We start from the raw sequence: 922,746 nt of genomic DNA, 5'->3' as shown, positions 1-922,746 counted from the left end.
ACGCACCTTTTTATTTGCTAACGCGTTATTTTTTTCATTAAAACGAAGCATAGCAATTCCAGGATCACTCGACATATGTAATTCCTTATTCCCTTTATACTTGTCTACAACTTGCGAATTAATAGGTACTCGATCCAAATCTCCGGCTTCATATAAATTTACAGCTGTCATTGTATCCTTTAGGATATGAAAGTTTATTTCATCTAATTTCACTTTCTTTCGATCCCAATATGTAGTATTTTTCTTTAATTGAAACTCTTGTTCATGCTTCCATTTTTCTAATACAAATGGACCGTTATATATGAGATTACTAGGTTCCAATGCATAATTGTTTCCTTGTTCTTTCAAAAATGATTCATGCTGTGGTAAGTATATAGGTAGTGCTAACAACTGTAAAAAATACGGAACTGGCTGTTCGAGTTCAACTTCTAACGTATAATTATTTATCGCTTTAACCCCAAGTGCATCAAGAGGCATTGTTCCCTTATTGATCTCTTTCGCATTTTTTACATAAAAGAGCATGGACGCATATTGAGAGGCTGTTTCAGGGTTAATTGCACGTTTCCAAGCAAATATAAAATCATTTGCTGTTACATTATCCCCATTTGACCATTTTGCATCTTTACGCAAGTCAAATGTATATTTCTTACCATCTTCACTTCTTTTAAACGATTTTGCTATGGCTGGAGTAGGCTGATCTTGATCGTTTAATACATATAACCCTTCAAATATATTCTGCATAATGTGTGCTGATGTACCATCTGTTGTTTTCACAGTGTCCAGAGAAGGAATTTCTTCTGATACTGTTACATTTAACACTTGTTTTTTAACCTCTGTGTCACTTTTATCCGCTTTATTATTACAAGCTGTTAATAATAAAGATGTAACAAGTGCCATTACCATTAAATGACTCTTTTTTCGCTTCATGAGTTGTTCTCCTTAAATATAAAATATTATAAAGCGTAATATATTATAGCAGAAATACTAACAGAAAGACGCGACATTCTTTTGAATATTTATTCGTTCAAGAAAAAAACTATCCTTTTAAAAGGATATGGATTACCTTGGAATCTTTTCAATTTTTAACGAAAAAAACATATAAACTAATAGGAGCTCAACTTTTCATCAATAAAATCGAATTTAATTGTCGCTTCAATACATACTTTCTATTTTATAGCATCTAAATACCAAAATACCAAATTAACATTTACGGATATTTTACGAAACTTTCGGAAATTAAGACGAATATTCTGGACTTATCGTTCCGGAATATTTATACTAAGTTACATGAATGGAGGTGTTATAAATTGGGTAGAAGTATTAGTTTTAACAAAGAACACGCTTTAAATAAAGCTATGCATTTATTCTGGGAAAAAGGTTATGATGCTACATATATATCAGATCTTATTGAAACGATGGGTATAAGTCGATCTACTCTCTACGATAGCTTTGGAGATAAGGATGCACTATTTAAACTAGTTTTGGAACATTATAAAAATTATGGCTCTCAAAAGAGAAATTTACTTTTTAGTGGTATAAACACAAAAGCATCACTTAAATCCTTTTTTTATCAACATATTGAAAAATGTTATTCAGGTGAAATTCCAAAAGGTTGTATGATAACTAATTCTTCACTGCTTATTGGACAAATTGACCCTGCCATAGAAGAAATACTCATAAATGATTTTAATGAACTTGAAAAAGTATTTAAGCAAGTTATCGAAGAAGGAAAAAAGAAAGGAGAAATTTCACAAGAGGTTGATACTGAATTAGTTGCATATTCTTTATTAAGTTTAAATCATAGTTTGAATGTAATGTCTAAATATAAAAAAGAGAAAAATTCAGCCTATCATCTAGTAGATAAGACTATTGCAGACCTATAGTCTTTCTTTTTTAATGATTTCGGAATGAACGTTCCAAAAAGAAAGGAATGATAAAATTGACTAAAAAGACAAATTTTCTAATATTTATTTTAGCAATTAGTTGTGGTTCACTTGCTGCAAATATTTATTATGCACAACCAATTGTACAATTCATTGCAAAAGATCTGAACATTTCTTCTGATTTATCTGGATTGCTCACTACTTTGACACAAATTGGGTATGGATTGGGGTTATTTTTTATCGTACCGATGGCTGATTTATTGAAAAGTAAGAAAATAATAGGAATTCTTATCGGGTTAACTATTTTTTCATTAATTGGTACGCTAATTTCGACAAACGGAATTATTTTTTTACTATTAACAACTATAATTGGCATTGGGGCCTGTGCAGCTCAAATGTTAGTTCCACTAACAATGAGAATCGTGCCAATTGAAGAGGCAGGTAAATATGTGGGTAAAGTGATGAGTGGTTTATTGATTGGGATTATGATTGCTCGCCCATTATCTATCGGAATAACAGAGTGGTTTAGCTGGAGAATGGTATTTCTTTTTTCATTAATAACCCTAGTTACCGTATTACTGTTAATTCTAAAATTTTTACCCAACTATGAAGTTATCTCAACTAGTAACATGACATATCCAAATTTAATAACTTCTATGGTAAAGCTACTAATAAATACTTCTCCTTTACAACAAAGAGCTTTTTATCACTCATGTTTATTTGCTGCATTTAGCCTTTATTGGACAGCTATTCCAATTTTATTAAGATCAGAGCCATTACATTTTTCAAATAATGAAATTGCATTATTTGGCTTTGTTGCAATTGCTGGAGCTTTATTAACTCCTACTATTGGTAAAATAGCAGATAAAGGTTATATTTTTACAATGACTAATGTATCATTGGCACTCGTACTATTATCGATCGTACTATTATTCTTTGTTCAAGATCATTCACTATTTAGCATAATTTTAATTCTTATCTCAGGTATCTGCATTGATATTGGTGTAGCAGGAAATTTATTATTAGGTCAAAAAATTATCTTTGGTTTGAATCCCGAGATAAGAAACAGACTTAATGGATTATATATGACTATTTTCTTTTTGGGAGGAGCCTTTGGTTCATGGATTGGAAGTTATACTTACTATAAATTTAATAGTGAAGTAACTTTACTCATTGGAGCTGCTTTACCTTTAATCGCCTTAATAGTTCATTTAATACACAATAATACAATAAGTTTATTAAAAACCAAAAATAAATACATGTCCTAACTATCAATGTACTCTAAAACTAGCGTCAACATCTAATTTTTTGGGTAGTGTTAGCATTATCACTTCTGTTGCAAAGTTTTAAAAAATATAGTGAGGTTTACAAATTAGAAATAGGCTGTGGAGAAGATTCTCTCCACAGCCTAAAAAAGTTATCTTTGTAAACCTCGTTTATAACGACTTGCTTCAAATATAATACGCTCTTCATCTAACGTTTTACATTCACCATTCCAAACGACACGTTTTCCGTTAATAATTACATCGCTTATATCTTTACCACTCGCAGCATATACAAGGTGTGATAACACTTCATCCGCTGGTTGTAGATGCGGCTTATTAGACGGGTCAATCGTAATAAAATCAGCACACTTACCAGCTTCTAGTGACCCTGTTTGTTTCATCCCAATGACTTCCGCAGCTCCTTTTGTCGCAAGAGAAAGAGCTGTTTCAACTGGTAATGCTGTTGCATCTTGGTGTATACCTTTTTGCAATAAAGTTGCTATACGCAGTTCTTCAAACATGTCTAAATTATTGTTAGACGCAACACTATCTGTTGCAATTCCTACTTTTATTCCTGCTTCTAGCATCGCTTTTACATTCGCTATACCAGAACCTAGTTTTAAATTACTATTCGGATTATGAGCTACTCGAACATCATGTTCTGCTAAAAATGCACGCTCATCGTCATTTAATACTACACCGTGTGCAATAACTGTTGGGCGTTTAAACAATCCGCAGCTCGCTGCATATTCTACTGGACGTTTTCCATATTGTGCTTCAATATCACGTACTTCACGCTCTGTTTCAGAAAGATGGATATGAACCATCGTTTGATTCTCTACTGCAATCCGTGCGCACTCTTCTAACAATTCTGTACTACATGTATATGGACTATGTGGTGCAACCATCGTAGTTAACATGCCACTTTCTTTATAATAACGCTTCACATATTTCTCAGCTTCTTCAATTGCTTTCTTTTCATCGTCTTTCGTTCCGAAGCTAAATAAAGTCCTTGAAACAGCAGCTCGCATCCCGCTCCTTGATACCGTTTCCATAATTGCGTCTTGATCTACTCCAATTGGATTAAACATGTCAGAGAATGATGTTGTACCACTTTTCACCATCTCAAGTAATCCTAATTCCGTACTAGCGACCGCAAGCTCTGGAGTAAATTGACTTTCCAGTGGCCAAATTCTCGTCTCAAGCCATGGCTGTAATAACATATCATCTCCAATACCTCTTAGGAGACTCATTACAACGTGTGTATGTGTATTTACAAGCCCTGGTAAAACCCACTTTCCTTTCATGTCAATTACTTCATCTACTTCAAAATCATTTGCAAATTCTCCGCTCTTTACATCTATAATTTGATCATTTTCTACAATGATATATCCATTTTCTATCACTTCGTTTTGTTCATTCATCGTTACAATTGTAGCGTTTACATAAGTTGTTTTCAAAAGTATTTCCCCTTTCAACTCTATGAAGTTCCCTTTAATAAGTTACCACCATTATAGTAACTTATTAAAGATTAAGAGTCAAAAGATAATTTTAATTCTTTCGTTATTTTTCCCTTCAAAATGCTATATTGTTTTTCATTTGTATCTGCAAATGCTTCTTCCCGATTTGACTTTTCATCCATATAATTCAATTTCCCATTGAATTGAGTCTCTGTAAAATCAAATCTCTGCCCATCTATAAAGTTATAAAAGTGCCATACCTCTCTTACTTTTGTCTTTTTAATTTCTCCTCCGTATATGTCTTGAACGACAAGAGCTGTAACACCACATTGTCCCTTTGCTGGGTTTTCAATTGTCCACTTTGAACTCGTTTCAATCGACCACGATTTTATTAGTGCTTCATATATTCTTTTTTCCTTTACATCATCCATTCTAATCTTCCCCTACTATTAATAGTTTTACACATCATATTTCAAAAGAGGCAGTACACGCCCCTTAAAGACAGTTGATGGTGTCTCTCCTATTAACTGTGCTCCCATTTTCAAGTAATATCCTTTTGCATTCGGATCACTATCAATTGTAAAACTTTTTAATCCTAGTTCATTGGCTTTTTCTATTACATACTCCCAAAGTATTTTCCCGTAACCTTTTCCTTTGTAATGAGGATGAATGTACAAGAAATCGAGAGCTTTATCATTACGTAAAAATGAGAAAAAACCAATCTTCGCATTATCGTTTACTAAAACATATACAAAATTATTTTTTATGTACTCTTCCGTAATTGTTAAATCTTCCTTACAAGCAAGTATGAATTCTTCACTATAATTCCACGTTGCTTTTGAATGTAGTGCGAGTTCACTTAATTCATTTGCTTCACTTAATAATGCTTCTCTTATCTTCATGATTCTTTTTCCTCACTTTCAATATGTACACTACTAAATTGATTCGGAAAGCACTTCAAAAAAACCTTTAATTTCCATAAATTAGAAATTAATTTTATAAATCTTTATTATAATCAGTACGATTTTCAACAATTTTTTTAAAGAAAAAGAACGCCATCCCTAAAACTTGGCGTTCTCTTTTTCTAAAATTTAATCTTCAAGCTCACTCATTCGTTTTACTATTTCGTACGATACAAACCTATACAGTTTCTACTACCGCTTCAAGCATTGTTCCATTTTTAGCATAGTTCGTATGCCAAGAAAAAGCTTTTTCTAAAATATGAGGAGTTTGTCCACCTCTTATTTTTGCTTCTTCGTAATAAGCTCGTAGCTGTTCACGATACATTGGATGTGCGCAATTCTCAATAATAAGTTCCACTCTTTCTCTTGGCGCAAGTCCCCTTAAGTCGGCATACCCCTGTTCAGTGACGATAACATCTACATCATGTTCAGTATGGTCTACATGAGAAACGAAAGGAACGATACTTGAAATGTTACCACCTTTCGCAATCGATTTAGTAACAAAGATAGCTAGGCGGGCATTTCTTGCAAAATCGCCAGACCCACCAATACCATTCATCATTTTTGTACCTAAAACGTGAGTAGAGTTAACATTTCCGTATATATCTAATTCTAATGCAGTATTAATTGAGATTAATCCAAGGCGACGAATAATTTCAGGATGATTGGAAATCTCTTGTGGACGCATCATTAATTTGTCACGATATTTTTCAAAGTTAGAAAATACTTGTTGCATTTTCTCTTCAGAAAGCGTGATAGAACAACAAGAAGCAAAATTGACTTTTCCAGCATCCATAAGATCAAAAACTGCATCTTGTAAAACCTCGGAATATACTTCTAAATCTTCAAATTCTGAATCTAACATTCCATGCAATACGGCGTTAGCCACTGAACCAATTCCTGATTGTAACGGCGCTAAACGATTTGTTAATCGGCCTACTTTGACTTCTTCTCGAAGGAATTCTATTAAATGCTGTGCCATAATAACAGTTTCTTCATCCGGAGGAACAATTGTCGATGGCGAATCCAATTGATTCGTAAACACAATTCCCTTTACTTTTTCAGGATCAATTGGAATACCGATTGTTCCAATTCGGTCATCTGTTTTCACAAGCGGAATTGGAAGCCTCTCCCCTTGTTTACCTGGTTCATATAGATCATGTAGCCCCTCTAATTGCGCGGATTGAGCCATATTCATTTCAATAATAATAGACTTAGCATTTAAGGAAAACGCTAAGGAATTTCCAATTGAAGTGGTTGGAATAATCATTCCGTCCTCTGTAATCGCAACCGCTTCCAAAATGGCGAAATCTATATCCAGAACGTCAGCACGGAGTAACTCTGCTGTATGAGACAAGTGTTGATCCACAAATAAAAAGTCTCCGTTATTAATTCCTTTTCGCATAGTCGCGTCAGCTTGGAAAGGTAATCTTTTCCCTAAAATTCCTGCCTCAGCAAATAATTTGTCTACATCCGATCCTAAAGAAGCCCCAGTATAAACATTTACTTTAAAAGATTCATCATTCTTAACTCGGTTTACAAGCGCAAATGGGACTGCTTTTACATCACCTGCACGTGTAAACCCACTTAAGCCTAAAGTCATTCCACTTTGAATCCAGGAAGCTGCTTCTTCAGGTGTAACTACCCGATCTTTTAGACGTTGATCTCTGATTCTATCTAAATTGTTCTCCATATGTAACCCCTCTCTCATTGAATATTCATAATTATTTTACACATTAACACTATCAAAATAGGGATTTTAGTATACAATGCCGAAAATTCAGACAGAACAGCAAATCTAGGTTCTAAAGCAGAAAAATTTAGAATCCTAGAAGTTTACGGAAATAACTAGCGTATGATTGACTAACTGGTACTCTCTCACCATTATCCATTGAAAGTACAAAAGTAGAATGGGTATCAGGATAAATCGCTTTAATATGATTAACATTTACAATAAACGAACGGTGACATCTAATAAATGAATCTTTCGGAAGCAAGTATTCGAATTCTTGCAGAGAGTATTTATGTGTTCCTGATAACTCTTCTGAATTCACATACGTCTTTTTATCTTTAGCCTCTAAATACATAACCTTTGAAAAAGGAACCGGAATCCAGCCGTCTGTTGTTTTTAAAGTAACAACTGACTTTCCATCCGTTAAAGCTGGATAAATTGCCGTTACGCACCCTTCAAGCTTTCCATTGTTTGAAAATGGTACAGCCATTCCATGATAAGGAATACCAAAAACATCCCGATTAATAAACTCAGAGGTTTTTTGATTCATCACCATCGCTTTATGAGCAATCGTTCCTTCCTTTATAGGATCCCCGACACTAATCTTTAAATCAATTCGTTTACTTGGCCGATAGTAAATATATTCTTTCGTATTCGAAACAGCAATTGAAATTTCATCTGAAAATAATTCCCCAACAACATCTAGTAATAAACCTAACGTTCTATCTTCCATTCTATTAACACCTCATTCACTATTATACTACTATTATGAACAGGCATCTGTTGCTTTATAAAAAGTTTGATTTTAAGTTACTTTTAAAATTAGTTTTATTCACTATTACTTCGTTACTACAAAAAACCTCACTTCAGAAAAGTGAGGTTTCCTCTCATACAATATTTCTTTATTTTTTGAACGACTATAGAATAAAATTTATTTTTTATTAAGTAAAGTGAATTTAAGAATTTATTGCCCCTATTTCTGTATAATAAATAATCCCAAACTACAAACAGTTTGGGATTATCTTTCTCATTTATTATGCGCATCTAACCACGAAATTAAATCTTTAAATACTTCATCCTTATTTACTTCATGAAACATTTCATGTCTACCATTTTCATATAAACGTAGTGTCACGTCTTTCACACCACATTTTTTATAGTTTTCATATACTTCTTTTACACCTTTCCCCATATCGCCAACAGGATCACGATCACCAGAGAATATATGTATTGGAAGATTCTTTGGCGTCTTCTTGTATTCTTCTAGTTTATTTACTTCTAATACTCCAGAAAATAATTCTCGGTAAAAACTCGTCGTACAAATGAAACCACATAACGGATCCGCAATATATTTATCAACTTGATTATTATCTGAAGATAACCAATCAAATTTTGTACGATTTGGCTTAAAGTTCGAATTGAAGTTTCCAAAAGATAAAAAGTTTAACATTGGACTTTTCGTTTTTGCCCCGCGCAATTTCATTTCGATTGTTGCTACTTTATGACCAATAGCTCCTAAAAGCCCTGGATTTCCACCTGTTCCTGAAATTAGAAATCCATCATATAGTTCACCCCTAAGTTGTACAGCACGTCTTGATAAAAAAGAACCCATACTATGTCCAAGTAAAAACAAAGGACTTGACTGTTCTTCTTTTATCCTTTCTGAAACAAAGATAACATCCGATACAACTTGATTCCACCCTATATTTGGTTCAAAATGACCATAATCTTCTTCTTTTTTTACTGTTTTCCCATGTCCTTTATGATCATGCGCATAAACACCATAACCTGCTTCCAATAAAGCATCTACAAATTCTGTATACACCCCTGCATGCTCTGTCATGCCATGTGCAATCTGAATAATTCCTCTCGGATCTCCTTCTGGTAACCATTTACGCAAATAAATTTCCGATTCATCCAATGCCGTAACGAAACTTTCCTGTACATTCATTTCGTCAGCCCCCAAATTTATTATGTATACCTTTAAGAAAAATGAATATCCATTCACTTTTCTTATTTTATATTATATGTAATTGCTTTCATTATGACAAATGATGTATTTTTCAGACTTGCTTTCAAACTAATCTCTTGACGAACCAGAAATAAAATTATATAGTTACTTACATAAAGTAATTATATAATTTTTAGGAGGTTTCTACTATTATGATGCCATCACTATTTTTAGCACATGGTTCGCCTATGCTCGCTATTCAAGATACAGACTATACACGATTTTTAAAAACACTTGGAGAAACATATAAACCGAAAGCAATTGTTATTTTCACTGCTCATTGGGAAACTGAAGTATTAACGATTTCCTCATCAGATAACGAATATGAAACAATTTATGATTTTGGAGGTTTCCCCCCTGAGTTATACGAAATCAAATATCGTGCGAAAGGCTCTTCTAGCATTGCATCTATGTTAGAAACAAAATTTAGAAACAAAGGTATTCCAGTCCATCATAATATGACCAGAGGTTTAGATCATGGTTCATGGACACTCCTGCACCGCATGTATCCAGAAGCAAATATTCCTGTCGTGCAAATATCAGTAAATCCATTCCTTTCTGCAAAAGAACAATTTGAAATTGGAGAAGCACTTAAAGGACTCGGACAAGAAGATATTTTAGTAATCGGTAGTGGCGTTACCGTTCATAATTTACGAGCACTGAAATGGAATCAAACTACACCTGAAAAATGGGCAATTGAATTTGATGATTGGATTATTAAACATATGCAGAATAACGATAAAGATGCATTGTTTAATTGGGAGAATAATGCTCCTCATGCACAATTAGCCGTACCAAGAGCAGAGCATTTTGTTCCTTTGTTTATTGCAATGGGAAGTGGCGAGAATAGCGGTGAAGTCATTCACCGTAGTTATGAGCTTGGTACATTAAGTTATCTCTGTCTTCGATTTTAAAGAAAAAGGATGAAGCACATGTTGCTTCATCCTTTTTCTTTTTCATTCACTTAGTTAACTAACTTCCAAACGTTGTTTCTCTGATACTTCTTCGTTCTTATTATGAAAATAAACCCAAATACACGCAATAAATAATAGTGATGATGTAGAGAGGAAAACATATTGGAAGCCTGCATGCGCTGCAATTTGTCCCCCGAGCACTGGCCCAATCATATTTCCTAAAAACTGAAACGACTGATTATATCCAAATATTCGTCCCGTAACATGGGTTGGTGTATGTTGTTTTAGTAGAGTTTGTACGGAAGGCAATAATCCTGCTTGTGCGATACCTAATAAAAATCGAAGAATTAATAGTTGCCAAGCTGAGGTTACAAATGCTTGCGGGATAAAAATAATTCCTGCTGCAAATAACGCTACAACTAACGTTTTTTGAGGACCGATATGATCTGATAATCTTCCTAGTCTTGGTGCTGCCAAAATAACTGCTAATCCTGTCGCTGACATAACTGCACCCGCAATTGTTTCAATATGTGCAGTATGAGGACCTACTAAATTTTTCACGTACAATGTAACAATTGGTTGAACTGACATATTAGCAAGTTGAATAATAAATGTTGTTACAAATAAACTAATAATTAAATGCTTCGCTGGGACCATCGTCCATACTTTTTTCGGCTGTGTTTTTTTTGCTTGAGCAGAGTGATTTTCTTCATGCAGAAAGAAAAAAACGATGAGAAAGGAAAGGAATAAAAAAGCTCCTGTAACAAGAAAGACATGACGCATTCCAATTAACTCAGACAAATAACCTCCAAGTAACGGGCCAAGTAACGAACCGCTCACACCACCAGTTGAAATTGTGGAAATCGCCCAACCTGAATGTTCTTTCGGAGTTTCTGCTGCAATAAATGTCATCGCTGTTGAAAGGAAACCAGATACTGCTCCCATTAAAAATCTTAGTGCGACTAGTTGATACACATCCGTTACAAATCCCATAAGCGTCATAATAATCGCCATACCAAGGCTAGCACGAATAAGCATCAATTTCCGTCCATGTATATCACCAAGCTTCCCCCATATTGGTGATACGATCGCACCCATTAAAAATGTTACACCAAATGCAAGTCCCGACCACTGTGCAATGCTTGAAGTGCCAGTTACTCCTAATTCCTCAATATAAAAAGATAAGAAAGGAATTACTAAACTCATACCGGCTGCAGTGGTAAAACAACCTAGCCAACAAATCATTAAATTCCGTTTCCAGCTGGCCATTTTCACACCTTCTTTCTTTAGATACCCATTCTACACCCTTTCTTGTAAAAAGTTTAGTAATTTGCTTTATATGTAAGATTTACTACAAAACCCGCTATTTTCTAGTGAAAATCACTACAATCCCTCATTTTTTTCATAATAAAACCAACTCCCACTAAATGAAGTTGGTTAATAATCCATTAAACCGTAACCATAAATAATTGAAACAATTACACCCACTACCAATATACCTGGAAGTAAATTTGCCACCTTGATTTTAATAATACTAAGCAAGTTCAATCCAATAGCAGATATCATAATGCCGCCCGTAGCCGTCATCTCCACTATAAATTGGTTCATTAATTCTTTCGGGACAAAACTATTAATTTGTGTTGCAAAAACTGCAATACCACCTTCATATAAAACAACTGGAATCGCCGAAAATACTACGCCAATTCCTAGAGTTGTCGTTAATATAATAGAAATAAATCCATCGATAATCGCCTTTGTAAATAAAACATCATGATTTCCGCGAATCCCACTGTCAAGTGCACCAAGTATCCCCATCGCGCCAATTGCAAAAATTAAAGTAGCTGTTACAAAACCTTCTGATATGCTACCTTTCCCTTTCGATCCAACTTTATTTTCTAGCCAATCCCCTAAATGTTTTAACTTTTCTTCTAATTGTAACCATTCTCCAATTACCGTACCAATCACTAAACTCAGTATGACAACAAGAAAGTTTTCACTTTTTAATGCCATTTGAACCCCAAGCACAGTAACCGCTAAACCGATTGCGTGCATTATCGTCCCTTTCATACTTTCTGGAATCCTACTAAATAATTTACCAAGTAAAGTACCAAATATAATACAAATCCCATTTACAACTGCTCCTAATATAACCATTTCTCATTCTTCACCCTTCGAATTCTTTATTTCTATATTTTGGTTTATACATTGATTTACAGGTTATCTATATGTTAACTTAATATTGAGAATATTAACAAATGTTTTCCACTACATAACCCGCTATTTTTTGTAACTTTAATTACCTTTAATAGATTCAGTGTTAATTTAATTGCGGGATAATATTAAAAGGGAAGGTATATATGAAAACTTTACTAAAACGATTTTTGTTAATAGCCTTTTTCATTACACCGATTGTTTTATTAATCAATTACTCTTTTATTTCAAAAGCAAAAGACAAACCCGATTTGCAAAACAAATCTAGTAAAACCGCTTCAAAAAGCGAAAAGAAAATAGAAGACCAAGAAATCACACTCACCTTCTCTGGTGATACAATGTTCGATTGGCAATTACGTCCTATAATCGAAAAGAATGGGGCTGATTACCCATTCCAACATGTAAAAGAAGAAATAAAAAAAGCTGATATTTCTTTTGTAAATTTAGAGTCGGCATTTACAACGAAAGAAAAGAAAGCACCTGGGCAACTGTTTTGGATTAAAAGTGATCCATCTACACTACAAGCTATTAAAAACACTGGATATGACATCGTAAATATTGGGAATAACCACACACTTGATTATGGGCAAGATGGATTATTAGATACGATTTCTCACGTAGAAAAATTAAAGTTCCCTTACATTGGAGCCGGAAAAAATGCGAAAGATGCATATACAGCACGAGAAATGACCGTAAAAGGGAAAAAGTTTAAATTTCTTTCCTTCGTTCGATTTATGCCTGATTCTAATTGGGTAGCTGGTGAGAATAAACCTGGCGTTGCGAATGGCTATGATTTAAATCTTGTAACAAAAACAATTAAAGAACAAAAACAAGATGCAGACTATTTAATCGTCTATATGCATTGGGGCGTTGAAAAATCAAATCGTCCGGTAGAATACCAAAAGCAATATGTACCTAAAATGGTTGAAGCAGGAGCTAACGCAATTGTCGGAAGCCATCCACATTGGTTACAAGGGTTTGAGTATTATAATAAAGTTCCTATCGCTTACTCATTAGGTAACTTTTTATTCCCGAGTTATGTGAATGGGAAAAGCGCTGAAACTGGCGTATTAACTTTAACTTTTAAAGGAAAGGATGTCCAAATGTCATTCAATCCTTATATCATTCGCAACAACCAAGTTTCCCCTGTAAATGAGGGAGAAAAGAAAAAAGCTCTTCAATATTTACAAACAATTTCAACTGATGTAGAAATTGATGATACAGGGAAAATAAAAAACAAACGAAACTAGACAGCTCAAGATCTATTTCTCTGTAATATACTTTACAGAATAGGTGATAAACATGCTGAAAGACTTATTAGAAAATGTAAGTTTGTTAGAGAACGTTTATGAAATGTCTATAGCAGTTCTACTTTTATGTTCCTTTTATTCTGTGAGACTATTTAAAAAAATAAAGCGAGAGAGAAATCTTACTCCTTTTGAATTTACAATGTATGTAATCATTCGTATTGCGATACTCTTTTGGTTAGCTAGCTTTATTCTTCTTGAATTTAATGAGTACCTAGTTTAACTATAAAAAAGATAGAACAAGCACTATATTCCCTCGCTTGTATCTATCTTTTTTATTTACATTCTAACTCTTTCCTTCTATTAAATAAGCAAATCAAACAAAACAGGGTTTTTATTAAGTTCCATAAATTGAATATTATTTTCTTTAAAGCGAGTAATTAATTGCTCATAATCTTCTTTATGTTTTAATTCTACGCCGACTAATGCTGGACCATTTTCTTTATTATGTTTCTTAATATACTCAAAGCGCGTAATGTCATCTTCTGGTCCTAATCCTTTATCAAGAAATTCTCTTAGCGCACCTGAACGCTGCGGAAATTCAATGATAAAGTAATGTTTCAGTCCTTCATAAATGAGCGAACGCTCTTTCATTTCTTGCATTCTATCAATATCATTATTTCCACCACTTAGCGTACATACAACTGTTTTACCTTTTATTTCATCTCTATATAAATCAAGCGCTGCAATAGAGAGTGCACCAGCCGGTTCAGCTACAATCGCATTTTTCTTATACAGTTCTAAAATCGTCGTACAAACTTTCCCCTCTGGTACTAAAATAATATCGTCAATTACATCTTTACAAGTTTCAAATGTTAACTTTCCTACTTTTTTAACAGCTGCCCCATCAACAAAGCTATCTATTTTCTCCAATGCTACATTTTCATTTTGAAGAAAAGCCTCTTTCATAGATGCAGCTCCCATTGGCTCTACACCAATAACCTTTGTAGTAGGACTAACACCTTTTACATATGTACCAACTCCTGATGCTAATCCACCACCACCGATTGCTGTAAAGATATAATCAACCGGTTTCTCCATATCATGCATAATTTCAACTGCCACTGTCCCTTGACCAGCAACTACATACGGATCATCAAACGGATGAACAAATGTCATTCTATTTTCTTCACAATAACACTGTGCTTCTTGGAAAGAGCTATCGAATGTATCACCAACTAATACAATCTCTGCGAAATCACCACCGAAAAATTGTACTTGTGATACTTTTTGTTTCGGTGTTGTTGTGGGCATAAATATTTTTGACGGAATCTTCAATAAATTACACGTATAAGCAACTCCTTGCGCATGATTACCAGCACTTGCACAAACAACACCGTTTTGTAACTTTTCTTTCGGTAAACTTTGAATTAAATTGTACGCACCACGAATTTTGAAAGAGCGAATTAATTGTAAGTCTTCTCGTTTTACATAAACGTCACAATCATATTTCTCAGATAAAACTGTATCACGTTGTAACGGTGTTTTAATAACGATATCTTTCAGGCAATTATGCGCCATTAAGATATCTTCAATTTTCACTCTCTCCTTTACCTTTTGCACCATTATATATCATCCTTATCTCTTTTAAATTGGCTCAATCAAAATGTGGGATTTTCAGAACAGCCCCTGTATTCGCCGATGTTACCATTTGTGCATAACGTCCAAGCCAGCCAGTTTTTACTTTCGGTTCTGGTCGTTTCCATTCTTTTTTACGCTTTTCTAATTTTTCATCACTCACTCTTACTTCTAGTAAGCGTTCTTCAACATCAATACATACAATATCCCCTTGTTCAAGAAGTGCAATCGTTCCACCAGCTGCTGCTTCTGGTGAAATATGTCCTACTGAAATTCCACGTGAAGCTCCAGAGAAACGTCCATCCGTTAATAATGCAACCTCAGCACCTAATCCCATTCCAGCAATTGCTGATGTTGGGGCTAACATTTCTGGCATACCAGGGCCACCTCTTGGTCCTTCATAACGAATGACAACTACATCTCCTTTTTTCACTTTCCCAAGCATAATGCCAGCAAGTGCCTCATCTTGTGAATTAAAAATAACGCAAGGCCCTTCAAAACGCTTTACTTCTGTTGCACCGCTTTTAATAACCGCTCCATCTTTAGCAAGATTTCCTTTTAATATACGTAAGCCCCCCTCTTCACTATGAGGGTTTTCGAGAGAGTGAATAACCTCCTTATCTTTAATCTCTGCCTCAGCAATATTTTCTCTTAATGTTTGCCCAGTAGCAGTGATTCGATCAAGATGAAGTACTCCTTCTTTCCGGCTCATCTCTTTCAAAATTGCACTAATCCCGCCCGCACGATCAATATCTTCCATATGCCAATTTGAGGCTGGACTTACTTTACATAAATGAGGTACACGTCTTGAAACTGCATCAATACGGTTCATATCATAATCTAGTCCTGCCTCTTGTGCGAGTGCTAGCGTATGTAATACTGTATTCGTTGATCCACCCATCGCCATATCAAGTGCAAAAGCATCGTCAATTGCTTCTTCTGTTACAATATCACGCGGCTTAATATCTCTTTCAATTAAAATTTTCAATTTCTCTGCTGCTTGTTTAATTAACTCTTCACGTCTTGGATCAATTGCTAAAATACTCCCGTTACCAGGAAGAGCTAAACCTAACACTTCACATAAACAATTCATAGAGTTCGCGGTAAACATACCCGAACAAGAGCCACAAGATGGACAGCCATGATCTTCAATATCTTTTAATTCTTCTTCTGAAATTTTCCCAGATTGATAAGCTCCTACTCCTTCAAAAACGGAACTCAGATCAACAACTTCCCCTTTAGATGTTTTTCCTGCTGCCATCGGGCCGCCTGAAACAAACACAGTCGGAATATTAATACGTAGTGCAGCCATCATCATACCTGGTGTAATTTTGTCACAGTTTGGGATACAAATCATGCCGTCAAACCAGTGTGCATTTACAACCGTTTCTACTGAATCTGCAATAATTTCACGACTTGGAAGAGAATAACGCATACCGATATGTCCCATCGCAATACCATCGTCAACTCCAATTGTATTGAATTCGAATGGTACCATACCTGCCGCGCGAACTGCCTCTTTTACAAGTTTCCCAAACTCGTTCAAGTGTTTATGCCCTGGAATAATTTCAATAAAAGAATTACAAATCGCTATGAAAGGTTTATCAAAATCTTCATCTTTCAAACCAGTTGCTTTTAATAAACTACGGTGCGGTGCTTTATCAAAACCTTTTTTAATCATGTCACTTCTCATCTTGTCAAATCCCCTCTTACATATTTTTCATTTATACTCTCTTACTCTATTTCTTTACTAATTCTTTCGGTGCATGAATCCAGCTCATCATTTCACGAAGCTCTGCTCCCACTTTTTCTAATTGATGATTTTGTTCTGCTTTTTTCATTGCGTTATACGTCGGACGCCCTGCTTGATTTTCTAAAATCCATTTCTTCGCAAATTCACCTTGCTGAATTTCTGTCAGAACACGCTTCATTTCCTTCTTCGTTTCATCTGTAACAATTCTCGATCCTGTTACATAATCTCCAAACTCTGCCGTATCTGAAATAGAATGGCGCATAGTCGTTAATCCACCTTCGTACATTAAGTCAACAATTAGCTTTAATTCATGCAAACATTCAAAGTATGCAATTTCAGGACGATATCCACCTTCCGTTAACGTTTCGAACCCGGCCTTCACAAGTGCAGTTACCCCGCCGCAAAGTACAGCTTGCTCACCGAATAAATCCGTTTCGGTTTCTTCTTGGAATGTCGTTTCAATTACCCCCGCACGTGTACACCCTACACCTTTTGCATACGCCAGTGCTACATGTAGCGCTGTTCCCGTCGCATCTTGATGCACTGCGACTAATGCTGGAACACCATTTCCTTCTTGAAATACACGGCGAACGAGATGACCTGGACTTTTTGGCGCGACCATCGCTACATCTACGTAACTTGGCGGATTAATTTGTCCGAAGTGAATGTTAAATCCATGTGAGAAAAGTAACATTTGTCCTTCACGAAGATTCTCTTCTACCTCTGCTTTATACACATGAGCTTGCTGTTCATCTGGCAATAACATTTGTACAACTTGTGCGGTTCGAACCGCTTCTGAAACAGACATTACTTCAAATCCATCCGCTTTCGCTACTTCATACGACTTACCAGGACGAACACCAACTACAACCTCTACACCAGAATCACGTAAATTTTGTGCTTGCGCATGACCTTGTGATCCATAACCAACTACTGCAACAGTTTTTCCTTGTAATAACTCTACATTTGCATCTTTTTCATAATATGTTTTCATATTCCATACACTCCTTATAATTTATTTACTTGCAGAACATCAATTAATTTTTTCAACTGACTAACAAGTAATGTCGCTTCATTTTCAGTACAAACTGCTGTGAGTTTCATTTCAGAAACACCACTAGTATCTCTTTCTTTTAAATGTAAAGAAGAAATATAATAACCACGCCGAGCAAAAATCCCACTTATACGTAATAAGACGCTTGGCTCGTTATGAATAACGAGTGAAAAAGTATGACTCATTCTTCCCACCTCTTCATAATCATTTCGTTATTCCCTTTGTTTGGCGGAACCATCGGAAATACGTTTTCACCTTCTTCTACACAAAAATCAACTACGACAGGACCTTCGTGAGCAAATGCTTCTAACATCACTTGTTTTGCCTCGGTTGAATTTGTTGCTCTTAATCCCTTTACTCCATAAGCTTCTGCTACTTTCACAAAATCTGGTGATCCAATTTTTGATTCTGATAAACGATTTTCATAAAACATTTCTTGCCATTGCCTTACCATCCCTAAAAATTTGTTATTTATGATAAATACTTTTAAAGGGATGTTATTTTCAGCAATTGTTTGTAGTTCTTGAATGTTCATTTGAAAAGAAGCGTCACCTGCAATACAAATGACAAGTTCTTCTTTTTTAGCTAGCTGAGCACCAATTGCTGCTGGAAAACCAAACCCCATTGTTCCTAATCCTCCAGAGGTAAGGAACGTCCGAGGTTTTCTTGCTTTATAGAAGTGAGCAGCCCACATTTGATGCTGACCTACTTCTGTTGTGACAATCGCTTCACCATTCGTTAATTCACTTACTAAGTTGATCACATGCTGTGGTTTTAACTCAGATTCTTTTTGCTTATAAGAAAGTGGATATTCTTCTTTCCATGTCTTTACTTTCTGAAGCCATTCGTCTGTTTGTGTATAAATAGACATATGTAACAGCATGTGTAACGCTTTTTTTACATCACCAACAATCGGATGTTCTACAGTTACATTTTTATGAAACTCAGAAGAATCAATATCAATATGTACTTTTTTCGAGTTTGGAGAAAAAAGTTCTAATTTTCCTGTTACACGATCATCGAAGCGAACACCTAATGCAAGTAGTAAATCACATTCTGTTACCGCCATATTAGCAGCGTATGTCCCATGCATACCAAGCATCCCTAGAAACAATGGATCATCCGGTGGATATGCACCAAGTCCCATTAAAGTTGAAACGACTGGAATACGGTTCTCCCTTGCGAATTCGAAGAGTTCATCGGATCCACCTGAATGAATGACACCTCCTCCAATATAAAGAAGTGGACGCTTAGATTTTGAAATTGCTTTAGCCACCTCTCTAAGTTTCATGCTGTCTGGTACAAGTTCTGGTTTGTACCCCGGAATATCAACTTCTTCACTAAAGAAACTGGTGACTTTTGCATTTTGAACATCTTTTGGAATATCAATTAATACTGGTCCCGGGCGCCCGCTTTTGGCGATGTAAAAAGCTTCTTGCACAATTCGTGATACATGATTCACATCACGAACCTGGTAATTATGCTTCGTAACAGGTACTGTAATTCCGACAACATCCGCTTCTTGAAATCCATCTTTACCAATTAAAGGCGTTGCAACTTGCCCGGTAATGACAACTAAAGGAATCGAATCCATATAAGCGTCTGCTAAACCCGTAACTAAATTTGTCGCCCCTGGGCCAGAGGTAGCAAAGACTACCCCGACCTTTCCAGAAGCTCTCGCATATCCTTCAGCCGCATGAATGGCAGCTTGTTCATGACGAGTTAAAACATGTTTCAAACCACTTTCGTATAAAGCATCGTATATTGGCAAGATTGCTCCGCCCGGATAGCCGAAAATGGTCGTTACACCTAATCTCTTTAAACATTGAATCACATGTCCAGCGCCTGTCATTTCTTCATACTGTAATTTCTCATACGCTGTATACTGCTGCTTCATTTCCATTAACTCCTCTCCTTATTTACGCTAAGCTTTCCGTCAGCCCGGGAACACGTACTCCTCTTTCTCTCGTTAATTTTTTAAATTCTTCGGTCAATTGTTTCGTTACACTTCCTGGTTTCCCATCTCCAATTTCTCTGGAATCAACTTTTACAACTGGAATTAACTCCGCTGCTGTTCCTGTTAAAAATACTTCATCCGCTACATATACATCATGGCGAGTCAATGGTCTTTCCTCACACGGAATATTCAGTCGTTCACATAGCTCGATAACACTATTTCTCGTAATACCTTCTAATGCTCCTAAATAGGATGGCGGGGTTAGCACTTTTCCATCTTTCACAACGAAAACATTATCGCCAGAACCTTCACAAACATATCCTTGTTGATTTAACATAAGAGCCTCTAACACTCCTGCTTGTGCTGCTTCAATTTTTACAAGTACGTTATTTAAATAATTCATTGACTTAATACGTGGATCTAACGCATCTGGCGTATTACGTCTTGATGCAACAGATACAACGCTTAGCCCATTATCATAAAATTCTTGTGGGAATAACTTTAATTGTTCTGCAATGATAATTACGCTCGGCTTCACACAACTTCTCGGATCGAGCCCTAAGTCACCTTTTCCTCTTGAGACAATTAAGCGAATGTAAGCATCAGCGTATTCATTTTTTTGGAGTGTATGTAAAACTGCTTCTTCCATTTCTTCTACCGTCATTGGAATTGTTAGTAAAATAGATTTCGCTGATTCATATAATCGTTTCACATGTTCTTTTAAACAAAATACATTTCCTCCGTAACTACGAATCCCTTCAAATACACCGTCTCCGTATAAAAAACCATGATCATACACTGAAACAACTGCCTTTTCTTTTTCTACAAATTCCCCATTCATGTAAATATACTGGTTTCCCATCTCACATCGCTCCTCTTTTTTCTCTATTTTTTGCAATCTATTTCTACATCGATTGCTGAGATGAGTATTTTTAACAGAATATTCAGTATATAAACCTTAAAAATATACTCGTCTCAACAATCGATTACTTACATACTTGTAGCAATCCATTGCTGAGACGAGGGAATCGTGGTACCACTCAGCTTCCTTATACTTCTCACGAAATATAAGCTCTGCAAGTCCAATTAGACTTTTGTTTTTCTATCGGGAACAACCCCGCTACTTTTTACTAGTTTTCAAAAGTAGTGCTCCAAGGTGATTTTCAATGAGTGAATTGTTACCACCCTCACAGCCTCGGGGCAGCTCTCTGAAACAATCTTTATCATTTACTCTCCTCTTCTACGCATTATCTTCTTCTATTTTTAAAAATAAAAACTCTCGCCTCAGCAATCAACTACTACAATTTAGTAGCTTTGATTGCTGAGGCGAGAGTTTCGCGTTACCACTCAGCTTCCTTATACTTCTCACGAAATATAAGCTTTGTAGGTCCAATCAGACCTCCGTCCTTTTACCGGAGACGATGCCGCCGCCCTCTACTCAGTTTCCCTTTCGCAAGCGATGCTCCGAGGTGATCTTCAATGATTCGATTGTTACTACCCTCACAGCCTTGGAGTAGCTCTCTGAAACGATCATAATCATCTACTTTCCTCTTCTTTGCATATACAACATATAAAGTTAGAAAATTCTTAATTAACTTTTATTTGTTACACGTATTATAGGACGTTGTTCTTTTCCTTGTCAACATGTTTTTCAAAAAAATCAAAATTCATTCTATTTATTTTTTCTCAAATTAAAATTGGAATGAATTACTTACATACACTCATATATTGCTTAAGTATGTTTGCACTACTACATAAAGAAAAATTTATGAGGAGATGAGGAAACTATGTTAAAAGGGAAAGTAGCGTTAGTTACAGGAGCAAGCCGAGGAATTGGACGAGCGATCGCTAAACGTTTAGCAAATGACGGTGCATTGGTTGCTGTTCATTACGGTAATCGAAAAGATGACGCTGAAGAAACTGTTCATGAAATTCAATCAAATGGTGGCCAAGCTTTTTCTATCGGCGCAAATTTAGAATCCTTACACGGTGTAGAAAACCTTTATAAAGCTTTAGATACTGAATTACAAAAGCGCACTGGTGAAACACAATTTGATATTTTAATAAACAATGCTGGCATTGGTCCTGGTGCTTTTATTGAAGAAACGACTGAACAATTTTTTGATAGAATGTTTTCAGTAAATGCAAAAGCACCATTCTTTATCATTCAACAAGCACTGCCACGTTTACGTGACAATAGCCGAATTATTAATATTTCATCCGCTGCCACCCGCATTTCTTTACCTGATTTTGTTGCATATAGTATGACGAAAGGCGCTATTAATACAATGACTTTTACGCTAGCAAAACAGCTTGGAGCACGAGGAATAACGGTGAATGCAATACTTCCAGGATTTATTAAAACAGATATGAATGCAGAACTCTTGAGCGACCCGATGATGAAGCAGTACGCTACTACTATTTCCGCTTTCAATCGCTTAGGTGAAGTAGAAGACATTGCCGATACTGCTGCATTCCTCGCTTCTCCAGACAGCCGCTGGGTTACTGGACAATTAATTGATGTGAGCGGAGGATCTTGTTTATAAAAAACATATATTTTCAAATCTTTTTTATTGCGCAATAAAACAATTTATATAATACTATATAAAACATATACATTTAGGAGGATTACAGCAATGTCCGAAAAAACATACGAACTCGCAACCTTCGCAGGCGGTTGCTTTTGGTGCATGGTAAAACCATTTGATGAACTTCCTGGTATTCATAAAGTACTTTCTGGCTATGCAGGAGGTCATGTAGAAAACCCAACATATGAACAAGTAAAAGCTGGAACATCTGGACATTTAGAAGTTGTTCAAATTACATTCGATCCTTCTATTTTTCCTTATCAGAAATTACTAGACTTATATTGGCCACAAATCGATCCAACTGATGATGGCGGACAATTTTTTGACCGTGGTCCATCTTATCGTACCGCTATTTTTTATCATAACGAAACACAAAAAGGGCTTGCTGAAAAATCAAAACAAGCTCTTACAGAAAGCGGTATGTTTAAAGATCCAATCGTGACTGAAATTCGTCCTGCTGCACCTTTTTACGCAGCAGAGGAATACCACCAACATTTCTATAAAAAGAATCCAGAGAAATATGCTACTGAGCAAAAGGAATCTGGTCGTGAAGACTTTATTAAAGAAAATTGGCAAAAAAAATAATAAAAACGCATCGTGCTTTTTTAATACGATGCGTTTTTATTTTTGATAAAAGTACCATACAATGATGAGAACAACCGCTGTTAATGCCCAAAGCGCTACTTCATTTTTCACTCTACTCTTTTTCTTAGTCATTTCATCTCCTCCTAATAGCAATACAACGTATTCAAGATTTCCTCTGTTTCATTGTCCACCTTATATACATAAATACATCCTTACCAATCCTTATAACAAGACCACCAATAATTCCGATTGCAATTGAAATTACTAACATCTGTCCAAAGCTAAAAGAATTTGTGTACGTTATGTAGAGAACGATACATATAAGTAAAACATCCGGTAAAGAAAGCAAAAACTTTTTAAGCATTTCTTTATCTCCTCTATACTTTATTTATATCTTCTACTGTAATTTTGAAATATAGTTTGTTCAAAAATTCCATTTAGACCCTCATTTTATGAAAAATAATAAGAATCCCTTTTCAAAAGAGATTCTTATTCAGTAGATTTAAGTTTAATTATTTTCTACATATCCTATTCCATAATTACTCCTAAAATAGAATAATATTACTAATCATTTATTGTAAATTGACTATTTGCCAGGCAACCGAATGTCGCGCCAGCTACCTACATCGCATTGGCCAAATTCATTATTACCTACCGCGATCACCGTGCCGTCTGATTTTAGTCCGACTGTATGTGCACAACCAGCCGCTATCGCTACAATATCTCTCCAATCACTTACGTTACATTGACCATACTCATTCCAACCCACTGCCACCACGGTACCGTTTGATTTAAGTCCGATTGTATGATTCGTACCAGCCGCTATTGCTACAATATCTCGCCAGCCACTTACATCACACTGGTTATGTTTATCATTCCCCACTGCTGTTACCGTACCGTCTCGTTTAAGACCAACAGTATGAAGATACCCAGCCTTGACCGCTACAATACCTCGCCAGCTACTTACATTGCATTGACCATATCGATTATTCCCCACAGTCGTCAATGTGCCGTCCAATTTAAGACCGACTGTATGCCAGTCACCCGCTGTGACTGCCACAATACCTTGCCAACTGCTTACATTGCATTCTCCTTCTTTATTTCGGCCCACCGCTACTACCGTGCCATCCGATTTCAGGCCAATAGTACGACGCCACCCTGCCGCAACCGCTACAATATTATGCCAATCGTTTACATCACATTGTTCATGCTTATTCCAACCCACTGCTACCGCAGTACTGTCACATGTAAGACCGATTGTATGAGCATTACCCGTGTTCGTTGCCATATGAACATTGCCCACTGCGACTGCTTCAATATCTCGCCAGCCACTTACATTACATTCCCCTTCTTTATTCCGGCCCACCGCTACTACCGTGCCATCCGATTTCAGGCCAACTGTATGACAACGCCCCGCCGCTATCATATCTTTGGGCCATCGCTTCACTTTTTCTTTCGATAAAAGGTAATCCATGTTTTACCTCCTTGCATATAAGCAACTGTATCATAATAGATATTTTTATCAAATTTCATTATAAATCTACATTTATAAAGAAAGCTTATTTTACTTCTTCAAAAAATAAAAACCTCCAGTTTAAATACTAGAGGTTTTCTCGTTATTTCTTCAAGCGTTCAATAAAATCGTTCAATTTATCTAGCGATTTCATATTCTGATTGCAAGCTACACCATCTTTGCAAATGTAGTTTCCCTTTTTAACGAAAGTTCCTGGTACATCGCCTTTAATTTCAACTAAAAACATTCCTACTTCTTCATGTCCATGACATAACGAACAAATGCTTTTTTTATTTAAACTTTGGAACGTTCCTTGCAGACCAACAAATTTATTTTTATCATTTTTCGCTATAATAAATTTCCTGCTTGACCCCTTATCAATCCAGCTTAAATAAGATATTTCTTTCATATCCATTTCTTCCATATCAGGAAGTTTTAACTTTTTCGCTTTAGGAAATAATTTTTTTAATGTTTGTGCTGTAACTTCTTGAAACGGAATTACATACGGATTTATTTTCATTAAAAATGATTCTGCATCTTCTCTATTTTGAACTGTTAATACCGTATCAATTAACTCTTTCTGTTCATCCGTTAAATTCTCAAATACATGTATTATCTTTTCAATCGCAAGCGATTTTAACGCCTGAATTACACCTCTATCATTTGCCGTTGCATGCCCGTTTGCTAAAATATAAGCTTGTGATTTTATAAAATTATATTGATCACTTCTAATAAACGCTTCCATCTTTATCACTCCATACAAATTGTTGATCTAGTTTTATTGTATACAATGATTACGTTTTTTGATATGTAAAAGATAACTTAGAAACAAACATTACATATATCACTTATTCTCTACCGCTGCATTTCCTGACAAAAGAAGCCATCATCTGTTTTCCATTCCGCATATAATACGTCTTCAAATTTAGTAATTCCTTTTTGCTTTATTTGTTTATAAAGCCATCCTTCATCAAATCCCGCTTCCCTCAAATTATCCTTAACTATTTTTCCATCACTAATTAATGAAATTGGTAAGTATACAGGCTTATGTTTTAAACTTAAATCATTTATAGTAGGAGATTCGTATTTACTTTTTTTCAGAACGCTTATGTTTCCGTTCGGTTCCAATATCATATATTCAACTTCTCGGATTGAAAATATATCTTTTTGTTGCCTAAGCATTTGTTGTAATTGGTTTATATCCAAATGATTTACGCTTAATTGTTCACGATCAATCTTTCCGTTACGAATAATAATTGAAGGATACCCTTCAAAAAACCTTCTTGTTCCTCTTACTTTTTGTGTTATCACTTCTATAGTATAAATTAAAATTACCCAAACAAATACTGAATATAAAATAGACCATACTTTAATTTTAGGATCATATATTGAATTTCCAACGAGCTCACCTAGGACGATTGCAGAAATAAAATCAAATGGCGTTAGCTGAGATATTTGTGTTTTCCCTAATATTTTTGTAGCAATTAATAGAACAAAAAAACCAACTAAAAGCTCTATCGTTATTTGTCCAATATGATTCATATATGTTCACCTTTCTACTTTTCAAGTGCTCTGTATACCATTTAATAAAAAAACGGCACATTTTTTCTATTATCATGCCCGTTCACACCTCATATATCCAATACACATAAAACAAAAAGAGTCTGATTCAAAGTAATATATGAATCAGACTCTTTTCCTCTTATTTAGAATACACAATCTTTTTAATCGTTTCCCCAGAAAGAAAATATTCTTCTGCAAGTTGATGAATAGCAATCCCACTTTTAAACGCTTCTTTAATTGCTTTATTTCTTTCATCTAGTTGTTTTCTTCCGCCAGATCGTGTACCCCATTTATAATGTTTCGTTTCTTGTTTCGGAATGTAAATTGTTTCACCTTGTATATACTTTTGAATTTCAGTAATTAAACTCTCTGGTAAAACAGCATTAGCTTTTACGTATTTCATTTCTGCTCGCCCCTTATTTTTTATGCTTCATTTCAATAAGGTGCAAAGCCAAATATAAAAAATGATACGAGCTCATATAGGCGATTGTATATTACTTGTCTACCTCACGCAAAGTATCGCCATTTCCATACTTGGCTTTGCATGAGACGTTGCAGTGTCTGGCAATTGAATTATAATCGCCATATAAACACCTCCTAATATACCTTTTGCATTTTATTATATGATAAATTCCTTCTCCTTGCATCCACACCCTTCTTAAAGCACGAAATTACTTAGTTTGATATAATACTTTTTAACTGAATTAAAAATCATTGTGAGGTTACATTATGAAGAAAAAAATTATCATTACAATCGTTACACTATTCTTTATTATCACGGCATTATTCGGAACATACAAATTGATGAACGCAAGAAGCTTTCAATTATTTGGAGATTTAACACAACGCGTAGAAACAAATGAAAAAGTGATTGCTTTAACTTTTGATGATGGCCCTACTAACAATGTAAAACAAATATTACCGCTACTAGATAAATACAACGCTAAAGCTACTTTCTTTTTAATTGGAAATGAATTAGAGCAAAATTTATCGTTAGGAGAAGCTATCGCGCAATCTGGGCACCAACTTGGAAACCATACATATTCTCATAATAGAATGGTTTTCAAAACACCTTCTTTTATTAAAGATGAAATAGAAAAAACGAATTCATTAATCCGCCAAACAGGATTTACAGACGAAATTGATTTTAGGCCCCCTAACGGTAAGAAGTTAATAGGGCTGCCATATTATTTAAATAAAAACAATATCGAAACAATCACATGGGATCTTGAGCCCGATACTTTTTATAAATCTGCGGCTGATAAAATTAAATACGTTAATAAAAATGTAAAACCAGGTTCTATCATTTTACTGCACTCTATGTATGATGAGTCTAATGAAAATTTACAAACGATTGAAGGTATTTTAGATTCTTTATCTAAGAAGGGCTATCAGTTCGTAACAGTAAATGAATTGCAAAAAAGAGCAAAATAAAAAGGTAGCGTATCTTTGTATGATACGCTACCTTTCTTTTTATATAATGCCAAGTACATTTAAGAATACGATAATAATCGCAATTGGTGCGATATAACGAAGTAAGAATAACCATAATACGAATAGTTTATAACCTTTATTTTTACTTACACCTAGCTCTTTCATTAATACATCTTTCTTCATTTTTAAAGGAACAAAGATAGAAACTAATAATACACCAAGTGGCATTAATACGTTACTTACTGCATAGTCCGCTAAATCAAAGACTGTCTTCCCGAAAATCTTCAGATCACTTAATATACCGAATGATAATGCTGATGGTACCCCAACAACGAAGATTAATAACCCTACAATTAAGGCCATTTTTTCACGTTTCCCTTTACCTTTTGATGTTAACGATGCAACACTAATTTCTAACATCGAAATTGCTGATGTAATCGTAGCGAAGAAGAATAGTAATAAGAAAACAATGAAGAATAATTTTCCGAACGCCATTTTACTGAAAATAGCTGGCAACACGATAAATAATAGTCCCGGCCCTTGAGATGGTTCCATTCCAAATGCGAACACAACTGGGAAAATTGCAAGTCCTGCAAGTAATGTAATAACAAGAGTTAAGGCTACGATAGAAAATGCTGAACGTGGTAAGCTTTCTTCTTTCGGTAAGTACGAGCTATACGTTACCATAACGGCTACCCCGACAGATAATGAGAAGAACGATTGCCCCATTGCGTATAATATAACTTCTGATGTTACATGTGAGAAATCAGGTTGTAAGAAGAAACGAACGCCTTCTCCAGCACCATCTAATGTAAGTGCACGAACGATTAATACAAAGAATAAAACGAATAATGCTGGCATGAAATATTTATTTACTTTTTCAACACCATTTTGTACACCTTTACTTACGATGAAAATAGTAATAAGGATGAATAATAGCTGTGATCCAACTGCTAAATATGGATTGGAAATGATTTCACCAAACGTAGCTTCGTATGCTCCATTTCCTTCCCATAGTCTACCTGTAATTGCATTCCATAAATATAATAAAATCCAGCCTCCTACAACACTGTAGAAAGAAAGTAATATGAAACATGTTACAATTCCTAATTTACCTAACCAAGGCCATAACGTTTTAGGAGCAATCTCTCTATATGCATCGACAGCCTCTTTTTGTGTACTTCTTCCAATAACAAATTCAGCTAATAATAGCGGTAAACCAATTAATAATGTGAAACCGATGAAAATTAGGAAGAACGCTCCGCCTCCTCCAATGCCGGCCATATATGGGAATTTCCAAATCGCCCCAAGACCAATTGCCGAACCTGCTGCAGCTAATACGAAACCTAATTTCGATGTCCATTGCTGTGAATTCATTTGTTAATCTCCTCTCTATCTCTTTTTCTTTGTTACAATTCGGTATTTATATTGTTCTATCAATACTCTTTTCTAATACGTTCACTTCCTCCCTAATAAAAAAACGTCCCTACGTAAATACGTAGGGACGACAAAAATATCGCGGTACCACCCTAGTTGTGAAGAACACTAAGAAACCACCTAAATAAAAACGCCCCTACGCAAAAACGTAGGGACGATAAAATATCGCGGTACCACCCTAGTTATGAAGACACACCAAAGTTAGGACCTAAATAAAAAACGTCCCTACGTAAATACGTAGGGACGATAAATATCGCGGTACCACCCTAGTTGTGAAAAAATCTTCACCACTTTATTTGATAACGGTATAAACTACCGTCTTTCATTTCCTCATAATGCGAGATTTATGAAAGATGCTCCAGGACGAACTTCATGAATAATCTATATACTGATTCACACCAACCATCAGCTCTCTGAAATAGGGAGATATTCACTACTATACCCTTTCATTGCCCAAATATTATTTTCCGAATTGATTACTATCATTTTTATCACACATTAAAAATAGTGTCAACTTATATTTTGAATTTTTATGTATTACAATCTATTTCAAAATTCGAAATATAAGTTTTTAGTTTAGAAAACAAGTGGATTAGTACATAACGAATTCTAACAGGCAATAGAAAAAGAATTACGTATTATTGATACTTATTCAATAATACAAATCATCTAGAAACATAACCTGTCTCTCTGTATTAATTTTTTAAGAGTTTGATGGATACCAAGAAAATTTCGCATCACTATCCAGTGGTCTATTTTTCGTTTCTTCTTTAATTACACGAAACCATTCATTTAGAATTTGAGTTTTGGGCAATTGAGCAGCAAGGTTATCTTCCCAAATTATATGTGAAAACCAGGCTTTCGTTTCCCATTCAAACTGCAATTGCGCAAACGAAATTATAGGGTGATCAGCTTCATGAAATTGCTCATTTACTGCATTTGAAACTTCTGGAGCTTGCGGTAACAACTCGTTCTGAATTCTATTTCTTATCGTCTCATTTTCTAGCTGATCCCAGAAATACAATTGCCCATTTATTTGATAGAAAATATCAAATGAAGCCTCACCTTTCTTCAAATTCAATAATACGAAGGCACGTTCCACATCATTGTCAGCCGCCTTTACAGCATTAACAATTATATTTTGTGCCATTGATACCCAGTAACTAGTCGCTTCCTCTACCGGTGATTCAACATACAATTCTTCACTTAATTCATGAAGAGTGGCTTCTTGCTCATTTACTTTTTCAACTTTTTTAAAAAACCTATTAAAAAAACCCATAACTTCCCCTTTATTACTGTTTTCTATTTCACAAAATAAAAAATCGATTTTTCTTGCTCATCCACATTTACTCCTGGCGCGTATGTATGAACTTGTTGCAACACTTCTTCTATTAGCAACTCTAACTCCTGCACACTATTTTCTGGACTCCCTATTAATGTGTCCGCCATACGTTCATATAAATTTTCAGGTTTAATAGTCATTCGTTCCACATTATAAGGCATCCATTTAAACGCTGGATGATGTACATACATTTTATTCAAACCAAATAAAACACCGAATACGTTCCTTTGTACTTCGCAAATAACATCATAAAGCATAAGCCAATCTTTCCGTTTTAAAAGCGCCTTTCGATTGTGCCAACGATTACTTAACCATAGATTTTCTGAAATCATTCGTTTTACTAGTTCATCTGGATATACCACTACTCTATCTTTTAATTCATTCACTTTCTCTTCTCCATACAAACTAACACCATCATGAACGGATGATACAATACATTGTTTTTCATAACTTATATCATATTGATCCACCACATCCGAAATCACTTTCTCTACTGTCTCTGTTAAAAAGTTACTAATCTCTAATTTAATTCCCTCTTTCGTTAAATACGTTTCCGACCATTCTTCTTCCTCATACGGATAATACGATAATATTGTCCCATCAATATGATGAATAGGGGCCCTACGATCCTCATCTTCTGGCGGTGTTGACCATAAAATATGTAATTCTATATCTGAATGTTCATCTTCAAGCTTTCTAGCTACTGAACCCGCTAAAATAATGGCTTCTACTTTCGGATTTTGCCTATAGATCTCTGACATCTCTATTGCTTTCTCTTTTAATCCCATTTCATTTCCCCCTAAAATTGCAGTAATCCCCTATACTTCATTTATCTATTTCGATATTACAGCTTGCATTACCTTTTCAAATTCCTACTACATCATAGTTCTATCCAAAAGCGCTGAATAACTTCACCAGTACGAGAAGAAACTATTTCATTTTCTAACACACCGCCAACCTTTTGAATCGTTTTAGCAGAACCAATATTGGATTTATCACAAGTTATTAATACTTTCTGCAATCCTAATTTTTGCGCTTCAGCTAATGCAAGTTGTAGTTGTTTCGTAGCGTAACCGTGGCGACGTTTATTTGGATGGACACTATATCCAATATGACCGCTTTCCCGTAATAATTCTGGATTTAATCTATGTCTAATATTCACAAAACCTATAAGTTCCTCTTTTTCAAAACTTAAAAACTGACTAGATGGCACTCGATTAGCTAGTAAATTTTCTCCTAGTTCTTGTTTACTCACTTTTTCAAACCATTCATCAAGAGAATCAAAGTTTTGTAAAGAACTACTTCCATGTGGTTGTTCCCCTGAGTGTAAAAACGCGTGTCTATACGCTGTAATATGCTCACTATATTCATGGGTTGGTTTTAATAGTTTCATTGTTCTTCTCCCCCTCTTCATTCCATAAAACAAACACCTTAATAGCAGCTATTCACTATTAAGGTGTTTCTATCCTTTTTATTCAAATAACCCCATGCTCAAATAACGTTCACCTGTATCAGGCGCAATACATAAAACTTTTTTACCAGCGCCTAGACGTTTCGCTATCATGATTGCAGCATAAACAGATGCTCCAGAAGACGGCCCAACTAATAATCCCTCTTGTCTAGCTAAGTTTCTCATTGTCGTTAAAGCCTCTTCGTCTGCAATTTGAATAATTTCGTTATACACTTCTGTATTTAAGTTTTTCGGGATAAACCCTGGGCTTGTTCCTACTAGTTTATGAGGACCTGGCACACCACCTGATAAAACGGGTGATCCTTTCGGTTCCACTACTGCAATATATAAGTTTGGTAATTTCTCTTTTAACGTTTCACCAGTCCCTGTAATCGTTCCGCCTGTTCCTGCCGTTGCAACAAAAGCGTCCAGCTCTCCATCCATTTGTTCGTAAATTTCAAGCGCAGTCGTATAACGGTGAATATTCGGATTAGCTGGGTTTTCAAATTGTTGCGGAATAAAACTATTCGGTATTTGCTTTTGCAATTCTAACGCCTTCGCAATTGCTCCTGGCATTCTTTGTTCTGCTGGTGTTAAAACTACTTCTGCTCCGTATGCTTTCAATAAATTAATACGCTCTTTTGACATATTATCTGGCATAATTAAAATCGCTTTATACCCTTTAGCTGCTGCATTCATCGCTAAACCAATCCCTGTATTCCCGCTTGTCGGTTCAATAATTGTATCTCCTGGTTTGATGAGACCATTTTCTTCTGCAACGTGAAGTAAATTATAAGCAGCACGGTCTTTCACACTGCGCGATGGATTAAACATTTCTAGTTTCACATACACATCTGCTGCGTCTTCCGGAATAAATTTAGATAATCGGACGACAGGTGTATCTCCTATTAATTCCGTAACGTTTTCACACAATTTCATAGCGCATCCCCTATTCTATCGTTTTCTTATCACTTGGCAGTAACCATGAAGTGAGTCCAATTAATGGTAGACAACTACATAATAGCATAATAAATTGCAGGCTATATATATCTGCTAATTTCCCAAGAACTACAGCACCTAATGCTCCAAGTCCAAACGCAAGACCTACGATTAATCCTGACACCATTCCCACTTTTCCAGGTACAAGCTCTTGTGCATATACAACAATTACACTAAAACTACTTGAACTAATAAAACCGATACATAAAAATAACGGTACGACCCACACAAGTGAGACATGTGGTAATAACAGTGCAAGTGGCGCTGAACCTAACATTGAAAATACGATGATATTTTTCTTACCAAATCGATCTGCTAACGGTCCTCCGAAGAAAGTTCCTAACACACCAGCAATCATAAATGCGAATACGAAATACTGGGCATTTTTTATAGATAAACCGTAATGCTCTATTAAGTAAAATTGATAGAAATTCCCGATACCAGCACCGTACCAAGAGCGTACAAAAGTAAGAAAAACAAGAAGTATAATAACGAATTTAATGTGTGTACTTACAATTGCATTTTCCGCCTCAAGTGCAGCCCTCTTCTTCCTTCTTACAGCACCCGTTGCTAATTCATTTTTGTACCAATTCGATACGAAAATTAATAATACAATTCCTACTGCTGCAAATGCTGTAAAACCTAATGAACCAATTTGACCGAGTGGAACGAAAATTAGCGCTGTAAAAATAGGAGCTAGAGAATTCCCCGTGTTTCCCCCAACTTGATAAATTGCTTGCGCTAACCCTCGTTTTGCACCTGCCGCCATATACGCAACACGAGCGCCTTCTGGATGAAAGACCGCGGAACCTAAACCAATAAATAAAACAGAAATAATAACAATAATAAAGTTTGGTGCAAACGCGAGTCCAATCATTCCAAGCATACTTGAAAACATGCCGAGTGGTAATAAAAATGGTGACGGCTTCTTATCTGAATACATACCAAACACCGGTTGCATAATCGATGACGTCATATTTAATGCAAACGCAATCCACCCTACTTGCTAGGATAAATTCATCGTTTTTTCCAAAATAGGAAACAACGCCGGCACAACTGCTTGCATCGAATCATTTAAAAAATGCCCAAAGCTAATCGCAAATAAAATTCGATATATTGTCGGTGTTTCTACAGTTTTTTTGTGTGAAACTGCCTGCATATGTGAATCTCCCCTTTCTGTACAAAATATATATTTATTACAGTAGGTGTAATAAATTCTGACTTTTGAAACATTTCTATTCTATACTGCTTTCATTTCTTTTTCCAGAAATATAACTTAACTCCCGTCATTGGCTTGCATCCTTGTAACTTTCAGCGGTAAAACAGTACAAAAAAAAGACAACCCAATCACATACTGGGTTGCCTCTTACATTAAATTGCAAAATGCTTATACTTCTCATAATCACTCGTCTTACATTCTATTTGTAATTTGGTACCTTCGTTTTCGTAACTCGTAGATAAAACGTGTGCATGATTATTGAAATACGAAACTACCTGTCCTTGATCATATGGAATTAACATTTCACACTTCGTATATTCTTTATAGATGTGTGAGCCAATCATTTCTACAAGTTCTTCAATTCCAACATGTTTCTTCGCTGATAAATAAACGCGATCTTCTTGCACTTTCGGAATTTCAACATCTACCATATCTGATTTATTATAAGCATAGATCGTTGGAATATTTTCTACTCCAATTTTCTTTAACGTTTCATTTGTAATATCAATTAATTGTTCATAATTTGGATTTGCGTAATCTACAACGTGAATAAGTAGGTCTGCTTCCGCTACTTCTTCTAACGTTGAACGGAACGCCTTCACAAGATGATGTGGTAATTTACTTACAAATCCAACTGTATCTGTTAATAAAAATGATTTATTATCTGGCAAATCAATATTTCGTACAGATGTTTCTAACGTCGCAAATAACATATCTTTTTCAAATACTTGTTTTTCTTCTGTACCATTATAAATTTCAAGCATTGCATTCATCGTCGTTGACTTTCCTGCATTCGTATAACCTACTAATGCTACAACAGGTATTTCATTTTTCTTACGCTGCTTTCGCTGCGTTTGACGCTGGGCAACGAGCGCTTCTAAATCTTTATTCAAAACTGAAATTTGTTCTTCAATTTTACGACGGTCTAACTCTAACTTCTTTTCACCGACACCTTTATTTTTCGTACCAACGCCGCCGCTCTGTCTCCCTAACGATTCACGAAGACCGATTAAACGAGGCATCATATACTGAAGGTGTGCTACTTCTACTTGTAGCTGTGCTTCTTTCGTTTTCGCACGTTGCGCAAAAATATCTAAAATTAAAATGGTACGATCAATTACCTTACAATCTAAATCCTCTTCTAAATTTCGAATTTGTGAAGGAGATAATTCATCATTAAAGATAACCATATTCGCATCTATTTCTTGTACATACGCTGCAACTTCTTCAATCTTTCCTTTTCCGATATAATGCGATGGATTTACTCGTTGTAAATTTTGCATTACTTGCCCAATTACCTCTACATCACAAGCTTCCGCAAGATTTGTTAACTCTTCCATCGAATATGCAAAATCATCTTCATTACCTAAATTTACTCCAACTAAAACTGCTCTTTGTAATACTTCTTCCATATATTTATTCCTCCATTTCGATTACGTAAAATAAAAAACACAGGTCGCTGCCTGTGTTTTCGTAAACGGATAAGGGTTCACCAAAGAAATAGAAGAAAGCTATGCTTTCATCCTATTTTATAGTCAAAAAGTCCCAAGATTGTATACGTATCCACAGTAAGTGTTCACTTATACAATCCCATTCTATTTATAAAGGCAAAACAAAAAGAGGGCGTATTCGTCCCTCCCTCTTTTTCACATATAAGCTTAATAAAGGGTTCCTTTAAAATAGGCAGACCAATCCCGTTCACTCTGTACACAGACAGAGCCTTTGAGCGCTATTCAATTATTGGCACAAAGTATTGAGACGTAATCTGATTAAGATCAAAGGAAGCCCCTCCGTTCATTTTAAGTTACATAAAGTGTAGCATAAGTAATTCGCTTTCACAAGGTTTAACAACCTATATCACACTAAAGAAAATCTTTATATTTTTACTTTAATCGTCATTTTTTGCGAATTTTTCTCACAATAAAAATAACAAAAGCAATTATCAATTTTAGAAACTTCTCGTATATTATTTTTACAGCACTCGCCAAATTCCTTCATAGTAAGTTAAGTATTATCGTTTTAATACAACAAAAATCTTTATTGACATTTTTATAACCTAATATTAGTATCAGGTTATAAAGATAAAAGTTAGGAGATGTTCCTATGCATTCTAAATCTCGTATTACTGCAATTGGTACTTATGTTCCAGATCAAATATTGTCTAATAACGATTTAGAAAAGATGGTCCATACGAATGATGAATGGATTGTACAAAGAACAGGAATGAAGGAAAGAAGAATCGCTAGCGACGAAGAATACTCCTCAAACTTAGCCATTAAAGCAATTGAAAATTTATGTACAACATATAAGAAAAACTTAGAAGATGTCGACTGTATCATTGTCGCTACTACTACTGCTGATTACGTTTTCCCTAGTGTTGCTTGCCAAATACAACAATACTTCAACATACCTCATACACTAGCTTTTGATTTAAATGCAACTTGTGCTGGTTTTACATATGGACTACACATCGGTAATAGCTTAATCACTTCTGGATCACATGAAAAAGTACTTGTCGTAGCGACAGAGACATTATCTAAAGTTACTGATTATACCGATAGAACGACCTGTATTTTATTCGGTGATGGTGCTGGAGCTATTTTATTAGAAAGAGATGAAAACACCCAAAGCTTTATCGCTGCTCACATGGGAACAAACGGTGATGGCGGCATTCATCTATATAGAACAAACTTATCTACTACTATGAATGGCACACCACTGCAAACAAATGAAAAAATCGTTCAAAATGGAAGAGAAGTATATAAATGGGCAACACGCACAGTACCAAAAGGCATAAAAAATTTATTACATACCGTAAATATGCAAGTAGATGATATAGACTGGTTCATACCCCACAGCGCTAACTTACGAATGATCGAATCTATTTGCGAAAAATCTCAAATTCCAATACAAAAAACATTAACGAGCGTGGAATTTATGGGGAATACCTCTTCAGTCACCATTCCACTCGCTTTAAATTTAGCTATAAAAGAAGGGAAATTAAATAACGGAGACACACTTTTACTATACGGATTTGGTGGCGGACTTACGCATTTAGGGCTTATTGTAGAGTGGAATTTAATTTAAGTGTATAAAAAGAGGCTCTAGTCAGTAACTAGAACCTCTTTTTCATTTAATTTCTTGCCCCTTTTCGAGACCATATCACAACAGGAATAAGTAATAACGCTAACACCCCTCCAGCCAATGACAATGCCGCATAACTTGAATTCGCTACTACCATACCTGACATTGCTCCACCAGAAGCTCCAGCTAGCGCAATAAAAACATCTATTTTCCCTTGTGTTTTAGCACGTGTAGACGGTGTTGTGGAATCAACGATTTGTGCTGTACCACTTATCAATCCGAGGTTCCATCCTAGCCCAAGTAAAGACAGAGCAACGATTAATAATAATAAAGAATCACTTGGCGCTGTCGCAGCTATGACACCCGCTGCAAGTAAAATCACTCCACCAGCTATGCTCATTGTAGTTCGGCCAATTTTATCAATTAACATTCCTGTAACGAGAGATGGAAGATACATTGCACCTACATGAAAACCTATCACAAGTCCTACTGCACTTAAACCGTGACCGTGGTGTCCCATATGAACTGGCGTCATCGTCATAATCGCAACCATCACTATTTGCGTAAGTATCATTACGATTGCTCCAACTGTAGTACCTCGTTTATTTTCTTTCGCTTCTTCTGTTATTGGTTGTCCTTTATATGTATGTTCCTGTTTATATCTTTCTATTATGTTAGCAATAATCAAAGGATCTGGACGAAGCATAACAAAAAGAACTAGACCCGCCAGTATAAATGCTGCTGCCGATAGTATGAACGGACCTGCAAGTTTAGGAACTCCAATTGAATGAGCAAAACTTCCCATTACCCCTACTAAATTTGGTCCTGCAACTGCACCGAAAGTCGTCATTACCATCGTAATACTAACAGCCGTTGCTCTCTGCTTCTTATCTGCTAAATCTGTACCTGCATAACGAGCTTGTAGATTCGTGGCTGTACCGGCACCATATATAAGTAAAGAAATAAGTAAAAGAATAATACTATTTGTTAAAGCTGCCATTACAACACCAATTGCTCCAAATCCGCCTACTATAAACCCTGTTGCAAGACCTATCCGGCGTCCATATCGTTGCGAAAGCTTCCCTACTATGAAAGCTGCGAATGCCGATCCTAATGTAAACATAGCAGTTGGTAATCCTGCAAATGCATCTGTTCCAAGCATTTGCTGCGCAAGAAGTGCTCCCACTGTAATACCAGCAGCTAGTCCTGCACCGCCAAACATTTGTGAAATGCTGACGATTATTAACGTTCGTTTGTATAGTTTTTGTTGCTCTTCTTCTGTGTACACATGATTATCTATTAAAGCCCCTGCCTTATCTAGCAATTCCCCATCCTCCTTTTAAAATTAATCCCTCTTGTTAATGTACTATGTATAACGTTACATATTCAATGGCATTTTCCATTCCTTCCTTTCATTCTAAAAAACTTTCTAATCATACTCGACTTATCCCATGCTATATTAAAAATACTACTATTCACAATATGCAAGGAGAAAACAATGAAAAAAACAGGCTGCTATAGCCTGTTTTTCTTTACGCTTCTTCTACTAATCTTCCCCTTCTCTTTTTACTCAAAGCTTTCCCTTCCCAAAACAACAAACTTACGAAAGCACAAATTAAAATAATTGGCACACTTGCTTTATATAAATCTGTAAAACTCATAGCCATCTGATTCTTGGCATAATGATTCACATCATTTGAAAATGTGAGTACCTCTTTCTTTATACTTTCCTCTTGTTTTTCAACTTCTTTTGTCACTTGCCTCATAACTTCTTCTCTTTTTACATCTCTATATTCTACTGGAACTTTTCTTAATATTTCATCCGTCTTGTCGCGAATCAATTCTTCCTTTTTCTCTTTACTTAATCCCATTGTCATTGCATTTTGTTTCTTATTTATATTCGACTCTAAACTTTGATTCTCTATTTTCTCTTTAGTCATTTGTAAAATTTCAGTTTGCTCAGTACTATTCACATGAATAGTACGCACCTTTTCTTCTGCATAACGATATACTTTTTCTTTATTTACAGTTAAATTGTGAGTTAAGTTAGAGACAAATATTGCGACTGCCAATACAATTCCGACTTGTCGTAACATTGATACAACACTTTGAGAAGCAGTTAACAATTCTCCTTCAAACGAAGACGCACTTAAAACTGTAATTGGCCCCACTACTAAACCATATCCAACACCTAATATCATACATGGAATAATAATTTCTATATTTGTTGAATGCACATCAATCATTTGCAACCAATAGTAGGAAAGCCCCATAATAAGAAATCCTGACAAAATAATAGTTACTTTTCCGAGTTTTTTAATTAAAGTTGCTGCAACTGGTGAGACAAAAAATATCATTGCTGAAATAGGTGTCACTAAAAAAGCCGCTTCAATTTCCGTTCGACCTTGTAGTTTCGTCAAGAACGTTGGAAGCAATACAGTAACTCCAATTAAAAATAAATTACTTAATATAACAACGATAGACGCTCCGACAAACATTCGATCTTGAAATAACTTTAAATTCACCATTGGATTATGAATCTTTCGTTCTACTAAAACAAATAGAATAAGAGAAATAGTGCTAATTGCATAACAAGACAAAGCAATATTACTTTGCCATCCCCATGTATTACCTTTTACTAATATGAGAGTAAATGAAAAAATTGCTGTGCTACTTAATAGTAGTCCTATCCAATCTATTTTTGAGATAATACGTTCTTCATTTTTTATTTGTAGCATGATGCAACATAACACGATTCCTATTATACAAACCGGAACATTAACGAAGAACACCCATCTCCATCCTAAATTTTGCGTAATAATTCCACCTATTACTGGTCCCATAGCAGCTGACAATCCTTGTGTTACTCCTAAAATTGCAAGCGCAACATGCCTCTTAGCTAATGGCATAGCTGATACACCAATTACCATACTTGTTGGAAATAAAATCGCTGCCCCAATACTTTGTATAAAACGAGAAAAAATAAGAAAATCACCTGTATTAGCAAAAGCGCAAAGTACCGATCCACCACCAAAAATCACCAGACCAAGAATATACATCTTTGCTTTTCCAAAGATATCAGCTATCCGCCCTAACGGAATGGCAAGTACTGCAATCGTCATTGTATAAACATTTAATACCCAAGACATCTTTTCTAACGAAGTATTTACACTCGATTGTATTGCCGGTAAAGCTATATTCATAATTGTCGTATCAATCATACAAAGAAAGATACCTAGACACATTAAAAAGACAATCTTAATACCCTTTGATTGCTCCATCTTTATATACCCCTTTATTTATTGTGAACGCGTTTTTCATTCTTCTGTTTTATTGTTTTCTTTCGCCTCTAACTCTTCTAATTTTTTCTTCAAAGTCTCCACTTGTGCACTATACGATGCAATACCTACATCTAGTGAAATTTCTTCGACGAAAGTAATACCTACTCTCCACTTTTCATATTTCAATCGAAGATCTGCAATGTACGCTTCTTTTCTTTCAATTTCATCTTTAATCCATTTTTTTATTGTTACATCATCACTATAGTTACCAAAATACATTCTCATTAAAAAATCCGAACGTAAAACATCCTTCTCTACAGGTGTCTGCATGTATTGATAAAATTCTTCACGCCCCTCATCTGTAATAAAGTACATTTTCTTATTCGGTTTTCCCTCTTGCATGACAACCTCTTTTTTTATTTTCCCTTCATTCTCCAATTGTCGTAACGTTGGATAAATCATTCCAAAACTTCCATCAAAAAAATGAGTAAATACGTCTTCAAACACAATTTTAATATCGTAACCAGACAATTCCTTTTCCATTAATAAACCTAAAACAACATCTCTTCCCTTCAAAGTAAAACCCCCACATAGTATATAATCAATAATCATATTAACAATGTTAATATGATTATTGATTATATACCTTATTCTGTTAATTGTAAAATGTTTCTAAATAAAAAAGCCCCATAATTTGGTTTCACCAATTCACAGGACCATTTTCTTTTTTACTCTTTAACACCTACATCTTGCAAAACTTCAATATCCTCTTTCATTTCATAATAATAAGAAGGCAATTCTATACCATGTTCTAAGAAATAATCCTCAATGAATGAAATAATGATTTTTAACGTTTTCACACGGGCATACAATTTATCGTTACTTTCAATAATATGCCACTTCGCATTTGGCTTACTTGTTTTTTCAAACATGTCTTCCATTGCTTCAACATATTCATCCCATTTTTCACGATTACGCCAATCTTCGTCTGTAATTTTCCATCTTTTCAAAGGATTTTTCTCTCTATCTTTAAATCTCTTTAACTGTTCCTCTTTACTTATATGGTAGAAGAACTTCCCTATTATGTAATGGTCATCTGTTAGTAGTTTTTCAAAATCATTAATCTCATCATATGCTCTCATCCACTCTTCCTTTGTAGCAAATCCTTCAACACGCTCAACTAACACACGACCGTACCATGAGCGATCAAAAATGGTGATTTGCCCGTACTGTGGAATTTTGCGCCAGAAACGTTGCAAATAATGGTAACGTTTTTCATGAGGTGCAGGTGCTCCAATTGGATTTACTTGGAACCCACGTGGGTCAAGATGTTCCGTCACCCGCTTAATTGCCCCACCTTTACCAGCCGCATCCCATCCTTCCATAACAAGCATAACCGCGATTTTTTCTTCTTTCAAAATTTGTTGTAATGCTAATAAGCGCCTTTGATATTTTTCGAGTTTCTTGTTGTACTTAGATTTTGATTCAATTTTTTTCGTTAAGTCTACTTTAGCAAGATGTCCATTTTCCATAAAACAAATCCCCCTTGTTGTATGACAATGTTATTTTAACATATTTTTGGTAATTTTTTCATATCCTAAATAGCTGTGTAGAAACATCTCTACACAGCTTCCCTCTCTAATTTCACATATACAAGCACATTTAACTACATTAAAACAAATAATTTATACGGAATTCTTAGTATATTCTTTTTATTAAAACGTAAAAATAGCCCTTTTAAAAAGGGTAGTAATCTAAGTATAGAAAAAACAAATTTATTCTTTCTTACTTCATACGTAATTATGCTAGCTATAAGAGTAGTGAATAAGATATTGATTCACTACTCACAATAACCACTTTACATTATATGGTATATTAACTCGTAAAAAGAAGATAATAACAAGTAAATCCATTAAAGAATGGGAGCTCTAAAAAAAATGAAACGAAAAATATTAACTCTCTTTACGCTTATATGTTTAGCACTACCAATGCAAGCTAGTGCTTACACATTTCAGTCACTGCCGATTGCATCAAAGTCTAAACAATGGTATGTCGAAATTGATAAATCTCATAACTCAAACAAGCAAGCAATCCAGCCAAAGCAAGGTGTATTTGATACGTATAGTTTACTCGTAAAAAACATCGGTCATGATGTATCAAACGTATCCGTGGAAATACTTGATAACAATCCTACCTCTAAGGCTACCTTTAAACCTACTACACCTAATGAAAATATTTCTAAAAGTCATACAAGCTTTGACTACATGGTATTCCCATTAGACTTTAATAGTCATAATTTTAAAGTTGTGATCACTTGGGAAGAAAAGAATTTCTCTTATAACGGCCATCCGGTAAATGAAGGTAAAAAAATGAAACAAACATTTGTATTTGATGAAGAATAAGTCCTAATTTCTTTAGGGCTTATTCTTTCTTATGGATACCAATCGATACAGCACTAAAGCTACCTATGCAAACTTGGTTTAAAGAAAGATTCCCATTATTTTTTGAAACAGGCACTTTTGAAATTCAACGTGTTTGGGATAATGAGCTAAATAAACAAATTTCTATGACAATTACCCATACATAAAAAAGCTTGGAAACCCATCCAAGCCTTTCTTACTTCTGTGCAATTTTTTCAATCTTATAATGAATATGTAAAAATTCAAGTCCAAATAGCCACATGCTATGATGAGCTGTTAACATTTTATCCTTACCCTCTGTAATGATGAAAGTCTCTGCTAACGGTAAACGGATTGTTAAGAACCGAGTATGTAAATAAATCCCCTCATCTCCCTGGCCATTTTCTCTTAACTTACTAGTAATGATTAAATCATGATTATCATTACATAGCCTCAAAATACCAGTCATATTCGAATAAGGTAAAGGCAAGGCGATATTCATATATGTCTCATCCTTATCTGTATGCTTTGAATAAAGAGCTACAAAAATAGATTCACCTGCTTCATTTTTCCTTAGCCAAGCCCTTACATTCTCTCTTCCATCTTCCTCATCCATTACACCAATGATAGAGCCATGCATCGTTTCCCACTTGTCGCCCATTCCTAAATGTATTTGTCCTACATGCTTGCTCATTTTCTCATAACAAAATGCAAATAGGCGGAACCAATGAGCCCATTTAATATTTGATTGCAACTCATACTCTGTTGTATTTTCATAAAAACGAATAATACTTAAAGGTACCTTCGTCACGTCAAATGACTCACTATGAAAATCAGTTATTTGATCAACTAAACCGTTGTATTCCTTACTGCCCACTAAATTGCCGCTATATAAAAAAGCCTCACCAATTGCCACACTTCCTCTTAATTTACTCATTGGTTTCCCATAGTATTTATAATTCGGAACACTCTTTTCGATCATCCAGCCGACAAATGCCGGTAACGCTACTCCAATTCCGTTGACAACACCGTGAATCCAAACCATTTGAGCAATTGTAATCGTCATTACATGCTTCAAATTCCCGTATGAGTATATAAGTGAGAACATAATTGTAACCATGAGTGTACTAGACGAAACGATTAAAAGAATCTTTGCACTGATAGCATTAAATTTTGCTCTCCAAACGTAAAATCCATATCCATAAATCGCACATAAATATAGAAGCACTGCAAAAAATTCAAATATTCTCGAGTATGTAATTCCTATTGCAACTGTCATAGGTGAAATCATGATGATAAACATAATAGCATCATATACTTTACTTCTCTTTTCTCTTTTTCTCCCTATTAAACCAGCTGATAATGGCAATAGAAACGCCGAATAATGAAAATGTGCAGCTGTGAGTAAAACAATGTCAGAGCTAAAATGCATAATTGAAAGTTTTGCTACTGAAGCAAAAAACCAAAAACCACCTAAAAACAAATAAATATACGCACTATCTATGGCGTTCTCTTCTAGCGGCTTCCATCCTCTTTCTAGCAATCTACTTACACCAAATAACGCAACAATTCCTGTATATACAAACCAAACTAGCGCAAATACATAGTGATTTGTGACGAAAGCTAGCATTGCACAAATTGCTGCGATTGGATATAAAAACGATACGAATTTATAAAATAATAAATACGATCCATCTCTTTTTCTTTTATCAATAATACAAAGTGACATTGGTATAAATAATAAAACAGATAATAATATAATTGCTTCAACAGGATTTACATTCGACCACTCATATATTAGAAAAACAACATAACAAGCAAGCCCAAATATTATATTTTTCATATCGTTTATTTCCTTTCCACAAATGTTCCCTTATATGAAAAAAGCGAGCCAATTAACGGGTTTCGTACTTGTACGTGAATTCGAAAACACTGTAGTGTTGCATCATAACTTTCAACAATTTTTGCCTCACCATACAAAAATTTTGGTAACGGAATTTTTCTTCCAAACATATAAAACCATTGTTTCTTTGAAGAAATATGCATTGCACCTAACTCATCGATATGAAAATGCAGTGTAGAAACGAGTAAATGTGGTTCGCCAAAATAATCTACAATTTCATTTTCTTTTTCATCCAATTGCATAACTGCATTAAAATATCTTTTCTTATTTCACCTATTGATTCCCCTTCTCCAGCTATTTCAAACCCAAATCCAATCTTTGTTTTATACAAAAACTTCTGTGGTTCTCCTTCTTTTTTCTCTAAATACGAAATTTCAGTAAAGCGAGCATCCCACTCTGTATGTATATCTGGTTCTTGCGTATATTCCCATAATTTTCCCATCATCGTGTTCATTTTTGTCGCAACATAAATAGGCTGTTTCCTTTTCATTCTCCCACCTCCTATGCACTATAAGTTTAATGTACATGCAATGAATTTATTTTGCTACATTTTTCACAAACTTCCTCAGAAAAAAGAAAGAATTTTTAAAATATATATAAAACACTTGATTCCCCGAAAAATTTAAATTATTATAAAACAAATGTTACCAACAACTTCATAAATCAAACACTCTCGCCTAAAACGTGAGATAGAGGTTGCGATACTTATGAGTATTCTAATGGAGACACAGAGATGTCTATGAACTTAGATGAAAGGAAGTATTGCCGAAATTGATAAGTTTCTCTGCATTTATCAATTGGGGCTGTTTTCGAATAGAAACAGAACTGTCATATGTACAGACGTGTACGTATGAAGAGCTATCTACAAAAAAGAGATATCATTTTTTATGATATTCCTTTTTTGGCGGTTTTTTTATTAGCTCCGTTTTCTGTTTCCCTTTTCCTGTAACAGCACCATCCTCACTTATTTGAGATGGTGTTTTTTGTTTGTCTTTCTGGTAACTACAGGAGTATTGGGATTTATATATTTCCTAATCTATTCTTAAAAATAGACGAAAGAAGGAATTTGTAATGGAAACAATTGTTCAAAAATTTGGTGGCACTTCTGTCGGAAGCGTCGAGCGCATTCAACATGTAGCAAATTTAATTATTGAAGAATATGAACGAGGTCATAGCGTTGTCTCTGTCGTTTCAGCAATGGGAAAAAGCACGGATGAACTTGTCGCACTCGCTAACGTTATTACAGAAAATCCAAGTAAACGTGAAATGGATATGCTTCTATCTACAGGAGAGCAAGTAACTATTTCATTATTAACGATGGCACTACAAGCAAAAGGGTATAACGCGATTTCATTAACAGGATGGCAAGCTGGTATTACGACAGAATCTGTACATAGTAGTGCACGGATTACTGAAATTAATACAGATCGAATTCAGTCTTATCTTACTAAAGGCACGATTGTTATTGTAGCTGGTTTCCAAGGAGTCAGTGAAGATTTTGAAATTACAACGCTTGGACGAGGCGGTTCTGATACAACTGCTGTCGCATTAGCTGCTGCACTAAACGCAAAAAAATGTGATATTTACACAGATGTGACCGGCGTATATACGACGGATCCACGAGTTGTAAAAGATGCTTATAAATTAGATGAAATTTCTTATGACGAAATGTTAGAACTTGCAAACCTCGGTGCTGGTGTATTACACCCGCGTGCTGTTGAGTTTGCTAAAAATCATAATGTCATTTTAGAAGTTCGCTCAAGTATGGAACAAGAAAACGGAACAATTGTAAAAGGAGAATGTAACATGGAACAACAATCAATCGTTAAAGGTATTGCATTTGAAGATAATATTACACGCATCACAGTGAAAGGATTAGAACAAGGTTCACTTTCAACTGTTTTCTCTACATTAGCAGCGGCACATATTAATGTAGATATCATCATTCAAAGTATTACAAATGAAGGAACTGTTCATCTCTCCTTCTCCATCCATTCTAATGATTTAAGAGAAACATTAGAAGTATTGGAACAAAATCAAGAGGCACTTCACTATGAAGCAGTAGAATATGAAAATCATTTAGCAAAAGTATCAATCGTAGGATCTGGCATGGTATCTAACCCTGGTGTTGCTGCAAATATGTTTACTACTTTAAAAGAAGAAGATATTCATATTAAAATGGTAAGTACATCAGAAATTAAAGTGTCTGTCGTTATTGACCGCCTTCATTTAGTAACAGGTGTTGAGGCACTGCATCAATCATTTATGGCGAAAATTGAGCCTTTAGTACAAATGAGCTAATTTGATATGCTCAGTAACACTTATAAAAAAATCATATTAATCTACTTCCTTCCTATTAAATAAAAGCTGTTCGTTAACAAGATGCTATATGACATATAAAAAAACACCTTCTCACATTTTCCTATACTATGACAAGGTGTTTTTGACTGAAAGGAATTTGTAACTACTTAGTAGTATAATTATGAGGATGATTAAATAATAAATTTTTATACATAAGGAGATAAGACTATGGCAAAAAACAAATTACTACGAATGGACAATGTCAGCATCGTTGTAGAATCCCTTGATGACGCAATCTCTTTCTTTGGGGAGATTGGCTTGAATCTCGAAGGTCGAGCCAATGTCGAAGGTGAATGGGCTGGTCGCGTAACTGGACTCGGTTCTCAGTGCGTAGAGATTGCTATGATGGTCACTCCAGATGGCCACAGCCGAATTGAACTTTCGCGATTTCTCACCCCTCCTACTATAGCAGATCACCGAAAAGCTCCTGTAAACGCCCTCGGTTATCTACGCGTCATGTTCACCGTTCAAGATATTGACGAAATGGTATCCAGACTCACTAAGCATGGTGCAGAGCTCGTTGGCGAAGTAGTTCAGTACGAGAACTCGTATCGTCTCTGCTACATTCGTGGAGTCGAAGGAATTTTAATCGGTTTAGCGGAAGAACTCGGTAATAAATAAGCAAGTGACGTTTTATAAAAAGGCACTATCATTGAATAAAACGTAGACTCTTAAGCGATTTTATTATTATATTTTGAACCCCGTCCTAGCTTTAGAACGGGGTTATGCTTGTTTGAGCTTTTAAAATTAAATAACTTTATTATCATTTTACATATAGACTTCAAGGATCTACCCAAATAGCTTTCATATTACCAATATCCCAAAATCATTATAATACAATGAAAATATTCGTTATACCCTTTCCTAGGAAATATAACTAACTCTTCTCACTTTTTATCACATATATCTTTTCGCTCTTTCTCTTGAAAAAACGATCTATATTCATTCAAAATAACTTTCTTCACATTCGAATAAAAAACCATCATGAATAGTGCAACTCCTAATACAAATACTTGTATTCCTTCATAATCAATGAATGCACTCATAATTAGCAATCCAAACCCAATATAAAAACCAAAATCATTCTCTTTCTCAAAATCCTCATCTTCTTCATCAATATGTATTTTTTCTTTAATATTCTGTTTCCCTTTTATTAACTTATCAAGCGTAACATTGTACATTTCGCTTAGTAAAATTAGATTATCAATATCAGGATAACTTTTATCATTTTCCCATTTGTACACTGCTTGCCTCGTCACACCAATCTTTTTAGCAACATCCTCTTGCGAAAACCCCTTTGATTCTCGTAGTTTTTTTAGCTGCTCTCCTATGCTCATAACGTCCCCTCCTTTAACAAATTATTACATAAAAAGAGATATAAATGAAAGAAACCATTAGTTTACACAATTAAAAAAAGAGGGAATAGCTCTATATTTAAGCTATTCCCTCACTTCTATTAAAACAGATGAATGTTTTCTTTTTTACAAGCTGCACGTAAATCGTCAGGCCATACAGAAGATTGAACTTCACCGATATGTGCTTTACGTAAGAAGTACATGCACATTCTTGATTGTCCAATGCCACCGCCGATTGTTAATGGTAATACGTCTTCTAATATACCTTTATGGAAATCATACTCACGTTTGAAGTCTTCACCAGTTTTCGTTAACTGCTCATCAAGCGATTTACTATCAACACGAATTCCCATTGATGATAACTCAAATGAAGATTGTAGTACTGGGTGCCAGAATAAAATGTCACCGTTTAATTTCCAATCGTCATAATCAGCTGCGCGTCCGTCATGCTTTTCACCTGAACGAAGTGCATCACCAATTCCGATAATGAAGACTGCACCGTGTTCTTTTGCAATTGCATGTTCACGATCTTTCGGTGTTAATTCTGGATATTTATCTTCTAATTCTTGAGAAGTAACGAAAACAATTTCTTCCGGTAAATACTTTCCAAGGAACGGATATTTTTCAAATAAGTGATCTTCTAAATCTTTGAATATTCCATAAATTGTTTGTACTGTTTTTTGTAAGTATTCAACAGTACGCCATTCTTTTTGAACGATTTTTTCCCAATCCCATTGGTCAACATAAATGGAATGCGTTGCATCAAGTTCTTCATCACGACGAATCGCGTTCATGTTTGTATATAAACCTTCACCAGCTTCATATCCGTATTCATGTAATGCAAATCGTTTCCATTTCGCTAGTGAATGAACAATTTCTAATTCTTCTCCTGAATGTAACATATCAAATTCAATTGGACGTTCTACACCGTTTAGGTGATCGTTTAATCCTGATTTTTTCGTTACGAATAATGGTGCAGATACGCGGAATAGTTCAAGGCGTTTTGCTAATTGGTCCTCGAAAAATGTTTTAACTTCCTTAATTGCGATTTGAGTCTCTCTTACTGTCATTAATGATTGATACATGGTGGTTTCCTCCTAAAATGTTTGGATGTTGTGAAAAGAAGCCAACAAAAAAAGCCCTTCTTTCCCAAAAAACTGGGACGAAAGGCTTTGGTTCCGCGGTACCACCCAAATTAGCAACAGAGGTTGCTCACTTATACAATACGGAGATAAAATATCTCGATACTGTTCTTCTTGTAACGGCGAAGTTCCCGGCTAAGTCTACTTTCCTATAAAGGATTTCGGTTAGCAACTCCAGGAGGTTCTTCATAATAGGCTTCGTATCAGGCTCACACCACCCCTGACTCGCTTAAACTACGTCCTACTACTACTCGTCCTTTCATAGTCGTTTTGTTGTCACATCTCTGAAACATTTTATTAATGATTATTCTATACAAAAAATAAAGAAAGTCAACAAAAAGTTTTAAAATGTTTTTCAATTCTTTATTTTACGGCTTTATTGATTGTTGTTAATTTAACATCTTTACTTTTTCTGCCTCGTCAATCCAAAAAATGTTTCACTGACCGAAACTAACGTATACACAACAATTAATGTGATCGTTCGGAATATAGAATCCGCAGTATTTCTTATTATTTTCATTTTCTTTATAATTCCTTTCAGTTTACTTGCAAATTCATGTTATACTATAGCATTCAAGCAGTTTATTTTTACTTAAAGCAATCATAGTCATTTATAAAGAGTATTTTCTAAATCATTGACTATTATCAAATAAGATTTTTATATAACGGAGTGATCATATGAGTAAAACGAAAGCAAAACCGAAAAAAGGTGTAGGACAAGGTACAGGAAGTAAAGGATGGAACCGTTGGCAATCAAGTGCAAAGAAAAAGGCAGCTGCCAAACCATACAAAAGTAAAGGTACAAAGAAGTAATTTAAATAACATTTGATTTCTTTACTTTGTACAAAACAAAATATAATTATTACAATAAAAAAGCTATGCCCTCATAAATTCGAAGGCATAGCTTTTTTATATTAAATCATTAAAATATCTCGAATTTCTTCCTCTGTGATTGAGGACAATTTCTCTTCTCCCGGCTCAATCACTTCAGCGATTAAATTTTTCTTACTTTCTTGCAGTTCATGCATTTTCTCCTCAATTGTTCCCTGGGCTACTAGCTTTATAACTTGCACTGTATTTTTTTGTCCCATTCGATACGCTCTATCGGCCGCTTGTTGTTCAACAGCTGGATTCCACCATAAATCGTATAATATTACTGTATCTGCACCAGTTAAATTAAGTCCGGTACCACCAGCTTTTAAAGAAATGAGAAATAGATCTCCTTCTCCTTCGTTAAACCGATCGCACAGCTCTACACGTTCCTGCGCTGGTGTACTCCCGTCTAAATAAAAGTATGGAATTGCTTGTCGATTTAACTCACGACCAATAATGGAAAGCATCTTCGTAAATTGAGAAAAAATTAATATTCTCTTTCCTGTACTTCTACATTCCTCTAAAATCTCTAACAGTTGTTCAAATTTAGCTGAACTTCCTTTGTAATCATCAACAAATAAAGCGGGATGACAACAAATTTGTCGCAATCTCGTTAAACCAGCTAAAATTCTAATTTTATTTTTACGTAACGTGTCTTTGTCTAAATGCTTTAACGTTTCTTCCCTTAACTTCGCTAAATAAGCAGCATAGAGACTCTTTTGATCGGGGAATAACTCCGATGATTGTAAGTGCTCTATTTTCTCTGGCAACTCATTTAATACGTCCCCTTTTAATCGTCTTAATACGAATGGTTTCACTCGCTTCGCTATATCTTCACGCCTTAAATCACCGAACTCTTTTCTTCCTGGTAATAATTCCGGGAAGACGACATGGAAGATAGACCATAGCTCTTCTAATGAATTTTCTACAGGTGTACCAGTTAGTCCGAAACGGTATTCAGCTTGAATTGTTTTCACAGCTCTTGCCGTTTGCGTTGTAGGGTTTTTAAACGCCTGTGCTTCATCAAGAAATAGTGTATGAAATGGTCTTGCATATAATCTTATATCTCTTCTCAGTAATGGATATGACGTGATTACGACATCAAATTCCGTTATATCTTTCAAAATTTTCCGGCGCTCTGCTTGGTTTCCATCTGCAATAACTGCTCTAATATGCGGGGCGAATTTTTTCAATTCACTAAACCAATTATAAACAAGAGATGATGGTGAAACGACTAATATTGGCAGTTTCTTTTCTCGAATCTCAGTCAAAACAGAATCTATAAAAGCAATGCTTTGCAACGTTTTTCCAAGTCCCATATCATCTGCTAAAATACCGCCAAAACGGTAATGAGCAAGTGTTTTCATCCATTCGAACCCATATACTTGATACTTTCTCATTTCTGCATTTAAAGTATTTGGCACAGCAAACTTTAATTTTTTCGGGTTTTGAATGTTTTCTACTAACTCTTGAACTGAATCATCCAAACTTAAAACATTGCCTTCGTGAAGTCCGTTCATCCATTTTACACTCCGAATAAGCGGAACATTTACCTCTTCTCCATGTAAAAATTCTTTCCGAATACCTGATTCTTTTATAAACTGATTAATTTCATTAAACTCTTTACTCTCTAGCGACAAAAACGAACCGTTCGCCAATCGATAATATTTACGTTTCTCTTCAAGGGCCGCTAATACACCTTTAATTTCTGCTTCTGGTATTCCTTTTATATCAAAACGAAATGACAACCAATCAATTCTTTCTTTTCTTCTGACTCTAATAAGAGGAACTGCATCCCCTTTACTAATTCGCAATTTGATTGCTGTCGTCGCATAAATATCAACTAAACCTTTTAATGTTGGCACGACGTGATATAAAAAGTTATACTCAGCTTCTTCATTATGCATAAAGTAACCGCCTTCTGTTTTTGCAAAGGCACTTTCACTCATAATGTCTAAAATCTCTTTTTCTTTTTTCTCATCACGATTAAAAACAGACGGCTGTCCATCCTCTTCTAGCGGATTAATCATGACGTTCCCATAGTGAAATTCAAGACCTGCTAATAAGCGATTTTTCACGCGGTCTAAATACAATTTCGCTTTTAGCGAAGGTGTTTCAACACGATCCGATATTACTTCATCAATGTGTACCGTTCCGAGCTTCATTAAGCCTGGTACAACTTTCGCGACGAAATGTTCCATCTTACTTTCTGGAATATAAAACTGATTACTATTTGAGCGACTCATCATCTTTTGTAATTCAATAAGTCGCATACAATCTTCAATGTGTAAGTGATATAATTTCCCACCATAAAGTGCATTGTTATACATATCCATAACTTGTACACGATTTAGACCATCTATATGAAGTGTAAATCCGCCATTATTTCCCTTCGTAAATTCAAAGTGTAACGGCAACAAACCTTTTGAAACTTGTAATCCCTGAAACAGTTGTTTATTTTGTTTCAGCTGTACATATTCAACTTTAGAAAGTGAAGAGAGCATATCTTTCCATGAAGCTGGTGGTATAAATATCATACTTTCATCTTGTTTCGCATGTACTTCTAGCGCATCCTCATACATTTTTTCGTTATGATACATTTTAATGAGCTGCTGAATAATTGCATCCGTTTCTTGTTTAAAACTATGTACATCTGGTGTATATGTAAATTCATTTGAACAATGAAAAGACTCTCTTTTCTCCACCTTAGAAAGAAATTCTCTAATATGATTTATGAAATACAACTTGGCAAGTTTCAATTGAATTCCAAGAAGAGCACCACCACTTCTCGTAGCTACTGGTGTACATATAAACTCAACATCTAATATTTCACGTGTATCAAAACGGTGTTGTTTACTTTTTGGCCTCAGTGGTTTGTCTGCAAACAGCTGAAACATACCACTTGTCAATTGATCATTTCTGTTACTAGTGGAGCTCATTCCACCTGTTTGTTGATTATAGTTTATTTGTATCAATACTGCTGCAACATGTTGACAGTACGTTTGAAAAGACGCTAATGAAGGACAACTACATTTTGCAACAACATCACCCTTTTTGGCTTTTGCTACTGTAACATGGAAATCCTCGTTCCCTTTTACTGTCGCCTCACAAATTTCTTTATTTTCATCGTAATGATCTATTATCACTTTATTTGATTTATAATAGGCTTCACCTCTTTTATATGAGGTCTCTCCGCACACTTCTTTAATAATCGATTTATTCAATGTGAAACTCATCGCTTTGACACTTCCTTAATATAAAACCATTTTCTCTTACTTAACATTTTACATGCTCCACGAGAAAATATAAAATGTTGATTTAACAAAAGAAGATGCTTATTTATAAGCATCTTCTTCACTCTATCTCCATCAACCTCTTCGCCTCAAAATACAACACTTGAATAAACTTCTTCGTATTAATTCGCGTATGACCAGAAGATGCGAGTTCATCTTTCGTCATTTCTGTCATCCGTTTTCTAACTACGGTAAAATCGAAAAATTTTGGAGCATAGCTTTCAAATTTTGGATTTGAAAAGTCTGTTAATCCTAAAGAAGCCAAATGATTTAACGACTGATAAATAGCTCGACGTACTCTTTGTTCAGACGCTTTTTTCTCTTTATCAATATCCGCCTCTAAAGCTAGATCCCCTAATTTCCTTATCGTAATATGATGAAAAATTTCTTTTAACGCAGGAAAGCCAAACTCAAATGTCTGTGCCTTTTCTTGACCATATAAATATTCCAGCATACTAAGTAAATCTTTACTTCCATTCTCTCCCGCAATACCGAGTTCTGATAGTAAAAAGCGCCCTAAATCCCCTATCTTTTTTCCTTCTTGCACTGGTTCAGTACGCAATTGCGGCTTTTCCCACTGAAACACGTTATTCAATGATTTTTGAATATCGTGTATAGAACGCTCCAATCTAATACGCTCCATCACTTTGCGTACAACAGATACAACTTCGATTTTATTTAATGGTTTTGTAATATAATATTCTACACCAAGTGTATATGCCTCACCTATAAGCTGCTTCGATTCCACTTGAGAAATCATAATGATTTTCCCCGTGAAAGTTGACGCAATGTGACGAACTGTTTCAATTCCGTCCCTCATCGGCATCAACAAATCAATAAATAAAATATCTACTTTTTTAAAATTTAGTTGATCCGCCTCAATAAAAGCTCCGTCATCCGCCTCACCAATTACTTCTCCAAGATCTCCATCTTCAATAATTTGCGAAAGCATCGAACGGAAAACTTCATCATCGTCTACGATATAATAAAACAAATCTATTCCCCTTCCCGCTTTAAACTACCCTCTGGTAAACAAACGATAAACTTACATCCTCTTTTATTTTCTCGGCCTTCTAATCTCACTTCTCCGCCTAGCTCTGTTACCATTTCATTTATGTAAGAAAGCCCAATACCAGTTGACGGTGTTCCCGTTTGATCATACTTGGAAGTAAATCCTGGCTTAAATACTAATTTCTTATACTTTTGTGTAATACCAGGCCCATCGTCAATTACTTCAAAAAATATATGCTGATTTCTTTTATATAGCTTAATAATAACGAAACCTTTATCTTCAATTGCTTCAACTGCATTTGCAACTAAGTTATTAAAAATTGATAGCACTGTATACACGTGGTATGCAGCATGCTCACCTTCTATATGTTTAGAAAAACGTATATCCTTTTCTAGCATTTCAGCATACTTCTCGTTTATTCTAACAATCATCTCTGCTAACTCATGTCCTTCTACATATTCAGCCACATTTTTATCTAATAACAGTTTAGATAACCCTGCAAATATCCTTTGATTATCCTTTTTTATTTCATGCACTTCCCCCGCTATTTTCAATGCTGTTTTACTACTTGAATCAGCGCTTACTTGTAAATTTCGATATAGTTGATATGCTTCTTGTGTAATTAACTCCGCATTTTGTAACGTCTTTTTCAAATGAACAGATTCCACATATAAATTAGAAAGATGCATTAACATATTTTCATTTTCTTTTCGAACTTGCGATTCTTTTAATTTCGTTTCATATAAATTCATCATATTTAAAAAACCAAGTGCAAAGAAACTACGAAAAATAGCAATAATAATAAGTTTATTCACTTCAGAAATCGTTATTGTTGTACCTAGTACTAACATGTGATAAAATGCAAGTTCTGACATACTTGCAACAATTTCAATTGAAATTCCAAGGCATCCAATAATGATTGGTTTCTGATGGAACTTATTTACCCTAAAAAGCGAAAAAAAACTGCCATAAATAAAATAATAGAAGAACACAGGATAACGCAAATAAAATGATTCTGTCATATGAAATGAACCTTGCATGATCCAGTCAAGACATACTCGGAATAAGACTACAGATATACCAACAAGAATACCTGCAACTCCTGCTGGTGCTCTTCTTAAAAATAATAATAAAAAGAAGAATAGCGGTGTACCGAAGCTAACTCGAAATGTATCATTAAAGGGATGAAAGTTCAGCTCCCCAGCAATCGGAACAACGACCATTAATATAATTAAAAGGGACATATCTTTCTTCCATAATTGATTCCAATTCAAAGGTGACACTTCCTATACTTTTTTTCAGTAGTAAAAGTGAAAGCCCGCTTATTGTTATAAACGGGCTTTTTTTCTATATTCTAACCTTTTCTACCGCTTTTATTTGGCGATACTCTGGCTTCCACATTACTTCTTGCACTGCCATCTTGATATCGTTATCACTTAAGTTCACTCTTGCAACACCTTCTGCAACTGCAACTTTCGCTACTTCAATTGCAACCATTTCTGAGATATTACGTAATTCTTCGACCTCTGGTAAAATAGGTGCTCCTGGCTGACTTGTATCTACCATACTTGCAACTGCTTCAGCAGCCGCTGCGAACATTCCATCCGTCATGACGCTTGCTCGTACTACAATTGTTCCAAGACCAAGCCCTGGGAAAATAAGTGCATTATTTGATTGTCCAATCACATACGTTACACCGTTATATGTAACTGGTTCAAATGGACTTCCTGTTGCAACTAACGCTCTTCCTTCTGTCCACTCGATTAAATCTGCTGGTTTTGCTTCAGCAAGTGGCGTCGGATTCGACATTGGTAAAATGATTGGTCTTTCTACGTGAGAAGCCATTTCTTTAATAATCTCTTCTTTAAATGCACCTGCAACAGTAGATGTACCAATTAAAATTGTCGGTTTTACATGTTTCACAACTTCAGCAAGTCCGATCACATCATTTTCTTTCCACTCACTTACTTCTGCTTCTTTTCTTGCGTACGGAATTTGGAAATCAAGAAGATCTTCCATATTATCTGTAACTAACCCGTTACGATCAATACACCAGAAACGCTTATATGATTCTTCTTCAGATACACCTACGCGGACCATCGCATCTCTAACTTGATCTGCGATACCGATTCCAGCCGTACCAGCACCAAATACAACAACGCGGTGTTCACTTAGCGGTACACCAGAAGCTTTCACTGCCGATAATACTGCCGCAAGTGAAACTGCACCTGTACCTTGAATATCATCATTAAACGTACAAACGTCATGACGGTATTTATCTAAAATTTTTCGTGCGTTACGAGAGCTAAAGTCTTCCCAATGTAAAAGTGCTTTCGGGAATTGTTTATTTACCGCTTGTACAAACGTATCAATAAATTCATCGTAAGCTTCACCTGTTATACGAGGGTGACGATTTCCAATATAAAATGGATTGTTTAATAGTTCCTCACGGTTTGTACCTACATCTAAAATTACCGGTAATACGCGGCTAGGATCGATTCCAACTGCGGCCGTATAAACAGCTAGCTTTCCGATTGCAATGTTAATACCACCAACGCCCCAGTCACCAATTCCTAATATGCCTTCTCCATCTGTTACAACGACTAAATCAATGTTCTCAGCTGTTGCACCAATATTGGTGAATGCTTCTTCAATACCTGATGGATCGTTAATCGATAAATAAACACCACGTGGTTTACGATATTCATGACTATATCTTTGAATTGCTACACCGACAGTTGGTGTATATACAATCGGTAACATTTCACGTAAATGATCTGTTAATATACGATAAAATAATACTTCATTTCGATCATGTAACGCAGTTAAGTATACATTCTTTAATAAATCATCCGGCTGAGAACTAAATTGTTCGTATGCTCGGCGTGCCTGTTCTTCTAACGTTAAAACCGCTGGCGGTAATAACCCTTTTAAACCTAACTCTTCTCTTTCATTTTGTGTGAAAGCTACCCCTTTATTTAAAAGTGGTGTTGATAATACTTCTGCTCCTCTTAATGTTGTTTCTAATGCACCATTAGAAGCTACTGTAAACTTGCTCATAACATCCCTACCTCTATTCATATATAGCATTTCTATATTGTAAACAAAAAAGAGGGGCTTGTCCCCCCTCTTCTTTTAATTTTTCTTTAAAAGAGTTGCTCCTGCAATCCCTGGATGTGTCATTTCAAATGGATCTAGAATTAACTCTAAGTCTTCTTGTGACAGTACACCATTTTTCACACAAAGTTCTCGAACGGATTGCCCTGTCGCGATTGCTTCTTTCGCAACGCGAGCTGCAGCTTCATAACCGATATGAGGGTTCACGGCTGTAATAATTCCTACACTTTTCTCAACATACTCTTTTAAGCGATCTTCATTCGCTTCAATTCCTTTTAAGCAATTATCTGTAAAGGCACGGAAACCGTTATTCATAATGCTAATTGATTGCAGTAAGTTGAAAACAAGTACTGGTTCCATAACGTTTAATTCTAATTGTCCTGCTTCTGAAGCAAGGCAAATTGTATGGTCATTACCAATTACTTGGAACGCAATTTGGTTAATAACTTCTGGCATAACAGGGTTTACTTTCCCTGGCATAATAGATGAACCTGGCTGACGAGCTGGTAACATAATTTCTGCTAAACCAACACGTGGACCTGATGCCATTAAGCGAAGGTCATTCGCAATTTTAGACATATTCATCATACATACTTTAAGTGCTGCAGATACTTCAGTATAAGCATCCGTATTTTGTGTCGCATCCACTAAATCTTCTGCACCAACAAGCGGTAATTCACTGATTGCAGCTAAATGTTTTACAACTGCTTCAATATATTCTGGATCTGCATTTAAGCCTGTACCAACTGCAGTTGCTCCCATGTTCACTTCATATAAGTGTTGACGTGATTGCTGAATTCGTTTCATATCACGTTCAAGTACACGAGAGTATGCTTTAAACTCTTGTCCAAGACGAATTGGCACAGCATCTTGTAAATGTGTACGACCCATTTTAATCACATGATCGAACTGTTCTGCTTTTAATTCAAATACATCATGCATATAACCCATCGTTTGTAATAAGCCTTCTAATGCATTTAACGTTGCGATATGAATCGCCGTTGGGAATGCATCATTTGTTGATTGCGCCATGTTTACATGACTATTTGGACTAATATAGTGATAGTCTCCCTTTTCCATTCCTAATAATTCAAGAGCACGATTGGCAATGACTTCATTTGCATTCATGTTCATTGAAGTACCTGCTCCGCCTTGAATTGGATCTACGATGAAATGATCATGCCATTTTCCATCAAGAATTTCTTGAGCAGCTTCTGCGATCACGCCACCCTTGTTCAATTCCAATCTTCCTACATCTGTATTCGCAAGTGCTGCTGCTTTTTTTACAATTGCGAACGCTCTAATTAAACCTTCATGGATTTTGTATCCTGTAATTGGGAAATTTTCAACTGCACGCATTGTTTGTACGCCATAGTATGCATAGTTTGGTACTTCTTTTTCACCTAAAAAATCTTTTTCAATTCGAACACCATTTTTAACTTCAGTTAATGTTGCCATGATTATTCACTCCTTAACGATTTCTTATGCTGCTTTTGTTTCTTTGACTGTTTCTACATATTGTTTTGCTTTCTCATTATCGAATTCGCCTTCCCACTTCGACATAACAATGGCCGCTAATGCATTTCCTAATACATTGACAGATGAGCGAATCATATCTAAAATGCGGTCAATTCCCGCAATTAACGCGATACCTTCTAGTGGTAGCCCCATTGAACCTAACGTTGCTAATACAACAACGAACGATGCACCTGGAACTCCCGCCATACCTTTGGATGTTAACATGAGAACGAATAATAACGTTATTTGCTCTGTCAGTGACATGTGCACACCGTACATTTGTGCAACAAACAATGCCGCTAACGCTTGATAAATAGCCGATCCAGTCAAGTTAAATGTATAACCTGTCGGAATTACGAAAGAGGCAACTGCCTTTGGACAACCGAACTCTTCCATTTTTCTCATTATATTAGGTAAAACAGCTTCTGAACTTGCTGTCGTAAACGAAAGAATCAGTTCTTCTTTTAAAATTTTTATTAATGTAAAAATGTTTACGCCAACCATTCTTGCATTAATACCTAATACAATCACAACGAATAGTATAACAGTTACGTATACAGCTAGCACTAGTTTTCCTAGCGGAAGTAATGTTGCTACACCAAATTTTGCAACCGTAACGGCAATTAATGCGAATACACCAAATGGTGCAAATTTCATAACTTGATTTGTAACCCAAAACATTGCTTCGAGTACGCCTTCAAAGAAGTTAAAAACAGGCTTTCCTTTTTCCCCAATTGCCGCAACTCCTAAGCCGAATAATACTGAGAAAAATATAATCGGTAATAGGTCACCTTGTGCAATCGATTCAAATACGTTTTTTGGTACAATGTGAACAATTGTCTCAGCAAAACCTTTCTTCTCCGTTGCATCTGCTGTTTGTTTATAAGAAGAAATATCACTTTGCTGTAAATTACTCATATCAACACCAGTACCTGGTTGGAATATATTCGCTGCAAGTAATCCCATTAAAATAGCAATCGTCGTAATAATTTCGAAATAAAGAATTGTCTTACCGCCCAGTTTCCCAAGCTTTTTCATATCTCCTACACCAGCTACCGCAACAATTAATGCTGAAATAACAATTGGTACTACAATCATCTTAATTAAGTGAATAAATATATCCCCAATTGGTGTGATATAAGAAATCGCCGTTTTATTGCCATAAAAGACTGCCCCTACTACAATCCCTAAAACAAGCGCGACAAAAATTTGTGTTGCCAATCCGAATTTTTTCATTTATGTTCATCCCCTTCATGCGAACGCTTTCAATTTGGATTTATAAAAGCTACTCACACATCTTATAAGCGAACCTACAAAATCATACAAAAACCTACAAGTTCGTCACAAAAAATTCATATATTTTTCTTCTTTTTTTCATTGACACCATTTTGTTAAAAAACGATAAAATAAACTTGATAAGTAATCAGATTGTTTCGTATAATCAAAAAGATATATACTTAAAACAAATCAAAATGAAAAGGAGTGGATGTTATGAAAAACTATACAAAGCAATTCGTCCTATCTTCTTCTTTTCTTTTTCATTTTCTTAAAAAGGAACAAAGGCATTCGCCTTTGTTCCTTTTTTATTGCGATCTATATAGGGGGAATTGTTATGAGACCATATAAACGTGTCTTAATTAAATTAAGCGGCGGTGCACTTGCCGATCAAACTGGAAATAGCTTTAACTCCAAACGATTAGAACATATCGCAAACGAAATTTTATCCATTGTTGATTTAGGTATCGAAGTATCCATCGTCATCGGTGGCGGTAACATTTTTAGGGGACATCTAGCTGAAGAGTGGGGAATTGATCGCGTAGAAGCTGATAATATCGGTACGTTAGGTACAATCATTAACAGCTTAATGCTTCGCGGTGTTTTAACAAGTAAAACAAATAGAGAAGTACGCGTTATGACTTCCATTCCATTTAATGCAGTAGCTGAACCATACATTCGCTTGCGTGCAGTCCACCATTTAGATAACGGTTATATCGTTATCTTTGGAGGCGGTAACGGCCAACCGTTCGTGACGACAGATTATCCAAGTGTACAAAGAGCCATCGAGATGAATAGTGATGCCATATTAGTCGCAAAACAAGGGGTCGATGGCGTCTTTACAAGTGATCCAAAGCATAATAAATCAGCAAAAATGTACAGCAAACTAAACTATAATGATGTCGTTAGACAAAATATACAAGTCATGGATCAAGCGGCATTACTGCTTGCCCGGGACTACAATTTACCAGCACACGTCTTTAACTTTGATGAGCCTGGTGTCATGAAGAAAATATGTTTAGGCGAACATGTGGGGACGTTGATCAATGATGATGTTACGATGCTGGTGCATGAAAAATAATAATTCCCCACCAAAAAGGGTGCCTTTTGTAGGCACCCTTTCCTAATTCATCATCACAAATAGAAGTCAACCAATCCTGCCACTTTCTCCTTACAACGCTCCCAAAAAGATAACTTTTCAAAAAACTCTTTCGTCATTTCTTTCGAATCATGAAAATCCTCTGTTAACGCCTTATTAACTTGTCCTACAATAGGACCACCATAAATATAAAAATTCATTTCATCATTTATATTGAAGCTACGCGAAGTAAAGTTTGTTGTACCAATAACGGTTAATTCATTATCAATAAGCATTAATTTACCATGGAACATTCCTTTTTTATAACCATATACAGTAATCCCATTATTAACAGCTTGACGTATGTATGGATACGCCGCTTCTTTTATAAGAGGTAGATCCGGTTTATATGACCAAAGTATTTTTACTGTAACACCACGCTTTTGCGCCGCGATTAAAGCATTCATAGATTCTTTATTTTTCGCTATAAAATACGGTGTTGCAATTACAATGGAGTGCTGAGCTTGTTTTATGAGCTCTATATATTTTTCAGCAACGTAATGCCCATTGTAACTAGTCATAGTATGTAATGTATTCCCTTTACTAGCTTTATTCGTACTCCTCTTTATCTCTTCTTTCGTATCTCGTTTCCAATCTAAAGCGAATTGCTGTTCTAAATCTTTTGCTCCTTCTCCTTTAAGCCGCACATGATAATCACGCCAATATCCAAATCGCTTATCTTTCCCTAAGTACTCATCTCCTATATTAAATCCGCCTGTATAGCCAATTTCTCCATCAATCGTCGTAATACGGCGATGATTACGATGGTGAAGTGAATAAAATCCGAATGGTAATGTAGGTTTTCTACTATATGTAAAATGTACACCACTTTCCCGCAATTCATTTATCACCTTTCTTTCAAATGATAAATCATTAATGCGATCAACTGATAAATAGACGTTTAATCCTTCTTTTGCCTTCTCTTTTAATAAGTTTAAAAAAGTATGGCTACTTTTATCATCCGACAAAATGAAGAAATAAGTGTAGATGGAGCTTTTAGCTTCTCTTATATCAGTAAATAATTGTTTATAAAAAGGCTTCCCTTCTACATATAATTGAAAGTCACTATAATGAGGCGCATACTCTGTCGGCATGTTTTTCCCAGCTTCCATTTTCCTACCTAAGGTAACATCGATATGCATCCATATTAAAATAAAAACGAAAATAGCAATAGCAATAGAAGTAACTCGCAATATTTTTTTAATCATTTTGATTTCCTTCCGATCATTTTCTTTCCACCTTTCTATTTTGTCATTCAAGTTTAGATTTCATGCTTCATACAAAAAAGGATGTGACTTAACGTCACATCCTTTTCACATTAAACAAAATTCCTCGCATCATTATTTCTTCCAAACTTATAAATCGCAATTAAGAAGAATGCAATCGCGAAAGCGAATAAAATTAAAATGTTTAAATACAACTCAGAGAATGGAATTCCTTGCTGTAGTTTCGATACTGTGTCTAACAACCAGCGCTGTGGAAGAAAATTAGCTACTTTTTGTACTGCACTTGGCATAATATCATATGGGAAATAACATCCAGCAAGTAAGCATGTTGGTACAATGACCATGTTTTGCATCGCATTTGCCGATGCTGAGTTTTTCGAAAAAGCTACAAGAACTAATGATATTCCAATTGCGATTAATGCAAATAGCATTAGTACGCCCATCATCACTATAAAAGGCATATTGATATTCGTATGAAAAACATTCGTTAGGAATAGGATTGTAATCAAAATTTGTACTGTTAGTATTATCATATTTACCCCGACATTAGATAATATGAACTTCTTCCCATCTATCGGCGTTGATAATAGTCTAAAGTACGTTCTATTCTCTTTTTCTTTTAAAATATGACCTGATAAGTTCGCTGCTGAAAACAGCATAAACATAATAAGGTAACCCATCGTTTGATTTGTCATATCTTTATTTTTCGAAGTATCTTCTAGCGTCTCAGTTTTCATTTTAAATGAACTTTTTTGATACCCTGCGTACATATTGTCGAATGTACTTTGATCTGTTCCTGCTACTTTACTAATAGCTGCTATATTATCAATATAATTATATAAATATGATTTTATAAATCCTGTTACTTGATCACCTTTAATCGATGAAATTTCAATATGCTCTGGTTTCCCTTCTCGAACACTTTTTGAAAAACCAGAATCTAATGTAATAACTCCATCAAGTTTTTTGGAAGTGAGTTTATCTTCTACTTCAGACTCCTTAACCTTACTCACATTCACATGATTTAATCCTTCTAAAAACTTTATCGTATCATTTGCTATCGGCTCATTTTCTTTATTTACAATCCCGATATTTAACGTTCCTTGCCCTGCATTTCCGTATATCGAGAAGGAAATGAGCGTCCCTATTATCGGCAAGCTAATTATAATGAGTAAACTTTTTTTATTTTTCAAAAGCACAGATAACGTTTTTTGTATAAGCCATAAAATATCCTTCATACTATAGCCCCTCCCGTCTACGTAATGCAATAATTGCAATTAATAAAAAGAGTGCTGAAATTCCAATGTTTAAAGAAATGACTGGTAGTGCTGCCCCTACATCATTCGCATAAATAATTTTCATAACAGCTGTATTTGCCCAAGTTAATGGCGATAAGTTCGTAACGAAATTTTCTTCTACTACGAAATATGCACCTCCAAAAATAGAAGCTAATTGCACAACAACCATAATAATTGCCCTAGACGCTTCAGCTGTTTTCGTAATATATCCGATTCCTAAACCGAAGCTAATCGCTAGAAAGACTTGTGTTAATAAAATAAGAAATATGATTCCAAGATGGTCGCCCCAATTCGCTTGAAAAACAAATTTACTAAATAACATGACGAGTAATATGCACAGGGCATTTGCTACTAGGCTACCAAGTACTTTTCCAATGAATATTTCAGCTTTACTTATAGGTGCAGCAATGAGACGATCTCCTGTTTTACGTATTCGTTCTCCTCGAATTAAAGAACTCGCTCCCATCGCAGCATATAGTGCAATCATCGTTGTCATTACAACCGCATAGTAATCCATAGAACCTGGTTTTTTCGCAGCTTGTAAGGATGTTTCTTTTATATAATCATTATGATTTCCGTTTGAAATAACTGTGCTCACCTTAGTAGGATCTACTTTTGCAACTTCGACCGCTACATTGTACTTATCAACAAATGTTGTAAGCATTCCTTCCACAATACTCCCCTCAATACTACTTTTGTCACTTCCGTAAAATTTTGCACCATCTTTATTTAACTCTACATAAGCAGCATATTTATTTTTCTTCACTTCTTCTTTCCCATCTATACCTTCGGAAGCTTTTTTAAAATGAATACCTGATTTATCCACTTCTTTCGTAAATGCTTCAAATGATTGAGAAAACGTGCTACTCGCTTCATCTTTATATAGCACTTGTATATCTTTAATCGAATGACTATCACTATTAAATGCGTTGGTTAACGCTGTTCCTAACACAAGCATAAGCACAATCGGAAATGCTAACATAAAAACTAAAGTTCTTACGTCTCTGAAATCTCTTTTAATATGCATAATTGCAATATTGAAGATGTTCAATTGATGAACCTCCCTTTACCTTTTCTTCATTTACCTTTTATTTATCTCGTAAGTTTCTTCCGGTTAACGTAAGAAATACTGTTTCTAAGTTTGGAGCCTGCTCCTCTAACGAACGAATTTCAATGTCATGATTAATGAAATGCTGAATAATTTGATTTAAATTATTTAATCCTGCATCCGAGTTTACCTTGATTACGTTCTCTTCAATCTGAACAGCTTTCACACCGTTTATCTCTTTTAACTTTTCTACATCTAAATTTTCTACTGACTTCACTTCAATCCAAATATCTTTCGTATCTGTAATAATCGCTTTTAACTGTTCTTTCGTACCTTCTGCAATCACTTTACCGTGGTCGACAATTGCGATTTTCGTACAAATCTCTTCTACTTCTTCCATGTAGTGGCTCGTGTAAATAATAGTGCTTCCCATTTCATTTAACTTCCGGACAGACTGAAGAATATAGTTCCTTGACTGCGGATCAATTCCAACTGTCGGTTCATCCATAATAATTAACTTCGGTCTATGTGCAATTGCACAAGCAATATTTAATCTTCTTTTCATCCCACCAGAAAAGTTCTTCGGATAGCTTTTCTGTTTATCACTAAGTCCTACAAATTGAAGAGCTTCCTCTACCCTAGCTTTTAATTCAGCTCCTCGTAATCCGTACAATCCAGCAAAGAATTTCACATTTTCATAGGCAGTTAACTCTTCATAAATCGCAATATCTTGCGGAACAATACCGATATTCATTTTCGCAAATCGATTATGTTTCTTTATATTTTTTCCTAGTATGCTAATTTCACCTTCATTACTTCTTAACAAACCAGCAATCATATTTATCGTTGTACTCTTACCAGCACCATTTGATCCTAAAAAGCCAAATATTTCTCCTTCTTTAATAGATAAAGACATATTATCAACTGCGATGAAATCACCAAATTTTTTCGTTAAATTTTTAATTTCTAATGTATTCATCATTTTCACCCCTATTTTGGTTTCTCTGCTTTTAGTATAAACAAAAAGAATGAACCTGCTCAGTGCAGAAGTTCATTCTTTTCACATGAGAATATTCACTTTTTTCATATGAGATGGTTCATCCTCGTACCATTCTCTTTATATTGGCAACAACATCGTTACTGAAAAACCACTTTTCCCATCTACAATAATTTTTCCGTTTACAGACGCCGTTCGCTCCTCCATCCCCATAATACCGAGACCTTTTTTAATAAGAGCTACCCCTTTTCCGTTATCCTTCACTTGTACCTTTACCATCTTGTTAAGTACATGAATATCTATAGAAATGACTGTCGCATCAGCATATTTCATTGCATTTGTTAGTGCTTCTGTAACATTCTCACCGATAATTTTCCACTGAATGGGAGAAATCATATCTAAGTTCCCTTTGTATACAAAAGGAATATTCACATCATTCTTACCGGCAAATTCCTCTATGAATAATTTCATACGGTGAATGCCAATTTGCTCAGTTGGTGGCTTCATATTTTTTAATGTAATGCGAATACTTTCAATTCCATCTTTTGAAATGTGAATTGCATTTTGTAATAACTCCGCTGATTTTTCTTTATCTATCCCCATTAATCTCTTTGCTGCTTCCATTTGAATTAATGCACCCGTCATCGAGTGGCCAATTTTATCATGAATTTCTTGTGATAACCGATTTCTTTCTTCTAACTTAAACGTGTATTCTGATTGTCTTATGTACTCTTTATTTTCATGTAAGCTTTTCGTAAGTCGTTGCATATCTTTTCGCATCTTATCATTTTGCGATTCAAGCTTTACTACACGCGATATATATCGATCTGCAATAGTTAAAACGAGAAAAGAAAATGCGACAATTAATCCATAAGTCATTCGAATACTTTCATCTGCAATTGTAATTGGGAGCATCATAATGACAAAGCGTGGCCAATTCTTTTCTATGTAATAGAATGTAATTTCGTATAAATTCAAAGGTAAAAACAAAATAAAAAATGGATGAACCCTCCATGTAAATAACATAACTACGCCAATTGACATACAAATTAATATTTTTTTATACGTATCTTTTTTAAATATAGAAATCATTACGTTTACAGAGATGTAAATAAGTAAAGTAAATATAACCCACGGTAAATTTGCTACATTTGCGTAAATATAACTAAACACAATATATAAAAAAACAATTAATTTACTTACAGTTAACCAAAATTCCATATCATTAATCTACTTTCCCTGTTAAGTAATAAATCGCGATTTGTGTGCGATGTTCAAGTCCAGTTTTCCCTAAAACTGACGTAATATAATTTGCAATTGTTCCTTCAGATATAAAAAGCTGTTTCGAAATTTCTTTATTTGAGAAGCCTTTTGCAATTAATGCGATAATACTAAGCTCCCTTTCTGTGAAAAGACTCTTATCAATTTTACATTCTTCCTCTTTACTTTCCATTAAATTAGACTTAATTTTATCGAGGACAACATCTTGCATAACAGTTTGACCGTTATATACTCCTTTTATCGCATCACGAATCCGCTCCGGATCATTATTTTTTAATAAATAACCTTTAGCTCCGTTTTTTACTGCATCCAAAATATATTCATCATCATCAAACGTCGTTAAAATAAGCGGTTTTGTTTTCGTCTCTTCACAAATGAATTTCGTCGCCTCTACCCCGTTCATATTTGGCATGCGAACATCTAATAGAGCGATATCAACGTCGTTCTTTTTGCAATACTCCACTGCTTCCTTCCCATCATTTACTGTATCTACTACTTCAAACTCTTCGTATGTATTTAAAATAATTTTCATGCCCTCTCTAATAAAAGAGTTATCATCCGCTATTAATATTTTAATTTTCATGTTTGTTAGTATGGACCTTCCTCCTACTAACATTCACATCCTTTCTACGTGTAACATTTCCCACTTGCTCATTATATACTTCTCTTTACCATTTTTTCACACCTTTTTTCATCTAGCTCTCCTACAAAAAATATATTATTCTTTTTTTATAAAATGTGTAGGGTGACTTATCATTCTTTACGTCTATATAATAGAATGCGTCAAAAAGGAGGGAGAGACCCATTGAGGAAAAACAATTAATTGAAAAAGCACAACAAGGAAGCGAACATGCTTTTCGTATCCTTGTGCAAACATATCGTCATTATATTTTCCAAGTTATCTTTTCTATTTTAAGACATGAAGAAGATGCGAAAGATGTTACACAAGAAGTATTCGTAAAAATTCACGCCTCTCTCCCTAATTATCAATTTCGCGGATTAAAAACGTGGATGGCGCGTATTGCCACCAATCACGCTATTGATTATAAGAGGAAGAAAGCTAGAGAAAACGAAGAACTCTCCTTATGTAAAGAAACTGAGGGAAATATAAAATCCTCTCATAATATTGAGGATTTATTATTGACGAAAGAGCAAAAATTACTCATCGCTCAAAAACTGAGAGAACTTCCGGAAAATTACCGTGACGTCGTTCTCGCACATTATTTAGAAGAAAAAAGCTATCAAGAAATTGCTTTACAGGAAAACATCGAAGTGAAAACAGTTGAAATGAAACTGTATCGGGCACGAAAATGGATTAAAAAACATTGGAAGGAGGAAGAGTTTCTATGATGCATTATTCAAAAGAAGATTGGCGCAATTATACATTAGATTTTATAGAAAGCAATGAACGTGAATCTATGGAAGAACATCTTTACGAATGTGATCATTGTTTAACACTTTATATGGAAAGTATTGATGAACAACATGAAAACCTTCCAATGATAAATGATGATTCATTTACGAACGAAGTTATGACGCAAATTAATTTTGAAACACTACAGTCTAATGAAAATATAAAAACAACCTCACTAAAGCGCACGATTATTCATTACATAATTGCGACTGCGGCTACAATTATTTTTATGGTAAGTGGTTTATTTCAGTATATTTTTACAGCGACATCAAATTTAGAGAAATCTTCAAAACATAACGAGTCTTCTATTTCACAACAAATTGTAAACAAATCGGTAGACACATCGAAAAAGGACGGAGGTTCAAAGCATGAATAAAAATCCCTTTTTAGCACTTGTATTAGGGCTAATTCCTGGGCTTGGACATTTATACTTAAAAAAGCTAGGACGGTTTATTTTATATAGCGGGGGATCACTATTTCTATTCTCCTTTGCAGTATTTTGTACCATAGTAGTAAGAGAACGTGATATTGCTTTTCTTTCTCTATTTTTACTAGCTGTTCTATGGGTAATTAACTTACTAGATTTAGTTATCACCATTATAAACCAAACGAAAAAGCAAGAAGCTGGAGAAGTGATAAATTCCTCTAAAGAGAGCGAACGATTTTATATCATTCTCTTATCCATCATCCCTGGACTTGGCCATTTCCAATTAGGACTTATGCAACGCGGACTTACATTTTTAGTAGCTTGCACAGGAATCGGAAGTATGATCATTTTCGTTGCACTTTTAACATCGCAAGAAAGTTTTCTTATCTTCCTTATTACGTTACCTGTTTTATGGATTTATAATTTCTTTGACGTTGTTCAGCAACTACAGAAAAAAGAACGTGGCGAGCAATTAATTGACCGTACTATTTTCGAAGATTTTGAAGAGCACCGCGAGCAGGGAAAGAAAAGTAAAACATTTGCTTCTATTTTAGCGATGTTCCCTGGAGCAGGTCATATGTATTTAGGCTTACAACGCCGTGGTCTTCAGCTTATGGCGGCCTTCTTACTATCTATTTATTTACTCGACTTATTAAGACTTTCTGCGTTTTTATTTTTAGTACCAATCATTTGGTTCTATAGCTTTTTTGATGCGTTACAGCAAACAGCAAAATACGGAAAAGAACGAGTTCAAGACGAACCCATTATCGATTATTTTATAAATCATCAAAGATGGATCGGTATCGGATTAATTACACTCGGTGGTTATTATTTATTAAATCAAACAGTCCTTCCTATTTTGAATGATTATTTTGTAACTATATTTAATATTCATCTTAGTGAACTATATTATCGCTATTTCCAAACATCTATCGTTGCGCTCCTTTTAATTGGCGGCGGCTTTAAATTGTTACTTGGAAATAAAGAAAACAAAGGTGGGACAAGCGAATGAGGACTTGGCGTGTTGGAACATTCTCAATGGGGCTTTCTATTATATCGTTAGGATGCTTTTTACTATTTTCAGTCGTAAAAGGAATCCAAGTATTAGATACACTAACTGCATGGTGGCCAGTTTTACTCATCATACTTGGAGCCGAAGTTTTACTATACCTTCTATTTTCTAAGAAGGAACAATCATTTATTAAATATGATATTTTTAGTATTTTCTTTATCGGCGTTTTAGGAAGCGTCGGAATTGCTTTTTACTGTTTATTATCAACTGGATTACTAGAAGAAGTTCGTCACTCTATTAACACAACGAGGCAAACGAGTAATATTCCAGACGGACAATTTGATATACCTGAATCTATCAAAAAAATCGTAGTAGATGCAGGACATCAACCTCTAACGATAGAGGGAAATAATACAAATCAAATTCATCTTTTGGGAACTTATGAAATGACAACGAAAGCAAATGAAAAACTCAATTTAAAACGAGATGATTTCCTCTCAGTTCAAACGGCTGGAGAAACGATGTATATCACTTTAAAATCATTACCTGTTCAGCATACGTTATTTAATTCAGCACCACAGGTGAAACCAACGCTTGTTCTTCCGCAAAATAAAAATGTGGAAATCCGTGCTTCAAATAACGAACTATCTCTTTATCCAGGTCAATTACAAAATAATTGGTTTGTACAGGAAAGCTCAAGAGTGTCTGTCCATCTTGCAAAAGAAAGTGATGTATCTTTAACAGCAGTAACGAATCAAAAAGAAACACATGGAAGTACACCTTGGGAACAAGTAGAAGATTTAACGAAAAACGAAAATACTTCTTCAGAAGAACATCCAGAATTAAACAACCAAGAACATTGGTATAAAAATTCGATTAAAACTGGAAATGGGACGTACAAGTTAAATATTGAGAAAGCTTATAATTTGAATATGAGTGTTCTCGAAAAATAAAAAACCTTCCGCAATTGCGGAAGGTTTTTCTCATATAATCGCTTTAATTCCTTCTAACACTAATCCAATCATAAATCCGCAAACCGCCCCGTTCACTCGGATCCACTGCAAATCTTTACCGACATTATTTTCAATCATTTCGATTAACGTTTTATCATCTAACTTATCAAGATTTTCTTGTACAAGCTTACCGATTTTCGAATGGTTTTTTTCCACAAGTGTAACAACTTGCTTTTGTAACCACTCCTCTATTTTTTGAACAGTTTGTTCATCTTCTTTTATTTTGTTCATTTGTTTTTGTAAAAATGGAATAACATATTTATGAGCAAATTCTTCATTATTTACAAAAGCAACTGCTCTTTGTTGTACTTGCTCTAGCATCTCTTTTATTTTGTCAGTAGCATCCCAATTGGCAATCCATTTTTCTTTCCAATTTTCTAATTCTTGTAGTAACGCTTCATTTTCTTTTACATTGATAATTTCTTGACGAATTTTCGATAAAATAAGTTGTCTCGTACTATTATCTGCATCTTGTAAGCTGTTAATATTGCTAATAATAAATTTCTGCAAAATGCCGCCAATTTTATCTTCATCTACAATATTCATAAACGATTTCAATGTAAACTGTAAAAATCCATCTACTTTTATATTTTCCATCGCCTTCATACCTAAGCTTCCGAGCTGGTATCGAGCTTCATCTTGCGCTGTCCATTCTTTCACTTTTACTAATATGTAATCAAGTGTCTTTTCATCATATTCTTGCACTACTAATTGATCAACAAGCACTTGTAAAATGTTACTTGTATTAATTGTATGTAAATACGTCTTTAATTCTTTTTCAATAATAACCGCTAATTTTTCCGTATCGATTGAAACAATCGCTTTCTCAGCAATCGTTACAATGCCTTTTTTCACAGCATCAGACTGCATTTCTCTCTCAGCAATTTGCAGTACCATTTGTGCTAACTGCATCTCTTTTACTTTATTGGTAATACTTTCTTTCGTCAGCCATTCATTTTCTAACGTATTGATGAGCCCTTTCGTTACCCGTTTACGGTTTTTAGGTAACAAAGCTGTATGCGGAATTGGTATTCCCATCGGATGACGGAATAAAGCAGTAACCGCGAACCAATCTGCAAGCCCGCCAACCAATCCAGCTTCAAACCCCCCTTGTATAATCTCTCCTGCTACCGTTCCTTGAAAAGGGATAGAAGCCGCAAAGCCTACACCCATAACCCCAAGCGAAATACCCGCTATATATTTAGTCTGTAATGACATCGTATACACATCCTCTTATTATGTAAAATAAAGCTTTTTTGTTGTATTTATTCAATATTAGTTATCCTTTATATATACTATAAAGAACTATTGTGAAAATAACAAAGATTTTTATGTACATGAAAAAATGAGGCTACAATTAGCCTCATTTTTCTTATACCGTTAACTCCAAACCTTTCCTATAATATTCATTCATTACATCTTTTGGAACCATACTTCCACCCGTTCCCCACACAATATGAGTACCTTTTTTCACCTTCTCTGTTAACTGTTGCTTTTGTAAATACTCATCTTCTTTACATACTTTCACTGGCCCAATCATACCTGCTAGTGCAGAAGGCTCTAAATAAATATTCTCCGTGTCAGCTAGTTCTTTTAACAATCTATATAACTCTTTATCGCTTACTGTGTAATTCCCACTCAAAAATGGTTCCATCGTTTTACCGACAAATCCAGACGGTCTTCCTACCGCTAGTCCGTCCGCGTCTGTTACATTATCAATTCCGATATCTTGAACGGAAATTTTGTCATGAAGGCCGGTCATTAAGCCGAGTAACATACAAGGAGAATGTGTTGGCTCTGCAAAGAAACAATGAACATTGTCTTTATACAATAACTTTAAACCAAATGCGACGCCGCCAGGTCCGCCTCCTACTCCGCACGGAAGGTAAACGAATAAAGGATGCTCTTCATTTACTACAATCTCTAACTCTTCTAATTGCTTTTGTAATCGCGATGCTGCTACTGCGTATCCTAAAAATAAATCATGGGAATTTTCATCATCTACAAAATAACAGCTAGGATCGGCATCTGCTTGCTGACGCCCCTCTTCTACTGCTTTACTATAATCAGCTTCATACTCAATAACGTTTACACCTTTACTTCTTAATAAATCTTTTTTCCATTGTTTCGCATCTGCTGACATATGAACCGTTACGTTAAAACCTAGTTTCGCACTCATAATCCCAATGCTTAGCCCTAAATTTCCTGTTGAACCGACCGCAATTGAATATTTGGCAAAAAACTCTCTACATGTATCACTATCTAAAATGGAATAATCATCTTCTTCTGTTAACATACCGTGCTGCAAAGCTAGTTGTTCAGCATGTTTCAACACTTCATAAATGCCGCCCCTAGCTTTAATTGATCCTGATATCGGAAGATGACTATCACATTTTAATAATAATTCTCCTAAAATAGGTTGCTTGTAATTTGTCTCTAAAGCTTCTTTCATAGAAGATATTTTCACTAAAGGTGATTCGATTATGCCATTCGTCCCTTTCGTTTCAGGAAAAACTTTCGCAATATATGGTGCAAAACGCTTTAATCTCTCTTCCGCATCTTTTACATTCTCTTCATTAATTGGTGAATCTTTTATTGCTGTTTCATACTTTTCTATGTTTGGATTTATCCAAAATACTTCTTCTGTTGCAATAAGCTTATTCACTAATGGATATTCTGCTTGTAATGCCCCTATTTCTTTCATTTTGTTTCCTCCTTATATCCTTGTAGCTCACCATACAATAAATTATAATTAAATTAATTTTAATATAGTTTAACACAAATAATCCCATTAAGTTAATTTAAATTTAATTTATTTAAATATAATTTAATAATCATTAAGGAGATTTTCATTATGGAAAATATAGATATTGGTAAAAAAATTGAAAAACAAAGAAAAGAAAAAGGTTTAACTAGTAAAGAACTAGCAAAGATGGCCGATATTACACCATCAATGTTAAGTCAAATTGAGCGCGGGTCCGCTAACCCTTCTATCCAAACATTAAAAGTACTTGCTAAAGCTCTTGATGTGCCAACATTTAGCTTTTTACTTGAAGATACAAATACAGACGATTTAATTGTACGTTCCCATAAACGAAAGAAAATGATTATTGATAATTTATCATATGAAATGCTTTCACCTGATTTCACTGGAAATTTAGCAACAGCAATTATGACCGTCCCGCCTAATACAGCTTCATCAGAAAATGTGCTAGAACATAAAGGAGAAGAATTAGCATTTGTCTTAGATGGGAAAATCACACTATATTTAAATGCGGAAGAATACGTATTAGAAACTGGCGACAGTGTAAAAATACCTGCTTATTTAAAGCATAAATGGGTGAATCATTTTGAAAAAAACGCGATTGTCTTATTTTCTGTTACTCCGCCGATTTTTTAATATATCAATAAAAACAGGATGATTCTTATAAAATGAGGATTATCCTGTTTTTATTAAATAAGAAAGTGAAATTTTTGTTAAAAACTTAACAGTTGGACCCAATCCGAACAATCCTCCTAATAACATATTTACAAGTGAAACTATCCCTCCCATTGATGCTAACGTGTCATGAGTCAGATTCATCCCACCACTACCAGAGGCACTTGTAATATTCACATAAAAATAAGAAATACGAAAAAATTAATTAATTTTTCAGAATTTTGTTGAAAAATATGGTAAAATCACTCTTATACTTCTTCTATTTTGCTATTATAGAAATAATTAAATTAGGATACTTTTATCGAATGGGGGAATATATAATGAGTGTGTTATTAAAAGGGCATGAACAGATTGTCAACGAATTAAACATTTTATATCAAGTAATGGTAGCGGAGCAATTAATTGAAGCGAAACAATTAAAAGAAAAAATAGAGAAACAGATTAATAAAATTGAAGCTGATCAAAATCTATCGCTTTACTACTCCCTACTAAACTTTAAATATAAGGTCCTAACCGATTGGACAAACATTAAGTATGATACTTTTAGTCAAATTGTTCGTTTAGACAATCCAATAACTGAAGACTTTATTACTTATTATTATCACTTTTTTAAAGCTGAACATGCTACCATTATTGGAAATTATGATGAAGCAAAAAAAGAATACGAAAAAGCTGAATCCCTTTTAAAACATGTACCAGGCGAACTAGAAGAAGCTGAATATAAATATAAATTTGCTATATTTAATCACCATACAAACAAACCACTTACAGCAATCAATTATGCAAATCAAGCTAAAGAGATTTTCTCAAAATATCCACGTTATGAAATTAAAATAGCTCTATGCGAAAACATTTTAGGCTCATGTTCTGTTTATTTAAAACAATTCGAACAAGCCGAAGAGAACTATAATTCAGCAATCAATATTTTACAAAAGCTGAAAGACGATACACTAATCTTAAAAGTCCGAAATAACTTAGGTTGGCTCTACTCTTCTCAAAATCTATCAACCCTTGCTATTAGACATCTTACAATAGTTACAAACAAATTACCTAAACACCTAAAAGCCAATTTTCTACAAGCCAAAGAACATTTTAGTTTAAATGAAAAAGAAATTGCAAACGATTGGGTTCAAAAAGGCTTAGAAATTTGTAATGAATTAAATAATCAAGAATATAAACACCATTTCACTATCTTAAAAACACAACACACTGGTATTCTAGACGACTTAGAAAACGCAATCATTGCAGGCACTACATATTTTAACAGTAAAGAATTATACGATTATGTACAAGAATATTACGAATTATTAGCAGTAGAATTTCATAAAGTGAATAAAATAGAGAAATCTCAAAAATATTTTTTCAAAACTTACGAAGCAAAACAAAAATTATTAACTAAGGAGGCACTAAGATAATGAAAAAGATTAGTTTAGCTATTTTAACCTTTACATGCATACTTGCTTTTGGATTTAATAATTTTACTGAAAGTCAACAAGCAAAACAACTTCCAAAATGGGATACAGATAAACAAGAAACACATGCAGACCTATAGAAACCTAAAAACCCCTAATAATGGGGTTTTTAGATTTCTACAATATAATGATTTAGCATATGATGAAGAAATATGCTTATAAAAGATAGCCATACAGATACTCTCTGTACATGGCTATCTTTTATTTTTTCGGCACCAACAAAATCCCTAAACTAATAATACAAAAGCTCATTATTTGCTCTGCTGATAGACCAAACAGAACCGAATTTTGTTCACTAACAAGCGAAATAATAATATGAGCAAACCCCTCAATAATTAGAAAAACACTTATATTCTTTCCATTTCCGAGCCTTTCATTTTTCATCCATAACAAGCCCATTATACAATGAGCAAGGCTGATTTCATATACGAAAATAGGGTGATATAAAAGTTTAGATTCATATATTTTCATTCCCCATGGTAGTGTCGTTTGTGCACCTACTTCATGATGTAATAGAAAATAAAAGATAATACTCACACACAGACCAAAAGGCAATGCATCAAGTAAAATACGAAGCGAAAATTGCTCCTTTTTACTTTTCCAAACAATGTATACACTCGCAATCACGCATCCTACTACAATATGTTGCATACTTCCAACAGCTAATATTGCTTGCACTGGCGCCCCAAAGGCCCATACAGGATTTAAAATTGATGGTGCAAACTTCCATACAAATACGATGATAAGAAAAGCATTTGTTACGGCATCCATCATTTTTTCATATGATACATTTTGATGCCTCATCTTTCGTTTCATCAACACAAATCCAAATAGACTTCCAATTATAAGAGATATGGGTTGTAACCTCACGATCCACTCCATCGTCACGAAATCTCCTTTTAATTCTCAATCAATTTCTTAAATTTCTTTTCTAATTGATCTGGTGGTAATACACCTCGTACATGATCTACTATAATTCCATCTTTATTAACAAAAAATGTCGTCGGTAAAGAGAATACTTTATAATCTAGTCCAGCTACTCCGTCCATATCTAATAGAACAGGAAACTCAAACCCATAGCGATTAGCAAATGCGCTTGCTTCTTGTACTGGGTCACTAACAGTTGCATTCACCGCAAAAATTTCAACATCCTTTTTATATTTATCATACATATGAACTAAATCAGGTGCCTCCATTTCACACGGTCCACACCATGATGCCCAAAAATTAATAATATATGGTTTTCCCTTAGCATCATTTAACGACTGCAACTTTCCGTCTAATCCTTTTAATGTGATGCTAGGTGCTTTAAAACCGACTTGTGGTAATACTTCTTTCTCCTGTAACTCTGCTTGCTTTGCTTTTCTTTCCTTTTCTTCTTTCTTTGAATTATAAAAGTTAACCCCCGCCCAAACGAGAGCACCTACTAGTATAATAGCAATTAGTTTCTTCACTTTTCTTCCTCCTCATTTTTAAAAACCTGTAAATCCACCGAATAGACGAATAAAGAATGCTGTAATTTTCGTCATTTGATTTGTATACAATAAAATACCCGTTACAATCATCATTCCACCGCCAATTTTCATCATGACATTGGCATATGTAACAATCCATTTTACCTTCCCAATAAAGAATGCCATCACGAAAAATGGAACCGCAAACCCAAGAGTATACGCTGTAATATAAAGAAGTGCCCCTTCAGGATTCGTCGCGCCAAGCATGAGTACAGCTGAAAATATCGGTCCAACACATGGCGTCCAACCCGCTGCATATGTCATACCGACTAAAATCGAGCGAATAAATCCAGTCGATTTACTTCTATACTGCACCTTTTTCTCTGCCATAAGCCACTGAGTCTGAAACAAGCCCGTCATAAATAGCCCCATTAAAACAATAAAAATCCCACCAATTTGTTGAATCAATTTTTGGTTAGATGAAAATGTTACTCCAATCCAACTTACCGATAAACCTAACGCGTAAAATATAACCGAAAATCCAATCATAAAAAATACTGTATGTATAATCGCTGATTTTTGCATAATCCCACGATTTTCTTTTAAATCTTGAATAGACACACCTGTAATATAAGATAAATAAGATGGATATAGCGGTAAAGAGCACGGTGATATAAATGACAATACTCCCGCCCCAGCCACAAGCCAAATTGTTAAATCTGCTGCATTCATTTTATTCCCCCTGAAACACTACAACGAGTAGTGTTTATTCTAAAAAAAAGAGGCTATATGCACTCTCCGACAATAAGTACAACCGACATACAGAATAAACCTACTGTTACATATACCGAATTCGTATGTAACGGAATAGTAAGCTTAACAACCTTTTCATTTAACACTTGCTCGATTCGTAAATTTATTGCTGTTTTTGCAAATGAAGCTGTAACACATCGATTTTCCATTGTCTTTATTTTAATTAATTTTAATAACGCGCTACCTAACTCAAGTGAGGATTCCATTTTTTGCATCGCATATTTATCAGCAGCTAGTTCCTGATACGTATGATATCGCTGTAACAACCCTTTTAATATTGGTATGTACATCATTCCTTCTGCTAATAGCGTAAAACAAAATAATTTTAGCGGATCCCAATTCTTTTGATGATATTCTTCATGGAAAATAATTGCATCCATTTCTTCATCTGAAAATGTTTGAAGCATCCCTTCTGACATGACAACTTTCGGACGAAATAGCCCAATTGTAAATGCCGCAACTTCCGTAGTCGGCAATATATATATTTGTTTTCCTTTTCGGATGAAAGGGATAAGTACTTTTTGTAATTTTTTACTATAGAAAAATTGTCGCCAAATTCTTTTGCACACGATTAATACAGTAAGTAATAATAATCCAGCGATTATTATACGAATCAGCGATAATTCTTTCATATGTTTTTCTAACTGGAACAAGCAAAATTTTGAAAGAAGGAACATCTTATTTTGAAACAGAAATGGATATGTAACGTAATACAGTAACAAGCTGAAAAAGAGGGTACTAACAATTACTGCTAACAATACGATTTTACGCATTTGCCATTTCATTTCATTAATCCTCTTTTTTTAACTGACTCAATTTGTCTTCTAACTTTTTTATTAAAGTCGGATCAGCCTGCTCTAACTCATCTAACATATGATTTACAACTAAATCTCCAAATTCCCCCATCAATTCCTGTGTCATTTTCTTCGTTTGATTGGATAAGAATTCTTCTTTCGTTTGTACAGCACGATATATGCCACTTCTTTTCACAGTCTGTTTTTCTAAGTGTAATTTCTCTACTAACCTGTTCATAACTGTCATAACAGTGTTAAAATTCACAGGTGATTCTTCACTTAATTTCTGCTGCACTTCTTTAATCGTAATACCATCGCTAGACCAAACAATCTCCATAATTTTTGCTTCAAGCGGTCCAAAGAAATGATTTAACCCGTGCTCATTTAACTTATAGTTTTGAGTAAACATTGTACAACTCCTTTCACACTACGAATTGTAGTATAAATTAAATGAAAGGTCAAACGTAAATGATATATAAGAAAATTAACTACCTATAAATACATAGGCTATTCCATTCATTTTAAACCTAATTTTTCTCCAAATGTATCAAAAAGGTACTGCTCTAATATTTGTACACTAAACTTCTCATTACGCCCAAGGGCAAATAATTCCCGATCTTTCGCTACGATAGTATCTAACGGAATAACTACATTATCCACTATTTTTACAATTTCGATTATATTACTTTTCACATTCACTTCTGTTTTAAATTCAACGTTTTCTAACACTATATGTGAACGTCTTCCTGATGCAAAAAAAGTAAAATTAGGATTTTTAACAACGCCAATTTCAGTCTCTAACGCATATAAATAGTGAAAAATTACATCTCTATGTCCATCTTTTATTATTTTTTCATCCTTCTCATCGTCTAAGTATTCTTTCAGCTTCGTTGTAAATTCAAATCGAAAATCCACTTTTTTCACGCTCCTTCTTTGTATTTCATATTAAATAAATATATTGAAATAATTTTACCATATTGTAATACAACTTCCTATTAAAAGTAAAAACTGTTTTAGAAAATCGCTATTATTTCCGATACCCTTTTAAAATATAAGTATAAATTCAATATGAATGAATGCGTCATTATATCTATTTAAACATATTTTTTCCATATTTTGAAACATTAGTATGAAATATTATATATCAATGAATGGTTTCTAATGCATTGGTATATATAGTCAGTAGTTTCTTTACTATTCCGATATACTTAAGCTATATTTTCTAATTATTGATTACATTACGGAAGGAATGTAACTCTCTTCTATCGAATTTTTATATAACAAAAATGATTAGGTGGTGCTTTACTATGAAATTAGCTGTCATTGGTGGCGGTGATTTACAAGATTCAAATCACTTGCCTATTAATGAACGCCTTATAGAATTAACAAATAAACAGTACCCCAAAATATTGTTTATTCCAACGGCTAGTCATGATGATGAAAGCTATATAAAATTATTTTTAGACACGTTTGAAAAACAATTACATTGTGAAGTACAAATTTTACGTACTACAACAGATTCACCTTCTAAGTATGAAATAGACGAGATGATTCATTCAGCCGATTTAATTTATCTAGGTGGCGGGAACTATATTCACATGCTTACGCAATGGAAAGAACATAGACTCGATGAAAAATTATTATTGGCTCTGCAACAAGGAACACTTATTGCTGGTTATAGCGCTGGTGCTATGTGTTGGTTCACGTCTAGTATCCGATCAGATTATGAAGGTTCTGGTTATATAGAAAGTAACGGATGGGGGATTGTTAATAAAAGATTTTGTCCACATTATAATCAATTAAACAGAATGAACGCCTTCCATTCCTTTTTACAAAATCATCAAGGGAATATAGAAGGAATTGCACTCGAGGATAATTGCGCTTTATATATTACAGAAGAATCCTTTGAGATTATCGGTGAACCGGAAAAAGCGTGGGAGTTTTATATGAGTGATAAAACACTCATTAGACAACATTTTGATATCACTTTAAAAAGCTATTTGTAAACCTGCACTTACGAAAAAATGTCCCTAAGTCTAATAACTTAGGGACATTTTTTCTATTTAACTAACTAATCGTGTAATTCGTTTCTTTTGCCATGAAAGCTTATAATATGCATACTGTAATATTAAGCTGACAATAAATGCTGCTGGATACCCAATCCAGATGCCTTCTATTCCAAGACTTGTATGGTAAGAAAGATAATATGCTACGGGTACTTCTACAAGCCAAATTGAAACAACTCCAATAACAGTTGGCCAAAGTACTGTACCGCTCGCTCGCATTGTCGCACTAATAATTTGTGCATGACCGAAAATTAAATAACTCCATAACGTAATCATAACTAAGCTATGAGCAATTTCAATTGTAGTTTGACTCGTTAAAAATAGTGATAAGATGTCTCTTGAGAATAAGTAAATAAGAGATATTAACACACCACCGATGACGTAGTTCATAATAATTCCAGCCTTCACAACTTTCTGCAATCGATCAAATTGATTCGCACCAATCGATTGTGCCGCAAAAATGGAAACTGTAATACCAAGGCTAACTGCTGGCATTTGTACATAACTTGCAACTTGATTCACAACGCCGTAAGCAGCTGTTGCATCCGAACCGTAACGATTTACAAATGCGATTACGGCAATCTCAGATAATGATACTAATATCATATTTATACTTGCTGGTATACCGAGCCTTAGCAATAGCTTTAATAACTCCCCATCCATTCGAAGGTATTTTCTAACCGTGCCATCTAGTTGTAATGGGTGATTTTTCTTCTTTAAATACACAAGCATGACAATAAACGTAATAACTGTAGATATAACAGATGCATAGGCCGCTCCATACACATCTAATTTCGGAGCTCCTAACCATCCAAAAATAAGAACTGGTAATAAAATCATATTTAGCGCTGTACTTACAATTAAAAAGTAAAATGGCGTTTTAGAATCTCCTGTACCTCTCATAAATGTTGTATATGCGAAATATAAAAATAATACTGGCATCGATATAAATAAAATCCGTGCATAATGTACACTTATTTCAATAATATTTTCTGGCGTTCCCATTAGACGCATAATATCCATCGCAAAAATACTGCCTATTATCGCCAACACAACTCCAATAATAAAGGTAAACGTCAACGTCGTACCAACGATAGCTTTTAAACGATCTTCGTTTTTAGCACCAAACGCCTGACCAATTAAAATAGAGCTTCCTGAACCGATACCAATTACAAATGAAACGAGCAAGAAAAATAATGGGAAGAATGCTGATATAGCCGCTAAATCACTAACTCCAAGCCATCTTCCTACTACTACCATACCAAATAATTGTCCAACTGATTGTAGTACATTACTTAATAATAACGGTACTAAAAACATCGACATCGATTTCCAAATCGGTTTACTCTCACTTTCCAACTTATGTGACTCCGCACCTTCTTTATTGTTATCTGCAGGTGGTTTCAAATTTCATTTCTCCTTTTATTAAACATCTATTTTCAATCTCTATCTCTTTGTATAGTTGTTATAATACTGTGCTTCTATTCATTTTCTTTTCGTATGATTATAACTTCACCCAATATTGACTTCCATCGGCTGTTCGATCTAAAAATCCATATTCGATTAAATATCTTCTTAATGTTACAAAATCAGGGTATACATTTTCTATCACTGTATTTACTTCTTTTTCAGTATACTTTTTATTACTATCAAACTTCTTCACTAAATGGCGCAATATAATTAATTTACGCTTTTGTTTCTTCGGAAATTTAGAGAGAGGTCCATCTAATCCTTCTGTAAAATGAGCTTTTAATACTTCATCATTTTCTTCTTCCGTAATATTGTATCGATCATCCACCATCGTTGCTGTTCTATGAATTGGCACAAATTTCGTTTGTACTTTTGATTTTTCTTCTGATAATTCCATTAGCGCTAAAAATACTTTTGCTTGCTTCATTTTCTCTCGCAGTGTAAATCGATGATTACGAATTGTTGATGTACTTCCGCCATCCATTTCTTTTACAATTTCTTTATCATTCAGTCCCATATGGAAAAACTGAACCATTTTCTTTTGTAAATCCGTTAAACCAGTAAATTTCTTATCCATATTTAACAAATAATCAAACATAGACGTATGCTCATTTTGAATATGCAATTGGACGAACTTCTCTGCTTCATACAAAATTTGGTTATCTTGATAAATAACACCTTTAATAAATGTTTCACCACAAGCTAAGCAAATGTACTCCTCTTTTTCTTCATCAAACACATACCCTTTCTTTAATTCCTCTATTGACGCATCCCAAAACTTCTCTGAAATATCACTCATACTAAACACTCCTTTAAAATGTTTATTTAAAACCAAACAAATCAGCATAACGTTTATTACCACTTCACCATCTTATCACAACGCAAACAAACATTTCAATGTTTCGTTTACCCATTTTATAAACTTTTATAAAAACATCTAACAATAGGGTTTAATACAACGAAAAGCGAATATGTTTATACAAATTCATTTTATAGGATGTGAAATAGAACATAAATATTCTTCAAGACCCTTAGTTTACCGTTAAACAAATTGCACAGAATACATATGCGATTAGTGAATATGGAACTGGTATTCACTCATTCCAAAACTTCAGTATTCAATTTTAACTACAAAAAAGATGTTTTCGTATAAGAAAACATCCTTTACTTTTTATATATTCTATTTACAGTCTCTACTAAAACCTTACTTGCTTGTACAAATGTATGCTTTCGATTTCTATCTTCAACAAATTTATTAGCACAACTACTCATAATCATCATACAACTAATTATGACTAACGCTATCTTTCTATTCTTGTAAGTCACTTCATGCCACTCCACTATTACAAAACTTCTTTTGAATTTATCCCATCAAGAAATTTTACATGAATAATAAAACGTGTGAATATGCAATTCTGCATATTCACACGTTTTATCACAATGTTATGATTTAATTTAGTTAAAGAACAAGTATACCGAGGTGACTAACTTGAAGTTTAAAGCGAAAAAAAATCCATTCCACGTCATTTTCATTACATTATTTATAATTATTTTTTTCGTTTCGTTATTCTTCCAAAATGAAAATTCTATTTTTTTCACTCTCATGATGCTATTAAATATCGTGAACCTTTCTTCATTCTATTTCTCTCACTACAACGTAACGGAATCATCTCTTGTTGTAAAACACGGTTTCATACTTCGTACTGAAATCCCATTTAAAGACATTCGCCATATTAAGTACTCTGGCAAAAAACTTCGTTCAAAAAAATGGACTAGGCAACAATTAGAAATTAATTATAATTTATTTGACTCAGTGACCACTTTCGTACCACAAGAAGAAGAAAAATTCATTTCACTCTTAAAAGAGAACTGCCCACAGATGAAAGTAATGAATACGCCTGCTAACAAATAATATATTTTGAAGCTTGCATTATTGCAAGTAGATGAAACTTAAAAATGAACATCAAAAAAGCCAAGATTCTATACTAAGAATCTTGGCTTTTTCTATTACTCTTTTGGAGCAATCATTTTCTTTGGATCTACAATTTCATTAAATTGCTCTTCTGTTAGTAGTCCAGATTGCAACGCTGCTTCTTTTAAAGTTAATCCTTCTTTATGAGCATGCTTCGCAATTTTCGCTGCATTTTCATATCCGATATGTGGGTTTAGCGCTGTTACAAGCATTAGTGAACGATTCACATTTTCATTAATTACTTCTTCATCTGCTTCAATACCAACTGCACAATTGTCATTAAACGAAACAATTGCATCCGCTAATAAGTGAGCTGATTGTAAGAAGTTATAAGCAATAACAGGTTTAAATACATTTAACTCAAAGTTACCTTGGCTCGCAGCAAATCCGATTGTTGCATCATTCCCCATTACTTGCGCTACAACCATCGTTAACGCTTCACTTTGCGTTGGATTTACTTTACCTGGCATAATAGAGCTTCCCGGTTCATTTGCTGGAATAATAATTTCTCCAAGACCACTACGTGGACCACTTGCAAGCCAACGTACATCGTTAGCAATCTTCATTAGATCCGCAGCTAATGCTTTTAATGCACCGTGAGTATATACAACTTCATCATGGCTCGTTAATGCATGGAACTTATTTGGTGCAGAAACAAATTGTTTACCTGTAAATTGACTAATTTCCTCTGATACCATCTCACCAAATTTAGGATGAGCATTAATACCTGTTCCAACCGCAGTTCCACCAATTGCTAACTCTTTCATATATGTATTGCTCTCTGCAATCATACGCTCTGTTTTTTCAAGCATACGGTGCCATCCGCTAATTTCTTGCCCTAAAGTTAACGGCGTTGCATCTTGTAAATGTGTACGACCAATTTTTATAATATGTTCAAATGCAGTTACTTTTTCTGCTAAAGTTTCTTTTAATTTCGTAATTGCTGGTAATACGTGATTTTCTACTGCGATTACACAAGCTACATGAAGCGCCGTTGGAAATGTATCATTTGAACTTTGTGACATGTTCACATCATCATTCGGATGAATATGTACGTCAGATCCCTTCTCTTTCAAAATTTGATTCCCACGATTTGCAATTACTTCATTCACATTCATGTTTGACTGTGTACCACTACCTGTTTGCCATACGACAAGCGGAAAATGTTCATTCCATTTCCCTGCAATCACTTCATCCGCAGCTTCTACAATTGCTTCTGCTTTTTCTTCTGATAGCTTTCCTAATTTTTGATTGCTAAGCGCTGCACTCTTCTTTAAAATTGCAAATGCTTTTACAATTTCAAGCGGCATTTGCTCTGTTCCAATTGGAAAGTTTTCTTTACTACGTTGTGTTTGTGCTGCCCATAATTTATCAGCTGGAACTTTTATTTCTCCTAATGTATCTCTTTCAATTCTGTACTCCATGTTTTCATCCCCTTGAAAATATAATACCTACATCTCTTATAATAACAGACTTTCTCTTAAATGATAAGAATTCTCACTCTTATATATAGATATTCTATATTTATTTTAAAAAATTCCTCTTGACCTAAACTTAAGTTTAGGCTGTATCCTTTCCATTGTAACCTACTATAACACTACTGGAGGAATTCAATATGAAAAAATATGCTTTTATAACAGGTGCGAATAAAGGAATTGGATATGAACTTGTTCGTCAATTAGCAGAAAAAGATTACCACGTATTTTTAGGTGCTCGTAATGAACAACTTGGACAACAAGCCGTAGAATCTTTAAATGTTTCAAACGTTTCCTATATTCAAGTAGATATTTCAAATTCACAATCCATTCAAGAAGCAACAAAGAAAATTTACGAAACGACTGACCACTTACATTTATTAATTAATAACGCAGGCATAGCGCTAGACTTCAATACGCTACCTAGTGAATTAAATATTGAAACTTTACGCCAAGGATTTGAAGTTAACTTTTTTGGAACTTTCCAAATGATGCAAGCCTTTTTACCATTATTAAAGAAATCAAGCAACAGTAAAATCATAAATGTAACAACTGACATGGCCTCACTAACAATGTTTGCTAATGGTGAAACACATCCAATTAATACACTAGGATATAATTCTTCCAAAACAGCTATTAATGCTTTAACATTAGCTTTTAGTAAAGAATTTGCCACTAACGGTCCAGAAGTATTTGGAGTAACTCCTGGTTTTACAACTACGGATCTTAATGGAAATTCCCCCGGTGGCCATACAACCACTGAAAGTGCTAAAATTATTATTAAATATGCATTAAGTGAAACAAACTATAATGGTAAAATATTTAACAAAGATGGCATTATACCTTGGTAATAAAAGGATGAATGATATGTATTATACAATTGGGCAAGTCGCCAAAATGCAACACTTAACTATTTCTCAAATACGTTATTACGATAAACAAGGACTGTTTCCTTTTCTGCAAAGAAACGAAAAAGGAGATCGAGTTTTTGATGAAGAAGCACTGAAATATTTAGAGATGATTTTGTGTTTAAAAAACACTGGTATGCCAATTCAAAAAATAAAACAATTTATCGACTGGTCTATGGAAGGAGAATCTACCATCCTTCAAAGGTTAGAATTAATGAAACAACAGGAGACCAATGTCTTACAGCTCATTCAAGACACTGAAAACAACTTAAAAAAGATACAACAAAAAATTGCTAAATATGAGAATGAAATAACTTCAGAAAATGCTATTAAAAAATAAAAAAATCACCTTCTACATATTGTAGAAGGTGATTTTTATTTTATGATGCTTGCTTTCCTTTATCTGCATCATCTACATACCAGATGAATTTGCCTGTATATCCGTAAATAACTGCTAAAATTAACGATACGAAGCTTAACCACATAAACGGAACGTATGAGAACGTTGCTACACCTAAAATACCAGCCATAAAAATACCATTATCAGACCATGGAACCATACCTGAAGTTAACGTTCCACCTACTTCTGAGTTACGTGCTAATACACGACGGTCTATTTTTAATTTATCATAGCTATCTTCCATAATTTTTGGTGTTAAAATTAGTGATACATACATCGCACAACCAAATATATTAGCTAAGAATGCCACGATTAATGTAGACAATGTTACATTACCTGCAGAATTTAATTTCTTCTCAAATTTTGATACGATTACTTTTAAAACACCTAGTTTTTCAAGTAATCCACCAAATCCTAAACCGAAAATAATAACGGCTACTGAGCCAAGCATGCCGTTAATTCCACCACGGTTTAATAACTTGTCAACAAACTCAACACCAGATTGAATTGAGAATCCGTTATAAGCTGTTCCAATCGCCTCTCCAAAGTTCATCCCTTGGAAAAGAGTTGCCCAAATTGCACCAATTAAAGCTCCCATTGCAATTGTTGGCATAGACGGTTTCTTCATCGCTAATAGAACGATAACAATGACCGCTGGAATAAGCATCCATATTTTAATATCAAATTGCTTTAATAAAGCTTCTTTTAAAAATTCTACTCGATTCAAATCTACATTATCGCCGCCATACATCCAACCAGCTACAGTAAACATAATACTAGTAATAATATAAGCCGGAACATCTAATACGAGCATAGCTCGAACGTGAGCAATAACATCTACTTTCGCCATAGAAGCTGCAAGAACTGTGCTATCAGAAAGTGGTGATAATTTGTCGCCGAAATAAGCTCCTGAAAGAACTGCACCAGCAACAAGCGGAAGTGGTAAACCAAGTCCTTCACCAATCGCCATCATAGCAATACCTGCTGTTCCCACTGTTCCCCAAGATGTTCCTGTTGCGATAGAAGTTATAGAACAAATAATTAATGTTGCTAATAGGAATATGCTAGGGTGAATAAATTCTAATCCATAATAGATTAATGTTGGTACTACCCCACCAGCAATCCATGTTCCAATTAAAGCACCTACTGCAACTAAAATCAGTATTGCTTCTAATCCGTTAGAAATCCCTTTCGTAATTGCATCTTGCAATTCTTGATAACGAAATCCTAATCTTAATCCAAGCGCAATTACTAAAAACCATGAAATAAATAGCGCTAATTGAATTGGGAGATCAAAAATCGTTTGGAAGGAAAAGACAACAGCAAGAAATAGTAATAAAAGAACTATGATTTCTAGCATCGATGGTAATCTTACACTTTTCATTTTTTTCTCTCCTTACAAGTCGATAACATGACGTATGTCGTCTTACATGTATGTAATATACAATTAGCGAAGACAAAACAAAATTTTCATATTATTTCGATTTATTTTTCCAGTATAATATATTCACAACCCTTTCTATTGTAAAAGTAGATTACGTTTTTCGCAATGAAAAATATAAAAAATGTTGTATTTTTATTTATCCCGATATTTTCGGTCAATAAGACCCTTGTATCAAAATTTAGTAAGTGCAAAGTACCTAGTTAAGAAATTAACTACTGTAAAATCCCGGATTGATATGAACGTATTAAAGCTTTATTTTATTTACAAGGAACAATCCCATACTAACTTTTTTAATATTTGCTGCAACAAAACTTTTTACAACTATCTTAACTTTTTAATTCACACCATTATTTTCTACATAAAAAATAGGGCACACATCATAAAAATGATGCATGCCCTACCTTTATTTATACATATTTTGTATTTCTTCTTTATTTTTAAGTATTTCTTCAAACTTATCACTACAACCCTTCGGAAATAACACTCCCAGTCCATATGAATGCGCAAATTGAAAATGAGGATACTTCGCTTTTACCTCATCCCAAAACTTATATACGCCGAAATCACCACTTCTAACTTCAATATCATGAAATAATACAATACCGTTTTTCGCGACTTTCGGTAGCCATGTATTATAATCGTGAGAAACAGCTTCATACGTATGATAGCCATCAATATGCAAAAGATTTATCGTTTCATCTTGAAACCGCTCTACAGCATCATCAAAAGTAGATCGAATTAAATTTCCTATATTAAGGTAGTTATCGCTCACTACTTTTTCTACTATTTGAAAAACCCCTTCTCCATATGGACCTGTATGCCCATCTCCAGCCCAAGTATCTACTGCAAAGCATTTAGTCGATAACCCTCCATCTTTTACTCCTTGACAAAAACTGAAGAAAGAAGCACCTAGATGTGTACCTAACTCAACTAAAGTTTCTGGTTTTTCAAATCGTACTAAGTCATATGCAAAATCTAAATGTCCACTCCACGCAGATTGTGACCGAATAATAGGACTAAATGTTTCAAATTCAAATGATGGTTTATGAGTAACCCAGTTCATCGCATAACTCCTTCTGCACATATTTTTAACAAACCAAATTACTCTTATCTTTATTTTTTTATCGCCATGATTATGATTCTATTTCATGAAAATATGAAGAATTTATTCTTTTCTATTGAGGTAAAGCATCATATACATATGGGTCAGTTGGCTTATTAATTTTCTTGATTTTGTTTACTTTTACAAGTGGAAAGACTGTTCCTTTATATGTCGTTTCACCTAATAATCCTGTTATTTCCACCCATGTTTCTTCTGGAATTTTTTCAACATTTTGCCCGGTAACAATCATCCCCCAGACTGATGCATCCGCAATACAACAAGTTATGCCATATCGAGCCACTACTGTTTTATTACCCGTCACATCTTTATCCTTATATATAAACCCTAAGAATGTAATTTCTTTCCCTTTAAACCAATTAACATTTTGACCAATTACATTCATTGTTTGAACATAGTCCTTATCCTTTACTTGTAGTTTACGCTGTCCTAACATACTTTTTACTACTTGCTCTTCCGTTTTATAAGTCGTTGATAAATTTGATGTTTCTTCTGGATCAACGGATACTTCTCGCCCATCAAAATTAACCTGTTCCCCCTCTTTTTCATTCCTTTCCAGACTTCTCGACTGTACACTTTGATTCATACCCCTTTTTCCTGCTAAACTTCCATCAATTGTTACACTTCCAAAGAGAAAAGCACTAACTATCGGAACGACAAATAAAACATATACAAAGAAACTTTTTATCCCTGATTTTGATGTTGTATGATGTTTACAACAATTACAATCATGCTGTTTCTCTCTTCCATCTCCCCAAACTTGTACAGTACCAAAAATTAAAATTACTACAAAAGCTATATACGTAAATTTGATCATTTTTGGAGCGATAAAATTATAAATATTACCTGTTACAAGTAGTTTAAATAAGAGCATTGCTAAACCAATTAAAATAATGCCACGTATATAGCGATGATACGCCTTCTGCTCCTCTTTCTCCATTCTTTCTCACCTCCTATAACATTATGATTTGCAGGATGGTATACACAGATGCAATGACAATTCCTATCAAAAAGAATACAAATCTCTTTTGAAAATATGCAAATAGCATTAACGTATTTTTCATATCAAGCATAGGCCCAAATACAAGAAATGCGAGAAGTGCCTTTACCGAGAAAACATGTCCAAAAGATGCCGCTATAAAAGCATCGGCTGCAGAGCAAATTGATAAAACATAACCAAATCCCATCATAATAAAGGGGGCAATTACTTCGTTATGTGCTACTGCATCCAGTACATTCCGATCAAAAAACGTTTGAAATACACTTGCTAAAAAAGCACCAATCAATAAATACTTACCAGTATCAAAAAACTCATCTACAATATGATTCATAACATCTTTCCAACTCTTTTTATTGCTTGTTTGAACTGAAACCTCTACGTCTTTTAAAACATTTCTTTCGCGATAGCAATAATACACAATTAGACCTATGAATAGAGCAACTAAAATTGTTATCCCAAAGCGTGCATATACAACGTAATCATTTTTTTGAAACGCATATACAGTAGATAAAAGAACAACTGGATTCATAATGGGTGCACTCAGTAAAATAACAATGCCTACATGAAGTGGTAACCCCTTTTGAATGAGCCTTCTTACAATTGGTATAATGACACATTCACACATTGGAAAAAGAACTCCCACAAATACTGCCGGAATCATTGCAACAATCGGAGATTTCGGCATTACTTTTTGAATCATATCTTCCGTCACAAACACTTGAATACATGAAGAAACAATTACCCCTAATAAAATAAAGGGTATCGCTTCAAAAATGATACTTAAAAATACTGTATTTACATTCAACCATTCCTGTGGCATATTTTTGTGCAAATTTGCTAGACTTGTAAAATCTACAAAAAATAATAAAAAGAGAAACATAGCGATAAGAGCTATGCCTACTAATTCTTTTGAAACTCTATTAAAGACCAAGCTTCTCGCCTCCATTTTATTTATATGTAAACATGTGCTTGTCCAAATGCTCCATACTACAGCACAAATTTTATAGTCTATTTCTATTCTTAAATCGTAATCATTATGATTTATTCTTGCTTTTTCTTTTCCCATCGTTTAACATAAAACGTAATCATTACGATTTAAAGGAGAGATCATTTCATGAAAAAAGTACCTATCACTGTATTAAGTGGTTTTTTAGGATCTGGAAAAACTACCTTACTACATCACATTTTGACTAATAAGAATAACTTAAAAGTAGCTGTCATCGTTAATGACATGAGCGAAGTAAACATTGATGCATCTCTTATAAAAAAGGGTGGTTTTTCACGTACGGAGGAAAAACTAGTAGAAATTCAAAATGGCTGTATTTGTTGTACACTACGAGAAGATTTAATGATAGAAGTGAATCGTCTTGTTGAAAATGGTGATATTGACTATATTATTATTGAATCTTCTGGTATAAGTGAGCCTATTCCAGTTGCTCAAACATTTACTTATACAGACGAAGTTCTTAACATTGATTTAACGAAAAATTGTCGCCTCGATACGATGGTTACAGTTGTAGATGCAAATAGGTTTTGGGATGATTTTGCAGACGGAGAAAGTTTATTAGACCGAAAACAAGCAATCGATGAGAATGATACCCGGGAAGTTATTGATTTATTAATAGATCAAATTGAGTTTGCAAACGTAATTATTCTTAATAAAATAGATTTGCTAGAAAAAGAAGATGTGATAGAGCTTCATTATTTACTAAAAAAATTAAATCCTAATGCAAAAATTCTTGAAGCTTCGTTTAGCAAAGTACCATTACAAGAAATTTTAAACACAAATCTATTTAATTATGAAGAAGCTAGTCAATCGGCCGGCTGGATACAAGAATTAAATAGTGAACATCATACACCGGAAACGGAAGAATACAGTATCAATTCCTTTGTTTACCGTCGCAAATATCCTTTCCATCCCGAGCGCCTTATGAATTGGCTAGAAAAATGGCCTTTAGATGTTGTAAGAGCGAAAGGATTCTTCTGGCTCGCATCTCGTAATAATATGATAGGGCTTCTATCTCAAGCAGGTTCCTCTATTACAATTCAAGGAGCCGGTGAGTGGATAGCCGCATTACCTGAAACTGAAAGAAATCAAATGATTGCAGAAGAACCAGAAGTATTAAAAAACTGGGACGAGCGATATGGAGATCGAATAACTGAGCTCGTATTTATCGGTATTGATATGAATCGTTCTGTGATTGAACAATCATTAGATGATTGTCTATTAACAGAAAAGGAAATGGGACAAAAGTGGAATACATTTATTGATCCTATTCCGGCTTTTACTTATACTTCATAATAATTAATAAAAGGCTTCAGTAGAATGAAGCCTTTTTATTTTATAGCACTCTTATTTAATAGGTTTGCTTTAATTATAAATACAACTGTACCTAAAACAATTAATATAGCATATATGATACCAACTACATCACCTATTTTTTCTAAGCTAAGCGGTAATATTATAGTAGCAACTCCGACTATATAAGAAAATGCTCCTGAAAGCTTCGCTAATTTATTTTTATCTCCAACAAACGTTTCTTCTTGATATCCTGCCAACAAAAACAACCTCTTTTTCACATGTATTTGATACACTAAAAAAATGATAAGTAACCCAACAAATAAACAAACTAAAAATCCAGCTAACATATACTCCCCCTCCTCTACAATATTTTACTATACATAAAAAACAAATTAGAAATTTCAGTTTATTAACGAGTTATTCTGTGATATATTGCATATTGTATTCAATTTATATTTTTAGAAAGGAGAATTTTAGATCATATGGATTCAAATCGATTAAAAGGAATTATAATGGTCATAATCGGTGCTTGTTTATGGGGCTTGTCTGGTACAGCTGCACAACAACTTTTTCAATATGACAATGTTTCAACCGAATGGTTAGTTACGATCCGTTTACTTATATCTGGAATTATTTTGCTCATTATTTCCTCATTCGGAACGAGAAAAAAAGAGATATTTGGCATTTGGAAACAAAAATCTAATGCTATTAAAATGATTTTGTTTGGTCTATTCGGTATGCTTGCTGTACAGTATACGTATTTCTCTTCAATTAAAGAAGGAAATGCTGCCGTGGCAACATTATTACAATATTTAGCTCCTATATTCATCACTGTATACTTACTTTTCAAATGGAACGTTCGTCCATCAAAAATTGATTTCATTTCAATTACCCTTTCATTAGTAGGCACTTTTCTCTTACTAACAAACGGGTCTGTTCATAACTTGGCTGTTTCTACACCAGCTATTATTTGGGGTGTTTTATCTGGATTATCTCTCGCTTTTTATAGTTTATATTCAAAGGAATTGTTAGAAAAATGGTCTTCCTCCGTTATCGTTGGATGGGGCATGATTATTGGGGGTATTGGTGTAACGATTGTACACTTTATTTCTACAAACGAATTCATTTTATTATCAACTATGAAATATGTAAAACTAAGTACCCTACCGCTCATCACATTTGTCGTCATTTTCGGGACACTTATTGCCTTTTATTTATACTTAGACAGCATACGATACCTGACTCCGAAAGAAACAACATTATTTGGTTGCACAGAACCACTCGCAGCTATTATTTCTTCTGTACTTATATTGCACGTGCCATTTCAATCTTTTCAGTTATTAGGCGCTTTTTGTGTCATTGTAATGGTGCTCATCTTAAGCCAAAAGCCGGATGAAGGGAAACAAAAATTAAAGCTTGTTCATGCAAAAAAGGAAAATATACAATGAAAGGATTGAATTCACTATGCCTGTCCCTCAAAATTATAAAAAACCAGGAAGAATTTCAGCAAAATCACTCGTTTTAAATCAACTACAGAATTGGATTATTGAAGGTGTACTGAAGCCCAATGAAAAAATTAATGATGGGGAATTGGCTGAGGCACTAGGAGTAAGCAGAACACCTGTAAGGGAAGCACTTCAAATATTAGAGCTTTCTGGATTAGTGGAAATGGTACCAGGGCAAAAAACAAAAATTGCTCCTATTAAGTTAGACGACGTATCTATCATTTATGAAACGATGGCTGGTCTTCACTCTATTATAGGAAAGCAAGCTCTTCAAAACATTACAGACGCTGATATTCAACTACTTTCTGAAATAAATGATCATTTTCAGCACTCTATAGAGAAAAAAAACGCAAAACAAGCTTTAGAATTAGATATACAATTCCACAATACAATTTCTTCTATTGCTAAAAATCAATATATTGAACCCTTTCTAGAAAATATGCAACTTCACGTTTTACGTCTTGAATATTTGTTTTTCCAAAACTTTGTTCCAGCAAGTCAATCTATTGAAGAACATCACTCTATCATTCAAGCATTGCAGAAGCAGGACGAAAAACAAATGGAACAAATAATGACTCAAAACTGGCTCCGTCCCATGAAAGAAATACAAAAAATAATTTCTACGAAATAAAAAGAGAGCTGGTTACACAAAATCGTAACCAGCTCTCCTTTTACTAATCTATATAGCTACGCCTGAATATTTGCATAATCTTCCATATCTTCGTACTCTTTTTCCAATTCCTCTAAAGACAGCTCGTATAATTGTCGGTCGCGAATCTTAAACACACCTGCTCCAATTAACTCATCAATTAAATGCCTCTTACGATTTTCAACAGCAAAACGGAGTTGACTACTCATCTTTTAAAAAACTCCTTTCTACGATCATTGAAAATGATAATCTTTATCAATTACCACTTTTGATTATAAAAGATGACTCTTTATAAGTAAAGTAATTTCATGAAATATTTACCTTGCAAAGTATTTGTGGCCACATTATATATATGTATGCCGTGCGAAAAATGTTATGACACTTTTTCTTATCCTTTTTCTTTCATACTTTGCAAGTTGTCTCATCATGATTAAATTCACCATCTATTTCTACTTGAATGGTGACATGTTCTACATGAAATTTCTCCTTTAATACATACGTAGCCTCTTTTAATACACTTTGCGTTTCATTCCCTTTAATAATAAGATGACATGTTAATACTTGAAAATCTGATGTGACAGACCATATGTGCAAATCATGAACTTCTTTGACAATCGGAATATTTAATAACGTACTTTTTACCTCTTCAACATTTATGTGCTGTGGTGCACCTTCCATTAATATATGAACCGTATCACGTGTTACACGCCATCCACTAATAATGACTAAAATAGACACAAGAATACTAGCAATCGCATCTGCAGCAGTCCATCCGAAAAATTTAATAAGTAACGCAGCAATGATCGCTCCGACGGAACCCAATAGATCGCCTAGTACGTGCAGGAAAGCACTTCTTAAATTCAAATTACCTTTCACATCTCCGCCTCTCATTAATATCCAAGCTGATAAAATATTAATAAGCAGACCAAGGACTGCAATAATGAGCATCCCATTACTAGCAATCTCAACTGGTTCTTTAAAACGACGGATTGCTTCAATAAAAATGTATACCGAAATGACAATAAGAACGACACCGTTACATAATGCTGCTAACATTTCGACTCGCTTATATCCATATGTTTTCACAGTTGTTGCTGTTTTTTCTCCGAGCTTAAACGCAAGTAAACTTAAAGCTAAAGATACTGCATCACTTAGCATATGCCCCGCGTCAGATAGTAGTGCTAAGCTATTTGTTACAAATCCACCAATAACTTCTGCAATCATAAAACTTGTTGTTAGTAGGAAGGCAATTAGTAACGCCTTTTTATTTTTTGAATGACCATGATCATGCGAATGTCCCATACTTATACTCCTTTAAGTACAATATCTGTATGTTAGTATGAAACAAACTCCCCATCTTTATCCCGAATCGACTGATTGTAAACGCCCGCTTCCTCTGTATACACACTTCGCTATTTTTTAGACAATCCCTTTTTCTCAAATAAAACAAGACTACTTCTTTTTTATTTTCATATTGTTTACTAATGAAAGAATTTTAAGGAGGTTACTTAAATGAAACGTTTATTTCTCTGTATGGAACGTGAACTTGTTGTAGTGAAAGAACAATATGATAACTATGAAACGACTTACCACTTACAAAATATGCAACCTACCTGTATCGCTGTTGATCCGTTCCACCCAAACCGTGTATATTGTGGAACATTTGGACGAGGTCTATGGTTAAGTGACGATAGCGGGGATTCATGGAGACCAATTGGAGATTCTTATCGTTACTTTGATTTCCCTAAAGAAGATGGTATTTTACACTCCTCTATCACTTCCATAACAATAAGCTCAAATGAACAAGTGAACGGATATGGGGTCGTTTATGTCGGCACAGAACCGAGCGCTTTATTTCGCTCTGAAAATGGTGGTGAAACGTGGACTGAACTTAAAAATATGAAATCATTATTATCTTCTTATACGTGGGCTTTCCCGCCTAGACCTTTTACCCATCACGTACGCTGGATTACAGTTGATCCAAACAACCCTAATACAATACACGTTTCAATCGAAGCTGGTGCTGTTATTCAAAGTAATGATAAAGGGCATACATGGATTGATAAAAAATTCGGTGCTCCTATCGATGCTCATCAATTACTTATGCACCCTGAAGCACCAAATCGTCTTTATGCATCATGTGGTGACGGATTTATGGGCGGACCTGATCGTGCTTATCTTGAAAGTTATAACAATGGAAACAGCTGGATCTCATGTAGTGAAGGACTTGAACATCATTATTTATACAGCATGGCAATTGATCCAGCTGATTGCAATACGATTCTCGTTTCAGCTGCACCGAGTGCTGATCTGGCTCATCACCGTATCCCTTATGAATCTTATATTTATCAAAAAACGAAAGATACTCCGTTCCAGCAGGTACAACAAGGACTACCATCTGCAATCGGTACAGTCATTTCGATGTTTGCGACAAACAAGGCTGAACCACATACGTTTTACACGTTAAATAACAATGGCGTCTTTCAATCCAATGATAGCGGTGAATCGTGGGAACAACTAAATATTCCGTGGAAAGATGAATATAAAACGCAGCATCCGCATGCATTGCTCGTTACTAGTTCTTAACGAAAAAAAGACTGCCTAAATGGTTTTAGGCAGTCTCTCTTTTATTTCTTTAAATCAATGACAATATCATCTAACACAATATCTTTACTCTTCGCTTCTTTTTTCGGCACTTCTATTTTCTTCTCTTTCCCATTCACATACTCTACCCCACCATGATTTTCAGGTGTATGTACTCGCAAGTGCACGCGAGGTGTAACGATAAGCTTTGTTGCATTTTCGTTTAGTTTTTGGAAGGTGGCACTCCAATGGATATTGTAAGGATCGTTGCCACTTCCCCCATTTCCTTCACCCGAATAAATATTCCCTAAATCATCCTTAACCGTCAATTCAACATCTACACTATCCCATTCTTTCCTCGTGCCCTTAGAAACCTCTTGATTGTAATAAAGAATAAATGAAACTGGCGATATTGCGACCTTTTCCATATTTGCTTTTATACCTTCTTTTTCCGAACTCCCACCAATTGTTCTCTCTTTACTATCCACTGATTTTACAGTTAAGGCGAAATTCCAATTACCTTGTATTGATTTTTTCCTATCTGGCATCTCTATTCTCTCTATATTCCATCTAAAGTTTACTTTGTCCTTTTTATTGCTATCATGATGCGTCGTTGTTACCATACCTACATACTTTTTTTCAGTAACTTTAGTCATTTTACCACTGCCTGAACTACCATGAGCGTCCATTATATCCAATCCACCTAATATGATAGGATCCTCCCCTAAGTCCTGCTCACTTTCCAGTGAATACGTTATAGATAATGTTCTGCCATCAGAAATTACATCATTAATTGTAACCTTAACTCCATTACTCTCTCTCGTCATATTCAACTCAGTCGAAAATTCTTTATAATTTTCATATAACCCTGTTCTACCATTATCTAAAAATCGGAATATGTCACCTACAATTGGCAATCCCCCAGCATATGTAGGAAATCCGATACCGAGTGTTGCAACTGATAATCCTACTAAAATAGATGCAGCAGCGACACCTTTTTTCCAACTTTTCATCTTTTTCTTCGTACGTATCGATTGTTTTACATTTCGTTTTACTTTTTCTTTTTCAATTTCAGAAGCCTCAATTTCTTCTAGTTCTTTTTCGTCTATATCAATATCATTTAATAGTTCATAAATGTCTTTCATATTGCACTACCTCCAAAACTAATATTCGTAGCATTTTGTTGTAGTTTCTTTTTCCCCCGGTACACTCGATTATCAATTGCTGCCCGAGTTAATCCTAACTTGTCACCTATTTCCTCTGTCTTCATACCAAGTAAATATTTCATAATGAACACCTTTTGATCTAGCGGTTCTAATTGATTAATGAGCTTCAATAATTCTTCCCTATCTTCCATAACGATTAATTCGTCTTCTGCTGATTTTTCTGTACTGATATGAAACTCATCTGAAATGATTTCTACTGTTTTAGTCGATTTCCGGTAATAATCAATTGCTTTAAACTTCGCAATCGCTGCAATCCACTTTTTAAAATCGCTCGGCTCTCCATGAAATTTATTTGCGTTATTCCAAATGGAAAGAAATATATCGTTTATACATTCCTCTATGAGTCCATCATTTTGAATTGGAAGTAGAACTTTATGCGTGATTCCCTTTATGAGTGGTAAGTATGTATCGACAACAAATTCTAACGCGTCTTCTTTTTGCCGTTGTAATCTTTTTATAAAATTTTTCTCATTTGATTTCATGTAGCGATTCCCCTTATTGTTTTGTAAAAGCTTTTACACCCTATATAACGTCTGAGAAAATTTTTTCTCTCATCTTTTTTATTTTTTGTATGTAATGGAATACTTTTCCTTAGCCATTGTCTCACATAACTATGCGTTCAAAGAAAATTTTCTCAAGTCTACAATTTGGTTCATGTAGTACACTATTTATATAGTCATTTTTTAACTTGATGTACATTTTATTTCGTTAATCTACTATTTTAAATTAGGAGATGAGATATGTATGTGTGGAATTACAGGTTGGGTAGATTGGAAAGAAGACCTTTCAAATCAACATGTTATTTTAAAAAAGATGGCAAATAGTATTCAGCATCGTGGTCCGGATGCTGAAGGATTTTGGTTTTCACCTCGCGCAGCTTTTGCACACCGCCGATTAATCGTAATAGATCCTAAAGGAGGAACGCAGCCAAAAACATTTCGTGCTGGTGATTATACGTATGCTCTTACTTATAATGGAGAAATTTATAATTTCCGTGAACTTAGAGAGCAGCTTCAAAAATGTGGGCATGCATTTGAAACCCATTCAGATACAGAAGTATTACTACATGCTTATTTAGAATGGAAAGAAGACTGCGTACGACATTTAAACGGAATTTTCGCTTTTGCCTTATGGGATGATCAGAAGCAACAATTGTTTTTAGCACGAGATCATTTAGGTGTAAAACCACTCTTTTTTACAGAAAGAAATGGCAGTATTATTTTCGGCTCTGAAATTAAAGCATTATTAGCGCATCCATCTGTCCCTGCTGAAATTGATGCGGATGGAATAAATGAAATATTTGGATTAGGCTTATTTCGCACTCCAGGATGTGGCGTCTTTAAACATATTCAAGAAGTACGTGCTGGACATTCTATAACATTTACACGTCATAAAAAAGGAGTTACGAAGTATTGGAATTTAGAAAGTAAGTTCCATACAGACTCTATAGAAGATACATCTTCGCATATTTTATCTATTTTACAAGATACAGTAAAAAGACAATTAATTGCCGATGTTCCTCTCGTTTGTATGTTATCAGGCGGATTAGACTCTAGCGGTATTACTGCACTTGCGGGTAAAGAATTTGCTGCTGAAAATAAAACACTTCATACGTATTCTGTTGACTTTGTAAATAGCGCAAAAGATTTCGAACTGACATTTGCTCGCACTGGTTTAGACGCACCTTGGGTAAAACGCGTTTCTGAACATGTCGGGACAGCGCATCATGATATTATTGTGAATGCTGAAGAATTAGCAAATCAATTATTCGTTCCCCTTCATGCAAAAGATTTACCGAGTGCTGGTGAAATGGAAACTTCACTATATTTACTATTTTGCGAAATGAAAAAAGATGCGACCGTAGCTTTATCCGGCGAATCGGCTGATGAAGTATTCGGTGGATATCCTTGGTTTCATCAAGAAGAACTACTATATGTAGATAAGTTTCCTTGGCTAAAAAATTGGAAAAATACATCTCCTCTTCTACTAAATGAAGTAAGTAACCAATGTAATCTAGAAGACTATATTGATACACGATTCCAAGAGGCGATACTTGAAGTACCTACTCTTGAAGGCGAAAGTAAAAAATCCGTGAAACAACGTCAAATGTTTTATTTATTTTTAACACGATTCCTTCCTTTCTTACTTGACCGTAAAGATCGCATGAGTATGGCTGTTGGATTTGAAGTTCGTGTACCGTTTTGTGATTATAGATTAGTTGAATATTTATGGAATGTTCCTTTCAACATAAAAAGTATTGATAATATTGAAAAAGGCATTTTACGTAGAGCACTACAACCAGCTTTACCTGACGATGTACGCAATAGAAGAAAAAGCGCTTATCCAACTTCACAAGATCCACTCTACTTACAAACAATCCGTAATTTAACACTTGATATGTGTAACAATAAAAACAATCCTATTTTCTCACTTATTAACCATTCCATCTTACTTTCAATTGCTGATCAAAGTAATAAAGAGATTAACAATTTTGAGGCAAGAAGTGCCATGGAGTATATGCTACAAGTAAATGAATGGTTGAAAACATATCACATCCATATCGCTTAACAAAAAGGAGTTCAAGGATAAAAACCTTGAACTCCTTTTATATTAATTAGCACATTGTTTATTATCAGTATCAATAGACCATCCAATAATCGTGGCACAGTCTCTACCTTTCCACTGCAGTACATTTGTTAATACGGGCTCAATCTGCAAGCTATTTCCGTCGTGTAATATTTCTACTAAAGATTGATCATCATCAAACCTTCGTTTGTCACACTCTAAAATACCGTCCGTTGCCATTACAATGTGATTCATTCCTTTTTCTAATCCTCTTACACCTGACGTAAAGCAAGGTGTATTTGCTGCAAAAATATTTTTCCTGCCAATATATTCGTAATTCTTCCGTTTATTTAATCGTCCTTTTCCATTTTTCGTTTTCTCAGAATGGAATAAATACGCGAAACAATCACCAACTGATAACCAATATAAAAATTCGCCTTTTCGTAAACAAATTAAGCAAGCGAGTTCCTCATCATCTTGATCACACTTTTTAATAAATAACTCATCTGTAAATAACGCTAATAGGTACATATGTGTATGATGGAAAGCTAAATGTATTGGATATGAGAATAACTCTTTTAGTTTTTCTTTTCTTTCCGAAATCGCTTCTATTATATAATCTATATTTTTTGTTTTGTGATGTGTATCAAAAATCATAACAAATTCAAATTGTAATTCAGGATCCCACCAAGCCAGCACCGCATCTCCTCGTTCATATGCATCACTCTCTTGATTTCCCCCATATACGCCGACTGAAAGAGGACCACATTTTTCAACATGTATTTCATCTACATACATCTGTTCATGACTAATCCATTTGAATGTATTCACAGCTATCATCCTCTCTCTTGCTAAATGTATACCTTTACACATAGATTACCTTATATTTCAATAAAAATAAACTTTTTCAACATTTTTTATCCAAATAAAAGGATTTTATTTCTAAAACAACGAATATATCTTACTATACGATATAAAAAAGGGGATTTATTATTATGAACAACATTAATCAACATTGGGAGAGCATTTATTATCACTTACGATACGAATACGAGGACAACCTTTCCCACCAAGCAATTCGTATTTTACAAATCGTTTCTCGTGAGAAAGATATAACAATTGGAAAAGTCGCTACTGAGCTTAGTCTTTCTCATAACACAGCGTCTGAACATATAAAACGCCTTATTCAAAAGGGTTTCATCGTTAAAGAGAGAAATAAAAAAGATGAAAGAGTGGTAAACCTTACTTTAACAATTGAAGGAATTGAAGGATTAGAAAAACATACTTTACTAGATAAAGAAAAGATAAAAATATTAGAATCACAGTTATCAAAAGAAGAACAACAATTAATTGAAAAAGCATTTTCGTTATTAGCGAAGGAGGCAAAATATGCATTTCCTCGTTAAAGTAATCGTTTCGGCACTTATTATTGGCATTATCACTGAAGTCGCTAAACATTACAGTACGATAGGTGGCTTTATTGCTGCCCTTCCTCTCGTGAGTTTACTTAGTCTATTTTGGATTTCATTCGAAGGCGGAAATAAACAAGAATTGAGTCAATTTGCTTTAGGGGTATTATATGGATTCCCCGCATCAGCACTACTATTATTTATCGTCTATATTGGTTTAAAAAATTCATTTACACTTAGTACATCTGTCCTACTTGGTATAGGTGTTTGGTGTATCGTTTTTGCTTGTCAAAAATTATTTCAAGCTTAGGAGGAATTAACATTCATAAATTTGTAGAAATAATGGGGCAAAATATAGAAGTACATATAAAAGGAATTGGTAAACAAACTGTAGTCATTCAAACCGGAATGACTTGCTCATTTTATGATTGGTTTCCTATTATAGAAAAGCTTTCAGAGCACTTTACAGTCGTTTCATACCATCGCCCAGGTTACGGAAAAAGTGATTTAGGCAATCAGCCGCGTACAATAAGGCAAGTTACAAAAGAGCTACATATGTTACTAAACAAACTAGCTATTCAAGAGCCATTTATTCTAATCGGTCATTCCTATGGAGGATTATGTGCACAACATTTTGCGATGTTACATGAAGATAAGCTGCAAGCACTTATTTTAGTTGATTCTACTTCGATGAACTTACACCGTTTAGATGAACTTCATTTACCAATTTCTGATCAAACTGATTCTGATGATGTTTGGTTTCAAAAATATAATATATATTCCAAAATGGATGTAGACACACTTTATAATGAACTAAAACCTATGCTCACCGATCAATCAAAACAGCAAATTGAATTCTCTACCTCGCCTTCATTATATAAAGCGACAGCTTCTGAACTATCGGAGTGGAAAAACTGTGCTCTCTCACTAAAAGAGCTATGTAAAACATTAGAAATACCATTAATCGTTATCGGTAGAGATCCTCAATATTCTATTACTCAATTGACTAATGGCGGCATGCCTAAAGAGGAAGCAACACAACTTGAAGCAATGTGGCAAGAACTAATTCACGAACAATTACACCTCTCAACTAACAACCAATATATTCTTGCCGAACATGCGAGTCACGGTATAGAAAATGATCGACCAGATATTATTATTGAGGCGATTCATTTCTTACAAATAAAAAAAGGAAGCAACTAAAGCTGCTTCCTTACTTATCTATTCATAATCTTCTTCATCATCGATTTCTTCGTAATATGAACTTCCATTACTTACATATATAGGGCCATTCGCAACATCAATACGTAGTACCCACGCCCATGGCACAGCTAAACGTTTATGTATCGCTCGCCAAAAGCTCATTGATTTTCTTTCGTACTCCTGGAACTCCTGAAGTAACTCTTTGTAGGAGGAACCGTCTAACTGAATATTTGCTTCTAACAAACGAGAATGGGCATAGTACTGTAACTCTAGTTCAGCAGCAATTTCCATTTCTTCTTCCGTTGCCATACCAATAATTGTTCCATCTTCTGGTGCAATTTCATATACGTTTTGAACTTCAATAAGCCCTTCTTTCTCTTTCTCAAACATGTAAACAGCCTCCTTTAACATATATTTTTTATGTTACAAAGTCATACTTCTACAATAACTTCTCTCTTTCCTCTTTTTTTGATAAACTTTTACAAAATATTTAACCGATGACCTGTTTTCTCTATTCTTTCAGCAGAAATGAAACGATTTTTATCAAAATTTAATTTATACACATCAGGCATATGAAGTGTTTTCCAAAACTCTAAATCATATTTCGAATTAAAATAATTCATGAGTAATACCATAATATTTCCATGCGTACCTATTACAATATTCTTACCTTCATATTGTTTTAATATATTTTGCATACATATTACAGCGCGCCTTTGTGCGACATCATTCGATTCTCCGCCTTCGTATGCAAAACTCCAATCTTCCCACACATTCTGCATAGCATCATTAAAATTTGATACCGGCTCTGTGCTCAATAATCTTTCACGCAAATCTTCTTCTGTTTGTATTGATAATTTATATGTATTCGCAATTCCTTGTACAGTTTGGATTGCTCTTTTATACGGGCTAGAAATCACAACATCAATATGTTTATCTTTTAATAAGCGTGTTACATTCTCTGCATCTAAGTACCCTTTTTCAGATAAAGGTCGCTCCCGTTCTTCTTTTGTATAGGTAGAATGGGCATGGCGAACGAAATAGATTGTTGTCATTTATTCATCTCCTTTTTCCGTTTCTACCCAAATTCAATACATTACCATCAAATCCCTTTACCTTTATAATAAGTGCTTTCAAATTTAAATGTTGATTTTCATATTAATAAAAGGGAAACACCCCATATGGTGTTTCCCTCATTTAAAATAGACTACATTCAATTAAATACTTTATCAATTTTATTTCTATCGTATTCTAATATCCAATCATTATATGTATTATAAATATCCCTAATTGTATCAGGAGAGGTAGCTAATACATCACAACCTCTATCATCATAAACGTGAAATATAGTATTCTTGTTAACATTTATAAAATACACCCTATGAAAAATACTCGGTTTTATTCCCATATCTTGATTACAAATTGCTTTTAGCATAGGAATGTATGTAAAGTCAGAGATTTTACATTTCAAAGTATATCTATGTGTTTTATATGCTCCATCTTCATCTTCTTCTTCTGGAAAAACATAAGGGATTGTATTTTTCTGTAACTTAAACAAATCGGACTTCTCTTTGACATACTTAGAAAAGATATTCAATTTCTGTTTGAAAATTTCACCGTTTGCATAGTCATTTACATCCACTACAATATAAATATCATCTTTTGTTGAATGTAAAGACTGAAATAAAGTAATCGTCCTTTTATAAACGCCTTCTAAATATAGACAATTTTCATAAATGTTATTACAATCATAGTCCACACCTAATCTAAAACGAATACCAATATCCCAATTATAAAATAGAGGTGGTCTAAGTTCTAAATTCGGAAACGTTTCAAGCATATACTCATTCAACCTCATCTCAATACCTACCTTTAATAGCATGTTGTTTACATAATAAAATTATTTTATTATAATTTATTTCTAAACTCTTCATCTGTTATAGCATCTTGAATAAAATAATTTATATTATTTCTCAGCTTTTGATATACAACTTGATCTTCTATATCGTTAAACATAATTACAACTTCTACTTTATTCCCTTTCTTATCTGTAGTATACAAGCTTTTTGTCAATACGAATGCGGTAGAACCACCTTTTTGCCCCGCAAATTCTAACTTACTATTATTAACTGTTCCTTTGAAAATATTCTCGATTTCTTCTTGCATTAATTTAGGAAAATAATTTCTACTATTTATTTTTCCCATTATACTCATATAATCTTTAGCGTTTGCACTCACTAATCGATCTGACCAAATTCGCTGAAATTCCATATCTACCTTTAATGGAATTTCACGTTTTTTCCATTCTTCTTCACCTTTCATCCATTCATGAATTTGTAACACATGTTTATTATACTCATCCTTTGACATGTTACGTATCATTTCTAATGATTGATTTTCTGGCTTATGAAGCTCTTTTTCTACATACCCTCTCATATATAGTGAAGCTGTATACGAAGAGAACTTATCATGACTAGTAAGCTCTAACTCTTTTATACTTTCATTTACTCTTTCTATTCCAAGCTTATCTAACAAATATGTTGTATTTGCGTTAGAACTATAATGAATCATTCCTTTAGCGACTTCTTCTAAAGCGATTTGTCCATTTTTCACTAATTCTCTCGCTTTGGCATCTTCTAACCAGTTAGGATGTGCTCCACCATCAGTATCTTTAACGTAATATTTTTCTAGCTCGTGCAATGAAATTTGTTCATCACGACTTATTTTTCCTTCTGACACTTGCTTAGCAAATTCAACTGCTATTACGATTTTTGCCGTACTCGCTAATGGCAATTTTTTATTTTCATTTATAGATGTTAATATCTCACCATTTTTTCTAATCAGTAATGAACATGTCTCATCGTCTTTATGTTCTTTTATATAGGTTAATACGTAATCAGAATCTTTTTTTGACAAATAATACTTCATTATGACAAAGAAAGCTATAATTGCTACTATAATCACTCCTGCAACAATTCCTATAATCTTTAATATGTTCACAATATACCTCCTCTAACAAATTTCCTTCTATATCATAATTATACCGAACTAAATTACAAAATTATACAAAACAGAATAACTCTTCCTACACATAAAGAATTATTATTTTATTTCACACTGTATTGCACGAAAAAATCTCATGAATATGTCTAACATTCACATAACAAAAAAACATGCTTTCATGATGAGAGCATGTTTTGTGATATTCTTCACATTGTTTCGTTAAAAAATTATCTTTTTATTTACCATGATGTAACATTAAATCACTAAGTTCTTCTTCAATGTGATTTAATTTCGCAACGCCTTCTTTCCATTTATGAATATAACGTGAAACCCCAACGAAAAACAAAACAATAATTGTGGAAAGAATAATACCATATACGATTGCTACAGTACTCATAGTTACACTTCCTTATAATTAGTAATGTGGTTATTAGTTATATTTTTATTATAAACCTTTTTCTTTTAAAATACTTCGATTTCAACTTTTTGTAACAAAATTGATTTTTCTAACATTTCGTTCGTAAAAATGGCATATTTTTCACAAATTATACAAAACTTCACCATATGTACTATTACCATATGAGTTATATTATTAAATAGAATAAAGGGGATGATATACTATGACGACTTGGTTTATTGTGATGTTAGTTGTATTTGGAGCATTTAAAATTATCGTTTCTAGCCTTCCTAACACTGTTATTGAATCCATTATTAGCAAGTACGAAACACATCCACAACTTGACGAAGAGAATGTGACTATTACAATTCACGGAAATAACGTAGAAGGCGAAAAGAAATCAAAAATTATTCATGATTTTAACGCAGGTTTATTTTTAGATCGCTATTATGCACCACCCCATAATGAAGGCACTCCTTTAATTATCAATGCAAAACGTGGTAAAAAAGATTTCACATTTTATATTTACAGTCATGAAGAGCATGTTGATGTTGTAAAACAATATAAAAAGAAGGTAGTTGCTTATAGTTTACGCTCTAAAAATCTTCAAAACAGTGATATGTTCGTATCAGCTGATTTGTATAGTGATAATAAAGTTATTGAATTTTGACTAAAAAAGATAAGAGCCTTACTACATTCTATATGCAGCAAGGCTCTTTAAAGTTGTTTCAAATTATATCCATCTGCTTATGTAATGCTTAAAAAATGAATAATAAAGTTGTTTACTTCTTATTAAACTAACGCCCCCGTTAGTTTAAGTGTAACTCTTCACAATTATTTGATATTATATAGATAAACAGAAATATAAATCAGAATTTAGTTTATAGTTATAAAAATAAGTTATTTATACCCTTATAATTCTTCAGAAAGGAGAGTGTATGAAAAAGACTATTGTTTTTGTATTAACGATATTTATATTATTCTCAGGATTCGCAACACAAAGTTATGCGTTGTCAGATTCGAAATCTGTGGCAATACAAGCATTGCTAGATGATGCCTGTCGTACGTCAGGTGTGCCTGGAATGTCACTCTCAATACTTGCTGATGGTGAAGTGTTCTACTTTTCTTCTGGGTATGCAGATCTTGAAAAGGGACTGTCTGCAAGTGAAAATACACTCTATGAGTTGGCCTCGGTGAGTAAAGCTTTTACTGGTATGGGGATTTTGCTATTGGAAGAGCAAGGGCTGCTATCAATGACTGACCCTATCCAAAAATATTTACCTTGGTTTACGTTAAAGTATCAAGGTAAACCTGTTGATATGCAAAACCTTACACTAAATAACTTTCTTCACCATACCAGCGGCCTAACAAATATTAGACATCTTCAAAATATTCCACAAGGTAATACGCCTGATATGTTGCAAAAGACCGTGGAAACGCTGGTAGATGCAGAATTGGCGTTCTCTCCCGGTGAACAATATAACTATGGAACCGTTAATTATGACGTATTGGGTTTGGTTATTGAGATTGTATCACGACAAAGCTATGAAGACTTTATGAAGGAGCAGGTATTTATACCCTTAGGTCTTCACCAGACGTATGTTTATAAAGAAGATGCTCAAGCCACTGGACAGTTAGCACAGGGCTACCGTTCTTCCTTTTTTATAACAACTCCATTTAACGCTCCGGATTATGCTGGGAATAAACCTGCCGGCTATATCATTTCTAATACAAAAGATATGGCGCGTTGGATGGGCATACAGATGGGTATTGTGCAGGACATACCCGAAATATTTCACAGGGCTATCGAAAAATCACATAGGGGTGATATGTCTGTTTCGGCTGTCAATGATATGTATTATGCGGCAGGTTGGTCGGTAAACGCCGAACAAACGTTTATAGAACACACTGGGGGTAATCCAAATTTTAGTACCAAAGTAGCCATACTGCCAAATGAAAGAACAGCCATCTGCTTACTGAGCAACGGCGCAAATACCAATATAAACCTGGTACTAAAAGTTAAAAATATATTACACGGCAATCTAACTCAGTCATATGAGATAAGCGGCACACAGCTTTTGGACATCATTTTGTCGTCTACCACAATTATTCTTTGCCTATTAGCCGTTCTGTTATTTTTCTTAGGATTAAGAAAAAGGAAAACGAATGAGCAGCAGCCAATGACAAAAAAGAGAACAATCGTAACAATTATTTTCCTAATCGCTACGATTGCCCAGTGTATAATGTTTTTTGCCCTCGATTGGTCAACGATACTTATTTGGCAAACATATAGTGTTCTTACAGCTTTAATTTCGTCAACATTATTAACAGCAAGCATTACTTGGTTTGTATATACTCACCGATTAGATGCCTCGTTCCGAAAATAAGTATAATGTTAAGTAAATAAATCCTAATTTATCGATATTTTTAATTTAAAAAACAGAAGACACTTCTCCTAGTTAAACCCACTTGCTATTTCTTCCACTAACCTGCCTCGTTAGTAGAAGAAGGATTTTTAAACAACTATATTATTTTTTAAATGACTTTATTGTAAATTAAACAACTTTATTATCTCTGTACATGATTTAGCTTAATACTCATATATAAAAAGGAATCCACGAAATATGGATTCCTTTTTTCTCATTTACTGAAAAATAAGCTCTGTCTTTAAACTATCTTTCGGTAACAACCAGTCTTTTTTCTCTAAACTCCCCATTAATAATTCCCTTTGTTTTGTCGCAATACTTTCTTCATTTGTTTTAAATGACACTTCTATTACGAAGTCCTCTTCTAATTTCCCAGTATTACTTAATGGCCAAATTTCAATATTTGCTTTTATGTTTTCAAACTCTCCTGTATATCGCTTCATTAATACAGGACCGTAAATACGGGAATTCTTTAACATCTCTTCTCCCCAATTTGTATACAACCATTTGTTCATTTTCCCTGGTAATTTTTCTATTAACATGTTTTGAGCAGCTTGTTCATTTGGTAAATCAAGTATCCCATATCCTTTAGCACTGTAACTTTTCTTATTTGAAATGCTTAATGTTTTCTTCTCAAATCCCCAATCTATTTCCGCCTCATAACTATCCGTATTACTATCGAATCCTTCTTTTTTAGCTACTTCTAGTGCATCTTGAATTACACCATTTTGAATAGGATATCTTTTTTTATATGTTAGTTCAAAATCTTTACTAAATTCTTTCTTTCGAATTCTAGCAAACCAACCTTCATCACTTAAACTTTTATTTGCAGTATCTAAAAATTGCACTTGTATTCTTTCATATTTTGTACCAGCCTGGAAATGTTCTAGCACCTCTTGCTTCATCTCTTTGTTATAACCTAATACTTGTTCTGGCTTTAATAATAACTTCACTTCAAAACTAGGTTTCATTGGACTAGCAGTAAACCCTTCCTTAACGTTATAAAGGAAACAACAAAAGAAAATGCTTACGAATACAAATACTTTTTTCATATACCTATCCCCTTTGTATTTTAAATGACTTCTATACGTTCCATTGCAAGTGAATATACATTTTCATATCCTGCTGTACTTAGCTTTTGTTGTAATCGATCTGTATCCTCTTTCAAAGCGTGTACTAGCACCGTATGTTCTGGTAATAATGTATTTAACATCTCTTTAACATCTCTTATACTTTGGTGAACTTTATACGGAACTCGATTCACCCTACATGTACTCCTTACAGGTTCTTTCATAACTCTTTCTGCAAAACTCCCTTTCGCAATGTGCCCAGTAAAAATAACGGCATTCCGCTTTTCATTCCGAAGCTGTTCATAGCATAACTGTGCTCGTTTCGTTTGCATATTCGCATCACTCATTACAACTATTCCGTAACTATTTTGCATACTAATATCATTATCCATCACTATTATGTTTCTTTTTAAACTCTCCATAATCCATTTAAATTCTTCATTATTTTTTATCCAATCTTTATATACGAACATCTCTTCAAATCCAGCCAAGATTTCTTTATCTACTATAAGCGGAAATTCTTTATATCGTTCATATAAATACAATACTATATCTTGCGCCCTACCAAGTTGTGGCAGCGGTAATAATGCTATTCCTTTATTCTGCATAACTCGTTCAATTTCTGCACATAGATCGTCTAATCTTTCATTTTGCGAAACATCATCTGTGTGATAAGCGGCATCCACAATTGCGACTTTTATATTATGGCCCAATTTCTCAGGTAAATTAGCTCGTAGTATATTAGACTCTGCTGAATAATCGCCTGAATAAAATACGTATGTATTACACATATCAACTAAAAACCAAACAGCTCCCAATACATGCCCACTATATCCCCATTGAAACCGCAATGTAGGAGTAATTTGTACCCATTCATTTGGATTACTAATCTCATCAATACATACATAATTTAAATCTTTTATGTGTTGGTCGCTATAAGGTAAATCCCACCCTTGCATCACATTATAGTTTCTCCATTTTTCATAATATAACGGCAGTTGCTCCTTCGTATAACGAGTCGTCCAAATTTTTTTCTTATAGCCATACTTCGCTAATAAAGGTAAACCCATCGTATGATCTTCATGGATATGTGATAAAAATACCGCATCTAAAAATGGAACAGCTTCTCTCTCTATTTTTGGATAACTATCCTCATAAGATCGATTAATACCACAATCAAATACTATTTTCACCTCTGTATTTTTTACAAAATAGCAGGAGCGACCGTACTCTCCTGCTCCTCCCCACACTTCCACTCTCATCATGCTACCCCTTTTCGCTTTTGCTCCATATGTTGCAGCAGTAATAAGCACATTGTTGTAAGTCCAACAGAAACAACGGCCATCGCCATGCCTATAGATACTTCACCCTGTTCAAATTGAGCAAAAATAAACGTTGCTGACGTTTCTACTGATGGAGGTAATACGAGAAGCGATGCTACTAACTCTCTTATCGAAATTGTAAATGTCATCGCCCATCCAGCAAGAATGCCTGGGATAATAAGAGGCATTATTATTTTTCTAAAAATATAAATATAATTTCCAGAAAAAACACTTCCTGCCTGCATGAGAGAATCATCAATTTGTCCGAGTGATGATTTTACATATTGCACCGTGTAAGGTAAAAACAGAACAACATACGTTACGATAACCATGATTGGTGTATTGTAAATTGACATAGGCATATATGGTGAATTCCAAAATAGAATAAGACCTACAACCATAACGATTCCTGGTACCATATTCGGTAACATACCGCACATATCAAGCCATTTTTCAGAGGTTTTTTTCCCCTTTCGAATCATAAGTGCCAAAAAGACTCCAATCATTACCGCGATAATCGCTGTTACGAGTGAAAAAAGAAAACTATTCCATAAAGCCTCTAATCCCGGAGATCCTATTGTAAACAATGCCTCATAATGGCTTGTTGTAAAGTTATTTACATGTAAACCGCCGCCTCTTAATTTTGACAAAGAAGCAATAATTATAGAAAAGTATGGAATTCCAATTGATACTATTAATAAACCAATTACATACATCCATGCTACAACGCGCGTAAATATAGACAAAGTATATCTTTTAGATTTCACACCTTTTCCACTAACCATTGCATATGAATACTTTCGATTCAATACATTTTGCATATACCAAATAAGCATACAAGCACTAAGTAATAAAGAAGATAATGCTGTTGCACTACTAAAATCAATTGGCCAACTCGAAATAAATTTATGGATTTCTGATGTTAACACGTGGAATCCTATTCTACGTCCGAATGTAGCCGGTGTTCCAAATTCAGCAATCGTCTTTACGAAAATGAGTAAAGCACCCATTACATAACTTGATACTAATAACGGCAATATTATTTTTCTTAAACGATAGAAAAAACTTCCGCCATGAACTGCTGCAGCTTCTTCTTTACTACTCCCAATCTGAAGTAACGTGTTTTTCAGCATGAAATAAAGGAATGGGAATAAATGCAGACTCATAATTAAGACCATACCTCCTAAACTAAAAAACGATGATGAAACTGTCTTTAGCATCGGAAAAAATTGTTCAAAATAGCCGTTAGGTTGCATGAACAAAATCCAGCCCATTGATCCAATATACGGCGGTGTCATAAATGGAATCATAAAAACAATATCTAACTTACTATACTTTCCTACATCTGTTTTGCTCATAATAAACGCCAATGGAAATGCAAATATTGTAGCTCCTATTACAACGAGTACACCTAGAAGCAGCGAATTCAGAAAAATCCCAGCTAATCCACCACTCTGCATCACTTCAAAAGGCTTTAAAAAGTTCCAACTGCTATTTTCATATATACTAGAAAATAAAATAAGAAAAAGGGGAATGACGATTAACATCGCCACAAGCAATAACGCTACCGTCATTCCAACTTGTCTTACTGATACGAATCGATTTACCATGGAATCACCATCTTATTGAAATACTTTCTTAAATTGTTTTCCTATTTCATCTTGCTCTTTCTCAACTGTTTTCCAATCAATATTTAATACTGGAATCTCTTCTACATTTGGTCTATTTTCAGCTTTTATATCTGTTCTACCAGGCAATAAATACGCTTTAGAAACTTGTTTTTGTACATCATCGGATAATAAATAATCAATAAACTCTTTTGCGCCTTCTACATTTTTACTATCCTTCATAATCCCCGCTGCGCGTGGACTAATAACTGTTCCGCTTTTTGGATATACGATATCAACAGGTTCACCCTTTGCTTTTGCGCTGTACGTCATATAATCAACACCCGCAATTACCATATCTTTCGCACCTGTTACAACTGGGTCTAACGCTTCCTGATTTGCTCCTGCTACTGTAACTTCATTTTTCTTAAGTTGTTCAAATAAATTCCATCCATCTTTTCCATTCTTTTTCACATATCCAGTTACAAAGTCTAAAGCTGAACCTGAAAGTGCTGGATCTGGAAGATTCACTTTTCCTTTCCATTCCCCTTTCGTTATATCGCTCCAATCTTCAGGCGCTGTCTTCACATTTTTTGTATTGTACACAATCCCTAATGCTGAAGCACTATACCCGAAATAATGTCCTTTATCATCTGACCATTCAGAACGCAGCTTATCAGCTTGTTTCGCTTCTTTATAAGCTAACGTTTGACCCTCTTTCTTTAATCCTTCCATCGCTGGTAATGATGCAAGTACGACTACATCAACGACTGGATTTTGCTTTTCAGCTTCCATTCTGGCTAAAATTTTACCAGTTGTCCCTTGAAACATTTCCACCTTTATACCAGTTTTCTTTTCAAAGTCTTTTTGAATTTTTTCTGCTAACCCTTTTGGCCCTGCACTATATACAACAATTTTCTTTTCAGTCGTATTTTTACTTTTTGCATCTGCATTGCCTGTCTTTGAACTACACCCTGTTACTACAGCCGAAAATAATAAAGTACATACAAATAAAGACTTAAGCGAACTGAATTTCTTCATACGATTCTCCCCCTATATGATGAATACATTTTTTTGGCACATATAACGATACTGGTTTACCGATGCTTAATTTACTATTGTGATAAGCTGTCCATATTCCGAGTGCCCCCATGTTTACTTTTATTTCATACCGTTCTCCTACATATGTAACGTGCTGAATTTCACCTGTATACATTTCGCACACTTCATTTTTCGTCCAGCTCACATGCTCTGGACGAACCATTTTTTTACCCTCTACAAGCCAATTCGCCTTACCAACAAATTTGGCAACAAATTCATGAGACGGTTTCACATAAATATCTTCCGGTGTTCCTTTTTGTAATACTTCTCCTTGTTTCATGACAATAATTTGGTCTGACATTGACATTGCTTCTGTTTGGTCGTGAGTGACATACAGTGCAGTTAAACCAATGGAATGAACGATATCCATAAGCTCTATTCTCATTTCTTCTCGCAAAATTGCATCGAGTGCACTTAGCGGTTCATCAAACAAAATAAAATGAGGTTTTGTTACAATTGCTCTAGCGAATGCGACACGTTGTTGCTGTCCACCAGAAAGTTCGTGTGGATACCTTTTCTCCATACCTTGCAGGCGAACTCGCTTTATCGCATCTTCTACTTTTTCTCGCAATTGATTCGTTTGCTTTGTAGCTCTTAAACCAAATGCAACATTTTCAAAAACAGTCATGTGCGGCCATAAAGCAAAATCTTGAAATACCATACCGATATTCCGTTCATGAGGAGATGTCTTTATCTTTTTTGCAGCAGAATACATGCACTGGTTTCCAAAATATATTTCTCCCTTATCCGGTTCTTCAAGCCCTGCTATCATTCTAAGTAAAGTCGTTTTCCCACATCCCGAAGGTCCTAAAAGTGTAGTAAATTCCCCTTGTTTCATTACAATCTGCAACGGCTTTAACGCCTGTATTTTTCCAAATGTCTTTTCTAATCCACTAATTGTAATATCCATTGCTTCACCTCTCTCCCCTCATTCTTAACCTGCTTTCATTCTATATGGAAGATTTATACTGAATGTTAATGTACTGTAAAGATTAAATTAAAAAACTTCTAATAAACTATTTATTTCTATAGATTTTTTCTATAGTTAAAATAAAAAAGGCGGCAATTCATAATGAATCTCTTAAAATTAGAAATTGTAGTACTTATTAAGAAATACAAAAAGCTTACAATCGTTGCAGAAAAACTTGGCGTTAAACAACCAACTATTACATTTCATATAAAAAGCTTAGAAGAAGAACTCGGTGTATCTCTATTCGAATTACGTTCTGGAAGGTATTTCTTAACAGAGGCTGGTGAGGCTTTGCACCATTATGCTTGTAAAATAGATGCGCTTATGAAAGAAGCTAGACGTGTCACGCAAGAGTTTAAAGATTTTCATAAAGGTGCTATAACAATCGGCGCTAGTTATGTACCAGCGACTTATCTTTTGCCAGAAGTCGTTCATCAATTTCAATGTGAATTTCCCAATATAAAAATAACGCTACTAGTGAAAACAGCCCCTGAAATTCGAATGATGCTACAAAATCACGAAATCGATCTTGGGATAATTTCCGCTGCTCCATTTGATGAACCACTTTTAAAACAAACGAATATAATGCCCGATACACTTGTTCTTGCCTTTTCCAAAGAACATCATTTTTCAAAGAAAGACAATGTATCGTTACAAAATATCGAAAAGGAACGCATACTATTGCATCGTAATCCATCTACAACGAGAGATTTACTTACACAATGGACGTTAGCGCATAACATTACATTCCAATCAGAAATTGAATTAGACTCATTAGAAACGATGAAACAAATTTTAAAATATGGTAATGGAATTGCCTTGATTTCTAAACTTGCTATCGAGCAAGAAATACAACGAAATGAGCTATGCTATATACCAATCCCTGAATTTGAATTTCAGCGTAATATTTATACGATTCATCATGAGGACAGATGGAATTCTAAAATCATTTCTTTTTTACTACAGAGCATCACTTCATTTGCAACAAAAAATTAAAAGGCTGTCGTTATGCACGACAGCCTTTTAAACTATAAATCTATTTATTTTTCTTTGCCTCAATTTTTGCTTGCGCCTCTTCAGCCTTATCTAATGCTTCTGATACTTTCTTCTCTTTTTCTTTCACTTCATCTATACTATCGACAGCTTTAATAATTTTATCGATTCCTTCTTCTTCTACCTTTCTACGCTTTGCCACTCTTTCATTTACTTTCTCTTCCACATCTTTTGCTTTTTGAAGCATATTCTCTGCATTTGATGTTACAGCTTTTTCAAGTGCATCGTCTTTTTTCTTTTGTAACACTTCATTTGCAATGTCTTTCGCTTCTAAATACTTACCGTCTTTTAATGATGTTGCTCCGTGATCCATTTTCTCGGCCATTTCTTTATATGATTTCGCTTCATTCCCGGACTTCTCTTTTTCTGCTTTTTCAAACCACATTGCTGCATCACTATATTTTTCATCTTTCAATGATTGCATACCTGTTTCAATATATGTGTCATAATTGCTACATCCAGCCATTACGACTAATAGAAAAAGCATAACAAAACTTAATTTTTTCATGCTGTTGTCTCCTTTTCTTTGCAAGCTCACTTTACTTTAACATACATGAAAAAGAGTTTCAAAAACTAAAATACCAATTTAGTCATTTTTATAATAATAAGTCAAATTTTTATTATTTTCTTATTTTTAAGCGGACACATCTACTTGTTTTTTCGCCATATGTTGCTTTACTCCAACTAATACAACTAACAATAACCCTCCGCCTATTGTCATCATAACAATGCTAGTTGGCAACATATCTAATAGTAGTCCATATACAATCATACCAAGTGGTGCGATTGCAGTCGCAATTGTTTCAAGTAGGCCAAACACACGCCCTAGGTAGCTCGGATCTGTCGTTTTTTGCATATGTACTTGCATTGGAATGTTTACAATCATAATTGCTATACCAGTTAACATCATAAAAGCAATATAGTAAATAAAACTTGCTACTTTTGGAATGACAACTAACAACGGAAAGACTGTACATAAACTTAAACCTGCAAACAAAAACAGTCCAGTATAAATAGAACGAAATGGATTATTCACTTCTTTACGCACTGATAAAGCAATCGCTCCCATTAGCATCCCGACTGCTAACATTCCCTCTACAGTACCGAGTTGCCTTGAAGATAAATGCAATGTATGGACGATAATGTACGGAAGTGCAACTGTTAGACCACACGCAAAAAAGTTTACCCACAATGCTATTTTCATTAAACCATATATTTCACGTTGTCTTTTTACATATAAAAAACCTTCTTTTATACTCGTCAAGAAATGCTCTGTACTTTCAGCCACTTCTTTTTTATATAAATCAAATACGATAAATAATTGCAAAATAACCGCTAAAAAGAACGTAATGCTATTTAATAGGAAAACGATTTAATTGAAAAGAAACCATATACAACTCCGCCAATAATCGGTCCTAAAATATTTGATAAAGAAGCCGCCGTTTGATTTAAAGCACTCGCTTTTTGAATACGTCCTTCATCTACTAAACTCGGAATAGACGAAGTTAATGCAACAGAATAAAAACTTGCACAAATTGATAATAATGCTGCTGAAATATAAATAAAAAGAAGTGATGGCCCAAATATAGTAGCAAGAATAAACATACTAAGCATCGTTAAACTACTTAATAAATCAGTACCAATGACAAGCCATTTTCGATTCACACGGTCTGCTACAGCACCAGCAATTGGGCCACAGATCATCCTTGGAAGTGATCCGCAAACGAGCGTAATTGCAAACCCCATCCCTGAACCAGTAGTCTTTAATACATATAACCCCATTGCGAACGTATAAATACCTGCGCCTAATAAAGACGTCATTTTTCCAATCATCATTAAAATGATATTTCTAGTTGCAATCTTCATTCTTGAATCATGTTGTCCTATACTTATATCTCCCATTTTTGACTCTCTCCCCTTAAAAGTTAAATTGTGTTAAACTTATTATATAATCAACTTTCCAATTTCCACAACAAAAAGTTAAATACAATTAAACTTTTTAAATATAAAGGAGCAATAATATGGCAACTCTCGGTGAAAAAATTAAAGCATTACGAAAAGATAAAAAGCTTACGCAAACAGCACTGGCAGGTTCGGAACTGACAAAAAGTATGCTTAGTCAAATTGAAAATGGAAAAGCTACACCTTCTATGAAAACATTACAATATATTGCGGAAAAACTTGAATGTGAAACTAGCTTTTTATTAGAAGAAGATGAAGAAGAAATTGTGGAACTCATTCAAAAAATGGAGCCATTAATAAAATCAAATAAATGCGATGAAGTATACAAGACTTTACTACCTATCGTTCAAAAAGAACTATCCCTTACTTTAAACACAGCACGTTTATATAAACAATTCATAACTGGAGCGGCCATTATGAACGATTATAATATTGAATATTACGTTGAAACAGCTGTTTCTATATTTGAAAAATATACTTTGTATCGTGAAAGTACCGAAACGAAATTACTGTTTTACTATATGCTCTACAAACGGAAAAAATATAAAGAATGTTTACAGTTGATTACCAAAATTCGCGATGAATATAAAACGAAGAATTTAGAAATGGATCTTATTACACATATACAATTATATTTAAAAGAAGCAATTATTTTACTCGCATATGGTAATTATGAAAAATGTGAAAAAATCATTTTAGATGCACTTGCATTTTCAAAAAAACATCAAGTGTATTATAAAACAGATGAATTTTACCGTATTTTATCTTATCAAAAAATCATTACAACCGATAAAGAACGATATTTATATTACATAAAAAAATCGGAGCAATTTTCCATTTTTACAGAAGATACTTTATCCGCTGCAAATATAGATATATTAAAAGCTTATTACTACAATACCGTTACAAATGAATATACAATTGCATTAGAACATTTAGAACAATTCCGAGAAAAACTAAAAGATGTACCGATTTTTCAAGAAGATGGATTGTATTATCTTGAAAAAGGAAAATCTCTGTATGGTTTAAAACGGTACGAGGAAGCTTTGGAAACATTAAAACGTGCTAATATTCCAGATTATATGAGTCATCCACTTGATCAGTCATGGTTATTAACAGCTGGCTCATATCGTGCCCTGTGTCATATAGAACTTCAAGATAAACCAGCTGCTCTGAAAGAAGCAAAAGAAGCAGTTCAAACGATAGATGGTTATCCTGATTCCATCTTTTCTTCATTTATTAAAGAAACATTACAAATAATACAAAAACTTTAAGAATGTCTCTAAATGGTATATTATTCCTCTTTTTTAGCAAAGATAATAATGATGGGAGGAATATAAATGAATATACAACGTGCAATAGAGCTTTCTGTGTCAGCGGAACAAGCCAATGTCAGTTTTCAAGGCATGCCTGTTATGATTCAACACGTCGATGAAAGCAATGAAACCGCCCGCATATATGAAGTAAAAAACCCAGGACGCGAATTAACTGTTCCAGTTAATAGCTTAGAGGAAATATAAGAAATGCCACTTCTCTTTTGAAGTGGCATTTTTCTTATTTCAGATTACTTATTATAAATTTCTTCAATCTTTTATTTTACATGAGCTGAAAAAATAAGAATTTTCTACTTCTTTTCTTTTTATGACCTGCTAAAATACAAACTATGGATTAATTATTCGTACTATACATTAAGGAGGAAAAATAATGGCATCTAATTTAGAAAAAAACAAGCCTTATTATGCAGTTATATTCACTTCTAATTTATCAAATGATACAACAGACTATAATACCGTTGCCGGAAAAATGGAGGAACTTGCAAAGCAACAACCTGGATTTTTAAGTGTAGAAAGTGCACGAGGTAATTCTGGACTCGGAATAACAATTTCTTATTGGGAATCACTTGATGCAATTGAAAATTGGAAGAAGAACACCTTACATAAAGAAGCGAAAAAAAGAGGTCGTGAGCAATGGTATGAAAACTTCCACCTGCGTATCTGCCTTGTTGAGAAAGAATTTAAGTTTCATAGAGGTACTTTATAACTATGAACAAAAAAGTAGCTCTCATTGTTGTTCATGAAATATATGGTGTGAACGACCATATGCATAACGTTACCAACCACTTTACTTCATCTCATATAGACGTATTCTGTCCTAATCTTCTACAATCGCAACATGCATTTCATTATCGTGATGAAGAAAAAGCATATGAACATTTTATAAATCATATTGGATTTGATTATGGAAAAAAGCAAATTGAAGAATTCATTTCTCATCTTTCTAGTAGTTATACACATATTGGACTTATCGGCTTTAGTGTTGGAGCTACCATCTCATGGCTATGTAGTAACAATCCGAAAATAAATTTTATTATCGGATGTTACGGTTCTCGTATACGCGACTATGTTCACATAAAGCCTACATGCGCTACACTACTTATATTTCCTGAAAAAGAAGCTAGTTTTTCAGTATCCTCTTTAATTCAAACATTGCAGCAACAAAATAATCCTTTATTAGAAATAAAACAACTACACGGTGAACATGGATTTCTAAATCCGTACACTGAAAAATATAACAGGCACTCTACAAAACAAGCATACAATTTAATAGATTCATTTCTTGTAAAGTGAAACTTCAATCAGTGGGGGCATCCCCCACCTAATCTCTTTTCTTACGTTGAGTTTTAAGGTGTGGGTCTTACTGCCCATGCGTGATAAAAACAATCTTATAAAGGAGAATCAAATGACGCTGACATTACTCTTACTTGTTTTCATACTCATTGCCTTTATCTCAGCGCTAACTATCATTTTTAAAACCGTAAAAAAAGGATATTTTTCAACCGCCCCTACTTACAATCTATTATCATTTGCATTTTATTTTTTACAAATTGGATCTTATATGTAACAACTTTTTATTCGTTACTCCCCGAGAAAGTTAGCGAGTTCATATTCCTGCCCATTTGGTTTTTCCTTTGTATTTTAGGATTTATCGCTTTTTGGCACGAATGGAGAAATAATCGTGTGTTCTCGATATGTATTGGTTTTCTTTCCTTTATTAGTTTTCTATTTTGGTTATTGTTGTTAGTTCTTTCGGGGATGTAATAGAAGAAGGAAGAAAAGCCAACTTTCAACTTTTCTTCCTTCTATGTTTACCTTTAGCTTTCACTGTCACTGATTCACAAGGTGTATAATATATTTGAGGCGTCGCCTTATCAACAAACATCATAAATGTAATAAAACCGAGAATAAAGAAAATAAACAACGTTAACAAAATTGCTCCTATCGTTAAAAGTATCATAACACCACCCCTATATTTTTCATGTTATTACACTTTTCGCTATTATATGAGCGTAATCCTTTTTAGAAAAAGAAACGTAACAAAATAATCACAACCACTCCCGTTAATACTGTACCTAATAAACTACGAGTATATATCGCTACAAGAAATGTTGGAATTGCTGCAATAAGATAATCCCACTGCATCGTCTCATGCATAAATAAAACTTGTGCTAAAAGCGCTGCTAATATCGCAATTGGTATGTAATTTAACCATTTTAAACCCCAGTCAGGAATTTGTAGTTTGCTAAATACGAGTAGAGGTAAAATACGTGGCACGAGTGTAACAGCTCCTGCTGCTAGTAAAAGTAATAATACATCTAATCTCATTTCCATCTTTCAATCACCACTCCAATCGTCGCAGCTAGTAATGTTGCGATAATAACCGCTATACTATCTGGCATAAATAGGTGTGAAACGTATGCGATAATAATCGCTACAATTGCAACACTTAAATGAATTACTAGTGTTGGTTTACTACTTATAAGCTGAAGAACAAATAATCCGATAAACATCGCTGGTAATGCATAATCCATCCCGTATGTATGTGGATCTGGTATCCACTCACCAAACAGCCCACCAATAATAGTAGCAAGAATCCAATTTAAATACGCTGTTACGTTAAGCCCAATCATCCACCTTTCACCTAAATATCCTTTTTGCGCTGCATGCTGCACTGCAACGCCGAAAGTTTCATCTGTAATTTGAGAACCGATGATTAAGTTTTTAAATAGAGGAATTTTCGTAAAGTACGGTGCAAGCGCTGCGCTCATTAATAAATGGCGTAAATTAACAAAAAATACAGTGAAAATAATTGCGGAAGCAGGAGCACCGGCTGCATACATACCAGCTAATATAAATTGGGCAGAACCTGCATAAATTAAAGTGGACATAAATGCAATTTCAATGATAGAAAAACCTGCTGTTTTTGCAATTACACCAGCTGCTATACCGATGCTCAAATAACCAAATACAGTTGGTAAACAATCTTTTACTCCTTGCTGAAATGTATCATCGCTCTGCAAAGCTACATGTGCCTCAGCTTTACTCATCCTTATCATCCTCCATTCCTTCTAAAGTTCGTTTTCCTGTTACGACATGAACTAAATCTATATTTTCACGCCATAACGTATCTAACTTATCAGCTCCAAATTCCTTTGTGATTTCTTCAACCATAATATCGTGCCGCACATACTCTGTCGCAACGAGAACTAGCGCTGGGTCATACGTTGTAACGGCCCATGAAGTGCTATCATTTGAGAAGTTCGCAATTAATACTTCCTCTCCATCACGAGCAATAACAGTTAAATGACCACCCATTCTCTTTTCAACAACGTGGGGCGTCATATAATTATGGTGAAACGTCGCTCCTATTTTTGTTTCTGGAGCTCCAAATAAGATTGAAAATATATGTACGCCTTCCTCTTCCTTTTGATGAATGTATGGCTCAATTTCATGCACTTGTTCTTCCCATACAGAAATCCATAATTCTTCCTTTGCCCTATTAATTATATTGCATATTTCTTTTAAAACACGATCATTTGAGCGAATATGCGAAATTACATCTATTTGTCGCTCTTGTTCTAAACAATTTAATTTCTCATCTAAAAATTCAAAGGACTTTTCAAAGTCTTTTCGCATTCGATTCATTAATTCGGTAGCTGGTACTGGTACATATTTAACTGGTTCAGAAGGTACAATATGCACCGCTCCTTTATCCATTAACTTACCGAGTACCTCGTAAATCATAGAACGAGGTACTCCTGTTTGTTTACTCACTTCATAGCCTGTTACTGGGGAGTGTTTTAACAATCCAATATACGCTTTACATTCATACTGGGAAAATCCTAACTTTTGTAATTCCTTTATAATTTCATCCATCGGTAACCCCTCACAATCTAAATCGCCCTTACTTCAAAACGACGATTTTGCTTCCCTTTACTTTTTACTTTATCAATAACAAGTGTTCCTATTTCACTCGTATTTTTCACATGTGTGCCTCCACAAGCTTGTTCGTCTAAATTTTCAATTGTAACAATGCGGATTTCTTGGATAGTCGTTGGCAGGAGATTTATTGCTGTTTTAATCATTCCTACAGCATTTTCTGCTTCTTCGCGGCTCATATAGCGAGTGGAAATTTCTTTATTTTGCTCAATAAGTTTATTCACTTCCTCAACAATTTCTTCTACTTCCACGCTCGATAACTCTTGTAACTCATTAAAATCGATACGTGCTTTATCAGGATAAATTTGGTTTCCGGTGCATAGTGCTCCATACTTTTCATAAACAACAGCTCCGATAAGATGCAGTAAAGAGTGATGACGCATTAAATTATGACGTCTTTCCCAATTAATCTCTAATTTAACTGGACCTAATTTTACTTGAGCTTCATCTTTTATATAGTGAACTATTTCTCCCTGCTCGCTCTTTACTTTTTCAACTTCAAATACAGACCCATCTTGTACAATGACACCCGTATCACATTCCTGCCCTCCACCAGTTGGATAAAAAACTGTTTCTTTTAGAAATACTTTATTCCCTTCTACTTTTATCACTTCTGTTTCGCAACTCGTTTTGTATGCATCTTCTAAATATAATGCCGTTGTCATACTCTCACCTCTTTAGTAGTTATAGTTATACCTACTAATATAAAAAATAACATTCATACAGTCAACTTATATTTCAGAATTTTTAATTTTAAATAAAAAAAGCCTTTTATAATAAGGATTTTTTCTACATATTATTATTTATTTTAACTGTAAAGTATTTAATATGTTCCCCGCCAAATGCTCCCGTAAAGTACAACCTGTATACTCTTCCCTAAATACACCCGCCTTCACAAATAAAGGAATGACTTCACTAAAGAATAGATCTAGTGACTTTGGAGGTCCTCCTGGAATAGCAATAAATCCATCTAACGCTCCGGCTTCAAACCTATCCATAATTTGCTTCGCAACGTCTTGTGGTGTACCAACCGCAACCCAATGAGCCGATCCAACAACTTCTGGTCGTTCTAGTATTTGTTCAACTGTTGGTTCATTTTTAATAATGAAGTTCCGTAATAACTCGGCATGAGTTTTACTACGTACAGTTTGATCCCGACTTGGCAGCATCTCTTCTGTAATTTTACTTTCTAACGGAATCCCTCTCGCATCTAATCCGAGAACCATTTCAAGTAACGTATATCTCTTCTCTTTTGTGAGATGTTGATGAGCTTGTCTATGCATTTCTAACGCTTCTTCATATGTATCACCTATAAAGAAATATAATCCAGGTAATACACGTATAGCATCTTGCTTGCGGCCATGCTGTTCTGCTCTTCTTCTTAAATCTTGACGAAGTTCAATTCCTGACTCTACATCTGGCGTTGCGGCAAAAATTGCATCAGCAACAGAAGCAGCAAAATTCCGACCAGACTCTGAAGCACCGGCTTGAAATAATGGCATTTCTCCTGATATATGCTGCGGAATATTAAGTGGACCTTTTACCTTAAAGTACTCACCATTATGCTCAATAGGCTTTACCATCTCTCTAATAACATCAGGATTATCTACTTTCAATACTTCATTAGGGTGACTCCTCCAAAGTTTTCTTACTAACTCTGTACATTCTGCCGCTTTCGCGTATCGTTCCTCAGATGATGGCATCCCTTCCTCACCAAAGTTTTCAGCACCGTCAATGGATGTAACAATATTCCACCCTACTCGGCCGTTACTAATCCAGTGTAACGATTGTAATTGCCTTGCTAATATATATGGTGGATAAAACGAAGTTGAAGCAGTTGTAACGACTCCAATTTTTTCTGTCGCATAAGCAATAGCAGTAAACAGTAACGTCGGGTCTAAAATGACATTCCCTTTATTACGAGCAATTAAATCTGGGTGCGCCACTAAATAATCGGCTTTAAAAACAAAATCTAACTTAGCCTTTTCTGCCTGTAGTGCCAACTCTACTTGTTCATCAATTCCGGAATTAAACTCATTCTCTTGTTCTTTCTTTCTAGAAATTAAACATAATCCAATGCAAAGTTGATTCTTTGTAGACATATATACACCATCCCCTTGTTTTTAATTCACTTAGTTAAACAAATATTGCTGTCATTATGAAATTCTGTTCTTATGAAAATAGATAAAATGATATTGATAATCATTATCATTTTATGATGTAACTGTAATAAAAGCAATAACAAAAAAGACTCCCACTTTTGGAAGTCCTTTATCTCAATATTTCATTCGCTTCTTTTTCATAAATTTTATCAAATGACGTCATAACGCGCTGTGATGCTTGAATCATCTTTTGATCCGTCATAAGATCGGCCATCTCTTTCGTCATATCTACATTTGAATTTTCTAGCATATGATTTTTTACTATTCCTGTTCCGTTCGGTAAATTAGCAATGTTTCCTTCTGCTAGTGTAAAGCTTTTATTTTCACGTTGCACGAGACGAGCATTCGTTTCTGCATCTACTGTTTTTGTTTGCAAACGAGCAATATTATTTTGTGTTACTTCATCATATAATGTACCGTCTGCTTGTACAGCAACCTTTGCTCCTTCCGGAATACGAATACGCTCATTATTCTCTCCCATTACGAAAGCACCTGAAGATGTTTGTAAATAACGATCACTATTTAATGTAAAACTACCATCTCTCGTTAAAAACGTTTCATCATTTTTAGAAGTAATGAAAAATGATGTTGTGCCGGCTGCGCCGTCATCTAAAAAGAAATCTGTAGCGCTATTTGTCATTTGTATATTTCCTTGTACTAAATTCACATGTGTTGCAGCTGGTACTACAGCATAATCGACCGAACCGATATTTGTTACCGCCCCATCTCCGCGGCGATATGTGTCTTGTACATCAAATACTTTAGACGTCATATTTTCTGCTTTAAATCCTGTCGTTTGAGCATTTGCAACGTTATTCGAATGAACATTAATTCGCTGCATGTAGTTCATCATACCCATAGAACCTATATAAAGACCGTTCATATTCGTTTGAATAAGGCAAGCGCCTTATTCTTCACCTCTTTTCTACGATGTTTGTAACATTTGTTTCGCTAAATGTTCAGCTGTAGCGATATGTATATTTTTCCTTATGTCTTGGCCGTCTGTCATTAATACAATAGGAGCTGATGATACTGCTGGAATTTTCAACAATTCACCACTACTTGCTGTTTCATCAAATTTTGTAAACACAATACCATCTATATGAATATCTTTAAAGTTTGTAATGATTTCAATCATATCTTTACTTTTCATCGAAGCTGATAACGTTAAACAAATATAATCTGGCTCTACTTGTCCCATCGTTTCAATCATTTCTTCTACTGTTTCTGTCGTACGATAATTTTTTCCGGCTGTATCAATTAAAATATAATCGACGCGCGCTTCTTCTTTAAAATACGTAAGCGCTCTTGTCATTGCAGCTTCATCACGCACAGCAATTACTTCCGATCCAATTGTCTTTACGTTATCTTGCAATTGCTGCACTGTCCCTATGCGCGAATGATCTGTCGTTATAAAACCAACTGTTTTTTTCTTACCGTGAAATTGCCATGCCATTTTCGCAAGCGTCGTCGTTTTACCAACACCAGTTGGACCGATTAATGCAATTGTTTGTACTTCTTTTTCAAAGACGTTTTCCGTATTGAAATGAGATTTCATATCTTCCAATATGTACCTAATAACTTCTTCTTCCGTAATCATCGTTGCATTTTCAAACTTTATTTTTAACTTTTCAGCATATGCATAAATGAAATATTGTTCCACATCGTTTTGTTCTAGCATCCGAATTACCTTTTGAATAATAAACGGTACAGATTCTTGACTTTCTTTCTTTGGAACTACTTCTTCTTTCTTTACCGGAACGACTTGTTTCACAACTTTTTTCTTTTTCGGTACTTCCGTTTCTTTCGTCTGTTTCACCACGACAATTCCTTTTTCAAACAGCTTTAATAGTTTTTCTTTTTTTCTTGCCCATTCTTCACTATTTCCTGTTTGCATTGCCGCGTATGACATAGAAGTCGTTACGTTTTCTAAATTGTGCAGTACTGATTGAATTCCATTCGCCTTCACAATTTGTTCTGAAGGATCATTCACAACATCCATTAACTGTTCATGAAATTGAGCTGTACCTTCATTCACTTCTTCCTGTTTTTCTTCTGGAAAAGCAACTAACATTTCATAATCCTTTTTCCAGAAAAACGGTATATTTCGTTTTACACTTTCATCGACGACGTAATAATAATCTGTACCATATTGGTCAAATAACTTTCGATACAATTCATTTTTCGAAGCTGCTTTTATTCGCATTAACGCTTCTTTCTTTTCTGTACTTTCCATTACTTCACCCCCTACTATTCAATATAGGCAATTTGATCCACAACAATTTCTGGTGCTAATTCGCTAATACAAAGTACTTGTGCTTCTACTTGATAACGTTCTAGCAGTCTTACAATTGCAAATCTAAAATCTTTTCTACGTGTTAATAACACTGGTTCTCTTCCCATTAAACGTGCTTGCTTAAAGACGCGCTGCACTTGCTCAACGACACGTGTTTCTAAATCTAAATCCCAGTTTAATAAGTAACCTTGATATGAATTATTCACAACATCCGCATCTAACTCAATTGAATCAGAGAAGAGCGCTGCATATATTTTTCCGTCCGGATTTTTCGCATTTTCACAAATAACTTTTGAAATACATTCACGAACAAATGATGTCACACCGTCAACGTGGTTTTGATAAATTTCTTTGCCGTCAATAATACCTTCAATAATTGTTGGTAAATCACGAATAGAAATACCTTCTTTTAGAAGTTGTTTAATAACATTTTGAACGAGTGATAAATCAATTTCTTTCTTCTTAATCTCTTCTAATAGAACGCCATTATCATTTTCAAGCGAGTTAATTAAGTCTTTTACATGTTGACGCTGAATTAATTCATGAAGATTACGTCTAACGACAACATCTAAATGTGTAATTAATATGCTAAGTGGCTCTAACACTTGATAGCCTTTCATTTGTGCATCTTGCACCATATGCTCTAAAATCCAATATCCATCTTCGCCGAAAATTGGATCTTTCGCTGGTTCTGCATCTAAATCAGCCATTACGTTCGGTGTTTTTAGTGCTAATAAATAACCTGATTTTAAAACACCTTCAGCCGCCTTCGCACCTTTAATACGAATAATGTAACGACCACGTGGTCTAAAGCTCGTATTATCTTTAAAGTTAATTCCAGGAACGTTAATACCGAGGTCAGTAATAATCGACTTCCGCATAAGAACAACTTTATCACGAGCTGTTTCCCCGTTAATTTTCTGCTTTACAAGTGCTGCTAAATCTAAACCGAGTTCTACAATAATTGGATATTTATCCGTAAATACTCCGAATGAATCTTCCACTTGTTGCAGTTGCTCATCTTCACCTTGAATCATTTCTAATTCTTTTTGAAGCTCGTCTTCTTTTTCTTTCTTTATTCGATTTTTATTACGAATGCCTAAGAAGATAATCGTTCCACCAACGAGTGCGAATGGTAGAAACGGTAGCGGAGTAAAAATACCCATTGCGATAAATAAACCACCTAGTGCATATACAACGACTTCATGCGCTAATAACTCTTTAAAGATACCTTCTGTTACTGTATCCGGTGAGCCGTCAAATACACGCGTTACGATAATACCTGTTGAAATTGCAAGCATTAATGAACCGATTTGGTTTACGATTCCGTCACCGACAGTTAACTGTGTATAATGAAGAGCTGCATCTGCAAAGCTCATTCTTTGCTGCATCATGCCGACAATTAAACCGAAAATAATGTTTACGAATAAAATGACAATCCCGAAAATAACGTCCCCTTTAATGAACTTCCCGGCACCATCCATCGCTCCGTAAAACTCTGTTTCCATATTTAATTTTTTACGTTTTGCCTGTGCATCTTTTTCTGAAATAATACGCTGGTTTAAATCAGCATCGATAGACATTTGTTTCCCTGGTAAAGAATCAAGTGTAAAACGAGCTGCTACTTCAGCTGTACGAGATGCACCGTTTGCAACGATAAACTGGAATATGATTAAAACTATAAAAATAACGATACCAATTAATAAGTTCCCGCCAATTACGAACTGGCCAAACTCTTCAATAACATGACCCGCATTTCCGTCTGTTAAAATCGCTCGCGTCGTCGAAACGTTAATCGATACGCGGAAAATCCCGATTAATAACAACATCGTCGGAAATGACTTTAACTCATCCCACTCGTTAATACTTGTCGCTCGCATATAAATAAGCACTGACATACTTAGTAGAAAAACGATAACGATATCAAGTATAAATGGTGGAAGTGGAATTAAGAGCGCCACAACGAATGACGCTGCTAAAAAGATAGAAAAATAGGTTCTTGCAGAATCCATCTTAAACAAAGAGATCCCCTCCAAACGCGCTATTATACTTCAAGTTCATTCGTTTGAATTAAATAGCGCATAACTTCAATTACAGCTACGTATAAATCTTCAGGAATTGTCTCATCTTCCTCGACTTGATAATATAAAGAACGAGCAAGCGGACGGTTTTCCACCATTGGTATTTCATGTTCACGGGCAAGCGTTCGTATATATAATGCGAGCTCATCTTCCCCTTTTGCAACGACAATAGGCGCCGCATCAACTTGTTTATTGTACCGAAGCACCACTGAAATATGCGTCGGGTTGTTTACAATAAACGTTGCACCATCCATCTTCTTCGCGATTGTCCCTTGCAAGATCGCATGCATAAAGTTTTTTCGTTTCCCCTTTACTTGCGGGTCCCCTTCATTATCTTTATGCTCTTGTTTCACTTCTTCTTTTTTCATCTTAATATCTTGTTCATACTCCCATTTTTGATAAATGAAATCGATAATAGAAAGAACGATTAAAATAATTAAAATTGCTAAGAAGATAAATTTAATTTGCCTAATAATTTCAGTAAGTGACGCAGTCCAGTTAAAACCAATCATACTGACGATTTTCTCTAAATTCTTTTTAAAAAGAACGTACGAAACGTAACCGATTAATCCCATATAGAACAGTGATTTCAAAATATCTACTAAACTTTTACGACTAAACAATCTCGTAAAATAGTTTTTCGGATTAATACGTGACGCTTTCGGTTTAATGACTTTAGAAGAAAATAGGAAGCCGACTTGAATCATATAATTGAATAAATGAAAAGCATATACGAGTATTAATATCGGAGCCGATACTTTCAGTAATAAAATCCCCATTAAATAAAAATACTCGGTTGAATCTGTATTTTTTCCAATTTGATCAAACAGCACCGCTACGGAATTTGCAATCTCATAACCTAGCCAATCTCCGAAAAAGTAAACGACAACTGCTAATACGAGAATGGAAAATAAATTATTTAAATCTTTACTCCGGGCAATATTCCCTTCTTCACGCGATTTTTTACGCTTCTGCGGGGTGGCCTTTTCTGTTTTATTATCCTTTGCCATGCGCGTCCCCCTACTTCGTTAAGAAAAAGTTAAATAGTTTCGTATACTCTTCAAGTAATACATCCGTCATATTTTTAAACACATAACCGAGCATCGGTACACTCATCGCAATAAACAAAATACCGCACGTAATTTTAATTACGTATGCATTCATAAAAACGTTTAATTGCGGAGCATTTTTTGCAATTAAAATTAGAACAAAGTTAATGATGAATAAACTTCCCATAAGCGGCAGAGCAATTTCAACCGCTGATGTTATCGCAAATAATAACGTTGCGAGTAGACTATCTAAAAAACTAGTCGTCAACAATTTTGAAATCGCCTCTGTATATTGAAACGACTTTAAAATCGTGGCAACGAAATAGTTAATGCCGCCAAGTGAAATAAAAATAATGAGAAAAAATATATCAAAAATGGTTGATAGTAAAGTAGACTGTGAGCCCGCATTTACATCAAACAAACTTGCTTGTGATAAACCGATATCAAAGTCTAAAATATGCCCTGCCATTTTCGGAATGTTCCACAGCATCTCTACAATTTTTGAAAGTGATAAACCAATTACAATTTGCGTTGCTGCATAAGCTGCAACGTCCCAAACTGTCTTGATGTGAGAGACATCCACTTGATCGGCCACTGTAATTGAAAGAGCAAGTCCAAATGTAACCTTTGCCATCGCCGGAATGGATCGGCCTGAGAAAAACGGTAAAAAATATAAAAATGAAGTAATGCGACAAAACGCAAAAAACGTCGCCGCCCATAATTCCATATTCATTTCAGTTCACCTATCTTAGTACGAACGCAATAGCGATGGGATTTTATCAAATAAATCTAAAATAAGCATCGTTAACTCTTGGAACATCCACGGACCTAAAATGATAATAACGAGCACAATACTCGCCATTTTCGGTAAAAACGTCAGCGTTTGCTCTTGAATTTGCATCATTGCCATAATAACCGCGATAATAATAACGACAATCAGACTTACAACGGCAATCGGCATTAAAATCATTACCCCTTTATAAAAAAAGGTTTGGAAAATATCTATAATTGGTGACGTATTCATTTATATGACTCCTATCACATAGCATCAAACGCTTCAGGCGACCGTCTTAAACATAATATCGACAATTTTTGTATATCCACCTAAATATACGAAAACGAGTATTTTAAACGGTAAACTTAAAATCATCGGCGGTACCATCATCATCCCGAGGTACATTAAAAGTGTACTAATAATCAAATCTATAAATACAAACGCTAAATAAATGAACATTCCTGTTAGTAAACCTTTTTGAATTTGCGTTAACGTAAAGGATGGTACGAGTGTAAATAAGGAAAGATCTTTCAAATCTTTCGGCAACTCTTCTCCGCGTACTTTCAGCATCATTTTCAAATCATGCTTATACGTATGCTTTGACATATATTCTTTCATAATAGGAGCTGTCGTTTCCGCAGCTTGACTTACTGTTATTTTCTCTTTCGTCATCGGATCCCACACATCGCTCTTCAGTTGCCCGAGTACAGGCTGCATCGTAAAGAGTGATAAAAATAATGCAAGTCCAACAAGCACTTGGTTTGGTGGTAAATTCATTACCCCAAGTCCTTGACGTGTAATCCCAAGAACGATCATAAAATAAGTAAAATGTGTAAATAATAGAACGATAGAAGAAGATAATGATAAAAGGGTAACGAGCGCAAATAGTTGTACACTTGAATTACTCGTAAACTCTTTTCCATTTTCGAAATTAATAAAACCGTTCGGGGCCGCATACGCTGGATTTACAAAAATAATTGAAAAAACGATAGAAAATACGAAAATAACGGCTAATAATGATAACTGTTTCTTTATTCTCATGATGGATCCTCTACTTTTTTCGTTTCAGTCTTCACCGCGTCTTCTAGTGCTTGTTGAAACTGATTTCCTGTTCCGGTTAATTGCACAGACTGTACACCGTTATTACTAATAACAGTGAACACTTGCTTTCCGTCCACTTCAAATAAAAAGGCACTCGTTTGATGATTTAAATAAACGCCGTCTTTTACTTGAATATGGCCATTTTCACCCTGCTTAAAAAACTGCTGTTTGCGCGTCTTTTTCGTCATATAATATGCACCGTAACCGAGCGCACCAAACAGTAAAACGACTTGAAATAAGGTCGTCATATACGACATATGACTCCTCCTCTACTCTTTATCTTGCATTTGACTTTGCGCTTTCATAAGCGCCGCTTGTTTCTTATCAGCTTCAATTTCAGAAATGATAATACCGAATTTCTCGTCCATTACGATTGCTTCACCGATGCCGACTTTCATATTACTTAAATACACATCTACTTTATGTCCTAAGTTTTTCTCTACTTCAAGAACATCGCCAACCTTTAGCTGCTTCACATCACCAAGCGTAATAGATGACTTTCCAAGCTTTACACCAAGTTCAATCGAAATATCTGAAACAGTATCAATATGTGCTTTACCTGCTTCATTTCGCTTTCCTGCAAAATCTTCTAATCCCATTAATGACACGGGAGATACTTCATGCTTCATATGGATCCTCCTACTCTACAAAACTTTTAAATAGGAGCGCCTTACGCGTTCCATCTTTTCCAATAAAACAATTAAATTTATGCTTTCCATCTACATAACCAAGTAATTCATCCGAAACTTTCGTATGAAGCGGAATAATATCGCCTTCTTCAATTTGTTCAATCTCACTCATTGTCATTTTCTGCTCACCAATTGCAACGTGAACAGGTTTGTACACTTGATTTACTTTCACTTCCACTTCAGACGTATACTTCCTACGTTTATCCGAAGAATGTTCGACAATATTTTCAGACGTTAACTTATCCATAATTTCTTCAACAGATAAGAACGGAATCCCGATACGCACCGTCGTATTCCAAAAATCTGTTTTCATATTTACATTAAGTAATGAAATGATATCGCTCGCTGTCGTAATCTTTAATGCATTCGGATCTGTTTCCGTCGTTACAAATTTCGGTTCAATCGCAACAACACTTTCAAATGATTGCTCTAAATTTTTACAAAGAAGCAAGAATATATTATCAAGCGTTAAAAACTCAAACGCTGTTAACGGTCTGCGCATCGTAAAGTTACGCTTACTATCTCCGCCAAGCCAACATTCATGAATATAAATAACGAATGCTAAATCAATCTCAATAACAATTTCTCCAAGCTCTGGTAAACCGAGATCAATCACGCAATATAAATAATAATCTTTCGGCATTTTCTCCACATACTCACTCGTAAATGGAACTTGCTCAACTGTTGAAGGCTCTAGTTCAATTGGAATACGCATACGCGCTGATAACGTCTGTGACGTCTGTTTTCCAAACGTAGAAGCAATCGCTTGCAAACTACGTAAATGCTCAACACCGAACTTCTCTGGTCTATTAAAATCATACTCTTGAAATTTCTCTTGCTTTCCTGCTTCTTGTGCGAAAGCTGGCATTTCCTCGCCTTCATTTACCGCCTTCAGCAGGGCATCAATTTGCTCTTGGCTTAATTTTTCGCCACTCATGACAATCCCCTTCCCTACCTTTTCAATTCAACGATTTCAACGTACATCTTCCCATTCTTCGTCAAAATCTTTCCGGTTCCAATCTCTTCATTCTCAAGCATAAGACGCACCGTATTTTTCGTTGAATTTTCAAGACGATACAATGTACCTTTCGTAATATGAAGCAGATCTTCAATTTTCTTTTTCGTATTTCCGATTTCAAAATAAATTGTTAACGGAATATCATCTTGTAATTTCAAATCTAGCCAACTCCCATATCATGTTCACGTAAATTTCATGTTCTCCCTATATATGAAACTTCTTATTTTGAAACGTCGATATTTAATATTTTTTTAATATATCCTTGCGTTTCTTTAAATGGCGGTACGCCTCCGTACTTCCTCACATTCCCAGGACCAGCATTATAAGAAGCAAGCGCCAATACTAAGTCGCCGTTATTTTTCTTTAAATAACCGCTTAACTCTTTTACGCCACCTTCAATACTTTCAGCTGGTGAAAATGGATTCTTCACACCCATCTCCTTCACATTCGCTGGCATAAGCTGCATAAGACCCATCGCACCTGCATGTGACACCGTTTTCGGATTAAAATTAGACTCTACTTCAATCATTTTTTGAATTAACGTTTTCGGAATTCCGTATGTACGACTTACACGATCAATAATATCCTCATACTTCCCTTCATTGGAAGAACGTATTTTTTGAATATTATACTTCTTCGTTAATCCCCACGTATCAGCGGCCTCATTTTTCGTTTCTGGGAAACGTCGTTCAAACTCTTTTTGCGCAACTTGTACTTCATCTGCTTTCTTCGTTTCAGCCTTTTCTTCAGGCTTACTCGCTTCCTCTACTTTATTAATAGTTTCTACGGGTTTATTAACAACCGCTTCTATTTTCGTAGATTGTACCGGCTGACTCATATCTTCTATGTTTGCCGGCTGAGTAGTAGCCTTCGTCTCCTTCACAGGTTCACTCTGTAACTTCTCTTGAAAACGACTACTAACGAATGCTTGTGGACTACTTAGCTTTTGCTGAATTTGTCCTTTCTTATATGCAAGCACTTCTTTTACTATATTTCCAACTATCATAATATCACCTTTTCGGTAAACAAAGATAATCTAATATTAGAGTTTTTTTTTTAAGTTTGCAATAATCCTTTTAATAATTATGTAATAAAAAAATGAATATATTGTTAAACTGTTATTTTTTTATATTTATTAATTCGAATTTTTAGTTGACACCCGCTATGACAGGGATTACAATAAATCTCGAAATTGATTTTTTCGCATATTACCGTTTTTCAATTTGCAGAAAAGTCAATATAAAAAAATGGGGGTTTCTTAACATGAGAATTAATACAAACATTAACAGCATGCGTACTCAAGAGTACATGCGCCAAAACCAAGCTAAAATGAGCAACGCTATGGACCGTTTATCAAGCGGTAAACGTATCAACAACGCTTCTGACGATGCAGCAGGTCTTGCAATCGCAACTCGTATGAAAGCGCGTGAAGGCGGTTTAAACGTAGCTGGACGTAATACACAAGACGGTATCTCTTTAATTCGTACAGCTGACTCAGCTTTAAACTCAGTTTCTAATATCCTATTACGTATGCGTGACCTTGCAAACCAATCTGCAAACGGAACAAACACTGAAGGTAACCAGGCTTCTTTACAAAAAGAATTTGATCAACTAAAACAACAAATCGATTATATTGCAGATAATACACAATTCAATGATCAAAAATTATTAGATAGTGATGGTAAAGAGATTAAGATTCAAACACTTGACACTGGAAGCAAAAGTAATACTCAAATGACAATTACACTTAATAGCGTAAAAGTAGACGATTTAAAACTTTCTGACACAGTAAAAATTGGTGATGATACAAAAGCTGATAGTACAAAGGCTGCTAACCCAGCTGAGGCTTTAAAGGCAATTGATGCAATCGATGCTGCTATTACACAAATTGCTGGTCAACGTGCTACGCTTGGTGCAACATTAAACCGTTTTGAATTTAATTCAAATAACTTAAAGAGTCAAGAAACTAGCATGGCAGACGCTGCTTCTCAAATCGAAGATGCTGATATGGCAAAAGAAATGTCTGAAATGACTAAGTTCAAAATTTTAAACGAAGCTGGTATCAGCATGCTTTCTCAAGCAAACCAAACTCCACAAATGGTAAGTAAATTATTACAATAATCCATTTAGCAACTATGAAAACACACCTCTCTACAAATTGAGAGGCGTGTTTTCATATATCAATCCCCCCTAACAATTAAGAACCAAATATCCCTTCGCAGCTTGAATACTTACAAACTTGGCATAGCTATTTCAATGTGTCTAATGCCTCCCCAAAACTATACTTTTCTCTCTTTTAATCATTTCATCAGATAAATTAAATTTATTGGAGGACCTGTACAACTTTAATTATTATAATTTAAATCCATCCAACAATAGTAGAATTATAAAGGGACACAGGATCCTTGTGTATTTTACATTAAGAACTCGTTCATATCACTTACAATTAGCTAAATACCTTATCATTCAACTCTATAAAATCTATATCCTCTTCCATTCTTAATAGAGACACAACATCATTTACAAACCATAATAACTATTAGAAGTACAACTATTTATCACATCATAAAAAAGGAATAGCCTAACTAATCTGTATCCAGCCTTTTGTAAAGGGCATTTTTTAAAAAAACTAGATAACATCAAGCAGATAATTTCTGTATTCTGATCTTATCCCATGTCCATCAAATTAAGTTCATACAACATCAAATATAGTAAAGGGTGTTTCATTTTTTGAATTGGGCCACTTGATCATCAGACATGGTATAATTGCAAACGAAACCTAATATATCAATGACTGTTTTTTATCATACCGATGAGATTTTCGCTCGTTTTGCTGTAGGAGCTTGAATAGCTGAATAGTAATCTTTGATAGTTCTTAGATATCTTTCTGTATGGCTACATCCTCCCGCCCAGATAAATTGATGAAAATATATCCCGAAGCTGAAATGCAGTTGAATCTAAAATACGGATCTGCTTGGAAACAGGGGTGTATGGAGAAAAAATTCGTATAGATGAAGTTGATTTTTTATTTAGAAGTTTAGTCAATATATGTTGTAAAAACTAAACGGCTACTTTTTCAGCCCTTCTGTGGATGCTTTTAAGCACCGATTTAAAGAATTTGTAGCAACATTTTGACTCATCCATATACAACTTCTTCGGTAACTATAGTTACCATTTATCTCTGAACCTCGCTCGTATTCTACTATTTTAAAGATGATAAATTGGTCCTCCTTCATCTTTTCAGAGGGATCGTTGATTCTCTTTTCCCACTTAGAATATTTACTCCTTGAAACACCTGCAATTTCACAAAGTAATACGATTGAAAAGTTCTATTTTAAGGTATGAATGCGTTCGTATTCTACTGATTTAATTTTTTGATTTCATCCCCTTTTTCGTAGCTAATAGCTTTTTTAAGCATGCGTTTTCCACTTCTAATTGTTATATTCTAGCACCTTGATTTATTTCATGTGTTTGTCTAGTTCTTCCTCTTTTTTCTTGTAGGCCCAGAATCCTTTCATTTTTATATTTTTTAATTCACCTATCTATAACTGAATATATAACGCCTAATTCCTCTCCAAATAATTCAATTCCAATTCCTCTATGTGAGTACAATTCAATAGCTTTCATTTTAAAATCCATTGAGAAAGTTCTTTTATTTTCAAAAAAATCCCCTTCATAAATAAACAGTAAAGTACCTTTCTCTCACCCGTCTACTATCAGAGGATAATATCACTTTTAAAACGCTTTTATATAATTTAGAAATAAATATATTTTCTTCCTTTAACTTAAAAATATATTAACTTATTACTATCTATTAAATAGCTTTTACCAGAATATTCACATTCAACATTCTAAAAATCGTTATTAACAAAATATTTTTCTATTTAAAAATTATTTATTAAATAAAAAAAGTGCACTAGTAAATAGTTAGTCAACTATTTACTAGTGCACTTCCCTTTATTCCATCTAATTCATTAACTGCACAAATTATTCAGCAATATAATTTATTACAACACGTTTACTTTCATCTTTATTTAATTTTGTAACACTTACATAGATTTTTCCTGCTGCTTCCCCTAACTGAGGGATTACAACATTTACCGCCGTTTTATTTTCTGCTACCGTTGCTGTTCCAATTACTTCTTCGACTGTCTCTTCATTATATACACTTACCTTATCACCTGCTGTTAAACCAGTCACTCTAACAATATCAGCCGCTCCGTCATTATTTAAAACAACAATATTTCCAGTTACTGGCGCCGCCGTTACTTGTGATTCATATTTCACCGCTGTACGAGCACTTTCTAGCTCATTTTCACTCTGTACACTTACGTACACTGTTCCACCTGTTGTTTTTAATAGATCTGCTTTTTTGATTATCGCTTCTGTTTTTTCCTCCGCAAAAGTTTCTGCTTTCGCTGTTGCAATTGCTTCTCCGTCTCTCGTTTCTTCATATACGCGGACAATGTCACCTTTTTTCAGTTCTGACACTGTAATTGTATCTTCTGCTTCCACTTTATTATTTGACACTGTGATTTTTTCTACTGCTGGTGCCACCGTTGTTGGCTCTGCTTCGTACTTCACTGTGACTCTCTTACTCTCATCTTTATTCGATTTCGTTACTGTTACGTATACTGTGCCGCCTGTTGATACTAGTAAATCTTTTCCTGTGATTGTCGCTTCCTTCGCATCTTTCGCCACGTATGCTTTCTCTAACTCTTTCCCTTCTGTTGATGCATCATATACGCGAACAAGATCACCTTCGGCAATCCCACTTACTGTAATTGTATCCGCATCTCCAGCCTTATTGTTTGTTATTTTTACTGTATCCACCGCTGGTGCCACTGTTACTTGTGATTCATATTTCACCGCTGTACGAGCACTTTCTAGCTCATTTTCACTTTGTACACTTACATACACTGTGCCACCTGTTACTTTTAAAAGATCTTTCCCTAAAATTGTTGCTTCTGTTTTTCCTTCCGCCACCGCTTCTGATGTTACGATCGCTTCCCCACCTTTTGATGCTTCATATACGCGGACAATGTCACCTTTTTTCAGTTCTGACACTGTAATTGTATCTTCTGCTTCCACTTTATTATTTGACACTGTGATCTTTTCTACTGCTGGTGCCACTGTTGTTGGCTCCGCTTCGTACTTCACTGTGACTCTCTTACTCTCATCTTTATTCGGTTTCGTTACTGTTACGTATACTGTGCCGCCTGTTGATACTAGTAAATCTTTTCCTGTGATTGTCGCTTCCTTCGCATCTTTCGCTACTGTTGCGTTTCCTAACTCTTTTCCTTCTGTTGATGCATCATATACTTTTACAACATCACCTTCAGTTACTTCACTCACTGTAATTGTATCCGCATCTCCAGCTTTATTGTTCGCTATTTTTACTGTATCCACCGCTGGTGCCACTGTTACTTGCGATTCATATTTCACCGCTGTACGAACACTTTCTAGCTCATTTTCACTTTGTACACTTACATACACTGTGCCACCTGTTTCTTTCAGTAAATCTGCCTTTTTAATCGTTACTTCTTTTGCTTCGCCAGCTACCGCTTCTGATGTTACGATCGCTTCTCCACCTTTTGACGCTTCATATACACGGACGATGTCGCCTTTTTTCAGTTCTGACACCGTAATTGTATCTTCTGCTTCCACTTTATTATTTGACACTGTGATTTTTTCTACTGCTGGTGCCACTGTTGTTGGCTCCGCTTCGTACTTCACTGTGACTCTCTTACTCTCATCTTTATTCGGTTTCGTTACTGTTACGTATACTGTGCCGCCTGTTGATACTAGTAAATCTTTTCCTGTGATTGTCGCTTCCTTCGCATCTTTCGCTACTGTTGCGTTTCCTAACTCTTTTCCTTCTGTTGATGCATCATATACTTTTACAACATCACCTTCAGTTACTTCACTCACTGTAATTGTATCCACAGCTCCAGCTTTATTGTTCGCTACTTTTACTGTATCCACCGCTGGTGCCACTGTTACTTGTGATTCATATTTCACCGCTGTACGAACACTTTCTAGCTCATTCTCACTTTGTACACTTACGTACACTGTGCCACCTGTTTCTTTCAGTAAATCTGCCTTTTTAATCGTTACTTCTTTCGCTTCGCCAGCTACCGCTTCTGATGTTACGATCGCTTCTCCACCTTTTGACGCTTCATATACACGGACGATGTCGCCTTTTTTCAGTTCTGACACCGTAATTGTATCTTCTGCTTCCACTTTATTATTTGACACTGTGATTTTTTCTACTGCTGGTGCCACCGTTGTTGGCTCCGCTTCGTACTTCACTGCGACTCTCTTACTCTCATCTTTATTCGGTTTCGTTACTGTTACGTATACTGTACCGCCTGTTGATACTAGTAAATCTGCTTTTTCAATTTTCACTTCTGTCACTTCTTTTGCTACTGTTGCGTTTCCTAACTCTTTTCCTTCTGTTGATGCATCATATACTTTTACAACATCACCTTCAGTTACTTCACTCACTGTAATTGTATCCACAGCTCCAGCTTTATTGTTCGCTACTTTTACTGTATCCACCGCTGGTGCCACTGTTACTTGTGATTCATATTTCACCGCTGTACGAACACTTTCTAGCTCATTCTCACTTTGTACACTTACGTACACTGTGCCACCTGTTTCTTTCAGTAAATCTGCCTTTTTAATCGTTACTTCTTTCGCTTCGCCAGCTACCGCTTCTGATGTTACGATCGCTTCTCCACCTTTTGACGCTTCATATACACGGACGATGTCGCCTTTTTTCAGTTCTGACACCGTAATTGTATCTTCTGCTTCCACTTTATTATTTGACACTGTGATTTTTTCTACTGCTGGTGCCACTGTTGTTGGCTCCGCTTCGTACTTCACTGTGACTCTCTTACTCTCATCTTTATTCGGTTTCGTTACTGTTACGTATACTGTGCCGCCTGTTGATACTAGTAAATCTTTTCCTGTGATTGTCGCTTCCTTCGCATCTTTCGCTACTGTTGCGTTTCCTAACTCTTTTCCTTCTGTTGATGCATCATATACTTTTACAACATCACCTTCAGTTACTTCACTCACTGTAATTGTATCCACAGCTCCAGCTTTATTGTTCGCTACTTTTACTGTATCCACCGCTGGTGCCACTGTTACTTGTGATTCATATTTCACCGCTGTACGAACACTTTCTAGCTCATTCTCACTTTGTACACTTACGTACACTGTGCCACCTGTTTCTTTCAGTAAATCTGCCTTTTTAATCGTTACTTCTTTCGCTTCGCCAGCTACCGCTTCTGATGTTACGATCGCTTCTCCACCTTTTGACGCTTCATATACACGGACGATGTCGCCTTTTTTCAGTTCTGACACCGTAATTGTATCTTCTGCTTCCACTTTATTATTTGACACTGTGATTTTTTCTACTGCTGGTGCCACCGTTGTTGGCTCCGCTTCGTACTTCACTGCGACTCTCTTACTCTCATCTTTATTCGGTTTCGTTACTGTTACGTATACTGTACCGCCTGTTGATACTAGTAAATCTGCTTTTTCAATTTTCACTTCTGTCACTTCTTTTGCTACTGTTGCTTTTCCTAACTCTTTTCCTTCTGTTGATGCATCATATACGCGAACAAGATCACCTTCGGCAATCCCACTTACTGTAATTGTATCCGCATCTCCAGCCTTATTGTTTGTTACTTTTACTGTATCCACCGCTGGTGCCACTGTTACTTGCGATTCATATTTCACCGCTGTACGAACACTTTCTAGCTCATTCTCACTTTGTACACTTACATACACTGTGCCACCTGTTTCTTTCAGTAAATCTGCCTTTTTAATCGTTACTTCTTTTGCTTCGCCAGCTACCGCTTCTGATGTTACGATCGCTTCTCCACCTTTTGACGCTTCATATACACGGACGATGTCGCCTTTTTTCAGTTCTGACACCGTAATTGTATCTTCTGCTTCCACTTTATTATTTGACACTGTGATTTTTTCTACTGCTGGTGCCACTGTTGTTGGCTCCGCTTCATACTTCACTGTGACTCTCTTACTCTCATCTTTATTCGGTTTCGTTACTGTTACGTATACTGTTCCACCTGTTGATACTAGTAAATCTTTTCCTGTGATTGTTGCTTCCTTCGCATCTTTCGCTACTGTTGCTTTTCCTAACTCTTTTCCTTCTGTTGATGCATCATATACTTTTACAACATCACCTTCAGTTACTTCACTCACTGTAATTGTATCCACAGCTCCAGCTTTATTGTTCGCTACTTTTACTGTATCCACCGCTGGTGCCACTGTTACTTGTGATTCATATTTCACCGCTGTACGAACACTTTCTAGCTCATTCTCACTTTGTACACTTACGTACACTGTGCCACCTGTTTCTTTCAGTAAATCTGCCTTTTTAATCGTTACTTCTTTCGCTTCGCCAGCTACCGCTTCTGATGTTACGATCGCTTCTCCACCTTTTGACGCTTCATATACACGGACGATGTCGCCTTTTTTCAGTTCTGACACCGTAATTGTATCTTCTGCTTCCACTTTATTATTTGACACTGTGATTTTTTCTACTGCTGGTGCCACTGTTGTTGGCTCCGCTTCATACTTCACTGTGACTCTCTTACTCTCATCTTTATTCGGTTTCGTTACTGTTACGTATACTGTACCGCCTGTTGATACTAGTAAATCTTTTCCTGTGATTGTTGCTTCCTTCGCATCTTTCGCTACTGTTGCTTTTCCTAACTCTTTTCCTTCTGTTGATGCATCATATACTTTTACAACATCACCTTCAGTTACTTCACTCACTGTAATTGTATCCACAGCTCCAGCTTTATTGTTCGCTACTTTTACTGTATCCACCGCTGGTGCCACTGTTACTTGTGATTCATATTTCACCGCTGTACGAGCACTTTCTAGCTCATTCTCACTTTGTACACTTACATATACTGTTCCACCTGTTACTTTTAAAAGGTCTTTCCCTAAAATTGTTGCTTCTGTTTTTCCTTCCGCTACTGCTTCTGAGGCCGCGATGGGTGCTCCACCTTTTGACGCTTCATATACACGGACAATGTCACCTTTTTTCAATTTTGACACTGTAATTGCATCTGCATTTCCAACTTTATTATTTGACACTGTGATTTTTTCTACTGCCGGTGCCACTGTTGTTGGCTCCGCTTCGTACTTCACTGTGACTCTCTTACTCTCATCTTTATTCGGTTTCGTTACTGTTACGTATACTGTGCCGCCTGTTGATACTAGTAAATCTTTTCCTGTGATTGTTGCTTCTTTTTTGCCCTCGGCCACAGCAGCTGAAGTTGCTTTCAAGTTTCCTCCTGTTGATGCATCATATATTTTTACAATATCTCCTGGAGCCAACTCACTTACTGTAATTGCATCTTCATCCCCAGCTTTATTATTTAATACTTTTACTGTATCCACCGCTGGTGCCACTGTTACTTCCGATTCATATTTCATCGCTGTACGTGTACTTTCTAATTCATTTTCACTTTGTACACTTACGTACACTGTGCCACCTGTTGCTTTTAGTAAATCTTTTTTTGTAATTGTAACTTCTACTTTACCTTCTGCTACCGCCTCTGATGTCGCAATCGCTTCTCCACCTTTAGATGCTTCGTACACTCTCACAATGTCGCCTTTTTTCAATTCTGACACTGTGATTGTGTCAGTTTCACCTTTTTTATTATTTATAATATTCGCCTTTTCTACCGAAAGTGCTGCTGTTTTTGCTGATGTAACCTCAGCTGCAACAGCAGTAATTGATGGATATGTAGCAGAGACTAGTAATGCTGAACTTACACAAACGCTTGCTAAAAACTTCGAATTTTTACTTTTCATTCTCATAATCCTCCCAAAGATTATTTTTCTATTATTTTATTCCTTATAATTTAATATCCCTATTAAAGGATATTTTTATATTAACAGATTATATTATCGTACTTTTTTTAAAAATATGCTAGTGAATTTTTTTAAAACTTGTTATATCTCTTAATATTACGTAATACAGAATGAGTGAAGTGAAATATTTAATGAAAGTAACACAATCTACTAATAAATATTGAAAATTAAATATCATTTGAATAGCTTCGACAGCAGAAATTTAAATAACCACAATGTAGACTTTTCAAATGTGACTTTCCCAATAAAAATGCGAATATGGTGCAAGAGATGAGCGATTTTTAAAAGCTTAAACTTTCAACTAAATTTGCACTAAATTATAATCTTTAAAACTATTTAAATAGCCTCATAAAAAAGAAAAATCCGGATACACATAATCCTTCCTTTTCTTTAATCCTGTTAAACAGTTCCGATAATCGCTCTAGATTTGTGAACGTAGAAGAATCTTCATATGGATTGTTATCAATGATAACTTTAGGATACATGTTTTTTAGATTATGAAGAACATACTCTTTTCTTATTTCTTTATCGTTATTTAAAATTCAAATTATTAATTCGAGTTACACTAAGCATATTTTTATAAAACACCTTTTCCTTTTACGGAACGATTCCACACAAAACAAAAGGGAAATACATATAAACTATGTATCTCCCTTTTATTTTGTACCCAAATTTTTTTACTGTGTTACCGTCATAACTTGTCCGCTACGGTCAACCATTATTTTCATTTTTCCGTCTTGTGCATTATATAGCCCGAGTTTATGTAATTCCATTTTACAATCTTGTACGAAAGTTGGTAATTTACGAATTTGATCGATATCAGAACTTGTAATGAAATGAATTAAAAGCTGCGTCATGCCTTTAATATCTTGTACAAGCTCTTCTTTCTCTCGTTTTAGCCTTTCATTTTCTAGTTGTAACGACTGCAATTCACCTTCTAGACTACGTGTATTCTTCGCTTCCCTAGAACGCCCTGCTGCCATGCTAGAAAGCTTATAAATACCTTCCATAAACTGATGTAGTTCGTCTTCTTTCCTTTCACTACATTGATTAATCGTTTCAAAATTATCAACGATACCAGATATAACTGTTACAAGATTTTTTTCATCCTCTTTATGCTGGATTTCTTCTTTTAATTCGTACTCGTTTTCTTGTTTTCTTGCAACGATTGTCTCTTTTACTGGTATATATTTTCGCTTTCGTCCTGGTTTTTGTTTTTCAATATTTTCAAACGGTATTTCACGTTTTTTCAATTTATAATACGTATTTTGCAATTGACTTTCTGTTTTTGGAAAAAGATTTAGTTCATTTTTACTTACGTATTTTGAAATATTTAAAATGTTTAAACCGTGACGCTGACAAAATTGATACACTTCATACAGTAGCTCTAGTTCAGATTTTAGCCATGTAATTGCTGATTTTTCGTACGCTCGCATTCCGCCATTTTTTTCTATATCTATTTGAAATAATACCATTCTATTATGTAAATCAAGTAATTCTTCATACTTTACTTGGAATTCTTTTTCTATTTTTTTAAATTCCACCTCTAGTTGCATATCGTTCATTTTATTATTTGACATGTTTTGTAAAAGACCTAATACATTAATTGCTGTGTGGTGATACATAATCTGTGCCACTCCCCCTCATCCTTTCACAATTCTCATCTGACTCCCATGTCTTTTAAGAAAATAGCAATTTTTACATATCCATATTATAACAGTTCGAAATTATCTGTCAAATAATTAACATACAAAAATGTATAGAAAGTATAAAAATTTGGAAAATGTTTTTTATTAATATGTAAAATTGCATATTAATTACATTTAATTATATTATATGGTATTTTGAATATTTTTTCACCGAAAAAATTTGCGTTACCACGAAATATTACTAAAATAACCATCGAAAATACGTTTGCTTATATTTTTAAATCAAAAATCTCTAAATAAAGATTATTCATACATACAGCGACAAACACCCAAGAAACCTTTCATTTTTCTACCAGCTTAAAGTATAGAATACTAAAAAGGAATTAGCCATATGTAGCATTGGCTAATTCCTTCCCCTCTCTAACAGAATAGAGTTATAAATCCAGTCTTCAGATCCTCAATCAAAGTCTCACTTCTTCTTACCTAAAACTACTTCATACCTCTGAACTCACATTGCATGAGACTCTATTAATCATTGAAAACTTCCTTACATAAGTAGTTCCTCTATTCCTACTAAATAGAAAAATGTTATACACCAGCTCTTCTACTTACCTATAACCACTCTATATTTCTGGTCTCAACATCGCATAGGGCTCTATTAAGCACTGACCGCTCAACACTTAGCTAGAGCTTCTATTCCGGCTAAAAAGAAGCTTTTAAAGCACTAACTTATCAACTAAACCAATTAGCTCTTGAATATCTGGCTTACTTACTTGAGCATTTGCTCCTACAGCTTCACCTTTATGGAATAATTCATTTGTAATTAATGAAGAGAAAATAATGACTGGTAAACGATTCATTACTTCACTATCCTTAACTACTTTTGTTAAATGATGTCCATCCATTTTTGGCATTTCAATATCCGTAATTAGCAGGTGAATATGTTCAAACATTTTTTCGCCTTGCTCTTTCGCTAATTTTTCAATTTGCGCTAACGCTTCTGCACCATTGCTGAAGAAGTTCATTTTCGTATATCCAGCTGATGATAATGTTTCTTCTAATATTTGGCGAAGCATTGCTGAATCTTCTGCAATATAAATTACTTTTTCAGCTCGATCTGTTTTTTGTTCTAACCCTGCAATTGATTTATTGTCATAACCAGTGCCGCTAATTTCACATACAATTTTTTCATAATCTAATAGTAAGATGATTTTGCCATCTAGTTTTACAATACCAGATGTCGTTTCTTCTAGTCCCATAGATAATGAAGCTGGTTCATCAATTTGTTCCCACGAAATACGTTGAATACGATGCACTTCATCAACGCGGAAAATAACTTTCATTTGGTTTAATTCTGAGATGATAAATTTCGTTTGATCAAGTGGCTTTGTTGACTTTAAATTAAGAGCCATTGCTAAGTTAATAACAGGTAAAATTTCACCACGTACTTGAACAACACCTTCAACTGCATGATGAGATTCTGGCACAGTTGTAACAGGGAATGGATTAATGATTTCACGTACTTTCATTACATTAATACTAAATAGGTTTTCACCAACAGTGTACGTAACAATCTCTAATTCATTTGTTCCGCTTTCTAATAAAATACTTTGTGCTTGTGACATAAAGGTGTCGCTCCCCTTCCATTAATTCCGTATATCTAATTATTAAGCTTTATAAAAGAGAAAAAGTCAACTACCTATATAAAAAATATAGATAGTCGATCGATTCATTTTATTAAAAAACAATTAATCTTGTATAAACGAAGCAAGTGCCTCTAATAACACTTCTTGTGCTCCTACAACTTCCGTCGGCATTGCTTCCCATTTTTTCGAAAGCTCTGTCTCTACTCTTATTCTCAGCTCAGAATTCATTTCTGCTAGCACATATTCTTTCGTTGCTATATCAACATCAAGTAGCGCAAGTGCATATAATTCCGGGTCATTTATTTCTTCGAATAATCGTTTTAATACCACCGGTGCTATATGTTTTAATTTTTCAATATGAATTTCCTTATCCGAAAATAGTAACTCATATTGAATAAACGTAACATTTTCTTTAATCACTTTAAAATAGCAATTATTTTTTTTATCATTTACAAAATAACCGTTTGGATCTGCGATAATACTTTCTACTTTACGAATTAAATCTGGCAAACTATTCGCCGCCATTACAGTCCGCTGTTCAACCTCACTCGGCGAAATGAATGTAACGCGATACTTATTTTGCGCCATCCTCCTCACCTCTCCTTTTATAAAAATCTATCGTCACATACTATCCAGAAGGCACTAGCCTACTATGAAATGATTATCTCATCCCCAACCATCTCAGTACGCCTCCATAGCTCTATTCTTACTACTAGGAGCTCTTCTGGACCATAACTGTTTATCCACACTAAACTTTGCTTACCTCTTCTTATACTACCCTAGTAGCTCTCCATACCTCTGTCCTTACACACCAGTCGAGTCCCTATTAGGCACTAACCGCTCCAAAACAACGCTGGGCCCTCTCGTCAATCCTAAAAAGAGCTTTTTAGATCTTTTTAAGAACTTTTCAATAACTCTATGTTATTAAACCAAAACGCTATCTGCTGATCCGTAATATTTGGCAACATAACAAAAAACTCACGACACTTCATCTCATCCTTAAACAGTTGATACTTCCAAACGCTATCGCTACCAACACTTATGAAATAAAACTCATGGATGCGGCCAATGATTGCTTGTTTTTCGCCAAATGAATATGGAGGCACTTGCTTAATTTCAAATTGATCTGGTAAATATACATGCTCTTCTCGTTCTATTTTTAATACTTGCTCGGCAAGTTCACGTTTATTTTCGAAAAAAGGCAATTGTAAAATTCGCTCTTGTCTTGTCATACGAATAAAAAACCCTTTCTACTCCATTACATTTTTTCTTTACGATATATTATCGAATTAAGTTTACAACTTCATTTAATACTTCATCTGAAACTTTAATCACTTTCGCATTTCCTTGGAATCCGCGTTGGTATAACATTAAGTCAACGAATTCTACAGATAAATCTACATTGGCACCTTCTTGTGCACCACCGCGTACTTTACCCGCACCGTTTTGACCAGATGCACCAAGAGCTAAAATACCTGTTGTATTCGTCGCTGTATAGTTACCATTACCTGTTTTCATTAGTCCGCCTTCGTTCGGGAACATCGCAACAGCTAATTGACCAGCTGATTTCATACTTCCATCAGAATATTTTACCATCACATATCCACCGTCAGCAATGAAACAATCTTTAACCGTCGCTGCTGCTCTACCATCTACGTCTGTTACTGATAATGTTTTATCTGTTGGATGGTTTGTTAAATGACTTAAGTCTAATTTTATAGAGCCGCCATCAAATGGAATATTGGCCCCTTGCTCTTTCGGATTTGGATTTCCAACAGCATCAAATGTCATATTACCACCTGCACCTGGAACATCCTTAAACTCTGTTTCTTTTTTCGAGTCATTACGCATTTGTACTTTATATGTATAATTATGTTCGCTCGTTTGTTTAAACTCGACACGCATTGTCCATGTATTCCCCGCATTATCATATACAGGTAAATCTTGTGTAATTTGTTTTTCACCAGTTGGAATATTACCTTTAATTGTCCCTTTCGATGTTCGAATACCACCAATTGCTGTTCCCATTGGAATTTGCAACGGTCCTGGAATTCCAGATAAATCAACTTCACCAGTTGCCTCATTCGCAGGGTATGCAAATACATATTGACCTTCAGTATTCGTAATATAGTAATCTGAAGATATCCCAAACGTACCTTTACGAGTAAATTCCATATTTCCGCCTTTTGAATCACCTACAACGAAGAAACCATTACCTTCCATTGCGGCTTGTGTTTTGCCACCTGTTAACGTAATTGTACCATCACTATAATCGGTAACTGTACCACTCATTTTCACACCATTACCAATACTTTTCGGATTTGTTCCTGCGTATTTACCGTCACCTTTTGCACCAATCGAATTGTTATATAGTAAATCATCAAACATTGCTTTTTGTTTTTTATAACCTACTGTTTGTGCATTGGCAATATTATTTGAAGTTACACTTAATGCATTTTGTGTTGCATTCATCCCTGTAATACTTGTATATAACGCTTTAATCATAACGTATGGACACTCCTTATGAATTTGTAGTTTTTACTTCTTCAGTTACTTTTTGATCGTCTTTCTTTGCGTCTTCTGGGTTCGTTTCCCCAATCGGTTTATCAGACACTCTCTCAACGAAACGAAGAGATACAACCTTATTATTAATAACGAGCTGTACATCGTTATTTTCCGCAAGGCGAACCGTTTCTACTTGACCGGTTACTTTGTTTCCGTCACCGTCAACACCTCTTACATATTTACCTAAAAACTTCATTCCACCATCAAGTGCTGTTGAATACATCGTTGATTGCAGCTTATCTACTGCTTTCGTCATATTCTGTACTTGTTCCATAAGAGATAACTGTGCTGTCTGATTCATCATTTGATTCATATCCATCGCATTAAATGGATCTTGATGTTGAAAACTTGATAAAAACAATTTTAGGAAATCATCTTTCCCCATTACCCCAGGAGTCTTTTGCGCTCCTGCCGAAACTCCATTACTTTGTTGCACTGGCGATTGTACACCATTAACAGGTACATTACTTTTTTGCGCTCCTGCTTGTAACGGAATATGATTTGTACTCGTTGTATTTAATCCAACTGTTGGCACTCTTTATTCCTCCAATAATCCCGCAAATTCTGTTGATTGTTGTTTTTCATGATTTGTATTTGCTAATTTCTGTTTTTGCCTTTGCTCTTGTTCTCGCTGTTCTTTACGATTTTCATCTTTATCTGCATAACTAATTTGAATGTTTATTTCTTTTTCTTTTAACTTTAATTTCAATTCATCAAAAATGATTTCAACACGTTTTTTCGCATCGTGTTTTTCCATTTCTACGTGAACGTCAATTTGATCTCCGTGTTTTTTCATAAACACTGTTAATGTACCAAGTTTTTCTGGATTTAACTGGAATAAAACACGTTCTTGTTTCACTACAAATTTTTGGAGCGCTTCTACTTGCGCTTCCATTTTCTTTCCTAAGTCAGGTAATGAAACTTTCTCAGCACCACTATTTGATTTCCCTATTTGTTCGGTACTCGTCGTTTTATTTAATAACTCTGCACCTGCAGAGCTCGAATCATTTAATGCATCAACCTCTGGCAACTCTACCTTTGCATCATCGCTCTCAAGTTTCGGAAGATCTACGTCTTTAAACTCTTCTTGTTTCTTTGCAATATTACAAGTTTCTGTTTCTACAACTTTCAATGCTTGCATCGTTTGCTCTGGCATCTTCATTTTGTCTAATACCATTTGCATTGTATCTTCTAAACATATAGCATTTTTGATATTCATATTTGAAAGAAGTTCTTGTAATTGTTGTAATTCAGCTGCAGGTAATTCATTAAGTTTAATATTGCCATATTCTTTATATAGCTCTTGTATTTTTTGTATGTATTGATATAACAATTCCGGCTGCACATGTAATTGCTCAATTGCAACCATTTGCTCAGATACAGCTAATAACAACTGTTCTGTCTCTTTTTTTTCTTCTTTCTTTACAATAGGCTCTTCTTTCGTTACCGATTTTTTAGAAAGAATATAATCTTTTTTCTCTTCTGTTGGTGCTTCTTCTCGTTTCGTTTTCTCCGTTTGCGGCTGTTTTTTATTTTCCATTCTCATCGTACGATCGAATGAAGAATCTTCATTTTTTGATTGTACTTCTAGCCCTTTTTCTTTTTGCGGAGGTAAACTTTGTTGCACCGGTAATACAGACTGTATCACTACATTCACCTCATCCATTCATACACATTTTCAAATCCAGAAGCATTTTTTCTTCCAGCTTTTCTTGTGCTTTCGCAAGCTTTTTGCAATTTTCTTGATACATCTCATCAATGACACGTTCTTTTTCTTTTACTTGCTCTAAAAGGCTTTCATTTTTTTGAATAAAACCTTCCGTTTTTTTAATTTTTCGATTCCATTCTTCTATTCTTTCAGGTGAAAACGTATGTGAAGAAAGCATGCCAGCCATAATACGTTGCCCAGTTTGTACGACTTTACTACGCGATTTCACAACATATAAATCATATTCTTTTTTTTGTTCTATTTTTCTTTTTTCAGCTGTTAATTCATACACTTCTTTTAAAATATGTTCTTTTTCTTGATTTATTTGCAATTTTATTGTGTCGTACTGCTGTTTATCCACCTGTTTTCATAGCCCCTTCCTATTATAACGTTCTCTTTTTCTATTATATAGTTTTTTTCCAAAAAAATCTGTGAAATATTAAAAAACAAAAAAATAAGACCTCTTGGGCAGAGGCCTTATACTATATGGTGTATCGCTTCAACGATATCATCAAATTGGAAACTATCCGATCGACCTTGCTTTAAAAATGTATTTATACCTTCTACTTTATTTTTACATTCAAAAATATAAGCATTTTCTTCATTTTCTTGAATCGTTCCTAACTTAAAATACAATTCATTTTCTTTATAAATTGATAAAATTTTCCTCATTTCATTTGCAAGTTGCCAATGATGTGGCGACACGATTTCTTCCATAATCCTACTTACTGAATCTAATACTGAAATTGCAGGATAATGACTAAGCGTTGCAAGCTCACGCTTTAATACAATATGTCCATCTAAAATACCACGTGCTAAATCTGGTACAGGACCATTTAAATCATCCCCATCAACAAGCACCGTATAAATACCTGTTATAGATCCCTTTTGTGTTTTCCCAGACCGCTCTAACAACTTCTTCATATAACTTTCCATTAACAGTGTTTTACCACCAATCGGTAACTCTTTAACAGCAATATCAACACTTCTTCGTGCATCGGCAAAACGAGTAACAGAGTCCATCATAAGTAATACATTATTGCCTTGATCACGGAAGTATTCAGCAATAGACGTTGCGAGTTTCGCTGCACGAAGTTGCATAAGATGACTTTCATCTGACGTCGCTACAACAACGACGCTTTTTTGCATCCCTTCCTCGCCTAACTCTTTTCGAATAAAGTCTTTTACTTCCCGGCCACGTTCTCCTACTAAACTAATAACGTTTATATCAGCTTTTGCATTTTTTGCTATCATTCCAAGTAAAGTAGATTTACCAACACCTGACCCAGCAAAAATACCAATCTTTTGACCGATACCAATTGTTAGCATAGAATCAATTGATTTTATTCCTGTTTCAAATACATCGGTAATCTCTTCACGTTCAAATGCATGTATAGGCGGTGCATCTAGTTTTATTTTCTGTAATGGAATGTTTTCAACTTCCTCATTTAACACTTCACCATTTGCACTTAACACTTTTCCGAGTAAGTGATTACCACGTGGTACAACAACATCTTCTGAAATTAAAGTCACTGAATCTCCATAACATACTTTTTCTGTCTGTTCAAATGGAAGTAGCATATTATTTTCTTTTTCAATGGCAATCACTTCACATAAGACATTATGTTCTCCAACGAAACAAACATCTCCGATCTTCGCTTTCGGCCCTTTTGCTACGAAAAACTGTTCTTGTACACTATGAACTTTGCCTACTTTCGTATACAGTGGTGTTTCAATGAACTTATTCCATTTTTCGTTCTCATTCATTAACAGGCGGCTCATACATTTTGCTCCTCAAATAACTTCTCTTCTTCCCATTTCTGACGAAGTTTCGCAAATATAGGTGCAAATTTAAATTCAAAGAACTCTTTCTCTTCTTCCAGAACAAATTCACCAAACTGCAGGGAGAAATCATATTTCCATTCTACTAATTGTAGTAACCAATATTCTTTCGTATTCTCCTTCTCTTCTTGAATACGTTCAAACGTTTCTGGATGTACTGTAATGATTAATTTTTCAAACGAAGTTGGCAATGTTTGCACGATTCCAGTTAAAATAGGTAACACATCAAGCGATCGTGAATCTACCGCTTGATTCACGATTTTTTCTGCTAGATGAAAAGATTGATCCCATAATAACTCTGTCCATTCATATGCTGTTTCTTGTTGTTCTTTTTGAAACTGCACACGCGCTGCTTCCATCTGTTCCATTTGTTCATGAATATGCATTTGAAATTGTTCTTTATCTTGTAATAACTGCTGCTGCTCTCGTTCTAGCATTTGCTTCTCTTGCCTTAGCTGATTCATTTCCATATGTAATGATTCTTGCTGGGCGCGAAGTTCTGCATGATCAGCTTGTAATTCTTCCTCTTCTATTTGAACTGAAGCTGGTTTTGGAAATTGTAATTCATACGTTTCTTCAGAAAAAGAAACAGAATTCTTCGGAATTCTGTTTTTAAATAAGGACATCCTCTTCACCTCTTTGAACGATAATTCTTCCTTCTTTCTCTAGCTTTTTCACTGTACCAGTGATCGTTTGCTGTGCTTTTTCAGCATCCGTCATCTTAAGCGGTCCTAAGCCATCTAATTCTTCTAGAATCATCTCTTTACGGTTTGAAGACATACATGTAAATAGTTTCTCTTTAATTTCTTCTTTTGCAATTTTAAGTGCTTTCGCAAGAACACCGTTATCTGTAATTTCTTCTAATACACGGCGAAGCGCAAGATCTTCAAGACCAAGTAAGTCTTCAAAGACAAACATATTTTCTTTAATTTTCTCAGATAACTCATAATCGACTTCATCCAGCTTTTGAAAGACTGTTTTTTCAACACCACGTGAAACATTATTTAAAATGTTTACGATTGTTTTCAAGCCATCAGTTTTATTAATTGCACTGAATGCCATATTATTTAATTTCGATTTTAACAACTCACCAATTTGATTAATTAATTCGCCATCAACTTGTTCTAACTTCGCAATACCCATTACCGTCTCTACTCGTTTATGATCTGGCAATCTCTCAATTAATTGAGACGCAAGTTGCGGTTTAATATAAGAAGCGATAATTGCAATTGTTTGTGGTGACTCATCATTAAGCACTGTAAGAAGTGGTTCTAAATCTGTAAGTGAATTTAAGAATTCAAATGGATTATCTTTGTTATACCAAAGATCTTCCAATAATTTTTCCAGTTCGTCTTCTGGCATGTTTTTAAATATGCGACGAATGTATTCTTTATCTGGAGTGACTAAGTTCAATTCTTTTACATTTAGTTCATATAAGAACTCTCCTAGTACATTTTCTAACGTTTCTGGTTTGTATACACGAAACTTTGCGATTTCACGAAGTAATACTTCTTTTTCCTCAGCTGTCATATATTCAATGACTTTTGCTGCCACCCCTTCTTCTAATGTACGAATAAGGATGGCAGCTTTTTCTTTGGAGGAGATTTCATCTAACATCGTTGTTCCTCCCTTACTGTCCGTTTAACCATTTTTTAATTACTTTTGCAGTTCCTTCTACATGTTCTTTCGTAGCATCCTGCACTTGTTCATCTAACGTTGGTTCTTTCGGTTCTTCTGGTTCAGGTTTTGGCTCTGGCACTATTTTTTCTTCAGGAATTTCCAAGATACTTTCATTACTTGCAGCCACTTCCTCTTCTGCTAAGTATTCTTCATATTCCTCTTCTTCTTTCTTTCTCTTACGTCTTGCTAATAAGAACCATACTAGACCACCGATTGCTAATAAGCCAGCTGTAATTCCACCGAATAACCACCAGTTCATACCACTTTTTTCTGGCTCTTTCTCTTTTTCGGCTTTCGGCTGATCGAACTGAACAGTTACAACGTTAACTTGACCATTTATAAAGTTACCGTTCGGATCAGCTTGAAGTCCTGCCGCTGTTCCGATTGCTTCTTTAAAAGTTGTCATATCCATTCTACGTTTTACTAGCGTATCATTATCTACCCATACAACAACATTTGTTTTCGTTAATTCTGGGTGTTTCTTAATTGTTTCAACTGTTTTATCTATTTCATAGTTTTCGATTTTATTACCATTTTTATTATCATAGACAACTTTACCATTTTGATTATTGTTCGTACCGTAGTTTGGCACTTCACCGTTCGCTGTAATACCAGCACCTTGCTTCGTATCTGTCCCTTCTTGCGCAGTAGAACTTTCCTCTTGCTCTTGTTTACTACGAAGTACACCTTTATCACCATACTTTTCTGACTGACGTGTAACTTCATCGTAGTTTACAGATACTTTCGTATTCACTTTATATTCATTCGGTTTAAACATCGTCATTAACGTTGCATCAATATCTTGCTTTAATTTACCTTCAAGTTGATGCTGCATCTCTACTTCTTTCTCATAAGAAGAAGAACTACTAGAATGTGCTTCATCTGTCCCTTTTGAGATAACACCTTTTTTACTATCAATAACGCTTACTTCTTCTGCCTTTACACCAGGAACTGCTGCACTTATCATTTGCTGTATACCTGCAACTTGATCAGCTGTTAACAATTGGCCACGCTTCACTCCAACCGTAATCGCCGCTGTTCCTTTTGCTTTTTCTTCATCAAAAATTGTCTCTTTTTCAGGCAATGTAATTTGAACATTTGCCGTTTCAACTGTCGCAAAGTTCCTTACAATATCTTGCTCCAATTGCTTCTTCGTACCGACAATTTGCTTCATTTTTTTATCTTGCTCACTTGAACCGAGCGAGCTTTCTAATAAAATTTCCTCACCGCTTTTAGAATTAAACGGTAAGCCCATCCCATTCATTTCTTTTCGAACCCATGGAGCATCATTCTTTTGCACACGAATCGAACCATCGGCCGCTAATTGATAATCGACACCTAACTTCGATAATTCTGCTGTAATCTCTTGTTTATCTGTATCATTTAAATTTTGATATACAACAACATATTTATCTGGCAAGGTGAAGTATAAAAGTGCTCCTGTTACAATCGCTAAAAGCGCAGCACCAATTACTAACTTATGCCACGTTTTTAACGATTGGATAACATTTTTCATCTTTTCCATTTAAACACACCCGTCCACTTTCCTAAATTTGCATATTAATTAGTGACTTATAATTTTCAATAAGATTATCACGTACGAGAGCAGCCGTTTTCATTTGAGACTCAGCTTTCTTTTGCTGAATTAAAACGTCATGTGTTTCTCCTACCCCTTTAGTTAGTAAATCATATACTGCTGTTTGTGCATTGTTTTGCGTTTGATTCATATCTTCCAATAAATCAATAAACTTTTTCCCCGGAGCTACAGATGTTTCAGAAGTTTTCGGTGCACCAATTGACTGAATTGCTCCAAATGGTTGTGTATGTAACATTGGTTGGATTTTCATATTACCATCTTCCCCCTTATCCTCGGCCGATTTCTAACTCTTTATCAAGCATTTTTTTATTTGCATTTAATACACTCGTATTTGCTTCATACATTTTTTGAGCAACCATAACATTCGTCATTTCAGCAGTTACATCAATATTTGGATAACGTACATATCCTTCTTCATTTGCGTGCGGATGCGTCGGATCATACACTAAATTTTCCGTTTTGTCTGCTTCAATACTTTTTATCTTTACTCCGTTAGTAGGAGCCCCATCTAGCATACTTGCAAAACTATTGTTTGATTCTAGCACCACACTACGACGCTCATATAAATCTGCCCCCGGAGCCGCCGTCGTATTCGCATTTACAATATTGTTAGAAGTAACTTCCATCCACTTTCTCGCTGTCGTTAGCCCTGAGCCACTTGCATTAATTGCCTGAAACATCCGTTGTCTCTCCTTCTACTTAACGTCCGCGTGCCGCTTGGTTAATTGCATATTGTGTATTAATCGCGTTAATTGAAATACCGTATAACTGATTTGCTTTCATTAAATCTAGCATTTCTGTCGTTACATCCACACTATTTCCGTCTTTATTCGTTTGCATTGATTTTGTTTGAATCTTTGCATATGTATTTTTCATATTTACTGTCGGCAAGTGCATTTCATTCGTTTGATATAAATCTGGATTGCTCTTTAAATCAGCCGCATTGTTTTTATATAATGCACTACTTTTATTCGTCTGCTCAGCAAATGTTACATCTTGTGCTTTATAGCCAGGTGTATTCGCATTTGCAATATTACTAGAAACCGTATTTCGTTTCGTTACTAAATAATTCATATAATGGCTTACATCACTCACTAAATCTGGCATATTCCACACCCTTCCTTTTCTAACTTAATGATCCACTGATGGAAGTTTCACTTCATTATTTATTTTCTTATATGTATTTATTAAAATATTAACTATTATGTACCCTTACATATTTTATTCCATTTTTCCATTGTTGTCTTTAGAAAAATATAAAAAAGAATACGAAAAAACTGTATACACGCAGTAATTCATGAAACATTTCAACATATGAACTACAAACTAAGTTCATTTTTATATTATTTAGATTACTACTTTTTTATTACAGTCATAAAGTGAAACCTCAATCAGCGGAATTCTTTATTTAAACAAAGGAATGGATCCCCTTTTAAAAGGGGAATCCGTTTCCAAACTCTATCATTAATATTTACCGTAAAATGAATTAGCTTTCATCCGCCCATCATTTTCCATTATCATTTCTTCCAAAATCTTTTGCTTATCTCGAATATGCTGAGCTGCCTTAATAATGAATGGGCTTACTTCTGCTGCAACTTGTGCACGTGTTTCTTCATCCAATGTCATCATCCAGCGATTTAACATTTCACTCTTCTCAGCAAACTCTCCATCTGACACTTGCAATTCACCGATTTCATTAAAACAGCCGACAAACGTCCGATAAATATCATTGTTCATTTTCAAGTGCTCCGCGGTAACCATCTATTAAATCTTGTAATACTTTCACAATTGCATCCATGTCTTTTGCCTCACGAGTCACTTTCATCGTTTGAATTTGAATGCTAATCCAATCGTATAAGCCATATAAACTATCATATAAATCTTTTGTAATTTCAGGGTTTAATTGAAGTTTTAATTCTTCAAAAATACGTTCTAACTTTTCAAGAAGCGCATCTCCTTCTTGTAAGTTAAAAGTATGTAACAGCTCTTCTAAATTACGAAACTCTACAATACATCTTTCATAAATAAAAATTGTATTTTTAATCGGATTACTCGTCATAATATCATTTTGCATATAACGTTGCCATGCTTGCATACGATCACTTCCTTAGATTTCATTAATCATCACTTTTTTGTTTTGTCATTGCTTTAATTGTTTTTAGCTGACTATCAAGCGCCGCTAATGTACTTTCTAATTTTTGATATTTCTTTACAATATCATCTTGTTTTTGCTTATTTTGAATGTCAATATCATTGATTTTACGATCTAGTTTCCCCACACGGTCATCTATAATTTTTATTCTTTCTCCTATGATTCCCACGTCACCGAATATCTTATTAAATTGTGTATCTATTTGTTTTCCAAGACCATCTGCACTAAAAAAGAATTGTTTTGCCACATCCGGGTTTTCTTTCAAAGCGTTTGTTAATTTTGCTTCATCAACTTGTAATGTACCCTCTTTTGTCACCTGAATACCATACGAAAACAAATAATTTCCATCTTGTGAGTATGTTACAATATTATTCATAATCCTTCTAATATCACCCATAATATTTTGGCCTTGAAGCGCTCCATTTTTCCCACCAAATAATTCTACTGTAGATACCGCTTGATTATAATTGCTTACCATTTTTTTTATAAGTTCATTCGCTTCTTTTACATTTGAATCTTCTACTGTAAATTTAACGCTCTTTCCTACCTCAGATTTATCTAGTTGAATTTTAACACCTGGAAGAGTTTCTATTGTATTTGACTCTCCATGCTCTTCAACCCCATTAATTACATATGTTGAATTTTTAGCCTTTTCTATTTCATTAAGTGTACCATCTGTTTTTACAAATCCCATCTTTTCTAAAAATTGACCGCTATCTTCTAACTTAATAGCTCCCTTTTCGCCCATTTTTGAAGAAGAAAAGAATATCTTATTTCCAAGAGAATATGCCGAAACTCCATAATTTCCACTATTAATTTTATTTATTAATTGACGGTATGTAGTATCCTTTGTAATTACAATATCCTGATTGTTAATCTTTATTGTTTCTTCCATATCAATTTTAGCATCTAAATCCGCTATCTTTTCACTTGAAATTTGATGGCGTTGAGCCAATTCTTTGACTTCAATATTAAAGGTTCCTGCAATTGCTGAAGCATCTGCTGTCACACTAATATATCCTTCTTGAGAGAGTGTTACTTTTTTTTCATTCCCTTTAAAACTAGATAAATCTTTCATTGTTTGTGTTAGAGAACTAAATTCCTTTTTCAAACTTGCATATAATAATTTTTCTTGTGTAAGTTGTTCCTTTTCATTATTATAAGGAGTTTTCTTCATATCCAACGCTTGTAATTCTAATTCTACTAGCTTTGAAGTATCTATTATATTATTACCTAGATTCCAAATTTGTTGTCTATTACCAATACCTGTTGATGTAACTGCCATTAACTACCACTCCTTTTTTACATATAATCTAAAATACTCGTTTTACTCATCGTACTAACAGCTTTTAACGTTGCTTCATATGTTGCATTAATATATGCTAAGTCGGAAATTGCTACCGCTAAGTCGACATCTTCAATTTCTTTACGGTTTTCTTGAAGCGCTAAATTTTGTTCGCTTAAAATTGTTTTAAACGTCTCCATTGTGTTCATTGTTGAACCAACTTCAGTTGTACGGTTAATGATGCCATCTAAGTTTTTCTTGTTTTCTCCTAATAACGGTTGTAACGCTTTTTGATCACCTTTTTGCATCGCTTCACTCATCTGTTTTAACGTCTTTATAACCGGGGATAATAATGCCTCTCCGTTTCGAAATGCTTTTATTTCATAACCGTCATTTAGTTGCCAGTTCACATCATTTTGTCCACCTTGATACGTACCATTTTCTGTAAATGGCAGTTTTTCTGCACTATCACCACCGAAAATATAACGACCTTGCTCTTTCGTATTCGCTAAATATACAACTTGTTTTAAAATTTGATCAATCTCTGCACCAATGGCCTTCAATTCTTTTTCACCATTTTGCTCACTTAATGCCTGCACCATTAATTGATCTGTCCTCGTTAGAGATTTCAAAATACCTTGTAAAGTATTTTCAGTTTGTGTTAGTACATTTTTCGAATCCGCTATATCTTTTTGCATTTGCTCCATATTCGCCAATGAATGTTGAATCGCAAATGACTTACTTGCCGCAAGTGGGTCTTCACTCATAAGAAGGTTTTTCTTCCCTGAAGTTACTTGATTTCGATGATATTGCTGTTGCACGTTCAAATCCATTAACTGATTCTTTGCCCAGTTTGCATTTTGAAATGTAGATACTCTCATTTCTATCTCCTCCTTATATATTTTCAATCAATTACTATCACCTATCGAATAATCGAAAATAGACTATCAAACACTTCATTCATCGTAGTAATAGCTTTAGAGTTCGCCACGAAATATTTTTGGAAAGCCATTAAATTTACCATTTCCTCTTCCATATTTACCCCTTCAACGCTCATCTTTTCTTGCTGAATGCCTTCTAATAAGTCCCCATGAATTTTTTGATAAGCATTCACTGCACTTTTATCAGAAGCTACACGAACTATAAATTGGTCTAATGCTGCTTTATAAGAAAGACCTTCTTTATAGTCTCCATCTGTAATTGCTGCTAGTTTATTTGCTGTTTCAGCAGATATTTTCATTTTCGAAATATCTTTTTGAAATTCTGGATTTAACTTCATATCTTTCGCATGATCTCCAACGAAGAAATCTTTTCCCATCACTGTATTCACTTGATTTTTCACTGAACTCATTAAGTCTTCAAGATTTTTTTTATAATCAACAATCTTCGCTTTCGTGTCAATCGCTGATTTTATCGCTCCGCTAGTTACATTGATTTCTGAACCGTAAATCTCAACTGACATTGGGTCTTTTTCTTTATTTAATTGAAGTGGATATGTATCTTGTCCATTTACTGTTAAAATACCATTCATTCTAACACTCGCGATATTAGGATTCATAGATTCATAAGATACTTCGATGTTTGCATACTTAGACATCTCTGTAACGATGCGATCTCGTTCGTCTAAAAGTTGATTCGGCACTTGTGTACCTGCTTGTCCAATTTTATGATTCGCTTCTGCTAAACTAGCAGCAAGACGATTAAATTCATTAACATGCGCTTCAATATCTTCTGCCGTCTGTGCTTCCACTGTATCTAAGTTTTTCGCAAGACGATTCACTTGACTTGTGAACTTCCCAGTTTCAGAAATTAATGTATCGTAGTAGTTTGGTTGTTCTGGATTTTTTGCCACTTCACGAAAGGCATTAAAGAAACCGTCCATTAAACTAGATAATGAATTCTTTCCTGTCGTTCCAACCATAGACTCTACACGTGATAAAGTCGAATTCATGTAGTTATAGTAAGAGAGCTGAGATAATTGATCATTAAACTGCTTCGTCTTTACCTCATCAGTAATACGGTCAACACCTAGCGTTTGTACACCGTAACCAATTCTCTGTTCTGGCGTATGACCATTGCTTGCTCCAACAGATCCGTAATTCACCATTTGACGCACATAACCCGGTGTATGAATGTTAGACAAGTTTTGTTTCGTTGTTTGTAACCCCATTTGAGCCGCTAACATGCCTGATAGCGGTGTATTATAATCAGATAATCTCATAAAGCTTCACTTCTCCTTTACAATAGTTCGTTCATAAAGATTTGCGAATTATTGTTTCGCTCTAAGTTATATTCAGAAACAGAATCCACAATACTTTCTGTAGTTTTTAATAGTACGTTTAAGTAATATTGATTTTTCAAAAGAATCATTTTTACATTCTCTTCTAATTCAGTTACGTTTTTTTGTAATTCTTCCATTTTTTCAATTTCTTCTTGAGAAAAATACGAAAATAACGCACTTACACGAAACAATTCAACTCCTTGTTCTTTACAGAAATGAACAACCATTTCTTCAAATGAGCTTGATAACCCTTTTAAACCATCAATGTACTGCAATTGCTCTACTTGTAACTTTTGAACTGCATTTACATTTTTATTTTTTAAATTCTCATATATTTGCTCTCCAAGCGCTTGAATATTTTCATACGCTTTTTGAATAATAACGAGTTTTTCATATAATTGTATGTACATATAGCTTCCTTTCTTTTACAAGACTAAATTCACAATTAAACCATGGATTTCTCCAATTTGATTTAACATTTCTAAATGTCCTGTTTTCGTATTAATTAAATTCATAACATCTTCTAATTCATTCAATCCCATTTCTGCCTGTTTCACAATCGTCATTTTCTGTGAATATCCGTAACGTGGGTGACGAGACATGACATCTTTATACTGCAATACATTATCAACGTAAAAATTCAAAAATGATTTTACTGTATTTTTGTATTCCATTACATTATCAAGCGTTAATTCCATTTCAATTTTCTCTTTAATTTCTCCAATATTATCGACAAACGCTTCCATTTGTTCTAGTAATTTATCTTTTTTCGGATCTGCATGCAAATTATCCGAAAATGCAAGTCCTGTCCTGACATTTGCTTCTTTCGGCATTTGAGTAGCAGGCGGTATATGCGATAAAATTGGATTATGCGAGATAGAACGTAGCATATATATCACCTATTTATTTTTTTATTTCTTCCTAAACTTAATCGTAAAATCCAGTTATTTATAATTATACTCTGAACAGTAATATTTTGCAGTTATTTTTTATAAAAGATATGTTACAATTTAGCATGAGGTGGCACAATTCTATGAATATTTTCCTTTGTGGTTCAAATCAATTAACAGCATTAGATCAAGAAGAAATTAAAAAATTTTTAACTGACTATGCTCACAAACATAAAATTTACATATTATGTTATAAATCTATTGAAAATGAGGTTCTTCGTTTTTTCGTTGAGAATGAAAGACTCGCTCAAAATTTATGCCTTTACACGCTGCAACCATTGCAAGCAATAACAGATGAATTTCAAGAAGTCGTTGATTACTTAAAAAAACACGGAGCCGAATATGTTGCTTTCGATCATCCTTCTGACTCCATTTACCGATCAGATTATATGTTTTTTGTTAAACAAATTATTGAAGACACTGATTTAGTTCTCTGTTTTTATAATGGGGACAAACATACATCTGTCATCCCTGTCGATGTTGCAAAAGAAGCAGGTATTGATGCTGTCATTTATGATTTACCAGGATTACATGAAAAGCAAATGAAAAAAAGCTTTGAACAAAAAATTCGTATGATGTAAAGGGGGAGGCACAATATCATTATTGTGCCCATTGTAAATATGATAATTGAACAAGATTATGATCATTTTATCGCGAGTTTTAAACAACAATTCAATATGGATATCGCTTCTTATAAACAAGATAGAATGCGCCGTAGAATCGATGCTTTCATTTCGAGAAAAGGCTTCGAAAACTACACTAATTTTTTAAACAAATTACGCGCTGATCAAAATTTATTTTTAAATTTTATTGACTATATTACAATTAACGTTTCAGAGTTTTTTAGAAATAAAGAACGCTGGCAAACTTTAGAGTCGAAAGCACTACCAAAATTACTCGAACAAAATAGCGGAAAATTAAAGGTATGGAGTGCCGCTTGCGCTGCTGGTGAAGAACCCTATACACTCTCTTTAATTTTATCAAAGCATCTAGCTCCATTTCGTTTTGAAATTCAAGCAACAGATCTTGATTTTCATATTTTAGAAACCGCAAAACGCGGTCAATATACAGAACGTTCTCTGAAGGAATTACCTAATGATTTGAAAGAACGTCATTTCACAAAAGAGAATGATATATATTCATTGCATCAAAACATTAAACAAAACGTTACGTTCAAACAGCACGACCTTTTAATGCAGTCGTTCGATACAAATTATGATTTGATTATTTGTCGTAACGTAATGATTTATTTTACAGAAGAAGCAAGAGTAAAACTTTATGAAAAATTTAGTCGTTCTTTACGAAAAGGCGGTGTACTATTTGTTGGTAGTACGGAACAAATTTTAACACCCGAACGTTACAATCTTCAGCGATTTGATACATTCTTCTACGAAAAAATATAAAAAAGGTCGTCACAATGGAGTGACGACCTTTTTACATAACTCGAATTAAAATAATACCGACAATCCATATAAAGAGAAAAAGAAACGTCATAGACCATTTATGTTCTTGCACCGTATGTTTCAACGCCTGTGACAATTGTGTCATGTTCATTTCCGCAAGCGCTCTCCATACACTTACATCCCGATCTTTAGCAATGCGGTCTGTAACGCTAATTAAAATTGTTTCGTTAGACAATTTCGTTATATAAGCAGTAATAACCGTTACCATCAAATTTATATTTCCTTCTGAAGAATCACTTTCCACTCTAGAGATAAGTGCACTCACATCTAATAACGGAATATGTACTTTTCTACCAAATGATAGTTGTACTTCAGCGAAATCATATGTTCCATCTAACAAAGGAAGTTCTTTTATATGCGCCTGCTTAACAAGCCCTTGTAGGCTTCTAATTACTTGTTCAAATATTTTTTCTGTTTGCTTACCTTCTCCGGATAACGTATGTAACTTTTTAAAAAGTTGTAACACTGTATCCATCTCTTTAGAAAGCATTTCCTTCATAATCTTTCCATCACTTAAACTTGCAAGTAAAATACCTATTTCATTATTTTTCGAAATAATTTTAGACTGTCCAGTAAACACTAAATTGCTACGCTTTCGTTCTTTCTGGATTTCATGCTCCGAAATAGCTGCAGGCTGTTTTAATGGTTGTAACGCCTTATCTTCAATTGTCGTACGTTTAATCTCCATTTAAGCGCCTCCACTACTATGAAATAATTAGCCCCATTCTTTATTACTCTTTAAAACTAAAAACAGTACGAATAAACCTGACATGATAGTAAACACATCAGAAGCTTGCACTCCCTGTTCACCTTTTTCTTCTTTCTTGTCTTTCGGTTCTTCTTTTTGTTCTTTCTTTTTAGAGGCAACTTGTTTGTTATTTTTCTCTTTTTGGTCCTTCGCCTTATGTACTTCCTTGTTGTCTTCGAACGGCTCTTTTATAACGTAAGTAAATTCCTCTTTCTCTTTCAACGGTTCTTTTATAAACTTATTTACTATCTCATCTTGCTTCGGAATTTGAACGACTGGTAAATTTTCTTCTGGAAGCGGGTTTTTGACTTTCGAATCTTCTTGCTTCTCATTTTCTTTCTTATCTTCTAATTCATTTTCTAGTTTATTATCTAATTTTTCTTCTTTTTCTTTCTCTTTCTCTTCTATCTTTTTATCATCTTCGTTTTTTGGCGCCAAAACAGAAATGGTATATTCACTTTCCTCAACAAGTTTATTACCTGCTGCATCTATTATCTCTACAAGTAATTCATATGGCCCAGCCGGCAATGCTTCTGTTATTTCAAATACTTTTTGCCAATCCATATCATGCTTGTTGTAGTCTAATAAAAACGAAAGTTCTTTATTTTCTTTCCCTTTTAATGTAACGCGCACTTCTTTTACAACCGATTCTATATCTGACGCTTTTACTCGTATATGTATAGAATCTCCCTGTTTTCGTTCAACTAAGTTCTCTTTTACTTCATCAATAGTAACTTTCTGTAACTTTGGCAATTCTTTATCTATAGTTGGCGTTTCATTTTTAATACGAATGAGCGGGACTTTCACTTCATTTTTTATGAGCTCTTCTTTCTCATTCTCTTTGTAACTTTGAACGAGCTGAAGATTCCAATCACCTTGCAAATCAAAATCCCCTGCTTTATAGTTAGCAACCCAGCCCTTCGTTTCTTCATCATACTCAAAAGATAACATTCTTTCTTGCGCATATTGCTCGCCATTTTTTTGTAACTGCAATATACCTTTCATACTTTGAATGTTTTTCCGATTTGGTTCTACAGCAATTCGCACCTCTTCGCCAACTTTAAGCTCCAGCTTATTTACTGTAATAATTCCCTGTTCTGTTTCTATCTTTCTTTCACTCAATTGTTTATTTGCTACTTCTTGTTGTTCTGCTTCTTTTTGTTTCTCCTCTTTTTGTTTTTCTTCATCTTGTTTCGTTTCCACTTGCTCTGGCGGTTCTTGAGATTCCTTATTTTCTTCTTGTACATTCACTTCATTTATTTTTTGATCTGGCTCAATTTGTTCCTCAGCCTGACTTTGCAAGGGGAAGAACAAGCACACATGTATGCATAGCCAACTCATTAGAAAAAACTTTACGTTTTTCATCTACTAGTTCAAACTCCTATTTCAATGCCTTATAGTGATTTCGTCACTTTTACTCCGAAAAATCCATCTACATTTACAAGTTCACCATACGCCACTAATACATCATTTACATAAATACGAATTGGTTCATCAATATCCTCATCTAGTACAACTGCTTCATTTTCTTGTAAACTTAATATATCTTGAATCGTTTTCACTGTACTTCCAAATACAAATTTCACGTTCATTTCTACATTTTGTAGAATGGACGTGTCCATATATACTGGTTCCATTTGTTTTACTTCTTTAAATTCAATAGGTTGCACAACTGGTTCTACAATTTTTTCTTCTTCAATTTCTTCTGTGGCAATCTCTTCTTCTTCCACCATTGGATACAGAAGTCGCCTTACCATTTCTTTCGCTTCAGAAATTGGCAAAATTTGATACATTTTCGATTGAAGCAGATCACCAATTTCAAGATTGAACGTAATTTGAACGAGTTCGTCCACTTCCATTGATTCTCCCAAATACTCCATTTCTTCTTTTAACGTTACAAATTTAACATTTGGCGGCGTCATGTCCATTTTTTCTTGGAACATTTCTGACATCGCCGTAGCAGCGTGACCCATCATTTGGTTCATAATTTCTTTAATACCGCTCAGTTCTAATTCAGTAAGCTCTTTTTCCGGATCAACTTCCCCTGTTCCCATCATCATTAAATCTACCATTGTTAAGGCGACATCTTTCGTAAATACGAATACATTCTCATTCTTTAGCCCTTCAACAAAGTCAACATTTAAAATAACAAATGGCACTGGTACTCCATCATAATGACGAACATTGATTGCTTCCACATTTGGTGTACTAATTGTAACTGGCTGATTTAAAAGCGTTGACAATACTGTTGAAGCGGAACCAATTGAAATATTTGCAATTTCACCAAGCACATCTTTCTCTTCTTGTGTTAAATGCTCTTTTTCAACTTCTTCTACAATCTCAGTTTCCACTACTTCTGCTGGCTCGTCTTTTTCTTCTACTCCACCAGATAATTGCATTAATTTATTTACCATTTGTTTCGCATGCTCAACTGAAACAATTTGTACAAGTTTAGAGTTTACAAGATTATCTATCTTTAAATCAAACGACACTTTAACAATCGTATGATTCCCATCGATTTCAGAGATTTTCTCCATTTCTTCTGATAACTTTACAACATTAATCGTCGGCGGAGACATATCTACTGTATCTTGGAAGAATTCCGACATAGATGTAGCTGCGAATCCCATCATTTGATTCATCGCTTCTTGTACAGCACTTAGTTCTAATTCACCAAGTTCTTTTCCATCCTCCACTTCACCTGTTCCCATCATCATTAAATCAGCGATGGACAATGCAACATCTTGTTTAAGAACAAGAAGGTTTTCCATATCTAATCCTTTTGTAAAATGAATGTTTAATACAACATGTGGAACTTCGACATCTCTTGAATCATATAAATCTACCAACTCTATGCGAGGAGCAGTAATGCTTACTTGCCTATTTAAAATCGTTGATAATACAGTCGAAGCTGAACCAAATGATATATTTGCAATTTCGCCAAGAATATCGCATTCTTGAGGCGTTAAATGCTCATTTTCTTTTTCTAGCACAATCGTGCTCGTATCCCCTTTTGTGTGTTGCTCAGGCATTTTCCCTGCCTCCTCATTTCTGTTTTTCTATCAAATAATATAAACTCTCATTTGATTTTAGCAAACTTATTATATAAAACGTTAATATGTATGTATTCCCATTATTAGATTGGTAACGATTAGCCAAAAAGCTCCCCAATTGTATACAAGTGGGGAGCTTTCCTTCATTCCTATTATAAACCTTCTGGGTTTAAAATGAGGACCACTCGTCCATCACCGAGAATCGTCGCACCAGAGAAATAGTTAGAACTCTCTGCAAAGAAGTCACCTAATGACTTTAAGACTATTTCTCTTTGACCGATAATTGTGTTTACAATAAGTCCATAGCTGCGATGTGTATTACGAACAATTAACACAGGAACCATTTGACCATCATATGACGCAAACGCCTCATCTACTGTTTTTTCACCAAATACAGTACTTAAATGTTTCACTTCAATAATTTGATTACGATAATTTAACACATCTTTTCCTTGTAAGGATTGGATGTCTTCTCTCTTAATTCGAATTGCTTCAACGATATTTCCAAGAGGTAAAGCATAGCGCTTATCATTCGTTTGAACAAGCATAGATTGAATAATAGACAACGTTAACGGAAGTTCAATTCTAAATGTACTTCCCTTTCCTTCCTCAGAATCAATGATTAAATGTCCACCTAAACTATGAATCGTATGTTTTACAACATCTAATCCGACACCGCGTCCAGAAAGATCTGATACAACTTCAGCTGTACTAAATCCTGGTTGGAAAATAAGATCAAACACTTCACGATCTGTTAATCTATTTGCATCTGCTTCAGTTACAACGCCATTTTTAATCGCTTTTTCTAATACTTTCCCTTTATTAATACCGTTTCCATCATCCGCAATTTGAATAACGACATGATTTCCACTATGAAAGGCTTCTAATTTAATAGTACCTGTCTCATTTTTACCTGCATCACGTCGTTTTTCAACAGTTTCAACACCATGATCGATTGCATTTCGAATTAAATGAACGAGCGGATCACCGATTTCATCAATAACAATTTTATCTACTTCAGTATCTTCACCTGTAATTTGTAAATCGATTTTTTTCCCTAAATCTTTCGCTAACATACGTACCATACGTGGGAAACGATTGAACACAGTTTCAATCGGCACCATACGCATATTTAATAGTACGTTTTGAATATCTTTTGAAATATCGCCTAATCGATTTAAATGTTCAATTAACTCCTTGTTTTGAATCGTTTCAGCCAATTCATCAATGCGCCCACGTTCAATTACACTTTCTTCAAACATATTCATTAATCTTTCGATTTTCTCTAATTGAACACGAATTGAACGATTCTCCACTTTAGCATTTTTCGTTTTTGTAGTACTTTTAGCTGGCATAGCACTTGTAGGTTGATTCGTTGCCACTATCTGTGATTCTACCTGCGTAGCCACAGCTGGTTGTAGCGTTCCTTCTACTTGCACAACTTCTTGTGTAACGACTTTTTTAGAAGCTACTTCCCTCGATATAGGTTCTCCTTGCTTTACTTCCACTTTCTCAATTTCAGAAACATGAAGTACTACTTGTTTCAATTCTTCTATACTACAATCAGTATCCATAAATACTGTAAATTCAAATCCGAAAGCATCTGCTTCAATTTCTTCAATACTCGGAGCGGTTTTTTGTATATTCCCTACATTCTGCAATGCTTCAATACACATAATGGCACGTACTGCTTTTAAAATTGCTTGCTGTTCAACTGTTATATGCACTTCATGTGAAACTGCATCATCGTTGTCTATATGATTTTGCTCTATATGTTCCGTAGGAGTTTCTACATTGCCGTTCAATAATGCTTCTAATTTCTGTTTAGTTGAGACTACATCAATATTGCCCATTCCACCTTGTTGCACATCTGCAACCATCTTCTCCAAATTATCAATGCACTCAAAAATCACATCAATAATATCCGCATTTACAACTATATTTCCATGACGAATTTCATCTAACACATTTTCCATCTTATGCGTTAAATCAGCCATCTCTGTAAATTCCATACTCGCAGACATACCTTTGAATGTATGAGCGGAGCGGAATATTTCTCCTACAACATCCATATCAGCAGGATTTTGCTCTAACACTAGCACATTTTCATTTAGCGACTGTAAATGTTCTTCTGACTCTTCGAAAAATATATTTAATAGATCTGTTTGCATTTTTATCCCCTACCTGTCTAACAAACATTTCATTTATGTATAACAATTTAGTGTTTTATAATGAGAAAAAAGGGGGCCACACGTCGATCCGCTATCACTGTTTTGATTCCTTGTGGCACCCCTTCTATATTAACTATTTGCTACTTTTGTTAAAGCTTCAATTACACGATCCGCTTGGAATGGCTTTACAATAAAGTCTTTTGCCCCGCCCTTAATTGCATCTAATACCATACCTTGTTGTCCCATTGCAGAACAAATAACAACCTTTGCACTTGAATCAATTTTAATAATTTCTTTTAATGCTTCAAGCCCGTCCATTTCTGGCATAGTAATATCTAATGTTACAATATCAGGTTGAAGTTCTTTATACTTTTGAATTGCTTCTACCCCATTCTCTGCTTCGCCGATAACTTCAAATTCATCACTACTTTTTAATAAGTTTTTAATCATCGTTCGCATAAACATCGCATCGTCTACTACTAAAATTTTATGTGCCATTCTTTTTAATTCTCTCCTTCTATGTATAAATATATCTTAATATTTCACCTTATCATTCTCACTCATTATACAAAATAAAATGATAAAATTTAATATTTTTTTAAAAGAATTTTCGTATTTTTATTATTTTATTATTAAAATAATAATATACTACTCTTTTATATAAATAACAACGCGACGGTTTTTTTCCCAGTTTTGCGGTGAATCATTTGGTACAATTGGCTTTGTGTCTGCATATCCTACCGCAGCTAGCCTTTTATCATCCACATTATACACTTCAATTAAATGGTGAATCATATTTGCCGCTCGTGCTGAAGATAACTCCCAATTAGAAGGGAATTTCTCGTTATGAATAGGTCTACTATCTGTATGTCCCTCTACAACAATTGGGTTAGGTACGGATTGAAAAAATCCAACTAATTGACTTATTATCCCTTTCGCTTCGGGCTTAACGTTCGCATCGCCTGTATCAAATATTAAATTATCTACTATAACGACGCTTACCCCTGTATCCTCTCGATATACATTCACTTGACTAATACCGTTATTATCTACATACGCTTTCAACTTCTTATATAATTCATCCATTCTCTTTTTTGAGATCATTTTTTCATCATTTTTTTCATGTGAAATATCTGGTATTGTATTTTCCATTACTTTTGCATCTACTTGCCCCATATCACTAAAATTTTCAAGCATCTTTGACAATTTTACTGCATCTTGCTTTGATGTAGCAACTAGTAATACAAAGAAAGTTAATAATAACATCGTTAAATCTGTAAAAGTCGTCATCCAACGAGGCGATCCCTTTTGCGGTCCTTTACTCATCATACCACTCCTTGAAATATTAGGCTGCTCCTTTTACCTTCGTTTCGTATACGTATGTATCCAGTTTCAACTTTAATTTAGAAGGGATTTGTCCGCGATACAATTCTGAAATTGCTTCTATTACAAACTTCTTCTCTGTATATAAATCTTCAATACCACGGTATACTTTTTCCGACAGAGGGATTGCAATCATATTCGCAAGTACAGACCCATATAATGTCGTTAACATCGCAACTGCCATCCCTGTACCAATTTGCGATGTATCTTGTAAGTTTTGGAGCATAATGATAAGACCGATTAACGTACCAATCATTCCCCAAGCTGGAGCAAAATCACCAATTTTATCTAATAATGCCGCTCCTTTTCTTAACTCATACACTTCCGTTTCAATATCTTTCAATAACACTTCTTTTAATTCTTCTTCATCGTAACCGCTTAACATTAATCGAATTCCTTTTTGAATAAAAGGATTGTCTACTTGCTCTCCATCAACCTCTAAAGAAAGCAAGCCATTCTTTTTAGACTTTTTCGAAAAATCAACAAACAAATCCGTTAACTGTTCTAAATCTTCTTCTCTTCTATGTAAAACAGTGAAAATACTTTTCGTATATTTTTTTATTTCTCCAAATCGATATGCCACAACAATTGTCGCTGTTGTTCCCCCTATGACAATTAAAATAGATGAAATATCTAAAAAGTTTTTGAAAGCTTTTATTCCACCGCCGCCAAGCATAATTGCCGCTATCACTATGATGAAACCTACTATGATGCCCACTGGGCTAGAAATATCAAACTTCCTTTTTCTTCTTTGTGGTCTAACTAATACTTGATTTTTTTCTCCCATATTTCTGCCCTTTCCTTTCCATTTTCATATAACATTTTTTTATTTTAATAATACGTTTTCACATATAACATGTATTATACGCTTATCATCTGTTTATCGCAATATACTCATGAAATTGACACATTTCATTTCTATATTAGAATTATGGTATAAAAACATGAGGAGGCTCACGATGGAACACAACATTTTACAAGTCATTGCATTAGCAGAAAAATTAAAATATGAAATGCGACACAGCTGGCTTTCCAACGGACGTCAAGAAAGTGTTGCCGAGCATACATGGCGTATGTCTCTAATGGCCATTTTAGTTGAACCTTATTTGGATCAAAAAGTAAATATTGAGAAATTACTTAAGATGGTTATTATTCACGACCTAGTCGAAGCCGAAGCTGGTGATATCCCTGCATTCGATACGATGAATAGTCACGAATTACAGCTACAAAAACAAAAAAATGAACTAGAAGCTATTTTAAATATTAAACAAACGTTAACAGGTTCTCTCGGCGAAGAATTATATGACTTATGGATGGAGTTTGAAGCGAAAGAAACGTACGAAGCAAAAGTTGCTAATGCACTCGATAAACTTGAGGTAAAAATCCAGCATAACGAAGCTGATATTGATACGTGGCTACCAATTGAACATAAAATGACATTCCAAGTAGCAAAGCATACAAACTTTGATTCTTTCCTATCTAAATTACAAAAAATTATTGAACAAGATGGAGAAAAGAAGTTAATTGCTGCCGGCATTGATGTTGAGGCATGCAAGCAATAATGAAATAAGACACTCAACAAGAGTGTCTTATTTCATTATTGTTGATATAGCCTGCTTATAAATAAGCTGTTGTTTTCCATCCACTAAGATTAAAACTGTAAATTTATCCACTCCAACAACTTCTCCTACTATTCTAACGCCACTCTTTAAGAAAATTGTAACTGTACCTTTTTCTTCTTTTATTTGTTTATACAATTCTTCCTGTAAATGTTCCAATTACTGTCCTCTCCTTTCTGTGAAACATCTTAATATAAAAAACTATAAATTTTTTATTTATGCACTTTGTCTTTTATGTTCATAAACTTATTAATAAGTATATCTAAATCACGACTAAATAACAAAACTTTATCATGATCCAATCCGTGTCTCGCAACAAGTTGAATTAACTCTTTCTTTTTGTTTTCTATTTTATTTTTTAATTGTCCCATCTCCATCTCTATACTAAAACTCCCTTTTCCCATAATATTACTTGTAAAATTATAGTACATATTCTCTCATAAAAAAATAAGAAAATGGTTTTTTTTACAATTTTTTATTTTTTATGCCTAAATTATGAATTACGTAAAGGTTTATTTACAAATCACTAACATGCAATCCTAATGAATCTACAGGCATTTGTCTAATTATAAATGAGACTGGCTCGTTTTCTATACAAAAAACATACTGTATATAGTAGTCCATGAACCATATAGATTAACTTACTAAAAAGGAGGAAAACATATGAGTTATGGTGGAAGTTGCGCTGGTTTCGGCGGTGGATTTGCTTTGCTTATCGTACTATTCATCCTTCTAATCATCATCGGATGTAGCTGTTGGGGTGGTGGCGGATACGGATATTAATATATCCTATCCTTGAAAAATGAACTAAAAACTATAGAAAAACAGCTCAAATATGAGCTGTTTTTTTTCATACTTTCGTATGAATTTATATCCCTCTTATTTGCGATTTCAACTAGCAACATATTGTTTACTATGGAATAAGAAACATTTTTACTAAGGGGGATTACAATGATTAGAGGTCTTTACGAAGCACATTTACCTGTCCGCAACTTAAAAGTATCAATACCTTTTTATGAATCACTAGGGCTAAAATTATATAAAAGAGGAGATAATATTGCTTTCTTTTGGATTAAAGAAAATGAGAGTTGGCTCGGCCTTTGGGAAGGCACAGAATACAAAGTGAATTATCACCCCTCTTTACGACATATCGCCTTTCAAGTAAGTTTACATGATTTAGAAAATGCGATTCATTGGCTAAATCAAAAAGGAATTTCAGCACGAAAAGACTTTGGAATGGAACCAATTGAACCGATTGTTTTTCCGGAATTAGCACATGCAGCCGTATACTTTAACGACCCTGATGGAAATAGTTTAGAATTGATTGCACAATTACCTGTTGGACTTCCCACAGCGGAAAAAGTGTATTTAAGTGAGTGGAAAGAACAAATTCAAACATCGTCATTACATAAGGATTAATCTATTTATGTCAGTTTCTTATTCCACACTTCTTAAAACAAATAAAAACTTCAATAAACTATTTTATGGGCAAACATTCAGTGTACTTGGGGATTGGTTCCATACGGTAGCTTTATTAACATTTGTCTACAGCATAACGGAATCGCCGTTTATGATCGCACTTACTTTTATAAGTAAAAGTTTACCACAGCTTCTTCTTAGTCCATTCATAGGCGGAATTATAGATCGTTTCTCTAAAAAGAATATTATGATTTTTACCGATATTACACGGGGAATTCTAGTCCTTACATACTTACTCGCAGGCTATAAAATTGAGATTATTTTCATTGCTAATATATGTTTATCTGTACTTTCTTGTTTATTTGAACCGGTTAAACAAGCAACCTTAAAAAATATCGTACACCAAAATCATTTCGTAACTGCTAACTCTCTTTCTAGTACAATTAATGGTTTTATGTCTATTATGGGGGCTTCTTTGGGCGGAGTAATTGCACAATCTTTACATATTGAGTTCGCTTTTTTAGTAAATAGCCTATCATACTTTATTTCAGCCTATTTTATTTATAACATGAGTATTCCTGCTCATGATACTTGTAACAAGAACAAAGCATTTTTCACTGATATAAAAGGTGGTTATACATACATATTACAAACAAAAATCATTTTAACATTAATTCTTGTCGGCATTTCATGGGGGATTATTGGAGGTGCTTATCAACTACTTCTAACGATCTATGCCGAGAGAATTTTCCACACTAACATTGGAATTTTATATACAGTTCAAGGCACTGGGCTTATGATTGGCAGCCTCCTCGTTAATCTTTATATGTCTCATAATAAAGAAAAAATGAAAAAAGTATTCGGTTGGGCCTACTTATTACAAGGAATTTTCTTTCTCGGATTCATTCTATCCGATCAACTTATTATCGGTATCATTACTTTATTCTGTATGCGCATAGCAGGAGGAATCATCGTTCCACTTGATACGACATTACTTCAAACTTACACACACGAAAATATGATGGGTAAAGTTTTTTCATTCCATTACTCCATTTACGGATCTCTTATTCAGTTATCGATGTTTTTTACAGGAGGGCTGTTAGAAATTCTTTCTCCTCAAATGATTGGCAGTTTATTAGCTATATGTTGTATTTTTGTAAGTTTTATATGGCTGTTCTTGTTTTATCGTGGGGATCTCAGTGAATAATTTAATGATAATCAATAAATTTTGATCCCATTCATTATTTGTTTCCCCATAATAAAATTGTTTAAAAATGTAAATCGAATTTTTTAGTTAAAGAGCCTTATATGGCAACACTATTTGAGAAAAAACTAGATATTTATGTTAAAATATAAACAAGTTTGTGAAATATTGCACTTAAATAATAGACTTTAACTAGTTAAACTGAATTAAATAGGAGGGCTGTTTTGGGTATCACATTCATTTTCGTATGTATTATATTAGTGGCTTCTATTCTGCAAGCAAGTACAGGTTTTGGCTTTTCCATAATGGCAACCCCTTTCTTACTTATGTTATTTCTACCACAAGAAGCTATACAAATAAACATTATTTTATCTTTAATTATCTCCATTTCACTCATTTGGAAAATAAGAATGGACGTTGATTTTGTTCTACTGAAAAGGTTTATTCTTGGAAGTATAGTTGGTGTTCCTTTTGGCATTTTAATCTTCATTTCCGTTAACATAAACATTTTTAAATTAGCAGTTAGCATCCTACTCTTACTATTAACATTATTGCTAATATGCAACGTTAAGGTTAGATCAACACAATCTAGAGATTTCATAGTTGGCGGATTATCTGGTCTTTTAACGACCAGTATCGGTATGCCAGGTCCTCCACTGTTACTTTATTTTACAGGAACTGCTACTGAAAAAGAGAAGTTAAGAGCAACTACATTAGCTTTTTATCTGTTTATATATTTCATTAGTCTAGTAACTCAAATACTCTTTACTGGCACAAACAAAACCATTTGGGAATCAATTTTTTATGCCATTCCAATTGTCTTTTTAGGTTTGTTTATAGGACAAATTATTTTTAAATGGATTAATCAACGGATTTTCAAAATATTTACGTATATTCTTTTAAGTTGTACAGGAGGGTATCTTCTTATTGAAAGTTTGAACTTGTTATAGAAGGTGCTTTAAATCGTACAATAACAGATATGTTCAAACGAAATTATTGCTGTATTTTCCGGCGGGGTATTCCATATCAAAACTTATATGGCCTTATTGGCAGTTTACAATTAGCAATCATCGTTCTTTCATAAGACCAATTTTTCAAATCAAAATACTAAATAAAGTGGAACTTTAATCAGTGGGGGTTTTGTTCATCCCCACCTAACTTCTTTGCTTCCCCTGAATTTTGAGATGGGGTTCTTACTGCCCGGAAAATAGCGTGATAAAACGATAAAAAGCGGCTATTATGCCGCTTTTTACATTAAATATTTTATAAAACAAAGACCTGCACTTACTATCACAAATATATTAAAAAATAAGAAAAACCCTTTTTCAAAATCTGTATACTTTTCTACTTTTACTCCTCGCTTTTTTAACTCCATAACTATCATTGCAACTTCACGTGCATACTTAATACTTCCAAATTGTATATGAGTGTTATTATATTTAATCTCAAAGACATTTTTCATTTTTTTATGTTGCGAAATGGATTGTATATCCTCTATTGGCATGCTATGTTCATGTGTCTTTTTAAAATAACAATCTAATCCTTTCATAATCACTCTTTTATTTGTTAAAACGAGATAATAATAGAAAGTAGCTCCTACGTAATATATATTTGGTATGACTTTATTATTTGTCATATACCCTTCGTCTACTAACAGTTCCTTCTTAATTTCTTCATCAACTTGTAATTCACTTCGAATTGACTCTTCTAACATTTGTAAAGTTAATTTTTTTAGTAACTCTCCATTTCTTACATAATACTTATCTATATCGATAGACTCATTTGCTTCTTTCTCTAAACGTGTAATTTCTTCCTCTGAATATTGGAGCTCATTTAACATCGATAATAATCTTTTATCCATATTACACACTCCCTTTCCACAGTTTTTGAAGTTTTTTCTTCCCACGAGAAATTCGATTGTATATATAATCTGCCGTTACTTTTAATTCTTTTGCAATATCGTCAATGGAATACCCATCAATATACCTCTTTAAAAAGATATATCGATCTTTCTTATTTAAATCTTGAACAATTTCCATAATCTCTTCTTCTTGTTCTATTTCATACCTATCATGGACACTTGTATCTATTTCTACGTCCTTATCGATTTTATTCTCTTTATATACTTTCTTTTTATATTCCAATGCCTTCAATTTAGTAATACCAATCATCCAAGATTTTAAGTTTCCCTTTTCTGTATCAAATTGGTCGATATTAAACCAAATAACAGTAAATACATCGTTATAACAATCATCCACATATTGTTTTTCAGTAGGGGTACTTAATGATTTATGAATAATGTACAAAATTAATTTTCCATATTGATCAATCACTTCTTTCAAAGCATCTTGATCATGTTTTTTCATAGCTATAATTAAATCCTCTTCAGAATCGAAAATCATATGCATCTTCCTTCCTCAGTCCCCCTTTAGCAGCTGCCTTTACTTACTATTGGTATTTCATTCTCATTTTCTATCACTTTTGTAAAAATTTATTAATTTTTATTTCTATGTATATGATAACAAACAAAATACCTAAGTTCAGAAAGAAAAACAACTTTCTGGCCTTAGGTATTTCTCCTTTCAAAAAAGGCAAACCCACATCACAGGTTTGCCTCTTTACTCACTTCTTATTTAATCCTTTTTCACTTAAAAACTCTTTCATATGCATTCTTTTTTCTTTAGACATAAACGAACTCATTGATTCCGTCCATGTTACGCTTTTCTTGTTTGATGATCTTTCTTTGTAATACGAGTTCATCGTTTCATCATATTCATTTAATAATTCATCATATTTCTTTTCATCATATCCATTTTCATGAAGAACCGCTGCTACCGGTAAGCGTGGTTTAACTCCATGTTCTTCATCTGGTACACCGACTGTCATTCCGAATACAGGATATACTTTATCTGGTAAATGAAGCAATTCGCTCACTTCTCTCGGATTATTACGAATACCACCAATATAACAAATACCGTATCCTAATGACTCTGCTGCTAACGCTAAGTTTTGCGCAAAAAGTGAAGCATCTACCGTCGCAACAATAAAGTCTTCCACCCCTTCATGCTTTATCTCTGTACCATGTTTTTCACATGCAATTTCAAGTCGTTTTAAATCTGCACAACAAACAAAGAATGCTGCGCAGTCTTTCACATGGCGATTTCCGGATAGCTCTGCTAATTTAGCCTTTAATTCCTGATTTGTTACATATATGACAGAATACGCCTGTACAAAATGTGATGAAGCCGCATGCTGTGCAGCGTGCACCATTTTTTCTACTACATCTTTCGGAATTGATTCTTCTTTATATTTACGAACTGAAACGTGTTGCTCTATCTTATGTATTATCTCATTCATGAAAATCACTCCTTTTTCTCTTCATAATGAAAAATTAACACATCTTTTTCAATATTCACAACTTATAAGCACAAAAAGAGCAATTCTTTTTGAACTGCACCCCAATTGTTAGACACAGTCTAACAATTGGGGGTGCAGTTTTTCTATGGCTAAATTTACAGCTGATGAAAAAATACAAATCGTTCTACGTTATTTGAACGGAAATGAAAGTTATCGAGAAATAGGTAAATCGCTCGGTATAAGTGACACAATCATTTTGAATTGGGTAAACCAATATAAACAGAATGGTCTGGAAGCTTTTCTAAAACGATGTACAAATTACACACAACAATTTAAACTAGACGTACTAAACTTTATGATTGAAAACGGTATGTCCTTATTTGAGACGGCAGCTATCTTTAATATTCCTGCCCCTTCAACGATTTCTGTTTGGAAAAAACAGCTCGAAACACAAGGAATTGATGCCCTTCAATCTAAGAAAAAGGGGCGTCCATCCATGAAAAAAGATTCAAATAAACAATTAAAACAACCTTTAGCTGAAGGGTCAGTCGAAGCACTTGAAGCACGCATTAAACAGCTTGAGATGGAAAATGAGTACTTAAAAAAGTTAAATGCCTTAGTTCAAAACAAGGAAAAATCACAAAACAAGACAAAGCGCAAGTAGTCTACGAATTAAGGCATAAATATTCGGTCAAGGCACTCGTGGAGCTAGCTACTATTCCTCGAAGCACGTATTATGATTTAGTAAAGAAAATGAATCGTCCAGATCTAGATGCCGATTTGAAAGCTGAGATTAAAGCGATTTATGAGGAAAATGAAGGTCGTTATGGTTACCGTCGCATTCGTGATGAATTAACGAATCGTGGCCAGAAAGTGAACCACAAGAAGGTTCAGCGCATTATGAAAGAGCTTGGGTTAAAGTGTGTTGTGCGTATGAAGAAATATAAATCCTATAAAGGAAAAGTCGGTAGAATTGCACCTAATATTTTAGAGCGTAATTTTTATACAGATGCACCGAATCAAAAGTGGGTAACAGACATCACAGAGTTTAAATTGTTTGGAGAAAAACTGTATGTATCACCTGTATTAGATTTGTATAATGGTGAAATTATTACCTATACAATTGGTTCTAGACCGACGTATTCGCTTGTTTCAGACATGTTAGAGAAAGCATTGGAACGTTTACCTGAAACCCACCAGCTACTGATGCATTCGGATCAAGGATGGCATTATCAAATGAGACAGTACGTCCTTACACTTGAATCAAGAGCTATCGTTCAGAGTATGTCTCGAAAAGGCAACTGTTACGACAACGCAGTAATAGAAAATTTCTTTGGGATTATGAAGTCGGAGTTCCTCTACATAAAAGAATTTGAAAATGTAGAGCACTTTAAAATAGAATTAGAAAAATATATAGATTATTATAATACGAAACGGATTAAGGCAAAATTAAAAATGAGCCCAGTACAATACCGGACTCACTTTTATCAAGCTGCCTAATGAAATAACCGTGTCTAACTTTTAGGGGTCACTTCATTTTGAATTGCTCTTTTTTTAAAACGTCTATGAATACGGTAAATGAAATTACAATTGTCTTATTACGCCGTTTTCAAAACTTTAATACCTTTTACGATATTCCAAATGAAGTAGTAAATTCCTACAAGAATGAACACTGCATATGTGATAATCATTCCAATTCCAGCACCGTCAGATTGATTGAAACCTAAACCGTACATTCCTGATACTGCTAGTCCTCCAAATAAGATTACGTATGGGAAAACATGTGACCAAAATGCTTTTTTCGCGTGATATTTCACTTCATCTTCTGCAACAAAGTACACGATAATTGGTAGTAAAAATGGTGCAAAAAAGATACTAAAGTAACATAACGAAGATAAAATATTATTTCCTTTCATCCGATTCACCTCTAAATAGTTTTTGTTACTTTCATTATGTCAGGAAATCATTCTAGAAACTATCGCTTTACCTTTCACTAACGTGACATATTTGTAAGATTTTCCTCAAATTAAATCCCGTCTGAAGTTTCAGACGGGATCACTTTCACTATATTCGATTCATAAACCAATACTGTGTAATGGCTAAATATTCTCGTACATTCGATGGAATGATGATTGGTTTCGGTGTTTTTTCCGGAAGACCTTCTAATTGTAAACCTTGTTTGGCAGCTATTTTTTTCGCTCTAAACATATGAAAATCGTTTGTTACGATCATACCTTTTTTCATATCGGCTGGAATTAACGGTTTTGAGAATGTAATATTCTCATCTGTACTCGTAGATTTGTCCTCCATTATAATACGGTCTTCTGCGATGTTTTGTTTTATTAGTCCTTGTTTCATTGCTAATGCTTCTGAAATGTCTTCACCTTTTCCTTGTCCTCCAGATACGATAGCGATTGTTTTCTCATGTGATTTTAAATATTCAGCTGCTTTATCAATACGATATTGCAATGAATAAGATGGTTTCGTTCCATTTACTTTCGATCCTAGTACAATTATGTACTCAGCATCGTCACTTGCATTCATATGTCCATGCTTATAAATGTGATATTGTAAAAACCCCGCATATACGGCGCAAATCATTATAACAACTAAAATACACTTTATTATTTTCTTCTTTCTCATACTCATATACTCCTATTTTCTTTTACTTCCTTCATGATAATATCCATTTATTTGTTTGTATACAGACAAATTCCAATAAACCCTAAATTATCCTCTGAAAGGTAATATTTATATTACTTTCGGGAATAGTAAGTACAACTTTACACCAAGGAGTGTCTCTATTGCTTCTCTTTTTATGTAACGTGTCGTTCTTTTTCATCTTATTTTTACTATCGCTTAAGTTACTCGGTAAATCCGCGCTAGCACAACTAACTCCTCATGATTTTGGGGCTATAATCTTTTTATCTTATTTAGCTTTCCAGGCCATACCCGTCTCTGGTGCTTTACAAGCATTTCTCGGTATGGTTGTTATTACATGTTTACATTTACTCCTTACAAAATTAAGCCTATTCAACAAACTAAATCGTTTTATTCTCGGACACCCTATCATTTTAATTAAACATGGTGATATTATTTTTGAGAACTTACAAAAAAGTAGATATCCCATTGCCGAACTACTTTCTAATCTTCGCGTTGCAGGATATCCGAGTGTTCATGAAATTGAATACGCCATTTTAGAAGCGAACGGAGCTATTAGTATTTTACCAAAAAGAGAACTTGTACCATTAACTCCAAAAGATTTAAACATAGATGTTAAGTATGCTGGATTACCAATTGCACTTATCGTCGATTCACAAATTCAATACGATAACTTAAAGTTAATCCATAAAGATGAAAAATGGTTATATAAAGAATTAAAAGAAAAAGGAATTACAAATATTAAAAACGTTGCTTTCGCTTCTGTTCAAGAAACGGATGGATCTTTTGCGATTAGTTTAAAGGAATAAAAAAATCCCCTTAATTGCTTAAGGGGATTTTCTTCATCATATCGCTTCTTTCTCTCCTGCCATATTTAATGGAACAGGATGTTTCATACGATTCATCGTAAATACGATAATTGCTGTCATTACTTCAGCAACTGGCATAACGAGCCAAATTCCGTTTATCCCAAATAATTTCGGCATAATCCATAACAATGGAATGATAAATAGTAACCCTCGGCTCATTATAATCAGTACTGATTTCTTCGTTTGTCGCACTGATTGGAAGTACTCTCCATACACAATGTTATAGCCTAAAAATACGTATTGAATAAAGAATAAGCTAATACCCGTTAATGTTAACTCCAATAATTCTGGAGATTGGACATCAAATAGACCAATGATATATTTCCCGAAGAATAATCCGACAATTATCGCAATGCCCCCAAGTACAACAGCAATTTTCACAGCAAACTGCAATCCTTCACGCAATCTTTCTGATAAGTTTGCCCCGTAATGGAAACTAGCAATCGGTTGCAATGCAGCACCTACACCGAAGAATAGTAGTAATGCCATTGCATGAATACTATTCACCATCGCATAGGAAGCTACTCCTACTTCTCCTGCATATTGGACGAATGCGATATTAAAACCAATCGTTACGATTGCAACCGTACTTTCTGCTGTAAAACTTGGGAAACCAATCACCATAATTTGTTTGACAGTATCCCATTCAAAATGGAATTTCGTCCATTTTAAAATACTACTTTTTCTAAAGAAATGAGTTAATAATACAAGGAAACCAATCGCTGCCGAAAGAATAGTCGCTGAAGCAGCACCTGTTACCCCCCATCCAAAGATAAAAATAAAGATATAGTCAAATACTATATTTAATACAGCCGTTACAACAAGACCTGCCATTGCTAAATTAGGATTTCCATCATTTCGTATAAATGTACTTAAAATATTTTCTAAAACGTATATCATTCCAAATGTTAATAATACGTGTAAATAGTCTAACGCATATGGTAAAATCACTTCATTTGCACCAAATAAGTACGCTAAATCTTCTATTCTCCATAAACAAATAGCCGCTAAAACACCTACGATAACAACTGCTACCGTCATGGATTGAGTAAAAATAGACCTTGCTCTTTCTCGTTTATTTTCACCTAATGCAATGGAATATAACGTTGCCCCGCCCATTCCGATCCATAATGAAATAGAGAAAAAAATCGAAAACGCTGGAATAGCCACGTTTACTCCTGCTAAACCGTTCGCCCCAACTCCTCTACTAATCATGACCGCATCAATTACAATATTAACTGACATTAATACCATTCCTAGAACAGCTGGTATTAAATAAGAAATAAATAAACTTTTTATCGGTTTTTCTCTTAATTTTTCTGTTGCTTCCATACTCTAATATGCTCCTTTTTTCAACTCTCTTTCCTCAGTTTAAACCTTCAAGTAACTTGAAGGTCAATAGAGAATTAAAAAATAGGTAACTTAATTATCGCGTTTGATGCTCATTTGTAATTATACGAGTCCTATAACTTATTGCTTTGTTTTTTCATTATAGGAATTTGAATTTCTGTTACTTGCTCCTCTGGATTTTCTGTTACAGACCAATCAATTAATGCAATCTCAATCGAATCTCCGTCTATTTCATATCCTTCTTGATCAATATATTTTATTAATTTCTTATATGTTTCATCAGTTTCTTCATATGGCCCGTGGTGATATACACAGGCAAATATACCTGCTTTAATTTCATCTGAACTATTCACTTGAAAGGGCATGTAATCCAAAAGAATGAAAACACTACTATATGCTTGAAACTCATTTTGCATTAATCCTTTTTTCGCAACAGTTACACCAATATCTCCAGAAAATAAACTATCATCCATTTGCCTCATATTTTTTTGCAACGAATGGATGTAGTACTCAAACATATCATCCGTCGTATTTGGAGCAACCGCAATTGCTGTAATTTTCCGCTGCGGAATCTCTTTAATTACCATTTGTTCAGCTTTTGCTTTTGTTGCTGCCTTAATTAAATGAATTCTATGTTCCATTTTTGCTAAGGCATATTCAATTTCTCTTTGTTTCTTCAGCATCATTTCTTGTTGTTTTTCCAGTAAATTGAGTGCGTATGTTGGATTTCTTTCATCAATATATTTCTTAATTTCCTTTAACGGAATATTTAACTGGCGTAAAAATTTAATCGTATCTAACAGTGAAAATTGATCGATTGTATAATAACGATAATTCGTTTGAGGATCAACAATGGACGGATGAAAAATTCCTTTTTCATCATAATACCTCAATGTAGATTCTGCGATATTATGCATTTTTGCCATTTCTCCAATTGTAAAGCGTTTATTTAATAACATGTTTCCTTCTCCAATTCATTAAAAATATTGCCTTATTTCTTCTTATTATATAGCCATTCCCTTCATACCTAAATCAAATTCCATCATGAAAATCTGCTATTTTTTCATTGATTTTTAATAAATTTTATTATATATTAATTACAGGTTCAAATTACGAGTTCAAAAGAACTTGTAATCAGACCCTTTTGTTTAATGGGTTTTACATATTTTCATTAGGCAAATTCCGAGAAATCGTATGATAAAATTAAAAATGACGAGGAGAGGATCAGATGGAATTCGAATTTTTCTTTCAAATTGCACTTATTTTATTAAGTACAAAGCTTGCTGGTGATCTTAGTGTTAGATTAGGTCAACCTTCTGTACTAGGTAAATTAATTGTCGGTATCGTTATCGGTCCAGCTGTATTAGGTTGGATTGAAAATTCAGAGCTTCTAACTCAATTAAGTAATGTCGGAGTTATTCTTTTAATGTTTATGGCTGGACTTGAAACAGACTTAGAAGAATTAAACGCAAATCGTAATTCTTCTTTAGCAGTTGCACTCGGAGGTATCATTCTTCCATTCGTAGGTGGTTACGTTTCCGGTCTTGTGATGGGAATGGAACAAGGAAACGCTGTATTCTTAGGATTACTTCTATGTGCGACAAGTGTTAGTATTTCCGTACAAACACTTCGTGATTTAGGTAAAATGAAAACACGTGAAAGTACGACGATGCTTGGAGCCGCTGTATTTGATGACATTCTTGTTGTTATTTTATTAGCATTTGCAATGAGCTTCTTAGGTACTGATGATGTTAACTTAACAATGGTTATCTTGAAGAAAGTAGTATTCTTCGCTTCTATTATTTTAATCGGATGGAAAGGTGTTCCTGCGATTATGCGCTGGTTATCACCACTGCGCGTATCTGAGTCTATCGTGAGCGCGGCTCTTATCATCTGTTTCTCATTCGCATATTTCGGCGAATTATTAGGAATTGCTGGTATTATCGGTGCTTTCGCTGCTGGTATTGCAATTTCTCAAACAAACTACAAACATGAAGTAGAAAAGAAAGTAGAACCAATTGCTTACGCTATGTTCGTTCCCGTATTCTTCGTTAGTATCGGTATGAATATTACATTTGACGGTATCGGCAATCAAATTTGGTTCATCTTAGCATTAACTGTTATCGCTGTATTAACGAAATTAATCGGCTGTGGATTCGGTGCTCGAATGACTGGATTTGACGCTAAGTCTTCTGCAATTATCGGTGCTGGAATGGTTTCTCGTGGTGAAGTTGCACTTATCATCGCAGGAACAGGACTTTCTTCAGGTCTATTGGCACAAGATTACTTTACAGCAATCGTTATTGTCGTTATTTTAACTACAATGATTACACCACCAATGTTAAAATACACTTTTGGTGCAAAAGATAAAGCAATGAAAGCAAGTAAATAAATTTACTATAATAAAAGGAGATTGCTATTTTATAAGATAGCAATCTCCTTTTTGTTTTATCTTTAAACAATCCCGTTCTTTTTTAACCATTTTTCAAAAATAATTCGTGCTTCATCATCATCAATATCATTCCCAAATGAATACACCATAATGCCATAATCATCTATATATTTACCTAGCTTCATTCCCTCCACTTTCTTATAAAAATCGTCTGCCTCATAGTGCGGAATATAAGCATCCCAAACTGGTTCATTTATTCTTTTGTACGCCGTCACTTCTAAATCATATCCGTCTTCATAATATCCGATGTGATAATGTTTGTTAGGATCATATTTCTCCATTAAAAGTCCCCTCCTACTAAACAAGAGCGAGCCTTATATTACAGCTCGCTCCTCTCTCTATTTATTAAATACGCTCCATCGCTGTCTTCAACGTTCCAACAACGAAAGCAATCTCTTCACTTGAAATAACAAGAGGCGGCGCTAATGTTAAAACGTTATTATATCCTGCTGTTGTCATACCGTTTCGTCCTATAATTAAGCCCTTTTCTTTACAAGCATTTACAACACTTGCTATTTTATCATTATCAATTGGCTCTTTCGTCTCTTTATCATTTACTAATTCAATCCCAACTAATAGACCTTTTCCTCTAATATTCCCAACAAGTGGATGTTCCCCAATTTCATCTTTTAGTTGCTCTAATAAAAGGGAACCCATTTGTGCAGATCGCTCAATTAAATTTTCATTTTCCATAATCTCTAAATTTTTAAGTGCTAATGCACAAGCTGCTGGATTCCCACCAAATGTATTAATATGGCGGAAAAATTCATATTCTCCTTTACCTTTAAAAGCCTCATATATTTCTTTTTTCACAGCTGTTGCAGATAATGGTAAATATGCGCTCGTAATACCTTTTGCCATTGTAATAATATCTGGCTTCACATCATAATTCATAAATCCGAATGCTTTTCCTGTACGCCCAAAACCGCAAATCACTTCATCACTAATAAGCAAGGCACCGTGTTTTTGACACGTCTCATGAACAGCTTTCATATAGTCTTGTGGTGGCATTAATATGCCCCCGCCTGTAATAATAGGTTCCATAATAAACGCAGCAATTGTTTCACTTAATTCCCACGTCATAACACGATCGACTTCTTTCACACATTCTACATCATAAATATGCTGCCCTTCAATTTCAGGCATACGATAACAATCCGGTGGTGTTACATGTAAAAAACCTGAAGCAAACGGCTCATATTGATATCTACGCTGCGCTTGTCCCGTCGCTGCCATTGTCGCCATTGTATTCCCGTGATACCCACGATAACGTGACATAAATTTATAACGATGTGGTTCACCTTTTTGAGCATAGTATTGTCTTGCTATTTTAAAAGCTGTTTCGTTCGCTTCTGAACCACTATTTGAGAAGAAAATAACATACTCTCCCCCAAGCCACTCATTTAACTTTTCAGCAAGCTTTATAGCTGGCTCATGGGATTGTGACATTGGAAAGTATGATAATGTTTGTAATTGCTTATAAGCCGCTTCTGCGAGCTCTTTTCTTCCATATCCACTATTCACACACCAAAGGCCACTCATACCATCTAAATATCTTTTTCCTTGTATATCTTCAACCCAGCACCCTTCAGCTTTTGCCCCTACCATTGTACTATTTGGACTAAAGGGACGCATTCCATGCCAAACATATTGCTCATCTTTTGCTAATAATTCATCAGTTTGCTTCGTTTTCATCATTACTTCCACCTTCCATAACAACTTATTTTTCACAAAAGCTGCGCTGGTGCCATGATGACTTAAATTTCTCCCTGCTATTTTCATTCCACAAAATTAAGACAAATCCTACTTACAAATCAGTAATATTTACAAGAAAATGACAAAAGAAAAAAGAGCTTTTCTTATCTATCGATGAAGTGACCCCTAAAAGTTAGACACGGTTATTTCATTAGGCAGCTTGATAAAAGTGAGTCCGGTATTGTACTGGGCTCATTTTTAATTTTGCCTTAATCCGTTTCGTATTATAATAATCTATATATTTTTCTAATTCTATTTTAAAGTGCTCTACATTTTCAAATTCTTTTATGTAGAGGAACTCCGACTTCATAATCCCAAAGAAATTTTCTATTACTGCGTTGTCGTAACAGTTGCCTTTTCGAGACATACTCTGAACGATAGCTCTTGATTCAAGTGTAAGGACGTACTGTCTCATTTGATAATGCCATCCTTGATCCGAATGCATCAGTAGCTGGTGGGTTTCAGGTAAACGTTCCAATGCTTTCTCTAACATGTCTGAAACAAGCGAATACGTCGGTCTAGAACCAATTGTATAGGTAATAATTTCACCATTATACAAATCTAATACAGGTGATACATACAGTTTTTCTCCAAACAATTTAAACTCTGTGATGTCTGTTACCCACTTTTGATTCGGTGCATCTGTATAAAAATTACGCTCTAAAATATTAGGTGCAATTCTACCGACTTTTCCTTTATAGGATTTATATTTCTTCATACGCACAACACACTTTAACCCAAGCTCTTTCATAATGCGCTGAACCTTCTTGTGGTTCACTTTCTGGCCACGATTCGTTAATTCATCACGAATGCGACGGTAACCATAACGACCTTCATTTTCCTCATAAATCGCTTTAATCTCAGCTTTCAAATCGGCATCTAGATCTGGACGATTCATTTTCTTTACTAAATCATAATACGTGCTTCGAGGAATAGTAGCTAGCTCCACGAGTGCCTTGACCGAATATTTATGCCTTAATTCGTAGACTACTTGCGCTTTGTCTTGTTTTGTGATTTTTCCTTGTTTTGAACTAAGGCATTTAACTTTTTTAAGTACTCATTTTCCATCTCAAGCTGTTTAATGCGTGCTTCAAGTGCTTCGACTGACCCTTCAGCTAAAGGTTGTTTTAATTGTTTATTTGAATCTTTTTTCATGGATGGACGCCCCTTTTTCTTAGATTGAAGGGCATCAATATCAATTCCTTGTGTTTCGAGCTGTTTTTTCCAAACAGAAATCGTTGAAGGGGCAGGAATATTAAAGATAGCTGCCGTCTCAAATAAGGACATACCGTTTTCAATCATAAAGTTTAGTACGTCTAGTTTAAATTGTTGTGTGTAATTTGTACATCGTTTTAGAAAAGCTTCCAGACCATTCTGTTTATATTGGTTTACCCAATTCAAAATGATTGTGTCACTTATACCGAGCGATTTACCTATTTCTCGATAACTTTCATTTCCGTTCAAATAACGTAGAACGATTTGTATTTTTTCATCAGCTGTAAATTTAGCCATAGAAAAACTGCACCCCCAATTGTTAGACTGTGTCTAACAATTGGGGTGCAGTTCACGAAAAGCTCCTCTTTTATTTAATGTGAAGACGCATCGCTAATGCCATGACCAGTATTAGATTTCACTAGAATTTCATCAAATTTCGCTGCATCTTCTTTCTTACTAGATAAAACCGTTCCTAAATATGCTGCAAGAAATCCGAGTGGAATTGAAATAATTCCTGGTGTCGTATATGGGAATAACGCTTCCCCAACAAAAATAGCTTTTCCAGCTACAGGGTTCCAAACATTCGGACTCAACGCTACAAGAACAATTGCTGATACAAGACCTACAATCATACCCGAAATAGCACCCGTTGTATTAAAACGCTTCCAATATATTGTAAATAAAATTACTGGTAGATTTGCACTCGCTGCAACTGCAAATGCTAATGATACTAAAAATGCTACGTTTAATGTTTGGGCAAATAATGCAAGTATGATAGATAGTATCGCTACTCCAATAGATGCATAACGAGCCATGGATACTTGCTCTTTTTCCGTTGATTTTCCTTTACGAATGATTTCATTATAAAAATCATGAGCGAATGCTGATGCTGCTGTTAATACAAGACCTGCCACTACAGCCAAAATCGTTGCAAAAGCAATTGCTGATACGAAAGCAAATAAGAAGTCTCCACCTAACGCTTTGGCTAATAAAGGTGCCGCCATATTACCAGCTGGGTTCGCTTTAATAATCGCTTCATTTCCTACAAACGCTGCCGCACCAAATCCTAAGAAAATCGTCATAATATAAAATGCACCAATTAACCACGTCGCATATACGACAGATTGACGTGCAGTTTTTGCATCACGTACTGTAAAAAAGCGGACTAGTATATGTGGTAATCCAGCTGTACCAAGTACTAGTCCTAAATTTAAAGAAAGTGTATCAAGACCATCCTTATACTTTACACCTGGATTTAAAAATGAATCTTTTAAAGGTGTAGCTGTTTTCATTTGGGCGAACATTTCAGTCACGCTGAAGTTGAATTTTGCGAAAACGATAACAGAAATAATAAACGTACCAGCCATAAGTAATACAGCCTTTACAATTTGTACCCAGCTCGTTGCTGTCATACCTCCAAAAATAACATACACCGTCATAAGTGTTCCAACGATTAATACAGATGTCGTATATTCAATCCCTAATAATAATTTAATAAGTGCACCCGCGCCAACTAATTGTGCAATCATGTAAAAGATAGAAATCGTCATCGTATTAAGAGCTGCAACTCCGCGAACTTTTTTCGCATCAAAGCGTGCTGCAATCATATCCGCCAAAGTGTACTTCCCTAAATTTCTAAGCGGTTCTGCAACAAGATACAGTACAACTAAATAAGCAACTAAAAAACCGATACTATAAAAGAATCCATCAAACCCAGTTAATGCGATTGCTCCGGCTATACCAAGAAATGAAGCAGCAGACATGTAATCTCCAGCAATGGCTAGACCATTTTGCCAACCAGTTAATCCCCCTCCGGCCGTATAAAATTCACTCGCATTTTTCGTTTTTTTCGATGCAAAATAGGTTATGACTAGCGTACCAAGAACGATAATTAAAAATAGTGCAAACGCAGTAGTATTCAAGTTCAGCCCCTCCCTTTTTGCATGTTTTGCAGAATTTTTCGGGAGATTTCATCAAATGATTCTGCTTTTTTGCTATAAATCATACATAGTGCCCATGTCATGATAAATTGGGAAAAAGCAAATACCCACGCCCATGTAACGTCACCAAATGCAGGTGTATTAAGCACCTTTGAATACGACGTTAAAATAGGCAGTGCAATAAAAAAACTAAAAAAGAAAATACTCATTGGAACGATAAACTTCTTTTTCGTATTTAATAACAATTGAAATTCTTCCGACTGAACGACCTCTGTATAATTCACCTCATTTTGCAACTTACGTGCTGACGTATCATCTCGTTTCATTAACCGATCCCCTCTCTTACTTGAAATACACTTCCCCTTCGCATACCTAAAGACTAAATTTTATAAATATTCAGAAACTTATACTCATTTTAGACAATCCATACATTCATGCAAAGATTTTTCGATAGACATTTTTCGGCAAATTTCCCCAAATTTTTAATATACTTTTTCAAAATAAAGTGACACCTTACTTTTTTTCTTCATTAAGACAAAAGCAGTGCTTAACGCACTACTTTTGTCTTTTTTTCCTTTTCCAAATTACGAGCTGTTTCGCTTAACTCAACATCTTTTCCGTCTTTAAGTGTTCCAAATATAAAATCGAATACTGGATTTGAAACACCGAACCAAAACTTTTCGTTTTTATAATGGTGTAATATATGTTGTTTTTTTAGCCATCTTCCAAACTTAGTGACGGGACGAATCGGTCTATGGGCAATATAATGTTTCCATTCGTAAACGAGCAGCATGATAATCATTCCGATTCCAAATGAAAGTGTAATAGTAACACTTTTTGTAATACCATATGCTATAAGCAAATAAATAGTAAAACTAGGTATACTAAACCATACAGGTAAAAACAAAAGTTTTAAATCCTCTGGATATACGTGGTGATCATAATGTAATCTTCTTAACATTTTTAATAGAAATGTGTTTTTAGGTGGCTTTATATGGAATAAAAAACGATGTGTCATATATTCATTAAGTGTATAGAAAACAATCCCAAACATACATGCTAACATGCCAACCCAAGAGAAAAATTGCATTTTTAAAATAATAATGAAAATAAATAGAATGCTATACATAATAACGATATCATGTTGTAAAAAGAACTCTTTCCCCACTTTCTTCATCTTGTTTCCCCCTTTTCCCAAAAAACAGCCGCAACATATCGTTACGACTATTTCTTTTCTATTCTTATTCTATTCACTTTACAAATTTGCCTGCTGTTCTATTGTCGAGAAAAAATTATTTGGTCCAAATATATTTTGCTTCGGAATAATATGTTCCACTGCAAACACTGTTACTTCTCCTCTTTGCACTTCTCCAATAATGAGACCAAATATTTCATGATTTACTGCAAACGTCGGTTGCTTTGTTTGTAGCAATCTTGCAGCATTATGAAATACCGCTTCATATAGTGGATTTCTATCAGTAATTTCTTTTCGGATTTTTGGCGCTAACGTAATGATAATTTCTTTTCCGTCAATAGTGGTTCGATACATAAAAATCTCCCCTTCAATCTTATGTGAACAACTGTAAAGCTTTGTATGCAAAATGTATAGAGTAACCTACTAAAATAATACCTGCTCCGGCTGTTATGTAGCCCAGCGCTTTTGGTTTTAATAAAGTTCTTCCAAAATGTACAGAAAATGCAATATTTAAATTCCATAAAATAATACCAACAATAATGCAAAGACTGTACAAAAAAGCTTCTTGTTTCGTTACCTTCGTAAGTAATGAGCTAAGTGTACTTCCGTATATACCAAACCAAAAAACAAGATTTAATGGATTGGATATCGCAATTAAAAACCCTGCCATAAACGATTGCTTAAGGCCACCTACCTCTTCTTTTTTATATTCCATATTCGATTCGAAAATTCCTTGTTTTACACTTTGAAATCCTAAATAAAATAACAAGAAAAAACCCGTGCAATACATGAAGGCTTGTACATATGTATACATAAACACAGAAGATAAACCGAAATAAATGAGAAGCATAAATAAAACATCTGCAGTCATTCCACCAATTCCAACAACCCAAGCGTGCCAAAACCCACGTTCAATTCCTCGTTTTAACATTTCAATATTAATCGGCCCTACTGGCGCAGCTAATGATATACCTAATACAATTTGCTGTATAATTGCTCCAATCATCGCTCTATCCTTTCTACTCTCTTTACTACTAGTTAATGATGTAATTTGAAAAAATAGACTAGCTTTCGTAATAAAATACCCTTTTTTATCCAAAATATACAAAAGAGCCATCTAGGTGATGGCTCTTACTTTTTTATCTTATGAAGAAAAGGGCATTTCCCTTTTATTGGTTCTACATCGTCTCCTATGAAATATTGTTTCCATTCACGATGCTCTGGGTCACCATAATGACTAATGTTAGGATGTTTCGGCAATTGATCCCACTTTTCAACTCGCTCACGGACCATTTGTCTTGAATATGCTCCTTTAGGACGATCTCCCTCTAATCCATCAAAAATAGTGCGTGGCTGAAACCCAATAACGAGAGCATTCCCTAAATGTCTAGTTTTTCGTTGTTTATAAGCTGGCGCATTTCCAAATGCAAATATTGGTTCACCACCAAATGAAAATTCCCATAAATGATGGTCTGGATCTTCAGGAATCTGCTTTGGCCATGCTTGATCATCGTTTTCATGTAAATACTGTAACACTTTCCAAAAGGAATCACGGTAATATTCGAGTGATTGTTCTTCACATTCCGGTTCTATAAAAAGGAAAAAGCCCCTTCTTACAATCGGCCTCTCTTTCATTAACTCTAAAAAAGATAACATTGTATGCGGCAAATGACTCCAATCATTATGAGAAAGAAATGAATAACGAAGTTCATTCTTTTTCAAAGCTGTTAAACCGAAATAACATGGAAAAGTTGGTTCTAACACGACACTTGAAAAAATCTCAAATTCTTTTGCAACCCAATCAGGTATGTCGGTTCTCGTTCTTATTCCTTCATTATCTAATAAATAAGACTTATTCATTCTTTCACCTCATTATGTATAGCATTCAATTAAGAATATTACATACTCGGCCTGTCCTATACCTATTTAAAAATTCGACTGAAAAATTATTTAAAAATACAAAAAATAAAATCGCTTACTTGACTAAATTCTCCCAATTCGTGTATATTTAAATTAATCATTTAGCAGAATATTCAAGAATATAGCATTTTTAGTTTATATTATTTTTTAAATGAATTTCACTAAATGAAAATAGTAAACGCTTTTAGGAGGAATTATAACATGCAAGGAAAAGTAAAATGGTTTAACAACGAAAAAGGTTTTGGATTTATCGAAATGGAAGGCGCTGACGATGTATTCGTACATTTCTCTGCTATTCAAGGAGACGGCTATAAAGCTTTAGAAGAAGGTCAAGAAGTATCTTTCGACATTACTGAAGGTAACCGCGGACCTCAAGCTGCTAACGTAGTAAAACTTTAATCCAACATATAACAGGAGGTTACCTTACTTGGTAACCTCCTTTATTATTCCTTTGTATATTTCCGTTTTACAGAGCAAAAACTATGTGAAATGCGCAATATACAAAGGAGGCAGTAACAATGGGATCAGAAGTAAATGATTTTGAAGAAGTAAAATTCCGTGTAGAAACAGCACAAAAAATGGTAGGATCAGCAACAATTTCAATGGATCCAGATACATTAGAGCATGCTACTACTGCAGTAGAAGCAGCTCGCTCACAGCTTGAAATTATGAAATCTGTTGCAGTAGATTTAGATGAACCATTTTTAATGAACGAGGAAAAGAAACTAAGCAAATGCGAGCAGCAATTAAACGAAGCAAAGCACTAAAAAACATCCAGAGAATTTTCTCTGGATGTTTTTTTATGATAACTGTTCTCCATACTTTTTCAATGTTTCTCCAACTGTACATTGTCTTATACAAAATGAATGAGCATAATACTTACTATTTGTCTTTCGATTATGTTCTCGCAAAAAACATCCTTCACAATACGTTTCTAATAAGTCATTTACCTCTGTAATGAGTTGCTTTTTATCCACCTTTGCACCTCTCTATTCGGTTATTTCTTTATGACTATCAATAACTGTTCCTTCTAATGCTTGCGTTGCTAATTGATGTGCTTCTTTATTTTGTTTTCTAGATATCGGCTCACATAAAAGTTTTAATTTCATTTGCTTCGCCTTTTGTTCAATTTGATCTAAATAATGATTTAAATGTTCATCATAACAAGGCCATTCTCCGGCTAATTGCTGCAGTACCACTTGTGAGTCTCCGCGAAGTGTAACTGCTTCATACTTAATCCCTAGTTCCTCGAGTATATTCATACCGTATAATAATGATGCATATTCCGCTTCATTATTATCATATATACCTTCTATATATGCATTGCGGCGAATGCGGTAGTTTGTATTTCCTTTCTTATAATACACACATATACCAGCGCCAGCTTCTTTCGTTTGCACATCATACCCCCCATCAAAATAAACGAGTATTTCTTGGGGCTCTTCCTCTACTTGCTTACTTAACTTTTTCATCTCTTTTAATGACCATTCTGCGTCCATTTCATCGTAAAATAAAAGTTCCTTAGCTCTTCCTGTTTTCTCAAAATCCTCTGCAAATTGAAGTACTTCTTCTATGTTCATATACTCTGTTGTTAATTGCGTCTGCAATCCACGCTTCGTTTTATACAACCAATGAATTTTATATTTCATACTACATTCCCCTTATGTAAGACTTCTTATATATATCCGGCTAATTGAAGCCTCACTTTATTTTATTATATTTTATCTAGAGTCACAGCATTATATTCAATATGATTACATACAAAAAGAGCTATCCCTATAGGAATAGCTCTTTCATCTATTACATAAATCTTTCAAATTGTACTCGCTTATTAATCCAGTACATTACAGGCATACCGATCGCCATGACAACAAATTCACCAATTGCACAAGTTAACCAAGACAACATAAATGGTAAACCCAATGCAAGATGAAGTTCAATTGCAATCATAAACATTGTAATCGTAAAGATAACTGTATTAAAAATCATACGAGCCCAAACACCTTTAATAAATCGCATAGAAATAATCGTTGCAACTAACGCAAGAATAGATTGCCCTACTCCAAATACTAAATCGTAAGCGATCATAGGTGAGAAAAAGAGATTCGTTAAAAATACACCTAATACAATTCCGTAAATTGCTTTCTTGTTAAATACAACGAGATGATTAAACATCTCTGAAATACGAAATTGTACATTCGTAAAGCCAAATGGCTGAATAAGCATAGAAACAGCAATATATAATGCCGCTAAAATACCATTACCGACTAAAGTTCTAATATTCATGACAAAATCTCCTTAGTTTTTTTACGTGGGATGGTTTCGAACCACGTTATTCGTTTTTTAAGCAACAAGATTATATTTTACGTGGTAGCCCCTCTTTCGTCAATAGATTCCTATCATAAACTACCTTTTTCCTTTTAGACAACGTATAATGAAACATATGAAAGATTTAGGAGGTTTCACTTCATGACAGCAACAATTCAAAATGAAAAAGTGATCGTTTCCATTTCTGACAAAGGTGCAGAATTACAGAGCGTTCGCTTAAAAGAAGACAACACAGAATATTTATGGCAAGGTGATTCTACTTATTGGGGACGCCGTGCACCAATTTTGTTCCCAATTGTCGGCCGATTAGTAGATAATACATACTACGTAGACGGTAAATCATATTCATTAACACAACACGGTTTCGCTCGTGATCTTACTTTCTCTGTGAAAGAACAAAGCGAAACAAAAATCACTTATATCGTTACTAGTAATGAAGAAACATTAAAAAAATACCCATACGAATTCGAACTACTCGTTTCTTATGAGCTAGATGGACAAATCGTTCATGTAACATATGAAGTAAACAATCCTACTTCAAAAGAGATGTTCTTCTCAATCGGAGCATATCCTGGCTTCAACTTCCCTTTATTGGATGGTGAATCATTTACAGATTATCATTTATCGTTTAATGGTTCGGAACGCTTAGAAACAAGCGTATTAGAAGGACCTTATCTTTCAAACAAAAAGCAATTAATCGCTGAAAATACAACTGAATTGCCACTTACATATGATTTATTCAAAAATGATGCGCTTATTTTTGAAAATATGAATACGAATGAAATTTCGATTCGTTCTCATAAACATAATAAATTTGTAAAAGTAGAATTTGATGGCTTCCCATTTGTCGGCGTATGGACACCAGGGGATAACGCACCTTTCTTATGTATTGAACCTTGGTATGGAATCGCTGATGAAATAAATCCAGCAAAAGATTTCAAGGACAAAAAGGGAATTCAATCGTTACAAGCGAATGAAACATTTACATGTCGTTATAGCATCACAATCGGATAACTACTCTATCCCCTACTTCAAAAAGCATTTAAGTAGGGGATAATCTTATAATTTGGAGGTTTCTCATTTTGATTGAAGTATATATTGATGGTGCATCAAAAGGAAATCCTGGTCCTTCTGGTGCAGGAGTGTTTATTAAAGGCGTTCAGCCGCCTGTACAATTATCATTACCACTTGGAACAATGTCCAATCATGAAGCAGAATACCGCGCTTTACTTCTAGCATTAAAATATTGCATCGAGCATAATTATAGCACTGTCTCTTTTCGTACAGATTCCCAGCTTGTCGAACGGGCTGTTGAAAAGGAATACGCAAAAAATAAAATATTTACACCTCTTTTAGATGAAGCGCTGCAGTACATAAAAAACTTCGATCTCTTTTTTATTAAGTGGATTCCAAGTAGTCAAAATAAAGTAGCTGATGAATTAGCTAGAAAAGCTATCTTACAAAATTAACGGGGGTATGAGTGTGAAAAAAGAGTGGATTGCTCCTCTTGCTTTATTATTTGTCTCTTTTATTTGGGGAGCTACGTTTGTTGTCGTTCAAAACGCTATGTCTTTCGTTGGTCCATTTACGTTTAATGGTATTCGCTTTTTATTCGCTGGAATTATTTTATTATTCGTTCAAATTATTTTCTCACAAAAAACTTCAAAACAAGATATAAAACATAGTAGCACGGCAGGGATAATCGTTGGTTTTTTCTTATTTGTCGGTTATTTATTGCAAACATTTGGCTTACTCTATACAACATCTTCAAAAGCAGGTTTCTTAACTGGGCTAAGCATTGTTATGGTCCCAATCTTATCATTTATCTTTTTAAAACAAAAAGCTACCATTTTCATCGTACTTGGTATTGCTGTAGCTACAACAGGTTTGTACTTATTAACAGCTGCTGATTCTTTCCAATTAAATATAGGAGATATACTTGTTCTCGGTTGTGCAGTCGCTTTCGCTGCCCATATTCTTATTAACGGCTTCTTTTCTAAAAAAATATCACCTTTATTATTAAGCACATCTCAAGTATTAGCTGTTGGTATATTTTCTTCTATTTGCGCTTTCTTGTTTGAAGATTGGGAAAAGTTATTTTCAGTATCACTATGGACGAATCAATCCTTTTTATTCGCACTCTTTCTAACTGCCCTGTTTGCAACATCTATTGCTTTTTTCATTCAAACATCGGCACAAAAACACACTTCTCCAACGAGAGTAGCAATTATTTTCGCAATGGAGCCCGTTTTTGCTGCCTTAACAGGCGTTCTCGTTGCAAATGAACAACTTTCTATTTCTGCTATTATCGGATGTCTATGTATTTTTCTAGGCATGATTTTTGTTGAATTACCTTCCAAAACAAAAAAAGAAGCGCAGGCTGCGTGAAGTTACGCTTGTAACTTCCGCATAAAAGCCTTAGCGCTTTTTTTATCGGTAATTTCTTCTTCTTTCAATCGTTCTAATAACGCAACGAAATAACTACCATCAAACTGCAATTGATGTTTAATTGTCGCTTCTATTGCTGCGTTCACAATCCCATCAGACGCACCAGTATATCCTTGTCCAAACATAATAAACCCCTGTGCTTCCTCTGATAATTTAAATCCTTTCGTATGTAAGAATGAAAGATAATCTTCTACTGTTTGCATGTTATTCCCACCTACTCAAAAATTCTCCATCTCCTATGATACATGTTTTTACACGCTATGAGAATGAAATTTCTTTGAAAACTTTGTAAATCAATCTTCTACTTCGCTTACAATGGAGGATTTTCTAACAATCTGAAGGAATATGTAAAGTGGAACTTATTTCATATTAAAGGGGAGACACGATGAAACAAGCACTATTAATTATCGACGCTCAACAAGAATTAATTGATGGAAATGAGCAAGAAAATGAAGTTTTTCGTAAAACCGAGCTATTATCTACACTAAATATAGCACTGCAGAAAGCAATAGATTCAAATGCTCTTATTGTTTTCGTAAGAGATATCGATGTTGCTTCTGGTAGTGGCGAAGGATTTGAAGTACATAATCAAATTCAAGTACCCCAGTCTGCAATCCTTATTAATAAAGCAGCAACCAATTCATTCTACGGCACTTCTTTACTTGAACTTTTAAAAGAAGAAAACATTAATCATATTGTTATAGGCGGATGTAAAACAGAACATTGTATCGACACTGCCGTTAGAACAGCAACTGTACAAGGATTTGACGTTACATTAATTAAAAACGGGCATTCAACAACTGATTCTAACGTATTGTCTGCAGAACAAATTATTGGTCATCACAATAAAACTTTACACGGTCATTATAACGTTGATAATTTTTCTATGGTGAGAGATATCGAGGAAGACCTCTTTCAGCCAACTCATGACCAATATCGTGATTAAATTAGCTCAAAAAAGAATCCTTCATTTAAAAGGATTCTTTCTTTATCCAAAAATTTGCGCTGCAATACTATATAGTTCACCATTTCTTTTTAATAACCGATTACTATTTTTCATCATAATTGGTGGTGTATTCACCTTTTTAAAACCAGCAATCTCTAATTCTTTCATAAAATCGTTCTTTCCTTCTGGTACATCCATTCTTAATTTTCCATTATGCCCTCTTGCTAAATCATGTACTATTCTCATTGCCATCGCATTATTTTTAGCAACGACTGGTCCTATTATTTTATTTTCTGGCGTTTGTATACTCAAACCATATCCTAGTACATTTTGCTCCTTATCTTTCACAACATTGCATTGTTCACTTTGCATAATCCTTTTCTTTAAAAACACCTTTCGATTTGTTCCAAACGCATTTTCATCTATTTTTATTATTTTTTCTAAATCACACTCTTCATACTTCACCATATAATCTTCATTTCCTACACAATAATCATTCACATTGTACGAGTTACATATGTATTTAGAAACATAGCTTACTACTCTAAATCCTAATTTTTCATATAGAGGCTTTCCCTCATCCGTAGCAATAAGCATAATTGGAGTTTGAGCTGATACGCTACTCATGCATGAATTCGTTATCACCTTTCCAATTCCTCTTCCCTTATAATTTTGATGTACAATTACCATTCCGATAGATGCCAACGCCTCCCCGTATAATATTATTGCTGCGCTAGCAATAAGTTCCTTTCGCTCATTCCATACGCCGTATACAATACCTGAGTTAAAAACTGTATCAATTTCTTCTCTGTTATAATCCCAGCCAATATAAGAAGATAATGCTACAATATCGCCTATTTGTTCTTTCCTAAGACGCTCCACCCTAATTTCCAATTCAATCATACTCCATCCCCTTATCTAGACATTTAAATCATTATTACTAAATCAACTTGTACATGTTTCCATTCATTTGTCACATACATATGTTATTTTGACCAAGACTATATTGTAAATGAGGTGACAACATGCCCATTACGAATCGATTTTCTACCACCACTAACGGCGCACTCGCTATTACTGGAAATACTTTAGGCTTAAGCAAAATTAGTAATCAAAACCGTGCTGGTACAATCGGGGCAATTGGTGCATTCGCAACTACGAATACTGCTTTACAAGTACCTACTTTTCCTGCTGGTACAACGTTAAACTATACACAAAATAGTTCTACCGCTATTTTAAATATCCCTGCTGGTAGTACTATTCTTTACGCAGAACTCGTTTGGGGTGGAAACTATTTATCTCGTGATCAAAACATTACGAGTGTATTAGGAAACCCAGTTTCTTTTACAACACCTGTTTCAACATACTCGATTACTCCTTCAGCTGTTACGGCTTCAAACCAAACATTCGTTTCAAACTCTATTACATTTGGCTTTTACACTCGTTCAACAGACGTAACAACCCTTATTCAAGCGGGAGGTGCTGGTTCCTATACTACAGGCGCGGTTCCTGGACTTGTAGATCCTATAGATGCTTCTAATGGAACAATTAATTCGGCTGGATGGACGCTTATCGTCGCTTATCAAAACGGGACATTGCCAGCAAGAAACTTAACCATTTATGTAGCGGGTAACCGTGTTTCTGCTGATACCGGTAGTGCCGATGTAGCTGTTTCTGGATTTTTAACACCTTCAGGAGGACCTGTAAGCGGGAGATTATTTTTAAGTTCTATTGAAGGAGATGCAGATTTAATAGGGGATCAAGCATTATTTGGACCAAATTTCAGTTCATTAAATGCTTTATCTGGGCCAAATAATGCTGTAAATAATTTCTTCGGTTCTCAAGTTAATAATGCTGCAGGAAATTTAGATACAACTGGGACATTTGGAACGCGAAATCAAAGTGCTTCTACAGGTACAAACATCTCCGCTGGAAGACAGGGCTGGGATATTACTTCTATTGATATTTCTCCTTATTTAACAAACTCACAAGTATCCGCCGCAATCCGTTTAACTACTAACGGAGACGCATATATGTTGAATACAGTAGGCTTACAAATTAATATAAACTCACCAAATATACAAGCAACGAAAAGCGTAAATAAAAGTGTTGCTGCAATTGGAGATATTCTCACTTATACAGTTACTATCCCTAACACTGGACTTCTTCCTGCCAATAACGCTATTTTTATAGATAGTCTCCCTAACGGTACTTCTTTTATACCCGGCACTGTAACAGTAGATAACGTACCACAAACAAATGCAAATCCCGCGGCTGGTATATCACTTGGAACAATTAATAATGGTGCTTCTCGCACAGTAACTTTCCAAGCTACTGTCGTTTCTCTTCCAAGTCAAAATCCTATCTCTAACACTGCTAATATTACATTTCAATATACACCAATTGCCGGAGGAACAACTTTTAACGGTCTTGCAACAAGCAACTCTGCTGGAACACAAATTAACCTGGCAGATATTAATGGAACAAAATCAGTTAACAAACTTTTTACCGATATTGGTGAAACATTAACTTACAGTATTGCCTTAGCTAATATAGGAAATATCGCTGCAACAAATGTTATATATACGGACCCGATTCCTAGCGGGACTACTTTCATTCCAGGGAGTGTAACTGTGAACGGAGTTACTCAAGCTGGCGCAAATCCCGCTAATGGTATATCAATTGGATCAATTGCCGCAAATTCTACTACTACTATTTCATTTCAAGTATTCGTTCCTTCTATCCCCCAAACAAATCCAATATTAAATAGTGGTACAACAACATATCAATACATTCCTGTACCAAATCAACCTGCAGTAAGTGGGACTGATACGACCAATATCGTATCTACTCAAGTGAATAACGCCACTGTAACAATGGCAAAAGCAGTAGATAAAAATTTCGCAGATATTGGTGATACACTAACGTACACCGTTTCCTTTACAGGTACAGGTAATACAAATGCGAACAATGTTATTTTTACAGATATCATTCCTACTGGAACAACTTTTGTTCTAAACAGTTTAACAATAGATGGCACGACACAAGTGGGCGCAAATCCCGCTACCGGCGTGAACATTGGATCCATCCCAAGCGGCACAATAAAAAATGTTGTATTTCAAGTAGTAGTAAACACAATACCCGCGTCAAATGTCGTATCTAACGGATCAAGCGCTTCTTATCAATATACCGTCAACCCTAGCCAATCTCCCGTTACAAAAAACATTTCTTCTAATCTCGTTTCCACTCAAATTAACAATGCGAATTTAACATTAACAAAATCAACTAACAAACAATTTGCCACAATTGGCGAAACGATAAGTTATACAATCCTTATTACAAACAGTGGAAATGCAGCCGCTAATAACGTTCAACTAACAGATCCACTTCCAAACGGAACGATATTGACTCTTGGTACTGTAACACTAAACGGGGTTTTGCAGAATGTAGATTCTCTCGTTGCTTTACCTATCGGCACAATTCCTGGTGGAGCTACTTTTACCTTATCCTTTCAAGTAACAGTCATTAACATCACTGCCCAAAATCCTATCATTAATAACGCTTTCGCCTCTTATATTTACACTGTAAATCCAAGTTTGCCACCGACTTCAAAAACAGCAAATTCTAATTCTGTTACATCAACAATTAGACTAGCAAATCTCCACGTTAATAAATCTGTAGATAAAACGTTTGCGGAAGTTGGTGATGTATTAACTTACACCTTTGCCCTTACTAACGATGGAAATGTTGCAGCGAACAATATATTACTATCTGATTCAATTGCGAATGGAACCGCCTTTGTCCTAAACAGTGTTATAGTTAACAGTGTTACTCAGCCAGGCGTTACACCAGCTAGCATCAATATTGGTAGCATCAATGCTAATACTACAATTACAGCTTCATTCCAAGTAGTAATAACTAGCATTCCAAATCCAAACCCTATTTCAAATAGCGCTTCCATCTCCTATAACTTTATCGTTGATCCAAACACTTCACCTGTAAGTAAGAACACTACTTCAACCACTACATTTACTCAAGTAAACGATGCAAATGTCATTTCAGCCAAAACAGTGGATCGAGAGTTCGCTACCGTAGGGGATATATTAACTTATACTGTTACTTTGACGAATGCAGGAAGTGTTTCTGCTGATAGCCCTACTTTCGTAGATACGAATCCAGACGGTACTACCTTTATTCCAAACACTTTTCTTATTAATGGTGTACTTCAAAATAACGCAGATCCAAATATAGGTGTTCCGCTACCTTCCATTGCTGCTAACGGTTCACTTACCGTCTCTTATCAAGTAACCGTCACCTCTTTACCAACACAAAATCCAACATTAAATTCATCTAGTACACAGTATAGCTTTATTTTAAATCCGGGCGATCCACCAACTATAGAAACATCTGTAAGTAACACTGTAAGTACACAAATTAATTTAGCAAATGTCGTTATTGTCAAAGAAGTAGATTTAACTATCGCCGACGTCGGGCAACCAATCACATATACAATTTCTTTAGCTAATCTTGGCAATACTACAGCAAATAATGTTATTGTTACCGATATAATCCCTAATGGCACCACTATCGTTCCAAATAGTATTTTTATAGGTGGTGCTTTACAACTAGGTGCAGACCCTAGTGCCGGTCTTCAAGTGGGCTCCATTCCTTCGGGTGGTTTTACAACGATTGTGTTTCAAATAAGTGCAAATGGGCTACCTTCACCAAACCCAATTCAAAACAGCGCTGCACTTCAATATAGCTTTATCGCTGATCCAAACTTACCTGCTCTTGTTAGAAACACTGCTAGCAATATAGTAACTACACAAATTAATACTGCTAATATCGTTGCTACAAAACTAACGAGTACGAACTTCGCTGATGTCGGTGATGTCATACTATATGCGACTATTTTAACGAATAACGGGAATATCCCTGCTGCTAATGTAACATTTACAGATATCATTCCAGCGGGTACCCTCTTCATTCCTAATACTGTAACGATTAATAATGTCCCTATAGCTAATGCAAATCCTGCTAACGGCATTTCGATTGGTACGATAGGAGCGAATTCATCACGCACTGTTGCATTCCAAGTTTTTGTACCAACTATCCCTGCTGTAAACCCAATTACAAATCAATCAGGCACAACATTCCAATATACGTATGATCCATCCAAACCAGCTGTAATGCAGATGGTTGCTTCTAACACTGTACAGACAACTATTAATAACGCCTCAATTGCCGCTACTAAATCGGCAGATAAACAGTTTGCTAACGTAAATGATATTATTACGTACACAACTACTTTAACGAATAACGGGAACACACTTGCATCAAATGTAATATTTACAGATGTAATTCCAAACGGGACATCGTTCATTCCTAATAGTGTTACTGTAAACGGGAATACACTGCCTAATGTCAATCCAGCAAGCGGAATTGCAATCGACCCAATAAATTCGAATGCAAATACAATCATCTCATTCCAAGTACAAGTAAATTCTATCCCGAACCCAAATCCAATCCCGAACCAAAGCAATACAACGTACCAGTATGTCGTAGATCCTAACTTACCTCCAGCATCCGCCAATACGTTAAGTAACGTAATAACAACTCAAATTAATAACGCTACTATTGTCGCTACTAAGTCTGTGAATACACCGACAGCTGCAATTGGTGATATTGTTACCTATACGATTGCAGTAACAAATACAGGTAATATCCCTGCTAGTGCAACTGTTTTAACAGATGGGCTTGGCGCAGGAGCTTCATTTATCCAAAACTCCGTAACTATCAATAATGTTCCACAACCAGGATTAGATCCATCACTTGGTGTTCACTTGGCAGATATTTCGCCAGGAGATACTGTATTCATTACTTTTCAAGCACAAATTTTAGCGATACCACCTAGTGGCACATTAACAAATAATGCTCTTGTAAATTATGAATATACCGTGAACCCAAACCAATCTCCTGCTGTTGGTAGCACCGTAACAAATACAACAGTTACACCAATTATTGACGCTACTTTAGTAATAAATAAAAGCGCTAGTACAACTTTCGCTACAATTGGTGATACAATTACATTCAATTCATCTATTACAAACACCGGAAATACTATTGCGAACAACATTATTTTTACTGATACAATTCCAAACGGTACTACCTTTATCCCAAATAGCTTTAAGATAAATGGTGTAACCGTTCCGAATGCAAATCCACAAAACGGTATCAATATTGGTAACTTGAATTCAAATGCATCTGCTACACTCAGTTTTCAAGTAAACATTACAACACTTCCAAACCCGAATCCCATCCCGAACAAATCATCGCTTCAATATAGCTTTATTGTAGATATAAATGAACCGCCAGTTTCCCGAACAGTTCAATCTAATAAAACTTTTACACAAGTAAATACTGCTTCTGTTATCGCAACAAAAACTGCAAGCAGTGCTTTTGCTGCTGTTGGAGATACAATTACGTATACAACTACCCTCACCAATAGCGGAAATACTACCGCAAACACACCTGTTTTTATCGATATATTACCACCTGAACTTTCATTCGTTCCTGATAGCGTACAAATTAATACCATCCCACAACTTGGATTTAGACCAGATAGCGGGATCTCTTTAGACTCAATTCCAGTTGGAGGAACGACAACAATTAGCTTTCAAGCTATCGTTGGCTCAATACCAGCTACCAATCCAACTTTGAACCAATCTAGCACAACATACTTGATCATTGTTGATCCTACCCAGCCGCCTGTGACAGAAACAGCTACAAGTAATCCAACTTTAGTTCAAATTAACGAAGCAATTATTCAAGCAACGAAAAGTGTGGATCGACTATTTTCTGACGTAGCACCTGGAAATTCATTTTTAACGTATACTGTTTTATTGGAGAATATAGGAAACGCAACTGCTACGAATATCATTTTTACAGATCCAATTCCAAATAATACAGTGTTTATAGAGGATAGCGTTCGAGTAGGCGGGGTTTTATTACCTGGGGTAAATCCCGCGAATGGGATACCAATTGGGGATATTATTGCAGGAGATTTTACAAACGTTACCTTCCGTGTGCAAGTAGTTAGCATTCCAAATCCAATTTTCACAATTGGACCTGGGGGGCCAAACTCACCAGTTGTAAACGGAGCTTCCATTGATTATCAATTTATGACAGGACCTAATTTACCACTCGTTTCAAGAAATACGACATCTAATCCCGTTTCGACACAAATAAATTCTGGGGAAATTGTGGCAATCAAATCTGTAGATAAAACTTTCGCGACAATTGGCGATACAATTTCTTATACGATTACATTAAATAACCCTGGAAATGTCACTTCACAAAATATAATTTTCACAGATATTTTACCTGACGGAACAACATTCATATCTGGCACTCTTACAAACGATTCTGGTACACAGCAAATCGGAAATCCAGCTAACGGGATTCAGATTGGAAATATAAACCCAAATGGAACGGCCGTTATTACCCTCAACGTACTTGTTACAAACATTCCAAGTATAAATCCAATTTCTAATTTTAGTTCTGTACAATTTGCACATGTGGTCGACCCTAGCCAACCTGCCGTATCACAAACGAATGTATCTAATACGGTTTCGACAACTATTAATAGTGCAATTTTATCAACCAAAAAAACTGCTGATAAATCTATAGTTTCAGTTGGAGATACAATTACGTATACAACTACTATTACAAATACAGGAAATACAGCCGCAACGAATATTACTTTCACAAGCGCTATTCCAGCTAGCACTACTTTTATGCCAAATTCAGTCACAATAAATGGCGTTCAGCAGTCTGGTGCACAACCAGCACTTGGAGTCAATATACCAAATATCGCACCAGGTGAAACAGTAACTGTTACTTTCCAAGTAAATGTTATTTCTGTTCCCCCTTCAAATTCGATTATGGATAATGACACAATTTTATATTCTTATGCTGTTGATTCTAACAGCGCTCCTGCTACTACCTCTACTTCAACAAATATTGCTACAAATCCTGTATTAGATGCTATGATAACGATGGTAAAATCGGTCGATCAAACACTTGTAACACTAGGCGATACCATTACCTATACGACAATTTTAACGAATAACGGCAATACAAATGCAACGAATATTACTTTCACGGATCTTATACCAAATGGTACAACATTTATTACCGATAGCGTTACAATAAATGGACTCACACAAATTGGATTGAATCCTAATACAGGCATAACGATTGGATCAATTGCCCCTAACAGCTCAATATCTATAGCATTTCAAGTTAACGCTACTTCTACCCCTGTTCAAAATCCTATTGCCAATTCCGCTACTGCTTCTTACACATTTATCGCTGATCCAAATGCACCGATTGTTTCAAGAAATGTTACTTCAAACACAACGTTTACTACAATTAATACTGCTACCATTCTTTCATCGAAACAAGTTGATAAAGCTTTTAGCCACACCGGAGATACACTCACTTATACTGTCACTTTAACAAACAATGGAAATTCCTCCGCACAAAATGTTATTTTCACAGATGCTATGTCGAGCGGAACGACATTTATTACAAATTCATTTTCTATTAATGGAATTCCTCAAAGTGGTGCAGATCCAACAAACGGTGTAAATATTGGGCCGATAACAGCTGGGGCTACAGTAACTGTTTCATTCCAAGTAAATGTGACCTCATTACCAACCCAAAACCCAATTGTAAATTTCTCATCAACATCGTACCAATTAGTCTCACCACCTGATGCAGAAACTTCTATTAGTAATCCTGTTTCAACACAAATTAAAGAAGCAATATTATCTATGACGAAAAATGAAAGTGTATCCTTTGCAGATATCGGGCAAACTGCTTTTTATACTACTTCTATTACCAATGTAGGCAATTCCGATGCAACTAATATTGTATTCACAGATGCATTACCAAGTGGACTCACATTTGTTCCTAACACATTAACGGTCGATGGCGTTTTACAACCGAATGCGAATCCAAATACAGGCGTATTACTTGCAACACTTCCACCAAATGAAATATATAGTATCGTCTTTCAAGTTACGGTGAACAGCATCCCACCTATTAATCCTGCACCAAATACAGCAACAACGACGTATGAATTTACTGTTGATCCTGTTAATCCTCCCATTTCAAGTGCAGCTACTTCCAACACTACACTTCTTCAAATAAACAACGCAACTATTATTAGCACCAAAACAGCAAATCTTACTTTTGCAGATGTTGGTAATACAATAACATTTACACTTAACCTTCCTAATACCGGGAATGTGACCGCAACTGATGTAACTATTATCGATATTCTTGATAGCAATTTAAGTTTCGTTCCAAATAGTTTCACAGTTAATGGGCAAACCATTCCAAACGCCGATTTATCAACTGGTGTAAATATTGGTTCCATTAATGGTGGTAATACGGCAATCGTTACATTTCAAGCAACTGTTATTACACTTCCAACACTTAATCCCATTTCTAACTCTGCTTCTACCACATATCATTATGTCGTTGATCCTAGCCAACCACCTATTACAATTTCCAATCAATCTAATACAACGACAACACAAATTAATAGCGCTATCCTTACTGCACAAAAAAATTCAAATGTATCTACGGTAGATATCGGGCAGGATATTACCTACACCGTTACAATTACAAATAGCGGAAATGTGAGTGCAACGAATGTTATTTTTACCGACCTTATTCCAGACGGAACTTCCTTTGAACCGAATAGCTTTACACTGAACGGAACTAGCATCCCAAATGCAGATATCATTACAGGCGTTCCAATCGGTGATATCGCGCCAAACGAATCTGTCATCGTAGCATTTCACATTATCGCCAATGAAATTCCACCTATAAATCCAATTACTAATCAAGCTAGCGTTAGCTTTCAACATATCGTTAATCCAGCTAATCCTCCAGTTTCAAAAAATATTATTTCTAACAACGTTACAACAAAAATTGAAAGTGCTATTTTAAATACTATTAAAATAGGAGATAAAACTTTTGCAACGATTGGTGATACGATTACGTATACAACGACTATTACGAACACAGGCAATATTCCTGCTAACAACGCTATATTCTCAGACCCTTTACCATCGTGGACACAATTTGTTGCAGGATCAGTTATTGTTGATGGCACTCCATTACCATCCGCTTCGATTATTAACGGTGTTGGTATAAATACAATCAATCCAAATCAAACTGTTACAATCATATTCCAAGTACAAATCATAAGTAATCCAACAACGTTCACACCTGAACTCCAAAACTTAGGATTTGTTAACTTCCAATATAACGTAGGCAATGCATTACTGGCTCAGCCTGGCAATGTGGAAACGAATGTCTTCGTTACTTCTATTAATACAGCCATACTTTCAGCTGTAAAAACTGCTAATACAGCCTTTGCAAATATTGGAGATACGATCACTTATACAGTTTCGATTCAAAATAACGGCAATACAAACGCTACGAATGTAAATTTCTCAGACCCAGTTCCAACTGGAACGACCTTTGTTGAAAATAGTTTTGCTGTAAATGGAAATACCATTCCAGGCGCAAATCCAAATAACGGAGTTAATATCGGAACAGTTAGCGCAGGTAGTTCCTTAACCGTTACTTTCCAAGTCATAGTTACATCAACTCCACCTTCAAATCCGATTACAAACGTAGCATCTATTCAATACGCATTCATCGTTGATCCGACCTCTCCTCCTGTTACAGGCACAATAAATTCTAATAGCGCTTCAACACAAATTAATAACGCGACTGTTACAACTGTTTTACAAGCAAATCGTTCAATTGTATCTATCGGGGATATAATTACGTATACAGCAACATTAACGAATACTGGAAAATTCCCTGCAAACTCTGTATTACTCATTAACGGAGTTCCTGAAGGAGCATTATTTGTTCCAAATAGTGTTACGCTCAACGGGATTTCACTTCCAGATGCAAGTCCAACTCTCGGTATTCCAGTTGGTATTATCGCACCAGGTGATTCCGCTACTATTACGTTCCAATTTCTTGCAAGTTCTATTCCACCGCAAGGAGCGATTATAAATCAAGCACTTACAAGTTACACGTATATTGTCGATCCAAGTCAACCTCCTGTTACGGCAACATCCTCGTCTAATACGGTTAATACAGCTGTTGTTGATGCATCGTTATCCGTAATTAAAAGTACAGATTCTCTCGTACAATCTACTGACGGTACAATCACTTACACAGTAGTCGTTCAAAACAACGGAAATACTACTGCAAATACAGTTACTTTAACAGATTTGGTCCCAGAAGGAACTGCATTTATTCCGAATAGCGTAACTATTAATAGTATTTCCGTTCCAGGTGCCAATCCTAACGTAGGAATACCATTAAACTCCATCGCACCGTCAGAAAACGTCACTGTAACATTCCAAGTTATCGTTCAATCTATTCCAAGCGTGAACCCAATTTCTAATACAGCCCGTATTGACTATACTTTTATCGCCGATCCAACTGCCCCTATCATCTCTCGAACAATTACGTCTAATCCTGCTTTCACACAAATTTCGGATGCGACTATCCTTTCTTTAAAAGGAGTCAATTCACAACAAGCAACAACAGGTGATATTTTGACTTACACAATAACACTAGAAAATACCGGAAATATTCCAGCTACTAATCTCATATTTTCAGATACTATCTCCCAAAATACTACATTCGTAGAAAATAGTTTTACACTTAACGGAACAACTATACTTGGTGCTAATCCAAATGTAGGTGTTACTTTACCTACCCTAGCAGCAAACGCTACTCATCTTATTTCGTTCCAAATTCTTATTAACGATTCATTCTCGCAAGAATCGATTACAAATCAATCCAATACAACATATACAATCCAACCAGACCCAGGGCAACCGCCTATTACTGAAACATCTACTAGTAATATCGTCATTACAAATTTCGTGCAAGCACAATTGACAATTACTAAAACATCCAATCCAACAACTGTAGATATCGGTGGAACTATACTTTATATTTCTGAAGTGAAAAATATCGGTAATGTTGACGCAATAAATATTAATTTCACAGATTTTATTCCAGCTGGGACTACATTCGTTCCCGATAGTGTCACAATTAATGGTGTCCTTCAGCCAGGTGTAAATCCTGAAAACGGAATACCGATTGGAACAATTCCAGCAAACAGTTCCAAAACGATACTATTTCAAGTGCAAACAAATAATCCACCTACTGAAACCGAAATTGCAAATCAATCTTCAGCAACTTACCAATATGTAAGTATTCCTACAGCCCCACCAGTAAATCGCTCTGCAAATTCTAACATTGTTACAACATCACTTCAAAATGCAAATATTATTTCTGTTAAAAGCGCGGATGTAAATTTCATATCAATCGGGCAAATTATTACCTACACAAATACACTACAAAATATAGGAACCGTTCCGGCTAACAATACCGTGTTCATTGATAACATTCCAGAAGGTACTATATTCATTGAGGATAGCTTAGCAATAAATAATGTAACTCAGCCTGGCGCTAATCCTGAAAACGGAGTAACTCTCGGCACGATACAACCAAATGAAACAGTCACTATTTCATTCCAAGTACAACTTACAAATATACCAGAGGGCAATACAGTCATTAATATTTCAGACACTTCGTACGAATACCAAATTGACCCTAGTTCTCCAATTATTCAGCGTAGATCGTTATCAAATGCAGTAAATACTGAAGTGCGAACGGCAAATGTTAGTGCAATTAAATCCGCTAACAGATCCATTACACGTATCGGTCAAATCATCACATATACAGTCGCAGTTACAAACGCCGGTACAATACCTATTACAAATACTCTCCTACTTGACGCAATTGCTGCTGGCACCACATTCGTTCCAAATAGCATTCTTGTAGATGGCGTACCAAGACCTAACGAAAATCCAATTACCGGTATCAATCTTGATTTAATTCTTCCAAATAATACAATTATTGTTACGTTCCAAGTAAGTGTAGTCTCTATACCGCCACAAAATAACATTAATAATATCGCCGTCATTCACTATGAGTATCGACCAGACCCAAGCGGACCACCAATTTCAGAAACAACCTCTTCCAATAGTACAAATATACAATTTATTGATGCTATTCTTATTGCTACAAAATCTGCTAATACTGTATTAGCTAACATTGATGAAACCATTGAATATACAGTATTCATTCAAAATAATGGATCGACTACAACTAACTCCATCTTTTTTACAGATACTATAGCGGATGGAACAGTATTTATTCCAGGAAGTGTAATAGTTAACAATACTGTACTTCCTGCAGCAGATCCGAATATCGGCTTTTCCATTCCTAATGTCGCAGCAGGTCAAATGGCTACAATAACATTCCAAGTTTCCGTTACGAATTTACCTGCTGTAAATCCAACACCTAATACTGCAAACATCGTCTACGACTTTATTTTCAATCCTGACTTTGCACCAATTCAAAAATCTACTACTTCCAATACTACTTTCGTTCAAATTAATGATGCTGATATCGTTTCACTTAAAACTGTTGATTTGACCTCTGTAACAATTGGTGACATTTTAACTTATACAACAACTTTAACGAATACAGGGAATACGGATGCCACTGCTGTTGTATTTACAGACAATATACCCGATGGAACAACCTTTATTGACGGTAGCGTTTTAGTAAATAACATTCCTCAGCTTAACGCCAATCCAGGTGCAGGTATACTTGTAGGAACGATTGCTCCTAATATTTCTATCCCAGTCACATTTTCTGTTACTGTCGTAGCTCTTCCTGCTAGCGGCCATGTTCAAAATCAATCAACTTCTCGTTATACAATAAACGTGGAAAAACAAATATCGACTAGCAATATTACCTCCACTGAAGTTATTTCTGCTAATGTAATTGCGACAAAAACAACGCCTATCCAATATGCTGACCTACAAACTATTATCCCTTATACCATTTCCATTACAAACAATGGGAATATACAAGTAGAAAACATTATTGCTTCAGATGTCATCCCAGTAAATACGAGCTTTATAGAGAATAGTGTTATCGTGAACGGCAACGCTCGGCCAAATGACAACCCTCTTAACGGTATACAAATTGATACCATTCCACCTAATACGACAGCAACTATTCTATTCCAAGTACGGGTTACTTCGATTCCACAAACAAATCCAATCTCTAACACGAGTACAATTAAATATGAATACACGGTACCAGATCGACCACCTATTACCGAAACTATTATTTCATCAGCTGCCGCAACAGAAATTAATCACGCAAATTTGAATAGTAATAAAGCTGTTGACCTTGCATTTGCAACGGTTGGTGATACGTTAACATATACGATTACACTAAATCAAACCGGTAATGTTGCAACAAATGATGTGATCATTCAAGATATTATTCCTCAAGGTACTACGTTTATAGAAAATAGCGTCATTGTAAACGGAGAAACTCTTCCAGGAGCGAATCCAGTAAGCGGCATACCACTTGGTACTATAACTATTGATGGAAATGCTATCGTTTCATTCCAAGTAACTGTGACTTCTATTCCAACACCAAATGAACTAAACAACAACGCAATTACTACTTTTAACTATATAGTCAACCCAAATAACGTACCTGTTACAAATACGACTACAACAAATACCGTCACAACTACTGTCCAAAATGATAATGTCATTGCCATAAAATCTGTTGATGTAACGAATGCCTTACCTGCTCAAACTTTGACGTATACAATTACGATTACGAATAGCGGTAATGTAACGATTGAAAACCTTCTTGCCATAGACACCGTACCAATAGATACGACTTTTGTTGCTGGTAGTGTTACGATTAACGGAATCAATCAGCCTAATGAGAATCCTGAAAATGGTATTACGTTAGGAAATCTTGCTCCTAATGACTCTGTCTTTATTACGTTCCAAGTGACAATATCTTCTTCTACTCTTCAACCTACAATTAATAACGATGCTTCTGTTTCCTATACCGTTATCATTGATCCAACAAAACCACCTATTACAATTACAAAGCAAACAAATACCGTTACAACGGCAGTCATTGATCCGATGGTTCGTATTGAAAAAACAACTGACAAATCTATTGTCGTTATAGGAGATATCATTACATTCACATTAGCGGTATTTAATCACTCCCCAATTCCGACAATCAGCACTTCTGTTATAGACACAATTCCAGCTGGTACAACATTTATAGAAAACAGCGTAACAATTAACGGTACTCCCGTTCCAAATGTTCGTCCAGACACTGGTATTAATATCGGCTCTTTACCTGCAGATTCAGTAGCAACTATAACATTTCAAGTCCTCGTAACTTCTATTCCTTCAAACAGTACAATTATAAATTCTGCAACAGTTACCGCTGCCTTTCAATTGACACCACAGGATCCAATTATTACTTTCATTGTTAATTCAAATATCGTTCGTATACCAGTTCAATTTATAACTACAACAGTCACGAAAAATGCTTCCGTCAGCTCTGCTTATTTAAATCAATATTTTGATTACACGGTGCGCATTACAAATACTTCCAAAATTTCACTCTCAAATATTTCATTACAAGATACTATTCCAGCAGGTTTACAATTTATAAACGGCACTGTCTTTATTAACAGTGAACGCTCTCCACTAGCGAATCCGAATATCGGTTTCCTAGTCGCTACTAATTTGGAACCAAACGAAACAATTATCGTGTTATTCACAGTACAAGTAATAAGTCCACCTGTTAATAATGAATTTAAAAATACGGCCAATATTTCGTTACAACTTCAAGTCTCACCTACCGACCCACCAATTACAGTAACCGTTACAAGTAACGAAAACATCGTCACCTTTGTTCCAGAAAATCCAGATGAAACACTTCCAAATTTAAATTGCTTCTTTGACGGTGAGCGCTTCATTCGTATTACTCCTCGAAATGTACGAAATTACCTTTGGACTTGGATTTGGTGGAAGTAATTGAAACAAAAAAGAGATTGTAGTTTGGTTGAAACCAAATTACAATCTCTTTTTCATTACCTATATTCCACTACGTTGTAACTCGTCCAATGATATACGATTAAACACCATCTCAAGTTATTTTAGTCGTAATAAGTTGGCCAGCTTCATTAATAGTAACTTTCCATTTCACTCCACTAGCAGTCTTCATGATTATACCTTTACTTGCCTCTATTTCAATATCTCCAAACATTCTTCCACCAGTTGTCGCTAACCAAGCGTTCCCGTTTTCCATAGAAGACCTTGCAAAAATACGATTAATTCGAAAACGCTTATGATCTTGAGAATAACCACTTAATGTAATTCTAACTTTATATAACTGACTCGCCTTCATATTCGATATAATTGTATCGCCAACATTTAATGGAACATCCAACGCGATAACCCAGCTTCCAGTTGCGCTTAATGCATATTCAATTTTAATTTTCTTTGGGCTCTCTCCCCACCCAAAATACATTCCAAAACAATTTAACATTTGTATTGGTTTTTTCGTAAAATCCAGTTCAATTACAACTGGATTACTATCTGGAACGTCAATATAGTTTACACTTTGTTCATCTATTAAATTAAAGCAATTTGCGAGATTCCCCCCGTAAGGCACTTTCCCACTTACTTGCTTAATCGTATACTTCTGCTGAGCATTTACTAAAATATCATCTTGATTCCCTATTAAATGTGGTTTATTTAACGTAATCGGTAACTGAATTCGAAGAGATTCTTCATAGGTAGACTTACAAACATTGTATTGTCCTTTATCTACAATAGTTGTAGAAAGTAAATTTGAAAAAAGGTAGTTACGATGCGAATTAGAAGAAAATTCAATGACAATCTGTTCACTACTCATCCGGTACGTATCCCAAATCATACAATCAAATGTATTATACGCACCTGAGCAACGAATTGCTTTTTTCGTTTGTTGTCTACATTGCACTTGAATATCATGAAACGTATTTCCTGAACTTTCATTTGGCAAATCACTATTTCCATCTACTTCAATCCCATACACACATCCATCAATAAATATTGATTGAAATACATTGGCGTTAATCCAGCAAGGTGTATTGATATCATCTATATACTCTGTTTTCAAATATATTGCAGTTTGAAAGTTTTTAATTTGAATAAATTTAACTTGAAAGAAACTAATATAATCCCATGCCTTTTGACAATAAAAATGTATAGCTTTTCCTTTATACGATGGAGTTGTATTTATTATATTTATATTTGATATAACAGATTGATTAGGTACTTCGATTTGTTGTGAACCAGAAACATAAATAACAGCAGATTGAAACAATGGATTTATAACTTGAATAGTACCACCAACTATCGAAGCGTTACTTTGTAGCTCAAATGCATTAAAATCTCCATCAATTTGCAGCGTTACGGTAGGATCTAACTCTAATCTTACGTTTGATTTAATAACAATCGGCTTTACAATTTTGTACGTATTTACTCCTGTAATTTTTACTGTCGAAATTCGGTTAGCTACACAATAATCAATAGCTTGTTGAATTGCTAATGAGCTATCATTTACCGAGTTTGGAACTGCGCCAAAACAATCAATGTGAACGCTACTTTCTGGCGCACAATCTTCTTGGGAAGAAATATATTCTGACAAAATAAATTCACTCCTCATATTACCTTTTTTCATATAATATGTGAGTTCTCTCTTAAAAGTTTCTATAATAAAAAAAACAAACGACCTACCCGGTCATTTGTTTAACTCATATATATTTTTCGTTTCTTCTATCATTTTAGTTAACGAGAAATACCTCACTGCTTTCTCTCGTGCTTTCAATCTAATATCATTTACCCTTTCTTCATTCCCTTGTAGTTCTTCAAGTGCACTTGCGAATTCGGATTCGCAATATTCAGATATCAAAACACCTGATTCTCCATCTATTACCGCTTCATTTATTCCGCCAACATCTATTGAAACAATTGGTGTCCCTGTAGCCATCGCTTCAATTACTACCATTGGAAACACTTCACGAAAAGATAATAAAAGTAAGGCATCCATATTCCCTATAAACTCATGCGGCTCTGAAATATTCCCTAGCATCTTCACCCTTTGCCGCAATCCATATTTTTCTATTTCTTTCATAATCGATTCTTTCTCTGGTCCATCACCAGCAATATAAAACATAAAATCATTTCTCTTTTTCAACACATTTGCAATTTTGACAAATAGTTGATGGTTTTTCTCTTTGGATAATCTAGCTAATATCCCTATTTTATATGTAGATTCTTTCTTCTTCTGCTGGAATAAAAACTTTTCAATATCGACACCGTTATAAATTGTATTTATTTTTTCTTCTGCTACATGAATTGAAATTAAATTATTCTTTTCAAACTCACTTACTGTAATAATATTGTTTACATATTTATTCATGAAATAACGAAAAAGCGTTGGCATTTTCTTTTCTAATATCGTTACATTATGTTTCGTATAAACAATTTTCATCTTTTTTTTAATAAACTTTTGAATTAGAAAAGCATATAATACCATTCGCAAACTATTTGCATGAATAAGTTCTATCTTTCGTTTACAAATTTCGTTTCGTAAATAATAAATATTTCTCAAATGATTCCATCGACTAAGTAATATAAAATTTTCTTTTCTAGTAAGAGATTCATATAGTTCTCCATCACCTGCAGCTGTATAAATCTTAAAATCATCATAACGCAAATTACTTTCCAATTTACAGAAATAGCTCTCGGCTCCGCCAGTTATCAATTTATCTGTCATCAACAGTATATTCATAATTGCGTCTTCCCAACTACATTAATTTTATTTTTTTTATAAGCATGATAAGCATACTTACTAAAATAGTAAAAAATTTGCACCGAATTCAGTCGTTCTTGTTCCCTTAACAATTTCCAATACCGGAAAGCTGCTCTAATTTTATTTCTAGAAACAGAATTTGTAACAATTCTATATTTCGCTAACACTTGCTGTATCCCTTTTGCTTCATACCCTTCATGTAATAAGTTCAGCCATAACGCTGTATCTTCCGGCTGTATACTAGGCATTTCGACATATGGAATTTTTTCACGATCAATCATCACTGTTAAACAACCGATAATTGTATTTCCTACTAAATAATGATAGTCAACAGATTTTGGTGCACTCACTTCACGATTTAATTCATTACCATTTTCATCAATTAAACTATACGACGCATATGAAAAAGCAATATTCATTTCTTCCATAAATAACAATTGTGTCTTCAATTTATGCGGCAACCATATATCATCACTATCTAAAAAGGCAATGTACCTTCCTCTTGCCTCTTGGATCGCTAAATTCCGAGCTTTAGCAGCACCAACATTTTCTTTTAATGATAATAACCTAATTCGTGAGTCTCCTTCTATTATCTCTTTAATTTTTGCGGCAGATTGGTCGGTTGAACCGTCATCAACGATAATCATTTCCCAGTTTTCATACGATTGATTCTGTACAGATGAAATTGTCTCACCTATAAATCGTATACTATTATAAGAAGGTGTTATTACAGAAACATAAGGCGGCTCGTTATGTACTGATAGACATTTTACCATCTATCTTTCCCCTTCCTTCATATATTGAAATATACTTCACAACAACTGCTAAAAATAAAAAGAACGCTTCGTTAATAATGAGTGACAATGACATCATCTGAAATAAAAATGCAATCATAGTCAATAGAAGATATGGTTTTTCACGAAACAAAGTATGCTGCGCTAGCTTGAACATTAATATGAATAAAAACGCGCTATATAGAAGAAAACCAATTGTACCCGATTCAGACAAAATTTCTAAAAATGTATTGTGTACATATAATTTTTCATTAAATTGATACTCATAATAATTCGAAAAGTTAAAAGCGCCGATTCCAATATATGGATTAGATAAATAATATTTAAAAGCAGCTTCCCATAATGTAAATCTACCACTTCCATTATCATGGGAAAAATCAGAAATTCGTTTATTTAATATATCATCTAATTGGCCCCCCATTACACTATTCGATAAACTAAAAATAACTACACTAAACAATACTAAACTCATAATTATTTTTATTTTTTTGGCGAAACTAGACATACATATATATATAAAAACGACAAGTACAAGCGCTAATATACCGCCCCTTGAAAAGGTTAATAGACTTGTTGTAACACATAAAATCAATCCTAAGATGTTAGTAATATTTTGTAAATTCGTCATATAGTACATAAAAAATATTGTATTATAAAAAATAAAAATGTTAGGATCATCTAGCAATCCAATTAATCGTGGATATCCTCTATCCACTAATAACCCAGCAAAAATTTCTCTCTCTTCTCCACCGTATAAACTAAAGTATTGTAAACCAATTATATATAGTATTAGACTTACAACATTAAATACTACTCCTACATAAGCAATAGATGATTCAAGTACCACTATTTCAGTATTCCCCAATAAATTCCTCATTATAAAATAGCATCCTAAAACGAGTAGCACGCCAAAAATCATACGAATACTAGCATTTAAATACATAGAAAGAATTCCACTTAAACAATAAATGAAATAAAACAGTAAAAATACAACTTCATGAAAATATAACTTTTGAATATGAAAGTTTTTAATTGTTAAACAAAAATATATGACTAAAAAAATCATATATATCTTCAATGAAAATCCAATATATAAATTGTATTTACTTAACATAACAAATAATATTAGAAGAATAATCCATCCCATCGATACTTTCATATTATTTTCCATAGGCTATATCCCCTGTTTCGTAATATAATCCTTTTTGCGTATTTTTCTTATAAAAGAAAGAAGAAGTTTTTTCAGCTCATAATCATATAGGAATATGGCAGCTACTACGATTAATATATTAAGAACAAGCGCAATTAAATGATATGTATGCAATATATATTGCACTCCAATAAAGGTTACACCAAAATAAATTGTATACGGTATTACAATTTGGAATACAATTTTTTTCTTCACTACACTTACCGCTATGTATCCCACTAAAGCGACGATTTCAAATAAAACCATAGCATATGCCGCTCCTATCACTCCACCAATACTACTAAAGCTATAAAGCATAACCCCACCTATCACCAATGCTACACACTGCACAACAGTTCTCTTATTTTGACATCCACTCGTCGTTAAACCGTCAGCAATAGCAATATTTAAACTTTGTAGCACAATAAGAAATGATAATATTTGGAGTGGCTCTACTGCATTGCTCCATTCTTCATGAAAAAATATAGAAATAAAGTATGGTGCTAAATGATATAAACCGATCGTCATACATATCCCTACAATCGCCATTGATTTAATTTGAAGCAAATTTAATTTCGTATGCTCTTCTATATTATTCTGGTTATAATGCTTAAAGAGCACTGGAAAAAATGCACCTGCAATTACCCCTGGTACTTGATATAAAGCTGCCGGCATCCGGTACGCCACTGCAAAAACACCTACCATACTTAATGGCAATGTATAGTTAAGCAAGATAGGTGCTAATTGTGGCGTACTCATTATTAAAAAACCGCTAATAATAAAGGGAGTTAATTGCCAAAATAACGCTTTATGAATTACGACTTTCATATTCATTTTCGTCTTTCTTCTCATGATATATATACTGAATAAACCACCAATCATATACCCAAAAGCATATAAGCGAGCCGTTACATACACCGGTAACTCTCCGAAAATACAAAAACATGTAATTATAATGACAACCGATGCTGATACAACTTTAATGAGCGCTATATACTTCATACGTTCCGTCAGTTGAAAATAGGCAATTCCTATGTTTTGCCAAGTTAATCCTATTAACATGAAAAACATTACGTTTATCATCATATAAATTAAATTTTTATCCGCATACATATAATGAATAACAATATAACCGATTATAGAAATAAGAATAAGTAGAATCATCCTTATTTTTATATACGATGATAAAATCTTCTCTAAATCTGCTCCATCCTTTGCCCCTTCTCGAAGAAACGTATTACTAAGTCCTAAGTCTGTAAAAAATAACATAACAAACGTCACTGCTATGGCAACACTAAACATCCCATAATGTTGTGCGTTAAAAAAGTTTGCTAAAACAATTAAACTGACGGCCTGAAGAAGGTTAGCTAAAATCGTACTATAAAATAGATGGATAATATTGTTTAGAATAGATCTACCCATACAAGTTCTCCTTTGCAAGTAACCTACTTACATATGTTGTTTGTTTACATATATATTTATCTTGCACCATTACCGTTCAATACAATTAAAACGGTTTTACATAAAATACGGATGTCCATCCGAAATGTTTTCATTTCAATATACTCCATGTCCAGCCTCAACTTTTCCTTTGGATCAAGATTATATCCTCCATTTATTTGTGCCCATCCTGTTAATCCTGGTTTTACCATTAAACGATCCTTAAATTCTGGAATAAACGTATCAAACTCATTATAAAAAAACTCTCTCTCTGGTCTAGGGCCTACAAAAGACATATCTCCTCTTAAAATATTTAAAAGTTGTGGTAATTCATCAATTCTCGTTTTTCTTATAAACAATCCAACTTTTGTAATTCTTGAATCATGTTCTTTTGCCCATTGTGGGCCATTTATTTCAGCATCCTTTACCATTGATCTTAATTTAAATACATTAAACTTCTTCCCGTTTATACCTAAACGTTCTTGAAAGTAAATTGGAGCCCCTGATGTTTCTAAAGTAATCATAATACAAAAGAACAACATAATTGGTATCGTTAATAGTAACAATATGATTGAAAATATAATATCAAACAAGCGTTTTACACTTCGATTCAATATGCTAGGCTTTTCTTGAGCCGGAATCGTATACAACTTGGCTTGATTTGTTTCACGAATCATGGATCGTTACCCCCACATTCAAGAATATAAAATTATACCTATTAATTCACATTCTTTCCTATTTATATCCGCTATTACTTTTTGCACTGTACGTAGTGAATCTTTTCGCTTTTTAACTGCTAAGACCACTCCATCGCATTTCTCTGCAATAATGTGCGTAGCAGGAAGATCAAATACTTCAGAAGAATAAAAGAAAATGTAATCAAAATCTTCTTTCCACTTAGCAATCGCATTATCAAATTCATCCATAGCAACTAAGGGCGTCCCTGTGTGTACTGTTTTTTTTGCAGGAATACAATATAAGTATTTAGACAAATTACTAGAAAAAGATTCATAATTACAGGGGAAAGAGCTTATTATATCGTTTACTGTTATCATGTGATCACTTTGTAATAATACATGTAATTTAGGGTCAGAAAAATTCACATCAATAAGTAACACCTTTTTCTTCATTTCTGCAAACACTAGACCCATATTTACTATAAGTGAGGCAACAACACCTCTGTCCTTCGTTGAACTAACTGTGAACAGTTGTTTTCCAGATTTTTTTAACTCGTGATACACCGTATAAAACTGCTCTTTCATCAGATCATCATGCAGATCGAATGGCAGCTGTTTCTTTGTCCTAAACATCGACATGTTCACCTCGATATAAAGATGATTGTTTATCAACCTCTGTAGGTTTCTTTTTTCTATTCGGTTTCATATTTATGTAACCAATAACAGAAACTGTTGTTATTTTCTCTAAATCTTGTTCCGTGTATATACGTTCATCAAAATAATCTCGAAATACAGCTAAACCTATCCCAACAAAAAAACTAACAATTAAAGAAATAGGAATGATCAGTTGAAATTTCGGAAACAATTTTTCAGCCTGTTCCTGTAACTCAGGATCCGTCAACACTTTCACACCTTGTACATTTGTGTACTGTTGAAAACTTTTTTGTGATTGCTCTGCCAATGTCTTTACAATGTCTTTCACGACTTTCGGATTGGAATCTTTTACTGTAACAGTTACAATTTGTGAGTTGTCCGTATTCACTACCGAGATTTTTTGTGCTAATTCATAACTTGATTGCTCTAATTTCAAAGTTTTTTTAACTGTTGAAATAATTAATGGGCTTTTTAAAATATCGACATACGATGTTACTAGTTGCTTATTTTCTTGTGTTTTATTTGTTGAATTTTCCTTATTAAACTCATCTAAATTCCCAACAAGAATTTGCGTTGAATATTGATATGACGGCTTTAAAACATACATAGAGATAAGAACTAAAGAAGCGGTTAAACAACACATCGTTAAAATAATCGTTACGAATCTTCTTTTCAATAATTGTTGAAAATCTTTTATACTCATTTCTTGCTTCAATTATTTCACCGCCCTTTTCTGAATAACATCCTGCGAGTCACTCTTTACAGATACCCCTCTCTTCTTTCTATCCACTTGTTTTGTTACATACTTTCCGACTCTGAATGCAAATTTTTCTACATATATATACGAAAGTATTGCAAATATAAACGAAAATATAAGTGAAAAAATTAAAATAATAGGCAACGGTAATATTTCATGGAGCATGTATATAAGGGAAAACAACGATATAATATGGTATAAATAAAGACTGTAAGAAATCTTACCCAAATATAACAAGTATTTATTGCGTAGCAAGGATGACAAAGTTGATATTGACAAACTTAATATGACAAATAGACTTGCACTTATCGCCACTACGTAGTCTCGAAATATAAAATTATTGAGTACTTTCATTTCTCCAATAAGTCCTTCATACATAAAAAGTAAAATCGCAAATAAAAACCATGCAATTTTCGTATTTTTAGTACAATTACTATAAAAAACTATTAAATTATTTTTATACTTCGCAACTAGTGCCCCCAATAAAAACAGCACTGTATAATGCAACGTTAATGCATAGCTTGTTAATGTTAAGCCCGAGCGAAACAAAAATAATATTACGACAGAACATATACTAAAACTAAACAATAATAGTAATGAACACCTTAACGTTTTTCGTAAACAAATCATCAAAATTAACGGAAAAATTATTGATATTCGCATTTCATGGACAAGTGACCAAATCACACCGTTATATGCATCTGTATTATATTTCCCAACCAATAAAATATGTTGCGCTATTAAGCTTGGAGAACTTTCAATCGTCCATGAGCGATTAAACCATTCACTTAAATAAGAAATACCATATTCACTAATTGTAGCTTGGCATATAATAGCTATAATTATTGCCACAATATAGGGAATATATATTCTGCATATACGTTTTAAAAGATATGACCCATAGCTACTATAGGTTTTTTGAATAGATTCATACAAAACAAATCCGCTCAAAACAAAAAAGATAATAACAGATTCGTTACCACTACTAAAAATAAGACGAGCAGGCGTTTCTTTTAATAGATACACAGCAAATGGTTTATTATCTTCATAGCTGTAATTTTGAAATGCTGAAAAAATCATTAAATGATGACCGATCATTACTATTAATGAAGAAATCCCTCTTATAGAATCCAATTCTTCGTATCTCTTCATCTTTTTACATCAACTCCTAATGAAATGATAATAATCATTTCAAAGCGACATCTTTATTCATATTCCTCTCCTTTCTTTTCATTCCAATTTTTCATATTAAAATGAGTTTATAGTATAAATTTGAGTGTATTGTAACATTTTTTGTAATATTATGAATAGCGAATCTCAAAAATTGGTATATACCAATTTCAACCTCGAAAAATGAGTAATATTGATAGAAAAACACTATAAAAATATCTTGCATATTTACATAAATTAAAGAGATGAATAGCGTTTTTTCAAAATAAAATAAAAAAGATAGCCTATATAGGCTATCTTTTTTATTTTATTTAATTACTGGCATCACTATATGCTACATGTCGTTTCTCAATTCTCTCTTCAATTTCTTTCATATTTTCTTTATTATTTAATAGTGATTGTTTATTTTCAATTAATAATTGTTTAAAAGATTTTCTCACTTTTTTTCTCATTTTCATTGTCCTCCTTGGGGGATGGTTTATATAAAAGATAAAGAATTATCTGTGTGTCCTTATAATAATTGATTGTTGTGAATTCTATTTGAACTTCATATGAAAATTCCGTTTATTTTCTGACAACTTTGTGAACACGAAAAAAAGACTCTCTAAAACTATGTTAAAATTAATTCACTTCATTATAAAAATTACTATTTCCATCAACTTTTATCATTATATCTTGTCGAAACATTTATATATTTAAAATTGGGTTCGACATAATTTTATTTACTATAATACTGTTTACAAAAACAAAAAGAAGGTGTCACCAAGTCAAAGTTCGACTTATGCAACATCCCTCTTTCCAAACTATTTATAGCATATTTATTAATATTTCAGGTCTTCCCCAATTCATTTCTTCACAAACAAATCTAAGTTTTTCTTCATCCATTGTGTGTAATCCCTCTTCTAGTAAACATGAAATTGGAACTTCACAGTGAATTTGTGCTAATTGCAACGAAATATTTAAGTTCTCTAAATCACTTTCAATCTTCGTACGCTGCGCTTTTGTTAATGATTCTACATTTTCTAGTACAGCGGATACTGTTCCGTGCTCTTGAATAAGCTTATACGCTGTTTTTTCACCGATACCTTTTACACCTGGATAATTATCACTTGTATCTCCCATGAAAGCTTTTGCATGGACGATTTGCCACGGCTCTACACCTTTTTCTTCCATGATTTTCTCCGGTGTGTAATATTCGTAATTTCCAATTCCTTTACGCAGAAGCATAACTGTAACGTTCTTATCAACAAGTTGAAGTAAATCTGTATCACCAGTTAAAATATAAACTTCAGCTTCATTGCAGTATTGTTTTGCAAGCGTACCGATACAATCGTCCGCTTCGTAGCCTTTCATACCGATAACTGGAATGGATAATTTCGCAGTCATTTCTTGCACTAAATCAAATTGAGGAATTAATTCTTCTGGTGGCGCTGCACGATTTGCTTTATAATTCGAGAACGATTCTGTTCTAAATGTCGTACTTCCCATATCCCAGCATGTAACGATATGTGTTGGTTCAATCGCTTGCGTAGCTGTTAACAAGTGTTTCATATAACCATGAATCCCATTCGTAGGGGTTCCATCTTGTCGTTTCATAAATTGTCCGTAGACACTTGTTGCGTAAAAAGCACGAAATAATAGTGCCATACCATCAACTAATAATACTTTTTTCATAATTCCTCTCCTATTAAAAAAATAATAACCTCACGTTATCACGTAAGGTTATATAAATAGATTACCATTCTACGTTTTTGCTCAACTTTGTCTATTATACATTGTTTTTGTATATTTAGCACCATTAACACATTAAGACGTTCTACTACAACAAGTATGCAATATGCCTGAATACGTATTTTTTCCAGTAGAAACAACGACAGCCTTTGCACTTCCACTAACGATATGTGAACCTTTAAAACATACATTTTCAAGCTCAAGTGGATTATAATCTTTCATCCGTTTTAATGGAATAAATCGTTTACGTTCAAGGTGATAGCAGCTTTCAAACTTCTCTATACTCGCTTCGTTTCCCGTTAACACAGACTCATTCACTAATAAATCATCTGCATAAATAATACGTACATCAGCTGGCACAGCATCTCCAGCCGAAAGAAAAATCATATCTCCAGGTACAAGTTCTTGCACTGGTATCTCCATCATTTTCAGTTCACTATTTAGCCCTGTACTACTAGAACATTCTACTCTAGATACAGTAATCGTTTCACGTTGTAATTCATCACACACACGTTGTTTTGAAAAACCTGGAATCATGCCACCAAGCTTCATCATTACTTCTGCAAGAATTGCTCTTTTTGAAGTTAGTTCATTTCGGCCATATACTTGAATACGTTTTTGCGCCTCTTTCATTGATAGTCCGTCTCTTGTTGTTTTAAAATATGCAAATACAGATTTTACATCTCTTGTTGCAATTTCAATTAATAAATCTTTATTTTTTTGGAGCATTGTTTGTTCTTTTATTGATTTTTTATTTAGTTTATATGACGTGTTACCCACAGTTTTGTTTGCATATAACATATTATCATCTCCTCCTTTACAACATAGGAAGAAACGCTTTGTTTCTCAATTTATCCACTTTACTGTGAAAGTGTCTAGCGCTTTATAAACGCTACATTGTGATAAATATAGAGGGAGGAACAAATCGTTTCCTGCCTACATCATATATTTTTGATTTGAAGTATATGGGTAACGGAACCGAGTCAGAATTTGACATGCTCCTCACCTCCTCGTTTAATTTTATAGTTTATACTATGAAATTACTCATAGCTTGGTAACAAAAAAGACCCCTACCCTTAAGAGAGTAGTGGCCATTACATACACAAATAAACGATTTCTAATATAATTAGAAATCTACGGACCTCTCCCTCGCCGAGTTTTAGCACTGTATAGCATAGGTACATTACCAGCTACGTTAAGAAAAACCTTAATTCGATCATTCCTGTTGACCCATTGGCGTCTCTCGACATTTTTGGGCAGTAGCATTTCTCTATACAGGAGCCTCACCTAACAGAGACTTATTTTCATTACATTGAAAATGTTACTCTTATTTAAAATAGATGTCAACCGTAGCCTACAATTTTTTCAAAAGGTATGGCAAACTAACGTATATAAAGTGAAACTTTAATCAGTGGGGGTTTTGTTCATCCCCCACTGATTATTAGCCCTCACCAATCGGGCTGCCCGGCAAATAGCGGGATAAAATTAAAAACTTTACGTTTAAACGTAAAGTTTTTAATAAGTTATACAACCAGCGATTACAATCCCAATTGAAAGCGATAAAAACATAAGAAAAAGACCGACTGCTTGATTATCTTCTTCGAGACTTTTGTTTATATTAAAGCGTGGTGTAAGCCACTCAGCTAAATAAAAGACGATAATTTGAGCCAAAATCCCAACTGCTCCCCACGAAATCATATCAAGAAGTGAAATTGAATTAGCTGCTGTCGAATATAAAACAACAGCTAACCCAAGTAATCGTCCTCCAAGCACATAGCTTACCGCCTTATTTCCTTGAGCCATTAACTTAAATTCCTTTACTTTCGTTGTCACTTCCATCAAGAACAGACCTATACATAAAAGGCCGAGTGTTACTGCTAAATATAATAAAAAATTAATCATTTTTCCCCCTCCTTTTTATACCTACCGGTAAATAGTACGATTCATTTCCTGTAATCTTTTCTCCCGCACGAATACCGATACTACTCGCTTTTCCAGCAATTAAAAACGAACCAAACACATATGACAGTTTCTCGATCCCTTTTTCTGTTTCCAAGGATACGACTGGCAGTTCGGTATACTTTTGAAATATCGGCAGTGACGCTTTATACGTTTCATGTGCATTTTGAAGCATAATATTTTCATCTTTATCGCGAATCGTAATTGTATCTCCTTCTCTCCCAAATGAAGGTTTTTGAACGAAAGAACCTTTTCCTAAAAATAAATCTGGTTCTAAATATGTAGGTAACATATATTCTTTAATCCACTGTTGTTCCTCATTTGTATAAAAGACCTCTTCTTCTGCTAACCCCCAAATAAGACACTGAATTGATTTTGGCTGAAGTAAAAATGCTGACAAAGGATTTATTATAAAAAGCTTTCCGGCTTTTACAAGTTGTAACAGTTCCACACCTACCAAATCTCCTGTTTCAGGATCTTGATCCTCAATTAAATCTTCTATCGGATATGTTTGGCGATATAAAACATCAATCTTCGCCCCATCTTTATCGACTAGAGCATCCTTTGTAATTCTAAGTTCTGACATTGGCACTACTTTATTTTCAACATGGCATAGCTGACTTAAATACATAGTGGTATTCCAATCCTCGATATGTTCATGATGTGCTGTAAAAACAACATTTGGATTATCTAATCCCTTTGTCGCTTCCATTACTGCTTTCGTTACACCAGAAGATAGCAATCGTTCTTGATCCGAGTTTGGATTATCATAGCCTAGATTTTCACATACTTTCCCATTCATTCGAAAACATTCCACAATAAAAGTTGGTGTATCACTATTAAACTCAAGCATTTTGATTTTATTATCCTCTGTTACAGCAAAATCAAATCGCGAAATTACAGATTCAGGATAAAGCCCTTTCATTCTAATGAATGATAAACTCGCGGATGGAAAGCCAAGATCTAGAAGCTGTTCGTCACTTAAATTACGCAGCAGTCTAGCAGTCTTAAAAAATATTTTCCCCATTCGTTCAGTCGCTAAGTGTAATTGGTCCAAAGTCTGATTTGTTATAGAAAAAACATGAAACAAACTATACTCACATTCATATAAATCCGACCAAAAATTCGGATATTTTAAATAAAATTCTTTTCGATCCCTTATGTATTGCGACATATTTTAGCCCCCAAATCCTCCCTTTGAACCGCTTCCAATTCCACCTTTAAATTCAGCAGACGATTGATACGATTTAAACGCCGATGAATTTTTAAAAGTGGATTTATTTTGATAGTATCGCCCACCATAGAAATAATGCCCACGATAACCTGAACTACTATCATCACACTGCCATACCCCAAGTTCATCATCCCAATCCCAATCAGAACAACTATTATCATTCGGTTTTGGGGGAAGATCTTGTGCGCAGCCAAATAAAGTGCCAGTCATTAAAGACGTTACGACACCACCTACTAGCCATTTCGTTTTTGTCACCTTCGCACTCCCCTTTTTAAATTCTATTCCTATTATATAGGATGGCATGATAAAGTAGAAGAAAAAGGAAGAAGAGGGATTAAATGCGCTTAGAATATCGACTTAATGATGAAACGAAAGGGTATCCTGCTTTATGGAACTACGCCAATATTTCTAATTCTGAAATTATCGCACGCATGACTTGTGAATATTTTATTAAAGAGAAAAATACTTATGTTGTTACTGCAACTTCGGTTGATCCAGACGGAACAGCAGTTATTTATATTCAAAAAGAAGTTTTCGCCAATGACCCTTCAGACCCTACATACTCCCACATCGGTTTTGAAATTAGAGAACTAAGTGAAACGAGTTCAAGCTTAGTAGATAGTCAAGATGTATGGAACTACGAAGAAATTTTACCATCTCTTCATTCAGATATTATATATATTCAGCGAGACGGCATGTCTATGGAATTCTCCTTGGATTCAAGAGAGATTGATGAAGACAGAAAGTGCTACATTTATTACGGAAACTTCACAGGTGAATCAAGATAATATTGATATATCTATGCAACAAAAAAACCTTACGTATAAAACGTAAGGTTTTTATATAGCCCCACATATGCCGTTCTCTCTAGATGTCCATAAACCTGCTCTCACAGGTGGATGCTCTCACAAATGTTTGTAACTTCCTTCTTAAAAAGATGGCTTGTTAGCTACATTTAAATATTGAACTTCCATATTAAACTTATTGGTTTAAGACATGCATAAGCTACGTACACCGTAGGAATTTTATATAAGGTTAGTTGAAATAAGACCCCCGCACGTGCCGCTCCTCGTAAATGTCCAAAAACCCGCTACTCGCAGGTGGATGCCCTCACAGTTACCGTACATCTTCCTCCACAAGGAAGGCTTGATGATGGTCGCTAAATATTGAGCTTCCGTATAACTAACATCGGTTTTAGACATAAATAAGTTACGTACACCGCAGGATGTATTATTTACTTGTCGTTATATTATCACATTGTTTCCAATGTGTAAAATACAAAGTTTTTCGAGCAACCTCTTGCTTGTGACCTTATTTTAATACAAATTATTTTTGCATGCAAGTGATTAATCTTCTTCTTTTGCAATTTGATTTTCTGGATAAGAAATCCAATCACTCCAGCTACCTGCATACAATTTAACATTTTGGAATCCAGCCAATTTTAACGCAATGATATTTGGACATGCCGTAACACCAGAACCACAATATACAATGGTTTCCTTATCTTTCGACAGATTTTGGAATCGTTCTTGTTGCTCAGCTTCATTCTTAAATTGTCCTGATTGCAACATTCCATCCTTCCAAAAATAGTTTGTTGCTGTCGGAATATGTCCTGCTTTATGATCGACAAGTTCCTCTACACCAGCATAACGTTTTGGCTCTCTTGAATCAATTAACGTAACATCTGCACCTGCTTGGATATTCTCTCTTACTGTTTCCATCGATACAAGCATATGATCTTGTATGTTTGTTTTAAATGTTTTTCGTATAACAACAGGAATTTCCGTTGTTGTCGGTAGTCCATTCTCTTTCCAAACCGGGAAACCACCATCTAATATATATACTTTCTCATGTCCTACATAGTTACATAACCACCATAAACGAGCAGCATTTGCACCAGCTTGACTGTCATACGCAATTACTGTCGTATGTTCATCAATACCAACCTCCGAAAGCTTGTCCGCAAACTCTTCAATGCTTGGCAACGGATGGCGGCCACCATGTTCTGCTATAGGACTTGATAAATCTAAATTCAAATCAAAATATAACGCATGAGGAATATGTTCTTCTTCATACTTTTCTCTACCCCAATTAGGATTCGCTAAATCAAAACGACAATCGATTACACGGACGTTCTCATCTTCTATATGCTCACGTAACCATTCGACTGTAACTATCATCTTTAACGACCTTCTTTCTCTTGTAAACGACTTACATACTCCATAACCATTTCTTCTGTAACATATTTACGCTGCAAGGTAACACCATTTTTTGCAAGATCATTAATTTGCTTTGTTACAACATTAATGACATCAACCGAAAATTCTTTCCCATTTGACGCAAGAGATACGGCTGCTTCAATAGCTGCTTCACGCTGCGCATCTAATTGTAAACATGCTTTTACACTTTCATTTTGTTTACGAGAATGTGCTGTAATTGCTTTATGTACTTCCATCTTCTCTTCCCCCTAAATAAGTTATACGTTCTAATTCAATTCCATTGCAAGCCGAATCATATCACGGCATACAATGCCATTTTCAATAATCTCTTCTTCATAATGCTTCGAAAAGTAATCAAAATCAATAGAAAAAATACGAAATCCACATTTTTGATATAAAGCAAGTTGTGAAACACTAGAATTTCCTGTACCAATTTCAAGTTTTGACATACCATATCCTTTAGCAGTTTCTACGGCATGCCTTAATAGCTTCTTCCCAATCCCTTTTCCTTGCAAATGCTCTGCAACCGCAATATTCATGATTTCCATCGTCTTCGGCCTTGTTTCCAAAAGAACATACACACCGATGATGCTGCCCCCTTGCTTTGCTACGTATGTTAACCCTCTTTGTACATATATAGCTATTTGCCGTTCACTTGGATCAGCAAGTAGCAATAAAGACTTCGGTATAGCCTCTTTTAAAATACGTTCTATTACAAAAGACATAAAAAATCCCCCCATCTCTATTGTTCTAAACCCTCCTTGTCTACCATAAATAATAGAAAGGAGGGATTCACCATGGACAACAATGAGAAAAAATGCAACGTCATCTCTATTGATGGAAAGAAGAAGAAAAGCGACACGTATTCCTATCCAAAATTAGTAGTTGAAAATAAAACATACGAATTTTCTTCATTCGTCTTATGCGGTGAAACACCAGATGGCAGACGACTCGTTCTTACTCATATGATTTCTACCGATGAATTTGCTGGATTTGTCAAATCTTTAGATACTGTACTGCAAAAGAAAATTGAACGAATCTTTTTCTCATAACGACTATATAACATAAATTTCTTTTTCAATCTCTACTAACTGATTGTGCAATTGTTCTTTACTTTGTTCATATAGAGATACATCGATCGTTTCAGCCAATGCAAACAATATACTTTCATAATAGTTCATTACATCTTGTTGCATCACTTTTTGGAATAAATTCCACTTCATATCCCATTCTTGCTTATAATGATGGACAAATAAATCTTTTTCATCGGCTACATAGTTTGATACAAGCGGTTCTAATACAAATTTAGCGTCTTCTTGCATAAAAGCTTTGTCATTCTTTTCAAAAAAGCTTTTCTCATTTTTAAAATGTGCCAGTGCTTTTTTGAAATCTTTTATTTCAACTGAAGGGAACGGTTCTTTATGTGTAATATCTTTATATTCATACTCAACTGTTCCATTCATAGAAATTGATTGATTTTCTACTTTACAGTTCACTACAATTTCGTCCTTTGCACGCTTCATCACTTCGTCTATCCATTTTTCAAGACGTAATGATGTCGCACGCATTTCTTGTAATAAATCATGCTGAATAAATGCTACTAATTCCATAACACACTGTTGCAATTGTGTTTTCACATTTCCATCCGTTCGAAGTGACGCCGGATTAATAAATTCAGTAAACACATCGTTATAACGTAGGAATAGACGCTGTTGCACGTAATAAAGCAACTCTTTCACTTCATTTTGCATCGCCTGTTCTTCAGCAAGTACACTATATGATGAAATAATATGAAGTAGTTGATCACGCTCTGCTTCATATTTTTTCGTTTGCTTCTCTTTCTCTTCATTCCCCTGCTTTGCACCATTTATCATGTTTACTAAAAGCTGATTTGCCCCTTGCAACGCACCATATAGAGCATGCACAGAAACAAGCATTAAATCTCTCATCATAAAGGACGTAAATGATTCCTCAAACTTAGTAATTCCAGAGTTTTGTAAAATACCATACTTCTCTTTTTCAACATTCTTTCCTTGTTTCTCTTCAAGCGCACATAAACTTGAAATTGCAAATAAACGCGGATTTCTAATACCGTATTGCAGTAGCTGATCTGCGATATAACCTTTTACCATTTCAAGTTCTTCTTCAGACTCTGCTAAATCCGCCGCATTAATTAAGAAGAACATTTTATCAAGGGCAAAAGTATCCTTTACACGCCCAAGCTGAATTAAAAATTCACGATCAGCACGAGAGAATACATGGTTATAATATGTTACAAATAAAATAGCATCTGCATTTTTAATATACTGGAATGCAACATCCGTATGGCGAGCATTAATAGAATCCGCTCCAGGTGTGTCTACAAGCGCTACTCCCTGCCTTGTTAAAGCACAATCATAATAAAGCTCCATATACTCAACGAAGCATGATTTTTCTTCATTCGCTACATAATCAGAGAACTCTTCTAATGTGACTTGTACTTGTTCTCCTAAATAAGTAGAAACTGCATCATACCCTTTTTGTACCGCTCGTAAAAAGCTAAATGTTGTTTTTTGCTTCCCAGTCGGTGAAGGATATTTCATAACTTTATCAATTTGTGCTAACGCCTCATCTAACGTAGTAATCTCATAATGAAACAGCTTATAAACAGCTTTCATATCTTCTAATAGAGCTTGCTTTGATTTGAATTGAACCATTACTGTTCCGTGTGGTTTTTCCTCTGTAACCGGCAAAATTTGATTAATCGTTGCCGTCGTCGGATTTGGTGATACAGGAAGTACCTTCTCACCAAGTAAGGCATTGGCAAATGATGATTTCCCAGCACTAAAAGCTCCGAATAACGCTACTGTAAATTGTTTCGTTTCCACACGACGCCTTTTTTCTATCACCTCTTGCTGTACATGTTTCAGCGCTGGCAATGGCTCTAATATCATTTCAGCTTTCTTCACTTTCTCTAATATACGCTGAATATTTAAAGCTGCCGTTCCTTTTATCTCTTCTTCATGAGCCGCTACGTTATCATTTACCATTTCCTGCTCTTGTAGTGTGAATTTCTCACTAACAATTTGTTTTTCACGTTGCAATATCTCCTCTATTTGCAATCCTTCTGGTGTAGCAACACGCTCGTGCCAAACATTTTGTAAATAACTTTCATATGTCTCTAAATTGTTACTGTATTGTAATTCCGTCTCTTTTGCCGTTTGCAACATCGTATATTTTTCAATCTCTTCTTCCATACGAGCAACTGCTTCCTTCACTTTTTGCTTTAAAACAACTGCACTTTTATCAAAAATTTGCTGTGCTTTTGTAAAATAACGTTTCTTCAGTTCATTCGCTACATCCGCTGTATAAAGAAGTAAGTAATCACCTGTGAAACCTGCACCTTGTTTAATGACTTCAGCTAACATTTCTGGTCCAAAAGCGATTTCTAAAGCATATATGTCTTTCCCAATTTCCTCCGTGAACAATCCTTCTTCTTTTAAGAAGGCTACAATAAATTCTTTCACATGAAAATCAAGTTGCGTTTCAACAGTCTTTTGAAGGGCAGAATAAAACGCCTCTACACGTCTTTGTTTTTCTTGCTCCGTCTTTCCTTTCGCAAATAGCAAACCAACTTTAAACTTTGTTAATTTCGTTTCTAAATATGCATTTGCCAATTCTCTCATTTCAAATGGCATTAAATACGCGTTATCTAATATAGCTTGTAAACCTTTTATAAATTCGTTTCTCACATGAGATTCTTTACTAGCCTCGCGATGTTTAGTTTCCGTTAGCTCTTCTTTCTTTTCAACTATTTCTGAAATCAAAAGCGGTGATGCTAACTCTTCCTCATATGTCAAAAGAGCTTTTTCATTTTCAGAAACAATAAACGAGAAATGTTCTCCCATTAAATGTTCTGTTTCTCGCTCCATTCCCTCTCTTACATACTGCTCTTTTTCTTTCATAATAGAAGTAATTAATGTTTCTAAGCTTCCAATTTCATTATGTGGATGGTTCATCATTCGTAATGACGTATAATAAACTCCATCTACTTCAATATCCCAGTTAGAGAACGATTGTTTCACACTATCTTTATAATCCTCAAATGATAATTCATTTTCTTTATGTTTATCTATTTGATTTACAACGAGATAAACCGTTTTATTACGTTGTTTCAATTCTTTAACAAATTGCAAATTCACTTCCGATTGGACGTGATTATAATCCATCATATAAAAAATTACGTCTGCTAGATGTAGCGTTGATTCTGTTGCTAGTTGATGGGCATCATCTGTTGAGTCAATCCCTGGTGTATCAACTAACATAACACCCTCAGGAATTGGTGCATCATTCCGATAAATATGAACACCAATTACCTCATCGCCATCTTTACAAATTTGCTTTAATTCTTCTGCTGAATATGCACCGTCATATTCGTACTGTTCTCCAGATTTAATCGTTACAACAACACGATCAAATCCCTTTTCAATTTTAACGACGTTAGCGCTTGTCGGAATTGGACTTGTTGGTAACAACTGCGCTTTATATAGATGATTCATCATCGTTGATTTCCCTGCTGAGAAGTGACCGCAGAACGCTATCATAAGCTGCTCTCGTTTATATTTTTGAATTACTTCAAACAACTTTAAGCTATTCTCTGCATCGCCGTGTTTTTGCCACTCTTCATAAAAACAAACAAGTTTTTTCATACCGTTTGTCTGTACTATGTTTGTCATCCCCTTGTTCCCCTTTATCCAAGATGTATATACTTTTCCCCGCTAATTGCGAGCTCATAACCAGTGAGAGTTACACCTACCCATTGATTACAGTTTCACTTTACTATCATACTAAATTTTCAGCATATTCTCATTAAAAATAAAAAATCCCTTTCATTCTTTTTACAAATGAAAGGGATTTTATGTCATATCACTCATTTTGCTGTTCCTACTCCATTTAAAACATACTTTGCAATAACTGCATATACAGCAACTGTACCTGCTACTAATGCATATACCATACTCATGCACCAACCTTTTTTTGATAATGATTATCACTTTTGAATACATTTTATCATTAAAGAGAATCATTATCAACACTTTTCATAAAGAAAGCTCCTTATAAGAAGGAGCTTTACTGCCTGTTTTGAAAAAGGTTAAAACTTGTTGTGCACTCTTATTATATCTCATCCTACATAACTTAACAGTTTAAAAAAATGGAAATATCCCCTATCCCCTCCATCTTACATTTTGTATACTAAAAGGGAATTACTTAACAAGGAGGAAAAAAATGACACAAAATCTCACACAAGGCGAGAGGATACACTCCATTGATATTATTAGAGGAATAGCTGTATTAGGTATTTTTCTTGTTAACTGGCCAATTATTGCCGGGGTTGACTCACGTGATATTACAGGAATTTACGAAGGGATAGACAGCTATATTCGCCTATTTTACGATATGTTTATTCAAACGAAATTTTATACAATTTTTTCGTTTTTATTCGGATTAGGTTTTTATATTTTTATGAATCGTGCTGAGGCGAAGACCGATCGTCCAAAAACTTTGTTTGTTCGCCGCTTACTTATCTTATTATTATTCGGGTTCTTACATTACGTTCTTTTATGGGACGGTGACATTTTACATACTTATGCAATTACCGGGTTTTTCTTATTTTTATTTTACAAAAGAAAGACACGTACTATTTTAATATGGTCAATTGTACTATTAAGTTTCATGCAATTGTTCACATTATTAGGTTCTCTTGTCATGTTATTAGTGCCGGTAGATGAACTAGGCCTTTCCATAGCCATTATGCCGTTAGAAAACTGGGGCTTACAAATTACAGACAGATTCTATTCATTCTATTCTGAAGCAATAAGTAACAGTCTTATTATGCTTCCTGAAACACTAGGATTGTTTTTACTCGGATTATATGCCGGTAAAAAAGACATTTTCCGCCGTGCTAAGGAATTAGATCCAAAACTTAAAAAATGGCAAATCATTATGTTCATTTTAACATTACCGATGTGGTTTATTATGGTTTACTTCTTTATGAACAATCAACCATACACACCATTTTCACTTATGGGCATTACGATGATAAGCGGAAAGACATTGTTCATCTTCTACATTGTCACGTTAATGCGTTTATTACAAAAAGAAAAATGGCAAACGTTATTACGTCCATTCCAATACGTTGGACGAATGGCATTAACAAATTACATCTCGCATACAATTGTTACATTACTTGTATTCGGGCTATTGTTTAAAAATGATTATCTGGCTCCACTATGGGTTGGACCACTATTCTGCATTAGTTTCTACACGTTACAAATCTTTATTAGCCGCTGGTGGCTTTCACATTACCAATACGGACCACTTGAGTACATTTGGCGTCTTGGTACTTACGGGAAAATGATGCCACTTAAAAAGAAAAGCAAGGTCTCATAACGAGACCTTGCTTTTTTACGCTTCTCTTACTGCACTTTGCATAGACACCGGCTCTTCTTTTACTTTCACTTTACGCTGTGGCACCATATTAAATACGATATTTAAAAGTACTGCTGACGCACTTCCAAGTACAATTCCGTTATCTGTTAAAATACGAATGTTTTCAGGAAGTTGTGAGAATAATGTAGGAACAACTGTAACCCCAAGCCCAATTCCGACAGAACATGCAACAATTAATAAGTTTTCTTGTTTGCCAAAATCAACGCTACTTAACATTTTAATACCATATGCCATTACCATACCGAACATTGCGAGCATAGCACCGCCAAGTACTGATTTCGGAATGATTGTTGTAATAGCTGCGATTTTAGGAATGAATCCAAGAACGATTAACATACCACCGCAAGTATAAATAATAACGCGATTTCTTACTCCAGTTAATTGAACAAGTCCTACGTTTTGAGAGTAAGTTGTATATGGGAACGCGTTGAAAATGCCACCTAACACCATCGCTAATCCTTCTGCTCGATAGCCCTTTGTTAATTCTTTTTCACCGATTTTTTTATTGCAAATATCAGATAATGCAAAGTATACACCCGTTGCTTCCACAATCCCTACACAAGCAACGAGAATCATCGTAATAACTGGTGTTAATTCAAATGTTGGTGTACCAAAGTAAAATGGTTGAATACCATGGAACCAATCAGCCTCTCCAACCGCTTGCAAGCTTACTTTCCCCATAAACGCTGCAACGATTGTACCGAACAATAGACCTAGTAAAATAGAGATTGAACGAATAAATCCATCAAAGAAACGATACATAATGATGATAAATAGTAACACACCAAATGCTAATGCTAAATTTTCAAGACTACCGAAATCCTTACTTCCTACTCCGCCAGCCATATCATTAATTGCTGCTGGAACAAGTGTAACTCCAATTACAGTAACAACAGATCCTGTTACAACAGGTGGAAATAGTTTTACAAGCTTTCCAAATAATTTCGCAAAAATAACAACGAATAACCCAGCAGCAATAATTGCTCCATAAATAGAAGACACACCGTATTGTTTTCCAATCGCAATCATCGGTCCAACGGCTGTAAATGTACAACCGAGTACAACGGGAAGTCCAATACCGAAAAAGCGATTTGATAATGCTTGTAAAATTGTTGCAACGCCGCACATTAATAAATCAATTGAGACTAAATATGTTAATTCTTTTTGATTTAAACCAAGTCCACCGCCCACAATAAGCGGAACGATAATTGCTCCAGCATACATTGCAAGCATATGTTGCATACCAAGCGATGCAATTTTAAATGGATGCTGCTTCATCGTTTATTTCACCTCCGCAGTTTCTTGCTGTACAAATGTAACTGTGCCGTTATCAAGTGATGCAATTTCTGCTAGTGATTCAACACGAACGCCTTGTTCACGAAGCTTCTTTCCTCCATCTTGAAATGCTTTTTCAATAACAATTCCAATTCCTGCAATACTTGCTCCTGCTTGCTCTACCAAACTCATTAAACCTAAAGCAGCCTGACCGTTTGCTAAAAAGTCATCGATGATTAGCACGCGATCATTTTCATCAATATGATTTCGAGATAATGAAATTTCATTTGTTTCTTGTTTTGTAAATGAATATACGTTTGCAACGTACATATTATCTTGTAACGTTAACGATTTACGTTTTCTTGCAAAGATTACTTTTACACCAAGCTCTAATGCAGCCATAACAGATGGTGCAATGCCTGAAGATTCAATCGTCACGATTTTTGTAATGTTCTCTTCTTTAAAACGTTTAGCAAATTCTTTTCCGATTTCTTGCATAAGTACTGGATCAATTTGGTGATTTAAAAATGCATCCACCTTTAATACATCACCAGATAAAACCTTTCCTTCATTCAAAATCTTTTCTTGTAATACTTTCATGTTTGTTCCCCCTCTTATGCAATAAAAAAACTCCAAAAGCCGCCACCACTCGTTACAAGTGAGAGACGCGCTTTTGGAGTTTCGCAAAAAAGAATGCCAAACAAGCAATTATATTCGTCCTCACTCATAGTCAAAGTATTTACGGTACTTCGGTAGAAACTTGCAGGCCATATCCCCGCGATTATATGAGTGTAGCTAACTATTTATTTTATAGAAGGATTATAACGCACTTTTTATACTTTGAAAAGCATTTATCGAAAAAACACGTACGAATTTTTAAAAACTACTATTTTCGTTCGAGTTTTGTAAACTCTTTCATTTCCAATTACAACTTCGTTAAAATGATTGGCCCATCTTTTGTAATCGCAAGTGTATGCTCATATTGAGCTGATAATTTCCCATCCATCGTTCGTGCAGTCCACCCATTTAAATCTACTTTCGAATATCGCATACCTACATTGACAATCGGCTCAATCGTAATCACCATCCCTTCTTGTAACTGAGGCCCTTGTCCTTGTTTCCCAAAATGAAAAATTGCTGGTTCTTCATGAATCTCTTTACCGATTCCATGTCCCGTAAAGTCTCTTGCGACAGAAAAACCTTCATTTGTTACATAACTTTCAATTGCATAGCCAATGTCTCCTACATGATTACCGATTACCGCCTGATCAACCCCTTTATATAAAGCATTCTCAGCTACTAGCAACAACTTTTCTGCTTCATCAGAAACTTTTCCAACTCTATACGTCCAAGCAGAATCTGAAAGACCCCCATTTAAGTTTACTACCATGTCAATTGTTACAATATCACCCTCAGTTAAAGGAACATCGGCCGGAAACGCATGACACATTTCATCGTTTACAGATGCACATATCGCATATGGATAACCATTGTAATCTTTCTGTTCAGATGTGGCACCATGCTTTTTTAAATACATTTCAACAAACGTATTAATCTCTTGCGTCGTTATACCTGGCTTTATCATTTTCGCAATTTCTTTATGACATGAAGCAAGTAATTTTCCAGATTCATGCATCAAATCTATTTCATTTTTCGTTTTAATTGTAATCATACTACCTCTACCTTTCCTTGCTAAACCTACTATTCGCTACTAAACTTCTATCATACACATCCTTTACCAAAATTTCAAAACCCTCAATTACAACAAGTAAAAAAATATGTATCATATATTTCTAAATCAAAATAAAAAACAGAAGACCCCTCTGTTTTTTAATCACGTTTACATATGCAGTTCATTTTCAAAAACTCAAAACAACTACCATTTGTTTTCTGTATAAACGTTCCAACCACTTCAAATCCTGCTCTTTTATACACTTTGATTGCTCTCCTATTAAATGTCGCTACTGATAGTGTTATATAATTGCACCCGTATTTTTCTTTGCTAAAAGCTAGTCCAGCATTCACGAACTGTAAACCAAATCCATTTCCAGTTATATCAGGTCTCATTCCAAGTCCTATATCAACCGTTCCATCATTCATTTTACAAACAGTAAAAAAACCAATGAGAATGCCATTTTGCTTCACAGAAAATGTATGATCTCCTCTACTCTCACCCTGTAAAAATTCAGCTAAATCTTCTTCATCTGCCTCTATATCATAAAAAGAATATTTCCCTTCATAATGCCAGTTATACGCAATTTCCTCCGCTTCTTCTTGCTTCATTACTGTATATGTATACCCCATTCTCCCATCCCCTTTAATAAAAAGAGCTGCAATTAAGCAGCTCTTTTTTTACAACTCATAAATCGCTCTATATTTCGCTTCTAAATAATCGGCTAAGTAGTTTGCATTTAAGCCTTCACCTGTTACATCTTCTAAAATTTCAAGCGGCTTTTTCGTTTTACCATATTGGTGAATATGTTCTGTTAACCATTCACGAATCGGTGTTACGTTTCCTTCTTCTAATAATGCATCAAAGTTCGGAATGTCTTTTAACATTCTTTGCTTAAATTGCGCTGCATACATGTAACCAAGCGCATAAGATGGGAAGTATCCAAATGAGCCACCAGCCCAGTGAACATCTTGCAATACACCTTGCGCATCATTTTCCGGACGAATTCCTAAATATGCTTCCATCTTATCATTCCAAGCTGCTGGTAAGTCCTTCACTTGTAATGTACCATCAAATAATTCTTTCTCTAATTCATAACGCACCATAACATGAAGCGGGTATGTAAGCTCATCTGCTTCTATACGAATGAATGACGGCCTCGATTCGTTAATTGCATCATAAAACTCATCGACTGACATATCATCAAATTGACCATCGCTATACTCTTTTAATAAATCATAATTTTTCTTCCAGAATGATTTATTACGGCCGATAAAGTTCTCAAAGAATAATGATTGTGATTCGTGAATACCCATAGATGTACCACTGCAAAGTGGTGTACCTTCAAATTGTTCTGCAATGTTTTGTTCATATACTGCATGACCACATTCATGAATTGTTCCAAATACAGCCATACGGAAATCTTTTTCATCATAGCGTGTCGTAATACGAACATCCCCTCTATTTAATGTAATTTCGAAAGGATGTACTGTTTCATCAAGACGACCTGCTTCAAAGTCATAATTCAATTGCTTTAATAGTTCTAATGTAAAGTTCTTTTGTTTTTCTTTTGAAAACTGTTCCGATAAAGCACTTGTTTTTAATCCTTTTTTAGACTCAGAGATTTCTTTTACAAGCGGCACGATGCGCTCACGAAGTTGACCAAATACGTGATCTAAAACTTCTACTGTAATACCTGGCTCATACATGTCTAATAATGTATTGTATTTATATGTTTCATAACCCCAATATGTAATAAATTTCTTTTTAAATTCAACAATTTTTTCTAAGTACGGGCGGAACATTTCGAAATCAGATTTTTCGCGAGCTTCTTCCCACACACTCTCTGCTTTCGCTTCTAATTTCACATAAGCCTCATATTCAGCTTGTGGAATTTTTTTATTTCTATCATATTCTTTCCGACACTCTTCAACCATTTTCTTTGTCGTTTCAGAAAGTTTATCTTCACGTATTAAAGCTTCAAGTTCTGTTAAATAGTTTCCCATCTCATCTGAAGTCGACATAGCAAACACTTCTGACGAAAGCATACCAATTACTTCTGAACGCTGATCTACACCTTTTTTTGGTGCACCTGTTCTTAAATCCCAAAACATTAAACTTAATGCTTCTCCGTAATTCTGTATCTTCTTCACGTATGTTAAAAATTGTTTTTCTACCTCATATGTAGCAACTGTCATCGTATAAAAGCCTCCTTTTTCTACCTCAAACTTAATTCGACACGGAAACATAAATTCCTTTTATAATAGAAAAAAAGCTTGGCAAGCGCCAAGCTTTCTCCTTATAATTCTTTACCTTCTACTGGCAGTACATTTTTCACAGCTGCAACTACTTTCTCATCTTCTGAATCAGATAAGAAGATTGATATAGCACCTTTATCTTCACTTGTACGAATTAAACGCCCAATTCCTTGACGAAGTCGTAAAATCATATATGGTACATCTACATCCCAGAATGGATCATTTACGTGCTTACGTTTCGCTTCAAACACAGGATCGTTTGGAGGGAATGGTAATGACCAAATAATAACGTGTGATAATGATGAACCAGGAATATCTAAACCTTCCCATAAATGAACCGCACAAAGTACAGTCTCTTCTTCATTTTGGAAACGAGAAACGAGCTGGCTAATTTCCTGATCTCCTTCATATAAGAACGGAACCGACATTTGCTCCTTACTTACATACTCTTTGAACGCTGCAAGCTCTTGCGTTGTACGGAATAATACAAGCGTACGTCCATTTGTTTTTTGTATATTTTCAAGTGTATATTGACACTTTCTTTCCCATTCATTTTCTTTCGTATGCGATAGTAAGTTTACTGCCATTTGCTCTTCGTAATCAAACGGTGAAGCAACTGAGAATGATAAGTAATCTTTTACCCCTAGGCTATTAGCTGTAAACGCGAATGAATCATTGTTCGATAATGTCGCAGAAGAGAAAATATACGGTATTTTCTTCGAGAACACTTTCTCTTGTAATACTTCTTCAACTGCACGCGGCATAATCACTAACGTGAAGGCACCATCACCTTCTTCACCCCAAGTAATTACATTTTTCTCGTGCATGAACAGACGAAGTGAATGTTCTAATACATCTAAATGCTCATCAACAATATTTAAATCATACGTGTTTACTGTATGCATTTCACTTTCGAATACTAATGCATCTCCAACTTCACCGATTTTTGCATAAAGTCGTTTCGCTTCAGCTGTTACTTTTTCTGTCACAGTAATTTCTAAACGATCAGAACCAGCAATTTCTTTTTTGTTTTCTTGTAACACATCAAAGAATCGCTCTGTTTGCCAAATTGTTTCTTCTACTAAATGTGCAAACTCCTCACGAATATCGTTTTGTAGCAATCTCGTTAAAAGTTGCTCCATCATCGTTTGCTTTAAACGGTATGTTAAAGCTTTTTGAGCTGCATATTCTACTAGATGTCCTTCATCGAATACAACGCAGCTACTTTCTGGTAATAACGGAATTTGCCCTTCACGCTTACGAGCATCGTACGTCCAAATATGATCCATATAGAAATCTTGAGAACAAATAATTAAATCTGCTGCTTTACGATAATGTTCACGAGAAAGAGTTTGTCCACAACGATGACGAGAATCACAAGTAAAGCAATCTTGGAAGTAATCCCAATTTACTTTTGACCATTCTTCGTCATTTAAAAGTGGAAATTCTTTTCTGTCACCATAGTGAGTAAAGTTTTGCATCGTACCATGATCGAATACAAACTGTGGTAACTCGTAATATACGTCTTCAATTACTTCTGGAGCTCGTCCACTCATAACATCTTCAAGTTTACGTAAGCATAAATAATTATCCATTGATTTTGCAAGCCTCACATCAACAGATAGTCCTAATGCTTCAGATAACTTAGCGATGTCCCCTTCTTCTTTTACAAGCTGCTCAATTAACGTTTCATCTGCACAAGCAATAATAGCTGGTTTCCCAGTATAACGCGCGTAACAAATTGCATATAGAAGATATACAATTGTTTTCCCTGTTCCTACACCAGCTTCTGCGAACATAACTTTCTTTTCTTGAAAAGCGCGTTCTAACTGAAACGCCATAAAAATTTGTTCATCACGCTCTTCAAAGCCTTTTTCCGGAAGGATGTCGTAAAACACATCTCCAATCCACTCATTCAACTTATCATAAAAATTATCTTGTTTTCCTACTTCAAATGGTAATCTCTTCTCAGTAAACATCCTTAGCCTCCAACCAAAAAGTTTTTCTATAAAAAGATAATAGCAACTGCTACGCATATGTATGCATTTGCTTTCCCCTGTTGCAATACATAGAAATTCACGAAAAAAAATTTTCCTTTCGAAAAAGGAAAATTTTCTTCTATATTAATGACTTTAAATACCGTTTATCAATCGCTGTTTCATGTGAAAGAGCTGACAAATATTCTTCTTGTGCTTTTTGTATTTCATCTACAATCGCACCTTGACTATCCACTTCTTTTCCGAGCTCATCATACGTACGGTGAATAGCTTTTTGAATCATTGATAATTGGAAATTATCCATATCACTTCCTCCTTTACGCATTACATAATAGCCAGTATATGCGCGCTGGAGGAGTTTTATACTATGAATTACGCGGTGGACGTTTTCCGAAGTATTGGTAGTAATCTGTACGGATAAATCCGTTAAACAGTTTACGCTTCTTCGACGCATCTTTTCCGTAACACTTCTCAAATGCTTCGTAGCTTGTTAATACATACGCTGACCATGTATCTAACGGGCGGAATACTTGTCCCATTTCTTTATACAGTTGTTCAACGAGTGCTTTTTCACTTAAACGTTCTCCGTATGGAGGATTCGTTACAACGTAGCCATAATCCTCTTTTGTTGTGAAATCTTTTACTTGCATTTGTTTAAATGTAATTAAATCGCCTAAGCCCACTTCTTCTGCGTTATCTTGAGCAACTCGAATCATACGATGATCAATATCTGATCCAATGATTTGTAATCGTTGATCATAGTTCGCTAAATCTTCAGCTTCTTGACGAGCTTCACGCCAGTTTTGTTTACCTACCCAGCCCCACTCGTCAGATGCGAAACCACGGTTAAATCCTGGTGCAATGTTTTGTCCAATTAATGCTGCTTCAATTGGAATTGTACCTGATCCACAGAATGGATCAACAAATGGACGATCTGGCTTCCAGTTTGTTAATTTAATTAAAGACGCAGCTAATGTTTCTTTTAACGGAGCTTCCCCTTGATCCATACGGTATCCACGTTTATGAAGTCCAACACCACTCGCATCAATTGTTAATGTTGCAATATCCTTGAGCATTGCAATCTCGATACGGAATAACGGACCGTCTTCTTCAAACCAAGTTGTACGTTTATATGTTGTTTTTAATTTTTCAACGACAGCTTTTTTAACGATACGTTGGCAATCCGAAACACTGAATAATTCAGATTTTAAAGATTTACCGATAACAGGGAACTCGCCATTCTCTGGAATATAATCTCCCCAGTTTAATGCTTTCGTTTTTTCAAATAGCTCATCAAATGTTGTTGCTTTAAATTCGCCAACTTTAATTTTTACACGGTCCGCAGTGCGTAACCATAAATTCGTGCGACAAATCGCCTTTTCATCTGCTTCAAATGTTACTTTGCTGTTTTCTACTTGACATTCATAACCAAGATCGCGAACTTCTCGGGCAACTAACGCTTCAATACCCATTGCCGCTGTTGCAATTAAAGTAACTTTTCCCATTTGCATTCACCTCTTATGTATATTCAAACAATAATTAATAGCAATTGGTCCTATTAATCATTACATTTTACGAAAAATTTTCTCATTAACCATTTTAACTCATACTTTATAACTTCATACAAATAAAAAGCCCTCCTCTAACAAAGGAGAGCTGAGTTATTTCATAGTTGGTTCATAACGTTCTGTAAGCCATGTTCTGTTCCTTTGTACTACAAACGGCCCACGCCTCGTACTCCGGTGGCAATCATCTATCTACAGGTTATAAAACCTGTCCTTTCCCGTCGTTCATTTCCTTGGAAAAGATTCCCCTACCATTATTTGGGTTTCTCGCTCGTGGGGTTTACCTCGTTCCACTCCTATCATTTCTTCAAGGACTTCGTCACTGTGGCACTTTAAAGGTAGTCAAACCGTATCCGAAAGGACTTAGGTTTTTTCCCTGCCGTTAAACCAGCCTTACAGCCAGAATACCCTAGCTTATGAATTGGCTAGGCACGAACACTACAGCCATCTCAGGCCGTGCGAGCATGGACTTTCCTCTACAACGTTGGCGTTGCAGCGATTACCCAAACGTTATGACATCCATTAGTATAGTGGAAACAAAAAGATTTTGCAACGTTTTTTTCTATGTAAAACGCTTAAACCTTTTCCCACCTTACATCATTCGTATAACTTACTTCCAAATACAGCTTTTTCTAAGTTAGATAAGCGTTTTAAAATATCCGTATTCGTGTTGTTATAAACCGGTTGTGCAACTGGTGTTTGTACAGGTTGTTGTGGAACTTGCGTTACTGCTAGTTTTTGTTCCTCTAATTCACGCTTTAAACGAGCATTTTGTTGCTTTAATTGCTCAAACTCTTTGTGGAAAGCTTCATAGTCTTTAATGATCATATCAAGAAACTTGTCTACTTCTTCTTGCTGATAACCTCTCATACCTGTTTTAAATTCTTTTTCTAAAATATCTTTCGCTGTTAATTTAATTTTATCCGAAATCATTTTCTTCACCTCAAATTTTTACCAAAACTTTCATTAACTAAATTTTTTCAGAAACAATGCTTTTTGTCAATCATATATACGAGTACTATATTACATATTACTCTGCATTATTCCACTGTTCCTCTTCTATTATATCTTGTAAATCAGAAAAAAGAATGAAATAACTGTGATAATTTTCTATTTCCCCTTTTTTCTTTGCTGCTTCTACAATATATTTGGGACTTCCTGGTTTTTCTTCATCATATACCGCTAAAAGCGCATCACTTTTTTCAATAAAAAATTGATTTTTTAATTTAAATTGTTCTGGGCTTTCATACTTCCGTTTCGTGATACTATCAACATGGTCTGCTTGAGAAAGAATAAATTCATAATATTCACGATTATCTTCTTTCCAATTTTCTTCTTGTTCTAAAAACGGAGTAAATACCGCTAATTTTAAGTCTGGATATTCTACTTGAATTTCAAAAACAACTTCAGCAGCCCATAATTCTACACCTAACTGGCCGCTTATTATAACCCACTCTAAACCATCTTCTACAAAAGTGGTTAATTTGCGGTGTAATGCCTTTTTTATACACTCCACCCCTGGATGATCATTTTTAAATATTCCAAGTTCAAATGGCTTATATCCTGTTACTGCAATAACTTTCATATCAACACTCCAATTACAAAAAAAGAACTAGCATTTCGCTAGTTCTAACATATCATTTACTTTTTAAATATTCCACCAACGTTTGGTCCGATATTTGGACCTACTGGTGATACATTGTTTGGTAAAAACGGTGATACATTTGGTCCTGGTCCAAACGGTGATACATTCGGTCCTGGCCCAAATGGAGATATTTGATGCCCGTGGTGATGATGACCATGGCCACATGGTCCACATCCACCGCCGAATCCTGGGTCGATTGGGTCCACAACATTTACATTTGAATTTGTTTGTGGGAAGAAGTTTTGGTTTTTAATTTGTTGATGATGTACATGTGTTGTATGTGTTGGGAAAATGTGTGGCACCACCGTTGTTGAAAAAGAGTGTGTTACGCATTGTTTCGTCGGATGAACGACAGGAGCAGTTGTACAAATAGGTCCTACAGGCTTATGCCCTCCAAAACAAGGATGACAATGATGCATAGTTTTTTCTCTCCTCTCTCGTTAAAAAAATCTGATTACACTTTACAGTATGAGAAAAGAGAGAAAGCCGTTTGTTATATATACCCATTTATTACAAGGAAATTTGTCTAGTCCTTTATTTCATATACAATACTTTCATAGACAACCCTTCAACATTACTTACCAAAGAAGCCTCCAACTTGTTTTACAATACCTGTCACCTGATTCATCGCATTCATCATCTGGCCAGCTGTGTTCATCATTTTATTTACATCATAGTTACCATCTGATGTTTTAAATTGAGAAACAAAACTAGAAAACTGACTTGGCTGTTGTTGCTTTTGTTTACTCTGTGTCGGATACGGTTGTTTTGGTGGATAAAACATCCCTTGTTGATTAGCATAGGGCGCTTGTGGTGGCATATAATATTGTGAATTCATATAAGGCTGCTGCTGTTGTTGATTCATGTATGGTTGCTGAGCTTGTGATTGTTGAGCTTGATTCACATAAGGTTGCTGCTGTTGTGGTTGTTGAGCCTGATTTACATAAGGTTGCTGCTGTTGTTGAGCTTGATTCATAAATGACACTTCAAACGGTTGATAATAATTTTGATTTCCATAATAAGGCTCGAAAGGATACATATTATACCGTAAATATGTATCCGTATTATATTGGTACATATTTTGCTGTGCATATGGATACGTTTGCTGATATACGTTAGATTGTTGAAACATGCATTCTCTCCTCCTTTACATAAGTTTCTACATATATAATATGTACCTATAAAATAATATGTGTGATGGAGTATCTGTCTATTTTTGTCGGAAGTTTAAATTTTTAAAAAATTAAAAAAGAAAACCCTTCCATGCTATGATAATTAAGAAGAAGATTCTCATGGGGGAGGAATCAACATGGTATTAGGGGATTTAAAACAAGCGTTTTCTCAAAAAAAGGGGTATTGCACAGAGAATGCAAATGAATTATTAGACTTTGCGAGACATTGGTATCTCGAAGGAAAAATATGCATATCAGATTATCGAACATTAATAAAAGAATTAGAAATAAACGGCGCAACAAAACCTACAACAATGACAGAAGCATAAAAATAACAAGAGGGTTCTCCCTCTTGTTATTTACATTGCTCAACTATATTTTGCAAAGTATACGAAACGGCTTGGTGTGTTTCAAAGAATCGTTTACCTTTACCTTTATTTACAAAGCATTGTAACACATTCGTTTGTAAATTATCGTATACTTGATCAATTTGCTGTACATGTATATACTTTGGCTTTTCTTCTTTAATCCACGTATAAGCTAATTCTTTCCACTTCTCTAATTCCTCATCTACCATATCTACAAACGGTTTCATATCCTTATAAAAATCGTATTCAATCAGTTCTCTTTTTTTTACATTCGCTTCATTATTATACTGCATGAGTTTTTCTGAAGACTGTATTAATGCTTCATTCTTCATTTCTTTCCCACCTTATTATGCACTCACTACGACGTTTTGAAATGTCTTTACCCAATTCCCTTTTTCTTCGTGATGCACTAATTTATTTTCCATATGTTCAATATGCATTTCTGTTATTTCTATCTTATTGCATATTTTTTCACTCGCATCCTTTAATGCATGATTCATTCTAATCCCTATATTCATTTCCAGCAAATCGAGAGAACTTAACATTTGATCCATTTTTTTCATTACATCTTCCTTCTGAACCATCGCCATATACAAAACGCCTCCTTCTTTGCTTTTCCTTTGTCATGTAATTTCGCCGAATGATTCACCACTCCTGCCCACATGACAAAACTAGTTGTTATTCGTCAAAGAAATCATTTCGTATGTCATTTATAGAAATGGTAACAATACAAAAAGGAGGTGTATTACAATGGCAAAGAACAAAAATGAAAAAAAGAAAAACCAAAACAAACAACAAAATAAACCTGAGACTGGCAATCCAAAGCTAGATGGTCCAAACTTCCCTGCTACATAAAGCGAGACTTTATTACGAACAGGTAGATTTCAAATCATCCTTAATCTCCTACTAGCATTACGTTTTGAAATTAAAGTTGTAGCACGCATAGCAGGATTGTTTCAAATTAAGAAGTCCCGTCTTCAAAATGGAAGACGGGACTTCTTTTTTATTATATCATGAACTCATCCATCCTTTTAGCAAAACGATTTACGATAGATAGCCTATAGATTTGTTCTCTCTTTCTTCTATACCATTCTGTTATATTAACTTCCTCTTTAGGTTCTTCAAGTACAAATAGCACATTCATTTTCATATTTGCACAAAACCAATCTCTCATTTTTATTTCTTCATGTAAAATAACAGGATAAATATCTCTAAGTGTTGGCGTATAAGACTTTCGAGTTTCCTGTGCGTAAACTTCATAATCTTCTCTAGACCCAGTATGTGTAGTTTGCAATGCAAACTTATAAAACGAACCATTATAAATTGGATGAAACAATAACCATGCTAATCTTTTTCCTAGTTCTATACGCTGTTGTAACGTTTCAAATTGATAAACCGAAAATCCATACATCCTCCCTTCAATTGTTGGGAAGATAACTGCACTAATATGAAATCTTTCTTGTACTTTAAAAAGTGCAGTATGGAATACATGTTTTTTAAAATATGTGTTCTCAATGACTGGTTTTTGAATTTTATTTTGTTCATTTATAATAAGCGCCGTCATAAGCCTATTCATATCTCTTCTTTCCCAGAAAAGTAACCATTCTTTTTCCATAAAAATTGATACGCTGAAATATTGCAACAAATGAAAGAGAGGTGCCCGTCTCTTCTTACTTTCCTCATACAATAATAGCTGAGGAAATGCATCTAAGAAAATAATCCAATTAGCTTGTTCGTACAGAAGAAATAAATGTTTTTTTACCGTTTCAGGTAATACAGTGGCATAATATCTCCCTTCTAAATCAGTCATATTCCATCCCGCATTTCTCGAAACCATACTCGCTAAAAAGGCCCACCTGATTTCACTATTTCTTAAATAATATTCTTGATAAGATTGTGTCCGAGAAATATTGTCCACATTAGCTATTTCTGTTTTCTTTTTAATATTGCGAATGATCGCTTTTTCTTTCTCTGTACAAAAATTTTTTTCTCGATTTTGTTTAATTTTCATATAATCATTCCATGTAAACATAAATAAGTCATCATACCTTTCATCAAAAAGGTCACATCTTTTTTCATTTTTTGATATAATCACCTTTGTAAGTAATTCTTAGCAAGTTGGGAGTGGACACACTATGACCATTCGTTACCCAAATGGAAAAAGGTATAATCAAGCTTCACAACCTCAAAAAACACCTATAAAAACACATACTTATAGTAATAGAGGTATGTCCCTTGAAGAGGAATTGAATGAAACAAATCAATATTACTTAACCCATAATATTGCATGTGTACATAAAAAGCCTACACCTCTTCAAATTGTAAAAGTAGATTACCCCGCTCGAAGTGCTGCAGTGGTAAAAGAAGCGTATTTTAAACAACCTTCTACGACAGATTACAACGGTGTATACAAAGGGAAATACATCGATTTTGAAGCAAAGGAAACAAAAAATAAAACTAGTTTCCCACTTCAAAACTTCCACCTTCATCAAATAGAACATATGAAGCAAGTGGTTGCTCATAATGGAATTGCATTTGTCATTATTAAATTTACACTTTTTGATGAATTTTATTTATTAGATGCAAAACATATTATTGCATTTTGGAATCGTCAAAATACAGGTGGACGCAAGTCGATTACGAAAGAAGAAATAGAAGAGCATGGATCCTTATTATCATGCGGTTATCACCCTCGGATTGACTATATCCGTGTACTAGACACGGTTTATTTTTCGTGATAGAGTCATCACTAAGGCTCTTTTTTCGACTTTTGGGGGAGAGAATGAAAGGTAGGAGAAAGTATAATGTCAGATAATTATCGTTCTCGTACAGAACGAAATCATGTAAAAAATCAAGAGAAAAAAACAAATAAAGAAGAAAAACCAAAGAAAAAAGGCTCCTTTTTCAAGAAATTCCTTATAGGTTGTCTACTTCTTGGTATCGTTGGTCTTGTAGCCGGCGTTTCCGCTTTCTTTGTTATGGTAAAGGACGCTCCAAAATTAGATAAATCCAAACTTGTTAATCCTTTATCAACAAAGTTTCTTGATAAAAACGGAAATTTCTTCTATGAATACGGTGCTGAAAAACGAACGCATGTTACTTATGATCAAATTCCAAAAGTAGTTGAAAATGCATTCCTTGCAACTGAGGATTCGCGTTTCTATGATCATAATGGAATTGACTTTAAACGAACTACAAAAGCAGTTATGGAAAATGTCACTGGTGGTTTCGGTTCCCAAGGTGGTAGTACGATTACACAGCAAGTCGTTAAGAACTATTTTCTAACGATGGATAAAACCGCTAAGAGAAAAGTACAAGAATGGTACTTATCTTATAAATTAGAGCAACAATACTCTAAACATGAGATTTTAGAAATGTACTTAAATAAGATTAATTTAGGTAACCGTTCATATGGTATTGCGACAGCAGCGCAAAAATATTATGGTAAAGATTTAAAAGACTTGCAATTACATGAAGCTGCTATGCTCGCTGGTTTACCCCAAGGTCCAAACATTTATGATCCAACAAAAAAGGAAAATGTTGAACGAGCAACAAATCGTCGTAATGTCGTATTGTCATTAATGAATCGACATGGTTATATAACAAAAGAAGAAATGAATAACGCCGTTAAGATCCCAGTAACAGAGGGCCTTCAACCGTCTTCAGAAGTAACTGAGATGAAGTATCAAGCATTTTTAGATGCGGTTGTAACAGAAGTTGAAAAAGAATATCCTGATGTAAATATCGGTTCAGATGGTTTAACGATTCATACAACACTTGATCAAGATGCTCAAGATTACGCTGAAAAAATTATGGATGGAAATCTTATTAAGTATCCAAACGATCAATTCCAAGGATCATTCGTATTTATGGATACACAATCTGGAGAAGTTCGAGCAATTGGTGCTGGACGTAAAGAAAATAAGTCCACTTTCAAAGGTCATAATATGGCAACTAATTTAAAACGCCAAGTTGGTTCAACAATGAAACCTATTTTCGACTACGGTCCAGCGATTGAGAATCTTCAGTGGTCTACTTATCATCAATTAAATGACTCTGAATATACTTATTCTGATGGCACAAAGATTAAAAATGCTACAGGAAGTTTTAAAGGTGACGTTTCACTTCGTGAAGCATTGAAGAAGTCATTAAACATTCCGGCTTTAAAAACAGCTCAAACAGTTGGGCTTAATAAATCAAAAGAGTTTGCTGAAGGTTTAGGCATGACATTTGAAGATGGAGTACATGAATCTACTGCAATTGGTAGTAACGATAGTTCTCCATTAGCAGTAGCAGGTGCATATGCAACGTTTGGTAATAACGGCGTGTATAATAAACCTCATTTCGTAAAAGAAGTAATCTTCCCGGACGGGAAAAAGAAAAGCTTTAAACCGAAGGAACAACGTGCTATGCAAGACTACACAGCTTACATGGTAACTGACGTTCTTCGTGACGTAGTAAAACCTGGTTCTGGTGGTACAGGACCAACAGCATATGTTTCAGGTGTTGACGTAGCAGGTAAAACTGGAACGCAAAACTTTGATGCAAAAGATTTAAAGAAATACGGCATTCCAGCTGATGCAAACAGGGATAGCTGGTTCGCTGGCTATACACCACAATATACGATGGCTGTATGGACGGGTTACGTAAAGAACGGTCCAGAAAACTACATTAGTGATCGTTATACTAAAATTGCACAGCAAATGTTCCAAGTAATGATGAGCAAATTCGCTACAGATAAATCACGCTTTGAACGTCCTTCTTCTGTTCAAGAAATAAACGGAGAACTATACGTAAAAGGTGCGAAAAAAGATGCAATTAAAGAAATTAAAGTAGATGCCCCTAGTGGTCTGAATGTCACTTTCGATGGCGCTAGCACAGTTACACTAAACTGGTCTGGACCAGCAGAAGTTGATGCATATGCAGCCAGCTATAAAGCAACTGACGGTTCAAGTGGTAGCCTATCAATAAGTGGTACGACAGCTACTCTTGGTGGTATTAAACCAGGTGTTACTTACAGCTTCTCTGTAGTAGCGAAAAAAGGCACTGGCACAAGCCCAGCAGTTGGTGCATCCTTCACTGCGCCTGGCGGAACTCCAGATGCGAAAAAAGCTGAAGAAGAGGCTAAGAAAAAGGCCGATGAAGAAGCTAAGAAAAAAGCTGATGAGGAAGCCCAGAAAAAGGCTAATGAAGATAAAGTAAAACAAGACGAAGCTAAGAAAAAAGCTGAAGAAGAGGCTAAGAAACAACAAGAACAGCAACAAGAACAACAACGTAAACAGCAAGAAGAAGCTCAAAAGAAAGCTGATGAGGAAGCTAGAAGAAAAGCTGAAGAAGAAGCTAAGAAAAAAGCTGAAGAAGAAGCTAAGAAGAAAGCTGAAGAAGAGGCCAAGAAAAAAGCTGAAGAAGAAGCTAAGAAACAACAAGAACAGCAACAGCAAAATACCGGAGGAGATACACCTCACGCAGACGGTACTGTTATTACAACAGAGTCCTAATAAACAAAAAAGAAGTCCGTTTCTCTTAACGAGAAGCGGACTTCTTTTTTGTTATCATTTTCTTTACATATAGCTTTTCTATTTCGATATACAACTGCGCTAATTGAATATAAGAATGATAATTACTCGGTTTCTTTATTATGAATGAATATCTTTCCATAAAATTAACAGGTTGCACTTTTAATTTATTCGTATTTATTTGCATTTCATTCAAACTATGAACAGGTTGCTCATTTAGCCAATAGACAACCGATAACAAGTGAGCTGCAAAAAGAATCATTGGCCCCTCAGCCTCTTGCTTATTTCTATTTCGAAACCGTATAGCAATGTCTTCATGCTTATTTTTCCATACATTCAACATCGCTGGAATACTGTTTTCAATTTCCTTCCATGGCTCATACTGTCTTTCAATATCAAATATAAAGTAAGTATTTTGTATTATTTCTTCAAAAGACTCGTCTGTATGATACTCAATTGAATTTACGCTTTCTTTAAAAAATGGTAAGCAGTGAAATTCTTTCGGTATTTCTATAACTCGCTCCATCCCTTATTTCACCTTCATTCGCTTCTTTCCTTCACGACATACTTCTAACAGTCTGCACTCCTCACATTGCGGTCGTTGTGCTTTACAATGATAACGTCCAAAGAAAATCATACGATGATGCGTAACCCCCCACTCATCCATCGGTACTTTCTTCATTAACGTTTTTTCTACTTCTAACACAGAATCTTTCCATCTACAAATCGCTAATCGTTTACTCACTCGCTCCACATGTGTATCAACAGCAATTGCAGGAATCCCAAACGCTACGGAAACTACAACATTCGCTGTTTTCCTTCCTACACCGGGTAATTTCGTAAGTTCATCTCGATCGCTCGGTACCTCCCCATTATAGTCATCTAATAACATTCGGCATAATTTTTGAATGTTTTTTGCTTTATTTCTATACAATCCGATAGAGCGTATATCTTGTTGTAATTCTTCTAGAGAAACACTTAAATAATCTTCTGGTGTTTTATATTTTTGAAATAAATTTCTTGTCACTTTATTTACAAGTACATCTGTACATTGTGCAGATAACGCCACCGCGATTACAAGTTCAAATGGATTATCATGAACCAATTCACAATGCGCTTCTGGATACATATCCGCCATTGTGTCTAAACAATAACGGATTTGCGTTTTGTTAAGCATATTTCTCCTCCTATATTACTGCTCCAACCAATTATAAAAAGGCACTTTTCCAGTAAATTTCGTCTCTTGTTTTGTCATTTGTTGTGCTCTTTGTTGATTCGCTCTAAATTTTTGACCTTGATTTTGAGCCTGATCTACCGTTTTAATTCCATTCTTTTTCCACTCAAATAAAATACGATCAATATATCGGAAATTTAGTTTCCCACTCATTACAGCTTCTCTAAGAGCTGCTTGAATTAAATTTGGATGATGTTGATCTTGGTCCTCCCACATTCCTAACGTTTCACATTCGAACGGCGAAAGTGGTCTTCCAAATTCTTTTTCAAATACTGTATATAAATTTACTTGCAGCTGTTTTTTTTCTTTTTGCTCTTCCTCTATTGATTCATCCATTAAGAAATGTAATATTTTTTCCCATAACGGTTGTAAAGAATAACTTTCGCACATCATCGCTTCTGATCTTTGTCCACCTTCTAGTGATAAAAAACCTTTTTGAATCAACGCTTGAATTACTTCCATACATTTCATTTCCGTTATCGTCATCCGTTCAGAAATCTCTGAAGGAGTCGGAAACGAATTACCTGATTCTAAAAATGTGTGTACATGAAGTACAACCATAAATTCCGTCTCATTTAAACCTAATTTTTTATAATGCATCATAAGCAATTTTGGAATTGCAATGCTTCCCTGCTCAAACCACTGTAGCATCATTTTCTTTTTCATCACCAAACACCTCGCTCTCTAGTATAACACACCTTTAGCTATTTCTTTTTGCCACAATTCGTCAAAAAAACCTCCCCATCAATAGGGAGGTTTTTTATATTACATGAATGAAATATAAAATTAAGCTTGCACTTTACTTTTCATAAATGTATGGATACGTTCTAATGCTTTCTCTACTTGTTCAAGAGATGTCGCATATGATAAACGAACATTATTTGGAGCACCAAATCCTGTACCTGGTACAAGAGCCACTTTTTCCTCTTCTAATAGAGCCTTTGCCCAATCATCAACTGTTGCATATCCTGATAAAGCTACAGCTTCTTTTACGTTAGGGAATAAGTAAAATGCACCTTGCGGTTTAATACAAGTAAAGCCAGGGATTTGAATTAATTTATCATAAATGATGTTTAATCTCTCTTCAAAGGCTTGACGCATTGTTTCCACAGGTTCTTGTGAGCCTGCATATGCCGCAATTGCGCCGTATTGAGCGATTGAAGTAGGGTTTGACGTACTATGACTCGCTAAGTTCGTCATCGCTTTAATAAGCTGCTTATTTCCTGCTGCATATCCAATACGCCATCCTGTCATAGAATGAGATTTAGATACACCATTAATAATAAGTGTTTGTTCTTTTAATGCATTAGAAAGCTGGGCAATTGAAGTATATTCTACGCCACCATAAATTAATTTTTCATAAATTTCATCAGAAACGATTAAAATATCATGTTCTAAACATACTTCTCCAAGCTGTTGTAATTCTTCTTTGCTATAAATCATTCCTGTTGGATTGCTCGGTGAATTAATAATAACTGCTTTCGTTTTCTCTGTAATTGCCTCACGCAGCTGCTTTGCTGTAATTTTGTACTCATTGTCTTCTAAACCTTCTACATAAACCGGCTTACCGCCAGCAAGCTTTACTTGCTCTGGATAGCTTACCCAGTAAGGAGTTGGAATGATAACTTCATCTCCCTCATCAAGTAATACTTGGAATAATGTATATAATGCATGCTTTGCGCCATTACATACAATAATTTCAGATGGATCATACGCAATACCTTGATCGCGAGTAAATTTCTTCACAATTTCTTGTTTTAACGATTGTAATCCACCTGTTGGTGTATACTTCGTATGCCCTTCTAACATCGCTTTATGTGCAGCATCCATAATATGCTCTGGTGTATTAAAGTCAGGTTCCCCTGCCCCTAATCCAATTACATCATGACCCTCTGCTTTTAATGCTTGTGCCTTTGCTGTAATTTCTAAAGTTGAAGACGGTGTTAAAGCAGCTACTCGCTTTGCTAATTTCATTTGTAGTTCCCCCTACATCTATTTTTCAATGCTATATCGTCTTAAAAATTTTCCATCTTTAAATTCAAGATAGTAATAACTATAACGATTGTCATCATCAATATATGTAACTTCCCATAGTGGTACATCATTTTCAAAGCCTAATTTCACTTTCATAATCTCTTTCGGCTTACTTTTTGATTCCTTACTTTCATTGCCGACTTGTTCTAATGTTCTTTGTATAGCCTCTTTTTCAGAAATACCTTCGCTCTTTTTCCTGACTACAGTATCCCCTTTTTTCTCCGGCACCCAAACGATAAGTTGTTCTCCCTTTTCATCTGTACCTTGCACGACTATATATGCAGATTTTCCGTTGTAATAATCAACAGATTTCACCTTTGTAAGCTTTGCTTTTTCTTTAGCAATTTCTACAAATTTCGACTCTTTTGGAATTTTCTTCCCCATTGCTTTATTATAAACATACGCCCCATATATTCCGCTAGCAACGATAACAATAATGATTGCAAAGATCCACTTTTTCATTGTATCACTACGTTCTGTAAATCGTAAATACAGCTGTTTCTTTATCTTTTTCGTCTAATGCTAGTCCGAACATGAGGTCCTGCTCTTTTAACGTACGATTCAAACTATCAACAATTTTATACAAATCAGACGAATATTTAATACGCGTCGTTGATAGTACTTCGATTTTCTTCTCCATGAAAAAACTCCTCCGTTACACAAAAATTTCTAATTATAGAAGAACGCAATGCGGTTACAATAAGAGTACATTCTTTACACCCCCTGCTTCATCACCCATCTATTATAGCAGGACATGTACAGCAAAAAAAGGTTTCAAGTCGAAAACCAACACATTTTGTATACAAGAAGTAAGAAAAATAAAATTCCTCCTACCCACATTTTTTACGCCTGAAGTTTATAAGTACTTCAGGCGTATTTTTCTTCCATTTTTATTCATTTGATGGTTCTTCTAATTGTACTAATAATTCTTCTAATGGTCCTTCATAAAGAGGTACGTTAGGGATCGATTGTAGAAATCGTTTTCCATAGGAAGAACTCGTCAAACGACGATCTAACACTACTACCGTTCCTGTATCTGTATTCGTTCGAATTAAGCGGCCGAATCCTTGTTTGAAACGTAATATTGCTTGTGGCAGCGCTAATTTAGCGAATACATCCTCACCTTGATTTTTTAGCCACTCACCTTTCGCTTCCATCATCGGCTGATGAGGCGGCGTAAATGGTAGACGGACAATAACAAGACAACTTAAGGCATCTCCTGGAATATCTATCCCTTCCCAGAAACTGCTCGTCCCTAATAAAATTGATTTGTCGAACTCTTGAAACTTTCGAATTAAACGGCTTCGACTTCTATTATTCACACTTTGTGTGAGTAATAAATAACCCTCTAATTCATCATTATTTTTTAAATTCGCATACACTTCTTTTAACATTTCATACGAAGTGAATAAAACAAGCATTCTGCCCTTTGTGGCTTTCGCTATCTTTGCAATATGTTCCGATACAGATTCAATATATCGCTCATTACTTACTTGCTTAATAAAAGGTACATCCGTTGAAACCATTAATTTCATTTGTTCATCATAACGAAATGGCGATGGAACCTTTAAAGTATTTGGAGCGAAATCATGTAAACCAAGTTCCTCTTTTATATAATCAAACGTATCGTTAACTGTTAGTGTTGCGGATGTAAAAATAACACTCTTTTTTTCTGTTAAAAATTCATCAGCAAATCTTTCACCAATATGAACAGGCTGTGCATATAGAACTGTTGAATGAATCGTCCCTTTCGTTTCAGTCTCCATCCAAGTTACATACGAATTCTTTTCTAATACGAGTAACTGTAATGATTCTGCCATCTTTCTCAGCAACTCAATTAAATGCATAAATTCACCTGTTACAACATGCATCTCCCATTCTAACTTACTTTGCAATATATCCACTTGCTTCTCAAGAGCAGTTACTACCCTTCTTAATTCATATATAAAACGATTTGTTAATTCAACGATACTATCCCACAACTTACCTTTTTCTAGTTCTGCGTTATACCTATAGATGAGCGGCATATTATTCGTTCCTTGTTCTTGCTTTGTTTGTTTAAATATAAAAGTACGTAACATTTGGAAGAGTTCATCCGCATCAAACTTAAGTTCCTTCAAACTATAACTTATCATACGGAAAGTTGAACGAGATGCTTGCTCTGATTTTTTCATCATTTTATATACTTTGGAGAGTACATCTTCTGTTTCTAGCGTCCCAAGACGAGATATAACCAATTGAAAATACATACAAGAGAACTGTTCACCCAATGTTCTACTCGCAGCTTCTTCAATATGGTGAGCTTCATCAAAAATAATATGTTCGCATGAAGCAAACAGCGGTTCTTCACTTGAAAAATCTTGAAATAATAACGCATGATTTGTGATAACGATATCTGCAAATAAAGCTTTATTCTTCGCTCGCTGGTAAAAACAACGACTAAACCAATTACTTTGCATACCGCCTGGACTATACGCATCACTACAAATACGATTCCAAAGTAACTTTCCGCCCTCAGGAATATTTAATTCGTCTTGATCACCCGTTTCAGTTTGCAATAGCCAAACTAAAATCTTCGCCTTCGTAAGTGCCATATCATAATTTTTTTCTTCCTCTTGTAAAGCATACTCAAATTTGTGTAAGCAAAGATAATGCTTTCTTCCTTTAAGAAGAGCTACCTCAAATGAAAATGGCATTATTTTTTGTAATAACGGTATTTCTTTTTCTAATATTTGTTGTTGGAGTTGTACCGTTTGTGTACTTATAATGACAGGTTCTTCTTTTCTCTTTGCAAAATAAAGACTAGGAAGCAAATATGCAAGAGTCTTTCCTGTTCCTGTACCGGCTTCAATTAGTGAAAAACGAGAATCTCTTAACGCCGTATATATCTCTTTCATCATCAGTTGTTGACTTTCTCTTCTTTCAAACTTTGGCATATGTGATTCCAATTTATCCATCGTTTTATTCAAGAAAGCATCAAACTTTGATGAACACGTTTCTCCAAGGTTTAAGGAATAGTTCCGCTTTTTCAGCGCAATATTTCGATGTATTTCATACTCCGCTATATCTTCTTTACCATTCATTACTTTCTTTAAAATATTTTCAGAAAGCACATCAGCTATATCACTTTGGAACACATCGCTTAATTCATAAAGCGATTGCAACGTGACAAGTGGTAACTTTTCAATTTCATTTAAAAATTGTAAAAATAATTCCGCTGTTGCAAGAGCATCACTATCCGCACGATGTGGTTGATCATGTTCTAGTTCATGCTTCTTAGCTAAATCACGTAATTTATAACTATCAGCTGTCGGCAAAAGAATTTGAGCCAATTCAACCGTGTCGATTTTAGGACAATGTATTTCTGTATATCCAGCCTGTCTTAATTCTTCATTTAAAAAATTCCAATCAAAGTGAACATTATGCGCAACGAAAGCCGCACCTTGTAATAGCTCAACAATCATCGGGGCTACATCTTGAAATAACGGGGCTTGTTTTACAAGACTTTCATCAATCCCTGTTAATTCTGTAATAAATGGTGGGATCTCTCTCTTTGGGTTAACAAAAGACGAAAAAATCTCCAATATCTCTCCATCTTCTACTACAACAGCTGCAATTTGGGTAATTTTATCCTTCCCATCTTTCCAGGAGTTCCCTGTCGTCTCTAAATCAACAACGACATAACGCTTACTCATATATGTAACACCTCAATTTCTTACCTTTCAAACAACAATAATTTATATAATGTTACTATACCACGTTTTATCTCATCTTAATGAAAAGATGCACAAAAAAGCTATCTCCGCAATGGAGATAGCCTTTCTACTTATAATATCGTACCCGCTTTTTCAGCACCTAACATTTCAATAATTTGATTATTATCGTCTAGTACTGCAATTTTGGGTTCTTGTTTATGAACCTCTTCTTCCGTAACTAGCCCATAACAAATAATAATTACTTTGTCCCCTGGTTGTACAAGCCTTGCCGCAGCACCGTTTAAACAAACAACACCACTACCGCGTTCCCCTTTAATAACGTATGTCTCTAAACGAGCACCATTATTATTATTTACAATTTGGACTTTTTCGTTTTCTACAATATTTACTGCATCCATTAAATCTTCATCAATTGTAATACTACCTACATAATTTAAATTTGCCTCCGTTACAGTTGCACGATGTAACTTTGCTCTCATCATTGTGCGAAACATAGGTGCTCCCCCTTATTTAACCGTTAATGTTATATTGTCAATTAATCTTACATTTTCAAACTTAACTGCAATAGCTAAAATGATTCGTCCTTCGACTTTCTCTACCATTGTTAATGACGGATATGCATATAAATCCGCATAATCTACAGTGCCTTTCGTATGCGTCTCAATATACTCTTTCACAAGATTTGTAATGATTTCCGGATTACGTTCACCTACCTCAATTCTTTCTTTCGCTATACATAGGCTGCGGTATAAATGAAGAGCCTCTTCACGTTCATCTTGTGATAGGTACACGTTACGAGAACTTTTCGCTAATCCATCTTCTTCCCTTACAATATCAACTGGTACGATTGTAACCGGAATATTGAAATCAGTTACAAATCCTTCAATTACTGCAACTTGTTGAGCATCTTTCATACCGAAATAAGCACGCGTTGGCAGCGTAATATTAAATAGTTTCATTAGTACAGTTGCAACACCAGCAAAATGACCAGGTCTTTGTTGACCGCATAATACGTTCGTGCGCTTCACAACTTCTACTGTTGTTGTTTGTTCTGCTGGATACATTTCTTCTACACTCGGATAAAATAAATAATCTACACCGTTTTCTTTTGCTACATTTTCATCTCTATTAATATCACGAGGATATCGATCTAAATCTTCATTTGGGCCAAATTGCAGCGGGTTTACAAATACACTTAAAACTACAATTTCATTTTCTTCTCTTGCCTTACGTAATAAGGTAGCATGCCCTTCATGTAAATAACCCATCGTTGGAACAAAACCAATACTCTTTCCACTTGCACGAAGTTCGTTTGTAATTTGCTGCATCTCTTGCACTGTAGTTACGATTTTCATTATTGTTTTCCTCCGTATAACGCTAAGCATTCTTCCTCTTTCATTGTGAACGAATGTTTTTCTTCAGGAAATTGCCTTGTCTTTACTTCAGTAACATATTGTGAAATCCCACGCACAATCTCCTCTTGAACAGATGTATATTGCTTTACAAATTTCGGCACACGATTCACGCCGTATGAGATAAGATCATGATAAACAAGCACTTGCCCATCTACTTTTTGTCCTGCACCAATCCCAATTGTCGGTATTGTTAGTTGCTCTGAAATAAGTTCTGCTAACTGCATTGGTACACATTCTAACACAAGCGCTATTGCACCAGCTTCTTCACATTTCTTTGCATCTTCTATTAATTTCTTTGCACTCTCCGCATCTTTTCCTTGCACTTTATATCCACCCAACACTCCTACAGATTGAGGGGTTAAACCTAAATGCGCTACAACAGGAATTCCTGCGTTCGTCAAATATTGAATCGTTGATATAACTTCTCCAGCACCTTCTACCTTCAGTGCATGCGCCCCGCTCTCTTGAACGATGCGGCGTGCATTCACCATCGTTTCTTGTAATGATACGTGATACGACATAAATGGCATATCAGTTACAATAAACGTCTCTTTCGCTCCGCGGCGTACAGCTTTCGTATGATGAATCATATCCTCTACTGTTACAGGTACTGTTGAATCGTATCCGAGTACAACCATTCCAAGAGAATCTCCAACTAAAATCATATCAACTTCAGCTTCTTCTGCTAATTTAGCAGATGGATAATCATACGCCGTTAGCATTGTAATCGGCTCACCTTGCTCTTTCATCTTCAAAAAATCTGTTTTTGTTTTCAAAAACTACTCCTCCTTTATGCAGGAGAGAGGAGATGGCCGCAATCATATAAAAAACCCCTCTGGCCATAAAAGGGCAGAAGGGTTGTGTGTTAGTCGGCATTATTCATCCCTCTGTCCCAGTCCGTTATTGGATCAAGGCAGAATCCAAGTTATTATTTTTCGTATTACTTCGAATCATGGTGCAGTTCGCTCTGATACTGCCCACATTCGAACTAATTATAGCAAACTACAAAAGGGAATTACTACATTTTTTTGAAAAAATAATTTTTTATTCTTATTACGGTATATGAAATTTAATAAGAGAGTATATATGCTAGAAAGTGAAACTTTAATCAGCCCGATCCCCACCTAACTTCTTTGCTTCCGCTGAATTTTGAGGTGGAGGTCTTATTGCCCAGTAAATAGCGGGATAAAGTTTTTATAGATAATTCAATCCTGAAAAGATACATGTTTTTTCAACGCATGTTAAAAAATTCCAAGTTAATTTCTTCTGTAATCAATTTAACTGTATAGTATAACTCTTAAACTAATGATGCAGGTTAATTGAGGAAAAGTACTTAACAAAGGAGAATTGCAGATGTCTATGAACAGGTGGTTATTTCGATTCAGCAGTTTGCTTGTAATGATTGTATGGTGGATGTCTTTAGGATCCTTTCATGTATTTGCCTCAGTTAATGTCGTAACACAACCCACCGATGTAATGAACGTGATTGAGGTTGAACTAAATGATGATTACTTTAATCCAAATGTCATCACGATTCCGCTTGAAGGATCAACAACATTACTATTGAAAAATAAAGGTAAAAACGAGCACACCTTTACAGTGAAAAAACTCGGCATTGACGTCGTAGTTGAGTCAGGAAAAGAAAAGAATATTACCGTGAAACCTAAAAATACTGGTACATATGAATTAATTTGTCGATACCATCTCCTTAAAGGAATGGAAGGCAAAGTAATCGTCAAATAACACGCCAGGCCAACTAGACGGAAGATATCTTGAAATGAACTTTAAATATGAAAAGGATTTATTATCATGTTACAAATTTAACTCAAAAATATTGAAATAAAAAGAAGTTCCAAAAGAGGAACTTCTTTTACTTAATTTCGATATCTGCAGAATGAATATGATGTACTTTCCCCTCATGATCCTCCAGAAGTAATACACCATCCTCTGTGATTCCTTTTGCTAACCCCGTAATCGTCTCTCTCATCGTTCGAGCGGTAATTTCTTTCCCGATGCTCACAGCGTAACTTTCCCAAAGAATTTTAATGACAGAGAAACCATTTTGTAAATACTCTTCATATAATTTTTCTAGTTGTAAATAGATTTGTTGCATAAGTTCTGCACGAACAATCGGCTTACCTGATTCAATCGCTAATGAAGTAGCAATGTGCTGAATTTCTTCATCAAAATGTTCTTGCTTTTGATTCGCATTAATACCGATGCCCATAATGACAGCATTAATTTTATCAGGATCCGCTTGCATTTCTGTTAATATACCTACAGCCTTTTTACCTTGAATTAAAATGTCATTTGGCCATTTTATTCCCACGTCTACACCTGTACATTTTTCAATTGCCTGTGCAACACTAACAGCCGCTAACAAAGTAAGTTGCGGTGCATGATGAACTGGAATCGATGGGCGTAAAATAATACTCATCCAAATTCCTGTTCCTTTTGGTGAATGCCATTTTCTGCTTAAACGACCTCTTCCCGCTGTTTGTTCTTCTGCTACAACGATAGTTCCTTCTTCTGCACCTTCATAAGCAAGTTTTGCTGCAATGTGCTGCGTTGATTCAACAGTTTCTTCAAAATACACTGTTCTACCAATTCGCTTCGTTTGTAGCCCTAACTGAATTTCATTAGCAGTCACTTTGTCTGGCTTACTTGCAATTCGGTAACCTAATCGGCGCACAGCTTCAAGTTCATATCCCTCACTCCGGAGATCTTCCATATGTTTCCACACAGCAGTTCTTGAACAACCAAGTTTATCACTAATCGTTTGGCCGGATACAAACTCGCCATCCGCTTCAGAAAAAACTTGTAATAACTGCTTTCTTATAGTAGATTGCATCCTTGCAGCCACTCCCTTATACGCTCTTTCTCATTAACTACGTTTCCTTTTACAATTGCTTCCTCGATTTTCTGAAGCATGTCAGCAACCCACGGACCAGGCTTTTTGTTTGCCCAGTTTAATAAATCATTACCAGTCACATTCATTTCTTGACGACCCTGGATTGGCAATGCATGAAACATTGATTGTACTCGTTTAACAGATGTAGGATCATAGCTTTCAATCATCGCTTCATATACTCTCTCTGCCATTTCAGCGATATAAATTCCCGTTTTATAAAGAAGGACTGTATCCCAATCCTTCTCCTTTCTAGTACGGATTGCCAATAAAACTGCAACAATATCTTTTATTTTTTTATTCGAAAACTTCCATTGACGTAGAAAGACAGATGGATGTTCTTCTCCGATACAATATAAGAAAAATGCCCACGCCTCAATATCCGTTTCGAAAGAATCCCATTTATACTGCGTAGCTTTTAACAGTCTCTCTTCTGACATTTGTAAATATGGCAAATGAGAAAATAGCTTCGTCTCTACTAATTCTTTGAGACCTTTCACACAATATGTACCAGTTAACAATTTCTCAAACTCTACTGTAATGCGCTCAATTGCTATATGTTCTAGCAAATGTCCATACGTTTCAATCGCTTGCTTCGTTTTCGTTTCTAATGAAAAACCTAACGCGCTTACAAACCGTATACCACGCATCATTCGCAGGGCATCTTCTTGAAAACGATCCGCAGCATTTCCAACTGTCACAATTTCTCTCTGTTGAATGGCTTCCTGTCCAGCAAATAAATCAACCATTTCGCCTTCTTCTGTCATAGCAATTGCATTCATCGTGAAATCACGACGTTTTAAATCCTCTTCTAATGAACGAACAAATTGAACACTACTAGGTCTTCGAAAATCTTCATATTCGCTTTCTGTTCGAAAAGTAGTTACCTCATAAGGCTCACCATTTTCTAAAACAATTACAGTTCCATGCTCAAGACCAACAGGAACATTTCTTGGGAATATAGCCATCACTTCTTCTGGTAAAGCAGATGTCGCAATATCAATATCTCCAATCGGCCTATCGATAATAAGATCTCGTACGCTCCCACCAACAAAGTAAGCCTCATGTCCTTGTTGTTTTAATGTCTCAATAATAGAACTAGCTTTTTTAAATCTTTCCATTTTTGTCATCCCTTAGTACGTCATAGTAAATCGTTTCATATTGTGAAACAATTTTTTCTGAGCGAAATTGCTCATAAACACTTTCTCTTGCTCGTTCTCCCATATTACGGTGAAGTTCCTCGTCCTTTAATAGCTGAGTAGCTTGATTTGCCACTCCTGTTGTATCGCCAACTTCACATAAATATCCTGTTTCCCCGTGTTGAATAACCTCTGGAATACCTCCAACCCGTGTTCCGATACAAGGTACACCACACGCCATTGCTTCTAATAAAACAAGACCAAAACTTTCCTTCTCTGATAGAAGCAACATTAAATCACTCATCGCAAGTAGTTCTGCAACATTATCTTGCTTCCCTAGGAATAAAACACGATCTTCAATATGTAAATTCTTCACTATCTGTAAAATCGTACAGAATTCTGGTCCGTCTCCAACAAGAAGCAACTTCGCATCTACTTCTTTAACAATTTTAGCAAATGCCTCAACAACATCCTGCACACGTTTCACTTTACGGAAATTCGAAATATGAATAAGTACTTTTTCACTCTCACTTATACCGTATTCTTTCTTTAATTGAGACATATTACGTTTGAAATATACACGTTCGTCTATAAAGTTATATACCGTTTGAATTTCTTTACTTGGTTTTACAAGCTCATGCGTTTCGTTAATTAATGAATGCGAGACAGCAGTAACAACATCCGATTGCTCAATACCAAAACGAATTAAATTATTTAACGAAGGGTCGGAACCTAACACAGTAATATCTGTTCCATGCAAGGTTGTAACAATTTTAATACGCTCTCCGATCATTTGTTTTGCTAAATATGCACAAATTGCATGTGGTATTGCGTAATGCACATGTAAAATGTCTAAGTTTTCTCTTTGTGCAACCTCTGCCATTTTACTTGCTAACGCTAAATCGTATGGTGGATATTGAAATACAGAGTACTGGCTTACCGTCACTTCATGAAAATATATGTTTGGATATACTTTATTTAACCGGAATGGTAAACCCGATGTAATAAAGTGAATTTCATGCCCGCGTTCCGCCAATTGCTTTCCTAATTCTGTTCCAACAACTCCAGAACCACCTACAGAAGGATAACATGTAATACCTATTTTTAATTTCATTTACATCCCCCTAATAAATCAGCATGTAATAAAACCGGTTTCTTACTCATAAATCCCTCGGCATACAAGACTCCAACTTCTTTTCCAAACATCTTCTCACGAGCAATCACAGTTTCAACGTATCCTTCTGTTAACGGTGTCTTAACACCATCACTTCCTGTTGAAAATTGACTTTCATATGCTTCTAATGCTTCCACCTTTATAGAGAGGTACTCACTTATATCTATACAAAAATTCGGTTTATGAAAACCATTAATCATATAATTATAAAAAGACTCCACACGATGTGGTGAAAGTTCCGGCATATATTTACGGATTCCTGCTGAAAAAATAGCCTCTTCCACAAGCTTTGCACAATTTGCATGATCTGGATGACGATCTTCATAGTATGGCGCAAAAACTAGTTTTGGTTTATATGTACGGATCACCTTGACAATTTCACGTATATACTCTTCTTTCATATACAAACCACGGTCTGGCATCGCTAAATTCAGCCTCGTTTTTACTCCCATTATACGAGCTGCGACCTCTGCTTCTTCTTTTCTCAACTCTATCGTTCCATTGGAAGAAAGATCAGCTTCTGTTAAATCACAAATACCTACTTCATACCCTTGCTTTGTATATTTAGCGATGGTACCAGCCATGCCGATTTCAACATCATCGGCATGAGCACCAAACGCTAATATATGTAATCCACTCATAATTGTTCCCCTCATTTTCTTAACTTACGATAATCTAAATCTCCTCGCTCTAATGCGTGCATCAACATTTCAGCACTTGCCATATTCGTTGCAAGTGGAATCGCATATACATCACATAAACGAAGCAATGCATTCACATCAGGTTCATGCGGCTGTGCTGTTAATGGATCGCGGAAGAAAATCACCATATCTAAATCGTTTTTTGCAATCATTGCACCAATTTCTTGATCTCCACCAAGAGGGCCAGATTGATATCTTGTTACAACTAATCCAGTCGCTTCCATAATACGAAGCCCTGTCGTTCCTGTTGCAAATAATTCATGTTGCTCAAAAATTGGTTTATATGCGTATGCAAACGAAACCATATCATTTTTCTTTTTGTCATGTGCGATTAAGGCAATTTTCATCCGTTGTCTCCCCTTTAGTCGATAATATTTTCTAAACCGTACACAAGATGATCAAGGTTCATTACTGTCTCGATTGATAGTTTTACACCTGACATAAATGATGCACGATTGAATGAATCATGACGAACTGTTAACATTTGTCCATCTCCACCAAACATTACTTCTTGGTGTGCAATAAGCCCTGGTAAACGTACACTATGAATGTGAATACCGTCTACATTTGCACCACGTGCACCTGCTAGTTGCTCTACTTCATTTGGATGACCTTGCTGCTTTGATTCACGATTTTGACGAATTAATTCTACCGTTTTTACAGCTGTACCAGATGGTGCGTCTAATTTTTGATCATGATGTAATTCAATTACCTCAACATCTTGGAAATATTTCGCTGCCATTTGTGAGAATTTCATCATAAGAACTGCACCAATTGCAAAGTTTGGAGCAATAATTGTTCCTACTGCTTTTTCTTTTGCATTCTCTGTTAAACGTGCCAATTCTTCTTCTGTAAATCCAGTTGTACCAATAACAGAACGAAGTCCACGCTCAACTGCAAGTGTAACGTGTTGTTTCCCAACTTCTGGTGTTGTTAAATCTAACAACACATCTGCTTCTACTTCATCTAAACAAGTATGTAAATCAGCGTAAATCGGTGCATGTAATGCTGGCATGCCAGGTAAATCAGAAATCTTCTCACCACCATGCTTATAATCCACTGCTGCTACTAAATTAAAATGTTCCGTTCTTTCCATAAGAAGGACTGCTTCATGTCCCATACGTCCTCTTGGTCCGGCGATAATTACTTTAATTTCTTTCATTATTCTTTCTCTCCCTCATCAATACGTGTCCAGCGATCTTTATCACGTGTATTAAATTTATTCATTACAATGTTATGTGCTGTCTCTAAATCAATATTTAAACTATTTGCCATACAAATCATAACAAATAATACATCTCCAAGCTCTTCTTCAATACTTCTTTCTTTTTCAGTTGTTTTCTTCGGTTTCTCACCATAATAATGATTTACCTCTCTCGCAAGCTCTCCCATTTCTTCCGTTAAACGAGCCATCATTGCAAGCGGACTGAAATAACCTTCTTTAAACTGACCAATATATGCATCTACTTCTTTCTGCATATCTTTCATCGTTTTTGCTTCCATACTATTCACCTCTAATCCTTCCTCTTTCATGTTAGCCAATTCATCGCGATTTGACAAATATTATTCCCCGCCAAACACCTATTTGCGACCCTTTTTTGGATAGACTATAATAAAGTGAAACTTTCTTTTGCGCTTTTTGCAAAAGATTAGTTGAACCAATCGGGTTCCTACGGCTGGTTCGCCTTTCTTCAGAGCTTTATCTCCTACCAGCCGTTGGAACGGGGTAAAGTGAAACTTTCTTTTGCGCTTTTTGCAAAAGATTAGCCCATACTAATCGAGTTCTTACTATTTTCACTAGCAACTAGAAATTACTTATTATTATGTTTTACCGTTTCAGCGGAGCAATGTAATCATTACATAATTAGGGGGATTTCTATATGACATCAAAATTGAAGATGCGAAATATTATTTTTATTTTAATCGGTTCCGCTATATTTTCTTTCGGTATTGTCAATATCAATATTGAAAACCACCTTGCAGAAGGTGGGTTTACTGGTATTACACTATTATTGTATTTTTTATTTAAGTTTGATCCTTCCTACTCAAACTTAATTTTAAATATCCCTATATTTTTTATTGGTTGGAGGTTACTTGGCAGAACGACATTTTTATATACATTAATCGGCACATTTAGCGTATCTTTATTTCTATGGATTTTCCAGCGTTACGAAGTGCTCAACTTACATTTAAACTTGCAAAATGATATGACACTCGCAGCTTTATTCGCCGGAGCATTTATCGGTATCGGCCTTGGGATAATATTTAAATATGGCGGGACTACTGGCGGTGTAGATATTATCGCACGACTAGCTCACAAATATGTTGGCTGGAGTATGGGTAAAACGATGTTTATGTTCGATGCTGTCGTTATCGTCGTCTCTATTCTTACCTATTTATCATACCGCGAGGGTATGTATACGTTAGTTGCTGTTTTTATCGGGGCTAAAGTCATTGATTTTATGCAAGAAGGAGCCTATGCCGCCAAAGGAGCGACTATTATCTCAGAGAAAAACGATGAAATTGCTGCTAAGATTTTATCTGAGATGGAGCGCGGAGCAACCTTTTTAAAAGCTGTTGGATCGTATACAAAAGTGGAACGGAACGTATTGTATTGCGTTGTTGCTAAAAATGAAATCGTGAAATTAAAAAATATTATTACTTCTGTAGATCCTCATGCATTTGTTGCAGTAAGTGACGTACATGATGTAGTTGGTGAAGGATTTACGTTAGATGAAAATAAAAACCCTTTACATAATTAAATGTAACTAGAAAAGCGCCTTAGCTTTTCTAGTTTTTTATTACAAGTCTTTTAAGCTTCTCCAAATCCTCATAAATAAGCTCCAATAAACTCCGATTATAAAAAATGGAAGCTGGATGAAAAGTTGGAAAAACATGATATTCATTCTCTGACCATGTAAACTCTGCACTTTGCATATCCTTTAATTTTTGAATGGGCTGTTTTAATAATTGCCCGTGTACATCTGTGATTTTTTTATTTTTTCCTGTTAAACGTTGAAGACCAATATTTCCAAGTGTGACGATAAGCCTCGGATCTATTTTCTCTAATTCATAATCTAACAAAGGCGCATGGGCAACTATTTCTCCTTGATTTGGCGTTCTATTATACTTTTTTTGTATGCTTTCACCATTTCGTTCTTTTTTCTCTCGCCATTTATAAGGTCTACTCCGAACAGCGCTCGTAATATATACTTCTTCCCTCGTAACGTGAATACGCTCTAAAAAACCCATTAATTGTTTTCCCGACCTCCCGCTAAACGGAATCCCATTATGAATTTCTGTTTCACCAGGCGCTTCTCCTAACAACATAAATTTGGGATTTTCAGGACCTTGTCCACTTAAAAAACCTTCTAGTTGATAAGGAGCACTACGCTCTTTCACTTGTTTTACTAAATGGTCTGGATATTTCATTTCCCCCACCGCCTTTCCGCATTACTTCTATTATTTCTATTTGTAATACATTATATAATTCAATCCACACAACAAAAAAAGACTATCAAAATTGATAGTCTTTAGTCGTCGCTACGCTGCATACCAGTATACATTAATACGAGACGTAATAATTCAAATACCGCTACAGCTGCAGCTGCTACATATGTTAATGCTGCTGCATTTAATACTTTACGAGCTTGGCCATATTCATCTGTTGATACGATACCTAACGCTTCAATTTGTTGCATTGCACGCTTTGAAGCATCGAACTCAACTGGTAATGTAACAAGTTGGAACACAACACCTGCAGCCATTAAAATAATTCCTAATAACAATAGTTTCGACATTGTCGCAAATATACCAATCATAATAAATACCCATGATATATTCGATCCAAAATTCGCCACAGGAACTAACGAATGACGAATACGCATAAAGTTATAATCTTGCGCATCTTGAATTGCGTGTCCTACTTCATGTGCTGCCACTGCTGTACCAGCAACTGAATGTCCATAATAGTTATCTGTTGATAATCGAACCGTCTTGGCCGTTGGATCATAATGGTCTGATAAATGACCTGGTGTTTCTTCCACAGCTACATTGTATAATCCATTTTCATCTAAAATTTTTCGAGCCACTTCCGCTCCTGTCATACCTGATGTTGAATAAACTTGTGAATACTTGCTATAGGCACTTCGTACTCTTGACTGTGCATACAACGGTATGATCATTATGATCGCGAAGTAAATTAAATAAAACATCATGAACCTCCATTGAAGTTTTAATTATAGTACTTCTCATTCTATTTTCTTCTGCCACTATTGTCAATGAATAAACCTTACAATCCATATCTTTACTTATTACATTATCTATTTTTAGAATGCACATTACTTTTTCTTTTTTCTCTCTCTCCTTTATACTTTCTCCATCCAACATAAGTTAATGTGAATAAAATAAGTCCCCCAGTAATTGTCATAAACCAAATGAGAGAAGGTGCAATTTCATCCTTTTTTACTGTGTGAAATATCTTTTGCAAATCCCCTTTAATAATCCCTAATTGCATTTGGCCACCTTTCGTTTTTAACATAACGTTACGAAATTCATCCAAATAAGATAAATGAACATTTACACGCTGTACCTCGTTTTCTGGCAAAGCAATCATTAAACTTGGATAAATAATATTGAATTCATTTAAAAATGTATTTAATGTTTGTTGAAACTGCCCAGCATCTTCTTTTTCCATCGCTTTTTCCATTTGAGAAAAGGCATCCATTACTTTCCTTTCTCTTTCCATCCAAAGTGGTTGATATTTCGATACTTGTGCATCAACAGCAAGTTGTAATGCCAACACATTATCCATTTTAGCTTGCTTACCTAAACCTTCTTCAGAGAGCGATTGCTGCGCCTTGTCGTAAGCTAAAGAAATAACTCTAACTTGATCTGGTGTTACTTCATGCTTCTTTTCATTCCCCTTCATTAAAAATTGCTCTGAGAAAAGTTGTAATACTTGTACCGCTTTTTCATCTTCATTACGCTTCACTAACTGTAACGAGTCGTCTAACAACCCTGTTAGCTCATTCCACTCTTCAGCATATATACGTAACGGAAACATTATAATTAGAAATGCTATCAATCCAATTAATGTTCTCTTCATCCCGGTCCCCCCTATAACTACTAGTACAAAATATGTTAATTGGGACAAGAATAGAACAGAACTAAACCGAAAAATATATTATCGTTTTACAAAGAAAAAATTCTCTTTAAGCAGAGAATTTTTTCTTTGACATCCTTTTCTTTTTTACGAAATATCTATATAAGCTATAACAAAGTATACTACCACCTAAAATGAATAATAAAATAGCACACGCAGCATGCATAAAGAACTCCTCTGGTAGCATTAATATAACTGGATCCGTTTCAATATCAAACATCCAATAATCATTACTGAATAAAAGCTTATGGAATAATACAAAGCTCTTTTCAAAATTAATAGCGATTGGTAACATAAGCGCTATCGGAAAAATGATTGTTAAAATCGATCCGTGCAGTAAAAACTTTTCATTTTTCTTTTTTAATAAATAAATTCCACCTATCACTGCAATCATAATTGTCGCATACATCACATATTGAATCTTTACTAAAATATTTTTAACATCTACAAAATGAATACGGCCATTTGTAGACATATCTAATGTTGGCAAATGTAATGCTCCGTCATAAAACGGGGATAAATATGTAATAAGCACATCGTAATTTCTTTTAATTTCATCCTTCGTCATATCCGCTAAATCAGGAATATTTAAAAAATCAATTTCAAAATAATACAGCCATTTTCCATACACAACTGCCGTTGTTGCGAGTGCAAAAATAGAAAATGCTATGCTATATGAAACAACTAAAGTAATCAATCGATCCAATATTTTTGTACCACTCTTATTTTTCTCCATGTTCTCCCCCTAAATGTTCTAACCATCATAAAGAAAATTGTTTCCTGTGCTCACGTAAGCAACAATAATATGTAATACATAGTACAGCAACGCTTAACCAAAACGTAAAATAACCAATTTCCTCTACAAACAAATGCATAATTCCATATCGTGGCATTTGCCAAAATAAATAATCAATTGCATCGTTATGCAACGTCCACACACCCGCTACTATAAAATGCCATTTTTTTATACGGTAAAATGGAGCATATAAAACACCTTGCACTGCCATCGCAAAGTGCGAAAGCATTAACATGTAGCCCATAAGGCCAATAGGACCTTTTACGTAAATCATAATCGCATTTACAACAACAGCCCAAATACCATATTTTATTAAAGTAACAATCGCTAGCGCTTCTATTAATCCCCAGTTTCTCTTTGTCAAAAAAGCAATTAAAACAAAGACAAAAAAGAGACTCGCCATAGGACTATCTGGTACAAACGGCCAAAATATAGGTGACGTTTCTTTCAGTTGATTTCCGTACCATATAAACCCGTAAATTGTACCTAATATGTTAACAACCAATAAAAATAATAATATCGAGCGTTGTCTTAACATTGCATACAAGTACACCAATCTGTATGTCCAACACCTTTCAAGCAAAGTAATTCATTCACTAAATCCTACTCTATTATAACAAACTTCATCCAACTAAATAGAAAAGCTGACTACAAATTTTGTAGTCAGCTTTTTATTATTTTTTATTATACTTTGCAACGAATTCCGAAAGCTTCTTCAGTTCCTCATCTGTACCTTTAAATACACCTTTAGGCATGGAACCTTTTCCATCTTTCGCAATTTTAGCAATTTCTTCTGGCTTTAAAGTTAAGTTTTGCAGTGCTGGTGCTGCCGCCCCGCCCTGTAAGTTGTCACCATGACATGTTAAACAAGTATTTTTTTGCATTAATTTATAGCCATCATCATTTTTATCAACTGGCGCGGTTTTTACAATTGCTCCTTGTTTCTTTGCAGCTTCCCAGTCGTGGTGTGCTACAGATTCCCAAGTTAAAAAGATAATCGATGCAATTGCTAAAAGCATAAATCCAGTTGCTACAGGACGCTTCAATGGACGTCTTTCTGGACCTCGATCAAGAAATGGAGCTAACAGTAATGCACCAAACGCAATCCCTGGCATAATAAACGCTCCAATTACAGTAAATGAACCGGAAGCATAAGAATACTTTAATAACTGATACAAGAATAAGAAATACCAATCTGGAAGTGGTATATATCCAGCATCTGTTGGATCCGCCATTCTCTCAAGCGGCGACGGATGCGCCACTGTTAAACATAAATAACCGATTAAAAAAACTGCACCAACCATCCATTCTTTTAACAAGAAGTTCGGCCAAAATGCTTCTGTTTTCCCTGGGTATTCAGAATAGTCTTTTGGAATATTTGGTTTCCGAGCTACCGGTACCCGAGAATCTCCTACAAACTTCATCCCTTTGCCGCGATGCATAATCTCCCTCCTTTAGTTCTTTCCCCTTTAATTTAGCAATCTCTTATAGTGGACCGGAAATACCTTGTTTGCGAATCATGATGAAGTGGAAGGCCATTAAACCTAGAAGTGCTGCTGGTAAGAAGAAGACGTGAATAGCAAAGAAGCGAGTTAATGTTTGAGCGCCAACAATTTCGGAATGACCAGCGAGTAATGTTTTAATATAAGGACCAATGAGAGGTGTTTGCTCTGCAATTTGAATCCCTACTTTTGTAGCAAATAAAGCTTTCATATCCCACGGTAATAAATATCCGGTAAAACCAAGACCTAACATAACAAAGAAAATAAGAACACCAACAATCCAGTTTAACTCACGGGGCTTTTTATACGCACCTTGGAAGAAAACTCTGAGTGTATGTAAAAACATCATTACAATTACGAGACTAGCACCCCAGTGGTGCATACCACGAACAATTTGCCCATAAGCAACTTCATTTTGTAAATAGTAAACTGATTCCCAAGCATTTTTAATATCAGGCACATAATACATCGTCAAAAACATTCCAGATAAAATTTGAATTACAGTAACGAAAAAGGTAAGTCCTCCAAAGCAATAGACGAATGCAGAAAAGTGATGTGCCGGGTTTACATGTTCAGGTACTTCATGATCAGCGATATCACGCCATATCGGTGTAATATCTAACCTTTCATCTACCCAATCATAAATTTTATTTAACATCTACTTTGCACCCCCTCTTGGCTTCGCTTTTCCTAGATACAGCGTTCCATCTTTCACTTTAGACTCGTACACATCCAGCGGAGCAAGGGGTGGCGTACCTTTAATGTTCATCCCATCTTTTGTATAACGACCCCCGTGACATGGACAAAAGAATTGATTCGGATGTGCTTTGTCCGAATTCCAGTTAACTGTACATCCTAAATGTTTACATACTGGAGAGAACGCAACAATGTCTCCGCTTTCATCTTTATGAACCCACGCCGATTTTGGTTCTTCAGACTTGTACCAACCATCAACCTGTTTCACTTTAAAATCGAAACGCTTCGGCTCTGTTGTAATATCCTTTACTTGCGCAACAGCAACCATATCTGTTCCGGCTTCTTTTCTTAACACCGGATCAAGCGCAAATCGCGTCATCGGCATTAAAATACCGGCAGCCATAAAGCCTCCTACCCCTGTGAGTGTGTAATTTAAAAATTGTCTTCTTGACACGCGATGTTCTTTCTCGCTCACGAAAATTTCCCCCCTCTATCAGAAATTGTCCCCTCGTGATAAATTATATAAAAAATAAAAACTAGGACACTATCATGATATAATACGCTCATGCACAGGTCAATATCATACTACTCATAATAATAAGAACTTTCTGTTTATTACGAGTTTCCCCACTTCTCTTCCAACATCACCATTATATTTTTTATATGCGCATGAATAACTTCTCTTTTTGCTTGATCACTAAATTGTTCTAATGCTAATGAAGGAAACCAAAATAAATCTCCCTGTAACTCTTGCATATCCTCTTTCCATGAAAAATCACTTGTAACATAAGCAATATGCTTAAAACCTTCGCTTCGTAAATGATTTGTCCATTCTTGCAAACGACCTTTTTCATTCTTTTGACTTTCTACCAAATACGTAAACGCAGGTAGTAAAAGCACTCTTCCTTTATACTCTCTTTCCAATTCCGTGCTCAACAATTCGATAAATTCACCTTGTTCTACAACCATTTTCATTTCTTGTGCTGCCGAAATTGATAAAAGCGGTATTACTCCTGTATCAACATACTCTCTTGCTTGTTCAAACTGTTCCACATCTTTTACACTCCACTTCAAATTCCTTCCCTCCTTCACTTACAAATGACAGAACTTTCACTTTATATATATTAAACCATACTAAAAGAGGTAAAAAAAGAAAAACTACCCAATATAGGTAGTTTTTCTTGGTGAAAGTCTGAAATTTGTAAAAATTTATTAATCCAAATAAATTCTATAAAGTCTTTAACTCGGCCGTTAATTTATGAAACGCTTCCTTATCTTGCTTATCTAACGCTTCATCAATTTGTTTCAAAAGGCGTTCTCTCCTAAATGAAAATATACTTTCTTCCAAAAACCTTTCTGCAAGTAAACGATCTTTTTCATTTACTTCAATATGCTTTGGTAGATATGGGTTTTCTTCTAATACAGCTACATAATTCGCATTTTGAAACGATGATTTAAAGTTGAGTTGAATATAAATATCTTCATCTCGATTTAAACGAATATCATGAAACGATTTTTCAGCATCTGTTGTCATAACATTTTGTTTAAAAAAGTGAAACGGTGTGTCTTTCACACAATTCGCTGACATCACTAAGCCACGCGGACAATATTTTGCATGCTCTACGAAGTGGACTTTATGCATCAATTGGTCGTGACTCATTAAATAATTCAGAATCCATACACATTCACGCTGTTTCAGTTGGTAATTATTCAAAAACCATTTTACAAAATCCTTCTTCTCGTTTACAGAAACAGGGGTATTCATAGCAATTAAGTCCCTCCTCTGTCTTTCTCTTTTCTTTTTAGATTCAAGAAGCGGCATTCAGTTTCCTTCCAACTTATGAAAAATCCTCTAAATTATATAACAACTCTTCAATATGAATTTGTGTCGGGTCTAGTTGTAATAACTGGGTAAATACTTCTTTCGCCTCTTTTCGCTTTCCTTCTTCCAATAAGAAATAACCGTATTCTTCTAAGAAGTCTGGATGATTCTTAAAAGAAGTATATGCACTTTCATAGTGTTTTAATGCATCCGAATACATTTCTAATTGTTTTTTTGCATACGCAAGGTCCCAAAGTAGTTGTGTATCTGGTTCTCCACTATCAATAGCACGCTCTACAATTGCAATTAACTCTTCGTACTTTTCTTGTCCTTTTAAGATATACGCATATTTTAATGTTGCGCCTAAATGCCCTGGGTCTAACTCAAGTGCTTTTTGAAGAACTTCCTCTGCTTCTACTATTTTTCCTAATTTCGCCGCAATGTTCGCTAACTCTACATAAAACGGAACTGAAAGCTCATCTACTTTAATTCCTTCATGAAGCGTTTCATAGCTTTCTTGAAGCATTCCTTCTTTTTCATAGCTTTTCGCTAAATACATGTACAGTGATGCGTACTCAGGGTCTAATTCTTTTAGTTCTTGCCAAGCACCGATTGCTCTCTGATATTCTTCACCTTGGTATAATGTGAAGGCATATCCAAATAATGAGTGAATATCTTTTTGTTCCTCTAGGCCTGCTTCATAATAAGAAATCGCCTCTTCCCAGTTTCCAATCGCACTTAACGTTTCTGCAAGGCGAAGTGCGATCACAACACCACCCATTACTTTATGTTCAGCTAATAGCGATTCATAATAAGTAATTGCCTTTTGTTCTTCACCTTTACTACTATATAATTCTGCTAACCCAAACGTAATAACAGGTTCATCAGGCATCATTTCTTTTGCCTTTAATAGTTTTTGCTCTGCTACATCATCAAAACCTTGCATTTGGAATAAATCTGCAACAAGTAATAAAGATTGAACATATAAATCGTCATTTTCTGGAATATCATGAAGTACTTCAATCGCTTCATCTTCTTTATCTAAATCAATATATAATTCTGCTAAAAATACAGTGAATTCACTTTCTTCCGGATACAGTAAACGTAAGTCTTCAGTAATCGCTAATGCCTCATCTGTAAATCCAAGTGTATGATAGTAACGAGCGATATCATACTTCTCTTCATCATTTGCAATTTTTAATTGTTCTTTTAATAATTGTAATCCTTTTTCCGCTTCACCATTTTCAATATATGAAACAGCTTGTTCAAACTTTTGCATAAACGTCTCCTTTAATTCTAAAAAATATTCTCTTCTGTTCATTTATCATAAGCAACTCACTGTTAGAACGCAACCTTTAGAATGAGCATGCTTCTTCTTATACTTCTTCTTACAGAGTAGGTAATTGTTCAAAAGGTTCGGATATGACACCGATACCTTATCATCATCTTCTATTGTACCGCTTTCTTTTATGACCGTGCAAATAACTTCTCTCACTAATTATCAAGCCATACAAACCGTGATTTACAGAACAACTTAATTACCAGTCTTCAACCTTTATTTTTAATACGATAAAAAAGGCTCCTATAATAGGAGCCTTCACAATCTCTTAAGAATATGTTTCTTCTTTCTGTACTTGCTCATTTACAAGCTCTTTCAGCAACTCTATAATTTCATCATTTTCTTCTTTCAAACCGACAGTAATACGAATACCATCATCGATACCAAATGCAGCACCAGAACGAACGATATATCCTTTTTTCATTAATCGTTCGAAAGCTTCATTACCTGGTATACCAAGTTTTAAGAAAATGAAATTTGTTTGAGATGGATAATAGAATACGTTATATTCTTTACAAAATGCATAATACTGATTTAGACCTTCAGCATTCTTTTTCACACAATCTTGTAAAAAGGCTTGATCTTCTAATGCAGCGAGTGCTACAGATTGCGCTACAGTTGATGTATTGAATGGTAACCTCGCTACTTCTAGCTGTCCGATTAACTTCGCATCCCCAATCGCATATCCGATACGAAAAGCAGCTAAACCATATGCTTTTGAAAACGTGCGTAAAACCATAAGATTTTCATACTTTTCAAGAAGTGGCAATGTTTGCGGATAGTCTTCTGCTTCCGCGTATTCATAATATGCTTCGTCCATAATAACGAGAGCCGACTTAGGAACTGATTCTAAAAATGAAAGTAATTTTTGTTTCTCAACATATGTACCTGTCGGATTATTCGGATTACAAATCCATACAATTTTCGTTTTTTCATCTACTTGCTCTAGCATTGCATCTAAATCGTGAATACCGTCTTTAAGTGATACTTCACGAACTTCTGCTCCTTCAATAACAGCATGGTGATGATATTGTGAAAACGTAGGATTCGCCATTACAACGTTTGTTCCTTCATGTAGTAACGCTCGGCTAATCATTTGAATGACTTCATCTAATCCACTACCAAATAGTAGTTGTTCTGCTTTTACACCTAAATGTTCCGCTACTTTTGTCCGAAGTTCAAAGGCATATCCATCTGGATAAAGGGCATATTGGCTCACTAAAGAAGTTAATGCTTCTGTCACACGCGCTGAGCAACCGAATGGATTTTCGTTCGATGCTAATTTCACAATTTTCGATAATCCATATTCCCTTTTTACTTCTTCAATGTTTTTCCCAGGCACATACGCTCTCAAAGTTAACAATTGCTCTTTCACTCTCATTTTTCTTCCCCCAGTCATTTCATTCAATTTGATTACAATACAGTTATAGCCCCTTACTGTAATCTTTTATCATAACCGTCACTATTACGAGAATACCTCTAAATGAGCACTTCACAACACTTCGCTATCATTTTAAACCATATCTTTTTGAAATGCCTCTAACGCAATATGAACAGTCTCATCTGAAATAGATACGACATTCACTACCCCATATTCCTGCATAAGCACCATATGAATTGCTCCTGCATTTGCTTTCTTATCTTGTTTCATCAATTGAACGAGGCGCTCTACATTCAAATCTCTTGGCATTTTTGGATAGCCGTATTTCAAGAACCACTGCTTCATATCTTCATAAGCAAGATCAACCTTGTACACTTGCTCACTTAAAAATATGGCGAATAACATTCCAACCGCTACGCCGTCACCGTGAGTAATATTCCCATACCCTAGCTCTTTTTCAAGAGCATGTCCTAACGTATGTCCAAAGTTCAAATGGGCACGTACACCCTTCTCTGTTTCATCTTGTGACACAACATTTGCCTTTACAGGAATCGCCTTCGTTAATATATGGATTAACTTCTCATCACGAAGATCCGCTAATGTTTGCACTTCTTCTTTTAACCAATGATATAGCTCCACATCACCAATAAGAGCATGCTTTATCACCTCTGCATAACCTGAACGCCACTCTTTTTCAGGAAGAGACTGTAAAAACGGTGTATGATATACAACCGCTTCTGGCTGATGGAATGCACCAATCATATTTTTACCTAACGGATGATTAATCGCTACTTTCCCACCTACTGCGCTATCGTGCGCTAATAAAGTCGTCGGAACCTGCACAAAGCGAATACCCCGCATAAAAGATGCGGCAACAAAACCAGCTAAATCTCCAATCATTCCGCCTCCAAGTGCAAGAATTAAAGAATTTCTATCTAATTTATTTTCAAGAGCTGACGTATGAGCCGCATAGAAATTTTCGAAAGACTTCTCTTTTTCGCCACTTGGTACAACAAACGAAAACACGTCCTGCTCCACTTGTAATGCATCGATAACTGTCTGTAAATGTAGTGATGCAACAGCTTCATCTGAAATGATCATTACGTTAGATACAGCTGGCTGCATATTTTGAACGATCATTGTTAAGTTTGACAACGCTTCTTTACCAACATGTACATCATATTCTTTTGATTTCGTTTGAATATGTATGTTTCCCATTAAAATCCCCTCGCATATTCATTATGTTTCTCAATATTTTCACGAATTAGTTCCATACGATCTAATCCGAATTGTTCTATTAAAGCTGTTGCTAATTCCCAAGCCACAACCGCTTCTGCAACGACACTAGCTGCTGGCACTGCACAACTATCTGAACGTTCAATGCTCGCTGTAAAAGGCTCTTTCGTATCAATATCTACACTTTGAAGAGGTTTATAAAGTGTAGGTATCGGTTTCATCACACCGCGCACAACAATTGGCATTCCAGTCGTCATACCGCCTTCTAATCCACCTGCATTATTTGTTCTTCTTGTATATCCATGCTCCTCATTCCATAGAATTTCATCATGAACTTCACTTCCCGGTCTATGCGCTGCTTCAAAACCAATTCCAATCTCGACACCTTTAAAAGCATTAATACTCATAATTGCAGCTGCTAATTTCGCATCCAGTTTTCGATCATAATGCACGTAGCTACCTACTCCAATTGGCATTCCTTCCACAATTACTTCAACGATTCCACCAATTGAATCACCATTTGCTTTCGCATCATCAATCGCTTTCATCATTTGGTTACCAGCTTCGTCATCTAAGCAACGTACAGGAGATGCTTCTGTAATACTCTTTAATTCTTCAATTGAACTATACGTAACCTCCTTAGCTTGTACACCGCCAATTTCAATTACATGGCCCGCCACTTTAATACCAAGTTCTGCTAACACCTTTTTAGCAACCGCACCAGCAGCAACACGCACCGTCGTTTCGCGCGCTGACGAACGTTCCAGTACATTCCTCATATCTCTATGACCATATTTAATTGCACCATTTAAATCAGCATGCCCAGGCCTTGGTTTTGTCACTTTCCTTTTTATCTCTTTTTCTTCCTGCTCAGTTAAAGGCTCTGCCCCCATAATTTTTGTCCAATGGGCAAAATCACGATTTTCAACAACGAGTGCAATAGGGGAACCTAATGTTTCTCCATGTCTAACACCACTTAAAATTTGCACTTGATCCGTTTCAATTTGCATGCGTCTACCACGCCCATATCCCTTTTGCCTTCTAGCTAACTCTTCGTTTATATCATCCGCTACTAAAGACAATCCTGCTGGAACACCTTCTATAATCGTTGTAAGTTGCGGACCATGAGATTCACCAGCCGTAATATATCGCATACGTTATTCCTCTTTTCGTATATGTATTTATCTCACTATATTAACTTTTATCATTCTAAAAATATTAAAGAAATTATATCATAAATCGACCATTTTCTTATTCTATATTTCCGATAGGCCTAATTTAAATATCAATATATCATAACAGCTCAAACTTCGTAACTAATTGAAAATAAAAAAAGTGCAAGAAGAATACCCCTATTCTCCTTGCACTTTTTACTATTATCACAGTGATTAAAGCGTTTACAAATTATTTCAAAATAATTAGTAAATCCATTCATTCATTAATTTTGAGTAGTCAACTAATTCTTCTTCTTTAAAGAAAATAGCAATCTCGCGCTCTGCGCTTTCTAAAGAATCAGAACCATGAATAATATTTTTCGCAACAGTTACACCGAAATCTCCACGAATTGTTCCAGGAGCTGCTTCATGTGGTCTTGTTTTCCCCATCATGTTACGCGCTGTATCTACTACACCTTCACCTTGCCATACCATTGCGAATACAGGTCCAGATGTAATAAAGTCTACTAACTCACCAAAGAAAGGTTTTTCCTTATGCTCAGCGTAGTGTTGTCCAGCAATTTCCGGAGTGACTTGCATTAATTTTGCACCAACTAATTGAAATCCTTTTTTCTCAAAACGAGCTACAATTTCCCCAATGAAGGCACGTTGTACACCGTCTGGTTTTACCATTAGAAATGTTTTTTCCATAAAAAATCTCTCCACTTCTGAATTATGTATGTAATTGTATATCCCCACACACATATTATCACCCTTATCACAATTGTGCAATAGTTTTGAAATAGAGAGATTATTTTATTTTTTAGAATAAACATTAAAATTTTCGTTTTCCAATATACTTTGCAACATTTTGTAATGCATACTTTGCTTTTCCACGTGGGAGTGGTTTTATTATTTCTAAAGCTTTATGTAAATAACGTTCACTAAACGCAAATGCTTGATCAATTGCTGGACTATTTTTTACAGCATCAATAATTTCTTGCATTTCACTTGCTGTTGTATTTTCATGTACAGATGTGATTTTTTGACGAAGTACTGGATCTTCCATCGCATATAAAGCAGGGAGCGTTATGTTTCCTTGTAATAAATCTCCACCAGCAGGTTTTCCAAGTTTCTCTTCTGTGGAAACGAAGTCTAAAATGTCATCAATAATTTGATAAGACATTCCTACAAAATACCCATACCAAAATAGACGATTTACTGTATCACGATTAGCACCAGCAGCAATCGCTCCCAATTGACAACTCGCGGCAATTAATAATGCTGTTTTTCGCTTTATTCTTCTTAAATACGTTCTTAAATTTTGGTCATAATTGTATTTATCTTTAATTTGTTCAATTTCACCTTTACAGACTTCTAAAATAGTATGTGATAACGCTTGATGCGCCTCTGGGATTTCGATATTTGTTATACATTCAAGAGACTTAGCGAACAAATAGTCCCCTGTATACATCGCAATACGATCTCCCCATTTCGCATTCACAGTCGCACTGCCGCGTCGTAAAAATGCAGCATCAATAACATCATCGTGAACAAGAGAAGCCATATGAATAAGCTCTAACGCAACAGCAACATGCTTAATCGCATCTAACTTATAATCTCCAAATTTCCCTGCAAGCAACACAAATACAGGACGAATTCGCTTCCCACCAGCTTCAATAAGTTGTAATGCTGCCTCTTCTACTAATGGCTGTTCAGAAGCAACTGTCTTTTTTAATTCTTTTTCTATCACATTAATATCCGATCGTAAAAAAGAGTACATAAGTTGTAACTTCATATTGTTCACCTTAACCTAAAACTTCTTTTTTCTTTTTTCTATTTTGATTCTGGTTTAATACCTAAATGCATCGCTGCTACCCCAAAAGTAAATGGTTTCACTTGCACACGTTCAAGTCCAGCTTGCTCAAACATTTGGGCCAATTCTTTCATCCCTGGGAATGCACTAGCAGATTCTTGAAGCCATGAATATTCTTTATAACTTTTCGCAAACATCTTTCCAAATAACGGCATGATATATTTAAAGTATAAAATATACCCTTGTCGAAAACCAATCATTGTTGGTTGAGATGTTTCTAAACAGATTACTTTTCCACCTGGTTTTACTACACGCGTCATTTCTTTTAATACGTGCATATAATCCGGTACGTTACGTAAACCAAACCCAATTGTTACATAATCAAACGTATTATCTTCAAATGGAAGCTCCATTGCATTCCCATGTAGAAGTTCTACTTGTTTTAATTGTAACGCCTCTACCTTTTGCTTACCGACAGATAACATATTTTCACTGAAGTCTAAGCCAACAACCTTTCCTTGCTCACCTACCGCTCCAGCTAGCGCAATTGTCCAATCTGCGGTTCCGCAGCATACATCAAGCGCTTTACTGCCAGGTTGTACATCCATAATTCGCATCGTTTCTTTACGCCACGCTTTATGTCTTTGAAAACTAATTACAGAATTCATCACATCGTATTTATCAGAAATCTTTTCAAATACGTCATGTACTCTTTCTTCTTTTGATTGTTGCATGCTCGTACCTTCTTCCAATGTAAAATTGCTTATGTCTTCTATTTATCCCTTAACACAGAATTTATTTCATTTACGTCTGTGTGATTTTCTAAAAATTGTTTTTCTTTCTTTCTCAATTCCATCATCCAACCATTAATCACTACTTCTGCTTTATCCCCTAAAGCATCTTGCACCGCTTGAAAAACAGGTGAATGTTGTTTATCAGCATACAATTGAATTTCTTTTTGAAGGCGATTTCCACCTAATACGTATGTGATAAATGGCTTCCAATGTGATAAATGAAAATGATCACATGTTTTTTGAAGGAGCGCAGACTCAATCGTTACTACGCTTTTCATTATGTCATCCGTCGTTTCATGCGCTTTTTGGTATAACATAATTTTGTGTTCATTTATCTCTTTAATTCCTTCAGCAAGTGCACGAATTAAAACAATATCACGATTCATAGACAATAAATAATAATATAGTCCACTATAGTAATCGCCTGCAAGTACTGTTAATTGACGACATTTATGGAATTCAATCTCTTCCTCGCCTGCTTTATTTGATACCCTTTCATGCGTATCAAGCGCAATTTGTACAAGCATAATTGTTACTACGTAATGCTCAATTTGTTCTATATGTAAGTTTGCACTCTTTAAAGCACCATATAACAATGCTATCTTTTCTTCATCAATAAATGGTTCTTCAATATAGTTTATAAAATAAGGATGGCGTAATTTCTCCATCAATTTCTCTTTTATACCCGCATACCCTCCGTAGATGTCACACACAAAAAATCACCCTTGTTTTCTAATTCATAAAACTTATTATAACACATACACTCTATTTTCTATAACCAAAACTTGGCTACACCTACCATTCATGTAAGCAATCTTTCTAATCTCACTCTGTCTAGCTAAAACTATATCATTTATTTACTAAAAAAAAAAAGAAAAGCAGTTTCCCGCTTTTCTTTACTTCGCTTTAATAAACGATAAAATTTCACTGCGCGCTGCAGCATCATTTTCAAGCACACCACGCACTGCTGTCGTTACTGTTTTCGCACCTGGTTTTTTCACACCACGCATCGTCATACACATATGTTCTGCTTCTACTACTACCATTACACCATGAGGCTCTAGTACTTCCATAATAGAGTTCGCTACTGTTGATGTAATACGTTCTTGCAGTTGTGGACGACGTGCAATTGTATCTACAGTACGAGCTAATTTACTTAACCCTGTCACCTTTCCACCTTGCGGAATATATGCAACGTGAGCAACTCCATAGAATGGAACTAAATGATGCTCACACATCGAATAAAATGGGATATCTTTTACTAGTACAAGCTCTTCGTGATCTTCTCCGAATACTTTATGCAAATGCTCTTTCGGATCTTCATGCATACCTGAGAACACTTCTGCGTACATTTTTGCAACACGCTTTGGCGTATCAAGTACTCCCTCACGATTTGGATCATCCCCAATCGCCTCTAAAATAAGGCGTACTGCATGTTCAATTTGTTCTAAATTAACTTTTGCCATCCGCTAGCCCTCCCGAAAACCTAAAAGTGATACGAACACATTCTAGCATATTTATGTTTTTAAAAGCAAAAAGAAGAGTTCCCAAAAAGGAAACTCTTCTTCCCTGTTAATATGTAAGGATTATTTAACCGCATCTTTTAACGCTTTACCAGGTTTGAATGCAGGTACTTTACTTGCAGCGATTTCAATCTCCTCACCTGTTTGTGGGTTACGACCTTTACGAGCCGCACGCTCACGAACTTCGAAGTTACCGAATCCGATCAGTTGTACTTTATCACCTTGTTTTAAAGCTTCTAAGATAGAATCAAAAACAGCGTCTACTGCTTTTGTTGCGTCCTTTTTAGAAAGGGAACTTGCTTCTGCAACAGCATTGATTAAATCTGTCTTGTTCATGCCATTCACCTCCTCCCAAAGATAAGACTGTATAATGATCATAAAATGAGTCTTACTTTCATTTGTAGGCAATTTTTACAAATTCTATACTACAAAGATGTAGATAAATCATTATCAACGCCTATATTATACGATTCTCCTTTATAATTCAATATTTTTAAGGAAATTGTTACTCTGAAAATGTGAAAATCTGATGAAACTTGACAATAAATGTGAAAATCTGATGAAACTTGACAATTTACAACAATGTATTAGATAATGACTGTTTATTTTTCTATTTTATAATCGGAAAAACAAAAAATCCCTCTACAGTGAGAGGGATTTTTCTTATAGTATAATCGCAATTAATCCGCCAGATCCTTCATTAATAATTCTTTCTAGCGTTTCTTTTAATTTATATCTAGCATTTTCTGGCATTAAAGATAATTTCGCCTGAATTCCTTCTCGAACAATCGAGCTAAGCGAACGTCCAAATATATCAGAATTCCAAATTGATAACGGATCATCTTCAAAATCTTGCATTAAATAACGAACTAATTCTTCACTTTGCTTTTCAGTACCAATGATCGGCTCAAACGTTGACTCTACATCTACTTTAATCATATGAATAGATGGCGCTACCGCTTTTAACTTCACACCAAACCTTGAACCATGACGAATAATTTCTGGCTCATCTAAGCTCATATCCGCTAGCGCAGGGGCTGCTACACCATATCCTGTTTGCTTAACCATACGCAATGCATCTGCCACTTGGTCGTATTCTATTTTCGCATGAGATAAATCGAGCATAAGCTTCAATAAATGATCTTTCCCTCGAATTTCTACTCCTACTACTTCTTTTAAAATCTGATCATATAATTCATCTGGCGCATATAAATCAATCTCCGCCACACCTTGCCCCATATCAATGCCAGCTAGGCTCGCTCGATCAATAAATTCATATTGACTAAACTGCCAAACAACGCGATCCACATCACGAAGACGTTTTATATCCTTCACAGTTTCTTGAACTGCTTCTTGATAACTTTGACGCAACCAATGCCCTTCATTTAGCACCATTACCCAGCTCGGAAGGTTCACATTCACTTCTAATACAGGGAATTCAAATAGCGCTTCACGAAGTACATTATATACATCTGTTTCTCTTAAACTCTCCACACTCATTGCAATAACCGGGATATCATATTCTTCTGATAAACTTTGGCGTAATTGCTCTGTATCTGGATGATACGGCTGTACCGTATTAATTATCATAATGAAAGGTTTTCCTACTTCTTTCAACTCATTTACAACGCGTTCTTCTGCCTCTATATAATCTCTTCTTGGAATTTCACCAATTGTTCCATCTGTTGTAATTACAACACCAATTGTTGAATGTTCTTGAATTACTTTACGCGTGCCGATTTCTGCAGCTTCATGGAATGGAATAGGTTCTTCATACCAAGGGGTATTAATCATGCGCGGGCCATTCTCATCTTCATAGCCCTTCGCTCCTGGAACCGTATATCCAACACAATCTACTAATCGAATGTTCACTTCAAGTCCTTCATCTACTTCGATAGAAACCGCTTGGTTTGGAACAAACTTCGGTTCCGTCGTCATAATTGTACGACCAGCAGCACTTTGAGGCAATTCATCCTGCGCTCTTTGACGGTCAGACTCATTCTCAATATTTGGAATAACTACAAGTTCCATAAATTTTTTAATGAATGTTGATTTCCCTGTTCGAACAGCTCCTACAACTCCAAAATAAATATCACCGCCTGTTCGTTCTGCAATATCTTTAAAAATATCTACCTTTTCCAAGTGATTCCCTCCCTCAAAATTTTTGGGAATAATTCCGCGTTTATAGTCAACTAATACCTTCTCTAACGTTGCCTATAATATCTGATATAATATAATGGTATTCTAGAAGTTCGGACAATATATCATATAATTTTGTCCAATTTCATATGACTATTAAAAAATATCTTTTGTTTGCATCGTAAGTTGTATAACATAAAAAACCTTTCTTCTAGAACTTATTCACTAAAAGAAAGGTTCATGACTTATGATTTTAAAAAAATTGGTTCTCCGTTCTTTACTGTGTACGGTAAAGAATAAGCTGGTACAAACGGGGAACCTTTCGAAAGTATATTTCGAATATCTTCTCCCTCCGTAAACTGCCCTTCATTTTTTTTCAAAGCGTCATATAAGTCGATTCTATAATCAACAAAAACTTCTCCTTTTTCATTAATTACAAAAGGAAGTCCTTTACCAGAATATGGACTTGTCACTTGTGGCACATCTTTATATCCTAGTTTTTTGAAATCCAATTCATATACACCATCTGAAATTACTTTTTTAAAAGGTGGATATTGATGTTCATCACGATACATCCTAAGTTTTAAAGATAATTCCTGAATTTGTTCAGCCATCCTAACATCAATTAACTTTACTGTTGGATTTGTTTCAACGTCTATTAATACGTATTGATATACTCCTCCACTTTCATATGCATTCCCTGGCGCTTCTTGTATGTAACGCGGAGCAATCTGTTGAAAATCGATTGGATACTTTTGATAAATAGGTGTACTCATATCCCTCGTCTTAATTGGCAATATCCCATCATTTTGCTCCTTAAATGTGACAACAGCTTTTTGAACAACCTGTAGCTGATCTTCATAAGGAACCGCATTTTGCTTCATATTTTCTTTCGGATACAGACACCCCGTTAAAAGGCTCATACAACAAAATATTAAAATAATATGGACTTTTTTCACTAGCATCACCTTTTCATACTAATATAACTTGCTCCGTATGTAGTATTTTCGAGACCATTCCATTTACTGCTGTACAGGTCCACTAAATACAACAAGAAAAATAACAATTCCTGACACAACCATAAGGGTGTACGCTACTAACGCTGTAATCCCTTTCAAAAATTTATTCTTTATTTTATGTCTACTTAATAAAATAAAACTTACTGCAAAAAACATAAATCCAATTGCCCCTAAAGCCAACCACATTTTCATAAGCCCTTCTGACATATACACACCCCTTTTTATTAATCTATTTTTATACTATTTTAACAAATTAAAATCTTTAAACAAATACAAAAAGAACATTTTACTACAAATCGCAAATATGTAACTTTAATCAATAGGTTTTTCAGCATCTTCCACCAATCTAGATAAAAATAAAACCGAAGCGATTATATCTCTCGCTTCGGTTGACCAAATATGCCCAAAAACAGCTCTATTCCCATTCTTTCATGGCTATCATATGCAATCTACAAACTCTTTGTTTCTCATAATTTATTTTTTAAACATTTTGCTTAACGAGCCAAAATCCGCTGGCATATTATTATTAATAATCGCTTTTACAATTTGATCCTCTTGCTCTTTCGGCACTTCACGTCCCGCCATAAGAGCCACTTGATGAATCAATTGACGAAGTACAGTTTCATCACGTAAATTCGCATTTTGCACGGATGATGCTAATTTAAAAATATCCTCTTTATTTACTTTCGCTTCCTTCTCAATATTATTAAAAATGTTATTATCCATTCTTTTCACCCTCTCCTCAAGTTACTCTTCATCCTATGCAAAAATAAATAAATGGTGAAAAGACCCATAAAATAAAAAAGCGACAGAAGTACAAATGTACTTCTGTCGCTTTTCTTTACAGTAAGTCAGGTATAGCTTCCACTTCATGTTTTCGAACACGTCCCATTAATGAGCCTACCGCATCTTTTACGTTATTCCCATTGAACAGCACGTCATATAAAGCAGCTGTAATCGGCATTTCAACTTCCATTTTCTCTGCCAATTCATGAGCAGCTTTCGTTGTTCTTACACCTTCCACAACCATACCCATGCTTTCTAACACTTCTTCTAAAGAATGTCCTTTTCCAAGCATATTTCCAGCGCGCCAATTTCGGCTATGAACACTTGTACAAGTTACAATTAAGTCTCCCATACCAGTTAGACCAGCAAACGTTAACGGATTCCCGCCCATTTTTCTTCCTAAACGAGCAATCTCTGTTAAACCACGTGTCATCAATGCCGCTTTTGCATTATCACCTAATCCAAGACCATCAGTTATACCAGCAGCTAATGCGATAATATTTTTTAACGCACCACCAAGTTCAACTCCAACAATATCTGGATTTGTGTATACACGGAAATAACTATTCATGAATAAATCTTGTACTTCCTCAGCCGCTTCCATACGCTTTGCTGCAGACGTAACTGTTGTCGCTTGTCGTAAACCAACTTCTTCAGCATGACTCGGTCCAGACAATACAACAACATCTTTAATTAAGTTCTCTGGAATTTCTTCCTCGATTACTTCCGAAATACGTTTTGACGTACCAGGTTCAATCCCTTTACTCGCATGAATCCAAGTAATCGGTTCTGTAACAATTTCTTTCATCTCTTGTAATACATCTCTGTACGCTTTCGTCGGTACTACTAGCAGTACTGTATTTACATCTACTAATGCTTCTTCTAAAGAAGAGTAGGCTACGATTGTGCTTGGCAATGTAATGCCTGGGAGATATCGACTATTCTCATGTTTCGTATTCATTTCATCCATAAGTTCTGAGCGATTTCCCCAAATACGTACATCATGTCCATTGTCAGCTAATACCATCGCTAACGCTGTTCCCCAGCTACCTGCTCCTACTACTGTGATTTTTGTCATAAAATCACATCCTCTCCATTAGTCTCTTGCTCGAGCAATAATGTGAATCGGCGTTCCTACAAAACCGAACGCTTCACGTAAACGATTCTTTAAGAAGCGCTCATATGAAAAGTGCATTAATTCTGTATCGTTTACAAACACAACAAATGTCGGTGGTTTTACCGCAACCTGTGTCGCATAGAAGATTTTCAGACGGCTACCATTATGAGTCGGTGTTGGATTCATCGCTACCGCATCCATAATTACATCGTTTAATACGTTTGTTTGTACACGGATACTATGGCTTTCATTTACCTCATTGATAACCGGTAATAACGTTTGTGTACGTTTTTTCGTTTTTGCAGATAAGAATACAATCGGTGCATAATCCAAGAATTGGAAATGAGCACGAATGTTTTCTTCAAATGCTTTCATTGTTTTTTCATCTTTTTTCACTGCATCCCATTTGTTTACAACGATAATAACAGCTCGTCCTGAATCATGAGCATATCCAGCGATTTTTTTATCTTGCTCAATAATTCCTTCTTCTCCGTCTAAAACAACTAAAACAACGTCAGAACGTTCAATCGCTCTAAGTGCACGAAGTACACTATACTTTTCTGTACTTTCATATACTTTTCCTTTTTTACGCATACCAGCTGTATCGATGATTACATAATCTTGATCATCTTTACTATATGGTGTATCGACAGCATCACGCGTCGTTCCTGCGATATTACTTACAATTACACGTTCTTGACCAAGAAGTGCATTTACAAGCGATGATTTCCCTACGTTTGGACGTCCAATTAAAGAGAAACGGATTGTTTCATCGTCATACGCTTCTTCTTCAATCTTTGGAAAATGATTTGCAGCTTCATCTAACAAATCACCAAGTCCTAAACCGTGTGTACCTGAAATCGGGAATGGCTCGCCAAATCCTAATGAATAAAAATCATAAATATCACTACGCATTTCTGGATTATCAACTTTATTTACCGCAAGTACAATTGGTTTTTTAGAACGATACAAAATTTTAGCAACTTCTTCATCCGCTGCAGTTACACCATCGCGACCATTCGTCATAAAAATGATAACATCTGCTTCATCAATCGCAACTTCCGCCTGTTGACGAATTTGTGTCAAGAACGGCTCGTCTCCAATATCAATTCCACCTGTATCAATAATGTTAAACTCATGATTTAACCATTCTCCCGCACTATAAATACGGTCTCGAGTTATACCTGGGATATCTTCTACGATTGAAACTCTTTCTCCAACTATTCTATTGAAAATAGTAGATTTTCCTACGTTCGGGCGGCCTACTATTGCTATTACTGGTTTCGGCATATACTTTCATCCTTTCAACTTGCTTCTGTTTATTATGTAAAAAACCCTTCTTTGTGCAAGAAGGGATTTGCATTCCAGAATATTTCTCAACGTATCAAAACACCTCACATTATAACACACGTTCCTAATGTTTCACAATAATATATACATTCTCTTGTAAGCGATGCGCAATACCATCTAAAATTGCCTCTAAATTATTTGCAACAAATTCTAGTTCCTCCATCGACTCACAAACAAATAAAGGAGCACCACCTGCAAATTTTTCTGGCGCTGTTGTAATAACTGCCAGGATAACGCTTTCTAACATCATCTCTTATCTCCCCTTCCTTTCGGGGCTTCCGATGACATATGGACAGCACTTTCTAACGTTGGTACATTTCCTATGACACTTATCGCTTTCTCTGCATCTTGATCTTGCGGTAAGACAAAAATCCCAACCCTGCCATCCTCTAAATCACGCTTTGCTAACGGTACAAGCGCTGGTGTACCAGAATCTCTATAAATGCCTAACGCCACCGAAACATCGTGTAAAATAGCTTGCCGTTGCCCTAAATTTGAGATTGTCACCATCGCATCAATTGATTTCGGTTTTAATATAAACCCCATGCCATATTTCATAATCTCTTCTTGCCTCACTGGCAATCCAATATTCATAATATAAATATTATCGATATAAAGCCCTGCTCCTTCAAAACGCAGCGGAACATGCTCAATATCTACAAGGTCATGGAGTCTTCTACCAGACATTAATTTTTTCGCAATAAAAAATGCGATTATAGCCATAATTACTCCAGCAATCCATGAACGGAACCCTATATACGCAAACGTCGTTGCAAACGACGTTAACATCGCCAAATAGTTGCGACTTTCAAAAACCAATGCAATCCCTTCAATGTACGTATTTCCACGCGGTACGAGCTCATATCCATCTAATTGTTGAAGTGTATTTCTTTCCATATTACGTACATCACGAAATTGTGTCGCTGCTAACGTAAGAAATGTAATGGCAGAAAAATCTTTTTTCAAAATAGATGGGATTGCAATCGCTCCTAAAGCTGCTGCAATTAACCCCATTGCAATATGAATAATCTTTCCATGTAGCCTCGTCGGATATTGCCGTGTATCCGTCCGAAGCATTAACACCCTTGTAACTGTCCCCGCTATTACGCCGCATAAAATGGCTGGTGTATATTCAGTCATGTATTACCCTCGCCTTTCTTTTACGTGTTTTTCTCTTAAACTGTTCCATGTATACTGATGCTTTTGCAATCCAAAACAATACTGCCATGAATAATGTAGAAACGGCGACGATATCAAAAAATGCTAAACTACCGTAATCATATGGAAAATTCAATTTCCGAAAAATAAATGTCACTAGCAACTCTCCTTGTAACATCCCTACATATAGGGAACATAATCGTAATATGCGATCCCCATGCAATAACACCGATGCATACACAAGAGCACTACTTAGCAGAAACACTCTATCCACCACAATCCAAATCGGATCATATATCTCTAACAGATGAAAACTTGTATATAACATCGCAATAATAAGTGCCGAAAGTAAGCTATATAATTTTTTCCAAACAGAATACAGCGCGATCCCTATAAAAGAAATAATACAAAGTAAAAGAGCATTTACTGATACCATGAATGAGGCGATCGTTACATGTAACGGAGAGCAAATTATAAAAATCAATATACAAGCGCCTAACTTCCACCGAATATGGTCCTTTTTCATAAAAAAGGTTACGACAACCCACCCTATCCAAGCTATAAAATAAAAAGTACTTCCATCCATCTACTTCACCTCCTATGTTTTCCATTATGGGAATTTTTTATGAAAGTTAATCCACTTTATTTACGCATAGTTTTTTCTTATAACAGCAACACTTTTAACAAGGAGGTGTTATTCATTATGGGTAAAGATCGCCAAGAACGAAAACTACGAGAATCACGCCGCGTTGAATCTGATCGTGATCAATCACTACAATATCCAGGTGCAACTGGACTTGATACACCAGAGCAGGCTCGAAAACAAAACCAGCACTAATGAATACAAAAAGACGGTTTCGATATTGTACGAAACCGTCTTTTACATAATCATTTTAATGATTTTTATTTATATCGAAATAATATTTTGTGTACTATATCCTCCTATCACTTTTTTTACCTCCACCTATTTCCTTTAGAAAATCAAGCCCTCTCCAAAAATCTAGTAACTAATCATCTTCATTTTTTAACCTTTTTTCAATTACAATTTTTATAAAATACCAATTCCATTTTATATTACGAGAAAGAAAACAAAACAAAAAAATCAACCGAACGGTTGATTTTTTATCTCCTACTATAATGCGCAGTATCAATACCACGCTGCATTAACCAATGATATGTTTCACCTTTTACAACAAGAGGTACAGATTGCAACTCTTCTATCGTCTTCGCACCAAGAGCTGTCATAATAAATTTCAAATCTGTATGTAGAAGCTCAATTTCATCCACTAATTTCTCGATACCATCTTGCATTAAAATACGTAAAAAGTAACCAGCAAACGCAGTTGTATTCGCCCCTAATGCGATTGCTTTCGCTACGTCAAGCGCTGTCTGTATACCCCCTGATGCAATAAAAGAGAGGTTATTATTTGTAGAGGTTGCTTCAATAATCGAGGTTGCTGTTTGTATGCCCCAGTTATTAAAATAAGAAAGCATTCGCTGTCTTCTTTCATTTTCAACAGCAGCAAAATTCGTACCACCTTGCCCACCAATATCAATTGCCGTTACACCTACGTTCGCTAACTGTTGCATTGTTTCCTTGCTCATCCCAAATCCAACTTCTTTTACAATGACAGGAACTTTACTATTTAAAACAATTTTCTCTATGCGCTGAAGTACACCAGTAAAGTCACGGTCTCCTTCTGGCATCGTTAACTCTTGTATGACATTTAAATGAATTTGCAATGCATTCGCTTCAATCATATCAACGGCACGCTCTGCCTGCTCGATAGTTGCCTCACTACCTAAATTAGCAAAGAAAATACCATTCGGGTTTACCTTTCTAATCACCTTATAAGAAGCAGCCTCACTTTCATCTTTTAACGCCGCCATTTGCGACCCTACAGCCATAGCAAGGTTATGCTGTTTCGCTACATATGCTAATTGCTCATTAATATGTAACGTTTTCTCTCCTCCACCACCAGTCATCGCATTGATAAAAATCGGCGAACTTAGTGAAAGTTCGCCGATTTTTGTTTCACATGTTATTGTGTCATAATTTGAATTTGGCAAGCTTTGATGCACAAAATCAATATCATGAAAGCCATGCGTACGAGACTGACCAGTAGAAAGAGCGTATTCAATATGATCTAATTTACGTTTTGCCCTTACCACTTGTACCCCTCATTATTTCTTTAATTTTTTCAGTTGTTCACCAATAATATCACTTAATTGGAAAGTAGCAGAATCAGCATTTGGCTCATACTGACTATAATCTTCAATTACATTATTTTCCTCAAGCGCTTCTTTTATACTTAAAGAAATACGTTTCTCTGCTACGTGAACTTCAAGTACTTTCACTTTTACTTCTTGTCCCATTTCCAATACTTCATTCGGGTTTTTCACGTGACGATTTGCAATTTGAGATACGTGTACAAGTCCTTCAACGCCAGGTAAAATCTCAACGAATGCACCAAATGTAACAAGGCGTTTTACTACTCCCTCACGAATATCTCCAGCTTTTATTTCGCCAGCAACGTTTTCCCAAGGTCCTGGTTGAGCCGCTTTAATTGATAAAGAAATACGTTGTGTATCAGCATCAACAGATAACACCTTTACCTTAACCTTTTGACCTTGCTCTAATACTTCAGAAGGTTGCTCTACACGTTCGTGTGAAATTTGTGAAATGTGAACTAAACCGTCCACGCCACCAACGTTAACGAAAGCACCAAAGTCAGTTAATCGTTGCACTGTTCCTTCAACAACGTCACCTTCTTTTAATGAAGAAATTGCTTCTTTTTTCTTAGAATCTAGTTCTAATTCTACTACCGCTTTATGCGAAAGGATTACACGATTTTTTTCACGGTCTAATTCAACAATTTTCACCGCTAATGTTTTACCTTTATAGTCAGTAAAGTCTTCTACATAATGTACTTCTACAAGTGAAGCTGGAATAAAACCGCGAACACCAAGGTCCACAACTAATCCGCCATTCACAATATCTTTTACAGTAACATCAAATACATGACCAGAAGTAAATTTCTCTTGTAATTCTACCCATGCTTTTTCTGCATCAACAGCACGTTTAGATAAGACAAGATCATCTTCTTCTAATTTAATAATTTTCAACTCTAGTGTTTGATCTAATTCTACAACATCGCTTGCTTTTTCAATATGAACGTTAGCTAATTCACTAATTGGAATTACGCCATCTGTTTTGTATCCAACATTTACAAGCACTTGTTTCTCTTCAACTTTCGTTACAGAACCTGTAACAACGTCACCAACTTGTAATTCTTTTGAATCCATAACTTCTTCATTCATTTTCTCTACCATGGAAATACCTCCCTACAGAATTGACAAAGCATTTTTTTATGTATATACGAAATGAAAACAAAGTTTTCATTTGCATGTTTAAGAATTTCTCATCACACACTCTTTTTCAATACCATTCACAAGAAAATATATTAAACCTATATAAATAGTATACAGCAAAACCAGCTTGAAAAAAGTATGTTTTGAAATATAATAGCGAATATATTCTGACAGTTTTATTCCTCTTTAACTAACTTCTTACAAATCAGCTCATTTGTCAAGGAAAGAGACTCACAATTCACGTATCCTTTACATTTCTATTTCAACAAAAAAAGAAAGAGGATTATCCCCTTTCTTTATTTCGCAAACACTCCTGAAACAATACTCATAATTTTTTGGACAACTTCTTCAATTGATAAAGAAGTCGTATCTAATTCCAATGCATCATCAGCCTTTTTTAGTGGAGAAACTTCGCGTTCTGAATCTAATTTATCACGCTGAGCAATTTCTTCTTTTAGCTGCTCTAAATTAGAATCGAAACCTTTATTTAAATTTTCTAAATGCCTTCTTTCCGCTCTTTCTTCAACAGAAGCAAGCATAAAGATTTTCACTTCAGCATCCGGTAATACATGTGTACCAATATCACGGCCGTCCATTACAACGCCGCCTTTTTTCGCTAACTCTTGCTGACGACGTACCATTTCTTCACGAACAAGGCGATGCTTCGCTACAATAGATACTCGATTCGTCACATCAGGTGTACGGATTACTTCAGAAACATCTTGTCCATTCAAAAATACAAGCTGCGTATTTTCTCCTTGCTGAAATTCAATATTTACATTCTTTACAACTTCCATTAACTGTTCTTCATTCTCAATATCTACTTTTTGTTCAAGGGCTGCATATGTAAGTGTACGGTACATCGCGCCTGTATCAATATAAACGTAAGAAAGTTCCTTCGCAACAACTTTTGCCACTGTACTTTTCCCAGCAGCTGCTGGACCATCTATAGCAATTGAAATTCGTTTATCCATTGTAACACCTCATTTTTTCACTTATAAAACAAAACGAAAAGCAGGTGTTCACCCTGCTTCTTCTCATTTGCTTCACGTCATTAAATCCTCAATTATTGTAGCATAATCCTTCATAGAAGAAAATGAAAACTACCTATTCACCTGCAAGATTTCTGCTTTATTTTTTACCATGACACCTTCGTAATAAACAATTTTAGATAAATATTTCACTGATGACTTATGTATAAATAACAATTGTACAACAGAAAGACAAATGAATTGTATTATTAATATACGAATAAAAATTCTCTCCATCTTTTTCAACATAATTGCCCCCTCCTATACTATATTTGCACATTTCGTTTCGTGATTTTATACATCGTACATATAGCAGTTAATTTTATTGTCATTTTCGAGGCATACTTTTATACATTTCCATTGTCGAATTTACTCAAAACATGTTATGTTCTAAATGTATTTTTTTACTTGAAAGGGGTATAAGCATTGAAAAGAATCCTAGTTTTACACACAGGTGGAACAATTGCAATGGAGGAAGATAAAGAAACTGGGGTCGTACAACCAGGTGAAAAAAATCCTCTTTTAAAATTCATTCCTGATTTAGAAGGCGATGTTGATTTAATCGTTGAAGATGTGTTCCATCTACCATCTCCTCATATGACACCGAGCGAAATGTTACAATTACAAGTCATCATTGATGAAAGAGTAAAACAAGACAACATTCATGGCGTAGTCATTACGCATGGTACGGATACATTAGAAGAAACAGCTTATTTCTTAGATTTAACAGTACAAGCAACCATTCCGATTGTTGTGACAGGTGCAATGCGCTCTAGCAATGAGTTAGGTGCTGATGGTCTATATAACTTCTTATCAGCTGTAAAAGTTGCTAGTTGTGATGAAGCTGCAGAAAAAGGTGTTTTAGTCGTATTAAACGACGAAATTCATTGCGCTACAAATGTAACGAAAACACATACAAGTAATGTCGCAACATTCCAAAGCCCACAATATGGACCAATTGGAATGGTAACAAAACGCGGTGTTGTCTTCCATCACGCTTTAGTACATCACGAAACATATACGATAAACAAAGTATCTAAAAATGTAGTTGTTCTAAAAGCATATGCCGGCATGGATGATACATTATTAGCAGCAATCGAAAATCTTCCTGTAGACGGTATTGTTATCGAAGCGCTTGGACAAGGTAATCTACCTCCAAGAACACTTCCTAGTCTAGAACGATTATTAAATAAAGGTATTCCTGTCGTATTAGTTTCTCGCTGTTTCAACGGTATCGTTCAAGACGTATATTCGTATGAAGGTGGCGGTAAACACTTAAAAGATATGGGCATTGTATTCACATACGGCTTAAATGCACAAAAAGCACGCATTAAATTACTTGTCGCATTAGAGAATACAAATTCTCATGAATCCATTCAAAATATGTTTATGCACGAATAAAAAGGAGCTGTCGAGGTTTTCCCGACAGCTCCTTTTTATTTTTCTCTTGATGCAATAGTTTGTGCAATCGCATCTCCATGAAATCTACCGTTCTCGATAAATATTTCATTTGCATTATTTCCAGCAGCTATGACACCTGCAATGAAAATATTTTCAGCATTCGTTTCCATTCTATCCTCTGTATAAATTGGACGTCCTGTTTCTTCATCAATCTTAACACCCATCTTTGTTAAGAAGCTATGATCAGGATGATAACCAGTCATCGCAAATACAAAATCATTTTGGATTGTAAAATCTTCACCATCAACTGTAAACGTTAATGTATGCTCAGTAATTTCTTTCACATGAGCCCCGAAATGCATTTGAATTGTGTCGTTTCGTACTAACGCCTCAAATTCCGGCAAAATCCAAGGCTTTATGCTTGGTGAATACTCACTTCCACGATACAGTACCGTTACACGCGCACCAGCTTTAACAAGTTCTAACGCGGCATCTACACTCGAGTTTTTCCCACCTATAACTACTACATCTCGATCAAAATAAGGATGCCCCTCTTTAAAATAGTGAGCTACTTTCTTCAATTCCTCACCTGGAACATTCATATAATTTGGATTATCATAATATCCAGTTGCTACAACAATATATTTCGCTATATATATTTCTTTACTTCCGTCACGCTTTGTCGTCTCAACCTGAAAAACTTCTCCATCGTTTTGAACTTTCTCCACTCGCTCAAAAGCATTTACACGTACAGATTTACGTTTTACCACTTCACGATAATACGCAAGCGCTTGATTTCGAACTGGCTTACGATTTTCTGTAATAAAAGCTACATCACCAATTTCTAATTTTTCACTAGAAGAGAAAAATGTTTGATGAGTTGGATAATTATAAATGGCATTTACAATGTTTCCTTTTTCAATTACTAACGGATTCATCCCTACCTTTTGCAACGAAATCGCTGCCGCTAATCCGCACGGACCGCCTCCGATTATAATAACTGTTTCTTTCTGCATACTCGTCCACTCCTAGTCTTCTACCAATACACTATTTATAAAAACAAGAAAAAACCTACTTACAGCAGTAGGCACCTATCTTTATTGTATTCATTTTTCATATATTTGTCATCTAAACGAAACGTACATCCGATAGACATCTGCTAAAAACTGCTGAAATTTAATACCTTGTTTCCCTAATACATTCTCAGGATCAATCTTTCTAGCTGGATCAAGCGTTTTATGTGACACGATATCTTTTTTCGGATTTAAGCCAAAATTTTGGCATAAATACGCATGATACCATGTAAAACGATTATATGCTTCCCAAAAGTTAACATCACCGCCATAACAAAGTTCCACTCCAATGGCCGCCTTATTCGCGTCATAGCCGTATAAGTCATTATCCGTCGGCACACCATATCGAACATGATATGCAACTTCATTTATAGGAATAATCTCCAATATTGTTTTATCATCTATAAATGTATGCGCCGAAGCTTTCGGTTGTAATTCATTAAAGTAATCTCGATTTCCTATCGCATTGCTTCCAGGATTCCCCGTATCATGGCTTACAATAAATCTCACTTTAGTTAGAGGAATCCCCGGTCGTGAACTTCCATATCCTATATAGTTACGCTCTATAGGAAACATCGCCATTGCTACCAACTCCCGCTCTAGAAGATTACCTTACTTCCTTATATATGTATTCGGTAGCAATGTCCTTATCGCATATTTCTTACGCAAAGAGAAAATCGAAAATATTTGAAGTGAACACCATAAACAACAAGATACTTACAGCCACTCCATAAAAACCGTAAAACCAAACACAATCTTCTTTCGTATCTAAACCGAAAAATTTGTTTACCGATTGTAATAATGTGCCACGCTTGCTTTGTTTGTTTCGTAATACTTCCACTCGCTCTACAACATCTGCTGGCATCATAAATCTTTGGTCTACTGTCATTTTCATCATTTATCTCTCCTTAAAATCATTTCCGTTTTGTTTATCTAAGGAGAGTATAGCACATTTGTTCGTATAGAACAAGCGTTCTTTTTGTTTTTATTTTATTTTTCAGCAAGCCAAGTAAAAATTGAGATTACAACGGCAATAATCGGCCCTACTACAACCACACCAAATATCAAAAACAGTAGCCCTTCCCCGAACATCCGGACAGTACTTATTTTTCGAGCTTTCACCGTTCTTGCAAGTTCTCCCTCTAACCTCTTAACCTTTTCTTCTAATTGTTCTACTCGTTCCAGCATTTCATTCTTCATATACAACACCTCATTTAATACCTCAACAAAAAAACGTGATTCCCTCGAAAGGAAATCACGTTTTCTCAATATATAATATTTTATACCCAACCTCTGAAGCGGCTTGCTTCAGCCATTTTACGAACACCAATCATGTACGCCGCTAAGCGCATATTCACTTTACGAACTTGTGCTGTTTCATAAATAGAATCAAATGATTTTACCATTACTTTTTCTAAACGTTGTTCTACTTCTTCTTCAGTCCAGTAGTAACCTTGGTTATTTTGTACCCACTCAAAGTAAGATACCGTTACACCACCAGCACTTGCTAATACGTCTGGAACAAGTAAAATTCCGCGATCTGTTAAAATTTTAGTCGCTTCTAATGTTGTTGGACCATTTGCAGCTTCAACAACGATTTTCGCTTTAATATCATTAGCATTTTCTTCTGTAATTTGGTTCTCAATTGCAGCTGGAACTAAAATATCGCAATCAAGCTCTAACAATTGTTTGTTTGAAATTGTATTGTTAAATAGCTTTGTTACTGTACCGAAGCTATCACGACGGTCTAATAAATAATCAATATCTAATCCGTTTGGATCATGTAAAGCGCCGTAAGCATCTGAGATTGCAATAACTTTCGCACCTGCATCATGCATAAATTTAGCTAAGAAGCTACCAGCATTACCGAACCCTTGAACAACAACGCGTGCACCCTTAATATCAATGCCACGTTTTTTCGCAGCTTCGCGAATACAAATTGTTACACCTTTCGCAGTTGCTGTTTCACGTCCATGTGATCCACCTAATACAAGCGGTTTACCTGTAATAAATCCTGGTGAATTAAATTCATCAATACGGCTATACTCATCCATCATCCATGCCATAATTTGAGAGTTTGTGAATACATCTGGAGCTGGAATATCTTTCGTCGGACCTACGATTTGGCTAATTGCTCGTACATAACCGCGGCTTAATCTTTCTAACTCACGGAATGACATTTCACGTGGATCACAGATAATCCCACCCTTACCTCCACCATATGGTAAATCAACAATACCACATTTTAAACTCATCCAGATTGAAAGTGCTTTCACTTCATTTTCTGTTACATTCGGATGGAAGCGAATTCCACCTTTCGTTGGACCAACAGCATCATTATGTTGTGCACGATATCCTGTAAATATTTTAACAGTCCCGTCATCCATACGAACTGGTATTTTCACTGTCATCATACGAATTGGTTCTTTTAATAATTCATATACTTCGTTTGGATAACCCAATTTTTCTAACGCTTCACTAATAACAATTTGTGTTGAATTCAATAGTTCAAAATGTTGTTCCCTTTGTTGTTGTGTTTTTGTTTGAGTTCCCTTTTCGGCTACCATAGTAAGTAAACCCCCTGTAATTTCACTTGTTTAGTAAACCTTCATTGCCTAGTATACACCCTTAAATTTGGAATGCAATAGAAAACGCTAACAAATATATACAAACTATTTTCTGTTGCAAGCGTTTTCACTATTATTATAGTCCTTTTATTACTTTTAGAAAAGTAAAATACTTAAATATTTAAATATTTTTTATTTTCCTCAGCAACGCTCCCATAAAACTGCATATTTTATTTTCAAAAAGTATGTTCGCGTATTTACTATCATCCCTTCCCTTATCCAAATAAAAACAAAACCTCAGCTATGTTGTATTAGCTGAGGTTTTGTTTTTTCACAAAGTAATTGTGTATTTGTTCTATCGCGTTAAAATCCATTAATTCTTTACCGTACTCCATGATGCGATAAATAGTTGCTGTAGACGGATTGCCGTATTCCGCTAAAATAGCTATAAAATCCGCTTTTAACAATTGAATTTGTTCCTCTTCTTCCACCCAAAGATAGAAGCGCTCATCCCACGTATATAGCTTTCCGCCAGTTACACCAAGGTTATATAAGCGATTCGACAGGTTAATTATGTCATCTAGCGTAGCAAACTCATATAATATATGTTCACTTTCATCTAGAGTCACTTGCATTTCAATAAACTCGTCACGGAACTCATCATCCGTATCAATTTCTTGATTTTCTTTCGTTACAATTACAACCATCCCTTGTGCTTGTAGAGAAAACACTTCAACTGCAATCGGACCATCTGCTTCAAATCCTAATTCCTTATTTGCTTCTTGCATCATATCACGAAATAATTGCTGTACTTTCGGCGCATTTCTCCATAAATCTTCTTTCGTTAATCCTCTTTCAGATAAATCATCAAATGTTAGAAAAATTTTTATCTTATTGTAATTTAATCGTTCCAGCCTCATCTCATACCCTCCCTACGTAACCAATGCATCTAATTTTTATTATATGAAATAGAAAATAGATGGTTCTTTTCGAACAACTATTCCGACATTTTTAACCATTCATCCCATTCTTCTTTCGTATCACCAATTAAGATTGTTTCAATGTCCAACTGGTTTAGAACGCCTAGCTTTCCGATAAATCCAACAGAAAGAGATTCCCTTTTTTCTTGTAATACATTTATAAAGTTCATCGTCTTTTTCATTTCTAGTTCGTCAGCAAAAGATACAAATACATATTTCGGCTGTATTTCCTCTACCGCTGACAACATACCATCTTCAGCTAAGCTTGTCCTAATATATATCGCCTCATATCCTTTTAAGCGTAAATAAATTGAAAAAATAAATCCTTTCAATGCATTCTTTTCTAACACAATAACTTTGTGTAAAGAAGAAAACATTGAGGCATTGTGATACACCATCCCTAGACGCGTTTGTAAAAATGATAGTGCATATTGAAATTGCACCATTGAAATCTCATTATTATTTTTTGACGTTAATAATTTGTCTGTCACTCGAAGAACGATACTGGCAACAACCTTTTCTGTTGAATATATACTAAAAGCTTCGTTTAATAATGCAGCAATTGTAATTTCATCAAATTTTAACAAAGCTTGTAGCAAATCGTCCACTAAAACAACTTCTTTATCGAAATGTATCTCTTTTTGAACTGTACTCTGCAAACGATTCTCTTCTAATAACTGAACTGCTTGTCCAATCATCATACCGGAAGAAACTTTTTCCATTAACCATTTTAAAATTTGAATATGCTCTTCTGTATATAAACGATGCCCAGCTTGATTCCGCTTTGGGGCAATAATTTGATATCGTCTTTCCCATGCGCGAAGCGTACTCGGCTGAACTCCAATTATATTTGAAACAGCTTTTATATTATATTTTCCACTAAGAGTTGGCATCATTTCCCTCCGCACAATGTAATAATATGTGTTTGAGCAGGCGCTCGGAAACGAAGTGGTATCAATGTTGTTCCGTACCCATTACTAACAAAGAGAATCGTATTCAAATGGTTATATACGCCACCTTTTAAATATTTTTTAGATGGGAATAATCGGATTTGTCCTCCATGCGTATGTCCACTTAATACAAGTGAAATCTGTTCATTTCCAGACATCTTTTTTATTATATCAGGGTTGTGACTAACTAAGATACGAAAACCATCTTCTTTACAATCCGCCAATGCCAAATCTAAACGATCACGGTGCAATCCAACATCATCTATACCGAGCAAACAAATTTTCTCGCCTAATTCAGACTCAAATACCACTCTTGTATTATCTAAAACTTTTACGTTATTTTCTAATAATAAAGCATCTAATTCATGATATTCTATCTCATAATCATTGTTTCCCCACACAAAATATACAGGAGCTATCTCTCTTAACTTTTGAATATTGGCAGAGATTTTTGATAAAGAGACTCCTTTCTCTGCTAAATCTCCTCCGATAATTACGAGATCTACTTTTCCTTTTACTTGTTCAATTAACAAATTCGAAATGACTCTTCTATGAATATCAGAAATAAAAAACACATTTACTTTTTGAAAACTTTTCGGAAATTCTTTAAATACTAAAGTATGTTCCAACACTGTATTACGCATCGCTTCTTTATACATCACAAGAAGTAATAAAATCCCCATTCCTATGAGAGTACTGAATAATATAATCCATATCATATTTTTTACTCCCCTCATCATAAAGATAACCCTAGGCTTTTATAACAAACTGCGTTCGCCTAATTCACTAGCTCTCTTGCTTTGTGGACTTATCTTTTATCGGAATTTTTAATTCTTGACCTGCACTCACTTCATCTTCTTGCAAGTTATTATACTTTTTAATTACTTCAACCCCATTTTCATCTGAAAAATATTGCTTCGCTATACTTTCTAAAGTTTCTCCCTCTTTCACAGTATGCGTTATCGCTTTTTCAGACTGTTTCTGCGACTCAGATTTAGCTGAATCAAAGAAGATTACTTCAAACGCACTTTTCCCGGCATTATTACTATCGCCCTTCACCTGAATATATTTATCCGTATACCACAAAATACTAATCGGCAGCAGAATGAATAGAAATGTTAAAACCCGGACGAAAATATGATTTATTTTAAACTTTTGTTTTTTCTCTTTATTTCTATGAATTTCACTACGCGGCGGTAAACTTTCTTTTTCTTCTACTCGCTCAACTTCTAATTCCTCTTCAAAATCAGGAATTCGTTTCCTCATGTTGTTCACCACCACCTTCCATTTATTTTCTTAATTGGAGTCCCATTATAAAATCAACAAGAAAGTGTGCAAAGATTGTTATAAACAAATTCCCTGTCCATTCAAATACATAACCAAAGACAAAACTAATGAAACAGACGAAACAAAACAAAAATGGCTTTGTTATATAACGAATATGTAACACTGCAAATACGAAACTCGCAATTACAATTCCAAAATGAGTCTGCACTACACCTCTAAATAAAAATTCTTCTGCAAAACCGATTACGAACGTAATAATGAGTAAATGCAGAACCGACATTCCTCGAAACATCTTATCGTTAATACCACCATCATCAAACCAAGACTCTGGAAACACTCGCATTGCAACATAATCTAATAACACAATACCAATCGCTAACAAACCACCTATAATAAGTATAGATACTGGTTCCCATCTCCATAAATTAAACACTTCTTTTACATCTTGAAATAATATATATGCTAGTAAACAGCCAATACCGATAATAATTAACTGTGTTATATATAGATTCAGCCTTATTTCCTGCGGACTCATATCTTCAACATTATGCCTTTGAATGTTCATCATTCCCCCATCTTTTCTAGGCCGAAAAGCTTTTGTAACTCTGTTTCCCAATTATAGTCGAAATCCGATTGTTGCGCTCGTCTTTTTTTATAATCTTCTTTTGTAATACCACAATAATCACAGCAATTATTTAACTCTTTCTCTTTCCTATAACCGAACTGTTGCAACACATATTCACGTCTACATCCTTTAACTCGTATCCATGACTTCATATTTTCTAGCTCACTATATTTATTACGCAACCTTATCTCTACTTCAGCTATTAATCGGTTCATAATTTCATCTGACAAACTCTCTAATAATAATCTTCGTTGTTGTATAATTCCAACCTGTTCGAGATGATAACGAACGAAACGCCAATATTGCTCATTAAATCTTGCTGCATTATAACAAATTTCTTCTACATCTTCTATTGGTAATTCTTTCGTTTGAAACATTCTTTCTTGTAGTAAAGAAAATAAAAATTGTATTTGCGACTTACTTGGCAATTCATCCTCAATGATTGAAATTGGTAAATCATGATCCAACGGACTACACAATAAAATAGCTATACTCGGTTCGCCATCTCTTCCAGCTCTTCCGATTTCTTGTAAGTAAGAAGCTATATTAGTTGGATAATGAAAATGAATAATATATTGCGTATTCGCCTTATTTACCCCCATACCAAATGCACTTGTACATATTACAAGCTGCAATTGATCGTTCATAAACTGTTGTTGAATTAACATACGCTCTTCATGTTCCATACCACCATGATAAAAAGCTACACCAGTAACACCTTTTCCTCTCAAGTATTCCGTTAACCTTTCTGTCCACGCTCTACTTGAACAATATACAATTCCCGGCCCTTGTAAATACATCACCTGCTCCAAAAGCGCCTCTTTCTTTTCTTCTATCGTCTCTACAAATTGCACCTCCATTGCAATATTAGGACGGTCAATAGAGTATACATGTTCCGCGGCACCCTTTAAATTTAAACTGTCTGCGATATCTTGTAGTACCCCTTTTGTCGCTGTGGCTGTCAATGCTAATACTGTAGGAGAACCAATATTTTCAATAACTACATTTAGTTTCTTATAGTCCGGTCTAAAATCATAACCCCATTGAGAAATACAATGAGCCTCATCAACAACAAATAATGAAATATGAATTTTCTTCAATTCCCTAATTAATAACTCCGACTGTAACATCTCTGGTGAAACAAAAATAAATTTATATGAAGATAATTTTTTCATCGCTTCTCTTTTTTCATTTAATGTCCGAAAACTATTAAATGCTATCACTCGGTTTTTCACAACATACTTTAATTGTGTCACTTGATCTTCCATTAAAGATAATAACGGTGATACAACAAGCACTGTTCCTTCTCGCATAAGCCCCGGAAACTGATAGCACATAGATTTCCCTCTTCCAGTCGGAAGCATTGCTATCACATCTTTTCCTTCTAATAAATCTGTAATAACTCCTTTTTGACCTGGACGAAATTCAGAATATCCAAACCACTTATATAAATATTCTTCAAGTTTCATTTACACCCTCCATCCGCGCTAATACAAGACGAACTTCAAAATAAGAGATATCTTCTCCAACCGCTTGTTTCAAAACACGTAACTTCCGCGTTTGTAATGCTTCAATTACTTTTATTACTTTGTCTATCTTTTCTTTTTCCATAAACATTTCAATAGAAAAATCTTTTTCTCGCAAAGCAATTTCAACAAAATGATCTTCTATCGTTGCAACCTTTAAATTCCGAATCGTCGCTATTTCTTCTAAAGAACGCCCTTGTCTCCAAAAATTATATGTTTTTTTCGTGGATAAACTAAATAATTCAGCTCTCTCATTTGGATAAGATATAATTTCAGCTAATAGTGGAAATTCATTTTCTTTATCACGAACTTCTTGTATAAAGAAATGCATTGTACCCCAAAATAAAAAATACACCCTGAATATATCTTGTTTCGTAATTTCTGCTAATTGTTGCAATGTACAACCAATACGTTCATAGCCCGTTAGTCGATATGTTACAATCGTCGCTTCTATCGCATTACTCTTTTCCAAAAGATTATGTACTTCCGTCCATAGTTTCCTCGCCAACTCACTTCTTTTATATGGCCTTCCTGTTAGAAAACGTTTTACCCACATCATTATTTCTGTATCTTGTTGAATTGGGATAAACTTCGTATTATTCTGTTGTAAATTTGATATGGTTTGAATAATCAATGATAATCTTTTCCAAAATGTTTCACCTAATTCACCATAATGTAAACCATGCAAATGTGCTGGAAAAGCATAAACTTCCTCCCATTTATGTAACTGCATTTTACCCGTAGGTGTTAACACATATGTATTTTCATGTATTTCTTGAATAAAATCCGCTTGCAACAACTTTACAACTTCACCATCATAGTCATTTCTATTTAATGATTTATATATTCCGAATAAAAAAGAAATCCGGAACATATTTCCATCTTGTAAAGTTTGCGAAGAACGTTTGCCCTTTAGTAAATAATAAATAGAAGAAACGGTTCTTTCACCATTCAATTGTTTTAAACAATGCAACAAAGTATATTGTATTTGCATGACCGCTTCCACCTTCCAATCTTAACTTCATTCTTTTCAGTACAATTACACTATCTACTGTCGCTCATTAAACTTATCATATAAGAACTATATACTTGTATATATTCTATTGTATCAAACGAAATCACATTTACGTATTTTGAAAATCTTATGACATAATTCAAAAATAAGTTGACACTCTAATTGATAAGCATTATCATTATAATTTTATGTTGAAAAGTTTCACAAACCGTTTTACAATAAGGTTATAATTTTTATGGCGAGCTTTTCACATACATATTATCAGGAGGGAAAAAAGATGGCAAAATATACAATCGTTGATAAAGATACTTGTATTGCATGTGGTGCTTGTGGCGCTGCTGCACCAGACATTTATGACTATGATGATGAAGGTATTGCATTTGTAACATTAGACGATAACCAAGGTATCGTTGAAATTCCAGATGTATTAATTGAAGATATGATGGATGCATTCGAAGGCTGTCCAACTGACTCAATTAAAGTTGCTGACGAATCATTCGACGGAGACGCTTTAAAATTCGAATAGTCTTTTATTAACTTCAAAAAACGCCCCTCATATTGATGAGGGGCGTTTTTTGTATCTAAATTTTATTTTCCTTAATAAAAAACCATTAGTAGTTCCACACTACTAATGGTTTTAATATATATTATGCATTTTTCATTTTTGCAAACACCCATACTTTCAGGCGTGAGAATAATGCTACAAATACAATTGTTACAACAATTCCTTTAATTAAATTAAATGGTAAGATTGCCGTTACAACCGTTGTTCTGATAGCTTCGCTAGACATAGCCGGTGAATTTAAAAACCAAGTGTAAGCCGGGAATATGATGATGTAGTTTAATACACTCATAATAAGTGCCATTGTAATTGTCCCTAGCATTAATCCTGTCGTTAAACTCTTCACAGTACGATACTTTCTAAATAAGAAAGCTGCTGGTCCAATAAATAAACATCCTGCAATAAAGTTTGCAATTTCTCCAACTGGTACTCCTGTTAAACTTCCTTGAATCCCGTAATGTAAAATGTTCTTTATCGCCTCTACAATCACTCCTGCTACTGGTCCAAAGATAATTGCTGCAATTAGAGCTGGTACATCACTAAAATCAATTTTCAAAAATGGCGGAAGCCCTGGGAACGGAAAATCCAACATCATTAGTAAATATGCAATACTACTTAGCATCGCTACACTCACCATCTGCACTACACTGTTTTTTTGTTTCATCTTTCTCTCTCCTTTTCCATCGATCATCTCATGGAAAGTGGAAAGGTTCTGCTATGCCTATTTTTTCATAGAACGAAAAAACCCTTTGTGTTTTACACAAAGGGAGAATTTAAGGCACATCAAACAGACGTTCAAATCCATATCTTTTTTGAACGCTTGAACCTCCATCTTCTCCCATCCAGACTATACTGTCGGCTTTGGAATCACACCAAATCCTGCCTTAACGGCTCGCGGGCTTAGAACAAAATCATAAATAGTTCATCACCGCCGGTCGGGATTTTCACCCTGCCCCGAAGATAGACCGATATTCTATTTTCCCCTTCATTATACAACAACCTCATAACATTGTGAACTAAAAAATTGTAACTTATTTAAAATTAGTTATTTATTTTTCGTAACAACAAATGAATTGCGAAATATTTTACAATACAATCCATATTTTTTATTATTCGGCATTTCTCTTTTGAATTACCTAGTCATATATAATTAAAAGTGATAAGATATTGAATTGTTAAGATAAGAACATTTTCTGAGTTATGGAGGAAATGTCATGAAAAAAGAAAAGAGACATTCTATTCGAGAAGCAATGAAAAAAAACTTAAGAAAAGAATACTTTTACTTAAAAAAAGAATTACTTTTCTACTGCCCAATTGATTTAGGCACATTCTCAAACGAGACATACTATGCTACTTTCGATGAAGATGGCATCAGTATTTATCAGTATGATAAGAAAACAGAAAGTAAATTAAAATTGTGTGAGCGTCATCCGTGGAAGAGTTGGAGTAAAGTGAAGATTGATCACTATTTGACAACTTCTCAATTTATTTTTCAGGGTGAGCGAAATTGGATCTTATCTCTTTTTCAAAAAGGAAAAGAAGCTCAAAAAATTATTGAAGAGCATACATCTTTACAAACAGAAGTTGTTTCCCGCTCTTTCTTAAAAAAACTTCCTGGCTTTCGTTCTAATACACCACTGAATAAATACATCGGTAGCATTTGTTACACTGCACTTATTGCATTTTTATTAAAATGGATGATTCCATTTCAAGCACCACAAATCGCCCTGTATTCTATTTCGATTGGTTGTATGCTTCTTGGCCTACTTTGTTTGACAATTGGTTTAATTGAACCGACTATCGTACTGTTTCGAACAAAAGAGAAAACAAGAACAAAAGTTTTTTACTTATATAGCTATTTAGCTATTTCTGGATTTATATGTGTCTTTATTTTTTGGTAAAAGAAACCGTCCCAAAATAAATTTTGGGACGGTTTTCTTTTAAATATAGATACTCTAATTCACTCAATACTTCTAGGAGAAGCGCCCATATAATTTCATTTACATTGAACCTTATTTAAGAATATTCAAAGTTTAATTTTTGAGACGTTGCCTTTACTTAACATATAATTGTTGATTAGGATAAATTAGCTCTTGCTGCAATCCATTTTTTTCTTTAATTTCCTTAAGTGTCATACTAAATTTCCGTGCAATACTAACTAAAGTATCCCCTTTTTGTACGACATATAATGATGAAGAAACAACTTCATTTCTTTGTTCACTTAAAACAAGCAATGGGTTCATCGCATTCTTTTTCGCCATCGTCCATCTTCCTTGATGAAGTTCTAGATGTAAGTGTGCACCTCGCGATTCTCCCGTGTTCCCTACTTCTCCAATTTTTTCTCCTTTTGAAATATAATCCCCTTGAACTACATATCTCTTATTTAAATGTGCATACACAGCCTCATATTCTCCATGTTTAATAAATATAACGTTTCCATAACTACTTGAATAATAAGACTTTGTTACCTTCCCTTCTTGAATAGCTGACACAGGCGTGCCGATCGGTGCCGCTATATCTATACCGTAGTGTTTTCCGTGTCTTGTCCCAAAATAATCACTTATCTGTCCTTCAACAGGCCATGCCCATTGATTTCCCTCTGCGTACACATGTAATTGAGATAAAAACAGTACTGTCAATAACATAACGCCGTATTTTAAAACTTTCATATACATCCTCCGTTTTCTAATTACCACCATACCTTCTCTATTTTGGTATATTACAGAAAAAAGTATACAAAAAAGAAAGTGAATCACTCCACTTCCTTCTCTTTCTTATCACGAAAAACGATTGCACTGCGATTATACTCTACATCTTTTACTTGTAATCGAGCGTTTATTACTCTAGCTACTGCAAATAAATAGTCAGATAATCTATTTACATACTTTAGAACAACTTCATTTATTTTTCCTTCTTTTTGTAAGGACACGATACATCGTTCTGCTCGCCTTACAACTGTACGTGCAATATGAATAGCAGCTGCCGACTCGCTTCCACCTGGTAAAATAAAGCGCTCTAGCGGCGGTGCTTCTTCTATATACGAATCAATCCTACTTTCTAAGTTTTCGACCATTTCAATTTTTACTTTATAAGGTATCTTCTCACCTACTATCGCCAAGTCTCCCCCGCAATCAAATAGTTCATGTTGAATCGTTTCAAGTTCATTGTAAATATCTCCGAAAGGCCCGCCTTGTAGTTTAGTCATTGCATATCCGATATGAGAATTCGCCTCGTCTATTGTTCCATACGCTTCCACACGAATATCATCTTTATCAACCCTACCACCTATTACACTTGTCGTTCCTTTATCTCCTGTTTTTGTATATAATTTCATTTCTTCACAGCACCTCTCTTGTTATTCTTTATTCGAGCAACATAGAAAAAAGTTCTACCATTCTTTATTTAATTGAGTTTACAAAAAAATAAAAAACAGCAGAACTTTATTCATTATCAACTTTAAAAACGTATATCTAAATTATACGATTCGGTAAATAGACAGAGAATGTAGTTCCTTCTCCAACAACACTTGATACAGAAATTTTACCATCATGGCCTTGAACAATATTTTTCGCAATCGCAAGCCCGAGTCCTGTTCCACCTTTTTTTCCACGTGTTCTTGCTTTATCAGCTTTATAGAAACGATCAAATAAAAATGGAATATCTTCTTCTGGAATACCAACGCCCGAATCTTGTACTTCAAAAATGAGACCATTATTTTTCGTATCAATTACAAGTGTTACATGTCCACCTGCGTTCGTATGACGTATTGCGTTATCAATTAAATTCGTCAATACTTGTTCCATACGATCTGCATCAAACGGGTATTGTTCAATTGGATTTTTGAAATCAACTGTTAGTTCAACTTCTTTATCCTTTGCAATCCCTTGGAATTTACGACCAATTTTTTCAACAAACGGATGTATGTCCACTTCACCTATATGTAACTCTACATTACCACTTTCCATGCGTGCTAAATCTAATAATTCATTTACAAGTTTACCTAAACGAACGGATTCATCATAAATGATTTGAACAAACTCATTAATTTCTTCTTTCGTTTGCACAATATCATCTAAAATTGCTTCACTATACCCTTGCAGCATGACCATCGGTGTACGAAGTTCATGCGATACATTCGCAATAAAGTCTTGACGCATCTTTTCAAGACGACGTTCTTCCGTCATATCTCGCAGTACTGCTACAGCCCCGCGAATTTTCGTTTGATTGTAGAGCGGCGTCATAAGAACTACATAGTTCCCTTTTTGTAAATTAATTTCAACAACTTGTTGTTGTTCGCTTTCTACAACGAGATGGAATAGTTCAACAAGTTCAGAAGGCAGTTTTTTACTGAGCTCTATCTCTTTTTCTTCTTGCCAAACTTGTAAGAAATGTTCAGCCGGCGGATTGATTACTACAACTTCACCTTCTTGATTTAATGTAATAACCCCATCTGCCATACTACTCAAAATACTTGCTAACTGTTCTTTCTCTTGCTGCAGGGCATTCATATTAAACTTCAACTGTTTCCCCATTTGATTTAAGGCCGTTGCAAGCTCACCAATCTCGTCCTGAGATACCATAGGGGCTTTCGCATCAAACTTCCCACGCGACACTTCAAAAGCAACCTCACGCATTTTACGAAGTGGCGCTGTAATTCGAGTAGATAAGAAGAATGCAAAGAAAGTTGTTAATATAATCGCAATCCCTGCTGATAAGAATATAAAATCAGTCGTTCTTTCCATACCTTGTATCGGCACTTGTAAAGATTCGTATACAAACACTGCACTTTGATTTTTTGATTGCACTGGTTTTCCGACAATCATAATATCATTTTCAGTATTTTTATTTTTTCTACTATTAGAGGCTTTTCTAATGTTATTCTTAATTTCTTTTTTGTCTGTAAACACAGCCGCTAATTCTTTATCTTCTTTTAAGTCATCCATTGTAAGAGTGACTAAGCCTTCTTGTTTCGGTGAAGAAGAGATTTCTTTACCATCTTCTACAATAATAATCCTTGAAAGTGGATCAGAGAATTTGTAAGCGATATTCTCAATCGTTTTTACATCGGCACCTTCTTCAATTAACTCTGAAACACTTGTTGCGACTTTTTGAAGCCTAGCTTCACTCATATCAACATAATACGTTCTAAAAAACTGTGAAAGTAAAATCGCAACAAATCCAAGAACAAACGAAACGAGAAGTAATATGGTCATCCATAACTTCCCTACTACACTTCTCCAAAGCATCAGTCGTTCACAACCTCAAATTTGTAACCTACACCCCAAACAGTAACAATCATTTTCGCTGCATCTGGTGATTTTTTGCTTAACTTCTCACGTAAACGCTTTACATGTGTATCAACTGTACGTAAATCTCCGAAGAATTCATATTGCCATACTTCTTTTAACAGTTGCTCACGATCGAATACTTTATCAGGAGCTTTCGCTAAAAATAATAGTAACTCATATTCTTTCGGCGTTAAGTTTACTTCATTACCATCTGCAGTAACACGGTGTGCATCGTTGTCAATTGTTAAGTGCGGGAATACAGTAACATCTTTTGTCGTTGTATCTTGTGTAAAGAATGTTGTTGGTACAGCACGACGTAATACCGCTTTCACACGTAGCACGACCTCACGTGGACTAAATGGCTTTACAATATAATCATCTGTTCCAACTTCAAATCCTTGTACTCTATTTACTTCTTCACCTTTTGCTGTCAGCATAATAATTGGTGTCGCTTTCTTCTCACGAACCCCTTTACATACTTCAATGCCATCTTTACCAGGCATCATAAGATCTAATAAGATTAAATCGTAATCATTTTGTAACGCCATTTCTAAAGCTGTATCACCATTATCTGCTTCTTCAATTGTGTATTGTTCTCTTTCTAAGTACATTTTCAATAAACGACGAATACGATCCTCATCATCTACAATTAAAATTCTTGATTCATTTTCCATCTCTACCCGCTGCGTACTCTCACTTCAGCGGTTCACACCTACCCTTCTTTACTATTATGTTGCGCTATTCTCGTTTATTTAAGCAATCTTCTAAATGTTTCACTTCCCATATTATGCTTCACAAGAATAATAAATTTTGTTCAATTTTTTTCCAAAACTATGTATTTTTTTTGAACAGTATATAATGTCCTCGACATCATTTTACAAAATCAACCGCTACTTTGTCATGTTTTTCTCAAAAAAGAAGAAAAGTTGACAACAATAAAATAGGAAAGTGACATGCACTCTCCTATTTTATTTCTCTATGCATATGAATGTAAACCGGCAATAATTAAGTTTACTACAATAAAGTTAAACATAATAATTGCAAAACCAATTACTGCAAGCCAAGCTGATTTCTCTCCATGCCACCCTTTAGATAATCGTAAATGTAGTACTGCAGCATAAAAGAGCCACGTTATAAGTGCCCAAACCTCTTTCGGATCCCAGCCCCAAAAACGCGTCCACGCTATTTGAGCCCAAATCATTGCAAAAATTAACGCTCCTAATGTGAAAACTGGGAATCCAATTGCAATAGATCGATATCCGATTTCATCTAGTAAATCACTATTCGTATTCTTTACTAACGGCTGAAGTGCTGCCGATACTCGCTTCCGTAAAACAAGTCTTAATACAATATAAAGTAATGTTCCAACTAACACTGACCAAATAACAGTATTTAATTTCTTCGCATTTACAATCGCTGGAACTTCAACTGCCGGTTCTAATTTATTTTCTGTCAGTAACTTCCCTTCATGCGGTCCAACTAAAGCCGGAAGATTGTACTTCATTTCCAGTTGCTGTTCATTTTTATCAACCCATTGAAACTTCGCTTCATATTTCATACTAGAAAATACCGTTGTTACTCCAATAAATCCAACTGTACAAACAAGTGTAAATACTACCGTCTCTAGCCAAAATGTCCGTTTACTTCTCGTTGATTGATCTACATTTTTTAATAAATACATAACGCCCGTAATAAAACTAATCGCTAAAATTGCTTGTCCTGCTGCTGCAGTCGTCACGTGAATATGTAACCAATTACTTTTTAAAGATGGAATAAGCGGAGATATTTCCCTCGGAAACATACTTGCATAGGCAATTAATAAAAGCGCAACTGGTAATGCAAATAGTCCAATTATACTTACACGGTACATAAAATACATTACAATAAATGCTCCTACAAGCATCATGCCGAAAAATGTACCGAATTCAAAAAAGTTACTAACTGGTGCATGCCCTGATGCGATCCACCTTGTAACAAAATATACTGTTTGTGCTATAAACCCTAAAATTGTAATTGTTATTCCTACATTTGCCCATTTATGACCCTTTTCTTTAATGGCTCCACCAAAAAATAGAGTCGCAATTAAATATAAAATAAATGCGGTAAAGAGAAAGTTACTACTTATTTGCACCATATCGTTTCCCCACCTTAACTAATTTTTTTATCGATTACTTTATCATTTGGCTGTGGAATTGCTGTACCTTCTATTACTCTTTCAATATCTTTCTTTAAACCGAACCAATTTTTATTCGTATGCCCTGCAATCCACCATTCATCATTAACACGTTGTATCCAAATACGGCGATGATTCCAATACATACCTTGAATGACACCAACCATAAATATAAACCCTCCAATACCGAGAATCCAAAGCGTTAAATCTTTTCTTACAGTAAGTGCTGTTGCATTTTGCATTTCAACACCTGCAAACGACATTTTATATTTGTTGTTTCCATCAGGTTCTATATTTTGCTGAATACCAACAAAACTCACTTCACCATCTGGTGTTTCAGGTGTAAACATTTTAAATACAAATGCAGGATTGTTCGGTAATTTCGTTTTTGTATTTGGTTTTCCATTCTCATCGAAATAAAAATCAGGAAAATAGCTTAATAGTTCTAGAGAATAACCATTTCCTAAATCATATTTTTCCTTAGGATTCGTTAAATCTACTTTAACCGGTCCCCATTTTTGATTATTTTCTTTATTTTGCAAGTTGAAGGACATACTTTTAAATTCACTTTCTTTATAATCCACTTGATACACTGCAAATTGATCAAATTTCAGTGGTTCATTTACTCGAATTTCCGCTTCTTTTACTTTTTCCAACTTTGGTTTTTGCCCTGCTATATTTTCGCCCACAGCTTTATATAATACAGCATTCGTTTGGAAGTTTTTCGCAATCATTTTATCGCCTACACGATCAATCGCTTCCTCAAAAACTTCCTTGTCCTTACTTTTATCATAAACTTCTTTTATAAATTTCTCGTTTTTTAAGTAGTATTGTCCATCCGTCCCTGGTATTTCTTTCGTTTCACCATCACGTAACCAAAGTGCTTCGTCTACGTACATACTCGGTAAAAAACGAAGCATCGCACCGAATAAAAAGATAATAAGACCGATATGATTTACATATGGACCCCAACGCGAGAAGCGTCCCTTTTCTGCTAAAACGTTTCCGTCTTCCACTTTCACGTTATAGTTTCTTTTCTTTAAATTCTTTTGCACTCTTTCCAGGTCACCATCTTTCGGTGTACCAGTCCCATATAATCTCTGTCTCTTTAAAAAGCTAGGATGTCTTTTTACGCCTTGCTTTTTTAAAGCTTTATAAAGTGGAATAACGCGGTCTAAACTACATATCACAAGTGAAATACCGATAGAAGCAATCAAAATCATATACCACCATGAACCGTATAAATTATTAAATCCTAATTGATAGTATAATTGCCCTAAAAATCCGTATTCTTGTTTATAATATTCAGCTGGTGCAATCCCTGGAGTTATGTACATTTCTTGCGGAAAAATAGTTCCTATCGCTGATGCAGCTAAAGTTATTACGATTAGCCATACACCCACTTTTACAGAAGAGAAAAAGCTCCAAATTTTATCGACTATCGTTTTTGTTTGCGTGAGAGATCTCCGTGCACTCCCCTCATAGCGCATATCCAATAGTTTTGCATTTTCATTGCTTTCAAATGGTTTCCCGCAAGCTTCACAAAAAACGGTTCCTATCGGATTAACATGTCCACATTCACATTTAATTTCTTTCAACACTCTCACCGCCCCTGTCTCTATATGTACTATTGTATATTCTAACCTCGAGTTACCGCAATACTCAGAATTTTTAAACCAGAGGCACTATAGACACGCACCTCTTATGTAAAGGCTTTCTTTATTACGGAGTAATTTTCTTTAAATACCCTTCTAACTGTTCTTTCGTTTGTTCACCTATAATTTGCTCCACTACTTTTCCATCTTTATCAATCAAAAAGCTTGTCGGTAATGGACCTACTCCATATGTTCCTATAATCTTTTGTCCTTTATCAATAGCAACTGGGAATTTCAAACCATATTGGTTCACAAAGTTCTTTACTGCAATATCCGTTTCATCCGCATCTAACGCTATGATTTCAACGCCTTTTTCTTTATACTTTGGATATAATTCATTCATATAAGGCATTTCTTTTTCACAAGGTTTACACCACGTACCCCAAAAGTTTAAAAATACACCTTTTCCCTTTAAATCTTTTAGTTCAATTTTCTTCCCTTCTAAATCCGTCACAACAAAGTTAGGTGCTTCTTTTCCGATTTGCATTTTCTCTTTATTAGCAAAGAATCCTTGATAAAGGGTAAATCCTACAGCACCACATAAAATGAGTAGAATAATAACGCGAAATAATAAGCGATTTTTCTTCATATTACCTCTCCTCTCCTCGGTAAATGTTATGTATTATCTTCTGTAAATGTTGTATTGAATAAATCACCAGCAGAGCACTCCACTGGTGAATTTTTAACTCTATAGCTTATCTTGGCTTTGTAGAAGCAAGCGCGCGTAATTGTTTCACCTCATGTGGTGTCAATTCTCTCGCATCACCAGGTCGCAGGCTTCCTACTTCTAAGAAAGCATAACGTTCACGTTTTAATTTCACTACTTTACAGTCTAACGCTTCAAACATACGACGTACTTGACGGTTACGTCCTTCATGAATTGTTAATTGTACAATAGCCATTTCTTTACGCTTGTCCCAAGAAATAATTTTCACATGTGCTGGTGCTGTTTTACCGTCTTCTAGTGCAACACCGCGTTCTAACATGCGAATTTTCTCACCTGTTAATGGGCCTTTTATTTTTGCAACATACGTTTTTTCAACTTTATATTTAGGATGCATTAATATATTTGCGAAGTCCCCGTCGTTTGTCATTAATAATACTCCTGACGTATCATAATCTAGACGTCCGATTGGGAATAAACGTTGTGTAATTTCAGGGAAAAAGTCTGTTACAACACTTCTACCTTTATCATCTGATACACTTGAAATTACACCAGTTGGTTTATATAGTAAAAAATAAACAGGTTCTTCTTTTTCAAGAGGGATGTTATTTACTTCTACTTTATCTTGAGGAGTTACTTTTGTTCCTAACTCTTTCACTATTTTTCCGTTAACTTTCACTTTTCCTTGCTGAATTAATTCCTCAGCCTTTCTTCTCGATGCAATACCTGCTTGCGCAATCACTTTTTGTAATCGTTCCATTTCTTTTTTTCACCTCGAATTTATCTTACCTTACATTAGAAAGACTTGGCAACCGCATACGCTTTACGGTTATTCGCTCCATCTCACTTAAACAACATAGCGATGATATTAAACATATAAAGGTCAAATCATGTTTTTATCCTTTATTATTGTCCATATTTTTCATATTTCTCACAATAAAAGTTCATCATTTTGTCAAAAATACCACATAAAAAAAACCACTATTAAGCTACACCTTAATAGTGGTCGTATACGTATTATACGCGAAATAGCATAAAAAATGAATAGCTTTACTGAAACAATAGGGAAACAAAGACAATCGAGCAAATAATTCCGATTAAATCTGCAAAAAGACCTACTTTTAATGCATCTCCCATTTTTCTAATACCAACAGCTCCGAAGTATACTGTTAAAATATAAAAAGTCGTATCTGTACTCCCTTGCATCGTAGAAGCTAATCTCCCAATGAATGAGTCTGGCCCATATGTGGCAATTAAATCAGTCGTAATACTTAGACCAGCAGAACCTGAAATAGGGCGTATTAGTGCTAATGGAACAATTTCTGCTGGAACATGAATTAAATCTAGCATTGGCTTCATTACTGATATCATTGCATCTAGCGCACCTGAAGATCGGAATATAGAAATAGAAACAAGCATTCCAACCATAAACGGTAAAATGGAAATTGCAATTTGAATCCCTTCTTTTCCTCCCTCAACGAACGATTCATACGTCGGCACTTTCTTTATCGTGCCATATAAAAGGATAAAACCAATTACACAAGGGATTACCCATAAGGAAATTGTATTTACAATACTCATTTTTTCCGCCCCTTTCTACTCCTTCTTCGGTAAAAATAGCGGTCAATCCAAATCGCTCCAATCATAGAAAGTACTTGTGCAATAAATGTTACCCCAACAATTTCAGTAGGATTGGCTGATTCATACGTCATTCGAATTGAAATGACTGTCGTAGGAATTAATGTAATAGCTGATGTATTTAATGCTAGAAACGTCACCATAGAACGGCTCGCCGAATCCTTTCCTCCATTTAACTCTTTTAGTTGTTCCATCGCTTTAATACCAAGAGGGGTTGCTGCATTACCTAGACCAAAAAAGTTTGCCATCATATTTGATAGAATAAATCCCATGGACGGATGGTCCTTTGGTATTTCTGGAAACAACCTTTTTACTATCGGCATAAAAAGTGAAACTAATTTTTTTAACAATCCGGCTTCCTCTGCAATTTTCATTAAACCAAGCCAAAATACTAAAACACTAATAAGTCCTATACAAATCGTTACTGCATCTTTTGCTCCGTCAAATACAGCCTTATTCACTTCTTCCATCGTTCCATTTATCATGGCGTATACAATCCCAATGACAGCCATCGCTACCCATACGAGATTAACCATCGTTCCCAACACCTATCATGTAAGAAAAAATTTCTTTCACATTATTCCAGTAAAGTCCCGTTGTAGCTACTAACTTCCGTTTACTATAAAATAAATTCCGTTCTCCAACTTTCTCATTGCCAACATAAACATCTGTCTTTCCAACCTTTACTCCATCCTCAAGCGTTATACTTTTATCCAGTTCAACTTTTAATAACACGTTCTTTCTTTCCTCTTCAGTTAACGGCACGGAAAAACTATTTTTCGTATAAACATGGTTGGCATACTTCTTTTCATTTATTTCAGCAATTGCTCCTTGTCCTAAAACTTTCGTTTGCTTGAAACGTTCGAATCCTTTGTCAAATAGATTCATATGATCATCCCAATCACTAGAAGCACTCAAAGTTACGACAATTAAATCTAGTCCATCTTTTGATGCCGTTGTAACAAGCGTTCTTCCTGCTTTCTTCGTAAAGCCTGTTTTTCCTCCTGTTGCAAATTCATAATAAGACGTTACCAACTTATGTTTATTTTTCCACGGGTAATCCCAAGAATCGGATTTATACGTTTTTGTTCCAAAGATTTTTTTAAATGACTCGTTTCCCATTGCATACTTCGTTAATAACGCCATATCGTAAGCCGACGAATAATGTGATCCATCTCCATCTAAACCATGAGGGTTTGAGAAGTGAGTATCTTTCATTCCAATTTCTTTCGCCTTTTCATTCATTAAATATACGAATCCATCTATACTCCCACCCACACTTTCAGCAATTACTTGCGCTGCGTCATTACCAGATCTAAGCATGAGTCCGTATACTAAATCTTCTAACTTCACTTTTTGTCCAGGCTTTAAATAGATTGCTGATCCTTCCACCCTCACCGCTTCATTGCTAACTGACACCATTTCTTTCATCTTCCCTGATTCAGCAGCTAACAAGGCAGTCATAATTTTTGTTATACTAGCAATTTTTTGAGGTTCATGTTCTGCTTTTCCGTATAATACACGACCAGACTGTTGCTCCATTAATACAGCATTTCGAGCACTGACATTGCTGTTCATCTTTGCATATGTAGGAATTGGCATAACGCTTGCGTACATAATAAGAAGCGTAATGATTACACAAATTCGTCTCATATTTCCCCCCACGTCCTTTTGGCACTTTTTGTACAAGTGTATGCTTGGCCTTTTAAAATATGAACGAAATCTTCCTTCTGCTTCCATTAAAAAAGACGCAGAGAATTTGCGTCTAATATGGTGTCCATTCAATTTGTTTCGCAGTTTCAAACCTTTTTTCTACATCAGGCCAATTTACAACATTCCACCAGTTTTTAATATATTCATCTTTTCGATTTTGGTATTGTAAATAATACGCATGTTCCCAGACATCTAGTACAAGGAGTGGTATCGTATCCCATTGTGTAAATAATTGATGAAGTGTACTTTGCAAAATTTCTAACCTTCCAGACCGGGGCACCCAAACGAGAATTGCCCAGCCTGAACCTTCTACTTTAGAGGCCGCTTCTGTAAAATGTTTTTGGAAACGTAAAAAGCTCCCAAAATCTTGTTCGATTTGTTGTGAAAAAGCACCTCTTGGACTTCCACCACCGTCTTTTTTCATGTTATTCCAAAATATCGTGTGTAAGTAATGACCTGACCCATGAAAAGCCGCTTCTCTTTCCCAATGCTTAATTAAATCAAATTGATTTGTTTTTCTCGCTTCTTCCATCATCTTCTCTGCTTTATTTAACCCTTCCACGTAACTCCGATGATGTTTATCATGGTGTAACATCATAATTTCTTTAGAAATATACGGTTCTAACGCATTATACGGATAAGGTAATGGCGGTAGTGTATGTCCTCCAATTGGAACAGCTCGTTCGCTATCCCCTCTTTCATATAATTCATATTCCTCTTCTTCTTGCATAAATACTTCCTGCAAGTGATGCTGAATATGTTCTACATCATCACTTATTTCATACATAAACTCTGCATCTGTTTCATACTCATGCTCTTTCATACGCTCTAACAACGTCTGAATTTTATAAGCAAGCATATGGACATCATACACTTCCATTGCGCGGCTATCTAATACGTGAAGAACACTTTCACACCAATTTTCTACTTCATGAAAGTAATCTGTAAATACACCTTGCTGATTCATGTTGCACCTCCCTAATGCTATCCACTTAACTATATTCAATGAAAATCCCTTATATAACTGTACAAAAGGAAAAGAAGCTAAGTCACCTTAGCTTCTTTTCCGCAATCAATATTTGTGTAACATCTTTGTCTGATAATCCGTCTCATAATATTCTAGTTCTTCACGCATCAATTGAAATTTACCTTCTAAACTCTTCATCACTTGCCCCAAAGATGCAGGTGGTGTTTGTTGAAAAACGATAGAATTTTTTCCTGTATATGCAGACCGACTATTTTCATACCAATAATCACTCTTCGGTGAAAAAAACTCTGCAATTACTTGATGGTAAATCTTATATAAAATTTTTTCAGCTGCTGTTTTTCGAAATGGCTGACTATTCAACAAAACAAAACATGCATCATGTCCTTCTTCGCAAAAAACGAGAAGTCGTCTCATTGATGCTAATAACCCTTTATAATATTGCTCGTTCCCTGCCGGTGTCTCCTCTAATAAAGAAGGCAACGTATGATAATTCACATAATTGGTTATTAAATGAATAGCATCTTCTAAAAATATAGAAACTTGTTCTGTTTGATTTTCAACCATCAAATTAGACATTTTTTCTCTCTCCTTTGCCATTTCACGCTATTTCTACTCTTTTATTTTTATGTAATTCAGCCAATATTTCTTGTACTTTCAACACCGTTCCCTCATCAAAATATTGTTGAAATTCTTCCATATTATTTAAATACAAACGTTTTTGCGCACGAAGCTCCCTATCTTTCACTAAACAACATATCGCTACAATATCGCGCAAATATATGTTTTGTTCTTCTACTTTATACACTGGATTTCCTTCAAAAGGAGTAATTTCTTGTAAAACTTCTTCAAAATATCGAACGTATAAAACCGAAAAAGTTTTCTCTTTATCATTTAATATATATGTCACTTCAGATCTGTTAAAAAAATCCTCTGATGTATTAGGTTTCGCTTTTTCTAACTCATATCCTACATAACCTTTTATAATCATATACTCCCCCCTCCTCCTTCTTTTATCTTATTCTAACTTAATTTTCTGATAAACAAAATATTCTTTTAAATATACCTATATAAAAAATAGCTCCCCTATACAGGAATTTACCTTTTTATTTTTCTTGAAGTTTGTCATAATAATATTATTGTCTCAGTTTTCTTACACAAGGAGAGTTGTATTTATGTCGTTTTCATGGAAACGTTTCTTACAAATCGGGAAAATTATCTTCCCATTTGTTGTATTAACAATTGTATTCTTTCAAGCAAAAAAAGAATTAGCGGGCATTTCTTTTTTAGAAGCGATTGATACAATTAAAAACATTCCAACTGGAGGAGTCTTTTTAGCAATTACACTTGGTGCATTCGCTGTATCAACAATGTTCTTTTATGACTATGTTATGCTTCGTTACTTAAAAGCTGATATTCCTGTCCAAAAGATTTTCCGTATCTCGTGGATTGCTAATACTTTAAATGGATTTATCGGGTTTGGTGGTCTCGTTGGAGCCGGCGTACGCACAATGCTTTATCGTCCATACATAAAAGAAAATGGAAAACTTATTAAAAGTATCGCTTGGATGACAACTGCCTTTATTAATGGATTAGCCATTCTTTCATTTCTTGGTCTTATCGGAATATTAGACACGAGATTTATTTTGCATGAAAAACCATGGCTATGGCCTGTTCTTATCTTCTTTGCTCTTTTCGTTCCTATATATATCGGGTTTTCTAAATTAAAAAATAGAAAAGCGACGCAAACAGAGGGACAAGAAGAAGAGGAGAAAAACCCAACCGTTTTATACTCATTAGTTTCATTAGTCGAATGGGTATCTGCTGGTATTGTTATGTACGTCATATTATTATTATTTGGCATTGAAATCGAATTCCAAAAGTTTTTAGGCGTATATGTCATTGCTGCTTTAGCTGGTGTCGTTAGTCTTGTTCCTGGTGGCCTTGGATCATTTGATCTTGTCTTCTTAACTGGGCTTGGGCAATACGGCATCGATACAGGTGTTTTACTCCCTGCTATGTTATTATATCGTCTCGTCTATTACATCTTACCATTCTGCCTTGGTCTCATTTTTGCAGCTTTTGAAATGACAGGAGTAGCCATTAAAAAGTTTGAAGATAAACCTTTTATTGCGCCTGCATTAGAGACAACTGGTGTTATATGGACTTTGCAGCGTGACTTTCTAGGAAAGTTAGGTTCTTGGGCATCTGCTGCTTTAACAGTATTTGCTGGCTTAATGGTTATTTTATCAACCATTCTACCGACAAGTATAAATCGGGCACACGCCTTACATATTCTAGCTCCAAAACACCTTATTCAATTTTCTTTTAGCTTATCGCTAACATTCGGTATTCTCCTACTCATTCTTTCACGGGGGATATATTACGGAACAAAACGTTCTTATTATATGACGATTGTTTCTTTAATTGGAGCGGCTATTTTTAATACACTAAAAGGAATTGATGTTGAAGAAACGTTTATTTTATTAATCGTACTCGCTGTATTGTATATGCTTCGTAAAAGGTTTGTACGTGAGAAAATGGAAGTCTCACTTTCCGATATCGTAAAAGTTTTTATATTCCTACTTGTAACGTTATATTTATATAAAAACTTAGGTATTTTATTTGCAGGTGCAAAGGAAGCTTTCAAACCTGATTTTGTCGTTCGTAATATTACACAAGTGAAACGAAGTGCATTAGCAGCTGCCTTTTTTGTTCCTACTTTTTTACTAATTGGTTCACTCATTGCAAATCGTTATCGAAATGAATTTCCCGGGCAACCAGCTAATGATAAAAGATTACAAAACTTCTTAGATGAACATGGTGGAAACGTACTTAGTCATTTAGGTTTTCTAGGAGATAAGCAGTTCTTTTTCAGTAGTGATGGAAAAGCACTCATTCTCTTCTCAATAACTGGAAAACGACTTATTGTACTAGGTGATCCAATTGGGGACCCTTCCTCCTATCGTACTGTACTGCAAGAGTTTTTAGCTGAGGCTGATCGATTTGGATACATTTGTGTATTCTACCAAATTGAAAGTAAATGGATGAGTTTATATCACGATTTTGGTTATAACTTCTTTAAGCTCGGTGAAGAAGCTGTTGTTGATTTAAATACATTTACAATAACAGGAAAGAAACGCGCTGGCATGCGAGCTACTTTCAACCGTTTTGAAAGAGAAGGCTATACATTCTCTATTCACGAGCCACCTTTCTCAGACGAATTATATGAAGAGTTAAGAAAAGTTTCAGATGCATGGCTTGGTGGAAAAAAAGAGAAAGGTTTTTCACTCGGATACTTCGATCGTGAATATATTAGTCGTGCTCCTATTGCAACATTATCTGATGCAGATGGAAAAATTATTGCATTCACAACATTCATGCCCGTATATCAAAACGGATCATTATCTGTCGATTTAATGCGATATTATCCAGATGCGCCTAGCGGCATTATGGACGCAATTTTCATCCACTTATTCCAGTGGGCAAAAGAAAATGAATACCACTCCTTTAATATTGGTATGGCACCACTTTCAAATGTTGGTTTATCCACACAGTCTTTCTGGTCTGAACGAGTGGCTGCTGCAATCTTTAATAACGTTCGTTATACGTATAGTTTCAGCGGATTACGCCATTTTAAAGAAAAATATAAACCAGCATGGAGCGGTAAATATTTAGCATTTAGGAAGAATCATTCTTTACCAATTACAATGCTCTCTGTAACAAAATTAATAGGAAAAAGAAAAAACAGCTAAATTCTTAGCTGTTTTTTCTTTTTTGAACTTGTACAATAAATTCTTTTTCATACTTCTTACCATTTATATAGAAATTCCCCCACATTTTATACGTGCCCTCGGCAGGAAATGTAATCCGGTATTGTAATTGCTCATCCGTATCTACAGGCATAGCGTATAAAAAGTTCTCCTTCGTTTCATCCACGATATAGAGTGACTCTACTTCTCCTCTCTCTGAATGTAATTTCAATTTTTCACCCTTTTTCGCTTGAAACTGAAATGTTAACGTAACTGGTTCATTCGGATATAATGCACCAAATAAAAGAGAAACTTCATACTCTCCTATTTTTTTTGTAAGTACACTGTCGATTGGAAATTTCACTTTTTTCTTATTGTTCTCCTCTTTCGTTCTACCAAAATCTTTCCTAGCGAATGACTCTACGGACTTATTTTTATCTTCGTATAAAAATATTGTATATTCTTCGTCTTTCGCTATTTTGGAAGATAACTTATATGACCCGTTCCCTGCAAATGTAGGTTTAATTTGTTGTATGTGTTTTAACTGTCCATCTACAATCACTGCCCGAATTTGATCATTTACACCACGAATTTCATTATTCTTTTTGTTTAACAACTGAAATACAATATCTACTTTCTCATTTCCCTTTCCATTTGACACATCCCACTTTACTTCCTGAACATCTCCTACAGTCTCTTCGTTTTCTTGATATTTTTTTATGTAAAATCCTCCTGCCACAATAAGTACTAACGCAATAAGTCCAATGACAAGATTTTTCAAAACATCACCTACCATTTTTATTGTCTCTGTTCATACAAAACTTCTTAAGGTATATATTCTAGATTATGATTTATGAAATCCTCCTATTTTGCACATATTACAAATAATAAAAAGATTTTAATTGAAAGGATTCGTAGTGTATAATGCAAATGATATTGATTTCTATCAATACATTATAAGGAGGACTTTTCATGAGTGTACATATCGAAGCAAAACAAGGCGAAATCGCTGAATCTATTCTATTACCTGGTGATCCATTACGTGCAAAATATATCGCTGAAACATTTCTAGAGGATGTTACTTGCTATAATAACGTACGTGGTATGTTAGGTTTCACTGGAACTTATAAAGGAAAACGTGTATCTGTTCAAGGTACAGGTATGGGTGTTCCTTCTATTTCTATTTATGTAAACGAATTAATCCAAAGCTACGGAGTTAAAAATTTAATTCGCGTTGGAACTTGCGGTGCAATTCAAAAAGATGTAAAAGTTCGTGATGTTATTATCGCAATGACGGCTTGTACTGATTCTAATATGAACCGTTTAACATTCCCAGGATTTGATTTTGCACCAGCTGCAAACTTTGATCTTTTAAAGAAAGCTTACGATGCTGGAACTGAAAAAGGATTACACGTTCGTGTCGGTAACGTTTTAACAGCAGATGTGTTTTATCGTGAAAGCATGGACATGGTTAAAAAACTTGGAGATTACGGTGTATTAGCAGTAGAAATGGAAACAACTGCTCTTTACACATTAGCAGCGAAATACGGTGTAAATGCATTATCTGTATTAACAGTTAGCGATCACATCTTCACTGGCGAAGAAACAACATCTGAAGAGCGTCAAACTACATTTAACGAAATGATTGAAATCGCTTTAGATGCAGCAATTCAACAATAATACATTAAAGAACTTGTCATACGTCTGGCGAGTTCTTTTTATGTGACTTTTTATAAATAACTATTTTATAAAGAGACAGATTTCTCCCCTCTACTTTCTTGTAACGTTTGTTATAATAAAGTGAAACTTTAATCAGTGGGGATTTTTCCCATTCTCCATTGATTATTAGTTGAACCAATCAGGATTTTACGGGCAGTTGATCTCCCGCCTAACTCCCTTGTATTTGCCGAATTTTGAAGTAGGAGTCTTATTACCTGTTAAGGCGGGATAAAGAAATCATTTACAGTATTTCTCATAAGAGGTGACGCAGTGAAAAACAGAAGTATCGTCTTTAAACTATTTTTATTAACATCAACTTTATTTACAATAATATTCCTACTTTTTTTCCTAGGACAATCTCTATTTTTAGAGAAATTTTATATTAATAAAAAAGTAAAAACAGTTCAAACTGCTTTTGAAAAATTCGTAGATAATTATGACAAAAGTGATAAAAGTTATGAGAAAGTTAGAAAACTAAAACAAGAATTTCATGATAAAACAAATGCCGATATGCAGTTTTTGGATTCTAACGGTATTATTAAAAGTGATAACAATTACTATATCGATGTATTTAATCCCAACAATAATAAACAGTATTCCATTCCACTCAATAATCTTTTAACACCAGAAGAATATAATAAATTCGAAAATTTAGGTTTAAAAAAAGATGTAATAATTAATGTTGATGGAGTCGTACAAGAGAATAATATAATTACACCACAAAAATTAGGAACGAATTATAATCAATGGCAAAACGAACATTTCTATTCGGACTTTCAGTCAATTAATGGTAATCCTTCCAAGAATAGACTTACGAGCCGATACAAATCTACAACTCGCATCGTCTTTACAGGTGTTATAACTAAGTTACAGCTCCCATCAAAAGCTGAGGTTCGTCTTGCAAATGATATTGAAACATTACAAGCCGTTCAATATTTTGCAGATATTATTAGAGATGGCACTTCTAACTCGAACCAATTAAACACGTTCATATTAGATGGTGGCGAAAATATAAAAAATAGTATCTTTGTAAAACCGATTATAGAAAACGGAAAGATTACAGAATATGCTTTTGCGATAGCATCTTTGCAGCCCGTTAATGAAGCGATGCTCGTTTTAAAAGACTATTATGTTTATGCCTTAATCATCGTGTTTCTCGTTATTATTTTGTTATCCTTCTACTACTCAAAAATCATTGTTAAGCCATTAATTAAAATAAATCGTGTTACAAAAAAAATGGCTAATTTTGATTTCAGCGAGAAATTACCTGTTACAGCTGACGATGAAATTGGCGGGCTTTCTGGCAGTATCAATACATTATCTGTAAATTTAAAAGATCGAATCGATCGATTAAATGTCGCTAATACAAAGTTACAACAAGATATTGAACGTGAACGTCAATTAGAAAAAACAAGAAAAGAATTCATTTCTGGCGTGTCACACGAATTAAAAACACCACTGAGTGTAATTAGAAGTTTTGCAGAAGGAATTAAAGATGGTGTTAGTAAGGATACTTCGTATTATACTGATGTTATTTTAGAAGAAACAGAAAATATGAACAGGCTGATTGTTGAAATGTTAGAATTAGCAAAGTTGGAATCTGGTACTTACAAACTAGATATGACGACGTTCTCAATCGGTGAATTAACGCAACAAGTCTACACAAAATTATTATTTAGCATGGAAGAAAAACATTTACAAGTGAATGTCGATGCAGACCCTTCTATACTTGTTAAAGCAAATCGTAGCCGTATTGAGCAAGTAGTTGTGAACTTACTAAGTAATGCAATCCGTTATACGCCAGATGGAGAAAAAATACAAGTCTCTATTATAGAAGCAGAAGATACCGTAAAAGTCGAAATCGAAAATACAGGAAACCCTATCCCTGAAGAAAGTCTTGAAAAAATTTGGGATCGCTTCTATCGTCTAGATGCATCACGTAGCCGTCACACTGGAGGTACCGGTCTCGGATTATCTATTGTTAAAAACATTTTAGACCTCCATCATGCCGAATACGGTGTGTATAATACGACTAACAGTGTTGTATTCTATTTCAATTTACAAAAAGTAAAAGAAGTCAAATAATTTGTCTTAATTTCACTAGGAGTTCACATGAAATTCACACTCTCCCTTTATAGTAAGAAACAAGTTAATCCTTTCCTTTACACATATAAAAGAGGAGAGTGCGTGAAATGAAACAAGCAGGACAACCTATTCAAAATGAAAAACAATTAGAAACTATCAAAAATATACTTTTACAATCTTCGAAACGTGATGGCTTATTATTCGTATTAGCTGTAAATTCTGGCTTAAAAGTAAGTGAAATCTTACAATTAAAAGTTAGTGATGTAATCGATGAAAATGAAAATGTTCGCCATTCCATTTTATTTTACAATGAAAAAGTGAAGAAACATAAATGGTTTGCTGTAAATGAAGACTTACAGCACGCAATCGAAGACTACATGAAAGAACGTAAAACTTGGAAACGTAATGAACCATTGCTAAAATCTCAAAAAGGAACAAAATCTATTACGAGACAACATGCATGGTACATTTTAAACAAAGCTGCAAAAGAAGTTGGATTAGAAGGGATTAGCTCACATACACTTCGAAAAACTTGGGGTTATTGTGCATACAAATCAGGTGTTGATATTGCATTTTTACAACACTTCTTTGATCACAGTACTCCATCAAAAACTTTAAAGTATATCGGTATTGCTTAATAACTCTTATACATAAAAAAGGTTACCATTTGAAAATTTGGTAACCTTTTTTATATTTCATATTCTCTTTTCTTGTCTCTCCTATACTGTAGTGGTACTCTAATACTAAGGGGGAGAAATTATGAACACACTTACAATTGAATTACCAAAAGAAACGGCTGAAAAACTTGATTTATTAAAACAAGCTTATGAAAAGAAAACAGGTGCTTCTATCTCTGAGAGCACTCTCGTTCAAACACTTATCTCAAAAGAATTTATCCAGGCGATAACTCCTTTTGATTTACAACAATTTGTCAACGGAAAAGAACAGCATTAATGCTGTTCTTTTTTTATCTCTATTTAAAATATACAAAGTTTTTTATATATTTTTAGAAAAACCATTGACAATGATAATGATAACCATTATCATTTATTATGAAGCCAACAATTGATGAATCAACCAAACGCTCAGTAACATTGTTACCCCTCTTTTTCATATAGAAAGGCACTGTACATTCCCCCTGTTTGTACAGTGCCTTTCTTGTTTATTATCATTCAAAAAAATTTAATTGCTCCGGCTTCGGCTCACCATATGTAATGTTCATCATTTTCATAAGCTGTTTCGCATTATCTGCTGCATCCCCACCTGAATTGTTGTTAAACAGTACGTATATATCCTTTGTTTTCTTTTTTAATTGCTCTAGTCGTTCAACCCATTCTTCCAGTTCTTTATTGTTGTAGCGATATAAACAGCGAACCGCTCTCCAATTTTCCCCTTTATCAAGCCAACCATGAACATTTCGACCGTGAAAACGTATTAATGCCATGTCTGAATTCGTAACCTCTAACACGAGTGGCACAGAACCTATCCCAGCCTGTGGTTCATCACAAATTGTATGAACCCATTTCTCCTGTTCTAGAAACTGTAACGTCTTATCTATCATTTCTGGATAAAACCATGTTTGATTTCGAAATTCTATTGCACATGGTAAACCTTCCATTTTTTCTTTCGTATATCGAAGAAAATCTACATTTTTCTTTTTGCAATCAAACCATGGTGGATATTGAAATAAAATTGTTTTTAATTTATCAGCTTCTAATAAAGGAAGAATAGACTGTTTATACACATCAAACATCTCATCGAACGTAGAAAAAGGAATTTCACCTTTCATATGTCCTGTCATTCCTTGATACGCTTTTACGACAAAAGAAAAATCTTTCGGCGTTTCCATTGCCCATTTTATATAATTTCGTGCAGGTTGCATCGCGTAAAATGAACTATCCACTTCCACAATAGGAAAATACTCGCTATATGTTCGTAATTTATTTCTATTTTCATAGGAATCTATGTATAAAGAATTATGATCTCCCCATCCTGTCACTCCAATGAACAGCACATATATCCCTCCCTTTTTAACTTCATCTTCTATTCACTTTCCAAACACTTTGCATCATGTAGCCTTTTCTTTAAGAGTATCCTTATAAAAATATGATATACTATATGGAAGAATTTTTAAAATGAGGGGTTATTTATTTATGCTTCCAAACGATGCTACTGTATCTCATGAAAAACGAATTGAAGAACTAGAAAATAAAGTACGTTTTTATGAAGAACTTGTGAATCAATTACCACATCATTTCACATACAAAAATCCACATATTGGTTTACGAATAAAGAAAACCAGAACAACTCATTCCATTCAAGAAATACCAAAAGAAAATAAAGAAGCTAATTTTCAACTTACTTGTGATTCATTATTTTTATTTGAACAACTTGAAAAACACTTTGTTCATATTTTTGATGCCTTTTCACATCATGTAACCTTTGTCGATAGTAAAGGGAATATTACTTTATGTAATCAAGTTGCCGCAGATGATTTCGGTGTAATACGTAATGATATTATTGGAAAACCAATTCAACAATTACTAAACTTGCCGGAAGAAAAAATTAAAGCAATTGAAACATTAAGAACGGGAACAGAAATATATAATGAAGAAGTTTTAGACAAAAATTACGGTATTATAAATAACCGAATTATTCGTGATTATAACGGTGAGATTTTTAGAGTTATTAGTGTCTTTCATTATTTAAATACAGAACGTGATGCAGAGAAGTTTTCGTTAGCAGGGCGAATCGCAGCTGGAATTGCACACGAAGTACGAAATCCTCTTACAACAGTACGAGGATACTTACAATTTTTACAAGAAAGCGTTTCTACATCAAATCAAGAGTTATTTAAAAACTTGCTTATCCCTGAATTAGATCGTGCAAATAATATTATTACAAAATTTTTAGCTGTTTCAAAAACACGGGAATTTACAAGAGAACCGTTTCCGATCAATACATTTTTACGTGACTATATTCAACAGTTACTAGCTAGTGAAGTCTCCTTGCATAACATTTCAATTGATTATAACTTCTCTAATGAATTAGATGATATTTTAGTCAATATTGATCGACATGAACTTGTTCAAGTGTTTTTAAATCTATTTCAAAATGCCGTCGATGCTCAAGGCGACAAACCTCTTTCTATTCAAATCACTAGTTATCGCCTTGATAACTTCGTTCGGATTACTTTCACAGATAATGGAATTGGTATTCCTCCAGCTATTCAAGAATATATCTTTGATCCATTCTTCTCAACGAAGGATTCGGGAACAGGACTAGGCTTGTCAGTAACAAAAAAAATCATCCAAAATCATAACGGTACGCTCAAAATGACTAGTGCTCCAGACGGTACAACCTTCACTATTTCTATTCCGATTTTACCTAAAGTAAATCGTGAAGCAATTAACTTATAAAATGATAATGCTGTTCTATGAACTCCCTTTAATTGTTAAGCAAACTCTAACAATTAAAGGGAGTTTTTTTATGCTAATTTATTCTCTTTAAAACATATAGATTTTTCTCTACTTTTTTATTGTTCGTGTTAGGTAGGTAAACTTCTTATTTTTTGAGAAATAGTAGTTTGTCCATCACGAATTTAATTTGAATTTCATTTTAATATATAGTAACGACTATTTATTCTATGAAAGAAAGGAATGAAAAGATGAACAATAAAAATAAAGGAAAAGTATTTTATGGTAATGATTGTTGAGAAGTAAGAGCATGTAGCCATATTAACATCCCTAAGTCAGAACTTACAGAATTTGTTAGACTTCTTCAAGCTCTTGGTCAAGCTATTCTAGTTCAATATGGATCTGGTTGCCTAGGTGGAGGAACTACGGGGACTACTGGTGCTCAAGGGCCTCAAGGCGCTCAAGGACCTGCGGGCGATACAACTGCGACACTATCTGTCTTCCGAATTTACTAACCACAATTTCCGAAAATATTTTGGGAGAACTAAGCACATTTATAAGTAATAGATGTGATTTTGATTGTCTATTAAATCTCTCTTTTAATAAAAAGGAGCACTTATTTGGGAGGATAAGTGCTCCTTCTTTACGTTTCTTTACCTCAAATTTACTCTATCTTAATCCTCATTTTGTATGATAAATAATGAAGTCAAAGATATGAAAGAGGGATGAAAAATGAGAGTTATGTCACTGATACGCATTTGGATTGCTCTTATGGTATGCATTATTTTATGTGTAGGATTTTTTTTAACTCTAAAATATTCCACTATTTCAAAAGCGGAGAGAAAAACAGTTCCATACAAACTTTTGTATACGAAACAAAACGACATCCCTTATTCCAATTCCACAAATAATGAAAAAAAAGTTATAAAAGGAATGCTTATTACGAAAGCTTCTAACTACGAAACTCTACTTCAAATTGCTGAAACGATTAAAGATCAGTATACAAATAAAGGAATTGATGAAATCACGCTGTCTATCCATAATGAAAATAATGGTAGTTATGAAGAAGAATTACCTTACGAACCGATTAGTAAAGGAACAATAATCGTCACATACGATTCTCAATCTTTTGGCATTACGAACATTACTCTTAATGAATAGTAGCATTTATCTCACTCATTATGAGCTCACTTTATTTTTCACACGAGAAAGAGGCGAATAATGAAATTCGCCTCTTTTTTTACCATAATGATGGAATCCACTCTTTCACTTTATCAAACCACTCTTGCTGTTCTTTTTTCCTTTGTTGCTCTTCTTCTTGCCTTTTCTTTTCTTCTTCTTTTCTTCGCTTTTCTTCTTCAATTGTTTGCAATTGTTTTTTATAGTCCGCCTCAGATATTAACGACAATTGGAACGCTTTTTGGGCTGGGTTTGCATTTGCTTTTTTCATGATATCCCGGAACATCGTCGTTGTAATTTGGCTACCACCCGGAACATAATGCTCGCTATCTGTTTTGTCATATCCTACCCAAATCGCACCTACTAAATCTGGTGTGTATCCTACAAACCACGAGTCCTTTGCCCCTACGCTCGGGCCATTTACAAGTTGAGTCGTCCCTGTCTTTCCTGCTGTATCAACATTATTAACTTTCGCTTTTCCACCTGTTCCCTTTTCTACAACACCTTTTAATAAATACGTCATCTTTTGAGCGATTTTCTCACTCGTCACTCGTGTCTCTTTCTTATACCATTTCCCTATTATCTCCCCTTCAGCATTTTGAACTTCTCTAATTGCATGAGCCTCTACTTGAACCCCATCATTAGCGAATGTACTATATGCTTGGGCCATTACAAATGGAGATGTCCCTACATGCATCCCACCTAAAGCAATTGGATACGTACGGTCTTCTGGTACTAATGGAATACCAAATCGCTCTAAAGATTTCAATCCTTTATCTAATCCTATTTGTTCTAATAACCACACAGCAGAAACATTATACGACTTTGCTACCGCTTCGTACATTGTCACATTACCATGAAAAGCCTGATCACTATTTTTAGGTTCATATTCTTTAATATGAAATGGTTCATCCTTTAATATATCGTATACCTCATACCCTTGTTCTAAAGCGGGTACATATACAGCTAGAGGCTTTAATGTTGAACCTGGCTGTCTTTTTAATTGCGTAGCATGATTAAATTGTAAAAACTGATATGGTCCTCTCCCCCCAACTAAAGCTGGAACACCGCCTGTTTTGGGATTTATAAGGACTACACCCGTTTGCATAAGTTGATCTGAGCCACTATCTTTGAAATAACTATCATTATTCACAACATCTTCTATAGCTTGTTGTTTTTTCGGATCCAGCTCAGTATAAATACGATAACCACCTGCTAAAATTTCATTTTGTGTTAATTCATACTTATCCATCGCTTCTCTAACTATATAGTCTACATATTGGGAGTATTTACCTTTATATTTATCATCAACCCCACGTTTTAATACAAGGCCTGACTCTTTTTCTTTATTGTATTGCTCTTCAGAAATATATCCTTGTTCCTTCATTAAACTTAATACGACATTACGTCGTTCAATTGATTTATTAAAGTTTTTATAAGGCGAATACGCAGACGGCGCTTTAATTAAGCCCGCGATCGTTGCAGCTTCTGAAATTGATAAATCTTTTACCTCTTTATCAAAATAAGATTTAGCTGCCCTCTTTATCCCCCAAGCACCTTCCCCAAAATAAATTTGATTCATATACATTTCAATAATTTCATCTTTTGTATAAGTACGTTCTATTTTTTTCGTTAAAAAGTATTCCTTTATTTTACGAGAAAATGTACGATCTTGTGTCAGAAATACATTCTTCGCGAGTTGCTGTGTAATCGTACTTCCCCCTGCTACAACTTCTCCTGCTGTAATATTTTTAAAAACTGCACTTATAATTCCACTATAATAAATACCATGATGGTTAAAAAATCCCTTATCTTCTACTGCAACAATTGCCTGAACCATAATATCAGGAATATCTTTTCTTTTAACGCCTTCTGTTTTCGAAGAAGCTAATTTAGTTGCGACCTCATTATTTGCATCATAAATTAAAGTCGGTTGTGGAACAGCTTGTTTTAATTCAGATATGTCTTGAATGGAAATTATTATATTTACAGCAATAAATAGAGTAACGAGTACACTTCCCAATACAATTAATGAATTACGAAGTTTCTTCCTCTTATTGAACCACTCAAGCATTTTTTTAAAATGAGTGTTCTTCAATTTCATTCGTTCACTTCCTTCATTTATTTACACTCTTCTTTTTAAAAGGAAGAATATACCGCCTTTTAAATTTATTATAATAACGTAGTCATTCCTATAGTGTAAAGCTTTTCTTTTACATTCATACTTTTTGCAAGAAAAGGACATTCTACAAGTAAGATATTCACTATTGGATATTAATATTATTAATAGAACAACAAGAGTTATGTTAAGTTTTTGTAAACTTTTCGATAAAATGTTTTAAAAAACGACAGTTTTTTGTTAGAATTGATTAGCCAATATATTTTACATATATTACTTTTGTGGGGGTAACAATAATGGTCTTTAAATCAAAAAAAGATAAATTTTCTGAAATGTTAATGAATGTTTCCGAAAATTTAAAAGAAGGCGCGCAATTTTTCGTGGAGTATAAAATTAAAAATGCTAGCGATTTAAAAGAGTTTTCTATGCGCATGAAAGAGTATGAGTCAAAAGGTGACTCATTTATTCACGAAATCATTATGGAGCTAAACAAAGCGTTTATTACTCCGATTGAACGTGAGGACATCCTACAACTTGCAATGAGTATGGATGATGTATTAGACGGATTAGATCACAGTGCTGGTCTGTTCGAAATGTATTCTATTACAGAAGCTGATGAATACATGATTAAATTCGTAGAAGCAATTAATCAATGTGCAATTGAAATTGCAAATTCTGTTGAACTACTGTCTAAAAAGAAGTTAGTCGACATTCGTACGAACGCGATTAAGATTAAGGATTACGAATCACAATGCGATGATATTCGTCGTCATGCGATTAAGCACTTATTCTCTCGTGAGAAAGATCCGATTAAGATTATTCAATTTAAAGAGATTTACGAAGAGCTTGAAGAAGTAGCTGATAGCTGTCAAAGCGTTGCAAACGTATTAGAAACAATTATTATGAAGAATGCGTAAGGAGTTTGATCATGGATACACTCTTGATACTGACCGTTTTAGTAGTCATTTGCGCTTTAGCTTTTGACTTTATCAATGGATTTCACGATACAGCAAACGCTATTGCAACGGCTGTTTCAACGAAAGCTCTAAAGCCTAGACATGCAATTATTATGGCAGCTATTATGAACTTTTTAGGTGCAATGACATTTACAGGTGTAGCAAAAACGATTACAAAAGATATCGTTGACCCATTTGCTTTACAAAATGGTTCTCTTGTAATTTTAGCTGCTTTACTTGCGGCGATAGCATGGAACTTAATTACTTGGTACTACGGTATCCCAAGTAGTTCTTCGCATGCAATTATTGGCTCAATCGCAGGTGCAGCCATTGCTGCTGCTGGTATTAGCTCATTAAACCTTAAAGGATTCATTAAAATTCTTGAAGCTTTAATCATTTCACCAATTATCGCTTTCGTTATTGGTTATATCGTATACAGTATTTTTAAAGTGGTCTTTAAAAACTTTAACTTAACGAAAACGAACAAAAACTTCCGTATATTCCAGATTTTCACTGCAGCATTACAAGCCTATACACACGGTACGAATGATGCACAAAAAGCAATGGGAATCATTACGATGGCTCTTATGGCTAATAACTATCATACTTCTAGCGATATTCCGTTCTGGGTACAATTATCTTGTGCTATCGCAATGGGGCTTGGTACTTCTGTCGGTGGATGGAAAATTATTAAAACTGTCGGTGGACAAATTATGAAAATTCGTCCTGTAAATGGTGTAGCTGCCGATTTATCATCATCACTTGTTATTTTCGGTGCAACATTCATTCACTTACCGGTTAGTACGACGCACGTTATCTCTTCTTCTATTTTAGGGGTTGGTGCTTCTCACCGTGTGAAAGGGGTAAAATGGGGAACTGCAAAACGTATGTTAATTACATGGGTTATTACACTTCCTATTTCAGCTTCTTTAGCTGCTCTATTTTACTACCTATTACATTTTGTTTTCTAATCAAAAGTCGTCTTCCTTATTTTTCTAGGAAGACGACTTTTTTGTGAACAAGCCTATTTCTCATTAAAAAGCGTGTATAATAATTGGTGGATAAGTTATTTAGAGGAGTTGGCAATTTTGGAATACATCATGTTACTTTTCATCGGACTAATCGCCGGGACAGTCGGCAGCCTAGTTGGGCTTGGAGGCGGAATTATTATTGTTCCATTATTAATTGGATTACACAGTTTATCACCACAACTTGCAGTAGGGACTTCTATGGTAACAGTCGTTTTTACAGGGCTATCTTCCACCCTTACTTATATGAAGCATAAACGAGTAGATTATAAAAGTGGACTTATTTTATTTATCGGAAGCGGCCCTGGTGGTATTATCGGATCATGGGCAAATAAATTTTTAAACCAAGACACATTTTCTTTATACTTTGGGGTTTTCCTTATATTCGTCTCAATTCTACTTATGCTTCGAGACAAATTAAAACCGCTTTCCCTCTCAAATACGTCTGTAATTAAGCGTTCTTTTACAGATAATGATGGAAATACTGTGCACTACCAATTCCCACCGTTTCTTGCTATCTTTATTGCCTTTATAGTTGGGTTTATATCTGGGTTATTTGGAATTGGTGGCGGTGCCTTACTTGTTCCAGCAATGATGCTTCTTTTTGCATTCCCAGCACATATTGCAGTAGCAACTTCAATGTTCATCGTATTTCTATCAGCAATTGTAAGTTCTGCAACTCACATCTCACTTGGAAATGTCAGCTGGATTTATGCATTAATCCTTATTCCTGGTGCATGGATCGGCGGAAAAATCGGGGCTTACATTAATACAAAACTAAGTGGTAACGCCGTAATTAATTTATTACGTATTACGTTAATTATTCTTGGAACTAGATTAATCATTATTTCCCTTTTATAACGTATTCTTTTTAGAATGCGTTTTTCTTATACACATGAATATAAAAATCCTCCGAGGAGAACAAATAAAATTAAACAAACACATAATAACATATAATTTGAAATATGTACTTTCTTCAAGTTGACCACTCCTATAACTGCGACTGTTATCTTTATGATAGCGAAAAAATAGTTCACTTGCAGTTACAGAGTGCTAACAATGCAAAATCAATTATTACAAATTTTATCCTTATATTTCATTTCTTTGTATATTCTATCGATTTAATAAAAAAAGATGTCATATTGACATCTTTTTTAGTGAAGAAGTGACCATCCCATAAAGTCTTCATGTACTTGGCACGCCCTCTTATCATTTCGATCATATAATTCAGCATAACTATCTGTTTCTTCATCATAAGCCATCGTATAAATAATTTGGCCGTCTACTTCAACGGATAAAACGACTCCACCTTTCATCTCTTCTACATGAATGATAGCATTCGCCGGAATTCTCATATCCGTCATTCTCATCGCATCTAACAATATACTAAACCCCCTACAGCGTATTCATTGCTAGTACTATTACACACTAAATAGTATACTACTGTAATAGCATACATTTCGTCAATGAAATTGCTGTTGAAATAGCATATTGTCTATATACATATACGCTAAAATAGAAGAAATAGAAACATATTAATGGGGGGCTAACATTGATTCTACACAAAGGAGATGTACTATTCCGTCAAGGCGAGGACGGTCCTTTATACTTTATAAAAACAGGCTTATTAAAAGTAGTTCGGCTAGAGGAAGACGGAACACCATTTTTATTCAACATTATCGTTCCAGGTGAAACGATACCTCATCATTCTTTGATTTCACCGAAAGAATATCACGGTACAGCTATCGCTTTAATAAAAACAGAAGTTGAACCGATCACTAGTAGTGAATGGTATGAGAGACTTCAAGCAAATCCCGAATCATATGCCAACATCGCTATGCAATTGCAATCTAAATTAAGAATGATGCAACAACGAATTGATCAATTGACAACCGTCTCTCCGAAAGAACGTCTTCATCGTTTACAAGAATGGTTCACATTATATTTAGGTGACATTCCTATATATGAAATATTAACACAAACTGAAATTGGTCAACTGATAGGCATACGCCGTGAAACAGTTAACCGTTTATTACGAGAACAAATAAAAAACGAGGTAAAATAAATACCTCGTTTTTTTGTTTATTCTCATTCGTCTTATTGTAAGCTTGTTGCTGGGCCGAAAAATTCATAATGAATATGCTCTTGTTTCACACCTAAATCAGTTAGTGTAGCATTTATATGCTTCATAAATGCTACTGGACCACAAAAATAAAATTCTGCTTCAGTTGTCGGAATAATAGTTTTTAACCATTCGCTTTCAACGAAACCTTCTTTATCAAAGTTCTTCATTTCTATATCTTTTTCAGTCGGTGCAGAATAACAAGTATATGCTTTAACTTGTTCATATTCATTTTCTACTGCCTTAACGTGTTCTTTCATTGCATGTGTATTACTATTTATTGCTGCATGAACAAAATATACATTACGTTTTGAATCTTGTTCAATTAACGTATTTAACATACTCATCATCGGTGTAATCCCTACTCCACCACTAATTAGTACAACTGGTAATATTGAATCCATATTTAACACGAAATCTCCCGCTGGTGCACTTACTGGTAAAACATCTCCTTCTTTTACATGTTCATGTAAGTAATTAGACACTTTACCGTCTGGTGTATCTACACCTTTTTCTTTCTTTACACTAATACGATAATATTCTTTCCCAGGTGCATCGGATAAACTGTATTGACGATTATGTGTATATGTCTCACCTTCAATATTGATTTGAACCGTTACATATTGACCTGGGATGAATGAAGAAACTTTCCCTCCATCTTCAGGTTTCAAATAAAATGACGTAATAACATCGCTTTCCTTCACTTTTTTAACAATCACAAAGTTGCGGAAGTCTTTCCATCCACCTTCTTTATGTGCAGCTTCTTCATACATCTCTGCTTCAATGCTAATAAATGCATCAGCAATGACACCATATGCTTCTCCCCATGCATTTAAAACTTCATCAGGTGCACCTGCGACTTCTTTAATGGCACGTAGTAAACATGTACCTACAATCGGATAATGCTCAGCTTTAATACCTAAACTTCTATGCTTATGACCAATTTGTTTTACAACTGGAATAATTGCTTCTAAATTATCAATGTACGTTGCAGCTGCATAAACAGCATTCGCTAACGCTTGTTGTTGTCTTCCCTTTTTCTGATTCGTATGGTTAAAAATATTCAATAACTCCGGATGTTCTGAAAATAAAATTTGATAAAATCTCGTTGTAATTTCAACGCCTTTTTCTTGTAATAATGGTACTGTTGACTTTACGATTTCAATTGTTTTTGCACTTAACATTGTATCCCACTCCTCTATTTCCTTAACTGTTTTTAGTTTAACTGAATCTTATAATGCAGATTGTGATTTTAATCACTATTAACACGTTGTTTTTGTGAATAATATATGAACATTGCATTTACAAAAGAAAATAAGCTAACTAGAATTCTAGCTAGCTTATTATTTTGTTTGTATAGCTTGTTCAATTACCTTTCTATCTTTCCCATCACCAAACTCCGTATACCCCCAGATATTCGTTTCACCTCTATATTTATTTACGATAATATCCAAATCATGATATACACGGTGGGCATACACTACATACTCAATATTTTGAAGTTCCACACCTTTTTTTACAATTTCATAACTTCTATTTACATCGCGTTTTATTTTTTCATTCTTTATTTCCGTATGTATATTTTTTAAAGATGGTTCTTGTTGTTGAAACCATTGCTTAAATTGCTTCCAATCCCCGTCTGTATAATTCTCTGCTTTACCGTAATTTAAGAAATTATTATAGCTTTCATGTGTCATTCGAATAAAATCTAGCACTTTTGTCTCTTCTTGCACATCTTCTACTTGAGCTATTGTATTTACCTCAGCAGGCTTATTCGCATAATGTAACAGCACTTTCATAAGACTATAACTCGCAATGATCATTACGATAATAATCCCGAATACACTTAACAATTTCTTCATATACAGAACTCCTTCTCTACTAAAGATATTACAATGTATGACTATACTTGTAACATTCTCTCGTAGAAATATAATTCCTGTATTAATTCTTCCTATCATTTCGACAATATTTTTCTACACATTTCGTCTTGGCAAATGCTCCTGTAAAACAATATAACCTTCATAAGCTGTATAACCAAGTATAGCTATTAATCCGATATAACAAGCAAATACTGTCCATTTCGTTTTCGTATCCACTTTATAATAGTTTTCTTGTTGTTCCTTTTCTGTTTTCCATTCATTTAATTTTCTTTCTGACGCTTCAAATGCTTCTCTTATGTGAATAGTATACTCATCTATTTCATCTTCATATGGAACATAATCTAACGGTTCAAACTTCGGTAAAAGATACTCTAACACTTCCATTTTTTGAAGTTCACCTATTTGTAACTCTTTTTCCCGTTCACTTTGTCTTAATGCATTCATCTCATGATGCATCATGTATATAGTCCGATGTACAGCTCCAGTTTCTTTTAATTCCTCTTCAAGCCTAGCAACATATTCTTTCATTCCATCAATTTTATGCCCTAATTCCTTAATCGGCTCATCTCTCTTTATCACTCTGTATAATTCCATACAACCGATAATAACAATAAATCCTCCCAAAATACTTTTAAAGTAAATTGAATAGCCAAGTAATAAAATAAGGCCTGCTCCCCAAATTTTAGTACTGACAACTGAAATAATTCGCCCACCATCTAGCGGCGAAACAGGAATTAAATTAAAGAAATTAATCATACTTCCAAGCAAAATAACAAGCGCCCAAAACGGCTCTTGCGTCATTATATAAAGTGGGATCGCTGGTAAAAATGAAAGAAGTCCGAAAAGCGGCCCCATATAGGCGATGTAAGCTTCATCTTTCGCATTTTTCGGCATCTCTTTCATTCCAATAAGGGCCCCCATAAACGGAATAAAGATTGCTGGCGATGTTGGGATCCCCTTTCTTTTCGCAGCCCATAAATGGCCCATTTCATGAACAAACAACAAATAAATGAGCGCCACTCCAAATTTCCAACCATATAGAACTGCGTATGCGCCAAGCGATAGAAACATACTAAATACCGTTGAAAACTTTGCTAATTTAAAAATTGCAAATACCCACTTTAACTTAGACAGTAAAAATAGACCTATCGCAACAATAATTCCCCATAATCCTTTTTTATTATTTTTCATATTCCTCTCCTTTATCTCTCATTAATGAATCATATTCATTCATCAAAGCTTGTTCTTTTCTCTATTATGACATATTTTTTTCTATTGTTAGAAATAATGTTTATTTAATCCATTTTTAGCCAAAAATATAAATAAAGGAGGTATATACGAATGAATTTACAATCTCTCATAATAAGTGTTTTATCATTTTTAGCTTCAACTCTTATTTTTTATACAGTGAGCTATGTATTATTATTAGATTGGTTGCCAAATCACTTACTTATCACTCTTATCATTCTTTCCGCTCTTATGATTTCATTTCTTATTACACGAAAATCAATGAATGAGCCATCTGCAAAAGCAAAATAATAGAGAGGGTGTTCTTCCCCCCTCTCTATTATCATTTCCTAGGAAAGGCTACATACAATTTCAATTCAGCTACAGCCAATAAGGATCTTATCTCAAAATTCAGTTGGAACAAAGAAGTTAAGCGGGAATCAACGCCGAATTGGCAAAGACTATTAATCAACGAAAAATGAGCATCCTCTGCCGATTAAAGTCTCACTTTATCTTTGAAAATTCATTTTTTCACCATACTCTTTAACGATTTGAATTATATTTTGAAACACGCCTATTTTTTCTTTTTCACTGTTTAATATTTTCAAATCATACTTTTCGTAATATGTTTCTAATGATTTTAATTGTGATTCTGAAGCACCTTTTATCGGAACAGTAGCATGCAATTCATATTGCTTATACCCTTCCTTTACTTTTTCACCTAAAATCATTTCACTCTCTTTTGCTCCAATTAATTTTTGAACTTTTTCTGGGAAAGTGAGTTGCAAATAATACTCTCGTTCCTTCACTAACTTGTTATATAGTGATTGTGAAATCGTATACCGTACCATATAATTCACGTTTTGATCGCCCGCTTTAATATGAAACGCAGTAATCTGCAAATCTTTTTTTGTTACTTCCGTTAAAGGACCTACCTGCATCTCATCTTCTTTTTGTTCTGAAACATTTGGAAATATAGCCAAAAGCTTTTCCGTATCTTTTTCATTCAACATATACATAGCTTTCTTATATTGCACCCATCCTCGTCTATCTTCTCCCCTTAACCATGCATAATAAGTTTCTTTTTTCCCATCTCTACTAATTTGTATTTCATATTCAGGTTCACCGAAGCTTCCGGTTATTTCTTGTTTCTCAGCTTTATCCAAAATGTCTATTACTAACTTCGCTTCTGATTCCTGCAACTTTTTCTCTTTATGTTTTTTTTGTATAACGGTTACCCCAATTGTTTCTTTCACTTCATTCACCGTCTCTTCTACTTTTTTTGTTTCTTTTTTTTGCTCAGCTTGACCACAAGCTGCTAGTAACATAACAAATAACAACAATACATATTTCCCTTTCAAATTAATCCTCCTTTTACGATAAGAAATTCTTATAATCTTCATACATAAAACAAAAACGTGACATCCTATTAAATAAGTTATACTAATCATTGAAAGGAGGTCTTTATCATGTCCATTAATTTTCATGATCCAAATAATAAATACACATACGCAACAAGAAACGCTCATATTTCTTGGGCTGAAATGGTAAAAAACATTACAGACATACAAAACAAGCAAATAATTGATATTGGCTGCGGTGGCGGGATTTATACGAAAGAACTTGCTCTTATGGGAGCCAAAAATGTTGTGGGACTTGATTTTTCAAAAGAAATATTACAAGCTGCAAAAGAAAAATGCGGCAACATTCCAAATATTTCTTTCATCCACGGTGATGCACATAATATCCCATACCCTAATGAAACATTCGACATAGTTATTTCTCGTGCAGTTATTCATCATTTACAAGACATTCCTACATTTTTATGTGAAGCTTCTCGTATATTAAATAAAAACGGTGTACTTATTTTACAAGATCGAACGATTGAAGATTGTACAGTTCCAGGAAGTCCCGAATACATTCGTGGATATTTTTTCTCTATATTTCCAAAACTCATTGAAATAGAGTCAAAAAGACGTCCAAAAACCAACACGATACAGAAAGAATTACAAAAACATTCTCTTCACGTGCTTCCCACACAAACACAATGGGAAGTACGAAAAATACATGATTCTGTAGAAGCATTACTACAAGATTTATCTCCTCGAACAGGTCGATCCATTCTATATGAGTTAACAGATGATGAACTTTCTCAACTTCTACAACATATACAGACCGCATTACAAAACGTCTCTCCTATTATTGAAAGAGATCGATGGACAATTTGGAGCGCCATGAAGTTGTAAGGAAGGAAGCCTCACAAAATAATGTGAGGCTTCCTTTCTTTCATAATCTAATTTTGCAACACTCTTGATATCCTCCACTTCTGGCCTGTGCACTTCCACACTTCGGACATACTAAATATCTAGACTGATTTGTCAACAAACTACCTTTTTGAAAGAGTAAAACTTCTGCTTGTTTAAACGAACGCGAATAATATAACCACATAAAACCAATTATAGCAATAATGCCAAATAATACTCCCATCGCAAGCATTTCAGTCACCTCTTTTGGTTTGTTCTTTCCAGCAAGTGGATTGTTGTAATATTCTCTGTAAATTCAAATAATCCCTTCTTTAATCCTATAAATATCAACTTTCTCTATAAATTTTACAATTCTCCACAAATTTTTACTCCCATTTTACAATTCATTATTCCTTTTGCAACAACGAATATTACTTTCGATATTTCCGTATATAAATATATCTTTCAAAAAACATATTGACTTTCTAAAAAAAACATGCAACAATACTGTCAGAATACTTGAATAAAAATTCATTGACGAGAACGAGTACGTTATAGAACTGTTCCCCAGAGAGTTGGCGATTTGCTGAAAGCCAACGTTCAGTGCGTAACCGAAAATCATCTCCGAGAAGTAGAACCGAATGTTACAGTAAGTTCTTACCGGCCGTCCCCCGTTACAAGGAACACGTATCATGTTGTACGTTGCAAAGCCGTATACATATAGATTTATTTCTACATGTGTAAATTAGGGTGGTATCGCGGGTAAATATAACTCGTCCCTTTCTTTAGGGACGAGTTTTTTGTGTTCTTACAAATGAATTTAAAAAAGGAGGAAAAACAATGAACACTGTATCAAAAAAACATATTTTTTTCACGGGTCTTATGCTATTTTCTTTATTTTTTGGGGCAGGTAATTTAATTTTCCCTCCCATGCTTGGACAAAACGCAGGTGAAAACTTTTGGCCAGCAATGATTGGATTTTTACTAACAGGAGTTGGCTTACCACTACTAACTGTTATCGCAATTTCTCTATCAGGAAATGGGATGCAGCAACTCGCGAGTCATGCCCATCCATTATTCGGAATTTTCTTTACAGTAGTTGTATACATTGCCATCGGTCCATCCATGGGCATCCCACGTGTTGCAAATGTCGCTTATGAAATGGGTGTTAGTTCTTTCTTACCAGAAACAATCCGCTCTAGCAGCCTAGTGCTATTTGTATATACAATCATATTCTTTACTTTCGTATTTTGGCTGAGTTTAAATCCATCTAAACTTGTCGATCGTATTGGAAATATATTAACACCTATTTTATTACTCTCAATTTTCTTATTGTTTGTTAAAAGTGTCTTTACACCAATTGGGCAATCAGGACCAGCTATGCAAGAGTATCAAACTTCTCCAATCTTCAAAGGCTTTATGGAAGGGTACTTAACAATGGACACCATTTCAGCACTTGCATTTGGAATTATCGTTGTAAATGCAATTCGCTCTAAAGGTGTGAATGATCGTAAGTCCATTGCCATCGCCACAGCAAAAGCAGGGCTTATTGCCGCTACAGGACTCGTACTTGTATATGGTGCACTCGGCTGGCTGGGGGCAACTAGTGTCTCTCTCGGATATGCAAAAAATGGTGGACAGCTACTTACTGTTATCGTACAACAATTATTCGGTCCGTATGGTTTGCTCCTATTATCTCTTATCGTTACACTCGCTTGTTTAACGACATGCGTTGGACTCGTATCTGCGTGCAGCCAATATTTTTCAACATTATTGACTACATTTTCATACAAAACATTCGCGAGTATCATTTGCGCATTAGGATTATTAGTTGCCAACTTAGGTTTAACGAAAATTATCGCAATCTCTGTTCCAATTCTACTTGTTGTGTATCCAATTGCGATTGTACTCGTACTACTATCGTTACTTCATAAATACTTCGGTGGATATCGCTCTGTTTATGTATGTGCTTTAATCGGATCAGCTGTAGTGAGCGTATTTGATGGATTAAAACAAGGTGGTATTTCAGTTTCATTCATCACACCATATTTTGAATTTATCCCTTTATATAATGAAGGAATCGGTTGGCTAATACCAGCATTAGCAGGAGCTCTTCTTGGCCTTACAATCGCTAAGTTAAGCGGTACGAAAAAAGTTCCATTACTAATCGAATCTAACGAAGTAAAAGCCTCCTAAAAAAACTCCCAAAAGGGAGTTTTTTTACATTTGATAAGCAGTATGATTAAAACTGCTTATTTTATAAGCTTTCGTATAATATTCAATATTTGTATCAACTGTTTCTACCTTGACAACATCATAGCGCTCTTCTTGCTTTACTAAAAATAAATAGTATTCCTCTGTTGCCTCAATAATCGCAATTTTATCTGTTTCAACATTATATTGTTCACAAAGTGCTTGTAATGCGTTCACATACTCCCCTAATTTTTTAGACTTATCCATTCCGAATATAGTTTGAACTAACATATACATTCTCCCCTTTATATGTACTGTTAACACCTTAATGATAACGCTTACATTATTTATCGTCAATAAAAACATTCGATGGTTTTAACGCCAAATCTATATTGTAGCGAGCCAATAATCAGCGAGGAATTCCCCGCCAATTAAAGCTTCACTTTATCACTTCGTTAATTGATGCCTAAATGCATAAATAACTGCCTGAGTACGATCACTTACATTCAATTTATTTAATATATTACTCACATGTGTCTTTACCGTTTTCAGTGCAATAAATAACTCGTCCGCAATCTCTTGATTACTTTTTCCCTCTGCAATTAATAACAAAATCTCAAATTCTCTTTCCGTTAAGTCATCATGCAAAGGTTGCTCTTTCTTTTGACGCATACGGGACATCATTTTCCCGGTAACTTTCGGCTCTAATACTGTTTCTCCATCATAAGTAGCTCGTACAGCATCAGCAATATCACTTGCTCTTGATGTTTTTAATAAGTAACTGGTCGCACCAGCCTCAATAACAGGGTACAATTTTTCGTCATCTAAAAAGCTTGTTACAACTACAATTTTTGCTTCTGGCCATTCTTGAATAATAGCACGTGTTGCTTCGACGCCATCCATCTCATCCATAACAAGGTCCATTAAAATAATATCCGGTCTTAATTGCAATGCTAATTCTGATCCTTTTCGTCCATTCTCAGCTTCCCCTACTACTTCAATATCTGGCTGTGTAGATAAATATGCCGATACACCCATACGAACCATTTCATGATCATCGACAAGCAATACTTTTATCATACTTCTCCCCCTCTCTCAATCATAATCGGTATTTTTACTTCTATTTGTGTACCTTTGGCCGGGAAACTAAGCACCTTGAGTGTCCCACCAATTTCATGAACACGCTCTTGCATCGATCTTAGGCCATATGAACCTGCCTTATTAACGCCTACTTCAAACCCAACGCCGTCATCAATAATTTTTAAAATCGCATATTGATCAATTTTTCGAAGGCGCACTTCTGTTTTCTTTGCCTTCGCGTGTCGCAACGTGTTTGATAACGCTTCTTGCACAATACGGAATAAATGATCTTCTACACCTTTTTTTAATTCTATTGGCTCAATAAGCCATTCAATTTTCATATGTTGTTTTCGCGATAATTCCGTTAATAATTCCTCTATACCTTCTGTCAGTTTCTTACCTTCCAATTGTACAGGACGTAAATGAAGGAGCAATGCTCTCATTTCTGATTGAGCATTTACAACCATATTTTCAACAAGTTGTAATTGTTTTTTTGTCACATCTGGAAATTCAGTTATTTGTTCATTAATCGCTGACATCATCATCGACATTGCGAAAAGCTGCTGACTTACTGAATCATGCAACTCCCTTGCTAAACGATGCCTTTCTTGAGAAATTGCTTCTTGTCTCATCTCTTCATTCCAATGAGCTCGTTCATTCGTTACTTTTTGAAAGAGTCCAGCTTGCTCCTCTAATCGACGAGCCAGAACGATCACTTTTCGTTCCACTTCATGAAATTCATCATCTGCAGTAAACGAAACATCGCTCGGAAAATTCCCTCGCTCTACTTCAAATAGAAACGTATTTAATCCTTGTATACGCTGCTCTATATAGTAACCGATTGCATATCCTACAATTCCCCCAATAAGTAAACTTGTAGTCATAATAAACAAGCCAATTGGAACAGAAGCGATGGATTCCTTCCATAATAAATCATACACTTGTTGCTCGCTTTTCCATACATATACAATTGTACAAATGAGTGCGATACTAACTGAGGACAACATAGAATAACGAATATACATCCACGAAATATTTTTTTGTTTCTTCATTATACTTTCCTCACTTCCGTGTCGCCTACGACAAGCGAAGAAATAATTTTAATACGACGAGGAGCCTCTTTATACTGCTCTGTTCTAAATGTAACATTGCGGTTAAACCCTGTCTCTTCATGACCTGGCAAGAGCACACGTCCGACAATAACAGAATGATTTAAAGAAAGTTCAATATCATATGGCACATATAAACGAATATTACCAACGACACCCCGAATAACAATTACCGTTTCCCCTTCTGGAATCATAGCAGTAGTTAAATCTATTTCCACATCACAAGCACCGTATTGAACATTAATATCCTCAAGTTCATAAATATGATCCATCATTCGTACATTGCCTACAAACATATTTTTCAAATATGGTTCTGTACGATATATTTGCTTCTCTTCGTCTATAATCCCTTTTTCTTTAATTTCAACCTTCATTGCTTTTTGCTGATGCCCTTGTTGAATCAATTGATAACCAATTAAAGCTAAACAAGCAAATACGACAAGAACAAATGCTGCTGATGAAAATAAGAAGAATAAAAATACGATACCACCAACAAATAAAAATACATTTCCCCGTACATAACGATTCTTTTTACGATAATGCCTTCCAAACATAAGCATAATAAATGCAAAAATGAGACCACCTGGTTCAAAATGTCCAAGTATCATATCAAGAAAAAGACCGAATCCAAATATGATGAGGAGCATCCCCATTAATTGTGTCTTTGAAAAATGTTTCTTCATTTCAGCTCCCCCCTTCTTGTCACATATACATAGAAGAAAAGGCATTGCTTTCCAACACCTTTTCTCCTATCACTATATCATAAGCCTGTTTTATAATATACTACTATTATTTTGTTAACTCTTTCGTTAACGATACATCATTCTTTTCTTTCATTTCACGCTCAAGTTTTGCAATTTTCATATCAAATGTGTCACGCTCATGTTCTTCATTCATACGAGTTTCTAAGTCACGAATGTGATCTTCAATTTCTTCAAATCGTAAGAACGGATTATTTTCATCCATTTTATGCATCGCAGTATTCATACGACGATTTGCATGTGCCATATTTTCACGTGCCATTAGTTCCATACGCTTTGCGTGCATTTCTTTTAATTTATTTTTCATTTCAGAAAGACGACGCTCTAACTCATCAATTTGCTCTACAACACCTGCATACATTTCTTCTAATCGAGTTACTTGCCCTTCATAATAAGCTACCTCTTCTAACGCACGTTCGTGCAATTGTAATTCGCCTGCTTCTTGAGCAATGATAGCTTGCTTTGATCTTTTGTTAACGAAATAACGTGCTTGCTCAAGCTCACGAGCAAAGTTAGATTTTAATGTTTTATGACGTTCAATTAACTTCTCAATTTTTGTTATTTCACGCTCACTATCACGTAAATATTGGTTTAACATCGCAATTGGATTTTTTCTTTCCTTCTCATCTAACACGTTATGAAAATCAGCTAAAATTGCATCGCGTACACGTCCGAATAAAGATTGTTTCATTATAAATCTTCCTCTCTTCTACTTTATTTATAATTTGATTTATTGTTTTAGTTTTTCATTAATTTGTTCCACTCATCTTCAAAGTTGCTATATGGTTTAGAACTTTCTGGAGCAGATTCAACAACTACATCTTTTTCTTTTTTCCACTCACGGTATCCGTAGTATAAAACCACTAAAGCAGCGATACCGATTAATGCTGGTGAATGAGAAAGCGCAATGGATAAACCGATTAAACCAACAATACCCCAAGCTAACTTTCCAAAAAATGACTTAGCTCGCACAAATGATTTATAGCTCCAATATACAACTCCTGCTCCGATTGCGAATCCTACAATACCAGCAAGACTACCAAGAGCAATTAAAGCCAAAATACCGGCTGCGATAAACGCTAGAAATTGTTTCATCTTGTGCTTGCCTCCCTTCGATTTGATACTCTTATCTTAACTATTTTTTCATCTTTTCATAACGAGCTTAAGAACCGTTTTTAACTCAGACTTAAGACCGAGTCATATTCAGCCCTTTACGCAAAAAAACGTGCAGAGTTTATTCTCTGCACGTTTTTTTAATTACTAACATTCATATTAAATTAAGCTGTTTTATGATACTCTTTTTTCTCAGCTACTTTAGAAAATCTTGGAAATCCAATTAAAATAGAAACAATCCCACATACTCCAACTAAGATTGGATAAAATGCATATGGCAACAATTCAACCGGAGATAACGCTGCAAATCCTGCTGCCGTTAACATTTGGGCACCGTACGGAATTAATCCTTGTACACAACATGAGAAAAGATCTAATACACTCGCTGATTTACGAGGGTCTATTTCATATTGATCTGCAATATTTTTTGCAAGCGGGCCTGTAAAAATAATCGAAATCGTATTATTCGCTGTACACATATTAGTCATACTTACTAAACCAGCAATACCAAATTCTGCACCTTTTTTCGAACGAATATTACGTGTTAATACATTCATTAAATATTGAATACCACCATTATATTGGATTAATTCAACCATACCGCCAATTAATATAGCAAGTAATACTAACTCCATCATACCGCCCATTCCAGTCGTTACACTTTTAAAGAAACTTTCTAACGTGTAACTTCCATCTATAAGACCGATAACACCAGATAATACAGTTCCACCAGTTAATACAATAAGTACATTCCAGCCAAGTAGCGCTGTAATAAGTACTCCTGCGTACGGTAAAATCTTTATCCAATCAAAGCTATGTGCTTTAATTTGCGTGTCACTTCCTGAAGTAACTATTACTAATAGTACAATTGTAATAATAGCCGCTGGTAACACAATTAAAAAATTCGTTTTAAACTTATCTTTCATTTCTGTTCCTTGTGAACGAACAGCTGCGATTGTTGTATCTGAAATAAATGATAAATTATCACCAAACATCGCTCCCCCAACAACAGTAGCCATTGCAAGCGCAATTGAGATATCAGTTTGACCACTAATACCTACAGCAATCGGCGCTAATGCTGCAATTGTTCCCATTGAAGTTCCCATTGCTAATGAAATAAATGCACCAATAACAAAGATTCCAGCTACGATAAATCCTGGCGGTAAAATAGTTAACGCTAAATTAACAGTTGAGTCTACTCCGCCCATTCCTTTAGCAGTTTCAGAAAATGCACCTGCAAGCACAAAAATTAATACCATAATCATAATATCCGGATTTCCTGCACCTTTAGCGAACCGCTCTACTTTCACATTAAAACTTTCTTTACGATTCATCACTAAAGCGACTCCTACAGCAATTGAAATCGCTACAAGTATCGGCAATTTATAGAAATCACCTGTAATAATTCCAGAACCAATAAATAGCGCCAAAAATATCCCAAGTGGTAATAAAGCTAAACCATTTCCTCTCGTTTCTTTCAAAGTACCATCTCTCCCTAATTTCAACCTTTTTCTAATGAATAACAAAAGACCTCTTCCGGTGAGAAGAGGTCTTATACATCTATAAGAAACGCTCTTCTCATCTTTCAAGCACATGCTTGCTGGATTTGGCACAGCACTCTGAAATCGAGTCCGCTGCCGAGGCATCGTAGGGCCAGTCCCTCCGCCTCTCTTTATAAGAAGGTTTCATATTTATTTTTTAATAATAATTTCTTCCCTAACTTTACTCGCTTACAAAACAAAAGTCAATTATTTTTTGTATAGATTTTTTTGGTAATTATACAAAAATTTGAATACAATAATCATTTTAACTTTTCGATTTCTTCTTCCAATATTGAAATCCAATAAAATTCACTATTTTTTATTGCTGCTAATATCCATTTCGTAGTGTACCAAGCTAACTCATACTCTTCCTTCGTGACATCGCCACTTTTATAAGCATCCTCTAGCTCCTCTTCATCTAATACATACACCTTACCGCTAGGTAATAATACTACATCTAAATATAAATCATCAAAATACGGTAAACCACGATCGTCTATTTCATATTCTTTCGTCACATCAATATAATATTGCACTAAATTGTGCCTATCATCTAACATAACTGTAATCGCAAAGTTCTTTCCATTAATGAAATATTGAACCCACGTATACCCATCACTTGCAATACAAATTTCTTTACCATCATATTCTTTACAACTAGGCTCTCTCACCTTTTTTATATCCAGTATTCCGAGCATTCCCTCTTCCACTTGCTTAAGCCTATAACTCTTTTCTATTAGTCTTTTCCACGAAGAACCGTCACCATATTTACGTTTCATTATGTATACTCCTCTTCTATATACAGAAAAGCTCCCACATATTATGTGAGAGCTTGTTCATATTATAATTAAGCAGCTTGACCCTTTTCAGAAATCTCTTTTAAATAAGCTTGTCCTTTTTCAGCGTCATATTGACCTTCCCACTTAGACATAACTACAGCTGCTAAAGAGTTTCCTACAACGTTAACTGCTGTACGAGCCATATCTAAAATACGGTCAATACCAGCAATGAACGCTAAACCTTCAGGTGGAATACCTACTGTACCAAGTGTCGCTAATAATACAACGAATGATACGCCCGGTACACCTGCGATACCTTTTGATGTAACCATTAATACAAGTAATAATGTAATTTGTTGTGTAATAGATAAATCAATACCGTACATTTGCGCCAAGAAAATAGCCGCAATTGCTTGATATAAAGTTGATCCATCTAAGTTAAATGAATAACCTGTCGGAATAACGAAAGATGTAATTGCTTTCGGACAACCGAATTTCTCCATTTTCTCCATGATTTTTGGTAAAACTGTTTCTGAGCTTGCTGTAGAATACGCTAAGATCAGCTCGTCTTTTAAAATCTTAAAGAATTGGAAAATGTTAATTCCAAATATTTTCGCTGTAAGTCCTAAGACAACTACGACGAAGAAGATCATTGCCCCATATACGACAATTAGCAATTTCCCTAATGGAATTAATGAAGCAAGACCAAATGTAGAAACTGTAACACCAATTAGTGCAAACACACCAAATGGTGCAAATTTCATAACTTGGTTTGTTACATAAAACATTGCGTCAGCTACACCTTGGAAAAATTGAAGAACTGGTCTTCCTCTTTCACCAATTGCTGCTACACCTAAACCAAATAGTACAGAGAAGAAGATAATAGCAAGCATATCTCCGTCAGCCAATGACTTCATAATGTTCGTTGGAACAATATTTACAAACGTATCTGCAAATGAATGACTTTGTACTTGCTCTGTCGTATGTGTATATTTCGAAATATCTGTCTTTGTTAACTGCTCCATATTTACGCCTTTTCCTGGTTGGAAAATATTCGCTATTAATAGACCAACAATAATTGCAATTGTTGTAATAATTTCAAAGTAAATAATTGTTTTTCCGCCTAGTCGACCTAGTTTTTTAACATCGCCAACACCAGCAACCCCAACAACAATACTTGCTACAACAATCGGTACAACGATCATTTTAATTAATCGGATGAAAATATCACCAATTGGTTGTAAGTACTTCACAACAGCTGGATTATCAAAGAAAATCGCCCCAACCGCAATACCAAGCGCAAGCCCTATTAATATTTGCCATGCAAGTCCTATTCTTTTCATATTTGTTGTAACCCCCTCTTCGATGTGTCACTCTATCTCTCATTCTATCTCTATAAAACTAAGAAATTAAGAGTATTACATATTATTCGACAATTCACTACATTTTGTCCCTGTTAAAAATCATAAATCAAAATTTAAAATCTGACAACAAAATAACTTTCCCCGAATGCAAATAATTTTCTTGACAAAAAATAAACCCATGTTAGAAAACCTCACATGAGAACGATTCCTTACTAGTGTTTTATTAGCTTTCTAAGTACTATTTCACCCCATAAAAACTATTACTTTCCTCCTGTATTTTACAGATAAATTCCAAAATATACCTTTATTACAGCCATAAATAAAATGTAAGTACTATGACAATTAAAGTTGAAAAATGATAAATTCCGACAAAACTTAGCAATTTTATAAAGTTTTCTTTACATTATGATTACAACGATAGACACTCTTCTTCTTATGATATATAACATTCATAGGGAAAGGAGTCAGACAACTATGAAAAAGAAATTTGCAGCGTTTAGTGTTTTAGCAGCAGGAACGATTTTTGCTTCCCCGTTACTTTCACCCGTATACGCTGAAACAAATCAAGATAAATTATCTAACATTCAATCTGAATTAGAAGGCAAACAAAGTGACTTACAAAATAAATCAGTCGAGAAAGAACAAATAGAAAAAGAAATTCAAGAATTACAGAAGAAAATCGATGAATTAACTACTTCTATTAATAAAAACGAGGCTGAATTAAACGATACAAAAAAAGAAATTAGCAAAACACAACAAGTAATTACTGACAAAAAGAAACATATAGAACAATTACAAACAAACATAGATACACGTCAGGAAGTTATTAAACAACGATTACAATCTATGCAAGAAAAACCGCGTACAAATATCATTACAGAAGTATTAACAAACTCTACAAACATTGCTGATCTTGTTGATAATATGTACTCCGTAAGTTTAATATTAAACAACGATACAGATATTGTAAAAAAACAAACATCTGATCAAAATGCTGTAACTACAGAAAAAGAAGCTGTTGAGAAAAAAGAACAACAACTGAAAGAATCTGAGCAAAAACTAGAACAAAAACAACAAGAATTACAAAATAACCAACAGCAGCAACAGACTCTTATTAACGATCTACATACGAAAGTAGCAAAAGTAGATTCAGAGATTGAAGGATTAGAAGAATCCAAAGGCATTTTAGAAAATCAACGTCAAGCTGTGCAAAAAGCAATTGAAGAAGAAAAACGGGCCGAAGAAGCTCGTAAAGCGGAAGAAGCTCGCCAGGCAGAAGAGGCTCGCAAACAACAAGCTACTAAATCTGCTCAAGCAACTCAAGCAGCTCCAACACCACATGATACAAACATCGGTGGCTTTATCAAACCAGCAGCTGGATCAAAAACTTCCGGATTTGGTGTACGTTCTTTAGATAACCATAAAGGAATTGACATCGCCGCTTCGGGAACGGTTCCAATTATCGCTGCTGCAGATGGCGTTGTTATTCGCTCAGAATTATCATCTAGTTACGGAAACGTAGTGTATTTATCTCACCGTATAAACGGAAAAACATATACGACAGTATATGCTCATATGAATAGCCGTTCTGTATCGAATGGACAAACTGTAAAACAAGGCGATCAGCTTGGATTTATGGGGAACACGGGCCAATCATACGGACAACATTTACACTTCGAACTTCATCTTGGAGAATGGAATGTCGGCAAGACAAACGCAGTCGACCCATCTCCTTATATCGGATTATAAAAAACCTCGGTACCTACCGAGGTTTTTTATTTACACTTCACACAATATAGGCATTCTACATAGACTATAACTAAATGCCTATAGTTTACGAGGTGATCAATATGAATACGCAATTACAACAAAAAATAGAAGAAGCTAGAGCGACATTTATCGGCCGGATATTTACATTTGGCGGATCAGTTTTATTTTTAATCGGTTCATTCCTCGCAGTCACCACAGCCTATAAAGCGTATAATCGTCTATTACATTCAACAACATAAAAAAAGACGGGAGATCCCCGCCTTTTTTTATGCAAACATTTTAAATACACCTATCACATTTAAAAATACAATTATTACAGTTATCGGAATGACATAACGAAGTAAGAAGAACCAAATGTTAAATAACGTTTTCCCCTTCGTTTCCGTCACTTCTAATTCTTTCATCAACAACTCTTTACTCATTTTATTCGGTACAAATAATGAAATAGCTAGTACTCCTAACGGCAGCAATACGTTACTTACCGAAAAGTCGACTAAATCAAAGAATGTTTTCCCAAATATTTTCACGTCACTCATAATCCCAAATGATAACGCTGATGGAATACCGACTGCAAAAATAAGAATACCAATTAATAATGATGCTGACGGACGCTTCTTCTCATTACCTTTCGCAACAGATGCTACTACAATTTCAAGCATTGAAATTGCTGATGTTAAAGTCGCAAAGAAGAATAGAATTAAAAACATAATAAAGAAAAATTGACCAAATGGTATTTTTGCAAATACTGCTGGAAGGACGATAAACAGTAATCCCGGTCCTTCAGTCGGTTTAACTCCTAATGCGAAAATCGCTGGGAAAATTGCTAATCCTGCAAGTACTGTAACAAAAACAGTTAAACTTACAATAGATGTTGCCGATTTCGCTAAATGTTCCTCTTTCTTTAAATACGAACTATACGTTACCATTACCGAGGCACCTACAGTTAGCGAGAAGAAAGATTGTCCCATCGCATATAAAATTGTATCTGCTGTAAGCTTTGAAAAATCTGGTTTTAAGAAGAACTCTACTCCAGCAAAAGCACCATCGAGTGTTAACGCACGAACAATAATCGCAATAAATAAAATAAATAATAGCGGCATCATGTACTTACTTGCCTTTTCTATACCTTTCTCTACACCTTTACTTACAACAAAAATCGTACAAAGCATAAAGATAAATTGCGCTCCAATCGCACTTAACGGATTTGAAATCGTTTCACCGAACAATTGTCCATAATCAGCTACTCCATTCCAGAAACTTCCTGTCACACTATAATATAAATAAAGTAAAATCCATCCACCTACAACGCTATAAAAAGATAGTACACTAAAACAAGTAACAACTCCCATACGACCAATCCAAGGATATAATTTGCTATTTGGCACTAGTACTTTATAAGCTGTGACCGCCTCTTTTTGCGTGCTACGTCCAATAACAAACTCCGCTATTAGAAGAGGCATACCTATAAATAAAGTTAACAGTAAAAATACAAGGAAGAATGCGCCTCCCCCGCCATTACCTGCAACATATGGAAATTTCCATATCGCACCAAGACCTACTGCGGCTCCGGCTGCTGCGAGTACAAAGCCTATTTTCGACGTCCATTGCTGTGTTTCTTTCATCATAAATTCTCCTTTTCTGAATATTTAAACTTTTGTTAATTATACACTTTCATTTCATACTCGCACACCTCCTTTAGAAAATAAAAAAGTCCCCTACACGCAAATATGCATGTAGAGGACGATATATGTAATGTAAATACCGTGGTACCACCTCAATTGGATTGATAAATCCCACTTGTTCAAGTACAGGAATAATTCCGATACTCTATCCTTTTAACGGCGGAACCCGGGTTGCCTACTACAATGTTCAACATACCTCTCGCAAGCCCATTCTGTATAATTTATCGTACCGGGCTCCCACCTAACCCCAGCTCTCTGAACGCATCAAATATACGTACTCTTCTTGCTCATCGATTTCATCTATTGAAGTTACTTGTGATTATAAATTATATTTTTATATTTGTAAAGCGCACTTTATCTTTTATTATTTTAAAACCTTTCCCTCTAATTCTCGCAAAAAACTTTCTCTTTCTCTCTCGTTTTGCACATATACTGATTTCAACACTTCTTGGAGTAATATATTTCGTTCTCTCTTTTCTAACTGTAAATCTTTTAACTTCACCCTTACTTCATATAAAAAATCTAAATACCATTCATATGTCTCATCATATTTATTTGCAATCTCATCTCGAATTTTTTTTGCGAGCTTTGGGCTCGCTCCCCCAGTAGAAACTGCTATATTAAGCAAACCACGATGAATCGCTGCTGGAAAGTGAACATTACCACTTTCCGGATTTGTAATAACATTTACTAATTGATTCTCTGCGGCATCTTCAGCAACTTGTTCATTTAATATTGAATCACTACTCGCTGCAACAACTAAAAAAGCATTTTTAATATCACTTTTTTCATATTCTCTTTGATACCAACGAATTTTCTTTTCTTCCACAAGTTTTACTAAATTCGCATCTAATTCTGGACTGATCACAACTATATCCGCACCTTGTTTGAGTAAAGGAATAATTTTAAATCCTGCAACTTTTCCCCCACCAATAACAACAACGCGTTTCTCATTAACTCGCACTGTAAGTGGATACATACTGATCTCCTTTCAATAACTCCGTCGTTTTCTGAATTAACATATCTTGTAACGCTTCATTCTTCCCTAAATATGGACTGATTTTTATCTCTTCCAATGCATATTGGCGCACTTCTTTCTCAATATGTTTCATAAGTAAACCTGTAAATAACAAATAAGGTAGCACAACGATGTTCTCCACTTCCCGTTCTACAACTTCCTTCAATTTCCTCTCAAATTTCGGCTCCGCAGCCGCTAAATAACAAACCTCAACTTTTTTAATTTTCTCCTCAGCTTGAAATAAAGAGGCGATCCATTTTATATCTTGTAATACTTCAGGATCACTACTTCCTCTTGCAACGAGCAGAAGGGTCACTTCAGCCTTCCCTTCCTTTTCAATACCACTTCCGTTATATACTGATTTGATCAGTGTTTCTGATACACCAAACGGATTACCATAAGTCACTTTAACATTCGGATATTGATTCTTGAGCTTTACCAATTCAAATGGAATATCTTTCTTCACATGACCTGCCGCTAATAAAAAAACAGGGATGACAATAATCTCCGTGGCCCCACGCTTCACACATGTACGAAAACCATCTTCAATAGAAGGATTCGCTAACTCTAAAAAACAAACTTCTTGAATATTCGCTTCTATACGACTCATACACGATGTAATAAATTGAATCGCCTCTTCTTTCGCTGTCTTCAAACGACTTCCATGACATATATATAAGACGGCTTTCATTTTACAACACTCCACTTACTTGATAAGCATTTTCCGTTTGCTTCTCAAACCAATGGATTTTTTCTCTAAAACGGACAACTTCTCCAATTACAATCATGCTCGGATTTTGAATTTGCTCTTTTTTCGCAACATCTACAATTGTTCCTAATGTCCCAACAACTGTACGTTGCATAGACGTCGTCCCCTGCTCAATAATAGCAGCTGGCGTACTTTTATCTTTTCCATGCTTCATAAGTTGCTCACATATGTAGGGCAAATTACTAACCCCCATATATATCGCTAAAGTCTCTACACCTTTCGCTAAACTTTCCCATTTCACTTCTTCTTCAGCACCTTCTTTCCTATGCCCAGTCACAATAGCAAAACTTGCACTTGCATCACGGTGCGTCACTGGAATACCAGCATAAGCAGGTGCAGCTATTCCAGACGAAATACCTGGGACGATTTCAAATGATACACCTTGCTTTGCTAATGCTTCCGCTTCTTCTCCCCCTCTACCAAATACAAATGGATCGCCGCCCTTAAGCCTCGTTACAACTTTCCCTTTTTTCGCATACTTAATAAGAAATGTATTAATTGTTTCTTGCTTCATCGTGTGATAATTCGGGAGTTTCCCGCAATAAATTAAATCCGCGTCAGGCTTTGCGTGTGAAAGCAGCTCTTTATTCACAAGGCGATCGTATAAAATAACATCTGCCTTCTCAATACATTTCAACCCTTTAACAGTAATTAAATCTGGATCGCCAGGACCCGCTCCAACAATATAAACCTTCCCCATCATCTCTCCTCATTTCTACTATTAAAATGAAACTTCCATTCGTATATAAGAATGGAAGTTTTTATTTTTTCGTATTACTAATCTCTACTCATGAATAACAAATGCTGCACCTTTTCGAATCTTCTTTTTTTCAAACAAAGAAATCTCTTTTACCTCCGGCAACGGTAAAAAATGTTTTTCAAGCTCAATCTCCGCAAGCTTAAATGCCTGTTCTTCACTTTGAGCAACAACAACAATCGGAACAATATCACTCACTAATACAGCTTCAAATCGATATAAATCCATATTGTCCCCCCCTAAGACGCTATGACTTCTTCTAACACGTTATTTAACGCTATTTGTAATGTGTCTACACCAACACGACCTACAAAATCATAAAATGTTTCGGCTGGTAATTTATTCTCTTTGAAATAACTTATAAATGATGCGAGTACATCAGGTAAATCCTCGCCATCTATTTTTCCTTTTAACTTTTGATTGTAGGCACCGCCATCTAACAACGTTCCACCTACATATATCTCAAATGCTTCAACAATTCCCTTTTCCTTCGTTTTCATTTTCACCCCTTGTAACCCAATGTCAGCAATTTGACGTTGACCACATGAATTAGGGCAGCCTACCATATGAATTCGAACTGGAACATCGAGTGCAATTTGTGTATCTAAGTATTCTGCAATTTTTCGTAATCTTTCTTTCGTTTCTACTAGTGCAAGATTACAATATTCAATACCGGTACATGAAACCGCATGACCAATAAATGATTTTGGGCTTGCAGATATCGCTTCAAACAACGGTTCACTAAGTAATCCTTTTACATTTTCCGGAGGAACGTTCGGAATAATGAAATTTTGTGAATTACATGTACGAATTTGTCCATTTCCATATTGCTTTGCGATTCTTGCAATCTCAAACATTTCTTCTGCATGTAAACGACCTACCGGTACATTAAAACCTACATATTTTAATCCCTCTTGTTTTTGGTCTTGAACACCATAAAAATAGCCTGCATTCCATCCTTTGAGTGCACTTTCCCCTTTACTTTGTAAAGGCCTTGTATACTCTATTAGTTTCTCTTTAAATTTCTCTGCTCCCCAGTCCGCAACAAGAAATTTCAAACGGGCTAAATGACGTTTCTCACGATATCCAAAATCACGGAATATAGTAGCAATCGCAATTGCCACTGCCTTCACTTCTTCTGGTAAAACGAACACATCTAATTCATCAGCTAAATATGGACGGGCTGATAATCCTCCGCCTACTTTTATATGAAAACCAACTTTTTTATCACCATCTATTTCTTTCGTAGCAGGTGTAAATGCAACACAGTTAATCTCTGCGTTTGCTGAGTTATAAATATTAGAACTAATAGACATTTTAAATTTACGTGGCAAATTAGAAAACTCTTCATTATGTTGGAAATAGTCATATACCTCTTTCACAATATGTGTCGTATCAAATAGTTCATTTGCATCAATTCCAGCAAGCGGATTACCTGTAATATTCCGCGTTATATCACCACAAGCCCCCGCTGAAGATAATCCAACTCTTGCTAATCTTTTAAAAATATCTGGTATTTGCTGAATTTCTAACCAGTGAAACTGAATCGCCTGTCTCGTAGTAATATCTATTACATCACGTCCATAATCCTCAGCGATAGAAGCAAGTACTTCTGCCTGCGCATTTGTAATAATCCCTGACGGAATATTTACCCGCATCATAAAATAACCAGCTTCTTTTGGACGTTGTAAATACAATCCTGCCCATTTAAAGGCATCCCACTCTTCTTTCGGAATAGATTCAAATCCATTTTCCGCATAGTAAGGAATATCATTAAAAATTTCTAATCCATCTTTTTCTAATTTATTTTTCTCCGTTTGATTTAGTTTTTCATTGTTAGCCCATACTTTTTCATAACTCATTTTTAAATCCCCCTATATAAAGTGAAACTTTAATCAGTAGAGTTTTGTTCATCCCACGCTGATTATTAGCCTTAACCAATCGGGTATTTACGGGCAGCCCGACCCCCACCTAACTTCCTTGCCCCAACCGAACTTTGAGGTAGGAATTTTACTTCCCGGCAAATAGCGGGATAAAACTACGCTCTTGTAAGTACTGCACGATTTGTTCTGCACATTCTTCAATAGAATATTTGTGCGTTTCTACAATTAATTCTGCTTGCTCTGGCTCTTCATAAGGCGAATCAATACCTGTGAAATCCTTAATATCACCTTTTCTTGCCTTTTTATAAAGCCCTTTCGGATCACGTTTCTCACACTCTTCAATCGGACACTTCACAAAAATTTCAATAAATTCATCTGCCGCTAATAAATCTCTTACTTGTTTGCGGTCTACTCGAAATGGTGAAATAAATGCTGTAAGGACAACTGTTCCTTGATCTACAAATAACTTTGCCACTTCGCCAATACGTCTTATATTTTCCATGCGATCACTTTCAGAAAATCCTAAGTCTTTATTTAAACCGTGGCGAATGTTATCCCCATCCAGCACATAATTTCCAATATTCTTTTCAAACAGTTTACGAGCGACCGCATTCGCTACTGTAGATTTACCCGAAGCTGATAAACCAGTAAACCAAATTACAAAACTGTGATGTCCATTCTTCACTCTTCTCTCATCTTTTGAAACCGAAGCTGTATGCCAAGTAATATTCGTATCCATCTCGTTCTCTCCCTATTCTGTTACTACTTCTTTTTTTAAACCTTTAATTAGCACTTCTACTACTTCTTTACGACTAAATGTACTTGGCGGAATCTCACCGTTTCTTAATAATTCTCTTACTTTCGTACCTGATAAAATAACATGATCTTCTTTTCCGTGCGGACATGTTTTTGTTGAAGCCATCGCTTCACATTTCGTGCAGTAAAAACTATGTTCAAAGAATAGTGGTGTAATGCCTAACTCTTCTATCGTAAAATCCGTGAAGATTTCTTGCGCTTCGTATGTTCCGTAATAATCTCCTACTCCGGCATGATCACGTCCTACAATAAAGTGGGTACATCCAAAATTCTTTCTTACTAACGCATGAAATATCGCTTCTCTTGGTCCTGCGTAACGCATTGCAGCAGGAAATACACTTAAAAAGACACGATTTTTCGGATAATAGTTTTGAAGGAGTACTTCATAGCTTTCCATTCTTACATCAGCAGGAATATCATCCGATTTCGTTTCTCCAACGAGTGGATTTAAAAAGAGACCATCTACAATTTCAAGAGCAGATTTTTGAATATACTCATGGGCACGATGTACCGGGTTTCTCGTTTGAAATCCGACTACTGTTTTCCACCCACGTTTTTTAAATTCTTCTCTCGTTTCAATTGGGTCTAAATGATAAGAAGGAAATTGATTATTTTCAAAGCGTTTTGTTAGAATAATAGTTCCTCCAACGTAAACGTTTGGTCGTTCATATAATTTTTTCACTCCTGGATGAGCCTCATCCGTTGTTTTATATACAAGTAACGCTTCTTTTTCTTTATCTGGTACGAAAATATCTTCTATTTGAATAGCACCATATATATTTCCATTGTTGACAAGCTTTACTTCCTCTCCGGTCTTCAGGCTTTCTGCGACTTCTTCTGTTACCGGTAATGTAATTGGTATACTCCACACACTACCATTTGCTAAACGAAGCGTTTCTACGACTGAATCATAATCTTCCTTCCCCAAAAAACCAGTAAGCGGGCTATATCCACCTGTCGCCAATAGTTCTAAATCACTTAAAGCAATGTTGTCTAATTTAATTTCTTTTTCAATTTGTGATATATCATATGTCTCATCTATACGGTTTACTAATTCGTTTACTGTGCTCATTTTCTATATCCCCTCTTAGCTTTATTTCAAGATTCATCTTATTGATAATGAAGACCACATTCGGTTTTCACTTTCCCAGCCCATCTACCATCTCTTGAATCGCCACCATTCCCTACAGGTAAAGTACATTTCTCACACCCAATACTTGGATAGCCAACATCATGCAACGGGTTATACGGCAAGCTATGTTTGTATACATATCGCCAAACTTCTTTCCACGTCCAATGAATGAGTGGACAAACTTTAATAGATTGAAAACGATGATCTTGATTTATAAACTTTGTATGCTTACGTGTTTCTGATTGTTCCCTTCTTAAGCCCGATATCCATGCTTTTTCCACGACTAATGATTTTTCTAAAGGTAAAATTTTTCTAATCTTACAACAAAGATTCGGATTGCTCTCCCACAGTTTTTCACCATGCAACTTCGCCTGTTCATCAAGTGTAAGTTCTGGCTGCTTTTCTATAATATTCAATGAAGGAAATCGTTCCCTCACTCTTTGAATTAATTCATATGTTTCTTGAAAATGAACATTTGTATCCAAAAATACAACTTTAGCAGATGGATTTACTTGGTTTATAAGGTGCAGCAATACCATACCTTCCACCCCAAAGCTACATGCGTAGACGATTTCATCTTTATACTCTTCATAAGCCCAATTTAATACTGATAACGCGCCTTTTGTTTCATCTTCTTCCGAAAACGAAACAACATTTTCTTCCCACGTTTCATACGTCAACATGTTTTTTCCCCCTGTAAAAGCAAAAAGACGGTTTTAACCTAATGAAAATAGGTTAAAACCGCCTCTAGTTTTTCTAGTCAGCGCTTTTCACTTTAAACGTACTTTTTCACTTTTCTCTAACTGAATTACTTTTCCATCTTGCACAACAATTGTAATTGAGCCATATTTCATATCAGCAAGCATCGCTTCAATCTTCTCGGATACTTCATCAAAATGTTCCCGTACACCCACGCGAACAGCCCCCCTTTTTATTCATAAAAAAAATCTTTCCCATTTCGAAAAGACTGTTCGGTAATATATTTTACCTTATCTTTCAAAATGGATTCCATTTTGCTGGATTTAGCACCTTGCTTTCTATAAGCAGGTTGCCGAGCTTCTTCGGGCCAGTTCCCTCCGCTTCTCTTGATAAGCTTTGTATTTGTATTTTATCACAATTCTGATTTTTTTCAATCCTAGTTTTCCGATATATTTTAATTATTTTATTTTACAAAAAAGGAATTGCCCATCCGAACAACTCCTTTTTCTATTTAAACAAGCTCTTTAATACGTATGCGATCGTTCCCAATAATATTTTCATATGTTTCGCGTTCCACAACTACTTGCGATGTTCCGCCTTTTGCAAAGACAACGGCTGGTCTTCGAATCCGATTGTAATTATTCGCCATCGAGTACCCGTAGGCTCCTGTACAGGAAACTGCTAGTAAATCAGCAGAAGCGACTTTCGGTAAATGAATATCCCAAATCAACATATCTCCGCTCTCACAACATTTCCCCGCAATCGAAACGAGTTCCTCATTCTCATCATTCCCTCGATTCGCTAACATTGCTTCATAACGCGCACTATATAAAGCAGGTCTTAAATTATCTGTCATTCCACCATCGACTGATACATATTTCCTAATACCAGGAATATCTTTCACAGATCCAACTGTATAAATTGTTGTCCCAGCATCACCTACAATGCTACGGCCTGGTTCAATCCATATTTCTGGCAATGGATATTCACATACAGTAAATTGTTCTCTCACTGCACTTGTTACAGCTCGCACATATGTCTCAAGAGTTAACGGTGTATCCGACTCTGTGTAGCGTATTCCAAATCCCCCGCCTACATTTAACACTTTTACTACATAGTTTGTTTGCTCTCTCACTTCTTCTAAAAATTGGCGAAGAACTTCAATCGCTCGAACAAAGCCAGCTGTTTCAAATATTTGCGATCCGATATGTGAATGAATCCCTAGCACATTATAATTAGATTTTTGTAAAGCAAATCCAATTGCCTGCATCGCTTGACCGTTTGAAACGCCAAATCCAAATTTCGAATCATCTTGGCCTGTTGTAATATATTCATGTGTGTGCGCCTCTACTCCAGGCGTTACACGAATTAATATGTTCACAAACTTTCCATGTTGCATCGCTAAATCGTGTAAAACTTCTAATTCAAAGAAATTATCTACGACAAAACAACCGATATTCGCCTGAAGAGCCATCACTATCTCTTCTTCTGTTTTATTATTTCCATGAAAATGAATACGTGATGCTGGAAATCCTGCTTGGAGCGCAGTATATAATTCTCCTCCAGAAACAACGTCTAATGACATATTCTCTTCACGAGCTACTCGGCACATCTCCATGCACAAGAACGCCTTGCTTGCATATGCTACTTGATAAGAGAAACCACTTTCTTTAAAAGCACGATGAAATGCTCGGCATTTTCCTCGAATAGACTCTTCATCGTATACATAAAGTGGTGTTCCGTATTGCTTTGCTAGCTGCGTCGTATCGCACCCTCCAATTTCTAAGTGTCCTTGCCCATTAATTCGGCTTGTGCCGTGTAAATACATTTAAATTCCTCCCTTATTTCCTCTAAAACTCATAACCCCAATCTTCTATTCATTGCAGCACGCTTTTAGATAGACAAAAAACGCGCGGAACAATGTTCACACGCGTTTCTTATTAGGAAAAATATATATTGAAAAAATAAACGAGTTGTTATCTCCTCAAAATAAGAAACCGCATCAACATCTCCAAATAGCTCTCCATAAAATAAATCTTATGACAGTACTACATTTATTCAATGTAGTCCCAATATATGAATAAGATGGTTATTCTTATATTTCGGCAATAGTCCCTTTCAGCCTATGATCACAGATTCCATGAAATCTCCCATAGCTTACTCTTTCCTATCGCGGCCTCTACCTTTGAGAGTAGATGAGGTAAGTCTATTTAATTTTCAAACATCTAATTGTTGCTATTAACAATACCAAAGGACCATTTTATTTGTCAAACAATTTTTTATATTGTTTTTTTACAGTTTAATTTTGTATCATTTGGTAAGCGCTTTACTGAAATCTTTGTCACTTCCCATTCGCCTTCTTCGTTATTAAATGTAATCGTTACCTTCTCAAATGGGGGAGCAATTTTCCCAGCAACACGTTCATACTTTGTCACTTCAATACTTGCTTGAAATAAATATGTACCGCTATACACTTTTTTTAAACTAATAATTTTAGGACATTGATACGGTTTCAAACTTCCATATTGTTTTTCAATTGCTTTATTTATTTTTGGAAATAAAACAGAATAAAGTGCATCTTCCATAAGAGGTGCATCATATTGAGCTATTGACACACTCGGTGAGGTAAAAAGTATAACACTACTACATGCTATAAAATATAATAATTTTCGCATTATAACCTCCGTATTATCACGCGATTCTTTCTGCGTACGATAATTATCATACATAGAAATTCTGTTTTATTGTCTCCCACCACTCTTTTTCTACTCGATTATTATAAAAAAGCCCACAACTCTCTTTTATTTTCGTATAATGATACTCATAGTATAATAATCATAATAACAAAGGACTGTTCGTATATATAAAATGAGTCGTTAAGCAAACTGACTCACAAGAACTGTCATGCTTTTTAGGAGAGGAGTATATTATGCTACAACATCTGTTTCCAAAACTGCGATTTGCACTCGTTGCAGTCGTTTTACTATGGATTAAAACATATATTGTGTACAAGCTAGCATTTGATATTAAAATTGATAATTTCTTTGAAGAATTCATGCTTTTTATTAATCCACTAGCTGCGTTACTTTTATTTTTCGGCTTAGCTTTACTTGCATCTAAGCACCGAAACCGAATTATAATTGGAATCAGTTTTATACTGTCATTTATTTTATTTGGAAACGCAATGTTTTATGGGTTCTATAACGATTTCGTTACTTTCCCGGTTTTATTCCAAACAAACAATATGGCTGATTTAGGGACAAGTATAAAAGAACTCTTTACGTACAAAACATTACTTTTATTTGCAGATGCAATTATTTTAATGTTTATTTCGCGTAAATTCCCATCATTTGGCGACAAAACACCACTTTCCCGCTCAGAGAAGCGAACTTTCTTTAGCGGTGTAACAGCTTTATTAGCACTACAAATTGTTGTATCAGTTATTTATAAACCACAAATGTTCTCGCGCTCATTTGACCGTCAAACTGTCGTAAAGAATTTAGGTTTATACACATATCATCTATTTGATATTACACTTCAATCCAAGTCTTCAGCTGAGCGTGTATTTGCAAGTGGGGATGGATTTTCTGAAATCAAAAACTATACAGACTCAAAAGACAAACAAGTTGATAAAAACTTATTTGGAGCTGCAAAAGGTAAAAATGTAATTTTAATTTCAATGGAATCTACACAAAGCTTTGTTATTAATAAAAAAATAAATGGAAAAGAAATTACCCCATTTTTAAATGAATTTATTAAGGATAGTTTCTATTTCGATAACTTCTATCATCAAACTGGACAAGGCAAAACTTCTGATGCTGAATTTATCGTTGAAAACTCACTTTATCCGTTAGATCGTGGTTCTGTATTCTTTACTCATGCAACAAACGAATACACAGCGACACCAGAACAATTAAAGAAATACGGATATTCTTCTGCCGTCTTCCATTCAAATGATAAAACGTTTTGGAATCGGGATGTAATGTATCCTGCGCTTGGATATGATCGTTACTTTAATTTAAATGATTACGCAGGAACGGAACAAATGTCTGTCGGTTGGGGATTAAAAGATAAACAGTTCTTTGAACAATCTATTCCAAAGTTAAAATCTTTACCGCAACCGTTCTATACAAAATTTATTACATTAACAAATCATTTTCCGTTTCTTCTAAATCCGGAAGACCAATATGTTGATGAATTCAACTCAGAAAGTGGTGTTGTAAACCGCTACTTCCCAACTGTTCGTTACACAGATGAAGCTCTTAAATTATTTATTAAACAATTAAAAGAAGAAGGACTGTATGATAATTCCGTTATTGTCATTTATGGTGATCATTATGGTATTTCCGAAAACCATAACGCAGCTATGGCACAGTTCCTAGGAAAAGATACTATTACACCATTCGATTCTATGCAATTACAACGAGTTCCTCTTATTATTCATGTGCCTGGTCAAGAAGGAAAAGTTGTTTCTAAAGTATCTGGTCAAATTGATATTAAACCAACGCTCCTTCATTTACTTGGTATTAAAACAAATAAATCCGTTGAATTTGGAACTGACTTATTTATTAAAGAAAAAGACCCGCTTATGGTAATGCGTGATGGTAGCTTTGTTTCTGAAGAGTATGTTTATACAAAAAATATGTGCTACAAAAGAAGTACGGGTGAAGAAGCTGATATGACGCTATGTCAGCCGTATATTGAAAAAGCAAAAACAGAATTAAAACTCTCCGATAAATTAATTTATGGAGATTTATTACGTTTCGATCCTAATAATCAATATAAAACTGGAACGATGACAACGAAATTTGAATAGTAAAGGAAGCAACTTTATACAAGTTGCTTCCTCTTTTTATTTTCACTTAATTTTTAAATCATCCTTCTATGAAATCTTTCACAAATTGGTAATTTCTTTCGTATGAGGAATAAATTTATGGTATGATAAAATAAGTAAACTTTCATACACTAATTAAGAATTTATTACAGAAAGCAAGGGATCAGATTTTGTATAGAGCAGCTATTCCAAACTTATTTACGCTCGGAAATTTATATAGCGGATTTTTATCAATCGGCTATGCATCTTTAGGATATTATAAATCAGCTGCTATTTTAGTACTTATCGGGATGATGTTAGATAGTCTTGATGGTCGTGTTGCTCGTTTATTACGTGTTGATTCACAAATGGGAAAAGAGCTCGACTCGCTTGCAGATGTCGTAACATTTGGTGCAGCACCTGCTGTTTTAATGTATTACACATCTTTCTCAAACTACGGAATCATCGGATTATACATAGCGGGATTATTCCCTCTTTTCGGAGCATATCGTTTAGCACGATTTAATGTAACACCATCTTCTACTTCAATGAAATATTTCACTGGAGTACCGATTACAGCAGCGGGAGGGCTTGTTGCTTTCTTAACATTATTTTCACATACCATTCCAAAAATCGTTCTTATTACCGTATTTGTAACGTTCGCATTTTTAATGGTGAGCCGCATTCGTATCCCAAGTTTAAAAGATGTACCAATTCCACGATATAGCATCATTATTACACTATTTTTAGTTGGAATCATTATTACAATGTATCAAACAGGATTTGGCAATTTTTCTGTTTTCTTATTCATTGCCATTCCACTATATATTTTGTACATGTTATCTCAATTCATTAGACAAAGACCGTCTAAAAAAGCGAATAAAGAAAAATAAGAAAACCTTCCGAGTCCGGAAGGTTTCTTTTTATTTTGTGACTAATACCTTTTGATTTACAGGTGTTACTGGCTCTTCGCCGTTTAATACAGCTAAAATATTTCTGACAGCCATTTCAGCCATCGCATCACGAGTTTCAAACGTTGCATTCCCTACGTGTGGAGCAAGTACTACATTCTTTAACTCTTTTAGCTCTTCTGTAATTTTCGGTTCAAATTCAAACACATCAAGAGCTGCCCCTTCAATTTCATTCGTTTTTAATGCATAAGCAAGTGCTGCTTCATTCATAATTGGTCCACGTGAAGCATTTACAATATACGCTGTTTTCTTCATCATTTTAAACTGCTCTTCATCAATCATATGATGTAATTTCGGATTATAAGCACAGTTAATTGTAATAAAATCTGCTGTTTGTAATAATTTTTCCAACGTCACATACGTTGCTCCCAGTTCACTTTCAGCTTCAAACTTACGATTTGGCCCTGTATATAAAACATCCATTCCAAATGCTTTCGCACGTTTTGCAACAGCCTTCCCGATTTCTCCAAGACCAATAATTCCGATTGTCTTACCGTGGACTTCTCGTCCTAAGAAAAATAACGGTGCCCATCCGTTAAATCCAGTCGTACGACATAACGTATCCCCCTCAGGAATTCTACGCGCCGCTGCTAAAAGAAGTGCAAATGTTAATTCGGCAGTCGCTTCCGTTGATACTTTCGGTGTATTCGTAACTGCAATTCCTTTTTCACCCGCATACGTGTAATCAATATTGTCGTAACCAGCACCATAGTTTGCAACAATCTTTAAATGAGACGCTGCATCAATAACTTCTTTTGGCACCTTTGTCGAAAGTAAACTTAACAATGCATCTTTATCTTTTACACGCTCTGTTAATTCATCTATAGAAATTAATTCCTCTTTATCGTACATTTCTACATCATGATCTTTTAATAGTTCTAATCCAATTTCCGGAATTTTTCCCGCTACTAATATTTTTGCCACTACTAACACCTCTTCTATAGAAAATAAGATATCTCTTATATTTCATTGTAAGAAATCCACATATAAAAACCAAGGAATTTGATTATAGTTTTGAAAATCGACACTTTTCCATGAAAAAAGAGGAGATGCAACTCTCCCCTCTTCTTACGCTTTTTCCTGCGATTCTTTTCCGAGCTTCACATCAATAGTTCCTTCTGCAACCGTATCGCTAATTTGCTCCTCAATAACCGATTGAGATGCAGCATTCGTTTCAGAAGTATAAGCTTGTTGCTGTGCAACTTGTACATTTTGTTTATTTTGTTGTTTCGCCATTTCTTACCCTCCTTTTCATTCTTTCTTATTTTGAACAAAAAGGGTGGTTTTCATCAAAAAATTGCGTTTCATTTTGAATTTGTTACTTCTTCTTCAAGCGACCTCATTACTCTTGCTCGCTTCGTAAATGTTGCAACCTGAGTAACACCGTGCGCTCGTAATGTTTGTACATTCTCTTGTACATAGTTCCCTAAATCATTTGGATAATGGGCATCCGAAGAAATCGTAATTGGAACACCATACTTAGCTAATACTTGTAAATATAGTGGACTTGGGCACATTTCACGAACAGGATAACGATAGTACAATCCTGCATTTATTTCTGTTGCCGTATTCGTTTCTACTAACGCACAGGCAATTTCCTTATAATAAGAAAGCTGTTCATTCTCATCCAATCGATAATTAAATACCTTTATATTATCTAGATGAGCGATAATATCAAATAACTCGGTACGAATCGCACTCTCAACTGTTTTAAAAAACGTATCGTATAATGCGCGTAGGTCATGCACCTCAAAATATTCTTTCGTATCTGGATTATCAAATCCCCAGCCATTTAGAAAATGAACGGAGCCAATTACATAATCAAAGTCTCCTAGCGCTAATAATTCTTTTAACTCTCCTTCACAACCAATAAAATAATCCGCTTCAATTCCAAGTTTAAGTGTGACACCTCTTTTACTCCATCGTTCTTTCGCCTCTTCAATTGCCTTTGTAAAATCATACAGTGAAACTACCCTTACTTGATCTAACCATTCTTTCTGTATACGACCGAGCTTAGAATCACTAATATCTACATATTTTTCATAATATCCTTTCGCTTCATGAAAACGATATAGATGATCAACAATTCCCACTTCTTTTATTCCTTTTCGCACAGCTTCTTCTAAATATAGATCTATCCATTCTGTTGTAAATGGCCCTTCCTTCACACGTTTTTGCAAACGCTCTTGTGTTTTCATAAGCCAATCCATAGAATGCCTTTCTTGAAGCGGTTCATAACATTCCAACGCTTCATTTATTTTAGCAAGCCATCCTATTGAATACGGTCCTTCTTCTAAGTGAAGATGATAATCTACTTTCATATACATTCCCCCTTATAATGTATCTATTTCCCTTCTATCCCCAACTCTCGAAAGCTTTCCATTTCGTTCTTTCACCTCTCGCATGACATCTTCCAATGCGATATTTTTTTCAGCTAATAAAACGAAACAGTGATAAAATACATCAACCATTTCTTTCACTACTTCTTCTTTATCATTATTTTTACATGCGATAATTACTTCAGCACACTCTTCACCAATTTTCTTTAAAATTTTATCTTCTCCTTTTGAAAATAAATAATTTGTATACGATTCAGGAAGTGGGCTTTCCTTTCGTTCTTCAATTGTTTTATACAGCAACTTAAAGGCATTTTCCATATGTATCCCCCTATATAATTTGATAGTGAAAACATGTCTTCTCCCCCGTATGACAAGCAGGTCCTACTTGTTTCACATTCACAACAATTGAATCTTGATCACAATCTAAGTATAGAGATTGCACATATTGAACATTCCCTGATGTTTCTCCCTTATTCCATAACGACTGCCTCGAACGAGAGTAAAACCATGTTCTTTTCGTCTCTAACGTTTTTTCATATGCTTCTTCATTCATATAAGCTAGCATTAAAACTTCTTTCGTACCTTCTTCGATGACAATTGCCGGTATTAATCCTTTTGAAAAATTAGGTTTCATAACCGCACCTCAACATTTGCATCTCTTAATTTTCGCTTTACACTCTGCACTGTCGCCTCACCATAATGAAAGATGGATGCCGCTAATGCTGCATCAACTGTTGTCTTTTGAAAAACTTCTATAATGTGATCCGTATGACCACAGCCTCCTGATGCGATGACTGGAATGGAAACACTTTTTGAAATTTCTTCTGTTAAACGAAGATCATATCCACTTTTCGTTCCATCTGCATCCATACTCGTTAACAAAATTTCACCCGCCCCGAGCTTAACAACACGCTTCGCCCATTCTATGGCATCCATTCCTGTGTCAACTCTTCCGCCGTTGACGTATACGTTCCATTTATCTTCTGCTACTTTTCTAGCGTCAATTGCCACGACAATACATTGTGATCCAAAGTGTTCTGCGCCCTCTTCGATTAGCTTCGGATTTCGCACTGCCGCTGAGTTTATTGAAACTTTGTCTGCTCCAGCTCTTAGTAAATTGTACATATCTTTCACACTTGAAATCCCCCCGCCAACCGTAAGAGGAATAAATACTTTAGCTGCTGTTTTTTCTACAACATCTATAATCGTTTTTCTTCCTTCATGAGTCGCTGTAATATCTAAAAATACGATTTCATCTGCCCCTGCCACGTTATATGCTTCAGCTATTTCAACCGGATCACCGACATCTTGTAATCCTATAAAATTTACACCCTTTACGACTCGCCCTTCTTTCACATCTAGACATGGAATAATTCGTTTCGCTAACATAACTTCGTTACCTGTAACACTTCTTCTAAATCAATCGTTTTCTCGTAAAGCGCCTTTCCAATTATGACACCATATATATTCATATCATTTAACTTTTTCACATCTTGAATAGATGCCACTCCTCCAGAGGCAATGAGACGAATGCCCACACTTTTTTGAAGTAACGCCAATTGTTCAAAATTTGGCCCTGCAAGCGTCCCGTCTTTCGAAATGTCTGTAAACACAATCGTTTGAACATCTAAACTTTCCATTTGTTTCGCTAAACTAATATAAGAAATTTCAGACAGATCAAGCCAACCTCTCGTTGCTACGAAGCCATTTTTCGCATCAATTCCAACAATGATTTTCTCTTTATATAGACGAACTGCTTCCTCTAAAAATGACTTATCATAAAGAGCTGCTGTTCCTAAAATCACTTTTTCTACACCTACTGACAATAACTTCTCCACCGCTACAAGTGAACGAATTCCTCCTCCCACTTGCACAGGAATACGTACCGCCTTACAGATTTTTTCAATGACGGGCAAATTTAACGACTCGCCAGCAATTGCACCGTCTAAATCAACAATGTGTAGTATTTCCGCTCCAAGCTTTTCAAATATGATTGCCTGCGCTACCGGATCTTCATTCATCACCGTTTCTTTACTAAACTCTCCTTGATAAAGTCTAACGCATCGTCCTTCTTTTAAATCGATAGCTGGGAAGATTTCCATGCTTCTACCACCCCTTGAAAATTTTTTAATATTTGCATGCCAATTTCACCACTTTTTTCTGGATGAAACTGTGCACCAAATACATTTCCTTTCGCTACAAACCCTGGTACTTGCATTCCATAATCACTTACTCCGCATACAATTTCATCTGGACAATCCGCGTAATATGAGTGAACATAATAAACGAAAGAACCATCCACTAATCCATTCCAAAGCGGAAATTCTCTTTCCTTCCTTAATTCATTCCATCCCATATGAGGAATTTTATACGAAACTTTTAACTTACGAATTTCCCCTGGTAGTAAACCTAACCCGCTACAATCTTTTAGTTCCTCACTTCGTTCAAATAAAAGCTGCATGCCCAAACATATACCGAGGAGAGGTTTTCCTATATCACAAACCTCTTTTAGTACACACACTAAATCTCTTTCTTCTAATACGTCCATCGCTTTCGGAAATGCACCTACTCCCGGTAAAATCACGCCATCGCTTCTCAATATCTCTTCTTTATCACTCGTTACAATGTACTCTGCCCCAATATATTTTAATGCTTGCTCTACACTGCGAATATTCCCCATTCCATAATCTATAATGGCAATCAATTACAACATCCCTTTCGTTGAATTTACACCAGTAATGTTGGCATTTTTTTCGACCGCTTCTCTAAGCGCTCTACCAAAAGCTTTAAATACTGCTTCAATTTTGTGATGCGTATTACTTCCGTATAGAACGCGCGCATGTAATGTAATATTGGCAGCATGTGCAACTGCTCTAAAAAATTCTTCCGTCAATTCTGTATCAAAATCCCCAAGCTTCGGATTTGTTAATTCCCCTTGAAATACACAATATGAGCGTCCACTTATATCAATTGCGACAAATCCTAAAGATTCATCCATCGGTACATACGCAGAACCGTAACGATTAATTCCCTCTTTGTTTTGCAATGCTTCTTTCAAGCAATTTCCGAGTACAATTCCAACATCTTCAACGGTGTGATGTGCATCGACAAATGCATCCCCTTCTGCTTCAACTTGCAATCCAAATCTTCCATGTCTAGCAAATAAAGTAAGCATATGATCGAAAAAACCAACCCCTGTTTGAATAGATACATTTGTACTTTCATCAAGCTGCAAATTTAATTTAATTTTTGTTTCTGTCGTCTCACGTACTTGACTGGACTGACGCATTATTTTTCCTCCTCAAACCTTATTTGGATTGCTCTCGCATGTGCATGTAACCCTTCTTTATTTGCAAGCTCTACAATGTGATGCTGTACATTTTTTAATGCTTCCTCCGTATAAGAAATAAAACTTGATTTTTTCACGAAATCATCGACTGATAACGGAGAAAAAAATCTTGCCGTTCCGCTCGTTGGTAATACATGATTCGGTCCCGCTAAATAATCCCCGAGCGGTTCAGGTGCATATGACCCAAGGAAAATAGAACCTGCATGTTTCACATAATCTAGAGCATTCATCGGTTCTTTTATATGTAACTCTAAATGTTCTGGAGCAATTTCATTTGATAACTTTAGTGCCTCCTCTAAAGAAGGAACGATAAAGATGGCTCCATTTCTATTTATTGATTCACGTGCAATTTCACTTCTTGGTAACATTTCTAACTGTCTTTCTATCTCTTTTTCTACTTCTTTAGCTAGTTCCATATTCGTTGTAATACAAATCGCCGTTGCTCTCTCATCATGCTCTGCTTGCGATAATAAATCCGCTGCGATATATTTTGCATTACCTGTTTCATCCGCGACAACTACAATTTCTGATGGACCAGCAATCATATCGATATTTACTATTCCGTATACTTCTCGCTTCGCTAGAGCGACATACAAATTTCCCGGTCCAACTATTTTATCCACTTTCGGAATCGATTCCGTCCCGTATGCTAAAGCAGCAATTGCTTGCGCGCCACCTATCGTATAAATTTCATCTACTCCCGCAAGATTTGCAGCAGCTAATATATGAGGATCAATTCCCCCTTTCCTCGGCGGTGTTACCATTACAATCTTTTTCACACCTGCGAGTTTCGCCGGCAATACATTCATTAATACTGAAGAAGGATATGAGGCTGTCCCACCCGGTACATATACACCTACATTTTCTAACGGCCGAATGAGTTGCCCTCTAATTATGCCTTTACTTTCACAATCGAATATTGAGTGCTTCTTTTGCTTTTCGTGATACGAAACAATGTTTTTCTTCGCCTCTTTTAAAGCTTCTAAAAATGAATTCTCTACAAACATACTCGCTTGCTGTATTTCTTCTTCACTTACACGAAAATCTTTCATCTCTACACCATCAAACTTTTTTGTATAGAAAGATAAAGCCTCATCATTTCCTTCCCTTACATGTCTAATGATTTCTCTTACACTTCTTTGAACAGTTTCTTCTATTATATTAGCGTTTTCTCTTAGCACTTTTATTTTAGATAATGCCTCCTTAAAGTCTTCATAAATGATTTCCATTTTAAATCCTCCTATTTCCCTGATAAGATTTCTTGCTCCATCATATTTATAATGCTGAATATTTCGTCTTTTTTAGTTTTTAAGGCTGCCTTATTTACAATCATCCGAGCCGATATAAAGTACATTTCCTCAAATACAATGAGTCCATTCTCTTGTAATGTTTTTCCTGTTTCAACAATATCTACAATCGCATCTGCCAATCCAAGAAGAGGAGCGATTTCTACAGAACCTTCTATTTTAATAATTTCTACATCCTCTCCCTTATCATGAAAATAAGTAGAAGTAATATGTGGGTATTTCGTAGCGATTCTTTTCTTCCGGTAACTCTTCGGATTATACGTAGGAATAGAAGCAACACAAAACTTACAAATCCCCACTCCTAAATCCAGCATTTCATAAATATCTTTCTCGTTTTCCATTAAAATATCTTTTCCAACGATGCCAATATCAGCTACCCCATGTTCTACATAAGTAGCAACATCAACCGCTTTTACTAAAATAAATGAAACATTTGTATTTTTACTTTGAAATACAAGCTTTCGACCTTTATTTTTGAGCTCGGAACAATCAATTCCAATCTGCTCAAAAAGTGGAATGACATGTTTTTCTAATCTTCCTTTCGTTAACGCAATTTGAATGTTACGCATGAAGCCTCTCCTTCTTTCTGGACTACCCATTTCTCATTCCATACATATTCCACTAAGTATTCATTCTTTGCCTCAACGACCGTTCCTATTTTATTTTTTCTTGCGAATTGAAAGGTATCGCTTAAATTAGAGAATAGAGATAACCAAGCATTTTTCCCATCCTTTCGAAGTAAATTTCGTAGCCTTTCTGCTTCCGCTAATCTATTTAACTCATAATGAATCACAATATCAATTTGATTTCGTTCATATGGTTCTTGCTGCTCTTGCAGCGCCTTCACAATTTGATTTACTTGTACCGCGAGTCCAACAGCTGGCAGCATTTCTCCAAAATTGCCAATTAGCTCATCGTATCTTCCGCCACTAACGATTTCTTCTCCAATTTCATATATATATCCTTTGAAAATAACACCCGTATAGTAATCTAAGCGTTGAATCATGCCCAAATCAATTGATATGTAAGAACCATATCCTAACGTTTCAATTGTTTCATACATTTCTTTTATTCTTGCAATTGCCATTTTCATTTCATTACTTGAAGCAAGCTTTTCTGCTTCCTCAATAACTTCTAAATTTCCAAATAGCCTTGGCAATTTCTCAAGTAACCTTACTGTCTCATCGCATCGATTTAATTTCTTTTCTCCGATAAAATTTGAGAGGGCTGCATAATTTTTACTTTCTATATACGTTCTAAGTACCCTTTCTTCTTCATCATGGATGGAGAGTTTTTTTACAATACATTTATATAACTGTACTTGCCCAATCTCAATTGTAAAAGATTGCACCTTCAACTTTTGAAGTGCTTGAATGACACTTATTACACATTCAATTTCAGCTCTTACATTATCAATCCCGATAACTTCAATACCACTTTGTACGATTTCATTATATTTTCCAGAATGGGATTCATTCGCTCGAAATACATTCCCGCTATACGTCACTTTAAGTGGCGTATCCCATCTCTGTGTTCCAATAACTCTCGCTAAAGGAATTGTCATATCTGGACGTAAAACGATAATCCTTCCCTTTTCATCAAAAAATTTATACATCTTCTCTTCATCTATCGGTCTATTTTGAAATGCAAAAACGTCATAAAATTCAATTGTAGGTGTTCTTATTTCTTCATAACCTCTCTCTAAAAAAGTAAGCCTTAATTTTTGTTCTACTTCTTCAATTAACGTACATTCTTCGAATAAATAATCTCTCGTTCCATTCGGATTTGCCCGTTTCCATTTTGTCATCTAAATTTTCACACCTTTCCCCTTCTAATGTATGCCTATTTCATTCCCCTAAGCCGAAAATAAAAAGAGCCTTGTAGACAAAATACCTACAAGGCTCTTCAGTAGAGTGTAGGTACAACGGGAATAACCCTTGTACCTACACGTTTTCACGCTAGGTTCAAGGGTTTCATGTATGATGATGTAGTTGTGTAAGCATTGTAATAGATTGCACGATATTCATAATACTTACTCCCTTTCTCCTCTGATTTTCACATAGTATATAACAGTTAATTTTGAATGTAAATACATTTTTAATATTCCGTCATTTTTTTAATGTAAAGCCACTTTTCTTTCATACTCTTTTATTTCTTGTTCATATTGCATTGTAATACTAATTTCATCTAAACCATTTAATAACTTCTCTTTCCACATTTTCTCGATTGTAAAATGGAATCTATGCGTATTCGTTGTCATTATTTCATTTTCTAAATCAACTATGATTTGTTCTCTCGCATCTGTTTTAGCAAGTTGTTCACGCATATCTTTATCCATTACAATCGGTAACATGCCATTTTTCATACAATTCATATAAAAGATATCGGCAAATCCTCCAGCGATAATAACGCGGAAACCATAATCAGCAAGTGCCCATGGAGCATGTTCTCTTGACGAGCCACATCCAAAATTATCGCCTGTGATTAATATACTGGCTCCTTTTCTTTCTTGTGCATTAAGCGGGAAATTAGGGTTTTCTTGGCGATTATTATCATATCGCCACTCATCAAATAAAAACTTCCCAAACCCAGTTCTTTCAATTCTCTTTAAATATTGCTTCGGAATAATTTGATCTGTATCAATGTTATCATTCATCAGTACTGCGGCAGTACCTTTATGAATACGAAATGGCTCCATCATAACTCTCCTTTCTAATATCAACAAAATGACCATATAACGCAGCCGCTGCCGCCATTGCAGGGCTAACTAAATGCGTTCGTGCTCCCTTTCCTTGTCTTCCTTCAAAATTGCGATTTGACGTAGAGGCACAATGTTCCCCTTCAGGCACTTGATCTGGATTCATACCTAGACACATTGAGCATCCGGGCTCTCTCCATTCAAATCCAGCTTCTTCAAATATGCGATGTAATCCTTTATGCATCGCTGCTTCTCTTACCCTTTGAGATCCAGGTACAACAAGTGCTCGCACACCTTCTTTTACTTTTTTACCTTTCACGACAGATGCAGCAATTTCTAAGTCAGAAAGCCTGGAATTTGTACAAGATCCAATGAAAACATGTTGAACTGGAATTTCATACGTACTTTGTCCGGGACTCAATCCCATATAAGAAAACGCTCTTTCGTCATTTGCATCATGCTTTTCTGGCAATTTCTCATCGATCCGAACACCCATACTAGGATTTGTTCCCCACGTAACGTACGGTGCTAAATCCGTAACATCTACTAGAATATGTAAATCATAAACTGCATCTAAATCTGTATAAAGTTCTGACCATTTTTTCTTAATAGATTCATAGTCTTTCGGTGCATATTTACGCCCTTTTACGTAAGCAACCGTTTTTTCATCTGGTGCAATAATGCCAGCCTTTGCTCCCCCTTCAATTGCCATATTGCAAAGCGTCATCCTCTCTTCCATATCCATAGCATGAATGGCCTCTCCGTAAAATTCCATTACGTAACCTGTTCCAACTGCTACTCCGTACTTTGAAAGAAGGTGTAAAATAATATCTTTCGCATAAACACCTTGCGGTAACTTTCCTTTTAACTCAATGCCCATTGCTTTCGGCTTTCGTTGCCATAACGTTTGCGTCGCCAATACATGTTCCACTTCACTCGTACCAATACCAAACGCTAGTGCGCCAAAAGCACCGTGTGTTGCTGTATGACTATCACCACAAACAATCGTTTTTCCTGGCTGTGTGAGTCCAAGTTCTGGTCCTATTACATGAACGATCCCTTGCTCTTCATCTCCGATATCCGCTAATGGCACCTGAAATTGTTTACAGTTTTCCCGAAGTGTATCTAGTTGCTGCTTCGCAATGCGGTCGGTAATATTCCAAACATCTTTCGTTGGAATATTATGATCCATCGTTGCAAATGTTAAATCTGGTCTGCGGACTGTTCGATTTGTAAGCCGCAAGCCTTCAAAGGCTTGCGGTGACGTTACTTCATGAACAAGATGTAGATCGATATATAATAAATCCAATCCATTTTCATTAGTCGCAACTACATGTCTTTCCCAAAGCTTATCTAGTAACCTTTTCCCCATTATCTTCCTCTCCCTACTAACGCTTGCTCTTCCATTTCTTGAATAACTGCCTTTGTAAATGAAGTTGTCGTTTCAGTCCCCCCGATATCTGCTGTACATTTTCCTGATTTAAGGACTGCAGAAACTGCTTCTTCAATTGCATATCCTTCTCTCGTTAATCCGAACGATTGCCCAAGCATCATTGCAACAGAACGCATCATCGCAATTGGATTCGCCTTATTTTTCCCCGCAATATCCGGTGCTGATCCGTGAATAGGCTCGTATAATGAAGGCCCCTTTTCAGCGTGACTTGCTGATGGAAGCATTCCTAATGATCCAGCTAATACTGAAGCCTCATCACTTAAAATATCACCAAATAAATTTTCCGTTACAATAACGTCAAATCTTCCTGGATTCCGAATTAATTCCATAGCTGCTGCATCTACTAAAATGTGTTCTACTTCCACATTTGGGTAGCGAAGTGCTACTTCTTCTGTCACAGTTCTCCATAATTTACTAGACTCTAAAACATTCGCTTTATCAATAGATGTTACTTTTTTCTTCCGCTTATTCGCTAATTGAAAAGCATACGAAACGATACGTTCAATTTCATGGCGATGATACGTAAGTGTATCTGTCGCCACTTCTTCCGTTCGCTCTTTCGGATAAGAAAAATAAATTCCGCCTGTTAATTCACGAACGACAACGAAATCAATTTCATCAGCGTTTTTTAATGGTGATAAATGTGCAGTTGCACTTTCTACCGTTACAGGGCGAACATTCGCAAATACACCGAGTCCTTTTCTTAATGCTAATAATCCTTTCTCAGGCCTTTCTTTCGCACTATCCCACCTTGGTCCACCTACTGCTCCAAGTAAAACCGCATCACTCGCTAAACAGGCGGCAAGTGTTCGCTGTGGTAATGGTTGCCCAGTTAAATCGATAGCAACACCACCAAAGTACTCATCTTGCAAATGAAAATGATGTCCATATAGCCTTTCTACCATATGCAATACTTCCTTCGCACTTTCCATTACTTCTGGACCAACACCATCACCAGCTAAACAAACGATACGTTTTTCCATTTTTAACACTCCTTTTAACTGAATTTTCAGAACTTTAATTTGATAGGTGAGGAAAGCTTCTCTCACCTATCAAATATTTATTTCACAAGCGCTATAAGAGATTTTAATTTCCCTGCTGCATGGACATAAGCTCTCGCCGACGCTTCCAATACGTCTTGCGCAACTCCGAAACCTGATATTTGGTGACTACCTTCTTTTAATTCAACATGAACGTGAGCAAGTGCATCTTGACCTTGTGTAATAGATTGTATGCGATAATCTGCCAATTCACATTCTAATTCTAAAATTCTTTGAATCGCATTGTATATCGCTTCAATACTACCAGAACCAGTGGCTGCATCTTCATATACATTTCCTTCCTCATCCTTCAGCACAACTGTTGCGCATTGTGTACTATTTGATACGAAATGCACTTGTAATTGCGTAATGTTATATTGCTGAGCTGCAAATGCTGCTTCACCAAGCATAAGTGCGCGTAAATCTTCTTCAGTAATTTCCTTTTTACGATCAGCCAATTTTTTAAATGCTTCGAATGCCGCATCTCGCTCTTCATTTGTAAATTCATAACCAAGCTCTTTCATTTTTTCCGTAAACGCATGACGGCCAGAATGTTTCCCAAGTACAAAGAGATTTTGAGATTCTCCTATAAGCGCTGGTTCGATAATTTCATAAGTTGTTACTTCTTTTAAAACCCCGTCTTGGTGAATGCCCGATTCATGAGCAAATGCATTCGCTCCAACGATTGCTTTATTTTTCGGTACAACCATACCCGTTAACCTGCTTACTAATATACTCGTCGCCTTAATTTCTTTTAAAGTCATTGAAGGCTCTGCTTTATAAAAATCTTTTCTAATATGAAGAGCTACCGCAACTTCTTCTAACGCTGCATTCCCTGCTCTTTCTCCAATGCCATTAATCGTTCCTTCTACTTGCAATGCTCCTCCTTCAACCGCAGCTAACGAATTTGCTACTGCCATACCAAGATCATCGTGACAATGACAAGAAAAAATCGCTTTTTCATATGATGGAACGGATTCTTGTAAGTATTTAAAAAGAGAATAATATTCTTCTGGATTCGTATATCCAACTGTATCCGGAATATTAATTACATTCGCTCCTGCTCGAATTGCAATTTCTACTGCTTCAGCTAAAAATGCTCTCGATGTTCTTGTCGCATCTTCTGCAGAAAATTGTACTGTCGGAAATAATGATTTTCCAAGCGTAACCGAGCGATGAATACTATTTAACACATCTTCTTTTGACATACAAAGTTTATATTTCATATGAATATCACTCGTAGCTAAAAATACGTGTAGACGAGGAGATACAGCACCTTTCACAGCTTCATATGCTCTTCGAATGTCACTTTCTTTCGCTCTAGCTAAACTCATAACCGTAGCATTTTGAATTGTATTCGCAATACGTTTTACCGATTGAAAGTCACCTTCGGAAGCTGCCGCGAATCCAGCTTCCATTACATGAATACCAAGCCTCTCTAATTGCCTAGCAATTTGTAATTTCTCTTGTTCATTTAAATTTACTCCTGGTGATTGTTCGCCATCACGAAGCGTTGTATCCATGAACAAAACCTGCTTCATATTATTTAACCCCTACCTTTACTCGCGGCTGTACGAAAGGCATCATTTCACGTAATTTACGTCCAACTACTTCGATTTCATGTTTATTCTCTTTCTCATTTGTCGCATGGAAATTTGGTCTTCCTGCTTTATGCTCTGCAATCCAGCCTCTTGCAAATGTACCATCTTGAATTTCTGCTAATACTGCCCCCATCGCTTTCTTCGTATCTTCAGTAACAACGCGTGGTCCTGATACGAAGTCTCCCCACTGCGCTGTATCTGAAACTGAATATCTCATATTTTCAAGTCCACCTTCGTACATAAGGTCAACGATTAGCTTCAGTTCATGTAAACATTCAAAATATGCAAGTTCAGGCTGATATCCTGCATCAACTAACGTTTCAAACCCTGCTTTTACAAGTGCAGTCACTCCGCCGCAGAGTACAGCTTGCTCTCCAAATAAATCTGTTTCTGTTTCTTCTTTAAACGTCGTTTCTAGTACACCAGCTCTCGTTGCTCCAATTCCGTCAGCATAAGAAAGTGCTTTTTCAGTCGCAACTCCTGTTGCATCTTGATATACTGCAAATAATGCAGGAACAGCCCCGCCCTCGGCGAACGTACGGCGTACGAGATGCCCCGGTCCTTTTGGCGCTACTAGAAATACATCTACATTAGCTGGTGGTTTTACTTGATCAAAGTGAACATTAAATCCATGTGCGAACACGAGGGAGTTTCCAGCCTGTAAATTTGGTGCAATTTCAGCTTCATATACTTCTGGTTGTAATTCATCAGGCAGTAGAATCATTACTACATCAGCTTTTTCCGCTGCTTCTGCTACTGTATATACAGAAAATCCATCTTCATTCGCTTTATTCCAAGACTTACCTTTTCTTAAACCTACTACTACATCAAATCCGTTATCACGTAAATTTTGCGCATGTGCATGACCTTGCGAGCCATATCCGATGATTGCTACTTTCTTTTCCTTTAATACATTTACTGTTACATCTTTCTCATAATAAACTTTTGCCATTTTCATTTCCCCCTATATTTAAATGATTATTGAATTAACATAACTTGCTTATCTTGTTTTTTCATACTACGTGTAAATGCTGTTACACCTGTTCTAGCAATTTCTTTCAAACCGTATGGACGAAGTAATTCAATTAACGCTTCTACTTTGTCTTGCGTACCTGTTACTTGCACAACTATGGAATCCTTCCCAACATCTATTACAGCGGCTCGAAACGGTTCAATTAAACTATATAATTCTGCCCTCGCTACAGAAGTTGCTACTTTAATAAGAGCAAGCTCTCTAGCAATCATCGCTTCTTCTGTAATATCTGATACTTTCAGTACGTCAATTTGCTTATGCAGTTGTTTAATTAACTGCTCCACTTGCTGTTCACTTTCAACGTGTACAACAATCGTCATTCGCGATATATCTGATGATTCTGTATGACCTACTGAAATACTTTCAATATTAAAATGTCTTCGTGTCATAACCCCTGTAATTCGGTTTAAAACACCACTTTGATTTCGAACTGTCGCTGTAACAATTCTCTTCACCCTTTTTCCACTCCCTCCATTTGGTGAACACCTTTTCCTGGCGCAACCATCGGCATAACCTTCTCTGATTGAAGTACACGACAATCAATTACGACTGGCTCTTGTAATTCAATAGCATGCTGGATTTGCTTCTTTGCAAGAAGTGGATCGTCAATACGAACACCTTTTATGCCATATGCATTCGCAAGAGCGACGAAATCTGGTTGGCATGGTAATAAAGAATGTGAATATCTTTGATTGTAAAATTCATCTTGCCACTGTCTTACCATTCCTAAAGCTTCATTATTTAAAATAAATACTTTAACGGGTAAAGCGTGTTCTTTTAATACACTTAATTCTTGTAGAGTCATTTGAAACCCAGCATCACCAACAATTGCAATAACTAATTCTTCAGGCTTTGCAATTTGCGCACCGATTGCTGCTGGAAATCCAAACCCCATCGTTCCTAATCCACCAGAAGTTACCCATTTATCTGGATTTTTCAGCGGATAATATTGGGCTGCCCACATTTGGTGTTGCCCAACGTCTGTTGTTACAATCGCTTCTCCTTTCGTGATTTCATATAGCATATCAATCGCGTATTGAGGTTTAATACTTTCAGAATTTCGTTTATAAGAGAATGGATACTTTTCTTTTCTACTCTTTAATAAAGAGAGCCATTCATGATGATTTTCTTTCTTTCCTTCTGATTGAAGCAATACTTCTAACGCCTGCTTAGCACTTGCAACAATAGGAATCTCTGTTGGCACATTTTTCCCGATTTCTGCTGGATCAATATCGATATGTGCAACAGTCGCCCCTTTAGCAAAAAAAGCTAAATTCCCAGTAAGACGATCGTCAAATCTCGCACCTATATTAATGAGTAAGTCGCATTCATATAACGCCATATTGGCTGTGTAAGAACCGTGCATTCCCCCCATCCCTAGAAATAGCCCATCATCTGGCGGAAAACCACCAAGTCCAAGTAACGTATGCACAACAGGGATTTCATATTTACGGGCAAAACTTGTCAATTCTTTCGAAGCTTTCGCATGCAGTATACCTGCTCCAGCTAAAATTAACGGTTTTTTTGCGGTTTCAATTGCTTGTAGTAATTTGTTTATTTGAAGTAGATTCGGTTCATAATTAGGGTTATATCCTGGTAAATCCATTTGTACATTGCTACATCGCTCACCTTTCTCGACTACCATATCTTTCGGAAGGTCAATAACGACTGGTCCTGGTCTTCCTGTTTTAGCAATATGAAATGCTTCTTTAATAATTCGAGGTAAATCTGAGGCCTTTCGCACTTGATAGTTATGTTTTGTCACTGGCATCGTAAGTCCCATAATATCCGCCTCTTGAAAAGCATCGCTCCCAATTAACGTTGTTGCTACTTGGCCTGTAAATACAACAAGTGGCAATGAATCAATCATCGCATCCGCTAGACCCGTAATTACATTTGTAGCACCTGGTCCACTCGTTGCAATTACAACCCCTGGGTTCCCTGTAATTCTGGCATACCCTTCAGCAGCGTGAATTGCCCCTTGCTCATGCCTTGTTAAAATATGCGGAATTTCACAATCATACAGTGCATCATAGAGAGGTAAAACGGCACCACCCGGATAACCGAAAATCACTTTTACGCCTTCCTTTTCTAGCGCTTCTAACAATAGCTGTGCACCAGTTGCCAGTTTCTCTTCCGTTTTTGAAGACATTGTTCTTATAAGCCCCCTTTTTCAAACTTTTATACAATAAAAAAATCCTACGTCCACACTCCAGCTATGTGCTGAAGGGACGAAAGATTTCGCGGTACCACCCTTCTTTGCAAGAATACTCTTGCCTCAGTGATCCATAAATGGATCTAGCTAATAACGGAGCTACCGTCTAAGCCTAGACAAATGCTTTAGCTTAGCACTCAAGGGCGATGTTCGTCGACGTGAACCATCGGTTTTCAGCAACCACCGACTCTCTGTGAGGCTTCACAATCAACTACTCCTCCCTATCAACGCTTTCTTATGTTAAAAAAGTTGTTATCCAACTTTATTTTCTTCGTAAATTTTCTCTCCATCTTCTACAACTAACTTACGAAACTCTTCTAATAAACGGTTCGTATGTGGACCTGTTTGCCCTAAGCCAATCGTTCTACCATCTACTGTCGTAACAGCAATAACTTCAGCAGCTGTTCCTGTTAAAAACACTTCATCAGCTACATATACATCATGTCTTGTAAATAACTCTTCTCTTACGTCATATCCAAGTTTTTCGCCGATTTCTAAAATGGCGTTTCGTGTAATACCTTCTAACGCTCCAGCAGAACTTGGTGGTGTAATTAATTTATTTCCTTTAACAATAAACACGTTATCTCCTGAGCCTTCAGCTACATATCCTTGATCATTTAACATAAGTGCTTCTTGTACTCCAGCTAATTTCGCTTCAATACGAACTAAAATATTGTTTAAGTAATTTAAAGATTTTACTTGAGGGGATAAAACATCGGGACGATTTCGGCGCGTTGCAACTGTTACAACTGGAATCCCTTTCTCATAATATTCTTGTGGGAATAAAGATAATTGTTCTGCAATTACTACTACATTCGGCTTCTTACATGAATCGGGATCCAATCCAAGATTTCCTGCTCCTCTTGATACAACAAGGCGAATGTATCCATTAGATAATTTATTTTGTCGAATCGTCTCAACAACAATATTTGTTACTTCATCTAATGAATATGGAATTTCTAAAAGGATTGATTTTGCTGATTCATACAACCGGACAAGATGCTCTCTCAAACGGAAAACATTACCGCTATAAACTCTAATTCCTTCAAACACTCCATCGCCATATAAATAGCCATGATCATATACTGAAACTTTTGCCTCATCTTTTGGAACAAATTCTCCATTTAAGAAAATCCATTGCTCATTCACTAGAAGCGCCTCCTATGTTCTATGAATTTTTTATTGTTTCCTAGTTTACTCTCCTTTCTAAATAAATCAAGTTAATTTTTAGAAAATTTATAATTTTTAATCGTACGTACTTCTTTACTTATATTGATTTAACAACATTGTTAACGTTTACAAAAAGTCAAAAAATTTTTTTCGCCAATTTCCACTAAAAAAATATTTGTTTAAAAGAAGGATTTTCATCAATTGATACGAATCTATTGTATTCAATAAACGGACGTCCGATTTTATAAATCCGGGAATATATAACGACTTTTGCTGAAAAAGGGGGGAAATAACAAAAATAGCGCTGTCTAAAAATAACATTCATATTTTTCATTTCGTAATCATAATCCTATTTTTAAAAAACAATTTGTCAAAATGAAGGAGGAAATAAATATGGCGTGTGTACAAATTAAAGGAACGAGACAAGAGGTAGTAGAAATGCTGCAATTATTTGATCTAATGGATACGAAAGGTTTTTGTAAATTCGATAATTACGTAGAGGTAGAACCAAATACGCAAGAACATAATCATTTTATTGCTTCAATCGACATCCATTCAAATACTTCTTCTGCCCAAGATACATTAAACGATCAATTCGTTAGTCAAATGCTTACTGGCGTATATAACGACTAAACAAAGATTTACTTCCTACCGTCTTTTCATAAATGCAGTGAACTTGAGCATACTAGCAATTAGATGGTAGGAGGTGAGAATTATGGCTAGAATTGGCGTTGAAAACTCATTAACAGACGTTCAACAAGCTCTTCAGCAACAAGGTCATGAAGTTGTTACACTTAACTCAGAACAGGATGCACAAGGGTGTGATTGTTGCGTTGTAACTGGGCAAGATTCTAATGTGATGGGCATTGCAGATGCATCAATTAAAGGATCAGTCATTACAGCTCACGGTTTAACAACGGATGAAATTTGTCAACAAGTTGAAAGTCGCACTTAAAAAATGAAAGAGGACTCCTTTTAAAAGGAGTCCTCTTTTTTATATTCACCTAACGGGAAAGTAACATATACTGGATGAAAGCCCTACCTCTCTCTCATCATTACGGTTCCACTGACCGCTCCTTGATTCACTAGTATACATATATAGCTTACAAATACAATTTATAGGGTTTGTTCACAAAAGTTGTTGATAAAATTACCCGATCTTTCGCAAACTTTTCGTATTGCATTCATAAGAGATATTTACTTTACACTAGCTGTAACCGAGACACGAATTAAAATTATAACACCAATACAATAGCTTGTCAATATTTTTCCGCAAATTAAAAACAGACATTAACGGTTTGTCTGTTTTAGAATGGAGCTTTTTCTTTTATTACATATACAACAAAGCCGCTTACTAACATAAATAAGCCAACTACTAAGTTTTTGATATTAATCATAAATTCCTCTCCCTTATTCCACACATCATATATATTTACATTTCAATTATTCCGATCATCCTAAAGCGCACTTTTTCTAATATATCATAATTCCTAAAAAATGCAAGTTCACTTTTGACGACCATTCACAAATTTATCTACAGTGCTTGGTACAGTGTTTAAAGCCTTTTCAATTAAATGTGTACTGCTGTTGAGATGTAATACTTGCACCCCATTAGAACCAACTACTAAAAAAGCTACTGGACTAATAGAAACCCCAGCCCCGCTTCCTCCTCCAAATGGATGCCCTTGCTTGTTCTCTTTATGCTGATTTTGCCCACCGTTATGTTTTTCAGTAATGAAACCCCCTTTAAAATCACTTCCACCAGCTCCAAAACCAAAAGCCACTTGAGATACTGTTAATACAACATTTCCGTCAGCTGTTGAAACCGGGCTCCCAACAATTGTATTTACATCTACCATCTCTTTTAAATTTGTCATTGCCGTTTTCATTAAATTTTCAATTGGATGTTCCATTATGTATTGCACCCTTTCCTCATTATTCCTTTTTATAATTTCCAAAATAGAGGAAGTCATACTAACTTTTCCTATTTCAAGAAAACATTTTCCTCCTTTTAATAGATATTACTGCCCGTTAATGCGGGATAAAAAAGAAAAAGAGATACATACTACTATTGAACCTTGTTATGAAAGGAGCCATGACTTTGACTGAGAAATTTGATGATTATAAAAGAAGAGATAGAATAGATAGTGATTATAGTGACTATAAAGAAGAGTATGCCGCTGAGGTTGCACCACAACGCATTGATTACGATTACGATGATAAAGACGATAAAGATGTTGTAAAATCGTCCGCTGCTGGATCAACTGCTGGTTTTATCGCTCTTGCGCTATCTATCTTATCGCTATTTACATTCCCAACACTATTTGGTCTTGTTTCTGTTTTACTCGGTATTTACGCTTATAATCGCGGAGCTACTGTAACTGGCGGTATCGCTGCAGTTGTCGGTGGGATTGCTGCACTTATCGCAATTTTATTCCGAGTAGCACTTATTGGTTTATTGTTCTCCCTTTTCTAAAAAAGAAAAAGGTATCTCGCTTAACGCGGGATACCTTATCCTGTAAACACATCTTCCGATGGATATTTTATTTTTTGTTTTGCTGGTCGCGCTAAAGAGAACACAAGTGTTAATGGTCCAATTAATCCGCAGAACATAACAAACATAATAATACATTTTCCGAATGCCGATAGCTTTGCAGTAATTCCCATCGTTAATCCGACTGTACCAAACGCTGATATTGTCTCAAATAATAATTGAATAAAGCTGAAGTTTTCTGTAAGCATTAATATAAATACCGCTGCAAAAATAAGTATTTGACTGGCAACAGCAATCGCTAAGGCCCTCGTTACTGTCGAAATTTTAATTGTACGCTGAAATAAAACAATTTCCTCCTTTTTTCTAAAGAAAGAAAGGACAGATGTAATTAAGATAACAAACGTTGTTAATTTAATTCCTCCACCTGTTGATACACTTCCTGCACCAATAAACATTAAAATCATCGTAAATAATATAGATGATTCTTCCATACCTCCATAGTCAACCGTATTAAATCCAGCTGTCCGCGGGGTAATACCTTGAAAGAAGGAAGCCCATAGTTTTTCATTTAAAGATAAATTCCCTAACGTCTTCACATTATTATATTCCAATACAAAAATTACAATCATTGCTATAACATTTAGCACTACTGTTCCAATAATCATTATTTTTGAGTGAAGTGATAATTTTCGAAAACTGCGACTATACCATATATCAATTAATACGGTAAAACCGAGTCCACCTATTACAATTAAAGAGCAAATCCCAATATTAATAATGGGATCTCCTACATATCTTGTTAAATTATCTGGCCATAAAGCAAAGCCTGCATTATTATAAGATGCAATTACATGAAAAATACTATAGTATAAACCTTTTCCAAAACCAAACTCTGGAATAAAGCGAAACGATAAAAAGATGGCCCCAATAAGCTCAATACAAATCGAAAATATAAAGACACGCTTTACTAATTTTACAAGACCACCTATATTTGTTTGATTAAACGCTTCTCCAATTAATAAACGATGGCGTAATCCGATTTTTTTGCCTAATACCCAAACAATTAAAATGGCAATTGTCATAAGACCTAGACCACCTGTTTGAATTAAAAACATAATAACAATTTCGCCAAACATCGTAAATGTACTTGCTGTATCCACTACTCCCAAACCAGTTACGGTCGCTGCTGACGTTGCTGTAAAGAAAGCATCTACCCAACTAATTTGTGCTTTCGTTGCGAATGGTAACTTTAATAACAAACCGCCAACCACAATTAAGCAGAAAAAACCTAACGCTAATATTTGTGGTGGGTTTAATCGTATAAGACGATTATACAGCCCTTGTTTTTTTGTTACTTCCATATCACTAACTCCCTTATTAAAGTGAAGCTTTCCCCTCATAAATAAAAAGCTTTTTAAAAGCCCTTAAAGAATTGGGACAAACCTTATATTCTTATAATATAGTTGAGCATAATCCTTTTTTTCATAGATTACAACTTTTATTTATATTCAGACTTCTTTTTCTTTTATGCTGGAAAACTATATATCCTAACTCAATATTGCTAGCAATAACAATTTCATATGTACTATTTTTCAAATCCCCATATCTTTCACTCTATGTTCACATAGAGGTCACATTCACCTTTTATAGTATATGTATCGAAGCTGTTCCTCCCTAATTTATAAGACATTCCCCAGTGTCTTTGAATAGCTTCCATCCCTAATTAAATTGACATAAATTGTCCCCTTCCCTTGATCATCTTATATGTGATGGTCTTATTTTTTTGTCTTTCTATCTTTTATTTAAAACTTCCTCTCTCTTTCACTCGATGTTCACACAGAGGTCACATCCACCTTTTATAGTATATATATCGAAGCTGTTCCTCCCTAATTTATAAGACATTCCCCAGTGTCTTTGAATAGCTTCCATCCCTAATTAAATTGACATAAATTGTCCCCTTCCCTTGACCATCTTATGTGATGGTCTTATTTTTTTGTCTTTCTATCTTTTATTTAAAACTTCCTCTCTCTTTCACTCGATGTTCACACAGAGGTCACATCTACCTTTTATAGTATATGTATCGAAGTTGTTCCTCCCTAATTTATAAGACATTCCCCAGTGTCTTTGAACAGCTTCCATCCCTAATTAAATTGACATAAATTGTCCCCTTCCTTGACCATCTTATAAATGATGGTCTTATTTTTTTGTCTTTCTATCTTTTATTTAAAACTCCCTCTCTCTTTCACTCGATGTTCACATGAGAGTCACACCTATCTTTTATAGTATATGTATCGAAGTTGTTCCTCCCTAATTTATAAGACATTCCCCAGTGTCTTAAAGCAACTTCCATCCCTAATTAAATTGACATAAATTGTCCCCTTCCCTTGACCATCCTATGTGATGGTCTCTTTTATTTTCCAAACACAAAATCAATCTATCTGTACTTAAATAAAAACCTAAAAATTCAGAAAATATTGTCAAATTAGGTATTTTTTCGGTATAATTACTTTAGGAAGGAATTTCGCAAAAACAAAAGGGGGATTTTATTGAAACAAACAAAAGCAATCTTAATCGCATTATTTCTAGGTCTAGTTGTTGGACTCACTCTAAATTTAGCCGCTCCATCTATCTTTGAGCCACTAAATCAATATGTGTTCAACCCAATTGGTCAATTGTTTATTCGACTTATTAAAATGCTAGTTGTTCCTGTTGTATTCATTTCTATCGTACTTGGTGCTGCCGGCCTTGGAGATCCGAAACAACTTGGAAGAATCGGTTTAAAATCAATTTCATTCTTTCTCGTAACAACTGCGGTTGCCATCTCTATAGCGGTTACATTTGCACTTATTATAAAACCAGGAGCTGGCGGTAATTTTAAAACAGAAGGTCTTAAGTATGAAGGTGCAAAAACTGAAACATCTTTCGTCGACACATTGCTAAATATCGTACCAGATAACCCAGCAAAAGCGATGGCTGACGGAAACATGTTACAAATCATTGCCTTTGCCGTATTGATTGGACTCGGTATAGCTATTTTAGGAAAACGAGTTCAAGGTATCCATTCATTACTTGAACAGGGCAACGAATTAATGATGTATCTCGTTAATCTCGTTATGAAATTAGCTCCAATTGGAACATTCGGTTTGCTCGCTTCATCCGTTGGTAAAATGGGGCTTGCAGGCGTCGCTGCGATGTTCAAGTATATGATTGTCGTTATGTTAGTACTCATTATTCACGGGGTCTTTGTATATGGTGGCTTATTAAAGGTATTAGCAAAAGAAAGTATTGTTCGTTTCTTTAAACATTTCGGACCAGTAATGGCAATTGGATTTAGTACATCTAGCTCTAATGCATCGCTTCCATTTGCAATGAAAACAGCACAAGATAAGCTTGGCGTTCCAAAAGCGATAAGCTCATTTGTACAACCACTAGGGGCAACTATTAATATGGATGGTACTGCCATTATGCAAGGGGTGGCAACTGTATTTATCGCTCAAGTATACGGAGTTGAACTTACATTACCGCAATTAGCTATGGTCGTATTAACTGCTGTACTAGCTAGTATCGGTACTGCTGGTGTACCAGGTGTTGGACTTGTAATGCTTACAATGGTTTTAAATCAAGTAAATCTACCAGTAGAAGGTATCGCTTTAATTATCGGTATTGACCGTATTCTAGATATGTCTAGAACAGCTGTAAACATTTCTGGGGATGCAATTTGCGCAATGATTGTCGCAAAATCAGAAGAAAAATATAATACTGATCAATCGGCAGCATCGTAAATCAAAAAAGGAGTGAATATATTCACTCCTTTTTTGATTTACTCCCTTTTTTAGAACGATATTCTTTCCCTTTATTATCATTACCAGTTTCAAATTCAGTGCTAAATTCCTGATTAAACTGGCCGGACTTTGGTGATCCTTGATTACCGCTCCCTTTACTACCGTTACGATTCGTCATATTTCTCCCTCCCTTCCTTGTATTAGTAGTATGGCGCTCTATCTTTTTTCATACACATTTTATTTTTTAACATCTATTACACACGAAAGAAGACCTTCCATATATAAGGAAGATCTTCTCTTTCATCACGTAAGCGTTTTCTTGTTTATAATCACTTAAATAAGTTTTTTGGAAATCGAAATCATTACATTCATTTCATCTTCTGAAAGTGTAGAGAATCTTTCTTGTAAATATTGTTTTTTCGCATCTTCCATTTTCGCAACTAAATCTTTCCCTTGTTCTGTAATCTCTAAATACACAACTCGGCGATCTGATGTAGAACGTGAACGAGTTACAAAACCTTTATTAATTAATTTTTCTGTAACAGCTGTAATATGACTATTCGACACATTTAATTCATTTGCTACACGCGATACCATTTCTTTATTCGTACGATTTAATATTCTCAGGACGATGAATTCATTCCACGGTATGTAACCACCGAATATTTTTCCGATATCATTACGCAATGTGCGAAACATAGCAAACACATTTGTCGATAGTTCTTCCATTAATTGCTCTCGATTTTGAGACAACTTTGACAGCTCCTTTTATTTCATTTAGTTAAATAAAAACCTTATTAATAATTTTACATGAAATCTTACTTTTTGTCACCTTATTTTCCCATAATTCGTAGTTTTTTAATATGTATTTCATGATAAAATGAAGTTAACTTCCAGAAAAAGGGGGTATTTTAATGCATGAGGAGGAGAAATTCTCAAATCTCAGCCTAAAAGATAAAACGATTATCATTAGTATTATCGCTCTTTTTCTCATTATAATTTTTGCATTTATATTTTTTGTATATGTAGGAATCTTTCAAATTACAGGTATAGAGTATAGTTCACGTACTGCGTTACTTCTCTTTTTTTTATTAATCACTTTCTTAGACAGTATTACATTTTTCATCTTCAGTTTCTTCAAAGCGCTGCTATATCCACTAACACAAAACATGCCAAATTGGATTTCTATTACTCTTTTCTCATTCATTGAAATTACACTAGATTGGTTCGTCATTCATACTGCTGATGATTGGATAGAAAGCGTACAAATGTCCAACATAGCTGAATTATGTGTCGTACTATTCTTTTTCCTCTTAAATAAATTATTAAGTGACGAGAAAGAGTAAGAATACAAGCTTTTCTATATAAAAATTGGTACAATGAAAGCAAATCTTACTAAAGAGGTGTTAATTATGAACTTACAACAATGGGCTGATAAAGGTATGTCCTTTGATACATATGTGAATGAAATGCAAGTAAACCAATACGAGCTACTACACATTTACAATAACTTTTTAATTCCAAATGAATTACTTCCTGTATTAGAAGAACGTCAAAATGACGGCTGGCGTGTTATCGTATTAACTGCTGATTGGTGTGGCGATGCTCTTTTATGCGTACCTGTTATGAAACGAATTTCTGAAGTTGCAAATATTGAAATGAGTTTATTAATTCGCGACGAAAACTTAGAATTAATGGATCAATATTTAACAAATGGAACAGCACGTGCGATTCCAATCTTTATTTTCATTGATAAAGATGGAAATGAACAAGCCGTCTTTGGACCACGCGCTCCAAAAGTACAAGAATTAGTAACTTCAATGCGCGCTACATTACCTGAAAAAGAAGATCCAACATTCGAAGAAAAACAAAAAGAAATGTATGCTAATTTCCGTGCTACATTAGCTGATGATACTTCTCTTTGGGAGCATGTAATGGAAAATATGGTGGAAAAAATAGTAAAATAAAAAACCTGCCGAGCTCGGCAGGTTTTTTTATTACATAATGAAGAAATAGAATACCGCAGCTAAAATGAAACGATAATAAGCGAACGGTGTTAGTTTCACACGAGATAATAATTTCAAGAATGAAACAATTGCAAGCATCGCAACAACGAATGCAGTTACAAATCCTGTTACAAATAGCGTTATATCTGCTGAGCTTAATACATCCCAGCTTTTAATTAAATCTAATCCACTTGCAGCTACCATCATCGGTACCGCTAAAATGAACGTATATTCAGCTGCCGCTGTATGCGACACGCGAGCTAATAAACCACCACTGATTGTAGAACCAGAACGAGAGAATCCTGGCCAAAGAGCTAAACATTGAAACATTCCAATTGTAAATGCCTGTTTATATGTGATTTCATCTAACGTTCTTGCTGTACTTGGTTTTGAAAACTTCTCAGCAACAATCATTAAAATACCACCGGCTACTAAGCTAATAACAACTGGTCCTGGACCAAATAAAACCTCTTTAATAGTGCTATGGAATAATACGCCAAGTATCCCGGCAGGAATCATCCCGATAATAATATGTAATAAATTTAACGATGGTCCGTCTGTTACTTTACCTATTCCAACTAACGACCATAGACGCTTCCAAAATATAACAACAACTGCTAAAATCGATCCCAATTGGATAACAACTTCAAAAACTTTCGCTCTCTCATCGTCAAATCCAATTAAATGTCCTGTTAAAATCATATGTCCTGTTGATGATACTGGTAGAAACTCTGTTAACCCTTCAACAGCACCCATGATTAAACCAATTAACCAATCAGCCACAAGTAGTGCCTCCTTAATAACAAATAATATGTAATTTTTTCACACCTTATCATAATACCTTATCCCTTTTCAAAGTGCATCCTTTTTTTATTGGTTTCATATGTTGTAGGCGCGTATTTCTTTTCTAATCTTTGATTAAATTGTATGATAGTAAGAGTTTGTTTTTTATATGGAAAGGGGATTTTATGAAAGAAACTACTTCATTTTCACAAAAGTTAAAGCAATTTGTATTACTATTTTTTCCGATTTTCGTAACGCAAATGTCATTATTTGCGATGAGTTTTTTTGATACAACAATGTCAGGACATGCAAGTCCAACTGATTTAGCAGGTGTTGCAATTGGAACAAGTATATGGCTTCCAGTTAGTACGGGATTAACAGGAATTTTAATGGCTACTACTCCCATTGTTGCACAACTCGTCGGATCCAAGAAAAAAAAGGACGTTCCCCACGTTGTCATACAAGCAGTTTATTTAGCAATTTGTGCTAGCTTCGTTGTTATCCTCATCGGTTTCTTCGTCGTTTCACCTATTTTAAACGGCATGCGCTTAGAAGAACCTGTGGAACGAATTGCAGCTCAATTTTTAAGTATTATCGCAATAGGAATTATACCTTTATTCACTTACACTGTTTTACGTGGATTTATTGATGCATTAGGAAAAACTCGCACAACGATGATTATTACATTACTATCATTACCAATTAACGTAATATTAAATTACCTATTAATTTTTGGTAACTTCGGTTTCCCAAAGCTTGGTGGTGTCGGAGCAGCAATTGCTTCCACTGCAACATATTGGTGCATTTTAATTATTACAGTCATTATTATTCAGACGAAAGAGCCTTTTGCCTCTTTCAACATTTTCAAACAATTATATCGCCCTTCTCTTTCGAGTTGGACAACATTCTTAAAGCTTGGCGTTCCTATCGGATTTGCTATCTTTTTTGAAACGAGTATTTTCGCTGCGGTAACGCTCATGATGAGTAATTTTAGTACGACAACTATTGCAGCTCACCAAGCAGCTATGAACTTTGCTTCCTTGTTATATATGACTCCGCTAAGTTTAGCAATGGCAATGACTATTGCAGTCGGATTCGAAGTTGGAGCAAAACGTTACGATAATGCAAAACAATACGGACTGATTGGAATTGGATTAGCCCTTGCCTTTGCTTTATTATATTCAATTCTTCTCTACTTCTTTGATAATCAAATTGCTTCTATTTATACGACAGATGCAAAAGTTCATCATTTAGCAAAAGAATTTCTTATCTTTGCGATTTTATTTCAAATTTCAGATGCAATTGCAACCCCTGTACAAGGAGCTCTGCGTGGGTATAAAGATGTAAATGTTGCTCTAATTATGACTTTAATTGCTTATTGGATAATAGGTCTACCACTAGGTTACATATTAGCAACATATACAGAATGGGCCGCAAAAGGTTATTGGATCGGTCTTATTATCGGTCTAGCATTTGGCGCTGCCTTCCTCCTTATCCGTCTCTTTCAAGTACAACGAAAATATACAACACAAAACAGCCGCTAATAATAAAGCGGCTGTTTTCTTTATGCATATTTTTTCTTGTAACGTATAATATAATGAAAAAGAAAGGTGGGTACATATGGACGACAAAGAAAAAAAGCAATCATTCGATGAAGAATTTGCCCCTGAAATTTCACCTGGATATCGGCAAGATGTACATAAGCCACCTAAATATAAAAACACTTCGTTTTTAATGGGCATTACCATTTTCGCAGCTGTATTACTCATACTTATCATTTTCGTTTATTTTTGATGAAAGGTGGCCTATTATATGAAGAAACAAAATTCCAATCGTTCCAAAAGAACTGTTAAAACACAAAAAGGATATGCAGGCGATTCTATTCATACACTTAAACAAGTGGAGCAAGGAAATTTATATATTGCTCAAAAAGAACTTGGTCAACAAAATGAAAATCTTTAAAGGTCCTTGATTCCTTGAGGGCCTTTTTATTCCGCATTAAGTAGTACACCCCAAAATGATCTATTGAGCAATGAATTTCCTTTATTGTACGCGCTGCTTTTGTTCTAGCACCATAAATATATTATTAACCTTTACAATTTTCACTTCATAATTCAATTTCATTTCGCTTCTCTTACCATTTTCAGTACCCGCAACGTACGCTACAGCTTGATAGAGAAAACTCTCATCTGTCTCTTCACGTATCTCCTCGCTTGTAAATTTATACTCTAAATCTTGAAAACGATTGGGATAATAATTTTCTATTAATGGTTCATACCCTCTATTTAAAAATAGTTCTTCACCTTTTCGTTTCACATCTTCTTTATTATTAAACTCAAACACGGATAGTTGCTCGGTCACAAAATGCTCTCCTACCTTTTTCATTTCATTATGAGTTAAATTTTCTATACTTTTGTTCTTTAATTCCTTATTTAACTCGTACTGATCAATCGGTTTAAAGGTAGCAAAAACCTCCTCTTTATATGACCAAAACAATACAAAAGCGATACATAGAGAAATGATTAACAGTCTTTTTTTCGTAATACTCCCGCCCTTCTTCATAATGATAGCTATATTTTAACATATAGAAAGAAAATTCTGATATCATAAAGTAGAATAACTTAACTCAGAAACGAGGAACAATTATGGACTCTTACAAACATTATATAAAAGAAGCTTTGCCTAATCTTTCTATACATTCATATAAACAAAATGAAGAAGGTTGGGATAATGTAGCAATTATAGTAAATGATGAGCTACTGTTTCGTTTCCCGCGAAAACAGGAATATGCAATGCGAATTCCGTTAGAAAAAGAACTATGCACACTTCTCTCTTGTTCACTACATGAAATTAAAGTTCCAAAGTATCACCTATTCTATAAAAAGGAGACTGATGCTATTCCGCTTTGTAGTTACTATACTCTCATTCATGGTAAACCTTTAAAAACAGAAATAGTTACTACACTAGAAAAACAAGAACGAAAAGCACTTATTACACAATTAGCAACTTTCCTTGCTGCTCTACATAGTATTCCTCTAAAAAGTGTTACAGCGTTAGGATTCCCTATTGAAAAAACACTTACCTACTGGAAAGAGCTACAAACTAAATTAAATCAGTATGTTACTAACAATCTTACTTCGTTCCAGAAATCAGCCTTAAATCGTTTATTCGAGAATTTCTTTGCCTGTCTAGCTACATCTAAATTTCAAAATACAATCATTCACGCTGATTTTACACATCATCACATTTTATTTAACAAGCAGAACAAACGCATTTCAGGTGTTATCGATTTTGGTGATGCGCAAATTGGCGATCCTGCTTTTGATTTTGCAGGACTATATTATGATTTCGGACATGAGTTTACTACATCTGTATATGAACAGTACAGTACACTTATTTCTCATCATGATCCATTACTCATTCACCGCATTACTACCTTTTATCAATATAGTCCTTTACTACATAATATTATTTATAACTTTGAATCAGAGAATGAACTCGAATTCATTACAAGTACAGAACAACTAAAAACGATATTACAGGGATGAGATTACATTCTCTCCCTATATACTCTCTCCTCATACATCATTAACTTTTTATCCATTTCAACAATAACTTTATACAATTGAAATGCCTGTAAAATTTGCAGTTGAATTTCAAAAGGAGCATTTTGTTCTTTTAACCATTGAAATACTTTCGTTTCATCTTTCATTGATTATTCCTCCCTTTATCCCGCTATTTGCGGGTAGCCCGATTGACCCCCACTGATTAAAGTTTCACTTTATTAAAATCTGCTACAAATATACCGTAAATGATGAAAAGCTTTTCATGTCAATAACAAAAAAGGATGCAAAGTTGCATCCTTTAATGAACTATATTTTTCTTCTGTTTCGCTTCTTTCTTTACTTCTTCCCCTTGGCATTCACTACGAAACGCACAACTTATACACTCAGAACGAAAATGACGCTCTGTATAGTGCTCAGGTTGCTGTAACATTTCTTTCATTCTAGATAAATCAGCCATTCCAGTTATAATATCTTCCTGTTTCGGAATGTACTCATACTTAGTTCCTTCTATTAAATTAATAACTTCAATTTTTCCTGGAAGAACGCCGAAAGCTTTATAACTGAATACTGTCATTAGCTTCTGACAAAGAGCAAGCATTTCCTCATCCGCATCGACAACATACTTTTTAATTACAAACGACTCAGCATTCCACTCACCAACTTCAAATGTCAATGACATGTGGACACCTAACTCTTCCATATATGTTTGAAACTTCTCGTATAAAAACAACGGTGGTGTCTGACTATCATCCCTTTCAACAAACTGTAATAAGTGATCCGTTAGCTTCGCTAATACAATATAGTACTCCGTCTTCGAAGCAAACATATTAATCCTTACTTTTTTCCAATACTTTTCTATTAATATTAAAAGTACAATTTTCGTTTGTTGACCCGCAGGTAGCGTGTAATACTCGTTAATAATTTGATTCACAATCATTTGCGCTATTTGTTGCCATTCAAATGAAGAAGGTTCTCTTCTTTTTATATGACGAAAATAAAATTTATGCGGACACCGCATAAAATCATACAAATGATAATCTGTCATCGTTTTGATTGAGATTTTCTCATGCACTTGCTCTTCAGCTCCCTTCTGCCATTAAGAAAGGTGTTTTACAAATTCAGCTCCAAACTGTAAACATTTTTCTACATCTTCATCTTCTGGCGTTAATTCTACTTTTAGTCCTTCTAACACAACTGCTGCTCCGCGCTCTTGTAGCTTTTCTATTAAAATATCAACCGCCACTCCGTATTTCGGATAAGCCGAATCACATGATCCGAATACTGCCGCTTTTTTCCCAGTTAAATCAATAGAATCCATTGCATCATAAAAATCTAAGAAATCATCAGGAAGATCACCATCTCCCCATGTGTATGCACCTAAAATAATTCCATCATACTGTTCCAATATAGAAGCTTCTGGTGAATCCATAATATCAATAACTTCAATTTCATTTTCTGTTTCACGAATTACGCCGGCAATATGGTCAGCCATTTCCTCTGTATTTCCACTCATACTTGCAAAAATCATTACTAACTTACTCAACTGAACCTCTCCCTTTACTTTGTATCTCTTTTTCTGTTTGAATGCTCTTCTTCTCATCTACATATTCAGACCGAATTACATTTCGTTGCCATTCCATATGCTGATTAACATCTTTATTTTTATCTTTTAATCCCCTCCGTAGAAGGTGAAATTTTTTTCTCATTAACATGTCGCATCCATCCTATTGATAATAATTATCAATTTGAACTATATTTAGATTAATTGACATTGATTATCAATGTCAATAACTATTTTTAAAAAAATGATTAAAATGTACAAGCTTGTCCGTTAGCTATTCATATACTATAAATGAGCATAGTTCTTTCTCAGCCCTCTCTGACGGAAAGAAATAAAAGCAACTGCGATAGAGCGCAGTTGCCTTTTTTTGTTTTTCTATGATTTTAGTAATCTTATAGTAGTCTCTAAGAATAGCTCCACTCCACAAATTAATGCTGATTCATCCACGTCAAATTTCGGATGATGATGTGGATAACAAGTATATATATTTTCATTACCTGTTCCTAATTTAATGAAACAACCGGGTGCTTTTCTTAAATATGCTGAAAAATCTTCCCCACCCATAGAAGGTTCAAGCTTCACAACACGCTCATTCCCAAACAAATGTAGTGCACTTTCTTCTACTATTTTCGTAATATATTCATCATTAATAACCGGATCATATCCATATCGATACGTATATGTATACGATCCTCCATGTGCTTCTGTAATTCCTTTCACAATTTTTTCGATTTTCCCTTCTGCTTCCACCCTCAATGCTTGATTAAATGAACGAACAGTTCCCATTAAAGTTGCTGTACTAGGAATAATATTGTCAGCCACTCCCCCATGAAACTGCGTAACTGAAAGGACTCTTTGCATGAAAGCACTTGTATTTCTAGATACGATATGTTGTAGATTTGTAATAATCTGCGCTCCGATAGCGATAGGATCAATCGTTTCTTCTGGCCGCGCCGCATGCCCTCCTTTGCCTTGGATCTCAACTGTAAATACGTCTGGTGCTGCCATCATCGGTCCATATACAATTCCTACATTCCCACTTTCCAAGCCAGACATAACATGTAAACCTATTACATAATCAACACCGTCCATAACACCAGCCTCAACCATTTCTTGTCCACCACCAGGGTATACTTCTTCTGCATGCTGAAAGAATAGACGAATTTCTCCTACAAACTCTTCCTTCATATTATTAAGCACCTCTGCAGTGCTTAATAAAATAGCTGCGTGAGCATCGTGCCCACATGCATGCATCATTCCTTTTTTCACAGATGTATAAGATTTACTTGTCTCCTCTTGAATTGGCAAAGCATCTATATCAGCTCGAATCGCAATTACTTTCCCTTGCTTCACACCCCTTTTAATTGCTAGTACACTATACTTCGTCGGTCTCGTTACTTCAAAAGAAGAAAATGAGCATAGTGTATCATATATAAATTGCGAAGTTTCTTTTTCATGAAATGATAATTCCGGATACTTATGAAAATGCCTTCTCCATTTCACGATATTTTCTTCCGAAATTAGACTCTTCCACACTCTATTCATGATAATTTCCTCCTTTTCAAAAGAACTAGAAATTTTAAATTTTACTCCGTCTTAAATGATTAATAAAAACAAATACTGCATTTTTACGTATTCTTATAGTCCACTTTTATGTATTCACACAATCCACTTTCTATTTACATGTCAAACCCATTACAAATTCATGCTGAATGTAATATAATTGCTAAGTTAGGGATTTTCTTTTTTAGTATTTAGTGCTAATATCAGAAAAGAGCCTTTTGACTTATTTTTACCTAAAATGTGGGATTTTGTTTTTTTCACAATAATGTAGGACATGATACCTACAAAGAGCTATTATTTCATTAAGAGAGGGAAAGACATGGAAAGATTAAAAGAGATATGGTCTCGACCACTCACACAATGGGTTGCAAAGACGGTTTATTACCTTGCAATTTTATTTGCATTACTTTGGTTGTATGGATTCCATGATACAAACACAAGTACATTTATTTACAATGAATTCTAGGGTGGGAACGTTATGAAGTTATTAGAACAAATTGAAAAGTGGGCTGCAGAAACGCCTGATCAAACCGCTTTTGTTTGGCGAGATGCGAAAATTACGTACAAACAATTAAAGGAAGATTCTGATGCGTTAGCACATTGGATTTCTTCTGAGTATCCAGACGATCGTTCACCAATTATGGTGTATGGCCATATGCAACCTGAAATGATTATTAACTTTTTAGGATGTGTAAAAGCTGGACATGCTTACATTCCTGTAGATTTATCTATCCCAGCTGATCGTGTACAACGTATCGCTGAAAATTCTGGTGCGAAATTGCTTTTATCGGCAGCAGAAGTAACTGTAACTGATTTGCCAGTTCGCATCGTAAGTGAAGACAACTTAAAAGATATTTTCTTTACTCATAAAGGGAACACTCCAAATCCTGAACATGCGGTAAAAGGTGATGAGAACTTCTACATTATTTACACATCAGGAAGCACAGGTAATCCGAAAGGGGTTCAGATTACTTATAACTGCCTTGTTAGCTTTACAAAATGGGCTGTAGAAGATTTCAACTTACAAACAGGGCAAGTATTCTTAAACCAAGCACCTTTCTCATTCGATTTATCTGTTATGGATATTTACCCATCATTAGTAACAGGTGGTACGCTTTGGGCAATCGATAAAGATATGATTGCGCGTCCAAAAGACTTGTTTGCTTCTTTAGAGCAATCGGATATACAAGTATGGACTTCCACACCTTCTTTCGCAGAGATGTGTTTAATGGAAGCATCTTTCTCTGAGAATATGCTACCAAACATGAAAACATTCTTATTCTGCGGTGAAGTGTTACCAAATGAAGTAGCTAGAAAATTAATTGAGCGTTTCCCAAATGCAACAATTATGAATACGTATGGTCCAACAGAAGCTACTGTCGCTGTAACAGGTATTCACGTGACAGAAGAAGTGCTTGATCAATACAAATCACTTCCAGTTGGCTACTGTAAATCAGACTGTCGCCTTCTTATTATGAAAGAAGATGGTACGATTGCACCTGATGGTGAAAAAGGCGAAATCGTAATTGTCGGTCCAAGCGTAAGCGTTGGATATTTAGGCAGCCCTGAATTAACAGAAAAAGCATTTACTATGATTGACGGTGAGCGCGCCTATAAAACAGGCGATGCTGGCTATGTTGAAAATGGTCTTCTATTCTATAATGGTCGTCTTGATTTCCAAATTAAGCTGCATGGTTATCGAATGGAATTAGAAGAAATTGAGCATCACCTTCGTGCGTGTTCTTACGTAGAAGGTGCAGTTATCGTTCCAATTAAAAAAGGTGAGAAATACGATTATTTATTAGCGGTTGTTGTTCCTGGAGAACATTCGTTTGAAAAAGAATTCAAATTAACATCTGCAATCAAAAAAGAACTCAATGAGCGATTACCAAACTACATGATTCCACGTAAATTCATGTATCAATCTTCTATTCCAATGACACCAAATGGAAAGGTAGATCGCAAAAAATTATTGAGTGAGGTTACAGCATGACCGCATATGGATCATTTTATTTTTTCGCTATAGTGGGCATTTTATTAATACCTACTATCATAGCTGGATTAAAAGGTAAAATGTTGCGTAAATATAATGCCGTTTTAACATTAGTCATGATTGCTATTATCTTCTCGGATAAACCGAAGCAAGCGATTATGTTAGCCGCATTTATTATTTGGCAATATGCCCTTATTAAAGGCTATTTAATTTTAAGAAAACAAAATAATAGTACATTCATGTTTTGTGTAGCTGTTATTTTATCGATTTTGCCACTTATTTTGGCAAAAGTCGCACCATTTGTACCTGAATTGCATTTTATTGTTTTCGCAGGTATGTCTTATGTAACATTTAGAGCTGTACAAATGGTCTTTGAAGTTCGTGATAATTTAATTAAAGAACTTTCCTTCTTTAATTTCTGGGAATTCGTTTTATTCTTCCCTGCGATTTCAAGTGGACCTATCGATCGTTACCGTAGATTCCAAAAAGATATTCAAAAGCCGCCTAGTGCTGAGGAATATCAAAAGTTACTATATACAGGGTTTAACCGTATTTTCCAAGGTTTCCTGTATAAATTTATAATCGCGCACTTGATAACAACATATCTTGTAAAGGCTGTATTCGCCAATCAAGATACACTTTTATCTAATGTGATTTTTATGTACGCTACTAGCATGCAATTATTCTTTGACTTTGCAGGTTATAGTGCGTTCGTAATTGGTATCAGTTATATGATGGGAATTAAAACGCCAGAAAACTTTAATAAGCCATTCCTTAGTCGTAATATTAAAGACTTCTGGAACCGCTGGCACATGAGTTTATCATTCTGGTTCCGTGATTTTATTTACATGCGTTTCGTCTTTTTTGCAACGAAGAAAAAGTTAATTAAAAACCGTTACACAATTTCGTATATCGGTGCATTTTTAAACTTCTTCATTATGGGAATTTGGCACATCCAAGGAAGCGCTGTTGCGCAGTATGTTATTTATGGTCTATATCATGCCGCACTGTTTATTTTATTTGATATTTTCGAACGAAAAAACAAAAAGCATAAGTTTTGGCCAAACAATAAATTTACACACGTCCTTGCGATTGTAATTACGTTCCACGTTGTATGTTTCGGTTTCCTAATTTTCTCTGGACACCTTAACAGATACTTTTAATGCACCCTTCTTATTCCATTAAGAAGTTGCACATATAATATATTTCGGATATAAAGGAGATTTTAAAAATGGCAGAATTCAAAGAGCAAGTATTAGATATTTTAGAAGAAGTATGTGAAAACGATATTGTGAAAGAAAACTTAGATGTTCAATTATTTGAAGAAGGTATTCTTGATTCTTTCGCTGTAGTATCTTTATTAGTTGAATTCCAAGAGCGTTTAGATATTGAAGTTTCTATTTCTGATTTTGACCGTGACGAGTGGGCTACACCAAACATGGTTATTAAAAAGTTGGAAGAAATCCGATGAACAAAGCAAAATTTGGTCCGATGCTTTTAGCATTGGCCCTTTTTGCTGTATTCTTACTTATTCCAACGCGCTTCCTACTTCCACTTTTAAGTGATGAAAAAGTAGAACAAGCTGCTACTTCTTTAAAAGAAGAAAAAATTCAAAGTATGATTTTACAGCAAAAGATGTTAGCAAATCCAAAATATCTTCCGATGTACGGTTCATCGGAATTCGCACGTATGGATGCTTTCCATCCATCTAATTATTTTAAAGTAAAGCCTGAAGGGTTCACACCATTCCTTCTTGGACGCGGCGGAACACAAGACCTTGTACATGTGTTAAACTTCGCATCTACAATGGATCAATTGAAAGATAAGAAAATGATATTCGTTCTTTCTCCGCAATGGTTTGTACCACAAGGTATTGATGAAACGCACTTTGCACCTAACTTTTCAAAGCAACAAGGTTACCATTTCATTTTCAACAATGATTTAAAACCTGAAATAAAAAAACAAATTGCAAAGCGTTTATTAAACTTTGAGATTGTAAAAAAAGAAACTTTATTAAAAATTTCGCTTGAAGGCATTGCTTATGATGATACGAAGTATAAAGTAAAAGCACTTGCTGCTAAACCTTTCGCTTATATTTATCGTAACATTTTAGATCGTAAAGATTTATTTACAGCTATGTTTAATATTAAACCGCACAAAGAAAAGCTTGATCCTTCATTAAAACAAATGAACTGGGAAGAGGCTCGTAAACATGCGGATCAAACAGGTGCAGTAGAATCTGGATCTAATGAATACGGTATTGAAGATGATTATTTCAATAGCAAAATTAAGAAAAAATTAAAGCAACGTGAAGGTTACTTAAAAAATGATGCTTATGACCAATCGCCAGAATATGAAGATTTACAAATTGTACTTGATTTATTAAAACAATCTGGTGCAAAACCGCTCTTCATTTCTGTTCCTGTCAAAGGTCCTTGGTACGACTACGCTGGCTTCCCGAAAGAACGCCGCGAAGCATACTATAAGAAAGTTCATGAGCAAATCGAAAAAGCTGGTTATCCAATTGCCGACTTCTCAAATCATGAATACGATAAATACTTCTTAAAAGATCATATGCACTTAGGTTGGAAAGGCTGGGTTTACATCGACGAAGCCATCCAACAATTTTATAAAGCAAACTAATGAAAAGACCGCTTGAATTACTCAAGTGGTCTTTTTGTATATATTTTGTAATTGCTCGATTGCATTCTCCGCTTCTTTCATAACTCGCTCCACTACATGCTGAGCTGATTCGATTCGTGCCAACGATGCTGCCTGTCCTGCCCAAAGTGACATATATTCTTCCTTATTTTGCTTCGCTGCCTCTTGGCGTATTTTAGAAGTTAATACGTTTTGCACTGGATACATCGGAAGCCCTTCTTCTTTTCCTTCATGTCTCTCTATAAAGTCATTCCGGATACCCCGTGCATATTTCCCGGAAAACGCACGAGTTACCGTTGTGCTCGTATCTGTACTATGTAAAACCGCTTCTTTATACACATCGTGCGTAATACTCTCTTCACTTGTTAAAAAGGCCGATCCCATTTGAACACCTTCTGCTCCTAGTGCCAATGCCGCAACAAGCCCTTGTCCGTTCATTACACCACCTGCTGCGACAATTGGGATATGCGGAACAGCTTCTACTAACTGAGGTACTAACGCAAAAGTACCAATCATAGCATCTCGTTCTTTCCCAATAAACGTTCCTCTATGCCCTCCTGCTTCGCTACCTTGTCCGATAATAATATCTACTCCTAGCTCGGCAAGTACTTTCGCTTCCTTCACATGGGTAGCTGTTCCGATAACTTTTATTCCACTTCTTTTTAAATCATTTATTTCTTCTTTTTCTAACGTTTGAAATGCAAAACTAACGACTGGTACTTTTTCATCTAATAGCACTTGTAATTGTTCCTTATAGCTTTTTGGAAGCTTTAACGTTCCTTCTACTTCTATACCTAATTCTCTATTCACTCCGCTTAGTAATACTTTCGCCTCATTTACCTTCTCTTCTTCTATTTGTATCTCTTTCGTTACAAGTAAATTAACACCGAAAGGCTTATCTGTTAGTTCTCTTATTCTATAAATCGCTTCACGAATTTGTTCTGGGCTCATATAGCCCGCTCCAAGCGTCCCTAATCCTCCGCTATTACTTACTGCTGCAACGAGTTCTGGCGTCGTAATCGCGCCTGCCATACCGGCTTGAACAACGGGATACTCAATTTTTAATATGTCTGTTACTCGACTTGTAAACATCATTTTCCCTCCTATTTCCCTTATATCTTCTTTATTTGATAAGCTTTCCCCTGCTTATGCAAGGGTTGGACCTCAAATGAAGCGAATATATTGAAAGAGAAGGAGGCTGAGCTTAATGATTTATCCAAATGCATTAAAGCAAGGTGATACAGTAATGATTATTGCACCATCTGGTCCACCTACAATCGAAAATGTATTAAAAGGTGTGAATGTATTACAAGAGATGGGGTTATCCGTAATAATCGGGAAGAGTGTTTACGAGAAATATGGATTTTTAGCCGGAAGTGATCAAGTTCGGCTTGACGATATACATGAAGCATTTACAAATAATGAAGTGAAGGCAATTTTTTGTGCACGAGGTGGTTATGGAAGTGCTCGTCTTCTTCCTCACATTCAATATGAAGTTATTAGGCAGAATCCAAAAATCTTCTGGGGATATAGCGATATTACAGCTTTACATACTGCTGTTTCACGTTATGCAAAGCTTATAACATTTCATGGTCCGATGATTGAAGAACTAGGAAAAGGTATTGATTCCCTATCTTTATCCTCTTTTAATCAGCTATTTCATCCGTATTCAACCATTTTATCTGCATCAGAATGTATCGTACCTAGCTCTCACAGTACAGTTACAAGTACGTTAGTTGGAGGAAATTTAGCTGTGTTAGCAAGTATAATTGGCTCGCCCTACGAGATAAATACGGACAATACACTTTTATTACTTGAAGACATTGGTGAAGAACCGTACCGCATTGACCGTATGTTAAATCAGCTACTTTTATCTGGAAAGTTTAATGAATGCAGGGGCGTTATTTTCACACGTTGTCACGACTGCACTCCTTCAAAGCCATCTCAATCATTGCAAACAATATTATATGAATATTTCGCGCCATATCATATACCTGTTCTATTCGATTTACCAATTGGACATATAAGTCCAAACATCGGTATTCCACTTGGAGCTACAGCGACAATAAACACGAATAATAAAACAGTCTCTATTTCTTCTGGTATAGCCACTTCATATTCAAATTAAAAAGTAAAAGGAAAAGCGATTACGCTTTTCCTTTTACTTTTACTTATAATAATTAAAAATTCGTCCAGATGCGATATCTGCAATTTCTTCTGGAATAAATGTTTTACTTATATCAGTGCCAACATTTAATACAGCTGTAGCATCTTTCTCAATGCTACCAAATAACTCTTTCCCACGTATCGTAATAAGGGGCGTTCCTTCTGGCAACACATCTTTTACAAATTCCATTTGTGTAAAGAACGGAACGATCCATCTACCTTCTCCTTGGAAATGACGCAAACGAAGTATTCCTTCTGTTGCCCCGTCCTCTGCTTCTAGTGAACCAGCAACATAAAACTCAGTAGATAAGAGCAATTCATAAAATTCCTTTTGCTTCTGTTTATCATCCCCTGCTACAACAAGTACCTCTTCTAATTTCTTTACTGAAATTTGCTCCATATGATGCCACCCCTATTTTCAAAATGATTGTACTTAGATTATACGAAATATTCTTATTTTTTTCTACATAATTCGCAATTATTTTCTTAAAATAATTTTAACACTTCTTTTGTCGTCACAATCGTAGCAAACTCTTCATGTAAATTTACAAGTGTCATATTGTGAATATCCTCTGCACTATACTCCTTACCATCTAAACCTTTACGGTTAAAAGTAGCCGTTGCATCACTCACTAAATATGTTGTAAATCCTAAATTCCCTGCCATTCGTGTCGTAGTTTCCACGCAATGATTTGTCGTTAATCCTACAACCACTACTGCATTACATTTGTTCTTTCTTAATCGCTCTTCTAAATTTGTCCCAATGAACGCGCTGTTAACGAATTTCTGAATAACCACTTCACCAAGTAGTGGTTGCACTTCTTCTTTAAAGTTTACCGTTTCCGCTCTCTCATAAAACATTGACTGAGCATTTTCTTTATTTACATGTTGAATATGAAAAACTGGTCGTTTCCTTTTTCTCCATTCTTCTAACAAAATTCTCATGTTTTCTTCAGCAAAAATATTATTTCTCTCGCCCCAATCTGGTAATTGAAATGCCTTTTGTACATCGATTATGATAAGTGCTATTTGATTTGTCATCATTTCCCCCTTAATTTGGCTGTAATTGAAATAGAAAACCAAGTTGTTGTGACGCAGTAATAAAGCAAACATAGGCGCAAAGCTCTACAATTTCTTTTTCTGTCCAATATTGTTTTAATGCGTGAAACATAGTATCATCTATTGCTTTTCGGTCATGAACAAATGTATGCGCAAAAGTAACGGCTACACCAATCTCCTCTGCCTTTTGCACATCATCTGGTCTTCCCTTTGCCATACAGTACAGACATTCATTCCCATACGCTAATGTTCTTCTCACTTGCTCCTTCAACTCTGCTGAAAGAGTTCCTTTATTGTACAGTGTATCTTCTAACTTACTCCACGAGTGTAATATATCCGAATTATGCCCTAATAACTTTTGAAACTTTGTATCTCCTACATTTGATAATGAAATTCTCTCCATCATTTCCCCTCCTATTTCCTTCTGTTTTATTGTAAAATAAATAACGTTCACTTTACATTTCATATGAATCTTAATTTATATTTTCCCTTTACAAAAATCATTATTTTACTGGAGGTATATTTACAAATGCAATTAGACCGTGTTGATCGAAAAATTTTAAATGAATTATATAATGATAGTCGCCTTTCGATGCGTGAATTGGCTAAACGAGTAAACTTATCTGCTCCGTCTACTTCAGAACGTGTTCGTAAGCTCGAAAGCGAAGGTGTTATTCAAAAATACACAATTGATATTGATTATAAAAAGGCAGGACTAGTTTTAGATTGTATTTTAGAAATCACCTTAAAGAATGGTGATACAACACGTATGCAACAATTTATTCAGTCTTATCCATCTGCAAGTTTTTGTTACCGAGTAACAGGAAGCTTATGCTACATTGTAAAAATTTCTGTTCCTTCACTCGTTGAACTTGAAGAATTTATCAATGATGTTTCTTCATATGCAACGACAGTTTCTCATATCGTATTATCAGAAGTATCTCTTACTCCTGATATTGAACATATCTTCCCAGAAGATTAATTTATTTTTATTCATAAAATATAAAAAAACCCCTTACAATAAGAATAAAAATAATATATTATGTATTAAAATACATAAAGTTCGAGAAAGGGGCTTTACATTGAAAATCTGGTTTTATGAAAAAACGGCACAATTAGATGACTTGCTTGGTATTTGGGACAATGTTCCGACCATCCCGCGAATTGGTGAAAAAGTGGAGATTTTAAAGACAGTCCGCACTGTTACAGATATTAAATATGTAAAGAACGGTAATAATTTTCGTGTAGAAATTATTACAAATTAAAAAGTAGCTCCTAAGAGCTACTTTTTAATTATCTATTATGTGCTTTCTTTATAACGATTTTATCTTCTTCTACAGCTACTGTTACATAATCATTTTCTTCTAACCGAAGCTTATTTACAGCCTCATCTGGTAACTCTATGGCCATCAATCTATCGGTTACGATCACTTGACTATACACTTCATTTTCTTGTGATGAATTCACTACTTTTTGCTCATTTATAAAACGTACTGGTGGCACGCCAACTTCTTTTACTGTACGCCATTGTTTCCAAACATACGGAATTAACCATAGTAATCCAACAACTGTAAGACCGATACCAATCCATAAATTACTTTGCGCTTGTAATTCAGTAATTGAGATTGTACCACTTTCTTCTCCACCGAAAAATTGCATACTTGTTGCAATCAAATTATTTAGAGCGTGCACAGCTATATTCGTCCATATATTTTTTGTTTTTATGTATAAAAGACACATAACGACACCAAACATGAACGCACCAATAACATCAAAATGTCCTAGGCCAAAAATAATTGAAGATATAATTACAGCTTTTTTAATTCCCCATTTATGAGCCATCCGCTGTAAGAAAAATCCCCTAAAAATAACCTCTTCCATAATAGGTGCTAACACACATGCTGAAATGAAAGTAAATATCGTCATATATACGTTACTCGTATTAATAACATTTCCGTCTTCTAGCATAGTAACTAAGAAATTCGGTAACGTATGTGCTAATATGTAAAATTGAATCTGAGATATGCCAACTGAAAAAATCATCCCCATTATCGTTGCTAATACAATTAATCCCCAAGATAAACGTCCTGGCTTATCAAAAAAACTGTTAAATACAACATTATTTTTATTTGTTTTTACGTATAGCCAAAGTAACGGAAATACAAAAAATACAGTTATTTGTGAAATAACCTCCATCGTATTCTCAGAAACATTTGCTAGACCTAATGGTATCATTATAAGGAACACCCCTATAATCATCCATCCAAAAAAGCTACGTAGCCTTATACGTGAAAATGCATAGTGCATATAGAACACCCCCAAAGATAGTAAAAATAAAATAAAACTTTAATCAGTACTTTATAGGCAATCCTTTCCCTATAAATAGCAGGATAACTAAATTATAATATGAATATAGTTGAAATCCTTCCTATTTTTCTCAAATCATTTCAAACAGCATAGCTCTTAAAATACCATATCGCTGTTCTTCAAGTTGCAATCCAAGTGAAATTTATGTAATAAAAATCCCCGTTTTTACAAGCGGGGATTTCTTTTATTATAATACGTCACGTTTTTGGAATAATGCACTTGATGCTACAAGTAACACAACAAAGTATGCAGCTACAAGTAATAATGAAGTTGTAAACGTAAATTCTGTAAATGTTGGTTCCATTCCACCATTGATTAATTTATTACTATCGTAAGCTCTTAAATCCAAATGGTTGAATACTACAAACTTCGCTACACCTTTTGCAAACATTATTAATACCATGTTAATTGCACCTTGTAAGAAGAATAGGAACATCGTAATAATTAATGGTAATACAGACTTTCTAAAGACATTTGCTAGGAAAAATGCAAGTGTTGCAAAAAAGAATGGTGAAAGTAGTTGATATAAAGTGGACTTCATTACGATTCCTAACGTTAATTCTGTTTTACTACCATCCATTACAATACCGCCAATAATCATTGCAATTAGCATACCAGCTAATACGATAAATAACATTGCTAATAACACTGTAATATATTTAGAAAATAAAACTGCAAGTCTTTTTCTTGGACGGATTAACAATTGTTTAATTGTACCTTTTTGGAACTCATCAGTAAGAGTACGGGCAGCAAGTGTAATCCCAAAAATCGTTGTAAATAAAACAATTAAGCCAATCTCTGAGTTTGCATAATCTAAATATGATCCCTTAAACTCATCACCTTTTCCCCACTTCAACATTGCTAAAGTACCTAAAATTTCGAGTGCCGCAATGACACCAATTAAAATATACATACCTTTTTTCGCATGCAACTTTAAAAATTCATTTTGAATTAATTTAAACATTACGCTTTCACTCCCCCAGTAATCGCTAAGAACTCATCCTCTAACGTTTTATTTTGAACAGTAACTCCGTATACAAGCACATCAGCATGAACAAGTTTTTTTACAAGTTGCGGAATGTTGTCTTTTGTTACAGATGCTACAATTACATTCCCTTTTGCTTTACCTTTAATGATTTCATTTGCTTTCTGAACTTCATCTACTTCAAACGCTACAACGACTGCCTCATCATGTTTCACTTTTTCATGTAAGTTGTACTCTTGTACAAACTCACCTTGTTTAATAATAACAACGCGATCACACATTAATTCAATTTCACTCAATAAGTGACTTGATACGATTACAGCAATATTCTCTTCTTTCGCTAAACGTTGTAAATAATCACGAATTTGGCGAATACCAGCTGGATCTAATCCATTTGTCGGCTCATCTAAAATTAAGATTTTCGGCTGATGAAGTAATGCTTGTGCAATTCCTAAACGTTGTTTCATACCAAGTGAATATGTTTTCACCTTTTTATGAATCGCATGCTCTAATTCAACAAGCTTTACAATCTCAGCAATGCGCTCTTTACTAATTGGAGTAATGGCCATGTTCGCAAAATGCTTTAAGTTTTGCATTCCTGTCATATAATCATATAGTTCAGGATTTTCTACAATCGCTCCAATTTGCTCTAGTGCCTTTTCACGCTCCGAGCGAATACTATATCCACAAATTGTAATATCGCCCTCTGTCATTGAAATAAGACCTGTCATCATACGGATCGTCGTCGTCTTACCGCTACCGTTCGGCCCAAGGAATCCGTATACTTCTCCTTCACGAACCTCAAATGATAAACCACGAATAATTTCCGTTCCACCAATCCTTTTTCGAACATTCTCTAACTTTACTACTACGTTTCCCAATGCTGATTCCTCCTTTAGACTTCTAGTTTTTTATCGATAATATAAGCAATTACATATATTATTAGAGCACTAACCATTACCATGAAACTTATATTAAAAATGTTAAATCCATTTTCTTGAAACATATTAATAAACAGACTCTTGCTTTCACTATGATATTCTACTCTTCGCAATACTTGGAAAGCTGGAGCTAATTTTCCTAGCAAGGTTGTCGCTAAAGTAATCGCTATATTTATTACTAGAAAAATAATAACGATTAGTATATTTTGCGCCTTTTTCTTTTTCGTAAGTAACTTAACTAGAGTAATTACTAATATGATTTGTAACACACTAAACAAAAACTCAAATAAATCGCTTATCGTATATATTAAATTATTAATTATGCCTACTTGCATAATCTCTTTTGCCTCTACATATACAGAAGTCGTAGGAAAAGCTAATATATAACTTACGTAGAAAAGAATTCCACATATCCCATACCATATAGCCATTGCGATAAATGAGAAAATAAGCATAGAAATTACATATTGTTTCCCAGATATTGCTGTAAGTCGTAACATCGGATTAGTTAGTAAGCGTGAATATGATTTCATTGTTTGTATAAACATATAAACAATATAAAAGAAAAATATAATCATAATGATTCCAAATATACCCTCTTGTCTACTGATAGCCGCATCACTTTTTCTTACAATCATTTGTGAAAATAACACAGCTTCAATTAGCACAAAGAATAAAAAAGTAACAATATATCTTTTCTTATTTACATTCCATAAATAGGAAAGTACTGACTTCACTTACTAAACACCTCCTTAAACAATTCATGAACTGCTTTTCCTCTCTGAAAACGAATTTCTTCTACATTTTCATATAGAACCATTTCTCCATCTTTTAAAAAGATCACTTCATCAAAAATATTTTCAATTTCATTTATTAAGTGAGTGGAAATTAATATCGTACAATCTTCTCTATAGAACTGTAGAATTAGATCCAATACATGTTCTCTAGAAAGAGGATCTATCCCGCCCAATGGCTCATCCAGTACGTATAGCTTCGCTTTTCGAGAAAATGTTAAAATGATTTGCAGCTTCTCAACCATACCTTTTGACAATGCTGTAATTTTTTCTTCTAACGGTATTTTAAATTCTGCAATCGTATCTACCGCTTTTTGAATATCGAAGTCTTTATAAAAATCTCGGTAGAAAAATAAAGCGTCTTTTACAGTCATCCAATCATCAAAGATTGGCTTATCGGACATAAATGAAACAATTTCTTTCGTCTGTAACCCTACCTTTTTACCGTCTATTGTAATACTACCTTCAGAAGGGTGTTGCAAGCCTGCAATCATTTTCAATAACGTCGTTTTCCCGCTCCCGTTATCTCCAACAAGCCCAACGATTTTCCCTTCCGTAATCTCTATGTTTAATTCACGGATCACTGCTTTTAATCCGTATCTCTTCCATAAGTTTTCTATTTTCAATAGCTCTGTCATTGGCTCTCCTCCCCCTTATCATGTAATGAAGAACGAAGAATTGTAAGAATTTCTTCTTCTGAAAAACCTAAATTGTCCATTCCATCTATAAAAGAATGAAGCAATTCTTTCGCCATCTCTTTTCGCAGCTCCATAATTTTCTCCCCTTCATTCGTTACATACCGTCCCATTCCTCTACGTGTGACAACAACTCCATCCCGTTCTAGCTCTTGAAATGTACGCTGAATCGTATTTGGATTCACTTGTAATTCACTCGCTAATTCACGGACAGAGGGAATTTTATCACCAGGCAATAAATGTCCTGTTACGATCTCTTTTTTTATGTATTCCATTACCTGAATGTAAATTGGTATATTTGGAGAAAACTCTATTTTCATTTCTTCCCTCCTTTTGTATCAGTGTACTAGTTAAATAATACACTGATACAAAAAGTTTGTAAATACCCATTTAATTACAAAAAGTTCTATCCGTTAACCGAATAGAACTTCCCAAACATAAATCGCTATATAGAAATAATAGTGTTATGTAAACAAAATTATAAAGAAAAGCTGTCTTATCAATGAATAAGACAGCTTTTCTTTATAATCCTATATTAAAAGTTAAACACGAAGTCATCGTCAGCTAACTTTTCAACGTTCGTTGCTTTTACGTAACCATTTCCTTTTACAGAGAAGAAATCATGGTTTTTCGTATCTGTACGTAAACCATTTAAAACGATTGGGTTAATTTCTTCTTCTTCAAACTTCGGCTCAAGTCCTAAGTTCATAAGCCCTTTATTCGCATTGTAACGAACGAAACGACTTACATCTTCTACAAGACCGATAGAAGTGTAAATTTCTTCTGTATAGGCCATTTCAATTTCATATAGTTCCATTAATAACTCTTGTGTTTCTTTTTGCACTTCTTGTTGCTCTTCTGCAGAAAGTTCTGCGAAGATTTGTTGTGCTAAAATACCGACGAATACGCCGTGAATTGACTCATCCTTTACCTTCACATAAGTTCGCTACTCCTATGCCGTTTATACAGCTTACAGTTTCCTGTAAGAAGAGACTATATCATCTACCTTCTCAGGTAGCCCTCCATTTCGATTTAAGGGATTCTCACCCACCGCTTGGCCCTACTCCTCTTGCGGAATTTCACCGCCATTGGGATAGTCGTTGAACGTTCCTTTATCTACGTATCGCACCCACCACTGTTTATACAGTTTTCGATGTCTAATACGGCTTCCTGTGCCGCTCGATAACCCATGTTTTCTTTCAATGGATGCATTAGATTCACCGGCTTGTAGCATCTGAACGATATCCAAAAACATTTCAAGAGTAACACGTCCCCTTGTTTTCAGTTGGTGTTCAGATTTAACCGGCAAATAATTTTGTACTTTTCCCCAAAGATATTTATAACGTTTCTTATGTCGAATTAAAGATACATAATTAGGATGAAGATTATACATATCAGCAATTTCTGGATTTGTCTTTCCGCACTTTAGTAGTTCTACAATCTCAAAAAATTGTGCATCTGTAATTTTTGATTGTGGATTTTTTTCACCTATAACACGTTGCCTTTTCTTCTCTAATTGTTCTTCAGTGAATTTAATTCCATCCAATCCTTCTCCGCCTAATGTCAAGTTATAGCCATTATTATAAGAATCATATAGCCAAATATACTGTTGCTCAATCTCACTCAATTCTTCCAATGAACATTCTATTTCCTCTAGAATTCCATATTCTAAAGTGGATTCATATTTACAATATACTGCTTGTAAATACCTATTATAATGTGTACCACTCTTTAACATCCACATATGTTCCCTAATTCGTTTTAAATTTGAAACGTTCACATCTTTACCAATATAATACTTCCCATTGATTTTTAAATAGTAAATTCCGTACATGTTATCGCTAGATAAAGGCTTCGCTGCTGATTGCCCTATCAGCTATTCTCCTTTCCATCTATTGATAGTTAGAGAATAACCTGAATGCATATATTCATCAATAATAATACAGATAAATTTACAATAGGGGGTCCCAGCAATTAAAAGGGTTTTTCAATTGGTATCTCTACCAAAAGCCGCCATAAGTTAACGGATAATAAGGTTAATAATTTCACCACTTGCCGTCAGTTTACCTTGACCAGCTAAGTAAAGTGGATAGAAGAATCCACTATAGAATAAGTAACTTTCTAAGAACACACTTGCTACCATTGCCATGTATAACTCTTTTTTCGTTACTTCAGGCTTTAATAAACGACGATAGTAACTAGTAATAATACCAGCTTTTTTCTCAAGTAACGGATGATTGTCTACCCAGTCAAAAATATCATCAATTTCTTCTTCTGTAGCTAATGTTGTGAAAATGTGACTATAACTTTTCGCATGTACTTCTTCCATAGCTCCCATGAAAGCTAATACACTTTTCGCTTGTAAATTTTCAAGATGAACAAGTACAAGTGGCATTCCTTCGCCACCTTGTTTCGTATCTAAAAGTGTTAAACCACCTAATACACGCTTATAAGCAATTTGCTCTTCTTTCGATAATTGCACCCAAGTATTTTTGTCAGACGAAACCGCGATTTCTTCTTCTGTCCAAAACTGAGCGATGTTTTGCTTCCAAAACATTAAACTGAAATCATCTTCCTTTTTATTCCAGTTAACAGCGCGCATTGAATCACCCCTATATCTATTATTGTTCTACTGAACGGTTAAATTTCCATCTAACAATGAAAAGCTAACCGTTTAGTAGAACAAACCAAGTATGAGCAGGGTTCATAACCCTGCTCATACTATTGGGTTATTCATTTAGTATGGCAATATGCCATTAAACGGTACACGCCACACACTCTTCCACGCTTAATTTACGTGTTCTCGTATAATACAGACTCTTTAAGCCTTTTTTATGTGCATAGATGTAGTAACGTGCTAATTCACGTGTTGAAATATCACTATTAACGTAAAGAATTGTACTAATTCCTTGGTCAATATGTTCTTGAATTTCTGCGATTAAATCAATTAATTTAAACTGATTCATATCGTAAGAAGATTTATAGTACCAGAACGTATCTTTTGATAAATACGGCATTGGATAATATGTTGTCGCGTTCGCATATGTTCTTGATTCGATTTGACTTACGATCGGCATTACGCTTGAAGTTGCATTTTGAACGTAACTGATTGATTGTGTTGGAGCAATGGCAAGACGATATGAGTTGTATAAACCATTCTTTTGCACTTGCTCTTTTAAACTTGTCCAATCTTCTTTTGTTGGAATATGAATTCCTTCAAATAGTTGCTGAACTTTTTCAGTTACTGGGCTGTAATCTGTCGTTTCATACTTTTCAAAGTATGTGCCATTCGCATAATCAGATTTATCGAAGTCTTTAAATGTCTCGCCTTTTTCTGTAGCGATTTCCATACTTTTCTCAATAGAGTAGTAATTTAACATCATAAAGAATGTACGAGCGAATTCTTTCGCTTCTGCACTTTCATAAGCGATTTTATTTTTTGCTAAATACCCGTGTAAATTCATTGCTCCAAGTCCAACTGAATGAAGCTCGTCATTTGCTTTTTTCACGGTTGGTGCATTCGGAATGATCGTCATATCAGAAACAGCTGTTAAAGCTTCCATTCCTGCATGAACCGCTTCACGAATTTCTTTATTTTCCATTACGTTTACGATATTTAACGATCCTAAGTTACAGTTAATATCACGACGGATAATGTCATCTGTACCGTAATCATTTATTTCTGAAGTTTCTTGAAGCTGGAAGATTTCTGTACATAAGTTCGACATCTTCACAGTTCCAATATCCTTCAATGGATGTTGATTATTTGCATTTGATTTAAACATTAAGTATGGGTAACCAGACTCAAGCTGAATCATAGCGATTTTAATAAGCATATCACGTGCACTAATATCTAGTGGCTTCTTCTTCACTTTCGGATTGCTCATTAATTCATCGTACATTTCATCAATATCAATATCATCTAAATGCTTGCCATATTCTTTATAAACCGTATAAGGTGCGAAAACATGGAAAGGCTCATTTTTCTCAGCAAGCTCAAAGAACTTACTTGGAACGATAATTCCGATTGATAGAGACTGAATACGGCTCTTCTCATCGGCATTTATTTTTTTTGTATCAAGGAATTCAATAATATCCCAATGGAAAATGTTTAAATATACTGCACCGGCACCTTTTCGTTGGCCAAGTTGATTCGCATATGAAAACGAATCTTCAAGCAATTTCATAACAGGTACTACACCACTTGCAGCATTGTCGATACCTTTAATTTGCTCACCACGTGCGCGTAGCTTAGATAAGTTTAAAGCTACTCCCCCGCCGATTTTCGATAATTGCATCGCAGTATTAATGTTAAAGCCGATCGAATTTAAGCTATCGTCCATCTCTAACAAGAAACAAGACACCATTTCTCCTCTTCTGCTTCTTCCCGCATTTAAAAAGGTTGGTGTCGCTGGTTGGTAGTTTTGTTTTACAATCATGCTTGCGAATTGTCTTGCCTTCGAAACATCACCGCGTCCTAAGTATAATGAAACAATTGCTACACGATCTTCATAGCTTTCTAAGTATTGTTTTTGATCATTCGTTTTTAACGCATAATCTTTGTAGAACTTAGATGCTGCCATATAAGATTGGAACTCGAAGTTTTCACCATAAGCGATGTTATATACTTCCTCTACTTCCTCCAAGCTATACTCGTCCAGAACGTTGTAATAGTAATCATGTTCTTTCATATACTCCATTCGCTCTGCCACGCTATTAAAAGGAACGGTATTCTCTCTAGCTTCTTCCATAAAGACTTCTAATGCCTCTTTATCTTTATGAAGCTGATAAAAACCGTCCTGCATTTGCGTGATTTCATTATTCAGTTCAATGTGTCGCAATCTCCCGCACCCTTTCCTTAAAATATTCTACATCGTTATTTGTTCCAGATAACTCAAATTTTGATACAATAGGCACTTCATATTTAGTAGAAATCTTGTCAGCACTTGCACCGAACATGTCTCCCCAGTTACGATTGCCGCTTGCAGATACGCCTTTTAATTTTTCATTATTGCGCTCTAAAAAGTCTAAAACACGTTCTGGTACATTGCCAAAACCTGTTGTATACGTAATAAGAATAAAGTCTTCATCTATTACTAGATCTTCATCAATTTGAACGGCCGGCATATTTAATTTGTGAATGAAACGCTTCACGTTTCCTGTCATAGAATCATATGCAACTAACATTTCCGACCCTCCCTCTCAAATCTATATTCTCTATATGTTGTTCTTGATTTCTCTATATATTGTATTACGTTTCAAAATAAGACACAAGATATATGTATAAATTCTTTCTTTTTTTAACTTTTACTTTTCGACATGATAGCCGTTTTTTTTCAATACAATGACTATGAAACAACATTCTAAAACTCATGTCAATAAAGTGCTTTTCAAAAAAGTTGTCAACGAATTTAACCTTATTTTTAAAAAAGTTAACAATATATTTTGTCATAAAACGGTAGATGCTGAAGAAATATATTTCTCTAGCATCACGCAAAAAAGAACAGATATGAAACGATAATCTGCTCTAAAAAACGATTACATTTATCAAATTTACCTTATTAAATATATTATACATATACTTTCGTCTCTCGTTACATACTAAAAGATAACTATTATAGAAAAAGATTATTATTATGGAACTTCAATTTATTTATGAAAAGTTTATTCAGAGTGCTCAATACGCAAAATATCTTTTACAAATATGTGATGTGGATTTTCATCTTTATCAAGCATTGTACATACAGGAGCCTCTTCATCAAAGTATACAATCATTCCTTCTACATACTGATATGTATGTTGAACTTGTACAGTTACTTTAATTTCTATCGCTTCTTCATATGCTCTTTTTATTTTCTGAAGCATTTTTGCTGAACATTTTCGTTTCTCTGGATACATAACCATTCCCATAAATCTATTGCCGGCTCTATCTTTCCACATATAATCCCAATGTGGTAAAATGCCTTGTTTAAAATCGCCCATAATTCCCCTCTCCTTTATCTTTTATTTATCCCGCATTAAACGTCCAGTTGGTGAAGGATGCCCTGCTGATCAAAATTCCCCTTTATGAACGTGGCGTTTCTGAATATGTATAAATCACTTGCCCGCCTCGCTGTGCGTTACCAATGAAATGCTTAAAGTCTTCTCTATTTACAACAACTTCTCTGAACGTATAAAATACATCTTTCGTAACAACATACTCCGTTATTTCACCATTTTTCAGCTGATCTAAAATTGTATTTGCTAATTCTTTATCCATGTATTTCACCTCTCTGCAATATTTTATTCTATCGTATATTCTATAGGTCAACAACTGTAAAATTATCCCGCTATTTGCGGGTAGTCCGATTGGTGTTGACTACTAATCAGTCGTGGAATGAACAAAAAATCTTACTGATTAACATTTCACTTTATCTTGTTGTTATGCCATGATTTTATTTTCGTTATTTCGCAAACAATATCGTTTTACTATATGTCCACTAAATATCATATACTAACATAGCTACTTCTCTATATCAAACATTTCGGCATTCAATTATGCAAAGTTCCATACCACTATGCTACAATATACAAATAGAACTAGGAGGGATACTATGATTCGGAAAGCAAAAAAGACAGATGCAATGGCAATAGCTCCTTTATTGTATAATGCTCTGCATGAAATTGCTGAAAAAATCACAGGTAGCACAGTTGAAGCAGAAGTATTACTAGGACTTGAGACATGGTTCTCAAAAGAAAATAACCGTCTGAGCTACGAAAACTGTTTTATTTATGAACAAGACGAGAGTGCAGTTGGAATTATTGTCGCTTATCACGGTAGTGAAGCAACACAGCTTGACGCACCAATTGTACATCACTTAAGAGAATTACATAAAGATGAATCAATTACGTTAGAAAAAGAAGCTGAGCTTGATGAGTATTACATTGATACATTATCAGTTTCAAGTGCACACGGTGGAAAAGGTATTGGTTCTAAATTAATTGAAGCTGCCGAAATCTATGCAACTGAAAAAGGGCATGAAAAAATCGCTTTACTTGTTAATTTAGAAAACACACGCGCCTATTCACTATACGAAAAGTTAGGTTATAAAAAAGATGAAATTGTTATGCTAGTAGGCGAACCTTATGCTCATCTCGTAAAACCATTAAACGTCAAAATTTCTATATCTTAAAAAGAAAGCACACGATTTATATAAATCGTGTGCTTTTATGTTAAATTCGTATTTAATATATTTCCATCCATCGCCTCGTGAAACGTATATGTTGTACATCCCCATGGCTTTCTATGCAAAATAGGAGAACCAGACCATCCCATTGCCCTCAGCTCCGTTCCAATCATCGAATTAAAATAATTATGACCTACAAGAGCAATACTTCCATGTACGAGAGCATAACGATGTAACAGGTAAGCCGCTTGCTTTGCCCTCTCTCTTACTTCCTTATAAGACTCAACATCTTTATGGTAGCCAAGTATCCATAATGTGCGCCCAATGAACATCCATACCTTAATTGTGCATTTCAACCACTTCGGAGCAAAAAAGTATGAAGGAACTTCAGCTTCTCTAAAAAGAGAGTTTTGCATAAAAGATAAAGAATCCGTTAATTCAGCTGCTGATTGTACAGCACGTCTTTGATCACTTGTTAAGACAAATTTCGCTGCTTCAATTGCCTCTATTGTTTCTATCGGCATTTTAGCTTTTTGTATCATTGACTCGGAATCATACTGTTTCATCCATTCGTGAAATGAATTAATTGTCATCGGTTCTCTTATACGACCTAAACAACCATGACGAATAAAAGAAATCTTCATTCTTTTCACTCTCCATTCATCACTTACGAACTCTATTATGCACTAGTTCTAAACATCATACCACGCAAGAAAAGAAAGTCATATACCTTTACATCTCCCCACCACTATCATGCGGTATCGAAGCATGGATACCATCCATCCCATCAAAATATGTACTCGTATCATATTGACGAATCTTTTTTAAATGCATATAAGAAAATAAAAATAAAATTAAAGCTATAACACTCCCCACAAATTCAAACATCATTTTACCGCCTCTAATTTCTCCCACTTCAGCAGGTTATTCTACTTTTTCATTATACCTCGATATAAAGATTCCCGCATTTTTGCTATTTTTTTCAAATAACATGGATTTTCTACATATTTTCTTACAAAAAGTGAATATTTTTCGAATTTTTACTTTGGAAACATTTACAAAGTAGGAAATATGGTTCAAAATAGGAGGAAATAAAAAAAAACCAAATTTATTCTTTTTTTGGGAAAACTGTAACAAGGAGAGTTGCTTATGCAGATCGCAGAAACTGGAGATATCATCGAATTTAAAGGTGGAATGCAAGGCCGTGTTCAAAAAGTAAATCAAAACTCTGTTATTGTTGATATAACAATTATGAAGAATTTTAGAGAACTAGATATGGAACCTCTTACAGTTGTAAGTCATAAAAACTATACTGTCATTAATCAAAATGCATAATATAATAGAAAGAAAGGGCCTGTATAGTATACAGGCCCTTTCTTTCTATTAACGATTATCAATTGTTTCCGGATATAGATCGTGGTTCATCATGCGGTAGTCAGCCATTTGTTCATACTTCGTCCCTGGGCGACCGTAGTTGCAGTATGGATCAATTGAAATGCCACCACGTGGTGTGAATTTCCCCCATACCTCAATATAACGTGGATCCATTAATTTAATTAAATCGTTCATAATAACGTTCATGCAATCTTCGTGGAAATCACCATGATTGCGGAAACTAAATAAATACAACTTTAAAGATTTACTCTCTACCATTTTTTGCTCTGGAATATAGCTAATATAAATTGTTGCAAAATCTGGTTGTCCTGTTTTCGGACATAAACTTGTAAATTCAGGACAATTGAATTTTACAAAATAATCACGGTTTGGATGATTATTATCAAATACCTCTAATATTTCTGGGCTATATTCAAATAAATATTTTGTATTTTGATTTCCTAATAATGTTACATCTTTTAAATCTTCATCTAATCTTCCAGTCATTTTAAACATCCCTTCTCGTTATACGCCGCGTTTATTTCCCCATACTAACGCATGAAGCTGAGGCAATACTTTTGCATCATTCATCTCTTTACAATTTACAGCTTTATCAATCAGCCACTCATACTTATCTAATAATTTTTTAATAAGCATCGCATCATCCACTGTTTTTGTATCATCGTTTCCTACTTGCAGGAAAAATGGTACACCTGGATAACGTTCGTGCATCTTAACTGCATATTCAAAATCATGATCATCGAATACTACTACTTTTAAACTAATATCTTTTCCTGCTAGTTTCTGAATAATAGCATCTAACTTCTGAAAATCTGTTTTCATCGTCGAACTTGGTGGTTTTGGAGAAATTGTTACCTCATCAATTTGAAGTAACCAATCTTGCCATTTACTCCCTTGCGTTTCAATTGCCGTTCGCATTCCATTTTCTTTTAATATTGAAAGAAGAAACTCAATATTTTTCAGTAATGCCGGATTTCCGCCTGAAATCGTAACATGAGAAAAATTTTCTCCTCCAATTGCAACAAGCTCATCCCAAATATCTTCTGGTGTCATCTGTCTAATTTGATCTTTAGCTGATCCATCCCACGTAAAAGCAGAATCACACCAAGCACAGCTATAATCACAACCAGCTGTACGGATAAACATTGTCTTTTGCCCTACAACCATTCCTTCACCTTGAATAGTCGGACCGAATATTTCTAAGACAGGGATTTTACTCATCAAGCATCCACTCCCGTCTTACTTCCGCATAACTAGTCGGCGTCTCAAAGAGACGAACAAATTCAACGCGAGCTCCTTTATATTCGTTCACTCGATTCTCTTTTGTTAGTGCTTCTGCCATCTTTTCATAAATCCAAACGACCATATTTTCAGCAGTCGTATTCATTGCAGGTAACGTTTCGTTTAAATAACGATGATCTAAATAAATTTCGATTTCATTCTTCCAAATTTCTTTTATATCTCCAAAGTCAATTGCAAGACCTATTTCATTTACATATCCACTAATTCCAAATACAACTTTATATGTGTGACCATGTAAGTTTTTACATTTCCCTTCATAACAGTGTAAATGGTGTGCTGCATCAAATGTAAATTCCTTGCTGACCATTACTCTTTTATTATGGTATTTGAGTTGTTTACGCTGAATATCCTTGTCCATTTTTTGCAAATTCTCTACGATGCGAAATCCAAAAAAGTTATCCATTAGTTGTTCGCTCCTTCGCGTTCTTGTAGGTACGTATCTAATCCTGCTTTACGAAGTTGACATGCTGGACATTCACCGCAACCATCACCAATGATTCCGTTATAACATGTTAATGTTTTTTCCCGAACAAACTCAAATGCTCCAAGTTCATCTGATAATTTCCATGTTTCAGCTTTATCAATCCACATAAGTGGCGTGTGAATGACAAACGGGTAATCCATAGATAAATTTAAAGTAACGTTTAACGATTTCACAAACACGTCACGGCAGTCTGGATAACCACTGAAATCAGTTTCACATACACCGGTTACAATATGACGTGCTCCAACTTGTTTTGCCAATACAGCAGCAAATGATAGGAAGAGTAAATTTCGTCCATCTACAAATGTCGACGGCAATTCACCTTCTTCATGTGTAATCTCCATATCCGTTCTCGTTAACGCATTTGGAGCAAGTTGATTTAATAGACTCATATCTAGTACCGTATGCTTTATTCCTAGCTCTTTTGCAATTTCCGCTGCACAATCAATTTCTAGCTTATGACGTTGATTGTAATTAAATGTTACAGCTTCTACCTCCGCAAACTGCTCTATTGCCCAAAATAAACATGTCGTACTATCTTGTCCTCCACTAAAAACAACAACTGCTTTTTCTTTTTTCATTTCACTCATTCTCCTTCTCTACTATAAATAAGAAGAAAGAACGTTCTTGAACTGTCACAATAAAAAAACAAAACAATACCTAAGGATATTGTTGTTTCCATAGTTTTTTATAGAGGGAGTTCGCGAACCTCTCCCGCGCGGTGCACGGAATTTCTTCTTTCATTGACACAGCTTATTGTAACATATTGTATACTAGCGTAAAAATTTCTGATTTTTCCGCTATTTATCATTTCATTTCTTTCATTTTATAGTATGATTAATTTAATATAAGAAGAGAGGAGGCATCCCACTGAAATCCTTTATTATTTATCTCTTTTTAAATATATTATTCATCCTGATTACAATGCTCGTATATCATTTATTTTGGAATCAAAAAGGGAAACGCTCTCCTAAATTAAATTCAGCTATATTCATTGTACTCTGTTGCCTCGCTACCGTACTCTGTATTACATTTGCAGCAAAAACAAATAATGGTTTTCAATTTGATATGCGCCATATTGTATTAATTGTCGGTACATTAACGGGAGGGCCTATTGCTGGTGGTTCTATCTTAGTTGTATTAAACATATATCGCTTATTATTAGGTGGGATCGGTGTTTTCCCATCTCTTATCGGTTCTGTTCTTCTATTTATTGTTCTACTATTAACATATAAATTTTTCAATCGAACTTCTAATCGTATAAAAATAACACTTGCTATTATCTACAGTCTCACATACGGATTTAGTTGGATACCCTTCTTCCTTTCAAAGGTTACAAATAAGACTGATTATATACCGCATATTATTGTGTATGAGTTATGTTCAATGCTTGGTACGATTCTAATTTTATATTTACTACACATATTACAAACTCAAGTTCGTCTCCAAAACGAACTTATAAATGCTGAAAAATTTCATTTAATTGGTGAAATGGCAGCGTCTATCTCTCATGAAATTCGCAATCCATTAACTTCAACAAAAGGGTTTTTACAACTGTTACAATCAGATACATGCACTGAGCAGGAACGAAAATTATATATCGACATTGCCATTAACGGCATTGAACAAGCAAATCATGTTCTTACAGATTATTTAACCTTTGCTAAACCAAGCATTGAAAAAGAACAAACATTACAGTTAGAAGAAGAATTACTACATGCATTGTCGTTAATTACACCGCTTGCTAATTTAACAAATGTACGTACTCATTATATAAAGCAAAGCACTTCTTTTTTTATCGCTGGAGAAAAGCAAAAACTAAATCAATGTTTATTAAATATTTTAAAAAATTGTATTGAGGCTATGCCAAAAGGCGGTGATCTTTATTTCACATTAGTTCCTGATCATAAGCATATTCAGTTATATATAAAAGATACAGGAGTCGGTATGGATTCAGAACAAGTAAAACGTCTTGGCTCGCCTTTCTATTCAACGAAAGAAAAAGGCACTGGACTTGGAATGATGGTCGTATTCAGTGTTGTTCAAGCTATGAATGGAAAAATTGATATTATAAGTGAAAAAGGAATCGGTACAACCTTTTTATTAACTTTTCCACTCATACAAAAAACGTGATGAAATAATCATCACGTTTTTTCTGTTCCTTCAACTAATTCAGCAAAAGCTTTCACTTTTCCGTGCGGTTGTTGATTTTCTTTACGCGCTTTCCAGGCGCGCTCTTCTTCTCGCTTCTTCTTAGACATATTTTTTCAACTCCTTCTTTTCTTTCTCCATGTAGTATTCCAAAATAAGAAAGAAAACTATGCACGTATCAAAAAAAGAAGTGGTTTCCCACTTCTTCCACTTTAGCGCTGCAAAATTGCATGTTTCGCCTCTTTTAATTGCGTAAGATGTCTTTGTTCATGCAAATCAAGAAATTGAACCCATTGATACAAATTCAGATCATTAAAAACAGGATGCTTTAATCCATTTTCAAATAGATCTTTTTCATCTATAACACTATGAAGCGCATGTAATAGTTCTTGTCGTGAATGTTCTAGTAATTGAATTCCTTGCTGTTTTTTCATTAAAGTTTCTGTTGGTTGCATTTGCTGAGGAGCTTCTCGTTTATGTGTGCGATCAAGCGTAAGTTGGAGGTCTTTAAATGGAGTCATGTTTCTTTCATTTTTTTGTAAAGCATATACAAGGGCAGACGTGACAGATTGTTCAACTAAATGCAAGTGGTGTAAAATTTGAATAATACTCCATTTATCACGGCGTGGCTTTACATTCACTTCTGTATCATTTAACATTTCAATTTCTGATAATAGCGTGCTTCGAGTAGACTGTAATGAGCTTACTAAACTTTCTAAACTCACATCCATATTAGATTGAAGCATACTTCTTTCCCCCCTTTTTGTTGGTGAAAAGAGGTGCTCCTTATTAGAAACACCTCTTTAGTATTCTGAATTTTCTTTTATTATCTCATCATTTTCCCATTATGTCGATGTTAAACATGTGAAAAAAAGCGCATGTTTTTTACAATTTTGTGTCGTCAATCGCATGTAACCATGCTTCAATTTCTGTAATAACACTTTTCACACAGCCTTCAGCAAATGGTGATGTTAAATTTGCAACTTCTACTAATTCTAAGAACGATTTACTTCCACCTTGTTGGCACAGATTCACATAATCTTCCCATGCCTCTTGTCTATTATCTCTTGCACGTTTCCAAAATTGTAGCGCACAAATTTGAGCAAGCGTGTAATCAATATAATAGAAAGGTGAGCTATAAATATGCCCTTGACGTTGCCAAAAACCACCGCGCTCTAAATAATCATTATCCTCATAATCACGATGCGGTAAATATTTCTTCTCTATGTTACGCCACGCTGTCTTACGCTCTTCAGGTGATGCTTCAGGATTTTCATATACATAATGTTGATATTCATCAACAGATACACCATAAGGTAAAAACAGAAGTGCTGAACTTAAGTGAGAGAAGTAATATTTATCTGCATCTTCTTCAAAGAATAGCTTCATCCATGGCCATGTAAAGAATTCCATACTCATAGAGTGGATTTCACATGCCTCATATGTTGGCCAATTATATTCTGGAATTTCAAATTTACGACTTTCATATACTTGGAAAGCATGACCTGCTTCATGTGTTAATACATCAATGTCACCAGATGTTCCATTGAAGTTTGAGAAAATAAACGGCGCTTTATAATTCTCAATATATGTACAATATCCGCCACCAGCTTTTCCTTTTTTCGCAACTAAATCTAATAAATCGTTATCTAGCATGAAATTGAAAAATTCATCTGTTTCAGCCGATAACTCTTTATACATCGTCTTTCCATGATCAACAATCCAATCCGCATCTCCTTTTGGAGTTGGGTTACCTGTAGCAAACTCAAAGTTTTCGTCGTAATAAGCTAACTTCTCTACACCGATACGTGCTTGTTGTCGCTTTCTTAATTCCGTTGTAACGGGAACGATATAATCCAGCACTTGCTGACGGTAATTAGCCACCATCTCCGCATTATAATCTGTACGGTACATTCTTGCATATCCAAGTTCAACAAAGGTTTTGAAACCTAAAGATTTTGCGATTTTCGTTCTCACTTTAACAAGCTCATCATAAATACGATCTAGTTCTTCCTCATTTCCAGCTAAAAATCCGTAGTATGCTTCACTTGCTGCTTTACGTTCGCTTCTTTCTTTTCCTTGCATAAACGGAATCAATTGCGATAACGTTCTTTCTTCTCCAGCAAAGTCAATTTTTGCAGATGCTAATAACTGTGTATATTGCGACGATAATTTATTTTCTAATTGTAAATCTTTCACGACTTCATCTGAATATGTTTTTAAATCACATTCTGCTAGAGCAAATAATTGTTTTCCATAATACGCCTCTAATTCTTCACGAAATGGAGAATTAATAAGTGCCTTATAATATTTTGTACCATATCCTTGTACAACTGGAGAGAATTCATCAAAGAAATCCTGCTCCTCCTTATAAAAAGTATCCGTCGTATCAACAGAATGGCGAATGTAACAAAGGTTTCCCATTGTACCAAAATCGTTGCGAATTTCATTAATTGAATGAATGACTTGTTTTTGTTCTTCTACAGTTTTTGCGTTATCAAACTTCTCTAAAGCAACAGTAAATTTCTCTTTTAACTCTTCAATATTTGGGCGTTTATATTCATAGTCTTTAAATGACATGAACGAGCCTCCTCTCCATTACATACCTTTATTATAATTCAATACGTATTCTCGAATTCCCTCTTAATTTTCAACAAAATTCGGCAGTGACTACTCTGAGTTCATTGCAAATAAAAAAGCCCTGGATTTATTTATCCAAAGCTCCTTTGGAACATATTATTATTTTTCATACTTCCCAATTTTTTTTAATAGATCAAGTAATTCATCTTTTTCATCTTTCGTTAACATTTCAAAAGACTGATGTATAACTTTCTCATGCCCCGGAAAAATAGAAGCAATAAAGCTCTCGCCAGACTCAGTTAATTGCGCGTAAATAACACGTCTGTCATTCGGACATGGGATTCTCTTTACTAATCCCTTTTTCTCCAGCTTATCTACAACATATGTAATGCTGCCACTGGCTATTAAAATGCGCTCACCAATTTGCTGGAGTGGTTGACCGCCTTTATGATATAGCAGTTCTAATACAGCAAATTCAGTTGGATTTAATCCGTTACTTTGTATAGATTTATTTGTAGTATCCATAACAGAACGATGTACACGAGATAATGCAATAAATACTTTTAAAGATTGAGAAATATCTTCTCGTTCATTATTTGATGTCATACAACTTTCAACCCTTCACTTAAATTCTCACCAATAAAAAGAAAATGCCACTTCATACTTCATGTGAATTCCGAATGAGCATTCACTCATCCATTTCCTCTCCCCTAATATATTAAGAATCATTCTTGAATAAAAACATGACAATTTTAACATAGTTTATATATAATGATAATAAAAAAAGAAGGAGTACCACATTTGAAAGTCAAATTCCAAAGCATAATTATATATATATTGCTTGTTATCCTACCGACAATAGGGATTGGTGCTACATTTTATTCGTATCATACATATAAAATGAAACAGGAAAACAAATTATCCGCTCATACAGTTCTCTTTTTATATAGAGATTATTTAGATCATCATCTTGGTGAAGCAATTTCTGCTTTAGACATGCTTGCAAAAGTTGTAGGCACCGAGACTGGTAATATAAACGGCATTAAACAAATTGTACATGATACAGATGGGAACGATGCACGCTTTTCTGGTTTATATTACGCTACACCAGAAGGGGTCATTACAATCGCATCTGAAGATGAATCAAAGCCTATAGATGTTTCAGACCGTAAATATATTCAAGACGTGCTACAAACTAAAAAAACCACTGTATCATCAGTCATTACTGATCGCGTTCTTGGACATAAAGCTATTATGATTGCTACCCCCATATTCAATAAACAGAAAGAGCTCTCAGGATTATTATTAGCTAGTTTACGCTTTGATTACATTTCATCTTCTTTAAATGCCATTAAACCACAATACCATTTTGAGGTAACTGATAAACATGATGTAGTGTTTCTAACCGATGATAATAACGACACAAGTGATACGCATTCTAATATGCTTACTACCCCACTCCAAAGATTAAATTGGAAGGTCTCTGTTTCTCCATTACCTATTCATCAGAAAACCTTATACCAGTGGGTTGCAATAGAGTGTATCGCTACTTTATTTTTAATGTCTATTTTATTTTTACTTGCTCAATATATGTTGTTAAAACGTCAAACAAAACTTGAAAGACAACAAAACGAACTACAGAAAATTGAATTAGTTGGAACTTTTGCAGCAAGTACAGCACACGAAATCCGTAATCCTCTTACTGGAATTAAAGGACTCGTCGCTCTATTAAAAGAGAAATATAAAGATGAACAAGATCAGTTCTACTTTTCCGTAATTGAACAAGAAATAGAGCGAATCAATGAAATTGTAAGTGAATTTCTTATTCTCGGAAAGCCAACCGCCATCATCGAACAAACATATGATGTAAGAACAATTCTAAATGAGGTAGCATTAATTATTCAATCTGAGGCGAATTTACATAACATTGTATTCCATTTACATTTGCCAGACCATCCTGTTCATATCCGTTGTTCGAAAGACCATATGAAACAAGTGGTTTTAAACATTACAAAAAATGCAATTGAGGCTATGACTTCTAATGATACACTAACCATTGTAGTAAAAAACAATGAAACACATGCACAATTGCAGATTATAGATACTGGGAAAGGGATTCCACAACATATTCAAAAACACCTCTTTCATCCGTTCTTTACTAATAAAGATACTGGAACAGGTCTTGGACTTGTCATATGTAAACGAATTGTAGAGATGTATAATGGGCATATTTTTATTGACAGTACAGAAAACGAAGGAACGACAGTTCATATCGAAATTCCGTTACACATAGTATAATTATCCTTATCCTATAAGGGTAATTATACTTATTTCATAAAACCAGCGACAAGCATTCGCCAAAAATTATTTGATTTTCCTTCATACCCGATTTGGAAAATAGGTATTTTTATAATTGAAAACCATTTCGGTGTTTGTTTTTCTTTATAACACTGATATTGTAAAATAAGCTTGTCCAATTCTTGACTAACTTGAATTGTCTCCTTACTATTTAGCCCACTTGTTAATCCTAGTTGAATCATTTCTTCACGTTTCATATGAATATCACGTGAAAGCTTTTCTAATGTGTACTTCCTTTTTACAGTAAACATCCATATCCCCCTTATTATACTTCCATGCTCTCAAGTTCACTTCTCCATTGACTTTTTTAACTACTTAATCATATGCAAATTTGAAGAATCAGAAAATTTAACATTTTCTCCCTGTAATTTACAAATCTTTACCCTCACTTTGAGAATTATTACAAATTATTCTATCTTTGTAAATACATTCGCAATAATAGACATTTTTTTCATCTTCTTTTTTTACAAATTCTACGTAAACCGGGGATTCTTAATTTTCCACCTACTTTTCTTCGACATTTTTTGTTTAATTTATATAAAAAAGCAAAACATAATGATGATTGATAAAGTGAAACTTTCATCAGTGTTTTTTGTTCAGCCCCACTGATTATTAGCATTCACCAATCGAGCGTTTATTGACAGTGAATCTCCCACCTATCCAGCCCAATGTTGAGGTGGGAGTCTTACTACCCACAAATAGCGGGATAACAAGAGAAAGGAAATATTTATATGCGAAAATATACGATTGCATTATTCATCATTATTTTGTTTTTACCGTCCTTCTTATTTCCTATTCAAGCAACTGCTCATACGAATAAAGTTGCTATTGTCATTGATGATTTCGGCAATAATATGAAGGGGACTAATCAAATGTTGTCACTTCCAATTCCACTAACTGTTGCTGTTATGCCTTTTCTTCCTTCCACAAAAGAAGATGCAATAGCTGCCCATAAAAAAGGTCATGAAGTTATTATACATATGCCAATGGAACCTATTAAAGGTAAAAAAGAATGGCTTGGACCAAAAGCCATTACAACCGATTTAAGCGATGAAGAAATAAACAACCGACTTGAACAAGCAATTCAAGAAGTTCCGCATGCAATTGGAATGAACAATCATATGGGGTCAAAAGTAACAGCAGATGAAAGAATTGTTCGCCTTATACTTGCTGCTTGTAAAAAACACGGTTTATTTTACTTAGATAGTAAAACGAATCCTAATAGTGTCGTCCCAAAAATAGGAAAAGAATTAGGAGTTCCTATTATTGAAAACCAACTATTTTTTGATGATGTGTATACAGCAGGACATATTTCAAAACAAGCCCAATTACTCATCAAAAAAATTCAAGAAAAGCCTATTATGGTAGCTATCGGGCATGTGGGCCCCCCAGGTGAAATTACATCACGCGTTATTGAAACTTCTATCCCTAAAATTCGTGAGCATGCAGACTTTATTTTTTTATCTGATCTAGCATTATCCCCGCCTCCTGTTTCAAAATAAAGTTCATTACTCACATATAACCAGCCCTCACCAATCGGGCTTTTACGGGAAGCCCCCCATTGCTTTCACTGAATTTTGAGGTGGGGATCTTACCGCCCACAAATAACGGGACAAAAAAGTACCTATCTGTATATAACAGATAGGTACTTTTTTTTTAACTTAAATATAATCTACATGACTCACTCTGAATCCTTTTTTCTCTATTTTTCCGATTAATTGCTTTAATCTTGTTTCATCTAACTCATCTGATATATTTACAATAACCCGACGGATATATTGATCACCGTTATCGAGTGTAAACAAACCACCGATATTATATGCTTTTAACAATGTCCCAAGCTCTTTAATCGTCCCCTTACAATCTTGTGTTGCAATTGTTAATATATAACCACCTGTTCGCATACCAAATGAATCTTCAATAACATCAAATATATTCGAATGCGTTAACATACCGACAAATTCATTATAATCATTTAGCACGGCTAAAAACGGAAGCCGACGAATTACATAAAAGGCTCTGAAGAAGGAATCCTTTTCAAAAATAAATGCATCGGAATTGTCAAGCATATCTCCTGCACTTACATGATCTAATCCGCTATTGCATTTTTTTTCTAATAAATCTACTTTATAAATAATCCCCGTGAATTTCTTCTCATCTTCTGCTAATACCGGGATGGCTCGAAATCCCGTTTCGTTCATCATTTGCAGTGCCTCTTCACCAGAATCATTTATTTTGCAAAATGTTACTTGCTGCTTTGGCAGAAAATGATATTTAACTCGCAAAATATGTTCCTCCTTACATGTCAACATGTAATCTATATATAATAAGGAGACCTATATTTTATGAGTGAAATTATTTTTAAAACGCTTTCATTTATTTATTAACTTGTATCCATATCACATACATTTTTATATAACAGAGCTCCTTGCGCCTTTAATCATTAATAACTTTACATGATAGTTCATTAAATATTCTATACCCTCTAGCCATTTTTTCGATTCTTCTGGCGTTTTCCCCCACACAATCATGCCATAATTATGAACAAGAACTACTCCTCCACCTTCAATGAAATTCGGAACATTACTTTCTAATAAATCAGCGAATTTTTTTTCATCTTCTACAATTGGAATTGTCATTTCTGTTATACCTTCTTTTCCGAAAACACGCTCCACACTGCGTTTATCGAACGTTACTTCTCCTTCTTCTCCATATAACTCTGATATTAAATGACTATCTACAGTCTGCACTTGTAAAATACATCCTGCACTACTTTTTTTATAAATATCTGCATGCATAAATGACTCTGCAGCTGGTTTTTCTTCATTTTCAAATACTGACTCGCACATGCAATTTACGACAATAAAATCTTCTTCCGAAAATAGCCCTTTATCTCTTCCCTCAATATTTACTAAGAATGTTAACGGCTCTTTTGACGTACATAGCGATAAACTAATTTTGGTACCATAAAACCAATCACGAAGTGCCAATTCAGATTTCACATCTTTTAATTCATTCCATTTCTTCAGAAAAAATAACATTTCGTCACCCCCGGCATAATATTCATATAAGGTTCGAATCCTTTCTATGTAAAAGGAATATTTTTTGATTATTCTAAAAATTTAATTGAATTATCACATGAGAACGCTTTTTTGTCAATATAGTTTCGTGGTTCTTCTTTAAAATAGGCTATTCATATGTCTATACTTCTATCTATTGCCTATTTCATTTTGCACATAAAAAAATAAGCTATTCTTTAATTAAAGAATAGCTTATTTCCCTCATTTTTTATCCCGCTATTTGCCGGACAGTAAGACCCCCACTGATTAAAGTTTCACCTTATTTCTTTATTGTATTATATAAAAACTGTGCGTATTGTTCACGTGTTACGAAATTATCTCCTAAAAAGTTCCCTTCCCCGTCACCTTTTGATATTTTATTATCTACTAAAGCTTTCACATATCCTTTCGCCCAATGGCCATTTGGTATATCTTTAAAGTTCTCTGCACTATTTTCATTTTCTTTTAACTGAAATACTCTTTGTAGTACTACTGACATTTCATATCGAGTTAATACTCCATCTGGACGGAATGTATCATTTCCATACCCTGTCATAATACCAGCTTGAACTACTGCATCAATAGCCGTTTCATACATATTTCCTTTCGTATCTGTAAATGTCGTTTTTGGTTTTAGATTATTTTCTAATTTTAAGTACCTTTGTATTAGAAGTGCTACTTGTCCACGAGTAATGTTATCCCCAAATCCAAATTCACCATTTCCATAGCCTATAAATAACTTTTCTTTCGCTAAGTAATTAATTGCTTCTTCTGACCAATGTCCTTTTGGTACATCTTTAAATTCTACCACTTCTGTTTTCTCATCTTCTTTAGATGTATTACCGTCTTTACTTTCTACTACATTTTGAATAACAGATCCTGTAAAGAAAATTCCTGTATCCGCGAATGGATCTTTCACACCAAATTCATATACTTTCTCACCTGGTGTACTCCATTTCACTACACCATTACTATATGTACCGTTATCGCTCTTCAGACGGATTTTCGTAGAAACCTCACCATCTTTTTCATATATAGGTACTTTTACTTCTTTATTTACTTCTGTTTCCTCTAAAAATACTTTTTGATTTTGGACATTAATATAAGCCGTCTTACTTAGTTCTATAACTGGTCGGACATCACGGATTTCATTTGCAACAAAACTTAGAAATACTAATTTTTTCAAATTGCTCACTGGTGATAAGTCTGAAATATAATTCGCTTCTAAATCAAGCTTTTGTAAGTTTACTAGACTTGATAATGGCGTAATATCCTTTAACTCATTGTTAGGTAAGTGTAATTGTTTTAACTGTGTCATCTTACTTAGAGGAGTAACATCTTTTATTTCATTTTTCCCGATCCACAATTCTTCTAATTGCTTCATTTGCTCAATGCCGGATAAATCTTTAACTTTATTACGTGTTAATACTAAGTCTGTTAAAGGTAATGAATATAACGCTTTAATATCTTCAATTTGATTACCTGCTAAAGTTAAGTATGTTACATTTTTCAAAGCGCTTAATGGAGCAACGTTCGTAATTTTATTATTTGCTAAATTCAAGTAATCTAGTTGTTCCATTTTCGCTAATGCTGTTACATCTTCTATTTGGTTGCCTGATAGATATAAACTTTTTACATTTTTCATTTCAGTTAGTGGTGTAACGTTTGTAATTTTATTATTACTTAAATCAAGAGATTCTAAATTATCCATCTTAACAAGTGGCGTTACATCTGCAAATTCATTACCACGCAAAGCTAAATGATTTAATTGCTTTAAGTTCGCAAAGAACGACGGGTCTTTTATCTTCGCATTCGCAACTGTTAAAGATTTTAAATTTGGCATATATTTTAATGCACTATAATCAAGTATCTCATTTGTATTTAAAAATAAATCCTTTACTTGTAATAACTCTTCTTTCGTAATTGGTGTATTTAAATCTTTTCTATTAAATACTTTTTTATTCACAAGTTCTCTTAATTTGTTATCTGTTATCATATTTTGATTATCAACTGGATTATCCGTTTCCGTATTGCCTGAATTAGAGTTATCATCTGGTTTCTCTGTTTCTTTGTTACCTACAGTTGGATCTTTAATTTCAAATTGAACTTGATATTTGTGATCATATCCAATAGCTGGAATAAGTATATGCATTTGCATATTGTGCTTCTTCTCAAACTCGCCAATTTCAAATTGGACTACTTTCGTTCCGTTCTTCCTCTTATCTTCTGACAAAACCTTCACATCATGAAATACACCAGGCTGGTTTCTATCTTCTATTCTAAGATATTGAAAATAATCGCTATCTTGCATTGTTACAGTGACAATTTTTTTACCAGCTGCAATCGTTACTTTAGGATCTTTTATATATTGAGAAACCATAGATGGCTCGTCTTTTTGGTCCTTATATATTTTAATTTCAGTATCATACGTGCGATCACTCGCTGCTGCTACCGATTGATTTGCTTCAACTTTTAATGCCGCTAATGCTGGAGTAGAATACGTAGCAAATGGAATTGCTAATGTTGTCGCTACTACTAGCGCCTTCATATAATTTTTTTTCAAAATAATATCCCCTATCATATACAATTTTTATAATTGATAACCCTTATCAATTACCTACAAATAAATGATAATGAATATCATTATCATTGTCAATGAGAATATTACATTAAATTTATATTTTTAAAGATAAAAATAAAAAGCCCTTTATTCAAAGGGCTTTTTTACCTATCGTATGAAGAATTTCACTTTTTTCCTTCTCATTGATGACACCAATTTTTTGCAAAATATTCGCGTACAATACAAGTTTATTATATATTCGTTCTGACATGTTCTCCCTTCTTTCCTTCGACCAACTTTTTTTGTATTGGTAAATTATATGAAAGAGATGAGAAAATGTGTCCACTTTTTGCATAAATGCAAATCTTTTATTTTACGATTTGCAGACAATAAAACTCCCTCCTAAAAATTAGGCGGGAGTTTAGGTACTTTCACTTTATTTAACAAACTGTCCACTGAATATTATGCTTCATAAGTTCTTCTTCAAAACTATATGGCATTTTTTTATCACAAATTACATGTTGAATACGTGAAAATGCTGCTATACGATAATTCCCTTTCACGCCTACCTTCGTATGATCACATAAAATATATGTTTTCTCAGCTAATTTCATCATCGCCTCTGACAATTTCGCTTTCTCTAATTCAAAGCTGGAAACTCCAAAGCTAGGTAATAACCCATCAATCGAAACGAACGCTTTATGAAAATGGAATTGCTGTATTACTTGCTGAGAAATAGACCCTGATACACGCGAATGCTTTGGAGATACTTTTCCACCTATAAATAAAACTTCACCGTGAAACATCTTTTTATTAATAGAAGAAATTAATTGTGTTGCGACTGGAAATGAACTTGTTACAATCGTTAAGTTTTTACGATGAACAAGGTATGGAACCATTTGAAGCGGTGTACTTCCATCATCAATTGCAATGACATCACCATCTTCTACAAATGTCGCTGCTTTATAACCAATTCTTTTCTTCTCTTCTATATGTAGCATTTCTCTTTCTAACATTGGCGCCTCTACCCCAGCGCCTGGAAGTTGAACAGCTCCACCATACACTTTTTTCAGCTTCTTTTCACGATCTAATTCTTCTAAATATCGACGAATCGTTTCTGTTGATACAGCAAATTCTCTCGCTAATTCTGAAACCTTTACTTTTCCTTTAAATTCTACCTTTTCAAGAATGGTTCGCTTTCTTTCTTCTCCTACTACAGACATAGATTCACCTCATTTATATCTCCCTCATAAGCTTCCTTGCTTATACAAAGTTATAATTTTCTTTGTAAGTAGAAACTTCTTCATGAATATGAATACCGCGCTTTGCTAGTTCATCAAAAATTAATTGTGGATTTTCAAAAGCTTCTTCAGGCGTAACAACACCCACCCTATTTACATTTCCAGTTGCAATTAACTCTGCAGCAATCCCAAATGGAATACCGACGTTTCTCGTATACGCCCTTAATTTTTCCCATCCTACAACAGAACCATCAGATAACGGATGTGTATGATATAACACATGTCTTTGCTTCTCATTATTTTTCATACCTATTACTTCTACATGAAGTGCATAACCATAAAGCTCTGTTTCTTGTCCTTCTTTCGATTGCAATAAATACTGCGAAATACAATCCATAATGCCTATTTCTTTCCCGTTTATTTCAATCTGATCATTACGCAATATGCCGTAATCATATAAAGCACGTACAAGTTGCATATTTTGCTTCGGCCAAGTCCCTCTCGTCTCTATCAGTTTGACACCTTTATTTTCTAGTGCCTTTGCTAACGTAATCGTTTCAGAATGCGGAATGATATACTGCGTTTCCTTACCATAAGGCGCTGGCAATTCTATTTCTCTCGGACGCGCAAACGGAAGTACTTGTTTAAATTCACCATCTTCATACACTGTACGCGATGGTAAATCTGGATCATATTCATATGTCGTTGTCTCTGTAATTGAAGCAGAAAAAGCAATCGGACGATACGAACCGTGACTTACGCGGACAGACTCTACAGTATCCAGTTGATTTGCTGCATGCATTGCCATCATTTGCGTTACACCTGGCGTCATGCCAAACCCAGGCAAACATGTTTTTTCATTTTGAACAAATATAGCATGCGATTCATTTTCTTCACCAAATCCATTTAGGTTCACACCGTGGCAGCCTGCTTCTGCAATACAGCGAGTCGACAATCCGTTTAGCTTTATCGTCGTACCGTCCATTACAATGTCGTAACCTTTCATTTTTGCAACCGTATCCTCGTGATTCGTTACATCTACTTTTACAAAATCAACACGAGGATCGTTGAGCCATTCTACTACTTTACAGCCCTCTTCCTCGTTAAAATCGGCTACAGTAATCGTCTCAAAAGATGAAAATTGAACTAAATCCAAAATAGCTTCACGACAAATTTTACCTGCTCCACCTAAACAAAATACTTTCACCCAATAACAGCTCCTTTAGCAATACTATCAACTAAGCGATTAATATCTTCTTCATGTACATCACCTATATTTCCAATCCGGAACGTATCTACTTTCGAAATTTTCCCAGGGTAAATAACAAATCCATAGCATTTTAATTCGTTATATAACTGTTGAAACTCGAACTCCCCTTTTGGATAAATGAAAGATGTAATAATAGGAGATTGATATTTCTCATCTACTAGTGGCTTAAATCCGATTTCTCCCATTCTATTCACTAGTAGTTTTTGATTGTTGTAATATCGATTGTAACGCGCTCTTACTCCACCCTCTTTTTCTAGTTCAAGTAGTGCTTGATAAAAAGCATGTACAACATGTGTAGGTGAAGTAAAACGCCATTTCCCATTTTGTTTTTCCATCGTTTCCCATTGATCATATAAATCAAGAGATAAAGAGCGTCCTTGCCCTTTACACTTCAATAATTCATCACGTTTTGCGATTACAAATCCGAATCCAGGAACCCCTTGAATACACTTATTCGCACTACTAATTAAAAAATCAATTTGTAAATCAGCAATGTCTATTTCAATCCCGCCGAAACTACTCATCGCATCAACAATTGTAACCTTTCCATACTGCTTTCCTAATTTACATACATCTACAATTGGATTTATAATGCCTGTCGTTGTTTCACAATGAACAACTGCAATATGCGTAATATCTTTATCTTCTTCCAATAACTTTTCTACTTCTACAATATTAGTAGGTTCCCACTCTTCTGTTTGGCTGACCACTACATCAATCTGTAACATCTCTGCCATTTGTACAATGCGCTTACCGTACGCACCATTTGTACAAACGAGAAGCTTCCCATTTGCCGGAATAACAGAACCAATTACTGCTTCAACTGAAAACGTACCGCTTCCTTGCATTAACACTGTTGTATATTTCTCTTCTTCCTTCGTCGCTAACGATACAAGTTTAGCTCTTACTTCTTGCACCATCGTATTATATTCAACATCCCACGTACACCAATCGTATAGCATAACTTCTTTTACTGATTTTGTTGTCGTTAATGGTCCTGGTGTTAATAATAAGTAGTGATTTTCATTCATGATCCCGTACCCCTTTTATGAAATAATAAGTTCTTGTTTCTCGATATGTCCCATTACGTTTTCGAGCTCCTGCATCGTTTCAATCGTAAAATGAGCCCCATTTTCAACAAACCGATTACGAACTATTTCTATTTTTTCACGAAGCTCTACCGAATCCATACTCTCCACTTCCTCTTCCGTTAAACCGAGCTCACTACTTCCAAGAATTACACCAACTGTCCACATTCCAGCATTTCTACCTTCTTTCATATCTGATACTGTGTCCCCTACTTTTATCATATGGTTCATCGGATACACACCAAGTTCCATTGCATTTTTATAGCACATCCATGGGTATGGGCGGCCTGCTGGAACATCATCTGGCGTAACAAGAAAATCAGGTTTATATCCTTGTAACGCTGCTTCCTTTGCTACAATATCCATCATTTCTCTCGTATAACCAGTTGTTGAACCGATTTTAATGCCTCTCTTACGTAAAGAAGCGATTACTTCTTTTACCCCATCAATCGGCTTAGCATAATTTGGCAAAATAGAAAAGAGAATTTCTTCAAACTCTTCATACATCTCATGAATGTCTGCTTCTGTTGGTAAGTGACCAAAGACACGCTTCCACTCATCCGCAATACGAGGCATTTCTGTTAGTGCCCTTACATGATCTATTTTTAATAATCCCATTGGCTTACGTGCTTCTTCTGCTGTAATTTCAACGCCGCGTTTATGAAAAATCTTCATGAATACTTCTAGTGGTGCAAAGCATCCGTAATCAACCGTCGTACCTGCCCAATCAAAAATAACTGCTTCAATTTTCATTCTGTCCATCACCCTTCTTACTTATCTTTTTTGCCATTGTGAAGTTCGGTTACGAAGTGCTTTCGTTCCCCATTCATATACAACTCTCACTACAATATTTGTAACAACAATAAGTACACTCATTGCAGCTGCTGGCGCTACATTTCCTGCATCATCCATATTTACGATTGATACGGCAGCTAGTTTAAAATCAGCTGCATATAGGAACACAACTGCCGATACAGTTACCATTGAATTTACGAAGTAGTACATTACCATTTCTAAAATTGCTGGTAAACACATTGGTACTGTTACTCGGAAGAATGTTTTATAAAACGGAATACCCATCGACTGCGAAACAAGCTCAAACTCTCGGTCTAATTTCTTTAAGGCAGTCGTTGCCGTGACAAATGTTACAGAATAAAAATGAATGATATTTACTAGTACTAATACAGCGATTGTTCCGTATAAAGAATGAAACGGATTCGTTACTGATAGTCCAAGAATTTGAATCGTTGGTTGACTAAAGAAAAAGACATATCCTAATCCGAGTACTAAACCTGGTATCGCTAACGGCACTATAGAGAAAAAGTAACCTGTTTTTCTAAAAAATTGTAGCTGGTCTATTTTCTCAATTGCATATGCGAATACAAATGTTAAGATCGCCCCAATAACTGCTGTAACTGCTGAAACAATTACGCTATTTTTAAATGCTTCAAGTCCATCTCCTGTTAAACTGGAAAAATTAAAATGCTCAAATGTAAAACTCATATTATATGGCCATACTTTCACACTTGCAGCAATACCAACTGCAACAAATAATAGAATGATCATAAGGGTAATCACACTACAATATATGAATGAGATTACATCTCTTTTCTTATTAGCTATTATTCTGTATGGTACTGCTTTTGAAGATAAGAAATTCGCCTGCTTTCTTTGCGTAATACGATCAACTACAAATGCGAATATAGCTGGGATTAATAAAATCATTCCGACAGTTGCACCCATCGGCATATTTTGCTGTCCAATTACTTGTTTGTATACGTCAGTAGCAAGCACATTATATTGCCCACCAACAATTTTTGGTGCCCCAAAATCAGTAAAACTAAGTGTAAACACAACAAACATTGCACTAATTAATCCGTACTTTACACTAGGTAAAGTAACCGTGAAAAATTGCTTTGTTTTACTGGCTCCTAACATATTAGAAGCTTCATATAAACGATAATCAGATCCTTGAAAGGCAATTAGCAATATGAGAAAGGCTTGCGGAAATGTATACATAACTTCAGCTATTACAATTCCTATTGGTCCATATAAAGGGATTTGTATACCTTCAAATAAACCAAACATTCCTTTCGTTACTAGCCCTTGATTACCAAATAAATATGTAAGTGCTATACCGTGCATCATCGTTGGTGCAAACAATGGTAATAACGCTACATACTGAAATACGCGCTTTCCAAAAACATTCGTACGGGCAATTGCATATGCGTAAACGAATGCGATTGCAACTGAAATCATTGTTGTTGCGCCCGAAATCCATACTGTATTTTGTAAAGACTGAACTAAAGTTGGTGTTGTGAAATATTTACTGAAATTCGCTAAACCAATGAAAACTCCATCTTTATTATAAAAAGCTTGTGTAAATAGTTGTAATAGCGGTAATACAAGTATGATAAGGAAGGAAAGAATCATACCGATAATTACGAGCCTTTGGATCCATTCCTCTTTCCCTATACTTCTCTTAATCTTTTTTTTCGTACTTTCTACCTTATAGTTTTCTAACATCTCCATCTATACAATGACCTTCTTTCCATATGACAACATATGATTTTCTGAGAAAGAGATTTGAATCGGCTTTCCTTTTCTAATAGCCGTTGCTTCTACTTCTGATGCTAATATATCCACTACAATTTTCTCATTATAAAGGTGTGTGTTTTCTTCTACGACTCGTACTTCCGTCCGATATACAGATCCGCGAAATTCCATACTTTCCACAACTGTTTTAATACCGTCCTTTTGTACAATTGTTACATGTTCAGGACGAATTGCATGTTCTTCGTTATTTTTCGAAAAGAAATTAATAGAACCAATAAAATCTGCCACAAACGGATTGGCTGGTCTTTGATAAATCTCCTCTGGTGTTCCAATCTGCATAATTTCCGCATGATTCATTACAACAATTTTATCAGCCATCGTTAATGCCTCTTCTTGATCATGCGTTACCATAATCGTCGTTATTCCTATTTTCTCTTGCAAATCACGCATTTCCCTACGTAATTTTTCACGCACTTTTGCATCTAAAGCTGATAACGGCTCATCGAGTAACAAAATATCTGGAGACAGAGCGAGCGCACGTGCAAGTGCTACTCGCTGCTGTTGTCCACCAGACATTTGAGCAGGATATTTATCTTTTACATTCAGCAAATCTACAAGTTTTAACGCATCTAGCGCTTTCTCTTTCACTTCTGCTTTCCCATATTTTTTTGTCTTTAAGCCGTATTCAATATTTTCAAGTGCTGTTAAATTCGGAAATAAAGCATACGATTGGAAAACCATTCCGAAGTTTCTCTTCCCAGGAGGCAATGCTGTAATATCTTTTCCATTCACAGCTATACTGCCAGTCGTTGGTTCCTCTAGTCCCGCTAAAATGCGAAGCAACGTCGTTTTCCCACAGCCACTCGGGCCTAATAAACAAACAAACTCATTTTTGTTCACAGTAAAAGAAATATCTTTTAACGCTGTAAATGCATCAAACTGTTTTTGAATGTGTTGAATTGATAAATATTCGCTCATTTTTCTCTCTCCCACTCACTTACTTTTTCGGTTCTGCTTTTTGGCCAAACTCTTTTTCCCATTTTTCTAAAATTTTGTCACGATTTTCTGCTGCCCATTTAAAGTCATTCTTTTTATATAATTTTTCAGTAACATCTTTCGGGAATCCCTCTGGAAGTTTATAATCATTTTTAATTGTCGCAAATCCATTTTTCTCAAAGTATAACTTCATTACATCATCAGTAATTGCCCAATCTAAAAATGCTTGTGCTAATTTATCATTTTTCGCATTATCTTTCTTAATAAGTGCGTTCGCTTCTACTTCCCACCCTAATCCTTCTTTCGGCAGTACAACTTCAACTGGTGCACCTTTTTGTTTCTCTTTTAAAGCACTATAAACCATTGATACACCGACTGGATATTCACCTGCTCCTGCTAATTTCGCTGGTTTTGATCCTGAATGCGTATAACTTGCCATATTATCATGAAGTTTCTTCATGTAATCCCAGCCTTTATCTTCACCCATGATTTGTAGCCATGCAGAAACTGTTAAAAATCCTGTTCCAGATGACGCTGGATGTGGCATAACAAGTGTTCCTTTATACTCTGGTTTCGTTAAATCTTCATATGATTCTGGCATCGGTAAATTTTTCTTCTTTAACTCTTCTTTATTTACAGCAATCCCCGTCATAAATGCAGTATTTCCTACCCATTTTTCAGGTTGCTTATCATCTTTAAATTGTGGAAGAACACGATCTGCTCCTTTTGGAGAGTATCCTTTTAACATATCTTTTTTATCTAAAGCTAATAGACTTGATGCCGCAGTTCCCCATACAACATCTGCTTGTGTATTTTTCCCTTCAGCTAGCAATTTCGCAGTAATAACTCCTGTTGAATCACGTACAATGTTCAATTTCACATCAGGATATTTCTTTTTAAAGGAATCAAGATAAATTGGTACAAGCTCTTCTTCAATTGCTGTGTAAACAGTTAATGATCCAGATAATTTGTCATCTTTCACTTTCGCTCCAGCACTTTCTTCCTTCTTTGCACCACACCCCATTAATAACGAAAATACCATTCCAGTCGCTACAGCTTTAAAGATTGTTTTTTTCACTGTTTCTCTCTCCTTTTACAAATCTTATGTACAACTCAAATATAAACAACTAGTGTAAAAGCAGTATTAAACCAACATTAATCTTTTGTTTGTTGTTTGTTTTTGTGTAATACGTTGCTACTTCTATGTTTTTTCGCATTTTTCTGCTAATAGAAAACACTAAATTTACAAATAATTAAAAAAACCTTTATAATCCCACAAAAAAATGAGGCGTTTGTAAAAAACGCCTCATTTTTGTTTCCCTTTTTTTGAATTACGATTAGCATACTTTGCGCTATTTTCTCCTTCATACTCTAATGCAAATTCTGCATCTGGTAAGCTTTCTTTCGGAGTTTTATTATTATTGATTGCCGCATTTTGTTTCACTTTTCTTTTTACCAATACATTCACCTGCTCTCAAGAAATCACTTTCTACTCTAGTTTGAAACAACTTAAAATAATTATTACTGGCAAGTGTTAACAAGTACATAAGGGGCGTTAGATGGAAATACTACATATGAAGAAATCATTATAAAAAGGAGCGATAATTTTGAAGAAAAAAGAAAAGATTCAATCACCAATTTTAGACGAAACGCTCCCGCATCAAATGAATTTTCCATCTTTTAAAGGAACAGGAAAAACGATGCAACAACCTTTTGTGAATCAATATAATGTTGTAATTGGAGACAGTAAATATAATTCCGAGAACAGTCCGCTTAACAATTGGAGTGATGAAGTAGATCCTGCCATTATGGCTGGCGATGAGTGGATCCATCCGACAAATGATATTGGGTGGATTTCAGAAGAAAATCAAGAGTTACTAAAAAACGAAGTGGATAATAAAAATGAAGCTTTTATGCATCCACAATTTGGTATTAACGACTAAAAAACCATTCTACCTAACGTAGGTAGAATGGTTTCATACTATCCAATAATAATCCGCTCTTTCGGGTATTTATAGCGAGGTGGTTGTTCCCTTCCACCACTAGCTAAAATAAATGTTAAAATACCAACGCGTCCGATAAACATAAGCACAATGAGTACAAGTTTCCCAACAGTTGTTAAATCAGGCGTAACACCTGTTGATAGTCCCGTCGTTCCGAAAGCAGAACAAACTTCAACAATTAAGCTCATAAGCGGTACATTTTCCGTAATAGATAAAATGAATAGCGCAGTAGCACATAACAAAATCCCCATCGTCATAACGACAGATGCTTTTAGTACATCCTCTTCATGTAGCTGACGTTTGAAGACTCTAACTGTTCTACCGCCCCTTGCAAAGGTGTATAGTGACAATATACTAACAGCAAATGTAGTTGTACGTATTCCGCCCCCAACCGAACTTGGAGATGCCCCTATAAACATTAATATACTCATAAATAAAAGCGTCGGTTGTGACAATTCACGTATATCCATCGTAGCAAGTCCACCACTTCGCGTCGTCACAGATTGGAATAATGTATAAAATACCGTTTCATGCCATGACTTTCCTACTAAAAAGTGATTTCTCTCCAGTAAAAAAATCATAATTGTACCAACAACAACGAGTGCAAAAAATGTTGTTGTCGTCAATTTTGTAAATAATGAAAAACGAAATAATTGTTGTCCTCTTTTACTAAGGAATTGCTTCACTTCCATTAGCACAGGGAAACCAATCGCCCCTAAAATAATTAGTAACATATGAATCATTTGAACAATATAATCTTTTTTATACGGAATTAACGATTGTCCTGTTAAATCAAATCCACCGTTCGTAGTCGCACTAACTGCTGCAAAGAAACCGTGAAAATAAGCTTCTTGCCAAGTCGGAAAGTAAAGTAAAAATCTTGTACCTAATAGGATTGCTCCAATAAGTTCTATCGAAATAATTACAATTAAAATAGAACGCATCAATTCTACAAGACCCGATAAATTTCCTTGATTATGGTCTGCCATAATTAATCTTCTTCTTTGCAAACCAATCTTTTTCCCCGTAATGATCCAAACAAATGTACCAAGCGCCATAATTCCTAAGCCGCCTAATTGTAAAATAAGGGCTAAAACAATAATTCCTGCTGTAGTAAACGTATCTGAAATCGTAATAACAGACAGCCCCGTAACACTTACCGCACTAACCGATGTAAAAAGGGCATCTATAAATGTCCATTTCACACCAGGTTTCGTAACAAACGGTAAACTAAGCAAGATTACCGATACAACTACTGCTAATAAATAAAATAAAACAATGAGTTGTACTGGACGTAATTTTTGTAAAAACTTTTTTATATCTCTCATTCCATCACTTCGCTACCTTTTTTCTATCGATTAAATAAAGAAAAATCTTCCCTTTCTTTATTTGTAAATAACTGTTCAAATAATTTGGCAAAGACCATTCCATATACAGTTCCATTACCTCCATACGGCAATGCGTAAAACAAATTATGTATCTTTTCGTCTTCTTTTAAAATGGGGAGACCATCATGAGTACCACCAAATGCGGCTGCCCAATAGTAGTCTGCCTGTATATTTTTATACTGCGGGAACATCTCTTTTACAATATTAATAAGGATATCACGCTTATGCAATAATTTCGTATCACCGATTGTTTGAATTTGCATCGCTTCATCTAATCCGCCTACAATAATGCGGTTTCGATACGTTCGAAAATATAAGTAAGGCCGTTCCGTTTCCCAAATTAACGATCGCTCATGCCAGCCTTCAAACTGATCTATTTCATTTGTTACAATTGCATAAGAAGTTTCTACTGTTGTATTTTTTTCTTTCTTTCCAAAAAGCGCTTCATAACCTGTCGCCATAATAATATTCTTTGCTACAATTTGATTTCCTGTTTTCGTGTAACAAATTAAATCATTTTGGCGTTTTTTTATATGTATTGCCTCTGTATGTTCATATATATTAGCTCCTATTTGGTTTGCTTTATGCAAAAAACTATGCGCTAATAAATACGGATTCACCTCAGCATCACCTTGCGTATATAACGCTGCTTGTTTTGCAAAAGAATAACGTTTCTTAATATCAGCTTCTGTAAAATATTCAACTGGAAATCCATAATTCTGTAACGTATTATATTCCTCTTGTAAAAATGAGACATCCTCACTTTTACTTGCATAATATAAACTATTTCGCGGAATAAAATGGGGATCAATATCAAGAGTCGGTATAACCTCTTCCATTGTTCTTAGCGCTTCATAACAAAGCTTATATGCTCGTACCCCTTTTTCTTTACCAAATGTATGGATAAGGGAGGTTAACGATTTATCATGAAGGAATTGTAGTAAACCTGTATTAGCAGCTGTGCTACCACACCCAATTGCTCTTTTTTCAATAAGCGTAACACTCATGCCAATTTTCGCTAACGAATGCGCTATATGAGCACCAGCTTCGCCGCTTCCGACTACGAGCACATCACATATCATATCATTTTCTAACAGTGGATAACAAGGTACAGAAACTCCTTTATTCCAAAACAACTTACCATTCATAAGTTTCATAATTATACTCCTAAAATATAAGTTTCTCCTTTCTATGTTTTGTTATTTTCCATAAAAAAATCCAACTAACATAGGCTAGTTGGATTTTTTATTTTTAATTAGAACGCTCTTCAAGCCAATTTCCAATCGTCGGATATGTTTGTTTTACAGCTGTTCCACCGTAAACGATAGACATATGCCCTGTCGGTAAACATACATATTGTTTATCTGTGCTAGAAATATGGTCTAGTAATGCTTCTACTTGACATGGCAAAGCAATATGATCACGTTTCCCGGAAATATTTAAGACATTCGCCTTAATATTTGCAAGGTCTACCTTTTGTCCGCGAATAACGAGTTCACCCTTAACCAGTTTATTATTTTGATAAAAATCACGAATCCACTGTCTGTATGATTCACCTGGGAACGGAATACCATCACCAACCCACTTTTGAACCAATCTCCAGCTTTCGACGAAGCGCTCATTCTCTGAACGATCTACTAAAGCAACATATGGACCGACAAAGTTCGTAATTGGTTTTAACATTTTGTTTCCGAAATCAATCATTTCTGGCGGAATATTTCCAAATGTATCAACCGCTTTATCTAAATTGAAGTATTTCTCATCTAACAAAGGACCATACAATCCTGTTTCAGAGAAATCAAAAGGACTTGTCATGAAAATTAAATTACGAATTGGCATGTGCGGATGAAGTGCTGCATAAATAGAAGTTAGCGTTCCACCCATGCAATAACCAAGTAAAGAAATCTCGTCCGATTTTGCAGTTCGCATTACTTTTTTTACTGCTTTTGCAATATAATCAAACACGAAATCATCAAATTTCAAATGACTATCTTCTAAACCAAATGTGCCCCAATCAAGCATATACACATCAAAACCACGATCCACTAGATATTCCACTAAACTATTTCCAGGAGTTAAATCCATAATATATGGTTTATTGATAAGAGCATATATTAACAGAATTGGAACTCTTTGTGTTTTTTCTTGTTTTGGAATGTAGCGATAAAGCTTCGTCTTATTCTTCGTCCAAATAACCTCTTTCGGCGTTAATCCTACTTGCGGCTCTGGTTCACGTAATAAAATTTCACTCGCCCTTTTCACTCGGCGGTATGCTTTTCGGTACTCTTCTGGGTATAGCTCTAATTGCTTTTCCCATTCTGTTGCGAATGTAGTCATTTTTTTATCTCCTTTTTGGTCGATTTCCTTCTTAAAAAAAGAAGTGCATTCCTGCTATGGATATGCACTTTTTTCTTACTTCATTACATATATAATCCGCCGTTAATGTTTAATTGCTGACCTGTGATATACGCACCGTCACGGCATAGGTATACTACACCTTTTGCAATTTCATCAGCTTGACCAAAACGTTTTTTCGGGATTTTTGCAACGATTTTTTGACGTACTTCTTCTGGCACTTCTGCTACCATTTCAGTATCAATAAATCCTGGGCAAATTGCATTTACAGTGACATTTGTTTTTGCAAGTTCTAACGCTAATGATTTTGTAAATCCTAACATACCCGCTTTTGCTGCTGAGTAGTTTGTTTGGCCAAATCCACCTGCTTGACCAATAATAGAAGAAATGCTAATAATTCTTCCTTCTTCCGCTTCCGTTATGTATGGAAGAACCGCGCTTGTCGTATTAAATACGCTACTTAAATTCACGTCAATTACGCGCTCCCAATCTTCACGATTTAACTTTTTGAATGTACGATCTCTTGTAATACCAGCATTATTAACAAGAATATCAACTTTACCAAAATGATTCACAGCTTCTTCTACAAGTCGGTTTGCATCTTCTACTTTAGAAACATCCGCTTGCACTGCATAAACGTCATGTCCGTCTTTTCCTAGTTCATTTACTAAGTTTTCAGCTGCTTCTTTACTGCTATTATAGTTAATAACAACTTTAGCGCCCTCTTGTGCTAACGCTACTGTAATTGCTTTTCCAATCCCTTTTGCTCCACCTGTTACGATTGCTACTTTTCCATTTAATTGAACCATTTCTTTTCCCCCTTAAATGAATTTGTGAACGATTGTTATGAATCATTTTGGTACTCATACTGTAGAGTCCCTATATAATTATGTTTCGCCGTTTACATGTGAAAAGAGATTCTCCCTCTCTCTTTTGCCTGTTATAAACAAGCGCTTTTATCATTTTTTATTTTCCGGCTTATTCGCAGGCTTTATCTCTTCTTTTACAGGTACTTGTAGTTTAGCTAGTACTGCATTTTGCTTTTCTAGCAATTCTAAAATTTGATCTACTTTTGTTTCAAGCGTACGAATATCTTGTTTCACTTTTGTCACATCACGCTTTAATGTAGGAGCTTGTCCTAAAGAATCTACTTTCTCCTCTAGAAACTCCTCAATGTTATCTACTTTATTTTCTAAGTTAATAACAAGCGTAGCCACTCTTGCGATATCCTCTTTCGTCGGCACATTTACTTGTTCTAAATAGTTTTTTGTCGTATCATTTAATGCTTTTTGATAAAACAAATTCAAATCTAGAACGCTGCCCATCCAAGCAGAATATTCTTCTGTTTTAATTGTTTCATTGAGCGCTTTTCCCCAAAATGTTTCGGTTTGTTCATAAGCATTTTTCCATGCTTGTAGTGGATCGAATTTTTGATCAATCACTTTACCTACACTCCCTTTTTCTTTTTTGAAACAATTCAACCTATTCACTATTTTCTAATATTCTGAATAAAACTTCAAGTCTATATTTTATTTTTTTCTATTTTCTAACAAATGTGTTGACTTTAAAAACAGATAGGTGTAAATTGCACTTATAAGCAAAAAATTCCATCTAACTGATTCATGAGGTGATGCACAATCATGCTACAAAATGAACCAGAACAACGCGAAAGTTTGGAGAACAACCAAGCGAAACAACCAAACTCCATGCCAAAAAACTTCTTAGTTCCCTTCTTACTTCTCTGTCTAAAAGACTGGAGTCTTCATGGTTACAAACTTATTCAAATGCTAATGGATATCGGCTTTTCTTCTGTTGACCAAGGTAATGTTTATAGAACACTACGCAAATTAGAAAAAGAAAACCTTATTTCTTCTACTTGGGATACAAGCGATGGAGGGCCGGCAAAAAGAATTTATTCTTTAACTGAATATGGAGAGCAATATTTAACAACATGTGCGACTTCTTTTGAACATTATCAAAATATGTTGCGGACGTTTTTCACGTTATACACCAATGCATTCTTTCCATTTTCTACTTCTCCAGAAAAGGATGAAAAGGATTCTTCATCTTCACCTGGTGGTACAGCAGAGTAATCTGCGTTCACAATATGTAAAAAAACATTTGGGGGTCAAACAATGGAAACTAAACCATACGAATTAGTCGATGCATTTTGGAAAAACTGGTCTCAATCACTTTCCCTTTTTTCTTCAGCTGGGAAACAATTAGAGCAACTTACTTTAGAAACATTAAAACAACAACAAGACGCTTTGCATAAATTAACATCAGGAGTAGATGAACTAGAAAAAGAACTACAACAAATCACTGCTCAGTTCAATAACCAATATACAGATTACGTGAAACAATTAACTGGTAACTCCTTAAATGATCAAATTAACGAGTGGCAAGACAAGTGGAAAGAACTTTCTGCTCATATGCAGCAGCTTACTGTTTCTCCTACAAAAACATCTTTGTCAATTCTTACACAAACAAGCGGTCAATTTGAAGAAACAACAAAACAATTTATTGAGCAACAACAATTACAACGTGAAGAGGCTCAAAAACAGTTAGAGGGTTTTTTGGAAGAGTTCAAGTCAAAACAGTTGGAACTCGCAAAAAAGTTCGAGGAAAACTCAAAAAATCTATTTACTTCCATCAAGTAAGAAAAATGTGGGAGCTAACTGCAGCACAAACAAAACTCTTTCTTCCTCCTACTACATCAAGATGGCTAACATTTTTCGATATGGAAAAGAAGGAGGACAAAATGAATCCATTTCAAGAAGCACAAACTGTTCCGGAGCTTCGTTATGATGAGATTCAAGTCGGTGATCAAGCATCCCTTACAAAAACAATTACAGATGAAGATGTTATCAATTTTGCAAAATTGACTGGAGATGTGAATCCTATTCACATTTTAGATTCTTTTGCAAAAACGACAATGTTTAAAGAACGTATTGCTCACGGTATGCTCGTTTCGAGTTTTATTTCTACCATCCTTGGAACGAAACTCCCAGGCAAAAATACGATTTATTTATCCCAAAATGTTTCATTCCGTGCCCCTGTCAAAATCGGTGATACACTTCGCGTTGTGGCAGAGGTTATTAAGAAGCGTGACGATAAAAAAATCATTACGTTGCAAACAAACATATATAATCAATCAGATGATATTGTCGTGGAAGGAACAGCGACAATACTAAAAAAAGAGTAGCAAAGTTGCTACTCTTTTTTTCTATCCAAGAACTTCTAATCGCACCGATTACTTCCGCGTATGAGTATGTCATTTCCACATAAAATAACGTTACCAGTTTAGATAAGAACTTAGCTGAACTGGACTACTCATAAGGATGTGTATCAACATGGTAAAAACAAACAAATTATTAGTTCCAGGTGCAGAACAAGCGCTTGAACAATTTAAATATGAAATTGCACAAGAATTTGGTGTAAGCTTAGGTTCTAATACAGCATCTCGTTCTAACGGTTCAGTTGGCGGTGAAGTAACAAAACGTCTTGTTGCTTTAGCTCAACAACAATTACGTGGATAATTATATAACATATGGCTTAGAGGCAGATATTATCTGCCTCTTTCTATTTTCAACATACATAATAGTGCTTTTTCACATACTAATCAAAGCAAAACGAAAGGAGCAATATGTGACATGAAACGGATTAATATTAGCATGAGCCCTCCCCGCGTTCTTACTTTATCTTTTATTGTATTATCAGTTGTCGGCACATGCTTATTAAAACTGCCAATTGCTACGACAACGTCCATTTCATGGCTCGATGCCTTATTTACAACCGTTTCCGCTTGTACTGTTACTGGGCTTGGTGTTGTGGATACTGGAAAAGTGTTTACTTTATTTGGACAATGTGTCATTTTAACGCTTATACAAGTTGGCGGGCTTGGCATTATGAGCTTTGCGGTCTTAATTGCTATTATGCTCGGAAGAAAAATCGGTCTTCAAAACCGTATTTTATTACAACAAGCATTAAATCAAACGAATATCGGCGGCGTTATCCGTCTTGCCAAAGCATTATTTTTATTCTCTTTTACAGTCGAATGTATCGCTATTTTAATTCTTTCTTTTGAATGGGTACCCAAATATGGGGTTACCAAAGGGATCTATTATAGTTTTTTCCATTCAATCTCAGCCTTTAACAATGCTGGTTTTTCTGTGTGGAGCGATAATTTAATGTCCCATTCTCATAGCATTCTTGTCAATTTCGTCATTTCCTCTCTCATCATTTTAGGTGGAATTGGTTTTACAGTAATTGTAGACATAAAAAGAAAGAAAAACTTTAAAAACCTTACACTACATTCAAAACTTATGCTCACTTCTACTCTAATCGTCAACATTATTGCTACCCTTTTTATTTTTATATTCGAGTTCCATAACTCCCTTTCTATGAGAGGTTTTACCCCATTTGAAGAAGGAATGGCCTCTTATTTTCAAGCAATTTCAACACGAACTGCCGGGTTTAATACTGTTGATATTTCTACATTGTCAAAACCTTCCCTCCTATTAATGATGCTCCTTATGTTTATTGGTGCTGGTAGTGCTTCAACGGGTGGTGGGATTAAGTTAACAACATTTTTAATCATATTTTTTGGCGTATTTAAATTTTTACAAGAACAAGAGGATATTGTCGTATTTAAAAAATCCATTAAAGATACTCTCATTGTCAAATCATTAACCATTACTATTATTTCCATTTCATTTATCTTTTTTGCTATTTTAATTTTGAGTATTACTGAGCGAGTTCCTCTATTGATGAGTGCTTTCGAAGTATTTTCAGCATTCGGGACTGTTGGCCTCAGTATGAACTTAACACCCCACTTAACTATAATCGGAAAAGCTATTATTATCTTTATGATGTTTTTTGGGAAAATGGGGCCTTTAACATTGGCTTTTTCATTTGCTCGTAAAAAGAACCGGAAAATAAAATATCCTAATGAAGATATTTTAACAGGTTGACAACCGTATCAATTATCCATATAATGAGAATACAATAACATATCTCCAAAGGGGAGTAGCGTCCAAGAATATTTCTTGGAAACAAAGTCGTCATTACGTAGAACTTAGTTCTTCCGGCTTTGTTGGCATTTTTATTACATATGTCTAGCAAGACCTTTGCCTATTAACGGCAGAGGTCTTTTTTGTATTCATTTCCAAATTCTTCCAAAGTTAATAGGCAGGAGTATGGGGAAACTAAATAGTGGGGAAATTCTTCACTTATTTAGAACTTATAGAGATGAGAGGAGAATGTACATGGATGTATCATTATTATTGGAGTATGGTTGGGTATTACTCATCCTAATTGCACTTGAAGGGATTTTAGCGGCTGATAACGCTCTTGTTCTTGCAATTATGGTAAAACATTTACCAGAAGAAAAACGAAAGAAAGCACTATTTTACGGATTAGCGGGGGCATTTGTTTTCCGATTTGGATCGTTATTTATGATTTCATTCTTAGTCGATGTATGGCAAGTGCAAGCAATCGGTGCCATCTACCTTATGTTTATCGCTGGTAATCACTTATTTAAAACATATGTTAAAAAGAATACAGATGAAGAAACAGAAGAAAAAGAAGCAAAGAAAAAACAAGAGAACTTCTGGTGGACTGTATTTAAAGTTGAAGTTGCTGATATCGCCTTCGCAGTTGATTCAATTTTAGCTGCGGTTGCACTAGCAATGACTTTACCAAAAACAGGATTAGGTACAATTGGTAGTCTAGATACTGGGCAATTCGTTGTTATCTTTGTAGGTGGACTTATCGGATTAATCATTATGCGATTTGCAGCAACTGCATTCGTGCAAATCTTAAAACGTAAACCAGGACTTGAAACTGCAGCATTCTTAATTGTAGGTTGGGTTGGTGTGAAGCTAGCAGTTTATACATTAGCACACCCTGCATTAAATGTAATTCCACATTCATTCCCAGAATCCACTCCGTGGAAGCTTACATTCTGGATTGTATTAGTCGGAATCGCAGTTGGTGGTTGGTTCTTCTCAAAAGAAGTAGAAGTAAAAGTAGAAAAGAATTTAGACGAAAAAGCGCTGTAATTACAGCGCTTTTTCTTTTTCCTTTCTTCCTCTCAATGTCCAGAAAAAATTCCATTATACTACCTTTTGTAAACGTTTTCTTAACGTATGTATGTCCTTTTTGTGAAACATTGCACAAACTTATTGAAAGTGAGAACAATTCCATGTACTTTATTCATATAAGGAGTATTTATAGAAGATTTACTAAAGGAGCGTATTACTCATGCTAGAACAAGGACTAGATTATGTTGTCAAACTGGCTAAAAGCAAAAAGAAAATGCTAGATACAAACCCAATGCAATATTTTATTCGTGCTGCACTTGCGGGTATTTATATCGGTTTTATTATTGTACTATGTTTTAAATTAGGTAACTTTTTTCACATTGCAGATTCACCAGCAACTTATTTAGCTGCTTCTATGTTTTTCGGGATTGCTCTCGTACTTATTATATATGGCGGTGCTGAATTGTTTACTGGAAACACAATGTACTTTACTGTAGCAACTTTAAGAAAAGAAACAACGATTTCTGATACACTTCGTAACTGGGTTGCTTGTTATGCAGGTAACTTAGCCGGCGCGTTATTCTTTGCCTTACTATTTTACGCAACTGGAATTTTTGAAGCAATTGATCACGGTCACCTAATGAATAAAGTCGTTGAAGGAAAGATGAACACACCTACAATGCAGTTATTCTTTAAAGCCATTTTATGTAACTGGCTCGTATGTCTTGCTTGCTTCTTACCATCTCAGGTTAAAGGCGACACGGCAAAAATAATGGTCATGATGCTACTTGTTTTCACATTCTTCTTATCTGGTTACGAACATAGTATTGCAAACTTGTCACTCTTTGCTTTATCTTTAGTTTCACCACATCCTGAGACAATTTCTTTTTCAGGTGCTATTCATAACTTAATTCCTGTTACAATCGGTAACATTATTGGCGGATCAGTATTTGTCGGTATGGTATACCACTACTTAACAAAAAAAACACCTGAAGTTCAACAGGAAGAAACTGAAATCGCAGCAGCTCAACAAGAAGAGATTATTCCTTTACAAGCACATATGAAACATTAAAAACTCCAAAGTTTTACTTTGGAGTTTTTAGCTTCCCACGTATTTAACAACAAGGTGAGGATTAATTTCTCCTTCTTCCTTTTCCTTATCCATTCTCTGTTTCATCTTGTGCATACCGATGACATCATTCGTATGAAGGTGAATTTCATTTACATATAACCCCTCTGTACAAAAAGCTTCTACAAAATCCAGTCCATTTTTTGCTCCCCACCCCATATTAAAATCAAGGGAAAGAATATTCACATCATAATCCCGAACCATTTGCAAAGCACATTCTACTGTAGTTGCGGGCACATACCCGAACGGGCAACTTCTTTGATCATCCATATATACGTTCATTTTCTATTCCCTCTCTAATTTGAATATGCGGCCAATACATAACATATTGCCCCAAGACTAATAAAAGGACCAAATGGAATTGGTTTTCGTACTTCTATACGTTTTAATACGATACCCACCCCAAAGAAACAAAGACTGAAACAAGATGCTAAAAATAAAATGATAAAAACGCCTTTCACTCCTACTATAAACCCAAGTAACGAAAGTAGTTTTATATCACCTCCGCCAAGCCCTTCTGGATATATCTTTTGCATGCAATATAACAAAATGAATATAACACCACTACCAACTATACTATCTGTCCAAGTAACTAATTGTACAAAAACACTTTCAAGAATGAGTAAAATGGCAAACGAAATTAAAATACAATCAGGAATTAACATATATAAGTAATCTGTAACTGAAATAATAAGAAGTAGCGAAAAAAGGGATAAAATGATAATAAGCTCTCGTTCTATTCCAATCATATACACGGTAAGAAGAAATATACTTCCTGTTATACATTCAAATGCTACATACATAATTGGAATTTTCCTCTTACAATTCGTACAACAGCCTCTTTGTATATAAAATGAAATGATGGGGATTAGTTCTTTTGGCCTTAGCACATATTTGCAATAATAACAATGTGAACGCGGGGTAATAATAGACGCACCTAATGGAACCCTCATCGCAACTAGCATAAAAAAAGAACCAAACACCATCCCTGCTAACAGTGCATATAAATAAGTGAACATCCCTTCCTCTCCTTTCCCAAAAAACATAGCAAAAAAAGGAGAGAACTTCTACTTCATATTATCCTTTATTCTACTAAAAAGCAGGCCATTTTCTGGCCTGCTTTCCCCTCTTTTATACGATGAAATATACTGCTTTTAATGGTCCATGTACTCCGACAACAAGATTCATCTCAATGTCAGCCGAGTTACTTGGCCCTGTAATAAAGTTAATACAAGATGCCGCTGTCTCCCCATTTTCTACGCGTAAGTTCATATCCTGAACTGCTTGTGTAATACGAGGCACAAGTGTTTCACGTGGAATAATAGCAAAATATACAGTCGGTAAAAAGTGTAAAGAACGTCCTTGCCCTTTATGACTTTGTACAACAATTGTACCAGATTCAGCTAATGTATAATCACTAAATGCAATACCAATATTCGCTTTTTCAGCTAAACGCATATTTTCGTCTTTTCTCTCTGGATCCCATACGTTTACTTCAACGTCTCGCTTTGGAAGTTCTTCTTTAAATAAAGATGTTAAACCATATGCATCAAAACGCTCATCTGCTGATAATAAAATAGGTCCACCGCCGTTTTCCATGATTACTTTTTGAAGGTCTTCACCTAATCGGTCATTTGTCGTTTCTACTACAGTTGTATGAATGTTTGTACATTGCTTTTTAAACACTTCTAGTAATTCTTCTTGTGAACAATCTTTTAACGTTTCTATATTCACATTACTTTTCCATACTGGTCGCTCTACACCTTCTGTTTTACGCGCGCGCCCAAGTTCTTTTGCAATGTTATCTAGAAAGGCATCACGGTTTTGAATTAATCCTGTCATTATTTATCCCCGCCTTTCTTATGATCTTTATACCAATCACGGAATCGCTCTTTACTTGGAGCTGGGAATTCCCGAATATCCGTCCAGTTTTTAAGTGGTCCAACACCTTTTGATACACGATTACCAGATGTAAATGGACTCATTGCCGCTGGTGCCATTTTTGACCCCATTTTATATAAAGCAGCTGAAGAAGCACCCATACTAAACATTTTCATCGCTAGTTTTTCTGCAAGTGGTGCACGACCTTCTTGCTCAACAATAACTTGACGATGTTTTAATAATAAATCATGCAATGGAATTTTTACTGGACAAGCTTCTGTACATGCTCCGCATAAACTAGATGCATAAGGAAGCTCTTTGTAATCATCATATCCACCTAGAAGCGGTGTTAATACCGCACCGATTGGTCCTGAGTAAATCGATCCATATGAATGTCCACCAACGTGACGATATACAGGACATACATTAACACAAGCAGCGCAACGAATACATTGTAATACTGAACGGAATTCAGATCCCAGAATTTGAGAGCGACCATTATCAACAACAACTAAATGGAATTCTTCAGGTCCATCAACTTCCTCTTCTTGAATTGGTCCTGCTACCGTTACATAACTTGTTAATTTTTGACCTACTGCACTACGACATAGTAAACCAACTAAAACATCTAATTCTTCCATTGTCGGAACCATACGTTCCATACCCATTACCGCAATTTGTGTTTTCGGAATTGACATAACAAGATCTGCATTACCTTCATTCGTTACTAGACAAAGAGAGCCAGTATTTGCAACAGCAAAATTACAACCAGTTACACCAATTTCTGCATCCATAAATTTCTCACGAAGTTGTTTACGAACAAACTTTGTCATTTCATACGGGTCATCAGAATTTTCATAGCCTAGCTTTTCTTTAAATACATCGCGAATTTGCGTTCTATTTTTATGAAGTGCAGGTGCAATAATATGTGAAGGTGGATCGTTATCTACTTGCAAGATATACTCTCCTAAGTCACTCTCTAACACTTCACAGCCAATCTCTTCAAGCGCATGATTCATACTGATTTCTTCTGTTACCATCGACTTTGATTTTACTACTTTTTTCGCTTGTTTCTTTTTGGCAACGTCTTGAATATACTTTGCTGCTTCCTCTTTCGTCTTCGCAAAGTACACGTGTCCGCCTCTTTTTGATACATTTTCACTTAACTGCATTAAATAATAATCAAGATTTTCTAACGTATGTTGACGAATTTGTTCACCTAGTTCTCGCCACTCTTCCCAGTTTCCTAATTCATCTGCGGCTTTTAAGCGATTCGTATATAAACGCGTTTGTGCAGAAGAAACTGCTCCGCGCATAAACGAATCTTGAATTCCATCACCAACGCGATCATTAAATTTTTTCTCACTGATTTTCATAGACATAGCTTATGTTCCCCCTTCATGAGCGACTATTCAGTACCTCAGCAATATGCATTACTTTTACTTCTTTTCCTAAACGCTCAATACGTCCGCCAATGTTTAACAAACACCCACAATCTGCACCGATTAAATAATCTGCACCTGTTTCCATTACACTATCTACTTTTTCGTCTACCATTTGCTCAGAAATTGGAGTCATCTTAACTGAAAACGTTCCCCCAAACCCGCAACAATTTTGCACGTTTGGTAAATCTCTCACAGTTAATCCTTTTACATTTGATAATAAAATTCCTGGTGCTTCTTTTATTCCGAGCATACGTGTCATATGACATGATTTATGAATAGTAGCTATCCCTGGTAAACTTGCACCAACATCTGTAACTTTTAAAACATCTACAATAAACTGTGTAAATTCATAGGTTTTATCAGCAACTTTTTGTGCACGTTTAGCCCACTTTGGATCATCTTTGAAAACATGCGGATACTCATGAAACATTGTCGCACACGAACCAGATGGCGTAACGATATATTCTGCATCTTCGAAAGTTTCAATCATATGTTTCATCGCTTCTTTTGCTGCTTCTACATGGCCACTATTATAAGCAGGCTGGCCACAACAAACTTGTGCTTCTGGAAATTCAATTTCACAACCTAAACGCTCCAACACTTCAACTGTTGCTTTGCCGACATTTGTTTCGAACATATCGACTAAACAAGTAACAAATAAAGTAACTTTCATAACTATTACTCCCCCTTTTTACAACTTCACCAACAAACATATGGTCATCAGATGACCTAGTAGAGAAGAAATAGGCTCAACCATGGCCTATCCTCTCCCTCTCCTAAAGAAAACGCTTACTTAATCTTTCTCTATTTTATCAGAAAATTAAATTTTTAAAAGATTAAATTACGAATTTATATCGTTTTTACCTGTGACAATATGTTCTACATTTGTTAAATGATCTAGCATTGCTTGCTGCGCTAATTCTACATCTTGTTTTAACACCGCATCATATATAACTTGATGCTCTTCTATAAGTCGTTCTGATGTCGTTTGTTCACCATATAAAATAATGCGTCTTGATTCACCAATCGTTTCAGCAATCATCTCTGAAACATGATTCATGAGTTCAAGCAAAATGTTATTATGCGAAGACTCTGCAATTCCCATATGGAATTGAAAATCGGCTTTTTCGCCAGCCTTTTCATCTCCAATGCTCTTTGCCATTTCATCTAACCAATGTTTCATATTTTGTAAATTATCTTCCGTACGTTTTGCCGCCGCTACTCGAACTGCCCCCACTTCAAGCACCTTTCGTACTTCTAATAAATTCAAAATATCTTCTTTCTTCATTAATAATCTATTGTTTAATGATTTCGTTAATGAAGAAGAATCGAAGTTCTTCACATATGTACCTTCTCCTTGTTTCATCTCAATTAAGCCCATCGCTCTTAGCGCACTTAGCGCTTCACGAACAGCAGATCTACCAACTTGAAACTGCTCAGCTAATTGATGCACAGGGAGTAGTTTGTCACCAGGTTTTAACGTACCATTTTTAATCATTGTTAAAATAGCTTCAGATACTTCTTCGTAAATTTTTTTCGGTTTAATAGATTTGTACTCCAGTTAAATCACCTCAGTATCTTCCAAACAACAATTGAAACGATTTATAAGAACTTTGCATCATAACTATTTTAGACCGAATTGATAAGAAGTACAAATGTTTTGTTCATAAAATAGTCAAATTTTCGATATTTATTACATATTAATTTATATTTTTACGTATAAAGTGAAACTTTAATCAGTAGGGGTTTTGTTCATCCCCCACTGATTATTAGCCCTCACCAATCGGGCTTTTACGGACAGCAGGGCCTCCACCTAACTTCTTTGCTTCCGTTGAATTTTGAGGTGAGGGTCTTACTGTCCGGCAAATAGCGGGATAAATATTTTCTTCAATATAAAGAACATGTCCTAAAAATTAGAACATGCCCCCCTCATCCTGTACATTCAGTTTAATAATAACCGTTGTTCCCTTATCTTTTTCACTTTCAATTTTCCACTGTCCACCATGTATATGAACAATTTGTTTCACAATAGCAAGGCCTAAACCTGTTCCACCGTGTTGACGACTTCTCGCTTTATCAACTCGGTAAAAGCGTTCCCCAAGATTCTCCAAATGCTCTATATCAATGCCAATTCCTGTATCTTTTATTTTCAATTCACAGTAATCATCGATTTGCTCTAAAGTTATAACGATATTTCCGTTTTGATTTGTATACCGTATCGCATTATCTAACACATTATGAAGCACTTGTTGCATACGATCCTCATCAATCATGACAATGATCTCTGGATTTAAATTGGTTGAAATATGAAGTTCCTTTTCTATAAACTTAATCTCATACGTATCTAATACGTCTTCAATCAGCTGTGAAAAAACGATAGGTTGCTTCTTTAACGGAAAGTGCTCACCTTCTAATTGTGCTAAGTCTAACAAGTCATGAACGAGACGCTGCATACGACCTGCTTCTTTATGAATTAGCTGCGTTACTTTTTCCTGCTGCGGTCCCTTGGCAACGCCATCTAAAATAGCCTCGCTATACCCTTTTATATAACTAAGTGGTGTTCTAAGTTCATGCGAAACATTTGCTAAAAATTCCTTACGCTTTACATCTTCTGTTTCTAATGAATTGGCCATTTTATTAAATGCTTTTCCTAGTCGTCCAATCTCATCCTCTGAAGAAACTGTAATCCGCTCCGAGAAATCTCCCGTAGCCAAATGATTTGCAACCCGTTCCATTTGCGAAAGTGGCTTCGTAATTGCAATTATAATTTTTCTTCCAACCCATATAGTAATTAAAATCATAGCAATTGCTAACGGTGCTAAAATAAGACCCATATCATAGATTAAATCTTTTATACTTTTTAAAGGAATATACGAATAGACAATTCCGACTAATTTTTTATTTTCCAATACAGGGATGACAACCCCCATAATATTACGGTCAAAATGTTCTTCATATCCTATTTTTGTCACAGTTTTCCCATCTAATAGCGTTTGCCTATCTCCTTCACTTATAAGGGAATGATGATGCACATCAAAAGGTAAACATGCACTTAAATCACGCGGATTAGACACGAAAATAACGTCTGAACTAGATATTTGATCAAACGATCTTACTTTCTCTTCAAAAGTTGATATTCCTTCGTGCTTATCATATTGAGCAGCAAGATTTTTTCCTTCCATTACTAATGAACCTTTTAAATTATCAACGTATAGTTTTTCATACGAGTATAAAGATACGAAATAAAGAAAGGACACTGTTACACATACTGCACATACTACTGTAAGCCAAAGTTTTTGTACCATTGTAAACATACGTTACACCTCGAATTTATAGCCTACACCCCAAACAGTTTGAATGTAGTTTCCACTTTCTCCAAGCTTCAAGCGCATCGTTTTCACGTGCGTATCTACTGTTCTTGTACTTCCGGCATAATCATATCCCCATACCTTTTCAAGTAATTGCTCCCGGCTAAATACTTGTCCTGTATGCTGGCAAAGAAAATATAGTAAATCAAACTCTTTTACAGTAAGAGAAATCGACTCACCATCCGCCTCGATTCTTCTACTTTTTTCATTGATAAGAATTGGTCCAAATTGAATCTCTTCTTGCTGTTCTTGTTTTGTATATCTTCTTAACACAGCTTCCATACGGGCAACCAATTCACCAGGACTAAACGGTTTTACAATATAATCATCTGCTCCCATACGTAAACCGTTCACCCTATTCCACTCTTCACCTTTTGCGGTTAAAAATATAATCGGTACATCTGACGTTTTTCTAATTTCTTTACAAACTGAAAGTCCATCCATTTCTGGCATCATAATATCTAATACAACGAAATCATAATGATCCGTTTCTAGTTTTTTAAGAGCCTCTTTTCCATTCTCAGCTTCTCCCCACTCATATCCAAAGTTATCCAAATACATTCCAACAAGCTGCCTCATATCACTTTCATCATCTACAACTAGTACTCTATATTTATTCATTGTCCTTCCCTTCCCTCTCTATGAGTTGAAACGGTCCTTTTCCGACTTTAATTGTTTGTTTTATTTTCAAATTCTTCATATCCATAACGCACACTTCATCACTATCATAACTGGCTACATATCCTTCTGCTCCGCTCTCCAAAAATGCAAATGGATTCGACCCTACTTCTACAGAAGCTATTTCTTTATATGTGCTAATATCAAACTTTCTAAGTGTATTCGATCCATGACTGAGTGCATATACGTACTTACTATCCTTCGTTATATTCACAGGCATAAATGGAGCGTGTAAAGAACGCACCATTTCTCCACTCTGTAAAGAATACACTAACACTTTCTCATTTACTTGATTTCCATCACCATGTCCGCCAATCCATATTTCTTTCCCATCAGGACTAATCGTCGCTCCTGTTGATGCTGGCGGAATCATAAAGGATTGAATAACTTCTTTTTTCTTCGTATCAATTGTCGTTAGTTTCGTATCATAAAAGTTTAGTACAGATAACCGATTCTGATACTCTACCATCGTTATAGGCCCTTTTCCTGTTGAAACATTTCCTGTCTCTTTCCCATTTATCGTAAAGAACCTTACCTTTTGAGCATTTTGATCAGCAGCAAATAATTGTTTTTTATCTGCTGATACGACCACATTTACAATGCCTTTTCCAGTTTTATATTTTTCCACTTGCCTTCCTTCCGTTAGTGAATATACATACATATATTCTAATTGCTTACCGTATACAAGTATTTCCTCACCATTTGGAAGCAGTGTGATTCCGGCCATTGGCTCATTTAGTTCCCATGTCGTGATTAACTTTTTATCTTTTTTATCAATAAAACTAATACTGCCTTCTTTTATATTCGTTGTTATAATAACATTTTTATCTTTAGCAATTGGTGTATACGAACTTCCTTGACACCCTACTAATAGAAATAAAAAACAGAGAAGAAAAACATACTTCCTCAAAAGATTCCCTCCATCTTCGGATGATTTCGTTATAATTGTAAAATAACAAATAAATGTGTGGAAAGTGTGAAATTTTCCTTTCTTACTCAATTTACATATATAATGTACAACAAATAGAATTTGAGGTGTGTCAATTATGCTATTTCCTGATTTAGCGAGTAAAATTGTACGAGAAGTACGCAGACTAATTACAGAAAATATTATTATCATTAATATAGAAGGCGTTATTATCGCAAGTACAGATACAGAAAGAATTGGTCAATTTCATGAAGGTGCACTCCGCTGCGCCAAACAAAAGAAAACCGTCATCATTACAAAAGAAGATGAAAGGCGATTGCAAGGTGTAAAGGCTGGGATGAATCTTCCTTTATTATTTCATGATGAAGTAATTGGTGTCATTGGAATTACAGGAGAACCTGAAAATATTTCACGCTACGGCGAAATATTGCGTAAGATGACCGAATTATTAATTCATGAAAACTACTTTTTAGAGCAACTAGAACTTGAGCACCGTTCTTATGAAGCTTTCGTCTTTGATTGGCTTCAAAATACAGAGTGGTCCCCGAGTTTTCTTGATCGCGCCAAAACACTTGGCATTGATTTATATAAGAAAAAACAACTTATTTTGTTTTCTATTGACAAAAATGACACGATGCTCCAGCGTAAAATATGGCAACACATACGTAATATTTTAACAAAAGAGCATCTATTTGTTCGTTGGGGAAATGATCGTTTTATTTTATTTACAGCAACGAGCTCCAAAGAGCAAACTTATCAATTTTTAAAACGTTTAAAACAAGACTGCGAAACTTTATTTTCTATTCCTTTATATATCGGGATTGGACAAACAGTTACCTCAAACAATATGAACATATGTTACGAACAAGCATTACGCGCTCTTTCTGTATCATTGGAAACGAAAAAAATTGTATTTAATGAAGATTTACGTTTAGAAATGTGTTTACAAGATATTTCTGCCGAAACGCGTGAACAATTTCTAGAGCGTACCATCGAAAACTTATTATCATTTCCTGAGCTTATGCATACTTTGCGCTTATTTATCGATTATAACCAATCTTATAAACAGACGGCTAAACAATTACATATACACATTAACACATTACATTACAGGCTAAAAAAGATTGAAGAACATACAGGACTTGATCCAAAACAATTCAAAGACTTAAACGTTTTATACTTCGCACTCCTCCTATTAGATGATCATACAAAAAAGAACGATAAAACAGATTAATCTTTAGATGATTATACATAGAAAGAATCCCTCGACTTTTTTATCATTATAATGAAAGCACTGTTACCACGTTGTTTATTATAACTAAACACGTTAACAGTTTGAGGGGGATTTCCAATGTTAGAAAAGCAAATTATTCATTCATTCGTATCTATTGTTGGCGAAGATAATGTAGATACATCCAATATGGGGCGTTTAACTTATAGTTATGATGCCACTCCAAACTTCCAAGCAATGCCTGATGCAGTCATTGCTCCTCGTAATACAAATGAAGTAGCTGAAGTGTTAAAAGTATGTAACACTCACAAAATTCCTGTGTATGTGCGCGGGTCTGGAACAAATCTTTGCGCAGGAACATGTCCACTTGAAGGCGGTATCGTCCTTATTTTCCGCTATATGAACAATATTTTAGAAATTGATGAAGAAAACTTAACAATTACTGTACAAGCTGGTGTCATTACACTTGATATTATTAAAGCGGTAGAAGAAAAAGGTTTATTTTATCCACCAGATCCAAGCTCGATGAAAATTTCTACAATCGGCGGTAATATTAATGAAAACTCAGGTGGATTACGCGGTTTGAAATACGGCGTAACACGTGATTATGTAATGGGGCTTGAACTTGTCTTACCAAATGGCGATATTATTCGCACTGGTGGTAAATTAGCAAAAGATGTAGCTGGTTACGATTTAACTCGGTTATTTATCGGTTCTGAAGGAACACTTGGCGTGGTAACAGAAGCTATATTAAAACTTGTTCCTATGCCTGAAACAAAGAAAACAATGCTTGCACTATATGAAGATATTAATGAAGCTGCACGTGCTGTTTCTTCTATTATTGCAAATAAAATCATTCCAGCAACACTGGAGTTCTTAGACCAACCGACAATTGAAGTAGTAGAAGAGTTTGCGCAAATCGGTTTACCAACTGACGTAAAAGCAATTTTATTAATCGAACAAGACGGCCCGCCCGAAGTAGTCAATCGAGATATTGAAAACATGGCTAACGTTTGCCGCTCTATGAATGCAGTTGATGTTCGCATTGCAAAAGATGAAACAGAAGCAGATGCGCTTCGTACTGCTCGCCGTAGTGCTCTATCAGCGCTCGCACGATTAAAACCTACTACAATATTAGAAGATGCGACTGTACCACGTTCACAAATCGCTCCAATGGTTGAAGCTATTAATGCCATTGCAAAAAAATATAATATTCCTATTTGTACGTTTGGACACGCTGGTGATGGTAACTTACATCCAACTTGTATGACAGATGCTCGTAATGCAGAAGAAATGCACCGAGCTGAACAAGCTTTTGCTGAAATATTTGCGAAAGCAATTGAACTTGGTGGCACAATTACTGGTGAACATGGTGTTGGTGCAATGAAAGCTCCATATTTAGAAATGAAATTAGGTAAAGAAGGTATTGCAGCTATGCAAGGAATAAAGCAAGCTTTCGATCCAAACAACATTATGAACCCTGGAAAAATGTTCGCGAAAGACACTCGAAAAAGAGTGGTGGTTGAGCGATGACCACATTAAATAAAGAAAATATTCAAAAAGAATTTAAAGAACGATTAAGTGAAGATGAGCTACTTAACTGTATGCGATGCGGTTTTTGTTTACCTACTTGTCCTACCTACATTCAATCCGGATATAAAGAGTCACATTCACCACGCGGACGTATCGCATTAATGAAAGCAGTCGTTGATGGTTTAATCGAACCAGATGAAGATGTTGAAAATACATTAAACGTTTGTCTTGGTTGCCGTGCTTGTGAGCCTGTTTGTCCATCTGGTGTAAATTATGGACATTTATTAGAAGAGGCTCGAGATATTATTAATCAAAATAAAAAATTCTCAATGCCAGTGAAAGCTGTTCGAAAAGTCGTTTTTGAAGGATTATTCCCCCATCAAAATCGAATGCGAACATTAACCGGACTAATCGGATTTTATCAACGTTCTGGTTTACAAACGCTAACACATAAAACAGGTATTATGAAGTTATTCCCTGAAACACTTGCAACGATGGATCTCGTTTTACCAAAAGTCCCTAAAATGAAAGCCATGAAAGATCGTCCTTCATTTTTACCTGCAGAAAGTACAAAGAAAAAACAAGTTGCATTCTTCACAGGCTGCTTAATGGATACGATGTTTTTAGAAACAAATAACGCAACGATGAAACTTCTTCAATTAGCTGGTTGTGATATCGTTATTCCGAAAACACAAAGTTGCTGCGGTGCATTGCATGGACATGCTGGTGAAAAGAGTGGCGCAAAAGAATTAGCAAAGCGAAATATAAAAGCATTCGAAGATTTAAACATCGACTATATTATTACGAATGCAGGTGGTTGCGGGGCTTATCTCGTAGACTATGATTATCTTTTAAAGGATGATCCGGATTGGGCTGAACGTGCTAAGCAGTTTGTTTCTAAAATTAAAGATATTACTGCTATACTAGTAGAACTAGACTTCCATAAGCGAACTGACTTACGACTCACACCGCAAGTTATTACGTATCAAGACTCTTGTCATTTACGCAATGTTATGCGCACATCTTCTGAACCTCGTATGTTACTAGAGGCTATCCAAGGTGCAACATATCGAGAAATGAAAGATGCCGACCGCTGCTGTGGCTCTGCTGGTATTTACAATATTGTTCATTCAGAGTTATCAATGGAATTTCTAGATTACAAAATGGACCGTGTGCATGAAACAGACGCAGCAACCATTGTTACTGCAAATCCAGGTTGTTTATTACAAATGAAATTGGGCATTGAGCGAGAAGGGCTTTCTCATAAAATGAGAGGAATTCACATTGTGGATTTATTATTAGAAGCAATTGAAACTAACTCGTAATAACTCGTAACATACGTAATAATAGGAAAACGGCTATCTCCTTCGTCTATGTAAAGAGATAGCCGCTTTTTTGTCTGCTACAACATTAAAAATATGTTACTTTATTATAAAAAAGAACAACAGAAACATTACAGTTTTGTAAAAATCAATCCATTATATTCCTCAAAAAATTGCTCAAACCATTGATACAATAGGATTCTTCATTTTCTATTTAGGTAACTTTATCCAAAAACCCCCTCTTAAAGCCAAGTATAAAAACACTATAAATTCCTTTTATACTCTATATTTCTCTTATTTTTGCTCCCTTCTTCTCTTAGGATAAATTAGGTAATTTTAAAGTCTATGAATTTTTTTCCATCTTTTTTCTCGCAAATTGTATGCTACGATGAATTTGTCAGTCAGACAGGCTGTCAAAAACAAATCGTGTGAAAACAAATTAAAACTTTATATAGGGGGACACACATCATGAAAAAGCGTGTTTTATTATCTGTAGCTGCTGCAACAGCTCTTACTTTAGGAGTATCTTCTCTAGATGCACAAGCTGCAACAGTACAACCATCTAACATAAAGGTTCAAAATATTCAGCATTCAAAAATGATGATGAAGCAAATGAGCCAACAAGAACTACAAGCATTCTTACAATCTATGGGAGTTGAATCATTAGCACAATGGCAACAAGGAAACTTCCAACCAAACTGCTTCATTCCTGGTCAACAACCTACTGAAAATGTTGTAACTGAGCAACCAACAGCTAAGCCAGAAACTCAAAAGCCTGCTGAGCAAAAACCTGCCGAGCAAAAGCCTGCTGAAGAAGTTCAAAAACCAGAAGCTCAAAAGCCTGCTGAAAACAACAATACGCAAAAACCTGCTGAACAAAAACCTGCTGAGCAAAAGCCTGCTGAAGAAGCAAAATCTTTAAGCGAGTTCGAACAACGTGTTGTTGAATTAACAAACGCTGAGCGTGCAAAACAAGGCTTACCAGCACTAAAAATCGATACTGAATTAAGCAAAGTAGCACGTATTAAGTCTGAAGACATGCAAAAAAACAACTACTTTGATCATAACAGCCCTACATACGGGTCTCCGTTTGACATGATGAAGAAATTTGGTATTTCTTATACATCTGCAGGTGAAAACATCGCTCAAGGCCAACGTACACCTGAAGAAGTGGTACAAGCTTGGATGAACAGCGCTGGACACCGTGCAAACATCTTAAATAACGGCTTCACTCACATCGGTGTTGGTTATGTAGAAAGCGGCAACTACTGGACACAACAATTTATTACAAAGTAAATAGATTAAAAGAGTCTTCTCATAATGAGAAGACTCTTTTTTAAGTTTCATAACTTTCTATTATGTATGAATAGAAAATATATAACATAAATAGCATAGATCCACAGCTTATTACACTAAGCAATACATAAAATCCCCACTCTAAGTTCAAAAACAATGAAAACAATATGCCACATGCCATCACTTGAAAAATCTGTCTACTTACTAAACGAATTTTTTGTAATTTAATTGGGTCTTTTTCTTTGCCTTTTATTTTCTTAAATTCTTTACTCAGCATAAAAAGAAACATACTAATCCCAATCGTTAATCCTGTTTGAAAGGATATCAAATCCTCAAAATTAATAAAGAGGATAAGCATATGAATAAACAACATAAATAACGTAATTTTCTTTATAAATCCGTCTATAATACCATGCTCTCTTTCATTAAACTTAAATATATTATGTGAAATAATATACAAAAATCCATATGAAAAAATAATAAAACAAGGAATAAATGCTACAACAACTTGTTTACTCATAAACTCGTTTGGCTCACCATTTACATTCCAATGTACTGCCATACGAGTTGGTAAATAGGGATAGAGACATAGAGTAACTAAAAGACAAGCGAAAAATATTCCAAGTACATACTTATATTTGATCAAGTGATTCTCACCTCTCTTTTCTCTTAACGGCTTCGCTCCTTTTAGAGAAATCCCTGCAAAAATCTACTTTTTTCAAATTAAACCTTATACTTTACGCATTTTCTTTTTGAAATTCTCTTATTTTATTATCTAACTTTGTAGGAAACGGCACATCAACTTCAATCGCTTCTTTCGTAATTGGATGCAAGAAATTTATCTTCATCGCATGCAATGCTTGACTGGACATATATTTTGTTTGTCCACCATATAATACATCCCCAACTAGTGGATTACCATTATGGCTCATATGAACACGAATTTGATGCGTTCTACCCGTTTCTAATTGTAACGTTACGAAAGTCGTGTTTTGCTTCTTAAAATACTTTTCTACTTTATAATATGTGATAGCTTGGTCACCTTTTGGAGAAATACGACGCCTTGTAGCATGATGGCGATCCCTTCCAATAGCAGCATCAATCGTTCCTTGTTTCTTCTTTACTTTCCCTTCAACGAGCGCTGCGTACGTCCTTTTAATTTTTCGTTCCATTAATAAACGATCCATAATTGCACCAGCAATTCTATGCTTAGCAAATACGACACCACCTGTCGTATCTTTATCTAAACGATGAATATGACGCACCTTCGCCTCTAAACCTTGCATTTGAAAATGAAAAGCAACAAGATTTGCAAGCGTCCCGGTTCCACCTTTTTCAGCAGGATGTGTGTCCATTTTCTCTGGTTTATTTACGATGAGTACGTGATCATCTTCGTATACTACATGCAATTCACCATATTCTGGATCCACACCGTACTCTTCCTCCGCAAACATATGAACTTGTAACTTATCGTTCTCTTTTAAAAGCTCATTCCATCTTCTTTGTTCTCCGTTAACCGTAACACCTTTTTCCATACGAAGCTGATGTAATAGCTTTTTCGGTATTTCCCATTCTACTTTTAATACCGATTCAATACTTATACCATTCCATTTAGCTGGAACGGTAATTTCACACCATTCGCCCTTTTTCTTTGTTTCCATACTGTTTATCACCTTATTTCTATTGATTCTCTCATTGTAACGGAAAACACACTTTGGTGCACCGTCAAAAATAGAGGACAGTCTTATAATAGACTGCCCCTCAAGCTCTAAGTCTTTTCATTTCTAACAATACTTCTTCAGCTTTTTGTTCATACGATAAATCTTTAAAGAAATCCGCCAACCTTTTATAGTCATTGTAAGCATCTAATAAATCGTCCATCCTTTCTATTTTCATCACTTGTTGTTTTTGTTTCATTTTTACTGGATAACGATAACCTGATACTTCTTTTATTTTGTAATACTCATCCTCTACTTGAACGACCTTTACAAGTTCTTCCTCCTCTGCATCCATCGTATACCCGTCAAATTCTCTAAGTAGTTCATAAATGATATGAGTCCATTCATCTTTTGGATAAAATCCCTTTTCTAACCGATAACCGACAATGCGATACATATGCCCATCGTTTTCTGCAAACTGTACTGTATCATTTAACTTAAACTTAAAATAACGAAACATTGCCTTCACCTACTTGTATGTAATGTTCTTATCACATACTATTTGCAAAATGTAGGTCTTGCTATTCATAAAAAAATGCTCATCAATATGATGAGCATTTTTTTTACGATGATTTTTCTCGTTTTTTTCGAAATGGTAACCACCAATTCCAGTCTCCAAATAACTTCATTAAGCTTGGAACGAGCATAAGACGAATAATTGTTGCATCAAGAAATATTGCTAATGCCACGCCAAGCCCCATCTGCTTTACTGGTAAAATATCAGTAAATGCGAATGCACCCGTTACAACAATCATAATTAATGCAGCTGATGTAATGATTCTACTTGTTGAAACGAGCCCTTCTAACGTTGCTTGATCGTTATCTCCTGTTTCTTCATAGAGCTCGTGAATACGTGAAATAAGAAATACTTCATAATCCATACTAAGCCCAAATACGAGGCCAAAAATGAAGATTGGTAAGACAAACAGAACCGGACTCGCTTCTAAACCGAAATGACCACCTTCAAATAACCAAACAACAATTCCAATGGTTGCACTCAAACTAAGTATATTCATAATAATTGCCTTAATTGGAATGAGTATAGATCGGAATGCAAATAATAATATAACAAAGGTCGATCCAAATATAACAGACATACCAATTACAACTTTATCTTTAATTTCATCTTCTAATTCTTGTTGAAACGTCGTCATTCCGCCTAGATAATACGTAACATTCGTTTCTTTATAGTTCTTTTTAAAGTCACGCACCCACTGTTTTGCAGTCTCTGTACGTGGTTTTGTTTTCAAAAAAACTTCTATCGTCGTCTTATTCCCTTTTGTGTATGCTTCAAATACAGGAGTTAGTTTTGCTGCTTCTGGCGACTGCAATATTCCAGCAACTTGATCTGCTTTCATTCCAGTTAACCCGTCGTATAAACTTCTTACTTCATGTACTTTTTTATCATCTTTTAACTTTTGAACGACTTCTTCTATCTTTTGTAGACTTTCTTTTTCTTTCATATCTTTTTTCGTCTCTACAACTAACGTAACATCAGCGTGTGTTTTGACAGTTTTATTAAATGCTTCTTCATACTTTTCATATGCAATCCTTGTATCACTCTTTTCAGGTAAAGCTTCAACACTAGGGAACTGCAAATTAGCTGTACGTAACGGTAATAAGCAAATAACAATAAATGTTGTAACAACAACAATCATTGCAATTGGATGTTTCATCACAAATTGTGCAAATTTACGCCATGCTTTTGCCGGCGTATGTGCTACTTGATTCTTTTTTAATATTTTTTTACCGATTAACGATAATAACGCTGGAAGAAGTGTGAATGAGAATAAAATACTCATAATCACAACAATCATTCCGCTAATTGCGACAGATTGAATATAATCTATCTTAAAGAAAAACAAACCGGATAACCCAACAAATACGCATAATCCTGAAAATACAATTGCACGTCCTGCCGTCTGATATGTAATTGCTATCGCTTCTTTTACCGTTCGTTTAGCAACTTCCTCTCGAAAACGGTTCACAAATAATAGCGCAAAATCAATAGATAGTGCAAGTCCAATCATCGGTGCAACGTTTAACACGAAAATAGATAGTTCTTTATCCACACCGATGAAATACAATATACCCATCGTGCTAATAACACTAAGCGCTCCATTCAAAATCGGTAAAATTGATGCCAAAAGGCTACCAAACGAAAATAGTAATACAAGAAACGCAATTGGTAATCCAATCATTTCTGCTACTTTTAAATCATTTTGCGTTCTTTCATTAATCTCTTGATTAATTTTCGGAAATCCTGTAGGTGTTACTTTTAATGCTACATTACTTTCTTTCTCAATCTCATTAGCAAATTGTAATGTCTTTTCCATTCTTTCTTTATTTGTTTTCCCGGAAAATAAAATTGTCGCATAACCGATGTCATCTTGTAGCATTTCTTTATTTTGGATTGGGTGATGGAAAGATTCATAGTTCTCTTTCTCTTGAACATTCTTTACAATTTCATCTATTCGCTTTTTAAATTCCTCATGCGAAGCATCTTGATTTTTCTCAAAAACGAGCAGAAGCGTATCTTGAGACTTCTTAAAATCTTTATCTAAAATTTCTTTTGTTTTTTGATAGTCTCCTTCCGTTTGGAAACCGTCACCACCTAATACTCCCGGTAGCTTTGGAGCAAAAATCCCAAGTGCGATTGCAAGCAACAGTAACGCTACAATTACTGTATAACGAAATTGATACAAAAAAGCTCCTAACTTCCCCCACTTATCAACTTTATGAACATTTGTCTTCACACATTTTCACCTACTTTAAATAATTCAATTGTCACTTATACTGTATCATATCTTTATACAAACAAAAAACGCCTAGGAACACTATAATGATAGTTTTTCCAGGCGTTTTTTCTATCTCTCTTTATTAAGCCCCAATCTCTCAGTAAGTAAACGATGATAGTAAATAGCGATAACTAACAAAATACCACCTACGCAGTAACCAGCTAAAATATCAGTTGGGTAATGTACATTTAAAATGACTCTACTTAATCCAATCGATAGGATTACTATACCCATCAAAATCGTTATGACACATTTCCCAGCTATGCTTTTCAAATTAGCAGCAATGATATAAGCAAGAAATCCAAATGTCATAATCGATAGCATTGCATGTCCACTAGGAAAACTATATCCAAGTGCATCTAACGCTTCATTTAATGACGGACGTTCTCTCTTTACAATCTCTTTTATCCCTTTATTCACAAGATGTGTTATTAAAATTCCCATTGGATACACAATCATCGCAGCATAATAACGCTTCTTCCAAAAAACAAGCAAACTTATAACGAGCGTAGCAGCTATCCCAATTGCTGACCCCAATTTTGTAAAGTACGAGAAAAATGTAAGGGAACTTTCCGTTTGTAGCCCTTTTACTAATCCGCGGACATATGTATCCATTACTGTAACGCCACCTGCATGTACGCGCCAAGCAACAATACTAAATACAGCAAATAATAAACCGATACATATTACCTCATACTGATGTAACTTCTTCTTCAAACGATTTCCTCCTACTATGAAAAAATGCGATTTCTACTTTAGAAACCGCATTTTCTTACTTATTTACCTTTTGTTTTTAGCTCTGTCCAGTAACGATCATAGTCTTTTAACTTATCGTCTACATCAACAAGCCATTCTGTACGATCTAACTCTTCTTTCGTTAAGAAAATCATGTGATTATCACGGTATTCTTTACTATGAAGAGGATGAGCTTTTTCATTTGGATTACTGTAACCAATTGACTCGTAGTTTTTCACACTTACTTTTTCATCAAGTAAGTAGTTCATAAACTTCTCAGCAAGCTCTTTATGTTTTGCACCTTTTGGAATTGCTAACGTATCAGCCCAAATTGTGCCGCCTTCTTTTGGTACAACGTATTCTACATCTTTATTATCTTTTGCGATAAATGCTGCATCTCCAGACCAAACTGTTCCGATCCAAGCATCTTCTGTAATGAATTTTTGTTTAATGTTATCTGTATCAAATGCTAATAAGTTTGGAAGCAGCTTCTTTAAATCATCTGCTGCTGTCTTTAACTCTGCATCTTCTTTCGTACTGTTTGAGAACCCGTGCTTCTTAAGACCCACTCCTAATACTTCACGAGAATCGTTTAATAACGTTACATGTCCTTTATATTTCTCATTCCATAAGTCAGCCCAGCTTGTAGGTGCTTCTTTCACATACTTTTTATTGTATGCAATCCCTGTTACACCCCAAGTGTACACTAAAGAATATTTATTCTCTGGATCAAACGCAGGTGTTTTGAAATTAGAAACCATGTTTTCGATATTTGGGATATTCTTTTTATCTAACGGCGCTAATAAATCCATTTTTGCCATTGTTTTAACCATGTAATCAGATGGTTGAATTAAATCATACTTTGCGCCACCAGCTTGTAATTTCGCAAGCATTTCTTCGTTACTTGCGTACTTATCATAGTTAATTTTCACATTATACTTCTTTTCAAAATCTCTTAGCACTTGCTCATCAAAATTGTCAGCCCAGCTATAAATATTTAATTCTTCTTTCTTTTCACCACAACCAGCAAGCACACCAGCAACAAGGCTAAAGCTAATTGCTGCGCCAGCTATTCTTTTCATTAATTTCATCGGTTTATTACCCCCTCGTACTTTCTATATCGTTCGTATTATAAAGGAAGGTGTCCTCCAGAGTTTTCTTCACCATCTGCACCTTTGTTACGGAAGATTTCAGATAGAACCATTAATCCTACGATAGCAACAATTAAAATTGTAGAAAGAGCATTAATTTCTGGTGATACTCCGCGCTTAACCATACTGTAAATGTATAATGGCAATGTTGTTGATCCTGGTCCTGATACGAAGAAACTAATTACAAAATCATCAATTGATAATGTGAATGTTAATAATGCTGCTGAAATAACTCCCGGTGCAATTGCTGGGAACGTTACAAAACGAAACGTTTGCCAAGGCGTTGCTCCTAAATCATTTGCAGCTTCTTCTAAGTCACGTCCCATACTTGAAAGACGCGCAGCTAAAATAACAACAACAAACGAAATACTAAATGTAATATGTGCAATAATAATCGTTGTTTGTCCAAGTTCCATTCCTAGCTGACTGAAAAGAATTAGTAAAGATAATCCCATTAAAATATCAGGAATTAAAATTGGTAAATATACAAGGCCATTAATAGCCCCTTCGAAACGATATTTATAACGATGTAAAGCAATCGCAAAGAATACACCAAGTACCGTTGTCACAATCGTTGTTATAACTGCAATCGTAATACTATTTACAAATGCATCAATAACATCTTGTTTTTGAAATAAATCTGTATACCAATGGAATGTAAAACCTTCCCACTCCGCATTAATGCGAGAGTCGTTGAAAGAATAGACCATTAAAACCATCATTGGAAAATACAAGAATAACAAAATTAACCAAGAATAAGAAACTAAAAACTTCTTCATCTTTGCCTATTCCCCTCCGTTCTCATTATATTTATATACTTTCGTTGCACGATAATATAAGTAAATTAACAGAACAGAGAATAGAACAACGATAATCGATAACGCAGATCCAAACGGCCAGTCACGTGCACCTAAGAATTGGTTTTGAATAACGTTTCCGATTAATGCTACTTTCGATCCGCCCATCACGTCTGATACAACAAACATTCCGATAGAAGAAACGAATACTAAAATAGAACCAGTCGCAATTCCTGACATTGTCATCGGCACTGTTATATTCCAAAATGCCTTTATTGGTGTTGCTCCTAAATCATAAGCCGCTTCTAGCTTACGCTTATCCAGCTGCTCAATTGCTGCATACACTGGTAAAATCATAAATGGTAATAAAGAATAGACCATTCCGAGTATTACAGAAGGCGTATTATATAATAAATTTAACGGTTCACTAATAATGCCGAGTTTTAATAACAACGTATTCACAAGACCTTGTGAACGTAAAATAACAATCCATGCGTATGAACGAACAAGAAAGTTAATCCAAAACGGGATCGTTGCCAATAATAAAAGAATAGAACGATATTTGCGGTCAACAATTGTAATTGTATACGCAAATGGATAACCAATTAATAAACATATTACTGTAGTAATAACTGCAATCTTAACAGTTTCCCATAACGTTCCTAAGTACAATGGATCAAACACACGGGATATATTCTCCAGCGTAAATTGCATTTCTACTGTCCCGTAAGCTCCGCGCTGCATGAAGGCGAATCCTAATACGAATACGAGCGGGATTAGGAAGAAAATTAACAGCCACGCGACTGTAGGTAGTGCGAGTAATTTCCCTTTTTTCAATTTAAGGTCACCTCGTCCTCTTGCTCCCAGCCTACATATACATTATCTCCAATGCTCCACTGCGCTGCCTCTTCAGCAGTTTGATATGCCATTAGTAATTCTGATGTTTTCTCATCACGTACATAAAGCTTCTCCATATTTCCGACAAACTCAATATCTTCAATATGTCCAAGATGGTATTCTTTTAAAATTGGTTCTTCAACCGAACGTACTTTCACATTTTCAGGGCGAATTGCTACATAGCCTTCCCCATTTTTCACAATATTATTTTCACCGATGAATGTCGCAACGAACAATGTTTTCGGCTTATTATAAATTTCTTTCGGCGTTCCAATTTGTTCGATATGGCCTTTATTCATAACGACGATACGATCGCTCATGCTCATTGCTTCTTCTTGATCGTGCGTTACGTATATAAACGTAATTCCTAAATTACGTTGTAAGTTTTTCAATTCACGTTGCAAGTCTTTTCGTAACTTAAAGTCAAGCGCTCCAAGTGGCTCATCTAATAGTAATACACGCGGATTATTTACAATCGCTCTTGCAATTGCAACACGCTGCTGTTGTCCACCAGAAAGCTTAGCAGGTTTACGATTACGGAACTCAAGTAACTGCGTTAAACGCATTGCCTCTTCAGCACGCTCTTTCTGCTCTGCTGCTGATACTTTCTGCATTTTCATACCAAAACAAATATTCTTCTCTACTGTCATATGCGGGAATAGTGCGTAATGTTGGAACACTAGGTTCATATGACGCTTATATGGCGGCAAATCGTTAATTCTTTCATCATCTAATAAAAGATTCCCTTTAGTTGGAGTTTCAAATCCTGCGATCATACGAAGTAAAGTCGTTTTCCCGCAGCCACTCGGCCCTAAAATTGTTAAAAACTCTCCCTCTTTAATATCTAAAGAAAGAGGTGGGATAATCACTTGATTTCCAAAATGTTTTTCAACTGCTTCAACTTTAATAATCTTTTTCATTTTCCCGTCCTATCTACCTTAAATTTTAAATTTTTATATTCATGAATAAATATTTATGTTCTATAGACTATTTTTTGTTTCGATCCAAACAAAAATGGTTATTTAGCAAGCGTTCGTTTCTATTCTTTATGTAGTATGTTTGATTCATTTTCGCATGATACATAACGTCGAACAGAAAAACCCCTTCCATCGCGAAGGGGCTATTATCATACGGCTACGCCTACTGATAAACACCATCATCATTTTAACAACTTTCGTATGAATTTTAAAGCACTTTTTGTAGAAGAGTAACGAATTTTCATGTCGAATGCTGTAGATTGGGCTAAAATGCTTTTATAATGTGAAAAAGTCCGAAAACTTTCTTTCCCATGATAACCCCCTAATCCACTACTTCCAACACCCCCAAAAGGTAAATATGGCGTGGCAAGATGGTAGACAACATCATTAATACAGCCTCCACCATATGAAATATTACTCGTCACTTTCTTTTGTACTTCTTTATCTTCCGAAAATACATATAACGCTAACGGCTTCGGATGTTGCTGGATTGTGCCAATTACATCTTCTATATTGTCGTACTCTATGATTGGTAAAATCGGACCAAAAATTTCATCTTCCATAACAGCATCTTGCCATGTAACATCCGCTAGCACTGTCGGTTCAATATGTAATGTATCTTTCTTATAGTTTCCACCAATTACGACTTGACCATCTTGTAAAAATCCACATAATCGTTCAAAATGCCGCTCACTTACAATACGCACGTAATTTTCATTTTGCAAAGGTTCTTTACTATACTGCTCTGTGATTTCATGTCGCAGTGCCTCAACTAGCTGTTCTTTCACGGAAGAATGCACGTACATATAATCAGGCGCTACACATGTCTGCCCTGCATTTAAAAACTTACCCCAAACAATTCTTCTTGCTGTCATCTCTATCTTTGCATCTTTATGTACAATACAAGGACTTTTCCCGCCAAGTTCTAACGTAAGCGGCGTCAACTGTTTCGCTGCTGCTTCCATTACAACTTTTCCAACGCCAACACTACCAGTAAAGAAAATATAATCAATTGGTTCCCTCAGCAAAGATGTACTCTCTTCAACGCCACCTTCTACTACCGCTACAAGCTCTTCTGGGAATAATCCACCTAACATTCTCTTAAGCACTTTTGAAACGCTTGGCGTTAACTCTGACGGCTTTAAAACGATTGTATTTCCAGCTGCAAGTGCTCCTACAAGTGGTGCAATTGCTAATTGAAAAGGATAGTTCCACGGTGCAATAATAAGCGTCACACCATACGGCTCTGGCACTACTTTTCCTTTTGATCCAAAATGAGTGAGTGCTGTTCGAACTCGCTTCGGTTTACTCCACGATGACATATGTTTCAATTGAAAGGAAATTTCTTTTAATACATATCCAACTTCCGTTGTAAACGACTCGTGAACTGACTTATTTAAATCTAATTTCAATGCCTGAAATATTTCTTCTTCAAAACGCTGAATGCCTTCATAAAGCTTCTTCAAATTATTCTTTCTCATTTCGATGCTTCTCGTATGCCCTTTTAAAAAATATTCCTTTTGCCTACTTACAATAGAGGTAATACTCATTCACTCACCTTCTCCCACTATTTTTATCCAATTCTTTCATTATTTATATAGACTTCATATATAACAAATTTCTATTCTTAAAGTTACATTATATATGACTTTTTCAGCTATATAAAATTCATTGCTCACAAAAAAACTACCGAAAGAAAATCTCTCGGTAGTTTCACAGTATTAACGATATAAACGAACAGCACCTGCAGAATTATCATCAGCTTGTCCTACTACTTCAAACTTCAGACCAAGCTTCGGTAAAATACGTCCTGCATCTGGAATCTGTTGATTAATATACGTTTTCGAATCATCAAATTTCGGTACACCCGCTAAGCCATCATACGTATACGTTCCACGCGTTGGAGATACAACTTTCCAAGCTGGCGTTTTATCGAATGAGAATGCAGCATCAGCGATTTGGAATCGTGTACTACTTTCAATTGTCGGTTTACCATTTAAAGTCCCTACAATTGCTTCTGGATGAGAATCAACTACACCAAGGAAACCATGTCCTGGATGTAAACCAACCCAGTTATCTGCGTAAGCTGAGTCTGCATACCATACAACCATACCTGAGTTATATTCTGGACCGCGAGCAAATTTCAATGCGCTATCTGATCCAGTATGGTTTCTCCACTCTACGTAGTAATTATGTTTTTTCTTCTCTGTTCCGCTAGATACAACGAAACCATCTAATTTTAATTGTGGTGTACCTTCTGCATCATCAGAGAATACTACTTTACCATCCACTGTTAATGAAGCATTATCAAGTAGGAAACCATTTAATGCTAAACCACCATCCGTAATGTACTCAAACGTTAATTTTACTTTTTTACCTTTGAATTGACTTAAATCATATGATTTGTCAATCCATTTTCCATTTGTCGAATCTGCATTTCCATTATTTGCTTTCTCGCCAAGTCTTTCAATTAACGTTTTTTGACCATCTTCTGTTACAGCATGTACTTCAAGGAAATCATACTCTGCTTCGATTTCATATAACGATTTGAAATCAAATTTCGCATTCGTTGCATTCGTTAAATCGAACAGTGGTGTTTCTAACGTTGTATGAAGATTGTCACCTTTTGTACTGTAGTAATACTGTTTACCAAATGCTGGTGCAATTGTTTTTACATCTTTATCTGGTAAGTTAACACGAATCATACCTGGACGGTTAGATTTCGTAACACTTTGATCTAAATATGTTGCTAGACCGATACCTTTATTTAATTTCTCGTAATCTACTTCTACGATATTTGCCCAGTTACCACCGATTGTTTTTTGGAAAAACTCTTTATTTTGTGGTGAGAAACTCGTCGGTGTTGTTCCAGCGATTTTACCCGCCCAGCTGCCGCCACTCATAACAGACCAAGCTTGAATTGGCTCACCATGACCCGTATAGTCTGTATCATACTCATCTGGAAGACCTAAATCATGACCATATTCATGCGCGAATACACCAACTGCGCCATCTTCTGGTTCAATTGTGTAGTCGAATGCTGCCATCTTTCCGCCCCAATATGGAACTTTCGCTTGTGTACCTTCAATTGCGAATGGTTTTGGTCCAACTGTCCAGCGATGTGACCAAATTGCATCATCACCTAATTTACCACCGCCAGCTTCTTGTCCAACACCCGCATGAATAATCATTAAATGATCGATTAAACCGTCAGGTTGATTTTGATTTCCATCACCATTTACATCGTATTGATCGAACTGATCAAACTGTGATAAATCAAGACCGCTATCTACAGCTGCCTTTAATGCATCTTTTACTAGATCACGTGGTCCTTTTGGTCCTTTATTATCATGACCTGTAGCAGCATCTGCACCGTAATCAGCAGCTTTACCAGGAACTGTTAACCATTTTGTAACTGTTCCGTCTACTGTATAACTACCGCCAGATTGCTCTTCGTAATATTGTTTAAACGTTTCGATTTTGCTACCATCCTCTAATGCGAATGGCTCATTACCAAATAACATTTTTTCATAATGTTCTTTGTTAAAATCGTCAGTATACATATAACCAGGTTCTTTATCAATATTGTTATGTTTAAAGTCAGCGTACTCTACAAGTAAAACGAGTACTTTATCTTTACGAACTTCACCGTTATATTCTTTTCCCTTTGCTGGAGAAGTTGGTACTTTACCATTTAGACCACCCTTAACTGGGCCTGTCGCTGCAGGTGTCCCTGTTGCTGGCTGATTTAGTTTTTCTTTCGTGTCTGCTTTCGCATCTTTCACTTTCTTTAAAAAGTCAGATGCTTCTTTCGTAAGTTGATCCCCATTTTTTGCTTCTTTCCCAGGATTTTCACCCTTTTTGTTCTCTACATACTTTTCAACAGCTTTCTTTGTTTCTTTCTCTGAAGCTGAAGAATCAATTACCCCACGTTTTTTCAGTGCATCTGCTAAACGTTCTTCTGGAATTAAATGATCATCGACTGGGCTCGTAGCTGTCTTATTCACAGGTGTTTCAGCATATGCAGATTGAGTGCCAGCTCCGAATGAAAGGCCTAATACAGCTGTTAAAGCGATTGATGACAAAACTTTGAACGGTTTCTTGTTCATCCCATATTTCCTCCCCTAATAAATAATATGTATTACAAATTGAATTTTATTAAAAATTCAATATTTTTTCAATATTTAGTCATATTATGTAATGTTTTTAATATATTTGTAAAAATTTCATAGTTAGCATACGAATATATCACAATTCAACAATGTTTTCTGAAAATATTGAAAGTTTTTATCGAACAATTTATAATTTCCATAGAGGGAGTTTAATGGGGATTTTATCTTTGTTTCATCTACAAAATATTTGATAATTCACTATATAAAACACAAAATCCGATTGCATTATCATGTATTCTGTAGCAGCAATTATGACCGATAATTAGGGAGGAATTACATTTGTACAAAGATAAGACAGACGCACTGGATCAAGAATGGATTGATTTAATACTTGAAGCTCTAGATGCCGGTATCGCCATGCAAGACATTGAGCAATTTTTCCAACGTATGAAGCCATCCAGTCAGGCTCAATAGGTTTGTTCTTTTTAACGAAGTTTATGTTATAATAATGACATCATAAGACAACTACATATTGATAGAAAGGTGCGCAAATATGATTGGAGAACGTATAAAACGCCTTCGTTTACAAAAAGGTATTTCATTAACTGAACTTGCCGAAAAAGCTGGCGTTGCTAAATCTTACATTAGTTCTATAGAACGAAATTTACAAAAAAACCCTTCCATTCAGTTTCTTGAAAAAATCGCAGCAGTTCTACAAATTCCAGTTGATACTTTACTTCATGATGAAACAACAAAGGAAACTAACCTAGACTCCGAATGGACACAACTCGTTAAAGATGCAATGAACTCTGGTGTCTCCAAAGAACAATTTCGTGAATTTCTTGAATTTACAAAGTGGAAGCAAAATCAAAAATAATAATAGAAAGAAGTGCTTACAACCAGCACTTCTTTTTCTTTATAAAAAAAAGCGGGAATACCCGCTTTTTTATTATTTTTCTTCCCCAGCTTCTTGGTTAGCATTGAATGTCCATTCTAAATTCAATGTATCACCTTGGAAGATATTTTGGTCTTTTCCGTCATCTACAAATTCAAATTGCACCCATAGATAATCCTCTGTACCAGCTGCTAATCCACCCTTTTCTCCCCACTCAGGAGCAAAGATGTCTTTAGCTAAAAGATCTGGATCCACATTTTGTAAGTCTGCTAAAGTTGTTTCGTATACAGGCTCACTTTGTTTATCCCAGTTCCAAAGGAATTTTACTTTAACGTGCTTACCAAAGTCTTCACCAGCATTATCACCTTTTGCATCTTTAACAGTATACTTTGTTGCTAATTTAACGTCTTTAATAGTTAACGAACCGCTGTTTTGTAATAAGAACTCTTTCTTAACAGAATCCCCTGGTTTTAAATCTTTAATATCTACAAGCGTCTTAGGGTTTAATGTAAGGTCTAACGTCCCAGCTGCAAATGTATTGTTTGATACTTCTTTATCGCTAAAGAATGCAAATGTTCCTCCACCAATTAAAGCTAACCCCAATGCTGCTGATGCAACTCCCATACCTAATTTCTTTTTCAGACTCACAATCAATTCCCCCTAGCTTTTTTTTATATTTTTATCACTTATTTTTCAATAAGAGATGTAAAGAAAACTATATTAGCTTAGCTAATATGTGTTCTTTTTTAAAAACCTTATGTTCATTATAACGAACAAACCTATATAAACACAACACATATTTATTAATATTTTCAGTTATTTTTATTTCTCAATATTATTTAGACTTTTCAGAAAAACGAATGATGATTTATATCTTTTTTCACACTCAAATCATTTAATACTATAAGAAAAAAGAAAAATAAAGAAGTGAGGGCTAACGTTCCCTCACACTCGTATAAATATTACTAGTCTTACTTATTCGTTCACTCTCTCTTACACCACATTCTTGTTTTCTGACTGTTTCACTAAAGCAGTTACTCCGCTTTCTTCTGCTCTTCTAGCTTTTTCTGTTCTTCCGCTTTCTTTTGCTCTTCTACTTTTTTCTGTTCTTCTACTTTCTTCTGTTCTTCGGCTTTCTTTTGTTCTTCTACTTTCTTTTGTTCTTCGGCTTTCTTCTGTTCTTCTACTTTCTTTTGTTCTTCTACTTTCTTCTGTTCTTCGGCTTTCTTCTGTTCTTCTACTTTCTTCTGTTCTTCTACTTTCTTCTGTTCTTCTACTTTCTTCTGTTCTTCTACTTTCTTCTGTTCTTCTACTTTCTTCTGTTCTTCTACTTTCTTTTGTCCTTCCGCTTCAATTGCAACGTTTAATTGTTGCTGAAGAGCCTGAATTTGCTCATCAATAGCTTTCAAGCTAATTTCTTTCTCAATATAGTCACGTTTCTCTTTGATACTGCGAAAGCCTTCATTTACATATACGGACACTTGCTGCATCGACTCATCTTTATTTACCTTTAATTCTTCTTGTATTTGATTGTAAGGAGCTTCTATTTCAGTATATACATTTTGCAGAGCTTCCTTCTCAGCAACAATTTTCTCACGCCCTTGTTGCCATACAGAAATCGCCTGTTTTATTTCTTCAATAGAAGTTGCTTTCGATTTTCCCTTCATCGTTCCATACTCACGCTCAATAAACTGTTTATGTTTCTCAGATTGCTCTTTTAACGTATTAACTGTTTTCGGAAATATAATTGCTGTAGAAAACGTCGCTTCTACTTTCGTTTCATGAATGAACGCCGCTTCTGTATGCGTCATAATTTGAGATCCTAAATAAAACGTAATAGAACACATACACGGCAATATAAGCATCTTTTTAAAATTACGCGGTCTTTTCAGCATCTTAATCTCTCCCATCGAACATTACGTTCTTTATACAGAACATTATCTATATTATAGTAAAGAACTATTAAAATTGATAGACAAATACTAGAAAAATAGAAAAAGGGCTATCCATGTGATAGCCCTTTTTGTTATTATCTTTCTTCACCTGCTGTTTGTTGTGCATCAAACGTCCAATTTAATTGTAACTTATCGCCTTGGAATTGATTTTGATCTTTTCCATTATCAACGAACTCAAATTTCACTTTGAATTTATCAGATTTACCTGCTGAAATACCTTTTTCATCCCAGAACCAAGCCGATAAATCATTATCTACAGCTGTAAGTGTGTCACCTTTTAATTTATCTAAAGTGGTTTGTTTCACAATTGTCTCATGCTTATCTACATTTTTTAAGAATGTTACTTTAATATGTTTACCAAAATCATCTTTATTATCTTTCTTTACATCTTCTACATTATAATCTGTTTTCAGTAAAACCTTTTTAATATCTAAAGAGCCTTTATTTTCTAGTTTAAATTCTTTTTCAATTGTATCCCCAGGTTTTAAATTCGATACGTTAACAACTGTTGATGGATTTAATGCTAAATCCAGTGTCCCAGCCGCAAATGTATTGTTTGACACTTCTTTATCACTGAAAAATGCAAATGTTCCTCCACCAACTAACGCTGCTCCTAGTACTGCTGATGTAATACCCATTCCTAATTTTTTCTTTAAAGTCATGTCCATATCCCCTTAATATATATATATTTGTTAACTTCCTAAACGGAAAGTATAACCAAACGAACTAGACGGATTGTTCTACTTTTTTATCTTTCTTTTCTCCGTCAATGCTACGAATAGCCCCAAAAATAGAAATCGCGGAATATCCAAGTAAAAAGACTCCTGGAATAATAAGAAGTAATGCTGCTCCCGCTTTTGAATTCGCATAATTCAGTAAATAACCAACGTACGGAACTGTAATATCTGCATACTTTCCAACTACATTTTCTGCAAGTACTGGCTCTAAATCTGGTCCGTTGTTGTTATCCCCTTTTGTTTCATACATTACTTTTCCATTTGTATCTTTCACACCGATAATACGGTGAGTGATAATTTTTTGATCTTTCTCTTTAAAGGTAATAACATCACCTTTTTGATATTTAGAACCATCTTTGTTTGGTTCTATTGCAATGATTGATCCTGTTAAAAACGTCGGCTCCATTGATCCTGAAAGAACGCTCTTAAATTGATATCCCATCACTGTCGGATCACCACCGCTCGCTTTTGAAGAAATAACTACAAAAGCTAAAAAAACCATCAATGCAAATAAAACAAATGAGATCGCGTTGCTAATTACCTTCCAAATTAATTTCATCGTCTCTCTCCCTCTCCGTTGTTTTATATTATTTGAAGTATGCAATATCCATTATGTTCTTTAACAAGAACACAAGTAAATGATATAACGAACTTTAAGTTATTGCAATAAGAAAATTTACAATTATTAGTTATTTAAAGTATAAAAAAAAGACTGTGCCAAAATTTCACACAATCTTTTTATTAGTAATTTATTTACCTTCTGATTTCATTCCTTTTGTATTTCGGCGCAACACTACATATAAAATTGCTCCAAATAATACAATCGCACCTATCCCAACACTTATTACTTTAACATTTGAGTCTTTTACTTCAGGCATAGTTGTATCTTTTTTAGGCATCGCAAAAGTGACATCTTCTGTTGAAAGAACATTTACCGTCGCAATTGTTTGATTATTTTTCGTAATATCAACTGCACCAACTACCTCACCACGATGTATTCCTTTATGATATAAAGATTCTTTATCTAATGAAGCCGCCCGGAAAATAGTTTTCACATTTTTTCCTTCATCTTTCTTAAGCATAAGCTCCGCACTTTGTTCCAACTCAGAATTAACATCTTTATTTAAATATGTTGTTTTTTGATGCCAATTATGTTTATCCAGCACCATTTGCTTCGTAAATTGACCGAAAGAATATTCCGCCATCTGCTTCAAATCTTCATAAATTTCAGGTCTTTGAGAAGCCATTACTACGCTTATAATACGGTTTCCATCTTTCTCATTTAATAAAACAAGCGTATTACGCGCTTCATTCGTAAACCCTGTCTTACCGCCAATGCTATATGGATTTTCAAAAAAATTAGATTTATTAAAAATAGACACCGTCTGCCTAGACGTCGTAACTGTCGTTCTTTTCGTATTCATCGCTTGTAAAATTTCAGGATACTTTTGCACACCCTTCGTAATCATAGCCATATCATACGGCGTCGTATAATGGTTCGGATCATGCAGTCCATTCGGTGTTACAAAGTGGCTATCTTTCGCCCCTAATTGCTTCGCTTTCTCATTCATCATATTAGCGAAATTCTCAACACTCCCGCCAATCCGCTCCGCAATCGCATACGACACATCATTCGCACTCAGCACCATTAAAATCATAAGCGCAGTATTTCTATTAATTGTCTCTCCAGGTTGAAACTCAATTTGATAATTACTCTTCTCTTGATCTAATGCTAATTGTGAAAATGTAAATTGATCCTCTGGCTTTGTATGCTCCATGAGTAAAATCGCTGTTAACACCTTCGTCGTACTAGCAGGATATGCTCGGTGATATGCGTTTTTGTCATACATAACATCTCCTGTTTTCGCATCAATTGTCGTTGCAAACTGACTAAAAACATTCGGTCCTTCTGCAGGTGGTGGTGCAACTTGTTCTGGATTTACTCCAATATTCGTCTCAGCACGCAATGTCATAGGTGTCAACAAAAACAAACAAATAACTGTAATAAAAACCAAAATTTTCTTAAAATTTACCATATGACTCTCCCTTTTCCATTTACTCCTCTAACAAAATAAGAAATCTACCAATCATATGTAATTTGTATTAAACTGGAAGAATTTTCACTATTTTTTACTATATCATATTTTTACGATAAAGAACATAAATATACAATAAAAATAAGAAGGAATTACTCTTTCTTATCCTTCTCATCTATCAACGAATCTATTAACTTTTGACTAGCTTCCTCGGGCGTAATCTCATCGGTTATCCCCATAAACGACCAACCTTTAGAATCAACCCACTCAACAAACTCTTGTAAAAATTCATCATGTGTAACATCCACATCAAGAATCGAGCCATTAATCGAAATCGTTCTATTTTTAGACACGCGCATCTTGAACGTTTTTCTTACCATTACAACTTTTCTCCCTCTACTTCTGAATATTTATAAAGTGAAACTTTCATCAACCCTCACCAATCGGACTTTTACGGCCATCCCGACCCCAACCTAACTTCTTTACTTTTGCTAAATTTCGAGGTAAGGGATCTTACTGCCCGCAAATAGCGAGATAAAATAATCATGTATCTCTGTTATACATGATTTTCAGTAAATTGTAAAAAGGATATATTGGCCAATTTAAATAGCAAAAATGAAAATCTCTTACCTACGTAAACGTAATACGACATACAATCGCTCATAAATTATTAAATAAATCCATAAAAATATACACTTTAAAACATAATTGAGTAAGCCATTCTAGTCTTTTGGAAGATATTATCTAAAATAGTATACTAAACGGATAAAGGATATTTGAATAAAGAAACTGAGGCTTTCTATTTAGCTGGACTCTTAAGTTGTAGACTTAGAGACTGATGCCGGAATTCATATTTAATTTCTATTTCTGTACATAATATCGTAAGAAAGAAGGTAGTACTGTGAAAACAACAGAAAATTTTACTGACAGGGCCGATATATATGCAAAATATCGCCCTAGTTATCCTAATGAATATATTGATTACTTGCTTTCAGCTAACCAACTGAAAGGAAATCGGATTGTGGCTGATATTGGTTCAGGTACGGGGATATTTAGCCACCAGCTGCTTGAAAGTGGTTTACATGTTATTGGAGTTGAGCCAAATGATGATATGAGAAAGATGGCTGAGCAATCGTTAAAACTATATTCTCGTTTTCAATCCATAAAAGCAACTGCTGAAAATACCACTTTAAAAGAAAATAGTGTAGATTTAGTAACTGTTGCCCAAGCATTTCATTGGTTTGATAAAGAGGCTTTCAAAATCGAATGCCAACGAATTTTAAAACAAAAAGCAAATGTTGCACTTGTTTGGAATAGTAGAGGTTTAACTAGTCCACTTATTAAAGAGAATGCAGAAATTTGCCAGAAAACCTGTCCAAACTTTAAAGGCTTTAGCGGTGGAATAGATGAAACTCCAGAAGTATTTAACAACTTTTTTAAAGATGGAAAGTATGATTTTAAAGAATATCAAAATGATTTACTTTTTGATTATGAAGGGTTTTTGGGAAGGAATTTATCAGCATCTTATGCTCCGAAAGAAAATGACGAACAGTATAAAAATTTTATTTTTCTCCTATCAGAGCTATTCGAAAAATACAGTAAAAACGGAAAAATTATTCTCCCGAATTTAACACGAAGCTATCTAGGCAATGTATAAACAGCCTGATACAAAGAGACTTTGAACGGAATTAAAACAAGCCTAGCCCCTTCCTGAATGTAGAACGAGGTTAGGCTTGTTTTGCATTTTACCACATCAAATTCAAATGACTTTCGTACAATAAAGTAGAATATATTAGAAAACACCTTAAACTGAGGAGGAACTCAATGGCGCGTTGTACGTATTGTAAAACGAAATGGAAAGTAAAAGACGTATGGTCGATACTCTTGGCATTTGAAAAAGATTGTCCGTATTGTTTTGGGAGGCAATATCTATCAAAGAAAACAGTGAACGCTATGCCAGAACTTATAAGCTTACCTTTACACTTCTTGTTACCTTTTCTTGTTGATTTGAGTGATGAAGGTCCTTTCGATTGGTATCGGAAATAATATAACCTCTACATCCAAAGACTACTTTCTACTAAATTCGCTTCTCATCATTATCCCTTCATACATTACTCTCATAATCGCTTATACTTTCCCTTTTAAAGATCCCATAGCTCAACAGGAAGAGCGTCCCCTGAACAAATTTTATCAATTATGACTAAAAAAAACAGTGATATATGTATACTGTTAAACATAAAAAATTAGCATTAGGTTCCAATTAAATATTAATTGAAACCCAACACTACTTGTATTCTGTAATTCAGAATACAAGTAGTGGTTTTTATTATGCATTTTTGCATACAGGATTATTTTCTCTTGTAAATAGATAATAATGGTATATAATAAAACCAATGTTTTACCAATAAAAGGTAATAAAAAGTAGTGGGATAAGCAATTAACCAAAACGTATTAACAGATTTGTTCTATGTAAATCATGATACATATATGGAATCAAAACTATGAAATTTTATGTAGAGATTAGATTACTACAAGATGAAAGATTCATAGCGAATGCACTCGAGGAAAAAAGTGTTCGATTAGATTAATGTTATAAAACTACTTAATGTGATATCTATCGAACGAATTGAAAATATACTTAGGGGGAATTTTAAGTGAAAGCATTTGGTAAAGTATTATTAACAGGAGCTTTAACTTTAGGCGGTTTAACAGCTATGAACATTGATACACCGAAGGCAAATGCTGACGGAGCAAGCGAGTTCTGTCGTTATATTTGTGGTCCTAGCGAAACGTTGAATGGTTTCACAATTCAATTACACGCTACAGAGTACAGCTACGGCCAAAATATGATTGCAAAAATCACAAATGATAGAGCTGAAGATGTGCGCTATCGTGTAACTATTGAAAAGAAATGGGCAAGTGGCTGGGGTTACTATGAAACTGACTTCAATTTCGGCTCCGAATTACCAGCTGGAACAAACGAAGAATTTTACAATACAACTGGTTGGGGTGGACAACTTCCAGAAAACGGGGAATATCGTTACAAAGTTAAAATTACAAATGCTGACGGTTCTGTAGATACAATTTATACAGCTTCAATGACACTTACAGGAAGATAGCTCATGAACGAGCTCCATTATTTATACTTGTATTTTTGATGATATCATTGATAATTGCAGTGATATTATTATTATTGAAATAAGCTCTTCGGGGCTTATTTTTTATATACAAATTGGAATGATAACATTCAGAAAATTACATCTTTACACTATTAAAGTTTGTTGCTATTATAGGAATACATCAAATGTTACAATATTCAATAAATTATACAAATCCTCCAATTACACGAATGAAATGAAAACACATTGCTGATGGTAACATTTATAGTTGGGATCCCGTAGCTCAGCAGGGAGAGCGCCACCTTGACAGGGTGGCGGTCGCTGGTTCGAGGCCAGTCGGGATCATAGGAAAAACCCCTTGATATTCAAGGGGTTTTCTTTATGTAGCAAATAAATGATTATTATTAAAACTAAATTCCCCCCCTACTTCTTGTCTTCATTTTGGAGAAAAACATAAATTATATCAATCATCGCTCTGCGTTGTTCGCCAGAACTCGATTCTTTACTCTCTTTTGGGATCTTTTTAAAGTTCTCTTTGAAAAATAGCTTAATACGATAATTTATATATAAAAATTATCGTAACAACAAAAAACTACATAGATTAACTATGTAGTCTTTTTAAATATGAATAAACCAATCTTATTTTTCCCCTAACTTGATTGCCCTTTTGATATTACTAAATGCGCCTTTACCATATAATAATACGCCACCGCGGTAAACACGACTCGTTAAACCAATCATCATACATATTGTTGCGATTAGAATCGCTAATGCAAGCGCAATCTCCCATACTGGGATATTGAGGAATCCAATTCGAACGAGCATAACAATAGGAGTAAAGAAAGGTATATAACTAGTAATGGTAACAACCGTGCTACTTGGATTTGACATTCCATAAAGTGCGATATATAAAGCAGCAATTAACATAAATGTTAACGGCATAACAGCTTGAGAAGATTCCTCTATACGACTAATAATAGAGCCGAGTAGACAAGATAATGAGCCATATAATAAGAATCCTAATGTGAAGAATAGAATCCCATACACCACTAAAGTAGGAGCAATAGAATTAAAATCAATACTGTTTAAAATATCATTTTCCGAATCATTAACTGATGTTTTATACCCAACAGTTGCGACCGAACACCAAATTATGATTTGCGTAATACCTGCTGATAATGTTGAAAATAGCTTCGCATATAAATGTTTGGTAGGCGAAATACTTGAAACAACTAACTCCATGACACGAGAAGATTTCTCTGTTGCAACATCTGTAGCTAATTGTGCAGCATACAATAATATCATTAAATAATTTAGCATGATAAAGGTATTAATTAAAATCCCTACACCCTCTGTATGTTTTCCATCTTTAACCTTATCTGATATAGTTTTGGTATGAATTTCTACTGGCATTGTTAACACCTTTAATTCATCTTGTGATAGATTTAATTGCTGCGCGAAATTAGAAGATTGTATTTGAGATAAAATCGTTTGAACCTTACTAACATCTTGCTGATTTGTATCTGTCTCAGTTATATACGTAGCCTTTAGTTGCTTATTATCCAATTCCTCTACAACGATTGCATATGTATAATTACCATCTTTAACACCTGATTCTGCTTTTTGTTTATCCGTACTATGTTTAACATGTATCTTACTATCGACATTTTTAAACACTTGTTGAATTGTTGTATATAATTCTTCTTTTTCTGTAACAACGACAACTTGCTCTTCCTCGTTACCTACAAAATAGTTATAAATTTTTTCAAAATTCATCATTCCTATAATTAACATAGAAATCATGATTGTAATAACAATATATGATGTAGCTTTTACCTTAGATTTATAGTTTTGTAAAAAAATCGTCCAGAAACTATTCATGCTGTGCACCTACTTTCTCAATAAAGATGTCATTTAATGTAGGTTCTTCTACTGCGAATTTTTTAACAAAACCTAATTTCGTTATCTCTTTAAATAAAACATGCGAAACTTCTTCATATGAAATTTTAAGAGTAACTGCATTTTTACGTTTCTTCATACTTTCTACACCTTTTATTTCTTTCAAATGATCAAAGTCATGATCGCCAACGATTACAACATTCTTTTTACCAAATTCACTTTTAATTTTGGCAATATCTCCTTGAACAACAGGTACTCCTTTGTGCATGATACAAATGTGTTGGCATAACTCTTCCACATGTTCCATACGATGTGAACTAAAAAGTATCGACGCCCCTTGTTTTTGCATATCAAGAACAGCTTCTTTTAACATTTCAACATTTACTGGATCTAAACCACTAAATGGTTCATCTAAAATTAAAAGTTCAGGCTTATGTATAATCGCTGTTATCAGCTGAATTTTTTGCTGATTCCCTTTAGAAAGTTCTCCTACCTTTTTGTTCAGATGCTCAGTAATATTAAAACGCTCCAGCCAATAGTGAAGTTCTTTTTCTGCATCTTTACTTTTCATGTTCTTTAATTTTGCAAAAAAATTAACTTGTTCTTTGACAGTCATTTTCGCATAAAGCCCACGTTCTTCGGGTAAATACCCAATCTTATCCGTTACATCATAATTTATAGGCTTACCATTCCATGAAATGGTTCCGCTTGATTTCGATAAAAGGCCAAGTATCATTCGAAATGTAGTCGTTTTACCTGCTCCATTCCCGCCCAAGAATCCAAATATTTCACCTTTTGGTATCTCGATATTCAAATTATTCACTGCAACATGCTCGTCAAATTTCTTTGTTAAATCTTTAATTAGTAAACTCATTATCCACATCCTTAATTCCCAAGATGATTTATTTATACAATTGTATATCCATAGTCAACCACAATATTTTGCCCTCTAATGGCATCACTTTTATCAGACATTAAAAATAAGATGACATTTGTAACATCTGAAATTTCAACAAATTTCCTATATGGAATCTTTTTTAATAACTTATTTCCTTCAAAGGACTTCAAATAGCTTTCGTTATTATTATTGATAATATAGGACGGTGACACACAGTTCACCTTAATATCTCTCTGTTGATCCTTCAAAAAATCAATACTTAAATTTTTTGTTAAATGAATCAGCGCTGCCTTTGATGTACCATAAGCAATTCTATCCTCATGTGCCACTATACCATTTTGTGAAGCTACACTTACAATTGAAACGCGGTGTGAAAGTGAGCTATAAATGGATTTGAGTAAAAATACAAAACTCTTAATATTTATATCAAATGTTTTATCCCACGCTTCATTTGTCACATTATAAAAATTAGATAACGTATTAACCCCGATTAGGTTGATAACACCATCTATTGTTACATTGTTCTCTTCTAAGTAATCGGATAAAAATCTAATATCTTCTTCTTGGCTAACATCTAAATTAAAATAGACTTTATTGGTATCTTTCAATACTTTTTCTTTATACGTTTTATCGATACAGTATATATTCTTGGCATCATCTATTACCGCTTGTAAGTCTTTACCAATATATCCATCTGCGCCTAGTATCAGTATATTACCACTCAAATTATTCCTCTCCTTACAACATCGAATACCCAATAAACACCACTTAAAATAACTGCGGCTATGAGAATACAATTTACTAGTCCGAGTAGTAACTCAGAAGATTTTATCTTTTGTCGTTTGAATATAAATTGTTTGAAACTATTCATATAATCTTCTGAACCTATCATTTGATTTATAATCCAATAACCATCTAACTTTAAAAATGGCATCATATTAGTAAATATAATTATACAATTAGTAATATATATGTATAATATCACGTCAGAACTTGACAAAAGATACATTATAGCTAATAGACTTCCTAAAATCATTTGTCCCATAACACCTGATAACATGATTTCTATTTTTTTCCTCTTATCTAGCGTCCTCATATAATTAACATTTGTAAAGAATAATAATAAAAAGAAATATCGAATTATTATTCCAAAACGCATTTTGTCAGATCTAATATATTTCCTGTAAGTATAATAATGCGAAAATTCATGGAACGAAACGATAAACAACTGTGCTACGTATATGTATATCAAATGATATACATTAAAGTTCATTGCACCACTATTGAAGATCGTATAACCCTTTTTCACTACAACAGGAAATGTAATTGCAAAAAATAAAAGTAAACAGACGAATAAGTATTTGAAAATCTTCATATTTTCGATCTTATATAACGTCTCAAATCCCTTTGTACTTACACTTAGTTTTAGCAATTTAAAATTTAATAGATTGTATTTTTTTTTGCCATGTAAAAATCTTTCTAAACCTTCTACTTTTTCGCTTGTTTCAGTATTATAACTCCTAAGATACTCTAGTGTATTCTGATCCGCTTGTATCATTCTCTCATTCTTAGGGTTATATATATAAACATAGTCGTCTATGTGGTATTCAAGATTTACATTGCAAACATTTAAGTTATTTACTTCTTTCAAACCAATACCCTCTTTGCAATTATTTTCATAGCTTTTGAAAATGCTTTCGTATCTATTAAAAGGGTAGGAAATAGTGTAATACCATTACCTTCTTCATTATCCATGTAATGATAGACTAAAATACCGAGCTCCTTTAATCCGTTAACTATTTCCATAGTTTTAATTGGATCATTCACAGGAATCGAATACATTCCCCCGACACCCGTGTATGCAATATTTTTCATCTTTAGCGTATTTGTTACTATATTTTCGATTTCTCGAACATTGTTAATAATACTTGTCTCATTTTCTAAAATGTAATCTAATGTAACTTTTGCTGATAGTACCCCTAGCAGATTTCCGTTTTGAGTAGAGAAATGCTCGATATGCTTACCTTTGAGAGCGTCTTCAATTTCTTTTGAAATTACGACTGCTCCAAATGGGAGAATTCCATTGTTAATCGATTTACTCAAAATTAAAATATCTGGCGTCACCCCTAATTCTTTAAAGAAAAAGCGATTGCCCGTTCTATAAAAACCTGTTGCCACCTCATCAAAAATTAGTAGTATGTTGAATTTTTTTAATGTGCTGTGTAGTTTTTTAATAAATTCTTTATTAAAAATATACACTCCGCCTGAACCAATAATAGGTTCAAATAAAAAAGCAGATATATTTTGATGATTTTCCTCTATAAAATTCAACACATGATCTTCATCATCACGATTTTGAGGAGTTTTTACACTTAAGAATCCATCTAGTTTTGGTTGATAATCTTCCGTAATTTTCTCATCTAATCCACTAGCTGATACCCCTGCAAAAAAGGTACCATGATAACTTTTATCATACGTAATAATTTTTTTATCTTTGTTGTTTAAATGTCTTACAACCTTTGTTGCTAACTCTGTTCCTTCCGAACCGCTATTTGTAAAAAAAACTTTAGTATACGCAGAATCTTTTTCATTAATAAACTGTAGCAAGGCATTACTATAATCATTATACAAAGGATGATTGTATGCATGGATATCTAAAAAAGTTAATGATTTTTGTAAATACTCATTAAATTGAGATGAAATTCTTTGGTATAACTCTTCCTTGTATCCCAATGAAACATTCCATAAACCGCTTCTAAGATCTAAATATTTTTTTCCATTTGTATCTAGTAAAAAACTATCTTTAGCTTCTTCGATTATCATATTATAAAAAGGGGATTGCGTAATATCCCCCATTGGAACAACATAGGTATTATTCTTCACAATTTTCCAACTCCAAGAAATATATATTTTCTCCGCTATATAATATATTTAATTTATAATGTAACTCTTCAGAGACTTTCTCAAAATATTCAATAGTGTGTAGATTTTTCACTGAATATCCCACTTTTTTAATACCATTTCCTTCCATAAATATATTTAAAACATATTTATTTTCTATAATGGCATTACTTACAAAAAACACACTATCATCTGTTTTAAAATTTAAAACTTTATCACAATTTTCTTTTATACACGAAGGTTTAAGGAAATCAAAAATGATGGAGCCATGAATATCCAATAAATCTTTTGTTTTAATTAAAAAGCTTTTAAATTGTTCTTCTGAAAATAAAGAAACAGTCGTGGCTGGTATAATAATTTTTGTAAATTTAATACCTTTAATCGTTTCCAGGTCCTCTATACCAATATTAAAAATCTTATCCCTGTAACTAGTGTCGATATATTTAATCATTTCCAATTGTGGTTCAATCCCGTAAATATTGACACCTTCTCTAGATAGAACATTAAATACCCTACCATTACCTGATCCTATTTCTAGTACTACATCTTCCTTATTGATTTTCTCTCTATAGAAATCTAAATCATTTATTTCAAATTTTTCATTTATCGAGCGGTTATAAAAATCAGCGAAGTGAGTATCTGAATAAATATCATCCGAAATTTCCACGTTTCCTCTTTTAACTTTTCGTAAAAAGGGGCCAAATATATACTTACTATGCATGTTCCACCAACCCCTTATATTCATTCATAATTGCATCATATTGCTCTTTGAAGCGATCTTTTAGGTAGCTTTGGTTATTTTTAAGATCGGCTTCTAAAATTTCAAGGAACGTTTCATCCGTTTCAAAAACTTTATTAGTGCGGATATTATAAACAAAACAACCTCTATTATTTTGAATTCCAATTAATTTGAACTCAACGATTGAATCTACTACTAGATCCAGTTTGTTCTTCGTATAAGGCGTAGTAAAAGTAGTTGCCCCACCTTTAAATGATGCTGCCAAATTAAACATCATCGGAATGATGTTCTTAATCATCGCCTCTACTTTATCTTGTTCTTCATTATTTTGATATTTTGAAACAATATCAAAGTAATGAAGCTTAATGTTTTTTGAAATTATATTTTCTTTCAAGTAATCATTAAAAATCCCATCAGAATAGACAAACAATCTATTATTTGTACTAGTCTTTGTCATAGTTGCGTAATCAAAAATCGCTTTTTTACTTTCTTTGTTATCAATAACACCTGAATTTTTAAACTTGCTTATTAATTCTTCTAACTCTTCTACATCTAATGACGTCAAATCTTCTTTTTGAAAACTCGGAACAGAATTATTTAATAATATAATGTTAGGTATGTCTTTCAAGTCATTGCTATTTAGTTCAATTTCTTCACTAGATTGATCAATAAAAATTGAACTGTTTACAGCCATGTTATAATACACATCTGGTTCGATATTCTGAATGACATTACAATTTTCTACATAGAGATGTTTTAGCATTCTTTTATTAATAACAGCTGGATATACGCCTGAAAATAATGTCATTAACCCATTTCTTAAATATTGCATGTGAGACAACTTAGCCTTTTCTTTCTCTAGTTGGAACATATCTTTTAACGGCTGTAACATGTCTATCAATTCAAAATCCCCATGTTTTACTTCTAAATTATCATCGACTATACAAAAATCTGTTTCTTCTAACTCAGTTTCTAAAAATTGAACTAATTTATATATTCTTTGCAAGCTCCCACCAACGAAAAATATATACTTTTGGTATTCTTGAAAGTCTAGATAGTCAACAAAATCAATAAAAGTGTTATTTTCAAAATCAAATTTATCAAAGTGTATATCTTTGGCTTCAGCAGAAAATAGCTCTTTTGCATTACCTTCATTGATATTTTTAAATAAACCGTTTTCTTCAATTATGCACGAAATTCCAATCATTAGTTCGTCCCCCTGGTTTTCTAGTTGATACCTCTGAAAATTATTATTTTATAAATCATCAATATTTAACTACAGAAATCAAGTTATTATTATTACTTGACCCGCAACAAGAACTGCTCCTGTAGCCCAGTAAATGATGTCAGTTTTTGAATTTAATTCTTCTAATTCAACTTCTTTAAAGTGTAGTTTGTTCATGTTTTAACCTCACGTTTTTCATTAAGAAAATTCTATTTTTACGGCTGAGATCATGTAAGTAAAATTACTCCACCACCAGAAATTAAAGCCCAACAGCAGCGCCAGTCCAGAATGAATTTAACTCTGCTACTTCAACCTCTTTAAAGTGCAATTTCTTCATACTCTTCACCTCTCGTTTTGAATATAAAAATTCTTACAGGTGAAATCATGTGAATTTTGTTAAAGTAACGAAACAGGCACTTTAAACCAGTGATTACACAGTGAATATTTGGAAGATTTTATGTTATAGTGTGTTACTATTTAATTTTTTCGTAATTGTAGTACTCTGCCCACTAAAATGCCAGAAGCTAGCGTTATTGTAGTTGCTAAAGCAATGTTCATATATAAATTACTACTATTAACAAGAACAATTAAACCAAACACTATTACTACTGGGATTATAATAAAAAGTAGATTTTTATTCATATCCATCACGTCACAGCAATTAGTACACCAGCTACTGCAGCTCCAGCACCAACTACGCCTGTACCAATACCTACTCCAGTCCAGAAATCTGTACCATGTGAATTTAATTCTTCTAATGCAACTTCTTTAAAGAATAATGTTTTCATATTTTCCGCCTCCTTGTTTTAATCTTCCAAAAAGTTTAATCATATTTATAGTCAAGTAAGTATGATCAATGATGTAGTGCCTAACTTTACAGCATTAATCGTTCACTATCTTATTAAGTTAAAATCAAACCAATACCAACTGCTGCGCCGCCACCTACAACCGCGCCACCTGCCATACACCAGCCACAGTTTAATTCTTCATTTTCAATTTCTAAGAATTTTAAATTTAACATTTTATTTTCATCTCCCTTCATAAAGTTTTCAGAGGTATCAACTAAAAAATCATAGTTGTATATATAGATATAAAAATACTTAATAAATGAAATTATAGATGGTTTTAATAACTTTTATGTCTTAGAAATACGGGGTACCATTAAATACCATATATAACTATTTGAGAATAACATGAAATGAAGAAAAACGAATATGCAATATTGCATATTCGTTTAATAACTTAATATACAAAAAATATCATGTAATTGAAAGCTACAATATCAAAATTGATGTTAAACACTCAACATTCATCATGTCACAATTAGTGCACCAGCTACTGCAGCTCCAGCACCAACTACAGCTGCTCCAATACCTGCTCCAGTCCAGAAATCTGTACCATGTGAATTTAATTCTTCTAATTCAACTTCTTTAAAGAATAATTTTTTCATCTTTTTTGCCTCCTCACTTAAATTTTTTAGTTTATTACCATTATCATTTTAGATCAAGTTACTACAAGAGCTACTCCAATACCAAATCCGATTGCAAATCCAGCAGCATCCGTATAAGAGTTTACTTCTTCTAACTCAACTTCTTTGAAGTGTAATGTATTCATTTTTTTACCCCCTTTTCGAATTATTTACATCATTATTTTAGATCAAGTTACTACAAGAGCTACTCCAATACCAAATCCGATTGCAAATCCAGCAGCATCCGTATAAGAGTTTACTTCTTCTAATTCAACTTCTTTGAAGTGTAATGTACTCATCTTTTACCCTCTTTTCGAATTATTTACATCATTATTTTAGATCAAGTTACTACAAGAGCTACTCCAATACCAAATCCGATTGCAAATCCAGCAGCATCCGTATAAGAGTTTACTTCTTCTAACTCAACTTCTTTGAAGTGTAATGTATTCACATTGTTCACCTCCTTATTTAACAGTCATAAAAACTAAGCTTATTTGCTAAAATCATGTAATTACAATTAGGCCACCAACTACCGCACCAGCACCAAGACCATAACCGATCATGTCCCACACGTTTAAATCCTCTAATTCAACCTCTTTAAAAGATAATGTTTTCATACTTTTCACCTCCTTATTTAATAATCAAAATAATAAGCTTATTTGCTAAAATCATGTAATTACAATTAGGCCACCAACTACCGCACCGGCACCAATACCGTAACCGATCATGTCCCACACGTTTAAATCTTCTAATTCAACTTCTTTAAAAGATAATGTTTTCATATTATTCGCCTCCTTATATAATTTTCAGAATACAAATTCCCTCAGTTTAAATCACGTAAGTATAATTAGTGCTCCACCTGCTAGTCCACCAGCACCAAGACCTAAAGCGACCATGTCCCACACGTTTAAATCTTCTAATTCAACCTCTTTAAAAGATAATGTTTTCATGCTTTTCACCTTCTAAAACAATGATATTTTTTATATTATCAAGTTAAAATGACGTAAATTCCAACGCCGCCCATAGCTACCGATTGAGCCCAACTAGTTGCTGAGTTCAATTCTTCTAATTCAACTTCTGTATAGAATAACTGTTTCATATGACGAAACCCCTTTTATTAAGTTAAAAGAATACCAATTCCAACTGCTGCGCCGCCACCTACAACCGCGCCACCTGCCATACACCAACCACAGTTTAATTCTTCATTTTCGATTTCCATGAATTTTAAATTTAACATTATGTTTTCATCTCCTTTCATTATGTCTACTCAATTATTTTTGAAATCACTTATACATACTATGTAAATAAACAGAATAAGCGATATTAGATATGACTATTATTTACTACGTTTCAACTGGCATTGAGGAAAATAAAATATATACCATATCTAACAATTTCAGGATACCATAAGATTACGAAGTATAAATATGCAATACTGCATATTTCAAAAAAAATCCAATTTTTCATAAATTGATTACACATATTGTACACTTCTATTCTACTTTCTCCCTATATATATGTAAGTCCATTTCCTTGGTTGCATTTATTGAAAAAACGGCTTAATATATCGACATACGATATATCGGAGGTGGTTATAATGAAGCCCGCAGTAGAACAATACATCCCATTAACAGAACCACAATACTATATTTTACTGTCATTACTAAAACCTATACATGGTTATGGAATTATGCAAGAAGTTGAAAACCTTACCCATGGAGAAGTCAAACTTGGACCAGGCACATTGTATGGGATTATTAAAAAACTATTAACCGAAGAATTAATTGATGAGGTAGCATCGATAGATAGAAAGAGATGTTACATGCTTACCCCTTTAGGCAAAGAAGTATTAGAACTTGAACTTAAACGATTACAACGCTCTGTTCAAAATGGTCTGATTTTATTTTATGAGGAATAACAAAGGAGCTTTACAAGAAAATTAAAATTAAAAACTATACGAGATACTCCGTATATGCCTATGTAATTTAATATATGTTTCAAAATGAAGAACATCGTAAGTTCGAGCCTCTCCGGGTTCATAAATAGAGAAAGCATATCAACCTTCTACGTGATATGCTTTCTCTTCTTTATACACGTCAATCACTTCCAACCAAGCAGCTTCTCCAAAGTTGTCACAGTCGCACTCCTTGTCTTTATTTAAAATTCAATTTCACAAGTTGCTTGATGACAACTGATGTCATTGTTTGTCCATTCCCCCATCAATCTGTATCCGTAGCACAAATGAACCACATTTTCTGTTCCCTACTATCTAACACCATCCAAGTAACATCCCACGCAACATCGTAAAACCAATCTGTCCAAGGGCGATAGCTTTCAATCACTTTAATATCTTCGTATCGATCTTGGAACATATATTGACATACATTGACTGCTAATTGTTTTGCGATAACTGGTCGTTCCTTAAACCCTTCATATGCTCCGCCCCACAAAATTTGCGCAGCAATGCTACCATCAAGCATAACTGCCAGCTGCTCTTTAAAACGAAACTTATATTTGTCTGATGTATGTATTTTTAACTCTTCTAAGTTATTAATTATATCTAAAGAGTTGAAGATTCTTCTAAAGAAGTGCTCATGTCCATCTTTCGAATGTGGTATTTCTTTAAAAAAATTTTCGTTATGCACTTTAAAACAGCTTATTATTGCTCCACCAATTAAGTTTTGTTCCTTAAACGTGTTTATAAGTTGCTCAACAGATGAGTCAATCGTGTCTATTTTTTCAAACGTTCCCTCTTTCCATCTCATAACGCCCACTACTCTCTATTAAAAATTTGTTTCTTCATTATAAATAGCAAAATAAAAACCAGCAACTTTAAGGTTGCTGGCTTAGCTCTTATTCATATTCGAAAAAACAATAACAACTGCTCCAAACAAATAATGCCCTACTACCATCCACATACTCCAATCAAAAATCATAAGCAATAACCAAAGTGATATATTCATAGCAGCAAATAATAAATATAAAATCTCTCTTTTGTATCGCTCCTCTATTCATCAAAATGTAAACAGCACCGATAGGAGGAAAAAGACAAATATTTTTCTTAACACCCACGGATACGAAATTACTGTCTGCATATGAATCTCCTTTTCATCATAATACTTGCTTCAACATCGGCCTCACTACCCTATATTTATCACTATAAGCTTCCTTTATGATTAAAGGCGGGTAATCACTTTTTTCTTCCTCAATCATTGTGAATACTTCTGTTTTCTCTTGTAATGTATTAGATTCTTTATTTTTAGTAGGTTTTTTACTTGTTTTAATTTTCTTTGTTACTTCGCCAAGTTTTTGCCCAACTTCTTCTACTTTGGCAGGTTCATTCGTAACATAGTATTCTTGTTCGTCCCATACTAATATAGGTGGCACTTGTTCTCGTTTGTTACATATTATAATAAGCAGTACTAGCTACAAGTAGTAGACAAGTTAATAAATAGAAGATAGTTTTTTTATTCATATACTACACTCCTTATCTATCATTTCATTGGATTATATAATATAAGTTATTTATAGTAAATGGATTTAGTGGTAATTTTTAGGTTTAACAATAAAAAAACCTTACCGCAGTAAGGTTCCGTTTTTACATTCTATAGTGACCGACTTATTAAAACAATCATTACAATAATCGCAATAAACATAACAACTAAACAGCCGATCATTTTATAAAAGCCTCTTTTCGTTAACGTCCCGCCTTGAACGTCTTTACGAATAAATAAGAATACTGCTAAAAATAATACAAGCCCAATGCCAAAAGCATACATCATTTGCATATGTTAATCTTCCTCTCTCTCTTCCATCTTAATATCTTTTTGCCAAAACAACAAATGAGATAAAAACGGTACTCATCGTAAGTGCCATAAGTATATTCAATAATTCAGTAGCAGATAGTGTAAGTATTTTTAAGTTTAAGCCGATAGAGAAAAGAAGATAATATGCTGTTAATGCAAAAAAGGTTACAAACATTCCTTTATAACGAATAAGTTTCATTCGCTCGTCTTTTTCTTTAAATTGCGGGTGCAAGTAGCTTAGACAGAAACTCATAATCATCATCCCAAGCAATGGATACGTTATAGCTGGCGGTGCAGAATGCGTCATTATACCTGTTAATATCATAAATCCACTCATAAATAGAAAAATAATCCCCATAATTACAAAGTACTTTTGTGAATAATTCATCCCTATTCCCCCTCTTCTTTTCCTTCATAAATAAATACATGTTCTATCGTTGTCTGAAATGTTTTCGCTATTTCAAATGCTAGCGGAAGTGATGGATCGTATTTCCCCTTTTCAATTGAAATGATGGTTTGTCTGGAAACTCCAAGTTTCTCAGCCAACTTTTCTTGAGATAGTCCAAATTTTTTTCGGTATTCGACCATTTTATTTTCCAAGGAAATTTCTCCCTCCTTCCATATATCGAGTATATATGTAAAGTAAACTTTACGTCAAGGTTCCTTTACATTTATTCCAATCATTTTTCACTCTATTTATATAGAAGAAACTTGTTCGATTTGAGCACGTCTATTTTGTAATAAAACATGGAACACTGTATGTAATCGTTACTATATTTCCTCCTCACCTTTTTTAAAATTTAATATCTTCATATTTGTTTTATCCTTTTAAAATATTTCATTCTCTTCTTTATTAGATGAAATGTGTTATTGGTTTTACGGTGTTTTTTGGCATATTTATAGAAACTAACGGGTTATGAACCATTTTTTATGTTTAGCAACTTTTTTTGTAGAAATCCTTCATTTTCCTTTCGATATTTAACACTATCGAAATAAAGTTTACGATAAATTCATAATTTTTTATTTTTTATACTATATTCCGTTATATTGTTGTATAATATCTATGAAAGCGCTTATTATTTCAATATACATAATTCAAACTAAATTTCATCAAAACATTCTAACTATTATACCTATATTTAAATGCAACAATTATAGCTATTAGTATAGGCATACCAAATATATCCACCCCATTTTTCTGTAAAATTACTTTATAAAGTGAAAGATTAACTTGGGTGATAAGTTATTGTGAATGTTTTTTTACAAAACAGATAAGTAATAGTGTTTGGTATTATGTAAATTATTGTAATAACATAAGAGTAAAGAAAACATTTACATTGATTATTGATTCATTACTTATTGAAAAAGAGCAAAATGCACCTTTGTATGGAAAAGGATTATATGCATTGGGAGGTTTAAACAAATGACGAGGAAGAATACAACGACAAACCCTTGGGCCAAGTTCCACGGTCCGAACCTTGGTTATGTTATTGAGCAGTATGATCTTTACGTAACTGGAGCAGGTTCTGTTGATCCGGAATTACAAGAGCTTTTTGAAATTTTTGGAGCTCCTTCGTTTCAAGATGATGTCGTAACAGGGGACAACACAGCAACACATTTTTCTCCTCAAAACACAGGTAACATTGAAAAAATTCTTAAAGTCGTTCAACTTGTTGAGCAAATTCGTTCTTTCGGGCACACGTTGGCTCACATTAACCCGATGGAAGATGCTGCAAATGGACAATCACTTCTTGAGAAAGCAATGAGTGAACTGAGCGATGCTGACTTGAAAGCGATTCCAGCGAAAACAGTATGGCAAGATGCACCAGAAGGTATTCACACTGCACTTGATGTGATTCATAGATTAAAAGACGTTTATACAAAATCTTTAGCTTATGAATTTTCTCATATACAAGATAGTGAAGAACGCGCGTGGTTGCATCAAATGGTGGAATCAAATTCATTGCGTCAACCACTATCAAATAAAAAACGAACTGCTCTTTTAAAACGTTTAACAGCTGTTGAAGGTTTCGAGCAATTCTTGCATAAAACATTCGTTGGGCAAAAACGTTTCTCTATCGAGGGCGTTGATATGCTTGTACCTGTTTTAGATGAAATTGTTCTAGAAGGTGCTAAGAACGGCGTAGAGGATGTCATGATTGGTATGGCTCACCGCGGTCGTCTAAGCGTACTTGCTCACGTATTAGAAAAACCATATAGTCACATGTTTGCTGAGTTCAAACATGCAAAAATAGAAGGCGCAGTAGCCAATTCTGGCTGGACTGGCGACGTAAAATACCACCTAGGTAGAGAACAAGTCGTTAGTAACGAAGAAGTTAGCACTCGCGTGACATTAGCAAATAACCCGAGTCATCTTGAGTTCGTGAATCCTGTAGTAGAAGGTTTCGCACGTGCTGCTCAAGAGAATCGTAAAAAATCTGGTCTTCCAGATCAAGATACTTCAAAATCATTCGTAATTTTAGTTCATGGTGATGCTGCATTCCCTGGTCAAGGTATTGTATCTGAGACACTCAACTTAAGCAGATTGAACGCGTATCAAACAGGCGGAACGATTCATGTTATCGCAAACAATGCAGTTGGTTTTACGACTGATAGTTATGATTCTCGTTCTACGAAATATTCAAGTGACCTTGCAAAAGGTTTCGATATTCCTATTGTTCACGTGAACGCTGATGATCCGGAAGCTTGTCTTGCTGCTGCTAACCTTGCGATTCAATATCGCATGTTGTTCAAAAAAGACTTCTTAATCGATTTAATCGGTTACCGCCGCTACGGTCATAACGAAATGGATGACCCAGCAGTTACGCAACCACAAGTGTACAAAAAAATTAAAAATCACCCAACTGTAAGAGCAATTTATGCAGATCAATTACAAGCTGCTGATGTTCTAAATGCAGATGAAGTTGAAACAATTACGCAGTTTATACAAGAGCAATTAAAATCCGACTATGCACAAGTACCACCAGCTGATACGGGTGATGCAACAATTCACGTTAAAGTGCCAGATGTTGTTGCAAAAGGTATTCAACCAATCGATACTGGTGTTGAGATTGACTCACTTCGTGCAATTAATGAAGGTCTACTATCTTGGCCAGAAGGATTTAACGTATATCCAAAAGTGAAGAAAATTCTTGAGCGCCGTAAAGATGCTCTTGAAGAGAACGGTAAAATTGAATGGGCACTTGCTGAGTCGTTAGCATTCGCTTCTATTTTACAAGAAGGTACGCCAATTCGTTTAACTGGTCAAGATTCACAGCGTGGTACATTCGCACACCGTCATATCGTATTACACGATACTGATACAAACGAAACATATTCACCATTACACCGTTTACCAAACATTAATGCTTCGTTCTCTGTTCATAACAGTCCGTTATCAGAGGCTGCTGTTGTTGGTTACGAATATGGTTATAACGTATTCGCTCCAGAAACTCTTGTTATGTGGGAAGCGCAATATGGTGACTTCTCAAATACTGCGCAAGCATTATTTGATCAATATGTTTCAGCTGGAAGAGCAAAATGGGGTCAAAAATCTGGTTTAGTTCTTCTATTACCACACGGTTATGAAGGTCAAGGACCAGAGCACTCTAGTGCACGTCCAGAGCGTTTCTTACAGTTAGCTGCTGAGAATAACTGGACAGTTGCAAACTTAACGAGCGCGGCACAATACTTCCATATCCTGCGTCGTCAAGCATCTATCTTAGGAACAGAAGCTGTTCGACCATTAGTACTGATGACGCCGAAGAGTTTATTACGTCACCCACTTACGCTTTCAACTGCTAATCAGTTAAGCGAAGGACGATTCCAACCTGCTTTAGAACAAGAAAACCTTGGTATGAAACCAAATAAAGTAAAACGTCTTGTTTTAAGTACAGGTAAAATGGCGATTGACTTAGCAGCAGAAATCGAGTCTGGTAAACATGAGTACAACTTAGACGAAGTTCATGTCGTTCGTATTGAGCAATTGTACCCATTCCCTGCTGAGAAAGTTCAATCTATTATTAAACGCTTTAAAAACTTAGAAGAAATCATTTGGGTTCAAGAAGAACCTCGTAATATGGGCGCATGGCATTACATGGCTCCAATTCTGTTCGAACTTGCTGGAGATAAAGTGAAAACAGGTTACATTGGACGTCCTGATCGCTCTAGTCCATCTGGAGGCGATCCATTCGCTCACAAAGCTGAGCAAGAACTAATTGTTGCACATGCTTTAGATGTGAAGTATAACTTCCGTCAAGATAAACAAGAAATTGAAGTTTACAGCAACTAAAAAGTAACAATGAAGGTTTCTAGCTTGTTCCTTGGGCAGAATATCTGCCCAAGGCCAGGCTAACAAATGGAGATTACCGAAGACAAAAGAAGAAAAAACACACCGTTAGGCAAATAAGGGGAGGACATTTAAAATGATCGAAATTAAAGTACCTGAGCTTGCAGAATCTATTACCGAAGGAACTATTTCACAATGGCTTATCAACGTAGGCGACAAAGTTGAGAAAGGTGGCAGCGTTGTTGAGCTTGAAACTGATAAAGTCAATGTAGAAATCATTGCAGAAGATTCAGGTATTGTATCGAAGTTACTAGGCGAACCTGGGGATACAGTTGAAGTTGGCGCAACTATCGCAATTTTAGATGCTAATGGAGCACCAGTTGCAGTAAGTACACCTGCTCCAGCTGCTGAGCAACCAAAACAAGAAACAGCTGAAGCACCGAAAGCTGCGGCTCCAAATGCTGAACAAACTACGGGTCTACAAGGCTTACCAAATACGAACCGTCCTATCGCATCACCAGCTGCTAGAAAAATGGCTCGTGAATTAGGAATCGACTTAAACGACGTACGTAGCACAGATCCACTTGGACGCGTGAGACCACATGATGTACAAGCTCATGCTGCAGCACCAAAAGAAGCACCAGCTGCTCCAAAGAGCCCAGCTCCTGCTCCAGTTGCAAAAACTGAATTCGAAAAACCAGTTGAGCGCGTGAAAATGTCCCGCCGCCGTCAAACAATTGCAAAACGTCTTGTAGAAGTTCAACAAACATCTGCAATGTTAACAACATTTAACGAAGTTGATATGAGCGCGATCATGGAATTACGTAAAGAACGCAAAGATGCTTTCGAGAAAAAACATGATGTACGTCTTGGCTTCATGTCATTCTTCACAAAAGCAGTTGTTGCAGCATTAAAACAATTCCCATTATTAAATGCTGAAATTCAAGGTGACGAGCTTATCATCAAAAAATTCTATGATATCGGTATTGCAGTAGCAGCTCCAGATGGATTAGTTGTTCCAGTTGTACGCGATGCTAACCAATTAAACTTCGCTGAAATCGAAAGTGAAATTCGTAATTTAGGTATGAAAGCACGCGATAACAAACTTTCATTAAAAGAACTACAAGGTGGTACATTTACAATTACAAACGGTGGTGTATTCGGTTCTCTAATGTCAACACCAATCCTAAATAGCCCTCAAGTTGGTATTTTAGGAATGCATAAAATCCAAGTACGCCCAGTTGCAATTGATAACGAGCGTATGGAAAACCGCCCAATGATGTACATTGCTTTATCTTACGATCACCGTATTGTTGATGGTAAAGAAGCAGTTAGCTTCCTTGTTGCTGTTAAAGATATGCTTGAAGATCCAAAGTCATTATTATTAGAAGGTTGATAGATTAAAATCTATTAAAGGCTGTAGAATGAATCATTCTACAGCCTTTTTTTATTGTGTTCATACGGGACAAATTTCATGACATAAAGTAATAATGTATGCCTAAACGTAAGGAGGATTAAAATGAATAACCTTCCAATTCATGCAAAACTTAAAGTAAATAAGGACACTTTCTTCCTCCCCGATTCAAACGGGGGTGTCTATTTTCGAAATAACGCCAGTTCATTTCGCATGGACGGTGATGGAATTTATGACTGGATTGAAAAATTAATGCCCATGTTTAACGGTAATTATTCTTTAGCAGAAATAACTGATGGACTCCCTCTCCCCTATCAAAATCGTGTATTTGAAATTGGAGAGGTTTTATATGAAAATGGTTTCGTTCGTGATGCAAATCAAGATGCACCTCATGAATTAAACAGTACATTACTCGACAGATATGCTTCACAAATTGAATTTTTAGAAGCTGATTCTCATTCAGGTGCTTTAAAATTCGAAACGTACCGCGGGGCAAATGTACTTGTACTTGGTTCTGGGGATATGCTTACTTCTTTAGTTTCTTCTTTATTAGAATCTGGTTTACCTACATTTCATTACCTCGTTACAGATCGGGATGAAACAAACTATGACAGAATACATGAGCTAATAGAACGTGCATATGAAGTTGATAACAGTGTACTCCTTCAAGAAATCGATACTACAATTGACCGTCCCTTGCATGAAGTGTTCGAACCTTTTGATTGGATTTTATATGTTTCCCAAAATGGAGACATTGATGGTTTACAAACAGTTCACACTATTTGTAGAGAAACGAAAAAGAATTTCATACCAGCTATTTGTTTATCTACACTCGGTATAGCTGGGCCTGTCGTAACGGAAAATCGTGATGAATGCTGGGAATCCGCATGGCATCGACTACATGAAACGAATTTACAAAATGAAAATTCATCTGATTCCTTCTCACCAATTACATCTGCAATGTTAACAAATGTAATCGTTTTTGAATTATTTAAGCATGTCGCAGATGATTCACATCGGGAAAAAGAAGCACAATTCTTTTTATTAAACTATGAAACACTTGAAGGAACGTGGCATTCTTTTATAAAACATCCTCTTGCAACTGATGAAAGTTTTACAATTGATACGATAGAAAATCTTTCTGAAAAACTTGAGCATCGGTCGAACCAACATACTTCAACTGATGTATTCCGATTTTTTGACTCATTAACTTCTAAAGAAGCCGGTATATTCCATGTATGGGATGAACAAGATTCATATCAATTACCGTTATCACAGTGCTATATTCAAGTAGCCACTCCACTATCAGATGGCCCAGCTCACCTTCTGCCTCTTATGACTTGCAGTGGATTGACTCATAATGAAGCACGCCGAGAAGCCGGTTTAACAGGAATTGAAACATATGTAGCAGAAATCATTCACCGCCTTATTCCTGAACATAACGATATCGGTATCGGTGCTGGAGAAACGATGACAGAAGGATTTTACCGGGCACTACAGCAACATTTAAACAATAAATTGTATGAGCGGCAGTCACATATGCTAGAAGAACTTACAACGATTGATTTAACTGATATTCACGATAAACATTGTAGATTTTATTACGAAGCTCTCTCTACAATTCATGAAACACCTAAAATCGCAATGAGTGAAGAGATTCTCAGTTTTCCAGCCGTTTGGGTTGGTATAAATGATAGATGGTACGGTGCATCTAATATTAATATGACGTTAGCGTTACGAAACGCACTACAACTATCACTCTTTCACGTTCAAAATGAAGAAATTCCTTACAGAGCTAATATTTTGTATGACTCATCTATTATTTTATATGACACTGATTCTTTTAGGGTGGAAATACAAGCGGAAGAAGAAATTCCAAGCGTACAATCTTTGCAACTCGCCTTACAACATTTAGAAGAACATAATTTTTATCCATTCGTATTTGATTTAGCGATTGAACCATTTTTGAAAGAAAACTTAGACGGTGTGTACGGAGTATTAATTGCAAAGGAGGACGGTTTATGATTCAAAATATATTGCTTATAGGAGATGGCCTACTTGCAGACTATGTACATGATCAATTATGCGAACAATATTCCATCATTCGTCAACATACCCTTACAGAAGAACTCCCTGAAAATATTCATCTCGCTCTCGTATTACATGACGGATCTCCTTCTACTATTCATCATGATGCCGAACTTATTTTTCGCTCAAATCATATTCCGTGGCTTCGTGGTTTCACTTCATTTGGCGAAGGTATTATCGGTCCTTACATTCATCCTCTTACGCCCGGATGTTCCCATTGTTCTGATGGACGCCGTTTTATCGCTGGCTTTGATCAAAAAGAAATGTGGGAACTACAGCGGAAATATGCCTTTAAAGCCGAAAATGGAACGAGGCGTGATGTACGTGCCACCCAAAATGGAATGTTACAAATGTGCCATCTTATTTGCGCAGAAACAGAAAAAATATTAACTCATAACCATTCTTCTTTAGAAAATGAACTTATTTTACTAAACTTACAAACATTACAATGTACGCGGCATTCTTTTCTTCCAGATCCTCTCTGTCCTGTATGTAGCAATTTACCTGATGATACTGCGGATGCGGCGGAAGTTTCTTTACAACCGAGTTTAAAAGTAAGCACCGAAACGTATCGCTGCCGTTCCATTCATGAATTAAACACATTTTTAACGAAAGACTATTTAGATTATCGGATCGGTATGTTGAACGGCAAAATGCAGCATTCTTTATTGCCATTTGCTGACGTCATTATAAACATGCCATTAATGTTTGGAAATGAAGGTGTTGCAGGCCGAACTCATTCATTTGCAGTGAGTGAAGCAACTGCTATTTTAGAAGGTTTAGAACGATATTGCGGTATGTCGCCTCGCGGGAAAAAGACAAATGTGCATGGTAGTTTTCATGATTTAGAGGAACATGCACTAAATCCCCTCACACTCGGTGTACATACAAATGAACATTACAATCGTGATAATTTTCCATTTAAGCCGTTTGATCCTGATTATGAGCAAAACTGGGTATGGGGATATTCTTTATCACAAAACAGACCGCTTTTAGTTCCTGAATCAATTGCTTATTATAGCCTCGGTCATCGAGATGCTTTCGTGTATGAAACATCAAATGGATGTGCAATTGGCGGTAGTTTAGAAGAAGCGATTTTTCACGGCATTTTAGAAATTGTAGAGCGTGATGCCTTCTTACTCACTTGGTATGCCGAATTACCTCTTCCCCGCCTTGATCTGAGTTCAGCAAATGATACAGAATTACAATTAATGATTCAGCGGTTACGTACGATTACTGGATATGAATTACACGCTTTTAATGCGACGATGGAACACGGCATCCCGAGCTTATGGGTAATTGCAAAAAATACACGTGAAAATGGAATGAACGTTGTTTGTGCGGGAGGCGCTCATTTAGATCCTATTCGAGCTTTAAAAAGTGCCATTCAAGAAATAGCAGGCATGTTACTTATAACAGACGATGAGCTCGAGCACAAAAGAGAATACTATGAAAAATGCTTACAAGATCCTTATTTCGTTAATAAAATGGAAGACCATAGTATGCTGTATGGATTGAAAGAAACGGAAGAACGTCTTCACTTCCTTTTACGAGAAGATGCACCGGTGCAAACGTTCCAAGAAATGAATGTATCACAGTCATTTGATATGGATTTAACATCCGATCTCCACCAACTTTTAAATCGTTTGCATCAATCTAATCTTGAAATAATCGTTGTAGATCAAACCGTTCCCCTTATAGAAAAGAACGGACTACACTGTGTAAAAGTCATTATTCCAGGCATGTTACCGATGACATTCGGCCATCACCTTACTCGTGTTACAGGATTAGATAGAGTCTATACCGTACCGATGACACTTGGATATAGCACTGAACCGTTAACAAATGAACAATTAAATCCAAATCCGCACCCGTTTCCATAGTAAAGGAGGGATTTCATGCAGCTAGATACTTTTTTACATCATCTCCATTTCTCTATTGATGAAATTATGCCGAATCATGAGGTGGACTGGAAAGACGCACCGCTTCCTTATAAATTATATCGAAATGTACCTACCATCCCGCTCTCCTTAGAAATCCCGTTATCTTTATCGAACTCTTCTACTACACCTACTCTAAATGAGATTGGTCACTACCTTTGGTATTCATTTGGTGTAACACAATTATGTCAGCTAAATAGCGAGAGAAATGTATTACGCAGATCCATTCCTTCAGGCGGTGCTTTATATCCGAATGAATTGTATATCTATTTAAAGATTGACGATTATCCAGACGGCATTTACCATTATGACGCCGCGCATCACCGACTTATTTTACTTCGCGAAGGAAATTTCGATTCTTATTTAGCAGACGCACTCGGTAATCGCTGTAATATACATGATTGTTTCGGTGCCGCATTCGTATCCACTATGTTTTGGAAAAACTTCTTTAAATACAATAACTTTTCATATCGCCTTCAAGGATTAGATAGCGGGGTTCTCATTGGACAATTACTAGAATGTGCAAAACAGTTCGGTTATACGAACGGCGTATACTTTCAATTTCTAGACCGTGCACTGAACCATTTACTCGGATTGTCAGAAGGTGAAGAAAGTGTGTATGCCGTTATTCCTTTAAGTACAGAGCCAGAAACTAATTGGTTTCACAATGATTACCGTGAAAATAAAACAGTTACTTCTCATGAGTTGTTGCAACAAATTCCGCCACTCGCACATGAACATTTCGTTCGCTCAAAACATGTAAATGAACATCCGATGATAACAAAAATAAATGAAGCTTCTATGATTGAATCGACAGAACACTTCCAAACACTACATCATGAAGAGCACTATCAACATAATACGTACGCTGTACAGCTACCGAAAGTAGAACGGTTATCGTATGATTTCCTACAACTTTGTAAAAAACGATATTCTCCTGATGCGGACTTTATTTTAACGAAATGGGATGCAGCTGAGCTCGCTACTTTACTACAAGAAGCGAGCCTCTCCTTCCCCTATTACAGCGACCTTGATGGTAAGTATGTAAATGAAAATGCACGCGTCTCATTATATGGATGTTTCTATAACGTAAAAGATATAGAAAACGGTGCTTACACTTATAACAGGAAAACACATTCCATACAACCAATTCGGTATGGGGACCTTCGTTATCTCCTTCAATCTAGTATGACGATGGATAACGTAAACCTTTTTCAAGTACCACTTTGCTTACATGTAGTCGGAAAGAAAGATTACTATACAAATGCATTAGGCTATAGAGGATACCGTATTCACCAAATGGAAGCTGGTATCCTCGTTCATAAACTCGTTTTTGCTGCAACTGCTATGGGGATGGGCGGGCATCCTTTACTAAGTTTTGATACAAATTCATGTGATCAATTGTACGGAATTGATGCTGGGAATGAAACGTCTCTTATTCAAGTTCCAGTTGGGGCATATCGGGCGCGGAATTGGTTAAAAGGGGCTTTGCATAATTAGAAGCACGCCGGTAGACGGCGTGCTTTTTTTAAAGGACTTAATTTATAAAAAGCGAAATGAGTATATATTCTTACATAAAAGGAGAATGTAACTTGAACATTTTACAACGATTAATTCAGCAAGCAAAAAACCCTCGCGGGACAATTGGTTCTTCCATGCTTTGTATTATGAACGCTGCACATATGAGACTAACAAATTGGGGATTACAAAAAATACATATACGTAAAGATGCAATTACTTTAGATATTGGTTGTGGCGGCGGCAAAACAATACATACTCTTTCAAAACGAATTCCATTTGGGAAAATATATGGAATTGATTATTCAGATCAAGCTGTTGAAAACTCAAAGAAAGCCAATATACAGGACGTAAAAAAAGGAAAAGTAATCATTCATCAGGCAAGTGTCTCCTCTATTCCTTACAATACAAACTTCTTCGATCTCATAACCGCTTTTCAAACACACTACTTTTGGCCCGATGTGGAACAAGATATAAAAGAAATATTTCGCGTCTTACAACCGAATGGATCTTTTTTATTAGTAGCTGAAACTTTCAAAATTCAACATCATATGGAGAAATGGAAAACGAATGAAGAATTAATAAACCTATTTTATAAAACAGGATTTACAAGTGTGAAATGCTATGAAGAAAGAGGTTGCCTTTGTGTAATAGGAATTAAGTAAAAAGCAGACCCTTTGAGGTCTGCTTTTTACTAGATTAACTTAAAAATACTCTTAATTTGTCTAGCAAATAACCAATTTTTCGTACCGTAGTTATCATTTAAACTATCTAAATTAATAGATTGTCCGTTAGCAAACTTTAATTCTAACGTTGTATTTTTGTCATTTGTTTTTAAATTACTATTTGTAATGGCATCATACTTTAATTTTTCAATCTCAATATATTCGTCTTTTTCTTGTCCGATCACGACATGGTCTTGGAAGAAGAAAAATACTTCTACTTTTTTACCGAAACAAAATACATTTTTCGTATAAATTAATGTCGCGTTATCAAGTCCGACACATACTTCTTTCATTTCTTCCACAACGTGTCCAAAGTCTTCTTCATGTCTTGTATTTGATTCAACAATCCATTCTTCGATTGTTTTCATATTAATTGCCATACTGCGCCCCCTGGTTCGTTCATTGCTTCGTTAAAAAAATAAATACTATATGAAAATATAAGCGATTAGTAATATGTTTTCAAGGGGGAACGGTATATTCAAAATAAAGCGAAACTTTAATCAATAGGGGTCTTCATCCCCACTGATTATTAGTTGAACCAATCGGGCTTTTACGGGCAGTTGATCCCCCACCTAACTTCTTTGCTTTCGCTGGATTTTGAGGTGGGGGTCTTACTGTCCGCAAATAGCGGGATAAAGTTAAATTTCAAAGTAATATAAAAGGAAAACCAATTTCATTAAATTTTAAACGTTTGAACGAGACATTCTTCATCATCAATTAACTGCTCTCTCTCATCAAATTCAATGTTCAGTTTTTTATATACTTTCTTCCAAAACGACACTGCTGGTACATTTTTTAGAAGTTCGATAACGAAATATTGTCCTCTTTTCTCTTCTAGTAAATTCTCAACAGCTTGTTTACCGATTCCTTTTCCTTTATATTGATTCAATATGAAAATATCATTAATACCAAAATCATTTTCCTTCTTCAAAAACGGACGTTCCAGTAGTAATAAGAATCCTACAATACTATGATCAACTTTTATAAAATACGGCGTGATTCCGTCATTTTTCCAAAACATATGCAAATCTTCGTATTCAAAAAATCCGTTCGCTCCGATAGTTATATTCATAGTGAACTTAGAAAGGTCATGAAGATATAAAGCGTACAAATTACGTAATATTTCTTTTTCTGATTCTTGAACCTTTTGAAGTGCTACAATCATAAAAAAACTCCCCTTCCTCATATGTAACTATTTCCCGATCCTCTTCATTCGACAAAAATGATAATTCCCCTTTAACAAAAAAATAGCACTTTAAAAAGTGCTATTCTGCTCTCCTTGCCGCTTGCTGAATTGGGTCCCACACGCTGTTATATGGTGGTGCATAACTTAAATCGACATCTTCTAAATCATGAATGCTCATTTTATTGAAAAGTGCCATCGCGATCACATCAATACGTTTATCTACGCCTTCTTCTCCAATTACTTGCCCGCCCAATAATTGTTTCGTATCGGAGCTATATAGTAATTTCAAGTAAAGTGGTTTTGCATTTGGATAATAGCCCGCCATATTTGTAGAATCTACTTTGACCGTTTTATACGGAATGTGTAGCCCTTTTGCTTCTTTTTCATTTAACCCTGTTCTTGCGAGTGTCAAATCCATAAATTTAATAATGCCTGTGCCTAACGTACCTTTAAAAGCTCTTCGTTTATCAAGCATATTCAGTCCAGCAAGTCGCCCTTGCTTATTGGCAGTCGTTCCGAGCGGGATATGATCATGAATTTCCTTTATAACGTGGTAATGTGTTGCGCAATCACCGGCTGCATATACGTCTTGCACATTTGTTTGCATATATGCATTTACTTCGATTGCTCCTTTATGATTCTTACGTATATTTGTCCCTTCAAGAAAATCAGTATTTGGCTTCACTCCAACCGACACTAAAACAAGATCTGCTTTATACGTACCTTTATCCGTTTCGATTGCTTCTACTCGTTCATTTCCTTTAAATGCTTTTACATTTTCATTCGTTAAAATTTCAATATGATGCTTATCTGCTTCTTTATGTATGTACTCTGCCATATCTGCATCATAAATCGTACCGATATGATCATTTCGCTCAATCATTCTTACTTTCTTACCAAGTTCGACGAATGTTTCTGCCATCTCAAGTCCAATAGCACCACCGCCAATAATCGTTACATCTTCAACTTTATTCGTTTCTAGCGTTTTTAATATGCGCTCAGCATCAGGAATTGTTTTTAAAAGATGAACGCCTTGTAATTCCCGTCCTTCCCATTCTGGCATAACAGGACGCACTCCAGTCGCAATTAATAATCGATCATATGGAAATTCAAAGACATCCTTCGTCTTCGTATGCTCTGCGTACACCATTTTCTTTTCCGTATCTACTTTCGTTACTTCATGACGCACTTTCGCATCAATTCCATATTTCTCACGAAACGTCTTTACGTTGCGCGCGATTAACTTTTCAGTTGAAGCGATAGCACCACTAATGACATACGGTAATCCACACTGAGCGTATGAATAAATTTCACCTTTTTCTAAAGTTACAACATTTGCATTTTCATCGTTTCTAACAATTTGCATAGCTGCACTCATACCAGCTGCATCTCCGCCAATAATGACATAGTTCACTTTACCACTCCTTCTTTTTTACATACTCTTTACGTTTTCCATATTTTATAGAAATAACACCTACTTCCATTGTAAAGAAAGAGAATTTCATCTTCAAATTTGGTGCACAAACTTATGTATAAATAGGTAACTGTCGTGTCTTATAAACAACATGTTTAATATGCTATAACAGTAACCAATTGAAAGTAGGTGAAATATACATGTGCGCTGGTCTTCTCGCTCAGTTTCCAGAGGAACCGAAAGAACCAAAACCCGCCTTGTCGCTTGATCAAGAATTTTCTATTAACGCAACCATTTATAGTGCTCGTGCTTGGTTATCTAATGATGAAACTTTTCCACAAACGATTTGGAAAGGCTCTCGCTTTGCTTCCGCATCACACGCTGGCAAGTCCATCTTACCAATCGGTACTGTAAAAATTTTAAACTTATCTGATGATACAATAACAGTTACTGCATCATCAGAATCAGATGATACTCTCAAAATAGTCGTACCCCCTCATTCTGAAGGTGTTTTAACATCTAACGCATTATCTGACGTGCAAGCAAGTACATCAGGAGGAGCAAGTAAAGTCACATTCCTCTTTCATATCTTTTTCTCAAGGGATCCTGGTTCAGATAAAAAACCATAAAAAAGGTACAGTTATGCACTGTACCTTTTTCACGCGCTCTATTCTCTTGATTTGATTAGTTCAATATTATAAGTTTCGATATCTGTTAACTTTCCTTTAAAATAAGGATTTTCTCTATACCAAGACTGTGTTGCAAAATACGCTTGCATATCTTTCGTTTGAAAAATATGTCCATGCCTTGCATATATTTCATTTCTAGCAATTTTCAACTGTTCTTTCGATAAATAGGTTAAATCTGTGCTCGTTAATTTTCGAATATCACTATCAGGAAAGATGAAACCATTATATACATACCCAGTCGCGGGCGTTGGAGTAACATTATAAACAACTGTTTTTTCTGCACTTTTCGTTTGGAATGGAAGATTATAAGACGAAAGTGCCGTTACCGTCTCTACTTTTGTCGTTTCCCGTCCATTTTCTCCATTTCGTTCTAAATAAATTTTCGCGCTTCCATCAGTCGCTACAGGCCCCCATGTAATTTCTTCTCCTGCGAGCGCTGTAACTGGTTTTTGATTTACGTACAATGTTGCACCAGGCGCGTTCGTTTGAACTGTAATATATTGACCTTGCAACGTTAAATCTATCGTTACGTTATTTTGGCTTTGTTTCATAAGTACAACCTTTTCCTCACGTGATAGTTTTACATAGTCATTTTTATATTCTGATTGAAACACTTGATTTCCCGGAAGAAATGGCCCATATTGCTTCTCAAACTTTTTGTCATCTGTCTTATCAATTTCTTTTCCGTTCATTTTTAACGATACGCCTTTTTCATTTGTAAGCAAAGTTGTATAGTACGTCTTCGCTTTCAATTTATACCGATCAAATATAAAGAAATACTTTCCGTCTTTCGTTAATGAAAAATCAGCTCTTTCTATTCCGTCCCGTTGTTTTTCACCTTGTCTCAAATATCCTTTTAATTCATTTACGTAAGATGGATTTTCTTTTATATATGAAAATAGAGGCGTTAAACTCTCTCTCGTTATCATAACCGACGGATCATCTGCCGTAACGATCTCAGCTAATTTCTCTCCGTCCCGCTCTTGTAAAATCGTAATCATCCGGTCTACTTGTGCCACCTGTGTATAATACGATGATCCGTACAAATACAATCCAATAATCGCTATAACAAATAGTGCTAACAGTGTAATGCCAACTTTTGTACCACTGCTCATGTTCTTCTTTACTACAGGACTTCCCCTCTTCATCCCGCAGTTTTGACAAAATTGTACACCATCTTCAAACTGAACTCCGCACTTTGTACATACATTCATTCAGTCAACCACCTTTTCATTAGAAGCCAGTTATCCCCTGTGTTAAGGCTTGAATTATCGTGCTAATGTAAGACCAAAGTACAATGAACGTTGCAATTCCAATTAAAACATTTGCAATAATAAGTGTGTAAACGAGATCTAATCCACCATTGTCTAGTTTTAATACGGCTACAGTTATACTAATCCCTATATAAGTTGCAACTACCGATAATAATATCGGTAAGAAAAAGATTAATAAAAAACTAAAAAGAAAAGAAAGAACTAATATGACAATAGCCGGCGTCGCTATCGTTCCCCATATACCAAATACTTCAAGAAACGAAAAAGATGATTTCATCATCTTACCACTTACAAAAATAATAAATCCAACAAATAAAGTTAAAATTAATAAAAAGAAAAAGACCGTTATAGATTCTCCAAAAAACGTGGGAGTAGATATATCTGGTGCAAATGTTCTCGTAACTGCTGATGCTGCACTCATCATTCTATAAAAAATACATGCTCCTAAAAAACAAATAAGAACAAGACTTAAAATTCCATTTCGCACTTCAATAGTGCCGCTTTTCATAATCGCTGTCGGTGCTTGTAATGCATGTTTAAAAAATTGAAAATAGCCGCTCGCAAACCGCTTCGCTTGTTCTACCGTTTCATTTGGACGCGTTTCCTTTTCTTGTGCCGCGCGCGCTTGTTCCGGCCCTTCTTCTTTGCCACTACTTGCCACTACTTCTTCCGTTAACGAATGTCCACAATTCCCGCAAAACTTTGCCTCTACTGCATGTTCTGTATGACATGACGGACATTTCATTCTCTTATCCCTCCTTAAGCATATACCTTATAGGGTGTTACAAGTTCAATATATGAATTTGTACATAAAACATGACTACAAGAAAAAGATTCTGAAATCCTTCTTCCGAAAGAAAATATATGTGCTAGCAATCTTGAAAAAAAATGCTATTATGAAACAGAATAAATAATATTTTTAACAGATTGGATGAAAGAAAATGGAATTGGTAAACTCAATTTTTCAAATACTCCTTACAAGCGTAATCCAATTATTATCTTTAATTGGCGTTATCATTGTAATTGGATTTCTATTAGGCTATTTAGAATCTCTCACACGCATGTATTGGTCGAGAGCTTTTGGAAGAAAAGGATTCCTATTAACGGCTTGGGTCGGTGTTCCGATTCACGAACTTGGACATGCCATTATGTGCGTACTGTTCCGTCATAAAATTGTGGCGACTCAGTTCTTCCCAACAGATACAAGTCAAGGGGCTTTAGGTTATATACAACATCAATACAATCAAAAAAGTGTGTATCAACGAATTGGGAATTTCTTCATCGGCATTGGGCCTATTATTTCTGGTATTACTGCATTAATCCTTTTAATGCGCTATTTCGTACCAGAATCATATTTTTTATTTAATACAACTCTCGAAAAAACGATTGCTTCTACTTCTATTAATGTAGAAATGATTCAAAACATGCTCTTGTCGACGTTTGTATTATTGAAAAGCTTATTTACAATCGGCAATTTATTGAATCCTTCCTTTTGGTTATTTTTATTTATCGCCATTTGCATTTCCGCACATATCGCTTTAAGTAAACCAGACATTAAAGGATCAATAGACGGTGTTGTCGTCATGTTTATCGTGTTATTTTTATTCAACATAATAGCAGGACTGTTTCAATACGACAGTAATCAGATAATTGGACAGGTTATGAAATATAATATGTATCTCATTGCGTTTTCTAGTGTGGCACTGCTGTTCTCTTGTCTTTCTACACTCGTTAGTTTTTCGTTTTATAAAATAAGAAGAGGGCGTTCTTTTTGAACGCCCTCTTCTTATTAATTATTCCCCTTATAATCACAATACTCAACAGGCACACGAGCATGCCCCTCTTCATCGGTACACCATGACTGTGATTGGAATGCAAGAAAGATACCAATCCATTCTTCTTCCTTTTCAAAGTGAATAAGTATTCCTCCATCTTGCCAGATGCCATCATCACCTTGCCATTTTTCTACATTCCCTTGATTCATGTGAATATCATGTATACCGTTTCCTGGTTTGAAATGAAAATAAGAATCTGATGTGTTTTCTTCTGGTCCCCATCTTTCGCCAAACGCGTAAATAATTGCTTTTTCTTCCATCGCTCGCTTTATATAACGTTCTATTTTTTCGTTTAAATCATTATCTGCTCCTGCTTTTTCGGGAGGCAAAGGAATCATTTGTTTTGAGTCAAATAGATTTCCTCTTACATAATCTAAAGCTACTTTCGGTTCATTATTTTTTACTTCCGTAAAACCAAATGGTAATGTCGGTAAAATATGAATCGCCTCTGACCTAATATTGTTATTCGCAAAATATAAAACTTCTGACGGATAACTTTGCGACTTTACGTTAATAGCAATACGATAATCTACTCCAGTCTCGCCCTGTAAATGAACTTGATAATGAGGTGTCTTCCCTTTTCCAATCTTTGATTGTATAACTGTACCTTTTAACACACCGTAGTTTTTTAGGGGCATACATTTCATCTCCTATTCATTTAGTAGAAGCTATTCATATTTAAATCATTATCCACTCATAAAAAAAATCCTCCTATGTTAGGAGGATTTTTAATTTCTCAACATATACCAAACAATAACCTCTACCAATACAAGCAAAACCGCACCAAAGATCATTAACGTCGTCTTCTTTAATAGTTCATTTTCACGGTAAGGGATATTACATAAGTAAGCACCTAGTGTAATCCGTGATGGACAAGCGATTGTCGCTACTGATGATGCGGTGTTTTGAAGTGTTGTGACATATTGCCACGGGAGTGCTACGTTTTGTGCGGTTTGCATTTGTAGTTTTATAAACATTGCATTTGATCCTGCGTTACTACCTGTTAAAAATCCACCAATAGCGCCAATAAACGGCGCAACGAAAACGAAAAAGGTTCCAAATGTATCACCAGCTGTCTTTGCGAGTAATGAATGCATGCCTGATGCACCCATTAGTTCTGAAATGGCGATAAACATTGTCGTAGTAATAGCAAAAGGAATCCATTGTTTGATTGTTTGCGAGAGTGATTGTTTAATAATATTAGACGGGATGCGGAAGAAAATAATAGTAAATAAGCAAGTCATACCGAGCCAAAATCCTGGTGAATATAGTAACTCTAGTTTGTAAGAGTATGATTTCAAATCAAGAACCGCATATGATCTGAACAAATCATGTAATGCTGGAACGAGGCGAGAAAGTAAAATACAAACTGTTAGAAATATATAAGGGCTAATAATTTTTATAATGGATACTTCTCTCTCCGTTGCAGCCGCATGTTCTGTTATAAGATTTTGCCCACTTTTTCCTTTTAATTTAATGATAAGAAAGCCAAATGTAATCGTTACGATAGAACTTAATATCCCGGCTAGTTCAACACTTACGTACGCATTAGAAAGATAGATTCCGAGAGAAAATAATAGAAAGAATCCTACTCCTTCTTTCCACTTTTCTATAACCGCTTGCCAGCCGCCAACAACGTGTAAAGAAAGAATAACAAAGTAAGCAAACATCGGAATACTTAATAGCGCTGTATTTGTACCAAGTGTTGTAAGAGGCATATTTATTAGCTGCGAACCGATAATCGTACCAGTTGCCATTGCGCCCCATGAACTAGCTAGTAAGCCGATAAATGAGAGCAGTACAGCTTGAAATGGTTTATATCCTAGTGAAAGAAAAATAGGTGCTGCAACCATGAAGCCAATTCCGAATCCACTTACCGATTCAATTAGTGGGCAAATACCAAAGCACATAAGAAGCATTTGTAATAAACGATCTTGCGTCACTTCTTCTAAAAAACGCGCTACTTGGTCGATGTACCCCATTTTGTTCATGAGGTGAAATAAAAAAATACCGAAAAATAAAACGTACCCGACAATAAAACAAATTAACCATCCTTTAATCGTTGCGTGCACAGTTTCACTTATCCCTAATTGAAACATTGGCGAGAGTAAAACGATTCCAACAGACACAGCATAAGAAATTAACGAAGACCTTAATGACGTTTGTTTAAATAAAAATAAACAAATGAAAATCATCATAATTGGGATAAGTGCCAACAATATGGCCATGTTATCATCTCATTTCGTTTAAAATACAATTTTTAACTATTATATAACAGATGTTGTAATTTTCAATTGTTTTTAAGACAGATTTAAAAAAGGAGCCAAACGGCCCCTTTTCATTCACTCCCATTTTCTATTATCCTGAAAAACTGTCTGCTGTCCGATTATTTTTTTCAACACAACAAACACAATGTAAGTACATATTGCTTGCAATGCAATATTCCAAAATTTCATTAATGTAAATGAATGAATCCGTAGAAATAATTCGTTTAATAATACAATCGAAACGATAATAAATAATTCTATACTAATCGAAAATAGACATATTTCTAAAATAGACTGTTCTTGAATGCGATTTAAGTTGGAAAAGATAAATACATATCCTAAAAATAGAGCCATCAACTCTATTTTCGTCATGCTAATGAGCCAAGCGTATAGCGGTACAGTTAAAAGAAGATATAGTAGTTTACGTCTTAGCATGCCTTCTCACCCTCTAGATTATATGTATTTTCTGTATATTTTAACATTTATTACGCAAAACAAAAAGAAGAGACTACGCCTCTTCTTTTTGTTTTGTTGCCTGTATTAATTCACATATTTCTTCTCGTTTTTCATTTTCTAATAACTCAATCACTTTACTTCCAACGACAACACCGTCACATATTGTAACCATTTCTTCTACATGTTCTTTTGTTGAAATGCCAAATCCAGCGACTACTGGTAAGTTGACGTGTAATTTTACTTTTTCTAAGTAACTATGAATCTCCTCTTTAAAGTTTTGACGTACTCCCGTTACGCCCGCTACTGTAACAGCATAAACGAACCCTTCTGATTCACTCGTGATTTTTCCAATTCTTTCAATAGGGCTCGTTACGGTAACGAGTGGAATAAGCGCAATGTTTGCCTCTCGAAGTAACGGCGCAATAATATTTTGTTCTTCATACGGTAAGTCTGGAACGATAATACCATCCACACCGGCCTCTAAGCACTTCTCTACAAATCGTTCTTTTCCGAATGCGAGTACTGGATTTAAATATGTCATGAGTACAAACGGAATTTGCACTTCTTTCCTTACCTCTATTAATGCTTGAAAAATACCTTTTACTGTTACACCGCTATCTAGCGCTCGTTTCCCTGCTCTTTGAATCGTTGGACCGTCTGCGACTGGATCCGAAAACGGAATGCCGATTTCAACGATGCTCGCTCCTGCTTCATCTAAAAAACGAATTCTTTCTTTTAATTTTTCAAAGCCACCATCTCCGCCCATTACGTACGGAATAAATGCTTTCTTACCATTTTCAAACGCTGCTTTAATTTTTTCTACTCCCATTTTTTACACCTCTTCCATATAACGTTTTATACTCTCTACATCTTTATCACCACGGCCAGATAAACAAATAACAAGTCCTTCATCTTCCTTCATTTTCGGAGCTAATTTTAATGCGTATGCGACAGCATGCGAGCTTTCTAACGCCGGGATAATGCCTTCTTTTTTCGTTAATAATTGAAATGCTTCTAATGCTTCTTCGTCTGTTATCGAATGATAAGAAACGCGGCCAATATCTTTTAGCAAGCTATGTTCTGGACCAACACCTGGATAATCAAGTCCTGCTGAAATAGAGTGTGCTTCTTGAATTTGTCCTTCTTCGTTTTGCAGAAGATACATCATTGATCCGTGGAGAACGCCAACGCTTCCTTTCGTTAAAGTTGCTGCATGCTTTTCTGTATGAACGCCTTTTCCAGCTGCTTCTACGCCGTAAAGAGCAACTTCTTCATCGTGTACGAACGGATAAAACATCCCCATCGCATTACTACCACCGCCAATACAAGCAACGACTGCTTCTGGTAACTTTCCTTCTAACGCCTCATATTGTTTTTTCGTTTCATTTCCAATTACACTTTGGAAATCACGGACAATTTGCGGGAATGGATGTGGTCCGAGAACAGATCCCATAATGTAGTGCGTATCATGCACATGTGAAACCCAGTAACGAAGCGCCTCGTTTACCGCATCTTTTAATGTACCGCTACCTGCCGCTACACTTTCTACTTTCGCTCCGAGTAATTCCATTCGGAACACATTTAATTTTTGACGTCTTACATCTTCTTCTCCCATAAAAATGACGCATTCTAATCCGAGAAGAGCACATACAGTAGCTGTTGCAACTCCGTGTTGTCCAGCTCCTGTTTCAGCGACAACTTTTTTCTTGCCCATTCGCACTGCAAGTAGTGCCTGACCGATTGTATTGTTAATTTTATGAGCTCCTGTATGATTCAAATCTTCACGTTTTAAATAAATCTTTGCACCACCGCAATACTTCGTCATATTTTCAGCATAATATAGCGGTGTTTCTCTTCCGACGTACGTTTTTAAATAATGATTTAATTCCTTTTGAAATGCTTCATCTTGCATCGCTTCTTTATATGCTTCTTCTAGTTCTAGTACAGATTGCATTAACGTTTCTGGAACGTATCGTCCTCCGTATATACCGTAATGTCCTTTTTCATCTGGATATGCGTAGTTCATTTGGAACACTCCTTCGCTTTTATAATAAATTGTTTTATTTTCTCTACATCTTTCTTTCCTTCTGTCTCTACTCCGCTGCTCACATCGACCATATATGGCCGAACAGTTCGAATTGCTTCTTCTATATTAAGAGCGTTTAATCCACCAGCTAATATCATTTTCTTTCGCAATTCTTTTGGCATATCTCTAAGTAGTTCCCATGAAAATGTCTTTCCATTTCCTCCATGAAACTTTTCTTTCGGGCTATCAAATAATATATAATCCGCTTCATACCCTTGGGCGTTTTTCATATCACTCTCTGAAGTTACTCCTAGTGACTTTATAGACGGAATATTCAATCTTCTAATTTGATAATTGTCTTCATCCCCATGTAGTTGTACATGTGTTAACCCGCACTCATCTGCAATTTTCTGGATCACTTCTACTGATTCATTTACGAAAACACCGATTTTTAACACGTTGGCTGGAAGCTCCTGAATGATTTCTTCCGCTCTCTTTGGAGTGATTTCCCGCTTACTTTCTGCAAAAACAAATCCGAGTGCATCTGCGCCATATTCGCACGCACTTTTCGCTGTTTCCACATCAGTGATGCCGCAAATTTTCACTTTCATATATTCACCTTACAATCTTCAAAAAAACTACTAATAGAAGATGATGTCATAAGCGCCTCTCCAACTAATACACCTTCGGCTCCAGCTCTTTTAACACGAATAATATCTTCTTTTGAATGAATGCCACTTTCACTAATCCAAAGTAGTTTCTCCTCATTCAATCTTTTTCCAAGCTTTTCAGTTTGGCTTAAATCTACTTCGAACGTTTTTAAATTACGATTATTAATGCCAATAACGTGCGGATTTAATACAATCGCAGTTTCTAATTCCTGTTCATCATGAACTTCAACAATCGCTTCTAATCCTTTTTCTAACACGTAGCTATACAGCTCTTTTAACTTCTCTTTCGTTAACGCTGCTACGATTAGTAAAATAATATCTGCTCCCGCTTCATACGCTCTATCGATTTGAATCTTATCGATTATGAAATCTTTACATAAAAGCGGAATGTTACTTTCTTCTCTTGCTGTTTGTAAATCGTGAAACGATCCTTTAAAAAATTGACCATCTGTTAAAACAGATACTGCTCCTGCACCACATTTCTCATATGTTCCCACTTGTTTTCGTACGTCAACGTGTAAATTGATATCTCCTTTTGATGGTGATGCTCGCTTTACTTCTGCAATGACAGTAAACTGCTGTAACGCTTCTACAAGTGAATGTGTCTTTCTTTTTGTTTTTACTGGTGTATATATTTCATATAACTCCGCAACTTCCTTTTTCTTCTGTTCTAAAATTTCATCTAAAATCGTCCCCACTTTAGTTCACCCTTTCTAATTTTTCGTTGCTTGCTACAATTAATAAGTTTAATTTGGCTAATGCTTTTCCAGAGTCAATGCTATGTGCCGCGAGTTTAATTCCTTCTTCAATCGTTTCCGTTTTTCCATTTGCGAAAAGAGCTAGACCTGCATTTAATAAAACGGTATCGCGATAAACACTCTTTTCTCCGCTCAATACGCCGACTGTAATCTTTGCATTTTCTTTTGAATTCCCCCCTCTAATTTCTTCATTTTTCACTCTTGAAAAACCATACTTTTCTGGATCAATACTCATTTCCACTATTTCATTATCTTTTAAAAGGACTACGTGATTTTCCCCTTGTAATGATGCTTCATCTAAAAAACCACTTCCATTTACGACAAGTGCTTGTTTCCGGCCTAACTTTTGTAATACTTGCGCAACTGGTAATAACATATCTCGTTTATAAATACCGACAAATTGTGTTTCTAAATTCACTGGATTTGTTAAAGGGCCAATTAAATTAAAGATCGTCGGCACGTTTAACTCTTTTCTTATTTTCATAATGCGCCTTAGTGCTGGATGCATCGCTGGTGCAAATAAAAATGCAATGCCCACATGCTCTAGTAAATAATCAATTTCGCTTGGCGTACTGCTAATATTTACACCTAATTCTTCTAATAAGTCCGCACTTCCTGTTTTACTAGAAACAGCACGATTACCATGTTTTGCAACCTTTACACCTGCTCCTGCCAGTACGAATGCTGAAGTTGTGCTAATATTAAACGTTTGAGCACCGTCACCACCCGTCCCGCAATTGTCCATTGCTCCTTGTATATGGTTCGAAAACGGCAATGCCTTTTCGCGAAGAGCTCGAACAAGGCCGTATATTTCTTCTGCAGTTTCACCTTTCGCTTTCAGTAAGACTAAGAAAGCTGCAATTTCACTTTCTAATATGTTTTCACTTAATAAAAGTAGTCCTGCTTTATACATTTCCTCTTCTGTTAAATGTTGACCCTCCACTAATTTACGAAGATAGTTATTCATACTCTTTCCTCCCCTTTTACTTCTGTTAAAAAGGCAAGTATTAACTTTCCGCCTTCTTCTGTTGCGATTGATTCCGGATGAAACTGTAATCCGAAGAGCGGATAATAATTGTGACGAACTGCCATAATTTCTCCATCGTCCATCGCTGTCGCTAGTATGTCAAAACACTTTGGCAAGCTCGTGTGCTCTGCAACAAGGGAATGATAGCGCATCGCCGTTAGCGGCTGTGTAGCGTATGAAAAGATTGACGTTCCGTTATGTTTCACACGCGATGTTTTTCCGTGTTTAATACGTTCTGCTCTAACAATGTCTCCTCCAAATGCAGCTATGATCGCTTGGTGGCCTAGACAAATCCCTAATATGGGAACGTTCTTATAAAAATGGCGGATGACATCGATACAAATGCCAGCATCCTCTGGTTTTCCTGGTCCTGGTGAAAGTACAATTCCTCTTGGATTCATCTCTTCTAGCTGTTCTATCGTTATTTGATCATTTCTTACGACTACAATATCTTCTTCGTATTCACCAAACAGTTGATACAAGTTATAAGTAAATGAATCATAATTATCAATTAGTACAATCATTTCATTACCTCCAATAGTGCTCTCGCTTTATTTAACGTTTCTTCATATTCAGCTACTGGGTCTGAATCATAAACAATTCCCGCTCCTGCCTGAACGTATGCTTTTTCACCCTTTACGACCATCGTTCGAATAGCGAGCGCCATATCAAGATTCCCTGAAAAACTAACGTATCCAACTGCACCCGCGTATACATTTCTTTTTTCATTCTCTAGCTCATTTATAATTTCCATCGCTCTAATTTTCGGAGCTCCCGACACTGTTCCTGCTGGTAGACAATACGCTAATGCATCAAATCCACTCATTTGTTTTCGCAATGTTCCGTAAACTTCAGATACAATGTGCATAACGTGAGAGTATTTTTCTACTTTCATATATTTATCTATCGTAACCGAGCCGATTTCGCTCACTCTACCAATATCGTTTCGCCCAAGATCTACAAGCATCATATGCTCTGCTCGCTCTTTCTCATTGTCTAACAGTTCTTTTGCGATTTCCTCATCTTCCCTCTTCGTTTTCCCTCTCGGTCTTGTACCAGCAATTGGATTCGTCATTACTTTATCCTCCCTTACTGATAGCAAACTTTCCGGTGAAGAACCGAGTACAACATAATCTTGAAAATCGATATAGAACATATATGGTGATGGATTTGCAATTCGAAGTTTTCGGTATAACGCGAATGGATCACCAATACATTCACTTTGTAAACGCTGTGACAGTACGACTTGGAATATGTCTCCGGCTCTTATATGTTCTTTCGCCATTTCTACCATCTCACAAAACTCTTTTTCCGTTATAGAAGAAGTGAATGATAATGTGGATTGTATTGCATTTACTTCAGTTTCTTCTCCTTGTAGCACTTCCTCTTTGTATACTCGTAGCCTTTCGTATACTTCCTCATAATCTGCTGAATCATCTTCCCTGCATACATATACAAACGACAACCTTTGGCGTAAATGATCGTAAACGATAAACTCACGATATAGTAAGAGGTGTACTTCCGGAATATTTAATGGGTCGTGTAAATCCGCTCCAATGTTTTCATACTGCCGAATGACATCATATCCAATATAACCAACTGCTCCTCCGCAAAATGGAAATGGGCTGTCTACTTGTGATGGTGCGATTATTTCTTCTAACACTTGTAGTACGTTACCTTGTAACTTTTCTGCCCGGCCGAAAATCGTTCGTTCTACTTCCGTACCAACGCTTTTTACTTCTCCATAAGGATTACATCCTAAGTAAGAATAACGCCCTTTATCTTGATGAAGCTGTGAACTTTCTAATAAAAATTTCTTCTTTCCTTTCATACGTCTATATAAAGAAATTGGCGTAATGCTATCTCCTTCTTCTTCAGTAATTACTAAAAATGTCTTTCTCTCTCTTTTTTGTTTTATAAATTCTTCTTTCGTCATCATGTCCTTCACCTCACTCTGAAAAATAAAAAAGTCCCCTACATATCGAAAATATGTAGAGGACGATAAATATACCGCGGTACCACCTCGTGTTGGATGCAAAAGCATCCCGCTTTGTTCAGGTACAAATTTTATACCTTATCCTTGTAACGGCGGAACCCGGGTTGCCTACTAAAAATAATTGTTCAGCATACCTCTCGTAAGCCCATTCCGTATATGGCACCGTACCGGGCTCCCACCTATTCCCGGCTCTCTGTAACGTCTCCAATATACGTACTCTTCTTACTTAAACGATTTCATTTATTTAATTTTTTATACACAAAAAGGGAGTACTCATCCTATAGAAAGGACGGGTACTCCCGTGGTGCCACCTTAATTCGTTACAAATGTAACGCACTTTACCGTATCAAAAACAATACGTGTCTCTTGTATCGATGAGATCATGTCGCCAAAGCCTACTTCTTTCGTTTCGGTTTGGAAGCTCCGAAGCCCATTCCACATCAATTCCATACTGATTCGCACCAACCATCAGCTCTCTGACATGTTCATCATGTGTACTCTTCTTCATCAACGCTTGCATTTTTTTAAGTTGCACTCATTATAGACCTGACTTTTTTCACAAGTCAATACTTTTTTAAAAATTTTATTTTTCTTTCCTTTCAATATTATATTGACAAAACAACCTCTTTTTATGTAAATATAATAAATACTCTATTAAAAATAAGGTTTTTTGTATGAATATTATATATTAAAAAAGTAAAATAACATCAAAAAACGCTTACATTTCTGAAAATTCGTATTTCTATATGGATTTTTCAGAATAATCATGATAGATTATAAAGTGAAACTTTAATCAGTAGAGGGTGTTCATCCCCACTGATTATTAGTTGAACCAATCGGGCATTAACGGACAGTTGATCTCCCACCTAACTTCCTTGCCCAGCCAATTTTAAGGTGGGAGTTTTGCTGCCCGTTAATGCGGGATAAAAATATGCATAACCCATCAAAAGACCTGACAAAAGAAAGGGGAACTACATGAGTACGCAGATGTTAACTTTAACTTCTATCTCTATTTACATGCTCGGGATGTTAGTAATCGGCTATTTCGCCTACAAACGAACGTCCAACTTAACAGATTATATGCTTGGCGGGCGTACACTAGGCCCCGCAGTAACAGCATTAAGTGCTGGAGCATCCGATATGAGTGGTTGGCTTTTAATGGGATTACCCGGTGCAATGTTTAGCGTTGGATTAAGTAGTAGTTGGATTGCGATCGGCCTAACACTAGGCGCATATGCAAACTGGCTTTATGTCGCTCCTCGCTTACGTACCTACTCAGAAATTGCAAGCAACTCTATTACTATTCCAGAATTTTTGGAACACCGTTTCCACGACAAATCTCATATGCTACGCTTAGTATCCGGACTTGTTATTATGATTTTCTTTACTTTTTATGTAGCTTCAGGATTAGTTTCAGGCGCTGTATTATTTGAAAATTCATTTGGCATGAACTATCATGTTGGATTATTCATTGTTGCAGGCGTTGTTGTCGCTTACACATTATTTGGTGGTTTCTTAGCAGTAAGTTGGACAGACTTCGTACAAGGAATCATTATGGTAGTCGCTCTTATTCTTGTTCCTATCGTAACAATTATGAATTCGAACGGACTTGGACCTGCATTTGATACAATTCGATCTGTAGATCCAACACGTCTAGATATTTTTAAAGGTGCCTCTACTTTAGGAATGATTTCTCTATTCGCATGGGGCCTTGGTTATGTCGGACAACCTCATATTATCGTACGCTTTATGGCAATTTCTTCTGTAAAAGAACTTAAAAGTGCACGAAGAATTGGTATGAGCTGGATGATTTTCTCTGTTGTTGGAGCTATGTTTACTGGTCTTATTGGTATTGCTTACTATTCACAACAAGAGTTAACATTATCTAACCCAGAAACAATTTTCCTTGAACTTGGAAAAATTTTATTCCACCCACTTATTACTGGATTTTTATTAGCCGCTATTTTAGCAGCGATCATGAGTACAATCTCATCTCAGTTACTCGTTACTTCTAGTGCCGTAACGGAAGACTTATATCGTACATTCTTCAAACGTTCTGCATCTGATAAAGAACTTGTATTTGTCGGTCGTATGGCTGTGCTTGTTATTGCCTTAGTTGGGTGCGCTTTAGCGTTTAAACAAAATGATACGATTTTAGCTCTTGTTGGGTACGCTTGGGCTGGTTTTGGTTCTTCATTTGGACCTGCTATTTTATTAAGCTTATATTGGAAACGTATGACGAAATGGGGCGCGCTTGCTGGTATGATTTCTGGTGCCGCTACTGTTATTATATGGACTCAATTCAAATTCTTAAAAGATTTCTTATATGAAATGATTCCAGGTTTCGCTATTAGTTTACTAGCCATCGTAATTGTTAGTTTACTAACACAACCTTCAAAAGAAGTTGAAGAGCAATTTGAGGATTTCGAAAAACAACATCGTCATAATTTATAAAAAAAATCTCTGCTGTTATCGTAACAGCAGAGATTTTTTACAGTTCGACAATCTTCTTATCAAATTTAACAAATTCTTTATGTTTCGTTAAATTTAACATAACACTACTCCTTTATAGTATGAGTATCAGCACTTATACAGAAAGGGGACTCCAACATGTTAGCAGCTTTCCAGCAACAACAAACACGAAAATTTTCACCTATCACAAATACTTCTGCGTCTTGTTTAAACATGCAACCTAACCCGCCTAAAATTTCAATTGCTCCTTCTGTTATTTCAGTCATCGGTGTTCATATGGAAAAACATAAATTAAAAATAAAAACGGGACAAAACATTGTGTTATCAGCTTCCATTTTGCCAATACAAGCAACGCATAAAGAGCTTATTTGGTCAAATATGAATTCTGATATCATCACCATATATCCAAAAGGCGACACCGTGACAATTACTGGAAAAAGCGCAGGTAGAGCAGTCGTAATTGTCACAACTGCTGAAGGCAAATTCCGTGACCTATGTGTCATTCATGTACAACCTTATATGACAAATCCAAAGTAAAAGAGTGGCTTTGTAGCCACTCTTTTACTTGATTTCAATATTTGAGTTTTTACTTTTTACAAGATTAATAAATTGTTCTTTATTTCTTGGAGAAATAATTTCTGCTTTATATGTATCGTAAACAATTTCAAGTCGGTCAAATGATAATGCATGGGCTGCTATTGGATTTTTCGTATTTGAAATTTGTTTTATATCTCGTATAAAAATACGTTTTGTAACGTGACCCGATCTAATCGTAATTATTTCTTCCCGGGCAATATATTTTGCCAAAAAACAACTCCAGCTAAACAACATTGCTAATGGAATTGTAAAAAGCAAAAGAAAATATTCTCTCCCTACAAAAATTGGTGCAAAACAAGCACCCAAAACAATAAAAAAATTGGATATAACCATGTATCTTTTTTTGATGGAAACTCCATTTCCCTCCCCCTTCTACGCCCGTATTTCTAAAAAAAAAAAGAGAAGTATCACAACTTCTCTTTTCTCCCCTAACACTATAATTCCTGTGTGTACACCGGCTCGTTTACGACATTTTTTGATGTTCGCTTTTGTTGCTGCAGTAAGAAAACAGATACACCAAACAATACGAGCATGCTACCGATAATTTGCATTGCATTTAATTTTTCTCCAAGTAAGAAGAACGCAAGTATAGATGCTCCAACAGGTTCTCCTAAAATACTCATTGAAATTGTCGTTGCATTTACATAATTTAATAGCCAGTTATTAATTACATGTGACACTGTCGGCACAACCGCAAGTAAAAGAAAAACGGTCCAATCCCACTTCGTATAACCTGTAAAGGGGACTTGCAATATGACATTATAAATCCCCATAAAAAGACCTGCGAATGCAAAGACTGTAAAGCTATAAATCCAGTGTGATACTTTCTTTACTGTCGTTTGCCCGATAAATAAATAACCGACAACTGCTATTACACTTAGAAAGGATAATATGTCTCCATAAATTGCTTGCTTACTTAAACCTAAATCTCCCCAACCAATGCACATTACGCCTAGAATAGCGATTCCCATCGTTGCAATGGCTGAATATGTTGTTCTTTCTTTGAACAGAAAAAAACCTCCAACTAAAGATACGATCGGTTGAAGTGCCAAAATAATTGTTGAACTAGCAACTGTTGTATGCTTTAAAGATTCAAACCATAAAAGAAAATGAAGTGCTAAAAAGAAACCAGATCCAATTAAAAAGCCCCAATCTTTCATTTGAATCCTATTAAATTCCTCTCTTTTTTTCCATACGATAGGCAGCATAATAAGTACGATAATCCATAAGCGGTACATACTTAATATTGAAGATGGTGCTGAGGACATCTTTACAAAAACTGCTGCAAAGGAAATAGCAATTATAGAAATAGCCAATGGTAGTGCGATTGATTTTTCTTGTTTCAAATCCTGTCTCCCCTCTCACCTGTCAAAAATCCCACTTCATTATATCCGTTTTCTTTCGTAACTTAAATACTAATTTTTTAGATTCTTCGTACCATTATGGTAAAATAGAAATTAAGGCACCAATTAGTGAATATTTATTTCCTTTTTCACTACAAGCGTCGCTCTTACAATCGTTACAGTAAATTTTTATTTAGGGGGATCTACATGAGTCAAACAATAGGGAGAATTGAAGAAATTTCATTTTATAGCGCATCACTTCAAGAAGACGTTACGCTTCTCGTTTATTTGCCAGTAAATTACACACCACTGCACAAACATACAGTTGTAATTGCACAAGATGGTAGAGATTATTTTCAGCTTGGTAAAGCGCACCGTGTAATTGAGCGCCTTCGTGAAACTGAAGAAATTGACCGTACAATTATTGTCGGTATTCCATATAAAAATGTACAGGATCGTAAAGAAAAATATTTCCCAAGTGAAGTGAAAAATGCTGCATATATTCGTTTCCTTGCTCATGAACTTGCACCATATATTGATGAAAATTATCCAACGTACCAAATGGGAAAAGGTCGTGTTTTAATTGGTGATTCTCTTGGCGGAACAGTTTCCTTTATGACTGCACTTATGTATCCGCATACATTCGGTAAAGTCGTTATGCAATCACCATTTGTGGATGAGACAGTGATGAACTTAGCAAAAGACTTCAAAGATCCACAAGCATTAGAACTGTATCACGTCATTGGTACAGAAGAAACGGCTGTAAAGCGTACTGATGGACAAGTATCTGATTTCGTAGAACCAAACCGTGAGTTAAATACACTTCTCACAGATAGAAATTTCATTACGCATTACGAGGAGTTTGAAGGTAATCATACTTGGAAATATTGGCAAACTGATTTACCGAAAGCCTTCTCTCATATTCTATCAATGAAATAATAGAGAGCAGTATTCAGAATAATTTGATATAATAGATAAAGAGATTTATTTATCTCAAAATCTAACTAGACTTACAAAGGGAGGAATTGGAACATGAAATTAGGCATTGTAATTTTTCCATCTAAAATGATTCAAGATAAAGCGAACGGATTGCGTAAGCGTTATGACCCGCACTACGCATTAGTTCCGCCACATATTACATTGAAAACACCCTTTGAGACGCAAGATGAACAATTAGAATCGATTGTAAACGAGCTACATACAATCGCAGGTAAAACGAATCCTTTCACCCTTCATGTTGGGAAAGTTGGTTCATTCGCACCTGTTAATAACGTCCTTTATTTTAAAGTAGAAAAAACACCTGAACTTACTTTCTTAAATGAAGAAATGCATGGCGGGTTATTCACACAAGAACGCGAATATGCTTTCGTACCTCACTTAACAATCGGACAAGGCTTATCAGATGCAGAGCATGCTGATGTATTGGGTCGATTACGTATGAAAGATTTCTATTATGAACAACCAATTGATCGTTTCCATCTTCTATATCAATTAGAAAATGGAACATGGACTGTACACGAAACATTCCACCTTGGAAAGGGGAACAACTAATTTGCACGCACAGATTGTACAAACGGACGAACAACTAAGAGATGCATTCTCTGTACGTAAACAAGTGTTTGTAAATGAACAACGTGTCTCTGCTGAAGAAGAGTACGATGAGTTTGAAGAAACTTCAACACACGTTGTTATATATGACAATGATGTTCCAGTTGGTGCTGGACGTTTTCGCACCCTTGATGGTATAGGGAAAATGGAACGCATTTGCGTGCTAGGTTCCCATCGTAAAAAAGGTATCGGAAAAATTGTTATGGATGCGCTTGAAGCGTATGCAAAAGAAAATTCGCTACCAAAATTGAAACTTCATGCTCAAACACATGCTGAAGATTTCTATAAAAAACTTGGCTATGTAACGAGTTCTGATGTATTTATGGAAGCAAATATCCCGCACGTCGTAATGATAAAAGAATTGTAATTTGAAAGCAGGAGGTGACCCCTCCTGTTTTTTACATTGCTATTTTCTTTTTCTTCCGCTAAAGTTAAATGTTGATGCTATAGTTTTGAAGGTGAACATATGACACAAGAAAAATTTTCACAAAAATCGTTAACACACGCCGATATTCCGCGTGCGACATATCATATTCCGAAAACATCTACCCATTTAATTATGGAAGAAGATGTAGATGCGGCTTATTTCCGCGCTCTCGAACAACAAAATGTTTTTTTAAACGAAAAACAATTAGAAGCCGTGCGCACAACAGAAGGTCCTGTTCTCACACTAGCTGGTGCTGGAAGCGGGAAAACATCTGTTTTAACAACTCGCGTTGGCTATTTAGTAAATGTAAAACAAGTTCATCCACGAAATATTTTATTACTTACATTTACACAAAAAGCAGCTGAAGAAATACGAAGTCGTGTTGCGAAGTTACCGGGTATGAATCATGCAGCAAGTAGCTATGTTGTTGCTGGTACATTCCACTCTGTTTTCTTAAAATTGCTTCGTAGTCAAGGGTATAATCAGCAAATTTTAGCAAATGAAAAACATAAACAAATTATGATAAAGAAAATCTTAAAAGAATTGCGTTTAAAAGACGATTATGATGCGGAAACGATACTCGCGATGATTTCACTTGAGAAAAACAAATTAAATCGTCCGAAAGATGTAAAAGCGAAAACACCAGTGGAACAAGAATTTAAAGAAGTATATGAACGTTTTGAAGAAGTAAAACAACGATACAATTATATTGATTTCGATGACATCTTATTGGAAACATATTATATGTTAGAAAATAATGCTCCTTTACTAACTCAATTACAACAACGTTTTCACTACATTGAAGTAGATGAGTTTCAAGATACATCGTATGCACAATATGAAATTGTAAAATTGTTAGCCACACCAAGAAATAATTTGTTCATCGCAGGTGATGATGATCAAGCTATCTATGGCTGGCGAGGGGCAAGTCACCAAATTATTTTATCTTTTCCAAAAGAATTTGATAACACAACAATCATTGCACTAAATACGAATTATCGATCCAATCCCTTTATCGTCGGGCTTGGAAATGAAGTTATAAAATTAAATCAAGAACGTTTTGATAAAGAGCTATACTCCGTTCGTGAGGAAGGTGTACAACCTTTTTATTCAAGACCTGCTACGACTCTTGATGAAGCAAATCAAATTTTACAGCTCATTCAAGAAAAAGTGGATAGCGGTGAACGAAACTATAAAGATTTTTGTTTACTGTATCGCACACATTCTGTAAGCCGTTCGTTACTTGATCAGCTTACCATTCATAAAATCCCGTTTATTAAACACGGGGCGAGCCAATCATTTTATGAACATTCTTTAATTAAGCCTGTATTAGATCATTTAAGACTCGTGATTGAGCCGTTTCGACTAGAATCACTTTCAAACATATTGCCGACGATGTATATCGGACGTGATGATTGTATTTCATTTATTGAGCGTGAACAATGGAAATATGGTGAAGGCCGTTTTCCTTCTCTTCTTCATTTCTTATTATTAAATCCGAGCTTAAAACCTTTTCAAGTGAAAAAAGTAAATGAGCGTATTGATTTTATTAAATTTATTAAAGAATTAGAACCGAAAAAAGCATTAAAAGAAATCATTCATGGTAAAGGAAAATATTTAGAGTACTTACAAAGTAACGATCGTTCTTCCTTTACGATGCATAAAGACATACAAGAAGAAATGTTGGAAGAATTAATGGAGTCTGCAACTCGTTTCACCGATATTCCAGCTTATTTACAATTTATTGACGAAGCAATTCAAGGTCAAAAAGAAATGGAAGCATTAAAAACAATGCCGCAAAAAGATGCCGTTTCACTTATGTCAATTCATAACGCAAAAGGCCTTGAATTTCCATGTGTCTTTTTACTTGGAGCGAGTGATGGGATCCTGCCGCATACTTCTTCTTTAAAAGATGCAAATGATCGTGTTACGGAAACTTCTGAAGCATTAGAAGAAGAACGCCGATTACTTTATGTCGCCATTACACGTGCGAAAGAAGAACTTTACATTTCTTCTCCGCAATTTTTCAGAGGAAAGAAATTAGATATATCTCGTTTTTTATATACTGTGCGAAAAGATTTACCTGAAAAGACATCCACTAAATAAGGATGTCTTTTTTTATAATGCGTTATGTACATCCCTCCTATATAAATTCCTTGTTTTTATCATAAGAATTAACGTAATATCAACCATATCCCACTCATATTGTAATAGTGTATGTCAGAACTCACGAGAAGGAGTGAACATAATGAGCTGCAATTGTAATGAAGATCATCAACATGAGTGTGATTTCAACTGTGTATCGAATGTTGTTCGTTTTATACATGAACTACAAGAATGTGCAACGACAACATGTGGATCTGGTTGCGAAGTTCCATTTTTAGGTGCACATAACAATGCATCAGTAGCTAATACACGTCCTTTTATTTTATACACAAAAACTGGAGAACCTTTTGAAGCATTCGCACCATCTTCAAGCCTTACTAGTTGCCGATCTCCTATTTTCCGCGTAGAAAGTATAGATGATGATGACTGTGCTGTATTGCGTGTATTAACTGTAGTTTTAGGTGATGGTACCGCTGTACCACCTGGTGACGACCCAATCTGTACGTTTTTAGCTGTACCAAATGCAAGACTAATATCAACCTCCACTTGCATTACTGTTGATTTAAGTTGCTTCTGCGCTATTCAATGCTTACGCGATGTTTCTATTTAAAACTAAATAATGAGTTAAGCATGGATTGGGTGGCAGATAATTCTGCCACCCAATCCATGCTTAAAGAGTATTCTTATGTAAATTTCTTAAAATTGGGAACTTGTCTAGAACATAGAACCTGTCCTTTTCATTAACTGAAAGTAGAAACAGATAAAGGAGTGAAAAACATGTTCTCTTCTGATTGCGAATTTACTAAAATCGATTGTGAGGCGAAGCCAGCTAGTACACTACCTGCCTTTGGTTTTGCTTTCAATGCTTCTGCACCTCAGTTTGCTTCACTATTTACACCACTATTATTACCTAGCGTAAGTCCAAATCCAAATATTACTGTTCCTGTAATCAACGATACAGTAAGTGTCGGAGATGGCATTCGAATTCTACGAGCTGGTATTTATCAAATCAGTTATACATTAACAATTAGTCTTGATAACTCACCTGTTGCACCAGAAGCTGGTCGTTTCTTCTTATCATTAAATACGCCAGCTAACATTATTCCTGGATCAGGTACAGCAGTTCGTTCTAACGTTATTGGTACTGGTGAAGTAGATGTATCCAGTGGTGTTATTCTTATTAACTTAAATCCTGGTGACTTAATTCAAATTGTGCCAGTTCAGTTAATTGGAACTGTAGACATCCGCGCAGCAGCATTAACAGTTGCACAAATTAGTTAGTAAAAAGCGGTATTTCTAATACAGAAATACCGCTTTTTATATAATAAAAAACACTCACAGTAGCATGAGTGTTTCATTCTTCATATTGTTTTATTGCGTTCTTCTTTTTCCCACAATTGCATCCCTTTTTCTTCACAAATCCTTGTTGTTGTAATTGTTCTTGATATGCCTGTTGTTGTGCTTGGTGTTGTTGCTGTATATGATACCACTGCTGCAGGTCATATGAATTTTGCCTTGGATTATTGCTCACAGCAAACATCTCCTCTACTGTCAATTCTGTCTATTTACTATATGAACAACTCTTTATTTCCGTTCCCTGATTCTTTTAAACTCCGCTTTTTCTCTTATTATGAAAAAATATTATTCTCCCATAAAATATCCTGTAACCGTTTCAATGATTGCTGCTGCACCTGCAATGGCTAATAATGCAAGTAACGGCTCCGCAATGATAGGAATCCAATTATATAAAACTAATAAAAAAGCACTAACCCATACACCTGTACACCAATAACAGCTTAACAATTCACCAATCCACTTTCTTAATCCTTTACCTTTTACTTTTGTAAATGTTGATACACTTCCATCCGGCTCCGTAATCTCTAATTCATCAATAAATGGTCTTCGCAAAAAGGCTGTTATTTTATCATATACAATTAAACGAGTGAGCCTAAAAGCAGCTAACGCAAAAATAAAAAATAAAAGCCAGCTTGTAAACAGCATAATTCCACCTTCCCTTATCCTCTTTCGCCTATTTAAAAAAAAAGGTCTTGAGATTGTGACCAAATCTCCTCGACTCCAATATCTTATTAATGTAAATACAAACAAGAAGATAAGGAGTGACATTAATGAGTTGTAACGAAAATAAACACCATGGCTCTTCTCATTGTGTAGTTGACGTTGTAAAATTCATCAATGAATTACAAGATTGTTCTACAACAACATGTGGATCTGGTTGTGAAATCCCATTCTTAGGTGCACACAATACTGCATCAGTAGCTAATACACGCCCTTTTATTTTATACACAAAAACTGGAGAACCTTTTGAAGCATTCGCACCATCTGCAAGCCTTACTAGCTGCCGATCTCCAATTTTCCGTGTGGAAAGTGTAGATGACGATAGCTGTGCTGTACTACGTGTATTAACTGTAGTTTTAGGTGACAGTTCTCCGGTACCACCTGGTGACGATCCAATTTGTACGTTTTTAGCTGTACCAAATGCAAGATTAATATCTACAACTACTTGTATTACTGTTGATTTAAGCTGTTTCTGTGCGATTCAATGCTTACGCGACGTTTCTATCGTTAAGTAAACTAAAAAACTATTGGGGTGGTAGAAGCTTTCTACCACCTTTACATATTTAAAAGCCAGCCATACTAATCGATTGGATATCATCTATAGACAACCTAATATCTCTCATACTATTTTGCGGCATAATAGATACAATGCCATTACGATACGATATGATCGATCCAACATAAGAAACTGTAGTTGTTTTTATTCTGCACCTTACTTTCGGAATATAATGAGGGCGGTTTAATAAAAAATGAATTTTTTCATCATTATTCATATCCTTAAATGATTTATTATACGGGACAGTTCTTACTGGTTCTTGTTGTTCTTGTTGTTCTTGCTCTTCTTGCTCTTCTTGTTCTGCGTGTTCTTCTTTTTCTTCTTCTATTTTTTCTTCCCCTTGCTGCTCTTCTTGTTGTTCTTGTTGTTCTTGTTGTTCTTGTTGTTCTTGTTCTGTTACCTCTTCCACAGCACCGCTTACAATATTTTCTTGTCTATCACTTTGCTCTTTTTGATCTTCATTTTCAAAGTTTGTCAGGATAATCCTTTTTATTTTAGGTGCAGCAAGTTCTAAACTTACTTGCGCAATATATAACAACGGTTTTCCAACTGTTGAACTTTTATTTTTATTCTTCACACTCGTCCCTCCCACTTCCATACGTAGCTGAATAAATCGTGTACTATTATAGTTATATTCATCACGTGGTAAGAACTTTCGTTAAAAATCGTTCTTTCTCAGAACAAATAAAAAGGACAATCTCAGCATTTAGAGATTGTCCTTTAAAAATTAATATTATATTTATCCTAGGATATGATACCCTGAATCAACGTGAATGTTTTCTCCTGTTACTCCACGTGCTAAATCACTGAATAGGAATACTGCTGTATCGCCAACTTCTTCTGGAGTTGTTGTACGACGAAGTGGTGCGCGCTCCTCAATTTCTCTTAAGATTGAGTTGAAATCGCCTACACCTTTTGCAGACAACGTACGAATTGGTCCTGCAGAAATAGCGTTGACACGAATACCATGTTGACCTAAATCGTTCGCTAAATATTTCACGCTCGCTTCTAATGAAGCTTTCGCAACACCCATAACGTTATAATTTTTCACAACGCGCTCGCCGCCAAGGTATGTTAACGTTAAAATATTTCCGCCTTCTGTCATTACTTTCTTCGCTTCTCTTGCTACAGCTGTTAAAGAGAATGCACTAATATTTTGTGCAAGTAAAAATCCATCGCGAGAAGTATCTACAAATTCACCTTTTAAGTCATCGCGATTTGCAAAAGCAATACAATGTGCTACACCGTGAATAGTACCTACTTCTTGTTTAATTGTTTCAAAGCAAGCTGTAAGTTCCTCATCATTCGTTACATCACAAGGTAATACAAGTGATTCTTGTCCTTCTAATGTGTCCGCTAATTCACGAACGTTTCTTTCTAAACGTTCTCCTGCATATGTGAATATTAATTTTGCACCTGCATTATGCAAAGAGCGAGCAATTCCCCATGCAATACTTCTTTGGTTCGCAACGCCCATAACAACAAATGTTTTCCCTTGTAATAGTTCCATGATATATCCTCCCAGAAATACTTATACTTGTTATTAGTACCTGATACTATAATTATAGTACCATAAAACCGCTTAAAGGCAAACAAAAAAGTCATTAACAGAAATTTGTTAATGACTTTTGGTTTCTATAAAAAACCGCTCTAATCCTTCTTCCCAAGAAGGCATTTGTGAAAAACCATTTAATCGTAGCATGTTGTGTTGAAAAATAGAATATTTGGGCCTCGCAGCTGCAGCCCCGAATTCTTCCGTTGAAACAGGTAATACATGCACTTTCATATTTGCATACGAAAATATCTTTTGTGCAAATTCAAACCAAGAGCATGAGCCTCTGTTTGATACGTGGTATGTACCGTATAAAGAAGTATGAATGAGCTTATTAATAACCATATTTAAATCCGCCACATACGTAGGCGAGCCAACTTGATCCGCTACAACAGATATTTCATCTCTTTCTTTTCCTAATCGCATCATCGTTTTCACGAAATTATTTCCATATTTACCATATAGCCACGATGTGCGAACGATAAAATATTTATTATGTAACTCTTTGACGAACTGCTCCCCCGCATACTTAGAGGCTCCATATATATTTATCGGCGCTGGACTATGAAATTCGTCGTATCCATCTGGTCTAGCGCCTTGAAATACATAATCAGTACTAATATAAACTAGCTTCGCCCCTACTAATTGTGAAGCAACCGCTACATTTCTAGCTCCGATTGCATTTATTCTATATGCAAGATCCTGTTCTTTCTCCGCATGATCTACTTTCGTATAGGCAGCACAATGAATAATTATATGTGGTTTTATTTCTTGTACCACTTGTTGTATTCGGGATATATTTGTCACATCTAATAACTTTTTATCAAATGGATATATATCATATTCTTCAGAGTTTAACTCTTCAAATAGTTGCTTTCCTAATTGACCGTTTGCTCCTGTTATGATAACCCTCTCTTTCATGTAACATGCCCCTTACTGGTCTTTTAGTGGTTTCCACCATTCCTTATTCTTTTCATACCATTTCACCGTCTCTTGTAATCCTTGTTCAAACGTATATTTCGGTTCCCAATCAAATTCATTCTTCATTTTCTCTGCATCAATCGCATAACGACGATCGTGCCCTAAACGATCTGTAACATATTCAATGTCTTTTTTTGTTTTTCCTAAAAGAGTAATAATTTGTTCCACAACTTCTACATTTGTTTTTTCATTATTTCCACCTATATTATATACTTCTCCTACACGTCCCTTATGCAAAACAACGTCAATCGCACTGCAATGATCCGTTACATGTAACCAATCTCTTACATTTAAACCATCACCATATAACGGTAGTTTTTTTCCTTCTAGTGCATTCGTAACCATTAATGGAATTAATTTTTCAGGATACTGGTACGGTCCATAATTGTTAGAACAACGCGTTACTATAACCGGTAATTGATATGTTTTATAGTAAGATAGAGCTATCATGTCCGCGCTCGCCTTACTTGAAGAATATGGACTATTTGGAGCTAACGGCGTTTTCTCTGTGAACTTCCCTGTTTTTCCTAAAGAGCCATACACTTCATCCGTTGATACTTGCACAAATTTTATATGCGAATATTTTTTAACTAGTTCTAATAAAGTGACCGTCCCAATTACATTTGTATCATAAAAAGGAATCGGATTTTCAATACTACGGTCCACATGTGATTCAGCTGCAAAATTTACAATCACTTGTACGTCCCGCTCTTTTATAACGTGTTCTAATAGCTCTCCATTTTGAATTTCTCCCTTTACAAAAAAGTAATTCGGGTGATTCTGAAGAGATTTTACATTATTTAAATTCCCGCTATATGTTAATGCATCGTAATTAATAATTTTATATGTTTCATAACTTTGTAGCATGTAATGAACGAAATTACTTCCAATAAATCCAGCCCCACCTGTTACTAATATATTCATAAACAACGCTCCTACTTAAAAACTATCTTCATATTCCTCTAATAATGGTAATATCTGATCCTTATCGGACAATATAGGATCGGTTACTGGCCAAGGAATTGCTAGATCTTTATCTTCCCAAAGTAATCCAGAGTCATGCTCTGCGCTATAATATTCATCTACTTTATACATAACGATAGTATGCGGGACAAGCGTGCAAAATCCATGTGCAAACCCTCTTGGCACTAGTAATTGCCGATGGTTATCTGCACTTAAAATATACCCTTTCCATTGTTTAAATGTTGGTGATTTTTTTCGTAAATCAACGATAACATCATAAATTGCCCCTTGCATAACTTGAATGAGTTTCGTTTGTGCTTTCGGTTTTTTTTGAAAGTGTAGTCCTCGAATCGTTCCAGCCTTAGCCGAATAAGATACGTTATCCTGTACAAATGAATACGTAATCCCTAATGTTTCTAGCACCTGCTTATTATAACTCTCTGAAAAAAAACCACGCTCGTCTCCAAATAACCTCGGTTCTAACAATTTTGCATCGGTAAAATTTGTTTCTATAACTTTCATATTCTCACCTATTCTCCGTTAAACTGTTTCCCAAAGTTAATATCCCGCGCTAACGTATTCGCCTTTTGAAGCGAAGCATGAGTTCCCGCATCAGTCCACCAGCCGCTCATTTCATTATAAGTAAGTACCCCTCGTTTTAAATACCAATTATTTATATCTGTAATTTCAAGTTCTCCCCGTGCAGAAGGTTTTAATTCTTTAATATAAGAAAAGACTTTCGAATCATACAAATAAATTCCCGTAACCGCATAAGAACTTTTCGGCTCTTTCGGCTTTTCTTCAATTTCAACTATTTTTCGATTTTGAATATGTGCTACGCCAAATCTTTCGGGATCTTCTACAGATTGCAATAGCACTTTCGCACCTTCTTTTTGATTTGCAAACTCTTCAACATACGGAAGAATATCATCTGAAAAAATATTATCCCCTAATATAACTACCATACGATCATTCCCGACGAAATCTTCACAAAGCCCTAACGCCTGTGCAATACCGCCTGCTTTATCTTGCACACGATACGTAAAGGACACTCCAAATTCATGACCACTTCCTAAAAAGCTAACAACATCCCCCATATGCTCTTTACCTGTAATAATCATAATATCTGTAATATCACATTGTTTTAGCTTATATACCGCATGATAAATCATCGGATACCGACCAACAGGAAGTAAATGTTTATTCGTTACTTTCGTTATTGGATATAATCTAGATCCAGTACCACCTGCTAAAATAATTCCTTTCACTTTGCATCTCTCCTTTATGATGGAGATAATATATCTTTGTAATGTTCTACAAACACTTTCCGGTACTTCTCATATGTATCCGCATCAAACTCATCCCCGTTGTAATGAATACACCATAAATTTGCTTGATTTGGGATACCGATTAAATAACCAGCCCTTTGAAACTCTAAAGACTGTGACACATCATAAAAGTGAAACCCTTGAAACAAATCTTCTCGCCACGGAATATCATACTGCGTTGCCATGAATAAACCATCAATTGCCTGAACTGACAAAAATGGTTGATTACCATAAAAAACCTGATCTAAATTTAATAATTGATAATTCTGTCTTCTATACTCAATCACTTTCCCTACTAAATTTTTTCCTTCCCACCATATCCCGTTATTCGGTAAAAACTGAGCTCCAGCGACTCCTATTAAACCAAGCTTTTCATTTTCTTTAAAAAGAGATATAAGTGTAGAAAACATGTCTCGATTAATAAGATATGTATCTTGATGTATATACACTTTGTATTTCGCTGGATATGAAAGGGCTCGGTTGTATGCACTCGCCATACTTTGTGCATCTCGTATCGGAAAAATTTGTACGACATAACCAGGGGGAACAAAAATATTTCTTATTTGGCTCTCACATTGTTTGAAAAGCTCCTCATTATTTACACAAACAACGACTAATATTGTATGATCTTTCATTTTTGTCCCCCCTTTTATTCTTCCTTATTTACATCTGACATATAGTGTTCCACAAATATTTTTCGATACTTTTCATAGTTCGTCATATTCACATCAAAATGATAATGGATACACCAAGCATCGCGCTGTACAGGTACACCAACTGTATATCCTGCTTTTTTAAATTCAAACGATTGAGATACATCATAAAAATCAAATCCGTCAAATAAGTCTTCTCGCCACGGAACATCATATTGTGTCGCCATTAATAAACCATCAATACATTCTACAGGAATAAATGTTTTTGATTCATGATACGGTTGTTCTAAACTTGCCATATAAAACAAATCATTCATATAACCAATGACCTTCCCTACAATTCCACGCCCTTCGTTCCATACACCAGTCGGAGGAACATATTGCGCTCCAACCATCCCAATCATCCCAAGGTGTTCATGTTCCTCAAATAATTGAAGTAATCCGTATAAAAAAGCCCTATTTATAATAAAAACATCTTGATGTAAATAAACTTTATACTTCGCAGGATGCGAAATGGCTTGATTGTATCCACTCGTCATACTTTTCGCATTTCGAATCGGCATAAATTGGACAATATATCCTGGCGGTACTAACAATTGCAATATATGTCGCACGCAGTTTGCATACAATTTCCGATCATTTATACATGTAACAAATAATATTGTTTTGTCTGCAGCACTCATAATTGTGATTTTTCAGCTTCAATAATATACTGAAATACAACTGTCTCAGCCATGAAGCCACTTCCAAGACGATATTTTTTACAAATTCCATATAACTCCTCAATAAGTGGTTCATACATTTTATGATCAACATATACACGATCTACTTTACTAATTGAATATCCTGCTTTTAAAAACATTCTTAGCATTTCATTGAATGTAAAGAAACGAATATGTGTTTTATCTAATAAACCATATTCTGTATACGTCCAATTTCCAGCAAGTAAGGGAGCTAATACTGAAATATGAGCAACGTTTGGTATACTTGCTAAAATCACACCATTTTGCTTTATATATGGCTTTACTTTTTCTATTACAGCCCACGGATCAAATAAATGCTCTAATACATCCCCAAATATGACGCAATCAAATTGCCCCTCCTCATAAGGAAGATCTATTTTTTCTATATCCCCTAAAATAACATGATCTAGTCTTTCTTTCGCTTTTTCTGCCGCCTCTGGAAATGCCTCAATTCCTGATACACGTGTACCATTTTCTTTAATAGCCGCTCCCAATGCACCGCTCGAGCAACCAATATCAAGAACTTCTTTCCATTCCTTTTTTATATGCTTTAATAAATTCGGATTCGCTGCATTATAATAATGCTCGGATTTTTCTTCATATAAAGAACTTTTTTCGCGATTCATTTCACACACTCCTTATGCAAATTGAATTAGAAATATAAATCTCATATGAATTCTATAAAGTGCAGATTTTGTTCATCCTCCACTGATTATTAGCCCACAAATAGCAGTATAAAATCTTTTATCTATATTGGTTACGTTACCGATACTCTAATATATAACCAATCTATTAGAGTTAGAATAAAGATACATCATTTCTAAGAAACGAAACCTATTACACTTTATACGGTTTATCAAAAACCCCCCGAAAATATTTACGGTTATATTCAATTGCAGCATTATTCGGAACATAAGAAGCTGCTAATTCATTGTAATAATACGCTTTATCCTGCTCTCCTAACCTGCTATAACAAATACACATTTGTAAATAGGGTAGCCATGTGTAGCTAGCTGGACTATGGAAAGGACTTTCCGTTGCCATCGGTACTTCCGTTGCAAGTTTAAACCAAAATATCGCTTCATTATATTTTTCTTGTTCCATATATATATATCCTATTCTTGTACAATTCTCTCCTCTAGGGACGTCATACCGAAACGACTTCACACAAGATTCGATTGCCTTCTCCCACATTCCGAGCTTCGCATAGCAATCTCCTAGCTTACCACATGCATAAATTTTTTCTTCATACCATCCTTCGTCTTGATTAAGAAATGTTTCATATAGAAGAACTGCATCATCATATTTTTGGTTATCCGTAGATTCATTTGCGTAATAAAATAAATCTCTCGGACTCAATTCTTCACCTGCAGCTACAGTATTTTGAAAAATTTTCAAATTACGATCTGTTACTTTTTTTTCTTTTTTATGTGTAATAGCAACATTACTACTAAAAACCTCACCAGAAATAGCCAAATACTCATGAACCTTTCCAAACCATTGAAATTGTTTTTCACGCTTTACAAGTCGATTTCTTTTTGTACAATATAAAGGTTTCCCGTTAGAATCCATTGCAAGGTGATAAGGCATCGAAACAGCATCAATTTTAGGATCTAATTCTCTTTTTAAAAGTTTCAATGCTTCTTGAGCATCTTCTAATAATACGTCATCTGCATCTAGCCACAATATATACTCTTGCGTCGCTTTTGAAAAAGAAAAATTTCTTGCTGCTGCAAAATCATCAATCCACTGGAAATCATATATGTTAGAAGTGTATTTCTCTACGATTTCTTTCGTTCGATCGACGGAACCTGTATCAACTACTATAATTTCATCCACAATTTTTTCAACTGTTTCTAAACAACGGGCTATTGTCTCCTCCTCATCTCGAACAATCATACATAAACTAATTGTAATTCCTTGCTTGTTCAACATAATCACCCTCTTCCAAATCAATCATATGTTATACATATACTAAACTTTCCATTTTTTTAAATTGTTCAAGTAGTTTAAGATTTCTTTTCAATAATTCAAATGTCCGTGTCATTTTCTTTCGGTTTTGCATCTACTATATAATGAACGCTTTATGGAGGTGAATTTATGTCAAATAATAATTATTCAAATGGATTAAATCCCGATGAATCTTTATCAGCTAGTGCATTTGACCCTAATCTTGTAGGACCTACATTACCACCGATACCACCGTTTACCCTTCCGACTGGGCCAACCGGGCCGACTGGACCTACTGGACCTACGGGGCCTACTGGACCTACGGGGCCTACTGGACCTACTGGACCTACTGGACCTACTGGTGTCACTGGGACTACTGGACCTACGGGGCCTACTGGTGACACTGGGGCTACTGGACCTACGGGGCCTACTGGTGACACTGGTGACACTGGGGCTACTGGACCTACGGGGCCTACTGGTGACACTGGAGCTACTGGACCTACGGGGCCTACTGGGGCTACTGGACCTACTGGACCGACTGGCCCATCCGGACTAGGACTTCCAGCAGGATTGTATGCATTTAACTCCGCTGGAATTTCTTTAGATCTTGGACTTAATGCTCCAGTACCATTTAATACTGTTGGATCTCAGTTTGGTACAGCAATTTCTCAATTAGATGCTGATACTTTCGTTATTGCTGAAACTGGATTCTATAAAATCACTGTTATCGTATATACTGCGGCAATAAGTGTATTAGGGGGGCTTACAATCCAAGTAAATGGGGTATCTGTACCAGGTACTGGGGCTACTTTAATCTCAGTTGGAGCACCTATCGTTGTTCAAGCAATTACGCAAATTACGACAACTCCATCATTAGTTGAAGTAATCGTTACAGGACTTGGGCTATCATTAGCTCTTGGTACAAATGCATCTATTATTATTGAAAAAGTTGCTTAATTTTTTACTTAGCAGTAAAACTGTTATCAGTTTTACTGCTTTTTCAATTTTAAATTCAATCATGAAACATTCGCTATCTACATAATCATATTGTTGTATGACATTTTGCAGGAGGCACAAATATGGAAAGTAAATCTGCGGTTCAGCTTTATCTCGAATTGCTAAAGAAGACAATTTTATTTGAAATATGGTTGGAATATGAGGCATACTTACCCGCATCTCTACATATTTCGAAAGAACTAGAATTCGAACCAGTTACAGTCCCCCTCCCTTTATTCATTAAGCAATATGCTGAAAACCATAACTTAAAAATTGTAAAACCAAATGTTTCAAAAAGTGAACGTCATGATGGAATGGATTGGCCAAGAGCAGCACATAGCATGATTGGTCGAGAACGTATGAACCAATTACAAGAGGCAATGGAAACCGTTGTTCGTGAAAATATAGAAGGAGATTTTATTGAAACAGGTGTATGGCGCGGAGGATCATGCATTTTTATGAATGGTTTTTTACAAGCAAACAACATTACGAATCGTAATGTGTGGGTCGCAGATTCATTTGAAGGTTTGCCAGCACCGAATCTAGAACAATATCCAAAAGATTACGGTGATTATTTACACACATTCGATTACTTACGCGTCTCTTTAGAACAAGTACAAGAGAATTTCAAAAAATATGATTTACTAAATGATCAAGTGAAATTTTTAAAAGGCTGGTTTAAAGATACTTTACCAACAGCACCAATTGAAAAAATAGCAATTGCACGGCTTGATGGTGATATGTACGAATCTACAATGGATGGTCTCGTGAACTTATATGATAAAGTTTCTAAAGGTGGCTATATAATTATCGATGACTACGGGCTACCGCCATGCGCTGAGGCTGTGACAGACTTTAGAAATCAACGGAATTTAAAAGCCCCTATTACTAAAATTGATGTATTTGGCGTTTATTGGAGAAAAGAATAAAAAAAGATTTAATCTATAGGAGATTCCATTTCTACTCATCCTTCTCTCACTTCTAATCCAATTAAGTATTCTTTTTCGGAATCTCCTTACATATAACAATGGTTTTCCTGTGTTCTCTCACTACAAATTGAAAATTTTATTAATAGATTTACTGCATCTTCTCATACAAGAAAGGGGTATACTCATGAGCGAACTTAACAAAGAAATGACTTTACTCCCCCCTCCTGAACTCGTCCAGTATGTAGGTGGCGACTTCAAAAAAGTTGGAAAAGAGTTCCTAAAGCATTTTATTCAAATTGGCGCTTTAAAATCAAATGAAAAAGTATTAGATGTAGGCTGCGGCGTCGGCCGAATGGCTGTACCATTATTGAATTACTTAAATGATGATGGAGCGTATTATGGATTTGATTTGTTTAAAGATGGAATTATTTGGTGTCAAAATAACATTTCAACTATGCGTAATAATTTTCACTTTGAACATGTTGACATATACAATCAATTCTATAATCCAGAAGGAACAGAAGATGCCTCTCAATATCGTTTTCCCTATGAAGATGGGACATTCGATTTTATCTTTTTAACTTCTGTATTTACACATCTTCTCCCAAAAGAATTAGAACATTACGTATCTGAAATTGTACGTGTATTAAAAAAAGACGGGAGATGTTTCATTACATTCTTTCTAATAAATCCTGAATCGTCCTATTATTTAAATGCAGGACAAAGTACATTAGGTTTTTATCATCGAATTGAAAATTGCTACGTTGTGAATAAAGATATTCCAAATTTTGCAGTTGCTTATCCTGAGACAGATATTTGCAATCTATTGAATAAGTACGGCCTAGAAATAATCAATAAGCCGCATTACGGTTTATGGTGCGGCAGACATGAATATACAAGTTACCAAGATATTGTTCTTACAAAAAAAAACTTCTGAAAGGAAGTTATGTATGATGAATGAAAAAAATCTACCTCTCGTTTCCATCCTTATTCCCACTTATAATCGGCCTCATTATTTTAAAATTGCTCTAGAAAGTGCATTGGCACAAACTTATTCAAATATTGAAATCATTATCGGAGATGATAGTACAAATGATGAAACAGCAACTTTAATACGCGAACAATACTTACCAAATTATAAAAATATAACATACATTCGAAATATCCCTACTCTAGGACAATTTCACAATGACCTTATGCTCATAGAAAAATCAAATGGTGAGTATATAAATTTTTTAATGGACGATGACGTGTTTTATAAGCATAAAATACAAAAAATGATGACCTATTTTGAGCAAGATCCCAATAAAAATCTTGCTCTTGTTACTTCTTATCGAGTACGTATTGATGATCATGGAAATCTAATAGGTGATTCCCATCCAACACAAAGGTTATATAGTGAAGACACTCCATTAAACGGGATATTTTTAGGTAATTGGATGTTAAAGGGCGGGCACAATATTATCGGTGAGCCTACAACTACTTTGTTCCGAAAAGAATTGCTCACTGATCCTTTTGGTACTCTTAAAGAGCGACAATATTCTTGTAGTGTTGATATGGCCTCATGGATTTCTTTACTTTCTAAAGGAAATGCAATATACATTTCTGAGCCTTTAAGTCAATTTCGCTACCATGCTGGACAACAAATACACAATAAGCTCCTTCAAGGTTGTGAAGATTTCACACACCTCGTTATAACAGCAAAAGAATATGGCTTTTTACAAAATACTACGGACTATAGAGCAGCTCTACTTAGTGCTTACCAATGGTGTAAAAGTTCCTTAAAATACTATCTTCATCAACTAGATATTTTTCCTGACGCACATGTACGTCTTTCCCATTGTTTGGATATAATTATTAAAGAGTTAAACAATTAAATTACTCTGCAAAATTAAAAGTGTATGGGCTATATGCGAATCATTCGTATAGTTCATACATTCTTTCTCATACTATAAAATCCATTACTATAAAGAGCATTAGAAAGGAATACCTACATTGAAAGATCCAAATTCTCAATATCAAATAGACTACGTATTACTATTTATTTTATTTGCCATTGGGATTGTTAGTTGTTGTGCTATTGCAAGTGCGCAAGCCTCTTTACCGCCATTTTTACAAAACGTCAATTTTGTACTAAAGCAAATCCAATGGTATTTCATTGGATTTATAGCCATTGGTGTTATTATGATTATCGATTTCGATCGTTATCAAAAAATTGCTTGGTATTTGTATAGCTTTGCAATGGTACTACTTATTGGACTAGAACTTCAAGTACCAGGTGCCGTTACAATTAAAGGCGCTACCGCTTGGTACAGGCTCCCAGGCATCGGGAATTTTCAGCCTTCTGAAATTATGAAATTGTTTTTAATTATCGTCATTGGAAGAATTATAGCAAATCATAATGAGAAATATTTTCCCCGAACAATGCGTGATGATTTTTTATTACTTGGAAAAATATTTGCGACAAGCTTGCCACCACTACTACTTATTGCAAAAGAACCAGATTTAGGAAACACAATGGTCATTTCAGCGATGCTTGCAGCAATGATACTAGTTTCTGGCATACGATGGCGTTTTATTTTCGGATTAGTTTCAGGTACTTTCGTTGCTGGATCTACATTAATATATATTTTTTTTACTCACACAGATTTCTTTAAAGCACACATTTTAAAAGAATATCAATTAAATCGCTTCTACGGATGGTTAGCACCTTACAAATATAATGCACAAGGCTATCAATTAAGACAAGCATTCTTAGCGACTGGATCCGGAGAAATGCAAGGAAAAGGGTGGGAAAATGGACAAGTATATTTTCCAGAACCACATACAGATTTTATTTTCACTAATGTCGCTGAACAATTTGGATTTCTAGGCGCAAGTGTCATTATTTCTCTTTTTTTCTTACTCATTTTTCGAATGATTCATATTGCTTTAGAAAGTAATGACCCCTTCGGTAGTTACATTTGCGCTGGTACAATCGGAATGTTTACTTTCCAAGTATTCCAAAATATCGGGATGACAATCGGATTACTTCCCATTACAGGGATAACATTACCTCTTATGAGTTACGGAGGAAGTTCACTGCTTACATACATGATTGCGATTGGATTCATTTTAAATGTTCGCTCAAGAACGAAAATCTTTATGTTTAAATGAACAACACAAAAACGCTATATTTTTATCTCTATCCTTTTTTAGATATACTAATGAAAAATACGATGGAGGTTTAAATATGAAATATGACATTATAGGAGATATTCATGGATGCTTCCAAGAGTTTCAAAATTTAACAGAGAAGCTAGGATATAACTGGAGTAGCGGTCTACCGGTTCACCCTGACCAACGTAAACTTGCATTCGTTGGCGATATTACAGACCGTGGTCCTCATTCATTACGTATGATTGAAATTGTATGGGAACTTGTCATACATAGAAAAGAAGCTTATTACGCTCCTGGAAATCACTGTAATAAACTATATCGATTTTTCCTTGGGCGTAATGTAACAGTCGCTCACGGACTTGAAACAACTGTTGCTGAATATGAGGCACTTCCTTCTCATAAGCAAAACATTATAAAAGAAAAGTTTATCACTCTTTATGAACAATCACCGCTCTACCACATACTAGATGAAAAAAGAGTAATCGTATGTCACGCTGGGATTCGGCAAGATTACATAGGAAGACGAGATAAAAAAGTACAAACCTTTGTATTATATGGCGATATTACAGGAGAAAAGCATGCCGATGGCTCACCTGTCCGTCGCGATTGGGCGCAAGAGTACAAGGGGCAAGCTTGGATTGTATATGGACATACACCAGTAGCAGAACCTCGATTCGTCAATCAGACAGTCAATATTGATACTGGTGCTGTATTTGGTGGCAAATTAACCGGATTACGTTATCCTGAAATGGAGACTATCTCTGTCCCTTCTTCGTTACCTTTTGTCGCTGAGAAATTCCGTCCAATTTCATAACTACCTTACTTAGCATTATTTAGGCAGATTTCATATAAAACTAGGTAAAGTAATTAAAAAAAGATGCAATAAAGTGCATCTTTTTTTAATTACCCTACATATAATGTCGCAGGAGGTGACAGAATGAAGAAAAAATCTTCTAAACAAAAAAGAAAATTTCCCCCTTTATATCTGCCCATGTACGGAATTAACAACTGGTGTAGTATTCGGGCTGCAGCGATAGAAGAACTGGAAGAACAAGAGTCATCAAAAAAAAGCAAAGTAAAACCAACATATGTCTCTTTAGAAAATGCTGTGATGAGCCGCATAATCGATCGTAAAAAAATAAAGATGAAACAAAAAAATAAACAGCTCTCAAATCAAGATGAACAGGTACTACATTCTAACCAAACAGAAGAAAAGGCCGAAGAAAATATTTCTGTAGCAATAAATAAAAAAGTGGAACCAGAAATTCCAGCTGCTATTATAAACAAAGTAAAAAAAATAAAAGAGGCATTGGCTTCATCGAATGATATACAAACTGAAAAACCACTCATAATTGAGACACCTACACCTGAAAATACAAAAGTTAAAAGGGGCGGCCGATATGCATATGCGGAGGGGCTTCACTCTCATGCGGAGGGCATGGCAGCACATGCGGAAGGCTTATTAACACACGCAAAAGGTTCTTTCTCTCATGCAGAAGGATCAAACTCAAAAGCAACCGGACATAGTTCGCATAGTGAGGGAAGTGAAACGACAGCAAGCGGTGCTTATTCTCATGCGGAGGGTAAACAGACGATTGCTTTAGGCGAAGCAGCACACGCAGAAGGAACCGCAACTATCGCTAACGGATCCTCTTCTCATGCGGAAGGTCATCATACATCAACAGCTCATTTTGCAGGTAGCCATATTATGGGGCGCTTCGGCACTGCAGAAGAAGCTTATTCTTGGTTTATTGCAAATGGTGTAAACGACACCGACCATAATATCGGGGCTAAATGGCTCGCCCATAATGGAGAAATGTACATTGAGGGCGCGTCTTACAATGCAAGCGGAACGGATTTTGCACAAATGTTTGAAACAGAAGGTCATAAACCTATTGATGTCGGTTATTTCGTTGCATTTAGTAGCGAAGAAAAAATTCGGATAGCTACTTCACACGATTCTTTCATTTTAGGAATATCTAGTGCAACCCCTGCACTTATAGGAAATAGCGGGGCTTTAAGTTGGCAAAAACGCTATAAAACAGATAACTTTGGAAAACGCCAATATGTATGGACGGAAACAGAAGAAATACAACCTCTTTTAAATACAGAATGGGATCCAGCTTGCAAATATGTAGCAAGAAAAGATCGCGCCGAGTGGCTTCCTGTCGGATTAATTGGACAAATGTTAGTACGTGATGACGGCACTTGCGAAGCACATGGATATTGTCGTCCAAATGACAATGGCATTGCTACAAAAGCCGAAAGTGGATTTTTCGTTATAAAGCGTACGGGTGAAAACCAAATTTTAATATTATTCCGCTAAGAAAAAAGGGAACAAAATTCTTTATAATATAAGAATTTTGTTCCCTTTTTAAGTATGCCGCAACACTTCTTGCATATCGCTTGGAAGCTTTATAGTGAAAGACATCTCTTTCTCTAAAATAGGATGATAAAACGTCAAAGATTTACTATGAAGTGCTTGCCGTTTCATTTCATCCCTTCTCCCTCCATATAAGCTATCACCAAGTAATGGATGTCCTATATGAGCCATATGCACACGAATTTGATGCGTTCTTCCTGTCTCAAGCTCAAGCCCTACATGTGTCTTATCATATGTACTATCAATTACTTTAAAATGAGTAACTGCCCTTTGTCCATCTTCACAAACCGTTCGCTCAATAATGCTATCAGATTTTCGACCAATTGGTGCATCAATCATTCCTTCTCGTTCTACAATCTTTCCGTGAACAATTGCTTCATACGTTCGTTTCACAGCTTTTTGTTGATGCTGCTTCGATAAAAGATGATGCACGAAACGATTTTTTGCAATAAGCATAAGCCCTGAAGTATCACGATCTAACCGTGTTACAATGTGCACTGTACTTGCAAGATGCTGCTTATCATAATGAGATAAAATCGCATTGGCAACACTCCCTGTCGGATGTTCTCTAGACGGAATCGTTGACATGTTCGCCTCTTTATCAATGATAAGAACCGCATCATCTTCATATACAATGCATAAAGGGATATCTTCTGCCATCATCCCTTCACTTCTTTCCTCGACTGGAAAAAAGACACTTAATTCTTCACCAGCGCGCAACTGATGACGAACACTCGCATGTTGACTATTTACTTCAATTGCCCCGCCGTGAAACTTTATATCCGTTAAAGCGGCTTTAGAAATACCTTTCGTTTTCAAAAATTCCCTAACTAAAGTTCCCTCTTCAGCCAGCCCTATATCCCATTTCAATGTAAATCTGTTCAAATATATAACCCTTTCTATTTATCTGCAACAAACGAGTCACGAACTCGTTTCCAGAACGGGAACGGGCGGAAACGAACAAATCGTACTTTCTCGTTTGCGACGCGATACTGGATTGATTTCACATCTTGATGGACCATTGTTAAATGATCCACTGTAATTTGTAAGTTCATTCCTGCAGCCGGCTTTAACACACATGTATGATGCTTCGGCAATACGAGTGGCGATCCTACAGTACGAAACACACGATTGTTAATGGACGCCATTTCTGCAATTTGAATCGCTTCAATAGATGGGTGAATAATTGCTCCGCCAAGCGCTTTATTATACGCAGTACTTCCTGAAGGAGTAGAAATACAAAGACCGTCCCCGCGGAATGTTTCAAAATATTCTCCGCGTATTTCTACTTCTGTTACTAATGTACCTTCTGCACTTTTTACAGTCGCCTCATTCATCGCTAAATACTGTGACTCTTTACTTCCATTCACATAGCGAATAATAACTTCTAAAAGCGGATATTCCACCACTTGGAATGGTGTTTTTGCAATCGCAATTACTAATTTCTCTACTTCTGTCGGTAACCAATCTGCATAGAAACCTAAATGTCCTGTATGTACACCAACAAATGCTGTTTCATCCAATCGATTATAATAACGATGAAACGCATACAAAAGCGTTCCATCTCCCCCAACAGAAATTACAATATCGGGTTCCTTTTCATCCATTATAAATCCAAAATCTAGCAAGTACTCTTTCATCGTGCTTGCCAGTGTATCTGATGATTGATCTCCCTTTGACATAATTGTAAATTTCATCGCCCAACACCCTTTAGTTTATGATTCGGAATCTTTCGTTTCTTGCTTTCTTGAAAAAGCCTTTTGCGCTTCTTGAATTTCAAGACGAATAGAAGACATTTCTTCATCTAATAAAAACGCCGCTTCAGCTGCACGTTGCAAGCGTATTTTAATATCTTCAGGAAAACGTCCACTATATTTATAATTTAAAGAATGCTCAATTGTTGCCCAAAAGTTCATTGCTAGCGTGCGTATTTGGATTTCTACCAATACTTTTTGTTCACCCTGAATCGTTTGAACAGGATAACTAATGACAACATGATAAGAACGATAACCGCTATCTTTCTTTTGCGTGACATAATCACGTTCTTCCACGATTTCAAAGTCATTTCGTTTTCGAAGATATTCTACAACAGGCTTAATCTCATCAACAAATTGACACATCATTCTAAGCCCAGCAATATCCTGCATATCTTCTCTCAATCGGTCTAGCGGTACATTTCTCTTCTCCGCTTTATCAATAATACTTGCAACCGACTTTACCCTTCCTGTTACAAACTCAATTGGAGAATGCTCTGTTAACATTGCAAATTGAGTACGCATTCCTTTTAGTTTCACTTTCAGCTCTGCCACCGCTTGGTGGTAAGGTGCTAAAAATTCTTCCCAATTTCGATTCATTTCAACCACCACCAAAATCAATCCATTTGCTTATAGAAATACTTTTTCTACAGCAGTTACTAATTCTTCTCCGTAATTTGCATTACCTTCAATATTTTCAACTAAATATTCTACTTCTTCTTTTAATCCTTCTAATTCCATTTCAATGTCATTCACGCTAACGAACATAACCACATCGTTATTCATCGCTTCATGCATTGCTTCCCAGCATGTGTGCGGAATACTTACATAAATAAAAGATGATTCATTTTCTAAGATATATAAAAATGATAAATTGTCTGAGTCTACAAGTACGTGATTACGTGCACTTAACTCCTTTACCTCTATTTCACTATTTTCCGCACAAAAAATAAGAGCATTCTCTCTCTTTTCTACGCTCTTAACTTGGATTTTATTTTGCATGCTCTAACTCCTCCATCTCAACTTCCTGTCTTACTTAACAGTATTATTGTATCATAACATGGACGCAAACAAATAAAACATTGAACCAAATTTATGAAAAAGCGATAATGTGTAAAGAATTATTTTTCAAAAGGAGATTATACAATGACACAAGAAATTGAAATTGAATTCAAAAATATCGTTACAAAAGAAGAATTCGATACATTATGCAAATCGTTTTCTATTGAAGCATTTACGAAACAAGTGAATCACTACTTTGAAACACCTGACTTCTCGTTAAAAGAAGCTGGCTCTGCACTTCGTATTCGTCATAAAGGAGAAACTTATACGTTAACGTTGAAACAACCTGCAGAAATCGGTTTATTAGAAACGCATCAAATCGTAACAGAAGACGAAGCAAAAATGATGATGGAAACAAACACAATCATTCAAGGAGCAGTAGTAGATCAATTACACAAATTACAAATTCCTGTTTCTGCTTTAACATATATGGGTAGTTTAACAACAGAAAGAGCAGAAACATTATTTAAAGGCGGAACGCTTGTCTTTGATCATAGTTTCTATTACAATCACGATGATTATGAAATTGAATTTGAAGTGCAAGATGAAGAAACAGGAAAAGCTGCATTTATTCATTTATTAACGCAACATAACATACCTGTTCGTCATACAAATAACAAAGTAAAACGCTTTTTCCTTGCCAAACAAAACAAAGCACGCTAAAGTGAAAATTCCACTAGTGAATATGTTTCGCTAGTGGATATACCTCACTAAAAAAATTTACATCCGTAGAATAAGCAAAGAATCTTTGAGAAGGCTGTTTATTTGCCCTCTCGAACATTCCATTGCTACAATAGATATACATTTCATGGAAAAAGGAGTTTATAAAGGATGAGCAAGCAACCGATGACACCATTTGAAGCAATTGGCGGTGAACAATGCATTGCAATATTAGTAGATACATTTTATTCCTATGTCAGTAAACACCCTGACTTATCTCCCATCTTCCCGGAAGATTTAACAGAAACCGCTAGGAAGCAGAAGCAATTTTTAACACAATATTTAGGTGGTCCTAATTTGTACACTGAAGAACATGGTCATCCTATGTTAAGAGCACGCCATCTTCCGTTTGAGATTACTCCAAAACGAGCAGAGGCTTGGCTATCATGTATGGAGCAAGCAATGGATGATACTGGAGTGCATGGTCATATAAGAGAGTTTGTTTTTGAACGTTTAGCATTAACCGCTCAGCATATGGTTAATACTCCAAACGAAACAGGTGAAGTGTAATGGATAAGCAGGAAGCAAAGCATATAAATATGCCATCTCCTTCCGCATGCGAGCATAAGTCTGTAGAAGCATATTTATTTATTGATCCACTTTGTAAAGATTGCTGGGAAATTGAGCCTTTTATTATTAAACTATGGCTTGAATACGGGAAATACTTCTCTATTCGTCATATCGTAACAGGAAAAGTGGATGGAACGAACGCTTCCTCACACAAATGGAATAAACCTGCTAATATTCGATTTGTGTGGGAAAAGACAACAAGTTTACAAGGTTTTTCATGTGATGGAAAGGTACATATGCAAGAAGCATCGTCAACACCATATTTAGTTTCGATGGCGATTAAGGCAGCGGAGTTACAGGGCCGAAAAGCAGGTTCGAAGTTTTTGCGAAAACTCCAAGAATACATTTTCCTTGAAAATGTATCAACCCCTGACTGCGAACTATTACTTGCATGTGCGAAAGATAGCAATATTGATGTAGAAGAATTTAAAAAAGATCTACATTCTGCTAGTGCAAAAAAAGCTTTCCAATGTGACTTGAAATTCACGAATGAAATGCATATTACAGAAATACCCTCCCTCGTCTTTTTTCATGCGAACTCAGATGAAGAAGGTATTAAAATCGCTGGAAATTATTCCTACGATGTATACGTACAATTATTGAAAGAACTTGTAAAATGTGAAATTGAGCCAGAACCATTACCACCTTTAGAAGTGCTACTAGAAGCAACACAATTTATATCTTCAAAAGAAGTAGCATTTATTTATGACTGTCCGCAACAAGAAATTGAGCGCGAGCTTAAAAAATTACAACTGAAACGAAAAGTACAAATGATTGAAGTAAAATGCGAACGTTATTGGAAATGGATAGCAAAAGAAAAAGACCTGGTGTAAACACCAGGTCTTCTTCTTTACGGCTTATAAAAATATTAAAGGGGATGGGAGAAATTTTCACGTTCAAACAAAGGGGTATATGTTTGTATGTGAATTCGTTCACGCTTATTATATTACAAGATTCGACGTCAGATGACAACCCCTTTTGTCGAATTTCACACTTTTGTCACATTCTAAACGTTTTCATTTTTGAATAAGCTATAAAAAAGGTCATTTAGGGGGTTTATTTATGAAAAAATCTTATATTGCTCTTCTCTTTCTAGCTGTCATCATTTCTTTTTTCTTGTACATCCTCTCTCTACTACAAGCTTTTCCTAAAATTATTGCCTTACCTCTTTTATTCGGAATCATCGTTATCACTCTCTCTTATTTCAATCATAAAAAACGATTCAAAGGGTTTTAATTTCAAAAATCAGCCATAAAACTATCCTTTCAGTTAGAAAAACAAAGAAATTCACCTTGTTTTTTCGACATATATCGACATTTAATCTATTCAAAAAAAGACGAGGATACAATCCCTCGTCTTTTTTCATTACTTTTCTTCAAATAATAATGCTTCTAATTCATTTAATTTCTCTTCAAATACTTGTAGTGCCTCTTTTACTGGTTCAGGAGATGCCATATCTACTCCTGCTTTTTTCAGCACTTCAATTGGGTAATCAGAGCTTCCTGCTTTTAAGAACTCGTTAATATAACGTTCTACTGCTGGTTGTCCTTCTTCTAAAATCTGTTTAGATAGAGCAGTCGCTGCACTAAATCCTGTTGCGTATTGATATACGTAATAGTTGTAGTAGAAGTGTGGAATACGAGACCATTCTAAACCAATCTCTTCGTCGATTACTAAAGCGTCACCGAAATATTTCTTATTTAAATCATAGTAGATTTCCGTTAGCATATCTGGCGTAACAGCATGTCCTTCTTGTACTTTCTTATGAATAATATGTTCAAACTCTGCAAACATCGTTTGACGGAATACAGTACCACGGAACCCTTCTAAATAATGATTTAATAAATATAGACGCTCTTTCTTATCTTCTGTCGTTTTTAATAAATAATCATTTAGAAGCGCTTCATTACAAGTAGATGCCACTTCTGCTACAAAGATGGAATAATCACCATATACGTGCGGTTGTGTTTTTCTTGTATAGTAACTATGCACCGAATGACCAAACTCATGAGCAAGTGTAAATAAGTTATTTACATTATCATGCCAGTTCATTAAAATATACGGATTTGTTCCATATGCACCAGATGAGTATGCCCCGCTTCGTTTTCCTTTATTCTCATACACATCTACCCAGCGATTTTCATATGCCTCTTTCAAAATATCAACATATTCATCACCAAGTACGTTTAAAGATTTTAATAAAAGGTCTTGTGCTTCTTCGTATTTCACATTCATTTTCACTTCTGGTACAAGTGGTGTATATAAATCATACATATGAAGCTCATCAAGTCCTAATGCACGCTTACGAATATCGATGTAACGGTGTAATAAATGTAAGTTGTCATTTACCGTTTCAACGAGTTGATCGTATACTGCTTCCGGAATATTATTATTGCTCAGTGCAGCTTGGCGAGCAGAATCATATTTACGAACACGCGCATTGAAATTATTACGTTTTACTGCTCCACTTAACGTACTTGCGAATGTATTTTTAAATTTCCCATACGTTTCATATACAGCTTTAAATGCATCTTCGCGAACACGAGGATCATCACTTTCTAAAAACTGAATGTAACGGCCATGTGTAATTTCTATTTCTTCTCCGTCTTCACCTTTAATAGATGGGAATTTTAAATCCGCGTTATTCAACATACCGAATGTATTGCTTGATGAACTCATTACTTCAGATGCTTCCGCTAATAAAGCCTCCTCAGCTTCTGATAATACGTGCGGGCGTTGACGTGTAATTTCTTCTAATGCATGTTCATATACACTTAAATCTCTATTTTCCTTCAAGAATGTTTGCATTGTATCTTCTGAAATCGATAAAATTTCAGGCACAATATACGCTGTGCTACTAGATACTTGTGAATATAAATTTGTTGCGCGATCATTTAATGCTTGATATACAGAGTTTGTTGTATCTTGATCGTAACGCATATGAGCATATGTATATAGCTTACCTAATCGCATTGAAATTTCATCTTCATATTGCAATGCCTCAAGTAAATTGTCCGCAGAGTCACCAAGTTTCCCTTTAAATTCAGTTAACTTCGGTAATAGCTCTTTAATAGCCTGGAATTCTTTTTCCCATTCTGCATCCGTTTGGAAAATATCTTCTAATCGCCACGTACTTGCTTCTTCAATCTCGTTGCGATCTGGTAATGCTTTCGCTTTGTTTTGTTCAGACATTCTTTAAGCCCTCCTTTAAATATCTCTACTTAAGTACAATTCGTTTTTTCTTATGTAATTCCTTCACAATCATTCTTTATTATATCCCCTTTTCCTCCTCTCATGTTAAAATTTGCCTCAAATAAAGATAGCGCATGTATTAAGCAAATCTCATCATGTTTCATAATTTCCTCCTCTGTTTTTAACATCACGGCATCCCTTATTTTTCGGTACGTATAACTTCCCACTTTATGCAATACACCTATATAGCATAAAAATGTCATATATTCAGTAACTGCCACTTTCCATGTGTGCTGTGAAAAGTACGGAAGTATCCGCCTTTTCGTATACCTTTTTACATAACTACACACATATTGAAGAGAAATACACTCTCCTACTGCAAGCCCCCCTATACACTTCATATATAGAAAAGCTTGCCATATAAATGGGTTTGTTTGAAAAGCAAATCCAGAAGGGAGTGGAACACCAATTTCAGAAGGAAAGCTCGCTGGGGTACATTTAAATTGATATAAGAGGCGTAATAATGACTTATAGTTATAATTCCAAATAGGCAGAGCGTTTTGCCGAAAATAATCCTTTCGCTTCTTCCATTCTCGTTCTAATATTTCCTTTTTGAAAGGAACAGGAGAAAAAAGCATTTCAAAAGTAGTCGTTTCAATTGGTAAATATATAATATGTGAGAAAGAGACGCTTGTAGAAAATGAAGTGATAAATGCACATTTCATAAATGATTTTTCTTTCGAACAGAAGAAAATAAGAAATGGTTGAGGATAAGATTGTAAGGAGAAAGCCATAAGTGAGGAGAATTTCATCCAATATGCCGATTGCTTTTTCAATTGATTTCCACCAACGATCCAAATGACCTGTATACCAGCTCGCCAATATGAATAGGTTCTTTTGTACAGCTGCTCTATAGCAAGGTTTGCACATTGGTATTCAATTGCAATTTTTCTGCCCGCCCTCTCTACAAAAATATCTGGTCGTTGCTTAATTTCCGGAAGGTAGTACTCAATATCCACCTGAAAGTTTTGACGTTTGAACCATCTATATAACAATTCTTTACCGTGCATATGATACGTTGATTCCGCTTCATAAAAGGCAAGACATGAATCCACTTTTTTATGAGCAAAATGCCAACTTTTTTGTTTCCCTAATTTCATTTGCACTTCCTTTCCACAAGCTACACAAAAGAATCGTTCCTGTTGGCGCATACGGCGCAAAAGCTCTTCATTACAATTATAGAGTAAATGAATTTTTTCTCCGTTTTCTCTTTTAGCTATAAATATCGGAATCACACCCTTTCAGCTCCTTATATTCTACAATTTATTACAAATTCCTTTTAAAAAAGAGATGTCCCAATTTCGGACATCTCTTTTTATAATAATGGCGATAATAACCGGTACGTTGATTCAACAATTCGTCTATGCAGACGCCTTTTATGAAAACGATCGACGTGAATTTCACTGGATTCTTCTAAATCGTCTTTAAAGTCTTGAACAAGTCTTTTAATGCTATCTGTATCATATAAAAAGGCATTTACTTCAAAATTCAAATGAAAACTTCTCATATCCATATTAGCTGTCCCAATTGAAGCTAAATCAGAATCAACGATGACAATTTTACTATGAAGAAAACCTTTTTCGTATTCATATATCTTTACTCCTGCGTCTAAAAGCTCTGGGAAGTACGATCTCGATGCGTAAAAGACAGTGCGCTTATCAGGTTTACTCGGCATCAACAAACGGACATCAATACCAGCAAGTGCAGCAACCTTTAATGCGGATAAAATATCATCATCCGGAATAAAATACGGCGTTGCAATCCAAATAGATTTCCGAGCAGAAGCGATCATTGCGAAATATAAATGCTTAATCGTTTCCCACTTATTATCGGGGCCGCCTGCAACTAGCTGCACTCCTCCCCAATGATCACCCTCAACTGCTTTTGCTTGTAAATATTCAGGAGCTAGCACAGCCTCTCCAGTCATATAAAACCAATCTTGAAGGAAAATAAGCTGTAAACTTTGAACCGCTTCACCACGTAAATACAAATGAGTGTCTCGCCAAAAGCCAAAATATTTACTTTTTCCTAAATACTCATCACCAATATTTAATCCGCCCACAAACCCTTCGTTCCCATCAATCACAACAATTTTCCTATGATTTCGATAATTAATCTTATCGTTTAAAATCGGAAAGCGCACAGGAAAGAACGGAATCATTTCTACACCTGCATCGTTTAATTCTTCAATATACGATTTCGATAACTTAAAACTTCCAACCGCATCATATAAAAAGCGAACAACAACGCCCTCTTTTGATTTTTGTATTAAAATATCTTTAATTTCTGTTCCTAATTTATCATCACGCACAATGTAATATTCCATATGAATGTGATGTTTCGCTCGTTTTAACCCATTTAAAATGGCCTGAAACGTTTCATCTCCATTTGTTAATGTCCTCGTTTCAGTTTGAAATGAAATATTTAAAGCACCTAATCGATCCGCTAAACGAAATAACAGTTCTTGATGCTTATGATTGCGTAAAATTCGTTCTTCGTAATCTTCATGCCCTTTATATTGTAAAAATGCCTGTTCATCAAGTAACGCCTTCTTTTGAAACATTCTTTTTCTCCGAAAATTTTGTCCAAATAATAAATAAGCAAAGAAGCCAAACACAGGAAAAATCCCTAACACAATTAACCATGTAAGTGTTTTAGATGGGTGGCGATTTTCTAAGAAAATAACGCAACCAATTAAAAACGCAGATACTGTAAATAAAATACTAATAATACCTAAAATCGAAACATCTTTTATCCCAATCACATCTGAATAAAATGCTACATCAATAAACATACGTAACGAAACAAATAATGCGAACAATAGCAGGATAAAGAAAATCAGCTTTAACGTATTTTTCATCTCTTACCTCCTAACTAAGAAAGCTTTCCTATTCTTCATATAAAAAGCCGATTTCATACTACAGAAATCGGCCTACGTTTTAGCAGGAAAATTATTGCGAATCGTTTCAAGCGCATGCTCTTTCACAATTTGTTTTCCATACTCACTTACACGATGAATTGTTAAAGTTGATTCTTCCCCATATTCTAAAACAATACTTAAAATACGATCGATTTCTTCTTCATCATGTAGCACTTCATCGAATTCCACATATACATAATAGCGGTCCTCAAATGAATACAGCTCATCTTTTATATCTTCAAAGATAAGACGATGACTTAATGAAATGACATCTTCAAAATCATTAAATTTAATTAAAAAGCCAAACGTACCATCTTCATTAAAGTTTGTTCCTGTTTGTTCTTCTACCTCTTCGACTAACTCTTGTTGGAATAATGATTCGATGCCTTCATCTAGAGGAATATCTATAATTTTGTCTACCCCTATCGGTAGTTCCAGCTTTTGTCCGTCCTTTGAAAGCTCTGCTTTCGTGACAAGTACTTCAATCCCTTTATCGACTGCTTGCACTTGAATCCATAACGGCCCATCAATAAAGAAATCGTCATGATCACGAGCTTCGTCCATCATCTCCCAAAAGAGCTCTTCACTTCGTTCGCGATCATACCAAATTTCTTCACGATTAAATCCTCTATCCTCTATATCAATGTACGTAATAAAAAATTTCATCGTATGATCATTAATTCTTTCAATATCCAAAATACAACTCTCCCTTCCTGCTTAGAATTGTTATGAAGGGATTCCCCACTCATATGACAAATCAATAGATTCTTGTACTCTCATTTTATGATAAGATTCTCCAGAATGGAAATAAAATCGATTTATTTTACAAAAATAGTTATATGCCTATCTTTACTCGATTAACTACATAAATATATTATTATAGCGATTTCTTACTTACAAAAAATTTGGACATACATTTCCACATTCCCCCGTACACTGTAATAAAGTGAAACTTCTATTGAAAGAGATTATTTAACAACAACTTTCTTCATCACATACATACAGTTCGCTTATTAAAACATCATAAATGGAGGCAGACGAATGGACTTAGAGTTTTTAACATCCGTACTAATGATTGTCGGTATCGATGTTGTATTAGGTGGTGACAATGCAATCGTCATCGCACTAGCTAGCCGAAATTTACCTGAATCGAAACGAAATAAAGCTATTTTGATCGGTACTCTTTTAGCAATCGTACTAAGAATTGTCCTTACTATACTAGCTGTCTATTTACTCGACATTCCATTTCTACAATTGATTGGCGGGGTTTTACTTACATTAATTGCAATCAATTTATTAACTGATGATAGCAATGACCTTTCTGCCATTCAAGGAAAAACAACTTTATTTCAAGCTGTGCGGACAATTGTTTTCGCGGATCTCGTTATGGGGTTTGATAATGTTATTGCCATTGCAGGTGCAGCTCACGGGAGATTTTTACTCGTCATAATCGGCTTACTCATTTCTATCCCTATTATTATTTGGGGCAGTAAACTTATTTTAATACTTATGGAACGATTTCCATTCCTCATTTATTGCGGTGCAGCAATTCTTGCCTATACTGCAGGGAAAATGGTTACACATGAAGACAGACTTGCAATCTTTTTTCATAACAACCCAAGTTTCACCGCAAGCATTCCTTATTTGTTCATTTTCACTATTTTATGCATCGGCTTTATCGTAAAACAAGTTCGATTACGCAATGTGAAACATTAAAAAAAACCTTCTACTATATAATAGGTAGAAGGTTTTCATATTATTATAATTAATTTACAAGACGTTGTGCTTCACGTAATTGGAACGTTCTTACTGTACGTGGTAAGAAACGGCGAATTTCGTCTTCATTGTAACCAACTTGAAGGCGTTTCTCGTCAATCATAATTGGACGACGTAAAATCCCCGGATAGTCACGAATCATCTTATATAAATCTTGAAGTGGTAAAGATTCTAAGTTTACATTCAATTCTTGGAAAACTTTCGAACGAGTAGAAATAATCTCATCCGTTCCGCTTTCTGTCATACGTAAAATCTCTTTAATTTCCTCAATCGTTAATGGATCTGAGAAAATATTACGTTCTGTATAGGGAATATGATTTTCCTCTAGCCATAATTTCGCCTTTCTACAAGACGTACAGCTTGGAGAACTATATAATGTTACCATACAAAGCTCACTCTCCTTAAAGAGTACAAATTCTGTACTACATACAGTTTTAATTTCTAACTTAAGCAATTTTTCGCGATAACTTGTCTTATTGAAAAGTACAAAAATCGCATTTCATGTAAGCAACAACTTATAATAAACAACAATTACTTTTAATAAGTAACTTCTATAATCATTATACAATAGATTTTGCAAGAAATATACAGTAAATTTCCTGCTAGTTGAGAAAACTCTTCCGTGTATTCCACTGCTATGCAACATGATTACGCTCAATTTAGCTGTACTTGAACAATAACTTTCAACCCTTTTAGTACTCACTTCCTCTAGATTCTTCATATAATATATAGTTATTTATCTATAATCTTCCCTATGAAAAAGAGAACGTTTTCTTACTTTTTCCTGATAAATCAATTAAGAAATGTAAGACTATACAAATGAGAATAAAAAGGAACATTTGTTCTTATTCTAACAAACATTCTCTCTCCTGTCTACACGATTTCTAAAGTAAATTAAATATTTTTCTGACATTTCTTTCTTTTTCATTTTTTATCTCATACAATAAACATACAGACAGGCAAAGGGGGAGTTTTCAAATGATTGCGTTTTTTATTGATTTTATTACGGTTGCTACCCTCATCATCGGAATAACAGCATTAATCGGTGTCATTACAAATAGCATCGGCGAAAAGCTCTTTGGTGGAAAAGAAAAAATGAAGTTTGTTAACAAAAGTTTGGATGTACAATCTGGCTGGAACCAAGTTGGCGGAAAAGGCATTTATAAAAAACGCACGTATTAAAAAAAGCAGGTGGTTAGCCTGCTTTTTTTATTTTCCTACGGATGCCCACTTAAAGCTTAATTCACCGCCATATTTGTGGATATACACATCTTTAATCGTTTCTCTTTCTAATATAGATCTGCCGCGTTGGAATACTGGCGCAATTGCTGCATCCTCAAATAAAATTTTCTCTGCTTTTAACAGTTCATTCCAACGTCCTTTTACATCTGAGCCTTCTTGCTTTGCCTTTTTAATAATGTCATCATACTGAGCATTAGAATAAGCCATTTTATTTTGTGAACCATCTGTTATAAACATATCAAGGAATGTGATTGCATCAGGAAAATCAGGTCCCCATCCAGTAAATGAAATATCAAACTGTCCACTATCTTCAAGTTTTAATTTTTGCGCAAATGGTTGCATCTTAATTGTTACTGTTAGACCTGGTAAGTTCTTTTCTAATTCTCCCTTTACATACTCACCAATTTTCTTAGATTCTTCATTATCAAAGTTTAAAAATTCTAGTTCTATTTTATCCTTACCTAATTCTTTCTTGCCTGCTTCCCAGAATTTTTTAGCTTCCTTCACATCGACTTTCGAAAGCTTTCCATTTTCTTTTCTGAAATCTTGCTTATCTGGTCCCTTAACAAAATCAGATGGTACTAAACCATAAGCTCCCTTAGAACCGTTGTTTAAAATAACCTCTCCAATACCATCTCGATCGTATGCACTAGAAATAGCCTTACGAATATTTTTGTTAGCTAATGATGGATTTTTTTGGTTAAAACGCAAGAAGAATACAGTTGGATCATTAATTGTTTTAAAGTCTTTTTGTCCTTTATATTTATCAACTAACTCCGCTGATAAACCAACTCTGTCAATCGCATTCGTATTATACAAATTAACAGCTGCTCCTGTATCTTTTACAACATTAAAGTTAACTTCTTCTAACTTCACTTCTTTTTGATCCCAATAATTTGGATTTTTCTTTAATTTGAAACTTTGTTCATGTTTCCATTCATTTAATACAAATGGACCGTTATACAGAGTTGTATTTGCTTCCAAACCAAATTTTTCTCCCTGTTCTTTCATATATTTCTCATTTAATGGGAAAAATAGTGGATACACAGTTAAATCGAGAAAGTATGGAACTGGATTATCCAATTCAACTTCTAATGTATAATCATCTATTGCTTTAACACCTAATTGATCCGGTGATAGCTCTCTTTTATTAATTTTTTCTGCATTTTTTACATCTAACATAATATATCCTGATTTTGCTGCCGTATCAGGATTAACAGCTCTTTGCCATGCATAGACAAAATCTTTTGCTGTTACAGGGTCACCATTCGACCATTTAGCGTCTTCCCGCAATTTAAACGTATATTTTTTACCATCTTCTGATTTTGTATGAGATTTTGCCACACCTGGAACTAACTTATCGCCTTTTCCAAGTCGATACAGCCCTTCCATTGTATTATTCATAACTTTTGAAGAAGCAGCATCCGAGGCAAGTGTTGTATCCATTGTCGGAATTTCAGACACTTCTGTTAGATTAATAACTTGCTTCGCACCGCTTTTCCCGCTATCCCCTTTTGCGTTTGCTTGCGGTTCATCTTTTTGATAGCTACATGCCCCTAACATCATGCTCATCGCTACTGTTGATGCTACAAAAACTGGTATCTTTTTTTTCATACTTCCACCCTCCAAAAAAATGTTAGCCCTTTCATTTTCAAACAGAAAGAAATATATATATGTTCTAATAATTCATATTATACACACAAATATATTTTTTGTATATTTATATTTCTATTTCATTAAAATTTTATGTAAAAAAATATATCTTTGTAAACGTTTTATATTGCTGATTATCTTTACTAAAGTACCAAAAATAATTATTTTTATATTTTTCTAAATTATCAGAGAAAAATAAATTTTATATTTTATAATACTTTATGTATAATTATCCCAACCTTTTTAACATAAAATAGCAGTCCCTTCATATTAAAAATATGTAGGCTAAAATGAGTGCAAAGGATAAGAAAGTATGTTACGATACATTTTGCTAAAAATAGATATCGGTAAAGAGGGGACGGACATGACAGCAATTCAGGAAAAAAATGGGCCGACAGAGAAATTAAGTTTATTCTTATTAACATGGCCTATTTTTCTAGAAGTTTTTCTTTTTATGTTGATGGGGATCGCTGATACTTTCATGTTAAGTGCATTATCAGACGATGCTGTATCTGGGGTTGGTGCAGCGAATCAATACCTCCATATCGCTATTTTGGTATTAGAAGTCATCGGGAACGGCGCAGCTATCGTCGTATCTCAATACCTCGGTTCCAAACGCTTTATGGAAGCATCTAAAATATCAGCATTAGCCGTCACATTAAATTTAATAGTTGGGCTCGTTATAAGCGCTGGTTTTCTTTTATTTTCGAAACATATGATGCTCGCAATGAACTTACAAGGCGATGTACTAACGTATGCGCAAAACTACTTATCTATCGTCGGAGGAGCCATCTTCCTACAAGCTATTATTAACTCATTAGCCGCAATTATCCGTGTACACGGTTTCACAAAGCAAGCGATGTTTATTTCACTCGGAATGAATATTATTCATATCGCTGGAAACTACGTACTCATTTTCGGGAAATTTGGTTTCCCTGAGCTCGGTGTACAAGGGGCTGCAATTTCTTCCGCTATCAGTCGATTGATCGCACTTATTGTTTTCTTCTGGTTACTATACCGCGTTATGGAATATCGCGTGAAATTACAATATTACTTCACTTTATCCAAAGAATACATTGGGAAAATTTTAAAAATCGGTATTCCATCTGCATTTGAACAAGTGATGTATCAAGCTTGTCAAATCGTCTTCCTTTATTACGCAACGTACTTAGGAACGGAATCATTAGCTGCTAGACAATACGCTACTAACATTTCCATGTTCACTTATTTATTTGCAATTGCGATTGGTATGGGAACAGCCATTATTATTGGCCGCCTTGTTGGTGGTGGCGAAAAGGATGAAGCATACGAACGCTTATGGAAAAGTGTAAAATGGGCGATTGGTGTAACTCTATGTATGGTCGCTCTCGTTATTACATTCCGTACACAATTAATGGGACTGTTTACAGATAATCCGCACATTATCGGGTTAGGCGCAAGTGTTCTTTTACTAAGTGTACTACTTGAAACGGGACGTACGATGAATATCGTCATCATTAATTCGCTTCGTGCAGCTGGTGATGCAAAATATCCTGTTTTAATCGGTGCATTCTCTATGGTGTTAATGAGTTTACCACTAGGTTACTTTTTCGCCTTTCATTTAGATATGGGGCTCGTTGGTATTTGGCTAGCGATCGCCATCGACGAATGGACGCGTGCCATTATTATGTTCTTCCGCTGGAAAAGCAGGGCGTGGGAACGTTACGCACTTGTGAAACCAGAAGAGCAAGACGAGATTGGTTCTGTTCAGGCACAGTAGTACTTGTTTGATCATGATGTATTTATTAATAAATGCAATTTATATCGACTTACCGACAACTCATTTATATAGTATAGAAAAAAGCCATCCTTCCTTAATGGAAGAATGGCTTTTTTTATTATTGATAAATCTCTTTATATTTCTTATACTCTGCTTCAGAACATAGTACGAAATGTCCTGGGCGAATTTCACGCATTGTTGGCACTTCGCTACCGTAATCATGCTGCGATGGATCGTATACGATACGTTTACGATTGCGCTCATAATCTGGATCTGGTAGCGGAATTGCTGATAATAGTGATTTCGTATATGGATGAACTGGATTCGCATATAACTCTTCACTTGTTGTTAGCTCAACGATTTGACCACGGTACATTACACCGATGCGGTCACTAATGTATTTTACCATTGATAAATCATGGGCAATGAATAAGTATGTTAGACCTTTTTCTTTTTGTAGCTTTTTCAGTAAGTTTACAACTTGCGCCTGAATCGATACGTCAAGTGCTGAGATCGGCTCATCCGCAATGATAAATTCTGGTTCTACAGCAAGCGCTCGAGCGATACCGATACGCTGACGTTGTCCACCTGAGAATTCGTGCGGGAAACGGTTCGCGTGCTCTTTATTTAAACCAACTGTGTTTAATAGTTCATGAACACGGTCCATGCGCTCTTTTTTACTTTTCGCTAATCCGTGAATATCAATACCTTCTGCGATAATATCCCCTACTGTCATACGAGGATTTAATGATGCGTATGGATCTTGGAAAATCATTTGCATTTTACGGTTGAATTTCTTCAATTCTGCGCGTGATTTCTTACCATGTACGTTTTCACCATCGAACAATACTTCACCAGCAGTTGCATCATATAAACGAATAATCGTTCTTCCAGTAGTTGATTTACCACAACCTGATTCTCCTACAAGACCAAATGTTTCTCCGCGGTAAATATCAAATGAAATATCATTAACCGCTTTGACAACACCACCACTCACGTCGAAGTGCTGCTTTACATTTTTTACTTCAATTAATTTCTCACGTTGTTTAGTCATGTTGTTCACCTGCTTTCATTTGAAGAATACGTTTTTCAACGACTGCCGGCGGTTTTACCTCTGGAGCTTGCTCGTGAAGTAACCAAGTTGCCGCATAGTGTGTATCACTTACTTTAAATAAAGGTGGGTCCATTTCAAAATCAATTTTTAGTGCCTGTGGGTTACGTGGTGCAAAAGCATCACCCTTTGGCGGCTTTAATAAATCCGGAGGCGTTCCAGGAATTGCATATAACTCTTCCTCTGAGCCATCTAAACTTGGCATAGATGCGATTAAGCCCCAAGTATATGGATGTTTCGGATTATAGAAAATTTCATCTACAGTTCCAATTTCAACAACTTTACCAGCATACATAACTGCCACTCGGTCAGCAACGTTTGCTACTACACCTAAGTCATGCGTAATGAAAATAATTGCCGCTTCTGTTTTTTGCTGAATGTCTTTCATAAGTTCTAAAATTTGTGCCTGAATCGTAACGTCTAGCGCTGTTGTCGGCTCATCGGCAATTAATAATTTCGGGTTACAAGCTAACGCCATCGCAATAACTACACGCTGTCTCATACCACCTGAGAATTGGTGAGGATATTGTTTTAAACGAGCTTCTGGATTTGGAATACCTACAAGGTCGATTAATTCTAAAGCAACTTTACGTGCGTCTGCTTTACTCATCCCTTGGTGTTTAATAAGGCCTTCCATAATTTGATTTCCAATTGTCATCGTTGGGTTTAATGATGTCATTGGATCCTGGAAAATCATCGCGATATCTTTACCACGTACTTGCTGCATTTCTTTTTCTGTTAATTTCGTTAAGTCACGACCTTCAAATACGATCTCACCATTTTTAATGCGTCCAGGAGGATTCGGAATTAATCCCATTAACGCTTTAGAAGTAACTGATTTCCCTGAACCAGATTCTCCTACAATCGCCAATGTCTCTCCTTTTTTCAAATCAAAAGTAACGCCGCGTACAGCTTGTACTTCACCTGCATGTGTATCAAAGGAGACTTGTAAATCTTTTACCTCTAACAATGTTTTCATCTTTGCCTCTCCCCTCTTTTACTTACGCATTTTTGGATCTAACGCATCGCGTAATCCGTCTGCCATTAAGTTAAACGCTAAAATTAATATACTGATGACAACCGCAGGGATGAACATCATATGCGGATACGTTTGAATAGATTTATAACCGTCATTTACAAGAGAACCAAGTGACGCGAATGGTGGCTGAATACCTAAACCGATGAAGCTTAAGAACGCCTCACCAAACACCGCCGTTGGAATTGTAAACATTGTCATTACGATAATTGGTCCCATTACGTTCGGGATTAAGTGTTTTACAATTAATTGTGTATTTGTTGCACCTAATGTACGAGATGCTAACACATATTCTTGGTTTTTTAATTTCAGGATTTGTCCACGAACGATACGCGACATCCCTATCCAACCTGTAATTGCCATTGCGAGTGTAATTGACCATATACCAGATCCCATAATGATTACCATTAAGATAACGATGATTAAGTATGGAATACCGTTAATAATCTCCATAATACGTTGCATAATATTATCTACTCTGCCGCCATAAAACGCTGAAATACCTCCGTATGCAACCCCAATTACTAAGTCAATTGCTGCTGCTAAAAGAGCGATATATAATGATACTCGTGTACCTTCCCATGTTCTTGTCCATAAATCACGACCAAGATCATCTGTACCAAACCAGAAATACTCTTTAATATCACGTTTTTCATATTGGTTAACACCATATTGATCTGTACCGTCAAATGGTAACCAATGAACATTTTCAATAACAGGAATTTTCGGTGGCATTTTCGCACGACCTAAATCTTGCTCTTTATACGAGTGTTTACTTACCATCGGTCCAAAAATTGCTAGTAATATAATAAGGCTTAATAATACGAAACCAAACATCGCGCCTTTATGTTGGAACAAACGTCTTCTTACATCTTGCCAAAACGTTAAGCTTGGACGGGCAATGACTTCATTATCCACATTATTTTGATTGGCTTGTTGAAATAAATCTGGAGATAATTTTTGTACATCTTTCATCACTTTTTCCCTCCCGCTAAACGAATTCGAGGATCAATAATTCCGTATAAAATATCGACAATGAAAATAACTAAAATGAAGATTGCACTATAGAAAATTGTAGTTCCCATAATAACTGTATAGTCATTCACTGTAATAGATTTAACGAACTGTTCCCCTAGTCCTGGTACAGCATAAATTTGCTCAATAACTAATGTACCTGTGATTAAACCTGCAACCATTGGTCCTAAAATTGTTACTACTGGAATTAACGCGTTACGAAGTGCGTGTTTGATAATGATAACGCCTTGGCTAATCCCTTTCGCCTTTGCTGTTAAAATGTAATCGGCTTGCATAACTTCAATTAACTCGGCACGAGCGAAACGTGCGATTGTTGCAATAACTGCCATCGATAAAGCAATTGTAGGCATTACTGTAAACTCTGGTCCTTTCCAGAACGCTACTGGGAACCAACCAAGTTTTACCCCTACGAAATATTGTAGTAAAGCGGCGAATACGAATGATGGTACCGACATCCCGAGTACGGAAATAATTGTCGCTCCATAATCGACCCATGTATTGTTACGAAGTGCCGCAACGATTCCTAAAATTAAACCGATAAATGTTCCTAATATAATCGCTTGTAAACCAAGCTGTGCTGATGGTCCAATGCGATCCACAATCATATCTGTTACTGGACGGTTATCATATTGGAATGATACCCCTAAATCACCTTTTGCTAAGTTACCTAAGTAACGTGCATATTGAACTGGTACTGGATCATTTAAACCATATTTTTCAAGAATGATTTCTTTTTGTGCCGGTGATAGCTTCTCCTGATTTTTAAGCGGAGAACCCGGAAGTAATTTCATCAAAAAGAAAGTCAGCGTAGTAATTAAAAATAATGTCAAAGCCATGTACACGAAACGTTTTAATACATAACGTCCCATAGTCAAGCACCTCCCCGTTTTTCTCAAAAGCAATAAGATAGTTTAAAATATTCTTACTTTTATTTTTTTAAAATAAGAGCATATGCCCATCATAGGCATATACCCTTATTCATGATGGAAACCATTTTTAATTTTTGAGTTCAACCCACTTATAGCTAAATTCTCCGCCATATTTATGTTCTAATAGGCCAGTAATTGAGCCACGTTGTAAATATGCTTTTCCAGGTTGATATACTGGAGCAATCGCAGCATCTTCAAGCAGTTGTTTTTCCGCTTTTAATAGTGCATCCCAGCGAGCTTGTACATCAACTTCTGTTTTTGCTTTTTTAATTAAATCATCATACGCTGAATTTGCGTAATTTACTTTGTTTTGCGCATTACCTGTTGTATACATTTCAAGGAATGACATTGGATCCATATAATCTGGACTCCATCCTGCATACGACATCGCATAATCTCCACTTGCTTCAAGTTTTAATTTTTGTGCAAATGGCTGCATTTTTGTCGGAACTGTTAGACCTGGTAAGTTCTTTTCAAATTGGCCTTTTAAATACTCTCCGATTTTTTTAGCATCATCAGTATCAAAGTTTAATAGCTCTAACTCTACTTTCTCTACACCAAGTTCTTTTTTACCAGCTTCCCAATATTTTTGAGCTTCTTTAATATCCTCTTTTATAAGCTTTCCGTTCTCTTCACGGAAGTCTTTTCCATTCGGACCTTTTGCTAAGCCTTTCGGAACAAAACCATATATCCCCTCTGAACCATCGTTTAAGATAACTTTTCCGATATTTTCACGTTCAAAGGACATTGCAATTGCTTTTCGGATATTTTTATTTGCTAAAAATTTATTCTTTTCATTTAAGCGAATAAATTGTGTAGATGGCCTCTTAATCGTTTTGAAATCAGCATCTGATTTGTATTTATCTACAAACTCTGATGTTAACACTACACGATCAATTGCTTTCGTTTCATATAAATTTATAGCAGTTGAACGATCCTTAACAATATTGAAGTTTATTTCTTCAAGTTTTACTTCTTTATTTTCCCAATACGTTGGATTTTTCTTAAGTTGGAAGCTTTGTTCATGCTTCCATTCATTTAATACGAATGGACCATTATAAAGTGTCGTATTGGATTCTAATCCAAATTTTGCTCCTTGTTCTGTTACAAACTTCTCATTCAAAGGATACAATGTTGGATAGACTGTTAAACTTACAAAATAAGGAACAGGGTTATCTAATTCCACTTCAAGTGTATGATCATCAATTGCCTTTACACCAAGTTCTTCAATTGGTAATTCTTTTTTGTTAACTTTCTCCGCATTTTTAACATCAAATAGTATGTAAGCAAACTTGGCACCCGTATTTGAATCTACAGCTCTTCTCCAAGAATAAACGAAGTCTTTCGCTGTTACAGGTTCACCATTAGACCATTTCGCATCTTCACGTAATTTAAATACATACTTTTTGCCATCCTCTGATTTCTCATAAGATTTTGCGACACCTGGAACAAGTTTATCATCTTTCCCCAGACGATATAATCCCTCCATTGTATTATTCATGATGTTAGAAGATGTTGCATCTGTTGATAACGTCGTATCCATAGTTGGAATTTCAGCTGTTTCGGTTAAATTTAACACTTGTTTGTTTGAGGATTTTTCTTTTGCGCCTGCTTTATTGTCCTCTTTTTGGTAACTACAAGCCCCTAGCATACTGACTGTCAACGTCGATGCAACTAATAACGGTATCTTTTTCTTCATGTTGTGTTGCCTCCCCTACTTGCACTTCCTGTACCCTCACTTGTTAAAAAGTAGAATTGAAAGAATAATCTCCAAGTTTCTACAATTTTCATTATACATATAATATAACAATTGTGAATATAGTTTTTTGTTTTTTTGTTAAAATTTTTAATAAAATGTTTATATTTTTATTTTTTTGTAAAGGGATACGTTAACATTGATACCATCATCTTGAAATCAGACCTTTAATTGCGTATAATTTTCAAAAAATTAATTCTAGTACATATTATAGCTTTTATAGTATAATAATTCTAGTAATATTTTGACGGAGGGGAACATTTTGAATAAAGTTTTTTTTCATACTTGTATACTAATTTTCATAGCGATAATCGCTTCTAGTATTGGCGCATTCCTCATTTCATCGCAATTTTTGTTGAATTTTGTCAACATCTTGTTTTATATTGCACTGTTTTTTATTCTTATCGGCGGTTTTTTATACATATTTCAAAATGGTTTTTTCAATGTAACCATTTACGCATTCCAAAGAGTATTTGGTACGAATAAAAAGATTGACTCTTTAATTGAAGAAGTCGAGGAACCTACAGATAAGAAAGAACGTATTTATAAAACATATTCATTCAAATGGACATATCCAATTTGTATTACAGGTATCGTTCTTGGGTTGTTCTCGACCCTTATTAGCTTTACTATTTTGATGTAGTTTGCAAACACTATCCCATATGATATAATAATCAGCAAAACATTTTGTTATAAAACTTTAGTTCTTTCATATTAAAAGAGCTCAAGTAACAATAAATAAATTTATATGTATGCGATGATAAAGAAGAGTACATATTGAGGCAATTTCAGAGAGCTTGTGGTCGGTGTGAACAAGTAATTGTACAGTATGGAATGGGCTTTTGAGCACCAAACCGAACCGAAAGTAGTAGGCTTTGGCGTTATATCCAAACGTTATTATGGATTAGAGAGATTTCACAGTAGTGAAATAATTAGGGTGGTACCGCGGTCCATTCGTCCCTATAGTTTTTGGGATGAATGGGCTTTTTTGTTTGCCTTCTCTTCCCCCATCACGCATTCAATTTTAGGAGGAATTACTTATGTCAGTTATCTTTTCTGGTATTCAGCCAAGTGGAACGATTACACTTGGAAACTATTTAGGAGCCATGAAGCAGTTTACAGAGCTTCAAAATGAACACGACTGTTATTTCTGTATTGTAAACCAACATGCGATTACAGTACCTCAAGATCCCGTCGGGCTTCGTAAAAACATCCGCAGTCTTGCTGCACTTTATGTGGCATGTGGCATTGACCCTGAAAAAGCTACTTTATTTGTACAATCAGAAGTACCAGCACATGCTCAACTAGGTTGGATCATGCAATCTGTTGCTTACGTTGGAGAATTAGAGCGTATGACGCAATATAAAGATAAAGCTTCTGGTAGAGATTCAGTTCCAGCTGGATTACTTACGTATCCACCATTAATGGCTGCTGATATTTTACTTTACAATACTGAAATCGTGCCGGTTGGTGATGATCAAAAGCAACATATCGAATTAACACGTGACCTAGCAGAGCGTTTCAACAAACGTTACCGTGAAATCTTTACAATGCCTGAAATTCGTATTCCAAAAGTAGGAGCTCGCGTTATGTCATTAACAGAACCTACGAAAAAAATGAGCAAATCTGATCCGAATCCAAAATCAATGATTAGTATGCTTGATGAGCCAAAAACAATTGAAAAGAAAATTAAGAGTGCTGTTACTGACTCTGAAGGTATTGTAAAATTTGATAAAGAAAACAAACCTGGTATCTCTAACTTATTAACAATCTACTCTTCATTCTCTGGAAAAACAGTTGAAGAAATTGAAGCAATGTACGAAGGAAAAGGATACGGCGACTTCAAAGGCGACCTAGCGCAAGTAGTCGTAGAAGCAATTCGTCCAATCCAAGACAAATATAACGAACTAATCAACTCACCAGAACTAGACGAAATTCTAGACAAAGGTGCAGAAAAAGCAAACCGCGTTGCATTCAAACAACTACGCAAAGTAGAAAACGCAATGGGACTAAGCAGAAAACGTAGGTAATTTATAAAGCGGAGGCGACTGCTTAGCCCTGACGGCTAAGGTTCTTTCCCACAGAAGGTGCTTTTTACCTTCTCGTGGGGAAGGTTCTTAGACGCGAAGGGCTAGGAGCCGGAGCTGGATTTCTATATAAAGCGGAGGCGACTATTTAGCCCTTCGTGCCGAAGCTAAGTTACAACAAATTAAAAAAACCGCCAATTGGCGGTTTTTTAATTTACCTTTTGCTCATTTTCCATTTCCCATAACTTTTCAAAAAATGGCTGTCCTTTTACGAGACGCTCGCATAATTGTTCATGTTTCTCAGACCAGCCAGCTTTCGCTTCATCATACAGTCTAGCCCAAATATCCTCGAACTCCATATGTTGAACCGTTCCATATGCTGATGGATCCCACTCTGTGTACCAATAGCGAATCTCTGCTGTATTTTTCGTTGTATGTAATTGATCTAACGCCATAAATAATAATTGTTTTAGCTGTCTTTCTTTACGAGTCAAGCCATTCATAATGAAAGGCGATGGTGATAAAATGTGATGTTCTTTTTCTGTTTCTTCTACTTGGAACTCATACTTTTCTGCTTGTACGTTTTCTACCATCTCATATACCATCTGCTCTTGGCGTGGTATAAGTCTGCTTTTGCGAATTGGTACATTGTAACCAATTGTGTCAATCGCAATAATTCCTTTTCCATCTGTAATAACAAAGCAATACTCTTGCTGCAAACGTTCATGATTTTTACGAATATAAGCCTTATGATGTACGTCTTCCAGCATTTTTTGCGGAAGCTCTAACAATTCGTTCTCGATGTAATGATATAATGTGGCATCTACTTTTAATAATGGCACTTGATCTAATAGCTCAATCGTATCATCTTTCCGCCATTCGTAAAAATGACAAACGTTATACCCATTCTCTTCACCTTCAAACCAATTTACCCATACATCATGTAGATATAACATTCACTACCCCTCACTTCACTACTGTTTGTACCAATCATTATGTTCATTTTTGCTTAACTTTATTCCACTTGAGGAAATATATTCTAATTATTATTTTTTCTTCTATTAATACTAAAAAAAACAGGAAATAGAGCCCCTGTTTTTTTATATATGAAATGTATTTGCTTTATTCAATATTTCTTTTGCATCTATAGATAATAAAGAAAGTGTATCTTCTCCTTCCAAAGTTACACAATCTTTGACAATATGAAATCCAAGCGCATAGCCAAGCATCTTCGGATAAGAGTGAAAGCCATTTAATAAGATGTCATGTTCCCTTGTTCCTCGTTTTATACTTATTCTTTCATGTACAACATTTTTCCAATAATAAATAGCCTCTTCTTTTGAAAGATACGCCGTCCACGGTGCATTGTTTTTTTCTGAATATCTTTCCGTCACTGCTTGCTCAGCTAGCCCTTCCATAATCATTGTATCAAGTAATGTATATTCTGTTTCTTTCGTCTCAATTTGATGTAACCTGCATATGTGATGGTATTCATGCGCCAATAACACTTTTAATTCTTCTACCGAATTCCGTCCACATACGAATAAGAAAATAACATGACGCATAGATAATCCAGCCCTACCGTTATACTCTTCTTGCACAGTTCGATTATAGGAATCTGATAATAAAATAAAGACAGGGACATCCGGACCTTTCAACCAATTTTTCAATTTATCATACTCCAGGCTCAACTCTTTCCAAATTTCCTTTTCCTCTAATTCTTTAATTTCCTTTTCCCCGCGCATGATCGGGCGATACATCCCTTTTGAAATTAAAAAGCGATACAACCTTTCTTTTGGCAACGGAATATACTTCGTAAATTTCTCACAAAGTTTCTCTGGCCGTCCATAATATAAATGTAGCCATTCAGCTGTTTCAACAATCCCCATCTTTATCCCTCCTTTTTCTTATGTATATGCTACAGGAGAAAAAGACGTAAAAATAAATAAGGAGTTTTTTCGCAATATAATGCGGAAAAACTCCTTATTTTATCTATTATTTATACGATTTAAATACTAACACTGCGTTATGACCACCGAATCCTAATGAGTTACTTAATACTGCATTTACTTCTTGGTGTCTCGCTTGATTCGGTACGTAATCTAAGTCACATTCTGGATCTGGTGTCTCATAGTTAATTGTTGGAGGAATTACTCCGTCTGTAATTGATTTAATAGAGAAAATCGCTTCAACAGCACCAGCTGCTCCTAATAAGTGACCTGTCATTGATTTCGTTGAGCTAATTGCTACTTTATACGCATGCTCACCGAAAGTTTCTTTAATTGCCATCGTTTCATATTTTTCATTCGCATCCGTACTTGTACCATGCGCATTAATGTAATCAATATCTTCTGGCTGTAGGCCTGCATCAGCTAAAGCTTGACGCATTGCACGCACTCCGCCTTCACCACCAGGAGCAGGCATTGTAATATGGAATGCATCACCAGTTGCACCGTAACCAGCGATTTCCGCGTAAATGTGAGCACCACGAGCTAATGCGTGCTCTAATTCTTCAAGAATTAAAATACCTGAACCTTCACCCATTACGAAACCGCTACGGTTTTTATCAAACGGACGGCAAGCCGTTGCTGGGTCTTCATTAAATGTTAATGCTTTCGCTGAGCTAAATCCTGCGAATGCCATACTTGTTAGCGGCGCTTCTGCTCCACCTGTAATCATTGCATCAGCATCACCACGCTGAATTGCTTTAAATGCATCACCAATTGAGTTTGCACCAGATGCACAAGCCGTTACAGAACAAGTGTTAATTCCTTTTGCTCCTGTTGCAATTGATACTTGGCCTGCTGCCATATCTGGAATCATCATCGGTACGAAGAATGGACTCACGCGGCGCGGGCCTTTCTCAGTAAAAATCTTAAATTGTTCTTCGTATGTTTCCATACCACCAATACCAGATCCAATCCATACACCAATTCGAGGTCCATTTTCTTCTGTAATTTCAAGCTTTGCATCTGCAACTGCCATTTTCGCTGCTGCTACTGCATATTGTGTAAAGCGGTCCATACGGCGCGCTTCTTTTTTATCAATATATTTCTCGACTTCAAAGTCGTTAATTTCCGCTGCTACTTTTGCTGGAAATAGTTCTGGATCAATTCTTGTAAGTCGCCCGATTCCAGATACACCCTTTTTAATGTTTTCCCATGCTGTTTCAACATCTGTTCCGACCGGTGTAACAGCTCCTAGTCCTGTAATTACGACCCTCTTTTTTTCCATACAAAATACACTCCTTTTTTTCTCTCAGTCCTTATTTACCCCAACGAAGAGCGACTGCTCCCCATGTTAATCCGCCGCCAAAACCAACAAGTATAATTAAATCACCATCTTGAATACGTCCATTTTGCAATTCCTCTACCATTGCAATCGGAATTGAAGAAGCTGATGTATTACCAAACTTTTCAATTGTCATACTCATTTTTTCTTGTGGTAAATTTAATCTCTCTCTTGCAGATTCCATAATACGAATATTCGCTTGATGCGGTACTAAGAAATCTACATCCTCTTTTGTAAGACCAGCCTTATCCAGCACGCGAAGACAAGATTCACCAAGTTGACGAACGGCAAATTTAAAGACTTCTCTGCCATTCATCATAACATACTCGTCTTGATATAGATGCTTACCGCCGCTTCCGTCTGCTCCTAATTCGAAAGATAGAACGCCTCTTCCTTCTGAAACTGCTCCCATTACGATAGCACCGGCTCCGTCTCCAAATAATACCGCTGTATTTCGATCATTCCAGTCTACAATTTTAGATAGCTTATCACTACCAACTACTAATACGTTTTTATAAGTCCCCGTTTGAATAAATTGCTGCGCTGTAATCATTCCGTACATAAAACCAGCGCATGCTGCACCTACATCCATTGCAGCTGCATGTTTCGCTCCAATCGCTTCTTGAATGACACAAGCTACTGCTGGAAACGCACGATCTGGTGTTACTGTCGCCACTAAAATAAGATCGATATCTTCTCCGCTAACCCCTGCATCTTCAAGTGCTTTTTTCGCAGCCTCTACGGCCATATATGAAGTATCTATTGTATCATCGGCAATGCGTCTTTCTGCAATTCCCGTTCTCGTACGAATCCATTCATCGGATGTATCCATTATTTTCTCTAAATCGTGATTTGTGACTACTTTTTCTGGCACATATCTTCCGATCCCTAAAATGCCCACGTTCACATCGCAGCCCTCCGTTTTATATCAATTATTATGACTTGGTACTAATTTTAAAACATAAATGTATTTTTGTCTAGAATATATTTCGCATAAAACAGAAAGCTAACGCATTATCCACTTTATTTTTCATTAAAAGAAACAGAATCATACCTTTTCGTGTTTCATTCCAAATAAAAAGGCCCGAACCGCTTCTACTCACGATTCGAGCCTCCCCTCCATCAAAAAAGAAGGATTTTATTCTTGATCTGCTTTTCTTCTAAACTAGAGAGTTCTCTTCACTACTTTTCCTTTATCCTATTCATATCTCTAGTTTTCCCCCAGGCGAGAATAAAAAAGGCCCTGACCGCTTCTATCCACGGTTCGGGCCTCTCTTCCATCTTAAAAAGATGCTTTTTATTCTTTATCTGCTTTCCCAAGCTCATAAGCTTCGTTCATAACTTTCATTAACAACTCTAACACCGGCTGTGCCTTCTCCATATCAAGTGCAATTCCATTATCATCTAAAATTGCCTTTGCTTCCGGTAAATGCTTCATTGCGATTTGTAAAAACTGCATGCTTTTTTCGTTCATATTATACTCTTCCTCTCCATTAAAACTTTCACATACAATAGTGTAACACGCGTACTACCCTTCGTATAACTCTTTATATTTTTTCATGTGTGCCAGTTGCTTATTTAAACCGTATTCTAACGGAGTATTTCTTTTTATCGAAATTACTTCGATAGCCTCATCTCTTACTTCGCTATTATTTTTATTTACTTTATCATCCGCGCGTAAAAGATTCATACCTTTTTCCCATAATGACTGTTTACCACTAAGTAAATTGTATATACCAAGATGCGCCCCGTTCGTTCCATGTTCCCATAAGTATTCACATACATCTTCAACGTAAAGTAAATCATTCCCCTTTTCCTCAATCGTACAACGGCACTCTTTTTCAACTAATTCTGATAAAATAAGCTGATGAAACATCATAAAGGACGGTTGCCACGGTCCATATAATGTTGGAACTCGAAATACACTATATTGTAAATTCCCTTTTTTCAATCCTTCTTCTACTTTCAAAAATAGGCGCTTATTTTCGGATTCATCTGTACTGCCTACTTCAATAGAAGAAATTAAATTTAACTTCACTTTTTGTTCTTCACACATTCTTATAATTCGCTTTAAATATTGTAATATGACTCTTTCATTCCGAAATCCACTTTGCTGATTTGGCTCATATAAGCAAAAATAAACAGTATCGAATCTCTCTTCCTCAACCGATCTCCATCCATCTTCATCTCTTATCGAATAATACGTAAATAACGCATTTCGCCCAATTAATAATAACTTCTCTTCATTAATTTTGGTCATACTATCGAATTCATCAAAATCAAGACCATAGACTTCCACTTCTTCTGCAATCATTTTATTTACAAGGTGATAACCTACAAACGTAAGTGCACCTATTATCAGCACGCGTTCCATACCACCAACCCTTTCCCTCTGAAACAAATAGCTCCTCATTTATGTATATGGGAGCTTCATAATTCTTCTTCATATTTTTTAAAGAAATCAGTCGTTTGCCTAACCATTTTATATTTCACATCTTGCAGATGGAACAAGACAGAAGTATCACATTGATTTAGTTGCCTCATTTTCTCATATCTACGCAACTGCTGTTTTCTTCCTCTTTTTTCTTGTGTTGATACGAAAATTTTAACAGGTACACAAGATGGAAGAAGCGTAAATGATTTCTTATTTATTTTTGATTCTAATTCTTCTTCTTTGGCATCATACGCCAAACTTAATTCCTTCACGAGTCTCTTGTAAAAAAATTTATGCTCTTTCTCAAAACTTACATATTCCGGTAAATCCAAACACGGATTTAGCATAACAACAGAACGAATACATTCAGGATATTTGTTCATCATTTCAAGTGCTACAAGCGCTCCCATACCATCTGCCATAATGTGCATTTTCGCATTTAACGTCTCTTTTCTCAAAACAACATCATATAAACGTTTTGCCAGACGAACAGATTGATCGTTTCCCCAATGTCTTCCGTATAAATTAGAGGAAAAGACCGTGTAGCCTTGTTCAATAAGACCATGTAAAAAATAAGATTTACCCGCATGTTGTGTCCATAAACTTGTACCATTCTCAATAAAGTAGTTATAATCACCGAGGAGCATAACAGAAAATCCATTTGGCTTCTCCGGTAAATAAATGACACATGGTTCTTTTTCTAAGTAAAAAAAACGTTCCGTAATACTCATTTTTCCCCCGCCTTATTTTCTAAACATATAAAAGTACTCTTTTATAATGTATGAACGGAATGCAAATTTGCGTTGAAAAATCTACAAATATTTTTCTATATTCTTTTTTCAATTGTGTTACAATAAGGACAGATTGAACGAATAGAGGTGTAAAATATGCGTTTCATTTGGGCATTAATTTGGTCGTTCTTACTTGTACATATGATGAGCTATGTAATCGGCTCTATGACTGGCGGTACATACGACTTTAACCAAGCGTCTATTTTCTCAGTTGTTCTTGCTGTGTTAGTACTAGCAATTTCAGCTGCAATTCCAAACGAGCCAGTAGAACAACACTAAAAAAAGAGTCCGGATTTTATCCGAACTCTTTTTTATTTTTATTTCACATGAACGACTAATTCGTTATTTTCTACATCAACAACTACGTGACTATTGTCAGTAATTGTTCCTGCAATTAATTCTCGTGCTAATTTCGTTTCCACTTGACGCTGTACGTATCGTTTTAATGGACGAGCTCCGTACATTGGGTCGAAACCAGCTTCTACAACAAATTCTTTTGCTGCATCTGTTAATTCTACTGTAATGTGACGGTCAGCTAGACGACCTTGTAGTTCTTTTACAATTTTATCAACAATGCCTTTAATTTCATTCGTTGTAAGAGGTTTGAATAAAATAATTTCATCAACACGGTTTAAAAATTCAGGGCGGAAATGTCCTCTTAATTGTCCCATTACAAGATCTCTTGATTCCTCTTTAATCGAACCATCTTCTTCTAATCCATCTAGTAAATGAGCAGATCCAATATTTGAAGTCATAATAATAACTGTATTTTTAAAGTCCACTGTACGACCTTGCGAATCTGTAATGCGCCCATCATCTAACATTTGTAATAAAATGTTGAATACTTCTGGATGTGCTTTTTCAATTTCATCTAATAAAACAACGGAATATGGTTTACGTCTTACCGCTTCTGTTAATTGACCACCTTCCTCATATCCTACATATCCAGGAGGTGCACCAATTAAGCGTGACACTGCGTGTTTCTCCATATACTCAGACATGTCAATGCGAATCATTTGCTCTTCACTATCGAATAAAGACTGCGCTAACGTTTTTGCAAGTTCTGTTTTACCAACACCTGTTGGTCCTAAGAAGATGAAAGAACCAATCGGGCGGTTCGGATCTTTAATACCAGCGCGAGCACGAAGAACTGCGTCTGACACTAAGCTTACTGCTTCCTCTTGTCCGATGACACGCTCTGATAAGATTTGCTCTAAGCGTAATAATTTCTCGCGTTCACCTTCCACGAGTTTCGCAACAGGAATACCCGTCCAGCGTGAAACAATATCTGCAATTTCTTCTTCACTTACTTCCTCACGTAATAAACGATTTTCTTGTTTATTATGCGCGCCCATTTCTTCCGCTTCTTTTAACTCTTTTTCAATTGCTGGAATTTTCCCGTGACGAAGTTCGGCTGCTTTATTTAAATCGTAATTACCTTCTGCTTCTTCTAATTCACGACGCAGACGTTCTAAATGTTCACGTAAGTCACGAACTTTGTGAATGTCTTCTTTTTCTTTCTCCCACTTTGCTCTCATACCACTTGCAACTTCTTTTAAATCCGATAATTCACGTTGCAATGTTTTTAGACGCTCTTGGCTACCACGATCCGTTTCTTTTCCAAGAGCCGCTTCTTCAATTTCCAGCTGCATAATGCGGCGCGTTACTTCATCTAATTCTGTTGGCATAGAATCGATTTCTGTACGAATTGTTGCACACGCTTCATCAACAAGGTCAATTGCTTTATCAGGTAAGAATCGATCTGAAATATATCGATTTGATAAAACTGACGCTGCTACAATCGCACGGTCATGAATATTTACACCGTGATAAATTTCAAAGCGTTCTTTTAATCCACGTAAAATTGAAATTGTATCTTCAACAGTTGGTTCTTCTGCTAATACTTGTTGGAAACGTCTTTCTAGCGCTGGATCTTTCTCAATATATTTGCGATATTCATCGAGCGTCGTCGCCCCGATACAATGCAGTTCACCACGCGCAAGCATCGGTTTTAACATATTTCCTGCATCCATGGCTCCTTCTGTTTTACCAGCTCCAACTATTGTATGAAGTTCATCAATGAATAATAAAATGCGTCCTTCACTCTTTTTAATTTCATTTAATACAGCTTGCAGACGCTCTTCGAACTCACCACGGAATTTCGCACCAGCTACGAGTGCACTCATATCTAACGCAAAAATCGTTCTATCTTTCAATCCTTCAGGTACATCCTTTTTCACAATACGCTGGGCTAGCCCTTCAACGATTGCTGTTTTACCAACACCTGGCTCCCCAATTAAAACCGGATTGTTTTTCGTTTTACGTGAAAGAATACGGATTACACGTCGTATTTCACTATCACGGCCGATTACAGGATCGATTTTCCCTGCTCTCACTTCCGCCACTAAATCACGACCATATTTTTCTAACGCTTCATAAGTTGCTTCTGGATTTTGACTCGTCACTCTTTGATTCCCCCGAACTGTCATTAAAGACTGTAATAAGTTATCTTTCGTAATATGCAATCTTGTAAATAATTGATTTATATCGCCTTTTTCTTCAGAAAAAGCAAGCAACACATGTTCTACTGAAATGTAATCATCCTGCAGTTTTTCTGCTTCTTTCCCTGCTCTTACAAGCAGTTGTTGCAGAGCGCTCGTTACATACAATTTTCCAACTTCTGCACCGCTCCCCGTTACAGAAGGTTTCTTTTTAATTAAACTTTCAGCACCTTGCTTTAATGCTTCTATATCAACATTCATTTTTTGAAATATACGTACTGCTAATCCATCTTGCTCTTCTAATAATGCAAGTAATAGATGAACAGTATCCACCTCTTGGTGATGATGAGATACCGCTAAAGATTGGGCACTCATAATCGCCTCTTGTGTTTTTGTTGTCATTTGATTTAAGTCCATCTTTACAGCCCTCCAAAAGTTTGACTTTCTTTGACCTTTGATTTGATTATACGCCAACTGACTTTTTTATACAATAATTTTGCCTATGTATTTTCAAACTTATTATTGGAAAAAGAAAACAGGAACATTCATTACGCTGCTCAAAACAGTACGGTAAATGAAATTATAATGTGTCATGACAAAAAAGCCGCAATAAAGATTGCGGCTTCTGTTACGGTTTTCTTTTATATGTCCACTGACGGTTATGATTCGTATTATCTGGAAACTTTTCACCGGCAGTTAATTGTACCATTTGCGGATTTTTCACCATACTTCCCGTTTCACCAATTTCTACATAAACCCCATCATTTGGCGCTTTTTGTCCAGAACGAAACCTGCGATTTTGTCCCATTTTCATTCTCCTTCCATGACGTCTTTGCCTCATTAGTATATCCATTTTAAAAGAAAGCTTTTCTGTCATGTTTAGGAAACAGTACTACATCTCGTTCTTGTACATATATATGAATGACACAAGCGTAAGCAGGGATTTCTTTCCTACTTGTAGAAAAAAAAGAAACCAACCTACTCTAGGCTAGTTTCAAAGGAGAGTCAAACATATACGAGAAGATTACATGTTCATTATAAGTCTCATCACACGGGCAATGTAACCCTTTTCACAATTTGTACATAATGAAAGAAACATTGTTTGAACTTTCTAAAAAGATGTTGACTTTTCTTAATTTCCAACGAGAAATAGTAGACACCGCAGCACTTTGAGACGTAAGATGGATATATAGTGAAATTTTCATCTATGGTCATTTCACCAGGTCTAACCTCTTATTTCTGCATATTAAAAACGGAAATACAGATAGATACAAAAAAATTATTATAAGAGGTGAAATTATGAACAAACAACATTTAATCGCATTAGACTTAGACGGTACTTTATTAACAGACAACAAAATAATTTCCACTCGAACGAAACATACAATTGCAAAAGCAAAGGAACAGGGACATATTGTTGTTATTTCAACAGGACGTCCATTCCGTGCTAGTTATGATTACTATAAAGAACTTGCTCTTAACACACCTATCGTAAACTTTAACGGTGCTTACGTACATCATCCTCTTGATTCAAGCTGGGGAACACATCACTCTCCTCTTGAGCTAGCAACAGCGCAAGAAATTGTACGAGCTTGCTTTGATTTCGGCGTAAAAAATATATACGCGGAAGTAATGGACGATGTGTATGTTCGTGAAATTGATGAAGATAAAAAACATATTTTCGAATTCGGCTCTCCTAAGATTTTTACGGGAGACTTATTAAATATTTTAAACGATCATCCAACTTGCTTATTAATTGATGCACATGACGAGCATTCCACTGCAATTCGTCAACATTTAACGGATATGCACGCGGAAGTAATCGATCATAGAAAATGGGGCGCACCTTGGCCGATTATTGAGATTGTGAAAAGCGGATTAAATAAAGCGGTTGGATTACAAAAAATTTCTAGTCATTACAACATTCCACAAGAGCGAATTATCGCTTTCGGTGACGAAGATAATGATTTTGAAATGATTGAATTTGCTGGTCACGGCATCGCAATGGGGAATGCCATCCCTGAATTAAAATCACTCGCAAACCATACGACGTTAACGAACGAAGAAGATGGTATCGCTTTATATTTAGAAGAGGTTCTTGGGTTGTAATCTAAAAATTCCCTACTTATAGTTTCCTGCCAAATGTCCATACTATAAGTAGACGCAAGAGACATCGCGTCGATTGTTTTCAGCTAAATAAAGGGGGTTTTTCGAATGGGTAAAAAGAACAAATCAAAACGTTTTATCCAACAAGGAGCCGATGCTGTTATGAAGCATGATGCAAGATTCCCGTACAGAGGTACATTAGCTGAGGCAGAAAAAGCAAGAAGTAACTCTTCTTTTGGAGGGGTTTAAATGGGGAACTTACTATTCCAACAAGCTAGAGATGCTGTTGAAAATGCCGTATCTTGTTCAAGCGGTACTGAGCAACAAGATCTCGTGTATAGAGCAAAAAATGCTTTGCAATCCGCTTACGCAAACTCTTCAACTGCTGAAAAAGTTCAGCTCCGTGAAATGCAAGAGCAATTGCAAAACATTACGAATTTACATTAAAAAAGAGGACCAACTTTGGTCCTCTTTAATCTTTCCGAAACAATCCGAACACCCCAACTGTTTGCAATATATTTGTAAATGCACCTGGGTCCACTTGTCTAATAATCCTCTCTAATTCGTATAACTCGTAACGGGTAATAACCATCATTAACATTTCTTTATTTTCATTCGTATAAGCACCTGTTGCTGGTATCGTTGTAATCCCTCTTACTAATCGCGAGTGAATCGCCTTTCTTACGTCTGCCCCATTCTTCGTAACAATTAATGCTGTAATCTTTACATGACGAGTATGAATTGCATCAATAATTCTCGTTGATACATATAAAGTCACTAGCGTATACAACGCTTTTTCCCATCCATATACATAGCCAGCAGCGATAATGATAATTGCATTAAAAAAGAAAAAGTATGTACCGACAGGCTTATCTTTTATTTTTGATAAAATCATAGCGATAATATCTAATCCACCTGTAGAAGCACCCCACTTTAAAGCAATCCCTACTCCAATTGCCGAAATAATCCCGCCAAAAATCGCATTTAATATGATATCATTCGAAACCGCTCTAACAGGGATGATTTCTAGAAACAAAGTCATAAATATAACACAAAGAAAACTAAAAAAGGTGAAGGCCTTTCCAACCTTTTTCCACGCTAAAATAACGACAGGAATATTAAATAAGCTAAACAATACTCCCGTAGATATGTGAATCGATAAAAAATCACCTAATATTTGTGATAATAATTGAGACAATCCAGCAAAGCCGCTCGCATACACTTTCGCTGGCGTTAAAAATAAATTCATCCCAATCGCGTTTAATAAACCTGCGATGATTACAACGATTAACTTCTTTATAAGTTCAGTATAATTCAACTTCAAATCCATTTCGAATCCACCTTTACCCTTCATAAATGCACCGCTATACATAGTCTTTACGAAAAAGGAAATGATAAACGTACAACGTTTAGAAATGGAGTTGATACATATGCCACATACGAGTGATAACGACAAAAAAGCACGCGATAATAATGCAAAACGCACACAAAAAAATGAGCAAGAGCAAAAAAATATTCAGCAAGGTAAACGTGCATACTCTAAAAAGACCGATCACCTTTGATTCCATCGTACATCAACAATTATGTTGATGTACTTTTTTACATTTTAAAGGAAAAAACATTAAAAATTCACTTCATGTTCACTTCTATATTCTACAATAGCGATAACATATTCGGATGAGGTGTTGGCATGAGAGGGAAACATATTTTCATTATTACTGCACTAATAAGTATATTGATGCTATCTGCTTGCGGACAAAAAAACGGCTCAGCTACAGTCGCCACAGCAACAGACTCGACTGTTACGAAGGACGACTTCGAAAAACAATTGAAAGATCGTTACGGAAAAGACATGCTATACGAAATGATGGCACAAGACGTCATCACAAAAAAATATAAAGTACCTGATGAAGAGGTAAATAAAGAAGTAGAAAAAGTAAAAAAACAATATGGAGATCAATTCAAAAAAGTATTAGAAAATTATGGTTTAAAAGATGAAGAGGATTTCAAAAATCAAATTAAGTTCAAACTTGCTATGAATGAAGCGATTAAGAAAAGCATTACAGAAAAAGACGTAAAAGACCACTATAAGCCAGAAATTAAAGCGAGTCACATTTTAGTAAGTGACGAAAATGAAGCGAAAGAAATAAAGAGTAAACTAGATGCTGGTGCTTCATTTGAAGAATTAGCAAAACAAGAATCACAAGATCTGCTATCAAAAGATAAAGGTGGAGACCTTGGATACTTCAATTCAGGTACAATGGCTCCTGAATTCGAAACCGCTGCCTACAAACTAAATGTTGGACAAATTAGCAATCCCGTAAAATCATCAAACGGTTATCACGTTATTAAATTAACTGATAAAAAAGCTTTAAAGCCTTATGATGAAGTGAAAGACTCTATTCGCAAAAACTTAGAGGAAGAACGTACTGCTGATCCTGTATTCAGCAAAAAATTGTTACAAGAGGAATTAAAAAAGGCAAATATTAAAATAAATGATAGTGATTTGAAAGATACGTTTACTCTTGTTTCACCGCAAGGAAATTAAAAAAGCACAACCTTATCTTTTTAAATAAGGTTGTGCTTTTTAATCTTCTATCTTATTTCTTAAAGTAAGTCCAACCTTCTTCTTGGTAAACTTTTTCTTCTTTCATCAATTTACCAAGTGCGCGCTTAAATGCAGCTTTACTCATGTTAAAGCGTTCTTTAATATCTTCCGGATGGCTCTTATCCCAAAACGGCATTGCTCCGCCTCGTTCTTCCATATATGCATAAATTACTGCCGCATCGTCTTCCATTCCTTCTTCTTTACGAGGAAGAAGTGAAATGTTAATTGTACCGTCATCTTTTACGTCAATAATACGTCCTGTTACACGCTGACCGATGCGGACTTGTTCTTTTCTTTCTGTATGGTGTAAGAAAGCACGGAAATGCTCATCAGTTAGTACGAATGAACCAACTTGAAGCGAACGATATACACGTCCATTTACGTTTTTATTACGCATAGATGGTGTCGCATCTACAACGATTTCTTGCATATCACTATCTCTTGCTGGAAGAGCAATTAAACGATCACGATTCGTTAATTTTAACGTACAATATAATTCGTCTCCAACTTCTGGCCATACCGGCATATAAATTGGGAATTCATCAGCTGGAATTAGTATATCTTTTGATACACCAATATCAACAAACACACCTAAACTAGGAATGACTTCTACAACCTTTACCCAGTTCCAATCATAAGTTGTAATAATCGGTTCCTTCATTGTTGCTGAAATACGATTTTGGTGATCAAGGTATAAGAATACATCAATCGTATCACCTTCTTCAATTTCTCCAGCTACTTCGTTTTTATGTAGGAAAATTTCTTCTTCTTCATTCCCAACCATATATCCGATTTCCGTTTCGCGTAAAACAGTTACCTGTTCAATCGATCCTATTTGCAAATACATATTTTTTAATTCCCTTCTATATATATAAAATTATCTTTTTTATCATTCCAAACAAAAGTTAATTATAACATGATTTTTCCTGTATTTGTCCAACTGCCCAAAATTCACTATAATAAAATGAGGTTCCATGAATATAAGTACGAAAACACTTAAGTCTAGACTCGTTTTCAGCTATACTTTAGTATGTACAGTACATAACAAGATTAGAAATTTATTTGGAGGTGCTAACTATGGCAAAAGATAGTTCTTTTGACATCGTTTCGAAAGTAGAATTACCTGAAGTAACAAACGCAATTAATATCGCATTAAAAGAAATCCAAAACCGATATGACTTTAAAGGAAGTAAAAGTGATATTAAATTAGAAAAAGAAGTACTAGTTTTAACTTCTGACGACGAGTTCAAATTAGACCAAGTAAAAGACGTTTTAATTTCTAAACTTGTAAAACGTAACGTTCCAATTAAGAACTTAGATTACGGAAAAGTTGAAGCTGCAACTGGCAACACTGTTCGCCAACGTGCAACACTTCAACAAGGTATCGATAAAGATAACGCTAAAAAAATTAACAACATCATTAAAGAAATGAAATTAAAAGTAAAAACACAAGTACAAGACGATCAAGTACGTGTTACAGCGAAAAGCCGTGATGACTTACAAGCCGTAATCGCAGCTGTTCGTAGCGCTGATTTACCAATCGACGTACAGTTCATTAACTACCGCTAAAAAGAAAACTCCTCTTAATTAGAGGAGTTTTCTTTTTGTCTTGTAGAGACAATATTACAAGAACAAACCATAGAAAAAAGGGTATGTGCGGTAAAAATCGCTAAGTAAATTGAAAATAAGGAAAAGACACCTTAAGACGTTTTCCCTTCGATTTGAATTACTTTTCTTAGTAATTACATCCTAGGCCAAAGTCATCTTAAAAATTGCTATAACTCATAATTCCTCTCCTCGCCAAAACGTAACAATTTATGAGTATAAGAATATTTTCCAACCTTTAATGTAATGTAAAATTAATAAGTATTTTAAAAAATGTTAATTAAAAAAGAGTTAGAAGTGGTTATTTGAAGAAATTAATATTATGGTTTTTATTGGCCACATTCTCCCTAAATACTGTAGGATGTTCTAATAATACGAATACACTAACGGATAAGTCTAACTGTATCAACAAAGCTTGGTACAAAAAAAATATGTCATGTAATCATTTAAAAAAACATTAAATAGTTAATGATAAAGGTCATAAAAAAAGACACCTCAAAGTGCCTTCCTCCGACTTGAATCATCTCAAGTTTAACAATATTTGGTTGTAATTAAAAAGAAGCATAAATTGTTAATAAAGATGCAGACTTCAAAATAAAAAGTACACTAAGTAAACTCTTATTCAAAAATTTATATTAAACACTAATATTTTAGAAGCAAGTTTATAAGTGTAAAACCTACAGGGATTTCCCCTGTAGGTTTTATTATATTTCAAGTGATTTCCAAATGTATTATGAGTGGCTTTTTTCAGTTTGGTTTTCAAAATATTTTTCTTTAACCATTTTTATCAGATTTTCTTTTTCTGTTAGTTCAAATATAAATAATGCTTTTTTCATGTTATTTGCAATATCTTCTTCATTCTGTTGTTTAAATCTTAATAAATTCCATCCTTTTAAATAGTAAAGTTCACCTAATAAGTATAGAGTATTTAGATTAATAGCTAATTTGATGCCCTTATCAATGTATTTTACCGCTTCTTCATATTGATAGGTCATACCTAAACATTTCGCTAAATTAAAAATGATTTTTAATTTAATCGCTTTATCTCTCGGAAAATCTAACTTATTAAAATTAGTTAAACATCTTCCTAATATAGTAATACTTTTATCATATTCTTTATTTTCCGCATAAAATATAGACATTGTCTGCATAATATCTATTTCTCTTTCTGATAAAAAATCAACATTGGTTAAAGTTAGTTTTAATGCATTATTTAAAAGCTTTAAAGCAGTTTTTATGGATCTGTTCACCTCAAATACAGCAATTGCTTCATGCCATAGGAGAAATTGTTTATCTTCTTTTGCCTGGAAATTTTTTTCATCTTTCTCTTTTTTCACGATTTCATAAAGTTCTTTATATTGTTTTTGCTTTAAGCAATCTTTTATTACACATTTTACATTTTCTACATATTTTAACTTTTTGTTTTGAGTTAATGCAAATATATTATTTGGGTCAATACCAAGTCTTTCTGATAATTGATATAACAATATACTAGATGGATAAATCATACCTTTTTCTATTTTGCTAATTTGACTTTGCGAACATATTCCATGACATAATTCGGATTGTGATATATTTTTTTTAATTCTAAGCTCTTTAATGGTAATACCCAAATCGTAAAATTCCATTTTCCCACCTACTATTTAGTACTATATTAGTATAAGAGTATTCTCTAACTTTTAATGTAATGTAAAATTAATATAGTTGCAATTATTGTTTGTTTCAAAGGTCTTTCTCTATCCGTATTGACACAAAAACAGGCTAGGAAGAAGACTTTCTCCCTAACCTGGCCCCACCGAACAAACTTACAAATCCAATAAGAAGACATGAACATAGAGTGCGTAACTTCTCATCTCATCTACGCTTCCTTTTAACTGCAATTAAAAACGCAATAAATAATACATTCACACCAACGATTAAGGAGATAAATAACCAATTCACACCTGTTTCTCTGTTAACTTTATACACGTTTGATTCTTCACGCTTTAAAACGAGATAAAATTTTCCGTTTTCCTCTCTTATAATTTCATCCTGCAACAATCCTCTTAACTCTTGTTTTTCACCAATTGCACTTGCAGGTAAGGAGACTTTTTGTGTTTCTTTCGTATTATTAATTGCTACTAAGGTTACTTCATCTTTATATTTTCGTTTTAGTATGCTCATCCCGCTCTTATCATATAGAAGCTCAAACGTACCGCGTCGTAAAGACGGTCTCGCCTGCCTAAGTTCACCTAGTTTTGTTATGTGCTGCATAAATTTTTCGTCTGACTTAAAATCCATTAATCGTCTATTATCGGGTACACTTCCTCCATCTAATGCAATTTCAGTTCCGTAATAAAAATTCGGAATCCCAGGTGATGTTAACAAATATGTAAGCGCCAGTTTTAAACGTGATGGCGGATAATACATATTTTCTTTTGCAATACGCGCATATCTTTTTGTTTCTTGATCATCTAAAAACGTAACAAATTCCCCTTCTTTTTTACTCACATCGTATAACGATTTCACCGATACATCCGCTTTGGAAAACGATTCTACTATTTTTTCGTTGTATTCGCTATCCTCCTTTGTCATAATACGAAAATCTTTCTTTATCACTTGCATGTCTTTTTGCGCGTTATCCCAAAAGGAACGCGGCTTTTTTTCACTATGTATAACATAGCTTCCGTCTAAATCAACTTCTTTTATCCACCATTTCATTGCGTCAATTACCTGTTGTTCGTTTTCTCCAAGCGGAAATTGAAATACAACTTTCATTCCTTTTGCCTGAGCTTCTTTTACAAGTTCTTTCACATCATTTTCTGTCCCGAAATGTTCATTTACCTTTTTAAAATTTCGCACGTCTAATCCATCGTACTTTCCACTTTCAAAAAGTGGCGAAAGCATAACGGTAGTAAAACCCATTTCTTTTATGTAATCCAACCTTTTTATAATTCCTCTTATATCCCCGCCTTGATACCCTTCTAAATTACCAACTTCTAACTGTTTGTCATTTTTCGGTTCTCCATTATTGAAGCGATCAATCATAATGGAATAGATAACTTCGTCTCGCCACTCTCTTTTTTCGTCTGCAAAAGTATGTATTGGTACAAACAAAACAACAGCTAAGCAAAAACAAATGAATAGTTTCCTAGTCCGTATTTTTCCCACACGCATCCCCCAAGTTTTTTAATTGCAAGAATATTATACCAATTTTCCGGATGAAATGCATATGTCGATTTCAACCCTCACAAAATAATACATGTTAGATTTCCTAACATCATTTATATAATTTTCTGAATTTTTAGTTGATTTTTAGTTTAATTTCGAATATGATATGAAACATAACAAAACGATGTTATTTTTTCTAACATTATAGGAGGAGAGCTCATGAATATGGGAGATACGGTTTTTATGTTTGTAACGACAGTAATGGTCATGTTAATGACACCAGGATTGGCACTTTTTTATGGAGGTATGGTTCGCAGCAAAAATGTACTCAGTACAACGATGCATAGTTATAGCGCAATGGCTATCGTTTCGATTCAATGGATTGTTATCGGCTATTCTTTATCATTCGGACCAGATTGGCACGGGATTATCGGTACACTTGATTGGTTCGGTCTAAACGGAGTTACCTACGCACCAAATCCAGACTACTCATCTACTATTCCTCACAATTTATTCATGATGTTTCAACTCATGTTCGCCATTTTAACTCCAGCTTTAATTTCAGGTGCATTCGCTGAAAGAATGCGATTTTCTGCCTTTCTTATTTTTATCCTTCTATGGACAACGATCGTTTACAATCCTGTCGCTCATTGGGTATGGGGCGTCGGCGGGTGGCTAAGGGAACTTGGGGCACTAGACTTCGCTGGCGGAAACGTCGTTCACATCACTTCCGGAGTTGCTGGTCTTGTATTAGCTATTTTCCTTGGAAAACGAAAAAACATAAATGGTTCTTCTCCTCACCATTTGCCATTTACAATGTTAGGCGCAGGCTTATTATGGTTTGGCTGGTTCGGTTTTAACGTCGGCAGCGCATTATCCTTAAACGACGTAGCTTTAACTGCATTTATTAATACAAATATAGCCGCTGCTGCCTCAGCTCTAACTTGGATGCTTTCTGAATGGTTCTTCCAATCAAAACCGACTGCGATGGGAGCTGCTTGCGGAGTTGTTTCTGGTCTAGTCGCTATTACACCAGCTTGCGGGTTCGTTACACCTTTCTCCGCTCTTCTTATCGGAGCAATTGGTGGTATATTATGCTTTGGCGCTGTTTTCTTCTTAAAAACAAAATTCGGGTATGACGATACACTTGATGCCTTTGGATGCCACGGCATCGGAGGAACTTGGGGCGGTATTGCAACAGGACTATTTGCAACCACTACCATAAACGGAGATGGTGCAAACGGATTATTTTACGGAAATGCCGCTTTACTGTTTAAACAACTGGTAGCAATTGGAGCAACATATGCATTCACAATAATAATGACTTATGCCATTATTAAAGTTATTAACTTCTTCCTCCCTGTTCGGGTAGATGAGCACGAGGAACATATGGGACTTGATATTTCGATGCATGGTGAGAAAGCTTATGAACATGCAGAGCGAGCAAACTAAAAAAGAGATGCAATCTATTAGTAATAGATTGCATCTCTTTTTTGCGCACCGGGCAACATACCCCACCTAGTATAACTGGAAATATATTAACGGTTTTTTGGATATATCAACGATTTTTCAAATATATCGATTGTTTCTTTCAATATATCAACGGTTCGACACAACATATCGATTTACAAACAAATTCCGACATAATTTACAAGCAAAATACCCCACATAACTTTATACAAAAAAGACGACCGAAACCCGGTCGTCTTTTCCTATTTATTTCGGAGCATTTCCTACATATTGCGTAATATCAACATTTAATGCCTGCGCTAAACGCATACCGTATTCTTGATCTGCACGGAAGAAGTTACAAACAGCTAATAATTTTGTGCGTTCATTTACGTCTTTTAGATCATTTGTTAAGTTTGCAATTAAGTTATCTTGCTCTTCTTTAGAGAATGAACGGTAACGCTCACCTGCTTGTTTGAAGTCATTTGGTTTCTCGATTTTTTCACGAGATACATAGCCTTCTACTTTCATAGTTGAATCGCGGTAAGCTTTGTCTTCAACCGGATTCTCTGCATGACGGCTCGGTTCGTAGTTGATTGTAGATGGGTTTTGATTTACTTGCATCGCACCATCACGTTGTTGATTATGAACAGCTGCGTATGGGCAGTTTACAGGAATTTGTAAGTAATTTGCACCAAGACGATAACGCTGTGTATCTGGGTAAGAGAATAAACGACCTTGTAATAATTTATCTTCCGATGGCTCAATACCATTTACAGTTGCACTTGGAGAGAACGCTACTTGTTCTACTTCTGCAAAGAAATTTTTCGGATTACGATTTAACGTCATCGTCCCTACTTCCATTAATGGGAAGCGATCTTCTGGCCATACTTTCGTTGGATCTAATGGATCAAAGTCTAAAGAGTCCATTTCATCTAATTGCATAACTTGTACGTGTAAATCCCATTTCGGGTGATTTCCTTTTTCGATTGCGTCGAACAAGTCACGAGTTGCATGATTGAAGTCTTTCCCTTGTACTTCTTGCACTTCTTTCGCATTTAAGTTACGTACACCTTGCTGTGGTTTCCAGTGGTATTTAATATAAACAATTTTACCTTCTTCATTAATCCATTTAAATGAATGGACGCCGAAACCTTCCATTTCACGATAACTTGCTGGTGTACCGTAATCAGAAAATACCCATGTCATCATGTGTGTAGATTCTGGAGTTAACGTCATGAAATCCCAGTAACGATCTGGCGTTTGAATATTCGTATCAGGTGCTGGTTTTAAAGAATGTACCATATCAGGGAATTTAATTGCATCACGAATGAAGAAAACCGGTAAATGATTACCTACGATATCGTAGTTTCCTTCTTCTGTATAAAATTTAACAGCGAACCCACGTGGGTCACGTGCTGTTTCAGGAGAACCTTGACCATGAATAACCGTTGAAAAACGAACAAATACAGGCGTTTCAGTTCCTTCATTTTGTAAAAATGCCGCTTTCGTATATTGCTTCATACTATTTTTCGTTACGAATACACCGTGAGCACCTGCACCACGTGCATGCACAACACGCTCCGGAATACGTTCACGATCAAAGTGCGCAAGTTTTTCTACTAAATGATAGTCTTCTAATAATACTGGTCCACGACGACCAGCTGTACGAGAATTTTGGTTATCTCCAACTGGAGCACCTTGGTTTGTTGTTAAGCGATTATTTGGATTCATCTAGGGGGATCCTCCTCTTTCTTTCATAGTAATTATTATTTATTTAAAATTATTATAAACTAATTATTATTCAAAACTAAACCTTTGTCAACTATTTCCTTCACTTTTTTTGAAACAATTTCAGCCAAACAGTCGATAAATGCAGATTGTGCATTCGGCATACTTGGTCTAAAATATTTGGCATTTAATTCATCAGTTACAACTTTACATTCATAATCGTTGTCATATAAAACTTCTAAATGCTCCGCTACAAAACCAACTGGGCAATATACGAAAGATTCGTACCCATGCTCTGCATATAAATCTTTCGTTAAATCTTGCACATCTGGACCAATCCATGAATCAGGAGTATTCCCAGCACTTTGCCAACCGATTGTATAGTTTTGAATATTTGCAGCTTCTGCAATTAAATCTGCCGTATACTTTAGTTGTTCTACATATGGGTCTCCTGCTGTAATAATCTTTTCTGGCAAACTATGCGCTGAGAAAATTACGACTGCTTTCTCTTTATCATCAATTTCTGTAAACGTTTCTTTTATTTTGTCTGCCCAATACGAAATAAATTTCGGTTCATCATACCATTGTTCAATTGGTTCAATAACAGGACCACCGATTTCTTTTGAAAGACGAATAGCACGATCATTATACGCTTTAATGCTAAATGTAGAATAGTGCGGTGCTAATACGATACTAATCGCCTGCTCAATTCCATCTCGCTTCATTTCCTCTACAGCATCTTCTATAAATGGCGCAGTATGTTTTAAACCTAAGTAACAAGTAAATTCATACTCTGTAAATATGTTATTCATTGAATCTGTTAATTTATGCGCCTGCTCTTTCGTAATTTTTGCAAGCGGCGAAATTCCACCAATCGCTTTATAGCGCTCAATTAAATCTTCAAGCGCTTCTTCTGACAGCTTACGCCCGTGACGGATATGTGTATAATATGCCTCTACATCGTCTAATGATTCTGGTGTTCCATACGCCATTACGAGTAAACCTATTTTTTTCTTTGTCATCTATATAACACCTCAATTTTATAAATGAGAATCCTTTTCAGAACGTTTGTTTCCAATTATAACAAGCAATAATAAGTACGTCAAAATAATAATTCTAATTAAGTATTATTTATAAGGTGATTTTGAATTTTATATGAAAATTTATTTAATAAAAAGCGACTTACATAATTGTAAGCCGCTTTTCCCTTATTCCTTAATATTTACCCCATATTCTTTAAACCAAACGTGAATTTGTGCTAAATGAGCTAAAAGCTGTGGCCCAGTCATCAATTGACCAAACCATGGTGTTTGAAATGCACTGCCACCAGACTGAATTAATCCGTTCAACTGCTCTTTATCAAACAATTCGTGTAAAATTGAACCTTTATCCGTTAATAGATTTTGAAGCCATACTGTTACTGCTTTTGTATAGTGTGGATTGTGCGTTTTCGGATAAGGACTCTTCTTTCTATATAAGATGTCATGTGGAAGTACATCTTCTAACGCTTTACGTAATAGACCTTTTTCGCGGTTTTTATACATTTTCATTTCCCAAGGAATATTCCACGCATATTCGACAAGGCGATGATCTGCAAATGGAACACGTACTTCTAAACTTGCCCCCATACTCATGCGGTCTTTTCTGTCTAATAATGTTGTCATAAACCATACCATATTTAAATAAAATAATTGGCGTCTTTTTGCTTCTAGCGGACTTTCTCCCTCTAAAATAGGAACTTCTTGAATCGACTCTTCATAGCGCCTTTGCACATATTGTTGTAAATTTAATTTATTTCTCCATTCTTTCTTTAGCAGTTGTTCACGTGCTTCTGTAGAGCGCATCCACGGAAAGGCACTCGATTGTAAATCATCTTCTCTATAAAACCACGGATATCCACCAAATATTTCATCTGCACATTCCCCAGATAAACCGACGACAAAATCTTGTTTAATTTCACGACAAAACCATAATAATGACGAATCGATATCTGCCATACCAGGCAAATCACGAACGAGTACTGCTTCAGTTAAATACTCTGCTAATTTTTCATTCGAAATGACGCAGCGATGATGGGTTGTTTGAAATGTCTCAGTCATTAAATTAATAAACGGAGCATCTGAATTTGGCTGGAACGCATTCGCTTTAAAGTATTTGTCATTATCTTCGTAATCAATAGAATACGTGTGTAATTGCCCTTTTCCTGATCTCTCGTATTCTTTCGCTGCGATAGCTGTAATAGCGCTCGAATCTACACCACCTGATAAAAAAGTACATAGTGGTACATCAGAAACAAGCTGTCTTGTAATGGCATCTTGTAATAAAAAGCGCGTTTTCTCTACGGTTTCTTCAAAAGAGTCTTCATGTTTTTTACTTTCTACATTCCAATATCTCCATATACATAAACCGTTCTTTGAAAATGTCATCGCATGACCTGGACGTAATTCTTTTATACCAGCATAAATACCATGGCCAGGCGTTCTTGACGGTCCGAGGCCGAATATTTCGGATAACCCTTCTAACGTTACTTCCGCCTTCACATCTGGATGAGCCAGTATCGCTTTTAACTCTGAACCAAATAGTAATCGCCCACTATCATATTTATAAAATAGCGGTTTTACACCTAGTCGATCTCGCGCAATAAATACTTGTTCTTTCTGTTCATCCCATACAGCAAACGCATATATACCGTTTAAATGATCGACACATTCTTCTTTCCATTCAATATAAGAAGCTAATAATACTTCTGTATCAGAATGACCTTTGAACGTATATCCTCTTCTTAATAATTCCTTTCGAATGTCTTCTGTGTTATAAAGTTCACCGTTATAGCAAATGGCGTAATTCGTTTCATCTTTTAAACAAGTCATCGGTTGTTTCCCGCCCTCAGGGTCCACAACGATTAAACGTTTATGCCCAAATGCGACATTGCCTTTAATCCAAACTTTATTATCATCCGGCCCACGTTTGGCTAACGTCTCAGCCATCTTCGTAACGACATCTCTTTCTCCTTCTAATGAGCGTTTATAATCCACCCATCCTGTAATCCCGCACATATAAATCATCCTTCCATCTTATTTCTTTTCTTGAACGTGCAGTAATCCCCACCCTAAGAGTGCGGATCAAAAAATGGAAAACTTGACGATAACCTACTATCCACATATGGAATAGCATTCTCACTCAGTAAAACGTGTTTTATTGTATGCCCACCTATGTCTAGATGTGTCTAGTTATAAAGAATGCACGAACTGTCTATAACAGGAATAACTACTTTTTATAAAGGAGAAATCATGTATGATACAACGTAACCATATTTTATATAACCAGCCCCGCGCTCATACATTCGGTAATGTAGAATATATAAACAATGAATGGGTATTCTTTGATGATGAAAATGATGAAGCATTTTTATTAGAAGATATTGCCGAAGATGGTTTTGAGATTTTATATAACAACAACTGGCTACCAGCCCGTTTCTATGAACAAGATATATTACAAATCGCCAACGAACAGCACCACCTGCAAAACGGGGAAATGATACGTATTCGAAAAAAATTACTTCTTAGCTATAATGAATGGCTCGAGGAATTACCTGACTCTGTGTTCACATTATTAACCGAATCATTGCAATCACTTCACTACTCTTTATATGATTGCATGTATTGTCATAATTATTTATCTTTCTTACCGAAAGAGGAGTCACGCGAAGGAGTAAATATTCTTTTGTTTGATAACGAAGAGATGATCTGTACACTACAGCATCATTTCGTCCGTCACACTACATCCAATAAAAACATGTTCCGTTTTACGAAAGTAAATGGAGAAGAGTTACATATCGATGCGACATAAAAAGTAAAAACCACCTTAGCTCCCAAGTCTTTGAGATTATAAGGTGGTTTTATTTTCTTTATTAGAATACTTGCCAACCAATCGGTAATTTCAGTCCAAGGTAAAATACTGCTACTAATGCAACAATAAATAGCCCCCAAACTGCCCCTGTTGCTTTGTTCTTGCTCATTTTCACAAGAACCATTTCCATTCCACCGATAACTAAAATACCAGCTATCATTTTTAAACCATACCACATGTGCATGTTACTTGTTGCAGTCTTCATAATCCCCATGTACAACATGAAACCTGTCACAATAATGATAATGTACATAAGACGAAGCCCCATATGTACACCTTTACCTTTTCTTCCTGCTGAATAAAGTGAATACGCAACGAAGAATAAAATTAAACCTAACGCCCATGCTGTAATATGCATATGTACCATCGTATCCCTTACCTCCTCTTTTCACACTTTTTCACTCTATATGATAACATGTTCATTTATTTTCAGGAAATGTTTCGCTTTTTTACATTTAAATGCTATAATATTTAGAGTATTTACAAACTTCTTGTAATAACAAAAGGGGGAACAATCATGATTCAAACTAAGGATATTATCGAACTTACAGACACATATGGAGCAAATAACTATCACCCACTTCCAATCGTTATTTCTAAAGCAGAAGGTGTTTGGGTAGAAGATCCTGAAGGAAACCGCTATATGGACTTATTAAGTGCATATTCTGCAGTAAACCAAGGTCATCGTCACCCGAAAATTATTAACGCTTTAATTGACCAAGCTAATCGTGTTACGTTAACTTCTCGTGCTTTCCATAGCGATCAATTAGGTCCTTGGTACGAAAAAGTTGCGAAACTAACTAATAAAGAAATGGTACTTCCAATGAATACAGGTGCTGAAGCTGTTGAAACTGCAATTAAAACAGTTCGTCGCTGGGCTTATGATGTGAAGAAAGTAGAAGCAAACCGTGCTGAAATCATCGTTTGTGAAGATAACTTCCACGGACGTACAATGGGTTCTGTTTCTATGTCTTCAAATGAAGAGTACAAGCGTGGATTTGGTCCAATGCTTCCTGGCATCGTTGTAATTCCTTACGGTGATTTAGAAGCATTAAAAGCCGCAATTACACCAAACACAGCAGCATTCATTTTAGAGCCAATTCAAGGTGAAGCAGGAATTAACATCCCACCAGCTGGTTACTTAAAAGAAGCTCTTGAAGTATGTAAAAAAGAAAACGTTTTATTCGTAGCAGATGAAATCCAAACAGGCTTAGGCCGTACTGGTAAAGTATTCGCTTGTGACTGGGACGATGTAACTCCTGACATGTACATACTTGGTAAAGCCCTTGGTGGCGGTGTGTTCCCGATTTCTTGTGTTGCAGCAAACCGCGACATTTTAGGTGTATTTGAGCCAGGTTCTCATGGTTCTACATTCGGCGGTAACCCACTTGCATGTGCTGTTTCTATCGCAGCTCTTGAAGTTTTAGAAGAAGAAAAATTAACAGAGCGTTCTCTTCAATTAGGAGAAAAATTAGTTGGGCAATTAAAAGAAATTGATAACCCAATGATTACTGAAGTTCGCGGTAAAGGTTTATTCATCGGTATCGAATTAAACGAGCCAGCTCGTCCTTACTGTGAACAACTAAAAGCAGCTGGTCTACTATGTAAAGAAACACACGAAAACGTAATTCGTATCGCACCACCTCTAGTAATCTCTGAAGAAGATTTAGAGTGGGCATTCCAAAAAATTAAAGCTGTATTATCGTAATAATAGAGAGGTTGTCCAACATGTTGGGACAACCTCTTTCTTTTTATATTCAATTATATTAAGATAAAATTGTAATTTTCTGTATTTTAAATTCATAAAGGAGGTGCGATATGCTACTAAGATATGGTAAACATATTAACTATTTAGCTACAGCGTTTATTTTAGTTACATTCTTTAGTTTCCTACTTTCCACAACATGGCTTCATTACTCAACTCCTACTACACTCACACTACTGAAAGCATCATTTTGGACGAGAAAAAAGCGCACTTGCGGTTATATTATTTGGCATTTGTACACTTGCATTAATTGGTCTTTACACTTTTGCCGTTATAGATTATCTCTATAATCCGAGACCATAGAAAAGAGCTATCTTTATACAAGATAGCTCTTTTCTCATTTCACTACATTTCGCAAAGTACCAATTCTTTCCACTGTAATGACCACTTCATCACCAGCATGTAAAAACCTCGGTGGTGTAAAACCTTTTCCGACACCAGCCGGCGTTCCTGTTGCGATAATATCGCCTGGTTCTAAAGTCATTCCTTTGCTTATCGTTGAAATAATTTCTTCTATTGAAAAAATCATTTTATTTGTGTTGGAAGTTTGCCTTACTTCTCCATTTACTACCGTTTCAATGTGTAATGCATTCGGCGTTTCAACCACCGATTTATGAATTAAATACGGTCCCATCGGACAAAATGTATCGAAGCTTTTCCCAAGGAAAAACTGTTTATGTTTTCTTTGAATGTCTCGAGCTGTTACATCATTTATAATCGTATAACCAAAAACATGCTCAAGCGCTTTTTCTTTTTTAATTTGCTTCCCTCGCTTACCAATAATGATAGCTAGTTCTCCTTCGTAATCTAGTTCGTCCGTTGCGTGAGGGTGACCATTAATTTGCTCATTTATGCCAATAACTGTTGTTGGTGCTTTCGTAAAGATCATTATATTTTCTGGAATAGACTCTACTCCGCCCATTTCTACCGCATGCTCACGATAGTTTTTTCCAACGCACAAAATATTCTTTCTTGGCCTTGGAATCGGCGCTAATATTTTCACCTCTGTTAACGGATAATACGCCGCTTCCCCGTTCTCTTTTGCCCAATTTACAATTTCACATACTTTCTCAAAGCATTCAGTCCCTCTTTCAATACACTCTAACATTGTAATAGGGATTGTAACCTTTTCCCCTTTTTGTCTTTGCGCTTCTCTTAAGTGTAATACCTTTTCTTCTTCTTCATCCACAATACCTACAAATACCTTTTCTTCTTTCTTCGCCGTTACAAAACGCAATATTTCCACTCTCCATCCTAAAACTCATACCTTTTAATTGTATTCGCATCCGCAAGAAAAAAACCTTCTCATGCACGCTAATTTTTACAATATTCTTCTCGCACTTATTCGTTACTTATTCATTATTTAGCATAAAATGTAGAAATTTTACTTTTTTTAGCGAAGGTATTTCTTTTTTATGGAGTTTTTGTATAATATGTACTACATATATACTAAAAATTTCATTTAGAGATGGAGCCGATTTCAATGTTTGAGCAAGCTATTGAAAAAAAACGTGAAAAAATGATCTATTTTGCTGAACGCTATGGAATGACTTCTCAAAGAACAGTGGATTGTAGCCAAGAACTGGACAGGCTCTTAAATGTAATTTGTCATGTACATACGGATTTACACCCTACTCAAACGTTCAACACACACACGCAATAACGCGTGTGTTTCTTTTATTTCAAAAAAACACACATTTTATTGGAAACGCCCATACAATAGTAGAAAAGAAAATTTTAAAAACGAAGGGTGTTTTGTATGCCAGCTATGGTCGGACATATTCGTATCGTCAATATTGGATCAAGTGGTATTTTTCATATTGGAGATGTATTTGCGATTAGGCCTATTAGTTACTCACGTGCTTTCGCCGGGGCCGGCTCTTTCAACGTTGGAGATAATGTTTCTGTCTACAATTATCAAAGTGCAACGACTGTCAACGATTCAGATGTAATCGATCAAGCGATAATTGGCTCAACTTAAAGGAGGCAATTGCATTGAATTTTTATGTAAACCAAAGTATCATCATCAACAGTATTAAAATTGATAGTATTACAACCTCTTCTGTGTTCCAAATTGGTACTGCCGGAAGTATTAAAGCCCTATCTAAATTTTCAAATACGGGCGGATTTACGGAGCCGCTTCGCCCATTACAGGCAAAAGGACAAATTATTTCTATCAAACCATCAACTAGTTCTTCTTAAGACATCCTTGTCATAAATATATAGCAGGAATATTTTTACCCTCCCTATTGAAAAGGAGGTTTCACAAATGAATCAAGATATATATACTTACTTACACCAACTTCAACAAGCTCTTCAAACACAACAAGCAGCCATCCTAAATTTAGAAGAACAAGTGCGCCAACTCCAAGAAGAGCTTAACGAATTAAAAAATCGCCCCTCCTCTTCTGTAGGAAAAGTGGAATACAAATTCGATCAATTAAAAGTCGAAAATTTAAATGGTACTTTAAATATTGGTTTAAACCCATTTTCAGCAAAAGGACAACAAATTGAAGATTTTCAAGTGGATACAGAAACATTGAAGGTAAACCCTGAAACCGAAACAAACCCAGACTTTTATCAAGGTATCCTCCAAGAAATGCATCGATACTTAGATGAAGAAGCATATAATCGTATTCTCCATTTTGAACAAGAAGAGAGAACACCGCTTGATGAAATGTATCGACAAATGATGGTAGATGACATAAAAAAACAGATGGAGCATCGACTCCCTTATTATTTATCACAAGCGCAATCATATGAAGGTATTTCAACAGATCCAGATTATTTACGAGATATCATTATTCAGGCAATGAAACAAGATATTGACAAAGCCTTTCTCTCCTTTATTCAGCACATACCGGGAAATTTCCGAAAGGAGTAAGTATGTATGAACCTTAACGTTGTAAACCGTGAGTTAAAAGTCGGACAGATTAAAATGAACGGTGTATCGTCGTCCGCACTCTTTTTAATTGGAGATGCAAATCTCCTCATTCTATCTTCTATTCTCGATACACCATTTGAAACAGTTACAGAGGGTCCATTTGTACCATTAGTAACAGATGTCCCTCCTACTCCAGGTTAAGGAGACTGAGAAATTATGTTGCATCATGTGTCCATTGTCCAAAATGTTTCTATTATTTCTTTAGGAATTACTGCCGTATTGCAAGTTGGAGATGCAAACCAAATGGAATTAAAAAGTAGAGCTCTTGCCGTCCACCGTGAAATTCCTTGTTATATAAGGGGAGAAGGTCGTTTTGATGCTTTTGAAATCTTTACAGATGAACACATTACAATTCCAAAACGAACGACAGATGTAAATTTAAATATTGTAAATGAATGCCCTTTTATTGAAGTTAATAACGTTGAATTACGGACACTTTTAAATTCTGGTTGCTTTCAAATTGGAAATGTTGATTATGTTTTTAATAACTCTCGTATTATGCAAATCCGCCAATATATTACAGATGAACCTTCCGCACAATAATTCATATAGTAATTAAAAAGCTTAGTAAAGTAGGTGGATGGTATGCCTTCGGTTGTAGGAAATCTCGTCGTTCAAAACAGTAACGGCTCTTTCAACTTAGGAGATTTTTATAACGTATCTCCGAAAGAAAACACGAAAGCTTATAATGGATCCGGAGCTTCTAATGTTGGATTTGTCGTGAATACTTTTAACGGTGTTAGTGCAACAAATACGTTTGATTCTGATGTGGCGGATCAAGATCAGATTGGAACAGCGTAAAAAAAGTAGGAGATATTCTCCTACTTTTTTCTTTTATCTAATTCAAATTATTAAAATGAAATTTTAATCAGCAAGAGCTTTACTGTTCACAAATAGTGGTATAAACAAGTAAGTAGTGAAGAGGCACTATTTCATTTTATTTAAATGATAATCCGCTCTCCTCCAAAGCTTGTCTAAGCTTCGGCAAAGACGCAGGTCCCATACCATGCAGTTTTAAAATTTCTTTGTCACTATATTTTGAGAGTTCTTCTACAGTTTGAATTCCATGGTGTTCTAATGCCCTTCTTGCTGGCGCTGAAAGAAGAGAGAGAAAACCTTCTTTTGGTTTTCTCTCTTTCTCACAGGTTGGGCAAGTTGGACAATCGCTACTTTTATAGTACTCGTGTCCCTGTTCACAAGTTTTTAACGTTGTCATTTTTTATAGCCCCCTTCTGTTGTCTATCCTTCAATATTTACAACGTGATTCCCATCAAAGAAATATAAACATTTCTCTTTGACAGGATGTTGTAAGCTTTTCTCGAGTGCTTTTGCATATAACGAAAGTTGCACTTTATATCGATCTTCTAAAATTGGTTTTGCTTGTTGGAATCCGCCTGGGAATTTCCCTTCAATCGTATCTGTTTTGAAGTCGATTAACGTAATGCCATCTTCCTCTTCAATCATGCAGTCGATAACCCCTTGGACAAGAATCGTTTCTTCACTCTTCCCTTGCCAATCTTGATATGCTTCTTCTGCTGCAAGCATCATCGTAAATGGTACTTCACGCTCAACACTTTTCGCCGCTAATACCCTTTTACCTAAGTCACTGTCAAAGAATGAAATTACTTTTTCAATTGCTATTTCTTCCGCCTGCTCGAATGTTAATAATTCCTTATTTACCATTCCTGCGATTTGTTCTTGTAGCGTTTCGGCCGTAATCGGTTTCTTCAAATCTACATGCTGCATAACGGCATGGACTGCTGTTCCACGCTCTGCGTACGTTAACCCTTTTTTCTCCATAAAGCGCGGACGTGTTTTAATTGGTGCACGTAGTTTTTTAATAAAGGCGTTATCGCTACCTTCTTCAGATTGATAATTTCTCTTTATTTCTGTAACAGATTGCTTCGCACGATGAGATGTCGCATCCTCATATCCGTACTTCCACATTAATCTGTCGTACACTTCTTCTTTCCGTTTACTTTGCAGGGGAACAGCCTTTTTCTCACGAAGCGCTTCTAACAATTCTTGTTTCTCTTCTTGAACTGGCTCTGGTGCAAGTAGCGTGTTACCGTCCACAACTTCTACTTTCCAGCTAGTGTCATACCCGTAAATTTCATCCGGAATGCTTCCTTGTCCTAATTCAAGAAGCATTTCACTATCACGATGTCTATATAATGAAGGTGCAATCCAGTCTAAATAACAAGACGCTCCGGCACGTATGTGATCTGGTAATAACCATTCATTATGTTCCCTCGCATCAAGCCATTTTTCCATTTCCTTAGTTGCATCCTTAACTGTTCCGATTAAAATTAGCTTCTCTTTCGCACGCGTTAACGCTACGTATAATACGCGCATTTCTTCTGCAATTAATTCCATTTTCATTTTACGCTTAATCGCAAGCTGTGATAATGTCGTATATTTAATTCGTTTACGCGGATCGATAAATTGTGAACCGAAACCGAAATCTTTATGCAGTAAGAAACGCTTCATTAAGTCTTGTGTATTAAAACGACGACCGAGTCCAGCTACAAATACGACCGGGAACTCTAGCCCTTTACTTTTATGAATCGTCATAATGCGAACGACGTCTTCTTGTTCACCAAGAGCTCTTGCCGTACCCATATCATCACCGCGTTCTAAAATACGTTCAATAAAACGCAAGAAGCGGAATAACCCTCTAAATGATGTTGCTTCATATTGTCTTGCACGGTCATATAGCACGCGCAAGTTTGCCTGCCTTTGCTTTCCTGCTGGTAAACCGCCAACGAAGTCGTAATAACCTGTCTCACCGTACACTTTCCAAATTAAATCAGAAAGGGATTGTTGACGGGCAAATTCACGCCATCCTTGAAGTAAATTATAAAACCACTCTAATTTATCATGAAGTTCTTGCTCTTCTTCAAGCGGTGCTCCTTTTAAGAACGAGCTCATTACTTCATAAAATGACCCTTTCTTCCCATGAGCACGAAGCGTCGCAAGGTCTTCATCATTTAGTCCCACAATCGGTGAACGAAGTACAGCTGCAAGCGGAATATCTTGCATCGGATTATCAATAACGCGGAATACGTTCATCATAATATTTACTTCTGTCGCTTCAAAATAACCAGTCGCAAGGTCAGCATATACTGGAATTCCTTGCAATTTTAACTCTTCCATAATTTGCGGCGCCCACGGCATCGAGCGGAGTAAAATAACGAAATCACGGTATTGTACAGGACGCATACTATCCGTTTTACGATCATACACTTCATAACCTGAATCAACCATCGCTTTAATACGCTGCGCCATAAGACGAGCTTCTAGCTGTGCTTTTTCGACTTCTGCACCTTCTTCTCCATCCATTACTTCTTCTTCCGTTTGCTGAATACATAGTAATTCTGCTGCTACATCTTCACCTTCTGGATAGGTAGCACCTAGCTTTAGTTCAGCGTCAGCATCGTAGTCAATTTCCCCAACTTCTTCGCCCATAATTTGTTTAAAAATAAAGTTCGTACCTGCTAGTACTTCATGACGACTACGGAAGTTTTTCGCTAAGTCAATCTTCATTCCGCCGCCCAATCCTTCTTGTGTGAAGCGTTTATATTTTCCTAGGAATAGTCCTGGCTCGGCTAGTCGGAAACGATAAATCGACTGCTTTACGTCACCAACCATGAACAAGTTTCCTTCACTCTCAGAATCTTTCGTTACGAATTTAATAATGGATTCCTGTACAAAGTTCGTGTCTTGATATTCATCGACTAATACTTCAGCAAATTTATTACGATATTGGAGCGCCACTGCTGACGGATTCATTTCACCATTTTCACTTTGTTCACTTAAAATTTGTAAACAGAAATGCTCTAAATCTGTAAAATCGACCATTCCTTTATCTCGCTTCATCGCTTGGAAACGCTCTGTAAATACTTTTACAAGTTGAACAAGCTTTTCTAATACTGGGTGCATATCTTGAAAATCTCGTAAGAAACTTTCCGGTTTGCGGCTAAATAACTCTTCCTGTAATTTCTTCACTTCATCTTTCGCTTTATTACGAAGAGAGTCTACTTGTTTTACAACATCTTCATTGTAATCACTTTTCTTAATACGCTTTAACGTTTGCCACGATACGTTTTGCATCGCTTCATACAATCTTGTCCACGACTCACGAGCAGCTGATGATAGCGTTCCAAGTAAAGCTACATCTGCTTGCAGGGTTTCAATGCGAGGCGCTGGACCGTCAGGAAGCATTGCGAGTTCAGTTGCCTTACGAATATGCTGTTCCGCTGTTTCAAGCTGGAATTTCACATCTTCTAATAAATAAGAAGCATATACTAAATCCTCAATTGTCTTTCCTTCTACGTCATATGCTTCTACTAATTTATCAAGCCATTTTTCCGGATTTGGATGCGCTCTTGATTCTGTATGAAGCGCTAAAATCATACGTTGTAAGTCATCATCACTACGGTCACTCGTATAACGATCAACGAGTTCAAAGAATATCGTATTATCTTCGATGCCATACTCTTCTTCTAATATGTCATCTAGCACTTCTTCTTTTAACAATTCATTTTCTGTTTGATTCGCAATACGGAAACGAGGATCAACATCAAGCATGTAGTAATATCCTCTAATTACTTGTAAACAGAATGAGTGAATTGTTGAAATGGAAGCTTTATTTAATAGGCTCAGCTGCTTTCTTACGTGTTGAGAGCCTGGTTCATCAATTAATACCTTTTCTAACGCTTCCCCGATTCGGTTTTTCATCTCTTGCGCTGCTGCATTCGTAAATGTTACAACGAGCAGGCGGTCGACATCGACTGGGTTCTCTTCATTAATAATCTTTTTAATAATACGTTCAACTAATACTGCTGTTTTACCTGATCCAGCTGCAGCCGCAACTAAAATATCACGTCCGTTCGCTACAACAGCTTTCCACTGGTCATCTGTCCATTGACTACCTTCTGGTTTTTTAGGCCAATTTTCTATCATTCTCCGCCAACCTCCTCTCTTATTTTCTCCATCGCTTCGCTATCTTTCATATCTTTTAACGATCGGAACTGATTATCTTCAAGTGACTCATCAAATTGACAAACAGATTTGAAGTTACAGAACGTACATGCTGCTTTATTTCCCATTTTATAAGGAGCAATATCGATAACACCTTCTGTAATATCTTTTCCAATATTTTCAAACGTATGGTGTACATATTTTTGCAGTACGTTAAACTCTTGCTCACTTGCAATACTTGAACGCGCACTAAAGCTACCGTCTTTTTTCAGGCCAGCAGAAATAATATCTGAGCTTCCTGTTGAAAGTTTGTTATCCATTAAACGAACAACGTCAGCATCTCCTAATACGAGTCCTTTCATTTTAAATTTCTTTAAAATTTCTTTTTCAATTTCAGCTTCAGATGCGTCACCTTTCATCTCAACGATTGGGTTATGAATATGGAAATACAATACACCAGCTGGTGATGCTGCGTGGCCTTTTTTCATCCACGTCTGTGCATTCGAAGTAACAACATCTAAATACGTTAACATTTGAAGTGCTAATCCGTAATACACTTCCGTTAAATCTAACGCTTTTGAACTTGATTTATAATCAATAATACGTAAGAACGTCCCGTTTTCATCTTCTGCCTTATCAACACGGTCAATACGACCGACTACTTCCATCTTTACACCATTTGGTAATGAGAATTCCATTGGCGGAAGTGACCCTGTACCACCCATACCGAACGGCACCTCTAAATCAACTGGTACGAATCCGCTCGACTTCGCATGTTCACGAAGAATGATTGACGTGCGGAAAATAATTTGTTGTAGTTTTTGTTTTAAATAGAAATGACGATTTGAACTTAATAAAATTTGTCGTTGTAATAACGGTGCAATTTCTTCTATTACTAAAACAGAAAGATGTTCACATTCTTTTATTGATAAATCCGCCCAAGTGCGGTTTTCACGCAATAACTTGTCCGCAATTTTCTTTAATGCCGCATGGAATAATTCGCCGATATCTGGCGCATCAAGTTTGAAAATATCACGCTCTCTAAGCGACAAACCATGCTGCGCGAAATGAGCGTATGCACAACGATTAAATAGTTCCATACGAGAGACGCTTCCTTTAATTGTATCTCCGTATAAATCTCTACTTACTGCTGTACTTAGTTTCTGCGCACGATTTCGGTAAAATAAACTTGATAGCACGCGACTACTTTTTTGTTTCCATTCATCTGACGTTACGTAGAAATTATATACATCCCACCAAAAATCTAAATTCCCTTCAAATCCGTATCGTTTCCACGTTTGTAGTTGCTGCATAACGTAAGATAACGTCACTTCTGGCGTTGCTACATATGAAATTTGTTCTGAGCGTGATAAGTCGTTTACATCATTCGTAATAAACGAATCTTTCACATTAGGGAACATTCTTTTTATTTTCTTAATAAAGCTAGACGCAAGTAACGTCTTTCCTTCTTCATCTGCAAGCGGGCATGAAATGTATAACTTCTCAGATGCTCTCGTTACCATTTGATACATAACGAACTGTTCTTCTAACAAAGTTTGTCTCGTCGTTGGCGCTAATTCAATCCCTGCTGCACCAAGAACTTCTCTTTCCTCATCAGAAAGCATACCTTCATCCATAGGTGCTGCTGGAATGACACCCTCATTTACACCTATAATAAACGTTGCTCTCACATCAGATAACCTGGAGTGATCAATATTAGCAATTAACACTTGGTCTAATGACGGCGGAATGTTAGCAAATTGAAGTGCCTCAAGACCTGTCGACATAACGTCAGTAAACATAGAAAGAGACATTTTCTCTTCCCCAAGCATCTCTACAAATGTATCAAGAAGGCTCATTACTTCTTCCCATACTTGTTCATGATCTGTCGCAAATAAGAAATCTCCACTTTCTTCTGCACGTATACGTAATTCTTCTAGTTTCTTCGGAACATCCAGTTCTTCTAAAAACAAGTAAACTGCTTCACACATTTGCATAACTGTTCCTGCACGCTTTAACCTTTTTTGCATGCGAATAACAGGTGTTCTTACAACGTCACGTAGCCTATTTATTTTCTCTTCCATTTCACGTTCACTGTCTGTAATCATCCCGTTCGTATCATCAAGAGAACGATAACGGCGATACATCCATGGATCTTCAGCAGTCCATCTCTTTCCTTGTACACCGTACGCTAAACAGTAATTTTCAAATTCATCCATTTCTTCACGCATCGCTTCTTTTCTTACGTCTAATGGATATAAAAGCTCTGTTTTCACGCAACGGAACACCGCATCATAACGCCAATTCCCACTAATAATCTCGAGTGCAGAACGAATACATTCTACCAATGGGTGGTGTGACATCGGGCGCTTTTCATCGATGAAGTGCGGGATATTGTAATCTGTAAATAACGTTCGCATCACATCGTAATAACTTTCCCCATTACGAAGAAGCACTGCAATATCTCGGTAACGATATTTTTCGTCCGCAACAAGTTTACGAATTTCACGAGCAACACCTTCTACCTCCGCTCGTAAATTCGCAGCTGTACTAATCGTTACACTCGCTTCACCGTTAAATTTTTCATTCGGACGCGCTTCATAATGAGCTTCTAAATGCGCTAATGCTGGAGAATGAAAACGCGGCTGTTCCATAAGTGGAATTGTTTTTTCAATTTGTATTTTCTCTTCACGCGCTACTTGTTTTATTTTTTCATACGTTAACGTCGTTTCATAAAATAAATCGAGTTCATTTACTGGCTGTGCTAACGTTTTTTCATCTATCGTTAACGTGATCGTAACTTTCGCTCCGCAAATCATAAGCTGTCTTACAATCTCTAACTCTTGCGGGGAGAATGAATGAAATCCATCTATATAAATTTCCGCACCATTTACATATTCAGACTGCGGAAGCTTTTCCACTAGCAATTGCAGGTAGTCTTCTGAATCTAAGTATTTTCCAATTAAAGCACGTTCAAAATCATCGTATAGTAACTGTAAATCATACACTTTATTCGCTAGTAACTTTTGTTCGGCACTGCTACTATGCGCATCTAATTGTTGCCACATTTCATATACGTTAGATGGCGTTACATTGTAACGTTTAAACTCCGCGATCATACTGCCAAGATGTTCAAAGAAACCGTTTTGCTCCGCTGCTTTTTGGAACACCGATAATCCATCTTTACGAAACTCTACAATTTTACGGAGTAACATATGTACACCAGCTTCATCAATATGAAGACGACTCGCTCCGCCAACTTCTTGCAGCACCTTCCACGCTAATCGTGAAAAACTAAAAACTTGTGCCCGAATAGAACCTCTTACATCCTCACTTCCAATTAACGCCTGCTGCGTCTGGAATGTCATCTGTTCTGGCACAAGATATAATATTGTTTTCCCTCTCGGGCGCTGTTTTAACTCTTCTTGCACTTCGCGTAAACAAAGTGTACTTTTTCCACTTCCCGCTCTACCAATCACAAATCGAAGTGACATGTAACCCCACCTTTCACTTACATAACGAACGTTAGTTTGCTACTATAATTGTATTATAGTACACGAAAAAAGACAAACTGAGTTGTTTGTCTTTTCTATACTTCTACTTCATTATATCAACCTTTTGAAAAATTCGTTTGCACCTCTTGAATTGGCCAATATCGCAAATCAACTTTACCGACGACTGTATCAGCTTTTACAAAGCCAAAGTGTCTACTATCCCAGCTCCCGAGCCGGTTATCACCTACTACAAAAATAAACCCGGGTGGCACCAGCTTTTCTTTCGTTAACTCTTCTAATGTAAAGTCGCCTGTTAGTTGCCTTCCATTTATCTCTTTCTTATACTTCTCTAGATACGGCTCATCAATAAATTGTCCATTTATATATAACTTATCATGCTTATATTCAATATGATCTCCAGGTAAACCGATAATTCGCTTTACATAGTCCTCTTTTTTATTCGCATGAAACACCACAACGTCAAATCTGTTCAAGTCCCCAACTTGATAACTCACCTTATTTACAACGAGCATATTGCCATCTTGCAATGTCGGCATCATTGACTTCCCCTCTACAACATACGTTGAAAAGAAAAACGTTCGAAAAAATACAGCTAATAATACACCAATTAAAATTGTTCGTATCCACTCTATGCCTTCTTTTTTCAAAGTTTTCTTCATCTGCTTCTCCCCTTATCCTTTAATACTGAAGCTTTCCTTTACAAAGAAGACTATTCTTAATGTAGTTCTAATTTTACTTCAATTTTCTTACCGACATACCATAGAATAAAAATACCAATCGCTACAATGACTGATTTCACCGGATTATGAATAAATGACATTAAATCATGACCGATATACGTTAAAATAAAAATCATCACAAGTTTTCCGAATGCTAACGCTAGTCCAAACTGTTTTACACTAATTCGGGATAAACCAGCGACAACATTTATTAGCGCTGACGGTGTAAACGGAAAACAAAATATAACAAAAATCGGTGCGAATCCTTTCCTTTCAATCCACCCCATTGCTTTTCGTACTCTCTCATGCTTATTTACAAACGAAAAGAAACGGCTGCGGCCAAAATGGCGGATGATGAAAAAGACAAGTAATGCACCCATTACTGATCCAATCCATGAATAAAGAAAACCGAGCCAAAAGCCAAATGCAACAGCATTCGCCAGTACAAATACAATAAGCGGTAATGCTGGAATCAACGCCTCTATCATCGGTAAACCAATACCAAGAAGTGGTCCGAACGCTTTATAACTCTCAACAATATGATCCATATTTTCTGGTGAAAAATACTCTTTGATTGTCTGAAAATCCATTCTACACTTTACCCCTTTACTCTAAATACTATCCCTACTGTATCATTGCTTATATGAAAGAGGAAATGGTAGATACGACATATGGAGATGTATTTATTAAAGTTTCCATATCTTTCATAAGAATTCCTTCATTATTTAGCTATGATAATCTATCAATATTTGACAATATATTACATATTAATAACACCCTATCCAACAATATCCTTATATCTCTTCAAAAATAGTATATTACAAATAATTTATTTAAATATAAAAAAATAGTATTTTTTACATTTTTTATTAAAATAACAACATAAATCTGTTATACTAAATATCGCAATATATTTATTTTATGTTTTTAGGAGGAAATACTTTGAAAGACACAGTAAAATTATTAAAATGGGTTACTGGTGCCTTAGAGGCTTTACTGGGAATACCTGTACTCGGAGGAACTATTGTTGTTTCTTTACTTTGGTTACCACTTCTTTTCATGCTAGTATTACATATCGTTACTTTAGTATTGGCTAAAAAAGTTAATATGAGTGCTAACGGTAATGTGCTAGGAATTGTAACTTCTTGCCTTGCATGGATTCCGTTTGTAGGAATGATTTTGCATATTTTATCAGCTATCTTCATTATGATGGATGCTGCCCGTAAGGAAGAAACTTATTAATATTTAAATAGCAAAAAAAGCTGTCCTAGAATGCCACTTACGGCAACATTCTAGAGGCAGCTTTTTCTATATTACACTTCTTCTTCTCTAACAACATACACTTTCTCATAAGCTGGTCTTAATGTTGATTCTTCACTTTTATCAATTTCTTTAAAACACGGATTCCCTTGTTTTTTCCTACGATCTTCATATTCAGTACGTAATTTCGCTGTACGATTTTGTTGATTTTCAAAACTAGTTTTTGATATTTCTAATTTCACAGCAAAGCCATTTATAAATCTAATAATAAGATTTCCATCTTTTAATTCTTTATTACTTTCAATATAAAAATGAGACAACCAAGCGCACTCTTTTCTAGAGTAAGAATAGGTAGGGAAAAAATAAAGTTGATCTGTAGGACTAATCGCAATTGGTGCTTTATGTGTAATATGAGTTAACTCTTTCGTTCCTTCTTTTCTGCCTAAGAAACTCGAGCCATGCTTGCGGCAACTTCTTTCTATAATATCTAGAGGTTTTTGAAATACGAAAAAAGAATCATTCATTTCAACGACTCGAGTAACAATTTTCTTTTCACTTAGAATAACAGGAAGTAAGGCCATCGTATTTTTCGTTACAACATAATTTTCGACATAGCGTTCCACTTTACTTTCCATGCTCTATTATCTCCTTTTTTCCATTTATATTAGCAGCTGCATATATAATTTTAGCACCTATGAAAAGAAAACGGATTGCATATTCCACTATTTTACATAGATTTATTATTTATCAACCATTCTTTAAATTTAAAATTAACTATATAATAATAAAAAGATAATAATGTACACAAAAAACATTTATACTACTATAAATATTTGAAATCACTTCCTCATTTCACATCATTACAACAACTAACTTTGCTATAATTAAAATATAAATCCAATATATGGAGGGCCACTATGGAAGAAAAAGAAATCCAACCATCGATTCAAATGAAAAATAGCAGCGTCATTATCGTGAAAAACTCAGCTAGTATTATATTCGGTTTATTTTTCATTCTTCTATTCTTTTCCAAACCATTTCGTAAATCAAAATGTCCAGAATGTAAAAAACGTGAGAAGAAAAAATTAGAGCAAGAACAATAAAAGGCCTTCCTTTATGGAATGCCTTTTTACATTTGTAGTATCATTTTATTTATTCTTCTTCATCCTAAAAAACAACTATATTTTCTTCCAAGATTCTCTACATCTTTTTTGATTTGTATATGATCCTTATATAAAACATGAGAAATAGTATTTGTACTTGTTACTCGCTTTTAATTTTTATTAAACACTTCAAATTTGTACACCTTTATCCATCACTAACAATTCGTTATTTAGTTAACTTTATAATATAAGTTTTGTATATAATTTCATTCAAAAACACAATATATATAAGTGGTCATTTTATAATTACATTGCTTTTTATCGAATTCCAAAAAGGAGCTGTATACTATGGATAAAGAAAACCTATTAAGCCAGCAGGTTACTAGCATCCCCTCAGATGCTCTGAATACCCCTAGTAAGGAACAAGAACAACTGTTAGAAACATCATCTCAAAACGTACAAAATTCCAACAACAATGCTAACAAAAAAGATGTTACTCAAGGTCTATCTGAAAAAAATTCCCCTATTTCAATGAAGAATACAAATTTATAGTTATTTACTATCATACGCAGTAAATGCTCTTGCTGAAATAATTCTTCTACAGAAACTAATACGCATTCCAGATAATTTTTTACCAGTTGTAACATAGAAAAAGAGATTTAGATATAAAAACAGGCTCTAAAAAGACTTTCCCCACAACAAAAAAAGGATGGCATTAGCCATCCTTTTTTCCATCATCAACTATAAAATTATAGTTTGATTACGTTTTTAGCTTGAGGTCCACGGTTACCTTCTTCGATTTCGAAGCTAACTTTTTGGCCTTCTTCTAGAGATTTGAAACCTTCAGTTTCGATTGCAGAGAAATGTACGAATACGTCGTTTTCGCCTGGAACTTCGATGAAACCGAAGCCTTTTTCGTTGTTAAACCATTTTACTTGTCCTGTTACTGCCATGATTATTTCCTCCTAAGAAAATACAAATTTAATTTTTTTAGTCTTCCTGTCTAAAAAAAGAATCCACACATTATCAAATACGAAACATAAACTAGTTCTCACATACTTTTTCTCGTTCGTTTTCAGCACTTGATAACATATGGATTGCTTAATTTAACTATTCAACTGACATCATCATAGCACATTAAAATAAAATGTACAATCTTTTTCGAAAATAGAATTTCTAATTTTTAGTATTTCTTATAAAATATAATTATCTCTATTCCAAATAAGGAGGAGTTTATGACCAATAAAATTCCTAGAAAAACATTAAAAAGAATTGAAAAGGATATTGAAAATAATAATCTTGGAAAAGCAAGAGATAGATTGCATGGCCTCATCTTTACATACCCAAATGAATTACATCTTCGAAAAAAACTCGGAGATATTTATTATACATTACAATATCCAGAAATGGCTGGACGTTACTGGTATCTAGAGGAGCATAAAACAGATATTATGCATGAATCATGTTTATTATTTGAAAAATCAATGGGAAATAATCCTCATCATATTGCACGTGCTTTAAAGTTTAAAGGCGATTCTAACCATATAAAAGGTTTGTATAAAGATCAACCTTTATCTTCAGTGCAGAAGAAAGTAGCAGAGGAGTTAATTTATGAGTATAAAGAAACATGGCAAGATAAGCTAGTTCCTTTTGGCTGTCTAGCATTCCTTGCTTGCCTTCTCTTTTCTGCCATTATTGGTCTATTTACTATTTGGAATTGGATTTTTTAATCACAGGGGGAATTTTCACATGTCAAACTACGCTAAAGAAGAAAGGCTAACAGGGGGAAACGTCTCAAACGTATATCGTTCTGAAAATACTGTTCGGCGAGAGTTAAAGCCGGGCAGTGAAAAGATTCATAAGCTATTGCAACATTTAGAAAACAAAGGATTTCATTATGCTCCAAAGTTTTTAGGTGTAGATGAAAAAGATAGAGAGATTTTATCCTTTATTGAAGGAGAAGCTGGCAATTATCCTTTAAAAGAATATATGCGATCTAATGATGTATTAAAAGAAATCGCAAAGATGCTTCGCCTTTACCATGATGCTGTAAGTGATTTTCCATTATTAAATGATTGGAAACCGATGGATCACACTCCAAATAACATTGAGGTTTTATGTCACAATGATTTTGCCATATATAACATTATTTTTAATAATGAGAAGCCAGTAGGGATTATTGATTTCGATGTTGCTGCTCCTGGTCCAAGACTATGGGATATCGCTTATACACTCTATACTTGTGTGCCTTTAAGTAGAGTGTATTATACAGAATCCGGTGAAGCCGTTCATTATGACTCATCGCAACATGCAGATCGCATTAAAGAGAGAATGAATTTGTTCGTTCAGTCCTATGATAAAAATATGGATGAAGATTACTTAGGAATGGTGTTGCTTCGATTAGAAGGGTTATGTACATATATGAAACGAAAAGCGCAAGAAGGCGACTTGAATTTCCAAAGAATGATTGATGAAGGACATCTAGAGCATTATGAGAAAGATATGAAGTTTATTCGTGATCATAGGGCTGAGTGGAGTTGATTTAGTAATAAAGAAAAGGAAGTATCGTTTTTTTCCGACAACTCAATCTCTCTTTTCGAATCGTTTAGAAAATAACAAGGGGCACCCTTCAAAAAGGTGCCCCTTCCTTTTATTTCGTAAACTGTGCTTCTTCCGTAGATCCTTTTAACGCTGTCGTTGATGAAGTTCCGCCTGTAATCACTTGTGCAACTTCATCAAAGTAACCTGTTCCTACTTCGCGTTGATGACGTGTTGCAGAGTAGCCATGTTTTTCAGCTGCGAATTCTGCTTGTTGTAGTTCAGAGTATGCTGCCATGCCGCGCTCTTTATAGCCACGTGCTAGTTCAAACATACCGTAATTTAATGAATGGAATCCAGCAAGTGTTACAAATTGGAACTTGTAACCGTAAGATGCGATTTCCTTTTGGAAGCTTGCAATTGTTTTTTCATCTAGTTTTTGTTTCCAGTTGAATGAAGGTGAACAGTTATATGCAAGTAGCTTTCCTGGATGCTCCTTATGAATTGCGTCCGCAAATCGTTTTGCATCTTCTAAATTTGGTTCCGACGTTTCACACCAAACGAGGTCTGCATACGGTGCATACGCTAAACCGCGCGCAATTGCTTGATCAAGACCTGCATTTGTACGGTAAAATCCTTCTGGTGTTCTTTCTCCTGTAATAAATGCTTTATCAACAGGATCGATATCGCTCGTAATTAAATCAGCTGCATCCGCATCTGTTCTTGCAACGATAATTGTCGGCACTCCCATTACATCTGCTGCAAGACGTGCAGAAATTAAATTGCGTACTGCTGTTTGCGTTGGTAGTAGTACTTTTCCGCCTAAATGGCCACATTTTTTCTCTGAAGATAATTGATCTTCAAAATGCACACCTGATGCACCTGCTTCAATCATACCTTTCATCAGTTCAAATACGTTTAATTGTCCGCCAAATCCAGCTTCTGCATCTGCTACAATCGGTACGAAATAGTCTGTATCATCGCTTCCTTCCATATGCTGAATTTGATCCGCACGTTGAAGCGTTTGATTAATTCGTTTCACTACAGCAGGTACGCTGTTCGCTGGATATAAACTTTGGTCTGGATACATATGTCCAGAAAGGTTTGCATCAGCTGCTACTTGCCAACCACTTAAGTAAATCGCTTTTAACCCAGCTTTTACTTGTTGCATCGCTTGGTTTCCTGTTAATGCGCCAAGTGCGTTAATATAGTCTTCTGTATGAAGCGATGTCCAAAGCTTCTCAGCACCGCGACGCGCTAACGTATGTTCAATATCAATTGACCCGCGCAGGCGAATTACATCTTCTGCCGAATATGGACGTGTGATCCCTTTCCAACGCTCATCTAATTCCCAGCTTTCTTGTAACTTCTCGATTCTTTCGTTTTTCATTTGTTCCATCCCCTTTTCATTTTTTATAAAATTTCATAACCCGGTAATGTTAAAAATGGTACGAATTCATCATTTCGAACGAGATTTGTAAACAAAGTTGTCGCCTCTTGGAATCTCCCTTTCTTAAAGGCTTCCTTACCAATCTCTCTTTCTATTTTTGCTAATTCTTCTTCTTTTAGCTCTTCCATTAATTCAAGCGTAATATTACGACCATCATTTAGTTTTCCACCTTCATGACGAATCCATTGCCATACTTGTGCTCTTGAAATTTCAGCAGTTGCCGCATCTTCCATTAAGTTATAAATAGGTGCTGCTCCCCGTCCGCTTAACCAAGATGCAATATATTGAATACCTACACTAATATTCATGCGAAGGCCCTCTTCTGTAATCGTTCCCACCGGTACCTCTAGTAAATCGTTTTCTGTTACACATATTTCTTCACGTTTTCTAAAAATTTGATTCGGTGTTTTCATAATGTGATTAAATACTTCCATTGCAACCGGTACAAGTCCAGGGTGGGCAACCCAAGTCCCGTCATGACCGTCTAAAGCTTCGCGCTCCTTATCAGCACGCACTTTTTCAAAAGCTGCTTCATTTGCTTCTGGATTATTTTTAATCGGAATTTGTGCCGCCATTCCTCCAATTGCTGGTGCATTACGGCGGTGACATGTTTGAATTACTTTCAAAGAATAGGAACGCATGAATGGTGCCGTCATCGTGACTTGTGCTCTATCTGGTAGTAAGAATTTATTATGATTACGGAAACTCTTTAAAAAGCTAAAAATATAATCCCATCTTCCGCAGTTTAAGCCAGCAGAATGATCTTTTAGCTCATACAAAATTTCATCCATTTCAAACGAAGCGTGAATCGTTTCCAGTAACACAGTTGCTTTAATCGTTCCATTTGGAATGCCGATATATTTTTGAGCAAATACGAATACATCATTCCATAATCTCGCTTCTAAATAACTTTCCATTTTCGGTAAGTAAAAGTATGGGCCGCTCCCTTTTGCTAAAAGAGCTTTCGCATTATGGAAAAAGTACAAGCCGAAGTCTACTAAGCTACCCGACATATTTTTCCCATCAACTTGCATATGCTTTTCCTCTAAATGCCATCCTCTTGGACGTACAATGAGTACAGCTGTTTTCTCATTTAATCTATATTCTTTCCCTTTATCATTTTCATGTGAAATCGTTCCCTTTACTGCATCTCGTAAGTTGATTTGACCTTCAACTGCATTTTCCCAAGTTGGTGCATTCGAATCTTCAAAATCCGCCATAAAAAGATGCGCTCCTGAATTTAAAGCGTTAATGACCATCTTTCTATCTACCGGTCCAGTAATCTCTACGCGGCGATCCTCTAAGTCTTTTGGCAGCTTGGCAATTGTCCAATCCGCTTCACGTATGTGTTTTGTTTCTTCTAGAAACTTCGGAAACTCCCCTGCATCAATTCTCTTTTGTTTTTCTACACGTTTTTGTAAAAGTTCTATGCGGCGCTCATTGAAATTCTCATGTAGTTCCTTCAAAAAACTAAGCACCTCAGGTGTCAATATTTCGTTGTACGCTGGTAACATTTCTCCAACGAGTGTAACCCGTGAAGTTTGCGTCGACATATTAGCATCCCCTTCTTAAACTGTTTTATAACAGATTTGATTTCATGTTTTATATTATATAACAAATCTTCAGAAAAGGAAGTTTTTTTTGAAAATTCATTTCATTTTTTTTCAAAACGCCATTCTTTCGTGCTTTATTTCATACAAAAAAGGCCACTGTTATACAACAACGACCTTTTTGTATTATTTTTAAATTTCACTTTGACTAGTTAAACTTTATTACTGCCCTTGTTCCATATCATGCAATATTGCTCTATGTAAAAACTGTGCGTATTGTTCTCTCGTTACCTTCATAGACGGACCGAATTTACCTTCTCCGATTCCCATTGTAATACCATTTGTTTGTACTGCACTAATTGCATTCGTTGCCCATGAATTTGCTGAAACATCATTAAAGTTATGAGATCCCTTGGCCTGTAAGTCAAAAGCATTCGTAAGAACTTGTGCCATTTCCGCACGCGTTAACGTCGCCTTCGGTCTAAAGTTTCCATTCTCGTCTCCCTGGAAAATTCCCATTTCCGTTAAAGCCAATATCTCCTCGATAAAGCTTGTTGAATTTTCATCAATATCTCCATATGGGTTTTCATATTCATCTTGTTCTTCCATATCAAACACACGGTAAATTAAAGCTGCAACTTGCTCACGTGTTACATTATCCCCAAAACCGAATATTCCATCGCCATATCCCAAAATAATTTCTTGTTCCGCTAATTCATGAATTGCCTCATATGCCCAATGTCCTTTTGGTACATCTTTAAATACAATTGTATTTGTTTTTTGCAACGGTGCACTTTCCGCTTTTACACTGTTACTCTCTGCTGAGAATAACACCCCACCCATAATTGTTAATGCTGTAGCTGTTTTTAATAATTTTTTGCTCATCAAATTATCTCCCCAATATGTATATGTTTTTTTAAAAATATACAGAATAAATGGTATAGCGACAATATATTTTTCGACACATTTCGTGACGGTTTTGTGAATCATATTACACATCATGTCTTTTTTATGGGGTTGATTATAAAGCTTATGTATAACATTAAAAATACAAATAAACGAATAATAATTCTTTTTTAAACAAACAAAAAAGCACAAATATTTCTATTTGTGCTTTCATATTTCACTCTATTTCCAATCCTCTTTCAAATGATAATTAATAATCGCATTATTAATAAACTGAGCATATTGTTCTCTAGGTACAGGGCGATTTAATTCATACATGCCATTCCCAGTTCCTCTTACAACATTATTAGATTGTAGCGCACTAATTGCATCTTCTGCCCAGTGGCCTTTTGGAACATCTTTAAATGTATGTTTTTGTTTCGTTTCAAAATTAAATGCTCGTTTTAAAATGACAGCCATTTCCGCTCTAGAGATTGGTGCTTTCGGCCTAAAATTCCCTTGGCCATCCCCTGTAAAAACACCACGTTTTGTTAACGCCAAAATTTCCTTTTTAAAAGTTGTTGTACTATCAGAAACATCTTTATATGGATTCGCTACTGATCCTTCTTCTTTTATCTCAAGTGTTCTGTAAATAGTCCCAGCTACTTGTTCACGTGTTATAAGATCACCAACACCATACTTCCCGTTTCCATACCCTAATATAATTTTATGATATGCTAAATCCATAATAGCATCATATGCCCAAAATCCGTATGGAACATCTTCAAACACAATCATTTGTGGATACTCTTCCGCTTTTACAGGCGTCACATTCGTCCCTGCAAATATACCTCCTGCCATTGTCGCAATCATCATTACACCCAATATTTTTTTCTTCATTATCCTCTCTCCCTATTTCATTCAAATAAAATGAATTTCATTGTTTCAGGAGTACTCTTTTTGGTGAATGTAAGATAAAATGCAAATCTTCTAGAAGAAATATTTCCACTACCTTTCTGCTTTATGCCTCCTTCTTTCTTTTTCAAAAAGGAAGTTGTCACCTCTAAGGTGTTATATACTAAAACATTCTACAATCTCTTTATAAACTCCTTTTCACTTTACAACTTCCCTTTATTGGCGCGAAAAGGAGATACCTAATGGCGATTACTATATTCATGATTTATATTTCAGAGGTAGCATTCCCCTTCAATGATAACTCGCCTTCTCTTCCCTTGCGAAAAGTTAGTACCATCCCTACAAATATAAGGATAATCCCTATTACTTGCATCTAAATCCGGTCTAATAGTTTTGCAACAGCAGGATCTAAAAACACTAATACAGAAATGAGTCTCGTCGATAAATCTCTTAAACTGTCAAAAAATAAGTAATATACAAATCTAGTATGTCTAAATCATCGCCTTGAAAATGCCCGAAGTCTATGAATAGTAGCAATAAAAAAAGCATCCTTTTTTATTAAAAGAGGATGCTTTTTTTATATTTATTAACACTCAAATATGCTACTACTTTTGAAGAGTAAATTGGGCAACTATTTGTTTTAGTTTTCCTGCTGCGTTATGCATATGTTCAATTGAAACCGAAATCTCTTGAACAGATTTTTCCTGCTGTTGAATAGACTCTTTTACCCTATCAGTTCGGTCAGATGATCTTTGGGAAATTTGAGCCATGTCTTCTGCAGAAGCCGAGATTTCCTCACTACTCGCTGCAATTTCATCTGTAGACATAGATACCGTTTGAATTTGCTCAGATACTTGTTGTACTTTTTCTGTAATTGTTCCAAATACTTTTTCTGTGTGCATTACTACTTGTGTACCTGCCTGTACCTCATTATCTACTTTCCCCATCATATGTACCGTATGGTTCGTTGTTCCCATAACTTGAGTAATAAGATTCTCAATTTGTTTTGCAGAATCACTAGATTGTTCTGCTAATTTCCGCACTTCATCTGCCACAATTGCAAATCCTCTACCACTTTCACCAGCACGTGCAGCCTCAATTGCGGCGTTTAATGCTAATAAGTTAATCTGAGAGGTAATACCTTGCATTACATCAATGATTTTAACAATTTCTTCTGATTGTTCTTTCATAGTCTCTACTTGTTTCACACCGCTATGTACCGAATTTTGGATTGTATCCATCTGTTGAATCATTTGTTTCATTAATTTGTTACCACTCTCTGCATCTAATGCTGATTGAGCAGATAATTCATTTACAGAGGATGATGTATTGACTATACTCTGCATTCCTTGTGTCAACTCTTCCATCGCACCCGCAGTTTGTTCCATTGCTTGCATTTGACTCTCTGCGCCATTTGCGACTTCTTCAATATCCATAGTGATTTTTTTTGCTGCACTACTAGATACTTCTGACGCAGATGCTACTCCGTCTGTATATTGGAATAGAAGCTGAATATTATTCTCTACTTCTTGCATATTTGTTCTTAGCCCTGCAATCATCTCATTAAAATTACTTACTAATACACCTAATTCATCCTTAGCAGTATAATCACCATGTACAGTTAAATCTCCTTCTTTCGCTCTTTCCATCATACGACTAACCGTTTGTAAAGGAGCAACTATAAGCTTGCTAATAATATAACTTACTATACATATAATGATTGTAGTAACTACTACAAGAATGATAAAGGTAATAACGGAACGATCAATCATTTTTTGCGAATCTTTAAATACTTGGTCAGCTAAATTTGAAACATACGATTCTAGATCCACTGCATAACCAGCTAACTCTATTCCCTTCGGTTTTAATTCCTTCTGAAATTCATTTACCATTTGCGGCTCGTTTGTTGCCTTCGCCTTTTCAAATAATTTCTTATATGTATCATTATAACTTGGTAAAGATTTCTTCATCTTCTGAAACAGTTCATCCTCTTGCTTACTTAAATTAAAACCATCATCATATTCTTTTAATAAAGAATCATATTTTTTAAGATCCTTTTCAATATTATTAATTATTCCCTCTTTATTTGCCACTTCATTTTGTGATGCCGTAATTAACTCCAATAAGTTATATTCTAGTGAATTTTGTGTGCGAAGCATTCCTTCTAATAAAATTGCAGAATATTGATAGTCATCTACTACAACCTCTGTATCGTGCTTAATCTTATTAATAGAATTAATTGCTACACTGCTTATAATTACCATACCTAAAACTGCTAATGAAATAAGCGCTAATAATTTATATTTCACTTTTAAATTTTGTAAAAAATACATTTTTTCACCTTTATCCCTTTATATATAGATTTTTAGAATTTTATAGCTTATTATTTACAAAATCGCAATAAAAAGCAATGATAAATATTCCCAATATAAAACTTATATTTCTATAAAAAAAAGTAGCATAATAGCTACTCCTTTTTTCTTTGTTTCTCATATTGTTCAAACGCATGAATTCTTTCAAAAATTGGTGGATGCGTGTATAAGAAAAACTTCACTAACGCAGGCGGATTTACTTGGCTTAAACTTGTTTTTGATAAATATTGAAAAGTTTTCACACCAGATTTTCCGTCCTTCGTCATATTTAAAGCATATTGATCTGCCGCTCTTTCTTCTATACGTGAAACATAGTTTGTTGCTGGTTGTGCTGCAAAAGAGAGTACAGAAGAAATTAAGAAAAATAAAGGTAAAATGGAGAAACATGCTACCTTTGAAATTTGCAATGTATCTCCCCATTTGCGAATACACATATTTATAATACGACTAATTAAAAACATACCTATAAACGATAGCAATACATAACTTGCAACGCCAAAATATATATGCTTCATAACATAATGCCCCATTTCATGAGCCATGATAAATAAAATCTCTTTATCTTTTAACTGCTTAAGCGTTGTATCCCACATTACAATACGGGCGTTAGGGCCAATTCCTGTTACGTAAGCATTTAATGCATTCGTTTTTTCTGACATATTTACTTCATATACGTGCTTAGCAGGAATGTCCGCTTTGTCTGCTATCGCTAAAATTTTCGTTTCTAATTCTTTATTTTTCAGCGTCGAAAAGTCGTTATACAGTGGGTCAATAACGACAGGCTGTATGAATGTTAAAAAGATTGTAAATGGAACAGAGAGCGCCCACCCTGCTAGCCACCATCTCTTCGGAAATTTACGGATAAGCCATAATAGAACGGTCACTACAATTAACATAGTCGCATAACTTTCCCAAAAACCGATAACATGATCTTTAATCCAGCTTTGTGTGCTTTGCGTTGAAATGCCGTAATCAACGGACACTTTCCGGCCAATCCATTGCATCGGTAAGGCAAGCACTGTTGTCAGTAATGATAAATAAAAGAAATAAATCGCAACTTGCAAGACACTTATTTTAGTCGTTTCCTTCGACCATTTCTCAAACTTTCTTGAAATACCTAGCACAAGTACAAACAATAAAATAATCCATTCAAGAGGCGTCGCTAAAAAGTATAGTAAATTTTTCACGCGCGAATAATCTTGGCTTAGCGTAAGCTCTCTCGCACTCATAAACGTTTCTGGATCTGCACTTGTTCCTTTATACATGTCCGGAATAAGTTCATGATTCCATCCAAATAAATACCAATATATAAGTAACGCAAATCCAACGTACAAAAAAAGCGACCAACCAATAACCTTCCTCACGCTATTCCCTCCTCTATGCTGCCTGTCTATTATTATTGTAAGTTCGTACACGCTAAATTAGAACAAGCTTATTATGTGAATTGCTCGAAATCCTTTTATTTACATAAAAAAACTCTTCTACATAAGAAGAGTTTTACCTATCTTTAAACACTTTCTTCGGTTCACAATCCGGAATAAGGATCGCACTTGCAAACCAACACGTACCCTACTTGCTTTTTAGATAACATAAAAAGCCTCTTTAAGGAAGTACATCTATTAATAAACTAAAATCTTGTAAAGAGAAAGAACTATATTTCATAATACCCTGTACAGCTAAAAGTAAAACAAGACCGATCACACACATATAGTTAACGCTTTCTTCATTCTTTTTTTCAGTAACGACTCCACCACTTATACATAAAATCCCCAACAAATGGAGCGCTAAATACATGAAAAAATAAGCTTCCTCCCAGCGCAAAATAACATTCACTGTCGTTATTAACACTAGACTAAGTAAAATCAAATAAAAAAACTTATTTGATGATATCGTTTCATTCATATAATTTTATACATCCCTTTCAAATTTCGAATTAATGATGTTTCAAAGCTATAAAGTAAATGATTGTTTTTATACCATAAAACAAAAGGAAAGCCACCATTACTTTCTCGAATACTTTATGAATCCACATATACTTCTCTTCATTCTTTCTGAAGATGCGCTTCATCATTTCTTCTACAATTAGACCAAATATTAGTAAAACCCCGAACACAATAAGAAGAGAAATAATATTTTCTTTTAAATGAGTACTAGAAAATAAGTAATACTCTGGAAACACAATCGTATCTACTACAGGTTGAAGCCAATGACAAACGCTTTTATCACACATATCTGTAATAGACGTAGCATCTATAATATCTTTTAATATTTTTTCAACCGTCTTCTTCATCTCATTTACTCCCCACTACATCTGAAAAGCTCTTTTCCTGCTCTGCATATATAACTGGCACTTCTTTACTCCAATATTTACGATTAACAAATAAAAAGATAAGTACTAAGTTTAATCCTGTTATAAAAACAATAAGTCCAGGAAAGAATGTCGTGTAATTTGAGAAATCGGCAAAACTCATAATTTTTTCTCTACTTATTAAAAAAGACGCACCCATTACAAATGCATTGTTTAACATATGTATTGCAATTGGCATGAGTAAACTTTTCGTACGAATATATACGATTGATAATACGATGCTGAATATGGCTGCACCGAGGAAATCAACATGTAACAACGCAAACAATATTGCTACAACGATGGTCGCTATGCTCGTTCCCCATTTTGTTGCAAAACGTTGAAGTAAAAATCCGCGAAAAACAAACTCCCCGATAATTGGTGCGATGAATACGACCCTAATGACTTGATATACATATCCCCCAGTACTATCTATAATCGGTTCATGCAGGGCATTCATAATAAAGTCCGGTGTAATCCATGCAAAACTATACATATACAAAATAAGATACCCGTAACTAAACATGCACAACATAACCGTAATGTATAAAACTTGCACCAAGTTAAATGTTTCATTTTTATTAACAAACAATGAAAATGAAATGCGATGCTTTCTATACTCATAAAAAATCCATACGATCGGAAGGATATAGAATATAAGGATATTTATAAAAGAAGAATTTTGTATATGAAATATACTTGTTAGCAAATCGCCACTACTTCTCGCTACTAAAATTAATAGTGCAAATACAATCAAAAAATATCTAGCTCGCATCACTTGAAACGGATTCACACTCATCTCCTCCCCTATGTTACTTTTATCATATCATTTGATTCTTAATTTTTTGCGAAAGAAAACCTTAAAATTTCCTTAAAAATTCCATAAGTTACAAAATGATGATATGATATTCGAGAAAATTAGGAGGGATTTTTATGTACCAAGCAAATATTTTACTTGTTGATGATGAAACAGCAATTTTACAATTACTAACTACCATTCTTGAAAAAGAAGGTTTTTCTCATATTACAACTGCAACATCAGCTGAAATGGCTTTATCTCTAACTAAGCAAAACAATTACGATTTAATTATTTTAGATGTAATGCTTCCTGGACAATCTGGTTTTGATATTTGTCCAATCATTCGCCAACAAACAGATTGTCCAATTTTCTTCCTATCAGCAAAAGCATCTGATTTAGATAAAATATCCGGATTTTCATACGGTGCAGATGATTATATTACGAAGCCCTTTAATCCATTAGAAGTAGTAGCACGCATGAAAGCACAGCTTCGGAGACATATGAAACAAACCGTACCACACGAACAAAAATCACACTCGATTTCATTTGGAAGATTTGAAATTGATCAGCACTCTGCAGAACTAACAGTAGATGGGCACATTGTCGAATGTTCCGCTCAACTCTTTCAACTACTACTCTTCTTTTGCGAGAATCCGAACTACGTATTTTCGAAAGAGGAAATATATGAAAAAGTTTGGGGAGCTCCTGCCTATAATGGCGATGACAACACTGTTATGGTCCACATTCGAAAACTACGTGAAAAAATTGAACAAGATCCAAGTAAACCAGAATATATAAAAACCGTTCGCGGGCTTGGTTATAAGTTCGTTACAAAGTAGGGTGACGATATGAATTTTAATAAACGACTTATTATTCAATTTATCATGCAACACGTTTTTGTTTTAGTTACATTACTTATCGCTGTAGTTGCTGCTTTTACTTATTTAATTTTTCTTCTTACTAGTACTTTATACGAACCTAATATTCCAGATTCTGATAGTTTTACAATTTCAAGATACATCTCTTCAGAAGATGGGCATATTTCGTTACAATCTGAAGTGCAAGATTTAATAAAGGAGAAAAATGATTGGCTCCAAGTTGTAGATGAAAACGGAAAAATCCTCTACCACTTTAATACACCAAATGATGTTCCGAATGCTTATACGAAGACATCTTTAGTCGCATATATACAACATCATATCGAAAGTAATTATAAATTTACATATTGGGAAATTGAATTAGAAGAAAAGAAAGTACTTGTTATTTATGGTGGTATGTTAAAAAGCAATGCGTTACTGACAGCAATTCAAAAGGATCACTCCTCTTTAACGATGGATTCGTTTACATTAACAGATCAAGAAAAACAGTTACTGTCTAAAGAAAAAGCAGCACTTCAAATATTTAATCAAAATGGCGAAGAGGTTTTTGCCTATCCAGCTGGAAAGAAAAAAACATTTTCAGCAATACAAATCGCCCTTAATGAAAAAGAACCGTGGAATCATAAAGAAAACACGTCTAGCTTTTACGATGCAAATAGTGGCAACCTTCTCGTTGTGACTGCGAAAAATGATCACTACTATCCAGATGACGAAATTGAAGATGTATTTACTAAGAAGTTTCTCATCGGATGCGGATTAATCCTTCTTATCGTATTTGTTTATTTAGTCATTCTTTCTATTTGGTACGGTAATAAATTCGGGAAACCGTTATTACATGCGATGCGCTGGCTTAAAAATATCGCTGGTGGAAAGTATGAAGAACCCATTAGTAAAAAAGGAAAACCTGTCAGGTTCCGGCGATCTGGTAAAGAAAAATGGTCATTCCGTTTGTTTAGAGATGTAACAAGTTCACTAGAACACCTTTCTATTACACTCAAAAAAAACGATGCGATGAGGCAAGTACTTCAGCAAACACGAGAAGAATGGATTACCGGTCTAACACACGACTTAAAAACACCACTTAGCTCTATATATGGATACGCATTATTACTCGAATCGAATCAATATAACTGGACTGATCGTGATATTCAGCAATTTGGTAGTGTTATGAAAGAGAAATCTCAATATATGACGACATTAATTGATGATTTAAGCTTAACGTATCAATTAAAAAATAACAGCCTTCCTGCCCAACACGTAAACGTTGAAATCAATCAGTTCGTTCAAAAAGTATTATTGCAATTTATTAACAATCCAACACTCCAAAATCAAAATATTGAATTCGTACCGAGCTCAAATAAAATTCAATATTTCATTGAAGAAAAATGGTTCCAGCGTATTATCGAAAACTTACTCGTAAATGCTGTAAAACATAATAACGAAACAACTACTGTCATCGTAAAATTATCACAAAACGCTAATTCCTTTACACTCTCCATTTCAGATGACGGAAAAGGAATGGATGAAAAAACGAAAGAACTTCTATTTGAACGATATTACCGCGGAACAAACACAGAAGAAAGCAACATCGGAACTGGACTTGGCCTAGCCATTACAAAACAGCTCGTTCATGCTCATAACGGGACAATTTCCGTTGATAGTGCACTCGGAAAAGGAACGACGATTATTCTTGTATTTCCGTTTCGTTCGTAGGAAAGACGCTATGTGGCGTCTTTTTTTCTTTTCTGAGAGAACTTTGCGGTAATTGAAATTATGTGAATCGTTTTTTTGAGGTGTTTTAGCGGTATATGAAATTATATCGGCGATTTTTTGAATATATCGGCGCAACTCGAATTATATCAGCGATTTTCTAGATATATCGACTTACCGACAATACTAACCTACTTCCTCTACTACTATACAAATTAAAAATAACCCTTCATAACTCACTATGAAAGGTCACTCCATATTTCAGCTATTTCCCTACTAACACAAACACATTCTCATCAGGTGCTTCCATTACTGCAACATGTCCTGATTCTGTTGGAAATGGTTCGCGAATCCATTTTACATCTTTATTATCTTTTAAACTTTCATACGTTTGTTGTACATCTTCTACTAATACTTCGACTTCCGTAAAATTAATATCCGGATGATTGCTTATTACTAACTCTGAACTTTTCTCATCTGGAAACTTCAATCCTATTAACGTCCAAATAACCCCTTCTTCTAGTTCTCTTTCTATCATCCAGTTTTGCTTCATTCCCATTTCTTTATAGAAAGAAACTGATCTTTCTATATCTTTCGTATGTATAGATACACATTCTAGTTTTTTGAACATTTCCCCATTTCCCCTTTTATGAAAAAGCGAACCATCTCCCAACGATTCGCTCTTACCCTATTATTTTTTCTTCACCGGTATCCAAAGCTCTACTTGTGCAAACTCACTCTTATCTTCGTGGCAACGCTCATCGTACAGTTCAAACTCCGTAACACCGCAATGTTCATATCCTGAATGCGGGAACCATTCTGAGAATACTGCATTCCAAGTTTGGTGAATAGACGATACCATTTCTTCATGAGGAACTTTCGGCGTTGTAAATACTGCATATGTTGCTGCCGGGAAAGTACGCTTCGCAATTTCATTTGGTACATTTTCAAAGTCTGTAACTTCCATTCCGATAATGTAAGTGAAGTCCCCTGTTTCTAAATTAAAATCAGTACATAATCCAAGCTCTACCCATTGGCTCGTATCTTTACGATTGGGAATTGTTGTCCCAAGATCTTTTTGTAAATATTCTTGCCAAAATACTGGAATGTCTTGATGGTTTTTCCCTTCTTTACTTGTCGTCTTCAATTCATAACCCGCCACTAAAAATTCTGGTTTATTTACAATACGATATTCCATTTGTATGCCCCCTAAATACGGATTTAATTTTCTTTGCTTTACATTCACTCTGTAATACATCGGTGTTTCGATTTCTTGTTTTCGATATTCACTCGGTGTCATTTGAAATAATTTTTTAAAGGCTCTCGTGAACGTTTCGTGAGATTGAAAGCCATGTTCAAACGCGATATCAATAACTTTTTCATCCGTATGAGAAAGTTGATAAGCTGCCCGGGCTAACCTCCTCTTTCGAACATACTCCATTACTGTATCACCTACTAATGCCTGAAATACACGGTGAAAATGCGACTCAGAAAAACCTGCAATGCGAGCTAAATTACGCAGCGTTTGTTTTTCCATTACATCTTCCTCAATATAATCAATTGACCTTTGAATTTGTGTTTCATAGCTTTCCATCTCTGTTCACCCGCCTTATATGTATTATGATAAAAGAGAACGCAATCCAATTCTTGACGTTTTTTACTATAATTCCATAAAAAATTGTAACTTTTTTATATGTATTTCGTTGTTATGTATGAAGGGAGGGAAATTAGTGAAACGCAAACAATCATTAGAAGACATTTATTCAGATCATATGCATGATTTATTTCGCTATCTTCTCTCCCTAACCGGAGATTCTCATTTTGCTGAAGATCTCATGCAGGAAACCTTTTACCGCATGCTCGTCCATATTGATTATTATAAAGGTGAAGAAATTAGGCCGTGGTTATTTACAATAGCCTACAACGCCTTTATCGATTGGTATCGAAAAGAAAAAAAATATAAAACAACTACAGTGGAAGAATTCCATTTACCAAACGTGCCAAGTACAGAACATGAATATCTCGTAAAATTTGAGATCGCTAGTTGGTTAGAAAGTTTATCTTCTATTCCGCTCGAAAGACGAAATGTCCTACTACTACGAGATTACTACGGATTCTCGTATAAAGAAATAGCAGAAATGACCGGTCTCTCATTAGCGAAAGTGAAAATTGAATTACACCGCGGACGGAAAGAAGCGAGAAACATAGAGGAGTGATACAGATGGGTTGTGCAGCATTTAATAAACTATGGGAGAAGTACGAAAAAGGAACACTCACACGTGATGAACAAGAAGAATTAGAAAATCATATAGAGACTTGTGAGGAATGTGAAGTGTATTTGGATAAATTGCTTACGAAGAGTGCACCGATCAAGAAAAGACTACCACCACAAAATCTTAATGTCCCATTTTGGAAAATAAAATGGAAACAGCGTTGGCAAACTGTTAGTTTTGTTCTTGCGGTTTGTATAGCAATCTATTTTGCCGATCATTTTTCATCTTCTCTTTACTTCAATAATATGAAAAAGTTAGCTGAAGTAAATGAGATTCCAGCACTCGCACTAGAAGCAACAATTCCAAATATTCGTTCCACTGGAGGCAGTACAAAAATCAAACCCTTTTTCCGTACAGAAAATGAAATGAATTTAGTTAAAACTGTCGGCAAAAAAGAAGTTCAATTCGGTACAGTAACAACGAAAAGCTTCTTATCGTCTGTAACTGTTACAAATAAATCTTGGGCAAACAAATTGAATTACTCTAAACTTTCCTTTGTTCATCCGAAAATAAAGCAAGGTGATCATTTGAAAGAACCATCTAAAAAAGTGTGGGATACACTTGCAAAAGTACATGAGGGAACCGTTGCAGAAGTAGCGATATCTTTTGACAAACTTTACACTTTACAAGAATTAGAATCTATTCTATATAGCACATTTGAAGCACAAGAAATGCCACCAACTCCTGTATGGTACGCTTTAGACACAGGACAAGAGAGAATAGATGAGGAAGATTTCATCCTACATGGCGGAGAGGTTATCGGATTTCCAGAACATATAAGCCTCCCTGATAGTGAAGCAGAACGACCGAAGACAAAAGAAGATGAAGTACTCGAAATGATGCGCATTCTTTCTGAGCATAAAAAAACTGTAAGTAAAACTACTTGGACTCTTGAAAAAGAGCTGAACTTAGATAAGCGTTATGAGTATGTAAAAGAGAACGGTGTAAAAGTATACGGAATTGTTATTACTGGCCCGTCGAAAGAGTTATTAAAATTACAAAACTCCCCGCACGTACGTTATGCGACTCTTGGAGATATTGAGATTTGGAATTGGTTTGATAATTAATAAAAAAGTTGCTAAGAAATTAGTAACATCCTACTTTCTTAGCGACTCTTTCAATATAGTACAAACTGCATATACATTTTATATTTCACTAACCGAATCCGTAAATAAAGCATGGAATACGTTAACTTCTCCCATACGTAAACATTCCGTTTCAATATCAGGTATTGCCGTTCTAGCAACCTCACGCTCTACTCTTATAAACCCTTTTGTATTCATTCGTTTTTCAAATTCACAAATGGTATCCATTTCTACATCGATTATTTCAAAAGTCCATTCCCTTACCTCTTCATCATATGTTGTTTTTAATACGTAGTAATAATAATATTTCTCAAGTAAACTAACAAAAATCCCTAAATCAAGACGCTCACCTCTTGATTTTCGTATCCAATCGATATCATCATTTAACATCGGTTCTCTTCCATTTAACAACACGTTATATTCTAAACAATTATATAGGTTTAAATCTGTACAATCTGATACATGGTAATCACAAAATATTGACTCAATTAAAGACAAAACTTCCTTTTGAGAACTTTCGTTTTCTATAAATGATTCTTTTAGCTCTACAAATCGTTTATGCTCTTTAGACTCTTCGTACAATTCTTCTTCTTTCATAATATTTTTCGGGAAAAATTTGTAAACTATTTCTTTTAATTCATTCATCATTTCAGGTTTTGCCATTTTAATCATTTTGTAAATCCCCCTATAAAAAAGAATTCTCACCGCAATAAAGAATCATAACCCAAATATGTTATTAATTAACAAATATATTATATTAAAATAAACAATATGATTCAATTCTGGTTTTTTAAAATTTTTCTGTTATAATAGCTAATTCCGAACATTGAATGCATCACAATATAAGAATTACAACAAAAAACGACAAAATCCTTTAAATTACCTTAAAAAATACAAAAATCTATATATAAAGACCGAAAGATTCTATAGCACTCATTGAAAATATTTATTATTTTTTACACATTAAAAATTAGTAATTTTTTCACAAATCATTATTAACGGAAAACTTCACAAGTTTTATTTTTTACCATAAAAGGTATTTTTACGGTAAAATGAAATAGTATCGTAAAAATATAACACATTTCTATACGAACAACCCTTTAAAAGAAAAAGGTGTCATCATAATTGATGACACCTTTTTCTTTTAAATCAATTTCACATACATCCCTCTCACCGCTTTTTCATAAGCAATATCACTCATCTGTCTTATGTTTTCTGACACAACAGACGACTGAACGATTTTTCCTTCACGAAGTAACGGCGGATCAATAAGACGCACTTTATTTTTCTGATGTAAATCAAAATCGTTTCTATCTTCTTTTACTTTTACATTTCGATGAACTTTGCTTAATAAAGCTTCTACTTCGGGGTCATTACATTGTTGCAATTTCGAAATAAGCTCATCATCTTCAAGGAGAAAATCATCTGCATGAATGACCTTTTTATGAAGAGCTAACTTTAACGTTTTCGCTAACATCTCATTTCCGTAAATATTAATTGGCTTCATAAAAAAATCGATTACATCTTTGTAATACGTTTCTGTAAACCACTCTGCCATTTCAATACTTTGAAGAACCATTTTCCCCTCTACTGCAATGACATCCTCTAAAAAACTGTGAACTTCTTCTAAAGAAATATACCCATATGTATACATATCTCGTAATGTATAATCCACTCGGTCTGCGCATAATTCTGGTGCTGACCTTTCTAGTAATGTCCACTTCGAATCATCTAATAAAATATCTTCATAGTTATAACCATGCTTCGCAAGGATCGCTGGAATTTCTGATTTTTTCACAACAGAACTAAATATCTCTTCATGATAACTTTCATCTTCATTATCAAAAACATAATCAATCACGTGGGAAAAAGCAGTATGTGATATGTCATGCAGTAAACCAGCAATCTGTTCTTCTACTGAACCACCTAGTTTTTTCACTAATAACATAACACCCACTGAATGCTCAAAACGAGTTACATTCCATTTCTCGTTCATTAAGTAACTTGCGCCTGCTTGATGAATTCCCTTTAGTCTTTGCATAGGCTTACTTAAAAATAATTCTTCTACTACTTGATCCACTTCAAATTTTCCGTATAGTACATCTGATATGATCACTTACAATCCCCCTTTTCAAGCAAAGTCTTTTTATATTATCTCTTTTTTGAAGAAGCGTAAATATACTATTCTACAATTTGAATATAAAGGTTTTGTTTTTATAAAAAAAGCAGGTTCTCCTATTCTTATCAAGTTCAATCATAAAAAAGAAAATATTTTCACACCCCCTCTTTTTTGTTTTAATAGATTTATACATACATATTTATTAAAGAAAAAAGCAACGAATAGAGTCAATTAGAGACTGACTTACAATTATAATATGAAAGGTCGGATAACTATGGACAGTTATTTCCCAAAAGCGGGGAAGTTAATTGGCGGTATCATTATGCTTATTATTTTGCTTTCATCTCTTTGGCTTATATGGATCGGAGAAACGAATATTCGTTACAGCGGGGATCATAAGGGCACGATGCCTTTTTGGTACAAGTGGATCCCTGTTATTGTCGGTATACTCCTTGTCCGTTTCCTACCATTTCATCATAAAAACTATAATCCCCTTCAACAATTTGAACCAAGGCGCATCATAATTCAAACTGCTATCTTATTCTTAAGTGGCTCCCTCTTCACGATTTGTCTTCTCACCACGAACTTTGAAGGAATGGCATTACAATTGTGGTTTATGATATTTAAAATTATTTTATTATTATTAACTCCATTAATGCTGCTTTTGTTTTATAAAAATAACCCCGAAAAAGAACGACCAAAGTCAGTAAAATTAACAGGGGATAATAGATGGTATCGGTTTACACCACTTATTGTCATTATAATCTGGGGTTACTTCAACTTCTTTTCTATATTCCCTACACCATTTGTTTCAATGAAAATGGAACCGACGATTTTAATCTCTATTTTACTTGTAGGGTTTCTTATAAATAGTGTACTTGAAGAGATTTTTTATAGAGTTTGGTTGCAAACACGTTTGGAATTATTACTAGGTACTTGGCCTGCTATTCTTCTTACATCACTGTTATGGGCAAGCTGGCATATCACATTACATGGCTCTGGTCATTGGGATATCGATACAGCTACGGTCATTGTGAACCTTGGTATCGTAGGTCTATTCCTTGGATATTTGTGGGCGCGTTATCGTAAGGTATGGGTAATTATTATTGTTCATGGATTAATTAATGCACATCCACAACAACTAATTGAGATTATATTTAAGTAAAGAGCGCGATTGAGAAATAAAAAATAAAAGGGATTATACATGATTAATATGTATAATCCCTTTTATTTAACCTTATTCAAACGTAACTTCTACCTGCACAATCTCCGACCTACTACCAAGTCTAAGCGGGGGTCCCCAAAATCCAAATCCAGAAGAAACAATTGCGTGGAACGCGCCTTTTTGTGCGTATCCCCAGTCTAGCTCGTACATTCTTCTCGTTACAATATGATTGGGTGCCATTTGTCCGCGGTGCGTATGACCGGATAACAATAAGTCTACACCAGCATCCGCTGCCTGTTTCAACTCAAATGGCTGATGATCCATTGCGATAACTGGCATGGATTTATCCACTGTACTCATAAGTTTTTCAAAGCTTTGGCGATCTCGCTCTGTTTTATCTCTTCTTCCAACGAGATAGAAATCATCTTCAATGGTGATTACTTCATCTAAAAGAATACGAATATCAATCTTATCCATCTCTTGTAAAAACTCTGGAACCGCTCTGCCGTAGTATTCATGGTTTCCTAATACGCCATATACACCTAATGGTGCTTTCATTTGTTTCATGATTGGTCCCATATTCTTTTGAATGAACACACCTGGATGATCATCGATAATATCACCTGGCAGCAAAATAATATCAGGTTCCATCTCATTTACATGACGAACAAGTCTTTTTAAATGTGAAACGCCAGACAGTTTACCGAAATGCATATCAGAAGCCATCGCAATGCGTAAACTTTTACGCCCCTCTACTTTTTTCGGTATGTGCACTTCGTACTTTCTTACTACCGGACTATACGCATTAAATACTCCGTACGCAAAGATAAAGATAAATGCAGCTATCACAGCCGCCCCTGTCCAAATAATTGCCGCTTCTTTCTCTACTGAAAAATGTAAAAGAAAGACCATAATATCAGCTAATGGCAACAACATAAGCGCATATTGTATGACCGCAAACCAAATCGAACCTATCGTTCGCAGAAATGGCAGAAACTTAAACACTTGCACGAGAATGTACGCATATGAAATAAATGCGACTATGAAAGCATAATATCCCCAAGATTCCCAGCCAAATACCGCATGAAGCCAAACCCATCCGTTCCAGCCGATGTAAAACATAAGTAGTGTGTATATAATTAATATGGTAAATATATTGAGATAACGAAGATTCTTCACAGCCAGCCTCCTTATTGATTTCTTCTATTATAACTTGTTATGCACTTATAACGTAAATATTAAGCGCTTCAATCTTCAGAATAAGAACATTGATAAACATATTGTCTTAAAATTTTTAAGAACGGCTGTAATGGACATTTTTGAGTCTTACGTGTTGGATAAAATTCTATTATCTTTATCCTTCAAAACTCATCTATGCAATTATGCATAACCATCAATTCCGTTTTATTTTCATGTTACGATATAAATGTAATACGACATATATCGACAAAAATAAAAGGAAGTGATTGTATGAAACGTTCTAAAACATATTTAAAATGTTTAGCATTATCCGCTGTTTTTGCTAGTAGCGCTGTAACTCTTTCAACACCTGCTGCTTACGCTCAAACGACGTCACAAGTTGTAACAGATATCGGGCAAAATGCAAAAACACATACGAGCTATAATACATTTAATAATGATCAAGCTGATAATATGACAATGTCTTTAAAGGTAACTTTTATCGATGACCCAAGCGCTGATAAACAGATTGCCGTTATTAATACAACTGGTAGTTTTCTAAAAGCAAATCCTACTATAAGTGATGCACCTATTGATAACTACCCAATCCCTGGCGCTAGTGCAACATTACGTTATCCTTCACAATATGATGTTGCATTTAACCTTCAAGATAACAGCGCTCGTTTCTTTAACGTAGCACCTACAAATGCTGTAGAAGAAACGACTGTAACATCTAGCGTATCTTATCAACTTGGTGGCTCTGTTAAAGCTTCTGTAACGCCTAATGGCCCTAGCGGTGAAGCTGGTGCAACTGGTCAAGTCACTTGGTCTGACTCTGTAAGCTATAAACAAACTAGTTATAAAACAAATTTAATTGACCAAACAAACAAAAACGTAAAGTGGAACGTATTCTTTAACGGATATAACAATCAAAACTGGGGTATTTACACACGTGACTCCTATCATTCTTTATATGGAAACCAACTGTTCATGTACTCTCGCACATACTTATATGAATCTGATGCAAAAGGTAATTTAATACCGATGGATCAACTTCCAGCACTAACAAATAGCGGTTTCTCTCCTGGTATGATTGCTGTTGTTATCTCTGAAAAAAATACAGATCAATCTAACTTACAAGTCGCTTATACAAAACACACCGACGACTACCAACTTCGTCCAGGCTTCACATTCGGAACTGCAAACTGGGTTGGAAACAACGTAAAAGACGTTGATCAAAAAACATTTAACAAATCGTTTACACTAGATTGGAAGAATAAAAAATTGGTAGAGAAAAAATAAAGAAAACCGAACCGCCACTTAGATGACGGTTCGGTTTTTATTTAAATTACAAAATCCTCCGGAATAAACACTTTCACTTCTTTCGGCTGTACGTATACGAAATCACCTGCTTGAATGTTCAGCTGCTTGAACTGTTCTTTCGTAATTTCTGCTTCTAAATATTCATCTGTTCCGTCTCATTTTAATTCTACATATACGACAGGTCCGACTGCGTGAGAATAAGATACTTTTGCCGGGATTGCATCTATGCTTTGTTTCGTACGAGAGATTGATAAGTCATGCGGCCTTACGTAGGCTATTCCGTCTACGTTGGAAACGTGCTTATGCTCTGGTGCTTCTAGTTCGACCGATCCTACATTTAGCTTTCCTTTATGAACGCGGCCGTGAAATAAATTTACATTTCCTAAAAAATCGTAAACGAACGGGCTTGCTGGGTTTTCATATACTTCTTCCGGTGTTCCCATTTGTTCAATGCGACCTTCATTCATTACAACAATACGGTCTGCAACGTCTAACGCTTCTTCTTGGTCATGCGTTACGAATACGCTCGTAATTTGAAATTCGTCATGTAATTTTCGGAGCCATCTTCGTAATTCTTTTCTCACCTTTGCATCGAGTGCACCGAACGGTTCATCAAGTAATAAAATTTTCGGTTCGACTGCAAGTGCCCGGGCTAGTGCAATACGTTGACGTTGTCCACCAGATAATTGCGCTGGATAACGTTTAGCAAAGCCATCCATTTTTACGAGCTTTAATAATTCTGTTACCTTTTCTTCTATCGCTTCTGCTGACGGTCTTAAGCTTTTCTTTCTTACTTTTAAACCGAAAGCGACATTCTCAAATACATTCATATGTTTAAAGAGCGCATAGTGCTGAAAGACGAAACCGACTTGCCTGTTTTTCACGTGAATGTCTGTTAAATCTTCTCCATCAAATGAAATAGAACCTCCATCCGCTTCTTCTAATCCTGCAATAATGCGTAATAACGTCGTTTTCCCAGAACCTGACGGGCCTAATAAGGCAACAAGTTCACCTTTTGGAATATCCAAATGAATGTCTGTTAGTGCTTGAAATGTACCATATTGCTTTGATACACCTTGAATTTGAATACTCACCGTAATCCCCCTCTTATTGGCGTTTTTCCATTCGCCATTCAATCCAGTTTTTTATAATGAGTGTAAACACTGCAATTAATGACATTAACGTCGCTACTGCAAATGCTGCTGAAAATTGATATTCATTGTACAAAATTTCAATATGGAGCGGCATCGTGTTCGTAATGCCACGCACGTGACCTGATACGACAGAAACGGCTCCAAACTCACCGATAGCACGGGCATTACATAGAATCATGCCGTATAAAAGACCCCATTTTATATTTGGAAGCGTAACGCGCCAAAACATTTTCCAGCCACTTGCGCCAAGTGATAAAGCTGCCTCTTCTTCACTTTTCCCTTGCGCCTGCATAACCGGAATTAATTCACGTGCAACGAACGGGAAGGTTACAAAGATTGTTGCGATAATAATGCCTGGTACAGAGAAAATGAGTTTCACTCCATGTTCAAGTAACCATTCGCCAAGAGCACCCCTCGGTGTGAAAAGTAAGACGAATACTAATCCTGCGATAACTGGTGACACAGCAAACGGCAGTTCAATAAGAGAGAGTAATACTTGTTTTCCTTTAAACTGAAACTTTGTAATAAGCCACGCCGCCGCTACCCCAAATATCGTATTAAGCGGCACAACGATTAACGCAACGAGAAGCGTTAATCTAATTGCTGAAAATGCTTCTTGATCGGTAATAGCGGCAATGTATACATCCATCCCTCTTTCAAAGGCTTTTAGAAAAATAGTTATGAGTGGCAGTAATAGAAAGAGAGATAAAAATAAAACTGTAATCGTAATTAATACGCCTGGTACAAGCTTAGATTCTTTTTTAGCTGATACACTTTTTACTATTTTCTTTTCTAATAATGTTGGTTCCATTTTCTCTCCTCCTATTCACTTTTTAGTTCATGCCTTCTACTCCAGCTTTGAATCATATTAATAAGAAGAAGGAAAAGGAGGGAAATAATAAGCATCGCGGTCGCTACAGCTGTTGCCCCCGCGTAATCATATTGTTCTAGTTTCGTCATAATCATCAGTGGTGCAATTTCTGTTTTCATCGGCATATTACCTGCGATGAAAACGACAGATCCGTATTCTCCTAATGCTCTTGCAAATGCGAGTGAAAAACCTGCAAGAAGAGCGGGAAAGATCTCTGGTAAAATGATTTTCACAAATATTTGCAAGCGGGATGCACCTAAACTCGAAGCTGCCTCTTCTACTTCTTTATCAATATTTTGCAGCACTGGTTGCACCATTCGAACGACAAATGGTAAACCGATAAAAGTAAGCGCAACGATAATTCCGAGTGGTGTAAAAGCTACTTTTATGTGAAACAGACTAAATATTTTCCCAATCCATCCATTTTCCGCATAAAGCGTTGTAAGTGTAATACCAGCTACAGCTGTCGGAAGTGCAAACGGTAAATCAATGAGTCCGTCTAATAGTCGTTTCCCTGGAAATTTGTAGCGTACGAGCACCCAAGCTATTAATAAACCGAAAATGGCATTTACAATAGCAGCTGCAAATGAAGTTGTAAAACTAACTTGATAGGAATGCAACACACGCTCGTTCGTTATAACCCCAGCGAACTTCTTCCAACCTAACTGTGAAGTTTGAATAAATACGATAGAAAGTGGTATAAGTACGAATAAACTCATGTACAACATTGTAAATCCAAGCGATAATCCAAACCCTGGTAAAACACGCTTCTTCCTCATCCTCTTTCACCTCATCCCCCTTTAGCAGTGCATTATTTTTGATAAATTTTATCGAATACGCCGCCGTCATTAAAGTGTTTTTCTTGTGCTTTTTTCCAGCCACCAAATAGTTCATCTACTGTAAATAATTGAACTTTCGGAAATTGGGATGCATATTTTTCTGCTACTTTTTCATTACGCGGACGATAAAAGTTTTTCGCCGCAATTTCCTGTCCTTTTTCTGAGTACAAATATTCAAGATACCCTTCTGCTACTTTTTTCGTTCCTTTTTTATCAACGACTTTATCTACAACCGCTACTGGTGGTTCTGCAAGTACACTAATAGAAGGGGTTACAATTTCAAATTTATCTTTTCCAAGCTCTTTTTGAGATAATAACGCTTCATTTTCCCATGCGATTAATACGTCACCAATTCCTTTTTCAACAAATGTTGTCGTTGCTCCGCGCGCTCCTGAATCTAATACTTCTACGTTTTTATAAATTTGGCTAACAAACTCTTTCGCCTTATCTTCACTATTATTATATTTTTTCAATGCGTATCCCCACGCCGCTAAATAGTTCCAACGTGCTCCGCCTGATGTTTTTGGATTTGGTGTAATGACAGACACATCTTTTTTTGTTAAATCATCCCAGTCTTTAATTCCTTTCGGGTTTCCTTTTCGAACAAGAAATACAATTGTTGACGTGTATGGAGTGGAATTATTCGCAAGTCGCTTCTGCCAATCTTCTGCTAGTTGTTTTTTCTTGCTAATGGCATCAATATCATAAGCAAGTGCTAGTGTAACAACGTCTGCTTCTAAGCCATCAATAACAGAGCGCGCTTGACTTCCAGATCCCCCGTGTGATTGTTTTACATTTACTGTTTGCCCATGCTTCTCTTTCCAATACTTCGCAAAATCTTTATTAAAATCTTGATATAACTCCCTCGTTGGATCATAAGAAACATTTAAAAGCTCAACTGTTTTTTTATCTCCACTTCCTTCAGAATTACTAGTGGATGTTGCCGAACCACACCCTGATAAAAGTACAACTACTGATAATAAAACACCTGTACTTTTCATAAACGCTGTCTTACCCCACTTTTTCATCGTTAAGCCCCCTTAGTTTATACAATAGAAAAAGGCACACAATATATTCACAAACGTGAACATTGTGCGCCTTCAGTTTATCTGATTAGCTTCTAATGTATTGTATTCGATTTCTTTTCATTTTAATTCTGTAATTCATATGTGTCAACTTGGAATTTGGATTTTCTTACTAAACTAAAATATTGGCATACTTCGAGCCCAATGATTTTTCAAATCAGCAAATTCTTTTGGTAACTTACTATTTCCATTCCATTCTAATTTATATGCATTTACTAACACCGTAGCCATTGATTCACGGTTCATTACTCCATTTTGATTAAAATTACCGTTCTTATCATTTTCAGAGTTCATCCATAATTTCACAAATAAGATATTGCACTCGCCGTAAGCGTTAATCCCTTCTGTTCTATGTATATCTCCTCCTTGTTGGTCATATGAAGCTTTAAATATATGGCACCACAGCTTAATCAATGCACAAAAAAATGAGGCAACCACCTTCAAAGATGGTTGCCTCATTTTTACACTTGCATCGCTTTCTCTCTCAATGCTCTTCTTAACAACTTACCAGTCGTATTCTTCGGTAATTCTATTAAAAACTCAATGCTTTTCGGCACTTTATATTTCGCTAAATGTAACGTACAGTAATGCATTAGTTCTTCTTCTGTTACGTTCGTTTGTTTCAGAACGACGTAAGCTCGCACTGCTTCTCCTAAGTTTTCATCAGGAACACCGATTACAACAACTTCCGCCACTGATTCGTGCGTATATAATACTTCTTCTACTTCACGAGGGTATACGTTATAACCGCCAACTAAAACGATATCTTTTTTACGATCAACGATATAGAAGTAACCTTCTTCATCCATTTTCGCTAAGTCACCTGTATATAGCCAGCCGTCTTTCAATGTCGCAGCTGTATCTTCTGGTGCATTATAGTATCCTTTCATAACGTTAGGTCCACGAACGATTAATTCGCCGACTGCGCCGACAGGTACTTCTTCCCCAAGTTCATTTACAATTTTATTTTCTACATGCCAAATATTTGTGCCAATTGATCCTGGTTTACGAGGACGATCTAGCGGGTTGAAACAAGTAACTGGTGATGCCTCTGATAAACCGTATCCTTCTGAAACAATAACGTTAAAACGTTTTTCAAAGTTTTGCAGAAGAGCAACAGGCATCGATGCACCACCGGAAATACAAAGACGAAGCGTCTTCACATCTTCTGCGCTTGCTTCTTCAAATAAATATAAATAATTGTACATCGTCGGTACGCCAGCAAAAATCGTTGGTTCGTACGTGCGACAAATACGGAATACTTCTTTCGGACTAAATTTCGGTAACATTAAAATTGTTGCCCCGTTCACAATCGGTGCATTTACCGCAACTGTTAAACAGAATACATGGAACATTGGCAGTGCCGCAACGACGCGATCGTCAGCAGTAAATTGTAAATAAGACGCAACATCATTCGCATTACTATATAAATTTTTATGTGTGAGCATAGCGCCTTTCGGTTTTCCAGTTGTACCTGAAGTGTATAGGATAACCGCTACATCCTCTTCATCTAGTTCAGGGCCTTCATATTGTAAATCTCCAGCCCCCACAAAACTAGTAAACGTTTTCATTTTTTCGGTTTCTGTATGGTTAAAATCTGATGAGGTTTCGCATATGATGATGTTTTCTAATGAAGGAAGTCTTGTTGTAAGAGATTGTATAACAGGTAGAAGGACGTCGAGTACGATGATTGTTTTTACATCTCCATTTTGTAAAATGTAATGCATTTCGTCTGCTGTATAAATTGGATTAACTGGAATAACAGTTGCTCCGGCTTTCATTGTTCCGTATAAACCGACCAAAAAATGTGGTGAGTTCCCAACAACTAATGCGACATTGTCCCCTTTTCCAATGCCCATTTCTGCTAAATTGCTAGAAAACCTTGTGACCATTTTGTTTAATTGGTCATATGAGACCGACTGATCCATAAATATATAAGCCGGTTTATCCCCCTTCTTTTTTGCCGTTTCAGCCAAAGATTGAACGAGATTCACAAAAACCCCACCTTTATAAAATTTAGAATATTTAAAAATTCTAAATTAATTATATTAAAAGAAAATTAAAGTGGCAAGTGATATTCTATTAACTGCATATAGACAGATCACCTACTCTTAGTTTACTTTGGAAGAATAAGGGGATTTTGTTTGCAAGTAATTTATGAAACTAGACCATAAATCATTTTAGGATAATATGCACTCATCTTTTCTCTAAGTTTATTAAGTTCCTCTTTATTTAACGTCGTATGCTCTCCAAACAAGTTGATCGCGTCCGCTCCATTTTCATGAAAATACACGGTAACATATAACGTCGGTAACCCTTTATTGTTTTCATCTATTGATAAGACGACATCTGGCGTTTTATTAACAGTGCTGAATGTTTCATTTCTTTTCCATTCCTTATTTTGAAACCTGTCCTGTATATCCTGTATCTTTCGTTTGTTATCTGTATGCGTAAAATATATAACATTATCCCGCGCTGGCTTTCCGATAGATAAAAGGGTACGACTTGAGGAAGTTTCACTGTTACACGCTGCAATCCCAATGACGAATCCGAGCAATATTACAATGTGTATGACCCTTTTCATATCGATCCGCCTCCTTTTCATATATATATTCCTTTATAAGAGGCAGATGTCCTGTAAGTATACATTTTGTGGTAAATGGAATTATATCGACAAAACTACAAAAAGAAAGAGGCTGCCTTTATGGCAGCCTCCCTCATTTTTAGAAGAATAAATGTAAGAAATCTTCTGTTGTAATGTTACCGAAGTAGCGTGCGATATCTACGCCTTCTAAAGCTGCAGTGAATGCATCTTTATCGAACTGAACGCCTGTTAGACGCTCTTCAATATCATGAACATCTAGTGAACCGAAGAAGTCGCCGTAAATTTTACATTCTGTTACTGTTCCTTTTTTCACTTCAAGACGAACATCAACTTGTCCAACTGGGAAGCGGTGTGAATGTTGTAAGTTGAACTTCGGTGATTTTCCATAGTTCCAATCCCAATTTTGGTAACGTTCTTCAGAAAGTTTATGGATCTCTTTCCAATCATTTTCTGTTAATTCGTACGTTGGGATTTCTGTTTCTCCTTCGAAAATTGTTTCTAGAAGAAGTTGTCTAAACTCTTCTGTCGTCATTTCTTCGTTTAGGAACTCTGTAATGTTCGCGACGCGGCTACGGATTGATTTAATACCTTTTGATTGAATCTTATCCATTTTTACTTTTAACGCTGATACGACGTGATCGATTTCAGAGTCAAATAGTAACGTACCGTGGCTGAACATACGACCTTTCGTTGAGAACTGCGCGTTACCTGAAATTTTTCTACCTTCAGCTAAAATGTCGTTACGACCACTTAGTTCTGCCTTTACACCTAATTTACTAAGCGCTTTCGTTACAGGCTCTGTGAATTTTTTGAAGTTGCTGAAACTGTCTCCATCATCTTTCGTAATAAAACTGAAGTTTAAGTTTCCTAAATCATGATATACTGCGCCTCCGCCTGATAGACGACGAACGACATGAATACCTTTTTCTTTTACGTAATCTGCATTAATTTCTTCTACTGTGTTTTGATTTTTACCAATGATAATCGAAGGCTCATTAATGTAGAACAGTAAATATGTTTCGTTAATATCTAAATTCTTCACACAATATTCTTCGATCGCTAAGTTTATTCTAGGATCTGTAATTCCTTTATTATCAATAAATAACATCGTATCACCTCATGAGTTCCATACGTAGCCACTATGCGCTAGCGTAATATGGCCACTGAAAATTTGTTTTGCTTCTGTTACTAAATCAGATGGGTTGCCTGTATGCGGTAAGTGCGTTAATAAAAGTTCTTTTACATTCGCATCTTTTGCAATACTTGCTACTTCTGTACTATTCATATGCCCTGCTTTTGCAGCCTCTTGATGTGCATACATATTACACTCACAAATGAAAAGATCAGCATCTTTTGTGAATGGAATGAATTCAGGAATATAACTTGAATCAGCGCTGTATACTACAGCATCATCTCCAGCTGTAATACGCATCGCAAAGCATGTAACAGGATGAACAGTTTTTAAGAACGAAATCGAGAACGGTCCAACTTGAAGTGTTTCTTCTGGATTGTACGCGATTCCTTTCGTATGTGGTTCATGTGTTAAAGAATGGAATCCATTCTCGTCAAACGTATGACCGTATATTGGTAATTCCGGTAGTTGCCTTGTTGTCGCACTCGTAATTAATCTCGCATATTGCAATACCCCAATGTCCGCAACATGATCGTGATGATAGTGTGACAGTACAACTGCATCTATATCAGATGGTGTTATATATTTTTGAAGCTGTGCTAGTACACCACTACCACAGTCTACAAGTAAACGAAAACCATCGTGTTCAAACAAATACCCCGACGTTGCTTCTCCCGCTTCTGGAAAGCCGCCCCAAAAGCCGACAACAGTCATTTTCATATGTATCCATCCTTTCTAAAACCGAGTAGGAATGCAGTTTTTCTCCGTACTTGAGAAAGTTTTTTACTTACATCCTACATTGTTAACTATAATCCATTTCCTAAACTTTTTCATTAATTTTCAATTTTGTTATAAAACAGTTGTTGACTTTTATTTTTTGTACTAATACAATGATAGTAAGAAATGGAAATGGAGGGATTGACATGATCGATCAACCAATGGAGTTTTTCAGAAATTTACCGACGAAAACTTGTGCGCACTGTGGGAAAGAAATTGATGAGCAACACGAAGCATACCATAACAAATGTGACGATTGCGTTCACGAAGAATAGTAGTTTGTGAACATAAAAAAACCTAGCAGACATAGTCTACTAGGCTAATAACATCTTATCCTTCATCGTTGAACCTTTCACCAAGAGCTCCAGTTCAAACTCATACAATTCTTTTTTTCGATAATTTTTCGTATGGATTTTATCCATCATCAGGTCGACAACTTTTCGGGCCATTTCATCAATTGGCTGTTCAATTGTCGTAATACCTGGTTCTGTAATCTGCGATAATATTTGATTATCAAAACCGATAACAGCGAGATCCTCTGGAATGCTCCAGTTATGGTGCTTCGCCTCTGAGATAATTCCAGCTGCTACCTCATCGCCTCCTGCCAAAATCGCGGTAGGATTTTTTTTGTCCTTTAATACTTCATGGAATATTCGTTTTCCATCTTCCCAAGAGAAAGCGTTTTCAAGAAAGTCAATCGCTTCTACTTGGCGGCTCTTCTCAGTTATTGCACGTAAAAAGCCCATTTTTCGCTGCTGGCTAACTAATTTGGTTTCGTTACCACGGCAAAAAATAAGATTACGATATCCTTGATCTAACACATGCTTCGCAGCTATGTATGCTCCTTGCGCATGATCAAACTTCACTGTTGGAATATTTGCTTCCTCAATATATTCATTACACAACACGATTGGACCGTGCTGTAAGTATGGCTCTACATCTTCCCACGGATTTTCTAGTGAACATAGAATAATCCCATCTACTTGTTTCGTAGATAATAATTGTAAATACTCCATCTCTTTTTCCGGTAAATATCTTGTTTGACAAATAATCAGTTTATATTTATGTTCAGAAGCAGCAATCTCGATTGCTTCAATAAATCTACTGAAGAAAGGATTTGTAATCCTTGGAACTAGCACCGCAATTGTTTCCGTTTTTTGTTTACGAAGCCTTCTCGCCGCAGAATTAGGAACGAAGCCTAAATGCTTCATTGCTAATTGAACCCTTTTTTTCTTCTCATCTGAAACATATGGATGATTATTAATCACCCTAGAAACCGTTGTCCTTGATAACCCCGCTAATTTCGCCACGTCCTCTATAGTCGACACGAAATTCTCCCCCTTTGCATGAAAACGTTTTCTTAAATTGATTATATAGTATATTATTGGAAACTGCAATATCGGTTGTTATGATTTTACTATATTAATATTATACATAGGGAAAAGTCTGTTAATGCAGGGGCAATATACTGCTTTTAGAAATTTACGTTATGTACATTCCTTTTCTTAATACCATATATTCTTTATTCAATATAAAAGCCCATCAATACATCATCTCCATATGATCCATCTTCATATTTAATTTGCTTTCGTTGTCTTCCTTCTTCTACAAAACCCATACGTTTGTACACTTTAATTGCCCGATCATTAACAGAAACTACACCTAAGCAAATTTTCTCTAAACCTTTCTGCCCTTTAGTCCAACTAATAAGAAATTCAATTAATTTCGTACCGATGCCTTGATTACAATACGCCTCTTTAATCCCCATTCCCATTGTGCCTGCGTGTTGTAACCGTTCTAGTTCATATCGGTTGAAAAGTAAAAAGCCTACCACCTTATAATCTACTTCATACACAATATAAAGATTACCTCTCTCATTACTTTTCCGTATCTTTTCTCTTTCTGCATCAATATCATTCGGTAATTTCTTTGGAGATACTATGAAAAACTTTGTAGTATTTTCCGATAATATAATTTCTTTTCTAATGTTCATTATTGCTTCTGCATCAGCCTCTTTTGCTAATCGTATCATTGAATCACCTCGTACTTTTTCTTTTAAAAAATAATATTAAAACTATAAAACGTCCAATATGCAATATTGCATATTGAGAATCTTTTTACTCTTGATACAATATTCATACATCAAAATAAAAGGAATGTATGCAATGAATCCAATATTAACAGCTGCAAAACAACTATTACATAAAGAAGAAAAGATTTTATCTACTTTAAAATGTTCACTTACTGGCTATATGATTACGCATAAAGTCCCATATCCTGGCATGTTACTTGCTACTAATAAAAGACTTCTCTTTTTTAGCCAATATAAAAACACATTCATTGCCGAATTTGATTATGAAAAAATTCTATCCATAGAAACGAAGAGAAGAATCTTTGACAAAAAAATAATATTTTACTATGAAGATGAATATATAACGCTTGGATACATTACAAGTTCGAATGTTGAAGCGTTCATAGACTTGCTACAAAGAAACAGCAAGACTAGCACAGGCTTATAATCAGCGGGGATCCCCTCGCTGATTCATTATTTTAACTCCTCCCACTTCGTCCAAACTTCTCTCCCGTTTATACGGTATATATTATCCTCTCTATCCATAAACCTATGTACAATAAATTCACGTCTAATTGTACAAAAATCATCATGATATTGTTTTATAAATGTATTAATTTCTTTTTCTGTATATTGATTTCCAGCATCTAACTTGCTAACTAAATGCTCTAACAATACTAGTTTTTTCTTCTTTTGACCTGGAATCGATTTTAAACGATCCTCTTTATCGAAAAAGTTACGAATGGTCGTATCGCGGAATTTCATTTCGCTCTCGGTCACTTTTTATCCTCCATCGGTTTTTATACAATAAAATTTATCGTTTATCTTTACTATCCTTCTTCATTCTTTCACTTACAACATCCATAAAGTAATATCCACTAATTAGCACATAGTAAAATAAAAGTATCCCTAGTATATCTTTCATACTCGTATATTCTTTTTTCTGAAACAAGATAAGTGAAAGAGAGAAAGAGAGAAAACGAGAAAGAAGATTAATGGATATAAGATAAAATAGTAAGTAGGATTGCCTCTCATCATATCAACTCCTCTACCCTATGTTTCTCTGTAAATTGTTGTAATTCCTTTTCTTTCGTTTCTATAGCTTTTAGAAAGATTTATAGATGAACTAAGGAAAAAATGCCCTCTATTAAAATAAAAAAGCACCAAAAAGGTGCTTTTTTTACGCTTCAACCGATTGATTTTCAGCAACATTTTTAAATTGTCGTTTGTGCATCAAAGTTAAGGAGGCGATTGTTCCAAGTGATAATACAACGATAAAGATCATGAGCATTCCTATGTTTTGCCACATGAAGTTAAAGTCTCCACTCGATACGACTGCTTTCAATCCTGATACAGAGTATGTCATCGGTAACCAAGCATTGAATGGTTGTAAAAACTTCGGAATCAACTCTAGTGGGAATGTTCCAGCACTTGTTGTAAGCTGCATAATTAATGTAATGATGGCGATAAAACGACCTGCATCACCAAAAGCTGTTACTAAACATTGAATTAATGCGATAAACGCTAAACTTGTAATGATACTAAAGAGTATGAAGTATGGAATGCTTTGTACTTCTACACCCAATCCGAACAGTATTATAACATCTGCTACTATCGCTTGAATAATACCGACTGATAGTAACACGCCGAACTTACTAATAAACCAACTAAATCCTGATTTCGGAACGCCAACTGTATCGCGTAATGGGTATACGATAGATAATAATAATGCCCCAACAAATAAACCGAGTGATAAGAAATACGGCGTAAATCCAGTTCCGTAGTTAGGAACTTCCGCTATTTTTTCCGTCTTCACTTTTACAGGACTTGCAAACATATCATACGTTTTATCCGTTCCTTTTACTTCACCAGTTTTCTCTGCTCCTTCGCCAAGTTTCTCTGCAAGTTCACCTGAGCCGTCATTTACTTTTACGAGACCATCTGTTACTTTTCCTGAGCCATCTGCTAGTTTATTTACGCCGTCGATTAGCTGGGTTGAGCCATTTGATAATGTATCTAAGCCTGTTGTTACTTGACCGGAGCCATCTGCTAATTGATTTACTCCACCTGCCATTTGATTTGCTCCTACAGATAATGTACCTAAACCGCCTGTTACTTGGTTTGATCCATCTGCTAATTGATTTACTCCACCTGCCATTTGGTTTGCTCCTGCAGATAATTGACCTAGGCCGCCTGTTACTTGGCTTGATCCATCTGCTAATTGATTTACACCACCTGCCATTTGATTTGCTCCTGCAGATAATGTGTCTAAGCCTGTTGTTACTTGACCAGAGCCATCTGCTAATTGATTTATCGCATCTATTAATTGACCAGACTCGTTTTTAAATTTATTTGCGCCTTCTTTAGCAGTATTTAACTTCGCACCAAACCCTTGGAATTTTTCAACAAATCCTTTTTGTGCACTGGATAATTGCTCAATACCAGCAGTTAAGGATTGTAATTCCGCTGCATTCGGCAGTTTGCTTTGTCCATCACCTGTTTTTTGATTTATTTCGCTTTTTAATTGTTTTACTTCTTCATTTAATTTATTTGTTCCACCTGCTACTCCGGCAGCTTTTTGCTGAACTGTCGCTGTACTTTTTACAGCACTTGTTATGAATGGTTGTAACTGCTCTTGATATTCTTTCGGTAAACTTTCAATTTGCTTTTGTAAATTCGCTACCTCTTGTGCTGCATTTTTGGCATCTCCTGCTGTTGATTGTGTAAGTTCATTTAACTGATTTACATTCGCCCCAGCTCCATCTATTTTCTCATTTACTGTATTCAATATAGAAGGGCCTTTCGACTGTATTTCCTCTAAACCTGCAGCAGAACTTTTCACTTTACTATTTAAATCTTGCAATCCCTTTTGAATTTCTCGAGACCCTTTTTCTAATTGACTTTGCCCTTCAACAAGTTTTCCCATACCATTTGATAGATCAGTTGTTCCTGTTTTTAATTCACCGGATTTACTTACTAATTTGTTCAAACCACCGGTCACTTTCTCAGATCCATCATGCAATTCACCAATTCCTTTTTGCATTTCACCCGTTTTGCTATTTAACGTATTTAAACCGTCTGTTACTTTTCCTGATCCATCTACTAATTTTCCGATACCTGCTTGCATCTCACTTGTTTTACTATTTAACGTATTTAAACCGTTCGTTACTTTTCCTGACCCATCTACTAATTTCCCAATACCTATTTGCATTTCACCTGTTTTGCTATTTAACGTATTTAAACCTGCTGTTACTTTCCCAGATCCATCAAATAGTTTCCCTACACCTGTCTGTATCTCCCCAGATTTCCCTTGAAGTGTATGAAGGCCATCCGTCACTTTACTTGAACCATCATGTAATTCACTTGATCCGTCATGTAGTTTATTTGCCCCTTCCGCTCCATCTGCTAATCCTTTTGAGACGTCTTTAATAGAATCAAACATTTTCTCTGCATATGTTTTCGTTAACGTGCTTGATACTTCAGTTTTAATCTTTTCAATGGCTGTTCCTCCAATTTGTGAAGATAAGAAGTTTAAGCTTTCGTTTGGAATGTACTCTAAGTTTAATGGCTTTGGATTATCTTTTAGTAACGTTGTAGCGTTACTTGAGAAGTCATCTGGAATGCGCACTAACATGTAATACTTTCTACCTTCCATTCCTTTCTTTGCTTCTTTTTCACTTACGAACTCCCATTTAAAACTTTTATTATCTTTTAAATTATCAACGAGCCCTTTTCCGACCTCAATTGGTTTCCCATCAAATACTGCACCTTTATCTAAATTGACTACTGCAACTGGTAAGTCATCTAACTGTTTATACGGATCCCAAAAGGCCCACAAAAACATCCCTGCATATAAAATCGGTACGAATAAGACCGCAATAATTGGAATTAATATTTTTTTACTTTTTATAATTTCCGTGAACTCTTTCCGAAGTAACTGATTCCCTTTCATAATTTCTCCCCCTTTTATAAAATGACCAAAATGTTCATATAGTCATTTTTACCCAAACAAAAAGGCTATACTTGTTCATACATATGCCTTATCCCCGAATTTATTACTATGCAACTTTTTCTCATTATGATTATAATTTTTCTATATCCCCCCCTTAACTTAAATATATGACCACATTGTTCATTCGGTCATTTTTTTATAAAATTAAAAGGATTATCTTAGTTTGACAATCCTTTTAGTAAATAAAGTTCAAATAACTCTGCAATTTTTTCTTTTTCTAGCGGTTCATGATTTTTTTCCCAATCAAAAATAAGCGATACATATAGACGAAGCATAATAAATGCTGTAATTTCTGGATCACATTTGCTAATTTCACCTTTTTCAATCGCAATCTTTAAATACGATTGAATAACAGAAACGATTTCCACATCAACTTGTTGCATAACTTCTTGTACTTCTTTCGTTCCCATATCGCGCTCTTCTTGAATTAATTTAATCATGAGCTGATGTTCTTTTCTAAATTCCAAGATGCTATATAATGCTCTATGTACATTTTCAAAAAATGAAACATCTGAACGAATTGCACTTTCTGCAACTTGCTTCATTTCTGTAATTAAATTAGAAATAATTTCACCAAATAGCTCTTCTTTATTTTTGAAAAAAGTATAAATCGTTCCTTTTCCTACATTCGCTAACTTCGCTACTTGATCCATCGTTGTTGCTTTATAACCGAACGCTGAAAAAGACTTTGTTGCAGCTTCAATAATAGAACGTTTTCGATCTATTGCCACATCATCACCTCCAAAAATGACCGATTGGATAATATAGTCAATCAGTACATCTTTGATATTACCACACGCTTACATTCTATACAAGTTCTCTTTTTATTATTTCCAGTATAAAAGATTTCAGTCAAGTTATATCATACTGTCCATAGTGTATCAAAAAGTATACTTGTATGGAAAGCTAGAATATATTCATAATAATTGCTGGCTAGATCCCACTAGAAATTTAATAAAATAGACAGTGTTCTTAAAACTAAAAGTTTAAGAACACTGCCTTTTATTTTGACATAGAAAGTAATATTTTCTCCATTTCTTTCTTAGTTAGCTCATCATCGATTATCTCTTCGTATATCTTTGTATCTCTTGTAAAAATATCATTCACTATGACAATTTGATACTCACTATTCTTACCTTGTGCTGGTACAAACATTTTAAGGCCTCTTAACTTCCCCTCTCCATGAGAAGATTTATTATATACCATTCCTTTCCCATCTAAACTATAACTTTCTAGATTCTCTACTCCAGGCATCATATAGTGTAGCGGATCCTTACCACCATTAACATTACCATCCATATACATCCTTGACTGGTAAATTGTAAAACCATATTTTCCTTTTGTATATTCTGATTTAATAACTAATTCTACATCTCTTCCAAAATATGAGTCAGCCCATTCTCTCTTTAATTCATAACCTTCAGGTATATAAGTCGGCTGCTTAATTTGATACGGTACATGTTCTTTCGCTTCTTCTATAGTATATGTTAAAGACTTCTCCAGCTTATCTCCAAGCGGTTTTAATGTCTTCTCAATAGTAGCTAGTCTTTCTTGATCAGCTTTCTTCAAGCGTTCAGGTTTATATTCCTTTGTATCTCCATCATAATTCTCAGGCACATTTTTCTTAACCATTGCTTTTTTATGAATTTCTTGCGCTTCCTTAAATAATCGAACATACTGCTCAAATTCTTCTTTTGTAAAATTCTTTTCTGCCAAATACAAAAAATCTGTATTCTTTTTATATGACGTTATTGACATCCCCCATTCTCTACTTGCATTCTCCGGTGTACCTAATACTGTTTCTATCGCTTTTTCAAATGCCGCTTTAGATTGCTTTTTTTCTACAACTTTTTCTTTCTGTCTTTCATCTCCCTCAGTTATCCTTGCATTTAATAAAAATCCGCCCGCTATAGCTGCTATAGCAATCACTCCGAGTAAAGAAAGACGATACGATTTCTTTTGGAATTTTTTAATCATAACGATTCTCCTTTTTAGTGTTCGTTTATTTCTACTTAAATTTGCTAGGCTTGGTACTTGATAGGAATAATGTTCTAGAAGGGCAATAATTGTATGTCCGTATGCAATTTGCTCCTCTTTATCTATGAAAGTAAGCGCATATGCATCACATGCCAATTCTTGATCTTCTCGCATACAAAAATAGGCGTACCAAAGAATCGGATTGAACCAATTTAATAGGATTAAACTGTACATAATCCAATTTACAGCTACATCTTTTCTCTTAATATGAGCTAACTCATGGTAAAAGACATATTGTAATTGTTGCTCATTTAATACTTTCATATGTTTTTTTGATAGTAATACTTTCGGACGAAAGAAACTAAACACAGTTGGGCTCGCAATCTTTCCTGCTAGACGTAATGAAACTGCCTTCTTCATTTTCATAGACTGCTTACAGCGATCAAACACTGTAATGACCTGTTCATCCGTAATATCCGGTTGTTTCTTTATGTACGAATATAACCGTCTATTTGTAAGAAACGTGATGGCCGCTAATACAATTACCCCAGCTAGCCACACATACAAAGCAAGTTTGTATAAAGAAAATGTAGTCTGTTTTTCCGAACTGACTTCTACTTCCGGTTCGCTAGTTTTTGTCACCATTTTAGGATTTGATTCCAATTCCACTTTACGGTCGCTTTCTATGTTCACTATACTCTCAGTAGCCGGCATATTTTTTGGAATAACTTCCGATACACTAGAACTATAGGAAAGTAATGAGTAAATGCTATAAGAGCTATCTGGCGACCATGGTAAAAGGAGTCTTATCATTAATACGATCCACAACATATATTGCCACCGGGGTGTTAATTTATTTCTAAATAGAACTTTTATACATAAAATAAATCCAACTAATATGCTGGCCATAAGTGACGTTTCTATAAGCCAATCAAAAAAATGAGGAAGGTATACATTTATAAGCGTGTTTATCATTTTTATCGATCCTTCCTCTTATTCTCCTCTGTCTTCTCATCTAAAATGCGTTTCAGTTCATTAATATCTTCTGAAGACAATTTTTCCTCTTTTAAAAAATTAACAAGTAACGGTTTAAACGCTGCACCGCAAAAACGCTTTAGTAAAGATTTCGTTTCCACTTGCAAATAATTATCTTGTGATACTAACGGATAATAAGCGTACATACGCCCTTTATCTTGATGGTAAGAAACGGCTTCCTTTTGTACTAATCGATTAATTAATGTGCGGATTGTTTTCGGTTTCCAGTCCATTGCATCTTCCAGTTCTTCTATAATTTCATTCGCTGTTTGTGGAGAACTCGACCAAAGTACTTTCATAATTTCTAATTCCGCTTCAGATATTTTAGGTAATTGATTTGTCATCGTATGTTTCACTCCTGAGTATTACATTTGTAATCTATAATTAAGATTACAAATGTAATACTCAATTGTCAACCATATTTTAGAAAAATCCCTTTCAGCTAAACCTTACTTCACAACAACAAAATTCCTCTTTTTCAAATAATCAAATAAAAAAACAAGAAAATCTTTACAATTAATAGTAATATAGAAAATAGACAAGTTTATCAAAATAGTGGAGGCTTTTTCAGTCATGATGCGTGCGCTTCGTTTAAATATAAAGCAAGCTTTTTGTAATCGTGTTTCTTTAATTATTATGTTTAGTGGACTAGCTCTTATTTTTATTTACCATTATTATTATGTAATTCGTTACATTGGGGATGGAACGGATGCCTTTGTAACAACAGCTGTTAAATGGATTGGATTTCGCGACAATGAAATGGATGTTTATTTATTATTAATGCCCGTTATTGCTAGTTTCCCCTTTAGTACAAGTTACAATTCGGATAAATCAGATGGTTTTAAACCGTTTGTAAGTAAAGGGATTTCTTTGTTCCCTTATTCAGTAACGAAATATATCGTTACATTCTTTTGTGGCGGATTTCTTTATACATTTCCATTCATCTTATCGTTATTATTTTGCAAATTAACCATTCCAGACGGAGAACCGACTGCTGGTTCAGGCATTATAAATGATAATGGGATGTTTGCAAACTTATATTACGAATCTCCCCTCACTTACATTGCTGTATATATCGGAATTAATTTTTTATTTGCAGGTTTAATGGCCCTTTTAGGACTTGCAGCATCTGCGTGGTCACAAAAGGACTATATGGCGATTCTTTTCCCATTTGCAGTTGCCTCCATTCCATACGTCCTGCTAAATACGATATTCCCTACAATAGGCGGAGCGCCTTTTCATTTATATGACCCAAAACAACCGTTGCATGGCATGTCTCCGTATATTTTAACGATGCAATGCACTTTCTTCCTCCTCGTTAGCTTAATCATGTATATACAAGGAGTAAAACGTGATAGAAAAAAATATAGAAGAAGGTTGCAAAAAAGAGAGCGGTGTAGAAAGGCGTTTCAAGTAATTTCAGACTAAATCATTGAACGAATAAGAGCTTAATTCCCTAAGTTAACATAGAGAATTACGCTCTTATTATCATTACATATAATCATCCTCCCCTTTACGGTGTACCTGCCAATCCCCATAAGATAACGAACACCGCAAAATAAATTGCTTTAATACCTACCACTGAACATAATAAAATAATTGCATATTTACTTAATTCTCTTCTTGCACCTATTAAAGTGAAAATAACCGCCAAACTAAATGTTATATAAGAAGCTGTTATATTAATTAAGTTATACGTAATATCTAGATTGCTTGTAAGTCCTGTTACATCAGCTACAAACTGAAGCATGACGATCGTACTAAAAAAAATTGCAAGCTGATTCATTAACTTTCCATTTATTTGTAACTGCATTGATGTCCCCCTTTAAAAAACTAAATATTCAATCAATTTTATCATTAGATTACAAAAAAAGGAATCATCTCTTTATACTATTCTATAACAATGCAAAAAAAGAACGCTTAGTCACCTAAGCGTTCCTTTCTTTAAGAAGCTTTCTTCAAATCAATTTGAGCAAGTACTGGGTCATGGTCGCTTACACGTCCATGCTCTTTCATTATGTTTGAGTTTAAGTGCACTGGATCTACAATTGTGTGCGCTGCGATATTGTTTGTTACTAAAATATGATCTAACACTTGTGCATTTCCTTCGTGAATGTACGTGTAACGATTCTCTTTTGGCACTGTGTTTAACATATCTTTTAAGATTGTTCCCTCTAGTGCTTTTAGTGGTTTAGAGAACTCGAAATCGTTCATATCACCTAACACGACAACTGGTGCATTCGTATTCTTTTTCTGAATTCCTTGCACGAAATGATTTACTTCTTGTGCTAACTGAATTCGTTTGTCTTCACTTTTCAATACGAGCGGCTGCACTTTTCCAAATGGCGTTGCATCTCCTAGTTTTGAGTTTAAGTGATTTGCAACGACAACAATGTTTTGTCCTTGGAACGTAAATTCTGCCGCTAACGGTTTACGGGTACTTTCAAATAATGGATTTTCGTCTCCAATACGAACAACATTTTTATCAAGTAACTTTGGTACCGTCGCTAATTTCACGCGTGATGGATTATAGAAGAAGCCGACGCGAATATTCGCTCCTGGTGCTCCTCCGTCTTGATTATTGTTTGGAGCGATTTCTACATACTCATACTTCGGTCCACGAATTTCTAGGACTGCATCAATGATACGTTTTGCGCTTAATGACGCATCTGTTGTACCGTCATTAATTGATCCATTATTATCTTGCATTTCCTCTACACCGATAATATCTGGCATTTTTAAGTTGTATTTAATAGAATACGCTAACGCTTTTACCTTTTCATCTGTTGTTTCTTTTTTATTCGCTGAGAAGTTTTCAATGTTATATGTAGCAACCGTTAACTTATCAAGACGTGGCTGAATATTTGCGCCTACTTGCTTAAATCCACCATCCACTACAGCTGGCAGTTCTGTTATTGGCGAAATACGGAAAGAACCGTAATCATATCCTACTACCCCTGTTATATCTCCAGTGAAAGTATCTCCTACTTTTGCTACATAATCGCGAGGTACTTTTACAGAAAGACGCTCTGGGTTTAATTGATTTTCATCTAATAGAGGTGTCCCATATTGTGTTACTATTTTATCTCCACCATTTTTTACTGTTACATATAAATTCCCGTTTTTCTGAGGTGTAATAATTTTTGGTGTTGGCATCGTAACACGCATACCTTCTATACTTTCATAGAAGTCGATTGCATCTTCATTTGGATCAAATAAACCAAATGCATCATTATCAATAATCTGGTCCGGGATTTTCACACCGTTTTCTCCAAGTACAATCGGTGCTGGTAAAGTTTGATTTTTTGCGATTACAGCAACGCGACTCGCCTTAATTTCTGTCGTCGTTAAGTCTGTTTCAAATCGCTCTGCATATCCTGGTCCAACATATTCTTCTACTACTCCATCAACTTGAATAAGATCCCCTACTACTACATTCGCATCTTTTTTATATACGTAAATACCTTCTGAAGTAGCTGGATCATTATCCGGCTGATTATCTTCTATATAAAAGCCGTTTTTATCAAGCGCTGTGACAACGCCTTCCACATTGTTTACTTTCTTCCCGTTGTAAGGAGACATATGTGATTTTCCTTGAATGTCATGAATACGAACCTGTTCATTATTTACGATAATAAATGAAAATGTCGAAATTGCTGAAGAAGTAAGTCCTTCTTTTTCTGCGATTGCTTTCACTACACTATTTTCATTCACTATAATTTGTCCATTATAACGAACGCTTTTATTAGTAGGATTAGAGCCATCTAACGTATAGTAGATTGTTGCGCCTTCTGTATTCGTCGTTAATGTTACCGCTGTTCCTTTAGCAACTTCTCCGCCGTTCGGTGAAGCTACTACATCGCTAACACGGTTTTGTCCTTCACCTTGAAACTTATAAGCTGTTACTGATTTTAGACCTGGGTTACTAAAATATAATTCAAGATTCCCAATCAAACTAACTTTCTTCCCGATATTTTCAGGGTGATCTTTTACATTCACTGCCGTTCTCACATCACCTTTTGGCAACTGAACGGGCATGATTTTGTCTGGATTCGTTTCGTTTGGTGAATCTGCAATTGCTACGTTTGTATCATCAAACTTAGCTGGATCCTTCGTATATTTAGAAGAACTTTGCGTATATCCAACAATATATCCTTCCACAATCCCCTTCGTTTTCCCTTGCTGCTTAAATACTTGAATTGCTTTTTCTACTGACATAGAAGCAGTTTCTTCTGCTTGCGCTAAAGTTCCAGTAAATGAAAGCAATAGCAAGAATGATAAAAAGACGCTTAACAATTTCTTCACAGTCATTTTCCTCTCCCTATTTCATATTTTCTCAGCATTTCTATCATACCAAATGATTCGTTATATAGAACTATATTTCGACAAATTTTACAAAAGATTTATTTAATTTACAAGCTTTCAAACTATAATACAAAATAATAATTTTACACCTTCTACAAATGCACTCTATAATGTTAGAGAGAGAAAACAGAAAATATCGATATTTGATTGGCATGTAAAATGGATTCATTTGAATAGGAGTGATTGGATGGAAGTGCAAACAGAAACATACCGCGCAGCTATGAATGGAACATTAGAACGTCATTTTTCAGATATGATTGCTGTTATACCAACTAGAATTACAGTTGAGCAGTTAAAACACCGACTAGAAATTATCGCTACTAAAGTTGATGAGTTAAAAATTGTTTATGGTGATGAGACAAGCCTTATTGTTGAATTACATACGGGTGAAACAGTCATACCGTATGAACTGCATATTGATGAGGCGAACGACCCAGAAGAATATAAAATGTACAATAGACAAGATTCTACAATTGTAGATCGTAATTTTGAAGATGTGGCTTTCGGCACTGAAATTTTCACTCGTACGCTATTTGTAGGCGATGTACTGGACTGCTTTTTCCAGCAGTTACAGTTTTTATGGAATCTCGCCCCAGATTTGTTATTTGTAATCGATTCAAGTGCAGCAATGAAAGTGATATCTAGAAGCTATATTGAATATCACGTTGAAAATGAATTATTACCTGACATTCCTGACTTGTACGTTATTCATTCTGTTTATGAAGACGATAAAGATGATGAGCCTACGCAATATTGGTTTCATACACATGGTCTTTTAAGAGCAGGCGTAACTGAAATAGAGTTAATTATTCCAAATCGCATTTCTTCCTACTACGGCATTGGCGATCTCTTTCAAACATTTGCTAATAATGCCGTTGAGAATGGACAAGTCCCTATGAATGAGCCTATCGTTATCGCGCATAGTCAGCAAGGTTCTATACATACAGTCGCTGTTCCGTGGGAAAAAGGATTATCTTATATAGGGCATAAAACGAGTATGGACCAATTATCTTCAATCGAGGATGAAGAAGTGAAAATACAACCAATAGATGCACAAAATACATTCTTAGGCGGAATGGATGCCCGAGATGAATACCATCAATCTCCATCCGTTCTCTTATTCAAATTTAATACTTCAGAAGAATATATTGAAAGTTTTTTCAAAGAACACGAGGAAGCTACAGGGCTCATGTTCTATAAAACAAATAGTGAAACGGCTCGTATGGCTTACAATGCGAAAAATACTTTCGGGTATTTCAGCAACATTTTTCATATTGAACAATCAAATGAAGATTTTCGTTTCCTTGCTAAGTTTGGTGTCTCCTACGAAGAAGGAAAAAGTGAACATATGTGGTTTGAAATGCAAAACATTACGGAAGATTTCATTCAAGGAATACTCATTAATGAACCATATTTTATAAAAGATATGAGTGAAGGAAATAGTTATCATTTAGATTTTGATAACTTAACAGAGTGGGTTATTTATGCAGGAGATGCCGTTATAAAGCCAAATAACTTATATATGTTTATTGGCGAATAAATATTTTATATAATAAACGAAACGCCTTCAATATGATTGAAGGCGTTTCTTATAGTTTATTGTGCGATTAATTCAGCATCTATTACTTTCTCCAAATGAGATAATACACGCTTTGCAGCTTCCTCACCTTGATTAATACAATCTGGAAGTCCAGCACCAGCATAGGAGCTACCTGCCAAATATATACCAGGTAACTCTTTCTCCATAAATGTTGTGAGCTTTTTCATTCGCTCGTTATGACCTACTGTATATTGGGGCATCGCTTCTTTCCAGCGACTTACGATTGTAAACTCTGGATCCTCTGTAATATCCATCGTCTTTCTTAAATCTTCTAGTACAAGCTGAACGAGTTCTTCTTCAGTTTGTTCTACAACCGCTTCATCACCAGCACGTCCAACGTAACAGCGAAGGAGTGTTTTTCCTTCTGGCGTTGTATGTGGCCATTTTTTATGCGTCCACGTACATGCTGTAATGGTGTAATCGCTATTTCGTGATACGACAAATCCTGTACCATTAATATCGCGCTGGATTGCAGATTTTGGGAAAGCAAGTGCGACATTCGCAACGGATGTGGATGGAATATTACGGAAGAAACGAAACTGCTTGTACTGAGCAAACATGGACGGCAATACTTTATGCGAAGTTGCCACTACGATGGCGTCCGCTTCTATTTCTTTTCCGTTACTAAGAGTAATCGTATAACCATCACCCTGTTTTGCAATTTTTTCAATGCGAGTTCCCTTTATTATCGTACCTTCATGCATCTTTGCTTCGAGAGATTTTACGATAGATTCTAAACCTGTTTTCACTGTTTGGAACATTCCCTTTTTCGGTTCAGCTTTCTCTTCTTTCGGAGCGAGCGTACGCATACCGAGTGAAATACTGCGATGTTTCTGCTCAATTTGATACATTTGCGGGAATGTTGACATTAAGCTCATTTCATCAATATCCCCTGCATAAATACCCGATAGTAACGGTTCTATTAAGTTTTCAACCACTTCATTTCCAAGACGATGTCTGAAAAATTGTCCGAGTGATTGGTCAGATACTGGCTTTGACCTCAGCATTAATAGATCAAAGCCAGCTCTTAGTTTACCAATTGGGGAGAACAGCCCGGAAAATAGAAACGGCGTAATTTGCGTTGGAATTCCCATCATTGATCCATTCGGCATTTTATGTAACCGATTGTTTACAAGGATAAATGATTGACCGGCTTGATTATTTACAAGTTCATCGCCGAGACCTAATTCTTTCACTAATCTAGCTGCACTTTCTTTTCGTGCTAAGAAAGAATCCGGTCCGCGCTCAATTGTAAATCCATCTTTTCGAACGGTTTGAATTTTTCCACCTAGTTTACCCGATGCTTCTATAAGTAATGTATCAATCGGCAAGTTTTTTTCATGAATATTTTTTTGTAAGTTATACATTGCTGTTAATCCAGTGATGCCTCCGCCGACGATCACAACTTTTTTCCTCAAGCAGGCTCCCCCTTTCTTCTTACAGTACAGATTCTTTTTTCTTTAATACAACATCTGTTAAACAATCAATAAATGCGTCCGATGCATTTGGCATTTCTGGACGATAATATTTCGCACCAATTTCATCCGTTACAACTTTACACTCAAAGTCGTTGTCATATAAAACTTCTAAATGTTCCGCAACAAATCCAACTGGTGCATATACGAATGAAGTATAACCGTGCTTTTCATTTAGTTCTCTCGTTAAATCTTGTACATCTGGACCAATCCAAGGATCTGGTGTGTTTCCTGCACTTTGCCAGCCTACTGCATAGTTTGCTACTTCAGCTCCGCGCGCGATATAATCCGCTGTTTCATTTAATTGATCTGGATATGGATCGCCCATTGCAATAATTTTCTCTGGTAAGCTATGTGCAGATACGATTAATACTGCTTTTTCACGCTCTGCATCTGACATACCGTTATATATAACTTTCACTGCATCAACCCAGTACTGGATGAATTTCGGCTCTTTATACCAGCTATCAATGCCGTGAATTGTTAAGTTTCCAAGTTTCTCAGCTTCTTCTTGTGCTCGTCCAACGTATGATTTCACGCTAAACGTAGAATAGTGAGGTGCAAGAACAAGTGCGATTGCATCTTGTATTCCGTCGTTATGCATATCTTTCACCGCATCTTCAATAAACGGTTCAATATGTTTTAAGCCAAGATACATATGGTACTCTACTTCATCTTGTACTTCATTTAAACGCTTCTCTAACTTCTTAGCTTGCTCTAATGTAATAGTAGCTAAAGGAGAAATACCACCAATTGCACGGTAACGCTCTGTTAAATCTTCCAGCATTTCAGGACTTGGCTTTCTTCCTCTGCGAATATGTGTATAGTAACGTTCAATATCTTCTTCTTTATATGGCGTTCCGTATGCCATTACAAGCAAACCAATTTTCTTTTTCATACAGCAATTCTCCTTTACTTCGCTAACTGCCCTTTAGAGTATTCATGAATAAATGTAGTTAAACGTTTTAATGTATCCGGATTTACTTCTGGGAATACACCGTGACCTAAGTTAAAGATATAACCCGGCTGTTTCATCCCTTGATCTAAAATACCTTTTACATGTTCTTCAATAACAGACCATGGTGCAAGTAAGAATGAAGGGTCCATATTACCTTGTACCGCCTTATGAACGCCACGTGCACGTGCTTCTTCAATCGGTAAGCGCCAGTCTAAGCCGACTACATCAAGCGGTAAGTCGTGCCACTCATTCACTAAGTGTGCAGCTCCTACGCCGTGCATAATCATCGGTACACCCATCTTACGAACTTCTGCAAAAATACGCTCCATTGCTGGTTTAATAAATACGCGATAATCTGCTACATTTACTGTTCCAACCCAAGAATCGAAAATTTGAACTGCTTTTGCTCCTGCGTTAATTTGCGCTTTTAAATATGTAATAACCATATCTGCTAGTTTATCCATTAAAGCGAACCAAGCTTTTGGCTCTGCATACATGAACGCTTTCGTATTATGGTAGTTACGAGATGGACCGCCTTCAATCATATAGCTCGCTAATGTAAATGGAGCTCCTGAAAAACCGATTAACGGTACGTCTAACATTTCTGTCGTTAATAAACGAATTGTATCTAGTATGTATGGTACGTCATCTTCTGGATTGATTTCCCCTAGTTTTTCTACGTCTTGTAAAGAACGGATTGGATTATCGATAACTGGGCCAATACCTGATTTAATTTCTACGTCCACACCAATTGCAGGTAGTGGTGACATAATATCTTTATAAAGAATTGCTGCGTCTACGTTATATTGAACAACCGGCAATTTTGTAACGTAAGCACATAACTCTGGATTATGTGTAATTTCAAATAAAGAATACTTTTCTTTAATCTTTCTATATTCCGGCTGTGAACGACCTGCTTGACGCATATACCATGCTGGTACATAATCGGTACGTTCCCCCCTACATGCTTTTAAAAATGTCTCATTTATAGTTCTTACCAAGACCGTTGCTCCCTTCCTTACCAATGCTTCGAATACGCTCGATATTTATCTTTTTTTACTATACAGCTTGTAAAAACAAAATGCATAATATTATGTACGTTGTTCATTAAATTGACACAAACATTCTTAAAAACGCTTACTATTTTCACAACATTCTTATTATAACACAGAGAAAAACTATGGTTTAGCTACTTTTGACTTTTCTCCTTCGCGATTCGTTTGTGTATTATATGGTACAACGTAAAAGCTCGGTTTTGAAAATATGTTAACGAACTTTTCCTCATATTCTCCAGCACCGTTTACAGTGCTAACATGCGTATGAATTCCATTCTCCACTCTATAGATTCGGTACATAATTCTGTTATCTGGAAGTGGCGTCCAGCTTAATTTTGCTTTAAATAAACCGAAAGGACTAAATGATAGTTTCATTTTTACATCTTCAATTCTTCGCAGCCGAATCGGAGCACCGATTGTTTCCACACCTTCAGGCTTCATAAACTTCTCTTTATGTTCTACATTAGCCTTCGTTAAAATTTTCTTAAATAATTTTGTCGCAGATGCACTTTCTCCTTGCAACTGATGCTCCTTATCCGTGCGGTCATAACCAATCCAAACAGCGCCTACTAAGTTCGGTGTATAGCCGACGAACCACATATCTCTTGCTCCCTTATCGTCATTTGGCAATGAAGTTGTACCTGTTTTCCCAGCTAACGCACCGTTATATACACCAACTCTCGCTGTTCCTTCCTTCACAACCCCTTCTAACATTTTCGTCATATACCATGCTGTCTGCTTCGAGAAGATTTTCGTCTCTACTTTTGGAGATTCCCCAATGACTGCACCGTGTCTATTTAATACTTTATCAATAACGTGTGGCTCGATAATATTTCCATTTGCTAAAAATGAACGATACATTTTTACAAGATCAAATGTTGAAACGCCATTTTTCAATCCGCCAAGCGCTGTACTTAAACCAGCATCTGCAATATGGACATTTCCTTTTTCTAAATACTGCTTTCCTTCTTCTACCCCTAACTCATTTAATAAAGAAACTGCTGGTACGTTTGCCGACTCTAAAATCGCATCATACATCGTCATTTCTTTTGAATACTCATGATTATAATTTCGAGGTTCATACCCTTCAAAAGAATTTCTTTCATTTGTTAATAAAGAATACGGATTATACTTTTTCGTTTCTAGTGCTGGTGCATAAACGATAAGTGGTTTTAAAACAGATCCGGGCTGCCTTTTGGCAAAAACACGATTAAATCCTCTCGGGACGTACTTTCTTCCCCCAATCGCCGCTTTAATCCCTCCCGTGCGATTATCCATTAATAAAAACGCACCTTGCGCCCCTTCTTCTTTCCCAGGAAAATTCCTTGCATCTTGAAACTGGTTATATGCTACCTTTTGAATTTTTTCATCCATAGGTACGACAAACGTATATCCTCCGCGAAGTACTTCTTGATGAGACAATCCGTATAAACGGGCGGCTTCATCTATGACCATATCAATATACGGCATATATGCAAGCTCATTCTCATCTAAATTTTTATATAGAGCAATTGTCTTCCCTTGATAACGAACGCTTTCTTCTGCAGTCAAATAGCCTTGTTTATGCATAAGTGACAACACTAGATCGCGGCGTTCCTTACTCTTCTCTGCAGAGTAGTACGGTGAATATCCGTTTGGTGACTTCGGAAGGCCTGCAAGCATTGCCCCTTCCTCTACTGTTAAATCCTCAACATTTTTATTAAAATACAACTTTGCTGCCGCTTGAATACCGTAAGCCCCATGACCAAAATAAATATGATTCATATACATTTCAAGAATTTGTTGCTTCGTATATTTTTGCTCTAATTGAAGAGAAATTGCGACTTCCTTCAATTTGCGCGTAAATGTTTTTTCACGAGTTAAAAAGACATTTTTAGCGAGTTGCTGCGTAATGGTACTACCGCCCTCTACCTTTTCTCCAGCTAACGTATCTTTATAAAGAGCCCGGAATATAGACGGATAATCAATTCCTTGATGCTCATAAAAACGGGAATCTTCCACCGCAACAAACGCTTGCTGCACATACTTCGGAATTTGCTCGACTGGTACGAGTTCCCTATTTTCTACGTATAATTTCGTAATTTCTTTTCCTTTCTGGTCAACAATACGTGATGAAGAGTGGAAAACGAGCTGCTTTTCATCCATCATATAGCCACCAGCTAACACGATAAGTTTATAGAGTACAATTGCTACTACAAACGTTGCGACGCCGCCTAATAAAGTCCACTTTACTTTCTTCATACATCGTCCTTCTTTCCAAATGATGGTACATTTATTATTTGAAAAAGAAGTATCTTTATGTATATAATCTTCGAAGTTTTTTAAGAGAGTTGATATAATAGAAACAAACTATTAAGGGGGCATTAAAATGAAGGCGATTATTTCATACGAAACACCTCTAGAACAATCACATTTCACTGCAAAAAATGATGAGAAAAATATGTTTTATAAAGAAAATACAGAAGAATCTGTAGAAGGCTCACTTCAGTATGACGTACTAGATGCTGTCGGTGAATTTAAAGGACAATCTGGCTATATCGTTTGTAACAACATTTCTGTCACAGACGAAGGTCGCCCAGTATTTGAAAACCGCTTTAAAAACCGCGCAGGCCTTATTGAAAACGAACCAGGATTCCAAGCAATCCGTGTTTTACGCCCATTAAGTAACGATACATATGTCATCTTAACGATGTGGGAAACAGAGCAAAACTTTAAAGACTGGACAGAATCACGTTCATTCGAAAATGCTCATAAAAAACGTCCCACGCAAGCAGAAGGACAAGCTCCAGCGCATCCACATGCCGAACAGCAAAAGAGTATTTTCTCTCGGCCTTCTTTTGTGACTACTTTTGATGTGTTAGTTTAATTAAAAAGTAATACAACACTAGCAGTACGTGAAATTATATTAACGATTTTTCGAATATATCTATCACATCTTGAAATATATCAACGATTCGACTAAAGATATCCATTTAATAACAAAAAGGAAACACCATTACACACCGGTGTTTCCTTTTTCTTTGTACCAATTATATATACGAAGTGTGTCCTCTTTTCGCATGTGCTTCACTTTATAACGATGCCCCGCTACCGATACGACAGCTGTACATAACTCGTCTTTCTTTTGAAAATACGATTGATTGTACCCCACTGCTTGAACATGTCTTCTACGCATGATTCCTGTATATTTCGCAAGACCTCTGTATACCATTGTTAATTGGTTTTCTTTCATCATATAACCGCCGCTAGTATAACGAGCGTATGCGAGTATTGTAAATGCGATACATAGCGGGATAAGAGTGAACAATGCAATATGCTGTTTAAAATATATACTTGCACCGGCAATTGGCACAGCGAGCACAGCACTTGTAATCCAGCCCATGATGATGTAACGGCGCAATGCCGCTTTCGGTAAATGAACGATTTCCTCCTCCATTTCATACGGCAACTGTAAATATGCGAGTAACTGCTGCACATTTTTTTTCTTCATAAAAGGATGTAGCATCACTTCATTCCCAGCGGATTCTATACTTTGAATGACTTCTACTTCGACAGAACAATACCCGATAGGCTGGCGAAGTATTCCTTCTTTCACAGTAATTGCTTGAATGCGGTGTAATTTTAACACAAACTCTTTCTTATCAAATAACCCTTGTACGATTCGAATTTCATTTCCGTTTCGCTCAATTTTAAAGTTTGCATATTTTAACGCATAGCCCGCTGTTGAAATAATCCAAGAAATTGCCATTAAAATTGCGGCCATAACGATTAATTCATATACACCGTTATCCATCACATACGCTTCCACTTTATTGATGAGCCATTCTGGTAGAAATTGATTAAACTCTGTGTAAAGGATTACTAACATAGAAAACACTAATCCAAATCTACCAGATGTAATAGATGCGAATAAAATTTCTTTCGCTGTTAACTGATAAACTGTCTTACTACCTTCTCCCGCAGGCACCTCTTCAGCCACAACGCTTCTTTCTTTATGTAATAAAGCAATTAGTCCCTTCGCTTCATCTTCTTTAATACCAGCTAACATCACCTCTGGCTCACTACCGCCGCCTGCAACTTCTATATTTAATTTTGTAAGTCCAAGTATTTGATAAATGATGTTAGAAGATGTACTAACATTTTGCACACGTTCTTTATTTAAGTAGCTTTCTTTCTTAACAAACACACCATGCTTTATATGTAAAATATTATTTTCAACCCAATACACCTTGAAATACCATTTTATAGCTGAGAAAATAGCCATAATAAATAATAAGGCCAAGAGAACAAGATGAAATAAATACCAAGGTTCCACTTCACCATCTGAGCGAAATAGAACAAGCAAAATAAAAGGCAACAAACTCGCAACCCTAATACCTAACAATATCGTGATCGGATGTTGCCTCTTATACATCCTCATCACTCACTTTCGCAAGTTCTCCAATTTGTCTTTTCAGCTGTTCTGCTTCTTCTTTCGTTAAACCTGGAATACTATGAGACGTTGCGGCTGTTGAAATGTGTAATTCTGCTAAATTATACTTTCTCATAATCGGACCTTGCTCAATCGTTACGTGCTGCACACGGATCATCGGAATAAGTACGCGTTTTACAACGAACATTCCCTTTTGAATCTCAATCTCTTCTTCATTTAATCTGTAACTATAATAGCGCTGACGTAAATTTGGAAACACAAAATAATCAAGTGGAATAAATATAATGGCTCCTGTTACTAATAGTCCAAACAACCAGCCCCACCAGTTAAAGTTAATCATAAAAAAGAAATACGCAATTACGACTGTTAGTATAACTGCCGCCCCAATTAAAGCGTGAATCCTCCACACTTTCAGCATATTAGAATGAATCTCCCTTTCTAACGGCTGCATCTCATCACTCCAATTCTATGAATTTATTACTTATATATTATCAAAAAATAAGGTTTTATATACAATTTTGTAAATTTATAGTCAGATAAAAATAGTTGAATCAAAAGCATGTTAAAAAACATACCTCAGTTTTTAAAATTACATATTATAAATATGAATTATATTGAACCAAATAAACCCTGCATGATTCATGCAAGGTTTATCGTTTTATACACAATATATTTCATTATTGTTGAGATATACTAGCATCGCTTTCAATTCGCTTTTCTTTTTGGCTCAGTTTTTTATCTTTAGATTTTTTTAATGTTAAAGTCATGCCAATAAAAATAAAAAGAATTCCTGTTATTTGCATTAAAGTTGGACGGAATCCAGTAAGTACAGTATCTAATAATATTGCCACTGCCGGATCTAAAAAAACTAATATTGAGATTGTTTTTGTAGATAAATGGCGTAAACTATCAAAAAACAGATAATACACTATCCCTGTGTGAATAAAACCAGTAGCTATAATATATGTCCAATTACTTTGAGTGAGGCCACTAAAAGCATCTAAATCTATAAATGGTATTAAAAGAAATATCCCCAAGAATGTTTGTAAAAATGTCATTGCATACGCACTCATTTTGTTAATCCCTTTACCAAATAAAGTTGTAAATGCATAAAAGAGAGCTGCAAGAAATCCCCATATCATACCTGAAGACATTAATGAACCGAAAGAAAAGCTTCCATCGATACCAGCAATTAATAAAGCTCCCACAAAACACACAACTATTGAAATGATAGATATTAATGTTAATTTTTCTTTAAAGACGATACTTCCAATTAACAGTACAATTACTGGTGCAAGATGATAAACTGAGATAGCAATTGTAACTGACATATTTTCAAAGGCTTTAAATAAGAAAACCCAATTAAATACTAAGAAAAAACCACATATTAAAACTTGAATAACTTCTTTTCGTTCCCATTTATCTTGTTTATATTGCCCTGTAAGCAACCAGCATACACTTAAAAATATTGTCGCAAAAATACACCTTACAAACACTAATTCAAACGAAGGTAAGTTTGTTTGAACAGAAAAAAATCCAACTGATCCAAAGATAACCATTGATGCTATCATCTTTAAGGCCGGTACCGTTTTCTCTTGCTTAAAACTTTTTTGAAGCAAATTAATTCCCCTCCAATAAAAACTCGGTTTATAGTGAGAAAAACACCAGCCTAAAAAAGGACAGGTGCTTTTCCTCAAAAACACTCAATTACAAATTTTTCCCTGCAGTCCAACCACCATCAATTACAAAATTAGAACCAGTAATAAAGCGGGCCTGATCAGAAATCAAGTACTCAATACATGAAACAATATCCTGCGGCAATCCCCAAGTATCTAAAGATTGATTACTTTTTATCATAGACATCAAGGCTTTATTACTAAAGTATTCTTCTGTAAGTTCAGTTCTAATAACACCGGGAGAAATGCTATTTACTCTTATATTTTGCTTCCCAAATTCCATAGCCATCTGTTTAGTCAATCCGATTAAGGCATGCTTTGATGCCACATAAGCAGCTCGCTCTGGTTCAGCCATTAATCCAGAAACCGATGCTATATTCACAATACAACCTTTTATTTTCGATTCACACCATCGCTTAGCTACTTCCCTAGAAAGGATAAATGGGGCTACTAAATTTACATCAATTACTTTTTTAAACATATCATCGGATAAATGTAAAACAGGTGTTATCTCTCGAATACCAGCTGCATTTATTAATATATCAGGAGAAAGTTTTTCTAAATCTAATTGAGTAAAAAGATTATGAATCGCTTCGCTATTACTTAAATCAATTTGCACTACTTTCAAAGGCATATCTGTTTTCATATAATCTATTAAGTTATTATTATTAATATCAAGAGCTATTACATGAAATGATTTTTCTAAAAAGTATTTTATACAAGCATGACCTATACCGCTGTTGGCTCCAGAAATCATAATTATTTTATTCTCTCTCATTTTGTCTCCTTATAAGAAAATGTTACTAATAAAATATCACGAAAAGCCTCCGTACTACATTCTGTTCCAAGTGGCGTTACGGCATGGAAGACCTTTTGTCCAAATACTAAAGTTTCTAACGGCTCCTTCAAACTTATAAACTGATTAATTTCCCGAGGAGAATTAGCTATTAAATTATCTCCACCAATAGCTGTATTACTTAAATTCATAAGGTGTAAAAACACTACTGGTTCATCATCTTTATGTAACCAAATAGGTGAACTAAAAGATGGTCTTTCTTTAGTAGCTTTATATCTTACTTGATGTAAACCTATAATTAAGTCTTTACTTGTATCTATTATATTTGTTTTAAATGCAAATTCAGTATCGAAACGCACCATATTTTGAATTAAAGGATTATATAAAAAGCTATCATTTATGCTATTAAACTGTCTAACTTTCCCGCCATCATCATAGTTATATTCTTTAGATTGGAAGTAATCATTACTATTATCTAAAATATAATCTGGTGAATCAACATACTTTATATACCTTGAATAAGATCTAGCACGGCATTCACCGTACGCATCATCTTCCAAATTATAATAATCTAACTGTGCTTGTGTTAATAAGCGATGATTCTCTTCCTCTTGTAAAAAGATTTCATTTGAGATTTCAAGGAATCCTTTAGATTCGAATTCATGTACCTTTTCTTCTATGCTAAATCCACTCATTTTACTAAGAACAAACGTCATTATAAAAACCTCCACACTATTGTATTTTTCTATCTCACCCTATGTTAGAAATGCAATAAGTAACCGAGATTCTTGCTTAATAAAATTAAAAATTATGATATTCAATTAATACACCAAATGAAATATATGTAATCCATTAACACTATCTCTTAAGCAATATTATATATCCTTTTGGATATTTTCTCTAATTATCTGAAGATTTATCAACATTAGTCTTAATATTCAAAATTAAAGAAATGGATTTTTCAGAAAGATAAAACTGCGAGTATTGCAATTATTTATGTATATAACTTTTTTAAAAATTATATTTTAAATATAGCTAGTTTTTTATAAATTTTTTGATATAATTACATACGGGAAAAGGGAAGAATTTTGTCTTCCCTTGTGTTTTTATTTGCATCTAGTACTTTTGCTAGATGCTTTTTTTATGCTAAAAAAGGTATCCTCAAATACTTTGAGGATACCTTTTCCATCAATTTAGTGCAGTTCAATAATTGTACCATCTTCGAATACTTTGAATACTCCAGTAAATCCTGGTCCAGCTGCGCCTTCTATTTTATATGTCGTACGCACTCTAATTTGATAATATTTCTTTCCATTCTCTACTTGCGTATTCTCTAGCGTGTAATCATAGTCTTCTTTATATTCATTTTTAATATATTCTTTAGCTTTCTCAAAAGTAAATGCATTTTGTTTTTTTTCTGTCTCAGTTTTTTGATTTTTTTCTGCCTCTACCTTCTGATTCTTTTCTGTCTCAGTTTTTTGGTTCTTTTCAGTCGCTACCTTTTGATTTTTTTCTGTCTCTGCTTTTTGATTCTTTTCTGTTGCTACCTTTTGATTTTTTTCTGTCTCTGCTTTTTGATTCTTTTCTGTTGCTACCTTTTGATTTTTTTCTGTCTCTGCTTTTTGATTCTTTTCTGTTGCTACCTTTTGAGTCGTTACTGCAGTGGTTTTTTGTGCCTTCGCTGGTGCTTCACTTTTTGCATTTTTTTCTTCTTCATTAATTTTAGTAACTAATCCTACCGCTTTTTTATTATATTCTTCAAGTTTCTTGTTATCTTTTGTTTCTGCAACTAGCTTATTTAATATCTCTTTTGCTTCTGCATAATTTTTCTTACTTATTAACTCTTCACTTTTCGTCAGTTGCTCGCTATACTTCTTTTTTTGTTCTAAGATGGCTAGTAATGCTGTTCGTTCTTCCTTTGCTTGTTTTATAAGCGTAGTATTTCCATTCTTCATGTTCTCTACTTTTTCAAATGACTTGATTGATTCTTCTATCTTTGTTTCTTCTTTTAACTTTACAGCTTCAATCATTGCTTTCGTTTGTTCTACTAGAACTTTTGCATCTGAATCGTCTTTTTTCTCATCTAACGCTTTTTCAAATGATGATAAGGCATTTTTATATTCTTTATTCGTTAACGCGGTCTTTCCTTCATCCATTGCTTTGTCAAAATTCCCATTACTACATCCAGCTAACATTAAAAATGTAAATCCAATTACCATTAATAACTTTTTCATTTTTTCTCCTCCTATATATCCCTAAAACAATAACAGCATATGTATAAAAGTCTGTGTAGTAATTAGACTGAAAGTAAAGATGTACTGTGTGTGGGAAAGGAAGTACATTTCATTTACTATCATTACTTAAAACTCCTAAATAGTTGGTAGTTGGTTTTCTTCTTTTAAAGACAGAAAGGAATTTTAATAATGTGCGTAAAGCTCTCACCAGGCCCTTTACTACACACACTCTTATACACATAGAAAAACTATTTTTAGGTTGCTATTTTTTTAACTTTACATATTCTCGGTTGTTTTGCTACGAATCTCATTTCGTAACATACCGAAAAACAAAAGAAAACAAACCGTAATGTAAGTTACAGTTTGTAACTTTTCTGTAACACAAATGTAACATAAGATTTTTAAATATACAATAGTTTTTTTACATTATTTTCCCCTATCTACATTTTAAGGTGCTACTACAGTGCTAAAACGCTTTTCATCTCCCACCTGCTATTGGAATATCATCCTTTGAGTACTTTAGGAAATAGACTTCTTTCCTAAAGTACTCAAATTAATTACAAAGATAACTCTTTTTTCATCCAAACATTAAGAAGGCCTTTAATCTTTTACTTTCACATTAAATATATATAACTAACTTTTTTGATATAGCCACATTAAGAAAATAGGGTAAACTTTGTATTCCTTTTTGTTTTTATTTGTATCGAGTTCTTTTGCTAAATACCTTTTTTATGTCAAATAAAAAAGGTATCCTCAAATACTTTGAGGATACCTTTTCACCTTTATTATCTCTGCTGTTTTCTACCTAATACGAGTAATCCAAAACTCATCATTACAAGAAGTGCTCCCATATATGGTTCCACAGGCATTTTCTGCCCTGTCTTCGGTAATTCTTTTTCAGGCTTTTCTGGATTTGGTGTTCCAGGTTTCTCTGGATCTGGCATTCCAGGCTTTTCTGGATTCGGTGTTCCAGGTTTCTCTGGATTTGGTGTTCCAGGCTTTTCTGGATTCGGTGTTCCAGGTTTTTCTGGATCTGGTGTTCCAGGTTTCTCCGGATCTGGTGTTCCAGGCTTTTCTGGATCTGGTGTTTCTGGACCTGGTGGTGCTAAATGATTCAATTTGTTTAATACTTCTAATTGAACTGCATTTATCATTCCATTTGTAATTTCAAATGGAATTGGATTAGTTAATTTTTCATATCCTTTTGGTGCTTCTACTTCTACTAGTGTGTAGTTACCTACAGATAGATCTGCGATTTTTGCCTTTCCATCTTTATCTGTTGTTACTTTCACTACTACTTTTCCCTTGTCATCATGAACTTCAAACACAGCTCCTGATAAGACTTCCTTGCTTTCAGCGGCCATTTTTGTAATCTCCACTGAACCTTTGTCTAACTTTTCATTCTCTACTTTCAATGATAAGACTTTTGTCATACCTTTTTTAATTTCGAATGATACTGGTTCCGTTAACTTCTTGTAACCTGGTAAGCTCTTCGTCTCTACTAATTTGTATTTTCCTACTGATAGATCTGAAACTTTTGCTTTTCCTTCTTTATCTGTCGTTACTTCTGTTACTACTTTGCCTTGCTCATCTTGTACTTCGAAGACTACGCCTTCTAATACTTTTTGGCTATCTTTATCTACTTTTGTTACTTCTACATTTCCCTTGTCTAACATTTCATTTTCTACTGTTAAAGCAAGAGATTTTGTCATGCCTTTTTCAATTTGGAAAGTAATCGGATCTACCAATTGCTTATATCCTTTTGGTGCTTTTACTTCTACTAACTTGTATGTTCCAACTGATAAATTAGTAACTTGTGCTTGTCCTTTTTTATCTGTCGTTATTTTAGCGACTACTTGTCCTGCTTCATCTTGAATCTCAAATACAGCATCAGCTAAAGCATCTTTCGTTTCTTTGTCTACTTTTGTAATTTCTACATTTCCTACATCCACTAATTCATTTTCTACAGTCAATTGTAATGCTGTAACTCTACCTTTTTCAATTTCGAATGAAACTGGCTTTTCTAGTGGTTTGTATCCTGCCGGTGTTTCTACTTCTACTAACTCATACTTTCCAATAGATAAATCTGAAACGTTTGCTTTTCCTTCTTTATCCGTTGTTACTTTTGCAACTACTTTTCCTTTTGAATCACGTACTTCAAATACAACATTTTCTAATGGTGCTTTACTGTCTTTATCTATTTTTGTGATTTCTACATTCCCCGTATCTACCATTTCATTTTCTACAGTGAACGTTAAAGATTTTGTCATACCTTTTTTAATTTCAAATGGTACAGGCTTTTCTAATTTTTTGTAGCCTGGTAAACTCTCTACTTCTACTAACTTGTACTTTCCTACAGATAAATCTGAAACTGTTGCTTTTCCAGCTTTATCTGTCGTTACTTTCGTTACCACCTTGCCTTTGTCGTCTTGAACTTCAAAGACTACACCTGCTAACGGTGCCTTATTATCTTTATCTATTTTTGTAATTTCTACATTTCCCGTATCTACCATTTCATTTTCTATTTTTAATGATAGAACTTCTGTCATGCCTTTTTTGATTTCAAACGATACTGATTCTGTTAATTGTTTGTAACCTGGTAAGCTTTCTTTCTCTACTAATTTGTACTTTCCTACAGATAAGTCTGAGATTTTTGCTTTACCATTTTTATCTGTTTTTACTTCCGTTACTACTTTGCCTTGCTCATCTTGTACTTCGAAGACTACGCCTTCTAATACTTTTTGACTATCTTTATCTACTTTTGTGATTTCTACTGAACCTTTGTCTAACTGTTCATTCTCTACTTTCAATGATAAGACTTTCGTCATACCTTTTTTAATTTCGAATGATACTGGCTCTGTTAGATTTTTGTAGCCTGGTAAGCTTTCTACTTCTACTAGTTTGTAATTTCCTACAGATAGATCTGAAATTTTCGCTTTTCCTTCTTTATCTGTTTTTACTTTCGTTACTACTTTGCCTTTTTCATCTTGCACTTCGAATGTTACGCCTTCTAATGCCTTCTGGCTGTCTTTGTCCACTTTTGTAATTTCTACTGAACCTTTATCTAACTGTTCATTCTCTACTTTTAGTGATAAGACTTCTGTCATGCCTTTTTTAATTTCAAACGATACTGGTTTCGCTAGTTTTTTATATCCTGGTAAGCTCTCTACCTCTACTAGCTTATATTTTCCTACTGATAAATCTGAAATTGTTGCTTTTCCTTCTTTATCTGTCGTTACTTTTGTTACTACTTTATCTTTTTCATCTTGCACTTCGAATGTTACGCCCGCTAATACTGCGCCACTTTCTTTGTCTACTTTTGTAATCGCTACTGAACCTTTATCTAACAGCTCGTTCTCTACTTTCAATGATAAAACTTTCGTCATACCTTTTTTGATTTCGAATGATACTGGTTCCGTTAACTTCTTGTAACCTGGTAAGCTCTTCGTCTCTACTAATTTGTATTTTCCTACTGATAGATCTGAAACGTTTGCTTTTCCTTCTTTATCTGTCGTTACTTCTGTTACTACTTTGCCTTTGTCGTCTTGTACTTCGAAGACTACGCCTTCTAATACTTTTTGGCTATCTTTATCTACTTTTGTAATTTCTACTGAACCTTTGTCTAACTGTTCATTCTCTACTTTTAATGATAAGACTTCTGTCATACCCTTTTTAATTTCGAATGATACTGGCTCTGTTAGATTTTTGTAGCCTGGTAAGCTTTCTACTTCTACTAGTTTGTAATTTCCTACAGATAGATCTGAAATTTTCGCTTTTCCTTCTTTATCTGTTTTTACTTTCGTTACTACTTTGCCTTTTTCATCTTGCACTTCGAATGTTACGCCTTCTAATGCCTTCTGGCTGTCTTTGTCCACTTTTGTAATTTCTACTGAACCTTTATCTAACTGTTCATTCTCTACTTTTAGTGATAAGACTTCTGTCATGCCTTTTTTAATTTCAAACGATACTGGTTTCGCTAGTTTTTTATATCCTGGTAAGCTCTCTACCTCTACTAGCTTATATTTTCCTACTGATAAATCTGAAATTGTTGCTTTTCCTTCTTTATCTGTCGTTACTTTTGTTACTACTTTATCTTTTTCATCTTGCACTTCGAATGTTACGCCCGCTAATACTGCGCCACTTTCTTTGTCCACTTTTGTAATCTCTACTGAACCTTTATCTAACTGTTCGTTCTCTACTTTCAATGATAAAACTTTCGTCATACCTTTTTTGATTTCGAATGATACTGGTTCTATTAATTTTTTGTAACCTGGTAAGCTCTTCGTCTCTACTAATTTGTATTTTCCTACTGATAGATCTGAAACGTTTGCTTTTCCATCTTTATCTGTCGTTACTTCTGTTACTACTTTTCCTTTGTCGTCTTGAACTTCGAAGACTACGCCTTCTAATACTTTTTGACTATCTTTATCTACTTTTGTTACTTCCACATTTCCCTTGTCTAACATTTCGTTTTCTACTGTTAAAGCAAGAGATTTTGTCATGCCTTTTTCAATTTGGAAAGCAATCGGATCTACCAATTGTTTATACCCTTTTGGTGCCTTTACTTCTACTAACTTGTATGTGCCGACTGATAAATTAGTAACTTGTGCTTGTCCTTTTTTATCTGTCGTTATTTTAGCGACTACTTGTCCTGCTGCATCTTGAATCTCAAATACTGCATCAGCTAAAGCATCTTTATTTTCTTTATCTACTTTTGTAATTTCTACATTTCCTGTATCCACTAATTCATTTTCTACTGTTAGCTTTAGCGCTGTTACTCTACCCTTTTCAATTTCGAATGAAACTGGCTTTTCTAGTGGTTTGTATCCTGCCGGTGTTTCTACTTCCACCAACTCATACTTCCCAATAGGTAAATCTGAAACGTTTGCTTTTCCTTCTTTGTCCGTCTTTACTTTCGCAACTACTTTTCCTTTTGAATCACGTACTTCAAATACAACATTTTCTAATGGAGCTTTACTATCTTTATCTATTTTTGTTATCTCTACATTCCCTGTATCCACCATTTCATTTTCTACTTTTAATGATAGAACCTCGGTCATGCCTTTTTTGATTTCAAATGATACTGGTTTTTCTAGCTTTTTATAACCAGGTAAACTTTCTACCTCTACTAATTCATACTTTCCTACAGGTAAATCTGAAACATTTGCTTTTCCATCTTTATCTGTCGTTACTTTTGTAACTTCATTCCCCTTTTCATCTTGGACGATGAATGTTACTCCCGCTAACGGTGCTTTATTATCTTTATCTATCTTTGTTATCTCTACATTTCCCGTATCTACCATTTCATTTTCTATTTTTAATGATAGAACTTCAGTCATGCCTTTTTTAATTTCAAATAATACTGGATCTGTTAGTTTCTTATAGCCTGGTAAACTTTCTTTCTCTACTAATTTGTACTTTCCTACTGATAGATCTGAGATTTTTGCTTTACCATCTTTATCTGTTTTTACTTCCTTTACTACTGTTCCAGCTTCATCTTGCACTTCAAAGACTACGCCTTTTAATGCTTTTTTGTTGTCTTTATCGACTTTTGTAATTTCTACTGAACCTTTATCTAACTGTTCATTTTCTACTTTCAATGATAGGACTGTTGTCATACCTTTTGTAATTTCGAATGATACTGGTTCTGTTAGCTTTTTGTAGCCAGGTAAACTTTTCGTCTCTACTAATTTGTACTTTCCTACTGATAAATCTGAGATTTTTGCTTTACCATCTTTATCTGTTTTTACTTCTGTTACTACTTTTCCTTGCTCATCTTGCACTTCGAAGACTACGCCTTCTAATACTTTTTGACTATCTTTATCTATTTTTGTAATTTCTACTGAGCCTTTGTCTAACTGCTCATTTTCTACTTTTATTACTAAAGCTTTTGTCATACCTTTTGTAATTTCAAATAGTACTGGTTCTGCTAGATTTTTGTAACCTGGTAAGCTTTTCGTCTCTACTAATTTGTACTTTCCTACTGATAGATCTGAAACGTTTGCTTTTCCATCTTTATCTGTTACTACTTTTCTTACTACGTCATCTTTCTCATCTTGGACTTCAAATTCGACACCGGCTAATACTGCCCCGTTTTCTTTGTCCACTTTTGTAATTTCTATATTACCTTTGTCTACCATTGCATTTTCCACTTGTATTGGGAATATGCCGTCCCCTGTTACATTTACTTCGAACTCTGTTTCTTTTAATTGGTAGCCTTCAGGTGCTTTTGTTTCTTTTAAAATATATTTTCCTGGTGCTAACGGTTTAGAGATTGCCTTACCATCTTTATCTGTAACAATATGTTCGACTACTACACCGTCTTTTACTATATCAAACTCTGCATTTGCTAATGGTTTTTCACCATTTTCCGAATCAATTTTCTTTACTTCAATTTGACCCTTTTGCATAGTATTTTTAATTTCAATTGTTTTTGTTTCTCCAGCTTGAAGTGTAACCTCTACTGGGCTTGTTAATTTTTGATATCCTTCTGGTGCTACTGTTTCATAAACTTTATATGTCCCAGGAGCTAAAGTTTGAGGTACTGAAAAACCTTTTTCGTCCGTTTTCAGTTTTACAACAACTTCATTTGCACTATTTCGAACTTCAAATTCGGCACCTTTTAACCCTTTGTTCGGATTCTCAGAATCTATTTTATGAAGCGATACTGTACCATCTTTTGGAGCTTCAGGCGGCGTAATAGTTACTTCTTTTGATGTTAATGTTTTATCATCAAAATGTAATTCCGCTTTATTAGGAATCTTCTTATCTACGTAAGAAGATAAGTCTGCATTATTTTTAATTTTCGCCTTAATACTAAGGTTAATTATCTGGTCTTCATATGACTTATAGTCAAAACTCTCACCAAATGTAAATGTTACTTCACTTCTTTGTTTATCTATATTTAACGTTCCTTTAGAAGTAATATCTTGGCCATTTTGATCATACACCTTTGCCTCTAATACTTCTAAAACATCTTCTAAATCATCACTAATTACCATAGATGTGTATTTAGGAGGATCGTTCGGTATATGTGTACCAACTTGGTATTGAATAACTTGATCCATTTGTGTTAACTGCTCATTCTCTACAAGCTTGCCATTCTCATCAACTATATTTTTTTCAATGCTAGGTGGATTATCGTCACCTGAACCGGTTCCCCCTCCACCACTTACGAATACTTGTCCTACTTTTTCTTCAGTTTTAATATTTTTACCTTCTAATTTCACAGTATTTTTATGAGGCTTTGCAGCAGGATTTGTAATCTTTGTTTTATATCTTAAAATATAACCTTTTGAACTGTCTGGAAACTCAATTGTAAATCCAGTCTTCGTTGCATTTATTTTAATGTTAGATAAATCTGCTGGCTTAATATTTGTTGGTGCATAACCATCTTCAAATACAGCCTCTTCTAATACTACGCTGTCTGTAATTAACTCATGCCCAGGTCCTAATGTATCTGTTAATTTAAGATCTTGCATTTCTGTCCCAGTTGCATTTACATATACAAGCCAATCAGCAATCGAAGGATCTTCTTGATTATAAGAACCCCATTTCAATAGATTATCTGTATTGGGCTGTGGCTTCGGTCTCTCTGTCGTATTACTTACATTTACTTCTTTATTGACGATTTGACCATCAACGTTAAATTCTAATGGAATTTCTTTAACACCATCATATGCTTCTAGACCAAAGTAGAATTCTACGAATAAAGAACCTTTAATGTTATTCTTTCCTTCTACGTAATCACCCATAGTACATGTTAATAGACCCTTTTTCATCTCACATGTACCAACTGTTTTTCCTTCAGCATCTTTTAAAGGAAAACTCATATTCATAAGGTCTTTTCGAAACTCTTTTGGCATATCAATTGTGAATTGATCTCCACTTTTTATTTTTTCTTTAGCTGACCACTTCACTTCTACTTTCATACCATCTGAGGCTTGATACGGTTCAGATGTCGTGCCATCAGTACGGGAAATATTAATTTCGTCCACTGGACTTTTCATCACAGCAGCTTGAATAACTGGAGCCCACACATTCAGCACTGAAAATAATACTAGAAAAACTAATGAAACCATTGAAATATGCCTTTTAGTACTTTTCATTTGCATAGTTCCCTCCTATTTTTTATATTTATATAACAAAAAAAGACCGTCCGGTTGCATCAAAAATGTGCAACCAGACGATCTTAGTAACCAATATGTATTACCGTAGACTCTAAGCTTTGCGGCCTATCCTTTCGAATAGTGTGCTAAAAATATCTTTTATTCTTTTTTTGTTTCATTTTCCTCTTAAACCAAATATTACTATACCGTCTGGACGGTTATAATTCAATACTCTATAAAATTGTTCTATTTTTCTAATAAAAAAAACAATTCACCACTACATTAAATAAGTAATGGTGAATTGTTTTCGCATTATATAGTTCGTATATTCTATTTATATGAATTACTAATAAGAGCTTGAATCACTTTTTCTCTTAACTCGGGGCTTAGTCTGCCAACCCCTAAATATTCCGAATACCATAATCCATCTGCTGCTAATCTAATAATTGTTGCACAAACTGAATCTATCTCATCGTTTTCTATATTCTTTTGCAGTTGCTGAAATGATTGTTGTAATGGCTCAAGTAATTCAGGTTTTAACATGAATGCTGCCATCATACTACTAGACAACTCTTCTGTTCTTCTCTCATTACTTAATCTTTCCTCTACAAAAGAGCGAACCCATCTCCCTTTCCTCTCTGAGTCTTCCGCTACTTTATTGTAAATAGCGCCCTCATTATCCTCTATCCCTCTGACTATCATACCTTCTATTAAAGCTTCTTTATTTGCAAAGTGATACAATAATCCACCTTTACTTACACCCGCCTCTTTTGCCACTGCTTCTAAGGTTAATTTAGCAACCCCTTTACATTGCACAATTTGAGAAGCGGCCGCCAAAATCTTTTGCCGCGTTATGCTGATACTCATTCCTTTTTAAAACCCCATTTCTACTAAATTTATATAAATACGAATCTTATTTTTAATATTGTTGATTACTACTAAGTATTTTCTTTATACAACAAAAGCTGCATTACCTTTGAATTTTTAGTTACTTATTCCATTAAAAATTTCCATATCATTCAATATGATAACATCAAATACATAACATTGACTATACATCTATACTTTTATATTCATCGAAAATATATCCATAAACACGAAATGTATAAAAATTGATTATCCTTATACATCTAATCTATAATTTAAAGAGGTTTATATTTTCATAAAAATAAAGTGAAATTTTATAAGGATGATTCCATTGAAAAAATTTTCTATTAGTTATTTAATATGCTTATTGTTTTTTTCTATCATTGTGAATGTTTTACAGTATACAAGCGTTCCAAATTATGCGGATTCATGGGGGCCGATTTGGGTATCTATTATTATGCTTTCAATTCTTGGAAGTATTCCTGTTCTTATCGGTTGTTTAATAGGCGAATTTTGTTATAGAAAAATAAAAGGAAGTCACGAATTAAAAATTGGTATTCCTTTATTTATAGTGTTAGGTATTTCCTACAATTATTTCTTCTTTATGTTATTTAACGACCGATATTTTCTATCCTTTAATTTAGAAGCCTTTTTGGAAACAGGCCTACCTATTACGTTATCATCTTTATTATTTTACCTTATAAGACGCCGTTAATTCTTTCATCATTACATAAAAAAAATGTTATTACTCTTGTTACATCGAGTAATAACATTTTTATTTAAATCTATTTAACTAATTTGCTTCCAACTAGTATCCTTCACATCTTCGCTAGTCGGCTTTCTAACTGATTTCACAAAACATTCCTCGCAAGCACCAAATGCAATAAAATTTTTCTGTGCTTGTCTTAACGAGACTTCATTTGCACCGCCTTCAAAGTCAGGATCGTTAAACTGTACCTCATCATCTTCCCAGTAACATATATTACAAATTTCATATGTACCTGGTGGTTCTTCTTCTATTGTTCTATACCCGCAGCACGGACATGTATATTTCATTCTGTTACTCCATTATTCATTTCTTTTTTCTCCCATATATTCCGGCCCATAAAGAATGTAACAGCACAAATCATAGTTATCCCCATGAAAAATGTATTAGAATCTTCATATGTAGTTGGAATGCCTACCGTTACGAAAACAATACTAAAAGCTAAAAATAGATATAATAATAAAGATATAATATAGCTTAGTTTAAATCGTAAAATGATACCTCTAAACAATAGCTCACCAAGTAGACAGCCACCTAAAATAATTGGTACTCCGAAATACAATGTAAGGACTCCCATTTGCGCAGTAGATTGAATTATCTTTCCAATTATGTTCGGCGAAACCAGCTCACTATCGTTTCCCATCCTATCATATAAATCAAGTGCTGTTGCTGAAATAAAGAAACTTAATATAGAAAATGAATACGGTATTAAAAATTTGCTCACTCTCATTCACCTCGCTTTTTTCTTTACATATATTATTCATTATTTCCTATCATTTTTACATAAAAAAATAACCCTCTATGATAAAACATAGAGGGAAGCATTTCTATATAAAAATCTATACCTTATCCTGAAGTGAATCCCGAAAATAGGACAAATATCAAAACACCTAAACCATCTGCTATCTGCTATCTGCTCCCTACATTCTTTAGGGTAGATAGTTTATATGTTTTATTAGAAAGTAGTGCCTTCTTTTTTATAATATTCTTTTGAAATCTCTTCATAAAATGCGGCTGATGTCGCGTAGAAATAAGGTGCTAACCATAAGAAACCGATTCCTATAGTAAGAATACTTAATATGAACCAGCCTAAGAAACTTAAGCATAGTAAAAAGTAATCCATTTTATGTCCATTCATCATATGACGACTCTCAGTAATCGCTTGATTCGCTGTATATTCTGGATGATCATTCAAAATAAAATATGTCATAGAATAAGAAAATGATTTAATAATACCTGGAATAATAAGAAGTAATGTCCATAGAGTCAAGTATACATACATTAGTAAATATGTTAAAAACGACTTCATCAACTTACTTCCATCGCTAAACCATCTAAATATATGACCAATGCGAGCATCAGTCCCACGAATTGCATTTAAAACAAGATAATAGGCACCTATTGTTAATGGACCAATAACAAGCATTACAATAATACTTACTGTAAGTGAATCACTTGCTTCTTCCCAACCCCAAAATATCGAAAAAATACCTGTGGTTAGCATTTCAACAGCTCCAATAAGGATCCCGATTAATAAGGTTGCCCCTACCGCTAATCCCCATCTTCCTTTTAATGCATCAAGTGCTTCTCTTTTCAACTGACTTATCATATATAACCTCCTAATACTATTTATATTTTAGTATACCATTTATATCAAAAACCCCATAGATTTCCCTTAAATAGAAGCTAATTACCTTTTTTCATATACTGTAGTTGTACTAATATATGGATTAAACGACTCTTTTCCCTATAACAAAAAAGCTTGCCCTTCATAATAGGCAAGCTTTCTCAAGTTATTTCTCACTTAACTTCTTCTTATACCAATTCTGCATTCTCTCCGCATCTTCTACTCTCGTATGCTCTATTTTATAACTAGATGATGCACTCGAAAACTTATACGTACATAAATCCGCACGGCGCTGGAAATATGATTGTGTCTTCTCCATTGATTGGACATGTCTTCTTCTAATAAGTCCTGTATATTTTCCGACGCTACGATAGACAAGTGTAATTTGTTCTCCGTTAACACTGTAACCATTTGTTTTAAATGTTGCGTATCCAAGTGTAAAGATGAGGATCGCGAGCGGAATTAATGCCCACATGATGAAGTGCTTTTCAGAGTATATACTTATTCCAATAAACGGGATTGCTAGCATTGCGAAGAAAATGAAACTATCAATGAGATAGCGGCGTAATGCTGCTTTTGGTAATGCAATAATGTTTGCATTCAGTTCGTATGGTAATTGTAAATGGGCGAGTAACTGTTGTACTCGATCTTTTCGAATGATTGGGTGCAGTGTAACCTTTTCTTTTTCGTCACTCATTCCTTTACTTTGAATGACTTCTACTTGCACAGCACAATAACCGAATGGTTGGCGTAAAATACTTTCTTTTATCGTAATACCTTGAATACGATGCAATTTTAGTACGAGCTCTTTTTTCTCAAGCAATCCTTGCGAAATGCGGACTTCGTCATTTCTTCGATTCACTGTGAAATCGCCATGTTTTAACGCGTAACCGATTGTAGATATAATCCAAGAAAGAACGAGTAACATGGCTACCATGAAAATCCAGCCATATATATCATGTTCCATTACATACGACTTTACGCCATTCTCTATCCATTTCGGAATGTACTCATCTACTTGGTGATAAACGAAAAAGATTAAAGAGAATAATAGTCCAAATTGACCAGATGTAACAGATGCTAATAAAATCTCTTTCCAAGTTAATTTATATTCTGTCGCTTGTTTTTCTTCTGTAACAATTTCTTTTTCTACTACATTTTCTGTTGCTTCGTCTAACGTTCCTTCTGCTTTCACTTCTGGAGTTGGCTCATTTAGCAAAGTAATAAGCTCCGCCGCTTCTTCTGCCGTAATACCAGCTAAGCTAACTTCTGCTTCATCGCCCCCACCAGCTGTTTCAATCTGAATTTTTTTTAAACCGAGCATTTGATATAGTACGTTAGAGCTTGTATTAATCGTTTGAACACGTTCTTTATTTAAGTAGCTCTCCTTTTTCACGAAGAGACCTTTTTTCACATGTAATACGTTATTTTCAACCCAATATGTTGTGTAATACCATTTTTCAAATGCTGAAAAAACGGTGAGTAAACCAAATGCTGCGGGAATTAAATACCAAAACGGGAATTTTCCGTTTAAGCTAAACATGAAAATAATGAGTGGTATAAAATCTGTTATTTTTAATTCTAATAACATCGTGATTGGATGCTGCCTCTTATACATCCTCATCACTCACTTTCGCTAATTCTGCGATTTTCGTTTTCAACATTTCTGCTTCATACATCGTTAAGCCTGGGATGCTGTGAGAAGTTGCTGCCGTTGAAATGTGTAATTCTGCTAAGCCATATTTTCTCATAATTGGTCCTTGTTCAATCGTTACGTGCTGCACACGAATCATCGGTACTAATACGCGCTTTACGACAAAAAGACCATGCTGAATTTCAAGCTCTTCTTCATTTAGTTGGTAGCTGTAATAACGTTGACGTAGTTTCGGGAATAAGAAGTACGCAAATGGTGCGAACACAACTGTTAGCCCAATCATCACATACAAAATCCACGCCCACCAATCAAACTTTATCATGAGGAAAAGGTAAGCTAAAATAACGAGTATACCGATCCCTTCTTCAATTACAGCACGAACTTTCCACACCTTGACCATGTCAGGGTGAATTTCATTTTTCAATGGATCCATGTAACCACTCCAAATCTAGTAATCTAATATATGAATTCTCTCAATCTATATTTTACATAACTTTACAGAAAATTGAAATTTAATCTTCTTTCTTCTCCGGAATAAAATATCCGAACCAAAGTAACCAAATGAAACCGATTAACTTTAGCCAACTTCCATCCGCTTGAAAAGCTTCAATCATACCTGGTATTTTATAAATCCCAATAAATCCAAGAAAACCGAGCCACCAGTTTTTTTGCATTTTCATCTTTACTCCTCCTTCATGACGTTTTTCACATTTCGAATCCAAATTTCTTTATACTTTAACTGGAATCCCATGAGCATGTAATTACTCATATTATCGATTACGAGCGCTAACGTATGAGCATTTTCTTCCGTTGCCTGTTGTGACACAACGTCAAGTTCCACACCCTTCTTCAATAAATCGTAGAAACCATTTAAGAAATCTTCTTGTATTTCAAATAAGCGTTTCTGATACTTTTCATTTCGCGATGCAGTTACGATAAATTCATTTATAACACGTAATATTCCTTCTTGCCCTTCATATTCAGAGAGCATATGTAAACCATCTGAAATTAACTTTTCTGCAAAGTTTTCTTTCGTATAATGCTCTTTATCAAAATAATTCACGAAATGATACCCAGAAAAAATTTCTTCAAATAAAAAATCAACTAACGCTTCTTTAGAAGAAAAATGATAGTAAATAGCCGGTTTTGAAATACCTACCTCTTTCGCAATCATGGAAAGACTCATCTTCTCAATGCCGTGTTCTGCCATAAGTTTAAATGATGCCTCTACAATGTTCTGCGATGTTTGTAAATTCTTCGTCATACTGTACCTCACTTATTTTTACTTACCGGTCGGTAAGTAAATTGTAAAATAAAAAATAATCATTTGCAAGTTTGATTCAAAACTATATATTACTTTTTCAATCTATATTATGAATCTGGATCATATTCCTTAATAATTACTACAATATTCTTTAATCCAGTTAAATCACAAAAAGCACCGTTGTGAGTACTTCTTGTAATCTAATATTTAGGCCCCATGTAATCATAACTTTGATCTAGCGCTTTTAATAAATCAATCGCACCCTTTAACTCTCTTTTATCAGACTCTAATTCTTCCATTCTTCTTTCAATATCTTTTTTAAAAGATTCTAAATCGCTAATGGCTTTTTTCCCTACTCCAAGTTGAGACCAGCTTGATAAGAGTAAATCATGTACAGTACTTACCACTCTTTTATTATGGTTTAAATCTTGGATCATATGGTCAAATTGTTGTAAAGCTTGGCTCAATGCTTCTTCGCTTAAGTAAATTCTCGGCATCTTAATCTTCTCCCTTAATATTGTTGATCCGTCTTCTTATAATCCTCGGCTTTCTTCTCAATAAAATCTGAAATTTCCGTTGCTGTTCGTATGTACCAAAAACTTAAATGCTCTACATGTGCACGTATATTATTTACTTTAGCTTCTACCCGTCTACTTTCAGCCGTTTCTAATAATGTCATCATATTAGAAATTAACCTCGGTACTCTATCTTGAAATTCTTGCGCGTTTCGCTTCATATCTCTTACGGCCTTTTCCAAATTCTCTACAACTACACGAATCTCTCCCCCGCCTAATAACGCGCCCGGTGAATCATAAACTCTTTCATTCGTGTCTACATTTAACAAGTATTTATTTGATAAAGACCCATTCTCCCCAAATCGGAAGTTTTTATCTGTTTGATAATGATAACCAGGGCCACTTATCGAATCTAAAAATCGAGTAACATCCATCCCAAGCTTTTGCTGTAATGATAGCTTTGACATTTCTTCTTTCGAAATTGGTGGTGTTACCGCATAAGTCGATCCTATATGACTTTCATATGCACCAAATGGTCCATAACCAATTGAATCATTTCCGTGAACAACACTTACAATTCTATTATTAAACTCACCATTATTTGCTCTTTCTTGTAAATCAGGCGGTAACAAATGTTTTGCACTCGGCGCATTCCATGACATACATCTTACATTATCATTAGATGCCGCTGCATACTCCGCTAAAGCTCCCCCTAACGAATGACCCGTCGTATATATCTCTACATCATCCCTGTCCTTGTATGTATCCGTTACTTGTTTCATGACCCTTTCAGCTTGTTCGAATTGATTATGTGTTTCCCAGCGCTGATTCTCTTCATTCCAATATTTCTTTGAACCTTCATTCTCAGTCCCTGCTACAGGAGGTGCTGCTGGTTCATGAACACCTTCTCGTAATACAAAATGATTAGTATCTGTTTTTAAATCCTTCATACCTTCCCCTGGCTTCATCGGAATGCCTAAAGAGTTTTTCTCTATAATTTTATCCCCTTCTGTTCCTCGGAAAGCTACCATAACTTGCTTCTTCCCATCGACATCTCGTTCAAAGGCTACTGCATCCATTCCGGTTTGTTTGTCGTGGAATGTTTCACGGACCTTCCATGTTTGTAAAGTATCATCATTCGCATTATTCACTGTAATTTCATTTCTTAACTCTTTATCTGATTTATACGCATCTTTAGCCATTCGATAAAAGCTTAAATCTAACACTTCTTGTGTATTTTTGCTATCCAAAGTATTCCCCCCTCGGGATATTTAGTATATTCTAAATTATAGAACAACATTAACGGAGGGTAAACATGAGAATTAAAACCCTAAAAATTACCTTTTTTGTCTTTTTTATCTTTGTAAGTACAATAATTGGGGGATGTAATATGCAGGAAAATAATAAAGAAAAACAAATAGTAGATAAAGCAACAGAAAAAACAATTAATTACTTTAAAGAGAAACAAAATTTAGATGTAACTATTACTGATTACAGGTTCCCTTCTAATGATCTAGAATCAGTCTTCATAACTGGTCATATCAAAGATGATGCAAGCAAGGAATTCACTGCTACAATAGATTACAATAATAATTATAATGTTGGTTCTGTTTCAACGAATTTTTCTCTAAAAAAATAATACAATCTGGATAAAAAAATGATGAAATAGCATTAAAAGAAAAAGCAAAAAAGATCGCAATCCAACATTTTAAAGAAGATAAAAAGCTAGGTGTCACAGTGACAAGAGTGGAATTCGTCCCCTCAGATTTTTGGGTGATTTTTGTATTAGGTCATGTAACAAATAATCCAAACCGTAAAATAACTGCAGATATAAATTATAAAAATAAGGTTGAAAGTATTAGTTATGATGACTGAAATTAATATGAAAATAAAGTATATTTTTGTTGGCCCTTTATATTAATTCCAATTATTTCATATGTATATAAAGGATGATATCAATATTCAATAAGCTCAACTTCTAACGTTAAAAATTTAGAAGCAATGTATCAAACTTTTGGGCACCTAACAATAAGGTGTCTATTTTTATTTTCAAAAGGAGCCCCTCAAATAATTCTTAAAAACCTAGATTGATTTGAACCTATTAAAACATTTTAAAGTTTCTCTTCTACAACATTTGATATATCCCTAACTTAGGAACCAATGATTGGAGGAGAATTATGTTGCATAAAAGATTGTTTTTTTATTTAGTTTTCATTATTACTACCTTAGGAGGCTGTAATAATGAAAATAATACCGAGGAAGAAATAATTAATAAAGCAAAAGAAGAAACCATTCAATATTTCAAAAAGACAGAGGGCTTAGATGTATCAATTACTAATCATGAATTTGGACCAAAAGACTTTCAAACTATCTCTATATCAGGCTATGTGACTAATGATAAAACGAAAGAATTTACTGCTTCAGTTGGATACGCAAATAATTATCATATCGGCGCTATTTCAACCACCAAAAATTTAGAGCTTAAAAACTAATAACCTTTTTACTTTAGAGTCCCGTTTTTTTATACCCAGCCACACCATATTCTGTGGATATACAATTTAGTTAAGAGGAATATAACGCACTATTAACGGGGTGATTATTCGTGAAAAAATATGCTATACGATTATTCTTTATCTTTACACTTATCCTTTTAGGTGGATGTACGATAGATCAAAAGAATAAGGAACAACAAATAGTTAATAAAGCAACAGAAACTACAATTCAATATTTTAAAGAAAAAGAGAATTTAGAAGTGGCTATTACGAATCATAGATTTCCTTCTAATGATATCGAAACTATTTTTATAACTGGTCATATCAAAGATGATACAAATAAGAAATTTACTACTTCAATTGATTATAAGGATGATTATAATATCGGTTCTATCTCTACTACTAATTTCAGCCTAAAACACTGAAAAGACAATCTGAATTATACCTTCTTCTTTTGAAGTATTAATCATTAAAACAAAAAAGCATCCTAAATCACAAATTTAGGATGCTTTCTTTTTAATCCCTATTCAGCAACCGCATACGATAACAATTCATCGTTACTTCCCCAAGTCTTTGCAGTAATTGATAGTTCGCATACGCGCCGACTGGGGCACCGATTATGGGTACGAGCTGAAGCATTTTTGCTAAATCGATATAGTCTCGGTACTCTGTTTGGAACTTTTCCCAGTCCATATGATTTTCTTCTTCTGTATCCCATGTTTCGATTGCTTTCCATATTTCTTTTCGGTGGTCGTCACTTGAAAAGGCAAGCTGGAAAACGTGAAGGATAAAAAGGCGCTCTTCTTTGTCGCTCGTATCAAATCCGTACAATGTTGCTGCATCGAATAAAAATTTAATTTTAATGCCGAGTAAAAGCGGAAAGTCAGCAAGGCCAAGGAGAATACCGCCTGCTCCCGTCCCTGCTCCTTCTGCCGCTGCTATTTTTTTGTACTCATCCATTTTTTTACGAACTTCGTCGTCACGTCTTTGCAGTGACCATGTCGTCTCTTTTAGCTTCGGCTTTATAAAGTTTGACCCGGCGCTAATTGTTTGCACCATCATCCGGATCGTCTCTGTTAGCACTTTTTGTACTTTCCCCGGAATGAGCTGTTGCACTTTCGTCTGCACTTTTTTGGAGAACCGTGTCATCATAGAAGAATCTTTCATGAATGTAGCTTTCCACTGCTCCAATTCTTTTATAACTTTCTCTTCGTATGTAATCATAGGTTCATTCCTTTCAATTTAAACGCTCAATGCGCTTCGCCCCGTATTGGTAAACAAAACCGATACTAAATACTATGCTTACGATAAGTAAAATTCCTGTCATCATGAAATCTTTCGTTGCTAGTGCAAATATAACTGTAAAGATTACGCTCCCGATGATTAGAATCGCATTTAATAAAGTAAGAAAATCTTTCTTCTTTTCATCTACCTTTACTGGATACAAATCAAGCCAAATTTTCATGCGGTGATGTTTCCATAAAGTTAATAGCTGATAGCCGATTAAGTATAGGAAGATAAAACTTACGATTAATCGCCCATATAAAAATGGAATGAAGTAAAGAATAACTCCTCCAAGAGCGAGCAAACGCACATATAATCCAAAATAGTTACCTGATCTTAAAAACGTTCTCGTATATAAGTATAAATATGTACGCTTTTCGCCGATTATCGAAAGAATGAAATCAAGCCATTTTCTACGTGATACTCTTTCTTTTAATGCTGGTACATCAACGAACATATTCGCAATTCGGTACAGCAGCATCATTTTCTTACCTTCTTCAGAAATTAAATACTCCCAGTTTAGCGGCTTTCCTTTTACCATTTGATGCATGATAGCAAGATATAACACCATGAGCAGAACGATTCCGCTAATAACAAGAACTGAAGTACGTTCTACAAGGAAATATACAAATAAACCGTTTAAGATAAAACGAATAAACCAATCAGCCCTTTGTATATTTTGATCTGTTAAAAATGACTTTTCCCACGCGACGAATAAATTCCACGCTTTTACAATGACAAATGCGAGGACAATCCATATGTAGCCAGCACCTGTTTGCTTCATTTGTTGGAAGTATAACGGAGCAAGCGCAGCTGCTACGATTGCAATTATGTATAACTGAATCATAAATGTAAAAAGAAATGCCTTGGTGAAGTAAGGTTTTAACTTTTCTTCAACTGGCAGTAAGTAAACGAGATCCGCTTCTTTTAATAACGTTTGAATGGATCCAGCTGTTAACACGAGTCCAAGCAACACTGCCATAACAAGCGCTGTCGGAAACGAAGGTGTTAACGTTTGTAACCATTGCTGGTAATAATACGCTCCTGCGCCGATGATAAATACAAAAATAAATTTCAAATGATCATTAAATACGTATTTACTATATGTACGAACTTCTTTTAGAAAGTGACGAAATCGTTCTTTCCATAATGCTGTGCTATTCATAATCTTCTTCCTTTGTTAGCGCGATGTAAATATCATCTAACGTTGCACCTGGCATATTAAACTGTGATTGCAGCTCAGATAACGTTCCCTTCGCTCTTACTTCACCTTGATGCAAAATAATGAACGAATCACAATAACGCTCTGCCGTCGCTAAAATATGTGTGCTCATTAAAATGCCGGCGCCACTCTTTTTCATTTGATCCATCATTTGAAGGAGTGATTGAATTGCTAACGGATCTAATCCAACGAAAGGTTCGTCTACTATGTAAAGAGATGGCTCAACTAAAAACGCGCTCATAATCATTACTTTTTGTTTCATCCCTTTTGAGAAATGAGATGGAAACCATTTTAAACGATTTTTCATGCGAAATTCATGTAATAGTTGTCCTACACGTTCTTCATATTGTTTTTCATCGACACCGTACGCCATCGCTGTTAGCTTCAAATGTTCTTCTAGCGTTAGCTCATCATATAATACAGGTGTTTCTGGGATGAACGAAAAACTAGAACGGTATGCTGTCATATCATCACGAATTGTTTTCCCATTAATTGTGACAGTTCCTTTTTTCGGTTCCATTAAACCGATAATATGTTTAATCGTCGTACTTTTACCAGCTCCATTTAAACCGATTAAGCCGACAAGTTCGCCTTTATTAACAGAGAACGAAACATCTTTTAATACAGGTCGTTTCGTATATCCTCCTGTAACATTTTCTACACGCAATAACTCGCTCATACGACACCACTTTCTTCATTAGTATTCATTCTATATTCATCTTACCAAAAATGGCGCTGTACTACATAGTATCGATGTCTTAAAAAAAAATTAAATTTGTTAGCATATATTTTTACGAAAGCGGACATCATAATTAGTGAAGAAGGAACACATTGAAAAAGCGACCACCAATTGATGAGTACAACAACATAGTGAAGTCATCATGAAATGGGGTGTCCATGTTGGACAATGAAATTTACACATAACCAGATTATTTGTTTCATTTTCGAAACGGGGTGTCTCTGAAAGAGCATATACTGTTTTAAAAAATAAACAATTTCATTTTAAAAAAGATTGCAATTCATTTCACTTGAAAATGGGGTGTCTACGGCAGAAACTTTAGCCGATTTACCGTGCATTTCTTAAATAAATGAGGTGTCTGCGAAACGTAAATTACGATAATGCTTTTTCAATCCCTCTTCAGAAAACAGGAAGCTGAGTCAGCTTCCTGTTTTTCGTGTTTGTTCTCTTATGTAATTATGGTAAAATACGGCTAAGGATATTTGAAAGGATGAGATCAATGAATCATACAGCAGACAATTGTATTTTTTGTAAAATCATTGACGGGCAAATCCCTTGCTCAAAAGTATACGAAGATGAACATGTGCTTGCATTTTTAGATATTAGTCAAGTAACAAAAGGACATACTCTTGTTATTCCGAAAGTTCACAAACAAGACATTTTTGCGTTAACGCCAGAAATCGCATCACACATTTTTTCTGTCGTTCCAAAAATCGCAAATGCGATTAAAGCAGAGTTTAATCCAGTTGGCTTTAACCTACTTAACAATAACGGTGAAAAAGCTGGACAAACTGTGTTCCACTTCCACCTTCATTTAATTCCACGCTACGGTGAAAAAGATGGTTTCGGTGCTGTTTGGAAATCACACCAAAATGAATACACTATGGAAAATTTACAAAACATCGCAAGTACAATTGCAAATAGTGTGAAATAATGACACTATAAGAAGGCGTAATACATAACAAGCCACTTCCCTGAAGTCATCAAATTCCGCATGGCTTGTTTCTTCACTTAAAATGCTCAGGGATGATTGTTTGTGCATAGCACATATAAGAAAGATATGCATATTTTTTCACATCATGAATACGAACAAAAAATAAGGAGGTCTCCTTTTATGTCAAAAGCTAAATCCTTTATTACAGGTGTTATTTGCGGGGGAGCAGTTGCAGGACTAGCCGTTCTTTTCTCAACTCCTTCTTCTGGTAAAGACATGCGCGGCAAGTTAAAAGAAAAAGGAAATGATATTAAAAAGACTTTAGCTGATATTACAGCTGATACGAAATTATTAAAGCGTCAAATTGTTGAAACGGCTTCAGAAGGTAAAGAAGTGTTTCAAGAACTAAAAGATGACATGCAAGACACGCTTTCTAACTGGAAACAAGATATTTCTCAAAACAAGCGCCATATTGAGAAAGAAATTTTGGACATCCAAAAGTCAATTGAGAAACTACAAGAAGCTGTTCCAGAAAAAGCGTAAACAAATTCCTGCTTAGTTTTTTGCATATAACAAATATTTTTTATATAAATTGACCTTGACACGGCATATCGTATAGATATGCCGTGTTTTTATGCATTTACAATATATGTTATCAATTAACATGTAAGGACAACGCATGTATTCACGACTCATAAAACGCTTCCATAGTTATGCATGATTTGTATAGAATGTCATTTTGTTAAAAAATTTTCACAATTCTTACAAAAAGACTTTATTAATTTTTATTTTACTGGCATAATAGATAGTAATGAAAAAGAATGTTAAAGTGGGTGAGTAAATGAAAAGTGGAGAAAAAGATTACTCGGTAAAAGAAGCGATGATTTTCAGCCAACGCATTGCTCAATTATCGAAAGCGTTATGGAAATGTGTAGAGAAAGATTGGCAGCAGTGGATTAAACCTTACGATTTAAATATTAATGAACATCATATTTTAACAATCGCTTATCATTTAAAAGGGGCTTCTATTTCTGAGATTGCTAAGTTTGGAGTTATGCACGTATCAACGGCGTTTAACTTCTCGAAAAAGCTGGAAGAACGCGGCTATCTTGTATTCTCAAAAAAGGAAGATGATAAACGAAATACGTACATTGAAATTACAGACAAAGGGGAAGAATTACTACTTCGCTTAATGGAGGAGTATGATCCTGAAAATAATTCAGTGTTTAATGGGGCTCTTGCACTTCGTAATTTTTATGGGAAGTTCCCAGAAAATATCGAACTGATTGCAATCCTGCGTAATATTTACGGACAAGACTTTATCGATATTTTTGAGAAATCATTAGAAGATATTGAAGAGAACTTTACAGAATCCGATCAAAAGTTAGTTAAGAAATAATCTATTTATTTTTTCGCAATCATGCTTAAGAATTCATTCATAAGCGGCTTAAATAAACCTTGTTTTGCTAGCGCTTCCGCAGTTTCGTGTACTTCGAGCTGATGTGGAAGCGCTTTTTCAAATTGATCTAACAGCGCATCGAACAAAAGAAGCCCTTCTGCTTTCTCCACTACATATTGCTCGTTCAGTTTTTCACAAAGATTTAGTATACGTTCAATATCTTTTTTACGAGCTTTTTTCTTTATGATCAAAGAATAAAATGGACACTTCTCTTCATCAATCATTTTAAATAGTAGGTCTACGTAGTATTCAGCTTGTTCTAATCTTCTAACAACGTCCATTTTCTCCCTCACTTTCTAACACAAAGTCTTCTATTTCTGAATTTTGTAACACGAACAAAATATCGTGTGATACAATATATGTATATGTATTTTAGCCAAAAGGAGGTCTCGCCTCATGACACTTATAACAGTTGTTTTTGTCGCATTCGCACTTCTTGTTATATTTTACACGAATTTCATGACACATACACTGTGTGAACGAAAACAAATAGCTGCGAGCCGCCAGCCCGGTGTCTTTCGGGTTATTAATGTATGTATAACAATTTTATTAATTTCTAGTTATATAGAAATTATATTTCATGGAAAGTGAGGAAGGAAAGCCCCTTCCTCACTTTTTTCCTCTATAAGCAAATTATACCTACAATAACCAATAAAATAAACAGTACAAGTAATAAAATAAGTTGAGAATTCATCCCCATCCCCTCCTCTATTCTGTATATGCGGCATACGCCCAATATGGCACACTTTCAAAATCTGACACGTACTGGTTAATTTTTCTTTATCAATATGAAAACGCGTCGAAATATGATATATTAAATTTTGTACATATTGCTTATACTATAGAACAAAACATTCATCAAAACTTTATCCTCAGCCACGGTAAGCCCTGTTAAGCGCGCTTTACCAATACAAAAAAGCAAAAGTATCAGTGAGACTTAATCGGGCTCTTATGAATTTAAAATTCATCGGTGTAGGATAAATTAAAAATACATAATAGTAGGAGTGTTTATCGAATGAAGAAAGCTATGCTTGCCTTAGCCGCAACAAGTGTAATCGCATTATCAGCATGTGGAACATCATCATCAGACAAAATCGTTACATCTAAAGCTGGTGACATTACAAAAGAAGAATTCTACGATCAAATGAAAACACAAGCTGGTAAACAAGTACTAAACAACATGGTTATGGAAAAAGTACTTATTAAAAACTACAAAGTTGAAGACAAAGATGTAGACAAAAAGTTCGATGAAATGAAAAAACAATACGGTGATCAATTCGATACCCTAATGAAACAACAAGGTATTAAAGAAGAAACTATAAAAAATAGTGTACGTGCTCAATTAGCTCAAGAAAAAGCGGTTGAACAATCGATTACTGATAAAGATGTAAAAGCAAAATTCGAGGATTATAAAAAGGAAATTAAAGCAAGTCATATCCTTGTAAAAGATGAAGAAACTGCTAAAAAAGTGAAAGATGAACTTGCTCAAGGTAAATCTTTCGAAGAATTAGCAAAACAATACTCTGAAGATACAGCTTCAAAAGAAAAAGGTGGCGACTTAGGATTCTTCGGACCAGGGAAAATGGTAAAAGAATTCGAAGAAGCAGCTCAAAAGTTGAAAAAAGATGAAGTAAGCGAACCTGTAAAAACACAATTTGGTTACCATATTATTAAAGTAACTGATAATCACGCAGATGCTACTTTCGATAAAGCAAAAGCTGATATTAAAAAATCACTAGCTCAAGAAAAAACGCAAGATGCTCAATTCATGAACGATCTTATGATGAAAGAAATCAAAAAAGCTGACGTAAAAGTTGACGATAAAGATTTAAAAGATCTTTTCAAAGAGCAAAAAGCTGACGAGAAAAAAGACGAAAAGAAATAATGAAAAGCTCGGGCTAAGCCCGAGCTTTTTTATATCCCCTCTTCCAGGGGGAAATTGTGTACAGATTGAGTAAATGAAATTACATGATTGACTCTTCGATTCTATAGAAAGGATAACGTCTTTTTCATTTTATGGATAGTGTACAATCTTAGCTAGTTTTACACTATCTTCGTTACCGAAAGTTTATTTTGTCATTCGTTTAACTAAAACCATCTTTTATGCATTTCACTTAAAAACATTTCTGTGATTCTAAATCCTGAACTTTCCCCTATAATAGAGTCAATCCCACAATACGGACAAACTGCTGTGTTATCATCATCCCACCACTCTGTAATTTTTTCTGGATGGAAAATTTCTAAACAATAGAAACAACCACATATAACATCCTTTTCTAAGTGCTTTCTATTACGAGAACAAAAACGATGTGCTTCCTCAAAATATTTTCCCATCAGTATCCCCCTATTCCTGATTGTTTCTATACTTTACTTAGATTATCCTCGGCAAAATTGCAATTATTTCTTACAGAAAAACAAAAAACCCTTGATTCACAACGCGTGGAACCAAGGGTTTATCTCATCATTATTGATTAAATTAAGAAACTATGTTAAATTAGTACAGAAACACGTTTTCTAAAATACACAGAACGTATTTATCCGTATCTTAATTGTACAACAAAACCTTTCTTCAGTCAACCTCTATTTTTCACTTTTAAAGGAGTGCTTACGTATGAACAAAAAACTTGATCTAGAGCAAAAACGATTGGATACCGTAATCGAAACGATTACGCAGCAAATTGATAAGCTGGAAAACGAAACTGGCAGACGCCGGGCAGAAGTAATCAACATCCGTAAACACTTCTGGGATGACGTTAAAGTGAATACAGATACTTTTGATGATTACCTTGAAACAGTTATCAACTTAAGACAACAAGCTCAGTCACTAGCTGTTACACAAATCACCCATAAACACACCTTTAATCGACTTGCCGCGCTGCGACGCATGCAAAAAGCACCTTACTTCGGACGCATCGATTTTACTGAAGAAGGCGAACCTGCCGCAGAACAAATCTATATCGGTGTTTCTACCCTTACTGATGCAAGCGGAGAAAACTTTCTTATTTATGACTGGCGCGCCCCAATTTCAAGTGTTTATTACGACTATCCACCAGGACCGGCTGAATACAACACACCAGGCGGCGTAATTCGCGGTAATGTGGAGAAAAAATTACAATACATTATTCAAAATGGCGAGATTGATTCTATGTTCGATACGAGCCTTACAATTGGCGATGAAATCTTGCAACAAGCGCTCGGAAAAGGTACGAACAAACATATGCAAAGCATCGTTGCTACGATTCAGCGCGAGCAAAATGAAATTATTCGTCACGATGAAGGCCGACTCCTTATCGTGCAAGGAGCTGCTGGTAGTGGGAAAACGTCAGCTGCCCTGCAACGAATCGCCTACTTACTATATAAATATCGCGAATGGTTAAAAGCGGATCAAATTATTCTCTTCTCCCCTAACTCTATGTTCAATAGCTACGTTTCTAACGTACTACCTGAACTCGGTGAAGAAAATATGCAGCAAGTGACATTCCAAGAATATTTAAACCATAGACTAAGCAAGTCATTTGATGTTGAAGATCCTTATGAACAATTAGAATATATGTTAACTGAAATGAATAGCCCTACCTATAAAACGAGAAATGCGAGCATTCGCTTTAAAGCATCTACTCAATTTTTCGAGATGATTCGAGCGTACAGACAATCTCTTGAATCTTCAGGCATGCTATTTAGAGGAATGAAATTTAGAGGAAAGTTAATTGTCTCTGCTAAAGAAATTACAGAGCAGTTTTACAATACTGATTCCTCCCTCCGCTTCCATAATCGAATTGAAAAGTTAACAGATTGGCTAAATAAACAAATAGATGAAATTGAAAAAGCAGAACTGAAAAAGCCTTGGGTAGAAGAAGAAATTGAATTACTGAGTAAAGATGAATACCAAAAGGCTTATAAATATTCACAGAAAAAAGGCGAGTTTGACGACAACTCCTTTCATGATTTTGAGAAAGAAACGAAAGTACTTGGACGTATGATTATCCGTAAAAAATTGAAGCCCCTTCGTAAAGGTGTTCAAACATTGCGTTTCATCAATTTCACAGGCATATATAAACAACTCTTCACAGATGCATCATGGGTTACTGGAGAAAAGCCGACAGAATGGGATGACATTTGCTCATTAACAGTAAACATGCTCGATGAAGGAAAGCTATATTACGAGGATGCGACGCCATTTTTACTTTTAAAAGAGTTAATTGAAGGCTTCCAAACGAATAGATCGATTAAACACGTACTCGTAGACGAAGCGCAAGATTATTCACCGTTTCAATTTGAGTTTTTAAAACGTCTCTTCCCTGCTGCAAGAATGACTGTACTCGGAGACTTTAACCAAGCGATATTTGCCCATGCGAGTGAAGCAGTGAATTTCAATACACTTACTAGCTTATACGGACCAGATGAAACGAACGGCATTAACTTAACTCGTAGCTATCGTTCAACAAAACCAATTATTGAATTTACACGTGCTCTCGTACCGGAAGGAGAAAACATTCACGCCTTTGAACGTGACGGCGAGAAACCTACAGTGACGAAAGTATCCAGTGACAGCGAACTGCACGAACATATTACTGCCAAAGTTGCTGCACTACAAAAAGAGCAGCACAATACAATCGCAATTATATGTAAATCTGCAGCTGAAAGCGCCGCTGCTTACGAAGCACTTCGTCATATCGAGAATATTAAACTCGTGAAAAGTAACTCAGCGGAGTATGAGCAAGGCATCGTTGTGATCCCTGCTTACTTAGCGAAAGGTATCGAATTTGATGCTGTTATTATTTACGATGCTTCTAAAGATGTATATAGCGACGAGAGTGTTCGTAGATTGTTCTACACTGCTTGCACGCGCGCAATGCATGAATTGCAACTTTATAGCGTTGGCGAGGTTAGTCCTTTTATACTTAGGGCTAATTCGGAGAGTTTTGAGCTTATAACGAAAACACCTTGATGATTCAAGGTGTTTCTTTTATTTTGCCGCAATATATTTACATATACCTCTGTTAACATTAAACTCGAAATTTTTATTTTAGAAAAAATTGTATAAATGCGAAACTATCATAAATATAATGGCAAATCCAACTTACCCAAACACTATTGGATTTTTTCCATACATAATTTAATGCCAATCTAATCGGAATGATTGTTATTAATAACTGCATTGGCACAAATCCATAAGCTGGAATATGCCATAAAGCGAACAAGACACTACATACAATTGATGCTGTGCCGAATTTCAACCCTAATTTTTGTAATGCAATCATTACATTGGTACAAATCAACTCTTCGCCCATTAGCATAAATGGCACACGGAATAAAATCATAGAAATACTTATTACTTCTGCAACAGAATTTTTAGTTGCTGGTTCAAAAATGTAATTGAATATAGCACCAGAAATTACACCTACAATAACTACTAAAGGTAAACCCCAAAGTAAGGTCTTAAATTTAAAATGTTTAAATTGCTCTAACGATATTTTCCCTAAAAAATAGTATCCAATAATTCCACATAATACAAGATTCCATAGAGCTTCAAGAATCATTCCTAATACATTAGGTATAGCATCTCCCAAAACATTTCCTAAGAACTGGTATGTAATTCCGGTAATCATCAATAACCCCAAAGCCAAGAGAGACTTTGAATCAAATTTTTTCTCTGTTTCTAAAAGCTTTGTTTCCACAACAACCCCTTCTTCCTCATTATTCAGTTAATTCCGAATATATTATAGCACAACGACCTAATATCTATATAGAGAATAAATGGAAGGATTTTGAAGATATTATGAATTTTATCACTAAGTTAGAACCGTTACATTATATGTATAGGTGAGCTATGCGAATTCCAGAAAAATAAAACCACCTAGGTCCTAAAGAATATAGGAATAGGTGGTTTACTTTTTTAAGATGTCATTCTCACTGAAATATCTTTACGCCGATATACACTCAGCACGATCCCCATTATAAGCGCATGAAATACAGTCGGCGTTAATCCGTAACTAATAAAAGGTAAGGATATAGCAGCAATCGGTAATAATCCCAGTATCATTCCAACATTATAAATGAACTGAAATACAAAAAGAGTCACTCCACCAACAAGCAGCAATTTACCGTACCGATCATTTATTTTATAAGAGATGACTATTAATCTTGCTACAAAAAGAGAAAGAACGAAGACAAGAATTAGCGCAAGCCAATACCCATAATAGTAAGTCAAACTTGCAAATACAAAATCAGTATCTGGATTAGGGATGAACCTTGTATCTCCAGCTGTACCAAACCAACCTGCCGACGACATTGCCTCTTTTAAACGTATATAACATAACAACCCCTGCGCACTTGGGTCTTGCTCTGGATTTATGTACCCTAACATTCTAGTCATCCGGTCTCTTTTTTGCCGAGGACCAGGAATAGAATACACTGATAATAAATAAACAAATAGGTATAACCGTAATAATCAATGCCTTTTTCATTTTTTCAAAGATAACGAGCAATATAACATAATATATTTACTTCTATAATCTTAAGTTTGCCACGAATAATGTTTAATTTTAGGGTGTCAATGTTGAATTAGAATTAATAAACTTCTTGAGAGACTTATTAAATAGGAACGGTGTTATTAATACAAAAATAATTAAAAAGCTAGTAGAAATAATGGTTTTTAAAGGTAAAAAATCTCCTAGTACTCCACCGAGTGCCATGGCAAATGGTGCTAGTCCTTGTGTGACCATACCCACGAATGCTAATACCTTCCCTCTCATTTCTTGTGGAGTTGCAATCTGTACAGATGACATTAAGAGTGCATTCACAGCAGAATTAAAGATTCCAGCTACAAACGCTAATAGACTCATGATGATAACATCGCTTTGATAGGGAAAGAAAATAAGGCATACATTCATGATAATACTTGAAATAATAAAAATTATAAATTTTCTATGGGGAGGTATTTTCAAAATAGAAAGAAATAGAAACCCCGCCATTGCTCCACACATAAAGCATGCCATCACAATTCCATAATAACTTGCACCTAAATAACTTGTCTTTTGAAATAACGGTAAAAGAAGCACGAATGCTACGTTAAAAAAGAAATTTAAAATAGCATTAATTATCGTAATAAATCGTAATCCTTTTAAATTCCAAACAAACAGCAACCCATCCCGAAGTTCCCGCAAAAAGTGTTGTTTATTCTTTCGTTCTACTTTAGGAATACGGATAAACCCAATGGAAAATCCCGAAACCAAATAAGAAATCCCATTTAAAAAGAATAGAATAGGTGCCCCTAAAATCTGAAATAAGTAACCTCCTGCTGCATTTCCAATCATGGTTGAACCTGCTAAAACCATAGATAATGCAGAACTAGCATTAGTTATTCTTGATTTTGGAACCATATCAGGTAAAGATGAATTGACACCTGGGCGAAAAATTGCACCACATATACTAAGAACAATCGCTACTACAAATACCATCCATATCGCAATTAAATTCATATATGCAGCAAGTGCAACCAATACAATACTACACCCTCTAATCACATCCGTAATAATCAGAAGTTTTTTTCGATTATACCGATCAACTAATACGCCGGCAAAAGGAGAGATAAGAATCCCTGGCAGTGTAGATGCAGCCATCAGTGTCCCCATCAAAGCCGTTGATCCAGTAATTGAAAGTACCCAAAATCCCAGCGCTAGGCTATATATACTATCCCCTAAAGTAGAGAAAAATTGCCCTTGCCAAAGGATTAAAAAACTTGGAGTCCAGAGCCTCTCTTTAACTACCTCTTTAACTACCGCTTTTTCCGCCATGTTTTAACCCCACACTTATTTTAAAATTTTTCTACATATTTTCAACTAAATTTATATAGTCAGGAATTTCAACTTTATCAATATCTGCCCCACTAAATACCACAACCTCCCCATTTCCTTCTATTTCTTTAAATCCAGCAAACTTATAAGTAATATACATCATTCTATTTCTATCTGTTGGTATAAACTCCGCCTGCAATGTTACATTCTCTTCTTTCGATTTTTTTATTAAATAATTCAGCATGACGCTCCCTACTCCGCGGGACATCACACGGCAAGACATCAATAACAGTTTCAAAGTCCAAATATCTTTTTTCTTTTCAACCAAAGTCAATCCTATTTTCCCATAATCACCGTATTTATCTTTTAACTCAGAGATTAACACCATATAATCTTCTGACTTACTGAGCTTGTCTAGTTCTTCATAACTATAGGTATAACCAGTGGCATTTAATTGATTCGTTCGAACCGTTAGTTCCTCTGCCCTCTTCAAATCATCTTTTTCTACTTTACTAATAATAAATCGCATGTCGAGCGAAGCTAAAAATTCTTCTTTTGTTCCGATAAAATTATCTTCTACCTCTTTTCGCTTACTATCTGTTATATACAATAATCTTCTATTTTTTGAATCTGTCGTTATAAAATCAGGCTTATATTCTTCCATTTCAAGAATGGTATCAACATTTTCTACATTAATACATCTTACATCTGGATTTACAAATTGAACTTCATCTAATTCAAATTGTTGATCATCTATAAAGGCAAGTGTATCTATACCTATGTTTATTGACTGTGCAATGTTTATAATTCCGTTTGATTTCGGATTCCAATTTATTTGCGGATAAAGAAAATATGAATCCAAATTAAACTCTTTTAACTTATCCATAGCTAAAGTGTAATCATTCTTACTAGAAATAGATTGAAGAATTCCCCTCTCATCCAACGCTTTTATTACCTCTACTACATTTTCTTTCAACGTAACTTCTTTATCTTCTATTAAGATACCATCCCAAATTGTATAATCTAAATCCCACACAACGCATTTAATCTTTTTCATTGACATAGGGTTTCGACTCCTAACTCTTGTGAAATTTTATAACGTTTTAAAAACATGAGATGCTATCAGCATTTCATGAATTTGTGTGCTTCCTTCTATTATTTCATTAATAATAGAATCCCTATAATATCTTTCCACTTGATGATCAGGAGAAATCCCATTACCTCCATGAATTTGCACCGCATCAGCTGTTACCTTACGCAACATAGTGGATGCAAAATATTTTGCATTCCAAGTCTCTATAATGGAATCTGGGTCTAATTCATCCTTTAATTTAGCTGCATTCAAACAAATTAGTCTAGCTGCCTGAATATTAACAGCCATTTCCGTAATCATCTTTTGAATAAGTTGATTATTTTTTAAGGGTTCGCTAAATTGTCTTCTTTCTTTTGCATATTCTACACTTGCCTGCAAAGCTGCTTGTCCTAAACCAACGCATCCACATGCAACAGTAAATCTGCCATAATCTAAACAATTCAATGCGACGTGTACAAGCCCACCTCCCACTCTACCTATTATATTATTTTGAGGAATTTTACAATTTTCCAATACCAACTCACCAATCATCGACCCCCTAGATCCTAGTAAATTAGTGATAGGATTTATAGTCAGTCCTTCCGTGTGCCTATCAAGTAGAAAAGCCGTAACTTGTCCCTTGTGCTTTGCAAAAATCAAAAACACATCAGCAATTTGAGCAATCGTAATCCACTTTTTCCTTCCATTTAATATATAATAATCTCCCTCTAGTTCTGCTGTCGCTTCAATCGATTTTGCATCACTTCCAACAAAAGGCTCTGTTAAAGCAAACGCACCTAATTTCTTTCCAGTTGCTAAATCTGGTAGGTATTTTTCTCTTTGTTCTTCATTTCCCCATTTTAAAATTCCAATCGAACACATTCCATGAACAGTTAGTAAATTTCTTATAGAAGAACAACCCCTACCCATTTCTTCATTTAAGATAGCAATCGAAATATTATCAAGTTCAGAACCTCCATATCTTAAAGGAATTGTTGAATCAAGATATCCTCGATCTGCAATCTTATTAATAATCTCTCTGTCCAGTTTTTGTTCTTTATCAATCCTTCCAGCATACGGGGCTATTTCTTTATCTACAAATCCACTAATTTCCGCTCTAAATTCTGCTTGTTTTTTTGATACCACAGTTTGCATCATCTTTTCACACCCCGTTGGCTATTTTTTTGTTAACCATTTCAGTAATAGCATTAATACTTCTGAAGTTTTCAAGGTCTAAATCAGAATTTTCAATTTTAATACTGAACTCTTTTTCAACAAACATGACTAACTGCATTGCAAATAGTGAATTTACATAACCGAGGGAAAAAATGTCATCATCATCACTAATTTCAACCTTTTTTAAATACTTCTCTAAAAACCTTTTAATACTCCCTTTAATTTCCATCTGTTATTCTCCTCTTTTCTTTTATATTTCACAATTATAAAAATTCCTACCACTCTTTTACCTTAACAAACCTGCACTAACCATGTTCCTTAACATTAAATAACCTTTAAATTCGGGATCTTAATAACTTTCTTATAAAATTATCAAGTGAGTGAACACAACATCTACTTCTATTAAATTTGCTGTTCCCAATGACACACTTTATATTCAAAACAACTTTTAAAATTTCATCCTCATCCTCTAGACTGACTACTCCATCCGAAAGTACATATGTTGCTTCATTCATAAATAAATGAGGAATTTTATTTGATATAGAATTTGGATAATCATTATTCATTATCTTCGTTCTAATAATGTCAAAAATATCATCTTTAACTTCTTTGAAAGTCTTATATCCTTCCTCATTAAGTCTTCTTCCATCTTCCTTTTCCCTTTCGCTCTATGGGGCATAATTCTATAGTTGGTTCCAAACATTCATACTATATTGCTTCTGAACCTCCTGCATAAGGTAAACAAAATCATATCATTACTATCTTTCTCCTCACTTTTAATTACCTAAGTTTTATCCATATGACTATACTAACTCTAATACTCTCTCCACCATCTTTTTTTAAACATAAATTAATTAATAGCTTTAAGTAATACTCTATTAATTAATTCGTTTGGTTCCATCCTAATTATTTCATTTGAAATCTCATTCCTCAACGAACATACCGCCATCTTATAACTTGGATCTATATCAAAAACTTTGAATTTAAAATCGTTATTATTCTCATTATTAAGTATAGGGGCAATATTCAGAAGTTTGTTTATGCAAATAGAAAATGATTTTAATGGTATCGATAATCCCATTCCACAGCATTTTATATAACTTTCCTTCAATACCCATACTTGATAAAATCTACTTAATGGATCATATGAATCTTCCTTAGCTATATAATCCCATTCAATTGTTGTAAAAAAATTTCTAGCTATATCTACATACTCAATATGTTTTATTTCTTCAATGTCTATGCCAATAGATGCATCATCAGTTGCGCATACAATAAAATCTCCAGAGTGAGATATATTAAAATTAAAATTCGAATATTCTTTTATATATGGTTTTCCATACTTATTTTTTTCAAAGGTTATATTTTTTCTTTCAATATTCAATTCCTCCCCAATTGCAAATATTACCAATAGCTCTCCGATTAATGATCTAATTTTATCCTTTTTATTAACAAAATTTTTTATTTTGTTTCTCTTATCTGAAGTAACTAATAAGGACAGCCGTTCTATTTTTTCTTCATCAATATCTGTAATTTTCACTGCATAAATCTTCATAAGAATTCCTCATCGTTTTGTATTAAATATCTGTTTATTTATAACCAAATTCAACCATACATCCATTCGGAATTGGAATCTACAATATTATCCTATCAACATCACCCTTAATTTCATAAGTTATATTTAAAGTTCCTATTATGCACACCACACCCTCCTTTTCAACTTTATATTTTCACAAAATTATATATATTCCCTTTTGTAATAAATGGCATCTAGCTTCATCTCTATATAATTCATATTTCTTCCTAATTAAAATTATTTCTATTTATTAACTTCTATAATAAAGGCCTTTCATATTACAATCTTAATTATATTCATAAAAACCCTTACCACTTTTTCTACCTAATTGCCCTGCATCGACCATTTTTCTTAATAAAGGACAACATCTAAACTTAGGGTCTTGATAGCTTTGGTAAAGTATATCTAAAGAATTTACAACTGTATCTAAGCCTATAAGATCCGCTGTTTCTAAAGGGCCCATTTTATGTTCAAAACAGCTTTTAAATATTTGGTCTACATCTGCTGGAGTAGATACTCCATCCTGTACTGTATATGCTGCTTCATTCATAAACAAATGTGATATCCTATTAGATACAAAACCTGGATAATCATTAACTATTATAGGATGCATTCCCACACTAGACAGCAATTCTGAAGTTTTACCTATCGTTTCATCTGTAGTATGCAATCCCTTGATTACTTCAACGAACTTTTTCATAGGGACAGGATTCATAAAATGAGTCCCTATAACCTTATCAGCTCTATTTGTATAGCTTGCTATTTTTGTAATTGATATGCAAGAAGTGTTAACTAAATATATACATTCATTTTTACATATTTGCTCTAATTTTATATAAACATCTTTTTTAATTTCTAAAATTTCAGGAACATTTTCTATAATTACATCAGCACTTGCTAATTCTTCATAATCAGTTGAAAACTTTATTCTATCTAACAATTCACTTGTGTCTTCAATCTTTTCATTTTTATTAAACATGTTATACAGCATAACATTTTTCATTATATTTTCTTTTGCTTGTTCAAGAATTTCATCGTTAATATCAATTAAAACTATTTCATAACATTTTTGGGCAAACTTTTGCGCTACGCCTACTCCCATAACACCAGCACCTATTATGCCTATCTTTTTCATGACACCCTCCTACTTATTAGTACAAATATTAATTTAATTATTTACCTTCTTTTAAATCAATGACTCAGTAATATAATCTGCAATTTCACGTGCTTCACAAAAGAAAGCATCATTATTACTTAATCCTCTGTTTATATGCACCATAATATTGATTCCATTCTTTCTAAAAAGAGCATTTTGGAATCCAGGTCCATGTCCCTCATGCCCGAGTGCATTATTTATTTCAAATACTCCTAATCCTACTTTTATGATATTATTTTCCGGATAATATTTCGAAATATCCTCTAAACGAAACATTATATTACTATTATTCACAAATTTACCATCTATTAATGCATTGATCCATATTAACAAATCATTTGCAGTAGAAATCATTCCCCCGGCAGCCCATCCCCCTGATAAACCAATACTAGTCATATCTTTTTTATCGCTTGCGTAGCAACGACTAAAATTCTCATTATCATCTATCTCATGTATTAAAATTGTATTTTCCAATCCTAATTTATCAGAAATTCTAGTTTCAATATTATCTTTTAGACTTATTTGAGTTACCCTTTCAATAATCATACCTAGTAAAATATAACCTGTACTAGAATATAACCAACTATCACTATCCATTAAGGTTTGTGATGTTTTACTTAAGCCATAATAGACTAATTCTTCTTGTTCCCATACTTTATATGGCTGACTAAGAAAATCCCTTAAAAACTCATCATTTTTTGTATAATCATAAATACCGCTAAAATGATTTAATAATTTTTTTATCGTAATATCTTCTAGCTTTATATGGGTAAATTTCTTTGATAGTTCAGGGATATATTTGATAATACTATCATTTATATTTATAACTTTTTCTTCTACTAACTGTAATATGATAGCTGCAGTAAATGTTTTCGTTATACTTCCTATTTTGAATCTAGTAGTATTGTCCATATCTATATTATTGTAAATATCAGCTTTTCCAACAGAATATACTTCTATATCACTATTTCCTGATTGTATTCCAACAATCATTCCTGGCAAATCATTTGTATCTATATATTCTTTTAAATATTTCTTCAATCTCATTTTGTTAATTTCTAATTTTTCCTCTGTCAAATTTATAATTTGATATAACTTACTTTTATACGTTTCAACAATTTTGTTAACATTCTCCGCTTTATATGCTTCTTTATTGTATACTAAGGAAACCTTTAATTGACCATTATATATCTTGCTATTAAATTCTAGCGCGAACTGTCTTTCACTATCGGAACTTATGTTGTTAGCATCTACATTATCAATTAACGTAAGTATCCCATCCTCGTTACCTTTGCTAATTTCTCCATGATAATTAAATGCAATAGGGGATTCTAAATTCCACTTCACATCTTCCTTATATTTATCCTCAGTGATATACCTTAAAATGTTGTATCCTATACCATTATTTATAATATTATTACGTATTTTTTTTGTTTCTTTTAGTACATCTAAAATATGATTAGATTCTGGCACTTCTATAACCATAGGATATAATGATGTAAACCAACCGACAGTTCTATTCACATTTATTTTCTCAAATAAGTTTTCTCTTCCATGTCCTTCCAACATAATTACAAATTTATGATTGCTTGTCCAATCATATATTGTTGATGACAATGTTGATAATAATATGTCTAAAAATTCTACGTTATATTTATTAGTTGATTTCTTTAATAGTATTGATGTTTCTTCACTATTTAAAGTAAACGTAATTTCCTCAGTATTCTTTACGATATTAGAACTATAATTAAAATCAAATGGTATACTATTAAATTTTTCATTACATATTTTTTCCCAATATTCTTTTTCCTCTAAAAACTCCCTACTGTTTGCATAACTATAGAGTTCCTCGATCCATTGCTTCATTGAATTTGTTTTTTTAGGAAGGCAATATTCTTCTCCATTTAAATATTGTCTTAATAATGTGTCTATATCTTTAATAATTATATTCCATGATACAGTATCCACTACTAAATGATGAATCATTATATAAATATAATCTTCACTTTCAGTTTGAAACAGCGTGACATTCATCATTGTTCCACTATTAAAAGTAAAGCTGTTTTCTAATTTTCTCACTTCATCTCTTACTATTTCTTCGATTTCACATTTATTATACATATCTATTACATTAAAATTTAATGGATAACTTAAATCTAAGATTTCTTGCTTTATCTCATCATCATTAAGAGTAAAACATGTTCTTAGCATATCGTGATGTTCTTGAATCTTATAAAAAATTTCTTTCACTGCATCCCTATTTAATTTTATTGTGGATTTTAACATAGCAGATTGATAAAAATGCTCTTTTTTAAATTTACTTTCCTTAAAAAACCACGTTTGAATAGGAGACAATTTAATATTGCCTGTAACAATTCCTTGATCAACCACTTGGTCATTAATACTAATTATTTTTGCTAAGCTTTCAATATTTCTATATTTAATAATATCAGTTATTGTCATCCTTAAGTTTCTCTCATCTAGTATTGATGACACTTGAATAGCCTTAATTGAATCCCCACCTAAGTAAAAAAAATCATCTAATACACTAATTTCTTCTTTACCTAAAACGTTTTTCCATACATCTACAAGTATTTCTTCATAATCATTGTTCGACTCTTTATATACCTTTACATTATCATGTTCCTTTTCTATCTCTTCAAGGGCTTTTCTATCTACTTTCCCATTTTGATTAATCGGCAAACATTGTAAACTTAAAATTTTTCCTGGTATCATATATTCTGGCAACTTCTTAAGTAAATGTTCTCTCATTTCATTCGATGTATATTCATACGCTGATACAATATATGCACATAGATATTTACCGTTATCTTTTTTTATATCTATTACTTTTACTTCACTAATTCCTTCAATATTTAATATGGCATTTTCGATTTCACTTAATTCTATCCTATATCCTCTTATCTTAACTTGATGATCTATTCTACCCAAAAATTCTATATTTCCATCTGGAAGCCATTTTGCTAAATCTCCAGTTTTATATATCCTTTTTCCCTTTTCATAGGGATTTTCAATAAATTTCTGATTTGTCAAATCTTTATTATTTAAGTAACCTCTTGCCAGGCCATCTCCGCTAACACATAATTCCCCTGGTACACCTATTGGAACCACTTGATTATTTTCATCTAAAATATATGACTTAAAATTATATATTGGCTTACCTATTGGAACTACTTGATTTTCACTTATGCTATCGACATATTCCCATACAGTTGAACAAATTGTTGTTTCAGTTGGTCCATACGCATTAATATATTTTACTTTTTGACTCCATTTATCTAATAGTTTTTTACTTATTGCTGATCCTGCTGTAATTAATAGCCTTAATGTTTTTAGTTTATTAGAATCTAACATTGCTAAATACTCTGGCGGTATTGTTACAACAGTAATTTCATTACGATTTAAATATTCAATAAAATAATCACTATTATTTATAATATTTTTTGGCATCACATGTAATTGCGCACCATTTAACAACGCCATTGTATATTCCCATATTGAAGCGTCAAAAGATACACTGGCAAATAATATAATTTTATCTTTATCCGTCACTTTTAGTTTATTTACATATGTATTTCTTAAATTATTTATACCAACGTGCTCAACCATTACTCCTTTTGATTTCCCTGTTGAACCAGATGTATAAATTACATATGCCAAATCTTTACTACTCGAATAATTTCCAAGATTACATTTATTTTTGCTATATATTTTTTTGTTTTCTATATACAATATTTCATAGTTCTTTTTTAGCTTATATTTTAAACTTGAATTTGTTATAAGTATGTTCGTTTTACTATCCTCAAGCATATGATTTATACGTTCATCTGGATAATCAGGATCTATTGGCAAATAAGCACCACCTGATTTCAATACTGCTAATATAGCTATAATCATATTTTCGGAACGTTCGAGCATAATTCCAACTAAAACCTCTGTCTTAACGCCTTTACACCTAAGGGTAAAAGCAAGTTCATTTGCCTTTTCGTTGAGTTCCCTATATGTTAAACTATTTCCATCAAATACCACAGCTACATTATCTGGTGTTTTTAAAACCTGTTCTTCAAACAATTCTTGTATTGTTTTATTTTTTGAATAAGTAAATTCTGTATTGTTATATTCTGTTAACAGCTTTTGTTTTTCATAACTTCCGATTATAGAAATTTCACTCATCTGAACATTTATATCATTACATACACTGGTTAATATATTATTTAAATGATCAAGCAACATATGAACATAATATTCGCTATACAGCTCTTTATTAAATTCTACATTTAAACAAATAAATTTACCTTGTATTGAAACAGTTATTTTTACTTTGCTGCTTAGCGGTTCATTATCAAATACTTGGTGCAACCCCTCAAGTATCAGTAATATATCTGTTAAGGGAGATTCTCCAGTGTTTTCCTCATCTGAAACCAAGTCATATATTTTATGTATAGGATAGTTTGCATGCTCATATGCTTCCCTAATATTTTCTCTTGCTGCCACCAATATTTCCTTAAATGATAATCCTTCTTTTATATCCTGAATAATCGGAATTCTCTTGTTAATAATATTAGATATATTATCTTGCTTTAATATATTTGTTTCTACAGCTACTTTTTTATAATTAGAATATTTAAACAGTAATACAGTGACTATGGAGTACATATATGCATATATATTCTCACTAGAATTATTACATAACTTTAATATTTTGTTACTTATATCCTCACTAACAAAGTAACTTAATTCTTTGATAGTACATGCTTTAGTCTCAACTCGTTTAAACGGTACAGTAGTTTTCATAAAATCATTACTTACTTTACTTTCCCAATATTTCTGTTCATTTTTTATAAGCTCATTTGGTATACTGATGTTTATTTTATTATTCATAATGCCTCCTTTCTTGTATATGTATGTTACGTATAAATACCTAACATACATATACAATTATAAAATTTTAAACTTAACTATTTATATTTTGATAATCTTAAAAGTTAAAATCCGTAGCATATTGAATTTCTTTAACTTTCCCATAATTCTGAGTAAGTTTTATATCATCAATTCTAATTTCAGGATTTTCTGCTATATGTCGCATAACTTCAATAAAATGCTGTTTCATCGTCTCTATTGTTTCTCTTTTAAACAAGCTTGTTGAATACTCTAAATCTATACTAATTTCACCATTTGAATCGTTGGCAACTAATGATATATCAAACTTTTGAACATTCGTTATATCCATATACTCTTTGAATACCAATTCCTCATGTGAAGATTTACATCTTTCTATATTTTGAAACACAAACAAGACATCAAATATTGGATTTCTATTTATTTTTCTTTCTAGCTTTATTGATGAGATTAATTCTTCAAACTGATAATCTTGATTCGTATAATCTTGTAATACCTTATCTCTTACTGATTTAATATATTCTCGGAACGATAAATCGCCATCTACCATAGTTCTTATTGCTAACGTATTAACAAACATACCAAGCATATTTTCTAAATCACCATGATTTCTTCCTGCTATTGGGCTTCCCACTATTATGTCATCTTGTCCACTATATTTTGATAAAAGTATAGCGAAACATGAAAGTAATGCCATATACATTGTACCACCTGTTTCTTTAACAACTTCCTTTAGAGCTTTAATTATTTCTTCATCAATCTCAAAATGTATACTATCACCTTCAAAATTCCGTTGTTCTAACCTTTCGTAATCAGTAGGAATATTTAACTCAGGAATTTCTCTTTGGAATTGTTTTAACCAATATTCTTCTTGTTTTTTATAATTCTTACTTTCTTTTCTCTTCTTATACCATTCAGAATAATCCTTATACTGCAACTGAAGCCTGTCTAACTCCTGTCCTGAATATATTTCATTAAGTTCCTTCTTCATTATTTCAATTGTTGTTCCATCAGAGATGATATGATGCATATCAATTAAGAATATATTTCTTTTTTCTCTTAAATTTATAACCTTTAACCTTATTAGAGTTTCATTTTTTAAGTCAAATGGTTGTATAAATTTTTCATATATAGATTTTACTTCCCCCTCACTTGAAACGTGAATTCTATCAATATTGAAGTCTAGCGCCTCAAACTTATTAATTTTTTGGAACACTACCCCATCTTTCATATTAAATGTAGTTCTTAATATTTCATGTCTTTTCATTAAAGTTTCCAATGCAAATTTAAATTTATTAAAATCAAAATCGCCTACTATCTCAATAGCGCTAGGCATATTGTACGCAGTGCTATCTTTATGTGCCTCTTGTAATAAATACATTCTTTTTTGTGCTGATGATGCTTCATAGTATTCTTTGTCTTCTGCTTTTTCTATTTTTGAATACAAAACTTCTTCTAAATATTCTATATACTCACTTAATTCCTTTATTGTTTGATATTTAAATAATTCTTTTAATGGAACTTCTTTATTTAACTCCTTATGAATTCTAGACATAAGTATAGTTGCTTTTAAAGAATGTCCTCCATTATCAAAGAAATTATCATTTATCCCTATCTTTTTAACACCTAATACCTCACTCCATATTCGTACTAAAGCTTCTTCAACTTCATTTCTTGGAGCTTCATATTCAGTTAGGGGTGTATCTATATTTAGGTTTATCAGTGCTTTTCTATCAAGTTTTCCATTAGCAGTTAGTGGCATCTCTTCTACTTGTATAAAGTAAGCTGGCACCATATATTCTGGTAATGTTTCTTTTAAGTAATTTTTTAAGTTTAATTCCTCAAGATTTTTCTTACTTACTACATAAGCACATATATATTTTTCTTTGTCTTCCTTTACCACAGCTGCTGCTTCTTTGATGTTTTCATGTTGTAATAATCTATTTACTATCTCTCCAAGCTCTATTCTATATCCCCTTATCTTAACTTGATCATCTATTCGTCCAAGGAATTCTATATTTCCATCAGGCAACCACCTTGCTAAGTCTCCAGTTTTATACATCTTTGCGCCAATTTCAAATGGATTATCTATAAACTTTTCAGCTGTTAATTCTTTCTTGTTTACATAACCCCTTGCTAGTCCATCTCCAGCTATATATAATTCTCCTATCACACCTACAGGAACAACTTCATTATTCTTTAAAACATATAGTTTCGTGTTATCTATAGGTTTCCCTATTGGTATTACTTTCCTATCATCATCACTACAATCAAAATACGATACATCTATAGTAGCTTCCGTTGGACCATATAAATTTATAAGTTTTTTTTCATTTTCAAATATTTTATAAAACTTTGATACCTGCTTAAAGTTTAATGCTTCTCCACTAGAAAATACTTGTCTTAAACTCGATAATTTTATATTCGTTATATTTTCTTCTACACAGTATAAGAAAACATCTAACATAGAAGGTACAAAATGCATTGTTGTTATTTCATATCTATCTATAGCCTCAATTATCTTCATAGGATCTTTTTCATCATTAGGACTAAGTATGCATACTTTCGCCCCTACTAATGACCACCACAAAATTTCCCAAACAGAAACATCAAAAGTATAGGTTGTTTTTTGTAAAATAGTATCTTTTGCACTTAATGGGTATTTTTTCTGCATCCAATTTAGTCTGTTAACTAATGATTTGTGTTCAATCATTGCCCCCTTAGGATTTCCAGTTGTACCTGAAGTATATATTACATACGCTAAGTTATCTGATTTATTTATTTTCTCTAGATTACTAGAATCCATACTAAATAATTCTTCATTAAATAAATCGATAACTTCACCTTCAAATTCTATACCTTCTACTAAATTATTTTTACTTAATAGAATCTTACTTTCACTGTCCTTTAGCGTATATTCTATTCTTTCCTCAGGATGATTCGGATCTATTGGTAAATACGCTCCCCCTGCTTTTAAAATTCCCATTATTCCCACTATCATCTCTGGAGATTTTTCCACCATTATCCCTACTATAGAGTCCGCCTTAACTCCTTTAGCTCTTAATACCCTTGCAAGACTATTTGCTCTTTCATTTAACTCTTTATAAGTTAACTCTTCATCATTAAATACCAGAGCTGTATTGTTAGGGATTCTTTCTACTTGCTTTTCAAATAATTCTTGAATGGTCTTATCTCTGGGATAATCTACTCTTGTATTATTAAACTCATATAGAATTTGTTTTTTCTCTTCTACCGTTATTACTTCGATTTCCCGAATTTTGATTTCTTCATTCTTTACGATACACTTTAACACTTGAATATAATAATTACATAAGCTTTCTATCGTTTCTTTTTTAAATAGTTTTGTACAATACTCTATACTGCACGTTAACGAATCATTTTCCTCTGCAACATACAAGGTTAAATCAAACTTCGAGATATCACTTACGTTATCGATTGGTTTTAATACAATATTCTCCAACCTCTCTTCATCTCGACCATTCGAATCCCCCATACTAAACATAACGTCAAATAATGGATTTCTACTCGCATCTCGTCTGATATCCAATTTTTCAACTAATGCCTCAAATTGATAGCTCTGATTCTCATACGCTTCAAGAGCAGTTCTTTTTACCCCCGCCAAAAATTCAGAATATTTCATATCACCTTCAGACTGATTTCTAATAGCTAACGTATTTACAAACATCCCCATGATACTTTGGAAATCTGCATGTGACCTTCCCGCTATTGGTATTCCGATTACAATATCCTCCTGTCCACTGCATTTGGATAAGAGGATATGAAATGCAGATAGCAATACCATATGCATAGTTGTTCCCGTTTCTTTTGTTAAATTTCTTAAACTTGTAGTTAGCTCTTCTCCTACTTCAAAATGAACACAATCTCCCTCATGACTTTGGATAGCTGGTCTTTCACAATCATATGGTAAATTTAACACTGGGATTTCACCTTGGAATCGATTGATCCAGTATGATTCTTGTTTTTTCATCTCATCTGATTGCAAGAAAGTATTTTGCCAAACTGCGAAATCTTTATATTGTAGGTGTAAATCTTCCAACTTTTCACCATTATAAAGCTTCGTAAAATCTTTTATTAATATATTCACAGATGTACCATCCAATATGATATGATGCATATCTATAAATAAATATATTTTCCCTTGAATCTCCACAAGCTCCACTCGAAATAGCGGTGCCTTTTCTAAGTTAAAAGGCTGAATGAATTCTTTTACCACTACATCAATTTCCTTATCACTTCGATATTCTTTTAGGGTAAAATCGTAAGATTCCGCTATCTTTTGAACAATCTCATCTTCGACGACTTCAAAAGATGTCCTTAATCCTTCATGTCTTACAATTAGTTCTTGAACTGTCTCTTCTATTTTCTGCTTATGAACCTCACCTTCCAATTCGAACACAACTGGCATATTATACACAGTACTATGTTTACTAAATTCTTGAAGAATATGCATTCTCTTTTGTGCTGATGAAGATTCATAGTATGCTTTCTTTTCTATTTTGTTTATCCCTACATATCGGCTTGTTTCTTTCAAGCGTATATAATCGCTTAATTTTTGTATTGTTTTCAATTCAAAAATTTCTTTTAACAGTAATTCTACCTGAAATGTCTTGTGTATTTTCCCCATTAATATTATTGCATTTAAGGAATGCCCACCTAAGTCGAAGAAGTTGTCATTGGTACCTATTTTTTCAATTTCTAAAAGCTCTCTCCATATATTTACTAGTTTTTCTTCTACCTCATTTCTTGGTTCTTCATGTTCTTTTAAGATTTCCTCTAAAATTGGTTCTGGAAGCATCTTCCTATCCAGCTTTCCATTCGGGGTTAATGGCATCTTCTCTAACTTCATAAAATAGGCTGGAATCATATATTCCGGTAAACTACCGCTTAAATAATTTCTTAAATTTAAATCTCCTAGTTCTTCGTCACTTACTACATATGCACATATATACTTTTCATCTTTTTTATTTTCTTTTACTACTACTGCCGCCTCTTTAACACTATTATGCTGTAGTATTCTGTTTTCTATCTCCCCAAGTTCTATTCTAAATCCCCTTATTTTCACTTGATTATCCATTCTTCCTAGAAACTCTATCTCTCCATTAGGCAACCATCTCGCTAAATCCCCAGTTCGATACATTTTCTTTCCTGGTTCAAAGGGATTTTCTACAAACCTTTCTGCTGTCAATTCTAATTTATTGAAATATCCTCTTGCTACACCATCCCCACCAATACATAATTCACCTTCAACACCTATAGGCGTTTGCATATTTTTATTCAATACATATACACTTGTATTACTTAGCGGCCTACCTATTGTTATTTTTCCATCTTGTTCTAGCAGTTTTATTGTTGACCATATTGTTGTCTCTGTTGGTCCGTATACATTGTAAATCTTTGTATCTTTATTCTTATTCCACTTTTTAAATAAACTTGATGTTACTTCTTCTCCACCTACTAATACTAATTGCATATTATTCATGGATTCTTGAAATTCTTCATTTTCCAAAAGAATTTTCAATCTTGAAGGAGTACTTTGCATTACTTCTATTTCATTTTCATCTATAATTCTTGCTAGTTTCTTACTATCAACACACGCTTCATTACTAGCAATTATAACCTTTAATCCATTTGTTAATGGCACCAGGGTTTCAAACCCAAAGATATCAAAGCATATCGTTGTAATGCATAATATATTTCGATATGAATTCAATTTAGTTTCTTTCGTTATTCCATGTATAAAATTGTTTACCTGTCTATGTTCTATCATTACCCCTTTTGCTTGACCAGTCGTTCCTGAAGTATAAATAACATATGCTAAATCACTCGGCTGATTTATTTTTTCCACATTACTGAATTCACCTTCAAATATGGTGTTATCAAGTAAATCAATAACTTTACCATTAAACTTTATACTATCCATTAACCCCTTTGTACTCAATAATACTTTACTTTCACTATCATTAAGCATAAACTTTATTCTGTCTTTTGGATAATTCGGATCTATAGGTAAATACGCTCCTCCGGCCTTTAAGATCCCCATTATCCCTATTATCATTTCTAAAGACTTTTCTACCATAATTCCTACAATAGAATTTGATTTAACACCTTCACTTCTTAGTATTCTGGCTAGTAAATTTGATTTGTCATTTAATTCTTGATAAGTTAAACTTTGTCCCTCAAACTCCACAGCTATTTTATTTGAATTCTTTTCTACTTGTTCTTCGAATAACTGATGTATAGTTTTATTTATCGGATATTCACAAAATGTATCATTGAAATCGACTAACAGCTTATTTTGCTCTTCACCTGATAACATTTGAATATCTGATATTAATACTTTTCCGTTTTCTACTACTTCATATAATATTGATTCAAAATATCCCCCCCATCTATTAATTGTTTCTTCATGAAATAAATCACCCTTATATTGCAAGTTGATATTAAATTCCCCATTTTCTTCAAGGATTTCAAAGAGAAAATCAAATGTGGTGGCCTTTCCTTTATAATCGTATTTCTTAACCTCTACGTCTTTAATTTTAAATATTCTTTCATTTATATTCTCATAAATAAACATTGTATTTACTATTGGATTCCTATTCACTTCTCTATTTACATTTAATTTATTTACAAGTACGTTAAATGGATATTCCATATGAGAATATACATCTATTAAGTTTTGTTTTACTTCATGTAAAAAGTTTTGGAAAGTTTTATTCTCATTCACATAATTTTTTAAAATAACTGTATTAGTAAACATGCCGATACAATCATCAAACTTACCATTCCCCCTAGTTGTAACAGGAGTTCCAATTAATATTTCATTATCATTTGATAATTTGTGCAATAAGATATTAAAAGCAGCAACTAAAATCATAAATAATGAACTTTCATTTTTCATTGCTAATTTTTTTAAGCTTACAACTAAATCCTCTTTAATTTTCATATTTACGGTGTTTCCAGTACGTTCATTAATTAAAGTTGCATTACTATCCACCGGAATATTTACAGGACCAATCTCTCCTGACAAATTTTCCATCCAGTACGCTTCACTTTTTTTCGCTTTATCTGAATCTAAATATTTTTTTTCCCACTCTACATAATCTTTATATTGTTTCGCTAATGGCTCTATATCAACATCACAATAGGCTTTCATAAATTCCTGGGCCAATATATTTAAGGACATACCATCTGCTATAGTATGATGAATATCTATTAACAATGCATATTCATCATTTGAAATTTCAATTAAATTCACCTTGAAAAGTGGAGCCTTTGATAAATCAAACATAGTGATTGTTTCATCAATTACTTTCTCAAGATTTTCAGAAGCTTCCTTCTTAATTACTTTAACCCTAAAATCTACATTTTCTACTACATCTTGTAGTAGCTCCTCATCCTCAATATAGAGTCTTGTCCTTAAAATATCATGTCTTTTAATTATTTTCTTAAAAGCCTGCTCTATCTTATCTACATTTACTTTCCCTTTCATTTCTAAAACGCCAACTACATTGTAAGGATCTTGTCCATCCTTTAAAATATGTGTAAATAAATTCTTTTGCGCTAAGGACATAGGTATCCTTGTATCATTGTCTCCCTGTAAAGCGAAAAAACCACCTTCCCTTAATTCATAAATAGTTTCTTTAATTTTTTCTTCAACTAATCGAATATCTACTTCTGTTATTTCTGTACAGAAACAACAAGTTCTTCTTTCCCATGTGTATATACCCTTATACATCAAAAGGTAAAAGAATAAATCCAACTCGATAGGTAATAAAGATGGATCATACTTTCCAAAAGACTCAAATTTAAATTGCGACCCGAAATTTTTTACATTAATAGGTATTTTTTCCGTTTTGAAAAATTCATTTATTCTTCCAACAAAATCCCTTGTTTTTTCATTCACTTCATTTTGAAGAGCTTCTCCTTTTTCCTTCATATAAGAAAGGACAGCATATGCTGCAGCCATAGACAATGGGTTTTTACAGAAAGTTCCTGCAAAAATGACCGCTTTATTTTGCGGCTTAGATTCGTCGCCAAACAGCCAATTTCCTCCATCAATCTTGTCTAAATATTTCCCTTTACCTGCCACTACCCCTATAGGCATTCCTCCGCCTACTATTTTTCCATACGTAACCATATCTGCCTCTATTCCAAAATAAGCCTGCGCTCCACCTTGTTGGATTCTAAAGCCAGTTATCATTTCGTCGAAAATTAATATAATGCCTGTTCTGCTAGTTAATTCCCTTAATCTTGTCAGAAACTCTTTTGGTTGGAAACCTGGTTTTCTACTTTGTACCGGTTCTACTAATACAGCTGCAATTTCATCTTGATGCTGCCTAATATATTCTAATGATTCTTGCGAACCATACATTAAACTTACTGTATCTTGTATAGCGCCATAAGTTGATCCTTCTGATGTTGGAAATTCCCCTTGATCATCAGAGCTTGAAAGTACAGTATCAAAAGTTCCATGATATGAACCTGCAAATTTTACTATCTTGTTCTTTTTTCTAACTGCTCTAGCTATTCTAAGTGCAACCATTACTGCTTCAGTTCCAGTATTACAAAATCCTACTCTCTCTACTTTTGTAAACTCTTTAATTAATTCAGCAACTTTCCCCACTAATTGTGATTGCGGTCCTAATTCTATTCCCTTGTCTAACTGATTCTTAATTGCTTCTTTTATAAATGCAGGATTGTGACCAAAATAATGAACTCCATAACCTATAGCTAAATCTATATATTCATTACCATCAACATCCCAAAATCTACAACCTTCGGAACGGCTTGAAACTACCGGGTATAGCAATTCTTTTAAAGTCGTTCTAAAATTCAATGAGTTAATCCAATCTGATAAAACATATCTATACCTTGTTGCGTATGCTTTAGATTTTTCTGTTTTTTCATTATATTTCTCAAGAAAATCATGAATAAATCTTTTTTGTCTTTCAGTTAAACTATCTTTCTCAAGCACCCACCCACTATAATTTAAATTAGGAGGCGTACTTCTTTGTTCAACTTTATTTTTAAGCCCTTTATCACTAATTGTTTCCCTACTTAATTTTCTTATTTGCTCTAATTGATGTTGAATATTATTGATTTGATTATCAAATTCATTTAAAAAGTTTCCATCAATTCTACTTATATTTACACTACTTTCTATGAGTTTTTCATCTACACTACCAACAGCAATATTAATTTCTTTATAATTCTCATGAATATATCTACTGATTTTTTCCACCGTGTTTAATTCTTCAAAAAATTGATTAAGTGAAATATCTAAATTGTATTGACTATCAATTTTTTTCTTGAAATTCATTAATATTAAAGAGTCAAATCCTAATGAAAATAAATTAACATATGAATCGATTTCATCAATTTCAAGCCCAGTTATTAAATTTATTATTCCCTTTAATTCTAAACATATCTCATCTACATGTTTACTACCTTTAATATCCTCTGATTTGTGGAATTTAACCTCGCTTAACTCATCAACTTCAATCACTCTATCTATCCCTTTTATTTCTAAAAGTTCCTCTTTTTCAATTTTTTTATTAGAACTTTCTTTTACTACACTTCTTAATTCCTTCAAAAATTTCTTTCGCTGAAATGGATAATTCGGGAGACTTACTTTTTTCTTTTCATATGTTTCATAAAATGAATTCCAATCAATTTCTACACCACGTAAAACTAAAGAAGAAAGAGATTGAAATAATTGCTTATAATCTGTTACACCTTGTCTTAGAGATGGTAGACAATCAATATTTTCATCACTTATACACTGACTCGCTAAACCGGATAATGTAGCATCTCCACCAATTTCAATAAATGTAGTAATCCCCATACTCCTAGCAGTTTCTATTGCCTCTTGGAATTTAACCATTTTTGATAAATGTTCAGACCAATATGTTGTCTTACCTAAAGTATCGACATTTTCTAATCTTCCAGTAACAGTTGAAATCATATTAATCTTAAGATTCTCAAAATTAACCTCACTAATATTCTCAGCATAGTCCTGAGAATAAGGTATCATTAAATTCGAATGGTAAGGATGTTCAATATTCAATTTATTAATAAATACTTTTTGTTTTATTTGTATCATCTCTATTACTTTGTCAATTTCGTCGCCTAGTCCTGAGATTGTTACATTTTCAGGTGCATTTATCGCTGCAATTGATACGTTCTGACATCCACTTTCATGTATAGCAGCTTTTACATTCTCAACATTAGTAAGAACACCAACCATTTTTCCATCTAGATCTATTGCATCCATCATTTTACTTCTATGCGAAATCATTAATACAGCATCATCTAAACTGATAAGACCACCATAATATGCCGCAGCATACTCGCCGATACTATGCCCGATAACTAACTTCGGTTTAACACCAAGTGATTCCCATACTTTTGTCAATGCACATTCAATCGAAAAAATGATTGGCTGTGAATAAACAGGATTTTTTATTAAATCCTCATTATCGTCATACATAGCATCAATAATTTCTATATTTAACATTTCTCTAAATTTTTCATTACATAAGTCGAGCATTTCTTTAAATGGTTGTGATTGTGCATAAAATGTCTTTGCAATATCCTTGTAAATAGAATTTTGACCAGTGAATAGAAAAGCAATATTCCGATTAACAGAATGTTGTTTCTTGGAAGAATACATCGAAAATTTATCCGGGTTGTTGAGAGCTTCATCAAGACCTTTTATAAAATCCTCTTTTTTCTCTGCTTCAATAGAAAACTTAAAATCCATGTGTCCTCTACTTATATTTGTTGTGTAACATATATCAGCTATGGATTCTTGAGTTTCTTCCAAAAAGTTCTTCATATTCGCAATCGATGCTTTCAAAGCTTTTTCACTCTTTGCAGAAAGAGTTAGCATATGATACGTTAATTTATTCAATTTATGATTTTTTTCATTTACCGGTGGTTCTTCTAATATTACGTGAGCTAGTGTTCCACTAAACCCAAATGAACTAACACCAGCTCTTCTTTTCCCACTCTGTTTCTTCCAGTCTATTAACTTGTCAGCCACTTTCACTTTTTTCCAATCAATATTGGAATTCGGGTTTTTAAAATGAATACTTGGTGGTATCTTACTATTTTTTAGAGATAATAATACCTTAATTAAACCCGCCATACCCGACGCTGCCTCTAAATGAGCAATATTTGATTTAGCTGAACCTATGAGTATACTACCATCCCTAGGCAAACTTGATATAGCTTGCGCTTCAATAAAATCCCCCAACTCAGTTCCTGTTCCATGAGTTTCTATATAGTCTATATCGTTTGCAGTCAAATTAGCTTGTTTCAAAGTCTGCATGATGACATTTTTTTGTGATATTCCGTTTGGAGCAGTAAAGCCATTTGTTTTTCCATCTTGCCCTACAAATACACTCGTTACTATTGCATCGATATTATTTTTATCTCTTTTGGCATCCTGTAACCTTTTCAGTATTACTACCCCACAGCCTTCACCACGTCCAAATCCGTCTGCAGAAGCATCAAATGCCTTACACCTTCCATCTTTTGATAAACCATGAGTTTTAGAGAGACCTATAAAAGATTCCGGGGATAACAATAAATTTACCCCACCTACAATAGCTAAATCACAATCACCATTTCTTAAGCTCTGTACCGCTCCATTCAAAGCAACAATCGAAGATGAACAAGCTGTATCATATGACACAGCTGGTCCTTTCAAATCATAAAAGTATGCAATTCTTCCACTAGCAGCATTAAATGATGTTCCGGTTGTTGAGTATGGATTTATATCATCAACATTGCCTGACAGCATTTCAGCCTTTGCATAGTCTAGAGAATTCATCCCTATAAATACACCTGTTTTACTTCCTTTAAGCTTCTCTATATTTACACCAGCATTTTCTAGAGATTCCCAACTTACTTCAAGTAATAGCCTTTGTTGGGGATCTATAGAGCTAGATTCAATTGCAGATATTTCAAAATGTGCATTATCAAATTCTCCAATTGGAATGTCTAAAAATGCCGCGTGTTTAGTATACATTTTTCCGGGTTTATCCATATTTTCATTGTAATAATGATCTTTATCAAATCTGCTCTCTTTAATTTCTGTAACAGTATCAATACCATTCTCTAAAATATCCCAAAAAGCGTCAGGATTATTTGCTCCTCCAGGAAATCTACAGCTATAACCAATAATTGCTATCTCTTCTTTTTCGTTAATTTTTTTCAGTTGATCTGATAATTCATTTATCTTTTTCGAAGCGTTTTTTAATGCACTTTTATATTTGTTTATATCTTGATCCATATTTTCAACCAGCCTTTCTAGTTAATGAGTGATTCGATTTCTGTCAGAATATCCTCCGTACTCACTTCTTGTTCCTCTAGCTGTTTCGTATGTTCATCAACAAAAAATACATCATTCAATAGATACATTGCTAACTTTCTTAAGGACGGATAATTAAAAAATATAGATATATCCATGTCTATTCCCGTTATTTTATTTAGCTCATTTCTCATGGAAAATACCATAAGTGAATCGGCACCTTGTTCCGTTAAGGAAATATCAACAGATAATGATTCAGTATCCTTGAATCCCATTATTTTCCCAAGAACGTTTTGAAGATGATTTACTAGAAAATCATTTCTCTCATCTGGATTCAATTCTTCCAATTGCTCTAAAAAACTGAACTCATTTCCAGTTGCTTCTTTTCTCATTTCAGAAGTTTTATTATCTATCATAACTTTAGATAAATAATCTTTTACCGCTTCGCTAGAAATCTGGTTAACAAATATGTTCCAGTTCACATCTGCAATTAATATTGCATCCTCACTCTCATGAAACAATTCATTAATAATTTTCTTGCCACTTTCAGGAGATATATTTCCAATTCCCAAATTAACCATATTTTTACTCGTATTTTCATGTTCATCAGCCATCCCAGCACCTTGCCAAGGTCCCCAGCAAACAGTTGAAGTATAAAAACCTTGTGCATTTCTATAATGAGAAAATGTGTTTAAGAAATAGTTTGCTGCTGCATAGTTACTTTGACCTACATTACCTAGCAAAGATGTGATAGAAGAAAGCATAATAAAGAAATCTATCTCTTGATTCTTCAATGCATTATGAAGGTGCATTGTACCAATAACCTTTGGATTTAATACTTCCACAAAATCTTCCCACGTTTGATCCATAATCATTTTATCCTTTAATGTTCCAGCAGCATGGATAATCCCTTTAATCTCAGGCATGGTGCGATTCACTTCATCTATTATTCTATCTACATCTTTGCGAACCGAAACATCCCCTTGTAATATCTGAATTTCAACCCCATTTTTCGTTAATTTTGTCGTATATTCATTAGAGCCTCTTCTGCTTACTAGAACAATATGTTTTGCCCCTCTATCGACAAGATATTCCGCATAAATCAAGCCTAATGCCCCTGTTCCCCCAGTAATTAGATAGGTTGCATTTTCTTTAATTTCAAGTGATGTTGTACGATTCTTTTCCACCTTACTATCGTTAGATTTTCTCATTAACTTTGGTACATACCTTTTCCCATTATATCTAAGACAAACTTGCTTACCTTGGTCCTCCATCATTTCTTTTACTACCCGCATATCATTGTCCTCTTGCAAACAACTCCAGTCCACATCTATAATGCCACCCCAAAGCTGAGGGTGTTCAAATCTAACTACTTGTGAAAATCCCCATAATGTAGATTCTGCAATATTGATATTTTCTGAACCTACTACTTTTTGTACATCCTTAGTAATTACCCATAATTTCATTTTGTCTGCAAGTTTCAATTTATTAATTGATTGAACAAAATATAATAAACATCTTAATCCCGTATTTTGACTATCAACAACTTTGTCCATAGTCATATAAGATTCTTCCTTATAATTTATTCCACTTGCATAGACAATTTTATATTTTTTCGAATTGTATTTAGTATCTATCTCTTTCAATAACTCATAGATTTCTTCCTTATTGTTACCGGATATATAATAACTGTCTTGATTAACTGTATTGGAACCTTTTCCAACTATGCTAATGGTACTAGCTCCAAATCTTTCAAATTTATCTTTTATAATGTTTACTGCTTTTTCATCATCAGCTACGATAATTACTTTCTCATCATTATCAAGTCCAACTTCTTTATAATCATGTTTTTCTTCAAGCCAATGCTTATAGTAGTACATGTCATTAAAATTGTCTTCCAATTCTCTAAGCAAAGTATTTCTATCTGTAAGTTTAGCCATTACATTCTTCATCTCAAATATATTTTCTCCAAGCTCATTGTAAACCATAATTTCAGCTATCAACACGTCATTTTGAATCTCTGCTTTTGTATAGCACCATAATTTTTCAGATTTTTTATAGTTATAATTCAATTTCCCTATAAAAAATGGAATGGCTGTTTTCAAAATCCCACTTTCTTTTACATGTAAACTTAATTCATCAAAAGATAACGCTATAGTAGACTGGAATATCGAGTCAATTACACCGGGATAAAGTATATAAGATTCTAAATCCGGAATATCATTCAAAGGTTCTATCAAGCAAATTCCTTCCTGATCTCCTTTCCACATTTTCGTAATACGTTTAAATCCCTCATCCAAATTAAATCCAAAATTTGTTATTGCTTCATAAAAATCAAATTTATATTCATCATCTGCAAATTTAGCAACCAACTTATCGATTGATATATCTTCAAATTCATCAACGTATTCAGTATGATATTTAAAATTCCCTTTGCAATTTAATGTCCATTCTGGATCCTCTTTATTTATATCTTTGCTTATAATATTAAACTTTGTACTATCAGAACTTAAATTCTCTATAAATAATTGAACCTTTCTTTCTTGTTCACCATTTACTATTAGTGGCGTTCTAAATTCAATATTTTCTAAGGTACAGCTTAGCGGATTCTTTAATTGTTTAATTGCCGCTAATAACATTGACACGTGCGCTGCACCAGGTGATATAGATGAATCAAATATAATATGCTCTTTCATAAAATACGGACTTTCTGACGTATACACATTTTGGTATAAAACACCATCATTTAAGAAAGGTGACTGTATCTTTTGCCCCAAAAAGTTATGATGTAACTTTTCAACTTGACTTTTATTAGAAGTAGAATGTTCGAAAATCGGCTGTATCCAATACTTTTTTCTTTCAAATGGATATGTTGGTAGTGAGATCTTGTTCCAATTTCTATATCCTTTGAAAGCAAGGTTGTCCCAATTAATAGTGGCTCCATTTATATATAACTGAGCTATACTCAACGCAAAATAACCTAAGTCATCCTCTTTTCTCTTTAATGAAGATAATATTTTCTTCTCTTCGCTTAAGGTAAGAATACTTAGAGCGGAGAGAACTCGATCTGAACCTATTTCAAGAAATATTAAATCCTCTTCATTCTTAATTGAAGAAAGTGCATGATAAAAATTCACTCTATCTTTAATATGATTTGTCCAATAGTCTGCATCCAAAACATATGTTTCGTCGACGATTTTTCCAAACAAAGCTGAAGAATATTTTATATATGGTGCGCTATATTCTAATTCACTTGCAATCATCTTAAAATCTTCAAGTATCGAATTCATTAGTTGTGAATGGAAACCATGAGATACCTTTAATTGTCTACTGTCTATTCTTTTTGCTTTTGCGTCCTCTAAAACTTTTTCTACAGCTGTTTTATTACCTGATATTACAATATTGTGTTTTGAATTATAGGCCGCAATTGACACTGACTCCTTATATTCTTCTATTAAAGTGCTAACTGTTTTTTCATCTGCAAAAATCGTGCCCATTGTCCCAGAGCCAGGAGCTGATTCCATGAGTCTTCCCCTCGCAGCAACTAATTTAATTGCAACGTCCAGTGTTAGAACCCCCGATACAACTGCTGCTACATATTCCCCTATGCTATGTCCTAAAACAACCGATGGTTCGATTCCCAAACTTTCCCACAGCTTAAATAGTGAATATTCAATAGCAAATATTAACGGCTGTGCATACATTGTTTTTTTAATTTCATCTTCATTAGCCTTCTCACTATAAATCAAATCAACCAATGATTTCAGAATAAAGGGTTTAAATAGTTTGTCACATTCATCAAAAGCGGTTTTAAATACCAAATTAGTATTATATAATCCTTTTCCCATTCCAACATATTGCGATCCTTGGCCAGTAAACATAAATGCTACTTTACTTTTTCCATTCGTAAGGTAATTATTGTAATCCAAATTTGTAAATACTCCATCACAATAATTTCCTGATATATACAATTCCATTTTTTCTAACAATTCAGCTTTTGATTTCCCCACAACTGCAAATCTATATAGGAAATCCACTCGATTTCTATTTGCCGTATAGAGAATATCCTCAATACTTGCATGTTCATTTTCCTTAATATATTTCGTAAAGTTTTTGATTTGTTGAAATAAGGAATCTTTTGTCTTTGCAGATAACTTTAATATAAAATCAAATCCATCTTGTGTAATTTCTTCGATTTTCTTCATCTTAGGAGATTCCTGAACGATTATATGAGCATTAGATCCCCCAAAGCCGAATCCATTTATTCCTGCTATTCTTAATTTATGATCACTATTCCAAGGTGTATGTTTAGCTACTACCTCAACAGCAGATGCATCCCAATTGATAAATGGATTTGGTTCCTGAAAGTTTAAATTTCCAGGTATTATGTCGTTTTTAAAAGACAACAATACCTTTATCATACTTGCTATACCCGATGCTGCTTCAAGATGGCCAATATTCGATTTAACTGAACCTATCTTTAATGGATCGGCCTTCTTCCTATTGATACCATAAGAATCCGCAATCGCATGTACTTCAATTGGATCACCAAGTTTTGTACCAGTTCCATGTGTTTCAACATAATCTATATCCAAATCTGTTAAGTTTGCATTCTTCAAAGCTCTTTTAATTACCATTTTCTGAGATTGCCCATTAGGAGCCGTTAATCCATTACTTTTACCATCTTGATTGATACTTGTACCACGTATTACCCCTAAAATATTATCATTGTCTTCTATTGCATCTGACAATTTTTTAAGTAAGATAACACCCGCTCCCTCTCCTCTTCCGTAACCATTTGCTGAAGCATCAAAAGTCTTACTGTGACCGTCTGGTGACAATGCTTGCAATTTAGAGAAACCTACGTTCGCCACTGGGGTCAAAATTAAATTCACACCACCTACAACAGCTGCATCCACCTCTCCTGACTCTATGGCCTTACACGCAAAATGTAAGCCAGTAAGCGAAGACGAACATGCTGTATCAACAGATACACTAGGCCCTTCAAATCCAAATGTATAAGAAATTCTCCCACATGCTGTGCTAGAAGTTGCTCCAGTTAATGAATAAGCATCTATTTTAGATAAATCTCCAGAATTTCTATGAGAAAACGAATACTCTTCTCCTGAAATTCCTATATATACTCCAGTATTTGTTCCATAATATCTTGTAATATCTAAAGATGCATTTTCAAAAGCTTCCCAAGTTAACTCTAGTAATATTCTTTGTTGAGGATCTAGTGCCATTGCCTCTTTAGGAGAAATATTGAAAAATTGCGCATCAAATTCATCAATCGGCTTGTTTAAAAAACCACCTTTATTGGTATATACCTTTCCAGGAACACTTGGATTAGAATCATAATATTTTTCAACATCCCATCTGTTTTCAGGAACATCAGAAATACAACTTATACCATTTACCAACAAACCCCAATACTCATCTGGACTATTAGATCCTCCCGGAAAACGGCAACTCATTCCAACAATAGCTACTTGATTTTTATCATCATCTGCATTTTTCATTTCAAAAACATTTCGATTCATATCGCCGTTCTCATTTTTCAATACATTAAGAATATAATCTGTATATTTATTAACAGACGTGTAATCAAATAATGATGAAACTGGAATCGAGATATTAAATTTCTGGTTCACTTGATTCACAAACTCAGGTATATTAACTGAAACCATTCCGTACTCTGTAAACGGTAGATTATAATCATTTATTTTTAATCCTACCATTCCCTCTAGCAACTCAACAATATATCCTAATACTTTATCCCTTGAAAGCATTTTATTTTCGCTATGATTCAAATTCTCCTTTGTATCATTTAGCATATTTAATTTCTCCTTTATTGAATTAAATTCTCCATTATTATATCTCTTAGTAAGTTCAGCTCTTCTTATTTTCCCACTTGTCGTTTTAGGTATTTGCGAAATCGGAATCACTTCATCTATCATTAATCCAACTATTTCAAAGATATTTTTTTTAATATTCAGACTCTTATCAACGAATGTTTCTAGATCTCCCTTATGATAAACAAAAATGATTGCTTGCTCACGTCTAGTGCCATTATTAAAACCATTACAAGCAACATATTTATTTAATCCACTTTCATCTAAATTTTTGCGAATCACTTCTTCTATGTCATGACAAACATAATTAATGCCATTAACAGTAATAATCTCCTTAGATCTACCAATCATTACAAGTTTGTCGTTACTTATAAACCCGACGTCCCCTGTATTTAGCCATTCATCTTTAGTGAATACTTCTTCTGTTCTAGCCTCATCATTATAATAACCCTTTGAAACACAAGCCCCTTTTACTTTTATATGGCCAATTGTATGCTCCTGGAGATCATTTCCTTGATCATCGGTTATTTTAATATCAATGTTATGAAATGGCTTCCCAAGCTCAACAAATAATATTCCTTCTTTTTGTGTATGTTCATCACAATATTGAATTTTTTCACCCACATTTAAATGCTTTCTATTAAGATTATGAGTTATCATACTGGTATTGTTTTTTGCAAGTGTAACTGCAAGCGTTGCTTCCGCTAATCCATACCCAGGAACAAGAGATTTCTCATTCAAATTATACTTTCCTAATAGCGCAACAAATTCTTTGCATAGATTAAATGAAATCTGTTCTGCACCCATCATAATATTTTTCACACAGGAAAGATCCCATTCTCTATTTGGTTTTCTTCTCTTCATAATTTTCAAAAAGTGTTGCATACCAAAAGAAGGTGTTCCTAAATTTGTTATTCGATACTCATCTACTTTATCGAACCATATAGAAGGTGATCTTACATACGTTTTTACAGGGATATGATATTGATTTACTCCTAATATTATAGGTAATAAATGGAACATAACCATTCCAAAATCATGCGTTAATGGTTTCCAAGAAAGAAATTTGTTGGTATTATCCATATTCATTGATTCAATTGTTCCAAAAACATTAGCAAATACGTTTGAGTTTTGAATAATTACACCTTTAGGATTGCCTGTTGAACCAGAAGAAAATTGAATATATGCTATATCTTCAGGCTTTGAGCCTACTTTACATTTTTCTAATCTTTCACAATTTATATCTGTCTTATAATCTATTGAATTAAAATCTACAACCCTTGATTTTAGCTCATCCATTATCTCGGGATTTAATACCATATTTTTCTTGAGGTTTACTAAGAACGTTTCACTGTCATATAGCAAATATGGATTGTTTAACTTTTTCCACACTCCAGCTAACTTATTACCAGTATATTCACTATCAATTAATTCTACTGGTACAGCTATATAGTTCGACATTAAACATGCCCAAAAACCGTATATCATTGTTTTTAAACTTGAACATTGCAGTATAACTTCTGATCTTTCTGGAATATTCAGTTTTTTTAAATATTTACTTATAATCAAACTTTCAACATACAATTCTTTATATGTAATATACTCTTCTTGATCTCTTGAATTAATAATTGTAATTCCATTGTTCCCCTTCGTTGCCTCATATAAAGCTTCAACTAAGTTTCTAAAATCTTTTTTCATACTATCTCTCCCTGTATAATAGTATCAAAAACTCATGTTAAATGAATTTTTATCCAAAGTCATTTACCCTTAAATATCTGTTTTATTTTGTCGAAACTATTAACTGAAAGTCAAAATCAGCTATGCAGTTTTCTTGTTCATTATAATTACTGAAAAGAAAATATGTTATTTTGATTTTTCCGCAGTCGAAAATTAATAAAATGTTCTTCCTGTTCTATTTGAAAATAAATATTCTTATTTAATAAATATTTTAATGTATAACCTGGAACCTTACCAAAGGAATGCCCAGGGAATATACGCACCACAGGATTAATTACTTTTTTAACCATTTGGATACTCTTAAACATTTCCTTAGCTGATCCACCTCCCCCATCACACATGCCACATCCTTCTATGAATATAGTATCTCCTGTAAACAAACTTTTTTCTAATAAAAAGCACATCCCACCAGCTGTATGGCCAGGCGTTAATAAACATGTGATTTTTGTTTTACCAATAAAAATATTATCCAAATGATTTACAACATTTAAATTTTCGCATTGAAAGTGATAATAAGCTTGTTCAACGGCAGAAATATATACCTGCGCATGATATCGATTAGCCAATATCTCAGCCAAATTAACATGATCAAAATGCGAGTGGGTTAATAAAATCTTATGAAGTTTTACATTTAAATGTGCAATTTTATCTAAAATTAAATCAATTTCCCATGCAGGGTCTACAATTACTGCCTCCTTAGAAAATTTATCAACAATAATATATGTATAATTTACAAATTCCGGATTACGAACCCTTAGTAGATGCACTTGATATGTAACACTCACATTTCTACCTCCCATTAATAGTAATGCGATATATATATATAGTTTATAGACCTTGGCTTTCTTTCTTAAAATTTGTTAATGAGATAACACCAATATTTATCTAACAAATCAGAAATTCAGAAAATTAAATCTCAAAAAACCAATTTGATAAGTTCAAAAAACAGTTAAAGTTTATCCTAATTTAAAATTTTATTACAATGTTTAATATTTACTAAATTAATTTCTTTTCAATACAACAAATGATTTTGGCATAAGGGGCAGGTAACATAGTGAAGGATAACAATTAGGTGATGTTGAATGGAGCATCTTGATTAATCTCTTTAGCACAAATTCCTTCATAGATAATATTAAAAAGCTAGTTCATTTGACTATATTCAATTTACTTCCCAAGTGTAAACCTGATAGTCATTAAAATAATTAGACAATATTTAGTTACGGCTATAATTCTAAAGAAAGCTGGTAACACTTTAATACAAGAATATTACTATATAAAATAATTAGACAATAAATTAATAGTCTCATACTATTTCTTTCTCAAAATAAGTGAAGGAACAGCTTAACCATCAAATCTGGTTTAAAAACTTTTCATCAATGCGTACTTTTGGATTAGTGTAACATTATTGTAGGGAAAAATACTCTTGATATTATATCATTTCGGTTTAAACAATATTAATATCTAATAGACAATTTTAACGTTTAAAATATATTGTCTTATTTGTAATAACATCTATATACATAATACCACAAATTGTTATTTTTACCATTATTTTTTGAAGGTTTTTCATATTTTTTACATTTTTCTTATTTTTTAATAAATTCATATATATTAGTTTCATAGAAGAACACATTCTTTCCTTACATTTAGGTAACATAATACTTTTAAATATAGAAATAATTACTTTTTCAACCTATTCTATAGCTAATAGAATTATTTACTTTAGTACCTGTAAGAAACTCAAAACAACGAGGTATTATGTAACTTGCCATTCAATCTCATGAATTTTTTCAAGGTAAAGATGGCAATATTTTTTATACATCCTGATATGTTTCTTTTTATAGAAAACTACGCTTTTTATTTTAGTAAAACGAATGAATTTTTAATTATTTTTATATTATTAAAATAAAATATCATTTAAATCAATATACTTAATTTTCTAGAGGGAGTTGGAGATGTCATATCACTCCTACCAACCTATTAGATATTGTGTAAAGGTCCTCTCTTTTTTCCATAACTCATATTTATTTTCACATGATTACTCGTAAACTAAATTAATAATATTTCTACCAATATAATTAAACCTATCATTTGGCAAATAGTATGCTGTAAAATACAAATTTAACCACCTTGTCTCAAATTCTGTACCTATTACTTGTTCCATCTTTCTAAAAGAAAGGTAGTTTCATGCATTATATTAAAGTACTTTGGATACCTCTCAACCTTATTATGAATATATAACATACATAAAAACTCTCTCCAATTTATTCCGTTTACAAGGAGTTTATCGTTACCTCAAGCCTTTATAAATAAACTAAGTTGTCTTTCAACAGCATAAAAGGGATGAAAAAATCCCATCCCCTAATTTCTTTATGCTGACTCTTCTACTTTCAAAACCGCCTTTTTCTTTGTGAATTTCCACTTTATCCTATACATAACATAATAAGCAGTCGGTACAATAATTAACGTTAAGAGCGTAGATGCCATTAAACCAGAAATAACCACAATAGCAAGGGATCGAGAGATAAGTCCTCCATCTGTTGACAACGCTAGCGGCATAAGTGCTCCAATTGTAGCAAGGGCTGTCATTAAAATCGGACGGAGCCTTGTTGCCCCTGCTTCTAATATAGCTTCCTTTATAGCCATTCCTTTCTTTTCATTTTGTATAACTCGATCCATCAACACTATGGCATTTGTAACAACAATTCCAATCAACATAAGGAACCCAACAAGCGCAGGCATCCCTAAAGGTTCGTTAGTCATATATAATCCAAGCAAACCACCTGTAAAAAGGAATGGTAGGGAAAATAAAATCGCAAATGGAGCCATTATATTTCCAAATGTCACTAGCATGACCATGAAAACAAGAACAACCGCAATCCCCATAGCAACAATCATATTTTGAAACCCTTCATTCATAGCTTGCGATTGTCCTTCCGAGCGGTACTTTACTCCTTTTGGTAAATCTAGAGTCTTTAAACGTTTATCTATTTCTGCTTGAACGCCAGAAACGTTATCTGTTGTAAATCTTGCACTTACTTGTACATACTCTTGTTGATTCAAACGGTTCAGCGCAGAAGGTCCAGGCTCTTCAGAAAGTGTCGCTACATCCGACAACTTTACCTGTTGACCAAGAGGGCTCATAATCTGTTGACTTGTAATACTTTCAATGGATGTGAGATTATCGCTTTTTAAGCTTACATTCACAGAAGTCGTTTTTCCATCTAATTGTACTGCTGTAATATTTTCACCAGAGATAATTCCCCTTACAAAAGCGGCCACCATCATCGGGTTCAAACCTTTTTCTGCGGCTTTTTCTTCATCAATTGCGAGATTAAGTTGAGGCTTTACTGCGGATAAGTTTGTTTTCACATTAGACAAACCTTTTATATCCTTTATATTCTCTACAATTTTATTACCGGCATTCTCCAGGTCTCTAGTATTTCCGCCTTCCACAATAAGAGCAAATTGCCCTCCTCCACCTGTTATACTAATTGGTGTCAAAGTTGTTTCAATATCAGTCCCCAAACTTCCCATCTTTTCTTTAATATCTTTTTCAAAAGTTGTTACTTCTTCTTTCGTCACGCTATCCTTCAGATCAATAGATAAACCAACTTTTTCTCCTGAAACATTCGTTTGATAACTTTTTATACTCACTTGTTTACTAAGAATACTTTCCATATCCTTCGCCACACTGTTAGCTTTATGAAGTGATGTTCCAACAGGTAAATCTGTTGTTAAATTATATGAGACTGCCTTTTCTTCAGGTAGAAAGTTTTTTGGAATCATCGGCACAAGTACTAAAGATGAAGAAAATACAACAAACGCAAAAATAAGTGTTATCACTTTTTTTTGCATCGCCCAACTCAGCATAAGTTGATATGCTCTCTGTAGCATTGTTTCTTGTGGTTCCTTATGCTTCAAACGCAATAAGAACAATTTAGCAAAAAGTGGTACAACTGTTAATGAAACAAGTAATGAGAATGCAAGTGCCACAATAACCGTAATTCCAAAAGGCGCGAAGAACTTCCCAATAATTCCTGGTACGAACGAAAGCGGACCAAATACCGCCATAGTTGTGATTGTTGAAGATGTAACTGCGCCGCCAACTTCCTTAGCAGCCGTAAGAACCATTCCTTCATCACGCTGTTTACTATTTAACGTTCTTCGGTAAATGTTTTCAATCACTACGATAGAATCATCAATTACCCGACCAACTGCTACCGCAATACCTGCTAACGTCATCATATTCAAACTGTATTGTAAATACTTCATTGTAATCATAGCTGCCAACACGGAAAGTGGAATCGATAATACTGCCACAATCGTAGCTCTTACATTACGCAAAAATACAAATGTTACGATGACAGCAAATAATGTTCCAAGCAACACTTCCTTAAGCATGCTGTTAACCGATTTTTCCACTTGTTTCGAACTATCATACAGTTTGGTCAATTTATACCCATCTGGTAGTTGTAAATCAGACAACTTTTGATTAATTTGCTTTACAACCTCCACTGCGTTCGCCCCTGGCTGCGCTTTAACTGATACAAGAACAGCAGGTGTATCCTTCAATCTTGTATATATCGTTTCTGTTTTACTTCCAAACTCCACAGTTGCCACATCTGATAGTTTTACCGTTTGTACTTCTGTAGAACCTGGCACCATCATTTCCACATTTTTCACGTCAGTAAGTGATTTCAGTTTGTAGTCTGCTTGAACATTTAATGTTTTTTCATTTATATTAACCTGCCCCGCCGGAAAAGAAAAATTGTGTGCTAAAAGCGCCTGCTTCACTACATCATAAGTAATATTCTTTTCTTTCATTTTTTCAGTATCTAGTTTAATAGATAACTGTTTTTCCGTTTCACCGGAAACGTCCACCTTACCTATATCTTCAACAGTAGACAAAGTCGTTTTAATTCTTTCATTCACATATTGCGAAATGTCCGCCTGCTTAGCATTTTCTGAGGAAATAGCAAAAGTAAATATTGGCATCTGTGAGGGTCCATCTTTTATAATGGCAGGTTTCCCTGCCCCATCCGGTAATTTTAGCGACGCAACGGCGCTTGTTACATCTTTCTCTGCCTCATCCAATTTCTGATCCATGTCAAATCCTAAAATAGCAACTACACTGTCACTGTGGGATTGAATATATAAATTATCTAGTTTTTGAATATTAGAGAGTGCAGTTTCTAACGGTTTCCCTATATCCTCTAACCCTTGATCTGGTGTGGCCCCCGCATAAGGAATCTGTATGACTAGATATGGAATATCAACATTTGGCATCTGCTCCATTTTCATGGTTTTAATAGAGTATATTCCACCAACAAAGATAAAAATCATTGCCAAAAAAACAACACCTACATTTTTTAAGGAAAATCGAATCCAAGATTCCATCTCCATTCCTCCTGTTCCTTTGTGTTTATTTTATGTATCAAACGAAACGTTCTGACTGATAGAATCTCATATAAGATACAATCTCTCCCGATTTAAACCATACAGAGACCAAGTTCCTAGCACAAGGGAGCTTTCTTAATATACAAGTCTCTTATTTAAGTTTCTATTTCCACTACACATACAACAAAAATTTACAGACATAGAACGGAAGATTTTTTAAATTATTTTCATATTTCAGATTTCCAGAAACTTAACTATACCTCCTTCTTTACTAAATAACCTCCTGCCATTATTAGAAAAGATTATACCTTTCATACATTTTCCTAATAACTATTATCAGCTCCTATCACCCTCTTCTAATTGTAAATTTTATCCTGGAAATGTCAACCTGAAAAATTCATTTTTAAAAATATTCTAAAAACAATATATTCGCTATTTTAATCCCTGAGTATATCTCATAACCGAACCATATTAGGCGACATCTTATATGTGCTTCTTGCTTTTCTTTATATTCATATCTCCAGTAATAAAATAAAACAAGACAAGACAAGATAAATATGAGGTAAGCCTATAGTTATTCAAGAAAAGGGTACGATTACGGAGTCAGAAGTAAATGTTCAGTTTAAAACATGTTTTAGACGGAACATCCTTTGTCTAATTGAATATTACTATTTGTATTTGTCTTATTAAAATAAAATATTAGACTGTATAGTGAATATCACTAATTTACAAACTGATTTACAGTAGTCTTTAATAACTATTGGCTTAAAATTATAAAGTATCGGGTGAAAAAGTAATGAGGAATCATTCATTTAGAGTTGAACATGAGTAATGTTCTTGTTATAGAACTAGAAGATGTTACTTTTATTGATTACATTCTATTTAGGTATAAATATTACTTGTTTATTAATTCATCCACATCATTTCCTCCTTCCCATATATTAGACGACGCAACCTATGGAAAAGTTTTATACATTCATAAAAAAATACGGATGGCAATAACATTTTTTATAAATCACTTCCTAAGCAAATTACATATAATAAACCGAATAGTCGTTACAATACATTCACCTGAAGAGCGTCTTCCTCCCAAGGCGCTCTTTCATTTTGCAATAAGGATTTTTATAGTCAAGATTCCCCTCAGCTCTAAAGATCGCTAAATGAAAAAGAGAACCCATTTAATCGAGTCCTCCTGCTTCCTAACGCTCACTTAAAGAATCTAATATCTCATGGCCATACAAAGAGGGCTTCATAATATCAAAACCAATAAAGTCTTCATACTGCTTATCTGAAAAATAAAATACGATATTATGAAATAACACTTTTTGCAAATGAGTATCCTGAGAAAGTCTAAATGAGTATATGTATTTATCATCACTTGAAGTTTTCTTTTTATATATTTTACTTCTATTTGTTAATCCTTTTAATTTAAGAGCATTTTCTCCAAAAAACTCAATCCCCACTATACGATCAAATTGATCTATATCTAAATTTAGGTTTGGATTTTCTTCTAATTCTTCAGTCGATTCAATCTCAATTTCTGAAGTGAATGGAATTACATACAGATATGCCATCTGGATTTCAGGGTCATATGTAATTAATTTTTTCATGATACACCTCATATCCGTATTTATTTGTCTTGTTCCCTATTTTAAAACATAATACAATTAAAATGTAACTTAATAAGCTATAACTAGTAGGTGTGGTAATCATCTCTTCCATTTTGAAAAAGGGGGGAGGTGATAAAGTGAAACTTTAATCAGTGGGGGTTTTCTTCATCCCCCACTGATTGTTAGTTGAACCAATCGGACTTTTATGGGCAGTTGATCCCCCACCTAAATTCTTTTCTTTCGCTGAATTTTGAGATGGGGGTCTTACTGCCCATTAAAGTGGGATAAAATGATCGCGATGTTTGTAATTAAATTAGTGTATGGTATCCTAACCGGAGCTGGCGTTGTCATCGGTAGAAGATACGTCGGTCCGTGGCTAATTTCTGTATACAAAAAAGCGAGAACCACCCTGCTTCGTGGAAAAGGTAAGGGCGGTTCTCGGCTAAAACGTTAATGTAATTGTCTTATAACCGCACCTACTACCACCACAATAGTAAGTTAGGTTACAAAGGCAGAAGTTTCTCAGGCTTCTGTCTTCTTTATTTTATGCAAAATTCATATTATATACTCTATCATCATTGTAACACATTCTAATTATTTTTAGTCAAGAGAAAAAACACCTAAAGGGCTCTCCTTCAGGTGTTTCTCTTTTTACGCTAACGCAGCTGCCTGTTCTTGTTGATCTACAGGAATAACAGCGTCTGTTAGTGCTTTTTCTAGTTCAGCTGTATATTTCATTTGTTCTTCTTTGCTCCAGCCTAGTTTCGCAGCCATGTAGTTGATTACTGCTTCTTTCCACTCGTATACCCAGTGGATGTTGAAGAATACAGCGCCTCTGCGGCGTACGAAGAAGTCAACTGGTTTTGCTGTCATTTCGTAATCCATTGCGTATACAAGTGGGATTAGAACTTCAAGCGGCATGTTGTATTCTTTCGCTTCTTCTTTATGTTTTTTCGCTAAGTCGAACAGTACATCAACGTTAGAGCCGTAGAATTTCGCGAACTCTTCTGCTTGTACTTTCGTTAAACCAGATTTTGTACCTTCGTCTGCTTTTTTCGCAACAAATGCTGGGAATCCGTGTGAACCATCTACATGTCCACCAGAGATTGGCATATGTTTCGTATCGCTCTTCGGATATGCGCTATGACCTTCTTTTTGTAGTAAGTTCGTTACGTAATCTACTACCATTTCAGCCATTTTACGGTATCCTGTTAATTTACCACCTGCGATTGTAATTAAACCAGATTCAGAAGTCCAAATTTCATCTTTACGAGAAATTTCAGATGCATTCTTACCTTCTTCATAAATTAACGGACGTACACCAGCCCAGCTTGATTCAATGTCTTTCTCTGTAATTTTCACGCTTGGGAACATGTAGTTAATCGCATTAATGATGTATGTGCGATCTTCTGTTGTCATTTGTGGTACAGCTGCGTCTTTATCATAGAACGTATCTGTTGTACCTACGTATGTTTTTCCTCCGCGAGGAATCGCGAACACCATACGTTTATCTGGTGTATCGAAGTAAATTGCTTGCCCGAGTGGGAAACGTTTTTGATCAATTACTAAGTGAACACCTTTTGATAACTGAAGTACTTTTCCTTTTTTCGAGTTATCTTTTTCACGAAGTGTATCTACCCAAGGACCAGCTGCGTTTACAATTTTCTTACCGTAAACTTCATATACTTCACCGTCTAGTAAATCGATTACACGTACACCGCATACTTTTCCATCTTTATATAAGAAACTGTCTACTTTTGCGTAGTTAACAGCTTTCGCACCATGCTCAATTGCTTCTTTCATTACTTCAATTGTAAGACGCGCATCGTCTGTACGATATTCTACGTAGTAACCGCCGCCTTTTAATCCTTCTTTTTTTACAAGAGGCTCTTTGTTTAGCGTTTCTTCACGGTTAAACATCTTTCTGCGCTCGCTTCGTTTTACACCTGCTAAGAAGTCGTATACACGAAGACCAATTGATGTACTAAATGATCCGAACGTACCGCCTGTATGGAACGGAAGTAACATCCACTCTGGTGTTGTTACATGGGGACCGTTCTCATATACGATCGCACGCTCTTTACCCACCTCTGCTACCATTTTCACTTCAAGTTGTTTTAAATAACGTAGACCACCGTGTACAAGCTTCGTTGAACGACTTGATGTACCTGCTGCAAAGTCCTGCATTTCAAACACAATTGTTGATAACCCGCGTGTTGCTCCATCTAATGCAATACCAGAACCAGTAATACCTCCACCAATTACGATCACATCTAACTCTTGTTTATTTACTCCGTTTAATACGTCTTTACGTTGTTTACTTGAAAATTTCATGGTAATTCCTCCCTTTGATAACGAAAAAAGAGACCACAAACTCCGCTATAGATTTCGCCTCTATAGCGCGTTGTGGTCTCTCCAAATCTCCTACCGAATTATTAACTTGTCACCATTATAACACTGTTTATGATTATTTGAAAGCTTTTGTTGCTTCAATTGCTTTTTTCCATCCAGCATATAGCTCTTCGCTTGTTTCCGCTTCCATCGTTGGTTCAAAGCGTTTGTCCATATGCCACTGTGATTTAATTTCATCTTGGTTTTTCCAATATCCAACCGCAAGACCAGCTAAGTATGCTGCACCTAAAGCTGTCGTTTCGTTGATCACTGGACGCTCTACAGGAACATCTAAAATATCACTTTGGAACTTCATTAAGAAGTTATTTTTAACCGCTCCGCCATCAACGCGTAATGTTTTCAGTTCAATACCTGAATCTGCTTCCATTGCGCATAATACATCTTTCGTTTGGTAAGCTAAAGATTCTAGCGTTGCACGAATGAAATGCTCTTTCGTCGTACCGCGTGTTACACCAAACATAGCGCCGCGTACTTCACTATCCCAATAAGGTGTTCCTAGTCCAACGAATGCTGGTACAACGTATACACCGTCAGTTGATTCAACGCGAGAGGCATATACTTCACTCTCACTTGCATCTTTAAACATGCGCATTCCGTCACGTAACCACTGAATCGCAGAACCTGCTACGAAAATACTTCCTTCTAATGCGTAGTTCACTTTACCATCTATTCCCCATGCAATTGTTGTTAATAGACCGTGCTCAGAAGCTACTGCTTTTTCACCTGTGTTCATTAACATAAAGCAACCAGTTCCGTAAGTGTTCTTCGCCATACCTTCACCGAAACAAGCTTGTCCAAATAAAGCTGCTTGTTGGTCACCAGCTACACCTGCAATCGGTACATTTTGACCGAAGAAGTGGTAATCAATTGTTTCTCCATATATTTCAGATGATGGACGTACTTCTGGAAGCATACTCTTTGGTACTGTTAACATGTCTAGAAGCTCATCATCCCACTGTAAGTCGTGAATATTAAACATTAACGTACGTGATGCGTTTGAGTAATCTGTTACGTGTGCTTTACCACCAGATAGTTTCCATACAAGCCATGAATCAATTGTTCCGAATAATAGATCCCCGTTTTCTGCTTTCTCTCTTGCACCTTCAACGTTATCTAAAATCCACTTTACTTTCGTTCCAGAGAAGTATGCATCAATTAAAAGACCTGTTTTTTCGCGAACCATTTCGCTATAACCTTTTTCTTTTAACTCATCACAAATTTCAGCTGTTTGGCGAGATTGCCATACGATTGCGTTGTAAATTGGTTTACTAGTTGTTTTATCCCATACAACCGTTGTTTCACGTTGGTTCGTAATACCGATACCAGCGATTTGTTCTGGTTTTACATCTGCTTCGCTTAAGCAAGTTGCGATAACTGCTAAAATAGATCCCCAAATTTCTTGCGCATTATGCTCTACCCAGCCTGGCTTTGGAAAATGTTGTGTAAACTCTTTTTGAGCTGAATGAACAATTTCACCTTTTTTATTGAATAAAATTGCACGTGAGCTTGTTGTTCCTTGGTCTAATGAAAGAATATATTTTTTCATATCGGTTTCCCCCTTATGCTACTTTTCTACTATTTGTATTGCTTCCGCTTTTTTTACTTGTCATATAAGAGATTGCTAGTACAATCACAGTTGCGATAATCACATAAATAAGTGCTGAATTTTGTTTTCCTTCAAATACAACTTGATGGAATAAACCTGCAAGTGATCCACCTAAAATTGGACCTACTACTGGAATCCATGCATACTTCCAGTTTGAACCGCCTTTTCCTGCAATCGGAAGGAAGAAGTGTGCGATACGCGGACCTAAATCACGTGCTGGGTTAATTGCGTATCCTGTTGTCCCACCTAATGATAAACCAATACTTACAATTAAGAAACCTACGATAAATGGATTTAATCCATCTGCAAATTTATTTGCACCAATTGCTAATATACCAAATACTAAAACGAATGTTCCAATCATTTCACTTAAAAGGTTTGCAAATGTGTTCGGAATTGCTGGACCTGTTGCAAATACACCTAACTTTGTTCCTGGATCTTCTGTTTCTTTCCAGTGTGGTAAGTAATGTAAATATACGATAACTGCCCCGATAATTGCCCCAATCATTTGTGCTACGATATAACCTGGTACGTCACTCCATGGGAACGCTCCCTTAAATGCTAGTCCTATCGTTAAAGCTGGATTCAAATGTGCCCCACTAATTGATCCAACCGCATACGCTGCAACCGCTACTGCTAAGCCCCAGCCCATTGTAATAACAATCCAACCTGAATCTTTCGCAAACGATTTCTTTAAACTTACACCAGCACAAACGCCGCCACCAAGTACGATTAACAACGCAGTCCCTATTAACTCTCCTAAAAATGCTGACATAGTATCCCTCCACAATCAATTTAAACGCTTCCAAATGTGATAGAGGTAAAATGAATGGCCATTCGTTTTTGTCAAAAGAAAAAGACCCACAGCTTTGCACGCTTCTATATAAATTTATATAGAAACAATGAAATGTGGATCTCTTCTTTTCTCCGTCACGTTTATTAACTTGTCTATAATGTTAACCTCTTATGAAAGCGGTGTCAACAGAATTTTTTCACATTTTCGTCACTTTTTTTGGTAATGTTTCCATAGTTCGCGTTTTGACGTCGTAATCGCTGTCGCACCAGCGTTTAAAGCTCTTTCCACATCTTCTACAGTACGAATAAAACCACCTGCTAAAATCGGTACACCAGTACGCTCTTTCACTTCAGCGATAATATCCGTCATTGCTCCTGGAAGCACCTCAATATAATCCGGTTTTGTCTTATCTAAAAGATTGCAGCTCTTCTCCATCGCACTCGAATCGATTAAAAAGATGCGTTGTATTGCCACAACACCTTTTTGCTTCGCCTTCATAATAACGCTCGCCTTTGTCGAAAGTAACCCGTACGGTCTAAACTCCTGACATAAATATTCCGTCGCATGCCCATCACTCTGCAAGCCATGAATTAAATCCACATGTAAAAACACCTTTTTACAATATTGCTTCGCAAGTGATATAACACTCTTCAATTGGCCGACATGAATATCTAAAATAACGATATATTCATACGAACTATGTAATAGCTTTTCCAAATCTTTAATTTGCCTCACTGCCGGCAAAATTTTCTGTTCATGAAATTCCATTCTAAATGTCCCCTTCTTTATGTCATCCTATCCTTTATAGTACACAATTTAAGTGAAAAGAACAGCCAGTGTTGGGGATTTCTTTCAAATCTTTCCTCTATTTATATATTTTCTTCAACTTATCGGAACCTATACCACCTATAATCATGAATACAAGGGGCAAAAGATTCATTACATATGGCGCATCTGCTACAATTGTAATACTTGCTCCAGCAAACTTATTTAGCATCCATACAACGATTTTTGCAATAAACAAAAATACTCCTATCATAAATAGACTATCAAAAAACACCTTCCATTTTGGATACGCCAATTGCTTACTATCTTTAATTATTTTCTGCGTCAATTCTTCATCACTCCTTAGCAGTTCATCAATTGTAATACCGAACAGATCGCTTAAATGAATAATAATTTCAATGCTCGGATAGTTCTTTCCCGTCTCCCATTTCGAAACAGATTGCCTACTTACATGAATTTTTTCAGCCAAATCATTTTGCGACCAATTTCTTTTTTCCCTTTCTTCTTTTAAACGCTCACTAAAAATCATACTGTGTTTATCACCTCTCTATACCCATTATGTTCAAATAAATGATGAAGAGTAAAGCTAGTTATCGTTGCATTTCCTGCGCAACTTATGCGTTACAGCTTATAATAGCGCTATTTAATATGGATCTTCCCTATACTATGCTCCAATAATAATTTCCCGAACAATAATACAAGGGACGGATACTAATAAAGTGAAACTTTAATCAGCCCTCACTAATCGGGCTTTTACGGACAGCCCGCGCCCCACCTAACTTCTTTGATTCCGCTGAATTTTGAGGTGGGTCTTACTGCCCGGCAAATAGCGGGATAAAGACTAGATTAGGCATAAAAAATACGCCATCCCTTCTTATCAGTCTCCAGAAAGAATAACGCAAATTTTCATTTTTACTCATCATTTTTCGGACTATATGAAAACCCCGGATATTTCACAACAGGCCTCTTCTCCTTACGCAGGGAATCCATTACTTGCGGGCCAACATGTATATTACTCTCCACTATTTCTTTAGGAGTCAGTGCCATCCATTGATTTAACGATACATCTTCAAAACGATTACTTCTGAACATCTCTAAAAACCATAATGTTTCGGTACCTGTATTTTGAATATAATGCCCCGTCGCAAACGGTACATATCCGACATCGCCAGCTCTATAATCAAATGTACGAGCGGTACCATTTCCAAGAAACACAGTCATTCTCGCTTCCCCTGTCAAATAATATTGCCATTCATCATTATTCGGGTGCCAATGAAGTTCTCTCATTCCACCAGGCTCAACCTCAACGAGCGCTGCTGCGATTGTTTTGGAAATAGGGAAATTTGTAGAATCTACAATTCGAACGCTACCACCAGGTGTCTTAATCGGCTTTTGTTTTAACAATTCATGTTTAAATGTTAAAGGAACTTCTCCTTTCGGCGATTGAATTTCCTGACTTTCAAGCGAACCTGGCACCTCTCCTTGATAAATATAAACTTGATCTGAAGGGATAGAACGAAAAGCACTCTCAGGCACTCCGAAATTAGCCGACAACACTTCTTTTGGCGTATGCGCAAACCAATCGGAAATAGCTAAAGTAGATAAATCAGAAAAATGCCCATCATCGAAAACGAGTAGAAATTCACAATGTTCCAATCCTTGAATGGAATGCGGAATACCAGGCGGAAAATACCAAAGATCACCTGGTCCAACATCAGCAATAAAATTCCGTCCATTTTGATCAACAGCCGTTATGCGCGCCCGTCCTAAAAGCATATACGCCCATTCTGCCTCTTTATGCCAATGTAGTTCTCGTACTCCACCGGCCGTTAAACTCATATTTACTCCCGCAATCGTCGTCGAAACCGGTAGTTCCCGAGCAGTAATCTCCCGAGACCACCCGCCTTGTTTCAAAATCATAGAAGTGTCCGAGAATGAAAACTTCAAGTTAGGAACTAACCCTGCATCCGTTATAGGCGGAACAAGCATATTCGGATTTTGAATATCCCGCATAACATTACGAGGTCCAGAATCAATCGCACCTGCTCCGTCGCTGCGGATTGGTTGTGGCACATTCCCTCCCGCTTCATTAACAGTACGTTTCTTCATGATTACACTCCTTTTTCATCCGGTTAGTAAGTAAAAAGCCTCCATCATAGTGTATGAATAGGGCTTTGGATGGTTACAGTTACATCATCTGCCTATCATTATCGTTTTGTTCATTTCTCAACTTATAATAGTATGAACAGCGCCTGGAAAGATAATGAAGAAATTAAATTAAAACTATTAAAAAAACCTGTAAAATTTAGTGCAAACAAGTTAATATACTTAATTAGTAAATTTCCCTCGAATAATTTATTAAAATCTAACATCCGTATACTTCTTACATATTTATAATATTTCCACATGTACTGTTTTACAAATAATCACATATTCGATCAAAGGGATTTATGTAGTCTTTAAAAGGAAATTTACTAAACGAAAAGAAAATTTTAACAACAATGAAAAGAAGCTAACAATAAATTGTTAACTTCTCAACCGAAAGTAAAATACTATCTTTCCTTATCTTCTAATATCTAGGTTGTGATTGAATATTTGTAAGATGAACATCAAACATATCAATGATTTCAAGAAATCTATCAGCTTCACGGAAAACATGGTCTGCTAATAAGGGATGAATGATACTCTTTATTTTACATTGCTCAATTAAATCACGTGCTGTTTTCTTAAAATCCCGAAGAGATGCAACCGACACACGATTTTGATCTAAAAATTGATCTAAAAGAGGGGCTGTTTGGGATTGTGGTTTCATAGATTCTAAGTCAATTGCTTGATACATCAATTCATCAAAATCATTGCTAAAATTCCGCGCTGTATCTACAAGCTTTCTTTCCGATGGATCAAGAAGATGGCCAATAAATTTAGCATGGTCTGCCATAATCCGTAAAAAGAAAACATTTTCTTTAATAATAGCATCAGGAAGCGCATCTAATTTACCTTCATTTAATTGTATTAAACGTTTTCTAAAATAATCAGCTTCCCTACTTGTATGGTCAACTAAAAGTGGAAAGTTATTTTGTCCTGGCAATTTACATGTGAGAATTAATCCTAAAATTTTTCTTTTAAATCCCCAAATATTAGTTGCGGCTTGTTGTACTTCTGCATTAAATCTTTTTATTTGCTCAGGATCTGTTTCATTTGTATAGGAATGCGCTATTTGTTCAATATGTTCAAACAATCGATAAAATTGATTCGCCTCTTCGATTAGTTGAGTATCCTCGCACCTAAATCCTAAACGAAGAAAAAAAGAATGCTCCTTCATGATTCTAGACCAAAAACGAATTTCATTTAATGAACGCTCAACAAACATTACAGATGTAACACCTGTATCCGGATGTAATGAAGTTTCATCCCTATGCATTGTTAATCCCCCCCAGTAAAATCCCCACTAGTTCCATTCTTATGAGTAAAAAAATATATAAATACCATCAATAAAAGTTTATGATGACTCTCTTATACATGTAAAATTAAACTAATATAACCTTAGCTTGATGAACATATACTGCTCCCGCAGAAGAAAAAAAGCTACCACCGAGATGTAAAATCCTACTAGGTGGTAACCTTTCAAAATTTCTATTAAAGCAATACCGAATCTTTATCACTTTCCTGATTACGTTTCTCACGCTCTTCTTCTAAACGCTTCATATATACTTCGCCTTCTTTTTCAATAAACTCATTATCCATATCTTGCTCTTTTTTCGAAGTATATAAAACCATGTAGCCACTTAGTACAATCCCGACAATTACAAGATACACCCACCATGGTAAAGTTTCCAAATCACTTCATTCCTTTCCTTAGACAAGCCTTATTAGTTTCACTCTATGAGGAAAGAAGTGGATTTATACCTAAAATTTTATTGTGGATGCTTCGCGAAAAATGCTTGTACATATTCCATAAACTCAATTGGTTCCTGACGAAACGGTGCGTGGTATCCTTTTTCAATAATATGAAACGTACTATTTGCAAATAGCCCATGATACAGTTCACCATTTTTCCAAGAAACGCTCTTATCGTGTCGTCCCCATATAATTAAAGTCGGCACCTTAATCTTATCGGCTTCCATCGCGATGCGGCGCTCTCTCATTTTCGTAAGCTGATCATAATGCTCTTTATCATCACGACTATTTTTCACTTCATTTTTATTATACTTCGTAATCTCGGTTACAGTTTGTAAGTCCGTCGATAGCGGTGGTACTTCATAACTTTCTTTTTGCTGGAAAGACTCTATCCCTGTAGCATCCGCCAAGATGAGATGCGTTACTGCATCCGGATATAAATACGCTAAATTGAGGGACATCTCTCCGCCCATCGAATGGCCAAGCACCGCAAACTGATCGTATCCGAGCTTCTTCATTAACTTATAATATAAATTCACTTGCACAGGAAACGAATACTGAAAATCAACTGGCTTAGAAGAACGCCCAAACCCTAAAATATCAACCGCAATAATCGTATGGTCTCGCGCTAGTTCTGGATAAATATCACTAAACCCATCAGAAGAACCACCAAACCCGTGAAACATAAGTAACGGAGGTTTCCCCTCACCAATTTGTTTAAAATAAATCGTTTGCCCATCAATTTGCGCCATACTCTCTTTCGTATTCAGCTTCATCATAACAGTATCTTTCACTTCTCCAACCTTCGCAATCGGCTTCTCAACGAAGTTACAAACAATTAACAAAACGAGCACAATACCGCTAATCATATAAAACTTAAACCGTTTCAAAGTTCCCGTCTCCTTTCTCTTGTTTCTATTTAAAGTTTTTACATTTTTTGGTTGTTTTATGTTCTCTTTTTAATTGTAACTGAGACAGTTACAATTATACTAAAAAAATATAACTCATTTCTATTACTAATGGTTATTATGTAACTATTATAGTTACACATTTAAAGTAAGTCAATTCTTTTCTCTGCATGGCCTGAAAATAGAAAAAGGGACTTCATGTTGAAGTCCCTTTCTTTGTTATTATAGTTGGCTTACTCCGCCGTCGCCTCTATTATCTGCTGGTGCTCCGCCTGTGTCGCCAATGTTAATGTAGTCTGGTCTTGCTGGTGCTCCTCCTGTGTCACCAATATTAACGTAGTCTGGTCTTGCTGGTGCTCCTCCTGTGTCACCAATATTAACGTAGTCTGGTCTTGCTGGTGCCCCTCCTGTGTCACCAATATTTACAGCTTGATTTGTAAAAGAACTATTGAACCCAATTGATAATACCCCTACTAATGCAGTCCCAACAATAGCCAAACGAAATTTCTTCATTATTTTAACGCTCCCTTTTCCAATATATTTTTTTGAGCCTTATTATTCATATAAAAATATTTACTTGCCTTAACATGATCATCAAATTCATAAAATTTCAGTGCTAAAATTTCAGTGTATTCTTGAATACAATCCCATAATCTTTCTCTCTCAAAATAAGAAATTCCTTCTAAAATTACATCTTCAATAATTGATACTGAAGATTTTCCATTGAGTTCTTTCAAAATTTTAAACCGATGTTGAAATTCTTTTTCCCCTAAATCAACACAAATATTTAAACCTTTTTCAACAATTGGATTCGCTAAGTTATATTGTCCTAATTTGTAATGTTCATGTGCTTCTACAAACAAGGCTTTAAAGTGTTCTGGGTAATTTTTGGTCACCTCAGATATATGACGAATCGCTAATTCTGAAAGATTTTGACTAGCATAAAGCCAAGCTAAATTATGCCGAACCATTAGCATATATTTTTTTTGATCTGCTTTTTGCAATACTTCCATAGCAGAATTAAAGTTCTCTTCCGCTAATTCATAGTGATCTATGTCTACACAACATAGTCCAAAAGCATTTTCACATAATCCTACTTTTATTTCATAGCCTGGATATTGTAAAAATGCTGTTTTTGCCCTATTCAAGTAATCTATTGCATGAACTTGGTCATATTTTTGATAATAGAAATTCCCCATCCGATAATTAAACTCCGCATGTTCTATCGGATCTGCAATATATTTCAATAACTTCTCAGCTTGCTCATACTGTTCTTTCGCTTCGTTATAATTTGAAATTAATGTGCAATGAAACCCTTTAAAAAAGTGATAATAATAAGCTAAAAAGCCCTCTGTTGGAATTTCGAAAGATTCCACTTTATCAAAACTATCTTCTCTAACCCCAATCCAATCAACTAATGCATCATATCTAAAATTCAACAACGCATGATAAAGCAATACATCCTGATCCACGTCCAAACCACTAATCTTACTTTCAATCTCCTCTTTCATTTCCGTAGCTTTCTCTATATTTTGCTGCAACATTACACGATACCAATCATCTAAAGAATGTTTCATTTGCTCCCGCGTTACTACATCTGCTCCCATACACTCGCATCCCCTTTTCTCCAAAATTACAAAATTAGGATTTTTATACAATTATCAAAATTGTATATTACCACTCCTTTTCTATGTATTGAAAAATAATTATCAGAAAATTAAATATTTTAATTGATTATACCAAACTTTTCCTTTTTAATAACTTGAGAAACAATTGTCAGAAAATTTAACAGGACAAATAAAAAGCAAGCAGTTCCAGCACTCCGCTAAAACTACTTGCTCTCCTACTTATTATCTCTATTTTTACTCTTTAATAAATTCCTTCGTACTTCTCACTGTATCAATTGGACGAACTAATTTTTCAATTTCTTCACGTTTTGGCTCTAGGAATGGAGGTAAAGATAATTTTTCGCCAAGTGTTTCGTATGGCTCATCTCCCATAAACCCTGGGCCATCTGTTGCAAATTCAAATAAAATTTGTGGTGCAACTCTTGCGTATAATGATTCGAAGAAGTGACGGTTTACATATCCAGATGAAGGAAGTCCTACGCTACTGATTCTCTCAATCCATTCTTCTAATACAGCGCGATCTTCTACGCGGAATGCCGCATGGTGCACTGTACCAAAACCTTGTTGTGCTTCAGGAAGAACTGTATTATGTTCTACAATAACAGATGCACCGTTTCCGCCTTTGTTCACTTCAAATAAATAGAATTTCCCTTCTTGCGCAACCTCTTTAAATAATAGAACTTTTTCTAACACTTCTTTGAAGAAGCTAAAGTTTGCAATACGGATAAATACAGGTCCTAAACCAGTAATTGCGTATTCTAATGGTACTGGCCCGTTTTGCCATGGTGTACCTGATTCGATTCCTTTATCAAGTTCATCTGAGATTAATTGATAGTGTTGGTCATCAAAGTCAACGAAAGAAAGAGTTTTCTTACCAAATTGCTCTTTAATTCCTGTATGTTCTACTTCAAGACGGTCAAAGCGTTTCACCCAATACTCTAATGCTGCATCAGTCGGAACACGGAATGAAGTTTTTGAAATTTCATTTGTACCGTGTACTCCTTTCGGAACACCTGGGAAATCAAAGAATGTCATATCTGTTCCTGCACTACCTTTATCATCTGCAAAGAATAAATGATACGTTTGAATATCATCTTGGTTTACTGTTTTCTTAACTAAACGCATTCCTAAAACGTGAGTGAAAAACTCATAGTTCTTTTCTGCACTACTTGTAATCGCTGTAACGTGGTGAATTCCTTTTAATTGGTTCATTAGTATATTCCTCCAATGTTTTTTAATTTATATTTTCTCTCCTATTACTTCTCTTCAATAGGTGCTAAATTCGCTTCAATCTCTGCACGCTGATCTTCTAAGAACGGTGGTAAATCAAGTTTTTCTCCTAAATGTTCCACATCTCCATCAACTGTAAATCCTGGTCCATCTGTCGCAATTTCAAAAAGGATTCCGTTTGATTCACGGAAATATAAGCTTTTAAAGTAGAAACGGTCAATGATTCCTGAAGAATGGAAGCCTCTTTGTTTCACTTGTTCTTCCCAATAGGCAAGCTCTGCATCGTTTTTCACACGAATTGCTAAATGGTGAATACTCCCTCGGCCCGGCTTTTCAGTAGGTCCATCTAAATATTTCACAACGATTTCTCCAAAAGCCTCTCCTTTAATGGATTGAAAAATTGCTTCCTCTTCGCTACGGCTAACCTCTGTATAACCAAACATTTCTGTAAGTGTACTCGCCATTTTATCAAGTCTACGAACGGTCATTTCCACAGAACCCATTCCTTGAATTTGATGCGCTGCAGGAACTTCTGATTTCTCCCAAGTTTCCCAGTGCTCTACTTTTTCCCCGTTTGAAACGAGTAGTACTAAGCGAAGACCTTCAGCATCCTCAAATTGCAAAGCAGGACGATTTGCATATGTTGTCATTTCACTATGTTTCACATCAAATTTTTCAAAGCGTTCTTTCCAGTAATGCAAGCTATCCTCTGAAGGAACAAGTAATCCAATTCGAGTAATCGCATTCGTACCGCGATATGTTCTTCCTACTAATGGAATTTCAAAAAATGATAATTCCGTACCTGGACTTCCTGTTTTATCTCCATAAAATAAGTGGTACATTGACGGATCATCTTGGTTTACTGTCATTTTCACACGACGCAAGCCAAGCACGTTTTTATAAAAGTGATTATTTTCATTTGCATTTTTCGTAACCATTGAAATGTGATGATGCCCTTTAATTTTATACATTGGTTATTCCTCCGTTTCGTTTTACTAGTCAAGTGATAACTAAAAAAATAACATTTCCCACAACTAATATGGTTTTTAGCTTTTCAATTTATTCTTAATTATGTTTTTGTAAATTCATCTTAGTTTTTACTGTATAAGTTACTTTGTTTTTTAATCGAAAACAACTGAGTGTATGTTTTTCATATGACTCAATCGCTTTCGTTACTATCACTTTACACCTCAAGTGATTGAAAAGCAAGTGAAAAATCTCGAATTCAAGATTTTTTTGTTAAATAACATTTAGGGTGTAAAATCATTAATTTCTGGATAGCGTCACATCACTATCAAGCTAACAAGAATACACTACCCAAAAACGATAAAAATGAACTTCGTTGCTATAAAAGACAACTTTTTTTGTTCCGAGGGAATTATAGAATTTTATATCTTTACAATTATTTATGGGGAGTTAATTCATTTTTTTCAAGAATAAGTAATTTCTTAAATAGAAGTTCACGTACCTCTTCCTTATGATAATTAATTTTTGTTGATTGATAAGAAATTTAATGAATGATTATTCGAATATGCTTTCGTAAATGTTAAATGTAGTTTTGGGATAATGTTTGGTCAAGTTGATACTAATACCCTCGATAAACGAAAGAAAATTAAGAGTGTTCCGAGAAAAAGTAATTAAAAAACGCTCATTTACAGAAGAACATTATTCAAGTGAAGCCCTCTATAATTCAATTACAACTCCTTGAAAGTTTATGATACTATCCTGATCACACTTTTTATATTTAATGTTTTAAGGAAAAAAGCTATACTATAAGCGAAACTAAAAATCAGAAAGGAAATACCATAACATGGAAAATTATATGCTATTTATCCTTACAGCACTCCTTATTATAATGATGCCTGGTCCCGGTTTTGCTTTAGTTACAAAAAACACTATCTCTCATGGTAGAAATGGTGGGATAAAGACCGTCTTAGGAACGGTATCTGGAATGATGATCCATACAATAATGGCTACACTAGGACTCTCTGCTATCTTAATGAAATTTGCTATGCTATTTACATTAATAAAATATGCTGGGGCATTTTATTTAATTTATTTAGCTGTAAAGTCAATTAAAAGTGCCTTTTCTAAAAAAGAAGATATGTCAGGTTCAGTGGAAATAAACTCTAAGGATATTGGAACGGTTAAAAGTTTTAGACAAGGATTTACCACGGCAATCTTAAACCCAAAAACGGCTGTATTTTTCCTTAGTTTTCTACCCCAATTTATTGTGAGTAATCAAAGTCATTTCTTCCAATTTCTTTTGTTGGGATTCACATTTACGACTTTGACAGCAATATGGTATTTACTTTATATCTCTCTAATACGTCAATTAAGAACTTTTTTAAGAAAAGAAAAGATGAACCGTACAATAGAGGGTATTACTGGCACAGTATTATTAGTATTTGGAGTTAGGCTATTTTTCCAAAAATAAATATGTAATAGAGAGAGTTTAAAACTTTCTGTTTTTCCAATAAATGAATCAATATAAAAAGTATGGCTTTCAAACAGTAAAAAAGTGAACAAACGAGTGTGTTTGTGGAATAAGCTTCAATAAAATAACCAAACTTTTTATAAAGAAGTGAATCGATTATATTAAAATTGATATAAAGGCGTTATCCTTTCCTATGATTTCTCAGAAAGAATAACGCCTTTCTCTTTTTAGAGGATATTTTGTCTAGTTAGCTTGATAGCGATGTGGTTCTATCCCTTATAAAGTGAAACTTTAATCAGTGGGGGTTTTGTTCATCCCCCACTGATTATTAGTTGAACCAATCGGGCTTTTACGGACAGTTGATCCCCCACCTAACTTCTTTGCTTCCGCTGAATTTTGAGGTGGGGGTCTTACTGCCCGTTAATGCGGGATAAATGTTACAAAAACATTTATAATATCTCTAACTTGCACAATGCTTCCCGTTAATATAATACGCTGATTCTGTGAAAACCGTAAATACAACCTCTACTTCTGGAAGTCCAAAATCCATTACATATGTAGTAATGGCCTTGGCAAATCGATCACGAATTTCCTGTCCACGCTCGAACCATTTCACTTCAATAAGAGGAAACGCTTCTATTTCTTCTCCATTGAATATAAACGTAGAACTTGGTAGTTCCAACGTAAAATTATCCGTACCACACTCACAAATCTCTGCGAGCTCTTCTACTAATGGCTTGCTTATGTGTTTTAATTGTTCAGTAGTAATTCCACGAAACACAATATGCGGCATGTAAATCCCTCCTTTAGATAGTTTTATATTTGCCCACATCATAGCACAATTCTCCCACCTTTTAACAAAAATAGATGCTAAACAAGTTTCAACTCTTATTTTTAGGCCTGTTATACAGGCTGAAGCGATTCTAAGTATCTGCCATATTAAAGTTGATATGCTCCCATTCTAGTGGTGAGATATGTTTTAATCGTTCTTCGTTAATCCCATGCGTACTTCTTAACTATTTCATTTAATTTTTAATAAAGAAAACAGCCTCACTAAGCTTTTAAAACTTAATGAGGCCACTTTATTCACACTTTTAATTATGGAACGTCGGTTTATAGAACGAACGATTATCAAGTGCAAAGACACGCTCTGTGTATTCACCTGGTTTTGTGCGTCCTAATGCGCGGTCCATCATGTTCATTTTTGCATCTAGGTTATCGATGTAGTGCAGAATTTCTGCTTCTTTTACTAATGGTGGTTTTGGGCTACCCCATTCTGCTTTTCCGTGGTGCGAAAGGACGATGTGTTGAAGAATTAATACTTCTTCTGCATCGATTTGCAATTCGTCTGCTGCTTTACCGATTTCGTTCACCATGATAGAAATGTGGCCTAGTAAGTTTCCTTCTAACGTATACGTTGTAGAAATTGGGCCAGATAGTTCAATTACTTTACCAAGGTCATGTAAAATAACGCCTGCATATAGTAAGTCTTTATCTAATGATGGGTATAGATTTGAAATAGCTTTCGCTAAATCTAGCATCGATACGACGTGATAAGCTAGTCCAGATACGAACTCGTGATGGTTCTTTGTCGCTGCTGGATATTCTAAAAATTCGTTTTGATGCTTATTTAACAAATGTCTTGTTAGACGTTGAATGTTCGGATTTCTCATTTCAAATATGTATTGTGTAATTTTCTCAACCATATCTTCTTTTTTCACTGGTGCTTTTTCTACGAAATCCGAGATGTCTGTTACTTCATTTTCATTCGCAACACGGATTTGTTTCACACGTAATTGAATACGTCCTTTGTAGTTTAAAATATCACCAGCTACTTTAACGATTGTTTCTGCTACATATTGTTTCTCAACTTCTGGTGATACGTCCCATAGCTTCGCTTCAATATCTCCACTTGGATCTTGTAAGATTACTGTTAAAAATGGCTTTCCATTACTTGCTAGACCTTTTGTCGCTGTTTTAATTAACAAGAAAACATCGACTTGTTCACCAACTTCATATTCTGCAATTTTCTTTTTCATTCGAATTCCTCCACCAAATCAGTTACTTTTAGTATAGCATATCACAACTCATTTTCTTTACGCTTATGTGTTAATTTTACAATCTGTTTTTCTGTAAAATACGCGAGTAAATGCGCATGACATGTAAAGAAGATGACTTGTCTATCTTTTGCGATTTCCTTTATTAGTTCAATCGTTCGATCCGTCCTTACCGCATCAAAGTGCACGAAACTATCATCAATAATAAATGGGTAATCATGTTCAAATGTTTTCGCAAGTGCAAATCTCAGCGCTAAATATAACTGCTCCGCTGTCGCTTGGCTTAGTTCATGACTGTAAAAACGTATACCGTCGTTACGTTCAACAATGAACGGCTCCGCCTCTGACGGTGAAAAGATTTTACTATAGCGTCCGCCCGTTAAATAGACGAAATACTCTTCTGATTTTTGTAAAATACGAGGCAGATGCACTTCATGATAATATTGCTTCGTTTTCGTTAACACCGTTTTTGCGGCCGCATAAGCAGCCCATTTCTTCACTTGTTCACGCAATTGCGCTTTTTTCATTTCACATTCATGCATTAAATCGCCGTACGTACTACCTTCTTCTAAATTCACAATTTCCATACGATGTTTCGCAATGCGCTCTGTCAGTTCTTTCTCTTGCGCCAGACAGTTTTGCACGACTGTAATTTCTCTCTTTAATTTCTCTTCATAACCGTCAGCTTCGTAATGTTCAGCTAATGATAAACTCTTTAAACGCTGTTCTAACAGATCAATTTGCGGTAATAAACGCACTACTTGTTTCTCAGCATCTTCACGTTTTCCCGCTAGTTTACCTGCTTCTAAAAACATCTCTTCATCTGTAGCATCTGCAATATGCCATAAACTGTCTCGTTCTACTAGCAATTGCTTTAATTGTTCTTTCATAAACTCATATTCTTCTTGCCATTCCGCCAGTTTCTCTTTCAGCTGCTTACAAGTTTGTCTCTTCTCTTTCTCATTTTGCATAAGCCTTTGCGCCTCATACAACTTACTATACTCCGCACTACCGATAACAGTTTCTAGTTTATGTTCAAATTGCGAAATCATTTCATATAATGAAGATTTTCGTGTGCCTTGCTTCTCTAATTCACGATATAATTGCTGCATTTTTTCCATACGCTCAAACGCCGGCAATATGTGCGCATACGTATAAAATTCTGGGAACATATAGCGCGTTTTATATGCATCTACTTGTTCTCCCGCCTGGAACGTTTCTCTCTCCCATTCCTCATACGATGAAACGACTTTATCATAAGCTCGCTCCATTTGCTGCAATTTATAAGACTCACGCTCAAATAGCTTCCGAATCTCTGCATCTTTTTCTAACTGATAGCGCACAGACAGCGCTTCTTCACTTTGTCTCCCGCCAGCACTTTGCTGAAGAGTAAGAAGCTCTTCTTGTAATCCACTTGGCGGATCTTTATATAAAACAAGGGCAAGAACAATCCCTACAAAAACAATAACACTAATAAATAAGAGCGGGCGGTTATCAATAAATAAACTCGTGAATAAAACAAGCGTGTTAATAAGAAGTAACAGAAGACAAACTCTTTGCCACTGCTTTTTCTTTTGCATAGCTGCTCCTGCTTTTTCCTCATACTTGCGCTTCATTCTCTCTGCGCCCATACCGATAAACGCCTCATCTTGGAACGATTTCTCTTTCTCAACTAACGTATTTCGCTCTTCATCAACTAACATTTGTTTCTGAATCTGTCTTATATTTTCTTCTTGTTCTTCTAATTGCTCTTGCGCTACTTTAAAACGATCATCAAGCTGTACTTTTTGCGTTTCTAATTCACGTGCCTTTTGCACGGTTTGCGTAATTAATTCTTTCGTTGCCAAACTCATATCAAACGAAAGAACCGCTTCCTTTTCAAAAGTAGCACCAATTTGTTGTTCTAGTTCTGCAATTTCTTCTTTTATATTCGCAATACTTCCTGTCATATCACGCATTTCTTGGCGTGCATTTTCGTAAGATAAATGCTGCATACGAAGTTCTTCTACATAACTTTCTTTTCGTAAAAACTCTTCATCTATTTGAATCGAGACAATTTCCGATTGCACTGTCTCTATTTTTTTGTGGAGCGAATCAACTTGTAACTGAAGCGGCTCCATCTTCGCCTTAATCGCTTCATAGCGCGCCATTCCGTTTACAGGAAACTGCCTGCTCTCATTTTCTAACACTTTCTCATGCGCACGCTTTTCAATAACGAGGGGCTCAAGCGCTGCTAATATTTCATAATCTTGCTTTCGCCTTTCTGCACTCTCTTTCTCTCCGCGAACAGAAGCAAGCTTCTCTTCACTTTCTTTTAACTGCTCCACTTGTTTTTCATACGTGCCAATTTTTCCTTGCCACTCTTTCATCTTCTCTTCAAGCTTCTTCATCTCTTGCAGTGACACGTTAATTTCCGGTTTACGCCCACTCGGTTTAAAACGCTGATCCATTTCTTTTTCTAGCTTTTTATCTAACTGTAATAGCGCATCGCTTCCGACTGCACTTGCTGAAAATAAATAATTGCCAATATCCGCTTCGCCGAGCTGATGAATATTTTGAAGACCATGCATATCAAATGAAAAGACCGATTCAAATAAACTTTCATTCATCCCGCTTAATATATCGTTTAAAATTTCCTCGCCGCCCGTTTTCCCGTCTTCAAAATAAACGGTCACCTCGCCAGCTGCCGTCTTTGGCAATCGTTCAATTTTCAAACGGCCGTACTGCTCTGTTTGTACAGTCATCGCACCGCCATACTTCCCGCCTTCTTTCGGCTCATAACGGCGCTGTCCTCTCGTCGGAAAACCGAACAGAATACTTTTCATAAACGAGCGAATTGTCGATTTCCCCGCTTCATTTTCACCGTATAGCACCGTCAGCAAGGAAAGATCCATTTCCACATTTTCTAATTTTCCGTACCCATAAATATGGAGTTTTTCAATTCTCATTTTTTATCCCTCTCTTGCTGGAATAATTGCTCTAAAATAATATTTTCTGCTTCCTTTTGAATCTCTTTCTTCTCGTCTTCTGTAAAAGATTCAATACTATTACGCGCTACAGGAGATGTCCAAATGGTGCGCAACACGCCATCCATATTTGTGAAAGCTTCTAGCTCCTTTAGCACACTACAGACGAAATGATTTTCCGCTTTCAAACGTTCGATTTCCGCAAAAGAAACCGTCTCATTTTTCCACTTCATTGCATATACGAAATCTTTTCGCTCTTCGCCAGATGCTAAAATGTGAAAAATCTCTTCCACACGCTTTTCGTCACGCAAATAAGAAGAAAGTGGGCCCTGCCCTGTGAATACGACAGTTAAAAGCGTCCCTTCCTCTTCTCTTCGGCACTCATTCATCGCAGTTGACATGCTCGTCATAAGTTCATCAACAGTTTCAAGTCCATCAATACAAACTTCGATCTCATCCCATACAACATCTGCCGTATGGAAAAATGAGCAATGCGTTCCTTGTTTCGTAAGTTCAATAAGGTACGCACCCTTCTCACCTGTTTCCTTACGATGACGACCTTGTATGTTCCCTGGATAAATAATGTATGGCTCTTCTGATAAAATTTCACGTTTATGTATATGGCCAAGAGCCCAATAATCAAACTGTTTTTCTTTCAACTCACGAATTTGAAACGGTGCATAGCGATTATGCTCTGCATCTCCTTCCACACTTCCGTGAAGCATGCCAATATGAAAAGGCGCATCACTCATTTTCGTATACTGCGCTGTCATATTATCCGTTACCGCTTGCTGCAAATAACTAAACCCATAAATAGAAGCTAATAGCTCACCATTTTTATAAAATGATTTCTCTTCTACGTAAGGCTCCGTAAACACATGAACATTTTCCGGAAACTCAATCGCTGCCCAGCTTCCTCCTAAATGATCATGGTTACCGTGAATAATAAAAACAGGGATATCGTACTGCGAAAGTCTCTTCATTTGCTCACGCACAAACACTTGCGCCCTCAAACTTCTCGTCTCCGCATCATACAAATCCCCAGCTAGTAATACGAAATCAACGCGCTCTTGAATCGCTTTATCAACAATACGCTCAAATGATTCAAACGTACTTTGCTTCATTCTCTCCCAAACAGACTGCGCAACATTCATCTCCATTCCTTTAAACGGACTATCCAAATGCAAATCAGCCGCATGTATAAACTTTACTTGTTTCACAAATAACGATCCTTTCTATCTTTCAAAAGTTTCATTTTATTAAAATTAACATCGCTGAAAACTAATAATCATCGAGAATGAAAATATTCTCGATGATTAAAGTTTCATTCTATTTTACCACGCAATGTCATATATTTCTTTGCATATTGTAGCGTTTTATGTCAAAATAATTATAAGATTCTGATTTTAATTATTGGAGGGAATTTTCATGGGAGTATACGTTCTAACAGTCTTTGAAAAAGATGGTTCAAAAGCATTAGACGAATCATTCGAGGCGGCAACTGAAAAAGAAGCAAAAGCAAAAGGTGAATCTATTTTACAAGAAAAAGGATTGTATGAAAAAACACATCGCTGTACATCTACTGCAGGTAAGCTCGTTTTATTCCAGCGCTAAAAAAAAGAAGCGTCATCCGCTTCTTTTTCACTCTACTATATCTTCGTCACACCACGTAAACACCACATCTAGAATGCGATTACCAATACGTACGCGTTTATTCCATTTACCTGTTTGGATCTGATGTTGCAATTCAGCTTTCATCTTTTCCGTCCAGTCGTGAATCGTTTCACTACCGTCGTACGGATATACGCCTGGAAACTCTTCCTGCAGTAGATGCAAGCTCTCTGCATCAAAATGAAAATGGAAGAAGTAGTTTGCTGTAAGCGATGGTTCTTGCAATCGTAAAAAATGATCATCAATTTGCTTTCTATTTCTATAGAAAGTAAAGATATTCACTTTACCGCTAGTAATTTGGTCAATTTGAATTTCGTGCTTCTCTATAATCACGTCTTGTCCACCTCGTTGTATACTATCTTTAGTATATATGTCTTTTGCAACAAAGTTAACCATTTTCGCGCGAAATTCATTTCCTTCATTATATTACCTGTACCTCCATATGCAATCAGAACAAATAAAAACAAAGTTGAAGGGGAGCGATCACATGTATTTCGGAAGCAAAGGTTGGTATGTAAAAGAACTTAAAAAATTAGGTATCCGTACTTATGAAGGTAAAAAACTAGAATCGTATCGTACGCATGTGTTATCTAGTTTACTTGAGAGAATGAAGAAAGCTTCGGCTTAATAGAAAAACACCTCCCGAATTCGCATACTAAGTATGCAAATTCAATGGAGGTGTTTTTATCAGTTTTCATAAAAGATTTTTTGCTTCCGCTGGAACGGATACGTTTTAATCTCAGCTGTATCTAAATCTTCATTGAATAAATGAATGGCTATAATTTGTCTACAATCGTAAGTATGGTAATAATATGTTCCAGACTCCATACACATTGCACTTGTATAGATCGTATTATCTAATATACCGTCTTCTGTTATTACTGCCCCCTTAGGAACCTCACAATTTGATAAGATATGAAAAATAGCCGATATCCCCTCTTCTTCGTTCTCTATACTTTGAATGTTTTGTTTGCCATATGCTGCCCGTACAAATCTTGATGGCGGGGTGAAATCTCCAGGAAGTCCCATCGTTCCTGAACCTTGGCCAAAAGCACTTAATGGTACATCTCCCCACTCAGTTGGCGCAAATGGCTGCGATTTAAGTCCAATATATTGTCTTAAATTTTGTAAATGCCAATTAAACTCGGGACTATTAGTCATTACTCCTATTGGATTGTCATACACTTTTATTCCATCAACTGTCGGCTCAAGTACAATACACGCTCCCGATTTATCTGCTAAAATCCAATGTAGCGGCGGCGTAATTCCTAAAACTGGTAATGGCACATCTATAAAGGCAATGTTATCAATATATTTTCTTAATTCTTCAACAGAATTGAACTGCGTGAGGCTCCAAGTCACAAAATCAAATGGCGCTACATTCGTTTTATTGCTATCTATATGATTACTATAAGTAGCAAATCCTGGGAAATAGAGAGTTGCACATGTCATACCAGTTTCATTTACTCCGTCCGCCATCATGACCCTTCCTCCAAAATTAATTCCCATTCCGACAACAGCCTTTTTCGCTCGGATCGTTTCACCAGTTATATTGTTCCACTGATAACGCCGAGGAATGATTATTACTTCTTGATTCATATCTAATGTGAAATCCATTGTTCTCCCAAAAAGATGTTGGAAATTTTTTGTTTGTAACGTCAAACTAGTACACATGAAGAAATCCCCCCATTTTATAGTTCTATAAACATTTTATAAAATTCTGATAAATACGTAAATTAAAAACCCTATTTATCACTAACAAAATAATCGCCCAAACCAAAAATGCTATAATAAACCCAATCAAACTAAGGGGGAACATTTATGTTGGACGGAACATGCATTCAATTTCACAAGTTTGGCAATCCAAAAGACGTATTACAAGTTGAATATAAAAATATAGAACCACTAAAAGATAATGAAGTTTTCGTCCGTATGCTAGTTAGACCTATTAATCCATCTGACTTAATTCCCATCACTGGAGCATACGCACATAGAATCCCTTTACCTAACATACCTGGTTATGAAGGTGTTGGTATTGTAGAAGATGTAGGAGCTTTTGTTTCTAGAGAGCTTATCGGTAAACGTGTGTTACCGTTACGCGGGGAAGGTACTTGGCAAGAATATGTGAAAACATCAGCTGACTTTGTAGTTCCTATTCCTGATTCCATCGATGATTTCACAGCGGCACAAATGTATATTAATCCTCTTACGGCGTGGGTTACATGTACAGAAACGCTAAACTTACAACGTAATGATGTTTTATTAGTGAATGCTTGTGGATCCGCAATTGGTCATCTTTTTGCGCAGTTATCACAAATTTTAAACTTCCGACTCATTGCCGTGACAAGAAATAATAAGCATACAGAGGAGTTACTGCGCCTAGGTGCTGCATATGTAATCGATACTTCCACTACCCCGCTTTATGAAACCGTTATGGAATTAACGAACGGGCTCGGCGCGGATGCTGCAATTGATTCTATCGGGGGACCGGATGGAAATGAATTAGCTTTCTCAGTACGTCCAAACGGGCACTTTTTAACGATCGGTCTTCTATCAGGTGTACAAGTTAACTGGGCAGAGATTGTCACGAAAGCAAAAGTGCACACGAACATATTTCATTTACGACATTGGAATAAAGAAGTGTCACCATATAAATGGCAAGAGACGTTTCGTCATTTAATTCACTTAGTAGAAAATAAGCAATTACGTTTTATGAAAGTACATTCTACGTATGGATTAGCGGATGTGAAAGCGGCAGTTGATGTTGTACAGTCCGCTGAGAAAACGAAAGGGTAACTAACTGTTACGATTTATTTAACCAATTATAACGAAAGTTAATTAAATATATCAGTAAGCCCTGCTAGTCAAGTGATTGGCTAGTAGTGAGGGTTAACTGCGGGCAATCCCTAAAGCTGATTGAACTACAACGTGGCTAGAAATAGTGAGCGTGAATGTCGCGAAAGCAGAAAAAATCAATCAGATTGTGCAAGGTTAAATCCTAAACACTAGAACAATGGGTCTTCCGCCTCGAATCATCTAAGTCAAAATGGATAGGATGAACGTTCAACGACTATCTCGTATAACTGACGAGAGTACATCACAAGCCTATGGTGGTGGAAAAATCCTCTATCTCTAAGTAGATAAACATATAGTCTGCGCTCATGTGAAAACATGAGAAGTTCATAAGAGAACTGGCTAAGGAATTGCGCCCTTAGTTGAACAAGATAAATTTTATTGAATCTATCAAACTTTATTGATTTTATCGAACGTACGTGCTATGTTTGGTTCGATGAGGTGAGAATAATAATGAAATTTTCACGAGTTAGTCAAGTATCGGAATTAACAGGTTTGCATCCGAGTAGTCTTACGAGAATGCTGGTGGAACACGCTACGATTCAGAAGAACAAATCTTTATTAAAGGAGTTACATTCTGATGATATTGGCGAAGAAAGTCAGACTAATTCCAACGCCTGAACAAGAACAAGTGCTAAAAAAACATGCCGGTGCTGCAAGATTCGCTTATAACTATTGTAAAAGAATAAGTGATAGATACTATAAGCTATTTGGAAAATCTGTTTCACAGTTAGCTTTACAGAAACGATTTACAAAGATCAAGAAGCGAAAGAGATATGAGTGGTTAAATGACATCAACGCACAAGTTCCCAAACAGGCTTCACAAGATTTTGATACGGCGAGAAAACATTCGTTCAAAAAGTACAAAAATGGTTATCACACTTCTTATAAATCCAAAAAAGATTTAATCCAAGGATTTTATGCCAATTATGAAAGACTGGTTATAGGAAAGAAAGTAGTTCATATTCAGTCTATTGGAGAAGTGAAAACAAGCCAACAACTACCAAGAAATAAAAAAACATCCAACCCAAGAGTTACCTTTGACGGTCGTCACTGGTGGATTAGTGTAGGGTTCCAAGAAGACTTTGAATCACAAGAACTAACCGATGAGTCGATTGGTGTGGATGTTGGTTTAAAAGAGCTGTTTGTAGCTTCTAATGGTACGAAAGAACGAAATATAAACAAAGATGCCAAGGTTAAAAAACTTTTGAAAAGGAAAAAGTCAGCGCAAAGAGATATGTCTAGGAGATTTAAAAAAGGTGTGAAATTTCAATCTGCTGGATATGAAAAAGCGAAAGCTGAGCACCTGCGGTTATCTAGGAAAATTATGAATATCCGAAATAACCATATCCATCAAGCAACAGCTAAATTGGTGAAAACCAAACCAATGAGGATTGTTGTGGAAGACTTATCTATCTCAAACCTGTTAAAAAACAAAAAACTATCGAAAGCATTTTCATTTCAAAAATTAAACTTCTTCTTTCAATGTTTGTCATACAAGTGCGAGAAGTACGGCATTGCGTATGTAAAAGCTGATAAATGGTTCGCTTCAAGCAAGATTTGCTCATGTTGCGGCGTTAAATACGACCATTCAGTTCAACCAGAAGGACAGTGGAGTTTAAAGATTCGTGAATGGCGTTGTGCTTCATGCAATAGCTATCACGATAGGGATGTAAATGCGTCGATAAATTTATCAAGATGGGTAAAATAAATGCTTGATAATAGGAGGTAACGATACTGCCTCGTGTGGAGTGTTATACCTCTCGTCCCTTTGGGGCTGCGAGAACACTTTGAAGCACTAACTTGTGTAAATTTGATTGAATTGTATAGATTTAGTTAAGTTTATCGTATCGGAAAGTGTTTTTGACGAGTTATTAAATGCAAAAGAAGAAGTCTTTTGCATTTACCTTTTAAATAGACTAGATAGTACGTTTAGCAGTCTATAATTATAATTTTTTGGTACAATTATATTGAAAGGTAAAAGGAGCTTCTAACATGTGGTTCATTTCGGCAATTTGGCCTATTATACTAGTCGGGGGAATTGTAGTATTTGTAATAAAAAGATTGGAACATAAATATAAGCACGGCAAATTGGGTAAGAAAAAATCAAAAGAGACTCAACTGTTATTAGACAGTTTCATACCTATAGGAATGCTTGTCGGCTGTATAATTGGCTTGATTTTCGGCATGTTTTCCCCAGATTTCTCACTACTTTCAATTAGTTTAGGATCCGGAATAGGCTATTTATTTGGTTTTTTTGCCTATAAATTTTATAGCAAGACAGGAAACAACCTCTCATAATCCAAAAAGAATAAGCGGAACAGTACATAGTAGTCATATACAATATGTACTGTCCTTTATTTTTGTATCAACACTATCACCTTACCTTTCGCCTACTATACACCTTTTTTATTGATTTTCCTCTCCTCCACCTTTTGCATATCCGCTTTTTTATTTTCATTGGATCTATAACCAAAGTAAAGTAGCGCACATGTAGTAATAGAACCTACAATGTATCCTAAAAAGCCTCCTAACCAAAACATAAAAATTGCCTCCAATCCATTATAAATTTTATGTAGTAGACATCTGTAAACCGCTCTCGGTACCTCCGTTTTTTATTACAGATTGGAAAATCCCCCCAACTATTCCATCCATGAACATTCTGTCTTCTCTATTTTGATTATTATCTATAAAATTATTTATACCACTAATTCTTCCATTATCTCAAATAACAACTTTATTATAAAGTTTGCACTCACATTACATATATGTAGCATCACTGTCTCTTTTTCATTTTACCCTTGCAACTGGAGTTTACTTCTACAACTTAAAAACAAAAAACCCCCTCAAAGCATAAACTTCAAGGGGTGAGCCTGTTTTTTATTTACTTATATACGTACAGCTGTACCACTTACAGCAACCATTAACATTCCATCACGAACAACTTCGTAATCTACGTCAATACCAACGATAGCGTTCGCACCTTTTTGTTTTGCGAGTTCTTTCATTTCATCCATTGCGATATCACGAGCTTCTTTTAGCTTGCTTTCATAAGAACCAGCACGACCACCGACAACATCACGAACTGAAGCGAATAAATCGCGGACAATATTTGCACCCATAATAGCTTCACCATTTACAATATCGATATACTCAATAATTTCTTTACCTTGAATTCCAGACGTTGTTGTTACAATCATGACTGACACTCTCCTAATAAGTTGTAGTTTTGATAAGCTTTCTTATGTCTTTATTATGACATGGAAAAAGTATCTAATCCATTGAATTACCTTACAGGAATGTGACAGTTTTGTAATAATAAAGCGCGCATTATGTTTAATTTTAATAAAGTGCTTTAATATTGGGATACATAAACGATTCTCTATTTTCTTTCCAATCCTTTTCTACTTCTTTAAAAGTTGGTCGCCCTAATTCTTTGTTATTTTCATGTTTACTAAACCATTTTTTCACATACTGGTCTCCATTTTTGTTTTGAACTGTACAAAGGAAACTATTACTGCTATCCTTTAATATTTTTACAATCACGAAAAGGCACCTCTTCCCTTTTAAATAACATGATAGAACTTGATCTTTTACTATAAGCCCTTCCTCTCTTATAGTCATACGACTCCTCGGCCGCGCCAAAGTTGTAAGATCAAAAAACGATATTCACTTTGTTTATATTTTATTTAAAGAAATCAGAGTTATAGGCATTATGCTTATCAAATATTTTATAGATTTCTAACTTATCATCTAATTTTGCATCTACTAAAATTAATATATTTCCATCGTAAATATACTCTTCATATTTCTTAGCATGGTCTTCAGGGATTCCTAAGCCGATAAATGCCCCTATTAAACTTCCAGCTCCACCGCCAATACCGGCTCCTCCAATAGCTGCTGCGATCGGTCCTGCTGCTACGATTGGACCCATTCCAGAAACGGCAAGTACACCAAGACCTGTTAATAAACCACCAAGCCCGCCTGCTACCCCTCCAGCTACAAGCCCTGTCGCTGAAAAGATATCTGCTTTATGTGCAGTTTCGCTATTCACTTTTTCACCCGATTTTTCTTCTAGATGTTCAATTTCCTTTTGATCTTTCGCAATAGCTGAAATGTTATCTGCTGAATATCCTTTATCATTTAATTCATTAATAACGAGTGCCGCATCATCAATTGTTCTAAAAACACCTACTATTTTTCTATCTACATTCATAACTATTAACCTCCTAAAGTTTTATGTAATGTATCTTTATTTTTCTTCATTTCTGTATACACTAATCTTCTTATTAACATAACCATTTACGAAAAAAGCGAATAGTAAAAGCACTACAAGTGAACTACTTAACAAGTAAATTAAATCAAATGTAATATTAATCATCATTTCATTCATGTATACCAGGCTCCTTTTTATTTAAAGTAAAAGTATATTTTGATAGACTAATCTACTAAACATAGACATCTTACAATTCATCTTCAGTCAATCTCTTTGTAGTATATGTATACCCTTCCTAACCTTTTCTAAACGTAAAAAACTATAATTATATTTTTTCTTATTTTATATGTTTAACATTTTTTAAAACGGGTATGTTTATATTGTTATGCTTACTATATGGAAAGGAATATTACGATGAACGCCATTCACTCTACTACTATTTCTTATAATGAAACACCTACAATAACGCAGATTCATCATTTTTATGCTTTAATGACAACATTTCAAACGAATGTATTTATAGGTAAACACGGAGCACTTACTTCTATTAAAAACTTAAGCACTCTAGTATCCTTTTTCCTTACTGTAAAAAAGAAAGATCTTATATTATTTATTTTTGAAGGAATAGATGCAAAAAGAGCTTTAAGAACACTCTTCCCTTCTTAGAATGTTTGTTATCCTCTATTCCCTCGTTTACTACCTTTCATATATGTTTTTATATTTCAAAATGATTTCCTCTATAAAAAAAGAACCCCCTAATACAATAGGGGGATTTCTAGTTTGGCCTTATGAAAACTGATATAATATATATTACGTTTTTCATTCTTTAAAATAGAAAAGTTTTAATAACCTTGAAGGTAGGAATTTTTAATGAACTCGAAAGCAAAATTTAGTATTCGCTACAAAATTATGGCTGGTTATTTAGTTATCATTTTGTTCTTACTTGTTTCTTTCATTATGTTAAACAATGAGATTTCCAACTTACAAAAATCTCGTAATTTTATTATTGATCATGATTTTAAAGTTCTCAATTTAACGAATCAAGTGGAGAAAGAGTTACTAACAATTGAAAATACAGCGAAAGGGTTTATCATTTCTAATAACCCTAATTACGTGCAGTCCCTTAACTCTGCGGAAAAGGATTACGAAAAACATTATCAAGATCTTTTTTCTTTATTAGAGGATAACCCCTCTCAGCAAGAAAAATTAAAACAGATTAACGAAAACATTACTAGTTGGATTAATAAAGAGATTCACCCACTCATTACAAATAATAATAGTAATAATGTACAAACAATCGACACGACTAAAATTCAGTCCTTACAGTCACAGGTAACTAACTTCCGTAGCACTGAGGAGCAATTAACGAAAAAAAGAGCAGCACAATTAGATACTGAAAATAATAAATTAGAGATTTGGTTATACAGTTTATTGTTCTTACTTTCTTTTATTTCCATTATCGTTTCACTCTATATTTCGAATTCCATTACAAAAACGATTAAAAATGTAATTCAAGCTATTAAATCAATTTCTTCTAAAGAAAAAATTACGGAAAGAATTCATGTAAATACACATGATGAAATAAAAGATCTTGCTCATACAACGAACCACTTACTAGACGAAATATCGAAAAGAGAGTGGTTACAAACTGAGCTTGCAGAATTAATTTTAATGTATCAAGGTGTATCTTCTATTGAGATGTTAGGTAAAAAAATTCTTAGTGGAATTATACAAAAAACGCAAACTTCTTGCGGTGCATTTTATGTACGTGAAGAATATGAAGAAACTGTCTACTATGTGAAAAAAGCTTCTTTCGCCGATCATGGTGCTGATATTGGAAAACAATCCATTAAAATGGGTGAAGGTTTCATTGGACAGTCTGCCTTAGAAAAGAAAAGTTTTATTCTCAGGGATATACCCGAAGAGTTTCGTTATGTCACTAGCGGAGTATTAGAAATACGTCCTAAAAATCTACTAGTCATCCCTATCTTATTTGAGGATGAGGTGATTGCAGTAATGGAGTTAGTAAGTGTAACTGAGATTTCAGACTTACATCAAGATTTAATTCAACAAACTATTGATAATCTAGGTTTAACAATCCATAGCATTATAGGACGTATGCGAATTCAAACTCTTTTACATGAATCACAAGCAATGACAGAAGAGTTACAAGTTCAATCAGAAGAATTACAAACGCAAGCGGAAGAACTACAAATGCAAGCGGAAGAATTACGAACAACGAATGAACAATTAGAGTCTAGAACTGAAGAAGCTGAACAAAAGACAGCTGACTTACAAATTACCAAATCAGAATTAGAAGAAAAAGCAAGCGAGTTGTTACGCAGCTCAAAATACAAATCTGAGTTCCTAGCAAATATGTCACATGAATTACGCACACCGTTAAATAGTATTTTACTATTATCTGAAATGTTAAGAGAAAATCATGATAATCATTTATCGGATGATGAAATTGAACTAGCAACTGTCATTCATTCATCAGGGAAAGACTTACTTACTTTAATTAATGACATACTAGATTTATCTAAAGTAGAAGCAGGCAAACTAGACATCATTTTTGAAGCAACGAACATAAGTGACATGGCAGCCAATATGCATCAAAACTTTTTACATATAGCTGCACAAAAAAATGTCGAATTTACTATTGAAGACAGTGATACGATTCCTGATCTGTTTTATACAGATGCAAAACGGATTGAGCAAATTATTAAAAACTTATTATCCAATGCATTTAAATTCACGGAAAAAGGATCCGTTTCTTTACATTTCGATTCAATAGAAACAACCAATTTAAGTCATGATATGCAGTCTATAAGTAAAGATTGGATTACAATTTCAGTAAAAGATACTGGTATTGGTATCGCTAAAGAACAGCATCAACTTATTTTCGAAGCCTTTCAACAGGCAGATGGAGCAACGATTCGAAAGTATGGTGGCACAGGACTAGGTTTATCTATTTGTAAAGAGTTTGCTAGATTGTTAGGTGGTTGGATTACGTTAGAGAGTAATGTAGGAGAAGGTAGTACTTTCACAGTATATATTCCTAACCTTCCAAATGGATTACATGATATACAGTTATCCAATTTAGAAGTCGCAGCAACGATAGAAGATGTTATTCCTGCTGAAGTTGTTGAAGAAACTATCGTTACTACCGAAACAAATAACGTCTTCCAAGAGAAAAACATTTTAATTGTCGATGATGATCATCGAAATATATTTGCGTTACAAAATGCATTAAAAAAACAAAATGCCAACATTATTACTGCCCAAAACGGCATAGAGTGTTTAGAAATACTAAAAAGCAATACAAATATTGACCTTATTTTAATGGATATTATGATGCCTAATATGGACGGTTATGAAACGATGGAAAATATCCGAATGAACTTAGGGTTACATGAAATACCTATTATCGCATTAACTGCTAAAGCAATGCCAAATGATAAGGAAAAATGTTTATCTGCTGGCGCTTCAGATTATATAAGTAAACCATTAAACCTACATCAACTCTATTCGGTAATGAGTGTATGGTTAATAAAATAAGTGAGGTTTAGTTGGAGTGGAAAATAAGTATTATAATTTTGATCCATCAGTAGATACGGATGAGCGCACGAACTTAGAAATTGAATTACTATTGGAAGCGGTATTTAAACTATCAGGATTTGATTTTCGCCAATATGCTCGCACATCTATTTATAGAAGGATTTGTAATCGAATGCAGCTCTCTAATATCCCAACCATTTCAAAATTAATTGAAAAAGTAATTCACGAGGAAGGGGTTTTAGAACAGTTATTAAATGATTTCTCGATTAATGTAACTGAGATGTTCCGTAACCCTGCCTTTTTTAAAGCGCTAAGAGAGCATGTTATTCCTGAATTGAAAAAGCAACCTGAAATTAGAATTTGGCATGCTGGATGCGCAACTGGTGAAGAAGTATTATCGATGTCCATCTTACTTCACGAAGAAGGATTAAGTGAAAAGTCGGTTATTTACGCAACAGATATGAATACAAATGTGTTAGAAAAAGCAAAACAAGCTATCCTCCCGTTAAATAAAATGCAAACTTATACGAAAAACTATTTACAAGCTGGCGGTACACAAGCATTTTCTAACTATTATTCAACAGATAATCGTTTTGCTTATTTTAATCCTTCACTGTTACAAAACATTATTTTTGCACAGCATAATTTAGTAACCGATCAATCTTTTAACGAGTTTCATATTATACTTTGTCGTAACGTTTTAATTTACTTTACAAGTAAACTTCAAAATCAAGTGCAGCAACTATTTTATGAAAGCTTAAGTCACAATGGATTTCTATGTTTAGGAAATAAAGAAACTCTTCGTTTTTCAAATATAATGCCGCATTATACCCAATTTAATCCTAGTGAACAAATTTATCAAAAAATACAATAAAGTGAAACTTTAATCAGTGGGGGTATCCCCCACTGATTATTAGTTGAACCAATCGGGCATTTACGGGCAGTTGATCTCCCACCTACCTTCTTTGCTTCAGACTATTTTTTTTGGTAGGAGTCTTACTGCCCGTTAATGCGAAATAAAAAGCGTATGAAATCCTCTGTTTGGATTTCATACGCTTTTTATTTCGCATTCGTTTGTATCATAATTAGACACATATCATCTGATTGCGCTTTCTTTTGTTCTTCCTTGTAAAACCCTTCTATCTCGCCTTCTAAATCTCCCCATTTTCTTTCTGTAAAAGTACGTAATTTCTCTTCAGACTCAAATTCATCATTTGCAATTGCTTCAAGAACACCATCTGTAAACAATAATATTTGAGCGTTCTTCTCAAAAGGTATAACTGTCTTTTTAACTTTTATTTCATCAAAAAATCCTACGGCACAACTCCCGCGATCTAGTTCAACTACATTTGTTTCATCAACTAAAATATATCCAGAAGGATGCCCTGCATTTACATATTCAACTGTTCTATCTTCTGTATTAACAACTAAGTATATCGCCGTAAAATAATAAGGAATATTATCATTTTCATTATGTAAAAGGGTCATATATTTATTTAATTCTTTAATAACGAGTTCTGGATCAATTAAACATTTAATTGTTTCACGTAATACAGACGAAATAAACATACAAACTAATGAAGCAGATACACCATGTCCCATCACATCTAATAATATAATACCGTAGCGATTTTCATCGATTTTATACCAATAATACATATCTCCAGCTAGTTTAAATGAAGGTAAGTAACTTGCTTCAATTTTTATATGATCTTCTCTTAATGGGCTACTTAATAAGTTTCTTTGTACTTGCGTAGCTAAATCTAGTTCATTCCGAAGATTTTCTTCTTGTTCTTTATGCCAATTTAATTCTGATTTCAAGCGTAACGCTACACGCATACGTGCTAATAATTCAACTTTATTTATAGGTTTCGTAATATAATCCATTGCCCCCATATCAAGAGCTTCGGCCAATTTATTTGCATCCTCTAAAGCTGTAACAAAAATAATAGGGATATCTTTAAACTTCTCCTCTTTTTGTAATCGCCTACAAACTTCAAGTCCATCAATTTCAGGCATCATAATATCTAATAGTATTAAATCAATTTCATTATGCCTGGAAGAATCTTTTCCAAACTGTATGTATTCGAAGAGCTCTTGTGCAGAATTGAGCGATACAAGATCATGATATCCGGCTTGTTTTAAAATCTTCTCAATTACAAATATGTTAACCGGATTATCATCAACAATTAAAATGGACACAAGTTATTTCCCCTTTTCTTATTTAAAATGTAAATCTATTATCATTTTCTATTTTTCTAGTATTACATACTCAGTTACAAAATGAAAATTTCTTACTCAAACATATTTATACAACAAAAGAACAAACCCCTAGAAATAGGAATTTGTTCTTTCACTCTATAAATTTCTACTTTTAATTTAAAACCATTGCTTTATCATTTAAAAGACGATCTAATTCTTCCATATGATTTGTTTCATCTGCAATCATATCTTCTAGTTTTACAACTAACTCTGTCATATTTAATTTCGCTGCCTGTTCTTTTCTCGTTTCATAACGCTTAATTGTTTCATATTCTGATTGTCTAGCGGATTCTAACATTTCTCTAACATCTTCTACTTGTTTCACTGGTAAAGGGATCGTAGTAGGTGTACCACCTAGCGTCTTAATTTTCTCCGCTAAATATAGGGCATGTCCTTGTTCATCACTAATTTCAGATTCAAAGAAAGGTTTTAACACTTGTCTATATATACCAGAAACTGTAGCTGCATTATGGTTATACATAATAATTGCTGAGTATTCTCCTGCTAAATCTTCATTCAATCCTTCGATTAGTTCTTTCACATCGTGTGACATTTTCATATCTCCTCCTATACTTAATAAGTACCCCTTTTCTCATGTTTTAAACATAATTATTTTAAATTTTTATGTATCTAAAAATGCGGCTTGCTTCAATTTACTTATCGCTTGTCTTTTAATACGAGAAACGTGCATTTGTGAAATACCTAACCGTTCCCCTGTATCTTTTTGATTTAAATTTTCTCCAAATATATAATGAATAACACTCTTTTCCGTATCATTTAATACGTTAAAAATATCCTTTAAAACGAGACGCCTTTCTGTCTCTTCATATCCTTGCTCTACTTCACCTACAGATTCAATTCTCGCTACCGAACTTCCATCAGATGAATTTTCAACTACATCATCTAAGGAAGATACTCGATAATTATTTTTCGCATCCATAATCTCTAGAACTTCCTCTTCCGATAGTCCTAAATGATTTGCAATTTCTATTATCTTCGGTGAACGTTGCAGGTGATCTGTTAACTCCTCTATCGCAAGTTTAATTTTCCCGCCCAAATCTTTAATTCGTCTTGGAACGTGAATGCCCCAAGTTTTATCGCGTAAATACTTCTTTATTTCCCCTACTATCGTAGGTATTGCAAAAGGCTCAAAAGCATTCCCTATCGAATAATCATACCTTCTTATTGCACCTAAGAGCCCTAACATCCCTACTTGTATAATATCCTCATGCATCGGCCCGCCTTTTGAATAGCGATATGCAATGGAATATACGAGATTTTTATAATGATCAACTAACCTTTCCTGCGCTTCATTACATTGGTTTTGTTGGAATTCTGCAATTAGCTTAATAACGTCTTCTTTAGTAAGAGTTGTAGGTTGAGATTGGATTTCCATCATTCTCCACCTGCTCTCTTTGTATATATTTTGTCATTAAAACTGTCATTCCCTCATCATGCATAATTTGTATATCATCCATTAACGTATTGATTAAATATAAACCTAAACCATTTTCCGGCAAATGTTCTACTGGTTTACTAATATCATACGGACCAACTTTCCTTTTTAAGCTATTAAAATCAAAGCTAACCCCATTATCCGCAACCATAATTTCTAATCGATCTTCATATAAGCCAAAGACAATTGTAATTTCTCCAACGTCTTCTTTGTATGCATGTTGTACAATGTTTGTACATGCTTCACTAATAGCAATTTTCATATCTTCTATATCGTCATAAGCAAAGCCCATTCGATTCGCAACACCAGCCATTGTTAAACGAATAATAGCCACATATTCTGCCTTTGCAGGAATTTTCATTTCTATCTTTTCAAATCTCTCCATCATCCCTAGTCACCTTCTTTCTACTTTTTCAAAATCGGAATTCAAATTTAATATTTCTGTTAACCCTGTAATATCGAATAATCTTTTTAATCTTTTAGATACATCGATAAACTCTAGTTTTCCATCATTTTTCTTAACTGCTTTTAATAGCGCTATAAAAACACCTAAACCAGTACTATCCATATAATCTACGTTATGAAAATCTACTACAATATGAACCTCTTTTTCGCTTGTAATAGGCATTACCTTATTTTTTAAATCTGATGCCGTATACGCATCAATCTCACCATTAAGTTGTACCGTATAACCTACATCATTTTGCAAAATATTTATTTCCAAATTCATCATTTCCGCCCCCTTATCTCAAACTTTTACTATTTAATTACCCATAAAAATTAGGTTTAAACATATTTTTTTATTTTCATTATAAATAAATTTTCTACACCTTTCTCGGCTTAACACTTAAAAAATACTACCGAATGTTTAAACCTTATAAATTTGTGTATGTATAATGTATAAACATTATTTTTAGGGGGATCTATCTATGGAAGAGCACAACTTTAAAAAGGGAGATTTTGTTCAATTTTCTTATCGACACGATCATGCTACAACGTTAGTTGGTTCCATTATTAACATACTAACAAATACAATTGTAGTTGATATAGGTAATAGCGAGGACTTATCTCATATAGAACCGAGGCAGGTCGTAAGAATAAATAATTGTGAAAAAGTAACGATGGTTTAATACATAATAAAAAGTGTAATTTCAATGAGTGGGGGCCTTCATCTCCCGCTTATTCCTATGCAGATTACATTAAAAAAGCATCCAAATTAGTTTAATTGGATGCTTTTTTATGTATATTTATCAGTTCATTCACTTTATAGTTATATATAATAAACTTAAGATTACTATTCATTATCATACTTACGCTTTCCGTAGCATTCTAGAGAAGAATGTAACGATTAAAATAAAGACGATTGCACCTAATAACGCTGGAAGAACAAAAATGCCTCCCCATTCAGGACCCCAATGACCAAATAACGCACTACCTACCCAAGATCCAATCAAACCAGCAATCACATTACCAACTATACCTAAAGGAAAGTCTTTTCCCGTAATCATTCCAGCTAACGCACCAATAAGTCCACCTACAATACACGTAATAATAAGTCCCACAATTAAACCTCCTATATTCGTTTTATATTGGATTTATCAAGCTTTGGTATGTAACCAAAGCTTGATAAACATGTATTATTCTTTATTATCCAATCCATCACTTATCTTTTGTTTCACTTTTCCGACTTTTTCTTTTATAGTTCCCTTCGTCTTCTCCCACTTCCCTTCATTTTTCAACTCTCTATCTTCTGTAACTTCACCAATTCCTTCTTTTAATTGCCCTTTTTTCTTTTCAACTTTACCAGTAATTTGTTCTTTCAGCCCGCTCTCACTCATATTTCCCATCTCCTTTTCGTAATAGATTTATAGATGTAAAGGGTACAAAATTAAATAGAATACATGCATCTTCTTTCTTGTAACCATTCACCGACTCTTTCTAAATCCTTAACGAATAACAAGATTTTTCCTTCATCCAGCTTTTCTTCATAAAAGTTCGCTTCTTCCTCATTAAGCCCTAACTCTTGCATTTTATTTCTTAACTGATCTCCTGTTTTTTGAAAGACGTTAATAATGCTTGTCCCAAGTCCTTCCTCTTTTATTCCAATCGTGTTCACGTCTGCATTATCTGCGATTCTATCTGTCCTCTCTTTCTCATGTGTTAACACGTAAATATCTTTTTGTTCTATTCCTTTCTTCACTAGATCATTCGCCGCATTCATGACCTCTTTCTCCGTAATAAATTCATATACAAAAGGTTTACTATACTTCGTTTCCATCTTTAACTTCCTCCTTTAAAATGAATTATTTGTTATATTATATGTAGTACACCTATTTTCGAAATGTTAAACATAAAATATGAAAAAAATTATGTGAATTTTAATTTTAATAGAAAATGAACAACATCATTTACCACTTTAAAACATCTTCCCCTTACAATAACTACCTAATTTAACAGAAAATCGTTATAATTAAATTCAAGGAGGGATACTATGAAAAAAATCATATCTATATGCGCTCTAACCGCTCTATCTTTCACTTTAATAGGTTGTACAAGCACCTCGGCTACAGATAAAGCTTCACAAGTTAAGCAAGAACACACACAACATACCTTTCAATTAAACTCCGCAAATATTTCAGACATTGAAATACTAAAAACAACAAATCATACTACTTCCAAATCTCAAACAGATAACGAAGAAATGATAAAATCTATCGTTTCAGCAGTTCAAAATGGAACACCTAAAACAATCACTTTAGATCAAAAAAAGAGAGAATCTGCACATTCTACTATTACCGTTACATATAAAGATGACTCAAAAGAAGAATTTCTTGTATGGGTTGATAATAAGGAACAAATTACAATCGCTAAAAATGAGAAGAAAGATAAGGTAGAAGGTGTGATAGTGAATATTAAAGATGCTAAAATGATGAAGGATTTCTTTTAAAATTCTAGTTAACGTAAAAAAAGAGTAGGATTACATCCTACTCTTTTTTTACTCATGCCCAATAAATAGACTTTTATAAAAGCTATTTAAGGTCTAATTTTGCTAAATCATGTTGTAAAACATTATTTCCTTCTTGTGGGTTAAATACGATTGCACTAAGACCAAAAACATTCGTAACAACATCTCTATCTTTCGGACGAATGATTCTTACTTCATAAGCAAAAAGTGCTGGAGGAAGAGCTGCTGAACGAAAAGTAACATATCGATTAGGTGGCAATGTTTGCGTTGAAGGGTCTATTAATGGTAACAATACCGGAGAACCAGATGACCAATCAAATATTTCAACAGTTACTCTACGAGTATCGTCAGGATCAACATTCATAGCATCCACAGTAAGAAATAACGTAGCGGAATGTCTACGTAATATACCCGTTGATAAAGTTTCATTATGATGTTCACAGCATTTTTTTGGAGGGTGACCATAGCCATAACTCATACCAATTCCCCCCTTTCATTTACAATTAAGGACAAGTATTCCTTATAATATATAATGCTAGTATTCTTTTATTGAAAGGTATAAAAGCGGATTTCTATCTATATTTTTGGATATTTTGTTTTTTATTTATTCGCTTTTAAAGAATGATATAGACTCTCCTATTTTGCCTTTGAATTCCTTCTAAGAATAAAGTGCAACTTTATTCTGCCCTCATCAATCGAGGTCTTACTCCCCGGCAAATAGCGGGATAAATCTATTTTGAAAAGGACCTGCTCCATTCATTCGTAAAAGCATAAAGTAAATGGAATCCGTTAAAACACATGAGTGACCCCTTGGTTTTCCCTTCCTGTTAAAAGGAGGAACTGTTATGGGCTTTGGTGGTAGTTGTGGTGGCTGTGGCTTCGCTGGAGGATTTGCTTTGTTAGTTGTATTGTTTATTTTATTAATCATCGTTGGAGCTGCTTGCTTCTGCTAAAAAACTATCGGAAAAGACACTTTTATATGAGTGTCTTTTCTTCATAAAAAATACGCAATGTGCAGTTTAAGTGTAAGATGTAGTATTACATCCCTCTCCAAAATGAACTTCGATACTATAAATTTCGTTTAGATGCAATCTTAAAATTTTAGTTTAATAGCAATATGGTGAAACTCTATTCCATATAATATTGCTATTGCAGAAAAGTAAAACAAACTGGACAACCTAGATTTCAAACTGTAAGATTAGATGTTGGTGAAATTGGGCAGCAAAGCATATATAGAAAATAGGTGTTAATTTTGAAAATCAATAAAAAATTCGAACCAATAATTTTTAATATCTTTATGATTTTAGGTATATCTAGTATTATCTCTTTCGTCATGGTTTCAATGAATGTTGGATATACAGCTTTATTTCTCAAATCATGGATGAAAACATGGGGAATTGCTTTCGTACTTGCATTTTTAGCTTCTAAATTATTACCCTTTGTAGTTAAAAAGATAATGAAAATCTTCACTTTTGTTGAGAATGATGCTTAAGAATAAAGTGATGTACTACTCCGGTTCATTCCAATTAAAAGAGTTTATTATCACAAATACTTAACCTAGTAAAATGTTTCAAATCGAAGGAAGGCATCTTACAGGTTGTCTTTTCTTTATAAGTAAAAAAAGCCCACCTATTTCCGTAGGCGGGCTTTATCTTTATTACACAATACGAAAGTATACTCTCTTTTTCTCTGAAATTTTATGTAATTTTACATATTCATGAACATACATGTCTTGATGGACTTTATCTATATACTCATGGCAGTAATCCATTGAAAATGTATCTTCTTGAAAGCAAAACTCTCTTTTAGAAAAAAAAGACACCCTAAAGTTCATTCCTCCGACTTGAACCTCTTTAATTTTAATAATATGTATTGGACTCTTATCTAAAAAATAATCTAATGTATTCCAATAAGAGAAAGATAATGATAAAATAAAAGTGCAACAAGATGTTGCTTAGTTTTTAAATTTTATGGGAATAACACAAAAGCTAGGTTTGGTCGCCAAGTTTTTTCATTCCTATCGGTCATGAAATACCCCGGTTGGTCGCTGGGGTATTTCTTTTTTTATTAACGTATATATAGGTCTATTATGGACAAAATAAAATATAATCTTAGTAGAAGATAGAACACTGACATCTTTGCCGCTTCTAAATCACTTTGGTCTTGTGCGAAGAAAGTATGGTCAGTACTTTCAGCTCAGTGTTCGATCTACTTTAGTTTTTGAGTTGAGTGTTGCTAATCATAGCAGCACTTTTTTACATTCCAATTTGTTCTTTGATGAATTGAATTATATGTTTTACAAACTGGCTTTGCGTGAAGAAGTAATGAATATTTCTCAGTACTGTCGTCCACGATGCTAGATTACTTACGAAAGACTGGGATTCTGTCTTTTTGGTCGCCTTTTTTTTACGTTTTTTCATTCCTGTCCCTCCCTTCATAAGGGAAGGGCAAAGATGGCACATTTTATATTTTAAAGAGTTATATAGAAGAGGACAAGCTATTCATTAGCAAAATAAAGAAAAGACACCCTAAGGTGCCTTCCTCCGACTTGAACCACTTTAATTTTAATAATATGTATTAGACTCCTATCCAACTATTATTTTACTATGTTAAGTTATTTTTGTTTATTGAGAAATACAATAATTTATTTATGTTGGTCGTCTGTATGGTCCATGCAGCGATTAACAAGAGGACAATAGCAGTGATGACACCTAAAAGTCATTGCTTGAGCCGATGGCTAGAAACATAAGCATTACTGTGTATTTATGAAATCTCATTATAAGCAACCTCCTAGTGGAACTACACATTGGTAGAAAAATATATATACTTCTACTTGATAAGTTCTTATTTTAATCATATATAAAAGGAAATGAAACCGGCTATAACAATCAATGGAAGGATTACTGCGAGTTTATTTTTTAGAGGGACACGCTTGTCTGGGACGCCGGGGATGGATAACAAAAGCTAGTAAAAGAATTACTCCAATAATACCTAAAAGTGTATGAATGATGATCATCCTCCTAAGTAATATTATTATTAAAATTATATCACATTCAAATGTTTATAAAGTAAATATTTTACAATATAACCCAGATGTTGCATTTTTAAATTCAAAAAAGCCCCTCAAAGCATCAGCTTTAAGAGACCCCATCCTATCATCTTCTCTCTTCATACAATCGATTTGCTTTATACGAGCAAACGAAATACATACATGTCACAACGGGGATAAATGTCAAAAAAAGTCCTCTCATTAATGCAAATGGCGTTTCAAATAAGAATGACCATAGAAATGATACACCTTGCTTATCCCATAATCCTGGCGTCAAGTATAGTTCTTTCGGATTTACAAAGGCTCCTAAATTCATTGTATTACTATACATAAATAAAAATAATATCGGCAAATAACAGATCGCTAATTCTAAAAATGTTTTAGATAGACGCTTATACTTCCCTGCTCGTGACATTGGATCTGAAAAAATGTCATCTTCACTTTCTTCATCTACCTTTTTAAAATATTGCGTACCTGACCACCTATTACCAGCTATATGCTCCCAGCCACTATCTTCAAATAATGTGCAGTAATTAATAAAATCACTTTTTCTACTAAATACTCTATGGTCTATTTTAATCGTCGCATCTTCCGGTTCTGTATATCTAAATGTATAACCAAATGTATTGCTTTCTAGTTGATAGCCTTTCCAAGCCATCTCCTCTAACCATTTTTCCTCTTTCTCAAAGTCTAAAAAGAATTTCAATCTCCACATCATCGTTTCCCCCTAACTATACGTGTAATAAACTTTTTGTAACCGCAATAATGTGCTGCATTCTCATAAAGTCTAAATGCAATACTTCTTTCCCGCGTTCCGTAATGACATACACTTTTCTTCGTTTATCTTCGCTTTTTACCGATTCTATTAACCCTTGTTTTAATAAATTTTCAACCGCACCATACAATGTACCCGCTGCGATTTTCACTTGATGATTACTCAGTTCCTCCACCTTTTGCATAATTAAATATCCATGAGCTGGCTCTAACAAAGCTAAAAGAACGTAATACGTTGTTTCCGTTAATGGTAAATTTTTATCTCTATTCATAAAGACCTCCAATGTAACGATAAGTATATAGCTAAACTGTATAGTTCAACTGAATAGTTTCATTTTATACAGTCAGACTGTATATGTCAAATGTAGGAATAACTTTATAACCCAAAACAAAAACGCTACCTTTTTAAAAGATAGCGTTTTTGTTTTATCCTTGCTTATTCTTCGCCTTCATTTGCTCTTCATAAACAAACTTCGCGGTCATAAAGTCGTTAGAAAAATCTTTCAATGCATTCTTCATTACATTTAATTCTTCTTGTGATTTAATTTCAATACTGTTTAAGAAATCAAATGCTTTTGATTGTTCCTCCGCAACAAAATTTTGTGTCATATAGTCATCTTGGAAGTCTTGCTTCGCCTTTTCTTTTACTTTATTCATTGCATCTGTTTTGTTTATGCTTTTCATAGGGTTTTCGAATGCTCCAGTAGGTTGTTCCGGTTTTGGCTCTTCTTTCTTTTCCGGCTGTTGCGCTGGTGCTGGTTGTTGTGGTTCTTGCTTTGGTTGTTCTTGTTGAACCGGCTGCTGCGCTACTTGTTGCTCTTTTTTCGCTAACTCATCTTTTAACTTCTTCACTTGCTCATCAAGAGATTTTTTTTCAGTTTCTAACACACTCATATCACTTTTCAACTTTTGCGTCTCTTCAAAATGTTCATCTACTAATTTATTATATTCTTTCTCAGAGTACATTTTTTCACTGGTTGATGTCGTTTTCTCTTTCGTAACAACTACATTAATAATTATAAATAAGGCTACAATTCCTATTAACGCAGCGAAAATCTTCTTTTTATTCATGATTAATCCTCCAAAATGTAAAATTTCAAAAATTATCATAACAGACCAATTCGTTTTTACCTGTCATATTTTGTCGAATCAATATAATAAAAAAAAGCATCTGAAACAGATGCTTTTTTCTCATTCTTAATACGTAAACGTAATTGTCACTAAAGAATACCCTTCTTTCGCATTGTAAGGCTCCGCTTTATAAGAAACTCGATTTGCCCCTTGCGGATAATCGATTTCGCCAATTGCCTTTTTCACATCTTGCAGTGCACCATTCATTGATTGCTTGTACAGCACTTCAATTTTCTCTGGTTTCGCACTATAGCGCTGCTGCATTTTATTTTTTAATTCAGTATAGTTGTTTACGATATATTCATTTCCTAAATAGTTTAACTTTGTATCTTTTAATATTTGCTGATATGCAGGCGTTTTCGTACTACCTGCCGCAATTTTGTTTGTCAGTGTACTATAATAATTTGTTGTAGCTTGCGGATAGTCTCCGCGGTTCCACTCATGATTTCTTGCGATTTGTTCATCTGATAAATTGAAATACGAATACGTTACGCGGCCCTGTTCATCTGGAACCGGATCATCGAATGTTGTATCCAGGTGATACCATTTGTTTTCGATTTTCACTAAATTCCAAGCATGAGGTTGTCCGTCCCCAGTTCCTGTCACGAAATGATTTTCAATTCCTGCTTCTTTTAATAATTGATAAGTTAATAGTGCGTAACCTTGGCAAACCGCAGAACGATTTACTAGTGCTTCATATGCTGTGTAAGCTTTATAAGACGTATCATAAGAAACATGTTTTACTACGTAATCATGAATCGCCTTCACTTTTTCGTGATCATCCATTCCAACTTGAGTAATAGAAGAAACGATTGCTTTCGCTTGTTTCATGACATATTCCGTCTGTTCTTTCGTTTCACGATATGTAATCTTAAGTGTAAATGTATAATTTCCAGGTGATCCAGAAAGTCCATATGAAACATTCGATCTATTATTATTTGTATACTCATTTTTACTTGCAACTTCTTTATATGCGTTAAAAAGTGTATTCATCACTTCGTTTGTATTATTGTTTTTCGTTTTATATGGAAGTGTAATATTTGTCTCGTATGTATTAATACGCTTTTGTACTTCCTCTTTAAAAGCTGTTAATAATGCCGCATCTCCTGTGTCTTTCACATCAGCATTTTTATACTTCAAAGTTTTATATAAAAACTGCGCATACTGTTCACGTGTTACTGTGCCATACGGTTCAAAATTCCCGTTCCCTGTGCCATCTGCGATTTCATTTGACTGCACTGCACTAATTGCGTTTTCTGCCCAAAATGGATTTGGAACATCCTTAAAGGTATGTTTTTGTTTTGCCGCAAGATGGAAAGCATTTGTAAGAATTTGTGCCATTTCCGCACGACTCACAGAAGCTTTCGGTCTAAATTGGCCATTTTCATCACCTTTAAAAACTCCTAAATTCGTTAAAGTTAATACCTCTTCTGGAAACATTGTAGAACTTTGATTAATATCACCGTAAGGATTTTTAAACGTAGACCCATCCTTTAATACGTAACGAGTTCCATCATTACTAAACGAACCGCCTTGTTTATTCGGTACTAACACTCGATAAATTAAAGCCGCAACTTGCTCCCTTGTCGCAACATCTCCAAAACCAAATATCCCATTTCCATAACCGGAAATAATATTTTTACTCGCTAAATCTTTAATCGCAGGATATGACCAATGTGATGTCGGCACATCAGAAAAAACACCCACTTCAGCAGCTTTTACATCGCTACCATTTGTATATAACAACGCACCACCAATAAGTGATAATGATGTAATTGATTTTAATAGTTTTGTATACATAATGTCTTCTCCCAATACATTCTCTATTTTTGTTGGTTTATGTCGAAAAATCTAAAAATATGACAAAATATATTATACAATTAAAAGTTTTTGATGGATATATTGAATTTTAAAATATGCAAAAATTCATATTGTTATAAGGATTCATAGTAATATTATGTTATTTTACTTGCGAATATACAAATAAAAAAACGCTCATTTGAGCGTTTCATCTATATACCTAATAATTACTTTTTCTTCACTTAGAACTCTTCTTCGGTAATAATCCTTTGATATAACAACTCTTTATACTTCAATATTTCTTCAACCCCACGGCTCTCCATGCGTATATTGTATAACACTTGTTGTATTGACCTCTGATTGGTCCGTTGAAACATTTACTCCATTTAATAGTATGACCGTAATTATTAATCCAATTGAACTGCTGATGATCCTTTTCATTTTAAAGCCCCTTTCTGAAAACCTTTTTCTTTTTCTTTATATCCTAAATAGAAGTATTCACTAGATTTTATTGAATTTCCTTCTTCATGATATTTAACCGCTAATTTTTCAGCATATTCCTGGACATATTGCCATAAACCTACTTCATTAAAGAAAGAAATTCCTTTAGAAATGGCTAACTCTAATTCTTCAGCAGAAACATTCTCATTCATTTCTTTTAGAATTGTAAAATGATGTTCATATTCTTTTTGTTCCAGTTCATTACAAATTATTAATCCTTTTTCAATTAAGGACGCTGCAAGCTTTGTCTTTCCTAACTTTAAATTCTCTCTAGCTTCCAAAAAAATCGCTCTAAAGTGATTCGGAATTTTTTGTGATACTTCTGATAAGTAACGAAGTGCTAAATCAGATAGGTTTTGCTCTGCATACATAACCCCTAAACTATGTCGAACTCGTAACATTAGCTCCTCTTCATTCTGCTTTTTCAAAATATCCAGAGACGACATGAAATAAACTTCTGCTTGTTCAAATTCATTTAGCTTTACACATGCTAAACCCAGAACATTGTCACATGCTGCCACCTTCCTGCTATACCCGTACAGCCCTTCAAATGTATTCCTTGCTCTAGTTGCATATTGAATTACTAAAATAGGCTGGCAAACGTGATAATAATAGCTTGATAGCTTAAAGTTAAATTCTGCTTTTTCAATTGGATCCTGAATATTTCCCAACAAAGATTCTGCTATTCCATAATGCTTTTCAGCCACTTTAAAATCACCGTTTACTGTAGCATGAGAAGCCTTAAAGAAATGGTAATAATATAATAAAGATTCATCTGATGGAGCTTCATCTAACTTCATTTTTCTTAGATCATTCTTAGATATGTCAGATTGATGGGGATAAAACTCTGCACTTAACATTTTAAATCTAAAATCTACAAGTGAATAAAACTCTGTATTCTTTCGATCTTCTTCCATACTATTAACTTTTGTATCAATACTTTGTTTTAATTCCTTTGCCTTAGAGAAATTCTGTGAACGAATTTCTCTATACCACTCATGTAAAAGTAAATTGATTTCTTCCTTTTTTATTACATGTACACTCATATAGCCCCTTCTCCTTTGTCTATAGATTACTAACATAATAACAAAAATCTTCCAGCAAAACTTTTAATTTTCTGAATATTGTTGTTTCAAAAAAATTTCTCAATACAATCCCACCATTTTATCCCTTTAAACTATAACTTGTTCTGTTCCTTATTCGTTTCTATATAAAAATAACACATCATTATTAATAGTGATGACACATGAAAGTCTATCCTTTCATAAGAAAGCCTCTTTTCTTTTGTACATTATATCCATTAGGACTCATTTATTTTTTACGAAACCCACCCTTTTGCTTCCGCCGGCGACGAGGAGTGGGGTTTTTGTTATCTTTTTCTAAAATTTGTTTCCTAAAAACATACGCAGAAATTTTACGTACAATGGTTTTCACAAATACTTTTAGAAGTTCAAACAAAACTCCATTAGAGATAGTTTTATAAAATTTTTCACCACTAGCCGTAAAAATATCTTATAATCTCTATATAACAAATTAATGTATTAGGGGTAGATAAAATGCCAGTTACACTCGAACTTATTCTTTTCATTCTTATAGCAATTAGTGCTGTTGGCTATTTAATAAAAGAATTTCAAAAAACTAGGAAACGAACACTTGGAATTTCACTAGAATTTTTAGTTCTTTTCTGGTCAATATGGAGAATATCAACTATTATAATCTAATTTATAAAACATAAATTCCTTCGAATGAAGTGAAACTCTAATCAGCGGGAGTTTTATGGGATAAATTTACCAGTATTTTTACCACAACATTCATGTTAAAATCCCTTGTGAGTACGACATAACTCGACCTTATGAAGCTCCGCAGCTTTTATCGCGGAGCTTTTTTTATTAAAATTAACGCTTTTGTTCACTTTTTTGATACATTTACGAAACATTTATATGTTACGTTATATAAGTCCTTTTTTAAATCTTATTCATTCTAGCAAAAAGTCCTAGTCCCCCTAGGGCTTTTTTGCATTCAAACAATGAGTTGTATTTTTTCTCAATAACCGAAACTACTTAACATGGTAAAATAATAATCGGACTGGCATTCAATACCATATTACAATGGATCAAATCGCAAAAAGGCACCTTAGGGTGTCTTTTTTATAGAGAATCAGTTTAAAAACTAAAAATAAAAGAACCTCAATAAATGAGGTTCAAAAAATCTACTATTTTAAATTACCTTCGTAAAAAGCAACTCCATTTTGAACATGTTTTAAGTACCACGTAATCGTCCCGCCACAAACATTTTCATTAAAGCTATTAGCATATACTCCATTTGAGTAATAAAGAGTTCTTTTGAATTTACCATTAGAATACTCATAAGGAATTGAGCATGTTGCTTGCTTCGGAGAGCTCACAGCTTTTTGCGTATCAGCTGAAGCTGCACCAATTCCCCCTGTTAATGCAATACCTGTTGCTACTGCTCCTACTACTAATTTCCTGAACATAATAAATCCCCCTTTAATAATTTTTATAGCTTACAACTTAAATGTATCACTTTTGTAATTTATGTAAATATCTTGAATATGTAGAAATATTTATTTAATTATTGGTAATATTAGGATTTTATTTTATCAAATGGATAATAGAGGGATTAGAAAAGCATGTAAAAATACAGATAAGTTTATATTAAATGAATGTGGTTCAAGTCGGCGAAAGGAACTTTTGGTGTCTTTTTTTGTACATAAAAAAATCTCACCATCTTATAGAAACGATAAGCCCTTTAAAACAATAATTGCAACTATATTAATTTTACATTACATTAAGGTTAGAGAATGTTCTTATATTAATAAAGTGCTAAATAGTAGGTGGAAAAATGGAATTTAACGATTTGGGTATTACCATTAAAGAACTTAGAATTAAAAAAAATATATCACAATCCGAATTATGTCATGGAATATGTTCACAAAGTCAAATTAGCAAGATTGAAAAAGGTATGATTTATCCATCTAGTATATTGTTATATCAATTATCAGAAAGACTTGGTATTGATCCGAATAACATATTTGCACTAACTCAAAATAAAAGATTAAAATATGTAGAAAATGTAAAATACGTAATAAAAGATTGCTTAAAGCAAAAACAATATAAAGAACTTTATGAAATAGTGAAAAAAGAGAAAAACTTAAATAATTTTCAAACAAAAGAAGAGAAACAATTTCTAATATGGCATGAAGCAATTGCTATATTTATGGTGGATAAATCATTAAAAACTGCTTTAGATTTTTTAAATAATGCATTAAAACTGACTTTAACTAATTCTGATTTTTTATCAGAAAGAGAAATAGATATTATGCAAACAATGGCTATATTTTATGCGGAAAATAAAGAATATGAAAAAAGTATTAATATATTAAAAAGATGTTTAACTAATTTTAATAAGTTAGATTTTCCTAGAGATAAAGAAATTAAATTAAAAATCATGTTAAATTTAGCAAAATGTTTAGACTTCACATATCAACATGAAGAGGCAATAAAATACCTTGATAAGGGCATCAAATTAGCAATTAATCTAAATACTTTATACCTATTAGGTGAACTATTCTATTTAAAAGGTCAGTATTTATTAAAAATTAAACAACATAATGTAGAAGATGTTATTTATAACTGGAAAAAAGCATTGTTTATATTTGAACTAACAGAAAAAGAATATTATACAAAAACGCTACCAGATCAACTTACTGAAATACAAAATAAAAAAAACTCATAATTTCGTAAAAACTACTTACAAATCCCACAGAAAAAATCCTTATAGCTTTTAAACTTAGATCGATAATATTAAAATAATTTAAGTCGGCGGAAGGCACCTTTTGGTGTCTTTTCTTTATTTTTACAAGGAGCTGTTCAATTAATTCTTAAAAACATAATAGGAAACATTGTTTTATTTATCCCATTTTCATTCATGCTATATATAAAATTCGTTAATAAATCCACCTCAAACATACCTATATGCATAGGAGTACGTTTGAGGTGGAACTCCTTCAAATACTAGTTCCTTTTATAAGCCGTTTTTTTGATGTAGATGACATTATTCTCAATACAATAGAATGAATTATTGGAACATATTTAGCAATATATATCAAAAAACAATATTAAGAAACCCCCTCCACCTTAAGGTAGAAGGGATCTTTTAATTTCTATTTCAAACTACCTAAAATTTCCGTAAAGATAACCCAAAGCGTATGTGCACCTGCATCTGGATATCCTAAACTTCTTTCACCAACTACCGCTCCTCTGCCGAATGATCTTTCAACGATAGATTATATGCCCTGAAGTGCTACTTGCAACATTCAATTCAGATATACGACAGTAAAGAATACATCATCACGGTGTCAGCAAGCAAAAGTGTATTCTGCATTTCTGAAAACAGTAGATGGCAGATTATGACCTACTGAATCTGCTAAGAAAGAATATACAAGAACATCCTTAACATCCTCTTTATTTCCACTAATGATGACATCAAGAAAATCTTCTATTTGGAATTCTGGAGTAAATAACACAATCTTAGTTGTTCTGTTTGGTTCTAAAGAAACAAAAGTACGAGAGATTTCAACTAATTCATTTTGAGTTGGGAAAAAAATGTTTCGACTTCTCTTAACAGTTACCGTCACATTACTAGTATGGCAACGCGAATCATTGTTTAGCATAATGTTGAGAGCAGTTGGAATAATCCCATTTTCAGAGACTGGAACTCGGAACACTCCAGTAGATTTATGGGCCATATAATCACATCCTTTCAAAATAAAATATATTTACAATATATTAGATGCAAAAAACGTTCATTTTGATATGGACAAATTACATGATTAATATATCTATAATAACCCTCGGTATTACTAAGCCAATGTTTTAAAAGATTAACAAATATCGCGAGAACCAATCGAATGTATATTAAAAGTAAAAAGAATAAGTTGTCTAAAAGACCCCCTATTTTGAGCCAATAATGAGACATTATGTTAATCTTATATGTATAGCTGCACAAAATTGAGAAACTTAAGGAGACAGATAAATTTTATGAGAAAATTATCTATATTACTTACTTTCATTCTAGTATTAGTCAGTGTTACGGCTGCTTGCACACAAGATAAAACAGATAGTGCCGTTGAAAATGGTCCAATAGAAGAACCAACCGCAAAAAATGAAAATGAAGAATTAATAAATTTTGAAGAAAAAGAAGAGATGAGCCGCTTGGAACAAGGTATTTTATTAGTTGGCGAGAGTGTTAAGGGAGGCTATTACTTGGCCGCTGTTCAAAGTGCATATTTAAATGCTAGCAACGATTCCGCCATTGTTAATGTCTCTGTAAAAAATGTACGAGGGCAAACGATTGGACTATCAGAATTAAAATATAACTTAAAAGATGAAAAAGACGGAAAGATCTATAAAGGAAAGGTACTTGATCAAAACCCTTCTGATATACAAGTTAAACCAAATGAAACGGTAGAATTGAAAATAGCTTTTGAAGTACCACGTACCGCAGATGAATATATGTTTTATATTGAAAGCTCTTTAGACCCTCTACAAACATACTGGAAAATTGATAAGCTGCAATCACAAACAAACTAAGTCTAAAATAAGCAAAAAGCAATGAAAAATTTGATATAGATACAAATGAATACTATATAAACGTAAGACCATCGATTTAATGAATCGATGGTCTTTTTCAAAAAATGCCCCATTAAAAACTAAGAGATAAAAAAGAACTAATCTCTAGAAGAGATTAGCTCAATATATCCAAAGCTATTATGGTACATAGTTTTATGAGCAAACGTTATATAATGTTGTATGGGATACATAACCTGTCATCCCTTTATATGTAACTTTTAACCACTGTTTAGAATTACTGTAATGACCTTGAACATATTCACCAGTTACCCATGTTCCAGTAATTTTCGTACCATCATTAAATGTATGTAAGACAGGTGAATCGACAGTATAACCACTGCGCATCTTTGCACCATATACACCTACCGTACCTCCCTTTGCACAAGCTGCTACTACATTTTCATTTTCAGTAGCATTCGTAGCCGCGAAAGCAGAGCCGTTAAATGTAAATAAAGTAAATATAAAAGCTGTTAGTACTGTACAAATAGATAAACGACGTAACAAAATAAATTCCCCCTTTTTTTATAATTTACTTCTTCACAAATGATTATCTTAAATATTCTAACTATTTTCAATATATTAATGTTGAGAAATATTAGTTGTATTTTTGAAATAAGATTTTATCAAAAACAGTAACAAACTCATATTTTACTGAGAAAGAACCGAAAGAAGTCTTCTACATATCAACTATATAAAAATCCCTCCACCTTAAGGCAGAGGGACTTTCTAATTATTATTTCAAACTACCCGCAATCTCCGTAAAGATAACTCCAAGTGCATGTGCACCTGCATCTGGATAGCCTAAGCTTCTTTCACCAACTGTACCGGCGCGGCCCATGCGAGCTACGATTTCTTTCGTGTACTCTGCGCCTTTAACGGCTGCTTCTGCACCTTTTTCAAAGGCAGTTTTTACGTCTACTTCGTTTGAGGCGCTATCTAACCAAGAATCTACACATGGAGCAAGTCCGTCAACTAATGTTTTGTCACCAACTACCGCTCCTCTGCCGAATGATCTTTCACCGATAGATTGTATGCCTTGCAGTGCTGCTTGCAACATTTCAGCAAATTCTTTCACTGTTAACTCACGCTTCTCGCCTGCTGCTTTACTAGCTGCGCGGAATGCTCCGCCCCAAATTGGACCAGAAGCGCCGCCGCAATGTTCCATAATAATCATCGAACAACCGTCAAGGAATGATCCAATCGTTACATTTTCTTGTTCTACAATCGAATGCCACTCACGTTTTAATTGCTTAAATCCTTTTGCAACACTCATTCCGAAGTCGCCGTCACCTGCATGTGTATCTAACTCACAAAACGGTACTTCATTTTTAATAATAATATCGCTCATTTTATCAACGAGATAAATCATGTTGTTTAATGTAATGACATTATTTTTAATAACAGCGTGCTCTTCCGCTGTTTCTATTTCAAATGAAACTTCCTTCTCTTCTGCCTCTTCAAGTACATTCACGTACTCTACACTTTCAACTGGTCCATCTACTTTAAACGCAGGTGTATTACATTCTTTAGATAGTAATGTTTTTAGCTCTTCATCTAACTTCATTACCGTTAAAGACATACCAGCCATATCAATACTTGTCATATAGTTACCGACGAATACTCTATTAATTTTAATGTTTCTAGCTGCTAGTTCTCTCGTAACGGCGTTGTTAAATAAGTAAAGTTCTTGCAGTGGTGTTCCGCCAAAACCGTTAACTAGAAGTGCGATTTCCTCGCCATCTTTTACTCCTAAATCTTTCATTAAATCATTTGTCATACGGTTAGCTAATTCATCAGCCGACAGCATTTTTTCACGCTTAATTCCTGGTTCGCCGTGAATACCTACGCCGTATTCCATTTCATCTTCCGCAAGTGTGAAAGTAGGTGATCCGCTCGCTGGAACTGTACAAGACGTTAACGCTAAACCGATTGTGCGCACGTTAGCCGCTGCTTTTTCTGCTACAGCTTTCACCGCTCCTAAATCCATACCTGCTTCCGCTGCTGCGCCGGCAATTTTATGAACTAAAATAACTCCCGCAACGCCGCGGCGTCCTACTGTATATAGGCTATCTTCTACCGCAATATCATCGTCCACTTTTACGTAGTCGACTTCAATTCCATCTTCCGTCGCTAAATGCGCACCGTTTTTGAAATTCATAATATCGCCGCTATAATTTTTAATAATTAATAACGTACCTTTTTTACTAGCTGTTTCTTTAATTGCTTGATATACCTGAATTTGTGAAGGTGACGCAAACACATCTCCGCACACTGCCGCATCTAACATTCCTTTTCCGACTAATCCTGCATGTGCCGGCTCATGACCACTACCGCCGCCGCTAATTAACGTTACTTTATTTTCGTTCATTTCTTTCTTCTTAATTACTTTATGTTTTTTCAAAAGCTCAAGCTCTGGGTGAGCCATAACCATTCCGTTACACATTTCCATTACTAATGTTTCTGGTTTGTTTATAATCTTTTTCATTGTAGTTCTCCCTCAATTCCTTTAATATATTGTGATATATTTGAAATCTTCTTCTTACTACTCATGTTAAAATGAAAGCGTTTTATAGTAAACGGACAAAATGGACAATCTGTCTAAAGACACCGCTCTCATTTATAGATAGGATTTTTATATTAATAACATTCTAGGGATGATTCAGATGACCTCTTCTATAATTTCTAAAAAGATAATCGCGAACTCATTGAAGTATTTAATGGAAACAGAGTCGTTTCATAAAATATCAGTGAGCGATATTATGTTACACTGTCAAATGCGTAGGCAAACTTTTTATTATCATTTTAAAGATAAATTTGAACTATTAAGCTGGATTTATAGAGAAGAAACGAAGGAAAACATTATCGATTTTCTTGACTATGAAACGTGGGAAAACATTTTCGATTTATTATTTGATTACTTTTATGAAAATCAAAAATTTTACCGAAATGCTTTTAAAGTCATTGAGCAAAACTCGTTTAATCACTATTTATTTGAGCATACGAAAAACTTATATATGAAGATTATTGATGAATTATCTGTGAGCTGTGGATTCAGCCTTTCTGATGAGACTAAAAATACGATTGCCTCCTTTTATAGTCACGGCTTCGTTGGAACGATAAAAGATTGGATTGAAAGCAAGTGCGAAGTAGATCCATCCGTTATGTCTTCTCTTATGAAAAATATGATAAACAATCAATTACTACTATTACTTGAGCAATCAGCAAAGTAATTAAAGGGTGGCAAAAGCAATGAAAAAGATTATGAATGATGTACAAAATATCGTTCAAGATATGCTGCATGGCTTTTATTTTGAACATAACGACAAAGTAAATTACGATGAAACAAATAACATCATTTATGTAAAAGATATCGAAAAAATGAAGCAAGACGTCGCTATTGTAAGCGGCGGTGGTAGCGGACATGAACCTGCTGATATTGGTTATGTAGGAAAAGGTATGCTTACAGCGGCAGTAAACGGCAATATTTTCACTCCGCCTACAGTGGAACAAATTGTAGCGGCAACTCGCCTCATACCAAAAGATAAAAGTATACTATTCATCATCAAAAACTTTAAAGATGACGTAGAAAACTTTCTAGCAGCAAAGCAAATTGCTCAAGAAGAAGGAAGAAAAGTTGACCATATCATCGTAAATGACGATGTTTCAATTGAAGATGATGCTTCTTTTAATAAAAGAAGACGCGGCGTAGCTGGCACTGTTTTCGTTCAAAAAATACTTGGTGCGGCCGCTCTTGAAGGTCACTCTTTAGAAGAACTAACAACAATTGGCCGTTCTGTTACAGAAAACTTACACACATTAGGAGTTGCTCTTTCACCTGCAAACGATCCAGTGAAAGGAAAAGCTTCCTTCACATTAACCGAAGATGAAGTCTTTTACGGCGTCGGTATTCACGGCGAAAAAGGTTACCGCAAAGAAGCACTATCCTCTTCTGAAATATTAGCGATCGAACTAATGAACAAACTAAAAAGCATTTATCGCTGGAGAAAAGGTGACAACTTCGCTATCCTTATTAATGGACTCGGCGCAACTCCATTAATGGAACAATACATTTTCGCAAACGACATTCGCCGTTTGTCTGAACTTGAAGGATTGCAAGTGACATTCGTAAAGGTTGGTACGCTGTTGACTTCTTTAGATATGAAAGGTGTTTCGCTCAGTTTGCTTAAGGTAGCGGATTTGGATTGGATGAAGTGGTTGAAAGCGGATGTTAGAGTGGGTAATTGGTAAGTAAAAATCATGATGATAAAAGCCTTTAACTATAACAAGTTAAAGGCTTTTTACAAATTGAAATATCGCACGAGCGTTCAAAAGAAATTCGTAATCACCTCACTGAATGATGACAGGTCTTCCAAATAAAGCTGGATGATAAATTAACATCGCCCCTACAAATGAACACACTAAACAAAAAACAGCCTCGTATTTTATAACTAGAGAAGAGTTGGTATCAAGCTTTTTCCCCTCTCTTCTTAATATCATTTTAAAAGCTCTATATAATAAATATCCAATAATCGCCCCGAGAGTGTTCGTAAATAAATCATCAATATCTGTAATTCTATTATTTAGTAATTGATTTAACTCAATTGCCAATGAAAAAAAGAATCCTGCACATACGGTGTTTTTCATTTTTCTAAAATGCGGCCAAATCATCGGTAATAAAAAACCTAACGGCATAAACAGTACGATGTTCAAAAGATACGTAGTACTACCTGCCGTATCAAATAGAGTCAAATTGATTTGACTTACACGAATCCACGTTTCATATCTACTTATATCCCATACAGTCGCGATCTGCGTCACCCTATACACTAACGAAAGGTAGAATAGAAAAACATATACCCATAGAAAATGCCGAATAGATATGTTTCTTTTCGCTTTAAAATAAAATCCAATTTGAAACACAATACAAAAAATAATCGTAAAAAAATACGTATACAAATAATTAATCAAAACTCCTGTATCCATGTAGAATCCCCTAACTTTACATTTTCATCTATGACTTTGTCTTTTTTAGTCTCCTTCATGATGTAACTCATTTATAGGATAGGAAAAACTTTTAAAATAAAGAGTGGGGTAAACATAAAATTTTTCTTAAATCTTCAGTTTGGTTTTATTATTACTCTTCTTAGGCATCCGCCATTGATAGCTAGGCAACAACATGCTTAAACCTAACAATACTATCATTTTTGCACGTAATCCTCGTAGTACTTTAACCGATAAAGCATATATAAAATCATGTGACTCGTTTGTTCAGTTAAAACATGAAATTAATAAATATATGACGTACTATAATCACTCTTGCTATCAATGGAATTTAAAGAAGATGACTTCTGTTTGCATACAGAAATCATCTTTTTTAGGTTGCCTAACTTTTTTTAAAATGTCCTTTACAAAGGGTACAGATCAAGAGCACCTTATTCCTATTCGAGGGGATCAACTATACCTTCTTCCCTTAAAATCACACAAACCCATTTACAAATCTGTAAAAGTAGATATAATATCCTTATGGAACCTTCATTAATTTATAAAGCATTGTCAAATGAAACAAGATGTCAAATTCTATCATGGTTAAAAAATCCAGAAAACCATTTCGACGAAAAACCTTATTTAGAACAAGGGATTAATTTTCAGATTGGAGTGTGTGTAGGAGATATTCAGCTTAAAACTGGCTTAGCCCAATCGGTTATTTCTAGTTATTTATTAACTATGAAAAAGGCAGGACTACTAGACTCTGACCGAATTGGAAAATGGACATATTATCGTCGAAATGAAAAAACAATACAAGCGTTTTCTGAATACGTTCAAAATGAATTATAAAGTAAAAGCAAATAATCAACCTACCATTGATTATTTGCTTTCACACATTCTGCTTTTATATAGCTGCCCAATACATTCTTTTTAAAACTTCGCTACCTATAAAAGAAAGAAACATAGAAAGGAGCATCTTTTTTAACATATCATATCTAGTTATTTAGATATCTGTGTTTGTGTTTAACATTACATAATTCTATTACTATTGACATCCAATCATGCTCATTTCCTTGTTAATAAATCGATTTCACTTTCAAAATAATAAGAAGAATGGAGAGTTTTACAAATGAAAAAAGTAAGTCCTTTACTTATTCTTACACTAGCAATAGGGGTGTTTGGAATTATTACTACCGAGATGGGTATTGTCGGTGTATTACCACAAATCACTCAGAAATTTGGCATTTCAACTGCACAAGCAGGGTTTTTAGTAAGTATATTCGCACTAGTCGTTGCTATTTCTGGTCCGTTTTTAATTCTGCTCGTCTCTAGTATTAATCGTAAAATAATTTTATTAATAGCAATCTTTGTTTTTGTTATTTCAAATATAATTTACGCTTATACAACACAATTTGAAATCATGCTTATTTTTCGTATTTTACCTGCAGCACTTCACCCACTCTTCTTTTCAATCGCTCTTGTAACTGCTGCTAAACTTGTCCCTCCTGAAAAGAGTGGTCAAGCGGTTACAAAAGTTTTCATGGGAATTACGGTTGGCTTTGCACTAGGTGTACCATTAACCTCTTACCTTGCAGATCAATTTTCATTAGAAATTGCTTTCTTATTCGGAGCGCTTATTAACGCCCTTGCATTCATTGGAATACTAATCTCACTTCCTTCTATGCCCGTTAAAGAAAAAATGTCTTTCGGCAAACAAATTCGTATACTCGGCAAACCAGGATTATGGTTAAATATTTTAACTGTCACATTCCTTTTTGCAGCCATGTTTTCCGTATACAGCTACTTCGCCGAATACCTTGCGAAAGTAACTTCCATGAATGGATCGCTCATCAGTATCATGCTATTCATATTTGGTATAGTTATGATTTTAGGCAATCATTTATTTGGTAGTCTTCTGCAAAGAAGCATAGTAAATACAGTAATATCGTTCCCTATTTTATATTCTATTGTTTACATATTGGTTTATTATTTAGGTCCTTATCTTGTTCCAATGATTTTTATGGTATTCATTTGGGGAATCGTGCATGCTGGTGGATTAATTGTTGGTCAAACATGGTTAATAAGTGAAGCAAGAGAAGCACCCGAATTTGGTAATAGCCTATTCGTTTCATTCTCAAATCTTGGAATTACTCTAGGAACAACTATTGGAGGCTGGTTCATTTCAAACTTAGGTATTCATCAACTTATTTGGAGTGGATTTATATTTACACTACTTTCATTTCTATTAATTATAATAAAACTAAAATTTTTCACTTCTAATAACCTAGCTTCATTATCAAGCTAGTACATTTTCAGTTCCAAACTGGATAAAAAACATTATACAGTGAAACTTTAATCAGCTCTCACCAATCGGGCGTTTATGGGCAGCCCGGCAAATAGTGGGATAAATTCTATATAAAATACTGGTTATTCTTCTTATAAGATTTTATAAACTATAAAGTATGACACTCAGAGCCTTTAGCTATAAATACAAGTTAAAGACTTTTTATATAAAAACAGCTTTAAAAGGTGCTAATTTTATGGAACATCATCAAAATAGAATACTAAAAAAAGGCTCCATTGCTGGAGCACTCAAAAAATAATATAACTAAACGAATTAAAACAAGGAACAGACAATTAAAATATACAAATAAAACATAAATAAATCTATATATATGTAATATTACATATAAAAATCCTATTTATCACTGCTATAATAAACTTACTCGATGATTGTTATATTATTCATAGGTTAAAAGCAATAAGTTACCTTCTTAACACCAATTTACAAATAAAAAAAGACATCTTAATTGATGTCTTTTTTTATTTTCCAAAGGATTTGCTTTATTAGTTGTACTGTTTATTTTATTAATCATCGTTGGAGCTTCTTGCTTCTGCTAAAAAACTATCAGAAAAGACACTCTTATATGGGTGTCTTTTCTTTATAATAAAGTGAAACTTTATTCCTCCGCATCCCTCATACTGTAATACCCCAAATTAATAATAACCAAGAAATACCCACCCATAATTCCGGCAGCGAATGTCCACATGAATTCATGGTGTTCAATTTCATACATAATAATCGCACCTAGTATTGCGGCTGCAAACCGATTTATCATTCCGAGCATCGGTGCTTTTTCTTTTTTTACAATGCTATCTCCGAACTTTTCAATACGCCTTCCTAAAATCCAGGCGCAGTACATACTCACCAAAAGGCCAATGCTTATCCCTACAAACTGGGCTGAAAAAGGTGTCACGAGCCAGCCCAATAACATTACGCCTAGCAAACAATACACTTGTATGTTAAACGATTTTAGTGCCATACGAATCATGTTATTCTCCTTTATCTTTCTCATTGTAATTCCGTATCATCAGTCCAATCTTCCAGGCTTCAAGCTTTCAGCTATATCTTTTTTAAAATGAGGGAATTTGATTTTGCTCACCATTAAATAAGCGAGTGCGCATGTACCAAACGCCACGGAAACTGGATTCTTTAAAAAACATAAAATGAGGAGACACATTGCCGCAAATGGAATCGGCATGCCGATAAAGGTCGGGAGTTTGCTTTGCTGTGTGTTAAATCTTGCAAGCCGAAGCATTCCGCAAATACTATAAGCAAGCGCACATATCATCCCGATAGACTGCAAATCTTTTAAAGCGACACTATATGCAAGAATAGACGGTGCCACACCAAAAGTAACTAAATCCGCAAATGAGTCCAACTCTCCACCAATTTCTGAAACAGAATCCAGTTTCCGAGCGACCATGCCATCAAAAAAGTCAAACAGCATACCTGTAATAATAAAAACTGCTCCCAAATAAATATCGTGAACGAAAAGAGCGTAAATAGCTAAAAGCCCACATACAAAATTTGCTATCGTAATCATATTTGGTATGAAACTCATAATGCACTTCTCCTCCTTTCTACTAATTGCTTCATCTAAGTTCTTACTCATTACAATCAAGATCCTTCTGCTTTTCTTCCAATATCACTTTATTTATTTTCGTTAACGTATCTGTCATTTGCTCTAGGGCGTTTATATCGATTTTAGAAAAATATTTCTCAATTAATACATCATCTAACTCAGACAACCGCTCTATATACTTACTACCGTTTGGACCAAGTGTAAGAAAATACTCCCGTTTATTATTAGGGTTTACTTGTTTTGAAATCATCTTCTGTTTCTCCAATTTCGATAAAACTTGGCTAACGGCACTTTTTGATACATTAAAAGTAGTCGCAATGTGATTTGCCGTCGTGTTTTCATTTAAATTAATATGAAATAGCATGCTCTCTTGCTGTCCTGTAAGACCGAACTCATCTTTTAACTCCTGGAATAGTAAAATGTAGAATTCATTATAAGCTCGGTTCATTTCATTAATTACTTCTTTATACGTTCTAGTCATAGCGTTATTCCTCCATGCTTTTATTTCGCTTAATAGTTAAGTTCACTTAACTTAACTATAGTATACCGTTATGTTCGTGTAAAGGGAAATATCGCTCTACACTTTACTCACAATGATACAAAAAAGAAGACACTCTTCTAAAACAAGTTTAGTCGCTTCTGTCTCACTGCTTTCCTCATCCAAATACTCGGTAAGTCATTCTGAATAATCAAAAAGAAAAACAATTAAATTCCATATAGACCCATTACTGGTTAAAATGTTATAATGGAATCACCCTACATAGTTACTCATAGCCAGACTGAGGAACTAGCGTCTTATTAAGTAATGCGCATAACTAAAATAAAAAAGACACTTTACGGTGTCTTTTTTATTTATATTCCTAGGAATTATCTCTTTTATAAACACACTCTATCAAACAGTAAAGGAGACAAACAGATGGAACATCCTGTTGCAAGAGAATTACGTTTTATACGGGTATGTCTTATCATTTTGATTATTGTCATTGCATTCTGGAACCGGGAGAAAACTGTGGAAATTACTGATCACGGTAGCGATCCTATTTTAAACACCAGCAATATGACCCAAGTTGGTGAGAATACATTTGCATACAAAGACGAATCGAATCAAATTAAAATATTTAAGTTTAATCCAGATACAAATGAAATAAAATTAATAAAAGAGTTTTATGCTAACGAATATTAATTACATGAATTAAATAATTCAAATCTGTAGAAGACACTTTAAAGTGTCTTTTCTTTATGAACTACAAAGTATGAGAACCCAAGCCATTAGCTGCAATTACGACCAAGGCTTTTACTATATAAAAAATAAAACATAGTAAGAATAGAATACTCACTTAAATTATTTTTCACTTCACAAACTACATCCAAAAAGTTGGATAGCTTCTTTTACTACTCATATTATTAATAAATAAAGCAATAACTACAATAACAACGGAGCCAATTAAAACTGGTGTTACTAAATAACTCCAACTATTTGCCCCTAAAATAACGATAATCGGATCGGCGCCTGCCGGAGGATGCGTCGTTCTTGTTAACATCATAACGGCTATTGCCATCCCCACCGCTAAAGCAATTGTCCAATATTCATTCCCAAACAAATGATATATTGATAGACCAATGAAAGTTGAAATCAAATGTCCTCCAATAATATTACGCGGCTGAGATAATGGCGCATTCCAAACTCCAAACGCTAATACACAACTCGCACCAAATGGAGCCATTAATAATTCTGTAGAGGTTATGCTCGTTAAATATGTTAAGGTAAGAATTGTTAAAAATCCCCCTAGTAGTCCCGTTAAAGAGTCCTTTACATTTACTTGTAATGGGCTTCTTCCTTTCCCTTTCATTTTTGTAAAATATCGTACACTTATTGGTTGAGGATCTTTCTGCTTAGTTGCTGTTATATTATCCATCGTTCTCCTCCTTTATTTACCAACAATTATAACTCGACATAACTAACCTGTAAATATTAATTTAAGGGGTTAGTTATAAAGTACAAAAAAAGAATCAACTGTTATAAGTTGATTCTCTAAACTTCTTCAAATTTTCGATCCTGAAATTTTGCTACCTTTTTCCGGTTCCCACATATTTTCATAGAACACCATTTTCGTTTTCCACTCTTATCTATAAATAATAAAACACAGTCAGGATTTGAACACCTTTTAAGGGAAATAAGCTTATTTTCTGCTATTAACGTTAAAGCGTCAAATGCAATTAACGATGCGAGTACATCCTCGATTTCTCCAACTGGGATAGATACTAGCTGCTGTTCAATGATTTTATATGTAAATGGTGCCTTCTCAATTTGTTTTTCTAAATACGTAATAAAATCATTAGAAATTTCTTGCTGATCAGCAATTGCCTCAAACTGTTTTCTCAATACTTCTCTTACCTCTAATATGCTAGATGTAACTTGATCCATTCGCTTCTGAATTCCTATAAGTGTTTTTTCATTCCAAAAAGGAAGATTAACCTTTATTACATGTAGCCATTCTAATACATCTTCATCTGTTATTAATAAATCATAACGTTGTCCACGCCTAACTAACTCTGTATTTACTAAATCTAATGAGAGATTTCCCGATATAAGCGGGAATTGTTTTGTTTCCTGCATGTACTCATCACCTTCTCTTTAAACAATCATATTCCAGATTAATACAGCAGTGCAACTTTTTTATAAACTACAAAGTATGAAGATTAAAGCCTTTAGCCATAATTACGACTAAAGGCTTTTTGTATGTAAGTAAATGAAAAAGGAGCTAATTTTATGGAACATAATAAAAATGGAATGCTTGCTTTAATTGTTTTATTTTTAGGATTAGTGTTTTTTGTTAGTGGAATGGTTTATCATTTATGGGGCTCATTTTAATTTCAACTTTTAGACAGATAAATAATTCGAATCAGAGAAACGCACAAATCTTTCCCTTTTCCTTCCAAAATCAATATAATAAGATATAAAATGTAATACATATAAAGACAAATATATATAGCACTCATTAAAAGTGCTTCTATTTTGGAAGGAAGAAACAAACGATGAACAAAAAGTTATTAGCATCATTATTATGTAGCACATTCTTGTTTGGAGCATCGGCTTGCAGTTCACATGATGCGCCTGCGAAAAATGAGCAGGCGACTTCTAAAAAAACAGAGAATGACAAACTTAGCAGCAAGGATCCGCAAAAAGAACTTCCTACCAATGTAGATTCCTCTGATGTATACATGTCAATGGGATCTGCCGAGTCATTAGATGTTCTAGGGACTGGAGAAGTTAAAGCACAAGGTGTCTTTAAAGTATTAGACATCGCCGTTTATAATCGTAAAGAAGAACCCATTACACTAGATATTAACAACTTTAAATTAATTGATGGATTTGGAAGAGAATATCACATTTCCAATGAATATCAGTCAGTACTTAAAGCTGCAAATATCTCCACATTCAAATTTAATATTGTTAATCCTAATGAAAGTTCGGAAGGAAACATTGTATTTGATGTACCGAAAAACACGCAAGGATTAACTTTAAAAATTAATAATGATAAGTTAGATAAAGAACTCCAATTAAAAGTGGAATAGGCCAATAAATGCGTCTCCCTTAACATTCTCTACCGACATAAAAAAGTACAGTCTTTTCTACAGCAGACTGTACTTTTTTATTTATCATTTCACATAACATTCCCTAATTTTTTTGACTAGATGCTCTCCAATCACGAAAAGATGTTGGGCGTCCAGAAAAAGCTCTTTGCTTTGTAACAGATGGTTTTTCTTCAGGAGTCATTGTTTTTTCTTTAAGAGTCGCTGGTTTTTCCTTAAGCGTCACTGATTTTTCTTCAAGAATAGTCACAGCTGTTTGCATTTTCTCTAACTGTTCTTTCAACAATTGTTGTTCAATCTTTAAATCCGTAAGTAAACGTAAAATCATCTCAGAATTAGCCATAAGATCCTCCTTCCCCCAATACACAGAATAAAATACAATATGTAGCAGACGAAATACCGGTGACAAAAATAAGGTCGTCAACTCTTTTTAACTTCCAAAATCCTTTTATTTTTTTAAGGACCTGCTCCATTCACCCTTAAAAACATAAATTAAATTAAATCCATTATTAAATGGTCTTTATGGAAGGAGGAGTTAATATGGGCTATGGAGGTAGTTGTGGTGGAGGCTGTGGTTTCGGCGGCGGATTTGCCTTACTTGTTGTGCTCTTCATCTTATTAATCATCGTTGGCGCTAGCTGTTGGGGCGGCGGATTCGGCTGCTAAGGAGAGGCACTCTTGAGAGTGTCTTTTTTTTGATATGTGGCTTGTATACATATTGTTCAAATCTATATATTTTTTAAAAATATAGATTTAAAGCATATTTCTCAATGAATAAAACAACTTAACATGGTAAAATAATATTTGGATGGGAGTCCAATATATTATTAAAATTAAGATGGTTCAAGTCGAAGGAAGGCACCTTAGGGTGTCTTTTCTTTATGACTTCTATCATCAACAAAGGGTGATACAAACTATTACATATGTTTGTACCACCCTTTATTGATGCGTTTAGACTTCACAGGTGTTGAAGTTTTAGACTTCTCCCTTAGTGTACCCATCTTATTAGAACATCCTGTAATCTGTAGACAAAATGTAGCTAATAAAAACAATATTAATAATTTCTTCAATAAATCCTCCTACATACATAAAACACCATATGTTACAAAACAAACATAACATCAACTCTTCATAAAAACAATATAATCCTCGGTCCTTAAGCTATCTCTTAACATAGGAGTACCGCCACATATCCATTTTTAAAATATCCCCTACTTAAGGAATTTGTAAGTATCAAGTAAGAAAAACGAGAACTTTGTTTCGTATAATCAAAATATAAAGTGAAGGAAGAAAGATTATTTCTGGGATTAATATGCATGTGACAAGAGAAGAAATCTACGTTTTTTTAGAATAATAATATGAGTATGTCCAAGTTTTGGAGATTGCTTGCAAATATTTTTAAGTTTTCGCACCAGAACCCTAATTACCCTACCTGTTTTTTACCATCACATATTGGAGGTTAAAACATGAATAAAAAAAAGAAAATACAAAGATCAGCACTTACCTTTACCCTACTCTTTTCTTTAGGCGTTTCATCTTTCCCGCTTACAACAACTATTCACGCAGATACACGTGAGAAACAATCTGCTGAAAAGAAATTAATCTCTTTAACGGAGCGTACATCATTATTTTTTGAATATCTCCAGCAAGGTAAGTATGCAGAGGCACTACAGTTGACGTCTACTGCTTTTCAATCCAAATTTACAGCAACCACATTACAAAACTGGTGGACACAAAGTGGCTGGAGCGGGATAAAAAGCATGGGAACCCCCGTGATAAAAGAACGAAACTCGGTCCATCAGACGGTGGAAATTCCAGCAGCTACCGAAGGAACTACCATACCGCTACTCCTTAAATTCACACCTGGCGGGAAAGTAGATGAAATTGGAGAAAGGCCACCCGAGGAATATTTTACCATACCCCATCCTAGCTATGATCAACCTGACTCCTATCAAGAACGTGAAATCGTCATTGGAAATTCTACCTATCCGTTACCAGCGACATTAACAGTTCCGAAACATAAGCGTGGTGAAAAGCTGCCCGTAGTTGTTCTTGTTCATGGTGCTGGCATCCATGATCGCGATAGCACATATATGGGAACTAAAATCTTACGCGACCTTGCGGTGGGCCTTTCATCCAACGGAATTGCAGTGTTGCGCTATGAAAAACGTACCTTAGAACATGTATTAAAGATGAGTGCAGAACCTGTTACGTTAGACCGTGATACTACAGATGATGCTATCTATGCAGCAAAATCAGCAGCACAGCAGGAAGGCATTGATCCAAGTAATATTTTCATTCTTGGACATAGTCTAGGAGCCGGTACAATGCCACGTATACTGAGCAAAGCGCCTTCCTCACTTGTCCGAGGAAGTATCTTACTCGCACCACCTGCACGGCCTTTGACTGACATTGCCATTGACCAGTATCAATACCTTGGGAAACCAAAGGAAGAAATCGATGAACTAAAAAGACAAGTCGCTTTTATTCAGGATCCTACTTTCAATCCTGACCATCCTCCAGCTGGCTACAATTTTGGGTCACCTCATTTTATGTATGATGTTTCTAGGTGGCGTCCAGTTGAAGAGGCAAAATCACGAAAAGAGCCTTTACTCATTTTGCAAGGAGCACGCGATTATCAAGTAACAGTAAAAGATGAATATACAAAATGGCAGAAAGGACTTTCAAACCGCGGGAATGTTCAGTTCAAAAAATACCCGAAATTGAATCATTTCTTCACGGAGGGTGACGGGGAATTAAGTCTTCCTAGTGAATACGAAATTCCTGCTAATGTTCCCGAGTATGTCATCCAAGACATTATTACATGGGTTAACGAGACAAAAAAATAAGAAAACATCAAAAGCCTTCATGCAATCATCATTGCGTGAAGGCTTTTTTGAAACTAGTGATTCAGAGATAGCTATTATAATGGATCAAAACGAAAATTATATTTTTCTACGTACTAAATAAAACGCTAAGGAACCCATAATAACAGGTGCAACGAAGTCAAAGAAATATGAAAAAGAAAAATTAAAAAGAAAAAGAAATGGTATAAGTGTATAGATAACTGCTAGTCCTATAAATAAAGGAATTCCAAATTGAAACTCTCGACATCGTTTAATTTTCCTATATAAGACTTCCCCAATTAGACAAGCTATAAGAGCTGGTATACTACCATAAGTGACGATAGTTTTTATGAACCCCTGTAAAACGTCTGGGTGAATAAAGCTAGGATTAAAAATATATGAAATTAAGAACCATCCAAAAATAAAAGCAAATAGACTTGCAGCATAACTAACTACAAATTTTATCAAAGTAAGCAACGTAATCATCCTCACAATTCCCTAATATTATCTTCATTTTATCATTTTCTCTTAAAAAGATTCCAAAAGGGTATACTTGCCCTTCAGCTTTCTTTTTTTAACGCTTGTTCAAGACGTATTTTTTGATGTTATTCTGTATAAAAAACTTTTGGGAGCAACCTGTTCGAAAAATTGATAAAGAATAAGCGATTGAAGGATGAAAACAGAAGACTACAAGGAAAACTGTATGAACAAATATAATGAAACAAGGCTCTTACTTTGTAGCGGTATCCACGAAGTAAGAGCCTTGTTTTTTCTACTCATTTTTTATATCAGTCTTGATTTTCCAATGGAAAGGCACAGAAAATCTACTACAGAAGTTGTGATACCTCTAGGATTAACAAATTCTTTAAATTTCTGTGTACTACGTACAAGCCCTCTACTTTTGGCATGTGCCTCTAATTCAGCTCGAACTTGTATTGTATCCGGAGCCATTCTTTCTAAAGCATGCGCAGAATATTTACGAACATTGATTTCAAGTTTTTAAAACTCATTTATTGTAACTGTAAAATGTGGCTTGAATTTTACTTCGATTGTTTTGTTTTCTTCTGTACCTAGAATGTATAGTGAATCATTACGAGTATATATTTCTTTCACTGATTCCATCTTGGTTTCTATGATACGTTTGTCTTCGTATAGCATTATTAATTCAACTGTTGCATCATAATAGAACATATTCATAACCAGTTCAAATCCAAGTTTATCAATTTTACTATATCGATACGCACCTGCACCTGGAATATAGTAATCTTCTGGTTCGCTTTCGAAAATTTCTAGTAACTCATACTTATCATGTTTAATATCCAATATTCCTCAACCTTTTTGTCATAGATTACTTACTATGCTATTCATTCTATTCTTTTTTCTTTGCGGGAACAACTGTGATAACGTCACCTTTATCATTTATAACTACGTAGCCTTCGTCTCTAACGTATTTCCAAGTACCAGGATTGTCTCCTGGTTTGCGAGTGCCCGTTTTTATAATATCTTCAACTACATTTGGAGTCATTCCTCGAGGATCAACTTTTTTTAATTCTTCCATGTATTTATCTGATCCGAATGTATACCCTTTTCTTTCAGCTCGCTCACGTGCTCGTTTTGTAAGCTCCGCTCGAACTTGAACTGTATCAGGTGCCATTCTTTCAAGTGCATGTTCAGAGTACTTACGTCCATCAATGACGCCGCCACCTCTTGGCATACTCCATCCAATCTCTTCAGTTACCTTTGATACTTTTCCTAAATCCTTCGCTTTTTGCTCTAACTCTCCATATTTACCAAATACTCGACCAATAACTTTAGGAGTGCCACCTACAACTGTAGAAACAGTTCCCCATACATAATCATTCGGCTCATATTTTCTGTCTGTGAAAAATTCTCTTCCATTATAAATTTGTAAACCTTGTTTAATTTGTCCAACAACTGGAATAAAATCAAGCGCCATCGATCCCAATTCATTCGTTCGCTTTTGTTCTTCCAGATATTCTTTCATTTTTTCAGGTGGTACACCAAAATCTTTAAGGCGGGTTGTTAACCCATCCATATTACCAACATTTTTAACAACATTAGACGTATCTATTTTGTAGCCTGAAATCTTATTAGCAGAATCCATCATGTTATTAGCAGCATCTAAACCAGACATAATGTCTGTATGTATTGTTGGAAATGCTTGTTGAGCTTCTGCAACATGCGTTGAAACACTATTAATTAGTCTATCAGCCATTACGGCTTGTTTATGAAGTGATGCCCCAGCCTTCTGTACAGAATCACCAAATTTAAGGAAACTTTGATTTACAACACGCAAATCAGAAGCCATTTGTTTATATTCAGGTAATCTGCTTTTAAACCCTTCATGCATAGCTGTAACTTGCTGGCCGTAGTCCCGAACACCATCTGCTAATTTACTAATTTCACCTTTTGGTAAGGTGCCAACCCATTTTTCTGCTGGTTCAACAAATGTATCATTGATTGTAAGCCAGTATAAATTCGTTTGGTCAACCAGCGCTATCGTGAGTTCAGTTACAGCAGTTAAAGCATCTGCATACCATTCTACCATTTGCTTTTTATAGGATGTCATACTATTTTTATAATCCGTTAAACCATTCACATAGTTTTGAAGGTTAGCTTTATCTTGCTGTACCAAATATTTACCTTGTTGAATTTGTTGAATAATATTACCTGAATCCTGATTCACTTTATCGATAACCATAATACTATCTTTTAGTAGCATTAATTTATGGATTTTCCCAAAATCCTGATTCATCATCTCTAAAGTTGCGATAGTAGAATTGTATTTTTCTCTTACAGCTGGATCAGCTTCTTTTTCATAAATTTTATCTACAGTGTTCTTCAATTCAGATTTTTTTAGTGTGGTTAGTAATTGAGAGACACTTTGTGCAAGTTCACTTGATTCAACTATAACTGTATCATCATTTTTAGTTTCTTTTGCTTTTTTAAAGCGTTCCGAATATTTCTTCATCAATTCAGCAGAAGTTTTTAAATCGTCAATATCTTGACGAATTGCATCTATTTTATTGGATAAAGATTGATCAAATACAACTGCAAATAATTTTTGCACAACGTATGTTTGACCATTGTAGTTCACCTTAAACCATAGAGGACCGTCTTCCCCTACTACTTCAAGAATTTCATCCTTTCTAACTTTTATTGGGTCAAATCCCCTTACAACTGTTCTGGATTTGTAGATATTTTGGTCGAGGGATTGGATTGTTATCCACCCTTTTACCATTTTACCTGTTCTATCAAATTGGAATTGTTTTCCTTTGTAGGTTACATTGCCTTTTTGAATCACACCGTTATCGTCTGCATAATACCAATGGGTAGTTTGAGAGAACCATCCTTTTTGTGCAGCTCCACTTACCGTATCAAAATAGTAGTCCTTTCCGTCTACGGTATTCCATCCTGAAGCTAGATTACCATTTTTATCGAAGAAATAGGTATCCTCCCCTGAACGTAATAATCCAGTATGTTTCACGCCTGGTTTGTCATAATAGTATTTCTTTTCTCCATCTACAACCCAGCCAACCGATTCATTGTTTTTTATACCTGATGTTGCCATGATTGTCCTATATAAGAACACAGAAAATTGCTCTCTTGTGACAAGTCCATTTGGATTAAAATTGCCATCACCAGTACCATTTGTGATTTTATTCCCAGCTAATATTTTGACATATTCGTTAGCCCAATGACCTTTCATATCCGTAAAGTCAAAATTCCCTTTCGGTTTTAAATCGAATGTTCTGACCAGTACTGCAGCCATTTCAGCACGCGTCATATTATTTTTCGGATTGAATTGTTTCTCTACATTTACGCTAAATATGCCCCGTGCAGTAAGTGCCAAAATTTCCTTTTTAAAATTGCTATCACCAATATCAACAAATGGATTATTGGTACTATCTTGCGGTTTTAAATATCGATACAAGAATGCAGCAAGATGTTCGCGAATAATAGGATCCGTAGCACCGAAATATCCATTTCCGTATCCTGTTACAATCTTATTTTCAGCCATATACATCATTTCTTTATATGCCCAGTGGGTTTTAGGAACGTCAATAAAAGATGATGAATTCACTTGACCATTTTGTTCTGCATACGCTGTTCCTACTGTACTGAATAATAAAATACATATCACAGAACTTAAAAATAATTTCTTAATTGTATTCATAATAGATCTCCTATTCAATTTTTAAAAATATAATTGCAAAATCAGCACTTATTTTATCCTTCATTTACGGCGTTTTATATAATTATCAAATTTCTATTCATACTAATATTTCGCATAAGGACAACCTAAGTCATTCTGTCTAAACAATAATTAGTTCATAAGATGTTTCATGTTTTAAATGTAGTAGCCCGTTTATGGAACCTTCTTAATAAACAGTAAAACCAAGTTTTTTAATTTGAAAATCCCTTAGTCTAAAATTCGCATTATGTTGAAGAGATCCATAATAATACTAATCTCCTTTCTCTTTGACGCGGCCTATTTGATTTAAAACTTCGACTTCCTCTGTAAACATTGGTGCATAGGTAGAAAGTAATTAAAATAATGATAATATAAGTCCTATGGTTTTCTTCATACTCGCATCTCCTTATCAATTCGTAAAAAACTTTTTAATTATATATTAGGTTTAATTACTATTAAAATAAAAAAATATAAATATGCATAATTACATATTTACCTTCTCAATAGAGTGTACTCTATTGAGAAGCTTACAAGTTATTGATTTTAAAGGATTTAGAGTTTCTCAAATACACTTATCAAAATCGAAGCGTGGTATTTAATTTCAGAGTGGCCCTTGAAACCCATAATCGTTTCCGTACCCCTATAATGCTATTCATTTTTTTATACATTCCTATCCTGGTGTGGGTTGCAGAGTTTCCGTTTTTTACTGAATTAGCCGAAAAAATCACGCTAAGCAAAAAATATAATAAGCTGTCGATATAGACAGCCCTTTACATAATTATCTTTATTGGAATCAAAATAAGCTTACACATCCAAGCTGTTGATGATAGCTAATATTTGATGATCTGTCCATTTGCCATTAATCCTTATATTTTCTTTCGCTATACCTTCTTTTTTAAATCCCACTTTTTCTAATACACGAATAGATGCTAAATTATCAAGCATCACTCCTGCTTCAATTCTATGTAACTTTAATTCCCTAAAAGCAAAATCTACAACAAGTTGAAGAGCCTCTGTTGTATAGCCCTTTGCATTATGCTCCTTATCTAAAGTAAATCCCGTATAACAGCTTTGGAGGTCTCCCCTAACAATTTGAGTTAATGAAATGTCTCCAATCAGTTTATCATTTTCTCTTAAAAAGATTCCGAAAGGGTATACTTGCCCTTCAGCTGTCTTTTTTAGAGCTTGTTCAAGACGTATTTTTTGATGTTCTTCTGTATAAAAAACTTCTGGGAGCAACGGGCAAACTCGTTGAAAAAATTCGCGATTTCTAATATGTAAGTTAGCTAACTCGTTAGCATCAGCAGTTTTATAAAGCCGAATATAAATGTGCTTCCCTACTAGTTTCATAACATCCCTCCAACATTTTTATATGTCTAATGAGGAAAAAATATACCGTATACTATATACAGTTGGATATTATCAGGAATCATTTTGCACGAAAGAAAAGACACTCCATATGAGTGTCTTTTCCAATAGTTTTTAGCAGAAGCAAGAAGCTCCAACGATGATTAATAAAATGAATAACACAACTAATAAAGCAAAGCCTCCCGAGAAGCCACAACCGCCACAACTACCACCATAACCCATAATAGTTCCTCCTTTAGATAAGAGGGGAAAACTAAGGTTCACTCATGTATTTTAATGGATTCGTTTCATCTTATGTTTTTTCGTATTGATTGAGCAGGTCCTTTCGAAAACTATTCACATATTAACTATATTTTTAAAAATGAATAATTCAACTATAACAATAAATAGATAAATTAATATAATGTATTAATTCTAAAAGAAGGGAGGAATAGCCATGCAATTAGTTTGTTTTAAAATAGTAAGTGGTCAGTATTTCTTGTTTGTAGAAGGTATTCAAATTCCTGTACCAATTCCAGCAGTTGCTGCAGCTTTATTAATTGGTTTAGGAGTAATTCCACTTTGTTCTTAATGTAAGGAATTCGGATCATTCCTATCTTTCCATTGGAAAAGCCTCAAGTATATGAATACTTGAGGCTTTCTTTATATCAAAGAAAAAACACCTTACAGCGCTTGAAGATCCTCTGATTTAAATAATGCGGCCGTTACATCATCACCGAAAGTATTGAAACAGAATACTTTCTCGTCTATCTTATCCATTACTGTAGCTTCACCTATCTTGCCACCTTGAAGTTTAATAAAATAGTTATGTTCTTCTAAAATTTTACTAAAATCTCTGTTTGCCCATCTTTCAGTAATTGCTAATAGCTCTTCTTTATTCTTGAAATTGTTTCCGTTTAGAATGTTTCTTACTTTCTCTGCATTCTTTTTGGACATAGGGGTTGCTCCCTTTCCTTCACACGCTTTTACTTTTTGATGAGTCATGCTATGCATAGCTGAAATCACTTCTTCTTCAGTAGAAGTTACTGTAATGTGAAGTTGTGCATTTGAGCCTTTCACTTCTGCTTCATTCGATAGTGTGTCTTCTTTATTAACCTCTGCAAAAACATGGTCCTCACTCCCAAGCGGGACTTCAGCAAACTGTAACATTCCATAAGTCATACCAGTTGCAAGTACTACTACACCTATAATAGATGCTAGCCAATACGTTAGCTTTTTGTCCATCTTCATTTCCCCTGTCTTCGTTTAAATATCTTAACTAAAGAGTACCATATTTAATTCCTTTTTATTGAAGTGTCTCTAATTTTTACTATAAAAAACGTATAAATCATTTAATACCAATATAACAACTTCACAATCATGACTATGCCTATTCTCATAACAGGATCTATATACGATGTCACTAAATCATCTGGTGAACTACTGGTTATTAGTACGGCTTTGCATCATTATTCTCAAAAAGGATAATTATTGTACATACCAATTCTTATGTATAAAGACACCCAAAACAAGTGTTACGAAAAAAATATAAAAAAGACATCTTTTCTAGGCAAAGATGTCTTTTTTATATAAACCTTAATGTTCGTTCTGTAAAACCCTCGCTGCCTTTACTCCTTCTTTCTCTTCTTTTAAGAATAACGATACGATAAATGCAACAATAATAAAGATTAACCCAAGTGCAAATGCACCTTGGAACCCTGAAGTTAAACCGTTTAACTTCTCTACTGGATCCAGTGGATTTGCGGAGCTTTCCATATACTTAGTTGTTCCTGAAGACATTTTCGAAATAAAGATAGCTGTACCAATTGCACCAGCTACTTGTTGCAACGTACTAAATAGTGCTGTTCCGTGCGGATATAAATCTGGTGTTAATTGATTTAAACCGTATGTTTGTGCTGTCATGACAAACATGAGTCCAACCATTAATACGCTATGCATGACAATAATTTGTACCATTGATGTATCAGGAGTAATGCCTTTAAATAAGAACATTGCAATTCCTACTAAGACAATACCGGGAACGATAATAACTTTCGGACTCAATTTATCAAATAGTTTACCTGCGATTGGTCCCATTATGGCGCTAATAACACTTCCCGGAAGCATGATAATTCCTGATTTAAAAGCTGTAACGAGTAAAACAGTTTGCAGGAACATCGGTAATAAAGTCATCGTTGAAAATAACGACATCATCACAATGACAATTAATCCAACTGATAATGTAAACATCGGAACTTTAAATGCTCGTAATTCTAAAATTGGATTCTCAATTTTCAATTGTCGAACGGCAAAAATACATAATGAGATAAGCCCAACAATTAAAGTGCCATACACTTTTGCATCGGACCATCCTAAATCACCCGATGCACTAAAGCTATACACAAGCCCGCCAAATCCTAATGTCGATAAAAGGATAGATGGGTAATCTACTTTTGGCCTTGTTAACTCTGAAACATTTTGAATGTACTTCATCCCAATCATAATGGAAATGATCACGATAGGAATAACAATATAGAATAACCAGCGCCAATTTAATGAATCCACAATTACTCCAGATAATGTAGGGCCAATTGCCGGAGCTGCCATCATCACGAGTGCGATTAATCCCATTGTCGCACCACGTTTTTCAGGTGGACAAATGATTAAAATCGTATTCATTAATAACGGTGTAATTAACCCCGTCGCTACAGCTTGGACGATACGGCCAATTAATAAAACGGAAAATGTCGGTGCGAATCCTGCAATTAATGTACCGACTAAAAACGTTACCATAGCGATCAAAAACATTTGTCTCGTTGTGAGCCATTGCTGAAGTAATGCTGTAATTGGAACTAAAACCCCAACTACTAACATGTATGCTGTAGAAAGCCATTGAATCGTTGAAGCCGTTACGTCAAATTCTTTCATTAATACCGTTAACGCATTTCCAAGTAATGTTTCATTTAATAATGCAACCATTGCACCTAAAAGTAATGCAATTAAAATGGGGGTATGTTTCAAATTAGAAGTATCAACTTTGCCACTTGTAGGGCTCTTAGTTGTCATATTCATTTACAGATTCTCCTCCTGTTTCTTACTTAAAAAACTTTAAATACACCAGAACACATGTAATATAATATACATATGTAGATTAAAAAGGGAGAATCAATTTTCAGCCACTGTATATTTAATCTACAAAAAAGGAGAATTGTAGATGAATGATAATCAAAAACAACTTGATTTACGTATTAGACGTACACATAAATTACTGTGGGATTCCTTATTTGAATTAATGACGCAATCAAAACAGAAATATAGTACGATTACGATTAACCAAATATGTGACCGCGCAATGGTACACCGAACAACCTTTTATAAACACTTCGAAGATAAAGATGCTTTATTAGCATTTGGATTTAAACGATATAGCAAGATGATTGCTGAAATACCGGTTTCAGATCGATTAAGTAAACCATTTCAAGTAATGGAACAATTTCTACACCATGAAGAAATCGGTAAAATATTAGAGACACAAATGTCTGATGAACAATTTATTAACCGGACACAGTATTTAAGTCACGAAACGAGAAAACAAGAAATAGAAGCGTTACATCAACTGCGCAAAAATCATACGATGCCAAATGATCTAATCATTGAATTTTATTCAGGGGCAATCACCTCATTAAGCGCATGGTGGTTTAAAAATGAAAGAAGCGTTTCTGCGGCTGAAATGGATAGTTATCTCCACCAACTTATTAACCGGGATATTTTTCAGTTTGAAGAGGAATAACTTCCCAACAAAAAAAAGGCTGTTTTATAAACAGCTTTTTTTGATGAAATAAAACGTCGATAAATTTAAGTTAAAAATATTCGGAATTAATATTAAAATGAAGGATGGGGATAGGGGTATGGGATTATAAAATTTATACATAACGAGGGAATAGAAATGAAACTACAATTAAAAGCGGATTTAGGGCTACTACTAGTTACATTCTTTTGGGGTGCATCCATCTTACTTACAAAGGTTGGACTCGAAGGCATTGAAGAATACAACTTAATCGCATTACGATTTATTATCGCCTTTCTTTTATCAGGTTTAATATTTTACAAACATTTATTCAAAATCGATTTTAAAACGGTAAAACATGCATTTATACTCGCTTCTGTCTTATTTATCGTTTACATTTTCGCGACTTTCGGCACAAAGTACACAAGTGTTTCTAACGCTGGTTTCTTACTATGTCTCACAGTCATTTTCATTCCGATATTATCAGCCCTATTTTTAAAACACATTCCGGAAAAGAAAGTGATAGTAGGAATCCTTTTAACGATAATAGGAATCGGCTTATTAACATTAACGAGCGAATTCAAGATCGGTAACGGCGATATATTTTGCATACTGTCTGCCTTATTTTATGCAATCCACGTCATCATTACTGGCAGCGTAACAAAACATGTGAACTCCATTGCACTTGGCGTCATACAACTCGGTTTCGTCGGCCTATTTAGCCTTATATTTTCATTCATTATCGAAACACCAAAACTACCTAGCACAACCAACTCATGGCTCATCATCTTAGCCTTAAGCATATTTTGCACCGCAGTTGCTTTCATCGTGCAAGTAATCGCCCAGCAGTACACGACGCCTACACATACAGGACTTATCTTTTCATTAGAACCTGTCTTTTCCGCAGGCTTCGCTTTCGTTTTCACAGGTGAAACGCTAACAGGAAAAGGATACTTAGGGGCGACGCTTATATTAGTAAGTGTGTTGATTGCTGAGGTTGATTTTAAGGGATTGTTGCGGGTTAATTATAAGAAGAATATGGAATAGTTATTTCGCTAAAGTACATAAACATACCCCGAAAATATTCATTTGTATTATTTTCCCCCTCTTACCTTAATTGTTTTAGATGCTACCTTCGAATAAGGTAGCATCTAAAATATGTTACAAGGAATTCTTATATTTATGTAGCCTGCATAGTTAACCTTTTCTACATTACTTACTGCACATAGTCATACAGATTTTTCGCTAACAATAAACAAGTTACTGTAATGAAAAGAGCACGAACATACCCGCTTCCTTTTTTTATAGCAAATTTGGAGCCAACAATCCCTCCAGCAATTTGAGCAATCCCCATTACAAAACCATACGCATAGTTCACTTGCCCCACATACATAAATATTAACAATGCACCAACATTACTTCCTAAATTAAGAAACTTCGCATTACCTGCTGCTTTTAAAAAATCATACCCAATAAATAAAAGAGAAAACATTAAAAACGAACCTGTGCCAGGCCCTAGAAATCCATCATAAAAACCAATAACAAAAACAAAAAAAGTAAAAATAATGACGTGTCGACCAGACAATTTCTTATGAGTGGAAATACTACCCCAATCCTTTTTGAATATCGTATAAATAGCCACCGCACCAAGCATAATCAGCATCAATGGCTTCAGTATTTCTGGATTCATTAAATGAACGGTCCATGCCCCTATTATGGAACCTATGAAAGTGAGCGGAACTAATTTAAACGCCGATTTCAAATCAAGATTACCAGAACGATAAAACACAATATTACTAGTTGCACTTCCCATTGTCGACGCTAGTTTATTCGTAGCTACTGCACTTGCTGGATTCAGTCCTGTAAATAATAAAGCTGGTAAAGCAATGAGTCCACCACCACCTACAACTGAATCAATAAATGCAGCTACAAATCCAAAAACAATCAAAATCATTAATACAGATGGGTCTAAATAAAAATCCATACTATTAACCTCCCCTTTAGTCACTATTTGAATAGTAACTAATGATTTGCTAAATGTAAACAGTTATTGTAACGTTAAAATATAAAGTGAAACTTTAATCAGTGGGGCCACTGATTATTAGTTGAACCAATCGGGCTTTTACGGGCAGCCCGACCCCCACCTAACTTCTTTGCTTCCGCTGAATTTTGAGGTGGGAGTCTTACTGCCCGTTAAAGCGGGATAAAAGCAAACATCGGAGGACGAAAAAAGTGGACTACATAGTGCAACAGCTTAAAAAAATTGGTTTCAATGAATATGAAGCTAAATCTTATGTATCTCTTGTTAAACAAGGGCCTGTCACAGCCTACCAAGTGAGTAAGGATTCGGGTGTCCCAAGAGCGCGAATTTATGAGATTTTAGGTAACCTTGTAGAAAAAGGAATTGTCATGAAGGAAGAAATAAATGACACCACTCGCTATTCACCTCTACCTGTTGAAATCTTTTTACAGAAGGCGCAAACAGAATGGCAGTCTACTTACGAAGGAATAAGTGATTCATTAAAAAAACTAGAAACTTCCGAGGAAAAAACGGATAATCGAGTGATTACTTTAAAAGACAATCAAACAATCATTAGCTATTGTCAGGCATTAATAAAAAAAGCAGAACGACGTATTGTCATTTCAATGTGGGATGAGATGTATGAAGCGTTAAAAGAAGATCTATCTGAAGTAGCTGATAAAGTTACAATACAAGGTATTACCCTGCATGTTGAAAACCCAATTAAAAATCTAGAAGCCCATCGCATAACACCTTATACAGAAACCTTGTCTACAGAACATTGGTTTATTGTATCGATAGATTCTAAAGAGATGATTTATGGACCATCACTTGAAGAGCGTAATATTGCTTTTTATACAGATGACCCCGTTCATATATACTTATTAGAGGATTATGTATGGCATGATGTTTTAGTAAATCGACTTGTCCGACGTAGCCAAGATGACTTGCAGCAATGGATTACTGCAGAGAGAAGATCTTTCTTTATGGGGAAATGAGGAACATATTCAAAGAATCAAAAAATAAAGCATAAGTTAATGAAATGGTACACTTATGCTTTATTTTATTTACAAAGTGATACTCAAGTCTTTTAACTATTTCCCCTCCACAAACTGCCCAAACTCCTTCAAAAACCTCAACTTAAAACTCCCCACAGGCCCATTCCGATGCTTCGCCACATGAATCTCCGTCATCTCTTTCTGCACTGTTTCCTTATCATAATAATCCTCTCGATACATAAGCATAATGACATCCGCATCTTGTTCAATTTGTCCTGTCTCTCTTAAATCAGATAAAAGAGGGCGCTTATCTTGACGTGCTTCTACCGAACGAGACAATTGTGACAACGCGACTACACAAACATTTAATTCCCGTGCTAATACTTTAAGCTTACGAGAAATTTCACTAATCTCTTGAAATCGATTACCCTTATGCTTCGGATCGCCCGTAATAAGCTGCAAGTAATCTACAATGACTAAAACCTTCTTATCACCGTGCTTTCTCTTTAACTTACGAGTTTGCATCCAAATATCTTGCACCGAAATGCCTGCGTTATCGTATATTTCAAGTGGTAATTCCCCGATCTCCGCAAATGCCTTACTCACCTTTTCCCAGTCCTCTATCGCAAAACGATGCTTCGGATTTTTCAGCCTACCTCCTGACACTTCACCTATACAAGACGCCATCCTTTTCAGCAATTGCTTACTACTCATCTCTAACGAAAATAGTCCAATGGCGGCTCCAGACTTCGCCGCATGCAGTCCAACATTTAACGCAAAAGCAGTCTTTCCCATAGAAGGACGCGCACCAAGAACGACAAAATCACCTTCCTGCAATCCGCACGTCATTTTATTTAGCGACATATAACCAGTCTCAATACCCGTAATCTCTTTCGCATCTTGATGAAGCTCTTCATATAAATCAACTAGTGCATCCTTCAAATCAAACTCACATACACAGTCCTGTTCCTCTAACTCACAAAGTGCCGTAATCGTCTCACCGATAATTTTCTCATTCTTCTCCGCAATAAGACGCTCTCCCATCTTGTGCCCAAGAACACCCGCCTGATACATTTTCCAGGCACCTCGAACAAGCCCCTCATAATAAGAGAAGTTGGCAGTTGTAGGCACACCATCCATTAACCCTATAAAATACTCCATTCCCCCGATCCCCTCTAAAAACTTCGGATCTACCCTAGAAATGAACGTCACAAGATCAATCGGTTGCCCCTCTTCTTCCATTTTTCGCATTAACTGAAATATAGACTTGTGCACTGACAGAGAAAAATACTGCTCCGTCAAACGGCACTCCTTAATAAGCTCTCCATCAATTAATAGAGAACCTAACACCGTCTTTTCTGCTTCCACATTTTGAATACTCATGGGCGCCACCCGCGTTCTGCTAAAAAGTGCTGCAACTCTTCCTCAGACGGCGCATTCTTCTCCCACTCCTCACACCTCGCCAAAAACTCCTCCGTCTCCCCCGTACTAACAGACGAATCCTTCTTCCTAAAGCTCGCCGTATCCGCCTCCACCTCACACACCTTCGTAAATCCTTTCCCGTGCCATCCTCTCAAAATCCCCTTCACATAAGCAACCGTCCGCTTATTATTCTCAAATGCAATTTGAAGAGCCTTCAGCACAAGCTCCTCTGACAAATCTTCCATCCACGCACTCAGTTCCTCCACAGTATGCGGAGACAAACTACCGAAATGTTGCTCATAAAAAGAAAACACGCGACTTCCCGTTTCTTCCTCTATAACCTCTTCTTCCTCTGTCTCCTCGCAAACTGGATCAACATCATCCATAGCCAAATCACCCGGCATACCAAAATGCGCTAAAAGCATCGGAACATTCAGCTCCTCCTCTACGCACTTCTGAAGAAACATATGTACAAACTCCTTATTCTTCACACCCTTAAGCTCGCGAAGCACACACTTCTCCACATTCGTATTCGTCACCGGATTATAACGAAGCCAATTCAAAACAAATAACTCCCGTGTATCCGCATCATAAAGAATCTTCCCATAATCAATGAAGCGCTGCACAAGCTTATCAACAGTCTCCCGATTATAACCCGTCTCCATCTCAGCTAACCGCTTCGGAAAAGGAAAAATTCCACACTGCGTCGTCTTCGAACAAGTTAACAAATACACATAAAAATACCGCTCCTCCGGCGTCAAATCCAAAACAAAATCATCCTGCCAAAAATTCACCTGCACAGTACGATACACCGCCATCCTAATTCCTCCCGTCCTAATTCAAAAATGAAGAATTCCTCTTTGTACTATATATAGGAAGGAGGGGTGGGTTTTTGGCGTGTTATTTCAAAATTTTTTTCGACTCCTACTACTACGGTGTTTGTTGGTGTTTTTGTTTTGTTATGTTTTTTCTTAGTGATTTATTACTTGGTAGGGGCTTGTAAGGGGCTTAGGAGGGGCTAGTTATCGGTTTACTTCGATTAGAAAGACTCGATCTGAAAAGCCACCTCGTTCTTCTGCTTTCTTTTTACGGATGTTGTTGATTTCTTCTAGTGTTGTACCTTCGTGTTCGGCTAGGGCGTTGATTAGTTCTAGGAGGTCGGATAGTTCTTCTAATTTATATACAATACAATATATTATATTTCTTACCCCTTAATAAATTTATTAATTATGTTATAATGCTAATGTAATATTTTATCGAATTAATTAAGAAAGGTGCTTTACATGAATAAATCTACTTCAACTCAACCAAAATATACCACTATCGGTCTGTATCAGTTACTTTTTTGGATTTTAATCTTCCTTTCTAGCATTCTCTTTAAAGATATGAAAAACGAATTAACAATCAATCCAAATGATATACTTCATGAGAATTTTATTACTAACTCAGGAAAATTCCTTTCATTTTTCATTGCTTGGGCTTTTATTTTTATTTACTCTCACTTTTCTTCTCTTCCAATTAATAATATGTACTCTACTTTTTTAAACTTAATAAGTGATAATATAAAAAAATTACTCTCTCCAAAAATAATATTGATTACTATAATTACTCTCTTTATTTTCTGTTTGACATTAAAAAACGAGGATGTAGTTAGCTTAACTATTGCCACTATACTTCTTATTCTTCATATTATTAATACGTTTTTACTTTATTATATATCTAAGGATATCTCCAAAAAATTTTCTACACGAGTTATCTTACTATATATTTTTATATTCTTTATAGCTACGGTTTATGTTTATCTAAATAATTCTCTAGAAATAAATTCCATAGTTTCACTTGTGAATTTTTTCTTTTTATCGTTTTCCTTTGCATTTATATTATTTTTGTATCTATCCCTTCTATTAATGGCACTATACACACTATATTCTATAATGTATGCAGAATATTCTGCCGCAACATTAGGAAAGATAATATTAGAAAATAATTTGAGATTAAGAGAGTTAAAATCTTGCAAAATACCTGATAGTGATGGAAAAACATGCACATTCAAAGACTCGTCTGACCTATTTCAAAAAATTGAAAGCGCAAATACTAAAAGTAACTATATGTCTGCTATCACAGACATAGTAAAAAAAACTACTGTTCCTGATACAGTGAAGGATTCCATACTCAATACATTTAATTCTGTTCGAGTTTCGAAAAAAGAGCTTCAGAAGGAAAAAACATCCTATGTACAATTGAGGAATCAAACCAATCTCCTTATTTCTGTATTTACAGCTATAATTACTCTTATAATAGTCATAATTTTTACTTTGATTTCGGTTATAGAGCTTTCCTATATAAAGAATTTATTATTCGTTATATACACTTTTGTTTTTTTAAGACTCCTATCTCGTTGTTTTGAAATTTGTATAGCTTTTTATCAAGATATTATTGCCAAGAAATCCTTGAAAAACACATTACTCACTGGAACAGACCGAATTAGTTTGGCGATAAAGAGTATAATAGAAATAATTTTCACTGTTGCTACTCTTTCAATTATAGAAATTTTATATGGGACTGATTTGCTGAATATCTTAAGAGAACAGTATGATTTTGTACAATTAATAAAGCTAATTATCTTTAGTTTTTCTAACAGTATCGCAACTTCCCTGTTCAACATATCTTTTCCTGGTAGCACTCACAATATAACGCTTTTAACCTTAAGTCATCATTTAATTCATATAATGCAAGTCATTACAAGTTTAACACTTATTACTTTATCTATAGCAAACTACATCAATTTACCTAAATATAGTTTTTATTATGAACTACGTGAAACAAATACAGAATTAATTTTATATAAAGTTTTTTATACCAATAATACTAATTATGAAAAATTAATTCTTTCAGCTCATAGCATAGATTCACTATCTTTCATATTATATTCTTCCTGGCAGAATGGGACATTAACCGATACTGATTATTTAGAGATTGAAGAATTTCTAAATGATAATAAAAATAAATAATATATCTATATAAGCTGTGAATAGTTTTTCACAGCTTATTAAAATTTTCATCATACATATTTTTTCATTTTATTAACTATTTATGGATTGAGAACATATTAGTTTATTGTAGATTGGCATAAAAAAACAGTTTAACTAGGTGTTAAACTGTTGCATTGCTTCTTTTATATAGTTTTCTTCTTCAGTTGTGAAGAGAGCTGGGAATTCGGATAGTGGAAGGTTTGATTTTTGGATTATATCCTCTATATCACTTTGAGATATATCAAGATAGTTCGTTACCTCTGCTATTACATTGAAAAATCCCTTCAAGGTAACTTGAACATCATGATGACTTGGATCCTTCTCTTCTTCCTTATAGTTTTTCAACTCCCCTATTACATCCATAAAACGTTGCTCAAACTCTTCTTTTAAATCCTTATTGTTATAAAACGCTCGAACACTATCCTTTGAAAAGTGTTCCTCTAACCATTCCTTATTTTCTTTCTCCCATATGAAGGTTTGCAAAAACGAAGAAAACAAAGCGACATCCACTTGTTCTTCCTTTTGAAATTTCTTCGTCAACTCATCCATATGCGAAAGCACCTTCGCAATTCTTTCTTGCTCCGCCAAAAGCAATTCCCTTTGAAAATGCATTTGTCTTAAAAATTCTTTCGTCTCTACACTACGCTGCAATATAATATTTTGAATCTCCCCAAGCGAAAAACCGAGATGCTTAAACGATTGAATTTGCTGCAGCACATACAAATCATCTTTCGTATATAACCGATGCCCACCCTCAGTATAATCGCTCGGCTTTAATAAATTAATCTTGTCATAATAACGAAGCGTCCGCACCGTAACATCCCCAACACTTGCAAACTCACTAATCATCCACGCCATATCATCACCTACTCGCTAACTTCTCTTTCACATACTGAAGCATATAAGAAAAACTCATCTCATTCTGCCTACAATATTGAAACAAACCTACAACAAGTAATAAAAAAGGTACATACCCTCTATAACTATTTTCATACTCACTAATACCATCATAAAAGTACTCATATTTTCTTCTTCGTAAAACGATATAAACTGCAATAAACAACAATGCAATCATAACGAAAAATCGCTTTCCCTTTTTCTCCACTTCTTGTTTCATCACCTATTCTCCTTCCACCGCGTACTTATCTTCTTTAAATAAAGGAATTCGAATGAAATAACGATATGGTTCATCGCGTATTACTTTCCACGCAACAATGATCACTTGAACAACCTCAAAGGCAAATACGGCCCAAAACAAAACATCACTAATACGCGAACTAATATTAAATAGAAGAAAGATTAACAAATGAAAATTGAACGCCTTTCGGCAATGGTATTTGTACACCTCATTTTTACGTGCCAGTGTGATGTACATGAGTAGTGGCGAAAAGATTCCTATTGCGGCTGATAGTAGTAGCATGATGATGGTGTTTCTTTTTTCTTTTGTGGTAGTTTTCATGAGTGGTTTGGTCCCCCCTTTTTGATTTGTCTTCTTTAGGTTAGGGGGTGACGTTGGGGGAGGTGCAAGGGGAACATATGGAAAAAATTAGTATCATCAATATAGCTAAAGTAAGATCTTTACCTTGACAGGGTGGAGGTCATCATTTAAAGATTTACAAGCACTTTACTTACAAATAAAAAGAAGAGCGTATACCTTATTTGCCCTTCTTCCCATAGCTAACAATACACTTTATTTAACTAACATTTATCTATTGTATTTAAAAATTGCTCCATTTCACTTAAACTCGTCTGTTCCATATAAAAATCAACTTGGCCCCTTATCCATGACCTCCCCCTTTATACCTAAATACTACACCCTAACATGTAACACCTCTAAAACTTCCCTAAACAACACCGATCCCCTACCAACAACCAACTCCAAAGGAACTTCCTTAACTCGTCCATCTCTCCCCACCATAACAACCCCACTCTCATAATCAACCCAAATCTGAACATCCTGCACATAATAACTCTTAATAGAAGAAGCCTCATCTAAATTAAGGTGATCCAACTCAACCTTAACCTGCTTCGTAAAACGACGCAGCGTTTTCCAAAGAGTTCGTTCTTCTTTTGATTTCATGAATAATTCTGGGAGTTCTTGTACTTCTTTTAATAACGACATAGTTGTTATTGTGTATGTTTGAATGCCATATCCTACTGGGCGGATGAGGTGGTCTAGTTTTTTCCATGGCTCTAGTTCGAAATGTACATACTCATCGTTTTGTTGCATTTGAATATGCTTGATTTTGGCGACGTATTGAATTCCACCTTTTTCTCCATGCCATTTTTTCGGTGCATATAATGCTATGTACTTTGCTTCTTGCCATCCTGGTTTTAACTGTGTGACTGGTAACTGGTATAAGCCTTCTTTTCTATATGTTTCATAGTCGGCTTCAGTTTTCACGCTGCCCACTAATACTTTTTCTTCTAGCGAGGAGTGCCATTCTTCTTTGGTGCCTCTTGGAAGGATGCCTTCTCTTATAATTTCTTCTGGGCTTTTTTCAATGAGATGATCTAGAAATTGTTCGACTAGTCTTGTTGCGTTTGGTAAGAACGGGAATCCACCGATATTTACTTTTTCTATACTTTTATAAAATGGATGGTTCTCGTACGCTTCCTCTTGATTCCGTGGGAATAGTACGTACGCTCCGTACGCTGTTCGCTCAAAAGGTCCTTCTTGTTCTACTACTAATGCGTCTCTATAGCGATGCATTGTGTTAATGTCTTCTTCCATTGGACCAGGGGTGCCGTACTTCCTTTTATAATGAGATCTTTCAGCAAAATCAATTCGGTATTTCGCATCAAAAATATATTGATATTGATAGTTCTTTCCCTTTTTCTCAATAGCGAGTATCGTATCTGGTTTTTGTGTAACTGTTGGCAATCTACCATTTCTTTTCTGGAAATAAAGTTCTATTACTTCATCAGTAACTGGATGCTTGAACGTTCTTTTTGCAGTTTTACTTTCATCTAGCGTTACATATAAACCATCTTGTTTAACTTGAATAACATCTTGATGGAGCGGTATATACTTTTTGGATAGAATTTGTCCAAGTTTTAAATACGTCCAGTATTCGTATAACCTTGCGACATCTTTTACCGACATTTTGAAAATTTGTCCTCGTAATGTTAAACCTCGCGATAGCATTAAGAAGATTTGATATGCATCTCTATAGCCTGCCGCCATTTGGATTACGAGTGAAAAGACTGAGCGATCTAATTTTCCTATCCCTCGCCAAAATGGATCGTTCAATTCATTTTTCATTCGATACTTCATACTTTTTACACGTTCTAGCAAATCTTCATCAGTTTCACCACGTGTATATCTAGATTTTATCTCTAGCGCCTTAAGTAAATCATCTATTTTATGTACAACTCTTTGAATCATCCATTTAACAAATCGATTTTCCAGCGTATCATAAGACACTTCCTTATAAGCTGTAATCCCTTTAGTCGGTATATAGTTTTCTCCTTGCAACAAGTGTGGTCGCTTTCGCAAATAGTTCATTCCGACAGAATCCAATTTACGGATTTTTTCTCCTCGTACAAGTTGATGTCTAGTCATAAGCGTATGATGCGGTTGTCTTTTTATATGAGAAATCGACTTCATAAATCGCTCAAAGGAATCATTTAAAATACGATAGAACTCACTCTTCGATGGATTTGTAGCATAAATTGCAGATGCTCCTAAATAAGTTCTTTTTAGTAAATGAAATGCTAAATTATAGATTTCATCATTTACTTCATTTAATAAAGCTCTGTAATCATCCTTATAATCCAGTTTTGCCGGGAAAACTTCAAATGTAACAGTTAATAAAGTTTCTTGCTCGTCTTTAATTTCGAATGTTGTATTTCCTACTTCATTTGGAAACGAAAGATTCCCCATTAACACATGAAGTGACCCCATTTGAATAGAACTAACTTTCTTTCGAAAACCCGGATGTTCATGATAAAAAGAGAGCTGCTTATTATTTTTCGGAACAACAACAAGCTGATAACTTCTATTTTCAAAAAAGATTGGCGGGTGTTCGTTCCATTCGTCTAACCTCTGCAATCTCGCATCAAATACAGAAATGGATTCCGTCTTCCCATCTACATGAAAATACATCATTTCATCCGCGTTCATAGCGTGATACTCTTTTAAACTCTCGTATTTTTCATGATAAGGATTTCCTTTAATCGTCAATGATAGCTCCTCTGTTTCAATCTTAACTAGCTCTATCTCATTATTAGATCCAGAAAGAGGTGAAACCATCATACTCGAACCTCCTTAACATATGAGACAGCTTGTTAGCTGAACGAGGATACTTAGCATATAAAGCGTCATTATTGCCACTATCATATTCTTCATTTGCGCATAATACATACAACTGTTTTAATACCTCTTCTGTTCGTCCATCGCTCCCTGCAAGACGCGGTAAAACCTTTTGATATATTTGATAATCAAGCGCTTCATCGAATGACAGTAACTTTCCTTGTTCGTTATATGCCATATAGAAACAAATTTCATCTCGTATACGATATCCAACTTGAGCTCCAACTGATTCAAGTGTTTTATTTATTTCTATTAAAATGGTCGATATATTTCTCACAAGATCTTCGTTTTCTTTAAAACATTCTTTTAGATGAAGATACTCGGTTTCTAAAGAGCGATTAGAAACAATTTCAGCTTCCTTCTCTTCTACATCCATTAAGAAATTAAAATAATCTAAGTTAACGGTATTAAACTCAATTGTATTCGCACGATCTAATACTTTCTTACTCAACGGATGTGTCGTTTCATCCATATTGACAGTTCCAATAATGTATATATTTGATGGAATCGTAATATGCTTATTCGTAATTGATTCTGGAAGAACTGGTGACGTAACAATTTTTCTATCTTTCCATTTACGACTTTCAATTACACTTAAAAAGTCACTAAAGTAGTACTCTACTCGAGCTAAGTTCATCTCATCCAACACTACAAAGTACGGTCTATTTGGATTTGCATCTGCAGCTTCAAGTACCTGAATTAACGGTCTTTCTTGAAACTCGCCTTGAAGATTCACATAGCCAAGCAAATCAGAACTATCACTCCAATCAGGTCTAACCGGAATAAGGGTAAATTGTCCATTCTCTTCCGTAGCCCCTAAACTCTCCGCAAACCACTGAACAATTTTCGTTTTCCCTGTACTGGAAATACCTGACAAAATCACAAACGGCTTCGTCTTTAATGACAGGAAGAAATTAATAAGATCCTTTTTCTCATAAAAGAAACCTTTACTTTGAATATAAGAAGACACGTGATCGATAATTGATTGCTGATCTAAATACACTTCTTTCCTCTCATAAATCATTTCATATTTCGTCCCTTTCTCTTTGTAAGCAATAAATCCCTCATAATAACGAAGCATTTCTTCTAGATCTTCTACTAACTCTTCTTCACTTGGCATTTTATTAGCATCGTACGCAATATAAGCCGCTGTTGAATTCGCATATCCTTTTGCTTTTGGGCTTGTCCCTAGGAAAATCTCATCATCTTTTTTCACCTTTTGGGACATATGTATTTGCTCGCGAATCTCTTCTTTAATTTTTTGCATCTCTTCTTTAGACGTTTCCGTCACACCTTGTCCAATGGTTAAATAAAGTCGTTGCATATCTTCACTAAATAAGTAAACGATATAATAACCTCGCTGCGTGGATGTTGTAATATCTCTATGCATTAGCGCAATCCACGGAACTGTTGCCCAATTCCCTTTCCCAACTGACCCTATCACACTGTACTGCTTCTCATTTATAAATGGTAAACGAATGATCTCTGTTGGTATATCATTTCGGACTGTTAATCCTAATTTATGTCCTGCAAATTTCTCTTTTTTTGCATCCAAATATTCTTTCATTATCTTTAAAAAGCCTTCACGTAAACTACTACTCATATTACCGCCCTTTTCTTCACTCTTTTTTATATATTGTTCAGATGGAATCCATTCATTATTAATCAGCCCTACTTGTTCAAGCCAATCTAGTAAATTATTTGTTCGCCTCTTCGCTACCGATTCGACCATCAAATTATCTCCTAATGAATTTCGGACAATCGTCATTCCAAAATCAACTAGAGCTACTTTCTTTTCATCCTTTGAATACTTCTCTAACAATCCAAGAACAAATAAAGCATGACGGAAATATTCTTGTTTTAAAACTAGCTGTGCAATATAAGCATTCTTATCCTTAGATTGAACATATTCACTTAGTAGAAGCTTATTCATTTCATGGGATTCATTCAAAAAGCCCAACAACCTTAAATCCTGGCGTGCGCGCGACTTCCTACTATATAAATTTTCATCCGTTTGTTCACGTAACGTACTTGGATTATATGTACCATTTATTATCTCTTCTAAAAAGAGCATGACTTTATCATATTTTTCACTTGGTAAGTTATCTGTTTGGAACGTTTCAAATGCAATAGCATTTTCTCCATTAATTTTTGTTACCTCTACAAAAGGTAATTCTGCAAATAGCGATATAAGAAAAGCATTCCGTTCCTCTTGTCGTACAAAATCGTTAACATTAACTAATTGAACATTTATTAAATCTCGCCAAAATTGTTGGATCTCTTCCTCATTAACACTAAATTCTAAATCCAACTCTTCTTCTATTCCAATTTCCCTTTCTACATGTACTTCATTATTTTTTATCGTCGTAATCCAATTACATTTACTATCAATGATATGAGTAATTCGCTTTTTTACTTTAATAAATTCGATCATTATTTTACCTAGCATCTTTATCCCCCGTAGCTACAATTAGTTACAATTACTGTTATTTTATCAAAATATCTACAAGTAAAAAACATATGAATGAGACGATATCATTTATTTAATATATCTACCAAAAAATTTTTCACATCACAGTTGCCACATCACTCCGCATTCCGTAAAATGATGATATGCATTGGAAGGAGTTATTATATGCCGACTTTTCAATATGGAACTACAGCTATTGAATATGACATCGAATATGCCGACGATAAAAAGGATGTATCTATTATTGTTGAATGGATGGAAGATATTCGGCTCATCGTCCCGACAGGTATTACAAATGATCAAGTTGAGGAAATTATACGGAAGAAAGCACCTACTATCTTTCAAAAAATGAAAGAAGTTAATGAAATAATTGAGCCTCCTTTACCAAAGGAATTTGTCAGTGGTGAAAAATTTTCTTATTTAGGACGAAATTATCGATTAAAAGTATATAGAGAAGAAAATCTAAAAAAATCACAGTTAAACTTTGTACGTGGAAAATTTATCGCAAGCGTTCCATTTGGGATAGACGAGACTGAAAAAAGGAGACAATTACTAGGGTTGTTTAAAACTTGGTATCTTGAACACGGTATAGCTAAGGTAGAATCACGTTTACAGCTATACTGCGCTAAGATGGACGTTTCACCTAATGATGTACAACTAAAAGAGCAAAGAATGCGTTGGGGTACTTGTACTTCTGAGGGGAATATCTATTTGAATTGGCGAATTGTCATGTCGCCAATGTCTATTGTGGACTACGTACTCGTGCATGAATTAGCACATTTAAAATATATGAATCACAGTAACGACTATTGGAACTTTGTACGCTCAATCTTGCCAGATTATGAACAACGTAAAGAGTGGTTACGTGTAAATGGTCCTACTTTAACATTGGAATAATATCAAAAGGCATCTCAAATGAGATGCCTTTTGATATTATCATTTTATTTTTTATAATGTACTGTCGCTAAATCTATCAATTGCTGTGTTAAGCTCTCCAATTTTTCTTTTGGACAAGTACTTACACGCAGTTGTTTCTTAATCTTCTTTCGCATTTCACGTTTCACATCTTCTTTATTCGTCCATTCCACAATATGTGCCTCTTGCTGAATAACATCCGTTATAAGATGAGTTAATGCTTTCAAATCTTCCACATCATCATATGGAGGCATTTCTTTCTCTAACATTTGATAAAAAGGATATTGCTCACGAGTAAAACCGTGTTCTTCTCCCTTTTGTGCTGCTTGTCGCATATCATTTACCATATTACGATATTCTTCCAACAACTCGTCGATATCCATCTGTCGATCCTTACGCCTTTGAAGTAGTTCTTCAAGTCGCTCTTTTAAAGATGTATAGTAAACTGGATTTTCTTCCATTTTAACTCGTATTTCATGGCGAATCGCATGCTCCATTTCAGCCGCTTTACCTTCAGGTGTCTTCGTTTCATCTATTTGTTTTTCAAATCGATTTGAAAGAATATCAATTGGTTCGTGAACAACAGCAATTCCTACTGCGGCAAGATGCTCTTCTATAAGCTGTTTCACCTTTTCTCCACAGTCACTAATATCCATCTCATCGACACGATAACGAGACTTTGCTGCTTGGCGCACTTTACCTAGAAACTTTAAATCCACTATGTAATCCTGCGCTTTTGGACTAGGCATTACCATATCCATACTTTCTGAAAAACGTTTAAATGCTGTGTCAAATTCATTTCGTATATCTTCTGGTTCTAACGCCTGTAAGCATGCTTCTAAATTATCTGTCGGGATATAGTCGAAAAAGCGCATAGCAGAACGATGACGCGACTGTAACCTCGGTATTTCAGTATCGATATTTTGTAAAGCCCCTTGTACATCTTCTTTATTGAAAATAGCAAGCGCTTGTTCTAGGAATCTAGAAACACCGTAATAATCGACAATCAATCCATAAGTCTTCTTATCATATGTACGATTTGTACGAGCAATTGCTTGTAAAAGATTATGTTCTTTAATTGGCTTGTCTAAATACATAACTTGTTCGATTGGAGCATCAAAACCTGTAAGTAGTTTGTCACATACAATCAAGAAACTTAGGTTATCCTCTGACATCGGCTTTTTGAAACGAGCAATTACATCTTTTTCTTCATCTTTTGATAAATGATGCTTTTGTAAATGCTCTCCATCATTATGACCTGCTGACATAATAACTTTGGATTCATAATTACTTAGTTCGTCCAACATCTCTTTATACATAACTGCGGCTTCACGGCTAATCGCTACAATTTGCGCTTTGAAGCCATTTGGCTGAATATGTTTTTCATAATGCTCAATCATGTCTAGTACAATACGTTTAATTCGTTTTTGAGATGAAATAATTGCTTGTTCGGTTGCATATTTCTTCTTAATACGTTCCCGATCTTCGTCACTGTACTCACGGAATTGTCGATCAAACAATTCGTCTAACGAATCTCCCTGCACATGCAAATCGGGCATTCTTCCTTCATAAAAGATCGGTAATGTTGCTCCATCTTCTACTGCTTGTTCAATTGTATACTTATCAATATATGGTCCAAATGTACGATTTGTACTTTTATCTTCCTTATCAATCGGTGTACCCGTAAATGCTAAATAACAAGCATTCGGCATAGCGCTTTTCATTGTAGTCGCTAATCCACCATATTGAGAACGGTGAGATTCGTCAATCATAACAAAAATATTCTCTGCAGTAGATAAATTTTTGAATTCTTTCGTCTCTGCATCCTCTTGGAACTTCTGTACCAATGTCATAATAGTAGAGCCTGTACCTTGCCCAAGCAACTGTCTCAATTGTGCGACTGACTCTGCCTGTTGCGGATTTGGGAAACCACATCGACGGAACGTGTTTGTAATTTGATCATCCAAGTCTTTACGGTCTGTAACCACAACAATAGTAGGATTCTTAAGTTCCTTAATTCGTCTTAACTTTACCGCAAGATAAACCATCGTTAAAGATTTCCCACTTCCTTGCGTGTGCCAAACAACACCGCCACGTTGCGTCTTGTCTTCTGAACGAAAAATACGGTCAATTGCCTTATTTACTGCACGGAACTGCTGATAACGAGCAAGTTTTTTAATCGTACGACTATCTACTGGCTCATATACAATGAAATTACGAATTAAGTCTAGTAAATTCTCTTTTGTTAACATGCCTGCCGTTAAAATATCTTGTGGTGTTGGAGACACACCTAACTCTGCAACTGTTTTCGGGTATGGGTCTTTCCATTCCCCATAGTGTTGCGCTTTCGCTCCAATTGTCCCTGCTTTTGCACGGTCATTACTCGTTACAATCATAAATTGATTATAGTGAAATAGCTGCTCATGTGTGCTTTGATATCGGTGTAACTGGCGTACCCCTTCACCAATTTGTTCATCTGGAGATAGCATAGGACTCTTGCATTCAACAATAACAAGTGGTAACCCGTTAACGAAAACAACTAGGTCAGGACGAATATTGCCTTTTGCGTTACTAATTGTAAACTGATCTACCACAAGGAACTCATTATTTTCAGTTTTTTCGAAATCAATAAGTTTTACTGTTTGGTTCTTTTTCCCTTTACCAAGATCTTGTTGGACAGAAATCATGTTAACTATCATTTCATGAAACTTTTGATTTGCTTCCATTAAGCTTGTTGATTCGATATGTGTAATGGATCGAATCACTTTTGCCAGATTGGTATCTGAAAGCCAAGGGTTTAGTTGTAAGATAGCTTTACTTAAGCGGCCTTTTAATATAATTTCACCTCTTGATTCTCGTTCTGAATCAAGAGAAGGACCATGAAGATGTTCATAGTCCTTCTCTTGTAATTGTTCAATCATACGGTTTTCAACAAGTTGTTTCTCATTCCATTTAGCAGAGGAGGTCATTCTTGTGTCACCTCTGCTTCTTTAGATTTTACACGTACTTTTCCTGTAAGAAGGATTTGCATAAGACCTTTTTTCAAAGTTCGTAACTTGCTCAGTTCCCTCTCTTCTGCGCTTATTTTCCCCTCTATAGACTGAATAATTTCTGCTATCTTACACTGCTCATCATACGAAGGAATTCCTATTGAAATACCACTTATTTGCTTTTGACTAATCATAGGAATTGAGGTTTGTGAAATATTTGCCGCTAATCTCTTCTGCACAAACTGGCTGCTAAGAAAAAGATTTAAAAATACACTGTTTATTTTGATATTCTTTAATAATACCATGCTCGGATTAATAGTTGCTTCTCCTAACTGTTTATCAATTAACGCAACCTTTCCAATTGTTGAGCCTCGCTGTACTAAAATTATGTCACCCATACTAACCATAATCTCTGGTGATTCTTCATACTTTTCTTGTGAAAGATAAACTGGATTTTTCAAATCTAATTTATATCTGGAATTAATTTGTGTAGCCCCCAATACTAATGGACCACTTTGCCTTAAATCTTCTTTTGTATATCCTTTCCATCCTATTCTCCCTTTTATCTCTGTAATCTCTCCTAATTGTTTTACATCCCACACTTCAGGGATCTCACCTATATCCGTTTTCTTAAACTTTGTATGTCCAATTCCTTTTGTAAGAAGTTGCTGCATTAATCCTTTCTTTGCTTCTTCTGTCTTCTCAAAAATAGCCTCTGTTTTTTCAATAGCTTCATCGACGGATGATAGAATGGATGCGATTTTTTCTTGTTGTTTAATGGGAAATAAAAGAATATTTAAATTCTGTATTATGTCTTTTTGGACATGAGGTATTCCGGTTCCAGCTGTATTTTTTGCGATATAATCATTCTTAAACTTAAGGTTATAATATAAAAATAACGGATTTATAAAATTTTTATTTTTCAATTTTAGTGCAGCAATTGTAGAACCTATGTATCCTGAGAGTCCAATAGCTACCCTACCTGCACGTGAACCATCCCAAAGAAGCAAAACATCCTCTTCCTCGCAAATTTTACATGAAGTGTCATCTGTAAAATTCGAATATTCCTTTGAATCAAATGCTTCCGCCAAAACATAAGGTTTAGTGAATTCATCGATTGGTAAATCAAATAATTGTTTCGGCTTCTTACCTTTAACAATATCAATATGTTCTCCAATAGGTATACTTATAACATCACTCACCATATCCCAGCTCCTTTAAGTAACCATACATAACAGTTTCAATTTCCTTACGTTCTTCTTCCAATTTACGAAGTTCAACTAATACATTAGCTACATCAATCTGCTTTTCTTCCTCTGTTGTATCAATATAACGAGTAATATTTAAGTTATAATCATTTTCACAGATTTCTTCACTACTTACAGAACGACAATACTTCTCTACTTCTTCATATTTATCATAAGCTGCTACAATTTTTTTAATATCTTGATCACGTAATGTATTTTGTTTCTTTCCCTCTTTATAATCCTGAGAACCATCTAAGAAGAAAATTTTATTTTTATATTCTTCTGGCTTATTACGATTCAAAATTAAGATACACGCTGGAATCCCCGTACCATAGAAAAGATTTGAAGGTAAACCAATAACCACTTCAATTAAGTCTTCTTCAATAAGTCCCTTACGAATCTTTCCTTCTGCTCCACCACGGAATAACACACCATGTGGCATAACTACTCCCGCTTTCCCTTCATGATTTAACGTAGCAATCATATGTTGAATAAACCCATAATCTCCTGCTGTTTTTGGCGGCAATCCAAATCGGAAGCGACCATATTCATCACTTTCAGCTTCCTCACGTCCCCAGTTTTTTAAGCTGAATGGTGGATTGGCAATAACACGGTCATAAAGAATAAGCTCGCCTTCCTCTAGTAACTTAGGTTCACGAATTGTATCTCCCTTTTCAATACGATGGTCACTTAACCCATGTAATAATAAATTCATTTTACAGATTGCCCATGTATTAAGATTTCGTTCCTGTCCATGTAGAACTAAATTCCGTGGATTTCCGCCTTTTCCTTTAATGTAGTCTACAGATTGAATAAGCATTCCACCAGATCCTGCTGTCGGATCACATACACGCATTCCTTCTTCTGGTTTAATCAGTTTTACAATAAGTTCTACTACTTCGCTTGGTGTGTAGAACTCCCCACCTTTTTTCCCTGCATCATCTGCAAACTGCTTAATAAGGTACTCATACGCACGACCAAGCATATCAGGCTCTGATAAACTCGCATTGCTTAAATCAATTTTAGAAAAATGCTGAATCAGTTGTAATAATAGACTGTCAGGCAACTTCTCTTTATCATTGAAATCGATGTTCGCTAGTACCCCTTGTAACGATACGTTTTCTTCTTCTAACTTCTCGAATGCTTTATTAATGGCGTCTCCAATATCTTGTGTTTTGGAATGAATATCTTCCCATCTTACACCTTCTGGAACAAAGAACTGATGCTCATCACGATCATACCAACCATAATCATCTTGTTCTTCTTCCTCGATACGTTTTGCTGTTTCTACAAATACATCATTCAAACGCTTTAGGAACAATAAACCAAATATATAATTTTTATAATCAGAAGAATCAATACTTCCTCGCATTATGTTTGCTGATTCCCATAGATGGGATTCTAATTGTTGTAATGTTAATTTTTCCATGTGCTTTCCTCCATTTGGATCATCTCTATTTTCATGTATGTTTTTAAACAAGGTTATTTATCCACTACTATAACAAAATAACCCCTTTACAGCTAATCTCTCTATTAAAACGGAACCCCCTCAACCAACTCCAAAACATACCCAGCCATCAACTTCTCCAGTTCTTCCTCTCTACCTGAATGCAAGGAATACTCCCCACTCTCTAGTTTGATCGCGACGCTTGAGAACGGTCCTTCAATTAGAAAGCGAAATCCAGCATCTGCATATTTTTCTGCTTCGGCGAACATTTCTCTTTCTTCTGTTAGTTGTTTTGTTTTGTTGTAGGTGAGTGATTGTAAAATTGTTTTTTCGTATGTTGTGAATGTGTAGGCTTGGCATAGTTCGATTCCTTTGTAGGATTCGTCTATTTTGCCTAGTCGTTGTCCTACACATGCACATAGTGTGAAGAAGGAGCTGTGTTGTTCAAATATATGTTTTGTTCGTAAGTCTTTAAAGAATGGTAAGTATTCTTTGCGTACTTTGACACGTAATGATGTTTTTGTTTCTTCCATATAACTCCCTCCTCCTTATGAATGTTGCGGGATGAACATTGGATGTTCGATAATTTTTGTGACGCTCGGTTCGACGCTGCGAAGTTCGTAATATTTGCCCCAGCATCCTTTTTCTAAGAACATGGCTCTTTCGCGATCACCGAATTCTCGATCTGTTACGAGTAGTATCCATTGTGAACATACTTCTGGTAGGAAGCTTAATAAATTCAGTTCATGTTTTGAAGATAAACGACCGAACGGCGTGTCCATGAATAACGGCATTTCTAAGGAAGCATGTCCGCCTGCAACTTGTGCTAGTGCGGTAATAAAGCTTAAAGATAATACTTGTCGCTGTCCTTGTGAAATGTTCGCTAGGAAAGAGTGGCCGTAGCTATTTAATACTTCTAATGAATAATCTTTTTTAATTCTTACTTCTTGAATATTCATATTCCCGCTGTCATCTAATAGCTGCTGAAGATTATTTGTTGTTACTTTTTCTAGGTCGGCAATAATAATCTTTTCAAATTCTTTTATCATTTGATTAATTGCTTTTACAGCTTTTCCTGTTTCTTCTTGCTTTTTAGCAAGCTTCGCATGTACACCACTTTTCACTTTTAAATCGCGCAGAGCTAGTTCTAATTGCTCTTCTTTACGTTCAAGCTCTTCTATGCTTTCGCGCAATTGTTTCATATGTACATCTAACTGTACTTATTGTTTATGTACATCATTTCTCTCTTTATTTAAAGTAGCTAAATCTTCAATTCCTGTGTCTGACAGTTGTTTATTTAAGCTTTCAACTTGTTGGCGAATCGTTTCTAATTCGTATTCTTTTTTACTCACTTCATCAAGCTTATATTTTAAGTCGTTTTCTTTATCTTCAAGGAAACCGATTAATTGTATAACGTTTGTTAGTAGTTCATAAAAAGCTTTCTTTTCAACGTTACGAATTGCAACTTTTTCTAGTCTCATAATGGACTCGTACTCTTTAGATCCTTCTTGCAGAGCAGTACCGCACATACATTTTAAATCACTTAGTAAGTTTTGAATGAACTCTAAACCGATATCCATTTTTTCTGTTTGATAATCGAGTACGATCTCTAGCTTTGTTTTAACAGAATGAAGAATATCTTTCGCTAATAATAAAGATAACGTGTTGTTAAAACCGACTAAATGTTGCATCGCAGCTCGTTGTTCCATCTGCTTCGTTTGAAGAAGTTCTTCTTGTTGTTTTAATTCTTTAATTTTCTGTGCTTCTTCCTGGAATTGCTCTAATTGCGTAGTTAAATGATCCAAACGTTGTTCAGCTTCATCTAACTGTACGCCAGTTGTTTCTAGTTCTAGCTTAGTCTTTTCTTTCGCTTCATCATTTTCTAGTTTTTCTTTTAACTTCTTTTGATAATCACCAGAAGAATGTTTTTGTAATTCTTTTAGCACTTGTTTATCAAGGGCTTGTAATACTTCTTGTGATTTAAGTAAATCATCAATTTTCAATAAGTTTTTTATACCTTTTGCGATTTCTTTACGTTGCTGTTCTGACGCTCTTGTAAGGCGCTCGATACGTTCTCCGTCAAAGAAGAAATAGTTTTTCACACGTTCATCTAATATTTCATTTACAAACTGCTGAATTTCTTCTTTATCTGTAATGACACTTCCGTTCGTTACATTTTTTAACTCAGCAGCATGTAATCGCTCAATTTTTTCACCTTTATCATTTTGCACCGCAAATATTGAACGGCTAATAGAAAATTCATTTTGATTATGAAGAAAATCAATTGTTACTGTACAAGTAACACCTTTTTTCTCACCATCATAATCTTCTTGTAATGCTTTTGTATTCGTTAAAACAATATCGTCTTTTCCGTCAGCATCTTGATCTAAATACATATCTCCATATAAACCGAAGAGAAGACCACGGTAAATACCTGTTTTACCGCGACCGTTTTCACCTAAAATGACTGTAACAAGCCTTTCATTATCTACTCCTGCAAACGTAATACTTTGCGTGTCGTAAAACTGTCTAAAATGATGAAAGGTGATTTTTTGAATTAACATGCATTACACCCCCTGTATGTCACACCTATATTAAACTATCAATATCTCTATCTAACTTTTTCACTAAAGCTTGTGTAGATAATTTTTTACGCGTACTTACTAACTCTACCGTCTTCAGCACAATTTTCTTCGTTATATCTTCTTCTTTTTGTAAATACGGTTCAATTTTTCCTTTTAAGTCCGATTGCAATTTTTACACCTCCACTAAATGCTTAGAGATAATCTCATCACCTATTTGAACGAAAGGAGCCTTTCCTTCGGCTAGTAACGTTTCTGTCTCAAATAGTAACTCTCCATCCGCCGAGAATCCGTATTGCATTAACTTTTTCTTTACATCGCGCATTTTCGCTGATCCACCAAACTCTTTTACTAATACATATTGGATAAAATCTGTCTCTGATTGAATGGAGCTTGTACGAGGTACGATAATTGTTCCTCTCGAACCTAGTAAAATGAATTCTTTATCTCGTTTTACACAATCTGCGAATAAATCAATTGTCCAAGATAAACCTCCATCTAACTCTGGAAGGTTTTCAGATAAGCAATGTTCTACTCGGATAAAGTTTTTATCATTTATTTGTTGTTCTCTCGCTAATACATCTAATACCACATTTTTTAACACAAGTTGCTTTTCTGCATTCCATCCAATTGTCATTTCGTGTACATACTCAGCATACTGGCCTCTCGTATAATAAAAAATTCGATCCGAGAGCTGTAGTGCAATATCGAAGGCATTTTCACGTGCCCCTAATTCATTTACAAGCCAATCCATTACCTCTTCCCTTGAAACTTCGTATCCTTGCTCTAGAATATAATCTTCTACTAAAGTTTTAATACTAGCAGTTTCTAACTCGCTTCCGATCTTCGCAATGTGTGGGTAACGCGGCAACATAAAATGATCGTCAGACTTGGAACGCAGTAAATAATAGAGTAAGTAATTTGTATGAATACCATTTGCAATGCAGTATGATTCAAACTCTTTAAATATGCCATTAATTTGAAACTGCGGAATTTCTTCTAATTTTTCGTTTATACGCTTTATGATCGGATCAAATATATGAACTGGCATTTGCTCATAAAATTCTAGTAATGTGTACTCTCCATAATTACTCTGAATAATATCTTGTGTACTAGATAAAGTGAATTCCACCGTAAACGGCTTCCAACCACGATTTACTATAAACTCATCTCTTAATTCTTTCGTGCTCACTTCATGCCCTTTACTTCTAATAAAATCACGAAGTAAATCTGCATTTCTTATACTTCCTGTGTCCCCTATTTGAATAATTTTCGGGAACTTTGGTAGTGCAATATGATCAGATCCATAATGTCTTAATAATGTGTACAACGCATATTCTGTTGGAACATCATTTTCTAGTAGTACATCTTCATATTGATCGAACAAATATGTAACCGTAATAACTGGCTTCTTCTCTAATTTGTCAGCTGCTTCTTTTGCTATTGTCTCGATTAATTCTATATTCGGCTTAACGAAGCTACTGTGAATATAAATACCTCTGCCCCATAAATAAATCGTATCTGAAGCTTCATCTCTCGTACAAATAGCAGGAAAATCTCTTTCGCCATGGAATGAATTTGGCATTATTTCATTTGCCTTCTCATTTAACATCTCATACTCTTTATATACTTCAGCACCATTCGGGAACTGTCTCAATACAATCTCAGCTACATCAATTTTCTTCGCTTTTGCTAATACATATTGATTTTGATCTGTCTGGCGCATTATTTCATTGCAAGTATTCCTTACAATAAACGGAGACACTTCTAATTCCGTTGCAACATTCTCGATCATTTCCTCATATTGCTCTTCTTCTAACAATTTCCCTTTTAATCGTTCAGAGAAAATATTAGAAATTTGTCTATCAAATTCTTGTAACTCAGCTTTCGTTAAAGTAGTGAAAAATTGATTATCAAAACAAAGGTATATATCCTCTAACTCTAACATTTCTAAAACTAAGTACTCGTAAAAAGTGTTCTCTGTGAAAATGTCATTTTCCATAAAGTTTCTATTAGCTTCTAATTTATTTCGGAATAATTGAAACCATACTTCCGCTTTCATTTTAATCTTTCCGACTGAATTTTTAACAATTTGTCGGATTCTTTCACGCGTTACATCATGATTTTGCGCTGTTTCTTCTAATGTTGGGCGCTTTCCATTTAATGTCCCTTCATACCGTTCGCGCATAATCGCAAGAGCTTTCTCGTTTATCTTCAGCTTAGTATGAATACTTCCTGTTTCTATCATTTCTTGCAGCATTTCTATTAACTGATCTGTTTCGTACTGCACTCTCTCGTCCGCCGTCATTGTTGCATAAAAGCTTTCTTCCTGTTCTCTCTTCTCAGCAATTTCTACCTTTTCTTTTAAGTGTTGTAAGAATCTCTTCACAGCTGAATCGCCAACACCTTGAAACTTTCTCAGCTCCTGTAAATCGAGAGGCAGTTGTTTATACTGATGAATACCAGCTTCATGCAATTTTTCTATAAGTGATGGACAACTTAAATAATCACCGTATTCTAACGATTCTTCCTGTAATGAAGACGGAATTACGACTCGTTCTCCATTTAATAGTACTTCTTCTCCTTGTGTCCCTATTGGCTCAACGGCAACCTCGATTTTTTTAGGGCGCCCCATCTGTCTTAACTGACTAAAAAATTTCTCCATCATTTTAGGGCCAACATTACGCATTTGTTCCCGTAAAGGGAGTATATCTTTTGGAAGATCTCCTATCACATGAATCCCCATATTTTTTCGCAATTGTTTAACAAGAGTATTACAGCCTGAAATCAGCTCTAGCGTAATTTCAATATTTCTCATAGAAGCAGGAATTTCTACACATTCCGTTCCCATACAAACTATAAATCCGTCCTCATTTTGTAACTCTTCTTCAAATTCGTTCTCGTTCTGTATATTCTCTTCTACGCTACTACTGGGGCTGTCGTCATCTGTATCAGACTCTTCGTGCTTTAAACAATTTAAAAATTCATCAAATGCTTCAGCTGTAAGCCAGCGAACTGCAAACACTGGCAGTCCATGTAATTGCTTTATGTTTCGCACACCAAACTTAGCAAATAACTCTGTTAAGTGTTGTGGAAGCTTCTCACTTAACGCTTCATTTTTTATGGTATTTATTTCTATTAATACTCGCTCTTGTTCATGAGGCAAGTTTATAAGCTTCGCTAAATTCCCTTGATACTCACAGCCTAAAAACCATAACTGGACTGCTAAATCATAAAAAGCTTGTTTATCTTTTCGATACCAATCACGTAAATGATCTTCTTTTATTTCTCCAAAAGTGTCTAAATGAAAATGTTCGCCAAATGTATAAACTGGGCTTCCTTCATATTCATTCAGACGCAATTCAAATAATCGAGAAGGAACGATCAATTGTTGATCAGTCACTTCTCTTTTTTCTACTACTTGCTGCACGACTTCTTTTTCTTTTTCTTTCTCCTGCTCAACTTCTTTCGGCACATCTACTTGCTTCGGTTTTTCTACTTCCTTTTTAGGAGTACTTTCCTTTTTCTTAGGACCATCACTATAACTTCCCATTAAAAACCAGGCTGGCTTACGCTTTGTCACGCGCCCACCTTTAGCTGTGTAACGGAAATAAATTTTACGTGGTTTTAATGGATCTAATACCTCTTTTAATTCCCAACCACCAACTAACCAAAGAGATCCTCCAGCAGAACGTTTATCAATGATTTCTACATCATGACTTTGCAAGTAGCTTATTAAATCAAAATCTTCTTCTAAAATTTCCGTAGCAGTTGTTTCTGCTTTTTCAAGCGTTTTTTCTTTCTGGGCCGGCTCTTGTACTTCTTCCTTTACAGGTACCTTTTCTTCAATAACCGGCTCCTTTTCTTCTTCCTTTACAAGTATATCTTCTTCAATAACTGGCTCTTGTTCTTTTTGCTCAGTTACAACTTGTACGACTTCTTTCTCTTTTTGCTGTTCCTGCGTTAACTTGAGTAATGTCTCCTGCATTTCACGGAATTTCGCTTCAAGTGTTTTTTCTAAACTTTTCTCCACTGTTTCTGCTACGGTTTGTTTAATATCATCTGTATTAACCGCCTGCTCAGTAACAGCTTTTGGGCTTACATATGCTGGCGCCTTAAAACTGACATCTCCGTATAATTCCATGAACCAAACTGCCAAGTCATATGTAAGTTTATGAACTTTTAATGCATCTTCTACACTTCCAAAATTCGCTTCATGAACCGCTTTATTTCCCATCTTGCGAATCCATTCAAATCGGAAATGCATTTCTTCATTTAAAATCCCTTCACGGTATAACTTATGTATCACTTCAACGTGCTTCATTTCGTAATATACATTAATATCTTCCATTTCCATTACATACTTCGCTAGCTTTTCTGCAAAAAGCCTCGCCTTTGATAATGCAGACGGGACATCGTTATACACTTGCTTCTCTAACGCTTCTGCAACATCAGCCAACTTTTTATACTTTGGCTGTAAAAAAGAAAATAAAAATTCATTGCTCATACGCTCTATCCTTTCTATTTAAATATAATTGTTAATTCTTTATATACTTATAAAGGAAAGTCTAATTTCAAGGACCATAGACTAAAACTATAATTATCGTAATTAAATGTATCTACTATCCTTTTACATTCTATTCCATTATAACATTAAACCCAGCACTAATAACGTCACTTTCAACTGTATATTCTTCCAAAAATATAACAATTCATTTCACCAATATTTTAATATAATAATAAACACATTATCAACCATACATCTCCAACAACTTCCTCCCCTCCTCAACAACCTCTTCCCGTAATTCTCTAGGCTCCAACACCCTAACCGAAGCTCCCATCCCCAAAATCCACTTCTTAATTGACTCTTTCCCGCTCATCGTCGCTCGGAAAAGGATGCTACCATCATCATTATGTTCTATCTTTTGATTCTCTCCCCAAATGGATTCTGGTACGGATACAGCGAATGGTGGATAGATGAGTAACTCTACTTCTAACGGTTCTTTCATAATGCCGAATTTCGGAAATTCTTCTCGAATATCAAAATCAGCGGGTATTTTATACGTATCATACAAAGTTTTAATATCTTTTATTCGAGATAGTTTAAACATACGTTTTTCCTTTTTATCATTACACAGGGCTAGGCAATAAAAGAATTCGTTGTAGTGTACAAATCCATATGGATCGATAATTCGTTCTGATCTTTCACCAGACCGTTTCTCATACTGTATTTTCACCTTACTTCTTGTAAATAACGCTTCTTGTAGTTGTACATATTTTGGGTTTTCATTCGAAAACGCATAATTCGGCTTCGATCTTTGCACAAAATAAATATGACGATCTTTATTCGTTTCCACTTTCCGAACGGCATTTAATTTATCTAGCGCTACTTGTGCGTCCTTTGCATAAATGTCATTACCTTTTGAAACTAGTTTTTGAATAGAGAATGTTAACGCATCTAGCTCTTGTTGGGACATATTTTTAATAGGAAATAACGATGTATTTGAAAGGGAGTAGCCACCATATCTGCCTTTCGTTGTCTCAATTTTAATACCTGCCATTTCAATATCATCACGATAAATGCGGACCATTCGCTCTTTTACTTCTAATAACTCTGCCAGCTCACTAATCCTTATTTTCCCTCTCGCATGCAGGAGCTCGATCATATATAGACAATTACTTAATTTACTCATATAATTCCTCGTTTCTATTCATCCATCCTCATTCAAGTATAAAAGAATAGAACTATCTTTTAAATTATTTCTATAATTACTTCTAAAAAATCAATATATTACCCCGAAATGCACAGTAGCACACCCCTGACATACACCGTCCTTAAAAAGATGTTCTGGCAAAGTCCTTGTATCACAAAACTGACACTGCTGATATCTCCTTTTTCTAAAATCAGCCACCACACTAATACTCTCTTTCATTTCCACCGCTTTCTCATTGTCACTTAATTCTTCTAGATGTTCCCATAATAATATATGATGCGTAAACCGTGTCATATCTGGTGCGACTGGACAACTCCATACTAATCTATGAAACCCTATTTCTAATCCCATTTCTCCCGCACGAATAAACATGTTCGGATCAAAATCCAGCCCTCGAACTGCGAATTCGACATCTAATTCTTTCAACTTAAAAAGCTTCAATTGTTTTAAAATAAATTGTTGTATCTCTGTTTTTGCTAATTTCATTAATGACTAATCTCCTTTATTACATTAAAACAAATGCCAAGTACATTCCTCTGCACTTGGCATTGCTTTTAAATATGAACTTCCTCTTTAGCAATGTCTGTTAACATCTGAATAATATTTTGACAGTCCGTATCATTAAATAACTCGTTCATAGCCTGTATAACGATGTCTTCATCTGACCAATTACTTATATTACTTGTATTTGTGTAAATTCTTGTATACGACGCTTCTGGCCTTTTCGCCGCTACACTTATTTTTCTTCCTTTACTTTCCAGTCTTGTTAATAGCGCTAATCTCTTCTGTGATTCTAATGGTCCAACTTCTAGGGTCAGTTTCAATCTATTATCTTTCAAACGTTCAAACCATATAATCGCACAGTTATTTAACCACCAATTCCATTTCGGTGTTCCAAATTGTTCTTCTAGTTTGCGAAACTCCGGCATAATAAATGATGGTAGTCGGTGATGAATATTGAAAAAACCTTCTTGGAACTTTTGTTCATGGACGAATAATTGAAAAGCATTAGCTAAAGTATCCGCATCTGTTTGGCTACTCTCTACCGCAACAATTTCAGAAGAAGAATCTTCTTCTCCGTATACAAGCCCCTTTATAGTATCGCCTATAGCTGCAACCACTTGATTAAAATCAGCATTGTTATACATATCATTCATGACATGGAGAATTTCATCTTGATCTGCCCAATCACTTATATTTTCATATCCAGCATAAATTCTTGTGTACATGGATCCAGCTTCTTTTGATTTTTCTTTAATAGTAATTCCATTTTCCTCTAACTTGCATAATAACTTTAATCTCTGCTTGTATTCCAACGGCCCGACTTCAACGATAAGTTTCATACGCCCATCTATTTTTCTTTCGAACCAAGTTATAAGAGCATTATTTAGCCACCACTCCTGATTTGGAACTCCAACAATCTCATCAAGTTGTTTCCATTCTTCGAAAATGAAAGATGGAATGCGAATGTGTTCATGGTAACAATCTTCTGGCATTTGATTCTTTTCTACAAATTGTAAAAAAGCTTCTCTCATGACGCTATTTCCAGCTCCATGTATAAATTGGAGCGTTTCAGCATACTTCTTATAAATTTTACGAAGATCTTCTTTTTCTTCAGCATTCAATTTCTTTACAGCACGTAACAACTCTTTATTAACAAACTTTCCAACTACTTTTCCGTTACCATTTAAACATAAAAAATCAACAGCGGCCTTATGGCTCTTATACACTGTTAATGCTAGTTCAATGTCTTCCTCATCACGAACTAGTTCCCCCTCTAATATATCAATATAGTAGGAAAGAAAATCTTTTATCGTACTAGACGTATAATCACTATAAATCTCCAATTGCCCTTTTAGAATATTTAATATATCTCCATAATCTAAAATAAGATACGCTTTATGACTTGGAGCGCTACCATCTAAACTCAAAAAAATTGGAATGATCGTATACCCTTCATATTTCTCACTAACAAAATTTATGTAATTTTGTAATTGTCCATCTGACTCAGATGACTTATATTTATTTTCAATCAGAATAGCAACCTTTTGCGCTTCTGATATTGCCAAAATATCAATTCGTTTATTATTTTTCGTTTGTACTTCGCGGAACACTTCTAAATCTTGAAGAGACTGCTTATGTAACTTAATAAAATTATATTGACCAATTAATTCCTCATTCTCTGCTTTTACAAACGTTTTAGAAAGGATCTTATTTACAAACATAGAACCTAAGTGATGATTTTCCATAGGATCAAGTAGCCAAGCAATCATATTAGAATGTCTAATCTCAAATTTATCTACCTTCAATATTTTAAAAGGATTAAAACGATTAAACTTACTATGCAACTTCTCAAACTCCATCGAATTATCTAAAAGTGATAAAATCTCAAAATTATAATCCATTCCCCACACCCGCCGTTTATAAATTTGTGAATCAATACTCTTTAATAATCATTTTAATAATTTGTTATAAATTAATCATAACTCATAATGTGGCATTATTTATGTCACATATCCTATTTCTTACAAATATACATGCATTAATTACTGAGCTTAACCATCCCCCCATACCAACCACTACTCTCCTCCAAAAACCCCCTACTCTCCCCACTATCCTTATAAAAACTCTCCCAACCCCATTCCCTCAAAATCCCCTTCCAACTCTCACTCTCCACCATCTTCTTAATCACACCATCCCAATAAACAACCTCTTCCTCCGTCATATCTTTTGGGCCCATAATCCCTTTCCAGTGCTGGAATGTGACGTTGATTCCTTGTTCTTTCCATGTTGGGATTTCTGGTAGGCGGTCTAGGCGTTTTGGTGCGGATACGGCTAGTATTTTTATTTTGCCGGCTTTGTATTGTTTTTCGGCTTCGGATAGGGTCATGGTTGCGGCGCCTATTTGTTTGTTCGTTAGGGCGTTTATGATTTTTTCTTTGTTTTCGTAGACGAAGAATTGTAGTTCGGCAGGGTTTATGCCGAATGCTTTGCTTACTTGTACGAAGGATAGGTGATCGTCGTTTCCTAGGCCTGGGGCAACGCCGATTTTGAAGTTTTTCTTGTTTTGTTTTAGTTGTTCCATGAGTTGTTTTGCGTTTTCTATGTTTGAGTCTTTTGATACGACAACAACTTCCCAATCTGATGCTAGTAGCGCGAGCGGTGTGAAGTCTTTATATGTTAGTTTACTGTGGCCTAGTAGGTTGTTCGTTATGAGTAAGCTTGAGTTAATCGCCAGTACGTGACCGCCTTTTTGTTTCGTATATTTCCATCCGACGTCACCACTGCCACCTACTTTGTTTGTGACAGTGATTGGTTTTGTGAAGATTTTTTCTGCTGTTAGTGTTTTTTGCATCGCTCGCGCTGTTAAGTCCCACCCTGCTCCTTGAACGTTTGGCGCAACGATTTCTACTTCTTCTATGTTCACTTTATTCGTGTGCGTTTTTTCTACAGAACAACCAGCTATTACTCCTGTCATGAGCCATATACATAGTAATAATCGCTTTTTCATAGTCCTCGTCCTATTCGATATTTTCGTTCTGGTCGTCCGATTATGCCGTATGTGTACTCTACTGTGCATTCGTTTGTCGCTACTAAGTATTCTAAATATCTTCTTGCGGTTGTTCTGGAGGCCCCCATTTGTTCGCCCATTTCTTCTATTGTAATTCCCTCTTCGAATCCTTTTATAATCCCTTTCACTTTTTGCAGTGTTAACGGATCCACACCTGTCGGTAAGTTTTTTATGTCTTGTGTTTGCGAAATGCCGAAGAAGTTATCGATAAGTGCTTGATTCACTTCATTGTTACTATGTAATAGTTGCTTCTTTCTTTTATAGTCTTCAATTGTGCGAACGAATTTTTCTAACGTAACCGGTTTTATAAGGTAGTTGCTTACGCCATTCCGAATTGCTTTTTCTAACATATGGTTTTCATTCGCCGCTGTAACCATAATGACGTCAACGCTTGGAAAGTCAGCATGAATTTGTGGTAATAAGTCAGTTCCTATTCCATCTGGTAAGTAATTATCTAATAGAAGCAAATCGATTTCTTCCTTTTGTAGTAGTTCCATCGTTTCTTTCGCGTTCAATGCTTTTCCAATCACTTTTACGTCCTTTATTTTTAATAAAAACTCTTCCTGAATTTGTGCGACGCGGAAATCATCTTCTGCAATTGCAACCTTCAACATATTCCCATCCCCCTGTTTGTCATGTACTTTCTCTCAATGTTTTCGGAAGGTAAATTGTAAAAATCGCTCCTCCATTTTTCTCGTTTTGAATCTCAATTGTTCCCCCTAGTAGATTTACCATTTCTTTCACATTTGCTAGTCCGTAACCACGATTGTTTCCTTTCGTTGAAAATCCTTTTTGAAAAATGGACGTGATTTTTTCAGCTGGTATCCCTACTCCACTATCTATCACTTCAAACACAATATCGTGCCCAATATCCGTAACGAAGAAGGAAACATTCTTTCTCTCTTGCCCACTCACCGCATCAAACGCATTGTCAATTATGTTTCCAAGGATCGTAATAAGGTGCGAAACTTTTATATGGTCTGGTAACGGATGAAGCGCACTATCTCCTTCAATATGAAAATCAATTTTCTTCTCAGACGCTGTTCCGATTTTTCCTAATAAAATAGCTTGTACTTTCGCATCATGAATTTGATGGAACAAAATATGATTTTGGCTTTGATGAATATTAGATTCTTGTTGGATAAATTCAATTGCTTCTTTGTAATGTCCTAACTGAAGTAATCCTGATAAGACGAAAAGTTTATTTGTAAATTCATGTGTTTGAGCACGTAAGTCCTCGGAATATTTTCTTACCTCAGATATCGTATTCACTAAGTTTTGCAGTTCTGTTTTATCTCTAAAACTACATACAACGCCTACCGTACTATTATTTTCGAGTATCGGTGTCATGTTTAAAATAAACACTTTATCTTGAAACGCGATTTCTTGATCGGTTTCTAGCACTCTTTCCATATTAAAATTCGGTAAAACTTTTGAAATGTGCTGCTGCATATAATCATCATTTACATGAAGCATTTCTTCTGCCGACGTGTTCATCATCGTAATAAAACCGTTTTGATCAATAGCTATAATTCCTTCTTTTATAGATAGTAGTATCGCGCTTCGTTCCCGGTATAACGCTGCGATTTCATTCGGCTCTAAACCGAGTGTATCTTTACGAATACTACGCGCTAAAAGGATTCCACCAACAATGCCGGCTAGTAATACACCTAAGGAAAAGAGGATAATTTCTTTCGTTCTACTCAATATGTTAGATTCAATGCCTTTTATTAAAAACTCTACTGTCACAACGCCTACTACTTGATCGTAATCTCCGTTATGAACAATAATAGGTGCTTTCGCCATTAAAGCTGGACCGCTTGTACCATTTCCTTCGAGCGTATAATAACCACCAAAAGTGAGTGCTTCATAGTTATACGGGTTGTTACTCTTTGTTCCAATCAACTCAGAATTAGAATGGGAATACATAACCCCAAAACGGTCTTCTATAATGACATAATCTGCACCAGCTTGCTCCCGAACTTGTTCCGCAATGGATTGAATCGTATTTTTATGCTCGTTATTTTGAAAAGCATCTTTTATAGCTGGCATAAAAGAAAGCGACTTCGCTGTTTGCAGTGCTAACTGCTCCACTTGGCGCTTCGTATCAACGGACTGAATGTAAACAAATATTCCCGCTAATAGGAGAACGACAAATACAATTAACGCGATAATTAAGCTTACTATTTTCGTTTGCAATGAAACTTTGCGTGATTTCTTCATACTCCATATCCTTTGATAAAATATTCAAAACTATCAATCTCCTTTTTCTATTATTATGACAAAACTGAAAATGAAGCAACTATTAAAAATATCCATGTTCATAAAGTACAAAAAGAATAAAATTGTCATAATATTGAGATTTTATTCAAAGAACAGTACAATTCAACTACAATGAACACGCTTTCATAATTATCATTTTATTTATAAGCAAGAGGAGGAATTAGTATGGCTCAAGTAAAATCAAACCGAGTCGCCGGCAATATCTTTAAAGGTTCTGTCGGTAATTTAATTGAATGGTACGACTGGTACGTTTACTCTGCTTTCGCCGTTTATTTTTCAGCAGAGTTCTTTCCTAAAGGCGATCCAACGAGTCAGTTACTGAACACAGCGGCTATTTTCGCAGTTGGATTTTTAATGCGCCCTATCGGAAGTTTATTAATGGGACGCTATGCGGATCGGCACGGACGCCGGGCAGCATTAACGCTTTCCATTACAGTTATGGCCGGTGGTTCTTTAATTATTGCCTGTACACCGAGTTACGAAAGTATCGGTATTATGGCCCCTATTATTTTAGTTCTTGCTCGTTTACTTCAAGGGTTGTCACTCGGCGGAGAGTACGGAACTTCCGCAACATATTTATCTGAAATGGCTAGTAGTGGACGCCGTGGTTTTTATTCAAGTTTCCAATATGTAACGCTCGTTGCCGGACAGATGGTTGCGTTAGGCGTTCAAATTGTTCTTCAGCAATTACTAAGCGAACCAGATATGAAAGCTTGGGGATGGCGTATTCCATTCATTATTGGAGCGATGGGCGCAGTAGCTGTATTATGGCTTCGCCGCACGATGGATGAATCAGAGCAATTCTCAAACATAAAATCACAAAAACGCGAGAGCGCAGGAACCGTTCGCGCGCTTATGAAACACCCGAAAGCAGTATTAACAGTAGTCGGCCTAACATTAGGAGGCACTGTTGCATTTTATACGTACACAACATATTTACAAAAGTTCATGGTAAACACAGTCGGTCTTCCGAAAGAAGTTGTAAGCTGGATTAACTTTGTCGCACTACTTATTTTCGTCGTACTTCAACCGATTGCAGGGCTACTATCCGATAAAATTGGACGCCGCCCACTATTAATGGCATTCGGTATTCTCGGAACATTACTAACAGCGCCGATCTTCTTCTTCATGGAAAAAACGACAGAACCAATCGTAGCATTTTTACTCATGATGGTCGGTCTCATTATCGTTACTGGTTACACATCAATTAACGCAATTGTAAAAGCAGAACTCTTCCCAACTGAAATCCGCGCACTCGGCGTAGGTTTACCATATGCACTAACCGTCGCGATATTCGGCGGAACAGCTGAGTTCATCGCTTTATGGCTAAAGAGTATCGGAATGGAATCACTATTCTACTTCTACGTAGCTGGATGTATCGCGATAAGCTTTATTACGTATTGGCGTATGGATGAGTCATCTAAAACTTCGCAGATTGAGGCGGAGCTTGGTGGGGATAAATTAGTTAACAATAAATCTAGTTAAAATTATGTATTCTATTATCTTCGTTTATCTGAAAAAGCATAATTCATTAATATGCAATTTAAAAACCTCTACTTATATGTAGAGGTTTTTGTATGACGAAAAAACACCTAGTTCCATTGTTATTTTACAAATCCCAAATTCTTCCTCATCTTAAAGTGGAACAAATTTATTACTTAGGGTGTCTAATAAGTGTATTTCTAATATCAGTTGTCCAGATTGGATACAACATATCCCGTTTGACATCTATTTTTATGTATTACAAAAAAATGAAAGGACTTATTATTCCCAAAAGTAAAAAACATGTATTGTAATACTTTCACAGGTGAACCATTACAAGTGGAAACAAAAAAGAAACAACCCAAACCGTGACTTATCAATCATATAAAGTGAAACTTTAATCAGCGGGGGTCTTACTGCCCGGCAAATAGCGGGATAAACGTTTTGGATGTCATTTAACCTGTGAAATTTCAGCTGCAGTAGTATTGTTACCTTATGTCATCTTTAATTACATCGGTATTTAGAATACCTAGACAAAATCCATATATTCTTGAAAGAGGTTGAAAATTTATGTTCGTTTTAAACAAGTTCTATAACATTTTACATTACAAAAAGATTGTACCTGTAGTATTACTTTCATGTGTATCACTTATAGGCTGTTCCAATAGTAATGCTCAATCTGAACCACCTAAACAAACGAATCAAGCTAATCAAATTAAACAAGAAAATACAGGTAATCAATCTTTTGCTAAACTTGAAAAAGAATATGATGCTAAGCTTGGTATTTATGCACTGGACACAGGTACGAATCAAACGATTGCTTATCATTCAGATGATCGTTTTGCATTTGCATCTACATCTAAATCATTAGCTGTGGGCGCTCTTTTACGCAAGAACTCATTAGAAGCTCTTGATCAAAGAATTACGTATACTCATGAAGATCTTTCTAATTATAATCCAATTACTGAAAAGCATGTTGATACAGGAATGACGTTAAAAGAACTTGCAGATGCTTCAGTTCGATATAGTGACAGCACAGCACATAATTTGATTCTTAAACAGTTAGGAGGTCCCTCTGAATTTGAAAAAATCTTGAGAGAAATGGGAGATACTGTTACTACTTCAGAACGATTTGAACCTGAATTAAATGAAGTGCATCCAGGAGAAACACATGATACCAGTACACCAGAAGCAATAGCTAAGACGCTTCAATCATTTACATTAGGGACTGCACTTCCAATAGAAAAACGTGAACTATTAGTAGATTGGATGAAGAGAAATACAACTGGAGATAAATTGATTCGTGCTGGCGTACCAAAAGGATGGGAAGTAGCTGATAAAACAGGCGCGGGATCTTACGGAACAAGAAATGATATCGCAATTATTTGGCCACCAAATAAAAAGCCGATTGTTCTTGCTATACTTTCTAATCATGATAAAGAAGATGCTAAATATGATGATAAACTTATTGCAGATGCAACCAAAGTCGTGTTAAATACCTTAAAAGCTACGGAATAAATGATAATAGGTTAAAAGTTTTCTATTTTAGGCGGTTTTTTCTCTAGTAGGAGTTGCACCGCATTTTCATCAACTAAAAATTTAATAGTGTCCTCAAAACGAAATTTGGTGCTACCCCTAAAACATCTAGACTGTAATAGCCAATAAAAAATGCAAACCAAACGCCCCTTAATCAGTCGTTTGGTTTGCATTTCCTTTTTCTAAAACCACAGAAAAGATAAGTACTATAGTTAACAGCATAATAAACCTTACTTCACTTCCATCACTTACAAAAAATGAATACAAAGTATATATTAAAATTAATATTCCATAAATAATTTTGTGCAATGTACTCCCTCCTTTTTGCCGTATATATTTTAGTATAAAAGTTTGATTCAAGTCCTATATCCAAATGAAAATACTTTTCTCTTGTTCATTTATCTATTTTATTTTTATAATTCAAACCTCTTCGAATCGTACTTTTCTAGAATTTGCTGCAATTCATCTTGTTCATATAGAATATGCTGATCTGTCTGTACATCTTCAACATTTGCTCCACCTGCTAATAATCTCCTGTACTTAAAAGAGTGCCCTGTTAATACTGTTTTAATCATTTTGTATTGCCCTCCTTTTGTTTGATTACTTGTATCATAAAACAGGTATCTGAAGTTGATATGTAGTCTATCTAGAGTGTATGTAAATTTAGAAAATCTCTAATAAAATGTTTGTATTGTAACGTTACCACCAAAACTATTGCCCTAAACACCATGATTTGAAGAGATAGGCCCCCATGTTCTAGTCTCAATTCCTCCTACAGTTCTATATTCAGTAAAACTGGTTAATCCCTATAATATAAAAAGAGCACCACTTTTTGGATGCTCCTCGTTATAACTATATATTATTTAATTTCCTTCTTTTGCTGGTACCATTTTTCCTTCTTGAGAATCTGTACCTTCTGTTCTTTCAACTGTTTTTGCATATTCTGGTTTCTCAGGGGATCCCATTTCAAATCCTGGTTGAGAATCTGTACCTTCTTTTGTTGGTACCATTTTTCCTTCTTGAGAACCTGTCCCCTCTGTTCTTTCAACAGTTTTTGCGTTTCCTTTAGGAGTTGCTGGCACTGCATCTTTAGGTAAATCAAAGTTTTGTGAGAAAGACGTTGTTCCATCTACACTCTGTGTAATTACTTGATTTGAACTATTTTCATTTGACTTTAAATTATCCATTTTCGCATCATCTGCACCTCCCGCTACCAATCCTGTACTTAAAAGTGCTCCTGCTAATAATGTTTTAATCATTTTTCATTACCTCCTGTTTATTTGTAATATTCATCAAAAAAGTATCTAGAGTTAATGTTTTAGTCATTATCTTTATCTACTTGCTTTTTGATTACATTTAGCATAAGACAAGAATCTATAGTTGATATGGACTGAATCTGGAGATTATGTAAAGAAAAATAGATGATCAATTGTATATCCTAATGGATGCTTAGACAAGATTGAAACTTTATATGAATTTGAATAATTGAGTTCCCCTTTGTTTTTGGGTGTGAGGGACTAACCCTTTCTAATTTGAAAGCAAACTTTTTATTAATTGAAGAATTAAAAGAGGTGGGGATCTTACTGCCCATTAATGCGGGATAAAAGAAAACCGCCTGAAATGATGTGTAATCGAATAGTAGTACATAAAAAAATACAAGTAACAATAAATTAAATCTCGTTAAAACAAAAAGGAGATGTCCCAGGCATGGTACTAGGACATCTCCTTTACTTATCTAAATTTCTAAATTCTATACCGCACTATTAATTAGACAATTATTAAATATATCTTCTATCTAAAACATCGTATTATCATTAGCTGCTTCACTTGGAATCTCTTGAATTACATCCCAGTGTTCGACAATCTTTCCATCCTTGATACGAAATATATCCACTATAGCAACTCCCTTATCTTGAGAATTAGTACGAGAGTGTACATGAAGAGCAACTGTATCCCCTTCAGCTACTACACGTTTAATCTCTGCAGAGGAATTAGGATTTTTAACAAAATCCTCCTTAAAGAAATCCATGAAGGCTTTTCGTCCATCAGCAACAAAAGGATTATGTTGCTTATAATCTTCACTAACATATTTAGGGATAATATCGATATTATGTTTGTTAAAAACTTCATTATAGAAATCAACTACCATCTTTTTATTCTTTTCATTTTCTTTCACTTCTTTTGATACAGAAGCAACATTCTCGCTCTTTATTGCGTTCCCTTTGTTATTACCGGTGGAAGCTTGATATACCAAAGTCGAAACTGCTCCTAAAATAAATACAGAAATAATTGTTATGATTAAACTTTTCTCTAATTTCATATATACCTACCTCTTCTACTTAAATAAGTTTTCTTCTATAAAAAGTTTGAAGAAGGAGAAACCTTCCCCAAAATGTAATGTCAGGGGTAATGTTAGGAATTTCATTTATCCTAGCCCCCCTATACAAGACATATTAGAAACGATTAACTCTAACTTAATACCTCATTAACAGTTGCACTGTCCACAATTTGAATAAACTTCTTAACCTTATCGTTCTCATCAAACTTATAAAGATGACAAAAATCTGCTACAAATGACTTACCTGTAGCTTTATATGTTCCACTATATTTTCCATACACAATAACAGTATTGTTATTAAAAGTATAAATTTCATCTTTAGCGCTATAGTCATCCCATTCCGTGCCAAGACGTTCATGTACGTTTTTCACTACTTCATCTGGACCTATATAAGTACCTGCATATGGAAACCCAGCAGCTTCTGTCCAAGATACATTTTCACTTAAATACGTTTTGAACGCATCCAATTTCCCTTCGCCAGTTAACACATACGTTTCATGTAATAGTTTTTGATATTTATTCATATCATTAACCCCAAGGCATTTCTTTTGTTACAACTTTTGCACTTAATTCTAATACACCTTTATTTGCATAGTCTGGATATACTGCTTCAAGTTTTGCCACAAAATCTTTTGAAGTTCCACTTTCCTCAGAAGCTTGAATCGCAGTTCTTAGATAATCCATTGTCGCAGTAAGTGCTTGATTATTTAGGGATTTTTCGATTGATCCATGGCTAGGTACAATTATGTCAGCATGTAATGCTTGTAATACTTTCAAGTTCTCAATCCACGCCTCCATAGCCGCTTTTGAGCTAGTATCCGCTAAGAATACATGTATTTCGTTAAATACATCAATACCACCAATTAATACTTTTAGTTCTTTATTAAATAGGCTAGTTCTGTAATGATCTAAGCCTACTAGTTCAAATGTTAACCCCTGAAAATCAATCGCTTTTTCTTTAAACACTTGAGGTAATACCACGTTACTTGGTGCATTTTCTCCAAGGGCGTCTTTCCAAACTTTTAATTTTCCTAAGACAGAATGAACGATATGTTCAACAGTAGACTCTGTTGCATACGCTATAGCTTCTGGGTAAACAGCTTTAATGCTCTCTAATCCAAAGTAGTAGTCTGGATCCCCATGAATAATAAAGATTTTATCTAAAGATAAGTCGTTTTTTTTCAGATACTCAACAATTTCTTTCGAATCAGATTGAGTAAATTTTGAGTTTATTAAAAATGCATGTCCTGCTTTCTCAACTAATGTTGCTGTGACCATAAAGCTTTTTTCATCCGAACTAAACACCGTTAATTTCACATCTTGTTGATTTGTATCGATTGTTTTAAACATAGTATGTTATTCTCCTTTTGTTAAAGTTATTAACTAATTATCATATTTTTATCTTGTTCCGATAAAGTGAAACTTTAATCAGTGGGGGTTTTGTTCATCCCCCACTGATTATTAGTTGAACCAATCGGACTTTTACGGACAGTTGATCCCCCACCTAACTTCTTTGCTTCCACTGAATTTTGAGGTGGGGGTCTTACTGCCCGTTAAAGCGGGATAAAATCTCCCACTCCCATTTATCTGAAAGTGTAATAGTACTGGCGAATATTCCGGAGATGAATGTCAGGTGGCCTAAGATAACATGTTTGCTACTATATCCTAAATTTTCTTAATATAAATTTTTAAAACGCGCTTCAATTTTATCCGGCGTCATTACGCCACCACCAATAGGAATAATTTGATTATCCTTTTGTAAAAGTAAGGAAGGATAGCTATTAACACCAAGCTGTCGAACTTTATTGAAATCATTTTGGACATCTATTATTGTTTCTTGAGCGTTTAAACGTTCTAATACTTGTTCAGGGTCCAAACCATGCTCGATTGCAATCTTGCGATATGTTTCAGGATCACTCAGACTTTGACCCTCATAATAAAACGCTTTTTGCATAGCCGAAGTGAATTCTAACAAACGTTCTGGCGCTAATGAGCGTAAAGCTGAAAAACCAATTGCAGCATCTTTCGAATTCATTTTAAAAGTCCCTTCCTCCACCAATTTTTGATATGAAGGACCAAATTCAGCACCTGTAAGTTGATTAATTCTTTTATTTCCTTCTTCTATATATGAGAAGTTTTTCATTGGTAAATTATCTAAAAATAACCCTCCACATAAAACCGTTAATGGCACTTCAGTGTGGTTTTTGTAAAATCCTTTAATACTTTCTGAAAAACCATAGCACCATCCACAATATGCATCCCATACGTAAATAAGGTTACCTTGTTTCGTCTCCATTTAAATCTCCTACCTTTTTTTTATTATCCAGCTCAACTAAATTTTTGGTTTATATAAGTACATCTTTTTATACCTTGTTCTTTTTTAGATACCTTACTATATTTCCCCAAAACTAATATTTCCAAAGAAAGATCCTCCAAGGTTTTTTACAAAAGATAACATTGCACCTTATTGCCCCGTAACAGAAAATACTAAAGCTTAGAATATGCATTGATTTGAATGTGTTAGTAACTTTCTACACCGGGTGGCAACGTATGGACCACCATCCTTAATTAAATATATAAATCATATTTTTAGCAGATATTAGTTGTAACTAAATTGATTACATCTTTATGTAACTATTTTAGTTACAACTAATATAGAAGTCAATTCTTTTTTTCGAAAACATTAAATTTCTACATTAATCTACAACCAATCCCACTCTTTAAAAAAATATATCAACGATTATTCGATTATATCGATCGTAACTCCGAATATATCAACGTTTCGACACAACATATCGATTTACCGACAAATTTCGAGCGCGTTATCTCCTAAACTAACAACCAATCCCACATCACGTTCACCTACAAAGAAAAAAAGCACCAGGTCCCCCCTAGTGCTCTCCCCCTAAAACAAATGACAAGCCACCTGATGCCCCTTCGCAATCTCCACCATCTTCGGTACTTCCTGCGCGCATTTTTCAGTGGCGAATTTGCAGCGCGTTCTGAATTTGCAGCCGGATGGTGAGTTTAGTGGGCTTGGTACTTCTCCCTCTAGGATGATCCGTTCTTTGCCTGTGTTTGTTGGATCTGGTTCTGGCATAGATGAGAGTAGTGCTTGTGTGTATGGATGTGCCGGTTTTGTGTATAGGTCTTCACTATCGGCAATTTCTACTATGTTTCCTAGGTACATGACTCCAATTCGGTCTGATATGTGCCTTACCATAGATAGGTCATGTGCGATGAATAAGTATGTGACTCCTGTTTCTTCTTGAATGTCTTGCAGCATGTTTACGACTTGTGCTTGGACTGAGACATCGAGTGCTGAGATTGGTTCGTCACATAGGATAAAGTCTGGTTTTACAGATAGTGCGCGCGCGATGCTAATGCGCTGGCGCTGGCCTCCACTAAATTCGTGCGGGTAGCGATATAAGTGTTCTTCTTTTAATCCTACCTTTTTCAGAAGGTCTAAAATGATTTCTTTTTGTTCTTCTTTTTCGTAAGATCCGTGAATGTTCATTGGCTCGCTAATAATTTGGAATACATTCATTGCCGGGTTTAATGATGCGTATGGATCTTGGAAAATAATTTGCATTCGTTTTCTATATTCTTTTAGTTCACTTTCTTTTAAACTTGCGATATCTTTTCCGTCGAATAAAACGTTACCTGAAGTGACATCGTGTAAACGAATGATGCTTCTTCCTGTCGTTGATTTTCCGCAACCTGATTCTCCTACTAATCCGAATGTTTCACCTTTTTTAATGGTGAAGCTAAGGTCATCGACTGCTTTTAATTGCTCTGTTTTTCTGCCAAATAGTCCTTTTTTAATAGGAAAATACTTTTTTAAGTTCCGAACTTCAATTAAGTTTTCTTTATGCATGGAAATCACCTACCGCCCTATCATTTAACCAACACATGGAACGTCTTTCGTTTCCGATTTCAAAATATGGTGGACGTTCTTTTTCACAAATATCCATCGCATGCGGGCAACGCTCTGCGAATGGGCAACCTTGTGGCGGGTTTAATAAGTTTGGTGTTACACCTTGAATAGGAGCGAGTCTTTCTTTTACGCCGTTCGCTATTTTTGGCAGAGAGTTTAATAGCCCTTTCGTATATGGATGATTCGGCGATTGGAAAATATCAAGTACAGGTCCTTCTTCCATAATAAGCCCGCCGTACATAACGATGACGCGCGTACAGTTTTGCGCGACAATTCCTAAGTCATGCGTAATAAGAAGTAACGCCATATTCGTTTCGTTCTTTAAGTTTTTCATTAAATCTAGTATTTGCGCCTGTATCGTTACATCAAGTGCAGTCGTCGGCTCGTCCGCAATAAGAAGGTCAGGGTTGCAAGACATCGCCATTGCGATCATAACTCGCTGCTTCATACCACCGCTTAGTTCATGCGGATATTGTTTTACCCTTTCTTCTGGCGACGAAAGGCCGACTTGTTTTAACAAGTTAATCGCGATCTGCTCTGCTTCTTTCTTTTTCACTTTTTGATGACGTATAATTACTTCCATCATTTGTTTCCCAATTTTCACGACCGGATTTAGCGCTGACATTGGGTCTTGAGAGATAAGTGAAATTTGATTTCCTCTAATAGAACGCAATTCTTTTTCAGATTTAGAAAGTATGTTTTCATTATGAAAAAGGATTTCCCCTTCTTTCACTTTTCCTGGTGACGTAACGAGAGACATAACAGACTTCGCCATTACACTCTTCCCGCTTCCAGATTCCCCAACGATACCGACTACTTCTCCTTTATTTAAGCGAAATGTAACGCCGCGAACCGCTTCAACTTCGCCACTTTCTATGAAAAAAGAAGTCTTTAAATTTTTCACTTCTAGTAGTTTTTCAGACACGCTTCTCACTCCTTTCACTTAACACTTTAGTTTTCATGTCCGGCTCCTTTTGGTGCGAAAGCTTTCTTCAATGCTTCACCAATTACGTTAAAACTAAGTACCGTTAAAAGGATAAGGAATCCTGGGAATAGTGTTAAATACCAAGCTTCACCAATATATCCTTGCGCATTGTTTAGCATGCTGCCCCAAGAAGAATCTGGTTCTCTAATACCTAAACCTAAGAAACTAAGTGATGATTCCATTAAAATCGATGTCGCAATCGTTAATGTCGCGGCGATAATAATGGTTGATAAAATGTTAGGAATGATATGTCTTACAATAATCATAAGTGATTTTTGTCCTGATACTTTTGCGTATAAAACGTACTCACGCTCTTTTACAGATAACGTTTCTGCCCTTACAATGCGCGCGGTGTCCATCCATGTTAGTAATCCGATAATAAGAACTAACGTCGTAATTCCTGGTTTTAAATACGCATTTAATAGTAGCATTAAAAAGAATGATGGAATTGACATAAGCACTTCAACAACTCGCATTAAAAAGTTGTCTAACTTTCCGCCAAAATATCCGCTAATTGTTCCAACTGCGGTACCGATTGTAATAGAAACAACCATCGCAAGAAAACCGACCGCAAGTGAAACTCGTCCGCCATATAACGCTCTCGTTAAGTAATCCCTTCCGTAATCATCCGTTCCGAAAGGATGACTCATACTTGGTTCTTGTAAGCGATCTGGAATCGACATTTTGCTAGGATCGTACGGCGATACGAATGCGAAAATTGATGCGACCGTTAAAATCGCAAGTATAATAACTCCCATTGCAACAAACTTATTTTTCGTAAAGCTATGTTTTATCGTTTGAAATCTCCTATTATTCATTCCAAATCACCCCCTCATTCGAATGCGCGGATCTACTACGCCATATAAAATATCAGCAATTAAGTTACCGAGAATTAACATGAATGATGATAGTAATGTAATTGCCATGATAATCGGATAATCAAATCTAAAAATAGCATTTACCCCAAGTGAACCAAGACCCGGCCATGAAAATACTGTTTCCGTAATAAATGCTCCGCCTACTAAACTTGGAATCGATAATCCGAAAATTGTAATGATTGGTATTAATACATTTCGAAGTACGTGATTAAATAAAACCGTTTTCTTTGAAGCACCGTACGCATATTGAATTTGTACATATTCTTCTTCTAATTGCTGAATCGTACTTGAACGAATATATCTCATATAAACAGATACGTTTTGGAACGCTAACACCATACAAGGTAAAATGCCGTGTTGCACAATATCCCAGACAGAATCTTTACCTACGGTGCGCATACCCATACTCGGAAGTAGGTTCAATTTTAAAGAGAATAAGTAGACTAACAGTAGTGCAAACCAGAAAACCGGCATAGAAATACCAACGTATGAAATAAAGTTTACAATGCGGTCAAAGAATGAATTCTTTTTCACACCTGTAAATAGTCCAAGCGGTATTGCGATTACGAATGAGACGAGTAAAGATGATCCCATTAATCCAATTGTTGCAGGTAATCTTTCTGTGATAAGTTCCAAAACAGGACGATGATTTTGAAGTGAGTAACCAAAGTTTCCTGTTAAAATATTTTTTAACCATAAAAAATACTGCACGTAAATTGGTTGATCTAGTCCTAAACTTTTACGAATACGCTCAACATCAATTGGACTCATGTTTGGCGTAACAAAGTTTCGAACCGGATCCCCCGGCGCTAGTTTTATTAATAGAAAAGAAATAATAGAAATAACAAATAAAAGCGGAATTGCATTTAAAAGCCTCTTCGCAATTACTTTATACACAAACTTCCCCCCTCAAGCTAAAGAAGCTGATTTCCACCAGCTTCTTTATTGTTTCTTATTTCACTTCATAAATCTTAGATAGATCTTCAAACATTGTGACAGGAATTGCTTTCGCTTCTTTTAATCCATCAAACTTTTTATCTACTGCAATAACTGCTTTCGGATACGCGATTGGTAGATAAGGTACGTCTTCTCTAGCTGTCTCTTGAATTTTATGGTATAGCTCTGCGCGTTTTGTTTTATCTGTTTCAACTGCAGCTTCTTCCCATAACTTATCGAAATCAGCGTTTTTATATCGTGCATAATTGTATTCAGCATTACTTAAGAATAAGCTCTTATATGAATCTGGCTCAGGTCCCATTATGTAACCACCAAATGTAATATCATATTCTTTATTCTCTTTATCTAAGCCTTTTTCACTTGCCGCACTAGCATCTAATGCATTTAGTTCAACTTCTAAGCCAACTTCTTTTAATTTTTGTTGTGTATATAACGCTAAGCTTTCCATAATTTTATTATTCGTTACATACATCACACGTACTTTTTCCTTATCTTTCACGCCAGCTTTTGCTAATAAATCTTTCGCTTCTTTTTTATCATACTTATAGTCTTTAATATCTTTCGCATAATACATAGCGTCTGGCGTTAAGATTGAATTTGCTGGTTCTGCAAATTCACCTGAAACGAATGCTGAGTTAATCATTTCTTTCTTATCTAACGCATGTGCAATTGCTTGGCGCACTTCTTTTTTCTTCATAAGATCAGTATTCATGTTATAAGATAAGTAGAATAATCTACCTTCAGGGAATGTCACCATTGAGAAGTTCCCAGTGCTATCTAATTTCTTAAAGTCTTGCGGCTCAATCATCTTCATGTTGATTTGACCATTTTGCAGTGAAACATTTGCTGTATTACGGTCTTTTACAACTCGGTATACGATAGAGTCTAATTTAGCTTTCCCACCTACATAATCATCAAATCGATCTAATGCAACGTACTCATCTGATTTATACTCTTTAAACTTAAACGGCCCTGATCCTACAGGTTGTAAGTTTTTCTTACTCTTCGCTAAATCTGCTTCCCCTTCAAATACATGTTTCGGAATTGGGAAGAAATCATTCATCACACCTTCGAAAGATGCGCTTACTTGTGGTAAAACGAATTGAGTTGTTAACTCATCTACCTTTTTCACCTCAAGCGGCTTTCCTTTAAAAATAAAGTTTTCACGACTTGAGCTATTTTGCTTCTCATCTAAAATAGATTGGAATGTAAATGCTATATCGTCTGATGTAATTTTCTTACCATCATGCCATTTCAAATTATCTTTTAATTTCAATGTCCACGTTAATTGATCTTCTGAAGGCGTAAAGCTCTCAGCAAGAACAAACTTTTTCTTACCGTCTTCCATATGATATAGCGGCGCATATAAAGCTTGCTGCACAGTTAATGACACACGATCATTCGCATAAAGCGGATTCATCGTATCTGGATTATCGCTAACACCAATCGTTAACGCCCCTCCGTCTTTCGGAGTCCCTGATTTACTAGTTCCTGCTTGCTTCGAATTTTTTTCCCCTGAACAAGCAGCTAATGCAATAAATAATAGTAGGACAAATGGTAATACAAACAACTTCTTCTTCATATTTCGACCCCTCTCGACTATTTACACCTATAAGAAAACTCGGAATTAATACCGAGTTTTCTTATAGGTTTTAAATTACCACTACCGGTATGTATTGTCAAACTTTTTCGCAAAGGTAGAAAGTTTGTAATCTATTAATGCATTCTTGCGATAAACTATATTTATGCGGAGGAGAAAATAAAAAGACCACGAATAAGTAGCCTCATAAAATGAGTTAAAAAACTATCAACTTACAGAAAATCCCTCTAAAATGATTGTTTTATATGATCTAAAATGTAAAATGAAATTAAAGACAAAAAACACATTTAGGAGGTTATCATGACATTTGATGAATTGAAAAAAAATAAACCAACAACCTCATGGGTTGAGTATGATGAAGATGGGGAATTTTTTACTGAAGAAAATATAAGTGCAACAAATACAGTTCTTGACACTTACATTAACAATTTACAGCGATTAGGAGAGAATCCAACCGAAGTCGAAGTAATGCAAGTTGTTAAAGAGATAGTTATTAAATTAAATGAATTAAATATCGAACATGACCATTTTATCGAAACAATGGAAAGAGAAGATCTCTATGAATTTATCGATACAGCAGCACGAATAGCTGGCTTAGAATCCGAGGAAGATATAACAGAAGAATGGCGTGAATGGTAAAAAGTTGCACCTCTAATAATTAGAGGTGCAACTTTTTTCATATACCAATCGAATGAATGATTTGATGTCCGCGCAGAATTAATATATTTCAACATAATATTAAAAGGCTTCAATTATAAATACTAGCACACCCATCCCGACAAAAAAGACCACCAAAAGGCAGTCTCAAAACTCAATCTTATTCCCCATCCCTTGCTCCACCGCTTTCTCATACAAATACTTCGCAACGATAATATCTACTACCGCTAAACCAACTGATTTGAAAATAGTAATCTCTTCATCATTTTCGCGTCCAGCTTTTTCTTTGCTTATAATTTGACCAAGTTCAGCGTGAATGGCGTTTGCTTTGAATAGACCCTCTTTTATCGGAACTTGAAGGTCTCCTGTTTCGTCTAGTGCTGCTTCTTTTGATTCGACTACTACTTTGTTTGCGCTTGTGATGGCGTGTGAGGGTAGTTCTTGCATGCTCGGTCTGAATGAGCCGACGGCGTTTACGTGGACGCCTTTTTGTAGTTTTTCTGAGAAGACTGGTGTGGTTGCGTTCGTAGTTGTGACGATGATGTCTGCTTCACGTACTGCTTCATTTGGATCCCTGTGAACGTAAGCAGGTTTACCAAATTTCTCTTGTATATATTGCGCAAATGCATACGCTTTTTCTTCTGTGCGATTGTATAAGATGACTTTTTCGATATCTCTAACCGCAAATATTGCTTCGGCAATTCCTTTCGCTTGTTCACCCGTGCCGATAATGCATAAGGTTTTTGCGTTATGACGAGCTAAATATTTTGTCGCTACTCCTGATAAGGCGCCTGTTCGGATCATCGTTAAGTACGATCCTTCTAGAAGTGCGAGCGGTTCTCCCGTTTGAAAGTCTGATAGCATCACAATCCCATTGATCGTTTTCTTTCCTATCTGTTTATTTTGCGGGACTACCGTTACTATTTTTACTCCAAGTGCCTCAAGTCCTTCCGCTACTGAAGGCATAATTAATGCCGTATTTTTCTCGTTCGCAAATGGTAATGAGCCTCTTATTGGTGTAATCGTTCTTTCTGCGGAAAATTCTTTTAAAGCAAGCGCCGCGTATTCAATAACTTCATTCATATTTACTAAGTTTCTTTGTTCGTTCGCGCTTATAACTAGCATATCTTTCCACCTCCTCCTTCTATCCTAACAAAAATCCCCGTTTCAAATCATCTCTCGGGTCTACAACGAACTGATGAAATCCTGTAATAAAGGCATGCCCGGTTACTTTTGGAACAACAGCTTCATATGTATCTACTGCGGTTACCGACAATACTTCCCCCTCGAATTTCCCGTCAGTAATGCATTCATGGACGAAAATTTCTCCCTTTTGTAAAGCATCTTTTTCAAAAAGAGTTGCGATTCTTGCGGAAGTTCCTGTACCGCAAGGAGAACGATCTACTTGCCCATCAGCAAAGATTGTTACATTTCGTAAAGTTGCGTCTTCCCCTTTCGGTTCATCTGAAAAGATAACGCCGTATATTCCTTTCAATCCTTCTTCAAGTGGATGTTTCACTTCCATTTTGCTCTCTATATAATGTTTAATTTTACCGCCCCACGTTTGAATAGCGGGCAAGTCTTTAAAATCAACTTTCAAACCAAATTCTTTACAGTCTACAACAGCGTAAAATGCTCCTCCAAACGCGATATCTACTTGAAATTCATAGTTATCTATTTTAATAGGAACGTCTTTTTTGTATACAAATGAAGGAACATTTTCAAATGATACAGATTCTACTTCACTCCCGTTATATTTTGCATACGCAATAACTTCTCCGGCTGGGCTATCAATAATGAACTTTTGTTTTTCACCCTTTACTTCAAACATGCCTGTTTCAATTCCAACTGTAATGACAGCAATAATGCCATGACCACACATCGTACTCCATCCTTCATTGTGCATAAATAAAACACCAAAATCAGCGTGGGCACTTGCTGGCGGTGTAATGATACAACCGTACATTCCGTGATGCCCTCTCGGTTCATACATCAGAATTTCACGAAGGTAATCCAAATGTTCCATACAGTATGCGCGTCTTTCCAGCTGCGTTTCCCCTTTTATTTCTGGCACGCCGCCCATAATAATTCGAAGCGGTTCCCCAGCTACGTGTGCATCAATCGTTGTATATATTTTACTAACCTTCATTTCTATCTCTCCCCTATACGTTGATACTATTTCCAACGCAAGTATCATGCCAAATCGTATAGCATTACTTTTTTCAAATCCCCTCAGTAATGTGTATTCTTTTTTCAACAAATTCATATACAACTGTCTACTTTTTTATACACGGCTTGGATGTTACGTTATAAAACACCTCGATAACTTTGCAATTCCTCTCGTACACACATGTAGGATTCCTTTTACCATTATTATTTTCAATGTAAAGTTACTTCGTCCCCCAACATATACTGTTCAAAAGCAAAAAGGAAGTGATCCCATGTATTACGGAACAAAGGGCTGGTACGTAGCTGAACTAAAAAAATTAGGTGTGCGCTACCATGAAGGAAGAAAACTAGAAAGTTACCGCGGACACATATTACGCAATTTATTAATCGCACAACAAGAAAAATTAAAAGAACAGTAACATTCTAATGTAACGCTATCGGCGATTTGCCATGGAATATCGACTTACCGACAAATTCCGCTAATTCATCTATCTACACCACCAACCAATCACACATCAAACTACAATAGAAAAAGGTCACCCAAACGGGTGACCTTTCTCTTTCTATTCACAAACAAGAATTTGTCTAGTAAATGATCCTTTTCTTGTAATACAGCGATCTGCAATTTCAAATCCTGCTTCATGGATCATGTCGTCCATTGTCTCCATCGTTACAACGACTACCTTTTTAGCGATGCGGCGCGCACTTGAAAGAATGGAGAGCTGGTCTTCTGGTGTGGCATGCGTAAATAAGTCGTACGGCATATCGATAATGGCAACGTCATAGTTCTCAGTAATTTCCTCGATCGGACCTTTTGTTACTGTTCCTTCAAATCCGAAATGTGCGATATTTTTTCTCGTTCCAAGAACTACAAGTGGATTTATATCTCTACCAACGATGTTAATCCCCATAGAAAGTGCTTCTACTACTACTGTTCCAATACCGCAGCACGGGTCAATTGCTCGTACTCCATCTGGATTTGGTACAGCGATATTTGCAACCGATCTCGCAACACGTGTGCTAAGTGATGTCGAATAACTATGCGGTTTTTTTATGTGATGATACCAAACTGGTTCGCTTTCTACATAGTGCCCGAAGTACCAGCGTCCTCCAAGAGGAACAATCCCGAATACACGCTCTGGATTACGAACATCCGCTTCTCCTTCAATATGCATGCCAAGGTCTCGTTCAATAAGACGTCTTTCTCCATATTCAATTTTATTTTCTCCAACGAGGTCATTGATTTTAACGAAGATAACTTTAAACGACGCCCCCGCTAAATCAATTTGTTCCACTTGTTTTAAAATGCTTTCTAAGTCGTCCCCTTCATACATAACCTCAACGCGCTCTTTCATAAACGCACTTCTACTCGGGTCAATTTTTACATCACTTTTTAAAATATTAACGTGCGACTCCATTCCAAAGAACGAGCGCATTTCCAAGTAACATAAAGCACGCTCCTCCTCACGAAATGCATACGTATATATACAGGCAGGTGTTTTACTATGATTATTCAATCTATTATCATCCTCTATCGTTTAAAATTGTTATGATTACAATTACTCAAATACTTTTTTGTATATAAAATTAAATGATATCATATGCCGGAAATAAAGAGAAACGTTAATAAATAAAAGAGACTGCCAATGGCAATCTCTTATTATTTATTAACGGAAAGAAGACACGTTGTTACCCATTTCTTCATAGTAATCTAAAATACCTTGATAAATAGCTTCCGCTGCATTTTGTCTTTGCGCTGGTGTAGCTATTTTATCTGCATCACTTTTATTATCTACAAATGCTAATTCTGCTAATACAGCTGGCATTGTATTTTCTCTAATTACGTATAAATCGCCTTTTTTCACACCACGATCTTTTGTTCCCAGTGCATCTACAAGACGCTCTTGAATTTTTTCTGCTAGTAAACGACTTTCTGATACGTTAGGATTTGTTCCTCTTGCTGTCGCTGATTCATAGTAGAATGTTTCTGTACCTTGTCCATTTTTCTCTTCCGTGCCATTACCATGAATACTTACAAAAATATCCCCATTATTTTTTTGAGCAAATTCTACACGTTTCTTTAAAGAATCAGAAGCACTTGTTCCTGGACGTGTATCATCTGTACGAGTGAATAACACAGTAAATGGTGTCTTTTTCTCAAATATTTTCTGTAATCGTAATGATACATCTAATACAGTTTCACTTTCTTTCTCATAATAACCTGGATTACCTGAATCTGCTCCACCATGACCTGGATCAATAATAATCGCTTTTCCTTCTAAGAAATTCCCTTGCTTCACTGGATTTAATTGATTTTTATTAACCCATTGGAAACCAGCGCCCATGCGGATACGAATCCAGCTGCCGTTCTCTTCAATAACAGTTACTTGCTGTGCGTTATGTGTTCCCATTACTTTTGATGAAGAAGAAGCTTCTGCATAAGTAGTGAATCCTTCATTAATAACTTCTGTTTTCTCTACTAAAGGTGTCCATTTATCACCGTTACTTGTTGCAATTTTGATCCATCCATCTCGTTCTTCTTTAATTTCAACCGTTTGTGGGTTATGCTGATTCGCACTAATCCCAGAACTTAATGATGGTGCGTGATATGTAATGAATTTTCTATCTATGTACATTTTCTTTGTTTCTACTGGACGATCACTATTCTTGCTAAATTTATCTGTTTGCGCAGTAAGCTGAGCTGCTTGTTCACGCGTAATAGAATCATTCGGTTTCCAGCCATTCTCTGTACCTAAAGAAAGTTTTAATTCTACTAAAATATTAACTTCTTCTTTACCCCAATGATTCTCTAAATCAGCGAATTTTGTAGGAACTGGTCCTGTTACTTTGCTTTTCAGATTATATGCTCTTACAAGCATAGCTGCCATTTCAGCACGGGTTACTTTTCCTTCAGGATCAAATACTCCTGGTTCTCGCCCTTTAATAATATTCTCTTTTTCCATGGCTGCAATAAATGAAGCTGCCCAATTATTTTTTGCATCATTATAAGACGGCTTTGCATTCGGATCTACTTTAGCACCAATTGCTGTTGCGATAATCTTTGCTGCCTGGGCACGTGTTAAATTTCCGTATGGCATAAAGTTACCATCTGGCATACCGTTAATTACATTTCTCTCTACTAAATAATAAATTGCGTCTTTCGACCACGCACTATCTGAAACATCAGGAAATTTCTTCGTTTCTGCTAAACTACTAATTGGATGTGCTAGTAAATTTGCTGCTAATAAACCTGCGGCTATTGCTTTGTACTTCATGAAAAATAAATCTCCTCTCAAAACTTCATATTCATACAATTTTTTTATTCAAGCTAACTAAAAAATATTAACTATTAATTAATTCCTTTCATAGTGTATAACATTATATATCTATAGTAAATACGTTTCCGGCCTTATAACAAAAATCGCATATATATAACTTATAATGAATGTATATAAAATAAAACTTTAATCAACCCACAAATAGCAGGATAAAAAAACGATTAGGACATGTCTCCTAATCGCTTCGCCAAATAAAAAGCTGATTAAAAATATTATTTTTTATCAGCTCTCTATTATCTATGAAATTATTCTTCAATTAAATTAGACATTACATATGCATACACTAATGCTTCTGTATGCGCAATAGAACTTTCATGTGTACGTTCAAATGCGTGAGAAGAATCAATACCCGCTCCAATTAAAGCATGTTTCACATCAAATCCCGCGCGAATCGCAGCTGATGCATCAGATCCGTAGTATGGATAGATATCTACTTTATATTCAATATGATTCGTTTTCGCAAGCTCTACTAAATGTTTACGCAGTGCGTAATGATACGGGCCGCTAGAGTCTTTTGCACAAATAGATACTGTATATTCATCAGATGTTTGTCCATCACCTAACGCTCCCATATCAACTGCTAAGTATTCAACAGTTTCTTCTGGAATGTTAGAATTACCACCGTATCCAATCTCTTCATTATTAGAAATTAAGAAATGCGTCGTATATGGTAATGTTACGTTTTCATCTTGTAATCTTTTAATTAATTTTAATAAAATCGCAACACTTACTTTGTCATCTAAATGACGTGATTTTATGTATCCACTCTCTGTAATTTGAACGCGCGGATCAAATGAAACGAAGTCTCCTACTTCAATTCCTAATTCGCGTACTTCATCAGCTGAAAATACGCGCTCATCAATACGAACTTCAATATTTTTCTCATCGCGTTTTGCTTCACCTGCATCTTTATATACATGTACAGATGTTTGATGCATTAAAATCGTTCCTGTATACGTCTTGCCACTTGATGTTTCAATTTCGCAATATTCCCCTTCTACAGAGTTCCAGCGAAATCCACCAATCATAGAAAGACTCAGGCGACCATCAGGCTTAATTTCTTTCACCATCGCACCTAACGTATCAACGTGTGCCGTTAATAAGCGGTGCTGCGCATCATTCTTCCCTTTTACCGTTAAAATAAGAGCGCCTTTATTGTTACGCTTCGTTTCTACGTTCCACTCACTGACATAGTTTTCAATGAAATTAATAATTTTTGCTGTATTTCCAGATGGACTCGGAATAGAGACAAGCTCCTTAATCAGTTCCATCGTTTCTTTCGTATGATGTGCCATTGTCGTTTCCTCCTCATTTTCTCTACTATTCAGTATACAAAATTCGCCAGAAAACCTCTACTTATATAGCTTAATTTTCTAAATTGTAGTAAAATTCTTTTTAGTATACAAAAGGAGTCCTGAAATATGAATATATCAAAAAAATATATACACATTGCACTCATTTGGTTTTTAGCATCATTATTTTGTTTACAAATCTCTTATGCCATTCATACTACTACTTCTATTACAATCGGCTGGATATTAACAGCTATCTTCTTCATTATTAGCTTCATTGCAACAAAAAAGCATAGCGTTACTCATTAACGCTATGCTTTTCCTATAAAACTATTCTTCTGAAACGTCTAATAAATAAATACCTCTTTCAAATCCACCGCGCTCTACTTCTTTTTTCTTACGAAGGCGTTCCACATCTTCAATCGATGCACCTTCTGCACGTGCTAATGAAATGATAACTTCTAGCGCATCCGCAAGAGAATCTAGCGCATGTTCGCGTTCTTTCATAGAAGCAAATTCACGAATTTCTTCTGTTCCAATTTTCGCTAAAGCTTGTATGTATGCTTGACCTGTTAATTTTTGTGCTGTATACGTTTTTCCAGACATTAAAATCTTCTCTGGAACACGATCTCTTACTAACTTGTTATATGCTGACATCATTCATCCTCCTATATTTAATAACATCCGAGCTCTGCTTTATAGAAAAACCATTTTTTCTTCACGCACGCACTTAACATATCAATTCCTGATCCATGTGCTCTTACATGTGGAAAGAAATAGTGCTCTAAGTCTTCGTCCTTACCATATAGAGTTTGATACTCATCTGGAATCGCTTCTTTTTTCACATCTTTTTCTTTCGTCACCCCGTCAGAAAATGCAACACTTGGATGTCCCTCAAAAAACAACGCAGTCCGAACTGCCAAAGATGGTGTACTATGCAAAGCAGAATATGTAAGCAAAATAATAGTGATAACACCGATCATTTTCTTCATGTATTACTCCTTAAAAAAAGTGCTAACACAATTATACTAAAATGTGTTAGCACTTTCTCCCCTTTATCCCGAATTAACGAGCTAATAATCAGTGAGGAATGGACAAACTTTATTCCCCTTTAAATGCTGGTAAACGTTTCTCTAAAAACGCAGCAATTCCTTCCTTATGATCCGCTGTTTGTCTCATTGCATATTGACCACGCTTTTCTAATTGCAATGTTTGCTCTAAATTAGAGCGATTTACTTCACATAAAATTTGCTTCGTTTGAATCATTGCTTTAATCGGTTTTTGTGACCATTCATTAATTTTTTGCTTCACAGCCGTTTGGAAATCTTCGCCGATTACTTCATCAATTAAGCCGATATCAAGCGCTTCGCTCGCCGATAATTTCTTGCCTTCCCAAATAATTTGCTTCGTCATATTTTCACCGACGCGCTTTTGAAGGAAGAAATGACCGCCTCCATCTGGAATTAAAGCGATTCCAATAAAGTTCATCGCAATAACAGATGATATATCCGCCATTACATAATCAGCTGTTAACGCAATACTTAACCCAAGACCTGCAGTTGGTCCATGAATTGCACTAATAACAAGCTTTGGCATCGTATATAACGTCACGACAACTTCAGAAATAGTATTCATAATGCCATCAAACTTACTTTCATCATTACTTGAAAGCATCGATTTAATATCCCCACCCGCAGAAAAACCACGGCCGTTCCCGCATAACACAACGATATGCGCAGAACTTTCCGCTACTTCTTTCAACTTTTGTAATAACTCTTTTAATGTCGGCTCATCTAACGCATTTAACACCTCTGGGCGATTGACCATAACCGTTGCAACGTGGCCTTCATATTTCACAACGACAGATTCTGTTTTACTTGTTATTTCCATTATATATACCCCTCTTTTCTCCATAAAGATTATACTTATATAATTATAGAGAACCATTGAAAAATCCTTCTTTTTTCTCAATTTTCTGTCTAATAATCTCGCAATTTGTACATATACCGTATAAAACATACAATTCCGTTGAAAAATATAGAAATTAAAGTCGGTTTATCCATGCTTTTCATCTATTTACCATTACAATGAAATGGTGTATTCTTAAGTTTGATAAAAAAACAAATATTGAAATTCATTCGCCTTACTATGTAAAAAAGGCTTTATACCCATCTTTTGGGTGTTGTAATAAAGGAATGAAGAACTGGAGGAACATATGGTTAATAAGTTGAAACAAACGGATAACTACTTCCCACATTTCCTATTGCTATTCATTGTGTTTCAACCAATTTTAGATTTATTAACATCTTTTTCAATCTATATACTACACATGAGCGCAACAGTTGGAGTTGTAGTCCGTTTCGCCTTTATGCTTCTTGCATTAGGATACCTACTTCTTCATCACAAACAACAAGATGCGAAAAAGTACATCCTCTATTTATGTTTACTCGGAATCGCACTCGCAATCGGTCTTGTAAATAATATGATGGTTAAATCTCCATTTTCATTTGGAGAAGAAGTTAAATTCATTTTAAAGAGCATATATCCAATTGTGCTACTGTTTGGATATATTATCGCCTTTAAAGAGCTAAAAAATAAAGAGTATGTATTTCATAAAATCATTACATATTTCTTATATGCAACTTTAATTTTAAGCATCACAATGATTGTCGCAATGCAAACTGGAACGGATTTCCCAAGCTATCCTCATTCAAAAATCGGTTCAAGAGGTTGGTTCTTCGCTGGAAATGATTTAAGTTCTCTTTTCGCCATTATGTTCCCAATCATTGTCTTATATTCGATTCATAAAACAACTTCTTTCTCGAAAATATATTACTGGATTCCAACAATACTTGCGATGTATGCAAGTATTATGGTCGGAACGAAAGTCGGATATGGCGCAATTGTTATTACATTAGGCGTAGCACTTTTCTTCTCATTCATTGAATATATGATAAATCGTAAAAAAGAAGGAAAAGGATTCACACATATTGTAAATACCGTTGTTGCCGCAGTTATACTAGGAGGTTTAATTGCTCTTACACCGCATACTCCTATCGCAAAAAATATGGGCATTCACATGCAAATATACGAATACAAAAAATCAGTACAAGAAGAAAAAGATCGAAAAGAAGGAAAAGTAATTAAAGAAGATCCAGAAGATGCAAAAAAACATGCAAAAGGTGAACTTACAGATTCTGAAATGAAAAGTTTGATTTACAGTGATCGCGACAAATTCTTAAAAACATACAAACAGTACTATAAAGACGCACCGCTTTCACAAAAACTATTCGGAATGGGTTACGCTGGTAACTACACAGATAAAATTAAATTAATTGAAATGGACTTCCATGACCTATTTTTCGCCTTTGGAATTGTCGGTTTCCTTATTTACTTAATACCACTTCTATACTTTGGTATTAAATTATTCATCCGCATGATCACAAACTTTAAGAAAATCATGACCGTAAAGTATATGCTATTAGCGAGCACACTCATTCTATCACTTGGCATTGGCTTTATATCTGGCCACGTATTAACAGCGCCAGCCGTTAGTATTTTCTTCATTGTTATTCTCGCTTATATCATTGTTGATTTTGAAATTGAATAAAGTGAAACTTTAATCAGTGGGGGTTTTGTTCATCCCCCACTGATTATTAGTTGAACCAATCGGGCTTTTACGGGCAGTTCATCCCCCACCTAACTTCCTTGCTTCCACTGAATTTTGAGGTGGGGGATTACTGCCCGTTAATGCGGGATAAAAAGAAGGTGCTACGAAATATTAGTAGCACCTTCTTTTTTATTTAATTAATGTTTTACGTACTCTAAGCTTTCTTTTGCGATATACGCTTCTGTTACAGTAGGGTTATCTGAAATAACTTTAACCCAAGCTTTTCCATTTATTATTTCTTCACCAGTAACTGTGACAACTGCATTTGTATTTAAACGATACAGTCGCTCATTTGATATACTAGGATTCTTTTTCACTTCCACGTTATTCATCACACGTGCAAGTTTATACTTGTTGTATTCTTTTTTACCCAAATAAGAATCAAAACGGTTCATGTGCCCCGCTACTTTTTTACCCCAGTTCGCATCAGATGCATATTTTGCATTTAAACCAGCAGCTTTATCACCTGTATATGTTGCTGTATAACGCCAATGTCCTGGATTTAAATATCCTTCATTCATGTATAATTTTGCTGCATGTTCAATACAATCTTCTTTTGAATTGAATGCTTCTCCGTTACCATATGGACTATCGTCTGTTGCTTTTAAACCAAATAAATTATTTTTGTCTTTTGCAAGAGCGCTTGTTCCATAATAACTTTCATGAATTGCTAATGAATATAAGAATAATGCATTTACATTATACTTGCTTTCTACTTCTTTAAATTTCTTTCCTAAACCAATTAATGGAGAGTCTGGCTTAATCGATTTCACATAACTATCTAGTTGTTCAGCTGTATAATCTGTTTTCGAACGTAATGATAAATAATTGAAATATTGATAGAAAGTTTCGTCTCCGAATGTCTTTCCATCTACACTATACATTTGCTGTCCTTGCTTCATGAAAGAAGGTGCCACACCATATCTAAATTCTGTATATCCAGGTGAACTTGTATTATATGTATAATATTTATGGTATAAATATCCATCTGATTTCACATAATAAGACGACTGTTTCATTTCATTTGTAGGAATTAAAGTGATTTCATTCTTCTTCACATAACCTGTCAAACCAGAAAGTTGAACTTTCACACGATCTTCGCCAACTTCTAACACTTTCAATTCTGTTCCATACTGAATATACGTATATACTGTTGACAAATTCTCATCATAAATATTAATGATGTTTTGCCCAGTTATTCTTTTCGCACTTGCAAAACCATCTTTAATCCATAAAAATTCGTTCTCGTATTTTACCGCATTCATACCTTTATTTTGAGCAGCCGTAACCGCTTCTTTATACGTATTATAGCGCTCTACTTCTTGCTCTGTTCCGTTTTCTCTTACATTTGTCACAACATATTTCTTAGTTTCTACAGGATTGCTATTTCCGTTTTTTTCAATCGTCTGAAGCATACGATCCAACATAGCTGAAGCCATCCCTCTTGTAGCTGATAAATGTGGTCTAAATGTATTATCTTCTGGATACCCTTTAATAATTTGAGTAGCCACCATAACTTGCACATGCTCTTTATAGTTAATACTATCTTTATCAGTAAAGGTAAGCGGACTTACAGCTACTTTAATATTTTTATAGTCTAACGCTCGCTTTACCATTATCGACATTTCTTCACGTGTAATCACATCATTTGGTGAGAATGTCTCGTTCGTACGACCATTAATAATTTTCGCTCCATATGCTCTACTTACACCATCATATAAACCGTAAGTCTTCGGCACATCCTCGAAATTCGAATCAGCTTTCGGTAAATTTAAAGCCCTTGCTATGAATGTAGCAAACTCTGCTCTTGTTACTAATTTATCAGGCGCATATACATTGTCTCCATACCCCATTAAAACTCCTTTAGTAATAAGTGAGCGCATATGCGTCTCAAACATATGTCCTGTAATATCATCATTTGCCGCATAACTTGAAATAGGAGTTAAAAGTAATGATCCCGTTAATGCCACTGCTGTTATACCTTTTGAAAAAGTCTTCAAGGTTATCCTCCTCGTAATCTACGAATTTATTATCACAAATTTGATTATATAATACTCACAATCATTTTAGCATAATAAATAGGAATTAAAATAAAACGTTTTTTAATTAGAATTTTCATTACATTCAAAACAAAATAAAAGACACTTTACTTTTTTAATAAAGTGCCTTTTTCCATATGATCAATGAGTTTCTTTGTTGCCTGTTTGCCTTGCAACCGAAGCTCATCTATTGTCAATTGTAACTCTTGCTGCACAGTTCCTTGTTGCATTAATTGCTTTTTCGCAATTTCATATAAATATTCAGCACTCCATTCGCCATCCACACTTCCTATAACTGGCTGATTCACTTGACTTAAAAACGAATCAATTTTCGGATCGTATGAAATCCCGACCATTGGAGTTTTGGCTACAGCAGAAAAAACTAGTGCATGAAGACGCATACCAATTAGTAATGAACATTGTGATAAAATGAATATTTTCTCGTCGATATCCATTTTATATGGAAGCATATACGTCTCTTCTCCCATTAAGTCTACTACTTCACGCGAAGCTTTTTGATCAAATGGCTCATGCATTGGAACAAATAGAATTTGATATCCTTCTTGCTTTAATTTTTTTAATGCCGCAGCTAATTTTTTTATATAATCTTCTTTTGCATTCCAATAACGCACACTAACCGCGATTACTTTTCCATGTATCGAATGCTTTTGCAACCAATCCGATTGTTTTGTCCGTTTCCATGTTAAAACAGGGTCTGGAACAATTTCAATATCGTTTTTTATGCCAAGTCCTTTTAAATATAAAAACGAATCCTCATCTCGAACTGATACATAGGAAGCTTTTGACAAGTTCCATTTTACTAATAGACGATTATATCCTTTTGTAATTGGACCTATTCCTTGTGAATAAATATAATACGGCTTTTTTAATAATCGAGCGAGTCCCATAATACCCGTATAATATAGAATACTCTTCGTACTTGTCTGATCTTGAAGAAGGCTCCCGCCACCACTAATAACTCCATCACTGTTTTTGATCGCATGATAAACAGCTTTTATATCCCAGCGATCTACCGATTCTACACCATACATTTCCTTTGTATATTTAGAATCATTTGATAGTACTACTAGTTCTATATCCGGGTTCTCTTTACTTAACGATTCAATAATTGATTGTAGAATCGCCTCGTCTCCAACATTATAAAAACCATAATATCCTGATAAGACTAAACGCACCCTAAATCTCCTCCAAAACTAGGTAACCGTTTATTTCATCTAACATAAACTGGTACCCATTCCTTACCTAAACACTTAATACCCTACATAGTTTCCTCTTTATCAGCTCATATGAATTTTAATAAAAAATTAATTTTCTATATTTATCTTTTCAAAAATGGTATTTTTTTTATTGATATCCATTTTAATTTCAAAGCACATACACCATACAAAATGGTTGTAATACTTAATGCTATACCACTGAATAATAACGTCATAATTCTTGAAGATGTAACATCTATCACATTAAATAGTTCATACAATCCTAGTCCTAAAATAGATGCTATTGCTAGCACACCAAAAAAGCTTTTTAAATGAATAGAATAGGCAATATAGCTTCGAATATACAAATGATTTACAATACAAATCAATACGTAAGTAATGAATGTACTATACGCCGCTCCATCTATGCCAAACTTCTGCACGAACATTATGTTTAACACGACTTTCACACAACTCGCACCAATAACAATCCATGCAGCTTGTGCAGAACGATTAATGCCCTGTAAAACACCTATTGATAATACCATAACCGCAGTAAAATACGAACTGCCAATCATAACTGTTAACATACTACTGCCTTTTACGTCTGTGAACAATCCGACATTTAACGGTACTGTTAATGCCATCAACCATATTGTTAACGGTGCTGTCAAAACATGCGCTAGTCGATTTGTATTTTGAATTGTTATTGTCGCCAAATTTATATCTCTTTTGGCCAATGCGGAAGTTAAGAGTGGTATTAACGGAAATACAATTGCACTTGCAAAAATAACAATTATTTGCGTGAATGCAAAACCGCGACTGTATATTCCAAATTGTTCTTGAATTTCTGTTGATGATCCTTGTAATACATGCGGTATTGTAAGCGAGTCTACTAAATTTAAAAGTGGCATTGATAAAGCTCCGATAGCGATTGGGATCGATACCCGCAATATCTTTTTGCCGTTTTCTCTTAAATCTCGGAGCGAATAGGAATTGCTTTTATTGTAGTATGGACTTCTATTATATTTTATACGCAAATATATAAGCGAACTAATGACTCCAAGAAAAGAGCCAACCATCGCACCACTAGTAATAACAGTATTACTCTTATCCCATGATACTAGTATGTAAGCAATTATTAACATAAAAAACACACGTACAAATTGCTCAATGACCTGTGATACCCCTGTTGGTTTCATATCACCGAAACCTTGAAAATACCCTCTATACACCGCCATGTATGGCGCAATGAGTAATGCTAATGAAGTAATAAGCAACGGCATTCTAGTTTCTTGTCCACCAAGCATATTTGCAATTTCAATAGAAAATAATACAATGACTAAACAGCCGAAAACGCCAAATGCTAGCCCTATAATTGACGCTGATTTAAATAATTTCGCAATTTCCTTTTGCTTATTTTTTTCGTTCAACTCTGCAATTAGTTTCGAAATTGCAAGTGGAACTCCGGCTACCGATAATGTAAGAGCAATCATATATACAGGAAAAACAAGGCGGAAAATACCGAGCACTTCATCTCCTGCAATATTTTGTAATGGAATTTGAAAAAAACTACCAAGCAATTTCGACAAAAAAGTTGTAATTGTTAAAATCGCTGCTCCTTTTACAAATGTTTTATTCATATTTTTTCTCTTTTCTTTTATACATATACTCTCAAACATATTGTTTTAAACGATAGGGATTCACTTTATCCCATTGGTTATCATAACAAATTTATTATAGGTTGAATACTTGGTTTTTTTTACAAAATAGAAAAGAGAACCAATTCACGCCTATCTCTTCACACTATAATTTCTAATTCCTTCCATTATATGTACACATTATAGCTGTTTTCGTTACTCAAAAAGAACTCTTCTCTATCAATGCAGTACATATTACTAAAAACATTATAAGAATATCCCACAACTCTACATTATAATGTATGTAAAATTGTGAGATATTCTAATTACCATCTAAACACTTAAGATTTTCAATTGTTCTTTCTGTTCATCGCTTGCCATTACTATGATTGTTTTTTCAATACTCGGATGTACTTGCTCAAGCTTTACACTTGCTCCTACTTTATTTGATTGCTCAACAAAATTTAATAATGCCATAGCTCCTGATACATCCATATAACGCACATCTTTCATACGTAAAACAACCGGTGACTTCACATCTTGTAAAGTAGAGAAAATACGATCTACTGATAAGAAAGAGAGCGGTCCTTGAATCGTATACGTTTCTTCTCTTTCTTTTACGATAGAAGTTTTACGTTCTTTACATTTCACCATATATATGATGAACGAAAGAATAATACCGAATGCAACAGCAATCATTAAATCGAACTTCACCGTCACAATCATCGTTACGAGCATAACAACGACATCACCTTTAGGAGCGACATGCATCTTTTTCATGCTTTCCCAGTCGAACATTCCAATACCAGTTAAAATTAAAATACCTGATAGTACAGCAAGTGGAATATATTGTACGACCGAACCAAGACCCATAATAAAAATGAATAAGATAACACTATGCATACATGCCGAAAGTGCCGTTTTACCGCCACTTCTTATATTCACGATAGACCTTACAGTCGCACCTGCACCTGCTAATCCGCCAAACAATCCGCTCATCATATTACCGATACCTTGTCCAACGAGCTCTTTATTACTTTTATGACGTGTACCTGTCACATTATCCATTACGACCGATGTTAACAACGAGTCAATCGATCCTAATAAAGCAATACTAAGCGCTGGTAAAATAAGTGCTGCTATTCCTGTTCCACTTAAAGATGGAATATGAAGCGTAGGCATCGCTTCTGGAATGGTTCCAATCTTTTCAATTACTTTATTTAATGAAAGATTTCCGATAATCGGTAAATTTACTGTAAGTCCTTCGAGTAGGGAAGAAAATAAAGGTAGTAAAGCTGTCACACCGACTAGTGCTACTAAACTAGACGGAATCGCCTTAATCCACTTACCAGAAACAATCATTACAATAATCGTTAACACAACAAGTAGAAAACTATTTTGTACGTGCTTTATTTCACCTAAAATAATGATTAATGCAATACCATTCATAAATCCCGAAACGACAGGATACGGAATATATCGAACGTAAGAACCGAGCTTACATACACCGAATAAAATTTGAAATAACCCTGCCATCATAAAGGCAATAAAACTTGCCTCTAACCCGTGCGTCGCAATAACTCCTGTTGCGATAACGGTAATTGGTCCAGTTGGCCCCGTTACTTGCCCAGGTGTCCCGCCAAATAACGCTGCGAATAAACCTGCAAAAATCGCACCATACAATCCAACAAGCGCTCCCTCAGACGTTCCTGTCGCAGCAATACCAAATGCAATCGCAAGTGGCAACGCAACAATCGCAACAGTAAATCCTGCTAAACATTCCTTTGCTATTTTTTGAAACATAAAAAAACCACCTTTGTATAAAGTCCATGTTCCATTGTACACCTAAAAAGATACATTCGTTAGCTCACTTTTTACATTCTCGTGACGTAAACGTATTCAATGAAAAGTTTCCCCCTTATCTTTGGAAACAATTGCAACTATGCTATAATGAACAAATTAAATCTTTTACTATATACTTGGAGGCACTATGCTAACTTTTGAAGAAAAATTATCGATTATTGAATCTTTCCCAGAACTAGAAAGAAAGAACGTATCATTAAAACGTGTAAACTTCCACTTTGAAGAAAGTCGTTTAGATAAAAAGAACGTTGTATTTCATTTACACCCAAATGGAAATGGATTTGTGTATGCAAGCGGTATTAAAGGTTACAAAACGGATGATAAGGGTATGGTTAACATCCGTGAGTTTTCAGCAGAAGAGTTACGTTCAGTAATTGAGAAATCAATTGACCTTCTATCACAAGAAGAAGTAGTAGCACCTGTAGAACCTGCAAAAGAAGAAGAATGGCAGAACGAAGATGGTCATATTCTTACTCTTATTTCAGAGGATGACATGTGGAACGTGTACGCTGGTGTAAACTTAGACGGTACATTCAACTCTTATCCAGAAGCTGCGGAATACCTTGATGAAGAAGGGTTTTCACGTAAATAAAAATAGAAAACTATTTCATCCAACGACTTTTATAGTAATCAAAAAAGACACTTAAGGTGTCTTTTTTTGTTATATAAACTCCTTTCTCACACTATCTCTATTAATTTTCATAAAATGATTCAGAGGAGGTTTATATGAATACAACTGCTAAATTAATAAATTGGAAAGAACATGGCGATATGATTATTCTAGAATGTGAATTAAATGGAAAACTCTTCGAGATATCAACATATAAACAACGAATATATAATGCACACCTTTTATCAGCTGACGTTTATATTCGTTTAGATTCATCTGATAATATAATTGGAATAAATATCTATAAAAAGTAAGAAAAGCCCCCTATTCCGTAAGCGGGCTTTATCTTTATTACAAAATGTTAGAGTATACTCTCTTTTTTTCATACAGTTTATGTAATTATACATATTCATTAAAAAATACACTAAATGAATATTACATGTAGTAAAATATAACTTGTGGGCACGTTCTATAAAGCAGATTCTTTTAAAAGGCGTAACATATCAATTATTATAGGGGATGTGGCGTCACTTCGATATTGATCTCAAATCTCTTGTCTTTTGTGAACTAACAATCTAGTGTATATAGACGATTCTGCTTTATAGTGTGTGTTTACACTCATAACAAAGGGGTAATGGTAATACGGATAGATTCCGATTCGTATGAAATGAAATGGTTCAAGTCGGAGAGAGGCACCTTAAGGTGTCTTTTCTTTTTGGACATTACATCCATTTTGTTTTTCCACCTTATTTCAAATGCGCTAATTAACCTTCACCAAGAAGAAATGAGAATTGAAAAAGATATTGTTTCTTCTGTTTAATACAGAAAAATGAAGGATACCCCATAGATATGGGGCATCCTTCATTTTCTATTTTTTCGCACCTTTCAATGACTCCCTCAGCACAAACTTCTGCAACTTCCCGCTCGCATTACGCGGAAGTTCATCTACAAATAAATAATGACGCGGACGCTTATAATCTGCTAATTCGTCACTTTCTTTGCAATACGTTTCTAAATCAGCTTCTGTTATTGTTTCATCTTTCTTCACAATAACTGCCACAACACGCTCTCCCCATAATTCATCTGGCTCACCAAGTACCGCCACATCTAATATACCGGGATGACTATGAAGGAAATCTTCAATTTCACGAGGGTAAATATTTACGCCACCGCTAATTATCATATCATCAACACGATCTGCAACGAATAAATAACCATCTTTATCAAAGTATCCTAAATCACCAGAATGATACCATCCTTTATACATCGATTTTTTATTTGCCTCTTCGCGATTATGATAGCCAGCCATCATAGTTGGGCCGCGTAAAATAATTTCTCCTACTTCATAAGGAGGTAATACATCATCTGGTTCTGCCGGTGCATCCTCGTTCGGTTTCACAATACGAACTTCATGACTAAAGCATGGCGTGCCTGCTGAACCAGCTTTCGTAATTTGATCCTCCTCTACGAGAAACGCCACAACTGGTCCCATTTCTGTCATTCCGTATATTTGAACAAGGTCAATATAAAGACGTTCTTTACATTCCTTCACTAACGCCGGTGCCATTGCCGCTCCGCCATATATACCGATTTTCATTGAAGTTAAATCATACTGAGTTAAATCTTTTTGCAACAACATATTCCACATCGTCGGCGCTGCAAAGAACGTCGTAATCTTTTCTTCTTGAATCATATGTAATACTGTTTCTGTATCAAAATGATGCAAAATAACATTCTTTCCGCCAACTTGAATGCGTGGTATGATTCCAGCATTTAATTCACCACAGTGATATAAAGGCGCAACGACAAGCCCTACACTATCTCTATTATATTTTAGGAAATACGTACAAATCATACTATGCTCAGCCATTTCACGATGACGATGTAACACGCCTTTCGGATGACCTGTCGTACCGCTCGTATACAGCATAGAACAATAATCCATTTCATCAATTTCGATATTTACTTTCTCAGAAGATGCTGCATTCACTTTTTCATGGTAGGAACTTGCATAGGAAGGTTTGTCGTTTTCTATAGACCAAAAAGATGTATTTGGAAAATCTCTTTCAATTATAGCAACAGTTGACTCAACTGCTTTTTCAAAGACAACGACTTTCGAGGATGCGTCCTGAAGAATATAAGATACTTCTTTCGCCTTTAAGCGAAAGTTAATCGGATTAAAAATTGCACCAATTTTCGCACAAGCTAAGTAAACGTTTACAAATTCATGGCAGTTATATAAGTAAACAGATACTGTATCTCCCTTTCTTACTCCGTCTTCTAATAAAGCGTGTGCCGTTTTATTTATTTGTTCATCCCACTGTTTATATGTCCAGCGAATATTTTTTTCAGGTTCCACTAACGCCTCTTTATTTGGATACTTACCAACTGATAAATCAAAAATTCTCCCTATCGTCATATACATGCCAACAATTTCCCCCTTTTCTCTTTCATAAATCTATCATTTCGTCCATAAGTAGACATTGTCCTCTAATGATTTGACTAATTTTTCTGATTATTATCGACATAGTTTTACATACGGTACCGCTAAACGGTGAATGAAATTATACCGGCGATTTTTCGAATATATCGACTTACCGACAAAAACTGCCAAGATATAATCGGCCCCCCATTACTGCAGGATAAAAAGAGGTTGTTCCGACTCGGAACAACCTCTTTCTTCTTATGCGAATAGCTCTTCTAAAATTTTCAGTTTATCTTCTGTATATTTTACAAAGCCATCGTTATATGATTTTGGATCTTTCGGATTCGCGAAGTGCGTAATTGCCCCCGTCTTCGGATGAACAAATTTACTTGATGCACCGCAACCAAGTCCGATAATTGATTGTACTTCTTCCATAATGACAATGTTGTAAATACTTTCTTGCGTCGGCATTGCATAACCAACGTTCTCTAAGTTACCTAAAATATTCTTTTGACGATATAGATAATATGGTACGTAATTATGCTTTTGCGTCCATTCTTCTGCTTCGTGCATCATCGCTGTAATTTCTTCGCGACCTGCTACTTTATATTTACGTTTGTTTTGCGTCATTTCAGAAGCACGTTTAAATGATAACGTATGAACTGTTAATGATTCTGGCATTAACTTTTCTGTTTCATCTAACGTATGCTTGAAGATATCTAACCCTTCACCAGGAAGACCAATAATTAAGTCCATATTAATATTGTTCATTCCCATTTCACGAGCTAAATGGTATTTCTCAATTGTTTCTTCTACAGTATGATGACGTCCAATTGCTTTTAGTGTCTCTTGATGATATGACTGCGGATTAATACTAATACGGTCAATGTTCCATTTATTTAACACTTCTAGCTTTGCTGGCGTGATCGTATCTGGACGACCTGCCTCAACTGTAACTTCACGTACATTTTTCACGTCTGGGAACGCTTCGTACATTTCTTCATACAGCATATCCATCTCTTCTGCTGTAATACTTGTAGGTGTACCGCCGCCATAATAAATCGTCGTAACTTTCACACCTTTTTCTTTTAAAAACTTACCAATTTCACGAACTTCATAATGTAAACCACCTAAGAACGAATCAACAGATCCTTGGCGTCCATTAATTGCATAAGCCGGGAATGTACAATATGCACATTTCGTTGGGCAGAACGGAATACCGATATAAATACTTACTTCTTCTTTCAAACGGTATAAATCCGGAACAACTGCTAATTGGCAATCAACAATACGCTGAAGAAGTTCAATTTTCTCTTCATGAATTAAATAACTTTCACGAAGTTCTTGATGCGCTTCTTCTTTTGACATACCATTTTGAAGCATTTTATGAAGAAGTTTCGTCGGACGTACTCCCGTTAAAATACCCCAGCTTTGTTCAAGTCCAGTTAACTGCTGAAGAACAGAAAGATATACATAAGAAACAACGTGCTTCACTTGCTTCATACGCTCTTTTTCATCTGTGAAAGCAGATAAATCTTTCGAGAATGTTTCTTCATACACATTTCCTGTGCTAACATCCGTTAATCGAGCGGATGCTTTCACATTATCCTCAATGTGTATATCAACGATCAGATTCGCTTCCTCTTGTTCAAATCCAATCGTACTATCTTCAAAAAATAAGCCGCCAATATTTTGTAGCGGACGTAAAAAACGATCATCTTGTAACGTTTTAATTGAAATTAACACATTATCACCTTTTCATTTGCAAACTCTCTTTAGTTTACTTGAAGGGCGTTTACAGGTCAATACAGAAGGTTTTACCTGTTTCTCTTACATTTTTTCAAATAATTCTTTTTATGAATATCGCTCATGTATATAGACATCATGATTTTCTCTTGTTAAAATTTATTAGTACAAAAAATCGTTACATAGCGAAAATACAATATATAAAGGAGGAATGTTAACACTAGATTTTATAATCTAATGTGTTAAAAAAAATATGAAAAAGAAATTTTATAGTGTATTAACTCTCTCTCTTGCATTACAAACTGTTCTTGCACCTACTTATTCATTTGCAGAGAGTGCTGAAAAATCCGCCGAAGTATATACGGAGGATCAAGTTTTTAAAAGTATTAAGGAGCATGTTAATGAGCATAGTACTCATGAAGAAGATATCGAGGTTACTGGCCAATTCCTACTATACACTTCAAAAAAACATTCATTATATACCGCGAATGATTTAAAAAACAAATCGAATATCGAGATTACAGAACAAGTCGTAACGGCGACAAAGAAAAAAGGAAATGCTTACTACATAACGACGCCAACTGGCGCTGGATGGATAGATAACAATGATAATAGCTTAGAAGTTCAAGAGATTCATAAACTATCTAACCAAAAATTAATCGTAAAAGAAGAAGCTTCCATACATGCCCTTCCGTTCCAATCGTTTAAAGAAGAAGGGAAACTACAACCACAAGTCATTACTCCTACTGAACAAGCTGGAAATTGGTTTAAAGTCCAAATAAACGAAACAGCAAAATGGATTTATGCACCTTCTGCTACATTTGAAGGTACAAAAGCTTCATTATTAAAAAACAGTCGTACTGCTAAAAATAGTTTATTGAGAGCTCCGGAAGCTCTACAAACAAACAATATTTATGGCGTTACATTTAAAGAAATGATTGTCCCAAAAGGAAATGACGATATTCGCCCTGGCTACCCGATGGTACCTAAATATATTACGATTCACGAAACGGCTAATACAGCGAAAGGTGCCAATGCTCTAAATCATGCAAAATTCTTAGATAATCAAGCACGCGGAACAGCTGATCGCGCCGCATCTTGGCATTTCACAGTAGATGATAAAGAAATTTATCAACATCTTCCAGTAAATGAAGTTGGATGGCATGCTGGAAATAAAACTGGAAACTATGAATCTATCGGAATTGAAATTGCCGTTAATCAAGATGGAAACTATGAAAAAGCGGTAGAAAATGCCCGTAAATTGGCAGCTTATTTAATGAACGACTTAAATATTTCTCTAGATAAGGTCCAAAAACACCAATTTTGGTCAGGAAAAAACTGCCCTGCGTTTATGATTCAACGCGGACAATGGAATGCTTTCTTAAAAGGAACTGAAACATACTATAAGGAAAACCAAAAAAATCCCGTAACTGATGACATTACAGGTGGATGGTATGAACAAGACATTCGTCAATTAGCAGCTAGAGGCATTATGCAAGGAGAAGGGAACGGCAAGTACTTCCCAGAACGTCTTGTAACGCGTGCTGAATTTGCTACACTAATTACTCGTGCTTTACAATTACCAAGTGGAAACGCTAAGTTCACAGACTTAGAACAAGTACACCCATCTTTAAGAGACGGTATTAATCGTGCAGCAAGCGCAGGCATAATCCGCGGACGTGGTGATAATACATTTGATCCAAATACTACAATTACACGCGAAGAAGCTGTTATTATGATTGATCGTTCTCTAAAACACGCTGGTATTTTTGCAAAACAAGTTGAACTACCATTCGTAGACCAAAACTTAATTTACGCTAAAGAAGAAGTACAAAGAGTGTATGGATATGGAATTGTAAAAGGTAATGAATTTAATCAATTCGTACCAAAAGGACCATCACAACGTGCACACGCAGCTGCATTTATAAACAGAATGCTTAGCGTAATTGAAGCTTAAAATATTTATCTGTATTAATTTAAAAGGCATCAGAGATTGTATAATCTCTGATGCCTTTTATACATCTTTTAACTATTTTTAGCCATGAATCTTAAACGTATTCCTAGTAACAGAAGCATAAAACCGATGAATGGAACATAATTCGTATTGTGCCCTGTAGCTGGAAGTTGTTGATTATTAGAAGAACCTTGTCCTTTTTCTGGTAAATTAGGTTTTTCTACTCCTTCACCTGGTTTTTCTGTTCCTTCACCTGGCTTCTCTGTTCCTTCACCCGGCTTCTCTGTTCCTTCACCTGGTTTTTCTGTTCCTTCACCTGGTTTTTCTGTTCCTTCACCTGGTTTTTCTGTTCCTTCACCTGGTTTTTCTGTTCCTTCACCTGGTTTTTCTGTTCCTTCACCTGGTTTTTCTGTTCCTTCACCTGGTTTTTCTGTTCCTTCACCTGGTTTTTCTGTTCCTTCACCTGGTTTTTCTGTTCCTTCACCTGGTTTTTCCGGACCTTTTTCTGTATCTTTTTTATTTGTAATTTGAAGTTTTACAAATTCAATTTTTTCATTAGAAATCGTAAATTTCATTTCCTTATCGGATAAAGTATATCCTTCTGGCGCTTGGATTTCTTTTAAAGTGTAATCTCCTGGTTCTAACTTCTTAGAAGTCGCTTTACCGCTCTTATTTGTTGTTAATGTGTCGATTTTTGTTCCGTCTTTCCAAATTTCAAACACTGCGCCTGCTAATATTTTATTTGTATTATTAGCGTCTACCTTTGTAATTTCTAATTGACCTGTAATTTCTTCTTTCACTTTTTCATTCATAACTTCTTGTTTTACTACTTCATTTGCTACAACATTTACTTCTACTGTTACTTCTAACGCTTTATAACCTTCTGGTGCTTTCGTTTCTTCTAACGTATACTTTCCTGGCACTAAGCTTTCGAATTTCACAACACCTTCTTTATTCGTTGTTTTCGCTTCTCCAACTACTTGACCAGCTTCGTTCTTTAATTTAAATTCTGCACCTGCTAGAACTTTTCCACTCTCTGTATCCTTTTTGATTACTTGTAAGCTTCCTAGTTCTTTCGCATTTTCTATTTGTACTTCTACTAACTTGTTTGCTTCCACAACGACTTCAATTTCTTCTTTTAACAATTTATATCCTTGTGGTGCTTTCGTTTCTTTTAATGTGTACTTTCCTGGTTCTAATTTCTGTGAAACTACTTTACCAGTTTTATCTGTTCGTAACGTATCTACTTTTTTACCATCTTTATACACTTCGAATTCTGCGTCTGATAATACTTTCGTTTTATCTTCCGCATCTACTTTTACAATTTCGAATTGACCAAGACTCTTACTGTTCGTTACTTTTACATCAACAACTTTTTCACCGTCAACTGTTACATGAATTATTTGTTTTGTTAACTCATAACCTTCTGGTGCTTTTGTTTCTTCTAACGTATATTCCCCTGGCACAAGTCCGTCTACTTTAACCGTTCCAGACTTATCTGTTGTAATTCCTTCTTTTACAACATTTCCTTTCGCATCTTTCAATGTAAATTCTGCGCCTGCTAAGCGTTTCGTTTGATCTTTATCATCCATTTTAATAATTTGTAGAGAACCTAAGATTTTTTCGTTTTCTGCCTCTACTTTTACTACTTCTTTCTCGTTTTGAATTGTTACTTTCCATTCTTTATTTGAAAGCTTGTAGCCCGCTGGTGCTTTCGTTTCTTTCACTGTGTATTCACCTAGCGGTAATTTTGGTGACATCACTTTTCCACTCTCATCTGTTTTCAGTTCCGCTACCTTTTTACCATCTTTATACACTTCGAATTCTGCACCTGATAACAATTCCGTTTTATCATTCGCATCTACTTTCACGATTTCGAATTGACCTGTTACTTTTTCATTCGTAACTTCTTGTTTTACTACTTCGTTCGCTACAACGTTTACTTCTACTGTTACTTCTAACGCCTTATAACCTTCCGGCGCTTTCGTTTCCTCTAACGTGTACTTTCCTGGCACTACGTTTTCGAATTTCACAACACCGTCTTTATTCGTTGTTTTCGCTTCTCCAACTACTTGACCAGCTTCGTTCTTTAATTTAAATTCTGCACCTGCTAGAACTTTTCCACTCTCTGCATCCTTTTTGATTACTTGTAAGCTTCCTAGTTCTTTTGCGTTTTCTATTTGTACTTCTACTACTTTGTTTACTTCCACAACGACTTCAATTTCTTCTTTTAGCAATTTATATCCTTGTGGTGCTTTCGTTTCTTTTAAT

General features: G+C 35.0%; 901 protein-coding genes, 1 tRNA gene, 3 other RNA genes, 24 pseudogenes, 11 riboswitches and 9 other annotated features (2 of these 949 only partly in view). Of the genes and pseudogenes, 255 read left to right on the top strand and 674 right to left on the bottom strand.

The window, feature by feature from the left end; translation table 11 throughout:
* Positions 1-927, bottom strand: partial view of a peptide ABC transporter substrate-binding protein gene (locus tag MHH27_RS09510; protein ID WP_340942339.1) — the 5' portion only. 702 nt of this gene lie to the left of the window's left edge; 927 of the gene's 1,629 nt are visible here — the first part of the coding sequence; it begins with the start codon at positions 925-927; its stop codon lies off the left edge, out of view.
* Positions 928-1,307: 380 nt separating this feature from the next.
* On the opposite strand from MHH27_RS09510, the gene MHH27_RS09505 reads away from it, so the two are divergent.
* Positions 1,308-1,883 (top strand): TetR/AcrR family transcriptional regulator, encoded by a 576-nt coding sequence (locus tag MHH27_RS09505; RefSeq protein ID WP_000533752.1) that lies wholly within the window; start codon positions 1,308-1,310, stop codon positions 1,881-1,883.
* A 47-nt stretch (positions 1,884-1,930) separates the two neighbouring features.
* Positions 1,931-3,151, top strand: coding sequence for an MFS transporter (locus MHH27_RS09500; RefSeq protein WP_340942336.1), 1,221 nt, complete (start codon positions 1,931-1,933; stop codon positions 3,149-3,151).
* Between the two features lie 149 nt (positions 3,152-3,300).
* Here the strand turns inward: MHH27_RS09500 and MHH27_RS09495 are convergent, their stop codons facing one another.
* From MHH27_RS09495 to MHH27_RS09470, 6 genes are all read right to left on the bottom strand, one after another.
* A complete protein-coding gene (locus MHH27_RS09495) occupies positions 3,301-4,626 on the bottom strand; it encodes a bifunctional S-methyl-5'-thioadenosine deaminase/S-adenosylhomocysteine deaminase (RefSeq protein ID WP_141541720.1) in 1,326 nt (441 codons plus the stop codon).
* 53 nt (positions 4,627-4,679) lie between these two features.
* A complete protein-coding gene (locus MHH27_RS09490) occupies positions 4,680-5,039 on the bottom strand; it encodes a YunG family protein (protein WP_000342909.1) in 360 nt (119 codons plus the stop codon).
* 27 nt (positions 5,040-5,066) lie between these two features.
* Positions 5,067-5,510 (bottom strand): GNAT family N-acetyltransferase, encoded by a 444-nt coding sequence (locus MHH27_RS09485; protein ID WP_000701899.1) that lies wholly within the window; start codon positions 5,508-5,510, stop codon positions 5,067-5,069.
* A 238-nt stretch (positions 5,511-5,748) separates the two neighbouring features.
* Positions 5,749-7,263, bottom strand: a complete 1,515-nt coding sequence (locus tag MHH27_RS09480; protein ID WP_000429812.1) for an acetyl-CoA hydrolase/transferase family protein — start codon at positions 7,261-7,263, stop codon at positions 5,749-5,751.
* A 127-nt stretch (positions 7,264-7,390) separates the two neighbouring features.
* The gene (locus MHH27_RS09475) at positions 7,391-8,035 is read right to left on the bottom strand and encodes a LytTR family DNA-binding domain-containing protein (RefSeq protein ID WP_000390209.1); all 645 of its coding nucleotides are present in this window, start codon (positions 8,033-8,035) and stop codon (positions 7,391-7,393) included.
* A 294-nt stretch (positions 8,036-8,329) separates the two neighbouring features.
* Positions 8,330-9,253: an alpha/beta fold hydrolase gene (locus MHH27_RS09470; protein WP_065228626.1), complete on the bottom strand. Its 924-nt coding sequence runs from the start codon at positions 9,251-9,253 to the stop codon at positions 8,330-8,332.
* Positions 9,254-9,465: 212 nt separating this feature from the next.
* On the opposite strand from MHH27_RS09470, the gene MHH27_RS09465 reads away from it, so the two are divergent.
* The gene (locus MHH27_RS09465; protein WP_016513025.1) at positions 9,466-10,227 is read left to right on the top strand and encodes a DODA-type extradiol aromatic ring-opening family dioxygenase; all 762 of its coding nucleotides are present in this window, start codon (positions 9,466-9,468) and stop codon (positions 10,225-10,227) included.
* Positions 10,228-10,281: 54 nt separating this feature from the next.
* Here MHH27_RS09465 and MHH27_RS09460 read toward each other — a convergent pair whose 3' ends face one another.
* Together MHH27_RS09460 and MHH27_RS09455 are read right to left on the bottom strand one after the other, a co-directional pair.
* Positions 10,282-11,496, bottom strand: coding sequence for a multidrug efflux MFS transporter (locus MHH27_RS09460; RefSeq protein ID WP_000179302.1), 1,215 nt, complete (start codon positions 11,494-11,496; stop codon positions 10,282-10,284).
* A 168-nt stretch (positions 11,497-11,664) separates the two neighbouring features.
* On the bottom strand, positions 11,665-12,381 hold the full coding sequence (locus tag MHH27_RS09455) for a DUF554 domain-containing protein (protein ID WP_098235562.1): 717 nt from the start codon (positions 12,379-12,381) through the stop codon (positions 11,665-11,667).
* 203 nt (positions 12,382-12,584) lie between these two features.
* On the opposite strand from MHH27_RS09455, the gene MHH27_RS09450 reads away from it, so the two are divergent.
* Together MHH27_RS09450 and MHH27_RS09445 are read left to right on the top strand one after the other, a co-directional pair.
* Positions 12,585-13,688, top strand: coding sequence for a CapA family protein (locus MHH27_RS09450; protein ID WP_000854539.1), 1,104 nt, complete (start codon positions 12,585-12,587; stop codon positions 13,686-13,688).
* A gap of 52 nt (positions 13,689-13,740) precedes the next feature.
* Positions 13,741-13,968, top strand: coding sequence for a hypothetical protein (locus MHH27_RS09445; protein ID WP_090976155.1), 228 nt, complete (start codon positions 13,741-13,743; stop codon positions 13,966-13,968).
* An 80-nt stretch (positions 13,969-14,048) separates the two neighbouring features.
* Here the strand turns inward: MHH27_RS09445 and ilvA are convergent, their stop codons facing one another.
* The 6 genes from ilvA to ilvE (MHH27_RS09415) are packed head-to-tail and all read right to left on the bottom strand — an operon-like array spanning position 14,049 to position 20,949.
* Entirely contained in the window at positions 14,049-15,311 is a 1,263-nt protein-coding gene (gene ilvA / locus MHH27_RS09440) for a threonine ammonia-lyase IlvA (protein ID WP_000250317.1), read from the bottom strand.
* Between the two features lie 31 nt (positions 15,312-15,342).
* Positions 15,343-17,016, bottom strand: coding sequence for a dihydroxy-acid dehydratase (gene ilvD, locus MHH27_RS09435; protein ID WP_090976151.1), 1,674 nt, complete (start codon positions 17,014-17,016; stop codon positions 15,343-15,345).
* A 46-nt stretch (positions 17,017-17,062) separates the two neighbouring features.
* Positions 17,063-18,070, bottom strand: a complete 1,008-nt coding sequence (ilvC, locus tag MHH27_RS09430; protein ID WP_000861143.1) for a ketol-acid reductoisomerase — start codon at positions 18,068-18,070, stop codon at positions 17,063-17,065.
* A 14-nt stretch (positions 18,071-18,084) separates the two neighbouring features.
* The gene (locus tag MHH27_RS09425) at positions 18,085-18,315 is read right to left on the bottom strand and encodes an ACT domain-containing protein (protein WP_000019909.1); all 231 of its coding nucleotides are present in this window, start codon (positions 18,313-18,315) and stop codon (positions 18,085-18,087) included.
* Complete coding sequence (ilvB, locus tag MHH27_RS09420) at positions 18,312-20,027, bottom strand: acetolactate synthase large subunit (RefSeq protein WP_044306984.1); 1,716 nt, start codon at positions 20,025-20,027, stop codon at positions 18,312-18,314. The genes MHH27_RS09425 and ilvB (MHH27_RS09420) overlap by 4 nt, the downstream gene beginning before the upstream one ends.
* A 22-nt stretch (positions 20,028-20,049) precedes the next feature.
* Positions 20,050-20,949, bottom strand: coding sequence for a branched-chain-amino-acid transaminase (gene ilvE, locus MHH27_RS09415; RefSeq protein WP_044306975.1), 900 nt, complete (start codon positions 20,947-20,949; stop codon positions 20,050-20,052).
* Between the two features lie 150 nt (positions 20,950-21,099).
* Positions 21,100-21,339: a binding site (T-box leader), on the bottom strand.
* Between the two features lie 535 nt (positions 21,340-21,874).
* Between ilvE (MHH27_RS09415) and MHH27_RS09410 the strand changes: the two genes are divergently transcribed.
* Together MHH27_RS09410 and msrA are read left to right on the top strand one after the other, a co-directional pair.
* Positions 21,875-22,633: an SDR family oxidoreductase gene (locus MHH27_RS09410; RefSeq protein ID WP_000911802.1), complete on the top strand. Its 759-nt coding sequence runs from the start codon at positions 21,875-21,877 to the stop codon at positions 22,631-22,633.
* Between the two features lie 90 nt (positions 22,634-22,723).
* Entirely contained in the window at positions 22,724-23,260 is a 537-nt protein-coding gene (gene msrA, locus MHH27_RS09405; protein WP_001291887.1) for a peptide-methionine (S)-S-oxide reductase MsrA, read from the top strand.
* 163 nt (positions 23,261-23,423) lie between these two features.
* On the opposite strand, the gene MHH27_RS09400 is transcribed toward msrA, so the two are convergent.
* The 5 genes from MHH27_RS09400 to MHH27_RS09380 all read right to left on the bottom strand — a co-directional run bounded on the left by MHH27_RS09400 (position 23,424) and on the right by MHH27_RS09380 (position 26,739).
* Positions 23,424-23,624, bottom strand: a complete 201-nt coding sequence (locus MHH27_RS09400) for a hypothetical protein (protein WP_000913386.1) — start codon at positions 23,622-23,624, stop codon at positions 23,424-23,426.
* Positions 23,625-23,846: 222 nt separating this feature from the next.
* The gene (locus MHH27_RS09395) at positions 23,847-24,734 is read right to left on the bottom strand and encodes an RCC1 domain-containing protein (RefSeq protein WP_044306973.1); all 888 of its coding nucleotides are present in this window, start codon (positions 24,732-24,734) and stop codon (positions 23,847-23,849) included.
* A gap of 142 nt (positions 24,735-24,876) precedes the next feature.
* Entirely contained in the window at positions 24,877-25,518 is a 642-nt protein-coding gene (locus MHH27_RS09390; protein WP_000387074.1) for a FusB/FusC family EF-G-binding protein, read from the bottom strand.
* 110 nt (positions 25,519-25,628) lie between these two features.
* On the bottom strand, positions 25,629-26,315 hold the full coding sequence (locus MHH27_RS09385) for a DUF421 domain-containing protein (protein ID WP_044306972.1): 687 nt from the start codon (positions 26,313-26,315) through the stop codon (positions 25,629-25,631).
* Positions 26,316-26,475: 160 nt separating this feature from the next.
* On the bottom strand, positions 26,476-26,739 hold the full coding sequence (locus MHH27_RS09380; protein WP_000878325.1) for a CD3324 family protein: 264 nt from the start codon (positions 26,737-26,739) through the stop codon (positions 26,476-26,478).
* 326 nt (positions 26,740-27,065) lie between these two features.
* Between MHH27_RS09380 and MHH27_RS09375 the strand changes: the two genes are divergently transcribed.
* Complete coding sequence (locus MHH27_RS09375) at positions 27,066-27,770, top strand: polysaccharide deacetylase family protein (RefSeq protein ID WP_000726858.1); 705 nt, start codon at positions 27,066-27,068, stop codon at positions 27,768-27,770.
* A gap of 39 nt (positions 27,771-27,809) precedes the next feature.
* Here MHH27_RS09375 and MHH27_RS09370 read toward each other — a convergent pair whose 3' ends face one another.
* The 7 genes and pseudogenes from MHH27_RS09370 to hflX form a co-directional block, all read right to left on the bottom strand.
* Positions 27,810-29,147: a sodium-dependent transporter gene (locus MHH27_RS09370; protein ID WP_001088187.1), complete on the bottom strand. Its 1,338-nt coding sequence runs from the start codon at positions 29,145-29,147 to the stop codon at positions 27,810-27,812.
* Between the two features lie 296 nt (positions 29,148-29,443).
* Positions 29,444-29,666 (bottom strand) — a binding site (T-box leader).
* Positions 29,667-29,910: 244 nt separating this feature from the next.
* Positions 29,911-30,486, bottom strand: a complete 576-nt coding sequence (locus tag MHH27_RS09365) for a hypothetical protein (protein ID WP_000505541.1) — start codon at positions 30,484-30,486, stop codon at positions 29,911-29,913.
* A 23-nt stretch (positions 30,487-30,509) separates the two neighbouring features.
* Positions 30,510-31,337, bottom strand: coding sequence for a DUF4037 domain-containing protein (locus MHH27_RS09360; protein ID WP_074619196.1), 828 nt, complete (start codon positions 31,335-31,337; stop codon positions 30,510-30,512).
* 92 nt (positions 31,338-31,429) lie between these two features.
* The gene (locus MHH27_RS09355) at positions 31,430-31,942 is read right to left on the bottom strand and encodes a GNAT family N-acetyltransferase (RefSeq protein WP_074619195.1); all 513 of its coding nucleotides are present in this window, start codon (positions 31,940-31,942) and stop codon (positions 31,430-31,432) included.
* Positions 31,943-32,020: 78 nt separating this feature from the next.
* On the bottom strand, positions 32,021-32,938 hold the full coding sequence (gene cysK, locus MHH27_RS09350) for a cysteine synthase A (protein ID WP_000762271.1): 918 nt from the start codon (positions 32,936-32,938) through the stop codon (positions 32,021-32,023).
* Positions 32,939-32,948: 10 nt separating this feature from the next.
* Positions 32,949-34,157: pseudogene (locus MHH27_RS09345) on the bottom strand (MFS transporter).
* Positions 34,158-34,369: 212 nt separating this feature from the next.
* A complete protein-coding gene (hflX, locus tag MHH27_RS09340) occupies positions 34,370-35,629 on the bottom strand; it encodes a GTPase HflX (protein ID WP_000393275.1) in 1,260 nt (419 codons plus the stop codon).
* A gap of 691 nt (positions 35,630-36,320) precedes the next feature.
* On the opposite strand from hflX, the gene MHH27_RS09335 reads away from it, so the two are divergent.
* Positions 36,321-37,304, top strand: a complete 984-nt coding sequence (locus tag MHH27_RS09335; RefSeq protein ID WP_340942323.1) for a ketoacyl-ACP synthase III — start codon at positions 36,321-36,323, stop codon at positions 37,302-37,304.
* A gap of 46 nt (positions 37,305-37,350) precedes the next feature.
* On the opposite strand, the gene MHH27_RS09330 is transcribed toward MHH27_RS09335, so the two are convergent.
* The 4 genes from MHH27_RS09330 to MHH27_RS09315 all read right to left on the bottom strand — a co-directional run bounded on the left by MHH27_RS09330 (position 37,351) and on the right by MHH27_RS09315 (position 42,114).
* Entirely contained in the window at positions 37,351-38,625 is a 1,275-nt protein-coding gene (locus MHH27_RS09330; RefSeq protein ID WP_340942321.1) for an MFS transporter, read from the bottom strand.
* A gap of 208 nt (positions 38,626-38,833) precedes the next feature.
* Positions 38,834-40,582 (bottom strand): MDR family MFS transporter, encoded by a 1,749-nt coding sequence (locus tag MHH27_RS09325; RefSeq protein WP_000438116.1) that lies wholly within the window; start codon positions 40,580-40,582, stop codon positions 38,834-38,836.
* Positions 40,583-40,618: 36 nt separating this feature from the next.
* A complete protein-coding gene (locus MHH27_RS09320; RefSeq protein WP_000678333.1) occupies positions 40,619-41,158 on the bottom strand; it encodes a PadR family transcriptional regulator in 540 nt (179 codons plus the stop codon).
* Between the two features lie 152 nt (positions 41,159-41,310).
* Entirely contained in the window at positions 41,311-42,114 is an 804-nt protein-coding gene (locus MHH27_RS09315; RefSeq protein ID WP_000427319.1) for a polyphosphate kinase 2 family protein, read from the bottom strand.
* Positions 42,115-42,519: 405 nt separating this feature from the next.
* Between MHH27_RS09315 and MHH27_RS09310 the strand changes: the two genes are divergently transcribed.
* Entirely contained in the window at positions 42,520-42,984 is a 465-nt protein-coding gene (locus MHH27_RS09310) for a hypothetical protein (RefSeq protein WP_000823335.1), read from the top strand.
* Between the two features lie 29 nt (positions 42,985-43,013).
* Positions 43,014-43,169, top strand: a pseudogene (locus tag MHH27_RS09305) (DNA mismatch repair protein MutT); the annotation flags it as partial.
* A 29-nt stretch (positions 43,170-43,198) separates the two neighbouring features.
* Here MHH27_RS09305 and MHH27_RS09300 read toward each other — a convergent pair.
* From MHH27_RS09300 to MHH27_RS09290, 3 genes and pseudogenes are all read right to left on the bottom strand, one after another.
* Complete coding sequence (locus MHH27_RS09300) at positions 43,199-44,824, bottom strand: YndJ family protein (RefSeq protein ID WP_340942317.1); 1,626 nt, start codon at positions 44,822-44,824, stop codon at positions 43,199-43,201.
* 5 nt (positions 44,825-44,829) lie between these two features.
* Positions 44,830-45,153: pseudogene (locus MHH27_RS09295) on the bottom strand (DUF4166 domain-containing protein); the annotation flags it as partial.
* Positions 45,141-45,374, bottom strand: a pseudogene (locus tag MHH27_RS09290) (hypothetical protein); the annotation flags it as partial. The pseudogenes MHH27_RS09295 and MHH27_RS09290, both read right to left, overlap by 13 nt.
* 192 nt (positions 45,375-45,566) lie before the next feature.
* Positions 45,567-45,753: riboswitch (Lysine riboswitch) on the top strand.
* A gap of 202 nt (positions 45,754-45,955) precedes the next feature.
* Here MHH27_RS09290 and MHH27_RS09285 point away from each other — a divergent pair.
* Both MHH27_RS09285 and MHH27_RS09280 read left to right on the top strand, forming a co-directional pair.
* Positions 45,956-47,185, top strand: a complete 1,230-nt coding sequence (locus MHH27_RS09285) for an aspartate kinase (RefSeq protein ID WP_097821590.1) — start codon at positions 45,956-45,958, stop codon at positions 47,183-47,185.
* Between the two features lie 228 nt (positions 47,186-47,413).
* Positions 47,414-47,866, top strand: coding sequence for a VOC family protein (locus tag MHH27_RS09280; RefSeq protein WP_001107254.1), 453 nt, complete (start codon positions 47,414-47,416; stop codon positions 47,864-47,866).
* A 266-nt stretch (positions 47,867-48,132) separates the two neighbouring features.
* Here MHH27_RS09280 and MHH27_RS09275 read toward each other — a convergent pair whose 3' ends face one another.
* Entirely contained in the window at positions 48,133-48,582 is a 450-nt protein-coding gene (locus tag MHH27_RS09275; protein ID WP_144476496.1) for a helix-turn-helix domain-containing protein, read from the bottom strand.
* Positions 48,583-48,701: 119 nt separating this feature from the next.
* Positions 48,702-49,685, bottom strand: a complete 984-nt coding sequence (gene asnA / locus MHH27_RS09270; RefSeq protein ID WP_000284916.1) for an aspartate--ammonia ligase — start codon at positions 49,683-49,685, stop codon at positions 48,702-48,704.
* Between the two features lie 70 nt (positions 49,686-49,755).
* Positions 49,756-50,014, bottom strand: a binding site (T-box leader).
* A 406-nt stretch (positions 50,015-50,420) separates the two neighbouring features.
* On the opposite strand from asnA, the gene MHH27_RS09265 reads away from it, so the two are divergent.
* A complete protein-coding gene (locus MHH27_RS09265) occupies positions 50,421-50,555 on the top strand; it encodes a DUF3934 domain-containing protein (protein WP_000047588.1) in 135 nt (44 codons plus the stop codon).
* 101 nt (positions 50,556-50,656) lie between these two features.
* Here the strand turns inward: MHH27_RS09265 and MHH27_RS09260 are convergent, their stop codons facing one another.
* The 6 genes from MHH27_RS09260 to MHH27_RS09235 form a co-directional block, all read right to left on the bottom strand.
* Positions 50,657-53,851 (bottom strand): SNF2 helicase associated domain-containing protein, encoded by a 3,195-nt coding sequence (locus MHH27_RS09260; RefSeq protein ID WP_144476493.1) that lies wholly within the window; start codon positions 53,849-53,851, stop codon positions 50,657-50,659.
* 118 nt (positions 53,852-53,969) lie between these two features.
* Entirely contained in the window at positions 53,970-54,902 is a 933-nt protein-coding gene (locus MHH27_RS09255; RefSeq protein WP_000500302.1) for a response regulator, read from the bottom strand.
* 2 nt (positions 54,903-54,904) lie between these two features.
* Positions 54,905-56,203 carry a sensor histidine kinase gene (locus MHH27_RS09250; protein ID WP_144476490.1) on the bottom strand — a complete coding sequence of 433 codons (1,299 nt, stop codon included), beginning with the start codon at positions 56,201-56,203 and terminating at the stop codon, positions 54,905-54,907.
* A gap of 64 nt (positions 56,204-56,267) precedes the next feature.
* Positions 56,268-57,980, bottom strand: coding sequence for an oxaloacetate-decarboxylating malate dehydrogenase (malS, locus tag MHH27_RS09245; protein WP_065228756.1), 1,713 nt, complete (start codon positions 57,978-57,980; stop codon positions 56,268-56,270).
* Between the two features lie 75 nt (positions 57,981-58,055).
* The gene (gene aspA, locus MHH27_RS09240; protein WP_000224200.1) at positions 58,056-59,495 is read right to left on the bottom strand and encodes an aspartate ammonia-lyase; all 1,440 of its coding nucleotides are present in this window, start codon (positions 59,493-59,495) and stop codon (positions 58,056-58,058) included.
* Between the two features lie 24 nt (positions 59,496-59,519).
* Entirely contained in the window at positions 59,520-60,791 is a 1,272-nt protein-coding gene (locus tag MHH27_RS09235; protein ID WP_000713291.1) for a cation:dicarboxylate symporter family transporter, read from the bottom strand.
* A gap of 376 nt (positions 60,792-61,167) precedes the next feature.
* Between MHH27_RS09235 and pyrH the strand changes: the two genes are divergently transcribed.
* Positions 61,168-61,911, top strand: coding sequence for a UMP kinase (pyrH, locus tag MHH27_RS09230; protein WP_001248059.1), 744 nt, complete (start codon positions 61,168-61,170; stop codon positions 61,909-61,911).
* A gap of 53 nt (positions 61,912-61,964) precedes the next feature.
* Here the strand turns inward: pyrH and cls are convergent, their stop codons facing one another.
* The 6 genes from cls to MHH27_RS09200 form a co-directional block, all read right to left on the bottom strand.
* On the bottom strand, positions 61,965-63,176 hold the full coding sequence (cls, locus tag MHH27_RS09225; protein WP_053564787.1) for a cardiolipin synthase: 1,212 nt from the start codon (positions 63,174-63,176) through the stop codon (positions 61,965-61,967).
* Between the two features lie 110 nt (positions 63,177-63,286).
* Positions 63,287-64,432 carry an ABC transporter permease gene (locus tag MHH27_RS09220; RefSeq protein WP_000651881.1) on the bottom strand — a complete coding sequence of 382 codons (1,146 nt, stop codon included), beginning with the start codon at positions 64,430-64,432 and terminating at the stop codon, positions 63,287-63,289.
* 1 nt (position 64,433) lies between these two features.
* Positions 64,434-65,543, bottom strand: coding sequence for an ABC transporter permease (locus tag MHH27_RS09215; protein WP_097924305.1), 1,110 nt, complete (start codon positions 65,541-65,543; stop codon positions 64,434-64,436).
* Positions 65,544-65,580: 37 nt separating this feature from the next.
* Positions 65,581-66,519 (bottom strand): ABC transporter ATP-binding protein, encoded by a 939-nt coding sequence (locus tag MHH27_RS09210; protein WP_001093820.1) that lies wholly within the window; start codon positions 66,517-66,519, stop codon positions 65,581-65,583.
* A 138-nt stretch (positions 66,520-66,657) separates the two neighbouring features.
* Positions 66,658-67,758, bottom strand: coding sequence for a sensor histidine kinase (locus tag MHH27_RS09205; protein ID WP_097924304.1), 1,101 nt, complete (start codon positions 67,756-67,758; stop codon positions 66,658-66,660).
* 4 nt (positions 67,759-67,762) lie between these two features.
* A complete protein-coding gene (locus MHH27_RS09200; protein WP_000694106.1) occupies positions 67,763-68,401 on the bottom strand; it encodes a response regulator transcription factor in 639 nt (212 codons plus the stop codon).
* A 284-nt stretch (positions 68,402-68,685) separates the two neighbouring features.
* Here MHH27_RS09200 and MHH27_RS09195 point away from each other — a divergent pair, with 284 nt between their 5' ends.
* Genes MHH27_RS09195 through exsE form a run of 4 tightly spaced genes read left to right on the top strand, consistent with a single transcriptional unit; the run spans position 68,686 to position 71,624 of the window.
* Positions 68,686-69,168, top strand: a complete 483-nt coding sequence (locus MHH27_RS09195) for an RNA polymerase sigma factor (protein WP_232339738.1) — start codon at positions 68,686-68,688, stop codon at positions 69,166-69,168.
* Positions 69,165-69,608, top strand: a complete 444-nt coding sequence (locus tag MHH27_RS09190; protein WP_340942310.1) for a hypothetical protein — start codon at positions 69,165-69,167, stop codon at positions 69,606-69,608. The genes MHH27_RS09195 and MHH27_RS09190 overlap by 4 nt, the downstream gene beginning before the upstream one ends.
* Positions 69,601-70,671 (top strand): hypothetical protein, encoded by a 1,071-nt coding sequence (locus MHH27_RS09185; protein WP_001039124.1) that lies wholly within the window; start codon positions 69,601-69,603, stop codon positions 70,669-70,671. The genes MHH27_RS09190 and MHH27_RS09185 overlap by 8 nt, the downstream gene beginning before the upstream one ends.
* The gene (gene exsE / locus MHH27_RS09180; RefSeq protein ID WP_001261427.1) at positions 70,668-71,624 is read left to right on the top strand and encodes an exosporium protein ExsE; all 957 of its coding nucleotides are present in this window, start codon (positions 70,668-70,670) and stop codon (positions 71,622-71,624) included. The genes MHH27_RS09185 and exsE overlap by 4 nt, the downstream gene beginning before the upstream one ends.
* Before the next feature lie 30 nt (positions 71,625-71,654).
* Here exsE and MHH27_RS09175 read toward each other — a convergent pair whose 3' ends face one another.
* Both MHH27_RS09175 and MHH27_RS09170 read right to left on the bottom strand, forming a co-directional pair.
* Positions 71,655-72,902: a DUF445 domain-containing protein gene (locus MHH27_RS09175; RefSeq protein ID WP_340942307.1), complete on the bottom strand. Its 1,248-nt coding sequence runs from the start codon at positions 72,900-72,902 to the stop codon at positions 71,655-71,657.
* A 154-nt stretch (positions 72,903-73,056) separates the two neighbouring features.
* Complete coding sequence (locus MHH27_RS09170; protein ID WP_098289398.1) at positions 73,057-74,388, bottom strand: D-serine ammonia-lyase; 1,332 nt, start codon at positions 74,386-74,388, stop codon at positions 73,057-73,059.
* Positions 74,389-74,538: 150 nt separating this feature from the next.
* Here MHH27_RS09170 and MHH27_RS09165 point away from each other — a divergent pair, with 150 nt between their 5' ends.
* Complete coding sequence (locus MHH27_RS09165) at positions 74,539-75,084, top strand: helix-turn-helix domain-containing protein (RefSeq protein ID WP_098127817.1); 546 nt, start codon at positions 74,539-74,541, stop codon at positions 75,082-75,084.
* Between the two features lie 39 nt (positions 75,085-75,123).
* Here the strand turns inward: MHH27_RS09165 and MHH27_RS09160 are convergent, their stop codons facing one another.
* The gene (locus MHH27_RS09160) at positions 75,124-75,300 is read right to left on the bottom strand and encodes an ATPase (RefSeq protein WP_098236624.1); all 177 of its coding nucleotides are present in this window, start codon (positions 75,298-75,300) and stop codon (positions 75,124-75,126) included.
* A gap of 143 nt (positions 75,301-75,443) precedes the next feature.
* Between MHH27_RS09160 and MHH27_RS09155 the strand changes: the two genes are divergently transcribed.
* Complete coding sequence (locus MHH27_RS09155; RefSeq protein WP_097821577.1) at positions 75,444-76,538, top strand: response regulator aspartate phosphatase; 1,095 nt, start codon at positions 75,444-75,446, stop codon at positions 76,536-76,538.
* Positions 76,538-76,675 (top strand): hypothetical protein, encoded by a 138-nt coding sequence (locus tag MHH27_RS09150; protein ID WP_000724012.1) that lies wholly within the window; start codon positions 76,538-76,540, stop codon positions 76,673-76,675. The genes MHH27_RS09155 and MHH27_RS09150 overlap by 1 nt, the downstream gene beginning before the upstream one ends.
* 121 nt (positions 76,676-76,796) lie before the next feature.
* Here MHH27_RS09150 and MHH27_RS09145 read toward each other — a convergent pair whose 3' ends face one another.
* The 6 genes from MHH27_RS09145 to MHH27_RS09120 all read right to left on the bottom strand — a co-directional run bounded on the left by MHH27_RS09145 (position 76,797) and on the right by MHH27_RS09120 (position 80,571).
* Positions 76,797-77,477 (bottom strand): prolipoprotein diacylglyceryl transferase family protein, encoded by a 681-nt coding sequence (locus tag MHH27_RS09145; RefSeq protein ID WP_098235548.1) that lies wholly within the window; start codon positions 77,475-77,477, stop codon positions 76,797-76,799.
* Between the two features lie 17 nt (positions 77,478-77,494).
* Entirely contained in the window at positions 77,495-78,049 is a 555-nt protein-coding gene (locus MHH27_RS09140; protein WP_000733187.1) for a TlpA family protein disulfide reductase, read from the bottom strand.
* Positions 78,050-78,067: 18 nt separating this feature from the next.
* Positions 78,068-78,781, bottom strand: a complete 714-nt coding sequence (gene ccdA / locus MHH27_RS09135) for a cytochrome c-type biogenesis protein CcdA (protein ID WP_340942302.1) — start codon at positions 78,779-78,781, stop codon at positions 78,068-78,070.
* Between the two features lie 53 nt (positions 78,782-78,834).
* Entirely contained in the window at positions 78,835-79,647 is an 813-nt protein-coding gene (locus MHH27_RS09130) for a M56 family metallopeptidase (protein ID WP_023521637.1), read from the bottom strand.
* A gap of 4 nt (positions 79,648-79,651) precedes the next feature.
* Positions 79,652-80,065 carry a BlaI/MecI/CopY family transcriptional regulator gene (locus MHH27_RS09125; protein WP_000495052.1) on the bottom strand — a complete coding sequence of 138 codons (414 nt, stop codon included), beginning with the start codon at positions 80,063-80,065 and terminating at the stop codon, positions 79,652-79,654.
* Between the two features lie 107 nt (positions 80,066-80,172).
* Positions 80,173-80,571, bottom strand: a complete 399-nt coding sequence (locus tag MHH27_RS09120) for a DUF3942 family protein (RefSeq protein ID WP_000347529.1) — start codon at positions 80,569-80,571, stop codon at positions 80,173-80,175.
* Positions 80,572-80,963: 392 nt separating this feature from the next.
* Between MHH27_RS09120 and MHH27_RS09115 the strand changes: the two genes are divergently transcribed.
* Positions 80,964-81,662, top strand: a complete 699-nt coding sequence (locus MHH27_RS09115; RefSeq protein ID WP_000762116.1) for a peptidase E — start codon at positions 80,964-80,966, stop codon at positions 81,660-81,662.
* Positions 81,663-81,719: 57 nt separating this feature from the next.
* Here MHH27_RS09115 and MHH27_RS09110 read toward each other — a convergent pair whose 3' ends face one another.
* The 3 genes from MHH27_RS09110 to MHH27_RS09100 form a co-directional block, all read right to left on the bottom strand.
* The gene (locus MHH27_RS09110; RefSeq protein ID WP_097821575.1) at positions 81,720-83,129 is read right to left on the bottom strand and encodes an MATE family efflux transporter; all 1,410 of its coding nucleotides are present in this window, start codon (positions 83,127-83,129) and stop codon (positions 81,720-81,722) included.
* Between the two features lie 97 nt (positions 83,130-83,226).
* A complete protein-coding gene (locus MHH27_RS09105) occupies positions 83,227-83,991 on the bottom strand; it encodes a DUF2087 domain-containing protein (RefSeq protein ID WP_001280271.1) in 765 nt (254 codons plus the stop codon).
* 365 nt (positions 83,992-84,356) lie between these two features.
* A complete protein-coding gene (locus MHH27_RS09100; RefSeq protein WP_000221432.1) occupies positions 84,357-84,518 on the bottom strand; it encodes a hypothetical protein in 162 nt (53 codons plus the stop codon).
* 163 nt (positions 84,519-84,681) lie between these two features.
* Here MHH27_RS09100 and MHH27_RS09095 point away from each other — a divergent pair, with 163 nt between their 5' ends.
* The gene (locus MHH27_RS09095) at positions 84,682-85,104 is read left to right on the top strand and encodes a PH domain-containing protein (protein WP_000669072.1); all 423 of its coding nucleotides are present in this window, start codon (positions 84,682-84,684) and stop codon (positions 85,102-85,104) included.
* A gap of 95 nt (positions 85,105-85,199) precedes the next feature.
* Here MHH27_RS09095 and fumC read toward each other — a convergent pair whose 3' ends face one another.
* Positions 85,200-86,588, bottom strand: a complete 1,389-nt coding sequence (gene fumC, locus MHH27_RS09090) for a class II fumarate hydratase (protein WP_053564799.1) — start codon at positions 86,586-86,588, stop codon at positions 85,200-85,202.
* 191 nt (positions 86,589-86,779) lie between these two features.
* On the opposite strand from fumC, the gene MHH27_RS09085 reads away from it, so the two are divergent.
* Both MHH27_RS09085 and MHH27_RS09080 read left to right on the top strand, forming a co-directional pair.
* Positions 86,780-87,490, top strand: coding sequence for an SDR family NAD(P)-dependent oxidoreductase (locus MHH27_RS09085; RefSeq protein ID WP_000759552.1), 711 nt, complete (start codon positions 86,780-86,782; stop codon positions 87,488-87,490).
* Positions 87,491-87,506: 16 nt separating this feature from the next.
* Positions 87,507-87,887 (top strand): MerR family transcriptional regulator, encoded by a 381-nt coding sequence (locus tag MHH27_RS09080; protein ID WP_097821639.1) that lies wholly within the window; start codon positions 87,507-87,509, stop codon positions 87,885-87,887.
* A 40-nt stretch (positions 87,888-87,927) separates the two neighbouring features.
* On the opposite strand, the gene nhaC is transcribed toward MHH27_RS09080, so the two are convergent.
* From nhaC to MHH27_RS09060, 4 genes are all read right to left on the bottom strand, one after another.
* A complete protein-coding gene (gene nhaC, locus MHH27_RS09075) occupies positions 87,928-89,331 on the bottom strand; it encodes a Na+/H+ antiporter NhaC (protein ID WP_000843986.1) in 1,404 nt (467 codons plus the stop codon).
* Positions 89,332-89,794: 463 nt separating this feature from the next.
* Positions 89,795-90,454 (bottom strand): class I SAM-dependent methyltransferase, encoded by a 660-nt coding sequence (locus tag MHH27_RS09070; RefSeq protein ID WP_089148932.1) that lies wholly within the window; start codon positions 90,452-90,454, stop codon positions 89,795-89,797.
* A 112-nt stretch (positions 90,455-90,566) separates the two neighbouring features.
* A complete protein-coding gene (locus MHH27_RS09065) occupies positions 90,567-91,451 on the bottom strand; it encodes a TIGR03943 family putative permease subunit (protein ID WP_098235546.1) in 885 nt (294 codons plus the stop codon).
* A gap of 13 nt (positions 91,452-91,464) precedes the next feature.
* Complete coding sequence (locus tag MHH27_RS09060; protein ID WP_176520572.1) at positions 91,465-92,457, bottom strand: permease; 993 nt, start codon at positions 92,455-92,457, stop codon at positions 91,465-91,467.
* Between the two features lie 168 nt (positions 92,458-92,625).
* On the opposite strand from MHH27_RS09060, the gene MHH27_RS09055 reads away from it, so the two are divergent.
* Entirely contained in the window at positions 92,626-93,813 is a 1,188-nt protein-coding gene (locus tag MHH27_RS09055; RefSeq protein ID WP_098014367.1) for a GTP-binding protein, read from the top strand.
* Positions 93,814-93,848: 35 nt separating this feature from the next.
* On the opposite strand, the gene MHH27_RS09050 is transcribed toward MHH27_RS09055, so the two are convergent.
* The gene (locus tag MHH27_RS09050; protein ID WP_061660317.1) at positions 93,849-94,160 is read right to left on the bottom strand and encodes a DUF3784 domain-containing protein; all 312 of its coding nucleotides are present in this window, start codon (positions 94,158-94,160) and stop codon (positions 93,849-93,851) included.
* 135 nt (positions 94,161-94,295) lie between these two features.
* On the opposite strand from MHH27_RS09050, the gene MHH27_RS09045 reads away from it, so the two are divergent.
* Both MHH27_RS09045 and MHH27_RS09040 read left to right on the top strand, forming a co-directional pair.
* Positions 94,296-95,261, top strand: a complete 966-nt coding sequence (locus tag MHH27_RS09045) for a DMT family transporter (RefSeq protein ID WP_065228593.1) — start codon at positions 94,296-94,298, stop codon at positions 95,259-95,261.
* Between the two features lie 16 nt (positions 95,262-95,277).
* Positions 95,278-95,949 (top strand): GntR family transcriptional regulator, encoded by a 672-nt coding sequence (locus tag MHH27_RS09040; protein WP_002023787.1) that lies wholly within the window; start codon positions 95,278-95,280, stop codon positions 95,947-95,949.
* Between the two features lie 56 nt (positions 95,950-96,005).
* On the opposite strand, the gene fbpA is transcribed toward MHH27_RS09040, so the two are convergent.
* Both fbpA and MHH27_RS09030 read right to left on the bottom strand, forming a co-directional pair.
* Positions 96,006-96,176 (bottom strand): Fur-regulated basic protein FbpA, encoded by a 171-nt coding sequence (gene fbpA / locus MHH27_RS09035; protein ID WP_000098302.1) that lies wholly within the window; start codon positions 96,174-96,176, stop codon positions 96,006-96,008.
* 193 nt (positions 96,177-96,369) lie between these two features.
* The gene (locus tag MHH27_RS09030; RefSeq protein ID WP_000510024.1) at positions 96,370-97,269 is read right to left on the bottom strand and encodes a cation diffusion facilitator family transporter; all 900 of its coding nucleotides are present in this window, start codon (positions 97,267-97,269) and stop codon (positions 96,370-96,372) included.
* Positions 97,270-97,479: 210 nt separating this feature from the next.
* On the opposite strand from MHH27_RS09030, the gene MHH27_RS09025 reads away from it, so the two are divergent.
* Positions 97,480-98,553 (top strand): WD40/YVTN/BNR-like repeat-containing protein, encoded by a 1,074-nt coding sequence (locus MHH27_RS09025; protein ID WP_200457962.1) that lies wholly within the window; start codon positions 97,480-97,482, stop codon positions 98,551-98,553.
* A gap of 41 nt (positions 98,554-98,594) precedes the next feature.
* Here the strand turns inward: MHH27_RS09025 and MHH27_RS09020 are convergent, their stop codons facing one another.
* Together MHH27_RS09020 and MHH27_RS09015 are read right to left on the bottom strand one after the other, a co-directional pair.
* Positions 98,595-99,695 carry a DUF4179 domain-containing protein gene (locus tag MHH27_RS09020; RefSeq protein ID WP_071714470.1) on the bottom strand — a complete coding sequence of 367 codons (1,101 nt, stop codon included), beginning with the start codon at positions 99,693-99,695 and terminating at the stop codon, positions 98,595-98,597.
* Complete coding sequence (locus MHH27_RS09015) at positions 99,692-100,258, bottom strand: sigma-70 family RNA polymerase sigma factor (protein WP_000840007.1); 567 nt, start codon at positions 100,256-100,258, stop codon at positions 99,692-99,694. The genes MHH27_RS09020 and MHH27_RS09015 overlap by 4 nt, the downstream gene beginning before the upstream one ends.
* 262 nt (positions 100,259-100,520) lie before the next feature.
* Between MHH27_RS09015 and asnB (MHH27_RS09010) the strand changes: the two genes are divergently transcribed.
* Positions 100,521-102,344, top strand: coding sequence for an asparagine synthase (glutamine-hydrolyzing) (asnB, locus tag MHH27_RS09010; protein WP_340942294.1), 1,824 nt, complete (start codon positions 100,521-100,523; stop codon positions 102,342-102,344).
* A gap of 42 nt (positions 102,345-102,386) precedes the next feature.
* Here the strand turns inward: asnB (MHH27_RS09010) and MHH27_RS09005 are convergent, their stop codons facing one another.
* Complete coding sequence (locus tag MHH27_RS09005; protein ID WP_002040904.1) at positions 102,387-103,214, bottom strand: protein phosphatase 2C domain-containing protein; 828 nt, start codon at positions 103,212-103,214, stop codon at positions 102,387-102,389.
* A gap of 122 nt (positions 103,215-103,336) precedes the next feature.
* On the opposite strand from MHH27_RS09005, the gene MHH27_RS09000 reads away from it, so the two are divergent.
* From MHH27_RS09000 to MHH27_RS08990, 3 genes are read left to right on the top strand one after another with little or no spacing between them, the layout of a single operon-like run.
* A complete protein-coding gene (locus tag MHH27_RS09000; protein ID WP_001059782.1) occupies positions 103,337-103,747 on the top strand; it encodes a MarR family winged helix-turn-helix transcriptional regulator in 411 nt (136 codons plus the stop codon).
* On the top strand, positions 103,731-104,060 hold the full coding sequence (locus tag MHH27_RS08995) for a DUF3147 family protein (protein WP_000545616.1): 330 nt from the start codon (positions 103,731-103,733) through the stop codon (positions 104,058-104,060). The genes MHH27_RS09000 and MHH27_RS08995 overlap by 17 nt, the downstream gene beginning before the upstream one ends.
* Complete coding sequence (locus MHH27_RS08990; RefSeq protein WP_141548268.1) at positions 104,021-104,953, top strand: alpha/beta fold hydrolase; 933 nt, start codon at positions 104,021-104,023, stop codon at positions 104,951-104,953. Before MHH27_RS08995 ends, MHH27_RS08990 begins: the two co-directional genes overlap by 40 nt.
* An 18-nt stretch (positions 104,954-104,971) precedes the next feature.
* Here the strand turns inward: MHH27_RS08990 and MHH27_RS08985 are convergent, their stop codons facing one another.
* From MHH27_RS08985 to MHH27_RS08960, 6 genes are all read right to left on the bottom strand, one after another.
* Positions 104,972-105,343: a hypothetical protein gene (locus MHH27_RS08985; RefSeq protein ID WP_000461779.1), complete on the bottom strand. Its 372-nt coding sequence runs from the start codon at positions 105,341-105,343 to the stop codon at positions 104,972-104,974.
* 89 nt (positions 105,344-105,432) lie between these two features.
* Positions 105,433-106,008: a histidine phosphatase family protein gene (locus MHH27_RS08980; RefSeq protein WP_098250977.1), complete on the bottom strand. Its 576-nt coding sequence runs from the start codon at positions 106,006-106,008 to the stop codon at positions 105,433-105,435.
* A 158-nt stretch (positions 106,009-106,166) separates the two neighbouring features.
* The gene (locus MHH27_RS08975; RefSeq protein WP_340944818.1) at positions 106,167-106,793 is read right to left on the bottom strand and encodes a DUF3885 domain-containing protein; all 627 of its coding nucleotides are present in this window, start codon (positions 106,791-106,793) and stop codon (positions 106,167-106,169) included.
* Between the two features lie 68 nt (positions 106,794-106,861).
* A complete protein-coding gene (locus MHH27_RS08970) occupies positions 106,862-107,953 on the bottom strand; it encodes a serine hydrolase (protein ID WP_098284401.1) in 1,092 nt (363 codons plus the stop codon).
* A 238-nt stretch (positions 107,954-108,191) separates the two neighbouring features.
* The gene (locus tag MHH27_RS08965; RefSeq protein ID WP_000108701.1) at positions 108,192-108,353 is read right to left on the bottom strand and encodes a hypothetical protein; all 162 of its coding nucleotides are present in this window, start codon (positions 108,351-108,353) and stop codon (positions 108,192-108,194) included.
* 65 nt (positions 108,354-108,418) lie between these two features.
* Entirely contained in the window at positions 108,419-108,535 is a 117-nt protein-coding gene (locus tag MHH27_RS08960) for a hypothetical protein (protein ID WP_001987133.1), read from the bottom strand.
* A 41-nt stretch (positions 108,536-108,576) separates the two neighbouring features.
* Here MHH27_RS08960 and MHH27_RS08955 point away from each other — a divergent pair, with 41 nt between their 5' ends.
* Both MHH27_RS08955 and MHH27_RS08950 read left to right on the top strand, forming a co-directional pair.
* Positions 108,577-109,023 (top strand): YfmQ family protein, encoded by a 447-nt coding sequence (locus MHH27_RS08955; RefSeq protein WP_340942290.1) that lies wholly within the window; start codon positions 108,577-108,579, stop codon positions 109,021-109,023.
* A gap of 268 nt (positions 109,024-109,291) precedes the next feature.
* Positions 109,292-110,740 carry a serine hydrolase domain-containing protein gene (locus tag MHH27_RS08950; protein ID WP_097924287.1) on the top strand — a complete coding sequence of 483 codons (1,449 nt, stop codon included), beginning with the start codon at positions 109,292-109,294 and terminating at the stop codon, positions 110,738-110,740.
* A gap of 257 nt (positions 110,741-110,997) precedes the next feature.
* On the opposite strand, the gene MHH27_RS08945 is transcribed toward MHH27_RS08950, so the two are convergent.
* Genes MHH27_RS08945 through MHH27_RS08925 form a run of 5 tightly spaced genes read right to left on the bottom strand, consistent with a single transcriptional unit; the run spans position 110,998 to position 116,789 of the window.
* Positions 110,998-111,831 (bottom strand): hypothetical protein, encoded by an 834-nt coding sequence (locus MHH27_RS08945; protein WP_340942287.1) that lies wholly within the window; start codon positions 111,829-111,831, stop codon positions 110,998-111,000.
* 20 nt (positions 111,832-111,851) lie between these two features.
* Positions 111,852-113,114 carry an MBL fold metallo-hydrolase gene (locus MHH27_RS08940; RefSeq protein WP_142316418.1) on the bottom strand — a complete coding sequence of 421 codons (1,263 nt, stop codon included), beginning with the start codon at positions 113,112-113,114 and terminating at the stop codon, positions 111,852-111,854.
* The gene (locus MHH27_RS08935; protein WP_340942285.1) at positions 113,111-114,781 is read right to left on the bottom strand and encodes an ABC transporter permease; all 1,671 of its coding nucleotides are present in this window, start codon (positions 114,779-114,781) and stop codon (positions 113,111-113,113) included. Before MHH27_RS08935 ends, MHH27_RS08940 begins: the two co-directional genes overlap by 4 nt.
* Before the next feature lie 12 nt (positions 114,782-114,793).
* The gene (locus tag MHH27_RS08930; protein ID WP_098235537.1) at positions 114,794-115,819 is read right to left on the bottom strand and encodes an ABC transporter substrate-binding protein; all 1,026 of its coding nucleotides are present in this window, start codon (positions 115,817-115,819) and stop codon (positions 114,794-114,796) included.
* The gene (locus tag MHH27_RS08925) at positions 115,797-116,789 is read right to left on the bottom strand and encodes an ABC transporter ATP-binding protein (protein ID WP_340942282.1); all 993 of its coding nucleotides are present in this window, start codon (positions 116,787-116,789) and stop codon (positions 115,797-115,799) included. The genes MHH27_RS08930 and MHH27_RS08925 overlap by 23 nt, the downstream gene beginning before the upstream one ends.
* Positions 116,790-116,951: 162 nt before the next feature.
* On the opposite strand from MHH27_RS08925, the gene MHH27_RS08920 reads away from it, so the two are divergent.
* Complete coding sequence (locus MHH27_RS08920; RefSeq protein WP_001050613.1) at positions 116,952-117,845, top strand: LysR family transcriptional regulator; 894 nt, start codon at positions 116,952-116,954, stop codon at positions 117,843-117,845.
* Between the two features lie 40 nt (positions 117,846-117,885).
* Here the strand turns inward: MHH27_RS08920 and MHH27_RS08915 are convergent, their stop codons facing one another.
* Positions 117,886-118,410, bottom strand: coding sequence for a hypothetical protein (locus MHH27_RS08915; RefSeq protein WP_340942278.1), 525 nt, complete (start codon positions 118,408-118,410; stop codon positions 117,886-117,888).
* A gap of 126 nt (positions 118,411-118,536) precedes the next feature.
* Positions 118,537-119,804: pseudogene (locus MHH27_RS08910) on the bottom strand (MFS transporter).
* A gap of 119 nt (positions 119,805-119,923) precedes the next feature.
* Between MHH27_RS08910 and MHH27_RS08905 the strand changes: the two are divergent.
* From MHH27_RS08905 to MHH27_RS08885, 5 genes and pseudogenes are all read left to right on the top strand, one after another.
* Positions 119,924-121,138 (top strand): helix-turn-helix domain-containing protein, encoded by a 1,215-nt coding sequence (locus MHH27_RS08905; protein ID WP_340942276.1) that lies wholly within the window; start codon positions 119,924-119,926, stop codon positions 121,136-121,138.
* 66 nt (positions 121,139-121,204) lie between these two features.
* Positions 121,205-121,384 carry an H-type small acid-soluble spore protein gene (locus tag MHH27_RS08900; RefSeq protein ID WP_001025734.1) on the top strand — a complete coding sequence of 60 codons (180 nt, stop codon included), beginning with the start codon at positions 121,205-121,207 and terminating at the stop codon, positions 121,382-121,384.
* 184 nt (positions 121,385-121,568) lie between these two features.
* Complete coding sequence (locus MHH27_RS08895; RefSeq protein ID WP_327637513.1) at positions 121,569-121,904, top strand: antibiotic biosynthesis monooxygenase family protein; 336 nt, start codon at positions 121,569-121,571, stop codon at positions 121,902-121,904.
* A 2-nt stretch (positions 121,905-121,906) separates the two neighbouring features.
* Entirely contained in the window at positions 121,907-122,491 is a 585-nt protein-coding gene (locus tag MHH27_RS08890) for a dienelactone hydrolase family protein (RefSeq protein ID WP_340942269.1), read from the top strand.
* Positions 122,492-122,603: 112 nt separating this feature from the next.
* A pseudogene (locus MHH27_RS08885) lies at positions 122,604-122,962 on the top strand (hypothetical protein).
* 25 nt (positions 122,963-122,987) lie between these two features.
* Here MHH27_RS08885 and MHH27_RS08880 read toward each other — a convergent pair.
* From MHH27_RS08880 to MHH27_RS08795, 18 genes are all read right to left on the bottom strand, one after another.
* Positions 122,988-123,158, bottom strand: a complete 171-nt coding sequence (locus tag MHH27_RS08880) for a DUF3951 domain-containing protein (protein WP_000602245.1) — start codon at positions 123,156-123,158, stop codon at positions 122,988-122,990.
* 62 nt (positions 123,159-123,220) lie between these two features.
* Entirely contained in the window at positions 123,221-123,532 is a 312-nt protein-coding gene (locus MHH27_RS08875) for an AzlD domain-containing protein (RefSeq protein WP_000425944.1), read from the bottom strand.
* Positions 123,523-124,248 (bottom strand): AzlC family ABC transporter permease, encoded by a 726-nt coding sequence (locus MHH27_RS08870; RefSeq protein ID WP_097912318.1) that lies wholly within the window; start codon positions 124,246-124,248, stop codon positions 123,523-123,525. Before MHH27_RS08870 ends, MHH27_RS08875 begins: the two co-directional genes overlap by 10 nt.
* Positions 124,241-125,077, bottom strand: a complete 837-nt coding sequence (locus MHH27_RS08865; protein ID WP_029441916.1) for a TrmB family transcriptional regulator — start codon at positions 125,075-125,077, stop codon at positions 124,241-124,243. Before MHH27_RS08865 ends, MHH27_RS08870 begins: the two co-directional genes overlap by 8 nt.
* A 17-nt stretch (positions 125,078-125,094) precedes the next feature.
* Positions 125,095-125,805: an alanyl-tRNA editing protein gene (locus MHH27_RS08860; RefSeq protein ID WP_098250968.1), complete on the bottom strand. Its 711-nt coding sequence runs from the start codon at positions 125,803-125,805 to the stop codon at positions 125,095-125,097.
* A 138-nt stretch (positions 125,806-125,943) separates the two neighbouring features.
* Positions 125,944-127,242 carry an NtaA/DmoA family FMN-dependent monooxygenase gene (locus MHH27_RS08855; protein WP_097997239.1) on the bottom strand — a complete coding sequence of 433 codons (1,299 nt, stop codon included), beginning with the start codon at positions 127,240-127,242 and terminating at the stop codon, positions 125,944-125,946.
* Positions 127,243-127,411: 169 nt separating this feature from the next.
* Positions 127,412-128,185 carry a flagellar basal-body rod protein FlgG gene (locus tag MHH27_RS08850; RefSeq protein WP_080469763.1) on the bottom strand — a complete coding sequence of 258 codons (774 nt, stop codon included), beginning with the start codon at positions 128,183-128,185 and terminating at the stop codon, positions 127,412-127,414.
* A gap of 42 nt (positions 128,186-128,227) precedes the next feature.
* Positions 128,228-129,538: a flagellar biosynthesis protein FlhF gene (gene flhF, locus MHH27_RS08845; RefSeq protein ID WP_095691124.1), complete on the bottom strand. Its 1,311-nt coding sequence runs from the start codon at positions 129,536-129,538 to the stop codon at positions 128,228-128,230.
* 14 nt (positions 129,539-129,552) lie between these two features.
* Positions 129,553-131,619 carry a flagellar biosynthesis protein FlhA gene (gene flhA, locus MHH27_RS08840; RefSeq protein WP_061666841.1) on the bottom strand — a complete coding sequence of 689 codons (2,067 nt, stop codon included), beginning with the start codon at positions 131,617-131,619 and terminating at the stop codon, positions 129,553-129,555.
* Positions 131,620-131,642: 23 nt separating this feature from the next.
* Entirely contained in the window at positions 131,643-132,689 is a 1,047-nt protein-coding gene (gene flhB / locus MHH27_RS08835; protein ID WP_001040119.1) for a flagellar type III secretion system protein FlhB, read from the bottom strand.
* A gap of 10 nt (positions 132,690-132,699) precedes the next feature.
* On the bottom strand, positions 132,700-133,461 hold the full coding sequence (locus MHH27_RS08830; protein ID WP_001055695.1) for a flagellar biosynthetic protein FliR: 762 nt from the start codon (positions 133,459-133,461) through the stop codon (positions 132,700-132,702).
* A 15-nt stretch (positions 133,462-133,476) separates the two neighbouring features.
* Positions 133,477-133,752, bottom strand: coding sequence for a flagellar biosynthetic protein FliQ (locus MHH27_RS08825; RefSeq protein ID WP_001098080.1), 276 nt, complete (start codon positions 133,750-133,752; stop codon positions 133,477-133,479).
* Positions 133,753-133,785: 33 nt separating this feature from the next.
* On the bottom strand, positions 133,786-134,544 hold the full coding sequence (locus MHH27_RS08820; protein ID WP_001220582.1) for a flagellar type III secretion system pore protein FliP: 759 nt from the start codon (positions 134,542-134,544) through the stop codon (positions 133,786-133,788).
* Complete coding sequence (locus MHH27_RS08815; protein WP_000121178.1) at positions 134,541-134,861, bottom strand: hypothetical protein; 321 nt, start codon at positions 134,859-134,861, stop codon at positions 134,541-134,543. The genes MHH27_RS08820 and MHH27_RS08815 overlap by 4 nt, the downstream gene beginning before the upstream one ends.
* Positions 134,862-134,873: 12 nt before the next feature.
* Positions 134,874-135,233, bottom strand: coding sequence for a flagellar motor switch protein FliN (gene fliN, locus MHH27_RS08810; protein ID WP_000680010.1), 360 nt, complete (start codon positions 135,231-135,233; stop codon positions 134,874-134,876).
* 10 nt (positions 135,234-135,243) lie between these two features.
* Positions 135,244-136,230, bottom strand: coding sequence for a flagellar motor switch protein FliM (gene fliM, locus MHH27_RS08805; RefSeq protein ID WP_000012361.1), 987 nt, complete (start codon positions 136,228-136,230; stop codon positions 135,244-135,246).
* Between the two features lie 14 nt (positions 136,231-136,244).
* Entirely contained in the window at positions 136,245-136,469 is a 225-nt protein-coding gene (locus tag MHH27_RS08800) for a flagellar motor switch protein FliN (RefSeq protein WP_000775712.1), read from the bottom strand.
* Between the two features lie 62 nt (positions 136,470-136,531).
* Positions 136,532-137,317, bottom strand: a complete 786-nt coding sequence (locus MHH27_RS08795; protein WP_327897997.1) for a lytic transglycosylase domain-containing protein — start codon at positions 137,315-137,317, stop codon at positions 136,532-136,534.
* 257 nt (positions 137,318-137,574) lie between these two features.
* Here MHH27_RS08795 and MHH27_RS08790 point away from each other — a divergent pair, with 257 nt between their 5' ends.
* Positions 137,575-138,432, top strand: coding sequence for a flagellin N-terminal helical domain-containing protein (locus MHH27_RS08790; RefSeq protein ID WP_097960348.1), 858 nt, complete (start codon positions 137,575-137,577; stop codon positions 138,430-138,432).
* Between the two features lie 602 nt (positions 138,433-139,034).
* Here MHH27_RS08790 and MHH27_RS08785 read toward each other — a convergent pair.
* The 26 genes and pseudogenes from MHH27_RS08785 to MHH27_RS08660 form a co-directional block, all read right to left on the bottom strand.
* A pseudogene (locus MHH27_RS08785) lies at positions 139,035-139,204 on the bottom strand (IS4 family transposase); the annotation flags it as partial.
* Positions 139,200-139,460, bottom strand: a pseudogene (locus MHH27_RS08780) (IS4 family transposase); the annotation flags it as partial. The pseudogenes MHH27_RS08785 and MHH27_RS08780, both read right to left, overlap by 5 nt.
* 217 nt (positions 139,461-139,677) lie before the next feature.
* Positions 139,678-139,950 (bottom strand): annotated as a pseudogene (locus tag MHH27_RS08775) (helix-turn-helix domain-containing protein).
* Positions 139,951-140,298: 348 nt separating this feature from the next.
* The gene (locus MHH27_RS08770; RefSeq protein ID WP_340942253.1) at positions 140,299-146,172 is read right to left on the bottom strand and encodes a hypothetical protein; all 5,874 of its coding nucleotides are present in this window, start codon (positions 146,170-146,172) and stop codon (positions 140,299-140,301) included.
* Between the two features lie 737 nt (positions 146,173-146,909).
* Entirely contained in the window at positions 146,910-147,857 is a 948-nt protein-coding gene (locus MHH27_RS08765) for a DNA-binding domain-containing protein (protein ID WP_000274679.1), read from the bottom strand.
* A 740-nt stretch (positions 147,858-148,597) separates the two neighbouring features.
* Positions 148,598-149,506 carry a chemotaxis protein gene (locus MHH27_RS08760; protein WP_000075943.1) on the bottom strand — a complete coding sequence of 303 codons (909 nt, stop codon included), beginning with the start codon at positions 149,504-149,506 and terminating at the stop codon, positions 148,598-148,600.
* 123 nt (positions 149,507-149,629) lie between these two features.
* Entirely contained in the window at positions 149,630-150,115 is a 486-nt protein-coding gene (locus MHH27_RS08755) for a hypothetical protein (protein WP_000068299.1), read from the bottom strand.
* 308 nt (positions 150,116-150,423) lie between these two features.
* Positions 150,424-150,759: a DUF3964 family protein gene (locus MHH27_RS08750; RefSeq protein ID WP_000198167.1), complete on the bottom strand. Its 336-nt coding sequence runs from the start codon at positions 150,757-150,759 to the stop codon at positions 150,424-150,426.
* Between the two features lie 49 nt (positions 150,760-150,808).
* Entirely contained in the window at positions 150,809-152,032 is a 1,224-nt protein-coding gene (locus tag MHH27_RS08745) for a flagellar hook protein FlgE (protein WP_000588320.1), read from the bottom strand.
* Positions 152,033-152,048: 16 nt separating this feature from the next.
* Positions 152,049-152,627, bottom strand: coding sequence for a flagellar hook assembly protein FlgD (locus tag MHH27_RS08740; protein ID WP_001143462.1), 579 nt, complete (start codon positions 152,625-152,627; stop codon positions 152,049-152,051).
* 3 nt (positions 152,628-152,630) lie between these two features.
* Positions 152,631-153,740: a flagellar hook-length control protein FliK gene (locus tag MHH27_RS08735; RefSeq protein WP_137073348.1), complete on the bottom strand. Its 1,110-nt coding sequence runs from the start codon at positions 153,738-153,740 to the stop codon at positions 152,631-152,633.
* 10 nt (positions 153,741-153,750) lie between these two features.
* Complete coding sequence (locus MHH27_RS08730; protein WP_000360860.1) at positions 153,751-154,161, bottom strand: hypothetical protein; 411 nt, start codon at positions 154,159-154,161, stop codon at positions 153,751-153,753.
* 116 nt (positions 154,162-154,277) lie between these two features.
* The gene (locus MHH27_RS08725) at positions 154,278-155,582 is read right to left on the bottom strand and encodes a flagellar protein export ATPase FliI (protein WP_097997233.1); all 1,305 of its coding nucleotides are present in this window, start codon (positions 155,580-155,582) and stop codon (positions 154,278-154,280) included.
* Entirely contained in the window at positions 155,579-156,268 is a 690-nt protein-coding gene (locus tag MHH27_RS08720) for a FliH/SctL family protein (RefSeq protein ID WP_000051688.1), read from the bottom strand. Before MHH27_RS08720 ends, MHH27_RS08725 begins: the two co-directional genes overlap by 4 nt.
* Complete coding sequence (gene fliG / locus MHH27_RS08715; RefSeq protein ID WP_000883364.1) at positions 156,255-157,259, bottom strand: flagellar motor switch protein FliG; 1,005 nt, start codon at positions 157,257-157,259, stop codon at positions 156,255-156,257. The genes MHH27_RS08720 and fliG overlap by 14 nt, the downstream gene beginning before the upstream one ends.
* Positions 157,260-157,272: 13 nt before the next feature.
* Positions 157,273-158,847: a flagellar M-ring protein FliF C-terminal domain-containing protein gene (locus MHH27_RS08710; protein ID WP_090976001.1), complete on the bottom strand. Its 1,575-nt coding sequence runs from the start codon at positions 158,845-158,847 to the stop codon at positions 157,273-157,275.
* A gap of 22 nt (positions 158,848-158,869) precedes the next feature.
* Positions 158,870-159,169 (bottom strand): flagellar hook-basal body complex protein FliE, encoded by a 300-nt coding sequence (fliE, locus tag MHH27_RS08705; RefSeq protein WP_000701668.1) that lies wholly within the window; start codon positions 159,167-159,169, stop codon positions 158,870-158,872.
* A 16-nt stretch (positions 159,170-159,185) separates the two neighbouring features.
* The gene (flgC, locus tag MHH27_RS08700; RefSeq protein WP_340942252.1) at positions 159,186-159,599 is read right to left on the bottom strand and encodes a flagellar basal body rod protein FlgC; all 414 of its coding nucleotides are present in this window, start codon (positions 159,597-159,599) and stop codon (positions 159,186-159,188) included.
* A gap of 19 nt (positions 159,600-159,618) precedes the next feature.
* Positions 159,619-160,026 carry a flagellar basal body rod protein FlgB gene (gene flgB, locus MHH27_RS08695; protein WP_340942249.1) on the bottom strand — a complete coding sequence of 136 codons (408 nt, stop codon included), beginning with the start codon at positions 160,024-160,026 and terminating at the stop codon, positions 159,619-159,621.
* Positions 160,027-160,383: 357 nt separating this feature from the next.
* Positions 160,384-160,656, bottom strand: a complete 273-nt coding sequence (locus MHH27_RS08690; RefSeq protein ID WP_001058079.1) for a hypothetical protein — start codon at positions 160,654-160,656, stop codon at positions 160,384-160,386.
* Positions 160,646-161,014: a flagellar export chaperone FliS gene (locus tag MHH27_RS08685; RefSeq protein WP_001149524.1), complete on the bottom strand. Its 369-nt coding sequence runs from the start codon at positions 161,012-161,014 to the stop codon at positions 160,646-160,648. The genes MHH27_RS08690 and MHH27_RS08685 overlap by 11 nt, the downstream gene beginning before the upstream one ends.
* A gap of 22 nt (positions 161,015-161,036) precedes the next feature.
* Positions 161,037-162,356: a flagellar hook-associated protein 2 gene (locus tag MHH27_RS08680; protein WP_327898144.1), complete on the bottom strand. Its 1,320-nt coding sequence runs from the start codon at positions 162,354-162,356 to the stop codon at positions 161,037-161,039.
* A gap of 17 nt (positions 162,357-162,373) precedes the next feature.
* On the bottom strand, positions 162,374-163,237 hold the full coding sequence (locus tag MHH27_RS08675) for a flagellar hook-associated protein 3 (RefSeq protein WP_327898142.1): 864 nt from the start codon (positions 163,235-163,237) through the stop codon (positions 162,374-162,376).
* Between the two features lie 41 nt (positions 163,238-163,278).
* Positions 163,279-164,577: a flagellar hook-associated protein FlgK gene (flgK, locus tag MHH27_RS08670; protein ID WP_001239708.1), complete on the bottom strand. Its 1,299-nt coding sequence runs from the start codon at positions 164,575-164,577 to the stop codon at positions 163,279-163,281.
* A gap of 17 nt (positions 164,578-164,594) precedes the next feature.
* Complete coding sequence (locus MHH27_RS08665) at positions 164,595-165,047, bottom strand: hypothetical protein (RefSeq protein ID WP_327898140.1); 453 nt, start codon at positions 165,045-165,047, stop codon at positions 164,595-164,597.
* Positions 165,048-165,062: 15 nt separating this feature from the next.
* Complete coding sequence (locus MHH27_RS08660) at positions 165,063-165,527, bottom strand: YaaR family protein (RefSeq protein WP_000946323.1); 465 nt, start codon at positions 165,525-165,527, stop codon at positions 165,063-165,065.
* Positions 165,528-165,670: 143 nt separating this feature from the next.
* Between MHH27_RS08660 and MHH27_RS08655 the strand changes: the two genes are divergently transcribed.
* Positions 165,671-166,168, top strand: coding sequence for a flagellar motor switch protein FliG (locus tag MHH27_RS08655; protein ID WP_001020110.1), 498 nt, complete (start codon positions 165,671-165,673; stop codon positions 166,166-166,168).
* 39 nt (positions 166,169-166,207) lie between these two features.
* The gene (gene cheR, locus MHH27_RS08650) at positions 166,208-166,990 is read left to right on the top strand and encodes a protein-glutamate O-methyltransferase CheR (protein ID WP_000582875.1); all 783 of its coding nucleotides are present in this window, start codon (positions 166,208-166,210) and stop codon (positions 166,988-166,990) included.
* Positions 166,991-167,021: 31 nt separating this feature from the next.
* On the opposite strand, the gene MHH27_RS08645 is transcribed toward cheR, so the two are convergent.
* The 7 genes from MHH27_RS08645 to MHH27_RS08615 form a co-directional block, all read right to left on the bottom strand.
* Positions 167,022-167,738 carry a hypothetical protein gene (locus MHH27_RS08645; RefSeq protein WP_016082186.1) on the bottom strand — a complete coding sequence of 239 codons (717 nt, stop codon included), beginning with the start codon at positions 167,736-167,738 and terminating at the stop codon, positions 167,022-167,024.
* A 27-nt stretch (positions 167,739-167,765) separates the two neighbouring features.
* Entirely contained in the window at positions 167,766-169,163 is a 1,398-nt protein-coding gene (locus MHH27_RS08640; RefSeq protein ID WP_340942244.1) for a transglycosylase, read from the bottom strand.
* Between the two features lie 29 nt (positions 169,164-169,192).
* The gene (locus tag MHH27_RS08635; RefSeq protein ID WP_001115016.1) at positions 169,193-170,830 is read right to left on the bottom strand and encodes a flagellar motor switch protein; all 1,638 of its coding nucleotides are present in this window, start codon (positions 170,828-170,830) and stop codon (positions 169,193-169,195) included.
* 173 nt (positions 170,831-171,003) lie between these two features.
* On the bottom strand, positions 171,004-173,022 hold the full coding sequence (locus tag MHH27_RS08630) for a chemotaxis protein CheA (protein WP_340942240.1): 2,019 nt from the start codon (positions 173,020-173,022) through the stop codon (positions 171,004-171,006).
* Positions 173,023-173,151: 129 nt separating this feature from the next.
* Positions 173,152-173,520 carry a response regulator gene (locus MHH27_RS08625; protein WP_340942237.1) on the bottom strand — a complete coding sequence of 123 codons (369 nt, stop codon included), beginning with the start codon at positions 173,518-173,520 and terminating at the stop codon, positions 173,152-173,154.
* 150 nt (positions 173,521-173,670) lie between these two features.
* Positions 173,671-174,348 carry an OmpA family protein gene (locus MHH27_RS08620; RefSeq protein ID WP_340942234.1) on the bottom strand — a complete coding sequence of 226 codons (678 nt, stop codon included), beginning with the start codon at positions 174,346-174,348 and terminating at the stop codon, positions 173,671-173,673.
* A gap of 19 nt (positions 174,349-174,367) precedes the next feature.
* Positions 174,368-175,192: a MotA/TolQ/ExbB proton channel family protein gene (locus tag MHH27_RS08615; RefSeq protein ID WP_327898136.1), complete on the bottom strand. Its 825-nt coding sequence runs from the start codon at positions 175,190-175,192 to the stop codon at positions 174,368-174,370.
* Positions 175,193-175,364: 172 nt separating this feature from the next.
* Between MHH27_RS08615 and MHH27_RS08610 the strand changes: the two genes are divergently transcribed.
* Positions 175,365-175,967 carry an HD domain-containing protein gene (locus MHH27_RS08610; RefSeq protein ID WP_016513063.1) on the top strand — a complete coding sequence of 201 codons (603 nt, stop codon included), beginning with the start codon at positions 175,365-175,367 and terminating at the stop codon, positions 175,965-175,967.
* Positions 175,968-175,994: 27 nt separating this feature from the next.
* Here the strand turns inward: MHH27_RS08610 and hfq are convergent, their stop codons facing one another.
* On the bottom strand, positions 175,995-176,183 hold the full coding sequence (gene hfq, locus MHH27_RS08605) for an RNA chaperone Hfq (protein WP_000400665.1): 189 nt from the start codon (positions 176,181-176,183) through the stop codon (positions 175,995-175,997).
* A gap of 53 nt (positions 176,184-176,236) precedes the next feature.
* Positions 176,237-176,455, bottom strand: a complete 219-nt coding sequence (locus MHH27_RS08600) for an aspartyl-phosphate phosphatase Spo0E family protein (protein WP_000291688.1) — start codon at positions 176,453-176,455, stop codon at positions 176,237-176,239.
* Between the two features lie 232 nt (positions 176,456-176,687).
* Between MHH27_RS08600 and MHH27_RS08595 the strand changes: the two genes are divergently transcribed.
* The 4 genes from MHH27_RS08595 (at position 176,688) to MHH27_RS08580 (ending at position 179,597) form a co-directional block, all read left to right on the top strand.
* Positions 176,688-176,807, top strand: a complete 120-nt coding sequence (locus tag MHH27_RS08595) for a YjcZ family sporulation protein (protein WP_000120179.1) — start codon at positions 176,688-176,690, stop codon at positions 176,805-176,807.
* A 168-nt stretch (positions 176,808-176,975) separates the two neighbouring features.
* Positions 176,976-177,443 (top strand): VOC family protein, encoded by a 468-nt coding sequence (locus MHH27_RS08590; protein ID WP_000617953.1) that lies wholly within the window; start codon positions 176,976-176,978, stop codon positions 177,441-177,443.
* Between the two features lie 7 nt (positions 177,444-177,450).
* Positions 177,451-178,650: an MFS transporter gene (locus MHH27_RS08585; protein WP_340942228.1), complete on the top strand. Its 1,200-nt coding sequence runs from the start codon at positions 177,451-177,453 to the stop codon at positions 178,648-178,650.
* Between the two features lie 221 nt (positions 178,651-178,871).
* Positions 178,872-179,597 (top strand): sulfite exporter TauE/SafE family protein, encoded by a 726-nt coding sequence (locus tag MHH27_RS08580; protein ID WP_098360901.1) that lies wholly within the window; start codon positions 178,872-178,874, stop codon positions 179,595-179,597.
* 299 nt (positions 179,598-179,896) lie between these two features.
* Here MHH27_RS08580 and MHH27_RS08575 read toward each other — a convergent pair whose 3' ends face one another.
* From MHH27_RS08575 to nfsA, 3 genes are all read right to left on the bottom strand, one after another.
* Positions 179,897-180,508 (bottom strand): PH domain-containing protein, encoded by a 612-nt coding sequence (locus tag MHH27_RS08575; protein ID WP_098360900.1) that lies wholly within the window; start codon positions 180,506-180,508, stop codon positions 179,897-179,899.
* Between the two features lies 1 nt (position 180,509).
* Positions 180,510-181,055 carry a sigma-70 family RNA polymerase sigma factor gene (locus tag MHH27_RS08570; protein ID WP_003274080.1) on the bottom strand — a complete coding sequence of 182 codons (546 nt, stop codon included), beginning with the start codon at positions 181,053-181,055 and terminating at the stop codon, positions 180,510-180,512.
* Between the two features lie 214 nt (positions 181,056-181,269).
* Positions 181,270-182,004, bottom strand: a complete 735-nt coding sequence (gene nfsA / locus MHH27_RS08565; RefSeq protein ID WP_001002379.1) for an oxygen-insensitive NADPH nitroreductase — start codon at positions 182,002-182,004, stop codon at positions 181,270-181,272.
* A 145-nt stretch (positions 182,005-182,149) separates the two neighbouring features.
* On the opposite strand from nfsA, the gene MHH27_RS08560 reads away from it, so the two are divergent.
* A protein-coding gene (locus MHH27_RS08560; RefSeq protein WP_097822715.1) for an IS3 family transposase occupies positions 182,150-183,504 on the top strand; the annotation gives its coding sequence in 2 pieces (ribosomal slippage) (positions 182,150-182,603 and positions 182,603-183,504; 1,356 coding nt in all).
* Between the two features lie 98 nt (positions 183,505-183,602).
* On the opposite strand, the gene MHH27_RS08555 is transcribed toward MHH27_RS08560, so the two are convergent.
* Positions 183,603-183,920: a DUF4870 domain-containing protein gene (locus tag MHH27_RS08555; RefSeq protein ID WP_016513067.1), complete on the bottom strand. Its 318-nt coding sequence runs from the start codon at positions 183,918-183,920 to the stop codon at positions 183,603-183,605.
* 148 nt (positions 183,921-184,068) lie between these two features.
* The gene (locus tag MHH27_RS08550) at positions 184,069-184,647 is read right to left on the bottom strand and encodes a YdcF family protein (RefSeq protein WP_340942223.1); all 579 of its coding nucleotides are present in this window, start codon (positions 184,645-184,647) and stop codon (positions 184,069-184,071) included.
* Between the two features lie 161 nt (positions 184,648-184,808).
* Here MHH27_RS08550 and MHH27_RS08545 point away from each other — a divergent pair, with 161 nt between their 5' ends.
* Complete coding sequence (locus MHH27_RS08545; protein ID WP_000923922.1) at positions 184,809-185,474, top strand: DUF421 domain-containing protein; 666 nt, start codon at positions 184,809-184,811, stop codon at positions 185,472-185,474.
* 36 nt (positions 185,475-185,510) lie between these two features.
* On the opposite strand, the gene MHH27_RS08540 is transcribed toward MHH27_RS08545, so the two are convergent.
* The gene (locus MHH27_RS08540) at positions 185,511-186,866 is read right to left on the bottom strand and encodes an MATE family efflux transporter (protein ID WP_000388396.1); all 1,356 of its coding nucleotides are present in this window, start codon (positions 186,864-186,866) and stop codon (positions 185,511-185,513) included.
* 131 nt (positions 186,867-186,997) lie between these two features.
* The gene (locus MHH27_RS08535) at positions 186,998-187,843 is read right to left on the bottom strand and encodes a MerR family transcriptional regulator (protein WP_340942221.1); all 846 of its coding nucleotides are present in this window, start codon (positions 187,841-187,843) and stop codon (positions 186,998-187,000) included.
* Positions 187,844-188,112: 269 nt separating this feature from the next.
* Between MHH27_RS08535 and MHH27_RS08530 the strand changes: the two genes are divergently transcribed.
* Positions 188,113-189,276 carry a cation:proton antiporter gene (locus tag MHH27_RS08530; protein ID WP_000393901.1) on the top strand — a complete coding sequence of 388 codons (1,164 nt, stop codon included), beginning with the start codon at positions 188,113-188,115 and terminating at the stop codon, positions 189,274-189,276.
* A 62-nt stretch (positions 189,277-189,338) separates the two neighbouring features.
* Here the strand turns inward: MHH27_RS08530 and MHH27_RS08525 are convergent, their stop codons facing one another.
* The 9 genes from MHH27_RS08525 to MHH27_RS08485 all read right to left on the bottom strand — a co-directional run bounded on the left by MHH27_RS08525 (position 189,339) and on the right by MHH27_RS08485 (position 197,301).
* A complete protein-coding gene (locus MHH27_RS08525; protein WP_000417068.1) occupies positions 189,339-189,617 on the bottom strand; it encodes a DUF3986 family protein in 279 nt (92 codons plus the stop codon).
* Between the two features lie 64 nt (positions 189,618-189,681).
* Positions 189,682-191,031: an aspartate aminotransferase family protein gene (locus MHH27_RS08520; RefSeq protein WP_000850962.1), complete on the bottom strand. Its 1,350-nt coding sequence runs from the start codon at positions 191,029-191,031 to the stop codon at positions 189,682-189,684.
* A 211-nt stretch (positions 191,032-191,242) separates the two neighbouring features.
* Positions 191,243-192,603 (bottom strand): IS3 family transposase gene (locus MHH27_RS08515; protein ID WP_340942218.1). Its coding sequence is split into 2 segments (ribosomal slippage): positions 191,243-192,144 and positions 192,144-192,603, totalling 1,362 coding nucleotides; the frame shifts between segments, so codons are not numbered across the junction.
* Between the two features lie 74 nt (positions 192,604-192,677).
* A complete protein-coding gene (locus MHH27_RS08510) occupies positions 192,678-194,228 on the bottom strand; it encodes a solute symporter family protein (RefSeq protein ID WP_001098239.1) in 1,551 nt (516 codons plus the stop codon).
* Positions 194,229-194,230: 2 nt separating this feature from the next.
* The gene (locus MHH27_RS08505) at positions 194,231-194,572 is read right to left on the bottom strand and encodes a DUF485 domain-containing protein (protein WP_000817372.1); all 342 of its coding nucleotides are present in this window, start codon (positions 194,570-194,572) and stop codon (positions 194,231-194,233) included.
* Positions 194,573-194,793: 221 nt separating this feature from the next.
* Complete coding sequence (locus MHH27_RS08500; RefSeq protein ID WP_000755393.1) at positions 194,794-195,423, bottom strand: sterol desaturase family protein; 630 nt, start codon at positions 195,421-195,423, stop codon at positions 194,794-194,796.
* Positions 195,424-195,501: 78 nt separating this feature from the next.
* Positions 195,502-195,795, bottom strand: a complete 294-nt coding sequence (locus MHH27_RS08495; protein ID WP_000286361.1) for a hypothetical protein — start codon at positions 195,793-195,795, stop codon at positions 195,502-195,504.
* A gap of 19 nt (positions 195,796-195,814) precedes the next feature.
* Positions 195,815-196,558 carry a LysE family transporter gene (locus tag MHH27_RS08490; protein WP_139062871.1) on the bottom strand — a complete coding sequence of 248 codons (744 nt, stop codon included), beginning with the start codon at positions 196,556-196,558 and terminating at the stop codon, positions 195,815-195,817.
* Positions 196,559-196,572: 14 nt separating this feature from the next.
* Positions 196,573-197,301, bottom strand: coding sequence for a YqcI/YcgG family protein (locus tag MHH27_RS08485; protein ID WP_075719732.1), 729 nt, complete (start codon positions 197,299-197,301; stop codon positions 196,573-196,575).
* Between the two features lie 261 nt (positions 197,302-197,562).
* Here MHH27_RS08485 and cspB point away from each other — a divergent pair, with 261 nt between their 5' ends.
* Both cspB and MHH27_RS08475 read left to right on the top strand, forming a co-directional pair.
* Complete coding sequence (cspB, locus tag MHH27_RS08480) at positions 197,563-197,760, top strand: cold shock-like protein CspB (protein WP_001161731.1); 198 nt, start codon at positions 197,563-197,565, stop codon at positions 197,758-197,760.
* 119 nt (positions 197,761-197,879) lie between these two features.
* The gene (locus MHH27_RS08475; RefSeq protein ID WP_000534400.1) at positions 197,880-198,128 is read left to right on the top strand and encodes a DUF2564 family protein; all 249 of its coding nucleotides are present in this window, start codon (positions 197,880-197,882) and stop codon (positions 198,126-198,128) included.
* 33 nt (positions 198,129-198,161) lie between these two features.
* Here MHH27_RS08475 and MHH27_RS08470 read toward each other — a convergent pair whose 3' ends face one another.
* The 3 genes from MHH27_RS08470 to MHH27_RS08460 form a co-directional block, all read right to left on the bottom strand.
* A complete protein-coding gene (locus tag MHH27_RS08470; RefSeq protein WP_000358801.1) occupies positions 198,162-198,338 on the bottom strand; it encodes a zinc-finger domain-containing protein in 177 nt (58 codons plus the stop codon).
* A 12-nt stretch (positions 198,339-198,350) separates the two neighbouring features.
* A complete protein-coding gene (locus MHH27_RS08465; protein ID WP_098235518.1) occupies positions 198,351-199,010 on the bottom strand; it encodes a ribonuclease H family protein in 660 nt (219 codons plus the stop codon).
* A 151-nt stretch (positions 199,011-199,161) separates the two neighbouring features.
* Positions 199,162-199,647, bottom strand: a complete 486-nt coding sequence (locus tag MHH27_RS08460; RefSeq protein ID WP_001026474.1) for a QueT transporter family protein — start codon at positions 199,645-199,647, stop codon at positions 199,162-199,164.
* A gap of 6 nt (positions 199,648-199,653) precedes the next feature.
* Positions 199,654-199,698: riboswitch (PreQ1 riboswitch) on the bottom strand.
* Positions 199,699-199,830: 132 nt separating this feature from the next.
* Between MHH27_RS08460 and MHH27_RS08455 the strand changes: the two genes are divergently transcribed.
* The 3 genes from MHH27_RS08455 to MHH27_RS08445 all read left to right on the top strand — a co-directional run bounded on the left by MHH27_RS08455 (position 199,831) and on the right by MHH27_RS08445 (position 202,077).
* A complete protein-coding gene (locus MHH27_RS08455; protein WP_340942210.1) occupies positions 199,831-200,703 on the top strand; it encodes an aldose 1-epimerase family protein in 873 nt (290 codons plus the stop codon).
* Positions 200,704-200,771: 68 nt separating this feature from the next.
* Positions 200,772-201,158, top strand: a complete 387-nt coding sequence (locus MHH27_RS08450) for a reverse transcriptase-like protein (protein ID WP_340942206.1) — start codon at positions 200,772-200,774, stop codon at positions 201,156-201,158.
* Positions 201,159-201,171: 13 nt separating this feature from the next.
* A complete protein-coding gene (locus MHH27_RS08445; protein WP_000712599.1) occupies positions 201,172-202,077 on the top strand; it encodes a DMT family transporter in 906 nt (301 codons plus the stop codon).
* Between the two features lie 2 nt (positions 202,078-202,079).
* Here MHH27_RS08445 and MHH27_RS08440 read toward each other — a convergent pair whose 3' ends face one another.
* Positions 202,080-202,340, bottom strand: a complete 261-nt coding sequence (locus MHH27_RS08440) for a DUF6123 family protein (protein ID WP_001195212.1) — start codon at positions 202,338-202,340, stop codon at positions 202,080-202,082.
* A 182-nt stretch (positions 202,341-202,522) separates the two neighbouring features.
* Between MHH27_RS08440 and MHH27_RS08435 the strand changes: the two genes are divergently transcribed.
* Complete coding sequence (locus MHH27_RS08435) at positions 202,523-203,083, top strand: cysteine hydrolase family protein (protein WP_000806323.1); 561 nt, start codon at positions 202,523-202,525, stop codon at positions 203,081-203,083.
* A 42-nt stretch (positions 203,084-203,125) separates the two neighbouring features.
* Here MHH27_RS08435 and MHH27_RS08430 read toward each other — a convergent pair whose 3' ends face one another.
* The gene (locus tag MHH27_RS08430; RefSeq protein ID WP_340942201.1) at positions 203,126-203,986 is read right to left on the bottom strand and encodes a GNAT family N-acetyltransferase; all 861 of its coding nucleotides are present in this window, start codon (positions 203,984-203,986) and stop codon (positions 203,126-203,128) included.
* A 122-nt stretch (positions 203,987-204,108) separates the two neighbouring features.
* On the opposite strand from MHH27_RS08430, the gene MHH27_RS08425 reads away from it, so the two are divergent.
* The gene (locus tag MHH27_RS08425; RefSeq protein ID WP_340942199.1) at positions 204,109-219,141 is read left to right on the top strand and encodes a DUF7507 domain-containing protein; all 15,033 of its coding nucleotides are present in this window, start codon (positions 204,109-204,111) and stop codon (positions 219,139-219,141) included.
* Positions 219,142-219,253: 112 nt separating this feature from the next.
* On the opposite strand, the gene MHH27_RS08420 is transcribed toward MHH27_RS08425, so the two are convergent.
* From MHH27_RS08420 to MHH27_RS08350, 15 genes are all read right to left on the bottom strand, one after another.
* Complete coding sequence (locus MHH27_RS08420) at positions 219,254-220,801, bottom strand: hypothetical protein (protein ID WP_340942197.1); 1,548 nt, start codon at positions 220,799-220,801, stop codon at positions 219,254-219,256.
* 93 nt (positions 220,802-220,894) lie between these two features.
* The gene (locus MHH27_RS08415; RefSeq protein WP_340942194.1) at positions 220,895-221,947 is read right to left on the bottom strand and encodes a glycosyltransferase family 4 protein; all 1,053 of its coding nucleotides are present in this window, start codon (positions 221,945-221,947) and stop codon (positions 220,895-220,897) included.
* Positions 221,944-222,744: a glycosyltransferase family 2 protein gene (locus MHH27_RS08410; protein WP_097821887.1), complete on the bottom strand. Its 801-nt coding sequence runs from the start codon at positions 222,742-222,744 to the stop codon at positions 221,944-221,946. Before MHH27_RS08410 ends, MHH27_RS08415 begins: the two co-directional genes overlap by 4 nt.
* Positions 222,719-223,933, bottom strand: coding sequence for an O-antigen ligase family protein (locus MHH27_RS08405; protein ID WP_098836195.1), 1,215 nt, complete (start codon positions 223,931-223,933; stop codon positions 222,719-222,721). The genes MHH27_RS08410 and MHH27_RS08405 overlap by 26 nt, the downstream gene beginning before the upstream one ends.
* Before the next feature lie 3 nt (positions 223,934-223,936).
* On the bottom strand, positions 223,937-225,373 hold the full coding sequence (locus tag MHH27_RS08400) for an oligosaccharide flippase family protein (RefSeq protein ID WP_141541706.1): 1,437 nt from the start codon (positions 225,371-225,373) through the stop codon (positions 223,937-223,939).
* 56 nt (positions 225,374-225,429) lie between these two features.
* Positions 225,430-226,068: a sugar transferase gene (locus tag MHH27_RS08395; RefSeq protein WP_065228552.1), complete on the bottom strand. Its 639-nt coding sequence runs from the start codon at positions 226,066-226,068 to the stop codon at positions 225,430-225,432.
* An 18-nt stretch (positions 226,069-226,086) separates the two neighbouring features.
* Positions 226,087-226,707, bottom strand: a complete 621-nt coding sequence (locus tag MHH27_RS08390; RefSeq protein ID WP_139213200.1) for a CpsD/CapB family tyrosine-protein kinase — start codon at positions 226,705-226,707, stop codon at positions 226,087-226,089.
* Complete coding sequence (locus MHH27_RS08385) at positions 226,694-227,437, bottom strand: YveK family protein (protein ID WP_340942185.1); 744 nt, start codon at positions 227,435-227,437, stop codon at positions 226,694-226,696. The genes MHH27_RS08390 and MHH27_RS08385 overlap by 14 nt, the downstream gene beginning before the upstream one ends.
* The gene (locus tag MHH27_RS08380) at positions 227,438-228,631 is read right to left on the bottom strand and encodes an acyltransferase family protein (RefSeq protein ID WP_340942183.1); all 1,194 of its coding nucleotides are present in this window, start codon (positions 228,629-228,631) and stop codon (positions 227,438-227,440) included.
* Positions 228,632-228,960: 329 nt separating this feature from the next.
* A complete protein-coding gene (locus MHH27_RS08375; RefSeq protein WP_090975958.1) occupies positions 228,961-229,101 on the bottom strand; it encodes an FbpB family small basic protein in 141 nt (46 codons plus the stop codon).
* A gap of 355 nt (positions 229,102-229,456) precedes the next feature.
* Positions 229,457-230,323, bottom strand: a complete 867-nt coding sequence (locus MHH27_RS08370) for a 5'-3' exonuclease (protein WP_000757069.1) — start codon at positions 230,321-230,323, stop codon at positions 229,457-229,459.
* A gap of 132 nt (positions 230,324-230,455) precedes the next feature.
* Positions 230,456-231,181: a P-type ATPase gene (locus MHH27_RS08365; RefSeq protein WP_000964944.1), complete on the bottom strand. Its 726-nt coding sequence runs from the start codon at positions 231,179-231,181 to the stop codon at positions 230,456-230,458.
* Between the two features lie 335 nt (positions 231,182-231,516).
* Positions 231,517-231,682: riboswitch (M-box (ykoK) riboswitch) on the bottom strand.
* 213 nt (positions 231,683-231,895) lie between these two features.
* On the bottom strand, positions 231,896-232,282 hold the full coding sequence (locus MHH27_RS08360; protein WP_000606862.1) for a DUF350 domain-containing protein: 387 nt from the start codon (positions 232,280-232,282) through the stop codon (positions 231,896-231,898).
* A complete protein-coding gene (locus MHH27_RS08355; RefSeq protein WP_098235512.1) occupies positions 232,275-233,513 on the bottom strand; it encodes a glutathionylspermidine synthase family protein in 1,239 nt (412 codons plus the stop codon). Before MHH27_RS08355 ends, MHH27_RS08360 begins: the two co-directional genes overlap by 8 nt.
* A 3-nt stretch (positions 233,514-233,516) precedes the next feature.
* Positions 233,517-233,828 carry a hypothetical protein gene (locus MHH27_RS08350; RefSeq protein WP_000169030.1) on the bottom strand — a complete coding sequence of 104 codons (312 nt, stop codon included), beginning with the start codon at positions 233,826-233,828 and terminating at the stop codon, positions 233,517-233,519.
* An 83-nt stretch (positions 233,829-233,911) separates the two neighbouring features.
* Between MHH27_RS08350 and MHH27_RS08345 the strand changes: the two genes are divergently transcribed.
* Positions 233,912-234,361 (top strand): hypothetical protein, encoded by a 450-nt coding sequence (locus MHH27_RS08345; RefSeq protein ID WP_001235522.1) that lies wholly within the window; start codon positions 233,912-233,914, stop codon positions 234,359-234,361.
* Between the two features lie 54 nt (positions 234,362-234,415).
* On the opposite strand, the gene ssrS (MHH27_RS08340) is transcribed toward MHH27_RS08345, so the two are convergent.
* The 5 genes from ssrS (MHH27_RS08340) to MHH27_RS08320 all read right to left on the bottom strand — a co-directional run bounded on the left by ssrS (MHH27_RS08340) (position 234,416) and on the right by MHH27_RS08320 (position 236,517).
* A non-coding RNA gene (ssrS, locus tag MHH27_RS08340) (6S RNA) lies at positions 234,416-234,599 on the bottom strand.
* A 21-nt stretch (positions 234,600-234,620) separates the two neighbouring features.
* Positions 234,621-234,803, bottom strand: a non-coding RNA gene (ssrS, locus tag MHH27_RS08335) — 6S RNA.
* Positions 234,804-234,919: 116 nt separating this feature from the next.
* On the bottom strand, positions 234,920-235,753 hold the full coding sequence (locus MHH27_RS08330) for a sulfurtransferase (protein ID WP_089170718.1): 834 nt from the start codon (positions 235,751-235,753) through the stop codon (positions 234,920-234,922).
* Positions 235,754-235,755: 2 nt separating this feature from the next.
* Positions 235,756-236,028 carry a YpbS family protein gene (locus tag MHH27_RS08325; protein ID WP_000451820.1) on the bottom strand — a complete coding sequence of 91 codons (273 nt, stop codon included), beginning with the start codon at positions 236,026-236,028 and terminating at the stop codon, positions 235,756-235,758.
* Positions 236,029-236,058: 30 nt separating this feature from the next.
* Entirely contained in the window at positions 236,059-236,517 is a 459-nt protein-coding gene (locus MHH27_RS08320) for a GNAT family N-acetyltransferase (protein ID WP_000011410.1), read from the bottom strand.
* 72 nt (positions 236,518-236,589) lie between these two features.
* Between MHH27_RS08320 and MHH27_RS08315 the strand changes: the two genes are divergently transcribed.
* Complete coding sequence (locus tag MHH27_RS08315; protein ID WP_000369740.1) at positions 236,590-236,844, top strand: DUF3931 domain-containing protein; 255 nt, start codon at positions 236,590-236,592, stop codon at positions 236,842-236,844.
* A gap of 3 nt (positions 236,845-236,847) precedes the next feature.
* Here MHH27_RS08315 and MHH27_RS08310 read toward each other — a convergent pair whose 3' ends face one another.
* Positions 236,848-240,507 carry a dynamin family protein gene (locus MHH27_RS08310; protein WP_098289685.1) on the bottom strand — a complete coding sequence of 1,220 codons (3,660 nt, stop codon included), beginning with the start codon at positions 240,505-240,507 and terminating at the stop codon, positions 236,848-236,850.
* Between the two features lie 550 nt (positions 240,508-241,057).
* On the opposite strand from MHH27_RS08310, the gene MHH27_RS08305 reads away from it, so the two are divergent.
* Positions 241,058-242,221, top strand: a complete 1,164-nt coding sequence (locus tag MHH27_RS08305) for a DUF418 domain-containing protein (protein WP_000193179.1) — start codon at positions 241,058-241,060, stop codon at positions 242,219-242,221.
* A gap of 15 nt (positions 242,222-242,236) precedes the next feature.
* On the opposite strand, the gene pbuX is transcribed toward MHH27_RS08305, so the two are convergent.
* From pbuX to MHH27_RS08240, 13 genes are all read right to left on the bottom strand, one after another.
* Positions 242,237-243,559 carry a xanthine permease PbuX gene (pbuX, locus tag MHH27_RS08300; RefSeq protein WP_000809230.1) on the bottom strand — a complete coding sequence of 441 codons (1,323 nt, stop codon included), beginning with the start codon at positions 243,557-243,559 and terminating at the stop codon, positions 242,237-242,239.
* A gap of 3 nt (positions 243,560-243,562) precedes the next feature.
* The gene (locus MHH27_RS08295; protein WP_000866496.1) at positions 243,563-244,156 is read right to left on the bottom strand and encodes a xanthine phosphoribosyltransferase; all 594 of its coding nucleotides are present in this window, start codon (positions 244,154-244,156) and stop codon (positions 243,563-243,565) included.
* A 107-nt stretch (positions 244,157-244,263) separates the two neighbouring features.
* Positions 244,264-244,365: riboswitch (purine riboswitch) on the bottom strand.
* A 116-nt stretch (positions 244,366-244,481) separates the two neighbouring features.
* Positions 244,482-245,228, bottom strand: a complete 747-nt coding sequence (locus MHH27_RS08290; RefSeq protein WP_044307511.1) for a type I methionyl aminopeptidase — start codon at positions 245,226-245,228, stop codon at positions 244,482-244,484.
* 158 nt (positions 245,229-245,386) lie between these two features.
* On the bottom strand, positions 245,387-245,860 hold the full coding sequence (locus MHH27_RS08285) for a GNAT family N-acetyltransferase (RefSeq protein WP_097924929.1): 474 nt from the start codon (positions 245,858-245,860) through the stop codon (positions 245,387-245,389).
* A 48-nt stretch (positions 245,861-245,908) separates the two neighbouring features.
* Positions 245,909-247,426: a carboxypeptidase gene (gene ypwA, locus MHH27_RS08280; protein WP_097924931.1), complete on the bottom strand. Its 1,518-nt coding sequence runs from the start codon at positions 247,424-247,426 to the stop codon at positions 245,909-245,911.
* Positions 247,427-247,527: 101 nt separating this feature from the next.
* Positions 247,528-249,465: an ATP-dependent DNA helicase gene (locus MHH27_RS08275; RefSeq protein ID WP_000493700.1), complete on the bottom strand. Its 1,938-nt coding sequence runs from the start codon at positions 249,463-249,465 to the stop codon at positions 247,528-247,530.
* Positions 249,466-249,604: 139 nt separating this feature from the next.
* Positions 249,605-249,787, bottom strand: a complete 183-nt coding sequence (locus MHH27_RS08270; protein ID WP_000368570.1) for a DUF3921 domain-containing protein — start codon at positions 249,785-249,787, stop codon at positions 249,605-249,607.
* Positions 249,788-249,848: 61 nt separating this feature from the next.
* Positions 249,849-250,988, bottom strand: a complete 1,140-nt coding sequence (locus MHH27_RS08265) for a THUMP domain-containing class I SAM-dependent RNA methyltransferase (RefSeq protein WP_000521224.1) — start codon at positions 250,986-250,988, stop codon at positions 249,849-249,851.
* A gap of 180 nt (positions 250,989-251,168) precedes the next feature.
* An RNA gene (rnpB, locus tag MHH27_RS08260) (RNase P RNA component class B) lies at positions 251,169-251,559 on the bottom strand.
* Between the two features lie 86 nt (positions 251,560-251,645).
* Entirely contained in the window at positions 251,646-251,981 is a 336-nt protein-coding gene (gene gpsB, locus MHH27_RS08255) for a cell division regulator GpsB (protein ID WP_000622431.1), read from the bottom strand.
* Positions 251,982-252,078: 97 nt separating this feature from the next.
* On the bottom strand, positions 252,079-252,633 hold the full coding sequence (locus tag MHH27_RS08250; RefSeq protein ID WP_000862916.1) for a DUF1273 domain-containing protein: 555 nt from the start codon (positions 252,631-252,633) through the stop codon (positions 252,079-252,081).
* Between the two features lie 56 nt (positions 252,634-252,689).
* A complete protein-coding gene (locus MHH27_RS08245; RefSeq protein ID WP_000546292.1) occupies positions 252,690-253,112 on the bottom strand; it encodes a CotD family spore coat protein in 423 nt (140 codons plus the stop codon).
* Between the two features lie 155 nt (positions 253,113-253,267).
* A complete protein-coding gene (locus MHH27_RS08240) occupies positions 253,268-253,825 on the bottom strand; it encodes a YppG family protein (protein ID WP_000487718.1) in 558 nt (185 codons plus the stop codon).
* Positions 253,826-254,002: 177 nt separating this feature from the next.
* On the opposite strand from MHH27_RS08240, the gene MHH27_RS08235 reads away from it, so the two are divergent.
* Positions 254,003-254,194, top strand: coding sequence for a YppF family protein (locus tag MHH27_RS08235; RefSeq protein ID WP_000242652.1), 192 nt, complete (start codon positions 254,003-254,005; stop codon positions 254,192-254,194).
* Between the two features lie 26 nt (positions 254,195-254,220).
* Here the strand turns inward: MHH27_RS08235 and MHH27_RS08230 are convergent, their stop codons facing one another.
* A complete protein-coding gene (locus MHH27_RS08230; protein WP_000786937.1) occupies positions 254,221-254,565 on the bottom strand; it encodes a YppE family protein in 345 nt (114 codons plus the stop codon).
* Between the two features lie 15 nt (positions 254,566-254,580).
* On the bottom strand, positions 254,581-254,823 hold the full coding sequence (locus MHH27_RS08225; RefSeq protein ID WP_001252036.1) for a hypothetical protein: 243 nt from the start codon (positions 254,821-254,823) through the stop codon (positions 254,581-254,583).
* A gap of 85 nt (positions 254,824-254,908) precedes the next feature.
* On the opposite strand from MHH27_RS08225, the gene MHH27_RS08220 reads away from it, so the two are divergent.
* A complete protein-coding gene (locus tag MHH27_RS08220; RefSeq protein WP_001987054.1) occupies positions 254,909-255,088 on the top strand; it encodes a hypothetical protein in 180 nt (59 codons plus the stop codon).
* A 151-nt stretch (positions 255,089-255,239) separates the two neighbouring features.
* Here the strand turns inward: MHH27_RS08220 and MHH27_RS08215 are convergent, their stop codons facing one another.
* Positions 255,240-256,265, bottom strand: a complete 1,026-nt coding sequence (locus tag MHH27_RS08215) for a DUF2515 domain-containing protein (protein WP_088021956.1) — start codon at positions 256,263-256,265, stop codon at positions 255,240-255,242.
* Between the two features lie 103 nt (positions 256,266-256,368).
* On the opposite strand from MHH27_RS08215, the gene recU reads away from it, so the two are divergent.
* Together recU and MHH27_RS08205 are read left to right on the top strand one after the other, a co-directional pair.
* Entirely contained in the window at positions 256,369-256,971 is a 603-nt protein-coding gene (recU, locus tag MHH27_RS08210; RefSeq protein WP_000155599.1) for a Holliday junction resolvase RecU, read from the top strand.
* A gap of 66 nt (positions 256,972-257,037) precedes the next feature.
* Positions 257,038-259,731, top strand: coding sequence for a PBP1A family penicillin-binding protein (locus tag MHH27_RS08205; RefSeq protein ID WP_098289689.1), 2,694 nt, complete (start codon positions 257,038-257,040; stop codon positions 259,729-259,731).
* Positions 259,732-259,756: 25 nt separating this feature from the next.
* On the opposite strand, the gene MHH27_RS08200 is transcribed toward MHH27_RS08205, so the two are convergent.
* The 10 genes from MHH27_RS08200 to panB all read right to left on the bottom strand — a co-directional run bounded on the left by MHH27_RS08200 (position 259,757) and on the right by panB (position 268,924).
* Positions 259,757-260,275 (bottom strand): YpoC family protein, encoded by a 519-nt coding sequence (locus MHH27_RS08200; RefSeq protein ID WP_075716819.1) that lies wholly within the window; start codon positions 260,273-260,275, stop codon positions 259,757-259,759.
* A gap of 3 nt (positions 260,276-260,278) precedes the next feature.
* Complete coding sequence (nth, locus tag MHH27_RS08195; protein ID WP_000933035.1) at positions 260,279-260,926, bottom strand: endonuclease III; 648 nt, start codon at positions 260,924-260,926, stop codon at positions 260,279-260,281.
* Between the two features lie 15 nt (positions 260,927-260,941).
* Entirely contained in the window at positions 260,942-261,649 is a 708-nt protein-coding gene (gene dnaD / locus MHH27_RS08190) for a DNA replication protein DnaD (protein WP_000728542.1), read from the bottom strand.
* Between the two features lie 120 nt (positions 261,650-261,769).
* On the bottom strand, positions 261,770-262,957 hold the full coding sequence (aspB, locus tag MHH27_RS08185) for an aspartate transaminase AspB (RefSeq protein ID WP_000761571.1): 1,188 nt from the start codon (positions 262,955-262,957) through the stop codon (positions 261,770-261,772).
* 18 nt (positions 262,958-262,975) lie between these two features.
* Positions 262,976-263,479, bottom strand: a complete 504-nt coding sequence (locus tag MHH27_RS08180; protein WP_000758740.1) for a cell wall elongation regulator TseB-like domain-containing protein — start codon at positions 263,477-263,479, stop codon at positions 262,976-262,978.
* A gap of 7 nt (positions 263,480-263,486) precedes the next feature.
* On the bottom strand, positions 263,487-263,657 hold the full coding sequence (locus tag MHH27_RS08175) for a YpmA family protein (RefSeq protein WP_000412179.1): 171 nt from the start codon (positions 263,655-263,657) through the stop codon (positions 263,487-263,489).
* 250 nt (positions 263,658-263,907) lie between these two features.
* Positions 263,908-266,712: an ATP-dependent DNA helicase DinG gene (dinG, locus tag MHH27_RS08170; RefSeq protein ID WP_340942168.1), complete on the bottom strand. Its 2,805-nt coding sequence runs from the start codon at positions 266,710-266,712 to the stop codon at positions 263,908-263,910.
* Between the two features lie 131 nt (positions 266,713-266,843).
* Positions 266,844-267,227, bottom strand: coding sequence for an aspartate 1-decarboxylase (panD, locus tag MHH27_RS08165; RefSeq protein WP_000490186.1), 384 nt, complete (start codon positions 267,225-267,227; stop codon positions 266,844-266,846).
* A gap of 12 nt (positions 267,228-267,239) precedes the next feature.
* Positions 267,240-268,088, bottom strand: a complete 849-nt coding sequence (panC, locus tag MHH27_RS08160; RefSeq protein ID WP_075716821.1) for a pantoate--beta-alanine ligase — start codon at positions 268,086-268,088, stop codon at positions 267,240-267,242.
* The gene (gene panB, locus MHH27_RS08155) at positions 268,088-268,924 is read right to left on the bottom strand and encodes a 3-methyl-2-oxobutanoate hydroxymethyltransferase (RefSeq protein WP_000851108.1); all 837 of its coding nucleotides are present in this window, start codon (positions 268,922-268,924) and stop codon (positions 268,088-268,090) included. Before panB ends, panC begins: the two co-directional genes overlap by 1 nt.
* 577 nt (positions 268,925-269,501) lie before the next feature.
* Between panB and MHH27_RS08150 the strand changes: the two genes are divergently transcribed.
* Positions 269,502-269,891 carry a cupredoxin domain-containing protein gene (locus MHH27_RS08150; protein WP_075716822.1) on the top strand — a complete coding sequence of 130 codons (390 nt, stop codon included), beginning with the start codon at positions 269,502-269,504 and terminating at the stop codon, positions 269,889-269,891.
* 127 nt (positions 269,892-270,018) lie between these two features.
* On the opposite strand, the gene MHH27_RS08145 is transcribed toward MHH27_RS08150, so the two are convergent.
* From MHH27_RS08145 to MHH27_RS08115, 7 genes are read right to left on the bottom strand one after another with little or no spacing between them, the layout of a single operon-like run.
* Positions 270,019-270,999: a biotin--[acetyl-CoA-carboxylase] ligase gene (locus MHH27_RS08145; RefSeq protein WP_001192056.1), complete on the bottom strand. Its 981-nt coding sequence runs from the start codon at positions 270,997-270,999 to the stop codon at positions 270,019-270,021.
* Entirely contained in the window at positions 270,984-272,177 is a 1,194-nt protein-coding gene (locus MHH27_RS08140) for a CCA tRNA nucleotidyltransferase (protein ID WP_000439311.1), read from the bottom strand. The genes MHH27_RS08145 and MHH27_RS08140 overlap by 16 nt, the downstream gene beginning before the upstream one ends.
* Positions 272,164-273,309, bottom strand: coding sequence for an N-acetyl-alpha-D-glucosaminyl L-malate synthase BshA (bshA, locus tag MHH27_RS08135; protein ID WP_000768317.1), 1,146 nt, complete (start codon positions 273,307-273,309; stop codon positions 272,164-272,166). Before bshA ends, MHH27_RS08140 begins: the two co-directional genes overlap by 14 nt.
* On the bottom strand, positions 273,306-274,010 hold the full coding sequence (gene bshB1 / locus MHH27_RS08130; protein ID WP_000015660.1) for a bacillithiol biosynthesis deacetylase BshB1: 705 nt from the start codon (positions 274,008-274,010) through the stop codon (positions 273,306-273,308). The genes bshA and bshB1 overlap by 4 nt, the downstream gene beginning before the upstream one ends.
* Before the next feature lie 11 nt (positions 274,011-274,021).
* Positions 274,022-274,417 carry a methylglyoxal synthase gene (gene mgsA, locus MHH27_RS08125; RefSeq protein ID WP_000684765.1) on the bottom strand — a complete coding sequence of 132 codons (396 nt, stop codon included), beginning with the start codon at positions 274,415-274,417 and terminating at the stop codon, positions 274,022-274,024.
* A 14-nt stretch (positions 274,418-274,431) separates the two neighbouring features.
* The gene (gene dapB, locus MHH27_RS08120) at positions 274,432-275,232 is read right to left on the bottom strand and encodes a dihydrodipicolinate reductase (RefSeq protein ID WP_000658810.1); all 801 of its coding nucleotides are present in this window, start codon (positions 275,230-275,232) and stop codon (positions 274,432-274,434) included.
* A complete protein-coding gene (locus tag MHH27_RS08115; protein ID WP_002108639.1) occupies positions 275,232-275,573 on the bottom strand; it encodes a nucleotide pyrophosphohydrolase in 342 nt (113 codons plus the stop codon). Before MHH27_RS08115 ends, dapB begins: the two co-directional genes overlap by 1 nt.
* Positions 275,574-275,950: 377 nt before the next feature.
* On the opposite strand from MHH27_RS08115, the gene MHH27_RS08110 reads away from it, so the two are divergent.
* On the top strand, positions 275,951-276,832 hold the full coding sequence (locus MHH27_RS08110; protein WP_000202121.1) for a YitT family protein: 882 nt from the start codon (positions 275,951-275,953) through the stop codon (positions 276,830-276,832).
* Positions 276,833-276,860: 28 nt separating this feature from the next.
* On the opposite strand, the gene MHH27_RS08105 is transcribed toward MHH27_RS08110, so the two are convergent.
* From MHH27_RS08105 to MHH27_RS07965, 29 genes are all read right to left on the bottom strand, one after another.
* Positions 276,861-277,502: a uracil-DNA glycosylase gene (locus MHH27_RS08105; protein WP_075716826.1), complete on the bottom strand. Its 642-nt coding sequence runs from the start codon at positions 277,500-277,502 to the stop codon at positions 276,861-276,863.
* Between the two features lie 101 nt (positions 277,503-277,603).
* A complete protein-coding gene (locus MHH27_RS08100) occupies positions 277,604-278,287 on the bottom strand; it encodes a zinc metallopeptidase (protein ID WP_011109966.1) in 684 nt (227 codons plus the stop codon).
* 101 nt (positions 278,288-278,388) lie between these two features.
* A complete protein-coding gene (ypjB, locus tag MHH27_RS08095) occupies positions 278,389-279,177 on the bottom strand; it encodes a sporulation protein YpjB (protein WP_000831589.1) in 789 nt (262 codons plus the stop codon).
* Positions 279,178-279,283: 106 nt separating this feature from the next.
* On the bottom strand, positions 279,284-279,970 hold the full coding sequence (gene lit, locus MHH27_RS08090; protein WP_000414374.1) for a lipoprotein intramolecular transacylase Lit: 687 nt from the start codon (positions 279,968-279,970) through the stop codon (positions 279,284-279,286).
* Between the two features lie 25 nt (positions 279,971-279,995).
* Positions 279,996-280,586, bottom strand: a complete 591-nt coding sequence (locus MHH27_RS08085) for a DUF1405 domain-containing protein (RefSeq protein ID WP_142316410.1) — start codon at positions 280,584-280,586, stop codon at positions 279,996-279,998.
* A gap of 118 nt (positions 280,587-280,704) precedes the next feature.
* A complete protein-coding gene (gene qcrC, locus MHH27_RS08080) occupies positions 280,705-281,472 on the bottom strand; it encodes a menaquinol-cytochrome c reductase cytochrome b/c subunit (RefSeq protein WP_000554601.1) in 768 nt (255 codons plus the stop codon).
* 43 nt (positions 281,473-281,515) lie between these two features.
* Positions 281,516-282,190 carry a menaquinol-cytochrome c reductase cytochrome b subunit gene (qcrB, locus tag MHH27_RS08075; RefSeq protein WP_000932700.1) on the bottom strand — a complete coding sequence of 225 codons (675 nt, stop codon included), beginning with the start codon at positions 282,188-282,190 and terminating at the stop codon, positions 281,516-281,518.
* Entirely contained in the window at positions 282,191-282,703 is a 513-nt protein-coding gene (qcrA, locus tag MHH27_RS08070) for a menaquinol-cytochrome c reductase iron-sulfur subunit (RefSeq protein ID WP_001290420.1), read from the bottom strand. It lies immediately after the preceding gene.
* A gap of 140 nt (positions 282,704-282,843) precedes the next feature.
* Positions 282,844-283,302, bottom strand: coding sequence for a YpiF family protein (locus MHH27_RS08065; RefSeq protein ID WP_000872170.1), 459 nt, complete (start codon positions 283,300-283,302; stop codon positions 282,844-282,846).
* A gap of 154 nt (positions 283,303-283,456) precedes the next feature.
* Positions 283,457-283,993: a ReoY family proteolytic degradation factor gene (locus tag MHH27_RS08060; protein WP_340944815.1), complete on the bottom strand. Its 537-nt coding sequence runs from the start codon at positions 283,991-283,993 to the stop codon at positions 283,457-283,459.
* 73 nt (positions 283,994-284,066) lie between these two features.
* Positions 284,067-285,329 carry a tetratricopeptide repeat protein gene (locus MHH27_RS08055; RefSeq protein WP_001168673.1) on the bottom strand — a complete coding sequence of 421 codons (1,263 nt, stop codon included), beginning with the start codon at positions 285,327-285,329 and terminating at the stop codon, positions 284,067-284,069.
* Between the two features lie 328 nt (positions 285,330-285,657).
* Complete coding sequence (gene hisC, locus MHH27_RS08050; RefSeq protein WP_098235506.1) at positions 285,658-286,770, bottom strand: histidinol-phosphate transaminase; 1,113 nt, start codon at positions 286,768-286,770, stop codon at positions 285,658-285,660.
* Positions 286,771-286,902: 132 nt separating this feature from the next.
* Positions 286,903-287,988, bottom strand: coding sequence for a 3-dehydroquinate synthase (aroB, locus tag MHH27_RS08045; protein ID WP_000526809.1), 1,086 nt, complete (start codon positions 287,986-287,988; stop codon positions 286,903-286,905).
* The gene (aroC, locus tag MHH27_RS08040) at positions 287,988-289,160 is read right to left on the bottom strand and encodes a chorismate synthase (RefSeq protein WP_001269379.1); all 1,173 of its coding nucleotides are present in this window, start codon (positions 289,158-289,160) and stop codon (positions 287,988-287,990) included. Before aroC ends, aroB begins: the two co-directional genes overlap by 1 nt.
* A 264-nt stretch (positions 289,161-289,424) precedes the next feature.
* Complete coding sequence (gene ndk / locus MHH27_RS08035) at positions 289,425-289,871, bottom strand: nucleoside-diphosphate kinase (protein ID WP_000415883.1); 447 nt, start codon at positions 289,869-289,871, stop codon at positions 289,425-289,427.
* 124 nt (positions 289,872-289,995) lie between these two features.
* Positions 289,996-290,958 (bottom strand): heptaprenyl diphosphate synthase component II, encoded by a 963-nt coding sequence (gene hepT / locus MHH27_RS08030; protein WP_000776079.1) that lies wholly within the window; start codon positions 290,956-290,958, stop codon positions 289,996-289,998.
* A gap of 38 nt (positions 290,959-290,996) precedes the next feature.
* Positions 290,997-291,710: a 2-heptaprenyl-1,4-naphthoquinone methyltransferase gene (menG, locus tag MHH27_RS08025; protein ID WP_001187668.1), complete on the bottom strand. Its 714-nt coding sequence runs from the start codon at positions 291,708-291,710 to the stop codon at positions 290,997-290,999.
* 38 nt (positions 291,711-291,748) lie between these two features.
* A complete protein-coding gene (locus MHH27_RS08020; protein WP_053564889.1) occupies positions 291,749-292,483 on the bottom strand; it encodes a heptaprenyl diphosphate synthase component 1 in 735 nt (244 codons plus the stop codon).
* 183 nt (positions 292,484-292,666) lie between these two features.
* Entirely contained in the window at positions 292,667-293,236 is a 570-nt protein-coding gene (folE, locus tag MHH27_RS08015; RefSeq protein ID WP_001151481.1) for a GTP cyclohydrolase I FolE, read from the bottom strand.
* A gap of 120 nt (positions 293,237-293,356) precedes the next feature.
* Entirely contained in the window at positions 293,357-293,629 is a 273-nt protein-coding gene (locus MHH27_RS08010) for an HU family DNA-binding protein (protein WP_001043860.1), read from the bottom strand.
* A gap of 327 nt (positions 293,630-293,956) precedes the next feature.
* Complete coding sequence (gene spoIVA / locus MHH27_RS08005; protein ID WP_000416519.1) at positions 293,957-295,435, bottom strand: stage IV sporulation protein A; 1,479 nt, start codon at positions 295,433-295,435, stop codon at positions 293,957-293,959.
* A gap of 242 nt (positions 295,436-295,677) precedes the next feature.
* The gene (locus MHH27_RS08000) at positions 295,678-296,391 is read right to left on the bottom strand and encodes a hypothetical protein (RefSeq protein ID WP_000755480.1); all 714 of its coding nucleotides are present in this window, start codon (positions 296,389-296,391) and stop codon (positions 295,678-295,680) included.
* 63 nt (positions 296,392-296,454) lie between these two features.
* Complete coding sequence (locus tag MHH27_RS07995; RefSeq protein WP_001289005.1) at positions 296,455-296,658, bottom strand: DUF2768 domain-containing protein; 204 nt, start codon at positions 296,656-296,658, stop codon at positions 296,455-296,457.
* Positions 296,659-296,925: 267 nt separating this feature from the next.
* Positions 296,926-297,177, bottom strand: coding sequence for a stage VI sporulation protein F (locus tag MHH27_RS07990; protein WP_000369753.1), 252 nt, complete (start codon positions 297,175-297,177; stop codon positions 296,926-296,928).
* A gap of 115 nt (positions 297,178-297,292) precedes the next feature.
* A complete protein-coding gene (locus MHH27_RS07985; RefSeq protein WP_000161783.1) occupies positions 297,293-298,315 on the bottom strand; it encodes an NAD(P)H-dependent glycerol-3-phosphate dehydrogenase in 1,023 nt (340 codons plus the stop codon).
* An 18-nt stretch (positions 298,316-298,333) separates the two neighbouring features.
* Positions 298,334-299,644, bottom strand: a complete 1,311-nt coding sequence (gene der / locus MHH27_RS07980) for a ribosome biogenesis GTPase Der (protein WP_001125890.1) — start codon at positions 299,642-299,644, stop codon at positions 298,334-298,336.
* A 124-nt stretch (positions 299,645-299,768) separates the two neighbouring features.
* Positions 299,769-299,954: a capping complex subunit for YIEGIA gene (locus MHH27_RS07975; protein WP_000979048.1), complete on the bottom strand. Its 186-nt coding sequence runs from the start codon at positions 299,952-299,954 to the stop codon at positions 299,769-299,771.
* Complete coding sequence (locus tag MHH27_RS07970; protein WP_000141599.1) at positions 299,951-300,844, bottom strand: YIEGIA family protein; 894 nt, start codon at positions 300,842-300,844, stop codon at positions 299,951-299,953. The genes MHH27_RS07975 and MHH27_RS07970 overlap by 4 nt, the downstream gene beginning before the upstream one ends.
* Positions 300,837-301,448, bottom strand: coding sequence for a YphA family membrane protein (locus MHH27_RS07965; protein WP_002093921.1), 612 nt, complete (start codon positions 301,446-301,448; stop codon positions 300,837-300,839). Before MHH27_RS07965 ends, MHH27_RS07970 begins: the two co-directional genes overlap by 8 nt.
* Positions 301,449-301,565: 117 nt before the next feature.
* Here MHH27_RS07965 and MHH27_RS07960 point away from each other — a divergent pair, with 117 nt between their 5' ends.
* Positions 301,566-301,700, top strand: a complete 135-nt coding sequence (locus MHH27_RS07960) for a YpzI family protein (protein WP_000513900.1) — start codon at positions 301,566-301,568, stop codon at positions 301,698-301,700.
* Positions 301,701-301,984: 284 nt separating this feature from the next.
* Here the strand turns inward: MHH27_RS07960 and MHH27_RS07955 are convergent, their stop codons facing one another.
* From MHH27_RS07955 to MHH27_RS07940, 4 genes are all read right to left on the bottom strand, one after another.
* Positions 301,985-303,034, bottom strand: a complete 1,050-nt coding sequence (locus tag MHH27_RS07955) for a type 2 isopentenyl-diphosphate Delta-isomerase (protein WP_000251041.1) — start codon at positions 303,032-303,034, stop codon at positions 301,985-301,987.
* A gap of 12 nt (positions 303,035-303,046) precedes the next feature.
* Positions 303,047-304,195: a 30S ribosomal protein S1 gene (gene rpsA / locus MHH27_RS07950; protein WP_000229558.1), complete on the bottom strand. Its 1,149-nt coding sequence runs from the start codon at positions 304,193-304,195 to the stop codon at positions 303,047-303,049.
* 335 nt (positions 304,196-304,530) lie between these two features.
* Positions 304,531-305,208, bottom strand: coding sequence for a (d)CMP kinase (cmk, locus tag MHH27_RS07945; protein WP_000361252.1), 678 nt, complete (start codon positions 305,206-305,208; stop codon positions 304,531-304,533).
* A 129-nt stretch (positions 305,209-305,337) separates the two neighbouring features.
* Positions 305,338-305,511: a YpfB family protein gene (locus MHH27_RS07940; RefSeq protein WP_023521499.1), complete on the bottom strand. Its 174-nt coding sequence runs from the start codon at positions 305,509-305,511 to the stop codon at positions 305,338-305,340.
* Positions 305,512-305,691: 180 nt separating this feature from the next.
* On the opposite strand from MHH27_RS07940, the gene ansA reads away from it, so the two are divergent.
* Positions 305,692-306,666: an asparaginase gene (ansA, locus tag MHH27_RS07935; protein WP_000822009.1), complete on the top strand. Its 975-nt coding sequence runs from the start codon at positions 305,692-305,694 to the stop codon at positions 306,664-306,666.
* Positions 306,667-306,701: 35 nt separating this feature from the next.
* Here the strand turns inward: ansA and MHH27_RS07930 are convergent, their stop codons facing one another.
* The 12 genes from MHH27_RS07930 to MHH27_RS07875 all read right to left on the bottom strand — a co-directional run bounded on the left by MHH27_RS07930 (position 306,702) and on the right by MHH27_RS07875 (position 316,668).
* Positions 306,702-307,682 (bottom strand): YpdA family putative bacillithiol disulfide reductase, encoded by a 981-nt coding sequence (locus MHH27_RS07930; RefSeq protein ID WP_340942153.1) that lies wholly within the window; start codon positions 307,680-307,682, stop codon positions 306,702-306,704.
* Positions 307,683-307,790: 108 nt separating this feature from the next.
* Entirely contained in the window at positions 307,791-308,321 is a 531-nt protein-coding gene (locus tag MHH27_RS07925) for a peptidoglycan recognition protein family protein (protein ID WP_001240655.1), read from the bottom strand.
* A 79-nt stretch (positions 308,322-308,400) separates the two neighbouring features.
* Positions 308,401-308,637, bottom strand: coding sequence for a DUF3961 domain-containing protein (locus MHH27_RS07920; protein ID WP_001983018.1), 237 nt, complete (start codon positions 308,635-308,637; stop codon positions 308,401-308,403).
* 92 nt (positions 308,638-308,729) lie between these two features.
* Positions 308,730-308,939 (bottom strand): hypothetical protein, encoded by a 210-nt coding sequence (locus MHH27_RS07915; RefSeq protein ID WP_000787297.1) that lies wholly within the window; start codon positions 308,937-308,939, stop codon positions 308,730-308,732.
* Positions 308,940-309,019: 80 nt separating this feature from the next.
* A complete protein-coding gene (gene gudB, locus MHH27_RS07910; RefSeq protein ID WP_340942150.1) occupies positions 309,020-310,306 on the bottom strand; it encodes an NAD-specific glutamate dehydrogenase in 1,287 nt (428 codons plus the stop codon).
* A 311-nt stretch (positions 310,307-310,617) separates the two neighbouring features.
* Positions 310,618-311,226 (bottom strand): genetic competence negative regulator, encoded by a 609-nt coding sequence (locus MHH27_RS07905; protein WP_001235396.1) that lies wholly within the window; start codon positions 311,224-311,226, stop codon positions 310,618-310,620.
* Positions 311,227-311,303: 77 nt separating this feature from the next.
* Positions 311,304-312,179, bottom strand: coding sequence for a MerR family transcriptional regulator (locus tag MHH27_RS07900; RefSeq protein WP_061660291.1), 876 nt, complete (start codon positions 312,177-312,179; stop codon positions 311,304-311,306).
* Positions 312,179-312,955, bottom strand: coding sequence for a metallophosphoesterase (locus tag MHH27_RS07895; protein ID WP_000637796.1), 777 nt, complete (start codon positions 312,953-312,955; stop codon positions 312,179-312,181). Before MHH27_RS07895 ends, MHH27_RS07900 begins: the two co-directional genes overlap by 1 nt.
* Before the next feature lie 67 nt (positions 312,956-313,022).
* A complete protein-coding gene (locus MHH27_RS07890) occupies positions 313,023-313,502 on the bottom strand; it encodes a LysM peptidoglycan-binding domain-containing protein (RefSeq protein WP_001231555.1) in 480 nt (159 codons plus the stop codon).
* A gap of 22 nt (positions 313,503-313,524) precedes the next feature.
* Positions 313,525-314,088 (bottom strand): CPBP family intramembrane glutamic endopeptidase, encoded by a 564-nt coding sequence (locus MHH27_RS07885; protein ID WP_001025783.1) that lies wholly within the window; start codon positions 314,086-314,088, stop codon positions 313,525-313,527.
* Positions 314,088-315,617 carry an ATP-dependent DNA helicase RecQ gene (gene recQ / locus MHH27_RS07880; RefSeq protein WP_000762977.1) on the bottom strand — a complete coding sequence of 510 codons (1,530 nt, stop codon included), beginning with the start codon at positions 315,615-315,617 and terminating at the stop codon, positions 314,088-314,090. The genes MHH27_RS07885 and recQ overlap by 1 nt, the downstream gene beginning before the upstream one ends.
* Positions 315,607-316,668, bottom strand: coding sequence for a helix-turn-helix domain-containing protein (locus tag MHH27_RS07875; RefSeq protein WP_001167017.1), 1,062 nt, complete (start codon positions 316,666-316,668; stop codon positions 315,607-315,609). Before MHH27_RS07875 ends, recQ begins: the two co-directional genes overlap by 11 nt.
* A gap of 298 nt (positions 316,669-316,966) precedes the next feature.
* On the opposite strand from MHH27_RS07875, the gene MHH27_RS07870 reads away from it, so the two are divergent.
* Entirely contained in the window at positions 316,967-317,215 is a 249-nt protein-coding gene (locus tag MHH27_RS07870; protein ID WP_001151993.1) for a ferredoxin, read from the top strand.
* A gap of 121 nt (positions 317,216-317,336) precedes the next feature.
* Here MHH27_RS07870 and MHH27_RS07865 read toward each other — a convergent pair whose 3' ends face one another.
* Positions 317,337-317,915 (bottom strand): ECF transporter S component, encoded by a 579-nt coding sequence (locus MHH27_RS07865; protein WP_000810856.1) that lies wholly within the window; start codon positions 317,913-317,915, stop codon positions 317,337-317,339.
* Between the two features lie 162 nt (positions 317,916-318,077).
* Positions 318,078-318,217, bottom strand: a riboswitch (FMN riboswitch).
* A 248-nt stretch (positions 318,218-318,465) separates the two neighbouring features.
* Between MHH27_RS07865 and MHH27_RS07860 the strand changes: the two genes are divergently transcribed.
* Positions 318,466-319,152: a hypothetical protein gene (locus tag MHH27_RS07860; protein ID WP_000711798.1), complete on the top strand. Its 687-nt coding sequence runs from the start codon at positions 318,466-318,468 to the stop codon at positions 319,150-319,152.
* Between the two features lie 153 nt (positions 319,153-319,305).
* Here MHH27_RS07860 and MHH27_RS07855 read toward each other — a convergent pair whose 3' ends face one another.
* The 14 genes from MHH27_RS07855 to MHH27_RS07790 form a co-directional block, all read right to left on the bottom strand.
* Positions 319,306-319,920, bottom strand: a complete 615-nt coding sequence (locus MHH27_RS07855; protein ID WP_000866228.1) for a peptidoglycan DD-metalloendopeptidase family protein — start codon at positions 319,918-319,920, stop codon at positions 319,306-319,308.
* Positions 319,921-320,003: 83 nt separating this feature from the next.
* Positions 320,004-320,585, bottom strand: coding sequence for a cob(I)yrinic acid a,c-diamide adenosyltransferase (locus tag MHH27_RS07850; protein WP_000781271.1), 582 nt, complete (start codon positions 320,583-320,585; stop codon positions 320,004-320,006).
* Positions 320,586-320,721: 136 nt separating this feature from the next.
* Positions 320,722-322,497: a sensor histidine kinase ResE gene (gene resE, locus MHH27_RS07845; protein WP_000964683.1), complete on the bottom strand. Its 1,776-nt coding sequence runs from the start codon at positions 322,495-322,497 to the stop codon at positions 320,722-320,724.
* Positions 322,497-323,213 (bottom strand): DNA-binding response regulator ResD, encoded by a 717-nt coding sequence (gene resD / locus MHH27_RS07840; RefSeq protein ID WP_000426861.1) that lies wholly within the window; start codon positions 323,211-323,213, stop codon positions 322,497-322,499. The genes resE and resD overlap by 1 nt, the downstream gene beginning before the upstream one ends.
* Positions 323,214-323,515: 302 nt before the next feature.
* A complete protein-coding gene (gene resC / locus MHH27_RS07835) occupies positions 323,516-324,673 on the bottom strand; it encodes a cytochrome c biogenesis protein ResC (RefSeq protein WP_000250087.1) in 1,158 nt (385 codons plus the stop codon).
* 14 nt (positions 324,674-324,687) lie between these two features.
* A complete protein-coding gene (gene resB, locus MHH27_RS07830; RefSeq protein WP_098836206.1) occupies positions 324,688-326,313 on the bottom strand; it encodes a cytochrome c biogenesis protein ResB in 1,626 nt (541 codons plus the stop codon).
* Positions 326,314-326,434: 121 nt separating this feature from the next.
* Positions 326,435-326,956: a thiol-disulfide oxidoreductase ResA gene (gene resA, locus MHH27_RS07825; protein WP_000742194.1), complete on the bottom strand. Its 522-nt coding sequence runs from the start codon at positions 326,954-326,956 to the stop codon at positions 326,435-326,437.
* A gap of 106 nt (positions 326,957-327,062) precedes the next feature.
* Complete coding sequence (rluB, locus tag MHH27_RS07820; protein ID WP_000440553.1) at positions 327,063-327,791, bottom strand: 23S rRNA pseudouridine(2605) synthase RluB; 729 nt, start codon at positions 327,789-327,791, stop codon at positions 327,063-327,065.
* A 290-nt stretch (positions 327,792-328,081) separates the two neighbouring features.
* Positions 328,082-328,612: a spore maturation protein SpmB gene (gene spmB, locus MHH27_RS07815; protein ID WP_000029514.1), complete on the bottom strand. Its 531-nt coding sequence runs from the start codon at positions 328,610-328,612 to the stop codon at positions 328,082-328,084.
* Entirely contained in the window at positions 328,609-329,205 is a 597-nt protein-coding gene (gene spmA / locus MHH27_RS07810) for a spore maturation protein SpmA (RefSeq protein ID WP_000247810.1), read from the bottom strand. Before spmA ends, spmB begins: the two co-directional genes overlap by 4 nt.
* Positions 329,198-330,322, bottom strand: a complete 1,125-nt coding sequence (locus MHH27_RS07805; RefSeq protein ID WP_001252626.1) for a D-alanyl-D-alanine carboxypeptidase family protein — start codon at positions 330,320-330,322, stop codon at positions 329,198-329,200. The genes spmA and MHH27_RS07805 overlap by 8 nt, the downstream gene beginning before the upstream one ends.
* 112 nt (positions 330,323-330,434) lie before the next feature.
* Complete coding sequence (locus tag MHH27_RS07800) at positions 330,435-331,349, bottom strand: superoxide dismutase (protein WP_001075742.1); 915 nt, start codon at positions 331,347-331,349, stop codon at positions 330,435-330,437.
* Between the two features lie 105 nt (positions 331,350-331,454).
* Positions 331,455-331,946 (bottom strand): YpuI family protein, encoded by a 492-nt coding sequence (locus MHH27_RS07795; protein ID WP_000067551.1) that lies wholly within the window; start codon positions 331,944-331,946, stop codon positions 331,455-331,457.
* Positions 331,947-331,968: 22 nt separating this feature from the next.
* Positions 331,969-332,358: a hypothetical protein gene (locus MHH27_RS07790; protein WP_053564895.1), complete on the bottom strand. Its 390-nt coding sequence runs from the start codon at positions 332,356-332,358 to the stop codon at positions 331,969-331,971.
* A gap of 184 nt (positions 332,359-332,542) precedes the next feature.
* Here MHH27_RS07790 and mprF point away from each other — a divergent pair, with 184 nt between their 5' ends.
* A complete protein-coding gene (gene mprF, locus MHH27_RS07785; protein WP_000010853.1) occupies positions 332,543-335,122 on the top strand; it encodes a bifunctional lysylphosphatidylglycerol flippase/synthetase MprF in 2,580 nt (859 codons plus the stop codon).
* Between the two features lie 4 nt (positions 335,123-335,126).
* Here the strand turns inward: mprF and MHH27_RS07780 are convergent, their stop codons facing one another.
* Complete coding sequence (locus MHH27_RS07780) at positions 335,127-335,915, bottom strand: hypothetical protein (protein WP_340942142.1); 789 nt, start codon at positions 335,913-335,915, stop codon at positions 335,127-335,129.
* A 176-nt stretch (positions 335,916-336,091) separates the two neighbouring features.
* Between MHH27_RS07780 and deoD the strand changes: the two genes are divergently transcribed.
* The 4 genes from deoD (at position 336,092) to MHH27_RS07760 (ending at position 339,877) form a co-directional block, all read left to right on the top strand.
* A complete protein-coding gene (gene deoD, locus MHH27_RS07775; RefSeq protein WP_000110707.1) occupies positions 336,092-336,799 on the top strand; it encodes a purine-nucleoside phosphorylase in 708 nt (235 codons plus the stop codon).
* A gap of 309 nt (positions 336,800-337,108) precedes the next feature.
* A complete protein-coding gene (locus MHH27_RS07770) occupies positions 337,109-338,923 on the top strand; it encodes a sensor histidine kinase (RefSeq protein WP_069355308.1) in 1,815 nt (604 codons plus the stop codon).
* A gap of 107 nt (positions 338,924-339,030) precedes the next feature.
* Positions 339,031-339,561: a tyrosine-type recombinase/integrase gene (locus MHH27_RS07765; protein ID WP_000806236.1), complete on the top strand. Its 531-nt coding sequence runs from the start codon at positions 339,031-339,033 to the stop codon at positions 339,559-339,561.
* A gap of 121 nt (positions 339,562-339,682) precedes the next feature.
* A complete protein-coding gene (locus MHH27_RS07760; RefSeq protein ID WP_001094860.1) occupies positions 339,683-339,877 on the top strand; it encodes a DUF3924 domain-containing protein in 195 nt (64 codons plus the stop codon).
* Between the two features lie 214 nt (positions 339,878-340,091).
* On the opposite strand, the gene MHH27_RS07755 is transcribed toward MHH27_RS07760, so the two are convergent.
* The gene (locus tag MHH27_RS07755; protein WP_053564898.1) at positions 340,092-340,937 is read right to left on the bottom strand and encodes a DUF72 domain-containing protein; all 846 of its coding nucleotides are present in this window, start codon (positions 340,935-340,937) and stop codon (positions 340,092-340,094) included.
* Between the two features lie 139 nt (positions 340,938-341,076).
* On the opposite strand from MHH27_RS07755, the gene MHH27_RS07750 reads away from it, so the two are divergent.
* From MHH27_RS07750 to MHH27_RS07740, 3 genes and pseudogenes are all read left to right on the top strand, one after another.
* Positions 341,077-342,342 carry an ATP-binding protein gene (locus tag MHH27_RS07750; RefSeq protein WP_053564899.1) on the top strand — a complete coding sequence of 422 codons (1,266 nt, stop codon included), beginning with the start codon at positions 341,077-341,079 and terminating at the stop codon, positions 342,340-342,342.
* Between the two features lie 227 nt (positions 342,343-342,569).
* Positions 342,570-342,854: pseudogene (locus tag MHH27_RS07745) on the top strand (hypothetical protein).
* 217 nt (positions 342,855-343,071) lie between these two features.
* Entirely contained in the window at positions 343,072-343,500 is a 429-nt protein-coding gene (locus MHH27_RS07740; RefSeq protein ID WP_065228522.1) for a hypothetical protein, read from the top strand.
* 79 nt (positions 343,501-343,579) lie between these two features.
* Here MHH27_RS07740 and MHH27_RS07735 read toward each other — a convergent pair whose 3' ends face one another.
* Positions 343,580-345,622: a transglycosylase domain-containing protein gene (locus MHH27_RS07735; protein ID WP_340942138.1), complete on the bottom strand. Its 2,043-nt coding sequence runs from the start codon at positions 345,620-345,622 to the stop codon at positions 343,580-343,582.
* 311 nt (positions 345,623-345,933) lie between these two features.
* Here MHH27_RS07735 and MHH27_RS07730 point away from each other — a divergent pair, with 311 nt between their 5' ends.
* The 3 genes from MHH27_RS07730 to MHH27_RS07720 all read left to right on the top strand — a co-directional run bounded on the left by MHH27_RS07730 (position 345,934) and on the right by MHH27_RS07720 (position 348,482).
* Positions 345,934-346,554, top strand: a complete 621-nt coding sequence (locus MHH27_RS07730) for a DUF47 domain-containing protein (RefSeq protein WP_000231445.1) — start codon at positions 345,934-345,936, stop codon at positions 346,552-346,554.
* Between the two features lie 11 nt (positions 346,555-346,565).
* The gene (locus MHH27_RS07725) at positions 346,566-347,564 is read left to right on the top strand and encodes an inorganic phosphate transporter (RefSeq protein WP_000380276.1); all 999 of its coding nucleotides are present in this window, start codon (positions 346,566-346,568) and stop codon (positions 347,562-347,564) included.
* A 117-nt stretch (positions 347,565-347,681) separates the two neighbouring features.
* A complete protein-coding gene (locus MHH27_RS07720; protein WP_053564902.1) occupies positions 347,682-348,482 on the top strand; it encodes a sulfite exporter TauE/SafE family protein in 801 nt (266 codons plus the stop codon).
* Between the two features lie 293 nt (positions 348,483-348,775).
* Here the strand turns inward: MHH27_RS07720 and MHH27_RS07715 are convergent, their stop codons facing one another.
* Positions 348,776-349,003 (bottom strand): hypothetical protein, encoded by a 228-nt coding sequence (locus MHH27_RS07715; RefSeq protein ID WP_000883009.1) that lies wholly within the window; start codon positions 349,001-349,003, stop codon positions 348,776-348,778.
* A 170-nt stretch (positions 349,004-349,173) separates the two neighbouring features.
* Between MHH27_RS07715 and MHH27_RS07710 the strand changes: the two genes are divergently transcribed.
* Entirely contained in the window at positions 349,174-349,686 is a 513-nt protein-coding gene (locus MHH27_RS07710) for a Crp/Fnr family transcriptional regulator (RefSeq protein WP_000600585.1), read from the top strand.
* Positions 349,687-349,718: 32 nt separating this feature from the next.
* On the opposite strand, the gene hmpA is transcribed toward MHH27_RS07710, so the two are convergent.
* The 3 genes from hmpA to MHH27_RS07695 all read right to left on the bottom strand — a co-directional run bounded on the left by hmpA (position 349,719) and on the right by MHH27_RS07695 (position 352,817).
* A complete protein-coding gene (gene hmpA / locus MHH27_RS07705) occupies positions 349,719-350,927 on the bottom strand; it encodes an NO-inducible flavohemoprotein (protein ID WP_340942135.1) in 1,209 nt (402 codons plus the stop codon).
* A gap of 159 nt (positions 350,928-351,086) precedes the next feature.
* Positions 351,087-351,605, bottom strand: a complete 519-nt coding sequence (locus MHH27_RS07700) for a hypothetical protein (RefSeq protein ID WP_053564903.1) — start codon at positions 351,603-351,605, stop codon at positions 351,087-351,089.
* 114 nt (positions 351,606-351,719) lie between these two features.
* Positions 351,720-352,817, bottom strand: a complete 1,098-nt coding sequence (locus MHH27_RS07695) for a site-2 protease family protein (protein ID WP_064531931.1) — start codon at positions 352,815-352,817, stop codon at positions 351,720-351,722.
* 150 nt (positions 352,818-352,967) lie between these two features.
* Between MHH27_RS07695 and MHH27_RS07690 the strand changes: the two genes are divergently transcribed.
* Complete coding sequence (locus tag MHH27_RS07690) at positions 352,968-353,165, top strand: hypothetical protein (RefSeq protein ID WP_001053359.1); 198 nt, start codon at positions 352,968-352,970, stop codon at positions 353,163-353,165.
* Positions 353,166-353,362: 197 nt separating this feature from the next.
* On the opposite strand, the gene MHH27_RS07685 is transcribed toward MHH27_RS07690, so the two are convergent.
* A complete protein-coding gene (locus MHH27_RS07685; protein ID WP_053564905.1) occupies positions 353,363-354,214 on the bottom strand; it encodes a hypothetical protein in 852 nt (283 codons plus the stop codon).
* 108 nt (positions 354,215-354,322) lie between these two features.
* Here MHH27_RS07685 and MHH27_RS07680 point away from each other — a divergent pair, with 108 nt between their 5' ends.
* Entirely contained in the window at positions 354,323-355,099 is a 777-nt protein-coding gene (locus MHH27_RS07680; protein WP_340942130.1) for a class I SAM-dependent methyltransferase, read from the top strand.
* 40 nt (positions 355,100-355,139) lie between these two features.
* On the opposite strand, the gene MHH27_RS07675 is transcribed toward MHH27_RS07680, so the two are convergent.
* Entirely contained in the window at positions 355,140-355,349 is a 210-nt protein-coding gene (locus tag MHH27_RS07675; protein ID WP_000880630.1) for a hypothetical protein, read from the bottom strand.
* A 272-nt stretch (positions 355,350-355,621) separates the two neighbouring features.
* Positions 355,622-355,880 (top strand) — a binding site (T-box leader).
* Positions 355,881-355,936: 56 nt separating this feature from the next.
* Here MHH27_RS07675 and brnQ3 point away from each other — a divergent pair.
* Entirely contained in the window at positions 355,937-357,292 is a 1,356-nt protein-coding gene (gene brnQ3 / locus MHH27_RS07670) for a branched-chain amino acid transport system II carrier protein BrnQ3 (protein WP_340942128.1), read from the top strand.
* A gap of 24 nt (positions 357,293-357,316) precedes the next feature.
* Here brnQ3 and MHH27_RS07665 read toward each other — a convergent pair whose 3' ends face one another.
* The 9 genes from MHH27_RS07665 to gltP all read right to left on the bottom strand — a co-directional run bounded on the left by MHH27_RS07665 (position 357,317) and on the right by gltP (position 365,015).
* A complete protein-coding gene (locus tag MHH27_RS07665) occupies positions 357,317-357,655 on the bottom strand; it encodes a DUF3922 domain-containing protein (protein ID WP_072939635.1) in 339 nt (112 codons plus the stop codon).
* A gap of 81 nt (positions 357,656-357,736) precedes the next feature.
* A complete protein-coding gene (locus MHH27_RS07660) occupies positions 357,737-358,369 on the bottom strand; it encodes a response regulator (RefSeq protein ID WP_000598707.1) in 633 nt (210 codons plus the stop codon).
* A complete protein-coding gene (locus MHH27_RS07655) occupies positions 358,366-359,421 on the bottom strand; it encodes a sensor histidine kinase (RefSeq protein ID WP_340942125.1) in 1,056 nt (351 codons plus the stop codon). The genes MHH27_RS07660 and MHH27_RS07655 overlap by 4 nt, the downstream gene beginning before the upstream one ends.
* The gene (gene liaF, locus MHH27_RS07650; protein WP_000716094.1) at positions 359,421-360,161 is read right to left on the bottom strand and encodes a cell wall-active antibiotics response protein LiaF; all 741 of its coding nucleotides are present in this window, start codon (positions 360,159-360,161) and stop codon (positions 359,421-359,423) included. Before liaF ends, MHH27_RS07655 begins: the two co-directional genes overlap by 1 nt.
* A gap of 106 nt (positions 360,162-360,267) precedes the next feature.
* Positions 360,268-360,930, bottom strand: coding sequence for a PspA/IM30 family protein (locus MHH27_RS07645; protein WP_000814127.1), 663 nt, complete (start codon positions 360,928-360,930; stop codon positions 360,268-360,270).
* Positions 360,931-360,977: 47 nt separating this feature from the next.
* Positions 360,978-361,334 (bottom strand): lmo0954 family membrane protein, encoded by a 357-nt coding sequence (locus MHH27_RS07640; protein ID WP_000808640.1) that lies wholly within the window; start codon positions 361,332-361,334, stop codon positions 360,978-360,980.
* A 182-nt stretch (positions 361,335-361,516) separates the two neighbouring features.
* Positions 361,517-362,833, bottom strand: a complete 1,317-nt coding sequence (locus MHH27_RS07635) for a Na+/H+ antiporter NhaC family protein (RefSeq protein WP_000665496.1) — start codon at positions 362,831-362,833, stop codon at positions 361,517-361,519.
* 94 nt (positions 362,834-362,927) lie between these two features.
* Positions 362,928-363,033: riboswitch (SAM riboswitch) on the bottom strand.
* A 120-nt stretch (positions 363,034-363,153) separates the two neighbouring features.
* Positions 363,154-363,672: a DUF402 domain-containing protein gene (locus MHH27_RS07630; protein WP_063546925.1), complete on the bottom strand. Its 519-nt coding sequence runs from the start codon at positions 363,670-363,672 to the stop codon at positions 363,154-363,156.
* Positions 363,673-363,740: 68 nt separating this feature from the next.
* Complete coding sequence (gene gltP / locus MHH27_RS07625) at positions 363,741-365,015, bottom strand: glutamate/aspartate:proton symporter GltP (protein WP_000821126.1); 1,275 nt, start codon at positions 365,013-365,015, stop codon at positions 363,741-363,743.
* A 495-nt stretch (positions 365,016-365,510) separates the two neighbouring features.
* On the opposite strand from gltP, the gene MHH27_RS07620 reads away from it, so the two are divergent.
* Both MHH27_RS07620 and MHH27_RS07615 read left to right on the top strand, forming a co-directional pair.
* Positions 365,511-366,785 carry a murein hydrolase activator EnvC family protein gene (locus MHH27_RS07620; RefSeq protein WP_000726083.1) on the top strand — a complete coding sequence of 425 codons (1,275 nt, stop codon included), beginning with the start codon at positions 365,511-365,513 and terminating at the stop codon, positions 366,783-366,785.
* A gap of 101 nt (positions 366,786-366,886) precedes the next feature.
* Positions 366,887-367,045: a hypothetical protein gene (locus MHH27_RS07615; protein WP_001095997.1), complete on the top strand. Its 159-nt coding sequence runs from the start codon at positions 366,887-366,889 to the stop codon at positions 367,043-367,045.
* A 27-nt stretch (positions 367,046-367,072) separates the two neighbouring features.
* Here MHH27_RS07615 and MHH27_RS07610 read toward each other — a convergent pair whose 3' ends face one another.
* The 12 genes from MHH27_RS07610 to MHH27_RS07555 form a co-directional block, all read right to left on the bottom strand.
* A complete protein-coding gene (locus MHH27_RS07610; RefSeq protein ID WP_000665433.1) occupies positions 367,073-368,428 on the bottom strand; it encodes a sodium-dependent transporter in 1,356 nt (451 codons plus the stop codon).
* A 111-nt stretch (positions 368,429-368,539) separates the two neighbouring features.
* Positions 368,540-368,788 (bottom strand) — a binding site (T-box leader).
* Positions 368,789-368,852: 64 nt separating this feature from the next.
* Positions 368,853-369,467, bottom strand: coding sequence for an NAD(P)-binding protein (locus tag MHH27_RS07605; protein ID WP_097924952.1), 615 nt, complete (start codon positions 369,465-369,467; stop codon positions 368,853-368,855).
* Entirely contained in the window at positions 369,442-370,197 is a 756-nt protein-coding gene (locus MHH27_RS07600; RefSeq protein WP_340942119.1) for a sirohydrochlorin chelatase, read from the bottom strand. The genes MHH27_RS07605 and MHH27_RS07600 overlap by 26 nt, the downstream gene beginning before the upstream one ends.
* A gap of 1 nt (position 370,198) precedes the next feature.
* Entirely contained in the window at positions 370,199-370,975 is a 777-nt protein-coding gene (gene cobA, locus MHH27_RS07595) for a uroporphyrinogen-III C-methyltransferase (protein ID WP_097924956.1), read from the bottom strand.
* 84 nt (positions 370,976-371,059) lie between these two features.
* Positions 371,060-371,260, bottom strand: coding sequence for a DUF3906 family protein (locus MHH27_RS07590; RefSeq protein ID WP_000366918.1), 201 nt, complete (start codon positions 371,258-371,260; stop codon positions 371,060-371,062).
* Positions 371,261-371,271: 11 nt separating this feature from the next.
* Positions 371,272-372,894, bottom strand: a complete 1,623-nt coding sequence (locus MHH27_RS07585) for a nitrite/sulfite reductase (RefSeq protein WP_097924958.1) — start codon at positions 372,892-372,894, stop codon at positions 371,272-371,274.
* 148 nt (positions 372,895-373,042) lie between these two features.
* Positions 373,043-373,654: an adenylyl-sulfate kinase gene (gene cysC / locus MHH27_RS07580; protein WP_000380507.1), complete on the bottom strand. Its 612-nt coding sequence runs from the start codon at positions 373,652-373,654 to the stop codon at positions 373,043-373,045.
* A gap of 12 nt (positions 373,655-373,666) precedes the next feature.
* Positions 373,667-374,803, bottom strand: coding sequence for a sulfate adenylyltransferase (gene sat / locus MHH27_RS07575; protein ID WP_097924960.1), 1,137 nt, complete (start codon positions 374,801-374,803; stop codon positions 373,667-373,669).
* Positions 374,804-374,841: 38 nt separating this feature from the next.
* Positions 374,842-375,546, bottom strand: coding sequence for a phosphoadenylyl-sulfate reductase (locus tag MHH27_RS07570; protein WP_089170687.1), 705 nt, complete (start codon positions 375,544-375,546; stop codon positions 374,842-374,844).
* 87 nt (positions 375,547-375,633) lie between these two features.
* Positions 375,634-375,777 (bottom strand): YezD family protein, encoded by a 144-nt coding sequence (locus tag MHH27_RS07565; protein ID WP_000538896.1) that lies wholly within the window; start codon positions 375,775-375,777, stop codon positions 375,634-375,636.
* Between the two features lie 72 nt (positions 375,778-375,849).
* A riboswitch (SAM riboswitch) is annotated at positions 375,850-375,958 on the bottom strand.
* A gap of 115 nt (positions 375,959-376,073) precedes the next feature.
* Positions 376,074-377,390, bottom strand: coding sequence for a diaminopimelate decarboxylase (gene lysA / locus MHH27_RS07560; RefSeq protein ID WP_000280643.1), 1,317 nt, complete (start codon positions 377,388-377,390; stop codon positions 376,074-376,076).
* 180 nt (positions 377,391-377,570) lie between these two features.
* Positions 377,571-377,752, bottom strand: a riboswitch (Lysine riboswitch).
* An 89-nt stretch (positions 377,753-377,841) separates the two neighbouring features.
* Positions 377,842-378,237, bottom strand: coding sequence for a DUF3888 domain-containing protein (locus MHH27_RS07555; protein ID WP_001228820.1), 396 nt, complete (start codon positions 378,235-378,237; stop codon positions 377,842-377,844).
* A gap of 254 nt (positions 378,238-378,491) precedes the next feature.
* Between MHH27_RS07555 and MHH27_RS07550 the strand changes: the two genes are divergently transcribed.
* Together MHH27_RS07550 and pssA (MHH27_RS07545) are read left to right on the top strand one after the other, a co-directional pair.
* Entirely contained in the window at positions 378,492-380,378 is a 1,887-nt protein-coding gene (locus MHH27_RS07550) for an LTA synthase family protein (protein WP_000939084.1), read from the top strand.
* Positions 380,379-380,566: 188 nt separating this feature from the next.
* Positions 380,567-381,268, top strand: coding sequence for a CDP-diacylglycerol--serine O-phosphatidyltransferase (gene pssA / locus MHH27_RS07545; RefSeq protein ID WP_000285417.1), 702 nt, complete (start codon positions 380,567-380,569; stop codon positions 381,266-381,268).
* A gap of 30 nt (positions 381,269-381,298) precedes the next feature.
* On the opposite strand, the gene MHH27_RS07540 is transcribed toward pssA (MHH27_RS07545), so the two are convergent.
* The 20 genes from MHH27_RS07540 to ilvE (MHH27_RS07445) all read right to left on the bottom strand — a co-directional run bounded on the left by MHH27_RS07540 (position 381,299) and on the right by ilvE (MHH27_RS07445) (position 399,530).
* Positions 381,299-382,270, bottom strand: a complete 972-nt coding sequence (locus MHH27_RS07540) for an NAD(P)-dependent oxidoreductase (RefSeq protein ID WP_053564912.1) — start codon at positions 382,268-382,270, stop codon at positions 381,299-381,301.
* Positions 382,271-382,414: 144 nt separating this feature from the next.
* Positions 382,415-382,582 (bottom strand): DUF4025 domain-containing protein, encoded by a 168-nt coding sequence (locus tag MHH27_RS07535; protein ID WP_001118893.1) that lies wholly within the window; start codon positions 382,580-382,582, stop codon positions 382,415-382,417.
* A 68-nt stretch (positions 382,583-382,650) separates the two neighbouring features.
* The gene (locus tag MHH27_RS07530) at positions 382,651-383,667 is read right to left on the bottom strand and encodes a histidinol phosphate phosphatase domain-containing protein (protein ID WP_340942111.1); all 1,017 of its coding nucleotides are present in this window, start codon (positions 383,665-383,667) and stop codon (positions 382,651-382,653) included.
* Between the two features lie 12 nt (positions 383,668-383,679).
* Positions 383,680-384,003: a phosphoribosyl-ATP diphosphatase gene (hisE, locus tag MHH27_RS07525; protein ID WP_000426355.1), complete on the bottom strand. Its 324-nt coding sequence runs from the start codon at positions 384,001-384,003 to the stop codon at positions 383,680-383,682.
* A 10-nt stretch (positions 384,004-384,013) separates the two neighbouring features.
* Positions 384,014-384,319: a phosphoribosyl-AMP cyclohydrolase gene (hisI, locus tag MHH27_RS07520; protein ID WP_000803964.1), complete on the bottom strand. Its 306-nt coding sequence runs from the start codon at positions 384,317-384,319 to the stop codon at positions 384,014-384,016.
* The gene (gene hisF / locus MHH27_RS07515) at positions 384,316-385,074 is read right to left on the bottom strand and encodes an imidazoleglycerol phosphate synthase cyclase subunit (protein WP_023521478.1); all 759 of its coding nucleotides are present in this window, start codon (positions 385,072-385,074) and stop codon (positions 384,316-384,318) included. Before hisF ends, hisI begins: the two co-directional genes overlap by 4 nt.
* Positions 385,068-385,787: a 1-(5-phosphoribosyl)-5-[(5-phosphoribosylamino)methylideneamino]imidazole-4-carboxamide isomerase gene (gene hisA / locus MHH27_RS07510; protein ID WP_000402295.1), complete on the bottom strand. Its 720-nt coding sequence runs from the start codon at positions 385,785-385,787 to the stop codon at positions 385,068-385,070. Before hisA ends, hisF begins: the two co-directional genes overlap by 7 nt.
* Positions 385,760-386,389 carry an imidazole glycerol phosphate synthase subunit HisH gene (hisH, locus tag MHH27_RS07505; RefSeq protein ID WP_053564913.1) on the bottom strand — a complete coding sequence of 210 codons (630 nt, stop codon included), beginning with the start codon at positions 386,387-386,389 and terminating at the stop codon, positions 385,760-385,762. Before hisH ends, hisA begins: the two co-directional genes overlap by 28 nt.
* On the bottom strand, positions 386,390-386,974 hold the full coding sequence (gene hisB, locus MHH27_RS07500) for an imidazoleglycerol-phosphate dehydratase HisB (RefSeq protein ID WP_053564914.1): 585 nt from the start codon (positions 386,972-386,974) through the stop codon (positions 386,390-386,392). It lies immediately after the preceding gene.
* Complete coding sequence (gene hisD / locus MHH27_RS07495; protein ID WP_340942105.1) at positions 386,974-388,263, bottom strand: histidinol dehydrogenase; 1,290 nt, start codon at positions 388,261-388,263, stop codon at positions 386,974-386,976. The genes hisB and hisD overlap by 1 nt, the downstream gene beginning before the upstream one ends.
* A gap of 11 nt (positions 388,264-388,274) precedes the next feature.
* Positions 388,275-388,910, bottom strand: a complete 636-nt coding sequence (hisG, locus tag MHH27_RS07490) for an ATP phosphoribosyltransferase (RefSeq protein ID WP_001244493.1) — start codon at positions 388,908-388,910, stop codon at positions 388,275-388,277.
* Positions 388,886-390,148 (bottom strand): ATP phosphoribosyltransferase regulatory subunit, encoded by a 1,263-nt coding sequence (locus MHH27_RS07485; RefSeq protein ID WP_340942103.1) that lies wholly within the window; start codon positions 390,146-390,148, stop codon positions 388,886-388,888. Before MHH27_RS07485 ends, hisG begins: the two co-directional genes overlap by 25 nt.
* 309 nt (positions 390,149-390,457) lie before the next feature.
* On the bottom strand, positions 390,458-391,039 hold the full coding sequence (gene leuD / locus MHH27_RS07480) for a 3-isopropylmalate dehydratase small subunit (RefSeq protein ID WP_000433186.1): 582 nt from the start codon (positions 391,037-391,039) through the stop codon (positions 390,458-390,460).
* Positions 391,017-392,411, bottom strand: a complete 1,395-nt coding sequence (leuC, locus tag MHH27_RS07475; protein ID WP_097924966.1) for a 3-isopropylmalate dehydratase large subunit — start codon at positions 392,409-392,411, stop codon at positions 391,017-391,019. Before leuC ends, leuD begins: the two co-directional genes overlap by 23 nt.
* Positions 392,411-393,475 carry a 3-isopropylmalate dehydrogenase gene (gene leuB / locus MHH27_RS07470; protein WP_000415384.1) on the bottom strand — a complete coding sequence of 355 codons (1,065 nt, stop codon included), beginning with the start codon at positions 393,473-393,475 and terminating at the stop codon, positions 392,411-392,413. The genes leuC and leuB overlap by 1 nt, the downstream gene beginning before the upstream one ends.
* Before the next feature lie 77 nt (positions 393,476-393,552).
* Positions 393,553-395,073, bottom strand: a complete 1,521-nt coding sequence (gene leuA / locus MHH27_RS07465; protein ID WP_098250420.1) for a 2-isopropylmalate synthase — start codon at positions 395,071-395,073, stop codon at positions 393,553-393,555.
* 1 nt (position 395,074) lies between these two features.
* On the bottom strand, positions 395,075-396,085 hold the full coding sequence (ilvC, locus tag MHH27_RS07460; protein ID WP_001151747.1) for a ketol-acid reductoisomerase: 1,011 nt from the start codon (positions 396,083-396,085) through the stop codon (positions 395,075-395,077).
* 26 nt (positions 396,086-396,111) lie between these two features.
* A complete protein-coding gene (gene ilvN / locus MHH27_RS07455) occupies positions 396,112-396,621 on the bottom strand; it encodes an acetolactate synthase small subunit (RefSeq protein WP_000822952.1) in 510 nt (169 codons plus the stop codon).
* The gene (gene ilvB / locus MHH27_RS07450) at positions 396,618-398,318 is read right to left on the bottom strand and encodes an acetolactate synthase large subunit (protein WP_098566875.1); all 1,701 of its coding nucleotides are present in this window, start codon (positions 398,316-398,318) and stop codon (positions 396,618-396,620) included. Before ilvB (MHH27_RS07450) ends, ilvN begins: the two co-directional genes overlap by 4 nt.
* A 72-nt stretch (positions 398,319-398,390) precedes the next feature.
* Positions 398,391-398,618, bottom strand: a binding site (T-box leader).
* A 15-nt stretch (positions 398,619-398,633) separates the two neighbouring features.
* On the bottom strand, positions 398,634-399,530 hold the full coding sequence (gene ilvE, locus MHH27_RS07445; RefSeq protein ID WP_001005486.1) for a branched-chain-amino-acid transaminase: 897 nt from the start codon (positions 399,528-399,530) through the stop codon (positions 398,634-398,636).
* A gap of 414 nt (positions 399,531-399,944) precedes the next feature.
* On the opposite strand from ilvE (MHH27_RS07445), the gene MHH27_RS07440 reads away from it, so the two are divergent.
* Both MHH27_RS07440 and MHH27_RS07435 read left to right on the top strand, forming a co-directional pair.
* The gene (locus MHH27_RS07440) at positions 399,945-400,184 is read left to right on the top strand and encodes a DUF3911 family protein (protein WP_000752514.1); all 240 of its coding nucleotides are present in this window, start codon (positions 399,945-399,947) and stop codon (positions 400,182-400,184) included.
* An 82-nt stretch (positions 400,185-400,266) separates the two neighbouring features.
* Positions 400,267-400,506, top strand: a complete 240-nt coding sequence (locus tag MHH27_RS07435; RefSeq protein WP_000101021.1) for a YkuS family protein — start codon at positions 400,267-400,269, stop codon at positions 400,504-400,506.
* A gap of 352 nt (positions 400,507-400,858) precedes the next feature.
* Here MHH27_RS07435 and MHH27_RS07430 read toward each other — a convergent pair whose 3' ends face one another.
* Both MHH27_RS07430 and ytfJ read right to left on the bottom strand, forming a co-directional pair.
* The gene (locus MHH27_RS07430) at positions 400,859-400,948 is read right to left on the bottom strand and encodes a hypothetical protein (protein WP_000608227.1); all 90 of its coding nucleotides are present in this window, start codon (positions 400,946-400,948) and stop codon (positions 400,859-400,861) included.
* Positions 400,949-401,056: 108 nt separating this feature from the next.
* A complete protein-coding gene (ytfJ, locus tag MHH27_RS07425; RefSeq protein WP_090975920.1) occupies positions 401,057-401,524 on the bottom strand; it encodes a GerW family sporulation protein in 468 nt (155 codons plus the stop codon).
* A gap of 128 nt (positions 401,525-401,652) precedes the next feature.
* Here ytfJ and MHH27_RS07420 point away from each other — a divergent pair, with 128 nt between their 5' ends.
* A complete protein-coding gene (locus MHH27_RS07420) occupies positions 401,653-402,027 on the top strand; it encodes a hypothetical protein (RefSeq protein ID WP_000136546.1) in 375 nt (124 codons plus the stop codon).
* Positions 402,028-402,062: 35 nt separating this feature from the next.
* Here the strand turns inward: MHH27_RS07420 and MHH27_RS07415 are convergent, their stop codons facing one another.
* On the bottom strand, positions 402,063-403,406 hold the full coding sequence (locus MHH27_RS07415; protein WP_340942096.1) for a TrkH family potassium uptake protein: 1,344 nt from the start codon (positions 403,404-403,406) through the stop codon (positions 402,063-402,065).
* A gap of 1,185 nt (positions 403,407-404,591) precedes the next feature.
* On the opposite strand from MHH27_RS07415, the gene MHH27_RS07410 reads away from it, so the two are divergent.
* Positions 404,592-405,827 (top strand): dicarboxylate/amino acid:cation symporter, encoded by a 1,236-nt coding sequence (locus tag MHH27_RS07410; RefSeq protein ID WP_000814809.1) that lies wholly within the window; start codon positions 404,592-404,594, stop codon positions 405,825-405,827.
* A 22-nt stretch (positions 405,828-405,849) separates the two neighbouring features.
* On the opposite strand, the gene MHH27_RS07405 is transcribed toward MHH27_RS07410, so the two are convergent.
* Positions 405,850-406,005, bottom strand: coding sequence for a hypothetical protein (locus MHH27_RS07405; protein WP_000184928.1), 156 nt, complete (start codon positions 406,003-406,005; stop codon positions 405,850-405,852).
* A 155-nt stretch (positions 406,006-406,160) separates the two neighbouring features.
* Entirely contained in the window at positions 406,161-406,580 is a 420-nt protein-coding gene (locus MHH27_RS07400; RefSeq protein ID WP_000081434.1) for a MarR family winged helix-turn-helix transcriptional regulator, read from the bottom strand.
* Positions 406,581-406,741: 161 nt separating this feature from the next.
* Between MHH27_RS07400 and MHH27_RS07395 the strand changes: the two genes are divergently transcribed.
* Entirely contained in the window at positions 406,742-407,173 is a 432-nt protein-coding gene (locus tag MHH27_RS07395; protein ID WP_000544072.1) for a YrvL family regulatory protein, read from the top strand.
* A 33-nt stretch (positions 407,174-407,206) separates the two neighbouring features.
* Positions 407,207-407,794: a thioredoxin family protein gene (locus tag MHH27_RS07390; RefSeq protein WP_002040836.1), complete on the top strand. Its 588-nt coding sequence runs from the start codon at positions 407,207-407,209 to the stop codon at positions 407,792-407,794.
* Positions 407,795-407,824: 30 nt separating this feature from the next.
* On the opposite strand, the gene uppP is transcribed toward MHH27_RS07390, so the two are convergent.
* Complete coding sequence (gene uppP / locus MHH27_RS07385; RefSeq protein ID WP_000796253.1) at positions 407,825-408,616, bottom strand: bacitracin resistance undecaprenyl-diphosphatase; 792 nt, start codon at positions 408,614-408,616, stop codon at positions 407,825-407,827.
* A 185-nt stretch (positions 408,617-408,801) separates the two neighbouring features.
* On the opposite strand from uppP, the gene MHH27_RS07380 reads away from it, so the two are divergent.
* From MHH27_RS07380 to MHH27_RS07370, 3 genes are all read left to right on the top strand, one after another.
* Positions 408,802-410,160 (top strand): MATE family efflux transporter, encoded by a 1,359-nt coding sequence (locus tag MHH27_RS07380; protein ID WP_029441800.1) that lies wholly within the window; start codon positions 408,802-408,804, stop codon positions 410,158-410,160.
* A gap of 76 nt (positions 410,161-410,236) precedes the next feature.
* Positions 410,237-410,410 (top strand): hypothetical protein, encoded by a 174-nt coding sequence (locus tag MHH27_RS07375; protein ID WP_000341062.1) that lies wholly within the window; start codon positions 410,237-410,239, stop codon positions 410,408-410,410.
* An 18-nt stretch (positions 410,411-410,428) separates the two neighbouring features.
* Entirely contained in the window at positions 410,429-410,578 is a 150-nt protein-coding gene (locus MHH27_RS07370; RefSeq protein ID WP_183041428.1) for a hypothetical protein, read from the top strand.
* Positions 410,579-410,659: 81 nt separating this feature from the next.
* Here the strand turns inward: MHH27_RS07370 and MHH27_RS07365 are convergent, their stop codons facing one another.
* Positions 410,660-411,178, bottom strand: a complete 519-nt coding sequence (locus tag MHH27_RS07365) for a biotin transporter BioY (RefSeq protein ID WP_340942088.1) — start codon at positions 411,176-411,178, stop codon at positions 410,660-410,662.
* Between the two features lie 83 nt (positions 411,179-411,261).
* Between MHH27_RS07365 and MHH27_RS07360 the strand changes: the two genes are divergently transcribed.
* Positions 411,262-412,164 carry an aminoglycoside phosphotransferase family protein gene (locus MHH27_RS07360; RefSeq protein ID WP_098125912.1) on the top strand — a complete coding sequence of 301 codons (903 nt, stop codon included), beginning with the start codon at positions 411,262-411,264 and terminating at the stop codon, positions 412,162-412,164.
* A gap of 2 nt (positions 412,165-412,166) precedes the next feature.
* Here the strand turns inward: MHH27_RS07360 and MHH27_RS07355 are convergent, their stop codons facing one another.
* From MHH27_RS07355 to MHH27_RS07335, 5 genes are all read right to left on the bottom strand, one after another.
* Positions 412,167-412,328 carry a hypothetical protein gene (locus tag MHH27_RS07355; RefSeq protein ID WP_000651086.1) on the bottom strand — a complete coding sequence of 54 codons (162 nt, stop codon included), beginning with the start codon at positions 412,326-412,328 and terminating at the stop codon, positions 412,167-412,169.
* Positions 412,329-412,480: 152 nt separating this feature from the next.
* Entirely contained in the window at positions 412,481-413,254 is a 774-nt protein-coding gene (locus tag MHH27_RS07350; protein WP_000544579.1) for a hypothetical protein, read from the bottom strand.
* 24 nt (positions 413,255-413,278) lie between these two features.
* On the bottom strand, positions 413,279-413,725 hold the full coding sequence (locus MHH27_RS07345; protein ID WP_000041153.1) for a flavodoxin: 447 nt from the start codon (positions 413,723-413,725) through the stop codon (positions 413,279-413,281).
* On the bottom strand, positions 413,718-413,894 hold the full coding sequence (locus MHH27_RS07340; protein ID WP_090975909.1) for a hypothetical protein: 177 nt from the start codon (positions 413,892-413,894) through the stop codon (positions 413,718-413,720). The genes MHH27_RS07345 and MHH27_RS07340 overlap by 8 nt, the downstream gene beginning before the upstream one ends.
* A 224-nt stretch (positions 413,895-414,118) precedes the next feature.
* Positions 414,119-415,288, bottom strand: a complete 1,170-nt coding sequence (locus MHH27_RS07335; protein WP_090975907.1) for an amidohydrolase — start codon at positions 415,286-415,288, stop codon at positions 414,119-414,121.
* A gap of 337 nt (positions 415,289-415,625) precedes the next feature.
* On the opposite strand from MHH27_RS07335, the gene MHH27_RS07330 reads away from it, so the two are divergent.
* From MHH27_RS07330 to dltD, 5 genes are all read left to right on the top strand, one after another.
* Positions 415,626-415,772 carry a teichoic acid D-Ala incorporation-associated protein DltX gene (locus MHH27_RS07330; protein WP_000440293.1) on the top strand — a complete coding sequence of 49 codons (147 nt, stop codon included), beginning with the start codon at positions 415,626-415,628 and terminating at the stop codon, positions 415,770-415,772.
* A 12-nt stretch (positions 415,773-415,784) separates the two neighbouring features.
* Positions 415,785-417,299 carry a D-alanine--poly(phosphoribitol) ligase subunit DltA gene (dltA, locus tag MHH27_RS07325; RefSeq protein ID WP_090975904.1) on the top strand — a complete coding sequence of 505 codons (1,515 nt, stop codon included), beginning with the start codon at positions 415,785-415,787 and terminating at the stop codon, positions 417,297-417,299.
* Positions 417,296-418,462 (top strand): D-alanyl-lipoteichoic acid biosynthesis protein DltB, encoded by a 1,167-nt coding sequence (dltB, locus tag MHH27_RS07320; RefSeq protein WP_053564929.1) that lies wholly within the window; start codon positions 417,296-417,298, stop codon positions 418,460-418,462. The genes dltA and dltB overlap by 4 nt, the downstream gene beginning before the upstream one ends.
* Before the next feature lie 68 nt (positions 418,463-418,530).
* The gene (dltC, locus tag MHH27_RS07315; protein WP_000807310.1) at positions 418,531-418,770 is read left to right on the top strand and encodes a D-alanine--poly(phosphoribitol) ligase subunit DltC; all 240 of its coding nucleotides are present in this window, start codon (positions 418,531-418,533) and stop codon (positions 418,768-418,770) included.
* The gene (gene dltD / locus MHH27_RS07310; RefSeq protein ID WP_340942082.1) at positions 418,767-419,942 is read left to right on the top strand and encodes a D-alanyl-lipoteichoic acid biosynthesis protein DltD; all 1,176 of its coding nucleotides are present in this window, start codon (positions 418,767-418,769) and stop codon (positions 419,940-419,942) included. Before dltC ends, dltD begins: the two co-directional genes overlap by 4 nt.
* 21 nt (positions 419,943-419,963) lie before the next feature.
* Here the strand turns inward: dltD and MHH27_RS07305 are convergent, their stop codons facing one another.
* Positions 419,964-421,052 (bottom strand): NAD(P)H-dependent flavin oxidoreductase, encoded by a 1,089-nt coding sequence (locus tag MHH27_RS07305; RefSeq protein ID WP_090975900.1) that lies wholly within the window; start codon positions 421,050-421,052, stop codon positions 419,964-419,966.
* Between the two features lie 115 nt (positions 421,053-421,167).
* Between MHH27_RS07305 and MHH27_RS07300 the strand changes: the two genes are divergently transcribed.
* A complete protein-coding gene (locus MHH27_RS07300; protein ID WP_340942080.1) occupies positions 421,168-422,088 on the top strand; it encodes a S66 peptidase family protein in 921 nt (306 codons plus the stop codon).
* A 39-nt stretch (positions 422,089-422,127) separates the two neighbouring features.
* On the opposite strand, the gene MHH27_RS07295 is transcribed toward MHH27_RS07300, so the two are convergent.
* The 3 genes from MHH27_RS07295 to MHH27_RS07285 all read right to left on the bottom strand — a co-directional run bounded on the left by MHH27_RS07295 (position 422,128) and on the right by MHH27_RS07285 (position 423,591).
* Entirely contained in the window at positions 422,128-422,526 is a 399-nt protein-coding gene (locus MHH27_RS07295) for an SseB family protein (protein ID WP_000435265.1), read from the bottom strand.
* A gap of 86 nt (positions 422,527-422,612) precedes the next feature.
* Positions 422,613-423,167 (bottom strand): cysteine hydrolase family protein, encoded by a 555-nt coding sequence (locus MHH27_RS07290; protein WP_000184438.1) that lies wholly within the window; start codon positions 423,165-423,167, stop codon positions 422,613-422,615.
* Positions 423,168-423,177: 10 nt separating this feature from the next.
* Complete coding sequence (locus tag MHH27_RS07285) at positions 423,178-423,591, bottom strand: carboxymuconolactone decarboxylase family protein (protein ID WP_072939645.1); 414 nt, start codon at positions 423,589-423,591, stop codon at positions 423,178-423,180.
* Positions 423,592-423,714: 123 nt separating this feature from the next.
* Between MHH27_RS07285 and MHH27_RS07280 the strand changes: the two genes are divergently transcribed.
* Both MHH27_RS07280 and MHH27_RS07275 read left to right on the top strand, forming a co-directional pair.
* Complete coding sequence (locus MHH27_RS07280) at positions 423,715-424,167, top strand: Lrp/AsnC family transcriptional regulator (protein ID WP_001175505.1); 453 nt, start codon at positions 423,715-423,717, stop codon at positions 424,165-424,167.
* 100 nt (positions 424,168-424,267) lie between these two features.
* Positions 424,268-424,450: a DUF3913 family protein gene (locus tag MHH27_RS07275; RefSeq protein WP_000707107.1), complete on the top strand. Its 183-nt coding sequence runs from the start codon at positions 424,268-424,270 to the stop codon at positions 424,448-424,450.
* A gap of 28 nt (positions 424,451-424,478) precedes the next feature.
* Here the strand turns inward: MHH27_RS07275 and MHH27_RS07270 are convergent, their stop codons facing one another.
* The 13 genes and pseudogenes from MHH27_RS07270 to MHH27_RS07210 form a co-directional block, all read right to left on the bottom strand.
* Positions 424,479-425,492, bottom strand: a complete 1,014-nt coding sequence (locus MHH27_RS07270) for a CPBP family intramembrane glutamic endopeptidase (protein WP_000558812.1) — start codon at positions 425,490-425,492, stop codon at positions 424,479-424,481.
* A gap of 247 nt (positions 425,493-425,739) precedes the next feature.
* A complete protein-coding gene (locus tag MHH27_RS07265) occupies positions 425,740-426,516 on the bottom strand; it encodes an ABC transporter permease (protein WP_000475427.1) in 777 nt (258 codons plus the stop codon).
* Positions 426,516-427,418 (bottom strand): ABC transporter ATP-binding protein, encoded by a 903-nt coding sequence (locus MHH27_RS07260; RefSeq protein ID WP_258131791.1) that lies wholly within the window; start codon positions 427,416-427,418, stop codon positions 426,516-426,518. The genes MHH27_RS07265 and MHH27_RS07260 overlap by 1 nt, the downstream gene beginning before the upstream one ends.
* A gap of 14 nt (positions 427,419-427,432) precedes the next feature.
* Positions 427,433-428,215: a hypothetical protein gene (locus tag MHH27_RS07255; protein WP_000843919.1), complete on the bottom strand. Its 783-nt coding sequence runs from the start codon at positions 428,213-428,215 to the stop codon at positions 427,433-427,435.
* Positions 428,212-428,910, bottom strand: coding sequence for an ABC transporter ATP-binding protein (locus tag MHH27_RS07250; RefSeq protein ID WP_000137741.1), 699 nt, complete (start codon positions 428,908-428,910; stop codon positions 428,212-428,214). Before MHH27_RS07250 ends, MHH27_RS07255 begins: the two co-directional genes overlap by 4 nt.
* Positions 428,907-429,287 carry a GntR family transcriptional regulator gene (locus MHH27_RS07245; protein ID WP_098256708.1) on the bottom strand — a complete coding sequence of 127 codons (381 nt, stop codon included), beginning with the start codon at positions 429,285-429,287 and terminating at the stop codon, positions 428,907-428,909. The genes MHH27_RS07250 and MHH27_RS07245 overlap by 4 nt, the downstream gene beginning before the upstream one ends.
* Before the next feature lie 215 nt (positions 429,288-429,502).
* Positions 429,503-429,898: pseudogene (locus tag MHH27_RS07240) on the bottom strand (ribonucleotide-diphosphate reductase subunit beta); the annotation flags it as partial.
* A 129-nt stretch (positions 429,899-430,027) separates the two neighbouring features.
* Positions 430,028-430,801, bottom strand: a complete 774-nt coding sequence (locus MHH27_RS07235; protein WP_258131792.1) for a GIY-YIG nuclease family protein — start codon at positions 430,799-430,801, stop codon at positions 430,028-430,030.
* A 189-nt stretch (positions 430,802-430,990) separates the two neighbouring features.
* Positions 430,991-431,569: pseudogene (locus tag MHH27_RS07230) on the bottom strand (ribonucleotide-diphosphate reductase subunit beta); the annotation flags it as partial.
* A gap of 154 nt (positions 431,570-431,723) precedes the next feature.
* Positions 431,724-433,808, bottom strand: a complete 2,085-nt coding sequence (nrdE, locus tag MHH27_RS07225) for a class 1b ribonucleoside-diphosphate reductase subunit alpha (RefSeq protein WP_001215839.1) — start codon at positions 433,806-433,808, stop codon at positions 431,724-431,726.
* Positions 433,795-434,154 (bottom strand): class Ib ribonucleoside-diphosphate reductase assembly flavoprotein NrdI, encoded by a 360-nt coding sequence (nrdI, locus tag MHH27_RS07220; protein ID WP_000959447.1) that lies wholly within the window; start codon positions 434,152-434,154, stop codon positions 433,795-433,797. Before nrdI ends, nrdE begins: the two co-directional genes overlap by 14 nt.
* A 477-nt stretch (positions 434,155-434,631) precedes the next feature.
* Positions 434,632-434,949 carry a hypothetical protein gene (locus MHH27_RS07215; protein WP_000502199.1) on the bottom strand — a complete coding sequence of 106 codons (318 nt, stop codon included), beginning with the start codon at positions 434,947-434,949 and terminating at the stop codon, positions 434,632-434,634.
* Between the two features lie 82 nt (positions 434,950-435,031).
* Positions 435,032-435,226 carry a hypothetical protein gene (locus tag MHH27_RS07210; protein WP_000356686.1) on the bottom strand — a complete coding sequence of 65 codons (195 nt, stop codon included), beginning with the start codon at positions 435,224-435,226 and terminating at the stop codon, positions 435,032-435,034.
* Between the two features lie 334 nt (positions 435,227-435,560).
* Between MHH27_RS07210 and MHH27_RS07205 the strand changes: the two genes are divergently transcribed.
* Complete coding sequence (locus tag MHH27_RS07205; RefSeq protein ID WP_000619547.1) at positions 435,561-436,139, top strand: GNAT family N-acetyltransferase; 579 nt, start codon at positions 435,561-435,563, stop codon at positions 436,137-436,139.
* A gap of 35 nt (positions 436,140-436,174) precedes the next feature.
* Here the strand turns inward: MHH27_RS07205 and MHH27_RS07200 are convergent, their stop codons facing one another.
* Positions 436,175-436,777 carry a histidine phosphatase family protein gene (locus tag MHH27_RS07200; protein ID WP_075720137.1) on the bottom strand — a complete coding sequence of 201 codons (603 nt, stop codon included), beginning with the start codon at positions 436,775-436,777 and terminating at the stop codon, positions 436,175-436,177.
* An 88-nt stretch (positions 436,778-436,865) separates the two neighbouring features.
* Positions 436,866-437,021, bottom strand: coding sequence for a hypothetical protein (locus tag MHH27_RS07195; RefSeq protein WP_176545674.1), 156 nt, complete (start codon positions 437,019-437,021; stop codon positions 436,866-436,868).
* Between the two features lie 261 nt (positions 437,022-437,282).
* On the opposite strand from MHH27_RS07195, the gene MHH27_RS07190 reads away from it, so the two are divergent.
* Positions 437,283-437,468 carry a YkvS family protein gene (locus MHH27_RS07190; protein ID WP_001165082.1) on the top strand — a complete coding sequence of 62 codons (186 nt, stop codon included), beginning with the start codon at positions 437,283-437,285 and terminating at the stop codon, positions 437,466-437,468.
* Positions 437,469-437,516: 48 nt separating this feature from the next.
* On the opposite strand, the gene queF is transcribed toward MHH27_RS07190, so the two are convergent.
* From queF to queC, 4 genes are read right to left on the bottom strand one after another with little or no spacing between them, the layout of a single operon-like run.
* On the bottom strand, positions 437,517-438,014 hold the full coding sequence (gene queF, locus MHH27_RS07185) for a preQ(1) synthase (RefSeq protein WP_001986050.1): 498 nt from the start codon (positions 438,012-438,014) through the stop codon (positions 437,517-437,519).
* 18 nt (positions 438,015-438,032) lie between these two features.
* Positions 438,033-438,749, bottom strand: a complete 717-nt coding sequence (gene queE, locus MHH27_RS07180; protein ID WP_000036299.1) for a 7-carboxy-7-deazaguanine synthase QueE — start codon at positions 438,747-438,749, stop codon at positions 438,033-438,035.
* Positions 438,742-439,233, bottom strand: coding sequence for a 6-carboxytetrahydropterin synthase QueD (gene queD, locus MHH27_RS07175; RefSeq protein WP_000368414.1), 492 nt, complete (start codon positions 439,231-439,233; stop codon positions 438,742-438,744). Before queD ends, queE begins: the two co-directional genes overlap by 8 nt.
* Entirely contained in the window at positions 439,233-439,895 is a 663-nt protein-coding gene (queC, locus tag MHH27_RS07170; RefSeq protein WP_000711595.1) for a 7-cyano-7-deazaguanine synthase QueC, read from the bottom strand. Before queC ends, queD begins: the two co-directional genes overlap by 1 nt.
* A 93-nt stretch (positions 439,896-439,988) precedes the next feature.
* A riboswitch (PreQ1 riboswitch) is annotated at positions 439,989-440,032 on the bottom strand.
* Between the two features lie 206 nt (positions 440,033-440,238).
* Here queC and kinB point away from each other — a divergent pair.
* Entirely contained in the window at positions 440,239-441,447 is a 1,209-nt protein-coding gene (gene kinB / locus MHH27_RS07165; protein WP_000964151.1) for a sporulation sensor histidine kinase KinB, read from the top strand.
* Between the two features lie 11 nt (positions 441,448-441,458).
* Here kinB and MHH27_RS07160 read toward each other — a convergent pair whose 3' ends face one another.
* From MHH27_RS07160 to MHH27_RS07145, 4 genes are all read right to left on the bottom strand, one after another.
* Entirely contained in the window at positions 441,459-441,575 is a 117-nt protein-coding gene (locus MHH27_RS07160) for a DUF6254 family protein (protein WP_000038355.1), read from the bottom strand.
* A gap of 102 nt (positions 441,576-441,677) precedes the next feature.
* Entirely contained in the window at positions 441,678-442,211 is a 534-nt protein-coding gene (locus tag MHH27_RS07155; protein ID WP_000941977.1) for a DinB family protein, read from the bottom strand.
* Positions 442,212-442,350: 139 nt separating this feature from the next.
* Complete coding sequence (locus tag MHH27_RS07150) at positions 442,351-444,045, bottom strand: M3 family oligoendopeptidase (protein WP_063546912.1); 1,695 nt, start codon at positions 444,043-444,045, stop codon at positions 442,351-442,353.
* 159 nt (positions 444,046-444,204) lie between these two features.
* Positions 444,205-444,651 (bottom strand): MarR family winged helix-turn-helix transcriptional regulator, encoded by a 447-nt coding sequence (locus tag MHH27_RS07145; protein WP_090975890.1) that lies wholly within the window; start codon positions 444,649-444,651, stop codon positions 444,205-444,207.
* Between the two features lie 195 nt (positions 444,652-444,846).
* Between MHH27_RS07145 and MHH27_RS07140 the strand changes: the two genes are divergently transcribed.
* The gene (locus tag MHH27_RS07140; protein WP_025118332.1) at positions 444,847-446,343 is read left to right on the top strand and encodes a DUF3149 domain-containing protein; all 1,497 of its coding nucleotides are present in this window, start codon (positions 444,847-444,849) and stop codon (positions 446,341-446,343) included.
* 29 nt (positions 446,344-446,372) lie between these two features.
* On the opposite strand, the gene MHH27_RS07135 is transcribed toward MHH27_RS07140, so the two are convergent.
* Positions 446,373-446,654 (bottom strand): aspartyl-phosphate phosphatase Spo0E family protein, encoded by a 282-nt coding sequence (locus tag MHH27_RS07135; protein WP_000495527.1) that lies wholly within the window; start codon positions 446,652-446,654, stop codon positions 446,373-446,375.
* A gap of 480 nt (positions 446,655-447,134) precedes the next feature.
* On the opposite strand from MHH27_RS07135, the gene MHH27_RS07130 reads away from it, so the two are divergent.
* The gene (locus tag MHH27_RS07130; protein ID WP_098284167.1) at positions 447,135-447,905 is read left to right on the top strand and encodes a divergent polysaccharide deacetylase family protein; all 771 of its coding nucleotides are present in this window, start codon (positions 447,135-447,137) and stop codon (positions 447,903-447,905) included.
* Positions 447,906-448,064: 159 nt separating this feature from the next.
* On the opposite strand, the gene cbpA is transcribed toward MHH27_RS07130, so the two are convergent.
* From cbpA to MHH27_RS07075, 11 genes are all read right to left on the bottom strand, one after another.
* Positions 448,065-448,688: a cyclic di-AMP binding protein CbpA gene (gene cbpA / locus MHH27_RS07125; RefSeq protein ID WP_001264204.1), complete on the bottom strand. Its 624-nt coding sequence runs from the start codon at positions 448,686-448,688 to the stop codon at positions 448,065-448,067.
* A gap of 126 nt (positions 448,689-448,814) precedes the next feature.
* Complete coding sequence (locus tag MHH27_RS07120) at positions 448,815-449,444, bottom strand: class II aldolase/adducin family protein (protein ID WP_000895987.1); 630 nt, start codon at positions 449,442-449,444, stop codon at positions 448,815-448,817.
* A 298-nt stretch (positions 449,445-449,742) separates the two neighbouring features.
* On the bottom strand, positions 449,743-452,043 hold the full coding sequence (locus MHH27_RS07115; RefSeq protein WP_258131796.1) for an NEAT domain-containing leucine-rich repeat protein: 2,301 nt from the start codon (positions 452,041-452,043) through the stop codon (positions 449,743-449,745).
* Positions 452,044-452,462: 419 nt separating this feature from the next.
* On the bottom strand, positions 452,463-453,245 hold the full coding sequence (locus tag MHH27_RS07110) for a DeoR/GlpR family DNA-binding transcription regulator (protein WP_000117666.1): 783 nt from the start codon (positions 453,243-453,245) through the stop codon (positions 452,463-452,465).
* 40 nt (positions 453,246-453,285) lie between these two features.
* Positions 453,286-454,470, bottom strand: coding sequence for a saccharopine dehydrogenase family protein (locus tag MHH27_RS07105; protein ID WP_025118330.1), 1,185 nt, complete (start codon positions 454,468-454,470; stop codon positions 453,286-453,288).
* Positions 454,467-455,564 (bottom strand): 2-aminoethylphosphonate--pyruvate transaminase, encoded by a 1,098-nt coding sequence (gene phnW / locus MHH27_RS07100; protein WP_090975882.1) that lies wholly within the window; start codon positions 455,562-455,564, stop codon positions 454,467-454,469. The genes MHH27_RS07105 and phnW overlap by 4 nt, the downstream gene beginning before the upstream one ends.
* A gap of 15 nt (positions 455,565-455,579) precedes the next feature.
* Positions 455,580-456,374 carry a phosphonoacetaldehyde hydrolase gene (gene phnX / locus MHH27_RS07095; protein WP_340942063.1) on the bottom strand — a complete coding sequence of 265 codons (795 nt, stop codon included), beginning with the start codon at positions 456,372-456,374 and terminating at the stop codon, positions 455,580-455,582.
* A gap of 21 nt (positions 456,375-456,395) precedes the next feature.
* Positions 456,396-458,153, bottom strand: coding sequence for a putative 2-aminoethylphosphonate ABC transporter permease subunit (locus tag MHH27_RS07090; RefSeq protein ID WP_000425531.1), 1,758 nt, complete (start codon positions 458,151-458,153; stop codon positions 456,396-456,398).
* Positions 458,154-459,155, bottom strand: a complete 1,002-nt coding sequence (locus MHH27_RS07085) for a putative 2-aminoethylphosphonate ABC transporter ATP-binding protein (protein WP_000006196.1) — start codon at positions 459,153-459,155, stop codon at positions 458,154-458,156.
* 19 nt (positions 459,156-459,174) lie between these two features.
* Positions 459,175-460,251, bottom strand: a complete 1,077-nt coding sequence (locus MHH27_RS07080) for a putative 2-aminoethylphosphonate ABC transporter substrate-binding protein (RefSeq protein WP_000750893.1) — start codon at positions 460,249-460,251, stop codon at positions 459,175-459,177.
* Between the two features lie 228 nt (positions 460,252-460,479).
* The gene (locus tag MHH27_RS07075) at positions 460,480-460,641 is read right to left on the bottom strand and encodes a hypothetical protein (protein ID WP_001997002.1); all 162 of its coding nucleotides are present in this window, start codon (positions 460,639-460,641) and stop codon (positions 460,480-460,482) included.
* A 139-nt stretch (positions 460,642-460,780) separates the two neighbouring features.
* Between MHH27_RS07075 and MHH27_RS07070 the strand changes: the two genes are divergently transcribed.
* Positions 460,781-461,116, top strand: a complete 336-nt coding sequence (locus MHH27_RS07070; RefSeq protein WP_000726028.1) for a DUF3905 domain-containing protein — start codon at positions 460,781-460,783, stop codon at positions 461,114-461,116.
* 38 nt (positions 461,117-461,154) lie between these two features.
* On the opposite strand, the gene MHH27_RS07065 is transcribed toward MHH27_RS07070, so the two are convergent.
* The 5 genes from MHH27_RS07065 to phaR form a co-directional block, all read right to left on the bottom strand.
* Positions 461,155-462,504, bottom strand: a complete 1,350-nt coding sequence (locus tag MHH27_RS07065; RefSeq protein ID WP_001204706.1) for a TrkH family potassium uptake protein — start codon at positions 462,502-462,504, stop codon at positions 461,155-461,157.
* Positions 462,505-462,527: 23 nt separating this feature from the next.
* Positions 462,528-463,721, bottom strand: coding sequence for an NAD(P)/FAD-dependent oxidoreductase (locus MHH27_RS07060; RefSeq protein WP_340942060.1), 1,194 nt, complete (start codon positions 463,719-463,721; stop codon positions 462,528-462,530).
* Positions 463,722-463,815: 94 nt separating this feature from the next.
* Positions 463,816-464,901, bottom strand: coding sequence for a class III poly(R)-hydroxyalkanoic acid synthase subunit PhaC (gene phaC / locus MHH27_RS07055; RefSeq protein WP_000206336.1), 1,086 nt, complete (start codon positions 464,899-464,901; stop codon positions 463,816-463,818).
* Positions 464,902-464,984: 83 nt separating this feature from the next.
* Positions 464,985-465,728, bottom strand: a complete 744-nt coding sequence (locus MHH27_RS07050; protein ID WP_000250407.1) for an acetoacetyl-CoA reductase — start codon at positions 465,726-465,728, stop codon at positions 464,985-464,987.
* A gap of 150 nt (positions 465,729-465,878) precedes the next feature.
* Positions 465,879-466,361 (bottom strand): polyhydroxyalkanoic acid synthase subunit PhaR, encoded by a 483-nt coding sequence (gene phaR / locus MHH27_RS07045; protein ID WP_000566941.1) that lies wholly within the window; start codon positions 466,359-466,361, stop codon positions 465,879-465,881.
* A 198-nt stretch (positions 466,362-466,559) separates the two neighbouring features.
* Here phaR and phaQ point away from each other — a divergent pair, with 198 nt between their 5' ends.
* The 7 genes from phaQ (at position 466,560) to MHH27_RS07010 (ending at position 472,035) form a co-directional block, all read left to right on the top strand.
* A complete protein-coding gene (phaQ, locus tag MHH27_RS07040) occupies positions 466,560-467,012 on the top strand; it encodes a poly-beta-hydroxybutyrate-responsive repressor (protein ID WP_000939954.1) in 453 nt (150 codons plus the stop codon).
* A gap of 42 nt (positions 467,013-467,054) precedes the next feature.
* Positions 467,055-467,579: a polyhydroxyalkanoic acid inclusion protein PhaP gene (phaP, locus tag MHH27_RS07035; protein ID WP_000448592.1), complete on the top strand. Its 525-nt coding sequence runs from the start codon at positions 467,055-467,057 to the stop codon at positions 467,577-467,579.
* Between the two features lie 101 nt (positions 467,580-467,680).
* A complete protein-coding gene (locus MHH27_RS07030) occupies positions 467,681-468,124 on the top strand; it encodes a MaoC family dehydratase (RefSeq protein WP_001067916.1) in 444 nt (147 codons plus the stop codon).
* Between the two features lie 148 nt (positions 468,125-468,272).
* Positions 468,273-468,458, top strand: a complete 186-nt coding sequence (locus MHH27_RS07025) for an alpha/beta-type small acid-soluble spore protein (protein WP_000241212.1) — start codon at positions 468,273-468,275, stop codon at positions 468,456-468,458.
* Between the two features lie 114 nt (positions 468,459-468,572).
* Entirely contained in the window at positions 468,573-469,892 is a 1,320-nt protein-coding gene (locus tag MHH27_RS07020) for a TrkH family potassium uptake protein (RefSeq protein WP_340942056.1), read from the top strand.
* 38 nt (positions 469,893-469,930) lie between these two features.
* A riboswitch (yybP-ykoY riboswitch) is annotated at positions 469,931-470,096 on the top strand.
* 90 nt (positions 470,097-470,186) lie between these two features.
* Positions 470,187-470,981 (top strand): TerC family protein, encoded by a 795-nt coding sequence (locus MHH27_RS07015; protein WP_000383326.1) that lies wholly within the window; start codon positions 470,187-470,189, stop codon positions 470,979-470,981.
* A gap of 202 nt (positions 470,982-471,183) precedes the next feature.
* Positions 471,184-472,035: a formate/nitrite transporter family protein gene (locus tag MHH27_RS07010; RefSeq protein WP_000893034.1), complete on the top strand. Its 852-nt coding sequence runs from the start codon at positions 471,184-471,186 to the stop codon at positions 472,033-472,035.
* Between the two features lie 27 nt (positions 472,036-472,062).
* Here the strand turns inward: MHH27_RS07010 and MHH27_RS07005 are convergent, their stop codons facing one another.
* The 9 genes from MHH27_RS07005 to MHH27_RS06965 all read right to left on the bottom strand — a co-directional run bounded on the left by MHH27_RS07005 (position 472,063) and on the right by MHH27_RS06965 (position 480,374).
* The gene (locus MHH27_RS07005) at positions 472,063-472,374 is read right to left on the bottom strand and encodes a cyclic-phosphate processing receiver domain-containing protein (protein ID WP_258131800.1); all 312 of its coding nucleotides are present in this window, start codon (positions 472,372-472,374) and stop codon (positions 472,063-472,065) included.
* A 14-nt stretch (positions 472,375-472,388) separates the two neighbouring features.
* Positions 472,389-473,111 carry a prepilin peptidase gene (locus MHH27_RS07000; RefSeq protein WP_090975878.1) on the bottom strand — a complete coding sequence of 241 codons (723 nt, stop codon included), beginning with the start codon at positions 473,109-473,111 and terminating at the stop codon, positions 472,389-472,391.
* A gap of 112 nt (positions 473,112-473,223) precedes the next feature.
* Positions 473,224-473,934: a LutC/YkgG family protein gene (locus MHH27_RS06995; RefSeq protein WP_000147182.1), complete on the bottom strand. Its 711-nt coding sequence runs from the start codon at positions 473,932-473,934 to the stop codon at positions 473,224-473,226.
* Positions 473,934-475,355 (bottom strand): LutB/LldF family L-lactate oxidation iron-sulfur protein, encoded by a 1,422-nt coding sequence (locus tag MHH27_RS06990; protein ID WP_000061930.1) that lies wholly within the window; start codon positions 475,353-475,355, stop codon positions 473,934-473,936. Before MHH27_RS06990 ends, MHH27_RS06995 begins: the two co-directional genes overlap by 1 nt.
* Before the next feature lie 16 nt (positions 475,356-475,371).
* Entirely contained in the window at positions 475,372-476,091 is a 720-nt protein-coding gene (locus tag MHH27_RS06985) for a (Fe-S)-binding protein (protein ID WP_000869147.1), read from the bottom strand.
* 168 nt (positions 476,092-476,259) lie between these two features.
* Complete coding sequence (locus tag MHH27_RS06980) at positions 476,260-476,949, bottom strand: FadR/GntR family transcriptional regulator (RefSeq protein WP_254904515.1); 690 nt, start codon at positions 476,947-476,949, stop codon at positions 476,260-476,262.
* A 382-nt stretch (positions 476,950-477,331) separates the two neighbouring features.
* The gene (locus MHH27_RS06975; RefSeq protein WP_053564942.1) at positions 477,332-478,732 is read right to left on the bottom strand and encodes a sensor histidine kinase; all 1,401 of its coding nucleotides are present in this window, start codon (positions 478,730-478,732) and stop codon (positions 477,332-477,334) included.
* A 3-nt stretch (positions 478,733-478,735) separates the two neighbouring features.
* Positions 478,736-479,407 (bottom strand): response regulator transcription factor, encoded by a 672-nt coding sequence (locus MHH27_RS06970; RefSeq protein WP_001046397.1) that lies wholly within the window; start codon positions 479,405-479,407, stop codon positions 478,736-478,738.
* Positions 479,400-480,374, bottom strand: coding sequence for a YncE family protein (locus MHH27_RS06965; RefSeq protein ID WP_090975876.1), 975 nt, complete (start codon positions 480,372-480,374; stop codon positions 479,400-479,402). Before MHH27_RS06965 ends, MHH27_RS06970 begins: the two co-directional genes overlap by 8 nt.
* A gap of 127 nt (positions 480,375-480,501) precedes the next feature.
* Here MHH27_RS06965 and MHH27_RS06960 point away from each other — a divergent pair, with 127 nt between their 5' ends.
* From MHH27_RS06960 to MHH27_RS06945, 4 genes are all read left to right on the top strand, one after another.
* A complete protein-coding gene (locus tag MHH27_RS06960; protein WP_139213197.1) occupies positions 480,502-481,626 on the top strand; it encodes a PucR family transcriptional regulator in 1,125 nt (374 codons plus the stop codon).
* Between the two features lie 117 nt (positions 481,627-481,743).
* Entirely contained in the window at positions 481,744-483,156 is a 1,413-nt protein-coding gene (glcD, locus tag MHH27_RS06955) for a glycolate oxidase subunit GlcD (protein WP_090975871.1), read from the top strand.
* On the top strand, positions 483,153-484,481 hold the full coding sequence (locus tag MHH27_RS06950) for a (Fe-S)-binding protein (protein WP_043936070.1): 1,329 nt from the start codon (positions 483,153-483,155) through the stop codon (positions 484,479-484,481). The genes glcD and MHH27_RS06950 overlap by 4 nt, the downstream gene beginning before the upstream one ends.
* Before the next feature lie 465 nt (positions 484,482-484,946).
* Entirely contained in the window at positions 484,947-485,774 is an 828-nt protein-coding gene (locus MHH27_RS06945) for a CAP domain-containing protein (protein ID WP_053564947.1), read from the top strand.
* A 40-nt stretch (positions 485,775-485,814) separates the two neighbouring features.
* Here MHH27_RS06945 and MHH27_RS06940 read toward each other — a convergent pair whose 3' ends face one another.
* The 11 genes from MHH27_RS06940 to inhA1 all read right to left on the bottom strand — a co-directional run bounded on the left by MHH27_RS06940 (position 485,815) and on the right by inhA1 (position 498,956).
* Positions 485,815-486,420, bottom strand: a complete 606-nt coding sequence (locus MHH27_RS06940) for a DUF1648 domain-containing protein (protein WP_097822211.1) — start codon at positions 486,418-486,420, stop codon at positions 485,815-485,817.
* A gap of 91 nt (positions 486,421-486,511) precedes the next feature.
* Complete coding sequence (locus MHH27_RS06935; RefSeq protein WP_000448347.1) at positions 486,512-487,435, bottom strand: RluA family pseudouridine synthase; 924 nt, start codon at positions 487,433-487,435, stop codon at positions 486,512-486,514.
* A gap of 100 nt (positions 487,436-487,535) precedes the next feature.
* Positions 487,536-487,952, bottom strand: a complete 417-nt coding sequence (locus tag MHH27_RS06930; RefSeq protein WP_098235223.1) for a histidinol dehydrogenase — start codon at positions 487,950-487,952, stop codon at positions 487,536-487,538.
* Positions 487,953-488,055: 103 nt separating this feature from the next.
* Positions 488,056-490,248, bottom strand: coding sequence for an MMPL family transporter (locus tag MHH27_RS06925; protein ID WP_340942041.1), 2,193 nt, complete (start codon positions 490,246-490,248; stop codon positions 488,056-488,058).
* A 111-nt stretch (positions 490,249-490,359) separates the two neighbouring features.
* Complete coding sequence (locus tag MHH27_RS06920; protein WP_053564950.1) at positions 490,360-491,007, bottom strand: phosphatase PAP2 family protein; 648 nt, start codon at positions 491,005-491,007, stop codon at positions 490,360-490,362.
* A 59-nt stretch (positions 491,008-491,066) separates the two neighbouring features.
* Positions 491,067-492,116, bottom strand: a complete 1,050-nt coding sequence (gene potD / locus MHH27_RS06915; protein ID WP_000772490.1) for a spermidine/putrescine ABC transporter substrate-binding protein PotD — start codon at positions 492,114-492,116, stop codon at positions 491,067-491,069.
* A gap of 38 nt (positions 492,117-492,154) precedes the next feature.
* Positions 492,155-492,955 carry a spermidine/putrescine ABC transporter permease PotC gene (potC, locus tag MHH27_RS06910; RefSeq protein WP_000714190.1) on the bottom strand — a complete coding sequence of 267 codons (801 nt, stop codon included), beginning with the start codon at positions 492,953-492,955 and terminating at the stop codon, positions 492,155-492,157.
* A gap of 6 nt (positions 492,956-492,961) precedes the next feature.
* On the bottom strand, positions 492,962-493,810 hold the full coding sequence (potB, locus tag MHH27_RS06905; RefSeq protein ID WP_000715500.1) for a spermidine/putrescine ABC transporter permease PotB: 849 nt from the start codon (positions 493,808-493,810) through the stop codon (positions 492,962-492,964).
* The gene (gene potA, locus MHH27_RS06900) at positions 493,807-494,790 is read right to left on the bottom strand and encodes a spermidine/putrescine ABC transporter ATP-binding protein PotA (RefSeq protein WP_000720333.1); all 984 of its coding nucleotides are present in this window, start codon (positions 494,788-494,790) and stop codon (positions 493,807-493,809) included. Before potA ends, potB begins: the two co-directional genes overlap by 4 nt.
* A 239-nt stretch (positions 494,791-495,029) precedes the next feature.
* Positions 495,030-496,397, bottom strand: a complete 1,368-nt coding sequence (locus MHH27_RS06895) for an aldehyde dehydrogenase (RefSeq protein ID WP_110496230.1) — start codon at positions 496,395-496,397, stop codon at positions 495,030-495,032.
* Positions 496,398-496,568: 171 nt separating this feature from the next.
* On the bottom strand, positions 496,569-498,956 hold the full coding sequence (gene inhA1, locus MHH27_RS06890; protein WP_098235222.1) for a M6 family metalloprotease immune inhibitor InhA1: 2,388 nt from the start codon (positions 498,954-498,956) through the stop codon (positions 496,569-496,571).
* 342 nt (positions 498,957-499,298) lie between these two features.
* Between inhA1 and MHH27_RS06885 the strand changes: the two genes are divergently transcribed.
* Together MHH27_RS06885 and MHH27_RS06880 are read left to right on the top strand one after the other, a co-directional pair.
* Positions 499,299-499,433, top strand: coding sequence for an anti-repressor SinI family protein (locus MHH27_RS06885; protein ID WP_000276219.1), 135 nt, complete (start codon positions 499,299-499,301; stop codon positions 499,431-499,433).
* A 79-nt stretch (positions 499,434-499,512) separates the two neighbouring features.
* Positions 499,513-499,836 carry a helix-turn-helix domain-containing protein gene (locus tag MHH27_RS06880; RefSeq protein ID WP_000578885.1) on the top strand — a complete coding sequence of 108 codons (324 nt, stop codon included), beginning with the start codon at positions 499,513-499,515 and terminating at the stop codon, positions 499,834-499,836.
* A gap of 72 nt (positions 499,837-499,908) precedes the next feature.
* Here MHH27_RS06880 and calY read toward each other — a convergent pair whose 3' ends face one another.
* From calY to MHH27_RS06850, 6 genes are all read right to left on the bottom strand, one after another.
* The gene (gene calY / locus MHH27_RS06875) at positions 499,909-500,502 is read right to left on the bottom strand and encodes a biofilm matrix protein CalY (protein ID WP_000053715.1); all 594 of its coding nucleotides are present in this window, start codon (positions 500,500-500,502) and stop codon (positions 499,909-499,911) included.
* A gap of 386 nt (positions 500,503-500,888) precedes the next feature.
* The gene (locus MHH27_RS06870; protein ID WP_340942034.1) at positions 500,889-501,749 is read right to left on the bottom strand and encodes a DUF4047 domain-containing protein; all 861 of its coding nucleotides are present in this window, start codon (positions 501,747-501,749) and stop codon (positions 500,889-500,891) included.
* A 134-nt stretch (positions 501,750-501,883) separates the two neighbouring features.
* Positions 501,884-502,471: a CalY family protein gene (locus MHH27_RS06865; protein ID WP_000172852.1), complete on the bottom strand. Its 588-nt coding sequence runs from the start codon at positions 502,469-502,471 to the stop codon at positions 501,884-501,886.
* 64 nt (positions 502,472-502,535) lie between these two features.
* Positions 502,536-503,105: a signal peptidase I SipW gene (sipW, locus tag MHH27_RS06860; protein WP_000767802.1), complete on the bottom strand. Its 570-nt coding sequence runs from the start codon at positions 503,103-503,105 to the stop codon at positions 502,536-502,538.
* Between the two features lie 190 nt (positions 503,106-503,295).
* Positions 503,296-504,582 carry a D-alanyl-D-alanine carboxypeptidase family protein gene (locus tag MHH27_RS06855; RefSeq protein WP_016513126.1) on the bottom strand — a complete coding sequence of 429 codons (1,287 nt, stop codon included), beginning with the start codon at positions 504,580-504,582 and terminating at the stop codon, positions 503,296-503,298.
* A 152-nt stretch (positions 504,583-504,734) separates the two neighbouring features.
* On the bottom strand, positions 504,735-504,962 hold the full coding sequence (locus tag MHH27_RS06850; protein WP_000251856.1) for a hypothetical protein: 228 nt from the start codon (positions 504,960-504,962) through the stop codon (positions 504,735-504,737).
* A gap of 521 nt (positions 504,963-505,483) precedes the next feature.
* Here MHH27_RS06850 and MHH27_RS06845 point away from each other — a divergent pair.
* From MHH27_RS06845 to MHH27_RS06830, 4 genes are all read left to right on the top strand, one after another.
* Positions 505,484-506,239, top strand: coding sequence for a class I SAM-dependent methyltransferase (locus MHH27_RS06845; RefSeq protein WP_098851124.1), 756 nt, complete (start codon positions 505,484-505,486; stop codon positions 506,237-506,239).
* A gap of 167 nt (positions 506,240-506,406) precedes the next feature.
* Complete coding sequence (locus tag MHH27_RS06840; RefSeq protein WP_098836228.1) at positions 506,407-506,628, top strand: hypothetical protein; 222 nt, start codon at positions 506,407-506,409, stop codon at positions 506,626-506,628.
* A gap of 608 nt (positions 506,629-507,236) precedes the next feature.
* A complete protein-coding gene (locus MHH27_RS06835) occupies positions 507,237-507,701 on the top strand; it encodes a hypothetical protein (RefSeq protein ID WP_090975860.1) in 465 nt (154 codons plus the stop codon).
* Between the two features lie 272 nt (positions 507,702-507,973).
* Positions 507,974-508,046: transfer RNA gene (locus tag MHH27_RS06830), tRNA-Val, on the top strand.
* Positions 508,047-508,340: 294 nt separating this feature from the next.
* Here MHH27_RS06830 and MHH27_RS06825 read toward each other — a convergent pair.
* From MHH27_RS06825 to MHH27_RS06780, 10 genes are all read right to left on the bottom strand, one after another.
* Positions 508,341-509,582 carry an ABC transporter permease gene (locus tag MHH27_RS06825; RefSeq protein ID WP_043936735.1) on the bottom strand — a complete coding sequence of 414 codons (1,242 nt, stop codon included), beginning with the start codon at positions 509,580-509,582 and terminating at the stop codon, positions 508,341-508,343.
* On the bottom strand, positions 509,575-510,474 hold the full coding sequence (locus tag MHH27_RS06820; RefSeq protein ID WP_340942021.1) for an ABC transporter ATP-binding protein: 900 nt from the start codon (positions 510,472-510,474) through the stop codon (positions 509,575-509,577). The genes MHH27_RS06825 and MHH27_RS06820 overlap by 8 nt, the downstream gene beginning before the upstream one ends.
* A gap of 32 nt (positions 510,475-510,506) precedes the next feature.
* Positions 510,507-511,223 carry an SDR family oxidoreductase gene (locus tag MHH27_RS06815; RefSeq protein ID WP_098836229.1) on the bottom strand — a complete coding sequence of 239 codons (717 nt, stop codon included), beginning with the start codon at positions 511,221-511,223 and terminating at the stop codon, positions 510,507-510,509.
* Positions 511,220-512,149 (bottom strand): peptidase M50, encoded by a 930-nt coding sequence (locus MHH27_RS06810; RefSeq protein ID WP_075677548.1) that lies wholly within the window; start codon positions 512,147-512,149, stop codon positions 511,220-511,222. The genes MHH27_RS06815 and MHH27_RS06810 overlap by 4 nt, the downstream gene beginning before the upstream one ends.
* On the bottom strand, positions 512,146-513,381 hold the full coding sequence (locus MHH27_RS06805) for an aminotransferase class III-fold pyridoxal phosphate-dependent enzyme (protein WP_088115510.1): 1,236 nt from the start codon (positions 513,379-513,381) through the stop codon (positions 512,146-512,148). Before MHH27_RS06805 ends, MHH27_RS06810 begins: the two co-directional genes overlap by 4 nt.
* Positions 513,371-514,120: a hypothetical protein gene (locus MHH27_RS06800; RefSeq protein WP_075677552.1), complete on the bottom strand. Its 750-nt coding sequence runs from the start codon at positions 514,118-514,120 to the stop codon at positions 513,371-513,373. Before MHH27_RS06800 ends, MHH27_RS06805 begins: the two co-directional genes overlap by 11 nt.
* The gene (locus MHH27_RS06795; protein ID WP_098842188.1) at positions 514,113-515,345 is read right to left on the bottom strand and encodes a hypothetical protein; all 1,233 of its coding nucleotides are present in this window, start codon (positions 515,343-515,345) and stop codon (positions 514,113-514,115) included. Before MHH27_RS06795 ends, MHH27_RS06800 begins: the two co-directional genes overlap by 8 nt.
* Positions 515,346-516,010: 665 nt before the next feature.
* Positions 516,011-516,151 carry a hypothetical protein gene (locus MHH27_RS06790; protein ID WP_166669619.1) on the bottom strand — a complete coding sequence of 47 codons (141 nt, stop codon included), beginning with the start codon at positions 516,149-516,151 and terminating at the stop codon, positions 516,011-516,013.
* A 113-nt stretch (positions 516,152-516,264) separates the two neighbouring features.
* A complete protein-coding gene (locus MHH27_RS06785; RefSeq protein ID WP_197219809.1) occupies positions 516,265-516,405 on the bottom strand; it encodes a hypothetical protein in 141 nt (46 codons plus the stop codon).
* Between the two features lie 270 nt (positions 516,406-516,675).
* A complete protein-coding gene (locus MHH27_RS06780) occupies positions 516,676-516,813 on the bottom strand; it encodes a hypothetical protein (protein WP_166669620.1) in 138 nt (45 codons plus the stop codon).
* A gap of 1,615 nt (positions 516,814-518,428) precedes the next feature.
* Here MHH27_RS06780 and MHH27_RS06775 point away from each other — a divergent pair.
* The gene (locus MHH27_RS06775; RefSeq protein ID WP_075677556.1) at positions 518,429-518,749 is read left to right on the top strand and encodes a PadR family transcriptional regulator; all 321 of its coding nucleotides are present in this window, start codon (positions 518,429-518,431) and stop codon (positions 518,747-518,749) included.
* A 301-nt stretch (positions 518,750-519,050) separates the two neighbouring features.
* Here MHH27_RS06775 and MHH27_RS06770 read toward each other — a convergent pair whose 3' ends face one another.
* The 6 genes and pseudogenes from MHH27_RS06770 to MHH27_RS06745 form a co-directional block, all read right to left on the bottom strand.
* A complete protein-coding gene (locus tag MHH27_RS06770; RefSeq protein ID WP_340942008.1) occupies positions 519,051-519,596 on the bottom strand; it encodes a hypothetical protein in 546 nt (181 codons plus the stop codon).
* Positions 519,597-519,677: 81 nt separating this feature from the next.
* Positions 519,678-519,926 (bottom strand): annotated as a pseudogene (locus tag MHH27_RS06765) (hypothetical protein).
* Between the two features lie 16 nt (positions 519,927-519,942).
* Positions 519,943-520,306: pseudogene (locus tag MHH27_RS06760) on the bottom strand (hypothetical protein).
* Positions 520,307-520,436: 130 nt separating this feature from the next.
* A complete protein-coding gene (locus tag MHH27_RS06755) occupies positions 520,437-520,619 on the bottom strand; it encodes a DUF3976 domain-containing protein (protein WP_001178303.1) in 183 nt (60 codons plus the stop codon).
* Between the two features lie 28 nt (positions 520,620-520,647).
* On the bottom strand, positions 520,648-521,025 hold the full coding sequence (locus MHH27_RS06750; RefSeq protein ID WP_001109901.1) for a hypothetical protein: 378 nt from the start codon (positions 521,023-521,025) through the stop codon (positions 520,648-520,650).
* A 2-nt stretch (positions 521,026-521,027) separates the two neighbouring features.
* Positions 521,028-521,237 (bottom strand): helix-turn-helix transcriptional regulator, encoded by a 210-nt coding sequence (locus MHH27_RS06745; protein WP_000428506.1) that lies wholly within the window; start codon positions 521,235-521,237, stop codon positions 521,028-521,030.
* Positions 521,238-522,060: 823 nt separating this feature from the next.
* Here MHH27_RS06745 and odhA point away from each other — a divergent pair.
* The 6 genes from odhA (at position 522,061) to MHH27_RS06715 (ending at position 532,550) form a co-directional block, all read left to right on the top strand.
* Complete coding sequence (odhA, locus tag MHH27_RS06740; RefSeq protein WP_144524162.1) at positions 522,061-524,928, top strand: 2-oxoglutarate dehydrogenase E1 component; 2,868 nt, start codon at positions 522,061-522,063, stop codon at positions 524,926-524,928.
* Between the two features lie 133 nt (positions 524,929-525,061).
* Positions 525,062-526,321, top strand: coding sequence for a 2-oxoglutarate dehydrogenase complex dihydrolipoyllysine-residue succinyltransferase (gene odhB / locus MHH27_RS06735; RefSeq protein ID WP_000569893.1), 1,260 nt, complete (start codon positions 525,062-525,064; stop codon positions 526,319-526,321).
* A gap of 123 nt (positions 526,322-526,444) precedes the next feature.
* Positions 526,445-528,364 (top strand): putative thiazole-containing bacteriocin maturation protein, encoded by a 1,920-nt coding sequence (locus MHH27_RS06730; RefSeq protein WP_089170637.1) that lies wholly within the window; start codon positions 526,445-526,447, stop codon positions 528,362-528,364.
* On the top strand, positions 528,361-530,310 hold the full coding sequence (locus tag MHH27_RS06725; RefSeq protein WP_090975845.1) for a TOMM precursor leader peptide-binding protein: 1,950 nt from the start codon (positions 528,361-528,363) through the stop codon (positions 530,308-530,310). Before MHH27_RS06730 ends, MHH27_RS06725 begins: the two co-directional genes overlap by 4 nt.
* A gap of 15 nt (positions 530,311-530,325) precedes the next feature.
* Complete coding sequence (locus MHH27_RS06720; protein ID WP_090975843.1) at positions 530,326-531,867, top strand: SagB family peptide dehydrogenase; 1,542 nt, start codon at positions 530,326-530,328, stop codon at positions 531,865-531,867.
* A 92-nt stretch (positions 531,868-531,959) separates the two neighbouring features.
* Positions 531,960-532,550, top strand: a complete 591-nt coding sequence (locus MHH27_RS06715) for a class I SAM-dependent methyltransferase (protein WP_340942003.1) — start codon at positions 531,960-531,962, stop codon at positions 532,548-532,550.
* A gap of 29 nt (positions 532,551-532,579) precedes the next feature.
* Here MHH27_RS06715 and MHH27_RS06710 read toward each other — a convergent pair whose 3' ends face one another.
* The 3 genes from MHH27_RS06710 to MHH27_RS06700 all read right to left on the bottom strand — a co-directional run bounded on the left by MHH27_RS06710 (position 532,580) and on the right by MHH27_RS06700 (position 535,210).
* A complete protein-coding gene (locus tag MHH27_RS06710) occupies positions 532,580-532,990 on the bottom strand; it encodes a DUF3908 family protein (protein ID WP_000996806.1) in 411 nt (136 codons plus the stop codon).
* A gap of 296 nt (positions 532,991-533,286) precedes the next feature.
* Positions 533,287-533,775 (bottom strand): GNAT family N-acetyltransferase, encoded by a 489-nt coding sequence (locus tag MHH27_RS06705; protein WP_000634324.1) that lies wholly within the window; start codon positions 533,773-533,775, stop codon positions 533,287-533,289.
* Positions 533,776-533,875: 100 nt separating this feature from the next.
* Positions 533,876-535,210 carry a CoA-disulfide reductase gene (locus MHH27_RS06700; RefSeq protein WP_098566887.1) on the bottom strand — a complete coding sequence of 445 codons (1,335 nt, stop codon included), beginning with the start codon at positions 535,208-535,210 and terminating at the stop codon, positions 533,876-533,878.
* Positions 535,211-535,410: 200 nt separating this feature from the next.
* Between MHH27_RS06700 and MHH27_RS06695 the strand changes: the two genes are divergently transcribed.
* A complete protein-coding gene (locus MHH27_RS06695) occupies positions 535,411-535,839 on the top strand; it encodes a hypothetical protein (RefSeq protein WP_065482744.1) in 429 nt (142 codons plus the stop codon).
* Positions 535,840-535,877: 38 nt separating this feature from the next.
* On the opposite strand, the gene MHH27_RS06690 is transcribed toward MHH27_RS06695, so the two are convergent.
* Together MHH27_RS06690 and MHH27_RS06685 are read right to left on the bottom strand one after the other, a co-directional pair.
* Positions 535,878-537,113: a TcaA 3rd/4th domain-containing protein gene (locus tag MHH27_RS06690; RefSeq protein WP_098566888.1), complete on the bottom strand. Its 1,236-nt coding sequence runs from the start codon at positions 537,111-537,113 to the stop codon at positions 535,878-535,880.
* A 19-nt stretch (positions 537,114-537,132) separates the two neighbouring features.
* Positions 537,133-537,918 carry a zinc ribbon domain-containing protein gene (locus MHH27_RS06685; RefSeq protein WP_098256695.1) on the bottom strand — a complete coding sequence of 262 codons (786 nt, stop codon included), beginning with the start codon at positions 537,916-537,918 and terminating at the stop codon, positions 537,133-537,135.
* A 196-nt stretch (positions 537,919-538,114) separates the two neighbouring features.
* Here MHH27_RS06685 and MHH27_RS06680 point away from each other — a divergent pair, with 196 nt between their 5' ends.
* On the top strand, positions 538,115-538,948 hold the full coding sequence (locus MHH27_RS06680; protein ID WP_098329503.1) for a hypothetical protein: 834 nt from the start codon (positions 538,115-538,117) through the stop codon (positions 538,946-538,948).
* Between the two features lie 14 nt (positions 538,949-538,962).
* Here the strand turns inward: MHH27_RS06680 and MHH27_RS06675 are convergent, their stop codons facing one another.
* From MHH27_RS06675 to trpE, 10 genes are all read right to left on the bottom strand, one after another.
* A complete protein-coding gene (locus MHH27_RS06675; RefSeq protein ID WP_340941998.1) occupies positions 538,963-539,646 on the bottom strand; it encodes a YukJ family protein in 684 nt (227 codons plus the stop codon).
* Positions 539,647-539,736: 90 nt separating this feature from the next.
* Positions 539,737-541,236, bottom strand: coding sequence for an L-lactate permease (locus tag MHH27_RS06670; RefSeq protein WP_305926048.1), 1,500 nt, complete (start codon positions 541,234-541,236; stop codon positions 539,737-539,739).
* Between the two features lie 114 nt (positions 541,237-541,350).
* Positions 541,351-541,710: a DUF4029 domain-containing protein gene (locus MHH27_RS06665; RefSeq protein ID WP_340941988.1), complete on the bottom strand. Its 360-nt coding sequence runs from the start codon at positions 541,708-541,710 to the stop codon at positions 541,351-541,353.
* Positions 541,711-541,783: 73 nt separating this feature from the next.
* A complete protein-coding gene (gene trpA / locus MHH27_RS06660) occupies positions 541,784-542,560 on the bottom strand; it encodes a tryptophan synthase subunit alpha (protein ID WP_098235207.1) in 777 nt (258 codons plus the stop codon).
* 3 nt (positions 542,561-542,563) lie between these two features.
* Positions 542,564-543,757, bottom strand: a complete 1,194-nt coding sequence (trpB, locus tag MHH27_RS06655) for a tryptophan synthase subunit beta (protein WP_001105035.1) — start codon at positions 543,755-543,757, stop codon at positions 542,564-542,566.
* Complete coding sequence (locus MHH27_RS06650) at positions 543,754-544,368, bottom strand: phosphoribosylanthranilate isomerase (RefSeq protein ID WP_000865141.1); 615 nt, start codon at positions 544,366-544,368, stop codon at positions 543,754-543,756. Before MHH27_RS06650 ends, trpB begins: the two co-directional genes overlap by 4 nt.
* Positions 544,365-545,126 (bottom strand): indole-3-glycerol phosphate synthase TrpC, encoded by a 762-nt coding sequence (trpC, locus tag MHH27_RS06645; protein WP_098235204.1) that lies wholly within the window; start codon positions 545,124-545,126, stop codon positions 544,365-544,367. Before trpC ends, MHH27_RS06650 begins: the two co-directional genes overlap by 4 nt.
* 1 nt (position 545,127) lies before the next feature.
* Positions 545,128-546,153 (bottom strand): anthranilate phosphoribosyltransferase, encoded by a 1,026-nt coding sequence (trpD, locus tag MHH27_RS06640; protein WP_001067370.1) that lies wholly within the window; start codon positions 546,151-546,153, stop codon positions 545,128-545,130.
* Positions 546,150-546,737, bottom strand: a complete 588-nt coding sequence (locus MHH27_RS06635) for an aminodeoxychorismate/anthranilate synthase component II (protein WP_340941983.1) — start codon at positions 546,735-546,737, stop codon at positions 546,150-546,152. The genes trpD and MHH27_RS06635 overlap by 4 nt, the downstream gene beginning before the upstream one ends.
* Entirely contained in the window at positions 546,734-548,152 is a 1,419-nt protein-coding gene (trpE, locus tag MHH27_RS06630; protein ID WP_141549191.1) for an anthranilate synthase component I, read from the bottom strand. Before trpE ends, MHH27_RS06635 begins: the two co-directional genes overlap by 4 nt.
* Positions 548,153-548,204: 52 nt before the next feature.
* Positions 548,205-548,449: a binding site (T-box leader), on the bottom strand.
* 42 nt (positions 548,450-548,491) lie between these two features.
* Positions 548,492-548,729 (bottom strand) — a binding site (T-box leader).
* A 455-nt stretch (positions 548,730-549,184) separates the two neighbouring features.
* On the opposite strand from trpE, the gene putP reads away from it, so the two are divergent.
* Positions 549,185-550,663 (top strand): sodium/proline symporter PutP, encoded by a 1,479-nt coding sequence (putP, locus tag MHH27_RS06625; RefSeq protein ID WP_053564997.1) that lies wholly within the window; start codon positions 549,185-549,187, stop codon positions 550,661-550,663.
* 156 nt (positions 550,664-550,819) lie between these two features.
* A complete protein-coding gene (locus MHH27_RS06620; RefSeq protein ID WP_075718265.1) occupies positions 550,820-551,218 on the top strand; it encodes an Ig-like domain-containing protein in 399 nt (132 codons plus the stop codon).
* A 24-nt stretch (positions 551,219-551,242) separates the two neighbouring features.
* Here MHH27_RS06620 and MHH27_RS06615 read toward each other — a convergent pair.
* Positions 551,243-551,637, bottom strand: a pseudogene (locus MHH27_RS06615) (PH domain-containing protein).
* Between the two features lie 75 nt (positions 551,638-551,712).
* Complete coding sequence (locus MHH27_RS06610; protein ID WP_016082441.1) at positions 551,713-552,624, bottom strand: DMT family transporter; 912 nt, start codon at positions 552,622-552,624, stop codon at positions 551,713-551,715.
* A 204-nt stretch (positions 552,625-552,828) separates the two neighbouring features.
* Between MHH27_RS06610 and MHH27_RS06605 the strand changes: the two genes are divergently transcribed.
* From MHH27_RS06605 to exsF, 6 genes are all read left to right on the top strand, one after another.
* Complete coding sequence (locus MHH27_RS06605; protein ID WP_000084015.1) at positions 552,829-553,560, top strand: alpha/beta hydrolase; 732 nt, start codon at positions 552,829-552,831, stop codon at positions 553,558-553,560.
* Between the two features lie 93 nt (positions 553,561-553,653).
* Positions 553,654-554,172, top strand: a complete 519-nt coding sequence (locus MHH27_RS06600; protein ID WP_000765871.1) for a YjcG family protein — start codon at positions 553,654-553,656, stop codon at positions 554,170-554,172.
* A gap of 1 nt (position 554,173) precedes the next feature.
* Entirely contained in the window at positions 554,174-554,596 is a 423-nt protein-coding gene (locus MHH27_RS06595; RefSeq protein ID WP_000543305.1) for a GNAT family N-acetyltransferase, read from the top strand.
* Between the two features lie 99 nt (positions 554,597-554,695).
* Positions 554,696-556,762 carry an ATP-dependent helicase gene (locus MHH27_RS06590; RefSeq protein WP_072939702.1) on the top strand — a complete coding sequence of 689 codons (2,067 nt, stop codon included), beginning with the start codon at positions 554,696-554,698 and terminating at the stop codon, positions 556,760-556,762.
* 142 nt (positions 556,763-556,904) lie between these two features.
* On the top strand, positions 556,905-557,372 hold the full coding sequence (gene cotY, locus MHH27_RS06585; RefSeq protein ID WP_001277719.1) for a spore coat protein CotY: 468 nt from the start codon (positions 556,905-556,907) through the stop codon (positions 557,370-557,372).
* A gap of 167 nt (positions 557,373-557,539) precedes the next feature.
* Positions 557,540-558,043: an exosporium protein ExsF gene (exsF, locus tag MHH27_RS06580; RefSeq protein ID WP_000492939.1), complete on the top strand. Its 504-nt coding sequence runs from the start codon at positions 557,540-557,542 to the stop codon at positions 558,041-558,043.
* Positions 558,044-558,116: 73 nt separating this feature from the next.
* Here the strand turns inward: exsF and MHH27_RS06575 are convergent, their stop codons facing one another.
* Both MHH27_RS06575 and MHH27_RS06570 read right to left on the bottom strand, forming a co-directional pair.
* Positions 558,117-558,302, bottom strand: coding sequence for a hypothetical protein (locus MHH27_RS06575; protein ID WP_023521433.1), 186 nt, complete (start codon positions 558,300-558,302; stop codon positions 558,117-558,119).
* 101 nt (positions 558,303-558,403) lie between these two features.
* Complete coding sequence (locus MHH27_RS06570; RefSeq protein ID WP_000899660.1) at positions 558,404-558,763, bottom strand: DUF1360 domain-containing protein; 360 nt, start codon at positions 558,761-558,763, stop codon at positions 558,404-558,406.
* Between the two features lie 125 nt (positions 558,764-558,888).
* Between MHH27_RS06570 and exsY the strand changes: the two genes are divergently transcribed.
* On the top strand, positions 558,889-559,353 hold the full coding sequence (exsY, locus tag MHH27_RS06565; protein WP_001277740.1) for an exosporium assembly protein ExsY: 465 nt from the start codon (positions 558,889-558,891) through the stop codon (positions 559,351-559,353).
* A gap of 48 nt (positions 559,354-559,401) precedes the next feature.
* On the opposite strand, the gene MHH27_RS06560 is transcribed toward exsY, so the two are convergent.
* From MHH27_RS06560 to MHH27_RS06515, 10 genes are all read right to left on the bottom strand, one after another.
* A complete protein-coding gene (locus tag MHH27_RS06560; RefSeq protein ID WP_340941979.1) occupies positions 559,402-559,992 on the bottom strand; it encodes a spore coat CotO family protein in 591 nt (196 codons plus the stop codon).
* Positions 559,993-560,133: 141 nt separating this feature from the next.
* Positions 560,134-560,904 (bottom strand): enoyl-ACP reductase FabI, encoded by a 771-nt coding sequence (fabI, locus tag MHH27_RS06555; protein ID WP_000421885.1) that lies wholly within the window; start codon positions 560,902-560,904, stop codon positions 560,134-560,136.
* 108 nt (positions 560,905-561,012) lie between these two features.
* Positions 561,013-561,867: a dTDP-4-dehydrorhamnose reductase gene (gene rfbD / locus MHH27_RS06550; RefSeq protein ID WP_098235198.1), complete on the bottom strand. Its 855-nt coding sequence runs from the start codon at positions 561,865-561,867 to the stop codon at positions 561,013-561,015.
* A 12-nt stretch (positions 561,868-561,879) separates the two neighbouring features.
* Complete coding sequence (rfbB, locus tag MHH27_RS06545) at positions 561,880-562,851, bottom strand: dTDP-glucose 4,6-dehydratase (RefSeq protein ID WP_001024177.1); 972 nt, start codon at positions 562,849-562,851, stop codon at positions 561,880-561,882.
* 15 nt (positions 562,852-562,866) lie between these two features.
* Entirely contained in the window at positions 562,867-563,412 is a 546-nt protein-coding gene (gene rfbC / locus MHH27_RS06540; RefSeq protein ID WP_000864165.1) for a dTDP-4-dehydrorhamnose 3,5-epimerase, read from the bottom strand.
* Between the two features lie 8 nt (positions 563,413-563,420).
* Positions 563,421-564,158: a sugar phosphate nucleotidyltransferase gene (locus tag MHH27_RS06535; RefSeq protein WP_000676160.1), complete on the bottom strand. Its 738-nt coding sequence runs from the start codon at positions 564,156-564,158 to the stop codon at positions 563,421-563,423.
* A 14-nt stretch (positions 564,159-564,172) separates the two neighbouring features.
* Positions 564,173-564,853: a glycosyltransferase family protein gene (locus MHH27_RS06530; protein WP_000651524.1), complete on the bottom strand. Its 681-nt coding sequence runs from the start codon at positions 564,851-564,853 to the stop codon at positions 564,173-564,175.
* Between the two features lie 14 nt (positions 564,854-564,867).
* Entirely contained in the window at positions 564,868-565,554 is a 687-nt protein-coding gene (locus MHH27_RS06525) for a glycosyltransferase family protein (RefSeq protein WP_001271183.1), read from the bottom strand.
* Positions 565,551-566,240, bottom strand: coding sequence for a class I SAM-dependent methyltransferase (locus MHH27_RS06520; protein ID WP_001078430.1), 690 nt, complete (start codon positions 566,238-566,240; stop codon positions 565,551-565,553). Before MHH27_RS06520 ends, MHH27_RS06525 begins: the two co-directional genes overlap by 4 nt.
* A 211-nt stretch (positions 566,241-566,451) precedes the next feature.
* Positions 566,452-567,549 (bottom strand): glycosyltransferase, encoded by a 1,098-nt coding sequence (locus tag MHH27_RS06515; RefSeq protein WP_090975820.1) that lies wholly within the window; start codon positions 567,547-567,549, stop codon positions 566,452-566,454.
* A 165-nt stretch (positions 567,550-567,714) separates the two neighbouring features.
* Between MHH27_RS06515 and MHH27_RS06510 the strand changes: the two genes are divergently transcribed.
* The 7 genes from MHH27_RS06510 (at position 567,715) to MHH27_RS06480 (ending at position 574,974) form a co-directional block, all read left to right on the top strand.
* Positions 567,715-568,521, top strand: a complete 807-nt coding sequence (locus MHH27_RS06510; protein WP_340941974.1) for a BclA C-terminal domain-containing protein — start codon at positions 567,715-567,717, stop codon at positions 568,519-568,521.
* Positions 568,522-568,643: 122 nt separating this feature from the next.
* Entirely contained in the window at positions 568,644-569,489 is an 846-nt protein-coding gene (locus MHH27_RS06505) for a TylF/MycF family methyltransferase (protein WP_000444386.1), read from the top strand.
* Positions 569,490-569,673: 184 nt separating this feature from the next.
* Positions 569,674-570,426 carry a class I SAM-dependent methyltransferase gene (locus MHH27_RS06500; protein WP_065228468.1) on the top strand — a complete coding sequence of 251 codons (753 nt, stop codon included), beginning with the start codon at positions 569,674-569,676 and terminating at the stop codon, positions 570,424-570,426.
* A 13-nt stretch (positions 570,427-570,439) separates the two neighbouring features.
* Positions 570,440-571,366, top strand: a complete 927-nt coding sequence (locus tag MHH27_RS06495) for a glycosyltransferase family 2 protein (protein WP_065228475.1) — start codon at positions 570,440-570,442, stop codon at positions 571,364-571,366.
* 118 nt (positions 571,367-571,484) lie between these two features.
* Entirely contained in the window at positions 571,485-572,645 is a 1,161-nt protein-coding gene (locus MHH27_RS06490) for an FtsW/RodA/SpoVE family cell cycle protein (RefSeq protein ID WP_340941972.1), read from the top strand.
* 76 nt (positions 572,646-572,721) lie between these two features.
* Positions 572,722-573,462 (top strand): bis(5'-nucleosyl)-tetraphosphatase PrpE, encoded by a 741-nt coding sequence (gene prpE, locus MHH27_RS06485; RefSeq protein WP_000872702.1) that lies wholly within the window; start codon positions 572,722-572,724, stop codon positions 573,460-573,462.
* 123 nt (positions 573,463-573,585) lie between these two features.
* Positions 573,586-574,974, top strand: a complete 1,389-nt coding sequence (locus MHH27_RS06480) for a peptidase G2 autoproteolytic cleavage domain-containing protein (RefSeq protein WP_090975815.1) — start codon at positions 573,586-573,588, stop codon at positions 574,972-574,974.
* Between the two features lie 48 nt (positions 574,975-575,022).
* Here MHH27_RS06480 and MHH27_RS06475 read toward each other — a convergent pair whose 3' ends face one another.
* Genes MHH27_RS06475 through MHH27_RS06460 form a run of 4 tightly spaced genes read right to left on the bottom strand, consistent with a single transcriptional unit; the run spans position 575,023 to position 577,787 of the window.
* Complete coding sequence (locus MHH27_RS06475) at positions 575,023-575,916, bottom strand: RluA family pseudouridine synthase (protein WP_065228464.1); 894 nt, start codon at positions 575,914-575,916, stop codon at positions 575,023-575,025.
* A 14-nt stretch (positions 575,917-575,930) separates the two neighbouring features.
* A complete protein-coding gene (locus tag MHH27_RS06470) occupies positions 575,931-576,728 on the bottom strand; it encodes an NAD kinase (RefSeq protein WP_000673190.1) in 798 nt (265 codons plus the stop codon).
* An 18-nt stretch (positions 576,729-576,746) separates the two neighbouring features.
* Positions 576,747-577,385 (bottom strand): GTP pyrophosphokinase, encoded by a 639-nt coding sequence (locus MHH27_RS06465; protein ID WP_001081482.1) that lies wholly within the window; start codon positions 577,383-577,385, stop codon positions 576,747-576,749.
* Positions 577,386-577,415: 30 nt separating this feature from the next.
* Positions 577,416-577,787: a UPF0738 family protein gene (locus MHH27_RS06460; RefSeq protein WP_001180005.1), complete on the bottom strand. Its 372-nt coding sequence runs from the start codon at positions 577,785-577,787 to the stop codon at positions 577,416-577,418.
* A 144-nt stretch (positions 577,788-577,931) separates the two neighbouring features.
* On the opposite strand from MHH27_RS06460, the gene MHH27_RS06455 reads away from it, so the two are divergent.
* From MHH27_RS06455 to MHH27_RS06440, 4 genes are all read left to right on the top strand, one after another.
* On the top strand, positions 577,932-578,510 hold the full coding sequence (locus tag MHH27_RS06455) for a CYTH domain-containing protein (protein WP_065228463.1): 579 nt from the start codon (positions 577,932-577,934) through the stop codon (positions 578,508-578,510).
* A gap of 168 nt (positions 578,511-578,678) precedes the next feature.
* Complete coding sequence (locus MHH27_RS06450; protein WP_000043386.1) at positions 578,679-579,077, top strand: globin domain-containing protein; 399 nt, start codon at positions 578,679-578,681, stop codon at positions 579,075-579,077.
* The gene (locus tag MHH27_RS06445) at positions 579,077-579,970 is read left to right on the top strand and encodes a ClpXP adapter SpxH family protein (protein ID WP_000360660.1); all 894 of its coding nucleotides are present in this window, start codon (positions 579,077-579,079) and stop codon (positions 579,968-579,970) included. The genes MHH27_RS06450 and MHH27_RS06445 overlap by 1 nt, the downstream gene beginning before the upstream one ends.
* Before the next feature lie 229 nt (positions 579,971-580,199).
* Positions 580,200-580,373 carry a hypothetical protein gene (locus tag MHH27_RS06440; protein WP_000750352.1) on the top strand — a complete coding sequence of 58 codons (174 nt, stop codon included), beginning with the start codon at positions 580,200-580,202 and terminating at the stop codon, positions 580,371-580,373.
* 129 nt (positions 580,374-580,502) lie between these two features.
* On the opposite strand, the gene pepF is transcribed toward MHH27_RS06440, so the two are convergent.
* From pepF to mecA, 4 genes are all read right to left on the bottom strand, one after another.
* Positions 580,503-582,329: an oligoendopeptidase F gene (gene pepF, locus MHH27_RS06435; protein WP_089170608.1), complete on the bottom strand. Its 1,827-nt coding sequence runs from the start codon at positions 582,327-582,329 to the stop codon at positions 580,503-580,505.
* Positions 582,330-582,379: 50 nt separating this feature from the next.
* Complete coding sequence (locus MHH27_RS06430) at positions 582,380-583,624, bottom strand: competence protein CoiA (protein ID WP_097822431.1); 1,245 nt, start codon at positions 583,622-583,624, stop codon at positions 582,380-582,382.
* An 80-nt stretch (positions 583,625-583,704) separates the two neighbouring features.
* Positions 583,705-585,249 carry a cardiolipin synthase gene (locus MHH27_RS06425; protein WP_000799191.1) on the bottom strand — a complete coding sequence of 515 codons (1,545 nt, stop codon included), beginning with the start codon at positions 585,247-585,249 and terminating at the stop codon, positions 583,705-583,707.
* A 72-nt stretch (positions 585,250-585,321) separates the two neighbouring features.
* On the bottom strand, positions 585,322-586,005 hold the full coding sequence (gene mecA / locus MHH27_RS06420) for an adaptor protein MecA (RefSeq protein ID WP_000350715.1): 684 nt from the start codon (positions 586,003-586,005) through the stop codon (positions 585,322-585,324).
* Positions 586,006-586,350: 345 nt separating this feature from the next.
* Here mecA and MHH27_RS06415 point away from each other — a divergent pair, with 345 nt between their 5' ends.
* Positions 586,351-587,025: a TerC family protein gene (locus MHH27_RS06415; protein WP_053565018.1), complete on the top strand. Its 675-nt coding sequence runs from the start codon at positions 586,351-586,353 to the stop codon at positions 587,023-587,025.
* 49 nt (positions 587,026-587,074) lie between these two features.
* Here the strand turns inward: MHH27_RS06415 and spx are convergent, their stop codons facing one another.
* Entirely contained in the window at positions 587,075-587,470 is a 396-nt protein-coding gene (gene spx, locus MHH27_RS06410; protein ID WP_000258267.1) for a transcriptional regulator Spx, read from the bottom strand.
* Between the two features lie 593 nt (positions 587,471-588,063).
* On the opposite strand from spx, the gene MHH27_RS06405 reads away from it, so the two are divergent.
* Positions 588,064-588,267: a hypothetical protein gene (locus tag MHH27_RS06405; protein ID WP_000559974.1), complete on the top strand. Its 204-nt coding sequence runs from the start codon at positions 588,064-588,066 to the stop codon at positions 588,265-588,267.
* A 27-nt stretch (positions 588,268-588,294) separates the two neighbouring features.
* Here MHH27_RS06405 and MHH27_RS06400 read toward each other — a convergent pair whose 3' ends face one another.
* Positions 588,295-589,941 carry a peptide ABC transporter substrate-binding protein gene (locus MHH27_RS06400; protein WP_071731611.1) on the bottom strand — a complete coding sequence of 549 codons (1,647 nt, stop codon included), beginning with the start codon at positions 589,939-589,941 and terminating at the stop codon, positions 588,295-588,297.
* Between the two features lie 352 nt (positions 589,942-590,293).
* On the opposite strand from MHH27_RS06400, the gene MHH27_RS06395 reads away from it, so the two are divergent.
* The gene (locus MHH27_RS06395) at positions 590,294-591,739 is read left to right on the top strand and encodes an MATE family efflux transporter (protein ID WP_053565021.1); all 1,446 of its coding nucleotides are present in this window, start codon (positions 590,294-590,296) and stop codon (positions 591,737-591,739) included.
* A 118-nt stretch (positions 591,740-591,857) separates the two neighbouring features.
* On the opposite strand, the gene MHH27_RS06390 is transcribed toward MHH27_RS06395, so the two are convergent.
* The 5 genes from MHH27_RS06390 to MHH27_RS06370 all read right to left on the bottom strand — a co-directional run bounded on the left by MHH27_RS06390 (position 591,858) and on the right by MHH27_RS06370 (position 597,549).
* On the bottom strand, positions 591,858-592,793 hold the full coding sequence (locus tag MHH27_RS06390) for an ABC transporter ATP-binding protein (protein ID WP_016082471.1): 936 nt from the start codon (positions 592,791-592,793) through the stop codon (positions 591,858-591,860).
* Complete coding sequence (locus tag MHH27_RS06385) at positions 592,786-593,829, bottom strand: ABC transporter ATP-binding protein (protein ID WP_000854346.1); 1,044 nt, start codon at positions 593,827-593,829, stop codon at positions 592,786-592,788. Before MHH27_RS06385 ends, MHH27_RS06390 begins: the two co-directional genes overlap by 8 nt.
* An 18-nt stretch (positions 593,830-593,847) precedes the next feature.
* Positions 593,848-594,864 (bottom strand): oligopeptide ABC transporter permease, encoded by a 1,017-nt coding sequence (opp3C, locus tag MHH27_RS06380; protein ID WP_340941960.1) that lies wholly within the window; start codon positions 594,862-594,864, stop codon positions 593,848-593,850.
* Complete coding sequence (gene opp3b, locus MHH27_RS06375) at positions 594,861-595,790, bottom strand: oligopeptide ABC transporter permease (protein ID WP_000534165.1); 930 nt, start codon at positions 595,788-595,790, stop codon at positions 594,861-594,863. The genes opp3C and opp3b overlap by 4 nt, the downstream gene beginning before the upstream one ends.
* Positions 595,791-595,917: 127 nt before the next feature.
* Complete coding sequence (locus MHH27_RS06370) at positions 595,918-597,549, bottom strand: peptide ABC transporter substrate-binding protein (protein ID WP_053565022.1); 1,632 nt, start codon at positions 597,547-597,549, stop codon at positions 595,918-595,920.
* 319 nt (positions 597,550-597,868) lie between these two features.
* On the opposite strand from MHH27_RS06370, the gene MHH27_RS06365 reads away from it, so the two are divergent.
* On the top strand, positions 597,869-598,249 hold the full coding sequence (locus tag MHH27_RS06365; RefSeq protein ID WP_001044985.1) for a DUF3899 domain-containing protein: 381 nt from the start codon (positions 597,869-597,871) through the stop codon (positions 598,247-598,249).
* A gap of 105 nt (positions 598,250-598,354) precedes the next feature.
* Positions 598,355-598,571 (top strand) — a binding site (T-box leader).
* A gap of 75 nt (positions 598,572-598,646) precedes the next feature.
* Complete coding sequence (trpS, locus tag MHH27_RS06360) at positions 598,647-599,636, top strand: tryptophan--tRNA ligase (RefSeq protein WP_000110982.1); 990 nt, start codon at positions 598,647-598,649, stop codon at positions 599,634-599,636.
* 206 nt (positions 599,637-599,842) lie between these two features.
* On the opposite strand, the gene MHH27_RS06355 is transcribed toward trpS, so the two are convergent.
* From MHH27_RS06355 to MHH27_RS06325, 7 genes are all read right to left on the bottom strand, one after another.
* Positions 599,843-600,589 (bottom strand): YjbA family protein, encoded by a 747-nt coding sequence (locus MHH27_RS06355; RefSeq protein WP_340941958.1) that lies wholly within the window; start codon positions 600,587-600,589, stop codon positions 599,843-599,845.
* Positions 600,590-600,733: 144 nt separating this feature from the next.
* Positions 600,734-601,522 carry a DUF2268 domain-containing protein gene (locus MHH27_RS06350; RefSeq protein ID WP_053565023.1) on the bottom strand — a complete coding sequence of 263 codons (789 nt, stop codon included), beginning with the start codon at positions 601,520-601,522 and terminating at the stop codon, positions 600,734-600,736.
* Between the two features lie 106 nt (positions 601,523-601,628).
* Positions 601,629-602,867, bottom strand: coding sequence for a beta-ketoacyl-ACP synthase II (gene fabF / locus MHH27_RS06345; protein ID WP_000412656.1), 1,239 nt, complete (start codon positions 602,865-602,867; stop codon positions 601,629-601,631).
* A gap of 31 nt (positions 602,868-602,898) precedes the next feature.
* Complete coding sequence (fabH, locus tag MHH27_RS06340) at positions 602,899-603,831, bottom strand: beta-ketoacyl-ACP synthase III (RefSeq protein WP_001100533.1); 933 nt, start codon at positions 603,829-603,831, stop codon at positions 602,899-602,901.
* Positions 603,832-604,221: 390 nt separating this feature from the next.
* Complete coding sequence (locus tag MHH27_RS06335; protein ID WP_001986215.1) at positions 604,222-604,398, bottom strand: ComZ family protein; 177 nt, start codon at positions 604,396-604,398, stop codon at positions 604,222-604,224.
* 54 nt (positions 604,399-604,452) lie between these two features.
* Positions 604,453-605,325 (bottom strand): NAD-dependent epimerase/dehydratase family protein, encoded by an 873-nt coding sequence (locus MHH27_RS06330; protein WP_001986101.1) that lies wholly within the window; start codon positions 605,323-605,325, stop codon positions 604,453-604,455.
* Between the two features lie 29 nt (positions 605,326-605,354).
* Positions 605,355-606,089 (bottom strand): hydrolase, encoded by a 735-nt coding sequence (locus MHH27_RS06325; protein WP_000028691.1) that lies wholly within the window; start codon positions 606,087-606,089, stop codon positions 605,355-605,357.
* A gap of 156 nt (positions 606,090-606,245) precedes the next feature.
* On the opposite strand from MHH27_RS06325, the gene MHH27_RS06320 reads away from it, so the two are divergent.
* Complete coding sequence (locus MHH27_RS06320; RefSeq protein ID WP_001211116.1) at positions 606,246-606,428, top strand: YjzD family protein; 183 nt, start codon at positions 606,246-606,248, stop codon at positions 606,426-606,428.
* 38 nt (positions 606,429-606,466) lie between these two features.
* Here MHH27_RS06320 and clpB read toward each other — a convergent pair whose 3' ends face one another.
* Together clpB and MHH27_RS06310 are read right to left on the bottom strand one after the other, a co-directional pair.
* Positions 606,467-609,067, bottom strand: a complete 2,601-nt coding sequence (clpB, locus tag MHH27_RS06315) for an ATP-dependent chaperone ClpB (protein WP_340941955.1) — start codon at positions 609,065-609,067, stop codon at positions 606,467-606,469.
* A 211-nt stretch (positions 609,068-609,278) separates the two neighbouring features.
* Positions 609,279-609,458 (bottom strand): YjzC family protein, encoded by a 180-nt coding sequence (locus tag MHH27_RS06310; protein WP_016082481.1) that lies wholly within the window; start codon positions 609,456-609,458, stop codon positions 609,279-609,281.
* Between the two features lie 491 nt (positions 609,459-609,949).
* Here MHH27_RS06310 and MHH27_RS06305 point away from each other — a divergent pair, with 491 nt between their 5' ends.
* From MHH27_RS06305 to MHH27_RS06295, 3 genes are all read left to right on the top strand, one after another.
* Positions 609,950-610,759 carry a Cof-type HAD-IIB family hydrolase gene (locus MHH27_RS06305; protein WP_001041231.1) on the top strand — a complete coding sequence of 270 codons (810 nt, stop codon included), beginning with the start codon at positions 609,950-609,952 and terminating at the stop codon, positions 610,757-610,759.
* Positions 610,760-610,864: 105 nt separating this feature from the next.
* The gene (locus MHH27_RS06300) at positions 610,865-611,005 is read left to right on the top strand and encodes a hypothetical protein (protein ID WP_000516816.1); all 141 of its coding nucleotides are present in this window, start codon (positions 610,865-610,867) and stop codon (positions 611,003-611,005) included.
* A complete protein-coding gene (locus MHH27_RS06295; RefSeq protein ID WP_000527407.1) occupies positions 611,006-611,203 on the top strand; it encodes a DUF3813 domain-containing protein in 198 nt (65 codons plus the stop codon).
* 25 nt (positions 611,204-611,228) lie between these two features.
* On the opposite strand, the gene MHH27_RS06290 is transcribed toward MHH27_RS06295, so the two are convergent.
* Entirely contained in the window at positions 611,229-612,086 is an 858-nt protein-coding gene (locus MHH27_RS06290; protein WP_000364432.1) for a YitT family protein, read from the bottom strand.
* Between the two features lie 100 nt (positions 612,087-612,186).
* On the opposite strand from MHH27_RS06290, the gene MHH27_RS06285 reads away from it, so the two are divergent.
* Together MHH27_RS06285 and prsA (MHH27_RS06280) are read left to right on the top strand one after the other, a co-directional pair.
* On the top strand, positions 612,187-612,318 hold the full coding sequence (locus MHH27_RS06285; RefSeq protein ID WP_001120851.1) for a DUF3941 domain-containing protein: 132 nt from the start codon (positions 612,187-612,189) through the stop codon (positions 612,316-612,318).
* A gap of 128 nt (positions 612,319-612,446) precedes the next feature.
* Positions 612,447-613,304 (top strand): peptidylprolyl isomerase PrsA, encoded by an 858-nt coding sequence (prsA, locus tag MHH27_RS06280; RefSeq protein ID WP_097987120.1) that lies wholly within the window; start codon positions 612,447-612,449, stop codon positions 613,302-613,304.
* A 52-nt stretch (positions 613,305-613,356) separates the two neighbouring features.
* On the opposite strand, the gene MHH27_RS06275 is transcribed toward prsA (MHH27_RS06280), so the two are convergent.
* The gene (locus MHH27_RS06275) at positions 613,357-614,211 is read right to left on the bottom strand and encodes a CvfB family protein (RefSeq protein ID WP_000281265.1); all 855 of its coding nucleotides are present in this window, start codon (positions 614,209-614,211) and stop codon (positions 613,357-613,359) included.
* Positions 614,212-614,441: 230 nt separating this feature from the next.
* On the opposite strand from MHH27_RS06275, the gene MHH27_RS06270 reads away from it, so the two are divergent.
* Positions 614,442-614,933 (top strand): YajQ family cyclic di-GMP-binding protein, encoded by a 492-nt coding sequence (locus MHH27_RS06270; protein WP_001040146.1) that lies wholly within the window; start codon positions 614,442-614,444, stop codon positions 614,931-614,933.
* Between the two features lie 767 nt (positions 614,934-615,700).
* Here the strand turns inward: MHH27_RS06270 and MHH27_RS06265 are convergent.
* Both MHH27_RS06265 and MHH27_RS06260 read right to left on the bottom strand, forming a co-directional pair.
* A complete protein-coding gene (locus MHH27_RS06265) occupies positions 615,701-616,597 on the bottom strand; it encodes a helix-turn-helix domain-containing protein (RefSeq protein ID WP_000397875.1) in 897 nt (298 codons plus the stop codon).
* 226 nt (positions 616,598-616,823) lie between these two features.
* Entirely contained in the window at positions 616,824-618,125 is a 1,302-nt protein-coding gene (locus MHH27_RS06260) for an alpha-amylase family glycosyl hydrolase (protein ID WP_078400954.1), read from the bottom strand.
* A 213-nt stretch (positions 618,126-618,338) separates the two neighbouring features.
* Here MHH27_RS06260 and MHH27_RS06255 point away from each other — a divergent pair, with 213 nt between their 5' ends.
* Positions 618,339-619,571, top strand: coding sequence for an ammonium transporter (locus MHH27_RS06255; protein ID WP_001055850.1), 1,233 nt, complete (start codon positions 618,339-618,341; stop codon positions 619,569-619,571).
* A 264-nt stretch (positions 619,572-619,835) separates the two neighbouring features.
* On the opposite strand, the gene katB is transcribed toward MHH27_RS06255, so the two are convergent.
* The 3 genes from katB to asnB (MHH27_RS06240) all read right to left on the bottom strand — a co-directional run bounded on the left by katB (position 619,836) and on the right by asnB (MHH27_RS06240) (position 624,355).
* Positions 619,836-621,302: a catalase KatB gene (katB, locus tag MHH27_RS06250; RefSeq protein ID WP_001069184.1), complete on the bottom strand. Its 1,467-nt coding sequence runs from the start codon at positions 621,300-621,302 to the stop codon at positions 619,836-619,838.
* Between the two features lie 59 nt (positions 621,303-621,361).
* Entirely contained in the window at positions 621,362-622,321 is a 960-nt protein-coding gene (hemH, locus tag MHH27_RS06245; RefSeq protein WP_340941950.1) for a ferrochelatase, read from the bottom strand.
* A 186-nt stretch (positions 622,322-622,507) separates the two neighbouring features.
* Positions 622,508-624,355 (bottom strand): asparagine synthase (glutamine-hydrolyzing), encoded by a 1,848-nt coding sequence (gene asnB / locus MHH27_RS06240; protein WP_000333991.1) that lies wholly within the window; start codon positions 624,353-624,355, stop codon positions 622,508-622,510.
* A gap of 238 nt (positions 624,356-624,593) precedes the next feature.
* Here asnB (MHH27_RS06240) and MHH27_RS06235 point away from each other — a divergent pair, with 238 nt between their 5' ends.
* The gene (locus MHH27_RS06235) at positions 624,594-625,148 is read left to right on the top strand and encodes a DUF2777 domain-containing protein (protein WP_340941948.1); all 555 of its coding nucleotides are present in this window, start codon (positions 624,594-624,596) and stop codon (positions 625,146-625,148) included.
* A 61-nt stretch (positions 625,149-625,209) separates the two neighbouring features.
* Here MHH27_RS06235 and MHH27_RS06230 read toward each other — a convergent pair whose 3' ends face one another.
* Positions 625,210-625,575 (bottom strand): YisL family protein, encoded by a 366-nt coding sequence (locus tag MHH27_RS06230; protein ID WP_000233490.1) that lies wholly within the window; start codon positions 625,573-625,575, stop codon positions 625,210-625,212.
* Between the two features lie 150 nt (positions 625,576-625,725).
* Between MHH27_RS06230 and rocD the strand changes: the two genes are divergently transcribed.
* Together rocD and MHH27_RS06220 are read left to right on the top strand one after the other, a co-directional pair.
* Entirely contained in the window at positions 625,726-626,916 is a 1,191-nt protein-coding gene (gene rocD / locus MHH27_RS06225; RefSeq protein WP_000616660.1) for an ornithine aminotransferase, read from the top strand.
* Positions 626,917-627,026: 110 nt separating this feature from the next.
* Positions 627,027-627,276 (top strand): annotated as a pseudogene (locus MHH27_RS06220) (hypothetical protein).
* A gap of 34 nt (positions 627,277-627,310) precedes the next feature.
* Here the strand turns inward: MHH27_RS06220 and MHH27_RS06215 are convergent.
* Entirely contained in the window at positions 627,311-628,210 is a 900-nt protein-coding gene (locus MHH27_RS06215) for a fumarylacetoacetate hydrolase family protein (RefSeq protein ID WP_064532885.1), read from the bottom strand.
* Between the two features lie 246 nt (positions 628,211-628,456).
* Between MHH27_RS06215 and MHH27_RS06210 the strand changes: the two genes are divergently transcribed.
* The 7 genes from MHH27_RS06210 (at position 628,457) to gerPF (ending at position 630,718) form a co-directional block, all read left to right on the top strand.
* Positions 628,457-628,636 carry an aspartyl-phosphate phosphatase Spo0E family protein gene (locus MHH27_RS06210; RefSeq protein ID WP_000462857.1) on the top strand — a complete coding sequence of 60 codons (180 nt, stop codon included), beginning with the start codon at positions 628,457-628,459 and terminating at the stop codon, positions 628,634-628,636.
* 96 nt (positions 628,637-628,732) lie between these two features.
* Positions 628,733-628,954 (top strand): spore germination protein GerPA, encoded by a 222-nt coding sequence (gene gerPA / locus MHH27_RS06205; protein ID WP_001111187.1) that lies wholly within the window; start codon positions 628,733-628,735, stop codon positions 628,952-628,954.
* Between the two features lie 14 nt (positions 628,955-628,968).
* On the top strand, positions 628,969-629,175 hold the full coding sequence (gene gerPB, locus MHH27_RS06200; protein WP_001012508.1) for a spore germination protein GerPB: 207 nt from the start codon (positions 628,969-628,971) through the stop codon (positions 629,173-629,175).
* A gap of 67 nt (positions 629,176-629,242) precedes the next feature.
* Entirely contained in the window at positions 629,243-629,857 is a 615-nt protein-coding gene (gene gerPC, locus MHH27_RS06195; RefSeq protein ID WP_001070763.1) for a spore germination protein GerPC, read from the top strand.
* 6 nt (positions 629,858-629,863) lie between these two features.
* A complete protein-coding gene (gene gerPD / locus MHH27_RS06190) occupies positions 629,864-630,058 on the top strand; it encodes a spore germination protein GerPD (RefSeq protein WP_001052807.1) in 195 nt (64 codons plus the stop codon).
* Positions 630,059-630,073: 15 nt separating this feature from the next.
* Positions 630,074-630,460 (top strand): spore germination protein GerPE, encoded by a 387-nt coding sequence (locus MHH27_RS06185; RefSeq protein WP_090975802.1) that lies wholly within the window; start codon positions 630,074-630,076, stop codon positions 630,458-630,460.
* 42 nt (positions 630,461-630,502) lie between these two features.
* Entirely contained in the window at positions 630,503-630,718 is a 216-nt protein-coding gene (gene gerPF / locus MHH27_RS06180; protein WP_001141566.1) for a spore germination protein GerPF, read from the top strand.
* Positions 630,719-630,854: 136 nt separating this feature from the next.
* Here gerPF and MHH27_RS06175 read toward each other — a convergent pair whose 3' ends face one another.
* The 5 genes from MHH27_RS06175 to MHH27_RS06155 form a co-directional block, all read right to left on the bottom strand.
* Positions 630,855-631,133, bottom strand: coding sequence for an RNA polymerase alpha subunit C-terminal domain-containing protein (locus MHH27_RS06175; protein WP_090975801.1), 279 nt, complete (start codon positions 631,131-631,133; stop codon positions 630,855-630,857).
* A gap of 23 nt (positions 631,134-631,156) precedes the next feature.
* Entirely contained in the window at positions 631,157-634,882 is a 3,726-nt protein-coding gene (gene addA, locus MHH27_RS06170) for a helicase-exonuclease AddAB subunit AddA (protein WP_090975799.1), read from the bottom strand.
* Complete coding sequence (gene addB, locus MHH27_RS06165) at positions 634,879-638,394, bottom strand: helicase-exonuclease AddAB subunit AddB (RefSeq protein WP_340941944.1); 3,516 nt, start codon at positions 638,392-638,394, stop codon at positions 634,879-634,881. Before addB ends, addA begins: the two co-directional genes overlap by 4 nt.
* 116 nt (positions 638,395-638,510) lie before the next feature.
* Positions 638,511-639,074 carry a signal peptidase I gene (gene lepB, locus MHH27_RS06160; protein ID WP_000751897.1) on the bottom strand — a complete coding sequence of 188 codons (564 nt, stop codon included), beginning with the start codon at positions 639,072-639,074 and terminating at the stop codon, positions 638,511-638,513.
* Positions 639,075-639,130: 56 nt separating this feature from the next.
* Positions 639,131-639,724, bottom strand: a complete 594-nt coding sequence (locus MHH27_RS06155) for a TVP38/TMEM64 family protein (RefSeq protein ID WP_071714132.1) — start codon at positions 639,722-639,724, stop codon at positions 639,131-639,133.
* Between the two features lie 352 nt (positions 639,725-640,076).
* Here MHH27_RS06155 and MHH27_RS06150 point away from each other — a divergent pair, with 352 nt between their 5' ends.
* Positions 640,077-640,376 (top strand): hypothetical protein, encoded by a 300-nt coding sequence (locus MHH27_RS06150; RefSeq protein ID WP_080476084.1) that lies wholly within the window; start codon positions 640,077-640,079, stop codon positions 640,374-640,376.
* A gap of 71 nt (positions 640,377-640,447) precedes the next feature.
* On the opposite strand, the gene MHH27_RS06145 is transcribed toward MHH27_RS06150, so the two are convergent.
* Entirely contained in the window at positions 640,448-641,029 is a 582-nt protein-coding gene (locus MHH27_RS06145) for a competence protein ComK (RefSeq protein ID WP_071714131.1), read from the bottom strand.
* Positions 641,030-641,311: 282 nt separating this feature from the next.
* On the opposite strand from MHH27_RS06145, the gene MHH27_RS06140 reads away from it, so the two are divergent.
* Together MHH27_RS06140 and MHH27_RS06135 are read left to right on the top strand one after the other, a co-directional pair.
* Positions 641,312-641,497 (top strand): hypothetical protein, encoded by a 186-nt coding sequence (locus tag MHH27_RS06140; protein WP_000391377.1) that lies wholly within the window; start codon positions 641,312-641,314, stop codon positions 641,495-641,497.
* 348 nt (positions 641,498-641,845) lie between these two features.
* Positions 641,846-642,049 (top strand): hypothetical protein, encoded by a 204-nt coding sequence (locus MHH27_RS06135; protein ID WP_340941941.1) that lies wholly within the window; start codon positions 641,846-641,848, stop codon positions 642,047-642,049.
* A 197-nt stretch (positions 642,050-642,246) separates the two neighbouring features.
* Here the strand turns inward: MHH27_RS06135 and cspA are convergent, their stop codons facing one another.
* The gene (cspA, locus tag MHH27_RS06130) at positions 642,247-642,450 is read right to left on the bottom strand and encodes an RNA chaperone/antiterminator CspA (RefSeq protein WP_000301522.1); all 204 of its coding nucleotides are present in this window, start codon (positions 642,448-642,450) and stop codon (positions 642,247-642,249) included.
* A gap of 282 nt (positions 642,451-642,732) precedes the next feature.
* Here cspA and MHH27_RS06125 point away from each other — a divergent pair, with 282 nt between their 5' ends.
* Positions 642,733-643,227: a DUF6584 family protein gene (locus tag MHH27_RS06125; protein WP_098251294.1), complete on the top strand. Its 495-nt coding sequence runs from the start codon at positions 642,733-642,735 to the stop codon at positions 643,225-643,227.
* Between the two features lie 19 nt (positions 643,228-643,246).
* The gene (locus tag MHH27_RS06120) at positions 643,247-644,038 is read left to right on the top strand and encodes a phosphotransferase (protein ID WP_000073785.1); all 792 of its coding nucleotides are present in this window, start codon (positions 643,247-643,249) and stop codon (positions 644,036-644,038) included.
* Positions 644,039-644,147: 109 nt separating this feature from the next.
* On the opposite strand, the gene aceA is transcribed toward MHH27_RS06120, so the two are convergent.
* The 11 genes and pseudogenes from aceA to MHH27_RS06070 form a co-directional block, all read right to left on the bottom strand.
* Positions 644,148-645,425, bottom strand: a complete 1,278-nt coding sequence (gene aceA, locus MHH27_RS06115) for an isocitrate lyase (RefSeq protein WP_000787346.1) — start codon at positions 645,423-645,425, stop codon at positions 644,148-644,150.
* Between the two features lie 23 nt (positions 645,426-645,448).
* On the bottom strand, positions 645,449-647,038 hold the full coding sequence (aceB, locus tag MHH27_RS06110; RefSeq protein ID WP_000107337.1) for a malate synthase A: 1,590 nt from the start codon (positions 647,036-647,038) through the stop codon (positions 645,449-645,451).
* A gap of 219 nt (positions 647,039-647,257) precedes the next feature.
* Positions 647,258-648,025, bottom strand: coding sequence for an S-layer homology domain-containing protein (locus MHH27_RS06105; RefSeq protein WP_141241103.1), 768 nt, complete (start codon positions 648,023-648,025; stop codon positions 647,258-647,260).
* Positions 648,026-648,163: 138 nt separating this feature from the next.
* Positions 648,164-648,820, bottom strand: coding sequence for an S-layer homology domain-containing protein (locus MHH27_RS06100; protein WP_142318199.1), 657 nt, complete (start codon positions 648,818-648,820; stop codon positions 648,164-648,166).
* A gap of 280 nt (positions 648,821-649,100) precedes the next feature.
* A pseudogene (locus MHH27_RS06095) lies at positions 649,101-649,381 on the bottom strand (EamA family transporter); the annotation flags it as partial.
* Between the two features lie 59 nt (positions 649,382-649,440).
* Positions 649,441-650,232, bottom strand: a complete 792-nt coding sequence (locus MHH27_RS31995; RefSeq protein ID WP_404978265.1) for a methyl-accepting chemotaxis protein — start codon at positions 650,230-650,232, stop codon at positions 649,441-649,443.
* A 156-nt stretch (positions 650,233-650,388) separates the two neighbouring features.
* A pseudogene (locus tag MHH27_RS31990) lies at positions 650,389-651,168 on the bottom strand (MCP four helix bundle domain-containing protein); the annotation flags it as partial.
* A 134-nt stretch (positions 651,169-651,302) separates the two neighbouring features.
* Entirely contained in the window at positions 651,303-652,571 is a 1,269-nt protein-coding gene (locus MHH27_RS06085) for a M48 family metallopeptidase (protein WP_043936613.1), read from the bottom strand.
* Between the two features lie 238 nt (positions 652,572-652,809).
* Complete coding sequence (locus tag MHH27_RS06080) at positions 652,810-653,109, bottom strand: DUF2101 family protein (protein WP_001006050.1); 300 nt, start codon at positions 653,107-653,109, stop codon at positions 652,810-652,812.
* A 31-nt stretch (positions 653,110-653,140) separates the two neighbouring features.
* On the bottom strand, positions 653,141-653,497 hold the full coding sequence (locus MHH27_RS06075) for a hypothetical protein (RefSeq protein WP_023521404.1): 357 nt from the start codon (positions 653,495-653,497) through the stop codon (positions 653,141-653,143).
* A gap of 1 nt (position 653,498) precedes the next feature.
* Entirely contained in the window at positions 653,499-654,347 is an 849-nt protein-coding gene (locus MHH27_RS06070) for a CPBP family intramembrane glutamic endopeptidase (protein WP_340941934.1), read from the bottom strand.
* Between the two features lie 140 nt (positions 654,348-654,487).
* Between MHH27_RS06070 and MHH27_RS06065 the strand changes: the two genes are divergently transcribed.
* Together MHH27_RS06065 and MHH27_RS06060 are read left to right on the top strand one after the other, a co-directional pair.
* Complete coding sequence (locus MHH27_RS06065) at positions 654,488-655,192, top strand: response regulator transcription factor (protein WP_069355191.1); 705 nt, start codon at positions 654,488-654,490, stop codon at positions 655,190-655,192.
* A gap of 9 nt (positions 655,193-655,201) precedes the next feature.
* Positions 655,202-656,944 (top strand): sensor histidine kinase, encoded by a 1,743-nt coding sequence (locus MHH27_RS06060; RefSeq protein WP_001010445.1) that lies wholly within the window; start codon positions 655,202-655,204, stop codon positions 656,942-656,944.
* 262 nt (positions 656,945-657,206) lie between these two features.
* Here MHH27_RS06060 and MHH27_RS06055 read toward each other — a convergent pair whose 3' ends face one another.
* Both MHH27_RS06055 and MHH27_RS06050 read right to left on the bottom strand, forming a co-directional pair.
* Positions 657,207-657,572: a VOC family protein gene (locus MHH27_RS06055; protein ID WP_000473644.1), complete on the bottom strand. Its 366-nt coding sequence runs from the start codon at positions 657,570-657,572 to the stop codon at positions 657,207-657,209.
* A gap of 60 nt (positions 657,573-657,632) precedes the next feature.
* Complete coding sequence (locus MHH27_RS06050; protein ID WP_000446842.1) at positions 657,633-658,535, bottom strand: AraC family transcriptional regulator; 903 nt, start codon at positions 658,533-658,535, stop codon at positions 657,633-657,635.
* Between the two features lie 118 nt (positions 658,536-658,653).
* Between MHH27_RS06050 and MHH27_RS06045 the strand changes: the two genes are divergently transcribed.
* The gene (locus tag MHH27_RS06045) at positions 658,654-659,157 is read left to right on the top strand and encodes an RNA polymerase sigma factor (RefSeq protein WP_340941931.1); all 504 of its coding nucleotides are present in this window, start codon (positions 658,654-658,656) and stop codon (positions 659,155-659,157) included.
* Positions 659,158-659,162: 5 nt separating this feature from the next.
* Positions 659,163-660,281, top strand: a complete 1,119-nt coding sequence (locus MHH27_RS06040) for an anti-sigma factor (RefSeq protein ID WP_098842151.1) — start codon at positions 659,163-659,165, stop codon at positions 660,279-660,281.
* A gap of 78 nt (positions 660,282-660,359) precedes the next feature.
* Here MHH27_RS06040 and MHH27_RS06035 read toward each other — a convergent pair whose 3' ends face one another.
* Positions 660,360-660,971 carry a hypothetical protein gene (locus MHH27_RS06035; RefSeq protein ID WP_098329492.1) on the bottom strand — a complete coding sequence of 204 codons (612 nt, stop codon included), beginning with the start codon at positions 660,969-660,971 and terminating at the stop codon, positions 660,360-660,362.
* Positions 660,972-661,443: 472 nt separating this feature from the next.
* Positions 661,444-662,415 carry an HD domain-containing protein gene (locus tag MHH27_RS06030; RefSeq protein WP_340941929.1) on the bottom strand — a complete coding sequence of 324 codons (972 nt, stop codon included), beginning with the start codon at positions 662,413-662,415 and terminating at the stop codon, positions 661,444-661,446.
* Positions 662,416-662,692: 277 nt separating this feature from the next.
* Between MHH27_RS06030 and MHH27_RS06025 the strand changes: the two genes are divergently transcribed.
* A complete protein-coding gene (locus tag MHH27_RS06025) occupies positions 662,693-663,583 on the top strand; it encodes a CPBP family intramembrane glutamic endopeptidase (protein WP_340941928.1) in 891 nt (296 codons plus the stop codon).
* 72 nt (positions 663,584-663,655) lie between these two features.
* Here MHH27_RS06025 and MHH27_RS06020 read toward each other — a convergent pair whose 3' ends face one another.
* Positions 663,656-664,762, bottom strand: coding sequence for a metallophosphoesterase (locus tag MHH27_RS06020; RefSeq protein WP_097925341.1), 1,107 nt, complete (start codon positions 664,760-664,762; stop codon positions 663,656-663,658).
* A 34-nt stretch (positions 664,763-664,796) separates the two neighbouring features.
* On the opposite strand from MHH27_RS06020, the gene MHH27_RS06015 reads away from it, so the two are divergent.
* Together MHH27_RS06015 and cytK2 are read left to right on the top strand one after the other, a co-directional pair.
* Positions 664,797-664,973, top strand: a complete 177-nt coding sequence (locus MHH27_RS06015; protein ID WP_071714124.1) for a TetR family transcriptional regulator — start codon at positions 664,797-664,799, stop codon at positions 664,971-664,973.
* A gap of 80 nt (positions 664,974-665,053) precedes the next feature.
* Positions 665,054-666,064, top strand: coding sequence for a beta-channel forming cytolysin CytK2 (gene cytK2 / locus MHH27_RS06010; RefSeq protein WP_016513148.1), 1,011 nt, complete (start codon positions 665,054-665,056; stop codon positions 666,062-666,064).
* A 41-nt stretch (positions 666,065-666,105) separates the two neighbouring features.
* Here cytK2 and MHH27_RS06005 read toward each other — a convergent pair.
* From MHH27_RS06005 to MHH27_RS05965, 9 genes and pseudogenes are all read right to left on the bottom strand, one after another.
* Positions 666,106-667,179 (bottom strand): annotated as a pseudogene (locus tag MHH27_RS06005) (sulfate/molybdate ABC transporter ATP-binding protein).
* Between the two features lie 13 nt (positions 667,180-667,192).
* Complete coding sequence (gene cysW, locus MHH27_RS06000) at positions 667,193-668,050, bottom strand: sulfate ABC transporter permease subunit CysW (RefSeq protein ID WP_097855562.1); 858 nt, start codon at positions 668,048-668,050, stop codon at positions 667,193-667,195.
* Between the two features lie 11 nt (positions 668,051-668,061).
* A complete protein-coding gene (gene cysT / locus MHH27_RS05995) occupies positions 668,062-668,889 on the bottom strand; it encodes a sulfate ABC transporter permease subunit CysT (RefSeq protein WP_098251300.1) in 828 nt (275 codons plus the stop codon).
* A 32-nt stretch (positions 668,890-668,921) separates the two neighbouring features.
* Complete coding sequence (locus MHH27_RS05990; protein ID WP_098251301.1) at positions 668,922-669,977, bottom strand: sulfate ABC transporter substrate-binding protein; 1,056 nt, start codon at positions 669,975-669,977, stop codon at positions 668,922-668,924.
* A gap of 174 nt (positions 669,978-670,151) precedes the next feature.
* On the bottom strand, positions 670,152-670,328 hold the full coding sequence (locus MHH27_RS05985) for a hypothetical protein (RefSeq protein WP_002195255.1): 177 nt from the start codon (positions 670,326-670,328) through the stop codon (positions 670,152-670,154).
* A 167-nt stretch (positions 670,329-670,495) separates the two neighbouring features.
* Positions 670,496-672,028 (bottom strand): fatty acid--CoA ligase family protein, encoded by a 1,533-nt coding sequence (locus tag MHH27_RS05980; protein ID WP_053565058.1) that lies wholly within the window; start codon positions 672,026-672,028, stop codon positions 670,496-670,498.
* A gap of 161 nt (positions 672,029-672,189) precedes the next feature.
* The gene (locus MHH27_RS05975; RefSeq protein WP_098235180.1) at positions 672,190-672,618 is read right to left on the bottom strand and encodes a hypothetical protein; all 429 of its coding nucleotides are present in this window, start codon (positions 672,616-672,618) and stop codon (positions 672,190-672,192) included.
* Between the two features lie 139 nt (positions 672,619-672,757).
* Entirely contained in the window at positions 672,758-673,747 is a 990-nt protein-coding gene (locus MHH27_RS05970; protein ID WP_000897273.1) for a lipoate--protein ligase, read from the bottom strand.
* A 9-nt stretch (positions 673,748-673,756) separates the two neighbouring features.
* Positions 673,757-674,491, bottom strand: coding sequence for an MBL fold metallo-hydrolase (locus MHH27_RS05965; protein ID WP_000784671.1), 735 nt, complete (start codon positions 674,489-674,491; stop codon positions 673,757-673,759).
* Positions 674,492-674,694: 203 nt separating this feature from the next.
* Between MHH27_RS05965 and yhfH the strand changes: the two genes are divergently transcribed.
* Positions 674,695-674,823, top strand: a complete 129-nt coding sequence (gene yhfH, locus MHH27_RS05960) for a protein YhfH (RefSeq protein WP_000567010.1) — start codon at positions 674,695-674,697, stop codon at positions 674,821-674,823.
* Positions 674,824-674,862: 39 nt separating this feature from the next.
* On the opposite strand, the gene MHH27_RS05955 is transcribed toward yhfH, so the two are convergent.
* Complete coding sequence (locus tag MHH27_RS05955) at positions 674,863-675,876, bottom strand: LacI family DNA-binding transcriptional regulator (RefSeq protein WP_000103711.1); 1,014 nt, start codon at positions 675,874-675,876, stop codon at positions 674,863-674,865.
* Positions 675,877-676,070: 194 nt separating this feature from the next.
* Positions 676,071-676,580, bottom strand: coding sequence for a GNAT family N-acetyltransferase (locus MHH27_RS05950; protein ID WP_065228438.1), 510 nt, complete (start codon positions 676,578-676,580; stop codon positions 676,071-676,073).
* A gap of 133 nt (positions 676,581-676,713) precedes the next feature.
* On the opposite strand from MHH27_RS05950, the gene MHH27_RS05945 reads away from it, so the two are divergent.
* The gene (locus tag MHH27_RS05945) at positions 676,714-677,067 is read left to right on the top strand and encodes a PH domain-containing protein (RefSeq protein WP_001068217.1); all 354 of its coding nucleotides are present in this window, start codon (positions 676,714-676,716) and stop codon (positions 677,065-677,067) included.
* A gap of 26 nt (positions 677,068-677,093) precedes the next feature.
* Here the strand turns inward: MHH27_RS05945 and MHH27_RS05940 are convergent, their stop codons facing one another.
* The 6 genes and pseudogenes from MHH27_RS05940 to MHH27_RS05915 all read right to left on the bottom strand — a co-directional run bounded on the left by MHH27_RS05940 (position 677,094) and on the right by MHH27_RS05915 (position 683,987).
* The gene (locus MHH27_RS05940) at positions 677,094-677,399 is read right to left on the bottom strand and encodes a DUF2087 domain-containing protein (protein WP_340941919.1); all 306 of its coding nucleotides are present in this window, start codon (positions 677,397-677,399) and stop codon (positions 677,094-677,096) included.
* A gap of 34 nt (positions 677,400-677,433) precedes the next feature.
* Positions 677,434-677,657 (bottom strand): annotated as a pseudogene (locus MHH27_RS05935) (hypothetical protein).
* Between the two features lie 142 nt (positions 677,658-677,799).
* Entirely contained in the window at positions 677,800-680,571 is a 2,772-nt protein-coding gene (locus MHH27_RS05930; RefSeq protein WP_098835839.1) for a YhgE/Pip domain-containing protein, read from the bottom strand.
* 218 nt (positions 680,572-680,789) lie between these two features.
* Complete coding sequence (locus MHH27_RS05925) at positions 680,790-681,362, bottom strand: TetR/AcrR family transcriptional regulator (protein ID WP_000963381.1); 573 nt, start codon at positions 681,360-681,362, stop codon at positions 680,790-680,792.
* Positions 681,363-681,633: 271 nt separating this feature from the next.
* Complete coding sequence (locus tag MHH27_RS05920; RefSeq protein WP_340941918.1) at positions 681,634-683,583, bottom strand: M56 family metallopeptidase; 1,950 nt, start codon at positions 683,581-683,583, stop codon at positions 681,634-681,636.
* Positions 683,584-683,585: 2 nt separating this feature from the next.
* Complete coding sequence (locus MHH27_RS05915; RefSeq protein WP_000184509.1) at positions 683,586-683,987, bottom strand: BlaI/MecI/CopY family transcriptional regulator; 402 nt, start codon at positions 683,985-683,987, stop codon at positions 683,586-683,588.
* 229 nt (positions 683,988-684,216) lie between these two features.
* On the opposite strand from MHH27_RS05915, the gene MHH27_RS05910 reads away from it, so the two are divergent.
* Positions 684,217-685,071 carry a hypothetical protein gene (locus tag MHH27_RS05910; protein ID WP_000984164.1) on the top strand — a complete coding sequence of 285 codons (855 nt, stop codon included), beginning with the start codon at positions 684,217-684,219 and terminating at the stop codon, positions 685,069-685,071.
* An 85-nt stretch (positions 685,072-685,156) separates the two neighbouring features.
* Here the strand turns inward: MHH27_RS05910 and MHH27_RS05905 are convergent, their stop codons facing one another.
* Both MHH27_RS05905 and MHH27_RS05900 read right to left on the bottom strand, forming a co-directional pair.
* Entirely contained in the window at positions 685,157-685,456 is a 300-nt protein-coding gene (locus tag MHH27_RS05905) for a hypothetical protein (RefSeq protein WP_065482496.1), read from the bottom strand.
* A gap of 131 nt (positions 685,457-685,587) precedes the next feature.
* Positions 685,588-687,954 (bottom strand): DUF6359 domain-containing protein, encoded by a 2,367-nt coding sequence (locus MHH27_RS05900; protein WP_340941916.1) that lies wholly within the window; start codon positions 687,952-687,954, stop codon positions 685,588-685,590.
* A 241-nt stretch (positions 687,955-688,195) separates the two neighbouring features.
* On the opposite strand from MHH27_RS05900, the gene MHH27_RS05895 reads away from it, so the two are divergent.
* On the top strand, positions 688,196-689,548 hold the full coding sequence (locus MHH27_RS05895) for a DUF4026 domain-containing protein (protein WP_098251308.1): 1,353 nt from the start codon (positions 688,196-688,198) through the stop codon (positions 689,546-689,548).
* A 56-nt stretch (positions 689,549-689,604) separates the two neighbouring features.
* Here MHH27_RS05895 and hemY read toward each other — a convergent pair whose 3' ends face one another.
* The 4 genes from hemY to MHH27_RS05875 form a co-directional block, all read right to left on the bottom strand.
* Positions 689,605-691,026: a protoporphyrinogen oxidase gene (gene hemY, locus MHH27_RS05890; RefSeq protein ID WP_340941913.1), complete on the bottom strand. Its 1,422-nt coding sequence runs from the start codon at positions 691,024-691,026 to the stop codon at positions 689,605-689,607.
* A gap of 19 nt (positions 691,027-691,045) precedes the next feature.
* Positions 691,046-691,981, bottom strand: a complete 936-nt coding sequence (hemH, locus tag MHH27_RS05885; protein WP_071714114.1) for a ferrochelatase — start codon at positions 691,979-691,981, stop codon at positions 691,046-691,048.
* Between the two features lie 14 nt (positions 691,982-691,995).
* Complete coding sequence (gene hemE, locus MHH27_RS05880) at positions 691,996-693,042, bottom strand: uroporphyrinogen decarboxylase (protein ID WP_340941912.1); 1,047 nt, start codon at positions 693,040-693,042, stop codon at positions 691,996-691,998.
* Positions 693,043-693,219: 177 nt separating this feature from the next.
* Complete coding sequence (locus MHH27_RS05875) at positions 693,220-695,337, bottom strand: transglycosylase domain-containing protein (RefSeq protein ID WP_053565068.1); 2,118 nt, start codon at positions 695,335-695,337, stop codon at positions 693,220-693,222.
* 127 nt (positions 695,338-695,464) lie between these two features.
* Here MHH27_RS05875 and hmoB point away from each other — a divergent pair, with 127 nt between their 5' ends.
* Positions 695,465-695,962, top strand: a complete 498-nt coding sequence (hmoB, locus tag MHH27_RS05870) for a heme-degrading monooxygenase HmoB (protein WP_000644097.1) — start codon at positions 695,465-695,467, stop codon at positions 695,960-695,962.
* Between the two features lie 129 nt (positions 695,963-696,091).
* Here the strand turns inward: hmoB and MHH27_RS05865 are convergent, their stop codons facing one another.
* From MHH27_RS05865 to MHH27_RS05830, 8 genes are all read right to left on the bottom strand, one after another.
* A complete protein-coding gene (locus MHH27_RS05865) occupies positions 696,092-697,510 on the bottom strand; it encodes a PH domain-containing protein (protein WP_075720109.1) in 1,419 nt (472 codons plus the stop codon).
* Positions 697,503-697,979 carry a PH domain-containing protein gene (locus MHH27_RS05860; protein WP_001182719.1) on the bottom strand — a complete coding sequence of 159 codons (477 nt, stop codon included), beginning with the start codon at positions 697,977-697,979 and terminating at the stop codon, positions 697,503-697,505. Before MHH27_RS05860 ends, MHH27_RS05865 begins: the two co-directional genes overlap by 8 nt.
* Before the next feature lie 226 nt (positions 697,980-698,205).
* Complete coding sequence (locus tag MHH27_RS05855; RefSeq protein ID WP_000939632.1) at positions 698,206-699,147, bottom strand: DMT family transporter; 942 nt, start codon at positions 699,145-699,147, stop codon at positions 698,206-698,208.
* An 88-nt stretch (positions 699,148-699,235) separates the two neighbouring features.
* Positions 699,236-699,982 carry an SDR family NAD(P)-dependent oxidoreductase gene (locus MHH27_RS05850; RefSeq protein ID WP_001208940.1) on the bottom strand — a complete coding sequence of 249 codons (747 nt, stop codon included), beginning with the start codon at positions 699,980-699,982 and terminating at the stop codon, positions 699,236-699,238.
* A complete protein-coding gene (locus tag MHH27_RS05845) occupies positions 699,979-700,716 on the bottom strand; it encodes a 2OG-Fe dioxygenase family protein (RefSeq protein WP_053565070.1) in 738 nt (245 codons plus the stop codon). Before MHH27_RS05845 ends, MHH27_RS05850 begins: the two co-directional genes overlap by 4 nt.
* Positions 700,717-701,193: 477 nt before the next feature.
* On the bottom strand, positions 701,194-702,234 hold the full coding sequence (locus MHH27_RS05840) for a hypothetical protein (RefSeq protein WP_340941908.1): 1,041 nt from the start codon (positions 702,232-702,234) through the stop codon (positions 701,194-701,196).
* A 785-nt stretch (positions 702,235-703,019) separates the two neighbouring features.
* The gene (locus MHH27_RS05835) at positions 703,020-710,348 is read right to left on the bottom strand and encodes a SpaA isopeptide-forming pilin-related protein (protein ID WP_340941906.1); all 7,329 of its coding nucleotides are present in this window, start codon (positions 710,346-710,348) and stop codon (positions 703,020-703,022) included.
* A 59-nt stretch (positions 710,349-710,407) separates the two neighbouring features.
* A riboswitch (cyclic di-GMP riboswitch) is annotated at positions 710,408-710,500 on the bottom strand.
* 172 nt (positions 710,501-710,672) lie between these two features.
* Positions 710,673-711,209 (bottom strand): TetR/AcrR family transcriptional regulator, encoded by a 537-nt coding sequence (locus tag MHH27_RS05830; protein ID WP_000028013.1) that lies wholly within the window; start codon positions 711,207-711,209, stop codon positions 710,673-710,675.
* Between the two features lie 331 nt (positions 711,210-711,540).
* On the opposite strand from MHH27_RS05830, the gene MHH27_RS05825 reads away from it, so the two are divergent.
* On the top strand, positions 711,541-711,924 hold the full coding sequence (locus MHH27_RS05825) for a hypothetical protein (RefSeq protein WP_340941904.1): 384 nt from the start codon (positions 711,541-711,543) through the stop codon (positions 711,922-711,924).
* 74 nt (positions 711,925-711,998) lie between these two features.
* Here the strand turns inward: MHH27_RS05825 and MHH27_RS05820 are convergent, their stop codons facing one another.
* The 9 genes from MHH27_RS05820 to MHH27_RS05780 all read right to left on the bottom strand — a co-directional run bounded on the left by MHH27_RS05820 (position 711,999) and on the right by MHH27_RS05780 (position 718,237).
* Positions 711,999-712,265, bottom strand: coding sequence for a CPCC family cysteine-rich protein (locus MHH27_RS05820; RefSeq protein ID WP_000877837.1), 267 nt, complete (start codon positions 712,263-712,265; stop codon positions 711,999-712,001).
* On the bottom strand, positions 712,262-712,699 hold the full coding sequence (locus MHH27_RS05815) for a hypothetical protein (RefSeq protein WP_139788855.1): 438 nt from the start codon (positions 712,697-712,699) through the stop codon (positions 712,262-712,264). The genes MHH27_RS05820 and MHH27_RS05815 overlap by 4 nt, the downstream gene beginning before the upstream one ends.
* Positions 712,700-712,930: 231 nt before the next feature.
* Positions 712,931-713,584 carry a DUF975 family protein gene (locus tag MHH27_RS05810; protein ID WP_000625399.1) on the bottom strand — a complete coding sequence of 218 codons (654 nt, stop codon included), beginning with the start codon at positions 713,582-713,584 and terminating at the stop codon, positions 712,931-712,933.
* A gap of 184 nt (positions 713,585-713,768) precedes the next feature.
* Positions 713,769-715,220: a PH domain-containing protein gene (locus tag MHH27_RS05805; protein WP_086422223.1), complete on the bottom strand. Its 1,452-nt coding sequence runs from the start codon at positions 715,218-715,220 to the stop codon at positions 713,769-713,771.
* A complete protein-coding gene (locus MHH27_RS05800; RefSeq protein WP_000371357.1) occupies positions 715,213-715,689 on the bottom strand; it encodes a PH domain-containing protein in 477 nt (158 codons plus the stop codon). Before MHH27_RS05800 ends, MHH27_RS05805 begins: the two co-directional genes overlap by 8 nt.
* A 79-nt stretch (positions 715,690-715,768) precedes the next feature.
* On the bottom strand, positions 715,769-715,936 hold the full coding sequence (locus tag MHH27_RS05795) for a hypothetical protein (protein ID WP_000783806.1): 168 nt from the start codon (positions 715,934-715,936) through the stop codon (positions 715,769-715,771).
* 2 nt (positions 715,937-715,938) lie between these two features.
* Positions 715,939-716,520, bottom strand: coding sequence for a TetR/AcrR family transcriptional regulator (locus MHH27_RS05790; protein WP_000164846.1), 582 nt, complete (start codon positions 716,518-716,520; stop codon positions 715,939-715,941).
* Positions 716,521-716,720: 200 nt separating this feature from the next.
* Positions 716,721-717,017 carry a hypothetical protein gene (locus MHH27_RS05785; protein ID WP_340941900.1) on the bottom strand — a complete coding sequence of 99 codons (297 nt, stop codon included), beginning with the start codon at positions 717,015-717,017 and terminating at the stop codon, positions 716,721-716,723.
* 14 nt (positions 717,018-717,031) lie between these two features.
* Positions 717,032-718,237: a lipase family protein gene (locus MHH27_RS05780; protein WP_417901932.1), complete on the bottom strand. Its 1,206-nt coding sequence runs from the start codon at positions 718,235-718,237 to the stop codon at positions 717,032-717,034.
* A 113-nt stretch (positions 718,238-718,350) separates the two neighbouring features.
* On the opposite strand from MHH27_RS05780, the gene MHH27_RS05775 reads away from it, so the two are divergent.
* The 4 genes from MHH27_RS05775 to MHH27_RS05760 all read left to right on the top strand — a co-directional run bounded on the left by MHH27_RS05775 (position 718,351) and on the right by MHH27_RS05760 (position 719,952).
* The gene (locus MHH27_RS05775) at positions 718,351-718,674 is read left to right on the top strand and encodes a DUF1433 domain-containing protein (protein WP_179877387.1); all 324 of its coding nucleotides are present in this window, start codon (positions 718,351-718,353) and stop codon (positions 718,672-718,674) included.
* 98 nt (positions 718,675-718,772) lie between these two features.
* Positions 718,773-718,910, top strand: coding sequence for a hypothetical protein (locus tag MHH27_RS05770; RefSeq protein WP_170956945.1), 138 nt, complete (start codon positions 718,773-718,775; stop codon positions 718,908-718,910).
* 302 nt (positions 718,911-719,212) lie between these two features.
* The gene (locus MHH27_RS05765; protein ID WP_340941895.1) at positions 719,213-719,527 is read left to right on the top strand and encodes a DUF1433 domain-containing protein; all 315 of its coding nucleotides are present in this window, start codon (positions 719,213-719,215) and stop codon (positions 719,525-719,527) included.
* Between the two features lie 110 nt (positions 719,528-719,637).
* Entirely contained in the window at positions 719,638-719,952 is a 315-nt protein-coding gene (locus tag MHH27_RS05760) for a hypothetical protein (RefSeq protein WP_061660180.1), read from the top strand.
* A gap of 91 nt (positions 719,953-720,043) precedes the next feature.
* Here the strand turns inward: MHH27_RS05760 and ecsC are convergent, their stop codons facing one another.
* From ecsC to ecsA, 3 genes are read right to left on the bottom strand one after another with little or no spacing between them, the layout of a single operon-like run.
* Positions 720,044-720,751, bottom strand: coding sequence for an ecs operon protein EcsC (gene ecsC / locus MHH27_RS05755; RefSeq protein WP_065228424.1), 708 nt, complete (start codon positions 720,749-720,751; stop codon positions 720,044-720,046).
* A 13-nt stretch (positions 720,752-720,764) separates the two neighbouring features.
* Positions 720,765-721,976 (bottom strand): ABC transporter permease EcsB, encoded by a 1,212-nt coding sequence (ecsB, locus tag MHH27_RS05750; protein ID WP_098842324.1) that lies wholly within the window; start codon positions 721,974-721,976, stop codon positions 720,765-720,767.
* Complete coding sequence (ecsA, locus tag MHH27_RS05745; RefSeq protein WP_001292598.1) at positions 721,969-722,712, bottom strand: ABC transporter ATP-binding protein EcsA; 744 nt, start codon at positions 722,710-722,712, stop codon at positions 721,969-721,971. Before ecsA ends, ecsB begins: the two co-directional genes overlap by 8 nt.
* Positions 722,713-723,271: 559 nt before the next feature.
* Between ecsA and MHH27_RS05740 the strand changes: the two genes are divergently transcribed.
* From MHH27_RS05740 to MHH27_RS05730, 3 genes are all read left to right on the top strand, one after another.
* Positions 723,272-723,706: an HIT family protein gene (locus tag MHH27_RS05740; protein WP_001016835.1), complete on the top strand. Its 435-nt coding sequence runs from the start codon at positions 723,272-723,274 to the stop codon at positions 723,704-723,706.
* 180 nt (positions 723,707-723,886) lie between these two features.
* A complete protein-coding gene (locus MHH27_RS05735; protein WP_000030302.1) occupies positions 723,887-724,249 on the top strand; it encodes a YtxH domain-containing protein in 363 nt (120 codons plus the stop codon).
* Between the two features lie 298 nt (positions 724,250-724,547).
* Entirely contained in the window at positions 724,548-725,105 is a 558-nt protein-coding gene (locus MHH27_RS05730; RefSeq protein ID WP_000834924.1) for an HTH-type transcriptional regulator Hpr, read from the top strand.
* Positions 725,106-725,110: 5 nt separating this feature from the next.
* Here the strand turns inward: MHH27_RS05730 and MHH27_RS05725 are convergent, their stop codons facing one another.
* Positions 725,111-725,446: a DUF1878 family protein gene (locus tag MHH27_RS05725; protein ID WP_000383655.1), complete on the bottom strand. Its 336-nt coding sequence runs from the start codon at positions 725,444-725,446 to the stop codon at positions 725,111-725,113.
* Between the two features lie 115 nt (positions 725,447-725,561).
* Between MHH27_RS05725 and MHH27_RS05720 the strand changes: the two genes are divergently transcribed.
* Both MHH27_RS05720 and prsA (MHH27_RS05710) read left to right on the top strand, forming a co-directional pair.
* Positions 725,562-725,756 (top strand): hypothetical protein, encoded by a 195-nt coding sequence (locus MHH27_RS05720; protein WP_000172690.1) that lies wholly within the window; start codon positions 725,562-725,564, stop codon positions 725,754-725,756.
* Positions 725,757-726,180: 424 nt separating this feature from the next.
* Positions 726,181-727,050 (top strand): peptidylprolyl isomerase PrsA, encoded by an 870-nt coding sequence (prsA, locus tag MHH27_RS05710; RefSeq protein ID WP_340941892.1) that lies wholly within the window; start codon positions 726,181-726,183, stop codon positions 727,048-727,050.
* 203 nt (positions 727,051-727,253) lie between these two features.
* Here prsA (MHH27_RS05710) and MHH27_RS05705 read toward each other — a convergent pair whose 3' ends face one another.
* The gene (locus MHH27_RS05705; protein WP_000521398.1) at positions 727,254-727,499 is read right to left on the bottom strand and encodes a hypothetical protein; all 246 of its coding nucleotides are present in this window, start codon (positions 727,497-727,499) and stop codon (positions 727,254-727,256) included.
* Positions 727,500-727,776: 277 nt separating this feature from the next.
* On the opposite strand from MHH27_RS05705, the gene helD reads away from it, so the two are divergent.
* Positions 727,777-730,113 (top strand): RNA polymerase recycling motor HelD, encoded by a 2,337-nt coding sequence (gene helD / locus MHH27_RS05700; protein ID WP_340941890.1) that lies wholly within the window; start codon positions 727,777-727,779, stop codon positions 730,111-730,113.
* A gap of 73 nt (positions 730,114-730,186) precedes the next feature.
* On the opposite strand, the gene MHH27_RS05695 is transcribed toward helD, so the two are convergent.
* From MHH27_RS05695 to MHH27_RS05630, 14 genes and pseudogenes are all read right to left on the bottom strand, one after another.
* Positions 730,187-730,843, bottom strand: coding sequence for a CPBP family intramembrane glutamic endopeptidase (locus MHH27_RS05695; RefSeq protein ID WP_340941888.1), 657 nt, complete (start codon positions 730,841-730,843; stop codon positions 730,187-730,189).
* Positions 730,844-731,061: 218 nt separating this feature from the next.
* A pseudogene (locus MHH27_RS05690) lies at positions 731,062-731,629 on the bottom strand (FtsW/RodA/SpoVE family cell cycle protein); the annotation flags it as partial.
* A gap of 81 nt (positions 731,630-731,710) precedes the next feature.
* Positions 731,711-732,961, bottom strand: coding sequence for an MFS transporter (locus MHH27_RS05685; RefSeq protein ID WP_099004946.1), 1,251 nt, complete (start codon positions 732,959-732,961; stop codon positions 731,711-731,713).
* A 31-nt stretch (positions 732,962-732,992) separates the two neighbouring features.
* Positions 732,993-734,024 carry an HAD-IIIC family phosphatase gene (locus MHH27_RS05680; RefSeq protein ID WP_151527553.1) on the bottom strand — a complete coding sequence of 344 codons (1,032 nt, stop codon included), beginning with the start codon at positions 734,022-734,024 and terminating at the stop codon, positions 732,993-732,995.
* 30 nt (positions 734,025-734,054) lie between these two features.
* Positions 734,055-735,191 (bottom strand): acyl-CoA dehydrogenase family protein, encoded by a 1,137-nt coding sequence (locus tag MHH27_RS05675; RefSeq protein ID WP_255296337.1) that lies wholly within the window; start codon positions 735,189-735,191, stop codon positions 734,055-734,057.
* Positions 735,192-735,195: 4 nt separating this feature from the next.
* Positions 735,196-735,438 (bottom strand): acyl carrier protein, encoded by a 243-nt coding sequence (locus MHH27_RS05670; protein ID WP_340941885.1) that lies wholly within the window; start codon positions 735,436-735,438, stop codon positions 735,196-735,198.
* 621 nt (positions 735,439-736,059) lie between these two features.
* On the bottom strand, positions 736,060-736,764 hold the full coding sequence (locus MHH27_RS05665) for a 4'-phosphopantetheinyl transferase family protein (RefSeq protein WP_099004949.1): 705 nt from the start codon (positions 736,762-736,764) through the stop codon (positions 736,060-736,062).
* Positions 736,765-737,071: 307 nt separating this feature from the next.
* Positions 737,072-737,920 carry a 3-hydroxyacyl-CoA dehydrogenase family protein gene (locus MHH27_RS05660; protein WP_099004950.1) on the bottom strand — a complete coding sequence of 283 codons (849 nt, stop codon included), beginning with the start codon at positions 737,918-737,920 and terminating at the stop codon, positions 737,072-737,074.
* 51 nt (positions 737,921-737,971) lie between these two features.
* Positions 737,972-742,843, bottom strand: a complete 4,872-nt coding sequence (locus MHH27_RS05655; RefSeq protein ID WP_340941882.1) for an amino acid adenylation domain-containing protein — start codon at positions 742,841-742,843, stop codon at positions 737,972-737,974.
* 97 nt (positions 742,844-742,940) lie between these two features.
* Positions 742,941-755,201 (bottom strand): non-ribosomal peptide synthetase/type I polyketide synthase, encoded by a 12,261-nt coding sequence (locus tag MHH27_RS05650; protein ID WP_340941880.1) that lies wholly within the window; start codon positions 755,199-755,201, stop codon positions 742,941-742,943.
* 17 nt (positions 755,202-755,218) lie between these two features.
* Entirely contained in the window at positions 755,219-762,772 is a 7,554-nt protein-coding gene (locus tag MHH27_RS05645; RefSeq protein WP_340941878.1) for an SDR family NAD(P)-dependent oxidoreductase, read from the bottom strand.
* A 146-nt stretch (positions 762,773-762,918) separates the two neighbouring features.
* Positions 762,919-763,596 carry an MBL fold metallo-hydrolase gene (locus tag MHH27_RS05640; RefSeq protein WP_340941876.1) on the bottom strand — a complete coding sequence of 226 codons (678 nt, stop codon included), beginning with the start codon at positions 763,594-763,596 and terminating at the stop codon, positions 762,919-762,921.
* A gap of 1,585 nt (positions 763,597-765,181) precedes the next feature.
* Entirely contained in the window at positions 765,182-768,211 is a 3,030-nt protein-coding gene (locus MHH27_RS05635; protein ID WP_340941874.1) for an efflux RND transporter permease subunit, read from the bottom strand.
* A gap of 1,199 nt (positions 768,212-769,410) precedes the next feature.
* The gene (locus MHH27_RS05630) at positions 769,411-769,821 is read right to left on the bottom strand and encodes a DUF2283 domain-containing protein (protein ID WP_151527557.1); all 411 of its coding nucleotides are present in this window, start codon (positions 769,819-769,821) and stop codon (positions 769,411-769,413) included.
* Between the two features lie 289 nt (positions 769,822-770,110).
* Between MHH27_RS05630 and MHH27_RS05625 the strand changes: the two genes are divergently transcribed.
* Positions 770,111-770,275 (top strand): hypothetical protein, encoded by a 165-nt coding sequence (locus tag MHH27_RS05625; RefSeq protein ID WP_000561154.1) that lies wholly within the window; start codon positions 770,111-770,113, stop codon positions 770,273-770,275.
* Positions 770,276-770,472: 197 nt separating this feature from the next.
* On the opposite strand, the gene glpD is transcribed toward MHH27_RS05625, so the two are convergent.
* From glpD to MHH27_RS05560, 13 genes are all read right to left on the bottom strand, one after another.
* Complete coding sequence (glpD, locus tag MHH27_RS05620; RefSeq protein WP_000672829.1) at positions 770,473-772,155, bottom strand: aerobic glycerol-3-phosphate dehydrogenase; 1,683 nt, start codon at positions 772,153-772,155, stop codon at positions 770,473-770,475.
* Positions 772,156-772,288: 133 nt separating this feature from the next.
* Positions 772,289-773,779: a glycerol kinase GlpK gene (gene glpK / locus MHH27_RS05615; protein ID WP_000760007.1), complete on the bottom strand. Its 1,491-nt coding sequence runs from the start codon at positions 773,777-773,779 to the stop codon at positions 772,289-772,291.
* A gap of 13 nt (positions 773,780-773,792) precedes the next feature.
* Positions 773,793-774,614 carry a glycerol uptake facilitator protein GlpF gene (gene glpF / locus MHH27_RS05610; RefSeq protein ID WP_001272200.1) on the bottom strand — a complete coding sequence of 274 codons (822 nt, stop codon included), beginning with the start codon at positions 774,612-774,614 and terminating at the stop codon, positions 773,793-773,795.
* 228 nt (positions 774,615-774,842) lie between these two features.
* Entirely contained in the window at positions 774,843-775,403 is a 561-nt protein-coding gene (glpP, locus tag MHH27_RS05605) for a glycerol uptake operon antiterminator GlpP (RefSeq protein WP_000394286.1), read from the bottom strand.
* 97 nt (positions 775,404-775,500) lie between these two features.
* Complete coding sequence (locus tag MHH27_RS05600; protein WP_069355155.1) at positions 775,501-775,950, bottom strand: helix-turn-helix domain-containing protein; 450 nt, start codon at positions 775,948-775,950, stop codon at positions 775,501-775,503.
* A gap of 383 nt (positions 775,951-776,333) precedes the next feature.
* Positions 776,334-777,530 carry an oxalate decarboxylase family bicupin gene (locus tag MHH27_RS05595; protein WP_000747514.1) on the bottom strand — a complete coding sequence of 399 codons (1,197 nt, stop codon included), beginning with the start codon at positions 777,528-777,530 and terminating at the stop codon, positions 776,334-776,336.
* A gap of 460 nt (positions 777,531-777,990) precedes the next feature.
* Positions 777,991-778,842 (bottom strand): DUF2935 domain-containing protein, encoded by an 852-nt coding sequence (locus MHH27_RS05590; RefSeq protein WP_000554478.1) that lies wholly within the window; start codon positions 778,840-778,842, stop codon positions 777,991-777,993.
* A 215-nt stretch (positions 778,843-779,057) separates the two neighbouring features.
* Positions 779,058-779,258 (bottom strand): sporulation YhaL family protein, encoded by a 201-nt coding sequence (locus MHH27_RS05585; protein WP_000449225.1) that lies wholly within the window; start codon positions 779,256-779,258, stop codon positions 779,058-779,060.
* 77 nt (positions 779,259-779,335) lie between these two features.
* On the bottom strand, positions 779,336-780,208 hold the full coding sequence (locus MHH27_RS05580; RefSeq protein ID WP_139213190.1) for an alpha/beta fold hydrolase: 873 nt from the start codon (positions 780,206-780,208) through the stop codon (positions 779,336-779,338).
* A 240-nt stretch (positions 780,209-780,448) separates the two neighbouring features.
* A complete protein-coding gene (locus MHH27_RS05575) occupies positions 780,449-780,739 on the bottom strand; it encodes a Phr family secreted Rap phosphatase inhibitor (protein WP_090975729.1) in 291 nt (96 codons plus the stop codon).
* Positions 780,739-781,833 carry a response regulator aspartate phosphatase gene (locus tag MHH27_RS05570; protein ID WP_090975727.1) on the bottom strand — a complete coding sequence of 365 codons (1,095 nt, stop codon included), beginning with the start codon at positions 781,831-781,833 and terminating at the stop codon, positions 780,739-780,741. Before MHH27_RS05570 ends, MHH27_RS05575 begins: the two co-directional genes overlap by 1 nt.
* A gap of 255 nt (positions 781,834-782,088) precedes the next feature.
* Entirely contained in the window at positions 782,089-783,066 is a 978-nt protein-coding gene (locus MHH27_RS05565; protein WP_340941870.1) for a ring-cleaving dioxygenase, read from the bottom strand.
* A 44-nt stretch (positions 783,067-783,110) separates the two neighbouring features.
* On the bottom strand, positions 783,111-784,055 hold the full coding sequence (locus MHH27_RS05560; protein WP_090975725.1) for a ring-cleaving dioxygenase: 945 nt from the start codon (positions 784,053-784,055) through the stop codon (positions 783,111-783,113).
* A gap of 839 nt (positions 784,056-784,894) precedes the next feature.
* Here MHH27_RS05560 and MHH27_RS05555 point away from each other — a divergent pair.
* Complete coding sequence (locus MHH27_RS05555) at positions 784,895-785,521, top strand: LysE family translocator (protein WP_340941868.1); 627 nt, start codon at positions 784,895-784,897, stop codon at positions 785,519-785,521.
* A 460-nt stretch (positions 785,522-785,981) separates the two neighbouring features.
* Here MHH27_RS05555 and MHH27_RS05550 read toward each other — a convergent pair whose 3' ends face one another.
* The 4 genes from MHH27_RS05550 to MHH27_RS05535 all read right to left on the bottom strand — a co-directional run bounded on the left by MHH27_RS05550 (position 785,982) and on the right by MHH27_RS05535 (position 791,764).
* On the bottom strand, positions 785,982-786,314 hold the full coding sequence (locus tag MHH27_RS05550) for a DUF1904 family protein (protein WP_023521344.1): 333 nt from the start codon (positions 786,312-786,314) through the stop codon (positions 785,982-785,984).
* Positions 786,315-786,615: 301 nt separating this feature from the next.
* The gene (gene yhaM / locus MHH27_RS05545) at positions 786,616-787,560 is read right to left on the bottom strand and encodes a 3'-5' exoribonuclease YhaM (protein WP_000726652.1); all 945 of its coding nucleotides are present in this window, start codon (positions 787,558-787,560) and stop codon (positions 786,616-786,618) included.
* Positions 787,561-787,601: 41 nt separating this feature from the next.
* Positions 787,602-790,526, bottom strand: coding sequence for an ATP-binding protein (locus MHH27_RS05540; protein ID WP_340941866.1), 2,925 nt, complete (start codon positions 790,524-790,526; stop codon positions 787,602-787,604).
* Entirely contained in the window at positions 790,523-791,764 is a 1,242-nt protein-coding gene (locus MHH27_RS05535) for a metallophosphoesterase family protein (RefSeq protein ID WP_340941864.1), read from the bottom strand. The genes MHH27_RS05540 and MHH27_RS05535 overlap by 4 nt, the downstream gene beginning before the upstream one ends.
* Positions 791,765-791,972: 208 nt before the next feature.
* Here MHH27_RS05535 and MHH27_RS05530 point away from each other — a divergent pair, with 208 nt between their 5' ends.
* The gene (locus MHH27_RS05530; protein ID WP_000539552.1) at positions 791,973-792,158 is read left to right on the top strand and encodes a YhzD family protein; all 186 of its coding nucleotides are present in this window, start codon (positions 791,973-791,975) and stop codon (positions 792,156-792,158) included.
* Positions 792,159-792,185: 27 nt separating this feature from the next.
* Here the strand turns inward: MHH27_RS05530 and MHH27_RS05525 are convergent, their stop codons facing one another.
* Positions 792,186-792,548 (bottom strand): hypothetical protein, encoded by a 363-nt coding sequence (locus MHH27_RS05525; RefSeq protein WP_000582776.1) that lies wholly within the window; start codon positions 792,546-792,548, stop codon positions 792,186-792,188.
* 154 nt (positions 792,549-792,702) lie between these two features.
* Between MHH27_RS05525 and MHH27_RS05520 the strand changes: the two genes are divergently transcribed.
* Positions 792,703-792,843, top strand: coding sequence for a YflJ family protein (locus tag MHH27_RS05520; protein WP_000273536.1), 141 nt, complete (start codon positions 792,703-792,705; stop codon positions 792,841-792,843).
* A 59-nt stretch (positions 792,844-792,902) separates the two neighbouring features.
* Here the strand turns inward: MHH27_RS05520 and bsh are convergent, their stop codons facing one another.
* Entirely contained in the window at positions 792,903-793,889 is a 987-nt protein-coding gene (gene bsh / locus MHH27_RS05515; RefSeq protein ID WP_097822156.1) for a choloylglycine hydrolase, read from the bottom strand.
* Between the two features lie 147 nt (positions 793,890-794,036).
* Here bsh and MHH27_RS05510 point away from each other — a divergent pair, with 147 nt between their 5' ends.
* From MHH27_RS05510 to MHH27_RS05500, 3 genes are all read left to right on the top strand, one after another.
* Complete coding sequence (locus MHH27_RS05510; RefSeq protein ID WP_340941861.1) at positions 794,037-795,011, top strand: zinc-dependent alcohol dehydrogenase family protein; 975 nt, start codon at positions 794,037-794,039, stop codon at positions 795,009-795,011.
* A gap of 637 nt (positions 795,012-795,648) precedes the next feature.
* The gene (locus tag MHH27_RS05505) at positions 795,649-796,779 is read left to right on the top strand and encodes an RNA-guided endonuclease InsQ/TnpB family protein (RefSeq protein ID WP_340941860.1); all 1,131 of its coding nucleotides are present in this window, start codon (positions 795,649-795,651) and stop codon (positions 796,777-796,779) included.
* Between the two features lie 284 nt (positions 796,780-797,063).
* A complete protein-coding gene (locus MHH27_RS05500; RefSeq protein WP_071731868.1) occupies positions 797,064-797,369 on the top strand; it encodes a hypothetical protein in 306 nt (101 codons plus the stop codon).
* 95 nt (positions 797,370-797,464) lie between these two features.
* Here the strand turns inward: MHH27_RS05500 and MHH27_RS05495 are convergent, their stop codons facing one another.
* From MHH27_RS05495 to MHH27_RS05475, 5 genes are all read right to left on the bottom strand, one after another.
* Positions 797,465-797,611 carry a hypothetical protein gene (locus MHH27_RS05495; protein WP_176520596.1) on the bottom strand — a complete coding sequence of 49 codons (147 nt, stop codon included), beginning with the start codon at positions 797,609-797,611 and terminating at the stop codon, positions 797,465-797,467.
* A 345-nt stretch (positions 797,612-797,956) separates the two neighbouring features.
* Positions 797,957-798,268 carry a YbjQ family protein gene (locus MHH27_RS05490; protein WP_000637510.1) on the bottom strand — a complete coding sequence of 104 codons (312 nt, stop codon included), beginning with the start codon at positions 798,266-798,268 and terminating at the stop codon, positions 797,957-797,959.
* A 142-nt stretch (positions 798,269-798,410) separates the two neighbouring features.
* Complete coding sequence (locus MHH27_RS05485; protein WP_000635853.1) at positions 798,411-798,614, bottom strand: DUF4028 family protein; 204 nt, start codon at positions 798,612-798,614, stop codon at positions 798,411-798,413.
* 139 nt (positions 798,615-798,753) lie between these two features.
* A complete protein-coding gene (locus MHH27_RS05480) occupies positions 798,754-799,284 on the bottom strand; it encodes a general stress protein (protein WP_065228404.1) in 531 nt (176 codons plus the stop codon).
* A gap of 36 nt (positions 799,285-799,320) precedes the next feature.
* Positions 799,321-799,461 (bottom strand): hypothetical protein, encoded by a 141-nt coding sequence (locus MHH27_RS05475; protein ID WP_001004571.1) that lies wholly within the window; start codon positions 799,459-799,461, stop codon positions 799,321-799,323.
* Between the two features lie 237 nt (positions 799,462-799,698).
* On the opposite strand from MHH27_RS05475, the gene MHH27_RS05470 reads away from it, so the two are divergent.
* The 3 genes from MHH27_RS05470 to MHH27_RS05460 all read left to right on the top strand — a co-directional run bounded on the left by MHH27_RS05470 (position 799,699) and on the right by MHH27_RS05460 (position 803,719).
* Positions 799,699-799,950 carry a hypothetical protein gene (locus tag MHH27_RS05470; RefSeq protein ID WP_053565099.1) on the top strand — a complete coding sequence of 84 codons (252 nt, stop codon included), beginning with the start codon at positions 799,699-799,701 and terminating at the stop codon, positions 799,948-799,950.
* 204 nt (positions 799,951-800,154) lie between these two features.
* The gene (locus tag MHH27_RS05465; RefSeq protein ID WP_340941856.1) at positions 800,155-802,845 is read left to right on the top strand and encodes an ATP-binding protein; all 2,691 of its coding nucleotides are present in this window, start codon (positions 800,155-800,157) and stop codon (positions 802,843-802,845) included.
* 16 nt (positions 802,846-802,861) lie between these two features.
* A complete protein-coding gene (locus MHH27_RS05460) occupies positions 802,862-803,719 on the top strand; it encodes a CheR family methyltransferase (RefSeq protein ID WP_000429043.1) in 858 nt (285 codons plus the stop codon).
* Positions 803,720-803,904: 185 nt separating this feature from the next.
* Here the strand turns inward: MHH27_RS05460 and MHH27_RS05455 are convergent, their stop codons facing one another.
* From MHH27_RS05455 to MHH27_RS05435, 5 genes are all read right to left on the bottom strand, one after another.
* On the bottom strand, positions 803,905-805,047 hold the full coding sequence (locus MHH27_RS05455; RefSeq protein ID WP_098284609.1) for a fused response regulator/phosphatase: 1,143 nt from the start codon (positions 805,045-805,047) through the stop codon (positions 803,905-803,907).
* 172 nt (positions 805,048-805,219) lie between these two features.
* On the bottom strand, positions 805,220-805,660 hold the full coding sequence (locus tag MHH27_RS05450) for a ferritin-like domain-containing protein (RefSeq protein WP_000017755.1): 441 nt from the start codon (positions 805,658-805,660) through the stop codon (positions 805,220-805,222).
* 69 nt (positions 805,661-805,729) lie between these two features.
* A complete protein-coding gene (sigB, locus tag MHH27_RS05445) occupies positions 805,730-806,506 on the bottom strand; it encodes an RNA polymerase sigma factor SigB (RefSeq protein ID WP_015055091.1) in 777 nt (258 codons plus the stop codon).
* Positions 806,469-806,951, bottom strand: a complete 483-nt coding sequence (gene rsbW, locus MHH27_RS05440) for an anti-sigma B factor RsbW (RefSeq protein ID WP_000970583.1) — start codon at positions 806,949-806,951, stop codon at positions 806,469-806,471. Before rsbW ends, sigB begins: the two co-directional genes overlap by 38 nt.
* 6 nt (positions 806,952-806,957) lie before the next feature.
* Entirely contained in the window at positions 806,958-807,296 is a 339-nt protein-coding gene (locus MHH27_RS05435; protein ID WP_340941853.1) for an STAS domain-containing protein, read from the bottom strand.
* Positions 807,297-807,492: 196 nt separating this feature from the next.
* On the opposite strand from MHH27_RS05435, the gene MHH27_RS05430 reads away from it, so the two are divergent.
* Entirely contained in the window at positions 807,493-807,693 is a 201-nt protein-coding gene (locus MHH27_RS05430) for a hypothetical protein (RefSeq protein WP_029442044.1), read from the top strand.
* Positions 807,694-807,873: 180 nt separating this feature from the next.
* On the opposite strand, the gene MHH27_RS05425 is transcribed toward MHH27_RS05430, so the two are convergent.
* The 3 genes from MHH27_RS05425 to MHH27_RS05415 all read right to left on the bottom strand — a co-directional run bounded on the left by MHH27_RS05425 (position 807,874) and on the right by MHH27_RS05415 (position 808,841).
* Entirely contained in the window at positions 807,874-808,125 is a 252-nt protein-coding gene (locus tag MHH27_RS05425; RefSeq protein WP_000522903.1) for a GlsB/YeaQ/YmgE family stress response membrane protein, read from the bottom strand.
* 75 nt (positions 808,126-808,200) lie between these two features.
* On the bottom strand, positions 808,201-808,401 hold the full coding sequence (locus tag MHH27_RS05420) for a CsbD family protein (RefSeq protein ID WP_053565102.1): 201 nt from the start codon (positions 808,399-808,401) through the stop codon (positions 808,201-808,203).
* Positions 808,402-808,451: 50 nt separating this feature from the next.
* Positions 808,452-808,841, bottom strand: coding sequence for a general stress protein (locus MHH27_RS05415; protein ID WP_053565103.1), 390 nt, complete (start codon positions 808,839-808,841; stop codon positions 808,452-808,454).
* Between the two features lie 213 nt (positions 808,842-809,054).
* Between MHH27_RS05415 and MHH27_RS05410 the strand changes: the two genes are divergently transcribed.
* Positions 809,055-809,510, top strand: coding sequence for a hypothetical protein (locus MHH27_RS05410; RefSeq protein ID WP_053565104.1), 456 nt, complete (start codon positions 809,055-809,057; stop codon positions 809,508-809,510).
* A gap of 82 nt (positions 809,511-809,592) precedes the next feature.
* On the opposite strand, the gene MHH27_RS05405 is transcribed toward MHH27_RS05410, so the two are convergent.
* Positions 809,593-810,006 carry a hypothetical protein gene (locus MHH27_RS05405; RefSeq protein WP_340941850.1) on the bottom strand — a complete coding sequence of 138 codons (414 nt, stop codon included), beginning with the start codon at positions 810,004-810,006 and terminating at the stop codon, positions 809,593-809,595.
* Positions 810,007-810,373: 367 nt separating this feature from the next.
* Here MHH27_RS05405 and MHH27_RS05400 point away from each other — a divergent pair, with 367 nt between their 5' ends.
* Together MHH27_RS05400 and MHH27_RS05395 are read left to right on the top strand one after the other, a co-directional pair.
* Positions 810,374-810,481, top strand: a complete 108-nt coding sequence (locus tag MHH27_RS05400) for a YjcZ family sporulation protein (RefSeq protein ID WP_000505670.1) — start codon at positions 810,374-810,376, stop codon at positions 810,479-810,481.
* Positions 810,482-810,780: 299 nt separating this feature from the next.
* Positions 810,781-811,020: a DUF2798 domain-containing protein gene (locus MHH27_RS05395; protein WP_000700210.1), complete on the top strand. Its 240-nt coding sequence runs from the start codon at positions 810,781-810,783 to the stop codon at positions 811,018-811,020.
* A 763-nt stretch (positions 811,021-811,783) separates the two neighbouring features.
* Here the strand turns inward: MHH27_RS05395 and MHH27_RS05390 are convergent.
* From MHH27_RS05390 to MHH27_RS05360, 7 genes are all read right to left on the bottom strand, one after another.
* Positions 811,784-811,948, bottom strand: a complete 165-nt coding sequence (locus MHH27_RS05390) for a hypothetical protein (protein WP_000746319.1) — start codon at positions 811,946-811,948, stop codon at positions 811,784-811,786.
* A gap of 735 nt (positions 811,949-812,683) precedes the next feature.
* Positions 812,684-813,295 (bottom strand): DUF2812 domain-containing protein, encoded by a 612-nt coding sequence (locus MHH27_RS05385; RefSeq protein ID WP_002083001.1) that lies wholly within the window; start codon positions 813,293-813,295, stop codon positions 812,684-812,686.
* A gap of 13 nt (positions 813,296-813,308) precedes the next feature.
* A complete protein-coding gene (locus MHH27_RS05380; RefSeq protein ID WP_001078063.1) occupies positions 813,309-813,623 on the bottom strand; it encodes a PadR family transcriptional regulator in 315 nt (104 codons plus the stop codon).
* Positions 813,624-813,777: 154 nt separating this feature from the next.
* Positions 813,778-814,422, bottom strand: coding sequence for a hypothetical protein (locus MHH27_RS05375; protein WP_063675046.1), 645 nt, complete (start codon positions 814,420-814,422; stop codon positions 813,778-813,780).
* Between the two features lie 126 nt (positions 814,423-814,548).
* Entirely contained in the window at positions 814,549-816,282 is a 1,734-nt protein-coding gene (locus tag MHH27_RS05370; protein WP_340941846.1) for an S-layer homology domain-containing protein, read from the bottom strand.
* Positions 816,283-816,585: 303 nt separating this feature from the next.
* Positions 816,586-816,723, bottom strand: coding sequence for a Phr family secreted Rap phosphatase inhibitor (locus MHH27_RS05365; RefSeq protein WP_000821342.1), 138 nt, complete (start codon positions 816,721-816,723; stop codon positions 816,586-816,588).
* Positions 816,720-817,829 (bottom strand): response regulator aspartate phosphatase, encoded by a 1,110-nt coding sequence (locus MHH27_RS05360; protein ID WP_016082632.1) that lies wholly within the window; start codon positions 817,827-817,829, stop codon positions 816,720-816,722. The genes MHH27_RS05365 and MHH27_RS05360 overlap by 4 nt, the downstream gene beginning before the upstream one ends.
* A 510-nt stretch (positions 817,830-818,339) precedes the next feature.
* On the opposite strand from MHH27_RS05360, the gene MHH27_RS05355 reads away from it, so the two are divergent.
* Positions 818,340-818,504, top strand: coding sequence for a hypothetical protein (locus MHH27_RS05355; protein ID WP_001145511.1), 165 nt, complete (start codon positions 818,340-818,342; stop codon positions 818,502-818,504).
* Between the two features lie 491 nt (positions 818,505-818,995).
* Here the strand turns inward: MHH27_RS05355 and MHH27_RS05350 are convergent, their stop codons facing one another.
* Positions 818,996-819,277 carry an LCI fold-containing protein gene (locus MHH27_RS05350; protein ID WP_000488870.1) on the bottom strand — a complete coding sequence of 94 codons (282 nt, stop codon included), beginning with the start codon at positions 819,275-819,277 and terminating at the stop codon, positions 818,996-818,998.
* Positions 819,278-819,645: 368 nt separating this feature from the next.
* Between MHH27_RS05350 and MHH27_RS05345 the strand changes: the two genes are divergently transcribed.
* On the top strand, positions 819,646-820,539 hold the full coding sequence (locus tag MHH27_RS05345; protein ID WP_090975702.1) for a helix-turn-helix domain-containing protein: 894 nt from the start codon (positions 819,646-819,648) through the stop codon (positions 820,537-820,539).
* A 427-nt stretch (positions 820,540-820,966) separates the two neighbouring features.
* Here the strand turns inward: MHH27_RS05345 and MHH27_RS05340 are convergent, their stop codons facing one another.
* Both MHH27_RS05340 and MHH27_RS05335 read right to left on the bottom strand, forming a co-directional pair.
* Positions 820,967-821,086, bottom strand: coding sequence for a DAK2 domain-containing protein (locus MHH27_RS05340; RefSeq protein WP_255292008.1), 120 nt, complete (start codon positions 821,084-821,086; stop codon positions 820,967-820,969).
* Between the two features lie 75 nt (positions 821,087-821,161).
* A complete protein-coding gene (locus MHH27_RS05335; protein WP_340941842.1) occupies positions 821,162-821,551 on the bottom strand; it encodes a hypothetical protein in 390 nt (129 codons plus the stop codon).
* A gap of 292 nt (positions 821,552-821,843) precedes the next feature.
* Between MHH27_RS05335 and MHH27_RS05330 the strand changes: the two genes are divergently transcribed.
* Complete coding sequence (locus MHH27_RS05330) at positions 821,844-822,395, top strand: DUF4352 domain-containing protein (RefSeq protein ID WP_090975700.1); 552 nt, start codon at positions 821,844-821,846, stop codon at positions 822,393-822,395.
* Between the two features lie 192 nt (positions 822,396-822,587).
* Here the strand turns inward: MHH27_RS05330 and MHH27_RS05325 are convergent, their stop codons facing one another.
* Both MHH27_RS05325 and dhaK read right to left on the bottom strand, forming a co-directional pair.
* Positions 822,588-822,938 carry an SH3 domain-containing protein gene (locus MHH27_RS05325; RefSeq protein ID WP_000946191.1) on the bottom strand — a complete coding sequence of 117 codons (351 nt, stop codon included), beginning with the start codon at positions 822,936-822,938 and terminating at the stop codon, positions 822,588-822,590.
* 229 nt (positions 822,939-823,167) lie between these two features.
* Positions 823,168-824,919, bottom strand: coding sequence for a dihydroxyacetone kinase subunit DhaK (gene dhaK / locus MHH27_RS05320; RefSeq protein ID WP_090975698.1), 1,752 nt, complete (start codon positions 824,917-824,919; stop codon positions 823,168-823,170).
* A gap of 178 nt (positions 824,920-825,097) precedes the next feature.
* Here dhaK and dhaS point away from each other — a divergent pair, with 178 nt between their 5' ends.
* Both dhaS and dhaQ read left to right on the top strand, forming a co-directional pair.
* Entirely contained in the window at positions 825,098-825,664 is a 567-nt protein-coding gene (dhaS, locus tag MHH27_RS05315; RefSeq protein ID WP_078385069.1) for a dihydroxyacetone kinase transcriptional activator DhaS, read from the top strand.
* A gap of 19 nt (positions 825,665-825,683) precedes the next feature.
* A complete protein-coding gene (gene dhaQ / locus MHH27_RS05310; protein WP_098256867.1) occupies positions 825,684-826,682 on the top strand; it encodes a DhaKLM operon coactivator DhaQ in 999 nt (332 codons plus the stop codon).
* A 99-nt stretch (positions 826,683-826,781) separates the two neighbouring features.
* Here dhaQ and MHH27_RS05305 read toward each other — a convergent pair whose 3' ends face one another.
* Positions 826,782-827,417, bottom strand: coding sequence for a VanZ family protein (locus tag MHH27_RS05305; protein ID WP_098251248.1), 636 nt, complete (start codon positions 827,415-827,417; stop codon positions 826,782-826,784).
* A 193-nt stretch (positions 827,418-827,610) separates the two neighbouring features.
* Here MHH27_RS05305 and MHH27_RS31985 point away from each other — a divergent pair, with 193 nt between their 5' ends.
* The 4 genes and pseudogenes from MHH27_RS31985 to MHH27_RS05285 all read left to right on the top strand — a co-directional run.
* A complete protein-coding gene (locus MHH27_RS31985; RefSeq protein WP_445687420.1) occupies positions 827,611-827,973 on the top strand; it encodes an IS3 family transposase in 363 nt (120 codons plus the stop codon).
* On the top strand, positions 827,958-828,269 hold the full coding sequence (locus MHH27_RS05295) for an ArsR/SmtB family transcription factor (RefSeq protein WP_000433732.1): 312 nt from the start codon (positions 827,958-827,960) through the stop codon (positions 828,267-828,269). Before MHH27_RS31985 ends, MHH27_RS05295 begins: the two co-directional genes overlap by 16 nt.
* Before the next feature lie 280 nt (positions 828,270-828,549).
* On the top strand, positions 828,550-829,725 hold the full coding sequence (locus MHH27_RS05290; RefSeq protein ID WP_065228393.1) for an MFS transporter: 1,176 nt from the start codon (positions 828,550-828,552) through the stop codon (positions 829,723-829,725).
* 521 nt (positions 829,726-830,246) lie between these two features.
* Positions 830,247-830,321, top strand: a pseudogene (locus MHH27_RS05285) (YjcZ family sporulation protein); the annotation flags it as partial.
* A 59-nt stretch (positions 830,322-830,380) separates the two neighbouring features.
* Here MHH27_RS05285 and MHH27_RS05280 read toward each other — a convergent pair.
* Genes MHH27_RS05280 through MHH27_RS05270 form a run of 3 tightly spaced genes read right to left on the bottom strand, consistent with a single transcriptional unit; the run spans position 830,381 to position 831,827 of the window.
* A complete protein-coding gene (locus MHH27_RS05280) occupies positions 830,381-830,752 on the bottom strand; it encodes an ATP synthase subunit I (protein WP_340944813.1) in 372 nt (123 codons plus the stop codon).
* A gap of 39 nt (positions 830,753-830,791) precedes the next feature.
* Positions 830,792-831,325 (bottom strand): CDP-diacylglycerol--serine O-phosphatidyltransferase, encoded by a 534-nt coding sequence (gene pssA, locus MHH27_RS05275; RefSeq protein ID WP_090976700.1) that lies wholly within the window; start codon positions 831,323-831,325, stop codon positions 830,792-830,794.
* A gap of 43 nt (positions 831,326-831,368) precedes the next feature.
* Positions 831,369-831,827, bottom strand: a complete 459-nt coding sequence (locus tag MHH27_RS05270; protein WP_000198941.1) for a MarR family winged helix-turn-helix transcriptional regulator — start codon at positions 831,825-831,827, stop codon at positions 831,369-831,371.
* A 435-nt stretch (positions 831,828-832,262) separates the two neighbouring features.
* Between MHH27_RS05270 and MHH27_RS05265 the strand changes: the two genes are divergently transcribed.
* A complete protein-coding gene (locus tag MHH27_RS05265; RefSeq protein ID WP_000400971.1) occupies positions 832,263-832,529 on the top strand; it encodes a YmzC family protein in 267 nt (88 codons plus the stop codon).
* 178 nt (positions 832,530-832,707) lie between these two features.
* Here the strand turns inward: MHH27_RS05265 and MHH27_RS05260 are convergent, their stop codons facing one another.
* On the bottom strand, positions 832,708-833,262 hold the full coding sequence (locus tag MHH27_RS05260) for an HPP family protein (RefSeq protein WP_000368844.1): 555 nt from the start codon (positions 833,260-833,262) through the stop codon (positions 832,708-832,710).
* A gap of 116 nt (positions 833,263-833,378) precedes the next feature.
* Entirely contained in the window at positions 833,379-833,963 is a 585-nt protein-coding gene (locus MHH27_RS05255) for a CGNR zinc finger domain-containing protein (protein ID WP_001158435.1), read from the bottom strand.
* A 419-nt stretch (positions 833,964-834,382) separates the two neighbouring features.
* Between MHH27_RS05255 and MHH27_RS05250 the strand changes: the two genes are divergently transcribed.
* Entirely contained in the window at positions 834,383-834,922 is a 540-nt protein-coding gene (locus tag MHH27_RS05250) for a DUF4352 domain-containing protein (RefSeq protein WP_001035572.1), read from the top strand.
* Between the two features lie 103 nt (positions 834,923-835,025).
* Here MHH27_RS05250 and MHH27_RS05245 read toward each other — a convergent pair whose 3' ends face one another.
* A complete protein-coding gene (locus MHH27_RS05245; protein WP_000013694.1) occupies positions 835,026-835,283 on the bottom strand; it encodes a hypothetical protein in 258 nt (85 codons plus the stop codon).
* 197 nt (positions 835,284-835,480) lie between these two features.
* Between MHH27_RS05245 and MHH27_RS05240 the strand changes: the two genes are divergently transcribed.
* Both MHH27_RS05240 and MHH27_RS05235 read left to right on the top strand, forming a co-directional pair.
* The gene (locus tag MHH27_RS05240) at positions 835,481-835,606 is read left to right on the top strand and encodes a YjcZ family sporulation protein (protein WP_000540377.1); all 126 of its coding nucleotides are present in this window, start codon (positions 835,481-835,483) and stop codon (positions 835,604-835,606) included.
* 800 nt (positions 835,607-836,406) lie between these two features.
* Positions 836,407-837,789: an alpha/beta hydrolase gene (locus MHH27_RS05235; protein ID WP_098835967.1), complete on the top strand. Its 1,383-nt coding sequence runs from the start codon at positions 836,407-836,409 to the stop codon at positions 837,787-837,789.
* Between the two features lie 96 nt (positions 837,790-837,885).
* Here the strand turns inward: MHH27_RS05235 and MHH27_RS05230 are convergent, their stop codons facing one another.
* The 6 genes and pseudogenes from MHH27_RS05230 to MHH27_RS05205 all read right to left on the bottom strand — a co-directional run bounded on the left by MHH27_RS05230 (position 837,886) and on the right by MHH27_RS05205 (position 843,592).
* Complete coding sequence (locus MHH27_RS05230; RefSeq protein WP_000631589.1) at positions 837,886-838,272, bottom strand: hypothetical protein; 387 nt, start codon at positions 838,270-838,272, stop codon at positions 837,886-837,888.
* A pseudogene (locus tag MHH27_RS31980) lies at positions 838,256-838,454 on the bottom strand (GNAT family N-acetyltransferase); the annotation flags it as partial. The gene MHH27_RS05230 and the pseudogene MHH27_RS31980, both read right to left, overlap by 17 nt.
* 331 nt (positions 838,455-838,785) lie before the next feature.
* Entirely contained in the window at positions 838,786-839,109 is a 324-nt protein-coding gene (locus tag MHH27_RS05220) for a hypothetical protein (RefSeq protein WP_000351759.1), read from the bottom strand.
* A gap of 46 nt (positions 839,110-839,155) precedes the next feature.
* Positions 839,156-841,984, bottom strand: coding sequence for an S-layer homology domain-containing protein (locus MHH27_RS05215; RefSeq protein ID WP_340941835.1), 2,829 nt, complete (start codon positions 841,982-841,984; stop codon positions 839,156-839,158).
* Positions 841,985-842,806: 822 nt separating this feature from the next.
* The gene (locus tag MHH27_RS05210; protein WP_340941833.1) at positions 842,807-843,352 is read right to left on the bottom strand and encodes a GNAT family N-acetyltransferase; all 546 of its coding nucleotides are present in this window, start codon (positions 843,350-843,352) and stop codon (positions 842,807-842,809) included.
* 132 nt (positions 843,353-843,484) lie between these two features.
* Complete coding sequence (locus MHH27_RS05205) at positions 843,485-843,592, bottom strand: YjcZ family sporulation protein (protein ID WP_000540375.1); 108 nt, start codon at positions 843,590-843,592, stop codon at positions 843,485-843,487.
* Positions 843,593-843,806: 214 nt separating this feature from the next.
* On the opposite strand from MHH27_RS05205, the gene MHH27_RS05200 reads away from it, so the two are divergent.
* Complete coding sequence (locus MHH27_RS05200) at positions 843,807-843,941, top strand: hypothetical protein (protein ID WP_001177693.1); 135 nt, start codon at positions 843,807-843,809, stop codon at positions 843,939-843,941.
* A gap of 92 nt (positions 843,942-844,033) precedes the next feature.
* Here the strand turns inward: MHH27_RS05200 and MHH27_RS05195 are convergent, their stop codons facing one another.
* Positions 844,034-844,594 carry a PRK06770 family protein gene (locus tag MHH27_RS05195; RefSeq protein ID WP_098843166.1) on the bottom strand — a complete coding sequence of 187 codons (561 nt, stop codon included), beginning with the start codon at positions 844,592-844,594 and terminating at the stop codon, positions 844,034-844,036.
* Between the two features lie 351 nt (positions 844,595-844,945).
* Complete coding sequence (locus MHH27_RS05190) at positions 844,946-846,421, bottom strand: MDR family MFS transporter (protein WP_340941830.1); 1,476 nt, start codon at positions 846,419-846,421, stop codon at positions 844,946-844,948.
* Between the two features lie 142 nt (positions 846,422-846,563).
* On the opposite strand from MHH27_RS05190, the gene MHH27_RS05185 reads away from it, so the two are divergent.
* Positions 846,564-847,139 carry a TetR/AcrR family transcriptional regulator gene (locus MHH27_RS05185; protein ID WP_340941828.1) on the top strand — a complete coding sequence of 192 codons (576 nt, stop codon included), beginning with the start codon at positions 846,564-846,566 and terminating at the stop codon, positions 847,137-847,139.
* Between the two features lie 156 nt (positions 847,140-847,295).
* A complete protein-coding gene (locus tag MHH27_RS05180) occupies positions 847,296-848,183 on the top strand; it encodes a DMT family transporter (protein ID WP_090975680.1) in 888 nt (295 codons plus the stop codon).
* 169 nt (positions 848,184-848,352) lie between these two features.
* Here the strand turns inward: MHH27_RS05180 and MHH27_RS05175 are convergent, their stop codons facing one another.
* Complete coding sequence (locus MHH27_RS05175) at positions 848,353-849,120, bottom strand: TSUP family transporter (protein WP_340941826.1); 768 nt, start codon at positions 849,118-849,120, stop codon at positions 848,353-848,355.
* A gap of 248 nt (positions 849,121-849,368) precedes the next feature.
* Here MHH27_RS05175 and MHH27_RS05170 point away from each other — a divergent pair, with 248 nt between their 5' ends.
* Positions 849,369-850,154, top strand: a complete 786-nt coding sequence (locus MHH27_RS05170; protein WP_000384620.1) for a TrmB family transcriptional regulator — start codon at positions 849,369-849,371, stop codon at positions 850,152-850,154.
* Positions 850,155-850,250: 96 nt separating this feature from the next.
* Here the strand turns inward: MHH27_RS05170 and dnaB are convergent, their stop codons facing one another.
* The 3 genes and pseudogenes from dnaB to MHH27_RS05155 all read right to left on the bottom strand — a co-directional run.
* Positions 850,251-851,537: a replicative DNA helicase gene (dnaB, locus tag MHH27_RS05165; protein ID WP_340941823.1), complete on the bottom strand. Its 1,287-nt coding sequence runs from the start codon at positions 851,535-851,537 to the stop codon at positions 850,251-850,253.
* Positions 851,534-852,394 carry a DnaD domain-containing protein gene (locus tag MHH27_RS05160; protein ID WP_016117316.1) on the bottom strand — a complete coding sequence of 287 codons (861 nt, stop codon included), beginning with the start codon at positions 852,392-852,394 and terminating at the stop codon, positions 851,534-851,536. The genes dnaB and MHH27_RS05160 overlap by 4 nt, the downstream gene beginning before the upstream one ends.
* Before the next feature lie 204 nt (positions 852,395-852,598).
* Positions 852,599-852,757, bottom strand: a pseudogene (locus tag MHH27_RS05155) (nucleoside triphosphate pyrophosphohydrolase); the annotation flags it as partial.
* Between the two features lie 102 nt (positions 852,758-852,859).
* Between MHH27_RS05155 and MHH27_RS05150 the strand changes: the two are divergent.
* A complete protein-coding gene (locus tag MHH27_RS05150; RefSeq protein ID WP_016117315.1) occupies positions 852,860-854,587 on the top strand; it encodes a hypothetical protein in 1,728 nt (575 codons plus the stop codon).
* 135 nt (positions 854,588-854,722) lie between these two features.
* Here the strand turns inward: MHH27_RS05150 and MHH27_RS05145 are convergent, their stop codons facing one another.
* From MHH27_RS05145 to MHH27_RS05125, 5 genes are all read right to left on the bottom strand, one after another.
* On the bottom strand, positions 854,723-855,466 hold the full coding sequence (locus MHH27_RS05145; protein ID WP_016117314.1) for a MerR family transcriptional regulator: 744 nt from the start codon (positions 855,464-855,466) through the stop codon (positions 854,723-854,725).
* A 4-nt stretch (positions 855,467-855,470) separates the two neighbouring features.
* The gene (locus MHH27_RS05140; protein WP_016117313.1) at positions 855,471-855,725 is read right to left on the bottom strand and encodes a hypothetical protein; all 255 of its coding nucleotides are present in this window, start codon (positions 855,723-855,725) and stop codon (positions 855,471-855,473) included.
* A gap of 3 nt (positions 855,726-855,728) precedes the next feature.
* A complete protein-coding gene (locus MHH27_RS05135; protein ID WP_340941822.1) occupies positions 855,729-856,067 on the bottom strand; it encodes a DUF4870 domain-containing protein in 339 nt (112 codons plus the stop codon).
* Between the two features lie 351 nt (positions 856,068-856,418).
* The gene (locus MHH27_RS05130) at positions 856,419-858,863 is read right to left on the bottom strand and encodes a restriction endonuclease-like protein (protein WP_340944812.1); all 2,445 of its coding nucleotides are present in this window, start codon (positions 858,861-858,863) and stop codon (positions 856,419-856,421) included.
* A complete protein-coding gene (locus tag MHH27_RS05125; protein WP_340941820.1) occupies positions 858,838-861,372 on the bottom strand; it encodes an McrB family protein in 2,535 nt (844 codons plus the stop codon). The genes MHH27_RS05130 and MHH27_RS05125 overlap by 26 nt, the downstream gene beginning before the upstream one ends.
* 186 nt (positions 861,373-861,558) lie before the next feature.
* Between MHH27_RS05125 and MHH27_RS05120 the strand changes: the two genes are divergently transcribed.
* Complete coding sequence (locus MHH27_RS05120) at positions 861,559-862,290, top strand: M48 family metallopeptidase (protein WP_340941818.1); 732 nt, start codon at positions 861,559-861,561, stop codon at positions 862,288-862,290.
* Positions 862,291-862,334: 44 nt separating this feature from the next.
* Here MHH27_RS05120 and MHH27_RS05115 read toward each other — a convergent pair whose 3' ends face one another.
* From MHH27_RS05115 to MHH27_RS05050, 14 genes are all read right to left on the bottom strand, one after another.
* Positions 862,335-865,277 carry a type I restriction endonuclease subunit R gene (locus tag MHH27_RS05115; RefSeq protein ID WP_340941817.1) on the bottom strand — a complete coding sequence of 981 codons (2,943 nt, stop codon included), beginning with the start codon at positions 865,275-865,277 and terminating at the stop codon, positions 862,335-862,337.
* Positions 865,274-866,500 carry a restriction endonuclease subunit S gene (locus MHH27_RS05110; RefSeq protein ID WP_340941814.1) on the bottom strand — a complete coding sequence of 409 codons (1,227 nt, stop codon included), beginning with the start codon at positions 866,498-866,500 and terminating at the stop codon, positions 865,274-865,276. The genes MHH27_RS05115 and MHH27_RS05110 overlap by 4 nt, the downstream gene beginning before the upstream one ends.
* The gene (locus MHH27_RS05105; RefSeq protein WP_340941812.1) at positions 866,493-867,974 is read right to left on the bottom strand and encodes a type I restriction-modification system subunit M; all 1,482 of its coding nucleotides are present in this window, start codon (positions 867,972-867,974) and stop codon (positions 866,493-866,495) included. The genes MHH27_RS05110 and MHH27_RS05105 overlap by 8 nt, the downstream gene beginning before the upstream one ends.
* Before the next feature lie 104 nt (positions 867,975-868,078).
* Positions 868,079-868,525, bottom strand: a complete 447-nt coding sequence (locus MHH27_RS05100) for a hypothetical protein (protein ID WP_340941811.1) — start codon at positions 868,523-868,525, stop codon at positions 868,079-868,081.
* Positions 868,526-868,540: 15 nt separating this feature from the next.
* Complete coding sequence (locus tag MHH27_RS05095) at positions 868,541-869,194, bottom strand: hypothetical protein (RefSeq protein WP_340941810.1); 654 nt, start codon at positions 869,192-869,194, stop codon at positions 868,541-868,543.
* Between the two features lie 18 nt (positions 869,195-869,212).
* A complete protein-coding gene (locus tag MHH27_RS05090) occupies positions 869,213-870,556 on the bottom strand; it encodes an AAA family ATPase (protein ID WP_340941806.1) in 1,344 nt (447 codons plus the stop codon).
* Positions 870,557-870,581: 25 nt separating this feature from the next.
* The gene (locus MHH27_RS05085; protein ID WP_001190285.1) at positions 870,582-870,746 is read right to left on the bottom strand and encodes a hypothetical protein; all 165 of its coding nucleotides are present in this window, start codon (positions 870,744-870,746) and stop codon (positions 870,582-870,584) included.
* Positions 870,747-870,749: 3 nt separating this feature from the next.
* Positions 870,750-875,081, bottom strand: coding sequence for a sigma factor-like helix-turn-helix DNA-binding protein (locus tag MHH27_RS05080; RefSeq protein WP_340941804.1), 4,332 nt, complete (start codon positions 875,079-875,081; stop codon positions 870,750-870,752).
* A 244-nt stretch (positions 875,082-875,325) separates the two neighbouring features.
* A complete protein-coding gene (locus MHH27_RS05075) occupies positions 875,326-876,267 on the bottom strand; it encodes a helix-turn-helix transcriptional regulator (protein WP_097924086.1) in 942 nt (313 codons plus the stop codon).
* A 90-nt stretch (positions 876,268-876,357) separates the two neighbouring features.
* Entirely contained in the window at positions 876,358-876,774 is a 417-nt protein-coding gene (locus tag MHH27_RS05070) for a hypothetical protein (protein WP_097924084.1), read from the bottom strand.
* A gap of 68 nt (positions 876,775-876,842) precedes the next feature.
* Positions 876,843-878,693 (bottom strand): PDDEXK-like family protein, encoded by a 1,851-nt coding sequence (locus MHH27_RS05065; RefSeq protein WP_340941802.1) that lies wholly within the window; start codon positions 878,691-878,693, stop codon positions 876,843-876,845.
* 137 nt (positions 878,694-878,830) lie between these two features.
* Entirely contained in the window at positions 878,831-879,799 is a 969-nt protein-coding gene (locus tag MHH27_RS05060) for a tripartite tricarboxylate transporter substrate binding protein (protein WP_340944811.1), read from the bottom strand.
* Complete coding sequence (locus MHH27_RS05055) at positions 879,796-880,473, bottom strand: response regulator (RefSeq protein ID WP_097924079.1); 678 nt, start codon at positions 880,471-880,473, stop codon at positions 879,796-879,798. Before MHH27_RS05055 ends, MHH27_RS05060 begins: the two co-directional genes overlap by 4 nt.
* A 19-nt stretch (positions 880,474-880,492) precedes the next feature.
* On the bottom strand, positions 880,493-882,082 hold the full coding sequence (locus MHH27_RS05050; protein ID WP_340941800.1) for a sensor histidine kinase: 1,590 nt from the start codon (positions 882,080-882,082) through the stop codon (positions 880,493-880,495).
* 225 nt (positions 882,083-882,307) lie between these two features.
* Between MHH27_RS05050 and MHH27_RS05045 the strand changes: the two genes are divergently transcribed.
* Positions 882,308-883,627 carry an MFS transporter gene (locus MHH27_RS05045; RefSeq protein WP_016513670.1) on the top strand — a complete coding sequence of 440 codons (1,320 nt, stop codon included), beginning with the start codon at positions 882,308-882,310 and terminating at the stop codon, positions 883,625-883,627.
* A 567-nt stretch (positions 883,628-884,194) separates the two neighbouring features.
* Positions 884,195-885,142 (top strand): class A beta-lactamase BlaIII, encoded by a 948-nt coding sequence (gene blaIII, locus MHH27_RS05040; protein WP_086422253.1) that lies wholly within the window; start codon positions 884,195-884,197, stop codon positions 885,140-885,142.
* Between the two features lie 168 nt (positions 885,143-885,310).
* Here the strand turns inward: blaIII and MHH27_RS05035 are convergent, their stop codons facing one another.
* From MHH27_RS05035 to MHH27_RS04980, 12 genes are all read right to left on the bottom strand, one after another.
* The gene (locus MHH27_RS05035) at positions 885,311-885,469 is read right to left on the bottom strand and encodes a hypothetical protein (protein WP_002093894.1); all 159 of its coding nucleotides are present in this window, start codon (positions 885,467-885,469) and stop codon (positions 885,311-885,313) included.
* 104 nt (positions 885,470-885,573) lie between these two features.
* Positions 885,574-885,735 (bottom strand): hypothetical protein, encoded by a 162-nt coding sequence (locus MHH27_RS05030; RefSeq protein WP_179875846.1) that lies wholly within the window; start codon positions 885,733-885,735, stop codon positions 885,574-885,576.
* 288 nt (positions 885,736-886,023) lie between these two features.
* Positions 886,024-886,419: an alpha-ketoglutarate permease gene (locus tag MHH27_RS05025; protein ID WP_098251235.1), complete on the bottom strand. Its 396-nt coding sequence runs from the start codon at positions 886,417-886,419 to the stop codon at positions 886,024-886,026.
* A 536-nt stretch (positions 886,420-886,955) separates the two neighbouring features.
* Complete coding sequence (locus MHH27_RS05020; protein WP_098251234.1) at positions 886,956-887,480, bottom strand: nuclear transport factor 2 family protein; 525 nt, start codon at positions 887,478-887,480, stop codon at positions 886,956-886,958.
* Between the two features lie 149 nt (positions 887,481-887,629).
* Positions 887,630-888,022, bottom strand: coding sequence for a nuclear transport factor 2 family protein (locus MHH27_RS05015; protein ID WP_001046367.1), 393 nt, complete (start codon positions 888,020-888,022; stop codon positions 887,630-887,632).
* A 4-nt stretch (positions 888,023-888,026) separates the two neighbouring features.
* Entirely contained in the window at positions 888,027-888,848 is an 822-nt protein-coding gene (locus MHH27_RS05010) for a cytoplasmic protein (protein ID WP_098251233.1), read from the bottom strand.
* 325 nt (positions 888,849-889,173) lie between these two features.
* Complete coding sequence (locus MHH27_RS05005) at positions 889,174-889,794, bottom strand: DsbA family protein (protein ID WP_340941793.1); 621 nt, start codon at positions 889,792-889,794, stop codon at positions 889,174-889,176.
* Positions 889,795-890,403: 609 nt separating this feature from the next.
* Entirely contained in the window at positions 890,404-891,375 is a 972-nt protein-coding gene (locus tag MHH27_RS05000) for an ABC transporter ATP-binding protein (RefSeq protein WP_065228377.1), read from the bottom strand.
* Complete coding sequence (locus MHH27_RS04995) at positions 891,368-892,360, bottom strand: ABC transporter ATP-binding protein (RefSeq protein WP_003312720.1); 993 nt, start codon at positions 892,358-892,360, stop codon at positions 891,368-891,370. Before MHH27_RS04995 ends, MHH27_RS05000 begins: the two co-directional genes overlap by 8 nt.
* A 26-nt stretch (positions 892,361-892,386) precedes the next feature.
* Entirely contained in the window at positions 892,387-893,238 is an 852-nt protein-coding gene (locus MHH27_RS04990) for an ABC transporter permease (RefSeq protein ID WP_001065278.1), read from the bottom strand.
* 6 nt (positions 893,239-893,244) lie between these two features.
* Positions 893,245-894,195 carry an ABC transporter permease gene (locus MHH27_RS04985; protein WP_000278778.1) on the bottom strand — a complete coding sequence of 317 codons (951 nt, stop codon included), beginning with the start codon at positions 894,193-894,195 and terminating at the stop codon, positions 893,245-893,247.
* A 55-nt stretch (positions 894,196-894,250) separates the two neighbouring features.
* Positions 894,251-895,837 (bottom strand): ABC transporter substrate-binding protein, encoded by a 1,587-nt coding sequence (locus tag MHH27_RS04980; RefSeq protein ID WP_000727719.1) that lies wholly within the window; start codon positions 895,835-895,837, stop codon positions 894,251-894,253.
* A gap of 318 nt (positions 895,838-896,155) precedes the next feature.
* On the opposite strand from MHH27_RS04980, the gene MHH27_RS04975 reads away from it, so the two are divergent.
* Positions 896,156-896,494 (top strand): hypothetical protein, encoded by a 339-nt coding sequence (locus tag MHH27_RS04975; protein ID WP_340941789.1) that lies wholly within the window; start codon positions 896,156-896,158, stop codon positions 896,492-896,494.
* Between the two features lie 165 nt (positions 896,495-896,659).
* On the opposite strand, the gene MHH27_RS04970 is transcribed toward MHH27_RS04975, so the two are convergent.
* Both MHH27_RS04970 and MHH27_RS04965 read right to left on the bottom strand, forming a co-directional pair.
* Positions 896,660-897,637 (bottom strand): ornithine cyclodeaminase family protein, encoded by a 978-nt coding sequence (locus tag MHH27_RS04970; RefSeq protein ID WP_098566618.1) that lies wholly within the window; start codon positions 897,635-897,637, stop codon positions 896,660-896,662.
* Between the two features lie 19 nt (positions 897,638-897,656).
* Positions 897,657-898,709 (bottom strand): proline racemase family protein, encoded by a 1,053-nt coding sequence (locus MHH27_RS04965; protein WP_141541688.1) that lies wholly within the window; start codon positions 898,707-898,709, stop codon positions 897,657-897,659.
* A gap of 160 nt (positions 898,710-898,869) precedes the next feature.
* Here MHH27_RS04965 and MHH27_RS04960 point away from each other — a divergent pair, with 160 nt between their 5' ends.
* Positions 898,870-899,100 (top strand): YflJ family protein, encoded by a 231-nt coding sequence (locus tag MHH27_RS04960; RefSeq protein ID WP_100910561.1) that lies wholly within the window; start codon positions 898,870-898,872, stop codon positions 899,098-899,100.
* Positions 899,101-899,244: 144 nt separating this feature from the next.
* Here the strand turns inward: MHH27_RS04960 and MHH27_RS04955 are convergent, their stop codons facing one another.
* The 3 genes from MHH27_RS04955 to MHH27_RS04945 form a co-directional block, all read right to left on the bottom strand.
* On the bottom strand, positions 899,245-900,198 hold the full coding sequence (locus MHH27_RS04955; protein ID WP_098251226.1) for a TRM11 family SAM-dependent methyltransferase: 954 nt from the start codon (positions 900,196-900,198) through the stop codon (positions 899,245-899,247).
* A gap of 150 nt (positions 900,199-900,348) precedes the next feature.
* Positions 900,349-901,956, bottom strand: a complete 1,608-nt coding sequence (locus MHH27_RS04950) for an N-acetylmuramoyl-L-alanine amidase (protein ID WP_000875328.1) — start codon at positions 901,954-901,956, stop codon at positions 900,349-900,351.
* 308 nt (positions 901,957-902,264) lie between these two features.
* Positions 902,265-903,314: a M42 family metallopeptidase gene (locus MHH27_RS04945; RefSeq protein WP_000930086.1), complete on the bottom strand. Its 1,050-nt coding sequence runs from the start codon at positions 903,312-903,314 to the stop codon at positions 902,265-902,267.
* A gap of 126 nt (positions 903,315-903,440) precedes the next feature.
* Here MHH27_RS04945 and MHH27_RS04940 point away from each other — a divergent pair, with 126 nt between their 5' ends.
* Positions 903,441-903,620: a hypothetical protein gene (locus MHH27_RS04940; protein ID WP_001027083.1), complete on the top strand. Its 180-nt coding sequence runs from the start codon at positions 903,441-903,443 to the stop codon at positions 903,618-903,620.
* Positions 903,621-903,641: 21 nt separating this feature from the next.
* Here the strand turns inward: MHH27_RS04940 and MHH27_RS04935 are convergent, their stop codons facing one another.
* From MHH27_RS04935 to MHH27_RS04925, 3 genes are all read right to left on the bottom strand, one after another.
* Positions 903,642-903,968, bottom strand: coding sequence for a nucleoside triphosphate pyrophosphohydrolase (locus MHH27_RS04935; protein WP_001277348.1), 327 nt, complete (start codon positions 903,966-903,968; stop codon positions 903,642-903,644).
* Positions 903,969-903,985: 17 nt separating this feature from the next.
* A complete protein-coding gene (locus MHH27_RS04930) occupies positions 903,986-904,303 on the bottom strand; it encodes a hypothetical protein (RefSeq protein ID WP_000738198.1) in 318 nt (105 codons plus the stop codon).
* Between the two features lie 109 nt (positions 904,304-904,412).
* Complete coding sequence (locus MHH27_RS04925) at positions 904,413-905,225, bottom strand: enoyl-CoA hydratase (protein ID WP_003269647.1); 813 nt, start codon at positions 905,223-905,225, stop codon at positions 904,413-904,415.
* 301 nt (positions 905,226-905,526) lie between these two features.
* Between MHH27_RS04925 and MHH27_RS04920 the strand changes: the two genes are divergently transcribed.
* Positions 905,527-906,921 (top strand): O-antigen ligase family protein, encoded by a 1,395-nt coding sequence (locus MHH27_RS04920; RefSeq protein WP_098566616.1) that lies wholly within the window; start codon positions 905,527-905,529, stop codon positions 906,919-906,921.
* A gap of 197 nt (positions 906,922-907,118) precedes the next feature.
* On the opposite strand, the gene MHH27_RS04915 is transcribed toward MHH27_RS04920, so the two are convergent.
* The 4 genes from MHH27_RS04915 to MHH27_RS04900 all read right to left on the bottom strand — a co-directional run bounded on the left by MHH27_RS04915 (position 907,119) and on the right by MHH27_RS04900 (position 913,680).
* Positions 907,119-908,981, bottom strand: coding sequence for an S-layer homology domain-containing protein (locus MHH27_RS04915; RefSeq protein ID WP_000847495.1), 1,863 nt, complete (start codon positions 908,979-908,981; stop codon positions 907,119-907,121).
* A gap of 146 nt (positions 908,982-909,127) precedes the next feature.
* Positions 909,128-910,216 (bottom strand): polysaccharide pyruvyl transferase CsaB, encoded by a 1,089-nt coding sequence (gene csaB / locus MHH27_RS04910; protein ID WP_001241596.1) that lies wholly within the window; start codon positions 910,214-910,216, stop codon positions 909,128-909,130.
* A gap of 143 nt (positions 910,217-910,359) precedes the next feature.
* Entirely contained in the window at positions 910,360-911,880 is a 1,521-nt protein-coding gene (locus MHH27_RS04905) for a putative polysaccharide biosynthesis protein (protein WP_098566615.1), read from the bottom strand.
* Between the two features lie 330 nt (positions 911,881-912,210).
* The gene (locus MHH27_RS04900; RefSeq protein WP_097846248.1) at positions 912,211-913,680 is read right to left on the bottom strand and encodes a SulP family inorganic anion transporter; all 1,470 of its coding nucleotides are present in this window, start codon (positions 913,678-913,680) and stop codon (positions 912,211-912,213) included.
* A 187-nt stretch (positions 913,681-913,867) separates the two neighbouring features.
* On the opposite strand from MHH27_RS04900, the gene MHH27_RS04895 reads away from it, so the two are divergent.
* Both MHH27_RS04895 and MHH27_RS04890 read left to right on the top strand, forming a co-directional pair.
* Positions 913,868-914,332 (top strand): hypothetical protein, encoded by a 465-nt coding sequence (locus MHH27_RS04895; protein WP_000954998.1) that lies wholly within the window; start codon positions 913,868-913,870, stop codon positions 914,330-914,332.
* 134 nt (positions 914,333-914,466) lie between these two features.
* Entirely contained in the window at positions 914,467-914,664 is a 198-nt protein-coding gene (locus MHH27_RS04890) for a hypothetical protein (RefSeq protein WP_098251222.1), read from the top strand.
* Between the two features lie 554 nt (positions 914,665-915,218).
* On the opposite strand, the gene MHH27_RS04885 is transcribed toward MHH27_RS04890, so the two are convergent.
* Together MHH27_RS04885 and MHH27_RS04880 are read right to left on the bottom strand one after the other, a co-directional pair.
* Positions 915,219-916,775 (bottom strand): fatty acid--CoA ligase, encoded by a 1,557-nt coding sequence (locus MHH27_RS04885; protein WP_098251221.1) that lies wholly within the window; start codon positions 916,773-916,775, stop codon positions 915,219-915,221.
* 258 nt (positions 916,776-917,033) lie between these two features.
* On the bottom strand, positions 917,034-918,521 hold the full coding sequence (locus tag MHH27_RS04880) for a coproporphyrinogen III oxidase (RefSeq protein WP_000908776.1): 1,488 nt from the start codon (positions 918,519-918,521) through the stop codon (positions 917,034-917,036).
* A gap of 253 nt (positions 918,522-918,774) precedes the next feature.
* Between MHH27_RS04880 and MHH27_RS04875 the strand changes: the two genes are divergently transcribed.
* Positions 918,775-920,478 (top strand): S-layer homology domain-containing protein, encoded by a 1,704-nt coding sequence (locus MHH27_RS04875; protein WP_000726527.1) that lies wholly within the window; start codon positions 918,775-918,777, stop codon positions 920,476-920,478.
* Between the two features lie 68 nt (positions 920,479-920,546).
* On the opposite strand, the gene MHH27_RS04870 is transcribed toward MHH27_RS04875, so the two are convergent.
* Positions 920,547-922,746, bottom strand: the 3' end of a protein-coding gene (locus tag MHH27_RS04870) for a SpaA isopeptide-forming pilin-related protein (RefSeq protein WP_340941780.1). It continues 2,297 nt past the right edge of the window; the window shows 2,200 of its 4,497 coding nt (coding positions 2,298-4,497); the start codon falls outside the window, past its right edge; its stop codon occupies positions 920,547-920,549.

This window comes from Bacillus sp. FSL L8-0152 (assembly GCF_038006365.1).
Classification (GTDB): Bacteria; Bacillota; Bacilli; order Bacillales; family Bacillaceae_G; genus Bacillus_A; species Bacillus_A cereus.
Note: the sequence above shows the minus strand (reverse complement) of the source record. Positions and strands in the feature narration are given on the sequence as shown.

What these genes read in the sequence shown, in the direction of transcription:
- MHH27_RS09500 (WP_340942336.1), top strand. Translation starts at nt 1,931, where the DNA reads ATGATAAAATTGACTAAAAAGACAAATTTTCTAATATTTATTTTAGCA.
- MHH27_RS09490 (WP_000342909.1), bottom strand. Translation starts at nt 5,039, where the DNA reads ATGGATGATGTAAAGGAAAAAAGAATATATGAAGCACTAATAAAATCG.
- MHH27_RS09485 (WP_000701899.1), bottom strand. Translation starts at nt 5,510, where the DNA reads ATGAAGATAAGAGAAGCATTATTAAGTGAAGCAAATGAATTAAGTGAA.
- MHH27_RS09480 (WP_000429812.1), bottom strand. Translation starts at nt 7,263, where the DNA reads ATGGAGAACAATTTAGATAGAATCAGAGATCAACGTCTAAAAGATCGG.
- MHH27_RS09475 (WP_000390209.1), bottom strand. Translation starts at nt 8,035, where the DNA reads ATGGAAGATAGAACGTTAGGTTTATTACTAGATGTTGTTGGGGAATTA.
- MHH27_RS09470 (WP_065228626.1), bottom strand. Translation starts at nt 9,253, where the DNA reads ATGAATGTACAGGAAAGTTTCGTTACGGCATTGGATGAATCGGAAATT.
- MHH27_RS09465 (WP_016513025.1), top strand. Translation starts at nt 9,466, where the DNA reads ATGATGCCATCACTATTTTTAGCACATGGTTCGCCTATGCTCGCTATT.
- MHH27_RS09460 (WP_000179302.1), bottom strand. Translation starts at nt 11,496, where the DNA reads ATGGCCAGCTGGAAACGGAATTTAATGATTTGTTGGCTAGGTTGTTTT.
- MHH27_RS09455 (WP_098235562.1), bottom strand. Translation starts at nt 12,381, where the DNA reads ATGGTTATATTAGGAGCAGTTGTAAATGGGATTTGTATTATATTTGGT.
- MHH27_RS09450 (WP_000854539.1), top strand. Translation starts at nt 12,585, where the DNA reads ATGAAAACTTTACTAAAACGATTTTTGTTAATAGCCTTTTTCATTACA.
- MHH27_RS09445 (WP_090976155.1), top strand. Translation starts at nt 13,741, where the DNA reads ATGCTGAAAGACTTATTAGAAAATGTAAGTTTGTTAGAGAACGTTTAT.
- ilvA (WP_000250317.1), bottom strand. Translation starts at nt 15,311, where the DNA reads ATGGTGCAAAAGGTAAAGGAGAGAGTGAAAATTGAAGATATCTTAATG.
- ilvD (WP_090976151.1), bottom strand. Translation starts at nt 17,016, where the DNA reads ATGAGAAGTGACATGATTAAAAAAGGTTTTGATAAAGCACCGCACCGT.
- ilvC (WP_000861143.1), bottom strand. Translation starts at nt 18,070, where the DNA reads ATGAAAACATATTATGAAAAAGATGCAAATGTAGAGTTATTACAAGGA.
- MHH27_RS09425 (WP_000019909.1), bottom strand. Translation starts at nt 18,315, where the DNA reads ATGAGTCATACTTTTTCACTCGTTATTCATAACGAGCCAAGCGTCTTA.
- ilvB (WP_044306984.1), bottom strand. Translation starts at nt 20,027, where the DNA reads ATGAAGCAGCAGTATACAGCGTATGAGAAATTACAGTATGAAGAAATG.
- ilvE (WP_044306975.1), bottom strand. Translation starts at nt 20,949, where the DNA reads ATGGGAAACCAGTATATTTACATGAATGGGGAATTTGTAGAAAAAGAA.
- MHH27_RS09410 (WP_000911802.1), top strand. Translation starts at nt 21,875, where the DNA reads ATGTTAAAAGGGAAAGTAGCGTTAGTTACAGGAGCAAGCCGAGGAATT.
- msrA (WP_001291887.1), top strand. Translation starts at nt 22,724, where the DNA reads ATGTCCGAAAAAACATACGAACTCGCAACCTTCGCAGGCGGTTGCTTT.
- MHH27_RS09400 (WP_000913386.1), bottom strand. Translation starts at nt 23,624, where the DNA reads ATGCTTAAAAAGTTTTTGCTTTCTTTACCGGATGTTTTACTTATATGT.
- MHH27_RS09395 (WP_044306973.1), bottom strand. Translation starts at nt 24,734, where the DNA reads ATGGATTACCTTTTATCGAAAGAAAAAGTGAAGCGATGGCCCAAAGAT.
- MHH27_RS09390 (WP_000387074.1), bottom strand. Translation starts at nt 25,518, where the DNA reads ATGGAAGCGTTTATTAGAAGTGATCAATATAATTTTATAAAATCACAA.
- MHH27_RS09385 (WP_044306972.1), bottom strand. Translation starts at nt 26,315, where the DNA reads ATGAATCATATTGGACAAATAACGATAGAGCTTTTAGTTGGTTTTTTT.
- MHH27_RS09380 (WP_000878325.1), bottom strand. Translation starts at nt 26,739, where the DNA reads ATGAAATACGTAAAAGCTAATGCTGTTTTACCAGAGAGTTTAATTACT.
- MHH27_RS09375 (WP_000726858.1), top strand. Translation starts at nt 27,066, where the DNA reads ATGAAGAAAAAAATTATCATTACAATCGTTACACTATTCTTTATTATC.
- MHH27_RS09370 (WP_001088187.1), bottom strand. Translation starts at nt 29,147, where the DNA reads ATGAATTCACAGCAATGGACATCGAAATTAGGTTTCGTATTAGCTGCA.
- MHH27_RS09365 (WP_000505541.1), bottom strand. Translation starts at nt 30,486, where the DNA reads ATGGGTTTTTTTAATAGGTTTTTTAAAAAAGTTGAAAAAGTAAATGAG.
- MHH27_RS09360 (WP_074619196.1), bottom strand. Translation starts at nt 31,337, where the DNA reads ATGGGATTAAAAGAGAAAGCAATAGAGATGTCAGAGATCTATAGGCAA.
- MHH27_RS09355 (WP_074619195.1), bottom strand. Translation starts at nt 31,942, where the DNA reads ATGAAACTATTAAAACCAACCCATGAATATAGTGAGCATATTACAGCG.
- cysK (WP_000762271.1), bottom strand. Translation starts at nt 32,938, where the DNA reads ATGAAATTGTGTGAAAACGTTACGGAATTAATAGGAGATACACCTGTC.
- hflX (WP_000393275.1), bottom strand. Translation starts at nt 35,629, where the DNA reads ATGGAAGAAGTATTACAAAGAGCAGTTTTAGTTGGAGTAAATTTAGGT.
- MHH27_RS09335 (WP_340942323.1), top strand. Translation starts at nt 36,321, where the DNA reads ATGCATTCTAAATCTCGTATTACTGCAATTGGTACTTATGTTCCAGAT.
- MHH27_RS09325 (WP_000438116.1), bottom strand. Translation starts at nt 40,582, where the DNA reads ATGGAGCAATCAAAGGGTATTAAGATTGTCTTTTTAATGTGTCTAGGT.
- MHH27_RS09315 (WP_000427319.1), bottom strand. Translation starts at nt 42,114, where the DNA reads ATGGAAAATGGACATCTTGCTAAAGTAGACTTAACGAAAAAAATTGAA.
- MHH27_RS09310 (WP_000823335.1), top strand. Translation starts at nt 42,520, where the DNA reads ATGAAACGAAAAATATTAACTCTCTTTACGCTTATATGTTTAGCACTA.
- MHH27_RS09300 (WP_340942317.1), bottom strand. Translation starts at nt 44,824, where the DNA reads ATGAAAAATATAATATTTGGGCTTGCTTGTTATGTTGTTTTTCTAATA.
- MHH27_RS09285 (WP_097821590.1), top strand. Translation starts at nt 45,956, where the DNA reads ATGGAAACAATTGTTCAAAAATTTGGTGGCACTTCTGTCGGAAGCGTC.
- MHH27_RS09280 (WP_001107254.1), top strand. Translation starts at nt 47,414, where the DNA reads ATGGCAAAAAACAAATTACTACGAATGGACAATGTCAGCATCGTTGTA.
- MHH27_RS09275 (WP_144476496.1), bottom strand. Translation starts at nt 48,582, where the DNA reads ATGAGCATAGGAGAGCAGCTAAAAAAACTACGAGAATCAAAGGGGTTT.
- asnA (WP_000284916.1), bottom strand. Translation starts at nt 49,685, where the DNA reads ATGTATCAATCATTAATGACAGTAAGAGAGACTCAAATCGCAATTAAG.
- MHH27_RS09265 (WP_000047588.1), top strand. Translation starts at nt 50,421, where the DNA reads ATGAGTAAAACGAAAGCAAAACCGAAAAAAGGTGTAGGACAAGGTACA.
- MHH27_RS09260 (WP_144476493.1), bottom strand. Translation starts at nt 53,851, where the DNA reads ATGAGTTTCACATTGAATAAATCGATTATTAAAGAAGTGTGCGGAGAG.
- malS (WP_065228756.1), bottom strand. Translation starts at nt 57,980, where the DNA reads ATGAGCAAGTTTACAGTAGCTTCTAATGGTGCATTAGAAACAACATTA.
- aspA (WP_000224200.1), bottom strand. Translation starts at nt 59,495, where the DNA reads ATGGCAACATTAACTGAAGTTAAAAATGGTGTTCGAATTGAAAAAGAT.
- MHH27_RS09235 (WP_000713291.1), bottom strand. Translation starts at nt 60,791, where the DNA reads ATGAAAAAATTCGGATTGGCAACACAAATTTTTGTCGCGCTTGTTTTA.
- pyrH (WP_001248059.1), top strand. Translation starts at nt 61,168, where the DNA reads ATGAGACCATATAAACGTGTCTTAATTAAATTAAGCGGCGGTGCACTT.
- cls (WP_053564787.1), bottom strand. Translation starts at nt 63,176, where the DNA reads ATGATTAAAAAAATATTGCGAGTTACTTCTATTGCTATTGCTATTTTC.
- MHH27_RS09220 (WP_000651881.1), bottom strand. Translation starts at nt 64,432, where the DNA reads ATGAAGGATATTTTATGGCTTATACAAAAAACGTTATCTGTGCTTTTG.
- MHH27_RS09210 (WP_001093820.1), bottom strand. Translation starts at nt 66,519, where the DNA reads ATGAATACATTAGAAATTAAAAATTTAACGAAAAAATTTGGTGATTTC.
- MHH27_RS09205 (WP_097924304.1), bottom strand. Translation starts at nt 67,758, where the DNA reads ATGGAATTTTGGTTAACTGTAAGTAAATTAATTGTTTTTTTATATATT.
- MHH27_RS09200 (WP_000694106.1), bottom strand. Translation starts at nt 68,401, where the DNA reads ATGAAAATTAAAATATTAATAGCGGATGATAACTCTTTTATTAGAGAG.
- MHH27_RS09190 (WP_340942310.1), top strand. Translation starts at nt 69,165, where the DNA reads ATGATGCATTATTCAAAAGAAGATTGGCGCAATTATACATTAGATTTT.
- MHH27_RS09185 (WP_001039124.1), top strand. Translation starts at nt 69,601, where the DNA reads ATGAATAAAAATCCCTTTTTAGCACTTGTATTAGGGCTAATTCCTGGG.
- exsE (WP_001261427.1), top strand. Translation starts at nt 70,668, where the DNA reads ATGAGGACTTGGCGTGTTGGAACATTCTCAATGGGGCTTTCTATTATA.
- MHH27_RS09175 (WP_340942307.1), bottom strand. Translation starts at nt 72,902, where the DNA reads ATGTCATTACAGACTAAATATATAGCGGGTATTTCGCTTGGGGTTATG.
- MHH27_RS09170 (WP_098289398.1), bottom strand. Translation starts at nt 74,388, where the DNA reads ATGAAAGAAATAGGGGCATTACAAGCAGAATATCCATTAGTGAATAAG.
- MHH27_RS09165 (WP_098127817.1), top strand. Translation starts at nt 74,539, where the DNA reads ATGGAAAATATAGATATTGGTAAAAAAATTGAAAAACAAAGAAAAGAA.
- MHH27_RS09155 (WP_097821577.1), top strand. Translation starts at nt 75,444, where the DNA reads ATGAGTGTGTTATTAAAAGGGCATGAACAGATTGTCAACGAATTAAAC.
- MHH27_RS09150 (WP_000724012.1), top strand. Translation starts at nt 76,538, where the DNA reads ATGAAAAAGATTAGTTTAGCTATTTTAACCTTTACATGCATACTTGCT.
- MHH27_RS09145 (WP_098235548.1), bottom strand. Translation starts at nt 77,477, where the DNA reads ATGGAGTGGATCGTGAGGTTACAACCCATATCTCTTATAATTGGAAGT.
- ccdA (WP_340942302.1), bottom strand. Translation starts at nt 78,781, where the DNA reads ATGAATGCAGCAGATTTAACAATTTGGCTTGTGGCTGGGGCGGGAGTA.
- MHH27_RS09130 (WP_023521637.1), bottom strand. Translation starts at nt 79,647, where the DNA reads ATGAAATGGCAAATGCGTAAAATCGTATTGTTAGCAGTAATTGTTAGT.
- MHH27_RS09125 (WP_000495052.1), bottom strand. Translation starts at nt 80,065, where the DNA reads ATGTTTACTCAAAACTATAAGTTAAATGAGCACGGGTTAAATCATTTC.
- MHH27_RS09115 (WP_000762116.1), top strand. Translation starts at nt 80,964, where the DNA reads ATGAAATTAGCTGTCATTGGTGGCGGTGATTTACAAGATTCAAATCAC.
- MHH27_RS09105 (WP_001280271.1), bottom strand. Translation starts at nt 83,991, where the DNA reads ATGAGTGATATTTCAGAGAAGTTTTGGGATGCGTCAATAGAGGAATTA.
- fumC (WP_053564799.1), bottom strand. Translation starts at nt 86,588, where the DNA reads ATGGAGTACAGAATTGAAAGAGATACATTAGGAGAAATAAAAGTTCCA.
- MHH27_RS09085 (WP_000759552.1), top strand. Translation starts at nt 86,780, where the DNA reads ATGAAAAAATATGCTTTTATAACAGGTGCGAATAAAGGAATTGGATAT.
- MHH27_RS09080 (WP_097821639.1), top strand. Translation starts at nt 87,507, where the DNA reads ATGTATTATACAATTGGGCAAGTCGCCAAAATGCAACACTTAACTATT.
- nhaC (WP_000843986.1), bottom strand. Translation starts at nt 89,331, where the DNA reads ATGAAAAGTGTAAGATTACCATCGATGCTAGAAATCATAGTTCTTTTA.
- MHH27_RS09070 (WP_089148932.1), bottom strand. Translation starts at nt 90,454, where the DNA reads ATGAACTGGGTTACTCATAAACCATCATTTGAATTTGAAACATTTAGT.
- MHH27_RS09065 (WP_098235546.1), bottom strand. Translation starts at nt 91,451, where the DNA reads ATGGAGAAAGAGGAGCAGAAGGCGTATCATCGCTATATACGTGGCATT.
- MHH27_RS09060 (WP_176520572.1), bottom strand. Translation starts at nt 92,457, where the DNA reads ATGGAGGCGAGAAGCTTGGTCTTTAATAGAGTTTCAAAAGAATTAGTA.
- MHH27_RS09055 (WP_098014367.1), top strand. Translation starts at nt 92,626, where the DNA reads ATGAAAAAAGTACCTATCACTGTATTAAGTGGTTTTTTAGGATCTGGA.
- MHH27_RS09050 (WP_061660317.1), bottom strand. Translation starts at nt 94,160, where the DNA reads ATGTTAGCTGGATTTTTAGTTTGTTTATTTGTTGGGTTACTTATCATT.
- MHH27_RS09045 (WP_065228593.1), top strand. Translation starts at nt 94,296, where the DNA reads ATGGATTCAAATCGATTAAAAGGAATTATAATGGTCATAATCGGTGCT.
- MHH27_RS09040 (WP_002023787.1), top strand. Translation starts at nt 95,278, where the DNA reads ATGCCTGTCCCTCAAAATTATAAAAAACCAGGAAGAATTTCAGCAAAA.
- fbpA (WP_000098302.1), bottom strand. Translation starts at nt 96,176, where the DNA reads ATGAGTAGTCAACTCCGTTTTGCTGTTGAAAATCGTAAGAGGCATTTA.
- MHH27_RS09030 (WP_000510024.1), bottom strand. Translation starts at nt 97,269, where the DNA reads ATGGGACATTCGCATGATCATGGTCATTCAAAAAATAAAAAGGCGTTA.
- MHH27_RS09025 (WP_200457962.1), top strand. Translation starts at nt 97,480, where the DNA reads ATGAAACGTTTATTTCTCTGTATGGAACGTGAACTTGTTGTAGTGAAA.
- MHH27_RS09020 (WP_071714470.1), bottom strand. Translation starts at nt 99,695, where the DNA reads ATGAAAGACATTTATGAACTATTAAATGATATTGATATAGACGAAAAA.
- MHH27_RS09015 (WP_000840007.1), bottom strand. Translation starts at nt 100,258, where the DNA reads ATGAAATCAAATGAGAAAAATTTTATAAAAAGATTACAACGGCAAAAA.
- asnB (WP_340942294.1), top strand. Translation starts at nt 100,521, where the DNA reads ATGTGTGGAATTACAGGTTGGGTAGATTGGAAAGAAGACCTTTCAAAT.
- MHH27_RS09005 (WP_002040904.1), bottom strand. Translation starts at nt 103,214, where the DNA reads ATGTGTAAAGGTATACATTTAGCAAGAGAGAGGATGATAGCTGTGAAT.
- MHH27_RS09000 (WP_001059782.1), top strand. Translation starts at nt 103,337, where the DNA reads ATGAACAACATTAATCAACATTGGGAGAGCATTTATTATCACTTACGA.
- MHH27_RS08995 (WP_000545616.1), top strand. Translation starts at nt 103,731, where the DNA reads ATGCATTTCCTCGTTAAAGTAATCGTTTCGGCACTTATTATTGGCATT.
- MHH27_RS08985 (WP_000461779.1), bottom strand. Translation starts at nt 105,343, where the DNA reads ATGTTTGAGAAAGAGAAAGAAGGGCTTATTGAAGTTCAAAACGTATAT.
- MHH27_RS08980 (WP_098250977.1), bottom strand. Translation starts at nt 106,008, where the DNA reads ATGACAACAATCTATTTCGTTCGCCATGCCCATTCTACCTATACAAAA.
- MHH27_RS08975 (WP_340944818.1), bottom strand. Translation starts at nt 106,793, where the DNA reads ATGCTTGAAACGTTTCCGAATTTAGAACTTAGACCACCTCTATTTTAT.
- MHH27_RS08965 (WP_000108701.1), bottom strand. Translation starts at nt 108,353, where the DNA reads ATGAGTACTGTAGCAATCGTATATGGTATTATTCTTTCCACAATTATT.
- MHH27_RS08960 (WP_001987133.1), bottom strand. Translation starts at nt 108,535, where the DNA reads ATGGTAATAGTACATATGGTGAAGTTTTGTATAATTTGTGAAAAATAT.
- MHH27_RS08955 (WP_340942290.1), top strand. Translation starts at nt 108,577, where the DNA reads ATGACGACTTGGTTTATTGTGATGTTAGTTGTATTTGGAGCATTTAAA.
- MHH27_RS08950 (WP_097924287.1), top strand. Translation starts at nt 109,292, where the DNA reads ATGAAAAAGACTATTGTTTTTGTATTAACGATATTTATATTATTCTCA.
- MHH27_RS08945 (WP_340942287.1), bottom strand. Translation starts at nt 111,831, where the DNA reads ATGAAAAAAGTATTTGTATTCGTAAGCATTTTCTTTTGTTGTTTCCTT.
- MHH27_RS08940 (WP_142316418.1), bottom strand. Translation starts at nt 113,114, where the DNA reads ATGATGAGAGTGGAAGTGTGGGGAGGAGCAGGAGAGTACGGTCGCTCC.
- MHH27_RS08935 (WP_340942285.1), bottom strand. Translation starts at nt 114,781, where the DNA reads ATGGTAAATCGATTCGTATCAGTAAGACAAGTTGGAATGACGGTAGCG.
- MHH27_RS08930 (WP_098235537.1), bottom strand. Translation starts at nt 115,819, where the DNA reads ATGAAGAAATTCAGTTCGCTTAAGTCTTTATTTGTATGTACTTTATTA.
- MHH27_RS08925 (WP_340942282.1), bottom strand. Translation starts at nt 116,789, where the DNA reads ATGGATATTACAATTAGTGGATTAGAAAAGACATTTGGAAAAATACAG.
- MHH27_RS08920 (WP_001050613.1), top strand. Translation starts at nt 116,952, where the DNA reads ATGAATCTCTTAAAATTAGAAATTGTAGTACTTATTAAGAAATACAAA.
- MHH27_RS08915 (WP_340942278.1), bottom strand. Translation starts at nt 118,410, where the DNA reads ATGAAAAAATTAAGTTTTGTTATGCTTTTTCTATTAGTCGTAATGGCT.
- MHH27_RS08905 (WP_340942276.1), top strand. Translation starts at nt 119,924, where the DNA reads ATGGCAACTCTCGGTGAAAAAATTAAAGCATTACGAAAAGATAAAAAG.
- MHH27_RS08900 (WP_001025734.1), top strand. Translation starts at nt 121,205, where the DNA reads ATGAATATACAACGTGCAATAGAGCTTTCTGTGTCAGCGGAACAAGCC.
- MHH27_RS08895 (WP_327637513.1), top strand. Translation starts at nt 121,569, where the DNA reads ATGGCATCTAATTTAGAAAAAAACAAGCCTTATTATGCAGTTATATTC.
- MHH27_RS08890 (WP_340942269.1), top strand. Translation starts at nt 121,907, where the DNA reads ATGAACAAAAAAGTAGCTCTCATTGTTGTTCATGAAATATATGGTGTG.
- MHH27_RS08880 (WP_000602245.1), bottom strand. Translation starts at nt 123,158, where the DNA reads ATGATACTTTTAACGATAGGAGCAATTTTGTTAACGTTGTTTATTTTC.
- MHH27_RS08875 (WP_000425944.1), bottom strand. Translation starts at nt 123,532, where the DNA reads ATGGAAATGAGATTAGATGTATTATTACTTTTACTAGCAGCAGGAGCT.
- MHH27_RS08870 (WP_097912318.1), bottom strand. Translation starts at nt 124,248, where the DNA reads ATGAGTAAAGCTGAGGCACATGTAGCTTTGCAGAGCGATGATACATTT.
- MHH27_RS08865 (WP_029441916.1), bottom strand. Translation starts at nt 125,077, where the DNA reads ATGGATGAAATTATAAAGGAATTACAAAAGTTAGGATTTTCCCAGTAT.
- MHH27_RS08860 (WP_098250968.1), bottom strand. Translation starts at nt 125,805, where the DNA reads ATGACAACGGCATTATATTTAGAAGATGCATACAAAACGAGTTGCGAA.
- MHH27_RS08855 (WP_097997239.1), bottom strand. Translation starts at nt 127,242, where the DNA reads ATGTCTACAAAGAATCAACTTTGCATTGGATTATGTTTAATTTCTAGA.
- MHH27_RS08850 (WP_080469763.1), bottom strand. Translation starts at nt 128,185, where the DNA reads ATGAACGGTCTTTATATAGGTTCTATGGGTATGATGAACTACATGCAG.
- flhF (WP_095691124.1), bottom strand. Translation starts at nt 129,538, where the DNA reads ATGGAAAGTACAGAAAAGAAAGAAGCGTTAATGCGAATAAAAGCAGCT.
- flhB (WP_001040119.1), bottom strand. Translation starts at nt 132,689, where the DNA reads ATGGCAAAGGATAATAAAACAGAAAAGGCCACCCCGCAGAAGCGTAAA.
- MHH27_RS08830 (WP_001055695.1), bottom strand. Translation starts at nt 133,461, where the DNA reads ATGAATATGGAATTATGGGCGGCGACGTTTTTTGCGTTTTGTCGCATT.
- MHH27_RS08825 (WP_001098080.1), bottom strand. Translation starts at nt 133,752, where the DNA reads ATGAATACGTCACCAATTATAGATATTTTCCAAACCTTTTTTTATAAA.
- MHH27_RS08820 (WP_001220582.1), bottom strand. Translation starts at nt 134,544, where the DNA reads ATGAGAATAAAGAAACAGTTATCATTATTAGCCGTTATTTTCGTATTT.
- MHH27_RS08815 (WP_000121178.1), bottom strand. Translation starts at nt 134,861, where the DNA reads ATGTCGTATATGACGACCTTATTTCAAGTCGTTTTACTGTTTGGTGCG.
- fliN (WP_000680010.1), bottom strand. Translation starts at nt 135,233, where the DNA reads ATGAAGCATGAAGTATCTCCCGTGTCATTAATGGGATTAGAAGATTTT.
- fliM (WP_000012361.1), bottom strand. Translation starts at nt 136,230, where the DNA reads ATGAGTGGCGAAAAATTAAGCCAAGAGCAAATTGATGCCCTGCTGAAG.
- MHH27_RS08795 (WP_327897997.1), bottom strand. Translation starts at nt 137,317, where the DNA reads ATGATAGTTGGAAATATAGTAAAAGAAGTGCTTGCATATAAGAAAGGA.
- MHH27_RS08790 (WP_097960348.1), top strand. Translation starts at nt 137,575, where the DNA reads ATGAGAATTAATACAAACATTAACAGCATGCGTACTCAAGAGTACATG.
- MHH27_RS08770 (WP_340942253.1), bottom strand. Translation starts at nt 146,172, where the DNA reads ATGAAAAGTAAAAATTCGAAGTTTTTAGCAAGCGTTTGTGTAAGTTCA.
- MHH27_RS08765 (WP_000274679.1), bottom strand. Translation starts at nt 147,857, where the DNA reads ATGTATCACCACACAGCAATTAATGTATTAGGTCTTTTACAAAACATG.
- MHH27_RS08760 (WP_000075943.1), bottom strand. Translation starts at nt 149,506, where the DNA reads ATGTCACAAGCACAAAGTATTTTATTAGAAAGCGGAACAAATGAATTA.
- MHH27_RS08755 (WP_000068299.1), bottom strand. Translation starts at nt 150,115, where the DNA reads ATGGCGCAAAATAAGTATCGCGTTACATTCATTTCGCCGAGTGAGGTT.
- MHH27_RS08750 (WP_000198167.1), bottom strand. Translation starts at nt 150,759, where the DNA reads ATGACAAGACAAGAGCGAATTTTACAATTGCCTTTTTTCGAAAATAAA.
- MHH27_RS08745 (WP_000588320.1), bottom strand. Translation starts at nt 152,032, where the DNA reads ATGATTAAAGCGTTATATACAAGTATTACAGGGATGAATGCAACACAA.
- MHH27_RS08725 (WP_097997233.1), bottom strand. Translation starts at nt 155,582, where the DNA reads ATGAGCCGCCTGTTAATGAATGAGAACGAAAAATGGAATAAGTTCATT.
- MHH27_RS08720 (WP_000051688.1), bottom strand. Translation starts at nt 156,268, where the DNA reads ATGTCCTTATTTAAAAACAGAATTCCGAAGAATTCTGTTTCTTTTTCT.
- fliG (WP_000883364.1), bottom strand. Translation starts at nt 157,259, where the DNA reads ATGTTAGATGAAATCTCCTCCAAAGAAAAAGCTGCCATCCTTATTCGT.
- MHH27_RS08710 (WP_090976001.1), bottom strand. Translation starts at nt 158,847, where the DNA reads ATGGAAAAGATGAAAAATGTTATCCAATCGTTAAAAACGTGGCATAAG.
- fliE (WP_000701668.1), bottom strand. Translation starts at nt 159,169, where the DNA reads ATGAAAATCCAACCAATGTTACATACACAACCATTTGGAGCAATTCAG.
- flgC (WP_340942252.1), bottom strand. Translation starts at nt 159,599, where the DNA reads ATGTTTCAGGCAATTAATGCAAGTGGCTCAGGGCTAACGACAGCGAGA.
- flgB (WP_340942249.1), bottom strand. Translation starts at nt 160,026, where the DNA reads ATGCCAGATTTAGTGAGTGATGTAAGCCATTATATGAATTATTTAGTA.
- MHH27_RS08690 (WP_001058079.1), bottom strand. Translation starts at nt 160,656, where the DNA reads ATGAACAATGATATTTATCGGACGTTTGTCGGCTGTTTTAATGAAATC.
- MHH27_RS08685 (WP_001149524.1), bottom strand. Translation starts at nt 161,014, where the DNA reads ATGCAAGCATGGCAACGTTATATGCAAAATGATATTATGACGAGTAAT.
- MHH27_RS08680 (WP_327898144.1), bottom strand. Translation starts at nt 162,356, where the DNA reads ATGGCAGTTACATCAACAGGTATTGGTAATAGACAACAAATTTGGAAT.
- MHH27_RS08675 (WP_327898142.1), bottom strand. Translation starts at nt 163,237, where the DNA reads ATGAGAGTATCTACATTTCAAAATGCAAACTGGGCAAAGAATCAGTTA.
- flgK (WP_001239708.1), bottom strand. Translation starts at nt 164,577, where the DNA reads ATGAGATTATCTGATTATAATACACCGCTATCAGGCATGTTAGCGGCT.
- MHH27_RS08665 (WP_327898140.1), bottom strand. Translation starts at nt 165,047, where the DNA reads ATGTACATACAATTATATGAAAAACTCGTTATTATTCAAAAAGCGTAT.
- MHH27_RS08660 (WP_000946323.1), bottom strand. Translation starts at nt 165,527, where the DNA reads ATGCTACGTTCTATCTCGCATAATCCAATTTTATCGCATATACCGCCT.
- MHH27_RS08655 (WP_001020110.1), top strand. Translation starts at nt 165,671, where the DNA reads ATGAATATTTTCCTTTGTGGTTCAAATCAATTAACAGCATTAGATCAA.
- cheR (WP_000582875.1), top strand. Translation starts at nt 166,208, where the DNA reads ATGATAATTGAACAAGATTATGATCATTTTATCGCGAGTTTTAAACAA.
- MHH27_RS08645 (WP_016082186.1), bottom strand. Translation starts at nt 167,738, where the DNA reads ATGGAGATTAAACGTACGACAATTGAAGATAAGGCGTTACAACCATTA.
- MHH27_RS08640 (WP_340942244.1), bottom strand. Translation starts at nt 169,163, where the DNA reads ATGAAAAACGTAAAGTTTTTTCTAATGAGTTGGCTATGCATACATGTG.
- MHH27_RS08635 (WP_001115016.1), bottom strand. Translation starts at nt 170,830, where the DNA reads ATGCCTGAGCAACACACAAAAGGGGATACGAGCACGATTGTGCTAGAA.
- MHH27_RS08630 (WP_340942240.1), bottom strand. Translation starts at nt 173,022, where the DNA reads ATGCAAACAGATCTATTAAATATATTTTTCGAAGAGTCAGAAGAACAT.
- MHH27_RS08625 (WP_340942237.1), bottom strand. Translation starts at nt 173,520, where the DNA reads ATGGCACATAAAATTTTAGTAGTAGACGATGCGATGTTTATGCGAACG.
- MHH27_RS08620 (WP_340942234.1), bottom strand. Translation starts at nt 174,348, where the DNA reads ATGAGTAAAGGACCGCAAAAGGGATCGCCTCGTTGGATGACGACTTTT.
- MHH27_RS08615 (WP_327898136.1), bottom strand. Translation starts at nt 175,192, where the DNA reads ATGGGAGAAAAAAATCAAGTATTAGTTAGACCACAAAGAAGAAAAAGG.
- MHH27_RS08610 (WP_016513063.1), top strand. Translation starts at nt 175,365, where the DNA reads ATGGAACACAACATTTTACAAGTCATTGCATTAGCAGAAAAATTAAAA.
- MHH27_RS08600 (WP_000291688.1), bottom strand. Translation starts at nt 176,455, where the DNA reads ATGTACTATAATTTTACAAGTAATATTATGGGAAAAGGGAGTTTTAGT.
- MHH27_RS08595 (WP_000120179.1), top strand. Translation starts at nt 176,688, where the DNA reads ATGAGTTATGGTGGAAGTTGCGCTGGTTTCGGCGGTGGATTTGCTTTG.
- MHH27_RS08590 (WP_000617953.1), top strand. Translation starts at nt 176,976, where the DNA reads ATGATTAGAGGTCTTTACGAAGCACATTTACCTGTCCGCAACTTAAAA.
- MHH27_RS08585 (WP_340942228.1), top strand. Translation starts at nt 177,451, where the DNA reads ATGTCAGTTTCTTATTCCACACTTCTTAAAACAAATAAAAACTTCAAT.
- MHH27_RS08575 (WP_098360900.1), bottom strand. Translation starts at nt 180,508, where the DNA reads ATGGATAAAAGATTATTATCGATGTTAAATGAGCTCCAATATTCAGAG.
- MHH27_RS08570 (WP_003274080.1), bottom strand. Translation starts at nt 181,055, where the DNA reads ATGCATATGATTTTCGATTCTGAAGAGGATTTAATTATAGCTATGAAA.
- nfsA (WP_001002379.1), bottom strand. Translation starts at nt 182,004, where the DNA reads ATGAATGAGATAATACATAAGATAGAGCAACACGTTTCAGTTCGTAAA.
- MHH27_RS08555 (WP_016513067.1), bottom strand. Translation starts at nt 183,920, where the DNA reads ATGAAAGGAAATAATATTTTATCTTCGTTATGTTACTTTAGTATCTTT.
- MHH27_RS08550 (WP_340942223.1), bottom strand. Translation starts at nt 184,647, where the DNA reads ATGAGAAAGAAGAAAATAATAAAGTGTATTTTAGTTGTTATAATGATT.
- MHH27_RS08540 (WP_000388396.1), bottom strand. Translation starts at nt 186,866, where the DNA reads ATGGAAGCAACAGAAAAATTAAGAGAAAAACCGATAAAAAGTTTATTT.
- MHH27_RS08535 (WP_340942221.1), bottom strand. Translation starts at nt 187,843, where the DNA reads ATGTTATTAAATAAACGCTTTACAATTGGAGAAATGGCAAAAATGCAT.
- MHH27_RS08530 (WP_000393901.1), top strand. Translation starts at nt 188,113, where the DNA reads ATGGAATTCGAATTTTTCTTTCAAATTGCACTTATTTTATTAAGTACA.
- MHH27_RS08525 (WP_000417068.1), bottom strand. Translation starts at nt 189,617, where the DNA reads ATGGAGAAATATGATCCTAACAAACATTATCACATCGGATATTATGAA.
- MHH27_RS08520 (WP_000850962.1), bottom strand. Translation starts at nt 191,031, where the DNA reads ATGAAAACGAAGCAAACTGATGAATTATTAGCAAAAGATGAGCAATAT.
- MHH27_RS08505 (WP_000817372.1), bottom strand. Translation starts at nt 194,572, where the DNA reads ATGAAACGAGATGATACGTCAGCACGTAAGTTGCAAAATGAGGTGAAT.
- MHH27_RS08500 (WP_000755393.1), bottom strand. Translation starts at nt 195,423, where the DNA reads ATGAAGAAAGTGGGGAAAGAGTTCTTTTTACAACATGATATCGTTATT.
- MHH27_RS08495 (WP_000286361.1), bottom strand. Translation starts at nt 195,795, where the DNA reads ATGTATCGAACCACTATTGACGGAAAAGAAATTATCATTACGTTAGCG.
- MHH27_RS08490 (WP_139062871.1), bottom strand. Translation starts at nt 196,558, where the DNA reads ATGGCTCTTTTGTATATTTTGGATAAAAAAGGGTATTTTATTACGAAA.
- MHH27_RS08485 (WP_075719732.1), bottom strand. Translation starts at nt 197,301, where the DNA reads ATGAATAAGTCTTATTTATTAGATAATGAAGGAATAAGAACGAGAACC.
- cspB (WP_001161731.1), top strand. Translation starts at nt 197,563, where the DNA reads ATGCAAGGAAAAGTAAAATGGTTTAACAACGAAAAAGGTTTTGGATTT.
- MHH27_RS08475 (WP_000534400.1), top strand. Translation starts at nt 197,880, where the DNA reads ATGGGATCAGAAGTAAATGATTTTGAAGAAGTAAAATTCCGTGTAGAA.
- MHH27_RS08465 (WP_098235518.1), bottom strand. Translation starts at nt 199,010, where the DNA reads ATGAAATATAAAATTCATTGGTTGTATAAAACGAAGCGTGGATTGCAG.
- MHH27_RS08460 (WP_001026474.1), bottom strand. Translation starts at nt 199,647, where the DNA reads ATGAATATTAGAACTTTAGTCGGTAATGGTATTTTAGCGGCATTATAT.
- MHH27_RS08455 (WP_340942210.1), top strand. Translation starts at nt 199,831, where the DNA reads ATGACAGCAACAATTCAAAATGAAAAAGTGATCGTTTCCATTTCTGAC.
- MHH27_RS08440 (WP_001195212.1), bottom strand. Translation starts at nt 202,340, where the DNA reads ATGCAAACAGTAGAAGATTATCTTTCATTCTTACATACGAAAGGATTT.
- MHH27_RS08435 (WP_000806323.1), top strand. Translation starts at nt 202,523, where the DNA reads ATGAAACAAGCACTATTAATTATCGACGCTCAACAAGAATTAATTGAT.
- MHH27_RS08430 (WP_340942201.1), bottom strand. Translation starts at nt 203,986, where the DNA reads ATGATTGAATTGGAAATTAGGGTGGAGCGTCTTAGGAAAGAACAAATA.
- MHH27_RS08425 (WP_340942199.1), top strand. Translation starts at nt 204,109, where the DNA reads ATGCCCATTACGAATCGATTTTCTACCACCACTAACGGCGCACTCGCT.
- MHH27_RS08415 (WP_340942194.1), bottom strand. Translation starts at nt 221,947, where the DNA reads ATGAATATACTGTTGATGACAGATAAATTGATAACTGGCGGAGCCGAG.
- MHH27_RS08410 (WP_097821887.1), bottom strand. Translation starts at nt 222,744, where the DNA reads ATGGTAAAATGTCTATCAGTACATAACGAGCCGCCTTATGTTTCTGTA.
- MHH27_RS08405 (WP_098836195.1), bottom strand. Translation starts at nt 223,933, where the DNA reads ATGGAAAATAATATGAAAGTATCGATGGGATGGATTATTCTTCTAATA.
- MHH27_RS08400 (WP_141541706.1), bottom strand. Translation starts at nt 225,373, where the DNA reads ATGGGTAGATCTATTCTAAACAATATTATCCATCTATTTTATAGTACG.
- MHH27_RS08395 (WP_065228552.1), bottom strand. Translation starts at nt 226,068, where the DNA reads ATGATTCGTGAAACAAATCAAGCCAAGTTGTATACGATTCCGGCTCAA.
- MHH27_RS08390 (WP_139213200.1), bottom strand. Translation starts at nt 226,707, where the DNA reads ATGTCGATGTTTAGGACAAAGAAACAGCTGCCATTCGATCTGCATGAT.
- MHH27_RS08380 (WP_340942183.1), bottom strand. Translation starts at nt 228,631, where the DNA reads ATGAAGAGATACGAAGAATTGGATTCTATAAGAGGGATTTCTTCATTA.
- MHH27_RS08375 (WP_090975958.1), bottom strand. Translation starts at nt 229,101, where the DNA reads ATGAGAAAAAAAGTGAGAAAATCTTTTAAACAATTATTAATTGAAAAT.
- MHH27_RS08370 (WP_000757069.1), bottom strand. Translation starts at nt 230,323, where the DNA reads ATGAAAAAAGTATTATTAGTTGATGGTATGGCACTATTATTTCGTGCT.
- MHH27_RS08365 (WP_000964944.1), bottom strand. Translation starts at nt 231,181, where the DNA reads ATGTTATATGCAAACAAAACTGTGGGTAACACGTCATATAAACTAAAT.
- MHH27_RS08360 (WP_000606862.1), bottom strand. Translation starts at nt 232,282, where the DNA reads ATGATTAATTTTTTATTATATTTAGCAGTAACACTCGGCCTTTTATGT.
- MHH27_RS08355 (WP_098235512.1), bottom strand. Translation starts at nt 233,513, where the DNA reads ATGTCGCAATACATAAGGGATCGAAAAGAATTTTATTTAAAATATCCG.
- MHH27_RS08345 (WP_001235522.1), top strand. Translation starts at nt 233,912, where the DNA reads ATGCGCTTAGAATATCGACTTAATGATGAAACGAAAGGGTATCCTGCT.
- MHH27_RS08330 (WP_089170718.1), bottom strand. Translation starts at nt 235,753, where the DNA reads ATGATAGTTACAGTCGAATGGTTACGTGAGCATATAGAAGATGAGAAC.
- MHH27_RS08325 (WP_000451820.1), bottom strand. Translation starts at nt 236,028, where the DNA reads ATGGAAGTACATAAAGCAATTACAGCACATTCTCGTAAACAAAATGAA.
- MHH27_RS08320 (WP_000011410.1), bottom strand. Translation starts at nt 236,517, where the DNA reads ATGTCTTTTGTAATAGAACGTATTTTAAAAGAGGCTATACCGAAGTCT.
- MHH27_RS08315 (WP_000369740.1), top strand. Translation starts at nt 236,590, where the DNA reads ATGGACAACAATGAGAAAAAATGCAACGTCATCTCTATTGATGGAAAG.
- MHH27_RS08310 (WP_098289685.1), bottom strand. Translation starts at nt 240,507, where the DNA reads ATGACAAACATAGTACAGACAAACGGTATGAAAAAACTTGTTTGTTTT.
- MHH27_RS08305 (WP_000193179.1), top strand. Translation starts at nt 241,058, where the DNA reads ATGACACAAAATCTCACACAAGGCGAGAGGATACACTCCATTGATATT.
- pbuX (WP_000809230.1), bottom strand. Translation starts at nt 243,559, where the DNA reads ATGAAGCAGCATCCATTTAAAATTGCATCGCTTGGTATGCAACATATG.
- MHH27_RS08295 (WP_000866496.1), bottom strand. Translation starts at nt 244,156, where the DNA reads ATGAAAGTATTACAAGAAAAGATTTTGAATGAAGGAAAGGTTTTATCT.
- MHH27_RS08290 (WP_044307511.1), bottom strand. Translation starts at nt 245,228, where the DNA reads ATGATTACAATTAAAACGAAAAATGAAATAGATTTGATGCATGAATCT.
- MHH27_RS08285 (WP_097924929.1), bottom strand. Translation starts at nt 245,860, where the DNA reads ATGGGGTATACATATACAGTAATGAAGCAAGAAGAAGCGGAGGAAATT.
- ypwA (WP_097924931.1), bottom strand. Translation starts at nt 247,426, where the DNA reads ATGACAGTTGCTACATATGAGGTAGAAAAACAATTTTTAACATACGTG.
- MHH27_RS08275 (WP_000493700.1), bottom strand. Translation starts at nt 249,465, where the DNA reads ATGTTTACTGAGAAGAGATTACCATTTGAAGTAGGAAAACAAGATAAT.
- MHH27_RS08270 (WP_000368570.1), bottom strand. Translation starts at nt 249,787, where the DNA reads ATGGATAATTTCCAATTATCAATGATTCAAAAAGCTATTCACCGTACG.
- MHH27_RS08265 (WP_000521224.1), bottom strand. Translation starts at nt 250,988, where the DNA reads ATGGGAAAAGTTACTTTAATTGCAACAGCGGCAATGGGTATTGAAGCG.
- gpsB (WP_000622431.1), bottom strand. Translation starts at nt 251,981, where the DNA reads ATGATTTCGGATAAAATTAAATTAACAGCGAAAGATATTTTAGAAAAA.
- MHH27_RS08250 (WP_000862916.1), bottom strand. Translation starts at nt 252,633, where the DNA reads ATGAAAGTTATTGCAGTAACAGGATATAAGCCATTTGAACTTGGAATA.
- MHH27_RS08245 (WP_000546292.1), bottom strand. Translation starts at nt 253,112, where the DNA reads ATGCATCATTGTCATCCTTGTTTTGGAGGGCATAAGCCTGTAGGACCT.
- MHH27_RS08240 (WP_000487718.1), bottom strand. Translation starts at nt 253,825, where the DNA reads ATGTTTCAACAATCTAACGTATATCAGCAAACGTATCCATATGCACAG.
- MHH27_RS08235 (WP_000242652.1), top strand. Translation starts at nt 254,003, where the DNA reads ATGGTATTAGGGGATTTAAAACAAGCGTTTTCTCAAAAAAAGGGGTAT.
- MHH27_RS08230 (WP_000786937.1), bottom strand. Translation starts at nt 254,565, where the DNA reads ATGAAGAATGAAGCATTAATACAGTCTTCAGAAAAACTCATGCAGTAT.
- MHH27_RS08225 (WP_001252036.1), bottom strand. Translation starts at nt 254,823, where the DNA reads ATGGCGATGGTTCAGAAGGAAGATGTAATGAAAAAAATGGATCAAATG.
- MHH27_RS08215 (WP_088021956.1), bottom strand. Translation starts at nt 256,265, where the DNA reads ATGTTTACATGGAATGATTATATGAAAATTAAACAAAATCGAGAAAAA.
- recU (WP_000155599.1), top strand. Translation starts at nt 256,369, where the DNA reads ATGACCATTCGTTACCCAAATGGAAAAAGGTATAATCAAGCTTCACAA.
- MHH27_RS08205 (WP_098289689.1), top strand. Translation starts at nt 257,038, where the DNA reads ATGTCAGATAATTATCGTTCTCGTACAGAACGAAATCATGTAAAAAAT.
- MHH27_RS08200 (WP_075716819.1), bottom strand. Translation starts at nt 260,275, where the DNA reads ATGGAGCGAGTTATAGAAATACCGAAAGAATTTCACTGCTTACCATTT.
- nth (WP_000933035.1), bottom strand. Translation starts at nt 260,926, where the DNA reads ATGCTTAACAAAACGCAAATCCGTTATTGTTTAGACACAATGGCGGAT.
- dnaD (WP_000728542.1), bottom strand. Translation starts at nt 261,649, where the DNA reads ATGAAAAAGAAAATGATGCTACAGTGGTTTGAGCAGGGAAGCATTGCA.
- aspB (WP_000761571.1), bottom strand. Translation starts at nt 262,957, where the DNA reads ATGAAATTAGCAAAGCGAGTAGCTGCTTTAACACCGTCTTCAACTTTA.
- MHH27_RS08180 (WP_000758740.1), bottom strand. Translation starts at nt 263,479, where the DNA reads ATGAAAAAGTGGATCTTTGCAATCATTATTGTTATCGTTGCTAGCGGA.
- MHH27_RS08175 (WP_000412179.1), bottom strand. Translation starts at nt 263,657, where the DNA reads ATGGAGAAGAAAATCGAAGTACTATCAACGACGCGTATTAAATATTCG.
- dinG (WP_340942168.1), bottom strand. Translation starts at nt 266,712, where the DNA reads ATGAGTAAGCGTTATGTCGTTGTTGATTTAGAGACGACAGGGAACTCC.
- panD (WP_000490186.1), bottom strand. Translation starts at nt 267,227, where the DNA reads ATGTTTCGCACAATGATGAGAGCAAAGTTACATCGTGCAACTGTAACG.
- panC (WP_075716821.1), bottom strand. Translation starts at nt 268,088, where the DNA reads ATGAAAATCGTAACTACAGTGCAAGAGATGCAGCAAATTACAAACGAA.
- MHH27_RS08150 (WP_075716822.1), top strand. Translation starts at nt 269,502, where the DNA reads ATGTCTATGAACAGGTGGTTATTTCGATTCAGCAGTTTGCTTGTAATG.
- MHH27_RS08145 (WP_001192056.1), bottom strand. Translation starts at nt 270,999, where the DNA reads ATGCAATCTACTATAAGAAAGCAGTTATTACAAGTTTTTTCTGAAGCG.
- MHH27_RS08140 (WP_000439311.1), bottom strand. Translation starts at nt 272,177, where the DNA reads ATGGAAAGATTTAAAAAAGCTAGTTCTATTATTGAGACATTAAAACAA.
- bshA (WP_000768317.1), bottom strand. Translation starts at nt 273,309, where the DNA reads ATGAAATTAAAAATAGGTATTACATGTTATCCTTCTGTAGGTGGTTCT.
- bshB1 (WP_000015660.1), bottom strand. Translation starts at nt 274,010, where the DNA reads ATGAGTGGATTACATATATTAGCGTTTGGTGCTCATGCCGATGATGTT.
- mgsA (WP_000684765.1), bottom strand. Translation starts at nt 274,417, where the DNA reads ATGAAAATTGCCTTAATCGCACATGACAAAAAGAAAAATGATATGGTT.
- dapB (WP_000658810.1), bottom strand. Translation starts at nt 275,232, where the DNA reads ATGAAAGAAATTAAAGTAATTATCGCCGGACCAAGAGGACGTATGGGA.
- MHH27_RS08115 (WP_002108639.1), bottom strand. Translation starts at nt 275,573, where the DNA reads ATGGAAGCAAAAACGATGAAAGATATGCAGAAAGAAGTAGATGCATAT.
- MHH27_RS08110 (WP_000202121.1), top strand. Translation starts at nt 275,951, where the DNA reads ATGACATCAAAATTGAAGATGCGAAATATTATTTTTATTTTAATCGGT.
- MHH27_RS08105 (WP_075716826.1), bottom strand. Translation starts at nt 277,502, where the DNA reads ATGAAATATCCAGACCATTTAGTAAAACAAGTGAAAGAGCGTAGTGCT.
- MHH27_RS08100 (WP_011109966.1), bottom strand. Translation starts at nt 278,287, where the DNA reads ATGATGTTTTATTTAATTTACTTCGCGATCATAATGATCATACCGTTG.
- ypjB (WP_000831589.1), bottom strand. Translation starts at nt 279,177, where the DNA reads ATGAAGAGAACATTAATTGGATTGATAGCATTTCTAATTATAATGTTT.
- lit (WP_000414374.1), bottom strand. Translation starts at nt 279,970, where the DNA reads ATGGAGAAAAATAAGAGTGGTACAAAAATATTGGATCGATTGATTACT.
- qcrC (WP_000554601.1), bottom strand. Translation starts at nt 281,472, where the DNA reads ATGCATCGCGGCAAAGGGATGAAGTTTGTAGGAGATTCTCGGGTACCG.
- qcrB (WP_000932700.1), bottom strand. Translation starts at nt 282,190, where the DNA reads ATGTTAAATAAAATTTATGATTGGGTAGATGAAAGGTTAGATATTACA.
- MHH27_RS08060 (WP_340944815.1), bottom strand. Translation starts at nt 283,993, where the DNA reads ATGAATACCCCTGTTTCTGTAAACGAGAAGAAGGATTTTGTAAAATGG.
- MHH27_RS08055 (WP_001168673.1), bottom strand. Translation starts at nt 285,329, where the DNA reads ATGCAAAAGTTTGAACAAGCTGTTTCATATATTGAAAATGGTGAAGCG.
- hisC (WP_098235506.1), bottom strand. Translation starts at nt 286,770, where the DNA reads ATGAGAGTGAAAGAGCAATTGTTAACTTTGAGAGCGTATGTGCCTGGG.
- aroB (WP_000526809.1), bottom strand. Translation starts at nt 287,988, where the DNA reads ATGGGAAACATACATATTCAAACGAAATCAAAAGAATATGATGTACAT.
- aroC (WP_001269379.1), bottom strand. Translation starts at nt 289,160, where the DNA reads ATGCGATATATTACGGCTGGTGAATCTCATGGTCCGCAACTTACAACG.
- ndk (WP_000415883.1), bottom strand. Translation starts at nt 289,871, where the DNA reads ATGGAAAAAACATTTCTAATGGTAAAACCAGACGGTGTACAACGTGCC.
- hepT (WP_000776079.1), bottom strand. Translation starts at nt 290,958, where the DNA reads ATGAAGTTACAACTTATGTACTCTTTTTTACGATCGGATATTAATGTG.
- menG (WP_001187668.1), bottom strand. Translation starts at nt 291,710, where the DNA reads ATGCAACAATCAAAAGAAGAAAGAGTACATGACGTATTTGAAAAGATT.
- folE (WP_001151481.1), bottom strand. Translation starts at nt 293,236, where the DNA reads ATGGCAAAAGTTAATTTAGAACAAATTGAACATGCAGTACGCCTTATT.
- MHH27_RS08010 (WP_001043860.1), bottom strand. Translation starts at nt 293,629, where the DNA reads ATGAACAAGACAGATTTAATCAATGCTGTTGCAGAAGCAAGTTCCCTT.
- MHH27_RS07995 (WP_001289005.1), bottom strand. Translation starts at nt 296,658, where the DNA reads ATGTCAGAAGGGCTTATGAAAATGTGGTTGGCTTTAGGGGCAATTGGA.
- MHH27_RS07990 (WP_000369753.1), bottom strand. Translation starts at nt 297,177, where the DNA reads ATGGATAATAACATTTTTAATAATATTGAGAAGGAAGCGAAAGTAAAT.
- MHH27_RS07985 (WP_000161783.1), bottom strand. Translation starts at nt 298,315, where the DNA reads ATGACAAAAATCACAGTAGTAGGAGCAGGTAGCTGGGGAACAGCGTTA.
- der (WP_001125890.1), bottom strand. Translation starts at nt 299,644, where the DNA reads ATGCCGAAACCAGTAATAGCAATAGTAGGCCGCCCGAACGTAGGAAAA.
- MHH27_RS07975 (WP_000979048.1), bottom strand. Translation starts at nt 299,954, where the DNA reads ATGATGTTAGAAAGCGTTATCCTGGCAGTTATTACAACAGCGCCAGAA.
- MHH27_RS07970 (WP_000141599.1), bottom strand. Translation starts at nt 300,844, where the DNA reads ATGACTGAATATACACCAGCCATTTTATGCGGCGTAATAGCGGGGACA.
- MHH27_RS07965 (WP_002093921.1), bottom strand. Translation starts at nt 301,448, where the DNA reads ATGGATGGAAGTACTTTTTATTTTATAGCTTGGATAGGGTGGGTTGTC.
- MHH27_RS07960 (WP_000513900.1), top strand. Translation starts at nt 301,566, where the DNA reads ATGGGTAAAGATCGCCAAGAACGAAAACTACGAGAATCACGCCGCGTT.
- rpsA (WP_000229558.1), bottom strand. Translation starts at nt 304,195, where the DNA reads ATGGTAGAGAAAATGAATGAAGAAGTTATGGATTCAAAAGAATTACAA.
- cmk (WP_000361252.1), bottom strand. Translation starts at nt 305,208, where the DNA reads ATGGATAAACGAATTTCAATTGCTATAGATGGTCCAGCAGCTGCTGGG.
- MHH27_RS07930 (WP_340942153.1), bottom strand. Translation starts at nt 307,682, where the DNA reads ATGCAGAAAGAAACAGTTATTATAATCGGAGGCGGTCCGTGCGGATTA.
- MHH27_RS07925 (WP_001240655.1), bottom strand. Translation starts at nt 308,321, where the DNA reads ATGGCGATGTTTCCTATAGAGCGTAACTATATAGGATATGGAAGTTCA.
- MHH27_RS07920 (WP_001983018.1), bottom strand. Translation starts at nt 308,637, where the DNA reads ATGATGAAAATGACAGTAGACCAAAGATTTATGATGCCAGCAGATGTT.
- MHH27_RS07915 (WP_000787297.1), bottom strand. Translation starts at nt 308,939, where the DNA reads ATGAAGAATGAAATGCTGGAACGAGTAGAACAATTAGAAGAAAAGGTT.
- gudB (WP_340942150.1), bottom strand. Translation starts at nt 310,306, where the DNA reads ATGGTAGCCGAAAAGGGAACTCAAACAAAAACACAACAACAAAGGGAA.
- MHH27_RS07905 (WP_001235396.1), bottom strand. Translation starts at nt 311,226, where the DNA reads ATGAGGCTGGAACGATTAAATTACAATAAGATAAAAATTTTTCTAACA.
- MHH27_RS07900 (WP_061660291.1), bottom strand. Translation starts at nt 312,179, where the DNA reads ATGCCAACTCTTAGTGGAAAATATAATATAAAAGCTGTTTCAAATATA.
- MHH27_RS07895 (WP_000637796.1), bottom strand. Translation starts at nt 312,955, where the DNA reads ATGATATGGATTATATTATTCAGTACTCTCATAGGAATGGGGATTTTA.
- MHH27_RS07890 (WP_001231555.1), bottom strand. Translation starts at nt 313,502, where the DNA reads ATGAGGAAACGAATTCCTGATTTTGAAGAGGAATTAGAAGTTGAGCGA.
- MHH27_RS07885 (WP_001025783.1), bottom strand. Translation starts at nt 314,088, where the DNA reads ATGAACATTCAAAGGCATAATGTTGAAGATATGAGTCCGCAGGAAATA.
- recQ (WP_000762977.1), bottom strand. Translation starts at nt 315,617, where the DNA reads ATGAAACTTGAAGAATATTTATATAAGTGGTTTGGATATTCTGAATTT.
- MHH27_RS07875 (WP_001167017.1), bottom strand. Translation starts at nt 316,668, where the DNA reads ATGCAAATACAATATACTTTGTTGCATTGTTTAAAACAATTGAATGGT.
- MHH27_RS07870 (WP_001151993.1), top strand. Translation starts at nt 316,967, where the DNA reads ATGGCAAAATATACAATCGTTGATAAAGATACTTGTATTGCATGTGGT.
- MHH27_RS07865 (WP_000810856.1), bottom strand. Translation starts at nt 317,915, where the DNA reads ATGAAACAAAAAAACAGTGTAGTGCAGATGGTGAGTGTAGCGATGCTA.
- MHH27_RS07860 (WP_000711798.1), top strand. Translation starts at nt 318,466, where the DNA reads ATGAAAAAAGAAAAGAGACATTCTATTCGAGAAGCAATGAAAAAAAAC.
- MHH27_RS07855 (WP_000866228.1), bottom strand. Translation starts at nt 319,920, where the DNA reads ATGAAAGTTTTAAAATACGGCGTTATGTTATTGACAGTACTGTTTTTA.
- MHH27_RS07850 (WP_000781271.1), bottom strand. Translation starts at nt 320,585, where the DNA reads ATGAAATTATATACAAAAACAGGAGATAAAGGAACGACAAGTGTAATA.
- resE (WP_000964683.1), bottom strand. Translation starts at nt 322,497, where the DNA reads ATGCTTTGGAGAAGTGTAGTAGGGAAGTTATGGATGACCATATTACTT.
- resD (WP_000426861.1), bottom strand. Translation starts at nt 323,213, where the DNA reads ATGGAAAATGAATCAAGAATTTTAATTGTAGATGATGAGGATCGTATT.
- resC (WP_000250087.1), bottom strand. Translation starts at nt 324,673, where the DNA reads ATGGTGCAAATAAGTAGTAACTTTCTCTTTACCGCATTTATTTTATAT.
- resA (WP_000742194.1), bottom strand. Translation starts at nt 326,956, where the DNA reads ATGAAGAAAAATCGCTTATTATTTCGCGTTATTATTCTACTCATTTTA.
- rluB (WP_000440553.1), bottom strand. Translation starts at nt 327,791, where the DNA reads ATGGAACGATTACAAAAAGTGATTGCGCAAGCAGGTATTGCATCGAGA.
- spmB (WP_000029514.1), bottom strand. Translation starts at nt 328,612, where the DNA reads ATGAGTATTGTAAATACAATTTCCTTATGGGTAATCCCTTGTGTAATT.
- spmA (WP_000247810.1), bottom strand. Translation starts at nt 329,205, where the DNA reads ATGGTTAATCTCGTATGGGTAGCGATGGCTGTCATTGGGATTGTATAC.
- MHH27_RS07805 (WP_001252626.1), bottom strand. Translation starts at nt 330,322, where the DNA reads ATGAGACGAATTTGTGTAATCATTACGCTTCTTATTATGTACGCAAGC.
- MHH27_RS07800 (WP_001075742.1), bottom strand. Translation starts at nt 331,349, where the DNA reads ATGAATCAGCAAGGTGTATTTACAGATTACTTTCATGAAGTAGAAAAT.
- MHH27_RS07795 (WP_000067551.1), bottom strand. Translation starts at nt 331,946, where the DNA reads ATGTCTAATTTGATGGTTGAAAATCAAACAGAACAAGTTTCTATATTT.
- MHH27_RS07790 (WP_053564895.1), bottom strand. Translation starts at nt 332,358, where the DNA reads ATGATTATAAAAGGTTATGTAGGATATGAGTTAGAAAAAGCGAAACCT.
- mprF (WP_000010853.1), top strand. Translation starts at nt 332,543, where the DNA reads ATGTCGTTTTCATGGAAACGTTTCTTACAAATCGGGAAAATTATCTTC.
- MHH27_RS07780 (WP_340942142.1), bottom strand. Translation starts at nt 335,915, where the DNA reads ATGGTAGGTGATGTTTTGAAAAATCTTGTCATTGGACTTATTGCGTTA.
- deoD (WP_000110707.1), top strand. Translation starts at nt 336,092, where the DNA reads ATGAGTGTACATATCGAAGCAAAACAAGGCGAAATCGCTGAATCTATT.
- MHH27_RS07765 (WP_000806236.1), top strand. Translation starts at nt 339,031, where the DNA reads ATGAAACAAGCAGGACAACCTATTCAAAATGAAAAACAATTAGAAACT.
- MHH27_RS07760 (WP_001094860.1), top strand. Translation starts at nt 339,683, where the DNA reads ATGAACACACTTACAATTGAATTACCAAAAGAAACGGCTGAAAAACTT.
- MHH27_RS07750 (WP_053564899.1), top strand. Translation starts at nt 341,077, where the DNA reads ATGCTTCCAAACGATGCTACTGTATCTCATGAAAAACGAATTGAAGAA.
- MHH27_RS07740 (WP_065228522.1), top strand. Translation starts at nt 343,072, where the DNA reads ATGAGAGTTATGTCACTGATACGCATTTGGATTGCTCTTATGGTATGC.
- MHH27_RS07735 (WP_340942138.1), bottom strand. Translation starts at nt 345,622, where the DNA reads ATGAAATTGAAGAACACTCATTTTAAAAAAATGCTTGAGTGGTTCAAT.
- MHH27_RS07730 (WP_000231445.1), top strand. Translation starts at nt 345,934, where the DNA reads ATGGTCTTTAAATCAAAAAAAGATAAATTTTCTGAAATGTTAATGAAT.
- MHH27_RS07725 (WP_000380276.1), top strand. Translation starts at nt 346,566, where the DNA reads ATGGATACACTCTTGATACTGACCGTTTTAGTAGTCATTTGCGCTTTA.
- hmpA (WP_340942135.1), bottom strand. Translation starts at nt 350,927, where the DNA reads ATGTTAAGTGCAAAAACAATTGAAATCGTAAAGTCAACAGTACCATTA.
- MHH27_RS07700 (WP_053564903.1), bottom strand. Translation starts at nt 351,605, where the DNA reads ATGAAGAAATTGTTAAGTGTATTCGGGATTATTATCGTAATGATCATT.
- MHH27_RS07695 (WP_064531931.1), bottom strand. Translation starts at nt 352,817, where the DNA reads ATGAAAAATAATAAAAAAGGATTATGGGGAATTATTGTTGCGATAGGT.
- MHH27_RS07690 (WP_001053359.1), top strand. Translation starts at nt 352,968, where the DNA reads ATGAATTTACAATCTCTCATAATAAGTGTTTTATCATTTTTAGCTTCA.
- MHH27_RS07680 (WP_340942130.1), top strand. Translation starts at nt 354,323, where the DNA reads ATGTCCATTAATTTTCATGATCCAAATAATAAATACACATACGCAACA.
- MHH27_RS07675 (WP_000880630.1), bottom strand. Translation starts at nt 355,349, where the DNA reads ATGCTTGCGATGGGAGTATTATTTGGCATTATTGCTATAATTGGTTTT.
- brnQ3 (WP_340942128.1), top strand. Translation starts at nt 355,937, where the DNA reads ATGAACACTGTATCAAAAAAACATATTTTTTTCACGGGTCTTATGCTA.
- MHH27_RS07665 (WP_072939635.1), bottom strand. Translation starts at nt 357,655, where the DNA reads ATGTTTTTATTGACGATAAATAATGTAAGCGTTATCATTAAGGTGTTA.
- MHH27_RS07660 (WP_000598707.1), bottom strand. Translation starts at nt 358,369, where the DNA reads ATGATAAAAGTATTGCTTGTCGATGATCATGAAATGGTTCGTATGGGT.
- MHH27_RS07655 (WP_340942125.1), bottom strand. Translation starts at nt 359,421, where the DNA reads ATGAAGAAACAAAAAAATATTTCGTGGATGTATATTCGTTATTCTATG.
- liaF (WP_000716094.1), bottom strand. Translation starts at nt 360,161, where the DNA reads ATGAAGAAACATTTTTCAAAGACACAATTAATGGGGATGCTCCTCATC.
- MHH27_RS07645 (WP_000814127.1), bottom strand. Translation starts at nt 360,930, where the DNA reads ATGAAACAATCTTTATTCGGACGTGTACGCGATGCAATTTTAGCTGAT.
- MHH27_RS07640 (WP_000808640.1), bottom strand. Translation starts at nt 361,334, where the DNA reads ATGAAACAATTTCTAGCGTTTATCGCAGCCGGTATTTTGGCTTTAATT.
- MHH27_RS07630 (WP_063546925.1), bottom strand. Translation starts at nt 363,672, where the DNA reads ATGAAACGTAAATATGGTGACGGTTCTTCGTGGAAAAGACTAATAGAA.
- gltP (WP_000821126.1), bottom strand. Translation starts at nt 365,015, where the DNA reads ATGAAAAGAATAGGACTTGCATGGCAAATATTAATAGGGCTTGCGCTT.
- MHH27_RS07620 (WP_000726083.1), top strand. Translation starts at nt 365,511, where the DNA reads ATGAAAAAGAAATTTGCAGCGTTTAGTGTTTTAGCAGCAGGAACGATT.
- MHH27_RS07615 (WP_001095997.1), top strand. Translation starts at nt 366,887, where the DNA reads ATGAATACGCAATTACAACAAAAAATAGAAGAAGCTAGAGCGACATTT.
- MHH27_RS07610 (WP_000665433.1), bottom strand. Translation starts at nt 368,428, where the DNA reads ATGAAAGAAACACAGCAATGGACGTCGAAAATAGGCTTTGTACTCGCA.
- MHH27_RS07605 (WP_097924952.1), bottom strand. Translation starts at nt 369,467, where the DNA reads ATGTATCCACTTACAGTGCGAGTTAATGAGAAACGCGTTGTTGTTATT.
- MHH27_RS07600 (WP_340942119.1), bottom strand. Translation starts at nt 370,197, where the DNA reads ATGAAAGCCGTCTTATATATATGTCATGGAAGTCGTTTGAAGACAGCG.
- cobA (WP_097924956.1), bottom strand. Translation starts at nt 370,975, where the DNA reads ATGGGGAAGGTTTATATTGTTGGAGCGGGTCCTGGCGATCCAGATTTA.
- MHH27_RS07590 (WP_000366918.1), bottom strand. Translation starts at nt 371,260, where the DNA reads ATGGATTTATATCGATTTGAAGCTGTATTAGTGAGTGATATTGTTCCG.
- MHH27_RS07585 (WP_097924958.1), bottom strand. Translation starts at nt 372,894, where the DNA reads ATGAGTTATGAAAAAGTATGGGCTAACAATGAAAAACTAAATCAAACG.
- cysC (WP_000380507.1), bottom strand. Translation starts at nt 373,654, where the DNA reads ATGGATACGAATATTACTTGGCATACAGCTTCGGTTTCAAAAGATGAG.
- sat (WP_097924960.1), bottom strand. Translation starts at nt 374,803, where the DNA reads ATGAGCACAGTAAACGAATTAGTAAACCGTATAGATGAGACATATGAT.
- MHH27_RS07570 (WP_089170687.1), bottom strand. Translation starts at nt 375,546, where the DNA reads ATGTTGACGTATGAAACGTGGGAAGAAAATGTTGTTTCGTTTTCGGAA.
- lysA (WP_000280643.1), bottom strand. Translation starts at nt 377,390, where the DNA reads ATGTATTTACACGGCACAAGCCGAATTAATGGGCAAGGACACTTAGAA.
- MHH27_RS07555 (WP_001228820.1), bottom strand. Translation starts at nt 378,237, where the DNA reads ATGCGAAAATTATTATATTTTATAGCATGTAGTAGTGTTATACTTTTT.
- MHH27_RS07550 (WP_000939084.1), top strand. Translation starts at nt 378,492, where the DNA reads ATGCTACAACATCTGTTTCCAAAACTGCGATTTGCACTCGTTGCAGTC.
- MHH27_RS07535 (WP_001118893.1), bottom strand. Translation starts at nt 382,582, where the DNA reads ATGGCGAAACAACAAAATAAACAAAATGTACAAGTTGCACAGCAACAA.
- MHH27_RS07530 (WP_340942111.1), bottom strand. Translation starts at nt 383,667, where the DNA reads ATGAAAGTAGATTATCATCTTCACTTAGAAGAAGGACCGTATTCAATA.
- hisE (WP_000426355.1), bottom strand. Translation starts at nt 384,003, where the DNA reads ATGGAAAATGCCTTTAAGTTGCTGTATAAAACAATTGAAGAACGAAAG.
- hisI (WP_000803964.1), bottom strand. Translation starts at nt 384,319, where the DNA reads ATGAAACCTAATTTTTCAAAAGGATTAATACCGGCAATTGTCATCGAA.
- hisF (WP_023521478.1), bottom strand. Translation starts at nt 385,074, where the DNA reads ATGTTAGCGAAACGAATTATTCCATGTCTAGATGTGAAAGAAGGGCGA.
- hisA (WP_000402295.1), bottom strand. Translation starts at nt 385,787, where the DNA reads ATGGAAATCTTCCCAGCTATCGATTTAAAAGAAGGACGATGCGTTAGA.
- hisB (WP_053564914.1), bottom strand. Translation starts at nt 386,974, where the DNA reads ATGCGTCAGTCCAGTCAAGTACGTGAGACGACAGAAACAAAAATTAAA.
- hisD (WP_340942105.1), bottom strand. Translation starts at nt 388,263, where the DNA reads ATGGAAATCATTTATGAAGACTTTAAGGAGGCATTATCTAAAATAAAA.
- hisG (WP_001244493.1), bottom strand. Translation starts at nt 388,910, where the DNA reads ATGCGTAACATTCAAATTGCGTTAACGAAAGGAAGATTAGAAAAACAT.
- MHH27_RS07485 (WP_340942103.1), bottom strand. Translation starts at nt 390,148, where the DNA reads ATGACAAAATGGAAACGGGCAAATCCGAATGGAACGAGAGATTATTTA.
- leuD (WP_000433186.1), bottom strand. Translation starts at nt 391,039, where the DNA reads ATGGAGCCATTTCGTATTCATAAAGGTACTGCCGCAGTACTGATGAAT.
- leuC (WP_097924966.1), bottom strand. Translation starts at nt 392,411, where the DNA reads ATGGGGAAAAGGTTACTAGATAAGCTTTGGGAAAGACATGTAGTTGCG.
- leuB (WP_000415384.1), bottom strand. Translation starts at nt 393,475, where the DNA reads ATGGAAAAACGTATCGTTTGTTTAGCTGGTGATGGTGTTGGTCCAGAA.
- leuA (WP_098250420.1), bottom strand. Translation starts at nt 395,073, where the DNA reads ATGAAGCAGGTTTTGTTCATGGATACAACGCTTCGTGATGGCGAACAA.
- ilvC (WP_001151747.1), bottom strand. Translation starts at nt 396,085, where the DNA reads ATGGCAAAAGTTTATTATGAGAAAGATGTAACAGTAAATGTATTAAAG.
- ilvB (WP_098566875.1), bottom strand. Translation starts at nt 398,318, where the DNA reads ATGTCTTCAAAAACGGAAGAGAAACTGGCAACTGGTGCACAGCTATTG.
- MHH27_RS07440 (WP_000752514.1), top strand. Translation starts at nt 399,945, where the DNA reads ATGGCGTGTGTACAAATTAAAGGAACGAGACAAGAGGTAGTAGAAATG.
- MHH27_RS07435 (WP_000101021.1), top strand. Translation starts at nt 400,267, where the DNA reads ATGGCTAGAATTGGCGTTGAAAACTCATTAACAGACGTTCAACAAGCT.
- MHH27_RS07430 (WP_000608227.1), bottom strand. Translation starts at nt 400,948, where the DNA reads ATGATTAATATCAAAAACTTAGTAGTTGGCTTATTTATGTTAGTAAGC.
- ytfJ (WP_090975920.1), bottom strand. Translation starts at nt 401,524, where the DNA reads ATGACTTCCTCTATTTTGGAAATTATAAAAAGGAATAATGAGGAAAGG.
- MHH27_RS07415 (WP_340942096.1), bottom strand. Translation starts at nt 403,406, where the DNA reads ATGGAAGTAACAAAAAAACAAGGGCTGTATAATCGTCTTATACGATTA.
- MHH27_RS07405 (WP_000184928.1), bottom strand. Translation starts at nt 406,005, where the DNA reads ATGACGAATCGTAACGGTAGTAAAGGGAGCGGTAATCAAGGATCACCA.
- MHH27_RS07395 (WP_000544072.1), top strand. Translation starts at nt 406,742, where the DNA reads ATGCATGAGGAGGAGAAATTCTCAAATCTCAGCCTAAAAGATAAAACG.
- MHH27_RS07390 (WP_002040836.1), top strand. Translation starts at nt 407,207, where the DNA reads ATGAAAGCAAATCTTACTAAAGAGGTGTTAATTATGAACTTACAACAA.
- MHH27_RS07380 (WP_029441800.1), top strand. Translation starts at nt 408,802, where the DNA reads ATGAAAGAAACTACTTCATTTTCACAAAAGTTAAAGCAATTTGTATTA.
- MHH27_RS07375 (WP_000341062.1), top strand. Translation starts at nt 410,237, where the DNA reads ATGGACGACAAAGAAAAAAAGCAATCATTCGATGAAGAATTTGCCCCT.
- MHH27_RS07370 (WP_183041428.1), top strand. Translation starts at nt 410,429, where the DNA reads ATGAAGAAACAAAATTCCAATCGTTCCAAAAGAACTGTTAAAACACAA.
- MHH27_RS07365 (WP_340942088.1), bottom strand. Translation starts at nt 411,178, where the DNA reads ATGAAGAAGGGCGGGAGTATTACGAAAAAAAGACTGTTAATCATTTCT.
- MHH27_RS07360 (WP_098125912.1), top strand. Translation starts at nt 411,262, where the DNA reads ATGGACTCTTACAAACATTATATAAAAGAAGCTTTGCCTAATCTTTCT.
- MHH27_RS07355 (WP_000651086.1), bottom strand. Translation starts at nt 412,328, where the DNA reads ATGAAAGATGAAACGAAAGTATTTCAATGGTTAAAAGAACAAAATGCT.
- MHH27_RS07340 (WP_090975909.1), bottom strand. Translation starts at nt 413,894, where the DNA reads ATGTTAATGAGAAAAAAATTTCACCTTCTACGGAGGGGATTAAAAGAT.
- MHH27_RS07335 (WP_090975907.1), bottom strand. Translation starts at nt 415,288, where the DNA reads ATGAATAGAGTGTGGAAGAGTCTAATTTCGGAAGAAAATATCGTGAAA.
- MHH27_RS07330 (WP_000440293.1), top strand. Translation starts at nt 415,626, where the DNA reads ATGGAAAGATTAAAAGAGATATGGTCTCGACCACTCACACAATGGGTT.
- dltA (WP_090975904.1), top strand. Translation starts at nt 415,785, where the DNA reads ATGAAGTTATTAGAACAAATTGAAAAGTGGGCTGCAGAAACGCCTGAT.
- dltB (WP_053564929.1), top strand. Translation starts at nt 417,296, where the DNA reads ATGACCGCATATGGATCATTTTATTTTTTCGCTATAGTGGGCATTTTA.
- dltC (WP_000807310.1), top strand. Translation starts at nt 418,531, where the DNA reads ATGGCAGAATTCAAAGAGCAAGTATTAGATATTTTAGAAGAAGTATGT.
- dltD (WP_340942082.1), top strand. Translation starts at nt 418,767, where the DNA reads ATGAACAAAGCAAAATTTGGTCCGATGCTTTTAGCATTGGCCCTTTTT.
- MHH27_RS07305 (WP_090975900.1), bottom strand. Translation starts at nt 421,052, where the DNA reads ATGTTTACAAGTCGAGTAACAGACATATTAAAAATTGAGTATCCCGTT.
- MHH27_RS07300 (WP_340942080.1), top strand. Translation starts at nt 421,168, where the DNA reads ATGATTTATCCAAATGCATTAAAGCAAGGTGATACAGTAATGATTATT.
- MHH27_RS07295 (WP_000435265.1), bottom strand. Translation starts at nt 422,526, where the DNA reads ATGGAGCAAATTTCAGTAAAGAAATTAGAAGAGGTACTTGTTGTAGCA.
- MHH27_RS07290 (WP_000184438.1), bottom strand. Translation starts at nt 423,167, where the DNA reads ATGACAAATCAAATAGCACTTATCATAATCGATGTACAAAAGGCATTT.
- MHH27_RS07285 (WP_072939645.1), bottom strand. Translation starts at nt 423,591, where the DNA reads ATGATGGAGAGAATTTCATTATCAAATGTAGGAGATACAAAGTTTCAA.
- MHH27_RS07280 (WP_001175505.1), top strand. Translation starts at nt 423,715, where the DNA reads ATGCAATTAGACCGTGTTGATCGAAAAATTTTAAATGAATTATATAAT.
- MHH27_RS07270 (WP_000558812.1), bottom strand. Translation starts at nt 425,492, where the DNA reads ATGCACTATGCATTTTCACGTATAAGGCTACGTAGCTTTTTTGGATGG.
- MHH27_RS07265 (WP_000475427.1), bottom strand. Translation starts at nt 426,516, where the DNA reads ATGTTTAAATTAATTCAAAATGAATTTTTAAAGTTGCATGCGAAAAAA.
- MHH27_RS07250 (WP_000137741.1), bottom strand. Translation starts at nt 428,910, where the DNA reads ATGACAGAGCTATTGAAAATAGAAAACTTATGGAAGAGATACGGATTA.
- MHH27_RS07245 (WP_098256708.1), bottom strand. Translation starts at nt 429,287, where the DNA reads ATGAAAATAGAGTTTTCTCCAAATATACCAATTTACATTCAGGTAATG.
- MHH27_RS07235 (WP_258131792.1), bottom strand. Translation starts at nt 430,801, where the DNA reads ATGTACGGAATTTACTATTTAAAAATCAATGGGAAGTATTATATTGGT.
- nrdI (WP_000959447.1), bottom strand. Translation starts at nt 434,154, where the DNA reads ATGTTAGTTGCATATGATTCTATGACAGGAAACGTGAAGCGTTTCATT.
- MHH27_RS07215 (WP_000502199.1), bottom strand. Translation starts at nt 434,949, where the DNA reads ATGGGCGATTTTAAACAAGGCATTTTACCACATTGGGATTATATGTGG.
- MHH27_RS07210 (WP_000356686.1), bottom strand. Translation starts at nt 435,226, where the DNA reads ATGGATAAAGAATTAGCAAATACAATTTTAGATCAGCTGAAAAATGGT.
- MHH27_RS07205 (WP_000619547.1), top strand. Translation starts at nt 435,561, where the DNA reads ATGATTCGGAAAGCAAAAAAGACAGATGCAATGGCAATAGCTCCTTTA.
- MHH27_RS07200 (WP_075720137.1), bottom strand. Translation starts at nt 436,777, where the DNA reads ATGAAGATTTCTTTTATTCGTCATGGTTGTTTAGGTCGTATAAGAGAA.
- MHH27_RS07195 (WP_176545674.1), bottom strand. Translation starts at nt 437,021, where the DNA reads ATGTTTGAATTTGTGGGGAGTGTTATAGCTTTAATTTTATTTTTATTT.
- MHH27_RS07190 (WP_001165082.1), top strand. Translation starts at nt 437,283, where the DNA reads ATGCAGATCGCAGAAACTGGAGATATCATCGAATTTAAAGGTGGAATG.
- queF (WP_001986050.1), bottom strand. Translation starts at nt 438,014, where the DNA reads ATGACTGGAAGATTAGATGAAGATTTAAAAGATGTAACATTATTAGGA.
- queE (WP_000036299.1), bottom strand. Translation starts at nt 438,749, where the DNA reads ATGAGTAAAATCCCTGTCTTAGAAATATTCGGTCCGACTATTCAAGGT.
- queD (WP_000368414.1), bottom strand. Translation starts at nt 439,233, where the DNA reads ATGGATAACTTTTTTGGATTTCGCATCGTAGAGAATTTGCAAAAAATG.
- queC (WP_000711595.1), bottom strand. Translation starts at nt 439,895, where the DNA reads ATGAAAAAAGAAAAAGCAGTTGTTGTTTTTAGTGGAGGACAAGATAGT.
- kinB (WP_000964151.1), top strand. Translation starts at nt 440,239, where the DNA reads ATGCTCGTATATCATTTATTTTGGAATCAAAAAGGGAAACGCTCTCCT.
- MHH27_RS07160 (WP_000038355.1), bottom strand. Translation starts at nt 441,575, where the DNA reads ATGTCTAAGAAGAAGCGAGAAGAAGAGCGCGCCTGGAAAGCGCGTAAA.
- MHH27_RS07155 (WP_000941977.1), bottom strand. Translation starts at nt 442,211, where the DNA reads ATGCTTCAATCTAATATGGATGTGAGTTTAGAAAGTTTAGTAAGCTCA.
- MHH27_RS07150 (WP_063546912.1), bottom strand. Translation starts at nt 444,045, where the DNA reads ATGTCATTTAAAGACTATGAATATAAACGCCCAAATATTGAAGAGTTA.
- MHH27_RS07145 (WP_090975890.1), bottom strand. Translation starts at nt 444,651, where the DNA reads ATGACATCAAATAATGAACGAGAAGATATTTCTCAATCTTTAAAAGTA.
- MHH27_RS07135 (WP_000495527.1), bottom strand. Translation starts at nt 446,654, where the DNA reads ATGTTTACTGTAAAAAGGAAGTACACATTAGAAAAGCTTTCACGTGAT.
- MHH27_RS07130 (WP_098284167.1), top strand. Translation starts at nt 447,135, where the DNA reads ATGCGAAAATATACGATTGCATTATTCATCATTATTTTGTTTTTACCG.
- MHH27_RS07120 (WP_000895987.1), bottom strand. Translation starts at nt 449,444, where the DNA reads ATGTTATTTTTTCTGAAGAAATGGAATGAATTAAAAGATGTGAAATCT.
- MHH27_RS07115 (WP_258131796.1), bottom strand. Translation starts at nt 452,043, where the DNA reads ATGATAGGGGATATTATTTTGAAAAAAAATTATATGAAGGCGCTAGTA.
- MHH27_RS07110 (WP_000117666.1), bottom strand. Translation starts at nt 453,245, where the DNA reads ATGTCTGTAGTAGGAGAAGAAAGAAAGCGAACCATTCTTGAAAAGGTA.
- phnW (WP_090975882.1), bottom strand. Translation starts at nt 455,564, where the DNA reads ATGAATGAAAATCACTACTTATTATTAACACCAGGACCATTAACGACA.
- phnX (WP_340942063.1), bottom strand. Translation starts at nt 456,374, where the DNA reads ATGAAAATTGAAGCAGTTATTTTTGATTGGGCAGGTACGACGGTTGAT.
- MHH27_RS07090 (WP_000425531.1), bottom strand. Translation starts at nt 458,153, where the DNA reads ATGGAGATGTTAGAAAACTATAAGGTAGAAAGTACGAAAAAAAAGATT.
- MHH27_RS07085 (WP_000006196.1), bottom strand. Translation starts at nt 459,155, where the DNA reads ATGAGCGAATATTTATCAATTCAACACATTCAAAAACAGTTTGATGCA.
- MHH27_RS07065 (WP_001204706.1), bottom strand. Translation starts at nt 462,504, where the DNA reads ATGAGAGATATAAAAAAGTTTTTACAAAAATTACGTCCAGTACAACTC.
- MHH27_RS07060 (WP_340942060.1), bottom strand. Translation starts at nt 463,721, where the DNA reads ATGAAACTTATGAATGGTAAGTTGTTTTGGAATAAAGGAGTTTCTGTA.
- phaC (WP_000206336.1), bottom strand. Translation starts at nt 464,901, where the DNA reads ATGACTACATTCGCAACAGAATGGGAAAAGCAATTAGAGCTATACCCA.
- MHH27_RS07050 (WP_000250407.1), bottom strand. Translation starts at nt 465,728, where the DNA reads ATGGTTCAATTAAATGGAAAAGTAGCAATCGTAACAGGTGGAGCAAAA.
- phaQ (WP_000939954.1), top strand. Translation starts at nt 466,560, where the DNA reads ATGCTACAAAATGAACCAGAACAACGCGAAAGTTTGGAGAACAACCAA.
- phaP (WP_000448592.1), top strand. Translation starts at nt 467,055, where the DNA reads ATGGAAACTAAACCATACGAATTAGTCGATGCATTTTGGAAAAACTGG.
- MHH27_RS07030 (WP_001067916.1), top strand. Translation starts at nt 467,681, where the DNA reads ATGAATCCATTTCAAGAAGCACAAACTGTTCCGGAGCTTCGTTATGAT.
- MHH27_RS07025 (WP_000241212.1), top strand. Translation starts at nt 468,273, where the DNA reads ATGGTAAAAACAAACAAATTATTAGTTCCAGGTGCAGAACAAGCGCTT.
- MHH27_RS07020 (WP_340942056.1), top strand. Translation starts at nt 468,573, where the DNA reads ATGAAACGGATTAATATTAGCATGAGCCCTCCCCGCGTTCTTACTTTA.
- MHH27_RS07015 (WP_000383326.1), top strand. Translation starts at nt 470,187, where the DNA reads ATGGATGTATCATTATTATTGGAGTATGGTTGGGTATTACTCATCCTA.
- MHH27_RS07010 (WP_000893034.1), top strand. Translation starts at nt 471,184, where the DNA reads ATGCTAGAACAAGGACTAGATTATGTTGTCAAACTGGCTAAAAGCAAA.
- MHH27_RS07005 (WP_258131800.1), bottom strand. Translation starts at nt 472,374, where the DNA reads ATGAACGTATATATGGATGATCAAAGAAGTTGCCCGTTCGGGTATGTG.
- MHH27_RS07000 (WP_090975878.1), bottom strand. Translation starts at nt 473,111, where the DNA reads ATGTTCACTTATTTATATGCACTGTTAGCAGGGATGGTGTTTGGTTCT.
- MHH27_RS06995 (WP_000147182.1), bottom strand. Translation starts at nt 473,934, where the DNA reads ATGACAGGATTAATTCAAAACCGTGATGCCTTTCTAGATAACATTGCA.
- MHH27_RS06990 (WP_000061930.1), bottom strand. Translation starts at nt 475,355, where the DNA reads ATGTCTATGAAAATCAGTGAGAAAAAATTTAATGATCGCGTTGGTGAT.
- MHH27_RS06985 (WP_000869147.1), bottom strand. Translation starts at nt 476,091, where the DNA reads ATGAAAGTTACTTTATTTGTTACTTGTTTAGTCGATATGTTCGAAACA.
- MHH27_RS06975 (WP_053564942.1), bottom strand. Translation starts at nt 478,732, where the DNA reads ATGTTTACAATGGTACAAAAACTTTGGCTTACAGTAGTATGTGCAGTA.
- MHH27_RS06970 (WP_001046397.1), bottom strand. Translation starts at nt 479,407, where the DNA reads ATGAATAAATATAGAGTACTAGTTGTAGATGATGAAAGTGATATGAGG.
- glcD (WP_090975871.1), top strand. Translation starts at nt 481,744, where the DNA reads ATGTTAGAAAAGCAAATTATTCATTCATTCGTATCTATTGTTGGCGAA.
- MHH27_RS06950 (WP_043936070.1), top strand. Translation starts at nt 483,153, where the DNA reads ATGACCACATTAAATAAAGAAAATATTCAAAAAGAATTTAAAGAACGA.
- MHH27_RS06945 (WP_053564947.1), top strand. Translation starts at nt 484,947, where the DNA reads ATGAAAAAGCGTGTTTTATTATCTGTAGCTGCTGCAACAGCTCTTACT.
- MHH27_RS06935 (WP_000448347.1), bottom strand. Translation starts at nt 487,435, where the DNA reads ATGGAAACAAAGAAAAAGGGCGAATGGTGTGAAATTACCGTTCCAGCT.
- MHH27_RS06930 (WP_098235223.1), bottom strand. Translation starts at nt 487,952, where the DNA reads ATGTTTCGTTATTTTAAGTTTAAGTTAAATGATACAGTACAGTTTGCA.
- potD (WP_000772490.1), bottom strand. Translation starts at nt 492,116, where the DNA reads ATGAAATTAATGAAAAGAATAGCTGGCGCAGCAATTAGCTTTAGCCTT.
- potC (WP_000714190.1), bottom strand. Translation starts at nt 492,955, where the DNA reads ATGAAGAAGTTTTTAGTTTCTTATTCTTGGTTAATTTTGTTATTCTTG.
- potA (WP_000720333.1), bottom strand. Translation starts at nt 494,790, where the DNA reads ATGAAAAAGATTATTAAAGTTGAAGCAGTTGAAAAACATTTTGGAAAT.
- MHH27_RS06895 (WP_110496230.1), bottom strand. Translation starts at nt 496,397, where the DNA reads ATGAGTATTACCTCTATTGTAAGTAGGCAAAAGGAATATTTTTTAAAA.
- inhA1 (WP_098235222.1), bottom strand. Translation starts at nt 498,956, where the DNA reads ATGAACAAGAAACCGTTCAAAGTTTTGTCATCAATCGCTTTAACAGCT.
- MHH27_RS06880 (WP_000578885.1), top strand. Translation starts at nt 499,513, where the DNA reads ATGATTGGAGAACGTATAAAACGCCTTCGTTTACAAAAAGGTATTTCA.
- MHH27_RS06870 (WP_340942034.1), bottom strand. Translation starts at nt 501,749, where the DNA reads ATGCTGAAAAGACCGCGTAATTTTAAAAAGATGCTTATATTGCCGTGT.
- MHH27_RS06865 (WP_000172852.1), bottom strand. Translation starts at nt 502,471, where the DNA reads ATGACTTTAAAGAAAAAATTAGGAATGGGTATTACATCAGCAGTACTA.
- sipW (WP_000767802.1), bottom strand. Translation starts at nt 503,105, where the DNA reads ATGAAATTAATTTGGAAGGTAATTAGCAACGCGATCTCATTTGTTTTA.
- MHH27_RS06855 (WP_016513126.1), bottom strand. Translation starts at nt 504,582, where the DNA reads ATGGTAAATTTTAAGAAAATTTTGGTTTTTATTACAGTTATTTGTTTG.
- MHH27_RS06850 (WP_000251856.1), bottom strand. Translation starts at nt 504,962, where the DNA reads ATGGTAAGAAAAACGTTCAAGATGCGCGTGTCTAAAAATAGAACGATT.
- MHH27_RS06840 (WP_098836228.1), top strand. Translation starts at nt 506,407, where the DNA reads ATGGCGCGTTGTACGTATTGTAAAACGAAATGGAAAGTAAAAGACGTA.
- MHH27_RS06825 (WP_043936735.1), bottom strand. Translation starts at nt 509,582, where the DNA reads ATGAATAGTTTCTGGACGATTTTTTTACAAAACTATAAATCTAAGGTA.
- MHH27_RS06820 (WP_340942021.1), bottom strand. Translation starts at nt 510,474, where the DNA reads ATGAGTTTACTAATTAAAGATTTAACAAAGAAATTTGACGAGCATGTT.
- MHH27_RS06800 (WP_075677552.1), bottom strand. Translation starts at nt 514,120, where the DNA reads ATGCATAGTAAGTATATATTTGGCCCCTTTTTACGAAAAGTTAAAAGA.
- MHH27_RS06795 (WP_098842188.1), bottom strand. Translation starts at nt 515,345, where the DNA reads ATGATTGGAATTTCGTGCATAATTGAAGAAAACGGTTTATTTAAAAAT.
- MHH27_RS06790 (WP_166669619.1), bottom strand. Translation starts at nt 516,151, where the DNA reads ATGAAAACATTATTCTTTAAAGAAGTTGCATTAGAAGAATTAAATTCA.
- MHH27_RS06785 (WP_197219809.1), bottom strand. Translation starts at nt 516,405, where the DNA reads ATGAAGGGAGATGAAAATAAAATGTTAAATTTAAAATTCTTAGAAATT.
- MHH27_RS06780 (WP_166669620.1), bottom strand. Translation starts at nt 516,813, where the DNA reads ATGAAAAAATTATTCTTTAAAGAAGTTGAATTAGAAGAATTAAATTCA.
- MHH27_RS06775 (WP_075677556.1), top strand. Translation starts at nt 518,429, where the DNA reads ATGAAGCCCGCAGTAGAACAATACATCCCATTAACAGAACCACAATAC.
- MHH27_RS06770 (WP_340942008.1), bottom strand. Translation starts at nt 519,596, where the DNA reads ATGAGATGGAAAGAGGGAACGTTTGAAAAAATAGACACGATTGACTCA.
- MHH27_RS06755 (WP_001178303.1), bottom strand. Translation starts at nt 520,619, where the DNA reads ATGCAAATGATGTATGCTTTTGGCATTGGGCTTGTATTATTTTTAGCA.
- MHH27_RS06750 (WP_001109901.1), bottom strand. Translation starts at nt 521,025, where the DNA reads ATGAATTATTCACAAAAGTACTTTGTAATTATGGGGATTATTTTTCTA.
- odhA (WP_144524162.1), top strand. Translation starts at nt 522,061, where the DNA reads ATGACGAGGAAGAATACAACGACAAACCCTTGGGCCAAGTTCCACGGT.
- odhB (WP_000569893.1), top strand. Translation starts at nt 525,062, where the DNA reads ATGATCGAAATTAAAGTACCTGAGCTTGCAGAATCTATTACCGAAGGA.
- MHH27_RS06730 (WP_089170637.1), top strand. Translation starts at nt 526,445, where the DNA reads ATGAATAACCTTCCAATTCATGCAAAACTTAAAGTAAATAAGGACACT.
- MHH27_RS06725 (WP_090975845.1), top strand. Translation starts at nt 528,361, where the DNA reads ATGATTCAAAATATATTGCTTATAGGAGATGGCCTACTTGCAGACTAT.
- MHH27_RS06720 (WP_090975843.1), top strand. Translation starts at nt 530,326, where the DNA reads ATGCAGCTAGATACTTTTTTACATCATCTCCATTTCTCTATTGATGAA.
- MHH27_RS06710 (WP_000996806.1), bottom strand. Translation starts at nt 532,990, where the DNA reads ATGGCAATTAATATGAAAACAATCGAAGAATGGATTGTTGAATCAAAT.
- MHH27_RS06705 (WP_000634324.1), bottom strand. Translation starts at nt 533,775, where the DNA reads ATGATTGTAGCACTTCAAAAGGTTCAAGAATCAGAAAAAGAAATATTA.
- MHH27_RS06695 (WP_065482744.1), top strand. Translation starts at nt 535,411, where the DNA reads ATGTGCGCTGGTCTTCTCGCTCAGTTTCCAGAGGAACCGAAAGAACCA.
- MHH27_RS06690 (WP_098566888.1), bottom strand. Translation starts at nt 537,113, where the DNA reads ATGAATGTATGTACAAAGTGCGGAGTTCAGTTTGAAGATGGTGTACAA.
- MHH27_RS06685 (WP_098256695.1), bottom strand. Translation starts at nt 537,918, where the DNA reads ATGAAATGTCCGTCATGTCATACAGAACATGCAGTAGAGGCAAAGTTT.
- MHH27_RS06680 (WP_098329503.1), top strand. Translation starts at nt 538,115, where the DNA reads ATGGAATTGGTAAACTCAATTTTTCAAATACTCCTTACAAGCGTAATC.
- MHH27_RS06675 (WP_340941998.1), bottom strand. Translation starts at nt 539,646, where the DNA reads ATGCCCCTAAAAAACTACGGTGTGTTAAAAGGTACAGTTATACAATCA.
- MHH27_RS06670 (WP_305926048.1), bottom strand. Translation starts at nt 541,236, where the DNA reads ATGGCCATATTGTTGGCACTTATCCCAATTATGATGATTTTCATTTGT.
- MHH27_RS06665 (WP_340941988.1), bottom strand. Translation starts at nt 541,710, where the DNA reads ATGCTAAGACGTAAACTACTATATCTTCTTTTAACTGTACCGCTATAC.
- trpA (WP_098235207.1), bottom strand. Translation starts at nt 542,560, where the DNA reads ATGGGAGTAGAAAAAATTAAAGCAGCGTTTGAAAATGGTAAGAAAGCA.
- trpB (WP_001105035.1), bottom strand. Translation starts at nt 543,757, where the DNA reads ATGAACTACGCATATCCAGATGAAAAAGGACATTACGGTATATACGGA.
- MHH27_RS06650 (WP_000865141.1), bottom strand. Translation starts at nt 544,368, where the DNA reads ATGAAAGTGAAAATTTGCGGCATCACTGATGTGGAAACAGCGAAAAGT.
- trpD (WP_001067370.1), bottom strand. Translation starts at nt 546,153, where the DNA reads ATGAATAACTATCTTCGTAAATTAGTGGAGGGTCAACATTTAACAGAA.
- MHH27_RS06635 (WP_340941983.1), bottom strand. Translation starts at nt 546,737, where the DNA reads ATGATTGTACTAATTGATAATTATGATTCATTTACTTATAACTTGTAT.
- trpE (WP_141549191.1), bottom strand. Translation starts at nt 548,152, where the DNA reads ATGATGACGAAAGAAGAATTTATAAAACAAAAAAGAGAGAGAAAGACA.
- putP (WP_053564997.1), top strand. Translation starts at nt 549,185, where the DNA reads ATGAGTACGCAGATGTTAACTTTAACTTCTATCTCTATTTACATGCTC.
- MHH27_RS06620 (WP_075718265.1), top strand. Translation starts at nt 550,820, where the DNA reads ATGTTAGCAGCTTTCCAGCAACAACAAACACGAAAATTTTCACCTATC.
- MHH27_RS06605 (WP_000084015.1), top strand. Translation starts at nt 552,829, where the DNA reads ATGAGTCAAACAATAGGGAGAATTGAAGAAATTTCATTTTATAGCGCA.
- MHH27_RS06600 (WP_000765871.1), top strand. Translation starts at nt 553,654, where the DNA reads ATGAAATTAGGCATTGTAATTTTTCCATCTAAAATGATTCAAGATAAA.
- MHH27_RS06590 (WP_072939702.1), top strand. Translation starts at nt 554,696, where the DNA reads ATGACACAAGAAAAATTTTCACAAAAATCGTTAACACACGCCGATATT.
- cotY (WP_001277719.1), top strand. Translation starts at nt 556,905, where the DNA reads ATGAGCTGCAATTGTAATGAAGATCATCAACATGAGTGTGATTTCAAC.
- exsF (WP_000492939.1), top strand. Translation starts at nt 557,540, where the DNA reads ATGTTCTCTTCTGATTGCGAATTTACTAAAATCGATTGTGAGGCGAAG.
- MHH27_RS06575 (WP_023521433.1), bottom strand. Translation starts at nt 558,302, where the DNA reads ATGTTTGCTGTGAGCAATAATCCAAGGCAAAATTCATATGACCTGCAG.
- MHH27_RS06570 (WP_000899660.1), bottom strand. Translation starts at nt 558,763, where the DNA reads ATGCTGTTTACAAGCTGGCTTTTATTTTTTATTTTTGCGTTAGCTGCT.
- exsY (WP_001277740.1), top strand. Translation starts at nt 558,889, where the DNA reads ATGAGTTGTAACGAAAATAAACACCATGGCTCTTCTCATTGTGTAGTT.
- MHH27_RS06560 (WP_340941979.1), bottom strand. Translation starts at nt 559,992, where the DNA reads ATGGAAGTGGGAGGGACGAGTGTGAAGAATAAAAATAAAAGTTCAACA.
- fabI (WP_000421885.1), bottom strand. Translation starts at nt 560,904, where the DNA reads ATGGAACTATTACAAGGGAAAACATTTGTTGTTATGGGCGTTGCGAAC.
- rfbD (WP_098235198.1), bottom strand. Translation starts at nt 561,867, where the DNA reads ATGAAAGAGAGGGTTATCATAACAGGAGCAAACGGTCAATTAGGAAAG.
- rfbB (WP_001024177.1), bottom strand. Translation starts at nt 562,851, where the DNA reads ATGAATATATTAGTAACAGGTGGGGCTGGATTTATTGGAAGTAATTTC.
- rfbC (WP_000864165.1), bottom strand. Translation starts at nt 563,412, where the DNA reads ATGAAAGTTATAGAAACAAATTTTACCGATGCAAAATTGTTAGAACCG.
- MHH27_RS06530 (WP_000651524.1), bottom strand. Translation starts at nt 564,853, where the DNA reads ATGAAAGATCATACAATATTAGTCGTTGTTTGTGTAAATAATGAGGAG.
- MHH27_RS06525 (WP_001271183.1), bottom strand. Translation starts at nt 565,554, where the DNA reads ATGAGTGCTGCAGACAAAACAATATTATTTGTTACATGTATAAATGAT.
- MHH27_RS06520 (WP_001078430.1), bottom strand. Translation starts at nt 566,240, where the DNA reads ATGAATCGCGAAAAAAGTTCTTTATATGAAGAAAAATCCGAGCATTAT.
- MHH27_RS06515 (WP_090975820.1), bottom strand. Translation starts at nt 567,549, where the DNA reads ATGTTGAACAAGCAAGGAATTACAATTAGTTTATGTATGATTGTTCGA.
- MHH27_RS06510 (WP_340941974.1), top strand. Translation starts at nt 567,715, where the DNA reads ATGTCAAATAATAATTATTCAAATGGATTAAATCCCGATGAATCTTTA.
- MHH27_RS06505 (WP_000444386.1), top strand. Translation starts at nt 568,644, where the DNA reads ATGGAAAGTAAATCTGCGGTTCAGCTTTATCTCGAATTGCTAAAGAAG.
- MHH27_RS06500 (WP_065228468.1), top strand. Translation starts at nt 569,674, where the DNA reads ATGAGCGAACTTAACAAAGAAATGACTTTACTCCCCCCTCCTGAACTC.
- MHH27_RS06495 (WP_065228475.1), top strand. Translation starts at nt 570,440, where the DNA reads ATGATGAATGAAAAAAATCTACCTCTCGTTTCCATCCTTATTCCCACT.
- prpE (WP_000872702.1), top strand. Translation starts at nt 572,722, where the DNA reads ATGAAATATGACATTATAGGAGATATTCATGGATGCTTCCAAGAGTTT.
- MHH27_RS06480 (WP_090975815.1), top strand. Translation starts at nt 573,586, where the DNA reads ATGAAGAAAAAATCTTCTAAACAAAAAAGAAAATTTCCCCCTTTATAT.
- MHH27_RS06470 (WP_000673190.1), bottom strand. Translation starts at nt 576,728, where the DNA reads ATGAAATTTACAATTATGTCAAAGGGAGATCAATCATCAGATACACTG.
- MHH27_RS06465 (WP_001081482.1), bottom strand. Translation starts at nt 577,385, where the DNA reads ATGAATCGAAATTGGGAAGAATTTTTAGCACCTTACCACCAAGCGGTG.
- MHH27_RS06460 (WP_001180005.1), bottom strand. Translation starts at nt 577,787, where the DNA reads ATGCAAAATAAAATCCAAGTTAAGAGCGTAGAAAAGAGAGAGAATGCT.
- MHH27_RS06455 (WP_065228463.1), top strand. Translation starts at nt 577,932, where the DNA reads ATGACACAAGAAATTGAAATTGAATTCAAAAATATCGTTACAAAAGAA.
- MHH27_RS06450 (WP_000043386.1), top strand. Translation starts at nt 578,679, where the DNA reads ATGAGCAAGCAACCGATGACACCATTTGAAGCAATTGGCGGTGAACAA.
- MHH27_RS06445 (WP_000360660.1), top strand. Translation starts at nt 579,077, where the DNA reads ATGGATAAGCAGGAAGCAAAGCATATAAATATGCCATCTCCTTCCGCA.
- MHH27_RS06440 (WP_000750352.1), top strand. Translation starts at nt 580,200, where the DNA reads ATGAAAAAATCTTATATTGCTCTTCTCTTTCTAGCTGTCATCATTTCT.
- pepF (WP_089170608.1), bottom strand. Translation starts at nt 582,329, where the DNA reads ATGTCTGAACAAAACAAAGCGAAAGCATTACCAGATCGCAACGAGATT.
- MHH27_RS06425 (WP_000799191.1), bottom strand. Translation starts at nt 585,249, where the DNA reads ATGAAAAATACGTTAAAGCTGATTTTCTTTATCCTGCTATTGTTCGCA.
- MHH27_RS06415 (WP_053565018.1), top strand. Translation starts at nt 586,351, where the DNA reads ATGGACTTAGAGTTTTTAACATCCGTACTAATGATTGTCGGTATCGAT.
- spx (WP_000258267.1), bottom strand. Translation starts at nt 587,470, where the DNA reads ATGGTAACATTATATAGTTCTCCAAGCTGTACGTCTTGTAGAAAGGCG.
- MHH27_RS06405 (WP_000559974.1), top strand. Translation starts at nt 588,064, where the DNA reads ATGATTGCGTTTTTTATTGATTTTATTACGGTTGCTACCCTCATCATC.
- MHH27_RS06400 (WP_071731611.1), bottom strand. Translation starts at nt 589,941, where the DNA reads ATGAAAAAAAAGATACCAGTTTTTGTAGCATCAACAGTAGCGATGAGC.
- MHH27_RS06395 (WP_053565021.1), top strand. Translation starts at nt 590,294, where the DNA reads ATGTTACGATACATTTTGCTAAAAATAGATATCGGTAAAGAGGGGACG.
- MHH27_RS06390 (WP_016082471.1), bottom strand. Translation starts at nt 592,793, where the DNA reads ATGACTAAACAACGTGAGAAATTAATTGAAGTAAAAAATGTAAAGCAG.
- MHH27_RS06385 (WP_000854346.1), bottom strand. Translation starts at nt 593,829, where the DNA reads ATGAAAACATTGTTAGAGGTAAAAGATTTACAAGTCTCCTTTGATACA.
- opp3b (WP_000534165.1), bottom strand. Translation starts at nt 595,790, where the DNA reads ATGGGACGTTATGTATTAAAACGTTTCGTGTACATGGCTTTGACATTA.
- MHH27_RS06370 (WP_053565022.1), bottom strand. Translation starts at nt 597,549, where the DNA reads ATGAAGAAAAAGATACCGTTATTAGTTGCATCGACGTTGACAGTCAGT.
- trpS (WP_000110982.1), top strand. Translation starts at nt 598,647, where the DNA reads ATGTCAGTTATCTTTTCTGGTATTCAGCCAAGTGGAACGATTACACTT.
- MHH27_RS06355 (WP_340941958.1), bottom strand. Translation starts at nt 600,589, where the DNA reads ATGTTATATCTACATGATGTATGGGTAAATTGGTTTGAAGGTGAAGAG.
- MHH27_RS06350 (WP_053565023.1), bottom strand. Translation starts at nt 601,522, where the DNA reads ATGGGGATTGTTGAAACAGCTGAATGGCTACATTTATATTATGGACGG.
- fabF (WP_000412656.1), bottom strand. Translation starts at nt 602,867, where the DNA reads ATGGAAAAAAAGAGGGTCGTAATTACAGGACTAGGAGCTGTTACACCG.
- MHH27_RS06335 (WP_001986215.1), bottom strand. Translation starts at nt 604,398, where the DNA reads ATGAACGAAAAAAGCATGCAGTTTTTACAAATCGCAATGAAGCATTTA.
- MHH27_RS06325 (WP_000028691.1), bottom strand. Translation starts at nt 606,089, where the DNA reads ATGAGTATTACGGAACGTTTTTTTTACTTAGAAAAAGAACCATGTGTC.
- MHH27_RS06320 (WP_001211116.1), top strand. Translation starts at nt 606,246, where the DNA reads ATGCGTTTCATTTGGGCATTAATTTGGTCGTTCTTACTTGTACATATG.
- clpB (WP_340941955.1), bottom strand. Translation starts at nt 609,067, where the DNA reads ATGGACTTAAATCAAATGACAACAAAAACACAAGAGGCGATTATGAGT.
- MHH27_RS06310 (WP_016082481.1), bottom strand. Translation starts at nt 609,458, where the DNA reads ATGGGACAAAATCGCAGGTTTCGTTCTGGACAAAAAGCGCCAAATGAT.
- MHH27_RS06305 (WP_001041231.1), top strand. Translation starts at nt 609,950, where the DNA reads ATGAACAAACAACATTTAATCGCATTAGACTTAGACGGTACTTTATTA.
- MHH27_RS06300 (WP_000516816.1), top strand. Translation starts at nt 610,865, where the DNA reads ATGGGTAAAAAGAACAAATCAAAACGTTTTATCCAACAAGGAGCCGAT.
- MHH27_RS06295 (WP_000527407.1), top strand. Translation starts at nt 611,006, where the DNA reads ATGGGGAACTTACTATTCCAACAAGCTAGAGATGCTGTTGAAAATGCC.
- MHH27_RS06290 (WP_000364432.1), bottom strand. Translation starts at nt 612,086, where the DNA reads ATGGATTTGAAGTTGAATTATACTGAACTTATAAAGAAGTTAATCGTT.
- MHH27_RS06285 (WP_001120851.1), top strand. Translation starts at nt 612,187, where the DNA reads ATGCCACATACGAGTGATAACGACAAAAAAGCACGCGATAATAATGCA.
- prsA (WP_097987120.1), top strand. Translation starts at nt 612,447, where the DNA reads ATGAGAGGGAAACATATTTTCATTATTACTGCACTAATAAGTATATTG.
- MHH27_RS06275 (WP_000281265.1), bottom strand. Translation starts at nt 614,211, where the DNA reads ATGTATTTGCAAATAGGATCGATTGAACAGGTAACTGTTTTACGCGAA.
- MHH27_RS06270 (WP_001040146.1), top strand. Translation starts at nt 614,442, where the DNA reads ATGGCAAAAGATAGTTCTTTTGACATCGTTTCGAAAGTAGAATTACCT.
- MHH27_RS06265 (WP_000397875.1), bottom strand. Translation starts at nt 616,597, where the DNA reads ATGGAATTTTACGATTTGGGTATTACCATTAAAGAGCTTAGAATTAAA.
- MHH27_RS06260 (WP_078400954.1), bottom strand. Translation starts at nt 618,125, where the DNA reads ATGCGTGTGGGAAAAATACGGACTAGGAAACTATTCATTTGTTTTTGC.
- MHH27_RS06255 (WP_001055850.1), top strand. Translation starts at nt 618,339, where the DNA reads ATGAATATGGGAGATACGGTTTTTATGTTTGTAACGACAGTAATGGTC.
- katB (WP_001069184.1), bottom strand. Translation starts at nt 621,302, where the DNA reads ATGAATCCAAATAATCGCTTAACAACAAACCAAGGTGCTCCAGTTGGA.
- hemH (WP_340941950.1), bottom strand. Translation starts at nt 622,321, where the DNA reads ATGACAAAGAAAAAAATAGGTTTACTCGTAATGGCGTATGGAACACCA.
- asnB (WP_000333991.1), bottom strand. Translation starts at nt 624,355, where the DNA reads ATGTGCGGGATTACAGGATGGGTGGATTATAAACGCTCATTAGAAGGA.
- MHH27_RS06235 (WP_340941948.1), top strand. Translation starts at nt 624,594, where the DNA reads ATGATACAACGTAACCATATTTTATATAACCAGCCCCGCGCTCATACA.
- MHH27_RS06230 (WP_000233490.1), bottom strand. Translation starts at nt 625,575, where the DNA reads ATGGTACATATGCATATTACAGCATGGGCGTTAGGTTTAATTTTATTC.
- rocD (WP_000616660.1), top strand. Translation starts at nt 625,726, where the DNA reads ATGATTCAAACTAAGGATATTATCGAACTTACAGACACATATGGAGCA.
- MHH27_RS06210 (WP_000462857.1), top strand. Translation starts at nt 628,457, where the DNA reads ATGTTTGAGCAAGCTATTGAAAAAAAACGTGAAAAAATGATCTATTTT.
- gerPA (WP_001111187.1), top strand. Translation starts at nt 628,733, where the DNA reads ATGCCAGCTATGGTCGGACATATTCGTATCGTCAATATTGGATCAAGT.
- gerPC (WP_001070763.1), top strand. Translation starts at nt 629,243, where the DNA reads ATGAATCAAGATATATATACTTACTTACACCAACTTCAACAAGCTCTT.
- gerPD (WP_001052807.1), top strand. Translation starts at nt 629,864, where the DNA reads ATGAACCTTAACGTTGTAAACCGTGAGTTAAAAGTCGGACAGATTAAA.
- MHH27_RS06185 (WP_090975802.1), top strand. Translation starts at nt 630,074, where the DNA reads ATGTTGCATCATGTGTCCATTGTCCAAAATGTTTCTATTATTTCTTTA.
- gerPF (WP_001141566.1), top strand. Translation starts at nt 630,503, where the DNA reads ATGCCTTCGGTTGTAGGAAATCTCGTCGTTCAAAACAGTAACGGCTCT.
- MHH27_RS06175 (WP_090975801.1), bottom strand. Translation starts at nt 631,133, where the DNA reads ATGACAACGTTAAAAACTTGTGAACAGGGACACGAGTACTATAAAAGT.
- addA (WP_090975799.1), bottom strand. Translation starts at nt 634,882, where the DNA reads ATGATAGAAAATTGGCCTAAAAAACCAGAAGGTAGTCAATGGACAGAT.
- addB (WP_340941944.1), bottom strand. Translation starts at nt 638,394, where the DNA reads ATGTCACTTCGATTTGTGATTGGTAGAGCGGGAAGTGGAAAAAGTACA.
- lepB (WP_000751897.1), bottom strand. Translation starts at nt 639,074, where the DNA reads ATGAAGAAAACTTTGAAAAAAGAAGGCATAGAGTGGATACGAACAATT.
- MHH27_RS06155 (WP_071714132.1), bottom strand. Translation starts at nt 639,724, where the DNA reads ATGGATTTTCAGACAATCAAAGAGTATTTTTCACCAGAAAATATGGAT.
- MHH27_RS06145 (WP_071714131.1), bottom strand. Translation starts at nt 641,029, where the DNA reads ATGGAAAGTAAAGTGGAACGCTATGTCGAAAATTATGTTGTAACGAAA.
- MHH27_RS06140 (WP_000391377.1), top strand. Translation starts at nt 641,312, where the DNA reads ATGGAAGAAAAAGAAATCCAACCATCGATTCAAATGAAAAATAGCAGC.
- MHH27_RS06135 (WP_340941941.1), top strand. Translation starts at nt 641,846, where the DNA reads ATGGATAAAGAAAACCTATTAAGCCAGCAGGTTACTAGCATCCCCTCA.
- cspA (WP_000301522.1), bottom strand. Translation starts at nt 642,450, where the DNA reads ATGGCAGTAACAGGACAAGTAAAATGGTTTAACAACGAAAAAGGCTTC.
- MHH27_RS06125 (WP_098251294.1), top strand. Translation starts at nt 642,733, where the DNA reads ATGACCAATAAAATTCCTAGAAAAACATTAAAAAGAATTGAAAAGGAT.
- MHH27_RS06120 (WP_000073785.1), top strand. Translation starts at nt 643,247, where the DNA reads ATGTCAAACTACGCTAAAGAAGAAAGGCTAACAGGGGGAAACGTCTCA.
- aceA (WP_000787346.1), bottom strand. Translation starts at nt 645,425, where the DNA reads ATGAAAAACGAAAGAATCGAGAAGTTACAAGAAAGCTGGGAATTAGAT.
- aceB (WP_000107337.1), bottom strand. Translation starts at nt 647,038, where the DNA reads ATGTCGACGCAAACTTCACGGGTTACACTCGTTGGAGAAATGTTACCA.
- MHH27_RS06105 (WP_141241103.1), bottom strand. Translation starts at nt 648,025, where the DNA reads ATGATTCACAAAACCGTCACGAAATGTGTCGAAAAATATATTGTCGCT.
- MHH27_RS06100 (WP_142318199.1), bottom strand. Translation starts at nt 648,820, where the DNA reads ATGAAGAAAAAAATATTGGGTGTAATGATGATTGCGACAATGGCAGGA.
- MHH27_RS31995 (WP_404978265.1), bottom strand. Translation starts at nt 650,232, where the DNA reads ATGCAAGCAATGGAACAAACTGCGGGTGCGATGGAAGAGTTGACACAA.
- MHH27_RS06080 (WP_001006050.1), bottom strand. Translation starts at nt 653,109, where the DNA reads ATGAATGAAACGATATCATCAAATAAGTTTTTTTATTTGATTTTACTT.
- MHH27_RS06075 (WP_023521404.1), bottom strand. Translation starts at nt 653,497, where the DNA reads ATGAAGAAGACGGTTGAAAAAATATTAAAAGATATTATAGATGCTACG.
- MHH27_RS06065 (WP_069355191.1), top strand. Translation starts at nt 654,488, where the DNA reads ATGTACCAAGCAAATATTTTACTTGTTGATGATGAAACAGCAATTTTA.
- MHH27_RS06060 (WP_001010445.1), top strand. Translation starts at nt 655,202, where the DNA reads ATGAATTTTAATAAACGACTTATTATTCAATTTATCATGCAACACGTT.
- MHH27_RS06055 (WP_000473644.1), bottom strand. Translation starts at nt 657,572, where the DNA reads ATGTTCAAAAAACTAGAATGTGTATCTATACATACGAAAGATATAGAA.
- MHH27_RS06050 (WP_000446842.1), bottom strand. Translation starts at nt 658,535, where the DNA reads ATGGAAAGCTATGAAACACAAATTCAAAGGTCAATTGATTATATTGAG.
- MHH27_RS06045 (WP_340941931.1), top strand. Translation starts at nt 658,654, where the DNA reads ATGAAGGGAGGGAAATTAGTGAAACGCAAACAATCATTAGAAGACATT.
- MHH27_RS06040 (WP_098842151.1), top strand. Translation starts at nt 659,163, where the DNA reads ATGGGTTGTGCAGCATTTAATAAACTATGGGAGAAGTACGAAAAAGGA.
- MHH27_RS06035 (WP_098329492.1), bottom strand. Translation starts at nt 660,971, where the DNA reads ATGATTAAAATGGCAAAACCTGAAATGATGAATGAATTAAAAGAAATA.
- MHH27_RS06025 (WP_340941928.1), top strand. Translation starts at nt 662,693, where the DNA reads ATGGACAGTTATTTCCCAAAAGCGGGGAAGTTAATTGGCGGTATCATT.
- cytK2 (WP_016513148.1), top strand. Translation starts at nt 665,054, where the DNA reads ATGAAACGTTCTAAAACATATTTAAAATGTTTAGCATTATCCGCTGTT.
- cysW (WP_097855562.1), bottom strand. Translation starts at nt 668,050, where the DNA reads ATGGAACCAACATTATTAGAAAAGAAAATAGTAAAAAGTGTATCAGCT.
- cysT (WP_098251300.1), bottom strand. Translation starts at nt 668,889, where the DNA reads ATGAGGAAGAAGCGTGTTTTACCAGGGTTTGGATTATCGCTTGGATTT.
- MHH27_RS05990 (WP_098251301.1), bottom strand. Translation starts at nt 669,977, where the DNA reads ATGAAAAAGTGGGGTAAGACAGCGTTTATGAAAAGTACAGGTGTTTTA.
- MHH27_RS05985 (WP_002195255.1), bottom strand. Translation starts at nt 670,328, where the DNA reads ATGAACTCTGAAAATGATAAGAACGGTAATTTTAATCAAAATGGAGTA.
- MHH27_RS05975 (WP_098235180.1), bottom strand. Translation starts at nt 672,618, where the DNA reads ATGAAAAGGGTCATACACATTGTAATATTGCTCGGATTCGTCATTGGG.
- MHH27_RS05970 (WP_000897273.1), bottom strand. Translation starts at nt 673,747, where the DNA reads ATGTTATTTATTGATAATAAAGGAATTACAGATCCTAGAATAAACTTA.
- MHH27_RS05965 (WP_000784671.1), bottom strand. Translation starts at nt 674,491, where the DNA reads ATGAAAATGACTGTTGTCGGCTTTTGGGGCGGCTTTCCAGAAGCGGGA.
- yhfH (WP_000567010.1), top strand. Translation starts at nt 674,695, where the DNA reads ATGATCGATCAACCAATGGAGTTTTTCAGAAATTTACCGACGAAAACT.
- MHH27_RS05950 (WP_065228438.1), bottom strand. Translation starts at nt 676,580, where the DNA reads ATGATACGATTAGCAAAAGAGGCTGATGCAGAAGCAATAATGAACATT.
- MHH27_RS05945 (WP_001068217.1), top strand. Translation starts at nt 676,714, where the DNA reads ATGAATCCAATATTAACAGCTGCAAAACAACTATTACATAAAGAAGAA.
- MHH27_RS05930 (WP_098835839.1), bottom strand. Translation starts at nt 680,571, where the DNA reads ATGAAAGGGAATCAGTTACTTCGGAAAGAGTTCACGGAAATTATAAAA.
- MHH27_RS05920 (WP_340941918.1), bottom strand. Translation starts at nt 683,583, where the DNA reads ATGATAAACACGCTTATAAATGTATACCTTCCTCATTTTTTTGATTGG.
- MHH27_RS05915 (WP_000184509.1), bottom strand. Translation starts at nt 683,987, where the DNA reads ATGACAAATCAATTACCTAAAATATCTGAAGCGGAATTAGAAATTATG.
- MHH27_RS05910 (WP_000984164.1), top strand. Translation starts at nt 684,217, where the DNA reads ATGATGCGTGCGCTTCGTTTAAATATAAAGCAAGCTTTTTGTAATCGT.
- MHH27_RS05905 (WP_065482496.1), bottom strand. Translation starts at nt 685,456, where the DNA reads ATGCAGTTACAAATAAATGGAAAGTTAATGAATCAGCTTGCAATTTTT.
- MHH27_RS05900 (WP_340941916.1), bottom strand. Translation starts at nt 687,954, where the DNA reads ATGACTGTGAAGAAATTGTTAAGCGTCTTTTTATCATTCTTGCTATTG.
- MHH27_RS05895 (WP_098251308.1), top strand. Translation starts at nt 688,196, where the DNA reads ATGGAAGTGCAAACAGAAACATACCGCGCAGCTATGAATGGAACATTA.
- hemH (WP_071714114.1), bottom strand. Translation starts at nt 691,981, where the DNA reads ATGAAAAAGAAAATTGGTTTGCTTGTAATGGCATACGGAACGCCATAT.
- MHH27_RS05875 (WP_053565068.1), bottom strand. Translation starts at nt 695,337, where the DNA reads ATGAAGAAAGTAAAGTGGACTTTATTAGGCGGCGTCGCAACGTTTGTA.
- hmoB (WP_000644097.1), top strand. Translation starts at nt 695,465, where the DNA reads ATGAAGGCGATTATTTCATACGAAACACCTCTAGAACAATCACATTTC.
- MHH27_RS05865 (WP_075720109.1), bottom strand. Translation starts at nt 697,510, where the DNA reads ATGTATAAGAGGCAACATCCGATCACGATATTGTTAGGTATTAGGGTT.
- MHH27_RS05860 (WP_001182719.1), bottom strand. Translation starts at nt 697,979, where the DNA reads ATGCAGCCGTTAGAAAGGGAGATTCATTCTAATATGCTGAAAGTGTGG.
- MHH27_RS05850 (WP_001208940.1), bottom strand. Translation starts at nt 699,982, where the DNA reads ATGAGAGAGAATAAAATAATTATGATTTCTGGAGCCAACAGCGGTATA.
- MHH27_RS05845 (WP_053565070.1), bottom strand. Translation starts at nt 700,716, where the DNA reads ATGACGTTTGTTCTTAGTAAAATGAGTGGATTTAGCATAGAAGAAAAG.
- MHH27_RS05840 (WP_340941908.1), bottom strand. Translation starts at nt 702,234, where the DNA reads ATGAAAAAGTTATTAATGGTAATTGGATTTACATTTTTAATGTTAGCT.
- MHH27_RS05835 (WP_340941906.1), bottom strand. Translation starts at nt 710,348, where the DNA reads ATGCAAATGAAAAGTACTAAAAGGCATATTTCAATGGTTTCATTAGTT.
- MHH27_RS05830 (WP_000028013.1), bottom strand. Translation starts at nt 711,209, where the DNA reads ATGAGTATCAGCATAACGCGGCAAAAGATTTTGGCGGCCGCTTCTCAA.
- MHH27_RS05820 (WP_000877837.1), bottom strand. Translation starts at nt 712,265, where the DNA reads ATGAAATATACATGTCCGTGCTGCGGGTATAGAACAATAGAAGAAGAA.
- MHH27_RS05810 (WP_000625399.1), bottom strand. Translation starts at nt 713,584, where the DNA reads ATGATAAGTCAGTTGAAAAGAGAAGCACTTGATGCATTAAAAGGAAGA.
- MHH27_RS05805 (WP_086422223.1), bottom strand. Translation starts at nt 715,220, where the DNA reads ATGTATAAGAGGCAGCATCCAATCACGATGTTATTAGAATTAAAAATA.
- MHH27_RS05800 (WP_000371357.1), bottom strand. Translation starts at nt 715,689, where the DNA reads ATGGATCCATTGAAAAATGAAATTCACCCTGACATGGTCAAGGTGTGG.
- MHH27_RS05795 (WP_000783806.1), bottom strand. Translation starts at nt 715,936, where the DNA reads ATGAAAATGCAAAAAAACTGGTGGCTCGGTTTTCTTGGATTTATTGGG.
- MHH27_RS05790 (WP_000164846.1), bottom strand. Translation starts at nt 716,520, where the DNA reads ATGACGAAGAATTTACAAACATCGCAGAACATTGTAGAGGCATCATTT.
- MHH27_RS05785 (WP_340941900.1), bottom strand. Translation starts at nt 717,017, where the DNA reads ATGCCGAGAATTTACTTAAGCGAAGAAGCATTGAGCCAAGCTTTACAA.
- MHH27_RS05780 (WP_417901932.1), bottom strand. Translation starts at nt 718,237, where the DNA reads ATGGCTAAAGATGCGTATAAATCAGATAAAGAGTTAAGAAATGAAATT.
- MHH27_RS05775 (WP_179877387.1), top strand. Translation starts at nt 718,351, where the DNA reads ATGAGAATTAAAACCCTAAAAATTACCTTTTTTGTCTTTTTTATCTTT.
- MHH27_RS05765 (WP_340941895.1), top strand. Translation starts at nt 719,213, where the DNA reads ATGTTGCATAAAAGATTGTTTTTTTATTTAGTTTTCATTATTACTACC.
- ecsC (WP_065228424.1), bottom strand. Translation starts at nt 720,751, where the DNA reads ATGATTACATACGAAGAGAAAGTTATAAAAGAATTGGAGCAGTGGAAA.
- ecsB (WP_098842324.1), bottom strand. Translation starts at nt 721,976, where the DNA reads ATGAATAGCACAGCATTATGGAAAGAACGATTTCGTCACTTTCTAAAA.
- ecsA (WP_001292598.1), bottom strand. Translation starts at nt 722,712, where the DNA reads ATGAGCGAGTTATTGCGTGTAGAAAATGTTACAGGAGGATATACGAAA.
- MHH27_RS05740 (WP_001016835.1), top strand. Translation starts at nt 723,272, where the DNA reads ATGAATCATACAGCAGACAATTGTATTTTTTGTAAAATCATTGACGGG.
- MHH27_RS05735 (WP_000030302.1), top strand. Translation starts at nt 723,887, where the DNA reads ATGTCAAAAGCTAAATCCTTTATTACAGGTGTTATTTGCGGGGGAGCA.
- MHH27_RS05730 (WP_000834924.1), top strand. Translation starts at nt 724,548, where the DNA reads ATGAAAAGTGGAGAAAAAGATTACTCGGTAAAAGAAGCGATGATTTTC.
- MHH27_RS05725 (WP_000383655.1), bottom strand. Translation starts at nt 725,446, where the DNA reads ATGGACGTTGTTAGAAGATTAGAACAAGCTGAATACTACGTAGACCTA.
- MHH27_RS05720 (WP_000172690.1), top strand. Translation starts at nt 725,562, where the DNA reads ATGACACTTATAACAGTTGTTTTTGTCGCATTCGCACTTCTTGTTATA.
- prsA (WP_340941892.1), top strand. Translation starts at nt 726,181, where the DNA reads ATGAAGAAAGCTATGCTTGCCTTAGCCGCAACAAGTGTAATCGCATTA.
- MHH27_RS05705 (WP_000521398.1), bottom strand. Translation starts at nt 727,499, where the DNA reads ATGGGAAAATATTTTGAGGAAGCACATCGTTTTTGTTCTCGTAATAGA.
- helD (WP_340941890.1), top strand. Translation starts at nt 727,777, where the DNA reads ATGAACAAAAAACTTGATCTAGAGCAAAAACGATTGGATACCGTAATC.
- MHH27_RS05685 (WP_099004946.1), bottom strand. Translation starts at nt 732,961, where the DNA reads ATGGCGGAAAAAGCGGTAGTTAAAGAGGTAGTTAAAGAGAGGCTCTGG.
- MHH27_RS05680 (WP_151527553.1), bottom strand. Translation starts at nt 734,024, where the DNA reads ATGTCAATGAAAAAGATTAAATGCGTTGTGTGGGATTTAGATTATACA.
- MHH27_RS05675 (WP_255296337.1), bottom strand. Translation starts at nt 735,191, where the DNA reads ATGATGCAAACTGTGGTATCAAAAAAACAAGCAGAATTTAGAGCGGAA.
- MHH27_RS05670 (WP_340941885.1), bottom strand. Translation starts at nt 735,438, where the DNA reads ATGGAAATTAAAGGGAGTATTAAAAGGTTTTTAGAGAAGTATTTAAAA.
- MHH27_RS05665 (WP_099004949.1), bottom strand. Translation starts at nt 736,764, where the DNA reads ATGAAGATTTATGCAGTGAAAATTACAGATATTGATGAAGAAAAAATA.
- MHH27_RS05660 (WP_099004950.1), bottom strand. Translation starts at nt 737,920, where the DNA reads ATGAAAAAGATAGGCATAATAGGTGCTGGTGTTATGGGAGTAGGCGTA.
- MHH27_RS05655 (WP_340941882.1), bottom strand. Translation starts at nt 742,843, where the DNA reads ATGAATAATAAAATAAACATCAGTATACCAAATGAGCTTATAAAAAAT.
- MHH27_RS05650 (WP_340941880.1), bottom strand. Translation starts at nt 755,201, where the DNA reads ATGGATCAAGATATAAACAAATATAAAAGTGCATTAAAAAACGCTTCG.
- MHH27_RS05645 (WP_340941878.1), bottom strand. Translation starts at nt 762,772, where the DNA reads ATGAAAAAAGATTTTAGAAACTTAGTTGAAGCTTTATATGAGGCAACG.
- MHH27_RS05635 (WP_340941874.1), bottom strand. Translation starts at nt 768,211, where the DNA reads ATGGAATCTTGGATTCGATTTTCCTTAAAAAATGTAGGTGTTGTTTTT.
- MHH27_RS05630 (WP_151527557.1), bottom strand. Translation starts at nt 769,821, where the DNA reads ATGAAAAAATTAATTACATATGACCCTGAAATCCAGATGGCATATCTG.
- MHH27_RS05625 (WP_000561154.1), top strand. Translation starts at nt 770,111, where the DNA reads ATGATCGCGATGTTTGTAATTAAATTAGTGTATGGTATCCTAACCGGA.
- glpD (WP_000672829.1), bottom strand. Translation starts at nt 772,155, where the DNA reads ATGAAATTTTCAAGTAAACAACGTAAAGACGTATTAAACGGAGTAAAT.
- glpK (WP_000760007.1), bottom strand. Translation starts at nt 773,779, where the DNA reads ATGAAAAAATATATTCTTTCATTAGACCAAGGAACAACAAGCTCACGT.
- glpF (WP_001272200.1), bottom strand. Translation starts at nt 774,614, where the DNA reads ATGTCAGCATTTTTAGGAGAGTTAATAGGGACTGCGTTGTTAATCGTA.
- glpP (WP_000394286.1), bottom strand. Translation starts at nt 775,403, where the DNA reads ATGGAATTTCATGAACAGAAAATTTTGCCGGCAGTGAGGCAAATTAAA.
- MHH27_RS05600 (WP_069355155.1), bottom strand. Translation starts at nt 775,950, where the DNA reads ATGATTTTTAGTGAGCGTTTAAAAGAAGAAAGGGAAAAAAGAAATTGG.
- MHH27_RS05595 (WP_000747514.1), bottom strand. Translation starts at nt 777,530, where the DNA reads ATGAAGAAACGTACTGTTAATGAAGCGGGAGGGAATGTGCCACAACCA.
- MHH27_RS05590 (WP_000554478.1), bottom strand. Translation starts at nt 778,842, where the DNA reads ATGCATAGGGATGAAACTTCATTACATCCGGATACAGGTGTTACATCT.
- MHH27_RS05575 (WP_090975729.1), bottom strand. Translation starts at nt 780,739, where the DNA reads ATGAAGAAATTTCGTTTGGCTATTGTTGGGACTGCATTAGTAGGGGTA.
- MHH27_RS05570 (WP_090975727.1), bottom strand. Translation starts at nt 781,833, where the DNA reads ATGGGAGCAGATGTAGTAACGCGGGAGCAAATGAAACATTCTTTAGAT.
- MHH27_RS05565 (WP_340941870.1), bottom strand. Translation starts at nt 783,066, where the DNA reads ATGAACCAATTAAAAGGAATTCACCACGTTACAGCGATTACAAGTAGT.
- MHH27_RS05560 (WP_090975725.1), bottom strand. Translation starts at nt 784,055, where the DNA reads ATGTATAAAATTAAAGGGCATCATCACATTTCAATGGTTACGAAAAAT.
- MHH27_RS05555 (WP_340941868.1), top strand. Translation starts at nt 784,895, where the DNA reads ATGGAAAATTATATGCTATTTATCCTTACAGCACTCCTTATTATAATG.
- MHH27_RS05550 (WP_023521344.1), bottom strand. Translation starts at nt 786,314, where the DNA reads ATGCCGCATATTGTGTTTCGTGGAATTACTACTGAACAATTAAAACAC.
- yhaM (WP_000726652.1), bottom strand. Translation starts at nt 787,560, where the DNA reads ATGAAAAAGAAAATTGCAGAATATGAAGTTGGTGAACAAGTCGATGTT.
- MHH27_RS05540 (WP_340941866.1), bottom strand. Translation starts at nt 790,526, where the DNA reads ATGAGAATTGAAAAACTCCATATTTATGGGTACGGAAAATTAGAAAAT.
- MHH27_RS05530 (WP_000539552.1), top strand. Translation starts at nt 791,973, where the DNA reads ATGGGAGTATACGTTCTAACAGTCTTTGAAAAAGATGGTTCAAAAGCA.
- MHH27_RS05520 (WP_000273536.1), top strand. Translation starts at nt 792,703, where the DNA reads ATGTATTTCGGAAGCAAAGGTTGGTATGTAAAAGAACTTAAAAAATTA.
- bsh (WP_097822156.1), bottom strand. Translation starts at nt 793,889, where the DNA reads ATGTGTACTAGTTTGACGTTACAAACAAAAAATTTCCAACATCTTTTT.
- MHH27_RS05510 (WP_340941861.1), top strand. Translation starts at nt 794,037, where the DNA reads ATGTTGGACGGAACATGCATTCAATTTCACAAGTTTGGCAATCCAAAA.
- MHH27_RS05505 (WP_340941860.1), top strand. Translation starts at nt 795,649, where the DNA reads ATGATATTGGCGAAGAAAGTCAGACTAATTCCAACGCCTGAACAAGAA.
- MHH27_RS05500 (WP_071731868.1), top strand. Translation starts at nt 797,064, where the DNA reads ATGTGGTTCATTTCGGCAATTTGGCCTATTATACTAGTCGGGGGAATT.
- MHH27_RS05495 (WP_176520596.1), bottom strand. Translation starts at nt 797,611, where the DNA reads ATGTTTTGGTTAGGAGGCTTTTTAGGATACATTGTAGGTTCTATTACT.
- MHH27_RS05490 (WP_000637510.1), bottom strand. Translation starts at nt 798,268, where the DNA reads ATGATTGTAACAACAACGTCTGGAATTCAAGGTAAAGAAATTATTGAG.
- MHH27_RS05480 (WP_065228404.1), bottom strand. Translation starts at nt 799,284, where the DNA reads ATGAATGTAGATAGAAAAATAGTAGGTGTTTTTAGAACAATTGATGAT.
- MHH27_RS05475 (WP_001004571.1), bottom strand. Translation starts at nt 799,461, where the DNA reads ATGAATGAAATGATGATTAATATTACATTTGATTTAATTTACTTGTTA.
- MHH27_RS05470 (WP_053565099.1), top strand. Translation starts at nt 799,699, where the DNA reads ATGAACGCCATTCACTCTACTACTATTTCTTATAATGAAACACCTACA.
- MHH27_RS05465 (WP_340941856.1), top strand. Translation starts at nt 800,155, where the DNA reads ATGAACTCGAAAGCAAAATTTAGTATTCGCTACAAAATTATGGCTGGT.
- MHH27_RS05450 (WP_000017755.1), bottom strand. Translation starts at nt 805,660, where the DNA reads ATGTCACACGATGTGAAAGAACTAATCGAAGGATTGAATGAAGATTTA.
- sigB (WP_015055091.1), bottom strand. Translation starts at nt 806,506, where the DNA reads ATGATGGAAATCCAATCTCAACCTACAACTCTTACTAAAGAAGACGTT.
- rsbW (WP_000970583.1), bottom strand. Translation starts at nt 806,951, where the DNA reads ATGATGGAGAGATTTGAAAAGATAGAAATGAAAATTCCTGCAAAGGCA.
- MHH27_RS05435 (WP_340941853.1), bottom strand. Translation starts at nt 807,296, where the DNA reads ATGATGAATTTGGAAATAAATATTTTGCAAAATGATGTAGGTTATACG.
- MHH27_RS05430 (WP_029442044.1), top strand. Translation starts at nt 807,493, where the DNA reads ATGGAAGAGCACAACTTTAAAAAGGGAGATTTTGTTCAATTTTCTTAT.
- MHH27_RS05420 (WP_053565102.1), bottom strand. Translation starts at nt 808,401, where the DNA reads ATGAGTGAGAGCGGGCTGAAAGAACAAATTACTGGTAAAGTTGAAAAG.
- MHH27_RS05415 (WP_053565103.1), bottom strand. Translation starts at nt 808,841, where the DNA reads ATGGAAACGAAGTATAGTAAACCTTTTGTATATGAATTTATTACGGAG.
- MHH27_RS05410 (WP_053565104.1), top strand. Translation starts at nt 809,055, where the DNA reads ATGAAAAAAATCATATCTATATGCGCTCTAACCGCTCTATCTTTCACT.
- MHH27_RS05405 (WP_340941850.1), bottom strand. Translation starts at nt 810,006, where the DNA reads ATGAGTTATGGCTATGGTCACCCTCCAAAAAAATGCTGTGAACATCAT.
- MHH27_RS05400 (WP_000505670.1), top strand. Translation starts at nt 810,374, where the DNA reads ATGGGCTTTGGTGGTAGTTGTGGTGGCTGTGGCTTCGCTGGAGGATTT.
- MHH27_RS05390 (WP_000746319.1), bottom strand. Translation starts at nt 811,948, where the DNA reads ATGAAAAAACGTAAAAAAAAGGCGACCAAAAAGACAGAATCCCAGTCT.
- MHH27_RS05385 (WP_002083001.1), bottom strand. Translation starts at nt 813,295, where the DNA reads ATGATGTGGAGATTGAAATTCTTTTTAGACTTTGAGAAAGAGGAAAAA.
- MHH27_RS05380 (WP_001078063.1), bottom strand. Translation starts at nt 813,623, where the DNA reads ATGAATAGAGATAAAAATTTACCATTAACGGAAACAACGTATTACGTT.
- MHH27_RS05375 (WP_063675046.1), bottom strand. Translation starts at nt 814,422, where the DNA reads ATGAATAAAAAGAAGATTTTCGCTGCGTTAATAGGAATTGTAGCCTTA.
- MHH27_RS05370 (WP_340941846.1), bottom strand. Translation starts at nt 816,282, where the DNA reads ATGTATACAAAACTATTAAAATCAATTACATCATTATCACTTATTGGT.
- MHH27_RS05365 (WP_000821342.1), bottom strand. Translation starts at nt 816,723, where the DNA reads ATGAAAAGGATCATCAGCAGTTCAATTGGATTAATAATTACGGTCATA.
- MHH27_RS05360 (WP_016082632.1), bottom strand. Translation starts at nt 817,829, where the DNA reads ATGAGTGTACATGTAATAAAAAAGGAAGAAATCAATTTACTTTTACAT.
- MHH27_RS05355 (WP_001145511.1), top strand. Translation starts at nt 818,340, where the DNA reads ATGCCAGTTACACTCGAACTTATTCTTTTCATTCTTATAGCAATTAGT.
- MHH27_RS05350 (WP_000488870.1), bottom strand. Translation starts at nt 819,277, where the DNA reads ATGTTCAGGAAATTAGTAGTAGGAGCAGTAGCAACAGGTATTGCATTA.
- MHH27_RS05345 (WP_090975702.1), top strand. Translation starts at nt 819,646, where the DNA reads ATGGAATTTAACGATTTGGGTATTACCATTAAAGAACTTAGAATTAAA.
- MHH27_RS05335 (WP_340941842.1), bottom strand. Translation starts at nt 821,551, where the DNA reads ATGGCCCATAAATCTACTGGAGTGTTCCGAGTTCCAGTCTCTGAAAAT.
- MHH27_RS05330 (WP_090975700.1), top strand. Translation starts at nt 821,844, where the DNA reads ATGAGAAAATTATCTATATTACTTACTTTCATTCTAGTATTAGTCAGT.
- dhaK (WP_090975698.1), bottom strand. Translation starts at nt 824,919, where the DNA reads ATGAAAAAGATTATAAACAAACCAGAAACATTAGTAATGGAAATGTGT.
- dhaS (WP_078385069.1), top strand. Translation starts at nt 825,098, where the DNA reads ATGACCTCTTCTATAATTTCTAAAAAGATAATCGCGAACTCATTGAAG.
- dhaQ (WP_098256867.1), top strand. Translation starts at nt 825,684, where the DNA reads ATGAAAAAGATTATGAATGATGTACAAAATATCGTTCAAGATATGCTG.
- MHH27_RS05305 (WP_098251248.1), bottom strand. Translation starts at nt 827,417, where the DNA reads ATGGATACAGGAGTTTTGATTAATTATTTGTATACGTATTTTTTTACG.
- MHH27_RS31985 (WP_445687420.1), top strand. Translation starts at nt 827,611, where the DNA reads ATGCTTAAACCTAACAATACTATCATTTTTGCACGTAATCCTCGTAGT.
- MHH27_RS05295 (WP_000433732.1), top strand. Translation starts at nt 827,958, where the DNA reads ATGGAACCTTCATTAATTTATAAAGCATTGTCAAATGAAACAAGATGT.
- MHH27_RS05290 (WP_065228393.1), top strand. Translation starts at nt 828,550, where the DNA reads ATGAAAAAAGTAAGTCCTTTACTTATTCTTACACTAGCAATAGGGGTG.
- MHH27_RS05280 (WP_340944813.1), bottom strand. Translation starts at nt 830,752, where the DNA reads ATGATTCGTATGGCACTAAAATCGTTTAACATACAAGTGTATTGTTTG.
- pssA (WP_090976700.1), bottom strand. Translation starts at nt 831,325, where the DNA reads ATGAGTTTCATACCAAATATGATTACGATAGCAAATTTTGTATGTGGG.
- MHH27_RS05270 (WP_000198941.1), bottom strand. Translation starts at nt 831,827, where the DNA reads ATGACTAGAACGTATAAAGAAGTAATTAATGAAATGAACCGAGCTTAT.
- MHH27_RS05265 (WP_000400971.1), top strand. Translation starts at nt 832,263, where the DNA reads ATGGAACATCCTGTTGCAAGAGAATTACGTTTTATACGGGTATGTCTT.
- MHH27_RS05260 (WP_000368844.1), bottom strand. Translation starts at nt 833,262, where the DNA reads ATGGATAATATAACAGCAACTAAGCAGAAAGATCCTCAACCAATAAGT.
- MHH27_RS05255 (WP_001158435.1), bottom strand. Translation starts at nt 833,963, where the DNA reads ATGCAGGAAACAAAACAATTCCCGCTTATATCGGGAAATCTCTCATTA.
- MHH27_RS05250 (WP_001035572.1), top strand. Translation starts at nt 834,383, where the DNA reads ATGAACAAAAAGTTATTAGCATCATTATTATGTAGCACATTCTTGTTT.
- MHH27_RS05245 (WP_000013694.1), bottom strand. Translation starts at nt 835,283, where the DNA reads ATGGCTAATTCTGAGATGATTTTACGTTTACTTACGGATTTAAAGATT.
- MHH27_RS05240 (WP_000540377.1), top strand. Translation starts at nt 835,481, where the DNA reads ATGGGCTATGGAGGTAGTTGTGGTGGAGGCTGTGGTTTCGGCGGCGGA.
- MHH27_RS05235 (WP_098835967.1), top strand. Translation starts at nt 836,407, where the DNA reads ATGAATAAAAAAAAGAAAATACAAAGATCAGCACTTACCTTTACCCTA.
- MHH27_RS05230 (WP_000631589.1), bottom strand. Translation starts at nt 838,272, where the DNA reads ATGATTACGTTGCTTACTTTGATAAAATTTGTAGTTAGTTATGCTGCA.
- MHH27_RS05215 (WP_340941835.1), bottom strand. Translation starts at nt 841,984, where the DNA reads ATGAATACAATTAAGAAATTATTTTTAAGTTCTGTGATATGTATTTTA.
- MHH27_RS05210 (WP_340941833.1), bottom strand. Translation starts at nt 843,352, where the DNA reads ATGAAACTAGTAGGGAAGCACATTTATATTCGGCTTTATAAAACTGCT.
- MHH27_RS05205 (WP_000540375.1), bottom strand. Translation starts at nt 843,592, where the DNA reads ATGGGTTATGGTGGTAGTTGTGGCGGTTGTGGCTTCTCGGGAGGCTTT.
- MHH27_RS05200 (WP_001177693.1), top strand. Translation starts at nt 843,807, where the DNA reads ATGCAATTAGTTTGTTTTAAAATAGTAAGTGGTCAGTATTTCTTGTTT.
- MHH27_RS05195 (WP_098843166.1), bottom strand. Translation starts at nt 844,594, where the DNA reads ATGGACAAAAAGCTAACGTATTGGCTAGCATCTATTATAGGTGTAGTA.
- MHH27_RS05190 (WP_340941830.1), bottom strand. Translation starts at nt 846,421, where the DNA reads ATGAATATGACAACTAAGAGCCCTACAAGTGGCAAAGTTGATACTTCT.
- MHH27_RS05185 (WP_340941828.1), top strand. Translation starts at nt 846,564, where the DNA reads ATGAATGATAATCAAAAACAACTTGATTTACGTATTAGACGTACACAT.
- MHH27_RS05180 (WP_090975680.1), top strand. Translation starts at nt 847,296, where the DNA reads ATGAAACTACAATTAAAAGCGGATTTAGGGCTACTACTAGTTACATTC.
- MHH27_RS05175 (WP_340941826.1), bottom strand. Translation starts at nt 849,120, where the DNA reads ATGGATTTTTATTTAGACCCATCTGTATTAATGATTTTGATTGTTTTT.
- dnaB (WP_340941823.1), bottom strand. Translation starts at nt 851,537, where the DNA reads ATGAGTATTCAAAATGTGGAAGCAGAAAAGACGGTGTTAGGTTCTCTA.
- MHH27_RS05160 (WP_016117316.1), bottom strand. Translation starts at nt 852,394, where the DNA reads ATGGCGGTGTATCGTACTGTGCAGGTGAATTTTTGGCAGGATGATTTT.
- MHH27_RS05150 (WP_016117315.1), top strand. Translation starts at nt 852,860, where the DNA reads ATGAATAAATCTACTTCAACTCAACCAAAATATACCACTATCGGTCTG.
- MHH27_RS05145 (WP_016117314.1), bottom strand. Translation starts at nt 855,466, where the DNA reads ATGGCGTGGATGATTAGTGAGTTTGCAAGTGTTGGGGATGTTACGGTG.
- MHH27_RS05140 (WP_016117313.1), bottom strand. Translation starts at nt 855,725, where the DNA reads ATGAAACAAGAAGTGGAGAAAAAGGGAAAGCGATTTTTCGTTATGATT.
- MHH27_RS05135 (WP_340941822.1), bottom strand. Translation starts at nt 856,067, where the DNA reads ATGAAAACTACCACAAAAGAAAAAAGAAACACCATCATCATGCTACTA.
- MHH27_RS05130 (WP_340944812.1), bottom strand. Translation starts at nt 858,863, where the DNA reads ATGGTTTCACCTCTTTCTGGATCTAATAATGAGATAGAGCTAGTTAAG.
- MHH27_RS05125 (WP_340941820.1), bottom strand. Translation starts at nt 861,372, where the DNA reads ATGCTAGGTAAAATAATGATCGAATTTATTAAAGTAAAAAAGCGAATT.
- MHH27_RS05120 (WP_340941818.1), top strand. Translation starts at nt 861,559, where the DNA reads ATGCCGACTTTTCAATATGGAACTACAGCTATTGAATATGACATCGAA.
- MHH27_RS05115 (WP_340941817.1), bottom strand. Translation starts at nt 865,277, where the DNA reads ATGACCTCCTCTGCTAAATGGAATGAGAAACAACTTGTTGAAAACCGT.
- MHH27_RS05105 (WP_340941812.1), bottom strand. Translation starts at nt 867,974, where the DNA reads ATGGAAAAATTAACATTACAACAATTAGAATCCCATCTATGGGAATCA.
- MHH27_RS05100 (WP_340941811.1), bottom strand. Translation starts at nt 868,525, where the DNA reads ATGGAAGAAACAAAAACATCATTACGTGTCAAAGTACGCAAAGAATAC.
- MHH27_RS05095 (WP_340941810.1), bottom strand. Translation starts at nt 869,194, where the DNA reads ATGAAACAATTGCGCGAAAGCATAGAAGAGCTTGAACGTAAAGAAGAG.
- MHH27_RS05090 (WP_340941806.1), bottom strand. Translation starts at nt 870,556, where the DNA reads ATGTTAATTCAAAAAATCACCTTTCATCATTTTAGACAGTTTTACGAC.
- MHH27_RS05080 (WP_340941804.1), bottom strand. Translation starts at nt 875,081, where the DNA reads ATGAGCAATGAATTTTTATTTTCTTTTTTACAGCCAAAGTATAAAAAG.
- MHH27_RS05075 (WP_097924086.1), bottom strand. Translation starts at nt 876,267, where the DNA reads ATGAGTAAATTAAGTAATTGTCTATATATGATCGAGCTCCTGCATGCG.
- MHH27_RS05070 (WP_097924084.1), bottom strand. Translation starts at nt 876,774, where the DNA reads ATGAAATTAGCAAAAACAGAGATACAACAATTTATTTTAAAACAATTG.
- MHH27_RS05065 (WP_340941802.1), bottom strand. Translation starts at nt 878,693, where the DNA reads ATGGATTATAATTTTGAGATTTTATCACTTTTAGATAATTCGATGGAG.
- MHH27_RS05060 (WP_340944811.1), bottom strand. Translation starts at nt 879,799, where the DNA reads ATGAAAAAGCGATTATTACTATGTATATGGCTCATGACAGGAGTAATA.
- MHH27_RS05055 (WP_097924079.1), bottom strand. Translation starts at nt 880,473, where the DNA reads ATGTTGAAGGTTGCAATTGCAGAAGATGATTTCCGCGTCGCACAAATT.
- MHH27_RS05050 (WP_340941800.1), bottom strand. Translation starts at nt 882,082, where the DNA reads ATGAAGAAATCACGCAAAGTTTCATTGCAAACGAAAATAGTAAGCTTA.
- MHH27_RS05045 (WP_016513670.1), top strand. Translation starts at nt 882,308, where the DNA reads ATGGCTCAAGTAAAATCAAACCGAGTCGCCGGCAATATCTTTAAAGGT.
- blaIII (WP_086422253.1), top strand. Translation starts at nt 884,195, where the DNA reads ATGTTCGTTTTAAACAAGTTCTATAACATTTTACATTACAAAAAGATT.
- MHH27_RS05030 (WP_179875846.1), bottom strand. Translation starts at nt 885,735, where the DNA reads ATGATTAAAACAGTATTAACAGGGCACTCTTTTAAGTACAGGAGATTA.
- MHH27_RS05025 (WP_098251235.1), bottom strand. Translation starts at nt 886,419, where the DNA reads ATGATTAAAACATTATTAGCAGGAGCACTTTTAAGTACAGGATTGGTA.
- MHH27_RS05020 (WP_098251234.1), bottom strand. Translation starts at nt 887,480, where the DNA reads ATGAAATTAGAGAAAAGTTTAATCATAACAATTATTTCTGTATTTATT.
- MHH27_RS05015 (WP_001046367.1), bottom strand. Translation starts at nt 888,022, where the DNA reads ATGAATAAATATCAAAAACTATTACATGAAACGTATGTGTTAACTGGC.
- MHH27_RS05010 (WP_098251233.1), bottom strand. Translation starts at nt 888,848, where the DNA reads ATGTTTAAAACAATCGATACAAATCAACAAGATGTGAAATTAACGGTG.
- MHH27_RS05005 (WP_340941793.1), bottom strand. Translation starts at nt 889,794, where the DNA reads ATGGAGACGAAACAAGGTAACCTTATTTACGTATGGGATGCATATTGT.
- MHH27_RS05000 (WP_065228377.1), bottom strand. Translation starts at nt 891,375, where the DNA reads ATGCATAAAGAAAACTTAATTGAAGTTCGGAACTTAAAAAAGTATTTT.
- MHH27_RS04990 (WP_001065278.1), bottom strand. Translation starts at nt 893,238, where the DNA reads ATGAATAATAGGAGATTTCAAACGATAAAACATAGCTTTACGAAAAAT.
- MHH27_RS04980 (WP_000727719.1), bottom strand. Translation starts at nt 895,837, where the DNA reads ATGAAGAAGAAGTTGTTTGTATTACCATTTGTCCTACTATTATTTATT.
- MHH27_RS04975 (WP_340941789.1), top strand. Translation starts at nt 896,156, where the DNA reads ATGACATTTGATGAATTGAAAAAAAATAAACCAACAACCTCATGGGTT.
- MHH27_RS04970 (WP_098566618.1), bottom strand. Translation starts at nt 897,637, where the DNA reads ATGCTAGTTATAAGCGCGAACGAACAAAGAAACTTAGTAAATATGAAT.
- MHH27_RS04965 (WP_141541688.1), bottom strand. Translation starts at nt 898,709, where the DNA reads ATGATACTTGCGTTGGAAATAGTATCAACGTATAGGGGAGAGATAGAA.
- MHH27_RS04950 (WP_000875328.1), bottom strand. Translation starts at nt 901,956, where the DNA reads ATGAAGTACAAAGCAATAGCCGCAGGTTTATTAGCAGCAAATTTACTA.
- MHH27_RS04945 (WP_000930086.1), bottom strand. Translation starts at nt 903,314, where the DNA reads ATGGCACATCATACGAAAGAAACGATGGAACTGATTAAGGAGCTTGTC.
- MHH27_RS04940 (WP_001027083.1), top strand. Translation starts at nt 903,441, where the DNA reads ATGAATATATCAAAAAAATATATACACATTGCACTCATTTGGTTTTTA.
- MHH27_RS04935 (WP_001277348.1), bottom strand. Translation starts at nt 903,968, where the DNA reads ATGTCAGCATATAACAAGTTAGTAAGAGATCGTGTTCCAGAGAAGATT.
- MHH27_RS04930 (WP_000738198.1), bottom strand. Translation starts at nt 904,303, where the DNA reads ATGAAGAAAATGATCGGTGTTATCACTATTATTTTGCTTACATATTCT.
- MHH27_RS04925 (WP_003269647.1), bottom strand. Translation starts at nt 905,225, where the DNA reads ATGGAGAAAAGAGGGGTATATATAATGGAAATAACAAGTAAAACAGAA.
- MHH27_RS04920 (WP_098566616.1), top strand. Translation starts at nt 905,527, where the DNA reads ATGGTTAATAAGTTGAAACAAACGGATAACTACTTCCCACATTTCCTA.
- MHH27_RS04905 (WP_098566615.1), bottom strand. Translation starts at nt 911,880, where the DNA reads ATGAATAAAACATTTGTAAAAGGAGCAGCGATTTTAACAATTACAACT.
- MHH27_RS04900 (WP_097846248.1), bottom strand. Translation starts at nt 913,680, where the DNA reads ATGTTTCAAAAAATAGCAAAGGAATGTTTAGCAGGATTTACTGTTGCG.
- MHH27_RS04895 (WP_000954998.1), top strand. Translation starts at nt 913,868, where the DNA reads ATGCTAACTTTTGAAGAAAAATTATCGATTATTGAATCTTTCCCAGAA.
- MHH27_RS04890 (WP_098251222.1), top strand. Translation starts at nt 914,467, where the DNA reads ATGAATACAACTGCTAAATTAATAAATTGGAAAGAACATGGCGATATG.
- MHH27_RS04885 (WP_098251221.1), bottom strand. Translation starts at nt 916,775, where the DNA reads ATGTATATGACGATAGGGAGAATTTTTGATTTATCAGTTGGTAAGTAT.
- MHH27_RS04875 (WP_000726527.1), top strand. Translation starts at nt 918,775, where the DNA reads ATGAAAAAGAAATTTTATAGTGTATTAACTCTCTCTCTTGCATTACAA.